This window comes from Mycolicibacterium anyangense (assembly GCF_010731855.1).
GTDB classification, from domain to species: domain Bacteria; phylum Actinomycetota; class Actinomycetes; order Mycobacteriales; family Mycobacteriaceae; genus Mycobacterium; species Mycobacterium anyangense.
Genome location: NZ_AP022620.1, coordinates 910,171 through 1,831,029, shown reverse-complemented (window position 1 = coordinate 1,831,029; position 920,859 = coordinate 910,171). Strand labels below are relative to the sequence as shown.

Sequence of the window (920,859 nt, the reverse complement as noted above, 5' to 3'; positions counted from 1 at the left end):
CGACTACGCAGGTAACGAAGTCACCCTGGTGCATGCCGATGACGAGCGGCTGCGCCGGATGGCGGTGTTCGACGTGATCGTCAACAATGCCGACCGCAAGGGCGGCCACATCCTGGCCGGGGTGGACGGCCGGGTGTACGGCGTGGATCACGGTGTGTCCCTTCATGTTCAGGACAAGCTGCGTACCGTGCTGTGGGGTTGGGCCGGCAAGCCGGTGGACGACGAGACTCTGCAAGCCGTGGCCGCGCTCGGTGACGGACTCGACGGACCCGTGGCCGACGACCTGTGCGGCCACATCACCGAGGCGGAGGTGCTCGCCCTGCGCGGGCGGGTCCGCGGGTTGCTGGACGCGCCGGTGATGCCGGGTCCGGACCGGCGCAGGCCGATACCCTGGCCGGCCTTCTAGGGTTCTCCTAGGGTTTCTGGGGCGGGTTGGGCTCCCAGTGCAGGATGCCGCCGTCGGCCAGCAGTGACATGTGCAGCCGGCCGTCCTTGAGCAGGAAGCCGCGGACATAGCCCAGTGCGGTGGACACCCGGGTATCCAGCGAGGGTTGCGGACAGGCCATCTCGGTGGCCGCGATCGGCCCGAAGGCCAGGCTGCCGGAATCCTTGTTCGAGGCGCTGGCCTGCCAGGTGGCGTTGCCGCGATTACAGTCGATGCGAAACGCGGCCCGGCCGTCGGTGCCGAAGTCCACGGTGAACGTCGCCGGATCCGGGACTGTGGTGCTGCCCTGTTTGTCGTCCATCGACTCCAGGCTGACCAGCCGCCAACTGGTGCCGTCCAGTGGATGCCGGGGCGTGGTCGACCCGCAGGCAGCCAGCGCCGGAATGAGGGCGACGGCCGCGGTCGGCAGGAGCCGGATCAGGCGCATGGGCAGCAATCTACGGCCGGCGGACAGTGCCGATCCGCATTCGGCGATACTGACACGGTGAGTCTGACCGATGCGGAGCTGGCTGCCGACCTGGCCGAGCAGGCCGGACGGCTGCTGCTGGCGGTCCGTGAAGAAGTCGGCCACGACCATCCGTGGGAGCTCGGCGACGCCGGGGATTTCCGGGCCAATGCCTACATCTTGCAGCGGTTGCGCGAGGAACGCCCCAACGACGCGGTGCTCTCCGAAGAGGCCTACGACGATCTCCGGCGGCTGCAGGCCGACCGGGTCTGGATCATCGATCCCCTGGACGGCACCCGCGAGTACTCCCTGCCGCGCCGCGCGGACTGGGCGGTGCACGTGGCGTTGTGGCAGCGTACCGACGATCGTGACGGCCGGCTCACCGATGCCGCCGTTGCGCTGCCGGCGATGGGGGAGGTGCACCGCAGCGACACGGTGACGCCACCGGCGTCGCCGCAGTCCGGTCCGATCCGCATCACGGCCAGCTCCAACCGCCCGCCCGCGGTGCTGTGGCGGCTGCGGGACCGCCTGGACATGGAGTTCGTCCGGATCGGTTCGGCGGGCGCCAAGGCGATGGCGGTGGTGCGCGGCGACGCCGACGCCTACATCCACGCCGGCGGGCAGTGGGAGTGGGACTCGGCCGCGCCCGCGGGTGTGCTTCAGGCCGCCGGTCTGCATGCCACCCGGATCGACGGTTCGCCGCTGCGCTACAACCAGCCCGACCCGTATCTACCCGATCTTCTGATGTGCCGGCCCGAGGTGGCCGACCTGCTGCTCGATGCGATGTGGCTGGCCAGCTAGGGAATGTATTCGGCCGCGGTGGTGTAGCACTGTGGCGAAGGACGAAGACGGATGAGGCCCCACACCACCCGGAGCGACGTGACGAGCGAACCCCTTAGAGTCAACGGCATGCAGTCGTGGTCGGCCGTCGACATCCCGAAGCTCCCCGGTCAGGGGCCGGCGCTGCGGCTCTACGACAGTGCCGACCGGCAGGTCCGTCCCACCTCGCCGGGACCGACCGCGACGATGTACGTCTGCGGTATCACCCCGTACGACGCCACCCACCTCGGGCACGCCGCCACCTATCTGACGTTCGACCTGGTCTACCGGGTCTGGTTGGACAACGGGCATCAGGTGCACTACGTGCAGAACATCACCGACGTCGACGACCCGCTGTTCGAGCGGGCCGAGCGCGACGGCATCGACTGGCGGGATCTGGGTGCCCGTGAGATCCAGTTGTTCCGCGAAGACATGGCCGCACTGCGGGTGCTGCCGCCACGGGACTATGTTGCGGCCACCGACGCCATCACCGAGGTGGTCGAGCTGGTCGAGAAGCTGGTGGCGGCCGGTGCCGCCTACGTGGTCGACGATCCGGAATTCCCCGACGTCTACTACCGGGCAAGTGCCACAACGCAGTTCGGCTACGAGTCCGGTTATGACCGCGAGACCATGGCGCGGTTGTTCGCCGAGCGCGGTGGTGACCCGGACCGGCCGGGTAAGGCCGACGAGCTTGATGCACTGCTGTGGCGTGCGCAGCGGCCGGGGGAGCCGAGCTGGCCGTCGCCGTTCGGGCCCGGCCGCCCCGGCTGGCACGTCGAGTGTTCGGCAATCTCGTTGGACCGCTTGGGTTTCGGTTTCGATGTCCAGGGCGGCGGCAGTGACCTGATCTTCCCGCACCACGAGTTCTCCGCCGCGCACGCCGAATGTGCCACCGGCGAGCGTCGATTCGCCCGGCACTACGTGCACGCCGGCATGATCGGCTGGGACGGGCACAAGATGTCCAAGAGTCGGGGAAACCTGGTGTTGGTGTCGCGGCTGCGTGAGCAGGGGGTGGACCCCGCCGCCATCCGGCTCGGCCTGTTCGCCGGGCATTACCGCAGTGACCGGTTCTGGAGCGACGACGTGCTCGCCGATGCCTCCACCCGCCTACAGCGGTGGCGCAGCGCGGCCGCGCTGCCCGCCGGCCCGGACGCCAGGGATCTGGTGGCGCGGCTGCGGCAGTACCTCGCCGACGACCTGGACACCCCGCGGGCGCTGGCCGCCGTCGACGGCTGGGTGACCGACGCACTGGAGTACGGCGGACACGACGAGTCGGCACCGGCAACCGTCACCGCTGCCGTCGACGCGCTTCTGGGTGTGCGCCTGTAGGTGTAGCTTTGGCGGCCATGAGCTCCGTCAACGACAAAGTCGTCTTCATCACCGGTGGCGCGCGCGGTGTCGGTGCCGACGTGGCACGGCGGCTGCGGCGCAAGGGCGCCAAGCTGGTGCTGACCGATATCGACGCCGCCCCGCTGGCCGACCTGGCCGCCGAACTCGGCGACTCGCACGTGCTGACCGCGGTGGCCGACGTCCGCGACCTGGCCGCCATGCAGGCCGTCGCCGATCAGGCCGTGGCGCGCTTCGGCGGGATCGACGTGGTGGTGGCCAACGCCGGCATCGCGACGTACGGCTCAGTGCTGCAGGTGGATCCGGAGGCCTTCACTCGGTTGATGGACATCAACGTCAAAGGCGTGTTCCACACCGTGCGGGCCACATTGCCGTCGGTGATCGAGCGGCGCGGGTACGTGCTGATCGTGTCGTCGCTGGCGGCCTACTCCGCGGCTCCCGGCCTCGCGCCGTACCACGCCGCCAAGGCGGCGGTCGAACACTTCGCCAACGCACTGCGGATCGAGGTCGCCCACCGGGGCGTCGCCGTCGGCTCGGCCCACATGTCGTGGATCGACACCCCGATGGTGCAGGACGCCAAGAAGGACCTCAGCAGCTTTGCGCAGATGCTGGCCAGCTTGCCGAACCCGTTGGGCAAGACCACCAGTGTCGACAGGTGCGGCGAGGCCTTCGTCAAGGGCATCGAACAGCGCAGCCGCCGGGTCAATGTGCCCGGCTGGGTGGGTGTCTTCCGCTGGCTGCGTCCCCTGCTGTCCACTCCGCTGGGAGAGAAGCAGGTCACCGCGGTCGTGCCGACGATCCTGCCCAAGATGGACGCCGAGGTGGCGGCACTGGGGCGGTCGACCAGTTCGCGGCTCGAGGAGCTGGAGAGCTGACCTACAGCGCCACGGTGTCGTAGTTGCCCACCTGCGCGGACAGGAACCGCAGCTGATCGGTCGCCGACCCCAGGGTCTGGTCGATACCGGTCAGCCGGGCCGCGTAGTGCGCGATGGGGTATTCCGCGGTGACGCCGATACCGCCGTGCATCTGGATGGACTCCTGCGAGATGTGCTTGGCCGAACGGCCGATCTGCAGTTTGGCCCGCGCCGCCACGACGGGGTCGAGCCGGCCGTCGGTGATGGACATGGCCGCGTAGTAGTTCATGCTGCGGGCCAACTCCAGTGAGACGTACATGTCGGCCGCCCGCTGGGTCAGCGTCTGGAACGTCTTGAGCGGAACGCCGAACTGCTTGCGCGCCTTGAGGTAATCGGTGGTCAGTCGCAGCGACTCGTCCATGGCGCCGACGGCTTCGGCGCACAGCGCCGACGAGTAGCGGATCAGCGTGGCGTGAATCCGGTCGGTGACGTCGCCGCCGTCGCCCAACGGCTGGGCCGGGGCGTTGTCGAAGTCGATCTGCGCGCCGCGCTGGCCGTCGAACGTGCGGTAGGACGTGCGGTTGGTCGCGTCACCGTCGACCAGGAACAGGCCGGTGCCGCCGCCCGGCAGTGCCGCGGTGACCACGATGACGTCGGCCGAATCACCGGCCAGGACCGGGTTCTTGCGACCGGTGACGGTCCAGACATCGCCCTGGCGGCTGGCATGGGTCGACAGCTCATCGGAACCGCGCAGGCCAGGCTCGAAATGTGCCAGCGCCAGGAGCTTTTCGCCGCCAGCCACGTCGTCGAGCAGCGCACGCTGCTCGTCGCTGCCGAGTTCGGCGATCACACCGCCCGGAATCAGCGCCGCCGCGGCCACCGGCTCGGGGGCCAGCCGCCGGCCGATCTCGGTCATCACGACCATGATCTCGATCTGGCCGGACTCCTCGGGGTCGAACCCCAGTCCCAGGATCCCGATTTCGGCGAGCTGCCCCCAGACCTCGCGGCTCCAGCCCAGCTCCGAATCGACGGCCTTGTTACGGCTCTCGGTGTCATAGCTGCGGGACAGCACGTCGCGTGCGGTGTCGGCCAGCAGCTGCTGCTCTTCGGTCAGGTCAAAGTTCATGGCCGGTTCTCACAATCCCAGGATCGTCGAGGAGATGATGGTGCGCTGAACCTCGTTGCTACCTCCGTAGATCGAGGTCTTGCGGAAGTTCAGGTAATGCGGTGCGGCGTGCTGCGCCCACACCGGCGACTCGATGGCGTCGCCACCGTCGAACGGCAGCGAGTCCGGGCCGGCTACCTCGACCGCCAGCTCGGTGACGGCCTGCTGCAGCTGGCTGCCGCGCAGCTTCAGGATCGACGACGCGGGGTTCGGCTTGCCGGTGCCCTCGTCTCCACTCACCCGCAACTGAGTCAATTCCAGTGCCAGCAGCTCGTTTTCGATCTCGGCGACCTTGGCTGCGAACAGGGTGTCCTCCAGCAGCGATCCGCCGCCGACTTTGGTCTTCGCGGCGCGCTCCTTGACATCGGCCAGCCATACCTTGGTGGTACCGACCCGGGCGATACCGGTGCGCTCGTTGGACAGCAGGAACTTGGCGTAGCTCCAGCCCTGGTTCTCTTCGCCGACAAGCTGATTGGCGGGCACCCGCACGTCTTCGAAGAAGACCTCGTTGACCTCGTAGCTGCCGTCGATCAGCTTGATCGGGCGCAGCGTGATGCCGGGGGTGTTCATCTCGACGAGGATGAACGAGATGCCGGCCTGCTTCTTGGGTGCGTCCGGGTTGGTGCGGGCGAGCACGAAGATCCAGTCGGCGAACTGACCGAGTGTGGTCCAGGTCTTCTGGCCGTTGATGACGTACTCATCGCCGTCGCGGATCGCCACCGTGCGCAGCCCGGCCAGATCCGAGCCGGCCTCCGGCTCGGAGAAGCCCTGGCACCACCAGATGTCGAGGTTGGCGGTCGCGGGCAGGAAGCGCTCCTTGAGCTCCTGCGAGGCGAACTGCGCGATCACCGGGCCGACCATGCTGGCGTTGAACGCCAGCGGCTCGGGTACGCACGCCATGCGCAGCTCGTCGGCCCAGATCTGGCGCTGCAGCGGCGTCCAGTCCTTACCGCCCCACTCCACCGGCCAGTTCGGCACCGCAAGTCCGGCCTCGTTGAGGATGCGCTGGGTGGTGACGATGTCGTCGGGCCAGATCAGGTCCTCGCGGCGGGCGCGTTCCCGGATATCGGCCGGGATCTTCGTGGTGAAGAACTCGCGTAGCTCCTCGCGGAATGCCACGTCCTCGTCGTTCAGTGCCAGTCTCACGACCTCGACCTCGATTCGTCGTTACTCGCGGGTATCTGTTTGGAAGCAACGGTAGCGCAGCCCGACCAACTGGTCGGCAGGACCACCCCCTTGGGCTGCTGACGCTTCGGTGACGGTTCCCCGGATCAGGTCCTGGGTGGCCCGTCGTCGTGGCGAACGCACCGAGTTGATCCACAGTCCCGGGTTGATGCACAGCCTGGGTTGACGGGGCGGCGCCTGTCGGTACCCCGGCGTAGCGTCTCGAACATGAGTTCGATTGTCGAGGCGCTGGATGCGCTCGACGCCGCGGTCGAACAGTTGGGCGCAGCCGATATCGCAGCGCTGCCCGCCCCACACCGGTTCGCCGTGCTGGAGCGGTTGGAAACCCTCATGCGCCGCCAGGTCGCGATCTCCGCCGAGCAGCTCACCCACCTCGAGCCCTATGAGGGCTGCCCACCGATCCCGATCGTGCTCGCCGACGTCCTACGCATCAGCCGCAGCGCGGCCAAACGCCGCCTGCGCGACGCCGAACAGCTGGCCCCCCGGCTCGCGCTGACCGGCCAGCCATTGGAACCGGTACTACCGGCCACCGCCAAAGCCTGGGACGCCGGCCTGCTCGACACCGAGCACATCCGAGTCATCCAGAAGTTCTTCCGCGACCTGCCCGACCACGTGCCCCCGGCCGAGCAGGCCCGCGCCGAACGCTCACTGGCCGAACACGCCGAGAACCTACGCCCCGATCAACTGGAGAAGGTCGCCGCCCGGCTGGCCACCTACCTCAACCCTGACGGGGTGTTCTCCGATGCCGACCGCGCCCGACAGCGCGGCTTCACCTGGTGTGGCGGGCAGCGCCCCGACGGGATGAGCGTCGGGAAACTGACCGCCACCCCGGAGCTGCGCGCGATGATCGAGGCGTTGTTCGCCAAACTCGCCGCCCCGGGACAGTGCCACCCCGACGGTGCCGGAGCAGACGCCGATGCGCGCGGGCTCGGGCAACGCCAGCACGACGCACTGGCCGAACTGGCCCGCCGGCACCTCGGCGACCCAAAACTGGGGCAGCACAACGGTCTTCCGGTCACCGTCATCGTCACCACCACCCTGCAAGACCTCCACGCCGCCACCGGACACGGCGTCACCGCCGGGGGCACCCTGATCCCGATGACCGACCTGATCCGGATGGCTGCCCCGGCCTACCACTATTTGGCGGTGTTCGACGGTGTCACCGGCCGCTCACTATGGCTGGGCCGCACCAAACGCCTGGCCTCGGCCGATCAACGCATCATGCTGCTGGCAAAAGACCGCGGCTGCACCGCCCCCGGCTGCAGTGTGCCGGGCTATCACACCCAAGTCCACCACGCCACCGCCGATTGGAAACACGGCGGCACCACCAACATCGACGACCTCACCCTGGCCTGCAAACGCGACAACCTACACGCCGAGAACGACGGCTGGAACACCCACAAACTCCCCAACGGCGACACCGAATGGACACCCCCACCCAACGTCCCCCTCATCGGCGGCACCAACACCTACCACCACCCCGAACGCCTCCTACGCGACGCCGAGGAAGACGACCCGTGAGTTTGCTGGTGTGCGTCGGTCGCGTGCTGGTGAACAGTGCATGTTCAGTCAGTGAAGGCTGAATCAACTCTGAATCGCCCGGCGTGCGCTTCGGTCGTTGTTTGCGAAGATTTGACCGCGTTGGCAATTTCCGAATCCGGAGCGCGAACCCGAGGAGTCCCATGGCTGTCCATCGTTCTGCTGCCGTTGTACTGATGGGGCTGGGGGCGATGGTCCTCAGCGGCCCCGCCGTCGCCGCGGCAGACTCCTCCGACGGACCATCATCTGGGGCCAGTGGGCAGACGGGGGCGCACCGGCAGGCCTCCGACAGCTCGTCGTCGGCTCCGGGTGCGAGCGCGAACGCGACGGCAACCGGGTCCGGTGCCCGGCGCTCGGCCGTAGCGGCACAGCTTCCGCAGTCCAGACGTGCACCGTCGACCGGCGTCAGCGCCCGCGCGGCCATCGTGCGCCCGGCCGTCGAGAAGCCATCCGCCACGTCGGCCGCGGATGCGCCGGTGGCCGACGTTGCCCCCGTCACGGCGGCCGCGGCGCTGCCCACAGTCGCCAGAAGTGCGCTCGCCGTGCCGAAGGCGACGGCAATCATCAACGCCGGCAACACCATTGCCGAACCCGTCACGCAATACGTCTCGGCGGTTTCACCACTTGCCGGCATCGACGCGACGGACCTGCCCGGGGCGCCGTCGCCAACACCGTTGTTGGCTGGTCTGTGGGAGTCCGTGCGCCGCCAGTTTCAGCGGACCTTTCTCAATCAAACGCCCACAGCCGCGCCGCGCCAGCTTGCCGCCACCCCTCAGGGTTTGGTTGTCGGCACCCTGGGCGCCAATGACTACGACGGCGATCCGTTGCAGTACGCGGTGACTCAGAACCCGCTTCGTGGGACGGTCACGGTGGGCCAGGACGGGACGTACACCTATCAGGCCGCTGCGACGCTGGCGGCCAGCGGAGGGACTGACGACTTCACCGTCGCCGTCAGCGATGTGACGCAAGGCTTGCACCTGTTCGACGGTAACGGGACCCGGGTGGTCCACGTCGTCGTCACGGTGCCCGATCCCGCGGCGCAATCGGCTCAGATCGCGGTGGGTGACACCCCGAGTGCGCTGGCGGTCAGTCCGGACGGAAAGCGCTTGTATGTCGCGAACTTGGGCGACAATTCACTGTCGGTGGTGGACACCTCCACCAACACCACGATCGCGACGGTCGGCGTGGGGAGCAACCCGGTGGCACTCGCCCTGAGTCCCACGGCCGGCCGTGCCTACGTGGTCAACTCCGGTGGCGACTCCGTCAGCGTGATCGACACCCAGACCAACACGGTGCTGCTCACCACTCAGGTCGGTGATTCGCCCACGGCGATCGCCCTCAACCCGGGCGGATCACGGGCCTACGTCGTCAACTCCGGTTCGGGCACCGTGTCGGTCATCGACACGAGCACGAATTTCGTGGTCGGGACCATCGCCGTGGGCCAGGCTCCCTCGGCCATCGCCATGACCTCCGATGGCCGGGCGTTCGTCACGAATTACCTCGACAAGACGGCGTCGGTGATCGACACGGCCACCAATCGGGTGGTCTTCACCATCGGGCTCAACGCCAGTCCCTCGGCCTTGGCGCTGAGCCCCGACGGCACGTCGGTCTACGTCACCGACCTGTTCCGCAACGCGGTGTCGGTGATCGACACAAAGACCGGCGCCACGACGGTCATCACCGTCGGCGCTAACCCCGATGCGGTTGCCCTGAGCGACAACGGCGCTCGCGCCTACGTCGTCAACTCCGCGGACAACACGGTGTCCGTCATCGACACCGTCAGCCGCAGCGTCATCGACACCATCACCGTCGGCAACACGCCCGACGCGGTGGCCCTGAATCCGGTCGGCGCGGTGGTGTACGTCGCCAACTCGAACGACAACACCGTCTCGGCGATACCGGTCGTCACCGACGGCCGGGCGCCCAGCCCGGGGCAGAGCACACTGCTGGGGTCCACCCGCGGCTTCGACGTGTACAACCTGACGTCGAAGCCGTTGACGCTGGTGGATTACTACGGTGAGAACCGGCCCCAGGGCAACGTCCCCGCCATCGGCAGCGTCGTCCAGCCGGGGCAGGCCATGCACTTCGAGGTGGTCTATCGGTTCCTCATCACGAACAACATCGTGTACCCGGTGTTCAGCGGGCCCGACGATGCCCGCTACGTCGTCGGACTGCAGGCCGGCCCCTTCGGTGGCCCCGGTACCGGATGCAATGTCGTCGGCGGCGCCGGACAGCAGTGCTCGCCCACCCCCAATGGACCCGACCTGATCGCCGGCAACACCGTCAAGCTGCTGGACAAGCCGGGCACCACCGTCGAATTCGGGCCGGGGCAGGCGCAGGACCAGGCCAAGGTGCTCAACAGCCTGTGCTACCAGGACTCCAAGGCCACCTGCACGTTCAAGGCCGATCGGCAGATCGACACCTTCGGGCTGGAGAAGGCCATCGTCAACGATCTGGTCAACGAGAGCCGGACCGAGGTGCTGGTGCGTGCGCTTGCTCTCAGCGATACCCGCTCCGAGAGTGACAGCGTCAAGGTCACCGCCAAGCTCTCCCGCAGCTTCCTCGAGAAGATCGTGAACCTCGAGATCAGCGCGGAGTACGGGCACACGTGGACGTACACGCATACCTTCACCGAGACCATCACCATCCGGCAGCCACCGCGGACCATCGGTGGGGTGCAAGCCCAGCAGGCGGTCTACCGGGTCTACGGTGACTTCACCCTGAAGATGGGCAACACCACGTTCACGCTGCGCGACGTGTACTTCGACACCCCCAACCCGAACATCACCGGACGGTACCGGGTCACCGAAGAGCCGCTGGACACTCCAGCAGACGGCGTCGCCGTCTGAGCGGCGCTCCGCCGTCGGGTCGTCAGGACCGGAAGCCGGGCCCCCGCCTGCGCAGGTACCGCTCGAATTCCGCGGCCAGCGCGTCGCCGTCGACCTTGGACAGCGCCTCGTTGACGTCCACCTCGGCGTCCCCGCGCTCCTCCAACGCCGTGACGTACTCGGCGATCTCCTCGTCGTCCGCGGTCATCTCGGTGACGGCCTGCTCCCATTCCTCGGCCTGGGCCGGGAGATCACCAAGGGGCACCTCGATATCGAGGACGTCTTCGACCCGGCGCAGCAACGCCACGGTGGCCTTGGGGTTCGGTGGCTGCGAGACGTAGTGCGGCACCGCCGCCCAGAACGTCACCGCGGGGATCCCGGCCGCCACGCAGGCATCCTGGAACACCCCGGCGATGCCGGTCGGCCCCTCGTAGCGGGTCTCCTCGAGACCGAAGAACTTGGCCGACTCGGGGGAGTAGGCCGCTCCGGATACCGGTACCGGCCGGGTATGCGGCGTGTCGGCCAGCAGGGCGCCGAGGATGACGACGGTGTCGACGTTCAGCTTGTCGGCGATCGCCAGCAGTTCGGAGCAGAACGTGCGCCAGCGCATGTTGGGTTCCACCCCGTGCATCAGCACGATGTCGCGATCCGAACCGGGCGGACGGCAGTGCGCGACCCGCATCGACGGCCACACCAGCTCGCGGGTGACACCATCGACCTGGCGGATCACCGGACGATTGACCTGGTAGTCGTAATAGGCCTCGTCATCGATCTCGATGATGGTCTCGGCCTCCCAGATCGCATCCAGGTGCTCCAGTGCGTCGCTGGCGGCATCACCGGCATCATTCCAGCCCTCGAACGCCGCAACGATGATCGTGTTGTGGAGTTCGGGCAGGTCCGGGCCCTTGGCGCCGCTGTAGCTGGACGGTGTCACCAGTTCAGCCTAAGGCTTGCGCGGCTGCAATGAGCCCTCTCCGGGCGACTACCCTGGAGCCCGAATCCCGGTCAAGAAGTGGCTCGGTGAAATTCCTTCGGGTGCAATCTGGTTAATCATGACGACTACGACACGCCGGTGTCTGCGGCACGCTGACGCCGGCGATGCGTTGGGCGTCCCGACGTCGATCGGATGACGACGTAGACTTTCCTCCGTCGAGAGGCGTTGCAACGGGCCCGGGCCTTCAACGGTGTCCGCCACGCTCGACAGAGTTAAGGACGCCTTCCGCAACGGAAGGAATCTATGCGCGCTGACGTGACCACCCCAGCGTCGAACTTCGAGCCGAACCTCCGCCCTGACTGCACCGATCAGCTGGCTGCCACGCTGCGCCGGCGGATCATGGTGATCGACGGCGCGATGGGCACCGCGATCCAGCGGGACCGGCCGGACGAAGCGGGGTATCGCGGCGAGCGGTTCGCCGACTGGCCCAGCGACCTCGTCGGCAACAACGACCTGCTCACCCTCACGCAACCGCACATCATCGAGACCATCCACCGCGAGTATCTGGAGGCGGGTGCGGACATCCTGGAGACCAACACGTTCAACGCGAACGCGGTCTCGCTGTCCGACTACGGTATGGCGGAGCTGAGCTACGAGCTCAACTACGCCGGGGCCGCGCTCGCCCGCGCGGTCTGCGACGAGTTCAGCACCCCGGAGCAGCCCCGCTACGTCGCCGGAGCGCTGGGGCCGACCACCAGGACCGCGTCGATCTCGCCGGACGTCAACGACCCGGGTGCCCGCAACGTGTCCTACGACCAGCTGGTGGCCGCCTACTTGGAGGCCGCCCGCGGGCTCCTCGACGGTGGCGCCGACCTGCTCATCGTCGAGACGATCTTTGACACGCTCAACGCCAAGGCCGCGATCTTCGCCATCGAGACGCTGTTCGAGGAACACGGTCGCCGCTGGCCGGTGATCATCTCCGGCACCATCACCGATGCGTCCGGACGAACCCTGTCCGGTCAGGTCACCGAGGCCTTCTGGAATTCGATTCGGCACGCCAAGCCGCTGGCGGTCGGCCTCAACTGCGCGCTGGGTGCCCCGGAGATGCGGCCCTACCTCGCCGAGATGTCCCGGATCGCCGACATCTTCGTCTCGTGCTATCCGAATGCCGGTCTGCCCAACGCCTTCGGTGAATACGACGAATCCCCGAAGCGTCAGGCGGGCTATGTCGCCGACTTCGTCGAGGCCGGTCTGGTCAATATGGTCGGCGGCTGCTGCGGAACCACCCCGGCACACATCGCCGAGATCGCCAAGGTTGTCGACGGCAAGCCGCCGCGCGAGGTGCCGGAAGTAGCGGTGGCCACCCGGCTGGCCGGCCTGGAGCCGCTCAACATCACCGACGACTCGCTGTTCGTGAACATCGGTGAGCGCACCAACATCACCGGCTCGGCCCGCTTCCGCAATCTGATCAAGGCGCAGGACTACGACACCGCCCTGTCGGTGGCATTGCAGCAGGTCGAGGTCGGCGCCCAGATCATCGACATCAACATGGACGAAGGCATGATCGACGGCGTCGCCGCGATGGACCGGTTCACCAAGTTGATCGCGGCCGAGCCGGACATCAGCCGGGTGCCGGTGATGATCGACTCCTCCAAGTGGGACGTCATCGAGGCGGGCCTGAAGAACGTCCAGGGCAAGCCGATCGTCAACTCGATCTCGCTGAAGGAGGGCGAAGAGAAATTCGTCCGGGAGGCCAAGCTGTGCCGCAAGTTCGGCGCCGCCGTGGTCGTGATGGCGTTCGACGAGCAGGGCCAGGCCGACAACCTGGAACGCCGCAAAGAGATCTGCGGGCGGGCCTACCGGATCCTGACCGAGGACGTGGGCTTCCCCGCCGAGGACATCATCTTCGACCCGAACTGCTTCGCCCTGGCGACCGGTATCGAGGAGCACGCCAGTTACGGAATAGATTTCATCGACGCCTGCGCGTGGATCAAGCAGAACCTGCCGCGGGTGCATATCTCCGGCGGCATCTCCAACGTGTCGTTCTCGTTCCGCGGCAACAACCCGGTGCGCGAGGCGATCCACGCGGTGTTCCTCTTCCATGCCATCAAGGCCGGACTGGATATGGGCATCGTCAACGCCGGTGCACTGGTGCCCTACGACTCGATCGATCCCGAGCTGCGGGAGCGCATCGAGGACGTCGTACTCAACCGCCGCGAGGACGCCGCCGAACGGCTCCTGGAGATCGCCGAGCGGTTCAACAGCAAGGACGAGGCCGGCGAGGCCGGAGTCGCCGAATGGCGCAGCCTTCCGGTCCGTGAGCGCATCACCCACGCGCTGGTCAAGGGCATCGACGCGCACGTCGACGACGACACCGAGGAGTTGCGGGCCGAGATCGCCGCCGCGGGTGGGCGACCGATCGAGGTGATCGAAGGTCCGCTGATGGACGGGATGAACGTCGTCGGCGACCTGTTCGGCTCGGGAAAGATGTTCCTGCCGCAGGTGGTGAAATCGGCCCGGGTGATGAAGAAGGCCGTGGCGTACCTGCTTCCGTTCATCGAGGCGGAGAAGGCCGAGAACGGGACGAGTGCGGCCAAGGACACCAATGGCACCATCATCATGGCGACCGTCAAGGGCGACGTCCACGACATCGGCAAGAACATCGTCGGAGTTGTGTTGCAGTGCAACAACTTCGAGGTCATCGACCTCGGTGTGATGGTGCCCGCCCAGAAGATCCTGGACGCCGCCAAGGAGCACGACGCCGACATCATCGGGCTGTCCGGTCTGATCACCCCGTCCCTGGACGAGATGGTCAACTTCGCCGCCGAGATGGAGCGTCAGGGACTGGAGATCCCGCTGCTGATCGGTGGCGCCACCACCTCGCGCGCACACACCGCGGTGAAGATCTCGCCCCGCCGTTCCGGTCCGGTGGTCTGGGTCAAGGACGCGTCGCGCTCGGTTCCGGTCGCCGCCGCACTGCTCGACGACAAGCAGCGGCCGGCCCTGCTGGAGGCCACCGAGAAGGACTACGCGTCCCTGCGTGAACGGCACGCCCAGAAGAACGAGCGGCCGATGCTCACCCTGGAGAAGGCCCGCGCCAACCGCACCCCGATCGAGTGGGACGGCTACACGCCGCCGGTTCCGGCCCAGGGGCTCGGGGTGCGTGAGTTTCACGACTACGATTTGGCCGAGCTCCGTGAATTCATCGACTGGCAACCATTTTTCAACGCCTGGGAGATGAAGGGCCGGTTTCCCGACATCCTCAACAACCCGGCCTCCGGTGAAGCCGCGCGCAAGCTGTACGACGATGCCCAGGAGATGCTGGACACCCTGATCAAGGAGAAGTGGCTGACGGCCAACGGGGTCATCGGCTTCTTCCCCGCGAACGCCGTCGGCGATGACGTCGAGGTGTACACCGACGAGTCTCGCAGCCAGGTCCTGACCACGTTGCACAACCTGCGCCAGCAGGGCGAGCACCGCGGCGGCATCCCGAACCGCAGCCTCGGCGACTACATCGCGCCCAGGGGGACCGGAATCGCCGACTACGTCGGCGCCTTCGCCGTCACCGCCGGGCTCGGCAGCAGTGAGAAGATCACCGAGTTCAAGGCCGATCACGACGACTACAGCGCGATCCTGCTGGAGTCATTGGCCGACCGGCTCGCCGAGGCGTTCGCCGAGCGGATGCATCAGCGGGTCCGCCAGGAGTTCTGGGGATATCAGCCCGACGAGCAACTCGACAACGAGGCGCTCATCGGCGAGAAATATGTGGGGATCCGTCCCGCGCCCGGCTATCCGGCCTGCCCGGAGCACACCGAGAAGGTGACGCTCTGGAAGCTGATGGATGTCAAGGAGCGCACCGGGATCGAGCTGACCGAGTCGATGGCGATGTGGCCGGGCGCGGCGGTCAGCGGGTGGTACTTCTCCCATCCGCAGTCGCAGTATTTCGTCGTCGGCCGGCTGGCCCAGGATCAGGTTGCCGACTATGCCAAGCGCAAGGGCTGGACCCTGCCCGAGGCCGAGCGGTGGCTGGCTCCCAACCTGGGCTACAACCCGGAAGACTGAGCCACCGGGCTGAAGCCGTTGTTGTACTGGATCATTCGTAGGAGATGACAGATATGCGCGCAGTGCTGTTCGACATGGACGGCACCCTGGTGGATTCCGAGAAACTCTGGGACATCTCGCTGCAGGAGCTGTACAAGCGCCTCGGCGGCGAGCTCACCCCGGAGGTTCGCGACGCCACCGTCGGTGGTTCGGCCGAGGGCGTCATGCGCATCGTCTACGACGACCTCGGACTGGACCACGACCCCACCCACATGGCTGCCAGTGCCGACTGGCTGCACGACTACACCGCCGAGCTTTTCGACGGCGGCTTGCCGTGGTGCGATGGTGCCCAGCAGCTGCTCGACACGCTGGCCGACGCCGACGTCCCGATGGCACTGGTGACCAATACCCGCCGGGCTCTGACCGAGCGGGCATTGAACAGCATTGGCCGCCACTACTTCTCGGTCAGCGTCTGTGGGGACGAGGTGGCCAGGGCCAAGCCGGCGCCGGACCCGTATCAGCGGGCCGCGGCGCTGCTGGGTCTGGAGCCCGAGCACTGCCTGGCCGTCGAGGACTCCATCACCGGTGCCGCCGCGGCCGAAGACGCCGGGTGCCCGGTATTGGTGGTGCCCAACGACGTCGAGGTTCCGGTGACCCCACGGCGGCGCCACGTTTCGTCGCTGTCGCAGGTGGGCATTCCGCAGCTGCGCGAGATCTACACCGAGCTGCGGCTCGGCCTCGGGGAACGCTCCGCCTGACGGCACGAACGCAAAAGGTCGTGCCGTCGGTCCGACTGTGCGAAGGTAGTCCTCACCAGGTCTCGCAGCGCTGCGGAAAGGACGCCCCATGGCCGGCCAAGGCCCCATCGACCAAACACCATCGGCGATCACCGACGAAGACTTTTCCTCGGGTGGCACTGCCGTCCGGATCGCCTCGGTGGCCGCCCTCGGCGGTCTGCTGTTCGGTTACGACAGCGCGGTGATCAACGGTGCGGTGGATTCGATTCAGGAAGACTTCGGCATTGGAAACGCCGAACTCGGTTTCGCGGTGGCCTCGGCCTTGCTGGGTGCCGCCGCGGGCGCGATGTCCGCCGGTCGGATCGCAGACCGCATCGGACGCATCTCGGTGATGAAGATCGCCGCGGTCTTCTTCTTCATCAGCGCGATCGGCACCGGTCTGGCGCCGAACGTGACGACCGTCGTGCTCTTCCGCATCATCGGCGGCATCGGGGTGGGCATTGCCTCGGTCATCGCCCCGGCGTACATCGCCGAGACCTCGCCGCCGCGCATCCGCGGCCGGTTGGGCTCTTTGCAGCAACTCGCCATCGTGTCCGGCATCTTCCTGTCGTTCGCGGTCAACTGGATCCTGCAGCGCATCGCCGGCGGGCCGAACAAGGACCTGTGGCTGGGTCTTGAAGCGTGGCGGTGGATGTTCCTCGCCATGGCCGTTCCGGCGGTCCTGTACGGCAGCCTGGCGTTCACCATCCCCGAGTCTCCGCGCTATCTTGTTGCCAGCCACAAGATTCCGGAAGCCCGCCGGGTGCTGACCATGCTGCTCGGCGAGAAGAACCTGGAAATCACCATCAGCCGGATCCAGCAGACGTTGGAGCGCGAAGACAAGCCGTCGTGGCGGGATTTACGCAAGCCGACCGGCGGGCTCTACGGGATCGTCTGGGTGGGTCTGGGGCTGTCGATCTTTCAGCAGTTCGTCGGCATCAACGTGATCTTCTACTACTCCAATGTGCTCTGGCAGGCAGTCGGATTCGATGCCGACCAATCGGCGATCTACACGGTGATCACCTCGGTGGTCAACGTGGCCACCACGTTGATCGCGATCGCGCTGATCGACAAGATCGGGCGTAAGCCGCTCTTGCTCATCGGGTCCTCGGGCATGGCGGTCACGCTGGTGACGATGGCGATCATCTTCGCGAACGCCACTGTGGTCGACGGCAAGCCCAACCTGCCCGGTGCCTCCGGAGTCATCGCCTTGATCGCCGCCAACCTGTTCGTCGTCGCCTTCGGCATGTCGTGGGGGCCGGTGGTCTGGGTGCTGCTCGGCGAGATGTTCCCGAACCGGATCCGCGCCGCGGCGCTGGGTCTGGCCGCGGCCGGGCAGTGGGCGGCCAACTGGCTGATCACCGTGACCTTCCCGGGACTGCGGGACCACCTCGGACTGGCCTACGGCTTCTATGGCCTGTGCGCCATCCTGTCCGGCCTGTTCGTGTGGAAATGGGTGATGGAGACCAAGGGCGTCTCGCTGGAGGACATGCACGCCGAATTGCTGCACGAGGACAAGGCGGCCAACGCCTGAGCGATCCCGCTACGGGACGTCGGTGTACTGCCAGCTCGCCCCGGTCGGTGAGAACGTGAAGCCCTTGTCGGTCTCCTCGCTCAGGCACGCGATGCCGGTGGCTTGCTGCACGTTGCAGTGGAAGCCGGCGGCGGCCAGGATCTTGCCGAACGGCAGCGTCTTGGCCGTGCCGGCCGGCGGCTTGAACTGATCGGCGCTCACCGCGGCGAACTGCGGGTCACCTTCGGTGCGCACCACGATCGCGTTCGGGGTGACACCGGTGCCGGTGTCGTCGGTGATGGTCTGCGGCGCCCCCTGGATGCCCAGGCTGCCGCTGGCGGACTGGCAGCCCGCCCAGCTGCGCGGCACGATCACACATCGCCAGCTCCCGCTGGGGCTGACGAAGAAGTAGCCGGCCCGGTCGTCGGTCTTGGCGTAGTAGTCGAACGCGTTGACCAGCTTGTCGTTGCTCGGGCGGGTGGTCGGCGCCGGCGGCGGCGCCGGCGCTTGCGACTGGTTGGTGTCGTTACTGATCGAAATCGGGCTCGAACAGCCGGCGATCGTCAGCGCGGCTGCCATCATGATCGTCACCCGGTTCGCGCCCACGGCACCGCAGCCTAGTCGCCGGCCCGGCGGCCGCGGCGAAACCGCCGTGACGGCCGCTCGGCCGCCATGAAACAATCGCTGCCCGTGAAGACCTTCGAGGAGCTGTTCGCCGAACTGGGGGAGCGCGCCCGCACGCGCCCGGCGGGCAGCGCCACCGTCGCCGCGCTCGATGCCGGCGTACACACCCTGGGCAAGAAGATCCTCGAGGAGGCCGGCGAGGTCTGGCTGGCCGCCGAGCACGAGTCCGATGAGGCGCTGGCCGAGGAGATCAGCCAGTTGTTCTACTGGGCCCAGGTCCTGATGGTCGCCCGCGGGCTGACCCTCGACGACGTCTACCGGAAGCTCTGATGGCAGCCATGTTGCGTGTCGCCGTCCCCAACAAGGGGGCACTGTCCGAATCGGCCGCCGAGATCCTGTCCGAGGCCGGCTATCGACGGCGCAGCGATCCCAAGGACCTCACCGTCATGGATCCGGCCAACGGTGTCGAGTTCTTCTTCCTGCGCCCCAAGGACATCGCGATCTACGTCGGCTCCGGGCAGCTCGACTTCGGTATCACCGGACGTGATCTGGCTGCCGAATCCGAGGCGCCGGTCAACGAGCGCCTGGCGCTGGGCTTCGGATCGTCGAGTTTCCGGTATGCCGCCCCGGCTGGCCGACAGTGGTCCGTGGCCGACCTGGCCGGCAAGCGGATCGCCACCGCTTACCCGAACCTGGTCCGAAAAGACTTGCGGGACAGGGGCATCGACGCCACCGTCATCCGCCTCGACGGTGCGGTCGAGATTTCGATCCAGTTGGGTGTGGCCGATGCGATCGCCGATGTCGTCGGTTCCGGACGCACCCTGAGCCTGCACAACCTGGTGGCGTTCGGCGATCCGCTGTGCGATTCGGAGGCGGTGCTGATCGAGGGCGCCAACACCGGTGACGACGCCGACCGCGCGGCCCGTGACCAGCTCGCCGCCCGCGTTCAGGGCGTGGTGTTCGGTCAGCAGTACCTGATGCTCGACTACGACTGCCCGCGTTCTGTGCTGGAGCGGGCCACGGCGATCACCCCGGGTCTGGAGTCACCGACCATCGCCCCGCTGGCCGACGAGAACTGGGTCGCGGTGCGTGCCCTGGTGCCGCGCCGGGCCGTCAACGCCATCATGGACGAACTCGCCGCCATCGGCGCCAAGGCGATACTGGCCTCGGACATCAGGTTCTGCCGGTTCTGAGCGTGCTAGCGTCCGCATGTGACGCACGCACTCGTACTGCTGCTGGCCCTGCTCATCGGGGTTGTCGCCGGCCTTCGGGCGTTCACCGCCCCGGCGGTGATGGCCTGGGCCGCCTTCCTCGACTGGATCAACCTTTCCGGCACCTGGGCGTCCTGGGTCGGCCAGACGGCCACCGTGACCATCCTGACGATCATCGCGCTGATCGAGTTGATCTCCGATCAGATGCCGCAGACGCCGAGCCGCAAGACCGCGGTGCAGTTCATCACCCGGCTGGTCACGGGTGCGTTCGCGGGCGCCGTGCTGGGCACGGCGTGGGGCTACCAGTGGAGCAGCCTGGGTGCCGGCATGATCGGCGCCGTCCTGGGCACCATCGGCGGCTACGAGGCGCGCACCCGACTGGTCCGGGCCACCGGCGGACGGGATCTGCCGATCGGCGTGCTCGAGGACGTAGTCGCGGTGGTGGCCGCAGTGGCGGTCGCCTCGCTGGTCAACGTCCTCTAGCGAGCCGCCGCACGCCCCGTCCCGCCGGTCGACGCGGCCGGTCTGGCTGCGTGATGCGCTGACGCGCTGAGGGCGGTCGGCTTCTTCTTCGCGACCGCGGCCGCCCCGCCGACGGTCAATCCGTTGATGTTGATGCCGGGCCCGTCCTTGACGATGAGGTTGCCGTTCTGGAAGAGCGCGGCCGCGATGGCGAAGGGCCCGTTTCCGACCAACACCGTGTTGGAGTGGCCGATGATGTTCACGGTCGAGCTCAGCACACTTGCCGGGGATGTCTGAACCTGCGAATTGTCGGTGAAGATATTGGCGGCGCTGGTGAAGGTGCCCTTTGCGCTGACGGTGTTGTTGTTCCCCACGTTGAATGCGGCGTTGCCGGTGCCCAGGCTCAAGACATGGGAGTTGTTGCCGAACAGGCTCACCGCGAGGTTGAGGTTGCCGCCATAGGCTTGCGCCTCTGAGCCGCCGAAAGCGATGGCGACATTGCCCAGATCCCCGGAGCTGGTTCCGGCATGCGTCGACGACGATCCGCCTGCGGCAAAGGCGAAGCCGAGATCGCTCGCGACGGCGCCGCTGATCGGTCCGATCGCGGTGGCCGAGGAGAACCAGCCATAGGAGCCGGCCAGTGCCCCGTCGCCGAGTGCCACCGCGGTGCTGAACTGTCCATCGGCATGCGCCTGGGCGTTCGAGCCCAGCGCGATCGCGATCGTGGTCAGGGTGCTGGTGCAGCTCGCCGAATTGCCAAGGCCGAACGCCGAAACACAGCTGGCGTTGGCAGTCGGAGCGGCGCCCAGACCGATGGCCCACGACCCGGCGGCCAGCGCGCTGACGGTCAGCACTCCGGATAGCCGGCGCCGTGAAGCTGATGCCGTCATGGGTACTCCCTTCCTGTCCAGTCGGGTGGGTGACCGGAATTGACGTGACAGACAATAACGGAGGAGCGATGACGACGCAGACGAACGCAACCGAAAAGATCAACGCGGTGGTGCACGCCTGGGAGACGGCCTTGGCCAACCATGACGCCGAGGCGCTGCTGGCCTGTTACGCACCCGATGCCACCCTCGAAAGCCCTGTCGCCGCACATCTGCTCGGCGGAAAGGGAGTTGTCCGTGGCCACCGCGAACTGCGGCCGTTTCTGGCCGAGGTCGTGTCACGCACGCCGGAGGTACGCCGGTATCACCGGGGTGGGTTCTTCACCGACGGGCATCGGGTCACCTGGGAGTACCCACGGCAGACCCCGACCGGCGAGCAGATGGATTTCGTCGAGGTCATGGAGATCGAGGACGGCTTGATCTGCGCCCACCGGGTCTACTGGGGCTGGCGCGGCGTCGAAGTGCTGGCCCAGGATCGCTATCACCGCGACTGAGTGGTGCGGCGGCCCTACTCAGCCCTGACGCTGCACCAATAGCGTCTGCGCGGATGTCCCGATGAAGCCGTCGCGGTCGAACAGGTCCGCGGTGGTGGCCCCGATGCCGTCCGGTCCGATCGAACCCCGGGCTCGCAGCGCGAAGTCGTTCCCGGTGGGCAGCCGGTGCAGATGGACGGCGGTGTCGGTGTTCATGAACACGAATGCCTTCGGATTCAGCGCTGCGCCAACACCATTGGCCGAATCGACCACCATCGCCAGCCGCTGCAGCCCGGTTGTCGGTTCGTTGTCGACCAGTCCCACCAGCGGAGTCATCCAGGAGACCGCACCCGAGGGCTCGTCGTACTGCGGCCGCCATCGCACTGAATCGAGGTAGCCGCTGGCGTTCTGCCACTGCAGGGCCAGCGGAGCCGTTTCACCCTCGACGAGAGGCTCGAAGCGGTCGGTGGCAGCGTCGGCGGTGTCCGAGGTGGCCAGCGCCCACGCCGTCACCCGGGCGACCGGACGGTCGACCGTCATCTCGGCCGACCACAGCGCGATCCGGCTGCCCGGCCGCTCCACGCGGGCCCGCACCCGCACCTCGGTGACGGGAATGGCTCCGAGGATGTCCAGCGTCATCCTGCCGATGCGCATCCCGGGCGGCAGCTGCTCCTCGATGGCCTTGGTCAACAACGCCAAAGGCGGTGAGCCATGCTGGATTTCGCCATTCCAGTTGCTACGGGTGTAGTCAGTGGACTCGAACACCGCGGCGTCGCCGTCGGCGCCGAGGCGACGGTAGTAGCTGCCGCTCACGCTGCGGGCTCCCGCTCGGTCACCTCGGGCCAGCCCGGGTAGGGCGGCGGTGTTCCGCCGTAGGCGGGGCACCGGTCCTGGTGGCTGCACCAGTTGCACAGTCGCGACGGGTTGGCCCGGAAATCACCTGTGGCGCCGGCAGATTGAATGGCCCGCCAGATCGCGATCAACGTCTTCTCGAACCTCAGCAGTTCATCGAGGTCGGGGGTGTAGTCCAGCAGCTGGCCATCGGCGAGGTAGATCAATCTGAGCCGGCTGGCCACGACATCCCGCGAACGCAGCAGCGCCACGGCGTAGAACTTCATCTGGAACATCGCCTTGAACTCGGCCAGCGCCCGCGCCGCAGGCGGGGCCTTCCCGGTCTTGTAGTCCACCACCCGGACCTCACCGGTGCCCGCGACATCGATGCGGTCGACGAACCCGCGCAGCAGGGTGCCGTCCGCCAGCTCGACCTCGATGCGCTGTTCGCAGCTCTGCGGGTCGAACCGGGTCGGGTCTTCCAGTCGGTAGTAGCCGGTCAGCAGCGCCCGTGCCTCGGTCAGCAGTTGGCCGGTCTGTTCGGCACTCAGACCCTCGACCAGCTCGGGGTGGGCGGCCAGCACCTGCTGCCAGGCCGGGTCCACCAGCGCCAGGGCTGTCTGCGGTACCCGGTCGGCGGCGGGCATGCCGTACAGCTGCTCGAGGGCGGAATGCACCACAGTGCCGCGCAGCTGGGCGACCGACGGTGGCTCCGGCAACCGGTCGATCGCCCGGAACCGGTACAGCAACGGGCATTGCTTGAAGTCCGCGGCGCGTGACGGGGACAGGGCGGGGCGCGGGCGTTCGCCGGGACCCTGGTCAGTCATGGGGAGAGCCTAGGCGCGGGCACCGACATGGTGAGCGCACGTCGTACGGCGAGTCCGCTATGGCAGGCTGAACGGCTGTGACCGACGCCCCGCGCAGCACCGGACCCTTCGTCATCGGCGACCGGGTGCAGCTGACCGACGCCAAGGGGCGCCACTACACGATGATCCTGTCGCCGGGCGGCGAGTTCCACACCCACCGCGGCGCGATCGAACACGACACCGTCATCGGTCTGCCTGAGGGCAGCGTGGTCAAGTCGACCAGTGGGGACGCGTTCCTGGTGCTGCGCCCGCTGCTGATCGACTACGTGCTGTCCATGCCGCGCGGCGCGCAGGTGATCTACCCCAAGGATGCCGCCCAGATCGTCCACGAGGGCGACATCTTCCCCGGTGCCCGGGTGCTGGAGGCAGGTGCCGGTTCCGGGGCGCTGACGTGCTCGCTGCTGCGCGCGGTGGGCCCGGGCGGGGAGGTGATCTCCTATGAGATCCGCGACGACCACGCGGTGCATGCGCGTCGCAACGTCGACACCTTCTTCGGCCAGACACCGGACAACTGGCGGCTGGTCATCGGCGACCTCGCCGAATCCGACCTGGACCAGGCCTCCGTGGACCGGGTGGTGCTGGACATGCTGGCCCCGTGGGACGTCCTCGACACCGTCGCCCGGCTGCTCATCCCGGGCGGGGTGCTGATGGTTTACGTGGCCACGGTGACGCAACTGTCCAAGACCGTCGAGGCGCTGCGCGAGCAGCAGTGCTGGACCGAGCCCCGGGCCTGGGAGTCGTTGCAGCGTGGCTGGAACGTGGTCGGGCTGGCGGTACGCCCCCAGCACAATATGCGTGGGCACACCGCGTTCCTGATCTCCGCGCGCCGGCTGGCTCCCGACACGGTGACGCCGACGCCGTTGCGGCGCAAGCGACTTCCCGTCTGATCGGGCTAGTCGTCGCTGTGGTGCAGACCGCGGCGCGCGGCGAGCAGGTCGATTTCCGGGCGCTCGGCGACCAGGCGTTCGGCGGCATCGAGCACAGCCACCACGTGCGCGCGGTCGGCGGCCACCACCGACACCCCGATACCGGCCCGCCGGTGCAGGTCCAGCGAGTCGGTCTCGGCCGCCGATACCTGCAGGCGGCGGCGCAGTTCGGCCACGATCGGCCGGACCACCGAGCGCTTCTCCTTCAGCGAATGGACGTCACCGAGCAGGACGTCGCACTGCAGCCAGCCGATCCACATCAGCGAGTGGGGGTGGGGCTCGCCGGACTCGACGGGGGAGCCGGTGGCGGTGGCGCGTCAGGCGGCCGGGGGCTGGCCCCGGTGGCCTCGGTGCGGGCGTTGCCGAATGCCAGCAGCATCTCGGCGGTCTGCCGGGACAGCTGCCACACACCCTGATGCGAGCGGAACTCCATCGGGAAGGTGAAGCCGCCGGGGTTGGCCGGATTGGACGTCGTGACGTTGATCGTGGCCAGCGCATCGTCGGCTTGGCGGTCCGACCATCGGATGTCGGCGGCGGTGAAGGTCAGCGGGGTGAACCCGCCGTCGCGCAGCGCGGCGGCGAACTTGTCGATCGTGGCGGCGTCATCCGGTGTGGTGCCCTCGACGAGTGCGAGCTTGTCGCTGCCCTTCACCGCGGGGTCGGCCAACCGGTACAGCACGTCGGTCAGGGCCTCCGGTGCAGGCAGCGCGGCCGACGTCGACGGCGCGGAAATCGCCGGTGCCGACGGGTCCACCGGACCGGTCGCGGTTTTCGCCTCGTCGTGGTTGGAACACCCCGATAGTGCGAGCGCCGCCACAATTGTGGCGGCGCCCAGCACTGCGAACGGGTGGTGATTCATCCAGCGGCGACTCAGCTGGCCGCGCTCATGAGCGCCAGCGCGGACGCCTTGGTCAGCTGCCAGCCGGTGGGGCTGGGGCCCGCGATGAACTGGATGCTCTGGGTCGCGGTGGCACCGTTGGCCGCCGTTGCGGTGACATTGGCCGTCGCGGTGGGGCCTTCCTCGTCGATATCGGCGATAGCGAAGGTCAGCGGGAAGTAGCCCTTGGCCGAGGCGTTGCTGAAGGCGCGGTCAGCGGTGATGCCCTCGATGCGGCCCAGGCCACCCTGGATGAAGGCGGCCTTGCTGCCCATGAACGACCCGCCGCTCTGCAGGCCGTCGAGGGTGGCTGCCAGGGTGCTCTGCAGCTCAGGCGCCGGCTGCTGCGGCAGCGGCGCGCCGAAGACGACGGGTGCCACGGCGGGCGATGCGGCGGGCATGCTGACTGCAACCGAGGTCACACCAGCGGCGGCGCCGCCGACGATTGCGGCGGCTGCTACGCCCGTGGCTAGCAGTTTCAGGGTCACGGCTGTCCTTTCGATCGGCCCGACTCATTCATGAGGTTAACAGTGTTGCCAGAGTGTCGTAATTCCCCGAGCGCACACGATCGGTCATTGCCCGGTAGCGTTGAGGTATCCGCCGCGCCAACTATCGGTGCGGGAAAGGAGCGCAACATGTCTGAGTCACAGCCCGAAGAGCCACAGCTGTCCAGCGATGACGCTGCCGAACTGGAGCAGCTGCGCCGGGAAGCGTCGATCTTGCGCGAGCAGCTGGAGAATGCCATCGGTCAGGGCACCCCGCGCAGCTCCCGTGATGTCCACCAGCTCGAGGCCCGGATCGATTCGCTGGCGGCCCGCAACGCCAAGCTGATGGACACCCTCAAAGAGGCCCGTCAGCAACTGCTGGCGCTGCGGGAGGAGGTCGACCGTCTCGGCCAGCCGCCCAGTGGCTACGGCGTCCTACTCGGTGCCCACGACGACGACACGGTCGACGTGTTCACCTCGGGACGCAAGATGCGGCTGACGTGCTCGCCGAACATCGACGTGAAGTCGTTGAAGAAGGGCCAGACCCTCCGCCTCAACGAGGCGCTGACGGTGGTCGAGGCCGGCCATTACGAGGCGGTCGGCGAAATCAGCACGCTGCGCGAGATCCTGGCCGACGGCCATCGGGCGCTGGTGGTCGGGCACGCCGACGAGGAGCGCATCGTCTGGCTGGCCGAGCCGCTGGTGGCGGTCGAGGACCTGCCCGCCGACGTGGCCGACGGCCTCGACGACGACCTGCGCCCGCGCAAGCTGCGCCCCGGTGACTCGCTGCTGGTCGACACCAAGGCCGGGTACGCCTTCGAGCGCATCCCCAAGGCCGAGGTCGAGGACCTGGTCCTCGAAGAGGTGCCCGACGTCGCCTACAACGACATCGGTGGTCTGACCCGCCAGATCGAGCAGATCCGCGACGCCGTGGAGCTGCCGTTCCTGCACAAGGAGCTCTACCGGGAATACTCGCTGCGCCCGCCCAAGGGCGTCCTGCTCTACGGTCCGCCCGGCTGCGGCAAGACGCTGATCGCCAAGGCGGTGGCCAACTCGCTGGCCAAGAAGATGGCCGAGGTCCGTGGTGACGACGCCCGGGAGGCGAAGTCCTACTTCCTCAACATCAAGGGCCCCGAGCTGCTGAACAAGTTCGTCGGCGAGACCGAGCGCCACATCCGGCTGATCTTCCAGCGGGCCCGGGAGAAAGCCTCCGAGGGCACCCCGGTGATCGTGTTCTTCGACGAGATGGACTCGATCTTCCGCACCCGCGGCACCGGTGTCAGCTCCGACGTGGAGACCACGGTTGTGCCGCAGCTGCTCTCCGAGATCGACGGTGTCGAAGGCTTGGAGAACGTCATCGTGATCGGCGCCTCCAACCGTGAGGACATGATCGACCCGGCCATCCTGCGGCCCGGCCGCCTGGACGTGAAGATCAAGATCGAACGGCCGGATGCCGAAGCGGCACTGGACATCTTCAGCAAGTACCTCACCGAGGAGCTGCCGGTTCACGCCGACGACCTGGCCGAGTTCGACGGCGACCGCGGGCAGTGCATCAGGGCGATGATCGAGAAGGTCGTCGACCGGATGTACGCCGAGATCGACGACAACCGGTTCTTGGAGGTCACCTACGCCAACGGTGACAAGGAAGTCATGTACTTCAAGGATTTCAACTCCGGGGCGATGATCCAGAACGTCGTCGACCGCGCCAAGAAGTACGCGATCAAATCGGTGCTGGAGACGGGCCAGCGGGGTCTGCGGATCCAGCATCTGCTGGACTCGATCGTCGACGAGTTCGCCGAGAACGAGGACCTGCCCAACACCACCAATCCGGATGACTGGGCGCGGATCTCGGGCAAGAAGGGCGAGCGGATCGTCTACATCCGCACGCTGGTCACGGGCAAGAGTTCGTCGGCCAGCAGGGCCATTGACACCGAGTCGAACCTGGGCCAGTACCTGTAACAGGCGGCACGCCAGAACGGCCCCCCGCACGCTCGGCGTGCCGGGGGCCGTTCTGGCTCTTGGCCTTTAGAACTCCAGCGAGTAGGTGTTGGTCAGATCGTCCTGGGTGACGTGCGCGTCCCGGGTCGTCGTGTCCACGCTCAACCGCTCGGTCAAAACTCGGGTTTCGTACCGCCAGCCCTCCGGGAGGTTCAGCCGGCGTCCCAGCCCGGGCAGGTCTTCCAGCCCCAGGTTGCCGTCGACGATCTGGCTCCAGGTCTGCATTACCCAGCGTTGGCCCTCGGGGTCGACGAGTTCGAAGACCGGGCGGCCGGCATCGAAGTGGAATACGGTGTGACGCGCCACGTAGTTGATGCTGTACGGCGCCGGGTTGTGCGACGCCAGCTGCACGGTGGCCTGTTTGATCATGTCGATGCCGCCGAAGGTCTTGATCTCCTGCTCGCCCTGCGTCACCTTGTCGATGCCGCTCATCAGCCAGTAGCGCGGACCGTTGAGCAGTGCGGCCACGGCGTCGTTCTCCCGCGCCAGCGCCTCGGCGTCGAGCTTGTCCCACAGTTCGGCCGGGCAGTCGTTGAGGGGGAACGTGTTGTACACGGTGGCCTGCGGACCGGACTCGCTGATGTGCACCAGAAGCACCTCGCCATACCGCTTTCCGAACAAATCTCCGGTCTGCTCAACCATTGCGCCCCTCCATGTCCAAGTATGCGTCGCGGCCAGCCAGGCTCACCGCGACGTCAGCGATCAACGGATCAAAGAACCGCTGACGATACAGCGGATCCACGCTTGTGCTCACCGTGAAGTAGAGCCCTGACAAAACCGCTACGAATAGCGAAGTATGCACCACGGTCTGGGGTATCGGCACGTGGATGCCGAACCACGTTCCAGCACAGGGCGGTTCGCCGACCGGGCAATGCTGTTCGCCTGACCAGAGCACGGTCACGTCATCGGGAACCGCGATGGTGCCCAGCGCCAGGAAGAACGCGAACAGACCTGTGGTGAAGAACACCACCTGGATCGCCTGGGACACCACCAGCGGCAGACCGCGGGCCAGGAACCACTCGTGCACGCGACGGACGTCGGACATCCTCAGCCCTTCGGCAGGGTGGAGCGGTAGCGGTTGCGCGCCACCAGGGTCCGCCGCAACTCGTCGATCAACGGCTCGATGAACTGCGCCCGGTAGGCGGTGTCGCTGACCGCCTTCGCGGACAGGTACATGAACGTGATGGCGGCCAGCAGCATGCTGGTCTGCAGCAGCGCGTCGGGCACCGGCAGCGTCATCCCGAGCAGTTGACCGTCGGGCCGCCCGGCGCCGCGGGTCCAGGCGTCCAGCGTCTCCGGGCTCAGGATGATGAGCCCGAACACGACGAAGATGGCGCCGGTCAGCATCGCCACGGTGAGCACCTGGGTCACCTGGGAGGCGGCGACGACGAACACCACGTTGGCACGTTCGATCCGGGACAGCGGCCTGCCGTTCGGTGGGTCGGGTATGCCGGCAAACGGTGTGTCGTCCAGGGTTTCGTCACCCTCGAGCGCTGGGCTGGCATCCGCCAGAATCGGCCCGACCCGGTCCAATGTGTTGGACACCAGGAAGGCGGCCGCGATGAGAACGAGGAAGAGCATTCCCGCCCACAGTCTTTGGCGGCTGATCACCGCCGTCATTTGCCATACCGGACCGTTGAAGAACACCAGGAACGTCAACAGCACCACCGGTAGCGCGCGGACGAACATACCGCCGATCAGCGCCAGGTTGCTGCGCGTGACGTCGAGCATGAAGCCGAGCAACGATCCGGCGCCGCACGCGGTGGCGGCCAGGATGAGGGCGAGGGTGATCGCGGCGCTGACGACATTCACCAGGATCCGGTTGCTGGGCCCGCCGAAGACCATCCCGACGATGACGGCCACCAGCGCGACATTGGCCGCGGTCACCCGGTGCAGCGGGTTCGTCAGGCGCGCGACCAGCCAGCCCGCGAGCCCGGCGGCCGGCAGGACCAGCGCCACCAGTGCCAGGGCCACCCCTTCGGCCAGATCGGGCCGGCCCGGAATGTCGACGGTGTGCTGTCCGGTGACCGCGACGATCGCGATCGAGTTGAGCGCGATGACGGCGTAGGCCGCCAGCGCCGGCGCCGACCGACTCCATACCCGGCTGAGCAGAGCGCGACGGCGGACGACGGTGGGCAGGCCGCGAACCAGGAACCAGTGCTCCGCGGAGTAGCGGTCAGCCGATTGCGAACCCACCACGATTTCCCATCGCCTTGCCTTCCTTGACCACCAGCAGGATGTTGGCCGGGTCACCCACGGAGTCGATGTCGTTGAGGGGATTGCCGCTGACCACAACGAGATCCGCGATCTTGCCCGCTTCGACCGAGCCGAGGGTGTCCTCGACACCGCAGAGCGCCGCAGAGGTCAGCGTGCCTGCGACGATCGCCTGCATCGGGGTCAGTCCGCCGAACTTCACCAGCAGGCCCAGCTCGCGGAGATTGGTTCCGTGATCGGGGGACAGGCCGGCATCGGTGCCCACCGCGATCCTGATACCGGCGGCCGCCGATGCTGCAATCGAATCATGCGCCATCGCATGCCATTTCGCGCTCTTGGCGGCGCCCTGCGGCGACGCCGTCACCTCTTTCATGGTTTCCAGCAGGGTGGGCACCAGGAATGTGCCCTGCTCGACCATCTGGTGGCGCAGGTCGTCGTCGAGCTGGTAACCGTGCTCGATGCTATGCACACCGGCCTCGACCGCCGCTCTGATGCCCGCGTAGCCGATCGCGTGGGCCGCCACCGGACGGCCGCCGTAATGGTGGCCCTCCTCGACCACCGCCGCGATCAGCTCCCGCCGCATCCCGAGCCAGGTCGGGTCGTCGTTGGGCGACGACACGCCTCCGCTGGAGGCGACCTTGATGACATCGACACCGGCGCGCAGCAGTTCGCGGGCCCGCAGCCGGGCGGCGTCGACGCTGTCGACCAGGTAGGCGCCGATGAAACCGCCCAGGTCGATACCCGAGGGCAGGTGGAAATCGGCGTGCCCGCCGGTCTGGCTGAGCATGTTGACCGCGACGAGCAGCCGGGGACCCGTGATCAGTCCGTCGGCGACGGCTTCCCGCACGCCGGTGTCGATCCCCATCAGGTCCCGGGCGGTGGTCACCCCGTTTTCCAGGGTCACCCGCAGCCGCTCGATCAGCTCGAAGTAGCCGTAGGACGGTGGTTTGAGCGCCTTCTCCAGTGGGCTGCCGCTGGAGCCGGGCAGACCGAAGTGCACGTGACAGTCGAAGAAGCCGGGGCACAGGGTGTGCCCGCCGAGATCGATGCGCACCGCACCGGCCGCCGCCGGGGCATCGGATTCCGGGCCGGCCCAGGAGATACGGTCGCCGTCGACCACGACTGCGGCGCGGTCGACCGGCGCGGCGCCGGTTCCGTCGATCAGCGTGGTGTTGTGCAGGACGTAGGTCGTCATCGTGCTGCCCACTCCACCAATTCCCTCGGCCAGGCGCAATCGCCCACGCCGCTGCGACTCCCGCACAACCGGCGATCGGCGTCCCGTTAGGCTTAGCGCATGCAACGGATTATCGGGACCGAGGTCGAGTACGGCATCTCCTCGCCGTCCGACCCGACCGCCAATCCGATCCTGACCTCGACGCAGGCGGTACTGGCCTACGCCGCGGCAGCCGGGATCCAGCGGGCCAAACGCACCCGCTGGGACTACGAGGTGGAATCCCCGCTGCGCGATGCCCGCGGCTTCGACCTGAGCCGCGCGTCGGGGCCGCCACCGATCGTCGACGCCGACGAGGTCGGTGCCGCCAACATGATCCTCACCAACGGTGCGCGGCTCTATGTCGACCACGCCCACCCGGAGTATTCGGCACCGGAGGTGACCGATCCGATGGACGCGGTGATCTGGGACAAGGCCGGCGAGCGGGTGATGGAGGCCGCGGCGCGGCATGTGGCCAGCGTGCCCGGCGCCGCCAAGCTGCAGCTGTACAAGAACAACGTCGACGGCAAGGGCGCCTCGTACGGCACCCACGAGAACTATCTGATGAGTCGCCAGACGCCGTTCTCCGCGGTGATCTCGGGGCTGACGCCGTTCATGGTGTCCCGGCAGGTCGTGACGGGGTCGGGCCGGGTGGGCATCGGGCCCTCCGGTGACGAGCCGGGCTTCCAGCTGTCGCAGCGCGCCGACTACATCGAGGTCGAGGTCGGCCTGGAGACCACGCTCAAACGCGGCATCATCAACACCCGCGACGAGCCGCACGCCGACGCCGACAAGTACCGCCGGCTGCACGTCATCATCGGTGACGCCAACCTGGCCGAGACCTCGACCTATCTCAAGGTCGGCACCACCTCGCTGGTCCTCGATCTGATCGAGGAAGGGCCCCAGCACGGGTTGGACCTCTCGGATCTGGCGCTGGCCCGCCCGGTGCACGCGGTGCACGTCATCAGCCGGGACCCGTCCCTGCGGGCCACTGTGGCACTGGCCGACGGCCGAGAGCTGACCGCGCTGGCCCTGCAGCGCATCTACCTGGATCGGGTGGCCAAACTGGTCGACGCCCGCGACCCGGACCCGCGGGCATCGCATGTCGTCGAGACCTGGGCTCACGTGCTGGACCTGCTCGAACGCGATCCGATGGAATGCGCCGAGCTGCTCGACTGGCCGGCCAAGCTGCGCCTCCTCGAAGGTTTCCGCAATAGGGAGAACCTCGGCTGGTCGGCGCCGCGACTGCACCTGGTCGACCTGCAGTACTCCGACGTGCGGCTCGACAAGGGCCTGTACAACCGTCTGGTGGCGCGCGGCTCGATGAAACGCCTGGTCACCGAGCAGCAGGTACTCGACGCGGTGGACAATCCGCCCACCGACACCCGGGCCTACTTCCGGGGCGAATGCCTGCGCCGATTCGGTGCCGATATCGCCGCGGCGAGCTGGGACTCGGTGATCTTCGACCTCGGCGGCGACTCACTGGTCCGGATCCCGACGCTGGAACCGCTGCGCGGCAGCAAGGCCCATGTCGGTGCTTTGCTGGATTCGGTCGACAGCGCCGCCGAACTCGTGGAACAACTCACGACCTGACGATCGTTAGACCGAGCAATACCGGCCTCGACCGGTAGTGTGGAAGAACCGGCGGCCCGTACCGGATGGCACGACAAGGCCGTCGATGACGAGCAGGAGGCAGCGATGGCTCAAGAGCAGACCAAGCGTGGTGGCGGCGGCGGCGAGGACGACGACCTCTCCGGCAATGCTGCCGGCGGGCAGGAGCGTCGCGACAAGCTCGCCGAGGAGACCGACGATCTGCTGGATGAGATCGATGACGTCCTCGAGGAGAACGCTGAGGACTTCGTCCGCGCATACGTCCAAAAGGGCGGACAGTGACCTGGCCGTTCTCTGATCGCCTGGCCCCTAGTTCACCCCTGACGGATCTGTCCTCGTTCTCCGAGTTCCTCCGTCACCAAGCTCCGCAGTTGCTGCCCACGGCAGGCACCGTCGGTGCGCCCGCGCCCGGCGAGGCCCTGCCGCACGGCACCACGATCGTCGCGCTGCGCTATCCCGGTGGGGTGCTGATCGCCGGTGATCGCCGTTCGACGCAGGGGCACATGATCGCCGGGCGTGACGTCCAGAAGGTCTACATCACCGACGATTACACCGCGACCGGTATCGCGGGCACCGCGGCGATCGCCGTCGAGTTCGCCCGGCTCTACGCAGTGGAACTCGAGCACTACGAGAAGGTCGAAGGCGTGCCGCTGACCTTCCGCGGCAAGGTCAATCGACTGTCGACCATGGTGCGCGGCAATCTCGGGGCGGCGCTGCAGGGTTTCGTGGCGCTACCGCTGCTGGTCGGCTATGACCTCGATGACCCGGATCCGTCGGCGGCCGGTCGCATCGTGTCCTTCGACGCCGCGGGTGGCTGGCATATCGAGGAGGAGGGCTACCAATCGGTGGGCTCCGGATCGATCTTCGCGAAGTCCTCGATCAAGAAGCTCTACGGCGGTGTGACGGACGCGGATTCGGCGCTGAAGGCCGCCGTCGAGGCGCTCTACGACGCCGCCGACGACGACTCCGCCACCGGCGGGCCGGATCTGGTGCGCGGGATCTTCCCGACGGCCGTCACCATCGAGGCCGACGGCGCACTCGAGGTGACGGAGGACCGGATCTCCCGGCTGGCTCGTGAGGTGATCGAAAAGCGTTCTGCGACCAACACATTCGGCCCCGGTAAGGGTCCGAGCAACGAAGCACCGCGGGTGGATTAGTGAGCTTCCCATATTTCATCTCGCCCGAACAGGCGATGCGCGAGCGTTCGGAGCTCGCGCGCAAGGGCATTTCCCGGGGGCGCAGCGTCGTCGTACTCACCTACGACTCCGGCGTGCTGTTCGTCGCTGAGAACCCGTCGCGGTCACTGCAGAAGGTCAGCGAGCTCTACGACCGGGTGGGCTTCGCGGCCGTCGGCCGGTTCAACGAGTTCGACAACCTGCGCCGCGGCGGCATCCAGTTCGCCGACACCCGCGGCTACGCCTATGACCGCCGCGACGTCACCGGCCGGCAGCTGGCCAACGTCTACGCCCAGACCCTGGGCACCATCTTCACCGAGCAGGCCAAGCCCTACGAGGTGGAGTTGTGCGTGGCCGAGGTGGCCCACTACGGCGAGACGAAAGCTCCTGAGCTGTACCGGATCACCTACGACGGGTCGATCGCCGACGAGCCGCATTTCGTCGTCATGGGCGGCACCACGGACCCAATCATCGCCGCGCTCAAGGAGACCTACTCGGAGAACGCCGAGTTGGCCGGTGCGGTCAAGATCGCGGTCGGCGCGCTGCGGGCTGGCATCTCGAGTGCGAGCACCAACGCCACCCCGCCTGCCGAGCCGCGGGTGTTGGGCCCGTCCACCCTGGAGGTGGCGGTCCTGGACGCCAAGCGGCCGCGCCGGGCGTTCCGCCGGATCACCGGTGCTGCGCTGGAAGCCCTTCTGCCCAAGGCTGATTCGGGATCTGCGGCTGAGCAGGACGCCGCCGCCGACTAGGCCAACCGGATGTGGTCCCGGTCGCCGGTGATCACCGCCAGGATGTTGCGCCACGCGTCGGAGGGCTCGTTGAGCACGTCGCTGTGGGTCGACGGTCCGATCATCGGCCAGCCGGTGAGTCGTCGGCCGGCGGCCAGCGGTATGACGCCGGGCATCTCGTCGGGATCGGCACCGTGCGGCCCGAACGGAATGCCTTGTACCGCACTGATCAGATCCCCGGGCGCGGTCATGCTGAACCGCAGGACATCCGGGTTGCGGTTGTGCCAGTCCGCCGGGCTGTGCACGCCGACGCCGGCCCCGGCGGCCTCGACGTAGAGCACCCGGTCAGCGGTCAGACCCATCCGCTCGGCGGTGCCCACGATCGAACCGCCGTAGGAATGCCCGATGACCGTCACCGGGACATCCCCGGCGCGGCGTTCCACATCTTCGCTGAAGGCCACCAGTCGCGGCGCCATCGCCACCGCATAGCCCGGGTCGGCAGCGTCGGCAATCCCGGCGAGCAGCGGGCCGGTCGGGAACGGCCCGCCCAGATAGCTGATCATCGCCACCGCACCACCGGAGCCCGCCACGAACCGTCGGGCGGTCGCCACGTCGTCGGCGGCGCCGTCGAACGTGGTGTTGAGCCCGGGTACCAGTACGGCGATCGCGGTGGCGCGGGACAGGTCACCGGACAGTTCGATCAGCGATGCCCGGTCCGGGTCGAAAGCCAGGATCTGGCGGGGGATCCGCCGCTGCGGATCCAGCGGGTCGGGGATGTCGGCGAGAAGTGTTTCGTAGTAGGCGATCCGTGCGCCGGCGGCGCGGTCGTGACCGGCGATCGCGGCATCGCGCATCACCGGGTCGGTGTGCAGAACCGCCCAGAGCCGTTCGGCGTCAGCGGGATTCAGGGTGGGGGAGATGGCCGCGCGCAGCTTGTCCTCGACGGGGCGGTCCAGGGTGCGCCGCTGGTCGAGGATCGCGGTGGCGATGTTGATGCGGTTGGCGGCGACCCTCATCTCCCACGGCACACCATCGGTATTGCCCACCTCGTGGGGGCGTTGCTCGATCAGTGCGGTCCGCTCGGCAGGGGACAGCGTGGCGAGCTGGCCGGCGATCCGGTCCTGGCTCAGCGTGGGCCAGCCACCCACATCGGGTCCCGCGACACCGGCGGGGCGGACGGCAGCCGGCCCGGGCGTGATGTCGAAGGCTGCGTCGATGGCTCGCGCCGCATCGGTGTCGGCCACCCCGAGGCGGTCCAGGCTGTCCTGCAGCTGCCGGGTCAGTTCGGCGCATCGCGCGTCGAGCATCGTCATCGCCGCCGCCGGTGACCCGCCGCTGCAGGCCACGAGTAGCTCCGGGGGGCTCGACGGCGCCCGAACGGCGCCGTCCTCGCTCACCGAACAACCCTCCGCCTGTGCCGCGGCAAGTGCGCCCAGGACCTGGTCCCGTGCTGCGGCCAGCGTCAGCGCGCCGTCGCGTGCCTGTGCAGCGGCCAGGATCAACGCCCGGCACAGCAGCCGAAGTCCCGCGGCGGCGGGTATGGCTGCCGATAGGGCGGCATCCGCCGCCGAACCCGCCCACGAGGTGGTGTGCGCCGCCTGGTCGAGTGTGTCGGCGTGGCCCTGCAGCATCCCGGCGGCCCGGTCCCATTCGTCGGCGAGGTCGGTGAGCCGCTCGGGCTGCCAGCTCACCGCCTGAGCGATGGTCAGCCTGTTCACTGCACCCGCAGGCCTTCGATGTGGTCCCGCTCGGCGGCGGTGAACTCGTCGATGCAGCGCCGGGCTGCCGCCACCCATCGGTTTGCCGTCTGCGCGTGCCGATGCACCTCAGCGGTGGCCCGCCGGGGCGCGGCCGAGGCGGCGAGGGCCGAACCGGTCAGTCCGCTGACCTCGGCGATGGACAGCTCCGACAGTGCCGTCGCGCAATGCGCAACCCGGTCGGCCAAGGCTGCCAGTGCGGTGGCGTCGAGGCCGACGGAGGTGGGCATGGCTCATGCTCACACCAGCCGGTCGCGGAGGTTTTCGGCGATCCACAGGGCAATCCGCATCGACCCGAGCAGGTTTGGCTGACGGCTTGCGCACCGCAACCGCATGACAACCAGTACGCTCGATGGTGTGCAGCGAAGGATCATGGGCATCGAAACGGAATTCGGTGTCACCTGCACGTTCCACGGCCATCGTCGGCTCAGTCCGGACGAGGTCGCCCGGTATCTGTTCCGTCGGGTGGTGTCGTGGGGCCGCAGCTCGAACGTATTCCTGCGCAACGGCGCGCGCCTCTACCTGGATGTCGGCAGTCATCCGGAGTACGCCACCGCCGAATGCGACAACCTGGTGCAGCTGGTCACTCATGACCGCGCCGGCGAGCGGGTGCTCGAAGACCTGCTCATCGATGCCGAGCAGCGGCTGGCCGACGAGGGCATCGGCGGCGACATCTACCTGTTCAAGAACAACACCGACTCGGCGGGCAACTCCTACGGTTGCCACGAGAACTACCTGATCGTGCGGGCCGGGGAATTCTCCCGGATCTCCGACGTGCTGCTGCCGTTCCTGGTGACCCGTCAGCTCATCTGCGGGGCGGGCAAGGTGCTGCAGACGCCAAAGGCGGCGACTTTCTGCCTGTCGCAGCGCGCCGAGCACATCTGGGAAGGTGTCTCCAGCGCCACGACCCGCTCGCGTCCCATCATCAACACCCGTGACGAGCCGCACGCCGATGCCGAGAAATACCGTCGGCTGCACGTGATCGTCGGTGACTCCAACATGTGCGAGGCCACCACCATGCTCAAGGTGGGCACGGCGTCGCTGGTGCTGGAGATGATCGAGGCCGGGGTGGCGTTCCGGGACTTCTCACTGGACAACCCGATTCGGGCCATCCGCGAGGTCAGCCATGACCTCACCGGCCGTCGACCGGTGCGGCTGGCGGGCGGGCGGCAAGCCAGCGCCCTGGACATCCAGCGCGAGTACTTCACCCGCGCAGTGGAATACCTGCAGACGCGCGAGCCCAATACTCAGATCGACCAGGTGATCGACCTGTGGGGCCGTCAGCTCGACGCGGTGGAGAGCCAGGACTTCGCCAAGGTGGACACCGAGATCGACTGGGTGATCAAGCGCAAGCTGTTCCAGCGCTATCAGGACCGCTACAACATGGAGCTGTCCGACCCGAAGATCAGTCAGCTCGATCTGGCCTACCACGACATCAAGCGCGGCCGCGGCGTCTTCGACCTGCTGCAGCGCAAGGGCCTGGCGGCCCGGATCACCACCGACGAGGAGATCGAAGCCGCCGTCGACACCCCGCCGCAGACCACCCGGGCCAAGCTGCGCGGTGAGTTCATCAGCGCGGCGCAGGAGGCCGGCCGGGACTTCACCGTCGACTGGGTGCATCTCAAGCTGAACGACCAGGCCCAGCGCACGGTGCTGTGCAAGGATCCGTTCCGGTCGGTCGACGAGCGGGTGAAGCGGCTCATCGCCAGCATGTAGGTCGCCCGCGGCCGGGACCTACAGCTCGTCGCGGCTGTGCCACCCACCCCAACTGTCACCGGCGCCCCAACTGTCACCGCCCCAAAGTGCCACTACCGTTGCCCGCCTTCCAGCGACTCTTGCGGTCGAGTGCGGACCAACCCGGCCCAGGGCGCCAGAGTCGCTGGAAGGCGGGCACCGGTATCGTCCGCGCCGCCAGGGGCTGCTGTGGCTCCTGTGACTGCGGTGGTCCGCGCGCCGCACTGCTGACCGGCCGTTTCCCGCTAAGGTTGGGCGAGTGGCGACATCCAAGGTCGAGCGGCTGATGAATCTCGTCATCGCCCTGCTGTCCACGCATGGCTACATCACCGCCGAACGGATCCGCGAGAGCGTCGCTGGATATGCCGACAGCCCCAGCGACGAGGCGTTCTCCCGGATGTTCGAGCGCGACAAGAACGAATTGCGCGACCTCGGCATCCCGTTGGAGACCGGACGGGTCTCCGCATTCGACCCCGCCGAGGGCTACCGGATCAATCGCAATGCCTACGCGCTGCCCGACATCGAACTCACCGCCGAAGAGGCCGCGGCCGTCGCCGTCGCGGTTCAGCTGTGGGAGTCGCCCGAGTTGATCACCGCAACCCAGGGCGCCCTGCTGAAATTGCGGGCCGCCGGTGTGGACGTCGACCCCGATGCGGCGGTCGCGATCACCACCGCGGCCGGCCCGGCCGGTCTGCGCGGCACCGAGGATGTCCTGGGAATCCTGTTGTCCGCCATCAATTCCGGGCAGCCGGTACGGTTCCGGCACCGGCCGCTCCCGACCGAGCCCTACGCGGTGCGCACGGTCGAACCGTGGGGTGTGGTCACCGCCCGGGGACGCTGGTATCTGGTCGGGCATGACCGGGACCGCGACGCCACCCGCACGTTCCGGCTGTCCCGGATCGGCGCCGATATCGACACCGTCGGACCGCCCGGATCGGTCGTCCGGCCCGACGGCGTCGATCTGCGCGCCATTGTCGAGAGGGCGATCGGCGAGGCCCCCTCCGGACTGAAGGCCACGGTCTGGGTGGCCGACGGCCGGGCCACCGCGCTGCGCCGGGCCGGGTCGTCGACGGGGCCGCGGACCATCGGCGGGCGTGCCGGTGAGGTCCTCGAACTCGACCTCGGCACCCGGGACCGGCTGGCCCGGGAGATCGCCGGATACGGGGCCGACGCCCTGGTACTCGAGCCGGCCGCCCTCCGCGAGGACGTGGTGGCACGACTGACGGCGAAGGCGGATCGCGCGTGACTCCCGTCTCCACCCGCCTGGTGCGGCTGCTCAACATGGTGCCGTACCTCAAGGCCAACCCGCAGGTCACCTATGCCGAGGCCGCCGCGGATCTCGGTGTTACCCGCAAGCAGCTGCAGCAGGACCTGGACCAGCTGTGGATGTGCGGGTTGCCCGGTTACGGGCCCGGTGACCTGATCGACTTCGAGTTCTCCGGCGACACCATCAACGTGACCTTCACCGCCGGTGTCGACGCACCGCTGCGGCTCACCTCACCGGAAGCCACCGGCCTTCTCGTCGCGCTGCGCGCCCTGGTCGACATCCCGGGCGTCGTCGACCCCGAGGCGGCGCGCAGCGCCATCGCCAAGATCGAATCCGCCGCGGGCACCATCGGTCACGATCAGACCCATGCCGCGGCCGCCGTCGACGAACAGGCGCCGATCGAGAGCGACGCCGCCGCCGCGGTGCGCTCGGCCGTCCGTGGCGGCCGCGCGCTGAGCATCGAGTACTACTCGGCGTCCCGGGACATGTTGTCCACCCGGATCGTCGACCCGATCCGGGTGGTTCTGGTGGCCGACCACAGCTACCTGGAGGCGTGGTCGCGCGAAGCCGACGGGGTGCGGCTGTTCCGCTTCGACCGCATCGTCGACGCGCACGTGCTCGACGAACCCGCCGCACCACCGGAGCCGGCACTGCAGGCCCCGCCGGATACCTCGTTGTTCGACGCCGATCCGGCGCTGCCGTCGGCCACCCTGCTGGTCTCGCCGACGTCGTCGTGGATGCTCGAGTACTACCCGATGCGGGTCGGCAAGCAGCTGCCGGACGGTTCCTATGAGGCACAGATGACCTACGCCTCCGACGAGTGGATGACGCGGCTGGTCCTGGGTTTCGGCCCGGACGTGCGGGTGTTGGAACCGCAGTCCCTGGTGGCACGGGTGACCGAGGCGGCGAACGCGGCCCTGGCGGCCTACCGTGAGCTGACCGGCTGAATCCGCGGCCCACCTCGCGGCGGGGCAGGTGGGGTAGCATCGAACAGACATCTGGAGGTGACCAAATTGGGTGCTCTACAACCGTGGCACTGGCTGATCCTTATCGCCGTGGTCGTGCTGCTTTTCGGGTCGAAGCGGTTGCCTGATGCTGCGCGCTCGCTGGGCAAGTCCATGCGCATCTTCAAGTCCGAGGTCAAGGAACTGCAGAACGAGAGCAAGGCGGAGACCCCGGTCGCGCCCGCGCAGCCTGCCACTCACGTGCAGTCCGAGCGCGTCGAAGCTCCGGTGACGCCGCCGCCCGCGCCGAACCCGACCGACGCCCGACCGGCCTGAACCGACCGCGATCCGGCGCCCCGGCGCCCGTAGTCAGACGCTGCCGTGCGCACTCCTAAGTTCATGTCGCGGCTCGATCCGCGACAGCGTCGAAGCCGCACCAATCCCGACGGGACCATGTCCCTCGTCGACCACATCCGCGAGCTTCGGACCCGCCTGCTCATCTCGATGGGTGCCGTCGCCGTCACCACGATCTTCGGTTTCATCTGGTACAGCCATGGCTTCTTCGGCGTGGAAAGCCTGGGTGAGTGGTTGCGCGAACCGTACTGCTCGCTGCCGCCCTCGGCGCGTGCCGACATCAGTGCCGACGGCGGGTGCCGGCTGCTGGCCACCGCGCCGTTCGACCAGTTCATGCTGCGGCTCAAGGTCGGCATGACGGCGGGCATCGTGCTGGCCTGCCCGGTCTGGCTGCACCAGCTGTGGTCGTTCATCACCCCCGGGCTGTACAAGAACGAGCGCCGCTTCGCCGCCGCGTTCGTCACGGTGGCCGCGGTGCTGTTCGTCGCCGGTGCCGTGCTGGCCTACATCGTGCTGTCGAAGGCACTGCACTTCCTGCTCACCGTCGGCAACGACGTCCAGGTCACCGCGCTCTCCGGTGACCGGTACTTCGGGTTCCTGATCAATCTGCTGCTGGTGTTCGGTGTCAGTTTCGAATTCCCGCTGCTGATCATCATGCTGAACGTGGTCGGTGTGCTGCACTACGAGAAGCTCAGGACATGGCGGCGCGGTCTGATCTTCGGGGTGTTCGTCTTCGCCGCCTTCGCCACGCCGGGCTCCGATCCGTTCTCGATGCTGGCCCTGGGTCTGGCGTTGTCGTTGCTGATGGAGCTGGCCATCCAGGTCACCCGATTCCACGACCGGCGCAAGGCCAAACGCGAAGCCGCCGCGGCGGCGGCGATTCCCGATGACCAGGCCGCGCCCATCGAGGCCCCGGAGCCGGTGGCCGCACCCGCACAGCTCGGGGCGCAGCATGACGACATCACCTGAGTCCCCGGGGACCGGCCTCGCCGAGTTCGCCGAGCTGCTGACGTTTCGGCTCGACCCGTTCCAGATCCAGGCGTGTGAGGCTCTCGAACGCGGTCACGGCGTGCTGGTCTGTGCGCCCACCGGTGCGGGTAAGACCGTCGTGGGCGAGTTCGCCGTCCATCTCGCTCTGGCCGCGGGGCGAAAGTGCTTCTACACCACGCCCATCAAGGCGTTGAGCAATCAGAAGCACAACGACTTGGTGGCCCGGTATGGGCCGGAGCGCATCGGCCTGCTCACAGGTGACCAGTCGGTCAATGGTGACGCGCCGGTGGTGGTGATGACCACCGAGGTACTGCGCAACATGCTCTACGCCGGTAGTGAAGCATTGCGCGCGCTGTCCTTTGTCGTCATGGACGAGGTGCACTTCCTGGCCGACCGGATGCGCGGTGCGGTGTGGGAAGAGGTCATCCTGCATCTGCCCGAGGACGTGCGCCTGGTCAGCCTGTCGGCGACGGTCAGCAACGCCGAGGAGTTCGGCGGCTGGATCCAGACGGTGCGCGGTGACACCACCGTCGTCGTCGACGAGCACCGGCCGGTGCCGCTGTGGCAGCACGTCCTGGTGGGCAAGCGGCTGTTCGATCTCTTCGACTACTCGGGCCATAAGGGCGCCGGCGGCAAACAGCATCTCGTCGACCCCGAGCTGATCCGGCACATCGCCCACCGGCGCGAGGCGGACCGCTTGGCCGACTGGCAGCCGAGGCACCGCGGTCGGGGCCGCCCCGGCGCCGGCCCGGGCCTGCACCGGCCGCCGGCCCGGCCGGAGGTCATCGCCGCCCTGGACCGCGAGGGTCTGCTGCCGGCAATCACCTTCATCTTCTCCCGGGCCGGCTGCGACGCCGCCGTCAAACAATGCCTGCGCAGTCCGCTGCGGCTGACCACCGACGCCGATCGGGCCAGGATCGCCGAGATCGTCGACCGGCGCTGCGCCGACCTGGCCGAGGCTGACCTCGCCGTCCTGGACTACTACGAATGGCGTGAAGGTCTGCTGCGCGGCCTGGCCGCCCACCACGCCGGCATGCTGCCGATCTTCCGGCACACCGTGGAGGAGCTCTTCACCGCTGGCCTGGTCAAGGCGGTCTTCGCCACCGAGACCCTGGCGTTGGGCATCAACATGCCCGCCCGCACCGTCGTGCTGGAGAAGCTGGTCAAGTTCAACGGTGAGCAGCACATGCCGCTCACGCCGGGGGAGTACACCCAGCTGACCGGGCGGGCCGGGCGCCGCGGGATCGACGTGGAGGGCCACGCCGTCGTCCTGTGGACCCCGGATGTCGAGCCGGCCGAAGTCGCCGGTCTCGCCTCGACCCGTACCTTCCCGTTGAAGAGTTCGTTCGCGCCGTCCTACAACATGACCATCAACCTGGTGAGTCAGATGGGTCCGGAACAGGCTCGCCAGCTTCTCGAGCGGTCGTTCGCCCAGTACCAGGCCGACCGTTCGGTGGTCGGGATGGTGCGCGGGCTGGAGCGCGGCGAGAAGATGCTCGACGGCATTGCGGCTGAACTGGATTGGGACCGGCGCGCCAAGCCGGTTCCGGAACCCGCCGTCCTCGATTACGTGCGATTGCGCGCCCGGATCAGCGAGCGGGAACGCGCCCAGTCCCGGGCATCTCGGCTGCAGCGCAGGCAGGTGGCCAACGATTCGCTGGCCGCGCTGCGCCGCGGCGACATCATCAACATCACCCAGGGCCGGCGCGGGGGGCTGGCCGTGGTGCTCGAGGCGGCCAACGACGCCGACGACCCCCGCCCGCTGGTGCTGACCGAAGATCGTTGGGCGGGAAGGATTTCCTCGTCCGATTACCCGTCGGCCGCTGCCCCGATCGGCTCGATGTCGCTGCCCAAACGGGTGGAGCACCGCCAGCCGCGGGTACGCCGCGACCTGGCGTCTGCCCTGCGGTCGGCGGCGGCGGGCCTGGTGGTCCCGCCAGGCCGGCGGCGGCGCGGCGGCGGTGAGGATCCCGATATCGACCCGGAACTGATCGCGCTGCGTGAGCAGATGCGCAACCACCCGGTGCATCGACTCGCCGACCGCGAGGCCAAGGTTCGCATCGGCGAGCGCTATCTACGGGTGGAGCGTGACAACGAGCAGATCCGCAAGAAGGTCAACGCGGCCACCCATTCCCTGGCGCGCACGTTCGACCGGATCGTGGGGCTGCTGACCGAGCGCGGATTTATTGACAGTGCGCAAGACCCACGGGTGACCGCAGACGGCAGATTGCTGGCCCGGATCTACAGCGAGAGCGACCTGCTGGTGGCCGAGTGCCTGCGCAAGGGCGTGTGGAACACGCTGCAACCCGCCGAGTTGGCCGCGGTGCTCTCGGCCATGGTCTACGAATCCCGCGGCGGGGACGGCCCCACCCAGGCCGTCGACATGCCGACGCCCGCGGTGCGCCGGGCCCTGGTGGAGACCCGCAGGTTGTCCGGGCAGTTGCGCTCGGACGAGAACCGGCACCGGATCAGCCCGTCGCGGGAACCCGACGAGGGATTCGTCGCGGCGGTGTACCGCTGGGCCACCACCGGCAACCTGGCCGCCGCGCTCGATGCCTCCGATATCGCGGGCACCGGCTCACCGATGTCGGCGGGGGATTTCGTGCGCTGGTGTCGCCAGGTGCTCGACCTGCTCGACCAGGTTCGCAACGCCGGACCCGAGGCCGCGCTGCGCAGCGCCGCGAAACGCGCCATCGACGACGTCCGGCGCGGCGTCGTTGCTGTTGATAGCGGGTAGGGTGATGCAAACGCTACGGTGGGAGCGGCGAATCGCTACCAGACCAAGGAGAGACGATGAGCGGACCGCAGGGATCTGACCCCAACCCCTGGCAGGCTCAGCAGCCCGCCCAGGGTGAGGATCAGCCTGCCCCCAGCTCGGAGCAGCCGCAGTCCGCGGCGCCGTCCTGGCAGTCTCCGGCCAGCCCGGAGCCGCAGGCGACTGAAACGCCGGCCTGGCAGCCCAGCGGCGAGACCCCGGCGTGGCAGCCGCCGCCGGCCTACAACCCGCAGCAGCAATACCCGCAGTACGGCCAGCCTCAGCCGGCCTACCCGCAGCAGCCCTACCAGCAGCCCACCGAGTACAACCCCGCCGCCTACGGCCAGCCGGGTCAGTACGCGCAGCCGCCGTACGGTCAGCCGCAATATGGCCAGCCCCAGTACGGGCAGCCGCAGTACGGCCAGTACCCCCAGCAGCCGGGCCAGCCCGGTCAGCCGGGCCAGCCCGGTCAGCCGGGCCAGCCCGGTCAGTACGCTCCGTATCCGCAGCCGGGCGCGGAGGAGGGCGCGAAGAAGTCGACCGCAACGATCGGCATCATTCTCGGCGTCCTGGCCGCGATCATCGTGGCAGTGGTGCTGGTCCTCGGGTTCTGGAAGCCCGGCTTCTTCGTCACCACGAAACTGGACATCAACAAGGCTCAGCAGGGTGTTCAGCAGATCCTGACCGACGAGACCAACGGGTACGGCGCCAAGAACGTCAAGGACGTCAAGTGCAACAACGGTCAGAACCCGACCGTCAAGAAGGGCGACACCTTCACCTGCGAGGTCAGCATCGACGGCACCAAGCGTCAGGTGACGGTGACCTTCCAGGACGACAAGGGCACCTACGAGGTCGGCAGGCCCAAGTAGTTCGATGAATTGACGCACCCGCAGCCCAATTACGCTGTGCGGCAATAACACTCCTGGATAGGCAATAATGCCGATCCGGCATCTGGGCTGCGTCTCGGTGCTACCGTCAGCGCAGAGCCCCTAGAGCGGAGTGCCCTGATGAGCAGTGCGGCGCAGCGTGCGGAACAACTGGCCCTGATCTCGCGGCTCAAGACCACCTTCCCCGAGGTGTCAGAGTGGCCGATGCCCGACGAGGTGGACAGCCGGCACTACTGGGCCTACCAGAAGACGGTGCACGACGTCGGCGGTGAACTTCAGGTGCCGCTGCCCTACCAGAACAAGCAAGAAGAGCAGTGGGAGCTGATGACCTACGTGCTCTGCGAGGTTCTCGGCTGGCGGGGTATCTGGGTGTCCGAGGAGCGACGCCGCATCGGCAACGTCGATGTGGGCCGGGCCATCTATCTCGGACTGCCGTACTACAGCCGTTGGTTGTGGGCCGTCGGTCGGGTGCTCATCGAGAAGGGCTACATCAGCTGGGGTGAGCTCACCGACCGGCTCGCCGAGGTGCAGCAGCGCTACGCCGGCGGATTGAACGGACGGCTGCCCGACGCGGAGGCGAAATTCGAGGGCGACGGCAGTGCGGTCCGTCGCAACACGCACCATCGCGAGGCGGTTGGCATCGGGGATCCGCAGATCTACGCCGGTAAGGCCGGGCCGGCGAAGTTCGCGGTCGGCGACCGCGTCCTGGTGCGTGACCTGCCTGCCATGTTCTACACCCGCACCCCGGAGTACTGCCGCGGCGCCCACGGCGTGATCGCCGAGGTCACCTACGAGAGCCCGGCGCCCGAGGACGAGGCGTGGGACCGCGAGGACGCCGCACCGGAGTGGTTCTACATCGTCCGGTTCAAACAGCGCGACCTGTGGGACACCTACACCGGACCTGCTACCGACACCCTGCAGACCGAGATTCCCGAGCGCTGGCTGCAGGCCGTCTGAGAAGGAGTGCACCCGACTCATGTCTGACCACGGGCACGACCACGACCATGATCACGACCGGACGGTCAAACCGATGGTCGACGAGATCACCGATTTCGAGGTCCTCGAGATCGCCCTACGTGAATTGTGCATCGAGAAGGGACTTTTCACCGCCGCCGAGCATCGCGTCTTCACCGAGTACGCCGAACAGATCGGTCCCATCCCGGCGGCGCAACTGGTGGCCAGGGCGTGGCTGGAGCCGGAGTTCAAGAGGCTCGCGTTGACCGATGCGGTTGCCGCCGCCAAAGAGGTCGGGGTGGACTGGCTGGATCCCACCGGGTTCGGCACTCCCAGTGATTTCGTGGCGTTCAAGATCCTCGAGGACACCCCCACCGTGCACAACGTGATCGTGTGCGCGCTGTGCTCCTGCTATCCCAGACCGATCCTCGGCAACTCCCCGGAGTGGTACCGAACACCCAATTATCGGCGCCGCCTGGTGCGCTGGCCGCGACAGGTGTTGAGCGAGTTCGGTTTACAGCTGCCCGACGAGGTCGAGGTGCGAGTGGAGGACTCCAACCAGAAGCACCGCTTCATGGTGATGCCGATGCGTCCGGAGGGTACCGACGGCTGGTCGCAGGACCAGCTTGCCGAGATCATCACCAGGGACTGCCTCATCGGTGTCGCCCTGCCGACCCCGGGTGTCACCAACAACGTCTACACCGCCGCACGCCAAGCCGTGCGGCCGATCGTCGAGTCATGACCGGCGACGAGTTCGTCGTCCTCGACGAGATCGCGGCGCGCAAGCAAGTCTGGCCGGTGATGGCGGCCAAGTACGGTGTCGAGAATCCGCTGCCACCGTGGAAGACCAGTCTGGACGGCCTGTGCGACGTTCTCGACAACTCCTGCACCGCAACCGATCTCGGCTTCAAGCAGCGGCGAGACGAAGAGGACGAGCTGTCGGCCACTCGGTACGCCGACCTGCCCTATCCGGAGAACCAGTTGGTAGCCCTTGCGCATTCGCTGATGGCGCGCGGTGTCATCGACGAAGTCGAACTGCGGCAGCGGCTGGCCACGGTGCGGGCCCGTCTGGAGGCGCGCTAGCGGGCGGCCCCGACGAAGGGGATCGACGCTGGCGCTGCCTGGGTGCTGGGCCCGTCGAACAGGCCACGCTCGCGCAGGATCGGCACCACACCCTCGCCGAACCAGAACAGCTCCTCCAGGTGCGGGTAGCCCGAGAAGATGAACTCGTCGATACCGGCCTGCGCGTACTCGGCGATCCGGTCGGCTACCTCGGTGTGGCTGCCCACCAGCGCGGTTCCGGCTCCGCCGCGGACCAGACCGACGCCGGCCCACAGGTTGGGGGCGATCTCCAGGCGGCGGGCGTCATGCCAGGAGCCGTCGGCGCGGTTGGCCTCGTGCAGGGCCAGCATGCGCCGCTGCCCTTCGGACTGGCTGCGCGCCAGCCCGGCCTGCGTCGAGCGCACAGTCTCCTCGTCGAGGGCGGCCACCAGCTTGTCCGCCTGTGCCCACGCTTCGTCGGCATCGTCGCGGGAGATGGTGTGCAGTCGGATCCCGAATCGCACCGTCCGGCCCTCGTCGGCGGCCAGCCTGCGGATCCACTCGATCTTCTCCCGTACTGCGGCGGGTGGCTCACCCCAGGTCAGGTAAACATTGGCGTGCCGTGCCGCGATCGGTCCCGCGGCCGCCGAGCTGCCACCGAAGTACAGCGGCGGAACGGGGTTCGGCAGCGTGGCCAGGCTGGCCTCCTCGACGCTGACGTAGCGGCCGCCGGTGGTCACCGTCTCGCCGCGCCAGAGCCGGGTGACGATGTCCAGGAATTCGTCGGCGCGCGCGTAGCGGGCGTCCTTGTCGAGATGATCGCCGAAGGCCCGCTGCTCGTGGGCTTCTCCGCCGACGACCACGTTGAGCAGGATCCGTCCGGGGGCGTGCCGGGCGAAGGTCGCGGCCATCTGGGCCGACAGCGTCGGACTCACCAGGCCGGGCCGGAAGGCCACCAGGAAGGCCAGCGAGGTGGTCTCGCGGGCCAGCAGGGCTGCGGTGATGAACGCGTCCTCGCACCAGGCCCCGGTCGGGATCAACGCCCCGGTGAAGCCGAAGGTCTCGGCCGCGCGCACGATCGAAGCGAGGTAGTCGATGGAAGCGTCGCGGTCGCTGTGCGCGGCGCCCGCCGGGATGCCATGGCCGCCCCCGACGATCAGCCGGCTGTCGCCGTAGGTGGGCAGGAACCAGTGCAGTGCGATCGACATACTCCGCAGATTAGGCAATCGCCGCAGGCGGCCGACGGAACCGGCACTGCGGTACCGGCCGCCAGCTGCGGCCATGGTTTTCTTCGACCTGATTCCAAGCGCCGCAGTCAGCCGGGTAGTGCGTCCAAAGCCTTCTGCAGCCGGGCGATCGACGAGCCCACCCCGTAGGTCTTGGCGAGCTCGGCTACCCGCTGCGGATCGGCTGCGGTCAGCGGTAGTGCGTCGTCCGAGGTGGACAGTTCGACGGGGGCGTCGCGGGCCACCGCCACCACGGGGCCGGCTGCCGTGATGTAGTCGGTTGCTGCCAGAATCTTGGCGCGAAACGCCTTGGGCAGCTTGGATTTCGGATCATCGGCGGCGTCCAGGATGGCCGCCAGCGACCCGTACTGCGACAGCATGGTGGCGGCGGTCTTCTCGCCGACGCCCGGTACGCCGGGCAGTCCGTCGGACGGATCACCGCGCAGCAGAGCCAGTTCGGCGTATGCCGGCCCCGCGCGGTGGGCTGGCACCCCGTACTTCTCGGCCACCTCGGTGGGCCCGAACGTCACCGCATTGGACAGACCCCGGCCCAGATACAGCACCCGCACCGCCACCGGGTCGTCGGCCACCAACTGCAGCAGATCCCGGTCGCCGCTGACCACCACCACGGGGTCACGGCGTTCGGCCGTGGCCAGGGTGCCCAGCACGTCATCGGCCTCGAATCCGGCGGCTCCGGCGGTGGTGATGCCGAATGCGTCGAGCAGCTCCATGATCATGTCGACCTGAGGGGTCAGCTCGTCGGGCACCTCCTCGACATCCGGCTCTTCGCTCGGACTCTCTTCTGCCACCCGGTGTGCCTTGTACGACGGGATCGCGTCGACCCGGAACTGCGGGCGCCAGTCCAGGTCCAGGCACACCGCCAGCCGTCCTGGCCGCTCCCGGGTGACCAGGGTGGCCACGCTGTCGAGGAAGCCGCGCACGGCATTCACCGGCCGTCCGTCCGGCGCGGTGATCGATGACGGCACGCCGAAGAAGGAGCGGAACCACATGCTGGCTCCGTCGAGCAGCAACACCGGACCGGACATCAGTTCTGGATCCTGATCACGGTGTGATCGTATGCCCGCGGCTAATCTTGCCGGTATGAGCGCCAGCCGTTTTCCGTCCGAGGTGTATGCCCGCAGGCTCGAGGCCGCCGCCGCCGCGGCATCCGGGGCGGGTCTGGCCGGCCTGGTCGTCACACCGGGGTATGACCTGCGCTACCTGCTCGGCTCCCGGGCACAGACCTTCGAACGCCTGACTGCGCTGGTGGTCCCGGCCGCGGGTACGCCGATCGTGGTGCTGCCCCGATTGGAGCTGGCCTCACTCAAGGAGTCTGCCGCCGCCGATCTCGGTCTGACGGTGCAGGACTGGGTGGATGGCGAGAATCCCTACGACCTGGTGGCCGACGCCCTCGGCGGACACGCCCGCGCCGCGGTCACCGACTCGATGCCCGCGCTGCACCTGCTGCCGCTGGCCCAGCGGTTGGGCGCGGTGCCGGTGCTGGCCACCGATGTGCTGCGGGAGCTGCGGATGCACAAGGATCCCGCCGAGATCGACGCGCTGCGCACCGCCGGTGCCGCGATCGACCGGGTGCACGCCCGGGTGCCGGAGTTCCTCAAACCCGGTCGCACCGAGGCTGACGTTGCCGCCGATATTGCCGAAGCCATTGTCGCCGAAGGGCATTCGGAAGTGGCGTTCATCATCGTCGGCTCCGGGCCCAACGGCGCCGACCCGCACCATGAATGCTCCGATCGGGTGTTGCAGGACGGCGACATCGTCGTCGTCGACATCGGCGGCCCGGTGGAGCCGGGCTACAACTCCGACTGCACCCGGACCTACAGCATCGGGGAGCCGAGCGCGCAGATCGCCGAGCAGTACGCCCTGCTGCAGCAGGCACAGGCCGCCGGGGTGGCCGCGGTGCGGCCGGGGGTGACCGCGCAGGAGGTCGACGCAGCCGCCCGCGACGTGCTGGAACAGGCGGGGCTGGCCGAGTATTTCGTGCACCGCACCGGGCACGGCATCGGGCTGTCGGTGCACGAGGAGCCCTACATCGTCGCGGGCAACGACCTGCCGCTGGCCGAGGGGATGGCGTTCTCGGTGGAGCCGGGCATCTACTTCCCGGGCCATTGGGGCGCGCGCATCGAGGACATCGTCATCGTCACCGCCGACGGCGCGCTGTCGGTGAACGGTCAGCCGCACGACCTCGTGGTGGTGGGACCCTAGAGGTCGAGCACGACGTCCTGGGTCGGCTGTGCGCAGCAGATCAGCGCAGTGCCGGCGGCCGGGGAATCCAGCGGTTCCGGGTCGTAGCGCACCGCCCCGGCCAGCAGTGGCGTCTCGCAGGTATGGCATACGCCGGTGCGGCACGCCCATCGGGTGGGCACCTCACACGCCTCGGCGAAGTCCAGCATCGACGGGTAGTCCTCGCCCCAGCGCGCGGTGATCCCGCTGCGCGCAAACGACACCAGCGGTCCCGTCCCGGGCACGCCGGCCGGTTGGTGGGGGACGGCTACTTCCGGGCGGACCACCACACCGGGGTTGAGCGCTGCACCGGCGCCGAACGTCTCGGATCTGATCCGGCTGGGCTCCAGCCCGCAGTCCACCAGAGCACGCCGCATGGCGGTCATGAAATCGGCGGGTCCGCACACGTAGGCATCGGCGTCCGACGGCAGGCCGAGCTGATCCAGCATCGTGGCCGACAGTCGCCCCGCCACGTCGAAGTCGACTGCCGGTCGGTCTTCCGGTCCCGGCCTGCTGTAGGCAGTGTGCCGATGGGCACCGGGAAGCCGGTTCAGTAGTTCTCGGGTTTCGGCGGCGAACGGGTGCTGGGCGCCGTCGCGGGATCCGTGCACCCACCACACCGGCCGCTCAGGTTGCTGGGCGGCGATCTGGTGCAGCATCGAGAGCACCGGCGTCGCCCCGACGCCGGCGCTGACGAGCACGACCGGGCCCGCACCGTCGCGCAGGACGAAGGTTCCGCGTGGGGCGGCCGTCTCGACCTCGTCGCCGACACCGACCGCCGTGGCGATGAAACCGCTTGCCACACCGTATGGTTCGCGCTTGACACTGATCCGGTATCGGTCCGAACCGGGAGAATTGGACAGTGAGTAGGTGCGCACCACCGGAGTGCTCTGGCCATCCGGCCGAAGTCTCACCGTGATCGATTGTCCGGCGCGCCATCCCGGCAGCCGCGCTCCGTCGCCGGCTCCCAGCGTCACAGACCGGACATCGCGGCTTTCCTGATGCACCTCGGTGATCGTCAACGACCGGAATCCTGACCAGGCCGGCGCAGGCGCGGATGTCCCGGTGAGGCCGACGTTTCCCGTTGCGCTGCCGTCGGATTCTTCGGCCATTGCCCGCAGTGACGTCTGCCATCCGGGGCTCAGCGCCGGAATCCGCAGCGCACGGTTCAGCGTGGCCCGGGAGTGGCCCGGCAGGTACAACAAGGCGTCCAGCTCGGCAACGCTCACGCGTTCCGGACCGCTGCCGACCTTGATGATCTCTTGGCCGGCCTCGACGTCCGCCTCGGTGATGACACGCAGGTAGAAGCCCGGCCGTCGGTGGGCCACCAGCAGCGCGGCCATGCGTGGTTCGCCCAGACGCAGCCCGACGCGGTAACAGGTGACCCGCGGCTGGGTCACCTCGAAGACGGCCTCCCCGATGCGGTAGCGATCGCCGATGCACACGTCGTCGTCGGGAAGACCATCGACGGTGAAGTTCTCGCCGAAGTGCCCGTAGGTCAGGTCGTCTCGGCCCAGGAACTGCGCCCAGTGCCGGTAGGAGTCCACTTGGTAGACCAGGACCGCGCGCTGCTCGCCGCCATGGCCGGCGAGGTCGCCCTGTCCGTCCCCGTCGACGTTGAGGCGGCGGACCATCCGCGGGCCCTGGACCGTCGATTTCCACGCCCCGGTGTGAACCGTGTGGTCATTCCAGGCAACATCGCGGGGGAGTCCGACGTTGACGGCCACGAGGTGGGCCACGGTGCGAGCCTACCTGCGTGCGGTTCAGTCCTTGGGGCGATCCAGCAAGCTCGACGAGCCGAGCACCCGGGTGACGTGCACCTCGATCACCACGCGTCGCGGGTTGACCCGCGGGGTGCGGTAGCGCTGCGCATAGCGCAGTTCGGCCTCGCGGACCGCGCCCGGGTCGCGGTTCACACTGGCCTGCCCCTCCAGCGACAGCCAGCGCGCCCCGTCGACCTGGGAGAGCACGCCCACTCCGGACCGCTCGGCGTTCACTGCCTTCTGCGAGCCGTCACTGGTGATCACCCGGGCGATGTGGGTGATCGGGTCGAAGGTGAATCCGACGGCCACCACATGCGGCGAGTTGTCGGCACGCAGTGTCGTGAGCATCGCGAGGTGGCGCTCGGTCAGAAATGCCAGCGCATCGCTGGTCAGCCGCGTCGTAGAGTTCGCCATCAACCTCCACGCTAGCGCAGTGAATAATCGACACCCGTGAGTGACACGGGAGCCGGTCCGGTGGTGATCTTCGGCGGCCGCAGCGAAATCGGTGTGCAGCTCGCCGTCCGACTGGCGCCCGGGGCCTCGGTGGTGCTGGCGGCCCGCGGTGCCGACCGGCTCGACGCCGAGGCCGCCACCGTCCGCGAGGCGGGGGCCGCCGCCGTGCACACCGTCGAGTTCGATGCCGACGACCTCGCCTCCCACGGACCGCTGGTCGCCAGGCTGATCGCCGAGCACGGCCCGCTGGGCACCGCGGTGCTGGCCTTCGGCATTCTGGGCGACCAGACCAGGGCCGAGACCGACGCCGAGCACGCCGTGGCGATCGTGCACACCGACTACGTCGCCCAGATCAGCCTGCTGACCCACCTCGCCGCCGGTATGCGGTCGGCTGGTCGCGGTGCGCTGGTGGTGTTCTCCTCGGTGGCGGGTGTGCGGGTGCGGCGCGCCAACTACGTCTATGGCTCGGCGAAGGCCGGTCTGGACGGCTTCGCCTGCGGGCTGGCCGACGCACTGCACGGCAGCGGGGTCCGGTTGCTGATCGTGCGGCCGGGCTTCGTGATCGGCCGGATGACCGAGGGGATGGATCCGGCACCGCTGTCGAGCACACCCGCCCAGGTGGCCGACGCCACGGCGCGGGCGCTGGCGGCAGGTCGGCGCACGGTCTGGGTGCCGTGGGCGTTGCGGCCGATGTTCTTCGGGATGAAACTGCTGCCGCAAGCGGTGTGGCGGAGGTTGCCCCGATGATCGTGGTGGTGGGCATCGGCGCGGACGGCATGGCCGGGCTGACGGCGGCGTCGGCTGCCGAATTGCGCAGTGCGACTGTCATTTACGGCTCACAACGTCAACTCGATCTGCTCGACGAGACCGTTGTCGCCCCGCGGCACTGCTGGCCGTCGCCGATGGCTCCGGCTCTGGCGCGTCTGCTCGACGACCACCCGGACGGCGACATCCATGTGGTCGCCAGCGGTGATCCGTTGCTGCACGGTATCGGGACCTCGCTGATCCGGCGCCACGGCACCGGCCGGGTGCGGGTACTGCCCCACATCTCGTCGGTGACGCTGGCCTGCGCCCGGCTCGGCTGGGCTGCCCAGGACACCGAGGTCATCAGCCTGGTCACCGCGCCGGTGCATACCGCCGTCCGGCGCGGCGGCCGGGCGCTGGTGCTGTCCCGGGGTGCTGCCACACCCGCCGAGCTGGCGACTCTGCTGGTCGAAACCGGTCGGGGCACTTCTGAATTCACCGTTCTGGAGCAGCTGGGGGGCCCGGGTGAGCGGATCCGTAGCGCAGCGGCCGACGCCTGGGCGGCGGTGCCGCCCGGTGACGTCGACGATCTCAACGTCATCGCGGTGCGTTACCTGCCCGACGAGCGCATCGCCCAGGTGCTGCCCGACGACGTGCTGGCACACGACGGGCAGCTCACCAAACAGACCATCCGGGCCGTCACGCTGGCCGTGCTGGCTCCGCGCCCGGGTGAACTCCTGTGGGACGTCGGCGCCGGATCCGGCAGTATCGCGGTGGAGTGGTGCCGCAGCGCGCCGGGATGCCGGGCGGTGGCCTTCGAAAGCCACCAGGAGCGGCGCGACCGGATCGCCGTCAACGCCACCGCCTTCGGTGCCGAGATCGAGATCCGCGGCGCCGCACCGGAGAGTCTCGATGGCGCACCGCAACCCGACGCCGTGTTCGTCGGTGGCGGGCTGACCAGCCCCGGCCTGCTCGCCGCATGTCTGGACCGGCTGCGGCCGGGTGGACGACTGGTCGCCAACGCCGTCACTGCGGAATCTGAAGCCCTTGTGCTGGAATGGCATTCACGCCTCGGCGGTGAGCTGCGCCGGTTCCAGCACTACCGCGGCGAACCGCTCGGCGGCTTCACCGGGTGGCGCCCGGCGATGCCGATCACCCAGTGGGCGGTGAGGACGCTGTGACGGTCTACTTCATCGGCGCCGGACCGGGCGCGGCCGATCTGATCACCGTGCGCGGCCAGCGGCTGCTGCAGCGCTGCCCGGTCTGCCTGTACGCCGGCTCGATCATGCCCGACGACCTGCTGGCACTGTGTCCGCCGCAGGCCAGGGTCGTCGATACCGGGCCGCTGACCCTCGACCAGATCATCGCCGAGATCGAGGCCGCCGACACCGCCGGCCACGACGTCGCCCGGCTGCACTCCGGTGACCCGTCCCTCTACAGTGCCGTCGCCGAGCAGTGCCGCCGGCTCGACGCTCTGGGGATCGGCTACGAGATCGTCCCGGGCGTACCCGCTTTCGCGGCGGCCGCCGCCATCCTGGGCCGTGAACTGACGGTGCCCGGCGTCGCGCAGACCATCACCCTGACCAGGGTGGCGACCCTGTCGACCGCCATGCCCGAGGGCGAAGACCTGACCACCCTGTCCCGCTCGGGTGGCACCTTGGTGATCCATCTCGCCGCACACCGCATCGACGCGATCGTCGCCGAACTTCTGGACGGCGGCCATCGGCCGGACACGCCGGTGGCCGTCGTCGCCTTCGCCAGCTGGCCGCAGGAGGTGGTGTTGCGCGGCACCCTCGCCGGCATCGCCGCCCAGATGCATGCCGCGTCGGTCACCCGCACCGCGTTGATCATCATCGGCGAGGTGCTCGGCGCCGAAGGCTTCACGGACAGCTACCTGTACTCCTCGGGACGCACCCGGGGCAGCAGCCACTGATGCGGCTCCTGCTGCTCGGCGGCACCGGGGAAGCTCGGGCACTGGCGGCTCGGCTGCACCCAGGCATCGACATCGTCAGCTCACTGGCCGGCCGGGTACCCGATCCGGCGCTGCCGGTCGGGCCGGTGCGTATCGGTGGGTTCGGTGGCGTCGACGGACTGGCTCGCTGGCTGCGTGACAACGGCATCGGCGCGGTCGTCGACGCCACCCATCCCTTCGCGGCCACCATGACCGCCCACGCAGCACAAGTATGCGGGCACCTGGGGTTGCCGCACCTGGTCCTGGCCCGACCGGCCTGGGATCCCGGCGCGGCGAGGGTGGTCGGGTCCGATGTCGAGGCCGCTGAAGCCGTTGCCCAGCAGGGCTTCTCGCGGGTCTTTCTGACCAACGGCCGATCCGGTGTCGCACCCTTCGCCGGCAGCGACGCCTGGTTCCTCATCCGGGTGGTGACAGCGCCGGATTCCGATGTGCTGCCGGTGCACCACGAGCTGCTGCTCTCCCGCGGGCCGTACGGCTATGACGATGAGTATGCGCTGTTGCGGGACAGGGCCATCGACGTGCTGGTGACCAAGAACAGCGGGGGAGAGCTGACCAGCGCCAAGCTCGCAGCCGCCGCGGACCTGGGTGTGGCGGTGGTGATGATCGACCGGCCACCACTGCCCGCCGGGGTGACCACGGTGAGCACCGTGCAGGAGGCCGTGGACTGGGTTGCGGGGCTTCAGGTCGGGTAGCGACGCGGGGTGAATACGGTGTCGCCGGTGGCTGCGGTGTACCACTGGGTCTGCGACGAACCGATGATGAGCAGGCAGCGCATGTCCACGTCAGCCTGATCCAGGTCGGCCAGGCGCACCACCTTGACCGTCTCCTGGGGGCCGGCCACATCGCGGCCGATCACCACCGGGGTACCGGGGTCGCGGTGCTCCAGCAGCAGCTCGCGCATCGCGGCGACCTGCCAGGTGCGGCTCTTGGACGCCGGGTTGTAGATCGCGAGCACCATATCGGCGGCGGCCGCCGCCGACAGCCGCGCGGAAATGACCTCCCACGGCTTGAGCCGGTCGGACAGTGAGATCACCGCGTAGTCATGGCCCAGCGGGGCGCCGACCCGGCTGGCCACCGCCTGCGCCGCCGTCATCGCCGGGATGACGCGCACCGGCACGTCGGGCCACTGCTTGGCCTCCTCGAGCACCGCGGTGGCCATCGCGAACACGCCGGGGTCACCGGAGGACACCACCGCGACTGCACGGCCCTGCTCGGCGAGTTCACAGGCCAGCCGGGCCCGGGCCGGCTCGTCGGTGTTGTCGCTGGGGTGCCGAATCTGGCCACTGCGCAACGGGATCCGATCCAGATACGGCCCATAACCGATCAGATCGGTCGCGGAGTCCAGCTCGTGGCGGCTCTGTGGGGTCATCCAGTCCACATCGCCCGGGCCCAGGCCCACCACCACGACGCTCCCCGCGGTAGGTGCGGCCCGACGCCCGCCGGGGACGACCGCGATCGAGAAGTAGGGCACCGTGTCCACGTCGACCTCGCCGGCCGGCAGCACCCGCTGCGCATCGGTGCTGGCGCGCTCGACATAGAATGCCTCGTCCAGTCGTCCCGCCATCGAAAGTGCTTCGCGCACTTGCGGGTACGTCCGTCCCAGCTTCATCACCACGGCGGCGTCGGCATCGGCCAGCCGGCGGGCGAGTTCGCGCACCGGCATGGTGCCGGGAAGCACTGACAGCACTTCCTCACCGGTCACCAGCGGGGTGGCGATGGCCGCCGAGGCGGCACTGACCGACGTGACCCCCGGAACGATCACCGCATCGAAGCGTGCGGTGAGCCGGGTATGCATGTGCATGTAGGAGCTGTAGAACAGCGGATCACCCTCGGCCAGCAGGGCGACGTCGCGGCCGGCGGCCAGATGCGCGGCGATCCGGTCGGCGGCCTCCCGGTAGAAGTCCTCCATCGCGCCGGCGTAGCCACCCGGGTGGTCGGTGGTCTCGGTGGTGACCGGGTAGACCAGGTGCTCCTCGAGCTGTCCGGCACGCAGATACGGTTCGGCGATACGGCGCGCGATACTGCGGCCGTGGCGAGCGCTGTGGTAGGCCACCACATCGGCTTCGCCGATGATCCGGGCGGCCTTCACGGTCACCAACTCGGGGTCGCCAGGACCCAGCCCGACACCGTAGAGCGTTCCGCTCATGCTCTCCCTGTGGCTCATTCGCGTTCGGTCGCAATCGCATTCACTGCGGCGGCGGCCATCGCGCTGCCGCCGCGTCGGCCCCGGACCACCAGGTAGTCCATCCCGCGCGGACGCTCGACGAGTTCGTCCTTGGATTGGGCCGAACCGACGAACCCGACCGGGCCGCCCAGCACCGACACCGGTGCCGGCACACCCTCGTCGATCAACTCCAACAACCGGAACAGTGCCGTCGGCGCATTCCCGATGGCCAGCACCGCACCGCCGAGACGGTCGGCCCACAGTTCGACTCCCGCCGCCGAGCGCGTCGTCCCGCGTTGCTCGGCCAGTTCGGGCGCGCGCGGGTCGGCGACCAGCGACACGACCTCGTTGCGGGCGGGCAGCCGGGCGGCGGTGATTCCAGCGGCCACCATCGACGAGTCGCACAGGATGGGCGCCCCGGCGGCGAGTGCGGCGTGAGTGGCGGCGACGACCCCCGGTGTGAACGAGACGTGCTCGGTCAGGTCGACCTGCCCGCAGGTGTGAATCAGCCGGACCACCACCCGCGCGACGTCCTCGGGAAACGGGGCCAGGTCGGCCTCGGCGCGGATCGTCGCGAACGACTGCCGATAGATCTCGGCTGCGTCGCGGGTGTAGTCGAGCATCCGATCAGCCTACGATCCGGCCTTTCCGCCGCTGTCTGCGACCACGACGTAGGCTCCCGCGATCACCAACCCGCAGCCCACCAGCTGAAGCAGCGCAGGTCGTTCGCCGAGTAGCAGCATTCCCAGCGCCAGCGCTCCGACCGGGGTCAGCAACAGCAGCACGGAGCTGGTCTCACTGGCGACCTTGCCCGACAGGCGGGCCACCAGGAGCCAGCCGAGCAGCTGTCCGGTGAGCGTCACGAGCAGCAGCCACCCCAGGCTCGCCCACCCCGGCGCGATGTCCAGCCCGCCCCACCACGGTGCGAGCCCGGCAGCGACGGCCGCGGCGGTCACCAGCACCACCGCGTAGGTCTGGACGGGCTGGCCGGCCTTGCCGCCGCGCCTCAACAGGAAGAGGAACCCGGAATAGCACAGCGCGGCAGCCAGGCCGTGCAGCGTGCCGGCGAACACCTGACCGTGCAGCCCGTGGTCGGCGACGCCGCCGGTCAGCACGACGCCCGCGATCACGACGGGAAGGGCCAGCAGGAAGCGCCGCCGTACCTTTTCGCCGTCGATCAACCAGGCCAGCAGCGGCACGATCACCACCTGGGTGTTCACCAACACGGTGGACAGGCCGGCGCCGATCTCGAAGATCGCCTGTGTCCACCACAGCATGTCGCCGGCGAACAGCAACCCGCAGGCGAGTGCGGACAGCATCGCCGGGCCGGAAAGTCTTTCGCGCGTGCGTTTCTCGCGAACGGCGAGAATGGCCATGATCGGTAGGGCAAGCACGCAACGACCGACCGTCGCGGTCGCGGAGCTGGTATTCGCGAGGTTCAACAGCACCGCCGACATCGAGATGCACAACGCGCCGACGGCCAACCCGACTCGGGGATCCGGCACGACGGGCTGCTACCCCCTCGTGGCCGCGGCTAACGTCGCAGTGCAGAGAATCCTTGGCCGTCGGCCACCATCACCAGGCCCGACAGTGGACTGCCACAGGCCCTTTCGCAGCCCACGTAATGGACGTGGCCCTGCACCGTCGGATCGTCCACCGCCCTGGTGGCCTCCGCACGGACATCGGCCCGTGACTTCTCACATCCCGGGCTGCCGACGCACGCGCTGATGTCCAGCCACCGCGATGTCTCGTCGAAGACCAGCCCCATCGGCGCCAGCACCCGCAGGGAGGTGTCGGCCACCGGCTCGTCGAGGTCGCACACCAACACCGACCGCCACGGTGTGATGACCACCGGAGCTGCGATGGCGGCGAGGAACTGCGCGTGACGCGCTGTCAGCACGCCGAGCGGCACACCGGCTCCCAACGCGACCCGGCCGTCGTCCTGGACGATCCAGCCCACCGGTGGCCGCACCGTCGGGGGATAGCCGTCACCGGCGGGCTGTTGCACTTCGAAGCCGGCGAGAAGAGCTGTGCTGTCGGGCAATTCGGTCACCCGCCAGGCGGTCGCGCGCACCGCGACGAAGCGTCGGGCGACCTCGAGCAACGTGTCGACCACCTCGTCGGGCGGCAGCCGCACGCCGGTGTCCCGTCCGGCGAGCAGCAGCGCCACCCCGTCGTCCAGCACGTGGGCCCCCACATCGGCCCGCAGCCCGGACACGTCCGCGGATCCGTCATCGAGGCTGAACATGAAGCGCCCGGGCAGCCGGACCAGATCGGGGTCGGCTTGGATGCCGCGGTCGAGTTCGCCGACCCACGGCCGCACGTCGGCCCGTCCGCCGTGCCGTCCGGACAGCGGGGACGCCACGATGTTGCGCACCCGCTCATGGCTCGGGGAGGGCAGCAGCCCGGCAGCGGCCGCCGCGTCGGCGACCGCATCGGCATCGGTGACCCCGCGCAGCTGCAGATTGCCGCGGGCGGTCAGCTCGATGGTGCCGTTGCCGTATTCGGTGGCCGCCTCGGCCAGGGCGTCCAGTTGGGTAGCGGTGATCATGCCGCCGGGGATCCGCAGCCGGGCCAACGCGCCGTCGGCGGCCTGGTGCACCTGCAGGGCGCCCGGGCACGCGTCGTCGTCACGCGTTCTGGTCATTGCTCTACGGTAAGGCCGCCATCGCCACCGCGAGAGAGCGTGTCGGTACGGCGACACGCCGCGGCGGCGAGGACTGTGCGCACGCTCGCCCCCGCGGCCGAATCGGCCACGGCTCAGGGGCGGGGCAGCTGATAGCCGTTCAGCCAGTGCAGTGCGGGTCCGGCGGCCGCCCGCGCGGCGACGACCCCGTCGACCTCCTGCTGCTGCAGCGCGAACACCCGGGGATCGCCGAACCCGCGATCGATGCGATCGCGCACGAACGCCAGCTCGATGACCTGGTGGGCGAAATTCTTGACCCCACTGGCTGCCGGTTTCCCGCCGAACCCGCGTGCCGCCGAGACCACCTGTTTGCGGGCCTTGATCGACCCCAGCCAGGCCGTCTCGGCCGGGGTGACCAGCCCGGCCGCCACCATGCCGGGCAGCTTCTGCGCCACCACCGCCTGCTCGCGCTTGCGGCTGCGGACCGCCAGCACGATGGCCAGGAAGAACACCGGCATCATCCACACCAGATACAGGCCGAAGTAGGCGCCCGGGCTCACCAGCGCCGAACCGTTCCACAGCGCGTGCATGACGACCGCGCCGACGAAGCCCAGCGCGATGCAGCCGACCTTGCCCCACGTATGACGTTGTTGCAGAGCGAAATACACGCCGATGCCGGTGAACGTGGTGAACAGCGGATGGGCGAACGGTGCCATGATCAGCCGCATCGCCGCAGTCACCAGTGAGCTGGCCAGGGTCTCGCTGTTGGCGATGTAGAAGATGTCCTCGATCCAGGCGAACCCCACCGCGGTCACGCCCGCGTAGACCAGGCAGTCGGTCAGCGAGTTGAGCTCATTGCGCCGCACCCCGGTCAGCATCAGCAGCAGGAACAGTCCCTTGGCGGCCTCTTCGATCACCGGTGCGGCGACGGCCACTGTGAAGAAACTCGTCTCCGAATGGCCGGAATTGACCACCGACTCGACGAGCAGTTCGAGGACCACCGACACCACGATCGCCACCGAAGCGCCCCACAGGAACGCGAAGATCAGCAGCCGGGGCGGTTCGGGCTCCCAGCGATCCAGCCACAGGTAACACAGCAGCACCACGACCATGGCCAGTGTCGAGAGACCGAAACCGATCGTGGTGCCGACCGGGTTCACCGCGGTCAACAGGATCAGGATCAGGGCCGCGACGGTACCGCAGGCGATGATCGCGGCCAGGGGCGCTCCGACCTTGCGGATCGGCCGGGGCAGCGGTGACAACGTGGCGTAAGACACGAGTGGAGAGTAGTCGCCGCTCAGGCCCGCGCGGACCCGAGTTTGTCCAGCGTGTGCCTAGTCGAGTAGTCTCGGACAGTACCTGTGTGCGTTCCCGGTGGCCTTCCCAAGGGCTTCTCGGGGGCACTGTGCCGGTACACCACCAAAACTGTCCCTACGATCGACCCTGTCCGGAGCAACCCAACAATATGCCAAGTCCCACCGTGACCTCGCCGCAAGTAGCCGTCAACGACATCGGCTCGGCTGAGGACTTCCTCGCCGCCATCGACAAAACCATCAAATACTTCAACGATGGCGACATCGTCGACGGGACGATCGTCAAGGTCGACCGGGACGAGGTTCTGCTCGACATCGGTTACAAGACCGAAGGTGTCATCCCTTCCCGCGAACTGTCCATCAAGCACGACGTCGACCCCAATGAGGTTGTGTCCGTCGGCGACAAGGTGGAAGCGCTCGTCCTCACCAAGGAGGACAAGGAAGGCCGCCTGATCCTGTCCAAGAAGCGCGCCCAGTACGAGCGCGCGTGGGGCACGATCGAGGAGCTCAAGGAGAAGGACGAGGCCGTCAAGGGCACCGTCATCGAGGTCGTCAAGGGCGGCCTGATCCTCGACATCGGCCTGCGTGGCTTCCTGCCCGCCTCCCTGGTCGAGATGCGTCGGGTCCGGGATCTGCAGCCCTACATCGGCAAGGAGATCGAGGCCAAGATCATCGAGCTCGACAAGAACCGCAACAACGTGGTTCTGAGCCGTCGTGCCTGGCTCGAGCAGACCCAGTCCGAGGTCCGCAGCGAGTTCCTCAACCAGCTCCAGAAGGGCGCTATCCGCAAGGGTGTTGTGTCCTCGATCGTCAACTTCGGCGCGTTCGTCGACCTCGGTGGGGTCGACGGCCTGGTGCACGTCTCCGAGCTGTCCTGGAAGCACATCGATCACCCGTCCGAGGTGGTTCAGGTGGGCGACGAGGTCACCGTCGAGGTGCTCGACGTCGACATGGACCGCGAGCGCGTGTCGCTGTCGCTGAAGGCCACCCAGGAAGACCCGTGGCGCCACTTCGCCCGTACCCACGCGATCGGACAGATCGTCCCGGGCAAGGTCACCAAGCTGGTGCCGTTCGGTGCGTTCGTCCGCGTCGAGGAGGGCATCGAGGGTCTGGTCCACATCTCCGAGCTGGCCGAGCGCCACGTCGAGGTGCCGGATCAGGTCGTCGCGGTGGGCGACGACGCCATGGTCAAGGTGATCGACATCGACCTGGAGCGTCGCCGTATCTCGCTGAGCCTCAAGCAGGCCAACGAGGACTACACCGAGGAGTTCGACCCCTCGAAGTACGGCATGGCCGACAGCTACGACGAGCAGGGCAACTACATCTTCCCCGAGGGCTTCGACGCCGAGACCAACGAATGGCTCGAAGGCTTCGACAAGCAGCGCACCGAGTGGGAGGCCCGCTACGCCGAGGCCGAGCAGCGCCACAAGATGCACACCGCGCAGATGGAGAAGTTCGCCAAGGCCGAGGCCGAAGCTGCCGAGCGTCCTGCCGGCAGCGGCTCGTCCTCGTCGTCGAGCTCGGGTGAGCCGGCTGGCGGTTCGCTGGCCAGCGACGCCCAGCTCGCGGCCCTGCGCGAGAAGCTCGCGGGCAACGCCTAAGTAATTCACGACCGAACGCCCCGGCTCATCCGAGCCGGGGCGTTCGTCGTCTCGGCTGCCTGAAAGACTGTTCCGGTGCTACGTATTGGACTGACCGGCGGAATCGGCGCCGGCAAGTCGACGGTGTCCGCCGCATTCTCCGACTGTGGCGGGATCGTCGTCGACGGTGACGTGATCTCCCGCGAGGTCGTCGAGCCGGGGACCGAGGGGCTGTCCAAGCTCGTCGATGCCTTCGGCGCGCAGATCCTGCGTCCTGACGGCGCCCTGGACCGGCCGGCCCTGGCCGCGATCGCCTTCAGCGACGAGGACAAGCGGCAGACGCTGAACGGCATCGTCCATCCCCTGGTGGCGCACCGTCGCTCCGAGCTGATCGCCGCCGCGGGCGAGGATGCCGTGATCGTCGAGGATATCCCGCTGCTGGTCGAGTCCCAGATGGCGCCGATGTTCCCGCTGGTGGTCATCGTCAACGCCGATCCCGAGGTGCGCGTGCAGCGGCTGATCGAGCATCGCGGCTTCACCGAGGCCGACGCGCGGGCCCGCATCGCTGCTCAGGCCACCGAAGAGCAGCGAAGGCTGGTCGCCGACGTCTGGCTGGACAACGCCGGTAGTCCCGGTGAGCTCGTCGAGAAGGCCCGCGACCTCTGGTACCAGCGCATCCTGCCGTTCGCGCACAACCTCGGGGCCGGCACCCCGGTGCACGGCAAGCCGGAACTGGTCGAGGCCGATCCGACATGGGCCGATCAGGCCCGTCGGATCCTGGCCCGGCTCAACACCACCTGCGGGCATCGCGCCGTGCGGATCGACCACATCGGCTCGACGGCGGTGCCCGGAATGGACGCCAAGGATGTCATCGACATCCAGGTGACGGTGGCCGCCCCGGAGGTGGCCGGTGAACTCGCCGGCGACCTGCTGCGCGCCGGGTACCCCCGCGTCGAGGGGATCACCTCGGATGTGCCCAAGGCGGACGCCCGCAGCACGGCCGCGCCATTCGACCACACTGACGACGATTCCCTGTGGCACAAGCGATTTCATGCATCCGGAGATCCCGGCCGGCCGACGAACATCCACATCCGGGTGGATGGCTGGCCCGGTCAGCAGTTTGCGTTGCTGTTCGTCGACTGGCTCAGTGCCAACCCCGGTGTGCAGGCGGACTACCTGGCGGTCAAGCGATCCGCGGCCCGGCACCACGACATGGCTGGCTACGTCGAGGCCAAGGAACCGTGGTTCCTCGACGCCTACCGGCGTGCGTGGGAGTGGGCCGACACCACCGGTTGGCGGCCCTGAGATCTCAGGTGGCCGGCGTCGCGGTGTTCGCGGGTGCCGGTTGGGTGGGGTTGGGCGTGTCCAGCGGGGCGCCGCACTGCAGCGTCCCGTAGAGCGGATCGTCCTTCACCCGGAACAGCCGCGGTGCGATGAACTGGTCGGCCTCGGCCACCGTCTGGTCGTCCACCAGGATCTCGCAGTGCAGGTTCGACCCGTACGGCCACTGGATGGAGATCTCCATCCCGGCTTTCTTCGGATCCTTCAGGACCGTGTTCACCTCGAAGGTGATACCGGGCAGCAACGTCGGCTGGTCGCTGTTGACGTTGCTGTCGTCGATCTTGTACGCGACGACTGCGCCGCGGGACGTGCCGTCGGCGCGGGCTCGGTAGGTCACGTTGTGCAGTACCTCGCCGGTGGGCGCCGGGGGGTCCGTCGGAGTCGGCTGGCCGGGGTCGGCCTTGGCCGCGCTCACGCTTAACTGAGACCCCGCGACAACCACCGCGCTCAGCGCTGTGGCCACGCATCGGCGCTTGGTGAGGCTCATGTCTAGCGAGACTACTCGTTTTGGACGCGGCTGCCGAAACGTTGCCCGTCAGCGCCAGCTCACCACGATGCCGAGGGCTGCCAGCCAGGCGTTCAGGTCGTGGTCGAACCTCGCCAGTCCCGCGATGGCCGTACTCGCCCGGAGGACGGCGGATTCCGCGACCGCGGTGCTCACCAGTCCGTCCCGGTGCGCGCCGAACAGTTCGTCCACGTCGATCAGGTCGGTGCTGACACCGGTGCGGACCACCAGGTCCAGGTAGTGGTCTTCGCTGCACCAGAGCCCGTCGCCTGGCGTGATGTCGCCGATGTCGAGGTAATAGTCCTGGTCGCGCTCGTGGCCCGGGTTGAAATGGAAGACGTTGGCCCGCAATCCCAACGTCGGCAGCAGCCAGGACTCCAGGTAGTGGAATTGAGTGCGGCCCGGTGTCGGACGGGCCATGTAGAGCCCCCACGGTTGCACGACGTACTCGTCGACCGCGCGCACGATGCCCTTGTTGTCGATGTTGGTCCGTGCCGCCAGATCGAAGGTCTCGCGTTTGGGTGGATGCAGGTGGGCGGTCACGGCGACAGCGTACGGAAACCGACGGGAATGAATGTGTCGGTGGGGGCGCCTAACCTGGACACATGGCTTTCGCAACCGAACACCCCGTCCTCGCGCATTCGGAGTACCGCGCAGTCGAGGACGTGGTGCGCACCGGGGCCCGGTTCGACGTGGTCAGCGAGTACCAGCCGGCCGGGGACCAGCCCGCCGCGATCGAGGAGCTGGAACGCCGGATCAGGGCGGGGGAGCGTGATGTGGTGCTGCTCGGTGCCACCGGTACCGGCAAGTCGGCCACCACCGCCTGGCTCATCGAGCGACTGCAGCGGCCCACCCTGGTGATGGCACCCAACAAGACGCTCGCCGCCCAGCTGGCTAATGAGCTGCGGGAGATGTTGCCGCACAACGCCGTTGAGTACTTCGTCAGCTACTACGACTACTACCAGCCCGAGGCGTACATCGCCCAGACGGACACCTACATCGAGAAGGACAGCTCGATCAACGACGACGTCGAGCGGCTGCGCCACTCGGCCACCTCGAGTCTGCTGTCCCGGCGTGATGTCGTGGTGGTGGCCTCGGTGTCGTGCATCTACGGCCTGGGTACCCCGCAGTCCTACCTGGACCGCTCGGTGGAACTGCAGGTCGGTTCGGAGGTGCCGCGCGACGGGCTGCTGCGGCTGCTGGTCGACGTCCAGTACACCCGCAACGACATGTCCTTCACCCGCGGTTCGTTCCGGGTGCGCGGCGACACGGTGGAGATCATCCCGTCCTACGAGGAACTGGCCGTCCGCATCGAGTACTTCGGCGACGAGATCGAGGCCCTGTACTACCTGCACCCGCTGACCGGTGACGTGGTCCGCAAGGTCGATTCACTGCGCATCTTCCCGGCGACCCACTACGTCGCCGGCCCGGAGCGGATGGCGCAGGCCATCTCGACCATCGAGCAGGAACTGGCCGAGCGCCTGGCCGAGCTGGAGAACCAGGGCAAGCTGCTGGAGGCCCAGCGGCTGCGCATGCGCACCAACTACGACATCGAGATGATGCGCCAGGTCGGCTTCTGCTCGGGGATCGAGAATTACTCGCGCCACATCGACGGCCGGCCTGCCGGTTCGGCCCCCGCCACGCTGCTGGACTATTTCCCCGATGACTTCCTGCTGGTCATCGACGAATCGCACGTCACTGTTCCCCAGATCGGCGGCATGTACGAGGGTGACATGTCCCGCAAGCGCAACCTGGTGGAGTTCGGCTTCCGGCTGCCCTCGGCGGTCGACAACCGCCCGCTGACCTGGGAGGAGTTCGCCGATCGGATTGGCCAGACGGTCTACCTGTCCGCGACGCCGGGCCCCTATGAGCTGGCCCAGACCGGTGGTGAGTTCGTCGAGCAGGTGATCCGCCCGACCGGCCTGCTGGATCCGAAGGTGGTGGTCAAGCCGACCAAGGGCCAGATCGACGACCTGATCGGGGAGATCCGGGCCCGCACCGAGCGCGACGAACGCGTTCTGGTCACCACGCTGACCAAGAAGATGGCCGAGGACCTCACGGACTACCTGCTCGAGACCGGCATCCGGGTCCGCTATCTGCACTCCGAGGTCGACACCCTGCGCCGGGTCGAGCTGCTGCGCCAGTTGCGCCTCGGCGAGTACGACGTGCTGGTCGGCATCAACCTGCTGCGTGAGGGCCTCGATCTGCCCGAGGTGTCGCTGGTCGCCATCCTCGACGCCGACAAGGAAGGGTTCCTGCGCTCCACCCGCAGCCTCATCCAGACCATCGGCCGCGCGGCGCGCAACGTGTCCGGCGAAGTGCACATGTACGCCGACAAACTCACCGACTCGATGAAAGAGGCGATCGACGAAACGGAACGTCGGCGCGTCAAGCAGATCGCCTACAACGAAGCGAACGGCATCGACCCGCAGCCGCTGCGCAAGAAGATCGCCGACATCCTCGACCAGGTGTACCGGGAGGCTGACGACACCGAAGCCGTCGAGATCGGCGGGTCGGGGCGCAACTCCTCCCGCGGGCGCCGGGCGCAGGGCGAGCCCGGCCGGGCCGTCAGCGCCGGCATCGTGGAGGGCCGCGACACTTCCACCATGCCCCGGGCCGAACTGGCCGACCTGATCAAGGATCTGACCGCTCAGATGATGACGGCAGCCCGGGATCTGCAGTTCGAGTTGGCGGCCCGCATCCGCGATGAGATCGCCGATCTGAAAAAGGAATTGCGCGGCATGGACGCCGCCGGGCTCACATAGGCCGCCGCGCTTGAGCTCAACCTCGGTTGAGCCTCTACGGTGATGCACATGACGGGGAAGACGGCATCGGCTGCGGGGAGTTGGCGCGAACTACTGGGCAACCACCTCGGTGCCACCGTCGTACTGGCCGGTGGGGTGGCGATCTACGCCATCAACGAGTTCATCACCATGAGCCTGCTACCCAGTGCCGTCGCCGATATCGGCGGCGAGCGGCTCTACGCCTGGGTGACCACGGTGTACCTGGTGTCCTCGGTGGTGGCCGCGACGACGGTGGGGCCCTTGCTCACCCGGTTCGGTCCGCGTTCGTCCTACCTCGGCGCGCTGTTGAGCTTCGCCGCCGGCAGCGTGTTGTGCGCTGCCGCGCCGTCGATGGAGCTGTTACTGCTGGGCCGGGTGGCTCAGGGACTTGCCGGCGGCGTGCTGGCCGGTCTGGGATACGCGGTCATCAGTGCGGCGCTGCCGGACCGATTGTGGACCCGCGCGTCGGCGGTGGTGTCGGCGATGTGGGGGATCGGCACCCTGGTCGGACCGGCGACGGGTGGTCTGTTCGCCCAATTCGGTTTCTGGCGTGGCGGATTCGGTTCACTGGCGGTGCTGGCGGTCGCGATGAGCGTGCTGGTGCCGATCGCACTGCCGGCCCGTGTCGAGGCGCCGAGTGAGGAACCGCGCACCGGGATCCCGATCTGGTCGCTGCTGCTGCTCGGGTTGGCGGCACTGGCTGTCAGCGCCGCGGCGATACCCCGCAATCCCACGGTGATCGCCGGTCTGCTGGTGGTGGGCGTGGTGTTGGTGGGCACCTTCCTCGTCGTGGATCGTCGGCTCACCGCCGCGGTGTTGCCGCGTCTGGCGTTCGCGCCCGGACCGCTGAAGTGGATCTACCTCACGCTGGGCCTGTTGATGGCAGCCACGATGGTCGATATGTACGTACCGCTGTTCGGGCAGCGTCTCGGTGGACTGGCTCCGATCTTCGCCGGCTTTCTCGGTGCGGCGCTGTCGGTCGGCTGGACCGTCGGTGAGATCGCCAGCGCGTCGATCACCAATGCCCGTCGCACCGTGCAGGTGGTGGCTGTGGCCCCGCTGGTGATGGCGATGGGCCTTGCCATCGCGGCGCTCACCCAAAGTGACCACGCCTCAACGCAACTGGTACTGGTGTGGGCGGCCGCGCTGGCGCTCACCGGCGCCGGCATCGGAATGGCGTGGCCGCACCTGTCGGCCTGGGCGATGGGCTCGGTGGTCGACGACCCGCCGCAGCAGGCGGTGGCCGCCGCCGCGATCAGCACCGTTCAGCTGATGTGCGGCGCGTTCGGTGCGGGTCTGGCCGGTGTGGTGGTGAACCTGCGCGACGTCCCGGACGTGAGCTCGAGCCGCTGGATGTTCGGATCGTTCGCCATCGTGGCGGCCGTGGGAGTGGTGGCGTCCGTCCGATCGGGGCGCGGCCGGGTGGACGCTTAATCGTCCCTGTCGGCCATCCGGCGCACGCTGGTGACGCCGTCGACCGCGGCAACGGCGCTGGGGGCGTGCCGGATTCGGGCACCCGTGAGGGTGAGCAGCACGCCCCCGTCGGGGTCGTTGTTGAGCTCGGACAACGTCCACTGGTGCTTGTCGCAGGCGCCCAGGATCCGGCCGATCACACCGCGATTCGGCTCGTAGGTGATGTGCAGACGGACCGACCCGGACAGTCGTGCGGTGAGTCGTTGGGTCAGCGGGGTGAAGCCGAGCACGATCACGAAGTGCAGGATCGTCACGACGATCGCGAGCGTGACCAGCCCGGCCCCGGCGGCCATGCCGATGGCGGCGCACTCCCAGATGGCGGCCGCGGTGGTGAGTCCGTGCACGGCGCCCTGTCGGGTGATGATCAGACCCGCCCCCAGGAACCCGATACCCGAGACGATCTGGGCGGCGACCCGGGACGGATCGACCTCCACGGTCCCCGGAACCAGGACGTCGGCGAAGCCGTACTTGCTGATGATCAGGATCAGTGCGGCCGCGGTCCCGACGATGGTCTGGGTGCGCAGCCCCGCGGCCTTGCCGTGCACCTCACGTTCCAGGCCGATCAGCGCGGTGAGGCCGAAGGCGATCAGCAGCTCGACGATCTGGCGGGTGCCCTGCCCGGGGCCGCCGAGCAAGGGTGGGTCGGCGAGCCAGGTCTGCATGTCGACACGGTAAGGCGAGCGAGCCCGCCCGGCTAGTACTCACCCTGATCGAAACGCTGGCCCGGGCCGTGCCGTGCTGGAATCGTGACCTTCACGTGCGGGTGTGGCTGAGTGGCTAGGCACCGGCCTGCAAAGCCGTTTACACGGGTTCGAATCCCGTCACTCGCTCCACGTAGTCCGGCCCGACTCGGGCACCCTCTCCCCGTCCCGGGTAACTGCCGCGGCACCGCTTGGCAACAGTTCGGTAACCGCCCGAAAGGCACCGCCGCGCGGAACTTACACGTCTGTAGTTTTCCCGTCAGGCCTCACCACAAGAACGGGGGAACCATGTCTCGAACCACCACTCGCATAGCGGCGGTCACCGCTATGGCGACTGCTGGGTGCTTCTGGACGGCTCCGTTGTTCAGCCCACGCGCGGTGGCCGACATCGCCCCGGGCATCCCGTGCGCCAACATCATCCAGCAGGTCGCCGCCAACCCGCCCGACCTGAGCCAGGGTGTTCCCGGCGCGGCGTCGTCGATCTTCACCAACAACCCGCCGGTCGCCGGTGGTCCGGTTCCGCCGGCCACGGTGCCCGGCACCGTCAAGATCCCGCCGGCCAGCGCTCCCGGCACGCCGGGCCTACATACCCCGGTCAGCGGCGGCACACCGCCCGCATCGGTTCCCGGCGCACCCGGCACCGGTGTCTCCCGCTCGGTCCCGACCCCGCCCGCCGCGGTTCCGGGTACCCCGCCGGGTGGGATTGTCGGCGGTGTTCCGACGCCGCCGGCTGCGGTTCCGGGTACTCCGCCCGGTGGAGTCGTCGGTGGTGTTCCGACGCCGCCGGCTGCGGTTCCGGGTACTCCGCCCGGGGGAGTCGTCGGTGGTGTTCCGACACCGCCCGCCGCGGTGCCCGGCACGCCGCCCGCCGGCCTGGTCGGTGGTCTGCCGACGCCTCCCGGTGGCGTTGTCGCCCCGCCGGTCGGCGCGGGCCTGCCCCCGGCCGGCGTTCCCGGCGCTCCCATTGCCGACGCTGCCGCCGGCCTGCCCGGCGGAGCTGCCGGTGGCGCCGGCGCGCCGATCGCCGATGCCTCGGCCGGCCTGGAGGCCGGTGCTCAGCTCGGTGCAGCAGGCGCCGGCGGCGGCTCCGGTGCTGGTGCGGCCGGTGCCCCGGTGGCCGACGCGGCCGGCGCGATCCCCGCCGGTGTCCCCGGCGCTGCCATCTCCGATGCGGCCGGGGCGCTCCCGCCGGCACCGGCCGCCGTCCCCGGTGCTCCGATCGCCGATGCGGCCGGAGCGCTACCGGCTCCGCCGGGTGCCGTACCGCCCGGCGCACTGCCCGCCGGCGTCGGCCTCCCGCCCGGCCCGCCGGCCGCCGTCCCCGGCCCCCCGATTCCGGAAGCCGCCGTGGTGCCCCCCGGACCGCCCGCCGGTGTCCCCGGTGTACCTGCCGGCGGGGGAGTCGATGTTCCCCCCGGCCCGCCTGCCGCCGTCCCCGGTGTTCCTGCCGCCGAAGCGGTTCCGTTCCCCGGAACGCCGCCGGCCGGTGTTCCCGGCGGTGTGGTTCCCGAGTCGGCGGTCACCCCGCCGGTGCCGCCCGCCGCGGTTCCCGGTGTGCCCGCAGCCGCGGCGGTGGACACCCCGCCCGTCCCGGGTGTTGACGTCCCCGGAGCGGAGATTCCCGTGAATGTCAGCACCCCCGGAGCCCCGGGCGTCAACACCCCGGCCGCGCCTGCCGCTGCCTCGGTGCAAACCCCGCCGGCCCCGCCTGTCGCCAATCCTGGTGCAGCGCTGAATAATTCAGCGGCGACGCTGCCCCCGCCGCCGCTGTCGATTCCCGGCGGCACGGTGGGTGGCGGAACGCTACAAGTTCCCGGCACCCCGCCGGTGACCCTGCCGGGCGTGCCCAGCGCGGCCTCCATCCCGGGTATCAGCACCCCGCCGGCCGCGGTCCCCGGCACCCCGGGAACGATCTCGACCGAGGGCCTGCCCGGCGTGCCCGCCGCGGTCCCGGGCGTTCCGGCCGCCGCGTCGGTCGACGGTGTTCCGACGCCGCCCGCGGTGGTGCCGGGTACCCCGGGCGGTCCGGTGGTCGGGGGCGGTAACACACCGCCGGTCGACATCCCTGGTACGCCGGGTGTCCCCGCCGTCGAGACGGGCGGCACGCCGCCCGCGGCGGTGCCGGGCGCACCGGGGGCGCCGGTGGTCCAGACTGGCGGCACTCCGCCTGCGGCGGTGCCGGGTACGCCCGGTGCGCCGGTCGTCGAAGGTGGCGGCACTCCGCCCGCGGCCGTGCCCGGTACGCCGGGTGCGCCGGTGGTCGAAGGTGGCGGCACTCCGCCCGCGGCCGTGCCCGGTACGCCGGGTGGCGGTGGTGGCGGTGGTGTACCGACCCCGCCGGCTGCGGTCCCCGGTGGGCCGATCGGTGGCGGTGGCGGCGGCGGTGTCCCCGGCGGCGTGGCGGTGCCCGACGCTCCGGTGGGCGCTGGTGTGCCCGCCGGTGTGCCCGCGGGCGCCATCAGCGATGCGTCAGGCACTGCCGGCCCGGCCGCGGCCGCCCTAGCCGACACCTCAGGTCAACTCTCGGGTTCGGCATTGCCGGCTGGCGCGGTCGCCGGTGGCGGCGGAGCCGGTGCCGGCGGTGGAGGGGGCGCGGGTGCCGGTGCTGCCGCCGCTGCAGCCGAAGGCGCTGTCGGAGCCCCGATTGCCGATACGTCGGGCATCGTGAGCCCGCCGGCCGGCGTTCCCGCCGAAGCGATCGCCTCGGCTGCTGCCGGCCTGCCGACCCCGCCCGGTGCACTGCCCGCCGGTGTCGGTGGCGGTGGTGGCGGTGGTGTGCCCACGCCGCCCGCAGCGGTGCCCGGACTGCCCGGTGGTGGCGGTGGTGGCGGCGTTCCGACCCCGCCGGCCGCAGTCCCCGGCGTGCCGGTCGTCGACACCGGTGTGACGCCGCCGACGCCGCCCGCTGCGGTTCCGGGTGTCCCCGTGGTCGATACCGGCCTCCTCCCGCCGACGCCGCCTGCGGCGGTGCCGGGTGTGCCGGTCGTCGACACCGGTGTGGTGCCGCCTGCGCCGCCCGCCGCGGTGCCGGGCACCCCGGCCGTGAGTACCGGGGGGACCCCGCCGACGCCGCCGACGCGACTGCCGGGCAGCCCGATCGGCAACATCGATGCCTACCCGGCGACGCCGCCGCGCGCCGTGCCCGGCAACCCCGGTGTCAATGCCGCGGCCAGCACTCCGGGGCTGCCGAGCCTGATTCCGGCCGCGCCGATCGCGAACGCGGCGGGATCACTGCCGACGCCGCCGGCCGGTGTCCTGCCCGCCATGGCCCAGGGTGTGGCGACGCTGTTGTCGCCGCCGCAGATCACCATCCCGGGCATCCCCGGGTTCGGAATCCCGCTGCCGACGACGATCTCGACACCACGGGACCTGCTCTGCGTCGGCACCGGGTGGTCGGCCGGCAAGGCGGCGCCGACGTCGGGCGCCCCCGCCGGCGCGGTGCTCGGGGCGGACCTGCCCAAGGCTGGTCGCTGGTTCGACCACTGAGCGGCGGTCTGACACGGTGGGGGTCCTCACCGTGTCGACTTGGTCACCTGCGCGAAGCTGAACTGCCAACGCTCCACCACGTGGAAGCCGAACCGGCTGGGGACCTGGTAGGCCATGGCCCGGCCCAGCCGCGGGCCGGGCTTGAGCGCGATCCCCTGCTCGTGGTCGGGCAGTGTCGGGTCGCGCTCGGTGACGGTCCAGATCGCCGGACAGCCGGGCATCTTGTCGGCCCACGTCCACACCGCGAGATGGCTGTCCCACAACCTGTTTCGTGCGACTGCCGGTAGTCCGCGGCCATAGTCGTGCAGCTTGGCGAAGGCCGCGGGCCGTGCGGCGATCAATGGCCGGATCGGACCGGGCTTCCACGCCGTCGAATTGTCCATCACCAGGCAGTCACCGGGATTGGCGTGGCGGGTGATGACGTCGGCCACCTGGCTGTAGTCCATGCCCTCTTTGGCGTAGGGCCCGCGCTGGGCAAGGTAATTGGGGGTGGCGGCGAACGCGAATGCCAGCAGCAGCGCGGTGATTGCGGCGCGTGAGCGCCCGACGACCACGATGCACAACCCGAGCAGTAGGGCCAGCGCGGGAGCCGTGAACGACAGATACCGCGGGTAATAGACGGGGTGGCGAACCACTGAGTAGATCAGCAGCGCGGCGGTCGGAAGCACGATCCAGGAGATCGCCGTGATGACAAGCCGGCGTGGCTGCTCGCCCGCCACGGCGACAGCCCTTGAGCGGCAGAGCATTCCCGCCGTCAGCGTGAGTGCGCTCAGGATCGCGAATGTCAACGAATGGTCGAAGTACTGTTCGCGCAGGATCTTTCCCACGGTTTGCCACCCCACCCCGGAGATCCAGCCGACCTGGAACAGCTGGGTCTGGGAGAAGGCGAGAAACGGCGCTACCGCCGCGGCGGCGACCAGAGCCGCCACGGCCCACCGGATCCGGGCGCCGCGCGCGTCGCAGAACACTGCCACCAGCACGGCGTGCACGGGCAGGATCAGTACCACGAATACGTTCAGGAGGGCGCCGACGGCCACCAGTGCCGCATAGCCGGCCCACCAGCTCAACCGATCGCGCCGAATCGCGTTGATGCACAACACCGTCAGCCACACACCGGCCACCATGCACAGCGCATAGGAGCGGGTTTCGATGCCGGCCCAGGTGACGCGCGGGAGTAGCGCGAAGACGACCCCCGCCGTCACTGCGACCGAGCGCGTCGAGAGTTGACGGCCCAGCACCACCACGCCGGCCGCGGCGAGCCCGACCGCGAGGGAACTGGACAGCCGCGACCAGAATTCGGTCGCCGGGAAGAGGGCGAACCAACCGTGCATCGCCAGGTAGTAGAGGCCATGGACGGCATCGATGTTGCCCACCAGGCGCCACAACTCCCCGACGCTGCGGGTGGCGGCGGAAATCGTGGCCGCCTCGTCGAACCACAACGAGGGCCGCGCCGCACCGGCGGCGCTGACCGCGATCGCGAAGACCGCGACTGCGAGCGCATCGAGTTGCCGAGCGGGGTGCACCGACCGCTCGACAATGCCAGTCACTCGCTCTGGCCGGAAAGTAATGCTCACGCCGGTTATCCCGTACCCATGTCCGTTGGTGTGCAAAACCGTAGCCTGCATGGACTGCGGCCGCGCGACATGCTGAGGCGGATACGCCGAATTCCGGGCTGTACTGGTTATCCGGGCAATGGTGTGGCGGCGCCGACAAAAATCAATGCATGCGATCCGGATTTGCAATTCGGCATGCTGTCACAAAACTCACCGAATCCATGAGAAATGTGTTTCCGCCGGTAAACTGGCGTTCAACGATGTCGCGAAAGTGCCGCGTGGGGTGAATCGCACCCTGGGGAGGTGCCGAAGCGTTACTGTTCCGGATGGCGCTGTCACTGGAGACTGGAGGGTACGGATGGGCGGTTACAAAACCGTGGTCGTCGGAACGGACGGCTCGGATTCCTCGCTGCGTGCAGTCGATCGGGCGGGTCAGCTCGCCTCAGACCCCGATTCGAAGGTCATCGTGGCGACCGCCTACTTCCCGGCCTCGGAGGACACTCGTGCCGCCGACCTGTTGAAGGACGAGGGCTACAAGATGTCGGGCAACGCCCCCATCTACGCGATCCTGCGTGAGGCGCGCGACCGCGCCAAGGCCGCCGGTGCGGCCAACGTCGAGGAGCGCGCCGTCGTCGGGGCGCCGGTCGACGCCCTGGTCGAACTCGCCGAAGAAGTCAACGCCGATCTTCTCGTCGTCGGCAACGTCGGCCTGAGCACGATCGCCGGCCGTTTGCTGGGTTCGGTGCCTGCCAACGTGGCGCGCCGGTCCAAGAGCGACGTGCTCATCGTGCACACCACGGGCTGAGTGCTGGCCCGTACCAGCGCGAGTTCGTGAGTACCCCGCCGAACACTGCTCGTACCAGGCTCTGGGTTGCAGGTGAGCTGAAGGCCGAGGATTTTCCGCTCGCGGATGTGTCGGTCCACCTTGGTGAGGACGACGGACTGGTCTGGGTGGATCTGTGCAACCCCGACCACGACATGCTGTGCCGGCTGGCCGATGAACTCGGCCTCGATCAGCATGCGGTCGAAGATGTCGTCGAGCGCAGTGAGCGGACCAAGGCGACCCGCTACGCCACCCACACGTTCCTCACGGTGTATGCCACCGCGCTGGGCCCGCAGCTGGCCAATGATCTGGAGTCCCGGCTCCTCACCGCACGGGTGTCGATCTTCGTGCTGCACGGCGGCATCGTCACGGTTCGGCACGAAATCGACCCTGCCCAACCGGTTTTCGACATCGACGAGGCGGTTCGCCGCTGGGATGACAATGCCGATCTGCTGCGGCTGGGTAGTCCGGCCCTGCTGCACGGACTGCTCGACGTGATCGTGGACGGCCAGTTCGAGACCATCCAGGACCTCGACGACGCCATCGAGGCACTCGAGGACGGACTGTTCGACGAACGGGCGCAGACGCGCAAGATCCAGCGCGACACCTACCGGTTGCGCAAGGAACTCGTCGAACTGCGCCGGATCGTGCTTCCGATGCGGGAAGTGATCAACACGATCATGCGCCGTCGAGCCGAGCGCGGCGACACCGTCGAACTGGACAGCTGGTACGCCGACCTCTATGACCACGTCATCAGGGCGGCCGAGTGGACCGAGTCGCTGCGCGACATGATCACCACCGTCTTCGAGACGAATCTGTCGCTGCAGGACGCCCGTTTGAACACCATCATGAAGAAGCTCACCGGATGGGCGGCCATCATCGCGGTGCCGACCGCCGTCACGGGCTGGTACGGCCAGAATGTGCCGTACCCGGGCTTCAACAATCCGGCCGGGGTGATCGCGAGCGCCGCGATCATCCTGATCGCCTCGACCCTGCTCTACGTGGCGTTCAAACGACGCGGCTGGATCTGAGACCGGCTAAGGCTCGACGTCTTCGTCGCCGCCGGTGAACACCTCTTTGGTGCGTTCCACCGCGTGGGTGGCGATGTCGACGGAGTCCTGAACAATCGCACCGACGCCCTCGGTGACATTGCCCCGGAGCACGTGAGCGGCGTCTTCGACGATGTCGGAGGCCTTCTCGACGGCGTGGGTGGCGATATCCCTGGCCGCGTCGAGTGCGTTCTTTGGATCGAAGCCCATCAGACCCTCCTGGTAGTGGATGGTCTCGACACTAGACGTCACCAGCCGCGTTCGCGCCAGTCCTGCAGATGCGGGCGCTCGGCCCCCAGCGTGGTGTCGTCGCCGTGACCGGGGTAGACCACGGTGTCATCGCCGTACACGTCGAACAGGCGGCTGCTGACGTCACTGAGTAGCTCCTCGAAAGCGCCTGGCTCCCAAGTCTTTCCGACGCCACCCGGGAACAGGCAGTCCCCGGTGAACAGGTGCGTGGCGGTACGTTCGCCGCTTGGGCGCAGTGCCAGTGCGACCGATCCGGGGGTGTGGCCCCGCAGGTGGATGACGTCGAAGGTGAGGTCGCCGACGTCGATGGTGTCACCGCCGGCCAGCAGGCGGTCCGGCGTGACCGGCAGCGGTTCGGCGTCGAGCTGGTGGGCCGCCGTCGGGGCGCCGGTGGCCTCGGCCACTGCGGCCAGCGCCTGCCAGTGGTCGAAGTGCTGGTGGCTGGTGAGGATCAGGGCCAGTTTGGGCGCGTGCTCGCCGACGAGCTCGACCAGCAGCTGCGGGTCGTTGGCGGCGTCGATGAGCAGGCTCTGCCCGGTCGAGGAACACGTGACCAGGTAGGCGTTGTTATCCATGGGGCCCACCGAGGTCTTGATGATGGTCGCGCCGGGCAGGGTGCGGCGCGCCGAAGCCTGCGGTTCGACATGTCCGGTGTAGGTGTCGTCGACGACTGTCACGGCCGCCACGTTACTTGTCGGAGGGCCGACATAGCATGGGGACGATGTATTGGGTGCCCGGAAAACCCGCAGGAAGGGGAGCTGGTGGCTGACCGGCTGATCGTCAAGGGCGCGCGTGAGCACAACCTGCGGAGCGTCGATCTGGACCTGCCCCGCGACAGTCTCATCGTGTTCACCGGGCTGTCCGGCTCCGGCAAATCGTCGCTGGCGTTCGACACCATCTTCGCCGAGGGGCAGCGTCGCTACGTCGAGTCGCTGAGTGCCTACGCCCGTCAGTTCCTCGGCCAGATGGACAAGCCGGACGTCGACTTCATCGAGGGTCTGTCGCCCGCGGTGTCGATCGACCAGAAGTCCACCAACCGCAACCCGCGGTCGACGGTCGGCACCATCACCGAGGTGTACGACTACCTGCGTCTGCTCTACGCCAGGGCGGGCACCCCGCACTGCCCGGTCTGCGGCGAGCGGATCGCCCGGCAGACCCCACAGCAGATCGTCGACCAGGTGCTGGCCATGGACGAGGGACTCCGGTTCCAGGTGCTGGCGCCTGTGGTGCGTACCCGCAAGGGCGAATTCGTCGACCTGTTCGACAAGCTCAACACCCAGGGCTACAGCCGGGTCCGGGTCGACGGTGTGGTGCACCCGCTCACCGACCCGCCCAAGCTGAAGAAGCAAGAGAAGCACGACATCGAGGTGGTCGTCGACCGGCTGACCGTCAAGGCCAGCTCCAAGCAACGGCTCACCGATTCGGTGGAGACGGCGCTGAACCTGGCTGACGGCATCGTCGTCCTGGAGTTCGTCGACCGGGAAGACGACCATCCGCACCGGGAGCAGCGGTTCTCCGAGAAGCTGGCCTGCCCCAACGGGCACCCGCTCGCGGTCGACGACCTCGAGCCCAGGTCGTTCTCGTTCAACTCGCCCTACGGCGCCTGCCCGGAATGCAGCGGCCTGGGCATCCGCAAGGAAGTCGACCCTGAGCTCGTGGTGCCCGACCCGGAGCTGACGCTGGCCGAAGGAGCGGTGGCGCCGTGGTCGATGGGCCATAACGCCGAGTACTTCACCCGCATGCTCGCCGGCCTCGGTGAGGCGCTGGGTTTCGACACCAACACGCCCTGGCGCAAGCTGCCGGCCAAAGCCCGCAAGGCGATCCTGGAGGGCTGCGACGAACAGGTCCACGTCCGTTACAAGAACCGCTACGGTCGAACTCGCTCGTACTACGCCGACTTCGAAGGCGTGATGGCCTTCCTGCAGCGGCGGATGGAACAGACCGAGTCCGAGCAGATGAAGGAACGCTACGAGGGCTTCATGCGTGACGTTCCGTGCCCGGAGTGCGACGGCACGCGGCTCAAGCCAGAGATCCTGGCGGTGACGCTGGCGGCGGGGGAGCGCGGCGCCAAGTCGATCGCCGAGGTCTGCGACCTGTCCATCGCCGACTGCTCGGATTTCCTCAACGAACTCACCCTGGGCCCCCGCGAGCAGGCGATCGCCGGTCAGGTCCTCAAGGAGGTCCAGTCGCGGCTGGGCTTTTTGCTCGACGTTGGCCTGGAGTATCTGTCGCTGGCCCGCGCGGCGGGCACGTTGTCCGGCGGTGAGGCGCAGCGGATCCGGCTGGCGACCCAGATCGGCTCCGGTCTGGTCGGGGTGCTCTACGTGCTCGACGAGCCCTCCATCGGGCTGCATCAGCGGGACAACCGCCGGCTGATCGAAACTCTCACGCGGCTAAGGGATCTGGGCAACACCTTGATCGTCGTCGAACATGACGAGGACACCATCGCCCATTCCGACTGGGTGGTCGACATCGGTCCGGCGGCCGGTGAGCACGGCGGCCGGGTGGTGCACAGCGGTCCCTACCAGGAGCTGCTGAAGAACGCCGACTCCATCACCGGTGCGTACCTGTCTGGGCGGCAGCGCATCGACGTGCCGGACATTCGCCGGCCCACCGACCGGCGCAGGCAGCTCACCGTCGTGGGTGCCCGCGAACACAATCTGCGTGACATCGACGTGGCCTTCCCGCTCGGGGTGCTGTCGGCGGTGACGGGCGTGTCGGGGTCGGGAAAGTCGACGCTGGTCAACGACATCCTGGCCGCGGTCCTGGCCAACAAGCTCAACGGTGCCCGCCAGGTACCCGGTCGGCACACCCGGATCAACGGCCTCGAACACGTCGACAAGCTGGTCCGCGTCGACCAGTCACCGATCGGCCGCACGCCGCGGTCCAACCCGGCCACCTACACCGGGGTGTTCGACAAGATCCGCACGTTGTTCGCCGCCACCACCGAGGCGAAGGTCCGCGGCTATCAGCCCGGCCGGTTCTCGTTCAACGTCAAAGGTGGCCGCTGCGAAGCATGTTCGGGCGACGGCACCATCAAGATCGAGATGAACTTCCTGCCGGACGTCTACGTCCCCTGCGAGGTCTGCCACGGCGCCCGGTACAACCGGGAGACTCTCGAGGTGCATTACAAGGGCAAGACCATCTCCGAGGTGCTCGACATGTCGATCGAGGACGCCGCGGAGTTCTTCGAACCGATCACCGGTATCCACCGGTACCTGCGCACGCTCGTCGACGTCGGCCTGGGTTACGTGCGGCTGGGCCAGCCGGCCCCCACCCTGTCCGGCGGTGAGGCCCAGCGCGTCAAGCTGGCCGCCGAACTGCAGAAGCGCTCGACCGGCCGCACAGTCTACATCCTCGACGAGCCCACCACCGGCCTGCACTTCGAGGACATCCGAAAGCTACTCAAGGTGATCAATGGCCTTGTGGACAAAGGTAATTCGGTGATCGTCATCGAACACAACCTCGACGTCATCAAGACCTCGGACTGGATCATCGACATGGGCCCAGAAGGCGGCGCCGGCGGCGGGACGGTGGTCGCACAGGGCACACCCGAAGACGTCGCGGCGGTGCCGGAGAGCTACACCGGCAAATTCCTTTCGGAGATCCTGTCGGCCTCCGCTCCGGAGCCTGCACCGGCGCCGAAACGTACCGCCACCCGGCGGCGCAAGGTCAGCGCCTGAGCAATTCGACCGTGACGTGATCGGCGCGGCCGCTGCGTCGCATCCGAAAACCGTCACACCGGATCGTGTTTGGTGCGCCGCATTCGGTGTATTCGCACCGTGGTGGGCAGTCGCTCACCACCGCCGGTGCGCCTCACCGCGCTGCCTGTACCGACGGGCTTGCGTGGCTGGTTCGCCGCCTACCCCGGAGGACTCTCATGTCGTCGCGCAATACCCTGGTCCGCGCACTTCACGATCTTGGCGCCGCTGCATGGTTCGGCGGATCGCTGATGGGAGCGGTCGGTGTCAACGGCGCCGCCGCCGCCGTCCGCGACCCTCGCGACCGTGCCAGGGTGGCCGCGGTCGGATGGGGGAAGTGGACCCCGGTCAATGCGCTGGCGATTGGCGCTCACATCGTCGGGGGCATCGGCATCCTGTCCGCCAACCGAAACCGTGCCGAATATCAGTCCGGAGTAAAGGCCAACACCGCGGCCAAGCTGGCCGTCACCGGCGCAGCCCTGGCTGTCACCGTATCGAGTGGGGTCCTTGGGGCCAAAGCCGCTCAGGGCCAAGGGCATTCCGTCGAAGGTGCCACCGACCCGCGTCCGTCGACTCCCGATGATGTCGCCGTAGCCCAGCGGACGCTGCGCTACCTGCAGTGGTTGCAGCCGGTGCTCACCGGTGCCATTGTCCTTCTCGGGGCGCAGCAGGGTGAGCAACAGCGTCCCAGCCAGATGCTCGCCGGCCTCGGCCAGACGCTGGCGCGCCGGATTGGCGATCTCGAGGGGTGAAGGCAGAAGTGGACACTCAGTCCTGGGCGCCGAGGGTCACGAGTTGTCCTGGTTGCGCATCGAGGCGCGGATCGCCTCGAGCCTGTCGTGCGCCGCTTTCTGGCGCGCCTCGTACTGCTCCTCGATGCTGCGTCCCTCGGGAGTCTCGGCATCCAATTCCGCTGAGCCCAGAGCAGTTCCGTACCGCGTCTCGATCTTCTCTCGGACCGAGTCGAACGTCGGTACTCCGTCGGGGGTGTAGCCGGTGTCCACCGCAGGCGCGGGCATCGGTGGCTGCGCCGGCACTGGAGGCGTCTCGGGTTCCGGCTTGGCGTGGCGGGGGATGTAGTCGTCGGCCATAGCAGTCACGGTACTCCCGGCGGGCCATCGTCCCGATGACTCAGCGCGCTGCCGCCTGCAACGGTGGCGGCGGTCCGGCAGCCGCGATCGTCACCGGCCCCGGCGGCCGCACCGGCGGCACCGGCAACGCCACCGGCGGCACCTCGGGTGTGCCGATCTGACCCGCCAGCCACGGCAGCGCGGCGGTGAACACCCGAGCGGCGAACGGCCAGTCGTGCTTGCCCGGCTGGGCCACCACCGCACAGTTGATACCGTCCGCGCTGCCCAGCGCGCACAGGGTGTTGGCCGCGGTGGTCTGGTCGCCGGGGTTCGGGTTGGCGTCGCGCCCGCCGAGCCCGGTGGCGCCCACCGTGATCGTCTGCGGTGTCGTGGGCCGGTTGGACGGGGTACCAGAGATAGCGAACCAGGCCGAGATACCTTGATAGGGACCGTGTTTGGTGATCACCGTCGCCGGGTCGAACGAGGCGTACGCGGCGGCGTCACCGCCGAACAACCGGTCGATCGTCTGGATCTTCGTCCCGGAGTTGGGCGCGAAATCACCGGCGATGTCGACGATCGAGCTGAACATGTCCGGATGCATGGTCGCCAGGTCGACCGCACACGTGCCGCCCATCGACCAGCCGACGACGCCCCACCGTGCGCGGTCGGCGCTCACGCCGAAGTTGGACTCCATGAACGGCACGACGTCCTTGGTGAGGTGGTCGGCGGCGTTGCCGCGCGGACCGTTCACACATTCGGTGTCGTTGTTGAACGACCCACCGGAGTCGACGAACACGAACACCGGCGCATTACCGTGGTGCGCGGCGGCGAACTGGTCGATGGTCTTGATCGCGTTACCGGCCCGCAGCCAGTCGGCCGGGGTGTTGAACTCGCCCCCGATCATCATCACCGTCGGCAACTTCGGCGGCGGGTCGGTGGCGAAGTAGGCGGGCGGCAGGTACACCCACTCGCTGCGGTGCTTGAAATGTGAAGCGTCCGAGGGGATGTTCACCGACAGCACGGTGCCGGTGGGCGGGACGGCATGGTGGGCCACCATGGCGGTCACGGTGGCACGGTCGGTCTGATCGGGCAGCGGCCCGGCGGTGAGCTGATTCCACGCCGTCTGGACGGTGGGGAAGTAGCCGACCCAGAGGTTGAGCATCAGCGCCGCGGACAGGGCGCACAGTGGTATCGCGAGAACCGACATACCGCGTCGCCACCAGCGTGCGCCGCGCCACCCCACGACGGCGACAGTGGCGGCCACCCCGGTCACGGCGATCCACACCCACAGTTGATGCGGTGCGGGGTCGCCGGCCAGGCCGTCGTCGGCGATGCTCCAGTAGGCGTAGCCGGCCAGCAGTGCGCCGAGGGCCACCGCCAGTGGCACCCACAACAGTCGCCAGCGGCGGGACCGCCAACCGATCGCCAGCACCAGCACGACGCCTGCCACGATCTGGGCGATCAGCGGTACCCAGCCGTGCATCAGCGAAATGTGTTGCGGGAACGGACTCGCCGTGTCCGCCAGGAACGTGTCGGCGACCATCGTCGTCGAAGATGTCACCGCTCTATCGTGACCAAACTTTCTGGGAGGTCGCTGTGAGCCTGCCGTGAGCCGGCGTCAATATCGGTGGCTCAGCGGGGCTTGGCCAGCGGGAACGGCAGCGTCTCGCGGATGCTACGGCCGGTGATCATCATGACGACACGATCCACGCCCACGCCCAGGCCGCCGGTCGGCGGCATCGCGTACTCCATCGCCTGCAGGAAGTCCTCGTCGAGCTCCATCGCCTCGGGGTCGCCATCGGCGGCCAGCAGCGACTGCTCGAGCAACCGGCGGCGCTGTTCCACCGGGTCGGTGAGCTCGCTGTAGGCGGTCCCCAGCTCGACACCCCAGGCCACCAGGTCCCAGCGCTCGGCGACCCCGGGCTTGCTGCGGTGCGGCCGGGTCAGCGGCGAGACGGAGGTGGGGAAGTCGGTGTAGAACGTGGGCGCCTCGGTGCGGTCCTCGACCAACCGTTCGTAGAGCTCCAGCACCACCGCGCCGGCGTCCCAGTGCGTCAGGTAGGGCACCGCGGCGGCGTCGCAGAGCCGGCGCAGCACCGGCAGCTCGGTCTGGGCGTCGATCTGTTCCCCGAGTGCCTCCGACACCGCGTCGTGGACGGTCTTGACCGCCCACGTCCCGGAGATGTCGACGGGCGCGAGCGCGCCGTCGGCTGCACCGCCTTGCACGGGTCGCATCACCACCGCCGAGCCGTTGGCGGCGATCGCCGCGTTCTGGATGAGCTCCCGGCACCCGTCGATCCACACCCGGTAGTCGGCGTGTGCCTGATAGGCCTCCAGCAGGGTGAACTCGGGGTTGTGGCTGAAATCCACGCCTTCGTTGCGGAATGCGCGACCGAGTTCGAAGACCCGCTCGACACCGCCGACACAAAGCCTCTTGAGATAGAGCTCAGGGGCGATGCGCAGATACAGATCCAGGTCGTAGGCGTTGATGTGGGTGACGAACGGACGGGCATTGGCCCCACCGTGGATCTGCTGCAGGATCGGGGTCTCGACTTCCAGAAAACCCTTGGCGAACAACGTTTCCCGGATGGCATGCAGGACATTGCTACGGGCCCGGATCAGATCACGCGCCTCGGGGTTGATGGCCAGGTCGACGTAGCGGGCCCGCACCCGTGCCTCCGGATCCTGCAGGCCCTTGCGCTTGTCGGGCAGTGGCCGCAGGCACTTTCCCAGCATCCGCCAGTGCTGCACGATCAGCGACCGGGTGCCGTTCTTGCTGTAGCCCATGTGCCCGCCGGCCTCGACCAGATCGCCGAGATCCACGCCGGCGAAATCCTCGGCGGTCCCGTCGAGTGCCGACTTGTCCAGCAGCAGCTGCACATCGCCGGACCAGTCGCGCAACTGCGCGAACACCACACCGCCGTAATCGCGGGTGCGCAGGATGCGGCCGGCAACGGTGAGATGGACATCATCTGCCTCGGCCAGCGCCTGGGCCACGGTGTGGGTCGGCGGCGTGCCGACTGGATAGGCGTCGATACCCTTGTCTTGCAGAGCTTTCAATTTCGCCATCCGGACCCGAACCTGATCGGGCAGCCGCGCTTCGGCGGCCTCGCCCACCGGCTGCGTGGCCAGGCGATCGGTGTCGGGGGCACTGCCGTCGGCATGCAGGCGGCCGCTGGCGGCCAGGTCGTGCGGCACCGACGAGTGGTGGCCGGTGTGCTGCTTGCCGCGCCGGGTGAACGGCAGCACCAGGAAGCCCTCGGCGATCACCGAGGCCACTCCGACCCGCGGGATCAGCCGGGCGTCCTCGTAACAGGCGTAACGCGGCACCCACTGCGGCTGGTACTTCATGTTCGACCGGTACAGCGTCTCCAGCTGCCACCATTTGGAGAAGAACACCAGCAGCGCCCGCCACAACCGCGCCACCGGGCCTGCACCGAGCTGCGCACCTTGTTCGAAGGCCGACCGGAACATGGCGAAGTTGAGTGAAACCCGGCTCACACCAATGTCTTCGGCGTTCTGCATGAGTTCACTGACCATCAGTTCGATGGTGCCGTTGGGGGACTGCGGCGACCGGCGCATCAGATCAAGCGACAGCCCGTTGTTACCCCACGGCACGAGCGAGAGCATCGCCACCACCTCACCGGAGCTATTTCCCGGGTCGCCCTCGACGGCCTCGACCAGCAGGCAGTCGCCGTCGGCGGCGTCGCCGAGCCGGCCCAGCGCCATCGAGAAGCCGCGTTCGGTCTCGGTGTCCCGCCAGGTGTCGGCGCGCTTGATCACCGCGGCCATCTCCTCGGCGGAGAAGTCGCGGTGCCGGCGCATCCGCACCGTCAGACCGGCCCGGCGGGCCCGGGTGACGGCCTGGCGCACCGCGCGCATGTCCGACCCGGACAGATGGAACTTGTCCGGGTAGAGGATGGCCTCGTCGCCGAGCTGGAGGGCATTGAGCCCGGCTTCCCGAAACGCTTGCGCGCCGGTGGAACTCGCACCCATCACACCGGGAGCCCACCCATAGGTCTGGCACAGGTCCAGCCATGCGCCGATGGCCGCCTGCCAGGCGCGCGGGTCCCCGATCGGGTCGCCACTGGCCAGACACACGCCGACCTCGACGCGATAGGTGATCGCCGCGCGGCCGTTGGGCGCGAACACCACCGACTTGTCGCGGCGGGTCGCGAAGTAGCCCAGTGAATCGTTCTTGCCGTAGTTCTCGAGAAGTCCCCGGATGGCCGACTCGTCCTCGCCGGTGAGTGCGTTGTCGGCTCGCTGGGACTGGAACAGCACGATCGCGGCCACCATCAGCGCGAGCGCCCCGAACAGGCCGAGCAGCGCGTTGACGAAGACGTGGGGGTGCCCGGTGAAGGCATCGGCGCCCGCGCCGGCGAACGCACCGACCCGGTTGAGCGCGTACCAGAATCGGTCTTCGCGGGCCAGCGTCCCCGGGGACAGTTCCAGCAGACCCCAGCCGACGACGGTGCCGATGGCCATCCCGGCGACCAGGGTCGCGGCCGCCTTGAGCAGCGCTCCGCGGCGGACCCGGGCCCAGAATTCGCGGTAGGCCAGCAGCAGGAAACCGATGGCGGCCACGTGGAAGACCAGACCGATGACCTCGCCGATGTCGACGGCTTCGGTTTCCCCTCCGGTCAACAGGTCCAGCGCGTTCCACACCGAGGCGGCGGCCATGTAGAACACCAGGATCCACCAGGCGATGCGCTTGCGGGCGGCCAGTGCGGCCGCGAGCAGGCCGAGCACGAATGCCCACGCGAAGCTGGTGTCCGGGAAGTTGAAGATGTAGTCGTTGATGAACTCCCGCGGAACCCTGATGATGTGCCGCAGCAACGGCGAGACGCTGGACAGCAGCGACAGGCTCGCGATGACGCCGATGATCCACCCTGCTGCCGCGGGCACCCAGCGGAACCGTGAGGTTGGCCGACTCGTGGTGACGGTCATAGGCTGCGAGGATATTCGCTCGGCCTGCCAGATGGTTGCAGCGTTACCACACAGGGCCTGTGTACTTCTCGCCCGGACCGCGGCCCGGCTCCTCGGGTGCGGCACTGGCCTCCCGGAAGGCCAGCTGCAAACTCTTCAGGCCGTCCCGCACCGGGCCGGCATGCGGTCCCAGATACTCGGCGGACGCCGTGACCAGGCCGGCCAGTGCGGTGATCAACCGGCGGGCCTCGTCGAGGTCGCGCCGTTCGCTGCTGTCCGGATCGGGGTCGGCAAGACCAAGTTTCTCGGCGGCCGCGCTCATCAGCATGACCGCAGCTCGGGTGATCACCTCGACTGCCGGGATATCGGCCAGGTCGCGGATGCTAGGGGAATCCGTCATGCCTGTTAGACTGGCATGCACGACCGTCCCGGCGTACGCCAGGGACAGCAAGTGGAGTCCCACTCCCACCGCTGGCCGCGGATCACTCCCAAGGCCCCGCGGTCCGGTCACGGACGCCGTTATGGCGTCTGTTCTGCGGTTTCGCAGGCAGCTCAGGCTGTGATCGGTCGGCATTGGGCCCTGCTTCCACGCAGGGCCTTACTGTTCGATTGAACAGTGTGCTGGTGGCGTGGTGCCCGCACCGCTGCTCCCGCCGTTACCTCGGCCGGTCAGCAGAGAAACGCTAACCAGGGAGGCCCCATCAGCACTGAGACACGCGTCAACGAGCGCATCCGCGTACCTGAAGTCCGCTTGATCGGACCGGGTGGCGAGCAGGTAGGCATCGTGCGCATCGAAGACGCCCTCCGCGTCGCCGCGGATGCCGATCTCGACCTTGTGGAAGTAGCCCCAGATGCCAGGCCTCCGGTCTGCAAGATCATGGACTACGGCAAGTACAAGTACGAGACGGCCCAGAAGGCGCGCGAGTCTCGCAAGAACCAGCAACAGACTGTCGTCAAGGAACAGAAGCTCCGTCCCAAGATCGACCCGCACGATTACGAGACCAAGAAGGGTCACGTCATCCGCTTCCTCGAGGCGGGGTCGAAGGTCAAGGTGACGATCATGTTCCGCGGCCGCGAGCAGTCCCGGCCCGAGCTCGGGTACCGGCTGCTGCAGCGCCTGGCCGGTGACGTGGCCGACTACGGCTTCGTCGAGACATCGGCCAAGCAGGATGGCCGCAACATGACGATGGTGCTGGCACCGCACCGCGGCGCGAAGACTCGCGCCAAGGCTGCGCAACAGACGATCGGCGCGCCGGCGGCGGAACCCGCCCCAGAGCCCGACGCTCCCACCGACAACTGACAACGACGAGAACTGAGGACACATGCCTAAGGCCAAGACCCACAGCGGCGCCAGCAAGCGCTTCCGCAAGACGGGCAGCGGCAAGATCGTGCGGCAGAAGGCGAACCGTCGCCACCTGCTCGAGCACAAGCCCAGCAAGCGGACCCGTCGCCTCGACGGCCGTACCGTCCTGGCACCCAATGACACCAAGCGTGTCAACGCGATGCTGAACGGCTAAGCGCCGTAACCCTTTTGCTTCTGACCGACCAAGAATAGGAATACCCCCATGGCACGCGTGAAGCGCGCACTGAATGCCCAGAAGAAGCGGCGCACAGTACTGAAGGCGTCGAAGGGCTACCGCGGCCAGCGCTCGCGGCTCTACCGCAAGGCCAAAGAGCAGCAGCTGCATTCGTTGACCTACGCCTACCGGGACCGCCGTGCCCGCAAGGGCGAGTTCCGCAAGCTGTGGATCTCCCGGATCAACGCGGCCGCCCGCGCCAACGACATCACCTACAACCGGCTGATCCAGGGCCTCAAGGCCGCCGGCGTCGAGGTCGACCGCAAGAACCTTGCCGAGATCGCCGTCAGCGACCCGGCTGCGTTCACCGCGCTGGTCGAGGTCGCCAAGGCTGCCCTGCCGGAGGATGTCAACGCTCCTTCCGGTGAAGCCGCCTGATACCGGCACTCACTGAACGATCCGCCCGGGTGGTCGCTGCGGTAAAACTGCAGCGCCACACCGGGCGTCGTCGTGCTGGGCGCTTTCTGGCCGAAGGTCCCAATCTGGTGGAGGCCGCCGTCCGGCGCGGACTGGTCGACGAGGTGTTCGTCACCGAGGCCGCCGCCGAACGCCACGGCGACCTACTGGCCGGACTGCAGGTGCACCTCGTCACCGAACGGGCTGCCAAGGCGCTCTCCGAGACGGTGACACCGTCGGGGCTGGTCGCGGTCTGCACGCTGCCCGACGTCGGCCTCGACGACGTGCTGGGCGGTTCCCCGAAGCTGATCGCGGTCGCCGTCGATCTGTCCGAGCCCGGCAACGCCGGGACGCTGATCAGGTTGGCCGACGCAATGGGGGCGGCGGCGGTGGTGTTCGCCGGGCACAGCGTCGATCCCTACAACGGAAAGTGCCTGCGTTCCTCGGCGGGCAGCATCTTCGACATCCCGGTGGTGGTTGACGATGATGTCGCCGGCCTGATCTCGCGGCTGCAGGCCGCAGGCCTTCAGGTGCTGGCGACGACCCTCGACGCCCAGACCGATCTGGATGACGCCGAGCAGCTGCTCGCTGCGCCGACGGCCTGGGTGTTCGGTCCCGAGGCCCACGGTCTGTCGCCACAGGTTGCCGCTCTCGCCGACCACCGTGTGACGATCCCGATGGCCGGGGGAGCCGAGAGCCTCAATGTTGCTGCAGCAGCGGCGATTTGCCTGTACCAAAGTGCCCGCTCGCACCGCCGGGCCGGATCACATCAGCCGGGCTAGGTCGTATACCGTCATCGCGGCGGTGACACGGACGATCGCCGCCGGATCGTCGAGATCCTCGTGACACAGCTTCTCGATGCGCCGTAGCCGCTGGGCCACCGTGTTGGGGTGGATGACGAGTTCGGCGGCGGTGGCGTTGCGGTCCCGTCGGCAGTCCAGATAGGTCCGCAGCGTCGTGAGAAGTCGGGTGCGGTGCGCGGTGTCGTAGTCGACCACGGGACCCAGTGTGCGCCGGGCGAACTCGTCCAGTTTGGCCGAGTCGTCGATCTGCAGGAGTAGCCCGACGATTCCGAGGTCGTCGACGGTGACCACACTGTGGGTCCGCCCCGAGCGGACCGCGATCTGCAAGATTCCGTTCGCGATGCGGTAGCTGTCCCCGTAGGGTGCCGACGTCGCGCTCCAGACCCCCACCGTGACGGTGCCGCCGGGTAGCGATTGCTCCAGTGCGCGCATGACAACAGCCGTCGGGGAGGGATCTGGCGTTGCGGCGGAGGATGATTCGACGGGTGCAGCCGTTGTCGGCCACAGGATCACGATGTGGCCGCGATGCATGGCCACCAGCGGCCGTGGACGGAATCCGGCGGCGATTCTGGCCACCTGGGCCAGTGCCCGCTCGTAGGCCAGGGACTCGCCCTGGCCGGCGGCAGGCGCCACCGCGGCGACCATCGTGACGTGCGGGCTCGCGAGGTCGTGCCCCAGGCGTGCCGCCCGCAGCAGGATCTCCTCGCCAGGTGCGGTGCGGCTGGACAACAGGTCGGCCAGCAGTTCGCCCCGCAGTCGGTGCTCGACCTCGGCGGCGGTCCGGTCGCGCAGCAGCTCCAAGGCCACCACCAACGATCCGTGCTCGACGGCCCGCGCGTCGATCGGACCGATCGGAACGTCGTTGGCCGGAAACCAGATTCGGGCCACGATTTCAGTGCCGAGCCGGACCGCACTGGCGTACATCCGCCAGTGGCTCGAGTCGTCTGCGTCACCGGCGAGCACCGGTGACGAGCCCGCGCCGTCCTGCACACTGGCAGTCCGCCAAGCCGAGTCGGGAAACTGGCTGCCGTCGCCGGCGAGCGCAAGCACGTTGTGGCGGGCGTCGTCGATGAGCACCGGGCGGCCGATCAATTCCCGCAGCGTGGCGGCGATCCCGTCCAGGCCGCCGGAACGCAGCGTCACTCCGAGCAGCCGCTGGTGGATCTGCTCGGACCGGCGCAGCGCGTCGCGCTGCTCGCGCAGCGAGGCATTGAGCGTGCGGAGCTCGTCGAGCCGGCTCGCCGAGGTCAGCGCGATGGCGGCATGGTTGGCCAACAGCGTCATCCGTTGGATGCCGTGCTGGGTGAAGGTGTGCACCGGGCCGTAGTAGCCGTTGAGGGTTCCCAGCACCTCGTTGTGCGCAACCAGCGGTACCGCGATCACCGCGCGATAGCCCTGCTCCCTGGCGATCCCCGCCCACTGGGCGAACTGCGGCTCGGCGGTGACATCGCGAACTGCTACGGCGGTGCCGGTGTGGAACGCACGGCTGGACGGTGACGTGCTGTCGAGTTGGATCGGCCGGTCGGAGTTGACTCGGTCGACATAGTCCTCGGACAGGCCACTGAAACCGGCGATCAGCAGTCGGCGCCGGTGCTCATCGGGCACCAGTACCCCGCAGAAGTCGAAGCCCAGCAGTGTCCTGGCCGTCTGGGCAACCAGGTCCAGCACCTGCCGCAGGTTCGTGTCCGCGGTGGCCGCGGTACTCAGAACTCCAAGGGCATCGAGCCAGGTGAGCAGCTCGCGGCCCGGTCGCAGTGGGCCAGGGTCGTCGGACACCCCGCCATTCTGCCGTGTGATGTTCCTATCGACATTCAATCCTCGAAAGTATGTCTCTGTTGACATTGAGGGGCGCCAACTCGGTGACGACACTCATATCCACAGGCCCCTGTCGGGCACATCACCACCGGCCATGTCGACGGATGTGAGGACACATGCAGTACGTGAGCGTCGAGACCGCAACCGCGCCGACCGGCGTTGCCACCGCGGTGGGCGTGCGGGACATCGTCAACCCGTCCACCGGCGAGGTGATCACCACGGTCGCCGAAGCATCCGCCGCCGATGTGGACGCCGCTGTCAGCCGGGCCCGCAGCGCATTCGAAGACGGACCCTGGTCGCGGATGAGCAGGACCGAACGGGGCCGGCTGCTCTTGCGGCTGGCTGACGCGATCGAAGCAGCGGAGCAACGGCTCTACACCCTGGAGGCCCAGAACAACGGTCGCCCCATCACCGAGACCCGGGCACAGTTGGCCCGGGTGCCGGAATGGTTCCGCTACAACGCGGGACTGCTTGCCGCCCAGCGCACCGCGGTCCTGCCCGGCGACGGCCCCTACCTGACCTATCAGCAGCGCCTACCGCTCGGCGTGTGCGGCATCATCACCCCGTTCAACCACCCGATGCTCATCCTGGCTCGCAGCCTGTCGGCCGCCCTGGCCAACGGCAACACCGTCGTGGTCAAGCCGTCCGAGCTGACCCCCCTGACCACGCTGGCACTGGCCGAGATCCTCACCGAGGCCGGTCTTCCCGACGGGGTGCTGACCGTGGTCACCGGTGGCAAACCCGCCGGGGAGCGGCTGACCACCCACCCCGGCATCGCCAAGATCACCCTCACCGGCGGCACCGAGGCGGGTCGCGCTGCGGCGGTCGCGACTGCATCTCGCTTCGCGCGGGTGACCGCCGAGCTCGGCGGCAAGACCCCGATCGTGGTGTTCGACGATATCGACCCGGTCACCGCCGCCGAAGGCGCCGCGTTCGCCGCGTTCGTCGCCGCCGGCCAATCCTGTGTCGCCGGTTCACGTTTCCTCGTCCAGCGTGGCAGCTACGACGCCTTCGTCGACGCGCTGGCGGCCCGCGCCCGCGCGATCCGGGTGGGTGATCCTGCGCTGCCCACCACCCAGATGGGTCCGCTGATCAGTGCCGTCCAACGCGACAAGGTGCGAAAGCTGATCGACTGCGGTGTCGCCGAGGGCGCGCGGATAGCCGCCGGTGGCGGTGTTCCCGCCCTCGACGCGCGGCTGCGGTCCGGCTTCTTCCTGGAGCCGACCGTGCTGTGCGACGCCACCATGGACATGGCGGTGGCCACCCAGGAGATCTTCGGTCCGGTGGCGGTCGTGATTCCCTTTGACGACGAAGCGCAAGCCGTGCGCATGGCCAACGACAACCGCTACGGCCTGGGTGCCGGGATCTGGACGACGGATGTCGCCCGCGCACACCGGGTCGCCGGCCGGATCGTGGCCGGAATGGTCTGGGTCAACGACCATCACCGGCTCGAGCCGTCGTTGCCCTGGGGTGGTGTCAAGGAGTCCGGCCTCGGCAAGGACGCGGGCACCGAGTCCTTCGACGACTTCTCTTGGATCAAGACCGTCGTGGTCAGGACCGCCGCCGAACCGGTCGACTGGTACGGCGCGGAGCCGCCGAGCCGGCTGAACTGACTGTGAGAGCACCAATCACCAACGTAGCGAGGGAAATTCGATGACGATCGGCACAACCGCGCAGTCTGGAACCCGGGCGGGCTGGCGAGGTGAGATCAGCCGGACCCAGTGGCTGGTGCTGGCCGGCACCACGCTGGGGTGGGGCTTGGACGGCTTTGCGGGCAGTCTCTACGTTCTGGTCCTCGGGCCTGCCATGACCGAGTTGCTGCCCAACAGTGGTATTGCGGCCGACCGGGCCGCTATCGGACTGTACGGCGGCCTGACCATGGCGCTGTTCCTGGCTGGATGGGCCACCGGCGGAATCCTGTTCGGCATTCTGGCCGACTACTTCGGTCGTACCAGGGTGTTGTCGGTGGGCATTCTGACCTACGCCGTGTTCAGCGCGGCCGCGGCATTCGTCGACAACTGGTGGCAGCTGGGGATATTGCGCTTCATCGCCGGCTTGGGCTCGGGTGTCGAAGCGCCGGTGGGTGCGGCGCTGATCGCCGAGACGTGGCGCAACCGGTTCCGGGCGCGGGCCGGTGGGGTGATGATGGCCGGCTACGCCGCGGGCTTCTTCGCCGCCGCCGGTGCCTACGCGATCCTGGGCGGTCAGGGCTGGCGCGTGATGATGATGCTGGCCGGGCTGCCCGCCCTGGTGGTGTGGTTCATCCGGCGGTTCGTGCCAGAGCCCCCGGAGATCACCGCGCACCTCCATTCTCGTCGTCAGCGTAAAGCCCAGGGGACCATGACATCCGAGGACCGCTTCGTGCTGTGGCGGCTGTTCAGTCCGCCGCTGCTGCGCCCGATGCTGGTCTGCACAGCACTGGCCACCGGTGCCCTTATCACCTTCTGGAGCGTCTCGACCTGGTACCCGCAGATCATCAGGCAGATCACCGCGGCGAGCGGTCAGCCCGGCCCGGTGGCCGACCATCGGGTTGCCCTGGCCGCCATGCTGTTCAACGCCGGCGGAATCATCGGGTACGCGTCCTGGGGGTTCATCGCGGATCTGATCGGGCGCAGAACGACCTTCCTGATGAGCTTCACCGTGTCGGCGGCCGCGATCGCCTGGACGTTCCCGTTCGAGCGGAGCTACGACGAATTCCTGCTCGCCATGCCGATTCTCGGGTTCGGACTCTTCGGCGCGCTGTCCGGCACCTTCATCTATGCGCCCGAGTTGTTCCCGCCGAGCGTACGGGCGACCGCACTGGCCGTCTGCAACAGCGTCGGCCGCTATGTCACCGCGCTGGGCCCGCTGGCGGCCGGTGTCATCGCGATCACCTGGTTCGACGGCAACCTCGGTCAGGCTACGGCCGGCGTCGCCGTCCTCGGCCTGATCGCCGTGGTCGGGCTGGCCTTCGCGACCGAGACCCGGGGCGCGCCCTTGCCTGCCGACGCCTTGACCATCCGGGTGGAGGAGAGCCAGCCATGACCGGCTACTCGAATGCCTCAGCCGTTGTCGTCGGCGGCTCCATCGGAGGTCTCACCACCGCACTGCTCTTGCGGGACTTGGGCTTCACCGTCGACGTCTACGAGCGCACCCCCACCGCACTGGATGGCCGCGGCAGCGGGATCGTGCTGCAACCCGACACCGTGCGGTGGTTCACTGAACGCAGCACCCAGAACCTGGCCGATCTGCACACCGCCACCTCCTACATCCAGTACCTGCAACGCGACGGCGGCATCGCCCACCGGGAGCGGGCGGCGTGGACCTACACCTCCTGGGGAACGTTCTATCGGGCATTGCTCGCCGATTTCGGCACCGAGCACTACCACTACGGTGAATATGCCAGCGGATTCGGCCAGGATGGCGAGCGGGCGACCGTCAGATTCGTCAGCGGCGCCACCGCCACCGCCGATCTGGTGGTGTTCGCCGACGGAATCACCTCGACGGCCCGCGAACGGTTCGACCCCGAAGCCACACTGAAGTACTCGGGTTACATCGGCTGGCGCGGCACCGTACCGTGGTCGACCCTGAGCGCGTACGCCCGCGAGACCCTCGACGACGCGATCACCTACGGCGTGGTGCCGAACTCCCACATCACCATGTACCCCATCCCTGGTGAAGACGGACTCGACGTCGGGCACCGACTGATGAACTACGTCTGGTACCGCAACGTCGAGGCGGGCCCCGACCTCACCGAGATGCTGATCGACAAGCGCGGATTCCACGGCGCGGTATCCGTACATCCCGGGCAGGTTCAGGACCGCTACGTCTGCGAGATGCGCTCTGCGGCAACCGAGTTGTTCGCTCCAGCGGTGGCCGAGGTGGTCGTCGCCACCGAGACCCCGTATCTTCAGGTGCTCTCCGACGTCCGGTCGCGGCGGATGGCACAGGGCCGTGTCGCACTCATCGGTGACGCGGCGTGCGCGTCGCGGCCGCATGCGGCCGCCGGTACCGCCAAAGCCGCAGCGGACGCCTGGGCCCTGGCGGCCGCCCTGGATGACGCCGCGGGCGACATCCCCTCGGCACTGACCACATGGGAACCCGCGCAACTGCAGCTCAGTGACTCGCTGCTGCGGCGCGTCGTGGACATGGGGGAGCGCTCGCAGTTCCACAACACCTGGGTTCCCGGGGACCCGGACCTTCGGTTCGGACTCTACGGACCCGGCCGCTAACCACACCGAAAGGAAACACGATGGCTGACAACAATTTTCTGGCAGATCTGCCATTGGCGGGCGAACTGGTCGCCACCGACTTCGACACCTGGCCCCAGTGGCTGCGGCTGGAATTCGACGAGCATGCCCACGACGGTCACGTCGGGTCCCGGCTGCTCAGTCAGAACGACCGGGTTCGGGTCTGGGAGATCCGGCTGGCTCCCGGCGAGCGCTGGCATGCGCACCGCCATGTGCTGGACTACTTCTGGACCGCCGTCAACGCGGGTCGAAGCCGGCAGCACACCCATGACGGCACGGTCCGTGAGGTGTCCTATCAGGCGGGCGAGACCCGGCACTTCCACTTCGGTCCCGGCGAGTTCCTTTTGCACGACATCGAGAACATCGGCGACGATGATCTGGTGTTCACCACCGTGGAACATCTCGACAGTGCCAACGCGCCCCTGGATGTGGACGCCGTTGCCGCCGGCCACCCGGGGGCGCGGTGATCACCACCCCGATCGCCGACGGCGTGGTCGATGTCCACGCGCACTGGCTGCCGCGGGAGCTCTTCGATCTGCCGCCCGGTGCCCCCTACGGTCCGATGCACGACCGGGGCGGCGAGCTCTATTTGGGTGAGCTCCCGCTGTCGATCGCCACGGACGCCATGAGCGATCCCGCCGCCGCGGTTCTCGACATGGACCGCGCCGGGATCGGCGTGCGGGTGCTCTCGGCGCCGCCTTTCGCGTTCCCGCTCGTTCCCGGCCCGGCGGCGGCCCACTACGCCGAGGCGTTCAACGCCGCGCTGGGCGAGGTCGTCGCCAACTCCGGCGGCCGGCTTGTCGGGCTTGGCATGGTGACCCTCGGCGACGCCGGCGAGGCCACCCGTCAGCTCGAAACGATGGCCGCGATCGAGGGGATCGGCGGCGTCGCCATTCCGCCCCTGGTGGGCAATGGCTCGCTGGACAGCGACCCGTTGCGGCATGTCCTGGCCGAGGCCGCCCGGCTCGGTCTTGCGGTGCTGGTGCATCCCATGCAGCTGGCGCGGCCCGAGTGGTCGAACTACTACCTGGCCAACCTGATCGGCAACCCGGTGGAATCGGCGACCGCCATCGCCACCCTGCTGTTGAGCGGTCTCGTCGACGAATTGCCCGGCCTGCGGATCTGTTTCGTGCATGGCGGGGGCTGTGCGCCCGGCCTGGTGGGCCGTTGGAGCCATGCCTGGTCGGCACGCGCCGACGTCAGCTCCCGCGCGCCCCGACGACCAGACGAGGCGTTCCGCGATGTCTACTTCGACACCGTGACACACGGCCAGGCCCAGTTGGCCCTGCTGACCCAGCTCGCCGGTGCCGACAAGATCCTCTGCGGCAGCGACTATCCCTTCGACATGGCCGAGTCCGACCCGGCCCGCTTCGCCGTCGAGCATGGACCGGGCGCCGACGCGCTGCACCGCGCCGCGCAGACCTACCTCGCCATGCGGGCCCGCCGCCCCGCTGCCTCGGCGGCATCATGACCGCCCTCTTCACGCCGATCACGCTGCGCGAGGTGACGTTCGCGCATCGGCTTTGGATGTCGCCCATGATGCAGTTCTCGGCGGTTGCAGACGGGCCGGAGATGGGGTCACCGACCGACTGGCATGTCCAGCACCTCGGCGCCCGCGCCGTCGGTGGTGCCGCACTGGTCATGACCGAAGCCACCGCCGTCGACCCGGCTGGCCGAAGCAGTATCTACGACCTCGGTTTGTGGAACGACGTGCAGGCGCAGCGTTTCCGCCGGATCACCGAATTCCTGTCCGCGCAGGGCACGGTGCCCGGCATCCAGCTGGTCCATGGCGGACGCAAGGCCTCGACCGGGCGCCCGTGGCCCGACGACACCCGGGAACCGCAGCGCTGGCCGACCGTCGGCCCCAGTCCGGTACCCTTCGGGCGGTTGCCCGCGCCACTGGAACTCGATACCGCACAGATCAGTTCGATCGTCGACTCGTTCGCCGCTGCAGCTCGTCGGGCGGCACACGCCGGATTCCGGGTGCTCGAACTGCACGGCGCGCACGGCTATCTGATCCACCAGTTCCTGTCGCCGGCATCCAATGTCCGCACCGACCGGTACGGCGGCAGCCTGGAGAACCGCATGCGGTTCGCGCTCGAGGTGGTGACCGCCGTGCGTGACCAGTGGCCCGCGGAGCTACCGCTGTTCTTCCGGGTGTCGGCCACCGACTGGCTGGCCAGGGACACCGACGATCCGCGGCCCGGCTGGACGCTCGAGGAGTCGATCGTGCTCGCCGGCCGGCTCAAGGATCTCGGGGTCGATCTGGTCGACGTCTCGACCGGGGGACTGGTGCCGGACGCGACGATCCCGGTCGGACCGGATTACCAGGTGCCGTTTGCGCAGGCGCTGCGCCGCAAGGCCGACGTCCCGGTCACCGCAGTCGGACTCATCACCGAGCCCGAGCAGGCGGCGGCCATCGTCGACGCCGGGCAGGCCGACGCCGTCTTCCTGGCCCGCGCGTTGCTGCGGGATCCGATGTGGGTGCGCCGCGCGGCCGCCGCACTGGGCGTGCCCCTGCCGTTCCCGCCGCAGTACACCAGGGCATTCGCATGACGATCGGACTGCCCATCACCCGCGTCGAGGGTGCGGACAAGGTCACCGGCCGGGCCCGCTACACGGCCGACACCGCGGTCGAGGGCCTGACGTATGCCGTGGTGGTCCAGTCCGACGTGGCCCACGGCGTGGTAACTGCGGAGTCAGTGCGGGACAGTGCCGCCAGGGCTGCAGCGGCACCCGGGGTGCTGTATGTGCTGACGCCGTTGAATTGCCCGGTGTTGCAACGCCTTCCGCGTGACCTGACGTTCGATCTCCCGCTGGAGCGGCGGCCCCCGCTGTCGGATCTCACCGTCCAGCATGTCGGTCAGCACATGGCGGTGGTGGTTGCCCAGACGCCAGAAGAGGCCACCTACGCGGCATCGCTGTTCGATCTGCGCTATGCCGTCCAGCCGGCCACCGGAGGCGCCGAGGACGTGCTCGGCGCTGCCCAGCCGCCGGACGAGAAGCACGGCGAAATCCGTTACGGCAGTTACCATCCTGATCACTTCGTCAAACTGGTCGAGGAGAAACTGCAGGACCGTCGCGGCCCCGACGACGAGCCGGCCGGAGCGGTCCGGATCGCCCGGCGCTACGCGACACCGCTCAACGCGCACTACCCGATCGAGCTGTCGGCCTGCATCGCGGAGTGGGCCGGCGACTTGCTCACCGTGCACGACACCACCCGCTGGATCACCGGCGAGCGGACCGCGCTGGCGGCCTACCTGGGGCTGCCGGAGTCACACGTCCGGGTGGTCGCTCCACTGGTTGGCGGCGCCTTCGGCTCCAAGAGCTTTCTCTGGATGCACGTGGTGCTGTGTGCGGTAGCCTCCAGGGAGGTCGGCCGACCGGTGAAGCTTGTGCTGACCCGCAATCAGATGTTCTCCTCCACCGGGCACCGGCCCCGCACCTATCAGGACCTGAGCCTGGTCGCCGAGGGCAACGGAGAGTTGCTGAGCATCGAACACCACACCCTCACCGAGACGTCGACAGTGGCGCACTTCTGCGAGCCGGCCGGGTTGTCCAGCCGGTTCCTCTACCGGTCGCCGCGGCTGGTCGTCTCGCACCGGGTGGCCCGGATCAACGCACCCACACCATGTTTCATGCGTGGCCCCGGCGAGGCGCCGGGATTGTTCGCCCTGGAGTCGGCGATGGACGAGCTGGCCTGGGAACTGGGCATCGATCCGCTGGAGCTGCGGATCCGCAACCACGCGACGACCGACCAGGCCAGTGGAAAGGACTGGTCGGGAAACCACCTGCTGGACTGCTACGCGATCGGCCGGGAACGGTTCGGCTGGGACAAGCGGCCCAAGCAGCCCCGGTCGCTGACGGCGGACGGGCTCCAGATCGGCTGGGGCATGGCGACGGCGACCTACCCTGGTCGGCGAATGCCGGCATCGTGCCGCGTCACCACGTCGCCCGACGGAGTGGTGCGGTTCGCATCGGCCACCCACGAGATCGGTACCGGAGTGCGGACCGTCATGTCACAGGTCGCCGCACACGCCACCGGACTACCGCTGGCGCAGGTGGAGTTCGGCTCCGGAGACTCGCTGTTCCCCGATGCCCCGTACAGTGGCGCCTCGCAGACCACCGCGACGGTCGGCTCGGCGGTGTTCGCGGCGGCATCGCAGTGGACGGCCCGGCTGGTCGGCCTCGTCAGCGCCGATCCCTCGACGCCGTTCTGCGGCCACCCGCGCGACGAGATCACCGTAGTGACAGGCGAGGTGGTGGCCGGTAGGCATCGGATGGCCGTCACCGATCTGATCGCACAGGGGGGCCGTGGGTATCTCGATCAGCTGAGTTTCACGGTGTCGGTCGATGGTGGCGATCAGGCCGGCACGGTGTCGCAGTCATTCGGCGCCCATTTTTGCGAAGTCGAGGTCGACGAGCAGATCGGCCGCGCCACGGTGACTCGCTGGGTAGCGGTGATGGACTGCGGACGGGTGCTCAACCCGGTCCTGGCGCGTAATCAGGTGATGGGTGGCATCACGTTCGGCGTGGGCATGGCTCTGCTCGAACAGGTGGCCTACGACCCGCGTACCGCGCAACTGATCGGTGAGTACTACGTGCCCACCCATGCCGACCGGCCGGACTTCGACATCACCTTCGTCGACGAACCCGACTTCGCGCTGGACCCGATCGGGGTGCGCGGCATCGGCGAGATCGGTGCCTGCGGGGTGGCGGCCGCGGTTGCCAATGCCGTCTTCCATGCCACCGGTCGCCGGATCCGTGATCTGCCGATGACGATCGAGAATCTGATGGTGGAACTGTGACGGAAGTTAGACCGCAGCAAGGCATTTCGCTGACCATCAACGGCATTGAGCACCGATTGACGGTTGACGTCCGCACCACGGTGCTCGATCTGCTGCGTGAGCGGCTCGGGCTGACCGGCACCAAGAAGGGCTGCGACCATGGCTTGTGTGGTGCCTGCACGGTGGTGATGGACGGCGAACGGATCCTCAGCTGCCTGGCGTTGGCGGTTTCGGCCGACGGATCCTCGGTCACCACCGTCGAAGGTCTTGCCGACGGTGACGACCTGAGCGTGGTGCAAGCCGCATTTCTCGACCACGACGCGTTCCAGTGCGGATACTGCACGCCCGGGCAGATCTGTTCGGCCACCGCGATGCTGCACGAGCATGCCCGCGGCGACCTCAGCGCTGCCTCGTTCGAGGGTGACCGCAGCGCTGCCCTGCAGGGCAGCGCTGCGCTGACCATGCCCGAAATCCGGGAGCGGATGGCGGGCAACATCTGCCGGTGCGGTGCGTACTCGCATATCGCCGACGCGATCGCGGCGGCGCACGAGGCCTCGACGCCGGAGTCCTCATCGTGAAGCCGTTCGCATTTCGCCGGGCCGCATCGGTGGCTGACGCCATCGCCGAAGTCAGCGAGTCCGGTGGTGTGTACCTGGCCGGGGGGACGAACCTGGTCGATCTGATGAAAAACGATGTACTGCACCCCGATCGGCTGATCGACATCCGCCGTCTCGGACTCACGTCGGTGGCGGCTACCGCGTCCGGCGGGGTGCGCATCGGCTCGGGCGTCACCAACAGTGCACTGGCCAATCATCCGCTGATCCGTTCACAGTATCCGGTGCTCTCGCAGTCGATCCTCAGCGGCGCCACCACCCAGTTGCGCAATATGGCCACCGTTGGCGGCAACCTACTGCAGCGCACCCGGTGTCCCTACTTCATGCAGCCCGAATTCGGGCAGTGCAACAAGCGACGACCGGGATCGGGGTGCGCCGCACTCGCGGGATTTCACCGGGAGCACGCCATTTTCGGGGCCAGCCAGAGCTGCGTGGCGATCAACCCCTCGGACATGGCGGTCGCACTGGCGATCCTCGACGCGGTCGTGCACGTCGAAGGTCCCGGCGGTCCGCGCGCGATACCATTCGCCGAGTTCTACACCCTGCCCGGCGACACCCCGGACCTCGAGAACTGCTTGCTACCAGCAGAATTGATTCTCTCCGTGGAGTTGCCCGCGTCGCCCTATGCCGACCGGTCGTGGTATCTGAAACTGCGTGACCGGCACAGCTACGCCTTCGCGTTGGTGTCGGCAGCGGTGGGCATCGACCTGGCCGACGGAGTGATCGCCTCGGCCGCCATCGCGCTGGGCGGAGTCGCCGCCACCCCCTGGCGGGTGCCGGCCGCCGAGGAGTCGATGATCGGACGCCCGCCGGACGCCGCCACCTTCGAGGCGGCGGCGCGGCTGGCAATGGCGGACGCGCAGCCGCTGGCGCAGAACGCCTTCAAGGTTCCCCTGGGCCGCCAGGCGATCGTCCGGGCGCTGACCCGGGCGATCACCGCCGGCGCCGGATCCGGCTAGGCTCCCGGCAACGGTGTCGACGGCACCCCCGGTGTACCGATCCGGCCGGCCAGCCACGGCAGAGCATCCCTGAATCCGTTGGCGGCGGAGGGAAAATCGTGGCCGCCGCGATAGCCCACGACCGAACACTCGATACCGTGCGCACTGAGAAGCTCGCACAGCTGGTTCGCGGTCTTGCGGTGGTCCTCGGAGTAGTTGTCCCAATCCGGATGGTCGATATCGCGCGATCCGCTGCCGGCCGGGCGGTGCACGGTCGGCACATCGTCTGACACCCCGATCCAGGCCGCCATGTCGTAGTAGTAGCCGCGACCCCGGACCACCGTCCTGGGATCGAAAGCCGCCCAAGCCTGCTCGTCACCGCCGAACAGCCGGGCGATAGTCTGCTGCCGCTTGCCGGCGTTCGGTCCGAGCTGGCCGTCGAGGTCGACGAACGTACTGAACATGTCGGGATGGCTGACCGACAGCGTCAGTGCACAGGTGCCGCCCGAGGACCAGCCGGCCACCCCCCAGTTCGCTGGCTGCGCACTGACACCGAAGTTCGAGATGACAAAGGGCACAAACTCTTTGATCAGGTGGTCGGCGGCGTTGCCGCGCGGTCCGTTCACGCATTCGGTGTCGTTGGTGAACGACCCGCTGGTGTCGGGGAACACCACTACCGGGGTGACTCCGCGGTGCTGCAGAGCGAAGTCGTCCAGAATGCTCAGCGCGTGCCCTGATTGCAGCCAGTCGGAAGGGGAGCTGAGCTCGGCACCGAGCATCATCACCACCGGCAGCTCGGGCGGCGGGTTCGACCTGAACCAGGCCGGCGGCAGATACACCAACTCGTTGCGGTGGGCGAACCCGGAGACGTCGTCGGGCGTGCTGATGGACACCACCGTCCCGCGGGTCGGCCGCACACCCTGACGCTGCATGGCAACGAGTTTCGTCTGGTCGATCCATTGCGGCGGAAGCTGACCAGTGGCGCGCTGCCAGGCGGTCTGGACCGTCGGCAGATAGCCCAGCGACGCGTTGAGCACCGCGGCTGCCGAGATCGCGCACAGTGGAACCGACGCCACGGCGAGGGCTCGGCGCCACCAGGGAGATCCCGGCCAGCCGAGCACCAGCACCGCGGCCGCCAGCCCGGTCAGCCCGATCCACACCCACATACCCCACGGGTACACCGATCCCAGGCCCTGGCTGTCGACGAACCACCACACCGCCCCGATCAGGGCCACACCCACGGCGGCACCGACGGGAAGCCAGCGCAGCCGCCATCGCCGGGACCGCCATCCGGTCGCGGCGATCAGCGCGGCGGCCGTCAGGGCCTGCAGCGCCACCGGCAGCCACCCGTCGATCAGTGATACTCCGCCCGACGCTGCGGCGGGCCCGACATCGCTCGGTGCGCCGGTCGGCGGAGCGGCTGCCGGGGCGCTCGGCTGCGGGACGGTGACCGTCTCCGCAGGCGGAAGTGGATGGGCGGCAAGGAATGCGGCGCAGTCATCGGGCACCTGGCGTTCGGCCAGCCGGGCGGCGATCCAGTCCAGGACCTCGGGATCCAGCGCGGGGGAGGGCTGCGGGCGCACGGTGATCCGATCACCCAGCCCGCAGGCTCGGGACACGGCCCGCTCGGTCCACGCCGCGGGGGTCAGCGGGTCCTGCTCGCCGTAGCTCACCAGCATGGGCTGCTGGGCCGGCCCCTGTGGCAGTGACGTCTTGCGCAGATAATTGCGCAGGGTGGCCAGCGCCTCCGGGGTCGACGGGCGCAGGTCTTCCGGGGTGATCTGGGCAAGGACCGCGGTGCGCGCCGCGTCGTCGCCCGGCTGGCAGCCCAGGAGCAGATCCCAATGCTGGGTGACCGCTCCGCGCCGGTAGTCGTCGAGGTGGAACTCGCCCTGGTATTCAGCGGCCAGCGCCGCAAGGTAGGAGATGTAGAGCCGCTGCTGTTCGGGAGTCAGCGTGCCGTCGGCGGCCGCGTCCGCGAGTCCGGAGAGGTCGGCGAGCGGCGACAGGCTGACGGTGCCGCGCAGACTCTGGAACCCGTAATTGTCGGCCAACTCGTTGAGCGCCCAGGCGGCCTGGCCGCCCTGGACGTCGCCGATGGCCACCCAGACCGGTGAGGTCTCGGGCACCAGATCCTTGGCGGCCCGCATGGCGTCGATCAGGTTATAGCCGGCGGTGGTGGAGTCCAGCGCAGGGTGGTAGAGCCGGGTGCCGGCAGCCGGATCACCCAACCCCTGATAGTCGGGCACCGTGACCACGTAACCGGCCTTGAGCAGTCGCTCGATCGTATCCGGTTGCGGCCGTGCGCATCCCGGCCCCGATCCCGCTGTGGCAGGCCCATAGGCGACCACGTGGTAGCCGCCCGGCGGGGCCGGGGTGCGGGGCAGGTAGACCGACCCGGTGACGTGCGTGGTGGAGTCGTCGATACCGGAGCGGGACAGGTAGGTGATTCGCCGGACGCCCGCCGCGTCGGCGGGGAGGTCGCCGCTCACCGTCTCCTGGTGTACGAGCGTCTCGTTCGCCGAGGCCTCTTGCTGCTGCTGCCGGGTAGCTGATCCACCGCAGCCGGCCACCAGGACGGCGACCACGATCGCCAGCAGGACGCGCACCCGGGTCATCGTCGGCTTCCCCCAGTCTGCCGGTACTAGTTTGCGCTCAGCAGCCCCTTGGCCACATGGGTGATCTGCACCTCGTTGCTGCCGGCGTAGATCATCAACGACTTCGCGTCGCGGGCGAGTTGCTCGACCCGGTACTCGGTCATATAGCCGTTGCCGCCGAACAGCTGGATGGCGTCCATCGCCACGTCGGTGGCGGCCTGTGAGCAGTAGTACTTCATGGCCGAGGCCTCGGCCAGCGAGATCGGTGTGCCGGTCTGGCCGCACTCGATGACACGGAACAGCATGTTGCGTACGTTCATTCGGGCCACCTCCATATTGGCCAGCTTGAGCTGGATCAATTGGAACTGCCCGATCTCCTTGCCCCACAAGGTCCGTGTCCTGGCGTAGTCCACGCACAACCGCAGACATTCCTCGATCACCCCGAGCGACATCGCCGCCACGCCGATACGTTCGGCGGAAAAGCTCGACCGGGCGCTGTCGCGGCCGTCGCCGGCGGCATTGTTCTCGGTCTCGCCGAGCAGCCGGTCCCGGCCCAGGCGAACGTTGTTGAAGAACAGCTCACCGGTGCGCGAGCTGTGAATGCCCATCTTGCGGAACGGCTTTGACTGGACGAAGCCCTCCATGCCCTTGTCCAGCACGAAGGTCAGCACCTTGCGGTCGCGCTTGTCCACCGACGGGTCGCCCTCGTCGAGCTTGGCGTACACCACCACGACGTCGGCGTCGGGTCCGTTGGTGATGAACGTCTTCTGCCCGTTGAGGATGTACTCATCGCCGTCGCGCACGACATAGGAATTCATCCCACCGAACGCGTCTGAGCCCGAATCCGGCTCGGTGATCGCCCACGCCCCGACCTTCTCGTAGGTCACCAGGCCGGGCAGCCAGCGTTCCTGCTGGGCCAGGGTGCCGCGGTTCTGGATGGTCGGCACGGTCAGCCCGAGGCTGACGCCCATGCCCGTCACCATGCCCGTCGACACCCGGCAGAGTTCGCTGATCACCACGAAGCCCATGCCACCCTGTCCGCCGCCGAACATGCCGCCGCCGCTGCCGGATCTCGAGTCGTCACCGGCGCGCAGTTTGTCCAGTCGTTTGGTCAGCGACTCGCGGGCCATCTCGTCGATGCCGAACGTGCTGAACAACTTCCGGATGAGGGGGTAGGGCTCCATGTCGCCGCTCTCGAGCGCGTCGATGTGCGGGCGAATCTCCTTGTCGACGAAGTCACGGACGGCATCACGCACGGCAAGGTCGACGTCGGACCATTCGATCACGGTTGGCTCCGGTTCACGCGGCGGCGGTACGTCCTCGGGCGGGCCGCAGTCCGGCAAGTGAGAACGTCGTGTGGACCAAGGACCCGGCGCGCGCGACGAGGCTCTTGTGTCTGGGGACATAGTGCATGGGCATGCCGCGGCGATCTCTCGGGGGTGCCATGAAACCGGGCGCCTCCACCAGTGGCGCGTCGGCGGGCACCTTGCCGGCGGCTCGGCGATAGGCCGACAGTGCCCGCGGATGCAGACGGATCTCGTCGGGCACTCCCCAGAATGCCACCTGGACTGCCTTGCCCAGCAGCCGCAACAGGATTTCGTCGGCCGGGGTCCAGCGCATCCCGGCCTTCTCCCGCACCGCGGGGTCGAAAAGGCCCGCGGCGATCCAGCGCTGCCCGGCGACCATCGGCTTGAACATCTGGTCCCAGATCGGGGTGGGCATCAGCACGAATTTCGGCTTGGGGATGCGGATGTCGAAGATGTCCAGTGCGGCCCGGTTGATCTCCAACTCCTCGCGGCACACCCGGTCCCAGTACTCGCAGAAGTCTTCCCACGTCTTGGGGACCGGCCGCATGCTCATGCCGTACATCTCGTACCACTGCACGTGCTCGTCGAACAGCTGGCGCTTCTCCGCCTCGGTGAGGCCGCCGCAGAAGTATTCGGCCACCTTGAGGATCAGCATGAAGAAGGTGGCGTGCGCCCAGTAGAAGGTGTCCGGATCCAAGGCGTGGTAGCGCCGGCCCGCATGATCCACGCCCTTGATGGAGGTGTGAAAGCCCTTGATCTGCTCGCCGGTCTGGCGGGCCCGCTGGCCGTCGTAGACCACGCCCATGATCGGGTACACCGACCGCGCCACCCGCTGCAGCGGCTCACGTAACAGGATCGAGTGCTCCTCGACTCCGGCGCCGAGCGGGGGATACATGTTCTGCAGCGATCCGATCCACACCCCGAGCATCCCGGTGCGCAGATCGCCGAAGTACTTCCACGTCAGCGAGTCCGGTCCCAGCGGGGTCGGCTCGGCGGGTTTCTGGGTCTTCGTCGACCTCATCGTCTGACGATAAGGCTGACAACATACGTTGTCGAGAGCGGCGACGAAGCTGTGACCAGTCGTTTGGCGAAGCGATACGTTGGCCCGCTCACACCTGGTTGGCCGCACCGACATGCGTCCCTACCCTTGGTCGTGTGGACGTCGAGCCGTCCGATGGTCAATCGGTTCCCGCCGGTGACGTCGAGCAACCTGCGCGGCAGGGACGAGGGCCGGCCGCGTGGCTGCACCACACCAACCACAATCCTGATGTCGTCGGCCTGATCCGTCGCGCACGCCGGGTATTGCCCGGCGACCCGGACTTCGGTGATCCGCTCTCGGCGGCGGGTGACGGCGGTGCCCGGGCCGCCGCGCGGGCGGCCGACCGCCTGCTGCGTGACCGCGATGCGGCCACCCGGGAGGTGAGTTTGGCCACGCTCCAGGTCTGGCAGGCGCTGACCGAACGAGTCTCGGGACGGCCCGCCAACCCCGAGGTGACGTTGGTCTTCACCGATCTCGTGGGCTTTTCCAGCTGGTCCCTGCAGGCCGGCGACGACGCCACCCTGCGGCTGCTGCGCCGGGTCGCCCAGGCGGCCGAACCACCCCTGCTCGACGCCGGCGGCCACATCGTCAAGCGGATGGGTGACGGCATGATGGCCGTGTTCCGGGACCCCGCGACCGCCGTTCGGGCGACGGTAGCGGCCCGCGAGGCGGTCCGAACGGTCGAGGTGGACGGCTATACGCCACGGATGCGGGCCGGAATCCACACCGGCCGTCCCCAGCGGATCGGGTCGGATTGGCTCGGTGTCGACGTCAACATCGCCGCGCGGGTGATGGAACGGGCTACCCGGGGCGGGCTGATCGTGTCCGAGAAGACCCTCGAGCGGGTGAGCCAGGACGATCTCGATGCTCTGGGTGCCACCGTCAAGCGGGTCCGGCGGCAGGTTTTCGGCGGACGTCCGCACGGGGTGCCGCCCGATCTGGCGATGTACCGGGTGCGGACCCGCAGGGATCTCCCAGTCGAGGACGACGCCGAGGATCTCGACGCGCAGGCATAGTGGATGTCGATGTTTCGTTCCGTATTGGCCCGGCTGGTGCGCGTCCGGGTGACGCTGGGCTACACCGCCGCCCTGGTTGCCGTGGCCGCCGCTCTGCTGGCGTTGGGCCCGCATGTCCGCGACCAGGTCATCCGGCACGCCAGTACCAATCTGCACAACCTGGGTGAGGGCCGTATCGGCACGCTGATCGGCAGCGCCTTCGTCAACGAGGCCGAGCCGATCTACGTCTGGCTACCCGGGCTGGTCGCCCTGCTCGCGGTGGCCGAACTCCTGCTGCGCAGCTGGCGCCTGGTGGTCGCGTTCGTGGTCGGCCATGTCGGCGCCACGTTGCTGGTCGCCGCGGGCCTGGCCGCCGCCGTCGGCGTGGGTGTGCTGTCGATGTCGGTCGTCAACGTCACCGATGTCGGGATGAGCTACGGAGCCATCGGGGTTCTCGGCGCGCTGACCGCCGCGATCCCGCGGCGTTGGCGCGCTGCCTGGACCGGCTGGTGGTTGGCGGTGGCCTTCGGCTCGGCGGCCGCCTCCGGTGGCGACTTCACCAACGTGGGGCATGCGGTGGCCCTTGTCCTGGGCATGGTGGTCGGCACCCGGTTCGGTCACCCCGCGCACTGGACCACCGCCCGCTACGGACTGCTGGCGATCGCCGTCTCGTTCGGCTTCATGATCCTGGCCTACACGCCGGCGCCCGTCGTCGTCATGGCCCTGCTCGGCACGGTCGGTGGTGTCGCCGCGCATTGGGGCGACCGTGCGCTGTGTGCTCGGCGGAATGCTCAGCGGAATTCGTCGGCGCTGGCCTCGATCCAGTCCGACAGCCATGCCTCGGGGGCGTCCTCCAGCAGTTCACCGGGCATCAGCCAGTCGTAGATCTCGGCGTAGGTGCGGGTGCGCTGACCTTCGATACGGCGGTTGAGCATCGAGGGTTCCAATTGGTGGAAGCCGTCGAGTCCCATCGACGCGACGATCTGGGCCGCACTGGCCACCGTGGCCTGCTGGAAATTGGCGACGCGGTCGATCTTGTCCGGGACGTAGAGAGCGCGGGCCAGTCCCTGATCCTGGGTGGCCACCCCGGTGGGGCAGCGATTGGTGTTGCACTTCATCGCCTGGATACAGCCCAGGGCGAACATCATGGCGCGCGCCGACAGGGTGAAGTCAGCTCCCTGACAGATGCGGGTCACGATGTCGACGCCGCTGGCCACCTTGCCCGACGCACCGACTTTGATGTGCGGGCGCAGGCCGGTGCCCACCAGGCTGTTGTGCACCAGCATCAGGCCCTCGGTCAGCGGCATGCCGACGTGGTCCTCGAACTCCTGCGGGGCCGCGCCGGTGCCGCCCTCGGCGCCGTCGACGATGACGAAATCGGGTGTGATCCCGGTCTTCAGCATGCCTTTGCAGATGGACAGGAACTCGGTGCGCGCTCCCACACACAGCTTGAACCCGACCGGTTTGCCGCCGGACAGGCTGCGCAAAGTCGCGATGAAGTGCATCAACTCGACGGGGTTGTGGAACGCGGTGTGAGCCGGCGGCGACACCACGGTCTGACCTGGCGGCACACCGCGCGTGGCGGCGATCTCGGCGCTCACCTTGGCGCCGGGCAGCACACCGCCGAGGCCGGGTTTGGCGCCCTGGGACAGCTTGATCGAGATGGCCTTGACCGACGGGAGTACCGCCTTCTCCTTGAACTTCGCCGCGTCGAAATGCCCGCCGGCGTCCCGGCAGCCGAAGTATCCGGAGCCGATCTCCCAGATCAGGTCGCCGCCGTGCTTGAGGTGATAGGGACTGATCGCGCCTTCACCGGTGTCGTGGGCGAACCCGCCGCGGGCCGCACCACCGTTGAGCGCTTCGATGGCGTTGCCGGACAGCGCGCCGAAACTCATCGCCGAGACGTTGAACAGCGCGATGTCGTAGGGGTGGGCGCAGTCCGGGCCACCGAGGCGCACCCGAGGGTTCAGGTCGGTGGCGGTCCGGGCGCGCAGGGAGTGCCGCAGGAACTCGTAGCCAAGGCCGTACACGTTGCGTTCGGTGCCGAACGGTTCGTCGCTCTTGATGCCCTTGGCCCGCTCGTAGACCAGGGTGCGGGTCTCCCGGTCGAACGGGCTGGCCTCGGTGTTGGACTCGATGAAGTACTGCCGGATTTCGGGACGCAGAAGTTCGGCCAGGAAGCGGGCATGGCCCAGGATCGGGAACGCCCGCAGGATCGTGTGCTTGGTCTGCACCAGGTCCCACGTACCCAGTGCGCCCAGCGCCGCCACGAGTACCGCGAGAATCCACCACCACGGGCTGACGGACAGGGCGAGCAGCGCCGCGGCCAGAGCCGCTACCCATACTGCTGCGACGGCGAGGGCTCTGAGCATCGGACTTCCTCGGGCAGTGCAAGCCGGCCGCCTCCGGCCGGCCGGGCGAAATGCCCGCGAAGCGTCATTGTGGCATCACCTATGATCGGCACTTGCGTCACACCCGTGCCGCGCCCAAGCCCGCTAGCCAAGGAGAGTCTCGCCGCGTGGGTGAGCAAGCCGCCGACCTGCTGTCCCAGGACTCGCTGACCGACGCCGTCAGCGCGGCCCGCCAGGCGTTCGGCCAGGCCGGCGATCTCGATGCGCTGGCGAAGGCCAAGACCGAACACCTGGGCGACCGCGCCCCGCTGGCCCTGGCCCGCCAGGCGCTGGCCACGCTACCCAAGACGGACCGCGCTGAGGCCGGCAAGCGCGTCAACGTCGCGCGCACCGAAGCCCAGAACAGCTATGACGACCGCCTGGCGGTGCTGCGCGCCGAGCGCGACGCGGCGGTCCTGGTGGCCGAATCCATCGACGTCACGCTGCCGTCCACCCGCCAGCCCATCGGCGCCCGCCACCCCATCACGATCCTCGCCGAGCACATCGCCGACACCTTCGTGGCCATGGGCTGGGAGCTGGCCGAGGGTCCCGAGGTCGAGACCGAGCAGTTCAACTTCGACGCGCTGAACTTTCCGCCCGACCATCCGGCCCGCAGCGAGTCCGACACCTTCCACATCGCGCCGGAAGGGTCGCGCCAACTACTGCGCACCCACACCTCGCCGGTTCAGGTGCGCACCCTGCTCGACCGGGAACTCCCCGTCTACATCGTCTCGATCGGGCGCACGTTCCGCACCGATGAGCTCGACTCCACCCATACCCCGGTGTTCCATCAGGTGGAGGGGCTTGCGGTGGACCGCGGACTGACGATGGCCCACCTGCGCGGCACCCTGGATGCGTTCGCGCGCTCGGAGTTCGGGCCCACCGCACGCACCCGGATGCGGCCGCACTTCTTCCCGTTCACCGAGCCGTCGGCCGAGGTCGACATCTGGTTCCCCAACAAGAAGGGCGGCCCGGGCTGGGTCGAATGGGGTGGTTGCGGCATGGTCAACCCGAATGTGTTGCGCGCCGCCGGGATCGACCCGCAGGAGTACTCCGGGTTCGCGTTCGGCATGGGGCTGGAACGAACTCTGCAGTTCCGCAACGGGATTCCCGACATGCGCGACATGGTCGAGGGTGACGTCCGGTTCTCGCTGCCATTCGGAGTCGGTGTCTGATGCGCCTTCCCTACAGCTGGTTGCGTGAGATCGTCCAGCGCGGCGCCCCGGGCTGGGATGTCGAGCCCCACGACCTGGAGCAGGCGTTGATCCGGGTCGGTCACGAGGTCGAGGACATCATCACCCTCGGGCCGGTGAGCGGGCCGCTGACGATGGGCCTCGTCACCGCGATCGAGGAACTGACCGAGTTCAAGAAGCCCATCCGGGCCTGCAAGGTGGATGTCGGCGAGGCCGATGATCGCGACATCGTTTGCGGGGCAACGAACTTCGCCGTAGGCGATCTCGTGGTGGTGGCGCTGCCGGGCACCACGCTTCCCGGTGATTTCCACATCGCCAGCCGCAAGACCTACGGCAGGTTGTCGGACGGCATGATCTGCTCGGCTGCCGAACTCGGCCTGGGCGCCGATCATTCGGGCATCATGGTGTTCCCGCCCGGGACGGCCGAACCCGGCGCTGACGGCGCCGCGGTGCTGGGCCTCGACGATGTGGTGTTCGACCTGGCCGTCACCCCGGACCGCGGCTACTGCATGTCGGTGCGCGGTATTGCCCGCGAGATCGCCTGCGCGTACGGCCTGGACTATGTCGACCCCGCCGATGTGCCGCCGCTGCCCGTCGAGGGGCCGGCCCTGCCGGTGACGATCGCCCCGGGTACCGGGGTCAGCCGGTTCGCGTTGCGACCGGTCACCGGAATTGACCCGAAGGCGTTGTCGCCGTGGTGGTTACGGCGCCGGCTGATGTTGTCAGGCATCCGGCCGATCTCGCCGGCAGTCGATGTCACCAACTACGTGATGCTCGAGCTGGGCCACCCGATGCACGCCCACGACAGCAGCCGCATCCACGGCGAGTTCGTGGTGCGTTTCGCCGAGCCGGGCGAGACGGTCGTCACCCTCGACGACGTCACCCGCACGCTGGACCCGGGTGACGTCCTCATCGTCGACGATGTGGCCACTGCCGCCATCGGCGGCGTGATGGGCGCGGGCACCACCGAGATCGACGACAACTCCACCGACGTGCTGCTGGAGGCGGCGGTCTGGGACCCGGCCGCGGTGTCGCGCACCATCCGGCGGCTGCACCTGGTCAGCGAGGCCGGCCGGCGCTACGAGCGGACGGTCGACCCAGCGATTTCGGTCGCGGCGGTGGACCGCTGCGCCGGCCTGCTGGCCGACATCGCCGGTGGCACCGTGCAACCCCGGCTGACCGACTGGCGCGGGGATCCGCCGCGACAGGACTGGTCGCCCGCGCCGGTACGGATGCGGTTCGACCTGCCCGACCGGATGGCCGGTGTCGAGTACGAGCCCGGTGCCGCGGTGAATCGGCTGACCCAGATCGGTGCCGACGTCGCCGAGGACGACGCGGATCCGGCGATCCTCGTGGTCACCCCGCCGAGCTGGCGACCGGACCTGGTGCAGTCCGCTGACCTGGTCGAGGAAGTGCTGCGGCTGGAAGGCCTGGACAAGATCCCGTCGGTGCTGCCCACCGCGCCTGCCGGCCGGGGACTGACCGCAACGCAGAAACGCCGCCGTGGTGTCGCCAAGTCGCTGGCGCTGTCGGGCTACGTCGAGGTGCTGCCCACGCCGTTCCTGCCCGCCGGCATCTTCGATGTGTGGGGGCTGGCTGGCGACGATCCTCGGCGGGCTACCACCTCGGTGCTCAACCCGCTGGAGGCCGAGCGCCCGCACCTGGCCACCACCTTGCTGCCGGCACTTCTGGAAGCGTTGTCGCGCAACGTTTCCCGTGGTTTCGCCGACGTGGCCCTGTTCGGTATCGCGCAGGTCGTCCAGCCGACACCGGTCACCGGTGCCGTCGAGCTGATCCCGACTCACCGCAGGCCCACCGACGAGGAGATCGCCGCACTCAACGCCTCGTTGCCCCATCAGCCACTGCACGTCGGTGCGGTGCTGACCGGTCTGCGCGAGCCGCGCGGCCCGTGGGGCCCCGGCAGGCCGGTGGAGGCCGCGGACGCCTTCGAGGCGGTCCGCATCATTGCCCGCGCCTGCGGTGTCGAGGTGACATTGCGGGCCGGCCAGCAGCTGCCGTGGCATCCGGGGCGGTGTGCCGAGGTGCTCGTCGACGGACATGTGGTCGGGTATGCCGGTCAGTTGCATCCCGCGGTGGTCGAGCGGTCCGGGTTGCCCAAGGGCACCTGTGCGGTCGAGCTGAACCTCGACCTGGTGCCGATCACCGAGACGCTGCCCGCGCCCCGGGTGTCGCCGTTCCCGGCGGTGTTCCAGGACGTAAGCCTGGTGGTCGGTGCCGACGTCGCCGCCCAGGCGGTGATCGATGCGGTCCGTGCCGGTGCCGGCGAGCTGCTGGAGGATGTCGCGCTGTTCGACGTCTACACCGGCCCGCAGATCGGGGAGGGCCGCAAGTCGCTCACCCTGGCGCTGCGGTTCCGGGCCACCGATCGCACCCTGACCGAGGATGAGGCCAGTGCGGCCCGCGATGCCGCGGTGGCGGCCGCTGCACAGCGCCTCGGCGCCGAACTGCGCGCCTGATCCGGGATTCGCCGAAACCCACGTTTGGGCGCAGGAGTGCGAGTGCGGAGCACCATATCGTCGATCTCGACGTGCGCGCCCGGAATGAATTTGCATTGGAATGCATAACCATGCAGAATCGCTGCATGACTTCGGTGGCTGTTGCCGGTGCCAGCGGTTATGCCGGTGGTGAGATCCTGCGTCTGCTGCTCGGCCACCCCGCCCTGGCCGACGGCCGACTGACCATCGGCGCGCTCACCGCGGCCGCCAGCGCCGGATCGTCGCTGTCCGAGCACCATCCGCACCTGCTGCCGCTGGCCGACCGGGTTCTACAGCCCACCGACACCGACCTGCTGGCCGGCCACGACGTGGTGTTCCTGGGGCTTCCGCACGGCAATTCCGCGGAGCTGGCCGAGCAGCTGGGCCCCGACACCGTGATCATCGACTGTGGCGCCGACTTCCGGCTCACCGACGCCGCCGCCTGGGAGCGGTTCTACGGTTCGCCCTATGCCGGCAGCTGGCCCTATGGCCTGCCGGAGCTGCCCGGCAACCGGGACCGGTTGCGCGGTGCCACCCGCATCGCGGTACCCGGCTGCTACCCGACGGCGGCGCTGCTGGCGCTGCTGCCCGCCGTGGCCGCCGACCTGGTCGAGCCGGCAGTCACCGTGGTCGCTGTCAGCGGCACCTCGGGAGCCGGCAAGTCCGCCAAGGTCGACCTGCTGGGCTCGGAAGTGATCGGCTCGGCCCGGGCCTACAACATCGCCGGTGTGCACCGGCACACCCCGGAGATCGCCCAGGGGCTGCGTGCGGTGACCGACCGGCCGGTGACGGTGTCGTTCACCCCCGTCCTGATCCCGACATCGCGGGGCATTCTTGCGACCTGCACCGCCCGCACCGCGGCGTCGGCCTCGGAGATCCGGGCGGCGTATGACAAGGCTTACAGTGCAGAGCCGTTCATCCACCTGCTGCCGGAGGGGCAACTGCCGCGCACCGGTTCGGTGATCGGCAGCAATGCCGCCCAACTGGCGGTGGCCGTCGACGCCGACGCCGGCGTGCTGGTGGCGGTGTGCGCCATCGACAACCTGGTGAAAGGCACCGCCGGGGCCGCGGTGCAGTCGATGAACTTGGCGTTGGGCTGGCCGGAGACGGAAGGACTGTCGATCGTGGGAGTGGCACCGTGAGCACGCTGTTGCGCACCCAGGGCGTGACCGCCCCGGCCGGCTTCCGCGCCACCGGGATCGCCGCAGGCATCAAGAAATCCGGCGCACTCGATCTGGCCCTGGTCTTCAACGAGGGACCGGACTACGCCGCCGCCGGGGTGTTCACCCGCAACCAGGTCAAGGCCGCCCCGGTGTTGTGGAGCCAGCAGGTGCTCACCACCGGCCGGCTGCGCGCGGTGCTGCTGAACTCCGGCGGTGCCAACGCGTGCACCGGTGCGCCCGGATTCCAGGACACCCACGCCACCGCCGAGGCCGTGGCCGCCGCACTGTCGGAATGGGGCACCGAGACCGGGCCGATCGAGGTCGCCGTCTGCTCGACCGGACTGATCGGCGACCGGCTGCCGATGGACAAGGTGCTGGCCGGCGTCACCGAGATCGTGCACGAACTCGGCGGCGGGCTCACCGGTGGTGAGGAGGCCGCCCGGGCCATCATGACCACCGACACGGTGCCCAAACAGGTTGCGCTGCATCATGCCCCGGGCTCGGGACAGAACTGGACCGTGGGCGGCATGGCCAAGGGTGCGGGCATGCTGGCCCCGTCGCTGGCCACCATGCTGGTGGTGCTCACCACCGACGCCGTGGCCGACCCGGCCGCGCTGGACACCGCCCTGCGTCGCGCCGCCGCCAAGACCTTCGACCGGCTCGACGTCGACGGCAGTTGCTCCACCAACGACACGGTGCTGCTGTTGGCCTCCGGTGCCAGCGAGATCGCGCCGAGTCAGGACGAACTCGACGATGCCGTGCTGAGGGTGTGTGCTGACCTGTGTGCGCAGCTGCAGGCCGATGCCGAGGGCGTGACCAAGCGGGTGGCGATCACCGTCACCGGCGCGCCGACCGAGGCCGACGCCGTCACCGCGGCCCGGGTGATCGCCCGCGACAGCCTGGTCAAGACCGCGCTGTTCGGTTCCGACCCGAACTGGGGCCGGGTGCTGGCGGCCGTCGGCATGGTGCCGTTCCCCATCGAACATCAGCGGATCACCGTGTCGTTCAACGGTTTCCCGGTGTGCGTCGAGGGTGCCGGCGCCCCCGGTGCCCGCGACGTGGACCTATCCGGACCCGACATCGATGTCACCGTCGACCTCAACCTCGGTGACGGGCGGGCAACCATCCGCACCACCGACCTGTCGCACGCCTACGTCGAAGAGAACTCGGCCTACAGCTCATGACCGTCAGCACTCAGACCAAGGCGGCGGTGCTCGCCGAGGCACTGCCGTGGCTCAAGGCGCTGCACGGCAAGATCGTCGTGGTCAAGTACGGCGGCAACGCCATGACCGACGATCTGCTCAAGGCCGCGTTCGCCGCCGACATGGTGTTCCTGCGCAATGTCGGGATCTACCCGGTCGTGGTTCACGGCGGCGGCCCGCAGATCTCGGCGATGCTCAAGAAGCTCGGCATTGCAGGCGATTTCAAGGGCGGCTTCCGGGTCACCACGCCGGAAGTGCTCGACGTCGCCCGCATGGTGCTCTTCGGTCAGGTCGGTCGCGAGCTGGTGAACCTGATCAACACCCACGGCCCCTACGCGGTCGGCCTGACCGGCGAGGACGCCCAGCTGTTCACTGCGGTGCGGCGCAGCGTCATCGTGGACGGGGTGGCCACCGACATCGGACTGGTCGGCGACGTCGACCGGGTCAACACCGCTGCGGTCATGGATCTCGTTGCGGCGGGACGTATTCCGGTGGTCTCGACGATCGCCCCGGATGCCGACGGAGTCGTGCACAACATCAATGCCGACACCGCCGCCGCGGCGCTGGCCGAGGCGCTGGGCGCCGAGAAGCTGTTGATGCTGACCGACGTCGAAGGCCTGTACACCCGCTGGCCCGACCGTGACTCGCTGGTCAGCAACATCGACACCGCGACATTGACGCAGCTGTTGCCCAGTCTGGAGTCCGGCATGGTGCCCAAGATCGAGGCGTGCCTGCGCGCCGTCGAGGGCGGGGTGCCCAGTGCACACGTCATCGACGGCCGCGTCGAGCACTGTGTGCTGGTGGAGCTGTTCACCGATGAGGGGACGGGGACGAAGGTGGTCAAGCCATGAGCGGCGACTCGGGGAATCAGCACAGCTTGTTGGACCGCTGGCAGGCGGTCATGATGAACAACTACGGCACCCCGCCGGTCGCGCTGGTCAGCGGTGACGGTGCCGTGGTCACCGACGAGAACGGCAAGATCTACGTGGACCTGCTGGCCGGGATCGCGGTCAACATCCTCGGGCATCGGCATCCGGCCGTCATCGACGCGGTCACCACCCAGCTCAACACGCTTGGCCACACCTCGAACCTGTACGCCACCGAACCCGGTGTCGCACTGGCTGAATCGCTGGTCGACCACCTCGGTGTGCCGGCGCGGGCGTTCTTCTGCAACTCCGGGGCCGAGGCCAACGAGATCGCGTTCAAACTCACCCGGCTGACCGGACGCACCAAGGTGGTTGCCGCCGAGAACGCCTTCCACGGCCGCACCATGGGCGCGCTGGCGCTCACCGGCCAGCCTGCCAAACAGGCGCCGTTCGAACCGCTTCCGGGCTTCGTCACCCACGTTCCCTACGGCGACGTCGAGGCGTTGGCGGCTGCCGTCGACGGCGACACCGCAGCAGTGTTCCTCGAACCGATCATGGGGGAGGGCGGTGTCGTCGTGCCCCCGGCCGGCTACCTCGTCGCGGCCCGCGAGATCACCAGCCGGCACGGCGCGCTGCTGGTGCTCGATGAGGTGCAGACAGGCGTGGGGCGTACTGGAGCGTTTTATGCCCACCAGCACGACGGGATCACCCCCGACGTCGTCACGCTGGCCAAGGGACTGGGTGGCGGGCTGCCGATCGGGGCGTGCCTGGCCATCGGCGCGGCCGCCGACCTGATGACACCGGGCTTGCACGGCAGCACCTTCGGCGGCAACCCGGTGTGCACTGCCGCCGCGCTGGCGGTGCTGCGGGTACTGGCGGCCGAGGATCTCATCGAGCGCGCCGACGTGCTGGGCAAGACACTGAGCCACGGCATCGAAGCGTTGGATCACCCGCTGATCGATCACGTGCGCGGCCGCGGACTGCTGCGTGGTGTGGTGCTGACTGCCCCGCAGGGCAAGCTCGTCGAGACCGCCGCCCGCGACGCGGGATTCCTGGTCAATGCCGCCGCACCCGATGTGATCCGGCTGGCCCCGCCGCTGATCATCACCGAGGCGCAGATCGACAGCTTCCTCTCCGCCCTGCCCGACATCCTCGAAAAGGCAGCACCATGAGCACACTTCGGCATTTCCTGCGCGACGACGACCTGTCACCGGCCGAGCAGGCCGAGGTGCTCGACCTCGCGGCAGCCCTGAAGAAGGAACCGCTGAGCCGGCGACCGCTGGAGGGCCCGCGCGGGGTCGCGGTGATCTTCGACAAGAACTCCACCCGCACCCGGTTCTCCTTCGAGATCGGGATCGCCCAGCTCGGCGGGCACGCGGTGGTGGTGGACGGGCGCGCCACCCAGCTCGGGCGCGAGGAAACCCTGGAGGACACCGGCCGGGTGCTCTCGCGCTACGTCGACGCCATCGTCTGGCGGACCTTCGCACAGAAGAGGTTGAACGCCATGGCGTCGGCGTCCACCGCACCGGTGGTCAACGCGCTGTCCGACGAGTTCCACCCCTGCCAGGTGCTCGCCGACCTGCAGACGCTGGCCGAGCGCAAGGGATCGCTGGACGGGCTGCGGATGACCTACTTCGGCGACGGCGCCAACAACATGGCGCACTCGCTGATGCTGGGCGGAGTCACCGCCGGGGTGCACGTGACCATCGCCGCGCCGGCCGGTTTCGAGCCCGACCCCCGGTTCGTGGCTGCCGCGCAGCAGCGCGGCGCCCAGACCGGTGCCACCGTCACGCTGACCTCCGATGCCACGGCGGCGGCCAAGGGCGCCGATGTGCTGGTCACCGACACCTGGACGTCGATGGGCCAGGAGAACGACGGCCTCGATCGCGTCGGCCCGTTCAAGCCGTTCCAGGTCAACGCCGAGCTGCTGTCCCATGCCGATTCCGAAGCCGTTGTGCTGCATTGCCTTCCGGCGCACCGTGGGTTCGAGATCACCGACGAGGTGATCGACGGGCCGCACAGTGCGGTCTGGGACGAGGCCGAGAACCGGTTGCATGCCCAAAAAGCACTACTGGTCTGGTTGCTGGACAAGCGATGACCACGGAAGTCAGCTCCACCCGCGCCGGCAGGCAGGCCAGGATCGTCGCGATCCTGTCCGCGCAGTCTGTGCACAGCCAAAGCGAGCTCGCCTCGCTGTTGGCCGACGAGGGGATCGAGGTCACCCAGGCCACCCTGTCGCGTGACCTCGAGGAGCTGGGCGCGGTCAAGTTGCGCGGCGCCGACGGTGGGGTCGGCGTGTATGTCGTGCCCGAGGACGGCAGTCCGGTGCGCGGGGTGTCGGGAGGCACCGAGCGGATGTCGCGACTGCTGGGTGAGCTGTTGGTGTCGACCGATGCCAGCGGTAATCTCGCCGTGCTGCGTACGCCGCCGGGAGCGGCGCACTACCTCGCCAGCGCGATCGACCGGGCAGCGCTGCCCGATGTCGTCGGCACCATTGCCGGCGACGACACCATCCTGGTGGTGGCCCGGGAGCCGTTGACCGGCGCCGAGCTGGCCACCAGGTTCGAGAACATCCGATAGAGCCCAGAAGTATCAGAGCCCAGTACAAAGGAGACACTTCATGTCCGAGCGCGTCATCTTGGCGTATTCCGGCGGTCTGGACACCTCGGTGGCCATCAGCTGGATCGGCAAGGAGACCGGCAAAGAGGTGGTGGCCGTGGCCATCGACCTCGGCCAGGGCGGCGAGGACATGGACGTCGTCCGTCAGCGCGCCCTGGACTGCGGTGCGGTCGAGGCAGTCGTGGTCGATGCCCGCGACGAGTTCGCCGAGCAGTACTGCCTGCCCGCCATCCAGTCCAACGCCCTGTACATGGACCGCTACCCGCTGGTATCGGCGCTGAGCCGCCCGTTGATCGTCAAGCACCTCGTCGAGGCGGCTCGTGAACACGGTGGCGGCATCGTCGCACACGGCTGCACCGGCAAGGGCAATGACCAGGTCCGCTTCGAGGTCGGTTTCGCCTCGCTGGCACCCCATCTGGAGGTGCTCGCCCCGGTCCGCGACTACGCCTGGACCCGGGAGAAGGCCATCGCGTTCGCTGAGGAGAACGCGATCCCGATCAACGTCACCAAGCGCTCGCCGTTCTCGATCGACCAGAACGTGTGGGGCCGCGCGGTGGAGACCGGGTTCCTCGAGCACCTGTGGAATGCGCCGACCAAGGACGTCTACGACTACACCGAGGATCCGACGCTCAACTGGAACACCCCCGATGAGGTGATCGTCGGATTCGAGCAAGGTGTGCCGGTGTCGATCGACGGCAACCCGGTGACCGTGTTGGAGGCCATCGTCGAGCTCAATCGCCGTGCCGGAGCTCAGGGCGTCGGCCGCCTGGACGTGGTGGAGGACCGGCTCGTCGGCATCAAGAGCCGCGAAATCTACGAAGCCCCTGGTGCCATGGTGCTGATCACCGCCCACACCGAACTCGAACACGTCACCCTGGAACGCGAGCTCGGCCGGTTCAAGCGCGGCACCGACCGCAAGTGGGGCGAGCTGGTGTACGACGGCCTGTGGTTCTCGCCGCTCAAGCGCTCGCTCGAGGCCTTCGTCGCCGACACGCAGAAGCACGTCACCGGCGAGATCCGGATGGTGCTGCACGGCGGGCACATCGCCGTCAACGGCCGCCGCAGCCCGACCTCGCTGTACGACTTCAACCTGGCCACCTACGACGAGGGCGACACCTTCGACCAGTCGTCGGCCAAGGGCTTCGTGCACGTGCATGGTCTGTCGTCGAAGATCGCTGCCCGCCGGGACCTGGCCGGCAATCAGCCGTGAGCACCAACGAAGGGTCGTTGTGGGGCGGGCGATTCGCCGATGGGCCGTCGCCCGCACTGGCGGCGCTGAGTAAGTCCACCCACTTCGACTGGGTGCTGGCCCCCTACGACATCGCCGCCTCCAAGGCGCACGCCAAGGTGCTTCACCGCGCCGGTCTGCTGACCGACGAGCAGCGCGACGGTCTGTTGGCGGGCCTGGACAGCCTGGGCGCCGACGTCGCCGACGGCAGTTTCGCCCCGCTGGTCACCGACGAGGATGTGCACGGCGCGCTGGAGCGTGGCCTGATCGACCGGGTCGGCGCTGACCTCGGGGGTCGGCTCCGGGCCGGCCGGTCCCGCAACGATCAGGTGGCCACCCTGTTCCGAATGTGGTTGCGCGACGCCATGGGTCGGGTTGCCGCCGGTGCGCTGGAGGTGGTGTCGGCGCTGGCCACCCAGGCCGCCGCGCACCCCACCGCGATCATGCCCGGCAAGACCCACCTGCAGGCCGCCCAGCCGGTGCTGCTGGCCCACCACCTGCTCGCCCATGCGCACCCGCTGCTGCGCGACGTGGACCGCATCGTCGACTTCGACCGGCGCACCGCGGTGTCGCCCTACGGGTCGGGAGCGCTGGCCGGCTCGTCACTGGGCCTGGATCCCGACGCGATCGCCGAGGAGCTGGGATTCGCTGCGGCGAGCGATAATTCGATCGACGCCACCGCCTCCCGGGACTTCGCCGCCGAGGCCGGCTTCGTGCTCGCCATGATCGGTGTCGACCTTTCCCGGCTGGCCGAGGACATCATCCTCTGGAGCACAACCGAATTCGGCTACGTCACGCTGCACGACTCGTGGTCGACCGGCAGTTCGATCATGCCGCAGAAGAAGAACCCGGACATCGCTGAACTTGCGCGCGGCAAGGCCGGGCGGCTGATCGGTAACCTGACCGGCCTGCTGGCCACCCTCAAGGCGCAGCCGCTGGCTTACAATCGCGACCTGCAGGAGGACAAGGAGCCGGTCTTCGACTCCGTTGCCCAGCTCGAACTGGTGCTACCCGCCATGGCCGGCCTGGTCGCTACCCTGACCTTCGACGAAGAGCGGATGGCCGCGCTGGCCCCGGCCGGCTATACGTTGGCCACCGACATCGCCGAATGGCTTGTTCGCCAAGGTGTTCCGTTCCGGGTGGCGCATGAGGCCGCGGGTGCGGCGGTACGCACCGCCGAGGGCCGCGGGGTGGGTCTCGACGAGCTCACCGACGACGAGCTGGCCCAGATCAGCGACGCGCTGACCCCGCAGGTGCGCGAGGTCCTGACCGTGGACGGATCGGTGTCCTCCCGTGACGCCCGCGGTGGCACAGCGCCGGTGCAGGTGGCCAAGCAGCTCGCCGTTGTGCGCGAGACCGCGGACAGGTTGCGGCTGCGGCTGCGGTGAGCACCACCGGGTCGAGCGGGGGATACCGGCTCTTTGCGCAACGCCAGTTCCGCGAATTGTGGTCGGCCAACCTGCTGGTCAACTTCGGCTTGGTCATCCTGCTGCTCGGCGCGGCCTGGGTGATGCTGTCGCTGACCACCAACCCACTGCTGGTGAGCATGGTCCAGACGGCAACCAGCCTGCCGTTCCTGCTGCTCGTGATACCGGCCGGGATCATGTCCGACCGCTTCGGCCACCGGCGGCTGCTGCTGGGTGCACACACCTGGATGCTGCTGGCGACGGCCGGCCTGGCCGGCCTGACGTTCGGGGGACTGCTCGGCGCCGGCTCGTTGCTGGCAGGGCTGTTCCTCATCGGGATCGGACTGGTGTTCCAGCAGGCGGCGTGGAAACCCTTCCTGCACGACCTGCTGCCTGCCGACCAGCTGGTCGCCGCGATCTCCTTCAACACGTTGAGCAACAAGCTCGCTCAGGTCGCCGGTCCGTTGCTGGGCGGTGTTCTGGTCGGTTTCAAGGGTGCGGTGGTGGTGTTCGGTACCCGGATGCTGTCGCATGTCGTGATGATGGCCGCCGTCGGCCGGGTGCCGAGATCCGACCGGCCGACGACGACCGGCTCGTTCGGGGAGGCGCTGGCGTCGTTCATCGACGGGTGGCGGTTGCTCCGTGCGTCGCGACCCTTGTACGGCGCGCTGATCCGGCTGGCCGTCTTCATGCTGCCCTGCTCGGGCATGGTCGCGTTGCTGCCGTTGGAGGCCCGCGAGAACATCCAGACCGAGGTGATCGGCTACGGCGGGCTACTGACCGCGCTCGCTGTGGGGACGGTGTCGGCGGTGTCGTCGATGCCCTGGATGCAGGAACGGGCACGGATGGCCACCTTGAGTTCGGCTGCGCTGGTGGGGTTCTCGCTTGCCGTCCTCGGCATCAGCCGATGGGACAGCATGCTGCTCGACGCGTCCTTTCTGCTGATCGCCGGATTCTGCTGGGGCATCCTGACGGTGGCTCACCAGTGGGCGGTGCAGACGGCTGCACCGGATGACAGTCGCGGCTTGATGACGTCCTTCTACACGCTGACCCTGCAGGGCTCGTTGGCGGTCGGCAGTGTCGGGTTCGGGTTGCTCGCCACCTGGGCCGGCGTCAGCACGACGATCCTGGTCTGCGGTCTGGTCGCCGCATCGGGGCTGCTGCTGGTGCCGCTGTTCCCGTTGTCCGACGCAGCCGGGCGCCGGCCCTGAGGGGCCAGAGCTATTCGATCAGCTCGGACAGCTCCAGCCAGCGGGCCTCCTTCTCGGTGACCTCGTCTTCCAGTGCGCGCAGTTCCTGGGTCAGCCGGCCGAGCCCGACATGGTCGGACTGGTCGTGTTCGGCCAGTTCGACGTGCTTGGCGTTGACCCGGTCCGACAACTTGCCCAACGAACGGTCCAGGGCGGCGATTTCCTTTTCCACCGAACGCAATTCGGCCCCCGACAGCGCGGTGGTCGCCGGCGGACCGGCAGGCGCCGACCCGGTCGGCTCGCCGCTGCGCCGGCGAGCGGCGATCCGCAGGTATTCGTCCACCCCGCCGGGCAGGTGACGCAGGTGGCCGTCGATCACCGCGTATTGCTGATCGGTGACACGCTCCAGCAGATAGCGGTCATGGGAGACCACGATCAGGGTGCCCGGCCACGAGTCGAGGAGATCTTCGGTGGCCGAGAGCATGTCGATGTCGACATCGTTGGTCGGCTCGTCGAGGACCAGTACGTTGGGTTCCTCGAGCAACACCAGCATCAGCTGCAGGCGCCGGCGCTGACCGCCGGACAGCTCGCCCACCCGCGACGAGAGCTGATCGCGGCGAAAACCCAAGCGCTCCAACAACTGTGTGGGGGTGATGTCCTTCCCGTCCACCTGATAGTCCGTCTTGAGCCGGCCGACCACATCGCGCACCAGGTCACCGGCGATCTCGACCAGCTGGCTGGACTGCTGATCGAGGATGGCCAGCCGAACGGTCTTTCCGCGCTTGACCCGGCCGGTGTCCGGGGTGAGGGTCCCCGCGATCAAACCCAACAGGGTGGACTTGCCGGCGCCGTTGGCGCCGAGGATTCCGGTGCGCTCGCCGGGCGCGATACGCCACTCCACGTCGCGCAGCACGGGCTTGTCGCCGAACGACACCGAGACGTCGAGGAGGTCGACGACGTCCTTGCCCAGCCGCGCGGTCGCCAGTTTGGCCAACTCGACCCCGTTGCGGATCGGCGGTACGTCCTCGATCAGCTGGTTGGCGGCGTCGATGCGGAACTTCGGCTTGGAGGTCCGTGCGGGTGCGCCGCGCCGCAGCCACGCGAGTTCCTTGCGCATCAGGTTCTGACGCTTGGCCTCGCTGGCTGCCGCGATCCGGTCGCGTTCGACCCGCTGCAGGACGTAGGCGGCGTACCCGCCGTCGAAGGGCTCGACGATCCCGTCATGCACCTCCCAGGTGGTGGTGGCGACCTCGTCGAGGAACCAGCGGTCGTGGGTGACCAGCAGCAGACCGCCGGCACTACGGGGCCAGCGGTTCTTCAGATGCCCGGCCAGCCAGGTGATGCCCTCGACGTCGAGGTGGTTGGTCGGTTCGTCGAGCGCGATCACATCCCAGTCGCCGATCAACAGGGCGGCCAGCTGGACCCGGCGGCGCTGTCCACCGGACAGCGACCCGGCCGGTGTCTGCCAGTCGATATCGGAGACCAGTCCGTCCACGACGTCACGCACCCGGGCGTTGCCCGCCCACTCGTGCTCGGCCTGCTCGCCGACCAGTGCGGTCCCGACCGTGGTCGCCGGGTCGAGCGTGTCGGCCTGGTCCAGGGCGGCCACCCGCACCCCGCCGCGGCGTGTTACCCGACCGGAATCCGGGGTGATCCGGCCGGTCAGCATGCCCATCAGACTGGACTTTCCGTCCCCGTTACGGCCCACGATTCCGACCCGGTCGCCTTCGTTGACGCCGACGGTCACGGACTCGAAGACCACCTGAGTCGGATACTCGAGATGAAGGGCTTCGGCCCCTAGCAGGTGTGCCACCGCAACGACCCTATAGGTGAGACGAAAGTGGCAGGAGGCACACCTGCGCTGTGCCATGATGTGCAGGCTGTCGGGGGCCGCATGCAGCAGAGATGGTGGACAGGGGAGCAGTTCGTGGATCTGAACTTGTCGGCGGTCACCAGGCCTGTCGAACGTCTGATGGCGACCGCCCAGAACGGCTTTGAGGTATTGCGCTGGGGCGGACTGGAAACCGGTGTGGTGCCCTCGCCGTTCCAGATCGTCGAGAGCAAGCCGATGTACAAGCTGCGGCGCTACTTCCCGCCGGATGCCCGGCCTGGCCAGCCGCCCGCGGGACCACCGGTGCTGATGGTCCACCCGATGATGATGTCGGCCAACATGTGGGACGTCACCCAGGAGGACGGCGCGGTCGGCATCCTGCATGCCGCAGGTATCGATCCGTGGGTGATCGACTTCGGGTCACCCGACGAAGTCGAGGGCGGGATGGAACGCACCCTGACCGACCACATCGTCGCGCTCAACGAGGCGATCGACGCCGTCAAGGAGGCCACCGGCCAGAGCGTGCACCTGGCCGGCTACTCCCAAGGCGGCATGTTCTGCTACCAGACCGCGGCCTACCGGCAGAGCAAGGACATCGCCAGCATCGTGGCGTTCGGCTCACCGGTGGACACCCTGGCTGCGCTGCCCATGGGTATCCCGCCCAACTTGGGTGCGGTGGCCGCCGACTTCATGGCCGATCACGTGTTCAACCGAATCGACATCCCGGGATGGTTGGCGCGCACCGGGTTTCAGATGCTCGATCCGCTCAAGACCGCCAAGGCCCGCATCGATTTCGTGCGCCAGCTCCACGACCGCGAGGCACTGCTGCCCCGAGAACAGCAGCGCCGGTTCCTCGACAGCGAGGGCTGGATCGCGTGGTCGGGTCCGGCGGTGTCCGAACTGCTCAAGCAGTTCATCGCCCACAACCGGATGATGACCGGCGGCTTCGTCATCAACGAGCAGTTGGTGACGCTGTCCGACATCACCTGTCCGGTGCTGGCCTTCGTCGGCGAGGTCGACGACATCGGGCAGCCCGCCTCGGTGCGCGGGATCAAGCGCGCGGCGCCCGGTGCCGATGTGTACGAGGTGATGATCCGGGCCGGCCACTTCGGCCTGGTGGTCGGTTCGAAAGCCGCCACCGCGACCTGGCCGACGGTGGCCGACTGGGTGTTGTGGCTCGCGGGGCGCGACGCTCGACCGGCCGCCATCTCACCCATGCCGGACAGCACTGCCGAACCGGAGGACTCCGGGGTGGCGCTGAGTTCACGGATCATGCACGGCGTCGCCGAGGCTTCCGGCCTGGCGGCATCCCTGGTGCGCGGTGTCGCCGATGCCGTCGTCACCACCAACAAGTCGATGCGCACGCTGGCCGTCGAAACCGCCCGCACCCTGCCGCGACTGGTGCGACTCGGCCAGATCAACGACCACACCCGCATCTCGCTGGGCCGCATCATCGACGAACAGGCCGATGGCGCGCCCAACGGTGAGTTCCTGCTGTTCGACGGGCGGGTGCACACCTACCAGGCGGTCAACCGGCGGATCAACAACGTGGTGCGCGGCCTGATCGCGGTCGGGGTGCGCCAGGGTGTCCGCGTCGGCGTCTTGATGGATACCCGACCGTCGGCGCTCGTCGCGATCGCCGCCCTGTCGCGGCTGGGCGCCGTGGCCGTGCTGATGCCGCCGGACGCCGACCTCGCCGAGGCGGTCCGCCTCGGTGGGGTCACCGAGGTGATCACCGACCCGGGCACCCTCGAGGTCGCCCGCACGCTACCGGTGCAGATCCTGGTGCTCGGCGGTGGCGAGACCCGCGACCTCAACCTGCCGCAGGACAGCGGTGTGATCGACATGGAGAAGATCGACCCCGACGCCGTGTCGCTTCCGGGCTGGTACCGGCCCAACCCGGGGTTCGCCCGCGACCTGGCCTTCGTCGCGTTCAGCACCGTCGGCGGTGGATTGGTACCCAAGCAGATCACCAACTATCGCTGGGCGCTCTCCGCGTTCGGCACCGCGTCGGCGGCCGCGCTGGGCCGCAGCGACACCGTCTATTGCCTGACACCGCTGCATCACCAGTCGGGCCTGCTGGTCAGCCTCGGCGGCGCTGTGGTCGGCGGCGCCCGCATCGCCCTGTCCCGCGGTCTGCAGCCTGACCGGTTCTCCGCCGAGATCCGCCAGTACGGCGTGACGGTGGTGTCCTACACCTGGGCGATGCTGCGGGAGGTCCTCGATGGCATAGTTGAGCCCGGCCTGTTCTCTCGCGGCAACCACCCTGTCCGGTTGTTCATCGGCTCGGGCATGCCGACCGGGCTGTGGCAGCGGGTCATCGACGCGTTCACGCCGGCCAACATCGTCGAGTTCTTCGCCACCACCGATGGGCAGGCGGTGCTGGCCAACGTCGCCGGCGCCAAGGTCGGGAGCAAGGGCCGCCCGCTGCCCGGCGGCGGTGAGGTGGAGCTGGCCGCCTACGACGCCGACGACGACCTGATCCTCGAAGGTGACCGCGGTTTCGTGAAGGTCGCCGAACCCAACCAGGTGGGGTTGCTGCTGGCCAAGCCGCGCGGCCCGATCGATCCCACCGCCTCGGTCAAGCGCAGTGTCTTCGCCCCCAGTGACACCTGGATATCCACCGAGTACGTGTTCCGCCGTGACGCCGACGGCGACTACTGGCTGCTCGGGAATCGCAATCTGCTGATCCGCACCCGCCGCGGTGTGGTGTTCCCCGAGCCGTGCACCGAGGCCGTCAGCCGCATCCCGGCAGTGGATCTGGCGGCGACCTACGGTGTCGACGCGCCGGACGGCACCCTGGCGGTCACCGCGCTCGCGTTGCGGCCCGGAGCCAGTGTGACCGCCGCCGACCTCACCGAGGCGGTGACGGGTATGCCCGTCGGACTGGCCCCCGACATCATCCACGTGGTGGCGGAACTGCCGCTGACCGCGACCTACCGGCCGACGGTGACACCGCTGCGCAAGGCCGGAATCCCCAAGGCGACCCGTAACAGCTGGCTGCTGGACGCCGATACGGGGAAGTACAAGCGGCTCACGGCCGCGGCACGGGCGCAGCTGGCGGGTACCCAGAGCTGAGCTTCTGCCCAGCTCGTGCCGCACTGTTAGGCTCGCCGGGAGTCTCAGATCGCCACGCGTCGGAGGAATGCATGACAACCCAGACAGTTTCACGTCACTGGCGTCGCGCCGCCCGCGGCACGGCGATCGGTGCCCTGACAGCTGGGCTGCTTGTCGGCGTGGGCACCCAGCAGGCGCTGGCTGATCCGAGCACCGCACCGGCCACCCCGACGACGTCGGCGACAGCGGATGCCAACGGCGTCCCGCAGTTCCAGAGCGCCGACGAGATGCTGCTCTTCATCGACCAGAACTACGACCAGGGCGCCGGCGGCGGCCAGCTGTCCAACCTGATCAAGTCGGTGATGAAGTTGCGGGCACAGGGCATCAAGCCGTCGAAGAGCAATATCGCCGAGATCCAGAACGCGCTGCAGTACCGCCCGAATCAGAAACCGCTGATCGAGGCGCTTCAGGACACCTTGGGCTACCAGCAGAAGATCCTGGCTCAGATGCAGCTGCTGCAGCAGGCGCAGCAGCGTCAGCAGAACAATGCCGTGATGGGTGCCGGCCAGATGCCGTCGGACGGCAGTCCGAACATCCCGGGCCAGTAGTGGACGCCGTGCTGGACGACAAGCTTCTCAGCATCCTGGTGTGCCCGGCTGACCGTGGCCCGCTGCTGTTAGTCGATGGCCTGCTCTACAACCCGCGCCTGCACAAGGCGTACCGCGTCGAAGACGGCATCCCGGTGTTGTTGGTCGACGAGGCCGTCGACGTCAGCCCGCAGGAGCACGAGCGCCTGATAGCGGGCTCGGCTTCCTAGAGCGTGGGCAAGTCGCCGGTGAGGTAGCGCTGCAGGGTGGGGCCGATCACCGCGGCGATCTGCTCGGGTGGTAGCGAGGCGAACGGCTCGACGACCACGATGTAGCGGGCGATCGCGACACCGAGCATCTGCGAGGCGACGAACTGCACCCGCAGTCGGCCGGTGCCGGCCGGACTGTCGACGCGCGGAGCGATCTCGGCGGTGATCACGTCCTCGATGAACGTCCGGATCAGACCGACGTCGGCACCGGCCAGCATGGACCGCATGGTGGCCACCAGGGCGTCACCCATCTCGGAGTCCCATAACGCGACCAGGGTGGCCGGCAGGGTGTGGCCGAGGTCGGTCAGCGGGGTCTCCCGCATCCGGGCGATCACGACGGTCGGGTCGATCGGCATCCGGATGGCCGCGGCGAACAACTGCTGTTTGGTGCCGAAATAGTGGTGCACCAGCGCCGAGTCCACCCCGGCCGCAGCAGCGATGGTGCGAATCGAGGTCTTGTCGATTCCATTGCGCGCGAACAACTCCCGGGCGTTTGTCAGGATGCGTTCGCGGGTGTCGGAGGTGTTGCCCGCCGGGCGTCCCGGGCGCCTCACGGGGTCCGCCGCCGCAGCGTGGCGGCCGCCAGCGCCAACGCCACCGAAGCAAAGCCGAGCACGACCAGCATGTCGCGCACCGCGATGCCGGTCAGTTCGGTATGAGCGCTGACCTGCTGCAGCGCCTCCAACGCATAGCTGGCCGGCATCGCATTGCTGATCCACTCCAGCCAGGTCGGCATGAGCGACCTGGGCACGATGATCCCGGCCAGCAGCAATTGGGGAACGATCACCACCGGCATGAACTGCACCGCCTGGAATTCGGTGCGCGCAAACGCACTCGCCAGCAGTCCCAGACCCACTCCGAGGATGGCGTTGATCACCGCGATCACGAACACCCACAGCGGGCTGCCCTCGGTCTGGAAGCCGAGCAGCCAGAACGACACCACACATGCCAGGGTGGCCTGCGCTGCCGCGGCGAGGGAAAACGCGCTGCCGTAGGCGGCGAGCAGGTCGAGGCGGCGCAGCGGAGTGGTGAGGATGCGCTCCAACGTGCCGGAGGCCCGCTCGCGCTGCATGGTGATCGAGGTGATGAGGAACATCACGAACAACGGAAACAGGCCGAGCAGGATCAGGCACGCATTGTGGAACGGCGAGACGGCGCCGGGCCTGCTCGGCACATCGGAGAACATGAAGTACATCAAGGCGATCACCGCGCTGGGGACGACGAGGATCATCGCGATGCTGCGGTGATCTGACCGAAGCTGCCGCAAGATCCGGGTCGTCGTCGCAAGGTAGGCGCGCGGGCTCAGCCGGTTGGGCTGGCGGTGGTGCGCCGGATGACGGACAGGAACGCTTCCTCCAGTGATGGACATCCGGTGTCCTCTCGTAGCCGGGTGGGTGTGGTGTGGGCCAGCAGTCGGCCTTCACGCATGAGCAGCAGGTCAGCACAGTGGTCGGCCTCATCCATCACATGGCTGGACACCAGCAGCGTGGTACCGCGGCGGGCCAGGGCATGAAACTGTGACCACAGGTCGGCACGGAGGACGGGGTCGAGGCCGACGGTCGGCTCGTCGAGCACTAGCAGGTCGGGACGGCCGACCAGGGCACAGGCCAGCGAGACCCGGGCCCGTTGGCCACCGGAGAGGTTGCCGCAGTACGCGGACGCGTGATCGCCGAGCCCGACGCTGTCGACTGCCTCGTCGGCGGCCGAGCTGTGTGCGCCGTAGAGCGCGGCGAAGTAGCGCACGTTGTCTGCGACCTTCAGGTCGTTGTAGATGGTCGGGTCCTGGGTGACGTAACCCACCCGGCGCCGAAGTGGGGGAGATCCTGCCGGGTGACCGAGCACCGTCACCGTGCCCGACGCGACGATCTGGGTCCCGACGATGCTGCGGATCAGTGTGGTCTTGCCACAACCGGATGGCCCGAGCAGGCCGGTCACCGTCCCGCGGGCGATGTCGACGGAGAAGTCGTGCAAGGCGACCCGCTTGCCGCGGAGCACCCGCAGATTCCGGATGTGTACGGCTCCGTCCGACTGCCCGGACAATAATTCATCATTCGATGAACTCATCACAGGGTGAATAATGCGCCCGGCATGTCGCCTTGTCAACGAAAACGGGCACAATCCCTGTCGTGACCGCCGAGCTACTGACCACCGACCCGGTGAGGGCCGCCCGGCGACTGCTCGGTGGGGTGATCAATTGCCGCGGGGTGAGCGCGCTGATCGTCGAGGTCGAGGCCTACGGCGGACCACCGGACGGGCCATGGCCGGATGCGGCCGCGCATTCCTACCGTGGGCCCACGGTTCGCAACACCGTCATGTTCGGGCCGCCCGGTCGGCTCTACACCTATCGCAGTCACGGCATCCACGTCTGTGCCAATGTGTCGTGCGGCCCGGACGGTGCTGCGGCCGCCGTTCTGTTGCGGGCGGCGGCCATCGAATCGGGGTTCGAGGCGGCGCAAACCAGACGGGGAACATCGGTTCGTGCGTTCGACCTTGCCCGCGGCCCGGGCAATCTGTGTTCGGCGCTGGCGATCGGGATGGACGACAACGGGGTCGACGTCTTCGACGCCGGGTCGCCGGTCACGGTGCACCTCGGCCACCCCGGCCCGGACAGCTGCGGGCCGCGGGTCGGAGTCAGTCAGGCTGCCGATCGGCCCTGGCGGTTCTGGCTGACCGGACGTCCGGAAGTGTCTGCCTACCGGCGCAGTCCGCGTGCCCCACAACCGGGCGCGAGCGACTGAGCCAGTCCGATACGGGAAGATCAACCCATGAGCACGACGATTCTCGACGAGTTGGGTTGGCGGGGGCTGATCGCGCAGTCCACCGATCTCGATGCACTGGCCGCCGCGGCGGCCCAGCCACCGATGACGGTCTATGCCGGATTCGACCCCACCGGGCCGAGCTTGCATGCGGGACACCTTGTTCCGTTGCTCACACTGCAGCGTTTTCAGCGGGCCGGTCACCGTCCGATCGTGTTGGCCGGTGGCGCAACGGGATTGATCGGTGATCCACGTGATGTCGGCGAGCGGACCATGAACACCACCGACACGGTGGCCGAGTGGTCCGACCGCATCCGCGGCCAGCTCGAGCGGTTCGTCGATTTCGACGGCTCTGCGACGGGTGCGATCGTCGAGAACAACCTGAACTGGACCGGCCAACTCAGTGCCATCGAGTTCCTGCGCGACATCGGCAAGCACTTCTCGGTGAATGTGATGCTCGACCGGGACACCATCCGCCGCCGGCTCGACGGCGACGGAATCTCCTACACCGAGTTCAGCTACATGCTGCTGCAGGCCAACGACTACGTGGAGTTGCACCAGCGGTACGGCTGCTCACTGCAGGTCGGCGGCTCCGATCAGTGGGGCAACATCATTGCCGGTGTTCGATTGGTCCGGCAGAAGTTGGGCGCGGCCGTGCACGCGATGACCGTGCCGTTGGTCACATCTGCCGACGGCACGAAATTCGGTAAGTCCACCGGTGGCGGCAGCCTTTGGCTGGACCCGGAGATGACCAGTCCGTATGCCTGGTACCAGTACTTCGTCAACACCGCCGACGCCGACGTGATCCGGTATTTGCGCTGGTTCACGTTCCTTTCGGCCGACGAGTTGGGGGAGTTGGAGGTGGCCACCGCTGAGCGACCGCACGAGCGGGCTGCCCAGCGCCGACTGGCCCAGGAGCTCACGACGCTGGTGCACGGCGAGCAGGCGACCGCCGCGGTCGAGCACGCGTCACAGGCATTGTTCGGCCGCGGTGAGCTGTCGCGATTGGACGAGGCGACCCTGGCGGCCGCGCTGCGGGAGACGTCGGTGGCCACCCTCGAACCTGGCGCTCCGGACGGAATCGTCGACCTTCTGGTGGCCACCGGGCTCTCGGCCAGCAAGAAGGAGGCCAAGCGCACTATCGCCGAGGGCGGGGTGTCGGTCAACAACGTCAAGGTCGACACCGATGACTGGGTGGCACAACCGTCCCACTTTCTGCACGGCAGCTGGTTGGTGCTGCGGCGCGGGAAGCGGAATATCGCTGGGGTGCAGCGGGTTTGAGCCAGGTGAGCGAGTTCGAAACGCCGATCTAGCAGGCGATTTGACTCGCTGTTAGCACTCACGTAACTTATTCCAAGTCAGAGCGGCCCGGCCAAGCCGGGGAGCGCGAAGACCTCCCGGGAATCAAACCTGGAAACAGGGTTGTTCCTCTTGTCCGCACGATATCTACGCGGCCTTCGGGTCGCGGGGTTACTGCGCGGTCGAGTGGGTGACTGGGGTGTGTTGTTTGAGAACTCAATAGTGTGTTTGGTGGTTTTTGTTTGTTGTTTTTTGCCGCATTCTGATACCCCCGTGTTGGGGTGTGGCTTTTTGATGCCAGTTTTGGTGTCTTTTTGTTAGGTCAGATTTTCTCTGATTGTGAATTCGCCATGCTTTTGTGTGGGGTTTTTGTTTGGAGAGTTTGATCCTGGCTCAGGACGAACGCTGGCGGCGTGCTTAACACATGCAAGTCGAACGGTAAGGCCCTTCGGGGTACACGAGTGGCGAACGGGTGAGTAACACGTGGGTGATCTGCCCTGCACTTTGGGATAAGCCTGGGAAACTGGGTCTAATACCGAATATACCCTGCTGGTCGCATGGCCTGGTGGGGGAAAGCTTTTGCGGTGTGGGATGGGCCCGCGGCCTATCAGCTTGTTGGTGGGGTGATGGCCTACCAAGGCGACGACGGGTAGCCGGCCTGAGAGGGTGACCGGCCACACTGGGACTGAGATACGGCCCAGACTCCTACGGGAGGCAGCAGTGGGGAATATTGCACAATGGGCGCAAGCCTGATGCAGCGACGCCGCGTGAGGGATGACGGCCTTCGGGTTGTAAACCTCTTTCAGCAGGGACGAAGCGCAAGTGACGGTACCTGTAGAAGAAGGACCGGCCAACTACGTGCCAGCAGCCGCGGTAATACGTAGGGTCCGAGCGTTGTCCGGAATTACTGGGCGTAAAGAGCTCGTAGGTGGTTTGTCGCGTTGTTCGTGAAAACTCACAGCTTAACTGTGGGCGTGCGGGCGATACGGGCAGACTGGAGTACTGCAGGGGAGACTGGAATTCCTGGTGTAGCGGTGGAATGCGCAGATATCAGGAGGAACACCGGTGGCGAAGGCGGGTCTCTGGGCAGTAACTGACGCTGAGGAGCGAAAGCGTGGGGAGCGAACAGGATTAGATACCCTGGTAGTCCACGCCGTAAACGGTGGGTACTAGGTGTGGGTTTCCTTCCTTGGGATCCGTGCCGTAGCTAACGCATTAAGTACCCCGCCTGGGGAGTACGGCCGCAAGGCTAAAACTCAAAGGAATTGACGGGGGCCCGCACAAGCGGCGGAGCATGTGGATTAATTCGATGCAACGCGAAGAACCTTACCTGGGTTTGACATGCACAGGACGCCGGCAGAGATGTCGGTTCCCTTGTGGCCTGTGTGCAGGTGGTGCATGGCTGTCGTCAGCTCGTGTCGTGAGATGTTGGGTTAAGTCCCGCAACGAGCGCAACCCTTGTCTCATGTTGCCAGCACGTTATGGTGGGGACTCGTGAGAGACTGCCGGGGTCAACTCGGAGGAAGGTGGGGATGACGTCAAGTCATCATGCCCCTTATGTCCAGGGCTTCACACATGCTACAATGGCCGGTACAAAGGGCTGCGATGCCGTGAGGTGGAGCGAATCCTTTCAAAGCCGGTCTCAGTTCGGATCGGGGTCTGCAACTCGACCCCGTGAAGTCGGAGTCGCTAGTAATCGCAGATCAGCAACGCTGCGGTGAATACGTTCCCGGGCCTTGTACACACCGCCCGTCACGTCATGAAAGTCGGTAACACCCGAAGCCGGTGGCCTAACCCGTAAGGGAGGGAGCCGTCGAAGGTGGGATCGGCGATTGGGACGAAGTCGTAACAAGGTAGCCGTACCGGAAGGTGCGGCTGGATCACCTCCTTTCTAAGGAGCACCACGAGAATCAGGCCCGCCCACATCGTGTGGGGGTTCGGTGTTCTGATCGATTCGTTGGATGGCCCTTTTTCACCTGTAGTGGGTGGGGGTCTGGTGCACGACAAGCAAAGTATCTGCGGCCGGGGCCTCGAGGGGTTTCCTTGAGCGGTTCGTGGTGCTGCCAAACACACTGTTGGGCTTTGAGACAACAGGCCCGTTTTTCCCTGGCCCCTGTGTGGGGTGGGAGGCGTGTTGTTGCTCCATCTTTGGTGGTGGGGTGTGGTGTTTGATTTGTGGATAGTGGTTGCGAGCATCTAGCACGCAGGGGTTTGCACCGGTCTTCGGGTTGGTGTGGCTGTTGTGTGTTGATGTGCAATTTTTCCTAATCTCATTTTTTGGTTTTGTGTTTGTAAGTGTTTAAGGGCGCATGGTGGATGCCTTGGCACTGGGAGCCGATGAAGGACGTGGGAGGCTGCGAAATGCCTCGGGGAGCTGTCAACCGAGCGTTGATCCGAGGATGTCCGAATGGGGAAACCCGGCACGAGTGATGTCGTGTCACCCGCATCTGAATACATAGGGTGCGGGGGGGAACGCGGGGAAGTGAAACATCTCAGTACCCGTAGGAAGAGAAAACAATTGTGATTCCGTGAGTAGTGGCGAGCGAAAGCGGAGGATGGCTAAACCGTATGCATGTGATACCCGGCAGGGTTGTGTGTGCGGTGTTGTGGGACGTTTCGTCTTCGGTCTGCCGGCCGGGGCAGGAGTGATAAACCGTTGTGTTAGGTGAAGTGACCTGGGATGGTCTGCCGTAGTGGGTGAGAGCCCCGTAACCGAAAACATGACGGCTTCTGTGGAATGTTTCCCGAGTAGCAGCGGGCCCGTGAAATCTGCTGTGAATCTGCCGGGACCACCCGGTAAGCCTGAATACTTCCCAGTGACCGATAGCGGATTAGTACCGTGAGGGAATGGTGAAAAGTACCCCGGGAGGAGTGAAATAGTACCTGAAACCGTGTGCCTACAATCCGTCAGAGCCCTCCTTCGTGGTGGGGTGATGGCGTGCCTTTTGAAGAATGAGCCTGCGAGTCAGGGACATGTCGCGAGGTTAACCCGGGTGGGGTAGCCGTAGCGAAAGCGAGTCTGAATAGGGCGTATCCACACAACAGTGTGTGGTGTAGTGGTGTGTTCTGGACCCGAAGCGGAGTGATCTACCCATGGCCAGGGTGAAGCGCGGGTAAGACCGCGTGGAGGCCCGAACCCACTTAGGTTGAAGACTGAGGGGATGAGTTGTGGGTAGGGGTGAAAGGCCAATCAAACTCCGTGATAGCTGGTTCTCCCCGAAATGCATTTAGGTGCAGCGTCGCGTGTTTCTTACCGGAGGTAGAGCTACTGGATGGCCGATGGGCCCCACAGGGTTACTGACGTCAGCCAAACTCCGAATGCCGGTAAGTCCAAGAACGCGGCAGTGAGACGGCGGGGGATAAGCTCCGTGCGTCGAGAGGGAAACAGCCCAGATCGCCGGCTAAGGCCCCTAAGCGTGTGCTAAGTGGAAAAGGATGTGCAGTCGCAGAGACAACCAGGAGGTTGGCTTAGAAGCAGCCACCCTTGAAAGAGTGCGTAATAGCTCACTGGTCAAGTGATTGTGCGCCGATAATGTAGCGGGGCTCAAGCACACCGCCGAAGCCGCGGCAACGTATTCATACGTTGGGTAGGGGAGCGTCCTGCACCCAGTGAAGCAGCCTGGTAATGGAGCTGTGGAGGGTGTGGGAGTGAGAATGCAGGCATGAGTAGCGATAAGGCAAGTGAGAACCTTGCCCGCCGAAAGACCAAGGGTTCCTGGGCCAGGCCAGTCCGCCCAGGGTGAGTCGGGACCTAAGGCGAGGCCGACAGGCGTAGTCGATGGACAACGGGTTGATATTCCCGTACCCGTGTGTGAGCGCCCAATGATGAATCAGAGGTACTAACCGCCCAAATGGTGGCCTATCCACTCCTTCGGGAGTGGAAAGTCGCCGGCTGCGCGGGACCTTCTTTGGTAGTAGTCAAGCGATGGGGTGACGCAGGAAGGTAGCCGTACCAGTCAGTGGTAATACTGGGGCAAACCTGTAGGGAGTCAGATAGGCAAATCCGTCTGGCACATATCCTGAGAGGTGATGCATAGCCGAGTGAGGCGAATTCGGTGATCCTCAGCTGCCGAGAAAAGCCTCTAGCGAGCACACACACGGCCCGTACCCCAAACCGACACAGGTGGTCAGGTAGAGAATACCGAGGCGTACGAGTGAACTATGGTTAAGGAACTCGGCAAAATACCCCCGTAACTTCGGGAGAAGGGGGACCTCCTACTGTCATGGCCCTCGCGGCCGGCAGCGGTGGGGGGTGGCACAAACCAGTGAGAAGCGACTGTTTACTAAAACACAGGTCCGTGCGAAGTCGCAAGACGATGTATACGGACTGACGCCTGCCCGGTGCTGGAAGGTTAAGAGGACCCGTTAACCCTTGGGTGAAGCGGAGAATTTAAGCCCCAGTAAACGGCGGTGGTAACTATAACCATCCTAAGGTAGCGAAATTCCTTGTCGGGTAAGTTCCGACCTGCACGAATGGCGTAACGACTTCTCAACTGTCTCAACCATAGACTCGGCGAAATTGCACTACGAGTAAAGATGCTCGTTACGCGCGGCAGGACGAAAAGACCCCGGGACCTTCACTATAGCTTGGTATTGGCGTTCGATACGGTTTGTGTAGGATAGGTGGGAGACTGTGAAACTCACACGCCAGTGTGGGTGGAGTCGTTGTTGAAATACCACTCTGATCGTATTGGACTTCTAACTTCGAACCGTATATCCGGTTCAGGGACAGTGCCTGGTGGGTAGTTTAACTGGGGCGGTTGCCTCCTAAAATGTAACGGAGGCGCCCAAAGGTTCCCTCAACCTGGACGGCAATCAGGTGTTGAGTGCAAGTGCACAAGGGAGCTTGACTGCGAGACGGACATGTCAAGCAGGGACGAAAGTCGGGACTAGTGATCCGGCACCCCCGAGTGGAAGGGGTGTCGCTCAACGGATAAAAGGTACCCCGGGGATAACAGGCTGATCTTCCCCAAGAGTCCATATCGACGGGATGGTTTGGCACCTCGATGTCGGCTCGTCGCATCCTGGGGCTGGAGCAGGTCCCAAGGGTTGGGCTGTTCGCCCATTAAAGCGGCACGCGAGCTGGGTTTAGAACGTCGTGAGACAGTTCGGTCTCTATCCGCCGCGCGCGTCAGAAGCTTGAGGAAAGCTGTCCCTAGTACGAGAGGACCGGGACGGACGAACCTCTGGTCCACCAGTTGTCCCACCAGGGGCACCGCTGGATAGCCACGTTCGGACAGGATAACCGCTGAAAGCATCTAAGCGGGAAACCTTCTCCAAGACCAGGCTTCTCACCCATTTAGTGGGATAAGGCCCCCCGCAGACCACGGGATCGATAGACCAGACCTGAAAGCGCAGTAATGCGTGCAGGGAACTGGCACTAACCGGCCGAAAACTTACAACAACCAACAACACCACAAAATGTTGGAAACCTTCCTCGCAACCACACCACACCAGTCAAACAACAAGACTGCACCCCACCACCAAAACACACTCACACAAAGTGAATAGAGTTACGGCGGCCATAGCGGCAGGGAAACGCCCGGACCCATCCCGAACCCGGAAGCTAAGCCTGCCAGCGCCGATGATACTACCCAACCCGGGTGGAAAAGTAGGACACCGCCGAACACACATTAGGAAACGCCCCCCGAGAAATCGGGGGGCGTTTCTCTATTCGCGTTTGAATTGCATTTCCGTGAATCGAAGAATGCCGAATTGTGGCCCTCTCGGTGCTGCCCGTATCCTTTACAGGTGGTTGACGACAGGCAAGGCAATTCCGGTGGGCGCCCGATCCGGCGTCCCGCCGGTGCGAACGGCGCTGCAGGCCGCGATCGTCGAGGACCCAATGCGCCGTATCGGTCCGGGGCCGGACGCGCCCGCCAAGCCCAGCCGCAGCACCGGCCCGAGGCCGACGAGACCGCGCGGGCCAGTGGCCCGCGTATCCCGGAATCGATCGAAGCCAAACAGCTCGCACCTGAGATCCGTGGCGAGCTTTCGACGTTGGACCGCGCCACCGCCGATACCGTCGCCCGTCATCTGGTTGCCGCCGGCGAGCTGATCGACGAGGACCCGGAAGCCGCGCTCGCCCATGCGCAAGCGGCCCGCGCCCGCTCCGGGCGTATCGCCGCGGTCCGCGAGGCTGTCGGTATCGCCGCCTACCAGTGCGGTGATTGGGCGCAGGCCCTCTCGGAGTTCCGTGCGGCCCGCCGCATGGGCAGTAAGTCGCAGCTGCTGCCGCTGATCGCCGACTGCGAGCGCGGTGTCGGACGGCCGGAACGCGCCATCGAGTTGGCCCGCAGCCCCGAAGCCGCGGAGCTCACCGGTGACGACGCCGACGAGATGCGAATCGTCGCAGCCGGCGCCCGTGCAGACCTCGGCCAGCTCGACCAAGCTCTTGCGGTGCTGTCCAGCCCGCAGCCCGATCCCTCGCGCAGCGGCACCACCGCGGCGCGGCTGTTCTATGTCTACGCCGAGACGCTGCTGGCCCTCGGCCGCTCCGACGAAGCCCTGCAGTGGTTCATCCATGCCGCTGCCGCGGACGTCGACGGTGTCACCGACGCCGAAGACCGGGTCGGCGAGCTGGCCTGACGTGACAACGCTTGCGCAGCAACACGATTGCCTGCTGCTCGATCTCGACGGCACCGTCTTTCGCGGGCACGAGCCGACCGAGGGCGCCATCGATGCCCTCGATCGGGCCGACACCCGCACGCTCTTCGTGACCAACAATGCCTCCCGTGCCGCCGACGAGGTCGCCGACCATCTGCGTGAGCTCGGGTTCACCGCTTCGGCCGAGGACGTGGTGACCAGCGCCCAGAGCGCCGCCGGTCTGCTGGCCCAGCAGTTGCCTGCCGGCGCCAAGGTGCTCGTGGTCGGCACTGATGCGCTTGCCGGGGAGATCAGTGCGGTGGGTCTGCAACCGGTGCGATTGTTCGCCGACGATCCGGTGGCCGTGGTGCAGGGTCACTCGACCACCACTGACTGGGCCATCCTCGCCGAAGCAGCGCTGGCGATCCGGTCCGGTGCCCTGTGGGTCGCGGCCAACGTCGATCGCACGCTTCCGACCGAACGCGGCCTGCTGCCGGGGAACGGATCGATGGTCGCCGCACTGAAGACCGCCACCGACGCCGAGCCCCAGGTCGCGGGCAAACCGGCCCCGGCATTGATGCGAGATGCGTTGGCCCGCGGCTCCTTCCACAGCCCGCTGGTCGTCGGGGATCGACTCGACACCGATATCGAGGGCGCCAATGCGGCCGGGCTGCCCAGCCTGATGGTGCTCACCGGCGTCAACGACGCCGCTGACGCGGTTCACGCCCGTCCTGATCAGCGGCCAACGCTGATCGCGGCGGACCTCCGCGATCTGCACAGCGATGCCGCTGTCTTGGCGGTGGCCGCGCACCCAGCCTGGCGGACTGAAACGGCCGGCCGCACCGTCACTGTCTTCACGGCCGGCAGCGAGACCGATGATGCGTTGTCGATCGTGCGGTCCACCGCCCGCGCCGTATGGGACGCGGCACCCGCCGGAGAGACGGTGACTGTCGCCGCCGGCGACGACACCGCCCGCGCCGCGCTGGAACGCTGGTCACTGCTGACGGCGGCTGATCGGCTAGCGTGAACGGTGAGATGAACACCGATCCTGATCAGATCCGCACCGAGGTCGATGCTGTGCTTGCCGAACTCCCCAGCATCGAGGGCGACGCCGCTGACCTCGACATCGACGAGGTCGGTCGGCGGCTGGAGGATGCACACCAAATCCTGGTTCGTGCGCTGGAGTCGGTGGAGAAAGGCTGAGGTCGGCGTGGCGCGGCGTGCCCGGGTTGACGCAGAACTGGTCCGTCGCGGCCTGGCGCGGTCGCGCCAGCAGGCCGCTGAACTGATCGGCGCCGGCCGTGTGAGTATCGACGGGATGCCCGCGGTCAAGCCCGCGACGGCGGTATCGGTCACCGCCAATCTGACCGTCGAGGGCGATGACGAGAAGACGTGGGTATCGCGCGGCGCCCACAAACTGATCGGTGCATTGGACGTTTTCGGAATCGACGTGGTGGGCCGGCGCTGCCTGGATGCCGGCGCCTCGACCGGCGGCTTCACCGAGGTGCTGCTGGACCGCGGCGCCACCGAGGTCGTCGCCGTTGACGTCGGCTACGGGCAACTGGCCTGGTCGCTGCGCTCGGATGAGCGAGTACGGGTGATCGAAAGGACCAACGTCCGGGACCTCGCCCCGGAGGCCATCGGCGGCCAGGTCGACATCGTCGTCGCCGACCTGTCGTTCATCTCCCTGGCCACCGTGCTGCCCGCTCTGACCGCATGTGCGCAACCGACCGCCGATATCGTTCCCATGGTGAAGCCGCAGTTCGAGGTCGGCCGCGATCAGGTGGGCTCCGGAGGTGTGGTGTCCGATCCGCAGCTGCGGGCTACCGCGGTGCTGGCGGTGGCCGCCCGCGCCGAAGCCCTCGGTTGGCAGACCGTGGACGTGACGGCCAGCCCGCTGCCGGGTCCGTCTGGCAATGTCGAATACTTCTTGTGGTTGCGCGCCCAGACCGATCGCGCGCTGCTGGGAACCGAACTGGACGCCGCGGTGCGCCGCGCCGTCGCGGAAGGACCGCAATGACACAGGAGCGGGTGGTCCTGCTGGTCGTCCATACCGGCCGTGAGGACGCCGCCGACACCGCGCGTCGCGTCGAAAAGGTGTTGAGCGACAACGGGATCGGACTGCGTGTGTTGTCCGCCGATGCCGTCGACCGGGGCTCGATCCAGATCGACCCTCCTGACCTGCGTGCGCTGGGGCCCGACCTGGAGGTGGTCGACGCCGACGAACGGGCCGCCGAGGGGTGTGAACTCGTGCTGGTGCTCGGCGGGGACGGGACGTTCCTGCGTGCCGCCGAACTGGCCCGCAACGCCGAGATCCCGGTGCTCGGGGTCAACCTCGGCCGGATCGGCTTCCTCGCCGAAGCCGAAGCCGAGGCCATCGACGTGGTGCTCGAGCACGTGGTGTCGCGCACCTACCGCGTCGAACAGCGCATGACCCTCGACATTGCCGTGCGCGTCGAAGGGCAGGTGGTCTCCCGCGGCTGGGCGCTCAACGAGGCCAGCCTGGAGAAGGGCACCCGCCTCGGGGTCATCGGTGTGGTTCTCGAGATCGACGGGCGGCCGGTGTCGTCATTCGGCTGTGACGGGGTGCTGGTATCGAGCCCCACCGGCTCGACGGCCTATGCGTTCTCCGCCGGTGGCCCGGTGGTGTGGCCGGACCTGGAAGCAATCCTGGTGGTGCCCAACAACGCCCACGCCCTGTTCGCGCGGCCGATGGTGACCAGCCCGCACGCGGTGATCGCCATCGAGATCGACGCCGACAGCCACGATGCGCTGGTGCTCTGCGACGGCCGCCGCGAGATGCGCGTGCCGGCCGGCGGCCGCCTCGAGGTGACCAAGTGCAGCACCCCGCTGAAGTGGGTGCGGCTGGACAGCGCGCCGTTCACCGACCGCCTGGTGCGCAAGTTCCGCCTGCCGGTCACGGGCTGGCGCGGGCGGTAGGCCGACGATGCTCGCCGAGATCCGGATCCAGTCGCTGGGTGCGATCAGCGCCGCGACGGCCGAGTTCGACAAGGGCCTGACCGTGCTCACCGGGGAGACCGGCACCGGCAAGACCATGGTGGTCACCAGTCTGCACCTGCTCGGCGGTGCCCGCGCCGACGCCTCCCGGGTGCGCTCGGGTGCTGACCGGGCGGTGGTTGAGGGACGGTTCACCACCGCGGACCTCGACCCGGTGACCGCTGCCCAGATCGACGAGATCCTCGACGCCTCCGGGGCTGACCGCGACGACGACGGCAGCATCATCGCGCTGCGTTCGGTCAGCCGGGGCGGGCCGTCGCGAGCCAATCTCGGTGGCCGCAGCGTGCCGGCCAAGTCCCTGACCACGTTCACCAACGGGCTGCTCACTCTGCACGGGCAGAACGACCAGTTGCGGCTGATGCGTTTCGACGAGCAGCGCGCGGCGCTGGACCGGTTCGCCGGCGTCGAGACCAAACTCGAGCGCTACAAGAAGGTCCGCAATGAGTGGCAGATCGCCCGCCGCGACCTCGTCGACCGCACCAACCGGGCCCGTGAGCTCGCCCAGGAAGCCGACCGGCTCAAGTTTGCGCTGACCGAGATCGACGGGGTCGACCCGGCGCCGGGCGAGGACGAGACACTGGTCGCCGATATTCGCCGGCTCTCCGAGCTCGATGCGCTGCGCGAGGCTGCGGCCGGCGCCCGCGCCGCCCTGTCGGCGTCGATGGACGACGTCTCCGACGGCGAACCGCACTCGGCCACCGACACTCTCGGGCGGGCGATCGGCCTGCTGCAGTCCACCGACGACGCCACGCTGGCGGGCCTGGCCCGCCAGCTCACCGAGGTACTGACCGTCGTCGGCGATGCCGCCCGCGAACTCGGCGACTTCCTCGCTGAACTGCCCGGTGACGCCAGCTCGCTGGAGTCCAAGCTGGCCCGCCAGGCCGAGTTGCGGAGTCTGACCCGCAAGTACGCTGCCGACGTCGACGGGGTGCTGCGCTGGGCGGCGGAGTCCCGCACCCGGCTGGCGCAGCTGGACGTCTCCGAGGAGGCGCTCGGTGGTCTGGCGCGTCGGGTCGAGGAACTTGCCGCCCAGGTCGCGGCCGCGGCCGGTGAGCTCTCCAAGGCGCGGGCCAAGGCGGCCAAGGGGCTGGCCAAGGCCGTCACAGCGGAGCTCGCCGGGCTGGCGATGGCCGACGCCGACTTCACGGTCACGGTCTCGACGATGCCCGCCCGTGACGACGACACCGCACCGCTGCGGCTGCCGTCCGGCGAACTGGCGCACGCCGGTGGCGACGGTGTGGACCTGGTCGAGTTCGGCTTCACCGCCCATCGCGGTACCGATGTGCTGCCGCTCAACAAGAGTGCCTCCGGCGGCGAACTGTCGCGGGTGATGTTGGCGCTGGAAGTGGTGCTGGCCGCGTCCGCCGAGGGCACGACGATGGTGTTCGACGAAGTCGATGCGGGTGTGGGCGGGCGAGCCGCCGTCCAGATCGGGCGTCGGCTGGCCCGGTTGGCGCGCAGCCATCAAGTCATCGTCGTCACCCACCTGCCGCAGGTCGCCGCGTACGCCGATACCCATCTGGTGGTCGAATCGGGCCGCAACGGCGCCAGCGAGGTGCGCAGGCTCGATGACGAGCAGCGGGTGGCCGAGCTGGCCCGCATGTTGGCGGGGCTGGGGGAGTCCGACACCGGGCGGGCGCATGCCCGGGAGCTGTTGGCTGCCGCCGGCCAGGATCGCATCGCGACCTGAGCCCGGGCTTCAGGTGAGTCTGATGACCACGGCGTAGCCGTCGTGGTCGCCGGTGGTGGTCCGGCCCGACAGCGTGTTGTTCATGTCGAGTACGCCCAGATCGGTTGCACCACTGGCGATCAGGCCATCACGAACGGCGTCGCGGGCCTGGTTGAACGAGACATAGACATGGGTCGGGACGATGTAGACAAAACCGGTACCTTCGCGGCTGAAGTTCGCGGTCCAGACGAAGCCGGAGCCGTCCGGGGCCGGTGTTGAGCCGAATACCCGACCGTGGTCGTTGGTCAGCAGCCAGTGCGCGTTGGCGAAAGCCTGAAGTGGTGCGGTGGGCTGCTGGCCGTAGCTGATCCCGTTGATCACCGCGCGATATCCCGCGGCGTGGATCGGTTCGGGCGGGAAGCCGGCGGCCGTCAGGGCGGTGTTGAGTTTCGTTGCTGACTCTGCGGCGGTGGCCGACGTCGGGTCGACGATGACGACGTTGATCGGCTGATAGAGGGTAACGAGCGGGAATCCTTGGTTGGGCCAGTCGGCGGGGCCGTCGCTGGAGGTCAGCATCCACTTCCCGAGGTTTCCGTACGGGGTCTGTGTCATATCCCCGGAGCGGGGCCGGACCGATTCGGTTCGGAGCAGGTTGCGCACCTCGGCGAACCACTTGGTGATGGTGGTGACTACTTCAGGAACCGGCGGTTTCGCCACTGCCGGCGATCGAGGGGCAGGCCGGCCAACACCGTCGATCGCTTGGCGACGAGCCGGGTGCGGACCCGGCGTCGGCGAACCTGCTGGCGTAGTGACGAGACGGGTGACCGTGGGCGTTTGTCTGGCGGGCCGCGCCGACGCGCGGGCGGTGGGTTCCCGCGGCGCGGAGTGGGCTGAATCGGCGGGACGTGTCGATCCGTGGTCTGGGGTGTCGGCCTGAGCGATGCCTTGGCCGCTGACAAGTGCTGCGCCGAGCCCGACTGCGGCGAACACGCCCGCAATCCATGGTGCGGCCGCTGCTGTCGGCATTGCGAGCACCTCCCGCGCTGGTGAACTGACCGTACCTACTGGACGGTGCGGATGGGAAAGCCGCGATGCTCAGCGCACGCGACGAAGCAGGACTGTGACACGACGGGTGTTGCAGTTGTGACAAAAGAAAACTTGTGGGACAGATGTTACGGCGCGCCTCCACCTCTACTTGAGGGTTGACCGACAGAATCGGCCCATGAAGATGTCAGCGCTTCTTTCACGTAATACCAGCGCACGCCCGGGTGTCACGGGGACAGCCCGCGTCGACCGCGACATCGACCGCCTGCTGCGCCGCGTCGGTCCCGGTGACATCGTGGTGCTCGACATCCTGGATCTGGACCGGATGACCGCTGACGCGCTCGTGGACGCCCGGGTTGCCGGGGTGGTCAACGTCTCGCCGTCGATCTCCGGCCGTTACCCGAACCTGGGGCCGGAGGTCTTGGTGGCCAACAACATCGCGCTGATCGACAGCGTCGGTGCCGAGGCATTCAAGAAGATCAAGGACGGCGCCAAGATCCGCCTGCACAACGGCGGCGTCTACGCCGGCGACCGTCGCCTGGTGCACGGTGTGGAGCGCAGCGACGAAGAGATCGCCGACCTCATGCACGACGCCAAGACCGGGCTGGTCGCGCATCTGGAAGCTTTCGCGGGCAACACGATCGAGTTCATCCGCAGTGAGAGCCCGCTGCTGATCGACGGCATCGGTATCCCCGATATCGACGTCGACGTCTATCGCCGCCACGTCCTGGTGGTGGCCGACGGAGCCGGCGCCGAGGAGGATCTCAAGGCCCTCAAGCCGTTCATCAAGGAGTACCAGCCCGTTCTTGTCGGTGTCGGTGCCGGTGCTGACGTCCTGCACAAGGCCGGCTACCGGCCCGCGCTGATCGTCGGCAACCCCGACTCGATGAGCGCCGACGTGCTCAAGAGCGGCGCCCAGGTGGTGCTGCCTGCCGACGCCGACGGACACGCCGTCGGTCTGGAGCGCATCCAGGACCTCGGGATCGGTGCGATGACGTTCCCTGCCGCCGGCTCGGCCGCTGACCTGGCACTGCTGCTGGTCGATCACCACGGCGCCGCACTGATCGTCACAGCCGGACACTCGGCCACCATCGAGGAGTTCTTCGACCGTTCGCGCCAGCAGAGCAATCCGTCGACGTTCCTGACCCGGCTCAAGGTCGGCGAGAAGCTCGTCGACGCGAAAGCCGTTGCCACGCTGTATCGCAACCACATCTCCGGTGGTGCCATCGCCATGCTGGTGCTGGCGGTGCTCTTCGCGATCATTGCCGCTCTGTGGGTGTCTCGGGCTGATGCGGTGGTGATCGACTGGATCGTCAATTACTGGAACCGCTTCACGCTGTGGGTGCAGGCCTGGGTGACATAGCCCGGCCGCAGAGCAGAAAGGCTCATCGGCTGTGATTTCGCTACGCCACCATGCCATTTCACTGGCAGCGGTGTTCCTTGCCCTGGCCCTTGGCGTCGTGCTCGGCTCGGGGGTGCTCTCCGATACGTTGCTGTCCGGGCTGCGCAGTGAGAAGCAGGATCTGGCCAACCAGATCAATGCGTTGACCGACCAGCGCAACGCTCTCAACGAAAAGCTGAGCGCCGCAAACGAATTCGACACCCAGATGTCGGGGCGCATCGTGCGCGACGCACTGGCGGGCAAGACGGTGGTGATCTTCCGCACCCCGGATGCCGACGATGACGATGTCAAGGCGATGAGCCGGGTCGTCGGCCAGGCCGGTGGCGCGGTCACCGCGACGGTGGCGCTGACCCAGGAGTTCGTCGCCGCCAACTCCGCGGAGAAGTTGCGCACCGTGGTCAGCTCGTCATTGCCTGCCGGTGCCCAACTGAGCACCACGATGGTCGACCAGGGATCCCAAGCCGGTGACCTGCTCGGGATCGCCCTGCTGATCGACCGCAACCCGGAGATCAAACCGGTTGACGACCAGCAGCGCGATACCGTGCTGGCCGCCATGCGCGAGACCGGCTTCCTGGCCTATCAGGGCGACCACATCGGCGCTGCCAACACCGCCATCGTCGTCACCGGTGGGGCGCTGGGCGACGACGCGGGCAACCAGGGCTCCACCGTCGCCCGCTTTGCCGCCGGGCTGGCCCCGCACGGCACCGGCACGGTACTGGCCGGCCGCGACGGATCGGCCACCGGGACGTCTGCGGTCGCGGTGACACGCGCCGATGCCGGCATGGCGGCCGCGGTGACCACCGTCGACGACATCAACGTCGAGTCCGGCCGGATCACCGTGGTGCTGGCCCTGCAGAAGCTGATCGGCGGCGCGCCGTCGGGACAGTTCGGCAACGGGCCCGGGGCAGCCTCGCTCACCGTGCCGCAGTAACCCAGAGGTAGCGGGGACGTAACGCAGCCCACTGGCGTGTTAGCGACGGCTTGTCGGTGTCGGTGTTAAGGTGAGTTTCCGTGGGTCGGCAGGCCCCAACTAGGTCTCGAATTCTTTCAAGCCCTGGAAAACACAAGCCCTGCGCCGAATCACGGAGGTTGCTCTTGCCACCCTTGCGCAAGCACCCACAGGCCGCGACCAAGCATCTCTTCGTCACGGGCGGTGTGGTTTCGTCGCTCGGCAAGGGTCTCACCGCGAGCAGTCTCGGTCAGTTGCTGACCGCGCGTGGACTGCAGGTGACGATGCAGAAACTGGATCCGTACCTCAACGTGGACCCGGGCACCATGAACCCGTTCCAGCACGGTGAGGTGTTCGTCACCGAGGACGGTGCCGAGACGGACCTCGACGTCGGCCACTATGAGCGGTTCCTGGACCGCGACCTGTCGCAGTCGGCCAATGTCACCACCGGCCAGGTGTATTCGACGGTCATCGCCAAGGAGCGCCGCGGCGAGTACCTGGGTGACACCGTGCAGGTGATCCCGCACATCACCGACGAGATCAAGCGCCGGATCATGGCGATGGCGCTGCCCGACGCCTCCGGTAACCGCCCTGATGTGGTGATCACCGAGATCGGTGGCACGGTCGGCGACATCGAATCGCTGCCGTTCCTCGAGGCCGCCCGCCAGGTGCGCCACGAGGTCGGCCGGGAGAACTGTTTCTTCCTGCACGTCTCGCTGGTGCCGTACCTGGCGCCTTCGGGCGAGTTGAAGACCAAACCGACCCAGCACTCGGTGGCCGCGCTGCGCAGCATCGGCATCTCCCCGGACGCGCTGATCCTGCGCTGCGACCGCGATGTGCCCGAGCCGTTGAAGAACAAGATCGCGCTGATGTGCGACGTGGACGTCGACGGCGTGATCTCCACCCCCGACGCGCCCTCGATCTACGACATCCCGAAGGTGCTGCACCGCGAGGAACTCGACGCCTACGTGGTGCGCCGGCTGAACCTTCCGTTCCGCGACGTCGACTGGTCGGAGTGGGACGACCTGCTGCGCCGGGTGCACGAGCCCAAAGAGACCGTGCGAATCGCGTTGGTGGGCAAGTACATCGACCTGTCCGATGCCTACCTGTCGGTGGCCGAAGCGCTGCGCGCCGGTGGATTTGCGCATCGGGCCAAGGTCGAGATGCGCTGGGTGGCCTCCGACGACTGCGAGACCGACAGTGGTGCGGCCGCCGTGCTCGACGACGTGCACGCCGTGCTGATCCCCGGAGGGTTCGGCATCCGCGGCATCGAGGGCAAGATCGGTGCCATCCGTTATGCGCGCCACCGCGGTCTGCCCGTGCTCGGGTTGTGCCTTGGTCTGCAGTGCATCGTGATCGAGGCGGCCCGCTCGGTGGGGCTCGCCGAGGCCAACTCTGCTGAATTCGAGCCGGATACACCGGATCCGGTGATCTCGACCATGGCCGACCAGCGGGACGCGGTGGCCGGTGCGGCCGACCTTGGCGGCACGATGCGCCTCGGTGCCTATCCCGCGGTGCTGGAGGCCGGGTCGATCGTTGCGCAGGCCTACGATTCCACCCGGGTGTCGGAGCGTCATCGGCACCGCTACGAGGTCAACAACGCCTACCGTGACCGCATCGCCAAGAGCGGATTGAAGTTCTCCGGCACCTCGCCGGACGGTCATCTCGTCGAATTCGTCGAGTATCCGCGCGAGGTCCACCCGTTCCTGGTCGGCACCCAGGCCCACCCGGAGCTCAAGAGCCGCCCGACGCGCCCGCATCCGCTGTTCGTCGCCTTCATCGGCGCGGCCATCGATTACAAGGCGGCCGAACGGCTTCCGGTGGAGATCCCCGAGCAGCACTCCAACGGCAAGGAGCATCCCGACACCGCGGCACCGGCGCTGCCCGATCAGGTTCCAGAACACGTCAGCCGTGGCTAACCACGACTTCGACACCGTCTCCTCTGAAACCGTCTACCGCGGAAAGATTCTCGCGCTGCGTACCGATCAGGTGCGGATGCCCGGCGGCAAGACCGCCGCGCGGGATGTCGTGGAGCATTTCGGTGCCGTAGCTGTGGTCGCCGTGGACGACGACCGTCGCGTCGCGATGGTCTATCAGTACCGCCACCCGGTGGGCCGACGACTGTGGGAGCTGCCCGCCGGGCTTCTCGACGCGGAAGGCGAGGACCCTGCGGTGACTGCGGCGCGCGAGCTGCACGAAGAAGCCGGCCTGGCCGCCGAGCAGTGGAGTGTGCTGGCCGACATGGTGACATCGCCGGGGTTCAGCGATGAGGCGGTGCGGGTGTACCTGGCTCGCGGGCTGACCCACATCGAACGTCCGGAGGCCGACGACGAAGAGGCCGACCTCACCCTGCACTGGGTTGACATCGAACACGCCGCGCAGCAGGTACTGGCCGGTGAGATCGTCAATTCTATTGCAGCCGTGGGCATTCTGGCTGCACATGCGGTGATCGTCGACGGTAAGCCCACCCGCCCGGTCGACGCCCCGTGGCCGGACCGGCCCCGCGCGTTCGCCGCCCGTCAGGAGGGCGCGTGACGACCGTGCGTGTCGCGGCCCTCGACGGCCAGCTGCAGGGCTACCTCGATCACCTCACCATCGAGCGCGGCGTTGCGGCCAACACCATCAGCTCCTACCGGCGCGATCTTCGGCGCTACGCCGAGCACCTGAGCCAACGCGGGATCGACGATCTGCGCACCGTCACCGAGAACGATGTCAGCGACTTCCTGGTGGCACTGCGCCGTGGCGACCCGGAGTCCGGGGTGAGTCCGCTCTCGGCGGTGTCGGCGGCCCGGGCGTTGATCGCGGTGCGCGGACTGCACCGGTTCGCCGCCGCGGAGGGGATCATCGACCTCGACGTGGCCAGGGCGGTCAAGCCCCCGACGCCGAGCCGGCGGCTGCCCAAGAGCCTGAGCCTCGACGAAGTCCTGGCACTGCTCGACGGTGCCGGTGGCGACGAGCCCTCCGACGGCCCGCTGACGTTGCGCAACCGGGCCCTGCTGGAGTTGCTCTACTCCACCGGGGCGCGCATCTCCGAGGCCGTCGGCCTGGACCTCGACGACATCGACACCGAGGCCCGTTCGGTGCTGCTGCGCGGTAAGGGCGGCAAGCAACGGCTGGTGCCGGTCGGGCGGCCGGCGATCGCGGCCCTGGACGCCTATCTGGTACGTGGTCGGCCCGACCTGGTGCGCCGGGGCCGGGGCACCCCGAAGATCTTCCTCAACGCCCGGGGCGGTCCACTGTCCCGGCAGAGCGCCTGGCAGGTGCTGCAGGACGCCGCGGAGCGGGCCGGCATCACCGCGGCGGTCTCCCCGCACACGCTGCGGCACTCGTTCGCCACCCATCTGCTCGACGGCGGCGCCGACGTCCGGGTGGTCCAGGAATTGCTCGGCCACGCCTCGGTGACGACCACCCAGATCTATACCCTGGTCACGGTGCATGCGCTCCGCGAGGTATGGGCTGGGGCACACCCGCGCGCGTGATGTCACCGGTATGGCTCTCGGGGAAACAACTGATGGATAGACTTGCGCGGATGTTCACGCCGCCGATGTGCCTGTTCCGGGGGGCTTGGGCGTGACCGACGAGGCAGACGACGACGCACCGATCGGTCTCACCGGCCGCCCGCCCCGCTCCATTCCGACTCCCGCACCGTTGACCTCACACGGCCCTGCGCGGGTCATTTCGATGTGTAACCAGAAGGGTGGCGTCGGTAAGACCACCTCGACGATCAACCTGGGCGCCGCGCTGGCCGAGTACGGCCGCCGGGTACTGCTCGTCGACCTGGACCCCCAGGGCGCGCTGTCGGCGGGGCTCGGGGTGCCGCACTACGAGCTGGCTCAAACCGTCCACAACCTGATGGTCGAGCCCCGGGTCAGCATCGACGAGGTGCTGATCAACACCCGGGTCAAGGGGCTGGACCTGGTGCCCAGCAACATCGACCTGTCGGCGGCCGAGATCCAGCTGGTCAACGAGGTGGGCCGGGAGCAGACCCTGGCCCGCGCGCTGCACCCGGTGATCGACCGCTACGACTACATCCTCATCGACTGCCAGCCGTCGCTGGGGCTGCTGACGGTCAACGCGCTGGCATGCTCGGACGGGGTGATCATCCCGACCGAGTGTGAGTACTTCTCGCTGCGTGGTCTGGCGCTGCTCACCGACACCGTGGACAAGGTCCGCGACCGGCTCAACCCGCGGCTGGCGATCAGCGGCATCCTGATCACCCGGTTCGACACCCGCACCGTCAACGCGCGTGAGGTGATGGCCCGGGTGATGGAACGTTTCGGGGATCTGGTGTTCGACACCGTCATCACCCGGACCGTGCGCTTCCCCGAGACCAGTGTCGCCGGTGAGCCCATCACCACCTGGGCGCCGAAATCAGCTGGGGCGCAGGCTTATCGATCGCTGGCCCGTGAGGTCATCGACCGCTTCGGCAAGTGACCGCCGATCCCGCGCCCGACAAGGGTGGTTTTCGCGTCCGGCTGACCAACTTCGAGGGTCCGTTCGATCTGCTGCTGCAGCTGATCTTCGCCCACCGACTCGACGTGACCGAGGTGGCGCTGCATCAGGTCACCGACGAGTTCATCGCCTACACCAAGGAGATCGGGCCCAAACTCGGACTCGACGAGACCACCGCGTTCCTGGTGATCGCCGCCACACTGCTGGACCTCAAGGCAGCCCGGTTGCTTCCCGCCGGCGAGGTGCACGACGAGGAGGATCTGGCCCTGCTGGAGGTGCGCGACCTGCTGTTCGCCCGGCTGCTGCAGTACCGCGCCTTCAAACACGTTGCGGAGATGTTCGCCGAGCTGGAGGCCGCCGCGCTGCGCAGCTACCCGCGGTCGGTGACCCTCGAAGATCGCTACAACGACCTGCTGCCCGAGGTCATGCTGGGTGTGGATGCGGCAAGTTTCGCCCAGATCGCCGCGGCGGCGTTCACCCCCAGGCCGGTGCCGACGGTGCGCACCGACCATCTGCACGAGTCCCAGGTGTCGGTGCCCGAGCAAGCCGAGCGGCTGCTGGAGTTCCTGGCCAGCCGCGGGGTGGGGCAGTGGGCGTCGTTCAAGGAGCTCATCGCCGACTGCGACGCGCCGATGCAGATCGTCGGGCGGTTCCTGGCGCTGCTCGAACTGTTCCGGTCCCGGGCGGTAGCATTCGACCAGTCAGAACCGCTTGGTGTGCTCCAAGTTTCGTGGACCGGGGACCGGCTGGTGAATGAAGAGCTGGTCAAAGCCGAGTGGGAAGAAGAGTAAAGCCGACCATGACCGACGAAGTACCCGATATCGACCCGGGTAGCGACGTTGCCGGTGCGGATGCCGACACGGATGCCGACTCCACACTGGACGACGACGAACTGACCCGGGTGCTCGAGGCGCTGCTCTTGGTCGTCGACACTCCGGTCACTGCCGAGACCCTGGCCTCGGTGACCGAACAGCCGCCCGACCGCATCGCCGCCGCGCTGGAGACGATGGCCGCCGAGCTGGCCCAGCGGGACAGCGGAATCGACCTTCGGGAGACCGGCGGCGGGTGGCGGATGTACACCCGGGCCCGGTTCGCCCCCTATGTCGAGCGCCTGCTGCTCGACGGGTCGCGCTCCAAGCTGACCAGGGCGGCATTGGAGACCCTGGCGGTGGTGGCCTATCGGCAGCCGGTGACCCGGGCGAGGGTCAGCGCGGTGCGTGGGGTGAACGTCGACGCGGTGATGCGGACCTTGGTGGCGCGCGGCCTGATCACCGAGGCCGGTACCGACGAGGACAGCGGTGCCACCACCTTCGCCACCACCGAGCTGTTCCTGGAACGTCTGGGTCTGACCTCGTTGACCGACCTACCCGATATCGCCCCGTTGCTTCCGGATGTGGACGTGATCGACGATCTGAGCGAAACCCTGGACAGTGAACCGCGTTTCGCCAAGTTATCCGGAGGCGGCCAGTCCGCCGGGCCGGCCGTTGCCTTCGATGTGGATACCGATGCCTGAACCAGAAGGCGTACGCCTGCAAAAGATCTTGTCCCAAGCCGGAATTGCTTCCCGCCGGGTCGCCGAGCGGATGATCATCGACGGCCGGGTGGAGGTCGACGGACACATCGTCACCGAGTTGGGCACCCGGGTCGATCCCGCCATCGCCGACATCCGGGTGGACGGGAGCCGCATCGTGCTCGACGACTCGATGGTCTATCTGGCACTGAACAAGCCGGTGGGCATGCACTCGACGATGTCGGACGATCGGGGCCGGCCCTGCATCGGTGATCTGGTGGAGCACCGGGTGCGGGGCAACAAGAAGCTGTTCCACGTCGGCCGCCTCGATGCCGACACTGAGGGCTTGCTGCTGCTGACCAACGACGGCGAGCTGGCTCACCGGTTGATGCACCCGTCCTACGAGGTGCCCAAGACCTATCTGGCGACGGTGACCGGTTCGGTACCAAGGGGTTTGGGCAAGACGCTGAAGGCCGGCATCGAGCTCGAGGACGGTCCTGCCACGGTCGACGAGTTCGCGGTGGTCGACGCCGTCCCGGGTAAGACGCTGGTGCGGTTGACGCTGCACGAGGGCCGTAAGCGGATCGTGCGTCGCTTGCTGGCCGCCGCCGGCTATCCGGTGGAGTCCCTGGTGCGTACCGAACTGGGTGCGGTAACGCTCGGCGAACAGCGCCCGGGCAGTATTCGTGCGCTGACCCGCAAGGAAGTGGGCGATCTGTACAAGGCGGTGGGTCTGTGAACGTGGTTGTGGCGGTCGACGGCCCGGCCGGCACCGGGAAGTCCTCGGTGTCAAGGGGTTTGGCACGTGCGCTGGGTGCCCGTTACCTCGACACCGGTGCGATGTACCGCATTGTCACGCTGGCGATGCTGCGCGCCGAGGTGGATCTGGACGATCCGGCGGCGATCGCGGCAGCCGCCGACGTACCGCTGTCGGTGGGCCATGACCCCGATGTCGACCGCGCTTACCTTGCCGGCGAGGACGTTTCGGCCGAGATCCGCGGTGACGCGGTGACCCGTGCGGTCTCGGCGGTCTCGGCGGTACCGCGGGTGCGCGAGAAGTTGGTGGCGCTGCAGCGAGAGCTGGCCTCGGGGTCGGACAACGTGGTCGTCGAGGGCCGTGACATCGGCACCGTCGTGCTGCCCGATGCCGACGTCAAGATCTTCCTCACCGCCTCGGCCGAGACCAGGGCGCGACGGCGCAACGACCAGAACATCGGTGCTGGCCTGGGCGACGACTACGAGACCGTGCTGGCTGATGTGCGCCGCCGCGATCACCTGGACTCCACCCGGGCGGTGTCGCCGTTGCGGCCCGCCCACGATGCGCTCATCGTCGACACCAGCGACATGACCCAGGACGAGGTGGTGGCCCGGTTGGTCGAACTCGTCGAGCAGCGAAGCGGAGCGATGCGATGACCGAAGACGGAACCTGGTCCGACGAGAGCGAGTGGGAACTCGGCGAGGACGGATTCGCCGACGAATCCGACGAGGGCGGCGCGCCGCCGCCGGTGGTCGCCGTCGTCGGCCGGCCCAACGTCGGCAAGTCGACCCTGGTGAACCGGATCCTGGGCCGCCGCGAGGCCGTCGTGCAGGACCTTCCCGGAGTGACCCGCGACCGGGTGTCCTACGACGCGTCCTGGACGGGACGGCGGTTCGTGGTGCAGGACACCGGCGGCTGGGAACCCGACGCGAAGGGTCTTCAGCAGCTGGTGGCCGAGCAAGCCTCGGTGGCCATGCAGACCGCTGACGCCATCATCTTCGTGGTCGACGCCGTCGTCGGCGCCACCTCCGGTGACGAGGCCGCGGCCAGGATCCTGCGCCGCTCGGGCAAGCCGGTGTTCCTGGCGGCCAACAAGGTGGACAACGAGAAGATGGAAGCCGAGGCGGCCGCACTATGGTCACTGGGTCTGGGTGAACCACACGGAATCAGCGCGATACACGGGCGTGGGGTGGCCGACCTGCTCGACGAGGTGCTGGCCTCGCTGCCCGAGATTTCCGAGGTCGGTTCCGTCACCGGCGGTCCGCGCCGGGTGGCCCTGGTGGGCAAGCCCAACGTGGGCAAGAGCTCGCTGCTGAACCGGCTGGCCGGTGCGCAACGGTCGGTGGTTCACGACATGGCGGGCACCACCGTGGATCCGGTGGACTCACTGATCGAATTGGACGGCAGGATATGGCGTTTCGTCGATACCGCCGGGCTGCGCCGCAAGGTGGGACAGGCCAGCGGTCACGAGTTCTACGCCTCGGTGCGCACGCACAGCGCCATTGACGCCGCCGAGGTCTGCATCGTCCTGATCGACGGTTCCCAGCCGATCACCGAGCAGGACCAGCGGGTGCTGACGATGGTGATCGAGGCGGGCCGCGCTCTGGTACTGGCGTTCAACAAGTGGGATCTGGTCGACGAGGACCGGCGCTATCTGCTCGACCGTGAGATCGATCTGCAATTGCACCAGTTGCAGTGGGCGCCGCGGGTGAACATCTCGGCCATGACCGGCCGGGCGGTGCAGAAGCTGGTGCCCGCGATGGAGACGGCGCTGGAGTCGTGGGACAAGCGCATCTCGACTGGCCAGCTCAACACCTGGATCAAGGAGATCGTCGCCGCCACCCCGCCGCCGGTGCGCGGCGGTAAGCAGCCCCGGATCCTGTTCGCCACCCAGGCCACCGCCCGCCCGCCCACGTTCGTGCTGTTCACCTCCGGTTTCCTGGAGGCCGGCTATCGGCGGTTCCTGGAGCGACGGTTGCGTGAGACCTTCGGGTTCGACGGCACGCCGATCCGGATCAACGTGCGGGTTCGGGAGAAGCGCAAGCTCAAGCCGCGCTGAAAAGCCGGTTAGAAGGGTTCTCGCGGCGTTCGCACAGTAGATTGGCAGCCATGAGGTTTGCTGTGGTGGGGGCTGCGGCCCTGGTGATCGCGGGTGCTCCCGTTGTGGCTGTGCTGTCGGGGGTGGCGGCCGCTCCGGCGCCGCGGGTACTGGCCTGTCAGGAGACTGACCAGGAGGACAGTTTCACGATGGACTGCGCCCCTACGGTCATCCCGGATACCAGCGACCAGTTGACCGAGGCCGAGGTCGCCGAGCCCGGATGGAATGCGCATCCGGGCGGCGACAGCGGCGGTGGCGGCGGTGGGCACGGACACGGCTGAGAGCCGTCAGCCGTTGAGCTACAACCGCTTTCCGTAACTCTCAAGGTGCACCACCTGCTCGACGGGCTTGCGGGTAGTGGGGCCGTACCGTCCCTTCGGCCAACCGAGCGGGACCACGCACACCGGAGTGACGCCCAGCGGCAGACCCAGAATCTTGCGGGCCGAGGTGACGTTCCACAGCGGCATGGTGATCAGCGAGGCGCCCAACCCCATTGCGCGCGCGGCCAGCAACAGGTTCTGCACGCTGGGATAGATGGAGCCGAAGAACGAGGTCTCGGCGACGAACGGTGCCGGCAGGTACGGCGGGCGGCCGCCGCGCAGGCAGGGGATGACGAGCACCGGGATCTCGGTGAAGTGCTCGACCTGCCATTGCACCGCTCGCAGGATCTTCTGCATCGACTCGTCGCCGGCGGTGCGGCGCTTGCCGATCTTGTCGTAGATCGCCCACGGCTGGCGATAGCGCTTGGCGAGTTGCTCCTTGGTGTGCCGTTCCTTGACGACGATGAATTCCCAGTTCTGGCCGTTTGATCCGGTGGGTGCGCGCAAAGCGAGCTCGATGCACTTGAGCACGATCGCGTCGTCGACCGGGTCGGGACGGACCCGGCGCACGGCGCGCTGGGTCATCATCGCCTCGGCCAGTGGCATGTCGAGGGCGGCCAGCGCCTCCTCGGTGGTGGGAATGGGGCCAGGGGAGTCGCTCATGCATCCGAGGCTACGGCGCAGGCTTGCGGGCGAACAGGTTTCGGGCGTTCCCGCCCGGCCCAACGCTGGGGTGACGTTCGGGGGCGTCGGCGCCGGCCCCTAGGGTTGTCGGGTGTCCGTCCTCCACATGATCCTGATCGCACTGGCCGGCATGGGGGCGGGGGCGATCAACTCACTTGTCGGGTCCGGGACGCTGATCACCTTCCCGACGCTGGTGACGCTGGGCTATCCGCCCGTGACGGCCACCATGTCGAACGCGATCGGCCTGGTGGCCGGTGGGGTGTCCGGGACGTGGGGCTACCGCCGTGAGCTGTCGGGGCAGTGGAACCGGCTGCGCTGGCAGATACCTGCCTCGCTGACCGGGGCGGGCATCGGGGCGTTCCTGCTCCTGCACCTACCGGAGAAGGTGTTCACCAAGATCGTTCCCGTCTTGCTGATCGGTGCGCTGGCGCTGGTGGTGCTGGGGCCCCGGATTCAGGCCTACGCACGGCGGCGCGCCGAGGAGGCGGGTCGCTCGGTCGATCAGGTGTCGGCGGCGCGGATGACGGCACTGGTGGCCGGGACGTTCGCGGTCGGGGTGTACGGCGGCTACTTCACCGCCGCCCAGGGCATCCTGCTGATGGGTGTGATGGGCGTGCTGCTGCCCGAGGACATGCAACGGATGAACGCGGCCAAGAATCTGCTGTCGCTGCTGGTGAACGTCGTCGCGGCGGTGGCCTACACCGCGGTGGCGTTCGACCGGATCAGCTGGGCGGCGGCGGGGCTGATCGCGGTCGGATCGCTGATCGGCGGCTGGCTGGGCGCGCACTACGGACGGCGGCTGTCACCGAACGCGCTGCGGGCGGTGATCGTGGTCGTGGGCCTGATCGGGCTGTACCGACTGCTGTCGGTGTGAGACATCGGTGCCCGGATTCGGGTCTGGGGTGGGGGTTGGGGTAGTCTTTCGTCCTGCTGCCGGCGATCCCGGCAGCGCCGCGGGCTGTGGCGCAGCTTGGTAGCGCACTTGACTGGGGGTCAAGTGGTCGCAGGTTCAAATCCTGTCAGCCCGACGTTTGAAAACCCCTTCTGACTAGTGTCGGAAGGGGTTTTGTCTTTCTGGGCTACCGCTGGAGTCGCGGCTCGTGAGCCGAGAGCGTCCCAGTCTCTGCGGGTGTGCCAACCGTACGCCGAAAGTCGCTGGCCAACCCGCTGTGTGTGCGTTGGCGATACGGCGTCGGCGAAGCGGAGGCCGTGACGTCAGGACAATCCCACTTCGATAGTGTTTATCGATGATGTGAAAATGAGGAAACGTCTGCCGCGATCGCGTCGGCTCGACGACGAGCACCGGGGACTCAACTGGGGTTGTCTTCGATAGGCGTCGCACCTGAATCATTGCGGAAGCTTTTAATAGCGATTAAATTATCGACATTGCGACCTGTGGGGTCGCTCCCGCGCCCCGTCCGACGGGCCAACCTACTCATGGAGGACGCCGATGTCCGCTGACGACCAGATCAGGCTGCGCATCTTCAACTTGTGCTCGTGGGGCGGCATCGCCGCTCTGCTCGTCACCCTCACCGGATGGCTGATCGCCGGTCTGCTCCCGCTGCCGTTGGGGCCGTCGAACACCCTTCACCAGGTCGTCGAGTTCTACTCCACCGACAGCACGCGCCGCATGATCGGGTTTGTGATGGCAACGCTCGGTGTGTGCTTCGCCATGCCGATGGTGGGCATCATCACGGTGCACATGCTGCGCATGGAACGTCGGTTGCCGGTGCTGTCCTTGATTCAACTAGGGTCGGGATCGGTCACCATTCTCATCAACCTGCTGGCCTCAATGCTGTTTGCGGTCTTGACATTCCGTCCCGAACTACGGTCGCCCGAATCCATCATGATGCTCAACGACCTCACCTGGCTGATCTTCTTCACCCCGATCATGCCGTTCATCATCCAGAATGTGGCCATCGGCGTGTGCGTGCTGACCGACCGGAGCAATTGGCTGCCTCGCTGGGTTGGTTACCTCAACCTGTGGGTGGCGCTAGCCTTCGTGCCGGACATCCTGGCGTATTTCTTCTTCTCCGGTCCGTTCGGGTGGAACGGAATCCTGGTTTTCTGGCTGGCGCTGGCGGCCTACTCCGCCTTTCTGGTGACGATGTCGATCGTGACCAGGAAGGCCAATCGGGCGCTGATCATGGATGTGAACGCTGACGACTCCCTCGCGGTGGGCGCCGTCTAGGCTCCGCCGTGAGAGGTTGACTACACAGCCCGGGGAGTGCTGGTCGACGTAGTCGTGGCGGACGCGCTGCCGTGTACCAAAGCACACCGCGCTCTCATGACTGTGCTGGCACGACAAACGCTGCCAGATCTTTGGTGGTCTGACACGAGTGCTCCGACAGCTCTCGGCCGTAGCTTCTGTGGTGACGCCGTGAGGCGTCGCTCGCCGTTCAAGGTTTCCTCCTGTATGCACGCGGCGGCGAGCGCTGGGGCGGATGGTGGCGCACTCAAGAAAGCGGGTGATCGGCCACCGCCCCGGCACCCAAGCCGAGTCGAGATGATTGCGGCCGCCGCAGCATTCCGGCCCAAAGGATCACGGAAAGCGGTTGCGCGAGTGCCGTATTCCGCTGACCGTTACCGAATCGGCGGACCGCACCATGGGTTCCCGGCATGGGTCCCGAGACCGTCGCGGCACGTTCTCTCGACGGGGTAGCGGCTGATCGATTCCTGATCGCCACCCATCACCACGTCCGTCGTTACGCCGACGAACGCGCCGCCGACCTGGCCACGGCGATGGAGAACTCGGCCCTGCAGACGGACCTTCCCTGGATCTGCCCATCGTCATAGCGGCCCTGAAATCCGGACGCTGAGGCCGCACGCTATAAATCAACGGTGAGCACACACGTGAACCTGACCGCGCAGGAAAACTCGCTGATCGACCAGTCGCATCCCGCCGCTTTGGAGCGGATGGATGCCGCGGCGCTCAAGGACCTGCAGGGTCAGCTCCGGCGCGCACGTGACAAGAACTTCAGCCAGCTGCGGCGGCAGGGCGCGGCCCGGGTCGAGGCCGAAGGCGCCCGCGGCGCCGCACAGCCGGCCAACGAGAAGCGCGGTGAAAAGGTCGAGGTGTTCGACGAGGCCCTGGCTCGGGTCCAGGAACGCCTCGACGCGATCGCGGACTGACTAGCTGACCGGGCTCGGCTGCAAGCCACCACCCCGGCCGCCGAAGCCGCCGCGGCACCGGGTGCCGCAGGTCGTGCGATCCGGGCTGTGGCCATTGCCGATCAGCAGGCCCGCGTCGGGGCGCTCGGCGGTGCCATCACCCACGAGGACGAACGAGAACGTGGGCGCGGCATCCTCCGAGGCGGATGGGCGGGCGCGGTGTTCAGCCATGCGCGGCTAACTTTCTCGCCCGACCCACCGCCAGTGGGTGCACGATCACCGGCATCCCGCGCCACACGCCGTCCTGCGCCTCCACCGAGAAGCCCTGTGATCGCATCAGTTCGATGGTCGGACGGTTGCATTCACAGCCGCCGCCGAAGGCGCGCCAGGGCCGCAGCAGCGCGTCTTGGCACGCCGCCAGGAACGGCGACCGCGCCCTGATGTGTTCGATGAACAGCACCCGACCGCCCGGACGTAGCACCCGCGCGATCTCCCGCAGGGCCGCCGTAGGGTCAGCGACCGTGCACAACACCAGGGTGCTGACCACGGTGTCCACCGAGGCGTCGGGCAGCGGAAGACGCTCGGCCGGAGCGTCGAGAACCCGGGCCTGGCGGTCGTGACGGGCCAGCCGGCGCTCGAGCTTGCGGCGCATACCGGGTTCGGGCTCGGCGACCAGCAGCGCATCGATGGCCCTCGGATAGTGCGGCACGTTGAGCCCGGTACCGGCGCCGATCTCCAGGACCCGGCCAGAGGCCTGGCCCACCAGCCTGCGGCGGTGACTGCGCATTCCGACGGCCTCGCCGAGCCACAGAAACGGGTCATAGAGCACCGCCATCACCCGCAACCAGGGGGAGGACGCGGCCGTGGTATGCGCGATCTCGGTCATGCCCGGAATCTACGAATCACCCGCACCCGGCCGCATCCCTCGATACGGCCATCGTGCGGCGATGGCCGGTTCCGGCTATCTCAGATCAGCCCCAGCCGAGCGGCTTCGGCCACCGCTGCGGTGCGCGACGTCCGGCCGAGCTTGCGCCGGATGTTGGCCACGTGGCGGTGCACGGTGTGCGGGCTCAGCACCAGCTGCTGGGCGATCTCCCGATCAGCCAGCCCGCGGGCGATGCAGGCCAGCACCTCCCGCTCCCGGTCCGACAACAGCATCGAGTTCCCCGGGGAGGGAGTCGGCGGCAGCTGCTCAGCGGTCAGGGCCTGGCGGCACACGCGCGCAACCGAATCCACGTCGCCATGCCATGGAAAGTGCGAACTACCTTGCAAAGGAACAAATGTCGCAGCGGCGATCGTCGCGGCGACTTCCCGGCCCAGCCGGTAGGGCACCGCGCGGTCGTCGCGGCGGTGCACGACCACGGTGGGGGATTGGATCCGAGGCAGGTAGTCGCGGACGTCAAGGCGATACACCATGGCCAGTAGTGCAGCCGCGGTCTGCGCGCTGGCCGAGTCACGCTGCAGGCGAGCGAACCGCTCATGTTCGGCAGCGCTGCCGCCGTCGAGGAACAGATCGCTGAGCATCCGCGACCCCAAACCCCAGTGTGCCCGCACTGCACCGATGATCGCCTGGTCGACGCCGGGCGGCGTCAGCTGCCCGCCTTCGGGGTAGGAGCCGTAGAGCACCAGGCGGTCCACCCGCTCCGGGTGGGTCGCGGCGAAGGCCACCGCGGTGCAGCTGCCTGAAGATCCACCAAGCAGCGACACCCGTTCGCCACCCAGTTCGTCGATCAGCGCCCGCAGGACGGCCACCTCGCCGTCAAGGGTGAGATCATCGTCGAGCACGTCCCGATCCGACATTCCGACGCCGATGCGGTCGTAGCGGATCAGGGTATGGCCGGCGGCGACCGTCTCCCAGAACCGCCGCACGGCGCGATCCTGCCAATCCAGTTCCAGATGGCTGACCCACCAGGCAGGCGCCACCAGCGCCGGCCCACTGCCGCGCACCTCGAAGGCCACCCGTCGGCCGTCGACGGGCAGGAAGCGGATCTGCGGCCTGTCGGACATCGTGTTCAGCCTACGGTCTCGGGCAACTGCCAGACAGTGCTGCCACAGCGCGGCTACCGTGTGTTTCTCGTAGTCTTGGGGGTCGACGGGCTGGCTGAGGGGGTGCAGTCGTGGGGGCTTCGCGATGGGTCGGGCGAGTGGGAATGCTGGCTGTTGCGCTCGGTGTCGGCACGGCGGTGGCGTCCGGGTCGGCGATCGCCTCGGCCGACGCGTCCGGTGATACGAGCCCGTCGGCCACCAGCCGCTCGGTGGGGTCTGCCTCGCCCCGCGGACCGCAGAAGCGGCCGGTCGCCGCCAGCAGCACGGCTGCTGCCAGTGCTACCGCACGCACCCTGCCGGCCTCCGTTCGGTCCGCCAGTGCGCGCGCCCAGTCGGTTCCCGCCCGAACAGTGCCGCGCGCTGTCGCCGCCCAGACCAGTGCACCCTCGTTCGAGGACATCGTCCGCTACACCTTCTTCAACGAGACTCCCGCGGTGAACCCGGTGCAGAACCCGGGGCAATCGGCCACCGGTGTGGTCACCGGTGACCTGCGGGCCACGACGCCCAACAACGCCGTCCTGACCTACTCACTGACCATCGCGCCAACCCGCGGTGCCGTCGACCTCCACGCCGACGGCACCTACACCTACACTCCCACAGCGACTTTGGCCCAGGCTGGCGGAACCGACACCTTCACCGTCACCGTCGACAACGGCAGCGCCTACCGACTCACCGGACTGGCCGGTGCGATCCAGGCCATCCTGCACTCGCTGGCCCAGGCCGCCGGCATCAGCCGATCCGACACCGTGGTGACCGCGGTTCCGGTCACCATCGGCGCGACCACCCCGACAAGCTATTACGACGGCTTCGACGGACCGGCTGGTGCCCCACCCGATCCCACCAAGTGGTCGACGATCCAAGGCACCGGGTGGGACATCGGCGTCGAGGACTATCAAGCAGCCAACGCCGTCCTGGACGGCCAGGGCCATCTCGCGATCCAGGCCATCAAGACCGACACCGGCTACACCTCCGGGCGCGTCCAGACCAGCGATCTGGCCAGCTTCGGTTACGGCACCCTGACCGCGCGCATCAAAATGCCGTCAGGACAGGGACTTTGGCCAGCCTTCTGGATGGTCGGCGCCGACGAGAGCACCAACCCGTGGCCCGGCGCCGGTGAGATCAACATCGTCGAGATGGTCAACAACGCGCAGACCCACTATTCGGCGATCCACGGGCCGATCACCGGTGTCTGGGACTACCTGCAATCCCAGATCACCGGTACCGGACCCGATCTGAGCACCGACTTCCACAATTACTGGCTGACCCGGGCCGAAAACTCGATCACCGTCGGCGTCGACAACACCGTGTGGGGAACCTTCACCCCCGACATGCTGCCGGCGAACGCGCAATGGGTAGTCAACAAGCCGTTCTACGCGATCCTCAATCTTGCCGTCGGTGGACCGTGGGCCGGGCCGCCGGACAGCTCCACCCAGTTCCCGGCCACCATGTTGGTGGACTGGGTGCAGTGGAATCCGGCCTCCTGACCCCGCGATCTCGCGATCACATCGAGTGGCAAAGTGTTGTGCGGCCGGTAAACGCCTAGGGACCTGATACGGTGGTGGAGTTCTAACTGGTCCTCGGCTGCGCGGATCTTCCATGCCGCGCGGGCCGTCCTGCCCCTGCTGCTCGATGCGGGTGAGGTGCGATGGTCGCCCAGTTAACGGATGATGTCTTACTGTCCGAGCTCGAACCCACGGCCGAGGCGTACCTCAACCGTCACCTGTCGGCGGCGGTCGACTGGCACCCACATGACTATGTGCCCTGGGAGCGAGGGCGGAACTTCGCGGCGACGGGCGGTGACGATTGGGTTCCCGGGCAGTCGCGGCTCGGCGATGTGGCTCAGGCGGCGATGATCACCAACCTGCTCACCGAGGACAATCTGCCGTCCTATCATCGGCAGGCCGCGGGCAACTTCTCCCTCGACGGAGCCTGGGCCACCTGGGTGGGCCGCTGGACTGCGGAAGAAGGCCGACACAGCATCGCAATTCGTGACTACCTGGTGGTCGGGCGCGGAGTGGATCCGGTAGCACTGGAGCGAGCCCGGATGGAACATGTCACCAACGGATTCGGGCCCACCGCCGAGGAGGAAGCCCGCCACAAGACGGACTTCCTGCTGTCGATCGCCTATGTGTCGTTCCAGGAATTGGCAACTCGCGTCAGCCACCGCAACACCGGCAAGGTCTGTGACGACCCCGTCGCCGACCGCCTGCTGCAGCGCATTGCCGCTGACGAGAACCTCCACATGATCTTCTACCGCGACATGTGCGGCGCCGCATTGGATCTGGCGCCCGATCAGGCGCTGAACGCCATCGCCGCCGTGGTGGAGAACTTCCGCATGCCCGGCCAGGGCATGCCCAACTTCCGCCGCAACGGCGTACTGATGGCCAAGCACGGCATCTACGACCCGCGCCAGCATCTCGACGAGGTACTCCTACCGACGGTGCGCAAGTGGCAGCTCTTCGAGCGTTCCGACTTCACTCCCGCGGGCGAACAGCGGCGTGAACAATTGGCGAACTATCTGAGCACGTTCGAAGGCCAGGTCCGGAAATTCGAAGAGCAGCGGGACCGTCTTCTGGCCCGGAAGGCCCAGAAATCCGAGCAGCCGGCCTCCTAGCTCAGCCGGCCGCGCAGCCGGCGACGAACAACGTCGCCGGGATTGTGGCGTCGGCCGGGGCGGTGGTGGCCGTCGGATTCGTGCCGCACACCTTGGCCTTGTCCTGAACCACCCAGAACTGGCCCTGGGCGCGGAACACGAACGATGTCGGTGCACCCTGGTGCGGGTTCTGCGTGCTGGCCAGCAGCCCGCTGGTCACCGCCCAGCCGTCGGCGCACTGCAGATCATCGATGCTGTAGACGTTGTCCTTGCCCATAGACCGTGCCGCCGATGCCGCCGCGTCAGCCAATTGCCCTTTCGTGCAATGTGTTTGGCCGCCGGCCTGCGCTTCGGTGCTGTGCGTGTGTGTCGCTGTGGCCGAGCCGGTCGAGCTGACTGCAGGGGACTTCTCGTTCTGCGCGCAGCCCGCGGCGGTCATGGCGAGCGGGAGCAGAGATGCGGCAACGAGACGTTTCACTTCGGCCTCCACTAGGTGACGGTGACACTCGGTACGGTACCGGGCCCAGCGCTGGAAGCCAGGCTGGCGAAGTAGCTTCCCGACCACATCCACAGGCCGGCCTGCAGGCGCAGCGAGGTGCTGCCTGTCGCGGCGTCGCCGTCGGCCGCGGCGATCATGCTCGACAGCACTGCGGCCTTGCTGACCATCAGGTATGCCGAACTCAGGTCGACCAGGGCGGCGTAGGACCGCGGTGACAGTCCGCCGGCGGACACGATGGCCTGCCACACGAATCGTCCAGCGCCGGTGGCGCTTTCGAGTACCGTGCTCCATACCGCCATCTCGGCCCAGCCCAGTGTGGTCGGCTGGTCGAGCTGACTCAGCGCGCTGTCGTACCGGGTGGCCAGCTCCAGCGGGAAGGCGCTGGAGTGGCAGGCCAAGAAGCCCGTGCAGGTCAGGGTGTCCGCCATCGAGGCCACCCCCGGCGGCGGACTGTCCAGCACCACCTCGAGATAGCCCTTGTTGTAGCCGTAGAGCGCCAGCAGCGCCGGCACCGACACGTGCGCAACGAGATTGACGATCCACGGGCTGCTCTGCGCGGCGCCGACAAACCCGGCCGCCAACCCGTCGAACACGTGAAGTGCGATCGCCGACGGCGACAGATCGATCACCGGCTTGGTTACCGCGGTCACCACCGCGGGCGCCGCAGTTGCGGTGTCACGGAGGTTGTCGCGCAACCAGATTCCACCGAAGTACCCCGAGACGGCGAGGTTACCCAGCAGCTGGCGGGTCTGATCCGGTGTGACGGCGGGGTCGGCAAGCTGCTCGAGACTGGCCACGGCGAGATCGCCGAAGAAGAACCGCGCACTGTCGGCGGGGTCGCCGCCGGCGACGTAGCCGGCGGCGACCTGTGCGATCGCATCCCGGGAGACGGTGAACGATGCGCCGCTCTCCACCGGCATAGCGGGAACGTCGACCGACACCGGGTTCGGCGCGCTGGGCGTGGCGGCGGTGTGGGCGCGGCGCGAACCAGCCACCGTGGCGGCGGCGGGGCGTACGACGGTGGTGCGGGTGCGGGTGGCTGCCGCCGGTTGTGGTCTGGGAGCCTGGCGGGCCGAATGTCCGGCGGCCGGTGTCGAGTGTGCGGCCGGCGGGCCCGCTCCGGAATCGCTGCCGGGGGAGGCCGACGCACAGCCGGCCCCGATGAGGATCGCGGCACCCACCCCGAGGCCCACGGCCAGACCTCCGGCTCGGCTGGTGAATCTCGAAGCCCCCATGCTTCCTTTCCCGGGCAATGATGCCGTTGGTTGCTCGCCTGCAGAGGCTAGCAGTCCAGCAAACGCCAAGACCGGCGCTTGCCCGCCTCAGTTGTCGTTGTCCAGCTCACCGCGCACCGCCAGCAACGTGACGTCGTCACACAACCCATGGACATGAGCGACCGCGGCGGCCTCCGCGGCATCGGCTACCAGGTGCAGTGGAATGCCCTCGTCGCGCAGCCGTGCCGCCCGCTGCGCTATCTGGCGGTTGCGCTCGTCGTCCTCCGAGCCGACCCGGCGGATCAGTACCAGCTTCACGTGGCCCGGGAAATCGCGGGCCATCTCCTCATAGGTCAGCGGATCACGCTGGCCGCTGTCGCCGATCAGCACGAACTGCATGCCGGGGTAAGCCTCGAACAGCCGCCGGATGGCGGTGCGTTTGTGTTCGGCTCCGCTGCGTCGCAGGTATCGCTCGGTCGGACCCCAGTCGGTCAGGAACATCGGTCCGGCCGGGAAACCGCGTAGCTGGGCGAAGTGCGTCAGCAGCGGATAGAACGACCAGCTCCCGGTCGAGACGTAGAAGAACGTCGGCTTGGGCCTTCGGTTTCCGGAGCGGGTCGGCAGACCGCGCTCCAGGCCCTGATACAGCCGAGACATACCGGGAATCGCGCGGCGCTGCTCGGCGTCGCGCAGCAGCGTGCGGGTCACCATCGCCACGCCTTCGGTGAGTCCGGTGAGCAGGATGGTGTCGTCGATATCGGAGATCACCAGGAACGCGGCCCGCAGCGACGGCTTGACCACCGATCCGGTACCCGCGACCGGGTCACCGTCCTCGATCGGCCGGGTCTGCGCCACCGCCTGATGCCAGCCGGTGCGAAGGCCCGGTACCGGCAGTGCGAAGGTGGCGAAGCCGTGGTCATCGGTGACCTCGGTGGCGCTGTGCGCACCGATCCGCAGGGTGACCTCGGCGCCGACGATGTGCAGTGCGGCATGCCGGCGCAGGTTGGCCTGGGCGACGTCCCAGTACGGAATCCGTCTGTCGCCGGGCAGTTCCGGCGTCTCGATCACCCGAACCCGGACCCTGGCTACATCGTCGGCGACGAATCCGCGGTAGACGATCACTTGGACACCCCGGAACGCCCCCGACTGGATCTTCTGCTCACGCCGGCGCGCCGTGAGTTTTCCCTCGATACCGGCCACCGCCCCGGCCACCTGTGGGCTGCGCAGTGGCGCGGTCAGTTCCGAGGCGATGCGGCGGGGCAGACGGGCCATGGTGTCCAGCATGGGCGATGACGGCACCGACGTGTCGGGTTATCGGGTCATGCCCAGGATTCGGTGTGCCTCGCGCAGGCCGCTCACATAGGCCCCGTGAACGGTGGCGAAATGCTCCGGGTAGGTGGCTTCACCGGCGAACAGCAGCCGTTCGGATGCGGGTTCACCCAATGCGTTCTGGTCTGTCGGGCTGGAACCGACCGCGAGAAAGCTGTACGAGCCGCGGGCATACCGATCGGCGCCCCACCGCGTCACCAGCGACCCCGTCACCGCAGGCGCATTCAACGCGGCACGAACCTGCTCGACGTTCTGCTCGTCGGACAACCCCTCACCGCTGCGGGCAGCCGAGCCGCCACGCAAACCCACCAACACCGGGCCAGCCCCGAAGGTCAGCCCGTTGACCAGAACCGGCAGCGGCTGGTCGGCGCCGGCCAGGCCGATCACATTCACTGACCGGGACCAAAACGGCTCCGCGAAGCTCAGGACCACCTTGTCGAGCACGCCGACGCCCAGGCGGTCGATCGCGGTGCGTTTGGCTGCCGGGAGGGCGGGGTCGAAAGTGATGGTGCCGGCCTTGAGCACTCCCAACGGGACGGTGACGATCACCCGGTCGCCACTGAGCACGCCGCGTGAGGTGTCCAGGCGCACCCGGGATCCGTCGTCGGTGACGCGGGTGACCTCGGTGTCCAGCTGGATGGTCAGGCCGTCGGCCAGATGGTGTGCCAGCTGTTGGTAACCCTTGGGCAGGATCAGGTCGGGCCCGTCGAACTGGCCTTCGGCGCCGAACCACTTCAGTGAGAGTTGCTCGGGGTCGGCGGCGTACTCGGCGGCGATGTCGGTGGCCACCCGCCAGGCGGTCAGCGGATCGTCGATATCGGTGACGCGGGCCAGGGCGCTCTCGAGTGACGCGGTCGGCGCCGCGTCGGTGGTGAGCGAGTCGACCTTGTCCAGCGCCGTTTCCCATGTCGCGGCGGACTTCTCGACGGTCGCCGCTGCCACCTCGTTGTGTCCGTCGAACAGCATGAGGTCGTCCCAGTCGGTCTGCGCGGTTGTCGCGCCTGCCTTCTGGGCAAGGGCGACAAGGGGATTGCCCTGGGTACCGTGAATCCACGCTGCACCGAGGTCGATGGGCACACCCAGCGAGGTATCGGTCCAGATCCGGCCGCCGATGCGATCGCGGGCTTCCAGGACCGTCACCCGTATTCCGGCGTCGGCCAGTGTCCGTGCGGCGGCCAGGCCGGCCATGCCCGCACCGATCACCACGACATGTTCGGTGGGCGCGGATCCGTCGGCTCCGCAGGCCGCTAGGGCGGCGGTGGCCGCCAACCCGCCCGCGCCGCAGAGGAAGTCACGTCTGGTCAGCCCGATCATGCCGCTGAGGTTAGGCCCCGATGGCCCGTCAGCGCGGGCGATATTGCCAGAGTGTTCTGCCACACTGGTCCGGTGAGCGAGATGGACGCAGTGGTCTCCGGCGTTTCGGACACCGCACGCTGGGTTGCGGTGTACCGAGCCCGGGAATCGACCCGCCCCGATGCCCTGTTCCACGACGACCTTGCTGATTTGCTGGCTGGGGAACAGGGCCGCGCCATCGTCGCAGCCGCCCCGCGCCGGATCCGCGACGGTTGGTGGTTGGTGGCGCGTACCAAGCTCATCGACGACCTGATCACCGGTGCCATCGAGGCGGGCTGCGACCGCGTCCTCAACCTGGCGGCCGGCCTGGACACCCGGCCCTACCGGCTGGATCTGCCGGCCGATCTGGTGTGGGTGGAGGCCGACCTCCCGGCGCTGGTCGCCGAGAAGAACCGGGTGCTGGCCGACCAGACACCGCGCTGCCGCCTCACACGGCATGCCGTGGACCTGGCCGACCCGATAGCGCGCGACCGGTTCCTCGACGAGGCGCTCGCGGGTGCCGGCAAAGCCTTCGTGCTGACCGAGGGCCTGCTGATGTATCTGTCCGCCGCGGACGTCACCGGACTGTCTGCTGCCTTCTCCCGGCCTGAAATCGCTTGGTGGGTATTCGATTTCGCCTCACCAGGCCTGCGTAAGACGATGAACCACAAGGCTGACGGTCTGCTGCGCAACGCCCCGTTCACCTTCGCCCCCGACAACGGCCTGGCCTTTTTCGAGGAACTCGGGTGGACGACGGTCAGCGTGGAATCGGTGCTGACCGCGGCCTACCGCTACCGGCGACTGCCCAGGCTGATGCGGCTGGTCGCCCGGCTACCGCAGCCCGACCCGCGCCGGCCGGGTACCAAGGTGCTCAGCGCTGTCGCCTGCATGACCCGTTAGGCCAGCATGGGGTCGATCGCCGAGCGAGGCACCAGCACCTGGAGCGGTCCGGCGGCGTCGGGCAGCAGTGTGCCCTGGCCGAAGAAGAAGATGACCCCGTCATTGGTGATCGCGAAGTTCTGGTAGTTGGCGGGGTCGAGGCCCGCGCTGGCCGGGATCACCACCTGCTGGCCAGTCTGCTTCTGCAGGTCGGCCTGAACGATCGGGTAGATCACGGGCAGCGGATCGGCGGTGGGCTGCCACAGGTTGTCCCAGGTGATCGGCTTGCGGTAGGTCTGATCCCAGTTGAACGACTGGTAGGACGTCACCGGGTGCGCCCCGCCGGTGTTCTGGTAGGTCTGCAGCACCACCGCCTGGCTGCCGCGCGGCGGGATCGACGAATCGTAGGTCTTCGCCGTGATGTCCAGGGCGTAGGGCAGGTCGTGCGGGGTCGAGGACTTGGCGACGGTGAGGAAGGCGTCGCGGGTCTGGCTGATGTAATCGGCGATCGACTTGGTGTCCGGGTAGCTGCTGGGAAAGCTGATGCTGACGTCATAGCCGGGATCGCTGACCTGGATCTGGCAGCTCTGACCGGTGTCGATGCCCTTCAGATCGGCGCAGTAGTTCTTCGGCGCGGCCGAGGCGATCCCCGGGCAGGCCGCCACCGTGGCAGCGGCCACCAGTGTGGCAAGGGTCAACGTGCGCATGGTTCGACCTTCCTCCCCGTCCCCGGGCGGCACCGGCGCCGCCGAGCACATGCTAGGACATCGGCAGGCAGGGCTTCAGATCACGGACTGGATCCAGTCGCGGGCGAAGTACACCACGAACCCGGCCGCCACGATCCACAGCAGCGGGCTGATCTCGCGCGCCTTGCCTGCTGCTGACCGCACCACGACCCAGCTGATGAAGCCGACACCGATGCCGTTGGCGATCGAGTAGCTGAACGGCATCACCGCCACGGTCAGCACCACCGGCAGCGCGACGGAGAACTCCGAGACGTCGACATGGCGCAGTTGGGAGAACATCATCGTGCCGACGATCACCAGTGCGGCCGCGGCAACCTCGCTGGGCACGATCGAGGCCAGCGGCGAGACGAACATGGCGGCCAGGAACAGCGCACCGGTGACGAGGTTGGCCAGCCCGGTGCGGGCGCCCTCTTCGATGCCGGCACCGGACTCGATGAACACGGTGTTCGACGATGCCGAGACGCCGCCGCCGACCATGGCGCCGGCACCCTCGACGATCAGTGCCGAGCGCAGCCGCGGGAAATTGCCCTGCGCGTCGGCGACACCGGCTTCGCGGGACAGGCCGGTGAAGGTGCCCATGGCGTCGAAGAAGTTGGCGAACACCAAGGTGAACACCAGCATGGTGGCCGCCAGAACCCCGATGCGGCTGAAGCTTTCGAAACTGAACGCCCCCACCAATGACAGGTCCGGCACAGCGAAGGGCGAGCCGGACAGCGTTGGCACCGACAATGACCATCCGCCCGGATTCTTCACCGCCGGTCCCAGATGCCAGATGGCCTCGATGGCCATGGCGAGCGCCGTGCCGATCACCAAGCCGATGAGGATGCCCCCGCGGACCCGTCGCACCACCAGGACCCCGGTGAGAAAGAGGGTGAAGATGAACACCAGCGTCGGGACAGTGCTGATGGATCCATGGCCACCGCTGCCCAGACCGACTGGGGGAGAGGGCAATCCGGTCGACTGGATGAAGCCCGAGTCGACGAGCCCAATGAACAAGATGAACAGACCGATGCCCGCGGTGATCGCCAGCTTCAGTTGCATCGGGACGGCGTCGAAGACCATCCGCCGCAATCCGGTGGCGGCGAGCACCACGATGATCAGCCCGTTGATCACCACCAGACCCATGGCCTCGGGCCAGCTCAGGGTGCCCACCACAGTCGTTGCCAGGAAGGAGTTGATGCCCAGCCCGGCCGCGAACGAGAACGGCAGACGGGCCACCACTCCGAAGACGATGGTCATGACCCCGGCGGCCAGCGCAGTGGTGGCCGACACCTGACCGAATTCCAGCTTGTGCCCGGTGACGTCAGGCGCGCCCGCCAGGATGATCGGATTCAGCACGATGATGTAGGCCATCGCGATGAACGTGACGACTCCGCCACGGACTTCTGCACCTACCGTCGACCCTCTGGCCGACACCTCGAAGAAGCGGTCGAGACGATTCACGTCACGTACTCTAAGAGCCCGCGCACGGTTTCACCGTCACCTTCTAGGGTTGTCCTGCTACGGCGGTCAACGGGACCCCGCCGTCGCTGGCGATGCGGACATCGAGCTCGCCGGCGGCGACCAACTCGGTACCCCGGCTCTCGCCGGTGCCAGCCTCGGGACGCCCCCGACGACAGCGCGACAGCCCCTGAACAGCGCTTTCATTCGCTGTTCACCCAACCGGGTTCGCGCCGATGCCGTTGGGCGTTGCCGTTCGCTCTCGGCAACCCGGGAGGCGCCGGGCCGGCGGAGCTATTTCTTGAATCGACCCGCAAAACCGCGCAGGGGTAGGTCTGCGCTGGTGAGCAGCCCGGGCGGAGCCGCCACCACCGAGGCGATGGCGTTGAGTGCAGGCAGGCCGGTGACCGTCATCCCGATGGAGGCGAACGAGTCCGGATCGGACAGGTCGACGCCGGGCTTGGGGAAGATCATATGTTTGTTGTAGATGCAGGGATCGCCCTTGATCTGGGTGATGTAGCAGCCCTTGATGTCCCAACTCGGGTCGGTGTGCGGCGTCATCTGCCACTCGAGGTGGGTCTCGACGCGCGGGACGCCGTCGACGATGCCCTGGTACTTGATGTAGTTGCCGCCGAGCGATCCCTTGGGCAGCACATACCAGCCCAGGTCGACGTCCTTGGTGCAGGCGCCGAGTTCGTAGCTGAACGTCACTTCGTCGAGTTGCAGGTCGAAGCAGTCCGCCATCATCAGCACGCTGTCGGCGAAGACGCGGGTGTACTTCTCCAGCTTGCCTGGAATGCTCGGATCGTCCACGGGCAGGCCGTATCCCACCTCGATCCAGGTGTCCTTCGAGTGATGGCAGGACACGTCGACCGACTCGATGGTGGTCACGTTCTCGATCTCGGCGACGTCGGCCGAGCAGACCACCCCGAGGATCTGGTTGACACCGGGGTTCATGCCGGTGCCGTAAAAGGTGGAGTTGCCCTTCTCGCAAGCCTCTTGGAGCAGTTGGGTCACCGGCTTACCGGAGTGGTGCGGATGGTTGCGGTCCCGATGCCAGCCGGTGATCCAGTCGGCCGTGGTGACGATGTTGATCCCGACCTCGAGGACCGCTAGATAGAGGTCCTCGTCGGGGAAGACGCCGTGGAAGGTCAGCACGTCAGGTTTGGCGGCGATGATCTCCTCGATCGATCCCGTTGCGGTGACGCCGATCGGGCCGATGCCGACGATCTCGCCGGCGTCGCGGCCGATCTTGTCCGGGGTGTAGCAGTGCAGGCCGACCAGTTGCAGGTCGGGGCGGTGCGCCATGCGCTTGATCATCTCGGAGCCGACATTGCCGGTGGCTACCTGGAAGACCCGGACCGGTGTGGTGACAGACATGGATGGTCTCCTCAATCGTGTTGCGCCGCAGCGGGATGCAGTTGAGCTGGACTATCGGGATAGAACTGGTTGGCCCACGTGCGGAACGCCGTGAATCCGTCGTATTCCGACGTCGCCAGTGCCGGGCGCAGGGTGTAGCGCTGGTGCTGCCAGATCTCGATGTCCGCGGCGAACTGGTCGATCACCATCTGGGCGAACTCCTGAGCTTTGCGCTGCGCCTTCTCGCTCTCATCGCCGGGGACCCGGCCGATGTAGACCACGAACCGGATGTCGGAGGTGTAGTCGTCGACCGGGGTGATCGCCGAGATCGTGCGGTTGTCGACCATGCCCCAACTCTTGGTCACCGCTACGCCGAGCCCACCGTTGATGGCTTCTACACCGCTGTTCACGTCATCGATGATCTGGCCCTCGTCGCCCTCGAACGTGATGGTGAAATCGACGTAGGAGACCGGGGTGTCGAAGTCGTGGCGGGTGAACAGCGGCACGATCGGCGTTTGGTGCACGTACTTGAAATGGGCGAAGTCCACCCCGTTCTCGAGGACGTACTGCGGGTGGATCTGCAGCCGGGTTCGAAACAGCCGGGCCTGCGGGTAGTAGTCGGCGGCGCTACGACCATCGTGGAAGTCGGCGAAGATATCCGGAACGTCGAAGTAGGGTTCGCGGCCTTCGGTGTCGTGCCAGATGTAGATCGAGGAGTTGCGCTCGACCACCGGATAGGTGCGGATGCGCCGCCCGCGGTTGGGCCGGTCCTCATAGGGGATACAGACGTTGCGGCCCTCGCTGTTCCACTGCCAACCGTGGAACGGGCATTGGATGACCTCGCCGACCACCGTGCCGCCATGGCCGAGGTGAGCGCCGAGGTGTTCACAGTAGGCGTCCATCACGCTCACCGTCCCCGATTGCGCACGCCAGGCGACCATGTCGAGGTCGAAGTAGGTCATCCGGTGTACCTCGCCCACGTTGATCTCATCGGACCAGGCGACCTGAAACCAACCGGTCGGCTTCATCGGCAGGGCTGGCTTGGGCATGTCGGCGAGTCTAGGAATCGTTCATAGAGGTGTCAATGAAACTCCCGGGGCCGCTACCATCCAGGGGTGGCGGAAGCGGACAGCGCGCGACGAAGGCCGAACCGGCGGGGTTCGGCCACGCGCGAGAACCTGCTCGAGGCGGCCTTGACCGCGTTGGCGTCCGGGGACCCGAGCGCGGTGTCGGCCAACCGCATCGCCAAGGAGATCGGCGCGACGTGGGGCACCGTCCAGTACCAGTTCGGTGACACCGACGGATTTTGGGCCGCGGTGCTGCGCCACACCGCGGACCGGCGGGCCAACATCTTCACCCCGCCCGACCGCCCGGCGAGTCTGCGCGAGCGGGTGTCTCGGATCATCGACACGCTCTATGCAGGGTTGACCAACCGCGACTCGCGCGCGATCGAGAATCTGCGTGCCGTATTGCCCAGTGCGAACACCGAATTGGAACGCCTGTACCCGCAGACCGCTGCCGAGCTGATCTCCTGGCGGCAAAGCTGGCTGGAGACCTGCCAAAAGGCATTTGCCGATCTGCATGTCGACCCGCAGCGGGTGCGTGAGGTCGCCACCCTGATTCCCGGCGCGATGCGCGGCATCGCCTCGGAGAAACAGCTGGGCACCTACGCCGACCTCGACGAGGCTCGCCGGGCGCTGACCAACGCCATTGTGGCCTACCTCGACGACGGCCGTGACCTCCCGTAGCCGGCGCGGCGGGTTTCTGGTGCTCGCCGTCTTGGTGATCGGCGCCGTCCTGGGGGTGGTGATCTGGGATCGCCATCAGGCTGACAAGCGACTGTCCGGCCCATCACCGACGTGGACGGCGACACCGTCGCCCCCACCGCCGCCGGCGACCGGCGCGACCCCAGGCTTCGACCAGGCCCGCGGCCAGCTCGCCGCCCTGCCGGTCAAAGGCTGGGACCGCACCCAGGACTTCCAGCGTTGGCGGTTCGGGCAGGCGTGGAGTGACGACGTCAATGTCGAGTACGGACACAACGGCTGCAACACCCGTGATGACATCCTGCGCCGCGACCTGGCCGACCTGGTCGTGCGCCCCGGCACCTGCTACGCCCAGAGTGGCGTCCTGCGCGACCCCTACACCGGCACCGTCATCGACTTCGTCCGCGGACCCGACACGTCCAAGGCGGTCGAGATCGACCACGTGGTCGCGCTGGCCGATGCCTGGTACAAGGGCGCTCGCAGCTGGGATCCGCAGCGCCGGCTCGACTTCGCCAACGATCCACGCAACCTGCTCGCGGTGAGCCCGAAAGCCAACTTCGACAAGGCCTTCCGTGACGCCGCGTCATGGCTACCGCCCAACGAGGCGTTCCGCTGCGACTTCGTGGCGCGCCAGGTCGGGATCAAGACCGCCTACGGGCTGTGGGTGTCGGCCAAGGAGAAGCAGGCCATGTCCGATGTGCTGGCCCGCTGCTGATGATCACGACCGCCGCGGCGGCCGCGGGAAGAATCCACTCGTTCGTACGACGTAGGCGTCATAGGCCGGGCCGCGGCTTCGGCGCATGTTCTTCTCCAGCAACGCCTTTCCGCTGACCTTGACCAGAAAGAAGCCCATCAGCAGCGGCGACACCACCGTGCCGAATCCGGCCGGATGCCCGAGGGTCAGCAACCACAGCCCGACCCAGACGCACACGTCACCGAAGTAGTTCGGGTGCCGGGTCCACGCCCACAGCCCACGGTCCATGATCTGTCCGGCGTTGGCCGGATCCTTCTTGAACCTTGTGAGCTGGTAGTCGCCCAGGGCCTCGAACGCAAAGCCGACAACCCACACCGCAATGCCCAGTGTCCCAACGACTCCCAGGGCCGCGGGCTGGTACATCGCGAACTGGACCGGTAGCGACACGATGAACAGGATCACCGCCTGAGGCAGGTAGATCTTGCGGGCGACGAAGCCCACCAGTGACCCGGAGCGGTGGCTCATGATCGCGTCGTAGCGCGGGTCTTGGCCGTGCCCGACGTTGCGGATGCCGATGTGCAGCCCGAGTCGCAGCCCCCAGATGGCCGTCAGAGCCAGCACCACCAGCCGGCGGACGTCGTCACCTCCGCTGTGCCGCGAGGCCAGGTAGCTGACCGCGGCCACCAGGACGAACCCCGGTCCCCAGAAGATGTCGACGATCGACTGGTTGCGCACCCGGATCGACAACGCCATGATCGCGGCGAAGTACACCGCGACGACCAGGGCACACAGCAGCAGGTTGACGCCGACAGCGCCCCAGGACAGCTCAGTCCTCCTTGTTGATCAAGCGGGTGAGGGCGGCGCGGTCGGGCTCCAGCAGTTCGGCGATGCGGGCCTGGTTGACATCGGCCACCAGGATCTCGCCGACATCCTTGTGCACATCGCTGAAGATGCCGTGCGCCTTCATCTTGTCGGCCTGGTACACGTTGTCCTCGGTGGGCGTCACGTAGTACACGGCGTCGGCCTTGAACCGGTGCACCATCCACAGGTGGATCACCGTCATCAGCCGCTTCTGGCGCAGCTTCTCGGCGTAGGTGTTCTGATCGCGCACCTGCAGGATGCTGCGGCCATGCCGGTCCTTGATCGGGTCGAAGACCACGTCGGCCAGCTTCTCGCCGTCGTCGGCGCCGTAGATGCCCAGCTCCAGGACATCGGAGCCGGCCCGGCGGGGCCGCAGGCTGACCCGCAGCTTCTCGCCGAGGTCGTAGTGCTCACTCCACAGTGCCAGCCAGTCCTCGAGCAGCTTCTTGGGCACCTCGGTCTGCACCAGGTGCTGGTGCTGGGTGGAGCCCGCACCCATCGCCTTGGTGGTGGCGGTACGACCGGACGAGGCCGCCAGCGCGGCATCGCTGCGCGGTCCGCCGACCAGGGTTTGCGGTGTGCGGTAAGGAGATTCGACGAGGCGCATCTTGCGTTGCAACCGGGCCAGTGCCAGCATGCCGTCCTGACGCAGCGCGGTGGCGAACTCCTCGGCGGCCACACCGTCGATCTGGTGACCGCCGTAGGTCATGAAGTTGAAGACGAAGCCCATCTTGCCGATTTCCTCGGGGAAGGCGCGCATCTGCTCATCGCTCATCCCGGTGGTGTCCCAGTTGAACGAGGGTGACAGGTTGTAGGCCAGCATCTTGTCCGGGTAGACGGCGTGGATGGCGTCGGCGAACTCCTTGGCATCGGCCAGGTCGGCGGTCTTGGTCTCCATCCACAGCAGATCCGCAAAGGGCGCTGCGGCAAGCGATTTGGCGATGGCATACGGGATGCCGCCGCGCACCTGGTAATAGCCCTCGGGTGTCTTGGCCCGCTCGCAGTCCCAGGCGGCGTCGACGCCGAGGGCGCGTGCCTTCTCCCGCGCGGCGTACAGCGAGGCGGTCTTGGCGAATGCCGACCAGTCCGAGACGCTCATGTCGAGCGGTTCGCCCTCGCTCTCGCGGAACTTCAGCAACTCGGCCACGGCGTCGCCATAGGTTTCCAGACCGGCGTCGTCCTGCCAGGCCTCGACGAACCTCGACTCGACCGTGTCGAACAACGCATCCAGCGAGCCCTTGCGGCCGTCGAGCCACGCCGTCGCGGCCTCGCTGACCGCGGTGCCGATCCCGTGTTTGTCCAGCCAGGCGTCGGCCTGTGCGTATTCGCCCTCGGGCAGGGCATAGAGCAGATGACCGTTGAGTTCGGTGACGCCGGAGTCGTAGAAACGGCGCACCATCGCCAGGAAACACGCCTTGTAGGGCGGAATCTTCAAATTGGTGGCCCCGAGCAGGAACGGCTGGTCGCGCTCGTCGGAGCGGCTCTCGACAAGGTTGGCGGCTTCGGCGTCGGTGCGGGCCACGATGATGCCGGGCACCCGCATGATGTCGAGCTGGAAGCGTGCGGTGTTGAGCCGCTTGATCTGCTCATCGGATGGCACCAGCACCTTTCCGCCCTGGTGGCCGCACTTCTTGGTACCCGGCCGCTGGTCCTCGATGTGGTAGCCGGAAACCCCTGCCTCGACGAAACGCCGGATCAGGTTGCGCACGTGTGGATCTCCGCCGTGGCCGGTGTCGGCGTCGGCGATGATGAAGGGCCGGTAGTCGACCGGCGGCGTGGCCGCCCGCTGTTCATCGGTCATCTGCAGGCGAAGGAAGTGTTGGTTGCGATCGGCGGTCAGCAATGCCCGCACTAGGCCGGCGGCCTCGTCGGGAACCTGGCTCAGCGGATAGCTCGCCAGGTCGGGTCCCGGATCCTCGGTCACCGAACCCTTGGCCGAGGTGGCCCAGCCGCCGAGGTAGATGCCCTCGATGCCCATTCGCTTCATCGTGACCGCCTGGCCCGGCGAGTATGGACCAAACGTGGTGATGCTCTTCTTCTGCGCGAACAGTTCCTTGAGCCGCTGGTAGAAGGCGGTCGAGGCCTCCCTGGCGACCGTGTAGTCGACGGGGATGGTGCCCCGCTGCTCCACGACCTGGCGGGCTGTGTAGAGCCGGGTGATCCCGTCGAATCGTGGGCTGTCGAAGTACCGCTGGGTGTCGGCGACCTCCCCGTCGAATCCCGACGGGGTCACTGGGTCCGCTTCGATGATGGACATGAGTTTCTACGCTCCTCGTTGAGCCGGTTCCCGCGCAGGCATCGTCGCCCTGGCGACTCCATCGATTATCCCGACTCCACTGCCAACTGGAGTAGCTTTGGCCGCACTCGGCGGCGCACGCGCCGTCGAACCCGCCACGTGATCGCGGATACCGAATCGTGTTGCCCAGCGGGGGCAAACCGCTTATTCGCCTGCGAGATTTTATTCGTGTGCCCGTCAATATAGCCGTCGCCGCCGCAAACAGGCTGTGCATCAGGGTCATTCACGTAGCTGAGTCGAATTGACGTGATGGCTACAAATAAAGTGCTGGCCAAAGTGCGGCGAATTGCGCGAATGCGCTTCACGCAAATTACCGGCTCGGGTACATTCCTGTGGTCCGCCTCACTGTCATACGACAGCGCAGCGGTGCCGAATCGCAATTCGGGTCGGGGAAGGAGGCGGGATGCGCGGCACTGGTCCTGGGTGGACATCGCGATGAGCTTCGCCGATCGCCCGCCACTCAAGACGGCCGGGCTGGTGACGGTGCTAGTGGTGGCGCTGGTCCTGACTCTGATCTATCTGCAGTTCCGCGGTGACCTGTTGCCGCGCACCCTGCTGACCATGGTGTCCGACCGGGCCGGTCTGGTCATGGAGTCGGGTTCGAAGGTGACCTACAACGGGGTGGTGATCGGGCGGGTCGGCACGGTGTCGTCGATCGACCGCGACGGCAGGTCGGTGGCGCGGGTGACCTTGGACGTCGACTCGCACTATGTGCCCGCCATCCCGGCCAACGTGCGCGCCGACATCAAGGCCAGCACGGTGTTCGGCAACAAGTACGTTGCGCTGAGCGCGCCCAAAGACCCGTCGGCGGCGCGGATCAGCAGTGCCGACGTCATCGATGCCACCTCGGTGACCACCGAGTTCAACACGCTGTTCGAAACGGTCACCTCGATCTCGGAGAAGGTCGACCCGATTGCGCTCAACCTGACCTTGTCGGCCACCGCGGAGGCCCTCAGCGGGCTGGGCACGAAGTTCGGTCGCTCGATCGTCAACGGCAATGCCGTCCTCGACGACGTCAACCCGCAGATGCCCCAGATTCGCTACGACATTCAGCGGTTGGCCAGTCTTGCCGATGTCTACACCAAGGCCAGCCCGGATCTGTGGGATGGGTTAGAGCACGCGGTCACCACCGCCCGCTCGCTCAATGGCCAGCAGTCCGACATCGACGCCGCGCTGCTGGCATCGATCGGGTTCGGCAACACCGGCGGCGACATCGTCGAGCGCGCCAGCCCGTACCTCGTGCGCGCGGCGGCTGACCTGGTGCCCAGCACCCGGCTGCTGGACACGTACAGCCCGGCGATCCTGTGCGGTATCCGCAACATCGCCCAGGCCCTGCCGGATGCCCTGGATGCCTTCGGCGGCAACGGATACTCGTTGAGCACGGTCACCGAGTTCCTCGGCGCGGCCAACCCGTACGTCTACCCGGACAACCTGCCGCGCACCAACGGGCGGGGTGGTCCGGGTGGCGCTCCCGGATGCTGGCAGAAGATCGACCGAAACTTCTGGCCCGCTCCGTATCTCGTCGTCGACGACGGAGCTTCACTTGCTCCGTACAACCACTTCGAGCTAGGCCAGCCGTTGCTGACCGAATACGTCTGGGGCCGTCAGGTGGGGGAGAACACCATCAACCCGTAAGGCTGCTTGGGTCAGGCGGGCATCCCCGCGGTGCCATCGGGCAGTGGTGTGGCATTGCCGACCGGGACGACGCCGGGCGCCGGCGGCAGATCCTCGGCAGGCGGGGGCGGCGGAGCATCGCTGACACCGACGACGTCGGGGCCTGCCGGTGCCGGCGGGGCATCCGGCGCCGGTGCGGCCGGGTCGGTCTGCATTTCCTGGGCGGGCATCGGCAGATACATGTGGTGGGTGAACTGCTTCTGATAGGCCCCACCACCACCGATGCGCACACCGCCGCCTTCACCGCTGGAAACCGGGGTGCCGTCGGGCAGGGTGACTGCGGTGTGGCCGCTGTTCCAGCCGATCACCAGGGAGTTGGGTGCCGTGCCGTAGTGGAACCCACGGGCAAGCAGGGCGGCTTCTTCATTTGCGGTGTGAAACCGGCTGCCGAACGCGGGCCTGCCAGTGGCCACGTTGGACACCCATGAGGCCAGCCCGGAGCAGTCGGTACCGGCGGGACTGTCTCCGCCGGGGATGTACGGCGTTCCCGACACCTGATTGATCAGGGCCAGCAACGACGCGGTCGCGATTCCAAACATGCGTCCGAACGTAACAACATGTTTTCGGCTGCGGCAAAACCCTGTGGTTTCCATCACGTTTCGTGAATTACCATGGCGCACAGCGGGAAAAACGCGATAACTGCGAACATGATCGGCTGCGCATGGTTTGCGCGATAATCGAATTATCGTGGTATGCAACAGGTTTGGGAGCTCTGAACCGCGGATCAACTGAAGGTTTGCACTGGGTAGGGTGATGACGCCGATGTCAACTCGCCCGCTGCCAGCAACGAAATTCAGCTGAACGCGTGACGTTCCCGATACCTCTTAATCGATTAAGTCAACGTGATCCGAGGTTCCGCCGTGATCTTGGGGCCAGACTTCAGAGCGAGCCGGCGCTTCAGTCCTGCGCGCGCACCTGATCCTTGAGCGACGGCACAATCGGCGGTGCGGTGCGCCAATTGGGAACGCCGTCTTCCTCCAGGGCGGCCGGGTAACCGTCGTGCAGCTGCGCCCAATGCGAGTGGTTGAGCTGATGAAGGGTGAAGCAGGCGTTGAGTGCGTTGTAGAACCCCATGTTGTCCACCGATTGGTTCACCGCCTCCTTGGCCAGCAGCGCGGCCATGGTCGGTACCTCGGCGATGCGGCGGGCGAATTGCACTGTCTTCTCTTCGAGTTCGGCTTCGGGGAACACCTTGGACACCATGCCTAGCTGGTAGGCCTCATCCACGGTCAGCGCGTCGCCGGTGAGCATCAGCTCCTTGGTCTTACGCGGCCCGAATTCCCAAGGGTGCGCGAAGTATTCGACGCCGCACATGCCCAGCCGCGTGCCGACGACGTCGGCGAACCGAGTGTTCTCCGCGGCGATGATCAGATCACAGGCCCACATCAGCATGAGAGCAGCGGCATAGACGTCACCGTGAACCTGGGCGATGGTGATCTTGCGTAGATCCCGCCAGCGTCGGGTATTGGCGAAAAAGTGGTGCCACTCCTGCAGCATCATCTTCTCGGCGCCCTCCCGGGTACCCCCGTTGACCTGATAGCTGGGGTGCTGGTCGGGGCCGGGGGTGTATTCGGCGCGATGGGCCGCCGAGCCGAGGTCATGCCCGGACGAAAACATCGGGCCAAGTCCACCGAGGATGACGACCCGCACCTGGTCGTCGGCCTCGGCGCGCAAGAACGCCTCGTTCAACTCGACCAGGAGGCCGCGGTTCTGCGCATTACGAGCCTCGGGGCGGTTGAGCATGATCCGGACGATGCGGCCCTCGTCGAGCTCTTCATAGGTGACGAAGCGTGGATCCTGTGGCATATAGGCATTCTATGCGGACGAGAATGTTGTTACCCGAGCCGGGTCGGCTACGGACGACAACGATGTCCGACCGATTTTTGACGGGTATGGCAAAGGCGCACAGCACAAACGCGCGCGGTGACAGGATGACCCCATGCGTGACTATCTGAAGTTCTACATCGACGGCCGCTGGGTGGACCCGGCCGAGCTGCGCACCCTCGACGTCGACAACCCCACCACCGAACAGGCCGGCGGACGGATCGCGCTGGGTTCCAGTGTCGATGTGGACACGGCGGTCGAAGCGGCCCGCAACGCCTTGGCCGCCTGGTCGATCAGCTCCAAGGAAGAACGACTCGATGTGCTTGCGGCGATCCTCGAGCAGTATCAGAAGCGTGTCGCCGACCTCGCCGAAGCGGTCCACGAAGAGATGGGCGCCCCGCCGGCACTGGCCAAGGGCCCGCAGGTGATGATGGGCCTGGGTCATCTGTCCACCGCGATCGACGTCCTGAAGAACTTCAGCTTCGAGCAGCCGCGTGGTCAGACCGTGGTGGTCAAGGAACCGGTCGGGGTGTGTGGGTTGATCACGCCGTGGAACTGGCCGATCAACCAGATCGCTTGCAAGGTGTTCCCGGCGCTCGCCGCCGGGTGCACCATGGTGCTCAAGCCATCCGAGGTGGCGCCGTTTTCCGGCCAGATATTCACCGAGATCCTCGATGCCGCAGGGGTTCCCGCGGGTGTCTACAACATGGTCTTCGGCGACGGTCCGGGCGTGGGTGCTGCGCTGTCCACCCACCCCGGCATCGACATGGTGTCGTTCACGGGCTCGACGAGGGCCGGCATCGAGGTGGCCCGCAATGCCGCACCGACCGTGAAGCGGGTCAGTCAGGAACTGGGTGGCAAGAGCCCGAACATCGTGCTCGACGACGAGGCATTCGCGCAGAGCGTGGCCGCCGGTGTCGCGGTGATGATGATGAACTCCGGGCAGAGCTGTAACGCGCCGTCGCGGATGCTGGTGCCCAACACCCGGATGGACGAAGCTCTGGCCGTCGCCAAGGCGACCGCTGAGGCGGTCAAGGTCGGCGACCTGGCGGACAGCTCGGCCATCGGGCCCGTTGCCTCCCGCGTGCAATTCGACAAGGTGCAGGGGCTGATCGAGAAGGGCATCGCCGAAGGTGCGACGGTGGTCGCCGGTGGCCCCGGCCGACCGGAGGGGCTGACCACCGGTTACTACGTGCGCCCGACGGTGTTCGCCGACGTCGACAACGACATGACCATCGCCCGAGAGGAGATCTTCGGGCCGGTGCTGTGCATCCTTGGTTACGACGATCTCGACCAGGCCGTCGAGATCGGCAACGACACCGACTACGGCCTCTACGGGTATGTCTCGGGTGCGGACTTGCAGCAGGCGCGCGCGCTGGCCAGGCGGATCCGCGCCGGTGCGGTGAGCATCAACCACGCCTTCGACATCACGGCGCCGTTCGGCGGCTACAAGACCAGTGGTAACGGCCGCGAATGGGGCGAAGAGGGTTTCGCTGACTTCCTCGAGACCAAAGCCATCCTGGGCTACGCGCCAGCCGATTCGGAGTAGGGATTAGCATCGGCGCCCATGCGGGTGCTGGTGCAGCGGGTCACGTCGGCGTCGGTGTCGGTGGACGGTGAGGTGGTCGGCGCGATCCGGCCGGCCGGTCAGGGTCTGCTGGCGTTGGTAGGCGTCACCCACACAGACACCGTGGACATCGCCGTGCGGATGGCTGAGAAGCTCTGGAAATTAAGGATTCTGGACGAAGAGAAGGCCGCCGCCGACGTGGGTGCGCCGGTCTTGGCGATCAGCCAGTTCACCTTGTACGCCAACACCGCCAAGGGACGCAGGCCGACCTGGAATGCCGCGGCCCCGGGTTCGGTGGCCCAACCGCTGGTGGACGCGTTTGTCGCCGGGTTGCGGACGCTGGGCGCCGAGGTGCAGACCGGGCGATTCGGTGCGGACATGCAGGTGGAGCTGATCAACGACGGGCCCGTCACGGTACTGCTGGAACTCTGAACCCGCCCGGCCTTGCCCGTTGGATCCTTGGGTGGATTACCTAGCGCGACAGCCGTTTCGGTGAATTCGGTACGGGGTATCAGGGTACGTGGTTGTATAGCAGACGGGGCGGGAGCGTGAACCTATGCGGTCAGAATTCGTGGATCCGGATGTGCCGGAGGCACTCCGGATCCGGGTGCTCGCCGCCAGCTTCGACGAGCTGACCCGGTGGGGGCTGGAGCGGTTCAGCGTCGCCACGATGTGCGCCCGGCACGGGATCGACGAGAGTGTGGTGGCGCGATACTGGCAAGGCGGACGCCGGCTGGCGCTGGACGCATTGCTCAGCTGGAGCGAGGAACTGCTCGATCCACCCGACACGGGATCGTTGCGCACCGACTTGCAGGCACTGGCCGCGGCTGTGGTCCGTCAGGTGAACACCGAGCTCGGCCGCAGTCTGATGCGGGCGATGGTGGTCGACGACCGGGCCGCCTTCACCGATGACACCCGCATGGAGCTCTGGAAGCAGCGGTTCAACGCGACCCGGGTGATCACCGATCGTGCGGCCGATCGTGGTGAATTGCGCGTGGGCGTGGACCCGCTGGCCGCGATGCAGCTGATCATCGCTCCGCTGAACATCCGCGCGCTCTACACCTGCGAACCGATCGAGGACGCGTACTGGCAGTCCATCGCCGATCTGACCTGGCACGCGATCAAGGCCTGACCGGGGCGCAGCGACGACGACCGAACTGTTACCGGTCCGCGTTCTTGCATCGACATCGGGCGTGAGAACGTAGAGCCCTATGCACACCCACAACTTCGTCACCTACGAGGAATTCGGCCGCCGATTCTTCGATGTCGCGGTGACCGAGGAACGGGTGGCAGCCGCACTTGCCGAGATCGCCGGTGGCGAGTTCGAGATGGGCCCGATGGCGCAAGGGCCGGCCGGACTGGCCAAGGTCTCGGCAAAGGTGCGCATCCAGCAGCCGATCGTGCGGCGCAATGTCGGTGACACCATCACCTTCGGCATTCGCATCCCATTGGTCATCGAACTGGTCGTCGATCTGCGGGTGGACAAGCAGCGGTTCACCGTCGACGGCGATATCGCGCTGCGCGCGACCGCCAGAGCCGCCGAACCGCTGTTGCTCGTCATCGACGTCGCCAAGCCCAGGCCGTCCGACATCGCCGTGCATGTCACTTCCACGTCGGTTCGCGGGGAGATCCTGCGCCTGGTGGCCGGCGTCGACACCGAGATCCGGCGTTTCGTCGCGGCCTACGTCGCCGACGAGATCGACAGCCCGGGAACCCAGCAGGCGAAGGTCATCGACGTCGCCGAGGCGGTGGCTTCGGCCTGGGATGGCAACTGACGTCACGCACCGGGACCGGTGAGCTCCGGCAAACGGCGAGTTTCGCGAATCCGGGTAATCGAGGGCGGTGACCCGCTTAGCTGGTACCTGATGATCGCCACCCAGATCGCTGATCTTCGAGACCGTCGGCTGATGGTGCTTCGCCGTCTGGCTATCGCGGTCTGGGTTGTGGCAGTCGTCTTTCGCACTGCGACAACAGGTCTGGCGTTCAACCGAGAGCTGATCCTGCTCTACGTCTGCACCGGTCTGCTGGCGGCGAGCATCGGGCGGCGCCGGATCCTCATGGTGATCCGGGACTGGTTGCCCTTCGCGGTGGTCCTGGTGGTCTACGACGTGAGCAGGGGAGCGGCCGATCTCATCGGCACGCCCACCCAGTGGGCCTGGCAGCCCGAGGTGGATCGGCGGATGTTCTTCGGTGCGGTACCGACGGTGTGGCTGCAGGAACACCTGAAGATGCCCGCTCCGCCGTGGTGGGAAGTGGTGGTCAGCACGGTCTACATGTCGTTCTTCATCCTGCCGTACGTGGTGGCCGGCGCATTGTGGCTGCGCGACCGCGACGTGTGGAAAGCCTTCGTGCGACGGTTCGTGATGCTGTCGTTCGCCGCGCTCGCGATCTATGCCCTGGTACCCGCGGCGCCGCCCTGGGCGGCGGCACGTTGTCAGTCGACCGAGGTGTCCGGCGGGCCATCGGCTCCGCCGTGCATGTTCCGGCCCGGTCCCGCCGCCGATGGCGGTCTGCTGGGACGGGTCGGCGCAACGCACGACGGGGCGCGGGACTGGGTGGAACGGATTTCGACCCGCGGATTCAACACCCTGCACCTCGATGTGGCCCGAGCGCTCCTCGACGAGGGGCAGGCCAGCGTGAATCTGGTCGCCGCCATCCCATCCCTGCACGCCGGCCTCTCCGTCATGATCGCGGCGTTCCTGTGGGGCCGAGTCAGCCGCTGGTGGCGGCCCGTCCTGGCGGCCTACGTGCTGATCATGGCTTTCGCGCTGGTGTATTCCGCCGAGCATTACGTCGTCGACATCCTCCTCGGGTGGGCGCTGGCGGCCACCGTGGTGCTGGCGATCCGGCGCCTCGAACGGCGGTCAATCGCGGCACCGCCGGGACAGATTCACCGGTCGGCCGACCGCCCCGAGCTGGTTGAGGACATCTTCAACTCGGGCTCGGGGTACCTCCGCGCGCCACTCGGGCATGCTGCCGGACAGAGTTACCGTGCCGGAGCCGAGGTGCAGGTCGGTCAGCATCAGTCCGCTGCCCAGATCCGGTAAGACCACCGGGTAGGCCGGAACCCGCATCGGCAGGCGCCAGCGCCGTCTGCCGACGTGGACCGCCCGGGGGTGCGCAAGCAGCGTCGCGCCCTCGACACGGACGTCGACTTCGATCCACGCCAACCCCGGCCGGCGTGCCCACGCCAGCCGTGCTACGCCGTCCTCCCCGATGTGCCCGGTAACCCGAGGAAAGGTCGATCCCAGCAGGTCGGTCAGGGCCTGCGAGGACATCTGAGCAGTGATCTCCACCGGCGCGGCCACCAGCATCGGCGGGACACCGGGTCGCACGTGCACGTTGCGTAGGATCAGTCGCGCATCATCGAAATGTCTTTGTTTCCAACCGATGTCACTGGCGGTGACTCGGACGTCGTTGAGTTGCCCGACCGCCAGCCGGCGCACGTCGAGTCGGGAGTCGAATTCGGTGATGGTCAGCGTGAGGTCGCCGCTGTCCAGGCGGACGGTGAGGGTGCGGCCCACGACCAGCCGCTTGACCGTGACGAACAGTGTCCGATAGGCCAGCGCCGCACCCGAACTCACCGGCGTTGCGGCCGATGCCCACACCGACGACAGCATGTCCAGCGGCCGCAGAAGATCCCGGCGGGTAGGACCGAGCGATCGCGCCATAAGGCTGTCCATCCTGCTCGGCGGCGCCGGCACGGCGCAACCGTCACCGACGTTTGTGATGTGGGGGCGCGGGTACCCGAGCGCTCGATGACTTCTGTGGTGATCGTCGGCAGTGGGTTCACCGGCTTCGAATGCGCCAGGCGCCTGGCACGCGACCTGCGGCGCAGAACGGCCGGCGTCGAGGTGACGATCATCTCGCCGGTCGACTACATGCTGTACACCCCACTGCTGCCCGATGTGGCGGGCGGCCTGGTCGATGCACGCTTCGTCACGATCCCGCTGGCCGGCACCCTGCCCGGCGTACGGGCGATCCGCGGGCGCGTCGAGAAGGCCGATCTGGCTGGGCGCACGCTGGTCTACACCGATCCCGAGGAACGCCGGCACGGGCTGGGCTGGGATCGGCTGGTCTTGACGCCGGGATCGGTGACCCGGCTGTTCGACATCCCCGGACTGGCCACCCACGCCCGTGGGTTGAAGTCGACCGCCGAAGCGCTGTATCTGCGCGACCATGTCCTCGAGCAGCTCGAACTGGCGACGCTCGACGAGGATCCTGCGGTGGCGGCCGGGCGGCGCACGGTGGTGGTGGTCGGCGCCTCCTATTCCGGGACGGAGTTGATCGCCCAGTTGCGGGCGCTGGCGGATGCGGCAGCCCAGCAGAGCGGATTCGATGCAGGGGCGGTGCGTTTCCTGCTGCTCGACCTTGCCGAGCAGGTGATGCCCGAGGTGGGGCCGAAGCTGGGCGCCGCTGCCATGGGTGTGCTGCGCGACCGCGGTATCGACGTGCGGCTAGGCGCGACGTTGAAGGAAGTGCACGCCGATCACGTTGTGCTCAGCGATGATTCACGGGTGGATACCCGAACGGTCGCCTGGGTGACGGGGGTGACCGCAGCGCCGCTGATCCAGACGCTGGGCTTGCCGACAGAGAAGGGCAGACTGAAAGTCGATGCGCGGCTGCAGGTTCCCGGCCATTCCGACGTCTTCGCGGCCGGTGATGCCGCCGCGGTGCCCGACCTGACGCGGCCGGGCGCGATCACTCCACCCACCGCGCAGCATGCGACCCGGCAGGGAAAGGTACTGGCCCGCAATGTCGCGGCGAGCCTGGGGTATGGCAGTCCCAAGGACTACCGGCACCGCAATATGGGCTTGGTGGTCGACCTGGGACCGCACTACGCCGTGGCCAATCCGCTCAACATCCACCTGTCGGGGTATCCCGCGAAGCTGGTCACCCGTTCGTATCACCTGTACGCCATGCCCAGGGCCGTCAACCGTTGGGCGGTGGGGCTGGCCTACCTGACCGACGTGCTGTTCACGCGCACGGTGGTCTCGATGGGCTTGTCGACCCAAGAGGACGCGCAGTTCAGCGCCAGCGAAGGTATTCCGATGCCGACGGCCGACAAGGCAATTAGCCCACCTGGGTCGGGGTGACCGTGACGACGCCGGGAGCGCCGGGTGTCGGGCGGCTGCCGCCGTCCTGGGTGCTGTCGGTCGGCGCGGTGGCCACTGACGTCGCGGCAGGCTGATCGGGCTGCGCGGCCTTGGTGCAGTTCAGCATCAACTGCATCTTGCCGCTGGCCAGATACTTCTGGGTTTGAACCACGCACTTGGCCTGCGGAACGTCGCTGCCGACCGAACCGCCGAATACCGTCGAGACACCCTGGGCGTGCAAGATGGCGACCGCCTTGTAGTAGGGCTCGCCGAGGACGTTGAGCGTGCCGCCCGCATTGGGGTCGGCGCTGCTGGATCCCATGCCGAGGGCCGCGGCTGCCGACGCCGCCGCAACCGCACCGGCAGCACCGAGGATGAGCTTCTTCACGGAACCTCCGTCTGTGTCTCCGGTCGAACATAGCGCAGTTGTGACACCTGTGAAAAACCTGAAAGCAGGCTCACAGTGATGCGCGACGCCCTCGGCGGGCCCTCGTGGGTCCTCCTGGGGGATCTATCGTCGCAACCTCGCCCGAACGTTTCATCCCGCCGAAAAGTCAGGTGCCCCTCCCAGCGGAGGGGCACCTGAACGCTGCGGCTATTCAGCCGAGTGTGACGACCCGGTGTCCTTCTTGGGCGCGGCCGCGCTCGTGGCCGGCTTGGCCGTGGTCGCGGTGGTGGCGGCATTCGCTGCACGGCGGCTGCCGCCGGTCGCACTGGACTTGGTAGTGCTTCCAGCGGCATCACCGGCTGTGCCGCTGTCGGACGAGCCGGACCCCTTCGAGCCCGCGGCCCCGGCGCTCTCGGCGGCCGAAACGCTCGTGAGCGCGGGAGTCGTGGCCGCGGCCGCCCGGATCTTCGAGCTGGTCAGCGCTGCCGACGGCTGCGGCAGTTGAGTCGCGGGCCCGCCGATGGCCACGTTGATGTTGTTGATCGCCGAACCGATGGCCGAACTGATGCTGCTCGGTCCGCCACCGATCGTGGTGGCGCGCAGGGTGTCGAGGATGCCGGTGGTGCCGAGGGTGCCGTCGATGATCGAGTTCCACATCCCCTCGAGGTTCAGGGTCTGGAGATTGTTCGCGAACTGCTGGCCGGTGGCGATGGTTGCCTGGATGGTCGCGCTGACCGCGTTCACGGTGGCGTTGATGATGCCCAGCACTTGCGACGGCACGACGTTCACCAGCGCTGTGAGGTTTTGGATGGTCTGGTTCACGACCGCGGTGATCTTCGGGATCGTGAAGTCGGTCAGTTCGACGGCGATCGGTTCGATCAGTGCGGTCTGTAGCGCTGTGATGGCGCCCTGGACGTCGCCCTTGAGAAGCTCGGCGGTCGCGGTGACGACGCCACCAGGGACATTCCACAATGAGGCGCCCAGCCCGACTCCGAGCGCGCCTGCGGCGGTCAGCAAGTTGGTGGCATTGCCGATCTGGTTGACCGCGAACGTCCGCAGGATCGGCAGCGGATCGGCGACCGGACCGGAGATCAGTGAGGAGATGTCGTAGACAGTGTGCTCCAGGACCGGGCCGAACACGATGAAGGGATTGTCGAAGGCCACGTTCTGGATAGCCGGGGCGTGCACCGTGGGGATGACATTCGGCTGTGTGATCGGAGTGATCGCGATGGCACTGGCGCCCACCACCGCGACTCCCGCGATGAGCTGCGAACGTAACGAAATCTGCATGCTTGTCCTTCTGGGAGTTTCGGCGGTCGGTATGAACTTACCTGAGAATGCGCTGAGGCTGTGGTATCACAGCAAAGTTTCTTGTCACCAGAGGCTGAACCTGGGGATTTCCGACTCCTCGTCTGTTTTCTGGAAGCGCCAGTTCACGACCCGATGTTGCCGAGCTGGCCAGATCCTGAAGCCGGTTGACGCGCAGATCACTCGACGTGGACCAACTCTGGTAGCAAAAGTTCTTTCCAGCGCCTCAAAATGCGTCTCGGTGCCGTTCCTGCTCGAGCACGGCATCCAGGTCAGCGAGCCTGCGCATCGCCGAGATCGATCGTGCGGTTCGCATGTTGGCTGCCAGTAGATCCTGGTGGCGGTGCACGAAGGCCCAGTAGCCGGCCGTGAACGGGCAGGCATCCTCGCCCAGGCGTTTCTTCGGGTCGAACCGGCAGTGTGCACAGTGATCACTCATCCGGTTGATGTAGGCCCCGCCGGAGGCGTACGGCTTGGTGGCGAGCAGACCGCCATCGGCGTGCTGGCTCATCCCGATGACGTTCGTGGGCATCACCCACGCGAAGCCGTCGACGAACGCCGTGGCGAACCAGTCACTGAGCTCGCGCGGGCGGTATCCGCGCTCCACCGCGTGGTTGCCCAGCACCATCAACCGCTGGATGTGGTGAGCCCACCCGCGGTCGCGGACCCCGGCCATCGCCTGCTTCAGGCATTCCGCCGACACCGCATCGGCGTCCAGCTCGGCCCACCACCGCGGCAGCGGGGTATGCGCATCGAGCCGGTTGTTGCCCAGGTAGTCCGGACCGAAATGCCAGTAGAGATGCCACATGTATTCGCGCCACCCCAGGATCTGGCGGATGAACCCTTCGGCCGCGGCCAGCGGTGCCGTGCCCCGGCGATAGGCCTGCTCGGCGGCGTGCACCGCCTCCAGCGGGTGCAGGACGCCCAGATTCAGCGGAACCGACAGCAGTGAGTGAGCCATCGCCCAATCGCCGCCCATCATGGCGTCCTCGTAGCGGCCGAACAGCGGAAGCCGTTCGTCGACGAACCTGGTCAGTGCCCGACGAGCCTCGGCCGGGGTGACCGGGAACAGCCGGGGGCCGTCCTTGCCGATGGTGTCGAGGCCCATGGCGTCCAGATCCCGGCGCACCGCGACGTCGATATCGTCCTCACGAGGCCGGTACGGTGCCGCGACGTCGAGGGAGTTGCGGCCTTTGGGCGGAGACTCCCGGTTCTCGGTGTCGTAGTTCCACCGCCCGCCCACTGGGTCGGCCCCGTCCATCAGGATGTCGAACCGGCGCCGCTGCTCGCGGTAGAAGTCCTCCATGCGGAACCGTTTTCGCTGTCCGGCCCACACCCGGAAATCCTTGCGGGGCAACGCGAATGTCGGCGTAGGCAGTACGTCGGCCACCAGGCCTTCACGGCGAAGGCGTTCGACGAAATCGGCGGCGGCGAAGGACGTCGGCTCGTGGACGAGGACCGGGCGCCCGTACTCGCGGAGCGCCTGGGTGTAGTTGTCGGCCCGGATCAGGGTGGCTCGATCGCCGAGGTCGGCGGCCGCGTGGCGCAGCGCTGAAAGCACCAGATGCAGCTTCTGGCGGTGGAACCGGCGCCGGCGCAGCGCGGAGGTAGCTTCCACCAGCAGCACCGGCCGGTGCGCGTGGTGGCCGCCGTAGACCTCGGGCCCGAGCTGGTCGGCGAACAGCCACAGCGGGGCGTCGTCGTCGGCGGAGCGCACCGGGGACCTAGCCGCCGTTGCCGCGCAGGATTTCCTCGGCGCATCGCAGCCTGCTGTGGCCTGTCTCGGACATGCAGATGCGCACCGGGGATTCATCCTCCGAGGGGGGTGCCGCGCTGGGGGCCGCAGGGAGGATCGGGTTGGGGATCTCGTTCTGATGGACCGACCACAGATAGCGGTTGGTGTACTGCAGCTGACTGCAGTACACCGTGGCGCCGTCGGCCGTGGTGCCGGTGGCACCCGGTTCCCCGCACCGTGCGCCGATGACGGCGGGCGGTGCCTGGTCGACGGTCACAGTGTCGGTGTCGGTGTCGGTCACCGCCGTCGTCGGCGTGACCGTGTCCGTCGGTGTGGTGGTGGCCGGCGGGGGAGCCGGCACGGGGCTACTGCCGGCGGTGCTCAGTGTCGTCGAGCTGCGCAGGTCGCTGCTCATGACGTCTTCACCGCGGAACCGTCCGGCGACGAACGCCACCGCGACGATCAGCAGCAGCGCGAGCAGCGCCGGGAGCAGAACCCGCGGTCGTGTCCACCATCGGCCCGCGGGGTGCACCGGTTCGGCGCCGGTCGGGGCGGCGTCGCCGATCGGCGTGAGGTGGGTGGCCTCCGGATCGAGACCGAGATCGCCGGACAGCGGAGTAGTGATGTGATGTCCCAGCGCCCGGGCGAAGTCGACGCACCGGTCGAAGCGCTGCGCAGGATCCTTCGACATCGCCTTGCGCAGCGCGGGATCCAGCGTGGCCAGTTCGGGACGGCGCTCGGCCAGGCTGGGTGGCGCGGCGCTGAGGTGCTGACTGATGACCACGGCCGGGTTGGAGTGCGCGAACGGCGGCGATCCGGTCAGCAGGTGATAGGCGGTGGCAGCCAGCGCGTACTGATCGGCCCGGCCGTCGAGATCACGGCCCATCAGCTGCTCCGGGGCGGCATACGACACCGTGCCGACCGTCATGTTGGTCTGCGTCAATCCGCTGGACTCGTTCTCCCAGCGGGCAATGCCGAAGTCCGCCAGCATGATTCGCTGATCGCCTGACTCTGCATGGGTCAGCAGGATGTTGGCGGGCTTGACGTCACGATGCAACAGGTGCCGTTGGTGGGCGTAGTCCAGGGCCTCGGCGACGGCGGTGACGATGTTGAGCACATCGCGCTGAGGCAGTCCGGTCGGGTGACTGCGCAGCAGCTGGGCGGCATCCGTGCCATCGACGTAGTCCATGGCGATCCACAGTTGGCCGTCGACCTCACCGCGATCGTGTACCGCGACGATGTTGGGGTGCCAGAGGGTGGCCGCCATATCGGCCTCACGCTCGAAGCGGGCCCGGAATTCGGCATCGGTACTGACCGAGGCGGGCAGGACCTTCAGTGCATCCCGGCGGGGCAGTCTGGGGTGCTGCGCGAGGTAGACCTCGCCCATTCCCCCCACGCCCAGCAACCGCAGGATGGTGTAGCCGGCGAACGTCTCGCCCTCGGCCAACGGCATGAACCGATCCTACGGGCGAGGAATGGTTCAGCCGACACTCTCCAGCTGCGCGTTGTCCGCATAGCGGCGCAACCGCTCGCGGGTGTCCTCGCGCAGCCCCGCCACCGTGTCCTCGGCGACGCCGAGCACGCGCAGGCTGGCGTCGGCGACGTGTTCCGGCAGGCCCCGGCAGTCGAGTCGAGGTTGACCCGACCACATGTTGACCAGCGACTCGACCAGGCGGAACGGAAGATCGGCGGCGGCGTCGTGGATACCGGTGGTGGCCAGGATCGCCCGGCTCAGGTCCAGATAGCCCAGGCGCAACCGCTCCCGCTCGGTCCAGAACGTGGCCAGTCGGGCTTCCCGCAGCTCCGGGAGCAGGTACAGCGCGCCCAGATTCCACCGCGAGGTCAGTAACTGGGCGCCGTCGTAGGCGGCCAGGGCGTGCAGGCATTGGGTTGGCGACAGGACCGGGTCCGTCGCGCGCAGGTCGGCCAGGAAGCACAGCGTCGGCGTCACGGTCTGGTGAAGCAACGCCGAGAGCAGTTCATCCTTGGTCTTGAAGTAGTGGTAGAGCGAGGCCTGCCGGATGCCGACAGCCTCGGCGATGGCTCGGGTGGATGTGCTGGCATAGCCGCGTGTGGTGAACAGTTCCCCCGCCGCGTCCAGGATCTCGTCTCTTGCGGTCGTGCCCGGCCTGCGCTGTTCGGTCAGGCGGGGGCGGCCCGCCCGCGGTGTCGCCATGGCTCGATGGTGACCCACCCCACCAGGCAAAAACAGATCTGGAGCGTTTCTGTCACACGACAGAAACGTGCGATACCTATCGGTTACGTCGCGATAAGTATTGGTTACGCCAGCGACACCAACCACGACATCGGTACCGCAAAACTGTCAATCGACAGGCTGGTGCCTCATCGTCGAGGACGGCCACCGTGAACCTCTCACCCTCACAGGAGCAAACTAGTGATGGCGAGTACCGCAAGCGTCGCTCTACCGGCGGACGTGGCGGCCGTGCCCGGCGACGGCGCCGCGGTGGCGGTGGTGGACGACCTCCACGTCACGTTCCGGCGGTCCGGCAAGGACGTCCACGCGCTGCGCGGGGTGTCGTTGCAGATCGGGGCCGGCGAAATCATCGGGCTGGTAGGCGAATCCGGCTCCGGTAAGAGCGTGCTGGGCTTCAGCATGCTGGGCCTGCTCGGCACGAAGGCCGCTGTCACCGGAAGTGTCCGGGTCTGCGGCACCGATATGATCACCGGCGAGGCCAAACAGTTGCGCAAGGTCCGGCGGCTGGATCTCGGCGCGGTGTTCCAGGATCCGATGACGTCGCTGAATCCGACCATGCGGATCGGCAAGCAGGTCGAGGAAGTCGCCGGCAGTTCCGATGAAGCACTGAAATTACTTACTGCCGTTGGCATCCCAGAGCCGGAGCGTCGGATGCGGGCATATCCGCACGAACTGTCCGGTGGTCTGCGCCAGCGGGTGATGATCGCCATCGCGGTGGCGGGTAACCCGGAACTCATCATCGCCGACGAACCGACCACCGCACTGGACGTGACGGTGCAGGCGCAGGTGCTCGCGTTGTTGCAACGCCTGCGCAGCGAGATCGGCTGTAGCATCGTGCTGATCACCCACGACCTCGGGGTGGCCGCCCAGATCTCCGATCGCATCGCCGTGCTGTACGCCGGACGCATCGCCGAGATCGGCTCCACCGCACAGGTTCTCGAAGCCCCCGCGCATCCCTACACCTACGGTCTGCTACGGTCACGGCTCACCCTGGAGACTTCACGTGACCACCGGCTGACCGCGATGGCCGGACAGGTTCCCAGCCCGACTGCGCCGCTGCCGGGCTGTGCCTTCGTGCCGCGTTGCGTACTCGCCCGTCCAGACTGCTCGACGACTCCGCCGGAACCCGTCGAGGTCGGCACCGGGCGGGTCAGCGCATGCCTGATCGCGCCACCGGAGATGCGCACCCTGCTCGAAGCCGAGATCGGCTCTCTGGGTGAACCTTTCGCGGACAGCGACGTCACGTCGGATCAACCCCCGGCCGTTGCGGCCAAAAGCGTGACCAAGGCCTTCACCGTGCGGCGGCGCTGGCTGGACCGGTCCGCGTCGCAGCAGAGCAAGTTGCAGGCCCTGCGCGGGGTGTCGCTGACGGTGGAGCACGGCGAATCGGTCGCGCTGGTGGGGGAGAGCGGCTCGGGGAAGTCCACCCTATTGCGCATCATCGCCGGACTGGACACCCCCACCGAGGGTGAGGTCGAACTGGCCGGTGGTCAACGGCCGCAAATGGTCTTCCAGGACGCCGGCGCATCACTGACGCCGTGGCTGTCGGTCGGCGAGCTGATCGGCGAGCGGTTGCGCGCCACGTCGATGTCGCGCAGTGAGCGCAAGCAGGCCGTCGCCGATGTGCTGGACCGCGTCGGCCTTCCGCAGGAGGTCGCCAAGTCCCGGGCAGCGCAGCTCTCCGGCGGTCAGCGCCAACGGGTTTCGCTGGCCCGGGCGACGGTGATCCCGCCACAGGTGCTGTTGTGCGACGAGCCCACCAGTGCCCTGGACGTATCGCTGGCCGCCTCGGTGCTCAACCTCATCGGTGACCTGCGGCGCAGCCTCGACATGTCGGTGGTCTTCGTGACCCACGACCTGTCGGTAGCCCGGGTGGTGGCCGACCGGATTGCCGTCATGTACCTGGGGCGCATCGTCGAGATCGGGCCCGCCGACCAAGTCATCGGCAACCCGACCCACCCCTACACGCAGGCGCTGGTCGACGCGATCCCGGACCTGGGCCGCGACTGCCGCGTGCTGTCCGGGGAACCGGCCAGCCCGCTCTCGCCGCCGACCGGATGCGCCTTCCACCCGCGCTGCCCCATCGCCATCGACGCCTGTGCCGACGCTGCCCTCGACGTCCGGCTGGAGGGCATCCCGGGAAGTCCGCACCAGGTCGCCTGTATCGAACGAAAGGCACGCTGATGGCCGTCGCGATACCCGCGCCAGCATTGCTACGCAGCCGGCAGAGCAGGCTTTCCGCGCTGCCCAAAGATCGTGCTGTCATTGTCAATTGGCTCGGACTGTCACTGATCTTCCTGGTCACCCTGGTGGCGGTCGCCGTGCCGGTGCTGGCCCCGCACGATCCGTTGGTCCCGGTCGGGATGCCCCTGCAGGCCCCCGGCAAGGGCGGCTTCCTGCTCGGCACCGACAGCGTGGGACGTGACATCCTCAGCCGCGTCCTCTACGGCGTGCGGTCCAGCTGGCTGGCCGCCCTGGTGGTCGTCGCCGTCGGCCTGTTCATCGGCGGGCTGGTCGGGCTCATCGCAGGTGCGGCGGGCGGATGGATCGACGCCACGCTCATGCGCATCACCGACGGGTTCCTGTCCCTGCCAGCACCGGTGTTGGCGATCGCGGTCGTCGCGGCCCTCGGGCCGGGCTTCGTGCACACCCTGATCGCGGTGTCGATCGTGTGGTGGCCGTTCTACGCCCGGCTGGTGCGCGGCGAGATCGCCCGCCTCAAGGCCCGCCCGCACGTGGAGGCGGCCCGGCTCTCCGGCGTCGGCCGGGTACGGCTGGCGCTGAGGCACCTGCTGCCCGGCGCGGTCCCCAACGCACTCGTGGCCGCCAGCCTCGACGTCGGCACGTTGATCCTGACCCTGGCGGCGCTGTCGTTCCTGGGCCTGGGGCAGTCGGCGCCGGCACCGGAGCTGGGTGCCGACGCCGCGCGCAACCTGAGCTACTTCCTGCAGCAGTGGTGGGTTCCGGTGATGCCCGGTCTCGGGGTCCTGGTCCTGGCGCTGATCGGCAACGTCGCCGGCGACAGCCTGCGCAACCTGATGAAGACGAACTAGGAGGGCGGCGATGCGAACCTTCATAGCGTCCCGGCTGGCCGCGACCGCGGCGATCCTGGTCGCACTGACCGCGGTGATGTTCGTGCTGCAGAAGATCTCACCGCTGGATCCGATCAAGGCCCAGATGGGCGCGCAGGCGTCGGCATCGGCGGTGGCTGCCCGTCGCGAGGCACTCGGTCTCAACGACCCGATCACCACCCAGTTCTGGCACTACCTCACCGCAGCGGTACGTGGTGATCTCGGAACGTCCTACCGCACACGGCATCCGGTGGCATCCGATCTGGGGTCGTTCTTCCCGGCCACCCTGGAACTCGCGCTCTACGGAATGGGTGTCGCACTGCTGCTGGCCGTGCTGCTGGCCTTCAGCACCACCCTGAAGTGGCGCGGTTCGGCAGTGTTGCGCGCCGTCCTGTTCACCGGTGCCTCGGCGCCGATGTTCCTGCTCGGCATTGTCGGGCTGATCGTCTTCTACCAGAAGCTCGGCTGGGTCCCGGCCAACGGTCGCACCGGGATCAGCAATCCCCCTACCGGGCCGACGGGCCTGCTCACCGTCGACGGCCTGCTGGCCGGCCGGCTGGACGTGGTCTTCGATGCCCTCCACCACCTGATCCTGCCCGCATTCGTGATCGCACTCGGTCCGGCCGTGGCGATCGGCCGGGTGCTGCGCTCGAGCCTGTTGACCGACATGGACAGCGACTACGCCCGCACCGCGCGGGCCAAGGGATTGCCGGAGAGCCGGATCGTGGCCGGGCACGTGCTGCGTAACTGTGTCGGATCGGCATTGTCGATGACGGGCCTGCAGGTGGGCCTGATGTTCTCCGGTGTCCTGGTCGTCGAGCAGGTGTTCGGCTGGCCGGGGATCGGCCAGTACATCGCCCAGAGCATCCCGGTCGCCGACTTCCCGGCCATCGCGGGCGTGACCCTGATGCTCGGCGCGCTCTATGTGTTCATCAATACGGCCGTGGACCTGCTCCAGGCCGCCGCAGACCCCCGTATCGCAGTGACAGGAGGATAGGTGCCGAAACAACCACTGATAGTGGGCAATCCGGTCTTGGTCGTCGTCGATATGCAAGAGAGCGGCGATATGCCCGTCGAGGAGGTGGGCATCCCGCACATGGCCGGATATGCCGACCGCATCGACCGGGCGCGGCAACTGATCGCCGCCGCGCGCGCCGCGACCATCCCGATTGTGTTCTTCCAGGAAGTTCATCGCGCGAACGGCATCGACTTCGGCCGCGAACTCGACGGTGTCGAGGGACCGCACTGCATCGACGGTCGGCCGGGCACCCCGCTGCACCCCGAGCTGTTGCCCGATTTCAACGGCCCCAATCACGAATTCCATATCGTCAAGCGCCGTTACTCCGGCTTCATCGGAACCGAGTTCGAGATCGTGCTGTCCGGTCTGAAGGCCGACACACTGATCCTGATCGGCGGGTTGACCGACGTGTGCGTGCACTACACCTTCGCCGACGCCCACCAGCGTGACTTCCACGTGCGGGTGGTCTCCGATTGTGTCGGCGGCTCATCGGAGTACCGCCACGAAGCCGCGCTGGATGCCATGGAATACCTGCAGACCGGCGCGGTGCGCACCACCGACGAAATCCTCGACGCTTTTACCGGATGTCGCCGCCAGAGCGGCTCCGGCACCTCTTTGACCACCCCGGTACTCGAAGGAGCCGCCCGATGAAGAAACTGAGCACGCTGGTCGCGATCGGCGCGACCGCAGCGCTGGCCCTCACCGCTTGTGGCGGATCGAATTCCGGTGGCAGCAGCACACCGAACGCGGCCCCGACCGACAAGGTGCTGCATCTGTCGTTCCTGCAGGATCCGGGCCAGCCGCCGGATCCGGACATCTACTACGCCGGCCAGGGTCTGATCCTGACCACCAATACCTACGAGGGCCTGCTGCAGTACAAGGCCGGCACCGACAAGGCCGAGCTGCAGCCGCTGCTCGCCACCGAGTGGACGGCCTCGCCCGACAACAAGGTGTTCACCTTCAAGCTGCGTGAGGGCGTCAAGTTCCACGACGGCACCCCGTTCACCTCGGCGGCCGTCAAGGCCTCGTTCGACCGGCGGGCAGCGGTGAACCAGGGTCCCGCCTACATGGTCTCCGACGTGGATTCGGTGACCACACAGGGTGATTACGGTGTCACCATCACCCTCAAGGCGCCGAACTCGGCGTTCCTGGACTACCTGGCTTGCCCCTATGGTCCGCGGATGCTCAGCCCGGAAGGCCTGCAGAAGAACGCGGGCACTGACCACGCGCAGGGCTACCTGACTACCCATGATCTGGGTACCGGGCCCTTCACCCTGACCGCGGCCGAAGTGGGCTCCAAATACGAACTCACCTCCTTCCCGGACTACTGGGGCACCAAGCCCTACTTCGAGAAGGTCGAGCTCCCGGTGATCACCGACGTCTCGGCACAGCAGCTCCAGTTCAACAATGGCCAGCTGGCCGCGATCCTGCATGACCTGCCGTCCTCGGCGGTGCAGTCCTACCTCGACAACAAGTCGTTCGCGAACTACTCGCTGCCGACCATGATGTCGAACTTCGTCTACATCAACCCCAAAAAGGGCATGATGACCGACGCCAAGAACCGCAACGCGGTGATGCAGGCCATCGACGTCGACGAATTGGTCAAGCAGACCTACTTCGGCCGCGGCAAGAAGGCCGACCAGGTCTACCCGGCCAACATGATGGCCCCCGAGTTTGGCAAGCAGTCGGTGACCCACGATCCGTCGGTGCTGAGCGGGATCGCCGCAAGCCTGCCGGCCGACCAGAAGTCGGTCACCATCGGTTATGACTCGAGCAACCCGGACAACCAGCTGATCAGCAACCTGATCCAGACTCAGTTGGCCGCAGCGGGATTGAACGCCAAGGTTCAGGCCTACCCCACATCGGAGATCTACGGCTGGGTGGGCACGGACGGCCAATCCGCACCGGAGATCATGACCTACCTCGGGTGGCCGGACGCCCCGTCGCCCTACACCTGGGGCCACATCTCCTGGGATGCCGACGGCGGCCTGAACTTCTTCGGCTGCTCGGCGCCGGCGGTCACCGCGGCATTGGCCAAGGGTCTGCCCACCGGTGACGACGCCGACTTCTCCACGGCCGGTGAGGAAGCCGTCAAGACGGGCTGCTGGCTCAACGTCGCCAACGTCAACGACTTCATGGTCGCGCAGCCGTGGCTGAAGGGCGTCGAGCAGGCTCACGTGGTGACCGACCCGAACACGCTGCGGCTGTCCGCACTGTCGGTCGGGTAGGTCGATGACGTCGGGACAGGGCGTGACGAAGACCGGGGTTCGCCGGATAGTGCTGCTGACACTGGGCTGGGAGGAGCTGCCCAAATCGGTGTCGGTGTACGGGGCGCCGCCGGAGTTGCGGATGCGGGAGCCGGTGCCGGGTGTGCTGTTGCAGACCGACGGCGGCTGGGTGTTGCTCGACACCGGCTTCAACACCGCGCTGATCAGGGACCCGGCGCTGTACCGGCGGTTCTTCCCGACCGTCGAGTACGTCCCGGTGCTGCCGGGTCCTGGCGAACCGATCGAGGAGTCGTTGCACGACATCGGTGTCGACATCGACGACATCCACGTCGTCGCGCTCTCCCACCTGCACCACGACCATTCCGGCGGGCTCAAGCTGTTCGCCGGCAAGGTTCCGGTGCATGCCCAGCGCCGGGAGCTGGAGTACGGCCTGTCCAATCACCCTGAGCCGGAACGCAATGCGATCAATCGCATCGATTTCGACGATCCCCGCATCGACTGGGTGCTGGCCGACGGTGACGCCGAGATCGCGCCCGGCATCACCGCGGTGCCGACCTACGGACACACACCGGGGCACCAGAGCTTCGTCGTGGAGCTCGACCAGTCGGTGGGGGGTGGCGGATTCGTGTTCGCCTTCGATGCCGCCGATCTGACCGAGAACATCGAGCACGAGTTGCCGATCGGCGGGTTCATCGACGTCGACCCGGCCGACACGGTCGAGCCGATCCGGCGGCTCAAGAAGCTGGCTGCCGACAAGGGCTATGAACTGGTGCCCGGTCATGATCCGCACGTCTGGCCCCAGCTGACCCACCGGTTCGAGGAACGCTTCGGGCCGGTGCGTCCGAGGTGAGCATGGTCGACCACGTGATCCGCGCCCGGCGCGCGGTGATCGGCGGGGGCGTCCGTGCGGCCTCGATCGGCCTGCAGGGCGGCGTGATTCACACCATCGGGGAATTCGACGAGCCTTTCCCGGCGGCCGAGGAGACCGTGCTCGGATCCGAACTCGTGCTGCTACCCGGCCTGGTCGACACGCACGTGCACATCGACGATCCCGGTACCGACTGGGAAGGGTTCGCCAGTGCCACCGCGGCAGCGCTGGCCGGTGGTATCACCACCGTGGTGGATATGCCGTTGGACTGCGACCCGGTGACCACGACGGCGGCCGCCCTGGACGTCAAACGGTCGGCCGCCGAGGGGGCGTGCCGGGTCGACGTGGGCTTCTGGGGTGGCGTGGTGCCGGCGAACGTGACGTCGTTGGCCGCACTGGCCGGGGCCGGGGTGCTCGGGTTCAAGTGCTTCCTGTCCGAGTCGGGCAATCCGAACTTCCCGCCGCTGGGCGCCGATGAATTCGCTACCGCGATGAGTGTTGTCGCCGAACTGGACTCGGTGATGCTGGTGCATGCCGAAAGTGCCCGGGTGCTGGCCGGCTGTGTACCGCCTGCAGGCCGTGGCTACCGGCAGTTCCTGCAGTCGCGGCCGGACGACGTCGAACTCGACGCGGTGCGCATGGTGCTCGACACCGTCGCCGCTACCGGTGCCCGAGCCCACATCGTCCACGTCTCCAGTGCCGCCGTGCTGCCACTTCTCGCAGCGGCCAAGCGTTCTGGCCTACCGGTGAGCGCCGAAACCTGCCCCCATTACCTGAGTTTCGCTGCCGAGGACGTACCCGACGGTGGCACCGTCTTCGCGGCCTGCCCACCCATCCGGGCCGAGGAGAACCGGCGGCTGCTGTGGCAAGGGCTGGCCGAGGACACACTGGACATGGTGGTGTCCGACCACTCGCCCTGCGCACCGGAACTCAAGGATCTCGACGGCGGGGATTTCGGCCGCGCATTCGGCGGTATCAGCTCCTTGCAGATCGCATTGCCCGCTGTGTGGACCCAGGCCGCCGCACTCGGGTTCGGGCTCGCCGATGTGTGCCGGTGGATGGCGCAGGCACCCGCCGCGCTGGCCGGTCTGGCCGATCGCGGGGCGATCACGCCGGGGCGGCGCGCCGACTTCTGTGCGTTCGAGCCTGACGCGCGCTGGGTGGTGCACGCCGACGACTTGCTCCACCGGCACCCGATCACGCCGTACGACGGCGCCACGCTGACCGGTGCGGTCCGTCAGGTGTGGCGCGGCGGTCGCGTGGCCGAGACCAAGAGCCGTGGTGATCTGCTGTCGGCGACCGGGGGAGTGCGGGCGTGAAAATCCTTGTCCTGAACCCGAATACCTCGACGTCGATGTCCGCCGAGATCGCCGCCGCAGCACGTGCCGCCGCGGCACCCGGAACCGAGATCGGCATTGCGGAGCCGGCATTCGGATCGGTGGCCATCGACTCCGCCGCCGAAAGCTACCTGTCGGCCGTCGGGGTGATGGATGTCGTGGCCACCGCGCTGGCCGAGGGCACCTTTGACGCCGACGCGGTGGTGCTGGCCGGATTCGGGGAACACGGCAAGGACGCGCTGCAGGAGATGCTGGACGTTCCCGTCCTCGATATCGCCGAATCCGCCGCCCACGTCGCCCTCCTCATCGGTAGGCGGTTCTCGGTGGTGACCACGCTGGCCCGTTCCATCGCACCTATCGAGGACCGGCTGCTGCTGGCGGGCCTGGCCGCGCACTGCGCCTCGGTGCGGGCCTGCGGTCTGGGCACCGCCGAGGTGGACGCCGACCCCGACGGTGCGGTCGCTGCGATCGTCGCCGAGGCCGCCCGCGCGGTGCGCGAGGACGGCGCCGATGTCATCTGCCTGGGCTGCGCCGGGATGGCCGGAGTCACCGAGGCCATTTCGGCCACGGTGGGGGTGCCCTGCGTGGACGGGGTGGCCGCCGCGGTCGGTCTGGCCCAGATGCTGGTCGGCCTCGGTCTGTCCACGAGCAAAGCCGGCGTCTACGCGGCGGGACCGGACAATCCACGGTCGCACTGGCCGATGAGCGCAGCGTTGGGACTCCGATGAACATCGATTTCAGTGCGGCACTGGATCTGGCATCACGAGCTGTCGGAGGCAGTGTCGTTGCGGCCAGCGATGAGTCGTTCGGGTTCAAGGAGAACCTGATCGAGCCCGCCGAACCGAACTTCGTGCCAGGCACCTTCGACCTGCGTGGTGAGGTGGTCGACGGCTGGGAGACCCGTCGGCACGCCGCGGCGGGGGACTGGGTGATCATCCGGCTCGGGGTGCCGGGCCGGCTGTGTACCGTCGACGTCGACACCCGGTTCTTCACCGGCAACCATCCCACCGGTGCCAGCGTCTACGGCGCATCGCTGGACCCCGGGGAAGACCCGTGCAGCAGCACGTCCTGGCGACTGCTCGCCCCGGCCGTCGTGCTCAAAGCCGATGCACACAACCTGATTTCAGTCAACGATCCGCGGCGGTACACCCATCTGAAGCTGGTCATCGACTCCGACGGCGGGGTCGCGCGGTTGCGCGCCCACGGCGAACCGATCCCGGACCCGAGGTTGTGGTCGGGCGTCACCGTCGAGGTGTCCGGCGCTGAGCAGGGCGGCCGGGTGGAGCATTGCAGCGACACGTTCTACTCCGATCCCAGAGCCCTGATCGCCGGTGGCCGGCCGGTGAACATGGGTGCCGGCTGGGAGGCCCGGCGCAGGCGCGACATCGGGCCCGACACCCATGACGCCGTGACGATCTCGTTCCTGGTTCCCACCCACCTGGACCGCATCGAGATCGATACCTCGTACTACGTGTTCAACGCCTCTCGGGAAGTCTGCATCATGGGCACGCGGGACCGGCCGAGCCAGTGCCGGCCCTACTGGTCACTGCCATTCGACGAGACCGTGCTACCGCGCACGGTGCTGCTGCCGGATGCCCGGAGAGTCTTCGTCGTCGACGCCGCCGACATCACCGCGATCCGGGTTGCGGCTTACCCCGACGGCGGGCTTGCGCGGGTGCGGGCCCTGGGCCGGCCGACCCAGACCGGCATGGCCGAACTGCAGCGACTGTGGGACGAGGCGCTGTGACACCGCAGGTTTCGCAGTGTCGTGGGCTGTGGCGGCGCACCCTGCTGATCGACACCGACGGCTCGCGGGACACCACGACGCAGGTGCTGTGGCTGCAGGGCGTGTCGGCGTTCGTCGACCTGCGGGGCCCCGGCGCGGGGTTCGCCGGCCGGCTCTCCCAACGCGACGACATCTTCGAATGGACCAGGACCATCGACCTGCAACCGGCCGGGCCGCCCGATGCCGGCCGGATGAGCTGGGAGGGTGACACCCTGGTCGAGGTCGGCGTCCATGCCGACTACATCGAGCACTGGCAGCGCGAAACCGAACCGCTCGAACCGTGCTGGGGCTTGCTGATGTCGGGCCCCGACGACGCGGTGGCCATCCTGGTGCGGGTCGGGGGCCGATTCGGCTGGGCCGTGAAAAGTCCTGCCCGCGACGAGATTTCGCTGGGTGTGGTGAACGGCACCGATTGGCTCATCACCGACTCCGCCCACTCCGGGCGGGTGGGTATGGCACTGCTACCCCGGCTGGTGTCGGGGCAGCTGCGAGTCGACGACGACTTCGCCTGGGCTGTGGAAGAACAAGAAGGAAGCGTGACACTGTGAGTGCGACGACGTCATTTCAATCGATACCTGTCATCGACATCAGCGGACTACGGTCGGCCGACCCTGCCGAGCGTGACCGGGTGGCCGCCGAACTGGGCGCGGCGGCGGGGGAGGTGGGTTTCTTCTACATCTCCGGAACCGGAATCGATGAGGGCCTCTTCGAGCGGATGCTGGCCGCCACCAAAGAGTTCTTCGCCCTGCCCATGGCCGAGAAGATGAAGTCCTACATCGGCCTGTCCAGCTGCCACCGCGGATATGTGCCGGTCGGCGAGGAGGGACTCTACGGCGACAAGACCGACCTCAAAGAGGCCTTCGACACCGCGCTGGATCTTCCCGCCGACGACCCGGACCACCTGGCGGGCAACCCGATGCTGGGGCCCAACGTCTGGCCGGATCTTCCCGGCTTCGCCGGTGCGGTCACCGACTACTATCAGGCCATCCTCGGTGTGGGCCGGGATCTGTTGGGCGCGTTCGCCATTGCACTGGGTGAGGACCCCGACACGTTCACCAGGTTCGCCACCAAGACGCCCAGCCAGCTACGGCTGATCTACTACCCGCACAACCCCGAGGCCCAGGATGTGCAGGGCATCGGAGCGCACACCGATTACGAGTGCTTCACCCTGCTCAAGCCGACAGCGCCGGGCCTCGAGGTGCTCAACGGCGACGGGGAGTGGATCGACGCACCGCCCATCCCGGGCACCTACGTCGTCAACGTCGGCGACCTGCTGGAGCTGTGGACCAACGGTGCGTTCGTGGCGACCTCGCACCGGGTGCGAAAGGTCAAGGAGGAGCGTTACTCCTTCCCGCTGTTCTTCAACGTCGACTACCACACCGTCGTCCGACCGCTGCCCCAGTTCGAATCCGCCGGCGGGCCCGTCCGCACACCCCTGGTGGCCGGCGAGCACCTGTTCGCCCAGACCGCGCAGACGTTCGCCTATCTGCGTACCCGGCTGGAATCCGGCGACCTCGTGCTGCCTGAAGGTTCGCTGGAAACCGGCACCTTCGGGCAGCAGGCCCTGCAGTCGCGTCTCTGACGGTCCCGCGGTGCGCTAGCATCCGCACTACAGCGACTGAGCTAGCAGATCGGGGGTCCGCCGGTGGGGCGGTTGTCGGACACTCTTTCATCCAAACGGGTCCGGTCGCTGGGCTTCCAATCCAAGTTGTTGCTGATGCTGCTCACCGTCAGCGTGGTGTCGGTACTCGTGGCGGGCCTGATCGGCTATCTGTCGGGTACGAATTCGCTGCGTAGCGCCGAGTACCAGCGACTGACGCAGCTGCGGGAGTCGCGGGCTCGTGAGATCACGGCGTTCTACGACGGCATCATCAACGCGGCGACGGTGCTGACCCACAGCTCAGCGGCGATCAGCGCGGTCAAGGATTTCGGCGCCGCCTTCGACGAGTTGCAGAAGGCGCCATTGCCGCCGGGTGCGCAGGCCGCCGTCGGCGCCTACTACACGAATGTGTTCGGTCCCGAACTGGCCAAGGGCACCGGCCGCACCGCGGACCCCCAGCTCTACCAGCCGACCTCGAACGCGCAGACCTACCTGCAGGCGTTGTACACCGTGCCGGCCAAGGGCGACTTCGATGTTGCCGCGGCGATGCTCAGCGCAGGCGATCCGAGCGCGTGGTCTGCTGCCGACGCCCGGTATCAACCGTTCTTCGCCGACTTCGCCAAGCGTTTCGGGTTCAACGACGTCCTGCTGCTCGACACCAGCGGCACCGTCGTCTACACCGCCTACAAGGGCGTCGATCTCGGCGCCAACGTGCTCACCGGGACCTATCAGACGACAGCCCTCGCCGAGGCCTACCGCAAGACCATGCGGTCGACGTCCGTCGACGACGTGGTGATGACCGACTTCCAGGAATATGCGCCGGCCTACGGCGTCCCCACGCCGTGGGTGCTGACCCCCGTCGGTGATTCTGGCGGTATCCACGGGGTACTGGCCCTGCAGCTCGAACCATCCGAGATCAACAAGGTCATGACGGGCTCGGGCAAGTGGCAGGCCGACGGGCTCGGCGAATCCGGGGAGACCTACCTGGCCGGCCCGGACAAGCTGATGCGGTCGGTGTCGCGCATGCTGATCGCCGACCCGCAGAAGTTTCGGGAACTGGTCGTGGAGCACGGTACGCCGCCCGAGGTCGCCGACCGGGAGGTCAAGACCCGCGACAGCATCCTGCTGCAGCCGGTGGACACCGAACCGGTCAACGCGGCATTGGCCGGGAAGTCCGGTGTCATGACGGCCACCAGCTATCTCGGCACCGACACGCTGTCCGCCTACGCGCCGGTGGAGATCCCGGGCCTCGACTGGGTGATCGTGGCCAAGATCGACAGGTCCGAGGCACTGGCTCCGGTCACCACGTTCGCCCGCAACATCGCGCTGTCGACTGCGGCGATCGTGCTCATCGTCTCGCTGCTCTCACTGCTCTTCAGCCGCATTCTGACCCGCCCGATCAAAAGGATGTCCACCGCGGTACGCCGGGTTGCCGCCGGCGATCTGGGCATCAGCGTGCCGGTGACCGCGCAGGACGAGATCGGCGAGCTGGCTTCGGCATTCAACGACATGAGCACCAGCCTGCAGACCAAGCAGCACCTCATCGAGGAACAACGCCGGGAGAACGACGAGCTCCTGGCGACGTTGATGCCCGAACCGGTGGCCAAGCGCTACCGGGAGGGTGAGGAGAACATCAGCACCCATTACCGCGACGTCTCGGTCATCTACGCACAGATACTCGGTTTCGACGAGTTCTCCCGTTCGATGCCCAGCGAGGACTCGGTGGCCATCCTCAATTCGCTCGTGGAGGCGTTCGACGAGGCCGCCGAGCGTAACGGCGTCGAACAGGTGCGCAGCATGCAGGACAACGGCCTGCTGGCGACCTGTGGCTTGGTGGTACCCCGAGTCGACCACGCGAGCCGCACCATCGCCTTCGCCAAAGAGGTGACCGAGATCGTGGCGCGCTTCAACGACCAGCACGACGCCCGCCTGGCCATCCGGGCCGGGATCGACAGCGGGCCGGTGACCAGTGGGCTGCTGGGACAGCGCTCGAAGATCTACGCGCTGTGGGGTGAAGCCGTCGATCTGGCCAACCGGGTGCATTCGGCCACCAAGGCGCCCGGCATCTTCGTGAGCAACCGGGTGCATGAAGCCGTCGTCGGCATCTACACGTTCTCCGATGCCGGCACGGTCACCGGAGCCAATGGCACCGAGCCGGTGTGGCGGCTCGACGCGGGATCCCGGCAGCCGGCATGAGCGGCGTCACCGGGCAGTCCTGGTTCTGGCCGGCGCTGAGCATCGTCGTCGGACTTCCGCTGGCCCTACTGCTGCTCAACGAGCTGCACGGATACCTGACCAGGCGCGACAGCACCTACGCCAAACCGGTTGCGCTGCTGCGAAACTGGGTGCTTCCCGCCTGTGCCGTCTATCTGCTGATCTCGCAGCTCGAGCATGCCGACACCCACGCCACCTGGTCGAAGATCGCGGCCACCGTGTTCGGCTTCCTCATCATGCTGATGCTGTTGTCCGGTGCCAACGCCGCCCTCTTCGGCGAGGCCAGGGCCGGCAGCTGGCGCGAGCGTCTGCCCGGGATCTTCATCGACCTCGGTCGGCTGGTGCTGATCATCCTCGGCATCGCCCTGCTGCTGTCGTGGGTGTGGGGCGCCAACATCGGCGGCTTGATCGCCGCCGTGGGCGTGACGTCGATCGTCATCGGTCTGGCCGTCCAGACGGCTGTCGGCCCGGTCATCGCCGGGCTGCTGCTGCTGTTCGAACAGCCCTTCCGCATCGGCGACTGGCTGGACACCTCGGCAGCCAAAGGCCGCGTGGTGGAGGTCAACTGGCGAGCGGTCCACATCGACACCGGCAACGGCATCCAGATCGTGCCGAACGCGATGCTGGCCACCGGCTCCTTCACCAACCTCAGCCGCGTCCAGGGCGCGGCGTTCCAGGCCAGTGCTGTGCTGAGCTTCGGTGCCGGTGACCAGCCGGGTGAGGTGACAGCGGCCCTGCTGTCGGTGGCCAATGGTCTGCCGACCCGGCTGTTGACGGTGCCGCCCAAAGTGGTTCCGCAGGGCGAGGGAAAGTACAAGGTACTGGTGCCGGTCGCTTCACCCGCCGACGAATCGCGTACCAAAAGCCTTCTGCTGCATCGGGCCTGGTATGCCGCACAACGTGGCGGATTGCACCTCGACGGCGTCGCTGCGAAACCCAAGGCCACCGCGGCCTATGTCGACGCCCAGCTGCAGCGCATCGCCGCCAACCTGGGCCTGGCTCCGGACGTGGTGGCGGTGATGGCCCGGCACGCCCGCCGGCTGCTCTACGCCGAAGGTGAGCTGATCCAGCCGGTCAACAGCACCCCGGAGGCGGTGGGCTTCATCACGGCGGGATCGGTGCGGTTGTTCGTGAGCGCCCCGGACGGAACGGAACTGGCCCTGGGTCGCCTCGGCGTTGGCGATTACATCGGCGAGACGTCGCTGACCCGGCAGCGGATGTTGACCGGCGTGGTCGCGCTGACCGACACCACCCTGGTGACGGTGCACCGCGACGCGATGAACGCTGTGGTGCACGACAATCCGCGATTGGCGCGCCAGATCGGTGAAGCCATCGAGATGCGCCGCAAGGCCGCCAAAGACGCGCTTGGCCAGGCGGCGGAGGCACTGCGCTGACTCAGCGCAGCCGTCGCGCCGGGTGGGTCTCGATTGCGTCGATGGTCAACCGGCGCCGCGCCAGTAGCCACCCGGCGGACGTGCGAACGTAGTCGTCGTCGTAGCGCAGGTACCAGACCAGGTCGGTGATGGTGTCCTCGCGCCGGTTCCAATGGTGTGCCGTCGCAGCCACCCGCCCGCGGGCGGTGCCGGAGATCGCTGTGGCGTCGTAGACCTCGGAATCCAGACTGTGGTGGGTGCGCCCCACTTGGGTTACCGACTGCAGTGCGCGGCGAATGCCGTCGGTGCCGCGGTGTGACTGCACCGGCGTCAGCACCTCGGGTGGGTTGGGGAGCACCAATTCGGCGGCCGCCGTGAACAATTGGGCGACCACCTCGACCGCGGCGTCATCGATACCGGCCGCATACCGGTGGACCAGATCCGACAGGGCCAGCCGGTCGGCCACCGCCAGGCTCACCTCAGACCCAGCCGCTGCGCACAGGCCGAGACCTGATCCTTGGCTTCGGCCAGGTCGCTGCCGGGTGGCATCGCCAGCACCAACCGATCGGCGCCGGCCTCGGCCAGCCGCCCCGCCCTCTCGAGGTCGACCTTGGTCACCAGATGCCCCAGGGACAGTTCGAGATCGTCGGGGTTGCGGCCGGCGTCCCGCGCCGCTGACCGCATGTCGCCGACCAGTGTGGCGAGCTTGTCGCCAGTCACCCCCAGGGGCTGCACACCGTCTCCGAGCCGGCCGGCCCGGCGCGCCGCAGCCCGGCTGTGGCCACCGATGTGGATCGGAACGCTTTGGCCGGCAGCAGGTTTCGGATAGCATGTCGCCGCGTCGAAATCGAAGAATTCGCCATGGTGGCTGACCCCGTCCGGGTTGTCGGCCCACAGCGCGCGCAGTACTTCGATCTGCTCGTCGGCACGGCGGCCCCGGCTGTCGAAGTCGACACCGCAGGCCTGAACCTCCTCGCGCAGCCAGCCCACCCCGACGCACAACCGCAACCGGCCACCGGACAGGGCGTCGACGGTGGCGGCCCGCTTGGCCAGCACCACCGGATGGTGGTTGGGCAGCACCAGCACACCGGTGGCCAGTCCCAGCGTGGTGGTCTGGCCCGCCAGGAAGGCCAGCAGATCCAACGGGTCCGGCACCGGACAGTCCGCCGCCAGTTCGACGCGGCCGCTCGGGTCATATGGGTAGACGCTGTCGTAGCGGGTCATGAGCACGGTGTGCTCGACGACGACGATCGACTCGAAACCGCAGCCTTCCAGGTGCCGGGCGAACTCCGAGATCCACACCGGATCGGCGGTGACCCCGGCGCCGACGGGCGCCACGACGGCGAACTTCACACCGTGGAGGCTAACCGCGCAGATCGGCCGGACCCTCGGACAGTCCCACCAGATGAGGCTGGACCATCAGCCGATCCAGGAACACCACCTGGCCCTTGAGCAGCTTGCGGCGGGCCGAGGCGACCGGCAGCCAGGCGACCCGGTCGAGCTCGGGGAACTCCTGCAGGCGTCCCGAGCCGCGGGGCCACTCCAGGGTGAAGGTGTTGCTGCGGGCCGCCGCGATGTCCAGGTCGGCGCCCACGGCGAACACCGTGAGCACCTTGCCGCTGGGCTGCTTGACCGGGTCGAACGACATCGGTTCGCCCGCGGGCAGTGCCATCCCCAGTTCTTCGGCGAATTCGCGGCGCGCGGCCACCCAGGGATCCTCGTCCGGCTCGTACTCACCCTTGGGGATTGTCCAGGCACCGTCGTCCTTGCGGGCCCAGAACGGGCCGCCGGGATGGCCGACGAGGACCTCGACGACGTCGCCGCAGACCCGGTACAACAGCACCCCGGCACTGAACTTCGGCACCCGGGCAGCCTAGTCGGGCAGCGGCTCGATCGACTGCCGCAGGGCGTCGGCCAGTGCCGCGGCCCGCGGATCGGTCAGCACGTCCTCGAGCAGCAGGGTAGTGCCGTGCGAATCGGTGAGCGGCACCCGCCAGTTCGGATACTCGTTGGTGGTTCCTGGCTGATTCTGGGTGCGCTTGTCCCCGACGGCGTCGGTGAGTGCCAACGCCAGCAGCCGTGAGGGTGTGCGGCCGAGGTAGCGGTACAGGCCGGTGATGACGTTCTCCTCGTCGGCGTCGGCGCCGAGCAGACCGACCCGGCGCAATTCGGCCAGCCAGCCGGCCTGCTCCGCGCGATCGTCGGCCAGCTCCTCCTCGGCGGGCCTGGTGAGCAACCCCAGTTCGTGGCGGAGCCGGACGTGTTCTCCGGCAAGGTAACCCGCAGTCGGAGGCAGGTCATGGGTGGTGACCGAGGACAGGCACAACTCGCGCCAGCGTTCGGCCTGCAGCGGGCCGCCACCACCGTCGCGGTCCAATTCGAACCACAGGATCGAGGTGCCCAGGATGCCGCGCGCGCGCAGGTAGTCGCGCACCCAGGGTTCGACCGTGCCCAGATCCTCACCGACGACCACCGCCCCGGCCCGGTGGGCCTCCAGCGCCACGATGCCGATCATCGCGTCGTGGTTGTACCGCACATAGGTGCCCTGGGTGGGGGCTGCGCCGTCGGGGATCCACCACAGCCGGAACAGTCCGATGATGTGATCGATCCGGACTCCGCCGGCGTGCCGTAGGATCGCCGCGATCAGAGCCCGGAAGGGTTGGTAGCCAAGCTCTTCGAGCCGGTCCGGTCGCCACGGTGGCTGCGACCAGTTCTGGCCCAGCTGGTTGAACTCGTCGGGCGGGGCACCGGCGGTCGCGCCGAGCGCCAGGACGTCCTGCAGCGACCAGGCGTCGGCCCCGTCCGGGTGCACGCCCACGGCCAGGTCGTGCATGATGCCCAGCGGCATCCCGGTACGCACCGCCTGGGATTGCGCGCCGGCGAGTTGGTCGTCGAGTTGCCACTGCAGCCAGCGGTGGAAATCGACAGCGCGCCCATGCCGTTCGACGAACTCGGCGACCTCGGGGCTACCCGGATGTTGCAGACCGGCCGGCCAGTCATGCCAGCTGCCGCCGTACTTCTCGGCCAGCGCACACCAGGTGGCGAAGTCGTCCAGCGCCTGGCCTTCGCGTTGCCGGTACGCCTGGAACGCGAGCTCGCGGCCGGCCGACCGCGGGACCCGGTAGACCAGCTTGAGGGCGGCGCGTTTGGCGGTCCAGATCGCGTCGCGGTCGATGCCGTCGAGCTTGGCGGCCCGGGACTGGATACCCGCGCGCAGTTTCCACACCCGCTTGCGGCCGGGCAGGTAGGCGAATTCGGGAATGTTCTCGACCCGCAGATACAGCGGGTTGGCGAACCGACGCGAGGTCGGCAGATACGGCGAAGGCTCCATCGGCGCCGTGGGTGCGGCGGCGTGCAGCGGGTTGACCAGGACGTACCCGGCGCCGTGGCGGGCACCTGCCCACACCGCGAGGTCGGTGAGGTCGGCCAGATCACCGATGCCCCAGGAGTTCTTCGACCGCACGCTGTAGAGCTGGGTGGCCAGGCCCCAGGTGCGCCGCGACCCGAGCCGCGGCGGCAGCCCCAGCCATGCCGGGGTGATGATGAGCGCAGTGCTGGTCTCGCGGCCGCCCGAACTCAGGTGCACGCTGTGGTAGCCCAGCGGCAGATCGGGTGGCAACACGAACGTCGCCTCGCCGACCAGCCGTCCATCCAGGTCGAACGGCGGGGTGAAGTTGTCGGCCTGGCGTACCCCGGACCGCACGGTCCCGTCCTCCAGGCGCACCCAGACATGGGCGGGCTCGCCGTGGCTGACGTGCACCCAGAACGACGTCTCGGCGTCGGCCCGGCCCACGATCGTCGGCGGAAGATCGCGCGACCAATACTGCCGATCATGCTCGGAAAGTGCTGCAGCACAGCTCTCTTCGGTCGTCGCATCGACGCCGAGAGCGGCCAGCACGGCGACCAGGGTGGCCCGCTCGACGGGGACGTAGCGGCCGGTCCAGTCGTGATAGTCGGTGGCCACGCCGAACCGGCGGGCGAGTTCGGACAGCGACGCATCCAGCTGTGTCATGGCTGTCATCTTGCTCGGTCGCCGGCGATCATGCGCAGTACGGCGGATCGCCCGCGCCTGCGGTACCGTCGCGCCACGTGGGCAGCCAGCGACCGGACATCCGCGATCGGCGTGCGCGGTTGGCTGTCGCCGCGCTGTTCGGAACCAACGGAGCGTTCTTCGCCAACCTGCTGCCGCGCTATCCGGAGATCAAGTCCGACCTCGGCCTGAGCAACACCGCCTTCGGCATTGCCGTCGCGGCGTTCTCGGCCGGCGCACTGCTCAGCGGACCGTGGGCCCCGATGCTCATCCGCCGGTTCCGCTCGTCGGCGGTCGCGGTGGCGGGCAGCGTGCTACTCGGGGTGTTCGTGTTGGCCGCCGGGCTGGCGCCCTCGGCTGTGACGCTGGCCGCGGCGCTGTTCTGTGCGGGCGCGGCCGACGCGGTGGTCGACGTGGCGCAGAACGTGCACGGGTTGCGGGTGCAGCGCAACTATGGGCGGTTCATCATCAACTCGCTGCACGCCGTGTGGTCGATGGGCGCGGTGCTGGGCGGATTGATGGGTGCCGGGTCGATCTATCTGGGCATTCCTCGCGCCGTACAGCTGTCGGTGTCCGGCGTGCTGTTCAGTGCGACGTGTCTGATCGGCTATCGATTCCTGCTGCCGGGCCACGACCACGCCCCCGCTGAATCCGGTGAACACTCCGCCGCTGCGGGCTCGCGGCGGTCGCTGTATCTGGTGCTGGCGGCGCTGGTCGGCATCGCGATCGCCGGTTCGGTGATCGAGGACGCCGGAAACTCGTGGGCGTCGCTGTATCTGCGGGACTGGCTGGGCGCTCCCGCGGCACTGGCCGCGCTGGGGTTCGTGGCCGTCGTCGGCTTCCAGTTCGTCGGCCGTCTGCTGGGCGACCGGATGGTGGACCGGTTCGGGCAGCGCGCCGTCGTCCGGTGCGGCGGCACGCTGATCGCCGTCGGCATGGGCGCGGCGCTGGCCGTCCCGACAGTGCCCGGAACGCTCGCCGGGTTCGCCGCTGCCGGATTCGGTTCGGCCACCATGATTCCCGCGGCGTTCCATGCTGCCGACGAAGTGCCCGGCCTGCGGGCGGGCACCGGGGTGACGGTGCTCAGCTGGCTGATGCGGGTGGGCTTTTTGACCGCGCCGGTCGTGGTGGGGTCGATCGCCGACGCGGCGGGGCTGCGGGCAGGCCTGGTGATCGTGCCGGTGGCCGGGGTCGCGGCGGTTCTGCTGGCCCGGGTGCTCAGCCCACCGACCCGCTCAGCTCGATCGTGAGCACACCGGCGATGATCAGCACAATGCCGCCCAGCATCACCGGCGTCAGTGGCTCGGCGAACACCGCGCGGGCGATCACCGCCACCAACGCCACCCCGGCGGCCGACCACACGCCGTAGGCAATCCCGACCGGCATACCCTGCGCCAGGGTCACCCCCAGGAGGGTGAACGCCACCACGTAGCCGACGACTACGGGGACGATCCATTTCTTGTTGCGAAAGCCTTGGGACGCGCGCAGTGACAATGTGGCGAACACCTCGACCAGAATCGCCCCGGCCAGCGTCAGCCACATCATCCGGTGCCGCCGTCGGTGTGCCGCGATCCCAGTTCGACCATCAGCACCCCGCCGATGATCAGTGCGATACCCGCGATGATCGGCGTGGTGAACGGGTCGCCGAAGATGACCGTGGCCGTCACCGCGGTGATGGCGGTGCCCAGCGCGCCCCAGATCCCGTAGGCCACGCCGACCGGCATACCGGCCCGCAACACCATGGCGAGCAGGACGAACGAGGCGAGGTAGCCCACCACCACGACCAGCAGCCAGGCCTTCTGGTCCACCGACGCGCGCAGCGAGAGGGTCGCGGTGACCTCGATGCTGATGGCGCCCAGCAGCAGAACCCACTTGCGCACCCGCGGCACCTCCGTCTGCTCGCTGCTCCGCGCCGAGTCGCCGGTGCCAACGCCCGGCGGCGGTCCGGGAGTGAGCAGCCCGGCCAGGATAGCCGTCGTGTGAGCAGCCCAACGTCGCACACAGCGACCACCGCTATTACTCGTCGGTAACGTGGTGAGGTGGTGAGGTGGTGAGGAGAGCGATGACTACCGAAGTGGTGCAGACCGGCTACGGGCCGGTCCGAGGAAGCGACGACGGCCGGGTGCGGATCTGGAAGGGTCTGCGGTACGCCGCCGCGCCTGTCGGTGACCTGCGCTGGCGGGCGCCGCAGCCGCCAGAGCCCTGGACCGAGGTCGCGGATGCAACCGCATTCGGGCCGGTCAGCCCGCAGCCGCGCAGCCCGATCCCGATGGGACTGGGCACTCGGGCCGACGAAGACTGCCTGTTCCTCAACGTCTGGGCGCCGTCGGACTCTTCGGGCGGACCCAAACCGGTGATGGTGTGGGTACACGGCGGGGCCTATATCTTCGGCTCCGGCAGCCAACCGCTCTATGACGGCGCCACCCTGGCCGCGGGTTCGGACGTGGTGGTGGTCACGATCAACTATCGCCTCGGCGTTCTAGGATTCGTCGACTTCTCCTCGTTCGACCCGCGTTTCGACAGCAACGTCGCGTTGCGGGATGTGCTGGCCGCATTGCGCTGGGTGCGCGACAACATCGCCGGATTCGGGGGAGACCCCGATCGGGTGACCCTGTTCGGCGAGTCGGCGGGTGCGGGCATCGTCACGACCCTGCTCGCGGTGCCCGAGGCCGCGGGACTGTTCTCCCGGGCGATCGCGCAGAGCTCGCCGGCCACGTCGGTGTACGACAGCAGCCGCGCCCGCGCGGTCGCCCAACTGGTGCTCGACCGGCTGGGCATGACCGCGCAGGAGGCCCATGCCGCACCGGTGCAGGCCCTGGTCGACGCCTCCGCACAGGTCTTCGACCATGTCCCCACCGCCACCCCGGGCCGGCTGGCGTTCGCTCCCACCGTCGACGGCGACCTGGTTCCGGACTATCCGGTGACACTGGCCCGGGCCGGGCGGACCCATCCGGTGCCCCTGCTGATCGGCACGAACAAGGACGAAGCCGCCCTGTTCCGGTTCATGCGCTCGCCCCTGATGCCGATCGCCCCCAAGACAATTCGCACCATGTTCGAGGAGATCGCCGACGACCAGCCGAGCCTGCAACTGCCGACCTATGAACAGATCGGCTCGGTCTACCGGGGCCGACGGGCCCGCACCCGCAGCCTGGGAATGGCCAGCGACGTCGGGTTCCGGATGCCTACCGTCTGGTTCGCCGAGGGGCACAGCACGGTGGCTCCGGTCTACCTGTACCGGTTCGATTGGGCGACACCGATTTTCAAGTTGATCCGGTTGGGTGCCGCGCACGCCACCGAGCTGATCTACGTATGGGGCAACCTGGTGTCCGGCTCGCGCGACGTCACCTTCAAACTGGGCGGACTCAAGACGGGGGAGGCGTTGTCGGCGCGGATGCGGGCCCGCTGGGCCAGCTTCGCCGCGACCGCCGAACCGGCGGGCCTGCCCGGCGAACCGCACTGGGCGCCCTACCGCGCCGACGAGCGTGCCACGCTGGTGATCGACGCGCAGGACCGGGTGGTCGACGACCTCGACGGCAGGATCCGCGCGACGTGGGGCGATCAGGTGCTCAGCTTTCGCTAGCCCGCGGCTACACTCGCGCGGGGAGGTGTCAGGGTGGACCGAATCGGGGAGTTGGTGTCGGTTCTGCCGTCACAGCTGCGCGAGCCGGTGTTGTTCGCGATCCCGTTCTTCCTGCTGCTGCTGACCATCGAGTGGACGGCGGCCCGCAAACTCGAACGACTCGAGGGCGACGCCGAACCCGGCCGGCCGGCCGCAGGTGGCTATCTGACCCGCGATGCCTGGACGTCGATCTCGATGGGGCTGGTGTCGGTAGCCACGATGGGAGCCTGGAAGTTCCTGGCGCTGCTGGGCTATGCCGCGCTGTACGCCTACGTCGCGCCATGGCACCTGTCGCCGAGCGCGTGGTACACGTGGGTCGTCGCGATCGTCGGGGTGGACATCCTGTACTACGCCTACCACCGCATCGCCCACCGCGTCCGGCTGATCTGGGCCACCCATCAGGCCCATCACTCCAGCATCTACTACAACTTCGCCACCGCGCTGCGCCAGAAGTGGAACAACAGCGGCGAGATCATCATGTGGATTCCGTTGCCGCTGTTGGGTGTTCCGCCGTGGATGGTGTTCACCGGGTTCTCGATCAGCCTGATCTACCAGTTCTGGATCCACACCGAGCGGATCGGCACCCTGCCCCGGCCGATCGAGTTCGTCTTCAACACCCCGTCGCACCACCGGGTGCATCACGGGATGGACGCCGAGTACCTGGACAAGAACTACGGCGGCATCCTGATCATCTGGGACCGGTTGTTCGGTACGTTCCAGCCCGAAACCTTCCGCCCGCACTACGGTTTGACCAAACCGGTGAACACCTACAACCTCCTGACCCTGCAGACCCGCGAATACGTGGCCATCGCCCACGACGTTCGCGCCGCGTCCCGCTGGCGCGACCGGTTCGGCTACGTGTTGGGTCCGCCGGGCTGGAAACCTGCCACCGGATAGCCGGCGTCGAAAAGGATGCCGAGAAGGATGGAGCCCATGGAGGTCAAGGAAGTCCTGCTGCCGGGCGTCGGTCTGCGCTACGAATTCGACAACCGTGATGGTGCCCGAATCGGCGTGATCGCCCGCCGCTCAGGCGATTTCGAAGTCGTGGTCTATGCCGCCGATGATCCCGACCAGGCTCGACCAGTGTTCCGGTTGACCGACGAGGAAGCTGACGCGCTGGCCCAGATCCTGGGCGCGCCGCGCATGGTGGAACGCTTCGCCGATCTGACCAAGGAAGTGCCCGGCCTGGATGCCGGGCAGGTCGCGGTCGGTGCTGCCTCCCCCTTCGTCGACCGTGCGCTCGGTGAGACCAGGGCGCGTACCCGCACCGGTGCCTCCATCGTCGCGATCGTGCGTGACGACGACGTGCTGGCGTCGCCGGGACCCCAGGAGGTGCTGCGCGCGCACGACGTGCTGGTGGTGATCGGCACCGAGGAAGGTATCGGCAGGGTTCGGCACATCGTCGACCAGGGCTGACCTCATGGCTGTGTCGGTGGCGCTGCTCCTCGAACTCGGCGTCATCCTCACGGTGCTCACCGTTCTGGGCACCCTGGCCCGCCGGTTCGCGCTCTCACCCATCCCGTTGTATCTGCTGGCCGGGCTGGCGCTGGGCAACGGCGGCATCGCCCCGGTACCCGCGGCGGGCGAGTTCGTCTCCACCGGTGCGACGATCGGCGTGGTGTTGCTGCTGCTCACCCTCGGCCTGGAGTTCTCCATCGCCGAGTTCGCCGCCAGCATGCGTCACCACCTGCCGTCGGCCGGCGTGGACCTCGTCCTCAACGCCACCCCGGGTGCCATCGCCGGCGTGCTGCTCGGGCTGGACGCCGTCGGCATCCTGGCGATGGCCGGCATCACCTTCATCTCGTCATCCGGCGTGATCGCCCGGCTGCTCAACGATCTGCGCCGGCTCGGCAACCGCGAGACGCCGGCGGTGCTGTCGGTGTTGGTGCTCGAGGATTTCGCGATGGCGGCCTACCTGCCTCTGCTCGCGGTCCTGGCCGCCGGCGGCGGCTGGTGGGAGGCGCTGCTGTGGATGGTGGTGGCCCTGGTTGCACTCGGTGGGGCGTTCACCGCGTCGTACCGCTGGGGGCACCACGTCGGCAGGCTCATCGCCCACCCCGACGACGAACAACTGCTGCTGCGCATCCTCGGGCTGACGCTGATCGTGGCGGCACTGGCCGAACACCTGCACGCCTCGGCCGCCGTCGGCGCGTTCCTGGTTGGACTGACGCTGACCGGCGACACCGCCCAGCGCGCGCGCACCGTGCTGGGCCCATTGCGCGATCTGTTCGCCGCGGTGTTCTTCCTGGCGATCGGATTCGCGGTGGACCCCGCCGACCTGGTGCCGATGTTGCCTGCGGCCATCGCGCTGGCCGTCGTCACTGCGGCGACGAAAGTGCTCACCGGCGCCTACGCGGCCCGCCGTGACGGCGTCGCCCGGCCGGGCCAGATTCGCGCCGGTACGGCGCTGATCGCGCGCGGTGAGTTCTCCCTGGTGATCATCGGGCTGGCCGGCACCACGGTGGCCGCGATCGGCCCGATCGCCACGCCGTACGTGTTTGTTCTGGCCATCCTCGGACCGCTGCTGACCCGGTTCGCTAAGTAGTCGGCGGCCTACGTGGCACCATGGCCTGGTGCAGACCGTTTTTGACCGCCCCGTCGATCCCGAACTGATCGCTCGCTCACTGGGCTCGGCAGCTTTCGGGTCGATGTGGCTGGACATGCCCCGGCCCGACTACCCGGCCCTGCCCGGCGAGATCAGTTGTGACCTGCTGGTGGTCGGTGGTGGCTACGCCGGACTGTGGAGCGCGCTGCACGCGGTCGAACGCAACCCCGGTGCGCGGGTGGTCCTGATCGAGGCCGAACGCATCGGCTGGGCGGCCTCCGGACGCAACGGCGGCTTCGTCGAGGCCAGCATCACCCACGGCGCCGAGAACGGAAAGTCGCGCTGGCCGGACGAATTCGAGCGACTCGAGGAACTCGGGCTGGCCAACCTCGACGGGATGCAGGCCGATATCGACAGCTACGGCATGAAGGTGGACTGGGAGCGCACCGGCATGCTGTCGGTGGCCACCGAGGCACACCAGGTCCAGTGGCTCGAGGAAGCGGCCGCCGAGGGTCACGGCAGCTTCCTGGACGAGGCCGCGGTGCGTGCCGAGGTGGCCTCGCCCACCTATCGCGCCGGGTTGCTGGCCGCCGACACCTGCGCGATCGTGCATCCCGCCCGGCTGGTGTTCGAACTTGCCCGCGCCGCCACCGAGCACGGTGTGCAGATCTTCGAGCACACCCCGGCGGTCTCGGTGGACCGCGAGCAGTCCTCGGTGCGGGTCACCACCCGTGGCGGCGTGATCACCGCGGACCAGGTTGTGTTGGCCACCAACGTCTTTCCGAGCCTGCTGCGTCGCAACCGGCTCTACACCGTTCCGGTGTACGACTACGTGCTGGCGACCGAACCGCTGACCGACGAGCAGCTGGACCGCATCGGCTGGCGCTCACGCCCGGGGATCGGCGACAGCTCCAACCAATTCCACTACTACCGGCTCTCGGCCGACAACCGCATCGTGTGGGGCGGTTACGACGCCGTCTACCACTACGGCCGCCGGGTGGACCCGATGTACGAGGACCGGCCCGAGACCTATCGCAAGCTGGCCGCGCACTTCTTCATCACCTTCCCGCAACTCGACGATGTCCGGTTCACTCATCGCTGGGCCGGTGCGATCGACACCAACACCCGGTTCTGTGCGCACTGGGGGTTGGCCGGCCGCGGACGCATTGCCTACGTCAACGGGTTCACCGGTCTCGGGGTGGGTGCCGCCCGCTTCGCCGCCGACGTCTGCCTGGACCTGCTGAGCGGTCGCCCGACGGAGCGCACCGAGTTGGAGATGGTCAACCGCAAGCCGCTGCCGTTCCCGCCGGAACCGCTGGCGAGCATCGGGATTCAGGCCACCCGGTGGTCGCTGGACCGGGCCGACCACAACGCGGGGAAGCGCAATGTCTTCCTGCGCACCCTGGACCGGTTCGGGCTCGGGTTCGATTCCTAGACGTTGCCACTGGCCGATGTCGGCAACCGTTTGCTGTGTGTTTCCGTCGTATTGATCACAACACGACAATTCGCTCGACTGACTCAGTAGGCTTCCTACGCGCGCCCGAGAAGAGGGCGTCTTACAGGAGGAAAGTTCGTGGGAGACACACTTACCGAAGGACAGAAGCTGGGCAAGGGCGATTCGCTCACCTCGCCCAACGGGGCCTACACCCTGACCCTGCAGGAGGACGGCAACCTGGTGCTCGCCGCTCGCGGCGAGGCAGTCTGGGCGACCGGCACCAACGGTCAGGACGTGGTCCGCGCCGAGGTTCAGACCGACGGCAACTTCGTGCTCTACACCGCCGACAAGCCGGTGTGGCACACCGACACCAAGGGCAAGAAGAGCGTCAAGCTGGTGCTGCAGGACGACCGCAACGTCGTGCTCTACGCCGCTGACGGTCCGGCCTGGTCGTCGCGCACCGAGACCGATGCCCCGCCGCCGGAGGCCCCCGAGGCCGAGGTCGTGGAGATCGCGCCGGTGGCTGTCGAGGAGCCCATCGCCGAGCCCACGCCGCCTGCTCCGGAGCCCCGCACCTACACCGTGGTCGAGGGCGACACCCTGTGGGCCATCGCCGAGCGGTTCTACGGTGACGGCAACCGTTACCCGGAGATCGCCGCGGCCAGCGGGATCGCCAACCCTGACCTGATCAACGTCGGGCAGGTCGTCACCATCCCCTGATCGGGATTCCTGCGGGAACGACGCGGGTACGCAATAGTGCGTTGGTAACGATTGGCGGCTGACGCCGATACACAGTCGACACACTATTGCGACCGCGTCGTTGACGGGTCGCCGACGGATCGGGGTGTAAGGTGGCCCGCTTAGCTCTTCGGTACGCACTGGCTGCGGTTGCGGCCGCAGCGCTGTGCTCGACGGTGGCTCCGGTGGCACAGGCCGATCCCGGTGTCGTGGTGTCCCCGGGCATGGAGATTCACCAGGACAGCAATGTCTGCACCCTTGGTTACGTCGACCCGGTTGCGCGGATCGCTTTCTCCGCCGGGCACTGTCGAGGCAGCGGGCCGGTCACCGACAAGGACGGCCGATTCATCGGCATGGTTTCGACCTTCCAGGACAACACCCCGGACGGTTCGGTGGTCCGGACCGATGAGGTGATCACCGACTACGAGATCATCGGGTTGGGCGCCGACGTCGTGGTCAACAACATTCTTCCCGGCGGCCGCCAACTGGTCGCCGACCCCGCGCCCGCCATGACCGCCGGCCAGCCGGTCTGCCACTTCGGTGTGATCACCGGTGAGAGCTGCGGAAACATCGAGCGGGTCAACAACGGCTGGTTCACCATGACCAACGGAGTGGTCAGCAAGAAGGGCGACTCCGGCGGCCCGGTCTACATGCCTGTCGACAACAACAAGGCCGTCCTCATCGGGCTGTTCAACAGCACCTGGGGAGCGTTGCCCGCGGCGGTGTCGTGGCAGGCCACCGGGCAGCACGTGCGCCAGGACGTCGGCGGCGTGGTCAGCGTCGCGTCCCAGCAGCAGCAGCCCTAGGCCGACCCGAGGGCGAACGCCGGGATCAGCGGCGCGGCCGCCCGCAGTTCATCGGGCGTGGACGTCGGCGTCAACCCGGCGATGTGTCCTTTGACCTCCCAATACCAGCGGTCCAGATAACGCTGCAACAGCGGCGGCTTCGCGGCATCGGCGACCTCGCTCACCGGTACCGTCCGGCGCCGCCACCGAGGGCCGACCTCCACTGCACCCGCCACCCTGGCATTGCGCACCCACTGGGTGGTGCCGCGCGGAGAGATGACGTAGTCGACGCCGTCGACCCGCAAGACGTTGACCACGACACCGCGCATGACGCCGCTGGTCCGGCCGCGGACCCGCAGCGCGCGGCTGCCGGCGACGCTGATGCCGAGTTCGGCGAGATGGCGGATGGCGGCGTTGAAGCTACGGGCGGCGGTCCCGGGCCGGTCGTAGTGAAGGGTCATCGGATCTCCTGATTCTAGAAATGTGAGCACTGCTCTCGTTTCTCAGGCTGGCACGCCACGGCTCAGAAAACAAGAGCAGTGATCTCGTTTTGTGTCACACTGCTCCGATGGGCAAGCGCCAGGAAACCCGGCAACGCATCGAGGCCCAGATCCTCGACCTCGCCCGCCGCCAGCTCAGTGCCGAGGGGGCGGCCGGCTTGTCGGTGCGGGCCATCGCTCGCGATCTCGGGATGGCGTCCTCGGCGGTCTACCGCTACGTCGCCAGCCGCGACGAACTACTCACGGTATTGCTGGTGGCCACCTATTCCGAGCTGGCGGACGCGGTCGATCGGGCGCGCGGAGAGGCCGAGGGGGGCTGGCGGTCCGAGCTGATGGCCATCGCGCACGCCATGCGCCGCTGGGCACTCGAGCAGCCGGCCCGATGGGCACTGCTCTACGGCAGTCCGGTCCCCGGTTATCACGCGCCCCCGGAGCTGACTGTCGGCCCGGGCACCCGGGTCGTCGGGATCCTGTTCGACGCGGTGGCCAAAGGGCTGGCGAGCGGCGATATTGCGGCGACCGAAGGGGCTGTGGCACAGCCACTTTCGGAAGACCTCCAACGGATTCGTGCCGAGTTCGGCTTTCCCGGTGACGATGCCCTGGTGATCCGCTGCACCACGTTGTGGGCCGCTGTAGTGGGAGCGATCAGCCTGGAGGTGTTCGGCCAATACGGTGTCGACACCTTCGCCGACACCCACGCACTGTTCGACCACCAGGTGCGCCTTGTGGTCGATCGCCTCGCGGCCGCTGGGCACTAGAACACGTTCTAGCCAGCTGGGCGGCGCGGCGATATCCTCGTAGCGATGACAAACCAGACACCTGTCCAGATTGCCTGGGTGACCCACGATCTCGGTTCCACCGAGTCGATGTTGTCCGCGTTGCTCGGTGCCAAGAAGTGGGTGCGGATGGCCGACGTCCACTTCGGTCCGGACACCTGCCGGCACCGCGGCGAACCGGCCGACTACCGGGCCGACATCTCCCTGAGCTACGCCGGCGACACCCAGCTCGAGGTCATCGCGCCCACCGGAGGCACCAGCATCTACACCGAGTTCCTCGACGAGCACGGGCCCGGCCTGCACCACATCTGTCTGGAGACCGACGACTTCGACGCCACCCTGGCCCAGGCCGCGTCGTCATCGACCGTCGTCGCCCAGGGCGAGATGCCCGGCGGCATGAAATTCGCCTACGTCTCCGCCCCGGCTGCCGGGGTGCCCTTCGTGGAATACGCCGCCATCCCCGCCGAGATCAAGGCGTTCTTCGACCATGTCAGACAGGAGCAGAAATGAGCGGGCTCGACATCCCGGCAACCGTCGAGGCATCCGAGATCACCGAGTGGTCCGATGACGTCGACGTGCTGGTCCTCGGCTTCGGTATCGCCGGCGGGTGCGCCGCGGTAAGCGCTGCAGCGGCCGGCGCCCGGGTGCTGGTGCTCGAGAAGGCCGCCGCCGCAGGTGGCACCACCTCGATGGCCGGCGGCCACTTCTATCTGGGCGGCGGCACCGCGGTCCAGATCGCGACGGGTCACTCCGACACCGCCGAGGAGATGTACAAGTATCTGGTCGCGGTGTCGCGCGAACCCGAGCATGACAAGATCCGGGCCTACTGCGAGGGCAGCGTCGAGCACTTCAACTGGCTCGAAGACCTCGGATTCGAGTTCGAGCGCAGCTTCTATCCGGGCAAAGTGGTGGTTCCGCCCGGCACCGAGGGGCTGTCCTACACCGGCAACGAGAAGGTCTGGCCGTTCTGCGAGCAGGCCACGCCGGCACCGCGCGGTCATTCGGTACCGGTGCCCGGTGAGCTCGGCGGCGCGTCGATGGTGATCGACCTGCTACTCAAACGCGCCGACGAACTTGGCGTCCAGCTGCGCTACGAGACCGGTGCCACCAACCTCGTGGTGGAGGACGGCGCTGTGGTGGGGGCGCGCTGGAAGCGTTTCGCCGAGACCGGGGCCATCAGGGCCGCGTCGGTGGTGATCGCCGCCGGCGGTTTCGTGATGAACCCCGAGATGGTGGCCGAACACACCCCGGAGCTGGGCCAGCCGCGCAAGACCAAACACCACGGTCTGGTTGCCCCCTACATCCTCGGCAATCCCAATGACGACGGACTGGGCATCCGGTTGGGCGAATCCGTAGGTGGCGCAACGAAATTCATGGACGAGAAGTTCATCACCGCCGCGGCTTATCCGCCGGAAATCCTGCTGACCGGGGTGATTGTCAACGCCGAAGGCAAGCGGTTCGTCACCGAGGACTCCTACCACTCCCGGACGTCGGCCTTCGTCCTGGAGCAACCGGAACAGACCGCGTACCTCATCGTCGACGAGGCACACACCGAGATGCCTGAGATGCCGCTCATCAAGTTCCTCGACGGCTACGAGACCGTTGCCGAGATCGAGGAGGCTCTCGGCATTCCGGCGGGCAACCTGGCCGCAACGCTGGAGCGCTACAACGAGTTCGCCGCCAAGGGGCAGGATCCCGACTTCCACAAGCAGCCCGACTACCTCGCCGCGCAGGACACCGGGCCCTACGCCGTGTTCGACCTGTCGCTGGGCCGGGCCATGTACTCGGGTTTCACCATGGGCGGTCTGGCCACCACGGTCGACGGCCAGGTGCAGCGCGCCGACGGCAGTGTGATCCCGGGCCTGTACGCGGCGGGTGCGGGCGCCTCCAATATCGCCCAGGACGGCAAGGGCTATTCCAGCGGAACGCAGCTGGGGGAGGGTTCGTTCTTCGGCAGGCGGGCCGGGGCTCACGCCGCACAGCATCGGGCCACCTGAGGTCGGTTAGGCTGCGGCATGATCGATCTCGGAGATGTCACCGTCGGTCGCGTCGAGGAGAGCTACGGCACCGCTGTTCCTGCCGGCCTGATGGTGCCGTCCTTCGACGCTGAACTGGTGGCGGAACTAGGGCCGAATGCGATGTCCCAGCTCCTGGTTCCCGGTACCGACCAGATCGTCCTCAGCATGCACACCTGGCTGATCCGGACCCCGCAGAAGACCATCCTGGTCGACACCTGCAACGGCAACCACAAGAAGCGCACGGCACCCCTTGCCGGCATGCTGCAGACCGATTGGCTCGAGCAGCTACTGGCCGCCGGCATCACCCCCGACGAGGTGGACGCGGTGGTGTGCACCCACCTGCACGCCGACCACGTGGGCTGGAACACCACCCTCGTGGGCGGGCAGTGGGTGCCGACCTTTCCCAACGCCCGCTACTACATCAACGCCACCGAATTCCGGTTCTGGGACCCGACGACGGGCGGCCCCGGCGAACAGGATTTCAACGGCCTGGTCTTCGAGGACTCCGTCAAACCGGTCTTCGACCGCGACCTGGTGGAGTTGTGGGAGGGGGAAGGCTGCGATGTCGATGACTACCTGCGGCTGCAGCTGTGCCCCGGTCACACCCCCGGGCACAGCATCGGTTGGTTGACCGGATCAGGGGGCAGCGCCGTCTTCTCCGGAGACTCGATGCACTCCGCCCTGCAGGCGTATCAACCGGACTGGAACAGCGCCTTCTGCAGCGACGGCCCCGTCTCGGCGGCCAGCCGGCGGCTGATCCTGGAAAGCGCCGTCGAGCGCGGCGCGATGCTGCTGCCGGCCCACTTCGCTGCACCCCATGCCTTCACGGTGCAGACGCGCGGCGACGCTTTCGCGCTGTCCGAGGTGCGCTGAGTCGTTGCGGCACAGGCTCATACACCGACCGGATCGGACCGGCGGTCGAGCTGCCAGGCTCCGCCGCCGAGCAGCCGCAGGTGGTGCTCGTGGTGCTGTTCGACGGTGCTGCGGTGGGTCACCGAGACCACGATGCAGTCCGGCAGTGTGCGGCGCAGCAGCCGGTACAGCGCATACTCCTGACCCTCGTCGACCGCGGAGGTGGCCTCGTCGAGGAACACCGCCCCCGGTTCGCTGAGCAGGATGCGGGCGAAGGCGATGCGCTGCTGTTCACCCGGCGAGAGCACCTTGGCCCAGTCCTGCACGTCACTGAGCCGGGAGCTCAGATGGCCCAGTGCCACCTCGTCGAGCACGGCGAGCAGGCGTTGGTCGGGGATGCTGGATTCGATTGCCGGATAGGTCAGTACCGCGCGCAGATCACCGAGCGGGACGTAGGGCACCTGGGACAGGAACATCGTGTGTCCGTCAGCGCCGCCCGGCTGGAGCAGCTGCCCGGAGCTGTAGGGCCACAGCCGGGCCAGGCTGCGCAGCAGGGTCGTACGACCACAGCCCGACGGGCCGGTGATCACCAGCGCCTCGCCGGGCTGCAGGCGCAGATCCAGACCCTCGATCAGTACCTCGCCATTGGGTCGGCGCACGTCGACATCACGCAATTCGACTGTGCCGTCGGCACTTTCCCCGGCCTCGAGCCGTGGCAGTTCGCGGGCCCGTTCGTTGGCCTCGACAAGCCCGTCCAGCCGGATGATGGTGGCCCGGTAAGCGGCGAACGAGTCATAGACGCTGCGGAAGAACGCCAGCGAGTCGTGGATGTTGGAGAATGCGCTGGAGGACTGGCTGACGTCACCGAAGCTGATCTGACCGGCGAACAGCCGGGGCGCCTGCACCACCAGCGGCAGCGGGGTGATGATCTGGCTCATGGTCTGGTTCCAGCCCAGCAGGAACAGGCTGCGCACCACGAAGGCGCGATAGTTGGCGATGATCGCGCTGAAGCGGGACCGCAACACGGTGCGTTCGGCGGCTTCGCCGCGGTAGAAGCCGATCGCCTCGGCGGCGTCGCGCAGCCGGATCAGGGCATAGCGGAACGCGGCGTTGGTCAGCTCGTTGCGAAAGCTCAACAGGATCAACGGTTTACCGATCCAGAACGCGATGACGGTGGCGATCGCGACATAGGCCAGCACCAGCCAGAACAGTGCATGGCCGAGGGTGAACCCGAACACGCTCAACGGCCCGGACAGATGCCAGAGGATCGGGGCGAAGGACACCACCGACACCAGCGAGTTGATCGCACCGAACAGCAGCGTGGTCGACGTACCCACGGTCGGCGTGTTCGTCTCCGCACCGGTACAGGTGGTGAACACGTCGATGTCCATCTGGATGCGCTGATCGGGGTTGTCGATCGGTGTGTCGATGAAGCGCCCGCGGTAGTAGGCCTGCTGGCCCAGCCAGTCACCGGTGAGGTGGTCGGTCAGCCAGACCCGCCAGCGGATGATGAACCGCTGCATCAGGTAGATGTCGATGATCTGCCTGCTGATGTAGACCGTCACGATGAGGGCGAAGGTCAGGATGGCGAGCCAGAATCCGTTGACCCCGGAGTCGCGTACCGCGATATTGCCGGCCCCGGCGCCCTCGAAGGCCACCTGCAATGACGAGTAGAGGTCATTGCTGTAGTAGCTGAGCAAGACGTCGAGGCGCACCGCGATCATCGTCGAGAACAGCAGCACCCCGAGCCAGGCCCACACCACCAGGCTGGAGCGGCCGCGGAAGTACCCGCCGGTGACGCGCCAGAACTGCCGCCCCCACACGGTGTAGCGAGCCAGCAGGACCAGCACCAGGACTGTCAGTACCGCGCTGATCGCCCACGCCTTGCACGCCCACAGCAGCGAGTGCGGGATCTCGTTGCTCCAGTCCAGGGAGGGCTTGTACATCTCCATGGGGGCGACTCCTCGGCGAGTCTGCTCAGACCGGAGCCGGTTCGTTACCCTCGATCCGGCCCAGCCGCCACTGGCCGTCGCCCAACAGCTCCAGGTGCTTCTCGTGATGCTGCTCGACGGTGCTGCGATGGCTGACGCTGACCAGGATGGTATTCGGCAGCTCGGTGCGGATCAGGTCGTAGAGCGCGTACTCCAGACCCTCGTCGAGCGCCGAGGTGGCCTCGTCGAGGAACACCGCCTTGGGACACGTCAGCAGAACCCGGGCGAAGGCGATGCGCTGCTGCTCGCCTGGCGAGAGCACCTTGGCCCAGTCCTCGACCTCGTTGAGCCGAATCGTCAAATGCGACAAGGCCACCTGGGTCAGAGCCCGTTGCAGCTCCTCGTCGGTGATCTCGCCCGAGTTGGCCGGATACGACACCACGGTGCGCAGATCGCCCAGTGGGACATAGGGCATCTGGGACAGGAACATCGTTCCGTGATCATCGACGGGCCGGCACAACGTGCCCGAGGTGTAGGGCCACATCTGAGCCAGACTGCGCAGCAGGGTGGTCTTGCCGGCGCCGGACTTGCCGGTGATCACCAGCGTCTCACCGGGCTCCAGCCGCAGGTCGATCGGGTCGACGAGCTGGGCACCAGTCGGTGTGCGGACTTCGACGCGCTGCAGTTCCACCGAACCGTCGTGGCTGGCCACCGTGGTCAGCTTGGGCAGCTCGCGGGCCACCGAGTTGGTCTCCACCAGTCCGTGCAGACGGATGATCGCGGCACGGTAGGAGGCGAACGAGGCGTAGGCGTTGCGGAAGAACGACAGGCCGTTGGAGATCGAACTGAACGCGCTGGCGGACTGGGATATGTCGCCCATCTTGATCTGGCCGGCGAACAGCCGCGGCGCCTGGACGACCCACGGTAGCGGCACGAGAATCTGGCTCATCGACAGGTTCCACCCGGTCAGCGCGATGGTGCGGTTCACGTAGCGCTTGTAGTTGGCGATGATCCCGGCGAACTTGCGCCGCAGCAAACCACGCTCGGCGTCCTCACCGCGGTAGAAGCCGACGGCCTCGGCGGCGTCACGAAGCCGCACCAGGGCGTAGCGGAACACCGCGTTGGTGAGTTCGTTGCGGAAGCTGAGCCGAATCAGCGGATGGCCGATCCAGAAGGCGATGACGGTAGCGAACACCACGTAGACGAGGACGATCCAGAACAGCGCATGTCCCAGCGTGACGCCGAACAAGGTCAGGGGGCCGGACAGATGCCAGAGGATCACGGTGAACGAAAACACGGTGATCACTGAGTTGATCGCCCCGAAAACCAGCATGCTCGACGTCCCGACCATCGGGCTGTTGGGAGAAGCGCCCACCCCCGCGGTGAAGACGTCGATGTCCTGCTGGATGCGCTGGTCGGGATTGTCGACGTCGGATTCGGTGAACCGGGTGCGGTAGTAGGCATGGTCATCGAGCCAGTCGCAGGTGAGCCGATCGGTCAACCACGTCCGCCAACGGATGATGAACCGTTGGGTCAGATAGATGTCGAGCATTGCCAGGCTGATGTAGATCGCAGCGAGGATCGCGAAATGGAGCATTGCCGCCCAGAAGCCTCGTTTCCCGGAGTCATGTACGGCAGTGTCGTTTGCCGTGAAGCCCTGGACTGCGGTCTGCGCTGACGAATACAAGTCGTTGCTGAAGTAACTGAGCAGCACGTCGATCCGGACGGAGATCACCACGGACAGCAGCAGCACTGCAACCCACGCCCACACCGTGGCGCTCTGTCGGCCCTTGAAGTAGTCACCGGTGATCCGCCAGTACTGCCGACCCCACACGGTGTAGCGGGCCAGCAGCACAAGGATCACCATGCTGACGGCCGCGCTGATCGCCCACGTTCTGAGGATCCACAGCAGCGAGGGCACGAGTTCGTGGCCCCAGTCCATGGATGGGGTGTACATCTCCATCCGGGCAAGGTACCGCGACTGGTTAAGAACAGACCGTTGGAGGCGCTATGTCGGGGCTCACTATCGCCGATGTCAGCGGTTCGATTCGCCAGCGTCCGTCGCCAAGCAGCCGCAGGCGCCGGGCGTGGAATGGTTCGACGGTGGCCCGATGACTGACGCTGACCATGATCACGTCCGGGAGCTCAGTGCGCAGCAGTTGATAGAGCATCAGCTCGAGGCCCTCGTCCATCGCCGATGTCGATTCATCCAGGAACACAGCTTTGGGCCGGGCCAGCAGAATGCGCGCGAACGTCAACCGCTGTTGCTCGCCCACCGACAGTGTCTTGGCCCAGTCCCGGTCCTCTCCGACATGCAGGATCAGCTGTGACAGCGCCACCTTGGCCAGTGCCTGCTGAATCTGCCGGTCGCTAGCCGAGCCTTCCGGGCGCGGGTAGCTCACCACGGCGCGCAGGGTTCCCAGCGGCAGGTAGGGGAGTTGGGGGACGAACATGGCCGCGTGCCGTCCGCCCGGCAGTGCCACCGAGCCCGAGTGAAACGGCCACAATCCGGCGATGCTCTGCATCAACACCGTCTTGCCGATGCCCGAGTCGCCGGAAATCAGCAGTGAATCACCCGGTGCAAGGCGAACATTCAGGTCGGCAACGAGTGGTCGGCCACCGGGGGTCCGCACCTCGAGTTTCTCGAGGGTCACCGAGCCGTCGAAGGATTCGGCGATCGGCGCGGGTGCCAGTGCGCGGGCGCGCGCGTTGGCGTCGATCAACCCGTTGAGCCTGATCGTGGCGCCCCGGAAGCTCGCGAACGCGTCATAGGCGTTGCGGAAAAACGACAGTGAGTCGTGAATCATGTGAAAGGCCGTGGCCGACTGCATCACGCCGCCGAACGTGATCTCCCTGGCGAACAACCGCTGTGCCTGAACGATGAAGGGAAGCGGGTTGATCGCTTGACTCATCGACAGGTTCCACCCAGTGAGCACGACCATCTTGTTCACCCAGCGCCGATAGTTGTCCATGGCCGATTGCAGCCGGCGATGCAGCGCTGTGCGTTCGACATCTTCGCCCTCGTACATTCCGATGGCCATGCTGGCATCGCGCAGCCGCACCAGCGCGTAGCGGAACGCGGCATTGCGCAGCTCATTGAGATAGCTGAGCCGGATCATCGGCCTGCCGATGGCGAAGGCGACGACGCTCCCCAGCAGCACGTAGATCAGCACGATCCAGAACAGCGCGCGCGGAATCGTGACGTTCCACAGATGTAACGGCCCAGAGAGCTGCCAGAGGATGGTCCCGAACGAGAACACCGTGAGCGCCGACCAGACCGCGCCGAAGAGCAGGGTTTGGCCCGATCCGTAGGCCGGGACGTTGGTCTGGCTGCCGACTCCGGTGGTGAAGATGTCGACGTCCTGTTGGATCCGCTGATCCGGGCTATCGGCCGGCTCGCGGGAAAACTGGCTCCGGATGTATGCCCCGTCGCCCAGCCAGTCGTCGATCACTCTGTGGCTCAACCATATTCGCCATCGCATGATGAACCGCTGGGTCAGGTACAAGTCGGCGAGGTAGCGTGCGACATGCAGGGCTGCCAGCACGGCGAAGATCACCATCGTCATCCAGAACCCGTGTGCTCCGGAGTCGTTGCCGGGGTTGGAGAAGGCAACCTGCAAGGCGTTGAACAGATCGTTGACCTGATAACTCAACAGCAGGTTGATCCGCACCGAGACGATCGTCGACAGCAACATCAGGGCCAGCAGCGTCCACGTGAGCACACTGTGCCGTCCGGTGAAATACGCACCGCTGATCCGCCAGTACTGCCGCCCCCATTCGGTGCCCCGGCGCAGCGCCACCAACACCACGAGCACGCACGGCGCGGTGATGACGAAGACCTTGAGCAGCCACCACATCGACTGGTAGAACTCGCTGCCCCAGTCCAACGAGGGCCGGAACGTCGACGTGTCCACTTGCCCTCACCCCACTTCGTTCTGCGGCGAACCTACCGTGACCGGCCTCCTTGCGCGCTCACGCACCGAGAAATTCCGGGCGATCCCGGCCAGCTGACGCAGCAGCCGTCGGTGCCGCCGGTACCGTTGACGCGTGGCGAAGAAAAGCAAGACCACCACGGCCGGGCCGGGCCGCCTCACCCGCGGGTTCTGGCGCATGCTCGGGGCGACGACGGAGAAGACCAAAGCCGAATCGATGGCCGAGGTCGACGCCTCGGCAGAGTTCGACGAGAAGGCCAAGGGGCTCGACGACGACCAGCTGAAGAAGGCCGCCGAACTGCTCGAGCTCGACGAGCTCGCAGGCTCGGCCGATATCCCGCAGTTCCTGGCCATCGCCAGAGCGGCCGCGGAGCGGACCACCGGACTGCGTCCGTTCGACGTCCAGCTGCTCGGCGCGCTGCGGATGATGGCCGGCGATGTCGTCGAGATGGCGACCGGTGAGGGCAAGACACTCTCGGGCGCGATCGCCGCGGCCGGCTACGCCCTGGCCGGCCGGCACGTCCACGTCGTCACCATCAACGACTACCTCGCTCGCCGCGACGCCGAATGGATGGGCCCGCTGATCGAGGCGATGGGCCTGACCGTCGGGTGGATCACCGAGGACTCCACCGCCGAGGAGCGCCGCGCCGCCTACCAGTGCGACGTCACCTACGCCTCGGTCAACGAGATCGGTTTCGACGTGCTGCGCGACCAGCTGGTGACCGACGAGGCGGACCTGGTGTCGCCGAACCCCGACGTCGCCCTGATCGACGAAGCCGACTCGGTGCTGGTCGACGAGGCCCTGGTGCCGCTGGTGCTGGCCGGCACCACCCACCGTGAGACCCCGAAGCTGGAGATCGTCCGACTCGTCGGCGAGCTGGTGGCCGGCCAGGATTACGACACCGACGAGGACAGCCGCAACGTGCACCTCACCGAGTCGGGCGCCCAGAAGCTGGAAAAGTCACTCGGTGGCATCGACCTGTACTCCGAGGAACATGTCGGCAGCACCCTGACCGAGGTCAACGTGGCCCTGCATGCGCACGTCCTGCTGCAGCGCGACGTCCACTACATCGTGCGCAACGGCGCAGTGCAGCTGATCAACTCCTCCCGTGGCCGGATCGCCCAGCTGCAGCGCTGGCCGGACGGCCTGCAGGCCGCGGTCGAGGCCAAAGAGGGCATCGAGACCACCGAGACCGGCGAGGTCCTCGACACGATCACCGTGCAGGCGTTGATCAACCGGTATCCCACGGTCTGCGGCATGACGGGCACCGCGCTGGCCGCCGGTGAACAGCTGCGCCAGTTCTACAAGCTCGGCGTGTCACCGATCCCACCGAACACCCCCAACATCCGGGAGGACCAGCCCGACCGGGTGTACATCACCGCGGCGGCCAAGACCGAGGCGATCATCGAGCACATCATCGAGGTGCACGCCAGCGGTCAGCCGATCCTGGTCGGCACCCACGACGTCGCCGAATCCGAGGAGCTCTACGAACGGCTGGTGCGCCGCGGCGTCCCGGCGGTGGTGCTCAACGCCAAGAACGACGAGGAGGAGGCGGCCGTCATCGCCGAGGCCGGCAAGCTCGGCGCGGTGACGGTATCCACCCAGATGGCCGGCCGCGGTACCGACATCCGGCTCGGCGGCTCCGACGAGGCCGATCACGAGAAAGTGGCCGAACTCGGTGGCCTGCACGTCATCGGCACCGGCAGGCACAACACCGAGCGGCTGGACAACCAGCTGCGCGGGCGCGCTGGCCGTCAGGGTGACCCGGGTTCGACCGCATTCTTCGCCAGCTGGGAGGACGACGTCGTCACCTCCCACATCGAGCGCGGGAAGCTGCCGCTGGACACCGACGACACCGGCCGCATCACCAGCCCGAAGGCCGCTTCGCTGCTCGACCACGCCCAGCGCGTCGCGGAGGGCCGGCTGCTCGACGTGCACGCCAACACCTGGCGCTACAACCAGCTGATCGCCCAGCAGCGCGCCATCATCGTCGAACGGCGCAACACCCTGCTGAGCACGGCTGCCGCCCGCGAGGAACTCGCCGAGCTGTCCCCGGACCGCTACGAGGCGCTGTCGGAGAAGGTCTCCGAGGATCGGCTCGAAAAGATCTGCCGCGACATCATGCTGTACCACCTCGACCGTGGCTGGGCTGATCACCTGGCCTACCTGTCCGACATCCGCGAGAGCATCCACCTGCGCGCACTTGGCAGGCAGAACCCGCTCGACGAGTTCCACCGGATGGCCGTCGACGCCTTCGGCCACCTGGCCGCCGATGCGATCGAAGCCGCCCAGCAGACCTTCGAGACGGCCAACGTCCTCGAGGAGGAACAGGGCCTGGATCTGTCCAAGCTGGCGCGGCCGACCTCGACGTGGACGTACATGGTGCACGACAACCCGCTCAACGACGACACTCTGTCGGCGCTGAGCCTGCCAGGGGTGTTCCGCTAGCGATAGGTTCGTCCCATGACGAACCGCGGCGACGATCGGGTGCTGACGATCCCGAACGTGTTGTCGGTGATCCGGCTGCTGCTGGTGCCGGTGTTCCTGTATCTGATGCTGGTCACCCACGCCTACGGGTGGGCGGTGGCGATCCTGATGTTCAGCGGATTCTCCGACTGGGCGGACGGCAAGATCGCCCGCCTGGTGGACAACCAGTCGTCCCGGCTCGGTGCGCTGCTGGACCCTCTGGTGGACCGCATCTACATGGTCGCCGTGCCGCTGGGGCTGGGCCTGTCCGGTGTGGTGCCGTGGTGGGTGGTCGGCACCCTGATCGGGCGTGACGCCATACTGGCGGCGACGTTGCCGGTGGTCCGCCGTCGCGGGCTGGCCGCCTTGCCGGTGACCTATATCGGAAAGGCCGCCACCTTCGCGCTGATGTCCGGCTTCCCGCTGGTGCTACTGGGCCAGTGGGACGCCACGTGGAGCCGGGTCATCGGAGCCTGCGGGTGGGGTTTTGTCCTCTGGGGTCTGGGGATGTACCTGTGGTCGGCGGTGCTCTACCTGCTGCAGGTTCGCCTGGTTGTCCGCACGCTGCCACGAGTCGACACCACCCGCGATGCCCGCACCGGCTGACCCCGCGCTCGGCGGCTACGACCCGCAGGCCGGGCGGCCGCCCGGCGAGATCGACCACGCGGCCCGCATCCCGCTGCCGTCACTGCTGCGCTCACTGCTCACCGAACATCTCGACCCCGGCTACGCCGCCGCGGCGGCCCGCCGCGAAGCCGGCCACACTCGCGCCCCGGGAACCGACCGGCTGTGGCAGGCGCTGGCCGCGCTGCTGATCGCCGCGGTGTTCGCCGCCGCGGTGGCCCAGGCCCGATCGACCGCCCCGGGCGTCAGCGTGGCCCAGCAGGTGCTGGCCGCGAGCGCGCGCACTGCCGAGGTCAACACCGACCGGCTCGCGCAGCGCCGCGACGCGCTTGCCGCCCAGGCCGACGACATCCAGCGGCGCGAATTGCGCGAGGACGTCACCGGTCGGGATCTGTTGACCCGGCTCGATCAGCTCAGCCTGTCCGCGGGAACCACCGCGGTGATCGGGCCCGGCCTGGACATCACGGTGACCGATCCGAATGTCGGACGCGACCTGACCGACGTGTCCAAACAGCGGGTCCCCGGCAGTCGCCAGGTCATCCTCGACCGGGATCTGCAATTGGTCGTCAATTCGCTCTGGGCCAGTGGGGCAGAGGCGATTTCGGTCGGCGGGGTGCGGATCGGGCCGAACGTCACGATCCGCCAGGCCGGCGGCGCGATCCTGGTGGACAATCACCCGATCGCCAGCCCGTACACGATCCTGGCGGTCGGCCCACCCAACACCATGCGGGAGACCTTCGAACGCAGCGCCGGCCTGCAGCGGATGCGGCTGCTGGAGGCGTCCTACGGCGTCGGCGTGCAGGTCAGCAACGGCGACGGCCTGTCGCTGCCCGCCGGTCCGGTCCGAGAGACTAAATTTGCCAAGCAGATCGGGCCCTAGGAAGAGAACATGATCGGAATCGCGGCACTCGTCGTCGGCATCGTGCTGGGCCTGGTGTTCCACCCGAGCGTCCCCGAGGTGATCCAGCCGTACCTGCCGATCGCGGTCGTCGCGGCGCTCGACGCCGTGTTCGGCGGGCTGCGCGCCTACCTGGAGAAGATCTTCGACGCCAAGGTGTTCGTGATCTCCTTCGTGTTCAACGTCCTGGTCGCCGCGCTCATCGTCTATGTCGGCGACCAGCTCGGCGTCGGCACCCAACTGTCCACCGCGATCATCGTCGTGCTCGGCATCCGCATCTTCGGCAATGCCGCGGCCTTGCGCCGCAGACTGTTCGGGGCCTGAGATGACCGAGGGGGAGCAGCCCGCCGAGCCGGACCCGCCACCCCGGCGGACCCGATCCCAGCTGGTGTTCGGGGTGCTCGGGGTGCTGCTGTGCCTGGTGCTCGGTATCGCGATCGTCACCCAGGTCCGCCAGACCGAGTCCGGGGACGCGCTGGAGACCGCGCGGCCCGCCGATCTGCTGGTGCTGCTGGACTCGCTGCAACAACGCGAGGCGGCGCTCAACACCGAGGTGGCCGAACTCCAGCGCAACCTGGCGGCCATGCAGGCGGCCGGTAACAGCGACCAGGCCGCCATCCAGAACGCCCAGACCAGGCTGGCCGCGCTCTCGATCCTGATCGGCACGGTGGCGGCCACCGGTCCGGGGGTGAGCATCACCATCACCGACCCGGGACCCGGCGTGGCCCCGGAGACCATGCTCGATGTGATCAACGAATTGCGCGCCGCGGGCGCGGAGGCCATGGAGATCCGATCCGGCCAGCAGGCCGTCCGGGTCGGGGTCGACACCTGGGTGGTCGGCGCCCCCGGTGCCCTGCAGATCGACAACCAAACCCTGAGCCCGCCGTATTCTGTTCTGGCCATTGGCGATCCACCGACCCTGGCGGCGGCGATGAACATTCCCGGCGGAGCGGTTGACAGCGTCGAACGGGTCGGCGGGACCATGACGGTGTCTCAGACCGATCGTGTGGACATCACCACCTTGCGGCAACCGAAAGCACGCCAATACGCTCAGCCCGTCAAATGAGCGTTCTTGAAGGAGCACTGTGAGCGAAATCCCAGCCGACCTGCGCTACACCGCCGAGCACGAGTGGGTGCGGGTCACCGGCAACGGCACCGTGCGGGTCGGGATCACCGACTTCGCCCAGTCCTCCCTCGGGGACGTGGTCTTCGTCCAGTTGCCCGAGGTCGGCTCCGAGGTCACCGCCGGTGAGTCCTTCGGTGAGGTGGAGTCCACCAAGTCGGTGTCGGACCTCTATGCGCCGGTCACCGCGAAAGTAATTGCCGTCAACGGCGATCTGGATGCCAACCCGGCGCTGGTGAACTCCGATCCCTATGGCCAGGGGTGGCTGTTGGACCTCGAGGTCGACGGCGATACCCTCGAGCAGGGGTTGGCGGCGTTGCTCGATGCGGACGCCTATCGGGGCACAGTGACGGAATGATGTAGTTGGAGTGCCTGTCAGTCACCGATCCGGCGGTGGTGGGCACACCGACGACCATCGCGCGGTACGGTCGACGTTAGTGATGATCAAGGCGGACGGGCGCCTGGTGGGGGTCCCTGCCAGGAATCGCCACGGCAGCCAGTGAGGAGCAGCGGGTGACGGACAAGGACCAGAACTCTGGGGTGGACCAGACGTCTGACGAAGTCACCGTGGAGACGACATCCGTCTTCCGCGCGGACTTTCTCAACGAGTTGGACGCCCCGGCGAGCGCAAGCAGCGACAGCGCGGTGTCGGGGGTCGAGGGTCTCCCGGTCGGTTCGGCGCTGTTGGTTGTCAAGCGTGGGCCCAACGCGGGCTCGCGGTTCCTGCTCGACCAGCCGACCACGTCGGCGGGCCGCCATCCTGACTCCGACATCTTCCTCGACGACGTCACCGTCAGCCGCCGGCATGCCGAGTTCCGGCTGGACGGCAGCGAATTCCAGGTCGTCGATGTGGGCAGCCTCAACGGCACCTACGTCAACCGCGAACCCGTCGACTCGGCCACGCTGGCCAACGGTGACGAGGTCCAGATCGGCAAGTTCCGCCTGGTGTTCCTGACCGGGCCGAAGCCGGCCGACGGCGAAGGCGGTCCCGGAAGCTAGTGACCGCCCCCGATACTCCCGCGCTTGCCGGGATGTCGATCGGAGCGGTCCTGGACCTGCTACGACCGGACTTCCCGGACGTGACGATCTCCAAGATCCGGTTCTTGGAAGCTGAGGGCCTCGTCACGCCCCAGCGCACGGGATCGGGGTATCGGCGGTTCACTGCGTACGACTGCGCGCGGCTGCGGTTCATCCTCACCGCCCAGAAGGATCACTACCTGCCGCTGAAGGTGATCAAGCAGCAGCTCGACGCCTCGCCGGACGGGGAACTGCCGCAGGCCGGATCTCCTTATGCCGTACCGCGATTGGTGCCGGTGTCCGCAGAACCCGGTGCCGATGACGCCGCGGTCGCCCGCGCCCAGGTCCGGCTGAGCCGGGAGGACGTGCTGGCCCGCTCCGGCGTCGACGACGGGCTGCTGACCGCACTGTGCAAGGCCGGGGTGATCACCACCGGGCCCGGCGGGTTCTTCGACGAGCACGCCGTGGTGATCGTCCAGTGCGCCCAGGCCCTTGGCGAATACGGCGTGGAGCCCCGCCACCTGCGCGCATTCCGCTCGGCCGCCGACCGGCAGTCGGATCTGATCGCCCAGATCGCCGGGCCGGTGGGCAAGGCGGGCCGGACCGGTGCGCGCGACCGTGCCGACGACCTCGCCAGGGAAGTGGCCGCATTGGCGATCACGCTGCACACCTCGCTGATCAAGTCCGCTGTACGCGACGTTCTCGATCGCTGAGGATTAGACTCGCAACCGACGGCACAACCAGCTCGGAGGTCAGAGGCAAATGGGTGAGGTTCGTGTGGTCGGAATCCGGGTCGAGCAGCCCCAGAACCAGCCGGTTCTGTTGCTGCGCGAATCCAACGGTGACCGTTACCTGCCCATCTGGATCGGTCAGTCCGAGGCCACCGCGATCGCGCTGGAGCAGCAGGGCGTCGAGCCGGCCCGGCCGCTCACCCACGACCTGATCCGAGATCTCATTGCCGCCCTTGGGCATTCGCTGAAGGAAGTGCGAATCGTCGATCTGCAGGAAGGCACCTTCTACGCGGACCTGATCTTCGACCGCGATATCAAGGTGTCGGCCCGGCCGTCCGACTCGGTGGCCATCGCCTTGCGGGTGGGTGTCCCGATCTACGTCGAGGAGGCGGTGCTCGCCGAGGCGGGTCTGCTGATTCCCGACGAGAACGACGACGAGTCCGGGGGAGCCGTTCGTGAGGACGAGGTGGAGAAATTCAAGGAGTTTCTCGACAGCGTGTCCCCGGACGATTTCAAGGCCACCTGAGCGGGTATGCCGCCGCCGGTCAAGATCACGGATCCGTCTCATCTCGGTTGGCGGCGGTTCGACACGCGTGGCGGATGCCGGGAGCATGCCCGGTGGCGGCCATACTTTTCATGACGACGACGAGCACGACCGCCCGTCGACAAGCGTATGCTCGAAGGACTCGAACGCAGGGCAAACGGGGTGCGGCGGCGGTCAGCGGGCCATGGTTCGAACGGCGAGAGGAAGCATCGTGGGCGAGCAGCCACGTCAGGGACAGCTGGATCTTGCCGGCGCGGGCCTTTCCGACTCCGCCGGGCGTTTCGAGGAGGACAGTGCCGTGCGCCCGGTGAGCGAGCCGGTGCAGGGCGGTCTCTTCCCGGACGACTCGGTGCCCGACGAACTCGTCGGTTACCGCGGACCGAGCGCCTGCCAGATCGCCGGCATCACCTACCGCCAGCTCGACTACTGGGCTCGCACCTCACTGGTGGTGCCGTCGATCCGCGGCGCGGCCGGCTCCGGCAGCCAGCGGCTGTACTCGTTCAAGGACATCCTGGTTCTCAAGATCGTCAAGCGACTGCTGGACACCGGTATCTCGCTGCACAACATCCGCGTCGCCGTCGATCACCTCCGTCAGCGCGGTGTGCAGGACCTGGCCAACATCACCTTGTTCTCCGACGGCACCACCGTCTACGAGTGCACCTCGGCCGAAGAGGTCGTCGACCTGCTGCAGGGTGGTCAAGGCGTGTTCGGCATCGCGGTCAGCGGTGCGATGCGTGAGCTGTCCGGTGCCATCGCCGACTTCCCGGGTGAGCGGGCCGACGGCGGCGAGTCCATCGCCTCGCCCGAAGATGAGCTGGCCTCGCGGCGCAAGAGCCGCGATCGCAAGATCGGCTGACGCCGAGGCCTGCCCGCTGGTGCGCCTGCTGGTCGGTGCACGGCTAGAATCGAGCCTGCATCGCCCTTGTGCGGGAGAGTTCCGTGGCCGCCAGTCACGGACGCCGAAGGAGCAATACCTCTCCGTCAACCTCTCAGGCACCCGGACCGCGCTCGGCCACGATGCCTCTGGAAAGTGGTGACCTGCTGGTCACCCGCCCATGGGGAAAGGCGCCTGGTCAGGCGCCGAATCTCTCAGGCACCCGGCACGGGTCGACGACAGAGGGAGAGGACGCCGCTGACGGCTGCGTCCGCCCGAGTCAGGAGCCCCCCCGTGTCAGACCACACCCAGCCCAGCTTCGCCGACCGCCACATCGGACCGGACTCCGACGATCTGGCGACCATGCTCGACGTCATCGGCGTGGCCACCCTCGACGAGCTGGCCGCCAAGGCGTTGCCCGCAGGCGTTCTGGACCTGCTCGGCTCCGACGGCATCGCGCCGGGACTGGACCGGTTGCCCGCCGCGGTCGGTGAGCACGAGGCGCTGGCCGAATTGCGGGCGATGGCCGACAGCAACACCATCGCGGTGTCGATGATCGGGCAGGGCTACTACGACACGCTGACCCCGCCGGTACTGCTGCGCAACATCCTGGAGAACCCGGCCTGGTACACCGCCTACACCCCGTACCAGCCGGAGATCAGCCAGGGCCGGCTCGAGGCGCTGCTGAACTTCCAGACCATGATCGCCGACCTGACCGGGCTCGAGGTGGCCAACGCCTCGATGCTTGACGAGGGCACCGCGGCCGCCGAGGCGATGACGCTGATGCACCGGGCCTCGCGGGGAGCCTCGAACCGGCTCGCTGTCGACGCCGATGTGTTCGCCCAGACTGCGGCGATCCTGGCCACCCGCGCCGAGCCGCTGGGCATCGAGATCGTCACCGCCGAGCTGCGTGACGGACTGCCCGAGGGCGAGTTCTTCGGCGTCATCGCACAGCTGCCCGGAGCCAGCGGCCGGGTGACCGACTGGTCCAAGCTCGTCGAGCAGGCCCACGAGCGCGGCGCGCTGATCGCCCTCGGTGCCGATCTGCTGGCCCTGACCCTGATCGCCCCGCCCGGTGAGATCGGTGCCGACGTCGCCTTCGGCAGTGCCCAACGATTCGGTGTCCCAATGGGATTCGGCGGTCCGCATGCAGGGTTCCTGGCCGTGCACGCCAAGCATGCCCGCCAGTTGCCCGGCCGGCTGGTCGGGGTGTCCGTCGACGCCGACGGCTCGCCGGCCTACCGGTTGTCGCTGCAGACCCGCGAACAGCACATCCGCCGGGACAAGGCGACCTCCAACATCTGCACCGCCCAGGTGCTGCTGGCCATCATGGCTGCGATGTACGCCAGCTACCACGGTGCCGACGGCCTGACCGGCATCGCCCGGCGGGTGCACGGGCATGCCCGGGCGCTGGCCGCTGGCCTGGCCGCCGCCGGGGTGGAGGTTGTCCACGACACCTTCTTCGACACCGTCCTGGTCCAGGTGCCCAACCGGGCTGCCGCCGTGCAAGCCGAGGCCAAGGGGCGCGGTATCAACATCTGGCGGGTGGACGCCGACCACGTGTCGGTCAGCTGTGACGAGGCCACCACGGCCGAGCAGGTGGCACTGGTCCTCGAGGCCTTCGGGGCGGTGCCCGCCGGTGCCTACGCCGGTCCTGAGATCGCTTCGCGGACAAGCGGATTCCTGACCCATCCGGCATTCACCAAATACCGCACCGAGACCGAGATGATGCGGTACCTGCGGTCGCTGGCCGACAAGGACATCGCGCTGGACCGCAGCATGATCCCGCTGGGCTCGTGCACCATGAAGCTCAACGCCGCCGCGGAGATGGAGTCCATCACCTGGCCGGAGTTCGGCCGCCAGCATCCGTTCGCCCCCGCCGGGGACGCCCCGGGGTTGCGCAAGCTGATCGCCGACCTGCAGGACTGGCTGACCGCGGTCACCGGATACGACGCAATCTCGTTGCAGCCCAACGCCGGATCGCAGGGCGAGTATGCCGGGTTGCTCGCCATCCGGGACTACCACGCGGGCCGGGGTGACGGTCACCGCGACGTGTGCCTGATCCCGTCGAGCGCGCACGGCACCAACGCCGCCTCGGCGGCGATGGTCGGCATGCGGGTGGTCGTGGTGTCCTGCCGGGAGAACGGCGACGTGGACCTCGACGACCTGCGGGCCAAGGTCGGCGAGCATGCCGATCGGCTGGCCGCCCTGATGATCACCTACCCGTCCACGCACGGCGTGTACGAGCACGACATCGCCGACATCTGTGCGGCGGTGCACGATGCCGGCGGTCAGGTCTACGTCGACGGAGCGAACCTCAACGCGCTGGTCGGGCTGGCTCGCCCGGGCAAGTTCGGCGGCGACGTCAGCCACCTGAACCTGCACAAGACGTTCTGCATCCCGCACGGGGGCGGTGGCCCGGGTGTCGGACCGGTGGCGGTGCGGTCACATCTGGCGCAATACCTGCCAGGTCATCCGCTGGCTGAGGAGCTGCCGCAGGGGCATGTGGTGTCGGCGGCGCCGTACGGTTCGGCATCGATCCTGCCGATCACCTGGGCCTACATCCGGATGATGGGTGGGCGGGGCCTGCGAGACGCCTCACTGACGGCCATCGCCTCGGCCAACTACATCGCCCGCCGCCTCGACGAGTACTACCCGGTGCTCTACACCGGGGAGAACGGCATGGTGGCCCACGAGTGCATCCTGGATCTGCGGGGCATCACCAAGGCCACCGGCGTGACCGTCGATGATGTAGCAAAGCGGCTGGCGGACTTCGGTTTCCACGCTCCGACCATGAGCTTCCCGGTGTCCGGGACGCTGATGGTGGAGCCGACCGAGAGTGAGAGCCTGGCCGAGGTCGACGCTTTCTGCGAGGCGATGATCGCGATCCGCGCCGAGATCGACAAGGTCGGCTCCGGTGAATGGCCCGCCGAGGACAACCCGCTGCACAATGCGCCGCACACCGCGGCCTGCCTGCTGGTCGACGAGTGGACCCACCCGTACACCCGCGAGCAGGCGGCCTACCCGCTGGGCAAGGCGTTCCGGCCCAAGGTGTGGCCGCCGGTGCGCCGTATCGACGGGGCCTACGGCGACCGCAACCTGGTGTGCTCCTGCCCGCCGGTGGAGGCCTTCGCCTGAGCGGCTGTCCAGGCGGGCGCTGAGGTGACGTGATGAGTGCCCGCCTCACAGCGACTTTTCCGGTGCGGAAGCGTCGCGAGTCGGCGGTAGTCGCTCGAAGGCGGGCACTCCTGGTGTGGCCTTCCGGCCAGTGACGCATGTGGTTCGTGCGACGGGGGATAGCTCTGTACTGATACCGTCAGGTCCGTGCTGCCTGCGAGTGTGCGTCAGTGGCAAGACGGGGGACGGCTCGTATCGACGAGCGCGGGCCACGTTTTCGTGCGGTCCTCGGCCGCTCCCGCCGGGGGAACCCCGACACTGCTTCTGCTGCACGGCTTTCCGTCCAGTTCCTACGACTTCCGCGGCGTGGTCGACCGGCTGGGTGACCAGCCGTGGCTGACCCTGGACTTCCTCGGATTCGGGCTCTCGGACAAACCGCGGCCGCACCGCTACAGCCTGCTGGAGCAGGCCGACATCGTGCAGGACGTGGTCGCTGACGCGGGCGTCGGTCCGGTCGTGCTGCTGGCCCACGACATGGGCACCTCGGTGGCCACCGAACTACTCGCCCGTGACATCTCCGGCGCACTGCCGTTCGAGCTGCAACGGGCGGTGCTGACCAACGGCAGCGTGATCATCGAGCGGGCCAGCCTGCGGCGCAGCCAAAAGATCCTGCGCGGCCCGCTGGGCCCGCTGCTGGCACGGCTCACCAATAAACGCGGCTTCCTCCGTGGCTTCGCCGAGCTGTTCAGCGCGGCTCATCCACTATCGCCGGAGGAGGCCGCCGCCCAGTGGGCGCTGCTGGCCCGCGAGGACGGCCAGCGGATCCTGCATCTGCTGTGCGCCTATCTGCACGAGCGGGTGCGGTTCGCGCCGCGCTGGCACGGCGCGGTGCGGGATTGGGACAAGCCGCTCAACTTCCTGTGGGCCACCGGGGATCCGGTGGCCACCACCAACGTCCTGGCCGGCCTGACCGAACTGCGTCCCGCCGCCGAGGTGATCACGCTGCCCGGCATCGGTCATTACCCGCAGCTGGAAGTTCCCGACGAGTTCACCGCAGGTGCCCGCCACCTGCTGGGTCTCGATTAGGACAGCAGCTGGCTGACCGCGGCGATCAGATCGGGGGAGTTCGAAGTCGCCACGTTCTGGTAGGAGCCGCCGGAGATCTGGGCGACCGCCTCCCACGTCGCGCGATCCGGGTCGTCGCCGAGATCGATGACGTTGACGGCGACCGGCCGGGCCGGGTCGACCGCGGACTTGATGTACTCCTGCAGACCGGGGCCGTCCAGCGACTGGTCGGTGTGCGGGCCCTGGGTGATCACCAGCACTGAGTTCGCCTGTCCCTGGCGGAAGTTCGTGACAGCGTCACCGTAGACCAGGCGCAGGGTGGTGAATGACACGGCTCCGCTGCCCGAGGACGACAATCCGTTGAGGGTGTCGGTCAGTACCGCCGAGCGGGCCTGCCCGTCGAGCTGATCAGACAGCGGTCCGATGGCGACCGCTGAGCGGCCCTCGACACCGTTGAACGTCCACAGCCCCACCGCGGCGTTGCCGGGTAGTGCCCCGAGGCGGCCGTCGATGGCCGCGATGACGTTGGCCAGCCGGGACTTGCCGCCCTCGTCGGCGCTCATCGACTGGTCGAGCATGATCGTGGTGGCGGCACCGTTGGCTGGTGCGGACAACGCGGCGGCCAGGGTGGCGCGCACTGACTCGTCACCGACGTTCAGCGGCGCGCCGAGCTGCCCGAAGGGCACGACGTCGTTGCCGGGCGGAGTGGTGCCCTCGGCGCGGAAGCCGGCCTTGGCGAGTTCGGCGAGCTGCTCCGGCTTGCGCATATAGCGGGCGAACTCACTGGCCGCGCTCACCTGCTCCTCGGCCAACCAGTTGCCGGCCAGCAGCACGGTGGGGTAGTCGGCTACCGCCACCGGCCCCGGCGGGAGGAAACCGGCCACGGTGTTCTTGGCGTCCTGGACCGACGCCGCCCGCGCGAACAGTTGCTGTTCGGTGGTGGCCACCGCATGCACCGGGGCCGCGGCGGGATCTCCGTTGGCCAGCAATGCCTTCCAGGCCTCGTCGGCACTGTTGGTGGCCAGCTTGGGCTGACCACCGATCAGGGTGTTGACCGCCCCAAGGCCCGCGGTGGCGGGCGCCTGCGGGGGAGCCGCCGCGGAGGCGACGGCCTCGGCGACGAGGTAGGTGGCGTCGGCATCACCGGCGGCGGGCAGCGCCAGCCGCAGTGAACCCCAGCCCGGCAGGTCGAGGCCGTCGAGTGCGGTCGGGTTGGTCTGCAGGCCCGGCAGTGCGCCCCAGCCTTGTTGGTCGAGCGCTGTTTTCAGCGCCGGGCGCACAGCGAGCAGCACCGGTGAGGTGACCAGGGACCGGGAATCGCTGACCACATCCTTGCCCGCGGTGGCCTGCAGCCGGGCGGCTGACACCGAGCTGGCCGGAATCCACAGCGCGGGGCGCTCGCCGAGGTCGGCGGGCCACTGGTTCACGAAACCGTTGATCACGGCGTCTGAATCAGCGGTGGTGACAACGACTTTCACGCAACGATCGCCGACCGGCGAAGCGTTCGCGTTGTAGCCCTCGGCGAACTTCTTGACGTTGTCGGCGATCGACGGGTCGACCAGGACGGGTACGTTGGCAGAGCCTGCCAGGCACTGCTTGGCGGCCTCGGTGGACCGGTGCGACAACACTCCGCCGAAGAACCGCCACAGGATCACCGCACCGACGACAACGACGACCGTGATGAGCGCGGCGATCACGCCGATGCTGACGCCGCGCCGGCCGCCTTCGCTGCGGTGGCCGCCCTCCCAGCCGCTGCGCCGCCGTCCACCGGTGGCCGGCGGCGGTGTGGGTGCGTCGGCCCGGGCCTCGCCGTATTCGCTGCCGTAGTCGGTGCCGTAGTCACCGTCGTACTCTTCGTCGCGGTAACCGGGCTCGTCGTCGGCCTGGTAGCGGTCGTCGAGGGGCTCGTAACCGTCATACGACGGCTCGTCCGGTTGCTGGGCGAACCGGCCGGTGGACGACGCGGAGGAGTCGGAGGGCTCAGCAGGTTCGCCGAAGGATTCCCCGGGACCGGGTTTGCTGTGCCTGCCCATGGCGGTGTCTGATCCTCTTTCGTCGAACAGTGTGCGCGGTGTGTACCGCCAGACCCGGCACGAGTCTAGCGATCAGCGGTCCGCCTCCTCGCGGTGGCGAGCCGGGCAGCTCAGGAGCCGAGGCTGGCTTTGAGCTCGCGCCGGCGCCGATGCAGGATCGGCTCGGTGTAGCCACTGGGCTGCGCGGCGCCCGCCAGGATCAGTTCCTGCGCGGCCTGGAAGGCGATGCTGCCCTCCGGGTCCGGCGCCATCGGGCGGTAATCCGGGTCCGACGCGTTCTGCGTATCGACGACCGCGGCCATCCGCCGCAGGCTGGCCTTGACGTCGTCTTCGGTGATCACACCGTGCCGCAACCAGTTCGCCAGCAGCTGGCTGGAGATGCGCAGTGTGGCACGGTCCTCCATGAGCGCCACGTCGTGGATGTCGGGCACCTTCGAGCACCCGACGCCGGCGTCGACCCAGCGCACCACGTAGCCGAGGATGGACTGGCAGTTGTTGTCGACCTCTTCGTGGATCTCCTCCGGCGACCAGGCCAGTTCGGCGGCCAGCGGGATGGTCAGCAGTTCGTCGCGGGTGGTCCGTGACTTGCCGGCCAATTCCTTGTGCACCGCGTAGACGTCCACGTAGTGGTAGTGCATGGCGTGCAGGGTGGCCGCGGTGGGTGAGGGCACCCAGGCGGTGGTGGCGCCGGCGCGCGGCTGACCGATCTTCTGCTCGACCATGGCGGCCATCAGGTCGGTCATGGCCCACATGCCCTTGCCGATCTGGGCCTTGCCGGAAAAACCGGTGGCCAGCCCGACGTCGACGTTCTGGTCCTCGTAGGCCAGGATCCAGGGCTGCGTCTTCATCGCACCCTTGCGGATCACCGGGCCGGCCTCCATCGAGGTGTGGATCTCGTCGCCGGTGCGGTCCAGGAAGCCGGTGTTGATGAACGCGACCCGGTCGGCGGCCGCCTTCACGCAGGCCTTGAGGTTGGCCGAAGTGCGGCGCTCCTCGTCCATGATGCCGACCTTGATGGTGTTCTGCGGCAGGCCCAGCACGTCTTCGACGCGGCTGAACAGCTCACAGGTGAAGGCGACCTCGTCGGGACCGTGCATCTTGGGCTTGACGATGTAGATCGATCCGGTGCGGCTGTTCTGCCCGCCCAGACCGTGCAGGGCGATCAACGTGGTGAACAGCGCGTCCTGGATACCCTCGAAGACCTCTGCGCCCTCGGCGTCCACGATCGCGTCGTTGGTCATGAGGTGACCGACGTTGCGGACGAACAGCAGGCTGCGGCCGGGCAGGGTGAACTCACCATCGCCGTCGGCCTTGGTGTAGGTGCGGTCGCCGTTGAGCACCCGGGTGAAAGTCTTGCCGCCCTTGCTGACTTCCTCGGCCAGGTCGCCCTTGTTCAGGCCGAGCCAGTTGCGGTAGCCGAGCACCTTGTCGTCGGCGTCCACCGCGGCCACCGAGTCCTCGAAGTCCATGATCGTGGTGATCGCCGACTCCAGCACCACGTCCTTGATGCCGGCTTTGTCGGTCGAGCCCACGGGTGACTCGGGGTCGATGAGGATCTCGATGTGCAGGCCGTTGTTGAGCAGCAGCACCGACCAGGCCGGGGTGCCCAGCGTGCCGGTGTAGCCGAGGAACTTCTGCGGGTCGGCCAAACCGGTGACCTGATCGCCCTGAGCGATCTCCAGCACTCCGTCGGCGACGGACAGGCCGGTGGCCTCACTCCACGATCCGGTGGCCAGCGGCACGGCCTGGTCGAGGAACGCGCGCGCGTAGGCGATCACCTTGTCGCCGCGCACCTTGTTGTACGACGAGCCCGGCTCGGCGCCGTCGTCGGTGCTGATGACGTCGGTGCCGTAGAGCGCGTCGTACAGCGATCCCCAGCGGGCGTTGGCGGCGTTGAGGGCGAACCGGGCATTGAGGATCGGCACCACGAGCTGCGGGCCCGCGGTGGTGGTGATCTCGTCGTCGACGCCCGCGGTGGTGATCGTGAAGTCGTCGGGTTCGGGCAGCAGGTAACCGATATCAGCGAGGAACTGCTGGTACTCAGCGGCGTCGATCCCCCCGATGATGCGCTGACGGTGCCACCGGTCGATCTGGGCCTGCAGGTCGTCGCGGCGCGCCAGTAGTTCCTGGTTCTGCGGGGTGAGGTCGGTGACAACCTTGTCCACCCCCGCCCAGAAGCTGTCGGGGTCGATCTCGGTTCCGGGCAGCGCCTCGTTGGTGATGAAGTCGTACAGCACCTGCGCCACCCGCAGGTTGCCGACGGACACGCGTTCTGTCATCAGTCCTCCCTCACGACAATCCATTCAGCTTACCCGTCAGTAACGTGCCCTCTTGCGCTGTGGCAGCCGTTTCCAGCTGCTCACAGCGTTCGAGCAGTGCGGCCCGCAGTGGTGCGGCGCGCTGGGCGACAACGCTCTGGCGGCGGACGTATTCCGCCCGCCCGGCGGGGTCTTCCACGCGAATCGGGTCGAATCCGAACGCGCTCAGATCGTACGGGCTGGCCCGCATGTCGAGTTCGCGCGCATCGGCCGCCAGCCGAAGACAGTCCAGCACCAGGTCTGATCCCACCAGCGGCGCCAGTTTGTAGGACCACTTGTAGAGGTCCATGTTGGCGTGCAGGCAGCCCGGCTGCTCCCAATCGCCCTGGGTGGTCCGGGTCGGTGCCACCTGGTTGCGGGGGACGGCGGCCGGGGTGAAGAAGCGAAACGCATCGAAGTGGCTGCAGCGCAATGGCATTGACTCCACGACCGCGTCGGTGCCCGCGGGGCCCAACCGCAGCGGCACCGCGCCGTGCCGGACGTCGTCGGTGCGGTAGACCATCGCCCACTCGTGCATGCCGAAGCAGGTGTACTGCGGGGCCCGATCGGCGGTGGCGCGCAACAGCCCGGCGACGAAGTGCACCGCGTCCAGGCGGCCCAGCAGATACTCGGCGCTCACCGTCACTCCGGCCGCGGTGCATTCGTAGCCCGCCCGGTCGAGGTACTCGCGGGCCGCGGCGCCGGCCAGCGTGGTGCGGTAACCGGGATGCCACACCCGGAGTTGGCGCGGGCGCAGGCTGTAGTAGGTGAACAGGAAATCCCAGACCGGGTGAGCTTCGCCACGTCGGGCGCGGCGCTGGTGATCGTCGGTCAGCGCCTCGACGTCGGCTCGGTGGGCGGCGGCCCTGGCCAGCCAGTCGTGTTGGTCGAGAACGACCTCACGCACGGTGGGTTCCGTCGCGCACCGTGCCAACGAGGTCTTCCACCAGATCCTCCAGCGCCGCCATCGCGCAGACCCGGCCGTCGGGGGCGATCACCATGGCCAGGTGGCTGTTGTCGGCACGCAGCCGTGACAGCGCGTCGGGCAGCGGCATGTCCGACGGCAGCTGCGGCAGCGGACGCACCACCGCGGTGTCCAGCACCGTCTGCGGATCGTCGATCTGGGACAGCACGTCCTTGATGTGCAGGTAGCCGATCAGCGAGCCGTCCGCGCCGACGACGGGGAAGCGGGAGTACCCGGTATCGGTCAGCGCCTCGGTCACTGCGCTCACCGTCGGCCCTTGACCTGGCCCGGCGACCGGGACCGCCCGCACCTGGGCCAATGGGACGGCGATGTCGTTGACCACCCGGTTACGGATCTGCAGGGCCCGGGTCAGGCGCAGGTGTTCCTCGGGGTCCAGCAGCCCCTCGGAACTGGATTCGGCGATCATCTCGGCCAATTCGACGGTGGAGACCGTCACGTCGAGTTCGTCCTTGGCCTCGACGCCGAACAGGTGCAGCGTGGCGTTGGCTGCCCAGTTGTAGAACGCGATGAACGGCCGGGCGATCCGGACGTAGACCAGGTAGAACGGCACCACCAGCATGGCCGTCTTCTCCGGTCCGGCGATGGCGATGTTCTTGGGGACCATCTCGCCGAGCAGCACGTGCAGCGTCACCACGATCCCCAGCGCCACCAGGAACGAGACGGTGTGCAGGACGGCGTCGGGCACCCCGACGAGGTCGAACGGCTTCTCCAGCAGGTGCGCGACGGCAGGTTCGCCGACGCGGCCGAGCAGGATCGAGCACACCGTGATGCCCAACTGGGCGCCGGCCAGCATCAGCGACAGCTGCTCACCGGCCCGCAGGACCGTCACCGCGCTCTTCTTGCCCTGCTCGGCGAGTGCTTCCAGGCGGTCGCGCCGCGCGGAGATCAACGCGAACTCCGAACCGACGAAGAACGCATTGGCCGCCAGCAGCGCCATGGTCAGCAGCACGCCGAAGATGTCACCGCCCATCGGTGGCCTCCGCCTCGGCATGGGCGTCCTCGCGGCCCAGTTCGATCAGCGCCAACTGGTCGATGCGGCGGCCGTCCATCGCGACCACGGTGGCGCGCCAGCGCACCGGATCGTCGAACGGGCCGTCGGGGTCGAAGGCCGACAGTTCGATGGACTCGCCGAGTTCGGGAATGTGGCCGAGTTTCTCCAACACCAACCCACCGATGGTCTCGTATTCACCCTCAGGGGCCCGAAAGCCGGTGGCCTCGTCGACCTCGTCGATGCGCAGCAGCCCCGACACCTGCCAGCCCAGCGGCGTCTTCTGCACGTCGGGGGTGGAGTCGTCGTGCTCGTCGCGGACGTCGCCGACGATCTCCTCGATCAGGTCCTCGACGGTGACCATGCCGGCCGTGCCGCCGTACTCGTCGACCACCAGCGCCGTCTGCAGGCCGTTGGCCCGCACCTGGGTCATCAGGGCATCGCCGTCGAGGGTGGACGGGACGGTGGGCACCGGCACCGCCAGTACCTTGAGCCGGGTGCTGGCCCGCATCTCGGCGGGTACCGCGAACACCTGCTTGACGTGCACGATGCCGATGGTCTCGTCGAGGTCCCCGTCGACCACGGGGAACCGGGAGAAGCCGGTCTCGGCGGCCGCGGCGACCAGATCGGTGATGGTGTCGTCGGCCTGCAGCACCTCGATCTCGGTGCGCGGAGTCATGAATTCCTCGGCGATGCGGGAGCCGAACTGCAGCGAGCGGTTGACCAGGGCGGCGGTGGCCTCGTCGAGGGCGCCGCGTTCGGCGGAGTTGCGCACCAACGACCCGAGTTCCTCCGGGGAGCGCGCCGAGCGCAGTTCCTCGGCCGGCTCGATGCCGATGCGGCGCAGGATCCAGTTCGCGGTGCCGTTGGTGGCCTTGATCAGCGGTGTCATCGCGGTCGAGAACACCAGCTGGAATCCCGCGGTGGCTCTGGCCGTCGGCAGCGGCCGGGCAACGGCCAGGTTCTTGGGGACCAGCTCGCCGAACACCATCGACAGCGACGTGGCGATCAGGATGGCCAGCGCCAGCGAGATACCCGGCACGACGTCGGCCGGGATACCGAGGGCGTTCAGCACGGGGTTGAGCAGCCGGGCCAACACCGGCTCGGCCAGGTAACCGGTGGCCAGCGTGGTGATCGAGATGCCGAGCTGCGCGCCGGACAGCTGGAAGGACAGCGTGCGGTGAGCGCGCTGGACCATCGCGTCGCGGCGGGTGCCGGTGCGCGCGTTGGCGTCGACGGTGCTGCGTTCCAGCGCGGTCAGCGAGAACTCCGCAGCGACGAACAGGGCGGTGCCGATGGTCAGAACGACGATCGCCAACAGGCTCAACACGGTATAGAGGACGTTCACTGCGTCCTCACCGACTTGTCGCCGGGCCGTTCGCCCGGCTGTCTAGGGGAGGGTTCGGCCTCAGCCTCGTCCGGTAGCTGCTCGACCCGGGCAGCCCGATCCGCGGGGGCCTCGACGGGTGCCTGCGGCACGGGATCCCTTTCCTCGGTGGGGCTCGAACTGAGCCCTATGGTAGTCGCCCCATGGTAGCGGCTCCGGCGCACCGGGATGTGTCACCAGCCGGTCGGCAGGGGGTGTCCTTCGGCGAATCCGGCCGCGGACTGCACCCCGAGGACGACGCGTTCGTGCAGTTCGGAGATCGTCGTCGCACCGACGTAGGTGCACGTGCTGCGCACCCCCGAGGTGATGTGGTCCAGCAGGTCCTCGACGCCGCCGCGGTTGGGATCCAGCGCCATCCGCGAGGTGGAGATCCCCTCTTCGAACAGTGCCTTGCGGGCCCGGTCGAACGCGCTGTCGCCGCTGGTGCGTGCCGCCACCGCCCGCTTGGAGGCCATTCCGTAGCTCTCCTTGTAGGGTCGGTTGTCGCGGTCGTGCATCAGGTCGCCGGGCGACTCGTAGGTACCGGCGAACCAGGAGCCGATCATCACGTTGGAGGCCCCCGCCGCTAGCGCCAGTGCGACGTCACGCGGATGCCGCACCCCGCCGTCGGCCCACACATGTCCGCCGAGTTGCCTTGCTGCCGTTGAACATTCGAGCACGGCGGAGAACTGCGGCCGGCCTACGCCGGTCATCATGCGGGTGGTGCACATGGCGCCGGGGCCCACGCCGACCTTGACGATCGAGGCGCCCGCGGTGATCAGGTCGCGCGCGCCCTCGGCGGAGACCACGTTGCCCGCGGCCAGCGGGATGCCCAGGCCCAGCGATGACACCGCCTTGATGGCGTCGAGCATCTTGCGCTGGTGGCCGTGGGCGGTGTCCACGACCAGCACGTCGACCCCGGCCTCCGCCAGCGCCCCGGCCTTGGCGGCCACGTCACCATTGATGCCCACCGCCGCCGCGATCCGCAGCCGGCCCGAGGCGTCGACCGCAGGGCGGTAGATGCCGGCGCGGATCGCGCCGATGCGGGTCAGCACACCGGCCAGCGAGCCGTCGGCGCCGGTGAGAACCGCCACGTCGACGGGCGCGTGCTCCAGCAGCGCGAACACCTGCTTGGGGTCGGTGTGCACCGGTGCGGTGACGAAGTCGGTGACCGCGATGTCGCGCACCCGGGCGAAGCGGTCGACCCCGCTGGTGGCGGCCTCGGTGACCAGCCCGATCGGCTTACCGTCGGCAACCACCACGGCGGCGCCGTGGGCACGCTTGTGGATCAGCGCGACCGCATCGGAGACGGAGTCCTCCGGTCCCAGGGTGACCGGGGTGTCGGCGATCAGGTCGCGGCTCTTGACGAAGTCCACGGTCTGCTTGACCGCTTCGATCGGCAGGTCCTGCGGGAGCACCACGATCCCGCCGCGGCGCGCCACCGTCTCGGCCATCCGCCGACCGGCGACCGCGGTCATATTGGCCACCACCACCGGGATGGTGGTGCCGGTGCCGTCGGCGGTCGACAAGTCCACATCGAAGCGGGACGCGACGTCCGAGGAGTTCGGGACGATGAAGACGTCGTCGTAGGTCAGGTCGTACGGAGGCCGGTGGCCGTCGAGGAATCGCACCCGGTCAGCCTAGTTGGAAACCCTAGGCGTCGACTTCGCTGCGGTCGCCGCTCCACAGGGTGTGGAAGCGGGCGGCCGGGTCGGCGTCGGTGCGCCCGTAGGTGTGCGCGCCGAAGAAGTCGCGCAGCCCCTGGGTCAGTGCGGCCGGCAGCCGCTCGGTGCGCAGCGCGTCGTAGTAGGACAGCGCGGAGGCGAAGCCGGGGATCGGGATACCCAGTTCGGTGGCCTTCACCACGACGCGGCGCCAGCTGTCGATGCCGGCCTCGACGGCGTCCCGGAAGTACGGGGCCGCGATCAACGTGGCCAGGTCGGGGGACTCGTCGAAGGCCTCGGTGATCCGGTTGAGGAACTTGGCCCGGATGATGCAACCCCCGCGCCAGATCCTCGCCATGTCGCCGGGGGTGATGTTCCAGTTGTACTCGGCACTGCCGGCCTGGATCTGGTTGAAGCCCTGCGCGTAGGCGATGATCTTCGACGCGTACAGCGCCTTGCTGACATCGTCGATGAATTGCGCTGCGTCCGTGGGCCGTTCACCCAGTTCGCCGGAGGCGAGGCCGGTCGTCGCCTTACGCTGCGGAACCGAACCGGACAGTGCGCGGGCGAAGACCGCCTCGGCGATCCCGGTCACCGGCACGCCGAGGTCCAGGGCGGACTTGACCGTCCACCGGCCGGTGCCCTTCTGCTCGGCCTCGTCGACGATCACGTCGACCAGGGGCTGACCGGTCTTGGCGTCGATCTGGCGCAACACCTCAGCGGTGATCTCGATGAGGTAGCTGTCCAGGTCGCCGGAGTTCCACTCGGCGAAGATGTCGGCGATCTGTGGGGCGGTCAGACCCAGGCCGTCGCGCAGCAACTGGTAGGCCTCGCCGATGAGCTGCATGTCGGAGTACTCGATGCCGTTGTGCACCATCTTGACGAAGTGCCCGGCGCCGTCGGGGCCGATATGGGTGCAGCAGGGCACGCCGTCGACGTGCGCCGAGATCTCCTCCAACAGCGGGCCCAGCGAGACATAGGACTCGGCGGGGCCGCCGGGCATGATCGAGGGCCCGTTGAGGGCGCCCTCCTCGCCGCCGGAAATGCCGGCGCCGACGAAGTGCAGGCCGCGCTCGCGGATGGCCTTCTCACGCCGGATCGTGTCGGTGTAGAGCGCATTGCCGCCGTCGATGATGATGTCGCCGGGTTCCATGGCATCGGCCAGCTCGTTGATGACGGCGTCGGTCGGGTCGCCGGCCTTGACCATGATGATCACCCGGCGCGGCTTCTCCAGCGCGGCCAGGAACTCCTCGATGGTCTCGCTGCGCACGAAGTTGCCCTCGGAGCCGTGCTGCTCGAGCAGCGCGTCGGTCTTAGCCACCGAGCGGTTGTGCAGGGCGACGGTGTAGCCGTGCCTGGCGAAGTTGCGGGCCAGGTTGGAGCCCATCACGGCCAGGCCGGTCACGCCGATCTGTGCGGTGCCGTTCGTGCTGCTGTGCGACGAGCTCATCTAACGCCTTTCGAGTAGGTGTGGTGCGACAGAGCGGCTTTCGCCAGGTACATCTAGGTACAGCTAGGTACAGCTAGGTGAAGAACAATCGGTGCAACTCGGTCAGCCACGGCACCGCGACGGCGACGGTGGGAAGGACGAGGATCGCGGCGGCTGCGGTGTAAGCGGCCAGTGCCAGCCATGCGCTGTTGGGTCCGCCACACAGCCGGCGTACCCGGATCACCGTGGTGGGGCCACCGGCGGCCAGCGCGCCGGACGGGGTGCGGGCCGATGCGCAGGCAACGAGCGCGCGGGCCAGGGGAGTGGGGCCGGCGCTGCGGACGGCAGCGTCATCGGCAAGCAGCTCGACCAGCAACTGCACGGCGGTCAGGGCGCTGCCGCTGCGGACGAAGCGGGGAAAGGCGGTGTGCACCGCGATGAACGCTTCCAGCACCAGGTCATGGCGGGCGCGCAGGTGGGCGCGCTCATGGCTGAGGATTGCGACGAGTTCGGAGTCGGTGAGCGTCGACAGCGTGCCCTCGCTGAGCACCACGCGACTGCGCACCCCAGGCAGGCAGTAGGCCAGCGGTTCGTCGACGTGCAGGACTCGCAGACCGCTCGAGCGGTCCGGACAGTTACCTAGCAGGTCGACGACCATCCGGTGGTGGGCGCGGCGCCTGCGGGTGGCGATGGCCACCTGCACTGCAGCCACCATCAGGCGGGCACCGATGAGCAGGGTCACCGCGAACACCGCCACGTAGAGCAGCCACAGCGGCCAGCCCAGGGCGGCGATCTCGCTGGTGACGGTGGCCGTCGGTCGACCGTCGGGGCCGGGGACGAACAACCTGCTGGCGATGGCGAGGCCGGCACTGAACGCGGACAGCACGGCCGCGACGGCGATCGACTGCCACAGCACGATGGCGGCCCGTGGGGCGCGCAAGGTCCACGACGCCCGCGCCAACACCGCCGGCACCGGGCCGACCAGTGTTAGCGCTAGGAGAGCGAAGGCCAGCGCGGACACATACTCAGTGTCCCTCAGGCGACCGGCGTGCCGCCAGCGGGTTGGGATGTCCGGTGCTTGGCCTCCAATTCGGCCAGCGCACGGCGCAGCGCGTCGGCCTCGTCGGCACCCACGCGCTCGACGAAGTGCACCAGCGCGGCGCGGCGGTCACCGGAGTCGGCAGCCTGGTCCAGGGCGTCGACCATGAGTCCGGCGACGAGTTCGTCGCGGCCGTGCACGGGCGCGTACTGATGGGCGCGGTCGTCGCGGATCTGCGACACCAGGTTCTTGCGCGCCAGCCGCTGCAGGACCGTCATCACGGTGGTGTAGGCCAGATCGCGTTCCGCGGAGAGGGCCTCATGCACCTGTCGGACGGTCAGCGGCTCGCCGGCGGCCCACAGGTGGTCCATCACCGCGCGTTCGAGTTCGCCGAGACGATTCAACTTGGGCATATTCCGTTCATCTCCGTAGCAATGACGTAAGGGTACTCCCGGTTACTACCGGGCGTCGTATCCAACTTGCCTGCTCAACTCCCGCTTCGCCGGTGGTGTTCCCGGCTGTTCGGTCCGATTCGCCAAGAGCGCAGGCCAGGGCATGTCTCTCCATTTCTGGTGTGACAGCACTCACACAGGCAAGGCTGTACTCAGGCCATCAATTTGTGGTTAGGCTTACCTAACTTACATGAGGAGGTGCTGTGACCGCAGCGGTCGCCGATCCATTGATCAGAGCGATGACGATCCGCCGGGTGCTGCCCGTGCACGAGTCCAGCCGGCGGTTGCGGCGGCTGACTCCCGATGCGCCCCGGGTGCACGGCGTGGCCCTGATGGCCGATGTCTCTCGCCGGCGGTGGTGGCCACTGGAATCGGTGATCGGCAGCGGTCGACTGGCCGGCATGTACGACGCCGCCGTCGTCGATCTGGACAACCGCCGGACCGCGGCCGCCCAGGTCGCCGCGGCGTTCACCCACGCGGTGCTGGGCCGGGTCCTGACGCTGCTCATGCTCGAGGGCCGGGCCTGGGACGCCGGGCCGGACAACCTGTGGATGCACGTCGATTCCGAGGGTGCGATCGACTGGGCAGGCGTCGTCAACCCGACCCTTCGCGTGCTGCCCGGCGACCCGGCCGGCACCGGCGTGGTCCGACTGCCCGGCGAAGCTGCCCTGGCCACCTGGACCGCCCACCGCTGCCACCGGTCGCTGGCCCCGCTGTTCGACGAATTGCAGCGCCTCAGCGCCGGCGCCTCGACCGCCACCGCCATGTGGCAGTCGGTCGGTGCCGCCTCGGTGATCACCGCCACCCAGGTCCCGCTGATGTCCGGCGCCAGCGAGGTGGTCTGCATGCGCCGCGCCCAGGCGCTGCTCGACGCGCTGGCCGGTTTCGGGCTGCCGGTACGCGCCCTGCGTCGAACGGCGTCATAACTTCGGACCGCGCCGGAGTCCTGAGGGCTGCAGAGACTCCCGGTCCATCCCGAGGACGGACCCCGCGCATCACGCGCGGGGTCCGTCCCTGTAAACACAGTTGCGTGCAACCAGATCAGTCGTTGACCGAGCAGATCACCTTCGAAGCCCCCTTCGACAACCAACTCGGGCTGACGTACACCGAGCTCACCGGTGATGGTGCCAAGGCGCAGCTCGAGGTGACGCCCAACCTGCTGCAACCAAAGGGCATCGTGCACGGCGGTGTCTACTGTGCGGTGATCGAGTCGATGGCCAGCTCATCGGCTTACACGTGGCTGGCCGCCAACGGCGGCGGCAACGTCGTCGGCGTGAACAACAACACCGACTTTCTGCGGGCCATCGGTTCGGGCACGGTCTACGGCGTCTCCGAACCGATCCACCGGGGCCGGCGTCAGCAGCTGTGGCTGGTCACCATCCGTGACGACAACGACCGTCTGCTGGCGCGCGGCCAGGTTCGGCTGCAGAACCTGGAAGCCGATCCGCAGCAGTAGGCACCGCCGCACTGCTGATCTCGGGGCGGCGTGGCAGGATCGCGCACTATGCGCCTGACACCGCATGAAACCGACCGGCTGCTGATCTCGTACGCGGCCGACCTCGCCCGCCGCCGACAGGCCCGCGGTCTGAGACTCAACCACCCCGAGACGGTCGCGATCATCACCGACCACATTCTCGAGGGCGCCCGCGACGGTCGCACCGTGGCCGAGCTGATGGTCAGCGGGCGCGAGGTACTCACCCGTGACGACGTCATGGAGGGCGTGCCCGAGATGCTGCATGACGTGCAGGTCGAGGCCACGTTCCCGGACGGCACCAAACTCGTCACCGTCCACCATCCGATTCCGTGACCGCCAGGAGCGCGTAGTGATTCCCGGAGAAGTCCTCCTCGGTGACGGTGACATCGAACTCAACGCCGGTGCACCGCGACTGGAACTGGAGATCGTCAACACCGGCGACCGCCCGGTCCAGGTCGGCAGCCACGTGCACCTGCCGCAGGCCAACGCCGCACTGTCGTTCGACCGCGCCGCCGCCCACGGTCACCGCTTCGACATCCCGGCCGGCACCGCCGTCCGCTTCGAACCCGGCGTGGCCCAGCGTGTTTCGCTCGTTCCGCTCAGCGGTACCCGGGAAGTGCACGGGCTGAGCCTGACCCCGCCCGGAAGGCTGGACTTGCGATGAGCTCTTGCGCGAAGAGAATCGACCGATGACCGCCCTGTCCCGCGCCCGCTACGCCGCGCTGTTCGGCCCCACCACCGGCGATCGGATCCGGCTGGCCGACACCGATCTGCTGGTCGAGATCACCGAGGACCGCAGCGGGGGACCGGGACTGGCCGGTGACGAGGCGGTGTTCGGCGGCGGCAAGGTGCTGCGCGAGTCGATGGGCCAAGGGCGCGCCACCCGTGCCGACGGCGCTCCCGACACCGTGATCACCGGCGTGGTGATCATCGACTACTGGGGAATCATCAAGGCTGACATCGGCATTCGTGACGGCCGCATCGTGGCGATCGGCAAGGCCGGCAATCCCGACATCATGTCCGGGGTGCACCCCGATCTGGTGGTCGGGCCGTCCACGGAGATCATCGCCGGCAACGGTCGCATCGTCACCGCCGGTGCCATCGACTGTCACGTGCACCTGATCTGCCCGCAGATCATGGAGGAGGCCATCGGCGGCGGGATCACCACCATCATCGCCGGCGGCACCGGACCGGCCGAGGGGTCGAAAGCCACCACCGTGACGCCGGGTGCCTGGCATCTGGCCCGCATGCTGGAGGCGCTGGACCACTGGCCGCTCAACATCGCACTGCTGGGCAAGGGCAACACCGTCAGCCATGAGGCGATGTGGGAGCAATTGCGCGGCGGTGCAGCCGGTTTCAAGCTGCACGAGGACTGGGGCACCACGCCCGCGGCGATCGATGCCTGCCTGACGGTGGCCGACGCCGCGGGGGTGCAGGCCAACATCCATACCGACACCCTCAACGAGGCCGGGTTCGTGGAAGACACCCTGGCCGCGATCAAAGGCCGCTCGATCCACGCCTATCACACCGAAGGCGCCGGCGGTGGGCACGCACCTGACATCATCACCGTCGCTTCGCATCCCAATGTGCTGCCCAGTTCGACCAACCCCACCCGGCCGCACACGGTGAACACCCTCGACGAGCATCTGGACATGTTGATGGTGTGCCATCACCTCAACCCGGCGGTGCCCGAAGATCTGGCTTTCGCCGAGAGCCGGATTCGGCCCTCGACCATCGCCGCCGAGGACTTGCTGCACGATATCGGGGCCATCTCAATGATCGGTAGCGACGCTCAGGCGATGGGCCGCATCGGTGAGGTGGTGCTGCGCACCTGGCAGACCGCGCATGTGATGAAACGCCGCAGCGGAGCCCTGGAGGGCGATGGTGCCGCCGACAACAACCGGGTGCGCCGCTACGTCGCCAAATACACGATCTGCCCGGCAGTCGCGCACGGTCTGGACCACGAGATCGGGTCGGTGGAGGTGGGCAAACTGGCCGATCTGGTGCTGTGGGAGCCGGCCTTCTTCGGCGTGCGCCCGCACGCGGTGCTCAAGGGCGGCATGATCGCCTGGGCCGCAATGGGTGACGCCAACGCCTCGATCCCCACCCCGCAGCCGGTGCTGCCGCGCCCGATGTTCGGCGCCGCTCCCGCCGCGGCGGCCGCCACCTCCGTCCACTTCGTGGCCCCGCAGGCCATCGAGGACGGACTGGCCGACCGGATCGCGGTCAATCGCCGTCTGGTCCCGGTCGGCAACGTCCGGGCGATCGGCAAGGCGCAGATGCCACTCAACGACGCCCAACCACGTATCGAAGTCGACCCCGACACGTTCACCGTGCGCATCGACGGCGAAGTGTGGCAGGAGCAGCCGGCCACCGAACTGCCGATGGCGCAACGCTATTTCCTGTTCTGATGGGATCGCTCAGCACGCTTCTCACCCTCGCCGACTCGCGGTTACCCACTGGGGGGCATGTGCACTCCGGTGGGGTGGAGGAAGCGGTCACCAGCCGGCTCGTCGTCGATCTGGCGACACTGGACGCCTACCTGCGTCGGCGAATCAGGACCAGCGGGTTGGTGGCCGCCTCGATGGCAGCCTCGGTGCACCGGGGTGATCTCACGGTGGCCGCCGCCGATGCCGAAACCGACGCCCGCACACCGGCTCCGGCCGCTCGGCAGGCCTCCCGCGCCCAGGGCCGCGGGCTGCTGCGGCTGGCCCGGCGGGTATGGCCCACCGAGAACTGGGCAGACCTCGGCAACCGGCCACACCTGGCGGTGGTCGCCGGCCGGGTGGGCCCGGCGAGCGGGCTGACACCCGAGCAGACCGCGCTGTCGATGGTGTACACCACGATGACCGGAACCGCGACCGCCGCGCAGCGGCTGCTGGCGTTGGACCCCGCCGATGTCGCGGCACTGACCTTCGGGCTGGCGCAGCTGTGCGAGACTACCGCGAGCAAAGCCGCCGAAGGTCTCGCCGACCTGTCCGACCCGCTGCTCGACGAGCTGGCCCAACGCCACGGCGAGCGTGACCGTCCCCTGTTCGCCTCCTGAAAGAAGCCCCATGCCACCACATTTCATTGACGGCGAACCGCATGACCACACCGAGCGGCCCCGGCGGGTGCGGCAGCCAGGTGAACCGCTGCGCATCGGAGTCGGCGGTCCCGTGGGCTCTGGCAAGACCGCATTGGTGGCCGCGTTGTGCCGCCAATTGCGTGACGAGCTGTCGCTGGCCGTACTGACCAATGACATCTACACCACCGAGGACGCCGACTTCCTGCGCCGCCACGCGGTGCTACCCGACGACCGGATCGCCGCCGTACAGACCGGCGGCTGCCCGCACACCGCAATCCGCGACGACATCACCGCCAACCTCGACGCCATCGACGACCTGATCGCCGGTCACGACGATCTCGATCTGATCCTGGTCGAGTCCGGTGGTGACAACCTGACCGCGACGTTCTCCTCCGGGCTCGTCGACGTCCAGATCTTCGTCATCGACGTCGCCGGCGGTGACAAGGTGCCCCGCAAGGGCGGCCCTGGTGTGACGTTCTCGGATCTGTTGGTGGTCAACAAGACCGACCTCGCCCCGCTGGTGGGCGCCGATCTGGACGTGATGCGCCGCGACGCAGCCAAGGTCCGTGAGGGCCGCCCGACGGCGCTGATCTCGCTCACCGAAGATCCAGCGGCGTCCCGGGTCCTTGAGTGGGTGCGCGAGCAGTTGCGCGTCAACCAGCCGGCCTGAGTCCGCGCCGTGCATTCCGACGTCATGGTGCTGGCCCAGCCCGGCCGGCTGCCGCGCATCGAGTGCCGTGGTGCGCTCGCGGCACGGCACACCGAGGCCGACACCGTGCACTTGGTGTCGGCGGCGGCCACCCCGCTCGGTGGTGACACCATCGCGGTGCGGGTGATCATCGAACCTGGTGCGCGGCTGCGATTGCGCAGCGCGGCGGCCACCGTGGTACTTCCCGGTGCGGCCTCGCGCGAGTCGCGGGCCTGCTGGCATCTCGAGGTCGGCGGCGAGCTGGACCTCGATCCCGAGCCGACGGTGGTGGCCGCCGACGCCCGGCATCTGAGCATGGTCCGGGTGCAGCTGGCCGACACGGCCCGGCTGCGGATCCGCGAACGGGTGCAGATCGGGCGAACCGGTGAGCGGGAAGGTTTCTGGAGCGGGGCGATGTGGGCCGACCGGTCCGGAGCGCCGCTGTTGCGGCATCGGGTCGAACTCGGGCAGGGGTCGGTGGCCGACGATGCGTTGGGTACGCCGCTGGCCTGTGTCAGCGAGTTGCGTTTCCCCGAGCCCGCCGATGACGCCGCAGGTACCACCTTGGACCTGGCCGGTGGTGGCAGCCTGTCCACCTGGCAGGGCGCCCGCCTTTATTCGTGACGGCCGGCCAGCGTCAGGACCAGTCGCGCCCCGCCTAGCGGGCTGCTGTCCAAATGAGCTGTGCCACCATGCAATTCGGCCTGCTGGGCCACCAGGGCCAGGCCGAGTCCGGATCCGGAACGCGACGCCGTCGAGCCGCGGGAGAATCGTTCGAACACCGCCGCCCGTTCTGCTTCGGGCACCCCGCTGCCGTTGTCGTCGACGGCGATCTGCACGCCGTCGGCCGAACTCTGCAGCGACAGCTGCACCTCGGTGGCTCCGCCGTGTTTGACCGCGTTGGCGATCGCGTTGTCGATGACCAGCCGCAGCCCGACCGGCAGTCCGACGATCAGGACTGCCGGGGAGGGCACCAGCGATACCTTCAGGTTCTGGTAGATGCGCTCGGCGTCGTGCGCGGCCCGGTCCAGCAGATCGGTGACGTCGAACGGCACGAAGTCGTCGGCGGTGGTCAGCTCACCCTGGGCCAGCCGCTCGAGTGCCGTCAGGGTGGCCTCGATACGGCTCTGCGTGCGGATCACGTCACCGATGACCTCGGTGCGCTGCTCGGGACCCAGGTCCAGCGTGGAGAGCACCTCGAGGTTGGTGCGCATCGCCGTCAGCGGGGTACGCAGTTCGTGGGAGGCCACAGCGGCGAAGTCCCTGGCCGATTCCAGCGCCGCCTTGGTGCGGTCCTGTTCGTCACCGATACGGGCCAGCATGCCCTCGACCGCCTCGGCGATCTCCACGGCTTCCCGGACACCGCGCACCTGTACCTCGTCGGGATTGGACTGGGCATTGATGGCCCGGGCTTGCTGGGCCAGCAACCGGAACGGATTGATCATGATCAGTGAGATCAGCCAGCCCACCACGATGGTGCCGACGATCACGCCCGCGCAGATCAGCAGCACTCGTAGATGCAGTTCGTCGATGCGGTGCTTGGTCTCGGACAGCGGGGCGCCCAGAGCGATCGACGCACCGGCCACCGAGAACGTCCGAACGCGGTACTCGACGCCGCCGATCGTGGTGTTGGCGTAGCCGTTGGGCAGCTCCGGCAGCTCGACGTTGGGTGGTACCGACATCGCCAGACCGCCGACCCGTACCGTGCGCACCACCTTGCCGTCCGGGGTGGGCGCCCCTTCGGTGGGTGGACGGGTGCTCAGCAGGGTGCTGAAATCGCCGAGACTGCTCACCGAGTCCAGCCGGCGGTCGAGTTGGCTGTACTGGTCGTGGGTGACGCCGATCCACACCCAGGTGCCCAGCGTCAGTACCAGCACGACCACCGACAGTGCGGCGACGATGACGATGGTGCGCAGGGAGAGGACCCGGGTCGGCAGCCGCTGCAGAACCCGGTAGACGAGTTCGTCGGGCTTCATGACCACGCCGACCACCTTAGAGTGCGCCGGCTTTCGCTCTCGGGTCAGACCACCCCGGGAGCCAGCGGACGCTGCACGAGACCGCAGCGGGCGCGGAAGTCGGTGGAGGGCTGACGGATGCCGTCCAGGTCGGCGCGGATCTGCGGGTTGGCATCCAGGTAGGCCTGGGTCTTGGCGCCGATCTCCTTCTTCGGCAGGCCCTGCAGGCTGCTGAAGAAATCGTTCACGTCCGGGTGGGTGAACAGGTAGGCCGACATGGCCGCCGACACACCCGCCATGATCCCGGTCATGTCCGCGGTGGTGCAGTTGGGCGGTGGGTCGGCCGCGGCCGGGCCGGCCAAGACCAACGAGGCGGGAGCAGCCACGCTCAACAGCACCCCTGTAGCGCCCAACGCTGCGGCTGCCGCGCGGCGGACAGACCTTGATGACATGGAGCCCCCTTGCTGTGGTGTGTGCTGGCGATCATCGTAGGCCAGCGGACCTGAGTGAACCGCTGAAATACCGGCGCGCGCGGGGTATCCCCAGCGAACGCACAGTGCGGTCCGTCAGGACGCGGCTTTCTCGTCCTCGACCGCTGCGGCGATCTCCTCGAGTTGCTCGATGCGTGTTCGCGCGTAGGCCTGCTGCTCGGTGATCGTCAACTGGCCGCGGTGGCTGCCGATGAACGTGCTGATCCACGACAGCGACGTCGTCAGTCGCGCCTTGAACCCGACCATGTAGATCAGGTGCAGGAACAACCAGGCGAGCCAGGCGAAGAAGCCGGCGAACTCGATCTTGCCGACCTTGGCGACCGCCGAGTAGCGCGACACCGTGGCCATCGAGCCCTTGTCGAAATACTGGAAGGGAGCGCGTGCGGCGGGATCGGCACCCTTGAGTTCGGCCGTCACGAGCTTGGCGGCGTACTTCGCGCCCTGGATCGCGCCCTGAGCCATGCCCGGCACCCCGTCGACCGCGGCCATGTCGCCGACGACGAAGACGTTCGGGTGCCCGGGAACGGTCAGGTCGGGGAGCACCTTGACGCGGCCGGCGCGGTCGACCTCGGCACCGGACTGGTCGGCGATGATCTTGCCCAGCGGGCTGGCCGACACACCGGCCGACCACACCTTCGTCGCGCACTCGATGCGGTCGATGGTGCCGTCGCCGCGCTTGACGGTGATGCCGTTGCGGTCGACGTCGGTGACCATCGCGCCGAGCTGAATCTCCACGCCCAGCTTCTCCAGCCGGGCGGCGGCTTTCTGGCCCAGCTTCTCGCCCATCGGGGGTAGCACGGCCGGCGCGGCGTCGAGCAGGATCACCCGGGCCCTGGTCGAATCGATGTGGCGGAAGGCGCCCTTGAGGGTGTTGTCGGCGAGCTCGGCGATCTGGCCGGCCATCTCGACACCGGTGGGCCCGGCGCCGACGACCACGAAGGTGAGCAGCTTGTCACGCCGGACCGGGTCGCTGGACCGCTCGGCCTGCTCGAAGGCGCCGAGGATGCGGCCGCGCAGCTCGAGCGCGTCGTCGATGGTCTTCATCCCTGGGGCCCACTCGGCAAAGTGGTCGTTGCCGAAGTAGGACTGGCCGGCACCGGCCGCCACGATCAGCGTGTCGTAGGGCGTCCGGTAGGTGTGCCCGAGCAGGATCGAGTCGACGGTCTGGTTCTGCAGGTCGATGTTGGTGACCTCACCAAGCAGCACCTGGCAGTTCTTCTGGTCGCGCAGCACCACTCGGGTGGGCGGGGCGATCTCGCCTTCCGAGATGATGCCGGTCGCCACCTGGTACAGGAGCGGCTGGAACAGGTGGTGGGTGGTCTTGGCGATCATCTTGATGTCGACGTCGGCTCGCTTGAGCTGCTTGGCGGCGTTGAGCCCGCCGAAGCCGGATCCGATGATGACGACCTTGTGCTTATCCGATGGAGTGGCACCAGGATGGGTCATTCTCTACTCCTCATTGACACGCACAGGACCCCTACTACGGTAGTCGCCCCGGCTTCAGACTTCGCGTCGGTCCCCGAACGGCTGTGGTGATGTCAGCCACCCGGGTGGTGTTCAGGCTGGGACTACCTGGCGCAACGCCGCGCCGACCTCGGTGATCGCGCCGGGAACGTAGCCGGGCATGTTGATGATGACGCCGTCGATGCCGACGTCGATCACCCTTGTTTTGATCTGTTCGGCGACCTGCTCCGGGGTGCCGATCACCATCCGACCGGTCATCTCCCTGGGTGCCAGGTCCGGGCTGACCTTGTCCCCGACGACGACGCTGACCAGCACGCTGGTTTCCAGGGTCGCGGGGTCACGGTCGACTTCTTCGCAGCGTTGGGCCAGCACCGAGACCTTGCCGGGCAGCTCGGGGAGACCCGCGATGATGTTGAGGTGGTCGAAGTGGCGGGCGGCCAGGCGGAACGTCTTCTTCTCGCCGCTGCCGCCGATCATCAGCGGGATGTGATCGCGGAAGCGCGGGTTGGCCATCGCCTCCTGGGTGCGGTAATACGTGCCGTTCACCGTCGGGCGCTTGCCCTCGGTCATCGGCACGATGATCGACAGCGCCTCTTCGAGCTTGTTGAACCGGTCGGTGAAGGTGCCGAAGTCGTAGCCGAGCTGGTCGTGCTCGAGTTCGAACCAGCCGGTTCCGATGCCCAGGATGGCCCTGCCCTGACTCATCACGTCCAGCGTGGTGATGGCCTTGGCCAGCAGGGTGGGGTTGCGGTAGGTGTTGCCGGTGACCAGGGTGCCGAGCTGAACCCGCTCGGTGGCGATGGCCAGGCCGCCCAGGGCGGTGTACGCCTCCAGCATGGGCTGGTCGGGTGAGCCGAGCAGCGGCAGCTGGTAGAAGTGATCCATTACGAACACCGAATCGAATCCGGCGGCCTCAGCCTCCCTGGCCTGGGCGATCACGGTGGGGAACAGTTCGGCCACACCGGTGCCGTAGGAGAAGTTCGGGATCTGGAGACCGAGTCGGATCGTCACCCAGCCGACAGTAATGCGCGTCGGCGAACTGCAGGTGAATCAGCCGAAGTTGGCCAGCGCCCCGCGGCCGACATGCAACGTCTGGCCGGTGATGTGCCGGGCCGACGGGCCGGTCAAGAACAGTGCCAGGCGGGCGATTTCGGAGGACACCGACGGCGGGGTGGTGCTCAGGCCGTCGTAGGACGGCTCGGCGCTCAGACCGCAGGCCACGGTGTTGATGGTGATCCCGCGGGTGCCGAAGTAGTCGGCTTGCCCGGCGGTCCAGTTCGACAGCGCACCCTTGACCGCGGCCTCGGCGCTGCCATCGCGCGGATGGTCGGGCACCACGGTGACGATGGCGCCGCCCGAGCGCAGGTGATCGCCGATGTTCTGGATGAGGAGCACGGCCGACAGCACCGTGGCGTCCAGCGTCGAACGCCACGCGTTGGCCGTGTCGGCCAGGGTGTAGGTCCGAGGGTCGCCGCCCACCCACCGCGGGGCGGGTACGTGCACGATGGTGTCGAGGTGATGTGGGAACTGGGTCCGGACCTCGGCCAGCGATGCCGGATCGGCGGTGTCGCAGACGATCGCGTCGACGTCGAGTTCCTTGGCCGCGACCTCGAGATCGTCTCGGCGCGCGCCGCTGATGACCACCTTGTGGCCGGCGTCGCGGAAACCCTCCGCCACGATGCGGCCCAGTTCGGTATCACCGCCAGTGACCAGCACGTCCATCGCCGTTGACCTCCTCGTGCTCGACGCCGAACCCGGTGTGCGCCGCACGAGGCGGCGCTGGTTCGCAGAGATATGTTACTGGACAGTAGCTAAAAGGTGCTAATGCGCGCCCGACACGATCCGGACACGACGCGATCCTTGCCCCTAGGGTGTGACGAATGAGGCGGATCGGGGCGTCCGGCCCGGGCACCGCGCTGCCACGTTGGGTGTTCCTGCCCGCCGTCCTTGGCGGGCTGTTCGTGGTGCTGCCCCTGGTGGCGATGGCGCTGCGGGTGGACTGGTCCCGGTTCTGGCCGCTGATCACCAGCACCTCGTCGCGGGAGGCACTGCTGCTGAGTCTGCGCACCGCGGCCGCGAGCACCGCACTGTGCCTGCTGTTCGGTGTGCCGATGGCGATGGTGCTGGCGCGCGGCAGCGGCCGGGTCATCCGCGCGGTTCGTCCGCTGATCCTGCTGCCGCTGGTCCTGCCGCCCGTCGTCGGCGGTATCGCCCTGCTCTATGCGTTCGGCCGACTCGGCCTGCTCGGCCACTACCTCGAGGCGGCGGGCATCCGCATCGCCTTCACGACCACCGCGGTCGTGCTGGCGCAGACATTCGTCTCGTTGCCGTTCCTGGTCATCGCGCTGGAAGGCGCGGCCCGCACCGCGGGTGCCGACTACGACATCGTCGCCGCGACGCTGGGGGCCCGCCCGGCCACGGTCTGGTGGCGGGTGACGCTGCCGCTGCTGGCGCCGGGGCTGGTGTCCGGCGCCGTCCTGGCCTTCGCCCGGTCGCTGGGGGAGTTCGGTGCCACGTTGACCTTCGCCGGATCGCGGCAGGGGGTGACCCGCACCCTGCCGCTGGAGATCTATCTGCAGCGGGAGAGCGATCCCGACGCGGCGGTGGCGCTGTCGTTCCTGCTGGTCGCGGTGGCCGCCGTGGTGGTCCTGGGCCTCGGTGCCCGGCGACTGGCCGGCTGGAACGCCCAGGTGAGCACCTGATGGCCGGTCTGCGATTCGCGGCCACCGTCGCGGCACGTGCCCTGGACGTCGAGTTCTCGGTCCGGCCCGGTGAGGTTGTGGCGGTGCTGGGCCCCAACGGCGCGGGTAAATCGACCACCCTGCAGGTGATCGCCGGTCTGCTGACGCCCGACACCGGGATCGTCACGGTCGGGGATCGGGTGCTGACCGACCCGTCGGCGGCGGTCCAGGTGCCCATCCATGACCGGCGGGTCGGGCTTCTTGCGCAGGATCCGCTGCTGTTTCCGCACCTCAGCGTGCAGGCCAACGTGGAGTTCGCGCCCCGCGCCCTCGGGATGGGGCGGGCGGCGGCGCGCCGTCGTGCGGCGCATTGGCTCGGTGAGGTCGGGGTGGCCGAGTTGGCCGACCGCAAACCGGCCCAGCTGTCGGGTGGGCAGGCCCAGCGGGTGGCCATCGCCCGAGCGCTGGCGGCAGAACCCGAGATACTGCTGCTCGACGAGCCGTTGGCCGGACTCGACGTATCGGTGGCGGCATCGGTGCGTGCGGTGCTGCGCCGGGTGGCGTCAGCCGATGGACGGGCGACTGTTCTGATCACCCATGACCTGCTCGACGTGCTCACACTGGCGGACCGGGTGCTGGTGCTCGAGGACGGTGAAGTGGCCGAGATCGGCGCGGTCACCGACGTGCTGGCGGCCCCGCGTAGCCGGTTCGGGGCCCGGATCGCGGGCGTCAACGTGGTGCGGGGCACGTTGGCCGGCGGCGCAACCGGTACCGACTCCGTGCGGGACGCCGACGGCATCAGCTGGCACGGACTGCCCGCCGAGGCAGTGCCGGCCGGAGCGCCGGCGGTCGCGGTGTTCACGCCCGCGGCGGTGGCGGTGTACCGCGACCGTCCGCACGGCAGCCCTCGCAATTGTGTGCGGGTGCGTATCGCCGAGGTCGACGTCACGGGTTCGGCCGTGCGAGTGCGCGGCGTCCCACAGGGCGACGGCGCTGCGGGCCTGGCCGCCGACATCACCGCCGAGGCTGTTGCGGACCTTCGGCTCGGACCGGGGCAGGACGTGTGGTTCACGGTCAAAGCCCACGAAGTCGCGCTCCACGCTGCGGCCCGCCCAGCTGTGGACTGACTGTGACCGCCGGTCGTGGGGGTCTGGCTGCGCGATCCGCGGGTACCTGCCTGTGAGCTGGGAATACGGCTGGATTTGTGGGCCAGCCACAGCGCTCCGACACACCACATGGTGAGCAGGCCACACTTGCGTCACGGCTGTAACACGGTAGGTTCGACGCCATGAGTGAGCCGGACCCGACATCACGTCGCACGGGCCTGTGGTCAGCGCTGGCGGTCACCGCGGTGACCGCGGCGAGCGCCGTCACGATTGTCCTTCCGTCGACGTCGGCGAGCGCCGATCCGACGACGCCCGCACCGTCCACCACCGCCGCGGTCCCGGTCGTTCCGCCGCCGCCGGCCGATCCGAATGCGCCGCCCGCCCCGTCGAGTGCCCCGGCTCCGGCTCCGCTGGACCCGAATGCGCCGCCCCCGCCGCCGGCCGATCCCAACGCGCCGCCCGCCGAGCCGAGCGCTGCTCCCGCACCCGCACCGCCGCCGGAGCCCGGCCGGATCAACAACGCCAGCGGGGGATTCAGCTACCTGCTGCCTGCCGGCTGGGTGGTCTCGGACGCCTCGCGGTTGAACTACGGCCAGGCATTGCTGAGCAAGGCGACCGGTCCGTCCCAGAACGGCCAGCCCGCCCCGACCGCCAATGACACCAGCGTGCTCCTGGGCCGGCTGGACTTGAAGCTGTTCGCCGGCGCCGAGCAGGACAACAGCAAGGCCGCGGTGCGGTTGGCCTCGGACATGGGCGAATTCTTCATGCCGTTCCCGGGGGTGCGGGTCAACCAGCAGACCGGACCGTTGCAGGCCGGTGACATGCCCGGATACTTCTCCTCCTACGAGGTGAAGTTCACCGACACCTCCAAGCCCAACGGCCAGATCTGGGCCGGTGTGGTCGGCACTGCCGTACCGAATGCGCCCAAGGAACTGCGCAATCAGCGCTGGTTCGTGGTGTGGCTGGGTACTGCGAAGGATCCGATTGATCCCGCGGCGGCCAAGGCCCTGGCGGAGTCCATCAAGCCGTACTCGCCGCCGCCTCCGCCGGCGCCGGATCCCAACGCACCCGCAGCACCGGCACCGGTGCCGGGTGGCCGGATTCCGCTCGGCGTACCCGTTCCGGTGGAGACCCCGGTTCCGGAGATGCAGCCGGCCGGCTGAACCGAATTGTTGGCCGTCCCTGAGCCGTCGATGCCGAGTTGGGATAATCTCCAACGGTCCCCTCGACGCCAAGGGAGCGTTTCGTGATCCTCAATATTCTCTGGATGATCCTTCTGGGCTTGATCGTGGGCTGGATCGCGCGTTTTCTCGTTCCTGGTAGCGCCAAACTCGGCCTGATCGCGACTGCACTGCTTGGTATCGCCGGCGGATGGGTCGGGGGCACACTCGGGAGCGTCATTTTCGCGCCGCACAAGTTTGAGCTGACGCCGCCAATCAAGCATTCGTTCCTGGGAGCGCTCGTGGGCGCGGTGTTGCTGCTCGTGGTCTATAAGTTCGTTGCGGAACGGTCCGCGAAGAAGTAGTCATCCCACCGTCTGCAGCGGCGAGCCGTCCAGATACACCGCGACATCGGTGAGTGGCCGCCGCGGGGTGGCCGGCAGCGGGTCGGCATTGAGTGCGGCCCAGCCGATGCGCAACAGCATCTGCGGAAACCCGTCGCCGTCGAGCAGCCGGGTGCGCAGCTCGTCGCGAGTCTGGTCGATCTCCAGGGGTTCGGTCAGCGGGCAACTGGCCAGTCCCAGCGCTGTCGCGGTCAGCAGAACGGCACCGGTGGCCTCACCGGCGCGCAGCCAGGCCGCCGGGTCATCGGTGGCGGTGGCCAGGACCAGCACCACACCGGCATCGTCACGCGGTTCGATACCCCCGGGCTGGTCCAGCGTCGGATTGGCGAACACCCGGGAGGGAAATCGGCCCAGTTTCTCCGCAGCCGGTGTGTTGCGCGCGGGCACTCCGGCGACGGTCCCGTGCCGACCGCTCCACATCGACAGCTCGGCCAGATACTCGGGATCGGTGATGTGTTGTCGCACAGCCTGCGCCACCACCGCGGCCAGCTCGCTCTCGTCCTCGACGCGGCGCAGCGAGATTCCGGCACGTGCCGCGCGTGCGGCCATCAGCGCGGTGTCACCGCTGGGCACCGGCCACGATGAGAACCACCGCCGGTCGGTGCGGCGACGGGGGATCGCGGCCGCCAGGGCGATGTCCTGATCGTTGGCCGCCGCGCCGAGGATCTCGACGCCGGCCAGGTGGTCGGTGTCGGCCGGATTGGGAAATCGGTGGACTTCGGTGGCCCAGCCCAGTGCCGAGAGTGCGACGGTGAAGTGTTGCAGGGCAACACCACAGCTGAGCATCAGGTCACGTCGGGCCGGGTCGATATGGGGCAGATGCCGGGCCGGGTCGGCGTAGAGGTGCACGCTCTCGTCACCGATGCGCCAGCGCCACGGCTGGGAGTTGTGCACCGAAGGCGCCCGGACCGCGAGGGCCAGAGCGGCCTCCAGAGTCGCTTTGTCGGGCAGTTCCTTCGGCATGCTCACTCCTTCACACGGTCGTCGCTGTGCTTTCACCGTCGCACCGAAAACCGTGGCGGCACAGTCATCGAAAGGCCCCGATCACAGGCCATTGGTCCCTTGATCACTGCCCCGCTGTCATCCTGGGCGGAGGCGTTGCACGATGGAGTGATGGCGACTCGACCCACCACCATGCGGGCCTGGCGGGTGCGCAGGCCCGGTCCGATGCGCACCGGACCGCTGGATTTCGACAGCGCAGCCGCCGTCCCGGAACCGGGGCCAGGTGAACTGTTGGTCGCGATGCGGGCGTGTGGGGTGTGCCGCACCGATCTGCACGTCAGCGAAGGGGATCTGGCCGTCCATCGTCCCGGTGTCATCCCCGGCCACGAGGTGGTCGCGGAGGTGGTGGACCTCGGGCCGGATGCCGGGGACGATTTCAGTGTGGGGGACCGGGTGGGGATCGCCTGGCTGCGTCACACCTGCGGGGTGTGTGCCTACTGCGTGCGAGGCGACGAGAACCTGTGCCCGCAGTCGCGCTACACCGGCTGGGACGCCGACGGCGGATACGCCGACTTCGCCTGTGTACCTGCTTCTTTCGCCCATCATCTTCCCGACGGGTACTCCGACAGCGAGTTGGCACCGCTGCTGTGCGCGGGCATCATCGGCTACCGCTCGCTGCTGCGGGCCCAGTTGCCTGCGGGTGGGCGGCTGGGGCTCTACGGGTTCGGCGGCAGCGCGCACATCACCGCCCAGGTGGCGCTGGCCCAAGGCGCCGAGGTGCACGTGATGACCAGGGGTGCACAAGCCCGCGAGCTCGCGCTGGGGCTCGGTGCGGCCTCGGCGCAGGACGCGGCCGATCCGCCACCGGTCAAGCTGGATGCCGCGATCCTCTTCGCCCCGGTAGGCGACCTGGTCTTACCGGCTCTGGAGGCACTCGACCGTGGCGGCACGCTGGCGATCGCCGGAATTCATCTCAGCGATATCCCGGTACTGAATTACCAGCGACATCTGTTCCAGGAGCGTCAGATTCGTTCAGTGACGTCCAATACCCGCCACGACGCCGGGGAGTTCCTGGACTTTGCGCAGCATCATCGCATCGAAGTGACCAGTCCGGAATACCCACTGGCACAGGCAGATCGCGCACTGACCGATCTGGCCGAGGGGCGCATTGCCGGGGCGGCAGTGCTGCTGCCCTGACTACAGCGCGGCCAGCACTCCGCGCAGTTCGGCGGCCAGGCTCCCACTGCCATGGCGATAGAGCGGACCGCGCCCGTCGGACAGCAGCATCCGTAGCCGGGCCATGCCCCGCGCCCGCACCGGACGGGGAGAGTGCAGCAGGAGGGTGATGTCATCGATCACCGATTGGCAAGTGGCGACGCGCTCCGGGTGAACCGGGATGCGCAGGGGCAGCCCCGCGTGCGTGAGTCCAGGTTCGCTGAGCGCGCTGCGCAGTGAGCGGGCCAGACATTCGCGTTCCTGGATCGAGGTCAGCTTGGCCATGTGCAGGGCCAGTGCGCTGCCGGGCTCGGGCAGCAACCCTGCCTCGACATCCCGATCGAGGCGGCCGGCCAGGAACCGCGCGTACAGCCGCGCTGTGAATGTGGTGCCGGTGACTGCCGGCGGTGGGCTCGGCGGACCGGACACGTCGATGTCTGAATGGAATTTCTTGTGCCCCATGGGCTGTTCCTTGCTGTTGGACTCCGTTGTCCCCGTTAGGTGACCAGTCAAAACGCTACACCGGTCATCCGTGACCAGTCAAGTTGATTTAGCGGTCACGTGTCTCCTATGCTGGTGTCATGCCTGAGGCGCACTGGCTCGGCGACGCCGAGGCCAAGCCCGCACCCGAACCGCTTACCCGTGTGCAGGCCTTCATCAACACGCTGGATCGAGAGTCGGGCGTCGACCGGTTGGCCGAGCCGGGGGACGCCGAACCCTGGCTCAGGGCGTACGGGTTGCTCGGCGACGGCCGGAGCGTGACCGCCGAGGACCTGCGCACCCTCAGCGAGGTCCGGGAAGCGTTGCGCGCGATGCTGGTCCACAACGCCGGCGGGCCCGTTCCGAGCGCGGCCCAATTGCTCCCCCTGCGGCACATCGCCGAGTCTGTCACCGCCCGGGTTCACCTGGACGCAGATGGTGCGGTCCGGCTGGATACCGACGGCGATACGCTCGGCGGGCGACTGCTGGGACTGCTGCTGGTCGTCGCCGATGCCCAGCGTGACGGCAGCTGGGCCAAGCTCAAGGCGTGCGGAAACGACGAGTGTCGCTGGGCGTTCTACGATCGGTCCCGCAACCACGGCGGCACCTGGTGCGAGATGGCGACGTGCGGCAACAAGCTCAAGAACCGCGAGTTTCGGGCGCGGCGCACCCGAACGGCCTGAGGCTCAGGTCGACAGGTGCCATACCAGGGCGGCGGCCAGTGCGCCCATCCCGTTGAGCGACCAGTGCAGGGCGATCGGGGCGATCAGGCTGCCGCTGCGGCGGCGTAGCCAGGTGAACACGAAACCGGCCGCCGCGGTGGCCACCACAGCCATCCCCACACCAGCGACCATGCCGAACACCCCGCCGCCGAGGAGACGGGTGAACCCGACATTGCTGCTGGTCAGCCCGAGCGAGGTGGCGATGTGCCAGAGCCCGAACAGCAGCGAACCGGCAGCCGCGACCCCGCGGAAACCCCAGGCCCGATCCAGCGCGCCGTGCAGGACGCCGCGGAAGGCCAGCTCCTCGGGGATCACCGTCTGCAACGGGATGATGACCATCGAGGCCACCAGGGCGCCCGACAGCGTCGCGTAATGGTTGTTGAGGAACATCGGCCGGGTCCACGGCAGCAACGCGCCCACCGCGATCACCGTCAGGACCAGCAGCACCGCGCCCAGCGCGTAGGCGGCGCCGGACTTCCAGTGCTCGCGACCCAATCCGAGTTCGGCCCAGCCCAACCCGCGGGAGCGCACCAGGAACACCAGGCCCACCGCCGCGGCCGGAACCACCGCCACATTCGCCCACGGTGTGGTGAAGTGCGCGATCAGGTTGCTCAGTGCCAGCACCACCACCACGACGGCGACGTCGACATAAACGCGGAAGTGGTGCAACGCTGCGAGCTGCGACAGCGCGGGATGGGGGTGCTGCGCGGCCACCGCGCTCGACTCGGACATTTGCTGCCGATTGTACGCGCGCCCAAAAAGTGCGCCTACTCGTTGTCACCGCCGGTTGCGACTGTGGCGTCCACCGCCGAGCCGGCTCCGAGTTCCCGGGCGGCCGGCCACACCCAGTCGCGCACCTCCGGGATGTCGTCGCCGTGCTCGCGGGTGTACTCGCGGGCCGCCAGTCGCTTGTCCACCATCTCCTGGCGCAGGGTGGCACACCGCGAACCCAGCCCCGGCACCCGATCGATCACGTCGATGACCAGGTGGTAACGGTCGAGGTCGTTGAGCATCACCATGTCGAACGGCGTGGTGGTGGTGCCCTCTTCCTTGTAGCCGCGGACGTGGATGCGGCTGTCGTTGCTGCGCCGGTAGGTCAGTCGGTGGATCAGCCATGGATAGCCGTGGTAGGCGAAGATCACCGGCTTGTCGGGTGTGAAGATCATGTCGAACTCGCGGTTGGACAGCCCGTGCGGATGCTCGGTCTCGTCCTGCAACCGCATCAGGTCGACGACGTTGACGAACCGGATCAACAGACCGGGCAGGTGCTGGCGGAGCAGGTCGACGGCGGCGAGCGCCTCGAGTGTGGGCACATCGCCGGCGGCGGCGATCACCACGTCGGGGTCGCGGCCGAGTTCCTCGTTGCCGGCCCACTCCCAGATACCCAGACCGCGGGTGCAGTGCGCGATTGCCTGCTCCATCGTCAGGAAGTTGGGATGAGGCTGTTTGCCGGCGACCACGACGTTGACGTACTGCCGCGAACGCAGGCAGTGGTCGTAGGTGGACAACAGGGTGTTGGCATCCGGCGGCAGATAGACGCGCACCACCGTCGCGCTCTTGTTCACGACATGGTCGATGAAGCCGGGGTCCTGATGGGAGAAGCCGTTGTGGTCCTGACGCCAGACGTGGCTGGACAGCAGATAGTTCAGGCTGGCGATCGGGCGCCGCCAGGAGATGTGATCGGTGACCTTGAGCCACTTGGCGTGCTGGTTGAACATCGAGTCGATGATGTGGATGAACGCCTCGTAGCAGTTGAACAGCCCGTGACGCCCGGTCAGCAGATAGCCCTCCAGCCACCCCTGGCACTGATGCTCGGAGAGCATCTCGACGACCCGGCCGACCCGGGCCAGATGCTCGTCGACCTCAGGGGAGAGGAACTCCGCGTTCCACTGCTTGTCGGTGACGTCGAAGACACTCTGCAGCCGGTTCGATGCGGTCTCGTCGGGTCCGAAGATGCGGAAGTTCTCCGGGTTGAGCCGGATGACCTCGGTCAGCCACTGCCCGAGCACTCGGGTGGCTTCGGCGATGGTGGCCCCTGGCGCCGGCACGTCGACGGCGAAGTCCCGGAAGTCGGGCAGCCGCAGATCCTTGAGTAGCAGGCCGCCGTTGGTATGCGGGTTGTCGCTCATGCGCAGTTGGCCGGCCGGGGCCAAGGCGGTGATCGCCGGGTCGACCGCGCCGTCACCGTCGAAGAGTTCGTCCGGCCGGTAGGAGGCCAGCCAGTCCCCGAGTACCTGCAGATGTTCGGGGGTGTCCCTGGCGTTGGCCAGTGGCACCTGATGGGCGCGCCACGAGCCGGTGGTCTTCTTGCCGTCGATGTAGGCCGGGCCGGTCCAACCCTTGGGTGTGCGGAACACGATCATCGGCCAGGCCGGACGGTCCTCATTCGGGGAGGCCTTGATCGCGGCGATCTCGTCGAGGACCTCGTCGAGCAGTGCCGCGAAGCGCCGGTGCGCCCCGGTGTGATCGGCGGAATCCTCCTCGGTGACCTCGAAGAAATACGGCGTGTGCCCGTAACCCACCATCAAGCTCCGCAGCTCGTCCTGCGGAATGCGGGCTAGCACAGTCGGATTCGCGATCTTGTAGCCGTTGAGGTGCAGGACCGGCAGGACGACGCCGTCGGTGGCCGGGTTGAGGAACTTGTTGGAATGCCAGCTGGTCGCCAACGCCCCGGTCTCGGCTTCGCCGTCGCCGACGACAGCCACCACCAGCAGGTCGGGATTGTCGAAGGCTGCCCCGTAGGCGTGCGAGAGGGCGTAGCCGAGTTCGCCGCCCTCGTGGATCGAGCCGGGTGTCTCGGGGGCGACGTGCGATGGGATGCCACCCGGGAAGGAGAACTGCCGAAACAACCGGCGCAGGCCCTCGGCGTCGCGGGTGATGTCCGGGTAGGTCTCGGTGTAGGTGCCGTCGAGGTAGGCGTTGGCCACCAGACCAGGACCGCCGTGGCCGGGTCCGGTCACGTAGATCGTCGACTGCGCGCGCTGCGCGATGGCTCGGTTGAGGTGGGCGTAGAGGAAGTTCAGTCCGGGAGTGGTGCCCCAGTGTCCGAGCAGGCGTGGCTTGACGTCGGCGCGGGAGAGCGGCCTGCGCAGCAGTGGGTTGTCCAGGAGATAGATCTGACCCACTGACAGGTAGTTGGCGGCTCGCCACCAGCGGTCGATCTGCTCGAGTATCTGCTGGTCGTACTGCACTGTCATGACGTCATTCAACCCTCGTCCGTTGGTGCGGGCATTGGCGAGAACGGGTTGTTTACCCACCCTTCGATATGGTGAACCCGTCCCGCCGTCCGAAGCACACTTTGAGGAGAGCCGGCCATGCGCGTGAGGGAGCCGTTACTGGCCGGGGTCCGGGTGCTCGACCTGTGTGGCGGACCGGGTGACACCGTCAGCCGGCTGTTGGCTGACCTTGGTGCCGACGTGCTGAAAGTCGAGCCGCCGCAGGGCAGCGCCGCCCGTCACGCGCTGCCCACCATCGACGGCGTGAGCGTCCCGTTCGCCTTGCACAACGCCAACAAGCGCAGCACGGTCCTCAATCCGTCGAACGAAGCCGACCGCCAGTTGTTCTTCGAGCTGGCTTCGGGTGCCGACATCGTCATCGACGACGGGGCCACCGGCCAAGCCGCCGCCTTCGGCACCTCCTGCGCGGCGTTGGCGGACCGCTTCGAGCGTCTGGTCGCGATGTCGGTCACCGACTTCGGCGCCGAGGGGCCGCACGCCTCCTGGCAGGCGACCGATCCGGTGATGTACGCGATGTCGACCGCGCTGTCGCGGTCCGGTCCTGCCACCGGCACGCCGGTCCTGCCGCCCGACGGTATCGCTTCGACCACCGCGGCGGTCCAGGCGGCCTGGGCGGTGTTGGTTGCCTACTTCAACCGGTTGCGTTGCGGTGCAGGCGATTACATCGACTTCTCGCGGTTCGACGCGGTGGTATTGGCGCTGGATCCGCCGTTCGGGACCCAGGGGCAGGCCGCGACCGCCCGCAACGCCGCCAGCCGGTGGCGGGGCAGGCCCCGCTACCAGGACGCCTACCCGATCTTCGCGTGCCGCGACGGTCACGTCCGGATCTGTGTGCTGGCCCCCCGGCAATGGCGCGGGTTGCGGGCCTGGTTGGGGGAGCCCGAGCAGTTCCAGGATCCGCGGTTCGACAGCATTGTCGCGCGGGCCCAGGCCTTCGGGGAACTCGGTGCACTGATCGCGGAATTCTTCGCCGGCCAGACGATGGAGCAACTGGTCGCCGACGGACAGTCGCACGGCGTGCCCATCGCCGCGGTTATGACCCCGGCCGAAGCCTTGCAGTCCGATCACTTCGCCGAAGTCGGCGCTTTGGTCGACACCGAGCTGGCGCCGGGCGTGACAGCCCGCGTACCGGTGGGGTACTGGGTGGTCGACGGTGAACGCGCCGGCTACCGCACCCCAGCCCCGGCCGTCGGTAGCAGCGATGTTGTTTGGCAGACAACGTCTTTCGCGCCGGCACCCTCTGTACCGGTCGGCGGTCTGCCGCTGGCGGGCATTCGCGTCATCGACCTGGGCGTCATCGTCGCGGGTGGCGAACTGAGCCGGTTGTTCGGGGATCTGGGCGCTGAGGTGATCAAGGTCGAGAGCACGGCCTATCCGGACGGGTTGCGTCAGAAGGGCGAGCACCAGGCAATCAGTGAGTCCTTCGCCCGTTCACACCGCAATCACCTCGGGCTCGGCCTGGAACTGCGAAGCCCAGGAGGTGCCGAACTCTTCGCGGACTTGGTGGCGGCTTCGGATGCGGTATTCGCGAACTTCAAACCGGGAACCCTTGACGCGTTGGGCTTCTCCTATGAGCGACTGACCGAACTGAACCCTGCTCTGGTGCTGGCCGAAAGCAGCGCCTTCGGTGACACCGGTCCGTGGAGCAAGCGGATGGGGTACGGCCCGCTGGTGCGGGCGGCTATCGGGGTGACCCGGTTGTGGACGTCTGCCGACGCCGCGACGGATACCGGCCGCCACCCCTTCTTCGACGCCACCACGATCTTCCCCGACCATGTGGTGGGGCGGATCAGCGCGATCGGTGCCCTGGCCGCACTGATTCGGCGCCAGCGAGTGGGCATCGGTGCGCGCATCCACGTCTCGCAGGCCGAGGCGGCCATTAACCAGCTCGACGTCCGCTACGTGGCCCAGGCGGCGGAAGTGTTCGGTGTCGGTGCAGTCGACCCAGATCACGCTGACCATCGTGTGCTCGCCTGCGCCGGAGACGACGAGTGGTGCGTGGTGTCGCTACGTAGCGATGACGACCGGCATGCCGCGGCGGGTGTCGTGGGTGGCGACGGTGTCGAGGTGCTGGCGCAGTGGGCCGCCACGCGCTCGCCTTCGGACGTTGCCGCCGCGCTGCAGGCCGCCGGCGTGCCAGCTGGTCTGATGCACCGCGCTTCGACCATCCGGGAGGACCCGCAGCTGAAGCTGCGAAAGGTGTTCAGCGACATGGTCCATCCGCTTTTCGAGCATCCACTGCCCACCGAGGCCGGACCTGCGCTGTATCGGCACATTCCGCCGGCGCCGCAGAATCCCGCACCCCTGCCCGGTGCCGACAGCCGACGGGTATGTCGGGAGGTGCTCGGCATGGACGAGGCGACCATCGACGGACTTATCACCCAGGGAGTGCTGTTCAGCACCCCGGACGAGCTTGCCGGAACGGAAGTGGCCAGATGAGCGGTACAGCAAGACTTTTCATCGACGGTCGGTTCCTGATCGCCGACATGGTAGAGCCCGTGATCGAGGCCGCCACCGGCGAACCACTCGGTGACGGCGCCAGCGCCACCGAGGCCGACGTCGATGCCGCGGTGGCCGCGGCCCGGGCGGCACTGCCGGCGTGGCAGGCCACTTCACCCGATCACCGGGCCGAACTTCTCGGTGCGTTCGCGGTGGCGCTGGACAGGCGGGCCCGGACCACCGACGAACTGGTGACCCGGGAGAACGGCATGCCGATGTCGTTGTCCCGCGGCGCAAATGGACGCTTTCCGGCTGCGCTGCTTCGTTACTACGCACACCTGATCACCGAGACCCCGATCGAGGAGATTCGGCCCAGCATGATCGGGCACACGATCGTGCGCCGGGAAGCCATCGGTGTGGTGGCCGCGATCGTGCCCTGGAACTATCCGCAGGCGTTGGCTGCCTTCAAACTCGCGCCCGCACTGGCCGCCGGATGCACGGTGGTCCTCAAGGCGGCACCGGAGACCGCACTGGACGCGTTGGTGTTCGCCGAGGCCGCGCAGGAAGCCGGTCTGCCGCCGGGTGTGCTGAACATCGTGCCCGGCGGCGTGGCGGCCGGTCAGCACCTGGTGTCCCACCCCGGGGTGGACAAGGTGACATTCACCGGGTCGACGGCGGCCGGCCGGATCATCGGTGAAGTCTGCGGGCGACTGCTGCGGCCGGTCACCCTGGAACTGGGTGGCAAGTCCGCGGCGATCATCCTCGACGACGCAGATCTGGACGCCACGATGAAGGGCCTTCGGGTGGCGTCATTGGTCAACAATGGGCAGACCTGCCACCTGAGCTCGCGGATCCTGGCGCCGCGCTCCCGCTACGACGAGATACTCGGGGCGCTCGCGGAGATGGTCGGTGGGCTGACGGTCGGCGACCCGCTGGACACCGCCACCGACATCGGCCCTGTGGTGAGTCGCAGGCAGCGCGATCGGGTGCTCGAGTACATCGCCGCCGGCAAGAACAGTGATGCGAAACTTATTGCGGGCGGCGGTGTTCCGGCGGATCAGCCGCGCGGCTGGTTCGTGTCCCCGACGGTGTTCGCCGATGTGCGCAACTCCGACCGGATCGCCCAGGAGGAGATCTTCGGACCCGTGCTGGCGGTGATCCCGTACGACAGCGACGAGGAAGCCATCGCGCTGGCCAACGACAGCGAGTTCGGTCTGGCGGGAACGGTGTGGTCCACCGATGACGAGCGTGCCACCGAAGTGGCGCGGGCGGTCCATACCGGCACCGTCGGTGTCAACGACTATCAACTGGACTTCCGCGCGCCGTTCGGCGGGGTGAAGGCCAGTGGGATCGGCCGCGAATTGGGACCCGAAGGCCTGGAGGCGTTCTTCGCGCTGAAGTCGATCTATCGGGTGGGTCCGGCCGACGACTGATGGCTCTCATGTCTACTGCTCTGCGCCGGCCTGGATTGTCGGCAGTGGCCGTCGTCGGCGCGATGATGATCGCCGTCAACCCGATGGCGCCGGCCGATACGGCGGTGGTGTCCGCGCCGCGAACGGTGTCCGCGGAGGTGCAGCTGGCCGCCGATCCGATCACGTCACTGATCCAGGTGGCCACCGAGACGGTCGAGAACATCAAGACGCTGGCCGATCGCCTCGCCGCCGACCCAGTGCCGGTTCTCACCAAGGTTCTTCAGAACCAAAAGGCCTATGCCGCCTACCTTTCGGGGAATCCGACGCCGGCGGGGTTACTGGCCGTCGTGACATCGCAGGCCACCAACCTGGTCAATGTACTGGGTGTCGTCGTCAGTCTCGATGTGCTGTCGCGGATCGTGGGCATCCCGGCCGCTCCGCTGCTCAGCCTGGCTGGCGGGGCCGTTCTGGCCGTTCAGAACCCGCTCAACATCGTCGCCATCATGGCGGGAGCATTCCTCAACGGTGTCCAGGTGCCGACCGTTCCCAATAGCACCGTGCAACTCTTCGGTGTGTTCACCCCGGGCGGGCCTACTGCCCAGGAGCGGGGTGGGTCGGTTCATGACGTCCTCGACATCCGCGAGATCGTGGCCGACGCCATCGCGCCGTTCACCCCGCCGGCTGCGTTGACTGCCGGTCCGACGTCGTCGGTGACCGCCGAGGCCACTACTGCAGTGTCGCCCGCCCCGAAACGGAGCACAGGCGCGACCGGACGGTCGGCAGCGTCGAACTCCGCCGGCGACCACGGCGCGCAGCGTAGGGCAGCGGTCCAGAAGACCGCGCACAGCGGCGGTTCGAGCGGAAGATCCGCACGAACCGCCGACTGATGCTCGAGGCTGGTGTCAGCCGCCCGTTCCGAGGCAGCCGACACCGTTGATGCAGCCGCCGCCCCCGTTGGGGCCGCCACCGCCGCTGCCAACCCCGGGAATGGAGCCGCTGCCGCCGCCGGGTCCGCCGCTGCCGGTCGGGCCACCGGGGATCGCGCCCCCGCCGCCGCCGGGTCCGCCGCTGCCGGTCGGGCCACCGGGGATCGCACCGCCGCCACCGCCGGGACCGCCGCTGCCGGTGGGGCCGGCCGGCGCCTCGGTGGTCGTCATGTCGCCGGCGGCCGGACTGGTCGTCATGGTGACCGAGGGCACCGTCACCTCACTGGAGGTCGGCGCCACGGTGCTGCTGCTCTCTGATCCGCCGCTGCCATTGCTCCCACAGCCGACGGCCAAGGCGAGCACGGCCGCTCCACTGGCGAGCGTCAGCGCAACTCGCGATGCCGGTCTTCCGAAAGTCATGCCGTCTCACTTTCTTTGTCGGGACGCATGGTCCCGTACCCCAAAAGCGGTAGGGCAAACCCGGTCAGGCCGCGATCACCCGAATCAGCTCTCCATTCAGGTACATTTCCGCCGTGCTGGTCGGCGTTGTGGGTGTGCCAGGCGCCGGTGGCGCGACGGAGTGGTAGTGGGCCCCGGTCGGAGTGCTGAATTCAGCTGTGTGCCTGCCCTTTTCCTGACTGGTGACGACTGTCCAGCCGCGCGCTTCCTTGGTGTAGTTGCAGGCTTCGCACAACCCGGCGCCGTTTCGGGCGCTGGTGGCCCCACCGCGGCGATGCGGCATGGCATGGTCGCTGTGCCGGATAGGGGCGTCGCAGTACGGCGTGCGGCAGCGTTGATCCCGCAGCACGATGAACTCCGCCAGAGCCTTCGGGAAGATGCGGGCTCGGGATTCCAAGGCCACCAGCGCACCGCTGCCGGGGTTGGCGTAGAGCCGCCGCAGCGTGGCGCGTGACCGCTCGTCCTCGACGGCGCCGAGCACCATGGCCTGCGCCACCGCCGACGGCACGGACCCGTAACCGACGATCGCCGCGGCAGCGTGTTCGGCGCCCAGCAGCGCCTGATCCGAGATCACCACGTTCACCGCGACCGGCACGGGTTGGTCGGCGGGCCGCCCGGTGACGCGCTCGACGAGAGCGTCGGCCATCACCTGCCCCCGCGTGCGTCCGTCGACGCGCACATCCGCCTGGTGTTTGAGCGCGGCATAGACCGACACGCCCTGGGCCACCGGCAGTAACGCGGTCAGATACGTCATGGTGTCGGGGGCAGGCCGAATCGTGACCGTCCGCTCACCGGCCGCTCTGGCCGCCCGGTCGACCACCGCATGCGGATCAAGGCGGTAGGCGATGGCCTTGGCCGCGGCGATCAACGCCGCGTCACCGAGCCCGTCCAAGGCGGCGGGGTCGGAGCACAGTTCGGCGTCCAGGCGCCGCCGATCCCCGACGTCGAGGCAGGCGGACTCGCGGACCACCAGCGTGGCCCGCCATTCCGACAACCAGCCCTGTTCCAGGGCGGCCAGGGTGTGTGGCATCTCGTAGACCAAGGCCTTTGCGAAGCCCAGGTGCCGCCCTCCGCGCGCCGGGGAGTCCCGGCGCGCCAGCGCCACTTCGGCGCCGACCCCGCGGCCGCGTTTGGCCGCGGGGACCCCGGTCGCCTCCTCTGCCGCTCGGCGCGACGCATCCAAGGCTGCGGCCAGCCGCGCCTGTCCGGCGGCGGCCGCGGCCTTGAGCCGCTCCAGGGCGGCAATACGCTCCACCAGCACGGATTCCTCCGCACCGGTGTCGATCTCCAGTACCGATTCGAACATACGTTCTACAGTACCGGAGGGTACTGACTAGATCAGTCGCGAGCGAATGCCGCGGCGGCCAGCTTCTCCAGATCGAGGTATTGATCCTCGCCGACGTCGACGGCCACACCGACGATGCGGCCGCCGTGGAACGGGAAGTTCGGGGGGTAGGACCGGCTCACCGGGTCGGCGCTGTCGTAGCCCACGCACAGCCCGTCGCCGCACAGCGTGAAGGGACCGATCTGGGCTCGCATCGGCCCCTCGGCCACCACCTGTTCGCCCACGTACAGTTTCGCGGTGCCCAGCGATTCCATGTGCTCGCCGGCGCCCTCTCGGATGAACTCCACGCCCAGCGTCAACTGACCGGGCTCGAGCACGGGGGAGACGAACGTCTGCTCCGGCTTGATACCCAGGAAGTTGTAGACGTAGTGCAGCTTGCGGTCCTTGATGAACAGGGTGTGTCCACCGAAGCGTGAGCCGTGCGCGAAGATCACGCCCTCGGACTCCTCGGTGACCTCCACATCGGCCAGGATCTTGTAGGACCGGCCGCGGATGTTGACCGCCGTCGACTCGGGCACCGGCGCCGTTTCGGGGAAGTAGATGTAGCGGGACCGGGGCGGCTCGCCTTGCGGGCGTTCGTCGTTGATCTGCTCGATTGCCGGCCGGTCATCAAGCGGCAGAACGAAATTCGCTTCCGCTTCCTCGAACCAGGCGTCGATCAGCTCCTGCAGCTTCTCCGGGTGCTCGTCGGCGAGGTTGCGCGATTCCGCCCGGTCCTCGTCGACGTGGTAGAGCTCCCACTGATCCTGGTCGAAGTGGCCCTTGCCACTGATCGGGGCGTGCAGGGCGGCGGCCTTCCAGCCGTCCTGCCAGATGCCCCGGGTGCCCAGCATCGAGAAGTACTGGCGCTTCTTGGTGGTCGGTGCGTGCGCGTCGTCGAAGCTGTACCGCATCGACACGCCGTTGAGCGGGTACTGGTCGACTCCCCGGTAGACCGCGGGCATCTCCAGGCCGACCGCGTCGAGGATCGTGGGCACGATGTCGGTGGAGTGGTGGTACTGGTGGCGCATCTCCCCGCGCGCCTTGATTCCCTTGGGCCAGTGGATGACCAGTGGATCGCAGGTGCCCCCGGCGTACTGCGAGTACCGCTTGAACATCTGGAACGGGGTGGAGAACGCCACCGCCCACCCGGTCGGGTAGTGGTTGTAGGTCTCGGGGGTACCCAGCTCGTCGAAGTAGGACAGGTTCTCTTCGAGGCTGTCCGGGAAGCCGTTGAAGAACTTGTTCTCGTTCACCGACCCGTTGGGTGTGCCCTCACCGGATGCGCCGTTGTCGGCGCAGTAGAAGATCAGGGTGTTGTCGAGCTGCCCGGTCTTCTCCAGGAAGTCGACGATCCGGCCCACCTGGGCGTCGGTGTACTCCGAGAATCCGGCGAACACCTCGGCCATCCGGCAGAACAACCGCTTCTCGTCGTCGTTGAGCTCCGCCCACGGACGCACGTAGTCGGCATCGTTGGCGACGTCCTCGGGCATCGGGTTCAACGGGGTCAGCTCGGTACCCTCGGGCACCACGCCGCGTTCGATCATCCGGGCCAGCACCCATTCGCGGTAGGCCTCGTAGCCGTCGTCGAACACACCCTTGTACTTGTCGATGTATTCCTGGGGGCTGTGGTGCGGGGCATGGTTGGCGCCCGGACAGAACCACATGAACCACGGCTTGGACGGGGCCGATGAACGCTGATCGCGCAGCATCCGGATGGCTTGGTCGGCAAGGTCTTTGGAGAGGTGGTAGCCCTCTTCGGGGGTGTACGGGGGCTCGATGAAGTGGTTGTCCTCGACCAGGTCGGGATACCACTGGTTGGTCTCGCCGCCCAGGAATCCGTAGAACCGGTCGAACCCCTTGGACAGCGGCCACTCCGACTTGCTGCCGCCGGGAGACAGGTCCTCGACCGGCACATTGTGGTTCTTGCCGAGCCAGAAAGTGCCATACCCGTTGTCCTGCAACACCTGTGCGATCGTGGCGCATTCGGCGGGCAACCGGCCCGCTGCACCCGGGAACCCCATCGATCCCTCGGTGATCGACGCGCACCGGTTGACGTGGTGGTTACGCCCGGTGAGGAAGGTCGAGCGGGTGGGTGAACACAGCGCGGTGGTGTGCCACTGGGTGTAGGTCACGCCGTTGTCGGCCAGCCGGTCCATCGTCGGCATGTTGATCCGGCCGCCGTAAGGCGACCACGCGGCCAGGCCGGTGTCGTCGTACAGGACGATCAGGATATTCGGCGCACCCTCGGGGGGCTGCTTGAGCAGGTACGGTGTCCAATCCGGCACCGAGTCCCGGATGTCGAGTTTGATGACTCCGTTGAATGGCTCGCCCACATTTCCTCCACGGATCGGCGGCACGCTTCTTGGCCGCGACGATCCCATATTTACACCACGTTTCTCAGTGCGCAGACGATCGCGGAATCCGTCAGCGCCGCTCCGGGTCGCCGCCCGGTGGCTCCCTGAGCCGCAGCTGCTTTCAGTCCAGCGAATCCCAGAACGCGGTCAGTACTTGAGCGCCGCTTGCGGGATCGTCGAGCATCCACCAGTGCCCGAGACCGTCGAGCACCTCGGTGCGGGCGCCGGCCTGGTCTGCGGCGCGCCGTCGGTTGTCGTGCTGACCGATGAACGGATCCGCGGTCGCCAACAGGGACAACCCCGGCCGAGCAGCGGCATTCGGCAGTGCGCGGCCCGCGTGCGCCATCGCAGGCTGGATGGCGGAGCGGTAGAGCGCCAGGATGGCCCGTCCCATCTGCTCGTCCTGGCCCGAGGCCAGTGCGGTCGCCACATCGTGGGGGATTCCGAATCCCGTCAGCTGGGCCACCCGATCGTCGAACGGGGCGCCGATCATGGCCTCGACGACCTCTTCGCCGGCACCCGGCGTCTGCCACACCTGAGCCATGTCATGCCAGACGTAGTCAGGATCGAACAGCCCGACGACGTCACTGGCCCAGCTGCGGACCAGCTCCGGGCGGTGCATGACCACGTTCACCACATGCCCGCCGCCCCAGTCATGCCCGACCAGATCGACCGGCTCGTCGAAGCGTTCGAGTTCGGCCTCCAGCCAGTCCCGGTAGGCCAGGAAGGTCGCCGGGAAGTCCACGGGCAGGGGAGCCCCGAATCCCGGCGGCGACAGCCGCACCACATCATCGCGACCCAAGGCCTCGACCAGCGGGCCCCAGATCACGTCGGTTTCCGGGTTGCCGTGTACGAGAACGACCGTCATGAGGACATCATGGCACCCGTCGGCGGTCAGACCGCAGCGCCCGCCGCACGGACCTGTCCGGCCGCGATGCTAGGTTTCGACAGCCGTCAAGAAGAAGGAGTCACCGATGGGCCTGGATCCGCGTACCCCGGTCATCGTCGGCGTCGGGCAGGTCAACCAGCGCGACGACGCCACCGATATCGAGCCCGTGGACCTGATGGCCGCCGCCGCTCGCGAGGCCGCCGATCCCCGCGTGCTGCAGGCCGTGGACGCCATCCGGGTGGTCAACCTGCTGTCCTGGCGCTACCGCGATCCCGGGCTGCTGCTCGGCGCGCGCATCGGCGCCCCCGATGCCTCGACCTTCTACACCGGTGTCGGCGGCAACACCCCGCAGTCACTGGTCAATCAGGCCTGCCTGGACATCCAGGCTGGTCGATCCAACGTCGTGCTGTTGGCCGGTGGCGAGACCTGGCGGACCCGGATGCGGTTGAAGGCCAAGGGAATCCGGCCCGACTGGACGCGGCAGGACGATACTGTGGCTGTTCCGCCGGGAGCCGAACACGAAGTGCCGATGAACGGCCCGGCCGAGGACCGCGTCGGGTTGCTCATGCCGTCGCACGTCTACCCGCTGTTCGAGCAGGCCCTGCGGATCGCCAATGGCGAGAGCATGGACGAACATCGGCAGCGGATCGGCGAATTGTGGGCCCGGTTCAGCGTGGTGGCAGCGAGCAATCCGCACGCCTGGAGTCGCGAGGCCGTGCCGGCCGAACAGATCTGGCAGGCCAGTCCCGACAACCGGATGATCAGCTGGCCGTACCCGAAGCTGATGAACTCCAACAACATGGTCAACCAGGCCGCCGTGGTGGTGCTGTGTTCGGCCGAGCAGGCCAATAAGCTGCAGATCCCGCAGGACCAGTGGGTTTTCCCGTACGCGGGTAGCGACTCGCATGACACCTACTCGATTGCCGAACGCCACGAATTGCATCGATCGCCGGCCATCCGGATCGGTGGCCGCAGGGCCATGGAGCTCGCCGGTGTGGGCCTCGACGACCTCGACTATGTCGACGTGTACTCGTGCTTCCCGTCGGCCGTGCAGGTCGCCGCGACCGAACTGGGGCTGCCGCTCGACGACGCACAGCGGCCGCTGACGGTCACCGGCGGCCTGACCTTCGCGGGCGGCCCATGGAACAACTACGTCATGCACTCCATCGCCACGATGACCGAGCTGCTGCGCGCCAAACCCGACGCCCGCGGGTTGATCACCGCCAACGGCGGCTTCCTGACCAAGCACAGCTTCGGTGTCTACAGCGCCACTCCGCCGTCGGCCGAGTTCCGCTGGCAGGATGTGCAGGACGAGGTGGACCAGCTGCCGACCGCCGTCTCCCATCCGGATTGGGAAGGCGACGGCACGGTTGAATCGTGGACGGCGCCGTTCGATCGCGAGGGCCGGCCCGAGAAGGCCTTCCTGACCGTGCGTACCCCCGATGGCGGTCGCGCGCTGGCGGTGATCGGGGACGCCGAAGCGGCGGCGATCACCGTGCGCGACGACATCGCCGGCGCCAAGGTCAGCGTCGGTGCCGACGGCAGGGCCAGCCTGAACTGACGGCGCAAAGCCGCAAAATTTTGCCCGCAGCTCCCATAAGCTCGTCGCAGCGCACGGGGGAAGTAGGGCCTGGTATGCGGATCTTGCTCACAGAGGTCACCAGTGGGCTTGGCCGTGCGGTCACCCAGAGCTTGCTGGCAGCCGGACACGACGTCACGGGAATCCCCGATTGTGGCCACCGCGACCTCTATCGGCTGGCCGCGGAGGCCGACACCGTGCTGCTGTTACCCGGTCCCGACGCCGGTGTTCCGGCGGCCGATGTGGTGCGGGTGTGTGACGCCGCGGCCCGCGGTGGCGCGAGGGTGGTCTTCCCGTCGCTGTCGGCGCTGGAACCCGCGCGATGGAGCCAGGCCGAAGAACTCGTACGCACCGGCTGGGCGCCGAACCTGATCGTGCGACTCGCCGCGCCGCTGGGCAGACAGGTCGACGCCGCGGTGTGCCGGTCGGTGGCGGCGATCTTGACTGCACCCACGTCGGGGTCCATGCCCGTCATCCATCTCGACGATGTGATCCGGTTCCTGCTGGCCGCAGTGGCCTGTGAGCGAACCGGGACCGTCGATCTCGCGACACCGGACGCCGCCGCGGTGGTCTCCGCGCAGCAGGTGCTCTCCCGGGTGGACCCACGGCCGAAGGCGCGCCCTGCGGACGCCTGGCCGTCGCGAATCCCCGAGCTGGACGTCACCGCGCTGTGTGACGAATGGAAGTTCGAATGTGCCTGGAACGCAACCGAAGCAGTCCTGGACACCGCGCGGGGGCTGCAGGGCCGCAGACTGTCACCGGTGGGAGCGGTGGCCGTTGCCGGACGGATCGCGATGCCCGTCGCTCCGGTATGCCGGGCGCCCAACGGTGTCGAGGCCGAGTTCGACGACCACATCGACCACCGCTTCCCGGTGTTCGTCGCCAGTCCGTTTGCCGAGACGCAGTGCGGACCGTTGACACCCATGTCGCTGGATCTGCACCTTCCCGGCGTGCGGGTCGCCGCCGGCGCGCTCGGCGACCTTCTCGACATCCCGGAATCTGTCGCCGCGGAATGGCACGACAGGCTGGTCGCGCTCTTCGGGCACCGGGTGTACCTGGGTGCCTCGGTGATCGCCGCGGCGGCTCCGCGACTGCCCGGGCGCGCTGCCGAAGTGGGCGCCCGACTGTGCGCCGCCGCCGGGATGTCTCCGGTGTCGCCGCAGCGTCGGCTGCTGCGGCGCCGTCCGCTGTCGATGACGCGGATCATCACCGGGGCCAGGATGCTCGGCCGCCACGTCGAGTCTTACGCCGACGCGGCCGAGGCCGAGTATCGCGACGCCGAAGCGCTGAGCGCGATGAGCCAGGCACAGCTAGACGGCCGTATCCGGCTGTTGTGCAACCGCATTCACGAGGGATGGACGCTGGCTGCCCAGGCGTGGCTACTCGCCGAGCTGGCCCCCGGGCAGCTGACCGCCGGCCGCCGCCACGCAACCCAGGTCGACTCGGAGCTAGCCGCACTGGCCAGTGTGCTGCGTGCCCATCCCTACATCCAGGACTCGTTGAACGCCGGCGACCTCGCCGCCGTCCGGGCCGCGGCGCCGATGGTCGCGACGGCCTTCGACACTGTCGTCGCCCATCTCGGACATCGCGGCCCCGGCGGTGTCGAACTCGCGGCGTCGGTTGCGGGTGACCGTCCCGAGGCTCTGATCGCTGCCGGCGAACGGGCGCGGCAGCGCTCATGGAACGCACAGCCCGACACCGCGCAGCCCTACTCCCTGCTGGCCTATGACTGCCTGCTGCGCTTCACCCACCAGATGCGCACAGCCATCAGGGAATTGGCGAGACGGTGGGTCGCAGCCGACAAGATGGCCGAGATCGACGACATCTTCCTGCTCACCCTCGAAGAAGCGCTCGTCATGCCGTCCGACGCCCGGCTGCGGATCACCCGTCGTGCCGCCGAACGTGAGCGACTACGGGCGGTACGGCCACCGCGGGTGATCGACGGTGCGTGGGCGCCGCAGCCGGTGGCCGCTGCCGTGGGAGCCGGGGAGCCGCTGCACGGTTCAGGCATCGGGGCGGGCACGGTGGAGGGGACGGTCCGGGTGGTGGGTTCGGCCACGGATGCCGGGCTGGGGCCCGCTGACATCGCCGTGGTCGCGACGGCCGATGTGGAGTCTCTCGTGCTGTTCGGCACGCCGGGGGCGCTGATCATCGAGGACGGGGTGACGCTGAGCGATCCGGGTGAACTCGGTATCCCGGTGTTGACCGGTGTGCCGGAGGCGACGGCCCGGCTGGTGACCGGTACCCGCGTGCGGGTCGACGCCGCCGCGGGAACGGTCGCGGTGCTGGCCGATTCGGGGTCCGTCACCGAACTGTGTACCGTGGCCCGATGATCTGGCGCGTCATTGCGGTGCTCTCGGCACTGTGGTGTGTCTTGGTCGTCGCACCCGCCGTGGTGGCCGCGCACCTGTTGGCCGAAGCCACCCAGACGTCCCAGAAGGGCTGGGCCCTGGGGGTCTGGTTGGTCGGCTACATCGCCCAGTTCCTGGTGTTCCTGCAGATCTCGCGGCGCTGCACCAGGCCGGTCCTGCTGGGCTGGCTGATCGCCTCGACCGTGCCGTGGCTGGCCGACTGGGCCGCCCCGTTCACCGGCTGGGGCGTCGCCGTATCCGGTGCGGTCGTCGGGGCGTACGGGGTCTGGCTGACGGCCGCGGTCTATCGCGTCGACCGGCTGCGGGAGGCCGGCGTCCTGGCGTGGGCCGAGGTGCTCGACGTCATCCGTCCGGCGCTCAACGCGGTCGTTACCAAGGACACCGCTCGCCGGTCGGTGCGGGTGCGGGTGCAACCGCCCGCTGGCGCCTCGCCGTACGAGGCACGGATGACGGGTACGTTCGCCGTTGGTGAGGTTCCCGAACCGGGGGACAGGCTGGCGGTGCTCGTCGACCCGGCAGACCCCGACCACATCGAACCGGTGCCCGACGAGCAGATCGTGCGGGGCGCCCCGGTGCCGGAGGACCTCGGCGCCCAGGCTGCCGACATGCTGCGCAGGCTCGTCATCATGCGCGATCGCGGCGACATCACCGACGCCGAGTTCAGCGCCGCCAAGAAGCAGCTGCTGGAGTCCTGAGATTCTCAGGCGCCCAGCAGGTCCCGCAACTCGAGCGCATTGCGCACCGCGTGGCCGCTGCCGTCGTTGTTGAAATAGGTCAGCACCCGGCGGCCCTGCTGCTGCCATTCCCGGATGCGCTGCGCCCACCATCGCAGGTCGGCGCTGGTGTAGCTGCCCGCGTACAGCGGTGCGGTGTCCGGGCCGTGCATGCGGACGTACACGACATCGCTTGTGGCACAGAGGTTGCAGCCCATTCCCGGCCCGCTGGTCACCACGTAGGCGGCGTGGTGACGTTCGAGGATGTCGTAGACGTGCGGATCGTTCCACGAGGGGTGCCGCGCTTCGATGGCCACGGTGATCCAGTCGGGAATCAGGCGCAGGAAATCCTCCAGCCGGGTGTCGTCGCGTTGCAGGTCGGGGTGCAGCTGAACGAGGACCGCTTCCCGGGTGGCGCCCAGCGCGCGCTGGCAGCGTTCGATCCGGTCGGCCCACGGCTCGGGTGACAGCAGCCGGCGGAAGTGGCTCAGCCCGCGATGCACCTTGACCGACATCGTGAAGCCATCGGGCAGCCGCCGATGCCAGCCCTCGAAGGTCGCATCGCGGGGCCAACGGTAAAAGCTGGCGTTGAGTTCCACGGTGTCGAAGACTTCGGCATACCGGCCGAGCCGCTTGGCCGCCGGCAGGCCCGGCCGGTAGAGCACACCGTCCCAGTGGGCATAGGACCAACCCGACGTGCCGATCCGCACCTCTGCCTCGGAAGTGGCCATCGCAGCAGGGGTTACCCGCTCACCGGCCGGCCAACCGCCCTATCGCCCCGGCGCCGGGGCGATATCAGGCTGCCGAGCTGACCGTATGGCCCGCCGGTTCCAGCGCGAGCGCGACGATCTCGGCGACGTCGGTCATCGGCTTCACGTCTAGTGCGGCAAGCACCTCGGCCGGCACGTCATCCAGATCGGGCTCATTGCGGGCCGGGATGAAAACTGTTGCCAGACCAGCACGTTGGGCCGCCAGTAGCTTCTGCTTGACCCCGCCGATCGGCAGCACCCGGCCGTTGAGGGTGACTTCACCGGTCATGCCCACATCCGAGCGCACCTGCCGTCCGGTGGCCATCGAGACCAGCGCGGTCACCATGGTGACACCGGCCGACGGGCCATCCTTGGGCACCGCGCCCGCGGGCACGTGCACGTGGATCTTGCGGTCCAGCGCCTTCGGATCGACGCCCAGTTGCGCGGCGTGGCTGCGGACGTAGGACAGCGCGATCTGCGCCGATTCCTTCATCACGTCACCCAGCTGACCGGTCAGCTGCAGACTCGGCTCACCATCGGTCGAACCCGCCTCGATGTACAGCACGTCACCGCCCAGGCCGGTGACGGCCAGGCCGGTCGCCACGCCGGGCACCGCGGTGCGCTCTGCCGACTCGGGGGTGAACCGCGGCCGGCCCAGGTACTCGACCAGATCCGGCTCGTCCACCACGATGGGCGCCTCACGGGAGTCCAGCTTCGTGGTCACCTTGCGCATCGCCTTGGCCAGCAGCCGCTCGAACTGCCGCACCCCGGGTTCCCGGGTGTAGTCGGCGGCGATCTTGCGCAGCGCGTCGTCGGTGACCGTCACCTCTTCGGCGGTCAGGGCGGCACGTTCCCGCTGCCGGGGCAGCAGGTAGTCGCGGGCGATCGCCACCTTGTCGTCCTCGGTGTATCCGTCGATCGCAACCAGCTCCATGCGGTCCAGCAGTGCCGACGGAATGTTCTCGATCACGTTGGCGGTGGCCAGGAACACCACGTCGGACAGGTCCAGGTCCAAGTCCAAATAGTGATCGCGGAAGGTGTGGTTCTGCGCGGGGTCCAGGACCTCCAGCAGCGCCGCGCTCGGGTCACCCCGGTAGTCCGAGCCCACCTTGTCGATCTCGTCGAGCAGCACGACGGGGTTCATCGAGCCGGCCTCACCGATCGCCCGCACGATGCGGCCAGGCAGGGCGCCGACGTAGGTGCGCCGGTGACCCCGGATCTCGGCCTCGTCGCGCACACCGCCGAGCGCGACGCGCACGAACGTGCGGCCCAGCGCGCGCGCCACCGACTCACCCAGCGAGGTCTTGCCCACCCCTGGCGGGCCGGCCAGCACCATCACCGCACCGGAGCCGCGTCCACCGACGACCTGAAGGCCACGTTGGGCGCGACGTGCCCGCACCGCCAGGTATTCCACGATGCGGTCCTTGACGTCGTCGAGTCCGTGGTGGTCGGCGTCCAGGATCTGCCGGGCCGCCGCCAGGTCGGTCGAGTCCTCGGTGGTGACGTTCCACGGCAGGTCCAGGACGGTGTCCAGCCAGGTGCGGATCCAGCCGCCCTCGGGGCTCTGCTCGCTGGAGCGCTCCAGCTTGCCGACTTCGCGCAGCGCGGCTTCGCGGACCTTCTCGGGAAGGTCGGCGGCTTCGATGCGGGCGCGGTAGTCATCTGACCCTTCCGGCTCGTCCTCGCCGAGTTCCTTGCGGATGGCGTTGAGCTGTTGGCGCAGCAGGAATTCCTTCTGGGTCTTCTCCATGCCCTCGCGGACATCCTGGGAGATCTTGTCGCTCACCTCGACTTCGGCGAGGTGCTCGGCGGTCCAGTCGATCAGCACCTGCAGGCGCTCGTCGACGCTCTCGGTCTCCAGCAGCTGGCGCTTCTGCACGTCGGTCAGGTACGAGGCGTACCCGGCGGTGTCAGCCAGGGCCGACGGGTCGGTCAACTTGTTGACCGCGTCCACCAGCTGCCAGGCCTCGCGGCGCTGCAGCAGGGCCACGACGAGTTTCTTGTATTCGGCGGCCAGCGCCTTGGTGTCGTCGGTCGGGTCGGGTTCGGTCACTTCCTGCACCTCGACCCAGAGCGCGGCACCCGGGCCGGTGGTTCCCGAACCGATGTGGGCCCGGTGTTCGCCGCGGACCACGGCGGCGGTGCCGCCGCCGGGAATGCGGCCGACCTGCACGATCGACGCGATCACCCCGTGGGTGGGATAGCGGTCGTCGAGTCGGGGTGCGATCAGCAGGGTGCCGGAATCGCTGGCTCGGGCGGCGTCGACCGCGGCGCGGGCGGGGTCGTCCAGCGAGATCGGCACGACCATGCCGGGCAGCACGATCGGGTCACTCAGAAACAGGACGGGCACAGATGTGGCTTCAGCCATCAGTCCTCCAAAGTTCAGTCTGAAGGGCTCAACCTTGGTCGCGGTTCGAATGTTCCCGACGGTGCGTTCGCTGACGGTGGACGGCCGAAACAGAGCAGCGAGCCTGCCGCCGAAGGGGCGACAGGCTCGCTGTTGTGGGTGTCGGGATCAGCCGGCGGTCGGGGTGGCCCCCAGGGTCCGCTGGATGTCGGGGATCATCGACTGGAGCTGCTGGCCCCAGTAACCCCAGCTGTGCGTGCCGTTGGGCGGGAAGTTGAACACGCCGTTGCGTCCACCGGCCGCCAGGTAGTTGTCCATGAAGGTCTTGTTGGTCCGCAGGGTGAAGCCCTCCAGGAACTGCGCGGCCATCAGGTTGCCGCCACCACCGGAGGTGTCCAGATCCGACGGCGTACCGGTGCCGCAGTAGATCCAGATCCGGGTGTTGTTGGCGACCAGCTGGTTGATGTTGACCATCGGGTCGTTACGGCGCCATGCCGGGTCGGACGACGGTCCCCACATGCTCTGGGCGTTGAAGCCGCCGGCGTCGTTCATCGCCAGCCCGATCAGCATCGGCCACCAGCCCTCGGAAGGGTTCAGGAAGCCGGAAAGCGATGCGGCGTAAGGGTAGCGCTGTGGGTAGTAGATCGCGTAGGTCAGCGCTGCGCTGCCGGCCATGGACAGACCGACGACGGCGTTGCCGTTGGGTTCGACACCGTAGTTGGCGGCCAGGTAGGCCGGCAGCTCGGAGTTCATGAACGTTTCCCACTTGTAGGTGTAGTTCTGCCCGTTGCCCTGCGACGGCTGATACCAGTCGGTGTAGAAGCTCGACTGGCCGCCCACCGGCATGACCGTGGACAGGCCCGAGCCGTACAGCCACTCGAAGGCGGGCGTGTTGATGTCCCAGCCGCTGTAGTCGTCCTGGGCGCGCAGGCCGTCGAGCAGGTAGACCGCGTGCGGTCCGCCGCCCTGGAACTGGATACGGATGTTGCGACCCATCGAGGCCGACGGAACATCAAGGTAGAGAACGGGAAGCCCGGGCTTGGAGAAGGCGGCCGCTGTCGCCGAACCGCCGACGACGCCGATCAAGCCGGGCAAGAAGAGTGCGGCCACGAAGGCTGCGGCCACGCGGCGCAACCAGGTGCCTCGCATCATCTCGACGATTTTCATGACGACAACCATCACCTTTCATACGCGTTTCACAACCGGAGAAGTGCTGTGTGCCGGTAGCTAATCACGCACGGCGCGGCTCATTCGGTACGCGAAGCGGTGCGCCAAGTCGCGGTTAGCTAACGATAGGGAGACGCGTAGGACTCGCCACTGAAGTCACACAGGCCACTTTGACCCCAGGGCTGCACGCAAAGAACGCCCCCTGAACAGGTGTAATGGGCAGGCCAGCAATACCGCGTCGCGGGCGATCGGTAACGGCACGATCACGTTCCAGCAACAGCTGGCTAGCTCACTCGGGGCGCAGCACCAGCCAGCCCTGCGGTGCAACGACGACCTCGCTGACCAGATCGTCCGGCGGAGCGCCGGTGCCGCCGACCAGCCGGGCCTGGCGCCCGGTCAGTCCGGTGACCGGGACGTGCATGGGTGTGTCGTCGACGTTGAGTGCAACGATCAGGGCATCGTCACCGCTGCGGGTTTCGTAGGCATAGCAACGGTTTTCCAGCTGCAGCGCTCGGGTGGTGGCCTCGTGCAGCCATGGATTGCGGCGCCGCAGGCCGATCAGGTACTGATGCAGATTCAGTGTGGCCCGGCCGTTGTCATCGAGAACCGTTGGGGGCGAGTCGAATTCGGGGCGCACGGCGTCGTCACCGCCGGCCCGCTCTTCCTTGACGCCTCGATAGCCGAGCTCGTCACCGGCGTAGATGGTCGGCACGCCACCGATGGTGAACAGCAGGACCAGTGCGTGGGCCACGTGCTCGGCGCGATCGAGCTGACTGGCGATCCGGGTCACGTCGTGGTTGCCGACGAAGGTCTGTGGCGTGAACCGGGCCAGAAAGTCGTTGTGGCGCTGTAGCGCCCAGTCCAGTTCGTGGAAGTTGCCATCATTGAGGCTGCTCCACACGGCCTTCCACAGTTCGTACTGCGTCACCGAGTCCACCCCGGATCCGTCGACGAATCCGACGTAGTCGCCATGGATGACCTCGGCGACGAACCACGCGTCGGGATGGTGTTCGCGTACCCGCGGCAACACGCTGGCCCAGAACGACTCGGGCACCGCGTAGGCGGCGTCCAGGCGCCAGCCGTCGGCGCCGCGGCCCAGCCAGTGGTCCATCACATCCACGACGTAGTCCACGACTGCGGGGCTGCGGTGGTTGAGGGTGATGAGGTCCCCGTGTCCTTCGAAGGTGTGGAACCGCCCGGGCCGGCCGCGAAACCAGCCCGCCGCGTCGCCGTCACCCGCCATGGCCGCGCGGTAGCGCTCGAAATCCGTTCCCACATGGTTGAACACGCCGTCGAGCAACACCCGCAGCCCGCGTTGGTGCGCCTGCGCCACCAGGGCGTCGAAGTCGTCGTCGGAACCCAGGCGTGAGTCGATGCGGTAGTGGTCGGTGGTGTCGTAGCCGTGGGTGCGGGAGGCGAAGACCGGGCCCAGCGCGATCCCCGACGTGCCGAGTTCGACGGCGTGGTCGAGCCAGTCGATCAGGCGGCGCAACCGGTGCTCTTCGGGACCCGGCGCCGGGTCGGCCGGGAAGGCGCCGACAAAGCCCAGGGGATAGACGTGCCACCAGATCGCGTGCCGCACCCACGCCGGGGCGCTCACGGCCGGAACTTCGCGGCATAGAGAGCCATCATGGTCTCGCGGTATTGCGGTGCGGGGCCGTCGGCCACCAGGTGCGGTGCGACCGCGGTGACCGGGAGCGGCGCCACCGGAGGAAGCGGTGCACCCCATTCGATGAGCCACTGGGCCAGCTGGCTGCCGGAGACGGCAAACACGATGCGGCCCAGCCCAACCCACGCGTGGGCGGCTGCGCACATCGGGCAGTGCTCACCGGAGGTGTATACGGTGGCTGTCGACCGCTGTTCGGGTGAGAGGTGCTGCGCCGACCAGCGGGCGATCGCGAACTCCGGATGCTCGGTGGCGTCACCACCGGCGACATGATTGTGGTCAGAGAACAGCAGCTGCCCGTCGGCGCTGACGAGAACGGAGCCGAAGGGTTCGTCACCGGCGTCCAGGGCGGTGCGCGCCAGTTCGACACAGCGGCCGAGCCATCGGGTGTCCTCGTCGCTCAACGCCACGCTGTCTCACTCTACGCAGCGGTACGGCGCCTGCGCCGCGTCATCGGGTAGAGCGCCAGGCCGGTCAGCAGCGCCACCAGGTGGCCGACCGAGGTGAAGGTCGGATGCACGGCGACCGTTCCGGCGAACACGCCGAGCGCGCCCAGCAGGTACAGCCACCGCCAGGGCAGCGCGATGGCGTAGGTGAGGATCCCGATGATGCCCGCGACGGCGTAGCTCACCCCGATGTCGCGGGCGTTGAGGTAGCGCGGCGAGACCATGGCCTCCTGAATCTGCCAATAGAGGTAGCCCTCGCTGAGATAGGTGGCGACGACGTGGGCGATCAAACCGGCGATGACGAACCGCAGCGAGCCCAGCCAGCGTTCGGCAGGAGCGAGGAAGACACAGAACACCAGCAGGTAGAGCCACCACCAGCGGTAGCCGTCGAGCCACAGCAGGCTGGTCGCCAGCACTCGCAGCGGATCAGAGGCCAGATGGTGCAGGTTCGTGGAGTCGTTGCGCAGCACCACGATCAGATGCCACCGCGGCAGGACGTGCTGGGCGACGGTGGTCATCAGGAGCACCGTCAGCCAGCCGAATGTCACCGGCGCGGCGCCGACGAACCGGGTCAGCGCTGCCGGCCAGCTGCGCTGGTCCACCTCGGGCACGTGTCGACGATACGTTGCCGATCAGCCGCAGCAGGTCTTCTCGAACACCTCGAGCCGGCAGGCGCAGGAGGCCAGGATCGGCACGTCGGCACGGGCCTTGGCCAGCTCCAGCTGACGGCCGATGATGACCGCCTCCTCGGTGCGGCCCAGCCGCTGCAGGCATTCGTGGTAACCGTGCAGGCTCCACACGTTGTTCGGGTGCTGACAGGACCGGCTCAGCGTCGGGTCCAGGCCCAGGTCGGCGGCATAGACACCGGCGGCCTCCTCGACGTGGCCCTGCTCCAGCAACAGCGCACCGTAGGCGTGCCGGGTGGGCTGCATCCAGCCCCAGGGCTCGTCGTAGGGCAGCGCGTCGTCGAGTTCGATCGCCCGCCGCAGATGGGCGTAGGCCTCCTGGTAGTGGCCTTCCCGGTAGCTGATCTCGCCGTCGAGCATGGCCGCGCCGACCGCGAGAATGTCGCGGCTGGTGTTGTTGAAGAGGTACCGGGACTCCGGGATCGTCGCGTAGGCCGCTGCAAACGCGTCACGTTCGGCCCTCGCCGCGGCCGGCTGCCCCTGTGCGGCATAGGCCACGCCACGTCCGTAGTGAATGGTAGCCGTTGTGCTGCAGTACAATTCGGGATCATCAGGCACGGGTAGGGCAATCAGGTCGTCCCAGCGGCCGAACCGGATCAGCACGTGCACCCGCAGCGGGACAAAGGCTTCCAGCCAGTCGGCCATCGGGGGCGAGGCGATCGACAGCAGCTCCGGTGTCAGCTGACCGGCCAGTTCGTCGGCCGCCGCCAGTGCGACCTGCGACTGTCCGGAGAACATCGCCGAGTACACCACGAAGTGCAGATCGTGGGCGCGGTAGAGCGAATAGAAGTTCAGCGGCCCGGCGTGCTCGACGAACCGCCGGTCGGCGCGGACCGCGGACTGGTTGGCCACCACCGAGGATCGGTAGTCGCCGCACAGCACGTCGATGTGCGACGGCATGTGCTCGAGATGGCCGGCGTCGGGCACCAGGCCGCGCAGCAGATCCGCGGCGGGCAGTGCCTCCTCCGGGTGCGTCGACATCTCCATCGCGTGGATGTAGAGGTGCAGCACGCCGGGATTGCCACGGCCCGCCTCGGTGCTCAGCGCCCGGTCCAGCAGTGCCCTGGCCTCCACCACCCGGGAGCCGGGTGCCGGTTCACCGGTTCGGCTGTCCCACAACGCCCATGCGGTCACGTTGACCAGCGCATCGGCGGCCAGCGCCAGCACGTCGACATCGTCGGGGTAGGTCGCCGCCAATTCCGCCATGGCGTCGGCGTAATCCTGGTGCCCGGCAGCCAGCGCGTCGGCGTCCTGGGGGTCATCGGTGGGGAAGCGGGTGGCCAGTGCGGCGATCAGACCCTGTTCGACGGCGCTGGCGCGGCCGGCGGCGGCCAGCCGCAGCTCGGTGCGCGCGCGGGCCAATGACTCCGCCAGATCGACGGGATCGAAGGCGTCCCATGCCTTGTTGTAGTTGGGCCCGATCGCGTAGGCGATACCCCAGCGGGCGATCGCCAGGTCCGGGTCCAGGGCCAGGGCCCGCTCGAAGCAGCGGATCGCCTCCTCGTGGTTGAACGCGTACGCCCACACCAGTCCGCGGTCGAACCAGACCTGCGCCCGCGGCGATCCGGTGTCGACGTGTCGGTGGTAGCTGCCCAGGTCGTAATAAGGCTCGAGATCGCCGGGATCAACCGTCATGGCGCTGAGAATAGGCCAGCGGCCGCAAGAGTCGATACCGTTGCAACCCGGCGGAACGAAAGGATGCGGCTGTGATCCGTTGTGTGCGCTTGTTCACCGGTCCCGACGATGCCTCCCACGTCCAGATCGGCAGGCTTGATCTGACCCCGGGCCGCAACGACGATCTGGTGTCGGCGGCGATGGCCGCGGCCCGGGTCACGGCCGAGGAGACGGCCAGCGGCGGAACCCTGGCCTGGCATACCGCCCCGGTGCGCCAGCTCGTGGTCACGCTGGCCGGGACGCTGGTGTTCAGCACGCGTGACGGGGTGGAGTTCACCCTGCACCCGGGCGACGTCCTGCTCGCCGAGGACACCGTGGGCTCCGGGCATCAATGGCAGTTGGTCGGTACCGACCCGTGGCGCCGGCTCTACGTGGTGCTGGCCGACGGTGCCCAGGTGCCGTTCGTCGCCGACTAGGGATCAGTGGCCGGCGACGATATCGGCTTCGTCGACGGTCACCGGATCCTTGGCCCCCGGCAGGAACGAGTACGCCAGGCAGACGATGGCGAAGAACAGATAGCCCAGCGCCACTTGCGGATTGGCGGCCCACCCGATTTCCGGGGCGTGGATCAGTCCGATGAACGACAGCACCGCGGCCACGGCCGAGGCGAGAGCCGCGAAGCGGAACTTCTTGTCCAGGATGAAGGTCACCATCGTGCCCAGCAGCAGCCCGACCAGGATGGCGCCCTCGCCCAGGGTCTGCAGGCCGTCGTAGACCACGCCGGCACCGCTGAGCGCGTCCATCCCGACCTTGGCCGCCGAGGTACCTGCCGCGTTGAGCGCGTTGTCGATCAGCCCGCTGGCCCATTGCGCCAGGTTGGGCAGTAGCGCGGCGACCACAGCCACCGCGTGCAGCCGCGGCACCGCCTGGAAGGCCTGTGCGCCGATCAGCAGACCGATGTAGAGCAGGATCGGCACGATCGCCGGTACCGGCAGCACTGCCGCCAGCACGCCGAACAGACCGAGGAAGCACAGCAGCCCGACCATCACACCGCTGGCCAGCGAGTAGCCGACCCGGCCGCCGGCGTCCTTCCAGCCGGGGTGTCCGATGTACACCGCCGGTGGGAACGGGGAGCCGAAGGCCGAGCCGATCACCGCGCCCGCGCCGTCGGCCAGCAGCACGCTGCGCAGGTTGTAGTTGTCACCGGCCGCCGCCGCGCTCTCCACATTGCTCATGGCCTCGGTGAAGTTGTAGACGCCCAACGGGATTGCGGTACCCAGCAGCGGCGCCAAGTGCGCCAGGCCGGAGAACAGCAGATCCAGACGCAGGTCCGGAATGCCGATCGCGATGTCGGAGATCGCCTGGCTGACGTCGGGAGCCGACATGAATCCGCCGATCCAGCCGATCGCGGTCCCGACCAGCAGTGCGACGAGCCCGACCGGGATGTTGCCGGGCAGCTTCACGTCGGTGAAGAAGCCGATCAGGATGATGGCCAGCACCGGCAGTCCGATCCAGGCGGCATCCCACATCTGTGCGGCCGGCCGCATCGAGATGAACGTGATCGAGATGCCGGCCAGGGTGCCCAGCATGGCGGCCCGCGGGGTGAGCTTGCGGATGTAGGGACCGACGAAACCGCCGATGATGACGATGATGCCGATCATGAATGCCCATGCCAGACCGGACTTCCAGGCTTCGATCGGGTTTTTGGTGGCCAGGTAGACCGGCAACATGACGACGAAGACGACGATGAACATGTGCGGGACGCTCGGCCCGTAGGGCAGCGCGGTGACGTCACTTCGGTTCTCCCGCTGGGCGAGCCGGCGGGCCAGGAAGGTGTAGTACAGGTTGCCCAGCACCAAGGCAACGCCGAGGGCGGGCAGCACCGTGCCCAGCACATCGTCGGCGGGCAGCTTGATCACGCCGATCATCAGGGTGGTCAGCGTCAGGACGTTGACCAGAATGTTGAACCCGAGTCCGAAGAAGGCGTTGAGATCGCCGCGGGTCCACCACGCGATCTTCACGGCACCGGGTGAGGATGCGGGCTGGTCGGTCACGTCGGTGCTCATCTGTCGGCCTCCTGGGGCGCTTAGGGCTACCTGCAGATTCTCGACGGATTGATTCCGAACAGGGTACGGCTGTGTGTCAATCGTGTTAGCCCATGATCGGGAGTCCGGTTAGACACCCGAACGAGAACCGTGTTCTAGTGCAGGGGTGCTGGAATTCACCGTCGAGGACATCTCCGCCGAGGAGATGGCGCGGCTGCGCGCGATCTATGAGCCGCTGGCCGAATCCGTGCGCGACCTGGTCGACGCGACCATCCGGACCGAGGCCGACGCGCAGACCGTCGCGCAGGTCAAGGCCGACATCGACGCGGCCGTCGCACGGCTGCGCAGCAAGCAGATCGACGGGGCCTTCGGTGCGCGCCGCAGTACCGACGGTGTAGCCATGAACTGGGGTAACGCCGTCATCGGCGTCCGCAACGCCCTGGCCCCGCCGCTGAACGTACACCGCGAGCCCGACGGCAGTCGCTGGGCGGAGTTCCACCTCGGCGCCGCCTACGAGGGGCCGCCCGGACACGTCCACGGCGGGGTGTCGGCCCTGATCCTCGACCACGTGCTCGGCGAAGCCGCCAGCCCGGACCGCAAACCCCGGTTCACCGGCAGCATCACCATGCGGTATCTGCGAGCCACCCCGCTGGGACCGTTGCGCGTCGACGCCGCGATCACCCGCACCGACGGGGTCAAGACATTCTGTGCGGGACAGATCTCCGACTCCGAGGGCATCACCGTGGAGGCCGAAGGGGTGTTCATCGTCCCGCGCTGGCTGCGGGAGTGACTACTGCTTGCCCATCGCCAGCTTGAGCCGGTCGGCCGGGGTGATCAGATGGTCGTGGTTGTCCTCGCCGATGTCGATCTGCACCCAGTCGATGGTGCCGGTGAACTCGTTGCCGGTGGGCCCGTAGTCGGGTGAGGCCGGCGACCCGGTGTCGCGGCCGACGTCGCAGGCCTCGTCGGCGGAGAATCCCATCGGGATGGTGATCTCGACCCGACCGCTGCCCACGGCCGCGCCGTCCTGATACAGCGTCACCGTGCCGCCCTTGGCCAATCCGCCGCCGTCGTAGGCGAATTCCATCCGGACCTGATGCTTGCCCCCGGGCAACGGAGCCTGCGCCGTCACGGTGAAGTACTGGATGCCGAAGAAGTTGTAGCAGTACTTCAGCGTCCCCTCGTGCACGTAGAGCGACCAGCCGCCGACCTGACCGCCCTGCGTGACGATCACCCCGGCCGCGCCGTCATCGGGTACCACGACGTCTGCGGTCACCGAGTGTGACTTGTTCTTGATGTTGAGCACGCAACTCTCGCTGACCCGCATCCCGGAGAACAACAGCTGGCTGGTGCCCCTGATGAGTTGTGGGCGCCCCGCGATGTCGGGGTTGATCCGCTCGAAGGACCGGTCGTCCAGCGGCACGACGTTGTACTTCACTGCTTCGATAAGCCAGAGTCGCTGCAGCTCAGCAAGTTTGGCGGGGTTCTCGGCGGCCAGGTTGTGCCGTTGCGTCCAGTCGTCGGGGCCGTAGAGCTCCCACACGTCGGCGTCGAAGGCGGGCGGGGTGTCGACCTTCCACGGGGTCCGGTGCTTGGTACAGGCGGTCCAGCCCTTGTGGTAGATGCCGCGGTTGCCCATGATCTCGAAGTACTGCACCACGTGGGATTCGGCGGCGTCGGCGTCACGCAAGGTGTTGAGCATGCTGACGCCCTCCAGCGGCGCCTGCTGGATCCCGTTGACGCTCAACGGCGCCGGAATGCCCGCGGCCTCGAGGATGGTGGGAGCGACGTCGATGACGTGGTGGAACTGGGTGCGAAGGCCGCCCGCCTCGGCCAGACCGGCCGGCCAGTGCACGATGGTGCCGTTGCGGGTACCGCCCCAGTGCGAGGCGACCTGCTTGGTCCACTGGTAGGGCGTGCACAGCGCGTGCGCCCAGCCGACGGCGTAATGGTTGTAGGCCTCGGGGGTGCCGAAGTCGTCGATCTTGGACAGCAGGAATTCCTCGGTCTCGATGCCCCCCATGCCGTTGAGCACCGCCATCTCGTTGAAGCACCCGACCGGCGTTCCTTCGGCCGACGCACCGTTGTCCCCGATGATGTAGTAGATGAGGGTGTCCTCGAGCACCCCGAGATCCCCGAGTGCGTCGACCACCCTGCCGATCTCGTGGTCGGTCTGCTCCAGGAAGCCGGCGTAGATCTCCATCTGGCGGGCCAGCACCGGCTTGAGTTCGGCGGACATGTCGTCCCATGCCGGGATCTCGTCGTGGCGGGGAGTCAGTTCAGCCGACTCCGGGATGACACCGAGCTTCTTCTGCTGGTCGAAGATCTTCTCCCGCAGCACATCCCAGCCCTCGTCGAACTTCCCGCGGTATTTGTCCGACCACTCGGCGGGCACATGGTGCGGAGCGTGGGTGGCGCCAGGGGCGAAGTACATGAAGAAGGGCTTGTCGGGCATCAGTGCCTTCTGCTGGCGCACCCAGGTGATCGCGTGGTCGGCCAGATCGGCGGTCAGGGTGTAGCCCTCCTCGGGCGTGCGCGGCGGCTCCACCGGGGTGGTGCCCTCGTAGAGGCCGGGGTAGTACTGGTTGGCCTCACCGCCGATGAACCCGTAGAAGTACTCGAACCCCGAGCCCGTCGGCCACTGGTGGAACGGGCCGACGGGGGAGACCTCCCACACCGGAACCTCGTGACATTTGCCGAACTGCGCGGTGGAGTAGCCGTTGAGGCGCAAGGTCTCGGCGATCGGTGCCTTGTTCTTGGGCCGGATGCTGCTGTTGCCGGGCGCCGATGTCGCCATCTCGGTGATGGCACCCATCCCGACGGAGTGGTGGTTGCGTCCGGTCAGCAGCGCTTGCCGGGTCGGCGAACATAGTGCGGTGGTGTGAAACCTGTTGAGCTTCAATCCTTTTCCCGCCAGCCGCTGGGCCACCGGGGTCTGGCACGGACCGCCGAACGCCGAGGACGCGGCAAAGCCCACGTCGTCGATCAGCACGATCAGCACGTTGGGTGCCCCCTTCGGGGGGCGAAGGGTGGTGATCGGTGGGTAGCTGGTGTCCGGGTCCTTGGCGTCGTAGGTGGTCAACCCGGCGTGCTGCGGGTCGGGAATGGGAAGGACGTCACGGCGGACGGCGTCGGTCATGGAGCTCTCCTGGGTCCCGGTGGCCAAAGTGCCGCCAGAGTACGCGGAAAAGCTGTCGGCGGAGCCGGATCGACACGGCTCAGTGCACGTCGTCACCGACGGCGTAGGCATAGCTCAGATGGCCGCTCACCCGTTCGGCCATCTCGCCGAGGGCCAGGGTGTGCCGGGTGATCGCCTCGATCTGGGCCAACGCCGACGCCACCTGGTCATCGCCGGCCAGCACAGCCCCCTCCAGTCGCAGGCCCTCATCGGCGGAATGCAGCCACGCGGCATCCAGTCGCCATGGCACACCACCGCCCACCAGGGCCTTCGCATACTCGTCGGCGGCGTCGGCGAGCACATCGGCGGGCAACTCGCGCGCCGACGTGGCGTCCAGGGCGGCGATCGCGACGGCCAAGCCGGTGATCTCGTGCCGGGCGGTGTCGAGCAGGCCGGCGGTGGTGGTCGCGGTGACGCGCGTTGTGGCGGCCACCCGGTCGAACGCCCGCCGGGCCGCCGTCGCCCCGGCCAGCGCCTCGTCACGCGCGACGGTGGCCGCCGTCGCAGGCCCGGCGAAGGCCCGGACCACGACGGCCGCGTACCGCACGTGGGCTCGCAGCACCTCGGTGATACCGCGATAGAGCTTGGCCCGCGGCGGGTCGGGCAACAGCACGTACATCCAGACCGCGATCGCGGCTCCGATCGCAGCGGCCCACAGCCGATCTCCGAGTGCGTCGGCCACCGAGCCCGGGCTCCGCGTGACCGCGGCCAGTGCGCCGACGAGCACCAGGGAGATGGCCCACGGCGCGCGGACCCGCAGCACCCATCCGGCGGCCAGGAACATGATGGCCAGCAGCGCGAGCATCGCCGGGCCCGGATGCCACGCCATCGTGATCACGGTGGCGATCGTCAGCCCGGCCGCAACGCCCGCGATGCGCTGCAGTGCGGTGAGGTAGGTACGGGCACATCCCGGTCGCAGCACCATCAGCGTGGTCAGTGGCACCCACAGACCCTCGGGCAGCTGACGAATCGAGACCAGGGCCAGCGCGGCACCCACGCCGAGAGCCAGTCGGAGGGCATGCCGGAAAACTGGCGATTCCCAGCGTGTTTCATGTCGAAGCGCGCTCAGCGCGTGACGGTGCAACCGGCCGGGCGGTTCATCGATTCCGAACCGGGTGGCCACTGCTTCGTGCAACTGGCCACGGAGCCGCCAGAACGCGGCCGTGGCATCCGGCGCCCGGATGCCGTCCAGCCTGCGCAGCGCGTCCGCGGCGTCGGTGGCCGCCCGGCCACCTTCGTCTCCGAGCGCCGACAGAACGTCGGCCGCGGCGCCCAGCGACTGCGGGTCAGGGCGGCCGGCGGTCATGGCCCGCAGGGTTGTCGCAATGCGGTGGGGGAGCCCGCGCCCGCCGGGATCCGGATCGGGACCCGGGTCGCCGGCGAGCATGGTCCTGGCGATGTCGGCCAGTCGCCGGTACCGCCCGGCTTCACCGGCCTCGGCCTCGCCCGGGTCGCGGCAGCGCCAGCGCGGGATGAGCAACACCTGTGCGGCACCGAAGCCGAGGACCATGCCTGCCGTTGCGCAGGTCGCTGTCGCAGTGCTCGGGATGGCGCCCGCGGTGACCGCGACCACCCCCAGGCCGACGCCGAGCAGTCCGGCTCCGCCACCGAGGGTCCACATGGCGCCCGCGACCAGGCAAACGGCCATCACGACAACAATGAGAACCGGCGGGAAAGCACCTGCCGGCACTGCGACTATCACCGTCGCTGTCGATACCGATACCAGAATCGCTGCTACCGATCGTCGAATCGGGGCGCCGCCATCGGTCAGAGCTGAGCCGAGCAACCCGGTAGCAACCCCGACCGGAACAGCTGAATTCACCGGACCCCACGTCAACGCCACCGCGACAGCCGTGAACAACAGCAGCAGACCGCGAATGGCCGGGCCGGCGCCCGCCGACAGCCGGTGACCCCCACGCCAGCTCATCGGCCAATTGTGGCCTGCGGAATTCAAAAGCGAAAGCCCTGGAATTCGTCACCGGCAAATTCGGGCCGAATTCTTTGCCAAGGGTCCCAGCGAATGTGCGGTGACATTCTCCGTATTTCGAATGCGGCTCAGTGGGACAGACTCTCGACAGCACCGCGCTGCCCGCTAAGTTCGGGCGAATGGAAAAGGTGATCGTCACGCTGCGAACCGGGACCGCCGACGACGAGTGGGCCCGGCGACTGCGCGGCCCGATCGCCGACCAGCTGCTGGCGCTGGGCCTGCCGGGCCTGACCGTGAACGTCCGGGATGCCGACGTGCGCGACGCCCTGATGACGCTGACCACGCTGGACCCACCTGTCCAAGCCTTCGTCACCCTGTGGACCCAGCAGTACTACGGCGAGCAGGTTCGCGCCGCGCTCGACGTGCTCGCCGGCCACGCCGATCTGGTCGCGGCCTATCTGGTCACCGAGTCGGCCCCGATGCCGCCACCGGTCACCCCGTCCGGCGAGCGCACCGCCGCGCTGGCCAATATCGCGCTCCTGCGACGGCCCGCGGACATGGCCGAGCCGACCTGGCTGGACCGCTGGCACGGCAGCCACACGCAGGTGGCGATCGACACCCAGTCGACCTTTGGCTACATCCAGAACTATGTGGTGCGGGCATTGACCCCGGATGCCCCGGTGGTCGATGCGATCGTCGAGGAGCTGTTTCCCGATGCCGCCGTCACCAGCCTGCACGCGTTCTTCGGGGCCGCCGATGACGACGATCTGCGCGACCGGATGGAACAGATGGTCGCCAGCACGGCGGCGTTCGGGGCCAACGTCAACATCGACGCCGTACCGACCAGTCGCTACCTGTTCCGCAGCCCGTTCCGCGACTAGGTCGGCGGCGCTGAGTCCTGCTCTCGCCGAACCGTTTCCCCGTTACCCGTTAGGTTCTTGCCCATGACGCTGCTCATCGACGACGAGAACCGGGTCCGCACCATCACCCTCGACCGGCCTGAGGCGCTCAACGCGTTCAACGAGGCGCTCTACGACGCGCTCACCGAGGCGCTGCTGGCCGCCGCCGAGGACCCCGAGGTGGCCGTCGCGGTCATCACCGGGGCAGGACGGGCGTTCAGTGCCGGCCAGGATCTCGGCGACATGCAGGCGCGCATCACCGACCCGGACTTCCCGGCGGGCAGGCACGGCTTCCCGGGCTTGATCACCGCTCTCACAGATTTCCCCAAGCCGCTCATCTGTGCGGTCAACGGTGTGGGCCTGGGCATCGGCGCGACGATCCTGGGCTATGCCGACCTGGTGTTCATGTCCAGCACGGCCCGATTGAAGTGCCCGTTCACCAGCCTCGGGGTGGCTCCCGAGGCGGCGTCGTCGTACCTCCTGCCGCAGTTGATGGGGCGGCAGAACGCAGCCTGGCTGCTGATGTCCTCGGAGTGGGTCAACGCCGCCGACGCCCTGCGGATGGGGTTGGTCTGGCGGGTCTGCGAGCCCGAGGACCTTCTCGCCGAGGCTCGCAGTCACGCGAATGTGCTTGCCTCCCGACCGATTCCGAGTTTGATGGCGGTCAAGCAGACGATGGTCGAGCCGATCCGTTCGGAGATCACCGCCGCGACGGCGCGCGAGTACGCGCTCTTCGAGAAGCTGATGGGGGCCGCAGCCAACGCCGAGGCCCTGGCCGACTTCCACCGCGGCCGCTCCAGCTAGCCGAGGAGTCAGGTCAGCGCGAGGCGGCTTTCCACCCGTGCGGTGCACGCACCGCAGTCCGGCGCGGTGATCTGAGCCCGTTCGCGGTGGGCATTGATGATCGCCTGCACCGACTTGCGGCACCGCCCGCAGTCGCGACCGGCGCCGCAGGCGGCGGCCACCTGCTTGGAGGTACAGGCCCCGGCGGCCACCGCATCGTTGACGGCCTGACTGGTCGCACCGGTGCATAGGCAGACGTACACGGGCGCTATATTAGCGCAGCCTTACTTAGGTTAGGTAGGCCTACAACACTCGGGGTCGCAATGACCGGGTCCGCCGAGTGCGCTGCATTAGATTGAGAAACACACCGACGAGCCCGAGAACAGCCCAGGAGACATGTCATGCAAGGTGATCCCGAAGTACTGCGTCTGCTCAACGAGCAGCTCACCAGCGAGCTGACCGCCATTAACCAGTACTTCCTGCACGCCAAGATGCAGGACAACTGGGGCTTCACCGAGCTCGCCAAGCACACCCGTGAAGAGTCCTTCGACGAGATGCGCCACGCCGAGGCCATCACCGACCGCATCCTGCTGCTCGACGGTCTGCCCAACTACCAGCGGCTGGGTTCGCTGCGCGTCGGCCAGACCCTGCGTGAACAGTTCGAAAGTGACCTGGCTATCGAGTACGAGGTGGTGGCACGGCTCAAGCCGGCCATCATCGTCTGCCGCGAGAAGCAGGACTCCACGACGGCCGTGCTCTTCGAGACCATCGTGGCTGACGAGGAACACCACATCGACTACCTCGAGACGCAGCTGGAGCTGATGGACAAGCTGGGTGTGGAGCTCTACTCGGCGCAGTGCGTCTCCCGCCCACCGAGCTGACCGCCACACTCGCGCTGCAGGGCGGTCGCGATCACAGCATGAATTCGCGTGCCACGGGGAATACTGTGCGCCGTTCGGCGACGAAAGGCACCCATGACGACCACGGCCGCGGCGGCGACCGCCGATCCGGAATCGGGTAGCGCGGGTATCGGCCCACAGCGGCGCAACCTGATCTTCGTCGCGATCCTGCTGGGCATGCTGCTGGCCGCGCTGGATCAGACCATCGTCGCGACCGCGCTGCCCACCGTGGTGGCCGATCTCGGTGGCGCGGGCCACCAGTCCTGGGTGGTCACCAGCTACCTGCTGGCCTCCACCATCACCACTGCGGTGGTCGGCAAGCTCGGTGACCTGTTCGGCCGTAAGGCGGTGTTCCAGACCGCCATCGTGTTCTTCTTCGTCGGCTCGGTGCTGTGCGGACTGTCGACGTCGATGTCCATGCTGGTGGCCTCGCGGGCGCTGCAGGGTATCGGCGGCGGCGCGATCATGGTGACCGCAATGGCCGTCATCGGAGAGGTCATCCCGCTGCGCGAACGAGGCCGCTACCAGGGCGCTCTCGGCGCGGTTTTCGGCGTGACGACCGTCATCGGCCCACTGCTCGGCGGCTTCTTCACCGACCACCTGTCCTGGCGGTGGGCGTTCTGGATCAACGTGCCGGTGTCGGTGGTGGTCTTCGTCGTCGCCGCCGCCGCGATCCCGCGGCTGGTCGGCACCGCCAAACCGGTGATCGACTACGCCGGGATCCTGTTCGTGGGCCTGGCCGCCTCGGGGCTCACGCTGGCCACCAGCTGGGGTGGCAGCACCTACCCGTGGGCCTCGCCGATGATCATCGGTCTGTTCGTCGCCTCAGCGCTGGCCCTGGCGGTCTTCGTCTGGGTGGAATTGCGCGCGCGCGAGCCGGTGCTGCCGATCCGGCTGTTCGGCAGTCCGGTGTTCACGGTCTGCTGTGTGCTCAGCTTCGTGGTGGGCTTCGCCATGCTGGGTGCCCTGACGTTCCTGCCGACCTTCATGCAGTTCGTCGACGGCGTCTCCGCCACCACATCCGGGCTGCGCACGCTGCCCATGGTGGTCGGTCTTCTCATCACCTCGATGGGCAGCGGCGTCCTGGTGGGGCGCACCGGCCGCTACAAGATCTTCCCCGTGGTCGGCACCGCAATCATGAGCGTCGCGTTCGTGCTGCTGTCCCAGATGAATTCGGCCACCCCGATCTGGCAGCAGTCGCTCTATTTGTTCATCCTGGGCACCGGTATCGGGTTGTGCATGCAGGTCCTGATCCTGACCGTGCAGAACACCGTGGACTTCGACGATCTCGGGGTGGCCACCTCCGGGGTGACGTTCTTTCGGACGATCGGAAGTTCGTTCGGCGCAGCCATTTTCGGCTCGCTGTTCGCCAACTTCCTGCAGGACCGGCTCGGCCCGGCGTTGGCGGCCAGCGGTGCGCCCCCGGCTGCGGCCCAGTCACCGCAGGCGCTGCACCAACTTCCGGCCCGGATGGCCGCGCCGATCGTCGACGCCTATGCCGACTCGCTGGGCACGGTCTTCCTGTGCGCGGCACCGGTGGCGGCGGTCGGATTCGTGCTGGCGCTGTTCCTCAAGGAGGTGCCGCTGCGCGAGATGGACGACGTGCTGGCCGTCGATCTCGGCGAGGGGTTCGGCATGCCGTCCAGCGAAACTCCCGAGGAGATCCTGGAAGTCGCGGTGGGCCGGATGATGCGCGATTCCCCGGATCTGCGGCTGCGGTCGATGGCCCAGCGGCCCGGGTGCGACCTGGACGTGGCCTCGCTGTGGGGGTTGCTGCAGATCTACCGCAACAAGCAGGTGTTCGGCACGGCGCGGATGACCGATATCGCCGAGCGGCTGCGCGTCCCGTGCGAGGTGCTCGAGCCGACCTTCACCCGGTTAGTCGGCGCCGGGTATGCGCTGCACGCCGGCGACGAGTTGTGGCTGACGCAGTCCGGTGCCCGGGAAGTCGACGCGGTCTCCAGTGCGCTGGTGCGCAAAATCGTTCACCGACTTGCCAAGTCGACCAACTTCGAGGGCCGGCCCGACCGTACCCAGGTCGAGGCGGCACTGGAACGGATCGCCCAGCGGATGCTCGTTCAACGGGAGTGGGACCGCGACGAGATGTGGGCACCGGCCGCCCCGGCATCTAACTAGAACGTGTTCTCATTGTGCCGATCCGCGCGTACCATCGCGCCATGAGCCGAATCGGAAACTTCGCCGACGACGACGTATCGGGCTGGGCCGTGCGGTCCCCGCACCTGGGTGCGGCCATGGCCGCTTTCAGCAGCGCGGTCTACAGCGACAAGAACCGCCTGCCGCTGCGCACGCGGGAGATCGCCCGCGCCGTCATCGCACTGGACAACGAGTGCGTGCTTTGTCAGAACACCCGCGATGCCGACGGACCGGCGGCCGGCGTGGACGAGGACCTCTATGACCACGCCGCGCAGTGGCGGACCTGGCCCGGCTACAGCGAGCAGGAGCGCATCGCTGCCGAATTCGCCCACCGGTTCGGCACCGAACACGCCAAACTGCGCGACGACGAAGACTTCTGGGAGCGTGCCCACCAGCACTTCTCCGACGAACTGCTGACCGATCTGACGATCTCGTGTGCCATGTGGATCGGGATGGGCCGGATGCTGAGCACCCTGGACATCGGCCAGTCCTGCATGATCACGCTGCCCAGCCGGGCCTGAGGGCGAACCCGCACACCCGGGCGCAGCGGTCGGCAGAATGATGGCCATGACCACTGCGCCCATCGGGATCGCCACACTCGAGGCCGGGGGTGTCGACACCGTCATCGGGACCGTCGTCAACCCGGCTGGTCTGACGCATGCCAAGGCCGTGCCCATCGGGCGGGTCAATGCGTTCGCCGATCCCGGACTGGGCGCCAGTCCGGTCTGGCACGGATTCGCCATCGATCGGGCCGGCATCGCCTTCACCGACGGGATCAGCGTGGTCGGCGACGAACGCGTGCGCATCGACCTCGAGGCGCTGCGGATACTCGGCGGGGGACTGGCCTGGGCGCCCGCGGCATTCTTCGACCAGGATGGTCACCCGGTGCCATCGTGTGCGCGGGGAACGTTGGCACGCATCGAATCCCGGCTGGCCGGCGCCGGTCTGCGCGCGCTGGTGGGCCACGAGATCGAGTTCCTGCTCGTCGATCCGGACGGCAACCGCTTGCCCGGTAACCTGTGGGCGCAGTACGGGCTGGCCGGGGTGCTCGAACACGAGGGGTTCGTGCGTGATGTCACTGCCGCAGCCGCCGCGGCAGGAGTGGGCATCGAGCAGTTCCATCCGGAATACGGGGTCAACCAGTTCGAGATCTCGCTGAGCCCGCGCCCGCCGGTGGCGGCCGCCGATCAGCTGATCCTGGCCCGGATCATCATCAGCCGGGTTGCCCGTGACCACGGGATGCGGGTGAGCCTGTCACCGGTGCCGTTCGCCGGCAGCGTGGGATCTGGCGCCCACCAACACTTTTCCCTCCTGCACGGTGACACCCCGGTGTTCTCCGGAGGCGACGGGCCGCACGGCCTGACCAGGCAGGGGCAGGCGGCCATCGGCGGGATCGTCGCCGGCCTGCCCGAAGCCCAGCTGATCTTCTGCGGCTCGGTCGTGTCCGGGCTGCGGATGCAGCCGGGCAACTGGGCAGGTGCTTACGGCTGCTGGGGCACCGAGAACCGGGAAGCCGCCGTCCGCTTTCTACACGCCGGACCGGGCAACCCGCACGGCGCCAACGTCGAACTCAAGATCGTCGACCCTTCGGCCAACCCGTACTTCGCCACCGCAGCCATCCTGGGACTGGCCCTGGACGGCATCGAGCGCGATACCGCTGCGCCGCAGGAAATTTCGGTGGATCCGGCCAGCCTGTCCGAAGAGCAACGCCGCGACGCGGGGGTGGTGGCGCTGTCCGCAGACCAGGGTGTGCTGCTCGCGGCGCTCGACGGATCACAACGGATGCGGGCGATCCTCGGCGATCCGGCGGTCAACGTGCTCGTGGCGGTGCGCCGCTACGAGCAGGAGACGTATTCGCACCTGGACGCCGATCAGCTCACCGACAGGTTCCGGATGGCCTGGAGCCTGTGAATCGCTGAGTGCTCACCAGACCGGCACGTCGAAGTGCACCCACGTGGCAGAGCCGGGTTGGCCGACGCACTGCAACGGTATGCCGGGCACCTGGACCTGCAGGGTGTTACCGCTGAGCCGGGTCTGGGCGGTGCTGCCCAGGGTGGCGCAGCGCAGCCCCGGTGCGGCTTCACCGATCAGCGGCCCGGTGGGCCGCCAGCTACCAGCCGCCGAGCAGATCACGGTGTTGCCTGCGGCGTCCAGTCCGAACACGAAGTTCATGCTGGGCGTGCAGGGGGTGCCGGCGGCAACGTTGCGTGCCACGTTGGGCAGGCAGCTCGCCGAGTCGCAGGATGCCGACGCCGCCGGGGTCGATGCTATTGCGGCCGTGAGCAATCCGGTCACGGCCGCCGCGATCGCTATCCTTCGCATACTGGCCCCTGTTCAGATCAGTCCGGTGGCGTCGAAGATCCAGGACATGTCCGCTGTCGCGAAGTCCTCCAGCCAGGTGGGCGGCGCGAAACTGGTCAGCCCGTTCATATCCCAGTAGTCCTTCCACAGGGTGATCTTGCCGTCGACCACCTTGTGCACCGTGACGAAACTCAGCACACCCTGCTCACCGGTCTGGAACGTCCAGGTCTCGGAGTGCTCGTACATGGTGTCCACGCCGTTGCTCACCAGAACGCCGTCGTGGTTCTGGTAGCCGGCCAGTGGTTCCAGACCCACCTTGAGCCGCTTGACGATGTCCTCCGGTCCGCGAGCGGCCGCGGCGGGGCCGACGGGCATGTCGACGTAGATGCAGTCATCGGACAGGAAGGTCTTGACCGACTCCCAGTCCCGGGCCGACAACGCCCTCCACATCCCCAGGACGGTGTCGGAGACGGTGGCGGGGACAGCGACTTCAGTGGGCATGGGCGAACTCCGATGTGGTGGTGGGCGATGGGGCAGGGGTGGATCGGCCGACCCGCAGGAAACTGCCGGTGCGCTGCGCGCCCAGTAGATCGGTCGGCTCGCCGTCACGGATCACGGTCCGTCCGCCGATCAGGACGAGGGAGACCGTGTCGTTGTTGCGGTTGACCATTCGCGGCAGGCCGGCGTACTGCTCGACCGGATTCTCGGCGTACTCGTCGAGTTGGCTGCCCAGCTGATCGGGGTCGATCACGACCAGGTCGGCGCGGTCGCCCAGCCGCAGATGGCCGGCGTCGATCTGGTACCAGTCGGCCAACTCCCCGGTCATCCGGTGTACGGCCTGTTCGATGGTCATGAACGGTGCGCCGGTGCGCTCGGCGTCCCGGACATGCCGCAGCAGCCGCAGGCCGGAGTTGTAGAACGCCATGTTGCGCAGGTGGGCGCCGGCATCGGAGAAGCCCATCTGGATGCCTGGGTCGCGGGCCAGCTTCTTGAGCACCTCGGGGCGGTGATTGGAGATCGTGGTCCGCCAGCGCAGCTTGGTGCCGTGCTCGAGCACCAGATCCAGAAACGCATCGACCGGGTGCAGGCCATCGCGGTCCAGGCCCACCTGGCCGAAGGACTTTCCGATCACGGATTCATCAGGGCAGGAGACGATTTCGGCGTCGAAGAAGTCGCGGTGCCACACCCGCACCCCAAACTTGTTGTCGTAGTCCTTGCGGAACTGCCGACGGTACTGCTCGTCGGCCAGCAGGGCGTTGCGCTCGACCTCGTTGCGCAGGTGCAGCGCGGCCGCTCCCGAGCCGAACTCCTCGAACACCACCAGATCGATTCCGTCGGCATAGACCTCGAACGGTACCGGAAGGTGCTGCCAACGGAAGTCGGCGCCGAACCTGTTCACCAGCCGGGCCAGCGGGCCCAGCATCAGGATCGCCAGTGGATTGGCCTTGACGTCTGCGGCCGACAGCAGGCTGGTCTTGAGCTTCTTGCGCAGTACCGGAAGTGATTGCGCCACTTGCGATGCCAGGTTCAGTGGGTTCTTGATGTCCGGCCCGGACTGTAGTACCCGGCCGCGTTTGCGCACCAGCGACTTGAGCCGGCGCAGCTCGCGCGGTTTGGCATAGGTCGACGGCAGCGTGCGCGAGCGGCAGGTGTCACCGTCGATCTTGTCGAACAGCAACTGCATCGAGGACAGTCCGACGAATCCGGCGTCGAGGGCGTCGGCGAGCATTCGCTCCATCTGTGCCTGCTCGGCGGCGTTGGGGCGCTGGTCTTTTCTGGTCGCACGGTCCAGTCCCATGGTGGCGGTGCGCATATCGGAATGTCCGATGAACGACGCGACGTTGGGGCCGAGCGGCCGGGATTCGAGCGCCTGGATGTACTGCTGCGCATTCGACCACGTCTTGGACCCGTCGACAGCCGAGATGACGTGTTCGCGTGGGATCGCCTCGACCCGGCCGAAGAGATCGCCGGCCTCGCTGCCGTCGACGTAGAGCGTGGACAGCGAGCACGACCCGAGCAGCACCGTGGTGACGCCGTGGCGCACCGACTCGGGCAGGCCGGGTCCGCCGAGCACCTCCACGTCGTAGTGGGTGTGGATGTCGACCATCCCGGGCAGCACCCATTTGCCGGTGGCGTCGACCACCTCTGCGCCGGTCTCGTCGAGGGGGTGTGGGGTCACGGCGACCACCCGACCGTCCCGGATTCCGATGTTGCGGATTGCCGACGGAGCGCCCGTGCCGTCGAACCAACGGCCGTTGCGGATGATCGTGTCGTAGGTCACGTTGTCCATAGAACCGGCTGGCAGGACGGGTGTCAACGATAAAGTAGACAAATCCTTCGATGTGTTCACAGCGTCTGATCAGGCTTCATGGCCCGGTTCGAGGTCCTTGACGTCGGCGAATGTCACCAACCCACCCAGCTGCCGAGGTGCGCTGCCCGCCGCCGGTTCGGTGAGGTGGCCGACATGGTCGCCGAGGTCGAAGCGCCGCAGGATGGGGCCGGCGAACCAGGCGACAGCGTCGGACAGGATCGGCAGGCCGTAGGGGCCGTCCTGCCATCGGCACCGCGAGAATTTGTCCACCCGATCGCCGGTCTGGCTGCCGAACAGCCTGGCCAGCTCCCGGTGCTCGTCGGAGAGCAGGTGAACCGCCAGGTGGGTGGCACCGGAGTCGGCCACGGAATAGGTGAAGTTGCGCTTGGACAGCCCCACCAGGAACCGCGGCGGATTGATCGACACCTGCGAACTGAAGCCGACCAGGCACCCCGCCCGGCGGCCGTCCACCGCGGTGGTCACGACGAACATCGGATAGTCCAGCAGCGCGACGATCTGTTCGAACGCATCCACACCGGGCTGCGCGTCGTGCTCTGCCATGGGTGTCCCTTCTGGTCGATGACGCTTTCTGCACCCGGGTACCCATCGCGCGCATACTCGCGGAGGTGACCCCGCTGCAGCGCTACATCGCCGAAGAGATCGCCACCGACCATGTCGACGGCCTACTCAGCCGTCGGGAAGCGCTGCGCCGGCTGGCGCTGCTGGGAATGGGCACCGCGGCGGCGAGCGCCCTGATCGCCGCCTGCGGCCGGGACAAGCCCGTCGCCGCCCCGCCGCCGCCACCGACCGCCACCGCGGCGCCCGGGATGGACACCGCCGTGGCGGCGGTACCGGTCGGCTGGGCCGGACCGCGTGGCGAACTGCTGGGCCGGTGGGCGCAGGCCGCCACCCCGCGCGCAGCGATGCTGGTGATCCACGAGAACAAGGGGCTCAACGACTGGGTCAGTACGGTTGCCGGACGGCTGGCCGGCATCGGCTACTCCGCGCTGGCCATCGACCTGCTCTCCGAAGAGGGCGGCACCACGACCTTCAGCGATCCGGCCGGCGCGACCGCCGCCCTGGGCGCCGTGGCACCCGACCGGTTCGTCGCCGATCTGCGCTCGGGCCTCGACGAACTGCAGCGCCGGGCACCCGGTCGCACACTCGGTGTCGTCGGGTTCTGTTTCGGCGGCGGTCTGGTGTGGCGGCTACTGGCTTCCGGTGAGCCGCGATTGGCCGCGGCGGTGCCGTTCTACGGGCCGTTGCCCGACAACCCGGACTTCTCCGGTTCGAAGAACGCTGCGGTGCTGGGCTTCTACGGGGCGCTCGACCAGCGGGTCACGTCCTCGGAGCCGGCCGCCGGGGCCGCCTTGGAACGGGCCGGGCTGGTGCACGACCTGGTCGTGGAACCCGATGCCGACCACGCCTTCTTCAACGACAGCGGGCCCCGCTACAACGCCGCGGCGGCCGCCGACGCCTGGCGGCGGCTGCAGGACTGGTTGGGCCGCTACCTGACGTAGGGGAGTTCACTGCGCGTTCAGCGCGCCGCAGCGCTGTGGTCGGCCCGCGCACATCGGCGCGCGATCGGATGGGCTCATGATGCGCGTCGCGCAGGTCGCGAATTTTTACGGCCCGCGTTCGGGAGGTCTGCGCACCGCGGTGGACCGGCTGGGCGCGGAGTACGTCGCTGCCGGTCACCAGGTGTTCCTCATCGTTCCCGGTGCAGACGCCGGCAGCGTCCAATTGCCCACCGGCGTCGTGCGAATCACGGTGCCCGCCAAGCAGATTCCCTTTGCCGGTGGCTATCGCGCGGTGCTGCCGGGACCGGTGATCGGTGTGCTCGACGATCTGGCGCCCGACGCCATCGAGGTGTCCGACCGGTTCACCCTGCGCTCACTGGGCCGGTGGGGCACCCGGCGCGGTGTCACCACGGTGATGATCTCCCATGAACGTCTCGACCGACTGACCGGGCAGATCATGCCCAAGCCACTGGCTCGCCGACTGGCCGATGTCGCCAACCGGCGCACCGCCGCCGACTACGACACGGTGCTGTGCACCACCGCTTTCGCCCGCGAGGAATTCGACCGGATCGGTGCGCGCAACGTCATGACCGTGCCGCTGGGCGTCGACCTGGACATGTTCCACCCGCGCCGGTTCTGCGCCCAGACCCGGCGCCGGTGGGCCACCGGTGACCAGGTGCTGCTGGTGCACTGTGGCCGGCTGTCGGTGGAGAAGCGCGCCGACCGCAGCATCGATGCCCTTGCCGCCCTTCGTGATTCGGGGACCGATGCGCGGCTGGTCATCGTCGGTGACGGGCCGCTGCGGGCCCGGTTGCAACGCCAGGCCGCCGGGCTGCCGGTCCACTTCACCGGCTTCGTGTCGTCTCGCGACACCGTCGCCACATTGCTGGCTTGCGCCGACGTCGCACTGGCTCCCGGGCCGCATGAAACGTTCGGGCTGGCCGCGCTGGAGGCGCTGGCGTGCGGGACACCGGCGGTGGTGTCGCGTACCTCGGCGCTGGCCGAAATCCTGAGTCCCGACAGCGGTGCCAGCGCCGACAACGATCCGCGCGCCATCGCCGGCGCGGTGGCCGGTGTCATCGATCGTCCCGAGCCACACCGGCGGTTCTGCGCCCGGCAGCGCGCGGAGCACTTCACCTGGCCACGGTCGGCCGCCGGGATGCTCAGCGCGCTAGGCGCGGTTTGAGCCGGCGCCGCCGCGGGAACGAGAGGTTATCGACAGTGCCGCGCCCGGCGACACTCTCCGACGAAGGAGCCCACGATGACCACGAACACCATCGTCTGGATCGTCATCGGTGTGATCGCCGCCGTGGTCGTCATCGGTGTGATCGCCTGGCTGGCCCGCACCAAGCAGGCCGGCCGCCGGCACGCGCAGGCCGAGGAGATCCGCGAACAGGTCCTCCACGAGCACCGCGGCGTGCAGCGCCGCGAAGCCGTCGCCGAGGAGACCGCCGCCAAAGCCCGTGCGGCACAAGCTGAAGCCGAGGCAAAGGCCGCCGAGGCCCGTCGGCTGGCCGACAACGCCGACACGCACCGCGCCGAGGTCGCGGCCCGCCGGCAGGATCTCGATGAGCGGTTGTCACACGCCGATTCGATCGACCCGCACGTGGATACCGACAAGACGCCCGCCGACACCGGCGGGGCCGAGGCGACCCAGCGGCCGCGCTGAGGTCAGTCCCGCGATGCGATCAGCCCGGGGGAGCCCAGGCTGACCGGAAGTTCGGCCCATCCCCGCAACACCCTGGTGTCGCGCCGGACACCCAGCCCGGCGAGCCGGACGTCCGGGAAGTGCGTGAAGAACCGGCGCAGCCCGACCTCCCCTTCGGCCCGAGCCAGTGCCGCGCCCAGGCAAAAGTGCCGGCCGCCGGAGAACGCCAGATGCTTGCCGGCGTTCTCGCGCCGCACGTCGAAGCGGTGTGGATCGGCGAACACCGCCGGGTCCCGGTTGGCCGCAGCCAGGTAGGTGAGCACCAGCTCACCGGCCCGCACCGTCGTCCCGGCGACGTCGGTGTCGACGCGGGCCACCCGCGCCGAGAGCTGTACCGGGGACTCCAGCCGCAGGATCTCCTCCACGGCGTTCGGCCACAACGACGGATCGGCGGCAAGTACCGCCAGCTGATCCGGTGAATTGAGGAGCAGCCGAATGCCGTTGCCCAACAGGTTCACCGTGGTCTCGAAGCCGGCTGCCAGCACCAGGCCGGCAGTGGCCAACAATTCTGTCTCGTCCATGGCGCCGTCGTCGGCCACCTGGATCAGCTGGCTCATCAGGTCGTCACCCGGGTGCTCGCGCAGGCTGCGCACATGGGTGGCCAACCAGGAGTTGAACCCCGCGATGCCCTGCTGCACCCGTTGGTACTGCTGCCAGGACACCCCGAGGTCCAGGCTGGGTGCGGCCAATTCGCCGAACTCCAGCACCTTCGGCCGGTCCCGATCGGGAACGCCGAGGATGTCGCTGATCACCGAGACGGGCAACTGCGAGCAGTACCGGGCGACGATGTCGACCACGCCGCGGCCATCGCCGAGGCCGTCGAGCAATTCGCCGGCGGTGTCCTCGACCCGGTCGCGCAGCGCGGCCACCGCCCGGCTGGTGAACACCGAGGAGACCGTCTTGCGGTAGCGGGTGTGCTCGGGCGGTTCGACGGCCAGCATGGACGGCGGGCGCAGCGGATGCAACAGATCGTCGCGGGTGCGCCGCTCCAACCAGCCCAGCGGACCGGGCAGGTTGGCGCCCAGCGAGATCACCCGGAAGTCCTCGGAGCGCAGGATGTCGTTGGCGAGCGCGTGGTCGACGGTCAGGTAGCTCACCTGGGCGCGGACCAGCGGACCTCGCGCGCGCAGCTCGTCGTAGAACGGCACCGGGTCGGCGCGCACCGCCGGGTCGGCCAGCAGGCGGGCCTGGGGATCGCCACGGCGGGCCCCCCGCTTCGCGGCTGCGCGCACCACGCCGTGCATGGCGAACCAGTGCAGCCGCTGCTTCATCGTGGCCTCCTCGCGCCGCCCGACTCCACGTTACTCGGGCGGTGACCAGCCGACCGGAAGTCGTTTGATGCCGTGGATGAACGCCGACAACAGCATCGCCGGTTCCTCGGTGACCTCGATGTCGGGGATGCGGGTGCGTAACTCCTCGAACACCACGGCGATCTCGCGACGGGCCAGGTTGGCGCCCAGGCAGAAATGCGCTCCGCCACCACCGAACCCGACATGGTGGTTGGGGGTGCGGGTGACGTCGAACAGCCACGGGTTGTCGAACTTGTCCTCGTCCCGGTTGGCCGAGGCGTACCACATGGTGACCTTGTCGCCCTCGGCCATCCTGACCCCGCTCAGTTCGATCTCGCGGGTCACGGTGCGGCGCATGTAGATCACCGGCGAGGCCCAGCGCACGATCTCCTCGACGGCGCTGGATGTGGTGGCCTCGAAATCGTTCCACCAGATCCGGCGCTGATCCGGATAGCGGCTCAGCGCCAGCACGCCGTGGCTGATCGCGTTGCGGGTGGTTTCGTTGCCGGCGACCGCCAACAGGATGAAGAACGAGGCGATCTCCGCCGAGGTCAGCCGTTCGCCGTCCACCTCGGCGGCCACCAGGGCCGTGGTCAGATCGTCGCTCGGACACCTCCGGCGATCCTCGGCAAGGGCGGTGGCGTAGGCGCCGATGTCCATGGCGACCTTCATGAATTCCGCGAAGTCCGTGGTCAGGTCGGGGTCGCCGAAGCCGAGGATGATGTTGGTCCAGTAGAAGATCTGCTGATGGTCGGATTCCGGGATGCCCATCATGTCGCAGATGACCTGAAGAGGCAGCGGTCCGGACAGCTCGGTCACCAGCTCGCCGGTGCCGTCGGGATTGTTCTCGATCATCGCCGCGACCAGGCGCCGCGCGCGGTCGCGTACCGACTCCTCGGTGCGGGCCACCACCTTCGGGGTGAAGGCACTGCGGACGATGTTGCGCAGCCGGGCGTGCCGCGGGTCGTCGAGGGCGATCATCGAGCCGAAGTACTCGGCGACCTCCGGGATCTGGTCGCCGATGGTGATGTTCGGGTAGGAGCTGAAGATGTCGGGGTGGCGGCTGGCGTAGTAGACGTCGTCGAGTGTGGTCAGCGCCCAGTGCCCGGGGCCGGCCGGGACCCCCTCGTATTCGACCTCGTGGAAGAACGTGATGGGGGACTCGCGTCGCAGGGTGGCGAAGGCTGCGTCGCGCACGCTGTCGTCGAGTTGCCAGAACTCGAAGGTGCCCAGGTTGATATCGCTCAGCGCGATCTCCGGTGGTGCCTGACCGTTGACCCGAGTGGCGATGCCCATGCCTGCGACATTAGGGGCGCGGGCATTGGCTCGTGATCGTTTCGGAACTAGGGCATGCTTGCGATTCGATGACGCGTACCACGACCACCCTGCGCTTCGCCCTGCTATTGACGGTGACCAACGCGTTCCTCGACGCGCACACCTACATCGCCCGCGGTCAGGTGTTCGCCAACGTCCAGACCGGCAACGTGATCTTCTTCGCGATGGATGCCAGCGAAGGACACCTGGTGACCGCCCTGGCCCACGTGTGGCCGATCCTGGCCTTCATGGCCGGGGTGTGGCTGGCGGCGTATCTGAAGGCAGGCCGGGGCGAGCGGCACCTCAAGCATCCGCTGCGGTGGACGATGTTCGTGCAGTCGATCGTGCTCGCCGCCTTCGGGTTCGCACCCGCCTCGATTCCGCACGTCCTGGTGACCGTGCCGATCTCGTTCGTTGCGGGCATCCAGATCGGCCTGTTCCGCAGCATCGGCGATCTGGTGTATGTGCCGCTGGCCACCACCGGAAACATCATGCGGCTGGTGGAGTTCGGCTACTCCCGGTTCGCCGAACGCGACGAGAAGAGCCGGGCGGGGTTTCGCACCTACGGACTGCTGACGCTGTTCTTCGCGCTCGGGGCGGTGGCCGGGGCGTATGCCACCCGGGCCATGGGGGTTCGGGCCATCTGGCTGCCCGCCGCGCTGCTGGCGGTCACCCTGGTGATGTTCGTCATCGACGAGCGGCGCGGCGTGGAACCATAGCGCGTCGTATTGCTCAGGGTGACCACAACCCTGGTGTCCTGCATCGGTTATCCCTACCTTGCCGGGTATGACGCAGGTGCACGACGCCCCCACCGCCGCCGGTCGCCCCGTCTCCGACGCCGAGACCGATCTGCTGCGGCGGTTGCACGAGGGCAGCCTGCGGGAGATCGAGGTGGCCTGGAGTGATCCCTTCGGGCATGCCGCGGGCAAGCGGATTCCGGCCAAGCAGTTCCTGGACCGCGCCCGGCACGGCTTCGCCTTCTGCGAGGCCGCACTGGGCTGGAACACCGACGGCACGGTCATCGACGGACTGCAGTTGACCAACTGGGACGACGGTTACTCCGACGTCCACGCCATCCCAGACTTCTCGACCTTCCATCTGCTGCCGTGGCGGCCCGGTGTCGGGCACGTCATCTCCGACATCTTGCGGCCCGACGGCAGCCCGTCGCTGCTGGATCCGCGCGGGGTGCTACGCCGGGTGCTGGCCCGGCTCGCCACGCTGGGCTACACCGCCAAGGTGGGGGTGGAGTTCGAGTTCTACCTGCTCGAGCGCGACGGTACGCCGGTGCAAAGCGACATCCACGCCTACTCGCTGGAGAACGCCAACACCCTGGACCCGCTGCTGACCGACCTCTACGAAACCCTCGACGCCTTCACCCGGCTGGAGGGTGTGCAGACCGAGTACGGCCCCGGCCAGGTCGAGACCAACCTGGTCTACGCCGATGCCCTGGACGCCGCCGACGACAGCGCCCGGCTGAAGTACGCGGCCAAGGAAGTCGCCCGCAAGCACGGCAAGATCGCCAGCTTCATGCCCAAACCGTTCTCCGACCAGTCGGGAAGTTCTGCGCACCTGCACATCTCGCTGTGGCGGGACGGGCAGCCGGCCTTCGCCCCGGTCGACGGCGCCGAGAACGAGCTGGCGCTGTTCGCCATCGCCGGACTGCTCGAGCATCTGCCGTCCATCACCCTGTTCGGTGCGCACTCGGTGAACGCCTACCGGCGCTACACGCCGGACTCGTTCGCGCCCGACACGGTGAACTGGAGCCGGGACAACCGCAGCGCGGCCATTCGCTCGCTGGTCGAGTCGCCAGAGGGCACCCGCATCGAATTACGCACCGGGGCATCGGATTCCAACCCGTACTGGTTGGTGGCCTCGGCGCTGGCTGCGGTGATCGCCGGGATCGAGGCGCGCCGTCTACCGCCGCCGGGCGGGGAGGGCAACCTCTACGGCAAGGGCTCTCCGCTGCCGGAGTCGCTGGGTACGGCCCTGGCGTTGGCCGCCCAGGACGACACGATCCTGGACGTCCTCGGCGCCGACTCCGTCACCGACTTCATCTCGATCGCGCGCAGTGAATGGCAGTCCTATACCAACCATGTCAGCGACTGGGAACGCCAGCGCTACCTGACCACCTCATGAGCGGCCCCCGCTTCGGCGTCTGGGCACCGGTCTACGGCAATCACGGTGCCCGCAACCATCCTGACGACCTGCCCGACCCCAGCTACCGCCGCAACCGTGACCTGTTGCTGCGGGCCGAACGTGCCGGGTTCGACGCAACCCTGGTGGCCCAGCACGTGATCCATCCCAGTGACACCGAGAACGACGTCCTGGAGACCTGGTCGACGCTGGCCGCCCTGGCCGAGGCCACCTCGACGATCGAACTGATCGGCGCCATCAAGCCGCTGCTGTTCAACCCGCTGGTCTTCGCCAAGATCGCCGCGAACATCGCCGACATCGCCGACGGCCGCCTGTCGATCAACGTGGTCACCGGATGGTTCCTGCCCGAGCTGGAGGCCCTCGGCATCGATCCGCTGGCACATGACGACCGCTACGCCTATACCACCGAGTGGCTCGACACGGTGGTGGGACTGTGGAGCGGCAAGCACGTCGGAATCGGTGATGGCAGCGGTCAGCAGGCGCTGGTTCGGCCGGTCCCCAAGGAGATTCCACCGATCTACGTCGGTGGTGAATCGGAGCCGGGCCGCGCACTGGGAGCGTCCCGCGGGGATGTGTACTTCATCAACGGCAGGCCGCTGGCCGATACCGTCGACCTCATCGAGGATCTGCGCGGCCGGCCTCGGGACCGCGGACCGCTGCGGTTCGGCCTGTCCGCGTTCGTCATCGCGCGCGAGACCGAAGCCCAGGCCAAAGCCGAAGAGGCACATCTTCAGTCGCTCATCGACGCCGAGAGCCGACCGGAGATCTCCACCGGCACCGACCCCAACACCGCGATGTATCAGGTGCTGGCCGGCACCCGCCGGATCGGCTCCAACGGCGGCACCCTGGCCGGGCTGGTGGGCAGCTACGAGCAGGTGATCGAGCGGATCGACGCCTTCCACGAGGCCGGTGTCGAGCTGTTCATGCTGCAGTTCCAACCCATCGAAGCGGAACTGGATCGCTTCGCCGACAACATCATTGCGCACTACCGTTGAGAGGTTTCGTCACTCCATGACCGCCGTATCCGAGGCGGCGCGCCCCGTTGCGCCCCGTCCGCGTTTCACCACCGAGCCCCGCGACGGGTCGCCGGCCGAGCGGTTGAGCCGGCTCGACGCCGTCGTCGACGACCTGCGGGACACCGACGCCGCTGCCGAGCGCGACCGGGTGCTGCAGTACGACGCGGTCGAGGCGATCCGCGGTACCGGCGTCTTGACGTTGCGGGTTCCGACCCGCTACGGCGGCCCCGGCGGTTCGGTGCGCGATGTCCTGACCGCCGTGATCCGGATCGCGCGGGGCAGCTCCAATGTGGCCCAGGCACTTCGGCCGCACTTCGGGTTCGCCGAACGTCTCTTGAGCAACCGGGCCTCCGAAGATGAACGCGCCGAATGGTTTCCGCGGATCAACAGCGGCATCGTCGTCGGCAATGCGATCACCGATGCCAAGGGCAAGTCGCCCTCGGGCGCTGACACCACCCTGCTGGCCGACGGATCCGGCGTGCTGCGGCTCAACGGCTACAAGTTCTACTCCACCGGAACGCTGTTCGCCGACCTGATCGCGGTGTCGGCCAGCGATGCTGCGGGCCGGGACCTGCAGGCCATCGTGCCGGTGGACCGCGAAGGCGTCGAATTGTTCGACGACTGGGAAGGTTTCGGCCAGCGGACCACCGCCAGCGGCGGCACCCGGTTCACCGACGTCGAGGTCCGCCCGCACGAGGTGACCACCGTCTCCGACGGTAACCACCTCGGCCACAGCACCGCCTTCCTGCAGCTGTACCTGGCGGCGGTCGCGGCCGGAATCGCCGCGGCGGTGCGCGACGACGCCATCTGGTACGTGCAGAACAAGGCCCGCCCGGCAGCCCACTCGCTGGCCGATTCCGCGGCGCAGGACCCGTTCACGCTGCACGCGGTCGGCGAGATCTCGGCGCACGCGTCGGCCGCCGAGGCACTGATTCTCAATGCCGCCGATGCGATCGACGCGCTGGTCGACTCCGGCCGGGTCGACGACGCCGACGAGCTGGCTCGGGTGGCGATCGTGGTCGCCGAAGCCCAGCTGATCGCCGAGCGGCTCACGCTGGCCGCCGCCGAGCGGCTGTTCGACACCGGTGGCGCGTCGGCCACCGCGCGCTCGCTCAACCTCGACCGGCACTGGCGCAACGTGCGGACGGTCTCGACGCACAACCCGCTGGCCTACAAGGCGCACGCGGCGGGTAACTACGCCGTCAACGGGGTGTGGCCGCCCGCCAACGGTTACTTCTGACGTCCTGATTGAGCCGTGCTCAGGTGGGAACGCTTGGGCCATGGCTACCTACCGCGTGATCGACCCCAAAGGCAATGTCGCCGAGAGCAAAGACATCGAGAGTGCCGAGGACGCGCACGCCTGGTTCGCCGACTCGGCCGGCAACTACCACGAACTGGGTTGGCGCATGGAAGTCGAACATGACGGCCAGTGGAGCTTCTTCGACAGCAGCGAGGGCAGCCCCGACTAGGAGACCGGGGACTCCCAGCCCATCTTGCGGGCGAAGGTGATTGCCTCCTCGGAGGCGGTGCCGATTTCCTTGCACCGCTGGATGTAGCCGCGCACCATCGGCACGAAGTTCATCGGGTTGTAGGCGTCCTCTTCGTAACTCCACAACCCGTCACCGGCGTACTTGAGCACCGAGATGTTGGGCTCCTCATGGATGCTGCCGTCACCGGGATCGCGCATCCGGTTCTGGAATTCGCAGATGACCCAACCCTTCTGCTCGTCGATCGAATGCCAGGTCGACGGGTAGAACGGCATCTCGCTGCCGGGAAACGTGCTCATGGTCTTGACGATCCAGGCCCGGATCTGTTCGCGGCCGGAGAACCTGCCGTAGGAGTGCTCGACGTAGGTGGCGTCCTCGGTGAACTGGTCGGCGAAGCGGGCCCAGTCCCACGTCTCGCCGATGCCGACGACGATCTGCTTGTGTGCGGCGAAAGCCGACTCCAATTCGTTGCGCGACCACTGACCCATGCAGCGGTTCTATCAAACCCGAACGGTGTGCGGGTTAGGTTTTCTCGACAACCGCTTTGATCCGCTCCAGGGTCTTGCGCATGTCGCGCACATTGCGCCGCCCCCGCAGGTAGCCGGCGAACAACCAGAACACCCGCATCACCGGTGAACTGTTGAGCCGGAACGACTCTGTGACATCGGTGCCGTCGCCGCTGGGTTCCAGCCGGTAATGCCAGTTGTTGAGGGCGCGCTCACCGGCGAGCACCGCGAAGCCGAACTCGCGGCCCGGCTCGCACGCGGTGACGCGACACGTGGTCCAGTAGACCGGTCCGATCTCGTTGCGGCGCACGTGGCCGCGGAACCTTGCGCCCAGCGCGGGACCGGTGGCGCCGTCGAGCCATTCGGCCTCGAACACCTCCGGCGAGAAACGGCCGGTGTTGCCGACGTCGGCGATGAGATTCCAGATTGTGTCGGCCGGTGCGGCCATGTGCACGGTCACGGAGCCTTCCATGGCGCGATCCTAGGCGGCGTAGCGTCGATCGTGTGCGTATCGACCGGTACATCGACGCGCCCGCAGCCGTGGTCTGGCAGATCCTCGTCGACCTGGACGCGTGGCCGCAGTGGGGTCCGTCGGTCGCCTCGGCGGTCCTCGATGACGGCGCCCGGCGGATAGCCGCGGGCTCGACCGGACGGGTCACGACGGCGCTCGGTGTCGAAATGCCCTTCCGCATCACCGAATTCGAGCCAGGCAGACGCTGGGCGTGGGCGGTGGCCGGGGTTGCGGCGACGACGCACACCGTCACCGCAGAGGGCGACGGCTGCCGGCTGAGCTTCGGGGCGCCGTGGTGGGCCACCCCGTATCTGGCGGTGTGCGCGGTTGCCCTGGCGCGGATCGACCGGTTGGCTAGGCCGAGGTGACGTGTGGGATCTCCGGCTGCAGGAACACGTCGTTGAGGGTGACGGTGCGCAGATTGCGGGACCGGATGATGTCCACCAACGCCGGGTAGACATGGGTCACGGGCAGGTGGTTGAGGTGCCCGATGACGACGTTCTGCGGGATGAAGTACTGGTCGGCCATTTTGACGATGTAGTCCTCGGTCACCTGCACCGAATCGGCCAGCGAGCCCGACCACATGGTGGGCACCCGGTAGCCGAGGTCGGCGGCGATCCCGTCCACCATGTCGTTGTGGCTGCCGTAGGGCGGCCGGAAGTACGGGGTGGCATCGGCGCCATAGGTGTTGCGCAGGAACTGATCGTTGCGGCGCAACTGGTCCTTGATGTCGTCGGCGCCCAGCGTGGTCAGGTCGGGATGCGACCAGGTGTGGTTACCGAGCTGGATCTGTCCGGAGTCGACCAGCGGGCGCAGTAGCGCGGCGTTGTCGCGCCACGAGTCGTAGACGCCGTTGACGAAGAAGGTCAGCCGGATACCGGTGTCCTTGGCCAACTGGGTATAGGCGCGAACCACCTCGGTGTTCACCCCGTCATCGACGGTCAGCGCGAGCAGGTCCCCGTCACCGGGCAGTTTGGCCAGTTCGCCGCCGCCGGGCAACGGTATGCGCGCGGTGACGGGCGGCGGCGGTAGCAAGGGGGCCGCGCCGACCGGCGGGGGCGGGGGTGCCTGGGCCGCGGCCTGGGTGCCACTGCCCGAGATCCCGATCGTTCGCGATGCTCCCACCAGTGCTGCTGAGGCCAGCAGGCCGACGACGAACTGGCGTCGGGTCACCTCAGGCACTAGTCCCACCCGTCACACCAGTCACACGCTCAGCGTAGGTGCCGCGTACCGGGAAAAGCGGGAACCGCGTGCCTGTGTCGCCTGCGGATCGGCTGTGCGTCGGGGTCACGTCACCGGCTAGCGTGGGTGAGGTGAAGATCCGGTTCGGCGTCAGCCTGGGTACCGGCACCGCCGTCGACGCACTGCCGCACCTGGTCGACCGGCTCGAAGCAGCAGGCGTCGACTCGCTGTGGTTCTCCGAACTGGTCTATACCGACGCCGTCGACCCGTTCGCCGGAATGGGTTTCACGCTCGGGCGCACCTCCCGGCTCAAGGTGGGCACATCGGTGGCCGTCCTGCCGGGGCGCAACCCGGTCCTGGTGGCCAAACAGCTGGCATCGCTGGCTGCGCTCGGCCCCAAACGGGTGCTGCCGGTGTTCGGGCTGCGACCGGCCAACGCCGCCGAACGCGGCCTCTTCCCGGTGCCCGCCGGCCAGCGCGCCGCGGTGTTCGACGAGGCACTCGAGCTCATGCGGGCACTGCTCGGCGGTGCGGAGGTGACCTTCGACGGTCGCTTCTTCCAGGTACAGGGTGCGACCCTAGGTATCAGTCCGCAGACGCCGGTGGATATCTGGTTGGGCGGGTCGGCGCCGGCGGCGTTTCGCCGCATCGGTCGCCTGGCCGACGGCTGGCTGGGCAGCTTCCTGACTCCCGCGGAGGCCGGCGCCGCGCGGGTGGCCATCGAACGGGAGGCCGCCGCAGCGGGCCGCCGCATCGAACCGGACCACTTCGGTCTGAGCCTGGCAGTCGGTGACGGTGACGTGCCCGAGCCGGTGATCGCGGCGGTGCGGGCGCGCAGGCCGGACGCCGACCCCGCCGATCTGCTGGCCGCCGACTGGGCGCAGTTGCACCGCCAGCTCGACGGAATGATCGCCGCGGGCCTGACCAAGTTCGTGATCCGACCGCTGGGCGCCACCCCCGCCGAAGAATTCATCGACCGTTTCGTCCAAGAACTGTTGCCGCGCCAGAACTGATCGGGCACAGTGCCGAGTGCACGGTAGGTTTGTTGATACCGGAACTGCCCATGAGGAGCTGTCGATGTCGAATCATTTCACCGGACTGAGCCTGGGTCCGCCGCTGGGCGATCAGCGGTTGGATCTGTGTGATCTGTATGCCTTCCCGTCGCCAGCCGACCCGGAGCGCACGGTGCTGATTCTCAACGCCAACCCGAATGCCGATGCGCTGCACCCGGATGCCATCTACCGGCTTGCCATCGACAACGACGGCGACCTGCGCAACGACATCGCGTTCAGCTTCGTCTTCTCCGAGCCGCAGGACGGTGCGCAGACCGTCGACGTGTTCATGGCCGTCGACGACGAAGCGGAATCGCCGGAAGCAGTGGGGGAGAAGATCTTCTCCGGTGTGCAGGTGTCATTCGGGCAGACGCCCAACGTCGTGCAGTCCGGCAGCATCACGTTCTTCGCCGGGGCCCGCAGCGACGCCTTCTTCTTCGACTTCGACGGGATCAAGAATCTCTTCGACATCACCGGCGGCCGCAACTTCACCGCACCGCATCTCGGAGGCACCTCCCCGTGGACCGGGGTGGACTCCAACACCGAGGCCAACGTCTTCTCCATCGCCATCGAGCTGCCGACCGCGCAGCTCGGTGCCGATCCCGACATCCGGATCTGGGGCCGCTGCAGCCTGCGGCGCGACGGCGAACTCGTCCACGTCGACCGGGCCGGGCACCCGTCGGTCAGCAGTTTCTTCAACACCGACGAGACCAAAGAGGAATACAACGCCAGCGAGCCGATCCACGACCGGGAGCGCTGGATCGGCCAGTTCATCCACCTGATGGGGCACACCGGCGACTACACCCGGGAAGAAGCCATCGAGGCGATCGACACCGAGGGCACCCTGCCGGACATGTTGACCTACAACCCGTCGAAGCCCGCGACGTATCCCAACGGCCGGGTGTTCACCGATGACGTCATCAACTACCGGTTGGCCTTCCTCACCAAGGGCGACTGCCCCCCGACCGGGCTGTCACCGCACACCGACACCCTCGACGTCTTCCCGTATCTAGGGCACCCGCACCCGGCCGACTAGCCTGCCGGGCAATAGGACCGGGTGGCCACGTCGAGGGCCGCTCGGTAGAGGTCGTCGAGGCCGCGTTCGGCGGCGACGGCGGCTTTGGCGGCGGCCAGGTCGGCCGCGCACTGCGGTGACTGCAACACCGGCCACTGTGCGCCGATCTGGTCCACCATTCGGTGGTTGAGCCCGTCGATCACCGCGCGTGACGCCGACAGGTCCGGGGCCACCGATGGCGCGGTGGCGGGGTCGAACTTCCACCCGGCGAAGCGGCTGTACTGGATGCCTTCGGTCGCGTTGATCTGGTCGGTGAACACCCTCTTGGCGTAATCGGTTGGTACACCGCCCTTTACGGCCTCGGCCGCGACCTGGTCCAGCACCTGCCCGACGCGGGCTGGGTCGGTGATGGGCCCGCCGCTCAGCCATTTCGAGGCTGCAACGGGATCCGCGGTCGCAAGCCGCTGCGCCGCCGCGTCGATCAGGTCGTGCAGCGGGTCGCCGGGGTCCGCGGCTGCTGCGGGGACCGCCGCCAGTGTCGTCGTCAGGATCGCGGTCGCCAGGACCGTCAGCCTCATTCTCATGCGCCGGTCAGCCCACCGGGCCGCTGGCCAGCGTGATCGGCGCACTGCGCGGGGCGCCTGTGCGGTCGAGCCAGCTCAGGGTCACCGTGTCGCCCGGGTGGTGGGCATCCATCACGTCGGACAGAGTGGAAGCCGAGCTGATCGGCACACCGTCCACCGCCGTGATCACGTCACCGCTCATCAGGCCGGCGCGGCGCGCCGGGGTGTCCGCGAGCACCTGGCGCACCACCGCGCCGCCCCCGTCGTTGGCGTCGGCGATGCCGACACCGATGAACGCGGTATCGCCGACGTGGATACCCGGCGCCCCGGTGCGAATCTGGTTGGCGACGCCGAGCGCGCGGTCGATCGGGATCGCGAAGCCCTCGCCGCCGCGGACCCCGCCCATCCGGTATGTCAGTGTGGCAGCCACGTTCACGCCGACCACCTGACCGGCGCTGTTGACCAGTGGGCCACCCGAATCGCCAGGCCGGACATCGGCCGCAACGCGGATCAGATCACTGAGTTCCCTTGCGCCGCCGCCTGATTCGTCAGAGGCGCGCACCGAGGCGCCGATCTGGGTCACGGTCCCCGGAGCGTAGCTGGGTGCGCCGCCCGCGCCGCCGGCATTGCCGATCGCCGCGATCGGGTCGCCAACGGCCACCGACGACGAGGTGCCCAACGCCGCCACCGGAAGATCGGTGGCACCACGCAGTCGCACCAGGGCGATGTCGTTGGTCCGGTCGTAGCCGATGACGTCGACGGGGTAGGTGCGACCGTTGGCCAGGCTGGTGGCCTTGATCTCGGTGGCGCCCTCGATGACATGGTTGTTGGTGAGCACTTCGCCGCTGGGGTCGAGCACGATGCCGGTACCCGCGCCGACCGCACCCTGGTAGTCCAGCGCGGTGTTGATGTCCACCAGGCCCGGGGTGACCTGGCCCATCACGGCGGACTGATCCAGCGGAGCCTGTGGCGGCGCACCAATCGGGGTCGCCTGGGCCGGGGCCGCCAACAGGCCTCCGACCAGGACGAGCGCGGCCAGTACCGCCGGCAGGCGGTGATCGCGACGGAGTGGATGCTGTGCGTCCATGACTCAACTCTGCCTGAAAAGTGACCCAGATGGCAGCAACCCGCCCCGATCGTTGCTGGCCGAACCGATCGTGTTTCGTGGGTCACACATTCGGGCAATCCAGTACCGCGCCACGACGAGGCGCGTTCCAGCAGGGCAGAACGGATGCGAATGTGAACAGCTCGGACGGCTCCACCCAGGCCGCCGGACACCCCGACGGCGCCGGTCACATCGAACCGAATGACGAGGCCAAAGCCAAGGCCAAAGAGATGGCCAGGGCCTACGAGGACCGGCCGACCGTCGTGCTGCCGGGCTCGGACAACACCGTGAGCGGTACTGCGGTCAACGACTGGCTCGACGACGACGGTAATCCAATTTACGGACGCGACAACACTATCCGCGATCCACGAGAAAGCTGACAAACCCCTGACAAGCACTTTGCTCGGCTGGGGCGAGGCTACGGGCTCCCGTAAACTCGGCCCGGTACGACACGAGGGGAGTGCGGCCGGTCTCGCGGGGGTGGGTCGGTACGAGACGCAAGAACAGGACACACCATTGTCGAAAACGCCCGCAAACACCACCCATATGGAGCCGCACTTCGACGACGTGCAGCACCACTATGACCTGTCCGACGACTTCTATCGGTTGTTCCTGGACCGGACCCAGACCTACAGCTGCGCGTACTTCGAACGCGATGACATGACGCTGGAGCAGGCCCAGATTGCCAAGATCGATCTCGCGCTGGGCAAGCTGGGGCTACAGCCCGGGATGACCCTGTTGGACGTGGGCTGCGGTTGGGGCGCCACCATGCTGCGCGCCGTGGAGAAGTACGACGTCAATGTGGTGGGTCTGACCTTGAGCAAGAATCAGGCGCTGCACGTCCAGCAGTTGTTCGACGAATCCGGGAGTTCGCGATCCAAGCAGGTTTTGCTGGAGGGCTGGGAACAGTTCGACGAGCCCGTCGACCGCATCGTGTCGATCGGCGCTTTCGAGCACTTCGGCTACGACCGGTACAACGCCTTCTTCGAGCGCGCTTTCAACCTGCTGCCGTCTGACGGAATCATGTTGCTGCACACCATTGTTCAGGGCGCCACCGACGAGTTCGGCCAGCGCAACCTGCCCATCACCATGCGGCACCTGAAGTTCTTCAAGTTCATCATGGACGAGATCTTCCCGGGCGGGCGGCTGCCCAGCGTCGGGCTGGTCGAGGAGCACGCCACCCGGGCCGGCTTCGAGGTGGCCCGGGTGCACCCGCTGCGTCTGCACTACGCCAGGACACTGGAGATCTGGGCCGCCGCGCTGGCTGCCAACGAGGAAGAAGCGGTGGCGCTGCAGTCCCGCGAGGTCTTCGACCGCTACATGAAGTATCTGACCGGCTGCGCCGAGCTTTTCCGTGACGGCTACACCGACATCTGCCAGTTCACCCTGGCCAAGGGCTAGAAGTGGTCGCAGCCAGCCCTTGGCCTCCCCCCGGGTGAACCAATCGGGTGCATCGCCGTCGCATCCCCCTGGTGCGCCTTCACGCGATGTCCGTCTCGACGGTATCCGGTCGGGCCGGCGGTAGTCGCGGGTCCAAAGGCGCAAGCGGCAGGGCCGTTGGTCCTCAATCCGGTGTTAGCATCCGCCGATGATGCGCGCGTTCGCTGTGGTGGGGGCGGTGTCGGCGCTGGCGTTCTCGGCCGGATCCGCCTCCGCCGAGAGCACCCAGTACCTCCTGCCGTTCTGCTACGACCCCAGCCAGCCCGTTGCGGAGCGGCCGCAGCGGGTGGTGTACGGCTGCGACGCGACCAGTGTCATGGAGAACATGACGTGGACGGCCTGGGGTGCCGATGGGGCGCGCGGCACGGGGACCGACGACGCCGTCGAGTGCCAGCCGAACTGCGCCCAGGGGCCGCGCCTGGCCAACCCGATCGTGGTGCACGCCTGGAACCCGCTGCCAGCCCAGGAGCCGGGGTGCCCCGGGCACGTGCTGTTCTATTCGGACGTCACCGTCGCCTACCCGGCCGGTGTGCCGCCGTGGGTGGTTCCGGGCACCACCTGGACCTCCGGTGTGGACTACACCTATGTCGACGGCATGCCCGCCGTGCACTTCTCCGGTCAGCACCCGTACAGCTGCACGCCGCCCAGCTGATGTCCACGTCGAGCACCCTGCGCTCTGGGCCCGCGATCCTGCTGATCGCGGCGGCGTTGGGGATGTCGCTGGTGCTCGGTATCAGTTACCTTGTGCTGCATACCTTCCGGGAGTCGCGGGGGGCGGCGGTGGAGCCGGTCGCCCATCCAATGACCGACGTGCAGTCCAAGGCGCAGGTGCTCGGCCCGGCCCGCGACATCGTGTCCGCGGGGCGGCTGTCCGGTGCCTCGGGGACCTATCTGCTGATGAGTTGCCAGAACGCCGACGACCCGCCGTATCAGGGTGCGATCTACCTGAACTTCGATGTTCCCGGGGTGATGGGTACGCCGAAGTTCTTCGCCGCGATCGCTGCAGCGATGCGGGCCGAGGGCTGGCAGGAGGCGCTGCCGCCGAACCGCCACCCCGGTGGGCGCGCGCTGACCCGCGAGGGCGTCACGATCATCTACTTCCGCAACGACGACACCTCGACCCGCGGCACGATGCAGATCTACGGCGAGTGCCGCAACGTCACCGACCACCGGCTGGACACCACGGGCTGGGTCGATATCACCCCCGAGTTGCGCCCGTAAGCCCCTGACCTGCACCGAACATCATTCGTCCCGGGAAATTGGGGTCTTTGGTCCCCGGCGTGCCGGGCCTTGTATCCGTGTCTGGTACGAACGGTTACAGATAGACTTGCGGTCATGACCTACGTGATCACCAGTGCGTGCGTTGACGTCAAGCACAAGGCCTGCATGCAGGAATGCCCGGTCGACTGCATCTACGAGGGCGACCGGACCATGTACATCAACCCCGAGGAGTGCGTCGAGTGCGGCGCCTGCAAGATCCTCTGCGAGGTCGATGCCATCTACTTCGAATCCGATCTCCCGGATGAGGAGAAGCAGTTCCTCGCCGACAATGCGGCCTTCTTCAACGAGGTCCTGCCCGGCCGTGACGCCCCGATCGGAAGCCCTGGCAGCGCAAGCGATTTCGGTCCGGTTGGCGTCGACACCCCGATGGTGACGGCACTGCCGCGAAACGAGCACGCGCCCGCGAGCGTCTGATCGGGTTCGGTTCGCCGGCGCCGCAGCGGCGCCGGCGACGACTGAGCTGTGCAGCGTTATCGGATCGAGCCCCGCTCGTTGCCGCCCCGCGGCCATTCGCCGGTATACGTCACTGCGGGTAGGCTCCACGGAGGTCGAAATACCCGCGTTGGCGCGGTTGGCGTTTCCGACGCACTCAGTATCGCAGCCCGGCGCCCCGGTGCCTGGTGCGGCAGGCGCCGGACGTGGGTCGGGAGAGGAGCGCTTCTTGGACACCGTCCTGGGTCTGTCGATGACACCGACCACCGTGGGGCTGGTTCTGGTCGAAGGCGACGGAGGCGACGGGGCGACCAAGAACCACGACGCGTTCGAGGTTCGTCGGGGCGGGTACAGCCCGGTGACCACCTCGGAATTCGTGGCCGAAGCGCTGTTGCGTACCCAGGCCATCGCCGGCGGGCAGCAGCTGCAATCCATCGGCGTGACGTGGAGCGACGACGCGGCCGTCGAAGCCTCGCTGTTGCTCGATTGGCTGGCCGACTCCGGTTTCCACAATGTCGTGCCGATCCGGCTGCCCGAGGCCACCGAGGCGTTCGCGCGCGGGATCGGCCAGGTGATCGATTCGCAGGTCACCGCGGTGTGCGTGGTGGAACCGGATGCTGTCGTCGCGCTCGTCGTCGACACCGTCACCGACACCACCAACAGTGTGGTGAGCTACGAACTGGAGACCGAGCAGGACCTCATCGGCTGGCTGGCCGATGTCCTGGCGCACGACGGCTGGCAGGCCGACAGCCTGGTACTGCTGGGCTCCGGGGACGAACTCGACCAGATCGCCAGGCAACTCGAGCAGGTGCTGGGCATCCCGGTGTTCGCGCCGGCCGAGGCCGAACTGGCGTTGGCCCGTGGTGCCGCGCTGGCCTCGGTGAACAGCGTCGGACTGTTCGACGATCCGCTGTTCGTCGTGCCGGAACGCCCGCAGCGCCGGCGCCCGCTGGCGCAGAGCGCGCCGGTGGCGATGCTGATCGGCGGGGTTCTGACATTCGTGGTGTCGGCTTCGGCCGCCGTCGGCCTGGCCGTGTTGCCCACGGGCGACGCCGTGAGCACCGCCCGCCCCGTGGTCACCACCGCCGAGACGCCCGTCGTCAAGCCGGTGAACCTGCCCGTGGCACCGCCGCCCCAGCTGGCCCCGGCGCCGGAGCCGGAGCAGGTGCCGCTTCCCGCGCCCGCCCCCGAGGTCGCCCCGGACCCCGCCCCTGAGGTGGCCATGACCGAGGATCCCGCCGCCGCGGTGCCCGCCCAGGCTCCCGCCGACGTGCCCGCTGCGCCGCCCGTCGCCGATCCGGCCGCGCCTGCGCCGGCGCCCGCGGCCACCGACCCGACCGTCCCGCCGGTGTCCACCGAGAAGCCGTCGCTGCGGACCCGGATCCTGGAACGGCTGTCCGGTCTGCGCGACGGCAACGGATAGCTGCCGGGTAACGACCGGCTTGGTTTCGCTGATAGATCTACGTGGTAGGTGTGCGGCGTCCGCATTCTGACGTTATGGCACGTACCGCGCACGTTCCCGGCCCGATGCGCGGCCAGGAATTAGACTGTGACTTTGCTGATCTCCACGAGGACGGGAGCCAATGGTCAGAGCAGTACGTCGAGCACTTGCCGCCGCGGGAATCGCGGTGCTGGCCCTGACCGTGTCCGCCCCGGTCGGCAGCGCCTCGGTGGCCCCGTCGTTCGGCGGGGTGACGGTCGCTTCGGTCCAGCCCACCAACGGGCAGGTCGTCGGAGTGGCGCATCCGATCGTCGTGACCTTCACCGGTCCGGTCGCCGACCGGTCGGCCGCCGAACGCTCGATCACGGTGACCGCTCCGGCGCAGTTGTCCGGGCGCTACGAGTGGCTCGACGACAACGTGGTGCAGTGGGTGCCCGACCAGTACTGGCCGGCTCATTCCCAGATCACCATGATGGCCGGCGGTGTCCCGCGCAGTTTCGGCACCGGCGCCACCGTGCTCGGGGTGGCCAACATCTCCGCGCATACCTTCACCGTCAGCATCGACGGTCAGGTCGTCCGCCAGATGCCTGCTTCGATGGGCAAGCCCAAGCACCCGACGCCGGTCGGTTCGTTCACCGTGCTGGAGAAGCAGGCCTCGGTCGTCATGGATTCCCGCACCATCGGCATCCCGCTCAGTGACCCGGAGGGCTACAAGCTCACCGTCGCCGACGCGGTGCGCATCACCTGGGGTGGGGTCTACGTGCATTCGGCACCGTGGTCGGTCGGATCCCAGGGCTATGCCAACGTCAGCCACGGCTGCATCAACCTCAGCCCGGACAACGCCGCCTGGTACTTCGACCAGGTCAACATCGGCGACCCGGTCGTCATCAACGCCTAACGCGCTACGTCGACCGCGGCGTGCAGGTTCTTGGCCGTCGGTGAGGTCGGCACCTGCGCCGGGTCGGGGTAGGTACGCAGCACCCGGTCGGCAGTTCCCGGTGTGGTGACGCCGAACCAATAGTGCTCGTTCTTGAAGTGGTGCAGCCGGTGATCGCGCCAGATCGCCCGGTAGACAACGCCTCTGGGCTTGTAATCGGTGTGGATCAGGTAGTGGCACCATTCGTAGAGCAGGCCGAAGGCCAGGATGGTCACCAGGAACGTCAGCCCCATGGCGGTTCGGGGGAAGGCCAGCAGCGCGATCAGCAGGGCCGAGAACAGTGCGCCGATCAGCGACTGCAGCGGAATGAACACCAGTGGGATGTCGCGGGGTGCGACGTGATGCTCGCGGTGCTTGCGGGCCAGGATCGGGTCCACCACGAACCTGCCGACCCGGCGCGGACGCCAGTGCAGGACGACGACGTGGATCAGCCATTCGAAGAACGGGAACACCGCCGCCGTCGCCACCGGAACCAGGATGTCAGTGGGCTGCCAGTCGCCGACGGTGACCCGGGCGATCAGCGCCGCGGCCAGTGCGCCACCGAGGATCCAGGGGGTCCGATGGCGCAGGAACTCGTGTGCCGCATCGGCCAGGGTCATCCCGCGCATGAGTTCAGCATGCCGGGCCGCACATCATTGGTCAAGTGGTCATACCAGTGCTAGGTCGGATGCCGGGCGGTGAAGCGCAGCGTGACGTCGTCGGCGACCTTCATCGTTCCCATCAGCAGCGAGTACGGCTTGATCCCGAACGTGGACTGCCGCACGGCGACCTCGGCGGTCATCACCCAGACCCCGCCGTCGTCGGCCACCGCCAGCTCGACGGTCTGCGGCTCGGTGGTGCCGTGGATCTGGACCTCGCCCGTCATCCGGTAGCCGGCTGCCGTCTTGGCGATGCTGTCGGCGCTGAAGCGGATCTGCGGATACTTCTTGGCGTCCAACGACTTCAGCGCGTTGGTGCGCACCACCACCTTCTCCGGACCCGACAGCGGGGTCACCCCGCCCTCGCCCTTGAGCACCTGCAGGGAGTCGACCTCGACCACCAGGTCGGCCGACACCGGCTTGCCGGCGCGCCACTCGACGCTCGCCTGCCAGGCTGCCATCGCGATGGTCAGGCGGTGGCCCATCTTCGCCGCCGGACCGCCGACATCGGTCCGGATCTGTAGTTCGCCGTCCGCGGCGGTCAGTGTCCAGGAATCGGTCACGCCCCGACTGTATCGCCGGCCGTGGCTGCGGTCCTGCTCGCACCGGTGTAGTCGACCTGCCAATGCTTGATGCCGTTGAGCCAGCCCGAGCGCAGCCGTTCCGGTGTGGTCAGCGGGGTGATGTCGGGCATGTGATCGGCGATCGCGTTGAACATCAGGTCGATGGTCATCCGGGCCAGGTTGGCGCCGATGCAGTAGTGCGCCCCGGTGCCGCCGAAGCCGACGTGCGGGTTGGGATCGCGGAAGATGTTGAACGAGAACGGATCGGTGAACACCTCCTCGTCGAAGTTGGCCGAGCGGTAGGACATCACCACCCGCTGCCCCTTCTTGATCGTCATCCCGCTCAGTTCGGTGTCCCGCAGGGCGGTGCGCTGGAACGACGTGACCGGGGTGGCCCATCGGACGATCTCGTCCACCGCGGTCGCGGGGCGATGCTGCTTGTAGAGCTCCCACTGCTCGGGAAAGTCGGTGAAGGCGGTCATCCCGTGGGTGATGGAGTTACGGGTGGTCTCATTGCCGGCCACCGCCAGCAGGATGACGAAGAACCCGAATTCGTCGTCGGAGAGCTTGTGCCCCTCGACGTCGGCCTGCACCAGCTTGGTCACCAGATCGTCGCGTGGGTTGGCCGTCCGGTCGGCGGCCATCTGCATGCCGTACATGATCAGCTCGCCGGCAGCGCCCTGGGGGTCGTTGCGGGCGAACTCCGGATCCGCTTCGCCGACCATCTGATTGGACCAGTCGAACAGCTTCTTGCGCTCGTCCTGGGGGACCCCCATCAGATCGGCGATGGCCTGCAGCGGAAGCTCGCAGGACACCTGCTCGACGAAGTCCCCGGAGCCCTGGGCGGCCGCGGCTTTGACGATGGTCTCGGCGCGCCGGGCCAGATCGGCTCGCAACGTCTCGATCGCGCGGGGGGTGAACGCCCGCGAGATGATCTTGCGCAGATGGGTGTGATGCGGTGCGTCCATGTTCAGCAGGACGAACTGCCCGGTGTCCTTGTGCGACACCGCGGCATTATCGGGGTACCGCGGCAGCGCGGTGTTCTCCAGGCTGGAGAAGACGTCGCTGCGCCGCGAGATCTCTTTGACGTCTTTGAGTTTCGTGACGACCCAGAACCCGTCGTCGTCGAAACCGCCGACACCCGGCGGCTGCTCGTTCCACCAGATCGGGGCAACCCGGCGCAACTCGGCAAGCTCCTCGACAGGCAATCGCTGGTTGTTCAGATCGGGATCAGTGAAGTCGAAACCAGGGGGCAGGTTCGGACTGGGCATAAAAAGCGCACCTCCACACGAAGTCATCTAGTGCCCGATGATCCATGCCTACACCACGACCGGAGGCCTCGTTGGCGCCTTGAAGAAACTCACAACTGAAACGTGTTCTATGCCCACCTGGGCGGCGGTCAGTTACCGGACTTGGAGGTCGTCGCGGTGACCGATGTCGTCACCGTGACGGTGGTGGTGCTCACGGTGGCGGTGGGGCTCGTCGTGGCGGTTGCCGCCGTGCTGGCCGACGAGGTGCGCTCGCCGGAGAAGCCGGGCTGCTGGAACTCGATCCACGAGTCGCGGTAGATGACGCTGTCACCCTCGGACACCAGGAACACGGTGGGGGAGATGGAGTAGGTGACGCCGTCGTTGTCGGCGATGATGGTGCCGTCGGCGCCGCGGCTGGCCGACACCTGGATCGCGGCGTCGTCGCGCAACCGTAGGCCGCGGTATTCCAGCTTGCCGTCCGGGTTCACACAGATCACCGCCAGCGAACGCTCGGTGCGGCCGTAGGCCATCACCGTCTGGGTGTCGTCGCAGCGGGCTTTGGTGTTGGCGTAGCCCTTGCTGTCCGGCTTGTAGGTCGGTGCGGCCGAAGCCGAGGCCGAAGCCGATGTTGTGGCGGCAGCGCTGCCCGACGTCGTTGCCGGCGCCGATGTGGTCGACGATGTCGACGTGGTGGACGGCGCCGCCTGGGCGACGGGCAGGGTGTCGGGGGAGCCGGCGGTGATCGTCACCGCGACCACCGCACCGGCCGCGGCCAGCACCGCACCCGCGCCGGTTGCCGCCCACAGCCGGCTGCCGCGGCGTGGGTGCGCATCGGAATCGAGCGGGGCGTGGACCGACATGGGTGTTCCTCCGGCGGGGACGAGTGACACCCCTAAGCGAACCACCTCGGGGCGGGTTTTCGGCGCTGCCCCGGCGGCGTTTCGCCCGTCAGTTGGCGTGCCCGCAAGCACCCGCCGATCGCTACCCTCGATGTGGTGCAGGGGCAACGTCTCGTCTTCACCGGACACATCGCCGGGCTGGGCACCGAGTCCGGCGTCCGCCTGGTCATCGGCCGCTGGCCCGTCTCGCCATTCGGCTCCTTCGCCGACGTGATGGTCCAGACACCCGACGACGAGCGGATCCTGCTGGCCCCCAGCCAACAGGTCGCCGACTTCGTCGCGGCCACCTACCAGTTCGACCGGATCGAGCTCGGTGCGGTGGCCGCCGACCTCGCCGCGGACCGGCTCACCGTCAGCGCGCCCGGCCTGGAGGTCACCGCGCGGATCGGTGCCGCGGCCCCGGTCGATCGGTTGTTGCGGCTGGTGCCCGGCCGACTGGCCATCGCACCCTGGTGGCTTGCTGCCATCAATCCGGTTGCCGCACTGATCGTTCCGGGTGTGCGCACCGCGGGCAGCGCCGGCAACGGCCGTCGGGAGTACTACGGGGTGCGGCGCTCCCGACGGATCGTGGGCGCCTGCGGCACGTTCGGCCGCCGCGACCTCGGCGGCTTGGCCCCGCTGCTGCCCGCCGTCGACTTCGGGTTCTCCTCGGCGCCGCCGGACCCGCAGATCGTGTCGGTGACGACGACGATCGACATGCCGGCCTCAGCCGCCGGTTGACCCGGGCTTCGGGGCGTGGGTGAGCACCGCCCACAACAGTTGCGCCGCCCTGCGGGCCGTCTCGTCCGGGACGATGGGGGAACCGACATCGGGTTGTTCGGCCGGCGAGCCGCTGATCTGTTCCATCAGCGCCACCGCCAGCACCCGCAGTTTGACATTGGATTCGTGGCTGGCGCGCCGCAGTGTCGCCCAAGCGGTTTCGGCATCGCAGCCCAGGGCGCCCATGATGGCGCCCTTGGCCTGCTCGATCGCCCCGCGGGACTGCAGTACCGCCATCATGTCGGCGACCGCCGTGCCGTCCTGGGTACCTGCGGTGATCATCGCCGCCGACACCAGTTGCTCGTACCCGATCAGGGTGTTGACCGTGCCGGCGGTGGCGGGACGATCCAGGGTGGCTGACAACACCACAGTGCCGTCGGCCTCCCACACACCGGGAACGGCGACCGCGCCGTGGGTGCGGTGCAGTGCCTCGTCATGTTCGGGCGCACGGGCCTGCATCGCCGCCAAGTCCAGCTCCGGCCAGCGGTCGTCGGACCACAGGTCCAGGGTGAGCACGGGAACCTGATGGGTGAACGCGTCCATGACGGGCCCGCCCAGGCCGCCCAGTTGGGCTTCGACGATCTCACGGCCGAGGCCGTAGGCGGCCACCACGGTCATGCCCTCGTAGAGGCGGTGGTCGTGAACGGTGATCGCCAGACTGAGCGCATCGGGCACGTCGCGGTGCACACGTTCCAGGATGCGGTCGAAAAGTTCACTGTGAGCAGTGTTTTCACGAGGATGGAACGACGGAACAGGCACGGTGCGTCTCACTCCTTGGTGATGACGGTGGCAACTCGGTCCAGGCCCGAGATCCCCAGGAGCGTGGTGATGGGTCCGGTGGCGCACACGATCATGGTGAGTTCGGTGCTGGCGGCCACGGCGAACAAGGCGCGCACGGCCGCACTGTCACAGTAGTTGACTTCGGTCAGGTCGACGGTCAGCGCGGGCGCGTCCGCGGCTGCCTGGCTCATCAGTTCCTGGAACTGCGCGACGTTGGCCAGATCGACGTCCCCGGAGGCGGCGACGACGGGTGCCGTCCCATCCGCGGGCTGGGTGACCCGGAACTGGGCCTCTGTCATCGAGTCGACTCCTTGATCATGTCAGTGGTGGCGGTGTCTCCAGCACCCGTCATCGGAGACAACCGATTGCGGCAGCGATCGCGGCGGCCGCGGTCAGCACCACCCTATGCCGCGCCCCGATCGCGTTGTGATCGGCCGCGTCCGGCGCGGCGTCATCCGCCGCGCACAACAGTCAGCAGCGACCTCCCCGTTCCGTCGGCCCATTCGTCCCCCACGGCCAACCGCCGAAGCGTATCAACGCCGCACCGGACACCCGGGGTTCACCTGCGCGCCTTTGCGGTTTCCCCCGAAGCCACCCACTCTCACCCGTTAGGCTCACCACCGAGGGCCTCGGGGCACAGGGCCCGGTGACCCGCGACTGGTGAGGGTGGATATGTTCCGCGAGATCGTTACCGCAGCCGCTGTGGCCGGCGCCGCCATGGGTATGGCCCCGACCGCGGGGGCCGACGAGCCGCACGGTCCTTTCCCCGGCGATCCCCCCGGCACCAACTACCAGGCCTACCTGAGCGCCCCGTGCTACAACTTCGACCGCTTCATCTTCGGGCGCGGACCCGGCGGCGAGCCGTTGGCGTGTCACTGGATTCCCAATCAGTCGCCGTTCGGGATGGACCGTGCGCCGGCAGACGCCGGTGCGTGGGTGGTCTCCTACAAGCTCTACGGCGTGCAGACCGTCGGCTCGCCCTGCCCGGGCCCGCAGTCCGCGGCCCAGTCGCCGGACGGCCTGCCGATGCTGTGCCTGGGGGCGCAGGGCTGGCAACCGGGGTATCTGACCTCCGGTGAGTGGGGTAACGGCAGTTCCTTCAACCCGGCCGGCTGAGCCGCAGCCGACCGGGCCGGTGTGGTCCGTCCTCAGACGGCCGCCGCCGCCTCGTTGATCTCCTCGAGCCGGCCGGTGGCCTCCAGGTACTCCTGCACCCAGCGCTCGATCACCGCCGAGGTCTTCTCGACCTTGGTGAACTGACCGACGACCTGGCCCACCGGGTTGAACGCGACGTCCACCGTCTCGTTGGGGTACTTGTTGGTGGCGGCCACCGCCATCCCGGACACCATGTACTGCAACGGCATTCCGAGCGGCTCAGGGTTCCCGGGCGTCTGCCATGCCTCGGTCCAGTCGTTCTTGAGCATCCGGCACGGCTTGCCGGTGAACGAGCGGCTGCGCACGGTGTCGCGGCTGCTGGCCTTGATGTAGGCGGCCTGCTGCACCGGCGTGTTGTGGGCCTCCTCGACCATCAGCCACTGCGAACCGGACCATGCACCCTGGCAGCCCAGCGCCAGCGCCGCGGCGATCTGCTGCCCGGCGCCGATGCCGCCGGCAGCGAGCACCGGTCGCGGTGCGACCTCCTTGACGACCTGCGGCCACAGCACGATCGAGCCGACCTCGCCGCAGTGGCCGCCGCCCTCGCCACCCTGGGCGATGATGATGTCGACATCGGCCGCGGCATGCTTGCGGGCCTGGGCGGGCGAGCCGCACAGTGCCGCGACCTTGCGGCCGGCCGCGTGGATGTGCTTGATCATGTCGACCGGCGGGGTGCCCAGCGCGTTGGCGATCAGCGTCACCTTCGGATGCCGCAGCGCGACGTCGACCTGGGGGGTGGCGGTCGCCTCGGTCCAGCCGAGCAGCTGCAGGGCGTTGGAGTCCGCGTCGGAGGTGGGCACGCCGTGATCGGCCAGCAGCTTCTTCGCGAAGTCCAGGTGCTGCTGGGGGACCATCTTCTTGAGCATGTCGGCGAGCTCGTCACCGGACATGTTGGCGTCCATGCCCTCGTACTTGTTGGGGATCACGATGTCGACCCCGTACGGGTGGTCGCCGATGTTCTCGTCGATCCAGTTCAGTTCGATCTCGAGTTCTTCGGGGGTGAACCCGACCGCGCCGAGGACGCCGAAGCCACCGGCCTTGCTGACGGCCACGACCACGTCGCGACAGTGGGTGAAGGCGAAGATCGGGAACTCGATACCGAGCTCATCGCAAAGGGGAGTGTGCATGAGCGGCTCCTTACAGCGGGCGGTAGGCGACTGGAACGTGTTCTAGTTTAGTACGCCGCGACGGCGTCCAGTCCAGGTATTCCCACCATGGAGCCCACGAATGCCTATCTGCCCAGGTGGATCCCTGCGGCACGCGTCGAGGAGTACCGTCGAGGGTGTGCTCGATGCAGAGCATGCGATCAACGAATGGGGCCATCATGGTTCGTCGCCCGAGAACCCGCCGGATCCTGACAGTCGCCGCGGCCGCCGCCGCACTCAGTGTGCCGCTCGTGCCCGCCGCCTCCGAGACGCTCACCCCGCCGCAGGCCGAAGCCAGTGCGGGACCACAGGGGTGCGTCAACGGAATCGTCCCGCTCAACCCCTACGTGGTGAACTGCAACCTGCCGTCGCGCGGCGGCCAGGTCATCGGCGCCGCGCCGGACGCGGGCGCGTTGATCGCCTGCCGGCACAGCCCGACCTGCCTGTCGTACTACGTGAACTACCCGGGCACCGTGCTGGTGCCCGGGTACCGTCCCTAGGTCGCTGAGACGCCGCGTCGGCCGCCCACCAGCAGTGCGCCGCCGGCCACCAGGACGCCGATCACCGTGACCGGGATCGACCAGGCCCGGCGCTGCGATACCGCCGACTGGCACTGGGCCACGTAATCGGCGTGCGGGACAACCTGATTGAGAATCGGGACGTTCGCGACCGTCTTGCTGTTGGCCTCCCGCGCCGCTGACAGATCGGCCGACACCGCATTGCCGCACCCGATGCTTCCGCCATTGCCGTCGGAGGTGGATACCGGCACCAGCAGCGCGATGACACCCACCACGAACAGCACCACACCAACCAGCAGGACCAACCGCTTCACTGTCACGTCTGTCTCTCCTCGGGCACGTCGTCGGGCGATTCGACGAATCGCAGCGCTGACTACCCCGGCGTCCGAGAGGCGAAACCCGCCGGCGGCTAGGGCGCCGTGAACAACTCCACGTCGGAGACCAGCGGCAGGTTCAGGGTGGTGCGCAGACCGGGCGGTGCGGCGACCACGGCGGGGATCGCGTTGACCACGCGGGCGGCACCGGCGGCGATGGCGGCGTGATTGTGGTCGCCCTTGGTACTCGTCGGACAGATGTCGACGACGTAGGACGGCTCCCCGGTGATCTCCACCCGATAGGAACCGCCCTCCTGCGCCGGCTGCGCCCAGTCCGGCCGCAGGTCGCCGCGAACCCGGGTGACGTGCTCGACGACGATCACCGGGTGATCGCCGACCATGCCCTTGATCTCGAAACGGACGGCAGCCACGCCGCCCTTCGGAATGTGACCCGCGGCGATGTCGAACGCCTCGGGTGCGGGCTCGCGCTCGTAGCTCTCGGTGATCGAGTCCAGCTCGATGTTCAGGCCGGCGGCCAGCTGCCGGATCGCGCAGCCCCACGCGACGCTGAGCACGCCGGGCTGGAAGAGCATGGGGACCTCGTCGAGTGGCTGGCCGAAGCCCATCACGTCGAACATCACCGTCGCCCCGTCGTAGGTGGCATAGTCGGCGATCTCCATACAGCGGACCTGCTGGATGCTTGCGCAGGTGCTGGCGAACGCCAGCGGGATCAGGTCGGTGATGAAACCCGGGTCGACACCGTTGATGTAGATACTCGAATTACCCTGGTGCGCAGCATCTTCCAGTGGCTTGATGTACTTGTCGGGCATGACACCCCAGGGGTACTGCAGCACGCCGGGGGCGGTGCCAACGACGTTGATGCCGGCGGCGGCGATCGTGTAGACGTCGGCCATCGCCTGCGGCATCCGGTTGTCGCCCATCGCGCAGTACACCGCGCACTCGGGAGCGGTGGCCAGTACCGCGTCGAGGTCCTTGGTGGCCAGGATCCCGGTCGTCACGTCGAGCCCGGCCAGCTCACCGGCGTCCTTGCCCACCTTCTCGTCGGCCGACACGCACAGCCCGGTCAGTTCGAAACCCGGGTTGCTGATCAGTTCGGCCAGCGCCAGCCGGCCGACGTTTCCGGTGCCGATATGGGCGACGCGGATAGCCATTCGTTCTCCTCGCGACGGTGATGGTGTCGACCCAGTATGCGCACTCGGCGGCAAAACTGGAACAGGTTCTATTTCGCCGAATTGTCGCTGAGGTAGCCTGTCGCGTCATGGGACGCGTAGACGACAAAGTTGCAATCATCACTGGTGGCGCGCAGGGGATGGGTGCCGCTGACGCGCGGATGCTCGTCGCCGAGGGCGCCAAGGTGGTGATCGCCGACATCCTCGACGAGAAGGGCGAGCAGCTGGCCGAGGAGCTCGGCGACGCGGCCCGCTACATCCACCTCGACGTCAGTGACCCCGAGCAGTGGCAGGCCGCCGTCGACACCGCCGTCAGCGCGTTCGGCAAGGTCAATGTCCTGGTCAACAACGCTGGCATCGTGCAGGTTTCACCACTGAAGTCGATCGACGTCGAGAAGTGGAACCGGGTACTGGCCGTCAATCTCACCGGCGCGATGCTGGGCATCAAGGCCGTACTGGAGCCCATGAAGGCCGCCGGCGGCGGATCGATCATCAACGTCTCCTCCATTGAGGGCATGCGCGGCGCGTCCTGGGTACACAGCTACGTTGCCTCCAAGTGGGGCCTGCGGGGCCTGACCAAGTCGGCCGCCCTCGAGCTGGCCGCGGACAACATCCGGGTCAACTCGGTGCACCCGGGTTTCATCCGCACCCCGATGACCAAGCACTTTCCCGACGACATGGTCGGTGCCCCGCTGGGCCGCCCCGGCAAGCCCGAAGAGGTCGCGACCTTCATCGTGTTCCTGGCCAGTGACGAGTCGTCCTTCTCGACCGGCTCGGAATACGTCGTCGACGGTGGTCTGATCACCGACGTGCCGCACCGGGCGCTGCCGTAGTCAGCTCCGGGAGCCCCGGCGGGTCCGCAGCGCCAGCGAACTGAACGCGGCTCCGATCGCCGCCCGCCCCAGTGCGGGCAGGTGGCCCAGGGCGTTGGCCGTCGCGCCGGGCCGGCCGGGAATCGACAGGTGCAGCACCGGCCAGTCGTGGGCGGCCGCTTTCGCCGCCAGGCCGGGGCGGGGGTTGACCGGCCGCGGCTGACCGACCATCGCCATCAGGTGGGCATCCTCGTCGCCGTCGGCGTAGAAGTAGCTGCCCGACAGGTCCACCTCGTGGGTCTCGCAGAACCGTTGCACCGCAGCGGCTTTGCGCCGGCCCCAGACGATCGGCTTGGTCACCTGCCCGGTGAGCAGGCCGTTCTCGTCGAGTTCGAAGGTGTTGCAGACGACGTTGGTGATGCCCAGTGCCCGGGCCACCGGTTCGGCGTGGATGGTCAGCGCCGAGGAGCTGAGCACGACGGTGTGGCCGCGGTCTTGATGCGCGGCGACGATCTGGCGCATCATCGGGTACACCCGGTTGGCCACCTGCTCGGCGTAGAGCCGTTCGCCGATCTCATCGAGGTCCGCCAGGGATTCCCCGCGCAGGTAGCCCGCGGCCCGATCGAGTAGCCGCTCGAACTGCATGCGGCCCAGCTTGTAGCGCACCGAGGCTTCGACCACTCCCAGCACCTCACCGGCCCGAGCCTGCCCACGACGGATGCGGTCGCTGGCATGGGCGGTCGCCGTGAAGCCGGCCACCAGGGTGCCGTCCAGGTCGAAGAACGCGCCCACCGCCGGTCCGGGCGGGCTGTCGCCGATCTGCGTGAGGGGGTCCACCCCTCCATCATGCCGATCGTTGGTGCGTCGGGTTGACGACGCCTCCACAACACCCCACACTACCAGTCATGCGCAGGCAGAAATCCACAGTTTCGGTCATGTGACGTGCTGCCCATCGAACGTCACGAGGCGATCATCGAGGCGGTCAGCGCCGCGTCGGCGGTGAGTACCGACGACCTGGTCCGGTTGTTGAGCGTCTCCGCGGAAACCATCCGCCGGGATCTGGCCCTGCTGGAAGACAGGGGCGCGATCCGCCGGGTTCATGGCGGCGCCGCGGCCGTGGCCGACCGGCGCGGATCCGAACCGTCCTTCACCGAGCGGTCGTTGACCTTCCACCAGGCCAAGGCCCAGATGGCCACGACCGCGGTGCGATTGCTGCAGACCGGTCAGACCGTCGTCATCGACATCGGCACCACCGCAGTGGCCGTCGCCCGGGCCATCCCGCGCTCGTTCACCGGGACCGTGATCACGCCGTCGCTCCCGGTGGCGGTCGAACTGGCCGACCGCCCCGGCATTGAGGTGCTGGTGGCCGGCGGCCGGGTCCGCGCCGGTGACCTGGCCTGCTCCAACGCCCACGCCAAAGCCTTCTTCGCCGACGTCTATGCCGACATCGCCTTTCTCGGGTCTGGTGGGGTCGATGCGCGCACCGGATTGACCGACTTCCACCTCGACGAGGTGGACATCCGGCGGACCATCATCGCGAACAGCTCGCGCAGCTACATCCTCGCCGATTCCTCCAAGCTGGGACAGGTCGCGCCGTACCGGGTCTGCGGACTGTCGGAGATCGACGGCCTGATCACCGACAAGACGCCGCCGCCGTCGATCGCGGCAGCCTTCGAGGAGACGGGAGGTGTGGTGCTCTCGGCGCGCCCCGCGAAGCAGGCCGACTGACCGAACAAAAGGTGCGGGCGGCGTTGCAGCGCCGCCCGCGGGACCGAACCGCTTTCAGGCGAAACCCTCGACTCAAGGAGTCCGATCCAATGACAGATTCTTCCACACCGACCGGCGAACCCCTGGTACGCGCGGGCGTCTATACCGACACCCTGGAACGCTCCACCGGGCGCTTCGCATCCTTCGCGGTGGCCTTTGCCTTCGTCTCCATCGCGACCGGAATCTTCACCACCTACGGCAGCGTCCTGAAGAGTTCAGGCCCGCTCGGCATCTGGACCTGGCCGATCGTGATCGTCGGCCAACTCGCGGTGGCGCTGCTGCTCGGAGCGCTGGCCGCCCGCATCCCGGTCACCGGCTACGCCTATCAGTGGGTGTCCCGGCTGGCCAACCCGGTATTGGGCTGGATCACCGGATGGATCTCGTTCACCTTCCTGGCCATCGTGTCGGTCGCCGTGGACTACACGGTGGCCGCCACCGTCGTGCCCGCCCTGTTCGACTTCACCGGAACCGCGCTGACCTCCTTCCTGATCACCGCCGGGGTCCTGGTGCTGCAGGGACTGCTGGTCGGTCTGTCCACCAAGTGGACCGAACGGGTGAACAATTTCGCGGTGACCGCCGAACTCGTCTGCATGGTGGCGCTGGTCGTGCTGCTGTTCATCGTCGGAGTGATCGCGCACAAACTCTCGATGGGCAACTTGTTCTCCCGCGGTGACATCCCGGCCGAGGGGTACTGGAGCTTCGGCACCGCGACCAGCGTCGGCCCGTGGATGCTCGGGTTCCTGCTCGGTGCGTTCACCATTGTGGGATTCGAGTCGGCCGCCAATCTCGCCGAGGAGACCAAGCGACCCGAAATCGTCGTGCCCCGGGCTATGTGGCAAGCGGTGCTGGCGTCCGGCGTGCTGGGATTCCTCTTCCTGCTGGTGGTCACCGCGGCGGTCAACGATCCGAGCGCCCTGGCCGAATCCGGCACCCCGATCGCCGACGTCATCAAGGACATCCTGGGTTCCTTCGTCGGTACCGCGCTGCTCGTGCTGGTGGCCATCGCCATCTTCGCCTGCGGACTGGTGATCGTGATGAGCGGTGTGCGACTGGTCTGGGCGATGTCGCGCGATCAGCGCTTCCCCGGATGGCAGGCGCTGCACAAGGTTTCGCCGCGAACCAAGACCCCGCTGAACGCGACGATCGCGGTCACCACGATCTCGGCGGTCATCCTGGGACTGTTCTCCACCAGTACCGACGCGCTGTTCATCCTGTTCTCGGCGGCGACCCTGCTGCCCGCCATCATCTATGCGATCACCGTCGCCCTCTACATCGCCACCCGTCGCCGGCTGCCGGCCAGTGGCGGTTTCAGCCTGGGCCGCTGGGAGATTCCGATCATCGTGGTCGCCGTGGTCTGGCTGGTGTTCGCGCTGTCGCTGTTCCGGGACGCGTCGTTCGCACAGCCCTGGCTCTATGTGGCCGTCATGGTCGGGATCGGCGCGGTCTACCTGGGCTACCTGCTCGCGACCCGTGGCACGAAAGGACTCAAGATGCCCGAACTCCGGTCCATCGACGCCGAGCTGGATCTCGTCGGCGCCCATCACCACCAGCAGGGGTAGTACGTGAGCGTTCTGGCGATCGATCAGGGTACGTCCGGCACCAAGGCCATCGTCGTCGACCCCAAGGACGGGGTCGTCGGCCAAGCCGAGATCGCGGTACACCCGCGCTATCTCGACGGCGGCGGTGTCGAACAGGATCCCGACGAGATGCTGAACTCCGTCCTGGATGCCGGGCGGGCGGCGGTCGCACAGGCCGCCCGCCCCATCCGGGCGGTCTCGCTGGCCAACCAGGGCGAGACGGTGCTGGCCTGGGATCCCGACACCGGACGGCCGCTGAGCCAGGCCATCGTCTGGCAGGACCGCCGCGCCGAGCCGGTCTGCGCGGCGATGACCGAACATGCCGACCTGTTCTCCGCCAGAACGGGATTGGTGCTCGACCCGTACTTCTCGGCTCCGAAGATGGCCTGGCTGCGCCGCACCGTCGAGCCGGGCGGGGTGGTCACCACCTCGGATAGTTGGCTACTGCACCAGCTCACCGGCGCCTTCGTCACCGACGCCACCACCGCGAGCCGTTCGCTGGCGGTCGAGCTCGGCGGACAGGATTGGAGTCGCGAGCTGCTGGCGTTGTTCGGCCTGGACGGCGAGAGATTGCCGACCATTGTGTCCAACGACGAGATCATCGGTAGCACAACGGCATTCGGGGGAGATATCCCGGTCGGTGGAATCGTCGTCGATCAGCAGGCGGCGCTGCTCGCTGAGGGTTGCTTCGATCAGGGGATGGCGAAGTGCACCTTCGGTACCGGTGCTTTCCTGTTGGCCAACACGGGCTCTCGTGCGGTGCACTCGAGCAGCGGGCTGACCTCCTCGCTGGCGTGGCGGGTTGCCGGCGCGGACACCTTCTGTGTCGACGGCCAGGTGTACACGGCGGCATCGGCGGTGCGGTGGCTGACCACCCTGGGCATCATGACCAGTGCCGCCGAGATGGATGAGCTGGCCGCCCCGGACAACAACGGCGTGCTGTGCGTTCCCGCCCTGGCCGGCCTGGCCGCCCCCTGGTGGAAGGCGCAGGCCACCGCGACGCTGTCGGGCATGACACTGGCCACCGGGCGGGGGCAGGTCATTCTTGCGGTGCTGCAGGGCATCGCCGCCCAGATCGCCGAACTGGTCGGCGCCATCGACGCCGACGCGCCGGCACCGCTGATCGCGCTGCGGGCCGACGGCGGCCTGACCCAATCGAAGGTTCTCATGCAGGCGTGCGCGGACATCGTCGGTCTACCCGTGGAGATCTATCCCTCGCCGCATGCCACCGCACTCGGCGCGGCGGCGCTGGCCGAGCTCAGCCTGGCGCCGCAGCTGTCCGTGCGCGACGTGGTCCCCGCCTGGCAGCCGTCGGCCACCTACGAACCGTCCTGGACGGCCGATCGGGCCGCCGACTTCCGGGACCGCTGGCGCGCCCTGGCGGCCAGCACCTACTCAGAACAGGAGATGCCATGACGTCCGTGGATTGCGATGTCGCCGTCATCGGTGCCGGCATCGTCGGATCCGCCATCGCCCGCGACGTGGCCGGCAGCGACCTGCGCGTCGTGCTGATCGAGGGGCGCGCCGACGTCGGTGACGGCACCAGCAAGGCCAACACCGCGATCTTGCACACCGGTTTCGACGCCAAGCCCGGCACCCTCGAATCCAGGATGGTCAGCCGCGGTTATCGGCTGCTGTCCGACTATGCCGCCCAGACCGGAATTCCCGTCGAGCCGACCGGCGCCATCCTGGTGGCGTGGGACGCCGAACAGCTCGAGGCGCTGCCCGGACTGAAGGAGAAGGCCGAAGCCAACGGCTATCAGCGGTGCGAGATCGTCGACGCCGCAGCCGTTTACGCCGAACTGCCACATCTGGGTCCGGGCGCGCTCGGCGGGCTGACGGTGCCCGACGAGTCGATCATCTGCACGTGGACGGTCAACCTCGCGCTGGCCACCGACGCCGTCAACCGCGGCGCCACGCTGCTCACCGACCACCGGGTGGCGAGCATCGAGGTCGGTGACGAATCGACCACGCTGCACACCGAGCGGGGCACTGCGATCACGGCGCGGTGGGTGGTCAATGCCGCCGGACTCGGCGCCGACCATCTCGACGCGCTCTTCGGCTACCACCGGTTCACGGTCACCCCCCGTCGCGGCGAACTGATCGTCTACGACAAACTCGCCCGCGCGCTGGTGGACAAGATCGTGCTGCCGGTTCCGACCGCCCGCGGCAAGGGTGTACTGATCAGCCCGACGATCTACGGCAATGTCATGCTCGGCCCCACCTCGGAGGATCTGCAGGACCGCACCGCGACCGGTACATCCGAAGCCGGTTTCGAGTTCCTGCTCGACAAGGGTCGCCGGCTGATGCCCGCCCTGCTCGCCGAGGAGGTCACCGCCACCTATGCCGGATTGCGGGCGGCGATCGACCACGGCGACTATCTCATCGAGGCCGATCCGGTCCAGCGCTATCTGCTCGTCGGGGGAATCCGCTCGACCGGACTCACGGCGGGGATGGCCATCGCCGAGTACGTGCGAGATGTCCTCGCCTCGGCCGGGCTGGCGAGTCCGCAGCGGACCGATCTGCCCGCCCCGCCGCGGATGCCCAACCTGGGGGAGGCCTTCCCGCGGCCCTACCAACAAGACGAGTTGATCGCCGCCGACCCCGCCTACGGTCGCGTCGTGTGCTTCTGCGAGCGGGTGACCGAGGGGGAGATCCGCGATGCGTGCCAGTCGGTAATCCCGCCGGCCACCCTGGACGGGCTGCGTCGGCGCACCCGCGCCATGAACGGCCGCTGCCAAGCCTTCTACTGCGGTGCCGAGGTCCAGGAGCTCTTCGAGTCCCGCTCGCACACCCCGCCCGCCTTGACGAGTTCTCCGGAGAGCCAGCCATGACCGCTACCGATATCGCCGACGTCGCCATCATCGGCGCGGGCCCGGCGGGCCTGACCGCTGCGGCCGAGCTTGCCCGTGGAACTGGCTTGAAAGTGGTTGTCCTGGAACGGGAATCCCACGCCGGCGGCATCCCTCGGCACAGTGACCATCCGGGCTACGGCATCCGTGACATGAAGACGTTCATCAGCGGACCGGCCTACGCGCGGCGGCTGGCCGCCACGGCGCTGGATGCGGGCGCGACCATCCGGACCAACGCGACGGTGACCGGCTGGGTGGGCGATACCGCGGTGGCGGTCACCGCGCCGCAGGGTCGTTCGGCACTGCGGGCCGGCGCCGTCGTTCTGGCCACCGGTGCCCGGGAGCGGGCCCGGCCGGCCCTGCTGATCCCCGGTGACCGGCCGTCCGGGGTCTACACCACCGGGCAGCTGCAGAATCTGGTGCACCTCAAGCATCGGGACATTGGCCGCCGGGCGGTGGTCGTCGGAGCCGAATTGGTCAGTTATTCAGCGGTTCTCACCCTCAAGCACGCCGGATGCCAGACCGTGCTGATGACCACCACCTACCCGTCGCCGGAATCCTATGGGGTGTTCAACCTGGCCGGCAGGACCCCACTGCTGAACGTCCGGATCGCGCGTCGCACCCGGGTGGTGCGCATCATCGGCAAGCCCGAGGTCACGGGAGTCGAGATCGAGGACCTCGACACCGGCGCCCGCCGGGTTGTCGCCTGCGACACGGTGGTGTTCACCGGCAACTGGATTCCCGATCATGAACTGGCCCGGGCGGCGGGGCTGGCGATCGACCCCGGCACGCTGGGCCCGGTCGTCGACACCGCGTTGCGCACCAGCAGGCCGGGGGTCTTCGCTGCGGGGAACCTGCTGCACCCGGTGGACACCGCCGACATCGCCGCACTGGACGGCCGTCATGTGGCGGCACAGGTCCGGGCCCATCTCGGCGGTCAGCGTCCCGCCAAGCAGGGCGTCCGGATCCAGGTCGCGCCACCCCTGCGGTGGGTCGCGCCGAACATCCTGCGGCCCGGAGATCCCGCGCCGGCCCGCAACCGGCTGCTGCTGTGGACCGACACCCTGGTGCGATTCCCCAAAGTTGTTGCCCGCCAAGAGGGCCGGATCGTGGGGGCGGCGTCGCTGCCATGGCCTGCCGCGCCGGGCCGGGTGTTCCGGGTTCCGGCGGGGATTCTCGACCGCGTCGATTCCCGCGGCGCTGAGGTGACGTTGTCGCTGGACAACGCGTGAGCGCCGGGAATGCGGCACACCGTTCGGCGTTACAGCTCACATGAAACTCAACGACGCCGCCCGCGCCCTGATCGGTCAGGGTGCCGACGCCACCCTGGTGACGCTGAACGCCGACGGCAGCCCCCAGGTATCGCTGGTCTGGGTGGCTGTGCGCACCGGTCCAGACGGCAGCGATGAGCTGGTCACCGCCCACCGGGCCGAACGGAAGAAGGTCCGCAACATCCGCCGGGACGGCCGCGTCGCACTGGCCATCGTGGCACCCGATTCGGCGGCGCCGCTGACCCCGTATCTGTTGATCACCGGCATCGGCCGGGTCGAGGAGGGCGGCGCGCCCGAGCTGCTGAGCGAACTGGCCGCCACCCTGTACAAGGGTGACGGCGAATTCCCGCCCAAGGACACTGCGCCCGGATTCATCACCCACATCCGGATCGACTCGGTGGGAGGCGTCGGTCCCTGGGCTCGGTGATGCCCCGCCCAAAAGCTTTGTCGGCGATCAGTTTTCACTGATAGAGGGAGTGTCGCCACACGTCGTAGACGGTGGTGACGAGCTGCGGTCGCGGCGGTCGGCCGGCCTGCAGATCGCGGACGTCATCCTCCATCGCGTGAAAGATCACACCGACCAGAACGCGGGCCATGGCCTCGACGTCGATATCGGTTCGGGCGGCGCCTGCGGCCTGATCCGCTCGCACCCGCGCAGCGGTGCGGACCTCGAACTCCGCCAGCCAGTCATCCCAGGTGGACTTGACGTCGGCGTCGTCGTGGACGGCGTCGAGCATGGCCGCCATCAGCCGTGGCCGTGCCCGCCACATGGTGGCGGTGTGCTCGATTCCCGATCGCAGCTGCGTCAGGGGGTCGCCGGAATGCTGATCGAACCACGGCGCGGTCCGCAGCACGTTCTGGTACATGTCGCCGAGGAGTGCGGCTACCGCCGCCGCCTTACTGGGGAAGTAGAAGTAGAACGAGGGCCGGCTCAGACCTGCTCTGCGGGCGACATCGTTGATGCCGATATCGGTGAAGGCCCGCGTCTCCAACAACTCGTCGAGTGCAGCTAGCAGGCGCGCGCGGCGCTGGTCCCCGGCCGACGGGCCGGCAGGCCGCGGCCGGTGGCGCCGAACGCCGGCGGCTGAGCTGGGCACCGCCCGATTCTACGTTCGGCCGACAGTTTGTCGACGTATGTCGGCAATTGTCGACAGGTGTTGGCAATTGGTGCGCGCGGCGGTAGTTTCCCCCACAGCCATCCCGGGATGAGGAGATGTTCGATGCGAGTTGCCATCATCGGCGCCGGTGTCGCCGGCGCGGCTGCGGCCAGGGCCGTGCAGCGGCAGGGGCACCACCCTGTCGTTCTCGAGGCGGCCAACGGGATCGGCGGCCGGGTGCGCACCGTCACCTTCGACGGGTTCTCGATCGACTCCGGTGCCATCTTCGTGATGGGTTCCTACGCCCGCACCCTGTCCATCCTGCGCGAACAGGGTCACCTTCCGGCGATGCGCCGATGGCCCGCACGCACCGCGGTACTCGACGACACCGGCCGCAAGCACCGGGTCCGGCTCGACCGGCCCTGGACGTTGCTGCGCATGCCGCAGCTCACCGTCGGTGACCGGCTGCGGGCCGCGCGCGAAATCGGGCGCCTGGCGCTGAGCCCCGATCGTGGTCCCTTCGACATCGACGACCTCGCCGCCGCAGACGACGGACGCACACTGGCCGAGTGGGCCGGCGACCACCTGGGACCGCGATCCTTCGAATACGTTGTGCGGCCCCTGATGGATCCGCTGACCGGGGCCGACCCCACCACGATCTCGGCGGCCTTCCTGAGGACGCTGCTCACCCAGGTTCAGCGGACTCAACTCACCGTGCCCGACGGTGGGCTCGGGCGCATCGCCGAGTGGCTGCTGGCCGGTGTCGACGACGTGCGCCTCAACACCCCGGTACTCGGGATCGAGCACACTGCCGACACCGTCGTCGTGCGAACCCCCGACGGCACCGTCGAGGCGGATGCGGCGGTCGTCGCCACCGATGTGCGCACCGCGACCGTCCTGCTCGACGGCGTCGTCGACAGCGCGATCACCGATGCTCTGGCCGCAGTGGTCCCGGTGACAGCGCACCACATCGTCTTCGGCTACCACCGCGATCCCTGGCCGCGGGTGCCCTATGACCTCGTGGTCCACGGGGCGCCGGGGATGCACCACAACTATGGCGCGCTGCTCAACGGGCGTCGCGCGCCCGCATCGGTGCCGCCAGGCGGACAGACCGTCAGCATCTGGCTCGACGACGCGCAGACCCGGGGCCTGTCCGAAGAGCAGATCATCGCTAAGGCCCGTCGTGGTGTTGCGATGGCATTCGGTGACACCGAACCCGATTTCAGCCGCGTCTTCCCGATGGAGGTCGCGCTCATCGCGCCGGTTCCCGGGCACTACGCCGCGATGCGCCGGGCCCGCGACGCCATGCCAGCCCGGCTCCGGTTGGCCGGTGATTTCCTGACCCACTCGGGGATCGAGGCGGCGCTGCTCGCCGGCGAGCGGGCCGCCGCCGACCTGGGTGCGGTGCAGTCCAGTCGGGTGGTCGGCGGCTAGCTGGCCGGCGTCACACCGGCCTTGGCGGCCTCGAGCTCGTCCTCCCAGGCACCTTCGTCACGGCCAAGGGCGATGGTCGCGGCGGCCATCGTCCCCGCCGCGATCAGCAGCGCGACCGCGACCGGCTTGGTCACCGCCAGGTGTTCGCCGAGCACCACCTCGCCGAGCAGCACGGCCACCACCGGTTCGAGGACCAGCATGGCCGGCACCGACGCCCGCAGTGAGCCGGCATGGAAGGCCGACTGCTGCAGCAGCGTCGCCACCACCCCGACGAAGATCAGCAGATACAGCACCGGTGAGGCGAACAGCCGCGACGCGTCACCCTCGCGCAGGATGTGCGTCACGAGTTTGGTCAGCACGGCCACCACCCCGAAGAGCACGCCGACCGCCACGGCCAGCAGCAGCGCCCGCCGCCAATCGGTGAGCCGCAGCGCCACCGGCACGCAGCACGCGACGAACACCAGGCAGATCCCGGCGGCGATCGCGGCCGTCCATGTCGATCCGTCGTAGTCCCCGGGTTGGGTGCGCGCCAGCGCGACGAACACTCCCAGAGACAGCGTCAGCAGCACCGCCCAGCCCCACTCCGAGCGGGTGACGCGGCGGTGGGCCAGCCGCGCGCTCAGCGGCAGGGCGAACAGCAGTGCCGACACCAGCAGCGGTGCCACCAGGATGATCGAGCCGTAGGCCAGTGCCACCGCTTGGAAGGCGTACCCGGTGACCGCCGCGGCATTGCCCGCCCACCACAGCCGGCGGCGGAGCAGCGTGGTGATCATCACCGTGCTGACACCCTGATCGGCGGGCACGTCCATGGTGGCGCGCTGGCGCACGACGATGCCGATCGCGGCGAACACCGCGCCGGCGAGGGCAGCTGCCACAACCAGGGCGTGTTGCAGCAATGTCCTCAATCCCTTCCACGACGACGGCGGGGCCACCCGAACCCTAGGGCACACCGGCGAACGGCGAACCTCAGCGCACCTGCACCACGACCGGTGCGCTGTTGTAGCCGGTGACCCTCACCCATTGTGCCGGTGGACCGCCGTCGGGCACGGTTCCGGTGACGGTGACGGTCTCGCCGGGGAACACGGTGACGTAGTTGTCGTCGTACTGGATCGGCAGGATCTCGTCGGCCAGCGGGCCGGTCAGCAGTTCGGCCCGCTCGAAGAAGGCGATCCGGGTGGTCGGGTTGTGCAGCTGCACGCGGACGGTGCGGCCACCGTCGGAGGCGCCGGCGCTGATGTCGAGCGGCACCTTCGGCAGCGAGTTCAGTGCGGTCATGTCGGCCCAGCTGACCTGTTTGGAATCGAAGGCGGCGTCGTTGGCCGGCGGCCCCACGTCGTCGACCATCTGGGACTGCCAGTAGACGTTGTCGGCCACCACGGCGCCAGTGGAGTCCAGTAGTTCGCAGCGCACGAAGAACACCGGCGAGTCGGCAGGGCCGGGCGGCAGCGTCATCGCCTGCACCGCCGCCCCCGAGTCGACGCTGACGCCCTCGGCGGCACGGTCGTCGCGCAGCCTGCCCGCCACGTCGTAGGTGCGCACCCGCACCCGCAGGTTCTCCCGCTTGTCGGGGGTCTGGTTGACGACGGTCACCCGGGCCTCCCGGTGGCTTCCGGTGGCGTAGGAGTCGAACACCACCGACAGCGGCTGAAGTCCCTTCTTGGCGCCGTAGTAGGCGCCGCCGGGACGCAGGTAGTAGTCGAAGATGTTGCCGAAGAACGACGGCCAGTGGCTGTTGAGCATCCAGTAGATCGTCATCTTGTGGCCGTCCCAGCCGTTGGCGGCGAACGACTCGAACTGGGCCCGGGTGGCCTCGTAGTGGGCGAGCTGCGCCTTCGCGGCGAACATCTGGGCGCTGGTGGACGGGCCGTAGCGGCGGTCGATGACACGACGGACGTTCACCAGTTGGGAGTTCTGCGGACCGGACCCGGCATGGAAGAACCAGGTGTCGTTGATCGGCCACAGCTTGTCGGGCGGGATGAACTTGCGCAGGCTGGCATATGGCGGGATGTGTTCGTTGTCGCCCTGCTCGGCCGAGGATCCGCGGGCCGCGCCGTAGCGGCCGCTGAACCAGTACGACGGCGGGCGCCAACTGTAGGGCCCGGCCATCTGGATACCGTCCCACTGCGGCTGGCCGCTGGCATCACGGGCGAACGACGACACGGTATCCACCGTCGCGTTCTGCCAGTGCAGGTCGTCGAGAATGCGGTGGTAGTTCGCCAGCACCTCGGCCGGGGGACGTCCGTCACTGCCGTTGGCCCAGATGAACACCGACGGATGCGAGCGCAAGACGTCGATCTGGGAGCGCAGGCTCTCCTGGGCCACCCGGCGGTCCTCGTCGTCCCACTGCGACCACTTCTCCCACTGGTTGCAGCACATCCAGCCGTACATCAGCGGGATGCCCAGCTCGTCGGCCATCTCGACGAAGCGGGTCGAGGAGATCTTGGACTCCAACCGCAGCATGTTCAGGCCGAGGTCCTTGACGTAGTGCAGGATGGCGCCGTCGCGGTCCGGGTCGTACTTGTAGAGCAGGTCCGGGGTGTAGGTGGCGCCGCGCACCAGGAAGTCCTTGCCGTTGACCTTCAGGAAGAAGTTGCCTCCGGTGCCCAGGTCGGCGAACGAGTCGTCGCTGTCGCGGCCCTGGGTGATGGTGCGGATCCCGAACTTCTGGGTGGCGACGTCGGTGGCGACCTGATTCTGGACGAACTCCAGTCGCAGGTCGTACAGGTTCGGCGCCCCCATGGTGTAGGGCCACCACAGATCGGGGTTGACGACGGTCAGTGCGGCGAAACGATCTGGCGTCAACGAGATTTCGCGATCCTCACCGGGTTGCAGCGACACCGGTTCCTCGACGTGGATGGGCACCTTCCCGGCCCGGCTGATCGTCGCGCGCACAACACCGCGGACCTTGTCGGCCGAATAGTTGTGCAGGGTGGTGTACACCGTCAGCTTGGCGCGGTCGGTGTCGGGCAGCGGAAGCTCGGTGTTCACGGTGGCCGCGCTGATCTGAACGGGCCCGGATGTCTTGAGGTGCACCGGTTTCCAGATCCCGGCGTTGCGATCGGGGACGAAGGAGTTGCCGTTGGCCGGATTCTTGTCGGGCCCCTGGTAGCCCAGATAGCGCCAGTTGATCCAGTCGTACCAGCTGTCGGCGAGTTCGACGCCGTTCACGTCCTGGATGGCCCGTTCCGGTGTCACCTTGACGGCCAGCGTGTTCGGCTTGCCGCGCACTATCGCAGAGGTGACGTCGAGTTCGTGGCCGTTGTACATGCCGACGATGTCGCGGTTGGAGGCCATCTTGCGACCGTTGAGCCAGATATCGGCGCGGTAGTTGATACCCGGGAAGTCGAGCACATAGGTCTGCTGGTCGGCCGGCGCATCGAAGGTTGTGCGATACCACCAGTCCTGCTTGTACAGGTCCTGGGGAACCTCGGTGAGCATGTTCTTGCCGTAGTACAGGTTCGGGTAGACCCCGTCCTCCTGCAGGATCTCCAGAACGGTGGCGGGCATCCGCTTGATCGGGTGCCAGCGCGAGTCGTCGTAGCCGGCCTGCGATACCTGCCGGCCGTCGGCGTCCAGCCCGCTGGCTGAGGCCAGTTTCCAGCCGGTGGCCAGTTCGATGTCCTGGGCGGATGACGGCGGGGGACCGGAGAACACCCGGTCATCGCCAGCACACACCAGCAGGAGCACGACCACGAGGACCGCTGCGAGCCTCTTGGCCACCGTCGTCCGACTCCTTCTGATTGCGACACGACAACGGCATGGCAAACGGCAGGTGTCGCGGGTACATCTTGGCAGAGGGCAACCCGCCCTGCCCGTGCTGGTTTGTGTGTGGCTGGGCACAGGTGTCACCTCGATCATGACGCCATCCGCCGCACCGCACATCTTGGCACGATCACACCCGAGTTGGGTGAGGCCGCCGCCCGACCCCGGCGACCGATCTAGGCTTACGGGCATGACCGACCAAGACCGTGCCGCTGCCCGCCGCGAGATCGCCGACGCCCTGCTCAATGCGCTCGAACGCAGGCACGAAGTGCTCGACGTCATCGTGGAATCCGCCGACCGGGACACCGCGATCACGGAGATCACCAGCTTGCTGGGCATCTCCCGGCGCGGCGGTGAGGCCGTCATCGGCATGTCGTTCGACCAGCTCACCAAGGATGCGCGGCGCCGCATCGCCCAGGAGATCGAGGACCTGAACAGCCAGCTCAGCTTCACCCTCGGCGAGCGGCCGGCCAGCTCCGACGACAGGCTGCAGCTGCGCCCGTTCTCCCATGACGACGACCGGGACCTGTTCGCCACCCGCACCGACGAGATCGGCGCCGCCGGCGACGGCTCGGGTTCGCCCGCCGGTGACCTCGACGACGAGATCCGTTCGGCGCGCGAGCGGTCGAATGCCGAAGAGGCGGCCTGGTTCGTCGCCCTCGACGGGGACCAGAAGGTCGGTCTGGTGTTCGGCGAGCTGGTCGACGGCGAGGTCAACGTACGGATCTGGATTCACCCCGAGCACCGCCAGAAGGGCTACGGCACCGCCGCGCTGCGCAGGTCGCGCTCGGAGATGGCGGCCTGCTTCCCGGCCGTGCCGCTGGTGGTCCGCACGCCCGGCAGCATCCGTGGCTGAGCGCGGATGAGCGCGCGGGCGGGAATCGTCGTCACCGGCACCGAGGTCCTGACCGGCCGGGTGGCCGACCGCAACGGCCCGTGGGTGGCCGACCGGTTGCTGGAATTGGGTGTCGAGCTGGCCCACATCACGATCTGCGGCGACCGTGCCGCCGATATCGAGGCCCAGTTGCGGTTCCTGGCCGCCGAAGGTGTCGACCTCATCGTGACGACCGGCGGGCTGGGCCCGACCGCCGACGACATGACGGTGGAGACGGTCGCCCGCTTCTGTGGTCGGGAGCTGGTCCTGGACACCGAACTCGAAGCCACCATCGCGGGGATCCTCAGGTCGCTGATGGCCCGCTACACCGGGGTGGATTTCGACGCCGTGATGGCGGCCAACCGCAAGCAGGCCATGGTGCCGGCCGGCGCCCAGGTCATCGACCCGGTGGGCACCGCGCCCGGTGTGGTGGTGCCCGGGTCGCCGGTGGTCATGGTGCTGCCCGGGCCGCCGCGTGAACTGCAGGCCATGTGGCCCAGCGCCGTGGCCAGCGACATCGTCGCCCAGGCCATTGCCGGCCGGACCGTCTACCACCAGGACACCGTGCGCATGTTCGGGCTCGCGGAGTCCGCACTGGCCGAGACGCTGCGCGAGGCACAGCGCACTGTCGGAGATTTCAGTGCCCTGGAGATCACCACCTGCCTGCGACGCGGCGAGGTGGAGATGGTCACCCGCTACGAGCCGCACAGCGCCGCGGTCTACGCGCAGCTGATGGCGCTGGTCCGGGAACGGCACGGGTCGATGGTGTTCTCCGAGGACGGATCACTGGTCGACGACCAGGTCGCCGCGCTGCTGGCCGGCCGGCGAATCGCCACGGCCGAATCCTGTACGGCGGGCATGGTGGCCGCCCGGCTGACCGACCGGCCGGGTTCCTCGGCGTACGTCGCGGGTGGCATCGTCGCCTACGCCAACGAGGCCAAGACGGCACTGCTCGGTGTCGATGCTGCCCTGATCGACGCCCACGGCGCGGTGTCGCAGGAAGTCGCCGAAGCGATGGCCGCCGGCGCGCTGGACAGGTTCGGTGCCGACACCGCGGTCGCCACCACCGGGATCGCCGGCCCGGGTGGCGGCACTGCGGACAAACCGGTGGGCACGGTGTGGTTCTGCGTGCGGCTGGCCGACGGCACCACGGTGAGCCGGTCGCTGCGGCTGCCCGGCGACCGTTCCGACATCCGGGAACGGTCGACCACCGTCGCCATGCACCTGTTGCGCCGGACGTTGCGCGGCGAGGCCGGCTCGGCCTAGTTCAGGCAGGTCTGCGCGTCGTCGGCGTCGATGTCGTAGCAGACCGTGGTCTGCAGGTCGCACAGTGCGAAGAACCGGCCGCCGAGATCAGCCAGTTCGGCGACGAGTTCAGCCCGGTCCAGGCCGGCTTCGAGAGCCTTGTCCAGCAGCGCGACCAGCTCCGTACGGGGCTGTCCGCGGCGAGCGGCGCGAATCATCCGCCAGGCGTAACGCCTCTCATCGGCGAAATCGTTCATCCGAAAGAGCCTTCCGACGGCGGTGCGACGAGATCGCCGTCATGCACCGGTTTCTTCAGTACCGGCCTAGCCTCCCAACCGGGCTCGGTGCAGTGCCAGGGACTTGTGGCCCACGCATGGTGGGACGTTCGCCATGAGAATCAGACGGAAGGATGGAAATGGCGGCAACCGGGTCCGCTATCCGGTGAGCGCAGCGCGGTCGACCGGAAAGTCGAAGTAGGTGTCGGGGTAGGGCTCGGGCCGATAGGTGAAATGCCACCATTCCTGGTCGTAGTTGACGAAGCCCTGGTGTTCGAGACCTTCGGTGAGCAGCAGCCGGTTCTTGAGTTGGTCACCCTCGATGCGCGGGTCGAGCGTGTGCGCCAGGGTGTCGAAGCAGTCGAACCCGGTCCCCATGTCGATGGAGTTGTCCGGGAACCGGATAGCTTGTGGCGCAGCGCAATCCACCAGAGTCTGGCCGGGAACGTAGGGCGGCTCGGCGGCGGCGGGCAGCGCGACCAGCGTCAGGTCCACGGTGCTGCCGCGGCTGTGCCCGGACTTCTCGGCAATGTAGCCGTCGGCGAACAGCGTCGACTTGTCCACCCGCGGATAGAATTCCGCCTTCATCCGCTGGTCGCCGAGATCCTGTGCCCACGCGACGAAGTCGTTGACCGCCCGTTGCGGGCGGTAGCAGTCGTACACCTTCAGGGTGTAGCCGCGGGCGAGGAATTCCTGCTGGGCGCGGTGCAGTCCGTCGGCGGCCGCCCGGGTCAGGATGCAGGTGGGGGAGCGATAGCCGTCGACCGGGTCACCGGTGAAGTTGTGCGGGGTGAGGTAGCGCATCTCCTGCACGATCGTCGGGTCGACGTCCTGCAGAGCGACGAAGTCCGGCGGTGCGACCGGATCGGGTGCGGCGTGCGCGGGCGATGCCGAGCACAGTGCGAGCATCACCGTGGCGACCAGCGACAAGCATTGCCGCTCAACGGTTTTCTTGTGCATCCCAGATGTCCAGCATGGTGCCGAGAATGTCCTCGGCGCGGCCGAGCCCGGCGAGGTGGCTTTCGCCGGGCAGGTGGTAGAGCTGCGCGTCGGGCAGAAGGCCGACCACATGCTGGCCGTGGGCGAACGGCACGATGTGGTCGCGGTCGCCGTGCCACCAGCGCACCGGCACCTTCACCTCGTCGAGCCGGAAACCCCAGTCCCTGGCGAACACCACGATGTCGGCGAACGGTGCGGCCAGCTGCTTGCGGCTGCCGTTGAGCAGGTCGTCGAGGAACATCGCCTTGAACTCTGGACGCACCAGCATCTTGCGGTCGGCCTCCGGTGAGATCGCCGCGTACAGCAGGATGGCCGGTTCTGCCACCGGGCGGACCAGCCGGATGACGGTGCCGGCCACCAGCCGGATCGGTCCGCCCGCCACGTCGAGCAGCGGTGCGGCGACGGCGCCCAGGGCCATCAGGCCGCCGCCGATCGCGTCGGGACCGACGGTCGGGGCGACACCGCCGAGCACACCGGCCGCCACCACCCGTTCGGGTAACGCCGCTGCGCAGCCCAGGGTGTAGGGCCCGCCCCCGGACAGGCCGACCACCGCCATGGTGTCCACACCCAGCGTGTCGGCGATGGTGGTGAAGTCGTTGGCGAAGGACAGCACGTTGTCGTACTGGAACGGGGTCGACGAGCCGATCCCCGGCCGGTCCAGACCGATGAGCCGGATACCGCGCTGCTCGGCGAACACCCGCGCCTCCAGCGGGATCTGCCGGCGGGCCCCGGGGGTGCCGTGCAGCCAGAAGACCGCACGCCCCTGAGGATCACCGAACTCGGCGAAGCCGATCTGCCGGTCCTCGCCGACAGCGATGGTGCCTTCCAGCTTGGGGCGGGCGATAGAGACAGCCATGGGCTCAGTCTCGCACGCGGGCCGGGGCCGCCCGACCAGGTTGAGGCTGACCGTTGCAGGTCAGTGGCCGCCCAACCAGCCCGACGGCCGGCGATCCGCCCATGGCAGTGCGGTTTCCAACTGCGCGGCCAGCTGCAGCAGGATAGTTTCCTCCGGTGCGGTCAGCTGGACGCCGATCGGCAGTCCGTCCGGGGTGACCCCCAGCGGCAGCGAGATCGAGGCCCAACCGGTGACATTGGCCATCGTGGTCCAGCCGGTGTGGGCGAACTCGACGTCGAAGAAGGCGCGCGTGGTGCCCCGCGGCTGATCCAGCACCCGGTACGGCGGCGGCGGGGCCAGCAGCGTCGGGGTGAGCAGCACGTCGTGGCCGGCCATGCCGGCGGCGAACCGGCGGGTCTGGGCGTGCAGCGAGTCGACGGCATCGGCGTGTGCGACGCCACTGGTGGTGAACCCTTCCCGCATCATCACCCAGGTGCTCGGCTCGAACTCGTCCTCGCGCGGCTCGCGCCCCAGATGCGCGGCAGCCAGGTTGTACAGCTGCACATTGCTGACGGTGTGCAGCACCGCGATGGCGTCGGCCACTGCGTCGGCGTCGAACGACGGGGCGCCGGTGTCGATCCGGTGGCCGAGACCGGCAAGGGCCCGGGCGGTGGCTTCGACGGCCGCGGTGACCAGGGGATCGGTGCCTGGTCCGGGGAACGGCGACTCGGTGGCCAGCAGGATCCGCTGCGGCGCGGGCACCAGATCGAGGGCCGCGGTGAACGGCTGCGGCGGCAGCGGTGCGTTGTACGGGTCGCCCGGCGCCGACCCGGTGACCGCGTCCAGCAGCGCCGCGCTGTCGCGAACGGTCCGGGTCAGGGCGTGCTCGACAGCGAGCCCGTCCAGCAGGTGCCCCCCGGGTGCGAAGGAGGTGCGGGCGCGGCGGGGTTTGAGCCCGACCAGGCCGCAACAGGATGCCGGCACCCGGATCGAGCCGGTGCCGTCACCGCCGGAGGCGGCGGGCACGATGCCGGCGGCGACCGCCGCCGCCGACCCGCCCGAGGAACCGCCCGGTGTGATGGCCGGTGACCACGGGTTGACGGTCGGACCGAACAGCGACGGCTCGGTGGTGCAGTGGTTTCCCCACTCCGGGGTGTTGGTCTTGCCGAACACCACCAGATCGGCCTGCAGGTAGCGCTCGACGAGCCACGCCGTCTGATCGGCGACATAGGTGCGCAGGGCGCGGCTGCCCATCGCTTCGGGCGCCCCGGCCAGCGAGGCGCCAAGATCCTTGAGCAGGAACGGAACTCCGGCCAGTGCACCGGCCGATCCGTTCCGTAGTGTCGCGGCGGCGTCGAGTGCGGCGGCTTGATCACGGCCGCGCTCGAACAGGTCGGTGATGACGGCGTTGAGCCGGCGGGCCGATTCCAGCCGGGTGATCGCGGCCTCGAGCAGCTCCAGCGCCGAGATCTCTCCGGCGGCGGCCAGCGCGGCCTGTCCGATCGCGTCGAGGTCGGCGAGCTCATTGGCGAATGTGGCGTCCATCGCTGCCGATCCTTGCCGCCTACGCTCGCGGCGGCAACCCGGGCGGTTTACCCCGAGTTGCTGCCGCCGAGCAGGGCGGTGGACTGGCTCTGGTCGCTGGCGGCCTGCTGGGCGGCCTGCTGAGCGGCTTGGGCAGCCTGCTGATCCTCAGTGGCCTTCTCGGCCGCGCCCTCCGGGCTGGCCAGCGAATTGCCCGGCTTGCCGGCACTGGCCAGTTTGGCGTTGCAGTTCAGGAACAGCAGCACGGTGTCGGTCACCGGGCTGAAGTTGTCGCCCTTGAGCCAGGGTGCCTTCTGCGAACGGGTGACCACGCAGTCGGCCTGATCCACGGCATCACCGACGGAGGTGGCGATGACCGCCTTCTCCCCGGCGCCGCTGATCGCCGAGGAGGCGTCCGAGTAGGACTTGCCGGCGTAGTCGTCGGCGGCTGCCAGCCCGGTCCCGAAGAACCCGGCCGATACCGCAGACAGGGCAACCGCCCCGACTCCCAGTCCGATGACCTTGTTCACGTTCTTCCGCCTCCCATGCCCGCTTGATCTGCTGCGTCACAGCCGTCGGGACGCGAATTCACAGGCTAGAGCCACTTTCTGCGAAGAAGCTGGATGCTGACTGCCAGCCCGCTGCGGGGGATGGTCCGCAACCGGCACGGTACCGGTCACTTGCGCGACAGTCATCGTTCGCCGGAATGCGGTTCACTGGGGGCATGGCATCGACACGCCGGCACCGCACGTCCCGGCTGCGCGACCCGCTGTCCGTGGGTTTCGAGGCACACCGTGGCCTGCTGATCCTGCGACTGCGCTGGCACGCGCGCGTGGCTCGCCGGGCCCAGCCCGCGCCGGGCCGAAGTTGGGATCGGTAGCCGAGGACCACATCTGTACTTGCTCTCGACGGCGCCACCGGGGCGACGGGAAGAGCGAAGGGAATACAGGTGAAACGAGTTCTCGCGGTCGGTGTCGGCGTGATCGGCTGCAGCATGCTGCTGATGGCGTGCTCCGACAACAACAGCAGCGGCAAGGGCACCGCGTCGGCGACCGGTTCTGCGACCGCCACCGCCGCACACGCCGGCACCGGCAAGACCTCGGTCAAGGTCGACGGAAGCGATCTGCCGGGTTTGGACCTGAGCACGGTGACGTGCGTGAAACAGGGCGGCAACATCAACATCGCCAGTGGAGCCATCGGCGGTCAGCAGGGCCTCGGTGTGGTCATGACCGACGAACCCACGCCGAAGGTGACCTCACTGGGCATGGTGGTCGATGGCAACGCACTCGCGGTGAGCGACACCATGGGAGTCAAGACTGGTTCTGCCGACGTCAAGGTTGACGGCAGCACCTACACCATCAGCGGTGAAGCCGCCGGCGCCGATATGAAGAACCCGATGGCCGGCATGATCACCAAGAAGTTCGAGATCACCGTCAGCTGCAGTTGAGTTGAGCCAGCAAGGACAGGGATGGCGGACGTGTCGGGCACGTCCGCCATCCCGGCGGTTGTCCGGGCTGGCGGGCCGGCCGACCTATGATGGCGCCGTGTCGATCCCCGGCCAGCTGCAGCACGCTCGCCAGCTGATCCTGGCCGCCAAGGAGGAGGCGGCCAAAGACGTTCTGCTGGCGGCACTTCCCGAGATCGAGCGCGCGCAGCGCGACGAGGACGCGTTGGAGGCCTTCGCCCTGCTCGGCGAGCTGTATCTCAACCGAACCGCCTACGACGGCACCGAGGAATGTCTGCGGCGGATCGACGACACGTTGGCCGGCTACGCGCAGGCTCCGCCCGGCTCCGACGCCGATCGGATGGTGCGGCGCTACCGGATGCGGGCCCAATTCCTGCGGGTGGGCCTGGCGGCGGCGCACGGCGAACACGAGCAGGCCGCGCTCGAACTCGCCATCCTGCAGGACGACGAGGGCGGCCAGCGGTTCCCGGAGCTGGCCGCCGACCAGCAGCACCTAGCGACGCTGGCCGGTGTGCTGTGCGCGACGGCGTTGGCCGACGACGATCTGCACGCCCGGGCAGCAGCCCTGTGGCGCAACGTTATTCCGGTGATCGACCAGCTCGCCGAACCCTCCGACGCCGTCGATCAGGTGCTGGTCGCCGGCGGCTTGGCCTACGGCCGGTTCTGTGTCGAGACCGGTCGGCTGGCCGAGGGCGAGCAGTGGCTACAGCGGGCCGGTGCCCGCGCGCAGCGCCGGGACTGGACCTTGTACTGCGCGCGAGCCGAACTGGAGAAAGCCGCGGCAAGCTGGATCCGAGGTGACCACCAGAGCACCGAACGCCTTGTCGGGGGTGCTTACCCGGCGCTCGCCGAGGGTAACCGCGCCCACGACGTGTCACGGTCGTGGCTGTACTTCGGGCTCACCCGGCTCGGGGTCGGCATGGTGGACGCGGCCGACGAATCGTGGTCGCACGCCGAGCGGCATTGGCGAGAGATCAACAAGCCCTTGCATATCCACCGGATCCTGGTGCAGCGCAGCTGGATCTCGGTGTTCCGCGGCCGGTTCGCCGAGGCGGTCGAACTGGTGGCGCAAGCCCGCGAATTGCTGGACCAGTGGCCGCGCTCGAGTTGGCTGCAGTATGCGCGCCTCGACGACCACCTCGGCAACATCTGGCGCGCGGATGCGCTGGCCGACATGGGCTTCGACGGGATCAGTGAGCCGACCGACGACTACCGGGCCACCGAGGCCCGGCAGGCGGCGTCGCTCGGTGTCACCCACGTTGAGCCCGGGAGTCCGGCGCACCGCAGTGCCATGGCCAAGCTCGAACGGGCGGCAGAGCTGAAGATCCCCGCTGCGCTGGCCGTCGACTCGGTTCGGTATTCGATGCGCGACGCCGAATCCCGCTGGCGCTGGGGAGCCCACGTCTCAGGCCGGATGCTGGCGGGCGCCTTCTCGGTGGCCTGGGAGTGGGAGAACACCGAGCTGCTCGGTGAGCTGATCGAATACCACAGTGCGCGTGGGACATTCGCGCACGAACCGCTCGATGAAGCGTCCACCTGGGATGGCGGAGTCGCCACCACGGTGGTGGCCGACACCGCGGCGGAAGAGGCGCTGGCCGCCGCCGGGGATTCGGTGGACGGTCTCACTCTGACCACTCTCGGCCCGCTGCCCTCCCTGCAGATGGATCCGGCCGGCGGGGCCGTCCTCGAGCGCTACCGGCAGCTGGCCCAGAGCCGCTACGGGCAGGTCGTGACCTCCGATGGCCCGGTGTGGACGACATGGCCATGACATCCACCACGCTGGTACTGCGGTTCGCCGATCTCGGCGTCGCCACCTATGCGAGCCTGCGGGTCGTCGGACGGCCGGACCGCACGGTCACCTGGGTGGTCGAGGAACCGATCCTGCTGGCGGCCATCGAGGAACTGCAGGGCGCGCTGCCCGATCCGCAGGGCGGCGAGACGCTGGCCGAGGCGCTGGACCGTGCGCTGACCAGCGGCCCGTTCGCCAGCCCCGACCGCGAGCTCACGCTGGCCTACATCCTCGGCGTGCTGCTGATCTGCGCCCCGGCCTGGCAGCTGCTGGCCGACTGTGCCGCCGGTCCCCGCCCGCTGCTGTACATCTCGCCGAGCGCACGGCTGGCGCGCATCCCCTGGGGGCTGGTCGCCGTCCCGCTGACCGGGCCGAGCCGCGACGAGCTGATCGCGGCCAGGGCGGACGCGATCACCACGCGGGGCACCAGGGCGGCCCGCATCGCGTGGCAGCTCGCCGACATCGACACCCTGACCGAAGGCCGCCGGCTGATGGAGCTGGCCGACGTGGTGATGGCCGTCCCCCCGAACATCACCCATTCGGCGCGGACATCGGTGAGCTGGGCCGAACGGCGTTCGGGCCCAGTACTTCTGGTTCTCGACCCCCGGGTTCCCGGGCAACGGCCCGACTCGGCACTGGGTTCGGTTCTGGGGCGCCCGTCGGCCGAGACCGTCCTGTCGCGACACTTCGGTCAGGTCATGGTGCAACGCGCCGTACTACCGGATGCCGGCTCGGCGGTCGACCTGTTTCGCCGCAGCGATGCCGACCGCGGCTGGCTGGCCGACCAACTGAGGCACCGACCCGGCCGGCTGCTGTACGTCGGCCATGCCAGTGCCGCCGACCGGGCGCACGGCTATGCCGATCGCGCCGCGATCCACCTTGCGTGCACCTCGGCACTTCCGGGGGCCGCCGAACCGGTTGGCGATCATCGCCCGCTGCTCGCGGCCGACCTGATGTCGGCTCAGCTGCCGATGCCCCCTCGGGTGGCATTGCTGGCCTGCGGTTCGGGTGGCGACTACCAGTTCGACGAGGCCACCGGGCTGGTGGCTGCCATGGTGTTGTGTGGCAGCCAGTTGGTGACCGCGACGCTGTGGTCACTGCCCACCACGGCCGGCTACCGGCGGTTCGCCGGGCGACTGACGGATCCGATGGCCGAGGTGGTCGTGGCGGTCGACGAGGCCCACGAATCCGAGGACGCGATCGTCGCACTCAATCAGTGGCAGCGCGACCAGATGCGGCGCTGGCGCGATGGCGACACCAGCGCCAGCCCGTTGTATTGGGCGGCGCTGGTGACATTTTCGGTGGATGGTGCTCGGTGACCGGGTCAGCCGGGCGGCAGGCAGACGGCCACGGTGCTCTCGTCCTGCGGATGGTAGTAGGCATCGATGATGCTGCCCGGGGAAAGTCGCGGCAGCGACGCGGCCGGCACCACCGTGGTCTCCTGGGCCGGGAACTGTCCGCCCCCGCGGCGCCGGACCATCACGTCGAGCTCGACCTCGCGAAGATCATCGTCGGCGCAGCTGGTGCTGCGCATCCCGGTGACGACGCCGGACGAGCGGGTGCCATGCCGGATGAGGTCGAGCTGGTGGTCGCGCAGCGGCCCGCGGCGCACCCGGTGCTGACCGGTCGCGGCGCGCACCGCGATCACGTCGTCGGCCAGCGCGATCCGGTCGGGGGCCTGCGGGTCGAAGGTGACCAGCAGGATCATCCCGGGCCGCAGCGCCGCGACGGCGGGGTCGCCCTCGCGGTGGCACAGTCGGCCGGCGAGGCGTTCGCCGGCCACACTGTCGACCTCGATGACCACCAGAGGGTCGACCGAGTCGGCGATAGCCCAGACCGTGCCGAGCGCGACGGTCCTGGGGACCGCGGGTCGGCGCCGCGACGGTCGGGGCGGCTGGCCGCACAGACCGGCGGCGACGATGATCGTGGCGAGTGCGATGGCGGAGGCGACGGCAATGGCGCCCAGCAGGGTGTCAGACATGCGGGCAAGGCTGCCGTGGCGGCCGCACTACCGAACCCAACTTTGCCGGGCCTCTATTCTGACGGCATGGACGCCGGGCCGGGATCGGTGCTCACCGCCGGCGCGGCCGTGCCGCGGCGGGCGGTCATCGATGGTGCGTGGCGGGCGATCGGGTCCGGTGTCGAGGTGCTCAGCGGGGACGACGGCGGCCCGCTGCGCCGCACCGTCAAGCGCATCCTCGACCCCTTGGTGCTGAGGCTGCGGGCCAACACCGCCTACTCGGCCCCGTTCGTCACCGCCGACGTCGCCGCCGAGATGACCGGCGTGATCGCCGAGCACGCCGAGACGCTGCGTGCCACCGCGGCGTGGTTCGCGCTGATGAAGTCGCAGCGCCGACGGCTGCGGGTGACCACGGGCAATGCCCAGGATCTGTATTTCCCGGTCTGTTTCGAGTTGGCGGTCACCAAGGGCGCACCCGCCCTCGACGGTGCGGATGTGGCCGAGACGACGCTGCGGGCACTGCACGACGACCGCGACCGCACTGATGTGGAGGTGTTGAACCGGCACCTGGCCAACCCGCAGGTCGTCACGCGACTGACCCGCCAGCTGCAGCACAGCTGGGGTGATGTGCAACCCGGCGACACCATCACCGGACCGTTCTTCGCCGGCCTCACCACAGTTCTGGGGCCGGCCGATTCACATCGGGAAACGGTTGCCCGGCAACGGGTCTGGACCGCGCTGATCGCCGACGCCACACCCTACAACGTGGGTGCGGCAGCCCGGGTCGCCGGCGCCGAGCTGCCGTGGTCGATCGTGGTACTGGGGCTGACCGCACAGTTGCCGCTGCGGCCGCCACCGCTGACCGGCGATGCCGACTCCCGACCGCTGGATCGCGGTGTGGTCGATCGGGTCCGGGCCACCCTGCGCCGTGCCCTGGATCGCGACGAGTTGCCCGATGTTCCGCTGCTGTGTGCCGAGGAGGTCGACCGGGCCTGCGCGCCATGGGGTCTCCTGGGTGAGGACCGACAGGCCACGCTGATTGCCGGCATCGAGGTGGCCGGGGAGCTGCGACCGCTCGATGAGCAGGCGAGTGCTCGCTACGGGCTGGCGGCCACCATCCAGGCCCGGCTGCGCAAGGAGGCCTACGTGCTGCATGCCCGCCGCGCACTGGCCGCAGGCGGGCCGATGCATCCCCGCCAGCGCCCCGTCGTCGACGACCTGGCCGCGTTCGCCCGCCCGTATCTGAGCCGGCTGTGGGCCCGCCTGCATGGTCGTGACGTATGGCAGGAGTCGTGCGACGACGTCGACGACATCCGGGCGTTGCTCGAAGGAGTGGCCCGATCGGTGAGCCTCGATCACCGCCAGCGCATCAAAGCGATGCTGGAAGTCCAGGTGCAGCAATGAGATTGGTCGCTGACGGGGGAATGTGGAGCATCGGGCCTGCGCCCGCCCCGGTGCCGCTGGCCGCGGTGGTGGAGGTCGACGGGGCGGTGCTGGCGTGGACGGTCGACGCCCCGGAGGCCGCCGCGCGGATCACCCTGACCGATCCGGGCCGGGCGGACTGGTGGTGGCGGGTGGTGGGCGAGGCCGGCCATCACGCGCTCGTCGAGGCCGCCGGCAGTGCCCCGCCCGATGCCGCGGCCGTGCTCGATCTGCCCGGCATCGACGTCCGTCCCGGCTCGTTGGAGCCGCTTCGCCGGGTGGCGCTGGGGCACTGGTTGCGCCGATTCTGGCCGGAGAGCATCCGGGACGCGATCGCCGCGCTGGATCCGGCCGTCCTGGACGCCGAACTCGCAGTGGCCACCATCGGAGCCGAGGACTTCTTCGGCGACGGGACGCTGGACTCGGACATCACCGACCTGCTGGCCCCGCATGCCGCGACGTTCGTCGAGCTGGTGGCCGGGGGAGACCCCCGGATCGTGGAGCTGGCCCGCCGCTGTGTGGATCTCGTCGAAGAGATGGGACTGCTGGCGCCGGGGTGGTCCGCGGTGGCCGACGCGATCGAGGTCCTCTCGACGGTGCCGTCGGCGGCAGCGGGCCGCCAGGACGACTACGCACTGGCCGCGGGCCGGGACACGATGGCCGAATCTGCCGGGGTGATCGCCAGGGGAGCGGCGTCGATGACCTACAGCGGTGTGCCCGGGTCGGTGTTCGATGCGGCCGAGGACACTGTGCGCTGGACCATCGCTGTGCAGGACGGTCAGGCAGTGGCGGTGCTCAGCACGCTGACACTCGGGCGGGGAACCCCGGATGGAATATCGATTAGGTTGCGCAACAACAAGTTCCGGGCGGAAGGTGCGCTCGATGCGCAGGGCCGGGCGACGCTGCCGCTCCTCGGTGCCGCCGGTGAACCGCTCATGGCGGCGCAGGCCTGGGACGCCGACTGGACGGCCACCACGGTGACCGTAGGGGCTGAGGTCGACGAGACCGCCGAAGTGCGGGAACGCATCCGGCGGTTCGCCAGGAACCGGCTGGCTGAACCCCGCCCGGGTGCTTTCCTGGCCGAGATCCTGGCTGCCGAATCCGATTATTGATACGGCGGGCTGGAGCGAAGCGACCCGGGGAACTAACGGGCCAGCGGTGAGGGTGGGCCCGGCTTGGCGTTGGCGGCGTCGCGCCGGCGGGCCGCCATCCCGGCCAGAGCCTCGAACACCACCCGGTGCGCGGCGTTGACGGTCAGTTCGGCGTGGTCGTAGGCCGGTGCCACCTCGACGACGTCCACCCCGGCGACGTCGTGTTCGTAGCACAGCTGGCGAACCATCCGCAGCAGGTCGGCGCTGGTGATACCGCCCGGCTCGGGCGTTCCGGTGCCGGGTGCGTGCGCGGGGTCCAGCACGTCGATATCGACTGAGACGTAAAGCTTGTCGGCCTTGGCCAGGGCTTCACTGACCGCCTGGTTCATCACCTCTTTGAAGCCGCGTTCCCAGATCTCCTGCATGGTGTGCCACACCATGCCCTGTTCCTGCATCCACTCGAAGGTGTCCTGCGGCGGCCAGTAGCCGCGCAGGCCGACCTGGACGAAATGGGTTCCCGGCACGGCACCGGATTCGATCAGCCGTCGCATCGGGGTGCCGTGGCTGGCCAGGTTGCCGTCGATGATGTCGGCGGTATCGGCGTGCGCGTCGAAATGCACGATCCCGACGTTGCCGTAGCCATGAACCTCAGCGACTGCGGTGGCCGCCGGCCAGGTGATCGAGTGGTCACCGCCGAGGATCACTGGCACGATGCCGCGCGAGGCGATGGTGTGCACCCGCTCGCGGATGTTGGCGTGCGACTGTTCGGTCAGACCGTGCGGGCACCAGGCGTCGCCGAAGTCGACCACTTCGAGCCAGTCGAAGATCTCCAGGCCCAGATCCATGTGATATGTCCCGGGCTCATAGGCGGTGGAACGAATGGCCCGTGGGCCGAATCGGGCACCCGGACGGTTGGTGGTCGCCACGTCGAACGGCGCGCCGACGATCGCGACGTCGGGCTGCCAGGAGTCCAGCTGCTCGGGTTCGGTGAGGAAGGGCCGATTGCCGAACGAGGCGACGCCGGCGTACGGCAGATCCAGCTGTTCGGCCATCCCGGGCGGCAATTCGCGGTGGGGCTTGTGTTCGTGGCCGGAACTCATGCGGCAGACAATACCGCCGCGCACCGCGACAGGCGGTGCCGTTGGCCCCGTCGAGTGGGTGACCTAGTGCCCTTGGCGCCGATGGCCGATCGGCAGGACAGTGAGGTAGGGCGGGCGCACGGGGAGGAAACGCCATGATTCGGTTGATGCGCAACGGGTTCGGATGTCACCTGATCGCGCGCCGGTCCCGGGTCGGCCCACCCACCTTTCGGCTCACCGATCGGCTGCACGAGGGCCGGACGGTGACGGTGACGATCAACGAGATCGCTGCCACCGTGTCGGACTGGCTGGCCGAACTCGGGGTGCACAGCCCGATGGTGGACCAACTCGCGTCCGCGCTGCGGGGCGGGAACTGGACTGCGGTGCAGACGATCGCCGATCACCTGGCGGTAGAGATCACCGCCGCACCCTGACGCACCAGATCAGATCAACGGCGCTTCGTCGTCGTCATCGTCGTCGACCACGCTCAGCGTCGGGCGCACCACATAGCGGGCCTGGTTGCCGCCGGCACGACGGGCGTCGAACATCGCCGTCGTCGCCAGCGCCACGATCTCGTCGAGAACATCGTGCGGGGGCGCCTCCACCAGCGGCCGAAGCGGCGTGCTGACCACGCCGATGCTCGCCGTCATCCCGGTCGGGCTGCCGGCGATCGCGCCACGGACCCGCTCGACCAGAGGGGACGGGTCGGTGGTGGTGAACGTGTCGGCGATCAGGTACTCGGCTTCCCCGATGTGGGCGACGATGGCATTGCGGCGCACCGTTTCCCGCAGGGCCTGGCCTGCTGCGATCCGGGCCCGGTTGCCGCCGCGGTTGCCCAGCACGCTGACCATCGCTGCGAAGCTGTCGATGGTCACCAACGCGACCACCAGGTACCGGTCGTCGTCGCGGTTACGAGAGGCGAGCAGGGTCGCGGTCTGTTCGTAGAACGATTCGCGGTTGAGCAGTCCGGTCAGCGGTTCGAAACCGTCGGGCCCGACCGCGGTTCCGGTCAACCTGACCACCAGGCGGCAGGAAAAAGCGGCGAAAGCGACCAACAGCAGCAGCATCACCGTGGACACCACGGCCATCAGCGCGTCGTGCTGGCCGACCTGGATCGCCAGGTAGCCGATGGTCACGATCGCGACCCCGATGATCGCGCCGAGCAGTCGCATCCCGTGCAACAGCGCCGCGTATCCGATCATCAGGGCGAACGACGGCGCGCCCAGCAGTCCGTACATCGGGTCGGCCGGCACCAGGCACGCGACCGGGACACCGATCATGGAACCCGCGGCGAGCAGGGCTGATTCGGTGCGGGTCGGCCACCGGTGGCGCAGCCAGAGTGCGCCGGTGACGAAGCAGGCCACCACCACGCCGGCCAGCAGCGGCGTCCCCGCCGGCTCATGCAGCGGAATCGGGCTGATGAGCACCACCAGCAGCACAGCACCCAACGCGAACAGGAATGAGGCGATGACGCGCGAGGTGAACGTCTGCGCACCGCGCGCGGCCAGCATCGCGGTGAGCGTGTAGTACTGATTGAGGCTGCGGCCTACCCACGGCAACCTCATCCACAGTCCCCTCGACGATCAGATCGGCTCATGGGTGACCAGCAATCCATTTACACCCGGCGGCCATGGCCGGGGACCGAGCCTAGCGAACCGTAACAGGGCTGGCCACCCCCGTGGCGGCAAAACCGGCAGATGGACTGATTTGCGGCGTTCGGTCACTGGCGGCGTCAGCCGTTGCGGTGCACCGACACCGCGTAGTCACCGCCGGCGAAAGACTGGCGATCCCACGTCGACCACCGGGATACCAGGGCCAGGCCGGCCTGCTCGGCGAGTTCGTCGTAGCGCTCGATCGGCAGGCGGTCGGGCCGCAGGCTGAAGCCGGCGACCAGCAGACCGCCGGGTGCCAGCCGAGCAGTCACACCGGCCAGCACCTGAGCTTCGGTGCCCGGCTCGAGGAAGATCATCACGTTGCCGGCCAGCAGCACGAGGTCGAACGGACCGGGCATCGCAGCGCCCAGAGCGGCAAGGTCGGCCTGCACCCACGGCAGATCGGGTGCCTTTCTGCGGGCCGCCGAGAGCATGCCGGCGTCGGCGTCCACCCCGGCGACCGAGAACCCGCGGCGGGCCAGTTCGATGCCCACCCGCCCGGTTCCGCAGCCCGCGTCCAAGACCGACTCGGCCCCCGCATCGCGCATCAGCTGCTCGACCAGATCGGCCTCGCCGTGGATGTTCTGGCCGGATTCGGCCAGCGAACGCCAGCGTGCGTCGTAGTCGTCACCGCGCGGCGCCGTGGACTTCTGCCACCGGTTGCTCATCACACCATCGTGGCAGAGCTTCGGCTCAGGCCCCTACGATGATCGTCAGCTCGTTCCCGTCCCGTTCGACCTGCATCTTGGCCCGTCGTGCCACTGCCGCGACCGCCGCCGCGTCACCGGGTTCGGATCTGCTCGCCGCCAGCACCCGAGCCAACCGGCCCTTGTGCGCCTTGTTGAAGTGGGTGACCACGGTGCGCCGGCCGTCGGGGTGCTGGGCCAGGACATCGACCCGCACGGCCGAAGCCAGCTTGCCCAGCCCCGCGTAGGAGCCCGACCGCAGGTCGACCACCAGTTCGGCGGCGGCCAGTTCGGCGAGGACGGGTTCCAGGACAGGCCGCCAGCGGGCGGCCAGAGTCGGACGCCCCGGCAGTTTGGAAGATGCCGACAACCGGTAGGCGGGCACCGCGTCGTCGGCGCGGAGCACCCCGAACAGTGCCGAACCCACCGCGAGCCGGGCCCGGGCCCGAGCCGCTTCGGCACCCCGCAGGGAGCCCACGTCGAGCGCGTCGTAGAGCACGCCGGTGTACCGGTCGATCGCAGGCAACGTCGGCGAGGTGAGCAGAGCGGCGTTGCGTGCGATCTCGCCGTCCTGGGACGCCGACAGGCCCAGCGCCCGCCGGCTGGCCTCGACGTCGGAGGCCAGCTCGACGAGTTCGTCGACCAGGGCGGTACGCATCGGGGTCAGGTCCGGCGAGCTCAGCGCATCCAGCCGCAGCGGTGGGCCGTCGCCTCCGGCCTGTTTGGTCTCCGACGGCGGCAGCAGCACGATCACGACGCAGTACCTTAACTCGTCGGCAGCGCGACCTGCGTGAAGGCGCTTGCGGCGCCGTTCCTTTACCCTGTATTGACCTGGATGTAAATTGGTCGGCGGTAGTGCGCAAACGGTATTGGGGGCCGTATTCGGTGCTGGATGAAGAGCTGTCCGTCGCGGAGGACGTCCGTAGGCTGCGGCTGCTCATCGACCGGCTGCCCGCGCTCATCGGCTACTGGGACCGCGACCGGTGCAATCTGCTGGCCAACCGCACCTATGTCGAGTATTTCGGGCAGGGCCGCGGCGAGATCCGCGGCATGCACATGCGCGAAATCCTCGGTGCGGAGCTCTACGCGACGCTCGAGACCTACGTCGACGCCGTCCTGGAGGGCAACCCGCAGGTCTTCACCACCACCTTGATCGATCCGCTCGGGCGGCCCCGGCAATTCGACGCGTCCTACATTCCCGACATCATCGCCGGCGAGATCCGCGGCTTCTATTGTCACGCCGTCGACATCACCGACCGCGTCGAGGCCGAGCGGGAGCGTGACGCGGCGCTGCGGCTGTTCCAGATCAGCATGGCCAACGCCCCATTCGGGGAGGCCGTGCTGACCACCAGCGGGCGGGTGCTGCGGGTGAACCCGGCGCTCTGCCATCTGCTCGGATACCGCTTCGAGGAGATGGCCGGGGCCGACTACCGGACCTACGTGCACCCCGCCGACGTGGCCACCGGTGAGAACGAGATGGCATCGCTGTTGAGCGGTGCGGTCCAGCAGATCTCCTCCGAACGCCGCTATGTGCGCTGCGACGGCTCGGTCATCTGGCTGCAGCGCACCGCGGTGCTGGCCCCGGGGGCCGAGTACGGCGCCGACGACGTTGTGATCGCGCAGTTCCAGGATGTGACAGCGCGGCGATGCGCCGAAGCCGAGTTGGCCCGGCTGGCGGTCACCGACCACCTCACCGGCCTGCACAACCGGCACGCCCTGGTCAGCCGGATCGACGAGCACCGGGCGGTGGCACCGGGCGCCCCGGTCGGCATCGTCTTCGTCGACCTCGACGGGTTCAAGCGGGTCAATGACGAGCACGGACACGCGGCTGGCGACGATGTCCTGGCGGAGGTCGCGCAGCGGCTCAAAAGTGCTGTGCTCCAGCCGAATTCAGTGTTCCGCCTTGGTGGCGACGAGTTCATCGTCCTGGCGCCCGCCGCCGACGAGACGTCGGTGGTGGCGGGCCTGGCCCAGGACGTCTGCACCGTGCTGACCGGGCGTTACGCGGTGGGGCCGGTGGACGTCACGTTGTCGGCATCGGTGGGCTGGACGTGGGGTCCCACCGATGATCTGGAGGAGTTGATCCGCCGCGCCGACGCCGACATGTACCGGCACAAAGCCCGGTTGCACCGGCCGGCTCAGCGGTAGGCCAGCAGCAGCGGGACGAGCTGCTCGGCGCCCGTCAGTGAGCCGTGGTGGCCGACGAGTGCGGACTCGCCCGGCTCGACGGTGCGGCGCAGCAGCGCAGCGTTGTCGCGGGCGGCCGCCACGATGTCACCGATGCGCGGCCGGACCCGATCGGCGACGGTCTCGCCGAACCAGCCGGCGTCGATCGCCTCATCCCGGGCCAGCACCCACGCTCGCGCGCCCAGGGTCTCCCGCCAGGTGGCCAGTACGTCGTGCACCGCACCGTCGCGGGCGTACACGTGTCGGGCGCGCGGTTCTCCGCCCACAGCCTCGATACCGTCGAAAAGCGTTGGGACACTGTCGATATCGATGGACTCGTCACCATCGACGGTCACCATGCCGTGGTCGGCGACGACGGACAGCAGGCCCCCGGGCGGTAACTCGGCGACCACGGATTCGACCAGCCGGTCGACGTGGCGCAGCTGCATCCGCCATGGCTGCGATCCCGGTCCGTAGAGGTGGCCCAGCAGATCGAGCTCGCTGTGGTAGCCGTAGCAGAAGCCGCCGGCCCGCACCGTCGAACTCACCTGTGCGGCCAGGTCGCCCAGCGCGTGCACGCCCACGTAGCGCCCACCGCGCAACACCGCGCGGGTCAGCCCGGACCCGGTGAACTCCGCGCCGGAGATCACGCTCACGGCGATCCCGGCCGCCGCGGCGCGTTCGAAGGTGGTCGGCAGCGGCTGCAGGGTCTCGGGTACCACCGTCTCCCGCAGATCCTCACCCCAGGGATACGGGCGCCAGCGCAGCGCGTTGATCACCCCGACGTCGGGCACCCGGAACGAGTAGCCGACCATGCCGTGGCTGCCGGAGGTGCAGCCGGTGCCGACGGCGGCCAGCCCGGCGGCGGTCGTCGAGGGGAAACCGACCTGCAGGGTCGGGCCGCGCAGCTCGGACATCACCGGCGCGTCGGCGCTGTGGCGGTCGAGCAGTTCGGCGCCCAGGCCGTCGATCAGCAGCACGCAGGCCCCGGCGATCGGACCCGGCAGTGTGATGCGGGAGTCGAAACCGCCGGCGCCCATCGCGGCGAGCACGGCGGGCACCACGTCGGCCAGATGCGGGACGCCGGGGTCGGGGCGGGGGAGATCCACGCACCGAGCCTGCCACATCAGGGCTTGCCGAAACCGGCCTGCCCGAGAATCCGCTGGCCGGTGGGCCCGGTCACGAAGTCGACGAATCGTGCTGCCAGCGCGGGGTTTTTGGCCTGAACCAGGGTGGCGATGGGGTAGGTGTTGACCGCACCCGAGGCTTCCGGAAACGGCACCGAGGTGACCTTGTCACCGGCCGCGGCGGTGTCGGTGACGTATACCAGCCCGGCGTCGGCCTGACCGCTGGTGACCTTGCCGAGCACGTCGGTGACCGAGGACTCTTCGCTGACCGGGTGCAGGTCCACGCCGCTGGCCGTCTCGACCTTCTGGGTGGCAGCGCCGCACGGCACCTGGGGGGCGCAGGCGACGACGCTCACGCCGGGGTTGGTCAGATCGCGAAAGCTGTTGATCTTCTTCGGGTTTCCGGGTGCGACGGCAATCGTGAGCGTGTTGGAGGCGAAGTTCACCGGCTGGCCGGCGAGCAGTCCGGCGGCCGCGGCTTTGTCCATGTTCTTGGTGTCGGCTGAAGCGAAGACGTCGGCGTGGGCGCCCTGGGTGAGTTGGGTGACGAGGTCGGCGGAGCCGGCGAACGAGAACTCGACGGACGCGCCAGGGTTGTCCTTGCGGAATTGGTCGCCGATCTGGCTGAAGGTCTTCTTCAGTGATGCCGCGGCGAACACGATGACCGTGTTGTCAGGGGCTCCTGCGCTCGGCGCCGAGGCGTGCTGGCCGGAGCTGCATGCGGGCAGTGCCGCGAGTACCAGCGCCGTGGCCAGAGTGGGCAGGGCCCGGTTCATGACTGCCCGCCCGGGGTCTCGACGATCACGGTGGTGGCTTTCACGACGGCGACCGCGATGCTGCCCGGTTCGAGGTTGAGCTCCCGGACGGCCTCGCTACTCATCAGCGAGACCACGGTGAACGGCCCGCACTGCAATTCGACCTGAGCCATCACGGTGTCGGTGACCACCTTGGTCACCAAGCCGGCGAATCGGTTTCGCGCCGAACTCGCGACCGTGAGTGGGTCTTTGGGTGCGGCTGCGGCATGGTCGCGGGCGAATGCCGCCAGTGCGGCACCGTCGATGGTCTTGGGTCCGCCCGCCTCGTTGCTCACCGGCAGGGCGCCGTCGTCGATCCAGCGGCGGACCGTGTCATCGCTGACGCCGAGTAGCTCGGCGGCCTCGCGGATTCTGATCTGGGGCACTACCGGAGCCTAGCGGAGAAATCCGCAGATACGGACACAGAGTTGCCAGTGATCCGCTTTTGCGGATATCGACTGCGCTGGTCGGTGTCCCGGCCGTACCGAGTCATAGGGTGTGGCGGTGCTCGGGAAGATGTCCGCCGCGCTGGCGGCAGTGGCGGTGGCGATCCCTACTGCGGTGACCGCTCACGCCGACCCGAATGCGCTGTGGACCGTCGTGCACGACCAGTGCGTCGCCGACGAACTCGCCCATCGGGACCCGGCGCCGTGTGCGCAGATCGATCTGCAGGGCGGCGAGCGCGACGGCTACGCGGTGATGAAGGACTTCATCGGAGACCGGCAGTACCTGTTGCTACCCACCGCGCGCATCGCCGGGATCGAGAGCCCCGAACTGCTCGAACCCGGCGCCCCGAACTACTTCGCCGCCGCGTGGCTGGCGCGGGCGTTCGTCGAGCAACGGGCCGGCGGCACGTTACCCAGGGACTGGGTGAGCTTGGCGATCAACTCCGCGGTGTCGCGCAGCCAGAACCAATTGCACATCCACATCGACTGTGTGCGCGCCGATGTCCGCGAGGCATTGCGCACCGCGGCCGGGTCCATCGGTCCGCGCTGGGAGCCGTTGCCGGTGCCGCTGGTTGGGCACACCTACTGGGCTATGGCGGTGCCGGGCACCGAGTTGACCGCCAACCCATTCACGCTGATGGCCGACGGCCTGCCCGGCGCGCGCACCGAGATGGGCAGCTACACGCTCGTGGTGGTCGGGGCGGACAACGTCGGCGGGTCACCCGGGTTCGTCGTACTCGCCGACCGCGCCGATGCCCAGGCCGGCGACATCGCCGGCGGGGAGGAACTCCAGGATCACGACTATTGCCCGTCGCCGATCCCGGCCAGCGGCGCCACCGCCAAATAGCGGACGCCGCATGATCGCTGGAATCAGCCCGAGCGGATTGCTGGTCCCGTTGCGAGAGAGTCGGTGAACATCGATGCCGTAGCGCAGCATCGGCGAACAGGGGTGACCATGACCGAACCGGACCTGCCCGGTCACAGCAGTCAGCGACGATTCCATCTCGGTGTGGATTGGTGGGCCACCATCGTCGCCGGAGTCTTCGTCGTCCTGGCGGTGGCAGGCGTCCTGCCCAAGATTCCGTGGTGACACCATGAGCACCGTCGACGTTGCGACCGATACCGAGGACCCGATCTTCACCAGCCGTAACCTGCTGGACTACGTCCCCGGCGTTCTGCTTCTGGTGGGGATCGGCCTACTGGGCAAGTACGCGCAGGTGGAGTGGAATTCGCTTGCCAAACACCATCATTGGACCGTTCCGGACATCGAATACGTGCTGTGGGCGATCGTGTTCGGCTTGATCGTGTCCAACACGGTGGGTGTGCACCCCGTCTTCCGGCCCGGCATCCGCACCTACGAATTCTGGCTGAAGATCGGCATCGTCGCCCTCGGTGCGCGGTTCGTCCTCGGCGACATCGTCAAGCTGGGCGGCATCTCGCTGGTGCAGATCCTGCTCGACATGACGATCGCAGGGGCGATCATCCTGGCCGCCGCGCGGCTCTTCGGCCTCTCCGGCAAGCTCGGATCGCTGCTGGCGATCGGCACCTCGATCTGCGGGGTGTCGGCCATCGTGGCCTCCAAGGGAGCCATTCGGGCTCGCAACTCCGATGTCAGTTACGCCATCGCCGCCATCCTGGCCCTCGGTGCGGTGGCCCTGTTCACCCTGCCGGTGCTGGGCCACCTGCTCGGTCTCAGCGACCACGAGTTCGGACTGTGGGCCGGGCTCGCCGTGGACAACACCGCGGAGACGACCGCGACCGGCTACCTCTTCTCCGAGGAGGCGGGCAAGCTGGCGGTACTGGTCAAGTCGGTGCGCAACTCCTTGATCGGGTTCGTCGTCCTGGGTTTTGCGCTCTATTGGTCGTCGCGCGGCCAAGCCGACGAGATCGCCCCGGGGTTCGCCGCCAAGGCGCGTTTCATCTGGGAGAAGTTCCCCAAGTTCGTCCTGGGCTTTCTGGCTGTCTCGGCGATCGCGACCGCCGGCTGGCTGACCAAGGGCCAGAGCACCAACCTGGCGAACGTGTCCAAGTGGGCGTTTCTGCTGACGTTCGCCGGCGTCGGACTCAACACCAACTTCAGGGAACTGGCCCGCACCGGATGGCGTCCGCTGGTCGTCGCGGTCATCGGGCTGGTCGTGGTGGCCGCCGTATCCCTGGTCCTGGTGCTGGTCACCTCACGGGTGCTGCACTGGGGCGTGGGCAGCCACTAGCCGCCAGGCGAGGAGTTGGGCCCAGGAGGTCGGCCTAGGAGGTCGGCACTGTGCCGTTGCCCGACGCTCCCGACAACCCGTTGATGACGTCGAGATAGTGGCGTAACTGGATGCCGGAAAGCCAGGGCGGGTTCTCGCCCGGCGGCGGCGCGTCGGTGAGCTGCCAGGGCTGGCATCCGTTGGTCTTGAAGGCGGTGTCGGTCGGCTCGATCTGCACCACCTGCTGCTTTGCGCTCAACGCGTTGTCCAGGGTGGTGGCGCCGTCCGGGCCGCCGATGCGCTTCCAATAGCACCTGTCGCCGTCGACCGGCCCAGCCGAGGTGTAGGTGCCCGCGACGATGTCGGTGCCGACCTTGTAGGTGCCGTTGTGGTCCATCGCCGACTGCGGGACCGCGGGTGCGGTGGAGGTCGGTGTGGCCGACGACGGCAGCGATAAGGCCGGAACGCCGGGTGCGGTCGTGCTGGTCGACGGCGCGGGGGAGGGATCCGGTGTCGCGGGATCAGCGCCGGCGACGCCCGCCCCCACAAGGACCGCGACCGCGGTCGCTGATGCGGCGGTCAGGATTGCTGATGTTTGACCCACGACAAACAGGGTACGCGCGCCGGAGCACCCGGCGTCTCGCGCTCAGGCCGTCTTGCTCAGCAGCGGCAGCAGGAACCGGCGACGGTTGAGGATCGCGTCGTCGAACTCGTGCTCGGCCTCGGCCAGCGACCCCACGACCGGGAACAGCACGTCGTTGTTGCGGATCCGGAGCCGGCGCTTGACGGCCTCGCTGGCCACCACCGCCCAGTCGACGCCGACTGCCGAGCAGCGGTCATCGAGGGCGAACAGCAGCCGAAGTGCCTGCGGGCTAAAGGATTCCACCCCGCTGAGGTCCAGGATGAACGGCTGGTCGGCCAGCACGAAGCGCGCGACGGAGTTCGTCAGGTGGTCGACGTTGGAGGCGTCGATGCGGCCGCTGATCGCGGCGACGGTCGCCACATGCCGGAAGTGGGCGCGAACGTGCGCACCCTTGTAGTCAACAGCGGGGTTGCCATAGCGAGAGGTGAAACTCGTCATCTGCAGCCTCATTCCGGTCGGTGTGCCGATGTGGGTTCGCCGGGTGGCGTTCCCACCGATGACCCAAACGCTATGCCGCAAATCTAAGGCCGCCGGGAGCTCTGCCTAAAACTCTGGTAAGAACGCAACTTTCACGTCAAGGGTCGCCGCCGGGCAACGTCGGCAGGCTACTGATCAGTAGCGGGGGCGGGACGTGACCACGTCGATCGCCGATTGCAGGACCACCGTCGCGTGCAGTTCGAAGAGTTCGACGAACCGCTGCGGATCGTCGTCGATCTCGCCGGCGATGAACAGGCCGTCGGCACCGGCGATCAGATAGGTCGTGAGGAGATCGACCTTGTCGTCGTCGAGCTCCGGCGCGATCTGGCGGATCAGCCGGGCGAACTGGTCGAACGTGCTGGCGCGGCTTTGCAGGAACTTGCGCTTGGCCCGTCGTTCGACCGGCCGCCGGTCCAGCGCCAGTTTGAGCCCCAGGCGCAGGAAGTCCGGGGCTTCCTGGAGCGCCTTGGCCACCTGGGTCCCGATCTGGCCGGCCCAGCGGGCCGCGTCCGCTCCCTCGGGCAGGCTCAGCGCGCCCAGCCAGCGCTGGTAGCTGCGGTCGATCACTGCCGCGATCAGGTCGTCCTTGTCGGTGAAGTGCCAATAGATGGACGTCGGGGGCAGTCCGCTGGCCTTGCTGACGGACGAGATCGTGGTCCCGTCGTAGCCGCGTTCGGTGGCCACCTCAGTGGCGGCGTCCAGGATGCGCTCACGCGACCGGTCTCCGTTGGCGCGGGTGCGCCGCGCCGGGCGCGACCGGGCCGAATCCGGGTCTTCGGACGCGGCGCTGGGGTCCTCGCATGGTTGACCGGGCAACGACATGTGCTTAGTGTACGTATCGCTACATCAAGAGTGGAAGGGACACGAGCCGCGTGACAGCTACCACTGAAGGACCCAGTCGGCGGACCTTCCTGACCATGGCGGGTGTCTCACTGGCCTCCACCGCGCTGGCCTCGACCGCGCTGTCCGCGTGTGCACCCAAGCCGGCCAGCACGCCGTCGGCTCCCAAGTCCGGCCTGCCCTCGGCCGCCAAGCACAACATCGTGTTCGTCTTCACCGACCAGGAGCGCTACTTCACCGAGTGGCCGTCCGGGATGTCACTGCCGGGCCGGGAGCGGCTCCGCACTGACGGTGTCACGTTCACCAATCATTACTGCCCGGCCGTCATGTGTACGAGCTCGCGCGCCGTCATCCTGACCGGACTGCAGACACCGGACAACGGGATGTTCGAGAACGTCGACATGCCCTACGTCAACTCCATGAACCCGGACATCCCGACCGTCGGGGACATGCTGCGCAAGGCCGGCTACTACACCGCCTACAAGGGCAAGTGGCATCTCAACAGTGCCTTCGAGACCGAGCAGCCCGACCACCTGTTCACCAAGGAGATGGAGGCCTACGGCTTCTCCGACTACGTCTGGCCGGGCGACGTCCTGACCCACACCCTTGGTGGCTACCACTACGACAACATGATCGGCGGCAGCGCCGTGTCGTGGCTGCGCGATCAGGGCCGGACGCTGGCCGATGAGAACAAGCCGTGGGCGCTGTTCGTCAGCCTGGTCAATCCGCACGACATCATGTACTTCAACACCGACGCCCCCGGACAGAACGTCCAGGACAACGGCAGGCTGCTGATGGAGGCCGCCCGGGCGCCGGAGAACGAGCTCTACGCCAAGACCTGGGACACCGCGCTGCCCAAGAACCTCACCCAGCCGATGAACGAGCCGGGTCGGCCCGCCGCGCACGGCGAGTACCTCAAGGCCTGGGGTTATACGCTGGGCACCATCCCGCCGGAGGAGGAGCGCTGGCGGCGCTTCTCGGACTTCTACCTGAACAGCATCCGCAGCGTGGACCAGCAGCTGCAGTTGCTGCTCGCCGAGCTGGACAACCTGAAGCTGACCGACAACACCATCGTGGTGTTCACCAGCGACCACGGTGAGATGGGTGGCGCCCACGGCCTGCGCGGCAAGGGGCCGTTCGCCTATCAGGAGGCCATCCACCTTCCGATGCACATCGTGCACCCGGATGTCGCTGGGGGACAAAGCGTTTCATCACTGACCGGACATATTGACCTGGCGCCGAGCCTGTTGGCCTTCGCCGGCGTCAAGGCGGGTAACGAGGGTGAGGTGGCAGGCCGGGACCTGCCGGGCAAGGATTTCAGTGCGGCACTGGGCAATCCGCGCGCCGCCGACCAACACACGGTCCGTGAGGCTGTGCTGTTCACCTACAGCGGGCTGGCCACCAACGACAGCGAGGTCATCCGGATCGTCGCCGACGCCAAGGCTGCCAAGAAGGACCCCAAGCAGGCGATGGCCGAGGCGGGATACCGGCCCGACCTGACCAAGCGGGGCAGCCTGCGGACGATGTTCGACGGCCGCTACAAGTTCACCCGCTACTTCGCGCCCACCCAGCGCAACCTGCCGCAGACCCTCGACGAGCTGTACAAGGCCAACGATGTCGAACTGTACGACCTGCAGACCGACCCGGCGGAGATGACGAACCTGGCGGCCACCAAGGGGGAGAACGCCGAGGTGGTGATGGCCTCGAGCGCCAAACTCGAGGCCCTGATCAAACGGGAGATCGGCGTCGACGACGGTCGGGAGATGCCGCACTTCGACGACATCAAGTGGACGATCGACCGTCTCGACCTCTAGCCAGGTCACGGTTTGGCGCCGTCCGCTCGTCGGGGCGCCGACGTGTCAGCGGTCGCCGCTAGGTTGACGGCGTGTCCGAGGCAGGCAAGTACACCACCGCCCTGCAGTGGCTGGGTCTGTGGCTGGCGGCGACCGTCCTGCTGGGGCTGGTAGGCCTGCTCAACCATTGGGTGTGGCTGCCGGCGGCGCTGACCGCGCTGATCGCAGTGGTGAGTGCCTGGCGCGCGTTCCTGGCATACCTCGATCATCGGCAGGATCGCCGGCTGGACGCGCTCTACCGCGCCAGCGGGCAGGCCGCGGTGGACGCGATGACCGGGGTGGAATTCGAGCACTATGTTGCCGCGGTGCTGCGCGGCCGCGGCTATGACGTCGAGATGACCAAGGTGACCGGCGATTTCGGCGTCGACCTGATCGCCACCCGAGACGGTGTCCGCACGGCCGTACAGTGCAAGCGCCAGGGCCGGGTGGTCAACGGCTCAGCCATCCAGCAGGTGGTCGCCGGCGCCGCGGTCTACGAGTGCCAGAACACCATGGTGGTGTCCAACCACCGCTACACCGAGGCCGCCCAGCAGCTCGCCGAGGTGCACGGGTGCGTGCTGGTGGATCGCACCCGGCTGGCGCGGCTGGCGCGTAACCCGCTTCAGTCGACGAAGCGGTCGCGGTAGGGCTTGCACCGGGCGGCCACCTCGCCGGCGTCCAGCCCGACGTCGGCCAGGTCGTAGCTCACCTCGCCGTAGCGGCCCCGCGGATGCTCGGCCATGAACGTGGCCATCGCCGAGCGGACGTCGTCGTCGTAGGGCTGACCGGCCAGTTCGTAGATCGCGGCCAGGGTGCCCTGTTCGTCGGACATGAAATCGCCGAACCGCACGTCGATCGACCGGTCGGCGGGCAGCACGTCGCGGTCGCGCACGCAGCCGTCGAAGAGATCCCCGGCCCGGCCCAGCCAGTAGCGGCCGATCGCGTGCGGGTCGGGGCGGGCGGTGGCCATCCGGGAGGAGTACGCGATCATGGTGGCCATCGACCGCGTCACCTCCACGGGATCGCGATGTGTCACAACGAATGTCGCATCCGGGAACGTGGCGTACAGGATGGCGAACTGTTCGAGGTGCTGGGGCGACTTGAGCACCCAGCGGGTACCGCCGCGCAGGAATTGCATCGCTTTGAGGCTGCGCTTGAGGTAGGCGTAGGACGGCGCCTGATCGTGCGACTTGTAGTACTCGGCGAATGTCGGTATGGCGTAGGTGGTTTCGAACAACATCGTCGAGATGTCATTGGCCAGGATCTGGATCTCCTCGTGCGCATGGTCGACGGTCATGTCGTGCATGCGCTTGAACTCGGGCATCGTGGTGTTGACCAGATCCAGCCCGGCGCTGCATCGGTCCCGACGGGCGTGGTCCCCCTCGCCCGGGACCGGGAACGGCTCCAGGCTCTCCCAATACGGCAGGTAGCGCAGGTTCGGATCGGCGGCCAACAGGTTGTGCAGGTGGGTGGTGCCGGTGCGGGGCAGCCCGCAGATGATGATGGGCCGGCAGATCTCGACATCCTCGATCTCCGGGTGCGCCGAGATCAGCGACTCCAGCCGAAGCCGGTTCACCAGATTGCCGACCAGCTGCTCGAACACCATGGCGACGCCGACGTCCGACAGGCCGGCCTCCGCACGCAGCGCCGCGCACAGCACCTCGAGGCGTTCGCGGAACGCCGGGTCGCCGAAGTCGTCGAGCCCGGTGCGCTCGGCCGCCGCCGCGAGCATCGCCGCCGGCGTCAGCTCCAGGATCGCGCCGTATCCGGCCAGCGCCTCGCGCATCGGCAGAGCCGCCGCCGGATACACCGGATCGGCGAGGTCGGTGAACCGGATGGGGGCAGGGCGCGTCACCCCGGCGGTCATGCGGTCAGCTCCGCGACGTCGACCACCCGGCAGGTCGGACGTTGTGGTGTCTCGGCGGGCAGGAACCAGCGCAGCCAGATCAGGCCCTTGCGGCGCCCGGCCGTGGACACCCAGTTCGGCTGGCCGGGGTCGGTGTCGCTGACCACGATGCGCCAGGAGCCGTCGGGCTCGTAGGTGACGTGCGCACCGTTGATGGTCACTCGCTCATAGCTGTAGTCGTAGGTGTGCAGCCACGGGTTCCACAGGCACAGGTTCCAGAACACGCACTCCGGTGAGGTGCCCTCGATGATCAGGGCCTGGGTGGGGCCGAGCTCGTAGGCTCCCATCGCGTACGCTGCGTCGCCGGCCGCCCACCCGAAGGTCTGCTTCGGCACCGGATATGGTTCGGCGATCTCGTTGGGAGGCTCGACCTTGGTCGGGATAAACGAAACCTGATCGGCGACAAAGTTTTTCGCCGAGCGAAGGCGGCGGATCAGGTCGGTGCGAGACTCGACCAGACGGGCGGGCGGATCGATCGCCTCGATCGTCCACTGCACCCGCCGGTCGGTCTCCGGGTTCTTGAGGTAATCGCGGGTCAGGGCGACGACGGCGTCGGACTCCAGCTTCAGCCAGGCGCCGGGCTGCGGCTCGGGACTGATCATGAACTCGAAGTTGCCGTCGTCGTCGAACTCCAGCGAGCGGTCGTTCATCGTCCCGACGATGCGGTTGCTGTAGTGCCCGTCGTCGGGCCCGCCGTAGACGGTGATCGACAGGTATACCGAGTCGCCGCGGTTGCCGGTCACCCGGTAGCTGCGGTTGGGGTCGATCGGCGCCAATTGGTAGAACGCGTCGGAGTTGTCGCCACCCCAGCGCTGATAGGGACCGATGACGTCGACGAACCGCGGGTTGTCCTTGTCGCCCCACACATAGGCATCCACCGCTACCCGTAACAGGCTGAACGCCAGCCGGTAGCCGTCGATGACGTCCGGTTCGTCCAGCGCCGGGTCGGCGCCCAGGATCTTGCCCTCGATCGCCGCCACCTCGTCGAGCAGGTCACGGAAAGCCTGCGAAAGCTCCTGCCCCACAGCATCTGTCGTCATCTCGGTCCCTCGTCCCCTCGGTTCTTCTGTACGCCTCGCATCACCAGCGAGCAGAGTGTGTCGGCCAGGTGTTCGGAACCGCCGCGGCCGTCGACCAGCGTCGCGTAGAAGGCGGTGCCCACCAGGGTGTTGAACAACGTGTCGATGTCGACACCGGCGCGCACCACACCCGCCTCGGCGCCGGAATGGACCAGGGTGGCCAACTCGCCGCGGATCATGTCGTCGAGCAATCGCTGGGTGCGGATGTCCAATTCGGGATCACGCTGGCGGTCGGCAAGGATGCCCATCGTGGCGGCCTTGACGACGGGTTGCTGCCAGAACGCGACAGTGCGCCGCACGAACTCGCGCAGGTCGGTCTCGAAGTCGCCGGTCCGCGACACCAGGCCGGGAGTGGCGGGTGTGCCGAAGGCGGCTTCGAACACCACGTGCGCCTTCGAGGGCCAGCGCCGGTAGATCGTCGGCCTGCTGACCCCGGCCGCCTTGGCGATGGATTCCATGGAGACCTGCTCGTAGCCCATGTCGGTGAGCAGTCGGCGGGTGGCGGCCATGATCGCGCCGTCGGTGCGGGGGTCGCGGGGACGGCCCCGCGTCGGCTCCGGTTCGGGACCGGGTCGCGGCCCCTGCGTCGCAGCAGCACTCACGGCGATTTATGTTCCGATGTGTAACGTAAATTGTCAAGGGTCCACCGGCGAATGACGCATTGGTGACCCTTGGCCCGTGGCTGTGGCCGAGGTGTGAACTCGCCCATACCGTGAACTCAGGAACCGTCGCACCCGTGACACCAGCGTGCCGTCAGCACGCCCCACACCCGACACCCGGGAGGCCATGCCATGAAGAATCCACTGCACCGCGTGCTCCGTTCGGCGGTACTCGTACTGGCCACCGCAGCGCTGGCCTTCAGCGTCTGCGCGCCGCCGGCCGCCATGGCCGACAACCAGCTCGACTTCACCGGCACGACGCTGAGCGGTGCCCCGTTCAACGGCTCGAGCCTGCAGGGCAAGCCCGCGGTGCTGTGGTTCTGGACGCCGTGGTGCCCGTTCTGCAACGCCGAGGCGCCCAATGTCAGCGCGGTCGCCGCCGCCAACCCCAAGGTCACCTTCGTCGGGGTGGCCGCTCGCTCCGATGTGGGCCAGATGGAGAATTTCGTCTCCAAGTACAACCTGAACTTCACCAACCTCAACGACGCCGACGGATCCATCTGGGCCCGGTTCAATGTGCCGTGGCAGCCCGCCTACGTGTTCCTGCGTCCGGACGGCACCTCGACCTTCGTCAACAATCCCACCTCGGCGATGTCGCAGCAGGAGCTCAGCGACCGGGTTCGCGCCCTGGCGTCCTGACACCGTGGTGGACCAGAATCTGGTCGGTCTGGCGTTCGCCGCCGGCATGGTCGCCGCCCTGAACCCCTGTGGATTCGCCATGCTGCCGGCGTATCTCGCGCTGGTGGTCGACGCCGACGATGCCGGCCGGTTGCGATCGATTGGCCGCGCCCTGGTGGCCACGCTCGCGATGGCGCTGGGCTTCCTGGCGGTGTTCGCCGCCTTCGGGGTGCTGACGGTGTCGGTGGCCTCGACCGTGCAGCAGTACGCGCCCTACCTGACCGTCGTGGTCGGCGTTCTCCTTGTCGCGCTGGGGCTTTGGCTGGTCAGTGGCCGGGAGCTGGGATTGGGTTCCGGCGCGGCCCGGCTCGGCGGCCGGTGGGCGCCCACCGCCAGGCTCGGGTCGATGTTCGGCTACGGGGTGGGCTACGCGATCGCGTCGCTGTCATGCACCATCGGGCCCTTCCTGGCTGTCACCGGTAGCGCGGCCCGCGGCGGCTCACTGATCGACGGTCTGCTGGTCTATGTGGCCTACGCGGCCGGACTGGCGCTGGTGGTCGGAGTGCTCGCGGTGGCTGTCGCAGTGGCCAACTCGGCACTGGTCGACCGGCTGCGCCGGATCCTGCCCTACGTCAACCGGATCAGCGGGGTGGTCCTGGTTCTCGTCGGGCTCTACGTCGGCTACTACGGCGTCTACGAGATCCGGCTGTTCAGCGGCGGCGGCAGTGCACAGGACCCGGTGATCGAGGCCGCCGGACGCCTCCAGCGGACGGTGGCGGGCTGGGTGTACGCGCACGGCGGGTGGCCGTGGCTGCTGGCCCTCGCGGTGCTGGCGGTCGTCCTCGCCGGCCGTTGGGTGTGGCGGCGCAGACGCCGAAGCGTGGTCCACTGACGGGCCTTCTAGCTGGGGCGATGGTCAGATCCACGGACGGCACAGCGGGCGTCGATATACTCCGCTGCACGTCCGACACCGGCCCAGCCGACGAGGAGAAGAGGGACAGATGAAGAACTCGGTGCGAACTCTGGGCTGTACCGCTGCCGCGGTCATGGCGCTGACCGGAATACCTCTGACGATCACGACGATCCAGCCCAGTGGGGAAGCCCACGCCGACGTCTGCGCCAGCGCCGGGCGGCGCGTCACCGTCAGCGGGTGCGCCAACTTGGCCGACGTCGTCGCGCCGTATGTGCCGCCGCCGGCGTACTACGCGCCGCTGCCCGAGGACTACCCGCCGCCGCCTCCACCGCCGCCGCCGGCCGTCAGCGGCTGCGTCGGGTGGAACGGCCGCTGGGTCAACGCCAACGCCTGCAACTAGACCGACAACACGAAACCCCGCGGACTCCAGGTCCGCGGGGTTTCGCTGTCTACAGACTGCGGTCAGGCCAGATCGAAGCGATCGCTGTCCATGACCTTGGTCCACGCCGCCACGAAGTCCTTGACGAACTTCTCCTTGGCGTCGTCCTCGGCATACACCTCGGCCAGTGCCCGCAGCTGCGAGTTCGAGCCGAACAGCAGGTCGACCCGGCTGGCGGTGTACTTGGTGGCACCGCTGGCGCGGTCCTTGCCGATGTAGGTGCCGTCATCGGCGGGCGACGGCTCCCACTTGGTGCTCATATCGAGCAGGTTGACGAAGAAGTCGGTGCTCAGTGCGCCCGGCTTGTCGGTGAAGACGCCGTGCTTGGTGCCACCGAAGTTGGCGCCCAGCACCCGCAGACCGCCGACCAGAACGGTCATCTCCGGGCCCGAGAGGCCGAGCAGGTTCGCCCGGTCGATCAGGTGGTACTCGGCGGGCAGGTTCAGGCCCTTGCCGGTGTAGTTGCGGAAACCGTCGGCCTTGGGCTCCAGGTAGGAGAACGACTCGACATCGGTCTGATCCTGGGTGGCGTCACCGCGACCCGAGGTGAAGGGCACCTCGATGTCGAAGCCGGCCGCCGCGGCGGCCTTCTCCACACCCACATTGCCGGCCAGCACGACGAGGTCGGCGAACGACACTGCGAAGCCCGCCGAGGACTGGATGCCCTCCAGCGCCCGGATCACCTGTGCCAGCTCGTCGGGCTCGTTGGCCTCCCAGCCGAGCTGCGGCTGCAACCGGATCCGGCCGCCGTTGGCGCCACCGCGCATATCGCTGTCGCGGTAGGACGAGGCAGCCTTCCAGGCGGTCGAGACCAGCTGGGCAACGGTCAGACCCGAATCGGCGATCGCCGACTTCAGCGCCGAGACCTGTTCGCCGGACAGTGCGGTGCCGGCCGGGACCAGGTCCTGCCACAGCCAGGTCTGCTGGGGAACCAGCGGGCCGAGGTAACGGACGACCGGCCCCATGTCGCGGTGCAGCAGCTTGAACCACGCCTTGGCGAACTCTTCGGCCAGCTCCTCGGGGTGATCCAGCCAGCGGCGGGTGATCTCACCGTAGATCGGGTCGAACCGCATCGACAGGTCGGTGGTCAGCATCGACGGGTGAGTCTTGCCGTCGCCCTGCGCCATCGGCACCGAGTTGGCCCAGCCGTCGTTCTTGGGCTTCCACTGGTTGGCACCGGCTGGGCTCTTGGTCAGCTCCCACTCGTTGCCGTAGAGGATTTCCAGGAAGCTGTTGTCCCACTTGGTCGGGGTGTGCGTCCAGATCACCTCGAGACCACTGGTGAAGGCCTCGTTGCCCACCCCGCTGTTCTGGGTGTTCTTCCAGCCCAGGCCGAGCTCCTCGAGCGCAGCGGCTTCCGGCTCGGGCCCGATGAGGTCGGGGTTGCCGTTGCCGTGGGTCTTGCCGAAGGTGTGCCCGCCGACGATGAGCGCCGCGGTCTCCACATCGTTCATCGCCATCCGGCCGAACGTCTCGCGGATGTCGACGGCGGCGAGCAGCGGGTCCGGATTGCCTTCGGGACCTTCGGGATTGACGTAGATCAGACCCATCATGGTGGCGCCGAGCGGGTTCTCCAGCTTGGTGCGGTCACTGCCGGAGTAGCGGTCCTGCGAGCCGAGCCACTCGGCTTCGGCACCCCAGTAGATGTCCTCTTCGGGCTCCCAGTAATCCGGCCGTCCGAACGCGAAGCCGGCGGTCTTGAAGCCCATGTTCTCCAGCGCGCGGTTGCCGGCGAAGACGATCAGATCCGACCACGACAGCTTCTTGCCGTACTTCTTCTTGACCGGCCAGAGCAGCCGGCGTGCCTTGTCCAGGCTGGCATTGTCGGGCCAGCTGTTCAGCGGCGCGAACCGCTGCATGCCCTTGCCGCCGCCGCCGCGACCGTCCTGGACGCGGTAGGTGCCAGCGGCGTGCCAGGCCATCCGGACGAAGAACGGGCCGTAGTGACCGAAGTCGGCGGGCCACCAGTCCTGCGAGTCGGTCATCACGGCGTCGACGTCGCGGGCGAGCTGATCGAAGTCCAGGCCCAGGACCTCAGAGCGGTAGTCGTAGTCGGGGCCCAGCGGGTTGATGACGTCGGGATCCTTCTGCAGGATCTTCAGGTTGACCGCATTCGGCCACCAATCCCGATTGCTGCCGCCCTCGACCGGCGGCTTGATACGCATGGGGCAGCCGCCGGTTTCGGCGGGTTCGGTCTGCGCCTCGCCGATGGGTGGGGTTTCCTCAGCCACGTTCATTCCTTTCGGGTGTGGGTGTTGGTGAATCTCAGCGGGATCACGGATGTGATTCCGAAGACGGGGTTGAGCAGTCGGGGCACAGTCCCCAATAGATGACCTCGGCCTCGTCGATCGCGAAGCCCAGATCGTCGGCCGCAGTCAGGCATGGCGCCTCACCGACGGCGCAGTCGACGTCACCGATCGCCCCGCACTGACGGCAGACGATGTGATGGTGGTTGTCGCCGACCCGCGACTCGTAGCGCGCGACCAGGCCCGAGGGCTGGATCCGCCGGACCAGACGGGCATGGGTCAGCGCGTGCAGAACGTCGTAGACGGCCTGCCGGGACACCTCGGGCAGAGCGTCGCGCACGACGCTGAAGATCGTCTCGGTATCGGCGTGCGGGTTGGTCTGCACCGCCTCGAGGACCGCCACCCGGGGTCGGGTCACCCGCAAGTCAGCTGAGCGCAGCTGGTCTGCGAAATCCGACATCGAGCTCACAGCGAAGATACTTCCACCGTTTTCTGGATTGAGTCAAGAAAAACCTGAAAGCGAGGTGAACGGAGCGGGATAAGCCCACGTCACGGACGTGCTACCGGGCTTCCCTGGCTGGGCGCCGCCGGCGTCAACGGGAGTGGCTTCGGGCCGAAGTTACCCGCCGGCCTGGAGAGCCATCAGTTGTTTGCCGCATTCGCCAGGTGGGTGTCGCGGTGACGGAGCCCGGTTCCGCCTGTCTGACACGCGATGCGAGCCGCTGGGTAAGGTGATGCATCCGGTGGACCCCGGTTCGCCGACGATGTGGCCCGGGTACCGCCGGCAACAATCCGTCGTCTGACCAGGAGCAGCTTGGTGCCCCTCAATACAGTCGCGCTCGAACTGGTACCTCCCAACGCCGATCGCAGTCCGGAGGAGATCCTCGACGAGGCCCGCAAAGTGGTGCGGTTCTCTGCCGAAACCGGACTCGACGGCGCGATCCGGCACGTGATGATCCCCGGGATGATCGCCGAGGACGACGACCGCCCCGTCGAGATGAAACCGAAGCTCGACGTGCTGGACTACTGGTCGCGCATCTCGCCGGAACTTCCTGGGATCAAGGGTCTGTGCACTCAGGTCACCGCCTTCATGGACGAGGACGCGCTGCGTGCCCGGCTGACCGAGATGCTCGACGCGGGCATGGAGGGCATCGCGTTTGTCGGCGTGCCACGCACCATGAGCGACGGCGAGGGCTCGGGTGTGGCCCCCACCGATGCGCTCACCATCTACCGCGACCTGGTACCCAACCGCGGCGCCATCCTGATCCCCACCCGCGAGGGCGAGGCCGGCCGGTTCGGCTTCAAGTGCGGACAGGGCGCCAATTACGGTCTGACCCAGTTGCTGTACTCGGACGCCATCGTGTCATTCCTGACCGAGTTCGCTGGGGAACACGAGCACCGCCCCGAGATCCTGCTGTCCTTCGGGTTCGTTCCCAAGGTCGAAACCAAGGTCGGTCTCATCCACTGGCTCATCCAGGACCCCGGTAACGCCGCCGTGGCCGCCGAACAGGAATTCGTCAAGACACTGGCGGCCCACGAGCCCGACGCCAAGCGCGCGCTGCTGGTCGACCTGTACAAGCGGATCATCGACGGCGTCGGCGATCTCGGCTTCCCGCTGAGCATCCACTTCGAGGCCACCTACGGGATGTCGAAGGCCGCTTTCGACACGTTCGCCGAGATGCTCGCCTACTGGTCCCCGACGCCCTAGCGTTCCGGCAGTGCAAACCCTCGTCGACTTCGACAACGCGCCGGTCTTCGCCATCCCGGTCCGGGACGGCTACCGCGGCTTCGCGGGGCGCGAGGGCATGCTGGTGGAGGGCCCGCAGGGCTGGGGTGAATTCAGCCCGCCGGGCGTCGACGCCGATCTGCGGGTCGTGCGATTCCTGACCGCGGCCATCGAAGCGGGCACCGTCGGGTGGCCCGACCCGGTTCGCGGGCGGGTCCCCGTTGCGGTGGCGGTTCCGGCCGTCGGTCCGGAGCGGGCCGCGGCCATCGCCGCCGAAAGCGGATGCGCCAGTGCCGACGTGCGGGTCGGCTGCCGGCCGGATTCCCTGGCTGATGACATCGCACGGCTGGAAGCGGTGCGCGACGCGCTGGGCCCGTCGGCCGCCATCCGCTGCGATGCCGGGGGAGCGTGGGACGTCGACACCGCCGTCGCGGTCATCGCGGCCCTCGACCGCGCCGCCGGGGGCCTGCAATTCGTCGAACAGCCCTGCGGGACGCTGGCGGAGATGGCCGCCGTCCGCAAGCGGGTCGAGGTGCGTATCGCCGTCGACGAATCCCTCCGCGAGGCCGCTGATCCCTTCGCCCTCGATCTGACCGACGCCGCGGATATCGCGGTGCTCACCGTCGGCCCGCTGGGCGGCGTTCGCCGCACGCTGCGGGCCGCTGAGCGCTGGGGTGTGCCATGCCTGGTGTCCTCGCCCCCGGACAGCAGCATCGGGTTGGCCGGCGGGCTGGCCGTGGCCGGAGCGCTGCCGGAGCTGCCGTTCGCCTGCGGGTTGGCCACCGTCGCTGCACTGGCGGGCGATCTGGTCTCGGCGGGGCGTTCACTGCGGCCAGTAGACGGCCATCTGCCGGTGGCGCCGATGCCGCCGGCGCCGGACCCCGAGCGGCTGCGGCAATTCCAGGTGACCGACACCGCCCGCGTCACATGGTGGCGACAGCGGTTGGCGGCCGTCCAGCACCTGCTGTGAGGCTAGCGGCGCCGCCACGCCGCGATCGCGACGCCGATTCCGATCACCGCGATGATCGGCCCGAGGACCGACCACGTCGTCGTATTGCTCATCGGACTGCCCTGCACGGCACCGAACCCCTGCAGGGTGAACAACAGGCCGAACAGCGCGACCAGCACTCCGAGCGCACCCGCGACGTGGCGCATGTCAGTTCCTTCCTCCGCTGGGGATGGCGGCCGACACCGCCCGCATCAACGCCCGCTTGACCTTCACCGCGCCGGTTTCGGCCGCCGCCCGCTGCGGTGGTTCCAGCTGCAGCACATCGCCTTGCGCGATCCGGCCCGGCTTGGCCACCGTCCCGTAGGCGCCGAGGCAGCGCCGCGAATGAGCGGCGATGGTGCGGGTGATCTCCCGATCCTGTTTGAGTTCGGGCTGCTCATGGGAGGGCATCACACACCGGATGGTCGGGATCAGCGGGGCCAGGTCGGCGTGCGGGCCGTGCAACACGCCGCCGCACCAGTCCCACTCCGGGTGCTCGGAGGCTGGGTGCTCGGCGGTCGAGGTCGCTTCGACCAGGATGGTCGGCCGGAACCGGCGGACGTCGAAGTCGGAGTCTGGTGCCACCGCGGCCATCGAGGCCAGGCTCTGCGTGGTCAGGATATGCACCGGATAGGCGTCGACATAACTGCCGACCGGGGTGGCGTAGCGGGTGATCTCGGCCAGCTTGCGCACCGGGAACATCGACAAATCGGGCAGCGGCTCGTCGTCGGCGAGGCCGAAGATCGTGCGCAGATCGCTCTTGGTGGCCATCGGCGCGCGGTACTCATGGCGGTCGGAAATGGCTGGGAGCGGACGTAATTCGACGTCGGAGTCGACGTACTCCGACAACGCCCGGTGCACGCCCGGATCGGAGCTGGAGAACTCCCGGCCGTCGGGCAGCCCGACGATCACCTCCGGCGCGTTTCCCGGGCCGGCGTCCGCAGGCGGGGTCTGGGCGTAGCGGGCGGTGCACCACAGCAGCCCGGGCAACTTCTTGGCGCCGGTGGTGCAGTCGTGCTCGAGATCGCGCACCGCCCACGTCCGGTCGGCATGCAGGCCGAGCGTGCCGATCGACGCGGCGGCGATCCGCTCACCGGCCATCGACTTCACCGGATACCGCCACAGGGACACGATGCGACCGGCCTCGACCATGCCCCCAGACTATGTCGTCACGCCGCCGGCGAGCGACCGAGTTTGCGGGAGAACACGATCAGCGCGGTCAGGCACGTCACCAGCCACAGCACCAGGACAACGATGGGCAGCGTGCGCTGATTGTCCGGGAAATACGTGGCGGCGTGGATCGCCGACACCGTCGCGCCGCTGGGCAGCGCGTGATTGAGGAACGCGAACGGCTGCGGCAGCAGCGAGGCCGACACCGCCCCACCCGACGAGGTGTTGCCCAGCAGGATGAACACGATCCAGGTGGGGATGATCGCCCACCGGTGGATCAGCACCAGCATGGTCGAGTTGAACGCCGCCGCCACCGCGATCTGCAGCGAGCTCAGCAGCCACAGCTCGGGGAACGGCGCGCCCAGTGCGTGCAGCACGGGGCCGGTCACCAACGCCAGGGCGGCGCCGCCGGCCGCGGCCAGCGCCGCCAGACACAGCAGCCAGCGCCGCAGGTTCAGCGTCTTGACGTTGGCGCGCAGCTGGAACATCGTGATGAAACCGAGGATCGTCGCCGCGATGACGAGGTAGAAGGTGGCCAGTCCGGCGGGGTCCGACGGTGGCAGCGGGTGCAGGTCGAGGATCGGCAGGGTGAACTGACCGGGCTGGGTCTGGTCCAGCTGGGTCAGGGCGCGCGCGCCCGAGGGATCGCTGGCACTGGACAGCACCAGCTGCGGCGGTACCGCGGTGGCGTCGATGACGGCGGTGATGTGCTGCTGATTGATCGCGGCGATCGCATCCTGGCGGGACGGATACGAGTGCACGGCGAATTCGCTGGGGCGGTTCTGCAGCGCGGCGATCAACGGCGCCGTCGCGGCGGCCGAACCCACCACCCCGACCGGCAGGTTGCGGGGGAATGGCCGCCCCAGCGCCACGGTGTAGGCCAGCGCGAACGACGACGCCATGACGATCGCGATGGCGATGATCGCGGCGGCTTTGCGGATCTCCAACGGGATCCGCCGCGGCGAGAACCGCGCCAGCTCAGACGGTTGTTCGCTCGCCTCCAGGCGGGACACAGGCGCTCCTTGTCATCCGACCGCACAGCCATCCGACCGCACATCAACCTAGCGCTCGCCGGCCGGCCCCGCCGAGCCGACGTGTCGTCAGCGCGCACCCGGGTACCCGCAGGCGTGCCCACCACACTGACCGTGACCGATCCCCGTACCGGCGATCTGGTCACCACCACCGCAATCGCCGACGCCACCGCCTGTACCGCCGCGGTCGGGCGCGCCCGCGGCGCGTTCCCGCAGTGGTCGGCAACGCCGGCCGCCGAGCGTGCCGCCGCCCTGCGAGTGGCCGCCGACGCCGTGCACGCCGCCGCCCGGGACTTGGCCGCCCTCAACGAGCGGGAGACGGGCAAGACCGCTGCTGATGCCCTCGGCGGCGTTGATGCCGGCGTGGCGACGCTGCGCCAGTACGCCGAGCTGGGTCCGCTGCATCGCGGGCGCGCGCTGCAGGGCCAGTGGGATGCCATCGACCTGATGGTTCCGCAGCCGCGCGGAGTGGTGGCCGTGCTGACCCCGTGGAACGATCCGATCGCCGTGGCGGCCGGCCTGCTCGGGGCCGCGCTGGTCACGGGAAACACTATGGTGCACAAGCCAAGTGAGCGCTGTCCCGGCACCGGGCGGCGGTTCGCCGAGCTGCTTTCCGCGGCCTTGCCGCCCGGTGTCCTCGAGATCGTCGACGGTGACGCCACCACGGGTGCCCGGCTGGCCGGTGACCCCGGCGTCGACGTCGTCGCCCATGTCGGCAGCAGTGGCACCGGGCGTGCCATTGCCAGGATGTGCGCCGAGCGGGGCGCCACGGCCCTGCTGGAGAACGGCGGCAACGACGCCCTCATCGTCGATGCCGACGTCGATACCGGGTGGGCGGCGGGGCAGGCCGCCCTCGGGGCCTTCGCCAACGCCGGGCAGATCTGTGTCTCCGTGGAGCGCATCTTCGTGGTGGCCCCGGCAGCCGACCGGTTCCTCGCGGAGCTCATCACCGAGGCGCAGTCCTGGGCCGCGCGCCTCGGCCCGCTGGTCGACGGGCGCCACCGCGAACACGTCCACCGCCACGTCACCGATGCGGTGAAAAGCGGCGCCCGTCTGCTGTGCGGCGGCCGGCCGCAGCCCGGCCCCGGTACGTTCTACCCGCCGACAGTCCTGGCCGAGTGCACGTCGGACATGCTGGTGATGACCGAGGAGACATTCGGGCCCATCGCCCCGGTGCGCATCGTGCCGAGCTTCGCAGCTGCGCTGGCGGAGGCGGCCGACGACCGCTACGGGCTGGCTGCCACCGTGCTCACCGCCGACATGGCCCATGCCCAGTCGGCATGGCGTGCGCTGCCGGTCGGGACGGTCAAGATCAACGCGGTGTTCGGGGGTGCGCCTGGCGGATCGGCCGAACCGCGGCGGGCCAGCGGCAGGGGGTTCGGGTACGGCCCGGAACTGCTCGACGAGCTGACCACCACGAAGGTGGTGCACTGGTCGGCGCCGGGCTCCTGAGCGACCTGCCTTCGGCCGCGCCGCCCCCTGCTGCCAGGATGGATACCGAACATTTGCGGTACGGAAGGCGCCAGGGCAACACGATGTACGACCAGAGCAGCGGCTGGGATTCACACGACACCCACGACGTCGGATTCCGTATCGACCCGGTGCTGGCCCGCAGCTGGCTGCTGGTCAACGGCGCCCACGGCGACAAGTTCGCGGCGGCGGTGCGGTCGCGGGCCGACATCGTGGTGCTCGACATCGAGGATGCGGTGGCCCCGAAGGACAAGACCTCGGCACGCGACAACGTGATGCGCTGGCTGGCCGCCGGCAACACCGACTGGGTTCGGGTCAACGGTTTCGGCACGCCGTGGTGGGCCGACGACCTCGAGGCGCTGTCCTCGTCTTCGGTGGGCGGGGTGATGCTGGCGATGGTCGAGTCGGTCGACCATGTCACCGAGACCGCCAAGCGGTTGCCGAACACACCCATCGTGGCCCTGGTCGAGACCGCGCGAGGGCTCGAGCGGATCACCGAGATCGCGTCTGCCAAGGGCACCTTCCGGCTGGCCTTCGGGATCGGTGACTTCCGCCGCGATACCGGGTTCGGCGACAACCCGGCCACCCTGGCCTATGCCCGTTCCCGGTTCACCATCGCCGCCAAGGCTGCACACCTGCCCGGTGCCATCGACGGCCCGACCGTCGGGTCGAGCGCACTCAAGCTCAGCGAGGCCACCGCGGTGTCCGCCGAGTTCGGCATGACCGGCAAGATCTGCTTGACCCCGGACCAGTGCCCGGCCGTCAACGAGGGCCTGGCTCCGTCCCAGGAGGAGATCACCTGGGCCAAGGAGTTCTTCGCCGAATTCGAGCGCGACGGCGGCGAGATCCGCAACGGCTCGGACCTTCCCCGCATCGCCCGTGCCAACAAGATCCTCGACCTGGCCCGCGCCTACGGTATCGAGGTCTCGGAATTCGACGACCAGGCCGTGCACGTCGCGGCACCGTCGGACACCTACCACTACTGAGGCGGTGCGCGATGGCCGGGACGTCGCGATTGTTCAGCCTGGCCGGCGGTCTGATGAGCCGTCGCTGGATGCGCCCGGTGACCCGGACCTTCAGCGACCTGCACACCCTGCTGTACCGGGTGACCGCAGGCGCGGCGCAGAACCCGAACTACCCGACGATGCTCCTGACCGTCACCGGGCGCAGGAGCGGCAAGCCGCGCACGGTCCCACTGATCTACCTGCAGGACGGCGACCGCATGGTGATCGCGGCGGCCTACGCCGGCAGCGATTCCCATCCGACGTGGTGGCTGAATCTCCAAGCCCACCCGGAAGCCGTTGTGCGAGTCCGGGATCGGGAAGTCCCGGTGCGCGCCGAGGTGGCGCCGGCGGACCAGCGGCCGCAGCTGTGGCGACGGCTGGTACAGATGTACCCGTACTTCACCGAGTACCAGCAGCGCACCGACCGGGAGATCCCGATCATCGTGCTCACGCCGGTTTGACCGCCTGCAGGGTGTAGCTCAACGGCAGTAGGTCGCCGTGCTCGACGAGGCGCCATTCGCCGTCGTCGTCGCGACGCATCAGCCCGTCCAGAGCATTCCAGGGCACCGAATCATGTTCGACGAACATGGTCAATTGCAATCCGGCATCGAGGACTGCGGTGATGATCTCGCCCACCCCGTGGTTCCACTCGCGGGACTCGGCGTTGGTGAACACCACATCGGTCTCGACGTAGGTCTGCGAGGCGTCGAACCGCAACGGGTCGGCGTGCTCGAAGTAGGGGTAGCCCAGGGTGATCGCATCCGTGCGCTGCTCATCGACCGCCCCCAGGACCGGGTGACCCTCACGCAGGAACAGCCGACCGCCCGGGCAGAGCAGCTGGGCCACCACGTCGGCCCATCTCCGGATATCGGGTAGCCACACCAGTGCGCCGATGCCGGTGTAGACAAGGTCGAAAGTGTTGTCTCCTAGGGCTTCCGGTGCCGCATAGACATCGGACTCGACGTACTCGATGTCGGTTGCGGCCGATTCGGCGATCTGCCGGGCGATCGCCAGTGCGGCGGGGGAGAAGTCCAGGCCCGTCATCCGGGCGCCGAGCCGGGCCAGCGAGACGGTGTCGGTCCCGATATGGCATTGCAGGTGCAGTCCGCGCAGACCTGCGATCGGGCCGAGGCGCGGTGCGTCGAACCGCACGACATCGGAGAGCCAGTCCGGATCGTCGAGCAGCCGCTGCACCCCATAGTCCGGCGATGCGGCGTGGGCCGGGGCGCGCTCGTCCCACAGGTTGCGGTTCACCGCGCGGTGCTCGTCGTACACACCACTCACTGTGACAGAAACGTCGACGCAGTGTGCCGCCGTCGACTCGACGTGTCGTGCGGCGATGAGTCCGGGTGCTAGAACTTCAGATCCACCGGCATCGGATCAACATTCCAGATCTCGTCGCAGTACTGCTCGATCGCCCGGTCCGAGGAGAACTTTCCGCTGCGGGCCGCGTTGAGGATCGACATCCGCGACCAGGTGTCACCGTCCTGCCACGCAGCACTGACCTTGGCCTGGCAATCCACATAGGACCGGTAGTCGGCGAGCACCAGGAACGGATCGTGGTGAATCAGGTTGTCCACCACCGGCCGTAGCACCTCGGTATCGCCGTGCGTGAAGGCACCCTGCAGGATCAACTCCAGGACCTCGGCCAGTTCCGGATCGTTCTCCAGATAGCTCGACGGGCGATACCCCTGCGCCTGGATCCGCTCGACCTCGTCGACCGTGAGCCCGAACAGGAAGAAATTCTCCGGCCCCGCCTCTTCGCGGATCTCGACGTTGGCACCGTCGAGGGTCCCGATCGTCAGTGCGCCGTTCATCATGAACTTCATGTTCCCGGTGCCGGACGCCTCCTTGCCTGCGGTGGAGATCTGCTCGGAAAGGTTGGCCGCCGGGTAGATCAGGTGGGCGTTCTGCACGTTGAAGTTCGGCAGGAACACCACTTTCATGTAGCGGTTGACGTCGGGATCGTTGTTCACGGTCGCCCCGACGGCGGTGATCAGCCGGATGATGCGCTTGGCCATGAAGTAGCCCGGGGCGGCCTTGCCGCCGAAGATGAACGCCCGCGGCGCGATCGCGAAGCTCGGGTTCTGCTTGAGCCGGTTGTACAGCGTGATGATGTGCAGCACGTTGAGGTGCTGCCGCTTGTACTCGTGGATCCGCTTGACCTGGATGTCGAACATCCACGTCGGGTCGAGTTCGATCCCGGTCGTCGAGTGCACGAACTCCGCCAGCCGGCCCTTGTTGGCTCGCTTGACATCGCGCCAGCGCTGCCGGAACGCCGGGTCGTCGACGAAGTTCTCCAATGCGCGCAACTGATCGAGCTCGGTCAGCCAGCCGTCACCGATGCTCTCGTCGAGCAGGGTGCGCAGCCCCGGGTTGGACAGCGCCAGGAACCGCCGTGGGGTGACGCCGTTGGTGACGTTGCCGAAGCGTTCCGGCCACATCTCGTAGAAGTCTTGCAGCACACTGGCTTTCAAGAGTTCGGAATGCAGGGCGGCCACCCCGTTGATGGCATGGCTGCCGACGGTGGCCAAATGTGCCATCCGGACGCTCTTGCCGCCGTCCTCGCCGATCAGCGACATCCGGCGCAGGCGGTCCTCGTCGCCGGGGAAACGGGCCCGTACCTCGTCGAGGAAGCGGTTGTTGATCTCGTAGATGATCTCCAGGTGCCGCGGCAGCGATTCGGAGAAGATGCCCAGCGGCCAGGTCTCCAGCGCCTCGGGCAGCAGGGTGTGGTTGGTGTAGCCGAAGGTCTCCAGCGTGATGCCCCACGCCTCGTCCCAGCCCAGGTGGTGCTCGTCGATGAGCAGGCGCATCAGCTCGGCCACCGCGATCGAGGGGTGGGTGTCGTTGAGCTGGATGGCCCACTTCTGCGGCAGTGCCTCCAGCGGCAGGTCGGCGCGCTCGGTGTGAATGCGCAGGATGTCCTGCAGTGAGCAGGACACGAAGAAGTACTGCTGCTGCAGGCGCAGCCGCTTGCCGGCATCGGGTTCGTCGTTGGGGTAGAGCACCTTCGAGACCTTCTCGGCCACGACTTCGTCCTCGACGGCTTTGTAGAAGTCGCCGGTGTTGAAGGCCTCCAGCGCGAACGACTCCACCGAACGGGCGCTCCAGAGCGTGAGGGTGTTGCAGGTGTTGACGCCGTAGCCCTGGATGGGGGTGTCATAGGAGACGCCCTTGATCACCTGCTGGGGGATCCAGCGCACGCGGTGGTGGCCGGCGAGATCCTCGTACTGCTCGGTGTAGCCGCCCCAGTTGACGATGTAGCTGGCGTCGGGCTTGTCGATCTCCCACGGGTTGCCGCTCACCAGCCAGTTGTCGGTTTTTTCGACCTGCCAGCCGTTCTGGATCTCCTGGTCGAAGATGCCGAACTCGTAGCGGATGCCGTAGCCGATCGACGGCCGTTCCAGGGTGGCCAGCGAGTCCAGGTAGCAGGCGGCCAGCCGGCCCAGACCGCCGTTGCCCAATCCGGGCTCCTCCTCACAGGCCAGGATCTCGTCGAGTTCCTGACCGAGGGCGGCCAGCGCCTCCCGGGCCTGCTTCTCGATACCCAGATTCAGCAGGTTGTTGCCCAGCTGCGGGCCCATCAGGAATTCCGCCGACAGGTAGCAGGTCACCTTGTTGGACAGGTCCAGCCAGTCCTGGGTGGTGGCCATCCAGCGCTGCTGCATCCGGTCGCGCACCGCCAGCGCCAGCGCCCGGTAATAGTGGTCGGAGGTCAGTGCAGCCGCCGGCCGGGCGATCGAGTAGGTGAGGTGGTCGCTGATCGCGCGGCGCAGCGCATCGGCGGACAGGCCGGTGCGGCTGTGTTCGTGCGGCGGCGGTGACCCGGCGGCGTCGAAGTCCCCCACATTGTCCGGCGTGGTGTTGACGACATCGGTCATGGCCTGCTCCCTGCGTCTAGACAGCGTTGTGGACGACCGCAGTGTGGCATCGCCATGTTTCGGCACGGCGAGGACCGCGAGTCGCTCCCGTGAACTATGGCCCATCAGCGGCGGTAGCGCGCGTCGAGCAGACTGCGGCGCGGCTGCGGCGAGCTAGGCTCCCACGATGTCGACTCTCGACGGCAGGCCGAACACCGCTCTGCTGGTCATCGACGTCCAGAACGACGTGGTCGCCCGCGCCCACGACCGCGACGCAGTCGTCGCCACGATCGCCACGCTGGTGGACCGCGCCCGCACCGAGGGCGTGCCGGTCGTCTGGATTCAGCATTCCGACGGCGACCTGCCCGCCGGCAGCGACGCCTGGCAGATCGTCACCGAACTGGCGCCCGGTGACGCCGAACCAGTGGTGGCCAAGCACTTCGGCGACTCGTTCGAGGACACCATCCTGGAGTCGGTGCTCGCCGATCTCGGCGTCGGACATCTGGTGGTGACCGGTGCGCAGACCGATTACTGCGTTCGCAGCACGATCCATGGCGCCTTCACCCGTGGCTATGACGTCACGTTGGTCAGCGATGCCCACACCACGGAGGACCCGACGCAGTGGGGTGCGCCGCCCTCGGAACAGATCATCGTGCACACCAATCTCTATTGGCGCCACCAGGCGGCACCGGGGCGCACGGCCCGCGTGGTCACCGCCGAGGAGGTCGGCTGGTAGTCGTCCTTGCCTCGGTGGCCGAACAGGTCTATACACTTTTTCAAGGTTGTTCACTGTCGTTCAGCCCACCGCGTCGAGATCGGAGAAGTTCAGTGACCGCGATGCTCGGAGCGGGGGATCAGGTACGCGACGTCGCGCGGGGGATGCGCGATCTGGTGGCGGCGCAAGCCGCCGAGTCCGAACAGCTGCGCACCATGTCCCGCGCGATCGTCGACGAGATGTGGGACAGCGGTCTGATGACAGCGTTCAACCCGGTCGAGGCCGGGGGTGTGGAGCCCACTTTCGCCGAGATGATCGAGACATGGATCGAGATGGCTTGGCAGGATGGCTCGTTCGGCTGGATCGGCATCGCCAATCTGCCCTCGACGTTCGCCGCGGCCGCCTACCTGCCCGACGAGGGTTTCGCCGAGGTGTTCACCGCCAACGGCAACCACGTGACCATGGGTGGGCAGTTCTTCCCCAACGGGCAGGGCGCGGTGGTCGAGGGTGGCTACCGGGTCAGTGGGTCGTGGAGTTTCGGGTCGGGGACCGGCCACGCCGAGTACGTCTGTGCGGGCTTCTTCCCGCTCGACGACGGCCAGCCGCGGATGGCGGCCGACGGCCTTCCCGAGATGCAGGTGGCAGTCATCCCGCGCGCGGAGATCGTCTTCACCGACGGTTGGCATGTCCAGGGCCTCAAGGGAACCGGGTCCTACGACTACCGCGTCGACGATGTCTTCGTGCCCACCCACCGCACCTTCCCGCTGTTCTCCAGGACGCCCAACCGGGGCAGCTCGCCGGCCACCCGGATGGGCCTGATGCCGGTGACGGCGGCCGGGCACGCGGCGTGGGCCCTGGGGGTGGCCAAGAGCATGCTCGACGACGTCCAGTCGTTGGCGGCCACCAAGTTCCGGATGAGCGACATGGCGTCGCTGGCCAGCCGTCCCACCTTCCAGAAGAACCTTGCCCATCACGTCTGCGCCTGGCGGGCGGCGCGATTGCTGATCCTCGACGCATTCGGCACCGCGGAGGCCGCCGTGGCCGGCGGGCAGGATCTGACGCCGATGCTGCGCGCGGATATGCGGGCAGCCGCGGTGTTCGCCACCGACGTCGCGCGCGGGTGCGCCGAGTGGGCGCACCTGGCTGCCGGCACCACGGCGATCCGGGAGGGCAGTCGGCTCGAGCGCGGGTTCCGTGACATCTACACCGGATCCCAGCATGCGTTCATCAGCGAGAAGGTCGCGATGGACGCCGCGCAGATCTGGCTGGGAATCCTCGAGGATCAGCCCGGGCTGTAGCGAGTGCTCCACCCCGGCCAACCGATCCGCGCCGACAGGGCACAAAATTGGCGTCCCCGTAAGATTTCCTCAGAGCGTGGGGTGACGTGTCGGTAATCGGGGGTCTTCAGTGTCGGCAGCGACGAACGAGCACGGCGGATACCGCCCGGATCCTGCCCAGCTGACCACCACGCCCGCATTGGTGGACCGGATGTCGATCGACTTCGCCGACCACCCGGCGGTGATCGCCCCGGACCGGAGCTTCAGCTATGCCCAGTTGCGTGACGAGGTGCGCCGCGCGGCCGCAGCCATGCTCGGGCTCGGTATCGAACCGGGGGACCGGGTTGCGATCTGGGCGCCGAACACCTGGCACTGGGTCGTCGCCTCGTTGGCGATCCATTACGCCGGCGGCGTGCTGGTGCCGCTGAGCGTCCGCTACACCGCCGAGGAGGCCGGCGACATCCTGGACCGCACCGCGGCGACGTTGTTGATCGCGGCGAGCGGGCTGCCCGGCGCCGATCGGCTGACCGAACCCGACCGTGGCGCCCTTCCCGCATTGCGTCACGTCGTTCGTATCCCGCTCGACGGCCCCGACTCGGGCCCCGGCAGCTGGGATCACTTCCTGTCCGGGCCGGCGGCGTCCGGCGCCGACGTCGATAGCCGCGCGGCGGCTGTCGGACCCGACGACGTGGCCGACATCCTGTTCACGTCCGGCACGACCGGGCGCAGCAAGGGAGTGCTCTGCGCCCACCGGCAGTCGTTGACGGCCTCGGCCGCCGGCGCCGCCGCATGCGGACTCACCAGCACGGATCGCTATCTGTGCATCAACCCGTTCTTCCACTGCTTCGGTTACAAGGCCGGGATGCTGGCCGGCCTGGTCAGCGGAGCCACCCTGGTGCCGCAACTGCGTTTCGATCCCGAGCTGGCGATGGCGACGATCGCCGAGCAACGCATCACGTTCGTCACCGGGCCACCGACGGTCTTCCAGACGATCCTGGATCACCCGGCCAGAGCGGCCTACGACCTGAGCTCGCTGCGGTTCGCGTTCACCGGCTCGTCGACGGTGCCGGTCGCCCTCGTCGAGCGGCTGCAGCAGGACCTCGAGGTCGACGTCGTGCTCACCGGTTACGGGTTGACCGAGGCCAACAGTTTCGGCACGGCCTGCCAGTACGGCGACGACGCCGTCACCGTGGCCACCACCTGTGGGCGGCCGATCGCCGACTTCGAATTGCGCATCGACTGCGGCGACTCACCCGACGGTGTCGGGGAGGTGCTGCTGCGCGGTCCCAACGTGATGCTCGGCTACCTCGACGACCCGGCGGCCACCGCCGAGGCCATCGACGCCGAGGGCTGGTTGCACACCGGTGATGTCGGCGTCGTCGACGCGGCCGGCAACCTTCGGATCACCGACCGCCTCAAGGACATGTACATCTGCAGCGGGTTCAAGGTCTATCCCGCCGAGGTGGAGCAGGTTCTGGCCCGGCTGCCCGGTGTCGCGCAGGTTGCCGTCGTCGGCGTGCCCCACCCGGTGCTCGGCGAGGTCGGCCGCGCCTTTGTCGTCACCCAGCCCACCGCGACGCTCGACCCGACCGCCGTCATCGCCTGGGCGCGCGGACATCTCGCGGATTACAAGATCCCGCAGTCGGTGGCGTTCGTCGAGGAGCTTCCCCGCAACGCCAGTGGCAAAGTGCTGAAATCGGTGTTGCGAGAACTTGATTGCGCCACTGGCGGACCGGATGCCGGGCAGCCGCGTGAGATCGTCGCTCCCGGTCTGGGTGGTCCGCCGGTGGGATGGGTGGAGAACTGGGTTGCCGACACCTGGCAATTGCTGCTGAACATCACCCGCCCCGGCCGGCTGGACCGTTTCACCGATCTGGGCGGCAGCTCGCTGACGGCAATCGAGTTCTCCCGGATGCTGGCCACCCAGTTCGGTGTCAGCATGTCGCTGGACCGGTTGGCGGCGTGCCCGACCATCGCCGAACTGGTGGCCAACCTGCAACCCGGAAGCGGCGAACAACGCGCACCGGTCGTCGCGCTGCGGACCGATCGGTCCGGACCGGTGTGTCTGATGGTGCCGGGTATTGGCGGCCACGCCTGGATCTACGCGCCGCTGGCTGCGGCGGTCAACGGCCCCTGCGACATGGTCGCCCTGAGTTTGATGGATCTTCGGCACGGCCCGGCAGGACACCTGCGCACCCGGGTCCGGTCAGCGGCGCTGACGGTGGCACGGCAGGCCGGCGCCGAGGGCCGGCCGTTCGTCATCGCCGGGTACTCGTTTGGTGCCCTGATCGCGGCGGACCTGGCCTGCTGGCTGGAAGACCAGGGGGTGACGGTGGCTGGGCTGCTCCTGCTGGACCCGCATCCGCTGGACTCGCACCGCCCGCCGCGCAATGCCGCTGTCTGGCAACGGGTTCGCAGAGTTGCGACGGATCCGCGTGCCCTCGCCGGCGCCATCCGGCGCAGATGGCGAGATCGGCGCAGCACCGGCGTCGCGGTGCGTTCACCCGCTGCTCAGCAGCTCGAAAACGACATCGTCGAGATGTCCCGGATGACCTACGACGAATACCTGGACGGTTCGATCCGCCTGCCGGCCGCACCGGCGGTATGGATTCAGTCGCGGGAAATGGCTACCAGGTGGCAGTCCAGCACAACGCTCTTCGCAACCCCGATCCCGATGGTCCAACGAACGATCGTCGAGCTGGGCCACGTTGCCGTGATGCTCATTCCGGGCGTCGGGCAGCTTGCGGCATGGCTGGATCGCCAGCTTGCCGGGATCGGCCGCGCCGACTGAGCGACCCACGGCGGCATTTCCCGCGCGCCGCTGTGGGCCCCGCACTACAGTCAGAAAGCTATGACCGACTGGTCCGATCCGCGGCTGCCGACCTATCGATCGAGCCCGCGTCAGCTCAAACGGATGAGCCGCGACTTTGCCGGTGTCGGTGTCGGCATCGCGCCGGAGCGGCTCCAGCAGATCGCTCAGGGCGGGTCAGCCACCGACGACGAACTCATCGACGTCAGTTTCGCGCTGGCCGCCACCAAGATGCTCGACGAACAGCGCCGGTCCAAACGCGGTCGGGCGGGCCGACGCTGCGTTCACGGCCTGGTCGTCTTCGGGGCCATCCTGGTGGCGGTCAACATCCTGCTGTGCCTGGCCTTGGCGATGTTCATCCTGACCCAGCACACGTCCCCGTACTAGGGGCTGCGGTACGGCTCAGCCGGTCACGTAGGTGTCGGCAACGTCGAGCGCCTTGTCCAGGATCGCCAGCCCCTCGGCCACCTCGGCGTCGGTGACGTTGCACGACGGAACGGCGTGGATCCGGTTGAAGTTGGCGAACGGCAGCAGCCCATCGGCCTTGCACGCGGCGATCACGGCGTTCATCGCGTCGCTGGATCCGCCGTAGGGGGCCAGCGGCTCGCGGGTGGCCTGGTTGGCCACCAGTTCGATCGCCCAGAACACCCCGAGGCCGCGGACCTCGCCCACGGAGGGGTGCCGGGCGGCCAGGTCGTGCAGGCCCGGGCCGAGCACCGACTCACCGATCCTGGCGGCGTTGGCCACCATGCCTTCGTCCTCCATCGCGTTGAGGGTCGCGACGGCGGCCGCACAGGCCAGCGGATGACCGGAGTAGGTCAGGCCGCCGGGGTAGGCGCGATCGGCGAAGGTGTTGTAGATCGCATCGTTGATGGCTACGCCACCGAGCGGGACATAGCCGGAGGTGACGCCCTTGGCGAACGTCATGAGGTCGGGCACGACATCGAAATGATCGATGGCGAACCACTTTCCGGTCCGTCCGAAGCCGGCCATCACCTCGTCGGCGATCATGACGATGCCGTGGCGGTTGCAGATCTCCCGCACCCCGGCCATGTACCCGGGCGGGGGCACCATGATGCCCGCGGTGCCGGGCACCGACTCGAGGATGATCGCGGCGATCGAGGACGCACCCTCGTGAGCGATCAGCCGCTCCAGGTACTCCAGCGCGCGCTCGGATTCCTGCTGCTCGTTCTCGGCGTAGAACGACGAGCGGTACAGGAACGGGCCGTTGAAGTGGATGACACCGGCGCTGGCGTAGTCGTTCGGGTAGCGCCGTGGGTCACCGGTGAGGTTGATCGCGGTGTCGGTGCCACCGTGGTACGAGCGGTACCGGGAGAGCACCTTGCGCCGGCCGGTGTGCAGCCGGGCCATCCGCACCGCGTGCTCGACGGCGTCGGCGCCGCCGTTGGTGAAGAACACCCGGTTCAGGTCACCCGGGGTGCGCTCGGCGATCAGCCGGGCGGCTTCGGACCGGGCGGCGTTGGCGTGCTGAGGGGCGATCGTGCACAGCTTGGCGGCCTGCTCGGCGATCGCGGCGACGACCTTCGGGTGCTGGTGGCCGATATTGGTGAACACCAGCTGGCCGGAGAAGTCCAGCAGCTTGTTGCCGTCACCGTCCCAGACGTAGGAACCCTCCGAGGCGACGATCGTCATCGGCTTGATCTGTGCCTGCGCCGACCAGGAGTGGAAGACGTGTCGGCGATCCAGCTCGTAGGCGCGCGACGCCTCGGCGCGGGCGCTCTCGGTGTCCAGGCCGTTGGGCAGCAGGTGCGAAGTCGTTGCAGTCATAGCTGTGCGTTGCCTCTTTCGGGCTCAGTTGTTCTGGGGGAAGCCGAGATTGATGCCGCCGTGGCTGGGGTCGAGCCACCGGCTGGTGACCACCTTGCCACGGGTGAAGAAGTGCACACCCTCGGTTCCGTGCGCGTGGGTGTCGCCGAACAGCGACGACTTCCACCCACCGAAACTGTAGTAGGCCGTCGGCACCGGGATCGGGACGTTGATGCCGACCATGCCGACCTCGACCTCGTTCTGGAACCGGCGGGCCGCGCCACCGTCGTTGGTGAAGATCGCGGTGCCGTTGCCGTAGGGGTTGGCATTGATCAGTTCGAGGGCCTCGTCGTAGGTGTCCACCCGGACCACCGAGAGCACCGGGCCGAAGATCTCGTCGGTGTAGACGCTCATCTCGGGGGTGACATGGTCGATCAGGGTCGGGCCCAGCCAGAAACCGTCCTCGCCGCCGTCCGCCGAGACTTGGCGGCCGTCGACCACGATGGTGGCGCCGTCGGCTTCGCCGGCGTCGATGTAGGAGGCCACCCGATCACGGTGCGCCTTGGTGACCAGCGGTCCCATGTCGGAGTCGCGGGTGCCGTCGCCGGTCTTGAGGGTCTTGGTGCGTTCGACGATCTTGGCGACGAGTTCGTCGGCGATCGGGCCGACAGCGACGGCCGCCGAGATGGCCATGCAGCGCTCACCCGCCGAGCCGAAACCGGCGTTGACCATGGCGTCGGCGGCCAGGTCCAGGTCGGCGTCGGGCAGGATCAGCGCGTGGTTCTTGGCACCGCCGAGGGCCTGGACCCGCTTGCCGTGCATGGTGCCGGTCGAGTAGACGTACTGGGCGATCGGGGTGGAACCGACGAAGGACACCGCCTTGATCGCGGGGTTGGTCAGCAGCTCATCGACGGCGACCTTGTCGCCCTGCAGCACGTTGAACACGCCGGCGGGCAGGCCCGCCTCGGCCCACAGGTTGGCGATCCACAGCGAGGCTGACGGGTCCTTTTCGGAGGGCTTGAGCACCACGGTGTTGCCGGCGGCGATCGCGATGGGGAAGAACCACATCGGCACCATCGCGGGGAAGTTGAACGGCGAGATGACGGCCACCGGTCCCAGCGGCTGACGGATCGAGGCCACGTCGACGTTGGTCGAGGCGTTCTCGGTCATCCCACCCTTGAGCAGATGCGCTATGCCGCAAGCGAATTCGACGACCTCCTGGCCACGGCTGACCTCACCGAGCGCATCGGAGAGCACCTTGCCGTGCTCGGCGGTGATGAGTTCGGCCAGCTCCTGCTTGCGGGCGTTGAGCAGCTCGCGGAAGTTGAACAGGATCGAGGTGCGCTTGGCGATCGAGGTGTCGCGCCAGGCCGGGAAGGCGGCGCGGGCCGCTTCGATGACAGCGCGGGCGTCGGCGACGTCGGCCAGGGCGACCTGGCCGGTGACCTGACCGGTGGCGGGGTTCGTGACGGGCGCGGTGCGGTCGCTGTTACCGGCGAACAGCTTGCCGTCGGACCAGTGGGCGATGGTACGGACGCGGGTATTGGGCGCGGTGAGAGTCACGGGAGTCCTGTTCGTTCAGAAGATGTCCTGACCTCGATTCTGGGTGCTGTCGGGATCGGCCACCTCCGACGAAATGTCAGATATCTGGCTGATTCTTTTACACTCTGTCAATGGAGCCTACCGTCCGCGAGATCCTGGACCTGCCGGCGTTACGGGCCGGTGAGCCCGAGCTGGTCTGCGCGGGCGACCTCGACAAACCTGTCCGCTGGGTGCACGTCAGCGATCTGGCTGATCTGTCCGGCTTGCTGACCGGCGGCGAACTGGTGCTCACCACCGGACCGGCGCTGGCCGACCCGGCCACCCGCGACGGCTACCTGCCCGGGTTGGCCGCGGCGGGCGCCGTCGGTGTGGTGGTCGAGTTGGGGCTGCACATCGGGGAGGTTCCGCCGTCGGTGCGCACATCGGGTATCGACGCAGGTCTGCCGGTGGCCGTGCTGCACCGGCCGGTGCGCTTCATCGACGTCACCGAGGAGGTGCACCGCCGCATCGTCGCCGACCAGTACGCCGAGGTCGCCTACGCCCAGCGGGTCCACGAGGCGTTCACCGCGCTGAGCATGCGCCGAGCCTCCATCGACCAGATCGTGGAGTCGACGGCCGAGATGCTCCAGACGCCGGTGGTTCTGGAAGATCTCAACCGTCAGGTGCTCTCGTTCGCCGCCTGGGAGGTGCCGACCACGGAGCTGCTCGCAGGCTGGGAACGCCGGTCGCGGCTGGCGTCCGAGGACACCTGGACCGCGCGGCCGGTCGGGCCGTACCGCGAGGTGTGGGGCAGGCTGATCGCCCCCGCGATCGTGAAGGCCGACGCCCGTACGGTGACGACACTGGAGCGGGCGGCACAGGCGCTGGCCCTGCACCGCATGGTCGAACAGAACCGCACGTCGCTAGAGCTGCGGGCGCAGAGCGGGCTGGTGGACGATCTGCGCCGGGGGCGCATCGTCGACGAGGCCGAGGCCACGGCGCGGGCGCATGCACTCGGCTTGCGGCCTGCACTGACCTACGTGCCGCTGGCGGCTCGGTTGCGGGAGACGGCGGCAGCCGATCAGGTGGTGGTCCAGCAACGCCGGGTGCGCACCCTGGACGCGATCATGCACGCGGTGCGCGCGGGCGGTCACACCGGACTCGCCGCCACCCGAGACGACGGTCAGATCGACCTCGTGCTGGCACCGCAACGGGCAGGCGGACGTTCATCGGATTCCGCACTGACCCAGGTGTGTTCGGAGATCCGGCGTGCGGTCTTGCGCCTGGACGGTGTCAGTGACTGCGTCATCGGGGTCGGACCGGAGTCCAGTCGTCTGATCGACGCCGTCGGCGGGCTCGCCGAAGCCGGCCACGTGGCGGAGGTTGCGATGTCGATGCCGTTGCATGACAAGCCGTTTCACCGGTCCGCCGATGTCCGGCTGCGCGGTCTGATCTCGCTGATCCGGTCCGATCCGCGGGTGCAGGCTTTTGCCGAGACCGAGCTGGCCGGCCTGCTGGCGCACCGTGCGGTCCACGGCGACGACGCTTTCGAGCTGTTGCGCAGCTTTCTGCAGGCCGGCGGCAACAAGGCCGAATTGGCCCGCACCGTGCACATGTCGCGCCCCACGCTGTACTCCCGGCTGGACGCACTGGAGCGCATCATCGGCCTCGATCTCGACGACGCCGAATCGCGGACGTCGCTTCATGTGGCGATGCTGATCCTCAGTCAGGCCGGGTGGTAGCGCTTTCCATCTCGCGGCGCTCGTCCTTGATCCGCTCCTTGCTGCGCAACAGCCTCAGCAGCGTCACCAGCACCAGCCCGCCCACCACGTTGCCGATCACCGTGTACCCGAACCAGCCCAACCAGTCGAGGTAGCCGAACGGGGCGTCGCCGGTGATCAGCGCGCCGAAGATCAACAGCGAGTCCAGGATCGAGTGGAACAGCTGCAGACCGGCCAGCAGAAATGCCCCGGCCACCGCGGCGGCGATCTTGCCGGGTACCGAGTCGGTGCCGTGCTGCATCCGCGTCATCAACGTGATCACCATGCCGCCGAGCACCGCCAGCGCGCCGGTCTGCAGCGACAACGGTGCCGTCGCGTAGTGGCTGGCCGATTCGATGGTTTGATCGGCCAGCTTTGGTAGCGCGGTGATGATCAGCGCCATGATCACCCAGCCACCGACCAGGTTGGCCGCCAGGGTTCCGCCCCACAGCTTGAGCAGCTGGCCGAAGCCGGCCCGCTTGGCCGCGACCGTGGTGACCGGCACCAGGAAGCCCTCGGTGAACAGCTCGCTGCGTCCGAGCAAGAGCGCGAGGAAACCGATCGAGAACGCCAGCCCCGCCAGCAGTGGGTTGTCTGTCTGGGCCAACACCGAGAGGTAGGCCAGCACACCCATCGCCACCTCGGTGCCGCCGAAGAATCCGGTCACCAGGACTTCGCGCCAGCTGCGGTGCAGGCGTTGGCTGCCCTCGTCGACCATCCGGGTGAAGGCCTCCTCGAGTTCGTCCTCGATGGGGCTGTCGGAGTCGCCGAGCTCACGCTGGCTGGTTTCGGTCACGCCGAGCACATACCCGCCGGTCCCCGGCGCCATACACTCGATGGTCGTGGGGATTCTGGTCGGGTTCGCGCCGTGGATCGTGTACTGGGTGCTGGTCGGCAATGTCCCGTTCGACACCGCCGTCCTGGTGGCTCTTGCCGTGGCCGTCGCGGGATTGGTCCTGGGCCGGATTCGCAAGGCCCCCGGCATCACCTTCGAGATCGGAGCGGTGGCGACGTTCACGGTTCTGACGCTCCTCACGGTCACGCTCAGTCAGGCCTTCATGGAGCGCTGGATCCAGCCGTTGAGCAACCTCGGCATCTTCGTGGTGGCACTGGGCGGCGTGCTCATCGGCAGACCGTTCGTCCGCGAGTTCGCGGCGGCGGACAGGCCCGACGAGGTGCTCGCCAGTGAACCGTTCCGCCGGATCACCACGACGCTGACCTGGATCTGGGTCGCGGCCTTCGCCGGGATGACGATCTCCTCGGCGGTCCCCCCGATCGTGCAGGGCGATGCGACGATCCTGGACACCAAGACACCGCTGTCCTTCGTCTGCTATTGGGTGATCCCGGCTGTGCTCATGGCGGCCGCAGCATTGGCGTCGCGCATTCTGCCGGCCAGGATGACGCCGCCCGATTAGGGCGCGGTCCGCGGATCCGCCAGAGGCCGGCGCCGGGTTTTCCCGGGCCCGGTCGTGGCCGGTACCGCAGGCGAGCCCCAGCCGTTGCTGGCGAGTGCTCGAGCGTGGCCGCGGCCGGGGTCCCACCATGCCACGGGTCGCCGGCACAGCCGACGCGCCGGGTGGGGTCGCAACCGTTCGGCCACCGTTGGAGCGCGCTTGGGACACCGTTGCATCACGGTTTGGGCAAAACGCCTGGTCAGCGAAAAATCCGGCTGGCCCCCGCAGATCTGTTTGCTGTAGAAGTTACAGAAGTGACTTTTGTGAATACCGCGGGCTTTGCTCCGGGTTTCCGTCACGGGGGACGAGAAGTGGGCGCGGGGCCGGAGCACACGGCCACCGGGCCCGGAGGAGATGGAGAGAAAAGATGATGAAGCGCCTCTATGCCATCGCGATCAGCCTGGCGGTAGTGCTGGCGATCCCCGGTTTGGTGTCGGCGAGTGCCGGAGCCGCCCCGGTGAGCCGCGACCAGTACGTCAAGATCGTCATCGACCGCGGCCTCGCGCAGCGCGGTGTGCCCTACTCCTGGGCCGGCGGCGACATCACCGGACCCACCCTCGGCAAGGGGACGGGTGCGACGACTGTGGGCTTCGATTCCTCGGGCCTGATCCAGTACGTCTACGCCGGCGTCGGAGCGAAGCTGCCCCGGTCCTCCGGCGACATGTACAAGGTCGGCCAGCACGTGACCGCAGATCAGGCGCTTCCGGGCGATCTGATCTTCTACGGCCCGGACGGCACACAGAGCGTGGCGATGTTCCTGGGCAACGGTCAGATGCTCGAAGTGACCGATACCGCGGTGGCCGTGTCGCCGGTCCGTACCGCGGATCTGGCGCCGTATCTGGTTCGCATCATCGCCTGACCCGACTGGCGGGCGCGCGAAAGGGCGCGCCCCGCACCGGCCATGTGTCGGTGCGGGGCGCGCCCTTTGATCATGCTGAGCGCCTGCTCGTTGTGGCCCAGTGGGCCCACCAGTTAGGCGCAGTCGGTGCAGATCAGCTGTGCGGCGTCGGCCAGCCGGCTGCGGTGGTGCACCAGAAAGCAGCTGGTGCAGGTGAATTCGTCGGCCTGCTTCGGGATGACCCGGACCGTGAGTTCCTCGTCGGAGAGGTCGGCGCCGGGCAGTTCGAAGGAGTCGACCGCATCGGCTTCATCCACGTCGATGACCGCGGTCGCCGCGTCGTTACGCCGGCCCGCGAGCTCCTCCAGCGATTCGTCCTCAGGCTCAGCCTGCGTGCGGCGGGGGGCGTCGTAGTCAACCGTCATATCCGTGCCTTCCCGTTACGTTCTCTAGTTCAACCGACGCGACAACGTGGTTGAAAGCGGGTTTGTTCCCGAACCGGCCACCGGCTAAACACCGGACGTCCGATCAATGCGCCCAACCCTCGGCGGCTTGGTCGTCGAAGGTGCGATCGATGCGTTCGAACCGGCGCCGGATCGAGCCCCGCGCATTGCTGTGCGGCACAACATACAGCCTGTTGGACGCAACGGCATCAACCGTGAGCCGCGCCACCTCGTCGACATCGAGGACGACGTCGTCGGTGACGTGCCCGACGAATGGCGGATCGGTGTGATCATCGGCGGCCACGTCGGCCCCAAGCCCGGCCCGGCTGCGTTGTGAGTTGTTCTCCAGATTGGTGCCCACCAGCATCGGGCACAGCACCGAGACCCCGATGCCGTCGGGCTTGAGCTCCCGCGACAACACCTCGGCCAGTGCGACGACACCGTATTTGGCCACGCAGTACGGTCCCAGGCCGACATTGGCGACCAGTCCGGCGAACGATGCGGTGAACAGGATGTGCCCGCCGCCGAGGCGCTGCAACCGGGGTACGAAGACTTCGACTCCGTGGATCGGGCCCCACAGGTCGATGTCGATCAGCCAGCGCCAATCGGCGTGCGACATCTCGGAGATCGGACCGGCCAGCGCCACACCGGCGTTGTTGAAGACGATGTCCGCCGGACCGATGAGACGCTCGGTCTCGTCGGCCAGCTGCTCGACGTCCTCCAGCCGGGTCACGTCGCAGATCACGCCGTGCGCCACGTGGCCCTCGGCGCGCAACGCCGAGACGGCGTCGTCCAGCGCCGGGCCGGCGATGTCCCCGAGCACCACGTGGGCCCCGCGCCGGGCGAACTCGCGGGCGGTGGCCAGGCCGATGCCGCTGGCCCCACCGGTGATGACTGCACGACGGCCCTCGAATGTGTCCACGGGGCGCAAACCTAGCGCACCCGTCCCGGCTCGGGGCGCAGTGATGAACATCGCATCCACGACAGCGAGCGATGATGCCTCAGGATCCTCGGAGCGGGGGCTTGTGCTGCATAGACTTCGGTCATGGATCGGGGGCACAGCGCAGTGCCGGACGGCCTGCTGCGCATCGAGGATTGTCTGGACGGCGCCGGGGGTGTGGTGCTGCCTCCCGGAGTCACGCTCATCTCCCTGATCGACCGCAACATTGCGAATGTCGGTGACTCCGTTGCCTATCGGTACCTCGACTATGGTCGTGATCCCCTCGGACACGTCTCCGAGCTGACCTGGGCCCAGCTGGGGAGCCGGTTGCGGGCCATCGGCGCCGCCGTCCAGTCAGCCGCCGATCGTGGTGACCGGGTGGCGATCCTGGCCCCGCAGGGCCTGGACTACGTGGCCGGATTCTTTGCCGCGATCAAGGCCGGCACCATTGCGGTGCCGCTGTTCGCCCCCGAACTGCCCGGGCACGCCGAGCGGCTGGACACCGCACTGGCCGATTCCCGGCCGAGCGTCGTCCTGACCACGTCAGCGGCACGTGCCGCGGTGGAGGGGTTCCTCGATCACCTGCCCTCGACTCGACGACCCACAGTGCTCGAACTCGATACCATTCCCGACTCAGCCGGTGCTGCGTTCGCCCCCACGGCGATCGACGTCGACGACATCTCGCACCTGCAGTACACCTCGGGATCCACCCGCGCACCGGTCGGTGTCGAGATCACCCACCGCGCCGTCGGGACCAACCTGATTCAGATGATCCTGTCGATCGACCTACTGGACCGAAATACCCACGGCGTCAGCTGGTTACCGCTCTACCACGACATGGGGCTGTCGATGATCGGCTTCCCGACGGTGTACGGCGGCCACTCCACCCTGCTGTCGCCGGCGGCGTTCGTGCGCCGCCCGCAGCGCTGGATCCAGGCATTGTCGGACGGCTCGGCGACCGGGCATGTGGTCACCGCCGCGCCGAACTTCGCCTACGAGTGGGCGGCGCAGCGCGGCCGGCCCGATCCCGGATCGGCCATCGACCTGAGCAATGTGGCCCTGATCATCGGATCCGAACCGGTGAGCCCGGCGGCGATCACCGCGTTCAGCACGGCATTCGCTCCGCACGGTCTGGCGCCCACAGCGTTCAAGCCGTCCTACGGCATTGCCGAAGCCACCTTGTTCGTCGCGACGATTGCGCCCACCGACACTCCCACAGTGCTGACGCTGGACGGCGGCGCGCTGGCGGCGGGTCGCGTCGTCGCGGTCACCCCGGACGATCTCGCAGCGGTGCAGCATGTTTCGTGCGGTCAGGTGGCCCGCAGCCTGTGGGCGGTGATGGTGGACCCCGACACCGGTGACGAGCTGCCCGACGGGCGTGTCGGTGAGATCTGGCTGTATGGGCAGAATCTCGGCCGCGGCTACTGGGGACGACCCGAAGAGACCCGCGAGACGTTCGGCGCACACCTGGACGCCCGGCTACCTGTCGGCAGCCACGCCGATGGCGCACCGCTGCAGGCCGGTTGGCTCCGCACCGGCGATCTGGGGTTCTACCTCGACGGCGAGCTCTATGTCACCGGTCGCCTCGCGGACATGGTCATGGTGGACGGGCACACCTTCTACCCGCAGGACATCGAAGCCACTGTTGCCGATGCCTCCCCGGTGGTCCGCCGAGGATATGTCACCGCGTTCGCGGTGTCCGCCGGCGGCGCAGCAGCTTCCGACGGCCAGCTGGTGATCGTGGCCGAGCGGGCCGCCGGAACCGGTAGGGCCGACCCGCAGGCCGCGCTCGCCGCGGTCGGTGCGGCGGTGCAGCAGCGCTACGGTGTCACCGATCCGCGGGTCGTGCTGGTGCCCGCCGGGACGATCCCGCGAACCACCAGTGGCAAGCTGGCCCGGCGAGCGTGTCGCGCCGCATATCTCGACGGCCATTTCCCGCTGCGCTGAGCCGGCGGCCGGGTTTCCAAAAGCCAAGGGCCGCTTGTAGGGAAGCCTGGCCTCTCGGCGTGCGGGCGAGGCCATCCGCTGTTAGCGTCAGCGGACCATGTTGGAGATTGTCGCCAAGGCAGCGATCTGGGATTACCACGTCGAATGTGACCGGTGCTCCGCGGCCATCGACGTGTCCGTTCTGGTGTGCCGGCCCAGCCCTGCGATCGCCAAGCACACCCTCAACGAGCTTTTGGTGGATTTCGGCTGGCTGCCTACTGTTCGTGGCGGGTTCTGCCGCTCGCACGCCCTGCAGCTTCGCGGCCGGTAGTCGTTATCCAGCAAGGGATTTGGCGACACCGAAGAGTGGATCGTCAGGCCCGATGTCCAGCGTGCACTGGTCAAGCCGGGGATCGGGGACGAAGGCCCAGAAGAGCACTCCGGCTGATCCGGCCCGTCGTTGCGCGCCGGCCTTGCGCGCCAGATCCTCGGCCCGTTCTGACAGCGCACGGCACGACCCGGCGGCCTGACCCATCTCGGCGACCACCAAGGGTTTTCGCGCGATCCAGGCCTGGTCCAGCCGGCGCTGCACGCCGTCGGTCGCGGTGCCCGGCAGCGGCACGCCGGGTGGACCGTAATCGTGCAGATCGAGCACGTCCACGCCGGGGGACTGGGCGACCGTGAGGTAGTCGTCACCGGCCGAGCCGCACTGCCCGCCACCGGCCAGCCCTGCCCAGATCGGAGTGTCGGGATCCAGCGCCCGCAACCGCCGCCCGGCGGTGTCGAAGAACCCGCGCAGCACCGACGCCGCATCAGCCGGGCAGGACCGTTGCCGCCATTGGCACTGCTGGTCACCGCACACGCTGGCCTCCGGTTCACCGACCAGCTCCCAACCGGCCAGGGCGCTGGAGTGTCCCCAGCGGCCGACCGCCGTGTCGAGCCAGCCGGCGTAGGAGGATGACGCCCAATCGCCCGCATACCAGTTACGGTCCTTGAAATCCCCATCGTCGCAGGCGTCTTCACCAGAGGCCAGTGTGACGACGAGCAGCTGCCGATGACGTTCCGCGGCGGCGAAGACGGCATCCAGTGCGGTGAAGTCTGTGGCGGCGGTGCGCCGGTTGCGTGCCAGCGGGGCATAGGCGTTGAAGCGGGTCAGCGAATTCGGCGGCAGGGAAGCGAAATAGCGGTCGAGGTCTACCTGCGCTCCGCAGCCGGAATTCACCGCCCAGTTCGTACCGAGTTCATAGGCGTCGAAGCCCACCGGCCACCAGGGGCGCCCGTCGAGGGTGAGGACACCGTTGCTCACGGCCACCCGCGAGCCGGTGTCCGCATGCGCCGGCTCCGGCGCGCCCGTCATGGCGGCCGCCGCTACCACTGAGGCGCTCAGGGCCACCACCCATCGTCGACTACGCATCGCACCGCAGACACTAACCAATCGCCCCACACGGTGCCCGAACGCGAACATAATCGGATGGGGTCGGGAGGAATCCGGGGAGATCAGGAGGACGATCGAGATGAAGAAGCTTTCAGCTGTCGTGCTGGCCGCCATGGCGGTGGGTGCCGCTCTGATCGCCATGGCGCCGGTCGCGGGGGCCGATGTGTGTGGTGACGTGGGAGGCCGGCACGTCTCGGTCGGCGGATGCACCAATGTTGCCGGTGATGTCGCCACCGGAGCCGCTGTGGCCGGTGCTGCGACGGCCGACGACGCCGCGGCGCAGGCAGCCGCCGGACAGCCGCCGTGCTACACGCCCCAGGGGGTGCCGTACTACACACCTGGCGACGCGCCCTGCAACTGAACAGGCCTCAGCGCGCTTTCCACTGGGGTGGACGCTTGTCGCGCCGGGCGGCCAAACCTTCGGCAACGTCCTCGGTGGCGCCGGCGACCTTGCGCATCACCTCACCGAAGCGCACCGATTCGATCCAGCCCATATCGGCGGTGCGCCATGCCACCTCCTTGGTGGCGCGCTGAGCCAGCGGTGCGGCCTCGGTGAGGGTCCGCGCCCAGGCGGTCGCCTCGGCCAGCAGGTCGGTGGGCTCGACCAGCCGCCACACCAGTCCGATCTCCTTGGCCCGCTCGGCGTCGATGGGCCGGCCGGTGAGCAACAGTTCCATGGCGTTGGCCCAGCCGACCCGGCCCGGCAGCCGGATCGCCCCGACGATGGTCGGGACACCCAGCCGCACCTCGGGGTAGCTGAACGTCGCATCGGTGGAGGCAATCACGAAGTCGCAGAACAGCACACCGGTCAGCCCGTAACCGACACACGGCCCGTGCACGGCGGCGATCGTCGGCTTGTAGAGTTCCATCCCCGACTCGAAGGAGTTGATCGTCGGCTTCTCCCAGAAAGTGCCGGCGAAGGTGCCGACCGACCCTGCGCCGTCCTTGAGGTCGCTACCCGCGCAGAAGACGTCGCCGTTGGCGGTCAGAATCGCGACCCAGGCGTCTTCGTCCCCGCGGAAGCGGTCCCAGGCGTCATTGAGCGCGGTTCGCATCGCTCCGTTGATCGCGTTGCGGGCCTCGGGCCGGTTCATCGTGATGGTCGCGACGTGATCCCGCAGTTCGTAGGTGACGAGGCTCATTGCTGCACTGTAGTTTCGCCGGACCCGGATCAACCGGAGGTCACTGCTCGCCCAGCCCCATCATCTCGGTAACCCCGTGGTCGCGGCCCGCGGTGTAGCCGCCGTCAACGGCGATGGCCTGCCCGCTGACGAAGCTGGCGTCGGGGGATACCAGGAAGGTGGCCACCGCCGCCACTTCGTCAGGCCTGCCGAAGCGCCGCAACTTGTGCTCGTGGCGTAGCGCCTCCCGGGAGTGCTCCAGCCCCGGAAGGCCGATCACCGATTCGAGCAGGGGTGTCTCGATGAATCCGGGGCAGATGGCATTGGCACGGATTCCGCTGGGGCCGTAGTCGATTGCGATGTTCTTGGTGAGCAGGACGACCCCACCCTTGGATGCGTTGTAGGAGCTGCCACCGGCGGTGCCCTCCAAGCCCTCGATACTGGCCAGGTTGACGATCGAACCGCGCTCACCCCCGGCGCGGTCCTGCTGGGTCATCTGTGCCAGCGCAGCCCGGTTCACCACGAAGGTGCCCTTGAGGTTGATGCCGAGCACACGGTCCCACTCCTCGTCCGGGATCAGGTGCACGGGGCCGCCGCCGGCCACACCGGCCGAGTGCACCACACCGTCGAGCCGTCCCGCGGCCGCGACCACGTCGGCGACCGCGGTGGCGATGGCATCGGCATCGAGCACATCGGCTTGGCGGTACCCGCCGATCCTGGGCGGTGCGTCCGGGGCGAGGTCCACGCCGATCACGACGGCGCCGGCGGCGAGCAACCGCTGCGCGGTCGCCAACCCGATGCCCGAGGCAGCACCGGTGACCAGAATGCCCTTGCCCTGTAAGCCTTGTGGTGTGCTCAACGTCGGATCCTCTCCCGGGCCGGGGCGGCCCGGGTCCAACATGCCAGACACGTCGTGATCAGTCGAAGAACTGTCTCAGTTGTTCGGCGATCACAGTGGGGTTGCCGCCCTGGTCCTGCGCCGCACCGTGGTTGGCGCCGGGGAGGTCGACGACGCGGGCGTGCGGGAGCACTCCGAGCAGGGCGTCGCGGGTCCCGGTGAACAGCGCGGGCGCCCCGGTTCCGCACATCAGCAGGCATTCGGCGGTGACATTGCGGTAGTAGCCGATGGTGCCCTCGCTGGCCGCGACCACCCGAAGTTCCGGGATGAGCGCGGGCACCAGATCGCGCAGGGCTACGGTGTCGCCGTGGGCGGCCAGGGCATCCAGTCGGAGCAGAACCCGGCACGCGAGCGGCGTGGTGAACAGGCGGCCCAGCACCCGGTATGTCAACGAAACCTGTTGTGTCCGAGGATCTTGAGTGGCATTGCGGGCTAAGCTGGACATTGCCGCCGCCAAGTCGCCCCGGGCGACGATCGCTTCGGCGTCGGCGATCTCATCGCGGAACTCGGCGGAGCCGTGCTGGCCGACGAAGATCACCGGCTCGAAGACGGCGACCTTGGCGATGTGGGGGATCACTGCCGAGGCGTGCAGGGCGAACAGTCCGCCGTTGGCGGCGCCGAACACGCGGCTGGCTCCGGTCGCCTCGACGATCGCCGCCAGGTCCTCGTCCTCGCGCTCGATGCAGTAGTCGCGACCGTACGGTCCGCTCATCCCGCGGCCGCGGCGGTCCGGGATGCAGACGGTGAAGCGGTCCGCCAGGGCAGCACCCAGCTTCATGTAGTGCTGAGAGGCCAGCGCGCCGCCGTGCAGAATCACCACCGCCGGGCCGCGGCCCCATTGCCGGAAGCCGATCGTGGTGCCGTCCCGCGACGTCACCGAGTTCTTGGCATAGCCCACTGCCGCGCCCATGATGCCTCCACCGGTCAGGTGAGCCGCTCTGCCGCCGCGTTCAGCATCGCATGCGCCTGGGTCCAGGTGGTGTGGATGATGTCGGCCACCGGCTGGATCGCGGCGATGCGGGAGGACACCTGGCCGGTGTTGGCCACGCTGGCCTCCAGGTTGCCGCTGAAGTAGAGGTCGGTGATCCTGCCGAGCAGGGGAGTGCCGTCGTGCTCGGCAATACGTGCGGCCAGGCCCGTACGCAGCACGCGCATGGTCGGGTTGCCGGGGATGTCGAGCAGTACGGTCCCGGCATCATCGGCGGCCACGATCGCGTCCTTGAAGTTCGCGTGCACGCGGGCCTCCCGACTGGCCAGCATCCGGGTGCCCATCTGGACGCCCTCGGCCCCGAGGACCACCGCGGCGGCGGCCGAACGTGCATCACAGATACCGCCGGCGGCGATCAGAGGCAGGTCGACGTGTTCGGCGACCAAGGGGAGCAGCACCATCGTCGAGGCCGCCAGGGCGGACTTGAAACCGCCACCCTCGATACCTTCGACAACCAGGGCGTCCACCCCGGCGTCGGCCGCCTTGCGGGCGCCGCTCAACGAGCCGACGACATGGACCACGGTGATACCGGCGTCGTGCAGCCGGTCGGTGAACAATCGTGGGTCACCGGCAGAGGTGAACACGTGCCGGACGCCCGCGGCGGCCAGTACGTCCACGATCGACGGATCGCGTTTCCAGCCCTGAATCATGAGATTGGCCGCCACCGGGCGGTCGGTCAGCGCGCGCACCCGGGCCAGGTCGGTGCGGCCCTCCTCGGTGAGCGTCTCGATGACGCCGAGGCCACCGGCCTCGGAGACCGCTGCCGCCAGTTCCGCGCGGGCGATGTAGGTCATCGGGGCCTGCACGACGGGGTAGGTGACGCCGAACAGGCGTTGGATCCGGTTGGGCACGCACCATCTCAGCACACGGTCGGGATCCGCCAGGCGTAACAGCACGGCCGATGTGTGCGACGATGCCGGTAGAGTTCGCTGACTTCGTGCCCCGACCGCAGTCCCGGCGAGCGCAACAGAGAGGACCGCCGGATTGATGACCGATCGGCACCGCACCCTGACTTTTCCCCTGGCCGGAGCCATCGTGCTGGTCGCGGCGCTGACGGCGGCGCCCCCGGCGGTCGCTGATCCTGCCGATCCCGCTCCGGCTCCGGTGACCACCGTGGCGGCGCCCCCGCCGCCGGCCCCGGTGCCCGGCGACGGGGCGTCGATGACACCGAACCAGCCTGCTGTCGCCCCGGCCGACGCGGGCGCGCCGCCCGTTGCGCAGGCACCGGGTGCCCCGCCGGCACCGGGCGCGCCGGCCGCTCCGGTGTTCCGGCAGGATGTTCCCGAGATCGCGAACCCGACCTACGGGTCGGGTAACGGGGTGCTCGGCACGCTCAAGGACTTGTGGCATCAGGCGCAGCACCCGTACTACTCGCCCGACGAGGTCGGCGGAGGCGGAGCGGTGACGCCGCCGCCCGGTGCCGGGCCGGCACCGGCGCTGCCGCCGGGCTACGTCTCGATCAACGCGCCCGGCTCGGAGACGCCGGTCAGCGCCAACCAGGGTGGCGGGCCGGCGACCGGCCGGCCCGCACTACCGCCCGGCTACTACTCCACCAGCGGTCCGCCGCCACCCGGCTACGAATACAACTCCGGGTCGGGGTCGCCGGCCGCGCCCACCACGACTGCGGTGCCTGCGCCCACCCCGTAGCAATCCTGTTCGCGCCCAGCGCTTTTCGATTAGGGCCAGCGGGCAGCCAGGGCCTGCGGCGTCCATGATGGCCAGCGCGGCGCCCCGATGAGATCCCCACCGGCCAGTTGGGCGATGACGCGTGGCCCGGCGAGGCGGCTGTTGTCGTAGACGGTCGCGGTGTCGGCGCGGATCGCTGCGGCGGTGACCAGACCCACCAGGCGACGGTGGCGTTGGCGGATCTTGTCCTCCGGCACGTGATGGCCGCCGGCCTGGACGCGGTGGGCCACCCGCTGGACTGCCAAGTCCTCCGGAACCAGGACGACGTGCACCACCACGATGTAGCCGGCCGATTGGGCCTCGGTGAGCAGGTCGAGTTTGGACGGGTGGGAGAACACGGTCTCGGCGATGAAGGACCGGCCGCGGGCGATCAGTGCCGATCGGGTCGCGGCGGCAACCTTGGCAGCGTCGTAGGAGTGCGCCGCAGGATCCTGCGGCCACCGCTGTTTGGCGATGTCGTCGGCGTTGACGACGACGCTGCCGGGCAACAGCGGCCCGAGCGTCAGGGCGATGAACGTGGACTTGCCGGCACCATTGGGGCCGACCACGAGGTCGAGCCGCTTCATCGAGGCATGGTGGCGATCAGCTGTCCTGAGACAGCACCACCGAGGTCCCGTCCGGGTGGTATTCGACGATGTCGCCAGCGTCGTCGAGCGCCACGGTCGTCACGCCGCCGGCTGCGAGGACATGACCATAGTGGGTACGGGTCAGGTTCTCCTCGATCGCGGCCGAGATCTCCGAGTTGAACACCACGCCTTCTTCTACGGTGAGGTCGGACAGGTCGAGATCACCCGACAGGGCTGCCTCGACGCGGCGCCGGGAGGCGGAGTGTTGGCTGGACACCGCCCGCCCGACCCTCGCCCAGTGGTCCAGTTGCTGCTTGGCCGAGCGGCTCTGGCGTGCGCCTTCGGCCGCTGCGCTGTCCACCAGGTCGGCCGCCATCCGAATCACGCGATCAGCGACGTCAGCCATGACACCCTCCGTGTAGCAGTCTGTAACGCAGTGTAGCAGTCTGCTACAGGGAGCGGGCCGGTTATGAGGCCCGCAGAATCTTGATCGCGAAGATGAGGGTGTCGCCGGGGGCGATCCCGGCCCGCGGCTCGCCGTCGGGGTAGCCGTCCGCCGATGTCATCGCGACCGCCACCGTGGAGCCCACCTTCTGGCCCGCGATCGCCTTCTGGAAGCCCTTGACCACGCCGTCGAGTGGGAAATCCGCGGGTTCGCCACGCTCGTAGGCACTGTCGAACACCGACCCGTCGCGCCCGTTGACGCCCATGTAGCAGACCGACACCGTCGCCGTCGGGGCGACTACCGGGCCGTTGCCGGGGGTGAGGGTATGGACCTGGGTCTCGGTGACGTTGAACGGTGCGTCCACCTTGATATAGGGCGCCGTGGTGTCGGTGGACCCGGTGACCGCGACGCTGCCGGTGGCGCCCGACAGCGTCCACTCGGGGGCGGGAGTGCTGGTCGGCGCGGCCGACGGGCACCCCGCGGCGGACACCGGCGGGGCCTCGGCCACCGAAGAAGACGACAGCGCGTCGGCGATCGACGACGACGTCGGTGTGGAGGTCGAGGATGACGAGGACGACGCAGTGCTCGAATCGGAGCCACAGGCGGCGAGCGTCATGCCCAGCGCCACGGCGCAGGCGGCGAGCGCGACAGAAGAAGACCCACGAGAGAAGTTCACGATCGTCACGCTACAGCCACCTCTGCCGGACGTGGCTCGCCGGGCTAACCCGCTGCGCGGCTCGGCGAAGCCGGGGCATTCGTGCACACATGTGCAATTCCAGCGAATAGATTCGGCGGGCGTCGACAGGTGCCTGTTCTGCGTGTTTTCCGGAATTGCGTGGAGCCGGCAAATAAGAGCGCCGACGCACGCGTCAATATCGGCTTTCGCCCGCACAACCCGCAGTGTGACTGTTTCGTGAAATCACTTGATGAGCAACGGCTTCGAGCGCCCGGCAGGCGCCTCGGGCGGACATCGCGGGTTCAGATTTTTTTCACCAATTCACGCTGCGTCGGTCTCGGGCCTGAGTTATGTTTCGCGCGTTAGCGTTTGATGCCTCAAATAACTGCACATCAGGGGGAAGCGCAATGGGGAAGTTGGGCTCGGTCAGTGCGGTCGGCGCGAAAGTGCGCACAAACCTTGATAAGCAAGGGCTTCCCCGATCTGCCGAGGTGTACACGGCCTTGGCTGCTAGCGTCTTCGCGCTGGGTGCCAGCGCCTTGCTGGCGACCGGGTGCGGCGTGGCGCATGCGGACACTGGTCGCAACACAAGCAATTCCACGTCGTCGGGTGACAGCGGGAGTGCCAAGTCCGGGGCGAGTTCGTCCGCGGCGTCGGCCCGCGCGGTGAGCAGTTCAACCACACAGGCTGCCTCGAGCCTTCCCAAAGCCGTCCGACGCTCGTTGGCCCAGGCTCTCCCTGCGGCTCCGCGGCAGTCCAGCATTGCGACTGTGCCGGTGGCGGTTTCGTCTCCGCCCGCCCCTCAGCAGGCGTCGGCGGCCGCAGCGTCCACTGGGTCGTCGCCTGCCGTCCTGGCCATCGGTCTGGTGGCTGCGGTCGGCTCGGCAGCGCCGGCGGCAGGTGCGGCACCGGCGGCGGCCAGCGCGACGAAAGTCACCGCCACCACGGCGACTTTCAGCCGCAGCACCGGAGGTTTCGGGAAGCCCAAGACATCGTCGGCCTCCTCGACCGACAGCACCGCCTCACTGCAAGCTCTGTTCGACAACCTCAAGCCCGGCCAGACCCTGACCCTGAACGCGAACACCACCTACAGCCACAGCGGCGTGCTGACCATCAGCGTCCCCAACGTCACGATCAACGGCAACGGTGCCACTCTGCAGGCCACCAACGACATCACGTCCGCGCTGTCGATCACCGGCAACGGAGTGACGCTGACCAACCTCAACCTCAGCGCCCCACTCACCGGCACCCGCTACTCCGACCTGAACCAGAACAGCCTCAACATCGAAGGCAACAACGTGACGGTGAGTAACGTCACCATCACCGGTTCTGCCGCTGCGGGCGTGTTCGTCTACGGAGCAAGCGGTTTCAACCTCAGCAACGTCACCGTGCAGAACACCCGTGCCGACGGCGTGCACATCACCAACGGATCTTCGTTCGGCCAGCTGACCAATGTCACCACCAAGATGACCGGTGATGACGGCATTGCGATCGTGTCCTACGGGGCTGATCCGTCGCCGTCGCACGACATCGTCATCAATTCCTCGACGGTCGCCGGGACCACCTGGGGTCGCGGACTGTCGGTGGTCGGTGGCTACAACGTCACCGTCAACAACATCAAGGTGTCGTCGTCCTCGGCCGCCGGGATCTACATCGCCGACGAGGGCGCGCCCTGGTACACCCGCTCGGTCAACAACGTCACCATCAACGGCGGCACCGTTACCGGTGCGAACACCAGCACCACGGTGATTCACGGCGCCGTGCTCATCTATTCGGGTAACGCCGGAGCCGGCATCAGCGGCGTCACCATCAACGGCCTGACGGTCGCGAGCACCACCAGCACCGCAGGGCGCAACCTGGGCATCATCGTCGACGCCGGCAGCGTGAGCGGTATCAACTTGCTCAATATCGCCCTCAAGAACACCAACCTCTATCCGCTTGGGCTGTACAACGTGCCCGCCGGCAGCTACACCGCCACGGGGTGGACGCTGAACGGCCTGCCGATTAAGGTCGTCTAGCCCAGGCGGGCCGTTTCCTCACTGTCCCGGCGTTGCGGCGTGATGCGGCCGCTTCAGCACTTATCTTCATGGGTGGGGATAGTGCAGCAGAGGAATGGACAGAGTCGTGGTCGCGGAGGACAGCTTCGGATTGTCGAAGCAGGAACGCATCGTCGAGGCTGCCCTGGATGTGTTCGCCAAACATGGCGCCTCGGGTTCGACGCTGCAGATGGTCGCGCAGACGGCCGGCGTATCCGTCGGACTGGTGCAACACCACTTCGGCTCGAAGGACAGTCTCATCGAGGCGGTGGACACGTACGCGCTGACGGTGATCGGTGCCGGGATGTCACAACCGCTCCCGGATGATCCGACCGAGGCGGTCCTCGAACTTGGAAGGCGCGTGATCTACCTACTCTCCGACCATCTTTCGGCCGTCGACTACCTGGCTAGGCTGCTTGTCGAGGACGCTCCCGCCGGCAGGGCATTCTTCGACGCGACGGCGGCTATCGTGATGGGTCATTGGCGCCAACTGGACGCGATCGGCGCCACCGCCGACAACCTCGATCTGGTCTGGGCCGCCCTCAACCCCATCATTCTGACGATGGGCACGGTCATCATGCGTCGCCATCTCGACCGTCATCTGCCCGAGCCGCTGACCACACTGACTCAGCTGCGGCGATGGGAGGAGTCGGTCAACAACCTGCTTGAGCGGGGGCAAATCAAACGACCTCCGGAGTAGCGTCAAATTCCTTGATTAGGAACCCTGCAATATCTACGTATTGTAGAATCAGCAAACTATGGTCAGTGCGCCACACTCTGATACCCCGGTCAGCGCCGAGATGCTCGCGCGCGCTCTCGCCACGCTGGGGGAGTCGGCACGAGCCGCGGTGCGGACCGCGCATGACGAAGCCTATTCGTACGCCAGCAACTTCGTCGGCTCAGCGCATCTGCTCCTGGGCTTGGTGGCTGACACCTCGCACCGGATCACCCGCGCGTTGCTTGACCAGGGGGCGAGCCTGCCGGTGATTCGCGAGCGCATCGAGCAGGTCTCCGGAGTCCGTCAACGGGCTTCGCCGCGCTTCGTGCACCTGCCGTTCAGCCCGCATGCGCGCCTGTTGCTGGTCAGCGCCTCGTTGCTGGCCCAGGAAGCCGGCGCGCTGGCCACTGAATCCGACCATCTCTGGCTGTCGCTGACCCGCAGCCAGGGTCTGCTGGCTGAGCGGGTGCTGTCCGATCTCGGGCAACTCGAGCTCGTCACCCGGCTGGCACTTGCGCTTCCCCCGGACTGATCGGCTGAACCCGGCGGTTTCGCCGAAACTTCACGGCCCCGACATCGTCGCGGTTTACAGTGATCAGGCGGCTGATTCCGCCCCTCGCGGCGGTCTGCCGAACGGGGGGAGTACACGATGAGTTCGATTGTTGTGGGTCGAATCGGGGCGCTGGCCATCGCGCTGGGCATCGGATCGGCAATCGCGACAGGATTGGGCTGCGCAGTGGCTGGTGCGGATACCGGGGATTCACCCGGGTCTTCGGCGGGACCGTCACACGCTGCCAGCACGGCCGGCCCGGCGCGGTCTGCACGGACCAAGGCGGCAGCGGTCCGGCGCGAGGTATCGCAGCCTGCACAGAAGGCGACGGGCGCGGCCTCCGCCGTTGCCGCCGTGGCATCGCCCACCGCGGCTGCCGCCGCCGGGGCCGCAGTGGCGCCCAATACGGGTCGCCAGAAAGCCACCGCGACGGCGGCACCTCGAGGTGGCGCCGCCACCCAGGCCACCACCTCGACGACAGTGACCACGGTCGAGGCTGAGACCATGACCGTTTCGCCGACTGCCTCGGCTACGGTGATCTCCGATTCGACCGCGTCGGGAGGCTCGGCACTGGCTCTGACGGATAACGGAACCGCCTCGGCGACAGTCGCTTTGGCAGCCTCTAACGGATTGGTGATCCGCGCCAAGGCTTCGCTGAGTTCGGGACCGCCCAACCTGTCGCTGGCCATCGACGGCGTGGCAGTCACCACGATCATGGTCGGCGCGACGTCATGGTCGAACTACACCTTTGCCGGCGCGATTGCGGCCGGAACCCATACGCTCAGCGTCACCTATTCGAACAATTACGACCCCTCGCCGAGTTCGCAGCGCAATCTCTACATCGACAGCATCTCCACCATCAACGGCGCTGTGGGTGACGATTTCGCCGGGAGCGCCGGATCGGCGCCCAACAGCGCCCTGTGGACGGTGAAGACCGGAACCGGATGGGATCCCGGCCTCGAGAACTACTCCACCAACAATGTCGCACTCGACGGGCAGGGACACCTCGTCATCTCGGCCACCAAGAGCGGCCGGACCTACTCCTCGGGCTGGATCGAGTCCAAGAACAAACTCAGCATGGGTTACGGAACGATCATCGCCAGCATCAAAGTGCCCAAGGGGCAAGGGTTGTGGCCCGCCTTCTGGCTCAAGGGCGCCGATGAGGACACCACCGCCTGGCCGCAGTCGGGTGAGATCGACGTGCTCGAACTGCCGAGCACGACCACCACGGTGTACTCGACGCTGCACGGACCGATTGCCGGCACCACGGCCACGCAGCAGGCCCAGATCGTGTCGAACCTGCCCGACCTTTCTACGGGCTACCACAGCTTCTGGGTCCGGCATCTGGTGGACGAGATCACCTTCGGCGTCGACGGCACCACGTTGGGAACGTTGACCCCGGCGTCGCTGGCCCCGGGTTCGACGTGGGTGTACAACCGGCCGATGTTCGCGATCCTGAACTTGGCCGTGGGTGGACCCTGGGCCGGGGCGCCGAACGGTTCGACCCGGTTCCCGGCCAAGATGCTCGTCGACTCGGTGCAGTGGATTCCCGCCTGATCGGTGGGATAGATCACCCCCGACTCGCGGAATCTACCGTCCCGCCTGGCGACTTGTAGGGGGCAGTCGCCAACGAAGACGAGGACGGGGTTCATCTCATGACTGCATCGCCACTGGCTCGCAAGATCACCCAATCGGCGCTGTTCGCTACCGTCGCGGCGGCTGCAGTCATCGCCGGACCTGCAGCGACGGCCAGCGCCGCCGGCGAATCGTGCCCCTCGGTCGAGGTGGTGTTCGCTCGGGGAACCTTTGAGGCCCCCGGCGTCGGGGCCACCGGTCAGGCGTTCGTCGACGCACTGAGCGCTCGGCTGCCCGGCAAGACGGTGGAGGCCTACGGTGTGAACTACCCGGCGTCACTGGACTTCGGACAGGCCGCCGATGGTGTTGCTGATGCGGCGAACCGGATTCAGGCGATCAGTGCGCAGTGTCCGTCGACCAAGATCGTGCTGGGCGGCTACTCCCAGGGCGCCGCTGTCGCCGGCTACACCACCGCTAGTGCGGTCCCCGCGGGGTACACCCTGCCGGCCAGCATCTCTGGACCCATGCCGGCTTCGGTGGCTTCCCATGTGGCGGCCGTCGCTCTGTTCGGTACCCCGGACAGCTGGTTCCTGGGATTGGCTGACCGCAGCGCCCCGCCCATCGCGATCGGTGACCTCTATGCGGGCAAGACCATCCAGCTGTGCGCCGCCGGCGACCCGGTGTGCTACCCGGGTGGGCTGGATCGCGCGGCGCACAGCTCCTACAAGGCCAACGGAATGGCTGACCAGGCAGCTGACTTCGTCGCAGCGAAGCTGGGAGCCCCCGTCGTGGCGGCACCTGTGGTGCAGACCGCCGGCGAAGTCGGCGCAGCCAGCTGAACCCCGATCCGGGTTGGCCGAGACCATACTGTGACCCGGGCGTTGTGCTGCCGTCTCGGTAGCTCCGCAGCCGGGTCCGGCACCCGAATTCTGCTGGTGGACAGGCTGTGTGAGGCCACAGTCTGAGCCTTGGGTGGCGGCTGTGTTCGGTGCGCAGGCCGAAAAAGTCTTCGACGGAACCGAACTCATTCTCAGCAACGACTCAGTCGGCACGGTCATTGTTGTGACAACAAGCGCCAAGGCGCAACTGTCCACGTCTCGAGGAAGCAGAAACGAACGCGATGAGCGACCGCTATACATACCCGTCACCGGGTAGCGATCACTATGGCCAACCCAAAGACTCTGTTGAACAACACAACTCGCAGCCGTGGAATGCGGCTGGGTACTATCAGCCCTACGGGCCCTCGTTCGGCTCGCCTGGCTATCACCAGCACTACGGTCAGCGGCCCGGCATGGCTGACAGCACCCGAAACGCCGCCAAGCCGTCGAAGGGGCAAAGGCGCGGACCGCGCGCTGGAGTCCTGGTGACCGGTACCGCCGTCGTGGCCATGGCCGTCGGCGCCGCCACCGCGGTCGCATTGGTGGACCACAACGGAAACCCGACGCCTCCTGCGCCGGTGGCCCCGGTTGCGGTCGGCAAATCCGCCCCGGCCCAAGGCCAGCAGACCGCGGTGACCGCCCCGGGTTCGGTCGAGGAGGTCTCAGCCAAGGTCCTGCCCAGCGTGGTGAAGATCCAGATCGACAGTGGCCAGTCGCGTGAGGAAGGCTCGGGCATCATCCTGAGCTCCGATGGGCTGATCCTGACGAACAACCATGTGGTGGCTGCCGCCGCGGGCAACAGCGGCGCTCAGGGTGCTGCCGAGCGCCAGATCCCGGGCCTGCTGAGGGGCTTGTTCCCAGGTGGACAGATGCCCCAGGGCAGCCCGTACGGTCCGGATTCCCAGGACCCGTCCGACGGCCCGTCCAACGCCGGCCTGAAGGCGACGGTCACTCTGTCCGACGGGCGGACGGCGCCGTTCTCCGTGGTGGGCACCGATCCGGCCGATGACATCGCGGTGGTGCGGGTGCAGGGCCTGGACAACTTGACGCCCATCAGCATCGGTTCCTCCAAAGACCTCAAGGTTGGCCAGAACGTGGTGGCGATCGGCTCGCCGCTGGGGCTGCAGGGCACGGTGACGACGGGCATCATCAGTGCCCTGAACCGGCCGGTGGCTACCGGTGACGAGCAGACCGGTCAGCATTCGGTGATGAGTGCCATCCAGACCGATGCCGCCATCAACCCCGGTAATTCCGGTGGTGCCCTGGTCGACATGAGCGGCAACCTGATCGGCATCAACTCCGCGATTGCCTCCATGGGCGGCGGCCAGGATTCGCCTGGCGCACAGGCGGGTTCGATCGGTCTGGGATTCGCCATCCCGGTGGATCAGGCCAAGCGCATCGCCGACGAGCTGGTGTCCACGGGCACGGTCCAGCGGGCCTCGCTGGGGGTGAAGCTCAGCGCCGACGACAGCGGCCATGGCGCGGCAATCGCCGGCGTGGTCCAGGGCAGCGCGGCCGCTGCGGCCGGGCTGGAAAAGGGCTCCGTGATCACCAAGGTCGACGACCAGGTGATCGACGGTCCGGAAGCCCTGGTTGCCGCGATCAGTTCCAAGGCTCCCGGTGACAACGTGGCGCTGACCTACCAGGACCCTTCGGGTTCGTCGCACACCGCCCAGGTCACCCTGGGACAGCAGCAGCAGTCATAACCGTTCACCCCACCTTCGAGTGGCCACCTACGGCGCGTCCTGTCCAGTTCAGGCGTGTCGTAGGTGGCCATTCGCCGCGAAAAGGTAGACCTGGTGACTGTGCACATCCAGATCGGGCCGTACTCGTTCAGCGACGGTGACGTCCGTCGCACCCTGGCCAAGGCCGGCACGCTGTTCGACGGCCTGGTGGCCCGCTCGACGGTGCCCGCTTTCACCGAACGCATCGAAGTCCACCGCGACACCGCGCTCGACGTGATCGCCCACGACGGTTCGTCCCAGGCGGAGAAGCTGACAGCGGTGTGGGAAGGGTGGGAGGCGGCCGCCGCGGCCCTGCGAGCCTCCGGTGCGCTGGGCCCGTCGGTGACCGGCCACGTTGCTCACCTGGCCGCCTCGGGTGGTGGTGTACCCAAGGCGTCGCTGGATCAGGCGGAGATCACTTGGTCGGGGGTGGCCGGTGATCGTCAGTCGAATCGCAAACATCACGGCGCGCCATGGCAGGCGTTGTGTCTGTGGAGTAGCGAAGTGATCGACGCATTTGCCGCCGAGGGCCATGACCTCGCGCCGGCGCGGGGCGGTGAGAACGTCACGATCACCGGATTTCCTTGGGACAGCGTGGGTCCGGGATCGCTGATCCGCCTCGGTGACAGCATCTGTCAGGTCTGGGGCTATACGACGCCCTGCAAGAACTTCACCCAGTGGTTCGCCGGCGGACGCATCAAGCCCGCGCATCGCCGCAACGAGGTGACCCGCGTGTATGCGTCGGTGGTACAGCCCGGGCGAGTGTCAGTGGCAGATCCAGCAGTCTTGGGCGTGAACTAGCGAACCGGCTCCACCTTGATGGGTGGAATGTCGTCGAGGCAGTGGGTCGACGACGGCGGCGCTCCGGTCCGCAGGAATGCCTCGATGATGCCCGCAACGCAACCGCTCGGTTCGTTGTCAGGGGTGTGACCGAGATTGGGGACCTCGAGGTAGGTGCTGTGCGGGAACTGCCGGCTCGCGAGCAGGCCATTGGCGTCGGGGGTGATGGCATCCAGGTCACCGGACAGCACCAGTACGGGGGCCGAGGGGAACGGGGTGCTGGCTTGATCGGGACGCTGGTGATGGGCGTCCTTCGGCCACCGGATGCAGATGTCACCACCGTCATGCTGGGCGTCCGCGAAGCCTTCCGCGCTGAAGGAACCGAGTTCGCCGGTGGCGTTCAGTGCGTGGTGGTACTGGGCCTCACGGGTCGCGATGTCGGCATCGGCGGACCACAGTGTCAGGTAGTCGTTACAGGCGACCGCGACATAGAGGTCATCGTCATCCTCGGAGTCCGGGTCGGGTGCGGCGATGTCGGCGATCACCCGTCGCAGGGCAGCGTCATCGCCATGCGCGGCGGCGTGCAGTGCGGCCGGCAGTCGGCCCAGGGGCGTCAATTCGTCGGGATCGCTGCCGACATCGCTGGTGGCCCCTTCGAAAACGAGATTGCCGAATTCGCCTTCCGTCACCATGATCTTGTCGACGGTGATAGGTGTGGCACGCAATTGCGCTGTCACCGTGCGTAAGTCGCGTACCGCGACATCGGGGTCGCAGGAGTGGCTGCGTTCACAGATTCGGCGCAGCGTCAGATCGACGGCGTCGGCATTGGGCCGCTGCAGGGGGTCGAAATGTAGCGGGTATGCCCCGGCCAGCACGATGGACTGCACGTGCTCAGGGTGACGCTGCCCGTAGACGGTCATGAGGTAGGTGCCGTATGAGGACCCGTAGGGGATGACCTTGTCGATGCCGAGGTGGGCGCGAACCGCGTCGAAGTCGTCAGCGGTTGCCGCCGAGGTGTATCCGGCAGCCTTGGGCCCGAGCTTGTCGGCGCACCGCACCGCCGACGATCGTTGGTAGTCCCGAGTTCCGATTTCGAACGCTCGCTCGTCGATACCGCAGTCCAAGGGAGTCGAGACGCCGGTGCCGCGAGCGTCGATGAGCAGCACGTCGTAGTCCTTGAGGACGGCATCGTTCAGGGCCGCTACGTCGGTCCCGTACGAGATGGTCGGGGCTCCCGGGCCGCCGGGATTGGGCATGACGGTTCCCGCGGCCGGGGAATTCTCCCGGCTGTGGCGGATCAGGGCGTAGCCGATGTCGACGGTCCCCAGCTGCGGGGCGCCCTCAACCAGCGGTCGCGAGACGACGCCGCAGTCCGTGACATGGCCGGTCACCTTGGGGCACCACTGCAGCTTGTCGGCGCTCGGAGCGCTGCTGTCTCCACAGGCGGTGGTGCCGGCTACCAGCGCCATGGCAGCGAGAAATGCGCCGATCCACCGCGGTGCACGACGAGTTGGCGTGGTGCTGAGGTAAGCCAAGGTCCTCGATGATCCTCACAGGCTGCAGACATGGAACGACAAGAATCTAGAGGGTATGCGAATCGGCCGCAGAGTCGGCTGTCGCTCAGCCGTAGGTCGCGTCGAGAAATCGGCTACGGACATCGTCGGTGGGCACCGGGCAGGTGTCGTAGCGCCCGCCGATGCGGTAGCGCGCCGCGGCGAATCGCGTGTAGGCCCAGTCTCGGACCGCGGGCGGGATCGCGAATGCCGCCAGCGTCACCTTCCACCAGCCGCCGAGATAACGGGCAATCTCCAATAGCGCAGCAGATTTGACATAGACGGCCTCGTCGGGTTCGCCGGCGTTGCAGACGTAGACGGCCGAATCCAGACCAGCCGCCTCAGGGTGGCGTGCCAGTATCTCGCGGGCGAAGTCGCTGTCCAGAGCGGCGAATCGCATCGTGCCGATGCGATCGTGGCGCAGAATCGCGCGAACCGCACGGTTGCAGACACCGCACACGCCGTCATAGAGCAGTACGGGTGCAGATGGTGAGTTCGGTGCCGGCCTCATGTAGACCTCGGATCCCTTGGACGTCTCGCTGTTCTCATGATCGCACACCCCAGGTCAGGGCTCGTCGAGCTCGAGCTGCACCTCGACGAGCCAGTCTGAGTAGTCGGCGTCGTTGGTCTCCAGGTACAGCTCTCGCCACCTGCCGCGTTCGACGCTGGCGATCCGGCCGTGAACGTGTGCCCAGTGCGAAATTGTCTGATGGGCTTCATACATGTCGGCCACCGCGCCGCGGCGAACCACCGAGGCGACTGTGGCTGCCGGAAGGACTTGCACAACAAGACCGGGGACATCTCCACTAGGCAGGAGATAACCCGCATACAGACGCAGCGTTGGGGGATCATCGTCGCGCCAAGACACCGGCGCAGCGCGGTCAAGACCGGCCGCGTCCATCACGGCAATGACGTGCTCAAAAAGCGACTCTACGTCGAACTCGTCCACGTCATCGGCCGACGACACTGACTGCATCAACGCCGCGACCCGTTGTGGGGCAAGTTGTTTGATCTCCACGCCGCTGATCGCGGCCATCGCCTCGATCTCGATCAACCGTAATCGGGCGCGTAACCGGTCGAGAGTCTGCGCGTCGCGCAGGACTCGGGTTTCCAATTCGGCCGCACGATCGCGCAGCATTGAGCGCAATTTTGCCGGGTCGACGCTTTCGGCCAGTAGGCCTCTGATCTGGTCCAGGGTGAATCCGAGATGTTTGAGGGCGACGAGCTGATTCAGCTGCGGCAGCTGAGTGGCGTGATAGCTGCGTCGACCCGTCGCAGGCGCAACCTCGGCGGGCACCAGAACGCCGACGCGGTCATAGTGCCGCAGCATGCGGACACTGACGCCGCCGAGCTTTGCGAACGCACCGATGGAATACATGCCACCACGATTGTTCATGACACGGTGTGAGGTGCAAGGGGAGTGCAGTAACCCCGCAGATGCTCAGGGGTGCAGATTCCACTGGCCGACGTCGCCGGCCAGGGCGTCGTTGACGTCGACCTCCAGCCCACCTACCAGCGGCCCGGGATTCGACGCGGTGCTGACGATCCGTTGGTACAGAACAGCCCCCGGGTGCACCCGATTTCCCGACCATGCCTTGGTCTGCCATGCCCACCACCGGCCTGGCGTGCTCGATCGTCCGATCACGCCGTCGGCCGCGGCCCATTCACAGACGTCGATGCCGCCGTAGACTCCGGTGCGCTGCACGCCGAGCACCGAGTTGATCCCGCGGAACCATTGCAGCGCAACGTTGTTCCACGTGTTGCGGTCGATGTCCTCGTCGATGGTGAAGAAGACGGGGGCGCTCTGGCCGCCACCGGCCGCGGTGTGCAGTTGCCAGGCGGTGCGCGCGTCGGCAATACCGCCGGCATAGCCACGGGTGAAGTCCGAGGGTGCCGTGCCGCCCGGCTTGCCGTACTGGTAGTTGCTGACGATCGCCAGGCCTGCCGCGGCGAGAGACTGTGCGTAGGGGCGGGTGATCGGTTTGGCACCGAATGAGGAGCCAGGGCGCGACAGCGATACGTAGTTGACGACGCCGGCGTGACCGGCGGCGCGGATGTCCTCGGCAGGGATCTGCTTGGCGGCAAAGTCGATGAGTGTCGGCGCCGCGGCCGCCGCGCGGGGTGTGCCGGAACCCAGCGAGGCAGCGCCCAGCCCGGCCAAGACGGTCGCGTAGCGCAGCGCGTCACGCCGGGTCACCGCGCGTGAGCGCCCTGGCATGCGGTACGCCGGCTCATCGTCCACGGCGTGATGTTAACGATGTGACTGCTGGGATTCGTGCATCCACACTGGCCGTGTTCGAATTCTGGCCAAGAAGAGTTCGAGCCGTGACTACAGTCCCGGTCAAGGCCCTCCGAGATGCGGTGGCGGGCAGACTGTCCTGACCACATCTCTGGCCGCGGCCGCGAACTCTCGGTCAACGGTCATGAGTGCGTCGGCCTGAAGCTGTGTCAGGGCGATGTAGTGGGCCTGGTGGATATCCGGCCACTTCAGGTCGAAGGCAAGCCGCCAGGCGTGGTCCTCGAGCGACCGGTCGCCGAGGAACCGTATCCGCAGCCCCCGGATGGCGTCGAGGATCGTGCGCCCTGCCCGCTGATCGATCTCGCCCCTGCGTACCGACTCGTAGACCAGCGCGAGCACCTGGGAGCGAAGCAATGTGGGGGCCGTGAGGCATTGGTGCGCGGGGATGGTCGCGCCACTGGTGGCCAGTTCGATAGCTGTTGGTGCGTCGATGACGAATGTCGTCATCGAATCCTTTTCCGCCACTTCGGGATCGGACTGCCCGACGTTCAGCCGCACCCGGACCCGATCGCCGTTGTCGATTGCTTCGGAACGACGAAGTGCGGCCTTCAGCGGCACGAGGTAGATCCCGTCTTTGGGGATCAACGAGGTGGTGACCTCGGTGCCCCCGATGCGCACCAGGGCGGGAATACCGCCCCAACCGTAGGTCAGTTCGCCGACGTGAGCATGCAGAAAGTCATCGACATCCGCGGGAGTGGACACGAAGAAGTAGGGGGCGGGACCGCGCCATTCGAACACCTCGGCGTCGAATTCCCATTGCATGGCTACACAATACGGCTGCGAATTCGCCCGACATCGGTCAGTGCGGGGCGATACAGCAGGTGAAACGTCGAATGTTCCATGTTTGCTCGTGCGAGAATGCCTCCAGTAATACCCTCGGGAGGAGTCATGGCAATGTCGGGTACAACACGTCGATTCACCTTCGCCGCGAGTCTGACGGCGCTGACGCTGGCGACCGTCGGTGTGGGCACGGCCCACGCAGACCAGCCTGACATGTACAGCGCTAGGAACGACCTGCAGCAAGCGGTGAATGCGCTACAAGCCGCCCAGGACGACAAGGGTGGTCATCGGGTGGCGGCCATCGATTTGGCGCAACAGGCCATCGATCAGGTCAACTCGGGTATCGCGTTCGCCGGCGGCCCCCCTGACGGCTTCTTCGTTCCGCCGGCTCCGCCGGTCGGGCCCGCGATGAACAATGCCGACGCGTACTTGCAACTGGCGGTGGGAGAGCTGCAAGCGGCCGAAGAGAACAAGGGTGGCCACCGAGTAGCCGCGCTGGATCTGACGCGACAGGCGATCGACCAAGTCAATCTGGGCATTCAGGTCGGCGGCCCGCTCTAATTCTCTGCTCGCCTGTTCGGCCAGGGCTAGAGCTGCCCCAAGGGACGACAGACATTGGACAGCGGGTTCCAGTAATCACCGGGCGCACAGTTCTCCGCAGGGCGCGGCGTCTGGCAGGTGTTGGTGATCGGATCCCAGAACTGTCCGTCGGGGCAGTTCAGAGGATCGGCCGAACCGATCCCGGCGCCAAGGAGTGACGCCGCGGCAGACAGAGACGTCGCAACGATGGCGACGGTGGAGCGGGCCAGGATCTTTTGCATGGGCTCATCTTGCCCGACGCCCGAGTCAACCGGCCGACGGTGGAGTACGTCGTCGCCGCCTTGTCCTCGCCCCCGGCGCCCATCGAGGCGATCGGGACAGGCCTCATACAACGCCTGAGTAATTGCTGTCGGCCTGCTGTGCCCGGCTGCCCAAGCGTTTGCGATCAGAAGCTATTGGGGACAGATCAACGGTGAGTGCAAGTAATGCGACCACGCCGCCGGCGGGCGAATTGCGGCGGTCGCTGTCGGCACTCGATTGGGTCAACTTCTTCCTCGCCGATGTCCAGGCTGGACTGGGGCCATTCCTCGGCATCTATCTGATCAACAAGGAAGGGTGGAATCCCGCCAGCATCGGGCTGGTCCTGACTCTCGGCGGCGTCGTCGGCCTACTGCTGAACACACCCGCCGGCGCACTGATCGACCGGACCACCCACAAACGTGGCCTGTTGATGGGGGCGGCTGCCCTGACGGCGGTCGGCACGTTCGTCGTCACACTGGCTCCGAGCCTCGCTGTTGTCACCGCCGCCCAACTCATGACCGGCATCGCTGCCGTCGTACTGGGTCCGGTCATCGGTGCCATTGCGCTCGGTTTGGTCGGGCCACGGGCATTTGCGGCCAAGACCGGGCGAATGCAGGCCTTCAACCACGCCGGAAACGTGGTCGGCTCAACCGTTTATGGACTGGCCGGGTACCTCGTCAGCCTGCGTGCGGGCTTCTGGATCGCCAGCGCCTGCGGCATCTTCGTGGTGGCCTGCACCCTCGCGATCAAGGCCCGACTCATCGATAACGACGTCGCTCGCGGCCTGACCCCGGAGCCCGACGGAGTCGATCAACCCTCAGGTCTGACCGTCCTGCTGCACAACCGTGCCTTGCTGATGCTGGCCCTGGTGACGATGCTGTGGCAACTCGCCAACGGGGCGATGCTTCCGATCACCGGCCAGAAGCTTGCGGTGGCCGACATTCACGAGGGCGCGTTGTTCCAGGCGGCGCTGATCATCGTGGCGCAGCTGGTGATGATCCCCATGGCCATCGTGGTCGGTCGCAACGCCGACCGATGGGGCCGTAAACCATTGTTCGTCCTGGCTTTTCTGGTGCTCCCTGTCCGCGGGCTGCTGTTCGTCTTGGCAAGCGGCGCAACGTCGATCATCGCGATCCAGACTCTCGACGGTGTTGGCGCGGGCCTTCAGGGAGCCCTTTTCCCGATCATGGTTGCCGACCTGACGCGCGGCAGTGGGCGTTTCAACGTGGCGTTGGGGGCGGCGACGACCGTCCAGGGAATCGGAGCCGCGTTGTCGACGACCCTCGCCGGCGCGATCGTGGTCATCGGAGGGTATGACGCGGCCATGACCGTCCTGACAGCGATCGCCATAGTCGCGCTGGTGCTGCTCGTCTTCGCCGTCCCGGAAACCGCCCCGCGGGCGGCGCGGACGCGTCGGCACGATCTGGATCCGCCTGGCGATGCACGGGGCGAACCGGTGCCGGCCTGATCGGACGGCACCAGAGTGTGAAGAAGCGGAAGGATATCGACGGTGAAGGAAGTGACGGGGTCTGGCGGGGGTCCATTACGCCCAGCCAAGAAGCCGGCTAAGAAGGCTCCGGCCAAGAAAGCGGCTGCCAAGAAAGCCCCGGCCAAGAAGGGCCCGGCCAAGAAGGGCCCGGCCAAGGCGGCCAAGAAGATGCCTGCCAAGAAGGCACCCGCCAAGAAGGCACCGCCGAAGAAGGCTGCCAAAAAAGCGGCTGCCAAAAAGGCTACCGGCCCAACGTCTTCCGCTGCGAAGGCTAAGACGAGCAGGGCGCGCGGCCTTCCCGCGCCCCCAACTGATCCGCTGCTGATTCTCGGCTTGCAGGAGCCGCTTTCCATCGAGCAGGTGCGACGGGCCTGGCGCAGCTATGCCGCCAAGCATCATCCCGACAACGGTGGTGACAGTGCGACGTTCACCCGTGGCCACGCGGCGTACCTGACATTGCGGTCCTTGCTAGGTTCCTAGCGGGGGCGGCTGTCAATCAAACCTTGACAGCCGCGGGTAGCCCGGCGCAATCTCGAGCTGTGGTCGGTTCGTTCGTGGTGACTGTGCAGCACCTTCACCTGCGGGTGCGTCAGATCCTCGCTGAACCCGGCGGGGACGGCGAGCTCGATCCGCTCGCGTTGGTGCGGGCGGCGCAGGAGATCCGGGATCACGCTGACGTGCTGCTGGCCGAGACGGTGCAGCATGCGCGAGGAGCTGGCCGGACGTGGCAGGAGATCGGCGACATTCTCGGCGTATCTCGCCAGGCCGCATTTCAGCGGTACGGCAAGCCCATTCATCCCCGAACAGGAGAAGCCATGAGCACCACCCCACTACCGGGCGCCGCAGATCTGGCCAGGGCGATCATCGACGACCTGACACGTTCTCGCTGGGCGGAGGTCAGGGCTCACTTCGATGACACGATGCTCGCTGGGCTCTCCGAGCAGGAATTGGATCAGACCTGGGCTCAGCTCGCGGGGGTGGTGGGTGCCTACGAAGGCCACGGCGACACAGATGTTGTGCGCGCCGGAGCCTTCACCGTCACCAACACCCCCTTGCGTTTTGAGGCCGGTGAGTTCGTCGCTCGGATCACCTTCCGCGACGATCGAACGGTCGCAGGGCTTTACCTTCTCAACCCCGATGCCGCGGGAGTGACTACCCGATGAATCAGCCGTTGTCCCGCCACGCGAGTACCTGCTTGAGGGATCCGAGGTCGTAGCCGTCGTCGGAGGTGAGTTCGGTCTGGAATAGCGTCACGCCGGCTTCACGGAAGGTATCGGCGCTCGACGCGTCCTTCCACAGCGTGGAGCGTTCGATATCGGCTCCGTTGCGGCCGAACGTCGCCGCCAGCTCGTCGACGCGTTCACTGGATCTGCGGAACTCGTCGAGATCTTGGAACGCGTGCCAGATGTCGGCATGGCGGGCGACCGCGGGCAACGAGCGCTTCGGACCGGTGCCGCCGATGAGGATCGGCAGCTTGCGAACAGGAGGGGGAATCAGCGCAGCGAGGCGATTCTCGATACGGATCAGGCTCTCGTCGAAGAGGTCGAAGCGGGAGCTGAACGTGCCGAAGTCGTAACCGTATGTGGTGTAATCCTTTTCGTACCACCCTGCGCCGAGGCCGAGTATGAGTCGGCCGCCGCTGATGTGGTCGACGGTGCGTGCCATGTCGGCGAGCAGGTCGGGGTTGCGGTAGCCGACTCCGGTGACCAGGAGGCCGATCTCGGCGTGCGACGTGATCTCGCCCCAGGACGCGAGAGCCGTCCACCCCTCAAAGTTGGACACATCGGGTTGGTCATCGAACATGACGGGCTTGCCGTCGACGATTGCTTCCATCGCCGGGCGGTGAAAGTGGTCGTAGCCAAAGATGACGTCGACGCCGAGGTCGTCGGCGGCCAGGACGGCGTTGCGCCAGGAGCGGTAGTCGGGCGTTCCGCCGGGCTGGATCTGAACGGCGACGCGGACGGGACGGGTCATGGATGCTCCTGAGCGGGGGACGGGCGACTTCTGGACCAAGTTCAGCGGCGGCGGGGAATATTCCCGCATCGGGCCGAACCGCCCGTGCCGGGCGTTTCGCAGTTCAGCGGGCGGTCACACCACACTGCTGAGGATCGCGATAACCAGACCGATGACGGTCAGGACTCCAACCAGCACTGCGCCGGCGATCGCTCGGCCGCGCCGGTGCCTGCGGACGTCGTAGATCGCCACTGCGATGCCGGCGAAGATCAACGCTGCATAGGTCGCCAGCCCTACCGTGAGAGCTGCCGTCGAGGCGGGGCTGGCGAGCAGCGTCACGTGGTGCACGTGGTGAGCCTACGGCGCCGGTCCGAACGGTCGGTCGGCCGATGGGACCTGCGCCGAAAAACCCGCTGAGCCTTGCCGTGCGGTGAGCCATGATGTGAACGTGCCGCGTTTGATCGCTCCCGCCATGGCTGCGGGATGGTTCGCTGGATCTGGTCAGCCTGAGATAGTGGTGCGCCCTGCTGTGGTGTTGCGCCCGTGGCGGCTCGGAGACGCGGCCGCCGTCCTGGCGGCGTTTACCGATCCCGATATCCAACGTTGGCATGTGCGGCGTGCGGATTCGTTGGAGGAGGCCGTTGAGTGGATCACCGATCGTCAGCGCGGCTGGGCTGCTGAGTCCGAGCTCAATTGGGCGGTAGCAGAGCGCCAGTCCGATGCTGTATTGGGCCGAATGTCGTTGAACTCCGTGGATCTTCACGACGGGTCGGCAGGGCTGGCGTACTGGATGGTGCCGGCCGCGAGGGGGAGAGGCATATGCACACAGGCAGCGCGGGCGTTGTGCCGGTGGGCTTTCGAAGAGGCTGGCTTCCATCGCATTTGGCTGGACCACTCCACGGCCAACCATGCGTCCTGCCGGGTGGCCGTCAAAGCGGGCTTCATTGCCGAGGGTGTTGCGCGGTCCTCAGCACTGCACGCCGATGGCTGGCACGACATGCACGTTCACGCGCGGCTGGCCACCGACGTGTCCTGAGTGGCCTGCTGGCGGCAATGATCAGGAGATCGGCACGGTCCGATCCGCACCGATCCGCTTCATCACCAGTGTCGACGTCAACCGCTGGACACCCGGTAGCGCCCCGAGTTCGTTGTCGTAGATGTCCTGATATTCCACGAGGTCACGAGCGAGCACACGCAAGGTGAAGTCGGGCTCACCGAAGAGTCTTTGGGCGGTGACGATATGTGGGTTGGCTGCGACATCTCGCTCGAACGCTGCGATGGTCTGCTGGTCGGTGCGCACCATCGTGACGAATACCAGTGCTTCGAAGTTGAGACCGAGTGCCTCCGGCGAGATCACCGCCCGGTAGCTCTCGATGGCGCCGGACTGCTCCAGGTCTTTCACCCGGCGATGACACGACGACAGGCTCAGGCCCACTTCCGATGCTAGATCGGTGACACTCATCCGGCCGTCATCCTGCAAGTGTGAAAGAATCTTTCGATCTATTCGGTCCATAGCGATGATTTTCTCACTGTGCACCCGAAATTGGCGAATCTTTCGAAGCATATTTCAACAATTGACTCATAGGATTGCCTCGACGATCAGTTGCCGGCGGAAGTATCTCGGTGGCGGACCGGTCCAGCACCCGACCAGAGCAGAGGAAGATCATCATGACGTCGGCACAGAATGAATCTCAGGCACTTGGCGCGCTTGCTGCGCGGCAGTTGGCGAATGCGACCAAGACGGTCCCGCAGTTGGAGACGATTACTCCGCGGTTTTTGTTGCATCTGTTGAGCTGGGTGCCGGTGGAGGCTGGTATCTACCGGGTGAACCGGGTGGTGAACCCGGATCGGGTGGCGATCCACGCCGAGGTCGGCGGGGAGAATATCGAGGATCCGCTGCCGCAGACGTATGTCGACTATCAGACCAGCCCGCGTGAGATCACGCTGCGCACGATTTCCACGCTGCTCGACGTGCATACCCGGGTCTCGGATCTGTATTCCAGCCCGCATGACCAGATCACCCAGCAGTTGCGGTTGACGATCGAGACGATCAAGGAACGCCAGGAGTCCGAGCTGATCAACAACCCCGAGTATGGGTTGCTGTCGCAGGTCACTCCGGAGCAGACGATCAAGACGCTCAAGGGCGCGCCGACGCCGGATGATCTGGATGGTTTGTTGACCAAGGTGTGGAAGACGCCGGCGTTCTTCTTGACTCATCCGTTGGGGGTGGCGGCGTTCGGTCGGGAGGCGACCTGGCGTGGGGTGCCGCCGGTGGTGGTCAATCTCTTTGGTGCGCAGTTCATCACCTGGCGCGGTATCCCGATCATCCCGAGTGACAAGGTGCCGGTGGAGAAGGGTAAGACGAAGTTCATCCTGGTGCGTACCGGTGAGGAGCGCCAGGGTGTGGTCGGGTTGTTCCAGCCGGGTCTGGTCGGTGAGCAGGCGCCGGGGTTGTCGGTGCGGTTCACCGGGATTGATCGGTCGGGGATCGCGTCGTATCTGGTGTCGTTGTATTCGTCGTTGGCGGTGCTGACCGATGATGCGTTGGCGGTGCTCGATGGCGTTGCGGTGGATCAGTACCATGAGTACAAGTGAGTATCGGTCGGTAGACGCCGAAGGCGACCTCCCGATCAGCGAGGCTGAATTGGCCGCTCTGGCAACGCAATTGCTGGCGGGCAGTTTCCGGCCCGGAAATGATTCACCCCCACAGGCCGTGCCACCGGCACCACGGGGTTCGGTGCCGGACACCACTGCGGCGGCTTCCTACGCGAGTGGGGCGGCAGGTGCGCAGCCGTTCGGCCCGCCCGCGGTGTTCCTGGAGGCACCGGGTGTGGCGTTGCCGCCCCCGAGTTCGCCTGGCCCCGAACCGATTCCGCCGGGTGCGGTGCCGGTGGCGCCGCGCGGTAGTGCACCGGATCTAAGCACCCCGCCGCATTTCGACGAGTTCGCAGTGCCCGAGGGCATCGTGCCGACGGTGCCGGGTGTGCTCGCCGGCGCAGCGCCCAGCGCGCCGGTGGCGCCGCGTGGTTCGGCACCCAGTTGGCCGACCGGCGTTGCGGGGATACCGGATCTCGGTTTTCTGTCGGCCCCCGCGGTCGCGACACCCGGTGGTGATGAGGGAAGTTACTACTTCACCTCGCCGGTGTCGGTGTTGGCCGAGCCGGTGCCGCAGTTGCCGGATCGTCATGAGGTCTTCGATGTCCACGCGATCCGGGCTGATTTTCCGATCCTGGCCGAGACGGTCAACGGCAAACCGTTGATCTGGTTCGACAATGCCGCGACCACCCAGAAGCCGCAGGCGGTCATCGACCGGCTGGCCTACTTCTACGCCCACGAGAACTCCAACATCCACCGCGCCGCCCACGAGTTGGCCGCCCGGGCCACCGACGCCTACGAAGAAGCCCGCGACACCGTGCGCCGCTTCATCGGGGCACCCAAGGCCGAGCAGATCATCTTCGTGCGCGGCACCACCGAGGCCATCAATCTGGTGGCCAAAGCCTGGGGCGCCAAGCACCTCAAGGCTGGTGATGAGATCGTGATCACCCACCTCGAACATCACGCCAATATCGTTCCCTGGCAGATGATCTGCCAGCAGACCGGTGCGGTCCTGCGGGTCGCCCCGGTCGACGATGCCGGCAATCTGCTGCTCGGTGAGTTCGAGGACCTGCTGGGTCCGCGAACCAAGCTGGTCTCGGCCACCCAGGTCTCCAACGCCCTGGGCACCGTCACCCCGGTGGACACGATCGTCGAACTCGGCCACCGCTACGGCGCCCGCGTGCTCATCGACGGCGCCCAGTCCATCCCGCACATCCCGATCGACGTCTCCCAGACCGGGGCCGACTTCCTGGTGTTCTCCGGGCACAAGATCTTCGGGCCCACCGGGATCGGCGTGCTCTACGGCACCGAAGAGGTGCTGGCCGAGACGCCGCCGTGGCAGGGCGGGGGCAACATGATCGCCGATGTCACCATCGAACGCTCGCTGTATCAGGGCCTGCCCAACAAGTTCGAGGCCGGCACCGGAAACATCGCTGATGCCGTCGGGTTGGGCGAAGCGATCCGCTACGTCGAGAAGGTCGGCATCGACCGGATCGCCGCCTACGAACACGCCCTGCTGGACTACGCCACCCCGCGGCTGGCCGCCATCCCCGGGGTGCGCCTGATCGGGACCGCCGAACAGAAGGCCAGCGTGCTGTCCTTCGTGCTCGCCGGCCACGAATCCCTCGAAGTCGGTAAAGCCCTCAACGCCGAAGGCATCGCCGTGCGCGCCGGACATCACTGCGCCCAACCGATCCTGCGCCGCATGGGCGTGGAAACCACCGTCCGGCCGTCGTTCGCCTTCTACAACACCTACGACGAAATCGACGTCTTCATCGACGCCGTCCGACGCATCGCCGAAGGCGGATCCAACACCGGCTAACGCTGTGGTGGTCGTGGTGGGCCCAGCCTGAGGCTTGGGCCCACCGCCCCGCGCGCCCGTGGCAGGGCGCTGGCAGTATTGGGCTGGCATCTATAGGGGGAGTTCCCGAGCAGAGTTTGGGAGTGGCGATTGGCTCGGTGGGGGCGTGTGCCGGGTCGCGAGGCCGACCAATACGACTGGATCAGCGCTTATCTGTACGACCGCGGTCTGCAGCGGCTATGGCGGGTGATGATCTTCATCGCCACCGTTCTGCTGGCGGGGTCGACGGTGTTGACGACCTTCAGCCCCGAGGGGCCCGGCAACGCTCTGGGGACCATCACCTGCTTCGTGGCGGCCGGATTGGCGACGGGCGCGGCGCTTCCCTTCCTCGTGCACTGGCCGACTCGGCGCCAGTCGATGGTGTTCTCGCTGACTTCAACCGCGACGATCGCCGCTGCGTGCCTGTCGTTCTCCAATCCCTATGTGGGGTTGATGGGTTGCACGACCTTCTCGGTGATCGGCGGTTTCGTCGCCTACTTCCACACCTGGCGAGAAGCGGTTCTCAACGCTGGGGTGGCCGCGATCTGTGCCGCGGTGCTGGCCGCTCGGGTGGTCTCCGCAACGGGTGATGTTTTCTTGGCGGCCGCCGGGGTCGCGATCGTGGCGGCGCTGAATATAGGCCTGCCGTTCGGCATCGAGTCGCTGGTCCGCACCTTGCGTGTCGACCTGCGTAGCTCAGGCCGTGACCCGCTGACGGGGCTTCACAATCGCCGGTCTTTCCACTACTCGGTCTACGAGCTGATGATGCGCCATCAGGGCACCGGTGCCCATCTGATGATCACGATGATCGACCTCGATAACTTCAAGCAGCTCAACGACACCCATGGTCACGCCGCCGGCGACGCCGCGCTGATCGGGGTCAGCGCCGCACTGGAGAAGACGTGCGGTCGCTCTGCGGTGATCGGCCGGGCCGGGGGAGAAGAGTTCCTGATCGCCGATGTCGCCCGCCACCCCGCACCGGAGATCCTCGCCGAGCAGTTGCGCCAGGCCATCGCCGACATCCCGGCACCGGTCACCGCGAGTGTCGGTACCGCCAGCGCAGCGCTGGACGGTGACGCGGCTGCGCCCAACCTGCAGCTGATCGACGACCTGATCCGGGCGGCCGACGGCGCGATGTATGAGGCCAAGCGCGCCGGCGGAAATCGGTTCCGCAACAACGGACAGCTCTGACGACGAGCAAGTGCCCGCGTCGGCTGCTACTTCGGTGGCATCCGGATTCCGCCGTCGACGCGGACCACCTCGGCATTCATGTAGGAGTTGGTGAGCAGCTCGAGCACCATCGACGCCAGCTCCTCGGGCTTGCCCAGACGGTGCGGGAACAGCACTGATTGGCCGAGCTTGGCCTTGAACTCCTCGGAGGCCTCGCCCTCGCCGTAGATCGGCGTGTCGATCAGCCCGGGGGCCACGGTGTTGACGCGGATGCCCGCGGCCGACAGGTCACGCGCGACCGGCAGGGTCAGGCCGACGACGCCGCCCTTGGACGAGGAGTAGGCCGCCTGGCCGATCTGGCCGTCGAAGGCAGCGACGCTGGTCATGTTGACGATGGCGCCGCGCTCGCCGGTGTCGGTGTACTCGTTGCGGCTCATCGCGGTGGCGGCCAACCGGATGCAGTCGAACGTACCGACCAGGTTGATGGCGAGCACCTTCTTGTACGCGTCGAGGTTGTGGGCGGAGGCGAATTCGCCGTCTTTGCCGATGGTGCGTTGGGCCCATCCGATGCCCGCTGAGTTCACCAGCACTCGCAGCGGCCCGAGATCGGTCGCCGTGTTGACGGCGTCGGTGATCTGTGCGGTGTCGGTGACGTCGACGCTGACGAACACGCCGCCGATCTCCTTGGCGAGAGCCTCGCCTTTGTCGGCCTGCAGGTCGGCGACGACGACGCGGGCGCCTCGGTCGGCCAACTGACGTGAGGTGGCAGCACCGATACCCGAGGCCCCACCGGTGACGATTGCGCTTGCTCCGTTGATGTCCATCGGGACAGCTAAGCAGAGCCCCCTGGCAAGCGTGCCAACACCCCGATACCGGGAATCGTGACGGGGGACACGGGGTTGGTCAGGTTATGTCGAAGATGACCAGCACGGAACGCGAAACTTATCTGGCTGCTCTGCACGTTGGCGTCATTGGCGTCGAACGCCCGGAGCGCGCGCCGCTGACGGTACCGATCTGGTACGCCTACGAGCCCGGCGGCGAGGTTGTCGTCTCCAGCTTGGCGGGGTCGCTCAAAGCTCGCCTCATCACCGCGGCCGGGCGGTTCTCCATCACTGTTCAGGATGAGACCTATCCGTACCGCTACGTCACCGCCGAGGGGTCGGTGACCTCGATCGAGACGGCCGATGAAGCGACCCAGAAGGCGATCGCCGTCCGCTATCTCGGCGAGCAGGGCGGTCAAGCGTTTGTGGAGTCGTTCGCCAAGGACAATCCTGGCGCTGAATCGCTGTTGTTCCGAATGCGACCCGAGCACTGGCTCAGCGTCGACTATTCCAAGGAGTCCTGATTCGAGGTACCACTCCAGGCTCTGAGGTCTACATCAGGCGTTCGGGTGTGAAGGTGACGTCGATACCGCCCACGGTCATCGTCACCTGACCTTCCATCACCATGACCTGCGCCGAGACCCGTCGATCGACGGTCTGGGCGAGTTGCTGCACCGGTGTGTGCGGTATCTGCAGCACGGACAGATTCGGCAGCTTCGCAACTTTGGGACCCACGGTGCTCCACCAGGTGGCCACGCCGGCGGCGAATGGGAACAGCAGAATCTGGTCGGCCCGACTGGCCGCTTTGCCCAAGACTCGTTCATCGGGCTGGCCAACAACGATCCACTCCACGATGCGATCCGTGTAGTCCGCGAGCCGCAAGTCCGGCACGCCAGGGGTGGACAGGCCGGCACCGAACGCCAAGTCGCCGTCGACTTCGCTGAGCCGGTGGGCGCGCAACCCAAACGCCAATAGCCGCACCACCATTCGCTCATCGGTCTCGCTGGGATGGCGCGCCACGGTCAATGTGTGATCGGCGTAGTAGCCGTGATCGACGTCGGAGACGCCAAGTTCGACTTTGAACACTGTTGCAGAAAGAGCCACGCCCTAGTGTCCACCATGGTGCGCTTGCTAGATCTCGAGAGTGGGGGACAGCGCGGCGGCAAGGACGTGCTTATCCCTCGTGCCGATGGTGAGGGATCGCCGGAGCGCCTGCACCACGATCATGCTCATGTCTGCAAGGACTTCCGACCAGGCACCCAGCAGCGGGTCGCCGTCGAGACGCCGGAGTCGGGTCTTGACGCCAATCTCCCACGCTCACGCCGTCGAGACCCATACCCTGGTGGCAGGGTCCGAAAACTGTTCGACCGCTTCATCGTTGATCTTGTCCGGTGAGGAGGCAAGCCAGATTAGAGCATGGGTATCCAGCAGGGTCTTCCTCAATTTGCCCGCCACCTCCCACTGCTCTAGTTCCGACTCCGGCAGAGGGGCGTCGAAGTTGTCCGCCACAGTGAGGCCTGGTAGCTAACCGAAGGTTCGCCGTACGGGTTGTACCGGCTCAAGGCGCGGGACGGGCCGGCCGTGACTGGTGATGGTGATTGCAACGCCACTGCGTTCAACTTCGGCGAGCAGCGCGTTGAGGCGGTTCTTGGCTGCCGTGCTGCTGACCGTTGATGGCGTGGACGCACGGATAGCATGGAGCGCATTGCGATCGTCATCCCGCCGGGACGCCGGTGGCGCACCGCTACATCGAATCGTGACCCGCTGAGCGATCACTGCCGCGGAAGGTTTCGCCCGTCGGGTTCGCAAGCTCCGAAATTCTGGATACTTTCCCCTGGTATTGCGTATAAACAGGGCAACATGCTACGCATATTGTGAACAAACGCCCTTCTCGGCTGGGCTTTCCGGAGTCTTCTGCCTATCCAGTTTCATAGTCGAGGCTGTGTCCATTCACGAGGGGAGTTACCCGCAATATGACGATCGACGGCTACGTGGAGCGTCTTCAGCAACGCATCGGCCACCTCATGGCCACCGACCCGCAGTTCGCCGCCGCCGCCCCCGATGATGCGATTGCCGAAGCATTGGAAGCGCCCGGGTTGTCGCTGGTAGACATGTTCGGCATCGTCATGGAGGGGTATGCCGATCGCCCCGCGCTTGGTCAACGGGCGACCAACCTCCGTACTGACCCCGTGACAGGTCGCACTTCGTTGGAGCTACTTCGGCAGTTCGACACGATTACCTATCGCGAACTGTCGGCGCGCTTACGCCACACCGCAGCCGGGTTGGCGGACCTGGGTGTCCGGCCTGGCGACAGGGTCGCATGCCTGGGTTTCACCAGCACCGATTACCTGGTGATCGACTTGGCGATCCATCAACTCGGTGCGGTGGCTGTTCCCCTGCCAAGCGGTGTGCCAGTCTCGGTGATGGCGCCCATTGTCGACGAGATCAAGCCGAGGCTCCTGGCAGCCAGCATCGGGGACCTGGCCGAAGCCGTCCAGCTGACCGCCTCAGCCCCGGCTGATTTCGCCGCGCTGGTGGTGTTCGACTACCGACCCGAGGTCGATGAACAGAGCGAGGTGTTCTTCGCTGCGCAGCAGCGTGCTGAGCAGTCATCGCAGCAGATCATCTCGTTGGCCGCCGTGGAGCGCAGCGGCGCCGAACTCCCGCTGGTATCGGGACCGGGCGACAAGGACGACGACCGGACATGTCTGCTCATCTACACCTCGGGTAGCACCGGAACCCCGAAGGGCGCCATCTACCCGGAACGCTTGTTGGCCAACTGGTGGCGCCCGCGATCATTCAATCCGTCACGCGAGGGGCGGAGCGTTTCGCTCCCGTCCATCACCCTCAACTTCATGCCGATGAGCCACGGCTATGGCCGGGCGACTCTCTATGGGGCGCTCGCGAACGGCGGCACCGCGTATTTCGTTGCAGACAGCAGCTTGTCGACCATGCTCGACGATCTCGCGCTGGTTCGCCCAACCATGCTCAACTTCGTCCCGCGGATCTGGGACATGCTGTACGCGGAATTCAATGCCGAGGTAGACAGATTACTCAGCAGTGACGTCGACCGCGCCGATGTCGAAGCGGTGGTGAGGAAGGAACAGCGAGATCGCCTCCTGGGCGGTCGGTTCTACGCAGCATTGACGGGATCGGCGCCCACGTCCTCGGAGATGAAAGCCTGGGCTGAGTCCTACCTCGATATGCCCATCGTCGAGGGATACGGAGCCACTGAGCAAGGAATTGTGCTGGCTGACGGACACGTTCGCCGACCACCCGTCATCGAGTACAAACTTGTTGACGTGCCCGAATTGGGATACTTCTCCACGGACCGTCCGTATCCCCGCGGCGAGCTGTTGGTCAAGACCGAACAGCTGTTTGGCGGCTACTACAACAGACCCGAGCTGACCGCTGAGGTATTCGACGCCGACGGCTTTTACCGCAGCGGTGACATCATGGCCGAACTGGGGCCCGACCACCTGCGCTACGTCGATCGTCGCAACAACGTGCTGAAGCTGTCCCAGGGGGAGTTCGTCGCCATCGCGACGGTGGAGGCATGTTTTGCCTCCAGCCCGCTCATCGAACAGATCTACATCTACGGCAATAGTGCGCGGTCATTTCTGCTTGCGGTGGTCGTGCCGACCGATGACGCATCGGGGCGGTACTCAGCCGATGTTCTCAAGGCGATGATCATCGAGTCTTTACACACGGTGGCACGGTCAAATGAACTGCAGCCCTACGAAATACCACGTGAAGTCATCGTCGAGAACGTGCCTTTCACCGCGGCCAACGGGCTTCTCACCGGCATCGGCAAACTGGCTCGCCCCGCGTTGCGGGAAAAATACGGCGATCGGCTCGAGCGTCTCTACTCCGATCTGGCGGATCGCCAGGTCAGTGAGCTCAATCGGCTCAAGCTGAGCGCGGCCGACAAGCCGATACTCGAGACGATCACCCATGCCGCTACTGCATTGGTGGGAGCCGCTGGTGCCGACGTCAAGGCTGATGCGCGCTTCCTCGATCTCGGCGGGGACTCTCTTTCGGCGGTGGCCTTTTCCACCTTCCTCAGTGATGCTTTTCAGGTCGACGTTCCGGTCAGCGCTATCGTGAGCCCCGCGAACGACCTGCAGGCACTGGCGGAGTTCATCGGACGTCAGCAGGCCTCGGCGTCATCGGACCGCGTGACCTTCGCATCGATCCACGGCGCGGACTGTACGGAAGTCCACGCCGGAGATCTCCTGTTGGATCGGTTTGTTGATACCGAAACGCTGACCAAAGCACACTCCTTGTCGCAACCGGTCGGCGAGCCGACGACGGTGCTCCTGACAGGTGCGACCGGCTTTCTGGGACGCTACCTGGCGCTGTGCTGGCTCGAACGGCTCAGTGCCAGCGGCGGCCGGCTCATCTGTCTCGTGCGTGCCAAGGATGACGTTTCGGCGCGAGCGCGGCTGGATGACGTCTTTGACAGCGGGGACACAATGCTGTTGGAGCGCTACCGCGAACTGGCGGAGGGTCGGCTGCAGGTCCTGGCATCGGAGTTGTCCGACATGCAGCTCGGGCTGCACGCCGACACCTGGCATCGCCTCGCAGAAAGCGTCGACCTCATCGTTCATCCGGCCGCCATGGTCAATCATGTGTTGCCGTATCGGGAGCTGTTCGCGCCCAACGTCGTCGGCACCGCAGAACTGGTCCGCTTCGCGCTTAGCTCCAAACTCAAGCGGTTTGCCTATGTGTCGACCATCGGTGTCGGCGACGGTGTTGTCACTGAATCCGGCTTGCCGAGCCTCACCGAGGACGCCGATATCCGTGAGGTCAGTGCTACGCGGAAGATCGCCGACAACTATGCCAACGGCTATTCCTCCAGCAAATGGGCCGGAGAGGTTTTGCTGCGCAACGCATTCGATACCTACGGACTGCCGGTGACGGTCTTCCGGTGCGACATGATCATGGCCGAGCCGCGCTATACCGGGCAGCTCAACCTTCCCGACATGTTCACCCGCATGATCCTGAGCCTTGTCCTCACTGGTCTCGCTCCCTATTCCTTCTACGAGCTCGGCCCCGACGCCACCCGCCAAAGGGCCCACTACGACGGCTTGAATGTCGACTTCATCGCTGAGTCGATCGGCTATCTGTCGACCTCCGCTAATGGCTATCGGACGTATCATGTGTCCAATCCCCATGATGACGGCATTGGCCTGGATCAGTTTGTCGACTGGCTTGACGATGCCGGGTATCCGATCACTCGTATCCAGGACTACGACGACTGGTTGCTGCGATTCGAAACGGCGTTGCGTGCCTTGTCCGAAGATCAGCGGCAAGCCTCGCTGCTACCTCTCCTGCACGGGTGGCGAAGCCCGCAACCTCCGAGTCTTGCGGGCGTCGTGGCCGCGGATCGGTTCGAGGCAGCGGTCCGGGAAGCCGGTATCGGCGTCAATGGCGACATTCCACACCTGCAATCGCAGACAATCGTCAAGTACGTCAACGACTTAGAACTCCTGGGTCTGATTCCCGTGTCTACCGAGAGCGCCTTCTTATGAGCGCAACATGGACCGTCACCGACGTCCCCGACCAACGAGGTCGTGTCGCACTGATCACCGGCGCGAACACCGGGCTGGGCTACCAGACCGCTGCAGTGCTGGCAGGCAGAGGAGCCCGCGTCGTGATGGCCGTGCGTAACCTTGACAAGGGGCGTACCGCTGCCACGGAGATTCTTCGCAGCTGTCCGCAAGCAGACATTTCGCTGCTGCGACTCGATCTCAGCTCGTTACAGTCCGTCCGCGAAGCCGCCGAGCAGGTGAGGGCCGAGTACCCGTGCGTCGACCTGCTCATCAACAACGCCGGAGTGATGTGGACACCCTTCTCCACGACCGACGACGGATTCGAGCTGCATTTCGGCACCAATCATCTCGGTCACTTCGCCTTCACCGGCTTGATAATCAACAGCCTGCTACAGCAGGCGCATTCCAGAATTGTCACTGTGAGTAGCCTGGCGCACACTCAGCGATCAGTGATCGACTTCGATGATTTGCAGTTATCTCGCAAGTACGACCGTGTCGCTGCTTACGGGAGGTCGAAGCTTTCAAACCTTCTGTTCACCTACGAATTGCAGCGCCGGCTCGTCGCGGCAGGTCAACAGACCAGCGCGCTCGCGGCGCACCCTGGATTGGCGGAGACTGAACTGACGCGGGACTTTCCGCGATGGTTGCGGTGGGCGATCAATGCCGCATCTCCGATCCTGCTCCAGCCTGGTGACAAGGGAGCTCTGCCGTTGCTGCGTGCCGCGACCGACCCCGCTGCCCAAGGGGGGCAATACTACGGTCCAGGCGGGCTAGGGCAGCGGCGAGGAGCTCCGGTTGTGGTTGCGTCGAGTCGGCGGTCCCACGACCAACAGCTTCAGGCGAAGATGTGGCAGGTATCCGAGGAACTGACCGGGGTCGCTTTTCCCGTGTGAAAGGCGACAAGCTCACAACCGCGCGATGATGGCATTCCTCGGTCTTGCGCGATAGGCGAGAACTGTTGAGCCGCAGTGCAATACAGCGTGCTTTACTTGACATAATGTGGCTTATCGGCAAAACGTACGACCTGGCCGTACGCGGCGAAAGCCGTTCAACTGGGCATATCTGACTATCCTGCCGGCGCAACCACCTGCCGTTCGGTCTAGCCAGTACGCGCTGCAGCGTCTGCGCACAGATCGCACCGAGGGCGCTGCGGGACGCTGTATGCAGAGGCGATGGCGACAAGTCGTCACTCGGGCCATCGGCGGCAAGACCGCTTCGGTGGTCGCTTACTCTCCGCCGCCGCTTGCGACTACTTGATTCGTCACAGTGACGTATCGACGTGCGCCTGGGGTGCACTCGGGAGCTGGCGTTCAGCGGCCTCCGCCGAGTCGGCAATGTCCGGGCGGCGGAGCGCGCGTGCCAGTCGTTGCGCACCCAGCTGCTGCGGCGGAGCTCCACCGTTGTGGTGGCCACCCCTTCCCCGATGCCTCCGCCGGCACTGGCATATACGTCACAGTGACGTAATGGCCTGGTGCCGCTAGATGGGTGAATAGTGCTCCATCCCAACGCCTTTCGCCGGCTCGACGCCGGATGTGCCATCGATCCGCTCGCGGATCAAGTCCGCGTGGCCGCAATGCCGCGCATACTCGGTGGCCATGTGGGTGTAAATCCTGCGCAGGCTCACCTCGCCGCCCATGAACTCGGTCGACTGGTCAAGCGTGTGTTGCGCACAGTTGGATCGGGCGCGGCGAATCTCGGTCTGCCACACCTCGAGCGCTGTACTCATGGTCGAATCTGGCGCGAGTTCGAATCCGCCGTCGTGCCCTTCGGGATGGTTCGATGCTTCGTAGATCGCGGCGACGTCCTCTCCGGCCAGTGGGTCATTCATGCGATGCTGCCATGGCGCCCCGACACGGATTTATGTCACGTGACAATTCGGCCTGCTGCCACACACACACCTTGTGGGCATTCTGCAGGTATCATCAGATATGAGAAATTCGTCAGTCACGCGCTATCGTGCCTAGCTGACCGAGATCTGACGGAAGGGCAAGCCATGTCCGAGCGGCAATGTGCTCGCGATCTACAGCTCCAGACGCTCGTTATCGAACAGCATGAGCGGGTACTGACCGCCCGTGTGGTGTCTCCGCCGTTCAACTACATGACCGCACAGATGCACCGTGACTTCGATGCACTCACCCGCGCCGTGGATGATGACGACACGGTCGGGGCGGTCGTCGTCACCGGCGGCGTGGACAAGCGCTACATCACCCACTTCGATATCGCCGATATTCTCGCCGCGGCGGAGCGCGCCAATCGTCCGTTGTCTGAGCACACCCTGCGCAGGATCGCCCACGGTCTCGATGCGCTCACTACTCTGCCGGGAGTTGAAGCGGCACTGGCGGATTCGCCGCTGGCGGGGATGCTAGATATCACCCGATTCGTCAATGTTGTGCTGCGCATCATGCGTTCACCAGCGGTCTACATCGGAGCCATTGGTGGGCCGTGCGGCGGCGGTGGGCTCGAGTTGTCGGTCGCCTTCGATGTCCGGATAGCAGCCGACGACGACGCGGTCGGGTTCATCCTCCCCGAGCTTCTCATCGGGCTCACCACCACCGTCGGCGGTCAGCGGCTCGCCCAGTTGATCGGTCCGGCCCGGGCGCTGGAAATGATGCTCGAAGGGCGGATGTACACCGCACGGGAGGCTCTGGACATGGGCCTGGTTCGCCAGCTCGTCGCTCCCGACGAGCTGATGCCGACCGCCCAGCAGATGGCGGCCCGTTACGCTCGCCGCAACCGCGTCACCGTCGGAGTGCAGAAGCGGATCTTCAACGAGGACTTACTGCTAACACCTGCCGAGAGTCTGCGCCGCGAAGCCAGCGCCAATGCCGCCGGGATCCTGTCCGGGCCGGCCCCGCGCGCCCTGCGTGCGTGGGTCGACCGGCAGAGACAGGGAGCCGGTGACTCGGTCTTCCTGACGGATCTCGATCCGTGGGCGCGCGGCGACGTCGTGGATCTCAACGCCTAGTCCAGATTCAGGTACAGCGACAAGCTTCGCGGCGGCAGGCTCGTGCCACCGAACCAGGTGTGCACCCGGAATGCCGTCAACTGGTTGGGGTGCAAGCCGCTCGGGATCGGTTTGAACACCGAGCTCCCACCGTAGGACACCGTGATACCGCTGTAATCGACTGAGAACGTGAAGGTTTGGCCCACTGGAACCGGAATGATCTCCGAATCTGACGGCAGGATCCGGGCCAGGTCGACGTTGTAGTACGGCGCGATCTCGAATTGCTGGCTGGTGACGTTGTAACGCCACGCCACCATCAACGCGTTCTGATCGGGCCGCAAGATGTTGAACGAGATCCCGGTGAGCTTGTTCCAGTCGTACTGGTCGACGTTGTGCAGATCGTAGATGGTGTTCTCGGTGAGCATCGCGTTGCCGCTCACCTTGGTGACGAAGAAGGCCGGCGTGCGGGGCAGACTGAACGGCAGATTCTGGAAGATCGACACCTGCCCCTTGAACCCGACATGAATCTTCGCCGGTGTCAACGGAGTTGCTTTGATGCCGGTGCCCTCCGGCACGTCGGTGGACGGCCAGGGAATCGTCTCGGTTGGTCCGAGCGGAAGCCGGATCGGCTCCGATGTCGGCACGGCCGGCCCCGGCGCTGGCGTGATGATGCGACGGCCCGGCGCGGCGGTGGCGGCCGCGGTGCGCGCGGGTCGCGACGAGGCGGCGGCAGGTGCAGGAGATGCCACCGGATTGGAGCGGGCCGTGCGGGGCCGGGCCGATCCAGCAGCCCGCGGACCGGCGCCACCCGTCGAGGTGCTGGCATGCTCACTCGAGTCGGCCGGTGCCGCCAGGGCTGGCGTGGCGATCGCGATGCCGATACCCAGGGCAACCGCCACAGCGCTGAGACTGCCCACCAGCGCGGATCTCGTCATCACCATGCGCCACCCCCCGGCCATCGTTCGGCAGCGAGCCTAGCCGGGAGGTGCTGGTGCCCGGGCGGGCTTGGCTGGATCCATGCCCACCGATCGGTGGACGGGAAGGTCCATGCGGACGGAGGATGGTGTCCGGTGTCGGCGCCTGGGATGCTTCCTCACAACCGGTCCGCACAGAAAGGCCCAGCGTATGCTCGACATCCTGCGCGGCCGCCGCTCGCTGCTATGGCTGCTGGCCCCGGCGATCCTCTTTGTGGCACCGCTCCCCCTCGTCAACCGTCCGCATCTGTTGGGCCCGTGGCTGCTCGGCGCCACCCTGCTGACTCCGCTGTTCATTTATCTGGCCGCGCGCGGAGATCCGTTGTTCACCGAACCGGCCGCCGCCGAGGACGACGCCGAATGAATCCGGCCGTCTCGGTGACGGTGCTCGCGGTCTTCCTCCTCATCACCGTTGGCTTGGGGGTGGCCGCGCGCAATCGCGCCGCGAGCACCGTCGACCTCGCCGACTGGTCCATCGGCGGCCGCAGCCTGGGCCTGCTGCTCACCCTGGTGCTGATGGCCGGCGAGACCTACACCAGCTTCAGCTACCTCGGCGCAGCCGGATGGTCCTACACCCACGGACTTTCGGCCCTCTACGTCGTGGCCTATCTGTCCATCGGAATGGCCGTGAGCTACGTGGTCGGTCCGGTGTTGTGGACCTATGCCCACCGGCACAATCTGGTCGGCATCACCGATATCGTCGCGCACCGCTTCGCCGCGCCGTGGCTCGGCGCCCTCACCGCGATCCTGGCGACCGTGTTCGTGCTGCCCTACATCCAGTTGCAGATCACCGGGATGGGCGTTGTGGTCGCCACTGTGAGTTACGGGGCGATCGGCCTGTCGGTGGCCTACCTGCTGGCCTTCCTGATCTCCGAAACCTTCATCCTGGTCAGCGGACTGCGCGGCAGCGCTTGGGTATCGGTGCTCAAGGACATCCTTGCGGTGCTCACGCTGAGCATTGTCTTCGTCTACATCCCTCTGCACTACTTCGGGTCCTACGGTGAGATGCTGCACCGGATCACCAGCGATCACCGCGACTGGTTGACCCTGCCCGGTCCGGTCAGCCACGCCATGGGTATCAGTTGGTTCATCTCCACGGCGATCCTCAACGGTGTCGTGTTCACCGTGTTCCCCACCCAGGTCACCGCATTTCTGGGCGCGAAAAGTGCTCAGGCTCTGCGTAAGAACGCGATCCTGCTGCCGCTTTATCAGGTGCTGTTGTTCGTCCCGGTGATCCTCGGGCTGGCGGCGCTGTTCGTGGTTCCTGGCTTGAAGGACTCCAATCTGGCATTGTTCACGATGATCGAATCCGCCATGCCGGCTTGGCTTCTCGGGGTATTCGGAGCGGCGGGCGCACTCTCGGCGATCGTGCCGATGGCAATGTTCATGCTCGTGATCGGAACCATGTGGGGTCGTTCGGTGTTGGGTATCCACCCGCGTACCGCGCCGCGTCAGCGAGAACTGTCGCAGGCGGTGGCACTGCTGGCCGGCAGCGTCGCCCTCGCGATGACCTATCTCTGGCCCAACGCGCTGGTGCGGTTGTCCCTGCTGTCCTACGAGGGAATGGCGCAACTCATGCCGGCGGTGCTGCTGGCACTGCTGTGGCGCAAGATCTCGGCGACGGCGATCGTCAGCGGCCTGATCGTCGGGGTGAGCCTGGTGAGCTGGCTGGTGTTCGCCGACCGGGATCCGCTGCACGGAGTCAACGCCGGTCTGGTGGCACTGGCCGCCAATATCGCGGTGGTCGCCGTGGTCAGTCTGGTCCGCCCGGCGCAGACACCCCCGGACCGGATGGCACAACCCGAAGCGCGCACCTGGGCCTATCGTTGAGGCGACCAGCCACCAGGAGCCGATGATGCCGACAGCAGGCCACCACTCACTCATCGCGCCGCGAGTCGATCTGGCTGGCCGCCTCGACCGGTACCTGCTGGCGGGTTTCCGTCTCCAGCTCGGGTTGCGGATCCTACTGTTGGCGTTCGTCACCACCACGCTGGTGATCGAGCGCCCGCACGACGAGTTCGCGCTGTGCATGGTCATCGTCGGGGTGTATGTGGGGGTTGTCCTGGCCTGGGCGGTGTGGGTCTTCACGCCAAGGCCCGCCGAGCAGCGCAACTCCACGCGCGTCGCCCTGGCCATCCTGCTCGCCGACATCGCGGTCGTCGCGTCCATCACCGCCATCACCGGGATCGCCTCACCCGACAGCTGGACCTCCGACATTCTTCGCGAGGGGCTGTTCCTGATCCTCTTCATCGCCGCCGCCCAACTCAGCGCTGGGCTCACGGCGGTGACCGCCGTGCTCACCGTGCTGGCGCAGGTGGTGGCCAACTGGATCAATCAGGCGGCCAACGAGGAACCCTGGCCGCCGATCATCCTGCACGCCTGTCTGCTGGCCACCGTGGCGGCCGGCTCGGTCATGCTGTCCTACCTGCAGCGGGCGCGCATCGCGACAATCAGAAGCCTTCTCGTTCAGCGCACCCAGCTGCTCGACGAGATGCTCGGACTGGAGAAGCGCGAACAGACCGAACTCTCCGAACGACTGCACGACGGCGCCCTGCAGTCGGTGCTTGCCGCACGGTACGACCTGGCCGCCGTGCGGGCCGGGTCGGCCGAAGCGATCGACCGGATGAGCAGCACTCTCACCGACGCGGTGCACCTGCTGCGAGACGTTGTCCGCGAGCTTCACCCCGAGGTGCTCAACCGCTCCGGTCTGCACACCGCTGTCGAGCAGCTCGCCGACACGGTGGCCGAACGTGGCGGCCTGACAGTCGATCTCGATGCCGATGACTGGCCCGAGGGCGTCCGCACCGATGCCGACGTACTGCTGTTCAGTTGCGTCAGGGAGCTGACCAACAACGTGCTCAAGCATGCCGGCGCCAGTACGGTCCAGATCAACCTCGCGCTCGCGGATGGGTTGGGCTGCATCGTGATTGCCGACGACGGCAACGGGATGGCCGACGTCGACCTGGCCGCGAAGCTCGAAGACGGTCACATCGGTCTGGCTGCCATCCGCACCAAGGTGCTGGCCACCGAAGGCCAGTTCGCCGTCGACTCCACGTCACCGGGCACCCGGGTGACGGTGAAGGTTCCGCTGCGACGCACGGTGTGAGTCCGGCACGTCACGGTAAGGTCCAGGTCAGCGACACGAGGAAGGCGGGTGTGGCTCAGTGCAGACGTCGGAGACCCGCACCAGGGTCGTGGTGTGCGACGACCATCCGCTGTTCCGCGAAGGCATGGTCCGGGTGCTGCGGGCCAGCGGCCTGGACGTTATCGGCGAGGCCGCCGACGGCCGCGCGGCCTTGGAGATCATTCGCGAGCTGAGCCCCGACGTCGCGGTGGTGGATTACAAGATGCCCGGACTCGACGGCGTGGCGCTCGCTCATGCCGTCACCCGTGACGAACTGCCCACCAAGGTGTTACTGGTGTCGGCGTTCGACGACAGCACCATCGTCTACGAGGCGCTCTCGTCGGGGGCACTGGGATTCATCAGCAAGGAGGCGCCCCCCGAGCAGGTGGTCGACGCGGTCCGCGCGATCGCCCGGGGCGAGGAGGTGGTCCCGTTGGAGCTGGCGCGCGGCCTGGCCGCCGAGGTCCGTAAGCGGGCCAAGGGCACCATGATGGTGTTGACGCCGCGTGAACTCGAGGTAGTGCGGTTCATCGCCGAGGGCTTGTCGGTGCCCGAGATCAGCAAGCAGATCCACTTGTCGCCGGCGACCGTGCGCACCCACATCCACAACCTCTACGAGAAGCTCGGCGTGTCCGACCGCGGTGCGGCGGTCGCCGAGGCGATGCGCCGCCGGCTGCTGGAATGACGGCAGCTACCGCGACGTATTGACTGCGATCGCGGCGTGGATGAGCGCGGTCAGCGCTTCTTCGTCGATGTCGTCACCTTCGTGAAAATCGATGGCGCGCCGGGTGTTCCCATCCAAGCTGGAATTGAACAGCCCGGACGGATCCTCGAGTGCGGCACCTTTGGCGAACGTCATCTTCACGACCTTCTGATATGTCTCACCGGTGCAGATGATGCCGGCGTGCGACCACACCGGCACCCCGCGCCATTTCCATTCCTCGACGACATCGGGGTCGGCGCGACGGACCACTGCTCTGATCCGCGCCAGCAGCTCCCCGCGCCAGTCGTCGAGTTCGTCGATTCGGGCGTCGATGTGTTCGGACGCAGAAGCGTTGTCGGCCATGGCGGTTGGCTCTCCTCGGGGTGATGGCGGTGTCGCGTCCTGATTAACCTGGGAGAACGCTGCGGTAAACCTCCGCCACGGATTTGGTGAATACGCCCGGGCGGTTGTATCTTTTCCGGCGGCCCAAAATCGTTTCGGAAAGCAAGAAGATGCGCACCCATTACAGAACCCGCGGCTTCTCCACCCGTCCGCAACGTAGTGCCCGTTCCCACCGTGTGCTGCGGCCTGTCGCCGGCCAGTGCTTCGAGATCGACATTCGTCCCGAGAACAATCGTTGGGTCATCGCGGTCCCCGAGATCAACGCGGTCACCGACGCCGCTGACCGGGCCGCTGTCGAACTCGCCGCCCGCGAGTGCATCGCCACCCACACCGGCATTCCGATCGGCTACATCTCGGTCTGGGTCCGGGACTGAATTCAGCCGTCTTCGGCCCGCGGGTCTGAGCGGCGTTGCTCCGCCACCAACGCAGTGAGCGCGGCGAGTTCCTTCTGCAACACTTCGATGTGCGCCACGGTGGCCGCTTGCTGTTCGTTCTCCTCGGCCGCGACCCGTTGCACGATCCACGTCGCGACGGACGCGGTGATGGCGCCGACAAGGCTGATCCCGCCGATCATCAGCAGCGCCGCCACGACTCGGCCCATCGCGGTGACGGGGTACATGTCGCCGTAGCCCACCGTGGTGATGGTGGTCAGCGCCCACCACACGGCATCGCCGAAGTTCCGGATGTGCGCGCCCGGCGCCGATCGCTCGGCCTGCAGGACCGCCAGTGATGCGGCGTAGGCCAACAGCGTAGCGCTGGCCGCGGTGAACACGACTACCCGACCCCGGGCGGCCGAGCCCAGCGCTTTTTGCAGGGCGCTGACCAGCACGACCAGCCGGAGCAGCCGCAGCGGTCCCAGGAACGGCAGCACGACGATCGCCAAGTCCAGCAGGTGGCGGAAGAACCACCTCAGACGGTGCTCGGCCAATGCCAGCCGGGCGACATAGTCGATGGCGAAGGGGATGTACAAGACCGCCAGCATCAACCGGATGATGTGGCCGTGGATGCCCTGCGGCTGTGCGAGAACCTGAATCGAGAACAGGATCAGGAACAGCATCGCGACACCGGCCAGCGGCCACTCGGCCAGCGTCTCCCATCGCTGAAGTCGCGTCTCACCGGCTGCGGGTTCCGCACGCCTGTCCTGGGTGGCTGTCACGCCGACTCCCGCTCGTCGTCACGGCTGGCGGGAACGTGCCGTACGGACTGTTCGGTGAGCCGCAACGCGATCAGGATGTCGATCGCGGTGATCACCAGGCCGGTGTAGTACATCCATTTCACCGTCGGATCGGGTTGGACCACGAAATACAGCACCAGGAAGATCGGCCCGACGATGCCGAAGACGAACACCATCAGCTGAATCCGGAGGTAGGTCCGCAGCGTCGACGTGCTCATTGCGGTCCGCGAGCGACCGCCCGCGTCGGGTCCGAACTCCACTGCGACCACGACCCGGGAAACAGGGCGGCCGGCCGGCCCCGTGCGGTCAGCGCGGCGATCGCCACGGCCGCTGTGACACCGGATCCGCAGTAGACGCCCACCGCTTGCGCGTCCCCCACACCGCGCCGGGCCAGTTGCGCATCGATCTCGGTGTCGGCCAGGAATGTGCCGTCCCCGGCCAGCACCGCGGTGCTGGGCAGGTTGCGCGCCCCTGGAATATGGCCCGCCACCGGATCCACCGGCTCGACATCACCGCGGAACCGCTCCGGGGCGCGGGCGTCGAGCAGCAGCACGGTATCGACCTCGTCGGCGCTCAAGGTCGGCATCGCCCCGGCGTACAGGTCGTCATGGGACAGCGTGACGTCACCGGCATCGGGTTCGACCGCGCCGGTGTCCAGCGGACCGCCCGCGGCCTTCCACCCGGCCAGCCCGCCGTCGAGGATATAGACGTCGGTCAGGCCGGCCGCCCGCAGCACCCACCAGGCCCGTGCTGAACCGGCCCGGTTCCAGTCGTCGTAAACGACGACCGGCCTGCCGTCGCACACACCCCAGCGCCGGGCTGCGGCCGTCAGGGTGGGGCCGGACGGCAGCGGATGACGGCCACGTCCGACGACGGTGTGATCGCTCAGTTCATCCTCGAGTGAGACGTACACCGCACCCGGCAGATGCCCGGCCAGGTAGGCCGACCGGCCGTCGGGTTCGGTCAGCTGCCAGCGCACGTCGAGCACCGTCATCGGCTCGCCACTGGTGATGCGGCCGATCAGGTCCTGGGCCGTCATCAGCACGCCGGAACGGGTCGCCATCGATCTCCTTCACACGGTTGTGCAGACGATCATGCCCAATCGCAGGCAGGTGTGTCAGCGCAGGCCCGTCGGTAGGGTCTGCGAGGTGAACTCACCGCAGGCCTACACCACCGACGGACGGCCGCGAGCACGCGGCCTGGGCATCACCACGCCCGGCGAACCGGGACCGCTCAACGCGATCACCGATGTGCCCGGTGTCGAGGTGGGTGCAGTCACGCTCATCGACGGGGAGGGCCCGCTGGATGTTGGTCGCGGCCCGGTGCGCACCGGTGTGACCGCCATCCTCCCCCGTGGGCGGACCGGGGTCGGGCAGCCATGCGCGGCGGGCTGGCATTCACTCAACGGCAATGGCGAGATGACCGGGACCACCTGGATCGAAGAGGCCGGATCGTTCAATCTGCCTGTGCTGCTGTCGAACACGCATGCGGTCGGCCCCTGCCACACCGGCGCGATCTCCTGGGTCAACCGGGTTGCCCCGGCGCTGGCACGGCAGTGGCTGCTGCCGGTCTGCGCCGAGACCTGGGATGGCTATCTCAACGACATCAACGGCGGACATGTCCGCCCCGAGCATGCCGTAGCCGCCTTGGACGCCGCTGCCGGTGGCCCAGTGGCGGAGGGGTCGGTGGGTGGCGGAACCGGGATGAACTGCTACGAGTTCAAAGGCGGCAACGGAACCGCCTCCCGCCTGGTGCACTACGGCAGCCACACCTTCACCGTCGGGGCTCTCGTGCAGGCCAACTTCGGCGCGCGGGAAGAACTCACCGTGGCCGGCCGGCACGTGGGACCGCAACTGGGCGTGGACAATCCGCTGGCCGGTGACTGGTTCGACCATGACCTGAACCGGCCGCCACCGGGCGCCGGTTCGGTGATCGTCATCATCGCCACCGACGCGCCGCTGCTGCCCGGACAGTGCAAAGCGCTGGCCCGCCGGGTTCCACTGGGGCTGGCGCGTACCGGGACCACCGGCAGCCACTTCTCCGGCGACATCTTCCTGGCCTTCTCCACCGCACCGGCGCCCGGATTGGCCAGCCATTTCCCCGTCGGCGCGCCGACCGACGACGAGTTCGGCCAGCTGCGCTTTCTGCCGTGGGGCCGGATGGATCCGATCTATGCCGCTGTGGTCTATGCCGTCGAAGAGGCCGTGCTCAACGCCCTGATCGTCAACGCCGACATGGTCGGCCGTGACGGGCACCGCTCCCCCGCACTGCCGCACGAGCGGCTGCTCGCCCTACTGTGAGGGTCAGACCTCGAGGTTCGCCGCGGCACCCGGGACGGCGTTGAAGCCGCTGAAGTCGAGTTGCGCCGCTGGGTTGGCGATAGCGGTGACCATCCCGGTGCCGAAGGGCCCCGCTTCGTCGAACAGGGTTGCGGTGCCGACCGAGACGCCGTCGGCTGCCCAGTGCGAATCTGCTTGCAGGCCCAGGTATTCCGATTCCGGTAGCCGGGTCAGCGCGACGGTCAGGTCGCCGTTGATGTAGCCGATGCCCTTGGTCCCTAGATTGCAGACCAGGCTGGTGGCCTCGCTGACGATCACCGCCCGTACGAACGGGCTCAGAACCTCGCCGGCAACGGTGTCGATCGGCTTGCAGTAGACGCGCTTTCGCGAGGCGTTCTGGTGCGCAACGCCTTTGGGGTCCCAGCCGGCGTCGTCGCTGCCGATCAGGTAGGTGTTATCGGGCGTCCGGGCGGGCGCCGTGAAGCCACGATCCCCGGTCCACTCGTCGCCGGGCGGCGGCTGCGAGGTGCGGTACTGAACCAGCGTGGCGCGGGCGACCACGACGCCGTCCTGGATGACGTCGCATTCGCTGTTGCGGATCCGGTGGCCGTCGCGGACCAGGCGGGTGCACACTTCGGTGGGCTTCTTGCGGGCGGCCTTGAACAGGTCCACGGTCAGCCGGCCGGGCAGGAACCCGGGCACCCCGTAGTGCTGTTCGAGACTCCGGGCTGCCAGGGCCACCACCGCGGGACCGTTGAGCATGTCCTCGCCCCAGCGGCTCTGCGACCACTGCGTCGGATGGAATGTCCCGTCGGACTCCGCACTGAAATACGCCGGACCGTTGCCCATCCGCGCATCCTCGCATACCCATCCCCGGGGAGCGGCCCTGATGCTTAGTCGACATAATCAAGGAGTCCGACGCCAGAGAAGGGAGGGACTGTGGCTGAACTCGGCGCTGTCCAGCCCATCACCGACCCGGCCGACGGCCACCCACGGCCCGGATTACTGCTGGCCACCTTGAGCGTGGTGGCGTTGACCGTCGCCGTCCTGCAGACCGGGGTGGTGCCCATCCTGGGGGTGATCGCCCGGCAACTGAATGCACCCACCGTCGCTGTGAGTTGGGCAGTCACCGCCAATCTGCTCGCTGCCGCGGCCAGCACTCCCCTGATCGGGCGGCTGGCCGACCTCTACAGCAAGCGCCTGGTGCTGCTGGTGGTCCTGGCGGTAGTCCTGGCGGGTTCGCTGTTGGCGTCTCTGACCGCCGCACTGCCGCTGCTGATCGTGGCCCGGGTGCTGCAGGGAGCCTCGTACGCGCTCTACCCGATCAGCGTGTCCATCCTGCGGGACGAACTGCCGGCAGACCGGCTGATGCGGGCCATGGCGGTGCTGTCGGGGACGCTCGGTTTCGGCGGCGGCATGGGACTGGTGGTGACCGGACTGCTGATGCGCGGCGACGCCGGCTATCACCGAGTGTTCTGGCTGACGACGGCGTTCACCGCGGTCGTCATCGTGGCCGTTGTCCTCGTCGTCCCGTCCCGGCCGCGCAGTGCCACCGGCACGATCGACTGGGCCGGAGCCGTCGGTCTGGCCGCAGGGCTGTCGACGATGCTGCTCGCCATCACCCAGGGCACCGGCTGGGGGTGGACGTCGCCGCGCACGATCGGGTGCGCGGGTGCCGGGCTGGTGGTGCTCTTCGTCTGGTGGTGGTGGGAACGTCGGTGCAGCCAACCCCTGGTGTCCACCGAGATGCTCTCGCGCCGGCCGATACTGCTCACCAATATCGCCACCGTGCTGGTCGGCATGGGTCTGTATCTGAGCTTCCTGGGATTGACCGACTTCGTGCAGACACCGGTGCACAGCGGTTACGGCTTCGGTGCCACCGTGCTCGGCGCCAGCCTGGTGTTCCTGCTACCGGGCGCTATCGCAGGCTTTGTGACCGCAGTCGCCAGCGGACGCTATATCGACCGCTACGGCGCTCGTATCGTGCTGATGGTCGGAGCGGTGGCAGGTATCGCCGGATTCGTCCTGCTGGCCGTCGCCCACCAGCACCCCTGGCAGGTCATCGCCGCCACTGTGCTGGCCAACGCCTACATCAGTCTGGCCTACGGGGCGCTGCCCGCCCTGGTCGTCCAGGAAGTCGGCGCCGGTGAAACCGGTGTGGCCACCAGCATGAACGCCATCGCGCGGACCATCGGCAGTTCGGTGGCCGCCGCCATCGTGGCGGTGCTGCTCAGCCGGTCGCACCACGGCTTTCCGGCGGAGGCCAGTTTCGTCGCCATCTTTGTCCTCGGCGCCGGCACTGCCCTGGGCGCGCTGGTGTTGATCGCCACCACCCGGCCACGGTTGCGGCGGCTGGACTCCCTCGACGACATCACCGATTCTCGGGCGATGAACCATGAGTGGGGCTGACGGCCCGCGAACCTCCGCGCGCGGCACCGACTCCGGCCAGTACCACGAACGCGATGCCGACTATCGCGGACTTGGTCGGAACCTGATGGAGCACAAGGAATCCCACAATCAGGGCCAATGCCGGTTCCAGGCTGGCGAGCGTGCCGAACGCTGCGGTGGTGAGCCGGCGCAGGGCCAACAGTTCGAGCACGAACGGAGACATCGGCAGCAGTAGCGCCAACCCGAGGCCGATGGCGATGAGCTCCGGTGTCATCCTCGGCAGCACCGCATGACCGACCGCCGCCGTCGCCACCAGGGCCGCCACCGGCATCGACACCCCCAGCCCCTGTAGCCCGTCGACACCGTCGCCGACGCGTTGGGTCAACAGGATGTACGCCGCCCAGCACAGTGCCGCACCCATCGACATCGCCACGCCGGTGATGTCGATGATGCCGTGCCAGGGTTCGGTGAGCAGGAGCACGCCGACAACGGCGAGCGTGGGCCACACCAGCCGTCCCCCGCCCCGGCCGCTGACCACGGCTACGCCCAGCGGTCCGAGAAACTCCAGTGCGCTGGCCGTCGCCAGCGGGATGCGCGCCAGCGCAGTCATGAACAGCAGGGTGGTCAGCGCGATCACTGCGCCCAGTACCACACAGGTGAGGAACGTGGTCCTGGTGAACGCTGACGGGCGAGGACGCACCAGGATCAGGAACAGCACGCCGGCCCACGCCAGACGCAACCAGACTGCGCCGTCCGCGCCGATCCGCCCGATCAGGCCGACCGCCACGGCCAGACCCAGCTGTACACACACCATCGCGGCCACGGCGAGGGCTGCGCCGGTCCTCGCGGGATGAGCGCTCATCGGGGGCGGGACACGTCAGGCGGTCACCCGGTCGACAAGCTCGCGCGCCAGCGCCAGCGCGGAGGTGGCGGCCGGCGAGGGCGCGTTGCGTACGTGCGACGCCGCGCCGGTGCGGGAGATGACGAAGTCGTCGACCAGCGTGCCGTCGCGACCGACCGCCTGTGCCCGCACCCCGGCGTGCGAGCTCCCGTCGAGGTCGGCCAGGGTCAGACCCGGCAGATAGCGGGCCGCGGCCGCAACGAATGCGCGCCGGCTGGCCGCCATCTGGAGCTCGTCGATGCCGACCCGCCAATACCGGTGGGCCACATGCCAGGTGCCCGGCCACGTCACGGTTTCCCAGGCGTCCTTCCAGCGCCACCGGCGCAGCGAGTAGCCGTCGCGGGCCGCGACCATCATGGCGGTCGGCCCCAGCGTCACAGCCCCGTCGATGTGCTTGGTGATATGCACCCCGAGGAATGGCAGGTCAGGGTTGGGCACCGGGTAGACCATGCCGTTCAGCCGTGGTCGCGCCGTCGGTTTCAGGCCCAGGTATGCGCCGCGGAACGGCACGATCTGAGGGTCGCGTGGAGCACCTGCGCGGCGCGCCAGCCGATCCGACCACAAGCCCGCGCACGCGATCACCCTGGCGGCTCGAACCGGGCCCGCCCCGGTATGCACCACCGCATCCGCGGTGCCGTCGATGGCCGTCACGTCGGTGCCGAAACGCACCTGCGCGCCCAGGGCGGCCAATTCGGTGACCAGTTCGCGGGCCACTCCGGGATAATCCACGATGCCGGTGTTAGGTGCGTGAAGTGCTTGCACACCGATGGCATTGGGCTCGATCTCGGCGATTTCGTCGGCACCGACACGGCGTAGGCCAGGCACGGCATTCGCATGTCCGCGCGCCTCGAGGGCATCCAACCGGGGCAACTCGTCGTGCGAGACCGCAACGATCAACTTGCCGCACCGCTCGTAGGCCACGCCGTGTTGCTCGCAGTAGTCGTACATCAGCCGGGCGCCTTCGACACACAGGCTGGCTTTCAAGGAGCCCGGCTGATAGTAGATGCCGCCGTGGATCACTCCGGAATTGTGGCCGCTCTGGTGCTGTGCCGGGCCGGGCTCCCGTTCGAGCACCACCACCGAGTCTGCGGGCCTGCGCAGCAACCACTCTCGCGCAACGGCCAGGCCGACGATGCCCGCCCCCACCACCACGAGGTCATGTGTCGCACGAACCATCCGCTGGCTCAATCAACATCGACTTCGGCGGGCTCTTGGAGGGCGCGGCGGACGTGGGCACGACGCTCCTCGATGGTGCGACCCAATTCCTGGAGCAACTTGGGATTCTGGTGCACGAGATCGGCCATCTTGTCCCGTGCGACATGGACTGCCGTCACCTCGCCGATGGCGTAGGCCGATCCCAGCACTGCTTGTCGGGTCAGGGCGGACTGGCCGAGAAAGCTGCCCTCGGACTGAGTCCACAGAACGGTCTCCGAACCGTCCTCGAGCCTCGCGGTCATCTGTACCTCGCCGGCCATGATGAAGGTCATGCAGTCGGGCACCTCGCCGACACGCTGCACCAGTTCCCCGTCGCCATAGCGTTCGATCCTGGCGTGCGAGAGCAACATCTGCTGTTCGTCCCGGTTGAGGTGCAGCGTCGGCCCCACGACCTCGGCCACTGCCTCGGCGACGCGTTCGGGCGTCGAGAACTCGTCAACGGCCTCATCGAGGTGCAGGCCATCCCGCCGTGCGGCATACCAGATCCAGCGCAGGAAAACAGCTTTCGCGCGACCGTCTTCGGCCGGAGATTGCAGCGGAATCTTGGTGCGGTACTCCTGCGCTCCCGACGGAACCGCTGTGGGCCTGCGCTCAGGGTCACAGTGCGGCAACTCCGAAGCGACGCGGGCCAGCATCGCGCACACTTTATCGGGCGGATCGGACAGCGCAAAAACGGTGCTCACGGTCAGCGAGTGCTTTCCGGCGGGCCTGCTCAGGTTGGCGAAAGACGCGGCAGCCAGAACCGAGTTGGGCGTGATCTGCAATCCGGTACCGGTCTCGAGATGGATTGCGCGCCAGTTGACTTCGACGACCTTACCCTTGGCCTGGGGTGTCTCGATCCAATCGCCCAACCGAAATGGCTGCTCGAAGAGCATCAGCAGGCCCGAGATGATCTGGCCCACCGAGTTCTGCAGTGTCAGGCCGACCACGATCGAGGTGACTCCGAGGGCGGTGAACAACCCCTTGACGTTCGCACCCCAGATGTAGGCGAAGATCATTGCCAAGCCCACCGCGATCAACACGAATCGCAGTACGTCGAGGAAGATCGACGGGATTCGCTTGCGCCAGGAGTCCTCAGGTGCACTCTGGAACAGGGCGGCCTTGATGCCCGACAGCAACAGGACCAGGACGACGAAGGCGACCAGGGTGCCGACGACGCGCACCGAGGTGGCTTGCGGCGGCAGCTGGCGGGCCTCCAGCATCAGGATCAGCAGCGCGCTCAGCGGCAGCAGGTAGTTGCGCATGATGGACACGGGCCGCAGCAGGAAACTCTGCTTGCGCGCCAAGACGTGTTGCCACTCGGTCAGGAGCACCAAGCCCAGCGGCAAACCGACGGCGATGCCGATCGCCCAGTAGAACCATACTGACGAGAAGAGCTCCGTCATCACAGCCGCTCCACGAGCCGCCACACGCGTTGTTGCACCCCGTCCACCGTGACCGACTCGGCAGCGCTGAATTGCATTGTCTCGTGCAGCGAGTCATACACGCTCGAGGTGACGTAGATCCCGGGCTGGGGTGAACCGTCCTTGATCTGGTGCGCGAGGTTGACCGCCGAGCCCCACATGTCGTACACCACTGACGGCTGACCGAACAGGCCACTGCTGACCGAACCGGTGTCGATGCCGGCGCGCAATGTGAGCTCGGTGTCGGTCTCGGCGTTGAACCGCCGCAGGATCTGCTCGCATTCCAGGGCGAAATCCACCGTCCGGCGGACGTTGTCGAGCCGTGGCACCGTCAGACCGCAACTTGCCAGATACCCGTTGCGTACGGTGTGCACGCGTTCGATGCCGAGGCTGTCCGCGGCGGCGTCGATCTGGCGGGTCAACTCGTTGACCAGGGTCAGGGCCTGCTCGGGCAGCAGCTCGGCCTGGAGCTGTTCGAGCCCGATGAAGTCGGCGAAGATCACCGTCACGTTGTGGTGCTCGACGGCGATCGTCTCCTCACCCTGCCGGAATCGCTCGGCGATGGACTCCGGCATCAGTGACCTCAGCAGCTCGTCAGTCTCCTTGCGCTGCTGGTTGATCAGGTCTTCTTTGACGGTCAGGCTCCGACCCATCTCGTTGAAAGCCCTGGTGAGATCGCCTATCTCGTCGCGGGTCGTGACCGGGATCGCCACGCCGTAGTCCCCTGCGCTGATCCGCTGGGCGCCGGCCTCCAGCTTGCGGATCGGGCGGACGAAGATCTGCGCCCACGCGATCGCGATCAGACACACCAGGAAGATCATGCCGACCGTCGCCTGGACCATGGTTCTGGTGAACGTCGCCTCGCGTTGGAACGCCTCGGCGGTATCCACCTTGGCAACGATGGCCCAGTGCAGTTCGGAGTCTTTGATCACCAGCGGGGCGTAGGCCTGCAGACTGTTCTGCCCGAGGTAGTCGGTGGTGATCTGAGTGCCCGACTCGCCCTCCTGGGCCTTCTTCGTCGCATCGGCCCCGACCGGCTGCACCAGCGTCGTGCCGCCCTGGCGAATGGACATATCAGCGACGTCCGGCGGTGTCCCGGCCTGAACGACTTCCTGTTTGAACTGTTGCGGATTCTCCAGGAACAGACGCGAATCCGAGCGCATCAAGTTGTCCGGTCCGGCCAGATACGTCTCGCCGGTGCGCCCCAGACCGGCGCTTTCCCACTGCTTGTCGAACGTCATCAGGCGGTTGATCTTGGCGATCGGGAACTGCAGCGCCAGCACACCTTCGGTGCGGCCGTCGCGTCGAAGCGGAGCTACCATCCACGCGGTGGGTGACATCTCGGCGGGTTGGTAGAACTCGAAGTCGGTGAAGCCCACGTAGTCGACCGCATTGGATGCCATCGCCTTGGTGTAGGCCTGCTGGAGTTTGGAGCCCGAGTACGGGCCGGTGAGGATGTTGGTGCCCAGGTCGACGTCTTTGAACGCGCTGTAGACCACATTGCCGCGAGCGTCGAGGAGCAACGCGTCCTCGAATTCGAAGCGGGTCACGATCTGGCGAAAGAAATCCTGGTACCTGTTGTTGGCCGCCGACCACAGACTGCCGTCACCGGCGTCACGGATCGTCACGGCGTTGTCGTCGTCGCGTCGCAGGGCGGTGTAGTTGGCCTGCAGATAGCGTTGCGCCGGCGTGGCCGGCAGCAGGGCGGTCGCGTCGAGCTTGACCCCGCTGGACTGTTCGGTCTGCTTGAGGAAGTTGTTGTGGTAGTAGTCGACGATGCTCTGCCACTGGGCGCCGTTGATCTGAGCGTTGGCAAGTTGGTCGAATCCCGCAGTGAAGTCTTCCAGTGCCTGGCGGGTGACCGATCCGTGGGTGTAGATGATCAGCGAGTTCTTCAGATCGGAGACCTCGGTCTGCAACGACCGGGTCTGGGACTGACGCACTTCCGTCAGTCGGTTGAAAACCGCCTCACGCAACGCATTCCGGCCCGCGTGATAGGCGATTCCCCCGACCACGGCGGCGACGAGGATCGTACACAGCACCAGCATCATGATGAGCTTCGACTGGATGCTGACGTGGCTCAGTGGGCGCCGGCGGCGGAAGGAGTCCAGGCGCGTCGGTGGGGACTCCGCCGGGGCCGCGGCGGGAACGTCGGCCACAGCAGGGTCAGACACCTGGGTCATCGCCACCCCTTCGCCCGGCAGGACCCGATCTGGCACGGATCACAGAGCAGGGTACCAGCACAAATGTGACCATTGGGGCTGATGTGACGACTTCGAGCATCACATGTTGCCCGTTCACTGACCGGAACGAGCCGTTGAGATACCGCCGCCCAGATGATCGGATACCAGGCGTGGAGATCACCTACGCGGAGACACTGCGCGAAGTCGGCACCAGCAAGGGCGTCCTGCGCTACCACGAGGCCGGCGACGGGCCGCCGCTGTTGCTGCTGCACGGTTCCGGTCCCGGGGTGACCGGCTGGCGCAACTTCCGCGGCAACCTCGGGTTCTTCGCCGAGCACTTCCGCTGCATCGTCCTGGAGTTCCCCGGGTTCGGCGTCAGTGACGACTTCGGCGGTCACCCCATGCTGGACGCACAGGGCTCAGTGCCGGTGTTCCTCGACGCCCTCGGTGTCGACAAGGTCGACGTGATCGGCAACTCGATGGGCGGCGGCGTCGGGATCAACTTCGCGATCTCCCAGCCCGACCGGATCGGCAAGCTGATCACCATCGGCGGGATCGGCACCAACATCTACAGCCCCGGCCCCAGCGAGGGCATCCGCCTGCTGCAGGAGTTCACCGAGGACCCGACCCGGCAGCGCCTGGTGGACTGGCTCAACTCGATGGTCTACGACCCCGAGCTGGTCACCGAGAGGCTGATCGAGGAGCGCTGGGAGCTGGCCACCGACCCCGAGACACTGGCCAGTGCGCGGCGGATGTACGGCAAGGCCGCCTTCGCAGCGATGACGAAGATGATGCGCAATGCCGACTTCCCGCTGCCGTGGGCGATCATGCACAAGGTCAAGGCGCCGACGCTGCTGACCTGGGGGCGCGACGACCGGGTGAGCCCGCTGGACATGTCGCTGATTCCGATGCGCACGATTCCCAACGCCGAGTTGCACGTGTTCCCGAACTGCGGGCACTGGGTGATGATCGAACAGAAGGCGGCCTTCGAGTCCACCGCGCTGGGCTTCCTGCGGCGCGCCTGACGCGCGGCGTGACTTCGATTGCAGCGTAAGCGTTTTCGTCGACATTAGCCCAATGTTGGTGACCGTACGAAAATGACCCATGTGTGAACTCAGCGAGCGCGGATCCGCTGATCGAGACAAGTCGTCGCGCAGGTTGTGGCGCTGCCGCACTATGGAGTGATCACGCCCGACAGATGAGGTAAAACGCATGACCACCCGGGTTATCGACAAAGTCATGGACGCTGCCGACCAATTGCGCGAGCACGCCGTCGAAGCCGAGAAGATCGGCAAACTCACCGAGCAGACCGTCAAGATCATGAAGTCGGCGGGCAACATCCGCCTACTGCAACCCAAGGAGCACGGCGGCCTCGAGGTGCATCCGCGGGAGTTCGCCGAGACCGTCATGGCGACGGCCGCGCTCGACCCGGCGGCGGGCTGGATCAACGGGGTTGTCGGTGTGCACCCCTACCAGCTGGCCTACGCCGATCCGCGGGTGGCCGCCGAGATCTGGGCCGACGACGTCGACACCTGGGTCGCCTCCCCGTACGCGCCCCAGGGCGTCGCGGTACCCGTCGACGGTGGCTACATCTTCAACGGCCGCTGGCAGTTCAGCTCCGGCACTGATCATTGCGACTGGATCTTCCTGGGCGCGCTGCTCGGGGATGCCGAAGGCAAGCCGGTCATGCCGCCGCAAATGCTGCACATGATTCTGCCCCGCAAGGACTACGAGATCGTCGAGGATTCCTGGGACGTGGTGGGTCTGCGCGGCACCGGGTCCAAGGACGTGATCGTGCGCAACGCGTTCGTCCCCGACTACCGCACCATGGACGCGTTCAAGGTGATGGACGGCACCGCCCAGCGGGAGGCCGGGATGACCGACACGCTCTATCTGATGCCGTGGTCGTCGATGTTCCCGCTGGGCATCTCGGCGGCCACCATCGGCATCTGCGAAGGCGCGCTGGCCGCCCATCTGGACTATCAACGTGAGCGGGTCAACGCCGCCGGCACCGCCGTCAAGGACGACCCGTACGTGATGTACGCGATCGGCGAGGCTGCGGCTGACATCAATGCCGCCCGCCAGGAGATCCTGGCCAACATCGACCGCATTTACGACATGGTCGACTCCGGCAAGGAGGTGACCTTCGCCGACCGCGCTGCGGGCCGGCGCACCCAGGTCCGTGCGGTCTGGCGTGCGGTGATGGCCGTCGACCAGATCTTCTCCCGCTCCGGCGGCAACGGGATGCGGATGGACAAGCCGTTGCAGCGCTACTGGCGCGACGCCCACACCGGCATGGCGCACGCGATCCACGTGCCGGGCACCGTCTTCCACGCCTCCGCGCTCAGCTCCTTCGGCGTCGAACCCCAGGGTCCGCTGCGGGCCATGATCTGAGGCGGCAGACTCGATGAGCCTGTTTTCCAGTCTTGGCTACGTCACGATCCATACCGCCGACATCGAGCGCTGGCGCCAGTTCGCCTTCACTCTGCTGGGTTTCGCCGAAGGCAAGGGACCCGATCCGGACTCGCTGTATCTGCGGATGGACGAGCGGGCTGCCCGCATCATCGTCACGCCCGGAGACGGGGACCGGATCGTCGCCTCCGGGTGGGAGGTTCGTGACCGCATCGCACTCGAGCGGGTGCGCCGGACCCTGGATGCCGCAGGCGTTGCGCACAAGCAACTCTCGCAGGGTGAGGCCGACGACCGCCGAGTCGAGGAGGTCATCACCTTCGACGATCCGGCGGGCAACACCGTCGAGGTGTTCCACGGCGCGGTGCTCGACCACAGCCCGGTGGTGACACCGTACGGTGCGCGTTTCGTCACCGGCGACCAGGGCCTAGGACATGTTGTGCTGCCGGCGCTCGATGCCAACGCGCTGTTCGAGTTCTACACCGAGACATTGGGTTTCCTGTCCCGCGGCGCCTTCCGGGTGCCGCTACCCAAAGAGTTCGGTCCGATCCGGATCAGGTTCCTCGGGGTCAACGAGCGGCATCACAGCCTGGCGATCGCCCCGGCGACCACCCTGCGCGATCCGGGCCTGATCCACATGATGGTCGAGGTCGACAGCCTCGACGCCGTCGGGGCGGCACTTGACCGGGTGACCAGGGAAGGCTTCCAGCTGTCCTCCACTCTGGGCAGGCACACCAACGACAAGATGGTGTCGTTCTACGTCCGCGCGCCCGGGGATTGGGACATGGAGTTCGGCACCGGCGGCCTGCGGATCGACGAAACCCACTACACGGCTGAGGAAATCACCGCCGACAGCTACTGGGGTCACCAGTGGGTCAGCGACCTTCCGGCTGCCATGCGGCCCTGACATGCCGCCGTTCGATCAGACTGTCGACGTCGTCGTCGCCGGCTCCGGTGGCGGCATCACCGGCGCGTATACCGCGGCGCGTGAGGGGCTTTCGGTGGTCCTGGCCGAGGCCACCGGGAAATTCGGCGGCACCACAGCCTATTCCGGTGGTGGCGGTATGTGGTTTCCCTGCAACCCCGTTCTGCAACGCGCAGGCAGTGACGACACCGTCGAGCGCGCGCTGAACTATTTCCATTCCGTGGTGGGCGATCGAACTCCGCGCGACCTGCAGGACGCCTACGTACGCGGTGGCGCCGCCCTCATCGAATACCTGGAAGCCGACGAGAATTTCGCGTTCACGGTACTGCCATGGCCGGACTACTTCGGCAAGGCGCCTGACGCCCGCACCGACGGGCTGCGCCACATCGTCGCCGTGCCGATCCGCGACGAGAAACTGGGACCCTACGCGGGTACCGTCGGGGGCCCACTGGACACCGAGCGGCTGGGCGCGCCGGCTCCGGGCAAGCTGTTCGGTGGCCGCGCGCTGATCGGCCGGTTCCTGGCCGCGCTGAGCGGTTTTCCCGATGCCACCTTGTACCGCAATGCCGAACTGGTCGACCTGATCATCGATGGCGGCCGCGTGGTCGGTGCCGTGGTGCGCCGCGACGGCGAACAGGTGCGGATCGGAGCACGGCGCGGGGTGCTGTTGGCCGCCGGTGGATTCGAGCACAACCCGGAACTGCGACAGCGCTACGGCGTACCGGGTGATCCCACCGACTCGATGGGCTGCCCCGGTAATACCGGCGCTGCGCTGCAGGCCGCGATTCGAGCGGGTGCCAGCCTGGACCTGATGGACCAGGCGTGGTGGTCCCCCGGGCTGACCCATCCCGACGGCCGCTCGGCGTTCGCGCTGTGGTTCACCGGCGGCATTTTCGTCAACGACGCCGGCCAGCGCTTCGTCAACGAATCGGCCGCCTATGACCGCATCGGCCGGGCCATCATCGACGAGATGCAGGCCGGCCAGCTGCACACACCGCTGTGGATGATCTACGACGATCGGGAGGGTGAGGTGCCACCGGTCAAGGCGACCAACGTGTCGATGGTGGAAACCGAGCGCTATCGGGACGCCGGGTTATGGCTTACCGCAACCACTCTCGCGGAGCTAGCCGAGTCGATCGGTGTGGCGGCCGACGCTCTGGAACGGACGGTGGCGCGGTTCAACCAGATGGTCGCCGACGGTGCCGACACCGACTTCGGCCGGGGTGACGAAGCCTACGACCGGGCGTTCTCGCAGGGACGCTCACCGCTGGTTCCCGTCGACCAACCACCATTTCACGCAGCCGCGTTCGGCCTGTCCGACCTGGGCACCAAGGGCGGTCTGCGCACCGACGCACAGGCCAGGGTCCTCGACGGCGACGGTGTGCCGATCCCGGGATTGTACGCCGCGGGCAACACCATGGCGGCGGTCAGCGGCACCACCTATCCCGGTGGGGGGAATCCGATCGGCGCGTCGATGTTGTTCAGCCATCTGGCCGCTCTCGACATGGCCGGCAGGCCGGTCAGGTCTGCTTGACCAGCTTGAACGGCATGCTGATGTAGAGCGGCGCGCTCCGCCCGCATCCACCGGGGGCCCCGGTGGTGCCGTCCTCCCCCACCAACATGTTCGACGTCGGATCGGACGCCGAACCATCCGGGGTGACGCCGTGGAACCGGTACACCTGCTTTCCAGGTGCCGAAGACCCGTCATAGCAGGGCATCCAATCCGGGATCACCCGCTTGACGTACCACTCTCCCCCGGTCTGGTAGATCGGTGCCGTCCAGCCCCAGTCGCTGGACACGGTGCCGGTGCACTCGGTGGGATAGCTGCACTGCGAGGAGATGGTCCAGATGCTGCGGATGCTCTTCTCGTCGTGGAACACGTCGTTATTGGTGGCCCACTCGCCGTTGGACGTCGCGATGAACGTCCCGTTGAGCGCCCATTGGTCCGAGGCCTGCGCCGTTGCCGGGTTCAGGTTGGCGCCGACGACGGTAGCGGCCAGCGCCGTCGCGGCCACCAGCGTTGGTGTCATACGCATCCAGCCACCTCCTGTCATGTCGTGGGCAACAGGTCTTTCCACGACCGCTCGGCACCCGGCTTCACCAGATCCGACTGCCGGAACACGCTGCCGTCGGGGGTGGCGTACTGACCGGTCGTCGGGTCGTACGTCGCGATAGCCACCGAGGGGCCCGTGGGTCCGCCGGTGAATGCACTCGGCGCCACTGCGCCACCGGAGTCCATCGGGGCGAGGTTCGGCACCGGGGCCGTGGGCTGTACCGGTGCAGGCACCTGTCCTGCGGCCGGCGCCACCGGAGCCGCAGCGGGCGCGGGCCCGGGTGGCCGGGGTGTGCCCTGGAGCGGCCCGTAGATGTTGTCGTTGAGGGTCACCCGGTCATCGGGCGGAATCCCCTGCGAGATGAGGTTCGGATCGATGGGCGACGGTCCCGTCGCATGCTGGCGCATGGCAAGCGGTTCGAACGGTTTGTCGCTCTCGCACATCTCGGCCGTGGGGGCGCGTTTGCCCGGCTGCCCCTGGCACGGGTAGTTGCGGGCGCCGCGGACCGCGATGGGAGAGTCCTGTGGCAGTTTGCAGTACAGCCCGTCCGGTGTGTCGACATCGGAGAGGTCGGCAGGCGATCGCCAGGACGACGGCGGCAGGAAGCCCACCGTGCACGCCGGCGGATCGCTGATGCCGACGGTGAAGTCGCCCTTGGCCATCCCGACCGGATTGTTCATCGGGCCGATCGACTGGATGGACGCGATGTAAGGCGGCAGCAACACCAGCAGCTGCTCGAGCGACGCGTGGTACGTCACGCCCACCTGGCCGACGGTGGTCAGGTTGGCCAGCAGTACCGGCAGAGTCGGCTTCACCTGGTTCAGCAGGGCGGACGCCTCGTCGGCTGCGCCCGGCCCGTTCTGCAGGATCGCGCGCCACTGCGGGTCATCGGTCACCAGCTGGCCACTGACACCAGCCAGGCTGCGCGCCCACGTCCGGATGGAATCGGTCGAGGCCAGCTGGCCGTCGAGCAGCGGACGGCTGTCCTCGATCAGCGTACGGGCCTGATCCCCAGAGCTGTTGAAGTCGGCGGCCAGCCGCGACGCCGAATCGGCCAGCACACTCAGGTTGTCGGCGGTTCCGTTGAGCGCCGTGAACGTCTCTTGGAGCAGATCGGGAATCCGCTCCTTCGGGATGCTCTTGAGCAGCGCACTGACCTGATCGAGCATCGGTCCCACCGCCTGCGGGACGGTGGTGTTCTTCACCGGGATCACCGAGCCGTTCTCCAGGTACGGTCCGGCGTCGGTGCGTGGCACCAGGTCCACGTACTGCTCGCCGACCGCCGACACGCTCAGCACCCGGGCCTGCAGATCGGCGGGCACCTTCGGCGAGGTGGCCAGCGACAGGGTGGCCTCTGCCCCGGTTGTGGTCGGGCGGACCTCGGTGACCCGTCCCAGCTGCACGCCGCGATAGGTCACATTCGAGAACTGGTAGAGGCCACCGGTCCTGGGCAGCTCGAGCTTCACGGTCATGCGGCCGATCCCGAGCAGCGTTGGAGCTTGCAGGTAGGCCACCACCATCACACCGATCCCGATGATCGAGGCGATCGTGAAGATGATCAGCTGGTTACGAACGAAACGGGTCAACATCGCTAGTTGCCACCTCCGTCCTGCGGCGCCGCATCGGGCGCCGGTCCGGGTAGCGGACCGGTGCCCGTGCCGTGAGCCGCCGAGGTGTCGGCGTTCAATGCCGACTGCGAACTCCGCGCCGAGGCCGGCGGGTCGACCAGCGGTGGGAGGTCGGCAAGCTGAGCGGGCGTCGGCGTCAGTGGTGCCTGCAGCGGATCGTAAGTGTACGTCGCGTAGAACGGATCACCCGGCGCGGGAACAAGTTTCGCGTTCGGATCGCCCCATCTGGTGCCCAGGAAGAGGGCTCGCTTGAGCCGCGGCACGGTGAAGTCGAAGGTGATGAACTGGTTCATGTAGTCGCCGCGGATGGCACGGTCGACGACGCTCTGCGTGTACGGGAACGTCGGGAAGTACGCCAGGGCGGTATCGAGCTTCGGCCCGACATCGGCGAGCGCCTTCAACGTGGGCTCCAGATTCTGCAGGTTCCGCACCAGGTCGGCCCCTGAGTCGTTGACCAGGCCGGTGGCCAGGTTGGAGAAATCACGGAACTTTTCCAGCGCAGTGGTGATGCGCGGCCGCTCGTTGACCAGGATGTCGAGTGCGGGCGGGATCCGGTTGAGCGCGTTGGTCAGGACCTCCCGCTGGCCGGCAAACGTGCCGGCCAGATTGTTCAGCGAGGTGACCGCCGCGTTGATGTTGTCGCGCTGTTCGGCGAGCAGTCCGACGAAGTCGTTGAGCTGGGTCAGTAGATCGCGGATCTTGTCCTCACGGCCGTTCAACGCCCCGCTGAATTCCCGGACGATGTCGCCGATCTGGCCCAGGCCGCCGCCGTTGACCACGACAGACAACGCCGAGAGCGTCTGCTCGGTCGACGGGTAGGTCGAGGACCGGTTCAGCCCCAGGGTGGCACCGGGCTGCAGCACGCCGCTGGGCGCCTCGCCGAGCGGCGGGTTCAAGCCCAGATGCATTGATCCGAGCAGACTCGTCTGACCGACCGTCGCCACCGCGTTGGCCGGGATGACGATCCCTGGCTTCACCGAGATCTCCACATCGGCGTGCCAATCACTGACCGTCATCTTGCCGACGCTGCCGACCACGACATCCCCGACCAGGACCGGCGAATTCGATTCGAGCTGGCCGACATTGGCGAGCTCCACATGGTAGGTCTTGGATCCTTCACCGTGCCCCACGGTGCCCGGAAGGGGCAGCGAGTTCAGGCCCCCGAAGGCGCAGCCACTGGTGCTGATCGCGACACAGGTCGCGATCACGGCCAGCCGGCGCGCCGAGTCATGGCGGGTCATGATGGCGGTGTCCCTTCGGCAGGTGGTGCTGCCGCAGGCGGTGATTCGGCCGGGAGCAGCATGCCTTCGACGGTCGACGGTGGCGGCGCGGCGGGCCCGGTGACCGCGGCCGGAACGCCGGGCGGAACGGGAGCTCCCGGGTACAGCGCGGGCTGCGGATCGGCGGGCAGACCGTTGGGCGTGTATGCCCCGCGGAAATTGGGATCGGCAGGCGGAACGCCCCAACCGGCCGGGCCCGGCACGTCACCGTTGTAGCCGGTGTAGGCCGATACTGCCGGCGGGATCTCCGCGGGCGGGGCATACCGCGAGCCGCCGGGTGCGATCGCCGGGTCGGAGTAGATCAGATTCTCCGGACTCGGTGATTTGCCGAGGTAGCTGTTGAACGGCAGGGGCAGATAGTTGAAGTTCAGCAACCGCAGCGCGGGGCCCAGGTACTGGGCACAGAGTTTGCCGGTCTCGGCTGCGGTGGCATTCTCGATCGCCGCAATAGAGCTGCAGACGAGGTCGACCGGGTTGGCGAAGTTGGCCAGCGCGAAACCACCCATGGCGCTCTGGGTGTCGGGGTCATAGATGTTGTAGGCGTTGCCGATGGCGTTGGGCGCCACGTGCAGCAGATTCTTCAGCACCATCTGGTTGTCGGCGAGGTTCTTGGTCACGCTCGTCAGACGCTGCAGTTGCTCGGTGGTCTGGTTGCGACTCCCGGCGATGAAGCGCTGGACGTCCACCACCGCACTGGACAGGTTCGTCAGCGCGGCGTCCAGATCCGTTCTGCTGCCGTCCACCACGCTGGTCAGGCTGGCCAGTCGGTCCTGGAATTGGACGATCTGGACATTGCTGTCGCGCAGAGCGGTGACGAAGATCTGGAGGTTCTTGATGGTGTCGACGATGTTCCCGCTGCCGTCGGCGAGTACCCGGCTCACCCCGGACAGCTCAGCGATGGTGTCGTGAAGTTTCTGGCCATTGCCATCCAGCGCGTTGGCTGCGCTGTCGATGAAGCGACTGACAGCGGTCGTGGACTCGGCATCTTTGGGCCCCAAATCCGTTGCCAAACGCGTCAATTGGGTCTTGACTTCGTCCCACTCGACGGGGACTGCGGTCCGGTCGAGTCCGATGACGGCTCCGTCGGCCATCTTCGGCCCGCTGTCCTCGTACGGCGGGGTGAGCTGGACGTAGCGGGCGCCGACCAGGTTCTGCGAGACGATCACCGCCTCGGCGTTGGCCGGAATAGCCACGTCGCGGTCGACCGCGAGCGTCATCTTGGCCTTCGTGCCCTGCGCGTCGATCGACTTGATGGTGCCGACCTTCACCCCGGCCACCCGGACCTCGTCGCCCGGGTAGATCGCCGTGGCGCTGGTGAAGTAGGCGGTGATGGTGGTCGGTTTGAAGAATGCCTGGCGCACCAACAGCGTGACCCCGCCGGCGACCAGGAGCGCCAGGATCACCGCGGCAACGACCGTGATCTTCTTGCGGGTCATGGCTGCCCCCATCGCTCATTGGGCTGCGGAATGCCGTTGTACGGGAACGGAATCTCGGCGCGCGGTCCGGCGTTGTCCGGCGGCTGGCCGGCATCGATGCCGCGGCGGAAGCCGAGCGCGTAGTCCAGGAACGGCTGCACCGTCTGCATCGGGTTGAGGTTCGTCACGAACGCGTTGTAGAGGAACCCGCTGTTGACCGCCTCGGCCTGGGTGATCTGGTACTTGGCCAGGCCCTTCATGGCGGCGGTGATGTTGTCGTTGTTCTTCTCCAACATCGCCGTCACCGAATTCAGCTTCTCCAACGCCGGGGCCAACTCCTTCTCGTTGTCGGCGACGATGCCGGACAGCTGCTTGGACAATGCGGAGGTATTCGCCAGCAGGTTCACGATCGCGTACCGCCGATCGGCGAGCACGCCGACCAGATCATTGGCATTGAGCAGCAGCGTGTTGACCTGCTGGCTGCGCTCCCCCAGGATGCTCGTCACGTTCGCGGCGCTCTTGAGCAGGCTGGCCAGGGACTCATTGCGCTCGTTGAGCGTGCGCGACAGCTTGCTCAGACCGTCGAAGGTCGGTCCGATCTGGGGCGCCACCCGGTCCAGGGTGTCCGACAGAGTGTTGAGCGACTGATTCAGTGCGGCGGTGTCGGTGTCGGCGGTGTTCGCGGTGAACTCCGAGAGCGAATCGGACAGCGAGTACGGGGCGCCGGTGCGCGAAACCGGGATCACGTCAGCAGACTTCAGGTTGCCCTTGCCGTTGGACTCCAGGGTCAGGATGCGTTGCCCGAGAAGGGTTCCGGTGCGGATGTGGGCCGTGGTGTCCGAGCCCAGACGCACATTGCCCTTCACCATGAAGGTCACCAGCGCCTTGCCGTGGTCGAGCGACACGTCCGACACGGTGCCCACCTTGACGCCGGATACCTTGACGTCGTTGCCGGTCTGCAGCCCGCCGGCTTCGGTGAACAGTGCCTGATGCTTGACCGATGTGGCCCAGGTGAGGATTCGCTCGGGCGCGAGCCCGACCGTGATCACGAGCACGATCAACGCCAGCCCGATGAACCCCGACCTGATCAGAGAGGAACCGCGGTATTTGAGCATCAGGGCTCCCCACACCTTCCGCTGTGTTGGATGATCCAGGGGAAGTAGGCGGTGCGACCCTGCAGGTCAGTCACCCGGAATGACAGCCCGCACAGATACTGGTTGAGGAAGCTGCCGTAGGCGCCGAGGCGCACCAGCTTTCGGTAGTTCTTCGGCGCCTTCTGGATGGAGATGTCCAAGAGCTCCTTGTCCTGATCGAGCAGCGGCGCCAGTCGGCCGAGCTGGTCGATGGTTCCGGCCAGCGGCGCCCGCGCCTGGCCGAGCAGGTCGGTGAGCGAGGCGGTGCCGTTGTCCAGTGCGGTGACCGCCTCACCGATCGGGTCTTTGTCCGCGGCCAGGCCGGTGACCAGTTTCTCGAGCTTGTCGACGGCGCCGGAGAACTTGTCGCCGTCCTTGGAGATGGTGGCTACCACCGTGTTGAGGTTGTCGATCAGGGCCTGCACGGTCTGGCCGTTGTCGGCGAGCGCGGTGGAGAACGACGCGGTCTTGGAGAAGAGTGACTCCAGGTTGCCGTCCTGGCCCTGCAGGATCTGGATCAGCGAGTTGGTCAATGCGTTGACGTCTTGCGGGTTGAGCCCTTGCACAACGGGTTTGAGGCCGCCCAGCAGCAGATCGAGGTCCAGCGCCGGTTCGGTGCGGTCCAATGGAATACGTGAGCCGGCTGGCTGGATCTTGCCCGACCCGGGACTGTCCACCAACTCCAGGTAGCGGTCACCGACGAGGTTCAGGTACCGCACCACGGCCTTGGTGCCCTGGGTCAAGACGATCTTCTGGTCGGCGTCGAAGTCGACGATGACCTTGTTGTCCGGTTGCAGCGCCACATCCGTGACCGTGCCCACCCGCACGCCGGCGACCCGCACGGAATCTCCGGACTTCAGGCTCGATGCGTCGGCGAACTCGGCGGAATAGCTGTTGTCCGACCCCGATCGGTACTGCCCGAAGATCGCGAACAACGCGCCGGTCAGCAGCAACATCACGACCCCGAAGATGCCGACCTTGACGAGGGTCTTCCACGTCGCGGTCATCCGGGCTGTCCAATCTGTGCGGTGTTGCGGGGCGGCCCGTCGATGGGTCCGAACAACGCCTGCTTGAGCGCGTCGGAGTTCAGCAGGATGCCCTGGTTGCCGTACTGGGCCTGGTTGGTGCCGATATCGGCGACCACGAACGGGGCGCTCTTCTCGAACGGCACCTTGGGCAGGTCCGTGCACTGCGGACCACCCTTGGCGGCGACCTTCGGCAGGTCCTGTGGGTACCGGTAGCGCTCGCGACCCAGGAAGAAGGACTGCAGCAGCATCACGCCGGGTAGCGGCTGGCCAGGTCCGGTCGCCAACGGGACCAGACCGGCGATCCCACAGTTCAGCGCGGCGTTGTACTGGTTGAGCAGATCGGTGGTCGGCACCAGAAGATGCAGGACGTCGGTGAGTGCCTGGCGGTTGGTGGACAGCACCTCGGTGCCGACGTCGGCCAGACCGATCGCGCTGACCAGCAGGGCGTCGAGGTTCTGGTTCTGGTCGACGATGGTGTCGCTGATCTTGGTGGCGTTGTCGACCGTCGAGACCAGATCCGAGGAGGCCGCGGCATAGGCGTCGAAGACCGGTGGCGCGACGGCGATCTCGTGGTTGAGGGTGTCCAGACTCGGGTTCAGCTTGGCCAGTGCCGAGTCGAGATCGACCAGCGACTGACCGAACTTCTGGCCGCGTCCGTTGAAACCCTTCGCAATGGCACCGAGGGTCTGGTTCAGCTTTGCCGGCTCGATCTCGGAGAGCACATTGACCAGCTGCTGGAACACGGTGTTGATCTCGACGGTGACGTGGTTGCCCTGGATCACCTGATCTGCACGCAACGATTGTGCCGAGGGATCCGCAGGCGGGACCAATTCGACGAACTTGGACCCGAACACCGTCGAGGAGGTGATGTCGGCGCCGACGTTGTCCGGGATGACGTCGACCATCTTGGGGTCGATCGCCAGGTGCAGGGCCGCCTTCCCGCCGGGCAGCGAGTCGATGGAGGCTACCCTGCCCACCTGGGCACCGTTGATCTTGACCTTGGCTTCGGGGTTCATCACCAGGCCAGCACGATCCGAAATGACCGTTACCGGAACAGTTTTGGTGAAGCTGTCGTTGAACAGGCCGATAGCGACGGCGACGATCGCCGCCAGCGCCACGACGGTCGCCAAGCCCGCCAGCGGGCGGGCGATACCTGATGTCATCGGGTTCCTCGCCTATCCGGACAGGTTGAAGTTGCCGTTGGAGCCGTAAATGGCCAGCGACACCAGCAGGGTCACCGAGACCACGACGATCAATGACGTCCGCACCGCGTTGCCCACCGCGACACCGACTCCCGACGGGCCGCCGGTGGCGAAATAACCGAAGTAGGTGTGGATCAACAGGATCGTGATCGCCATCAACACCGCCTGCAGAAACGACCACAACAAGTCGATCGGATTGAGGAACGTGGTGAAGTAGTGCTCGTAGAGGCCACCGGACTGACCGAACAGGACCACGGTGGTGAACTGGGATGCCAGGAACGACAGGATCACCGCGATCGAGTACAGCGGCGTGATCGCCACCATCCCGGCCACGATTCGGGTGCTCACCAGGTATTCGACCGGCCGGATGCCCATCGACTCGAGCGCGTCGATCTCCTCGTTGATCCGCATGGCACCCAGTTGCGCGGTCACACCCGCACCGAACGTCGCGGCCAGTCCGATGCCGGCGACCACGGGCGCGCTGATCCGCACGTTGATGAACGCCGCCAGAAAGCCGGTGAGCGCTTCGATCCCGATGTTGCCCAACGAGCTGTAACCCTGCACCGCCAGCGTGCCACCGGCGGCCAGCGTCAGGAAGCCGACGATGACCACCGTCCCACCGATCATCGCCAACGTCCCCGCACCCATGGAGATCTCGGCGATCAGCCGGATGATCTCCTTGCGGAAATGTATTGCCGCATGCGGGGTCCCGCCGATGGCCCGGGCATAGAACAAGGTGTGATCACCGATGCGCCCCAGCGTCCCGATGGGGCGCTTGAGTTGCCGGGTCAGTCGCGGATAGACCGCTGGGAGTGCCATGGTGGGTTCCTCTACCGGCTGGTCATTCGGATGCCGATGGCCGTGACGACCACGTTGACCACGAACAACGCCATGAACGCGTAGACCACCGTCTCGTTGACCGCATTACCGACCGCCTTGGCGCCACCACCGGAGATGGTCAACCCCCGGTAGCAGGCCACCAGTCCCGCGATCAGGCCGAACAATGCGGCTTTGACGCACGAGATGATCACCTCGGGCACCCCGGTCAGCAGCGTGATACCGGCCGCGAACGCGCCCGGATTGACGTCCTGGACGAACACCGAGAAGACATACCCACCCAGAATGCCGATGATCACCACCAGGCTGTTGAGCAACAAGGCGACCAGTCCGGAGGCCAGCATCCGCGGAGTCACCAGGCGCTGGACCGGATTGATGCCCAGCACCTCCATCGCGTCGATCTCCTCGCGAATGGTGCGCGACCCCAGATCGGCGCACATCGCGGTGGCGCCCGCCCCGGCCACGATCAACACCGTGACCAACGGACCCACCTGGGTCACCGCGCCGAACGCAGCTCCGGCCCCGCTGAGATCGGCCGCGCCCAGTTCCCGCAACAGGATGTTCAATGTGAACGACACCAGCACCGTGAACGGGATCGCCACCAGCAACGTGGGCGCCAACGACACCCGGGCCACGAACCACGACTGCTCCAAGAACTCCCGCCACTGGAACGGCTTGTGGAAGACATAGCGAACGGCATCAGCAGACATCGCAAACAAGCCACCGATTGCTTGCATCGGCCCGGACACACCATTGCGAAGAGCAATGCCCGGTGACCATCGATCTGCTGCGCGGTTTGTCATTTCGTGTTCAGAGCCTCCATCGTCGTGCCGGGCAGACCTCGGGCTATGTACCAACGCGTCAATAAAACTGGAACACGTTTCAGTGGCGCCTTGGCAGAGTAGTTCACTTGACGCCGGTCTGGAAGCAGATCTCGCGAATCGAGATATAGGCGCGTCGGGTGCATAAGGCTTCCATCAGCGGGCCATTGGACCGTGGAATCGGGACCGCTCCACCCCGGTCTCCCACCCAGTGGGACCCGGCGGGAGAGCGACTGCCGCGCTGCACAATTCTGCTACGAGCAAGCCGCCACGCCACAGTCGTCCAAGGAGCAGTCCACTATGGCCAGCATCGAGCGTTATGCCGATCGTCGAGTCCTGATCACCGGTGGCGGTTCCGGTATCGGCCAGGCATGCGTACTGCGCATCCTCGACGAGGGTGGTCGGGTGGTGGCCGCCGATATCAGTGAGTCCGGCCTGAAGGACACCACCGCCAAGGCCGGCGCCGAGGTGGACCGGTTGTCCACGGTGGTGATGGATGTCGGCAGCGAGGACTCCGTGAAAGCCGCTGTCCGCGAGGCCGTCTCCGTACTCGGTGGGCTAGACACTCTCGTGAACGTGGCCGGCATCCTGCGATCGGCACACTTCGCGGACACCTCGCTGGCCGACTTCGAACAGGTGCTTCGGGTCAACCTGGTGGGCACCTTCCTGGTCACCCGCGAAGCGTTGCCCGCCCTGCGTGACGGCAATTCGCCGGCAGTGGTCAACTTCAGCTCCACGTCGGCGGCGTTCGCCCATCCTTATATGTCGGCCTATGCCGCTTCCAAGGGCGGCGTCCAGGCGATGACGCACGCCCTGGCCGCCGAGTTCGCCGCCGACGGCATCCGATTCAACTCGGTGCAGCCCGGCTCGATCTCATCCGGAATGACCGACGGCAGCGGCGAGTCGAAACAGAGCGTGGGCCCCGGGCTGCCCCAGGACGTCAACTACAAGCTGTTCGGCCGCGTCGCTCCGCTGCTGCCGTTGCCGGACGGCGCGATCTTCGCCAATCCGGCTGCGGTGGCCGCGGTGGTGGCGATGCTCGGCAGTCCTGACGCCTTCTTCGTCTCGGGCACCGAGGTTCGTGTCGACGGCGGCGCCCATATGTGATCAGGCGTTGATGCCTGCGGTGAGGATGGCAGCCAGCTCGCGATAGGCGGCGGCGTCGTCGAGGCCGATCGTGGCCCGCACAGTCCCCTGCTGGATCCGGACCATGGCGGCGGCCGCGAGATCGGCGGCAAAGGTGGCATGCACATCGCGGAACTCTCCTGCGGTCACACCGTCGTCGATCAACTCCCCCACCCGGCGGGCCGCGATCGCGGTGTTCTGCTCGTAGACCGCCCGCGCCGGTCCGAACGCATCGAGATCGGCCATGAAGGTATCGGACGCTGCCCCCAGAGCCGACCCGACCGCAGTGAGATAGGCGGTGATCCGGTCCCGCGCTCCGGTCACCCCGGCGACCTGTTTCTCCACATCGTCGGTGGCGCGGCGGAAGAAGTGCACGGTCACGGCGTGGACGAGCTGTTCCTTGCTACCGGCCAGCCGGTAGAGCGTGCCCTTCGAACAATGCAGCCGTGCGGCGATGTCGTCGAGGGTGAGCTGCGCGAAACCTTCGGCCAAGAACAGCGTCAGCAAGGCGTCGAACAGCTCTCCGCGGCGTCTGGTACCGAATTCCGGACGGGCTGCCATGCCCAAATAGTACTGGAATGCGTAACTGAGTACTATTTTCCGTACCAGACAGAGAGGCCGCCCATGACCGTCGACCGACTCCTGCCCACCCAGGACGCCGCCGATCTCGTCGCGCTCACGCGCGACATCGCCGATAAGGTGCTCAGCCCGATCGTCGACGAGCACGAGCGCTCGGAGACCTACCCGGAAGGCGTGTTCGCCCAGCTCGGAGCGGCCGGCCTGCTGAGCCTTCCGCAGCCGGAGGAATGGGGCGGCGGCGGCCAGCCCTACGAGGTGTACCTGCAGGTCCTCGAGGAACTCGCCGCCCGCTGGGCGGCCGTGGCCGTTGCGGTCAGCGTGCACACCCTGGCCTGCCACCCGCTACTGACCTTCGGTACCGAGGAGCAGAAACAGCGCTGGCTGCCGGGGATGCTCTCCGGTGAGCAGATCGGCGCGTACAGCCTGTCCGAACCCCAGGCCGGGTCGGATGCCGCAGCGCTGCGTTGCGCAGCGGTACCGGCCGGGGGTGGATACGTCGTCAACGGCTCCAAGGCGTGGATCACCCACGGTGGGATCGCCGACTTCTACAACCTGTTCGCCCGCACCGGTGAGGGATCGTCCAAAGGGATCTCGTGCTTCCTGGTCCCCGGTGACCTGCCCGGCCTCAGTTTCGGCAAGCCCGAAGAGAAGATGGGGCTGGCCGCGGTCCCCACCACCTCGGCCTTCTACGACAACGCCGAGATCGGCGCGGACCGCAGGATCGGCACCGAGGGCCAGGGGCTGCAGATCGCATTCAGCGCACTGGATGCCGGCCGGCTCGGGATCGCCGCCGTCGCGGTCGGCATCGCGCAGGCCGCCCTCGACGAAGCCTGCGCCTACGCCCAGGACCGAACCACGTTCGGCCGCAAGATCATTGACCATCAGGGGCTCGGCTTCCTGCTGGCCGACATGGCCGCGGCCGTGGCCAGCGCCAGGGCCACCTATCTGGACGCGGCCCGGCGCCGCGATTCCGGCCTGCCCTACTCGCAGGCGGCCAGTGTGGCCAAACTGATTGCGACCGATGCGGCCATGAAGGTCACCACCGATGCTGTGCAGGTGCTGGGAGGTGTCGGCTACACCCGCGACTACCGGGTGGAGCGCTACATGCGGGAAGCCAAGATCACCCAGATCTTCGAAGGCACCAATCAGATCCAGCGACTGGTTATCGCGCGCGGGCTCGCGGCGGTCTGATCCTCGATAAGATCCGTCCAGCGACACCTGCGAGCGGTGCCGTTCCACGGAAAGCCGCGTCCGCACCGGGGGTCTGACGAGGGATTCCATCGAAAAAATCGAAGTTCGTTGCGGAATCGGTTGCGCAATGGCCATAAATCCGCGATGGTTTTAGCCACGGGAGCCGACGCATCGCCATGTCTGTCGGCCGACGGGACTACAAGGAGGACGGGCCCTGACCGAGACCGGCGCTACCGCCACCGAACAGACCACCGGACAAACCGGATCCACCCGAGCTGACGGCAAGGCCGTCATCGAGATCGACCACGTTGTCAAGCGGTTCGAGGACTACGTCGCGGTAGCCGACGCCGATTTCTCCATCGGTGCCGGTGAGTTCTTCTCGATGCTGGGTCCGTCGGGCTGCGGGAAGACCACCACCTTGCGGATGATCGCCGGTTTCGAGACCCCGACTGAAGGCGCCATCCGCCTCGAGGGTGTTGACGTCTCTCGGGTCCCCCCGCACAAGCGCAACGTGAACACGGTGTTCCAGCACTACGCGCTGTTCCCGCACATGACGGTGTGGGACAACGTCGCCTACGGTCCGCGGAGCCAGAAGAAGGACAAATCCAAGATCAAGCAGAGCGTCGACGAGATGCTCGAGGTGGTCCGGCTGACCGACTTCGCCCAGCGCAAGCCGTCCCAGTTGTCCGGTGGCCAGCAGCAGCGCGTCGCGCTGGCCCGGGCCCTGGTCAACTACCCCAGCGCCCTGCTGCTCGACGAGCCGCTGGGTGCCCTGGACCTGAAGTTGCGCCACGTCATGCAGTTCGAACTCAAGAGAATCCAGCGCGAGGTCGGCATCACGTTCGTCTACGTGACGCACGACCAGGAGGAAGCGCTGACGATGAGCGACCGGATCGCCGTGATGAACCAGGGCAATGTCGAACAAATCGGCACACCGACCGAGATCTACGACCGCCCCGCCACGGTGTTCGTGGCCGGCTTCATCGGTCAGGCCAACCTGTGGCACGGCCGGCAGACCGGCCGCACCAACCGCGACTTCGTCGAAATCGAGGTACTGGGCAGCACGCTGCCCGCCAAGCCCGGCGACACCACCATCGAGGCCGGCGGCCAAGCCACCCTGATGGTGCGTCCGGAGCGGGTTCGGGTGGCCATGGAGCAGCTCACCGGCGATGTCGCCACGGTGCCGGCCAAGGTCGTCGACCTGACGTTCCAGGGTCCGGTGTTGCGGCTGTCGCTGGCGGCCACCGACGGCTCCCCGATCGTCGCGCACGTCGGGCCGGAGCAGAATCTGCCGATGCTGCGCCCCGGCGACGACGTGTACGTGGGCTGGTCCCCCGACGCTTCCCTGGTGTTACCGGCGGCCGACATCCCCACCACCGAAGATCTTGAAGAAATGCTGGACGACTCCTAAATCGGCACTCCGCCCGCTCGACAACCTGCTTTCATCAATCGACCTCCCTTTTACGAAAGGCTTTACCGCACATGGCCAAAGAGATCGACCCTCGACTTTTCGCCCAGCTCGCCTCCCGGCGCCGGTTCATCGGTGGCGGTGCCGCGGCCGTCGGCGCCCTTGCTCTGGGCTCGAGCTTCCTGGCCGCCTGTAGCAAGTCGGACAACTCCTCCAGCGCCTCCAGCAGCGGACCGGCCACCCCGTCCGATGACGGCAAGCCCGCGACCGGCAAGCTGCGCATCTCGAACTGGCCGCTCTACATGGCCGACGGATTCGTCGCAGCCTTCCAGACCGCCACCGGTCTGACCGTCGACTACAAAGAGGACTACAACGACAACGAAGAGTGGTTCGCCAAGAACAAGGAACCCCTCTCGCGCAAGCAGGACATCGGCGCCGACCTGGTGGTGCCGACCCAGTTCATGGCGGCCCGCCTCAACGGTCTGGGCTGGCTGAACGGGATCAGCGAAAGCCGCTGGACCAACAAGAAGAATCTGCGTCCCGACCTGCTCGATGCCAAGGCCGACCCGGGCCGCAAGTTCAGCGCGCCCTACATGTCGGGTATGACCGCGCTCGCCTACAACCGGGCGGCCACCGGGCGCGACATCACCAAGATCGACGACCTGTGGGATCCGGCGTTCAAGGGCAAGATCAGCCTGCTGTCCGACATGCAGGACGGTCTGGGCATGATCATCCTGTCGCAGGGCGGCTCGGTCGAGGACCCGACCATGGAAGGCGTGCAGAAGGCCGTCGACCTGATCAAGGAGCAGAAGGACAAGGGGCAGATCCGCCGCTTCACCGGCAACGACTACGCCGACGATCTGGCGTCCGGCAACGTCGTGATCGCCCAGGCCTACTCCGGTGACGTGGTCCAGCTGCAGAAGGACAACCCGGACCTGAAGTTCATCGTTCCCGAGACCGGCGGCACCACCTTCGTCGACACCATGGTGATCCCGTACACCACGCAGAATCAGAAGGCCGCCGAGGAGTGGATCAACTACGTCTACGACCGGGCGAACTACGCCAAGCTGATCGCGCACACCCAGTACGTCCCGGTGTTGTCCGACATGGCCGACGAGTTGAACAAGATCGACCCGAAGCTGGCCTCCAACCCGTTGATCAACCCGCCGCAGGCGACGCTGGACAAGCTGAAGTCGTGGGCCGCGCTGACCGATCAGCAGACCTCGGACTTCAACAAGGCCTACGCCGCCGTCACCGGCGGCTGACGCCATGGCCGGTGTAGCCAGCAGCAACCGGCAGCGGAGCAAGCTGGCGCCATACCTGATGATCCTGCCCGCCCTGGCGTACCTCGGGATCTTCTATGTGGTGCCGTTCGTCTCGCTGTTCCGGACCTCGCTGTCGAACATGGGTGGCTCGATCTACCTGCCCAAGCTCGAATTCGCCTGGGATTTCAGCAATTACGGCCATGCGCTCACCGAGTACAAGGAGCAGATCCTGCGCTCCTTCGGGTATGCACTGTCGGCGACGGTGTTGTGCGCGTTGCTGGCATTCCCGTTGGCCTACGTGATCGCGTTCAAGGCCGGGCGGTTCAAGAACCTGTTGCTGGGCTTGGTGATCCTGCCGTTCTTCGTGACGTTCCTGATCCGCACGCTGGCGTGGAAGACGATCCTCGCCGACGACGGGTGGGTGGTGCACACACTGGGCTCGCTGGGGCTGCTGCCGTCCGATGGCCGGCTGCTGTCCACCAGCTGGGCTGTCATCGGCGGTCTGACCTACAACTGGGTCATCTTCATGATCCTGCCGTTGTACGTCAGCCTGGAGAAGATCGACGCCCGCCTCCTGGAGGCGTCCCGGGATCTGTACGCCACCAATCGCAGGATGTTCGGGAAGGTGATCCTGCCGCTGGCGATGCCCGGCGTGCTGGCCGGCAGCATGCTGGTGTTCATCCCCGCGGTCGGTGACTTCATCAACGCCGATTACCTGGGCAGCACCCAGAACACGATGATCGGCAATGTGATCCAGAAGCAGTTCCTCGTGGTCAAGGACTATCCGGCGGCGGCGGCCCTGAGCTTCGTGCTGATGGCGCTGATCCTGGCCGGCGTGTTGATGTACACCCGGGCATTGGGCACGGAGGACCTGGTATGACGACCGAGGCGGGTGCGGCGATCGCTCAGACGATCGACCATGGCGGGCTGGCCAAGCCCGGCCGCAACGTCCGCGGCAGCTTCAAGCTCGGCGACGTCGCGCTGCGGATCCTGGCCGGTCTGGTGCTGGCGTATCTGTTCCTGCCGATCCTGGTGATCGTGGTGTTCTCGTTCAACAAGCCCGCGGGCAAGTTCAACTACACCTGGCAGGGCTTCACGCTGGACAACTGGGCCAACCCGTTCAAGTATCCGGCGTTGACCAGCGCGTTGAAGCTCAGCTTGAACGTCGCACTGGTCTCCACGTTGATCGCTGTCGTTTTGGGCACTCTGGTAGCCATTGCCCTTGTGCGCCAACGGTTCCGGGGCAGCAAGGCGGTGGACACCTTCCTGGTGCTGCCGCTGACCTCACCCGAAGTGGTGATGGGTGCCTCGTTGCTGACGCTGTTCCTGGACCTGGGCTGGGCCACCGGCTACACCACGATCCTGATTGCCCACGTGGCCTTCGAGATCAGCTTCATCGCGATGACGGTGCGGGCCCGGATCCGTGGCTTCGACTGGACGCTGGAGGACGCCTCACTGGACCTGGGCGCCAACCCGACGAGGACGTTCTTCAAGGTGACGTTGCCGCTGATCGTGCCGGGCATCGTGGCGGCGGCGATGCTGTCGTTCGCGCTGTCGCTCGACGACTTCATCATCACCTACTTCGTCAGCGGCTCGACCACGACCTACCCGCTCTACGTCAACGCCGCGGTGAAAGCGGCGGTACCGCCCCAGATCAACGTGCTGGCCACGGCCATCCTGGTGTTCAGCCTGGTGTTGCTGGGTCTGGGCACGCTGTACCGCCGCAAGCGCGAGGCCTGAGCGCGGCGAGACCCTTAAGCTTGCCCGGTGAACGTCGAGGCGATCCTGGAGTCCATTCCGCCGTTGGCGGTGTACCTGGTGGTGGGTCTCATCATCGGTGCCGAGAGTCTGGGCATCCCGCTGCCCGGTGAGATAGCTCTGGTCAGTGCCGCGCTGCTGGCCTCGCGGCACACCCTGGACATCTCACCGGTGTGGGTGGGTGCGGCGGCCACCATCGGCGCGATCATCGGTGACTCGATCGGCTACAGCATCGGTCGCCGCTTCGGCATGGGGCTGTTCGAGAAGCTCGGCAACCGGTTCCCCAAACACTTCGGTCCCGGCCACGTCGCGCTGGCCAAGCAGCTGTTCACCCGATGGGGTGTCTGGGCAGTGTTCTTCGGCCGGTTCATGGCGCTGCTGCGGATCCTGGCCGGGCCGCTGGCCGGTGCACTGCGGATGCGGTATCCGCACTTCCTGGCCGCCAATGCCTCGGGTGCGCTGTGCTGGGCGGGTGGCACCACCGCGGTGGTGTACTTCCTGGGTCTGGCCGCCGAGAAATGGCTGTCGCGCTTCTCCTGGGTAGCGCTGCTGGTGGCCGTCATCGTGGGCATCGGGATGACCCTGCTCCTCAAGGACCGCACCCGCGCGTTGATCGAACAACTCGAGGACGAGCACGACTGGGAGACCCTGCGACACGCGAAGTAGCGCCCGGTTTGCCCGGCGGTCATCGAGGGAAGCCCAATTGCCATGGCCGACAATACGGTGCACGGCGCGGTGGATCGAGCGACCGATAGCACCGCCTTCGTCTCTGCGGCCCGGACCGGTTACGCCGTCAGCGGGCTGCTGCACCTGCTGATCGCCGTCATCGTCGCGCGCCTGGCGTTCGGCTCGGCGGGCAATGCCGACCAGTCCGGGGCGATCGCCACGCTGGCCGCGCAGCCCGGCGGAACGCCGGCACTGTGGGTGGTGGCCGTGGGACTGGCTGCGCTGGCCCTCTGGCGCCTGGCCGAGAGCGTGGTCGGATCGCACCCCAACGAACCGGGACGGCCCGACAGGGGCCCGAAGAAGGTCTTCAATCGGGTGAAATCGGTTGCGCTGGCAGTGGTCTACGCCGGCATCGCGATGACCGCGGTTCGGTTTGCGACCGGCGGCGGGAAGTCCAACAGCGCCGAGAACGTCAGCCTGACGGCGCGCCTGCTGCAAACGGGATGGGGCAAGGCGGTGCTGCTGGGTGCGGCCGTGGGCATCATCGCGGTCGGCGGCTATCACCTCTACAAGGGCCTCTCGCAGAAGTTCTCCGACGATCTGTCGGAGTCCGAACACCGTACGGTGACGGTGCTGGGCATGCTCGGCTATGTCGCCAAGGGACTGGTTCTGGGAGGTGCCGGGGTTCTATTGGTCGTGGCGACGGTGACCTCAGACCCCGCCAAGGGTGCTGGATTGGACGCCGCGGTCAAGAGCCTGGGCCAGGCTCCGTTCGGCAAGCTGCTGCTGATCCTTGCCGCCGTGGGTCTGGCCGCCTATGGCGCCTACTGTTTCGTGCTGGCCCGATTCGCCCGGATGTAGTTCTTATTCGGCGAAGTAGGTCAGCGTGCTGATCGCCCGGCCACTGTCCACCAACTCCGCGACGAGCACCGCCGGTGCCGGACCCGCCAATGACACCGTGACCGACGATCCGGCGACCAGGATCTTCACCGGCGATCGTCCGCTCAGTTCCTCGCGGAGCGCGCTGAACTTCATGGTCGTCCGTTCTGCACGGGTGACGACCGCACCGGAGGTCAGGGTGCGGCGAGCGCGTAGTTCGTCGCCGACTGCGATGGCATCCAGCAGCGCACGGACCGTGCGCCTACCGCGGATCCGGGGTCCACGGAAGCCGGCCGCAAAGCCGACCGCGCCCCGCAGACCCTGGTTACCCAGCAGTGCCCGGCTCAGCGCCATTCCCTGCGACCCGGCGGCCAGGCCGTTACCCAGGAACTGCAGCATCATCGCCGGAAGCTCCCAATATGCTTGCAGCCGTTGGAATTTCCACTCGCCGTCCACCTGGCGCAGGTCGTAGCGCAGCACCGCCGGTATCCGCATGGTCACCGAAGGGCCCATCGCTACCCCGAGTACCACGTCCCTGATCACCGTCGAGCCGCAGACGATGTCGGCGTCCGGGTGGAAGACGATGTCGCGCGGTCCGATGAAGGTGTCGTAGAACCGGCCGATCGCGTGGCCTCCGACGTGCGGTCGTGACCCGACGGGATCCTCCACCCGGCCGTCGGGGGCGAACAAGCCCACCCATCCCGGGCGGTCGTGCGTGGCGGCCGCCTCCGGTGAACGCTGCACGGCGGCTAGGAGATCCGAGCGCGGACCTGACATCAGGCGGTATGCACCAGTTCCACCCCGTGGTTCCGCATGTCGTCGAGCGCGGCAGCTGTGCTCTGCTCGGCGACACCAGCGGTCAGATCGAGCAGGACCCGGGTCCGAAAGCCCGCGTCGGCGGCGTCGTCGGCCGTCTCCCGAACGCAGTAGTCGGTGGCGATACCGACGACGTCGACTTCGTCGACCCCCCGGGACCGCAACCACTCGTCGAGCGGGGTGCCGTCGGCGGCGCCCTCGAACCCGCTGTAGGCGGCGGTGTAGGCGCCCTTGTGAAACACCTCCTCGATCGGCGCGGTGTCCAGGTCCGGGTGGAAGTCGGCGCCCGCAGTGCCAGCCACGCAGTGTGCCGGCCAGGAGTCGATGTAGTCCGGTTCCTCGGCGAAGTGGCCACCGGGGTCGATGTGAAGATCCTTGGTGGCCACCACGTGGGCATAGCCGTGATCGCCGGCCAGCAGCGTGTTGATCGCCCGCACCACGGCCCGGCCGCCCGCGACGGCCAGCGACCCGCCCTCGCAGAAATCGTTCTGTACGTCGACGATGATCAGCGCCCGCATGTTGTCACCGTATCGGCACCGTCGCCGGTGTACCACGGCTGTCGTTCACCCGACCTCGCGGCGATGGGTGCAGCAGTACAGTGAGACCGCCAATTGCCCACGAGGATGCCCGAGTAGCGAGATGACCCTGTTCGACTTCTTCCAGGCCGAGGAACTACCCGTCCCGGCGATCACTCCCGCTCAGGCAGTCGATATCGCCTCCGCACATTTCGGCGTCGACGCCGAGGTCACGCCGTTGGGCAGCCAGCAGGACGCCAACTTTCTACTCACCGGTGCCGACGGCGCACAGATCGGTGTGCTCAAGATCGCCAACCCGGCGTTCTCCCGCCTCGAGCTGGAAGCCCAGGATGCCGCGGCGGCCTATATCTCCCAGACCGAGCCCGGCGTCCGGGCGGCCACCAACATCGAGCGGCCCGGCCATCCGCCGATCGCCGAATTACGGGCGCCCGACGGCACCGTCCTCTACGGCCGGATCATCACCTATCTGTCCGGCGGCACCATGAGCGGCGACCACTACGTCGCGCCCGGCCAGGCAGCGGCGCTGGGCACGCTGGCCGGGCGCACCTGCCGGGCGCTGGCCGGCTTCGAGCACCCCGGCGTCGACCGTATCCTGCAGTGGGACCTGCGCTTCGCCCAGCGCACGGTGGAACTGCTGGCCGAGCACATGACCGATGCCGCTCGTCGGGAGGCCGTCGAAGCCGCCACCGCAGCGGCCTGGAGTGTGGTCGCCGATCTCGGCGACGACCTCCCGGTCCAGGTGATCCACGGTGACATCACCGACGACAACGTGGTGTGCGCGTCGGCGCAGGACGGTCGGCTACCCGACGGCATCATCGACCTCGGCGATCTGACCCGGTCCTGGACGGTCGCGGAGCTGGCCGTCGCGGTGTCCTCGCTGCTGCGCCACGAAGGCGGCGAGCCCGCCGCGACACTGCCGGCCATCGCCGCCTTCAACGCCGTGCGCCCGCTGTCCCCGGCCGAGATCGAGGCGCTCTGGCCGCTGGTCGTCCTGCGTGCTGCGGTGTTGGTGGTCAGCGGAATCCACCAGGCGAGCATCGATACGGACAACGAGTACGCCACCAGCGCGCTGGACTTCGAGTGGCGCATCTTCGAACGCGCCACCGAGGTGCCGACCGAGGTGATGACGGCGCTGATCCGCGACCGCCTCGGCCTGGCGCACCCCAACGCTCGCCTGGACGCACGGGTCACGTCTGACGCGCCGCTGATCGCCGGGCTGGACACCGGTGCGGTGGCACGGCTGGACCTCTCGCTGGATTCCGACGCGATGGATGCCGGTGCCTGGCTGGACCCGGCCTGCGAAGACCAGTTGGCGGCCGCCGAACTCGCCGGTGGGGCCGCCGCGGTGATCACCGGTTTCGGCCAGCCGCGGGTGAGCCGGTCGGCCCTGTTGCGTGCCGAGTCGCCGGCGACCGTGGGTACCGGAATCGACCTGTGGCCGGCCGCCCCGCTGACGGTGACCGCCCCGTGGGCCGGCGTGGTCGAGTCCGCGACCGCCGACACCCTCGTGCTGACCGGAACGTCCGGATCGGTGCTGGTGCGCGGCGCGCTGAGAGCGGATCCCGGACTGCGCGCCGGCGGTGACGTCGCCGCCGGTGCGACGCTGGGCGTGGTCGACGGCCGCGTCTGGATCCAGTACCGACACCAGCCCGATATCGCCGTACCCGACCTGGTACGTCCGGAGTACTCGGCGGGCTGGCTGCCCCTGGTGGCCGACCCGGCTTCCCTGCTCGGGCTGTCGCCGTTGGCACCCTCCGGCGGCGACAGCGAGGCGCTGTGGCGCCGCCGGGCCGATTCGTTTGCCAGCGTGCAGGAGCACTACTACCAGAACCCACCCCAGATCGAACGGGGCTGGCGCGAGCACATGCTGGCCACCGACGGCCGCAGCTATCTCGACATGGTCAACAACGTGGCGATCCTGGGCCACGGTCACCCGGTGCTGGCCGACGCGGTCGCCCGGCAGTGGCGCAGGCTGAACACCAACTCGCGGTTCAACTACGGCGCCGTGGTGGAGCTCTCCGAGCGACTGGCCGCTACTCTGCCCGACCCGCTGGACACCGTGTTCCTGGTGAACTCCGGCTCGGAGGCCGGTGATCTGGCGTTGCGACTCGCGATGGCCAACACCGGCCGGCACGACATCGTCGCGGTGGCCGAGGCCTATCACGGCTGGACCTACGCGACCGACGCGGTGTCCACCTCGGTGGCCGACAACCCCAACGCGCTCGAGACCCGCCCGTCGTGGGTGCACACCGTGCCCTCGCCGAACGCCTACCGCGGTGACTACCGTGGCCGGGACGCCTCGCGGTATGCACCCGACGCGGTGGCCATCATCGAAGGTCTTGTGGCGCAAGGACATCCGCCGGCGGCCTTCATCTGCGAACCGTTCTACGGCAACGCAGGCGGCATGGCTCTGCCGGACGGCTACCTGCGGGCTGTCTACGGCGCGATCCGCGCCGCGGGTGGGTTGGCGATCGCCGACGAGGTGCAGGTCGGCTACGGCCGCACGGGCCGCTGGTTCTGGGCGTTCCAGCAGCAGGAGGTCGTTCCCGACATCGTCACCGTCGCCAAGGCGATGGGCAACGGGCAGCCGTTGGGCGCGGTGATCACCACCCGGGCGATCGCCGAGAAGTACCGCACCCAGGGTTACTTCTTCTCCTCCGCAGGTGGCAGCCCGGTGTCCTGCGTGGTCGGCCTGACGGTGCTCGACATGCTGGTCAAGGAGCGCCTGCAGGAGAACGCGCTGAGCATCGGCGATCATCTCAGGGCCCGCATCGAGGCGATGGCCGACCGTCATCAGCTGATCGGCACCGTGCACGGCAGCGGGCTCTACATGGGCATCGAACTCGTCCGGGACCGCGGCACGCTGGAGCCGGCCGCCGAGGAGACCGCCGCGATCTGTGAGCGGATGCGCGAGCTCGGGGTGATCGTGCAGCCCACCGGTGACCGGCAGAACGTGCTGAAGGTCAAGCCGCCGATGTGCATCACCCGGGAGTCGGCCGACTTCTTCGTCGACATGCTCGACCGGGTGCTCACCACCGGTTTCTGAGCCACTCCCGCTGCCGGCGCACGAACGCGGCGTCGACGGCCGCGCCGTGGCCGGGGATGTACACCGCGTCCGGACCCCCGAGCGCCAGCACCCGGTCCAGCGTGTCGATCCACGCCGCCACGTCCGATTCGGCGTTCACGGCGGGATCCGCCGACTCCTCGACGAGGTCACCGCAGAACACCACGGTCGGATCGCCGCCGGTGGCCGGGGCGGCAATCACGACCAGGTCGTGGTCGGTGTGCCCGCGGCCGGGGTGTACGAGGTGCACCATCCGGTCACCGAGGTCCAGGCCGGTGTCGGTGACGATGTGGTCGGGTGCCTGTGCGACGGCGATAGCCCGGTCCAGTTCGGCCGGGTCGGCGCCGTACTGCAGCGCATGGGCGCGAACGTCCGCCAGGCCGGTGGTCAGGGCCCGTCCCACCGCCGCAGGAGCGTAGCTGGCGGCACCGGCGAATCCGGGCGCACCGAGAATGTGGTCGAAGTGGTGATGGGTCATCACCAGATGGGTCACGGCCCCACCGGTGAGTTCCGCAACGTCGGCGACCAACTGCTTTGCCTCCAAAAGCGTTGTGCCACAATCGACCAGGACCACTCCGTCGCGACCGCGGATGAGACCGACGGTGACATCGAGAAACGGCAGACGGCACCGGTGAACGCCACGGGCCGGCGATTCCCATTCGTAGTACATGCCGCTGAAACTAGTCGCTGGCGTGGGCCTTCGCGCGGGACTTACGTTGCAATATGTAGCTTATCGAATTAGAGTCCAGACACATGTCCAGACAGATTGCTGCCGATGTCCGGATACCTCAACGATGACACATGCGAGCCTGACGGGTGACCCGGCCGCATCGATCACGGACAGTTCAGGAGCGTGACCATGCGAATTGCGTTGCTGTCCTATCGCAGCAAGACCCATTGCGGTGGGCAGGGCGTCTACGTCCGTCACTTGAGCCAGGGCCTGGTCGAACTCGGTCACCAGGTCGAGGTGTTCTCCGGTCAGCCCTACCCGGAGATCCTCGATCCGCGGGTGCGGCTGACCGAGGTGCCCAGCCTTGACCTCTACCGCGAGCCGGACCCCTTCCGGGTGCCACATATCAGCGAGATCCGCGATCGGATCGACGTGCTGGAACTGGCCACCATGTGGACGTCGGGCTTCCCCGAGCCGCGCACCTTCAGCCTGCGTGCCGCTCGCCTGCTGGCGGCGCGCCGCGGTGACTTCGACGTGGTCCACGACAACCAGTGCCTGGGCACCGGACTGCTCAAGATCGCCGCCGGCGGGCTTCCGGTGGTGGCCACCGTGCACCACCCGATCACCCGCGACCGCGTGCTGGATCTGGCCGCCGCGAAATGGTGGCGAAAGCCGTTGGTGCACAGGTGGTATGGCTTTGCCCAGATGCAGAAGAAGGTGGCCCGCAGGATCCCCGACCTGCTCACGGTGTCCTCGTCGTCGGCCACCGACATCGCCGATGATTTCGGGGTCAATCCCGATCAGCTCCGGGTGGTTCCGCTCGGCGTGGACACCGAGCTGTTCAAGCCGCATGACCAGCCGCGGATACCCGGGCGCATCATCGCGATCTCCAGCGCCGACCGCCCCCTCAAGGGAATCGGCCACTTGCTGCACGCGGTGGCCCGGCTGCGCGCGGAGCACGACGTCGAGCTGCAGCTGGTCGCCAAGCTGGAGCCCAACGGCCCGACCGAGAAGCTGCTGGCTGAGCTCGGCATCTCCGACATCGTGCACACCTCCAGCGGGTTGAGCGACGCCGAACTGGCCGGGCTGTTCGCCTCGGCGGAGATCGCCTGCATTCCGTCGCTGTATGAGGGGTTCTCGCTGCCCGCGGTCGAGGCCATGGCCAGCGGGACGCCGATCGTCGCCAGCCGAGCGGGTGCGCTGCCCGAGGTGCTGGGACCCGACGGTGAGTGTGCGGACCTGGTGACCCCCGGTGATGTCGGCGAGCTGACGTTCGCGCTGGGCCGGTTGCTGCAGTCGGCAGAGCGCAGGCAATGGCTCGGCACCGCGGGCAGGCGCCGCGCGCTCGACGTTTTCAGCTGGGAGTCGGTGGCGGCGCAGACCGTCCGGGTCTACGAACAGGCGATCGCCCGCACCGGCCGGGTTCGCTCCGATATCGAGGTGGTGGACGAACCATGCTGACGGTGGACTACGACCGGCTGCGGGTCGGTCCGGGACGCAAGGTCATCGACGTCGGATGCGGCGCGGGGCGGCACAGCTTCGAGGCCTATCGCCGGGGCGCCAACGTGATCGCCTTCGACCAGGACGCCGAGGAGTTGGCGGGAGTCGACACCATGCTGCAGGCGATGGGTCAGGCCGGCGAAGCGCCGGAATCGGCCAAGGCCCAGGTCGTCGTCGGCGACGCACTGGCGCTGCCCTATCCCGACGGCAGCTTCGACACCGTGATCGCCTCGGAGATCCTTGAACACATCCCCGATGACGACGCCGCGATCGCCGAACTCATCCGCGTACTCAGGCCGGGCGGCACACTGGCCGTCACGGTGCCCCGGTGGCTGCCGGAGAAGATCTGCTGGCTGTTGTCCGACGAGTACCACGCCAACGAGGGCGGCCACATTCGCATCTACAAGGCCGACGAGTTGCGCGGCAAGCTCACCCGCGGTGGCTTGCGGTTCACCCACGAGCACCACGCCCATGCGCTGCACGCACCGTTCTGGTGGTTGAAATGCGCTGTGGGCGTTGACAAGACGGAGCATCCCGCGGTCAAGGCCTACCACAAGCTGTTGGTATGGGACATGATGTCACGCCCTGCGCTCACGCGGGTGGCCGAGTCCGCACTCAACCCCCTGGTAGGCAAGAGTGTCGCGCTCTACTTCGAGAAGCCGATCGCCGATGGCGCGGCAATCTGACCTCGACGGTGTGCCCGGCGTAGCCGGGGTCCTCACTCCGCAACAGTGCAGGCAGACGGCCGAATCCATTGCGGCCGTGCAAGAGTCGTCCGGCGAGATTCCCTGGTCGGAGACCGGGCACACCGATGTCTGGGATCACGTGGAATGCGCCATGGCGCTGACCGTGGCCGGGCTGACCGAGCCCGCCAGAGCCGCTTACGACTGGTGCCGCCGGGAACAGCGGGCTGACGGATCGTGGCCCATTCAGTACCGCCGCGGTGTCATCGAGGACGCCAACAGCGACAGCAACTTCTGCGCCTACATCGCCACCGGTGTGTGGCACCACGTGCTGGTCACCGGTGACCGGCGATTCGGCGAGCAGATGTGGCCGACGGTCCGCGCCGCGATCGACTTCGTGCTGGAGTTGCAGGCCGGTACGGGCGAGATTTATTGGGCTCAAGGCCCTTCCGGTGTTCTGCCGGAAGCCCTGTTGACCGGGTGCGCCAGCGTCTACCACGCCATCCGGTGCGCGCTGGCGCTAGCGGACTACGTCGATGACCCGCAGCCCGAGTGGGAGGTCGCGCTCGGCCGCCTGGGCCACGCGATCAGCGAGCACCCGGACTCGTTCACCGAGAAGCCGCACCACTCGATGGACTGGTATTACCCGATCCTGGGCGGAGCCATTCGCGGCTCGGCGGCCAGTTCACGCATCACCGAACGCTGGGACGAGTTCGTCGTCGACGGACTGGGCATCCGGTGCGTCAATGACCGCCCGTGGGTCACCGGGGCCGAAACCTGCGAATTGGTGCTGGTCTTGGACGCCATGGGTGAACGACACCGCGCACTCACCCAATTCGCCGCGATGCAGCATCTACGCGAAGCTGACGGCTCCTACTGGACCGGGCTGGTGTTCTCCGACGGCAAGCGCTGGCCGGTGGAGCGGACCACCTGGACCGGTGCCGCGGTGATCCTGGCCGCCGATGCCCTGTCGGTGACCACCGGTGGCAGCGGCATCTTCCGCGCGGCCGAACTCCCCCGCGGGCTCGAGGGCGACTACGACTGTGAATGCGTCAAGCGCTGAGCGGATCCTCGCCGGCCCCACCGGAGGTCCGTTCCAGGACCCGCAGCGAACCCAAGGCACTGACCTCGGTGAAATGACCGGATTCCAGTGCGCGGCAATAGATGTTGTACGGTGGCCGACCACCGTCACGCGGATCCGGGAACACGTCGTGGATGATCAGCGTGCCGCCCGGCGCGACCCACTTGGCCCAGCCCTCGAGGTCCTGCTGCGCGGCGGTCTCGCTGTGCCCGCCATCGATGAAGAGCAGTTGCAGCGGGGCGCGCCACCCGCGGGCGACGACCGTCGACTTGCCCACCACCGCGACGATGGTGTCGTCGAGTCCGGCCGCGTCCAGCGTCCGGCGAAAGGTCGGCAGCGTGTCGAATCGCCCGCTGATCGGGTCCACCATCGAGGTGTCGTGGAACTCCCAGCCCGGTTGGTGCTCCTCGGATCCGTGATGGTGGTCGATCGTGTAGAGCACGCTGTCCGTCGCGGCGGCAGCCGCACCGAGCAGAACCGTGGACTTGCCGCAGTATGTACCGATCTCGACGGCCGTGCCGTGGTCGAGGAAGCGCACGGCCGCGTCATAGAGCGCACGCCCCTCGTCGGCCGGCATGAATCCGATCACCTCGTCGGCCAGATCGAACAGTCGGGAAGTTTGCGCAGCACGCGCGGTGTCGGTACGGCTCATGGTCTGAACCTAGCGTGTGGACATAGCGGATGGCCAGCGCGCATCTTGTCGACCGGTAGTGGTTGTAGTAGCGTCCGGACATGTGTCTGAACCGGTAGCTCGCGAGGCGACACGGCGCCGGTTGACAGCGAAGCAGGCCGCCACCGTAGAGCGGCTCGGCCGGGCCGCGGTGGACGTGCTCAGCCGCCAGGGGTTCGCCGGTCTGACGATCCGGATGGTGGCCGCCGAGGCGGGGGTGGGCGCGGCCACGGCCTACACCTACTTCTCCTCCAAGGAGCATCTGGTCGCCGAGGTGTTCTGGCGCCGGCTGGCCTCCTCGCCCGCTCCCCCGTTCGATTCCGCCGATCCCACCGACCGGGTGGTGCTGGTGCTGCGCAACATCGCACTGCTGGTGGCCGACGAGCCCGAACTGGCCGGTGCCGTCACCACCGCGCTGCTGGGCAGGGACCCCGACGTCGAGCACCTGCGATTCCGCATCGGCAGGGAGATTCACCAGAGACTGTGCTCTGCCCTTGGCGCACAAGCGGATTCAGAGATCGTCGAACTGCTCGAGCAGTTGTATGCCGGGGCGCTGGTGCGGGCCGGAATGGGCTACGCGTCCTATATGGAGATCGCCACCAAACTCGAACGATCCGCCCGGTTGCTGCTGGCCTGAACCGGTTTCGCGGCGGTCTGGGCGGGGCATGCCCACCGGGTGGACGTCGACCATCCCGAATTCGATCAGTCCTGGGATGCTGCAGCGCGCTCGGAGAGTGAGATGCAGCGACTGGACCGCAACTGGTCGAGCCTGCTGCAGGAATTGCGGGTCACCCAGACCGGTGTCCAACTGCTCACCGGTTTCCTGCTGACGCTGCCGTTTCAGGCCAGGTTCACCACATTGGACGATGGCCTGCACGACGCCTACCTGGCCACGGTGGTGGCCTCGCTGGGGGCGACCGTGCTGCTCGTTGCGCCGGTGGGCATGCACCGCATGCTCTTCCGCCGGCACAAGGTGGCTGCCCTGGTGTCGGCAGCTCACCGGTGCGCCTATGCCGGACTGCTGCTGCTCGGTGCGGCGCTGACCGGCGTGGCGGTGGTCGTGTTCGGAACGGTGCTGGGAACCCGGTCCGCCGTCGTAGCCGGTGCGGTGACGGGCGCGGCAATGTTGGCTGCCTGGGTGGGGTATCCACTGGCGATGCGTCACCGGACTCCCCAGTGAGCGGGCGGCCAGCTGGGTTTGGCGATGGGTGCCTTCGGGAACACCGCGGCCATGTTGATTCGCAGAGTGGCTCGTCCCATGCTGGCGGCCGTGTTCATCGGGCAGGGTTTCGACGCGTTGCGCAGCCCCAAGCTCGCGGCCGACGCGGCTCGGCCGACGCTGGAGGGTCTGCAGAAGCTGCCTGATCCGGTGGGTTCCGGCGTGCCCGGTGACGCGGAGACTTTCGCCAAGGTGAACGCCGCCGTACAGATCGGCGGCGGTCTGCTGCTGGCGACCGGGCGGATGCCGCGGCTGGCCTCAGCGGCGTTGGCCGCGACGGTGATTCCGGCGAACCTGGGTGCGCATATGTTCTGGAATGAGAACGACCAAAAGCTCAAGGCGCAGAAGCGCCGCGAGTTCCTGACCGATATCAGCCTGCTCGGAGGGCTGATCATCGCCTCCGCAGACACCGCGGGCAAGCCGTCGCTGGGCTGGCGCGGGCGCCGGGCGGCCCGCAAGGTCGCCGAGGCGGTCACGGCCACCCTGCCCTCCTCGAATTCCGCGCTGGTCGACAGCGAACTCGCGGATCGGGCCGTTCACGGTCTTCAGGCGGGTGCCGAGCGGGGCCGAGAACTCGCGCTCGTTGCGGGCGAGCGCACCGCGCCGCTGTTGGAGGCCGCCCGCAAACGCGGTGCTGAACTCGCAGACGTGGCGCTGGAGCGTGGCGCCGAGCTCGCCGACGCCGCTCGGGGCCGAGGCGCCGAGCTCGCCGACGCCGCCCGTGAGCTGGCCAAGGACCAGGGTGCGGATCTGGTCGACACCACCCGCTCGCGAGCCAAGAAGTTCGCCAGACGCTGAAGTTCTGATCGCCACGCGGCGAAGCCTCCGAAGCGCCTCGGTGGGCGGGTAGATTGGGTTCCCCAAGACATCGCCACCGAGGAGATCTGATGACGACGGGTGATTACGATCCGAACGCCTACGGGCAACCGCAGGGCTTTCCCCCGCCGCCACCGCCTCCGCCGGGTCAGTACGGCCCGCCGGGCGGCTCTTACCCGCCGCCGAACCCGTACGGCCAGCCGGGTTACCCGCCGCCACCGCTGCCGGGCGTCGCGCCTGGTGGACTCGGTCTGCGGTTCGCGGCCCGCTTGATCGACGGTATCTTCGTCGGCATCGTGGCGCTGGTCCTGGCATTCGCCTTCCACGCGACCAGCAATATCCTTGTCACCGGGCTGTTTTCGGGCCTGTTGACGTTCGCCTACTTCGTGGCCTTCGAGGTCACCCAGGGGTGGACGCCAGCCAAGAAACTCCTCGGTCTGTCGGTCCGCGGACCGGGCGGTGCAGCCAAGCCGAATGTCCAGCAGTCGGCGATCCGCAACTCCTTCACGCTGTTGTCGGTGATCCCCTACATCGGTGGCCTGCTGGCGTTCATTGCCTACATCGTCATCGCGGTGACGATCAACAACAGCCCGTCCAAGCAGGGCAAGCACGACGAGCTGGCCGGCGGCACCCAGGTGGTCAAGGGCTGATCCGGCTCAGATCACCAGGCCGAGCAGCAGCACCACCACCAGGCCGGTCACCGAGAGCACCGTCTCCATGATCGACCAGGTCTTGATCGTCTGACCGACGCTGAGCCGGAAATACTGGTTGACCAACCAGAATCCGGCGTCATTGACGTGGGAGAAGAACAGCGACCCGGCGCCGACGGCGAGCACGACGAGCGATACCTGGGAACCACTGAGACCCTCGACAAGTCCGAGCACCAGCGAGGACGCCGTGATGGTGGCGACGGTGGCCGAGCCGGTGGCCAGGCGGATCAACACCGCGAGTAGCCACGCCAGCAGGATCACCGAGATGTTGACGTCCTTGGCCCAGTCGGCGAGCAGGGTGCCGATTCCGCTGTCGACGAGCACCTGCTTGAAACCGCCACCCGCGGCGACGATCAGGATGATCCCGGCCACCGGCGGCAGCCCCGACTCGACGCATGCGGTGAGTTGGCTGCGTGACATTCCCGCGCCCAGTCCCAGCGTGAATATGCCGACGATCACGGCGATCAACAGGGCTACCAGCGGTGTGCCCAGCACATCGAAAGTGATTCGGAACCATTGGTTTTTGTCGTCGATGAAGATGTCCACGAGCGCCTTGCCTAGCATCAGCGCCACCGGCAGCAGCACGCTGAACATCGTCATGCCGAACGACGGGCGGTGCAGACGGCGTTCCTCGCCGCTCGCCAGTGCGGTGCCAGGCCCCTCCCGGCGCGCGGCGAACTCGTCGGGCGCGAAGGTGTCGGGGGCCGCCACCACGACCCACCGTCCGGCGAGCTTGCCGAACAACGGACCCGCGACGATGATCGTCGGAATCGCGACCGCGACACCCAGCGCCAGGGTGAGGCCGAGATCGGCGCCGAGCAGGTTGATGGCCGTCAGCGGGCCCGGATGCGGCGGCACGAAACCATGCATCGCGGAAAGCCCTGCCAGCGCAGGGATTCCGACCGTGACCAAAGACAACTGCGAGCGTCGCGAGACCAGGTAGATCACCGGCATCAGCAACACCAGACCGATCTCGAAGAACATCGGCAACCCGATGATGGCTCCCACCAGAGCCATCGCCCAGGGCAGTGCACGAGGTGAGGCATGACCGACGATGGTGTCGACGACCTCGTCCGCACCGCCGGAGTCGGCCAGCAGCTTGGCGAACATGGCACCCAGCGCGATGAGGATGCCGACGCCCGCCGCAGTGGATCCGAAGCCGTCGGAGAACGACGTGAGCACCTTCTCCAGATTCTCCCCGGCGACGATGCCCACCGTGAGTGCACCGAAGATCAACGCCAGGAACGGATGCAGCTTGGCCACGGTGATCAGCACCACGATCACCCCGATGCCGGCCAGGAAGGCCAGGATGAGCTGCCAGCCGGAGGCGACCGGAACAGGCAGCTTCGGGGCATCGGCCAGTAGAACGCCGGATGGATTCATTCATTGTCTCCTGTCGTGCGAGACATGTATGTCTCGATGATCGCGTCGATGCTCTGATCGATGTCGATGGCCGTTCCGTGCTCGTCGTCGCCAAGGGGTTCGAGGGTGTCGAACTGGGATGCCAGCAACGAAGCCGGCATGAAGTGCCCGGGCCGGCTCGCCTGCCGGCGGGCGATGACCTCCGGCGATCCGGTCAGGTGCAGGAATCGGACGTCCGGACAGTGCCGCCGCAGTTGTTCGCGGTAGCTGCGCTTGAGCGCCGAGCAGCTCATCACCCCACCATCCGGATGGCCGGCCAGCCAGCGTCCGATCGTCTCCAACCAGGGGTAGCGATCCCGATCGTCGAGCGGATGACCGGCCGTCATCTTCGCGATATTGGCCGGTGGGTGGAAGTCGTCGGCGTCGGCGAACGGCACCCGCAGGCGCTGGGCCAGGGCGGCGCCCACGGTGGACTTCCCCGAACCGGACACCCCCATGACCACGATCGGTGAGGTCATGCCTGCGTCTACCCTCCTGTGCACGATGTCACACAGCTTGCATGAATAGTCATACTTAATCAAGACGAAACGGTTATGGATCGGCTTTATACCCGCCGGATGGCGGTATGACAGCATGTATGGGTGAACCCGGAGCCAATAGTCGGCGAGTTGCACGGCAATGTGCTCGCCGCCTTGGGGCAGGACATCGTCTCCGGCCGCTATCAGCCCGGGCAGGTGCTCACCCTCGATTCGGTGAGCGCGACCCATGGGGTGTCCCGATCCGTCGCCCGAGAGGCCATCCGGGTGCTCGAGTCGATGGGGATGGTGGCCCCGCGCCGGCGGGTCGGCATCACCATCCAGCCGGCGCGCAACTGGAACGTCTTCGACCCCAGGGTCATCCGCTGGCGCCTGGACGTCGGAGACCGTGCAGCGCAACTACTTTCGCTCTCCGAACTGCGACGCGGATTCGAACCCGCCGCCGCGGCGCTGGCCGCACGACGAGCCGACCCCCATCAATGCCGCATCATGGCGGCCGCCGTCTCGGATATGGTGGTGCACGGGCGTTCCGGCGATCTGGACGCATATCTGCTGGCGGACAAGGTCTTTCACCGCGCGCTGCTGGAGGCCAGCGGCAACGAGATGTTTCGGGCGCTCTATGACGTGGTGGCCGAGGTCCTGGCCGGGCGCACCCACCACGGGATGATGCCGAGCACCCCCAACCCCGCCGCGATCGCGCTGCATGATGAGGTGGCCAGGGCGGTGCGGCTACGCGACGAAGACGCCGCCGAACGCGCGATGCGCGCCATCATCGACGAGTCCGCTGCGGCAGTGTCGGGCGACTCCCCCGCTACCGCGGGATAGCCGGTTCAGGCCTTGGGCGCGAAGCTGTAGTTGACGGTATCGCCGTCGACGGTGGTGACGGTGAGCGTGAAGTCCTGATGCTCTTCGCCGGCGACCACCGAGCACTCGACAGTGGTTCCCGGCTTGCCCTCGAGGTCGGCGGTGCAGTCCGCGGTATCCGGACGGTGCCCGAGTTGGGTCTGCAGCTGGTCCAGCAGGGAGTTCTCCACCTGTGCCTTGGGGAGCACCGGAATCACGGTGAAGTTCATCAGCAGGTTGTTGACCTCGGTGACCTCGACGGTCCGCTTCAGGGTCACGCCCCCTGCCGTCACGTCGCAGTGCGCCTCGGCCCCCTTCTTGCCGTCCAGGCCCGACTCGCAGCTGACCGACTCGACGTTGGACCCGGAAGCCTGCGAGACCATGGTGGTGACGGTCTTCTCCAGTTGCTCCTTGTTGACTGCCGGCGCCATGTCGTAGCTGACGGTGGAGCCGTCGACCTTGGTGACGGTGACGATCGGCTCGAAACTGTTGGTCGCGCTGAGCACCACTTCACATCGAGTGGTCTTGCCGACCTCGCCCTCGAGGTCGGCCTTGCAGGTGACCGACTCCGGCTTGGCTCCCGCCTTGGTCAGCCGCTCGGTGATGTCTTTCTGAAGATCGGCCTTGTCCACCAACGGCTTTCCTGTGGAAGCGCTGAACGAACAGCCCGCCAGCGCCGCACCACCGACCACCAGCGCCGCGAGCGCAGCGGTTGTCCGTCGCATCATGGCCTCCCAAAGTTTGCCGCCACCACGGTGCCCGTGGAAGTCTGGGAGCAAGATACCAAGTCGCTGAGAAATCAACTCCCCTATCGGCAGCCGCGGCGAGGGTGATTGACTGCTCAGGGTGACGAGAACTCCACGGCTGGCGCGACGATTCTTCGACCGCTTCGAACCCGTCCACGCCGTCACCTACTTCGCTCCCGAAGTGCAGGACCAATTGGGTGCGATGGGATTCACCGGCTTCTGGCGCGGGTACTTCGCGGCGCGGTCGGCGCCACTGGGTCCGGTGGCGCCCGACGTGGTGACGGCCATCTTCTACAACTTCTCCGCCGAGCGGGTGCACCGGATGCTGCCTGCGGTACGGGAGATCGCCGCTCCCGCGGAGGTACTGCGGGTCCGCGAGGACAGCGCTGTCGCCGCGCTGCGCCGATACGGACTGAGCGACGACTCGCCGGGTGTGGCCGAGGCCGCGGCGTTGGCGGCCGACGCGGCACGCGGTGCGCCGCTGGACGGCCGCGCGTTGTTCGCCGCCAACCTCGCGCTGCCCTGGCCAGACGCTCCGCTGGCCACGCTGTGGCACGCCGCCACGTTGCTGCGCGAGCAGCGCGGTGACGGTCATGTCGCTGCGCTGGTGGCCGAGGATGTCAGCGGCCGCGAGTCCAATGTGCTGCACGTCGCGGCCGGCGCGGTCCCGGCGGCTTTCATCAAGCGCAGCCGCGACTACAGCGACGAGGAGTGGCAGGCCTGCGTCGACAGCCTCGCGGGCCGTGGGCTGCTCAGCGCCACAGGCGAACTCACCGATGCCGGCCGAGCCCTGAAGCAACGGGTGGAGCACCGCACCGACACGCTGGCACTCGGCGGCCTGGCCGCGCTGAGTGACAGCGAGGTGCAGCGGCTGTTCGCCGCGCTGACGCCGTTGACCCGGCAGGTGATCGCCGGTGGCGACATTCCGTCGGCCACTCCGATGGCGTTGCAGCGCGACGAACTCGACGACGACGACGCGCACCTCTAGCTCAGAGGTTGCGGTTCCACTCCACCCAGCCGACCCCGCGGCGCCCATCCGTTGCCTCGACCTCGACCCAGGCTCGCGGAAACTGGCTGACCCGGCCGTCCGGGCCGACCAGCCGCACCGGCGCGTGGCCGAGCACTGTGACCGTGGTGTCGATCGAGCCCGGCTCGTACACGATCCTGGTCTGCTCGGGGAGGTCGTTGGCGGCGAAGCTCGCCTCTGCGGTCACCGACGTCGTCTCGACGACGGGCTGACCGTCGCGCTGGACATAGCCCGCACTGACCGCACCCAGGTTGGGGATCCGCAGATCGACGCCGTGCAGGTGAGTGCCGTCGTCGAGGTGCAGCGCGCTCCAGACCCAGTCCATGCTCCACCAGTCCCGTACCCCGTGGGAGTGATCACGCTGTCCGGACACCGCGTCGAACTCATAGGTGTGACCGTCGACGGTGACGGTACCGCTGATGGTGCAAGGGATTTCGTAGCGGGTGGTGATCCGGTAGGCATAGGGCGTGCCGGTGGTGGTCCAGGTCAGATCCATCGCCAGCTCGGCCGGGCGGCCCGGCTCCCCGCGCAGGATCGCCGAGGGATCGTCGTAGGCCTGGGCGCGGCCACGTACCTCGACCCGATACGACTGCAGCGGAACCGTTGCCCCGTGCCGCAATTCGACTCCGTCGCCGACCGCGATCGCCGGATCCGCGGGCACCGGCGCCTCGAAGTCCAGCAGCGCGATCGTCGGCATGTCGGGTCCGCAGACCAGCGCGTTGATCCACGACACGTTCTGATTGGGCACCAGACCGAGCCGGATCCAACCGCCGACACCCTGGCCCGCGTCGGCGAAGTCCCAGTACCAGCTCTCGTTCCAGAGCGGCTCGTCACCGGGTTGGTGCGGACCCTCGTCGACCGGGTCGGGTACCAGCGCGGATTGGGCACCGTCAGGCAGCGCGTCCAGCGCACCGGTGTCGAGCACATGGCTGCTGTGCCGATCAAGCATGGTCAGGAACATCTCGTCACCGCGGTCGGTGCGCTCGACGAGCATCGAGGACACCACGGCCATCATCACACCGGCGAAGCTCTGCCTGCGCACCCCGTCCCGAACCTGCTCGAGGGTCACCGAAGTCTGCGGACCAAGGCCCGCGTGGTAGGCGCGCAGCAGGTCGTCGTAGTGGGCGCGGCGATCGTCGATGGTGAGCGCACACCCGATGAAGTACGCGGCGTCGGTCAGCGCCGGCCCCCAGCCCACGGTCTGCCAGTCCACCACCGTGAGCTCGCGACGCGATCCGGGGCGACCGAACAGCATGTTGTCCAAGCGGTAGTCGCCGTGCACCAGACCCTGGATCCGGTCCGCCGAACGCTCTTGCGCGACGTAGGCGTCGAAGCTGTCGGCAAGGCGCTGGCATACGGTGCGCTGGTCGGGTGTCACGGCATCGCCGTAACGGTCCAGGAACCCGGCATAGAGCTGGGAGAGCAGCGCCTGATTCATCGGCGCCTCCCGATTCAGCCAGTCGGCCTCGGCGAAGGTCTGGCTGCCGATCACCGGTGCGTGCAGCCGGCCGAGTTCGGTCAGCGCCAGGATCGCGTCTTGCCGTGTCGCGCCGCGAATCTCATCACCGACGACCGCGGGGGCGGCATCGTCGATCACCAGGGCGAAGATTCCACTGTGCGGGTCGTAGTGGGCGTGGAAGCACTGCGCGATCGGTCCGCCGAGCCGCGGCGCGACCTCGGTGTAGAACTTGACCTCGCGCTCGTAGAGGCCCAGTGCGAGACCGGTCTGCCTGCTCACCGGGTCGGTGGCGGCGACTTTCAGGATTACCGTCGCCGGACCGTCGTGGCCGTCGGCATAGGTCAGGCCGATGCGATAGCACTCACTCATCTGGCCGGTGCCGATGCGGTCGACGGTGTAGGCGGTGACCGTGCCCGCGCCGATGACGGCGGTCAGCCACTCGGGAGTCAGGTCACTGGGACGTTCGACGACGATGTCATTGGTCTGCACCCGACCAACCTAGGCCACCGCAGGGCTGCCGCGGTGCCCTTTCGGCCAATATTTTGACGGCTGTCAAACGCTAGCGCGCGGCCAGTGAGAATCCTGCCCACGCTTCGCGCCGATGGGCGTGCGGGTCGTATTCAATCCGGGTGTGCCGGTCGAAGACGAGCACCGGCCGTTCTGATGTCGAGTAGGTGGGCCAGCCGTCTCCGGGCACACCGGTACGGCTGAAGCTGCGCCACCTGCTCTGGACCTCGCGGCTCACCCGCAACGCCGAGGCCCGGTCGATCCCCACCGTCAGGGCACCGCCGAGCCGGGTTCGGTAGATGTCGAAGACGGCCAGCAGCTCCATTGCGTGAGTGGCCCCCAAGCCCGACCAGTGCAGCGTGCGCGGTGCGTAGTCGTAGCGGTAGACGTAGGTCGGCGCGTGGGCACCGTGTGCCTCCGCGATCTGCCACGCCGCCGTACCGAAGGCGAAGTCGCCACCGAGCTGCACGCAGGCCTCCGGCCGCGGGTATCCGGGATAGGCCGCGGTGATCCGGTCGCGTGTCTCGGGCTCGGCGAAGGCCAGCAGCTTCTCGATCGCGTGCTCGGTGGTGGGAAGCAGCTTCATGAAACGGGTGAACAGCCTGCCCTCGTCGGCATTGGTACCCACGATCAATGGAACCTTATGTGCCATACCGATTCTCATGGCCTCGATCGGGTCGATCGGCAGGATGTCGTCACCGTGGGTTGGGCCGACGGCAAACGCGCCGTTCATCTCGTGCAGACTGCGTTCGAGCAGCCGGTCCAGCGTGGTGACCAGATCGGCGGGCCGGGCCCGCATCAGCGTGGCGGCGGCATCGGCCCGGTCAGCGCCCAGCGCGTCGACGTACTTCCCGGCGATCGCCGCTGCTGTCTCCCCCGTGCTGACCAACCCCGAAGCGGGGCTTTCGGAAATCGCCTGCCGGAACAACCCTTTGGCATCCGGGACCGCCAGCAAGGTGGCCACCGCATGCGCACCGGCACTCTCGCCGAAGATGGTGACATTGTCGGGATCCCCGCCGAAGGTGGCGATGTTGTCGCGTACCCAGCGCAGCGCCATCACCAGGTCGCGCAGGAACAGGTTGCTGTCGATCGGGACCTCGGGTGTCGACAGCGAGGAGAAATCCACGCAACCGAGTGCGCCGAGCCGGTAGTTCACCGACACGTAGACACACCCGCGGCGGGCCAGCGCCGCACCGTCGTACAGCGGTGTGGCCGAACTACCCATGATGTAACCGCCGCCGTGGATGAAGAACATCACCGGCAACAGTTCGCCCTCCGGCGCCGGCCCCGGCCACTGCGGGGTGACCACGTTGAGGGTCAGACAGTCTTCACTCATCGGCTGATAGCGGCCGACCCCGAGCATGGTGTAGCGGCGCTGCTGCGGCGCACAGTTGGCAAAGCTGTGGCAGTAGCGCACCCCCCGCCACGGCTGGGGCGGCTGCGGGGCTCGCAGCCGCAGCGCACCCACCGGTGGCCGGGCGTAGGGAACGGAACGCCAGCGGTTGACGCCGTCGCGGGTGAAGCCTTCGACGACGCCACCGGTTGTCGTCGCGCGGACGGTGTGTTCGTGCATCATTCGACGGTATCGAACAACCGCCGCCGACGCGCCTGACGTCTCGTTCGGGTCGAGACGGCTAGCCTGGCTGGATGCGAATTGCCGTGTTGCTTGCAGCGTCGCTGCTGGTTGCCGGATGTTCCTCGCCAACAGGCGGTCAGGCGCGTCCGACCGCGCTGACGCCGATCACGCCCGCGCCGAAGGCGTCCTCGGCCACGCCGACCACCACGACCAGTTCCACGGCGGCCCCGCCGCCGGGCGTCCCGATCGCCGGAGTGATCAGCTGGATCGAGGGGGCGGCGCCGGTGGATGCCGCCGGCTACCACATCGCGCTGCGCGGCGGGGCCAGCACCGATCTGGGCGACGACGTCGCCTTCACGACCCCGGCGGGCACCACCTGCATGACCGACGCCAAGCACGGGGCACCCGGGCTGGCCTGCCTGGTGGAGCTCACCAATCCGCCACCCCAACCACCCGACGTCTACGGACAATGGAAGGGTGGCTGGGTCGACTTCGACGGCGCGACCGTCCTGATCGGATCCGCGCACGGTGACCCGGGCCGGTTCGGCAGCGGACAGGGTCCCTCGCTGCCCCTGGACTCCTCATTGTCTTTCGGCGACTTCCGTTGTCGCACCGACTCCGAGGCGCTGTACTGCGTCAACTACGCGCATCAGTCGGCCATCCGGTTGGCGGCCAGCGGGGTCGACTCCTATGCCTGCGCCCAGCAGATCACCCCGCCACCGGGAATCGGTCTCAAGTACGTCTGCTAGTGCGCCGGATACGCGTGCACCACCGCGGTGTCGAGCTTCGGGATCGCGTGGGTGAGCGCATGCTCGGCCTCGTGCGCGAGCTGATGCGCCTGGCGCAGGCTCAGCTGCGGGTCGACGTTCAGTTCCACATCGGCGTCCAGCCGTAATCCGATCCACCTCATCCGGACTCGTTGCACACCAAGCACTCCCGGTTGCCGGGCCAGTTCACGGTAGGCGGTGTCGACCAACTCCGGATCGACACCGTCGAGCAGCCGGTTGAACACGTCGCGGGCAGCCGCGACCATGACCACCACGATCGCGGCCGCGATCAACAGGCCGATGATGGGGTCCGCAGCGGGGAAGCCCAGCGCCACCCCGATCGCCCCGAGCACCACGGCCAGCGAGGTCAAACCGTCGGCGCGAGCATGCATCCCATCGGCGCGCAACGCGGCCGAGCCGATCCGGGTACCCACCCGGATGCGGTAGAGCGCCACCAGCTCGTTGCCGATGAAGCCGACCACACCAGCTGCCGCCACCCATCCGACGTGGGTGATCGCCGTGGGGTGGATCAGGCGCTCGACGGCCTCCCCGGCGGCGACGACGGCGGAGATCCCGATGACCGCGACCACGAACAACCCGGCGAGGTCTTCGACACGACCCAGTCCGTAAGTGTAGCGCCGAGTGGCGTGCCGCCGGCCCAGCGCGAAGGCGATCCACAACGGGATTGCGGTCAACGCATCGGAGAAGTTGTGGATGGTATCGGCAAGCAGCGCAACCGATCCCGAGAGCACCACGATGACGACCTGCACGACGGCGGTGACGGCCAACGCGACCAGGCTGATCTTGACGGCGCGGATCCCGGCCGCGCTGTCACGCATCGCGTCGTCGACCCGGCCCGCGTGGTCGTGAGTGTGCCCGTGCCCGTGTGCGTGGCCCATCACGCACCCCTGTCCTGATGGTGGGCTGGTACCCCGCCGGCCGCGTGCTCGGCGTTGAACACCGCATCGGTGACCAGTTGGCGCACGTGGTCGTTCTCCAGCCGGTAGAACACCGAGGTGCCTTCGCGGCGTGTCCGGACCAGCCGGGCCATCCGGAGCTTGGCCAGGTGTTGGGACACCGACGGGCCAGGCTTGCCGACCCGCTCGGCGAGATCGTTGACGCTGAGCTCGGCGTCGCGCAGTGCCCACAGCAGTTGCACCCGGGTCGAGTCTGCGAGCATCCGGAACACCTCGACGATGAGGTCGGCGTGGTCATCGGCCAACGTGGATGCATCACTATCTGCATTCATAAGCAGATAGATTACCTTACCGGCTCCCAGGTGATGATCGGAAGCACATCGGGAGCATGCAGGGTGCAGACAGCCATGGTGTAGGTCGTACTGTGCTCGGCCGCACGGACAACCGTGATGCGGGCCGGGTGCCGGCATTCCTCGTCGCCGACGAGGAATTCGCACGCAATCATGTCGGTCATCCTTTCGTTGAGGACGACCGTAGGTCCGCGACCACCCGTGGGTCTTGTGCCGCCGAGCCAACGTCTGCGCGGGCCTTGTGGGCCCGGCACGACGGTCAGCCGGCGATGACGCCTTTCGCGCGCAGGAGCGGAAACACGCCTTCGGCGAACCAGTAGGCCTCCTCCAGGTGCGGGTACCCGGACAGGATGAATTCGTCGAACCCGAGCGAGTGGTACTCGTAGATCAGGTTGGCGACTTCCTCGTGACTGCCCACCAGGGCGGTACCCGCCCCGCCGCGAACCAGACCGACTCCCGCCCAGAGATTCGGATAGATCTCGAGCTTGTCGATCTGGCCACCGTGCAGCGCCGTCATCCGGCGCTGACCTTCGGAGTCTGACCGCGAGTGCAGCCGGGTGGCCTCCTGGATCTGCTCGGCGGTGAGCTCCTTGACCAATTCCTCGGCCACTGCCCAGGCGGCCGCCGAGGTGTCCCGGCTGATGGTGTGCAACCGGATTCCGGCTCGCAGCGTCCGCCCCCGCTGCGCGGCCAGGTCGCGAACCTGGTTGATCTTCGCCGCGGCGGCCTGCGGCGGCTCGCCCCAGGTGAGGTAGACGTCGACATGCTCGGCGGCGATCGGCAGCGCGGCGGCCGATGATCCGCCGAAGTAGAACTGCGGCAGCGGGTTCGGCGGCTCGGACACTCGGCCGTCGCGGATGGTGTAGTACTCGCCGCTGAAGTCGAAAGACTCGGTCTCCCAGATCGACTTCACGATGTGCAGGAATTCCCCGGTGCGCGAATACCGTTCGTCATGGCTGAGCCAGTCACCGAACCTGCGCTGCTCGGAATCGTCACCACCGCTGACCACGTTGAGAAGCAACCGGCCCTGCGAGAATCGCTGGAATGTGGCGGCCTGCTGGGCGGCCAGGGTCGGTGGCACCAGGCCGGGCCGGAAGGCCACCAGGAATTTCAGACGCTCGGTTTCGGCGAGCATCGCCGAGGCGGTCAACCAGGCGTCCTCGCACCACGTCCCCGTCGGAGTCAGCACGCCTTCGTAGCCCAATCGATCAGCAGCCCTGGCGATTTCGGCCAGGTAGCGCCGGTCTGGCGCCCGATAGCCGGCGGGGATCGCATGATGGCTCGAGGCGTGCGACGCCCCGACAATCGACCGACTGTCGCCGTTGGTGGGCAGGAACCAGAAGAATTTCGCCGACATGTTCAGACCACCCCTAGTTGGCACTGATCAGACTGGACTTCAGGGCGTCGTTGTAGCGGCGGTCGACCCACTTGGCGAAGTCCGGCGCGGACTGGATCTGTCCGGAGGCGGCGAACAGGTCGGCGAGTTTCTGCTCGGAGGCCACCACCTGGTCGCTCAGGTCGGTGGGCAGTCGCAGGCTGCGCCCCTGAGACACCTCGGCGACCTTCGGGTCCAGACCGACGGCGGCCGCGTACTTCGCCGCCCACAGGGCCGGATTGTCCTGCGCCCATTTGACCGCCTTGGCGAACCGGACCAACAGGTCGGCCAGCGCGGTGTTGCGCTTCGGATCGCCCAGCGCCGCATCGGAAGCCACCCCGAACCAGTAGCCGTTGGTCACCCCTTTGGCCGCTGCGATGCTGCGGACCTTCAACTGCTGTTCGGCCTGTGCTGTGTAAGGATCCCAGATCGCCCACGCATCGGCCTGCCCGGCCCGGAATGCCGAGAGTGCGTCGGCCGGCTGCAGGAACACCAGTTTGACGTCGGCGGGGGTCAATCCGGCCTTGTCCAACTGGCCCAGCACGTTCCCGTGCGCAGAACTGCCCTTGGCCACCAGGATCGTTTTACCCCGAAGGTCGGCCACCGAGGTGATCGGCGAATCGGCGGGGACCAGGATCTGATCCCCGACACCGCCACCGTTGTAGGCCGAGACCACCTTCACCTTGGCCCCTGAAGCGGCACCGAAGATGGGCGGGGTGTTGCCGGTGATCGCGAAGTCGATCTTGCCCGCCGTGGCAGCCTCGATCTGCGGCGGGCCGGAGGTGAACGTCGAGAACTCGACCGCGTACGGCAGGTTGTCCAGGGCACCCGCTGCCCGCAGCAGCGACTCGGTGCCGCCCTTCTGGTCGCCCACGTGCAGGGTGAGGCCGGCCAGATCGCTGAGCGCAACGGTCTGTGGGGCCGCCGAAGCTCCGGTGTTGCCGGTCCGCGAGACACAACCGGTCAACACCAGACCGGCGATGGCCAGCAGCACCGCCATGGCACGAAACATTCTGCGGGGCAACATAACTCCTGTCAGAGATGGACGCCGAGCTGCTCCAGCAGCTCGGCACGGTGATGTTCGGTTTGCGCCGACGTACTGCCGTGTGGCCGCCGCGGCTCGCTGATCTCGGTCTGGTGCACCACGGCGCCGGATTCGAGTACCAACACCCGGTCGGCCAGCGCGACCGCCTCGTTGACGTCGTGGGTGACCAGCAGCACACCGAATCGGTGCTCACGCCACAGGTCCAGCAGCAGCGAGTGCATGGTCAGCCGGGTCAGCGCGTCCAGCGCGCCGAACGGTTCGTCGAGCAGCAGCAGGTCAGGCTCGGCCACCAGGGCCCTGGCCAGTGACACCCGCTGGGCCTGCCCGCCGGACAGGGTCAGCGGCCAGGCGTCGGCGCGGTCGGCGAGTCCCACATCGGCCAGCGCCCGGTCCGCCCGGGCGGTGACCTCGGCGCGCGGCAGCCGAAACCGGTTCAGCCCGTACCCGACGTTGGTGCGCACGCTGCGCCATGGAAACAGTCGCGGCTCCTGGAACGCCAGGGCCGGTGCACCGGAAACCAACCGATCACCGGTGTGGTCGTCGGACAACCCGGCGAGCACCCGCAGCACCGTCGACTTGCCCGATCCGCTGCGCCCGACCAGTGCGACGATCTCGCCCGTCCCGACGGTCAACGAGACATCGCGGAGCACCTGATGCTCGCCGTACCACTTGTCGATGTGTCGCAGCTGGGCAGCCTGACCCGTCGTGCGTTCGGATGTCACCGTCATGCCCGATACCTCAGTGCGCGACGCTCCAGCACCCGCACGACGGCATCGGTGGCGATCCCGAGCAGGGCGTAGACCACCAGCCCGAAGATGATGATGTCGATGCGCAGAAAGTCGCGGGCGTTGTTGATCAGGAAGCCGATGCCTTTGTCGGCGTTGATCTGCTCGGCCACGATCAGCGTCAGCCAGGCGATGGCCAGCGACTGCCGCAAACCCACCAGGACCTGTGGCGCCGCGCTCGGGACGATGATGTGGCTGAACCTCTGCCGGAATGAAAAGCCAAGAACGTCAGCGGTTTCGAACATCTTGGGATCGATCTGGCGGATCGCGGAGAACGTGTTGAGGTACAGCGGGAAGCTGACGCCGAGTGCAACCAGAAGCACTTTCGGCAACTCGCCGATGCCGAACCAGAGGATGAACAGCGGGATCAAACCGAGATGGGGAAGTGCTCGCAGCATCTGCATCGGCGGGTCGACGGTGGCCTCGGCCCACCGGGACAACCCCACGACGCTGCCCAGGGTCACCCCGACGATGCCGCCCAACAGCAGCCCTTCCACCACGCGGACACCGGACACCGTGAGCGCGTCGGCCAGTTGCCCGTTGCGGATCAACTCCACCCCGGCTTCGGCGATCAGCGACGGAGCGGGCAGGACGTCCTGGGAGATCAGCCCGAGCGCACTGCCCAGCTGCCACAACGCCAGCAGAACCAGCGGTGAGACCCAACGCAGGATCGTCCACCGCCGCTGCTTGAGCGGCCCGGGCGTGCGGCCCGCCGGCGGCAATGCCCGCGCGGTGGCCGGCGCGGCAGGCGTTGTCACGGTGAGCACGTCCTTCGGGGATCGACAGGCATGCGGCAGCCTCTCGCTGTCGCGTCACCTGCACAGTAGGAACCGCGTTGGGACTGGATAAGGGTTTGATTCGTGATGAAGAAATCGCGGGGCGTCAGTTCAGGCGACGTAGAACCCCGGATCGCTGGATCGACTCGACCAGCAGGGTGCGGTATCCGTAGTCGTCGAAAAGCACGGTGATGCGGTCATCCTCGGCGCTCATCACCACGCCCCTACCCCACTTCCGGTGCTCGACCGCGGTCTGCACGGCCCACTGGTGATCGACGCGTGCGTGCAGCGCCGACCCGCCGGCATCGCAGTTGTCGCAGTTCTCGCACCCATGGTCGCGTGCCTCGCCGAAGTAGCTCAGCAGCACGCGGCGCCGGCAGTCCCGGGTCTCGGCGTAACCGCGCATCATTTCGACCCGCGTGCGGTCGATCCGCTCGTTGCGTTCGACGATCGCGACCGTCCGCGCGACCGCGTCGTCGACCCCGACTGTGTTGTCGGCCCGAAAACCATTGCCGGCATTGCTGATCAACTCCGCCTCTTCGAGCAGGTTCAGTGCGTTGGTGATGCGGGCCCCGCGCTCGTCGAGCTGGTCGGCGAGTTGCTCGTACGTCAGCGCCGGGCTCGTCAGCAACGCGGCGTACACCCGGGCCACCAGATCCTGGTCGGCTCGATGGGTGGCGTAGAAACTGGCCAGGCCGAGGTCTTCGGGGCGGTAGAACAGGACCGCGACGGCCGGGGCACCGTCGCGCCCGGCCCGGCCGATCTGCTGGTAATAGCTGTCCATCGAATCCGGCACCGAAGCGTGCACCACGGTGCGGACATCCGGCTTGTCGATGCCCATGCCGAACGCCGATGTCGCGACCACCACGTCGGCCTCACCGCAGCGGAACCGCCGGTGGACGTCCTCGCGTTGGCCGCGGGCCAACCCGGCGTGGTAGAACTCGGCGCCGATTCCGTCTGAAACCAGTTCGGCGGCATACGTTTCGGCGTCCCGACGCGTTGCGGTGTAGAGCAGTGCGGGCAGCGTCGCCGCACGCATCCGGGACCGCACCGCATCGCGCTTGTCGTCATCCTCGACATGGTGGGACACCTCGAGCCGGATGTTGGGCCGGTCGAAGCCGCTGGCGATGACCAGCGGGTCGCGCAACCGGAGCTGCTCGACGATCTCGCGGCGCATCACCGGCGACGCGGTGGCCGTGAGCGCCAGAACCGGAGGTCGGCCCAGTCGGTCGACGGCATCGGCGATGCGCAGATAGCTGGGCCGAAAGTCGTGCCCCCAGGCCGACACGCAGTGCGCCTCGTCGACCACGACCAGGGAGATGTCGGCCTGTCTCAGCGTCGCCAGCACGGTGTCGTTGGTGAGCTGCTCGGGTGCCAGGAAGATGTATTCGGCCTGATGCTGGCGGACCGCGGCCCAGCTGCGCGCTTTCCCCGCGGCATCCAGTTGGGAATTGATCGCCACCGCACCGGGTGCCTCGGTGGCGGACAGCCCGCTGATCTGGTCGCGCTGCAGGGCGATCAGCGGGGAGATCACCAGGGTGGCCCCCGCCAGCAGAACCGCCGGCACCTGATAGATCGCCGACTTACCCGACCCGGTCGCCATCACGGCCAGCACGTCGCGACGCGCCAGGACCGCTTCCATCGCCTCGAGCTGAGTGGGACGCAACTGCGCCCAACCGAACACCTCCCGGCCGACGCGTTGCAGGTCTTCGCGAGGGTTCGTCAGCGCCAACCATCCGCGGTCTTGACGGCTGTGAGCAGCGCAGCGCACAGTTCGCGCAATTCGGCGTGATCAGCACCTTCGTCGACCGCGGTCGCGACGTCCTCGGCGGCGCACCGCACCTGGTAGACCCGGTCGGAGAGCTCGGCGGCCTCGTCGGCGGTCAGCACCACCGCATCGGCGGGCACCGAGGTGCCCTTGACCATCGCGCGCTGCTCATAAGCGCGCTGGCGGCAGGACTGCCTGCAGTACTGCCGTCGCCGGCCCATGCCGGAATCGGCCACCTCGCGACCGCACCAGCGGCACGGTTGCGGGCGGGTACGACGCGTCACGCCTAAGGACTGTAGACCGCCGAGCTCCGCGATCCCGGTATCATGGTCGGTTGGGTCGGGAACTGCGGGCGTAGGTCTTGCGTTCACTATCCGGACTTCATATTTCGCTGAGGAGATGTTGACGATGGCTGATCGTGTCCTGAGAGGCAGCCGGCTCGGAGCCGTGAGCTACGAGACTGACCGCAACCACGACCTGGCGCCGCGTCAGATGGCGCGCTACCGCACCGAGAACGGCGAGGAGTTCGACGTTCCGTTCGCCGACGACGCCGAGATCCCCGGCACCTGGTTGTGCCGTAACGGCCTGGAGGGCACCCTTCTCGACGGTGACCTGCCCGAGCCCAAGAAGGTCAAGCCGCCGCGGACCCACTGGGACATGCTGCTGGAGCGTCGCTCGGTCGAGGAACTCGACGAGCTGCTCAAGGAACGCCTCGACCTGATCAAGTCGAAGCGCCGCGGCACCTAACAGGTTCCGGGCCGGGGCCCGGGCTAGCGGACCACGCCGCGGGCCCGGTCCAACCGGCCGCCGATCCCCCACTGGGCGACCTTCACCATCGCCTCACGGATGTTCGAGCCGCTCATCTTGGAGACCCCGAGTTCACGCTCGCTGAACGTGATGGGCACCTCGACCACGCTGAACCCGCTGTTGATGGTCCGCCAGGTCAGGTCAATCTGGAAGCAGTAGCCCTTGGAGTCGACCGCCGACAGGTCGATCTTCTCCAGGACCTCGCGCCGGTAGGCCCGGTAGCCGGCGGTGATGTCGTGGATGCCGACGCCGAGCAGCACGCGCGAGTAGGTGTTGGCGGTCTTCGACAGCACCAGGCGGCGCCAGGGCCAGTTGCGAACCGTTCCGCCCTCGACGTAGCGCGAACCGATGGCCAGGTCGGCCCCGTTGTCGATGGCGTCCAACAACCGATACAGCTGCTCAGGGGCATGGCTGCCGTCGGCGTCCATCTCGACGAGCACGTTGTACTCGCGGCTCAGACCCCACGCGAAACCGGCCAGGTAGGCCGCGCCGAGCCCGTCCTTGGCGGTGCGGTGCATGACATGGATGCGATCCGGGTCGGCCAGCGACAGCTCGTCGGCCAGGGCGCCGGTGCCGTCCGGGCTGCCGTCGTCGACGACCAGCACATGGACGTCGGGACGGGCCTTGTGCACCCGGCCCAGGATCAACGGCAGGTTCTCCAGCTCGTTGAAGGTCGGGATGATCACCAGGGTGCGCTGGCTGGGGCGCTGTGCGCCCGGGTCAGAGCCCTTCTTGCCCTGGGTGCTCATGAATCTCCTTTGTCGTACTGCCCGGCCAGGGCCGAAGGCTCGTCGCCCTCATCTGACGGGGTGTCATCGGTGTCTGGACCCCCGGACCCGCTGGCCTCGTCCCGCTGCTGCCGGCGGCGGCGCAACGGACGCATGAACCATCCATTGTGCAGTATGGCGGCGCCGATCACGGCAACCGCTGCTCCGACCAGCACCCATTGCACCAGCGGGCCCCAGCGGGTCGCGGGTGTTTCGGTGGTCTTGAGCCGGATCGGGACGTCGAGGTAGGCCGGCGAGAAGAACTGGGTGCGGGCGATCTCGCTCCCGTCGGGGGCGATCACGGCGCTGATCCCGGTGGTGCCGGCGACGACGACGTAGCGGTCGTGCTCGACGGCCCGGGCCCGGGCGAAAGCCAACTGCTGTTCGCTCATGTTCTGGTCGAAGGTGGCGTTGTTGGTGGGCACCGTCAGCACCTGGGCGCCGTTGAGCACCGACTCGCGCAGGGCGCGGTCGAAGATGACCTCCCAGCAGGTCGCGACGCCGATCGGCACCCCCGCCGCGTGGACGACACCGTTACCGGTACCGGGGACGAAGTAACCCGCTCGGTCGGCGTAGGAGGACAGGTGCTTGAAGAATCCGCGCCAGGGCAGGTACTCACCGAACGGCTGGATGATCTGCTTGTCGTGGCGCTCCCCCGGCCCCGACACCGGATCCCAGACGACGACGGTGTTCGACGCGGTCGGATTCTCCGGGGTCCAGTCCGGCCGGGCCAGCACCGTGCCCACCAGGATCGGCGCCCCGATGGCCTGCACGGCCACCGAGATCTGCTGGGCGGCGTCGGGGTTGGTCAGTGGGTCGATATCCGAGGAATTCTCCGGCCACACCACGAACTGCGGCTGCGGGACCAGCCCGGCGCGAACGTCGTCGGCCAGCTGCACCGTCTCCCGGACATGGTTGTCGAGCACCGCGCGACGCTGGGCGTTGAACTCCAGCCCGAGGCGCGGCACGTTGCCCTGGATCGCGGCAACGGTGACGGTCGGTGCGTTGCCGGCACCCGCTCGGCGGACCTGCGGGGCGGCGAGCGCGGTGCTTAGAAGCACGGCGGTGATGCACAGACCGGGCACCACCAGTGCCGCCGGTGAGGGCAGCTCCGGTCTCTTGTGAGGGCCGCTGTGCTGCCACCAACGCACCGTCTCGATGCCCAGCGCGCACAACGAGGTACCGACGAGCGCGATGCCGAACGACAGCAGCGGCACCCCGCCCCATTGCACCAATGGCAGGAACGGTCCCTGGGTTTGGCCGAATCCGACCACACCCCAAGGGAATCCACCAAACGGCACACTGGACTTGAGCCATTCCTGCAGGCACCACACCAGCGCCAGCCACAACGGCCAGCCGGGCAGACTGCGGACCACGACGGCGAACATGCCGAACACCGCGCAGAACAGCGCCTGCAACGCCGCCAGCGCGAGCCACGGAACGGGGCCGACGAGCCCGCTGATCCACGGCAGCAGCGGGACGTAGAACGACAGCCCGAACAGCATCCCGTAACCGAACCCGCCGGCGACAGTGGTCTTCGGGTTCACCAGCACCCAGGTGAGCAGCACGAAGCTCAGCACCGCCGACCACCACCACCCGATCGGCGGGAAGCTGATGCACATGGCCAGACCCGCCGTGGTGGAGGCGAGTAGCCGGAACATTCGCGGCGTCAGGGCAGCGACCATGCGGGTCAGGCGCGGTTGTGACTCAGCCATACAGCACGACGCCTCGGTGCACCGTCTGCAGGCAGCGCGGCAGCGGCTCGGACAGATCCAGGCTCGGCAGCTCCGGCACCCGAGAGCGGGGATCGGTCGACCAGCGCGCAACGTTGTCCGCGGGTGCCACAACGTCGAGCGACCCGGCGTCCCACACGGCGTACGACGCCGGTGCACCCGGGACGAGCGTGCCGGTGATCCCGTCGCGCACACCGCCGGCTCGCCAGGCACCCCGGGTGGCGGCGGCGAAGGCGGCACGCATGGAGATGGCACTTCCCTCGGTCTGATGGTGTCCTGCCGCGCGCACCGCAGCCCACGGATCGATGCTGGTCACGGGGGCATCTGAGCCGAACGCCAGGGGCACGCCTGCCGATGCTAACAGCGAGAACGGGTTGAGCTGGGCGGCTCGGTCAACACCGAGCCGGCGGGCATACATGCCGGTGCTGCCACCCCAGCGGGCGTCGAACATGGGCTGCATGCTGGCCACGACGCCCCACTGGCCGAGCGTGGCCGCCTGCTGCGCCGACACCATCTCGAGGTGTTCGAGGCGATGGCCGCAGCGTGCCACCGCGGGCGCGCCGAACCGTGCGACGACCTGTTCCAGCGCGTCGACCACGGCACCGACAGCGGCATCACCGATGACGTGGAAGCCGGCGGTGATGCCGGCCTCGGTGCAGGACATCAGATGTTCGGTGACGGTCTCCGGGTCCAGGTAGCAGTTGCCGCAGGTGCCGGGGTCGTCGGCGTAGGGCTCCGACAGCCACGCGGTATGCGAGCCCAGCGCGCCGTCGACGAACAGGTCGCCGGCCAGGCCGTGGGCTGCGGTGGCCTCGATCAGGGCTCGCGCCTGGGCGGCGCTGGAGACTGCCTCACCCCAGTAACCGATCACCTCGACGCCGTGCTCGGTGGCGCGCAGTTCCTGCCAGTCGTCGCTGCCGCCGATCTCCGGGCCCGCGCATTCGTGGACGGCGACGATGCCGGCCGCGGCGGCCGCGTCCAGCGCGGCGCGGCGGGCATCGTCGCGCTGCGCCGCGGTGAGGTGCGCTCGGGCCTGGGCACGCACCAGATGATGCGCGGCGCCGGACAACGGCCGCTGCGGATCGAACCCGGCGACGGCGGGTAGCCCGGGCACCAGGGAGCGCAGGGCGCTCGACGCTGCAGCCGAATGCACGTCGATGCGGGCCAGATAGGCCGGGGTGGATCCGACCACGGCGTCGAGTTCGGCCGTGCTGGGCGCCTGATCGCCGGGCCAGGCGGTGTCGTCCCAGCCGTGGGCCCAGATCGGCCGGCCGGGGTGGGCGACGGCGTGCTCGGCGATCAACCGCAGACACTGTTGTTTGGAGGTGGTGGTGCTCAGGTCCACACCGGTGAGCTGCAGGCCGGTCGAGGTGACGTGGATATGGCTGTCGACGAAGGCGGGCGCGACGAACGCACCCGCAAGGTCGACGATCTCGGCGTCACCGTACTGATCTCGGCCGACGTCGTCGCTGCCCAGCCAGGCGACGACGCCGTCGCGGACGGCCATGGCGGTGGCATCGGGGTGCGACGGGCTGTGCACGCGCCCGCCCAACAACAGTGTGGTCACGTCGGTCAGTGTCCCGCGAGGCAGGAGAGAAAGGTAAACCGAGTCGGGCTACTGGTAGCGCCGGACGATGTTGGCGTCGTGGATCCGGCCGTAGACCTGATCATCGATGACCTCGCCGTCGATGTAGTCACCGGCAAAGCGTGGCGGTGCGTACATCCGGCCTGGGACCGTCAGATTCACCACACCCACCCGGCGGGCAACGCCGCGGGTGAGCAGCACACCAGCCAGCGGACGCATCGCGCTGCGGGTGGGCGGCAACAGCATCAACGTTCCGACCACCGTGGTGACCAGGCCCGGGACGAACACCAGGAAGGTGCCCAGCGCCACCAGCATGCTGTCGGCCACCGCCCCCTGCGGGCTGGTGCGGGAGCGCTGCAGTCGGGCGATCTGCCGCTTGACCTGCGATCCGGCCAGCGCCACGGTCACCACCGAGGTGGCCAGCAGCACCAGCAGGGTCCAGCCCAGCCCGATGGACCACGTCAGGACAGCCAGGGCCGCCAATTCGACGAGCGCGTAGACGAGAAACGTCCGCATCACCATGTACTGGCAACGACTCGGCTGTGAGCCGGGTTCCGCCGGGGCCTAATAAGAACCTGTGAGTTCAGGCGGCGCGCAGTTCCAGGCCGACGTTGCGGTGCGATCCCCCGCGCAGCTTGCTGAAGAAGTTGAAGACCTTGCCCAGCAGTCCGTAGCGGTTACCGATCGCGCTGTAGACGGACTCGAGGTGACCGTCGTCGAGCACGGTGGCGACGGCCTCGACCGTCTCCCCGGTGACCTTGCCCCGGCGGTCGCAGGGCGCCAGCGTCACCCGCGAGGTGTTGCGGATCCGCTTGACCTTCCACGAGTCACGCCCGGTGATGACCAGGGCGCGGTCTCCGTCGGGTGCGATCCAGATCGGCGTCGGCTTGGGCCGGCCGTCCTTGGTGAACGTCGTCAGCGACACGTACTGCGACGTGATCACGTCGGCGAAAGTGGTAGCCATAGCGACAATCTAGCCAATCGCCAGGTCTACCGGGCTTCGAGATCGCCCTCGGTTTCCAGCAGCACCTGACGTAACCCCTGCAGCGTCTCCGGGTTCGGTTCGGCCCACATGCCGCGGCCGACGGCCTCCAGCAATCGCTCGGACATGCCGTGCAGCGCCCACGGGTTGGACTCGCCGAGGAACTTGCGGTTCTCGGGGTCCAGGACGTACTTCTCGGTGAGCTGCTCGTACATCCAGTCGGCCATCACCCCGGCGGTGGCGTCGTAACCGAACAGGTAGTCGACGGTGGCGGCCATCTCGAAGGCGCCCTTGTAGCCGTGCTTGCGCATCGCCGACATCCACCGCGGGTTGACCACCCGGGCCCGGAACACCCGGGTGGTTTCCTCCGAGAGGGTGCGGGTGCGCACCGCATCCGGGCGGGTGTTGTCACCGATGTAGGCCGCCGGCGCCTTGCCGGTCAGTGCGCGCACGGTGGCCACCATGCCGCCGTGGTACTGGAAGTAGTCGTCGGAATCGGCGATGTCGTGCTCGCGGGTGTCGGTGTTCTTGGCCGCCACCACGATTCGGCGGTACTGCGCCGACATGTCGTCGGCGGCCGGCCTGCCGTCCAGTCCGCGCCCGTAGGCGAAACCGCCCCACGCGGTGTAGACCTCGGCCAGGTCGGCATCGTCGCGCCAGTTGCGGCTGTCGATCAGCTGCAGCAGGCCGGCGCCGTAGGTGCCCGGTTTGGAGCCGAAAATCCTTGTGGTGGCGCGCCTTTCGTCACCGTGCTCGGCGAGGTCGACCTGCGCGTGGGCGCGGACGAAGTTCTGTTCGGCCGGTTCGTCGAGGGCGGCGACCATCCGCACCGCGTCGTCGAGCATGGTCACCACGTGCGGGAAGGCGTCGCGGAAGAAACCCGAGATGCGGACCGTCACGTCGATACGGGGCCGGCCGAGCTCGTCGAGTCCGATGGCTTCCAGGTCGACCACTCGGCGCGAGGCATCGTCCCAGATGGGGCGAACACCCAGCAGTGCAAGGACTTCTGCGACGTCGTCCCCGGAGGTTCGCATCGCCGAGGTGCCCCAGACCGACAGTCCTACCGACCGGGGCCAGTCGCCATAGTCGGCCCGGTAGCGGGCCAGCAGTGAATCCGCCATCGCCACGCCGGTCTCATAGGCCAGCCGCGAGGGCACCGCCTTGGGATCCACCGAGTAGAAGTTGCGCCCGGTGGGCAACACGTTGACCAGGCCCCGCAGCGGTGAGCCTGACGGGCCGGCGGCGATGTAACGGCCGTCCAGTGCCCGCAGTACCTGGTCGATCTCGGCGGCCGTCCCCGCGAGTCGGGGCACCACTTCGGTAGCCGCGAAGCGCAGGATGCGGGCCACCTGCGGATCGTCGGTGATCGTGTCGACCGCGTCGGCATCCCAGCCGCTGTCCTGCAGCCGGGCCAGCAGGCCGCGGGCTCGCGCCTCGGCGGCGTCGACCACGGTGCGTTCGTCGCTGCCGTCCTCGGCCAGGCCCAGCGCCTCGCGCAACCCCGGCAGGTGCTGTTCGCCGCCGAAGAGTTGGCGGGCCCGCAGGATGGCCAGCACCAGATCCAGTTCGCCGTCGCCCTGTGGCGCCGCACCCAGGATGTGCAGTCCGTCGCGGATCTGGACATCCTTGATCTCGCACAGCCAGCCGTCGACGTGCAGCAGCATGTCGTCGAAGCTGTCGTCCTCGGGACGGTCCTCGAGCCCAAGGTCGTGGTCCATCTTGGCCGCCCGCATCAGCGTCCAGATCTGCTGGCGGATAGCAGGCAGCTTGGCCGGGTCCAGCGCGGCGATATTGGCGTGCTCGTCGAGCAGTTGCTCCAACCGCGAGATATCGCCGTAGGTCTCGGCGCGCGCCATCGGCGGGATCAGGTGATCGACCAGGGTGGCGTGCGCACGGCGCTTGGCCTGGGTGCCCTCGCCGGGATCGTTGACCAGGAACGGGTAGATCAGCGGCAGGTCACCGAGAGCGGCGTCGGTTCCGCACGCTGCGGACATTCCGACGGTCTTGCCCGGCAGCCACTCCAGGTTGCCGTGCTTGCCCAGATGCACCAGCGCGTGCGCGCCGAACTCGTGACGCAGCCACAGGTATGCGGCCAGATAGTGGTGGCTCGGCGGCAGATCCGGATCGTGGTAGATGGCCACCGGGTTCTCCCCGAAACCGCGCGGCGGCTGCACCAGGATGACAATGTTGTCGGATTGCATTGCTGCGACGACGATTTCGCCATCCGGGTCGCGGCTGCGGTCGACGAACAACTCACCGGGCGGCGGACCCCAGTGCGCCACCATGGCCTCGCGCAAATCCTCGGGCAGCGTGGCGAACCACTCCCGGTAGCGGGCGGCGGGTACCCGGATCGGGTTACCTGCCAGCTTGGCGTCGGTGAGCCAGTCGGGGTCCTGGCCGCCGCGCTCGATGAGCGCATGCATCAGCGCATCACCATCTTCGGCCTCCACGCCGGGCACCTCACCGATCCGGTAGCCGGCCTCACGCAGTGCCCTCAGCAGCGCCACGGCACTGGCCGGGGTGTCCAAGCCGACGGCGTTGCCGATACGGGCGTGCTTGGTGGGATACGCCGAGAACACCAGGCCCAGTCGCTTGTCCGATGCCGCGACCTTGCGCAACGTGGCGTACTTGACGGCCAGCCCGGCCACCCGTGCGCACCGCTCGGGGTCGGGGACGTAGGAGATCAGCCCGTCGGAGTCGATCTCCTTGAAGGAGAACGGCACGGTGATGATGCGGCCGTCGAATTCGGGGACGGCCACCTGAGTGGCCACATCCAGCGGGCTCAACCCGTCGTCGTTATCGGCCCAGGTCGCCCGCGAACTGGTCAGGCACAGGCCCTGAAGGATCGGAACATCAAGGGCGGCAAGGTGGGTGACGTCCCAGCTGCCGTCGTCGTTGCCGGCGGTGGCCGACGCGGGGCGGGCTCCCCCCGCGGCCAGCACGGTGACGACCATCGCGTCGGCGGTGGCGAGCAGATCGAGGAGCTCGGGCTCGGGTGTGCGAAGCGAAGTGCAGTACACCGGTAGCGGACGGCCCCCGGCTTGTCTGATCGCCGTACACATCGCGCGGATGTAGGCCACGTTGCCGGCCAGTTGCTGGGCACGGTAGTACAGCACCGCGATGGTGGGCCGGGAATCGGTCGTCCGTTCCAGCCCGCAGCCGTCGCATCCCTCGCAAGGCGGATCCAGCAGGCCCCACACCGGGACCTCGGCGGGCGGTGCGAAACCGAAACCGGTCATCAGCAGGGTGTCGGACAGGAAGGCATGCAGCTGGCGCAGATTGTCCACGCCGCCCTGGGCCAAATAGATGTGGGTCTGCATGGCGATACCGGCGGGCACCGTCGAGCGCTCCATCAGGTCGGCGTCAGGAGCCTGCTCGCCACTGACCACCACCACCGGCACACCCGCGGCGACCACGGTGTCGATGCCCTGTTCCCAGGCGCGGTATCCACCGAGGATGCGCACCACCACCGCGTCGACACCGGTCAGCAGGTCGGCCAGTTCCCCGTCGACCAGTCGCGACGGGTTGGCCCACCGGTATCCCGCCCCGCTGGCCCGCGCGGTGATCAGGTCGGTGTCGGACGTCGACAGCAGCAAGACGGTGGGAGGCACCCTCCATTCGTACCGTACGAGCGCAGGTAGAGCCCATTCGGATCGCGGCCAGCGCAATGGTGTACCCGCGAAGCGCAACCGCGCAGCATGACGTCATGCCTGCTTCTCTCGACGTTTCCAAGCTCGGCGCCCACATCGGCGCCGTGATCTCCGGTGTGCGTCTCGGCGGTGATCTGGATGCCCCGACCGTCAACGCCATCAACGCTGCACTGCTCGAACACAAGGTCATCTTCTTCCGCGGCCAGCAGCACCTCGACGGAGAAGGGCAGGTGGCATTCGCCCGCCTGCTCGGGGTGCCGACGATCGCGCATCCGACGGTGACCTCGCGCGGGGACACCGTCCTGCCGATCGACTCCCGCTTCGGCACCGCCAACTCCTGGCATTCCGACGTGACGTTCGTCGACCGGATACCCAAGGCCTCACTGCTGCGGGCCGTGACACTGCCCAGCTACGGCGGCAGCACCGTGTGGGCGTCCACCGAGGCAGCCTACGAGCAGCTGCCCCCACCGCTGCGGGCGCTCACCGAGCAACTGTGGGCCACCCACAGCAATGTCTACGACTACGCCGCCGACCGCCCCGAGCTGGCCGGTGAGCTCACCGAGGAGGTCCTCGCCTACCGCACCGAATTCGTCTCGGACTTCTACGAGACCACCCATCCCGTGGTGCGGGTCCACCCCGAGACCGGCAAGCGGGTGTTGTTACTCGGCAATTTCGTCAGGAGTCTCATCGGCCTGGGCAGCGCCGAGTCGGCCACCCTCTTCGCGTTGCTGCAGAATCGGATCATCCGATTGGAGAACACCGTGCGCTGGGACTGGACCGAAGGGGACCTGGCGATCTGGGACAACCGCGCCACCCAGCATTACGGGGTGGCCGACTACGACGGCCAGACCCGCTATCTCGAGCGGGTCACCCTGGCCGGTGACGTCCCGGTCGACGTGCATGGCCAGTCCAGCCAGTCGATCGCCGGCGACGCCTCCCACTACTCCGACATCGTGGCACCGAATACTGTTGCAGCTCAGGCAGTTCCGGCCTAGAGACCCTAGTGCGCGGCGGCATCCCAGCTGCGCCCGTAGCCGACCGAGACCTCCAGCGGCACGTCCAACGGGTACGCGGCGCCCATCTTGTCGCGTACCAGTGCCTCGACGGTGTCGCGTTCGCCGTCGGCGACCTCCAGCAGGAGTTCGTCGTGGACCTGCAGCAGCATTCGGGTCTTCAGGCCGGCGTCCTTGAGCGCTTGGGCGACGTTGATCATCGCAACCTTGATGATGTCGGCGGCGCTGCCCTGGATCGGGGCGTTGAGCGCGGCCCGCTCGGCGGCCTCGCGGACCTGGCGGTTGCTGCTGTCCAACTCCGGCAGGTAGCGGCGCCTGCCCAGCACCGTCGAGGTGTAGCCGTCCTTGCGGGCCTGATCGACGATGTCGCGCAGATAGTCGCGGATCCCGCCGAAGCGGGCGAAGTACTGGTCCATCTGGACCTTCGCCTCTTCGGTCGAGATCTTCAGCTGGGCTGACAGGCCGTAGGCGCTCAGACCGTAGGCCAGGCCGTAGGACATCGCCTTGACCCGCCTGCGCAATTCGGGGGTGACCTCGTCGATGGGAACCTCGAACGCCCGGGAGGCCACGAACGAATGCAGGTCCTCTCCGGTGCGGAACGCCTCGATGAGGCCCTCGTCCTTGGACAGGTGCGCCATGATCCGCATCTCGATCTGGCTGTAGTCGGCCGTCATCAGCTCGCTGTAGCCGTTCCCGACGATGAAGGCGTCTCGGATCTGGCGGCCGGCGTCGGTGCGGATCGGGATGTTCTGCAGGTTGGGTTCGGTCGACGACAGCCGTCCGGTGGCCGCGATCGTCTGGTTGAACGTGGTGTGGATGCGCCCGTCGGCAGCCACCGCCTTCAGCAGACCGTCCACAGTGACCTTGAGACGCGTCGAGTCCCGGTGCGCCAAAAGGTGTTCCAGGAACGGATGGCCGGTCTTGTCGAACAGTGACTGCAGGGCGTCGGCATCCGTGGTGTAGCCGGTCTTGGTCTTCTTGGTCTTGGGCATGCCCAGTTCGTCGAACAACACCACCTGGAGCTGCTTGGGCGAGCCGAGGTTGATCTGCTTGCCGATCACCGCGTAGGCGGCGTCGGCGGCCTGCCGGATCTGGTCGCCGAACTCGCGCTGCAGGGTGTCGAGCTTGTCCAGGTCGACGGCGATGCCGGCGCTTTCCATCCCGGCCAGGACGGACTGAACGGGCAGCTCCATCTCGCCGAGCAGCGACGCGGAGTCGATGCGGGTGAGCTCCTCGTCGAGGGCGTCGGCAAGGTCGGCGACCGCTCTGGCCCGCAGGATTGCCGTCTGCACCGCTTGGTCGTCGACACCGTCGGTGTCATCGAGCAGCGAGAGTTGTTGCTGCTCGGCATTGTCCGCGCGCAGCTCGCGGCGCAGATAGCGCAGCGACAGGTCGTCGAGGGCGAAGCTGCGTTGCCCGGGCCGGACCAGGTAGGCGGCCAGCGCGGTGTCGGAGGTGACGCCGTCCAGCGCCCACCCGCGTCCGGCCAGGCCATGGATCCCGATCTTGGCTTCGTGCAACGCCTTCGGCGTGCCCGCGTCGGCCAGCCAGGCGCCGAGAGCGGAGTCGTCCTCCGGTGTCAGCGTCGCGGTGTCGATGTAGGCGCCGTCACCGTCGGCGGCGGCGATGGCCAGCGCGGTCGCGTCACCGTCGTAGACGGTATGGGTGCCGACGACGGCGAGACCGCTGCGCCGCCCGTCGGCGGCGTGCTCGGCCAGCCAGGCCGCCACCGATCCGGGCTCGAGCGCGCCGCCGCGCACGTCGAAGCCCTCGTCGACCTCGGGTTCGACGGCGGCCAGGGTATCGAAGAGCCGATCCCGCAGTACCCGGAACTCCAGGTCGTCGAACAGCCGGTGGATCTGGTCGCGATCCCACGGCAGCAGCCGCAGCGTGTCCGGGGTCTGCGCCAGGGGGACGTCTTTGACGAGATCGGTGAGCTCGCGGTTGAGCACCACGCTGGAGAGGTTGTCGCGCAGGGAATCGCCCACCTTGCCCCGCACGGTGTCGACGTTGTCGACCAGCCCCTGCAGCGAGCCGTACTCGACGATCCATTTGGCGGCCGTCTTCTCCCCCACACCGGGGATGCCGGGCAGGTTGTCGCTCGGGTCGCCGCGCAGTGCCGCGAAGTCCGGGTACTGGGTGGGGGTGAGCCCGTACTTCTCCACCACCGCCTCCGGCGTGAAGCGGGTCAGGTCGCTGACGCCCTTGCGGGGATAGAGCACGGTGACGTCCGGGCTGACCAACTGCAGGGCATCGCGGTCGCCGGTAACCACCAGGACGCGGTAACCCTCCTGCTCGGCCTGGGTCGCCAGGGTGGCGATGATGTCGTCGGCCTCGAAGCCCGGTTCGGCCAGCACGGTGATGCCGAGGGCGGCCAGCACTTCTTTGGTGATGTCGATCTGTCCGCGGAACTCGTCGGGGGTGGCCGAGCGGCCGGCCTTGTATTCCGGGTACTTGTCCACCCGGAAGGTCTGCCGGGAGACGTCGAAGGCGGCGGCGATGTGGCTGGGCTGCTCGTCGCGCAGCAGGTTGATGAGCATGGCGGTGAAGCCGTACACCGCGTTGGTGGTCAGCCCGTTCTTGGTCTTGAAGTTCTCGGCGGGCAACGCATAGAACGCCCGGTAGGCCAGCGAGTTGCCGTCCAACAGCATGAGGGTCTGCTTCTGGTCGGACGGCGCTGCGGTTTTGGCTGGGCTCACGGCACTCACTCTAGGCACCGCCGGTGACAATCGGGCCGCCGCTACCCCGTGGCGGTTCAGTAGCCGAGGAACTTGCGGAACTGCTGCCCGACGGCCATCGACTGCCCCATCCGCTGCACCCAGCCGTCGAGTGCGACCCTGACGTCGGCGGGATCCCAGCCACGCTCCTGACCCAGCGCAATCATGCCCGCCTCGTCGGTGACGCCTCGACTCTGGGCGGTGCGTGCCAGCTCGGCATAGTCCTGCAGGGAGATGCCGTTGATCGGCTCCCAGATCGGTTCGGTCGCGTCGACCGATCGAGTCGACGGACCGCCCAGAACCGCGGGGTCGACCAGCCCAGCTCCCTGCACGTGCACCTGAGCGGCGGTGGCCGCATCCTTGGCCTTCTTGAAAAGTCCCATGTCTGATCTCCGATCCGCTATGCGCCGGGCACCGATGTCCGGGGCGCTCCTCGCCGACAAGTGCACCGGGTGCCGATTGCTACCGATCCCAACCTCCCGCCAACTGGAACACGTTGCAGTTCTGGCTTGCGGATCGCTTACCATGGCGACGTGCCAGCTTCTCCAGACGCGCCCACTCAACTACCGGCCATCGATGGTTGGTGGGACTACGACGATGCCGGTGTCCCGCATCTGATCGGTGCGAAGTGTCCGCAGTGTGCGACGTACGTGTTTCCGCCCCGGGCCAATAACTGCCCGAACCCGGGGTGCGCCAGTGATGTGCTCGAACCGGTCGCGCTGTCGCGGCGGGGCACGGTATGGAGCTATACCGAGAACCGCTACGCCCCGCCACCGCCCTATCCCGCACCGGACCCGTTCGAACCATTCGCGGTGGCCGCGGTCGAGCTCGCCGACGAGGGGCTGATCGTGCTGGGCAAGGTCGTCGAGGGCACCCTGGCCGCCGATCTGAAAGTCGGGATGGCCGTGGAGCTGACCACCATGCCGCTCTATACCGATGACGACGGCGTCGAGCGCCTCACCTACGCCTGGAGGATCGCCCAATGAGCGCTAGCACCCCGGAACCGGTGTACATCCTCGGCGCGGGTATGCACCCGTGGGGTAAGTGGGGCCGCGACTTCACCGAGTACGGTGTCGTCGCCGCCCGCGCCGCCCTGGCCGAAGCCGGATTGGACTGGCGCCAAATCCAATTGGTCGCCGGTGCCGACACCATTCGCAACGGTTACCCAGGCTTCGTCGCCGGCGCCACCTTCGCCCAGAAGATGGGCTGGAACGGCATCCCCATCACCTCCAGCTACGCCGCCTGCGCCTCGGGCTCCCAGGCCCTGCAGTCCGCCCGCGCCCAGATCCTGGCCGGGCTCTGCGATGTGGCGCTGGTGATCGGGGCCGACACCACCCCCAAGGGCTTCTTCGCCCCCGTCGGCGGGGAACGCCGCAACGACCCGGACTGGCAACGCTTCCATTTGATCGGGGCTACCAACACCGTCTACTTCGCGCTGCTGGCGCGTCGCCGGATGGACCTCTACGGCGCCACGTTGGAGGACTTCGCCGCGGTCAAGGTCAAAAACGCCCGCCACGGCCTGAACAACCCGTACGCCCGTTACCGCAAGGAAGCCAGCGTCGAGGACGTGCTGGCCAGTCCCGTGGTCTCCGACCCGCTGCGCCTGCTCGACATCTGCGCCACCTCCGACGGCGCCGCCGCCCTGATCGTGGCCAGCAAGGAGTTCACCGAAAAGCACCTGGGCTCGCTCAAGGGCGTGCCCTCGGTCCGCGCGGTCAGCCTGCAGAGCCCGCAGTACCCACAGCATCTCCCCGAATTGCCGGATATCGCCACCGATTCCACGGCCGTGGTTCCCGGCCCGGAGCGGGTCTTCAAAGACCAGATCCTCGACGCGGCCTACGCCGAAGCCGGTATCGGCCCCGAAGACCTCTCCCTCGCCGAGGTCTACGACCTGTCGACCGCACTGGAACTGGACTGGTACGAACACCTCGGACTGTGCGCCAAGGGCGAGGCCGAGCACCTGCTGCGCAGTGGCGCCACAACCATCGGCGGGCGTATCCCCGTCAACGCCTCCGGCGGCCTGGCCTCCTTCGGCGAGGCCATCCCGGCCCAGGCCATCGCCCAGGTCTGCGAACTGACCTGGCAACTCAAGGGGCAGGCCACCGGCCGACAGGTCGACGGTGCCACCGTCGGTGTGACCGCCAACCAGGGCCTGTTCGGCCACGGCTCCTCGGTCATCGTCGCCACGTAAGCTCACCGGGTGGCCGAGACCGTCGTCGTTACCGTCAAGCCCGGTAGCGCCAAGGGCCCGCTGGTCGAAACCGGCGCCGACGGGACGCTGACGATCTTCGTGCGCGAGCGCGCCATCGAGGGCAAGGCCACCGACGCTGCCGCGCGACTGCTCGCCAAGCATTTCGGGGTGCCGCCCAGCCGCGTTCAGCTCGTCTCCGGTGCCACCTCGCGGGTGAAGCGCTTCACGATCGACTGAGGAGAGCTCATGAGCGCACACGCGGCTACAGTCGTCTGATGCCAGGTTGGGACACCTTTGCTGTCATCATCGGCGGGGTCGGCGGTGCGCTCGTCGGACTCCTGTTCGTGGCGATCTCGATCCACGCGGCACGGATGGCGAACTCGGCGAGCCTTCGCCATCGCGCCGCGCAGACATTGGTGGTCTTCACGATGCTGCTCCTGGTCGCGGTCGTGCTGTCGGTACCGGAGCAACCGGCGCGGGTGATCGGCGCCGAGCTCACCGTCCTTGCCGTGGCTGCGGCCGTCCTGCTCATCGTCCTCGACAGGTCTGCCGGCGACGATGCCGAAGGCAATTCCCTAGGCCGAATCATCAAGCGAGTCAACCCCAATGTCACAACAGCCTTGGGGGTCGCACTGACCGGAGTCCTGTTGCTGACCGGCGTCAGCTGGGCGCCCTACGCGCTGTTTCCGACGACGTGCGCCGCGATCGTGGGCGGGTTGGCCAGTGCCTACTTGTTGTTGACCAAGCTCACCGACTGAGATGTGCGGCTAGGCCACACCCAGATAGGCAGCGCGAATACTGTCGTCGGCCAACAATTCCCGGGCCGGACCGCTGCGCGTGACGGTGCCGGTCTCCAGGATGTAGGCGCGGTCGGACCGGCTCAGCGCCTGCTGGGCATTCTGTTCTACCAGCAGCACCGTGGTGCCCTGGGCGTTGATCTCGGAAATGATCTTGAAGATCTGCGAGATGATCATCGGGGCCAGGCCCATCGACGGTTCGTCGAGCAGGAGAACGCGCGGTCGGGCCATCAGCGCACGCCCGATCGCCAGCATCTGCTGCTCGCCACCGGAGAGGGTGCCACCGACCTGGGTGCGCCGTTCGGCCAGCCGCGGGAAGGTCTGCAGCACCCAGTCCAGGCGTTCGTCGTGTTCGGCCTTGGTGGCGAACTTTCGCCCGTAGCAGCCCATTTCGAGATTCTCCAGCACCGTCATGCCGGGGAACACCCCTCGGCCTTCGGGCGCCTGCACCAAGCCGTCGATGGCGCGCTGGTGGGCCTTGACGCCAGAGATGTCATTGCCCTCGAACCACACCGAGCCCGACGACAGCGGACGCAGCCCGGAGATGGCGCGCATCATCGTGGTCTTGCCCGCCCCGTTGGACCCGAGCAGGGTCACCAACTCCCCCTGCCGCACTTGCAGTGAAACACCGTGCAGCGCTTCAATTCTGCCGTAGTGCACGACGGCGTCGCGCACTTCCAACAGGATGGGCTGGTCCTCAGAGCTGGTCATCGGGGACTCCCAGGTAGGCGGCGATGACGGCCGGGTCCTCGCGGATCTCGGCGGGCAGGCCGTCAGCGATCTTGCGGCCGAACTCCAGGACGACGATCCGGTCGGTCACGCCCATCACCAGGCGCATGTCGTGCTCGATCAGCAGCACGGTGTAGCCGTCGTCGCGAATGGCGCGGATCAGGTCGATCAGGGCCGCCTTCTCGCTGGGGTTGAAGCCGGCGGCAGGCTCGTCCAGGCACAGCAGCTTGGGCTCGGTGGCCAGCGCACGGGCGATCTCGAGGCGTCGCTGATCGCCGTAGGGCAGGTTCTTGGCCTTCTCTTCGCCGCGGTGGGCGATGCCGACGAATTGCAGCAGTGCTGCGGCTTTTTCGATGGCCGAGCGTTCCTCGGCGCGGTGCCGGGGGCTGCGGATCAGGGCACCGGGCACCGAGGTCTTGTGCCGGGCGTCGGTGCCGACGATGACGTTCTCCAGAGCGGTCATCTCGCCCCACAGCCGGATGTTCTGGAAGGTGCGCGCGATGCCGCGGCGGGTGATCTGGTGGCGCTTGATGCGGCCCAGCGGCTGGCCGTCGAAGGTGACCGAGCCCGAACTCGGGCGGTAGACGCCGGTGATGGCATTGAAGCAGGTGGTCTTGCCCGCCCCGTTGGGTCCGATCAGGCCGAGGATCTCGCCGCGCTTGATCGCGAAGCTGACGGAGTCCAGCGCGGTCAGACCGCCGAACTTGACGGTGAGATCCTTGGTCTCGAGCAGGGTTTCACCCTCCGCGGCGTTGACGTCGCGATGCAGGGCGGCCATGCTCTCGTCGATCACCGGATCGGTCATGCCGCCGCCTTGCTGTCGTCGGCCGCGCCCAACAGCTTGCGGGCCGACTTGCCGTAGGCCAGCAGCTGTTGGCGCACCGGGAACAGGCCCTGCGGCCGGAAGATCATCAGCACCACCAGCGCCAGACCGAAGAACAGGTACTTCAGGTCGCCGAGGTTGATGCCCAGGACTTCCACCCCGAGCAGTCGGTTGGGCAGGTAGACGATGATGAACGCGCCGAAGACGACGCCGAGTTTGTTGCCCTGACCGCCCAGCACCACCGCGCACAGGAACAGCATCGAGTTGATGATGTTGAACGTCGGTGGCGCCACGTACTGCACCTGCCCGGCGTAGAGCGCCCCGGACAGGCCGCCGATCGCGGCACCGATCACGAACGCCCATAGTTTGAAGCGGAAGGTGTTGACGCCCATCACTTCCGCGGCGTCCTCGTCCTCGCGGATGGCCACCCAGGCCCGCCCGACGCGGCTGCGCTCCAGGTTGCCGACCAGCAGCAGGATGGCGATCATCAGGATCAGGCCCAGCCAGAACCACCAGGTGCCGTAGTTGGCGGTGCCGGTGGAGTTGCCACTGGAGAACGCCCCGTCCGGGTACTTCGACGTCTCCAGCACGTGGGGGTAGGCGATCTGGTTGAGGCCCCGGGATCCGTTGGTGACACCGGAGAGGTTGTCGGCCAGCAGCCGGATGATCTCGCCGAACCCGAGCGTGACGATGGCCAGGTAGTCACCGCGCAGCCGCAGGGTGGGGATGCCCAGGATCAGTCCGGCCAGTGCGGTGGCCGCCATGGCGATCGGCACACAGGTCAGCCAGGCCCACTTCTCGCTGAACAGCCAGCCTGAACCGAGCCGGTTCCATGGCGAGTCCGGACTGGTGAGCAGGGCGACGGTGTAGGCGCCGACGGCGTAGAAGCCGACGTAGCCGAGGTCCAGCAGGCCGGCCTGACCGACCACCACGTTGAGGCCGATCGCGATGATCGCCACCATCGCGAACTGGGCCATGGTGCCGCCGAAGCTGATGCCAGTGGTCTCGAAGAACGGGGGCGGGAACAGCGGAGTGAGGGCGAGCAGGCCGAAGCCCACCACACCGAAGCCCCACTTCTGTACCCGGCTGCGCCCGGACCACCAGTCGCGCAAACCATCGCCGGGAGCCAGGAGCCGGGTGGTCCACCGGCCCGGGGTGTTCTGGGTGTCGCTGCGGTGACTCATGCCCTCGCCTTTCCGAGGCTCTCCCCGAGTATCCCGGTGGGCCGCACCAGCAGTACCAGAACCAGGAGGACGAAGGCGACCACGTCACGCCACTGGGTACCGAACACCGCCTGGCCGTAGTTCTCCATGATGCCCAGGATCAGGCCGCCGAGCAGAGCACCGCGCAGGTTTCCGATACCGCCGAGGACCGCGGCCGAGAACGCCTTGATACCGAGCAGGAAGCCGCCGGAGTAGATGATGCCCTGGGGCACCTTCAGGGTGTACAGCAGCGCGGCGGCGCCGGCCAGCATGCCGCCGATGAGGAAGGTGGTCATGATGATGCGCTCCCGCGAGACTCCCATCAGCGTCGCGGTGGTGGGGTCCTGGGCCACCGCCCGGATACCGCGACCGAATTTCGTCCGGTTGATCGCCACGTCGGTCAGCAGCGCCAGCACCAACGCCGCCGCGACGATCACCAGCGTGACGTTGCTGACGGTGGCACCGAAGATGTGGAACTGAGTCTTGGGTTGCACCAGGATGATCGGCTGCTGGGCATTGCTGCCGCCGTAGCCCTTGATGATCTTGGGCAGCACGAAGTGCACGAATTCCTGCAACACGAACGACATACCGATCGCGGTGATCAGGAACGTCAACGGCCGGGCGTTGCGCCGTCGCAGCGGCCGGTAGGCCACCGCTTCCAAACCGATTGCGGCAGAGCCTGATACCAGCATCGCGAACAGCATCGCGATACCCAGGTACAGCACCGTCAGCAGGACGCCCTTGTTGTAGGCGTCGCCGCTGGGGTAGAAGCCCAGGATGATGTCCAGGCAGAAGTAGGCGCCGAACATCCCGAGCATGAAGATCTCGGAATGGGCGAAGTTGATCAACCTCAGCACACCGAAGACCAAGGTGTAGCCGACGGCCACCAGGGCGTAGATGGCGCCCCAGGACAATCCGTCAATGGTCAACTGCCAGAAGCCATTTCGCAGGTTCTCGATGTTGAAACCGATGTCACTGGCGAGGCAGGCGTACTGACCGAGGCACTCGTGGATCATCCTGGGGCCGACTCCTTGCTGCTCAACGAGAACGCGCCCGAGCCAAGTGGTCCCGGACGCGTCTCGCGAATCACCTACTGAACCTTGTAGATCCAGATCAGGGTCGTGGTCAGCTCACCCTTATCGGTCCACTGGTACTTGCGGGCCACACCCTGTCCGTTGTAGTTCTTGACCCACTCGAGCAGGTCCGGACGGGTGATCTTGCCGGCGTCGATACCCTTCAGCAGCACCGTGCCCAGGTCGTAGCCCTCGGTGCTGTAGGTGCCGGGAGCCTGACCGAACTTCTTGGTGTACTCGTCGGCGAACGCTCCGGTGGCCGGGCCGCACGGGCAGGACAGGATGGCGTCCTTGGACGCCGCGCCGGCCTGCTTGACGAACTCCGGATCCTTGGTGCCGTCGGCGCTGACGAACTTGCCGGTGAAGCCGCCGTCGCGCAGCTGCTGAACGAACGGTGCCGCCTCGGCGTAGTAGCCGCTGTAGAACACCGAATCCGGCGACTGGCCCTTGACCTGGGTCACTGCGGCCGAGAAGTCCTTGTCGCCCTTCTTGACCGAGATGTTGCAGGCCGAGTCGGCCACCGGGCCGAGGGTCTCGCGGACCGCCTGCGCCAGGCCGGTGCCGTAGTCGGTGCTGTCGTCGACGACGCAGACCTTCTTCTCACCGAGGGTGTTCTTCAGGTAGTTGGCCACCGAGGGGCCCTGCACGCCGTCGTTGGCAAGACCGCGGAAGAAGGTCTTCCAGCCCTGCTCGGAGAGCGTGACGTTGGTGGCCGAGGCGGTCGCCGACACCAGACCCGCCTGGTCGAAGACGGCACCGGTGGCCTTGGTCTCGCCGGAGAAGGCGGGACCGACCAGTCCGATGGTGAAGGCGTCGTCGACGATCTGCGGGGCGATCGCGGTTGCCTTCTGCGGGTCACCCTCGGTGTCGAAGGGCTTCAGCTGGACCTGGCAACCGGGGTTGGCGGCATTGTGCTTGTCGATGGCCAGCTGGACGCCGTTCTTGATGTTGATGCCCAGGGCGGCGTCGGGGCCGTTGAGGGCACCGGCCATCGCGATGGACACCGGCGGGCAGGTGGCCTTGCCGTCACCGGCGGGATCGGCCGGGACAGCGCCGGCTTCCGGCTTGACCTCGGCACCGTTCTGGTCGATCTGAACCTGCTCGACGATCTTGAGATCACTCTGCGACGAGTTCTCATTCGGCTTGGACTGGTTGCAGCCGGCAATGCCGAACGCCACCAGCAGAGCCGAACTCGCGGCGATTGCACTCCGTGTCGTGCGAGAGCGCACGTTTCACCTCCGGGTCAGTAGTTTCGTCGGGTGGGTAGAACATAGCCAACGCTGGGCCGCAGCGCGTGCTCTTGGACAACGGCTGGCTGCGAGCATATTGCCGCCACCGGCAAACGGCACGGTCAGACGGTTACGCGCCGTCACCAGGCCGACGGGGAAACCCAGAGTTAACGCGGCGCGTCGGCTCGGTCAGCTCTCCGAGGAACCGTCACCGGGCGCGTCGAGCGTTTCCAGGACCACTTCGGCGACCCGCTTCATGGTGGTGCGGCGGTCCATGGCGGCCCGCTGGATCCACTTGAAGGCTTCCGGCTCGCTCATCCCCTGCTTGCTCTGCAGCAGCCCCTTGGCCCGCTCGACGAGCTTGCGGGTCTCCAGCCGGTCGGAGAGGCTGGCCACCTCGCGTTCGAGTTCGGTGATCTCGGCGAAGCGGCTGACGGCGACCTCGATGGCCGGGATCAGATCGGTGATCGAGAACGGCTTGACCAGGTAGGCCATCGCGCCGGCGTCACGGGCCTTCTCCACCAGGTCGCGCTGGCTGAAGGCGGTGAGCACGACGATGGGGGCGATCCGCTTGGCGGCGATCTCGGCGGCGGCGTCGATACCGTCGCGGCGCGGCATCTTGACGTCCATGATCACCAGGTCGGGGCGGAGTTGTTCGGCCAGCTCGACGGCTTCCTGGCCGTCGCCGGCCTCGCCGACCACCTCATAACCCTCTTCACGCAGCATTTCGGCGAGATCGAGCCTGATCAGCGCCTCGTCCTCGGCGATCAGGACGCGGTGGGTGGGACGGCCGTCGGCGTCGTTGGTGGACCCGGTCATGACGCTATTGTCGCGTGGCCGCGGCCAAACAGCGAGCGCGGGGCGCACCATGGGCCGCTTGGCTGCTCCCCCACGGCCATCCACTATGGTGGAAAACCGCCGCGCCGCGGCTGCGCCCTCGTATCCCAACTGGCAGAGGAAACGGATTCAAAACCCGTGCAGTGTGAGTTCGAATCTCACCGAGGGCACCAGTAGGACCAGCTCCCCCGGCTTCGGCCGTTCAGCTAGCGCACGCAGTCGTTGCCGACGATTTCCTTGCACACCGGTCCGGGCGGCGCCGGGTTGACGGTCGGCGAGAACGAGTTGTTGCCCCCGGGACCCACGGCCTTTTCGGTGGGTGACACAGCCGGCGCCGATGTCGATGACGGCGTGGTGCTGGTCGCCGGGGCTTCCTTCTCGTTCGGGCTACAGGCCGTCAGCGCCCCCATCCCGATGATCGCGGCGCCCCCGGCAAAGAGAGCAATCTGACGAGTCAGCCGATCAGACCTCATAGCGCTTCCCATCGTGAGGCGGACACCTCGAACGTATCCCAGCATCGCGTTATGCAGGGCAAAGTTGCCTCAATCAGGCGATTGTTACCAAAGTGATGATTGCGGCATCTGTTAATTGACGGGGCCGCAGGGAAAGCTGTCGTGATTCCCCTGCGTCGATGGAGTGCACCGTGCGCTACCTGCGCCTTACCGCTGCGAGCGTCATGGTTGCCGCCCTCGCCTCTCCCGCCCCACCCGCGTTGGCCGCCAACACCTCGTTCGAGGCCGAATCCATGACCGTGTCACCGGCCAGCGCCGGTGGCAAGGTCACCGACACCACCGCCTCGGGCGGCTCCGCTCTGGCGCTGACCTCCAACGGCACCGCATCGGCCGCCGTGACGCTCCCCCTGTCCAGCGGCCTGATCATTCGGGCCAAGGCCTCGTTGTGTTCCGGCGGACCCAATATGACCGTTTCGATCGACGGCACCGCGATCACCACCGTCTTCGTCAACAGCACCACCTGGTCGGACTACACCTTCACCGGTGCCATCCCGTCCGGCGCACACACGCTCGCCATCGGTTACTCCAACAACTACGACCAGAACAGCAAGTGCCAGCGCAATCTCTACATCGACACCGTCATGGCGACCACGGGAGCGGTCGGCGACGAGTTCCTCGGCAGCGCCGGAGCAGCGCCGAACAACTCGATCTGGACGGTCAAGACCGGCACCGGCTGGGATCCCGGTGTCGAGAACTACGCGACGAAGAACGCCACGCTCGATGGTCAGGGTCATCTGCTCATCCAGGCCACCAAGACCAAGAACGGCTACTCATCGGGCTGGGTGGACACCAAGAACAAGATGAGCATGGGCTACGGCACCATCACCGCCCGCATCAAAGTGCCTAAGGGGCAAGGGCTTTGGCCGGCCTTCTGGCTCAAGGGCGCCGACGAGGACACCACACCCTGGCCGCAGTCCGGAGAGCTCGACGTACTCGAACTGCCGAGCACCACCACCACCGTCTACTCCACCCTGCACGGCCCCATCGACGGCAGCACCGCCACCCAGCAGGCGCAGATCACCGCGAACCTGCCTGACCTATCGACGGATTACCACAACTACTGGGTCAGACACCTCGTCGACGAGATCACCGTCGGTGTGGACGACCAGACGCTGGGCACTTTCACCCCGGCCTCGTTGAGCCCGGGTTCGAAGTGGGTCTACAACCGCCCGATGGCCGCGATCATCAACCTCGCCGTCGGCGGCCCCTGGGCGGGAGCACCCAACAGCACCACGCCGTTCCCGGCGGCGATGTCCGTCGATGTCCTGCGCTGGGATCCGCCCGCCTGACGCTAGCCCGTGCGAGCCTCGGTTTCTGGCTGGTCAGTACAGGTCGACGCGCCGGTCGTCGAACAGGTGCACGTGCTCGGTCAGCGTCTTGTCGTGGGTCAGCCGCAGATCGACATCGGCGATCGCCAACCCGGGGCCCGCGCCCGCGACGGCCGCCACCCAGCCGTCGGGATCGACGATCGCGGTTCCCTCGGTCCATGGCTGCCCACGCTCCACCCCGGCCCGGTCACACACCGCCACGGCGACCTTGTTGGTCCGAGCCGTCGACATCGCGGTGATCACCTCACCTGGCCGCTCGCCCTCCGGCCGGGGAAACAGCGGCCAATTCACCGGCGCAGCAATCACTTCCGCGCCATCCAGGGCAGCCCGCCGAGTCAGCTCCGCGAATTCCAGGTCGTAACAGACCATCACGGCGATCACGCCATGCCGCGTCGAGAGCACCGGAGGTAACGCATCCCCGGGTGTGAAGATCAGTTTCTCGCGATCCCACAGATGCGTCTTGCGATAACTCGCGATCACACCGTCGCGCTCGACCACCAGTGCGCTGTTGTACAGCAGGCCGTCCTCACCCAGCTCGCAGAATCCACCGATGACCACGGCATCGCCGGCGGCCGAGCGCCAGGCGTCGAAGGCGGCGGCATCCGGGCGCAGCGCCGCCGACCTGGCCTCCTCGGCGTCGGCGAACATATAACCCGAGGTGGCCAGCTCCGGCAGGACCACGATGTCGGCCCCGGCCGACACCGCAGCGGCCACCGCCGCGGTCGACAGCTCGAGGTTGGCGTCAAGCTCCCCGACGGACGGTGCGATCTGGGCACAGGCGATGCGGCTCACTTCTGCAGGCTAACCGCTGAGCGCGCTTTGAGTGCCAGCCAGAGTTCCATCCGGTCCTCACCGTCGTCGAGACGACGCCCCGTCAGCGTCGCGACACGTTCGATCCTGTTGCGAACCGTGTTGCGGTGCAACGACAGTCGCGCCGCAGCCGGATCCCACGCGCCGTTCACCCGCAACCACTGTTCCAGTGTGCGCAGCAGTTCGAGCCGTTCCCGGGGATCCAGTGCGTCCAGGGGCGCCAGCACAGCATCGGCGAATCCGCGCACCGCGTCGGGCTCCCCCAACGCCAGCAACAACGACACCGTCTCACCCTCGCTGGCCGTGACGATCCGTCCCAACCGGGCGCTGACGGGCACCAGGGATCTGGCCTGCATCGCCGAAACGGCGAGCGCATCGGCATCCGTCGGAGCGCCGATGCCACAGGCTAGGCCAGGCGCGTGGGTGGTCAGTGTCGCCACGAGCGCGTCCAGGTCGGTATGGACGATCTCCACGGTCTCGCCGCGCACCAGCACCAGGCAGTCCGGCAGGCTCGCCTGCACACGGAAGGCCAGCGATTCGGCGTCGGTGGCGGTGACGACGGCCGCCTGACAGGGGCCGGTGTCCAGACCGACGGTCGCCGCCAGGGCCAGCGCGCGCTCCCGTTTGAGGCCGGGCCGCAGCAGCTGGGCCAGCACCTGCGCGCGTCGGTTGCGCTCGGCTTGGCCGGAGAGGTTGCGCCGCTCGATGTCCACGGCGATCAGCGAGACCAGCACCGTCGACGAGCTGCGCGACCGCAGATCCATGTCGGCACCGAGTGCGATGAAGGCCAGCGGATCACGGGCGCCGACCGCGTGCACCTCGAAACCCTCGATCACCGACCAGCCCGCACCCGACTGGCGCGCGGAGTCGATGGCCGCGACGGCCGCATCCACCACAGCGGGATTGGTCGCGGGAGTCTGGCCGATGACCCTGCCGCCGGCATCGCAGACCACACACGGCGTGATACTGGCCTGCGACCACGCCGACAGTAGCGCCGAGAGCGGCGCGGAGCTGGTCGCCACCGCCGTCAGCGAGCGATTGATCTCCAGCGCGGTCTGCAGTTCCTGGCGCTCCTGGCGCGCGATGGTCTCGAACACCCACTTGGTGACGGCGATGAACGGCGTCTCGTCGGGCACGGTCATCAGCGTGACGCCACACTCGCGGGCGGCCTCGATCATCGGCCGCGGGCAGCGTTGGTAGGGCAGCCCGTGACCGAGTCCGAGGGCGACCGCCGCCACCCCGGCCGACGCGCACTCCGACAGATAGGCGCGGCATTCCGCGCGACGCATGGGTAGCAGCAGCCCCACCGTCATGAGCAGCTCCCCGCCCCGCAGCCAGTCAGCCGGCGCGGCAAGTTCCGAGACATGCGCCGACGTCACGGCCCTGGTCAGGTCTCCCTCGACCAACACCTGCAGGTTCAGGCTCGGCTCGGACGCGACGTCCGCGACCGTCAGCACGCCATGGTCCTGATGTACATATTGTCCAACCGTAATAGATGGTTTGAACACTTCTGCCATGGTGCCAGGCACAACAGCAGCGGATGGTGTTACGCACTACTGTGACACCCCTCGGAGGAATCGTGACCGCTCCCGCATCCCGCGCCACGACGCTGATCGAAACCCGGTCCATCGACTACGTCCCCGACGACGAGCGGCACGGCAAGGTCGGCCATCAGGGCCCGTTCTGGTTCGTCGGCAACTTCCAGCCGTTCACGCTGGCACTGGGCTTCGTCGGCCCCAGTCTCGGACTGTCGCTGGCGTGGACGATCGTGGCCGGCTTGGCGGGCATCGCCTTCGGCACCATCTTCATGGCGTTCCATGCCACCCAGGGCCCGGTGCTGGGACTGCCGCAGATGATCCAGTCACGAGCCCAGTTCGGCTACCGCGGCGTGCTGCTGCCCTTGATCGGGACGCTGTTCACCTTCGTCGGCTTCAACGTCGTCGACACGGTGATCATCAAGTCCGGCCTCGAGTCGATCTTCGGCTGGAACACCGTCGTCGTCGCCGTCGTCATTACGGTCGCCGCCGCACTGCTGGCCATCTACGGGCACGACCTGCTGCACCGCACCTTCCGCATCCTGTTCTGGCTCTCCCTGCCCCTGTGGGTGGTACTCACCCTCGGCGTCGTGTCCGGCTCGGTGACCGGAACAACCGCTGCCACAGGCGGTTTCAGCCTCGTCGCGTTCCTGGTGCAGTTCAGTGTGGCGGCCTCCTACAACATCACCTACGCCCCGTACGTCTCGGACTACAGCCGCTACCTCCCCCGCGACACCAAGCCGTCCTCGATCATCGCGTCGGTGTTCCTCGGGGCGTCGGCCTCACCGGCCTGGCTCATCCCGCTGGGCGCGTGGATGGCCACCTACCTGGGGGCCAGCGACGCGCTCTCGGGTATCAACACCACCGGCAACGACGTGGTGCCCTACCTCGGTGCGGTGCTGGCCGTGGTGGCCACGCTGGTCCTGGTCGCCACCATGGGTCTCAACGCCTACAGCGGCATGCTGACGGTGATCACCGCCATCGATTCGCTCAAGCCGGTCACCCCGACCCGGCAGCTGCGGGTGATGACGATCGCGGTGCTGGCCGTCGCGTGGCTGGCGATGAGCCTGGCGTTGACGAACGCGACCGCCGCTCTCAACACCACGCTGCTGATCATGCTGTACCTGCTGGCCCCGTGGACCGCGGTCAACCTGACCGACTACTTCTTCGTCCGGCGTGGCCACTACGTCATCGCCGACCTGTTCACCCCCATGGGCATCTATGGGGCGTGGTCGTGGCGCGGGCTCACCGCCTTCACCGCCGGTGTGCTCGCCGAGATCCCGTTCGTCGATCTGCCGTTCTTCGTGGGCCCGGCCGCCGAGGCCATGGGCCAGGTCGACATCGCCTTCGTCGTGGGCATGCTGGTCTCCGGCCTGGTCTACGTGGCGGTGACCCGAAGCCTTGATGTGAGCACTGAATTGGCGATGATTGACGCCAACCCGACACTGGCCGATCCCGCCGATGCGATCGCCATTGCGAAGACCGTTGTCGAGGAGGAGCAATGACAGGCGAGATCGTCGGACAGACCGACGCCACGAAATTCCCCCGCTACACCGAACCGAACACCTTCGCGCGGCTACCCCGGATCTCCGAGGTGGCCGACGCGGCGGTAGGGATCGTCGGTGTGCCGTTCGACAGTGGCGTGTCCTACCGGCCCGGTGCTCGCTTTGGACCCTCGCATGTCCGCGCCGGCTCGAAGTTGTTGCGGCCGTTCAACCCTGCGCTGGGTGTCGAGCCCTTCGCCGCGCACCAGGTGGCCGACTTCGGTGACATCCCGGTCAACCCGTTCAACATCGACGAGGCGATCACCACGATCGATACTGAGGTCACCGCGCTGCGCACGCACGGCACGACGCTGCTGACCATCGGCGGCGACCACACCATCGCACTGCCCATCCTGCGCTCACTCGCCCGCGACCACGGCAAGATCGCCGTGCTGCACTTCGATGCCCACCTCGACACCTGGGACACCTATTTCGGTGCGGCCTACACGCACGGCACCCCGTTCCGGCGGGCCAGCGAAGAAGGCCTCATCGACATGGAACGCTCGTTGCACATGGGTATTCGCGGGCCGCTCTACAGCAAGACCGACCTGGAGGACGACGCCGTCCTCGGGTTCCAGGTCATCCGGTCCGACGACTACGAATTCGACGGTGTCGCCAGCATCGTCGAACGGATGCGGGCCCGCCTCGACGGCGGACCGGTGTACGTCTCGGTCGACATCGACGTCCTGGATCCGGCGCACGCACCAGGCACCGGAACACCGGAAGCGGGCGGCCTGACGTCCCGGGAATTGCTCAACACGTTGCGCGGACTGGTCGGTCTCGACGTCGTCGGTGCCGACATCGTCGAGGTCGCACCTGCCTACGACCATGCCGAGATCACCGGGATCGCCGCGGCGACCGTCGGTTACGAGCTGCTCTCGGTGCTTGCCGCCAACAACTGAGGGCGAGCGGTTAGCATACTGAGTATGCTCTCTTCGACCGTCGCCACCATCGCCGAGGCCTGGGCGGTGCCCGGCGGTGCGGTACTGGCCGTCGACAAACATCGCGAGCTGTTCTCCTACCGCTTCGGCCATGCCGATGTCGCTGCCGGCATCCCGGTAGCAGCGCACCATCTGTTCGAGATCGGCTCGATCAGCAAGGTGTTCAACGCGATCGCCATTCTGCAGTTGGCGCGCCGCGGCCTGATCCGGCTCGACGACCCGGTTGGCACCGTCCTCGAGTGGCTGCCTGATCCCCTGCGCGCCAACGGAATCACCATCGACCGGTTGCTCACCCACACCGCCGGCCTGGTCGCCAGTACCGAGGCCCTACCCGACGAGCTGGGGCAAGTGGCTGCCTTCACCGGCCCGGTGTCACCGGCCGCACCGGGGACGTTCTTCCACTACTCGAATCTGGGCTTCCTCCTGCTCGGGCAGGCGGCCCGGCAGGTCTGCGGGCGTGGTCTCGACGAGGTGGTGCGCGAGCAGATCCTGGTTCCCCTCCAGATGAACTCCACCATCGCGCGGGTGACTCACGAGGACTACTCCCGGCTGGCTCGCGGCTACCAGCCGTTGCACGACGACCGGCCGTGGACCCCGGGCGAGCCGTTGGTGGTGGCGCCGTGGCTAGAGGTCGCCGGTTCCGACGGGAACATCGCGGCCACCGTGTCGGATCTGGCGATCTTCGCGCGGATGTTGTTGGGCCGGGGCACCGTGAACGACACGTCGATCCTGCATCCGGACGACTTCGACATCATGATCGGTTCCACGGCCCCCGATGGTGAGGACATCCTCTCGCTGCCCGGCGTTGCGGCTACCGAGAGCAGCCGCTACGGCCTCGGCGTCAACGTCGAACGAGCGGGTGGGCGCACCGTCCTCTCACATGGCGGGGGCATGGTCGGCTACGCCTCTTTCCTGCTGGTGGACCTCGATGATGAGTTCGCCGTCTGCGTGGTGACCAACGCCAACGGCGACAGTCCCATCGCAGAGGCGATCGCCCGCAGCGTCGCCGCCGAACTGCGCTCACCCGGTTGCGTCGATACCGAAGGCCTGACCCCGCGCTGGTGGCCCGCGGCAGTCGCACAGGGCTATGCCGGCGAATTCATCGACGAATCCGGCGATTCGGCGGCATTGGAGGGGCCGCGTTCGATTCTGGTCACCGTCGAGGAGCACCGCGGCGACCGGATGCGGCTGACCCTCGAGTGGGCCGGCGGGCGAGAGCCATTGCTGCGTACCTGGACCCGGGGCGCGGTAGTACAGGCTCCGGCGCTCGCGAAGTACTCGCTGAACTATCACGACGACAGCTGGCATTGGGGCCCGCGGACATTCACCCGCGCCGGGACGCCCACGGCAGCAGCCCCGTCGGACGCAGACCTCGAACCGTTCTGCGGACACTACCGCTCGTATTCGCCGTGGTACACCAACTTCCGGGTGGTGCTGCGCCGTGGCCGGCTCTACTTGATCGCACCCGGTGGTGTCGAAGCTCCGACCGACGATGCTGAGCTGATCGCAGTGGGCGACCAAACCTTCCGGGTCGGTGCCGATCCTCGCCTGCCCGAGCGGATCAGCTTCGGCCCGGCGGTCGGCGGGGTGGCGGCATGGGCGACCCGGGACGGCTGTCGGTATTCCCGCTCGTTCACCGATTGACGGTTAGTCTCGGAAGGTGGGCACCAAGCGGAAGTGCGCCGATCCGGTGCCGCCGGACGGCATACCCCGGGAATCGGACTGCGAGCGTATGCAGCGCCGCCCGTCGGCTCGCAACCAGCACTGGGCCGAATCGGTGTCGCGCCAGATGCGGGTGCTCAACATCGCCGCCTACATCGCCGGATTCGTCACTGCGTGCATCGCGATCATGCAGATCCTCACCGGCCCCGGAGCGATGTACATCGGGCTGATCAACCTCGGCACCGCACTGATCTTCTTCGCGATCCCGCTGCTGCAGCCCTTCGGTGAGGTCATCGCCTCACTGGTGTTCGTGTTCTTCGCGTTCGCCTCGCTGACCATCGTGGGTTGGCAGGTCGGCACCGACTCGGGTCTGCAGTTCTACTATCTGGTCTCGGCGTCGCTGGCCGTGCTGGTACTCGGCGTCGAACACGCGGTGCTGGCATCGGTGGTCGTCGCCATCGGGGTGGGGCTGACGATCGCCTCGCAGTTCCTGGTGCCCGGCGACACCCACCTGCAACCGCGATGGGCGGTCAACGCCGGTTTCGTCATCACCACGATCTCGGCGTCGGTGCTGATCTTCGCGACCGTCTGGTACGCCATGCGCGAGGTCTACCGGGCCGAGGGCGCCATGGAACTGGAATACAAGCGCTCCGAAGCGCTCTTGATCAACATCCTGCCGGGCAGCGTCGCCGAACGGCTCAAGGATCCGGCGCGCGGCACCATCGCCGACCGCTACGACGATGCCTCGATCCTGTTCGCCGATATCGCCGGGTTCACCGAACGGGCCAGCCAGATCCCCGCGGTGGACCTGGTGCGCTTCCTCGACCGGCTCTACACCACCTTCGACCGCCTGGTCGACAAGCACGGTCTGGAGAAGATCAAGACGACTGGCGATTCCTACATGGTGGTCAGCGGTGTGCCCGAGCCACGTCCCGACCATGTCGAGGCGCTGGCCCGGCTGGCACTGGACATGTCGCGGGCGGTCGCCGATCTGCGTGACCCGAACGGCCAGCGCGTGCCGCTGCGGATCGGGATGGCGTCGGGCCCGGTGGTCGCCGGTGTCGTCGGGGCCCGGCGGTTCTTCTACGACGTGTGGGGCGACGCCGTCAACGTTGCCTCCCGGATGGAGTCCACCGATCCCGAAGGCCGGATCCAGGTGCCGGAGAACGTCTACGAGCGGCTGAAGGATCAGTTCGTGCTGGAGAAGCGCGGCGAGGTCGACGTCAAGGGCAAGGGCATCATGTGCACGTGGTACCTGGTGGGACCTCGAGAAGCGAAAGATATTGGGCCGCACAGCATCCGGGTCGAGAGCCCGGCTGGCTAGCTGCTACATCACCTTCGACAGGAACGCCTTGGTGCGGTCGTGCTGCGGGTTGCCAAGAACCTCGCGCGGCACCCCGCTCTCGACGATCACCCCACCGTCCATGAACACCAACTGGTCGGCGACCTCACGGGCGAACCCCATCTCGTGGGTGACGACCACCATCGTCATGCCTTCGCTGGCGAGCTTTTTCATGACCGTCAGCACCTCGCCGACGAGCTCCGGGTCCAGCGCCGAGGTGGGCTCGTCGAACAACATCAGTTTCGGGTCCATGGCCAGCGCCCTGGCGATGGCGACGCGCTGCTGCTGACCGCCGGACAGCTGTGCCGGGTAGGCGTCGGCTTTGTTGCCCAGGCCGACCTGGCCGAGCAGATCGCGGGCCCGCTCCACGGCCACCGACTTCTTGACCTTCTTGACGTGGATCGGGGCCTCGATGATGTTCTCCAGCGCCGTGCGATGCGGGAACAGATTGAAGTGCTGGAACACCATGCCGATATCGCGGCGCTGCTTGGCGGCGTCACGCGGCGACATTTCGTAGAGCTTGCCCTGACCCTCCCGGTAGCCGACCAGGTCGCCGTCGACGTAGAGCCGGCCGGCATTGACCGTCTCGAGATGGTTGATGCAGCGCAGGAAGGTGGACTTGCCCGACCCGGACGGTCCGACCAGAACCAGCACCTGGCCACGGTCGACGGTCAGCGTCACACCCTTGAGAACCGACAGCGCGCCGAAGTTCTTGCACACCTGCTCGGCGCGCACCATGGGTTCGGTCGTCATACGTGTCCTGCCTCCGTGCCGGTCTGCGCCTTGGCCAGCGCCTCCAGCTGCTTGGAGGTCAACCGCCGGGAGATGCCCTTGGAGAAGTACTTCTCCAAGTAGTGCTGGCCCACCATCAGGATGCTGGTGACCACCAGGTACCAGGTCGCCGCAACCAGAAGCAGCGGAACGGGTTCGAAGATCCGGGCCGCGATCTCCCGGGAGGCGATGCTGTAGAGGTCATACGAATACGGCACGGCCGTCACCAGTGAGGTGGTCTTCAGCATGCTGATGACCTCGTTACCGGTCGGCGGGATGATCACCCGCATCGCCTGCGGAAGAACGGTGCGCCGCATCGTCATTCCCCACGACATGCCCAACGCCGTCGACGCCTCGGACTGCCCTTCGGGCACGGAAGTGATTCCCGCCCTGATGATCTCGGCCATGTACGCGGCCTCGTTGAGGCCCAGGCCGACGACCGCCAGGGCGAACGGGATCGACAAGGCCTGGAGGTTCAGGTGGAAGAACGACGGCCCGAACGGGATGCCCAGCTGGATGTTCTGGTAGATCGTCGGGATCAGGCCCCAGAACACCAGCTGGACGTAGACCGGGGTGCCGCGGAAGATCCACAGGAACACCCAGGCCACCGAACGGAACACGGGGTTCGGCGACAACCGCATCACCGACATCACGACGCCGAGCGCGACACCGAGCACCATCGAATAGATGGTCAGCTGCAGCGTGTTGAAGACGCCGAGCAGGATCCGGTCGTTGAACAGGTACTCGCCGTAGGTCGACCAGCCGTAGGCCGGGTTGGTGGCCGCTCCATAGAGGAACAGCCCGACCAGGACGACGATGACGCTCGCCCCCACCCACCGCCACGGGTGCCGTAGGGGCACAGCATTGATTGCGGGCGGGGCCGACGCGTCACCTGCCATGTCGGTTAGGTGGTCCCGCCGTTGATGACCGGCTTGGTGACCATTCCGGCCTCGACACCCCAGTTACCGGCGATCTCCTTGTAGGCGCCGCTTTGGATCAGGTGCTCGAGGGCCTTCTGCAGCGACTGCGCCAGCGGTGAGCCCTTCTGCACGGGCCAGCCGTAGGGCGCCGAATCGAAGATCTCGCCGGCGGCTTCCAGCTTGCCCTTGCTCTGCTTGATCGCGTAGGCGGTCACCGGGGAGTCGGCCGACATCGCGTCCGCCTGGCCCAGAACCACCGCATTGGTGGCGGCGTCCTGTCCGTCGAACTTGAGGATCTCGATCGCCGGCTTGCCTTCGTCAGTGCACTTCTTGCTCTTGGCGGGCAGCTCGTCGGTCTCCTCGGTGGTGGTCGCCTGGACGGCCACCTTCTTGCCGCACGCGTTGTTCGGGTCGATCGGCGAGCCCGGACGCTGTGCCCACAGGATGCCGGCGTTGAAGTAGTCGACGAAGTCGACCGAGGCCTGGCGTTCCTTGGTGTCGGTGAACGACGACATGCCGACGTTGTAGGTGCCCTGCTGGATCGAGGGGATGATCTTGGCGAAGTCGGATTCGCGGTACTCGGCGGTCAGACCCAGCGTGGAGGCGATGGCGTTCATCAGGTCGACGTCGAAGCCGACGATCTTGCCGCTGGCGTCCTTGAACTCGTTGGGGGCGTAAGGAATGTTGACACCCACGATGAGCTTGCCGGACTTCTTGATGTCATCGGGCAGGGTGGCCGCGATGTCGTCGACCTTGTCGGCCTTGACCGCGGTCGACGACTCCGACGGACCTGCGCTGGGCTCGGACTTGCTGCTGCAGCCCGACAGTGCCAGGGAACCCGCCACCGCGACGATCCCGGCCACTCGCCACCAACGTCCGGTCCCACGCCGGTTTTGACATCCACTAAGCACGTTGACTCTTCTTTCTGCTTCGGGCCGCTTGACACCCTCACCCCGAGGACGCCGGTAACGGAACAGTAGGCCATGGTGTGCGTCGTACGGGGAAACTTAACCCTGTTGATACCCATGTGCTGTCCGAGGCGAGGATCGCTCTCCCCCGACGACCAAAAACCGCAGGTCGTGCTGTCTGCAACAAGTCGGAGGACTTAAGGCCTCAATCGGTTCACGGACGCCTCAAATACTTCAACCGGCCATCGGGCTATGTCACACTTCGGCCATGACAACGACATCTGCGCCACCCCTGCTGCCACACCTGTGGAAGTCGGTCCTGCTGTCCGGGATCCTGACGCTGGTTCTGGGCATCCTGGTCCTGGTCTGGCCGGGCATCTCGATCCTCGTCGCCGCGATCTTCTTCGGCGCCTACCTGTTGGTCACCGGTATCACCCAGGTGTTCCACGCGTTCACCCTGCACGTGTCGGCCGGCGGCCGCGCCCTGCTGTTCATCAGCGGCGCCGCAGCACTCGTCCTTGCCGTGCTGTGCTTCCGCAGCATCGCCAACTCGATCCTGCTGCTGGCCATCTGGATCGGTGTGGGCTTCATCTTCCGCGGTGTTGCCACGGCGGCCTCGGCGATCAGCGACCCCGACACCCCCGGCCGCGGCTGGGAGATCTTCGTCGGCGTGATCACGCTGCTGGCCGGCATCGTCGTGCTGGCTTCGCCGTTCCCGTCGCTGGCCACCCTGACGCTGGTCGTCGGTATCTGGCTGGTGGTCATCGGCGTCTTCGAGGTCGTGTCGTCCTTCGGGATTCGCAAAGCCGCCAAGAACCTTGGGGAGCGCGTCGCCCAAGCCCTCTAGGCCGCTTATGACCCTGGTCACCCAGGACAAAAGACCCTAGCGCCGAAGGCGCGGATCGCTACTACACTGTGTCGTAGATCGGCGATCCGCGTCTTCGGTCTTTTGTTGTGGGGAGACTTTTGCAATGGGTGCTCTTGATGTTTCACGGTGGCAGTTCGGCATTACGACCGTCTACCACTTCATTTTCGTGCCATTGACGATCGGGCTGGCTCCGCTGATCGCCATCATGCAGACCGTCTGGGTGGTCACCGACAACCCGGCCTGGTACCGGATGACCCGGTTCTTCGGCAAGGTCTTCCTGATCAACTTCGCCATCGGCGTGGCCACCGGCATCGTGCAGGAATTCCAGTTCGGGATGAACTGGAGCGAGTACTCCCGCTTCGTCGGCGACATCTTCGGTGCCCCACTGGCACTCGAGGGCCTGGTCGCCTTCTTCCTGGAGTCCACCTTCATCGGGCTGTGGATCTTCGGCTGGAACCGGATTCCGAAATGGCTGCACCTGACCTCGATCTGGTTGGTGGCCATCGCGGTCAACCTCTCGGCGTTCTTCATCATCACCGCCAACTCGTTCATGCAGCACCCCGTCGGAGCCACGTACAACCCGGCCACCCACCGCGCCGAGCTGCTGAGCATCACCGATCTGTTCACCAACAACACCGGGATCGCGGCGTTCTGGCATGCGGTGTCCGCGTCGTTCCTCACCGCGTCGACCTTCGTGGCGGCGGTCTGCGCCTGGTGGATGGTGCGGGCCAAGGGATCTCCCGACGCCGCGGCGCTGTTCCGGCCCGGCGCCAAACTCGGCGCGTGGATCGCCATCGTCGCCTCGTTCGCCCTGTTCTTCACCGGCGACATCCAGGGCAAGCTGATGTTCCACCAGCAGCCCATGAAGATGGCCGCTGCCGAGTCGCTATGCCACACCGAAACCGACCCCAACCTCTCGCTGCTGACCATCGGCACACACAACAACTGCGACAGCATCACCCGTGTCATCGAGGTGCCCTACGTATTGCCGTTCCTGGCCGAGGGCAAGTTCAGCGGAGTGACGCTGGAAGGCACCAAAGACCTTCAGCAGCAATACGAGCAGCGCTTCGGGCCGGGCTGGTACGTGCCCAACCTGTTCGTCACCTACTGGTCGTTCCGCGCGATGATCGGATTCATGGCGATCCCATTCCTGTTCGCCTTGAGCGTGCTGTGGCTGACCCGACGCGGCCGGGTCCCCGGCCAACGCTGGTTCTCCGGGTTCGCGCTGCTGACCATCCCCACCCCGTTCCTGGCGTCGATCTCCGGATGGGTGTTCACCGAGATGGGCCGACAGCCCTGGGTGGTCGCACCGAATCCTGATGGCGACCAACAGGTTCGGTTGACCGTCCAGCAGGGCGTCTCGCTGCACGGACCGGGGGTGGTGTGGGTGTCGCTGATCTCGTTCACCCTGATCTACGCCGTCCTCGCGGTCATCTGGTTCTACCTGATCCGGCGGTATGTGGTGGCCGGACCACAGGACCACGACTCCGAGCCGGCACCGCCGACGCCTCCTCGCGAGGACGAGGTGGCCCCCCTGTCTTTCGCCTACTGAGGAGGTGAGCATCATGGGTCTTCAAGAGTTCTGGTTCGGCATCGTGGCGGTGCTGTTCCTGGGGTTCTTCGTCCTGGAGGGCTTCGACTTCGGCGTCGGCATGCTGATGGAGTGGCTCGGCCGAGCGGGCAAGGGCGACATCGAATCTCACCGGCGCGCCGTGCTCAACACCATCGGACCGGTCTGGGACGGTAACGAAGTGTGGCTGATCACCGCGGGCGGCGCGATGTTCGCGGCGTTCCCGCACTGGTATGCCACCGTGTTCTCCAGCCTGTACCTGCCGCTGCTGGTGATCCTGCTGTCGATGATCGCCCGCATCGTGGCCATCGAATGGCGCGGCAAGATCGACGATCCGAAATGGCGGTCCTGGTGCGACATCGGCATCGCCGCAGGCTCGTGGCTGCCGGCCATCCTGTGGGGCGTCGCGTTCGCCGTGCTGGTCAGCGGACTGCCCGTGGGACCGGACAAGAACGTGGTCGGGTTGTCGTTCACCGACGTGGTGAATCCGTACACGTTGACCGGCGGTCTGGCCACCTGCGCGCTGTTCTTGTTCCACGGCGCAGTGTTCCTGGCGCTCAAGACCGGCGGCGCGGTCCGCCTCGACGCGGTCCGCCTGGCCCGCATGCTGAGCATCCCCGCCACGGTGCTGGTCGCCGGTTTCGGGCTGTGGACCCAACTGGCCCACGGCACCACCTGGACGTGGGCGCTGGTGGCGCTGGCCGTCGTCTCGCAGTTGGCGGCTGTGGCGGCCGTCGGTGCCGACCGGGAAGGCTGGGCGTTCCTGTCGACCACGCTGGTGGTCACCGCGGTGGTACTGCTGCTGTTCGGCTGCCTATACCCGAATCTGGTTCCCTCGACCCTGGACCCCGCCTACAGCGTGACCATCTACAACGGCTCCTCGAGTCCGTACACACTGAAGGTGATGACCTGGGCAGCACTGATATTCACTCCGATCGTCCTGCTGTACCAGGGCTGGACCTACTGGGTGTTCCGTAAGCGGATCTTCGCCGAGTCGATCCCGCCGTCGATCGGACTGTCGCTGAGGCGAGTGCCCTGACCCGTTCCGGGCAACGGCGATCGGGCCCGCTGGATCCACGGTTGTGGCGGGCCTCGCCTGCGGTGCGCCGGTTCCTGGTCGCCACCGTCGCCTGCGGCACGGTCATCACCGGATGCGCGATCGGCGCCGCGGTCATCCTCGGACACCTGGTGGCCGATGTCATCACCGACCCGGCCACCCGCAGTGTCGGCCACTGGCGTACCCAACTCGTTCTGTTGGTCGCGTTGTGGACGGTGCGCACCGCCGCCCAATGGCTCCAGGGCCGGCTCGGACAGCGGGGCGCCAGTGCGGTGATCGCCGACCTCAGCGGGCAGGTGCTCCGTGCGGTGACGAACCTTCCGCCGGCCCTCCGGCAGGCCCGGCGCGACGAGGCCGCCACCGTAGTGACCGCCGGGCTGGACAAGCTGCGCCCCTACTTCACCGCCTACCTGCCCGCGCTGTTCCTGGCCGCCATCCTGACCCCGGCCAGCATCGCCGTGATCGCCCTCAACGATCTGCAATCCGCCCTCATCGTGATGATCGCCCTGCCACTGATCCCGGTGTTCATGGTGCTGATCGGCCTGGCCACCGCCGAGCGGTCCGCGGCAGCACTGACGGCAATGAGCACCCTGCAATCCAGGCTGCTCGACCTGATCGCCGGCATCCCCACATTGCGTGCCCTCGGCAGGGCCGACGGGCCCGCCGACCGGATCGCCGCTCTGGGTGCCGCGCACCGCCGTTCGGCGCTGGCGACGTTGCGGATCGCCTTGCTGTCCGCATTGGTCCTCGAGCTGATCGCCACCCTGGGCGTCGCGCTGGTCGCGGTGAGCATCGGGCTGCGCTTGGTGTTCGGGGAGATGACGCTGGCAGCCGGTCTGACGGCGCTGCTGCTGGCACCTGATGTGTTCTGGCCGCTGCGCCGGGTCGGAGTCGAGTTCCATGCCGCCCAGGACGGAAAGACCGCGGCCGACCGGGCGTTCGCGCTGATCGAGGAATCCCCGGCGGCACTCGGCGGTGACCGCGCGGTGTCCGGTGCGGCGCTAGCGATCGAGTTCGACGACGTCTCGGTGGCCGGACGCGACGGCCTGGCACCGGCACGGCTGAACGGCCGCTGCGAGCCCGGACAAGTCACCGTGCTCACCGGGGCCAACGGTGCCGGAAAGAGCACCAGCTTGCAGATCATCGCCGGCCTGGTTGCACCGAGTTCGGGGCACGTCACCGTCGACGGGGTGGACGTCACCACCCTCGATCGCGAATCGTGGTGGTCGGAGCTGGTATGGCTGGCCCAGCGTCCGGTCATCATTGCGGGCAGTGTCGCCGCCAACCTGGCCCTCTTCGGAGAGCTCGATGACGTCGAATCAGCCTGCCACGCATCCGGTTTCGACGAGGTGGTCGCCGGATTGCGGGACGGCATGAACACCATGCTCGGCCGTGCCGGCACCGGCTTGTCGCTGGGGCAGCGCCAACGACTGGGATTGGCCCGGGCTCTCGGATCCCGCGCCCGCGTGCTACTGCTCGACGAGCCCACCGCTCATCTCGATCCGGCCACCGAGGCAGCCGCCTTGGCGGCCATTGCGGCCCGTGCCGCCGCGGGAGCAACGGTGATCATGGTGGCCCACCGTGACAGCGCAGTGGCCATCGCCGACCGCGTCATCGAAGTCCAGGCGGATGCCCATGCCAGGATCTGATGCAGTACGCGCAGCGCTGCCGCTGTTGCGGCCACGCCTGCCGCGGCTGCTGCTCGCCGTCACACTCGGAGCACTGTCGCTGGGCAGCGCCCTTGCGCTGGCGGCGGTTTCGGCCTGGTTGATCACCCGGGCCTGGCAGATGCCGCCGGTGCTCGACCTGTCAGTGGCGGTGGTCGCCGTGCGCACGTTCGGCATCTCCCGCGGCGTGCTCGGCTACTGCGAGCGACTGGCCTCCCACAACGCCGCACTGCGCGCCGCCGGCGAGGCCCGCAGCGAGATCTACCGCCGGCTCGCCTACGGCCCACCGGAGACCACCGCGCGCCTGCACGGTGGCGACCTGCTGACCCGGGTGGGTGCCGACGTCGACACGCTGGCCGACGTCCTGGTTCGCGCGTTCGTCCCGATCGGGGTTGCGGTGGTGCTGGGAATCGCGGCAACCACCCTCATCGCCCTCATCTCCCCTGCAGCTGCGGTGGTTCTGGCCGCCTGCCTGCTGATCGCCGGTGTCCTGGCCCCCTGGCTGGCCGCCCGCGCGGTGCGCGATCAGGAAGAGGTTGCCCGCCAACATCATTCCGCTCGCGACATCGCCGCCCTCACCGCACTCGACCACGCCGCCGAACTGCGCGTCGCCCGTCGCCTGCCCGCGGTGATCGCCGATGCCGATGCACGGCAACGACAATGGGGTGCCGCAATCGATCGGGCCGCAGCTCCCGCGGCACTGGCCGCAGCGGTACCGACCGCCGCCGTGGGTGTCAGCGTGGTCGGCGCCGTCGTCATCGGCATCACGCTGTCCGCGACCATCGCACCGCCCACCCTGGCGGTGCTCATGCTGCTGCCGCTGTCGGCGTTCGAGGCCACCGGCGCACTGCCCGGCGCCGCCGTCGCCCTCGCGCGGGCCCGCATCGCGGCCTCGCACATCCTCGACCTCGTCCCGGCCGATACACCCGCCGCCCCGACACCCACCGTCATCAGCACACCCGCTCTCACACCGCGACTGCAGGCCGTCGCGGCCAGGGCCGGCCATCCCGGAGGCCCCGCACCGTCCGCCGTTACCCTCGATCTGGAGCCGGGGTCCCGGCTCGCCGTCACCGGGCGCAGCGGGGCAGGCAAGACGGCGCTGCTAATGACCCTGGCCGGTCTGTTGCCACCGTTGGGCGGTGCGGTACGGATCAACGGCATGGCTACCGAGGCGCTCAGCGAGTCCCAATTGCGCAGTGCGGTCTGCTATTTCGCCGAAGACGCACACCTGTTCGCCACCACCGTCCGGGACAATCTGCTGGTCGCGCGTGGCGACTGCACCGACGAGGAACTGATCCACGCCCTCGATGTGGTGGGACTGGGAGATTGGCTGGCCGGCCTGCCCGACGGGTTGAACACCGTCCTGATCGGCGGCGCGTCGGCGGTGTCGGCAGGACAACGCCGGCGCCTGCTGCTGGCCCGGGTGCTGCTGTGCCCGGCGCCGATCGTGCTGCTCGACGAACCGACCGAACATCTCGACGCCGCCGACGCACACCGGGTGCTCTCGGCGCTGCTCGACCCGCGCGACGGTCTGCTGCCGGCCGCGCGCACCGTGGTCGTGGCCACCCACCAGCTCGACGGGGACATCACCTGTCCGCGACTATCGATCAGCAACGACGGGTAACGTGCACACCATGACTGAGCCCTCCAACACGCCTCAGCAGCCGGCCCCGCCGCCGTACCCGTATCCCTACCCGTATCCCCCGAGTCCCTATCAGGGCGGGTATCCGGGTGGGTATCCGCCGCCGCCTCCACAGCCGTACGCCGGCTACACCCCGCCGCCGGCGGGCCCCCGCAACGGGCTTGGGGTGGCCGCACTGGTGGTCGCGATCGTGGGGCTGGTGTCCTCGTTCACCGTCGCCGGTGGCGTGGTGCTCGGCATCGTGGCCGTCATCATCGGTTTCGCTGCGCGCGGCCGGGTCAAGCGCGGCGAGGCCGACAACGGTGGTATCGCGTTGGCCGGGGTGATCCTGGGATTCGTGGCCATCATCGTCGGCCTGATCTTCATCGTCGTCTACGTCAACGCCTTCAAGGACACCGGCATCGGCGACTACTTCGACTGCCTGAGCAAGGCCGGCCCCGACCAGACCGCTCAGCGGCTCTGCGAGAACCAATTCCGCCAGTCGGTGGAGAACCAGTTCAGTGTGACGCTGACGCCGACGCCATAGCCGCGGTCAGCAGCCGCCTGCGCGGCATGAACTCCAGCGAGAGCAGCACCCCCAGCAGCGGCAGCACCTGGCTGTAGGACAGCAGGACATAGCGCCGATCGCCGAGTGCGTGGAACTTGCGCAGATAGCGGTACAGCGACTCCAGGGCGATCAGGCCGTCGCCCAGGTGGATGGCGTAGTAGAAGAAGGTGCTCAACGACCCGCGGTCCTTGTCGTTGAAGATTTCGGGGAACGCGGCGAAGGCCAGTGAAAGCCGTTGTGCGCCAGCTTTCTTCATCGCGGTGATCATGTCGACCGACAGCCGCTCGTCGATGCCGTTGGGTGCACCGCGACGCCGCCACGGGACATCCAGGGTGACGTCACTGCCGCCGCCGGCCACCGCATAGCGGTGGAAACCCTGCACCTGCCCCGCACTGTCGCGGGCCACGATGAGCAGGATGCCCGGATAGCGGCCGGTGAGCGCACCGTCGAGGATCATCGAGAATCCCCGCTCGGTGCGCGCACCCTTGTGTGAGCACAGCAGGACGTCGGCCAACTCGGCCACCTGTCCGTCATCGAGCTCCTGCTCGGCCACGACCTCGGTGGTGATGCCACAGTTGCGGGTCCGCTGCACCGCCTGCCGGAGATTGCGGAACCGTCGACCGACCATGTCAAAGGTCGGCACGTCGATCACCACATCCCTGCCGATCGGCACCGGGCGCAGCGTCTGCCCGACCACGGCCGGGTCATTCCACAGGCCCAGCCGTCGCTCGCTGCAGCCCAGCACGACCACCCGCCAGCCGTGCGCATGGCACATCGCGGCGAAGTCGGCGACAAGCTCGGGATACCGCGTCGGGTCGCCGATCGGATCTCCGCTGACGACCGCGTAGCCCAGCCGGGTGCGGTAGGCGATGGCCGCCGAGCCGTCGGCGCTGAAGAAGTAGCTCTTGAGTGCCAGCATCGCGAACGGCGCCAGCGGATCACCGCTCGTCGCGTTCACCAGCGCCCAGATGCGGGGCAGCTCCTCGGGCTGCGGCCGCATCGAGGTCGGCCACATCAACAGCAGACCCGAGCCGGCGATCAGCACATTGCCCAGCCCGTCCGACCCCACGATGTGGGCCCCGAACCCGGCCAGCACGCTGAGTGCGGCAGCACCGGCATGGGCGGCCGTCACCGGCCTGCCCAGGAAGATGCCCCGCGCGATCAACGTGACCGCGGCGAAGACGGTCAACGACCAGGCCAGCCGCCCGTCGGCATGCCAGTTCGCGTGGTGATGGGAGCGCAGGACCAGGGTCATCAGCCAACTGGCGGCGATGAGCAGCGCCAGAGCCCCGACCCAGCGGGCGGCCGGAGAGTCGACGTGCACGACGACGCGCTCACGGGCGCGAAGCCGCGGCGCCACGTGGAGCGGCGGCTCGGTCATTGCACCTCCCCCAAGGTCAACACCGCTGGTGGGACACCTAGACAGTACGCCTGCGCTCAGGGATTACCCGGGAAGTGCTTGACGATGCCTTCCTGAACGACCGTGGCCACCACCTGGCCGTCCCGGGTGAAGAAGTGGCCGGTGCCGAGCCCGCGAGACTCGGCGGCCACCGGTGACTCCGTCGCGTAGAGCACCCAGTCGGTGAAGTCGACCTGCCGGTGGAACCACACCGAGTGGTTGATGGTGACGGCGAAGATCCGGTCCCAGCCCCAGGACAACCCGTGGGTGGTGATGATCGAGTCGAGCACGGTGGTGTCCGACGAATAGATCATCGCCGCGGTGTGCATCGTCGGGTCCGCGGGCATCGGGCCGTCGGCGGTGAGCCAGACCCGGTTGTGGGCCAGCTGACCGCCCTTGTCCCGCATGACCCATGCCGGGTCATTGGTGTAGCGCCACTGGATCGGGCGCAACGCGGTGACGAAGTGCGGCACCACCTCCTCGTACCCGACCAGGAGCTCGTCAATCGTCGGCAACGTGGCCGGGTCGGGTGTCTGCGGCATCGCGGTGTTGTGCTCGAGCCCGTGGCCGCCGGACAGGTACGACACCAGCGCGGTGGCCAGCAGTTTGCCGTCCTGCATCGCGTCGACTCGCCGGTTGGCGAACCGGCGCTCGTCACGCAGCCGGGTGACGTGGAACTCGATATCGGCCGCGGGGTCCCCGCCGGCGATGAAGTGCACCGACAAGGCGCTCGGCGGCAGCTGGTGATCGAGAGTTCGGGTAGCCGCGACGAAAGCCTGCGCCATCAGCTGTCCACCGAAGGTGCGCACCGGGTTCTTGCGAGGGTGGGCACCGGCGAAGACGTCGTCACCGATCGAGGAGAGATCGAGGATGGCCAGCAGGTCGGTGAGGTCCGCATTGGCCACGTGTCGATATCTCCTCTAGTGGTCGTCCTCCCCGATGCGGTGGACGTGGATCAAGTTCGTCGAGCCTACTGTGCCCGGCGGCGCACCCGCGACGATGACAACCAGATCGCCGCGCTTGTAGCGGCCCAGCTCCAGCAGCGAATGGTCGACCTGACGGATCATGTCGTCGGTGGTCTTCATGTGCGGAACGATGAAGGTTTCGGTGCCCCAGGTCAGGGCCAACTGGCTGCGCACCTCCGGCAGCGCGGTGAACGCCAGCAGCGGCAGCGGGGTGTGCAGCCGGGCGAGCCGGCGCACCGTGTCACCGGACTGGGTGAAGGCGACCAGCGCCTTGGCGTCCAGCCGCTCACCGATGTCGCGGGCCGCATACGAGATCACCCCACGCTTGGTGCGCGGCACGTGCGTCAGCGGGGGTGCCGCGGTCGAGTTCTCCTCCACCGCCGAGATGATCCGGGCCATCGTGCGCACCGCGTCGAGCGGGAACTTGCCGACCGAGGTCTCCCCGGACAGCATCACCGCGTCGGCACCGTCGAGCACCGCGTTGGCCACGTCGGAAGCCTCGGCGCGCGTCGGCCGGGAGTTCTCGATCATCGACTCGAGCATCTGGGTGGCCACGATCACCGGCTTGGCGTTCTCGCGGGCCATCTGGATGGCCCGCTTCTGCACCAGCGGCACCTCTTCGAGGGGAAGCTCCACACCCAGATCACCGCGGGCCACCATCACCGCGTCGAAGGCGAGCACGATCGCCTCGAGGTTGTCGATGGCCTCGGGCTTCTCCAGCTTGGCGATGACGGGCACCCGCCGGCCCACCCGGTCCATGACCTCGTGCACCAGTTCGGCGTCCGACGGCGAACGCACGAACGACAGCGCCACCAGATCCACCCCGAGACGCAGCGCGAATTCCAGGTCCTGGATGTCCTTCTCCGACAGGGCGGGCACCGAGACGTTCATGCCCGGAAGGGACAGACCCTTGTTGTTGCTGACCGGGCCACCCTCGGTGACGGTGCACACCACGTCGTCACCGTCGATGTGCTCGACGACCAGTGCCACCTTGCCGTCGTCGATCAGCAGCCGGTCGCCGGGCTGGGCATCCTTGGCCAGTTCCTTGTAGGTGGTCGAGACCCGGTCGTGGGTGCCTTCGCAGTCCTCGACGGTGATCCGGACCGTCTCACCGTTGGCCCAGTAGGTGGGGCCGTCGACGAACCGGCCCAGCCGGATCTTGGGGCCCTGCAGGTCGGCCAGGATGCCCACCGCCCGGCCGGTGGCGTTCGATGCCTTGCGCACCCGGTTGTAGGCGGCCTCGTGGTCGGCGTAGTCGCCGTGGCTGAAGTTCAGCCGGGCGACATCCATGCCCACCTCGACGAGTGCTTTGACCGATTCGTCGGTGCTGGTGGCTGGGCCGAGGGTACAGACAATCTTGCCGCGTCTAGTCACGGCGCCTCAGCATAGTCGCCGTTCATGGGCATCTCGACCGATACAGAACGCCGTGCGATCTTGTTCACTCAGACGACCGCCAGCGGCAACTGATTCGGCCGTACCGGTTCAGGCAGATCCGACTCCCCCATCAGGTAGGTGTCCACCGCGTGCGCGGCGGCCCGCCCCTCGGCGATCGCCCACACCACCAGCGATGCGCCGCGGTGGGCGTCACCACAGACGAAGACCCCGGGAGCCGAAGTCTGCCAATCGGATCCGCACGAGATGGATCCGCGCTTGCTCAACTCGATACCGAGATCGTCGAGCAGTGGCATGTGTTCGACGCCTTCGAAGCCGATGGCCAACAGCGCCAGATCACAAGGGATTTGGAATGGCTGGCCCACCGGGGAGATGATCCGGCGGCCGTCGACCCGTTCGACCTTCACCTCGGCGATCTCCATGGCCCGCACGTGGCCTTCCTCGTCACCGACGAAACGCTGCACCGCCACCTGGTAGTGCACGGTGCCGCCTTCGGCGTGGGCCGGTGAGGTACGCAACACCATCGGCCAGGTCGGCCAGGGTGAGCGGTCGTCGTCGCGGACGTCGGGTGGTTGCGGGTTGTAGTCCAACTGGGTCACCGATACCGCACCCTGACGATGCGCGGTGCCCAGGCAGTCCGCCCCGGTGTCACCACCACCGATGATCACCACATGCTTACCCCGGGCGGTGACCTTCGACGGCCCGTCGCCCTCACATTCCCGATTCGCGCGCACCAAGTGCTCCATCGCCAGGTGCACACCGCGCAGTTGCCGCCCCTCGACGGTGTTGTCGCGACCCCGCAGCGCGCCGACGGCGAGTACCACGGCGTCGAACCGGCTCCGCAGCTCGTCGACGGAGACGTCCACCCCGACCTCGCAGTCGGTGACGAAACGCGTTCCCTCGGCGCGCATCTGGGACAGCCGCTGGTTGAGCGTGCCCTTCTCGAGCTTGTATTCGGGGATTCCGTACCGCAGCAGACCACCGAGCCGGTCGTCGCGCTCGTAGACGGTGACGTGGTGGCCGGCCCTGGTCAGCTGCTGGCCGGCGGCCAGGCCTGCCGGGCCGGAGCCCACGACGGCCACGTTCTTGCCGGTGCCGATGGCGGCGGGCTGGGCTTCGACCAGACCGAGGCGCCACGCGGTGTCGACGATGGTGTTCTCGATGCGCTTGATCGTGACGCTGCCGCCGGTCTGATCCTCGGCGATCGAGAGCACGCAGGCCGCCTCACACGGCGCCGGGCACAACCGACCGGTGAACTCCGGGAAGTTGTTGGTGGCGTGCAGGCGCTCGCTGGCCGCATCCCACCGACCCCGGCGCACCAGGTCGTTCCATTCCGGGATCAGGTTGCCCAGCGGGCAGCCCGCGGTTCCGGAGTGGCAGAACGGGATTCCACAATCCATACAGCGGCGGGCCTGCTGGGCCACCTCCGCGGCACGGTGTTGCGGGTCCTGGGACTCGTACACCTCGTTCCAGTCGCCGACGCGTTCGTCGACGGGCCGCTTGGCGGCTTCGATCTTCGGAACTCTCAGAAAGCCGGTCGGGTCAGCCACGGGTCGCCTCCATGATCGCGGTGTCCACGTCGCGTCCTTCCGCCTTGGCCATCCTGGTCGCCTCCAGCACCTTCTGGTAATCCGTCGGCATGATCTTGGTGAACTGCGAACTGCGCCTTGGCCAGTCGGCCAAGACCGAGCGGGCCAGCGTGCTGCCGGTGTAGCGGGCGTGGTGGGCCACCACATCGTGCAACCAGACCAGGTCGTCGGGCTCGGGCCGCTGCAGCTCGACCATCGCGGTGTTGACCTTCGCCGGGTTCAGCCCTAGGACGTAGGCGATACCACCGGACATCCCCGCCGCGAAGTTGCGCCCGGTCTGTCCCAGCACCACCACCCGACCACCGGTCATGTACTCGCAGGCGTGGTCGCCCACACCCTCGGTGACCGCCAGCGCACCGGAGTTGCGGGCCGCGAAGCGTTCGCCAACCCGGCCACGCAGGTACAACTCACCGGAGGTGGCGCCATAGAGCAAAGTGTTGCCGGCGATCACGTTGTCCTCGGGCAGGAACAGCACATCGTCCGGCGGGCGGACGATCACCCGGCCACCGGAAAGGCCCTTACCCACATAGTCGTTGGCGTCACCGATGAGTTCGAGCGTGATCCCCGGCGGCAGGAACGCGCCGATCGACTGACCGGCCGAACCGGTGAGCGTCACGTGGATGGTGTCGTCCGGCAGACCCTGGGCGCCGTAGCGACGGGTGACCTCGGAGCCCAGCAGGGTGCCGACGGTGCGGTTGACGTTGCGCACCGGCAGTTCCAGCCGCACCGGGTGGGCGTCTTCCAGAGCGCCTTCGGCCAGCGCGATCAGGGTGCGATCGAGAGCCTGGTCCAGGCCGTGGTCCTGATCGCGCACCCGGCGGCGCTGGGCGATCGGCTCGCCGCTGGCGTCGGTGGGAACCACGAAGATCGGGCTCAGGTCCAGACCCTGGCTCTTCCAGTGCGCCAGCGCGGCGTCGGTGTCGAGCACCTCGGCGTGGCCGACGGCCTCGTCGATGGTCCGGAAACCCAACTCGGCGAGCATCTTTCGGACGTCCTCGGCGATGAACCGGAAGAAGTTCTCGACGAACTCCGGCTTGCCGTTGAACCGCTCTCGCAACTCCGGATTCTGGGTGGCCACCCCGACCGGGCAGGTGTCGAGGTGGCAGACCCGCATCATGATGCACCCGGCGACCACCAGCGGGGCGGTGGAGAAACCGAATTCCTCGGCGCCGAGGAGCGCCGCGATCACCACGTCACGGGCGGTGCGCAGCCCGCCGTCACACTGCACGGTGATGCGGTCGCGAAGTCCGTTGAGCAGCAACGTCTGCTGGGTGTCGGCCAGGCCGATCTCCCACGGCGCACCGGCATGCTTGAGGCTGGTCAGCGGCGCCGCGCCGGTGCCGCCGTCATGCCCGGAGATCAGCACCACGTCGGCATGCGCCTTGGAAACCCCGGCCGCCACGGTGCCCACGCCCACCGAGCTGACCAGCTTGACGTGAATGCGGGCCTGGGAGTTGGCGTTCTTCAGATCGTGGATGAGCTGGGCGAGATCCTCGATGGAGTAGATGTCATGGTGCGGCGGCGGTGAAATGAGCCCGACGCCCGGCGTGGAATGCCGGGTCTTGGCGATGCTCGGGTACACCTTGAACCCGGGCAGCTGACCGCCCTCCCCCGGCTTGGCGCCCTGGGCCATCTTGATCTGGATGTCGGTGGCGTTGACCAAATAGTCGCTGGTGACCCCGAAACGCCCGGACGCCACCTGCTTGACCGCACTGCGCCGGCGCGGGTCATAGAGCCGGTCGACGTCTTCGCCGCCCTCGCCGCTGTTCGACCGCCCGCCCAGGTTGTTCATGGCCACGGCCATGGTCTCGTGGGCTTCCTTGGAGATCGAGCCGTAGCTCATGGCTCCGGTGTTGAACCGCGCGCAGATGGCATCCACGGATTCGACCTCGTGCAGCGGCACCGGGGTGCGCAGGTCGGCCTTGAACGTGAACAGGCCGCGCAGCGTGCCGCCTTCGCGGGATAACCGGTTGACCTCCTCGGAGTACTTGGCGAACACTTCGTGCCGGCCGGTGCGTGTCGAATGCTGGAGCAGGAACACCGTTTCGGGGGTGAACAGGTGCAGCTCGCCTTCGCGGCGGAACTGGTACTCGCCGCCGACCTCCAGGCGGCGGTGCACCCGCTCGGTGGGGTTCTCCGGGTAGGCCCGCCGGTGACGCAGCTTGACCTCCTCGGCGAGCACGTCGAGGCCGACGCCGCCGATCTGGCTGACCGTGCCGGTCAGGTACTCGTCGACGACCTCCTTGCTCAACCCGATCGCCTCGAAAGCCTGGGCGGCGGTGTAGGACCCGACGGTCGAGATGCCCATCTTGCTCATCACCTTGGTGACACCCTTGCCGAGCGCCTTGAGATAGTTGCGCACCGCGGTATGGGCTTCGATCCCGGTGAGCTCACCCTCGCGGATGAGGTCCTCGATGGATTCGAACGCCAGGTACGGGTTGACCGCCGCGGCGCCGTAGCCGATGAGCAGGGCGATGTGGTGCACCTCGCGGGCGTCGCCGCTCTCCACCACCAGACCGACCGTGGTGCGCTTCTTGGTACGCACCAGGTGGTGGTGGACGGCCGAAACCGCCAGCAACGACGGGATCGGGGCGCGGGTGTGATCGGAGTCGCGATCGGAGATCACCAGGGTTCGGGCACCCTTGGCGATCGCCTCAGTGGCGCGATGGCGGAGGTCCTCGATGGCGTCGGCCAGGCCTTCACCGCCACGTTCGACGTCGTAAAGCGACCGCAGCACAGCGGTTTTCAGGCCGGGGTGCTCGCCGTCGTCGTTGATGTGGACGATCCTGCTGAGTTCGTCGTTGTCGAGTACCGGCCAGTGCAGCAGGACCTGGCGGCACGAGGCGGCGGTCGGGTTGAGCAGGTTCTGTTCGGGGCCCATGACGCGGGACATCGAGGTGACGATCTCCTCGCGGATAGCGTCCAGAGGCGGGTTGGTGACCTGGGCGAACAACTCGACGAAGTAGTCGTAGAGCAGCTTGGAGCGTTGCGAGAGCACGGCGGGCGGGGTGTCGGTGCCCATCGAACCCAGCGGTTCCTGACCCGAGGCGGCCATCGGGGTGAGCAGGATCCGCAGGTCTTCCTCGGTGTAGCCGAACGCGATCTGGCGGCGCACAACCGATTCGTGGTTGGGCTGCACACGCACGCGCGCGGGCAGGCTCTTGAGGTCGAGCAGGCCGGCGTGCAGCCACTCGGCATACGGCTCGGCGGCGGCGAGCTCACCCTTGATCTCGTCGTCCGAGACGATCCGCCCGGCGGCGGTATCGATGAGGAACATCTTGCCGGGCTCCAGGCGGCCCTTGGCCACCACTTCGCCCGACGGGATGTCCAGCACACCGCTCTCGCTGGCCAGGATCACCCGGTCGTCGATGGTGCGCCACCAGCGTCCCGGCCGTAAACCGTTGCGGTCCAGGACAGCACCGACGACGGTGCCGTCGGTGAAGGTCACGCAGGCCGGGCCGTCCCACGGCTCCATCAAGGAGGCGTGGTACTGGCAGAACGCCCGCCGCGCCGGGTCCATGGTGGTGTTGTTCTCCCAGGCCTCCGGGATCATCATCATCACCGCGTGCGGCAGGCTGCGGCCACCGAGGTGCAGCAGTTCGAGCACCTGGTCGAAGGAGGCCGAGTCGGAGGCCTCGGGGGTGCAGATCGGCGACAGCCGGGACAGGTCGCCCTGGATGGCGGAGCTGGCCAGCATGGCCTCACGGGCGTGCATCCGGTTGCGGTTGCCGCGGACGGTGTTGATCTCACCGTTGTGCGCGACGAAGCGGAACGGGTGCGCCAGCGGCCAGGACGGGAAGGTGTTGGTCGAGAAGCGGCTGTGCACGATCGCGATGGCACTGGTGCAGCGCTCGTCACGCAGGTCCGGGAAATATTTGGGCAGCTGCATCGTGGTGAGCATGCCCTTGTAGGCCAAGGTGCGGCTGGACAGCGACGGGAAGTAGACGTCCTGCTGCTCAGCGCGCTTGCGGGCCGGGTACACCAGGCGGTCGAGGTCGATACCGGCCGGACGTCCCCCGTTGCGCTCGGGAGCAGCCACGAACAGCATCGACATGAAGGGCATACAGCCCAGCGCGGTCGCGCCGACTTCGGCGCCGTCGGGATCGACCGGGACCGCGCGCCAGCCCAGGACCTCCAGGCCCTCGTCACGCACGATCTCTTCGACCCGGTCGGCGGCCGCCTGCCGGTACTCGAGGTCCTGCGGCAGGAAGCAGATGCCGGCGGCGAAGGTGTTGGCGCCGCCGGTGCCGGGCTCGGGTAGTGCGAAGTCCACCACGCCGCGCAGCAGTTCGACGGGCAATTGCAGCAGGATGCCCGCACCGTCACCGCTGTTGGGCTCGGCGCCCGCAGCGCCGCGGTGTTCGAGGTGCTCGAGCGCGACCAGGCCGTCGTGCACGATGGCGTGGGAACGTCGACCCTGGATATCAGCGACCATGGCGACACCACACGAGTCGGACTCGTGCTGTGGGTCGTAGAGTCCCTGCGCTTCCGGAAGTGCCGAGTACAGCATCTTCACGCTCCTCCGCGGTCGATCATGCGGAGCGTGAAAGCTATTGTGCGCCAATGGCACTGGGACTTTCGGCGGTACCGCAGTCTGACGTGTGACGTCCGGGACTGCACCGGCCCGATGAATCGGCACGGCGAACTTCCGTACCGACGGTTCAGTGTATCAGCGCGGCGCGGCGGCTACTGACTGAGAAGCGTGGGGACCAGCGGAAAGCCGGGCAGGTTGCGGGTGATGGTCCAGGCGATCGCGGCGACGACGATGACGACGACCGCCGGCACAGTGAACACCCGCTGGTGGCGCTTGAGCCGCCAGAGCACCCAGAGCGCCAGCGCGGGCAAGCCGACCAGCAGGAAGACGTTGTCGACGACGGCGGCGGCAACGTCGCCGTGCAGCAGGTCGTGGGTCATCCGCAGACCGCCGCAGGCCGGGCAGTTCCAGCCGGTGAGCAGCTTGAACGGGCACGGCAGGAAGACGAATCCGGGTCTGTGCGGATCGCCCAGGCCGACGTAGGTCAGCGCCCCCGCGGCCAGCACGCCCGTGCCGAGCGTGGTGTAGAGCCGGGTGCTGTGGCGGGATGCGGCGCTAGGTTCCATCACGCAGCGGGCGGCCCTGCGGGTCGCGCACCTTGTCGGTGAGGATGAGCACCGCGTCCACGATGCCCCAGACGATGGCACCGATACCGCAGGTGATCAGACCGACGACCAGCTGGGCGACACCGAGGCCGGTGTAGCCGAGGTAGATCCGGCCGATGCCGACGAGGCCGACCAGACCCAGCAGCTGGAGCAAGCCCGCGACCACCTTGGACTTGTCCGACAGGGGCTCGCCGGTCAGCGGATGACGGCCGTAGGGCGCCGAGGGGTCCTGATACGCGCCGCCCGGGTACTGCATGGGCGGCGGGTACTGCCCCAGCGGCGGGTAGTTGGGGGGCGGTGGGTAGTTGGGCGGCGGCGTGCTGCCTTCGGTGCCTCCGAACTGCGGCTCGGTCATGTGTCCAGCATGCCAGACACGGCCGGTGGCTAGTGTGACTTGGGGGCGTGCGAATGGTCAGGAGGACATCGTGGGGCGCTGGCGACTGGCGGTGGCCGGTCTTCTGGTCGCCGCGATGACGGTGTCGTCGGCTCCGCTGGCCCACGCCGACGCGGTGGTCGACGACTTCGAAGGCCCGGCCGGGGCGCCGCCCAACCCCGCCCTGTGGACGGTGGTCGAAGGCAGTGGATGGGATGCGGGCGTCGAAGAGTACGTAGCTCCCAACGCGGTGCTCGACGGGCAGGGAAATCTGGCCATCACGGCGAGGCGCGACGGTTCCGGATTCACCTCGGGGCGGGTGCAGACCAAGAACAAGGCGAGCTTCGGGTATGGGACGCTGGTGGCCCGGATCAAGATGCCGTCGGGGCAGGGACTATGGCCGGCTTTCTGGTTGGTCGGCGCGGACGAGGACAACAATCCGTGGCCGGGAGCGGGCGAGATCGATGTCGTGGAGATGGTGTCTGATGCGCGGACTCACTACTCCTCGTTGCACGGCCCGACGCCGGGGACCGGGGATCACTTGCAGGCCCAGATCGTCGGCGACGGCCCCGATCTCAGCGACGGCTTCCACAACTACTGGATGACCCACATCAAGGACTCGATCACCGTAGGTGTCGATGACACGAAATGGGGCACCCTGACGCCGGATTCGCTTCCACCGCAGGCAGACTGGGTGTTCCACAAACCGTTCTACGTCATCATGAATCTGGCTGTCGGCGGCGACTGGGCCGGACCGCCAGATCGTTCGACACCGTTGCCTGCGGTCATGCTCGTCGACTGGGTGAAGTGGCAGCCCGCCTGAGTTAGAAGGGCGGCGGGTCGTCCTCGGCGTCGGCAGCAGGCGGCGCTGGGCCGAAGATGACGCTGTGCCGGTCGCGCCGCTCGTTGCGGTTGCGGTTGCGTTCGCTGGTAATGGCGTGGGCACGGTTCTGCGCTCGCGTTGTCTTGCGCCGCGGCATCATGACACCGCGGTCGGCCCCGGCCGGGTTGGGATCGGGATGACCTCGCAGATGCCGCGGCCGGGTCGGGGCGCACAGAGTCGGGAACAGCAGCGCGCTTCCCGGGGTGGTGATGTACGTGCGCCCACCCGGAAGACGCCAGATCACCGTGCCGTCGGGGAGCTGTTCATCGCGCCAGCCCCAAAACGTTTTGAGCAAATGATGCACGCGGCATAGACATTTCAGGTTGCCGGCGTGGGTTGGGCCTTGCGGGAATGGGATCGTATGGTCCACATCGCAGACGGCCGCAGGTCGATCACAGCCCGGTGCGCGGCACGTCAGGTCTCGCGCTCGTACGAAGTCGACCAACGCCTGCGAAGGTCGATATCCGGCCTCCGCGGGGCTGGAGGTGAAGTCAAAGAGCGGGCACAGCTTCGCCTGCTGGGCCAGCTCAGCGACCAGTTCCGCAGAGATCAACGCGTTGCTGCCCATCAAGTACCCCGGAGTGTCCGCGCGGCCCTCTACCGTGGCCTGCTCGGCAACGAGGTGGATGACGACACCTCCGGTTGACGGCTGCAGCCCCGCGGCGCAGTCGGCCAGCCCGCAGCGGCAGGCCAGCCGATCCATACCCACCGCCAACGCCCCCAACGCATCCGCGCGGCGCTGCTCCTTGGTGCGCGGATCGTCTCCGCACACCGTGGCCGCCACGGCATCCAACCGCTGGTCCAGTGCCGCGGCGTCCACCGAACCCACCCGCCCGTCGAGTTTGGCCGTGCCATCACCGTTATCCCACACCGAGACATGCCGCTCCTCGAGATGCTCCCGGGACCGGCGCAACGCATCGCGGTCATGGCGGGCCACCACTTGGTCGATCTCACGATCCAACCGGCCCCGCGACATCGACGGCCATCGACTGACCCGGGCCGCCAACTCGGCATCTACCGCGGCCATCACCGCCTCATCGGAGATGCACTCGGTGCGAAACACGATCGCGGCGAACACTCCCAGGTCGATATCCCCGGCCTCGAATACCGCAGCCACCGCAGGCAGCCGCAGCATCGCCGTCGCGTAGTTCATCACACTGCCGGCCTTGGCCAAGCTGACCCGCAATGCCGCAGCGATCTCTGCGCCGACCGCCGCCCAGGTGTCAACTGCCCAATCCGCGCGCTCGCCACGCTGCTCCCGGCGCATCTCGAAGAGCTCACACACCGCGCGCAATCGAGCCGCGGCCGCGCGATTCTCGGACCGCGTAGCGCTGACGAGACGTGCCGTCACCTCCTGCGAAGCCGCGGTGACCGGCGGCTCCCAGTACTCGTGATAGGCACTTCCGAACATGTGTTCGAGTATGCCACGGGCATGTGACAGGATTCCGTAGGAACGGCTACGGGTTAGTCCCGCCGGGTCTCAACTCCCCAAAGGATCCGGCGCACGGTGCCTGCGAAGCCGCGACGCTGCGCAGCGGGCTCGGTTGTCGGGGCTGGCTCGGGTTCTGGTTCGGGCTCGGCCGCGGGCTCCGCTTCGGGCTCGGCCGCGGGCTCCGCTTCGGGCTCGGCCGCGGGCTCAGGCTCAGGCTCGGGTTCAGCCTCGGGCTCGGCTTCTGGTTCGCCCTCAGCCTCGGGCTCCGCTTCGCGCTCGGCCGCGGGCTCAAGCTCCGCTTCAGCTTCGGGGTCTGGCTCTGTCGCAGGCTCCGCTTCGGGCTCGGCCTCAGCCTCGGGCTCCGCTTCAGCTTCGGGCTCTGACTCTGTCGCAGGCTCCGCTTCAGCTTCGGGCTCAGGTTCGGGTTCGGCCTCGGGCTCGGCTTCTGGTTCGGCCTCAGCCTCGGGCTCCGATTCAGGCTCTTGCTCAGTCTCAGCCGCTTCAGGCTCCTCGACGTCGCCGGCGGTTTTGGCGTCCTCTTGCTCATGCTCACCGGCAACGGTCGCGGCGGCGACGATGCCACTCCCCTTCGCAGCCGCCACCAACTCTTCGGCGAGCTCCTCGACCGGACTCTCCTCGTGGTCCGGATGGGTACCGCCGAGCGTGGCCGGATCCTCACGGCCCTTCGGCGCCAACATGATGTACACTACCGCGCCGATGAACACGAACACCGACGTGAACGAGTTCACCCGGATCCCGGCGATATGCGTCGCGGTGTCGTCGCGCATCAGCTCGACCCAGAATCGGCCCACGCAGTAGCCGGCCACGTATAGCGCGAACAGCCGTCCGTGGCCCAGCTTGAACCGCTTGTCGGCCCACAACAGGAACGCGAACACCAGCAGGTTCCACAGCAGCTCGTAGAGGAACGTCGGCTGCACCACCGCGGCCACCTGGCCGGTGGACACCCCGTCGAGCGAATGCACGTCGACCATGCCCGACGAGTCGCGCCGGTAGAAAATCTCCATCCCCCACGGCAGCGTCGTCTCGCGCCCGTACAGCTCTTGATTGAAATAGTTGCCGAGCCGGCCGATCGCCTGCGCCAGGATGATGCCCGGCGCGATCGCATCGCCGAACGCCGGCAACGGAATCCCCCTGCGCCGGCAGGCAATCCACGCGCCAACGCCACCGAGCGCGACCGCGCCCCAGATGCCCAGACCGCCGTCCCAGATCCGCAGCGCCGCGCCGATGCCGGCACCGCCCTCAGCGAAGTACGTTCGCCAGTCCGTCATCAGGTGATACAGCCGGCCACCGATCAGACCGAACGGCACCGCCCACAAGGCGATGTCGTAGATGACGCCACGCTCGCCGCCGCGGGCCTCCCACCGACGATCACCGAGAACCAGCGCCGCAATGATGCCGGCGATGATGCACAACGCATAGGCGCGGATCGGAATCGGACCCAGGTGCCAGACACCCTGCGACGGACTCGGGAAATAGGCCAGCACGGTCGTCGTCACGAAGCGGGCACCTTCTGTCGCACTCCAACAGCCAACTCTTCGGTCAGCGCCCGCACGGCCGGAACCCCGTCGGCCAATGCCGATACCAACGCGGATCCGACGATCACCCCGTCGGCGAACGAGGCAATCTCGGCGGCCTGCTCGCGAGAGCGCACGCCCAGCCCGACCCCAACGGGGATGTCGGAGACCTCCTTGACCCGCTGCACGAGTTGCGGCGCGGCATTGGACACCACGTCACGAGCGCCGGTGACACCCATCGTCGATGCGGCGTAGACAAACCCACGGCAGGCCTGCACCGTGCGCGCCAGCCGTTCCGGCGTCGACGAGGGAGCCACCAGGAAGATCCGGTCCAGATTGTGGGCTTCGGAGGCGGCAAACCACTCGTCGGCTTCGTCGGGAATCAGGTCGGGGGTGATCATGCCCAGTCCCCCGGCCGCTGCCAGGTCACGGGCCCACGCCTCGATGCCGTAGTGCAACATCAGGTTCCAGTAGGTCATCACGACCGGGCTTCCGCCCGCGGCGCTGATCGCCTCGACCGCACGCAGCGAGTCACGTACGCGCACCCCGCCCTGCAGCGCAACCTCGGTCGCCGTGGCGATCACCGGTCCGTCCATCCCGGGATCGGAGTAGGGAACGCCGACTTCGATGATGTCACAACCGGATTCGGTCATCGCGACCATCGCCTCGATTGAGGTCGGGACATCCGGGTAGCCGGTCGGCAGGTAGCCGATCAATGCCGCGCGACCCTCGGCACGGCAGGCGTCGAACACCGAACCGAGCCGCCCCGGCTGGCTGTGCACAACGGTCACGAGTCCCCCTTGGCCGGGCTGTCCATCAGCCCGAACCACTTGGCCGCCGTCTCGACGTCCTTGTCTCCGCGTCCGGACAGGTTGACCAAGACGATCGAGCCGGTGCCCAGCTCGGCCGCCAACTTCACCGCACCGGCCACCGCGTGCGCCGACTCGATGGCCGGGATGATCCCTTCCATCCGGCACAGCAGCCCGAAGGCGTCCATGGCCTCGACATCGGTGATCGGCTGGTACTCCGCACGCCCGATGTCCTTGAGGAACGCATGCTCCGGGCCAACACCGGGATAGTCCAAACCGGCGGAGATCGAATGCGATTCGATGGTCTGCCCGTCCTCGTTCTGCAGCAGATACGAGTACGAGCCCTGGAAGGCGCCCTTGGTGCCACCTGTGAAAGTGGCTGCGTGCCTTCCGGTTTCGACGCCATCACCGGCCGCCTCATAACCGACGAGCCGGACGTCGGGATCGTCGATGAAAGCGTGGAAGATACCGATGGCATTGGAGCCGCCACCGACGCAGGCGGTCACCGCATCCGGCAGCCGGCCGGCTTGGGCCAGCATCTGGGTACGCGCTTCCAACCCGATGACGCGCTGGAAATCACGCACCATCAACGGGAACGGATGCGGGCCGGCCGCGGTCCCGAAGCAGTAGTAGGTGGCATCGGCGTTGGTGACCCAGTCCCGGAAGGCGTCGTTGATGGCGTCCTTGAGGGTCTTCGACCCCGACTCCACCGACACCACCTCGGCGCCCAGCAGCCGCATCCGTGCCACGTTGAGCGCCTGACGGGCGGTATCCACCGCACCCATGTAGATCACGCACTCCAGGCCCAGCAGCGCGCAGGCCGTCGCGGTGGCCACGCCGTGCTGGCCGGCACCGGTCTCGGCGATCACCCGGGTCTTGCCCATCTGCTTGGCCAGCAGGGCCTGCCCCAGCACATTGTTGATCTTGTGCGAACCGGTGTGGTTGAGGTCCTCGCGCTTGAGGAAGATGCGCGCGCCGCCAACATGCTCGGACAGCCGGACCGCCTCGTAGAGGGGTGAGGGCCGGCCCGCGTAGTGGGTCTGCAGATTGTCGAGCCGATCCAGGAACTCCTGATCGGTGCGGGCCTTCTCGTACGCCGCGGTCACCTCTTCGATGACAGCCATCAGCGCTTCGGGTACGTACCGGCCGCCGAACACCCCGAAGTGACCGCGGGCGTCGGGATCGTGGGTGGTGGGCTCGGCAACGGCCGCGCTGGTGCGCGGCACGTTCGGAGTCGAGATGTCAGCCACGACTCAGCGGGCGGGTTTGGGGCAGGACGGATGGGCTCCGGCGGTCACCAGGTCGGCCACCGCACTGCGGGGATCCCCGCTGGTGACCAGACCCTCACCGACCAGAACCGCGTCGGCGCCGGCGCCGGCGTAGGCAAGCAGGTCGGCCGTACCGCGGACCCCCGACTCGGCGACCCGGATGATGTCGGACGGAAGGCCCGGCGCGATGCGCGCAAAGCAATCCCGGTCCACCTCCAGCGTCTTGAGATCGCGGGCGTTGACACCGATGACTTTGGCCCCGGCCTGCAGCGCCCGGTCCGCCTCCTCCTCGGTGTGCACCTCGACCAGAGCGGTCATGCCCAGCGACTCGGTGCGCTCGAGCAGTGACTCCAGCGCCGGCTGCTCCAGGGCGGCGACGATCAGCAGAAGCATGTCGGCGCCGTGGGCGCGAGCTTCGTGGATCTGGTAGGGCCGCACGATGAAGTCCTTGCGCAGCACCGGAATTCTCACCGCGGCACGCACCGCGTCGAGGTCGCCGAGCGACCCGTGGAAGCGGCGCTCCTCGGTGAGCACGCTGATGACCCGGGCACCGCCGCTCTGGTAGGCGCGGGCCAGTTCGGCCGGGTCTGCGATGTTGGCCAGCTGGCCACGTGACGGGCTGGCGCGCTTGACTTCCGCGATGACCGCGATCCCGGGGGCACGCAGCGCGGCAAGCACGTCGAGCGGGGCGGGGGCGGACTCGGCGGCTGCCTTGACCTCATCGAGGCTCACAATCGCCTCGCGGGCGGCAACGTCAGCGCGGACTCCCTCGATGATGGAGTCGAGCACGGTTGCCGAACTCATGCGAGTCTGGTCCCTTCTTGCCGGTTCTGACCATGACATTGATGTCCGTGAAAGGGTAGCGGCTCGGTACGTGTCACCCGTCACCGACCCTCGGTGTTGGCCTCGGTCGGATCGTGGCCCTCGTCGATGGCGTCCCACATGGTTCGTTCCGAGACTTCCCCAACCGGCGCGGTGGTCCGCCTGGCCCCGGGCGCGGCGTACTTGGCCGCGGCCTGCCGGGCGGCGCCCGCTGAACGCATCAGCAGTACCGCGGCCAGTAGCGCGCACACCGCAGCCGCCAACGTGACCACCGCGCCCAGCGAATGGCGCTGGCTGGCTACCAGGGACGCCACCGGCACCTGCGCCAGCTCAGCGGCACGCGGCCCCACGTCGGGCATCACGATCAGGCTGATGCCCAGATAGCCCAGCACCAGGCTGGCCGCCGCCACCAGGACCGCGACCGCCCGTAGGCCCCAGCCGTGGACGGCCAGGCCCGCCACCGCAGCCGCGAGCAGCAGCACGGCCATCGGTACCAGCGCGTTGGACCACGTCGCACCGTTCAGGGTCGCCGTCTTGGGTTGGCCCAGCCCGTCGAACGAGGTGACCGCAGCCCAGGGCAGTCGCGAAGCCACCCACAGCGCGATCGCCGAGATGACCAACAGCAGCTGCCCGATCCGGATCACGGGCTGCCCAGCGTCTCGGCGGCGGCGATGGCGTTGAGCACGGCCTTGGCCTTGTTGGCGGCCTCGTTGTATTCGTAGGGCCCGTTGGAGTCGGCGACCACACCACCACCGGCTTGCACGTAGGCGGTTCCATCGCGCATCAGGGCGGTGCGGATCGCGATCGCGAAATCGGCGTTGCCGGCGAAGTCGAGGTAGCCGACGACGCCGCCGTAGAGACCACGGCGGGTCTTCTCGACCTCTTCGATGAGCTCCATCGCCCGAACCTTCGGGGCCCCGGTCAGGGTGCCGGCCGGGAAGCAGGCCGTGACCGCGTCGAGCGCGGTGCGGTGCTCGGCCAGCAGGCCGGTGACCGTGGACACCAGGTGCATGACATGGCTGTAGCGCTCGATGTGGCTGTAGTCCTCCACCCGCACCGTTCCGGGCACGCACACCCGGCCCAGGTCGTTGCGGCCGAGATCGACGAGCATCAGGTGCTCGGCGCGTTCCTTCTCGTCGGAGAGCAGTTCCTTCTCCAGCAGCTGGTCTTCCTCTTCGGTCTGACCGCGCCACCGGGTTCCGGCGATGGGATGTGTTGTGGCCCAACCATCTTGCACCGTCACCAGCGCCTCCGGGCTGGATCCGACGATCGAAAAGGCCGTTCCACCAGACCCGTTGGGAATCTGCAGCAGATACATGTAGGGGCTCGGATTGGTCACCCGCAGCATCCGGTAGACGTCGATCGGGTCGACGTCGGTGTCCATCTCGAAACGTTGCGAGGGCACCACCTGGAACGCTTCGCCGGCCTCGATCTCCTTGACCAGGCGTTCCACGACGGCGCTGTACTCCTCCTGCGTCCGCTGTGAGCGGTGCTGCGGCGCGGGGCGCGAAAAGGTGGCCACCGAGGACGGCAACGGCTGGCCGAGGGCCTCGGTCATCACGTCGAGTCGGGCGACGGCGTCGTCGTAGGCCCAGTCGACCCGCTCGTCGCTGCCGTCCCAGTTGACGGCATTGGCGATCAAGGTGATGGTGCCCTCGTGGTGGTCGACGGCAGCCAGGTCGGTGGCCAGCAGGAGCAGCATGTCGGGCAGACCGAGATCGTCGACGGCCAACTCCGGCAGACGCTCGAGGCGGCGGACGAAGTCATAGGCGAAGAAGCCGACCATGCCGCCGGACAGCGGCGGCACACCCGCGAGCGGACCGGTCGACAGCAGCTCGACGGTCTTGCGGAGCGCCTGCAGCGGGTCGCCGCCGGTGGGTGCGCCGGTTGGTGTGGTGCCCAGCCAGACGGCCGCACCATCGCGGACCGTCAGCGCCGAGGGGGCGCCGGCTCCGATGAAGGACCATCGCGACCACGACCGGCCGTTCTCGGCGGACTCGAGCAGGAACGTTCCTGGGCGATTGGCGGCCAGCTTTCGGTACGCCGACAGGGGTGTTTCGCTGTCGGCAAGCACCTTGCGGGTCACCGGCACCACGCGATGTTCGGCGGCCAGAGCCCGGAACTCGTCGCGCGTGGTGGTGACGGCGAGGTTGGAATGCACGGCTACATCTTCCCAGACTCCCGGCGCCGGATTCACCGGCGTAGCCTGCACCCATGAAACGTGGTGACCGTGTAGCCGACTTCGAACTGCCGGACCAGACCGGCACTGTTCGCTCGCTGACCAGCCTGCTCGCCGACGGGCCCATCGTCCTGTTCTTCTACCCCGCCGCGATGACACCCGGATGCACCAAGGAAGCCTGCCACTTCCGTGACCTGGCATCGGAGTTCGCCGCCGTGGGCGCCTCCCGGGTCGGGATCAGCACCGACGAGGTGGACAAGCAGGCCAAGTTCGCCGAGTCGCAGCGGTTCGACTACCCGCTGCTGTCGGACGCCGACGGTGCGGTGGCCACTGCGTTCGGCGTCAAGCGCGGCCTGCTGGGCAAGTTCCTTCCCGTCAAGCGCACGACGTTCGTCATCGACACCGACCGCACCGTGCTGGACGTGATCTCCAGCGAGGTCAACATGGACACCCACGCCGACAAGGCGCTCGAGGTGTTGCGGGCCCGCAAGACGGCCTGAGCGCCGAGCGGATTCAGCGCTTCCCGCGTTTGGGCGGATCCGGCTTGCGGGCGACCTTTCCCGCGGCGGCACGGGCGGCCTGGCGGGCCAGTGTCTTCTCCCGGGCGCTACGTTTGGGGATCGGCGCGGTAACCCCCCGCGACGAGCCGGGCTTGCGGCCCCGCACGATCCCGATGAACTCCTCGACGAGCTCGCCCTGCGGTCCCGCCCGCACGGCCAGCACCACCGCGCAGGTGGGTGCGCCGACGATGGGCCGGTAGGTCAGGTCCTTGCGGTGGTGCAGCCGCGCCAGTGACTGCGGCACGATCAGAACTCCGAGCCCGGCAGCGACGAGTTCGACTGCCGCTTCGGTGGTTTCGGGCCGGTGCTCGAGCGCGACGCCGGGGGCCGATGACCACGGCACCACATCGTCGAGCGGGATCAGCCGCGGTTCTTCCGCCAGGTCGGCGACACTCACCTCATCGGCCGCGGACACCAGGTGGTCGGTGGGGACGACGACGACGGTCGTCTCGTCGTAGAGCGGGATGACGGCCAGCCCGGTGGTGTCCGTCGGCAGCCGCAGCAATGCGGCGTCCACGGCCCCGGCGCGGACCGCGTCCGCCGCCTCCGCCGCGGCGAGTGGGGACAACGTCAGCGGAATACCAGGGTGGCGCTGCGCCCAGTTACGCGCCCACTTCGCCGGCGTCGCACCCGGGACGTACCCGACGTTGATGCAGGGGGCGGTCACCGCCTCAGGCTACCGATACCCTTGACCGCATGAGCAGGCCTGACGCGCAGTCCATGAAGCCCGCCACGGCGGCCAAGAAGCTCGACGTGTACCTGCCGGCCACGCCCGGGGATTTCCAACAGAACGCCATCACCCGTGACGAACTGGCGGCGCTGCAAGCCGACCCACCGCAGTGGCTGAAAGATCTGCGCAAGAACGGCCCGCACCCGAAAAACCTGGTGGCCGCCAAGCTCGGCGTGTCGATCGCCGGCCTGGCCCGCGGCGGGGTGACCGAGGCGCTGACCACCGAGCAGATCAACGAGCTGCTGGAGGCCAAGCCGGAGTGGCTGGTCGCCGAACGCCAGAGCTACCAGAACGTGCTCAGCGAGGAACGCCGGCTCAAGGCGCTGCGCGCCGAGAAGGCCAAGGGTTGACCGCCACTCAGAAACCTCCGCAGTTGGGAGTGGTCGGCAGCCCGTTGAAGCGGTCTGCAAGCCACTGCATGTTGCGCTCTCCATCGACATAGAGCGGCAGAAGATTGTTGATGTCCAGCTTGTTGAACAGCGGGGGCTGCTCGTTGGTCCAGAACTGGACGTCGGCGCCCATCGAACACCAGTCAAGAGCGGTCTGACGGGCCGGCTGGTACGGGACAAGCGGATCCCAGCGGTTGTGCGAAATGTAAACCGGCCCAGTTGGTTTGACGTTGCCTATCCGTTGCGCGGCGAGCAGGCTCTTGAACGGGTCATTGGATACCAGCGCACCGAGATCGGTATTGAACCAGTAGTCCAGGTGCCGGAAGGCGTAGTCGACGCCCCCTTGCAACAGGCAGGTGTGCCCCGACCAGTCCAGCATCTGCAGGCCCCTCGGCGTCAGCGTGTCGCGGATTGACTGCTCGGTCTGCGGATAGGAGGCGATGATCCCGCGAAGCAGGTAGCCGGCCAGAACCGCGAAGAAATTTCCGTCGATGCCGGGGATGGTGGCGGCGATGTCGGTCACGGGCGCGTCGGCCATGGTGCCCACGACCTTGAGTTCGGGAGCGTAGGTGGCGGCCTGCTCGGCGGCGGACAAGGATGCCTGACCGCCCGAAGCGTATCCCCAGAACGCCACCGGGCCGTCGGGCTGCAGCGAGGTCTCCGGCAGCTTCTTGGCCGCTCGGGCTGCATCGAGCAATGCCGTGCCGGCGGCTACCCGGTTGAGGAACTGGGGTGATTGCGGACCGTGTATTCCCATTCCGACGCCATCGGTGACCACCAGGGCGAATCCGCGCGCCAGCAAAGTAGCGAAGAACCCCTCCTCCATGTTGAGCATCAGATCGAAACCTTGGGAGAAGTGAATCCCCTGGTCGAACAGCCTCGACGGCGCACACTGCTCCCCCGCGCCGTAGGGTCCCGTCGCGTAGGCCAACAGCGGACGTGGACCGCTGCCCTGCCAGGGCACACTCGGCTCGATATAGGTGCCGGTCACCGCGACGGGGGCGCCGTTGGCATCGGTGCTGCGGTACATGATCCGGGTGCCCGATCCCATGTAGGCACCGAGTTGACCGGACGGTTCGAGCACGATCCGCTGGGGCTCGGTGCGAATCAGATCGCCCGGCTTGCCGGGCGGGAGTGGTGCGGGTGGCGTGTAGAACTGCTCGTACTGGCTGTCATCGGCCGCCGCGTGCCCGGGAGTCACCCACGACGCGGTGCCGACAATGACTGCTATCACGACGGCCAGCGATATGGTCGCGCGGCATCTGCGCAGCACAAAGGAAGTCATGTACACGTTGAGTCCTCGATAGCTTGGGAAGGGTGAATGGAAACTCGGCGCCGACGGTCAGCGCTTCAGGAGTGAGCGGGCCATGACGACCCGCAGAATCTGATTCGTTCCTTCGTAGATCTGAGTGATCTTGGCGTCACGCATCATGCGCTCGACTGGGAAGTCGCGGGTGTAGCCGGCGCCGCCGAGGAGCTGCACCGCATCGGTGGTCACCTGCATGGCGACATCGGAGGCAAAGCACTTCGCGGCCGCGGCGGTGAAAGTCATGTCCTTCTCTCCCCGTTCGGCTCGCGCGGCTGCGGCGTACACCATGAGTCGCGCGGCTTCGATACGCATCGTCATCTCAGCGAGCATGAACTCGACGCCCTGGAACGAACTGATCGGCTTACCGAACTGTCGACGGTGCTGGACGTAGTCGAGTGCGAAATCCAAGGCACCCTGGGCAATCCCGACCGCCTGAGCACCGATCGTAGGCCGGGTGTGGTCGAGCGTGCGCAACGCCGTCTGGAACCCTGTTCCGGGCTCGCCGATGATGCGATCCAGCGGGATGGTGCAGTCCTCGAAGTACAGCTCAGCGGTCGGCGATCCCTTGATTCCGAGCTTCTTCTCCAGTGGGCCGACGGTGAAGCCGGGATCGTCCTTGTGCACGATGAACGCCGAGATGCCCCGTGATCCGGCAGCGGGGTCCGTGACCGCCATGACCGTGTACCAGGTCGACCGGCCACCGTTGGTGATCCAACACTTGGAACCATTGATCACCCAGTGGTTTCCGTCTTCGCGGGCGCGGGTGCGCATCGACGCGGCGTCCGATCCGGCCTCACGCTCGGAAAGCGCGTAGGAAGCCATCGCTCCGTCGGCGACCGAGGGCAATACCTGCCGTTTGAGTTCGTCGGACCCGCTGAGCATCAGGCCCATCGTGCCCAGCTTGTTCACCGCGGGGATCAGCGACGAGGAAGCGCAGACCCGGGCTACCTCCTCGATGACGATGCACGCAGCCACCGCGTCGGCGCCCTGTCCGCCGTAGTCCTCGGGAACGTGGACGGCGTTGAATCCAGAAGCGGTCAGCGCCTGGAAGGCTTCGTCGGGAAACCTGGCCACCTCATCGACATCGGCGGCGAAGGGCGCGATCTCCTTCTCCGCCAGCGCTCTGATCGCCGAGCGGAGCTCATGGTGCTCCTCGGGCAGCGCGAACACGGAGTCAGTGGGTAGAGCGGTCATAGTATTTTCTCCTGGTCTACTGGTGCACTCACGCCAGCTCCCGCATGGCGCGTCGCGCGGCTTGTACTCCGCACATGCCGTGGGCTCCGGGCCCCGGCGGCGTCGCGGCCGAGCACAAAAAATGGCCCTTGACACCGATGTGATAGGGCCGCGGGGTGATGCGCGGCCCGAACACGAGCTGACGGATGTCCTTGGCTCCGGTCAGGATATTGCCGCCTACATAGTTGGAGTTCGCTGTCGAGAAGTCGGCCGGAGTGATGACCCGGTGGGCGACAATCCTGTCCTGGAAGCCGGGTGCAAACCGTTCGATCTGATCTACGACAGCCTGGTAGGCATCACCTGTATAGCTCTGTGGCACATGGGCATAGCAATAGATCGGGTGGAGGTCACCCACCGATCGGCCCGGGTCAGCGAGATACTGCTGTCCGACGAGCACGAAGGGACTGGCCGGCATTCGGCCCTCGGCGACGGCGCGTTCCGTGCTGGCGATCTCGGCAAAGGTCCCGCCCAGATGCACGGTGCCAGCTTGGCGCGCCTCCGGGGCGGCCCACGGAACACCGCCCTCGACCGCGAAGTCAACCTTGTACGCCGCCGGCCCGTAGCGGAATCGGCTGAGAGCGCGGGCCACTCGTGGCGGTAGCCGATCACCGAGAATCCTGACCAACGCCGTCGGGGCCACATCCCACATCACCACATCGGCGATGGGGAGTTGCGTGAAAGACGTCACCTCCAAACCGGTTTCGATCTTCCCACCCAGTTCCGCGAGCAAGGCGACCATCGCGGCCGCGATGGCCTGTGAGCCACCGATCGCGACGGGCCATCCGTCGTGGTGCCCGGCGGTGAGGATGCCAAGGCCGACGGCTGCACTCAGCGGGCGGTCCAGGCGCTGAAACGCATGCGCGGCAACGCCCCCGAAGAGCGCTCGTGCACGTTCGGTTCGAAACACCGCAGCCAGGGCCGTCGCCGGCAACACAGCGGGTAGCCCGAACCGCGCCATCTTGACCGGATGACTCGGTAGCCGCAGCAGCGGACCCATGATGTCGAACTTGGTTTGTCCGTAATCCTGTGCGGTCCGCTCGAACAGCCACCGCCAGGCTCGATCGTCGACACCCAACTGCTCGGCGGTGCGGGTGACCGAGCGGAACAACGCGCCGGCAGTACCATCGTCGAGCGGATGGGCACAGTCGACCTGCGGCCACGCCCAACGCAATCCGTACTTCTCCAGGCTGTGTCCACCCAGGAATGGTGACCCCACCGCCATGGGGTGGATTGCTGCGCAATGATCATGCAGCATCCCGGGGATCAACGCCTCACCGGATCGCATCCCGCCACCCGCTTCGTCGGTGGCTTCCAGGACGGTCACGTCCACGCCCGCCTCGGCGAGGGTGATCGCGGCCGCCAACCCGTTGGGGCCGCCACCCACCACTACTGCTGTTGACACGTCAGGACTGGGTCGCGACATGCGGCGTCACCTGGTCGGCAGATCGGCTCCAGGTAACCTGGTGCTCGATCGGTCCGTCCGGCAACCACGGAAGTGCGGCCACCGCATCGCTCACCCGCCACGTGCCCCGTTCGATCACACCCAACGCCGCGTCGATCACCTGATACTGCTGGGTGCCGCGGTGGATGGGCTGCGATTCCACCCACACCACGATCCACTCGCCAGGAGCGAACCCGACACGGGACTGCACGGCATTGATCAGATCGATGTTGTGCAGATGTCCGTCGCCGAAGTTGAAGCCAATCATGGAGTTACAGGCGAACTCGCCCTCGCGGATGGTCCACCGATCGATATCGACGATGTACTTACGCAGCAGCGAGAACAAGCCGCGCCCCTGGCTGTGCATCGAACGCCAGGCGATGGTCTGCTGCATCGTAATCTCGGCAACTGCGGGAGGATAGCCCATCGCCTGCAACTGATCGACCTGGTTGAGGGTGGGTCGGTGCTGGATCTCGTTGAGCTTGGCTTCGGCCCCGGGAGCGAACGCCCACAGCGCCGAGGCCCAATTGCCGGCGTACTGCCGCATCGAGGGCAGGAAGGAGACCAGGTCTGGCCGCAGGTTGCCCAGGACTGGAAAGAATGCCAGCGCAACCACAATGCCCAGTGCCAGCCACGGGGACGACATGTCGGTCAGGGCGTAGCCGTTCCACGCCGGGAAGCCGACGAACAGAAAGACCGTGAGATAGGCGAACAGCGCGTTCCACTCCAGCGGTACAGCGAGCGGGAACGTCGAGAAGATGAACAGGTGGAAGCAGACCATCAGGATCGCGGCCGCTATCGTCACCGCCCTGTTCGTCGAGAACAGCAGGACAAGGGGTGCTGCGATCTCGACCGTGGAACCAAGAATGTGTGCCACCAGACCGGCCGTGTGAGACGGCCGAATATCGTCCGGAAAGTTCCGGTAGTGCAGCCGCTTGATGGTCTTGGACAGCATCCACGGGGTGTTGGAAATCATCGGCGGGATGACATTGGTGAAGTGACGCCCGAACTTGGAGATACCGGCACCTACCCACACCACGACGATGAGCAGCTTTGCCGCGACGATCATGTCCACGAACGGCAGGGTGGCGAAGAACACCAGCGCAGGCAGGTACTGTTCCCCCCTGGCTGCCAGGAAGATCGTCTTGTCGCGTAGCCCGCACACGATCAACAACGCAATCGGGGCGACCAACAGGGACGGATTGATCAGACCCGAAGTATTCTGCGGCAGAACAGTACTCAGCGAGGCATTATGGCTTCCTGGGAGCGCGATGGCGACTACGAGGCTGACCAGCAACGCCAGGTAGAGCGCGACGTCGACGATGGTTCGTTCGTCACCGTTGGTGAACGGCACGCGGCGCCACGGTCGAAGCCGGATCGTTCCTGGCCGACTCCAAAACAGGACACCTCCGGTCATCGGCTTGAACTTTCCGGCGATGGGTCCCCACGAACCCGCCAAGCCCAGAACTTCGAGAAGTACTGTCCAGAGGATCAGCTTCTGATACACGATGGGGACGTTCCACCATTGCGTCACGTCCCAGAACGGACCGACCCCGGAGGTCCAGGTGGCCACCGCTGCACCGCCGATGACATAGAGGAACAATACCTTGACGATGTAGATCGTCGGGATCATCTTCGGCGACCCAAAGCCATAGTCAACCCAATGCAGCGCAAGGGCTTTCACCCGTTCTTGGAGTGGCCGGTCGAGAAAGGTCTCGACGTCTACGGGCGGGAAATTGCCCTCCTTGAAACCCATGGGATCAACCTTTCGTCACTGTTTTCTGGGTAGCGGAATCAGACCGCCCGTCCAGCAGGTGGTGGACGGCGGTGAATGTCGGTGTCGCTGGCGGCGGGTCAGCCGGTGGCGACCAGCTTTCGCAGAGCCTTCTTGTCGACCTTGCCGACGGGGTTGCGCGGCAACGAATCCGTCAACCGGACCGCGACCGGCACCTTGACCTTTGTCAGGCGTTGGCGGCAGTGCTCGAGAAGATCAGTATCGGCCGCTTGAGCACCGGGCACCGCCACGACGTGGGCAACCGGGACCTCGCCGAGAACCGGATCGGCCATGCCCACCACGGCGGCCTCCAGCACGGTGGGATGGGCGTGTAGAACATTCTCGATCTCCTTGGGGTACACGTTCTCGCCGCCGCGAATGATGAGATCTTTGATCCGGTCGACGAGCACCAGGTAGCCGTCGGCGTCGAAGTAGCCGACGTCACCGGTCCGCAGCCAGCCGTCGACGATCGTCTCAGCGGTGGCGGCCGGCTGCCCAAGGTAGCCACGCATCACATTGGGACCGCGCACGGCGACCTCGCCGGGAGCGTCGTCGTTGCGCAGCCGGCCATCGGAGCCGAGTATCCCTACCGTTTGACCCGGTAGCGGCCGCCCGACGGTACCGGGTTTACGCGGTCCAGCAACCGGATTGAGGGTCGACGCGCAGGTGCCTTCCGACAGGCCGTAGCCCTCCACGACCGGCACACCGAACCGCGCCTCGAATCGGCCGATCAGTTCCGCGGGCATGGGTGCGGCACCGCATACCACCAGGCGTAGCGAAGACATGTCGCAGTGCTTGTCGGGTTGAGCGACCAGCATGGCGTAGATGGCCGGTACCGCCGAGAAGTAGGTCGGCCGAACCTGCTCGATGAGATCGAAGAAGGTCGATGCCGAGAACCGCGACGTGATCGTGGCCCGCCCGCCCGCCAGCATTACCGAGAGAATGCTCACCACGATGCCGTTGACGTGGAACAACGGCAGTATGAGCAGGCTGTGATCGGCGGCAGTGAGGTCGAGTGCGCCGATGATCATCCGCGCCATTGCGCTGAGGTTTGCGTGGTCGAGCATGACGCCTTTGGGTCGGCCGGTGGTGCCGCTGGTGTAGATCACCAGCGCCAGATCGCTGTCCGCCGACACAACCGTGCGCGGGCCGGCTGGATCGGCGGCGCTCGCGCCGCTCAGCTCGCTGACATCCAGGCAGCCCGGTCTTCCGTCAGCCGCGATCACGACCACCGCGTTGGCGTCCTCGATTTGGTAGCGGGCTTCTTCGGTGGTCAACGCGGGATTGACCGGAGTGACCGCGGCGCCCAGCCGCCACGCGGCAAACAGCGTGATCACGAGATCAACACAGTTCGGAAGGCATACCGCCACAATCGAACCGGGCCCGACACCGTGGTCCCGCAGCACTGAGGCTGCGGCCGCTACGCGCCTGGCGAAGGTCTGGTTGTCCAAAACTACCGAGTCATCCGCCAGGCAGGGGCCAGTCGGGTCGCCAGACGCGCGGGCCTTCGGGAGATCAGCGATCGACAACGAGGTCACCTCACATTGGTCTCGGTATGTGACTCACACAACATCGTCGAACCTAAGACTGGTCGACAGCCGTCACCACGGTCCAGCGGACCAGCAATCGAGCTCACAGTTGTACCCACGGCACAAAGAAGGACAGTCGGACAAACTGCGTCCGAGATCCACCGGTGGGTCTAGATTCCCAGCATGCCCGACACCGTGGAAGACGTTGTGCGCTCGACCGGCGCCAGTCTCAAGGAACAGCTCGCCACCCGTACCGGCGCCATGATCACGATGTTCGTCGAGGCCATTCCCGAGTTCCATCATGACGACGAAGTCGAGCAGCTCATGGTCGCCAGCACGTCGTCGAACCTGACAGCGATCGTCGACATGCTGGCACTCGGTATCTCGCTCGACGACATCACCGTGCCGCCCGCCGCAGTGGAGTACGCCCGCCGATTCGCTCAGCACGATCTCTCGCTGGAGGGCCTCCTGCGCGCCTACCGGCTTGGGGAACACATGTTTGTTCAATGGGCCATTGCCGATATTGCCGATCTCAACTTGCCCGCCGCCACCGCATTGGCCGCAACGAGCCGCATTGCTCTGATCGCAAACAGCTACATCGATCGGGTGATCGAAGACATCATCGACATCTACGAGGACGAGCGGCGACGCTGGGATACCCGCACCGATGCCGCTCGAGCCGCCGCTCTCAAAGCCGTCCTCGAAGGGCCTGATATCGATCTGCGCGCGGCTGAGCAGATGCTGTCAACGTCGTTGCGGGGCTGGAATGTGGCGGCCTGCATCTGGTGTCCAGGCGGGGAGGTGAGCCTCCCAAGGCTGCTGCGCATCGGCACCGCCGCGATGCACGACGCGACGGGTGCCGGCGCGATGAGTGTGTCGGTCGACGATCAGCATGGCTGGGTCTGGGCGTCCTCCGCGGGGCGACTCACTGTAGACCTCGCCGCGCTGACCAACGCGATTCGGACCGAAGCTGGAATCTACCTGGCAGTCGGCAGGGCTGCTTCAGGTCTGGCCGGGTTCCGCCAGACCTTCCGAGAAGCCGAAGCAGCTCGCAAGGTCGCGCTGACGAGCCGACGACGGGAACGCGTGACGCTGCACTCAGACGTCGGCCTCGCGAGTCTGGTGGTCGACCGCCTGTCCGATGTCGATGTCTGGGCCCGCCAGGTGCTGGGCGGGTTGATCGGAAGCGACGACACATCTGCCCGACTTCGCGAAACACTCCGTGAATTCCTCGACAGCCAGGGAAGTTACACCGACACCGCAGCACGAATGCACGTGCACAAGAACACTGTTCACTACCGTGTGCGGCAGGCCGAGGAACAGCTGGGGCGTTCGGTCAACGAACAGCGACTCGAGACCGAGGTCGCCCTACTGTTGTGCGAACAACTCGGGCTAGCCGGCTAGGCCGACGTGTCCGCCGGAAAACAGGATGTCCGTCCGCCATCGGCGACGACGTTGCTGCCGGTGACATAGCTGGCGTCGTCGGACAGCAGGAAGGCCACCACCGCCGCGATCTCGTCGGGCTTCGCGATGCGCCCGAGCGCGACAGTGGCTTCGGTATCCGCGCGCGCCCGGGCAGGGTCGGCGGCGGTGGCGAATTCGGTGGCCAGCATCGGGGTGTCGGTCACGCCCGGCGAAATGCTGTTGACCCGGATCGCGTACTGCGCCCACTCGGCGGCCAACACCCGCGTCATCGACAGCACACCGCCCTTGGTCGCCGTGTAACCCGCCAAGCCCGCCTGGCCGAGGATGCCCAACTCCGAGCCTGTCAGCACGATCGAACCACCGCCGTGCGGGATCATCCGGCGGGCGGCCTCCCGAGCCACCAGGAAACTACCGGTCAGATTCACCTGCACCTGCCGCAGCCACACGTCATCAGACATCGAAAGGGCAGGCGCCACAACGGAAATACCCGCGTTGCTGAAAGCGGCCTTGACCGGACCCAGCGTTTCAGCCTGGTCATAGGCCGCCTCGACCTGGGCGGGGTCCGTCACGTCCGCGGGTATGGCCAGAGCAGTTGACCCGGTGGCCCGGCAGTCCTCGGCGGCCAACTCGAGATCCTCGTCGTCCAGAGCGACCAGCGCGACCGTGGCACCGTCTCGGGCGAGCCGCAGTGCCGTGGCCCTGCCGATCCCCGAGCTGGCACCGGTGACGACGACTACCCGATTCCCGAAGCGCGACATCGTCTTAGTCTGCGTCATCGCCGAGCAGGACGTCGGCGTCGAAGCAACTGTGGTCACCGGTGTGGCACGCTCCGCCGACCTGGTCGACCTCCAGCAGCACCGCGTCGCCATCGCAGTCCAGCCGCACGCTGTGCACGTGCTGGGTGTGACCGGACGTCGCACCCTTGACCCAGTAGTCGTTGCGGGAACGGGAGAAATAGGTGGCTTCGCGGGTTTCCAGTGTGCGGGCCAGGGCTTCGTCGTCCATCCAGGCGATCATCAACACCGTGCCGGTGCCACGCTCCTGAGCAATGGCCGCGAACAACCCGTTGGCATCCCGCTTGAGCCGCTTGGCGATATCGGCGTCCAGGCTCATCTCATGACCAACCCTTCGCGGGCCATCGCCGCCTTGACCTCGCCGATGGTCAGCTCGCGGAAATGAAAGACGCTGGCTGCCAGGACCGCGTCGGCGCCGGCCTGGACCGCGGGAGCGAAGTGCTCGACAGCGCCGGCTCCACCGCTGGCGATCACCGGCACCGTCACCGCCTTGCGCACCGCCTTGAGCATCGCAATGTCGAAACCGGCCTTGGTGCCGTCGGCGTCCATCGAATTCAGCAGGATCTCACCGACGCCCAATTCGGCTCCCCGGGTGGCCCATTCGACGGCGTCGATGCCGGTCCCCTGCCGTCCGCCGTGGGTGGTCACCTCCCAGCCCGACGGTGTCGGGGCCGAGCCCGCCGGGACTGTGCGGGCGTCCACCGACAGCACGATGCACTGCGATCCGAACTGGCGGGACAATTCGGCGAGCAGGTCCGGACGCGCGATCGCCGCGGTGTTCACCGACACCTTGTCCGCCCCGGCCCGCAGCAGCGAGTCGACATCAGCCACCGAGCGCACGCCGCCGCCGACGGTCAGCGGGATGAAGACCTGCTCGGCGGTGCGGCGCACCACATCGAGCATGGTGGCCCGTCCCGACGAGGACGCCGTGACGTCGAGGAAGCACAGTTCGTCGGCGCCCTCGGCGTCATAGGCCGCGGCGAGCTCGACGGGATCGCCTGCATCGCGGAGGTTTTCGAAGTTGACGCCCTTGACCACCCGCCCGGCGTCGACATCCAGGCAAGGAATCACACGTACCGCTACGTCCATTACCGGTAGTCCTCCGGGGAGCCCACTCGATCCAGTATCTCCATGATGTGCTCGTGCACCCCCGGCGCAGCCGCCAGCGCCGAGCGTGACGACGCCGTCCACTGCTCACCGGACAGGTCGGTGACGATTCCCCCGGCCGCCCGGATCAGCGCCACGCCCGCCGCGTGGTCCCAGATGTGGTCGCCGAAACTGATGGCACCGCCCAGGACTCCGGCGCCGACGTAGGCCAGGTCGATTCCGGTGGCGCCGTGCATCCGCAGCTTCGAGCAGACCCTGCTGAGGTTCTCGAACACCGCCAGCCGGTACCGGCCCGGGAACCGGCCGCCCCAGTCGACGTTGAAGGTGCCGATCCCGATGACGCACTGGGCGATGTCGGAATGCGCGATCGGCGGCTGCGCGACCCCGTTGAAGATCACCGGGCCGCCCTGCACCGCGGTGTAGCGCTGGTCGGTGAACGGCAGCCAGGTCAGGCCCGCGACCGGTTCGCCGTCGCACAGCAGGCCGAGCAGGATCGCGGCCATCGGCGAACCCGCCGCGTAGTTGAACGTGCCGTCGATCGGGTCGAGCACCCACACCAGCGGCGAATTGATGTCGGCGCCGCCGAACTCCTCGCCGTGCACCCCGATTCCGGTGGCGGCCTCCAGCGCCTTCACCACCTGGCGTTCGATGGCCAGGTCGACCTCGGTGGCGAAGTCGTTGCCCTTCTTCTGCACGGCAGAGTCGGCCCGATGCCCCGCGACGAACGGTGCGGACGCCTCGTCGAGGATCACCGCGGCCTGCGCCACCAGGGCGTCGAGATCCACTACCGGCTCACCGCGGCCAACGCCTCCGGCAGCGTGAAGCGGCCCGCGTAGAGCGCCTTTCCGACGATCGCACCTTCCACACCGCTTCCGGTCAGGGTCGCAATGGCACGCAGGTCGTCCAGGCTGGACACCCCGCCGGACGCGATCACCGGGGCGTCGGTGCATTCGGCGACGCCCTCGAGCAGATCAAGGTTGGGCCCGGTGAGCGTGCCGTCTTTGGTGACATCGGTGACGACGAAGCGCGAACATCCCTCGCTGTCAAGACGTTCCAGCACCTGCCACAGGTCGCCGCCGTCGGTCTCCCAGCCGCGGCCACGCAACCGGTGTTCACCGTCGACGATCTGGACATCCAGGCCAACCGCGACCTTGTCGCCGTGCTCGGCTATCGCGGCCGCGCACCACAGCGGATTCTCCAGCGCCGCGGTGCCGATGTTGACTCGGGTGCAGCCGGTAGCCAGTGCCGCCTTCAGCGATTCGTCGTCGCGGATACCGCCGGACAGTTCGACTTTCACGTCGAGCGCTCCGACCACCTCGGCCAGCAGCTCACGATTGGAGCCGCGGCCGAACGCCGCGTCCAGGTCCACCAGGTGGATCCATTCGGCGCCGTCCCGCTGCCAGGTCAGCGCTGCGTCGAGCGCCGAACCGTACTCGGTCTCGCTGCCGGCCTTACCCTGCACCAGGCGGACCGCCTTGCCCTCGACGACGTCGACGGCAGGAAGAAGAATCAATGCCACTCTTAAAGCCCCTCAACCCAATTCGCGAGTAGCGCCGCACCGGCGTCGCCACTCTTCTCCGGATGAAACTGTGTGGCCGACAACGGACCGTCCTCGACGGCGGCCAGGAACCGCACGTGATGGGTCGCCCACGTCAGCAGCGCGTCGGGTGCGCCCTCCCACGTCTGCGCCGCGTAGGAATGCACGAAATAGAACCGGGTGTCGGCGTCCAGCCCCTTGAACAATGTGCTGCCCGGCGCGGCGTCGACGACATTCCAGCCCATGTGCGGGATCACCGGGGCGTCCAGCCGCGTCACCGATCCGGGCCACTGCCCGCACCCCACCGACTCGACACCGAACTCGACACCGCGGGAGAACAGGATCTGCATGCCGACACACACCCCGAGCACCGGCCGGCCGGCGGCCACCCGGTCAGCGATGATGTGCTCCCCGCCGATGCCGCGCAGCCCGGTCATACAGGCTTCGTAGGCGCCGACCCCCGGGACCACCAGACCGTCGGCCGCCATCGCCGCGCCCGCGTCCGCGGTGACCTCGACGTCGGCCCCGACCCGTTCCAGTGCCCGCTGCGCCGAGCGCAGGTTGCCCGATCCGTAGTCGAGCACCACCACCGATTTTGCTGTCACAGTGCGCCTTTGGTGGACGGCACGCCGACCACCCGCGGATCTGGCTCGACGGCTTGGCGCAGCGCACGCGCCACCGCCTTGTACTGGGCCTCGGTGATGTGGTGCGGGTCGCGCCCGTAGAGGGTCCGCACGTGCAGGGCGATGCGGGCGTTGAACGCCAGCGACTCGAACACGTGCCGATTCACCACCGTGTGGTACGGCACGCTGGAGCCGGCAATGGTGAACTCCACCATGAACTCCGGCTCACCGGTGTGCACGAAGTACGGCCGGCCGGACAGGTCCACGGCGGCGTGCGCCAGGGTCTCGTCCATCGGGATGTAGGCGTCACCGAAGCGACGGATGCCCTTCTTGTCGCCAAGAGCCTGACCGAGTGCGGTACCGAGCACGATCGCGGTGTCCTCGATGGTGTGATGGCCCTCGATGTCGACGTCGCCGCGGGCGGTGATCGTCATGTCGAAACTCGCGTGGGTGCCCAGCGAGGTGAGCATGTGGTCGAAGAACGGCACCCCGGTCTCGACCCGGACATCACCGGAGCCGTCCAGGTCGAGCTCGACGACGATGTCGGATTCCTTGGTCTTGCGTTCGACCTTCGCGCGGCGGGCCGGGGTCTCGATGGCGGTCATGATGCTCCTAGGTGAGCCAGTTCGGTGCCGGCCAGCTGTGCGCTGACGGCAAGGAAGGCGTCGTTCTCGTCGGCCAGGCCGATGGTGGTGCGCAGATATCCGGGAATGCCGACATCGCGGATGAGGACGCCGTTGTCCAGGTAGCGCTGCCAGGCGCCGGGCGCATCGGCAAATTCGCCGAACAGCACATAGTTGGCGTCGCTCGGGATGACCCGGTAGCCCTGCTGTTCGAGGGCGGCGCTGACCCGCTGACGCTCGGCGACGAGTTGCGCGACACTGCCCAGCGTGTCGTCGGCGTGACGCAGCGCGGCGCGGGCGGCGGCCTGGGTGACCACTGACAGGTGGTAAGGCAGGCGGACCAGCAGAACGGCGTCGATGATCGCCGGGGCGGCGACCAGATACCCCAGCCTGCCGCCGGCGAAGGCGAAGGCCTTGCTCATCGTGCGGCTGACGATGACCCGCGCCGGGTACTCGTCGATGAGCGCGATCGCGCTGGGCTGGCTGGAGAACTCGACGTAGGCCTCGTCCACGATGAGGATGCCGTGCGTCATGGCGTCCAGTAGCCGGCGCAGGTCGTCGAGCGGGATGCTCTGCCCCGAGGGATTGTTCGGGCTGGTGACGAAGACGACATCCGGGTTGCGGTCGGCGATCGCGGCGATCGCGGTGTCGACGTCCAGGCTGAAGTCGCTGGCGCGCGCCGAGGCGATCCACTCGGTCTGGGTTCCGCCGGCGATGATTGAGTGCATCGAATACGACGGCACGAAGCCGATCGCGCTGCGGCCCGGGCCGCCGAAAGCCTGCAGCAGCTGCTGCAGGATCTCGTTGGAACCGTTTGCCGCCCAGACATTCTCGACGCCGACGTGCACGCCGGTCTCGGCGCGCAGGTAGGCGGCGAGGTCTTCACGCAAGGCAACCGCATCCCGGTCGGGATAGCGGTGCAGGTCGGCGGCGGCGGCCTGCACCGAGCGGGCCACGTCGTCGATCAGGGCCTGGCTCGGCGGGTGCGGGTTCTCGTTGGTGTTCAGCCGTACCGGAACGTCGAGTTGCGGTGCACCGTACGGCGACTGGCCGCGCAGATCGTCGCGCAGCGGTAGATCGGACAGCGCGACGCCGGCGCCGGGCACTGTCATCTCTCGAACCTCCGGCGGACCGCCTCACCGTGAGCCGGCAGGTCCTCGGCCTTGGCCAGCGTGATCACATGGCCGGCAACGTCCTTGAGGGCGGCCTCGGTGTAGTCCACGACGTGGATGCCGCGTAGGAAGGTCTGCACCGACAGTCCGCTGGAGTGCCGGGCGCACCCGGCAGTGGGCAGCACGTGGTTGGAGCCCGCGCAGTAGTCGCCCAGGCTCACCGGCGACCACGGCCCGACGAAGATCGCCCCGGCTGCCCGCACCCGGCCGGCCACCTCGTTGGCCGCGACAGTCTGGATCTCCAAATGTTCTGCGGCATAAGCGTTCACGACCTTGATACCGGTGTCGACGTCGTCGACAAGCACGATCGCCGACTGCTTGCCGGTCAGCGCCTCGGTGACCCGGGCGCGGTGCACGGTGGTCTGTAGCTGGTTGGCCAGTTCGGTATCGGTGGCATCAGCCAAGGCCGCGCTGTCGGTCACCAGCACGCTGGCCGCCATCACGTCATGCTCGGCCTGGCTGATCAGGTCGGCGGCGACGTGCACCGGGTCGGCGGTGTAGTCGGCCAGGATCGCGATCTCGGTCGGGCCCGCCTCGGCGTCGATGCCGACCTGGGAGCGGCAGATGCGCTTGGCTGCGGTGACGTAGATGTTGCCCGGCCCGGTGATCATGTCGACCGGCGCCAGTTCGGTGCCGTCGGTGTCGGTACCGCCGAAGGCCAGCAGGGCCACCGACTGCGCCCCGCCGACCGCCCACACCTCGTCGACGCCGAGCAACCGGGCGGCAGCCAGGATGGTCGGATGCGGCAGTCCACCGAATTGCGCCTGCGGCGGGCTGGCCACCACCAGTGATTCGACCCCAGCCGCCTGGGCGGGGACCACGTTCATCACCACGCTGGACGGGTAGACGGCGTTGCCACCGGGCACGTACAGGCCGACCCGCTCGACGGGGACCCATCGTTCGGTGACCGCGGCACCGTTGTCGAACAGCGTCGTGGTGTCGGTGCGCCGCTGATCCGCATGCACGGCACGGGTGCGCTCGATGGCCACCTCCAAGGCGGTCCGCACCGCAGGGTCGAGCGCGGCGAGCGCGTCGACCAGCGCGGACACCGGAACCCGCACCGCAGCGGGCCGCACCCCATCGAACTTCTCGCCGTACTCCAGTGCGGCGACGGCACCCCGGGCCGCGACATCGTCGACGATGGGGCGCACGGTGGGCACGACGGCGTCGACGTCCACCCCGCCGCGCGGCAGCGCCGAGCGCAACTGGGCGGCGGTCAGGTTCTGGCCGCGCAGGTCGATCCGGGACATCGCGAAGCTGGTCATCACCGCAATTGTCCCGTATCGGTGCACCCGAATAAAAATCGATTGGGCGCGGACGGGGGCAGCCCCGATACTGCGGCTATGCAATGGGACCTGTGGCTGGCTTTCGTCGGCGCCTCGATCGCGATCAGCGTCTCCCCCGGTGCCGGTGCGATCCAGTCGATGTCCACCGGTCTGAGCTGCGGCCTGCGCCGCGGATACTGGAGCATCACCGGCCTGGAAATCGGCCTGATGATGCAGCTGGCGGCAGTGGCCGTGGGGCTGGGCGCGGCCGTCGCACAATCCGTGGTCGCCTTCACCGTGATCAAGTGGATCGGGGTGGCCTATCTGGTGTTCCTGGCCGTGCGGCAATGGCGGATCCGGCCCGGTGATCTCGGTGAGCAGCTCAACACCTCGTCGGAGTGCGGACGGTTGTCGCTGGTGGTGCGGGGGTTCCTGATCAATGTCACCAACCCGAAGGGCCTGGTGTTCCTCCTCGCGGTGCTGCCGCAGTTCGTGGTGCCGACCGCCCCGCTGCTGCCCCAATACCTGGCCATCGCCGCGACGATGGTGGTCGTCGACCTAGTGGTGATGGGCGCCTACACCGGACTGGCGGCACGGTTGTTGACATGGCTGCGCACCCCTCGCCAGCAGCGGTCGCTGAACCGGACGTTCTCCGGGCTGTTCGCCGCTGCGGCGGTGGTGCTGTCGCTCGTGCGCCGCAGCGCGGCGACCTGAGACAGCTGCGGTTGCACCGGTTAGGGTTACCTGGCAACTACAACGATGGAACCGCGCATCACCGGGGGGCCGCGCCTTGTCCACCACTTCGACCTTGTCCAGGTTTCGGCAGAAAACTGCTGCCGCAGTCCTGGGTGCGCTGATGCTGGCCGTGCCGCTGGTACCGATGATCCTGGACGCGGCCCTGCCGCAACGTCAGTGGAATACCGCCGAGGCTGCCCACGAAGAGATCACCGCCGTCACCGACGAGGGCAAGGTCGTGGCCGTGGAGACGCCGCAGGGCTGGGAGGCACTCGACCAGGGCGCCAGCGCGGTGCTGCGCAATGACGGTGTCACCGTGTTGGTCGAGGCGTTCGACCGCGACCAGCGGGATCCGGAGGCGGTGACCGACCGGCTCATCCGCCTGCACCGCATCCAGGGCTTCACCTCCGCACTCGACGGGGGCCACATCTCCTCCTCCGACGGAAAGCTCGGCGGCGACACCTGCGTCGTCGTCACCGAGTCCGCCACCGGGACGTGTGCCTTCCTGCACGACGACGACGTGATCGTCTCGGTGATCGCACTGGGCTCACCCGGACAACCCGCACCGCCGATGAGCCAGATCATCGACCTCATCAGCAGGGGGCAGCAGTGACCGCGCCGCTGCGCCGACCCGTGGTCTACCGCCCCGAATCCGCACTCTTCTGGCTCTACGTGGTCGCCGTGGTGATCGGCGCGTTCGGCTTGCTGCTCGAATACGGCGGCGCAATCCACGAGACGATGACCGCCGAACTGCTGCTGAGCCCGATCTGGTTGGCGTTCATCGTGTTTCTGGTCTGGCTGATGTACAAGTTCGATCCGTACCGCAGCGTGCGCAACTACCCGCAGGTGTTGGTGGCCGGTGCCGCACTCGGCGGCACGATCGCGCTGCTGATGGCGATGAACGGAAACACCGCGCTGTCCGGGGTGTGGGCCCGTTACATCGAGCCCGACACGCTCACGCTCTGGGCTCCCGCGTTGACCGCACCGATCATCGAGGAGGCCGCCAAGGCACTGTGCGCCGCGGTCATCCTGCTGTTGTGCGCCACGGTGTTCAACCGGATTTCGCAAGCCCTGCTCGTCGGCATGTTCGTCGGCTTCGGCTTCGACGTGATGGAGGACCTCAGCTATGCGACCAACGATGCGCTGACGAGCCTGGACTCGGACCTGTCCGGCGCGGGACAGAACCTTCTGATCCGGATCCTCACCGCCATCCCGGCACACTGGGCCTACACGTCCGTGGTGACCGTTGGCGTGCTTATCCTGCTGCCCACCTTCGCCGACCGCGGCCATTGGACCTGGCGGCGCCGCGTGCTGGTCGCCGTGCCGCTGCTGGCCGCCGGCCCGTTCATGCACTTCGTCTGGGATGCTCCGGTTCCCGGCATCCTCGGCAAGTTCGCCATCAACATCGCCGTGTTCGGTATCGCCGTGGCGCTGCTGTTGCGCTACGAACGGCGCCGCCTGGTCGGCCTCATCGAGGCGGCCCCGCCGGCCGGTGTCGACCCCGCGGTGCTGGCGTCACTGCCCTCCGCGCGGGCCCGGCGAAAGCTCCGCCGGGCCGCCCGCCGCAGCGGGGGCCGGGCGGCAGCCAAGGCCGTCAAACGCCAGCAGCGGGAAGCGCTCGACTTGATTCAGTCCCCCATTGACGCCGCCGCAGCTGACGAGCCGGCGCCGACGACCTAACGTAGCCACTATGTCGTCGACGAAGGATCACCCCAACAACGCACCCGGCGTGCCGATGAAGGTCCCGGTCTGGGCCGAGAACTTCCAGATCAAGTACCTCAATCCGGTCATCGCGCCGATCGCCAAGTACCTGCCCGGCATGGCGGTCATCAAGCACCACGGCCGCAAGTCGGGCACCACCTACGAAACGGTCGTGACGCCCTTCCGGTCGGGCAACACCGTGGTCATCATGCTGATCCACGGCAAGACCAACTGGGTGAAGAACGTCCTCGCTGCCGGTGCGGCCGACCTTCGTTTCAAGGGCGAAGACCTGCATCTGGTCAACCCTCGGGTGATACCGGCAGGCAGCGACGAGCCGGGTCTGCCGCGGATGGCGCGCGCCCAACTGCGACGCGGGGTCGGAGCCTTCGCGGCCGAAATCGCCTAACGACTCACAGGTCCAGACCGACGTCGAGGACGCGCACCGAGTGCGTCAGCGCTCCTACCGCAAGATAGTCGACGCCGGTGCCGGCGTACTCGGCCGCGGTGTCCAGGCTCAGTCCGCCCGAGGACTCCAGCAGCACGCCGGGTGCGCGGGCAGCACGGCGCTGCACGGCGATCTGGGTCTGCCAGACCGGGAAGTTGTCCAGCAGGATGAGTTGCACATCCTCGGCGAGCACCTCGTCGAGCTGTTCGAGGGTGTCGACCTCGACCTCGCACGGCAGATCCGGGGCAGCCGCGCGCACGGCATGCAGTGCGGCGACCACCGAACCTGCGGCCGCGACGTGGTTGTCCTTGATCAGCGCGGCATCGCCGAGGCCCATCCGGTGGTTGACCCCGCCGCCGACGCGTACCGCGTATTTCTGCAGCGCCCGCAGGCCCGGCAACGTCTTGCGGGTGTCGCGGATCTTGGCGTGGGTGCCCTCGACGGCGTCCACCCACGCGGCAGTGGCCGTGGCGATCCCGGACAGGTGGCAGACCAGGTTGAGCAGCGTGCGCTCAGCGGTCAACAAACCGCGGGTCGGGCCCTGCACCCGCAGCAGCGTCGATCCGGCCTCCAGTCGGGTGCCGTCGGCGACCCGCTCGACGATCCGGTAGCCCTCGGTGCCGAGGACCTCGTCGAGTACCAGCAGCGCGACGTCGATGCCGGCCGCCACACCGGGTTCCCGGGACACCAGCGCCGCGACGGTGGTGGCATCGGCGGGGACGGTGGCCACGGTGGTGACGTCGGGCCCGTAACGCAGGTCCTCGTCCAGGCCGCGGCGGATCGTGAGGAGCGCCTGGGTGCGTTCGTCGTCGGTGAGGTTCATGACAGGCAAGCCCTGGCCGGCTCGGCATGCAGAATGCGGCTGAACGCCTGTGCCGGATCGGTCTGCGGATAGTCGCCGCGGTGGTGGCAGCCTCGGGTTTCGGCGCGGGCCAGGGCGGCTGCGGCCACGACGCGGGCCGTGGCCGTGAGGGCGACATCCTCGAAGTCCGCGCGGCTGCTCAGCCGGCGCGGGGCAGCCGCCGACAGGGCTTCGGTGAGCCGGTCCAGCCCGTCGGCGTCCCGGACCACCGAGGCGTAGTGCGTCATCGCCGACTGCAGCACCCGCCGGTCCAGCGAATCACGCTGTACTGGTTCGACTTTCGCCAGCGGTGTACCGGCGGTTGCGGCGTGCGCCGCGGCGGCACGTCCGGCGCGACCACCCACCACCAGACCTTCCAGCAGGCTGTTGGATGCCAGCCGGTTGGCGCCGTGCATCCCGGTACGGGCCACCTCGCCAGCGGCGAACAAGCCCGGAAGTTCGGTACGGCCGTGCACGTCGGTGTTCACCCCGCCGCAGCTGTAGTGGGCACCCGGCACCACCGGGATGGGCTGTGTGGTCAGGTCGATACCCGCAGCACGGCAGGCCGCCGTGACGGTCGGGAAACGCCGCTCGACGTCCTCGACGGCCCGGGCGTCGAGGAAGACACACTCGTCACCGGTCTCACGCAGCCGGGCTTCGATGGCCGCGGCGACCACGTCGCGCGGCGCCAGGTCACCCATCGGATGCACGCCCGCGGTCACCGATTGGCCGCCGGCGTCACGCAGTACCGCGCCCTCGCCGCGCAACGCCTCGGTGATCAGCGGGCGACGTCCGCCGGCTCCACCGCCGAAGAGCATCGTCGGATGGAACTGGATGAACTCGACATCGCTCACCCCGACACCGGCCCACAGCGCCAGCGCGATGCCGTCGCCGGTGGAGCCCTCCGGATTGGTGGTGGCGCTGTAGAGATGACCTGCCCCGCCGGTGGCCAGGATGACCGACGGTGCGTGCACGATGCCGAGTCCGTCGGGGTTGCGCACAAGCACGCCGGTGACCGCAGCCCCGTCGTGCAGGATCTCCAGCGCGACGTGGTTACGCCGGATGTCCAGCGTGGCCGCAGCGTGATTGAGGGCGCGCTGCACCTCGGCACCGGTCGCGTCCCCGCCGGCATGGATGATGCGGCGCATCGAGTGGCCGCCTTCGCGCGTCAGGGCCCACTGCCCCGGGGCGCTCTCGTCGAAGCGGGCACCGTCGTCGACCAGATCCGCCACGGCGCGGTAGCCGTCGGCGACGATCGAGCGCACCGCGTCGGCGTCGCACAGACCCGCACCGGCCGCCAGCGTGTCCCGCACGTGGGACTCGACGGAGTCATCGGTGTGCGGCAGAACAACCGCGATGCCGCCCTGGGCGTAGAACGTCGCGGTGTCGTCGGCTTTACTCAAAATGACGGTGCGAGCGCCCTTTCGGTACGCGGCCAGGGCCGCGGCCAGGCCGGCCACCCCGGTGCCGATCACCACCACGTCGGAACGCTGCTGCCAGTCGACACCCGCGCTGTTGGCACCGCAGGCCGGGCGGCGTGTCATTCCCCGCCGCCAGGCTGGCCGATCTCGATCATCCGCTGCACGCTGGCGCGGGCCAGGCGGGCGGTCTCCGGATCGACGTCGACCTCGTCGGCGCCCTCGATCAGACAGCGCAGCAGTGCGGCTGGAGTGATCATCTTCATGTAGGTGCAGGACGCCCGGTCATTGACCGCCTGGAAGTCGATACCCGGTGCGGCACGGCGCAACTGGTGCAGCATGCCGACCTCGGTAGCCACCAGGACCTGCTTGGCGTGCGAGGCCTTGGCCGCGTCCAGCATGCCGCCGGTGGACAGGATCTTCACCCGGTCCGCCGGGAACGCGCCCTCGCCGGCCAGGTACAACGCCGATGTGGCGCAACCACATTCGGGGTGGACGAACAGCTCGGCGTCGGGGTGGCTGCGGGCCTGGTCGGCCAGCTCGTCCCCGTTGATGCCCGCGTGCACGTGGCATTCACCGGCCCAGATGCGCAGGTTCTCCCGGCCGGTGACCCGGCGGACATGGGCGCCGAGGAACTGGTCGGGGCAGAACAGCACCTCGCGGTCGGCCGGTATGGACGCCACCACCTCGACAGCATTCGACGAGGTGCAGCAGATGTCGGTCAGCGCCTTCACCGCGGCGGTGGTGTTCACGTAGGAGACCACCACCGCGTCGGGGTATTCGGCCTTCCACGCCCGCAGATCGTCGGCGGTGATGGAGTCGGCCAGGGAGCATCCGGCGCGCTGATCGGGAATCAGGACAGTCTTGTCCGGGCTCAGAATCTTGGCGGTCTCGGCCATGAAGTGCACACCGCAGAACACGATGGTGTCTTCGGGGGCGTCGGCGGCGATCCGGGACAGCGCGAGCGAGTCACCAACATGGTCGGCGACATCCTGAATGGCCGGCAGCTGGTAGTTGTGCGCCAGGATGGTGGCGCCGCGCAACGTCGCCAGTCGGCGAACTTCGGCAGCCCACTCCTCGTCACCGATCACGCCGGTGTAGCCACCGGGGCCGTCGGTGATGTGCGCGGCCAGGCCGTTCGCGGCTGCATCCGCACGATCCAGGACGGTCATTGCCGCCTCCTGTCTGGTGTCCGGGGTTTTCGACTTATAATCGAAAACATGCGTCATACTAGCACTGAACATGAAGTGCTCGCCGTCGTATTCCAGGTTGGTGACGTCACCTCCCGGAAACCCGCCCTCAACGTGCTGTTATGGCAGCGGGCGCTGGATCCCGAGCGCGGCAAATGGGCGTTGCCCGGCGGCCGGCTGCGCGACGACGAAGACCTCACCACCTCGGTTCGCCGCCAGCTCGCCGAGAAGGTCGACGTCCGTGAGATCGCCCACCTCGAGCAGCTTGCGGTGTTCTCCGAACCCGGACGCGTTCCGGGCGTGCGCACCATCGCGTCGACATTCCTGGGGTTGGTGCCCTCCCCCGCTACCCCGGAACTTCCACCGGACACCCGCTGGCACCCGGTGAACGACCTGCCGCCGATGGCCTTCGACCACGGGCCGATGGTGGCCTACGCCCAGGCCCGCCTGGTGGCCAAACTCTCCTATACGAACATCGGATTCGCCTTGGCGCCAAGGGAATTCGCATTGTCGACTCTGCGGGACATCTACGGGGCAGCGCTGGGCTACCAGGTGGACGCCACCAACCTGCAACGGGTGCTGGGCCGCCGCGGTGTCATCACCCCGACCGGAACCACGGCGCACCCGGGCCGCAACGGGGGCCGGCCAGCCGCCCTGTACCGCTTCACCGACTCCCAGATCCGGGTCACCGACGAGTTCGCCGCGTTGCGCCCCCCTGGGTGAGTCGACTGGATTCTTAGACGCTTCTTAAGGTATGAAGGGTGGCAATGACTGTTGCCGCCGGGGTCCCGAGTCCCGAATGGATCGGCCGCGCACCGCACGAGGAGCTCGTACGTGGCGGCCGCCCCGTGCTGCCCGGCAACGATCCGTTCTACGGGCCGCCGGCCGGCTTCGAGCACTCCGAGCCGGGCACGGTCCTGCGTTCACGCGACGTCGAACTGGGCTTTCTCGGCCTGGTCCCCCAGCGGGTGAACGCCACCCAGCTGCTGTACCGCTCCCAGGATCTCAACGGCATCCCCCAGGCAGCGGTGACCACCGTTCTGGTGCCTGCCGGTCACAGCCCCGAGCACACCCGCCACGTGGTGTCCTACCAGTGCGCCATCGACGCGGTCTCCGCACGGTGCTTCCCGTCCTACGCGATGCGCAGGCATGCCAAGGCGGTCGGCTCGTTGGCTCAGCTGGAGTATCTGCTGGTGGCCGCCGCACTCGCCGAGGGTTGGGTGGTCTCGGTGCCCGATCACGAAGGCCCCGACGGCATGTGGGGCGCCCCGCACGAGCCGGGCTACCGGGTGCTCGACGGGCTGCGCGCCACCTTGAATTTCGAGCGGTTCGGCTTGGCCAAGGACAGCCAGGTCGGACTGTGGGGCTACTCCGGCGGCGGGCTGGCCAGCGCCTGGGCGGCCGAAGTGCACGCCGAGTACGCCCCCGAACTCAACATCGTCGGTGCCGTACTGGGGTCGCCGGTCGGCGATCTGGGCAACACCTTCCGCAGGCTCAACGGCTCCTACCTGGCGGCGCTGCCCGCACTGGTGGTCTCGGCCCTGGCGAAGACCTTCCCCGAACTCAACCGGGTGATCGAGGAGCACGCCACCGAGGACGGCCGCGCCCTGCTGGCCAGCCTGGACCAGATGACCACCATGCAAGCCGTCATCCGGATGTTCCGTAAGGACATGGACGATCTGGTGCGCCCGCCCCTCGACGACGTGCTCGAGATGCCGGAGGTGCAGGACGTCTTCGCCAGCATCAAGCTCGGCGGGACGGCACCGGAACTTCCGGTGCTGATCGTGCAGGCCGTGCACGACTCGGTGATCGCCGTGGAAGACATCGACGATCTGGCGCAGACCTATTACGCCGGTGGCGCGCAGGTTACCTACCACCGCGACATGTTCAGCGAACACATGCTGCTGCACCCGATGTCGGCCCCGATGACACTGCGCTGGCTGACCGACCGGTTCGCCGGCCGACCGCTGGACGCACACATCATCCGCACCCACTGGCCGACGCTACTCAATCCGATGACCTACGCCGGTATGTGGCGGCTTGGCGGCATCGTCGCCCGCGTGATGGCCGGCGGCCGGGTTCCGTTCCGCCCGCTCTGACCCCTTAAGGCTGCGCCGGGATCAGCAGGTCGGGATGCTCCTGGGCCGGTGACGCACCGAGATCGTCGCGCGGAGTGGCCACCGCCATCAGCGCATAGACCAGAGCCGCGATCGCCGCGGGGAACAGCAGCGTGGTCGCGATCTGCAACGGGCCGTGGGCGAAGAAGACCGGCGGCGCCTCGGTGAAGTAGTAGATGCGATGCTCCGGAGTCACCGGGGCCGTCTCGAACGGGACACTGCCGTAGCGCCAATGCGCCAGTGCCGCACCGACTCCCGCGGCCGTGGCGGCCGCCGCCACCGAACCGACCCAGAGTGCGGTCACCAGCACCGGGCCGCGGTGTGCCCGCCACTGCCACACCAGTACCGCGGCGATGATCGCCAGCGGGGTGAGCATGCCGATGAGCATCGCGGCGGCCACGAACAGGTGATCCGACTCGCTGCCGAGGTAGGTCTGAATGCGCTGACCCGAGCGGGTCAGCGCCACGACGCCGTGGGCGGGTGGAGCCAACCAGGACCACAGCGCACCGACGATCGCACCCGAAAGTGCCAGTCCCCCAACAACGATCACCGCTGCCGAGCGGCGGGAGAGGCTCATCGCTGCCTGAGGCTCTTCGCCCGAGAGGCTCATCGCTGCGTCTCCAGGTCCTTGGAGTCGACGTGGCCGTGCCGGGAGCACTGCGCCCACCAGCCGTCCGGCCGAACCTGGACCACCATCCGGCGACCGCACTCGGCACAGAACCGGGGCGGCTCCAGACCGAGCTGCGCCGCCGTCGGCACCGCACTCCCGGCCTGCGCACCGGTGTAGACGTTGTAGATCCCGGCACCGACCGGCGCGGGCAGCTGCTCGACCATCACCACTACAGGCTGGCGTTGAGGGCCTTGATGGGCATCTGCAAATCCTCGAGCAGCTCGAGGTCGGCCTCGGCGGGCCGGCCGAGCGTGGTCAGGTAGTTGCCGACGATGACGGCGTTGACGCCACCGAGGATTCCCTTCTTGGCGCCCAGGTCGCCCAGGGTGATCTCGCGGCCGCCGGCGAAGCGGAGCATAGTGCGCGGCAGTGCCAGACGGAACGCCGCGACCGCCTTGAGCGCCTCGGCTGCCGGCAGGACCTCCAGGTCACCGAACGGTGTGCCCGGACGCGGGTTCAGGAAGTTCAGTGGCACCTCGTGCGGGTCGAGTTCGGCGAGGTTGGCGGCGAACTCGGCGCGCTGCTCCAGCGTCTCTCCCATCCCCAGGATGCCGCCGCAGCAGACCTCCATGCCGGCGTCGCGGACCATCTGCAGCGTCTCCCAGCGCTCCTCCCAGGTGTGGGTGGTGACCACGTTCGGGAAGAACGACTTGGCCGTCTCCAAGTTGTGGTTGTAGCGGTGCACGCCCATCTCGGCCAGCCGGTCCACCTGCTCCTGGTTGAGCATGCCCAGCGAGCAGGCGACGTGGATCTCCACCTCATTGCGGATCGCCTCGATACCAGCGGCGACCTGGGCCATCAGCCGCTCGTCGGGACCGCGGACGGCGGCCACGATGCAGAACTCGGTGGCGCCGGTCTTGGCGGTCTGCTTGGCGGCCTCGACCAGGCTCGGGATGTCCAGCCAGGCACTGCGCACCGGCGAGGAGAACAGGCCCGACTGCGAGCAGAAGTGGCAATCCTCTGGGCAGCCACCGGTTTTCAGGCTGATGATGCCCTCGACCTCGACCTCGGGACCACACCAGCGCATGCGGACCTCGTGGGCCAGCGCGAGCAGCTCCTCGAGCCGGTCGTCGGGCAGCTGCAGGACGTCGAGGATCTGCTCCTGCGACAGACCCTCACCGCGCTCGAGCACCTGTTCCCGGGCTGATGCCAATACGTCCACAGCTGCCTGCGTCACCGGCGGTCCTCCTGCTACGTCCTGCTAGGTCTCGAACTTGAACAGCGTTCAGGTTAGAGTAGCGGCGTGCAGCTGCACAAACGCGACGTGGTGGCCAAGGCCGCCGCCATCCTGGACAACTACGGCATCGCCGACCTCACGATGCGCCGGCTCGCCCGCGAGCTCGACGTGACGCCCGGTGCCCTGTATTGGCATTTCGCCAACAAGCAGCAACTGCTCGGCGCGGTGGCCGACGAGGTGTTGGCGCCCGCCTGCGCCGCGCTGCCCGCAACCGGCTGGCGCGAGCGCATCGAGCTGGTGTGCCGCGCGTTGCGCGACGCGCTGCTCTCGCACACCGACGGTGCCGAACTGGTGTCCGCCAGCTTCGCCGCCGGCCAGTCCCGCGCCGTCGACCACATCCTCGGGGTGCTGGCCGAGGCGGCCGGCGAGGCCGGCGTCGACGGTGGCCACCGGGTGCAGGCCGCCCGCACCGTGCTGCACTACGTCCTCGGCGTCACCGCCGACGAGCAATCCAGGCTGCAGTGGGACGCCGCCGGGGCCGACCTCCCCGGCCAACAGTCGGTGCTGTCGACCGATCCGTCGGCGGGGTTCGCATTCGGTCTGCGACTGCTCACCGACGGGCTGGCCGCCCAACGGCTGGCCATCGCGGACGCGCCCTAACCGATCAACTGGTGCTCGACCCGCTGGTCACCGTCCCAGCGGCGCAGCCCGGCGATGCGGGCGCTGATATCGGCGCACAGCGGTTCGATGACCTGAATCGCGGTGCCGATGTCTTCGGCGGTCAGCCGGCGCCCCAGCGTGACGTGCGGTGTCCAGTACCCGGGTGCGCTGTGCCGGTACGGCTCCCGCGCCACATGCTGCAGGCAGCGTTGGTAAACCTCACGGTGCAGGTCCAGAAGTGGCTCCGAGGCCACCCCGAGCCGGGCCAGAGTGAGCCGTGCGCCGGTGAAGATCACGGGTGCCCCGATTGTGATATCGAGTGGGAAACGCGGCACCAGGGCCGCCAGCGCGGCGTCGACGTCGGGCGTGATTCGTTCGGCGGCGAGCATCGTGATGTGCGGGCGGTTGGTAGCCGACCTCACCCGCAGCTGACTGGGCAGTCCCGCATCGTCGAGGGCGGCCCACAGCTGCCGGATCGCGGCGTCGCTGTGGTCGTCGAGCAGCAGCTCGATCGAGTGCGCCATCGGCCCTAGAGACCGGCTACCCAGTCGGGATCGAAGGCCCGGGAGCTCAGCAGCTCGAAATCCTTGGGCGACAGGGTCGATGCCCCGGAGGGCAGTGCGGCGCGTACCGGCGCCATCCGGGCCAGCGCGTCGCGGTTCGACTTCTCGACCGGGCCCGGTTGGGCGGGCCACGCGCCGATTACCAGCCCAGCCGTCGAAAGTCCTTTATTGGCAAGGGCTTCCAAATTCAAGGCGGTGTGGTTGAGAGTCCCCAGGCCGGACTCGGCGACGGTGAGCACCGGCGCGGCGAGTTCGACTGCCAGGTCCCGCAGCGTGGCGCCGCTGTCGGTCAGTTCGACCAGCAGTCCGCCCGCCCCTTCGACGAGGGTGAGCTGGCCCGGCCGGTCGACGGCACGGACGGCGGCCAGCAGATCGGCCAACGACGGCAGCGGCAGGCCGGCGTGTTCGGCGGCGGCAGCCGGCGCCAGTGGCTCCGGGTAGCGCGCCACCCCGACCAACTCGGTGACGCCGGCCAGACGGCGTATCTCGGCCAGGTCGTCGTCGCCGTCGGCGGTGCCGGTCTGGACCGGCTTGCAGACCGCGACGTCGCGACCGGTGACCCGGGCGTGGCAGGCCAGCGCGGCGGTGACGACGGTCTTGCCGACGCCGGTGTTGGTGCCCGTGATGACGAGGATGCTCATGACTGCGGCATACCCAGCACAGTGCGGAAGATCCCGCGGGCCAGCGCCATTTCCTCATCGCTGAGCGAGGCACGTGCGGTCAGTCGCAGCCGCGAGGTGCCGGCAGGCACCGTCGGCGGGCGGAAGCAGCCGACCCGCACACCGGCGTCCAGGCACGCCGCCGCGGTGGCGACCGCCACCTCGGGATCGCCCAGGATCACCGACACGACGGCAGACTCGGGGGCTTCGGGCACGTCGCACATCTCCGCGAGCTCGCGGGCCCGGCTGATCACGGCCTCGGCTCGCCACGGTTCCTCGGTCAGCACACCCAGCGCCGCGGCCGCCGCGCCGACGGCTGCCGGGGTGAGGCCGGTGTCGAAAATAAAGGTGCGCGCCGCGTCGATCAGATGGTCACGGACCACGGTCGGCCCCAGGACCACGCCGCCCTGACTGCCCAGCGACTTCGACATCGTCGTCGTCACCACGACATCGGGCTCACCGGCCAGGCCCACCTCGTGGACCAGTCCGCGGCCACCGCTGCCCCGCACTCCCAGGCCGTGCGCCTCGTCGACCAGCAGCAGGGCGCGGTGCCTGCGGCAGACCTCGTGCAGCCGCCGCAGCGGCGCCAGCGCACCGTCGGTGCTGAACACCGAGTCGGTGATGACCAGAGCGCGTTCCTCGTCGCGGGCAGCTAGCGCCGCCTCGACGGCATCGACGTCATTGTGGGCGGTCACCGCAACCCGCGCCCGCGACAGCCGGCAGGCGTCGACCAGGGAGGCGTGCGCCAGCGCATCGGAGACCACCAGCGAGCCGGGGCCTGAAAGTGCCGTCACTGCACCGAGATTGGCGGCGTAGCCGGAGGAGAACACCAGCGCCGACTCGGCACCCATGAACTCGGCGAGCGCGGTCTCGAACTGTTCGTGCAGTTCGGTGTTACCGGTCACCAGCCTCGATCCGGTGGACCCGGCACCCCAGGTACGCAGCGCGGCCACACCGCCGTCGATGACGGCCGGGTGCTGGGACAGCCCCAGGTAGTCGTTGGAGGCCAGGTCGAGTTCGCAGGCCACGGCGGGCCGCTGACGCAACGACCGGCGCAGGCCAGCCTGCCGGCGCTGCTGCTCGACGGCGTCGAGCCAAGCCAGCGGTGAAACACCTACGCGGGTCACGAAGCACTCCTCAGGGGGCGACTTGAACACCGTTCAGGTTAAAGCACGCGCGGCGGCGACCATCGCCGAGGTGATCTGGTCGATTTCGTCGGGGGTGCAGACGAACGGCGGCATCGCGTAGATCAGGTTGCGGAACGGCCGCAGCCATACGCCGTTGTCCAGGGCGACGCGGGTGACGGTCGGGACGTCGACGGGCCTGCGGGTCTCGATCACCCCGATGGCACCGCATACCCGGACATCGGCGACCGACGGCAGGGCCCGCGCGGGCTCCAGGCCCCGTGCCAGACCGGCGCCGATCTCGGCGACCTTGCCCCGCCAGTCCTGTCCGAGCAGTACCTCCACCGAGGCCACCGACACCGCACACGCCAGAGCGTTGGCCATGAACGTGGGGCCGTGCATCAGCGCTCCGGCATCGCTACCACTGATGGTGGCGGCGATGTCGCGGGTGCACAGCGTCGCCGCCAGGGTGACGTACCCACCCGTCAGTGCCTTGCCGACACACATGATGTCGGGGCTGACGCCGGCGTGGTCGGCGGCGAACATCTCACCGGTACGCCCGAATCCGGTGGCGATCTCGTCGAAGATCAGCAGCACGTTGTGGCGATCGCAGATGTCCCGGAGGTCGGCCAGGTAGCGGGGGTCGTGGAAGCGCATCCCGCCCGCCCCCTGTACCACCGGTTCGACGATCACCGCCGCGACCTCGTCGGCGTGCTGGCGGAGCTGCGCTTCGAAGGCCTCGACATAGCCGGGCTCGTATTCAGTGGGGACGGCAGGGGCGAAAATCTGCGGGAACAGCACGTCCGTCCACAGCGAGTGCATGCCCCCGTCGGGATCGCACACGCTCATCGGCGTGAACGTGTCGCCGTGATAGCCGCCGCGCCAGGTCATCATCCGGTTCTTGCCGTATCGGCCCAGGCTGCGCCAGTACTGCAGGGCCATCTTGATCGCGACCTCGACCGATACCGAACCGGAGTCGGAGAAGAACACCGTGTCCAGGCCCTGCGGGGTGATGTCGACCAGTAACTGGGCCAGCCGGGCGGCCGGTTCGTGGGTGAGCCCGCCGAACATGACGTGATTCATCACCGAGAGCTGGCGGCGCACGGCCTCGTCGAGGACGGGATGGCCGTGCCCGTGCACCGCGGTCCACCACGAGGCCATCGCGTCCAGCGCCGGGATCTCGGTGCCGTCTCGCACCAGGGTGAGCCAGGCCCCCTTGGCCGCCACCGCCACCACCGGCGCCATCGCCTCGGCGCCGATCGTGCTGTACGGGTGCCAGACGTGCGCGGTATCGATCGCACTGATCTGTTCAGGGGTCAACGCCGACACGCTGAGCAAGCCTAGTGCAGCGCCGCACGGCCCCGGCACGCTCGCCGAGGCCTTTGCTCACCGCCGATCTGGCCGCGGGCCGGCGGTTCGCTGGAGATGAGCTGTTCAGCGTGGTTCGGTAGATTATGCATCGATCATGATGACCCTCACCCCGGCCCGACCGTCGGCAGCGACCACGGTGGGTCCTGCTGCGACGGCCGGCATGGGGACGCGGAAATCCGGGTTCTACCGGCACGACCTCGATGGGCTGCGCGGTGTCGCGATCGCTCTGGTGGCCGTGTTCCATGTCTGGTTCGGCCGGGTGTCCGGCGGGGTCGACGTCTTCCTGGTGCTGTCCGGCTTCTTCTTCGGCGGTTCGCTGCTGCGCACCGCGCTGAAGCCGGGATCGTCGCTCTCGCCGTGGCCCGAGATCGTGCGACTGGTACGGCGCCTACTCCCGGCCCTCGTGGTGGTGCTTGCCGCGTCGGCAGTGCTCACCATCCTGATACAGCCGGAAACCCGCTGGGAGACGTTTGCTGATCAGAGCCTGGCAAGCCTCGGGTACTACCAGAACTGGGAGCTGGCGGCCACCGCGTCGAACTACTTGCGCGCCGGTGAGGCGGTCAGTCCCCTGCAACACATCTGGTCGATGTCTGTTCAGGGCCAGTTCTACGTCGCGTTCCTGGCACTTGTCTTCCTGTTTGCCTACGCGCTGCGCCGCCCTTTGGGCAAGCGGCTGCGCCCGACGTTCATCGTGTTGCTGAGCGCACTGACGATCGCGTCGTTCGTCTTTGCCATCTTCGCCCACCAGGCCGACCAGACCACGGCTTACTACAACAGCTTCGCCCGCGCCTGGGAGTTGCTGCTGGGCGCGCTCGTCGGCGCGCTGGTGCCCCATGTCAGCTGGCCGATGTGGCTGCGCACGCTCGCCGCCGGCGTCGGTCTGGCGGTGATCGCCTCATGTGGTGCCCTGATCGACGGCGTCAAGGAGTTCCCCGGCCCCTGGGCGCTGGTGCCCGTCGGCGCGGCGGTGCTGATGATCCTGGCGGCCGCCAACCGGCAGTCCCGGCCGTCGACGGCCGACCGGCTGCCGGCGCCCAGCCGGTTCCTGGCCACCGCCCCGCTGGTGACGCTGGGCTCGATGGCCTACTCGCTGTATCTCTGGCATTGGCCACTGCTGATCTTCTGGCTGGCGTACACCGGCGACGCCCATGCCGGCCTGCTGGACGGCGCGGTGATCCTGGCCGTCTCCGGCGTGCTGGCGTATCTGACGATGCGCTTCGTCGAGGAGCCCCTGCGCTACCGCCGCCCGGCGGAGTCAGCGGCCCCCCAAGCCAAGACCATCCCCTGGCGGACCCGGCTGCGCCGCCCGACCATTGCCCTGGGAACCTCGGTTGTCCTGCTGGGCGTCGCACTGACCGCCACGTCGTTCACCTGGCGGGAGCACGTGACGGTGCAGCGCGCCAGCGGCAAGGAACTGGCCGCGCTGTCCACCGACAGCTATCCGGGGGCACGGGCGCTCACCGAGCATGCGCGCGTCCCCCAACTGCCGATGCGGCCGACCGTCCTGGAGGCGCAGAACGACCTTCCCAAGTCCACCAGCGACGGCTGCATTAGTGATTTCGATAACGTCGGGATCATCAACTGCACCTACGGCGACACCTCGGCGCCCCGCACCATCGCACTGGCCGGCGGCTCGCATGCCGAGCACTGGATGACCGCGCTGGACATCCTGGGCAAGATGCACCACTTCAAGATCGTCACCTATCTGAAGATGGGTTGTCCGCTGACCACCGAACAGGTGCCGCTGGTGATGGGCGACAACCGGCCCTATCCCAAGTGCCACACCTGGAACGACCGGGTGATGGACAAACTGATCAAGGACCACCCGGATTTCGTGTTCACCACCTCCACCCGGCCGTGGAACATCAAGCCCGGCGACGTGATGCCCGCCACCTACATCGGCATTTGGCAGACCTTGTCGGACAACAACATTCCGATCCTGGCGATGCGGGACACCCCGTGGATGGTGCGCAACGGCCAGCCGTTCTTCCCGTCGGACTGCCTGGCCAAGGGCGGTGATGCGGTGTCGTGCGGCATCAAGCGTTCCGAGGTGCTCTCCGACCGCAACCAGACCCTGGACTTCCTTGGCCAATTCCCGCTGATGCACGTCCTCGATCTCAGCGACGCGGTCTGCCGGCCGGACTGGTGTCGTGCGGTGGAGGGAAATGTGCTGCTATATCACGATTCTCATCACCTGTCAGCAACCTACATGCGCACCCTGGTTCCCGAACTGGGGCGTCAATTAGGTGCGGCGACGGGCTGGTGGTGACTACCGAGCATCGCGGCCCCGGCGCCGATAAGGTCAGATGATGTCGTCGAGCGAACCAGCAGGCTCAGCTCCCCCGAAACAGGGTGGCACCACGGTGTGGCCCGGCACTCCCTACCCGCTCGGCGCCACCTACGACGGCGCGGGCACCAACTTCTCGGTGTTCTCCGAGGTGGCCGAGAAGGTGGAGCTCTGCCTGATCGCCAAGGACGGTACCGAGACCCGGATCAACCTCGATGAGGTCGACGGCTTCGTCTGGCACGCCTACCTGCCCACCATCACCCCCGGGCAGCGCTACGGATTCCGGGTGCACGGCCCGTGGGATCCCTCGGCCGGACACCGCTGTGACCCCAGCAAGTTACTGCTGGATCCCTACGGCAAGTCGTTCCACGGCGATTTCGACTTCAGCCAGGCGCTGTACTCCTACGACCTGGCCGCTGAGGACCTAGCCACCGGTGGCACGCCGCCGATGATCGACTCGCTCGGGCACACGATGACCAGCGTGGTCATCAACCCGTTCTTCCACTGGGGATCTGACCACCCGCCACGCACCCCCTACCACGAGACGATCATCTACGAAGCCCACGTGAAGGGTATGACCCAGACCCATCCGGGCATCCCGGAAGAGCTGCGTGGCACCTACGCGGGCCTGGGACACCCCGCGGTGATCGACCACCTCAAGTCGCTCAACGTCACCGCGATCGAGCTGATGCCGGTACACCAGTTCCTGCACGATCACCGGCTGCTCGACCTCGGGCTGCGAAACTACTGGGGCTACAACACATTCGGCTTCTTCGCCCCGCACTACCAGTACGCCGCCACCCAGCACGCCGGCGCCGCCGTCGCCGAGTTCAAGACGATGGTGCGCTCGTTCCACGAGGCCGGTATCGAGGTGATCCTCGACGTGGTCTACAACCACACGGCCGAAGGCAACCATCTGGGCCCCACCCTCAACTTCCGCGGCATCGACAACGCGGCCTACTACCGGCTGATGGACGACGACCTGCGGCTCTACCGTGACTTCACCGGAACAGGCAACAGCCTCAATCCCCGCCATCCGCACACCCTGCAGCTGATCATGGATTCACTGCGGTACTGGGTGCTGGAGATGCATGTCGACGGGTTCCGGTTCGACCTGGCCTCCACCCTGGCCCGGGAGTTCTACGACGTCGACCGGTTGAGCGCCTTCTTCGACATCGTGCAGCAGGACCCGGTGATCAGTCAGGTCAAGCTGATCGCCGAGCCCTGGGACGTCGGCGAGGGCGGCTATCAGGTGGGCAACTTCCCCAGCCTGTGGACGGAATGGAACGGCAAATACCGCGACACCGTGCGCGATTACTGGCGCGGCGAACCGGCCACCCTCGGCGAGTTCGCCTCCCGCCTGACCGGGTCGTCGGACCTCTACGAAGCTACCGGCCGCCGACCGGGTGCCAGCATCAACTTCGTCACCTGCCACGACGGTTTCACGCTGGCCGACCTGGTGTCGTACAACGAGAAGCACAACGAGGCCAACGGCGAGGACAATCGCGACGGCGAAAGCCACAACCGGTCGTGGAACTGCGGTGTCGAGGGCCCTACCGACGACCCCGACATCCTGGCGCTACGCCATCAGCAGATGCGCAACATCCTGGTGACCCTGATGCTGTCGCAGGGCACGCCGATGATCTCGCACGGGGATGAGATCGGGCGAACTCAGTTGGGCAACAACAACGTCTACTGCCAGGACTCCGAGATCTCCTGGATGGACTGGAGCCTGCGCGACGCCAACGCCGACCTGCTGGACTTCACCCGCAAGGTCACCGCGTTACGCAAGAGCCACCCGGTGTTCCGGCGCCGCCGGTTCTTCGACGGCGAACCGATCCGCACCGGAGATCAGGTCCGCGACATCGCCTGGCTCACCCCGGCGGGCACCGAGATGACCCACGACGACTGGGGTTCGGGCTTCAAGTGCGTCGCGGTGTTCCTCAACGGCGACGCCATCCCGGAGCCGAACGCCCGCGGTGAGCGGGTCGTGGATCACTCGTTCCTGTTGTGTTTCAACGCGCACGCCAAGCCTGTCGACTTCGTCACACCGGACGGTGAGTACGCCAAGCAGTGGACCGGCGTGCTCGATACCTCCGACGCCACCGGCAGTACCACCGTGGTGGTGAAGGCGGGCGAGACCGTGAGCGCGCCGGGACGCTCCGTTCTCGTGCTTCAAAAGACCGCCTAGCGGGAACAGGGACAGCTATGGCTTACCCGGTGCTGTCCACCTACCGCCTCCAGCTCCGCTCGGGGTTCACCCTGGCCGATGCGGAGAAGATCGTCGACTACCTCGACGACCTCGGCGTCACTCACGTCTACCTGTCCCCCATCCTGACCGCCGCGCCCGGCTCCGAACACGGCTACGACGTCACCGACCCGACCACCGTCTCCGAGGAACTCGGCGGCGCTGACGGGCTGGCGCGACTGGCCGCGGCAGCCAAGGCGCGCGGGCTGGGGCTGGTGGTCGACATCGTGCCCAACCACGTCGGTGTCGCGCATGCCGAGCACAACCCGTGGTGGTGGGATGTGCTGCGCCACGGCCGCGAATCGCAGTATGCCGACTTCTTCGACATCGACTGGTCAGCCGACCCTGAGCGCCGAATCCTGTTGCCCGTCTTGGGTTCCGATGGCGATGTCGCCGACCTCGAGGTGCACGGCGAGGCGTTGCGGCTCGGCGACCTCCAATTCCCGATCGCCCCGGGAACCGGTGGGGGCAGCGGCGCGGAGGTACACGGGCGCCAGCACTACAAGCTGACCGGCTGGCGCACCAATGTGTGCGGCTATCGCAGATTCTTCTCGATCACCTCGCTGGCGGGACTACGCCAGGAGGATCCGGCGGTCTTCGACGCCAGCCACGCCGAGGTGGCGCGCTGGTTCTCCGAAGGCCTGGTCGACGGTGTGCGAATCGACCATCCGGACGGACTCACCGACCCGTCGGGCTATCTGGTGCGGCTGCGTGAACTCCTCGGCCAGACGGCCTGGATCGTCATCGAGAAAATCCTGGCCGTCGGAGAGCCGCTGGATCCGGCCCTACCGATCGACGGCACGACGGGTTACGACGTACTGCGCGAAGTCGGCGGGGTGTTCGTCGATCCCAGTGGCGAGCAGGCCTTGACCGAACTGGTGGACGCGGCGGGCTTCGACTACCCGAACGCAGCGACGATGGTGCGCGAGCTGAAGGTCGTGGCCGCCACCGACACGCTGGCCAGCGAGCTGGCCAGGGTGTGCCGGACGATGTCGGCGGCCGCCGGAACCGATCATCCCCGGCTCGCCGACGCGGTGACCGCCCTGCTGACCAACATCGGGGTGTACCGCTGCGACTACCAGAATCTCTCGCCCCTGCTGGGCGCGGCGATCGCCCGCACGATCGCCGAACATCCCGACCTGGCCGACGCGCTGGAGGTGGTCGCCGCCGCACTGGCCGCCTCGGACGAGGCTGGTGCCCGGTTCCAGCAGCTCTGCGGTGCGATGACGGCCAAGTCCGTCGAAGACTGCTATTTCTACCGGGATGCCAGGCTGGTCTCGCTCAACGAGGTGGGCGGCGAGCCGGCGCATTTCGGGGTCAGCGCCGCGGAGTTCCACCGCAGCGCGGCGGTCCGATCGCAGCTGTGGCCGCACACCATGACGACACTGTCGACGCACGACACCAAACGCGGCGAGGACGTCCGCGCCCGTATCGCCGTGCTGTCGCAGGTTCCATCGTTGTGGGCGCAGTTCCTCACCCGGTGGGAGAAGACCACGCCCTCGCCGGATGCGCTCACCGGATTGTTCCTGTGGCAGAACGTCTTCGGGGTCTGGCCGGTCGACGGCGAGGTCACCGCCGAACTTCGCGAGCGGTTGCATCGCTACACCGAGAAAGCCATCCGCGAAGCGGGTGCCCGCACCACGTGGACCGCCCCGGACACCGATTTCGAGCAGGCCGTGCACGGCTGGCTCGACGCCGTGTTCGACGGCCCGGTGGCCGGCGAGCTGACCGAGCTGGCGGCCCAATTGGCGCCGCACGCCCACAACGACGCGCTGGGCCAGAAGCTGCTGGCGCTCACCGTGCCCGGCGTTCCCGATGTCTACCAGGGCACCGAGGTGTGGGAGGACAGCCTGGTAGACCCGGACAACCGGCGGCTCGTCGACTACACCGCGCGCCGTGCCGAGCTGGAACGCGGCACGCACCCCAAGATCCGGGTGGTCAGCGCAGCGCTGCGGGCGCGACGCGACCGGCCGGCGACGTTCCTCGACGGCGGATACCTGCCGGTGCTGCCGAGCGGATCGGCCGCCGAGCACATCCTGGCCTTCCGGCGTGGTACGGATGTTCTGGTGGCAGTGGCACGCTGGACGGTTCGGCTGGACGAACGCGGCTGGGGTGACACCGTCCTGCCACTGCCCGAGGGGACCTGGCGCGACCGCATCACCGGGGCCAGCTGGACCGGATCAGCCCCGGCCACCGATGTCTTCGCCGAGCTGCCCGTCGCACTCCTGGAGAGGTCCGATGACTGAATTCGCTGTGTGGGCGCCGATTCCGAAGACCGTTGCGGTCGATGTCGAGGGCACCCGCCACGAGATGACGCGTGGTGAGGACGACTGGTGGCGCGCCGAGGTGGACTGCCCACCCGATGCCCACTACGGCTTCGCGCTCGATGGCGACTCGGCCGTGCTGCCCGACCCGCGTTCGGCCCGTCAGCCCGACGGGGTGCACGAGCGTTCCCAGCTGTGGAACCCTGCCTCGGCGCGGTGGACCGACCAGGGCTGGGCGGGCCGGTCGATCGAAGGTGCGGTGATCTACGAGCTGCACACCGGAACCTTCACCGAGACAGGCACCTTCGACGCCGCGATCGACAAGCTGGACTACCTGGTGGACCTCGGCGTCGACTTCGTCGAGCTGATGCCGGTCAACGCGTTCAACGGCACCCACGGCTGGGGCTACGACGGCGTGCTCTGGTACGCGGTGCACGAGCCGTACGGCGGACCCGACGGCCTGGTGCGCCTGGTCGACGCGTGCCACAGCCGGGGGCTGGGCGTCCTGATCGATGCGGTGTTCAACCATTTTGGACCGTCCGGCAACTACCTGCCGAAGTTCGGGCCCTACCTGTCCTCGGTCAGCAACCCGTGGGGTGAGGGTGTGAACCTGGCCGGCCCGCAGGCCGACGAGGTGCGCCGCTACATCATCGACTGCGCGTTGCGCTGGATGCGCGACTTCCACGTCGATGGACTGCGGCTGGATGCCGTGCACGCCCTGGTGGACAACACTGCCATCCACATCCTGGAAGAGCTGGCCGCTGAAACCGACGCGCTCTCAGCACAATTGGGCCGTCCGCTGGGGCTGATCGCCGAAAGCGATCTCAACGACCCACGGTTGATCACGGCGCGCGACCGCGGCGGCTACGGGCTGACGGCGCAATGGGACGACGACATCCACCATGCGATCCACACTGCGGTCAGCGGTGAACGGCAGGGCTACTACGCCGATTTCGGCACCCTGCAAGCCCTGGCGACCACCCTGCGCAACGGTTACTTCCACGCCGGGACCTATTCGTCCTTCCGGCACCGCAGACACGGCAGGCCGCTGGACACCACGTCGATTCCCGCGACGCGGCTACTCGCCTACACCTGCACCCACGACCAGGTGGGCAACCGCGCGGTCGGCGACCGTCCCTCGCAGAACCTCGACTATGGCCAGCTCGCCATCAAGGCCGCACTGGTTCTCGGATCACCCTACACCGCAATGCTTTTCATGGGCGAGGAGTGGGCGTCGACTCATCCGTTCCAGTTCTTCAGTTCGCATACCGAACCGGAGCTGGCGATCGCCACCGCCGAGGGCCGCAAGGCCGAGTTCGCCGGGCACGGCTGGGATGCCGAGGACATTCCCGACCCCCAGGATCCCCAGACCTTCCTGCGCTCCAAGCTGGACTGGGACCAGGTGGGTGCGCCCGAGCACGCCGACCTGCTGGCGTTCTACCGGGACCTGATCACGTTGCGGCGGACCGAACCCGATCTGCGCGATCCCTGGCTGACCGATCTGGGGGTCGACTTCGACGAGGACAGCCGGTGGATCGTGCTGCGCCGCGGAGCGATGGCGATCGCATGCAATCTGGGCGAACGGTCGGCCACCGTGCCGGTCACCGGTGAGGTGGTGCTGGCCTGGGGCGATGCCGAGGTTCGCGGCAGCCAGACCAGCATGCCCGGACATTCGGTGGTGGTGACCCGCTCCCGCTGACGAGTGCCTGTGGATAGTAGGAATCGTCGAGCGGCAATGTCGACGAGCATGGTTGGCATGACCGATCTGCTGCCGATCCCCCCGATCGAATCCGCCACCGACCCGATCCACTCCCCCGCCGATATGCGGGCTCGATGGCGAGCACTGATGGGGCCGTTGGGCTTTGGCGAGCGCCTGCTGTGGGTAGGTTTTGTCGGACCCGACCGGTGCATGCACAAGATGCTCACCCAGATGCCGGTTGGACGATGGCCCAACCACACCATCGTAGAGAATCTGCTGGGCGGTTTGGCCACGGTGCTCGAAGAATCGGCACGGGGCGGTTCGCTGGCACTGCTGCTGACCCGACCGGGCTATGACCACATCAGTGCGGAGGACCGGCGGTGGTCGGACGTGCTCAGCGAGACGGCCCGGAAGATGGGGGTTCGGTTGGAGCCGACATTCCGGGCCAACGACCGTGACCTACTCCTCGTTTGAGTGCTACCTTGTGCTACATGGATCGGATCGGGCTGCGTGAACTGCGCCAGCACGCGAGCCGCTACGTCGGGAGGGTGGCCAGCGGCGAGTCTATCGAGATCGCCGTCCGAGGTCGGCTGGTAGCTCGGTTGATCCCTGCCTCCGATAGCGGGTGGGACGATCTGGTACAGCGCGGCGATGTCATTCCGGCTACCTCGCCCCACGGGTTGCTCGACGAACCCGCAGGCGACTACGGCGTCGACGGGTCGGCAGCGCTGGAACAGTTGCGCCGCGAGGAACGGTGATGCAGCTGTATCTGGACACCTCGGCCCTCGTCAAAGTCGTTGTCGCCGAACCTGAAAGCCCGGCGCTCAGGAGCTATCTGAATGGCCACCCACAGGATATTCGCTTCACCGCCGCGCTGAGTAGAACCGAACTCCTGCGGGCTATCGGGCGAAGTGGTTCGTTTGATGCCGTCGCACACGCCCGCCGCGTACTGGCCCGGCTCGACACGGTGGCGCTCACCCACCGATTGCTCGATGAAGCCGGCTCGCTCGGTCCGCCCTCGTTACGAACGCTAGACGCCATCCATCTCGCCGCCGCGCTCACCGCTCCGGCGTTGCGGGCGCTTGTCACCTACGACGCCCGGTTGGCGCACGCCGCCGAGTCGATCGGCATCGCCGTCATCGCGCCGCGCTGACGAGTGCTACGTCAAATAGCGATAGGTGGGTGAGCCGGGCTCCAGCAGTTCGACGTGAGCATCGGAATCGGTCATCCGCTGCACCAGCCCGTCCAGGTCGTTCGCCGAGGTCAGCTCGATGCCGACCAGCGCCTCACCGGTCTCCCGGTTGTTGCGCTTGACGTACTCGAACAGGGTGATGTCGTCGTTGGGGCCCAGCACCGTGTCCAGGAAGCGGCGCAGCGCGCCCGGCTCCTGGGGGAAATCGACCAGGAAGTAGTGCTTGAGACCCCGGTGCACCAGCGAACGCTCCAGGATCTCGCCGTACCGCGATACGTCGTTGTTGCCGCCGGAGATCAGGCAGACCACCGTGGAGCCGGGGGCCACGTCGGCCTCCAGCAGTCCGGCCACCGAGAGCGCACCGGCGGGCTCGGCGATGATCCCCTCGTTCTGGTAGAGGTCGAGCATCGCGCTGCACACCGCGCCCTCGTCAACGGTGCTCACCGAGACCATGTCACCGGCAGCGGCCAGCGCCCGGTAGGTCAGATCGCCGGCACGCCTGACCGCGGCGCCGTCGACGAACTGGTCGACGTGATCGAGGTCCACCGGCTCACCGGCGGCCAGCGCGGCCATCATCGACGGTGCACCGGCGGGTTCGATGCCCAGCACGGCGGCATTGGTGGTGCGTTCGGCCAGGTAGGTGGTGATCCCGGAGATACAGCCGCCACCCCCGACCGGGACGATCACCAGGTCGGGCTCGGCATCCAGCTGGTCGAGGATCTCGACGGCGATGGTGCCCTGGCCGGCCATGGTGCGGGTGTCGTCGTACGGCGGTACCAGGGTGGCCCCGGTGCGCGCGACGTCCTCCAGTGCGGCCTCGGCCGCCAGGTCGAAGGTCTTGCCGCCAACGATCAGTTCGATGAAATCGCCACCGTGATAACGGATCCGGTCGCGCTTCTGCTTCGGCGTCTTGGCCGGCACGTAGACCCGGCCGTGCACGCCCATGGACCGGCACGCGAGCGCGAAGCCCTGGGCGTGGTTGCCGGCCGAGGCGCACACCACACCGGCCCGCAGTTCGTCGCCGGAGAGCTGCATCAGCAGGTTGAACGCGCCACGCAGCTTGTAGGACCGCACCAGCTGCAGGTCCTCGCGCTTGAGGTACACCTGGGCACCGGTGGCTGCCGACAGCCGGTCGCTGTACTGCAGCGGACTGGTGGAGACCACGTCCGAAATTCGCCGGGCAGCCTCGTCGATGTCAGCCGCGGTAAGCGGCGCTGACACTCGGCTCTGGCGCAGTTCGGCAGTCACCGGTCAATCGTCCCACCAACCCCGTCGAATCAGTGAATCGGGCCGCCAGCAGCTCTACCAGCATCGGATGCGCGCCCAGTGGCGCGGCGACCGCGTCGGCACCGCTGTCGTGCAGCCGGGTATGGAAGATTCCCGGCGCCAGCAGGTAGGACGCCACGAACACCCGGCCCCCGTTTCGGCGCAGGCCGGCGACGACATCGGCCACCCGGGGTTCGCCGGTGGCGACGAAGCCGAGGTGGACCTCGCCCACCAGGTCGGCGAGCAGGCCCGCCGCGATCTGCAGGTCTCGATGGGCGGCGGGATCCGAGGATCCGGCGGCGGCCATCACCACCGCGTCACCGGGCACCCAGCCGGCCTCGCGCAGCCGCGCCAGCATCACCTCGGCGATGACCGGATCCGGTCCCAGCGCCGCGGTGATCGTGGCGGCGCGGTGCCCGCTCTCGCACACCCGCGCCGGTAGGTCGGTGTTGACGTGGTAGCCAGACGCCAGGAACGCCGGAACCAGGATGGCCGGACCGGTGACCCCGGCCAGCAACTCCCGCGGGTTGGGACCGAGGACGTCGACGAAGGCGGTGAGGACTTCACCCACCCGATCGCTCAGGGCAGCAGCCAGATCGCTGATCACCCGAAGGCCCTCCGGGCGCCTGGTGCCGTGCGCCACCAGGATACGGGTATGGCTCATGAGGCCTCCTGATCGACGGCCAGCCGGTAGCCGCGCTTGACAACGGTCTGGACCACACCGGGGGCGGCCAGGGCCGAGCGCAGCCGGGTCATCGCGGTCTCTACCGCGTGGGTGTCCTCACCACCGCCGGGCAGCTGGGTCAACAGGTCGGCGCGCGACACCACGCGCCCGGGCTCGACGAGCAGACGGCGCAGCAGCGCCATCGCCGCCGGCGGCAGCACCCGGACCGTGCCGTCGACGTCCACCGATCCGGAGCGCACCGCGATGCGGTGCCCACCTGCGGTGAATTCTGTTGCCTGTTTTGGCAATTCGTCGGTGATCAGCCTCGCGAGAGCACCGAGACGGTAGCGCTCCGGAGACCGGGTGCCGATCTCGAGCCGGCGCAGCGGCGCGGAGGTCACCGGGCCGACCGCGAACACCGTCACCTCGGCGCGCAGCGCATCAACCAGGGCATCCAGGACGCCGAGCGCCTTGGCCCGTTCGAAGAGCGACGCCACCGCCGGTGCGCTGGTGAAGCTGACCGCGTCCAGTTCGCCGTCGACGATCATGCCGATCAGGGTGTCCATCGGTTTGGGGTCGGCCGGCTGCTCCCACCGGTAGACCGGCACTTTGACGATCTGCGCACCAGCCCTGGCCAGTGCGTCGCAGATGTCAGTGTCGGGCTCCCATTCGCTTGCCGCACCGTGCAATTGGACGGCCACCCGCAGGTTTTCCACCCCATCGGCGAGCAGCCGCGCCAGCACCTCTGCCGACGATTCGGAGTCCGGGCTCCACTCCTCGCACAACCCGGCCTGGCGAACCGCACCCCGAGCCTTGGGGCCGCGGGCCAGGATACGGGTGGTGCCCAGCGCGGCGATCAGGTCGTCGGCCACATCCCAGCCGTGAGCGGCTTCGATCCAGCCGCGGAACCCGATCCCGGTGGTCACCACCACGATGTCCGGTGCGAGCTCGATGAGTTGTGCTGTGACGCTGCGCAATTCGATGTCGTCCACGAGTGGCACGATCCGGATGGCCGGGGCGTGCACAACGGTGGCGCCGCGACGTTGGAGGAGCGCGATGAACTCCTCGGCGCGCCGAGCGGCGGTCACGCCGACGGTGAACCCCGTCAGTGGCTCAGTGACTTCGGATTTCGATGAATCCATCGACCACCCTGACTTCGTAGACCGGCAAGGCGTACTGCTCGTCATCGAGGCAACGTCCGTCGACCAGCGAAAAGACCTGCTTGAGCAGCGGTGAGGCGACGGTCGGCTCACCACGACGGTCCCCCACGATGCCCCGCGACATCACCGCGGCCCGCCCGATCGGGTCGATGTTGCCCACCGCGGCCAGCACGTCGCCGGGCAACCGGAACAGCGCCACCTGCCTGCCGTCGGGAAGCAGCACCGCGGCCCCCCTGTTCTCCAGCAGCGACGCCAGTGGGCAGGCCGGCGTCCAGCTGCCCAGATCCGGCCCGTTGCGGGTATCGGCGAGAATCGTCATGGTCATTACCCTTCGTGGATAGAGGGACGTTGTTTCGCGCCGGTTACGAAGCCTTTTCCGGCACGTTCCCGATGTCCGGCATCCCGAGCAACAGCGGCACCTTGCGCGGACCGCTGTCGTCGAAGGCCACCGTCGGGTCCGGCTGGTCGGGTTCGTTGACGAACGAGACGAAGCGGGACAGTTTCTCCGGGTCGGCCAGCACGCCGGCCCATTCGTCGCGGTATCCGGCGACATGGCGCGCCATGGCCGCCTCGAGCTCGGCGCAGATACCCAGCGAATCCGCGCACACCACGTCCCGAATGTGGTCCAGGCCGCCCTCGATACTCTCCTGCCAGACCGCGGTGCGCTGCAGCCGGTCGGCGGTGCGGACGTAGAACATCAGATAGCGGTCGATGTAGCGGACCAGTGTCGCGGAGTCGAGGTCGCCGGCGAGCAACTGGGCGTGGCGCGGGGTCGCCCCGCCATTACCGCCGACGTAGAGATTCCAGCCCTTCTCGGTGGCGATGACACCGACATCCTTGCCGCGGGCTTCGGCGCACTCACGCTGGCAACCCGAGACGCCCATCTTGATCTTGTGCGGTGCCCGCAGGCCCCGGTAGCGCAGCTCGAGATCGACGGCCATCGCCACCGAATCCTGCACGCCGTAGCGGCACCACGTCGATCCCACACAGCTCTTGACCGTGCGCAACGATTTGCCATACGCCTGCCCGGACTCCATGCCGGCATCGACCAGCCTTTTCCAGATCAGCGGAAGTTGTTCGACGCGTGCCCCGAACAGGTCGATGCGCTGGCCGCCGGTGATCTTGGTGTACAGCCCGAAGTCGCGGGCGATCTCGCCGATCACGATCAGCTTCTCCGGCGTCACCTCGCCGCCGGGCAGCCGGGGCACCACCGAATAGGTGCCGTTGCGCTGGATGTTGGCCAGGAAATGGTCATTGGTGTCCTGCAGCGAGGCCGCCTCGCCGTCGAGGATGTGCTCCGACGACGTCGAGGCGAGGATCGAGGCCACCACCGGTTTGCAGATGTCGCAGCCTCGCCCGGTGCCGTACCCGGCGATGAGTCCGGAGAACGTGCGGATGCCGACCGCCTCGACGATCTCGAACAGTTCGGCACGGCTCTGGGTGAAGTGCTCGCACAGCGCCTTCGAGGTCGCCACGCCTTCGGCTTCCAGCATCCGCTTGAGCATCGGTACGCAGCTGCCGCACGAGGTTCCCGCCGCGGTGGCGGCCTTGAGCGACGCCACGTCGTGGGCACCGCAGGCGATGGCGGCGCAGATCGCACCCTTGGACACCGCGTTGCACGAACAGATCTGGGCATCGTCGGGGAGCGCACCGGGACCGATCTGGGCGCCTGCCGGTGAGATCAGTGCGGCCGGATCGGCGGGCAGCGGACGCCCCACCAGCGGCCGCAACGTGCCGTACGCGCTGGCATCTCCTACCAGGATGCCGCCGAGAAGTGTCGACACGTCATCGGAGACAACCAGTTTGGCGTAGGTCTGCTTTGCGGCGTCGTTGAGCACCACCTCCAGCGCGCCCGGGGTGCTGGCATGGGCGTCACCGAAGCTGGCCACGTCGACCCCGAGAAGCTTCAGCTTGGTCGACATGTCGGCGCCGGGGAACTCCGCGGTGCCGCCGAGTAGCCGGTCGGCCACCACCTCGGCCATCGCGTTGCCCGGTGCGACCAGACCATAGCAGCGCCCCTCGACCGCGGCGACCTCGCCGATGGCGAACACCCGCGGATCCTTGGTCGCGCAACTGGTGTCGGTCAGCACCCCGCCACGTTCGGCGATCTCCAGATCCATCGCCCGGGCGAGCTCGTCACGCGGGCGCACGCCGGCGGCGAATACCACTGCGGCGGCATCGATCCGGGTGCCGTCGGACAACTGAACCGACGCCGCGCCGCCGGTGTCCTCGATGGTGTCGGTGGCCACCTCGGTGTGCACCGTGATCCCCAGACCGGTGACGATCCGATTGAGCAGCGCGCCACCGCCCTCGTCGACCTGCAGCGGCATCAGCCGGGGTGACCGTTCCACGATGTGCGGTCGTAATCCGAGCAGGCGCAGGGCATTGGCAGCCTCCAGACCCAGCAGGCCGCCACCGACCACCACCCCGGCCGCACCCGGCGCGGAGTCCGCCGCCGTGCGGATGGCGTCGAGGTCGTCCATGGTCCGGTACACGAAGCACCGGTCCAGGTCGTGGCCCGGGATCGGCGGGACGAACGGACTCGACCCGGTCGCCAGCACGAGCGCGTCGTAGCCGAGCGCATGTCCCAGCGAGGTGGTGACGGTGCGCGCGTCGCGGTCGACGACGACGGCGCGCTCTCCGACCCGGAGTTCGACCAGATCGTCGTCCGGGTACTCGTTGCCGGGCAGCGCCAGCGCCGCCCGGTCCCAACCGTCGACGTAGGACGACAACGCGACCCGATCGTAGGCGGCTGCCGACTCCTCACCGAGAATCACGATGCGCCAGGTATTTTCGCGGTCCCGGTCCCGCAGTGCCTCGACGAAGCGGTGCCCGACCATGCCGTGGCCGACGAGGACGACGGTCTTGACTGGGCGGCTCATGCCGGTGCTGCGGCGTTGCTGACCGCGGCGGCTTCCGGGGTGGCGCCACTGACGCGTCCCGGCGTACGGACGTAGGCGAACCAGGTGACCAGCGCGCACAGCACATAGAAGGCGAGGAACAGCCAGAACGCCATGGTCGCCGACTTGGCCGCCGACAGGTAGGACGCCCGCAGCGCGATGTTGACGCCGACGCCGCCCAGTGCGCCGATGGCTCCGGCGATGCCGATCAGCGCACCCGACATCCGCTGCGCCCATGCGCCCTGAGCGCGGATGTCCAGATCGTGGCGACCGCGGGCCTTGGCGGCGAAGATCGACGGGATCATCTTGTAGGTGGAGCCGTTACCCATCCCGGAGAGGACGAACAGGGCGATGAAGCCGGCAATGACAGCGGCCAGCACGGCTCCTGATGCGGCACCGGGAGTGGCGTCGTCGAGGGTGCTCGCGGCGACCAGCCAGCCGGCCGCCGCGATCATTGCCACGAACGTGTACAGCGTCACCCGGCCGCCGCCGAACCGATCGGACAACCAGCCGCCGACTGGACGGGACAGTGATCCCAGAACGGGCCCGATGAAGGCGATCTGGGCGGCATGCAGCGAGGCCGCAGCGGCCATCGCCGGGGTGGCCGGACCACCGTGGGTCAGGCCGGCGAGGAAGTTGATCTGCAATACCTGACCGAACGCGAAGCCGAATCCGATGAACGAGCCGAAGGTTCCGATGTAGAGCAGCGCGATGAGCCAGGCGTCCCGATAGCGGCACACCTCCAGCATCGAGCGGGCATCGGTGCGCTGGTTGGTGAGGTTGTCCATGAACAACGCCGCACCCAGCGCCGCACAGGCCACCAGGACCAGGTAGACCGCGCACACCCAGTGTGGTGAGCGGTTACCGACCGTGGCGATGACGAGCAGGCCGATGATCTGGATGACGGCGACCCCGATGTTGCCGCCGCCGGCGTTGAGTCCGAGCGCCCAGCCCTTCTGCCGCTGTGGGTAGAAGGCGTTGATGTTGGCCATCGAGGAGGCGAAGTTGCCGCCGCCCAGGCCCGCGAAGGCGGCGACCGCGAGGAACACCCCGTAGGGCGTCTCGGGATGGGCCATGAAGTACAGCGTCAGGACCGTCGGGATCAACAGGACGGCCGCTGAGAAGATGGTCCAGTTGCGGCCGCCGAATCGGGCTACCGCGAAGGTGTAGGGAATCCGCAGCACGGCACCGACCAGGGTGGGCACGGCGACGAGCAGGAACTTGCCGGAGGCGTCGATGTGGTAGACCGACTGGGGCATGAACAGCACCATGACCGACCAGATCGACCACACCGAGAAGCCCACATGTTCGGCGACGATCGACCAGATCAGGTTGCGCCTGGCGATCTCCGCGCCCCCGTTGTTCCAGGCGTCGGTGTCCTCGGGATCCCAGTCATCGATGTTGCGGCCACGGCGAATTGGTGAACTGATGCGTGAAAGCGGCATGCCCCCACGGTAGGAATTCATTGTTGCGTCGGCGCTGCCCGTGATGATCCCCGTGTCACAACCTGCTCACACCGGCCGGGAGCCCGCGGTGAGGTCAGTACACATCACGCAGATAGCGTTTGGTGGCGACCAGATCGCGCTTGTAGTCATGCGCGGCCGCAGCGCCGAGCCTGCCGTGCGTGCGGATGATGGTGCTCAGTGCCGAGTCCACCCCGGCCGCCATCCCGGCGGCGTCACCGCACACATAGATGCAGGCACCGTCCTGCAGCCAGGCCCACAGCTGCGCGCCGTTGTCGATCATCTTGTTCTGCACGTAGATCCGCTTGGGCTGGTCCCGGGAGAAGGCCAGATCGAGCCGGTGCAGCACGCCGTCGGTCACCATGCCGGTGAGATCCTCGCGGTAGTAGAAATTCTCCCGTCGATGCTGGTCACCGAAGAACAGCCAGTTGCGCCCGGTGTGGCCCAGCGCGCGGCGTTCCTGCAGGAAGCCGCGGAACGGTGCGATGCCGGTGCCGGCACCGATCATGACGATCGGCGCGGTCCGGTCGTCGGGCGGGCGGAAGTGTGGTGAGCGCTGCAGGAAGATCGGGGTGGTGGTGTGCTGGGCGCGGTCGGCGAGGTAGGTCGAGCAGACTCCCCCGCGACGCCCGCCGTCCGGTCCCCGGTATCGCACGACCGATACCGTCAACTGGACTTCATCCGGACTCACCAGCGGGCTCGAGGAGATCGAGTACATCCGCGGGGTGAGCCGCACCAGCACGTCCTGCCACTGCTGCGCATCGGCCCGCACACCGAATTCGGTGACCACGTCAATTCCATTGCGGCCCAGCCGCCAGCTGCTGATCTGGGCGCACGCCGCCCGCAGCTGCCGGGCCGTTGTCTTGTCCGCCTTGTCGCCGGCGCTATCGGCGAGGAAGGTCAGCAGGTTCGGCGTGACCGCGCAGATGTCGTAGTGGTGTGTCAGCGCTTCCGCGAGCGGTAGTTCGGTCCCGTCGACCTCGACGGTCTGCTCGGCCGGCAGGCCGGTGGCGGCCAGCCACCGAGCCACGTCAGCCGCGCTGTTGGTCGGCACCACCCCGAGGGAGTCGCCCACCGAGTACGTCAGCCCGGCCGCGGAGATGTCGAAACCGAACTGGCGCACCTCCTTGGCCGCCGACGAGGGTGTCAGCCGGTCATTGCGGCTCATTCGCGCCGCAACGGGGTGAGCCCGGGTGAACAGGCGCGGCGCGGCCGCAGATGGCGGGACTGCCTGTGCTCCACCGGGATTGAGATAACCAGCCACTCGTTCGATCCAACGCTGGTGGGTCGGCCCGTCGTGGACCTCACAGTCGACCCGGTCGAGCACCCGCGCGCCACCCAGCTCGGCGAACCGGGCGTCCAGATCACGGGCATAGCCGCAGAACTGGCCGTAGGAGCGATCACCGAGACCCAGCACCGCGTACCGCAGCGTGGGCAGCTGCGGCGCGTCCGGCCCCTGCAGATGCTCCCAGAACCGCGCGGCGTTGTCCGGCGGGCCACCGTCACCGAACGTACTGGTCACCACGAATACCGCACTGGCGCCGTGAAGGTCAGCCGGTGAGATGTCGGCCATGCTCGCGCACGCCGCGGACCGACCCTGATGCTGCAGGGCGTCCACCAGCCGGGTGGCCAGCTCTTCGGCGTTGCCGGTCTGGGATGCCCACAGCACCAGCGGTACGCCCGCGGTGACCGGTACGGTATCGGTGCTGGCGGTGGCCATGGGTGGCGCAACGGGCCGCAGCGCCACCGCGCATGCCTTCAGTTCGGGTTGCAGCGAATCGGGATCGACGGCAGCACTGGTCACCGTATTGACGGTGAGGTCTGCACCGTGCTCGTCGTTCCAGTGGAACGGGGCGAAGCACAACCCCGGCCGCACCCGATCGGTGACCACTGCGGGGAGCACGACACTGCCACGGCGGGAACGGATCTCGACTCGCCAGCCGTGCCGGATGTCCAGGGCGGCCGCATCGTCGCGGTGGATCTCGACGAACGGTCCGTCGTCGAGCCGGGTGAGCTTGTCGATCCGGCCGGTCTTGGTCATGGTGTGCCACTGGTGGGCAAGGCGACCGGTGGTCAGCACCAGCGGGTAGTCGGCGTCCGGAAGTTCCTGCGGTGGCAGGTGCGGCCGGGCGTGGAACACCGCCCGGCCCGATGCGGTCGGGAACACCGGTCCCGTCGGCTCCAGATACCGGAGTGGATGCCGGTCGGTGCGATCACCCGGCGGGGTCGGCCACTGGACCGGCGTCTCGCGCAGCCGCTGGTAGCTGGCGCCCCGAATGTCGTATCCCGTTGCTGGGTTGGCGAATCCGCGGATCTCGTCGAACACCTCTTCGCTGGAGCGGTAGCCGAAGTGCGCACCGAAACCCATGGCGTCGGCGACCTGGCAGATCAGCTGCCAGTCCGGCCTGGCCTGGCCCGGCGCGGTGACACACTGCTGCACGAGGGTCAGGGTGCGCTCGGAATTGACCATCACGCCGTCGCCTTCGACCCACAGGGCTGCGGGGAGCACCACGTCGGCGTGCCGATTCGTGGCGGTGTCGGCGTAGGCGTCCTGGGTGATGACGAACTCGGCGGCCCGCAGGGCGTCGATCACCGTGCCGCGGTGCGCGACGCTGGCCACCGGATTGGTGCACATGATCCAGCAGGCTTTGATGTCGCCGGCCGCCATGGTCTCGAACATGCCGATCGTTCCGGTGCCGACGTCGGGACGGATGGTCCCCGGGTGCACTCCCCACTGCCGCTCCACGAAGTCCCGGTCGGCGGCCGAGGCGACCGTCCGCTGCCCGGGCAGACCGGCACCCATGTATCCCATCTCGCGCCCGCCCATGGCATTGGGCTGCCCGGTCAGTGACAGCGGTCCGCTGCCGGTCCGGCAGATGGCCCCGGTGGCCAGGTGCAGGTTGCAGATGGCATTGGTGTTCCAGGTGCCGTGGGTGCTCTGGTTGAGACCCATGGTCCACAACGACATCCACTCGCCGGCCTCGGCGATCATCTCGGCCGCCCGGCGCAGATCGGCCTCGTCGAGGCCGGTGATGCCGGCGACCACGGACGGTGAATAGTCGGCGAGGAACTCCGGCATCGCCGACCAGCCCTCGGTGTGCTCGGCGATGAAGGCGCTGTCGATGGCACCGGCCGCGACCAGCAGGTGCAGCAGGCCGTTGAGCAATGCCAGATCGGTGCCCGGACGGATCTGCAGGAAAAGGTCGGCCTGCGCGGCGGTGGCAGTGCGCCGGGGATCGACGACGATGAGCTTGGCCCCGGCCCGCAGCCGATCCGCCATCCGCAGATAAAGGATGGGATGACAGTCGGCCATGTTCGAGCCGATGACGAAAAACAGATCAGCACAATCGATGTCGTCATACGAGCCCGGAGGACCGTCCGCGCCGAGGGACTGCTTGTAGCCGGATGCTGCGCTGGCCATACATAGCCGCGAGTTCGACTCCAGATGGACGGTACGGATGAAACCCTTGGCCAGTTTGGTCGCCAGATATTGGGCCTCCAGCGACATCTGACCCGAGACGTAGAGGGCGATCGCGTCCGGTCCATGTCGATCCAGGATCTGCCGTAGCCTGGCACCGACGGCTGCGGCCGCGTCGTCGACCGAGGTCGGCACGAAACCCTCGTCGCGGGACCGCCGGGTCAGCGCCCGGGTGGCGCGGCCGTCGGCAGTGCCCATCAGTTCGGCGTGGGTGGCGCCCTTGGTGCACAACCGGCCGCGGTTGGTCGGATGCAGCCGGTCACCGACGACATTGGCGATGACCGGGCCGTGGGGTCCAGGCCGGGTGTGCACTTCGATACCGCAGCCCACACCGCAATACGAGCAGACCGTACGCACCCGTTGATCTCGGTCAGCCTCAGCACCCACGGCCCCACAATGCCGGGGCCAGATTACGGCGGATGCCTGCGACGTTAGGGCTGCGATACAGCCCCCTCACACCGGCACGGCCGGCGCTGTGAGGACTCCTGGTGGCGGTTCGGCCGTGGCCTGTCCTTTCGGCTGGCCGGTTCACGATGTAAGACTTGTCAACATGGCGACCGCGTCCTATCACCACGGCAACCTTCGCCAGGCGCTGCTCGAGCACGGCGTGCAGTTGGCCCGCGCCGGCGGACCGGACGCCGTCGTCCTTCGCGACGTGCAGAGACTGGCCGGGGTGAGCAACTCGGCCGCCTATCGGCATTACGCCGATCGACAGGCGCTGCTGGCCGCGGTGCAGACCTACGGGATGGGCCAGCTCGGCGACGCCATGCTGGAAAAACTTGCCGCCGTGCCGAATCGGGGTTCCCGGGAGCGCCGGGCCTTGAGCCGGTTGCGGGCGACCGGCCAGGCCTATATCGACTTCGCCCTGACCGAACCCGGCCTGTTCCGCACGGCGTTCGCACCGGGCGGTCCGGGCGCGGGCGCCGATACCGTGGAACCCGGGCGTCATCCCTTCCAGATCCTCAGCGGCTGCATCGACGATCTGGTCAGCGCCGGCGTCCTGGACGCCAGCCGCCGCGACGGCCTGGCCGAAGCGGCCTGGGCGGCCGTGCACGGTGTCGCGACCCTGTTCCTGGACGGGCCGCTGGTCGCCGCCGACCCGGTGCGCAAGCAGCTGATCGCCGACCGTCTGCTGGACGTGATCGGCGAGGGCATCCGCTAGAGCTCCATATGTTGACAGCGTTAACTTCCACTGCCATGCTTGCCGATGTTAACGCTGTCAACATGAAAGTCGCAGCCCATGACCGCTGACACCGTCGCCACCCAGCGCCACACCGGTGCGCACGCCGCACCCCGTCGCATCCGGCCCATCGCCATCCTCGCCGTCGTCCTGGTCGCCGCGCTGGCCATCAACGTGGAGACCACGATCGTCAACGTGGCTCTGCCGACGCTCAATTCGTCACTGAACGCCTCGACCCGGGGGCTGCAGTGGATCGTCGACGCCTACAACCTGGCCTTCGCGGCACTCGTCTTGGCCGGGGGCACCGTTGGTGACACATTCGGCCGCCGTGGCACCCTGATCGCCGGTCTGGTGCTGTTCGCGCTCAGCAGCGTGGGCGCCGCGCTGTGCACCACCACCGGCCAGCTGATCGCCATGCGACTGGTCATGGGCATCGCCTCGGCCCTGATCTACCCCACGACGCTGGCCATCATCACCGACACGTTCCGCGATCCGCGCAAGAGAGCAGCCGCCATCGGTGTGTGGGGTGCCGTCACCGGTCTCGGCGTCGCCATCGGCCCGATCCTCGGTGGCGCACTGCTGGAAGCCTTCTGGTGGGGCAGCCTGTTCCTGGCGCTGGCCCCCATCGCCCTGGTCGCGGCCGCGGCCGCCCCGTTCGTGATTCCCGGCTCGGCACGCGACCGGCAAGCCCGGGTGGATCGGGGTGGCCTGGTGCTGTCGGTGGTGATGCTGGGCGCCCTGGTCTACACGATCATCGAAGCCCCGGAACGCGGATGGCACAGTGCCGCAACGCTGGTCGGATTCGCCGTCGCCCTGACGGCCGCGGTGGGCTTCACGTGGTGGGAACGCCGGCACCCAGAACCGCTGATCGACGTGACACTGTTCACCAACCTGCGCTTCAGCGCCGCCAGTGGCGCGGTGACCGTGGCGTTCTTCGCACTGTTCGGCTTCATCTTCATCATCACCCAGTTCATGCAGTTGCTGCAGGGCAACAGCCCGCTGGAGACCGGCGTCCGGATTCTGCCGGTAGCACTGTCGATCGCGGTCGGCTCGGTGCTCGGCACCCAGCTGGCGGCGCGACGCGTCGGCACCAAAGCCGTTGTCGTGGTGGGTCTGACGATGATGGGGGCGGCATTCGCCTGGATCGCCGCCAGCGACCTGGGCATCACCTATCCCACGATGGCCGCACAGATGGTGCTGCTCGGCGGCGGCCTCGGTCTGACCAGCGCGCCGGCGACCGACTCGATCATGGGGGTGGTGCGACCCGAGCAGGCCGGCGCCGGGTCGGCGGTCAACGACGCCACCCGACAGGTGGGCGGCACCCTGGGGGTGGCGGTGATCGGCAGCGTCTTCGCCACGCTCTACATCCGGCACCTGAGCGACAACCCGCTCGTCGCGGCCCTCCCCGAGACGGCACGCTCCACCGCGCAGCAGGGACTGGCCCAGGGCCTGGCGGTGGCCGCACAGTCACCGGCACCGCTGCGCGGACCGGTGCGCGCCGCCGTCGACGCCGCGTTCCTGTCCGGGATGCAGGCCGGCTGCCTGACCGCGGCCGGGGTCTGTGCCGCCGGCGCGCTGTTCGCGCTGGCCGTGCTGCCCGCCCATCCGAGCGCTGGACAAACGCCGGGCGCGTCATGAGAATTTGCCCGTGCACACGGGGGAGCCGCGAACACTGCGGCAGGTAGCGCTGGCCAGCTACGTCGGTTCAGCCATCGAGTTCTACGACTTCTTCATCTACGGCACGGCCGCGGCCCTGGTGTTTCCCACCGTCTTCTTCCCCCATCTCAGCCATGTCCTCGGGATCGTGGCCTCGCTGGGAACCTTTGCGTCGGCGTTCGTCTCCCGGCCGATCGGTGCGGTGGTGTTCGGGCACTTCGGCGACCGGATCGGTCGGCAGCGGACGCTGGTCGCCACGCTGATGCTGATGGGGATCTCCACCGTGGGAGTGGGACTCATCCCGACCGCGGCCACGATCGGCATCGCCGCACCGCTGCTGCTGACCTTCCTGCGCATGCTGCAGGGGTTCGCGGTCGGGGGCGAGTGGGCCGGCTCGGCCCTCCTCAGCGGCGAATACGCCCCGCCGCACCAGCGCGGGCGCTACGGCATGTTCACCCAGATGGGCTACGGCACAGCCCTGATCCTGGCGAACCTGGTGTTCCTGGCGGTCTACCTCGGCTTCGGCCAGACCAGTTCGGCCTTCCTGGACTGGGCATGGCGCATTCCCTTTCTGCTCAGTGCCGTGCTCATCGCCACCGCACTTGTGGTGCGGGTGAGCGTCAAAGAGACTCCCGTGTTCGCCGAATCGGCCGCCACCACCCATGCCGAGGTACCGCTGGCAGCACTGATCCGCGATCAAGGGCGCCACCTCATCCTCGCGGCCGGCGCCGTGACCGGTGTGCTCGCGCTGGTCTACGAGACCGGCACCTTCTTCACCCATTACGCCACCGCGCACCTGAAGTACTCCACGGATTTCGTGCTCCTCGTCGGTGTACTCGGCGGCGTGTGCACCGTTGCCTTGGTAGTGGCATCGGCCATCCTCAGCGACACCTACGGCAGGCGACTGCCACTCACGGTGGCCTACCTGCTGGCCGTGCCATGGTCACTGGTCGTCTTCCCGTTGGTCGAAAGCCGCAACCACGCCCTGTTCGTGCTGGCCATCGTCGTCACCTACGCGATCATCGGGATCGCGATGGGACCGCTGGCGTCCTTCATCCCGGAGACTTTCGCCCAGCGGTACCGCTACACCGGCGCCGGTCTGGCACACAACATCGCCGGTATCGTCGGCGGCGGTATCCCCCCGGTGATCTCGGAGTACCTGCTCGACAACTTCGGCAGCCGGAGCATCGCGGCCATGCTCGCCGGACTCGCTCTGGTCAGCCTGGTGTGTGTCCGGCTCCTGAAAGAGACAGCGGTACTGCAGGACTCGCGGCCAAGCGGCTAGCGTTCCAGAATCCGCTTCAGCGCCGACAGGTCCGCCATCACCGCCGCCGCATCCTTGGTGAAGTCGTCATCGGACATCTGCGGCCGGCGTCGCAGCGTGAAGACCACCTCACTCCAGTCGGCCCCGGCCGGGACCACCCGCAGCGGATTGAACACCGGCTCACCGGACGGCAGCGTCACCACATGATCGAGAACACCGAGATCGTTGGCCGGGGTGAACTCCACGGTGACCTGCCCCATCGGCGATTGCGCCACCCAGGTGTCGCCGACTCTGGTCAGTTCGCCCTCGGACAAGCCGGCCGCCCACTGCGGCAGGTTCGCCGGATCGGCGGCGAACCGGTAGACCTCGGCGGCCGGCCGATTGATCCACGCACTGATGTGGCGAGACTCACCGAAGGTGTCAGCATCCATCTGTCCATGGTGACCGACACACTGGACCGATGAACAGCGTTTCGACCGGACACGGCTGGCTTCGCCCGGCACCGGAGAGTTCCCTGCCCGTCCTGGTCGCCCTGGTGGTGACGATGACGCTGCAGCTGAGCATCCCGATTCGCTACACCCTGGTGCCCCGGTGGCCGCTGGTCGCCCTGGAGATCCTGTTGGTGGCGGTGCTGCTGGGCCTCAACCCGCTACGGCTGACCCGGCGGACCACCGTCGGCCGAACCGTCACCCTGGTGCTGTTGGCCGCCATCACCTTCGACAACACCGCCTCGGCGGCCCTGCTCGACTGGCACATCGTCACCGGCAAGGTCGGCAACAATGCGGCCGGACTATTGGGAAGTGGCGCAGCGATTTTCGTGACCAATGTGCTGGTGTTCGGAATCTGGTACTGGGAACTCGACCGCGGCGGTCCGCTGGCCCGAGTCGACGGCGTCCATCGCTGGCCGGACTTCCTATTCCCCCAGATGGCCAGTCCCGATGTGGCGCCCAAGGATTGGGCACCGCGATTCATCGACTACCTGTATGTGAGCCTCACCAACGTGATGGCGTTCTCCCCCACCGACACCATGCCGATGGCGCGCTGGGCCAAGTCGATGATGGCGGTACAGGCTCTGGTCGCGGTCTCGCTGCTGGCGCTGGTGTTGGCCCGCGCGGTCAATGTGCTGAACTGACCGGCCGGTGGATGCCGCACGAACACGCGTCAATGGACGGACACGTGCAGGCCATCCCCCACTCGATGATCTGCCGGGCCTCATTGAGCAGGGCCAGTTGGGTGTCGATCTCGGCTAGTTTGGTCTGCGCCAGGGCACGGCTGGCCGAGCGGCCCGGCGCATCGTCGCCGAAGAGCACGCTGATCTCCTCGAGGGCGAAGCCGGCGGCCTTGCACAGGCGGATGACGCCGAGCCGGGCGAGCACGGCGGGGTCATAGCGGCGACGGCCACCGACGCGGGCCGGTTCGGGAAGCAGACCGATCTGTTCGTAATAGCGCAACGTGGTCGGGGCGACGTCGGCCCGCCGGGCCACCTCGCCGATCGTCAATCTGGTGCCCACGCTCACTCCCTCTGCGCTTGACTTAGAGCCAACTCTAAGTTGTTGACTGGCGCTATGGAAACCCTGAACTCCAGCCGCTATGCATCACTGCGCAGCTACCGCCGCGACGGTACTGCCGTGGACACCCCGATCTGGTTCCATCTCGACGGCTCAGCCCTGGTGTTCCGCACCAAACGCGGACCCAAGACCGCCCGACTGACCGCCAACCCCGACGTCGAGCTGCGGGTCTGCGACCACAAGGGCCGGGTACCGGCGTCTGCGCCGGTCATCACCGGGCGGGCCAGCATCATGTCCGGACCAGATGCCGAACGCGCCAACGCCGCCCTGCACCGCCGCTACGGTTGGCATTACAACGTGGTGCCCCTGCTGAGAATCCCTGGCATCACCAACGTGCACGCGAAACTGCCACTGCGCGAGAAGCTTCGGCGGGCGCGGGACCGCGGGATCTGGCCCGACAGTGCGATCGTGCGAGTGGACCTGGAGGCGACCGGCTAGCCGCCCAGGCAGCCGGGGCCGAGCAGGGCCTTGAGGTCACCCATCAGTGCCGAGGACGGCGTGACCCGCAGCGATTGATCGAGTTCCAGGGTGGTGATCCGGTCACCGCTGATCAGCCGCAGGTGGACCTGTGAGGTACCGGGATGACGGGCCAGCACCTGCTTGAGCGCGGTCACCTTGTCGATGGTGCACTGCCTAGTGGGCAGACTCACCGCCAGCGGGCGGTCCACCTGGGCGTTCGAAAAGTCGGGAACCACAAGCTCATTGGCGATCAGCGAGATCCGGTCATCCTGGATGCGCACCTTGCCGCCGACGAGAACCACGGCATCGTCGGCGATATCGGCCCCGAACATCGAGTACGTCTGCGGGAAGAACATCACCTCGATACCACCGGTGAGATCTTCCAGCTGCGCTGAGGCCCAGGGCATTCCGTTCTTGTTCACCCGGCGGTTCACACCGGCCAGGATCCCGCCGACCCGAACCTGCGTGTCGTTGGCCACGTCACCGTCAAGAATGGCCGGGATCTGGGTGTCGACCTGGGTGGCCAGCAGGTGCGCGACCCCATTGAGCGGGTGACCGGACACGTACAGGCCCAACATCTCGCGCTCGAGTGCCAGCTTGTGCTTGTCGTCCCACTCCTCGTCAGGAACGCGGATGGTGAACGCCGACTCCCCCATGCCGCTGTCGGTATCCCCGCCACCGAAGAGGTCGAACTGGCCCATCGCCTCGGCCTTCTTGGTGCCCAGCACCGAGTCCACGGCGTCGGTGTGCACCAGGAACAGGCCCTTGCGGGGATGACTCAGCGAATCGAAAGCCCCTGCCTTGATGAGGGATTCGGTGACCTTCTTGTTGCAGGCGGCAATGTCGATCTTGTTGAGGTAGTCCGAGAAGTCGGTGTACTTGCCCTTCTCGGCACGGGTGGCGACCAGGGAACTGACCACGTTGGCGCCGACGTTGCGCACCGCACCCAGACCGAACCGGATGTCGTTGCCCACCGAGGCGAAGTTTTGCACCGACTCGTTGACGTCGGGCGGCAGCACCGTGATGCCCAGGCGTCGGCAGTCGGCGAGGTAAACGGCGGCCTTGTCCTTGTCGTCCCCAACGGAGGTGAGCAGACCGGCCATGTACTCGGCGGGATAGTTGGCCTTGAGGTAGGCAGTCCAGTACGAGACCAGGCCGTAGCCGGCGGCGTGCGACTTGTTGAACGCATAACCCGCGAACGGAAGGATGGTGTCCCACAGGGCCTTCACCGCTTTTTCGGAGAAGCCGTTGGCGGTCATGCCTTCATAGAAGCCCTTGTACTCGGCCTCGAGCACCTCGAGCTTCTTCTTGCCCATGGCCTTTCGCAGCGCATCGGCCTTGCCCATGGTGTAGGAGGCCACCTTCTGGGCGATGAACATGATCTGCTCTTGGTAGACGATCAGGCCGTAGGTCTCGGACAGGATCTCCTTGAGCGGCTCCTCGAGCTCAGGGTGGATCGGCTTGATCGGCTGGCGGCCGTTCTTGCGATCGGCGTAGTCGTTGTGGGCGTTCATGCCCATCGGGCCGGGGCGGTAGAGCGCCAGCACCGCGACGATGTCGTTGAACTCGGTGGGCTGCATGCGGCGCAGCAGGTCGCGCATCGGGCCGCCGTCGAGCTGGAACACGCCCAGCGTGTCACCGCGGCCCAGGAGTTCGTACGCCTTCGGGTCATCCAGCGTCAGGGCGTCCAGGTCGAGATCGATACCGCGGTTGGCCTTGATGTTCTGGATGCAGTCACCGATGATCGTCAGGTTCCGCAGGCCCAGGAAGTCCATCTTCAGCAGGCCGATGGCCTCACACGACGGGTAGTCCCAGCCGGTGATGACGGCGCCGTCCTGCGGGCGTTTCCACAGCGGGATGGCATCGATGAGCGGCTCGGAACTCATGATGACCGCACAGGCATGCACGCCGGCGTTGCGGACCAGCCCCTCCAGCCCGCGCGCAGTCTCGTAGATGGTGCGCACGTCCGGGTCGGTGTCGATCAGGCCGCGGACCTCGGCAGCTTCCTTGTACCGCTCGTGGTTCGGGTCGGTGATCCCCGACAGCGGGATGTCCTTGGCCATGATCGGCGGGGGCAGCGCCTTGGTGATCCGGTCGGCGATGGCGAAGCCGGGCTGCCCGTAGTGCACCCGCGCCGAATCCTTCAGTGCCGCTTTGGTTTTGATGGTGCCAAAAGTGATGACCTGGGCAACCCGGTCGCTCCCCCACTTCTCGGCGGCGTAGCGCACCATCTCACCGCGGCGACGGTCGTCGAAGTCGATATCGATATCGGGGGCAGACGGCCGCTCCGGGTTGAGGAAGCGCTCGAACAGCAGGCCGTGCGGGATCGGGTCGATATTGGTGATACCCAGCGCGTAGGCGACCAGCGAACCGGCCGCCGACCCACGGCCCGGGCCGACCCAGATGTCGATGGACTTCGCGTAGTTGATCAAGTCCGCGACGATCAGGAAGTAGGACGGGAAACCCTTACCGCAGATGACGTCGATCTCGTAGCTCGCCCGGTCGAGGTACTCCTGCGGCACCTGGTCGGGGAAGCGGCGCCGCAACCCGGCGTCGACCTCGTGACGCAGCCAGGACCCCTGGTCGTGGCCCTCGGGCACCGGGAAGATCGGCATCCGGTCCACCGGGGCCCACACGTCGGCGTAGGACTGCACCCGCTCGGCGATCAGCAGCGTCGAATCGCACGCCCCGGGCACCTCGGCGTCCCACATCGCCCGCATGTCGGCGGCCGACTTCAGGTAGTAGCCGTCACCGTCGAACTTGAACCGGTTCGGGTCCGACAGGGTCTTGCCGGTCTGGATGCACAGCAGCGCCTCGTGGTTCTGGGAGGCGTCGCGGGTGACGTAGTGGCAGTCGTTGGTGGCCAGCGGCCGGATCCCCAGTTGGCGGCCCACCTCCAGCAGGCCCTCCCGCACCCGGCGCTCGATGGACAGTCCGTGGTCCATCAGCTCGAGGAAGAAGTTCTCCGGGCCGAAGATCTCCCGCCACTTGGCCGCAGCCTCCAGCGCCTCGCGCTCGTGGCCCAGCCGTAGCCGGGTCTGCACCTCGCCGGACGGGCAGCCGGTGGTGGCGATGATGCCCTCGGCGTGCTCGGCGATGATCTCGGCATCCATCCGCGACCACTTGCCCAGCTGGCCCTCGAACGAGGCCAGCGAGGACAGTTTGAACAGGTTGCGCAGGCCGGTGGCATTCTCGGCCATCATCGTCATGTGGGTGTAGGAGCCGCTGCCCGAGACGTCGTCGCTCTTCTGGCCGGGATCACCCCACAGGATGCGGCGGGTGTCGAAACGCGAACCGGGCGCGATGTAGGCCTCGACGCCGATGATCGGCTTGATCCCCACCTTGGTGGCCGCGTTGTAGAACTCGCTGGCCCCGAACATGTTTCCGTGGTCGGTCATGCCGATGGCGGGCATCTCCAGGCGCTGCGCCTCGAGGAGCATGGGCGTGATCTTCGCCGCACCGTCGAGCATCGAGTACTCGGTGTGGTTGTGCAGGTGCACGAAGGAGTCGTTGTTGCCCATAGGCCCGTCAGTCTAGGGGCGCCGACCGACACGTTCGGGCGTGTCGCGGCACGTGTCCCGCGGCGAGTTCACCCCCCCCCACCCGGGTCAGGCCTCGTCACGCAGCATCCGGGCGATTTCCTTGGCCTGTTCGGCGGTCACCTCACCGGACAACTGCAGCACCTGACCGTCGATCGGCTCGGTGATCTTGGGTCCCCAGACGACGATCCCGGACCGCACGAACGCGACCTGCTGATTGAGGTGCGCGGCCGTGTAGCGGGCGAAATCCGCGGTGGACTCGTTGGTCATGGTGATCTGCACCATCTGCTTGCCGGTCAGCGGGTTCAGGAACGCGTCGACGTCGGTGAGCTGGATGCGAAGATCCTCCGGCGCCAGGTCATAGACGGCGGTCTTGGTGATGTCGCAGGTGCGCAGCGGCTGGTCCGGCGGTGTGGGCGGCGGTGGCACGCAATCCTCCGGCTTGATCACGAACGCGCCGTTGACCGGCCGCAGCGCCAGCGGCTTGATGGTCAGCACCGGTGTGGTCGTCGTGGTCGTGATCGGGGTGCTCTGCTGGTTCTTGGTCATCGCCGGTGCCAGCAGCACACCCAGCACCGGAAGCACGATCGCCGCGGCGGCCAGCGCCGCGGTGATGGCGATCAGGATCCGCCGGTTACGGCGACTGGTCTCGGTCATCGGTTCCTCGGGCTCGGTGCTGGGACTGTCCCGTGAAGCTACCGGAGCGGCGCAGCGCGTCGCCGCTGAACACGGCCAGCGCCACCCAGATCAGCGCGAAGCCGACCCAGCGGGCCGGCGGCATGGGCTCGTGCCCGACGACCACCCCCCACGTCATCTGCATCGCCGGGGTCAGATACATCAGCAGACCCAACGTCACCAAGGGCAGGCGCTGGGCGGCGGCCGCGAAGAACAGCAGCGGGATCGCCGTCAACGGACCTGACAACACGGTCAGCGCCACGTGCCCGGCACCGTGGGTGGTGAACTGGCCGTGCCCGGTCAGCCCGATCACCGCGAGGTAGGCGATCGCACACGGGGCGGCGATCCCGGCCTCCAGCCCCACGCTGACCCGCGGATCGACCGGCACCACCTTCTTCACCGCGCCGTACAGCCCGAAGGTGAGCGCCAGCCCGAGCGCGATCAGCGGCGGCCCACCCACCTCGACGCCGAGCAAGATCACCGCCGCCAGCGCGATCAGCACCGCGGCGGTCTGGGCCCGGCTCAGTCGCTCCCGGAAGAGGACCACACCCAGTAGGACGCTGACCAACGGGTTGATGAAATACCCGAGCGCGGCATCGACGACGTGGCCGTTGTTCACGGCGTAGACGTAGATGAGCCAGTTGGCCGACACCAGCGCAGAGGCACAGATCAGCTGCAGCCAGGTGCGCCCGGTGATGGTGCGAATGTCGGCCAGCCGGCGCATCACCACCAGCACGGCGACCATCAGCAGCAGGGTCCACACGATGCGGTGTGCCAGGACCTCAAGCGCGCCAGCGGGTTTCAGCAGCGGGAAGAACGCCGGGAACAACCCCCACGAGGCGTAGGCGCCGATCCCGAACAGCAGGCCCTGCGACGTCGACTTCTGCTGCCCCGGCGACGTCACGAGTCGGCGCGCAACACGTCCAGTGCGTGCTGCAGATCCGCCGGATAGGGGCTGGTGATCTCGATACGCCTGCCGTCGGCGGGATGGGCGAAGGCCAGTGAGCGGGCGTGCAGCCACTGCCGCTCCAGACCGAGCCGCTTGGCCAGCACCGGATCGGCGCCGTAGGTCAGATCGCCCGCGCAGGGATGATGCAGCGCCGAGAAGTGCACCCGGATTTGATGGGTGCGGCCGGTCTCCAGGTGGATGTCGAGAAGGCTTGCCGCCCGGAACATCTCGACGGTGTCGTAGTGGGTGATGCTGTGCCTGCCGGTCTCGGTGACCGCGAACTTCCAGTCATGGCCGCGGTGCCTGCCGATCGGCGCGTCGATGGTGCCGCTGGAGGGATCCGGATGTCCCTGCACCACGGCGTGATACCGCTTGTCGACGGTCCGCTGCTTGAACGCCCGCTTGAGCAGGGTGTACGCCCGCTCGGAGAGCGCCACGACCATCACCCCGGAGGTGCCGACGTCGAGGCGGTGCACGATGCCCTGGCGCTCATGGATCCCCGAGGTGCTGATCCGAAAGCCGGCCGCGGCCAGGCCGCCGAGCACGGTGGGGCCGTGCCAGCCGACGGTGGCGTGGGCGGCCACCCCCGGCGGTTTGTCGACGGCGACGATGTCGTCGTCGGAATACAGGATCGTCATGCCCTCGATCTCGACGGGCGTGTTCTCCGGCGGCGCGGGTGGTTCGGGCAACGTCACGCGCAGCCACGCCCCGGCTTCCAGTCGGTCGGACTTGCCGACCACGACACCGTCGATCTCCACCCCGCCGTCCTCGGCGATCGCCGCAGCAGCGGTGCGGGACAGGCCCAGCAGTCTGGACAGCCCCGCGTCGACGCGCATACCGGCCAGACCCTCGGGGACCGGCATCGACCGTTCGGTCATCAGGACGTGGACTCGTCGGTCGCCGAGCCGGTGCGCCTACCGGTGGTATCGAAGTCATAGCCGAACAGCGACAACCCGACCAGCAGGATGGCGCCGCCGACCACGGCCGGGTCGGCCACGTTGAACACCGGCCACCAGCCGATGGAGAGGAAGTCGACGACGTGGCCGCGCAGCGGGCCCGGCGAACGGAAGAACCGGTCGACCAGGTTGCCCAGCGCGCCGCCCAGGATCATGCCCAGCCCGACCGCCCACCACGGGTTCACCAACCGCCGGCCCATCCAGAAGATGCCGACCACCACGCCGGTGGCGACCAGGGTCAGTACCCAGGTGTAGCCGGTGGCCATCGAGAAGGCCGCGCCGGAGTTGCGCACCAGCGTCCAGGTCACTGTGTCGCCGATGATCGACACCGGCTGGCCCGGGGTGAGCAGCTTGACCGCGAGCACCTTGGTCACCACGTCCAGGGCCAGGACCACACCCGCGACCGACAGCAGCAACGTCAACCGGCGTCGCACCGGCGGTCGGCCGGTCTGCTCCCCGGCCGCCTCGGTCACCGGTTCGGTGCCTCCCGTGGTTTCCTCGCTCACGCCCCCATCATTCCCTAGCCTGCTCCGCCGGCCACGCCCCGGCCGATGCTGACATGATGTCGGCATGCCCCGACTCGTCGTCGTGACCACCGGCGGGACGATCGCGACCAGCGCCGACGCGCACGGCGTGCTGCGTCCGGTGCACCGCGGCGCCGCACTGACCGCGGGCACCGGCGCCGAGACCGTCGACGTGCTCAACGTCGATTCCTCGCGGCTCACGCCGGCGGATTGGCTGACGATCTCGGCGGCGGTGACGGCGGCTGCCGACGGCGGCGCCGACGGCGTCGTCGTCACCCACGGCACCGACTCTCTGGAGGAGACGGCGCTCTGGCTGGCGCTGACCTACACCGGGTCGGTGCCCGTGGTGCTGACCGGGGCGGCCCGCTCGGCCGACTCCCCCGACGCCGACGGCCCCGGGAATCTGCGCGACGCCCTGGCCGTGGCCGCCAGCCCGCAGGCCCGTGAGCCGGGCGTCCTGATCTGCTTTGCCGGATCGGTGTTCGCGCCGCTGGGCACCACGAAGGTGGGCGGTGCCAGACTGTTCGGCGGCAGCGTGCTCGGGACCGTGCACGACGGGACGGTGTCGATCAGCGGCCGGGCGGATCGTCCGATCCTGGGCGCCGTGCGGGATGTGCCTCGGGTGGACATCGTCTCGGCCTACCCGGGTGCCGACGCCGTGGCGATCGACGCGTTCGTCGCGGCCGGAGCCCGTGGCCTGGCGCTCGAGGCGATGGGAGCGGGCAATGCCGGGGTGCCCGTCGTCGACGCGGTGCGGCGGGCCTGCGACGCCGGGGTGGCCGTGGTGGTCACGACCCGGGTGCCGGGTGGGCGCACCGACGCGGTCTACGGTCCCGGCCACGACCTGGTGTCCGCCGGTGCGGTGATGGTGCCGCGACTGCGGACCAGTCAGGCCCGGGTGCTGCTGATGGTGGCGCTGAGTCTGGGTCTACCCGTGGGCGACGTCGTCGGACGCTGGGGCTGACCGGTCCAGGTCAGCCAGAAACTCTGGCCAGTCCAGGCTGTCCACCGGGTTGGCCCGGGCCAGCTCGACGTCCTGGATGGGGAAGGTACGCATCACGCCGGGGCCGCTGCTGCGGGTCTCGAACCGCACGCTGACCACCCCGTGTCCGGCGCCCTGCACCCAGCCGTGACCGAGCTGCCGGTGATGCACGTCGTCGCCGATGCGCCAGCCGCCCGCATCGGGCTCGGGTTCGGCCAGCGGGATCTGGGTGTCGGAGAGCTCGGCCTCCTGCTGGTCCAGGTCGGGGAACAGCGACTCCTGACGGACATCGGAGAGCCCCGAAAAGCCAACGCCGAGAAGCCGAATGGGCCCCACCTCACGCGGGTCGAGCAGCAGCCGGCGGGCGGTGGCGGTCAGGGTACCCATGTCAGCGGTCGCATACGGCAGGGTGGCCGAGCGGGTCAGCGTGCTCATATCGGTCTTCTTGAGCTTGACCGTGACGGTACGGGCACCCCGGCCGTCGCGCTCGAGCCGCCGGTGGGCATGCTCGGCGATGGGGCCAGCGGCCTCACGGAGCTGCTCGATCGTGGTGAGGTCCACGGCGAAGGTGGATTCGGCGCTGATCTGCTTGGCCTCGGCCCGCTCGGCGACCGGCCGGTCATCGATACCGCGGGCCAGCCGGTGCAGCGCGGGCCCGATCGTCGCCCCCAGGATGCTGGCCGCCTCGGTGTCCCGCAGCGCCGCGAGTTGGCCGATGGTCTCGATGCCCAGCCGGTGCAGCTTCTCTTCGGCGACCGGGCCGATGCCCCACAGCCGTCGCACCGGCAGCCCGTCGAGCAGCATTCGTTCCTCGTCGCGGTGGACCACCCGCAGACCGTCCGGCTTGGCCAGATCGGAGGCGATTTTGGCGATCTGCTTGCCCGATCCGGCGCCGACGGAGGCCACCAGTCCGGTCTCCTCCCGGACTCGGCGACGCAGCTGAATGCAGAACTGCTCGACATCCGCGGCGGAGGCGCCCACCAATTCGGCCGGCTCGCCGAACGCCTCGTCGAAGGACAGCTGTTCGAGGACCGGGACCATCGCGCGGACGGTGTCCAGGACGCGACGGCTGGCCACGCCGTAGACCACCCCGCGCGGCGGCAGCACCACGGCTGCGGCACCGACCATGCGGCGGGCTTGATGCATCGGCATGGCCGAGCGGGCTCCGAACACCCGGGCCTCATAGCTGGCGCCGGCCACCACCCCACGGCCACCGAGACCGCCGACCAGGACCGGGCGCCCGCGCAGCGTGGGCCGGGTCAGCTGCTCGACGGATGCGAAGAACGCATCCATGTCGAAATGCAGGACCCAGCGCTCCACGGGTCGATGGTATTGCCACGGGCGGTCAGGCCTTGGCGATCGCCACCCGCACGCCGTCGCCGATCTCGGTGCCGTCGACGGGCTCACCGAACTCGAAGCTGGTCGCCAGGATCTCGCCGGCGATCAGCTCGCGGTGCGTGCGAGCCCAGGCCTCATGGTCGGTGGGCACCGAGATCACGACGCGGATCCGGTCGCTGACCTCCAGGCCGGTCGACTTTCGCAGATCCTGGAGTTCGCGGATGCGGTCCTTGGCCCAGCCCTCGGCCTCCAGCTCCGGGGTGACCGTGCCGTCGAGTACCACCAGGCCGGCGCCGTCCGGCAGGGCTGCGGTCCATTCGGCGTCCGCGGCGACCAGCTTGGCGGTGAACTCCTCGGGAAGCAGCACGGCCGGCCCCGCGGTGAGCGTGCCGTCGGCGTTGAGGACGTAATCGCCGGCCTTGACGGCCTTGATCGCGGCCTGGACATCCTTGCCGATGCGTGGTCCGGCAGCGCGGGCGTTGACCGCGAGCTCGAAGCGGCCGTAGGCGGGCACGTCGTCGGTGAGCTCGACGGCCTTGACGTTCAGCTCGTCGGCGATCAGGTCCGCGAATGGTTCAAGACTCTGCGGATTGTCGACGGCCACAGTCAGTTTCGGCAACGGCAAGCGCACCCGCAGCTTCTTGGCCTTGCGCAGCGAGGACGCCGTCGAGCAGACGTCGCGCACCTGGTCCATGGCGGCCACCAACGCAGGGTCGGCGGGGACGACACCCTCCTGCGGCCAGTCGGTCAGGTGTACCGAGCGCCCGCCGGTGATACCCCGCCAGATCACCTCGGTGGCCATCGGCAGCAGCGGCGCGGCCAGCCTGGTGATCACCTCCAGCACGGTGTGCAGGGTGTCGATGGCATCGGCGTCCTCTTCCCAGAACCGTGACCTCGACCGCCGGACGTACCAGTTGGTCAGCGCCTCGGTGAACTGGCGAAGAAGCTCGCAGGCGCCGGAGATGTCGCAGACGTCCATCGCCGCGGTCAGGTCGTCGCGCAACACGGCCAGCTTGGCGAGGATGTAGCGGTCCAGCACATTGGTCGAATCCGTGCGCCAGGTGCCCTTTTTCGGCGCGTACAGGGTGAGGAAGCTGTAGGCGTTCCACAGTGGCAGCAGCACCTGCCGGACACCTTCGCGGATGCCCTGTTCGGTGACGATCAGGTTGCCGCCGCGCAAGATCGGCGAGGCCATCAGGAACCAGCGCATGGCATCGGAGCCGTCGCGGTCGAAGACCTCGTTGACATCGGGATAGTTGCGCAGCGACTTGCTCATCTTCGCGCCGTCATTGCCCAGCACGATGCCATGCGAGACACAGGTTTTGAACGCCGGCCTGTCGAACAACGCGGTGGCCAGCACGTGCAGGGTGTAGAACCAGCCGCGGGTCTGCCCGATGTACTCGACGATGAAGTCGCCCGGGAAGTGTGCGTCCTCACCGTCGCCGCCGGCGAACCACGCGTCGTTCTCGAACGGATAGTGCACCTGGGCGTACGGCATCGAGCCCGAGTCGAACCAGACGTCGAAGACATCCTCGATGCGGCGCATGGTGGAACGGCCGGTGGGATCGTCGGGGTTGGGCCGGGTCAGCTCGTCGATGTAGGGCCGGTGCAGGTTGTCCGGGCGCACCCCGAAGTCATGCTCCAGCTCATCGAGACTGCCGTACACGTCGATCCGCGGATACGCCGGATCGTCGGACACCCACACCGGAATCGGCGTGCCCCAGTAGCGGTTTCGTGAGATCGACCAGTCCCGTGCACCGGAGAGCCACTTGCCGAACTGGCCGTCCTTGACATGTTCGGGGTACCAGGTGATCTCCTGGTTGAGCTCCACCATCCGGTCGCGGAACTCGGTGACCTTGACGAACCACGACGACACCGCGCGGTAGATCAGCGGGTTGCGGCACCGCCAGCAGTGTGGATAGGAGTGCTCGTAGGTCTCGTGGCGGATCAGTACCGGGGCGTTGACCGCGGCCGCGGCGGTGCCGTTCTTGAGGTCCCGGATGATCTGCGGGTTGGCGTCGAACACGTGCTGGCCCTGGTAGTCCGACACCGAGGCGTCGAAGCGGCCCTTGGAGTCCACCGGGGTGACCGGCACGATGCCGACGGTGTCGGTGGTGGCCTTGTCGTCCTCGCCGTAGGCGGGCGCCATATGGACGATCCCGGTGCCGTCCTCGGTGGTCACGAAGTCCCCGCGCAACACCTGGAACGCGTTGGCGGAATCCGCGAAGTAGGGGAACGGCGGCAGGTACCGCAGACCCAGTAGTTGCTCGCCCGGCACCGTGGCCAGGATCTCGGGTTCCGCACCGAGTTCACGGGCATAGGCGGCCAGCCGGGCCTGCGCAAGCACCAGACGCCGATCATCAACGCGCACAACGACATACGTGACGTCCGGATTGACCGCAACGGCCTGGTTGGACGGCAGGGTCCACGGCGTGGTGGTCCAGACCACCAGGTAGGCGCCATCCAGATCGGATCCCGGCGCAGCCACCCGGAAGCCCACGGTGATCGCCGGATCCTGGCGGCTCTGGTAGACGTCGTCGTCCATCCGCAGCTCGTGGCTGGACAGCGGGGTCTCGTCGTTCCAGCAGTACGGCAGGACGCGCACCCCCTCGTACGCCAGGCCCTTGTCCCACAGCTGCTTGAACGCCCAGATCACCGACTCCATGAACGACAGGTCCAGCGTCTTGTAATCGTTGTCGAAATCGACCCAGCGGGCCTGGCGGGTCACATAGTCGCGCCACTCGCCAGTGTATTTGAGCACCGAGGCACGGCAGGCGTCGTTGAACTTCTCGATGCCCATCTCTTCGATCTGCGCCTTGTCGGTGATCCCGAGTTGACGCTGCACCTCGAGTTCGGCGGGCAGCCCGTGGGTGTCCCAGCCGAATCGGCGCTCCACCTTGTAGCCGCGCATGGTGCGGTACCGCGGCACGATGTCCTTGACGTAGCCGGTCAGCAGGTGGCCGTAGTGCGGCAGGCCGTTGGCGAACGGCGGGCCGTCGTAGAAGACGTACTCTTCGGCGTCCGCGCGGTTGGCGATGCTGGCCCGGAAGGTGTCGTCAGCGGCCCAGTAGTCCAGGACCTCATGCTCGAGTGTCGGGAAGTGGGGTGAGCCGCCGACCTTGGGGTAGCCGTTCTCGGTCACGATGTGCGCTCGTCTCCTGTGCCGGATCTCAGGCACGGGGACGACGACGCGCTGGTGCGCGAGCGCCGCGGTACCACCCCGCTTACCCACGAAGGGTCGCTCATTGCAGGCTGTGACGGGCCCGCCCGTTCGGGTCTACTGAGCCCGGTGCACGGGCGGTTCTTCCGAAGGCTCCCCGGTGATGGCCGGATCGGTGCCGATGGAGGAATTCTAGCCGCAGACCGGAGTGATCTCTGACGTGAGCCCGATCAGGCCGAGCCGGAACTGGGCGGCCAGTTCCTCGACCGTGCAGGCATCCAGCCTGCGGCCGTCGTACCACCAATCCATCGCCAGCATCCCGCCAGCCCGGAAGGCCAGCACGCTCAGCGCCGGACCGTCGGTCAGATGCAACGGACCCAGGGCCGGGTCAGGCACCATTCCGAGGAACGAGAACATCACGTCGGCCGGACCGTGGGTGCCCTGCGGCGGGGCCACCAGCGCACGGCGCACCTCGTCCACCATGCCGTCGGCGTCGAGGGTGGACTCCAGCGCACATGCCAGCCGGATGGGATGGACCGCGGTCAGTCCGCCGACCGTCACCACCCCGACACCGATCGTGCGGGCAATGGCCCGGCCCAGCGCCGCCAACAGGAGTTCCTCGAGCCCGACGGCCGTCGATGCCAGCGCTCCGTCCAGCTCGTCGGTCAGATCGCGGCTCAAGGGCACCGCCATCACGACCATGTCTTCCGGTCCCGGCAGACCTGCAATTTCTTCGTCGACTACCCGCACGTTGCTCGACGGGTTGGTCACGGGAGGAGCAACCATGCCCCCACCGTAGCGGGCGATTCCCAAAATCGGGAGACCATTCCCATAACTGTGACGCCAGTGTCAATTAATTCAATTTCGTGCCGCCCCCGGATGCCAATACCCATTACCGGGAGTTCGGGTATCGTGATTTGGTGCCCAGGACTGACGAAAACGGCAGACAGCTCAAAGCGCTCCTCGAGTACCTCCTCGACGGTGACGTCGATGCGAAGGACATCTACGACGCGCTGGGTACGTCCAGCTCGACGTACTATCGCCGGATCAAGGAGCGCGATTATCCGAATGCCGAAGAGCTGCGCCTGGTCTCGGGTCGATTCGGCTTGAACTATCCCGACCTGCAGATTCGATTCGGACTGATGAGCCGGGACGAAGTACGGCAATATGTCGAATCTCCCGCATTTACGGTTACGACAATTAATTCCCGCATGACTTTACGAACTGTCCCCAAACTCTCCGAATTGCGGCCTCGACAAGACGCGCCTCCGCTGTAATATTTGCTGACGTTTATTCGGGGGCAAAGGTAGTCGGAAATGGCCGTTGGTGTTCTCATCACCATGACCTTGGCGTGCATCGCGTGGAGCCTGTGGATCAGGCGGGTCACCTGGAGCTGCCGGTGGGAAGTGGCGGCCACCCTCAACATCGCGCTGCAGGGTGCGGCCATCGCGCTGATGTCACCGCTGGCCTCGCAGACCATCGGGCACCAGCTCCACAACCTCACCGGCAAGTGGAACCTCGAGGACTACCTCGGTCACGACTGCTACATCGTGGCAGCCTCGGCCATCGTCTACAACGCGCTGGGCCGGCTCCAGGACGACCATGCGCTGCGACGAGCGTTCAAGCAGCACGTGGAACGCCCGGCCACGCTGTGCATCCCGCTGCTGCTGGCCACGTTCTCCCTCGGCAACGGCGCGAAGATCTACCGCGACGACTTCTTCCAGGTTCCCACCGACTTCTGGCTGTCCACCTACTGGCTGCTGCTCTGCGGCACGCTCATCTACCTGCTGGTGTACGGATCGCGGGCCCTGCTGATCCTGCGCAAGGATCCCCGCTCGCGGTTGATCGCCAACGTCTACCTGCTGGCCTCGGCATCCGGCATTCTCGCCTGCTCCATCCGGATCATCACCGCCTACGTGCCGCCGTTCCAGTCGCTGGCGGGTGCAAACCTGGTGTGGTTGTTCGCGTGCTTGTGCGGCACCGGGTTCGCGCTGGCCTCCGCACACTCGTGGCGGATCAAGCAGAAGTGGTTCTCCACCACCTCGCAGTGACCGCCGCGGGGACACCGGCCGGTGCCCGCAGTTGTGATCTAATCGCAGATGCGCAGGCCCGGGCCGCGCAGATCATCCGTCGAACACAGGTATCGGTCAATGAAATTCGCCGTGGCGGTCCACGGGACGCGGGGGGATATCGAACCCTGTGCCGCCGTTGCCCTCGAACTCGTGCGCCGCGGCCACCAGGTCCAGATGGCGGTACCGCCCAACCTGGTCGGCTTCGTCGAGTCCGCCGGGCTGGGGCCGGCCCTGCCCTACGGGGTGGACTCCCAGAAGCAGATCGAAGCCGAGGTGTTCACCGACTGGTGGAAGGTCGGCAACCCGATCTCGGTGTTCCGTCAGGCCCGGGAGTACGTCAGCGACGGCTGGGCGCAGATGAACGAGGCGCTGACCACCATCTCCGAGGGCGCCGACCTGATCCTGACCGGCACCACCTACCAGGAGGTCGCGGCCAACGTCGCCGAGTACCGGCACGTCCCGCTGGCCGCCCTGCACTACTTCCCGTGCCGCCCCAACAGTCACACCCTGCCCGTTCCGGTTCCCGGCCCGCTGCTGGGGCCGGCCTGGTCCGTCGTCGAGTGGGGCCACTGGCGGTTGTACAAGAGCGCCGAGGACGACCAGCGTCGCACCCTGGGGTTGGCCAAGGCGACGACCCGCGGCGTCCGGCGCATTGTCGACGGCGGCGCCCTGGAGATCCAGGCCTACGACCCGGTGTTCTTTCCGGGACTCTCCGAGGAGTGGTCGGGCAAGCGCCCGCTGATCGGCTCCCTGACGATGGCGCTGCCGACCGCGGTCGATGACGCCGTCGGCTCCTGGATCGGCGCCGGCTCACCACCGATTTACTTCGGCTGGGGCAGCATGCCCGTCGACTCCCCCGCCGACGCCGTCGCGATGATCACCGACGTCTGCGCCGAACTCGGTGAGCGCGCGCTGATCTGCACCGGCGTGTGGGACGTCGCCGACGTTCCGGACACCGACCAGGTGAAGGTCGTGGCGTCGGTGAACCATTCCGCGGTGTTCCCGCTGTGCCGGGCCATCGTCCACCATGGCGGCGCCGGCACCACATCGGCCAGCGTCCGCTCCGGTGTCCCCACCCTGATCCTGTGGGTCGGGGCCGATCAGCCGGTCTGGGCAAATCAGGTGTCACGGCTGAAAGTCGGCGCGGCCCGACGGTTCACGGCGACCACCAAAGACACCCTGCTCACCGACCTGAAGACCGTTCTCGCACCGGAATACGCCGCCCGGGCTCGGGCCGTCGCGGCCCGGATGACACCGCCGTCGGCCAGCGTGGCCACCGCCGCCGACCTGCTGGAAGCGGCCGCCCGCAAACACCGCGGCGGCTAGTCGGCGAATCGGACGCCGCGCCCCGACAAGGTAAAGTCAGCAGCCATGTGGACGACCGTGCTGGTGCTCGCCATCGCGGTCAATTTCGAACCGACCCGCATCGGCATGATCGCCCTGATGCTCACCCGGCGTCATCCCATCCGCCAGCTGCTGATCTTTATGCTGAGCGGCGTCACCCTCAGCGCCAGCGTCGGACTGCTCGTGCTGTTCGTGTTCCACCGCGGGCTGTTCGGGCCCACCAACTTCAACGGCTCCAAGATCCAGATCGGCATCGGGATCGCCGTTCTGGTGATCGCCGCGATCCTGGGCAGCAACATTCCACTCGGCCGCCTGGCGCGAAACCCGCTGGCTCCACCGGACCCGGCCGACGAGGACGGCTCGGCCGACGTCCCGACGACCACCACCGGCCGGGTGGCGATCCGCGCCAAGAACATCATTCACGGCGAATCACATTGGTTCTCCAGCTTTGCCGGCCTCGGGCTGGCCATGCCCGGCGTCGAATACATGGCGCTGCTGGCGCTGATCATCGCCTCCAACGAACCACCCGCGATGCAGGCGCTGGCGCTGTTCGTGTTCCTGTTCCTGGCCAACGTCATCTCGGCGGTGCCGCTGGTGAGCTACCTGATCGCCCCCCAGCGCACGGCCGCCCGGGTGCAGGCGTTCAACACCTGGATCCGGGCCCGCACCCGGTGGCAGGCCGCGCTGGTCCTCGGCGTGGTGGGCACCATCCTGCTGGTCGCCGGGATCGCCAGCCTCTGAGTTACTCGATGCTGCCGGTCAGCTCGAAGTCAGCCAGCGTCTGGGCGGCCAGGGCCCGCAACCACGGCTTGGTGTTCTCCGCGCCGATCTGATACGCCTCCACCGACACCACCACCTTGCCGTTGATCCGCCCCGACACCACCACCAGTTGGCCGTGCGAGCGCTGGATTTCGCGCATGGTGACGTGCTGGTCGAGCGCGCGGATCAGCACGTACTCGGCGTCGGTGCCGTCCACCTGGGCGAGCTGCGGGGGCAGGTCACCGAGATTCGAACACGACACCGGCAGGTCCTCGGAGTAGGCGAACAACAGCTCTGCAACGCCTTTGACCGCAGGCTTGGGCAACCACGGCATCAGCGGCAGCAGTTCGATGGTCGGGTCCGGCTCCGACTTGGCGGTCTCGCGAGCGGTGCGGACCACCCCGCGGGCCTCGGTCAGGTCGGTGGTGACCTGGCTCGGGTCGACCGTGGCGTTGGCGAACGCCATGGCCAGCGCCCGGTCGTCGTCCAGGCTCTCCCGCAGGTTGATCGCGATCACCAGGGTCACCGCACCGTCGGAAGCGCGGCGCCTGCCCACTTTCTCGGCCAGCTTCGCAGCGAACCCGGCGACCAGCGAATAGCTGTTCCCCTGAAGGGCTTTGGCCCGGGCATCCCATTGCTCGGCGTCGACGAACACGGCCACCGACGGCACTACCACCGTGCTGTCGAGGTCGACTCCCGCTTCAGGAGCCGGTTGCAGCGCACGAGACCGGGCCAACTCCTTGCGCTGGGCGGCGACGAGCTTCGCTGCCTTGACGGCGGTGCGCGCGGTCAGGGGCAGGTCACGGACCGCCTGGCGCAGATCGGCGCGCAACGCCTGGACGGTCGACCGCGACTTCGGCGGCGAGTACCCGATATCGCGGATGTTGCCGGTGACCGCCTCGAAAATGGCCAGCAATGCACCGACACCGTCACCGATGCAGTGCGAGCCGAGCATCGAGACGGCGGTCGAGCCGTCGGTCAACGGTTGCACCACCAGATGCCACGCGGGACCGTGCTCGGGATCCATCGGCAAAGTGCCGAGTTCGTCGGCCCAGTCCATCAATTCGCTGCGCGGACGGGCCTGCTCGGCGAACCGGATCGGGGCCGACGGCCCCACCGGGTCCACCCAGCGCGGCCGACCGAACGGCAAGGGCGAGGGCTCGATCAGCCGACTGCCCAGCGAAGCGGTGAAGTTCTTGTGGAACCGCTTAAGACCGTCGATGTCCACCGGGTGCTCGTAGACCCAGATGCACTGCATCAGCTGACTGCGGCCGGTGGCGCGCATCAACTCGAACGCCGTCTGGTCGAGGAACTCCAGGCGATGCTCGGAGGGCTCGGAGCCTGCCACGCGACGCGTGAAAAGCTTTCGCTTGGGCCGTGTTTCAGTTGTCAAAGGTGAACCTCACTCGATCACACCGGTCAGCTCGAACTCTGCAAGGGTCTGGGCCACCACGTCGCGGAGCCGCGCCGTGGTGTTCTCCAGACCCGGTTGCCAGGCCACCACCGCGATGGTCACCTGGTCACCGACCCGCCCCGACACCAGTGTCAGGACGCCGCAGCGACGTTGCAGCGCCTCGTCGGTGATATACCTGTCTACGCCGCGGAGGTTGATGTACTCGGCCGGGGTGCCGTCGACACTGAGAAGGCTCGCCGACAGATCCCCCAAGTTCGAGCACGAGACCGGAAGGTCTTCGGAGAAACCGAAGGTCATGTCCACGGTCTTGGCGAAGGCCCGCTTGGGCAGGAACGGGATGAGCGGGAGCAGCTGCACCATCTCGTCGGGCACTTCGCGGGCGGTCTTGAGCCCCTGGCGAATAGCGGCGCGGGGACCCGACAGATCCTTGGTCACCTGCGTGGGATCGAAGCTGACGTTGGCGATCGACACCACATTGCCGCCGGTGTCGTCGTCGCCCTCGCGTTCACTGACCGGAATCATCAGGGTGACCACACCGTCGGCGGCGCGCACCCGGCCCTGATGCTCGGCCAGCTTGGCGCAGAATCCCGCCAGCAGTGAATAGGAGTTGCCGCCAAGGCTTTCCGCGCGCGCATCCCAACCCTTGGCATCGATGTAGACCGCTACATTCGGCACCTGGACCCGATGTTTACCGCCGGTGACGGCCGGTTGTGCGGTCTTCGGCCGCACCAGTTCGTGGCGTCGCGCCACGCCGACCTTGGCCGCACGGCCCAACGTGCGGATGATCTCCGGCAAGTCGCGTGCGGTCTGCCGCAGATCCGCGGCCACCGCCTGGCGGCGGGTGCGTGAACCGGCCCGCGGATAGCCCAGATCGCGACTCTTGCCGTTGATGGTGTCGATGGCACGGCCGATGAACCCGCCGCCGTCGGCCACACAGTGGGTGGCGACCAGGCTGACGGCCGTCGCTCCGTCGTCGAACCGCTGCACGCCCATCCGCCATCCCGGACCGCGCTGCGGATCGATCGGCAACTGCAGGTGTTCGTTCACCCAGTCCAGTAGCTCGGCGCGCGGACGCACCGAGTCGTCCATGTCGATGTCACACTGCGGACCGGTCGCCGCCACCCAGCGGTGCCTACCGAACGGGACGGGCGACGGCTCGATGTGCCGGGCCACCAGGCCCTGACCGAACTCGGCGTGGAACCGCCGCAGCCCATCGATGTCAACCGGATGCTCGTAGGTCCAGACGATCTGCATGGCGGCTTCTTCGCCGGTTCCGCGCAGTGCCAGGAACAGCGCCTGGTCGGTGTAGGGAACGACGTTGTCTGACACCCCCGCCACCGGGATCAGACCGTCGCTTTGGGTATGCGCGGCGAGGACAGCGATTCGGCGCGGCCGTCAGCCACCCGCAGGTAGGTGCACTTCATCTGCTCGACGAATTCCGCGATCGACTCACGGGCAATCGGGTTGTCCGGGTAGGCGATCGTGACGCTGGTGCCCTCGGCCCGCCGGTTCACCCACATACCGACCTGGTTGGCCGCACCGAGATCGGTATAGAGCCGGCCGTTGAGGCCGTGCCACTGCGCGATGATCATCGGATTCAGCGGCGGCAACCCGACATCCAGATAGGACAGCATCGGCACGCCGGGGCCCGGGGTGTGGATCTGCGGCAGGGACTCGGCCAGCTCGAAGACCCGCTCGATGGGCACATTGGCGATCGGCATGCCCGAATCGAAGGCTTCCTGCGCCGCTTTGGCCACCTCCGCGAACGAGCGCGCGGCCACCGGTACCGACAGCGGAACCACCCCGGTGAACCAGCCCGTGGTGACGAACTCCTCGGGTGTGCTGCGGGTGGTGGTCGGCGTGATCACGTTATAGGTGTCATCACCGGTGAGTTCGCGGTGCGCGATCGCAGCACAGGCGAACACACCACCGATGAAGCGCACTCCCGCTGCTGTGCACGCTGCCTCGAACCGGTCGGTCTCATGGTCGTCCATCAGCTGCACGGTGATCAGGTCACCGGTGCACGGCACCGACGAATCCCCAAGGGGCAGAGAGAAAGTCGGCAACGAGCCGCCGGCGTTCTCCAGGAACTCGATCCACTTCTGCACATCCGGCGAATCCAAAGTGAGCTTCGAGGTGAAGGCGTGCTGGCGTACGCAATAGTCGTGGTAGCTGCCTGCGTCGGGAAGCTTGATCGGGGCACCGCCGCCGGCCAGCGCCTCGTAGTTCATGTGCAACTCGACGAACAAAGCCACCATGAACATGGCATCGGCGTGCACATGGTCGATGCTGACGTAGAACGTGAAGTGGTCGGCGCGCTGGATCACGCCGAACCGGAAGCAGTCCCATTGCAGCGGACTCGGTGTTTCCAGGACGTGGTCGCGCCACTGCGCCGCCGTCATCTCACCCTGTTTGGTGGCGACGAACTGGATGTCGGCGGGGTTGGTCACGGTGTGGCGGATGACGCTGTCGTCCTCGCTGAACTCGAACCAGCTGTGGTAGGTGTCGTGCCGGCGCAGGTAAGAGTTGATGACATAGGTCATCGCCCGGATGTCACACTTGCCGGGCATGTTCCAGGCCGGGATGAGCAGCCGGGCCATCTCCAGCCCGTTGGCCGAATGCTTCCGGTAGGTCCGGATGTGCTGCTCCTGCTGATAGCTGGCAGGCACATCACTGACTGGGGCGTCCTGTAGTTTCTTCAGGCACGCCGGAGACGGGCTCCACGAGGTAACCGTCCCCGGCGCGTCAACCCAGTCATGGATTGCTGTAAGCGCAACCAATCTGTTGTTCCCCTATTCGCGCCTGTCAGCGGGATGGAGCTGACGAAATCACACCGGCCAACGTCTCGCACAGGCCCTCGGCCAGCGCCCGGACGGTGGTGATGTCCATCGACCGCACTCGGATACCCGTCTCGGTCTCGATCCGGGTACGCAGTTCGAGGTTGCCCAGCGAGTCCAGACCATACTCGGAAATCGGCCGGTCCGGGTCGATCGAGCGACGCAAGATCAGGCTGAGTTGCTCGGAGACCAGGCGGCGGACCCGGGTGGGCCACTCGTCGCGCGACAACGTGTGCAGCTCAGCACGGAAGGTGCTGGTGTCGGCCGGACGATCCGAGCTGGACTGGAACGCCTCGGCGAACGGGCTGCGCTGGGCCAGGTCGGTCAGCCACGGGGTGCCGATCAGCGGCGCGTAGCCGCTGTAGGCGCGATCGTGGCGCAGCAGCGCCTCGAATGCGTGCGCACCTTCCTCCGGGCTGATCATCGCGGTGTCGCCACCGGCGGCCAGATGCTTACCGGCACCGATCTCGTCCCACGCCGCCCATGCAATCGCGGTGGCGGGCAGACCCTGCGAGCGACGCCACTGGGTGAACCCGTCGAGCCAGCTGTTGGCCGCGGCGTAGGCACCCTGCCCCGGCGAGCCCATCAGGGCCGCCGCCGAGGAGAACGAGCAGAACCAGTCCAGCGGCTGCGCGGTGGTGGCGCGGTGCAGATGCCACGCGCCGTACACCTTGGGCGCCCAGTCCCGGTCCACCAGTTCGTCGGTGATGTTGGTCAGGATCGCATCCTCGACCACCGCGGCGGCGTGCAGCACACCACGCACCGGCAGACCGGTGGCGGTGGCGGTGGCCACCAGGCGGTCGACGGTCTCGGACTGCGCGATGTCACCGGTCACGACCTCGACCTCGGCACCGGAAGCACGCATCCGCGCGATTTCCTCCAGAGCCTCGGGCTTCGGCTGCGAACGCGAGTTCAGCACGATCCGGCCGCAGCCCGCGGCCGCCATCTTGGCGCCCAGGAACAAGCCAAGACCGCCCAGACCGCCGGTGATGATGTAGGAGCCGTCCCGGCGGAAGACCCGGGCCTGCTCCGGCGGAACCACGACGCTGCTGTGGCCCACCTTCGGCACCGACAGCAGCAGCTTGCCGGTGTGCTCGGCGGCACCCATCACGCGGATCGCGGTGGCGGCGTCGGCCAGCGGGTAGTGCGTGGTCTCCGGCTGCGGCAGCACACCTTCGGCGGTCAGCCGGTAGACGGTGTCGAGCAGGTCCCGGATCTGCTCCGGGTGGGTGCTGGCCATCAGGGCCAGATCCACACCGTAGAAGGACAGGTTGCGACGGAACGGGAACAGGCCCATCCGGGTGTCGCCGTAGATGTCCTTCTTGCCGATCTCGACGAACCGCCCACCGAAGGCCAGCAGTTCCACACCGGCCCGCTGCGAGGCACCGGTCAACGAGTTCAGCACGATGTCGACGCCGTAGCCGTCGGTATCCGTGCGGATCTGCTCGCCGAATGCGGGGGTACGCGAGTCGTAGACATGCGTGATGCCCATCCCGCGCAGGATGTCGCGACGCTCCTCGGTGCCGGCCGTCGCATAGATCTCGGCGCCCGCAGCGCGGGCGATGGCGATGGCGGCCTGGCCCACACCACCGGTGGCGGAGTGGATCAGGACCTTGTCACCGGCCTTGATGTGCGCGAGGTCGTGCAGTCCGTACCAGGCCGTGGCCGACGCGGTGGTCACCGCGGCCGCCTGATCGTCGCGAAGGCCCGCGGGCAGGGTGACTGCCACGTCGGCGTCGCAGGTGACGAAGGAGCCCCAGCAGCCGTTGGTCGACATACCACCGACGTGGTCACCAACCCGGTGCGAGGTCACCTGCGGACCGACCGCGGTCACCACACCGGCGAAGTCCAGACCCAGCTGGGGCGCCAGGCCCTCGAAGCTCGGGTACCGGCCGAAGGCCAGCAGGACGTCGGCGAAGTTGAGGCTGGACGCGGTGACCGCCACCTCGATCTGACCCGGGCCCGGCGCAATGCGGTCGAACGCGGCCAGTTCCAGGGTCTCGATGTCACCCGGGGTACGGATCTGCAAGCGCATGCCGTCGCGGGCGTGGTCGACCACGGTGGTGTATCGCTCATCCGGCCGCAGCGGGCTCGGGTAGAGGTGCGCGGTGTACCACTGGCCTTGGCGGAAGGCCGTCTCGTCCTCTTCGCTGCCGGTCAGCAGCTGGCCGGCGATCAGCTTGGCGTCCGTGGCATCGTCGACGTCGATCTGAGTGGGCCGCAGCTGCGGGTGCTCGGCGCCGATCACGCGCAGCAGACCACGCAGGCCGGCCTGCTCGAGATTGGGCCGCTCGTCGTCGCGAACCGTCTGGGCGTTGCGCGTCACCACGTACAGGCGCGGCGGCTCCCCTGCGGTCTCGGCCAGCTCGCGGGCAATGCGAACCAGGTGCCGAACCTGCTCGCCACCGCGCAGCGGCAGCTGCTCCTCGGGGCAGCCGTTGTGCGCCGGGGTCACCACCACGACGTTGTCGAAACCGCCCCCGGCGAAGTACGACCCGAGCATCTCGGCGTTGTAGGCGTGATCGGCCTGCTGCGGCCACGACATGGTGGTCACATCGGCGTCGTTGAGCTTCAGCGCATCGGTCAGTGCCGAGGACAGCAGGTCCGCGGCGTCGGAGGTGCTGACCACAAGCCAGGTCGCCGAGTTCGCGTGGGTGACCTCGGCCAGCTGCTGCTGGCGCCACTCGACGGCCAGCAGGCGCTCGTTGAGCACCCGATCGCCCTCGTGGGCCTCCGACATCCCGCTGCCCATCCGCAGACCCTGCACGCCGCACAGCACGGTGCCGTAGTCGTCGAGCAGCTCGATGTCGGCCTCGACGGTCGAACCGTCCAGCGAGGCCAGCCGGGTCAGGCAGTAGCGGGCATTGCGGGTCGGGCCGTACACCCGCAGCCGGCGCACGCCCAGCGGCAGCAGCAGCCCGCCGGTGCCGGAGGACTGCACGCCCGGGTGGGCGGCTACCGACTGGAAGCAGGCGTCCAGCAGCGCGGGGTGCACGCCGTAGGCGGTCTGCTGGTTGCGGATCGAGGACGGCAGGCCGATCTCGGCCAGCACGGTGTCGGCGGACTCGTCACCGGAGTTCACCGCCACCAGGCCGGTGAAGGCCGGGCCGAACTGCACGCCGCGACCGTCGAACCAGGTCCGAACCTCGCTGCCGTCGGCCCTGTTGCCGTGGCTGGCCAGCAGCGCATCCATGTCGTAGGAGGCGGGCGCCTCGTCGACGTCGGCGGTGTTCAGGACCGCACTGGCCCGCCGCTCCCGCTCGCCGTCGTGGTCGGTCTCGACGACGAACTCCAGGGCCCCCGGCGTCTGCGCCGAGGCCACGGCGCTGACCGGGGTTTCGTCGTTGAGCAGCAGCATGGCGTCGAAGGTGACGTCGCGGACCTCGGAGGCATCGCCGAGTGCGGTGCGGGCCGCCGCCAGCGCCATCTCGCAGTACGCGGCGCCGGGCAGGGCGGCCACGTTGTTGACCTGGTGGTCGACCAGCCACGGGTGCGCCGCGGTGCCGACCTCAGCCGCCCAGGCGTGCCGCTCCGGCTCCTCGAGCAGCCTGACGTGCGATCCGAGCAGCGGGTGGGCGGCCACCAGGTGGGCGCCGCGCTGCTGCTCAGCACCATCGGACACCAGCATCAAGCTGCGGTGGGTCCAGGTCGGCAGCGGGGCGTCTACCAGTTCACCGGCCGGGTAGAGCACCGAGAAGTCGACCTGGGCACCAGCGGCGTAGAGGTTGCCGAGGAACTCACCGAGTCCGTTCGGGACCTCCTGGCCGCGACGCATGCCGGCAACGGCGGCCACCGAGATGTCCAGCGTGGCGGCGGTCTGGTCGATCGGGCGGGTCAGCAGCGGATGCGGAGCGAGCTCGCCGAACACCCGGAAGCCGTCCTCCAACGCGGTCTGCACGGCCGCCGAGAAGCGGACGGTGTGGCGCAGGTTGTCGACCCAGTAGTCGGCATCACAGTACGGCTGCTCGCGGGGATCGAACGAGGTCGCGGAGTAGTACGGGATCTCCGGGGCCATCGGGGTGATGTCGGCGAGCAGCTCGGAGAGCTCGTCGAGGATCGGCTCGACCTGCGGTGAGTGCGAGGCGACGTCCACGTTGACCTCACGGGCCATAATCTCGCGCTGCTCCCAGGCGGCGACGATGTCGCGGACGGTCTGGGTGGCGCCGCCGATCACGGTCGAGTTCGGGGACGCCACGACGGCGACCACGACATCCTCGATGCCCTGCTTCTCGAGTTCTTCACGGACCTGCTGGGCCGGCATCTCCACCGATGCCATCGCACCGCCACCGGCCAGGCGCAGGCACAGTAGTGACCGACGGCAGATGACCTTGACGCCGTCCTCGAGCGAGAGCGCACCCGAGACGACGGCCGCGGCGACCTCACCCAGCGAGTGGCCGATGACGGCGCCCGGCTGCACGCCGTAAGCCCGCATCGTCGCCGCCATGGCCACCTGCATAGCGAAGATGGCCGGCTGAACCTTGTGGATACCCTCGACGGTCTCGGGGGCGGTGATGGCCTCGGTGACCGAGAAACCGGACTCCGCGGCGATCAGCGGCTCGATCTCGGCGATCGTGGCGGCGAAGACGGGCTCGGTGGCCAGCAGGCCCACGCCCATCGACGCCCACTGCGAACCCTGACCTGAGAAGATCCACACCGGGCCCCGGTCGTCGTGGCCGACGGCGGCCTGGTAGGGATCGTCGCCCTTGGCCACTTCGCGCAGCCGCTCGACCAGTTCGGCGCGGTCCGCGGCGATGACCGCGGTGCGCACCGGTCGGTGCCCGCGACGGCGGGCCAGCGTATAGGCGAGGTCGCGCAGCGACAGCTCGGCGGCGCTGTTCTCCACCCAGTCGGCGAGGCGCTCAGCGGTACGGCGCAGTTCGTCGGCCGACGTGGAGCAGACCGGGAACACCAGCAGACCGGACTCGGCGTCGGTGGTCGTCGCGGCGTCGCCGGAGACCGGCTGGGGCGCCTGCTCGAGCACGGCGTGGACGTTGGTGCCCGACATACCGTAGGACGACACGGCGGCACGGCGCGGGCCGGCCTGCTCCCCCACCGGCCATTCGCCGGCCTCGACGGGGACGAACAATCCGGTCTCGACCTTCGCCAGATGCTCGGGCAGACGGTTGAAGTGCAGGTTCTGGGGAATCACACCGTGGTGCACCGACAGTACGGTCTTCATCAGGCCCAACACGCCCGCAGCGGATTCGGCGTGGCCGAAGTTGGTCTTGACCGAGGTCAGCGCGCATGGGCCCGCCGTGCCGTAGACGGTCGAGATGCTGGTGAACTCCTTGGTGTCACCGACCGGGGTGCCAGTGCCGTGGCCCTCGACCATGCCCACCGTGGTGGGGTCGACGTCAGCTGCGGCCAGCGCGGCCTGGAACACCGAGATCTGCGCCTCGGTGGACGGAGTGAGGATGTTCTCGGTGCGGCCGTCCTGGTTGGAGGCGGTGCCCCTGATGACGGCCAGGATGCGGTCGCCGTCGCGCTGGGCGTCATCCAGACGCTTGAGCAGGACGATGCCGCAGCCCTCGGAGCGCACAAAGCCGTCGGCGGCGACGTCGAAGGCGTGGCAGTGCCCGGTGGGCGACAGCATGCCCTGGCCTGACGCCGAGGCGTACAGCCGCTGGTCGAGCATCAGCATCACGCCGCCGGCCAGCGCCATGTCGCTCTCGCCGTCGTGCAGGCTGCGGCAGGCGGCGTGGACCGCCACCATGCTGGAGGAGCACGCGGTGTCCATGGTCAGCGCCGGGCCCTTGAGGCCCAGGGCGTGCGAGATACGGCCGGAGGCCATGCTGAACGGCGTGCCGGTGAAGGCGTAGGCCTGGTCATAGGCGCCAGCGGCGCTGGTGACCATCGCGTAGTCGTCATGCGACATACCGATGAAGACACCGGTGGAGGTCCCCGACATCTGCGCGGGCGTGTGCCCGGAATGCTCCACGGCCTCCCACGCGGTTTCCAGCAGCATGCGGTGCTGCGGGTCCATCGCGGTGGCCTCGCGCTCGTTGATGCCGAAGAAGTCGGGATCGAACCCCGTCACGTCGTCAACGAACGCGCCCCAGCGCGACACCGACCGACCCGGCACACCCTGCTCGGGGTCGTAGTACTCGTCGGCGTCCCACCGATCGGCGGGAATCTCGGTGACGAGGTCGGCGCCGTCGAGCAGCGCCTCCCACAGCTTGTGAGGAGAGTCGATCCCTCCAGGCAGCCGGCAGGCCATACCAACGACTGCAACCGGGGTGACAGATGTCTCACGCACGTCCGCTCACACCTCACTCTTCATCAACGCGGGGCACGGCAGCTTGTTCGATTCTCGTTCGGGAGCCTCAAGCGAAGTTGCCAACGTGCTCGGTAGCTTAGCGGCTTTTTCTAACGACTGCGACAAATGTTTTGTGATTTTGATTGGAGATTGGGCAATGTTACCGTGCACGACAACAGCGACCCGCAGCTCAGCGGATATCCGGTAGCTGGGAGTTCCGCAACCCGTAGCGCAAACACCCCCGAAATTCCCGCTCCGCTCCCCCGAAAGCCCATGTGGGACAAGGGTTTTCCTGCGAAAATGCGATCCGGGGCAGACCGCCACCGCGGGCCTGGCCGCCACGAAGCAGGTCCCCGCCGCCGTTGCAGCAGGTTAACTAACGCAAGTTGAGCGTTACAACGCCATTATGACGGCATAGCAAATAATCGAACTTCGGCATCCACGGCGCCCACGGCACGGCACCCAGAACCCCAGGAGAGCGTCGCCGAATAACGCCGCCCGACCGGTGACAGAGCCCGCTTGTGAGGTCCGCCACACGGGCATTCCTGAGAGTTTCCGCTACCGCGCCTCAGCTTCTCTTAATCAAGCGACCTGGGATTTTCGATCCACAACACACCAGATGGCAATTGACCTGAGAGCAGCCTGAGAGCACCGTCTCAGCGCTTCATTAGCCAGGCTTCAGGCCGCATTCAGGACCGTCGAAACGTAGCGATTATCGGGTAATTCGAAGATATTTAGAAGAGTCAGCAAATGCCGTTTGTTAAACGACCGGCTATTCGTCATTAATGGCGGTAGTTGCCTCAGGAAATGCGTAGGCGGTATCCGGAAAGGACCGGAACGTGACCCCCGTCACTGCTAGTCAAAGGGCCTTTGCGGGCTCAGTCGAAGTTTGCTGTGAGCCAGTTAAGAGCGTGCTTTGCATCCGATAGGCGCGGCGAGTCTCGCGCGACACGCCGATGCGCCGATGCGCCGACACGATGGAGTGCCAGCCGGGGACACCAGAGCGCCGGGTGCTAGCCCGCGACCACCCCGGCCGAGGGCGGCGCGAAGGTGGCGCCGGACTCCCGTACCGGGGTGAAACCGTGCTTGCGCGCGGCCGCCGCACCATGGCGGATCCATGCTGCCGTCGCCACAAAACCGGCCTGATCGGTCAGCACGAACGGGGTCAGTAGCCGGTTGTGCACGAAGCCGAAGGACAACCCCTTGTCAGGAATGGCCCAACCGAGTGATCCGCCCAGGCCGACGTGACCGAACCCGGGCAGGACGCCGGGGAACGGCAGGGCGTGATAGCCAAGGTGGAACGCCATCGGCAGGATCAGATTGCGGTCCGGGGCCAGGCTCGGCCGCCCGGTCAGGTCGGCGACCAGCTTCGAGGACAGGTACCGCTGGCCGTCGATCTCGCCGCCGTTGGCGATTGCGCCGTACATCCGGGCCAGGCTGCGCGCGGTCGCGACGCCATTGGCCGACGGCAGCTCGCTGTCCAGCAGCGGCATGTCCCCCTGCACCACAGCCTTCATCCCCGGGAAATACATGGAGCCGAAGATGGCGGAGACCTCGAGGGCGGCGATCTTCGGGGCGACCGCGTTGAACACCGGGTTCGGAATATTGAGCTGCGGACCGACGATGTGGGCCACCCGGGTCGGTGCGCCGGCCGGCGGGCGGCCGAGGTGGATGCCGTCGGTGTTCAGCGGCTCCGCCACTTCGAGGCGGATCAGCTCACGCATTCCCTTCCCGGTGACGGCTCGCGCGAGGCCGGACAGCAGCCAGCCATAGGTGATCGCATGGTACGCGGGCTTGCCGAAGTACCTGCCCACCGGCGCGGCAGCGATCCGTTCCTCCATATGCCGGTGATCGAGCAGTTCTCGGCGCCGGACGCCGCGCAGGTGCGCCAGACCGGCACGGTGGCGCATGACGTCCCGCACGGTGATCCGGGCCTTGCCGTTGGCGCCGAACTCCGGCCAGTACTCGGCGACCGGGGCGTCGTAGTCGATGAGACCGCGGTCGACCAGCCGGTGGATCACCGTCGAAGCAACACCTTTGGTGGCCGAGAACACCATGGCGCCGGTGTCCGCGGTCCAGTGCACCCGCCCGCGCCGATCCGACCATCCGGTCCAGACATCGACGACGGGCTGACCGTCCAGGTACACCGCCAACGCGCCGCCGCCGAACCGGGGATGGGGAAAGAGACTGGCGAAGCTGCGCACGGCCAACGCAAAGTTCGGGTCCGCCGCCCCTTGAACCCCCCGCGGCAGCACCGAAGAAACATGCGTCACTTGTGCCACACGGAGGAACTTAATCCGCCCAGGCAGCAGAGCGAAGAATTGTTGCCAAACCGTTAGGTGCGCTGCGGCCGGTCAGCTTGACTGGTCGGCCGCATCAAGGATCTGCTGCGCCGCCAGCGCCGGCGTCAGTTCACCGTCGCGGACCTGCCGCTCGATCTCGGCCCGACGGCTCTTGACCGCGGGATGGGTCAGAACGCGGTCGAGCACCGCGTCGCGCACCATCGACCAGGTCCAGTCCACCTGCTGGGCGCGCCGACGGGCGTCGAACTCGCCCGCCGCGGTCAGTACCTCACGATGCCGCAGGACCGTCTCCCACAGCTCACGCAGACCGGTACCTTCGAGGGCGCTCATCGTCAAAACTGGTGGCAGCCAGATAGTTTCGCGTGGATAGATGAGTCTGATCGCGCCCGACAGTTCGCGTGCCGCGGCCTTCGCCTCGGTGGCATGCGCGCCGTCGGCCTTGTTGACCACAACGATGTCGGCCAGCTCCAGGACGCCCTTCTTGATGCCCTGGAGCTGGTCGCCGGTGCGGGCCAGGGTGAGGAACACGAAGGTGTCGACCATATTGGCCACCGTCACTTCGGACTGCCCCACGCCAACGGTCTCCACCAGGATGACGTCGTAGCCGGCCGCCTCGAGCAGCACGATCGTTTCGCGGGTGGCCCTGGCGACGCCGCCGAGCGTCCCTGATGTCGGCGACGGCCGGATATACGCCTCGGGCTGTACCGCAAGCCGCGCCATCCGCGTCTTGTCGCCGAGGATGGAACCTCCGGTGCGGGTCGAGGACGGGTCGACGGCGAGCACGGCAACCCGATGACCCTGCTCGATCAGGTACATCCCGAGCGCCTCGATGGTGGTCGACTTCCCCACCCCGGGTACACCGGTAATCCCGACGTGCAGCGCCTTGCCGGCATCGGGCATCAGCTCGAGCAGCAGGCGCTGTGCCTGTTCCCGGTGATCGGCGCGGGTCGATTCGACCAGCGTGATGGCCCGAGGCAGCGCCGCTCGGTCACCGCTGCGGATCGCCCCGGCCAGGGTAGCGACGTCGAAGGACATCAGGTGAGGTCGTAGCCCAGTCGATCGGCCAGCTTCCGCAGCAAGTCCACCGCGGCATCGGCGATCACCGTCCCCGGCGGGAAGATCGCGGTGGCGCCGGCGGCATAGAGCTCGTCGAAGTCGCCGGGCGGGATCACCCCGCCCACGACGATCATGATGTCGGGACGGCCCACCTCCGCCAACGCATCGCGCAGCGCGGGGACCAGCGTGAGATGACCGGCCGCCAGCGACGAGACTCCCACCACGTGCACGTCGTTGTCGGCAGCCTGCCGGGCGACCTCGTCGGGAGTGGAGAACAGCGAGCCGACGTCCACGTCGAAGCCGATATCGGCAAACGCGGTGGCGATCACCTTCTGGCCGCGGTCGTGGCCGTCCTGGCCCATCTTGGCAACCAGGATGCGCGGTCGCCGACCGTCCGCCTCGGCGAACTTGGCCACCAAATCGGTTGCGGTGCTCACATTTTGAGCCTTTCCGACCTCGTCACGGTACACGCCGGAGATGGTGCGGATCTCAGCCTGATGCCGGCCGTACACCTTCTCCAATGCATCGGAGATCTCGCCGAGGGTGGCCTTGGCCCGCGCCGCGTTGATCGCCAGGGCCAGCAGGTTGTTACCCAGACCGTCCTCGCCGGCCGAGCCGGTTTCCCCTGCTGCCCTGGACAATTCGGCCAGGGCCGCCTGGGTTGCGGCCTCGTCACGGTCGGCACGCAGCCGTTCGAGCTTGGCCAGCTGCTCGGCCCGCACCCGGCTGTTCTCGACCTTGAGGACCTCGATCTGCTCGTCCTCGTCGACCCGGTACTTGTTCACACCGATCAGCGGTTGCGCCCCGGAGTCGATGCGCGCCTGGGTGCGAGCGGCCGCCTCCTCGATGCGCAACTTCGGGATGCCCTCGTTAATGGCCTGCGCCATACCGCCGTGCTCGGCGACCTCGGCGATGTGCGCCCTGGCCTTCTCGGCCAGCTGGTGGGTCAGCCACTCGACATAGTAGGAACCGGCCCACGGGTCGATCGGCCGGGTGGTGCCCGACTCCTGCTGCAGCAGCAGCTGGGTGTTGCGGGCGATGCGGGCCGAGAAGTCGGTGGGCAGCGCCAACGCTTCGTCCAGGGCGTTGGTGTGCAGCGACTGGGTGTGGCCCTGAGTCGCGGCCATCGCCTCGATGCAGGTGCGTGCGACGTTGTTGAAGACGTCCTGGGCGGTCAGCGACCAGCCGGAGGTCTGCGAATGGGTCCGCAGCGACAGCGATTTGGGGTTCTTGGCGCCGAACTCGGCGACCAGCTCGCTCCACAGCAGCCGGCCCGCCCGCAGCTTGGCCACCTCCATGAAGAAGTTCATCCCGATGCCCCAGAAGAACGACAGCCGGGGGGCGAACTTGTCGACGTCCAAGCCGGCGTCACGGCCGGCCTTGAGGTACTCCACACCGTCGGCCAGCGTGTAGGCCAGTTCGAGATCGGCCGTGGCTCCGGCTTCCTGGATGTGGTAGCCCGAGATCGAAATCGAGTTGAACTTCGGCATCTTGGCGCTGGTGTAGGCGAAGATGTCGGAGATGATCCGCATCGAGGGCTTGGGCGGATAGATGTAGGTGTTGCGGACCATGAACTCTTTGAGGATGTCGTTCTGGATGGTCCCGGCCAGCTTCTCCGGCGGCACGCCCTGCTCCTCGGCGGCCACCACGTAGAGCGCCAGAATCGGGAGCACCGCACCGTTCATGGTCATCGACACCGACACCGACGACAGGTCGATGCCGTCGAAGAGCTGGCGCATGTCCAGGATGGAATCGATGGCCACCCCGGCCATCCCGACGTCGCCCTGCACCCGCGGATGGTCGGAGTCATAGCCGCGGTGGGTGGCCAGATCGAAGGCCACCGACAGGCCCTTCTGGCCGGCGGCCAGGTTCCGCCGGTAGAACGCGTTGGATTCCGCGGCGGTGGAGAACCCGGCGTACTGCCGAATGGTCCACGGCTGGTTGACGTACATCGTCGGGTAGGGGCCGCGGATGAACGGTGGCTCACCGGGGAAACTGTCGAGGGGATACCCCTCGGCCACCACCGCGTCACGGTCGGCGGCGATGTAAACCGGCTTGACCGCGATACCCTCCGGGGTGTGCCAGTCGAGCTGTTCGGCGACATATCCGTGCGCGGCAGCCGCAGCCGAAATATGTTGTGCCACATCGCTTTCAGTCGGCTGCGCAGGGGTTGCGGCACCGTGCAGCGGAACGTCGGCGAAGCTGGGTACGCGTGCCGTTGCGGCAGCAACATCGGACTGGGTCATGTCGATCAGGCCCCCAATCGGGTGAGCAGGTTCGAAAGCGCTTCGACCGCATCGATCTTCGCGGTCAGGTACCCGTCCGGTCTGGCGTCATCGGGGTTCTCGGCGACGGCCTTCTCCGGACCGGCCAGCAAGATCTGCTCGATGCCCGCGGCACGGGCAGCCTGCACCACAGCGGCACTGTCGGTGCCGTAGCGGGCGTCGGTGCCGCAGAGCACCGCGACCGAGGCGCCGGATTGCGCCACCGCACTCGCCACACCCGCGGCATCGACGGCGCCGGGGTTGACGGCGTCGATGCCGCCCGAGGCCAACAGGTTGACCGCGAAGGTGGCCCGGATGTTGTGCTCGGCCAGCGGGCCCAGCGGCAGCAACAGCACCGCCGGGCGGGCGCCGGTGCGCTCCAGGTAGGCGTCGGAGCGGTCGCGCAGCGCCTCGAAGCCGGCCGCGTAGCGCTGCACGCGGACCGAGGAATCGCTGTGCGGCAGCGCCGCCTCGCCCAGGTTGGGGAACTCGTTGACGCCGGTGATCGCGGTACGGCGGTGGGCGATGTCGTCAGCGCGCCGGGCACGGACCTGCTCGACCTGTTCGGCGACATGGTCGCGCGCCGCGACGAACCCGCCCCGCGCCTCGATGTCCCGGAAATGCGACCAGGCCTGGGCGGCAAGGCTTTCGGTGAGATCCTCGACATACCACGATCCGCCGGCGGGGTCGAGCACCCGGCCGATGTGGGACTCCTCGAGCAGCAGCAGTTGGGTGTTGCGGGCGATACGCCGGGAAAAGCCGTTACCGACGCCGGGGAATCCCCCGGGGATCGCGATGTCGAAGGTTTGCACCTGCACGGTGTCCGCTCCCCCGACGCCGGCGCCGAAGGCGGCCAGCGTGGTGCGCAGCATGTTCACCCACGGATCGCGTTGGGTCATCATCGGCAGCGAGGTGACGGCGTGCAGCACCGCGGCGCCGCTGTCGGGCTGATCGAGCACCTCGGCGACCCGGGCCCACAGCAGGCGAGCGGCCCGGAACTTCGCAATCGTCAAGAACTGGTCGTCGTCTGCGACCAGCCGAAAGCTGATCTGCTGCAGCGCATCAGCGACGCCCACACCGGCATCGGTGAGCACCCGCACATAGGTCACCGCCGCCGCGACTGCGCCGGCAAGTTCCCATGCCGCATTGGCACCTCGGTTGTGCAATGCGGCACCGTCTACGGTGATCGCCCGCACGCCCGGTTTGCCGGCCAGGCCTGAAGCGACGGCCACTACGTCCTGCACCGAGGGCGCCGGGCGGCCGCTCAACGGTGCCGTCAGCGGGTCGGCACCCAGGTCGATCGACATCGCGGCGCGCTTGGCGTCGTCGGCACCGGCCACCAGGGTCAGCACCGCCTCGGCCGCCGCCGGGAACTGGGCGTCGGCCTCCACGATCACCGGAGCCAGATCCAGGTAGACGCCTTCGAGGAGGCGGTCGATATCGGCCGCGGCTACACCGGCGTCGCCGACGCGCAAGACCAGGGCGCTGACGCCGTCGGCAAGAGCAGACAGGACGGCGGCGTTACCGTCGGTCACGGTGCCGGCGTTGGCTCCGGTAGCCGGAAAGGCTTCGGCCACTTTCCATCCCGCGATTACGTCCCGGCGGGCGTCACCGCCACGGACAAACGGCCAGGCACCTGGCAACGGCGCCTCGGGCAACTCGTCGAGCGAGGTATACAGGGCACGGATCGCGAAGCCCTCGTAAGTCGGCGATTCCAGCAGGCGCTCGGGTTCGGGTGGCAGATCAGCCGGATCACGACGGCTACTCTTGGCGAGCACACCGGCCACCGCAGTGCGCCAGCGGGCGCGCTCCTCGTCCACCTTCACCGACACCGGCCACTCCTGTTGTCGCAGCATGTGGTGGCCCGTGGGACCAGCCATCTGACCATCAGGCTAAATGATCATTTTTTCCGTGATGCGCCCGACTACGGCTACCCGCCGGTAACCCATGCCGCACCCGGCAGCCGCACGGCAAGTGGCCGTAACCTTGGTGAACGTGACATCGAAGACTCGCAGCATGTGGCGCAGCGTGTGGTCAGCGCTGATCGCCACGGCGCGCCAGATGTCAGGCACCCGCCTCATCCTGACCGCGGCCGTTGCTGTGATTCTCGTCGCAGTCGCCGTGTGGGTGCCGCTGCCCACTGCCCTACAACTGCGGGATTGGGCGACCTCGCTCGGGCCGTGGTTCCCGCTGGCTTTCCTGGGCGCGCACATCGTGGTGACGGTGTTCCCGTTCCCGCGCACGGCATTCACGCTGGCAGCCGGGTTGCTGTTCGGGCCTGCGCTCGGCGTGGTGATCGCGGTCGTGGCCAGCACGCTGAGCGCCGTCATCGCGCTGTTGCTGGTGCGCGCCGTGGGCTGGCAACTCAGCAACCTGGTGAGCCACCCCGCGGTGGAGGCGGTTGACGCCCGGCTGCGGGCCAGGGGCTGGCCGGCGATCTTCTCCTTGCGGATGATTCCGGCCGTACCGTTCTCGGTACTCAACTACGCCGCCGGCGCCTCGGCGGTGCGCCTGATGCCCTACCTGCTGGCCACCGTGGTCGGCCTGTTGCCCGGCACCGCCGCGGTGGTGATCCTCGGTGACGCGCTGACCGGCAACGTCAGCCCGCTGCTGGTGCTGGTGTCGTTGTGCACCGCCAGCGTCGGCCTGGCCGGCCTGGCCTACGAGGTGCGGACGCACCGACGGGCCGGCCGGGATTAGCTGCGCGCTATCGCGGCCGAGTGGCCTCGAAGTAGTTGTTCGATCCGATCCAACAGCTCACCCGGGTCCGCGCCGGAGCCGTCTTTCCACGTCACGAGTGCACCGTAGAGATTGATCGGCTCGACGGTCAGTTGCAGGCCCAGCATCACCGTCTCGGTCTTGGCCGTCGTCGAGTCCGCAGGGCGGTAGGCGATCTCCACCTGAAGCGACTTGGCTCCGCTCACCGAATTGGCGATCCACTTCGGGGTGATCGCCTCGACCCGGTCGCGGGGAAGCTCACCTGGCCGGATCTTGGGATCAGCTACCCGGATGGTCAACGTCGACGGGGTGAAGCGCAGCGAGCACCGGCTCCACATACGGAACGTGGCGTAGGCCATGAGCAGCGTCGCGAGGAGAAGAAGAATGCCACCGTATCGGAACCACGCTGGATAACCGGGATCGAAACCGGCGGCAATCATGGCGATTCCCAGCAGCGGAAGCACCACATTGAGGAAGTAGGCGCTGGTCTCGTACCAGGGAACGTATCGACAGACGAGGTCCGCGGACGTTCGGGTTACGCCCGCGCGCAATATGCGACGCTTGCCGACGACTATGGCGCTTGTGACGCAGAGCCCGAAAACCGTCAAGTACCACGGAGCAGCGCCGCGCAACGTGACGAGCAGCGTCACTATGCCAATCGCGCAACCGAAGACAACTCGGACCACCCCCAACCAGCGGCTTTTCATCTCGTTGTCCATCGCCATCCGGCTTCTCGGTTCTCGTCACCGGTGCGGACCGCCAATCGGAGGGGTTCCCGGATAACGGGTGAGTCCCGTAGAACGGTCATGGTGAGCTGAATCACCAACGTTCCCTGCCCCACAGCGACGATTCGAGACCGGCAGACGCTGAAGAGCTGACCGAAATGATGAGCGATTTCCATTTCCAGTGTGCCTGCGACACCAGTCCCCTCTTCCGCCGCCGCGATGTCTCGGCTTCGTTCCCGACACCCCGATATCTACTGCAATTGCTGCTCCGCCAACATCGTGAACACCTGCGCACAATCCAGTGCGGCTTCGACGCGATGCATGGTCAGCACCGCGTTAGCACAGAACTCCTTCGCGAAAGGGTCACTCCGACATACCCATACAGCTACTCCGGGAGCCTCATCGAACGGCTCCCAGCCGAGCGGCAGCTCCACGCGGACCTCGCATCCGATATGGCGATCCACTGGGATTACGGAGATCGCGTGGTCACCGACGAACTCATCGAATCGCATTTCGCCGCTCCGGCTCGGGGTCGATAACCACAGGCTCGCCGTCTTTCGCACTACCAGAGGTCCTCGACCAACTTGGATACGCCAATCGCAGCAGCCGCTCCCGCTACTGCCCCGACCACCAGACCGATCGCAGTTCCGGCTCCCGGGATGACCGAGCCGATTGCCGCCCCCGCAGCCGCGTCGGTGGCAACGGCGCCGAAAAAGCCGCCGGCAACCAGTGCGGCCCCGGTACCTGCCGCCTCCCGGGTGACCGCCTCGGGAACCGAATTGCCATCGTGGATATCCGACATCACCGCGGGTATGGCGCTCACCGCACCGACCGCCCCGCCGACGCGCGAGATGCCGCGGAGTTCGACACCGCCGACCTTGAGGTCCTCCAGCCATTTCAGCAAGCCTGGATCAGCTTTACCCGGACCGGTGCCAGGCGACTCATTGATCAGGTTGAGTGCTGCCTGACGCACCCCGTCGGCGGTTCCGCCCGCGACCGCACCAGCGGTCCCGATCAGTACATCAGTCTTGGTCGGGATCCAGTGACTGCCCGACTCCTTGGCCGGGTCGGCGGTCTCCGACTGGCTGGGCAGCAATACGTCGCTGAGCGAGCGCGGTGGACTACCGAAACTCGCCGATGCGCCCTTCGGTGCGTCGGATGGAATTCGGGTCATTCCCGCGGCCATGTTGATCGCGTTGGCTAGTGCCATGTCGACGAGGTTGGCCTCGGCCACAATCTTGTCGAGCCGGGGCTGCAACTGCGCCTGCTTCAGTTCCGCTTCCATTGGATTGCGAACCTTCGGGCCCGGCAGCACCGTGTCGGAAATCGGATCGATCTCCATGCCCAGAGACTCCGCGTCGGCCTTCAGGCCCGCAAGCTCGGACTTGATGCGCTCGATGTTGTCTGCCGCGCTACGTGCCGCATCGGCCACCGCCAACGCCTCGTTGCCGTGGGCATCGAGGTCCTGTCGGGTCTTGCCGATCGCCGCCTTGGCCGCCTGTGCCGCCACGCCACCCCAGGTCTGAAAGGCCGGCAAAGTCGACAATCCCTGTGCGGCATCGAAAGTGGCCTGAGCTCGGCTGGTAGCGGCGTGGAACACCTCGCGCACGTCATCGGCATTCCAGCGTTCGATATCGGCAACCGTCAGCGTCACCGGAGGGTCACCCGCCAGCTTGCCCGGTGATCGCATCCGCAGCCCGCGCCGGAGCTGTCAGGGCCTCGCTGTTGCGTTGCTCCATCTCAGCGAAAGCCTCAGCACTGGCATGCAAACCCTGAGCGTGATCGCTCAGCTTCGTCAACAGCGCGCCCGTCGCACCCAGCCATTGCTCGCAGACAGCACTCATCGCGAGTGCAGAAGCGCCGTTCCAGCCGGTTAACGCCGCGTCGATTCGGTTGGCCGCCGCGGCATGCGCCATCGCGAGCTCCTCCCCGTGCCCACTCACCGCGACACCGGAGACCACAACATCACTGATATTGACACTAAGCGACATGACACCCCTACTCAGACCTGCGTATCTCTGGATATCAGCAAACGCTGCCGCGGGCCAGTCACCCTCGAACGCCCCGCTGAAGTCACAGCAAATTGACAGTGACGGCGGAACCGAGGCGCAGGTCAGGCGATCAGCGGTCCGTCGCGTGCCGAGGAACGTCGGTCGTTTGCTGGGACAGCGGCGGGTACTGCATGGGAGGCAGTGGGTCCACCGGGGCCGCGGTGAGGGCGCCGAGATCACTGGAGCGGGCGTCGGCGACGGCAGCCGCCACCGCCTGGGCGATCTCCGGATCGGTCTGGGTGTTGAACCAGTCCTTGACCTCGTCGCTGTCGTCCTCGGGCTTGGGCAGGTTCTCGTCGACCGGGGACGGCGTGTAGCGGAACACACCGTCGTCACCGGGCGCACCGAGCAGTTTGGTGAAACCCTGCAGCGCCGAGCCGAAGTCGCTGGGAACCACCCACACCTTGTTGGCCTCGCCCTTGGCCATCAGGGGCAGGGTCTGCAGGTATTGGTAGGCCAGCAGCTCCGGCGTCGGCCGGCCGGCCTTGATCGCCGCGAACGTCTTCTCGATGGCCTTGGCCTGGCCCTGAGCCTGCAGATACTGCGCGGCCCGTTCACCCTGCGCGCGCAGCATCCGGGACTGCCGGTCGGCCTCGGCGGCCAGGATCGCCGCCTGTTTGGCACCCTCGGCTGCCAGGATCTGGGCCTGCTTGGCGCCCTCGGCCTGCTTGATCGAGGCCTCCCGGGTGCCTTCGGCGGTGAGGATCATGGCCCGCTTCTCGCGGTCGGCCCGCATCTGCTTTTCCATCGAATCCTGGATCGACGGCGGCGGGTCGATGCTGCGCAGCTCCACCCGGGCCACCCGCAGCCCCCAGCGCCCGGTGGCCTCGTCGAGCACCCCGCGCAACTGACCGTTGATCTGGTCACGGGAGGTCAGCGTCTGTTCCAGGGTCATGCCGCCGACCACATTGCGCAGGGTCGTCGTGGTCAGCTGCTCGACACCGACGATGTAGTTGCTGATCTGGTAGACCGCGGCCTGCGGGTTGGTCACCTGGAAGTACACGACCGTGTCGATGTTGACGGTCAGGTTGTCCTCGGTGATCACCGGTTGCGGCGGGAAGGACACCACCCGCTCACGCAGGTCGACCCGGGCCCGGATCCGGTCGATGAACGGCACCAGCAGGGTCAGCTGGCCCGACACCGTCTTGCTGTACCGGCCCAGCCGTTCGATGACGGCGGCCTCGGCTTGCGGGATCAGCGCGACCGATTTCGCGACGACGATGACGGCGAAGATCACCAGCACCGCCAGTAGTACGAGGCCGGCTATGGCACCGTCCATTGCGGATTCTCCTTAGTGGGGTTGGACCTGACTTCTCACGCGTTCTTCCAGACGACGGCGGTGGCGCCGTCGATGTGCATGACGGTGACGTGATCTCCGGGTTCATACACGTCGCTGTCGTTGTACGGGCGAGCCGTCCACACCTCGCCGTCCAGTTTCACCTGGCCTTCGTGCTGCGACACCCGGTCGAGCACCAGCGCATTCTTGCCCTCCAGCGCCTTGACCGGGTCCGGAAGCCCCTTGCCTGCGGTCAGCCTGCGGCGCAGCGTGGGCCGCACCAGGAGCAGCAACAGCACCGAGACGACCAGGAACACCGCACCGTCGACCCAGAGCGGCAGATCCAGCAGCCAACTCGATCCGGCCGCGGCCAGCGCGCCGCCGGACAGCATCAGCAGGAACATGTCACCGGTGAGCGCTTCGGCACCGGCAAGGCCCAGCGCCAACACGAGCCAGATCAGGGCGCCGGGCATAACGCCAGGATACGCGGGAAAACGAAGCCATGGTTGCGGAAGGCCAGTTCAAGATCCACCCACTACACTTCGAGCATCATGTGGTGCCCGAGTGTTTCGCTGTCGATGTGGGCCAACGCCTGGCTGGCCGGCCAGGCGGCGCCCGATGACGTCCTGGACGCGCTAACTTCCTGGGCGCCAGCACATTCCGTGACCGCCTACGACTCGGTCGCGGCAGGCCGCACCGGGCTGCCGTGGCCGGACGTCGACGACGCCGGCGCGGTGTCGCTGCTGCAGACGGTGCGCAGCATCGCCGGTGGGCGCGCCGACATCGGCTGGCCTTCGGCGCCCTCGATATCGGTTGCTCTGCCGGTTCCCGGCGATGTTCGCGGCCTGGCGCCCGGCACCCAGTTCCAGCGTGACGCACTCACCTCGGGTGAGGCGATCATCATCACCGGCGTCGACGGCGAAGCGGTCGGACTGGTACCGGATTTCGAGTACGACGACTTCGACGACGAACTGCCCGACGGTGACCGGGTTCCGGAAGTGTGCGCCCTGTCCTGGACGGTGTACTCGCTTCCGGCCTCGCCGGCCCCGGACCATGCCGACCTCGGTGAGGCCGAGTACGAGCTGCGCTCGGCGGTGCGTTCGGCCGCCGAAGCCCTTGGCGCGCTGCAGCTCGGATCGACCGGCGGCGTGGACGACCCGCGTGGACTCGTCGAGCAGGTGCTGGAAAGCAATCAGCACCACCGGGCCCCCGACCACGCCCCGACCCGCGCACTTCGGGTCCTGGAGAACGCCGCGAGGGTGGATGCCATCATCACGGTGAGTTCGGGTCTGATGCCGATCGGCACGCAGAGTTCCTCGGAGGCTCAGATCGCCAGCGAGGCGCTCCGGCCGTTGGCGGGAGTCGTTCGTTCGGCGCGGATCGCGGCGGTCAGCGCGATCCTGGAGTCGGCCTGGCAGCACTAGCCGCCGCAGCGGCGGTCGCCGCACACTCTGCCGTGCAGAACTGCCCGTTGACGCTGGAGCCGTAACCCGGAACTGGTTGGGCGCCAACCACTCTGCTGGGCTCGCGGCCATCGCGGGCTTCGTCGAGGAGATCGAGCACCAGACGGGCGAACCGGCGTTGCGCATTGGGGGTCAACGCTCGCGCGAGCGCGATGCCGAGTTCGTCGGCCTGGTCCCGCAATTCGTTGTCCAAGTCCCAGATGACCTCGATGTGGTCGGAGACGAAGCCGACCGGGCAGACGATCACGGCCTCGGTTCCGGCGGCCGCCAGAGCCGAAAGATGATCGCCCACATCGGGTTCCAGCCAGGGCACCTGCGGCGGACCGGACCGCGACTGCCACACCTGGTCGTAGTCGTCGTATCCGGCCGCTGCCGCCACCAAGCCCGCGCAGTAGGCGACCTGGCGGGCGTACAGATCCGGACCGCACCGGTTGGCCGCACGCAGCGGGATGGAATGCGCGGTGAACACCAATCTGGCCTTCTGGCGCACCAATTCGGGCAGCGTCGCCGCCGCGTCGGCGATCGACTCGGCGAACAGTTCGATCAACAGCGGGTGGTCGAAGAACTGGCGCAGCTTGACCAGTTCGGGGGCGGCGTCGCCGACCGAGGCCCTGGCCCTGGTGAGATCCTCCTGGTACTGGGCGCATCCGGAGTAGCCACCCCAGGCCGAGGTCGTGAACACCGCGGCGCGCCGCACCCCGTCGGAGGTCATGGTGGCCAGGGTGTCCTCGACGAACGGATGCCAGTTGCGGTTGCCGAAGTACACCGGCAGTCGCTCACCGCGGTCGGCGAGTTCGGCGACGACCTCGTCGATGAGCGCCCGGTTGATCGCGTTGATCGGTGAGACGCCGCCGAAATGCAGGTAGTGCTCGGCCACACCGGCCAGCCGCTCCGGCGGGATACCGCGTCCCCGGGTGACGTTCTCCAGGAACGGCATGACCTCGTCGGGCCCTTCGGGGCCGCCGAAGGACAACACCAGGAGTGCGTCGACGGGGCTGGTCACAGCAACTGGGTGCTGGCGCCGCCGTCGGCGTAGACGATGGTGCCGGTGGTGGCCGGCAGCCACTCCGAGATCAGGGCGCAGACGGTCTTGGCCACCGGGGTCGGGTCCTTCATGTCCCAGCCGAGCGGGGCCCGCTGGTCCCAGCCCTCCTCGAGCAGCTGCATCTGGGCGCCGGCCTCGTCACCGAGTGCCCCGCCGACGATCGCACTCATGGCCAGCGTCCGGATCGGGCCTGCGGCAACGAGATTGGACCGCACACCGTAGGCGCCGGCTTCCCGGGCCACGAAGCGGTTCACCGATTCCAGCGCGCTCTTGGCCACCGTCATCCAGTTGTAGGCCGGCATCGCGCGGGTGGGGTCGAAGTCCATCCCGACGATGCCGCCGCCGCGGTTCATCACCGGCAGGGTGGCCTTGGCCAGCGAGGCGTAGGAGTAGGCCGAGATGTGGATGCCCTTGGCGACGTCCTCGTAGGGGGCGTCGAAGAACGGGTTGACGCCCATGCCGGTCTGCGGCATGAACCCGATCGAGTGCACCACGCCGTCGAGCTTGTTGCCCTCGCCGATCACCTCGGTGATCCGGCCAGCCAGGCTGTCGAGGTGTTCCTGATTCTGCACGTCGAGCTCCAGCAGCGGCGCCGGGCTGGGCAGCCGGTCGATGATGCGCTGGATCAGCCGGAGGCGGTCGAAACCGGTGCACACGATCTCGGCGCCCTGCTCCTGGGCGACCCGCGCGATGTGGAACGCGATCGACGAGTCGGTGATGATCCCGGTGACCAGGATGCGCTTACCTTCGAGCAAACCTGCCATGTGAAAGTCCTTCTCTCTCTAGCTCTGTCATGCCCTGGTGCCGCTGTGGGGCTAGTGCCGCTGTGCCGGTGTGGGGCTAATGCCCCATACCCATGCCGCCGTCGACGGGGATCACCGCACCGGCGATGTAGCTCGCGTCCTCCGACGCCAGGAAGCTGACCGCACCGGCAACCTCCTCGGCGGTCCCCACCCGCTTGGCGGGGATGAAGTCCAGCGCTCCGGCCTGGATCCTTTCGTCGAGGGCACGCGTCATCTCGGTGTCGATGTACCCGGGCGCGACGACGTTGGCGGTGACACCGGCCTTCGACAGTTCACGTGAGATCGAACGGGCCATACCGATCAGCCCGGCCTTGGCGGCGGCGTAGTTGGCCTGGTTGCCGATACCCCACATGCCGGAGACCGAGCCGATGAAGATGATCCGGCCGAACCGGTTGCGCTGCATGCTGCGGCAGGCCCGCTGGGCCACCCGGAAGGCGCCGGTGAGGTTGGCGTCGATCACTTCGGTGAACCGGTCCTCGGTCATCCGCATCAGGAAGGCGTCCTTGGAGATACCGGCGTTGGACACCAGCACCTCGACCGGGCCCTGATGCTCCTCGACCTCTTTGAACGCGCGGTCGACGGCGTCGTTGTCGGTGACGTCACACACCACGCCGAAGAGTCCCTCGGGTGCGCCGGACCCGCGATGCGTGACGGCCACCTTGTGCCCGTCGGCGGCCAGCCGCTGCGCGATCGCCAAGCCGATACCCCGGTTGCCGCCGGTGACCAGCACCGAGCGGGAGACGAACGGGGGTTTACCTCCCACAGCGTTATCGGTCATGGGAGTCAACTTAATGCCTCGCCTCTCGATCCCTGAAATTTGCGACCTCGGCGCGCTCGTCGTCGCTACGCGACCTCAAACGCGCCGAAATCGCCGACGATCAGCCGGGTAGACGCCGGTTGATCAGCAGCGCCGCCAGCGCGGCGACAGCCAGGACCAGCGCACCCAGCCGCAGCCACCCGGTGCTGGCGTCACCCTTGACGGTCTCGTAGCCGATCTGGTCCTGCAGCGAGGTGAACACCTCTTTGAGCTGTTGAAGGCTGGACGCGGTGTAGGCGTTGCCGCCGGACAGTTCGGCGATCTTCTTGAGCATGTCGTCGTCGACGGGTACCGGCTGGCGCTGGTCGTTGATCTCCACGTAGCCGTACGGGGTGCCGAACGACACCGTGGAGATCGGTACGCCTTGGTCCTTGGCCGTGCGCGCCGCGGTGAACGCTCCCTTGGGGTTGTCCGGGTTGGACGGCACGGTTTCCTTACCGTCCGACATCAGCACGATGCGTGCCGGCGGCGGGGTGTCCCCACCGCCGATAACGGCGCCGACGGTGGCGATCGCCTGCAGCGAGGTGAAGATGGCCTCGCCGGTGGCGGTGCGGTCGGCCAGTTGCAGCTTGTCGATGGCGGCCTTGGTGGCTTCCCGGTTGGTGGTCGGCGAGACCAGCACGGTGGCGGTGCCGGCGTAGGCGATCAGGCCGAGGTTGATACCCGGGGTCAATTGGTCGGCGAACTGCTTGGCGGCTTCCTGGGCGGCGGCCAGCCGGCTGGGCTCCACGTCAGTGGCGCGCATGGACTGCGAGACGTCGATGGTGAGCATCACCACGGCCCGGTTCCGCGGGATCCGCACATCATGGGTGGGGCCTGCCATCGCCACGGTCAGCAACACCAGCGAGGCCACCAGCAGGATCGCCGGCAGATGCCGCCACTTGTTGGGCCGTTTGGGCGCAACGCTTTCCAGCAGTTCCATATTGGCGAACCGCAGGATGCGCCGCTGGCGGGCGAATTGGACGACGACGTAGAGGCCGACCAGTGCGGCCACCACGAGCAGGAACAGGAAGAACCACGGATGTTCGAAGCCGCCCAGTGTCATCGGCCCGAGCAACGGCAATGTCATTGGCTGCCCGCCAGTGCACCGCGGCGACGGGAGGCGACGAACCGCACGATGTCGGCGATCCAGTCGCGGTCGGTACGCAGGGTCATCAGCGGCGCCCCGCACCGGCGCAACGTGCGCGCGACCTCGTCGCGGTGGGCCGCCGCGGCCCTGGCGAAGTCGTCGCGCAGCTGGGCGTCGATGGTGAATTCGCGGGTGACACCAGACTCGGTGTCCTGCAGGATCACGTCCCCCACGTCGGGCAGTTCGACGTCGCGGGGGTCGAGCACCTCGATGCCGAGCACCTCGTGCCGGGCGGCGATCGCGCGCAGCGGACGCATCCAGTTGATCGGGCCGAGGAAGTCGCTGATCACCACGGCCATCCCGCGACGCCGTTCCGGCCTGCGCAGCGCGTCGATCGCGGCGGCCAGGTCACCGCGCACCCCCAGCGGCGCACGCGGCGAGGTCGCGATCGCCCGCAGCAGGGTCTGCTCGTGCTGGCGCCCCGCCCGGGCCGGCACCCGCACCACCTGGTCGCCGTTGGCGATCAGGGCGCCGATGCGGTTGCCGCCGCCGCTGTTGAGATAGGTGATCGCCGCGGCCGCCGCCACCGCGAGGTCGCGCTTCTCGCAGCCGGCGGTGCCGAAGTCCAGGCTGGCCGACATGTCGACCACCATCCAGGTCTCCAGCTCGCGGTCGGCGATCATCTGCCGCACGTGCGGATGGGTGGTGCGCGCCGTCACCGACCAGTCCATCCGGCGCACGTCGTCACCCGGCTGGTACATCCGCGACTCCCCCGGTTCCGAGCCGGGGCCGGGGATCAGGCCGAGATGGTTGCCCTGCAGCACCCCGTCGAGCTTGCGCTTGACGGTGAGCTCCAGGGTCCGCAGTGCGGCCGACAGCTTGGCGTCACCGATCTCACCGCGCTGGAACGACGGCGGGTGGACGGCCTCGGACTCGCTCACCGACCGTTGGTACCTGCCGCGGCGGGAACCACGGGCGGTACCGAATGTCCTTGCTGCGGAACAGCATTCACCTGGGGCAGCGCGACGGTCTGCAGGATCCGACTGATCACCGTCTCTGCCTTGACGTCGTCGGCCAGGGCGTCGTAGGTCAGTACCAGCCGGTGCCGCAGCACGTCGGGGATGACGTCGATGACGTCCTGCGGGATCACGTAGTCGCGGCCGCGGACCAGGGCCAGGGCGCGGGCGGCGGCGATGATGCCGAGCGACGCACGCGGGGAGGCACCGAAGGCGATCCAGGACTTGACGTCGTTCAGGCCGAACTGCTCGGGCCGGCGGGTCGCGGTGACCACCCGCACGACGTAGTCGACGAGCGCGTGATGGACGAAGTTGTTGGCCGCCACCTCCTGCAGCCGCAGCAGGTCACCGGTCTCCAGGATCTGCTTGGGCTCGGGCGGGGCGACACCCATCCGGTAGATGATCTCGCGCTCTTCCTCCGGCGACGGGTAGTCGACGTTGATCTTGAACAGGAAGCGGTCGCGCTGCGCCTCGGGCAGCGGGTAGACGCCCTCGTTCTCGATCGGGTTCTGTGTCGCCATCACCAGGAACGGCTTGGGCAGCGGGTAGGTCTTGCCACCGATGGAGATCTTGCGCTCGGCCATCACCTCGAGCAGGGCCGACTGCACCTTTGCCGGGGCGCGGTTGATCTCGTCGGCCAGCAGGAAGTTGACCACGACGGGACCGAGTTCGATGTCGAACTCCTCGCGGCCCTGTCGATAGATGCGGGTACCGATGATGTCGGTGGGCACCAGGTCGGGGGTGAACTGGATGCGCGCGAACGTACCGCCGACGACCTTGGCGAAGGTCTCCACGGCGAGGGTCTTGGCGACGCCGGGCACACCTTCGAGCAGCACATGGCCCTTGGCCAGCAGACCCACCAGGATGCGTTCGACCAACTGGTCCTGGCCGACGATGATGCGCTTGACCTCGAAGATCGCCCGTTCCAGGGTGTGTACCTCGCCGGCCAGCCCATTACCGCCGGACGGCGGCGCGGCCGGGGCTCCACTCGGGCCGGCAAAACCCCCGGGGGCTCCAGAACCCGGGACCGACCCACCTGGTGACGTCATCAACTTCCTCCACAGCTGTTGGATTCCTCGGGCGCCACCGATGTGCACGGCCGCGCCCTGAGACAACTATTCCAGGCGTTTCTGAATCCGTCGACGTGCCCGCTTGCTGGCGCGTCGGCCGCGCTCGGGAGCCGCCGCAGACCGCCGGACTTCTAGGTCTCGATGATGCGCGTCAGGTACGGCGTCATGCCCGCGGTGCGGACCGGGCTGACGGTGACCTGGCCGGCGGCCGACGACGCCTCCAGCATCTGGCCGTTGCCCAGATAGATGGTGACGTGCTGGGTGCCCTCGGGGCCGTAGAAGATCAGGTCGCCACGCTTGGCCTGGGACGGTGAGACGTGCCGCCCGGCGTTGTACTGGTCGCCGGAGTACTTGGGCAGCAGGACGCCGACGCCGGCGAAGGCGTAGCGCACGAAGCCCGAGCAGTCGTAGCCGATCTTGCCCGCGTCCTGTTCGACGCCGGCGCTGGGCCCGTTGATGGCGCCACCGCCCCAGGAGTAGGGCACCCCGCGTTGGGACGCGCCGCGGGCGATCACGTACTCGATGGCCTGCGGACCCTGCACGCGGCCGCCGGGCAGTGCGGCGGTCGATCCGCCACCGAAACCGAGCCCGGCCAGGAACTTGCGGCCGAGGTCCATCGTGGCCTGGGCGGCCTGCTGGGTCACCTGCAGCGAGGCGTTGGCCATGGCGACCGGGTCACCCGGGGCGCCGGCACTGAGAATCTTGGGCAATGTCGGATCCCACTGACCCGGGTCGGCCTGGGCGGGGCTGGCGAAGGGGAACGCCAGCACCACCGCGGTCAGGACGGCCCCGATCGCCTGTAGGCATCGAGAAACATTGCGCGACATGAAAAGTACTCCGTCAGTATTCGATGTAGCGGATCACATAGGGCGTCATGCCACTGGTGCGGACCGGTGAGACCTTCACCGTGGATCCGGTGTAGGGCGCCTCGAGCATCTGGCCGTTGCCCAGGTAGAGGGTGACGTGCTGGCTGCCGCCCGGGCCGTAGAAGATCACGTCGCCGCGACGCATCTCGGCCGACGGGATCTTGCGGCCCATGTTGTACTGCGAACCCGAGTAGTGCGGCAGCTTGATGCCCACCCCCGCGAACGCGTAGAGAATCAGCCCGGAGCAGTCGAATCCGACGGTGCCCGCACCGCTGTCGATACCGTTGCTCGGCCCGTTGGCGGTGCCACCGCCCCAGGAGTACGGCGTGCCGATCACACCCATGGCGCGCCTGATGACGTACTCCGAGGCTTGCTGACCGTAGACATAGGGGATCGCGCCGTTGGTGATCCCGGTGTCGTCAGGCTTGAGGATGCCGAGCTTCTGCAAGAAGCTCTTCCCGAGCTGCTGGGTGGTCTGCAGCGAACTCGAGGCGATCTGCAGGATCGCGTTGATGATCTGGACCGGATCGCCGGAGACGAAGGCGCTGGGCACCGCGGGCAGGGTCAGGTCCCACTCGGAGGCCTTGCCGTACGGCACTTTCGCGTCGCCGGGTGCGGCGGCAGAACCCGGCGCGGCCGGATCCCACCGGTCCCCCGACCCGCCCGCACCCGGCGACGCAGCCTGCGGGGCGGCAGCAGGAACGGCCGCCGGCGGGCCGGCCGGCGCCGACCACTGACGGGCGGCGTCGAGCTTGTCCTGCGCCGTCTTGCGCTCGGCGGCCAGCCGGTTGATCTCGGCCTGCTGCGCCTTGAACGTCTGCTGGGCCTCGGTCAGCGCGGTGACGGCCGCGGTCTGGCTGGCTTCGGCGTCCACCACGGCCTGGTCGGCCTTCTGCTTGGCCAGCCGGGCGGCGGACTCCTTGTTCACCACTTCGGTGCGGGCTCGCTGCAGGTCGGTCATCACCTGCTCGGCGCTCATGGCCAGCGTCTGGTTGGCCGCGGCGCCGGAGATGATCTGGTCCGGGTCGGACGCCATCACCAGCGAGGCTGACGGGCCGTTGATATAGCTGGCGGCGGCGAACGTGTCGAACCGCTTCTGGGCGGCGCCGATCGCGGCGTCGGCGGCTTTGACGTCGTCCTGGCTGGCGCTGACCTGCTGCTGGGCGGTCGCAGCGGCGTCACGGGCGTCCTGGACGCTGACGATCGCCTTGTTGACGCTCTCCTGCTGCTGCTGGACCTGGGCACCGATGTCGTCGAGACGCTGGTTGGCCGACGCGACGTCGGCGATCAATGCGGCCAGCGAGGTGGGGCCCTGGCTCGGCTCGGCGTGCGCCAGCCCGGGCGTGCTCACCACCAGGGCGATGCTGAGCACCAGCGGGCACATCGGTTTCGTGAAACGGACGGCCGGCTGGACAAGAGAGCCGTGATCGGTACGTCTCATGCGACTCTGGTCCCCTTCGTTTCCCACACACAGTCACGCCAGTAACAGATGTCACATCAGTCACATCAATAACAATGGCGACAGTTGCACCGTACGTCACATTTGTCGCAAGAGAAACTTCGCGCAAGAATTACATGTTTGTCATTTGCGGGATGTTGCCGAAAAGTAATCTTATTGATTTGCCAGGGTTGGCTATTTCGCCAGTTCACCCGGGGTTTCGGCATTTGACGCGCGCGCAACGCGACGCTGCAGAACTCGGGTCAAAACCGCCGCTGCGGCGACCCCGATGACCAATCCGATCGTTAATCCCATCCAGGGGAAATCGGGCGTTTGTAACTGGTCGACGAATGCCTGGGTTCCGACCACCGGGTTGGGCGCCGTCTTGGCCACATCCTGGCCGGCTTCGAGGAGCACCCGGTCGAACGTGGTGCTGTAGGTACCGGCCCATCCCGGGCTCAGCACCAGCACCGTCGAACCGGGGTTGGCGTGGCCGATCTCGGTGGCGACGTCCCGCAACGGGGTGTCGATCGGCGGACTGGTCGGCATCACCACGACCTTGAGGTCGATGCCGTTCTCCTTGGCCGCGGTCACGATCTTCTGCAGGCCCGCCACGTCGGCGGCCGGGGCGGCCACCCCGCCCTTGGCGACCTCGGACTGCACAGCGGCCATGCACTGCTCGAGCGGCGTAGCCGGGGCCAGGCCCACGGTGCTGCACACATCCACCGGTATATATGTCGGCGCGTGCGGAATCGTCACGATCCCAGACCGTACCGCGCGGCACCGACAGGGGTGGCAGCACGCGCCGAGTGCGACAAGACTGGTACCAGGCACCCCCGCCGGGACCGGCCAGGGGTCCGCCCGCTTTGCAGGACAACCGTACTGTTAGTATCCAGACCGGTGTCGACACAGCCCGTCGGCATCGAAGACAACGCCGGGAGTTGATGTGAGCAGCAATGATTCACTGAATTCGTTTGGAGCGCGCGACACCCTGAAGGTCGGCGACAACAGCTACGAGATCTACCGTCTCGACGCGGTACCCGGTACCGAGAAGCTTCCCTACAGCCTCAAGGTGCTCGCGGAGAACCTGCTGCGCACCGAAGACGGCGCCAACATCACCAAGGACCACATCCAGGCGATCGCCAACTGGGATCCCTCGGCCGAACCGAGTATCGAGATCCAGTTCACCCCCGCGCGTGTGCTGATGCAGGACTTCACCGGGGTGCCGTGCATCGTCGACCTGGCCACCATGCGCGAGGCCGTCACCCAGCTCGGCGGCGACCCGGACAAGGTCAACCCGCTCTCCCCCGCCGAGATGGTCATCGACCACTCGGTGATCCTCGACTTCTTCGGCGGCCCCGACGCCTTCGAGCGCAACGTCGAACTCGAATACCAGCGCAACGGCGAGCGCTACCAGTTCCTGCGCTGGGGCCAGGGCGCGTTCGACGACTTCAAGGTGGTCCCCCCTGGCACCGGCATCGTGCACCAGGTCAATATCGAATACCTGGCCCGCGTCGTGATGACCCGCAACGGATTCGCCTACCCGGACACCTGTGTGGGCACCGACAGCCACACCACGATGGAGAACGGCCTCGGCGTGCTCGGCTGGGGTGTGGGCGGTATCGAGGCAGAGGCGGCCATGCTGGGCCAGCCGGTGTCGATGCTCATCCCGCGCGTCGTCGGCTTCAAGCTCACCGGTGAGATCAAGCCGGGCGTCACGGCCACCGACGTCGTGCTCACCGTCACCGACATACTGCGCAAGCACGGCGTGGTCGGCAAGTTCGTCGAGTTCTACGGCAAGGGTGTGGCCGAGGTGCCGCTGGCCAACCGCGCCACCCTGGGCAACATGAGCCCCGAATTCGGTTCCACCGCAGCGATGTTCCCGATCGACGAGGAGACCATCAACTACCTGCGGCTGACCGGGCGCACCGAGGAACAGCTGGCGCTGGTCGAGGCCTACGCCAAGGAACAGGGCATGTGGCACGACCCGGCCAAGGAGCCGGTGTTCTCCGAGTACCTCGAGCTGGACCTGTCCACCGTCGTCCCGTCGATCGCCGGACCGAAGCGCCCGCAGGACCGCATCGAACTCAGCGATGCCAAGACGGCGTTCCGCAAGGACATCCACAACTACGTCGAGGAGAACCACCCGGCCCCGGAGACCAAGCTCGACGAGGCCGTCGAGGAATCCTTCCCGGCCAGTGACCCGGTGTCGCTGTCCTTCGCCGACGACGGTGCCGTCGACGCGCGGCCCTCGGCCGCCAACGGCGCCTCCGGCCGGCCGAGCAAGCCGGTCGTGGTCCGCTCGGCCGAGCGTGGCGAGTTCTTGCTCGATCACGGCGCCGTCGTGGTCGCCGGCATCACGTCGTGCACCAACACCTCCAACCCGTCGGTGATGTTGGGCGCGGCCCTGCTGGCCAAGAAGGCCGTGGAGAAGGGTCTGACCTCCAAGCCGTGGGTCAAGACCAACATGGCGCCCGGCTCGCAGGTGGTCACCGACTACTACACCAAGGCCGGCCTGTGGCCGTACCTGGAGAAGCTCGGCTACTACCTGGGCGGCTACGGATGTACGACCTGCATCGGCAACACGGGCCCGTTGCCGGAGGAGATCAGCAAGGCAGTCAACGACAACGACCTGTCGGTCACCGCGGTGCTTTCGGGCAACCGCAACTTCGAGGGCCGCATCTCCCCCGACGTCAAGATGAACTACCTGGCGTCCCCGCCGCTGGTGATCGCCTACGGCATCGCGGGCACCATGGACTTCGACTTCGAGTCCGACCCGCTGGGGCAGGACACCGACGGTAACGACGTCTTCCTGAAGGACATCTGGCCGTCGCAGAAGGAGATCGAGGACACCATCGCCTCCTCGATCAACCGCGACATGTTCACCAGCAGCTACGCCGACGTGTTCAAGGGTGACGAGCGCTGGCGGAACCTGCCCACCCCGTCGGGTAACACCTTCGAGTGGGATGACGCCTCGACCTACGTGCGCAAGGCCCCGTACTTCGACGGCATGCCCGCCGAGCCGCAGCCGGTGGCCGACATCAAGGGCGCCAGAGTCCTTGCACTGCTGGGCGATTCGGTGACCACCGACCACATCTCGCCGGCCGGCAGCATCAAGAAGGGCACGCCTGCCGCCCAGTACCTGGAAGCCAACGGCGTCAAGCCGGAGGACTTCAACTCGCTGGGCTCGCGGCGCGGTAACCACGAGGTGATGATCCGCGGCACCTTCGCCAACATCCGGCTGCGCAACCAGCTGCTCGACGATGTGTCCGGTGGTTACACCCGCGACTTCACCCAGGACGGCGGCCCGCAGGCGTTCATCTACGACGCCTCGCAGAACTACCAGAAGGCGGGCATCCCACTGGTGGTGCTGGGCGGCAAGGAGTACGGGTCCGGCTCGTCGCGGGACTGGGCGGCCAAGGGCACCAGCCTGCTGGGTGTGCGCGCCGTCATCACCGAGTCGTTCGAGCGCATCCACCGGTCGAACCTGATCGGCATGGGCGTGATCCCGCTGCAGTTCCCGGCGGGCGAATCCGCGGCCAGCCTCAAGCTGGACGGGACCGAGGTGTTCGACATCACCGGCATCGAGGAGCTCAACGCGGGCAAGACTCCGAAGACGGTCAAGGTGACCGCCACCAAGGAAGACGGCAGCACAGTCGAATTCGACGCCGTGGTGCGCATCGACACCCCCGGTGAGGCCGACTACTACCGCAACGGCGGCATCCTGCAGTACGTGCTGCGCAACATGTTGCGGGCCGGCTAGCCCGGCCAGCGGTCGGACCAGGAGATGCCCCGGGTCAGCGAGGATCATCTGGCGGCTCGCCGCCGCCAGATCCTCGACGGTGCACGGCGCTGCTTCGCCCAGTACGGGTACGACAAGGCGACGGTGCGCCGGCTCGAGCAGACCATCGGCCTGTCGCGTGGTGCGATCTTTCACCACTTCCGCGACAAGGACACGTTGTTCTTCGAGCTGGCCCGGGAGGACGCCGAGCGGATGGCCGAGGTGGCCTCCCGCGAGGGGCTGATCCAGGTCATGCGCGAAATGCTTGCTGCGCCAGACCAATTCGATTGGCTGGCCACACGGCTGGAGATCGCCCGCAAGCTGCGCAACGATCCGGTGTTCAACCGGGGGTGGGCTGAGCGCTCAGCGGAGTTGTCGGCAGCCACCAGCGACCGGCTGCACCGGCAGAAGCAGGCCGGCCGGCTGCGTGATGACGTGCCGCGCGATGTGCTGCAGTGCTACCTGGATTTGGTGCTCGACGGGCTGGTGGCCCGGCTGGCGGCAGGCGAGGACCCGGCGCGGCTGTCCGCGGTGCTCGACGTCGTCGAGGAATCCGTTCGGCAGCCCTGACTAGCGAACGCGGCTGCGGTGGTTGGGGCCACCGCGGCTGCGCATCGCGGTGCCCGACTCCCGCAGCATGGCGTGGATCGAGCCGTACGAACGGCCGGTGGACGCCACCAGGGTTCGGATGCTGGCACCACCCTCGTACGCGTGCCGCAAGTCGTTCAGCAGTTGATCGCGAGCTTGATTGGGCTTCCTCATCAACACCCTCCCCGGTCGAGCTGGCCCCCGCTGCTCCACAGCGTAGGAGTGCCCGTCGGCGATATGGCCGGAATCACCGAAATGGTTTGTGGCCGTGTGTCAGGCGAGTTCGATCAGATCCCGGTACTCCTGCGACCAGAAATCCTCGGTGCCGTCCGGAAGCAGGATCACGCGCTGCGGGTCGAGCGCCTCGGCGGCACCCGGGTCGTGGGTCACCAACACCACCGCACCTTCGTAGCTGCGCAGCGCGTCGAGCACCTGTTCGCGCGACGCCGGATCGAGGTTGTTGGTGGGCTCGTCGAGCAGCAGCACGTTGGCGGTCGACGCCACCAGCCCGGCCAGCGCCAGACGCGTCTTCTCGCCGCCGGACAACGTGCCGGCCGGCTGGTCGAGCTGGGGGCCGGTGAACATGAAGGCGCCCAGCAGACCACGAAGGTCCTGCTCGCCGGTGTCGGGGGCGGCGTGCCGGATGTTCTCCCACACCGTCGCGTTGTTGTCGAGGGTGTCGTGTTCCTGGGCGAAGTACCCGAGTTTGAGTCCGTGTCCCGGTTCCAGTCCGCCGGAGTCCGGGGTCTCGGTGCCCGCCAGCAACCTCAGCAGGGTGGTCTTGCCCGCGCCGTTGAGACCCAGCACCACCACCCGCGAACCGCGGTCGATGGCCAGGTCGACGCCGGTGAAGACCTCGAGCGACCCGTAGTTCTTGGTCAGCCCCTTGGCCACCAGTGGTGTCTTCCCGCACGGCGCCGGCGTCGGGAACTTGATCCTGGCTACCTTGTCGGCCACCCGCTCGGCATCGAGTTCGGCGATCATCCGCTCGGCGCGGCGCAACATGTTCTGTGCCGCAACGGCTTTGGTTGCCTTCGCACCCATCTTGGCCGCCTGGGCGCGCAGTGCGCCGGCCTTCTTCTCGGCATTGGCGCGTTCCCGCCGGCGGCGTTGCTCGTCGGTGGCACGTGCATCGAGGTACTTCTGCCAGCCCATGTTGTACACGTCGGCCTCGCCGCGCACCGCGTCCAGGAACCACACCCGGTTCACCACATCGGCGAGCAGTTCCACGTCGTGGCTGATCACGACCAAGCCGCCGGTGTGGTTCTGCAGGAAGGTGCGCAACCAGCCGATCGAGTCGGCATCGAGGTGGTTGGTCGGTTCGTCGAGCAGCAGCGTGGTGCCCGAACCGGCGGCACCGGCACCACCCTCGCTGGCCGCGAACAGGATTCTGGCCAACTCGACCCGTCGGCGCTGGCCGCCCGAGAGGGTGCGAAGCGGTTGGGTGAGAACGCGTTCCGGCAAACCGAGACTGGCGCAGATGCGGCCGGCCTCGCTCTCGGCGGCGTACCCACCGAGCGAGGCGAAGCGTTCCTCGAGCTGACCGTAACGCCGGATCGCCTTGTCGCGAGCGGCGTCGTCGACCACCTCGGCCATCAGCACCTGCTGCTTCTCCAGATCCGCGAGCAAGGTGTCCAGGCCGCGAGCTGAGAGCACCCGGTCGCGTGCCAGCACGTCGAGATCGCCTTCGCGCGGATCCTGCGGCAGGTATCCCACCTCGCCGGACCGGACCACCGTCCCGGCATACGGTTCACCCTCACCGGCCAGGATGCGCATGGTGGTCGTCTTGCCGGCACCGTTGCGCCCGACCAGGCCAATGCGGTCACCGGGCTGAACGCGCAACGCCGGGCCTTCGGCGAGCAGCAGCGTTCGCGCGCCTGCGCGGACCTCCAGGTCCGTCGCGGTAATCACGCTGCTACCTCCTGTACCTCCCCGGGTCGCGGCGCTCGTGCCCCCGAGGGCTTACTTCTCGTCGGTGAAGACCGGGGCCCGCTTCTCGGCGCGCGCGGCAACCGCCTCTTCGAAGTTGGCGGTGAGCAGGCGAACGTAGAGCTGCCCGAGGCCCTCGGCCTGCATGTGCCCCTCTAGGGTACTGGCGTCCAGACCCGTCCACAGCGTCCGCTTGGTCAGTTCGGTGCCGGGCCGGGAGAACCCGGCGATCCGCCCGGCGATCTCGTAACAGGTCGGCAGCAGCTCCTCGGCCGGCACCTGCTTGGACACCAGACCGATTCGTTCGGCCTCCTGGGCGTCCACGTCGCGACCGGTGAGCATGATCTCGAAGGCCCGCGACGAGCCGATCGCCCGAGGTAGCAGGTAACTGAGGCCCAGTTCGCTGGCGGTCAGGCCGTTGTTGATCCCGGCGGCGCGGAAGTACGCATCACCGGCGGCGACCCGGATGTCGGCGGCCAGTGCCAGGCACAGCCCGCCACCGATCGCCGCGCCGTTGACCGCGGCGATGACCGGCTGATGCAGCCTGCGGATGGCCAGAATCACATCGTCGAGCAGTTCCATCGAGCGCAGTCCATAGGACGGCCGGGTCAGACCGGAGACGTGCGGCACCGATCCGGCCGACTTGTGGTCGGCGCCCGACGAGAAGCCGCGGCCTGCGCCGGTCAGGACGACCACGCGCACCGAGTTGTCGTAGGTGAGCTCGGTGAGTACCTCTTTGAGCGGGACCATGACGTCGAACGCCATCGAGTTCATCCGCTCGGGGCGGTTCAGGGTGACAAGAGCGACGTGCGGCTGCGGGTGCTCGACGAGGACAAAACCTGTGTCACGAATCACCGTTGCACGCTATCGCGTGCAGGGGCGGGAAAGCTCAGACGTCCTCTGACTGGGACTGGGCCACCGCTGCGTCGACGTCGAACTCCTTGACCTGCCGGATCAGGTCCTCCAGCGCGGCGGGCGGCAGCGCACCGGCCTGGTTGAAGATCAGCTTGCCCTTCTTGAACGCCATCAGCGTCGGGATGGAGCGGATCTCGGCGGCCGCGGCGAGCTGCTGCTCGGCCTCGGTGTCGACCTTGGCGAACACCACGTCAGGGTGCTTCTCGGAGGATGCGGAGAACGTCGGCGCGAACGCGCGGCACGGACCACACCACGAGGCCCAGAAATCGACGAGCACGATGTCGTTCCCGGTGATGGTGTCGTTGAACTGGTCTGCGGTGAGGTCTTGAGTAGCCACGAAAGTCCTAACGTCGGAGTAAGGCTGTCTGTTCCCTGCCGGGTTCAGTACAAACGGGACAGCGCTGCCGCCGCATCGAATCCGCCGAACTCGCCGAGCGCGCCGTCGCGCAGGTGGTTGACCCAGGCGGGGTCGGCGAGCAGCGCACGCCCGACGGCGATGATGTCGAACTCACCGGCCTCGAACTGGTCGAGAAGCCGGTCGACGGGGGCAGGCAGGATAGGCCCGCCGGGCCCGCCGGGCTTGAACTCGGTTTCCAGCCCCACCGATCCGACGGCGATGACCGGCAGTCCGGTGAGCTTCTTGGTCCACCCGGCCAGGCTCAGATGCGGGTCCTCGTCTTCGAAGCCGGGCAGGTAGTGCCGACGGGTGGACGGGTGCAGCACGTCGACACCGGCGTCGACCAGCGGGGCCAGCACCTGTTCGAGTTCGGCCGGGGTGTCGGCGATCGTGGCGTCGTAGCGGTTCATCTTCCACTGCGAGAAGCGGTAGATGATCGGGAAGCCCGGTCCGACCGCGGCCCGCACGGCGGCGACGACCTCGGCCGGGAACCGGGTGCGGGCCTGCAGTGAGCCGCCGTAGCCGTCGGTACGGCGATTGGTTTCGGCCCAGAGGAATTGGTCGAGCAGATACCCGTGGGCGCCGTGGATCTCCACGGCGTCGAATCCGGCCTCGCGAGCGTTGCGGGCACCAAGCGCGAAAGCCTGCGCCACCGCGGGCAGTTCCTCGGTGCTCAGCGCGCGGCCGACCGGGTTGCCGGTCACGTCGAGCCCGGAGGGACTGACCGGCGTCTGCTCGGCGGTGTCACCGTCGTGCACACCGCGGGCCACGCCCTGATGCCACAGCTGCGCGGCGATGGTGGCCCCCTCGGCATGTACCGCGTCGGTCACCGCGCGCCACCCGCGCACAACCTCGGCACCGTCGAGTTCGGGGATGGCCTCGGGCCAGCCGGCCGCGGGGTGCGGCATGCGGATTCCCTCGGTGATGATGAGCGCGGTTCCGCCGGCTGCGCGTCGCCCGTAGTACGCCGCCACATCGGGGCCCGGCACGCCGCCCGGCGAGGCCCCGCGGGTCATCGGGGCCATCGCGAACCGGTTCCGCAAGCTCAGCGATCCGATCGTCAACGGCGCGAACAGTTGCTGCAGTCGTGCGTCGTCCACCATGAGCCAAGTCAACACCCACCGCGGCGCGCGGCATTCCCTCAGGTCTCGAAGTCGCGGAAGGCCTGCATCAGACGATCGCGGAAGCCGGGGTCGAGATCGTCGCGCTCGAGGCGGCCCAGCGTGTCGACGGTGCCCCGGAACTGCTGGAGGTAGCTCTCGCAGCCGTCGCACTCGGCGAGGTGCAGGTCGAAGCGGGCGCGGGTGTCGGGGTCAAGGGCGCCATCGAGGTAGGCGGTGACCAGTTCCACCAGCTCATCGCAGTTGAGCGGAGTCACCGGGGCGGTCATGAGCGCTCCGCCAGATAGGCCTCGAGGGCTTGGCGCACGGCGGCCCGGCCGCGGTGCAGCAACACCCGCTGATTGGCGGCGCTGATCTCGAGCAGTTCGCACACCTCGTTCGAATCGAAGCCGAGCATGTCGCGCATGGTCACCACCTGTCGTTGCCGCTGCGGCAGCTTGTCCAGCTCGGCCCGGGCCACGTCGGCGAGCTCACGGCCCAGGACCGACCCTTCGGGGGTCTCCGGGAACGGCGCCGGTTGCTCTCCGCTCTTCCAGTGACCGGCCCACCGGTCCCCCGGTGGCCGGAACCGGGAGGACTCGACGGTTCCGCCGGTGAACGCGGCGATCTCGGCGTCGTCACTGCGCCGCTCCCGGATCCCGCGGGCCTTGGCGATGTTGATCAGGACGGCGAACAGCCAGGTGCGCAGCGAGGAGCGGCCTTCGAACTTGTCGATGCCCTTCACCAGAGCGATCCACGTTTCCTGGACCACTTCTTCGGCGATCTCGCGGCTGGGCACATAACCGCGGGCAACCCGTAGCAGCGCCGGGGTGTGCTCGTCGACCAACGTGGCGAACACCAGCTCGTCGCGGGCGCGCAGCGCCGCGATCACCTCTGATTCGTCCGCCGCAGCCGCCATCGACTGCAGATGCTAGCCGCCTACAGATTTGCCTGTGCAGCACGGAAGAAATCGGCGATCTCGGCGGCCAGGTCGTTGATGTCGGCATCGGCGTCCAGCGGGTACAGCGCCCCGAAGGCAGCGTTCCACAGCGGCCCCGTGCGCGGGTTGGCGGCGAAATCCCAGGGCCCGACATAGGCGTACGGCAGCGGGTGGCTGTCGTCGCCGGCCGACACCCCGTAGTTGACCTCGTCCTGTGTGGCGGCGACGTCGAGGTGCTCGGGCCAGAGCACCGGATGTCCTTGGGCCAGAACGGTTGTCAGGGCGAAACCGCCCGCGTACAACGCCCGGTAGAGGAGTTCGGCGGCACCGGCGTCGACATCGAGGACGGTGTCGAGGTCCAGTGCGGCGACCGAGTGATAAAGGTCAGTGGGCGGCGGGCCGACGTCGAGGCCGGAGGCCGCCACGAGGTCTCGCACCGGGCCGACCAGCGGCGCGGATCCGTCCGACCAGACCAGGCTGGTGCCGTGCACCGCAACCGGCACCGCGGTTGCGGTGAAGCCGTCCCGGCGCACGGCAAGACGAATGGTTCCCGCAGCGCGGTACTGCGGTCCGGCTAGAAAACTCTCGGCGACGCCGTGCAGTTGGCGACGGGTCGCGACGATGGTCTGGGAGCCACTCATCGCGACACCGGCCGCTAGACCGTGAAGCCGAGGGCGCGCAGTTGCTCGCGGCCGTCCTCGGTGATCTTGTCCGGCCCCCACGGCGGGTTCCACACCCAGTTGATCCGGGCTTCGTTGACCAGTCCGGCACCGACGAGCGCGGTCAGCGTCTGGTCCTCGATGACGTCGGTGAGCGGGCAGGCCGCCGACGTGAGCGTCATGTCGATGAGTGCCACCGTGCCGGTGTCACCTTTCGCCACGTTCATCCCGTACACCAGACCGAGGTCGACGACGTTGATCCCGAGTTCGGGGTCGACCACATCGCGCATCGCTTCTTCGATGTCGGCCAGCAACTCCTCGGACAGTGCCGATTCCCGGGTCGCTTCGCTCCTGCCCGTCGGTGTCTCGGTGGCTTCCTGCTCGCTCATTTCCTGTCCTCCACGTCTATTCGGTGCGATGCCTGGGCTACCGCGTCTTTGAAAGCCAGCCAGCCCAGCAGTGCGCATTTGACCCGCGCCGGGTATTTGGCCACGCCGGCGAAGGCCACGCCGTCGCCGAGGACGTCCTCGTCGCCCTCGATGGTTCCCCGCGAGGACACCATCTCGGAGAACGCCGCGACGGTCTTGAGGGCATCGCCCACGCTCTGGCCGATCACCTGGTCGGTCAGCACCGAGGTGGCGGCCTGGCTGATCGAACACCCCTGACCGTCGTAGGACACGTCCTCGACGGTCTCGCCGTCGGCTGACAGCGCCACCCGCAGGGTCACCTCGTCACCGCAGGTCGGGTTGACGTGAAAGACCTCGGCGCCGAAGGGTTCCCGCAGCCCACGATGATGCGGGTGCTTGTAGTGGTCCAGGATCACTTCCTGGTACATCTGTTCCAGTCGCACTACATCACCTCCCCGGTCGCTGCGCTCCTGCCCACCGCCATCACCTGCCGAAGAACTCGATCGCGCGGCGCACCCCGGCAACCAGCCGGTCCACCTCGTCGAGGGTGTTGTAGACGGCGAACGAGGCGCGCACGGTGGCGGCGACGCCGAAGCGCCGGTGCAGCGGCCATGCGCAGTGATGGCCGACGCGCACCGCGACTCCGTCGTCGTCGAGCACCTGGCCCACATCGTGGGCGTGCACACCGTCGACCACGAACGCCACCGGCGAGCGCCGCCCCGCCGGATCGGTCGGACCGATGATCCGCACCTGCGGGATGTCGGCCAGACCTTCCAGTGCAGCGGCCACCAGCCGATGCTCGTGGGCAGCCACCGCATCCATCCCGATCGCATCAAGATACCGTGCGGCGGCGGCCAATCCGACCACCTGGGAAATCATCTGAGTGCCAGCCTCGAACCGCTGCGGGGGCGGCGCGTAGGTGGCTCCCTCCATGGTTACCGTCTCGATCATCGATCCGCCGGTGAGGAACGGCGGCAGCTTCTCCAGGACCTCGGCGCGACCGTAGAGGGCGCCGATCCCGGTGGGTCCCAACATCTTGTGACCGGAGAACGCCGCGAAGTCGACACCCAGCGCACGGAAGTCCACCGCCTGGTGCGGCACCGACTGGCAGGCATCGAGCACCGTCAGCGCACCGACCGCCCTGGCGCGGGCGATCATCTCGGCGACCTCCGGTGCGGCACCGGTGACGTTCGACTGATGCGTGAAGGCCACCACTTTCACCCGCTCGTCGAGCTGCAACGAGTCCAGGTCGACGGTGCCGTCATCGGTGACCCCGTACCACTTGAGGGTGGCCCCGGTGCGCCGGGCCAGCTCCTGCCAGGGGATCAGGTTGGCGTGGTGTTCCAGCTCAGTGGTGACGATGATGTCGCCGGGCCCGACCGCCCCGTCGAGTCTGCTGTCCCCCAGCACGTAGGACACCAGATTGAGGGCCTCGGTGGCGTTCTTGGTGAACGCCAGCTCGTCGGGGCCGGCGCCCACGAAGGCCGCGATGTCGGCGCGGCCCTGCTCGTAGGCGTCGGTGGACTCCTCCATCAACTGGTGAGCGCCGCGGTGCACTGCCCCGTAGTGATTGAGTAGGAAATCGCGTTCGGCATCGAGCACCTGCAGCGGCTTCTGGGAAGTCGCCCCGGAATCGAGGTACGCCAATTGGTGCCCACCGCGCATGACCCGACTCAGGATCGGGAAGTCGGCGCGGATCTTGGCCAGGTTGGCGACGTCGAGATCGACCGAGGCGGTCATGTCACGCCCCCGCCGGCGCAGCCTGCTGGGTGAAGCGCTCGTAGCCATTTTCCTCGAGCTCGTCGGCCAGCTCCGGCCCACCGGACTGCACGATGCGGCCGTCGACGAAGACGTGCACAAACTGGGGCTGGATGTAGCGCAGGATGCGGGTGTAGTGCGTGATCAGCAGCACGCCGGCGTCCTCGGCCTGGGCATACCGGTTGACGCCCTCGCTGACCACGCGCAGCGCGTCGACGTCCAGGCCCGAGTCGGTCTCGTCGAGGATCGCGATCTTCGGCTTGAGCAGACCCAGCTGCAGGATCTCGTGGCGCTTCTTCTCGCCACCGGAGAACCCCTCGTTGACGCTGCGTTCGGCGAACTGCGGGTCGATGCCCAGGTCCGCCATCGCGGCCTTGACCTCCTTGACCCAGAGCCGCAACTTGGGGGCCTCACCGCGGACGGCGGTGGCGGCAGTGCGCAGGAAGTTCGACATCGACACCCCCGGCACCTCCACCGGATACTGCATCGCCAGGAAGAGTCCGGCACGGGCGCGCTCGTCGACGCTCATCGCCAGCACGTCCTGACCGTCGAGGGTGATCGACCCGGAGGTGACGGTGTATTTGGGGTGGCCGGCGATGGCATAGGAGAGGGTGGATTTACCGGAACCGTTGGGTCCCATCACCGCATGGGTCTCCCCCGACTTCACCGTCAGGTTGACGCCCTTGAGGATCTCCTTGGCGCTGCCGTCCTCGTTGGCGACGCTGACGTGGAGGTCCTTGATATCCAGAGTGCTCACTGTGTTCTCGATTCTGTAATCGCGAGTTCGCGTTCGATGGCGTCGGTCAGGCGGTCGCGGATATCGGGCACCGCGATCTTGGCGATGATCTCGCCGAAGAAGCCGCGCACCACCAACCGGCGGGCCTGTTCCTCGGGGATGCCGCGAGCCTGCAGATAGAACAACTGCTCGTCGTCGAAACGTCCGGTGGCACTGGCGTGCCCGGCGCCGACGATCTCGCCGGTCTCGATCTCCAGGTTGGGCACCGAGTCGGCGCGGGCGCCGTCGGTGAGCACCAGGTTGCGGTTCACCTCGAAGGTGTCGGTGCCGGTGGCCTCGGCCCGGATCAACACATCACCCACCCACACGGTGTGGGCGTCGGGCTTGGCAGAGGCCGGATCACCTTGCAGCGCACCCTTGTACAGCACATTGGACGTGCAGTTCGGCTGGGAATGGTCGACCAACAGCCGCGACTCGAGGTGCTGACCTTCGTCGGCGAAGTACAGGCCGAGCAGTTCGGCGTCGCCGCCGGGCCCGTCGTAGCGCACCGTCGCCGCCATCCGGACCACCTCGCCGCCGAGGGAGACCGCGACGTGCCGCAGCACCGCGTCCTTCCCCAGCCGGGCGTGCTGCGCATTGACGTGCACCACGTCATCGGCCCAGTCGGCGATCCACACGACGGTCAGCCGCGCCGCATTGCCGAGCACGAATTCGACGTTGTCGGCGTAGGTTCCACTGCCGCGGTGATCGATCACCACAACGGCCTCGGCGAGCTCCTCGGCGCGCAGCTGCAGATGGCCGTAGGCCGTTGCGCCCTCGCCGGGGCCGGTGACCACGATCTCGACCGGCGCCTCGACCTGGGTCCCGCGCGCAACGGTGACGACAGTCGCCGCATTGAACGACGAAAATGCTTGCGCAGCAACACGATCGGCGGGCACACCACCCTGACCGAGGCGATCGTCGCCACGACGGACGGTCTCGACCGTCACCCCGGGTTGCTCACCGACAGTGATCTGCGCCGCGCCGGTGGCCGGCGCCGAGCCGCTGTGCAACCCGCGCAGGCGCTTGAGCGGGGTGAACCGCCAGATCTCGTCGCGGCCGCCGGGCACCTCGAAGGCGTCGACGTCGAACGAGCTGAATTGCTCGCCCTTGTTGGAGCCGACGGTCTCGACGGCTTCAGTGAGGTTGCTCATTTATCTTTCCCGTCGCTTCGCTCGCCCCACTTAGCCGACCGCGCCTTCCATCTGGAGCTCGATGAGCCGGTTGAGCTCGAGCGCGTATTCCATCGGCAGTTCCTTGGCGATCGGCTCCACGAAGCCGCGCACCACCATCGCCATCGCCTCATCCTCGGTCATACCGCGGCTCATCAGGTAGAACAGCTGATCAGCGCTGACCTTCGACACGGTGGCCTCATGCCCCATCGTCACGTCATCCTCGCGGATGTCCACGTACGGGTAGGTGTCGCTGCGGCTGACCGTATCAACAAGCAGCGCATCACATTTCACGCTCGAGCGTGAGCCGTGCGCACCCTTGTTGACCTGAACCAGGCCACGGTAGGAAGCCCGGCCACCACCGCGGGCCACCGACTTGGACACGATGTTGCTGCTGGTGTTCGGGGCCAGGTGCACCATCTTGGCGCCGGTGTCCTGGTGCTGACCCTCGCCGGCGAACGCCACCGAGAGCACCTCGCCCTTGGCGTGCTCACCGGTCATCCAGACGGCCGGGTACTTCATGGTGACCTTCGAGCCGATATTGCCGTCGACCCATTCCATCGTGGCGCCGGCCTCGGCACGGGCCCGCTTGGTGACCAGGTTGTAGACGTTGTTCGACCAGTTCTGGATGGTCGTGTAGCGCACCCGCGCGCCGGGCTTGACGACGATCTCCACGACCGCGGAGTGCAGCGAGTCGCTCTTGTAGATCGGCGCGGTACAGCCTTCGACGTAGTGGATGTAGGAACCCTCGTCGGCGATGATCAGCGTGCGCTCGAACTGGCCCATGTTCTCGGTGTTGATCCGGAAGTAGGCCTGCAGCGGGATGTCGACGTGCACGCCCGGCGGCACGTAGATGAACGAACCACCCGACCACACCGCGGTGTTGAGCGCCGAGAACTTGTTGTCCCCGGCCGGGATCACCGTGCCGAAGTACTGCTTGAAGATCTCCGGGTGTTCCTTGAGGCCGCTGTCGGTATCGAGGAAGATCACTCCCTGGGCTTCGAGGTCTTCCCGGATCTGGTGGTAGACCACCTCGGACTCGTACTGCGCGGCGACACCGGCGACCAGCCGCTGCTTCTCGGCCTCCGGGATACCCAGTCGGTCGTAGGTGTTGCGGATGTCCTCGGGCAGGTCTTCCCAGGAGGCAGCCTGCTTCTCGGTGGAGCGCACGAAGTACTTGATGTTGTCGAAGTCGATGCCCTCGAGGTTGGATCCCCAGTTCGGCATCGGCTTCTTGTCGAACGTGCGCAGCGCCCGCAGTCGGATGTCGAGCATCCACTCGGGCTCGTTCTTCTTCGCGGAGATGTCACGCACCACCGCTTCGGACAGACCGCGGCGGGCCGAGGCGCCCGCGACGTCGGTGTCCGCCCAGCCGTAGCCGTAGCGGCCCAGCGAGGCGATCGTCTCCTCCTGGCTGAGCGGCTCGGCCGGCCTGGTGTCCGGGGTGAGTGTCATGGCGACGCTCCTTCGGCGTTGTGGTGGCTTCGGCGCGGGCTGTGCGCCGAAGGTGAAGCTCTAGGGTTGTCCCGGATTCAGCGGCACGTGGGTGGTGCAGGCGCAATCTCCGTTGGCAATCGTCGCCAACCGTTGCACATGGGTGCCGAGGATCTCCGACATGGCCTGCTGCTCGGCCTCGCACAGCTCCGGAAACTCCTCTGCCACATGCGAAACCGGGCAGTGATGCTGACAGATCTGGATGCCCTGGATGGGCCCGCGCACCTTGGTGGTGGTGGTCGCGTACCCGGCCTTGCTCAGGGCGTCGGCCACCCGTTCGGCTGTCGACTCGACATCCTCGGGGCCGTCGGTGACCCCGGCGAGGATGGCGTCGATGCGACGGCGCGCGAAGGTCTGCACCGCCTGGTCGCCGCCGATCTCACGGAGCTGGCGCATGGCCGCCGATGCCAGATCGTCGTAGGTGTGCTCCAGCTTGGCCCGGCCCGCCGGGGTCAGCCGGTAGCGCTTGGCGGGCCGGCCGCGACCGACCTGCTGCCATGCTGCGGCAGCCATCGCCTCGGCGTCCCCGCCCTCGATGAGGGCGTCGAGGTGACGACGCACTCCAGCGGCGGAGATGCCCAGGCGACGGCCGATCTCGGCGGCGGTGATCGATCCCGACTCCAGCAGCAGCTGCACGATCGCGCGCCGTGTCTGGCCGTCATGCGCCGCCACCGCGCCCGCAGCGGGCACCGGATGGAGGCCGGCCGGGATTTTCACAACACCAGTGTGACGCAATTCGTGGGGCGATGTCCACCAAGGGCACCCTCAGCAGCCTCGGGCGCCCGTTCCCCGGCGGTTAGAGTGCTGTGGTGGCAGCCCGCCAACACTCCCTGAGCACCTCGATCGCCCGACTGCACGGCGACGAACGGACTGTTGCGCCGCCACTCAACGCCGCCGAAGCACGGTCGATGCGCCGCACCCGGCTGTTCGGCGCCACCGGAACGGTGCTGATGGGCATCGGTGCGCTCGGCGCTGGCGCGCGACCGGTCGTACAGGACCCCACCTTCGGTGTCCGACTGCTCAACCTGCCCTCGCGGATCCAGACGGTGTCGCTGACCATGACCACCACGGGTGCGGTGATGATGGCCCTGGCCTGGTTGATGCTCGGCCGCTTCACCCTGGGGCCCAGGCGGATGTCGCGAAGCCAGCTCGACCACACCCTGTTGCTGTGGATGGTGCCGCTGCTCATCGCGCCGCCGATGTACTCCAAGGACGTGTACTCGTATCTGGCGCAGAGCCAGATCGCCCGGATCGGGCTCAACCCGTACAAGGTGGGGCCCGCCCCGGGCCTTGGCCTCGACCACGTCTTCACCTTGTCGGTGCCCAGCCTGTGGCGCGAGACGCCGGCGCCGTACGGACCGCTGTTCCTGTGGATCGGGCGGGGTATCTCCGCGCTCACCGGAGAGAACATCGTGGCCGCCGTGCTCAGCCACCGGCTGGTGGTGTTGTTCGGGGTCAGCCTCATCGTCTGGGCGGTACCGCGGCTGGCCCGCCGCTGCGGCGTCGCCGAGGTCAACGCGCTATGGCTCGGCGCCGCCAACCCCCTACTGCTGATGCACCTGGTCGCCGGCATCCACAACGAGGCGCTGATGCTCGGCCTGATGCTGATCGGCACGGAGTTCGCGTTGCGCGGCATCGACTCGGTCCGGCCGCTGCTGCCCCGGCCGGTGCACTGGCCGCACGGGCGGGACCAGTGGGCGACCTGGGTTCCGGCCACCATGCTGGTGCTCGGCGCCGTCTTGATCACGATGTCGTCGCAGGTCAAACTGCCGGGCCTGCTGGCGCTCGGGTTCGTGGCGATGGCCCTGGGTCATCGCTGGGGCGGCACCGTCAAGGCGTTCCTGCTCGCCAGCACCTTCATGATGGGCATCTCGCTGGTCGTGATGGCCGTCATCGGCTGGGCCAGCGGTCTGGGCTTCGGCTGGATCTTCACCCTGGGCACCGCGAACGTGGTGCGCAGCTGGATGTCGCCCCCCACGCTGCTGGCGCTGGGCACGGGCCAGGTGGGCATCCTGCTCGGTCTGGGCGACCACACCACCGCGGTGCTGTCGCTGACCCGCGCCATGGGTGTGTTGATCATCACCATCACCGTGACGTGGCTGCTGCTGGCCGTCCTGCGCGGGCGTCTGCATCCGGTAGGCGGGCTGGGCGTGGCTCTCGGCGCGACGGTGCTGCTGTTCCCGGTCGTGCAGCCGTGGTACCTGCTCTGGGCGGTCATCCCACTGGCGGCGTGGGCCACCCGACCGGGTTTCCGCATTGCCACCATCGCCGTGACCTTGATCGTCGGCATTTTCGGGCCCACCGCCAACGGCGACCGGTTCGCCTTGTTCCAGATCGTCGACGCCACCGTCGCGAGCACCGTCATCGTGCTTCTCCTGATCGCGCTGACCATCAATCGGCTGCCTTGGCGGACCGTGCCGGGCACCACCGAAACGTTCAGCGGCCAGGAGCCCGATCCCCCGGTCTCCGACCCGCCGAACCAACCGCCCACGCCGCGCTCCGCGCCGGACGCCTACGCTGAGACCCCGTGAGTTCCGGCTCCGAAATCCCCGTGCGGCTGCGCGGGGTCACCAAACGCTATGGGTCGACGACGGCTGTCTCGAACCTCGACCTCGACGTGCAGCCCGCCGAGGTGCTGGCCCTGCTGGGTCCCAACGGCGCCGGCAAGACCACCACGGTGGAGATGTGCGAGGGGTTCGTCCGGCCCGACGAGGGCACGATCTCGGTCCTCGGACTGGATCCGGTCGCCGACAATGCCCGCGTCCGGGAACGGGTCGGGGTCATGCTGCAGGGCGGCGGCGGCTATCCCGCGGCCCGGGCCGGCGAGATGCTCAACCTGGTCGCCTCCTATGCGGCCAACCCGCTGGACCCGGCCTGGCTGCTGGACACCCTCGGGCTCACCGACGCCGCACGCACCACCTACCGCCGGCTCTCCGGCGGTCAGCAACAGCGGCTGGCATTGGCCTGCGCGCTGGTCGGCAGGCCGGAGCTGGTCTTCCTCGACGAGCCGACCGCCGGGATGGACGCCCACGCCCGGCTGGTGGTCTGGGAGCTGATCGACGCGCTTCGCCGGGACGGGGTGACGGTCGTGCTCACCACACACCAGCTCAAGGAGGCCGAGGAACTGGCCGATCGGATCGTCATCATCGACCATGGCTCCTCGGTGGCCTCCGGAACGCCCGCGGACCTGATGCGCGACGGCGCCGAAGGTCAGCTTCGGTTCACCGCGCCGCGCCGGCTCGACCTGTCGCTGTTGATCACCGCGCTGCCGGAGAACTACACCACCTCCGAGGTGTCGCCCGGCGAATACCTGGTCGAGGGCGATATCGACCCCCAGGTGCTGGCGACGGTGACGGCCTGGTGTGCCCGGCTCAATGTGCTGGCCACCGACGTCCGCGTCGAACAGCGCAGCCTCGAGGATGTGTTCCTCGACCTGACCGGCAAGGAGCTACGGCCATGAGCGAGCTCTTCCCCGCGGGCACGTTCCGCCCGGATCCCCGGCCGAACGCGGTGCCCACGATGCTGGCCGCCCAGTACGGGCTGGAGCTGAAGCTGTTGCTGCGCAACGGGGAACAGTTGCTGCTGACCATGTTCATCCCGATCACGCTGCTGATCGGACTCACGCTGTTGCCGCTGGGCTCCTTCGGCGAGCATCGGGTGAACGTGTTCGTGCCGATGATCATGGCGCTCGCGGTGATCTCGACCGCCTTCACCGGTCAGGCGATCGCGGTGGCGTTCGACCGGCGCTACGGGGCACTCAAACGCCTCGGTGCCACCGCCCTGCCGGTGTGGGGCATCATCGCCGGCAAGGCACTTGCCGTCGTCACGGTGGTGTTCCTGCAGGCCCTGCTGCTCGGCGGGATCGGGCTGGCGCTCGGCTGGCGGCCGCATCCGCTGGGCCTGCTGCTCGGTGCGGTGATCATCGCGCTGGGCACGGCCGGCTTCGCCGCGATGGGTCTGCTGCTCGGCGGGACGTTGCGGGCCGAGATCGTGCTCGCGGTGGCCAACCTGCTGTGGTTCGTCTTCGCCGGCCTCGGTGCGCTGACACTGGAGACGTCGGCCATCCCGCGGGCGGTGTCCTGGGTGGCGCGGCTGACGCCGTCGGGCGCACTCACCGAGGCGCTGACCCGGGCGATGTCGCTCTCGGTGGACTGGTTCGGCATCGCGGTGCTCGCGGTGTGGGGCGCGGTGTCGGCGCTGGCCGCCCTGCGCTGGTTCCGCTTCACCTGAGCACAGCCCTACTACGGGGTGTAGTTCGCCGTCCTCTACGATCGGGCGGTGCGGTTATTCCTGCGGTTGGTGGACCTTCTTCCACTGCCCAGCCTGCGCACCCAGCGCGTCATCGCCGCCGCGGTGCTGCTGACCCAAGCCGGTATCGCGGTCACCGGCGCGATCGTGCGCGTCACCGCGTCCGGACTGGGCTGCCCCACCTGGCCGCAATGCTTCCCGGGGAGCTTCACCCCGCAGCCGCATCCCGAGGTGCCCGGCATCCATCAGGCCGTGGAGTTCGGCAACCGGATGATCACGTTCCTGGTGGTCATCACCGCGATCCTGGCCGTCCTGGCCGTCACCCGGGCGCGCCGGCGCCGCGAGGTGCTGATCTACGCCTGGTTGATGCCGGCCTCGACCGTGCTGCAGGCGGTGATCGGCGGCATCACGGTGCTGACCGGCCTGCTGTGGTGGACGGTGGCCATCCACATGCTGGCCTCGATGCTGATGGTCTGGCTGGCCACCCTGCTGTTCGTCAAGATCGGCGAACCCGACGACGGTGTCACCACCGCGCTGGTTCCGAAACCGTTGCGGCAGTTGACCCTACTGAGCGCGCTGGCGCTGTCGGCGACGTTGATCACCGGAACGACGGTCACCGGCGCCGGCCCGCATGCCGGCGACAAGAGCCCGCAACGGGTGGTACCTCGCCTCGAGGTGGAGATCATCACGCTGGTGCACGCGCACTCGACGTTCCTGTTCATCTACCTGTCGCTGCTGATCGGTCTGGGGGCAGGCTTGTGCGCCGTGTACGCGCCGCGGCTGATCATGCGGCGGCTGGCCGTGCTGATCGCCCTGGTGGTGGCCCAGGGTCTGCTCGGCGCGGTGCAGTTCTTCACCGGGGTGCCCGCCGTCCTGGTGGCCTTCCACGTCGCCGGTGCGGCAGCCTGTACCGCGGCCACCGCCGCGTTATGGGCGTCGATGCGACAGCGGGCCGAGCCCAAGACGCTCGCAGGCTGACTCCACGGCCAGAGCGAACGCGCGCTGCTGCAACGCCCTGGTCGGCTCGTCGAGCTGACGCCAGCCCAATGACGGCTCGATCAATTCCAGCTCGAGCAGTAGCGGCGCGTCGGGTCCGCCGATCAGGTCGACGCGGGCGTACAACAGATCTCCGCGGGCGATTCCCAGGTGCCGCGCGGCCGCGTCCAGCGCGGCGTAGCCCACGTCCCACATGGCGAAATCCGGGTCGGCGCCCCGCAACGACTCCGCGGCGAACGTGCCCGACTCGTCGAGTTCGGGCAATTCGCCCTCCGGCGGCAGCATCGGCCCCTTGGTGAAGGCATGGGATTGCTCACCGCCGAGGAACACCAGCGCGGTCTCGCCGGCCTCCACCCGGGCGTCGTAGGGCTGGACCAGCGCGGTACGGCCGCTGGCCTGCAGGGCCGCAGCGTGCTCGCGGGCGGCAGTCCGGTCGGTGAACCGCCGGGTATCGATGGACCCGGCCCCGATCGCCGGTTTCACCACGACCTCCCCCTTGGGCAGTCGCAGCTGCTCCCCCGGCTCGAAGAAAGACGACGGCAGCGTCGGCACACCCGCGGCGGCCAGGTCGTCGAGGTAGTGCTTGTCGCTGTTCCAGGCGACCACCGCCGGGCCGTTCAGCAGGTTGGGCACCCGGGTGGTCCAGGCCAGGAACTCGTCTCGACGCTCGGCGTAATCCCAGGTTGCCCGGAGGATGACGAGGTCGGCCGCCTCGGTCTGCGGGTCGTCCCAGGACAGCCAGCGGGCGTGCAGGCCGCGGGTGCGCAACGCCTCGATCACGCCGTCGTCGTCGCCGTCACCGGAGACCAACTGCGGGCACCCGGCCAGCACGATCTTGGGGTGGAACAGGTCGGGACGGGCTAGCGACACGGGCGACTTCACACCGGGGATGATAGTGACATGCACGCAATCGAAGTCGCCGAGACAGGTGGTCCCGAGGTCCTCTCCTACGTCGAGAAGGACACGCCCGCACCCGGCCCGGGCCAGGTGCTGATCCAGGCGGACGCGATCGGCGTCAATTACATCGACACCTACTTTCGGTCCGGGCTGTACCCGCGCGAGGTGCCGTTCGTCCTGGGCAGCGAGGTGTGCGGGACGGTGGCCGCCGTCGGGGACGATGTTGCGGCGATCGCACCCGGCGACCGGGTGGTCACCGCGAACGCCGCCGGCGCCTATGCCGAATTTTGCACGGCGCCAGCCGATTTCGTCGCCTACGTGCCGGATGCGGTGCAGTCCGACGCGGTGGCCTCGGCGCTGCTGAAGGGGATGACGGCGCACTATCTGATCAAGTCGGTGTACGAGGTGCAGCCCCGCGACACGGTGCTGGTGCACGCCGGAGCCGGCGGAGTGGGCCTGATCCTGACGCAATGGGCCACCAGCCTGGGGGCCAGGGTGATCACCACCGCGTCCACCCCCGAGAAGGCCGCACTGTCGCGGCAGGCCGGCGCCGTCGAGGTACTCGACTATCCGGATGACCCGAGCGTGTTCGCCGCCGCGGTCCGCGACCTCACCGGGGGCCACGGGGTGGCCGCCGTGTACGACGGAGTGGGCAAGTCGACGTTCGACGCGAGCCTGGCCAGCCTGGCGGTGCGCGGCACGCTGGCCTTGTTCGGCGCCTCCAGTGGTCCCGTGCCGCCGGTGGACCCGCAGCGCCTCAACGCCGCCGGTTCGGTGTTCCTGACCCGGCCGAACCTGGCCCACTTCACTCGCACACCCGACGAATTCGCCTGGCGGGCAGGCGAACTCCTCGACGCGATCGCCGACGGGTCGATCACGATCACCGTCGGCGGTCACTACCCGCTGGCCGATGCCGCCCAGGCGCATCGCGATCTGCAGGGCCGCAAGACCACGGGCTCGATCGTCCTGGTGCCCTGACCGGGGATCCAGCTACGTCGACGTTGTGACGGTCGACGGAATACAGACGTCGACGAGCACCGCGACAAGCCCGCCCAGGGCCGTCAGGGCGATCCGCTGACCCACCGTGTGCAGGTCGGCACTACCGGTCACATCGATCAAGAACACCGTGGCCGCCGCCAGCGCCGCGCTCAGCGCCACATATCCCGCTGGCGCCACCGCGTAGGCGATAGCCAGACAGATCACTGCCGCCACTGCCGACACCGCGCCGACCGGATGACCGAGCGCGGCGATGGCGCTGGCCGCGGTGACACCGAGCATGTTTCCGACGATCCGCATGCCCACCCGCTTGCGGGTGTGGCCACCGTCGGGACGGCTGACCATCAACACCGTCAGCGGAAGCCAGAAGCCATGTGGCACATGCCATATCAACACCGCAGCCACGCACCCGCCGACCCCCAGACTCAGCCGGATCGCGTGGCGAAGGACGGGCGAGGAGACGCGCAGGTGCGACCGGACGGCAGCCAGCGCCTGACGCTGCGCGCCGAGGAACCCTGGCCGGCGCAGCATCTCCGGCTCCGTCCCCGGGTGCCGTCCATGCAGGCGGATGGCTTCCAGCGCATGGATATCCGCGACGAGCCGACCCACAGATGCGGGACCACTCCCCTGTGCCGCAGCGTCAAAGGCGTTCAGTGCGCGCTCGATGACCACCCGGTTCAGCCGGCCGGGTGCCGTCAGTGCGTCGATGACGTCCGCGGTGGCCGGCAACAGGTCGCGGCCGATGGGTGCATTCGCCAGCATCGCCAGAGAGTCCGCCAGGCGTTCGGGCAATCCGAGGTAGGTGCGGTAGGCCAACGGCCGCCTACGCGCCTGCCCCGCGGTCAGGGTGAAGGCGGCGCGAAGGAAGTCGATCGGCGCGCGGTCCAGGCGGGTTGTGGGGTCGGCGGCGGCGGCGCGTGCGTACTGTGCCACCGCACGGTAGGCGTTGGTGAGCGCGGCGCGCTGAGCGGCCCACCGAGCCCGGGGCCAGATGGCGATCAGCAGTACTTGCAGCAGTCCACCGGCGACGGTGATCCCAGCGCTGATGGCGGCGTGACTCACCGAGCTCTGCTGGGCGGGTGCCGCGACGAGCACCGAGGACGACGCGGCCGTGACCAGACCGGCGGTCGGCGTGATTCCCCACGTCAGCCCCGCGGCGAAACACCACAGGACCGTCGTTGCGACGTAGAGCACCGGGTGCGTGAATGTCAGGACACCCAGGAAGGCCGCGATGGCCATTTGTGCCGACGACCAGGCGGCAGCGGGGATCGGGCCGTGCGGTGCGTCATCGAGGGACACCGCACCGGCGATGGCCGCGGCCATTCCGGCGGGAAAGGCAGCACCGTCCGGCCCCCACCGTGCCGCGACCAGTACGACCATCGAGACGCCGACGACGCCGCGAAGCACCTCGCTATAGAACGCCCACCACGAAAGCTGACGCAGTTAGCGCACCAGCAGCTGGGCGACGGTGGGCAGATCCAGTGCGGAGTCCACCGCCAGCGCCACGAACACCAATGCAAGGTAGTTGTTCGACTGCAGGAACAGCCGCAGCGGTTTGACCGGGTTGCCGCGGCGAACCCCGGCGTGCAGCTGGTGGGCCATCACCAGGAACCAGGCCCCCGCCAGCGCGGCGACCGCCGCGTACAGCCAACCGGCGGCCGGGATCAGCGCGAGGGTGGCCGCCACGGTGAGCCAGGTGTAGATGACGACCTGCCGGGTGACCTGCAGTTCGGTGGCGACCACGGGCAGCATCGGCACCCCGGCGGCGGCGTAGTCGTCCTTGTACTTCATCGCCAGGGCCCAGGTGTGCGGCGGTGTCCAGAAGAAGATGATCGCGAACATCACCAGCGCCTGCCAGCCGATGGTGTCGGTCACCGCCGACCAGCCGATCATCACCGGCATGCAGCCCGCGGCACCGCCCCAGACGACGTTCTGCGAGGTCCGGCGCTTGAGCAGCAACGTGTAGACCAGCACGTAAAACGCGATGGTGGCGGCGGCCAGATGGGCCGAGAGCATGTTGGTGGTCCACCACAGCCAGAAGAACGACGCCACTGACAGCGCCAGCCCGAACACCAGCGCATGGCTCCGGGGCACGGTGGCCCTGGCCAGCGGGCGGCGCTCGGTGCGCTTCATCACCTTGTCGATGTCGGCGTCCGCCACGCAGTTCAGCGCGTTGGCGCCGGCAGCGGCCAGCATGCCGCCGAACAGGGTGTTCGCGATCAGCAGCGGGTCAACCGTGCCCCGGCCGGCCAGCAGCATCGCCGGAATCGTGGTGACCAGGAGCAGTTCGATCACGCGCGGCTTGGTCAGCGCGAGATAGCCCAACAGTCTGTCGCGGAACCGGACCGGCGCCCCTTCGACGAGGTGCACTTCGCGAACTCTCACGCAACTGACTCCTGACAACCGGCGGCCACGCCAACGATCTACTACAGGCGATGGTAGACCGCGGGACCCCGCCGCCGGAACTCAAGGGGCAATTCACGGCGAGTTCACCACAGTGAGAGAGTCGCAGGCGTAGTTCTTCGCCTGCTGGTAACGCTGCAGGCAGCACTGTGCAGTGATGACCCATCCGGCACTAGGGTGATGTAAGGCCCCAGCTTGCCCGCCGACCTGACGACGCCAGGAGTGAGTTAGTGACCACACTCGACCAGATTTCCGCTCTGACCGAACCGCACCACCCCGACGACTGGACCGAGGTCGACTCGCGTGCCGTCGACACGGTTCGTGTTCTGGCTGCCGATGCGGTGCAGAAGGTGGGCAATGGCCACCCCGGCACCGCCATGAGCCTCGCCCCGCTGGCCTACACCCTGTTCCAGCGGGTCATGGTCCACGACCCCAGCGATACCCATTGGCTGGGCCGCGACCGGTTCATTCTGTCCTGCGGGCATAGCAGCCTGACCCTGTACCTGCAGCTGTACCTGGGCGGATTCGGCCTGGAGCTGTCCGATATCGAGTCGCTGCGGACCTGGGGCTCCAAGACCCCCGGTCACCCGGAGTTCCGGCACACCAAGGGCGTGGAGATCACCACCGGCCCGCTGGGCCAGGGCCTGGCCTCGGCCGTGGGCATGGCGATGGCCGCGCGCTACGAGCGCGGCCTGTTCGATCCCGACGCACCGGTCGGTACCAGCCCGTTCGACCACTACATCTACGTGATCGCCTCCGACGGCGACATCGAAGAGGGCGTCACCAGCGAGGCGTCCTCGCTGGCCGGCACCCAGCAGCTCGGCAACCTCATCGTGTTCTACGACAAGAACCACATCTCCATCGAGCACGACACCGACATCGCCCTGTCGGAAAGCGTTGCCGATCGTTACCGCGCCTACGGCTGGCATGTCCAGGAAGTCGAAGGCGGCGAGAACGTGGTCGGCATCGAGAAGGCCGTCGAGGAGGCCAAGAAGGTCATCGACAAGCCGTCGTTCATTTCGGTGCGCACCATCATCGGCTATCCCGCGCCGACCAAGATGAACACCGGCGGCGTGCACGGCTCGGCGCTGGGCGCCGACGAGGTTAAGGCCACCAAGGAAGTCCTCGGCTTCGATCCGGACAAGACCTTCGAGGTCTCCGACGAGGTGATCGCGCACACCCGCAAGCTGGTCGACCGGGGCCGCGAGGCCCACCAGAAGTGGCAGGGCGAGTTCGACGCGTGGGCGCAGCGCGAACCGGAACGCAAGGCCTTGCTGGACCGGCTTCTGGCCCAGGAGCTGCCCGACGGCTGGGACGCCGACCTCACCTACTGGGAGCCGGGCTCGAAGGCCGTCGCCACCCGGGCCGCCTTCGGTCAGGTGCTCAACGACGTGGCACCGAAGCTGCCCGAGCTCTGGGGCGGTTCTGCCGATCTCGCCGGCAGCAACAACACAACGATCAACGGTGTGAAATCGTTTGGGCCGCCGAGCATCTCCACCGAGGACTTCACCGCGGACTGGTACGGCCGGGTTCTGCACTTCGGTATCCGCGAGCACGCGATGGGCTCGATCCTGTCCGGCATCGTGCTGCACGGGCCGACCCGCGCCTTCGGTGGCACCTTCCTGCAGTTCGCCGATTACATGCGCCCGGCGGTTCGGCTGGCTTCGCTGATGGATATCGACACCATCTACATCTGGACGCACGACTCGATCGGCCTCGGCGAAGACGGCCCCACCCACCAGCCCATCGAGCACCTCGCCGCGCTGCGCGCCATCCCCAAACTCTCGGTGGTGCGTCCGGGCGATCCGAACGAGACGGCCTACGCGTGGCGCAGCATCATCGCGCGCGGAAACGGCAGCGGTCCGGTCGGTTTCATCCTCACCCGGCAGGGCATACCGGTACTGGAAGGCACCAGCAGCGATGGTGTGGCCAAGGGCGGCTACGTCCTGGGTGGCGGGAACCCGGCCGATGACGCCGACGTGATCATCATTGCCACCGGCTCCGAACTTCAACTCGCAGTCGAGGCGCAAAAGCTGTTGGCCGAGAAGGATATCCGCGCCTACGTGGTGTCGATGCCGTGCGTCGAATGGTTCGAGGCGCAGCCGCAGGAGTACCGCGACACCGTGCTCCCGCCAGACGTATCGGCCCGTGTCGCGGTGGAGGCCGGCATCGCCCAGAGTTGGTACAAGTACGTCGGAGACACCGGCGAGATCATCTCCATCGAGCACTACGGCGAATCCGCCGACGACAAGACGCTGTTCCGCGAATTCGGTTTCACCCCAGAGGCCGTCGTCGCGGCGGCCGAACGCGTTATCGACAACTGATCGACCACTCCGCAGACAACTCCAGAGACCAAGGAAACCGCCATGGCACAGAATCCCAATCTCGCGGCGCTGGCCGCCGCGGGCGTCTCCGTCTGGCTCGACGACCTGTCCCGCGACCGGTTGAAGTCGGGCAACCTGCAAGAACTGATCGACACCAAGAGTGTCGTCGGCGTGACCACCAACCCGTCGATCTTCCAGGCCGCCCTGTCCAAGGGCACCGCCTATGACGCCCAGGTCGCCGAACTCGCCGAGCGCGGGGCCGACGTCGACGCCACCATCCGCACCGTCACCACCGACGACGTCCGCGACGCCTGCGACGTGCTGCGGCCGCAGTGGGAAGCCTCCGACGGGGTCGACGGCCGGGTGTCCATCGAGGTGGACCCGCGCCTGGCACACGACACCGACAAGACGGTGCTGCAGGCCATCGAACTGTGGAAGATCGTCGACCGGCCGAACCTGCTGATCAAGATCCCGGCCACCGAGGCGGGCCTGCCCGCCATCACCGCCGTTCTGGCCGAGGGTATTTCGGTGAACGTCACGCTGATCTTCTCGGTGGAGCGCCACCGCGCGGTGATGGACGCCTACCTGGCCGGCCTGGAAGCCGCCAAGCAGGCCGGCCACGACCTGTCCAAGATCCACTCGGTCGCCTCGTTCTTCGTCTCCCGGGTCGACACCGAGATCGATGCCCGTTTGGAGAAGATCGGCACGCCGGAGGCGCTGGAGCTGCGCGGCAAGGCCGGTGTGGCCAACGCCCGGCTGGCGTACGCGGCCTACGAAGAGGTGTTTCTCGGCGGCAGCCGGTTCGCGCCGCTGGGCGAGGCCGGGGCGCGGGTGCAGCGGCCGCTGTGGGCGTCCACCGGCGTCAAGAACCCCGACTACTCCGACACCCTCTACGTCACCGAATTGGTGGCGCCGAACACGGTGAACACCATGCCGGAGAAGACGATTGACGCCGTCGCCGACCACGGTGTGGTCACCGGCGACACGATCACCGGCACTGCGCAGGCCGCGCAGGAGGTGTTCGACAAGCTCGACGCCATCGGCATCGACATCCGCGACGTGTTCCTCGTGCTCGAGAACGAGGGCGTGGAGAAGTTCGAGAAATCGTGGCAGGAACTGCTCGACGCAACCCAGGGCCAGCTCGACGCCGCCAAATGACCGGCACCCAACAGCCCGTCCCGGGGGTGGTTGCACCCGCCCCCGCGGGCTGGCACAACCCGCTGCGCGACAAGCGCGACAAGCGGATGCCGCGCATCGCCGGGCCGTGCGGCGTGGTCATCTTCGGCGTCACCGGTGACCTGGCCCGTAAGAAGCTGATGCCGGCGATCTACGACCTGGCCAACCGGGGCCTGTTGCCGCCGTCGTTCTCGCTCGTCGGGTTCGCCCGGCGAGACTGGGCCGACGAGGATTTCGGCAAGATCGTCTACGACGCGGTCAAGCAGCACGCCCGCACGCCGTTCCGTCAGGAAGTGTGGGATCGCCTGGCTGAAGGTATCCGCTTCGTGTGCGGTTCGTTCGATGACGACGGCGCCTTCACCCGGCTGGCGGAGACACTGGAGAAACTCGACGTCGAGCGTGGCACCGGTGGCAATCACGCGTTCTACCTGTCGATCCCGCCCAAGGCCTTCCCTCAGGTGTGCGAGCAGCTGAAGCAGTCCGGGTTGGCCCGCCCGCAGGAGGGCCGGTGGAGCCGGGTGGTGATCGAGAAGCCGTTCGGCCATGATCTGGACAGTGCGATCGAGCTGAACGCGTTGGTCAACAGCGTCTTTCCCGAGGAGTCGGTGTTCCGCATCGACCACTATCTCGGCAAGGAGACGGTGCAGAACATCCTGGCATTGCGCTTCGCCAACGAGCTCTACGAGCCGATCTGGAACAGCCACTACGTCGACAGCGTGCAGATCACCATGGCCGAGGACATCGGCTTGGGTGGCCGGGCCGGCTACTACGACGGGATCGGGGCGGCCCGCGACGTCATCCAGAACCATCTGCTGCAGCTGCTGGCGCTGACAGCCATGGAAGAGCCGGTGAGCTTCCACCCCCGCGAGGTTCGGGCCGAGAAGATCAAGGTGCTGTCCGCCACGTCGCTGGCGCAACCGCTGGATCTGACCACCTCACGCGGCCAGTACACCACCGGCTGGCAGGGCGGCGAGAAGGTCGTCGGCCTGCTCGACGAGGAGGGCTTCTCGAAGGACTCCACCACCGAGACGTTCGCGGCGATCACCCTTGAGGTGGACACCCGGCGGTGGGCCGGGGTGCCGTTCTACCTTCGGACCGGAAAACGCTTGGGCCGCAGGGTCACCGAGATCGCCCTGGTGTTCAAGCGGGCACCGCATCTGCCGTTCGATGCGACCATGACCGAGGAGCTCGGGCAGAACGCCCTGGTGATCAGGGTGCAGCCCGACGAAGGCATCACGTTGCGCTTCGGTTCGAAAGTGCCGGGCAGTGCCATGGAGGTCCGCGACGTCAACATGGACTTCTCCTACGGGTCGGCCTTCGCCGAGGACTCACCCGAGGCCTACGAGCGACTGATCCTCGACGTGCTGCTGGGCGAACCGTCGCTGTTCCCCGGCAACGCCGAGGTCGAATTGTCCTGGGAGATCTTGGATCCGGTGTTGGACTACTGGGCAGCGCATGGCAAACCTGACCCCTACGAGTCGGGCACCTGGGGCCCGGAATCGGCGTTCGAGATGCTGCAGCGGTCCGGACGTGAGTGGAGGCGCCCCTAAATGATTGTCGATCTTCCCGCCACCACCACCAATGACCTGAACAAGCGGATCACCTCGCTGCGCGAGGAGGGCGGCGCCATCACCCTCGGGCGCGTGCTGACCCTGGTGATCGCCCCGGACAGCCTGGATCAGGTCGAGGACGCCATCGACGCCGCCACCGCGGCGAGCCGTGAGCACCCCTGCCGGATCATCGTCGTCGTGCCCGACGACCGGCTGGCCGCTGAGCCGCGTCTCGACGGACAGCTGCGGGTCGGCGGAGACGCCGGCGCCGGCGAGGTCGTGGTGCTGAAGATCTCCGGACCGTTGTCGTCTCATGCCAGCAGCGTGGTGCTGCCCTTCCTCCTGCCCGATACCCCGGTGGTGGCCTGGTGGCCGGGCGCGGCGCCGGCGGTTCCCGCGCAGGATCCATTGGGGCGCTTGGCTATTCGCCGGATCACCGATGCCACCGGCGCAGCCGATCCGCTGGCGTCCATCAAGGGCCGGCTGGCCGGTTACACCAACGGCGACACCGATCTGGCGTGGAGCCGGATCACCTACTGGCGGGCACTGCTGGCCTCGGCGCTGGACCAGCCGCCCTACGAGACGGTGACCTCGGCTCTGGTGTCCGGCCTGAAGGACGAGCCGGCCCTGGACATCCTCGCCGGCTGGTTGGCCAGCCGCATCGAGGGCACCGTCACCCGGGCCACCGGCGAGTTGAAAGTGGAGCTCGTCCGGCCGTCGGAGACCGTGACCCTGAGCCGCCCGCAGGACGGCGTCACGGCCGCGCTGAGCCGCACCGGCCGTCCGGATGCCCTGCTCCCCCTGCCGCGCCGGGAGACCCGCGAGTGCCTGGCCGAGGACATGCGCCGCCTCGACCCGGACGAGATCTACCGTGAGGCGTTGGCCGGAATCGACAAGGTGACCTACGCGTAAGGGGTTCGAAACCGTTATGACCCGAATCGTCGAAACCTATCCCGACGCTGATGCGCTCGTCGCGGCCGCGGGCGACCGGTTGGTCGCAACGATCCTGAGCGCCATCGCCGCCCGCGGCCGGGCATCGATCGTCCTGACCGGCGGCGGTACCGGTATCGGCTTGCTCAAGCATGTCGGCGCCCATGACGAGGGCATCGACTGGTCCAAGGTGCAGCTGTTCTGGGGTGACGAGCGCTTCGTGCCGGCCGACGACGACGAGCGCAATGCCAAGCAGGCCTACGAGGCACTGATCGACCACATCGCGATCCCGGCTGCCAACGTCCATCCGATGGCGGCCAGTGACGGCGAGTTCGGCGATGACCTGCACGCAGCGGCGGCGGCCTACCAGGATGTGCTGGCGGCCAGCGCCGAACCGGGCGGTGCCGCACCGGTTTTCGACGTCCATCTGCTCGGTATGGGCGGTGAGGGACACATCAACTCGTTGTTCCCGCACTCCCCCGCCACGCTGGAGACCGAACGACTTGTCGTCGGTGTCGAGGATTCCCCCAAACCACCGCCGCGTCGCATCACGCTGACGTTGCCCGCGGTGCGGCATTCACGCGAGGTCTGGCTGGTGGTGTCCGGGGAGGCCAAGGCCGACGCGGTGGCCGCCGCCATCGGCGGTGCGGCTCCCGCCGACATCCCGTCGGCCGGAGCCGTCGGCCGCGAGGCCACAGTCTGGCTTCTCGACACCACGGCGGCGAGCAAGCTGCCACACTGAGCCGATGACGGACCCGATGGCGCGCCATGGCTGACAAGACGCCGCCCCGCAGCGGCCGCGATCGGATCAAGACGCTTGCCCAGGCCGCGTTGAACGCCGACGTCACCGTCGATCAGCTCGACACCATTCTGTCCGGGATGAGTGCGGCGCTCACCGATCTGAACAAGACGATGAGCGGGATGAACGGCACCATGGAGTACTTCGAGGAGACCCTCGGCCTCTTCAACTCCACGCTGACCCGGATCGACGAGTTGGCCCCGCGGCTCACCGCCGTCGTCGAGCGGATGGAGGGCATCGTCGCGCGCGTGGAGCGGATCGTCGGCATCGGCGAGGCGGTGATGTCGCCGCTGGCCGTCACCGAGTCCGCGATGCGCGGGGTGGTCAATGCGGTGCGGCGGGCCACCACCACCGATCGCTAACTGGGCAGCTTCTCGGCCTGCAGACGGCGGACGCGGTGATGCCGGGAGAAGCGGGTGATCGCCTCGTCGGCTGCGTCGGCAGCCACCTCGGTGGGTTCGTGGGCGACGCGGACCAGGTGCGTCGTGCCGAACAGGTAGCTGGCCAGCTCCGGAACGTGGGCAAACTCGTCACGAACCTTGCGTAGGTAACTACCCGAGACACTGACGGCGCTGACACGCGCGGGCAGATCTGAACCGTGGAACGCGTGGTAGTCGACGCCGAGCGGCAGGCCGACGGCCGCCGACTCCGTCTGAGCGGTGTAGTGCCGCGCGCCGGCGACCGCGGCCGCGTTGATGCCGAAGCAATTCAGCATGGATTCGGCCAGGGCGCGGGCAGATGCGTGCGGTGCGGCGACGAACAACACGTGGGTCACGGTCAATGAGCCTCCGGTCAGCGGAACGACGTCCAGCCGGCAATACCGGTGGCCGGTGAACGATGTCACAACTCCGCCCCGGACAATACCCAAATATTGCCCAGGATGTCGGACATGAAAAATGTTGCGTCTCAGGCGAACAACCACCCGAGATAACCGTGATACCCGAGGTGTGAAAGCTGGCAAACCTCGCGAGCTCACCACCATCCGTCGGCCGGGTCGGCCACGTTCCAGTCGGCCAGTACCGGCGGCGGCACCGGGGGCAGCGGGCCGATCAGTTCGGCGGTGTTCTCCATCGAGGCATCGGACGGGGACGTCATATCCGGTTCGACGCCGGCGCGCCGCAGCCGGTTCCGTTCACCTAACCGCTGTTGCGCAGCGCGGTCGCCAGGCCACTCATCGTCAGCAGGATGCCGCGCTGCACCAGCTCGTCGGTGTCGCCGGAGCGGTACCGACGCAGCAGCTCGACCTGCAGGTGGTTCAGCGGCTCCAGATACGGGAACCGGTTGAACACCGAACGGGCCAGCGCCGGGTTGTCGGCCAGCAGGTCGTCGTGACCGGTGATCAGTTTGTGCACCCGGATGGTGCGGTCGTGTTCGGCAACGATCTTGTCGAAGACACGGTGGCGCAGTTCGACGTCGTCGACCAACTCTGCGTAGCGGGCGGCCAGCCCCATGTCGGACTTCGCCAGCACCTGGGCCATATTGGACAGCACGGTGGCGAAGAACGGCCACTTCGCGTACAGCTCCTGCAGCACCTCCAGGCGTCCATCACCCTCGGCGATCCACTCCTCGACGGCGGTGCCGGTTCCGTACCACCCGGGCAGCATCACCCTCGACTGGCTCCAGGCCAGCACCCAGGGGATGGCCCGCAGGTCGGAGATCGACGTGGTGGGCTTTCGGGAGGTAGGCCGGCTGCCGATGTTGAGCGAGCCGATTTCGCTGACCGGGGTGGAGGCCTTGAAGTACTCCACGAAGCCGGGGGTCTCGTGCACCAGCTCGGAGTACGCCCGCTGGGCCCGGGCAGCCAGGTCATCGAGCACCTCGTAGGCCGGGCCTGCGGCATCCCCGAGACCTTCCACGTCCAGCAGGGTGGACTCCAGCGTGGCAGCCAGGAGCGTCTCCAGGTTGCGGTGCGCGATGCGCGGTTCGGCGTACTTGGCCGCGATCACCTCGCCCTGTTCGGTCAGCCGCAGGGAACCGTTCACCGCGCCCGGCGGCTGGGCCAGGATCGCGTCGTAGCTCGGGCCGCCGCCGCGGCCGACGGTACCGCCGCGGCCATGGAAGAGCCGCAACCGGATTCCGGTCTTGCGGGCCGACTCCACCAGGTCCAGTTCGGCCCGGTACAGCGCCCAGTTGGCAGCCAGATAGCCACCATCCTTGTTGGAGTCCGAATAGCCGAGCATCACCTCCTGACTCTCGCCGCGGGCGTGCACCATCGCCCGGTACAGCGGCAGATCCAGGATGGACTCCAGGATCGAGGACCCGCGCTGCAGATCGTCGATGGTCTCGAACAGCGGAACGATACCGACCGGCGCATAGACCGTCTCGCCCGAAACATCCAGTAGCCCAGCTTCTTTCAGAAGGATCGCGGCCTCGAGCATGTCCGAGACCGACTGGCACATCGAGATGATGTAGTTGGGCACCGCCTGCGCACCGAACACCTGGACCGCGCGCGCCGCCGCGATCACGATGTCGAGCTCTTTGCGGGCGAGCTCGGAGAGCTCCGCGTCGTCACGGATCAGCGGCCGGCGGGTGGACAGTTCGGCGACCAGCACCTCGACCCGCTCGGGTTCGGTCAGCGACGCGTAGTCCGGATGCACCCCAGCCCAGGCCAGGAGCTCGGCGACCACCTGTTCGTGCATCTCGGAGTTCTGCCGCATATCCAGACCGCTGAGGTGGAATCCGAAGACATCCACCGCATCGCGCAGGCGGGCCAGCCGGTCATCGGCCAGCAGCGCACTGCCGTTGTGCCGCAACGACTCTCCGATAGTGTCCAGATCGGCGAGCAGCTCCGCCGGCGTACTGTACGGCGGCAGACCCAGATCCAGGATGTGCTCGGGTTGGCGGTCCAGGATCTGCGCGGCGGTGGCGGTGAGCCTGGCGTGCACCGCGCGCAGCGCACGCCGGTAGGGTTCGTCGGCGCGCGTCGGCTCGTCCAGCGTGGCCGCCAGATCGGTGAGTGCGGCGGAGGTCTTGACCAGCCGGGCCGACATGGACAGCTCCTGCTCGAGCGAGGTCAACTCGGCGAAATAGTGCGCCAGCGCGGTGTAGGCGGCGCTGCCGGTGGCCAGCCGAACCACGTCGGCGGTGACGTTCGGGTTGCCGTCACGGTCGCCACCGATCCAGGACCCCGGGCGCAGGATGGGTTCGGGTAGGAGCTCCGTGCCGGGCCAGCGGCCCCGCAGTGCGTCCCGCACCTCGGCGTTGACCTTGGGGATCACCTCGAAGAACGCGGCCGGGTAGTAGCGCAGGCCGACTTCGATCTCATCCTGGATTTTCAAGCGGGACAACCGGATCAGGGCGGTCTGCCACAGGGTGAGGATCTGTAGGCGAAGCTCGGTCTCGATGGGCCTGCCATCCTCGGTCTCGTCCTGGCCGTGCAGGCGCAGCCGCATGAGCGCGGTGATGCGGTGCTGGGTGTCGAAGACGGTGCGGCGGCGAGTCTCGGTCGGGTGTGCGGTGATGACCGGCGACACCAGGGCTCCGCGCAGCGCAACGGCGACGGTGTCGGCGTCGAGTTCGGCGGCCTCCAGCTTGCGGTAGGTCGCGGCCAGGGTGCTGTCCTGGGGTGCTTCACCGGCCGCGATGTGGACGGCGCGGCGGCGCTCGCGATGGATGTCCTCAGCGACATTGGCCAGCAGCGCGAAATGCGTGAAGGCACGGATCACCGGGATCGCCTGGTGGATGTCGATGCCGTCGAACAGCCGGGCCAGCTCGCCACGATCGATCTCCGAGCGCCGGACCCGGAAGGACTCCACGCGGGCCCGCTCGACGAGGTCGAAGACCTGCTCGCCGTTCTGTTCACGCACGGTATCGCCGAGGATTGCCCCGAGCAGGCGGATATCCCGGCGCATGGGTTCGGTGGCCTCCCGCCCGACCTGGGTGCGGTGTACCGCACCGATGGGTTCGAGCGTCGAATCAGAGACCTCTGCCATCCCTCAAGTATCGACGCGGGCTGGGTGTGGCGCAGGGTGAGGCGTCGCTGAGCCATCCCCAGACCTCGATGAAACCAGCGTGACGGGGGGCGCCGGCATCGCCACACATCTCGACCGCGCGATCGCGGCCGACATCGTGCTGGACTGAATCTGGGGTCCGCCCACCGCCGAGCTCATCGCCGGTTTAGCCGACGGCCGACATGGCTCGGCGCAGCCGCTGACCTGGATTCAGATCGGGTCGATGGCCGGGGTGACGGCCCAGATCACCGCCGCCGCACTACGATCCATGCCACTGCAGATCTTGGGTAGCGGCATCGGGTCAGTGCCGACCGCCGACGTCCTGGGCGAACTGCCCGCCTTGACCCGCGCGATCGCCGACGGTGCGCTGCGAACGCGGCCACAGGCGGTGCCGCTATCAGAAGTGGAACAGGTGTGGCCGCAGCCCGAGAATGGTCAGCGGATCGTCTTCACGCCGTGAGAGTCAGCTGTACTTGATCTGCAGGGCCATGCCGATGATGCTGACCACCCAGATGCCGACGACGAACAGGGTGAGGCGGTCGAGGTTCTTCTCCACCACGGTCGAACCGGAGAGGCTGGACTGCACGCCACCGCCGAACAGGGTCGATAGGCCACCACCCTTGGCGCGGTGCAGCAGCACCAACAGAACCACCAGGAGGCTGGTGATCACCAGGATGATCTGCAGGGTCAAAACCATGGCGACCAGACTACCCGGTGGTGCCCCGGATCAGGGCAGCGGCCCACCGGCGGCGATCGCCGACAGCGTGGCGAACTGCTCACCGTCCAGCGACGCCCCACCCACCAGAGCTCCGTCGACGTCCTCCTGGGCGACGATCTCGCCGACGTTCTTGGCATTGACCGAGCCGCCGTAGAGCACCCGCACACCCGCGGCGATCTGCGGGGTGGCGATGCTGGCCAGCTCGGCACGGATCGCCGCACACACCTCCTGGGCGTCAGCGGCGCTGGCCACCCGGCCGGTCCCGATGGCCCATACCGGCTCATAGGCGATCACGACATCGGTCAGCTGCTCGTTGGTGAGCCCGGCCAGCGAGCCGCGCAACTGCTCGACGTTGTACTCGACGTGGTTACCGGCCTCGCGCACGTCCAAGTGCTCGCCGATGCACACGATCGGGATCAGACCGTGCCGGAAGGCCGCGGCGGCCTTCGCGGCCACCAACGCATCGTCCTCGTGGTGGTACGTCCGCCGTTCGGAGTGCCCGACCACGACGAAGGTGCAGCCCAGCTTGGCCAGGAACGCACCGCTGATCTCGCCGGTGTAGGCCCCCGAGTCGTGCTGCGAGAGGTCCTGGGCCCCGTAGGTCAGCCGCAGCTTGTCGCCGTCGACCAGGGTCTGCACACTGCGCAGATCGGTGAACGGTGGGATGACGGTGACGTCGACCTTGTCGAAGTACTTGTCGGGCAACGAGAATGCGATCTTTTGAACCAGTGCGATGGCCTCGAAGTGATTGAGGTTCATCTTCCAGTTGCCGGCGATCAGCGGCTTGCGGGACACAGGGCTCCTAACCGATCACTCAAGAATTTCGATACCGGGCAGCGATTTGCCCTCAAGGTATTCCAGGGATGCGCCGCCGCCGGTGGAAATGTGCGAGAAACCGTCCTCGGGGAGACCGAGCACACGCACCGCCGCCGCCGAGTCGCCACCGCCGACCACACTGAACGCCCCCTTGCCGGTGGCACCGATGATGGCCTCGGCCACCCCCTTGGTACCGGCCGAGAACGCCGGGAACTCGAACACGCCCATCGGCCCGTTCCAGAAAATGGTGCGGGCGTTGGACAGCAGCGTGCTGAACCGCTTGACCGACTCCGGTCCGATGTCCAGGCCCATCTTGTCGGCCGGGATCTGGTCGGCGGCCACCGTCTCCGATGGGGAGTCGGCGGCGAACTTCTCGGCCACCACGATGTCGACGGGCAGGTGGATCACGTCGCCGTACTTGTCCAGCAGGTGCTTGCAGGTGTCCAGCATCTCCTCCTGCAACAGCGAGGTACCCACCGAAAGCCCTTGGGCGGCAAGGAAAGTGAAACACATGCCACCGCCGATGATCAGACTGTCGGCCTTGGTGGCCAGGTTCTCGATCACGGCCAGCTTGTCGGACACCTTCGAGCCGCCGAGCACCACCGCGTAGGGCCGCTCACCGGCACTGGTCAACTGCTCGAGCACCTTGACCTCGGTGGCCACCAGCGTGCCGGCGTAGTGCGGCAGCAGGGTCGCGACGTCGTAGACCGAGGCCTGCTTGCGGTGCACCACGCCGAAGCCGTCGGAGACGAACGCGCCGTCGTCGCCGACCAGCTCGACCAACGCCTTGGCCAGCGCCAGCCGCTCGGCGTCATCCTTGCTGGTCTCGCGCGGGTCGAAGCGGATGTTCTCCAGCAGCAGCACGTCGCCGTCCGTCAGCCCTTCAGCGCGCGCCAGCGCGTCGGTGCCCACCACATCACCGGCAAGCTGGACGTGGCGGCCCAGCTGCTCCCCCAGCGCCGCGGCGACCGGAGCCAGCGAGAACTTCGGATCCGGCTCGCCCTTCGGCCGGCCCAGGTGCGCGGCCACCACGACCTTGGCGCCGGCATCGGCCAGCGCCTTGAGGGTCGGCACCGAGGCGATGATGCGCCCCGGGTCGGTGATCCTCCCACCGTCGAGCGGCACGTTGAGGTCGGAGCGCACCAAGACGCCCCGACCTTCCACACCTTCGGCGAGCAGGTCGGAAAGAGTCTTGACAGTCATCGTTGTTAGAGCGACTTGCCGACCAGGCCGACGAGGTCGACCAGGCGGTTGGAGTAGCCCCACTCGTTGTCGTACCAGGACACCACCTTGGCCTGGTCGTCGATCACCTTGGTCAGACCGGAATCGAAGATCGAGGAGTGCGGGTCGGTGACGATGTCGCTGGAGACGATCGGGGCGTCGTAGTACTTCAGAATGCCCTTGAGCTTGCCCTCGGCAGCGGCCTTGAGCGCGGCGTTGATCTCCGCGGCGCTGGCCTTCTTCTCCAGCTCCACGGTCAGGTCGGTGACCGAGCCGGTGGGGATCGGCACCCGCAGCGCGTAGCCGTCGAGCTTGCCCTTCAGCTCGGGCAACACCAGACCGATGGCCTTGGCGGCGCCGGTCGAGGTGGGCACGATGTTCAGCGCGGCCGCGCGGGCGCGACGCAGGTCCTTGTGCGGACCGTCCTGCAGGTTCTGATCCTGGGTGTAGGCGTGGATGGTGGTCATCAGGCCCTTGACGATGCCGAACTCGTCGTTGACCACCTTGGCCAGCGGGCCGAGGCAGTTCGTGGTGCACGAGGCGTTCGAGATGATGTTCTGGCTGCCGTCGTACTTGTCGTCGTTGACGCCCAGCACGATGGTGATGTCCTCGTCGCTGGCCGGCGCGGAGATGATGACCTTCTTCGCGCCCGCATCCAGGTGACCCTGTGCCTTGGCCCGCGCGGTGAAGATACCGGTCGATTCCACCACCACGTCGACGCCCAGGTCGCCCCACGGCAGCGCGGCGGGACCTTCCTTGACCTCCAGCGCCTTGATCTTGGTGTCGCCGATGACGATGGTGTCCTCGCCCTCGAGGGTGACGTCCTCGGGCAGCCGGCCCAGGATCGAGTCGAACTTCAGCAGGTGCGCGAGGGTGGCGTTGTCGGTGAGGTCGTTGACCGCCACGATCTCGATGTCGGTGGCCTTGCCAAGGGCCTTTTGCGTCGCCAGGGCCCGGTAGAAGTTGCGTCCGATGCGGCCGAAGCCGTTAACGCCAACCCGGATCGTCACGTCTGTCTCCTTGAGTCGCTTCGAGTGCTCGGGGTCAGCCTAGTAGCGACACGATCGCCATGCGCGACCGGTTGCGGTGTTGGTTCCAAGTCTGTTCGGAGTCGGTTCGCAGGATGTTCGCACTCGCGTGCGCGCGTACCGTCGCAGACATGGCGATCACCCCGGATCTCGGCCCGGTCCGCAGGCGCCTGGGCCGGGAGCTGTTCACGATGGTCGCCGGTCCCGACGGCCCACAGAACCGGGACCGCATCCACAACACCCCGGGCCCCCGCTGGTTCGCCGACGACCGTCCCATCCGGCAGGTCCATGCCGACGCCTCGATGTTCGTCGGCGGCCTGCGCGCCCTGCTGTTGCAGTCGCTGCACCCGCTGGCCATGGCCGGTGTCGCCCAGCACTCCGACTATCGCGGCGACCCCTGGGGCCGGCTCCAGCGCACCAGCACCTTCCTGGCGGTCACCACATTCGGTACCGCCGCCGATGCCCAGCGCGCCGTCGACCGGGTCCGCGGCATCCACCACCGGGTACACGGCACCGCCGCTGACGGCAGGCCCTACCGCGCCGACGACCCGCACCTGTTGGAGTGGGTGCACATCGCCGAAGTGGACAGCTTCCTGCTGGCCCATCAGCTCTACGGCGCCGCGCCATTGGACCAGGACGGCCGGGACGGTTACGTCGCCGACGCCGCCCGTACCGCCGAGGCGCTCGGCGTGCCCGACCCGCCGCGCACCGAGGCCGACCTCGCCGCGCGCATCGCCGCCTTCCGGCCCGAGCTACACAGCACCGAAGCCGCCCGGGACGCCGCCCGCTTCCTGCTGCTCACCCCGCCGCTGCCGCTGGCGGCACGGCTGCCCTACGGCGTGCTTGCCGCCGCCGCCGTGGCCATGCTGCCGACGTGGGCGCGGTTACCGCTGCGGGTGCCCTATCTCCCCGTCACCGAGGCCACCGGAATTCGCGTCGCCGGACGTGTCCTGGTCGGCACCATTCGCTGGGCGCTGGCCGCGAACAGCACAGCAGACGCTGCCGCCGAACAGCTTTCGGGCTGAACTCAGGCGTCTTCGAGCAGATCGGGGGTGACCGCCGACTCGGTGTCCGGGATGCCGTCCTGCTTGGCCTTGCGGTCCGCCATCGACAGCAGGCGCCGAATACGGCCCGCCACAGCGTCTTTCGTCATCGGCGGATCAGCCAGCCGACCGAGCTCCTCGAGCGAGGCCTGTCGGTGCTCGACCCGCAGGCGGCCCGCAGCGGCCAGATGATCGGGCACCGTGTCGGCGAGGATCTCCAGCGCTCGTTCCACCCGGGCGGCAGCCGCCACCGCGGCACGCGCCGAGCGGCGCAGGTTCGCGTCGTCGAAGTTGGCCAGCCGGTTCGCCGTCGCGCGCACCTCGCGGCGCATCCGGCGCTCCTCCCAGATCAGCCTGGTGTCCTGGGCGCCCATCCGGGTCAGCAGGGCGCCGATGGCCTCACCGTCGCGCACCACCACCCGGTCGGTGCCGCGGACCTCACGGGCCTTGGCACTGACACCGAGCCGGCGTGCCGCACCGACGAGGGCCAGCGCCGCCTCCGGCCCGGGGCAGCTCACCTCGAGCGCCGACGAGCGTCCGGGTTCGGTCAGCGAACCATGCGCGAGGAACGCTCCGCGCCAGGCCGCCTCGGCATCGCCGACACTTCCGCCGACCACCTGGGCGGGCAGCCCGCGAACCGGACGGCCCCGCATGTCCAGCAGGCCGGTCTGCCTCGCCAGGGCTTCCCCGTCCTTGGCGACACGGACCAGGTAGCGGGTGCTCTTGCGGATACCGCTGGCCGACAGGACGTGCACCACCGCGTTGTACCCGTAGAGGTCGTAAATGTCCTTACGCAGCCGGCGGGCGATGATGCCCAGGTCCACCTCGGCCTCCACGACCACCCGGCCGGCCACGATGTGCAGGCCGCCAGCGAACCGCAGCAGCGAGGCCACCTCCGCCCGGCGAGCGCTCACGGAGTTGACCACCAGACGACTCAGCTCGTCCTTCACCTCGGCAGTCATCGCCACGGGTCGTCACCTCTCGGTCCGTTGCCTCTCGATCCCTCCACCCTGTCCCCCTGTCGCAACGCCCCGGCTTGCAACGGGGCAGCGGCCGGAAGAGTCTGTGTCGCGGGAACGGGTCCCCGTGTGCGCACAACTTCGAGCGCAGCGGCCAGCTTCGCCGGGTCATGTAAAGGTGTACCAGGTCTGGACACGTCAGCAAACTGAACTGACGCTTCTATCAAGCTCGCGGTACGGCGAAGTTGGCCACGTTCGCGGTCGGACGGCACCGAAGCCGCGTCGACGATGATCTCGTCCACCGAGAAGCCGGGAGCATGCTGGGCGAGCACGTGCAGATGACGCTCGGCCGAGAAACCCGCGGTCTCCCCCGGCTCGGCGGCCAGGTTCAGCACCACCGCCCGCCGCGCGGTGGTGGTCTTCAGCGCCGTCATCAGACCGGGCACCAGGACGTGCGGAATCACACTGGTGAACCACGAGCCCGGGCCGAGCACCACCAGGTCGGCGGCCATGATGGCGTCGACCGCCTGCCGGGTGGCCGGTGGATCGCCGGGATGAAGCCGCACCCGCCGTACCTTGCCCGGGGTGGTCGCCACGGCCACCTGGCCGCGGATCACCCGGCTCATCCGTGGATCGCCTTCCAGCCCGGCGACATCGGCCTCGATCTGCAGGGCGATCGGGCACATCGGCAGCACCCGGCCCTTGACGCCGAGCACCCGTCCGAGTTCGTCCAGCGCGGCCACCGGATCGGCGAGCACCTCATTGAGACCCGCCAGCATCAGATTGCCGATCGGGTGACCCGCCAGGGCTCCACTGCCACCGAACCGGTGCTGGATGATCGTCGCCCACAGCCGACCGTGGGGACTGTCAGAAGCCAACGCCGCCAACGCCATTCGTAGATCGCCAGGCGGCACGACATCGAGCTCGCTGCGCAGCCGCCCGGACGAACCGCCGTCGTCGGCCACGGTGACCACCGCGGTGACGTGCGGAGTGATCCGGCGCGCCGCCGACAGCGTGGCGTAGAGGCCGTGGCCGCCGCCGAGCGCCACGATGCGCGGGCTGACCTCACTGGTCGTCACACTCATTCGCGGCCCAGATCCCGGTGCAGCACGCGCACCGACAGGCCCCGGTTCTCGTCGAGCAAGCCGGCCAGCGCCTCGGCCATCGCGACGCTGCGGTGCTTACCGCCCGTGCAGCCGATCGCCACCGTCATGTAGCGCTTCCCCTCTCGGCTGTAGCCGTCCACCACGAACTTCAGCAGCTGATGGTAGGTCTGCAGGAACTCCGCGGCACCGGGTTGACTCAAGACGTAGTCGCGGACCGCCGGGTGCTGCCCGGTCTGCGGGCGCAGTTCGTCGACCCAGTGCGGATTGGGCAGGAACCGGACGTCCATCACCATGTCGGCGTCCATCGGCAGGCCGTATTTGAATCCGAATGATTCGACCGTCACGCTGGTCTGGGCCACGATCTCGCCGCCGAAGGCCCGCTCGATGCTCTCCCGCAGCGCCCGCACTGACAGGGTGGAGGTGTCGATCACCAGATCGGCGGTGGCCCGCACCGGCGCCAGCATGGCCCGTTCGGCGGCGATACCTTCGGCCAGTGTCTGGTTGCCCTGCAGGGGATGACTGCGGCGGTTGTTCTCGTAGCGCCGCACCAGGATGTCGTCGGATGCCTCCATGAACAGCACCCGGGGGTGGATTCCCCGGGTGGCCAGCTCGGTGCGCACCGAGTCCAGGTCACCGGTGAAGCCGCGGGAGCGCACGTCCATCACCACCGCCAGCTGGGTGATACGCGAACCCGCCGCCAGACCCAGATCGACCATCCGGGCGATCAGTTCCGGCGGCAGGTTGTCGGCGACGTACCACCCGAGGTCTTCGAGAACCTTCGCGGCGGTCCCGCGCCCCGCCCCGGACAGTCCCGTCACCAGCACTACGTCGATACCCGCCTCGGGCTCGGCCACTACCGGGGTCCGCCTGTCTTCGTCGATGTCGTGTTCTGTCATAGCGATGCCTGTTGCGCAGTCCGATCATCCTCGACCGGCTCGGGCGTCGCAGCCGTTCCCGGCGTATCCGCCGACACCCCTAACGCTTCCAGCACGGCGGCGGCCGTGGCAACGCCGATCCCGGGCACCGCGGTGATCTCCTCGACGCTGGCCTCCCGTAGCCGGGCCAGCGATCCGAAATGGGTGACCAGCGCCTTGCGGCGCGCCTCGCCCAGCCCCCGCACCGAGTCCAGTGCCGAGGCCGTCATCCGCTTGGAACGCTTGCTGCGGTGGTAGGAGATGGCAAACCGGTGCGCCTCGTCGCGGACCCGCTGCAGCAGGTACAGCCCTTCGCTGTTGCGCGGCATGATCAGCGGGTCGGCCTCCGAGGGCACCCAGACCTCCTCGAGACGTTTGGCCAGTCCGATCACCGCGACGTCGTCGACGCCGAGTTCGTCGAGCACCGCCTGGGCGGCGTTGACCTGGGGTGCGCCACCGTCGACGACGTAGAGGTTGGGCGGGTAGGCGAACTTGCGGGACTTGCCTTCTGCTGACATTTCATCGGGGTTCTGCTGATCGCTGACATGACGCAGGAACCGGCGGCGGGTCACCTCCGCGATGGACGCGACGTCATCGGAGCGCCCCTGTCCGGCAGCTTCCCGGATCGCGAAGTGCCGGTAGTCCGACTTGCGCGGCAGGCCGTCCTCGAACACCACCAGCGAGGCCACCACATCGGTGCCCTGGACGTGGCTGATGTCCACACACTCGATGCGCAGCGGTGCATCGGCCAATCCGAGCGATTCCTGAATGTTCTGCAGCGCAGCCGATCTCGCGGTGAAATCACCCGCGCGCCTGAGCTTGTGCTGCTGCAGCGCCTCCTGGGCATTGCGGTGCACGGTCTCGGCGAGCGCCTTCTTGTCGCCACGTTGCGGTACCCGCAGCACCACCCTGGATCCGCGCAGCCCGGACAACCAGTCGCCCAGCTCGTCGGCATTGGGCGGTAGACACGGCACCAACACCTCGCGTGGTACCGGATTGGTGGATTCGTCTGCGGCTTGGTTAGTTTCGGAGCCCAATTCAAACTGCTCACCATAGAACTGGGTGAGGAACTGCTCCACCAGCTGGGCTTCTGCGGAATCACCGGGGTCGCCCGGCTTCTCGACCACCCAGCCGCGCTGACCGCGGACCCGCCCGCCGCGGACGTGGAACACCTGCACCGCGGCCTCGAGCTCGTCGTCGGCGAAGGCCACCACGTCGGCGTCGGTGCCGTCGCCGAGGACCACGGCCTGTTTCTCCAGTGCGCGTTTCAGCGCCCCGATGTCGTCGCGCAACCGGGCGGCCCGCTCGAAGTCGAGGTCGGCAGCGGCGGCGTTCATCTGGTGTTCCAGGTCGCGGGCGAACCGGTCGGTCCTTCCGGACAGAAAGTCGCAGAAGTCGGTGACGATCTTGCGGTGCTCCTCGGCACTGACCCGGCCGACGCACGGCGCCGAGCACTTGTCGATGTAGCCCAGCAGGCAGGGCCGGCCGATCTGGTTGTGCCGCTTGAACACTCCCCCCGAGCAGGTCCGGGCCGGGAAGACCCTGGTGAGCAGGTCCAGGGTCTCCCGGATGGCCCAGGCGTGCGAGTAGGGGCCGAAGTAGCGCACGCCCTTGCGGCGCGGACCGCGATAGACGAACAGCCGCGGGTACTCCTCGTTGAGCGTCACCGCCAGCACCGGATAGGACTTGTCGTCGCGGTAGCGGACGTTGAACCGCGGGTCGAACTCCTTGATCCAGTTGTATTCCAGCTGCAGCGCCTCGACCTCGGTGTTGACCACCGTCCACTCCACCTTCGCGGCGGTGGTCACCATCTGCCGGGTCCTGGGGTGCAGACCGGACAGATCGGCGAAGTAGGACGTCAGGCGGCTGCGCAGGCTTTTGGCCTTGCCGACGTAGATCACCCGGCCGTGCGGGTCCCGGAATCGATAGACACCCGGCTCGACGGGAATCGATCCGGGCGCCGGGCGGTACGTCGCGGGATCGGGCACGCTCTCAGGTTAGTACCGTCGGAGGTGTGCCCACGGCCCGCGTTACCCGCCTCACCGAGTCGGACTGGGAGCAATTCGCTGCACTCCGACTACGCGCCCTGGCCGACGCGTTCGGTACCGCAGACGAGCAGTACCTGGCAGAGTCGCAGATGACTCCGGGGAACTGGCGTCAGCGGTTGCGCGACCACGCGCAGTTCGTGGCGTTCGTCACGGATCGGCCGGCCGGGCTGATCGCCGCACACCAGGAAGACCCCGGCACGGTGTACCTGTACTCGCTGTGGCTGGATCCGCGGGTCCGCGGCAGGGGGCTGGGCCGACAGCTCGTCGCGGCCGCGCTGGACTGGGCGCGGCGAGGTGGCGCACGTGTGGTGACGCTGCGGATGGCGCGCGACAACAACATCGCCCGTGCGGTCTACGAGAGCTTCGGGTTCACCGAGGTCGCCGACGACGGCCGCGCCGAGGTGGCGATGGTGCTCAGGGTCGGGTGAGGTCCGGCCGGTACGTGGCGGTCAGTGCCCGCAGGGTTTCCATCGCCTGGACGGCCCGTTCCCCGTCGACCGCCTGGATGGCCACCACCGGAACGTATTCGAAGTCGGCGATGTCCACCCGGGCCCAGCGCGAGCCTTCCGGGAAGCTGACACCGACGACCTCGTCCCACGGCACGACCCGCTCCACCACGACATTGCGCACCGCGATACCGGCCGGACCGACCCGCACCCGGGGTAGCGCCAGCAGCAGGATGGCCGCCCCCAGGACGATGCCCAGGACGGCCATGGCGACCTGGTCATCGGTGTGGATGTAGGCGCCGGTGAACTTGATATTCGACAGGACGCCGACGGCGATGCCCGCGGTGGCGACGATGAACGCCGCCGCGTACGCGACCATCGGCAGGAGTCGTGGTCGCAGCACGACATCCCACTGGGTGCCGGACTCGGTCATGCCCCACGCAGGTGGCGCAGCGTCAGCGCGGTCGACAGCGCGGCGGCCGCGGCCTGGGCACCCTTGTCCTCGGCCGAGCCGGGCAGGCCGGCCCGATCCAGGGCCTGCTCCTCGTCGTTGGTCGTCAGGACTCCGTTGGCCACGGGGGTCGACTCGTCCAGCGACACCCTCGTGAGCCCTTGTGTCACGGCATCACAGACATAGTCGAAATGCGGTGTCTGGCCGCGGATCACAACACCGAGCGCCACCACCGCGTCATGGGAGCGGGCGAGTTCCTGTGCGACAACCGGGATCTCGATCGCGCCCAGCACCCGCACCACGGTCGGGCTGGGGATACCGGCGTCCTCGGCAACCCGACGGGCGCCGTCGAGCAGCGCGTTGCAGATCTTCGCGTGCCAGGTGCTCGCGACGATCGCCAGCGACAACTGGGAAGCATCCATCTCCGGAAGGTCCGGGATACCTGCGCCGCCGCTCATGTCCCGAGCCTCACAGGGCGCCGCCCAGATCCCCGGGCAGGCGCGCGGCCTCGTCGAAATCGTCGAGCCCGGTCAAGTCGTGTCCCATCCGGTCCCGTTTGGTCATCAGGTAGCGGATGTTCTCGGCGTTGGCGCGCACCGGCAGCGGGACGCGTTCGATGACATGCAGACCGTAGCCGTCCAGGCCGACGCGCTTGGCCGGGTTGTTGGTGAGCAGCCGCATCGACCGCACGCCCAGATCAACCAGGATCTGCGCACCGATGCCGTAGTCGCGGGCATCGGCGGGCAGGCCGAGTTCCAGGTTGGCATCGACGGTGTCGGCGCCGGCATCCTGCAACTGGTAAGCCTGGAGCTTGTGCATCAGGCCGATACCGCGGCCCTCGTGACCACGCATGTAGAGCACGATGCCGCGCCCCTCGGCGGCCACCATCGCCAGCGCCGCATCCAATTGCGGGCCGCAGTCGCAGCGCCGCGAGCCGAACACGTCGCCGGTCAGGCACTCCGAGTGAACCCGGACCAGGACGTCGTGGCCGTCGTTCTCCGGGCCCGCGATGTCACCGCGCACCAGCGCGACGTGCTCGACCTCTTCGTAGATGCTGGAATAGCCGACTGCACGGAACTCGCCGTGGCGGGTCGGGATACGTGCCTCGGCGATGCGCTCGATGTGCTTCTCGTGCTTGCGGCGCCACTCGATGAGGTCGGCGATGGAGATCAGGGCCAGGTCGTGCTCGTCGGCGAACACCCGCAGCTCGTCGGTCTGGGCCATCGCGCCCTCGTCCTTCTGGCTGACGATCTCGCAGATGGCGCCCGCCGGCTGCAGGCCGGCCATCCGGGCCAGGTCGACGGCGGCTTCGGTGTGGCCGGGGCGGCGCAGCACTCCACCGTCCTTGGCTCGCAGTGGGACGACGTGGCCGGGCTTGCTGAAGTCTTCGGCGACGCTGGCGGGGTCGGCGAGCAGGCGCATCGTGGTGGCCCGGTCGGAGGCCGAAATGCCAGTTCCCACACCGGTTTTCGCATCGACGGTGACGGTGTAGGCGGTACCGTGCTTGTCCTGGTTCACCGCATACATCGGCAGCAGGCCCAGCCGGTCGCAGATCTCGCCGTCCAGCGGTACACACAGGTAGCCCGAGGTGTAGCGGACCATGAACGCCACGAGTTCCGGGGTGGCCTTCTCGGCGGCGAAGATGAGGTCGCCCTCGTTCTCGCGGTCCTCGTCATCGATGACAACGACGGCTTTGCCCGCCGCGATATCGGCGACCGCCCGCTCGACGGTGTCCAGCCTCGTCATCTTTGCCGCCTGCTCTCTGCCTCGATCTTGCTGCACACAGTATGAACCACGGCGACCGCCAGGTTATTGCCCGGCCCGTTCAGCGGTCTCCTCGACGGCGCGCAGCTCACCGCGCACACGGATATTCGCTGGCCACCGGAACGATCGGCGCATTGCGACAAACGCTACCTCGCGCGCACGGGCTGCCCGGCGTCAGGCCGGGGCGTCGGTCTGTGTCCCGGAACCGGATGACGACCAGGTGCGGATCACGCCCGCCTTGGTCGTATCCACCACCCCGTTGGTGACCTTGTAGTAACCGTCCTTCACGGTCAGGCTCACCGGGATGCTGGGGCCCCAGATGGTGCCGGTGTACAGCGACAATGTGCCCGTCCAGGAACCGCTGGAGATGGTGTAGGACAGGCTGTCACCGTCGCCGTCCGCAGCGCCGACGGTGGTGACGTTCTTGATCAACGAGCCCAAGCTTCCCGAGGTGGTGGGTGCGGCGTTGATCGCGTAGATCGGGACCTTCACCGTGGTCTGGGCGGTGCCGCCGTATCCGTCGCCCACGGTGACGGTGAAGGCGTCCTCGTAGGCAGCCAGTGCGACACCGTTGTAGGTGGTGCCGGCAGCGCCCACCTTCGCCGCCGCGTGCCGCGCAGCAGTGCTCAGGTTGCTCGTGTAGGTGAAGGTGCCGTCGGCAGCGAAAGTGACGGTACCCCCGCGAGCGGTCGTCACGCTGGACGGCCAGACCGCTGCATCACCGTCCGGATCCGAGTAGGTGACCTTGCCGGTGCTGGTCTGTGTGGTACCGGACAGCGTGCCGACGGTGGGAGCCGTCGTCAGTGTCACCGTGGGCGAAGCGTTCGCCACGGTCGGCGTGACCGCCAAGTTCAGGGTGACGGTACGGCCGTTGGCATCGGTGGCCAGCACGGTCACCACGTCGCCGGGTGGGGTGGTGTGGCCCAGGCCCGAGTTGCGGACGTAGGTGAAGGCGCCGGTGACGGGGTCGAACGACGTCACGGTGCCCTTCGACGGGGCCGTGCCCAGGGCGTAGCTGGTGAACATCCCGCTGTCGCCGGACGGCACCGGCACCGAACCGGTCACCACGTTCTGCGTCGAAGTGTTGACGTTGGCCGGGGTGATGGAGGCGTTGTTGGTCACAGTGACCGTCTGCACCGTGCTGCCACCGTGGCCGTCGGTCACCTGTACCTGGAAGCTCTGCGTGCTGCCGGCCGTTGCCGACGAGGCATAGGTGAAGGCCCCGGTGTTCTGGTTGAGCGTGACGATGCCGCCGTTGCCCGAACCGTTCTTGGTGTAGCCGGAGTTGCCGGTCAGGCCGTTGACCGACGACCCGACCAGCGTGTACTTCAGCGTGTCGCCATCGGAGTCGCTGCCGGAGACGGTTCCTCGCACGACGCCGAGACCGTCACCGCTCCCGGCGGTGGACGTGGCCGTGGGAGCGGCGTTGGTGCCGTTGATGATCTGGATCTTGAAGGGCAGCGTGTACTGGACGCCGTCGGCCGACTTCACCGGGATGTACACCGTGTCGTAGCGGTCGTCCGGGTTCTCCGAGGTCGCCCGGTGGAAGAACGCGGCGCCGGGCAGCGTGTTGGTGTAGGTGAATCCGCCGTCGGCGGTGTTGATGGTGACCAGGCCCCCACCCTGCGAGGTGTACGTCCCGCCTTGCGACACCCCGAAGAAGTCCACCGTGCGGCCCTGCTGATCGACGGCGTGGAACGTTCCCGCCGCGTACTCGGACTGGCTGCTGACACCGCCGAGGTTGAGGGTGTAGAGCCAGCTGTCGTAGGTGGTGCTGAGCGTGTAGTTCTGCAGGGCGGCCATTTCCTGGAACCGCTTGTAGATCCCGACCAGCGCAACGTAGGCGACCACCGTGAACGGGTTCACCTGTTGGGCGGTCCAGGTCGGTAGCGTGATGCTCCAGGCGCGCTCGGGGTGGCTGAACGCGCCACCGTCGCCGAGCGTGACGGAGGCCGCGATCTTGGTCGTCAGACTGGTCTGATCGGTGAGGTCGGATCTGGTGACCGTGGCCCCGGTGGTGGCCTTGATGACATCGATCTCCCACTGCGCGGGATCGTAGACACCATTGAGCATGTCGGCCAGGACGGTCGCCGTCCCGGCCACCGCGGCTCCCATGATCTTGTACGGCGTGATGATGCCGAATGTGCCGGCGCCGGAGGCGATGGTGAACGGGGGCACGATCCGGTTGAGGAAGTCGCCCCACGCGTTGAGGGTGTTCGTGAAGGTATAGCCCGGGATAGCGGACTGGAAGAACATCCCGAAGATGCCCAGCAGATCGGGAACCCACCGCGCCGGACTGCCGGCGATCGCATTATCGATGAGGCTCTGCAACTGGGTATCGGCCTGGTCGAGGGTCTGGTCGGTCTGGTAGTTCGTGATGTCGATGAACTTCTGCGGAGTACCAGGCCAGCCCGCGAGCCGGTTGACCGCCCATGCCAACGCGCCCTGGAAGTACCATTCCGCCGTCCCCACCGCGGGCGCGCCGGCGGCAGCCGGCGCCGCGGCCGCGGCAGCCAGCGCCTTCTCGGTGGCCGCAGCACCCGGCGGTGCGGTGAGGTTGTAGAGCGCGGAGGCGATCGGCTGCCCCACCACCGGGACCATCCCGATGAGATCCCTTGTCACATCACCGATCTCGTCGGCGACGTCGACGCCGTCGCGGCGAAATACCGCGCCGCTCAACTCCGAGAGGTCACCGATCAGGTTGATCGCATTGATCACCGGCGCCAGCACGATGGTCAGCAGGTCCGTCGTCTTCAGACCCGCCTGGAACGCTTCCCGGATCAGTTCGTCGGAGTTGTTGGCGCTGTAGGCCGCGGTCAGCGTGGCGACCGCATCCTGCGGCGAGATGGGCGTGACCGCAGCGGCTTTGGGAGCGTTCGGCGCGACCCCGCCGGTCGCCGTCGCCGTAGTCGTGGTGGACGTGGTCGGCGGAGCGGCGGAGGTGGTGGTCGCCGACGGCGCCTGGGCGGTCTTGGATGAACGCGCCTGACGCACCGCCGATGCCAGCGATTCCTCCAAGCCATGCCCCAACCCGTTGAGGGCATCGATCACGTCAGCGAAAATCCCTGGCGCCGAAACACTTCCGGCGGAAACGGTCGCGGTGACCGCCGCCGCGGCTGGTACCGTCGACACCGTCACCGGGGAGCTCGGCGCAGCGGTACCGGCCGGCACCGACGCCGGCGCGGTGTCAGCGTCGCCCGCCGTCGCGGCGGACTTCGCCGGTGCAGATCCTGCCGAGGCCGCCGCGTCGATGCCAGAGATCTTGCGCGGCTTGGCCTTTACCTGAGGCTCGGTGCGCTTGGTCGCACTCGCCGCAGCGGAGTTGTCGGCGTCGGCCGCCCCGGGACTGGAGTCGGCCTTGGAACCGCCGGTGGCGTCCGTGTCGCCGTCAGCGGACTGGCCGGACACCTTCGTCGTGGGCGGGCGCTTCGGCCCGGCCTTCTTCGGGGTGCCGCCGGTGGTACCCGCTTGCGGGGAGGCCGACGACGTCGAGGTGTCGGCCGCCTCCTTGGCCGGACCGGAACCCGACGAATCATCGGGGGCGGCCGACGCAACAGCCTGCCCGCTGGCGATCGCCGCACCCAATCCGATACCGACGGTTCCGACTCGTAACCATTGCGCGCAGTTCGCATTGTCGAGATTCGACGGCTTGCGGTGGCGGCCCTTGGTCCGACGCGGGTTGCGTGGGCTTGCGGCAGCCACGGCAGCTCCTTTGCGTCGGGGTGACGATTCTCACCTCGCCCGACCAGGGGAGACACGCGCCACACGTCGCCCTGCAACTTAGCATCGCCCCGAGGGTTTAGCTAAGACAAATCTCAGGTTCGATTTGCGAAATACCTGTGATCTCGGCCTTTGCCGCCTCGGTGTCCAAAATGGACCACCACGTGCCGGGGTGTGGCACTACCAGGGGCTGCTAATTCAGCAAAGCGGCGACTCAGCGCAGCCGATCGCCGAGCAGCCGCTCGACATATTTCGCTATGACATCCACCTCGAGGTTCACCGAAGCCCCGACCGGAGCGCGGCCCAGCGTGGTCAGCGCCAGCGTGGTCGGGATCAGCGACACCTCGAACCAGTCGTCACCCAGCCCCGACACCGTCAGCGAGATGCCGTCGACGGTGATGGATCCCTTCTCGACGACGTAGCGCGACAACTCTGGCGGCAGCCCGATGCGGACCACCTCCCAGTGCTCCGACGGCGTCCGGGACACCACATGCCCGGTGCCGTCGACGTGACCCTGCACGATGTGTCCGCCCAGCCTGCTGTCCACGGCGGCGGCCCGCTCGAGATTGACCGCGCTGCCCACGCCCACCGCGGCCAGACTGGACCGGCGCAGCGTCTCGGCCATCACGTCGGCGCTGAACTGTCCGTCGGCCAGGACCTCGACCACGGTGAGGCACACACCGTTGACGGCGATCGAGTCGCCGTGGCGCGCGTCGGAGGTGACGACGGGCCCGCGGATCACGAACCGGGCTGAGTCGCCCAGATCGTCCTTACCGACGATCTGACCCAGTTCCTCGACGATTCCGGTGAACACGGCACCTAATCTAGCGCCCGGATGCCGGCTGCCGTCCGCCGCGGTCACTGCCCACCGCGGACGGCCGTAATCCCAGGTCACCGCCCGCCGCCACGGTGATGCCGACCCGGTCACGACTGGGCCGCGAAGGCCTCGCGGATGAGGTCCGGTCACACCGACCCACTACGATGCAGCTATGCCGACGCGCCGCCGAATGTTCGCCGTCCTTGCCGCCCTGCTCTCGACCGCCACACTGGTCGTCGCTGGCTGTTCGTCGAAGCCTGCCGAGTCGCTGCCCGACGCGCAGGGACTCATCCAGCAATCCATCACCGCCACCAAGGCACTCAAGAGCGCCCACCTGGAGATCGCCATCAGCGGCAAGATCGACGGGCTGCCGGTCAAGAAGCTCTCCGGTAACCTCACCAACGTGCCCGCTGTCGCCGTCTCCGGCAGCTCGACCATCTCGATGGGCGGCACCGACGTCGACATCCAGCTGGTGGTCCTCGACGGCACCCTCTACGCCGCCCTGACCCCGAACAACTGGCTCGACATGGGCAAGGCCGCCGATGTCTACGACCCGTCGGTGATCCTCAACCCCGACAGCGGCCTGGCCAACATGCTGGCCAGCATCTCCGACGCCAAGTCGGACGCCAGCGACACCGTCAACGGCGTCGACACCGTCCGGATCTCGGGCAAGGTCACCGCGGACGCGGTCAACAAGCTCATCCCCCAGGTCAAGGCCACCGGTTCGGTGCCGGCCACGGTGTGGATCCAGAAGGCCGACCCGCACCAGCTGGTGCAGGCCAAGGTGGAGCCGAGCAGCGGCAACAGCATCCAGCTGACGCTGTCGGACTGGGACAAGCCGGTGACCGTCACCAAGCCAGCGGTCTGATCACCGGCCGACGATGACTGAAGCCCAGACCTCCGCGCGCCACCGGGTGGCAACCACCGGCCGCAGCCGGCGGATCGCGATCGGGGCGGGCAGCCTGGCCGTGCTGCTCGGTGCCCTCGACACCTATGTCGTGGTCACGATCATGACCGACATCATGCAGACGGTTCAGATCCCGGTGAACCAGATCCAGCGGGTGACGCCGATCATCACGGTGTACCTGTTGGGCTACATCGCCGCGATGCCGCTGCTGGGCCGGCTGTCGGACCGGTTCGGCCGCAAGCTGATCCTGCAGCTGAGCCTGACGCTGTTCGCCATCGGTTCGGTCGTGACCGCCTTGTCGACCGACCTGACGATGCTGGTGATCGGCCGGCTGATCCAGGGCGTGGCCAGCGGTGCGCTGCTGCCGGTCACCCTGGCCCTGGCCGCCGACCTGTGGGCGGCGCGCAGCCGCGCCGCTGTGCTGGGCGGCATCGGCGCAGCCCAGGAGCTCGGCAGCGTGCTCGGCCCGCTCTACGGCATCGCCGTGGTGGCCGTGCTGTCGAAGTGGCAGGACGTGTTCTGGATCAACGTGCCGCTGACGGTCGTTGCGATGGTGCTGATCCACCTCAGCCTGCCGTCCCACGACCGCAGCTCCAACCCGGAGCGGGTGGATGTCGTCGGTGGCGTGCTGCTGGCCATCGCCCTGGGCCTCGCCGTGATCGGTCTGTACAACCCCGCGCCCGACGGCAAGCAGATCCTGCCCAGCTACGGGGTGCCCGTCGTGATCGCGGCCGTCGTCGCCGCGATTGCCTTCGCGGTGTGGGAACGCCTGGCCAAGACCCGGCTCATCGAACCTGCCGGGGTGCGGTTCATCCCGTTCCTGGCCGCACTGGCCACCTCGCTGTGCGCGGGCGCTGCGCTGATGGTCACGCTGGTCAACGTAGAGCTGTTCGGCCAGGGTGTGCTGGGCAAGGACCAGAATGGTGCGGCATTCCTGTTGCTGCACTTCCTGATTGCGCTGCCGATCGGTGCCCTGGTCGGCGGCTGGGTCGCCACCCGGATCGGTGACCGGATCGTCGCCGTGGTGGGCATGGTCATCGCCGCCGGCGGCTACTTCCTGATCTCGAAGTGGAACATCGACGTCCTGGACGCCCATCACCAGCTGGGCCCGGTGTCGCTGCCGGTGCTGTCCACCGACCTGGCGCTGGCCGGTGTCGGGCTGGGCCTGGTGATCGGTCCGCTGACCTCGGCGGCGCTCCGGGTGGTCCCGGCCGCCCAGCACGGCATCGCATCCTCGCTCGTGGTGGTGGCCCGGATGACGGGCATGCTCATCGGTGTCGCCGCACTCAGCGCCTGGGGCCTCTACCGGTTCAACCAGATCATGGCCAGCATGCCCAAGCCCACCGGCACCAACGTGCTGGAGATCGCCGCGCAACTGGCGTCCAACGGCCGCCGGGCGTTCGCCATGCAGTACGGATCGATCTTCTCCGTCACCGTCATCGTCTGCCTCGTCGGCGCCGTCCTGGCGCTGTTCATCGGCGGCAAGAGCGCTCATGCCGATGCCGACGAGTCCGAGGAGCTAGCCGCTCTGCCCTGACGCCGGCACGTCACGAGCCAGCAGATCAGCCCAGGTATCGCGACGCACCACCAACCGGGTCTGCCCCTCGGCGGCGAAGACCACCGGGATGCGCCGTGCCCCGTTGTACTGGTTGGACATCGTGTAGCAGTACGCGCCCGTGACGGGGACGGCGAGAAGATCGCCGACCACCGGATCAGCAAGGGGCACAAGGTCGATGAGCTCATCACCAGACTCGCAGTGCCTACCCACCACGGTCACCGGCGCCCCGCCGCCCACCCGGTCCACCAGGGTGGCCTCGAATCGCTGCCCGTAGAGCGACACCTCGAGGTTGTCCCCCATGCCGCCGTCGACGGCAACATGGATACGCTCGCCGCGCTTGACGGTGGTGACACGGTAGACGGTGCAGGCGGCCGCCGCGGTCATCGACCGGCCCGGCTCGACGATGATGCGGGCGTCGGCGGGCACCAGGCCGCGAGCCTTCTCGACCATCATCGCGGCATAGTCGCGCACCGACGGCGGCTGGTCGACGTAGGTGTAGCGCACGCCCAGCCCACCGCCGAAGTCGTAGACATCAAAGCTGCCCAACTCGGCCACCGGCTCGACCGCCGCCGCCAGCTGAGCAGCATCGAGCAGCTGCGATCCAACGTGGGTGTGCACGCCGTCGCAGCGCAGTACCCGGCTGCGCCGGATCCGCTCGATCGCGATGCGGGCATCTGCGGGCAGCAGGCCGAACTTCGAGCCGGCATGACCGGTGGCGACCGCCGCGTGGGTGCTGGCCTGCACACCGGGGACCACCCGCACCAGACAACCCTGGCGCCGGCCGGGCTCGACGATCCGTTCCAGCCGGTCGATATCGTCGAAGTTGTCCACCACCACCAGGCCGACCCCGTTGGAGACAGCCAGCGCCAGTTCCTCATCAGTCTTGGCGTTGCCGTGCAACAGCATTCGGGCCGGATCGGCGCCGGCCGACAATGCGGTGACGATCTCTCCCCCGCCCGCAACGTCGAGGTGCAGACCCTCTTCGCTCATCAGCTGTTGAATCGCGGTGCACGGGAAGGCCTTCGAGGCGAACGCCACATCCGAACGCGGCCACAGATCGCGAAACGCCGCCAGGTACTCCCGGGCTCTGGCCCGCAGGGCGGTCTCGTCGACGACCATCACCGGGGTGCCGAACTCCGCGGCGACCGCGTCGAGCCGGCAGCCGCCGACCATCAGCGTGCCGTCCTGGTCGAGGCTGCTGCCCGGCGGGAACAGGCCCAGCACCCCGGGGTCGCTCACATTCTCTCCTTCGTCGACATCACAGCAGTGCGGCCGCCGCATGGTCGGCGATCACGGTGACATCAGCATGCCGTTGCAGCACGGATGCCGGTACCGCGACGTCCACCGGCCCGTGCAGCGCAGCCGCCAGCGGCTCGGCCTTGGCGGTGCCCGAGGCGAGCAGCAGGATGCTGCCCGCCCGGCAGATGGTAGCCAGTCCCTGGGTGATCGCGCGCCGGGGAACGCCGTCGATGCCGTCGGAGAAGAACCGGGCATTGTCCGATCTGGTCCGATCCGAGAGCAGCACCACCCTGGTGCGCGATTCGAGCGAGGAGCCGGGCTCGTTGAAGCCCAGATGCCCGTTGGCACCGATGCCCGCGATCTGCACGTCGACTCCGCCGACGCCGGTGATCCTCGCCTCGAACTCGGCGGCAGCGCGCTCCGGATCAGCTGCATCACCCTGCGGCACAACAACATTCCCAGGAGCAATGCCCAGCGGCTCGGCGATCCGGGTCCGGACATAGCTGGCGTAGCTCTGCGCGTCGCGGGGGCCCAGGCCGACGTATTCGTCCAAGGCCACCACCACCGCGGACGACAGGTCGAGTTCACCGACCCTGCTGCGGCGGGCGAGTTCGTCGTAAAGCCGCATCGGCGTGCTGCCGGTGGCCACCCCCAGCCGCGGACTCACCGCCGGTAACCGGCGGATCAGTTCATCGGCCGCCAGCACCGCGAACTGTGCCTCGTCCACCACCGTCGTCCTCATCGGCGGGCCTCGTTGTGGCGGTGCAGACAGTCCGTCCACCAGTTGTGCCGGTCCAGTCGCGGAGGCACCACCGTGGTCTGCCGGGTCCTGGTGATGGGCCGGCCGAGCGTCTGTGCCGCGAACACGGCCGCTCCCAGCGCCGAATGGTCGCTGACATTCGGGTCGGCGCGTACCTCGCGACCGGTGGCGTCGGCAAGGTCCTGCCACATCAGTGGGCTGACCGCGCTGCCACCGCCCATCAGGATCGGTCCGGCCGTCCCCGTGGTGGCGGCCAGCACGTCGATGCACCGGCGAAGCTCGACGACGATACCGGTCAGCAGGCCGCGCGCAATGTGGCCGACCTCCGTCGCCAGGGTCAGCCCCTTGAGCGTGCCCGTCAGCGTCGGATCCCACAGCGCGCCCTGTTCGCCAGGGGCGAGATAGGGCAGGAACAGCGGTGCGTCCTCGACGGCGACATGCGCGGCGGCCTCGAGTAGGGCCGCCGGGCCGCTCACCCCGAACAACCGGGCCACCGCGCTGAATGCCGAACCCATTGCCAGCAGGTCCATTTCGAGGCCCCAGCCCGGCCCGCCAAGCGGTGTGACGAGGTAGCGCAACGCCGGGTCGCGGGTCGGCTGGTCGCTGATGCCCAACACGATCGCCGACGTTCCGGCGATCACCCCGACGTCGCCGTGGTTGACCGCCCCGACCCCCAGCGCACCGAACACCGAATCAGCCGCACCGAGCACCACCGGCAGCTCGTCGATGTCCCAGCGCTCACGCCACGAGTCGGCCAGGTAACCGACGGTGTCCGACGGGGCCACCTCGGGCAGTGCGGAAACACCCATGGCCTGCGCGATCTCGGTATTCCAGCAGCCGCCCTCGATGTCGTAAGCCGCGCTGCCCGCCGCGGTGCTCGGGTCACTCAGCAGGCGCCCGGTCAACCGTTCGAAGAGGACGTCCTTGGCCCCGGCCACCGTTGTCCCGGCCCGCCCGCGGGCCGCCAGCCGGGCGTGCATGGGAGCCAGATACCGGCCGTCGACCCGCTGACCGGTGATCCGGTACAGCACGTCGTCCCCGAACCGGGCGATCAGCTCTTGGGCCTCGTCCTCCGCGCGGGCGTCCTCCCAGGTGATCGCCGGACCGTGGGTGCCGCCGTCGGCGTCGAGCTCGACCAGGGTCGGAAGCATCGCGGTCAGCCCGATGCCCTTCCATCGCCGCGGCGACACCGACCGGGCCAGCTCGTCACCGGCGGCTCCCAGAGCGCGCCACCAGTCATCCGGATTCTGCTCTGCTGCACCAGTTTCCGGCCGATCAGTGGGGTATTCGCAGCGCGCGGCCGCGGCGACGGTGCCGTCCTCGCAGACCGCCACCACCTTGATCGACGAGGTGCCGAGGTCGACACCGAGAATGACCGGACGATCGGTCACGACCGGGCTGCGGGCACGTGGGTGCGGGCGACGACGGTCAGCGCATCGGCCGCCGCTTCGAGGGTCTCGTCGATATCGCGGTCATCGTGCACCAGCGAGACGAACAGATTCTCGAACTGCAACGGGTGGAAGAGCACTCCCCGCACCACCATCTCCTCGTACCAGCGGGTGAACAGTTCCTCGTTGGCATGGGCCACCGCATCACGCCAGTTATGTATCGGGCCGTCGGCGAACCACAACTGGAAGACGGTACCCAACCCTTCGCAGTACGCGTCCAGGCCACGCTCGGCGGCCAGTTCACCGAGCCCGGCTGCCAACCGGTGGCCGAGGGCCCGCTGCCGCTCGTAGAGCCCCGGTTCGGCCAGCACGTCCATGGTCGCCGACACCGCGGCGCACTGCACGACATTGGCGTTGTAGGTACCCGAGTGCGAGTACCGGCCATCGGCGACCATCTGCATGGCCTCCACCGATCCGCCGACCGCGGCGACCGGGAAGCCGCCACCGAGGCCCTTGGCCAGCGTGGTCAGATCCGGGGTCACCCCGAACCACTCCTGAGCTCCGCCGCGGGCGAACCGGAAGCCGGTGATCACCTCGTCGAAGATCAGCAGCGCGCCGTGCTTGCGGGTTTCGGCGCGCAGCAGTTCCAGATATCCGGGCTCGGGCAGGATGCATCCGGTGTTGAAGACCGCGGGCTCGGTCAGCACCGCTGCGACCTCGTCGCCGCGCCGGTCCATCAGCTCGACGAAACTCTCCGGGTCGTTCCAGGTGAGGACCACCAGGGTGTCCTCGAGCTCGGCGGGCACGCCGGGTCCCATCGCGACCGGACGTGGGTGATCGGCCGGGCCGGCCAGATTCAGGTCGACGTGGTTCGACCAGTACACGGTGTCCTGCCAGCCGTGATAGTGCCCCTCGAACCGGACGATGATGCGCCGTCCGGTGGTGGCCCTGGCCAGCCGGACAGCGGTCCCCACCGCCTCCGAGCCGGAGTTGGTGAACCGCACCTGCTCGATCCCGGGCACCGCGGCCACCACCTTCTCGGCGGCTTCGACCTCGAGTTCATAGGGAAGTCCGAAGCAGGTGCCCAGGTCGCGCACCGCTTCAGTCACCGCGTTGGTGATCACGGGGTGGCGGTGGCCCAGGATCATCGGCCCCAGACCGAGCAGATAGTCGATGTAGGTGTTGCCGTCGACGTCGGTCAGACGTGACCCGCTGCCTTCGGCCATGAAGATCGGATAGGGCTTCCAGCCGTTACGCGGAAGCCGCGCGGTGGACCCTGCTCCGCCCGGCACCGTCCGCTTGGCCCGTTCGTAGAGCGCCTTGGTGGCCGGTGTCCGAGCCGCATAGGCATCGCTGAATTGCATGGAGATTCTCTTTCACTGTCTCATGGTGTGGAAAACTATTGTTCTGCTTGATGTTTGGCGATCACGGCGAGTGTGGGACGTCGGCGATCGACTCCCCGTGAGTCCGGTCGGTGTAGAACGGCGCCCGGCCCACTCGGGCCGAGATGACCGAGAGCACCAGGCCGGCCAGCGCCAACCCGACACCGAAGGCCAGCTCGACGCCGTTGAGTGAATCCGTGGCGATCGAGTAGATCACCACGAAGGCCATGAACGCCGCACCCAGGCCGGGCATCAGACCGCCGATGACGAAATCCTTTGCCGAGGAGGTGATCTGGTGGCGGTAACACCAGATGGCCGTGACCGCGGTGAGCAGGTAGAAGATGGCCGCCATCAGGCCCAGGGTGCTCACGATATTGGCCAGAGCCTCACCGACCGCGCCGATCAGCGTCGACCCCCAGAGGAACACGATGTTGAGCACACCGAACAGGATGGTGGCGTTCAACGGCGTGCCGTACTTGGGACTGATCTGCGACAGCCAGGACGGCACGACGCGGTCCCGGCCCATCGCGAAGCCGATCCGAGAAGCGCTGACGATGGCCGCCAGTAGCGATGCCAGGGTGCCGCCGAGCACGGCGACGATCATCACGTTGGCCCAGAAGCCGCCACCGATCCGGTCCCCCACGAACGCCAGGATGTTGGCCGCGTGGTCCTGCATGTCCTGCATCGGAGCGATGCCCTGGAACGCCAGCACCGACACCGAGTAGATGACGAAAAGCAGGATGACGCTGGTCACCGCGGCCCGCCCGGCAGTGCGGCCGCTGGACTCCTCGCCGACATAGGCCGCGGTGTCCCATCCCGAATACAGGAAGATGGCCAGCAGCACACCGGAGATCAGGGCCTTGAACCCGCCCGCACCCTCGATGGTGAACCAGGATGCGCTGGGCTTGACGACGTCGGTGTGCCCGTGGGCGATGAACAGCACCGCCAGTACGGCGAATCCGATGAGCAGCGCGTATTCGAAGATGGCCCAAGCCAATTGGAATTTCGCCGACAGCGCCACGCCCAGGGCGGCCACCGCGGTGACCACCAGGTCGAAGACCGTGCCCACGGCGGCCACCGCGACCGTGTTGTCCGCGGCGGTGTCGGAGAAGAACGAGAGCAGGTAGCTGCCGAGCGGAATCGTCAGGCTGGTGGTTCCGACGGTGTAGTACAGCAACATGATCCACCCGGCGAAGAACCCGGCGTGCGGGTTGAGTACCCGCCCCACCCAGGTGTAGGTGGCACCTGCACTGGGCTGCCAAGCGTGCAGACGCTGATAGCCCAGCGCGATGCCGAGCATCGGGATGAAGCAGATCAGGATCGGCAGGAAACCCGCGTAAGCGACGGTGGCCAGGATCGCGGCCAGCGACACCGCCACGCTTTGGATCGGGCCGGAACTCGCCAGCGCCATGACCACGACGTCGACGGCCCGCAACGCCCCCGACCGCAACCCGCCTGCGGCGGGATTCTCAACTGGTTGTGTCATTGTTCATCAACTCTTTTCGGTCACGGGGGCGCCGATGAGGGCCACCACAGCGCGTCGCAGTATCTCGGTGGTGGCGACCACATCCGGGATCGACACCCATTCCTCGGCGGCGTGGTAGTTGCCGCCTTCCGGCCCGAACAGCACGGTCGGAATGCCTGCGCTCTGGAACAGCGCCGCATCGGTCCACGCGTTCAGTCCGCTCACCGGGGAACGGACCCCGTTCACTGCCTCGGTGGCGTCACCGAGGGCTTGCAGCAGCACCTCATTGCCCGCACCGGTGAACGGGTCGCGGTCCAGCCGGACGTTGACCTCACCGCGGAACCGTGGCTCGACCTCGGCGACTTCGGCGAAGATCGCTTCGATCTCGGCAACCCGGTCGGCCAGCGTCTCTCCCGGTTGGGTACCGATCTCGATACCCAGGACGGCCTGGTTGGGATAGGTCGCATAGTCGGTGCCGCCGCGGATGGTCCCGGTGTGGAAAACGGTGCGGCCGTTCTTCGGATCCGGGTACGGCTTCCAGCGGGTCTCGTCGAGCCGATGCAACCGGGTCACCACCTCGGCCATGTGGACGATCGCGTCCACGCCCTTGTCCGGCGCCGAGCCGTGCGCCGGCTCGCCGTGCACGATGATGTCGATCCAGCCGAAGCCCTGGTGTTCGCCGAAGATGGTGCCCGAGCCGTCCGGTTCGAGGTTGATCGCGTAGTCGATCTCATCGGCATGGTGGGCGACCAGATGCTCGGTACCGATGCTGATGCCCTCCTCGTCGATCACGAGGGCCACCAGGATGTTGCCTGCCAACTCCGTTCCCGAGCGCACCAGTTCGCGCACGGCGAGCATCGCCGTGGCGCAGGCACCCTTGTCGTCGGCCACGCCGAGCCCGATCATCCGGTCGCCCTCGATCACGGGATGCAGGGCGCGGTCGGCCCAGTTCGCGTAACCGACCGTGTCGATGTGGCCCGAGAGGCAGATGGTCGGCCCCGGTGCCCTACCGCGCAGCCAGGCCAGCACGTTGGGCCGTCCCGGTTCGACCTCCTCGAGGGTCGCCTCCAGACCGACGTCGGCCAGCCAGTCCCGGATGAAGGCGGCAACTTCGCCCTCTCCCGCTCCGCCCGGGATGAGCCATGGCGTCACCGAGTCGATCTTCACCATCGCCTCGAGTAGCTCGATCGCTTCCTCGCGAGTGACGGTCATAGCGTGCTCTCCTTAGGTGTCGATACTTCTTCGTGGTCTGAAAAGTGGCATGCCACAGCATGTTCGGCTAGCTGCGGCGCCAGGACCGGCAGTTCGGTGCGACACCGCTCGGGCTCGCCGAGTTGCCGGTAGACCGGGCAGCGCGGGGCAAACCGGCACCCTGGTGTGACGTCGGTGGCATTCGGCGGTTCACCCGTCAGCACGCCGCGAGCTGAGCGCCGCCCGCCGCCGGCCTTGGGCATCACGTCCACCAACGCCCGGGTATAGGGATGCCGGGGTGCGCCGATCACCTCCGCGGCGGGTCCCTGTTCGACGATCTGGCCCAGATAGAGCACGGCGACCCGGTCGGCGAAGACGCCGGCCAGCGCCAGGTCGTGGGTGATGAACAGGATTCCCACGCCGAGTCGTTCACGCAGGTCCAGCAGCACCCTGATCACGCCGGCCCGCAGTGACACGTCCAGCATGGACACCGGCTCATCGGCCACCAGCAGTCGGGGTTCGACGGCCAGTGCTGCCGCGATGGCCACCCGTTGACGCTGGCCACCGGACAGCTGGAAGATACGCCGGTCGGCGATAGCGACCGCCGGGGTGAGTCCGCACATCTCCAGAGCCGTCAGTGCGACGTCGCGCCGTTGCGCGCTGTCGAGGTCCCGGCGGTGGATGGCCAGCCCCTCACTGACGACCTCGATGGCCGTGGCGTTGGCCGGCAAGCTCTCGAACGGATCCTGGAAGATCATCTGGAAGTCTCGGCGCATCCGGCGCAACGCCCGTCCGCGGGCGTGGGTGATGTCGGCTCCACCGACCGACACCGAGCCGGAACTGGCCTCAACCAGGCGCATCAGTGTCCGGGCGATGGTGGTCTTGCCACAGCCGGATTCACCGACCAAGGCCACGATCTCGCCCTCATGAACGGACAGGTCCACACCGTCGACCGCCCGGGCGGTCAATCGATGGCGGCCGTGGCGTACCGGGAAGTGCACCTTCAGGTCCCGGATGTCGGCGACCACGGGTCGGGCCGGCGATGACGTCATGGTGTCACCCCCACGAGGTGGCAGGCGGCGAGGTGCTCGGCGTCGGTCGGCAGCGCACGCAGCCGCGGATCGTCGGACGCGCAACGCGGCAACCGCTCGGTGCACCGGTCGTGGAATCGGCATCCGGCCGGTGGATGAGCGAGATCCGGTGGACTGCCGGGGATTCCGTTGATCGACGGCTGGCCGGCGTCCAGTCGCGGATAGCAGTCGAGCAGTCGGCGGGTGTAGGGATGGGCCGGCTGCGAATCGGAGTTCAGGATGGCCGCCGCGGGTCCGCGCTCGACCATCCGACCGGCGTACATGACCGCGACCTGGTCACACAGTTCGGCCAGCACGGTCAGGTCGTGGGAGATGATCAGCATGGCCAGACCGAGTTCGTCGGCCAGGCCACGGATCAGGTCCAGGATCTGGGCCTGGGTCATGACGTCGAGGGCGGTGGTGGGCTCGTCGGCGATCACCAGGTCGGGCCGGCAGGCCAGCGCCATGGCGATCATCGCCCGTTGCTTCATCCCGCCGGAGAGCTGATGCGGATAGTCGTCGGCCCGCCTGGCGGTGATGCCGACCTGGGTCATCAGCTCATCGACCCGCTCGCCGATGGCCTTGCGACCGGTACCAGGCTCGTGGGCCCGGATGGCCTCCCGGATCTGGTCACCGATCGTCATCACCGGGTTGAAGCCGTTCATCGCGCCCTGGAACACCAGCGAGAGCCGTGCCCATCGAAGCGATCGCAGCTCGGTGTCGCCGACAGTGCGCAAGTCGGTACCGTCAAAGGTCAGCTCGTCAGCCTCCAGCGTGGCGCCCGATGGCAGCAGCTGAGCGACGGCGAGCGCCAGAGTGCTCTTGCCGCAACCGGATTCACCGGCGAGGCCGACCACCTGGCCGGCTGCCACGTCGAGGTCGACACCGTCGACCGCCCGAACCCCGCCGCGGTAGGTGACGGACAGATTGCGGATCCTCAGCAGGCTCATTCGACCGCCGCCAACCGCGGATCCAGGATGCGCTCCAGGCTCTGACCGACCATCGAGAAGGCCAGCACCACGATCACGATGCCGATACCCGGTGGCAGGAAGTACCACCACATGCCGCCGCCCACCGCTCCCGCGGCGAACGCGTTGTGCAGGATCTGGCCCCACGAGGTCCGGGTCGGATCGCCCAGCCCCAGGAAGGACAGGGTGGCTTCGGCCAGGATCGATCCGGCGATCACCAGCACGGCGTTGGCGATCACCAGGGGCAGCACACCGGGCAGGATCAGCCGCCACAGGATGCCCGCCGAGGACAGCCCGACGGTCTTGGCCCGCGCCACCACCTCACGCTCGCGTAGCGCCAGTGCCTGGGACCTGACGATCCGGGCGGTGCTGGGCCAGCTCGTGATCGCAATGACGAGCACGATCATCGGCAGGCTCTGGCCGATGATGGCGCCGAGGGCGATCATCAACGGCAGGTTGGGCAGCACCAGGAAGAAGTCGGTGATCCGCATCAACACAGCGTCGACGAACCCGGTGAACCATCCGGACAGCACACCGACCAAGGTTCCGATCAGCACGGTGATCAGCGTGGCCACCAGCCCTATCTCCAATGACACCGACGTTCCGGCCAGCACCTGCCGCAGCACGTCGCGCCCCAGCTCGTCGGTACCCAGCCAGTGGGATCCGCTGGGCGCCAACAAGATCCCGTTACGGGTTTCGGCGACGTCGGTGCGGTCGTAGGGCGCCAGCAGGGGGCCGAGAATCGCGACCAGGATGACCGCCGCGACCGTCACCAGGCCCACCCGGCCCATCGTGTCGGCCAGCAGTTGCCGCACCACGCCGCGCCAGCCCCCGGGCACGTGAGCGGCCACCGGCTCCTCGGGGTACAGGTCGGGATCGAGTATCGGGCCGGTCATGTCAGCCTCACCCGCGGATCGAGCATCCGGTAGACCATGTCGCTGGCGAAGTTCGCCAGCACGACCACGATCGCGAAGATCAGGAAGCACGCCTCCATCACCGGATAGTCCCGCCGGATCACCGACAGGTAGATCAGCTGTCCCATGCCCGGCCAGGAGAACACCGTCTCGACCTGAATAGTGCCGCCGACGGTCGCGCTGGCGTACAGCGTGGTCGCGGTGACCACCGGCAGCAGCGCGTTGCGCACGCCGTGGCGCCACAGCACCCGCCGCGGACTCAGGCCCTTGGCCCGTGCGGTCGTCATGAAGTCCTCCGACAACGTCGCCAACAATGAACTGCGGGTGATCAGCACGAACTGGGCGATGTCGACCAGCACCATGGCCACGGTGGGCAGCACCAGGTGGCGGGCCAGGTCGGCGATCCGGACGAAGACCGTGGGGTACAGCGCATCGGCGGTGTACATCCCGGCGATCGGGAACCAGCCCAGGGTGACGGCGAACAGGAAGATCAGCAGCATGCCGACCCAGAACGTCGGCAGGCTCCAGAACACCAGCGATCCGATCACCAGCGAGCCGTCGGCCCGGGTCCCGCGCCGGGCGGCCGCGAACACCCCGATCAGGATGCCGAGCAGGATCACCAGCACCGTGGAGACGGTCACCAGGATCACGGTGTTGCCAAGGGCTTTGACGACGATCGGTCCGACCGCCGCCTGGTAGGTGTAGGAGAAACCGAGATCGCCGCGGACCAGATTCTGCAGGTAGGTCAGGAATTGCGCACCCATCGACTGGTCGAGTCCGTAGTAGCTGCGCAGCCGGGCGATGGACTCGGCGTCCAGGTGCTGGCCGCGTGCGATGTGGGTGACCGGGTCACCCGGCATCAGATGGAACAGAACGAAATTCGTCGCCACCACCGCTGCGAGAGTCAGCACCAGGTAGGAGAATTTCTGCCCGAGATAGCGGACCATCGCCGCTCAGGCCGGCTTCACGTCGAGGTAGTTCACCCGCGGGAAGTTCAGGATCATGCCGCCATTCATCGGCTGCCATCCGGTCCAGGTGTTGGTCCGGGTTCCGGTGAGCTTCTTCTGGTACCACATCACGATGTAGGGACAGGCGGCGTAGTGGAGGGCCTGCATCTCCTGCACCAGTTTGACGCGTGCCGCATGATCGACCGTCGTCGACTGCTGGTGGTAGAGATCGTCGTACCGCGGATCGGTCCAGAACGTGTCGTTGTTGCCGCCGATCTGGTCGGTGGTGGGGATACCGAGCAGATAGGACGGGTCGTAGAACGACGAATCCCAGCCCCACACCATGATGTCCCAGTCCGGCGTATCGGCGTTGTAGACCGTGGCGCTCATACTGTCGGCGTCGGTGCTGGACAAGGTGAGTTTGATGCCGATCGCCTTGGCGGCCGTGACGAACAGGTCGGCGGCCTTCATGTCCACCGTGGTGTCGGCGATCGCCAGCAGCCGGAATGCCAGCGGCGCACCATCTTTCGACTCGCGAATACCCTCACCGTTGCGGCCGGTGTAGCCGGCTTTGTCCAGTAGTGCGTTGGCTTTGGCCGGATTGTTGTCGAGCACCTCGTCGGGGCTGGGGACGAAGTGGAAGTCGCCGAATGCCGGCGGCAGCAGATCGGTGCCCGGTTCGCCGTAGCCGGCCAGCGCGAGCTCGACGAGCTGCTTGCGGTCGACGGCACACGACAGCGCCTGGCGCACCGCCTGGTCACGCAGGATCGGGTTGCCCTTGGATCCCGCAGCGGTGGAACAGTTGAAACCGATCATGTGGAAGGAGAAGGACTCCATTGCCGTGGTCTTGACGTCGGGCGCGGTCTGCAGACCGGTGAAGATGGTCGGCGGCACCTCCGGAACGATGTCGATGTCACCGCTTCGTAGCGCCTGGGTGACGACGTCGTCCGAGCCGAACTTGGTCCAGGTGACCTTCTGCGCTGCCGGGGCGGTACCCCACCACGAGTCGTTGCGAACGACCGTGGCCACGCTGCCCTTCTCCCAGGATACGAAGCTGAACGGCCCTGTGCCGACAGGCTTTTCGTTGGCGTACTTGGGCAGGTCCTCTTTCTTGACGGTTTCCCAGAGGTGTTTGGGGGCGATCGGCATGATCACGCCGGGCTCCAGGGTCTGCGGCTGCGAGTAGGTCAACCGGACCTGATTGTCCCCGACCTTGACCACATCGGTGAGGTCCTTGAGATAGGCCCCGTAGGTGCCGTAGTCGTTGTCCCGGACCATGAGGAAGGTGAAGACCACGTCGTCGGCACCGAAGTCCTTGCCGTCATGCCACTTCACCCCGCTGCGCAGCGTGTAGGTGAAGGTCTTGGCGCCGTCGGTCACCTGCACACCGGAGGCCAGCGAGGGCACGATCTTGAGTTGTGCGTCGTAGCCCATCAGCCGGTCGTAGACGAGCTGCAGGACGTCGTCAGACTGAGTCGAGTCGGCGGTGAACGGGTTCAGCGAATCGATATCGGTGGTCGATCCCACCCGCAGCACGGTGCTGCTCGCCGTCTTGGGAGCGCACGAGGCGAGCGCTGCGGCCCCGCCGAGTGCGGCGGCAACGACCGCCGAGGTCCGCAGGAAGCTGCGACGATCCATTCCGACCATGAACAAAACCCTTCCGCCAGCACTTTGTATACAGAGTAGTATGACCATGTGCGATTGCCTGGCGATTGCCGAAATGTTTCCATCTGTTTTCTCGTTTCGGCCGCGAAGCGCACAGGTAGCAAGCGCCAGGTTGGCCCGATTTGGCTACTGCATAGTTAGTATTGAGAGATGGCCAAGCGGGATGACTCAGCAGCTCCTGCCGAACGCAAGCTGCGCTATCAGCATGTCTACGACCTCGTGCTGGCCATTATGTCCGAGCAAGGCCTCAAGCCCGGCGACCGGCTGCCGTCAGCCGCCGAACTGGCCGACATCGCCTCGGTCAGCAACATCAGCGTCCGCCGCGCCCTCGACGAACTCGAACGGGCCGGCAAGATCACCCGCCGCCAGGGCCTGGGCACGTTCGTCGCCGAACCCCGTATCGCCACCGACCCGACCCGCCCCGGCGAGCTGCTCCACACCCTGGTCGACAACGACGGTGAAGCACCGAAAGTCATCACCTCACTGATCTCCGTCAGCGTCGGACTGCCGAGCACCACCATCGCCGCCGCACTGGGAGTCGAAGCCGGACAGCCGGTCTGGGAGATCTGGCGCAAGCGCAGCCTCGGTAGCGCCGACACCATCCTCGAGCGCGCCGTACTGCCGCTGAGCCGGGTGCCGGCGATCGACCAGGACCAGTTGGCCGCGGGCGGATCGCTCTATCGCTTCATCGAAGAGCGCTACCACCTCACCGACGAGTACACCGAACAGGCCATCGAAGTCGATACCCCCAATGGCTGGGAAGCCGGCCACCTGGGTGTGGAGACCAGCGATCCGATCGTGCGGGTCCGGGGCGTCAGTTTCGACGCCGACGGAAAGGCCTTCGACTGCTTCGAGCAGTGCTATCGGGCGACCAAGTTCACCTTCTATACCGCCGGCCACACCCGCCATCGCATCCTGGGACCGTCGGACCTGTCGAACTGGTCGGTCGCGCCGTTGTCGTCGCCACAGCATTGATCCGCGCGGCGGTGGGTATGCCACCGTCCATGAGCAACGAACTCCATAACAAGCGCATCGCCTTCCTGGTCGCCCCCGAAGGCACCGAACAGGTCGAGCTGACCGCCCCGTGGCAGGCTGTCGAGCAGGCCGGTGGCACACCCGAATTGGTCTCGACCGAGGTGGGCAAGATCCAGGCGTTCAACCACCTCACCCCCGCCGACACCTTTGCCGCGGACAAGGCCGCCGAGGATGTCTCGGCCGCCGACTACGACGGTCTGGTGCTGCCCGGCGGGGTGGCCAACCCGGACTACCTGCGCACCGACTCCGCAGCCGTCGGCTTCACCAAGGGTTTCTTCGAGGCCGGCAAGCCGGTGGCGGTGATCTGCCACGGGCCGTGGACGTTGGTCGAAGCCGACGTGGTCGAGGGCAGGCAGCTCACCTCCTGGCCCAGCCTGGCCACCGATCTACGCAACGCGGGCGCGCACTGGGTCGACCAGGAGGTCGTGGTGTGCACCGACGGCCCGAACACACTGGTGTCCAGCCGCAAACCCGATGACCTGCCTGCCTTCTGCACCGAACTGGTGCAGGCCTTCTCCTGACCGCCAGGTCTAGACCGGCACCAGGCTCAACAGCAGGTCCGGCCCGATCCGCTCCACGTTGTCGTAGCGCCAGCGCAATGCGCGGGCGATGCTGGGAACCCCGACATCGTCGACGGCGGTGACCGGTCCACCCAGCAAGATGGGTGCGACGTAGGACAGGATCCGGTCGATCACCCCGGCGCGCAGGAAGGCACCGGCCAGGGTCGGGCCACCTTCGAGCAGGATGTCGGTGCGATCGGACAGCGCGCGGATCACCTCGTGCGGATCATGGGTGCGGATCACCATGGTGCGCGAATCATCATTGAGCACATTGGATTCCGTGGAGATCTCGCGCTTGCCCACGACGACACGCAGCGGCTGACGCTCGGCCAGCCCACCCCCGGGCAGCCGCGCGGTCAGCGTGGGGTTGTCGACGAACACGGTTCCGGTGCCCACCACGATGGCGTCGGCAGCGGCACGGCGCCGGTGCACGTCGGCGCGCGCGGAGTCGCTGGTGATCCACTGCGAGGACCCGTCGGCGGCGGCGCTGCGGCCGTCGACACTGGTGGCGAACTTCCAGGTGACATGGGGACGGCCGGTGCGCTGCTTGTGCAGCCACTCCCGCAGGGGGCCGTCGGCCACCTCGTGCGCGCCCACCCCGTCGCTGACCGCCACCCCGGCCGAACGCAGCCGGGCGGCTCCCCCGGCCGCCACCGGATTCGGGTCGGGGACTGCGTAGACCACCGCCGCCACCCCTGCCCCGATCAGCGCATCGACGCACGGCGGAGTGCGGCCGTGATGATTGCACGGTTCCAGGGTCACCACCGCGGTACCACCCCTGGCAAGTCGGCCCGCCGCGCGCAGGGCGATCACCTCGGCGTGCGCGCCGCCGGCAGGCTCGGTGGCGCCGACCCCGGCGATCTCACCCTGTGGGCTCAGAATGACTGCTCCCACAGGCGGATTCGGATAGGTGGTGCCCTTGACCCGCTGCGAGCGCTCGACCGCCAGCCGCATGGCGGCCTCGATCACCGCGGGCGTCGGGGCGGTCATAGCGTGAGGTGCGGCGAGGCGGCGCCGGCCTGCCGGCGCAGGGCCTCCACCGCGGCGGCCGGGTCCGCAGCCCCGTACACCGCCGAACCCGCCACGAAACAGTCCACCCCGGCCGCAGCGGCCATCTCGATGGTGTCGGCGTTGATGCCGCCGTCGATCTCGACCAGGATGGTCAGCTCGCCGGAGTCGACCAGCCGGCGGGCCGTCTCGACCTTGGCCAGCACCTCGGGAATGAAGCTCTGCCCGCCGAACCCGGGCTCGACCGACATGACCAGCAGGGTGTCGAAGTCACGCAGGATCTCCAGGTAGGGATCCAGTGGTGTGCCGGGCTTGACCGACAGGCCGGCCTTGGCGCCCGCGGCCCGGATGTCGCGGGCCACCGCGACCGGGTTCTCGGTGGCCTCGACGTGGAACGTCACGTTATAGGCACCGGCCTCGGCGTAACCCGGCGCCCAACGGTCCGGGTTCTCGATCATCAGGTGGCAGTCCATCGGAATATCGGTGGCCTTCAGCAGGCTCTCCACCACCGGCAGCCCGAGGGTCAGATTGGGGACGAAATGCGCGTCCATCACGTCCACGTGCAGCCAGTCCGCACCTTCGACGGCCGCGGCCTCCTCGGCAAGCCGGGCGAAATCGGCGGACAGGATGGACGGTGCGATCAGTGGTCGGGACGGCGTGGCCATGGCAGTCAGCCTAAAGGTGACTCAGGCGTGCTTCTGCAACGCGGCGGCGAACATGGCGTCGGTACCGTGCCGATGCGGCCACAACTGCACGTACGGTCCGGACCCGAGTTCGTCGGCAGGCGAGAACAACGGCCGGGTGTCCAGCGCGGTGACGGGCTGGCGGCGTAGCGCATCGGACACCACCCCGACGGTCTCGGCAAGGTGCGGTGAGCAGGTGGCGTAGAGCACCACGCCGCCGGGCCGGACCAGTGTGATCGCCGCGGCCAGCAGTTCGCGCTGAAGCTTGGCCAGGGCAGGCACATCCGCCGGGGTCCGCCGCCAACGCGCCTCCGGCCGTCTGCGCAGCGCACCCAGCCCGGTGCACGGCGCGTCGACGAGCACCCGATCGAAACTGCCGGGCCCCAGTGGCGCCTCGCGCCCGTCGGCCCGGATCACCTCGACCGGCAAGCCCCGGGTGTTGAGCTCGACCAGCTCGGCGCGGCGCGGCGCGGGCTCGATGGCCGTGACGCTGCCGCCCTGCTGGGCGGCGATCGCGGCGATCAACGCGGTCTTACCGCCGGGACCCGAGCACAGATCCAGCCACTGCCCACTGTCCTCACCGATCACCGGGGCCAGGGTCAGGGCACGAGCGACCAGCTGGCTGCCTTCGTCCTGGACCAGGGCCTTGCCATCGCGGACCGCCGCTAGCTGACCCGGATCACCGCCGGAGAGATACACCGCGTACGGCGAGTAGCGGCCGACCGTCCCGTCGGCCTCGCGGGCCAATTCCTCGGCGGTGAGCACGCCGGGTCGGGCAGCCAGGTGCACCAGGGGCCGGGCGTCATCGGCAGCCAACGCGGCATCGAGCTCACCGGCGTCGGTGCCCAACGCGTCGGTGAAGGCCTGGGCAACCCATCGTGGATGGGCGTGCAGAAACGCCAGATGGCCCACCGGGTCAGTTTCCTGCGGGGGCGCCAGCTCCGTCACCCACGACGCCTCGTCGCGACCGGAGATGGTACGCAGCACGCCGTTGACGAAACCCGCTCGTGCACTGTCGAATTCGATGCCCGCCTGTTCGACCGTGGTGGACACCGCGGCGTGCGGGGCCACGTTGGTGCGCAGCAGTTGATAGCTGCCCAGGCGCAGCAGGTCCAGCAGCACCGGGTCGATCTGGTCGGCCGGCCGGCCCGCCGCTGCGGCGATCACCGCATCGAGAAGTCCGCGGGTGCGGGAGGTTCCGTAGGCGAGTTCGGTGGCGAACGCCGCGTCTCGCCCGCTGATCCCCCGGTCGGCCAGCAGAGCGGGCAGCACCAGGTTCGCGTAGGCGTCGCGTTCGGAGACCGCCCGCAATACATCGAAGGCGACCTGCCGGGCCGGATCAAGCGGGCTGCGGCGCGGGCGCCGGGGCGGCCGCTGCTGGCCCGGATCGCGCCGCGGCGGTCCCCCGGCCTTGCCGTCCCGTCCCCGGCCGTGAAACGGTGTGCCCCCGTTTCCCTTTGGACGGCCACGGTCGTTCCCGCCGCGGCGTGGTTGTTCGCTCATAGGGCACGCGCCGAGGACTCGAGGCGGGCACCGCGCGCCCAATCGGCGGCGTTCATCGGCTTCTTACCCGGCGGCTGCACCTGACCGAGCAGCACCGGATGCGAACCGGTGCCCACCCTGACCGCCGCACGCTCGGCACGAATCTCGCCCGGGGCCAACGGATCTGCATCCTGCTCAAGACTCACCGGACCGACCTTGACCCGCACGTCGCCCACCATGGTCCAGGCGCCGGGGGCCGGCGTCACGGCACGGATGCGGCGCTCGACGACATGAGCCGGCAGCTCCCACCGGATTCGCGCCTCTTCTACGGTGATCTTCGGCGCCACGCTGATCCCGTCCGCCGGCTGCGGAACTGGGGTCAGCGTGCCGTCCTCGATGCCGTCCAGCGTGGTCTCCAGCAACCCGGCACCCGAGATCGCCAACCTGCCCAGCAGATCCGCGGCGGTATCTGCCGGACGGATGGTCTCGGTCACGACGCCATACACCGGGCCGGAGTCCAGGCTCGGTTCGATGAGGAAAGTCGTTGCGCCCGTGACGGTGTCGCCGGCGGCAAGGGCGGCCTGCACCGGTGCGGCCCCGCGCCAGGCGGGCAACAGGGAGAAGTGCAGGTTGACCCAGCCCTTCGGCGGCACCGCCAGCAGCTCCTTGCTCAACAGCGCTCCGTATGCCACCACCGCGCAGCAATCGGGCGCCAGCTCGGTCAGCTCGGCGATGAACTCCGGGGAGTTCGGCCGCACTGGCCGCAGCACCGGGATGCCGGCATCGATGGCCAGCTGCGCCACCGGTGAGGGCGCCGGCTTACCCCGACGGCCAGCCGCGGCATCCGGGCGGGTGAGCACGGCGACGACATCATGTCGCGGCGAGTCGAGGAACCGCTGCAACGACGGTAATGCCGGTTCTGGTGTCCCGGCGAAGACAATCCGCATGAGGCTACTTTGGCACCTGATAGAACTCGCGTTGCTTCACCCCGGCCATCCCGGCCACGAACATCCACGGAATCGTCGTGGTCAGCTTGTTCACTCCTGCCACCGCGTCGTTGTAGTACTGGCGGGCGAAGGCCAGCTTGTCCTCGGTGTCGGCCAGGTTCTGCTGGAGGTTCAAGAAGTTGTTCGAGGAGTTCAGCTGCGGGTAGCTCTGGCCCAGCGCCAGCACCTGCCCCACTGCCGAGTCGAACTGCTGCTCCGCCGAGGTGCGCTGCGCCACCGACTTACCGGAGGTGGCCGCCGCCAGCGCGGCCTGGGCGTCGGCGACGTGATCGAGGATCGCCTTCTCATGGGCGGCGAAGGTCTGCACCGTGCTGATCAGGCTCGGGATCAGTGAGGCGCGCCGGGTCAGCTGGACGTCGATACCGCCCAGGGCCTCGTCGACGCGGACGTCGGCGGACCGAACCTTGTTGTACCCCACCACGAATCCACCGAGCACCAGCACTGCTATCAGCAGCACCAGTACGAGCACGAAGGTCACCATGAACCGCCTCCTCCTCCGCCACCACCACCGCCACCACCGCCGCTGAACCCGCCGCCACCACCACTGCTACTGCTGCTGGACGACGACTGCGATGCGGAGTATGCGCTGATCGAGGACGACAATGCCGACTCGAAGCTGTCGAAACTAGCACCACCACCGGTCGAGGAGTGCCAGCTGGTCCCCGACGACGAGTGATACCAGTCGGGCTGCGGCGGCACCTGTGCGGTGGCGATCTGATACTTACGGGCCCACAGCGCGGCCACCCCACCGGCCACGGCGAACGGGATGTAGGCGGTATAGAGGTCCTTGCGGGCGGCGAAGTCGAAGCGGGATTCGGCGGAATCGGTCGCCAGCATGCGGTGGAAACCGCCGATCTGCGACCACAATTGGCGCCCTTCGGCGGTGCGCCTGCTGCCGACGCCGCTGCGCCAGCCGGCCGCGGTGAGGACGAAGAACACCGCGAACGGCAGACCCCACAGCGTGATCGGGAAGAACCAGCGGAAGAAGCCGCACACGGCCAACGCCAGCGCGGCGACGTTGGCGAACCGCAGCCATAGTTCGGCGCGGCGCTTGACCATGAGGCCGTCACCGAACGCCCACTTCTTGGCGGCGGTGGCCAGGTCGATTTTCGCGGTGTTGAGCTTCTTACCCGCTGACACGGTGCCGTCGGCCTCGAACGCCCGGCCCGATCCGATCACGCCGAGCGCGCTGCCCACCGCCACGCTGACCGGGTCGACATCGGCCCAGGCCGCCTTGTCACCGGTACCGCGGATGGTCCAGCGTTTGGGGGTGATCTGGTTGAGCGAGACGAGCTTGCGCTCGCCGAGGTAGAACAGCGTTGCGGCCAGTGCACTCTCGGGCACCTTCTCGGTGCGGATGTACTCGCATTGCACCGGTCCCAGGCCGGGCGGCGGTGCGTACTGCAGTGGGAACCCGGGTGCGGGCTCGACGGTGGTGCGCCACCACAGGAAGCCGCCGAGACCGGCCGTGAGCGTCAGGCCGAGCAGCCACAGGGTGGTCGGCACCGACCGGCCCAGCACCTCATCCCAGTGGTAGGACCAGGGCAGTTCGGTCCGCGCTGGCGTCGGGACGTCGACGGCGGCCCGCACCGTCACCGGCGTGCGGGGCGCCAGCGCGGTGGCCGACACCCGGACGGTGTCGCCGTCGACGGTCAGGCCGTCGCAGGCGCGGCCGACTCCGGTGCCCACCGAGCACTGGGCGCCGGGCACCCCGCCGGGCAGGGTGATGGTGATGTCGGCCCGGTCGATCTGGTTGTTCCACGCCGGGGCGATCACGTTCCAGAAGAAGGCGGACGGCGCCGCCTGGGTGCCGGTGGTGGACGCGAAGGTCTTGTTGGCGCCGGTGCTGCCGGGGTCGAGGACGCCGTCGATGGTGTAGCTGATCCGGAACACGTGGGTGCCGTAGCCGAGCAGGCTGTCCGGGTCGCCGATCTTGGCCACCCGGAAGCGCTCGCCGCTCTCCCAGAGCATCTGATACGGGATCGGCCGGTCGTCCATCAGGATTTGGGTGACCTGCGGGACCTGGCGGACCTGCGGATCGTTCTGGTTGGCGATGTCCCAGTACCGGAAGATGCCGTGCCGGTCGCCGGGGAACTTGCCGGTGATGATCTCGGTGGCGGCCAGTCTGCCGTCGCGGTCGACGGTGAAATCGGCGCGGTAGTTGGTGATCACCACCGGGTCGTAGACGGCGCCGGTACTGGGGGTGAAGCTGAAGACCACGGGCCATAGCAGGCCAATCACGATGAGCAGCAACGAGATCGACCACGCGATGACACGGCCGAACCCCTTCATGACACCTCCGCTGCGCATTCTGCCTGGGATTGTCCCGCGATTACCCTATGTGCAATGGGTCGATCTGTACCCGAACCGCCTCGTGATCGTGCCGGGCGCTGGCGATCGCGATGGCGTGCCGCAGGGATGCGGCCAGCGCCAGACCGTCCTCGCGGCCGACCCGGATGAGCATCCGGATGGCCGGCTCCCCCGCCGCCATCGCCGGGGGGCGGCGCACACCGGGCGGCAGGTCGACGGGGCCCAGCACGTCGGCGTCCTCGGGTAGCTCAGCGTGCTCCAGCAGCGCAGCCACCGCCGGTGAGCTGCCGTCGACGGCGGCCATGTGCACGCTGGGCGGCAGGCCGACCTCGGCGCGGGCCTCCCATTCGGCCTCGGCGTGCCCCACTGGATCCCACTTGACCAGGGCCTGCACGGTGGGGATGGTCGATTCCGCGACGGCGGCCACCACGCCGCCGTCGCCGCGTGGCTGCACCAGCGCACCGGCCGCCATCCAGCGCCGCAGGGTGTCCTCGGCGGCCCGCAGGTCCTGACGGCCCAGCATGGCCCAGCTGTCGAGCAGCAGCGCGGCGCCGTAGCCGTGCGGGGCGCGCGGCTCGGCCCCCGGCGTGGCCACGACCAGCGCCGGTCCCGGCCCGATCTCGCTGTGGACCGCATCGCCGGCCGACGTCACCACCGGAGTGCCCGGGAAGGCGCGGCCCATCTCCTCGGCCGTGCGACGGGCGCCGACGATAACGGCGCGGATCGCGTCGGAACCGCAGCGTCGGCAGCGCGGCGCCGGGTCGATCCGGCCGCACCACCGGCAGAGGGCCCCGGTGCTGGCACCGGACAGTGACAACGGCCCGGTGCAATGCCGGCAGCGCGCCACGCTGCGGCACCGCGCGCACGCGATCGACGGGACATAGCCCCGCCGCGGTACCTGGATCAGTACGGGCGCGTCTCGCTCCAGCGCGGCACGTGCGGCCCGTAGCGCCACCGACGGCAGCCGCGCCGTCCGGGCGGCGGCGTCGCGCTCCTCGGCGTATCCGCCGTCCTCGAGGGCGACGACCCGCGGGGAGCAGGCCCGCACCAGCGGGCGGGGCGCCACCAGATCATGCGCCCAGCCGCTACGGACCAGGGCATGCGCCTCGGCCGTGCGGGCGTACCCGCCGATCACCGCGGCGCAGCGCAACTGGTGGGCCCGCAACATCGCGACCTCCCTGGCGTGCGGATACGGCGCCCGTGGCTCGGCCAGATTGTCGTCGCCGTCATCCCAGACGAGGACCAGCCCGAGCCGTTCGACCGGTGCGAACACCGCACTGCGGGTGCCGATCACCACCCGGGCCTGCCCGCGCAGCACCGACAGCCAGCGCCGGTAGCGCGCCGAGGGTCCGAGGCCGGCCGACAGTGCCACCACCGCGGACTGGTCGATGCGCGCCGTCGTCGCGGCCCACACTGCGTCGATGTCGCGCTGGTCCGGCACGACGGCCAGCACCCCATAGCCCCCGCTGACGGCGGCGGCGGCCGCTTCGGCGATCCGGTCACACCATTGCTCGCCCGGTAGGGCCTGCCAGACCGCGCGCGCGGCCCGGCCCTCCCGCAGGGCGACGAGGAATTGCTCCCCGCGCCCGTAGCGGGCCCAGCCGGCCGGGTCGACGGGGTCGATCACCGGCAGCAGCGGGGGCACAGCGTCGGACTTCTCCGCCCTGGCATGCCGGGGCGGGATCGCCAGCCGCAGCACATCGGGGCGGGTGCCGGCGTAGCGGGCGGCCACCGCGTCGACCAGCCGGCGCACCTCCTGGGTGAGGACCGGCTCGGCCGAGATCACCCGGTCCAGCCAGCCCAGCTGCCCGACATGGTCGGTGTCGGAACGGCGTTCGAGCACGAACGCGTCGACCAGCCGGCCGTGGAACCGGACCCGCACCCGGACACCGGGCTGCGCGTCGTCGGATTGGTCGGCCGAGACCAGGTAGTCGAACTCACGGTCCAGGTGCGGCACCGACAGCATCGGCAACACCCGGGCGATGGGTTCGTGTTCAGCGGCCTGCCGGGCGTTCGGCATCGTCGAAGAGTACCGAGGCGCCCCGACGCGCACCCCGACCGCGGTCTCAGCTGCCCGACGCCCTGGTCCTGCCGAAGAAGAACCCGGCAGTGATCAAGATCTGGGACGTGGCATACACCCACCAGATCGGCACTTCCAGGGCGTTGGATTCCAGCACGAACTTGCCGATGCCGATCATCCCGTCGGAGATCGCGAAGCACACCGCGCCCAGCGCCGTCCACACCGTGGGCAGCCGGGCCAGCAACGCCGCACACACCATCGCACCGAGTACGCCGATATAGACGGTCACCGGGATCGTCAGGCCCTCGATGACCAGCTTGGGCCAGAACACCACCAGGAGCGCGACGCACAGCGCCACCATCACCGCCGCCACGACCAGCCGCGCGCCGCCCCTGCCGCGCAGCGGCAACAACGCTCCGAGGTAACACAGGTGGGCGACCAGGAACGAGCCGAGTCCGAGCACGAACGACGGCTGCCACCACGGCATCGCCAGGAAGAAGTCGCCACCGGCGGAGAAGAGCAGCGCGGCGATCAGCCAGCGCCGTTCGCGCACGACCGGGTGCCACCGCGCCGCCACCGCCAGCAGGACCGCCATCAGAGCCTTGACTGCGGGTTGGCCCGGGAAACGTCCCGTCAGCTCGGCGTTCGCGGGCAGCTGCAGCGCGGTGACCACGAGGAAGAGGCCGTATCCCACCGCAGCGGCAGCAGCCGCGGCCCACCACGCGGTCCGTGTGCGTGCGTACGGTGGGCCCATGACTTCAGAGGACAGACCGCCGGTGGACGCCATCCTGCAGAAGGTACTGCACGCGGTGCCGTTCCAGTTGACGGTCGACGGCGGAATCGACGAGGCGCGCCGCCGCCTGCGTGAGCTGCCCCGCGGCCCGGTGCATCCCCACCTGCGCGTCGAGGACCACCGCATCGACGGACCGGGTGGGCCCATCCCGGTCCGGGTGTACTGGCCCGACAACGTCTCCTGCCCGCCGGAATCTTCTCCCGCGTCGCTACGCTCCTGCCCACCGGTCACGATGTTCTTCCACGGCGGCGGGTTCGCCGTCGGCGACCTGGACACCCACGACGGCACCGCCCGCGAGCACGCGGTGCAGGCCCAGACCCTCGTGGTCTCGGTGGACTACCGGCTGGCCCCCGAACATCCCTACCCGGCGGCGGTCGAGGACGTCTGGGCGGCGACCCGCTGGGTGGCCGCCAACGCCGGGCAGTACGGCGCCGACGCCTCCCGGCTGGCGGTGGCCGGCGACTCGGCCGGCGGCACCCTGGCAGCGGTCGTCGCCCAGCTGGCCCGAGACTCCGGCGGGCCGCAGCTGGCGTTCCAGCTGCTCTGGTACCCGTCGACGATGTGGGACACCTCGTTGCCGTCGTTCGCCGAGAACGCCGACGCACCGGTCCTCGACCGCGCCGCGATCGATGCATTCACCCGTTGGTATGCCGGTCACGTCGACATGACCGACCCGCCGGCCACGCTGGCGCCCGGCCGCGCTGCGGACTTGTCCGGGCTTGCTCCGGCCTACGTCGCGACCGCCGGCCACGATCCACTGCGGGACGACGGAGCGCGCTATGCGGAGCTGCTGGCCGCCGCCGGTGTAACAGTTGAACTGCACAATGCCGACACACTGGTGCATGGCTATCTTGGCTACGCGGGTGTGGTTCCGGCGGCGACCGAGGCGACACAGCGCGGCCTGGCAGCTCTGCGGGCAGCACTACACGGCTGACCAGCCGACCTTGTCGCAACCGTTCGCGACGGGACACAATGGCATCACACGCCACAAACAGGTAAGGACCACCCATGAAGTTTGCTCAAGGAGCCGCGACCCGGCGCCTCGTCGGCCTCGGTGCCAGCTCGCTGATCGCGGGTGCCGCCCTGGCCGTGGTCGCCGCACCGTCGGCCTTCGCGGCGCCTGACTGCAGCAAGGCGGGCGTCGACAGTGCCGTGGCCAACATCCAGAACCAGGCCCAGGCCTACATGAACAGCCACCCGGACGGTCAGAAGGTGCTGATGACCGCCGCGCTGCAGCCCCGGGCGCAGGCCGAGCAGACGCTGAGCAACTACGCGACGGCCAATCCGCAGGAGTACGCCGACTTCAAGGCGATCCTGGCGCCGCTCGGCACACTGCAGTCTCAGTGCGGCGTGCAGGTCGTCCCGCCGCAGTTCCAGTGGGCGTTCGACGCGTTCGTCGGCTGAGCCGGTAACCGCACCCCAGCTACGCACAAGCCCCGCGACCCATCGGTTCGCGGGGCTTGAGCGTCGGGAGGTCGCTAGACGGAGTTCTTGAGGTCCTCGACCTTGTCCAGGCGCTCCCACGGCAGGTCGATGTCGGTACGACCGAAGTGGCCGTAGGCAGCGGTCTGCGCGTAGATCGGGCGCTTGAGGTCCAGATCGCGGATGATGGCGCCGGGCCGCAGGTCGAACACCGCGGTGATGGCCTTTTCGATGCGGGCCGGGTCGACGGTCTCGGAACCGAAGGTCTCGACGAACAGCCCGACCGGAGCGGCCTTACCGATGGCATAGGCCACCTGCACCTCGACCCGCTCCGCCAGTCCCGCCGCGACGACGTTCTTGGCCACCCAACGCATGGCGTAGGCCGCCGAACGGTCCACCTTGGACGGATCCTTGCCGGAGAAGGCACCGCCGCCGTGCCGGGCCCAGCCGCCATAGGTGTCGACGATGATCTTGCGGCCGGTCAGACCGGCGTCGCCCATCGGCCCACCCAGCACGAACTTGCCGGTGGGGTTGACCAGCAGCCGGAAGTCGGAGGTGTCCAGGCTCTCGTGGGCCAGCTCGTCGAGCACGGTCTTGACCACCTGCGCCCGGATGTCGGGGGCGAGCTGGCCGTCGAGGTCGATGCCCTCGGCATGCTGGGTGGACAGCACCACGGTGTCCAGCCGCACCGGCGTGGTGCCGGCGTACTCGATGGTGACCTGGGTCTTGCCGTCCGGACGCAGGTAGGGCAGCTTGCCGCTCTTGCGCGCGTCGGTCAGCCGCCGCGAGAGCCGGTGTGCGAGCGCGATCGGCAAGGGCATCAGCTCGGGGGTGTCGCGGATCGCGTAGCCGAACATCAGACCCTGGTCGCCGGCGCCCTGGGCGTCCAGCGGGTCACGTTCGCCCTGCACCCGGGCCTCGTAGGCGGTGTCGACGCCCTGGGCGATATCCGGCGACTGCGCGCCGATACCGATGTTCACCCCGCAGGTGGTGCCGTCGAAACCCTTCTCCGACGAGTCGTAACCGATATCGAGGATGCGCTCGCGCACAGTGTTGGTGATGTCGGCGAACGCCTCCTTGGCGTTGGTGGTCACCTCACCGACGACATGAACCTGACCGGTGGTGACCAGGGTCTCCACGGCAACGCGGGAATTCGGGTCCTGCGCCAGGAGCGCATCGAGCACCGAGTCGCTGATCGCGTCGCAGATCTTGTCAGGGTGTCCCTCGGTCACCGACTCACTGGTGAACAGCCGACCCTTATCGCTCACAGTCACATCCCTTCGAAAAACTTAGTTGGGCAAATCATATCGCTGGCCCCCCACGACCCAACCGGGGCTTCGCGCCGTGCGCAAGGTTTCAGCGCAAACCAACGCGATCCCCACCGCCTACGCGTCACCGACACGCAGAAATGATGCGATCGCGTCCACGATACGGCTCGCCATGAGGGTCTTCGAACCGTGCTCCAGGGCGGCCTCGGTACCGTCGGCGCCCAGCAGCCAGCCGTCGTTGCTGTCCACCTCGAACGCCCGACCCTCGCCGACCGCGTTCACTACCAGCAAGTCACAGCCTTTTCGGGCCAGCTTGGTGCGGGCGTGGAACAGCACGTCGCCGTTGGCGTCGCCGGTCTCGGCCGCGAATCCGACAACGGCCCGCATGTTGGGCAGCTGCCCATCGATGCGCTGGTGCACGACTCCGGCCAGCACATCGTCGGTGCGGACCAGCTCGATCGTCGGCCCCTCCTGGACGCCGGGCTGCTTCTTGATCTTGGTGGCGGCCACCGATGCGGGCCGGAAGTCGGCGACGGCGGCCGCCATCACCAGGACATGGGCGTCCGGGGCGTGCTTGGTCACCGCCTCATGCAGCTGAGCGGCCGACGTGATGTGCAGGACGTGCGCTCCGGCAGGGTCGGCCAGGCCTACGGTGTTTCCGGCGATCAGGGTCACGTCGGCACCGCGCTGGGCGGCCACCCGCGCGACCGCGTAGCCCTGCTTGCCCGAGCTGCGGTTACCAATGAAGCGAACCGGGTCGATGGCCTCGCGGGTACCACCCGCGGTCACCAGGACCTTGACACCGGACAGATCGTGCGGCAGCGCATCGTGTCGGGAGAGCAGAAGTTGAGCGAAGGTGGCGATCTCCTCGGGCTCGGGCAGCCGCCCGGCACCGCTGTCCGCCCCGGTGAGCCGCCCTGACGCCGGTTCCAGGACCACCGCGCCGCGCCGGCGCAGGGTGTCCACGTTGTGCTGGGTCGCCGGGTGCTGCCACATCTCGGTATGCATGGCCGGGGCGTACAGCACCGGACAGCGGGCCGTGAGAAGGGTGGCGGTCAGCAAGTCATCGGCACGTCCTGCGACCGCGCGGGCCAGCAGGTCTGCGGTGGCCGGTGCGATGACGACGAGGTCGGCCTCCTGGCCCAGCCGGACATGGGGTACTTCGTCGACGTCCTCGAACACCCCGGTGCGCACCGGATGTCCCGAGAGCGCCTCGAAGGTGGCGGCGCCGACGAACCGCAGGGCGGATTCGGTGGGGATGACGCGTACGTCATGACCGGCCTCGCTGAGCTGCCGGACCAGCGAGCATGCCTTGTACGCGGCGATGCCCCCGGCGACGCCGACGATGATCCGCTTCGGGTTCATCTGCCCGCCCGGCCCGGTGACGGCCTACTCGCCTTCGGTGTGTTCGAGCAGGTCGGCGTGGATCTCGCGGAGCGCGATCGACAGCGGCTTCTCCTGCAGGCCCGGCTCGACCAGCGGTCCGACGTACTCCAGGATGCCGTCGCCGAGCTGGTTGTAGTAGTCGTTGATCTGACGGGCACGCTTGGCCGCGTAGATCACCAGCGCGTACTTGCTCGACACCCGGTCCAGCAACTCGTCGATGGGCGGATTGGTGATACCCAGCGGCGTGTCGTAGGCGGTAGCGGCACCCGGGGCCGGGTCGTAGTGATCCGTGCTGGCTTGCGTCACGTAAAGCTTCTTCCTGGGGGTAGATCGGGTCCAGATCGAGTCTGAGCTGCGTCTGGCGGGGCAGTTGTCGGTCCGTGTCGGCCTCGCGCGCCGGTTACGGCACGTTGCCCACCAGCAAGGATACCAATTCAGCGCACGCCGACTCCAATTGGCTGTTCACGACGACCACGTCGAACGAGTCCTGGGCGGCCAGTTCGGCGCGGGCGGTTTCCAGTCGGCGAGCCATCACCTCGGGAGTCTCGGTGCCGCGCCCGGCGAGGCGCTGTTCCAGGGCCTCCCAGCTGGGCGGAGCGAGAAACACCGTCACCGCCTCGGGCATCGCCTGTTTGACGGCTGCCGCGCCGGCCAGATCGACCTCGATCAGCACCGGATGGCCTGCTTCCGCCGCACGTGCCACCGGGGCGGCCAACGTTCCGGACCGGTGCAGTCCGCCGTGGATCTCAGCCCACTCCAGCAGCTCGCCGCGTTCGATGAGCTGCTCGAATTCCCCGGGGGTGACGAAGTGGTAGTCGACGCCGTCCACCTCACCCGGGCGTGGTGCCCGGGTGGTGGCCGACACACTGAAATGCAAGTCAGGCACCTGCTCACGCAGGCAGCGGACGACCGTCGACTTCCCAACCGCAGAAGGCCCGGACAGCACCACCACGCGACCATGGGCCGCCTGCGGGGGCGCACCGCCCCGGCTGTCCGGCCTTCCGCCGGCTTCCATCGACCTCCCTAGGAGAAGTCGAACTTTTCCAGCAGTGCCTTGCGCTGCCGATCGCCGAGGCCGCGCAGACGACGCGTCGGGGCGATCTCCAGCTCGGTCATGATCTCCTGCGCCTTGACCTTGCCAACCTTGGGCAGGGCCTCCAGGAGCGCGGAAACCTTCATCTTGCCGAGGACCTCGTCGGTCTCAGCGTCGGTGAGCACCTGCTTGAGGTTGGTGCCACCACGCTTGAGCCGATCCTTGAGCTCAGCTCGTGCACGACGTGCGGCAGCAGCCTTTTCCAACGCGGCTGCGCGCTGCTCGTCGGTCAACTGGGGAAGGGCCACGGGTTCCTCCGTCTCATCACCATCATTGTTTTGCCTGGGCCGGGTTCTTCAGCCAGCGACGACGACCGTACCCACGCTGTCTGACGAAATCTAACCCCACCCCCTGCTTCCGGATGCAAACCCGCAGGATATGGCCGAACTGAGGGGGTCCCAAATCAGGCCTGGGCAAACGTTTCGGCGCCGAGATCGACGCCGGCCCGACCGGGGCGAAGGCGCGAAAATACTAGCCTAGCTGCAGGTTTACCGGCGAGTAGTAACGAGCGCCCGCACCGCCCGACCGGCCACCCGCGATCTGTGGCCAATTTTCAGCCTTTCCGCACGCAGACGGCGTGTCGGGCGTGTCGCCGGCACCGGTGCACGCGGGGACCTGACGCCGCCTGTGTCGGCCGCCACCTGCCCGACACGGGGGTATCGGAGGTGGATCGGTCCGCGACGGTCTAGAGTGCTCACCAGGGTGCTGTAGGAAAACTAGATGTTGGGAGACATCGTGGTTTCTGAGGCGCCCCAGGCTGCCCTTTTGCAGGCCAAGCGGCCCATGCCCCACGGCATCGGCCCCAAAGGCAATCTGATCTACAAGGTCATCACGACGACCGATCACAAGCTGATCGGCATCATGTACGTGATCACCTGTTTCGTCTTCTTCGTGGTCGCCGGGCTGATGGCGTTGTTCATCCGGGCCGAGTTGGCGGTACCGGGGCTGCAGTTCCTGTCCAACGAGCAGTACAACCAGCTGTTCACCATGCATGGCACGGCGATGCTGCTGTTCTATGCGACGCCGATCGTGTTCGGCTTCGCCAACCTGGTGCTGCCGTTGCAGATCGGTGCACCCGACGTGGCCTTCCCGCGGCTCAACGCGCTGTCCTACTGGCTGTTCCTGTTCGGTGCGCTGATCGCGCTGGCCGGGTTCATCACCCCCGGTGGTGCGGCCGACTTCGGCTGGACGGTCTATGTGCCGCTGTCGGACGCGGTACACAGTCCGGGCGCTGGCGCTGACCTGTGGATCCTCGGTGTCGCCGTCGGCGGCCTTGGCACCATCCTGGGTGCGGTCAACATGATCACCACGATCGTGTGCATGCGCTGCCCCGGCATGACGATGTTCCGGATGCCGATCTTCACCTGGAACATCTTCGTCACCTCGATCCTGGTGCTGCTGATCTTCCCGCTGCTGACCGCCGCCGCCTTCGGCCTGGCCGCCGACCGTCGCCTGGGTGCGCACATCTACGACCCCGCCAACGGCGGCGTGACGCTGTTCCAGCATCTGTTCTGGTACTTCGGCCACCCCGAGGTCTACGTGCTGGCACTGCCGTTCTTCGGCATCGTCTCGGAGATCTTCCCGGTGTTCTCCCGTAAGCCGATCTTCGGCTACACCACTCTGATCTACGCCACGATCAGCATCGCCGCACTCTCGGTGGCGGTGTGGGCGCACCACATGTACGTCACGGGAGCCGTTCTGCTGCCGTTCTTCTCGTTCATGACGTTCCTGATCGCCGTGCCCACCGGCATCAAGTTCTTCAACTGGATCGGCACGATGTGGAAGGGCCGGCTGACGTTCGAGACGCCGATGCTGTTCTCGGTGGGCTTCCTGGTCATCTTCCTGCTCGGTGGCCTGTCGGGCGTGCTACTGGCCAGCCCGCCGCTGGACTTCCACGTCAGCGACACCTATTTCGTCATCGCGCACTTCCACTACGTGCTGTTCGGCGTGATCGTGTTCGCCACCTACGCCGGCATCTACTTCTGGTTCCCGAAGATGACCGGCCGCCTGCTCGACGAGCGGCTGGGCAAGCTGCACTTCTGGCTCACCGTGGTCGGTTTCAACACCACGTTCCTGGTGCAGCACTGGCTGGGCACCATGGGTATGCCGCGTCGCTACGCCGACTACCTGCCCTCCGACGGGTTCACCACGCTGAACATCATCTCGACCGTGGGCTCGTTCATCCTGGGCATCTCGATGCTGCCGTTCCTGTGGAACATCTTCCGCAGCTGGCGCTACGGCGAGGTCGTCACCGTCGACGATCCGTGGGGTCATGGCAACTCCCTGGAGTGGGCCACCTCCTGCCCGCCGCCGCGGCACAACTTCACCGAGCTACCCAACATCCGTTCGGAGCGCCCGGCGTTCGAACTGCACTACCCGCACATGGTGGAGCGGATGCGGCGCGAGGCCCACGTCGGACGCGAACACCACCACGATGTCGAGAAGGCGAAAGCCTAACCGTCAGGCGAGGTAGGCAACCTCGTCGCGCAACTTCTCCCCTGCGCGCCGGACCGATGCGAAATCTGGTCCGGCGCGCAGTATTTCGCGGGACACGGCAGGCAGCAGCTGACCCGCCCGGGCGGCACCGAGACCGCCGAGCGCCTCCGGTCGGCCACCCTGGGCGCCCACTCCGGGCACCAGCACAGGGCCGCCGAGGTCGCTGAGGTCGGGCACCTCGGCCAGCGTGGCGCCGACAACCACGCCCACCGACCCGGGCTGCGGTAGCGCCGCCCGGTTGACGGCCGCGGCCTCGTCGACGATCGACTGCGCCACGCTGCGGTCCCCGGCACGTGCCAATTGCACGCTGGCGCCTTCGGGATTGGAGGTGGCGGCCAGGACGAATACGCCCCGACCGTTGGCCGCGGCGACATCGAGAAGCGGTTGCAGCGACCCGAATCCGAGATACGGCGAGGCGGTGACGGCATCGGCGGCCAACGGCCCGTCGCCGGCCCAGGCCTGTGCGTAGGCGGCCATCGTCGACCCGATGTCACCACGCTTGGCGTCGGCGAGCACCAGCACACCGTCGTCCTGCAGCGCCGCGATAGTGCGCTCCAGGACGGCGAAACCCGCTGAGCCGTAGGCCTCGAAGAATGCCACCTGAGGTTTGGCGACGGCGAATCCCGAGTAAGCCTGGACGCAGATGTCACAGAACCGGGCCAGCCCGTCGACGCTCACCGGCAGATCCCAGGCCCGCAACAGCTCCGGGTGCGGGTCGATGCCCACACAGAGTGGGCCGCGTGTGGCGATCGCCGCGGCCAGCCTGGCCCCGAAACCGTCAGTCATGGCTCAGCGCGGCATGCAACTCCTGCAGGGAGCGCACATCGATGTCACCGCGGATGCCCGCCTCGATGCCCTGCACAGCCGCCGAGGCACCCTGCACCGTGGTGATGCACGGGATGTTCATCGACACAGCCGCCGAGCGGATCTCGTAGCCGTCGATACGGGGTCCGGAGTTGCCGTACGGGGTGTTGATCACCATGTTGACGCCACCGGCCAGGATCGCGTCGATGGCTGAGATGGCCGGCTTGCCCTCACCGGGCTCCTCGAAATGCTTGCGCACCACATCGCAGGGAATTCCGTTGCGCCGCAACATCTCAGCGGTACCCTCGGTTGCCAGCACGCGGAAGCCGAGATCGGCCAGCCGCTTGACCGGGAACACCAGGGACCGCTTGTCGCGGTTGGCGACCGAGACGAAGACCGTGCCGTCGCTCGGCAGCGAGCCGTAGGCGGCCGTCTGGCTCTTGGCGAAGGCACTGCCGAAGTCGTGGTCGATACCCATGACCTCACCGGTCGACTTCATCTCCGGCCCGAGCAGCGAGTCGATGCCCGAGCCGTCGGCCCGGCGGAACCGGTGGAACGGCAGGACCGCCTCCTTGACGGCGATCGGCGCGTTGGGCGCCGGGGTGGCGCCGTCGCCGGTGCGCGCCAGGACACCTTCAGCACGCAGCTGGGAAATGCTGGCGCCCAGCATGACTCGGGCGCAGGCCTTGGCCAGCGGCACCGCGGTGGCCTTGGAGACGAACGGGACGGTACGGCTGGCACGCGGGTTGGCCTCCAGCACGTAGAGCACGTCGTCCTTGAGTGCGTACTGGACGTTGAGCAGGCCGACCACACCCACACCGTGGGCGATGGCCTCCGTCGCCTTGCGCACCGCTTCGATATCGCTGCGGCCCAATGTGACCGGCGGCAGCGCGCACGCGGAGTCACCGGAGTGGATACCGGCCTCCTCGATGTGCTCCATCACCCCGCCGAGGTAGACCTCGGTGCCGTCGCAGAGGGCGTCGACGTCGATCTCGATGGCGTCTTCGAGGAATCGATCCACCAGCACCGGATGCTCCGGGGACAGCTGGGTGGCCCGGGTGATGTAGCCGTGCAGGGTCTGCTCGTCATAGACGATCTCCATGCCGCGCCCGCCCAGGACGTAGGACGGCCGGACCAGCACCGGGTAGCCGATCCGGGCGGCGATGTCGCGGGCCTGCTCGAAACTGGTGGCGGTGCCGAACTTCGGCGCGGGTAGACCCGCGTTGGTCAGCACCTGGCCGAACCGGCCGCGATCCTCGGCCAGGTCGATCGCCTCGGGGCGGGTCCCGACGATCGGCACTCCGGCATCGGCCAGCCGCTTGGCCAGCCCGAGCGGTGTCTGGCCGCCCAGCTGCACGATCACGCCGACGACGCCCGGACCGCCGTGCCCGGACTGCGATTCGGCGTGGTAGACCTCCAGCACGTCCTCGAAGGTCAGCGGCTCGAAGTACAGCCGGTCGGCGGTGTCGTAGTCGGTGGACACCGTCTCGGGGTTGCAGTTGACCATCACCGTCTCGAAGCCGGCTTCGGTCAGCGTGGTCGCCGCATGCACGCAGCTGTAGTCGAACTCGATGCCCTGGCCGATCCGGTTGGGCCCCGAGCCAAGGATGAGCACCTTGGGTTTGTCGGTCTGCGGGGCCACCTCGGTCTCGGCCGCCGGGTCGAGTTCGTAACTGGAGTAGTGATACGGCGTCTTGGCTTCGAACTCGGCCGCGCAGGTGTCGACGGTCTTGAACACCGGGTGGATCCCCAGGCGCTGACGCAGCGCACGCACGCCGGTCTCGCCGGCCAATTCCGGCCGCAGCGAGGAGATCTGGCGGTCCGACAGACCGCTGTGCTTGGCGCGGCGCAGCAGGTCCTCGTCGAGCACAGGGGCGTCGATCAGCTCGTGGCGCAACGCCACCAGACCGTTGATCTGCTCGACGAACCACGGGTCGACGCCCGAGGCCTGCGCGACCTCCTCGACACTGGCGCCCAGCCGCAGCGCCAGTTCGATGTCGTAGAGCCGGCCCTCGGTCGGTGTGCGCAGCCGGTCCAGCACGTCGGATACCCAGCCGTCGTCGTCGGGCTGCGTCCAGAATCCGGCCTTGGTGGTCTCCAGCGAGCGCATCACCTTGCCGAGCGCTTCGATAAAGTTGCGACCCAACGACATCGCTTCGCCCACCGACTTCATCGTGGTGGTCAGCGTCGGGTCCGCGCCGGGGAATTTCTCGAAGGCGAATCGCGGGGCCTTGACCACCACGTAGTCCAGCGTCGGCTCGAAGCAGGCCGGGGTTTCCTTGGTGATGTCGTTGACGATCTCGTCGAGGGTGTAGCCGATCGCCAGCTTGGCGGCGATCTTGGCGATCGGGAATCCGGTCGCCTTCGACGCCAGCGCACTGGACCGCGATACCCGCGGGTTCATCTCGATGACGATCAGGCGACCGTCCCTGGGGTCCACCGCGAACTGGATGTTGCAGCCGCCGGTATCCACGCCGACCTCACGCAGGATCGCGATACCGAGGTCGCGCATGGTCTGGTATTCCCGGTCGGTCAGCGTCATCGCCGGGGCCACGGTGACCGAGTCACCGGTGTGCACACCCATCGGGTCGACGTTCTCGATCGAGCAGACCACCACGACGTTGTCGCGACCGTCGCGCATCAGCTCGAGCTCGTATTCCTTCCATCCGTAGATGGACTCCTCGATGAGCACGTTCGCCGACGGCGAGGCGGCCAGCCCGTCCCCCGCCATGCGTTCGACGTCGTCGAGCGAATGCGCCATGCCCGAGCCCAGGCCGCCCATGGTGAACGACGGCCGCACCACCACCGGCAGACCCAGCTCACCGACGGTCTCGCGGACCTCGTCCATGGTGTAGCAGACTCGCGACTTCGCCGACTCCCCACCGACTTTGGCGACGATGTCCTTGAACTTCTGCCGGTCCTCGCCGCGCTGGATGGCCTCGAAGTCCGCGCCGATGAGTTCGACGCCGTAGCGTTCCAGCGCACCGTTCTCGTAGAGCGCGACCGCGGTGTTCAACGCCGTCTGACCGCCGAGGGTGGCCAGCAGTGCGTCGATCCGATTGCCGCGGGCGGCCTGCTGGGCGAACACCTTCTCCACGAACGCGGGAGTGATCGGCTCGACGTAGGTGTAGTCGGCGTACTCGGGGTCGGTCATGATCGTCGCCGGATTGGAGTTCACCAGGCTGACGGTCAGCCCCTCCGAGCGCAGCACCCGGCAGGCCTGGGTGCCCGAGTAGTCGAACTCGCAAGCCTGACCGATGACGATCGGCCCGGAGCCGATGACGAGGACGTGGTTGAGGTCGGTACGGCGTGGCATCTAGTGCTTCCTGCCTTCCATCAAGGCGGCGAACTGGTCGAACAGGTAGTTGGCGTCGTGCGGGCCGGCCGCGGCCTCCGGGTGGTACTGCACCGAGAAAGCGCTGCCGTCAACGAGTTTGATGCCTTCGACCACACCGTCATTGGCACAGGTATGGCTGACGACGGCTTGGCCGAAGTCGGTGTCGAAGACCTCGCCGGCCTCGCCCTCGAGGGCGAACCCGTGGTTCTGCGCCGTGATGGCCACCGCACCGGTGGTGTGGTCGATCACCGGTACGTTGATACCGCGGTGACCGAACGTCATCTTGTAGGTGGACCGACCCAGCGCGCGGCCCAGGATCTGGTTGCCGAAGCAGATGCCGAACAGCGGCGTCCCCGAACCCAGCACCTCCCGGGTGACGCCGACGACGTGGTCGGCGGTGGCCGGGTCGCCGGGGCCGTTGGACAGGAACACCCCGTCGGGCTTGAGGTCGGCGATCTGCTCGAAGGTGGCGCTCGACGGCAGCACGTGGGTGCGGATACCGCGCAGTGCAAAGTTGCGTGGCGTGTTGGTCTTGATGCCCAGATCCAGCGCGACCACGGTGAACCGGTGCGCGCCTTCGGGTTCCACGACGTAGCTATCGTCGGTGCTGACCTCACCGGCCAGATCGGCGCCGAGCATGGCGGGCTGGCTGCGCACCCGGCGCAGTAATTCGTCGGCGTCGGCCAAGGCCGGACCGGAGAACACGCCGGCCTTCATCGAGCCCTGGGTGCGCAGGTGCCGCACCACCGCGCGGGTGTCGACGCCGGCGATCCCGACGATGCGCTGCCGGCTGAGTTCGTCGTCGAGGCTACCGGTGGCCCGCCAGTTCGACGCCCGTGGCGACGGGTCGCGCACGACGTAGCCGGCCACCCAGATCTTGTCGCCGCGGCTTTCGCCGTCCTCGTGGTTCCAGCCGGTGTTGCCGATCTGCGGGGCGGTGGCCACCACGATCTGACGGTGGTAGCTCGGGTCGGTCAACGTCTCCTGGTAGCCGGACATGCCGGTGGAGAACACCGCCTCCCCCAGCGTCTCACCGACCGCACCGAACTGGGTTCCGGTGTAGATCCGCCCGTCCTCCAGCACGAGATGGGCTTTACCCGTCACGCTGCCTCTCCTGTCCATCTGGCGTATTCGCTGCGGTCGTCGCCGCGGAAGCCGGTGTCGATTTCGGTACCCGATGGCAGCCGCCACCGGATCGTGAGAATGCCTGCGGGCGAACCGCTGCCACCCGGGATGACCTTTCCGGCCATCGCCCGCTCGGTGCGGATCGCAGTGATCGCATCCTGCGGGATCCAGATCGGGGTGGCACCGGAACGTTCCAGCAGGATGCCCTCGGGATAGCGGGTCAGCACCGCCTTGGACCGGTAGCCCACATCGCCGACGGTGATGCGCTCCAGCCAGTTCGGGGCGAGCGTGCTGCCGACGTAGAGACCCCGGGTCGGGGGTACGGTGGCCGCGCCGAGCATGTCGGGCATCGGCGGGAATTCGCCGAGCAGCTCGCACTGCCGCGCGCCGCGACGCTCCCAACCCTTGATCATCCGGCGAATGAGGGCACCGATGATGACGACGATGAGGAACGCGAAGAGGTAGGTCGCCACCGCCGTTCCGGTATTCACAGGGCCGGGCTCTTCCCGTCCCGCGCGGTGACCTTGCCCCGCAGCAGGGTGGCGGTGACCGTGGCCGGCAGTGTCATGGCGGCATACGGGGTGTTGGCCGACCGGCTGGCCAGCTCGGCACCCTCGACCACCCAGGACGCGTCCGGGTCGACGATCACCAGGTTGGCCGGCTCCCCCACTTCCAGCGGGCGGCCCTGGTCGTCGAGGCCGACGATGCGGGCCGGGTTCTCACTCATCACCCGTGCCACTCCGCGCCAGTCCAGCAGGCCGGACCGCACCATGGTGTCCACCACCACCGAGAGCGCGGTCTGCAGCCCCAGCATGCCCGGGCGGGCGACGGAGAACTCGCAGCACTTCTCGTGCTCGGCGTGCGGCGCGTGATCGGTGGCCACACAGTCGATGACGCCGTCGGCCAGCGCCTGGCGCAGCGCCGCCGCGTCGGAGGCCTCCCGCAGCGGCGGGTTGACCCGGTTCACCCCGTCATAGCTGGACAGCCGACTGTCATCGAGCATCAGATGATGGGGCGTCACTTCGGCGGTGATCGAAATACCTTGCTGCTTGGCCCATTTCAGCAGCTCTACCGTGCCCGCCGTGGAGGCGTGGCAGATGTGCACCCGGGCACCGGCGTCGCGGGCCAGCAGCGCGTCGCGGGCCACGATCGACTCCTCGGCCGCCCGCGGCCAGCCGGCCAGGCCCAGCCGGGCGGCATTCGGGCCCTCGTGCGCCACGGCGCCGACGGTCAACCTCGGCTCCTCAGCGTGCTGGGCAATCAGCACCCCGAGACCGGTGGCGTACTCGAGGGCCCGGCGCATCACCAGCGGGTCCTCGACGCACACACCGTCATCGGAGAACATCTTGACCTGGGCCAGTCCAGCGGCCATCCGGCCCATCTCGGTGAGTTGCTTACCCTTCAAGCCCACCGTCACCGCACCCACCGGGTGCACGTCGACCAGGCCGACCTGCTGCCCGCGCCGCCACACGTGGTCGGTGACCACCGGGCTGTCGGCCACCGGATCGGTATTGGCCATCGCGAACACCGCGGTAAATCCACCCAGAGCTGCTGCAGCAGAGCCAGTTTCGATGTCCTCGGTGTACTCGCGGCCGGGCTCGCGCAAATGGGTGTGCAGGTCCACGAGACCCGGCAGCAGCACCTGACCGGTGGCGTCGATGACGTCGGCGTCGGCGGGGATCTCGAGTCCGGCACCGATCTTCGCGATCTGCCCGTCGGACACCAGGACGTCGACCTGGTCGCCTTCGCCGTAGAGCCGAACGCCGGTGATCACCACTACCGGACTCATACCGTCACCGCCTCATCCGTGCCGACCAGCAGATGGAAGAGCACCGCCATCCGCACGTGCACACCATTGGAAACCTGTTGCAGCACCGCCGATTGCGACGAGTCGGCCACGGCGAAGGAGATCTCCATGCCGCGCAGCATCGGGCCGGGGTGCATCACCACCGCATGGCCGGGCAGCAGCGCCTGGCGCTTGTCGGACAGGCCGTAGCGAATCGAGTACTCCCGCTCGGAGGGGAAGAAGCCGCCGTTCATGCGCTCGGCCTGCACCCGCAGCATCATCACCGCGTCGGCGCCGGGCAGTTCGGCATCCAGATCGTGTGACACCGTCACCGGCCACTGCGACACCCCCACCGGCAGCAGCGTCGGGGGCGATACCAGCACCACCTCGGCGCCCAGGGTGTGCAGCAACGTCACGTTGGAGCGCGCCACCCGGCTGTGCAGGATGTCGCCGACGATCACCACCCGGCGGCCCTCGATGTCGCCGAGCCGCTGACGCAGGGTCAGCGCGTCCAGCAGCGCCTGGGTGGGGTGCTCGTGGGTGCCGTCACCGGCGTTGATCACGCTGGGGCCGGTGCCGTCGGGCTCCAGCGTCCACTGCGCCAGTTGCTGGGCGGCCCCGGAGGCCGGGTGCCGGATGATCAGCGCGTCGGCACCTGCGGCGCGCAGGGTCAGCGCGGTGTCGCGCAGCGATTCCCCTTTGGACACCGACGAACCCGATGCGCTGACGTTGATCACGTCGGCGCTCATCCACTTGCCCGCCACCTCGAACGACACCCGGGTGCGGGTGGAGTTCTCGTAGAACATCGTGATGATGGTGCGCCCGCGCAGGGTCGGCAGCTTCTTGACCTCGCGCCCCAGCAGGGCCTGTCGGAACCGGTCGGCGTTGTCGAGGATGGCGACGGCTTCGTCGCGGGTGAGGTCGGCCGCGGACAGCAGATGCCTGGTGCTCATCTCGCGGGACCTCCGTGCGGTGCGATCCAGATACCTTCGACGCCGTCGTCCTCGGTGAGCCGTACCTTGACGTTCTCGCTGCGGGAGGTGGGGACGTTCTTGCCGACGTAGTCGGCCCGCAGCGGCAGTTCCCGGTGGCCGCGGTCGACGAGTACCGCCAGTTGGACTGCCGTGGGCCTGCCGATATCGCGCAGCGCATCCAGTGCCGAGCGCACCGAGCGCCCGGTGTAGAGCACGTCGTCGACGAGGATCACCAGCGCGTGGTCGATGCCGCCGGCCGGAATGGAGGTCTCCTCCAGCGCGCGGGGCGGCTTGAAGTCGAGGTCGTCCCGGTAGAGCGTGATGTCCAGGCCGCCGCAGGCGACGCTGACGCCGGAGAATTCGTGGATCTTGGCCGCCAGCCGATTGGCCAGGGTGACACCGCGGGTCGGGATGCCGAGCAGCACGATGCGGGGCGCGTCGGGCCCGTCCAGGGCGGTTTTCTCGATGATCTGATGGGCGATGCGGGAGACCGTCCTGCCGACATCGGCGGCGGACATCAATTCCCGGTCGGTGGAGCCCACGAGCTGACCAGACCTCCTTCTCCGCCTCTCTGGACGGATCGTTAAAGGATGTCGAACTGTCGGGCAGCTTAGCACCCATTCGCCGCGACAGCCGCCGCAGCGGGCCCAGTAGACTTCCTCCGATGACTCTCGCGGACAACCGCACCTCCATCGCCCAGGCCGTGGATGCCGGCGTTCTGGCAGGTGCCGTCACCCTGGTCTGGCAGCGCGGAAACATCCTGCAGGTCAACGAGATCGGGTCACGCGATGTCGAAGCGAAGCTGCCGATGCAGCGGGACACCATCTTCCGCATCGCCTCGATGACCAAACCGGTCACCGTGGCCGCGGCGCTGTCGCTGGCGCAGGAGGGCAAGCTCACACTGAACGATCCGGTCAGTCGGTGGCTGCCCGAACTGGCCGACATGCAGGTTCTCGTCGATCCGACCGGGCCGCTGGATCGCACCGTGCCGGCCCGTCGGCCGATCACCGTCGACGACCTGATGACGCACCGCAGCGGACTGGCGTACGTGTTCTCGGTCGCCGGTCCGCTCTCGCAGGCCTATGGCCGGGTGTCGCTGCGCCAGGACCAGGACCATTGGCTGGCCGAGGTGGCGGCGCTGCCGCTGGTGCATCAGCCCGGCGACCGGCTCACCTACAGCCACGCCACCGATGTGCTGGGCATCCTGGTGTCGCGGATCGAGGGCAAGCCACTGCACACCGTGCTCACCGAGCGGGTGTTCGGCCCGCTGGGCATGGTCGACACCGGGTTCTTCATCTCCCCCGACAAGCGCGCCAGGGCCGCCACGATGTACCGGCTCGATGACGAGTCCGGCCTGCAGCACGACGCGATGGGACCGATACCGGTCATCGAACCCCGGTTCTGTCAGGGCGGCGCCAGCCTGCTGACGACCGTCGACGACTATCTGCGCTTTGCCCGCATGTTGTTGGGCGGCGGCGAAGTGGACGGGGTGCGGGTCCTGTCGCAGGACTCCGTTGCGCTGATGCGGACCGATCGGCTGACCGCGGAGCAGAAGCAGTTCCCGTTCCTGGGACTTCCGTTCTGGATGGGCCGCGGCTTCGGCCTGAATCTGTCGGTGGTGACCGACCCGGTGAAATCCGGGCCACTGTACGGCCCCGGCGGACTGGGCACGTTCAGCTGGCCCGGCGCCTATGGGACGTGGTGGCAGGCGGATCCGGCCAACGACCTGATCCTGATCTATCTGATCCAGAACTACCCGAACATGAGCTCGCCGGGGGCCGCGGTGGCCGGCAACACGTCGCTGGCCAAACTGCAGTCGGTTCAGCCGAAGTTCGTGCGCCGCACCTACGGCGCGCTGGGCCTGTAGATCAGCGGCGGTACACCTGCAGCTCCGTCGAATCGGGGGACGGGCGGTTGACCTGGAGGCCGGCTTCCTCGGCGATCACCGCCGCGGCCGCCCAATCATGTTCGGCGAGATCGGGTTCGACGAATCCGTCCAGTGCTCCCTCGGCGACGGCGCAGATGGCCAGCGCCGCCGACCCCAGAATCCGGGCGTCGGTGTAGCCGGCCATGTGTCCCGCGGCGGCGGCGAACTGCTGCGCCCGCACATCAGCCGAGTACGAGTACCCCATCCCGAGCAGGCGCGCGCCCGGCTCGACCGCCGGGCCGGTGAGCCTGCGCACACCGTTGGGCTCGGCGAGCCAGGCTCCGCCGCCCCGATGCGCGAAGTAGGTCTTGGCCAGCGCCGGGGCGACGACGGCACCGGCGAGCCACCGGCCGTCGGCGTCGGCGACTCCGACGCAGGTCGCGTAGTACGGGATCGCTCGGGTGAAGTTCGTGGTGCCGTCGAGGGGGTCGATGGACCACCGGACCGCGGCGCGGCGCCGATCGGGTCCGGTGCTCGGCAATTCCTCGCCGGTCACCTCGTCGTCCGGCCGACGTGCCTCGATGACCGCGCGCACGGCGCGTTCGGCGGCCACGTCGACGTCGGTCACCAGATTGCCGTCCTCCCCCTTGGTGGTGATCTGCAGCGCGCCACGCGCACCGGCGGCCAGCACGTCGGCGCCCCGCTGGGCGGCCGCCAGCGCGACGTCGAGGAGTTCGGCGGTCAGCTCGGCCGAGACGGGGGCGGCGGTCATGACGCGATCCGCATGCCGCGGGCGAGGTCGAAGACATGCAGGCCGCCGGTGCGCACCGACATCGACACCGGCGCACCTTCGGTCAGCGAGCCCAGGCTGGCGATGTCCAGGACGCTGACCAGGGTGACACCGGGTACCTCCACCGCGACGATGGCCCGCGGACCCAGGTGCTCGATCAGGGCGATCCGCCCGGTCGGTGCCGGCGAGCCGGTGCCGCCCGCGGGGGTCACGACGAGGTCCTCGGGACGGAAGCCGACCGTCACCGGCTCGGACCGGCGGGTCACCGCATCCCCCACCGGGAGCACCAGGCCGTCGGCCGAGCGCAGCGCGGCATCCTCGATGACACCGGGGACGAGGTTCATCCTGGGGCTGCCGACGAATCCGGCGACGAAGGTGCTGGCCGGTTTGGTGTAGACCTCCAGCGGCGCCCCCTGCTGGGCGATCCGTCCCTCGCTCATCACCACCATCCGGTCCGAGAGCGTCATCGCCTCCTCCTGGTCGTGGGTGACGTACAGCGAGGTGATGCCCAGCCGGCGCTGGATGCGCAGCAGTTCGGTGCGGGTCTCGACCCGCAGCTTGGCGTCGAGATTGCTCAGCGGCTCGTCGAAGAGGAACACCGCGGGTTCGCGGATGATCGCCCGGCCGATTGCGACGCGTTGTTGCTGACCGCCGCTGAGATCCTTGGGTTTCCGGGTCAGCGCCGCGGTCAGGCCGAGGGTGGCCGCCACGGCCGCCGCACGCTCCCTGGCTTCTTTCTTGGCAATTTTCTTCGCACGCAACGGGAATGCGATGTTCTGCTCGACGGTCAGATGCGGGTAGAGCGCATAGTTCTGGAACACCATCGCGATATCGCGATCCTTGGGTTCCAGCGCCGTGACGTCGGTGTCGCCGATCCGGATGGCGCCCGAGGTGACGGGCTCCAGACCGGCCAGCATCCGCAGCGACGTGGACTTGCCGCAGCCGGACGGGCCGACCAGGACGGTGAAGGATCCGTCCGGGATCTCCAGATCGAGGTCGTGGACGATGCCGACCTCGCCGTAGGACTTGTTCACTGCACTGAAGGTGACGGTAGCCATGGTCTGTGCTTGTGCTCCTGACGTGCTCTAGGACTTGACCGCGCCGCCGCTGATGCCCTGGACCAGGCGGCGCTGAACGAAGAAACTGGCGATGACGACGGGGACCACCGCGATGAGGATGGCGGCGCACATCGAGCCGATCTGTACACCGCGGAACGTGTTGAACCCCGCGATGGCCACCGGCAGGATCTTCGCGTTGCCCGGTGCCAGGATCAGCCCGTAGAACATGTCGTTCCAGGACAGCGTGAACCCGAAGATCGCCGAAGCCCCGATACCGGGCAGCACCTGTGGCAACACCACCAACAGGAAGGCGCCGAACCGGCCCAACCCATCGACCCGGGCCTGCTCCTCGATGGACTTGGGCACCGCTTCGAAGAAGCCGATCAGGAACCAGGTGACCACGGGGGCGACAAAGCTCAGATGCGCGAACACCACCGGCACCAGGCTGTCCTGCAGGCGTAGCGCATACGCCATGGTCAGGAACGGGAACACCAGCACCGCAGGCGGGATCATCTGTGCGGCAAGCAGTCCGAACCGGGTGGCGGTCCCGCCGGCGCGGTACCGGGTGATCGCGTAGGCACCCATGCAGCCCACCACCAGGCTGATCGCCACGCTGATGAAGGCGACCACGAAGCTGCGTGCCGCCGCGTCGAGGATGCCCGACGACAACACCGACCGCCAGCTGTCCAGGTTCGGGGTGAAGAACAGCAGTCCTGGATCATTCAGCTGCACAGGGGTTTTGAAGCTGGCCAGGATGATCCAGGCGATCGGCATCACGACCACCACGACACCGACCCACAGCACGACGATCCGGGCCAGGGTGTACCCCTTCACGCCGCTCATGCCTCGCGGTTCCTCTCCAGCATCCGGAAGGTGATCACCACGGCGGTCAGGACCACGGCCAGCACCACGAACGCCATCGAGGCTGCGCTGCCGAGCCGGAAGAACTGGACGCCGGTCTGATACGTGTAGTACTGCAGGGTCTGGGTTTCGGTGCCGGGACCGCCCTTGGTCGTCGCGTAGACGTACTCGAACACCTTCATGGCGTCCAGCGCCCGCAACAGCACGGCCACCGCGAGCACCGGCCGCAGCAGTGGCAGGATGACCCGCCGGAAGACGTACCACGGTGGCGCGCCGTCCACCCGGGCCGCCTCCAGCGGCTGCTTGGGGATGGACTCCAGACCGGCCAGCAGCAGCAACACCATGAACGGTGTCCACTGCCACACGTCGATGAGGGCCAGGGTGTAGAGGGCGTGACCGGAGCCCAGGAAGTCGATATCGATGCCGAACTTCTTGAGCAGGAACGGGATTGCACCGAGCTGGTCGTTGAGCAGGAAGCGGAACGTCAGACCGACGGCGACCGGGGTGATGAACATGGGGGCCAGCAACATGGCGCGGGTGACGTCGCGGGCCCACTTTTGGCGTTGCAGGGCCATCGCGAGCACCAGGCCGATCACCAGCTCCAGCGACACCGCCACCAGCACGTAGGTCGCGGTGGTGCCGAAGGCCCGCCAGAAGTCGGCGTTGGTCAGGGTGTTGACGTAGTTCGTGACACCGACGAATCGGGGCGCCCGCCGGTCGGTGAGCTTGTAGTCGGTGGCGCTGAGGTAGAGCGCATAGATGAGGGGAAATCCGACGACCGCGACGAAAAGCGCCAACAGTGGACTCAACATCCCGTACTTGAACCTGGTCATGTCGTGTCCCCTCTCGTCGTGGTCGTCGTCGCGGTCGCCGGATTCACTCCTCGGTCAGCCCCGGGTCTTCTCCGCGGCGGCCTGCGCGTCGCGCAGTGCGTCGTCGACGCTCTTGGTGCCGGCGACGGCCTCGTTGAGCTCGGTTCCCACCGCCTGGATCATCTCCTCGGCGTTGGTCTGGTTACTGAGCGGCTTGGCCTTGGACAGGATGTCTTTGACCACGGCGTAGTAGTCGGCACCGAACCCGTCGGCGAGCACCTTGGGATCCTGGGTGCTGCTGTCGCGAATGACCGCACCGCCCTTGATGACCCGCTCGAGGTCAATCGGCTTGGAGGTCAGCCAGGACGCGAATGCCCATGCGGCGTCGGCGTTCCCGGAGTTCTGCGGGACCGCCCAGCTCCACGAGCCCAGGACGTCGACGCCGCCGGGCATCGCGGTGAGCTTGAACGGCCCGACGCCGGACTTGGCGGCCGTCCCGTCAGGTGCGTTCAGCGACGGCAGGTTCCAGTTGTAGCTCACCAGCGACGCCGACTGTCCACTGGACACCGATCGGCCGGCCTCGTCGAAGCCCCAGTTCAGGCTGTTCTTCGGGGCGGCGGTGTTGTACAGGTCGACGTAGGCCGACAGCGCCTTCTTCGCCTCGGGGGTGTCCAGGGTGTACTTGCCCGAGTCGTCGTAGATCGAACCACCAGCGGCGAACAGGAAGTTCGCCCATTCCTCGAACACCTTGTAGCCCCGCTGCGGTTGCATGGCGATACCGGCGCGCTCGCCGGAGACCAGCTTCTTGGAGTTGGCCACCAGGTCATCGAGCGTCTTCGGCTCGGTCAGGCCCGCCTTCTGGTAGTCCGGCACGTTGTAGATGTAGCCGAGCGCGTAGTTGTAGAACGGCACCGCGTACCGCTTGCCGTCGACGGTGTCGATGTCGGTCAGCGGCTTGAAGAAGTCGGCATAGTCGTAGTCCGGGGTCGAATCGATGCGGGAGTCCAACGGCTGCAACCAGTTCGCAGCGACGAAGTCCTTCATCCACACGTTGTCGACGACCACGAGGTCGTAGGTGGCCTTGGGCGCCTGGAATGAGGCGACCAGCTTGTCGCGGATCTGGTCATAGGTCTGCGGTTCGATGGTGACCTTGATGTTCGGGTACTTCTTGTTGAACTCGGGGATCAACGATTTCACGATGTCGGTGTCGGGAACGTTCTCCATCAGGATGTTGACGGTTCCCGAGGTGTCGGCGGCCACCTGTCCGGTACCGGTCGCCGTCGGGGTCTGCGGCCCGCCGCTGCCTGCGCACCCCGACAGGAGGAGCACCGACGCGCCGATGGCGCCCAGACAGGATGCGGCACGCCGCAATCCTGGTGTTGTGAACTTCATGGCTTCCTCTTTCTCGTGGGTTGCTCGTGGGTTGGATGAGAGGTGGGTGGGGCTAATCCATGTAGGCGCCGCCGTTGACGGCCAGCGCTTCGCCGGTGATGAACCGGGCGTCCTCGGACAGTAGGAAGGCGACGGCATAGGCGACGTCCTCGGGCCGCTGCAGGCGGCCCAGCGGGGTGTCATCGATCCACATCTGCCGGACCTTCTCCGGGGTGGTCCCGCGAAGGGAGGCCTCCCACTGCAGTTCACGCGATTGCATGGGGGTCTCGACGAATCCGGGGCACACGCAGTTCACCGTGATGCCGTGGTCGGCGAGCTCGTAGGCCATGGCCTGGGTCAGGCCGACGACCCCGAATTTCGACGCGACATAGTCGCTCAGGTACGGCACCCGGCCCTGCTTTCCGGCCATCGACGCGGTGTTGACGATGGTGCCGCGGCGCCCCGTCCGGACCATCGCCCGTGCTGCCGCCTGGCCGCAGATGAAGACGCCCTTGAGGTTGATGTCCAACGTCAGCTGATAGTTCTCCAGTGACACGTCGAGGAACGGCACCATGAACGAGATGCCGGCGTTGCTCATCCAGGCATCGAGCCCCAACCGGTCGGCGATGTCGTCGGCGACCGTGGCGACCTGGTCGGCGTCGGTCACATCCAACCGGGTCGACTCGTGCCCCAGCCCGGCGGGATCCTCCAGCGCAGCGGCAACGGCAGCAGCGGCATCGACGTCGATATCGGTGACGATGACGCGCCAACCCCGTTGGGCCGCAACGGTAGCGATCGCCTTGCCGATGCCGGATCCGGCTCCGGTGACGACCACGGTCTTGCTCATTGACGAGTCCTTTCGGCTAGCGTGTGGGAGATGTCGGTGGTGGCGCGGCCCAGGCTGCGCCACTCCTGGTAGGCCGCGTCGTAGGTCACGACGTTGACCGGGTCGGGCAGCACCGGCTCCCCGAGGCGAATGAACTGCCGGCACTGATCCCAGCCGGCCAGCGCCCCCACCCCGACCGCGGCGATCAGCGCCGCCCCCAGGGAAGCGCCGGGATGATCGATCACCGGGTACATCGGCGCACCGAGCACCTCGGCGTGAATCTGCTTCCACAGCGTGGACTTGCTGCCCCCGTTGGTGATCGACGCGCGACGCAGCTCGATACCCAACTCGCCGAACACCTCGACGTGATGGCGGAATCCGAAGGCGATCGCCTCGAGAGTGGCGCGGTACATGTCGGCGCGGGTGGTGCCCAGATGCAGGCCCGCATAGACGCCACGCAGATCAGGATCGTGCAACGGGCTCTTCTCACCGAGGAAGTAGGGCAGGCAGAGCAGTTCGGCCGGTCGCCGCTGCTGCGCTTCGGTGTCCAGACGGATCAGGTCCTCACCACCGACGAGGCTCTGGAACCAGCGGATCAGGCTGCCGCTGGTTGCCATGCAGCCGTTGGGAAGCCAGCGCCCCGGCACCGGGTGGGCGTCCAGGTAGAGCCGCTGGTCGACGATCGGGTCGTCGCTGGCCACCAGGATGTCACCGGCCCCGCCGAGCTTCACCAACCAGTCGCCGTGTTCGTCGACACCGGCGGCAAAGGCCGACAGCACATGGTCGGCACCGCCGACGACCAGTGGTGTGGCCAGCGGCAGTCCGGTCCGTTCCGCCATCTCGGCACTCAGGTGGCCCGCCACCTGTCCCGGGCTCAGCACCGGGGCGAGCATCGCCGAATCCAGGCTCGCCGCGTCCAGCACGGCATCAAGCGGGTCACCGGCGATACGGAAGAGTCCGGACTCCAGCGCCCAGTTCTTCTCGACGTGCGGCGCGGCGCCGAGGGCGGTCAGCACCAGGTCGTAGGAGCCGAGCAAATAGGCTGTGCGGGAAAAGATCTCCGGCTCATTGCGACGTAACCACAAGGCGGTGGGCGCCACCGACTGCTGGGTGAGCGCCGCGCCGGTCAGCGCCACCAGATCGGTGTCAGCCAGGGCGGCGGACAGTTCCGCGATCTCAGCGGTGGCCCGGGCGTCGTTCTGCAGGATCGCCCTGCGCAGCGGCCGGCCCTGCGCGTCGACCGGGATGACCGCGGGCACCATGCCCGTGGTGGCGACAGCCTTGACGGCGCTGGGCGCGATTGCGGCGTCGCCAATGACTTCGGCGATCGAGCCGACGACGTTGTCCACCCACTGCGCCGGGTCGGCTTCGGCCCAACCGGGACGGTCGCTGAACAACGTTGCGGGGCGGCTGGTCTGCGCGACGATGCCACGGTCGGCGTCGAACAACACCGTCTTGGTACCCGTGGTGCCGATGTCGATGCCGATAGCGAAGTCGCTCATCGTGATTCGCCCGCCTCGGCAGTGGCACCCGACTCGCTGCGGTCAACGCAGATCACATCCACACCGAGACCGCGGGCCGCAGTCAGGGTCGGATGGTCGGGGGGGCTGTCGGTGACGATATGGCCGGCCGCGCTCAGGGGTGCCACGGTCAGCAACTGCACCCGGCCCAGTTTGGACTCGTCGGCGACCACGATGATGCGGTCGGCGGCGGCCGCTGCCGCGCGCTTGGCGCTGCCCTCGACGCGGTGATAGTCGGTCAGACCGCGGACCGGATCCACGCCCGCGATGCCCATGATGTAGGTGTCGCAGTTGTAGATCTGATAGACGGACTCGGTCTCGAAGCCGATCAGGCTGAGTTCGCCGGGGCGCAGGTTGCCTCCGGTCACGATGACCGTGGTGTCGGGCTCATCGGCGAGTTCGATCGCAGCCAGCAGGCTCGGGGTGACGATGGTCAGACCCAGCCCGCGCCCGCGGATGGCCCGCGCCACGGCCAGCACGGTGCTTCCGCTGTCCAGGATGACGGTCTCGCCGGGCTCGAGAAGATCGACTGCCGCCTGGGCGATGTGCATCTTCTCGGTGGCCGATCGCATTGCGCGGCTTTCGAAGGACGGCTCTTCGGCCTTGCGGTAGGCCGCGATCGCACCGCCGGTGACGCGCCGGACCAGACCGGAGGCCTCCAACGCGTCGACGTCGCGGCGGATGGTCATCTCGGAGACGCCGTACTCCTGCGCCAGTGCCGCGTACTCGATCTCCCCCTCGTCGAGAACACGCTGCTCGATCTGCGCACGCCGCGTCTTCGCTGACACCAGTTCGCCGCTCCTTTGTGACTGATTCACGATTTGTGAGCCTCAATGTAAGGTCTTCACGGTTCGTCCGCAACAGCCCGGGCATGATTCCCCAGAAATTGTTAATTTCTTGCAGATGCCGGTGCTGTGCGTTAGAAACAGACACACCGAACGAAAGGGAGTCAGATGGCTGATTGGGTGCACGAGGTCTTCTCGGTGAAGAAGCCCGTCATCGCGATGCTTCACCTGTCCGCGTTGCCCGGCGACCCCGGTTACGACACCCGGGCCGGCATCAGCGCGGTGGTCGACCGGGCCAAGGAGGAACTCGACGCACTCCAGCAGGGCGGCGTCGACGGCATCATGATCTCCAACGAGTTCAGCCTGCCCTACCTGACCAAGACCGAACCCATCACCGCGATCACGATGGCCCGCATCATTGGCGAACTGCTCGGCGACATCTCCATCCCCTACGGCGTCAACGTCCTGTGGGACGGCCGCGCCTCGATCGACCTCGCCGTCGCCACCGGCGCGCAGTACGTCCGGGAGATCTTCACCGGCGTCTACGCCAGCGATTTCGGGTTGTGGGACACCAACGTCGGCGAGGTCGCCCGGCACCGTGCGCGGGTCGGCGGCGCAGGGGTCCGGCTGTTCTTCAACATCGTGCCCGAGTCGGCTACCTACCTCGCCCACCGCGATCTGGAATCAATAACCCGCACAACGGTTTTCGCCACGCTGCCGGACGCCATCTGCGTCTCCGGGCTCACCGCGGGCGCACCGACGGATCTGGAGGCGCTCGCCATCGTCAAGCGCTCGGCCGGATCGGTGCCGGTGTTCGTCAACACCGGCGTCCGGGCCGAGAACGTCGCCGATCAGCTCGCGCTGGCCGACGGCGCGATCGTCGGCACGTACTTCAAGGAAGACGGCATCTTCGAAAACCGCGCCCGCCGCGAGCGGGTCGAGGAATTGATGGCCAACGCCAAAGCCGCCCGCTGACGACCGGCCGGGCGGCTAGGCCTCCGGGGCGCTGCCCCGGAGGGCCGCGGCGGCCGCCCGGATCTGCGGGGTCACCAGCATCACCTGGCCCAGCACGCCGTTGACGAAGCCCGGCGAGTCGTCGGTGGACAACTCCTTGGCCAGTTCGACCGCCTCGTCGACGGCCACCGGCTCGGGCACATCCTCGGCGTGCAGCAACTCCCACACCGCCACCCGCAGGATCGCGCGGTCGACGGCGGGAAGCCGCTCCAGCGTCCAGCCCTGCAGGTGTGAGGTGATCAGCTCATCGACATGCTCGGCATGCTCGGTGACACCGCGCGCGACCGTCACCGTGTAGGGGTTGAGCGCGGACACATCGGGATTCGACTCGGCCAGCGCGATCCGCGCGTCGGCCACCTCGGCGGCGGTCAGTCCCCGCGCCTCGGCTTCGAACAGCAGATCCACGGCACGCTTGCGCGCCTGGTGCCGACCCTTGTCGGCCTTGCGGTCCGCCATGCTAGGCGTTCACGCGGCCCAGATAGCTTCCGTCGCGGGAGTCGACCTTGAGCTTGTCGCCGGTGTTGATGAACAGCGGGACCTGAATCTCGGCGCCGGTCTCCAGCGTGGCGGGCTTGGTGCCCGCGCTCGACCGGTCACCCTGCAGGCCGGGCTCGGTGTGGCTGACCACGAGCTCGACGGTGACCGGCAACTCCAGGTACAGCGGGGCGCCCTCGTTGAAGGCGATCTGCACCGGCATCCCCTCGAGCAGGAAGCCCGCGGCACGACCCACCAGCGCCTCCGGCAGCGGATGCTGCTCGTAGTCCTCGGAGTCCATGAAGACGAAGTCGGCACCATCGCGGTAGAGGTAGGTGGCATCGCGGCGGTCGACCGTCGCGGTCTCCACCTTGACCCCGGCGTTGTAGGTCTTGTCGACAACCTTGCCGGACAGGATGTTCTTGAGCTTGGTCCGCACGAAGGCTGGGCCCTTGCCGGGTTTGACGTGCTGGAACTCGATGATCTGCCACAGCTGGCCCTCGATGTTCAGCACGAGGCCGTTCTTGAAGTCGGCAGTTGTTGCCACGGTTGGTCGTTCTCCTAGGTCAAGACGGTCAGTTCCTTGGGGAACCGGGTGATCAGCTCGGTCGTCTCGGCTCGCCGCCCAAGCGGCTCCGGTGCCCGGTCCCCGAGGACCACCAGGGTGTCCTCGATGCGGACACCACCACGGTCGGGCAGATAGACGCCTGGTTCCACGGTCACCACGGAGCCAGCAAGCAGTGTACCGGCGGCCGCGGAGTTGATTCCCGGCGCTTCGTGGATCTGCAGTCCGACGCCGTGCCCAAGCCCGTGACCGAAGTGCTCGCCATAGCCGGCGGCGGCGATGATCTGGCGCGCCGCGCGGTCCACATCGGACAGGGTGGCCCCCACCTCGAGGGCCTCCCGACCGGCCCGCTGCGCATCGGACACCAGTGCGTAGATATCCCGCTGCCAGTCGGCGATGGTGCCGAGCACGAAGGTGCGGGTCATGTCGGAGTGGTAGCCGCCGACCAGGGCACCGAAGTCGATCTTGACGAAGTCACCGGTCGCCAGCACCGCGTCGGTGGGCCGGTGGTGCGGGATCGCCGAGTTCGCCCCGGCGGCCACGATGGTCTCGAAGGACGGTCCGTCGGCGCCGTGTTCGAGCATCAGCGCCTCCAGCTCGCGGCCCACCTCCTTCTCGGTGCGCCCGGGCCGCAGTCCGCCGCGCTGCACCAGGTCGGCCAGCGCCGCGTCGGCCGCCTCGCAGGCCAGCCGCAGCAGCGCGAGCTCACCGGCGTCCTTCACCTCGCGCAGTGCCTCGACGCGGCCGGATGCGCGCACCAGTTCGGCGCCGGCGCAGTGTTCACCGAGCTCGCCGGCCAGCACGTCGAATCCGTCGACGGTCACGACGTGGCTCTCGAAACCGATCCGGCGGGCCCCGTCGGTCACCGCACGCCCGAGCAGATGCCGTCCGCAGGCCCGCTCGATCGCGGTCTCGAGATCCGGCGCCTGGCGGGCCGCCTGGGTGCGGTAGCGCGAGTCGGTGGCCAGCACCGCCGGCGTGTCGCCGGAGAACACCAGCAACGCCGCGTTGGACCCGGTGAATCCCGACAGATATCGGACGTTGACCAGGTCACTGACCAGCATCGCATCCAGTCCATCGGCGGCCAGCCGGGCAGCCAACCGTTCTCGGCGTTGGGAATGTGTCACGGTCGCCGACGGTACTCGCTACGCTGATGCCCCATGAGAAGTTGGTTGTTGCGCGGACTGGTGTTTGCCGCCGGGATGGTGGTGCTCCGCCTGGTGCAGGGGACGCTGATCAACCAGTTCCCCACCAGGGCCGGAGTGATCAGCATCGTGCTCGTCGTGCTGTTCGCCATCGCCGCGTTGATCTGGGGCCTGCTCGACGGCCGCGCCGACGCGAACGCCAACCCCGATCCGGACCGCCGCCGCGATCTGGCCATGACCTGGCTGCTGGCCGGCTTGTTCGCCGGAGTGGTCAGCGGCTTCCTCGCCTGGGTCATCTCGCTGTTCTACAAGGCGATCTACGTCGAGGGTCTGGTCGGTGAGGTGACCACCTTCGCCGCCTTCACCGCGCTCGTGGTGTTCATCCCGGCGATCGCTGCGGTCGCCATCGGCCGGTGGCGGGTCGACCGCACCCGGCCGCCCCAGACCCGCAAGCGGGTCACCGACGGCGCCGACACCGACGTCTTCGACGCGGTGCGCGACGACGACCGCACCGCCCCGGTCGCGGTCGGGTCACCTGCCGGCGACTCGGTCGACTACCCCGAGGATCACGGCAAAGCCTGACCCCTTCCTGACCGGATCACCCTGCGGGCGTCGTGAACCCCGATCAGTCGTGCAGCTCCGATCAGTGGAGCATGCTCACCTCCGCGGGCTCCATCTCGCAGTTGGCCGGGGTGCTCGGCGGTTTCCTCATCACCGCGATCGCGCTGCTGTTCGACCGCAGCAATCGCGAATCGGTGCACACCATCGCGCTGTTCTCCGCCGCGGTACTGACCCTCATGGCGGACAGCTACCTGTTCAGCATCATCTCCGGTTCGGTGGTGCCCGACGACGGTGACCGCCGCGGCATCTGCGCCATCGTCTGGACCCAGGGCGCGGTCTCGACCGGCATGCTCGCGGCTGGTACCACGGCGTTGTTCGGCGGCCTGGGCTGGATGCTGGCCAGCCATGCGGTGAGCCGCTCGGCGAATCAGCCGGACGAGGACGGCCAGGACATCGGCGATTACTGCTTTCTGGCCGATCTCGGTGGTTGGCTGACCTTCGCCTCGGCGATGGCGATGACGCTCGTATTGAGCGAAACCTCCATCGACTACCTGCACTTCATGTACGGCGAGCGACCGCCGATCTGGGTGGTCGGGATCATCACCGTCTCGGCCGCCGCCATCATCGTCCTGAACTTCGGGCTGGTCTACGTCCGGACCCGGGCACTGCGCCGCTCCATGGTGGATGTGGCGTCACCGACGCGATTGACGTTGCGCTCCATCAGGTTTGCCACCGTCAGCATGACCCTGCTGGCGATCATCGGGGCGTGGCTGACGATGAGTATCAACCGGCTCCCCAAGGACTGGCTCACCACGCCGAACGTGGCCGTGGTGGTGTTCGTGCTGGTGCTGACCTACGTCGTGCCGTCGCTGGTGTCGACGGCGATCTGCAACTCGGTGGCCAGTACCGACCAGTGACGCCTCAGTCCGTCGGTTCCGGCGACGGGAGCGACTCGGCCACGTAACGCAGGGCCAGCAGGTAGCCCTGTACCCCCAGGCCGACGATCACGCCGGTCGCCACCGGGCTGAGATACGAGTGGTGCCGGAACTCCTCGCGGGCATGCACATTGGAGATGTGCACCTCGATCAGCGGCCCCGTGAGCTCGGCGCAGGCGTCTCGCAGGGCGATCGAGGTGTGGGTGAACGCGCCGGCGTTGAAGATGACCGGGTCACCCGCATCGGCTGCCGCATGCAGCCAGTCGATCAGCTGCCCTTCGCTATTACTCTGCCGCACAACGGCTTCCAGACCCAGATCGGCGGCCTGCGCCTCGATCGCAGCAACCAGTTCGGCATAGGTGGTGCTGCCGTAGACCTCGGGCTCGCGGCGGCCGAGGCGGTCCAGATTGGGACCGTTGAGAACGAGAACCGTGGTCATGCGCTCTGCGCTACCTCCGCGTAGGCCGCCGCCAGCAGCGACGGGTCCGGACCTTCCAGGCGGCCGGGTTTGGCCAACCCGTCGAGGACGACGAAGCGCAGCACACCAGAGCGGGTCTTCTTGTCCCCCGCCATCGTTTCGATGAGCTGTGGCAGGGCGTCGGCGTCGTAGCTAACTGGCAGCCCCAGGGCGGTCAGTACCGTCCGGTGGCGGTCGGCGGTCGCGTCGTCGAGCCGCCCGGCCAGCCTGCCGAGTTCGGCGGCGAACACCAGCCCCACCGACACTGCGGCACCGTGGCGCCACCGGTACTGCTCGCGGCGCTCGATGGCGTGAGCCAGGGTGTGTCCGTAATTGAGGATCTCCCGCAGTGCCGACTCCTTCTCGTCGGCCGCGACCACTTCGGCCTTCACCGCGATCGCGCGCCGGATCAGTTCGGGCAGAACGGTTCCGGCGGGATCCACCGCGGCGGCCGGATCGGCTTCGATGAGATCGAGGATCACCGGGTCGGCGATGAAACCGGCCTTGACGATCTCGGCCATACCGGCCACGAGTTCGTTGCGCGGCAGCGTTTCGAGCATGGCCAGGTCGACCAGGACAGCGGCCGGCTGGTGGAAGGCGCCCACCAGGTTCTTGCCCGCATCGGTGTTGATCCCGGTCTTTCCGCCGACGGCGGCATCGACCATGGCCAGCAGTGTGGTCGGGATGTGCACGACGTCGACGCCACGCAGCCAGGTCGCGGCAGCGAATCCGGCGACGTCGGTGGCAGCACCGCCGCCAAGGCTGACGATGGCATCCTTTCGCCCGATTCCGATGCGGCCCAAAACTTCCCAGATGAAGCCGACAACCGGAAGGTCCTTGCCCGCCTCGGCATCGGGGATCTCGATCCGGTGCGCATCCACACCCAGGTCGGCCAGGTGGGCACGCACGGCTTCGGCGGTCTGCGTGAGCACCGGCTGGTGCAGGATGGCCACCTTGTGCCGGGTGCCGAGCAGTTCACCCACCTCGCCGAGCAGTCCGGTGCCCACGATCACCGGGTAGGGCGGGTCGACGGCCACCTCGATGGTCACCGGGGCGGCCGGGGTGGTCTTGGTCATTTGCGGACTCCAGCGCGGCGAGCGGCCATCGCCGCCGGAGTGGCGGGCGTGACCGGAGTGGATTCGGTCGGGGTGGTGATGGGTGTGGACGGTGTTGAACCGGAACGCTTTTCGGGTCGCGCCCCGGAGGACGACCGGCGCCACGGCGGGCGCCGCCGGCGCGGCGGATGCGGGTTCTCCAGGCGCGCGACGATGTGGCGCACGACGGCACCGGGATTGCGCCGGTTGGTGTTGATCCGGATCGTGGCGACCCGCCGGTACAGCGGGACCCGGTCGTTCATCAGCTTGCGGTACTTCTCGGCGTGGTCGGGGCCGGCCAGCAGCGGCCGCACCGTACTCCCGCTGGTCCGCCGAACACCTTCGGCCGCACTGATTTCCAGGAACACCACAGTGTGGCCGGCCAGCGCCTCGCGCACACCGGCAGTGGTCACCGCGCCACCGCCCAGCGACAGGATGCCGTCATGGTTGGCCAGCGCGTCCCGGATGACCTCCTCCTCGATCCGGCGGAACTCCGGCTCGCCATCGTTGGCGAAGATGTCGGCAATGGTGCGGCCGGTCTTCTCCTCGATGGCGGCGTCGGTGTCGAGCAGGCTCAGGCCCATCGCCTTGGCCAGGCGGCGTCCGATGGTCGATTTCCCCGAGCCGGGCAAACCGATCAGCACGGCCTTGGGCGCCACGTCGACTACCCCGAGGCCCGGACGGCAGTTCCGGACGGCGTGCGCTCGGCCACCGTGGCCAGATAGCTGTCGATGTTGCGGCGGGTCTCCGCTACGGAGTCGCCGCCGAACTTCTCCAGCACCGCGCGTGCCAGCACCAGCGCCACCATGGTCTCGACGACGACCGCCGCAGCGGGCACCGCGCAGACATCGGAACGCTGGTGGATGGCGACGGCTTCCTCACCGGTGGCCATGTCGACGGTGGCCAGTGCCCGCGGGACGGTGGAGATCGGCTTCATCGCCGCCCGCACCCGCACCGGCAGGCCGTTGGTCATCCCGCCTTCCAGTCCGCCGGCCCGGTTGGTGGAACGCACCACGCCGTCCGGGCCGGGATACATCTCGTCATGGGCCTGGCTGCCACGGCGGCGGGCGGTCTGGAAGCCGTCGCCGATCTCGACGCCCTTGATGGCCTGGATTCCCATCACCGCCGCGGCGAGCTGGCTGTCGAGCCGGTTGTCTCCGCTGGTGAAGGACCCGAGGCCGACCGGAAGACCGTGGGCCACCACCTCGACCACGCCACCCAGGGTGTCGCCGTCCTTCTTGGCGCCTTCGATCTCGGCGATCATGGCCGCTTCGGCGGCCTTGTCGAAGGCCCGCACCGGGCTTTCGTCGACAGCGGCCAGGTCGGCGGCGTCCGGCGGCGGGCCGTCATAGGGCTGCGAGGCACCGATGGAGATGACGTGGGAGACCACCTCGACGCCGGCGACCTGGCGAAGGAATTCGCGGGCCACCGTGCCGGCCGCCACCCGGGCCGCCGTCTCGCGGGCACTGGCCCGCTCCAGGACCGGGCGGGCGTCGTCGAAGCCGTACTTGAGCATGCCGGCGAAGTCGGCATGGCCCGGCCGCGGCCGGGTCAGTGGCGCGTTGCGGGCGACGTCGAGTTCGCTCTCGTCCACCGGGTCGGAGGCCATCACGGTCTCCCACTTGGGCCACTCGGTGTTGCCGATCTCGACGGCGATCGGACCGCCGAGGGTGATGCCGTGCCGGACCCCGCCCAGGATCGTGACCTGGTCCTGTTCGAATTTCATCCGCGCGCCGCGGCCGTAGCCCAGGCGGCGGCGCGCCAGCTGTCCGGCGATGTCCTCGGAGGTGACCCGGACACCGGCAACCATGCCTTCGACCATCGCTACCAGCGCGCGGCCGTGGGATTCACCAGCAGTCGTCCATCGCAACACGCGTCCCATCTTCCCACGTCGGCCACGCGGGACCCAATCTGCTCGGCACGTTAGAAGACCACCAGCGCCACCGCGGTCAGGCTGGCGATGCACATCGACGGGCCGTGCGGCACGGTGCGGATCCGGCCTGCGATGCCGCACAGCGCCGTGAGCAGGGGTGCCGCCACGGCGGCGAGCAACCAGACCGCCGGTCCGAACGCCCCGGTGAGCGCCCCCAGACCGAGCGCCAGCTTGACGTCACCGGCACCCATGCCACCCGGACTGACCAGGTGCACGATCAGGTACAGCAGCGCCAGCCCGACCGCGCCGTAGGCGGCCGGCAGGCCGCGACCGGCTGCCGTCGCGCCGATCAGCACCACCGCGGCACCAGGCAGTGTCAGCACATTGGGTAGCCGCCGCTGCCGGATGTCGTAGCCGCTGAGCGCGATGGCCCACCCCAGGATGACTGCACAGCCGACCCACCGCATGGGCGGCAGGCTAACCTAGGGCGGCCGCCATCTCGGTGCGCGGAGCGGGTCGGCCTGTGAATTGTTCGACCTGGCTGAACGCCTGGTTCAACAGCATCTGCAGCCCGCTGATCACCTCGCCACCGGCTCGCTCGACGGCGGCGGCCAGCGGGGTGGGCCACGGGTCGTAGATCGCGTCGAGCACCACCGGTACCCCGGCGAAGGTCTGGGCGTGACCGGCCGCCGCATCGGCGGGGATGGTGCTCACCAGGACGTCGGCCGCAGCAACCACGGCGGGCAGGTCGGCGCCGTCCAGCGCACAGAACTCGGTGGTGACACCGAGCCTGCCGCCGAGCTCGACCAGCCGGGCCGCCTTGTCACGGTTGCGGGCGACGACGGTGATCGCGGTGACGCCGAGTTGGGCCAGGCCCGCTACCGCCGCAGGTGCGGTGCCGCCGGAGCCCAGCACGATCGCCCGGTGCAGGTCGTGGTGATGTGCCAGTGCGCCCGCCACACCATCGATGTCGGTGTTGTCCGCGCGCCAACCGTGCTCGGTGCGCACCAGGGTGTTGGCCGAACCCACCAGTTCGGCGCGGCGGGTGTGTTCGTCGGCGAATTCCAACGCCGCGAACTTGCCGGGCATCGTCACCGACACGCCCACCCACTCCGGGCCGAACCCGCGGACCAGAGCAGGCAATTGGTCGGCGGTGCAGTCGATGCGGTCGTAGGTCCACTCGGTCAGCCCAAGCGCCCGATAGGCCGCCAGATGCAGCAGCGGTGACTTCGAATGCGCCACAGGCGAACCCAGAACCGCGGCTTTACGTGCAGTACTCACCGTGCGGAATCGAGCACGCCGTTGCGCCGGGCCAGCTCGATGTTTGCCAGGTGCTGCTGATAGTCCTTGGTGAACAGGGTGGTGCCCTCCAGGTCCACCGTCACGAAGTACAGCCAGTCCCCCGGCTCGGGCCGCTCGGCGGCGGCCAGGGCCTCGTCACCCGGTGAACAGATCGGGGTCGCGGGCAGGCCGTCGGAGGCATAGGTGTTCCACGGCGTTACCTGGGCCCGGTCGGCGTCGGTGGTGGCGACCTCCTGGCGGTCCAGGGGGTAGTTCACCGTCGAATCGAACTCCAGTCGCTGCGGTGCGGCCAGCCGGTTGTAGATGACGCGGGCCACCTTGGCGAAGTCCTGCGGTTTGGCCTCCCTCTGGACCAGCGAACCGACCACCAGGATCTGGTAGGGCGAGAGGTTCATCGCCTTGGCGGTGTCGAGCAGCCCACCCTTGACGTAGTGGGTGGCGCTCTGCGCGATCAGCGTGGCCAGGATCGACTCCGGCGAGCCGGACGGGTCGACGTTCCAGGCCCCCGGCGCGATCAGACCCTCGAGCCGACGGTGGTTGGTGCCCAGCGCCGTCACCGGTTGCAGCGCCCAGTCGGGGATGTTGAGCGCCGCCGGCTGGCTCTGCTCGGCGGCCTTGCGCAGGCTGTCGGCGGAGACACAGGTGTGCTTGCCGTTGAGGTCCACACAGCTGGCGTTGGCGATCAGCGTGAAGATGCCGTCGGTCGTCTTGTCGGAGCCGACGGCCTTGACGTCGTCGAGCTGCCTGCCCTCCGGGATCACCAGCTTGCCCACCCGGGTGGCCGGGTCGGCGAGGCGCGCCACGGCCGCCGAGGCGGACATCTCGGTGCGCATCTTGTAGAAGCCGGGCTGGATCGCCGCGATCGCCGTGTTGTCCTTCGACGCGTCGACGAACGACTTGACGTTGGCCACCACGTTGCTGTCGCGCAGGCTCTGGGCCACCTGAGTGGTGGAGTCCCCGTCGTGCACCTGGACGACGACATCGTCCTTGCCTTCACCTGAGTATTCGGTGGAACCGCCGCCGAAGATCTTCACACCGAGGAAGACCAGCGCCACCACCACGGCGACGAGGACTGCCAGCGCGGCAAGCCCGACCGCCCTGCGGCGGTTCTGGTTTCGCCGCGCGCGCACCCGCTCGAGTCGGCTCATCCGGCGACGCGGCGCACCCACCGCCTCCGGCTCCGGCCGGTCATAGTCGTAGCGGCCCTTGTCGTAGGAGTCAGGCATCGTCGCTCTCCGGCCGGTGGGATGCCGCACTGCGGCGTTGGTCGAGCCAGCCCTGCAGGATTCCCACAGCGGCGGCCTGGTCGATGACCCCGCGTTGCGCCTTGGCGCGCACGCCGGCCTCCCGCAGCGATCGCTGGGCGGCCACGGTGGTCAGCCGTTCGTCAGCCAGTCGCACCGGCACCGGTGCGATGCGTTCGGCCAGGGCGTCGGCGACCTCGACGGCGTCCTGCGCCGAGGTGCCCGCCCGGTCGGCCAGGGTTCGGGGCAGTCCGACGATCACCTCGACGATGCCGAACTCGTCGACCAGGGCTGCGAGTCGGCGCAGATGTTTGCCGGAGCGTTCCCGCCGGACCGTCTCGACCGGTGTGGCGAGAATCCCGTCCGGGTCGCAGCTGGCCACCCCGATGCGCACGGTGCCGACGTCGACGCCGAGCCGCCGGCCGCGGCCCGGGTCATCGTCGCCGGGCCGGTCGGGCACACGGTCGTGCGCGGGCAGCACGGACACTAGCCCCGGGCGATCTCGGCGCGTACCGCAGCGAGCGCCGCGTCGATCCCGGACGCGTTCTTCCCCGATCCCTGGGCCAGGTCGGGCTTACCGCCACCACGCCCATCCACGGCTGTCGCGATCGCCGTGATCAGGTCGTTGGCGCGCAGCCCGGCATCCTGGGCGGCCGGGTTGACCGCTACGACGAACGGCACGGTGCCCTCGTCACCTTCGGCGATCAGCGCCACGACGGCCGGATCGGACCCGACCTTGCCCTTGATGTCACCGACCAGCGAACGCAGGTCGCCGGCGGTCATCCCCGCCGACATGCGCTGTGCCACCAGACGGACCTTACCCACCTGTTCTGCGCCTACGGCGGCATTCGCCGCCGCCGCACGGGCCGTTGCCAGCCGAGCACGGTCGAGTTCCTTCTCGGCGGCCTTGAGCCGTTCCACGAGATTGGCCACCCGGGCGGGCACCTCGTCGGAGGGCACCTTCAGCGACGACGCCAGCCCCGCCATCAGGGCCCGCTCCTTGGCCAGGTGCCGGAACGAATCCAGGCCCACGTACGCCTCGACACGCCGGACCCCGGATCCCACCGAGGACTCGCCGAGAATCGTGATCGGGCCGATCTGCGCCGAGTTGTGCACATGGGTGCCGCCGCACAGCTCCAGCGAGAACGGGCCGCCGATCTCGACCACCCGCACCTCGTCGGGATACTGCTCGCCGAACATCGCCATCGCCCCCATGGCCTTGGCCTTCTCGAGGGCAGTGGTGAAGGTGTTGACCGGGAAGTCGGCCTGCACGGCCTCGTTGGCCACTTCCTCGACCTCGTTGCGCTGCTCTTCGGTGAGCGCACCCTGGGAGTTGAAGTCGAAGCGGAGGTAGCCGGGACGATTCAGCGAACCGGCCTGAACGGCGTTGGGGCCCAACACCTGTCGCAGAGCCGCATGCACCATGTGGGTACCGGAGTGGCCCTGGGTGGCACCGCGGCGCCATTTCGGGTCGACGGCGGCGACCACGGTGTCACCCTCGACGAATTCGCCGGACTCGACGCTGACCCGGTGCACCCACAGCGTCTTGGCGATCTTCTGCACATCGGTGACGGCAGCCTTGGCGGACTCGCCGGCTCCGGTGCCCGAAATCGTTCCGGCATCGGCGATCTGGCCACCGGACTCGGCATACAGCGGGGTGCGGTCCAGCACGATCTCGATACGTTCCGGGGCTTCGGAATGCACGCGCGACTCATGGCTGACGACCGGAACCCTCTTGCCGTCGACGAAGATGCCGAGAATCCTTGCCTGCGAGGTCAATTCGTCGAAGCCGGTGAATTCTGTCGGGCCGGCGTCGACCAGCTCCCGGAACGCCGAGAGATCGGCATGGGCGTGCTTGCGGGCCGCGGCATCGGCCTTGGCGCGGCGGCGCTGCTCGGCCATGAGCTCGCGGAAGCCGAGTTCGTCGACGCTCAGACCCGCCTCCGCGGCCATCTCCAGGGTCAGTTCGATCGGGAAACCGTAGGTGTCATGCAGGGTGAAGGCGTCCGAGCCGCCCAGCACCGTCTTGCCGGACTTCCTGGTGGACTCGGCGGCCTCCTCGAACAGCTTGGAACCCGAGGCCAGCGTCCGGTTGAACGCCGTTTCCTCGGCTACCGCGATGCGGTTGATGCGGTCGAAGTCGGTGACCAGCTCGGGGTACGACGGCCCCATCGCGTCACGCACGGTAGCCATCAGCTCCGCCATGATGGGCTGCTCGACACCGAGCAGCTTGGCGGCGCGGATGATGCGGCGCAGCAGCCGGCGCAGGACGTAGCCGCGGCCCTCGTTGCCGGGGGTGACGCCGTCGGCGATGATGATCGCCGCGGTGCGGGTGTGGTCGGCGATCACCCGGTACCGGACGTCGTCGTCATGGTTGCCGGCGCCGTAGCCGCGGGGCGCGTACTGAGCCACCTTGTCGATGACCGGCCGGAGCAGGTCGGTCTCGTAGACGTTGTCGACGCCCTGCAGCAGGCAGGCGATGCGCTCCACGCCCATCCCGGTGTCGATGTTCTTGCGCGGCAGCGGGCCCAGGATCTCGAAGTCTTCCTTGGAGGTGCCCTCGCCGCGCTCGTTCTGCATGAAGACGAGATTCCAGATCTCGATGTAGCGGTCCTCGTTGGCCTCCGGGCCGCCCTCGATGCCGTACTCCGGTCCGCGGTCGAAGTAGATCTCCGAGCACGGCCCGCACGGGCCGGGGATGCCCATCGACCAGTAGTTGTCGGCCATGCCGCGGCGCTGGATGCGCTCCGGCGGCAACCCGGCGATGTCCTGCCAGAGCTGCTCTGCCTCGTCGTCGTCGTAGAACACGGTGGCCCACAGCCGCTCCGGGTCGAACCCGTAGCCGCCCTCGTCGACCGGATTGGTCAGCAGGGTCCAGGCCAGCTCGATGGCCCTGGCCTTGAAGTAGTCACCGAAGGAGAAGTTGCCCGCCATCTGGAAGAAGGTGTTGTGGCGGGTGGTGATGCCGACTTCTTCGATGTCTGGGGTGCGGATGCACTTCTGGACGCTGGTGGCCGTCGAGTACGGCGGGGTGCGCTGGCCCAGGAAGTAGGGCACGAACTGCACCATGCCGGCGTTGACGAACAACAGGTTCGGATCGTCGAGGATCACCGAGGCGCTGGGCACCTCGGTGTGTCCCGCGTTCACGAAGTGATCCAGGAACCGCTTCCTGATCTCATGTGTCTGCACTGGGTAGCTGTCCTTGCGTTATGGGGTGCGGCTCGACTGTCGCTTCGACCGCACTACATTACCGGTCCGGGGTGGCTCAGCCGCCGAGGAAGCTCAGCCGTACCGCCCGGCGCGGGTTGTCCCGGTTGAGGTCCACCAGCACGACGCTTTGCCAGGTGCCCAGCAGCGGGCTCCCGTCGAGGACCGGGATGGTGATCGACGGCGCCACGATCCCGGGCAGCACGTGGTCGGCGCCGTGGCCCGGCGATCCGTGCGCATGCTGGTAGCGGTCATCGCGCGGCAACAACCGTTCCAGGGTGTCGACGAGGTCGTGGTCGGAGCCCGCACCGGTCTCGATGATCGCGACACCGGCGGTGGCGTGCGGCACGAAGACGTTGCACAGTCCATCGCCACGGCTGCGGCAGAAGGCTCTCACCTCATCGGTGAGGTCCACCGACCGGCGGCGCGAGGTATCGATGTCGAGCACCTCGGTTTCCATATCGTCCAACCTACGGGTCGGGAGCACTGTGGGCAGCCAGCAGGGACTTTCGGCTCTCCTGCGGGCGCACCGCCGGGACTAGCTTGACGAGCATGGGCAGGCAGAGACCGCTGCTGGCCGCGGCGATGGCACTGGCCGGCGGCGCGGGGTCCTACCGCTGGCTGGTGCGGCCGTGGATGTACAGCTGGGGTGCGACGGCGCAGGAGACCGATGCCGTGCTGCCCGGAGACGAACTGGTCGAACAGGGTGCCCCACGCACCACCCGGGCGATCACCATCAAGGCTCCGGTGCAGGCGGTGTGGCCGTGGCTGGTCCAGATCGGCGAGGACAGGGGCGGGTTCTACAGCTATGACCGGTTGGAACGCCTGACCGGCTCCCGGATCCGCAATACCGACGTCGTCCATCCGGAGTGGCAGGATCTCCGCGTCGGTGACACGGTGTGGCTGGCCCGCCGCTACGGGTCCAAGGCCAGCCAGGTGGTCGCCGCCATCGAACCGAACTCACATCTCGTGCTGATGTCGCCGGCCGACGCACAGCGGGTCCTGCGCGGCGAGAAGGCTTTCGGGTCATGGGCGTTCTATCTGCACCCGCAGGCCGGGCGCACCCGGCTGATCGCCCGCGGCACCGGCGGGTCGGCGGGTATCACCGGCTACGACATCGCGCATTTCGTGATGGAACGCGGCATGCTGCGCGGTATCCGAGCGCGCGCTGAACGCCGAGCACACCCGCGAGCAGACGCAAACTCGCACTCCTGAGGCCACAATCGTGCGATTTTCCGTCTGCTCGACGCGAGGTGGGGCTATCCGCGTCGGCGACGCAGAATCGCGCGCAATTTCTCCAGCCGCCCGGCGATGTCGCGCTCGGCACCGTGTGCAGTGGGTTTGTAGTAATCGACACCCACCAGGTCGTCAGGCGGATACTGTTGCGGCACAATGCCATCCGGGTCGTCATGCGGGTACCGGTAGCCTTGGGCGTTGCCCAGCTTCGCCGCGCCCGCGTAGTGCCCGTCCCGCAGGTGCGGTGGCACCAGCCCGGCCTTGCCGGCCCGGATGTCGGCCATGGCCGCACCCAGCGCGGTCGTCACCGCGTTGGACTTCGGCGCGGTGGCCAGGTGCACCGTGGCGTGGGCGAGGGTGAGCTGCGCCTCGGGCATGCCGATGAGCTGCACGGTCTGGGCGGCCGCCACCGCGGTCTGCAGCGACGACGGATCAGCCATGCCGATGTCCTCGCTGGCCAGGATCATCAGCCGGCGGGCCACGAAGCGTGGGTCCTCCCCCGCCACCAGCATCCGGGCCAGGTAGTGCAGCGCCGCGTCGACGTCGGAGCCGCGGATGGATTTGATGAAGGCGCTGATGACGTCGTAGTGCTGATCGCCGTCGCGGTCGTAGCGCACGGCAGCCTTGTCCAGGGACTGCTCGACGACCTCGACGGTGACGCGCTCACCGGCCTCGGCGGCGACCTCCAGCGCGGTCAGCGCTCGGCGGGCGTCGCCGGCCGACAGCGCCACCACCAGGTCGACGGCCTCCTCGTCGACGGCGATCCGGCCGCCCAGCCCGCGCGGATCCTCGATCGCGCGGGTGATCACGGTGCGAATCGCCTCGGCGGTCAACGGCTGCAGCTGCAGGATCAGCGAGCGCGACAGCAGCGGCGCGACCACCGAGAACGACGGGTTCTCGGTGGTCGCCGCCACCAGCAGCACGATCCGGTTCTCGACCGCGGCCAGCAGGGCATCCTGCTGAGTCTTGGAGAACCGGTGCACCTCGTCGATGAACAGCACCGTCTGCTCGCCGTAGGCCGCGGCGCGACGGGCGTTGTCGATGACGGCGCGAACTTCCTTGACCCCCGCGGTCAGGGCGGAGAGCGCCTCGAACCGACGGCCGGTGGCCTGGCTGACCAGCGAGGCCAACGTGGTCTTGCCGGTCCCGGGCGGCCCGTAGAGGATCACCGACGCGGCGCCGGAACCTTCGACCAGTCGGCGCAGCGGCGATCCTGGGCGCAGCAGGTTGTCCTGGCCGACGACCTCATCCAGCGACGATGGCCGCATCCGCACCGCCAGCGGAGCCGAGGCGGACACGCCGAAGTCCGGCCGGTCATCGTCCCCGGGTACGTCGAACAGGCTGTCGGCCACGACCACAGGCTTACCACGTTCGTAATGTGGTCGTGGTGAGCGCACGCGGCTGGGTCCTGTTCGCAGCGATGAGCGTCATCTGGGGTGTGCCCTACCTGATGATCAAGGTGGCGGTCGGCGAGGTGTCCGTTCCGGTGCTGGTCTTCGTGCGATCCGCTGTCGGGGCGGCGCTGTTGGCGCCGCTGGCGCTGGCTCCAGCTTCCCGCGCCCTGTTGCGCAGGCACTGGAAAGCGGTGGCGGCCTTCGCCTTCTTCGAGATGATCGCCGCGTGGCTGATGCTCTCGGATGCCGAGCGGCACCTGACCAGTTCGTTGACCGGGCTGCTCATCGCCGCGGCGCCGATCGTCGCCGCGGTGCTGGATCGGCTGACCGGCGGAGAACGCCTCGGGCCGGTACGGGTGATCGGGCTGGGCGTCGGACTCGCCGGCGTCGCGGTGCTGGCCGGCCCCAGCCTGACCGGCGGCGGGGCGCGGCCGGTCATCGAGGTGCTGCTCACCGCAACGTGCTATGCCATTGCGCCGCTGATCGCCGCGCGACATCTGGCCGACGTACCGGGGCCGGCCCTGACCTCGGCCTGTCTGGGACTGGCCGCACTGGTGTACCTCGTTCCCGCGATCCTGACGTGGCCCACCCACGCCTTGCGCGCCCAGACCTACTGGGCGATCGCCGGGCTGGCCGGCATCTGCACGGCGCTGGCGTTCGTGGTGTTCTTCGCCCTGATCCGGGAAGTCGGCGCCGCCCGCTCACTGATCGTCACCTACGTCAATCCGGCGGTGGCCCTGCTGGCCGGGGTGCTCGTGCTGCGGGAGCCGCTGACGTGGTGGAACGTCGCCGGGCTGGCCCTGATTCTGACCGGATCGGTGCTGGCTACCCGCGCGGCGAGGGTCGCGGTGTCAGAACGCGCCGTCGACCAGTAGCCGGCAGGCGAGGTCGACGTCGGCCAGGGCGTCCTCCGGGGCCAGTGCTCCGCCCACCGCCCAGGTCAGGATCCCGGTGGTGGCCTGCTGGACCAGACGCAGACGCCGCAGCTGGTCCTCGCTGGGCTCGTCGATTCCGGCTACCGCGAGGATGCGCAGCGCCAGGGTGGGATCTTCGGGCTCGTGGGTCTGCGCCCGCACCACCTGGGTGGAGGTGATCATCGCGTGGGCAAGATGCTTGTAGCGCAAGACATTACGGCACGCCTCGACCATGATCGCGACGATGTCGTCGATCCGGTTCCCGGTGGGCTGCGGAGGCCGGAATCGCGCCACCTGGTCGGTCAGCACCGCCGCGAAGACGTGATGTTTGGACGGGTAGTACCGGTACAGCGTCCGCAGTGCCACCCCGGCATCGGCGGCGATCTCCTGGGCCTGGATGCGTTCGAGTTCCTTGGCCGCACCCAATCGAGCTGCCGCGCGCAGGATCGCGCCGCGGCGATTCTCCTGGTCATCGGTCGCAGGCAGGGCCGGCGCCCTGGGCTCTCCGATCCGTGGCACGCCCACAAGTATCGGGTATGCCCCAGAGCGGGGTGCACCGGTACCGATCAGCGAGACCGTCTCGATGGGCTAACCGATGACACGACAGGATCGATTCGTGTCCTATGCGAAGTACGGTCCGTGGGCCGTCATTGCCGGCGGCTCCGAGGGGGTAGGCGCCGAATTCGCACGGCTGCTTGCCAGTTCGGGCATCAACCTGGTGCTGGTGGCCCGCAAGCCCGAGCCGTTGCAGCAGACGGCGGCCGACTGTCGTGCCCTCGGCGTCGAAGTGCGCACTCTGGCAACGGATCTCACCAGCACGGCAGCGGTCGACAGCCTGACGGAACTGACGTCCGACCTCGAGGTCGGCCTGCTGATCTACAACGCGGGGGCCAACACCTGTAGTGCGGAGTTCCTCGACGCGGATCTCGATGAATTCCAGCGGGTGATCGACCTGAACATCACCACCACGATGGCCCTGACCCAGCACTACGGCCGGGCGATGCGGCAGCGCCGCCGCGGTGGCATCCTGCTCGTCGGATCGATGGCCGGCTACATGGGGTCGGTGCACCACACCGTCTACGGGGGCGTGAAGGCCTACGGGCGGATCTTCGCCGAGGGGCTGTGGCTGGAGTTGCGGAACCACGACGTCGACGTCCTCGAACTGGTGCTCGGTGTCACCCGCACACCCGCCATGCAGCGGGTGGGACTGAACTTCGATGTACCCGGGATGCGCGTGGCCGAACCTGCCGACGTCGCTAGGGAGGGGTTGGAACAACTCGGCAACGGGCCGGTCTACGTGGCGGGTGGCAATGCCGAAGACGTCTCGCGTCGCAACCACCCCGACCGGGCCACGGTGGTGGCCGGCGCCCACCGCGTGATCAGCAGGCTGATGGGCCTGGCCGACTGAGCACCGCTCAGTTGGACGAACCGCTGAGCGCCCGCGCGATGGTTGCCGCCGCGGCGCCGACCAGCGGTTGACATCGCTGAGCCAGTACCCGGTCCGGGGTGACGATGCCGATCGCGGCGCGGCAGCCGACGGTGGCCGCGACCGACACCATGCTCTCGACGTAGTCACCGCGACGGGTGGTGACCCGCCGCCGCACGTTGTGCAGTTCACCCCACCACGCCGGGTCGGGTTGCCAGTTGCCGACGTAGCTCAGTTCGGCGATCACGTCCTCCGGGGAGAGTCCGGCGAGCGCCGCGACGCCCAGCGCGACCCGATGCGCCGGGATACGGCTGCCGACCGACGTGGGGACCTGGCGCGCCGAGGGACCGCCGAGCTTGTCCAGGTGCACGATGCAGCCGCGGTCCAGCAAGCCGAGGTGCACGACCGCTCCGGTACGAACCTGCAGATCATGCAGAACCGGGGCGGCGGCTGAGCGCAGCCGAACATCGATGCCTTCCCCGGAACTACGCCCTGACGTGCGCGCACCCAACCGGTATCCGCGGCCGCAGTGGGTCAGCCAGCGCAGCCGAACCAGCTGGTCGAGGATCCGGTGGGTGGTCGACCGCGGGAGGTTGGCCCGCGCCGCGATCTGATCGAGGGTCAGCGACACCGACCCGTCGTCAAAGGCGTCGATGATGGCCGTGAACCGATCCAGCATCGATGCTGGAGCGGTATCAGTCAGTGCCGCCGTCATCACACTCCTGTCCGCATTACGAGAATTCGTTCTACCTCACCGTAGCGGTCTCGATCACCGGGACGCAAGCATTTGCTTGGTGTGGCGGCCGATAAAACAACACACTGTGCGGATCGGACTGTCGACGCCGATGGTGATGCACTTGCCCGGCGTCTCGTCCCCGCGGGAACAGGACGCCACGATCGAGATGCTGGACCCGGTCGAGATCCCGGCCGGCTTCGAGGCGGTCCCGCCCACCGATGACGCACCGGACCCCGCCGGCGATTCGGACCGAAAGACGAAGCGCTTCACCGTATTACGTGAATCCGAAGCGAACTTGGTGACATGCTCGGCGGCCCTCGACATCGGCCGCGCGCTACTGCGGACAGCTCGCCGCGCTGCACGACTGGCCGCGGCCTCTCACCCGACACGGAAAGGCAGCCCATGACCGACGACAGATTAGCCGCCCTCGAACGCCGCATCGGCGCGCTGGAGGACGAGCGCGCGATCGCCCGGCTGATCGCCTCCTACGGGCCGCTGGTCGATGCCGGCGAGGCAGCGGCCGTCGCCGACCTGTGGACCGCCGAGGGCAGCTACGACGTCGGCGACTGGACCATGTCCGGGCGGGACGAGCTGCTGGCGATGGTCGACTCCGATGCGCACCGGGGACTCCTCACTCGGGGCGCCTGCCATTTCTTCGGCCCGCCGGTGATCACCGTCGACGGCGACCAGGCCACCGCGATGTGCCAGTCGATCATCCTGCTGCGCCGTGAATCCGGCGGCTACCACGCCTGGCGCGCCGGGGTGCATCTGCTGAGACTGCAGCGCACCGCGGCGGGCTGGCTGATCGTCAGCCGGGTAGCCCGTCAACTCGACGGCACCGGCGCGGCCACCACCCTGGTCACGCAGGGAATCCCGACATGACCGGCCAGCTGGCAGGCAGGGTCGCCCTGATCACCGGCGCCGGCGCCGGCATCGGTGCCGGCATAGCCAGGCGGTTCGCCGACGAGGGCGCGTCCGTGGTGGTGGCCGAATACGACGCCGAGGCCGGCGCGGGCGTTGCCGCCGAGATCGGCGGACTCTTCGTCGCCACCGACGTCACCGTTCGCGAACAGGTCGAGAATGCCGTCGCCGCAACCATTTCCACGTACGGCTCCATCGACATCCTGGTGAACAACGCCTGGGGCGGCGGCACGATCGGCCGGGTCGAGAACAAGACCGACGAGGAACTCGGACACGGCGTCGCGATGGGCTACTACGGGCCGTTCTGGGCGATGCGGGCCGCGTTCGGCCCGATGAAGCAGCGGGGCTGGGGGCGGGTGATCAACCTGTGCAGCCTCAACGGGGTCAACGCCCATATCGGGTCACTGGAGTACAACGCGGCCAAGGAGGCCCTGCGGGCGCTGACCCGTACCGCTGCCCGCGAGTGGGCGCCCACCGGGATCACCGTCAATGCCATCTGCCCGGCCGCCAAGAGCAAAGCCTTCCTGGCCGTGGTGGCCGAACACCCCGAGATCGGGTCGATGGCAGAGGCCGCCAATCCGATGGGCCGGATGGGTGATCCGTACGACGACATCGCCCCCGTCGCGGTGTTCCTGGCCGGCGAGGGTTCCCGCTACCTGACGGGCAACACGCTGTTCGTCGACGGCGGCAGCCACATCAACGGTGTCGCCTGGGCCCCGGACCTGGGACCGTAACGGCGATAACCGATTCGGCGTTCAGGCCGGCTGGGTGACGAAGTCGATGAGTTCTTCGACCCGTCCGATCAGTTCGGGCTCCAGGTCCGTCCAGTCCCGCACCGAGGATCGGATGCGCTGCCAGGCCCTGGCGATGTCGGCCTGATCGCGGTGCGGCCAGCCCAGGGCGTCGCACACCCCGTGCTTCCATTCGACGGTGCGGGGCACCACCGGCCACCGCGCCAGCCCGACGCGCGCCGGCTTGACGGCCTGCCAGATGTCGACATAGGGATGCCCGACCACCAGGGTGTGCTCGCCGCCCGGTCCGCGTCGCACCGCCTCGGCGATGCGGGCTTCCTTGGACCCGGTGACCAGGTGATCGACCAGCACCCCGAGCCGCCGGCCAGGGCCGGGGCGAAACGACGAGACGATGTCGACCAGGTCGTCGACACCACCGAGGTATTCGACCACCACCCCCTCGACCCGCAGATCCTCGCCCCACACCTGTTCCACGAGTTCGGCATCATGGCGGCCTTCGACGTAGATGCGGCTGGCCAGCGCCACCTTGGCGCGTACGTCGGCGACCTTCACCGACCCCGACTTGGTCCGCTGCGCAGCGGCCGGGGTCCCCCGGCGTGGAGCGGTCAGGATCACCGGCCTGCCCTCGAACAGGAAGCCGGGGCCCAGCGGGAACACCCGGCGTTTACCGCGGCGATCTTCGAGTTCGACGCGGCCGCCTTCGATCCCGACCACGGCCCCGACGTAACCGGACTGCGGGTCCTCGACCACCATGCCTAGTTCGGCGGCCTGTTCGGTCGAGCGGGCCCGCCGCGACTGGTGCGGGTCGTTGCTGAGCACATCGGTGCCATAGCGGTCTGCCACCCGGCGATCCTAGGGACCGGCGGCCCGGATGGCGGCACACCTGCGCGGCGCGTCGCCCGCCTGTCGCCGAGGCCACACCGAACGAATCTTTGCCAAAGCCTTGCGCAGCGAACATGGACGGCGGTACCGTGCTGCACGGCTCGACGAGTGCGCACCGACGCGGCGCCACTCACCGAGTCTGACTGCCGCCCGGGGGAAATCGATTCGAAACCGCGTGTATGTGAGGGTGCGGCAGCCATGCCCACAACTCGACATACACGCGGTTGCAGCCATGCACCGTGGGACTGCCGCGACGCGCACACGCCGTCGCGGGCTAAGGAAGGCCCCATGGCTCACATCCTCACCACGCTGAGCGCCGGCGCCGTGCTCGGCCTCGGCCTGGTGGCCACCGCACCGTCGGCCGGTGCCACCCCGTCGGCCGACGCCGTCAACGCGATCGAGGCGCACCACGACGAGCTCGGCCAGTCCGATCTCGGAGCACCGGTCAGTGACGTCTTCGACGTACCCGGCGGCGCCGAGCGCGACTACCAGGGCGGGGCGATCTTCTTCTCGCCGGCTACCGGCGCCAGGGCGATCTACGGACCCGTTCTGCAGCGCTACCAGGCCCTCGGCGGCCCCGCCGGCCCACTCGGGTTTCCGGTGAGTGACGAACGCGACGCCGGCAACGGGGTGGCGCACGTCGCGGACTTCGACAAGCCCGGCGGGGCGGCCATCTACTGGAGCCCGCAGTGGGGCGCGGTCGTGGTGGACGGCCCGGTGCTGGCGGCCTACCGCGACTCCGGTGGCGCCATCGGACCGTTCAGCTACCCCAGCGCGGACACCGCGACGGTCAACGGGGTGCAGACCGGGACGTTCATCGGCCCGCGCGGTACCCGCATCGCGTGGTCGGCCGCCTCCGGCGTATCGACGGTGCCGGCGTCCCTGGCCGATACCCTGCCGTCCGCCAACGGCCATGCCGGCGAGGCGGTTCGGCGCAGCCAGTGGTGGTGGGTACCGGCGACACTGGGCATCGGTGCTGTCGCGGCAGCCGCGCTTCGACTGCTGATGCGGCGGCTGGGATCAGCAGCCGCGTTCAGCGGGCCTGTACCGCGCTGACCACCTCGTCGATGACGGTGTGGATGAAGCGCATCTTCTCCAGCACCGGCACCGGCAGCACGAAGGGGTACAGATCCTCCTTGCCCATCGACCGGTTCACCATGTTCAGCGACCACGCCAGCGGCAGCCACATCTGAATGATGGTGTCGAAGCCACTGGGGCCCAGCATCTTTCGCTGGTAGGTGGCAGTCGCGGGGGCCAGGCCGAAGGACGCCGCGGTATCCAGGGTGTCGCGGATGTGCAGGTAGTGCGCGAAGGTCTCCGCCCAGTCCTCGGCCGGGTGCATGGTGGCGTAGGACGACACATAGGTGTCCTCCCAGCCCGCCGGGGGTCCCTGGTCGTAGTGGCGGTCCAGCGCTTGCTGGTAGTCGGCGTCCGGGTCACCGAACAACTCGTTGAACCGCTGCAGGTACGCCTGCGACGGTCCGACCAACCGGTAGAAGTAGTAGTGCCCGACCTCGTGGCGGAAGTGGCCGAGCAGCGTGCGGTACGGCTCGTCCATCTCGATCCGCAACTGCTCGCGGTGCACATCGTCACCTTCGGCCAGATCCAGGGTGATCACCCCGTTGTCGTGGCCGGTGAACACCTTCTCGGTGGCGCTGGAGAGCAGGTCGAAGGCCAGGCCGTACTCCGGATCCTCGTCACGGCCGACGATCGGCAGGCCGAGTTCATGCAATTCGGCGATCAAGCGCCGCTTGGCCCGTTCCGCGACCGCGAATGCGGCCAGTGCGGTGGTGTCGTCATCGCGTGGCCTGGTCCTGGTGAGCCGGCACGAGTCACACAGCGCCCGCACCGGTTGCACCCGGACCAGCCAGTTACATTCGGCCAGATACAGATTCGCGCACAGCTGATACTCAGCGGCGTCCACCGCCCCGCCGTGCTCGCTGTTCTCCCCCGAGGCGATCACCAGGAACTGCTCGTCCTCCAGGGAGAATCCCACCGAACTGCCGCACGACAGGCACACCGAGTTCTCGAATGCCAGATGCTGACCGCAGTTGGGGCAGATGAAGTCACGCATGAAGGACACCTCCCTCGAAGGGCGCTACGTCCACCGAGACATCGATGACGCTGGAGTCGGAGTCGGTATAGATGATGCCCCGCAACGGCGGCACATCGGCGTAATCGCGGCCCCAACCGACGATGATGTAGCGCTCGTCGACCAGTTGGTCGTTGGTCGGATCGAGCCCGAGCCAGTTGTTCTGCGGGGTCCATACCGCGGCCCAGGCATGCGTGGCGTCGACGCCGAACATCCGTTCCTTTCCCGGCGGCGGATCGGTGGCGAGGTATCCCGACACATAGCTCGCCGCCAAACCGTTGGCGCGCAGGCAGGCTATCGCCAGCCGGGCGAAGTCCTGGCATACCCCTTCTCGCGCTGCCAAAACCTGGCTCACCTGGGTGGACACCGTCGTCGACCCGGACTTGTAGGTGAAGTCGGAAAAAATCCGTGCGTTGAGATCACGCACCACCTCGATGAGCGGACGGCCGGGGGCGAAACTCGGCGCGGCATAGTCGCGGACGGCGTCGGTGATCTCCGGTGGCCGCAGGTCCAGGGTGAACTCGCAGGCCAAGACTCCGTCGCGGCCCATCGGGCGGGCCGACTCCCAGGGCGCCAGCGCGGAGCCCCCGCCGTACAGCTCGGCAGGCGGCGGGTCGACCTCGACCACCGAATTGCTGGTGACCGTCAGTGTGTGGTGCCGCTCGGTGACGTGGAAATAGGAGCTGATGTTGCCGTAGACGTCGCGGCTGGTGGACCGATCGGCCGGGTCGGGGTCGATGTCGAGGGTGTTGGTCAGGCACCGCTGCCGGGTGGTGTCCCGGGGAGTCAGGTGCCCGCGGCCGTAGGAGCTGGTGACCACATCGGAGTAGCTGTACTCGGTGCGGTGGGTGATCCGGTACACCCTGCTGTCGACCACCGGTGTGGGCCCGTCGGCAAAACTCATCCCTGTCCCTCCATCACGGCACCGCCCGGCGCTGGTCGGGCCCCCACAGCGGCTGCATGCCACCGGGCAGCGACAGTTGGGTGCGGGTGATGATGTCGGACAATTCGCGCAGGCCGAACTCCACGCCCTTGAGCAACCCGTCCAATTCGGCGCGACGGCCCTCGTCGTCGACCTCTTCCAGGTCGGCCGGATCCAGCCGGCGCAGCCGGGTGCTCACCTCGTCGACCAGGCGCTCCGGCCGCGAGGAGCCCGACGCGCCCGGCAGTGCCCGCAGGTCGGCGCGCAGCCGTTCCAGCTGGAAGACCAGCGACCGGGGGTTCTCCCCATCGAACAACACCAGATCGGCCACCGCAGCCACGCTCACCTTGCCGAGGTTACGACGGCGATAGAGCACCGAGGACTCGCAGGCCACCAGGGCCGACTCGGTGATGGTCTGCTCGGCTCCGGGACTGCGTTCGACGGTCAGCGTGGCCCGCAGCAGCGCGGTCAATCCGAGCCCGCGTTCAATCCGTTTGCCGATGTCCATCATCATCCAGCCGGCGTCGTGGACCATCGATTCGGCCGCCACCCCAGACAAAGCGAGCATGCCGGCCAACGTCTGCTGCTGGGCGGCCGCCAACTGGGTGTCGTCGGACACCCGCGATCCCCGTTGCGACGGTGGCGGTGAACCGGCCTGCTGGGCCAGGGCCCGCTCGACGGCGCCGAGCACCATCCAGGTGTCGTTGGACATCTGGTCGCGCACGGCCCGCGCCGCCAGGCCCAGCCCCTCGATCGACTGGGCCAGCGAGCCCGGCCGTTGCCGGTCGGCGGTCAGCGACCACATGGTGCGCTGCGCACCCGCAACCGCCTCAGCGTAGGAATGCGTTGCGCCGGAATCGGTTCCGGTGATCTCGCCGAGCGCCTCCAGAAGCACCGGCACGCACTCGCTGCCCTCCATGTCCTGGCGGTAGCGGTACTCGTGATAGCGCTCGCGGGTGACGATCAGCAATCGGGCCAGATGCTCGGCGCGCTCGGCGTAGCGGCCGATCCAGAACAGATCGGACAACACCCGCGGCGAGCTGATGAAACGCGTACCGCTTGGCAGTTCCACCGACGGAACGGTGATGGTCTCGGCCTTGGCGCGGGTCGGCGGTCGAACCCAAAGATCCTTGGCGGCAACACTATTCAGCTTGTAGGCGGCATTGCCCGGGGCCAGCACATAACCCAGGCCGCCGACCATCGGGGCGTAGCCGCCACGCTGCGAGACGGTGAACAGCCGGATGCCCACACTGGCCGCCGACAGCTTGCCCGGATAGTGGTCGGTGGGCGCCGAGGAGAACTGGGGCAATTCCTGCCCCACCCACTGCCACGGGTGCGCCTCGATCCGAGCCGCGAGCTCCTCGCGCTCGGCCGCCGACAGGGCAGGCCCGACCACCATCTCGGTACCGACAGTCGACTTGATCAACAACGACGACAGCCGCGACAACAGGTGCCGGCGCTCCTGGTCGAACCCACCCCAATACAGCTGCGGGGTGTCCAGCAGGGGCTTCTCCCCCAGCAACGACTCGGCCAGCTCGGGCAGGAACCGTTGCAGCCCTGGGCTTTCCAAGATCCCGGCACCGAGGGTGTTGACGACGGTGACCGCCCCGCGCCGCTGCACCTCGACCAGCCCCACCACACCGAGACGGGAATCCGGCCGCAGGTCCAGTGGATCGGCGTAGTCGGCGTCCACCCGGCGCAGCACCACGTCCACCCGTTTGAGGGTGCCCAGTGAGCGCATCCACAACTTGCCGTCGCGGACCACCAGATCGGCGCTTTCCACCAGCGGGAAGCCCAGGACCGAGGCCAGGTAGGCCTGGTCGAACGCGGTCTCGGAGTGGATGCCGGGTGAGAGCACCACCACCACCGGATCCTCAGCCGCCTCGGGGGCGGCATCGATCAGGGCCAGGCGCAGCGCCTGAGCAAAGGGTGAGACCGGCCGCGGGCCGATGCGCTCATAGACGTCGGGGATGGCGTGGGCGACCACCCGGCGGTCGGCGACCGCGTAGCCCGCCCCCGACGGCGCCTGCGTCCAGTCCGCGTTGACCAGGAACCGCCCGTCGGCCGCCCGGCTCAGGTCGCAGCCGTGCAGGAACAGCTGATGCCGGCCGGGGTTCTCTATTCCGCGGGCGGCCCGCAGGTAGCCGGGGTGGGCGAACAGCAGCTGCGGGGGCAGGATGCCGCTGGTCAGTGCCCGGCGCGGGCCGTAGAGGTCGGAGAGCACCGCGTCGAGCAACCGGGAGCGCTGCACCACGCCGGCTTCCAGGACATCCCAGTCGGCCGCCGAGACCAGCAGCGGGATGCCGTCGAGGTGCCACGGGCCCGGCATCGAGATGCCCTGCCCGTTGGTGACGGCTTCGCCGTGCCGGTCGATCTCGATGTAGGTGATGCCGTCGTTGTCGACGAGGCCGCGCACCACGCCGCGCAGCCGGTCCAGACCCGGGCGCCCGCGTTCCCCGATGAGATCGCCCAGTTCCTGCCACGAGGGCCGGATGGCGCCCGTCGCGTCGACGAATTCGTCGTATCCGGTGTCGCCAAAGGATCCCGATCCGCCCTCGCGCAGGTCGAACAACGGTTCCTGGGCTCGGCCGGCCCGGTACCCGGCCAGAAGGCGGTCCGGGTCATGGCTGGGCCGGCTGAGGTCAGAGCCGGCAGCCGACAACGACAACGGCCCCACCTCCTGATTCAACCCGTTCCAGTGACTCCTGCAAACCTACGGTTGGCTCCGGCCCGGGCAGCGCCCGGGTCGGCGACCCCATCAGTTCTGCAGCACGGTACGTACCCGGCGCAAGTCGAGGATTCCCGGCGCGCCGACGTCGATGGACTGGCGTGCCTGCTTCTCGCGGATATCGGCCACGTCGACCTTGCCGGGCGTGAATCCGGTGGCCTCGAACCGGCGGCCGCGCCGCGACTCGGCCTCCACGGCGTTGACCGGCGGGTTGTCATAGGCCCGGCCGCCGGGGTGGGACACGTGATACGTGCAGCCACCCCGGGACGTTCCGGTGGCGACGTCCACCAGCTCGAAGCGCAGCGGACCGTCCACGGTGATCGTCGGGTGCAGTGCACTCGGCGGCTGCCAGGCGCGGTAACGCACCCCGCCGACCTGGACGTCGGGATTGTCGGTGGCCAGCATCGGGATCGGGTAGCCGTTGCAGGTGACGATGTGGCGCTGACGGTCGGCTCCGATGGTGCGGACCTGGATGCGTTCCACCGAGGAGTCGACGTAGCGGGCGGTGCCGCTGCCGGTGGACTCCTCGCCCAGGGTGTTCCAGGGCTCGATCGCACCGCGCAGTTCGATCTCGACATGGTCGAAGACAGCCGTGCCGATGCGCGGGAACCGAAATTCGGTGAAGGGATCCAGCCAGCTGGTATCGAAGTCGATACCGTGCGCCCGCAGGTCGGCGCACACATCGGCGATATCGTGAATGATGAAGTGCGGCAATAGGTATCGGCCGTGCAGGTTGAGATCGTGCCGGATCAGCGGGGCCCGCAGCGGCTCGTCCCAGAACCACGCCACCAAGGACCGCACCAGCAGCGACTGGACCATCGCCATCTGGAAGTGCGGCGGCATCTCGAAGCCGCGTAGCTCCAGGATGCCCAGCCGCCCGCGCGAGCTGTCCGGGCTGTAGAGCTTGTCGATGCAGAACTCGGCGCGGTGGGTGTTGCCGGTGATATCGGTGAGCAGGTGGCGCAGGGCCCGGTCGGTGATCCAGGCAGCAGGTGCACCCGACGCCGTGAGCCGGGCGATCTCGGAGAACGCGATCTCCAGTTCGTAGAGCGCCTCGGAGCGGCCCTCGTCGACGCGGGGCGCCTGCGAGGTGGTGCCGATGAACCGTCCGGCGAACAGGTAGGACAGCGCGGGGTGACGCTGCCAGTAGGTCAGCAGCGAGACCAGCAGGTCGGGCCGGCGCAGCAGCGGGGAATCGGCCGGGGTGATGCCCCCGAGGGTGATGTGGTTGCCGCCGCCGGTACCACCGTGGGTGCCGTCGACGTCGAAGGACTCCGTGGAGAGTCGAGCCAGCCGCGCCTCTTCGTACAGCGTCTCCAGCTGCTGGCGCTGGTCGGTGAAGCTGACCGAGGGTGCCACGTTGACTTCGATGACGCCCGGGTCGGGGGTGATCGACATGGATTCCAGCCGAGCATCCGATGGCGGGCCGTAGCCCTCGACCACCAGCGCGCATCCGACCTTGGCCGCGGCCGATTCCACCCGCGCGATCAGGTCGACGAAGTGCTCGAGCTTGTCGGTAGGCGGCATGAAGACGTACAGCACCCCGTCGCGGACCTCGGCCACCATAGCGGTGGTCGGCGCCGTTTCGGGGTCCTCGAGTACCGCGTCGAGGCCTTCCGGGTCCACCGGCAGCTCGACGGATCCGCTGGCGATCGGATCGTCATGGAACGACGTGCGCGGCGGAAGCCAGCTGATCGAGTTCAGCGGCAGTCGCAACCCGGCCGGTGAATCGCCTTCGAGCAGCACGATGCGGCCGCGGCGCAGCCGCCAGTCCGCGCTTGCCCAGGCGGAGTCATCCTCGCGCCGATGCACGGGAAGCACGTAGGCCGCCGGCTCGGTCACCGATTCTTCGAGGCGGGCCAGCAGTGCCGCCCGGGCCTCGGGTGCGTCGTCGGCCAGGTCGTCGTCGGCCTCCACGGCCGCACCGGCCGGCAGTCGCACCTCGGCGGCCAGCCGGCTCAGCGGGTCCTCGTACGCCGCGCGCACCTGGCTGAGGGGCAGTCCCAGGCCGGTCGCCACTCCCGCCAGCAGCTGCTGGGCGGCCTCAGGGTCGGTCTCGGAACGGTCCTGCCCCCAGGGGTCGGCCAGCAACGCGGGATCGTTCCACAGCGGCTGACCGTCGCGGCGCCAGTACAGCCCGATCTGCCAGCGCGGCAATGGTTCTCCCGGATACCACTTGCCCTGGCTGCGCTGCACCAGGCCCTGCGGTGCCCAGACCGCTTTGAGCCGGGCGGCCAGCGCCGAGGCACGCTCGCGCTTCTGCGGGCCGTCGGCGGCAGTGGTCCATTCAGGGGCGACCTGGTCGTCGATCGAGACGAACGTGGGTTCGCCGCCCATGGTCAGCCGCACGTCACCAGCGGCCAGCCGCTGATCGACGCGCGCTCCCAGATCGGTGATGGCTGCCCAGGCCGCGTCGGTGTAGGGCAGCGTGACGCGCGGGTCCTCGTGTACGCGGGTGACGGTGTTGGAAAATTCCAGCGTGGTCTCGGCGATTCCGGTGGCGCCGGTGATCGGCGCCGCCGACGACGGGTGCGGGGTGGCCGCCAGCGGGATGTGCCCCTCGCCGGCGAACAGCCCGGAAGTGGGGTCCATGCCGATCCAGCCGGCCCCGGGAATGTAGACCTCGGTCCAGGCGTGCAGGTCGGTGAAGTCGGCCTCCGGACCCGACGGTCCGTCCAGGGCCTCGATGTCCGACGACAGCTGGACCAGGTAGCCGGAGACGAACCGGGCGGCCAGGCCGAGTTGACGCAGGATGGACACCAGCAGCCAGGCCGAGTCGCGGCAGGATCCGATGGCGCTGCGCAGCGTGTGGTCGGGGGTCTGTACGCCCGGCTCCATCCGCACGCTGTAGCCGACGTCGGCGTTCACTGCCCGGTTCAGGGCGACCAGGAAGTCGATGGTGCGGGTGCCGGGGGGTACCGAGAAGTCGCGCACCCACGAGGTCACCAGATCGCCGGGACCTGAGCCCTCGTCCCCTTCGTCGACGGGTCGCAGATAGGGCTCCAGGTCGTCCTTGAGTGCCTTGGGGTAGGTGAACGGGTAGGTCTCGGCCCAGTCTTCGATGAAGAAGTCGAACGGGTTGATCACCTTGAGGTCGGCGATCAGCCCCACAGTGATGGTCAGCTCCCGGGTGCGGCTGGGAAAGACCAAGCGGCCCAGGAAATTGCCGAATGCGTCCTGCTGCCAGTTGATGAAGTGGTCGGCCGGCTCGACGTCCAGCGAATAGGCCTCGATGGGCGTCCGGCAATGCGGGGCCGGCCGCAGCCGGACCACGTGCGGGTACACCTCGACCAGCCGATCGAAGGTGTAACTCGTCCGATGCTCGAGCGCCACTTTGATGCCCATAGGCCGCAATCCCATCACATGGCTCCCGGACGTGCAGGGCACACGGTGAGTCGGCCTCCGCCGCGACGCTCCGACCACGAGCACCGACGGGTACGGTCAGCCCTGCTGCTGTACCGTCCCGAACCGCCGCCCGCCGTTCGGCAGCTCAGTGGGATTGTTGCCCTGCGAGCGGGTGAACGAGTTGCTGGGCGCCGGTGGCGCACTGGTGCTCGTCGTCGGAGCCGTGCTCGTTGTCGGTGCGGCAACGGGGTTCTGTGTCGGAATATAGGTCGGGATGTAGGTCGGAGCCGGCGCTGGATGGACGGTGGCGCTGGGCCGCGCAGGCGCCGGGACTGGCGCTGGCGCGGCAGACGGGAGGGGCACCGGAAGCGGCGCTGGGATGGACGGCGCGACGGGTACCGGCGTGGGCACCGTAAAAACGGCAGGTGCCGTGGTGGTGCTTGGCTCAGGTGCCACCGATCCGACGTCGGGAACGCTGGGGGTGTAACGCAGCGTCGCGATCGCCAAGCCGGCGACGATCAGGCTGAGTATCGACATCACCACCCCGCGGACCGAAAGCCGCTCTTTCAGTTTCGCGAGATCTCCGGTAACCCCCATGGTGGAGGACACTAGCCGGTGTTTCTGCAAGTCCCGACTCAGGCGAGGTGGCGCGTTTCGCGCCGACGTCGCACCGCGAGGACGAGCACGCCGGCCAGCGTGATGCCGAGCAGGTTCACCAACAGCTGAGCAGCAGACTTCACGGCGATGTCCCAGTCCCCCACCGATGCCGCGACGACGGCGAAACCGGCAGCCGGGACGGTGGTCACCGAGATGAACACCCCGACCAGCGCGGCGGACTTCGCCGATACCAGCGAGAGCATTCCGGCCGCACCGGCGAGCAGCGCCACCACGAAGGACAGCGGGCCGACCTGGAAGATGAAGTCGACCTCGTTGAGCTGGCGGGTGCTCTGCAGCTGGATCCAGCCCAGCGCCTCGCCGCCGAGCACGAAGGCGGCGGTCACGGCCATGGCGACCGGGAAGCCCACCACCAGCGCGATCGAGGCGCGCCGGGCCAGGTCCATCCGGCGGCGCACCAGGGCGACGGCCAGCGCGGCCAGCGGGCCGAATTCAGGCCCCACCACCATCGCGCCGACGACGGTCACCGGTGAGTCGGTGACGACGCCGACCGCGGCGATCATGCATGCCAGACAGAGGAACATCAGGAAGGTGACGTTGAGGGTGGACTCCTCGCGGGTGCGGGCGGCCAGCTCCTCCCACACGATGGCGTCGCCGGGATCGCCGTCGGCTCGCTTCTCGGCCCGGTAGGCCGCGGTCGACAAAACGGTGTCGACAACGTCGAGGGTGATGGCGCCACGGTCCTGAAGGCCCAGAGCCTTGAGGTCGTCGACGATCTCGTTGGCACTTTCCCTGGCGATGTCGGCGGTGATCTCGTCGCCGGTGGGCTCCAACGCGGCGCCGCGATGCACGACCACGTGAGTGACACCGACATGGCGACGCAGCACGCCGACCACCTCGTCGGAGCGTTCGACCGGCGCGATCACGCGCAGATGCAGCACAACCGCGAGACTACTTCGCCACGGGTGGAACAATTGTCGCCGTGACTCGCTTTGTGCCGCAGTGGCTGCGGCCGTGGCTGGCCAGGCGGTGGTTCGTCACCACACTGGTCCTCGTGGTGTTCGCCGTGCTCGCCGTGCTGTTCATGCTGACCTCGGATCGCAAGGATTCGTCGTACTGGGCCGGTTACAGCGACGGCCAGCGGTGGGTCCACCAGGGCGGCTATCAGGCCCACGAGGAGTCGATCAGCGCCTACTGCCACCAGCAGGCCGCGACGCACGACGCGCGGTTCGAGCGCGGCTGCATCGACGGCGCCCACAACGCGATGAAGTGAGCGTCCCCGACTAGTTATCGGCCGAAACCGTTTGCGCCGGAGCAGTTTTCGGCTGCGGCCACGGCTCAGGAACCGGTCGCGGCCGGACCCGCTGCGGCCACCAGAACCAGCGGCCCAGCAGTGCGGCGATCGACGGAGTCATGAATGAGCGGATCACCAGGGTATCGACGAGCAGGCCCATACCGATGGTGGTGCCGACCTGGGCGAGGATGGTCAGCTCACTGAACGCCATCGCCGCCATCGTCACCGCAAAGACCAATCCCGCCGAGGTCACCACCGAGCCACTGCCGCCCATGGCCCGGATGATGCCGGTGTTGATGCCCGCACCCACTTCTTCCTTGAGCCGGGCCACCAACAGCAGGTTGTAGTCCGAACCCACCGCCAGCAGGATGATGACCGCCATCACCAGCACCATCCAGTGCAGTGGACGGCCGATCAGGTCCTGCCACACCAGAACTGACAGACCGAACGAAGTGCCCAGCGACAATACGACGGTGCCCACGATCGCCGCGGCGGCCACCACCGCCCGGGTGATGATCAGCATGATGATGAATATCAGGCACAGCGCGGCGATGCCCGCGATCATCAGGTCGTAGTTCGCGCTGTCCTGCATGTCCTTGTAGCTGGCGGCGGTGCCAGCCAGGTAGATCTTGGAACCTTCCAGCGGAGTGCCCTTGATCGCCTCGAACGCCGCATTCTTGATCGGATCGACGTGGCTGAGGCCTTCCGGCGACATCGGATCACCCTCGTGGGAAATGATGAACCGCACCGCATGTCCGTCCGGCGAGAGGAACATCTTCATGCCGCGCTTGAAGTCCGGGTTGTCGAAGGCCTCGGGCGGCAGATAGAACGAGTCGTCGTTCTTGGCCTCGTCGAAGGCCTTGCCCATCGCACTCTGGTTCTCCTGCTGCGCGGCCATCTGGTCGTACATGCCGGACTGCGTGCTCTGCATGGTCAGCTGCATGGTCCGCATCGACTTCATCGTCTCGATCATCGGCGGCATCAGCGTGCGCATCTGCGCGGTCAACAGATCGAGCTGGTGCAGGTTGGGCACCAGGTTCTGGAAGTCGTCGGTCATCGTGTCGATGCCGTCAAGGGTGTCGAACACTGAGCGCATCGACCAGCACAGCGGGATGTCGAAGCAGTGCGGTTCCCAGTACAGGTAGTTGCGGATCGGGCGGAAGAAGTCGTCGAAGTCGGAGATGTGGTTACGCAGCGTCTGGATGTCGGCCAGGGTGAGGTCCATCTTGCCGACCATGCTGTGGGTGGTGGCGTTCAGTTCCCCCATCAGGTCGTACATCTGCTGCATGGTGGCGATGGAGACGTTCATGTCGTCACCCATCTTCAGCATGTCCTTCATGCGGTCGTCGAGGTACGACTGGTTCATCGTCTGCGTCGTGCCCTGCATGCCGAGCAGGAACGGAATCGAGCTGTGCTCGATCGGCGACCCCAGCGGTCGGGTGATCGTCTGCACCCGACCGATGCCCGGAGTGTGGAACATGGCCTTGGCTACCCGGTCGATCACCAAGAAGTCGGCCGAGTTTCGCAAGTCGTGATCACTGACCAGCATCAGCAGCTCGGGGCTCAGCCGCGCCGCCGGGAAGTGCCGCTCAGCGGCGGCGAAGCCCTCGCTGGCCGGGATATCCGGCGGCAGGTAATGCCGGTCGTTGTAGTCGGTGCGATAGCCAGGCAGGGCGAGCAGCCCGACCAGGCACAGCGCGGTGGTGCCCACCAGGATGGCCCCGGGCCAGCGGACGACGGTGGTACCGATTCGCCGCCAAAACCGTTCCCGCGAAGCACGTCTGGGTTCCAGCCGGCCGAACCGGGTGGCAACGGTGACCACCGAAGGGCCCAGTGTCATAGCCGCCGCGACGACGACGAGCATGCCGATGAACAGGGGTATGCCCATCGAATTGAACATCGGGCTGCGGGTGAAATGCAGACACAGCATGGCTCCGGCGATGGTCAGACCCGATCCCAGGATGACGTGCGCGGTCCCGTGGAACATGTCGTAGTAGGCGGACTCTCTGTCCTCACCTTTCGACCGGGCCTCCTGGTAGCGCCCGAAGAGGAAGATCACGTAGTCGGTGCCCGCGGCGATGGCCAGCATGGTCAACAGGTTGACCGCGAACGTGGACAGCCCGATCAGGTGGTGGTGGCCGAGGAAGGCCACCACACCGCGGGCTGCGGCGAGCTGAAGGAACACCATGAACATGGCGAGCAGCACGGCACCAACGGAGCGGTAGACGAACAGCAGCATCACGGTGATGACACCGAAGGTCAGCAGGGTGATGAGCTGCAGGCTGCGGTCACCGGCGATGTGGGTGTCGGCGATCAGCGCCGACGGTCCGGTGACGTAGGCCTTGACCCCCGGCGGCGCCGGGACACTGGCCACGATCGCCTTGGCCGCCTCGACCGACTCGTTGGCCAGCCCCTCACCCATGTTGCCGGCGAGATAAACCTGGACGTAGGCGGACTTGCCGTCCTCGCTCTGCGAGCCCGCGGCGGTCAGCGGATCACTCCAGAAGTCCTGAACGTGCTCGACGTGCTTCTTGTCGGCGTTGAGCTTGCTGATGATCTCGTCGTAGTACTTGTGCGCGGGTGGGCCCAGCGGTTGGTCACCCTCGAGCACGATCATCACCGAGGTGTTGGAGTTGAACTCCTGGAAGGTCTTGCCGATCGTGTTCATCGCGATCGTCGACGGCGCGTCGGGCGCCGCCATCGGCACCGACTGCTCTTGACCGACGATCTCGATCTGCGGCACCACGACGTTGGTGATGACGGTCAGCGCCAGCCAGCCCAGGATGATCGGCACCGCCAGCCAGCGAATCCACTGGGCGATGTGCGGGCGTTTACCGTGTTCGTCGGCCTGCGGTCGCTCGTCTTTGTTCAGGGTGATCATGCGGACTTGACCAGGCAGAAGGTCTGGGCGTTCACGCCCGTCGAGGTCTTCTGGTCCTTGAGTTCACCGTTGACGGTGATACGGCAGCTGATGGTGTCACTGTCGCCCTGGGCCACGATATTGGCCGAGGCGGCTGGCGCGGTGGTGGTCAGGGTGATCGACCACGGCAACGTGACATCGCGGGCGATCTGCGGGGTGGCGTCGAGGTCAAGGTAGTTGATGGTGGCCACGGTTCCCGGCGGCCCGTCGATCTCGTAGACCACGGTCTTCGGGTTGAACGGCTTGGTGTCGTTGGCCAGGCCGCTGCCGGGGCGGGTCAGTTCGGTTTTGCCGAACACACCGTGCAGGCGGTAGACGGCAAAACCGGCCACCGCGACGACCAGCAAGATGACCACCGGCAGCCAGACCTTGCGGAGAACGCCGGTCACGCCGCCGCGCTTCTTCTTCGCGTGGGTGGCACCGGACTTGCCCGCAGGCTGAGCGGCGGGCGCGGACTCCGACGGCGAAGACTCAGAGGTGTAGGTCTGGCTGTCGAGACTCATGGCCTGACCCCCTTCGCTTCCTGCAGATCAGCATGACGAGATCCCTCGGCTGCAGTTAGCACCGGTACATAGTAGGACTAACCGATGTCTGATCCTAGCCCGTGTGACTAGCTTCATGGCTCCCGGGCGAGTCAGCCCAGCTCACAGCCCTAGTAAACGAGAGTCGCCGTGGTGACTCCCATGTCCTTGAGCGCCTGGTCGAACTGCCCGGCCAAGATGTCCTTGGTGTTGGGGCCGCCAGCCTGCCATGCCTGGGCGAATACCAAGACCGTACCGGACATCCGAATGGATGCCACCATCAGCGACCCACCGGTCCGATCGAGATCGGCGCGGGTGACCGGCCATTCCACCCCGCGCGCCCAGAACGAGTCGGCGTCGCCGCCGTCGACGCGGCTCACGTCGTCGGGGATCTCCCCGAGGTTCGAGCAGCCAACCGTCTTGCCCGCACCCTGGGTCATTCCTTCCAACCGCCGCAGCAGCCGCTGGGAGGTCAGCGGGATCAGCGGCAGCGGAGCGATCAGCTTGTTGCTCTCTTTCGCCAGGCTCTTGAACCCTTGTCGGACGCTGGTGCGCAGTCCGGTGAGCGTGGTCCTCACCTCGTCGGGATCACCTGTGATCGTCATCGCGGTCAACGCGTTGGCTCGGGTGTCGGTCAGCGTCCGCTCGCTGACCGGGAAGTTCAGCGTGACCAGACCGTCCGGCTCGATCCGGCCCCGGGCTTTGCCCAACAGTGTGGCGACGCCCGCGACCAGCGAGTTGCTGGTGCCACCCAGGCTGGCGGCATGGGCGTCCCATACGTCGGCATCGACGTAGGCGGCCACCGTCGGCAACGTGGTGAGCGTGCCGGCACCGGGCGAGGAGTCCACCGCCGGCGTGACCGCGGTCGCCTGTGACTTCGGGCCGCCGGCCTCCTCGCGGCCGAGCTTCACCGCGGCGCTGACGGCCTTGGCCATCTCCGGCACCGCGGTGGCGATGGCACGGATGTCCTCGCGCAGAGCCGCGATGGTGGGGCGCGACCGCGGAGCCGGGTAGCCCAGGTTCATGTTGTGGCCGTGCACCGCGGCCGCGAGTGACATCATCGCCCCGGCTCCGTCGGCCACCGAATGCGAGACGATGAGCGTCACCGCACCGCCGCCGTCGGTGAACGGCAGGACCGCCATCCGCCAGGCCGGACCAGTTTCGGGGTCGATCGGGACGTGGATCTGTTCGTCGAACCAGGCGAGCATGTCCTCGCGTGGCCGGGGCGCCGGCGCGACGTCGAGGTCCGCCTGGTGCGGTGCGGCGACCCAGCGGTGTCGCCCGAACGGTAGTGGCGAGCGCTCGATCAGCCGGCCCAGCAGTGTGTTGCCGAGGTTGGCGTGTGTCCGGCGCAGGGCCTCGATGTCGATGGGCCGGTCGTAGATCCAGCAGAACTGCTCCTGCGGGCTGTGCCCCAGGGCACGTAGACCCAGGAAGGATGCCTGATCGATGTAGGCCAGCTGGTTGTCCACCGGAACATGCTAGACGCCGATGCATCGCCTCCGGTCAGTCCGTGCCGCTTCGGTGCCGCAGCGACACGCCCAGTTCGTCGGGCGGCACCAGATGCCCTTGCGCGCATCGGATTTCGACGGTGGCCTCGGCGCCGCAGCCGAGGTGGGTCAGATGTAGCCGGGTGTCATCGGCCAGATGCCGCCTGCCCCACTCGAACATGCCCCACACGACCGGCATCAGATCGGTGCCCGCCTCGGTGAGCACGTACTCGTCGCGCACTCGCTGACCGGGCTCGCGGTAGGGGCGGCGGGCCAGCAGTCCGGCGTCGACGAGTTCGGTGAGCCGCGCCGAGGTGGCCGCCTTGGTGATACCGACGCGGCGGGCGAAGTCGTCGAAGCGGGTGGTCCCGTAGTAGGCCTCGCGCAGGATCAGCATCGCCGACTTGGTGCCGATAACACCCATGGTCTTCTCGATAGGGCAGCGCCCCACCGCCGACCAGCTGTCTCGGTCGGTCAGAGGCCCTTGTAGCACTGTCATCGACGTCACCTCCCTCTGGGTTGTTTGAAGTATACCTAGGTGGTATAGCTGGGTATATAAAACAATACTCAGCGGTGAGTATCAGGAGGACCTCATGACCGGAATTTCAGGACGCGACGCCGTCATCGTCGCCGCGGTGCGCACACCGGTGGGCAAGGGTAAGGCAGCCGGGGCACTGCACGGTGTGCTTCCCGCCGACCTGCTGGCTCACAGCCTCACCGAACTGGTGTCACGGGCCGGGCTCGATCCGGCCGACGTCGACGACGTGATCGCCGGTGCCGTCACCCAGGTCGGTGACCAGGCGGTGAACATCGCCCGCAACGCCGTGCTGGGCGCCGGGTTCCCGGAGTCGGTGCCGGGCACCACCGTCGATCGCCAGTGTGGCAGTAGCCAGCAGGCGATCAGTTTCGCCGCGCAGGGCGTGATCGCCGGTGCCTACGACATCGTGATCGCCGCGGGTGTGGAGTCGATGAGCCGGGTCCCGATGGGCTCCTCGGTACTACCCGGCAGCGATCCCTTCGGTGCCGGGTTCGCGCACCGCTATTCCGAAGGGCTTGTGCCCCAGGGCATCAGCGCCGAGCTGATCGCGGCTCGCTGGAACCTCTCGCGTACCGAACTCGACGAGTTCTCGGCGGCCAGTCACGACAAGGCGGCCCGAGCCACCAAGGACGGGTTGTTCGACAACGAGCTGGCGCCGATCGCGGGCCTGCGCACCGACGAGATCATCCGCCCCGGGACCACAGTGGACACGCTGGCCGGCCTGCGACCCGCGTTCTACAACGAGGCTGTGGCCCAGCGCTTTCCGCAGATCGGCTGGAATATCACCCCGGGCAACTCTTCTCCCCTGTCCGACGGCAGTGCTGCGGTATTGATCACCACGAGCGAAGAGGCACAGCGGCGGGGCTGGAAACCGTTGGCGCGCATCCACACCACCACTGTGGTCGGCTCTGATCCGCTGTACATGCTGACCGGGGTGATACCCGCAACCGAGAAGGTGCTTGCGCGAGCGGGTCTGACGATCGCCGATATCGACCTGTTCGAAGTCAACGAGGCGTTTGCGCCTGTTGTGCTGGCCTGGGCCCACGACACCGGAGCAAATCTAGCCAAGACGAACGTCAACGGGGGCGCCATCGCCATCGGACATCCTCTGGGGGCCAGTGGCGCCCGCATCATGACCACGTTGGTCAACGCCTTGGAGCAGCGCGGCGGACGCTATGGGTTGCAGACGATGTGTGAGGCCGGCGGAATGGCCAACGCCACGATCATCGAACGCCTCTAAACCATGCCGACAGAGACACGTTTCAACGGGGTTCGGGTGCGCTACGACAGCGCCAAGAGTTACCACGAGCTGGTTGCCGCGCTGCTCGCCGATATCGGCGAGCAGCCGGTACCGATCTCCGGGATCTCAGAGTTCGATGGTGACTGGCAGGAGTATCAGACGCGCGTCGAAAGATACATCGGCCCAAGCGGATTCATGCTGTTCGCAACCTTTGACCACGGTGTGTGGATCAGCAAGGCCGGCATCGAACGCAAGGCGCTGCGGGTGATCCTCGGCAATCCGTTGATCGCCATAACGATGATTCGGCACGACGCGACTGCCGGGCTGTTCGCCCCGGTCGAGCTGTTGATTCTCGACGAGGACGGCGGCAGCAGTCTGACCTATGTGAAGCCGTCGTCATTGATGGTCGTGGATGACAATCCACCGCTGCAGAGTGCCGCCGAGGCGCTCGATGCCAAGCTGGCCGCACTGGCGGCAAAGGTGACCGGTTAGCAGCGATAGCCGACCGCTGGTCAGGAGAGTTCGGATCAGCCCTTGGCGGCGGCCCGTCCGGCCCGCCTACCGTAGAAGCTGCCGTCGCCCAGCGAAACGCCACTGGCATAGCCCCACGCGGCCAGGCCGGCCGCGGCGCGGCCGGCAGCGAACAGGCCGGGGATCGGTTCCCCGTTGACGTGCAGCACCTCGGCGTCCAACGTGGTGAGCAAGCCGCCGAGGGTGAAGCCGCCGGTGTGGCCGCGAAGGTCAAGCGCCCCGATCGGCGATCCGATCGGGCGAAGCCACTGCGCCTTCTTGAACAGCAATGGGTCCTCGCCGCGTTCGGCTCCGGCGTTGTAGGCCGCCACCGTCGCCTGCAGTGAACCCGGCGCCAGGCCGATTTCGGCTTCCAGCTCCGCCACGGTCTCGCACACCCAGGTCGGCGGCGTCTTGAAGAACGGGGTCGACGAGGTCGACGCCATCGCCTCCTCGTGAGCCTGGGCGTCGAAGATGAGGTAGACGTTGTCGTCCTGGTGGTACAGCGACAGCTGGCCGATGCGACCCGGATAGGTGTCCTCGGGGACGTAGCGCTGACCGCGCCCGTTGACCAGGATGCCGCGCGCCACCAGCTGGGGCTCGGCGAAGAACGCCACCTCGGTGGCGTCCATGTGCGCCAGGTCCGCGCCGAGCGCCTGCGCCATCCGGATCGACTGTCCGTCATGCTCTTCCACCGAGGCAGCCGGTTTACCCGCGATGCGGGGGGCGTACTGGGCGATCATCGCGTCGTTGTAGGCGAAGCTGCCGGTCGCCAGCACGACCCCGCGCCGGGCCCGCACCCGCATCGGGTTGCCGTACTGACGGGCGGCCACCCCGATCACCCGTCCGTCGGAGGCGGTCAGCAGTTCGTGGGCGCGCACGTCGTAGATCGATCGCACCCCGAGCGCGGTGGCGGTATCGACCAGTGGCTTCATCAGCATGTAGCCACCGCCCTTCTCACCGGTGACCTTGCCCGTCATCTGCGGTACATGCCCGCGCGGTGCCGGGGCGGCGATGGTGTTGAACGGGTAGGAGTTCTCCCCGCCGGTGTACATCAGGCCCTGATCGCCCGGCGGCTCCCAGCCGGGCTCACCCCAGAACTCCGGCTTGAACGGCACTCCGCAGTCGACCAGCCAGTCGAAGTGCTCGAGGCTGCCGTCGCAGTAGTCGGCGATCCGGACCTCGTCAGCACCGGGCCCCATCGCCACGTTCAGGAACGCCCGCATCGCCTCGACGGAATCGTCGAAGCCACAAGCCTTTTGGATTGCAGTGCCACCGCCCAGGTAGACGAATCCGCCCGCCAGCGCAGCCGCGCCGCCCCAGCCCCCGGCTCGCTCGATCACGAGGACGTCGGCTCCGGCCCGGGCCGCCTCGATAGCGGCGGACACCCCGGCGATGCCATAGCCGGCGATCACCACGTCGGCTTCGTAGTCCCACTGCTCGGATGCGCTCACTGACATTCCTTCCTCAGGCCTGCCCAACAGTGTCCACAACTGCACCCGTGTGTCAGCCGCGATCCCAGTGAGCGGAAGGCGTGATTTCGGCGCACTTTTCGTCGCTGCGCGACGGCAAGCGCGCCGAAATCACTCAGGCGCGCTGCAGTTCGAACAGTGGAATGACCCGGCTGGTGTTGGCCTGGTAGTCGCCGAACGTCGGCGCCAGTTCGACGATCCGGGCGTAGGTCGCGTCGCGCTCCTCGCGGGGCAGTTCACGGGCGACGACGTCGTACGCATCGGTGCCGACCTCGATATGCGCTTGCGGGTTGGCGCGCAGGTTGTAGACCCAGGCCGGATTGGTGTCCGCACCAGCCTTGGAGCCGACGATGATCATCTTGTCGTCGATGGTCAGGTAGGCCAGCGGATTGAGCCGGGGTTCACCCGACTTGGCCCCGGTAGTGGTGAGCAGCAGCAGGGTGGCCCCGGCAAAGGGTCCGCCGACGACGCCGTTGTTGGCGCGGAATTCCTCGATGATGGGTTGGTTGAACGCGTCCAGTGCAGCCTTCGAAGTATCGGTCATGACTCCTGAAGCTACTCCGGCTTGGCGTCTATTCCGGATTCCTTGCGTTGCTGGGCGGTGATCGGCGCGGGAGCATCGGTCAGCGGGTCAACCCCACCGCCGGACTTGGGGAAGGCGATGACGTCACGGATCGAGTCCGCGCCGAACAGCAGCGCGGTGATGCGGTCCCAACCGAAGGCGATGCCGCCGTGCGGTGGTGCGCCAAAGGTGAAGGCATCCAACAGGAATCCGAACTTCTCCTGCGCCTCGGCCTGATCGAGCCCCATCACCGCGAACACCTTTTCCTGGATGTCGCGGCGGTGGATGCGGATCGAGCCGCCCCCGATCTCGTGACCATTGCAAACGATGTCGTAGGCGTCGGCCAGCACCGCCCCCGGGTCGGTGTCGACGGTGTCGGCGTACTGCGCCTTGGGTGAGGTGAACGCGTGGTGCACCGCCGTCCAGGCGCCCGAGCCGACGGCGACGTCACCGGCGGCGGTCGCGTCGCCGGCCGGTTCGAACAGCGGCGGGTCGACGATCCAGGTGAACGCCCAGGCGGTGGGGTCGATCATGTCGAGGCGGCGGGCGATCTCGCCGCGGGCGGCGCCCAGCAGTGCCCGTGAGGCCTTGACCGGACCGGCCGCGAAGAACACGCAGTCACCGGGGTTGGCGCCGACGTGGGCGGCCAACCCGGCACGTTCGGCATCGGACAGGTTCTTGGCCACCGGGCCGGACAGTTCGCCGTCCTCTCCGACGAGCACGTACGCCAATCCCTTGGCGCCGCGCTGCTTGGCCCACTCCTGCCAGCCGTCCAGGGTGCGGCGGGGCTGCGAGGCGCCACCGGGCATCACCACCGCGCCGACGTAGGGCGCCTGGAACACCCGGAACGGGGTCTCGGTGAAGTACTCGGTGCACTCGACGAGCTCCAAGCCGAACCGCAGATCCGGCTTGTCCGAGCCGTAGAGCCGCATCGCGTCGGCGTACGTCATCCGCGGGATGGGCCGCGGCAGTTGGTAGCCGATCAGCGCCCACAGCGCGGCCAGGATCTCCTCGGCGACGGCGATGATGTCGTCGGAGTCGACGAAACTCATCTCCATGTCGAGCTGGGTGAACTCGGGCTGGCGGTCGGCGCGGAAATCCTCGTCCCGATAGCACCGGGCGATCTGGTAGTAGCGCTCCATGCCTGCGACCATCAGCAGCTGCTTGAACAGCTGCGGGCTCTGCGGCAACGCGTAGAAGGAGCCGGGCTGCAGCCGGGCGGGCACCAGGAAGTCGCGCGCCCCCTCGGGGGTGGACCGGGTCAGGGTCGGCGTTTCGATCTCGACAAAGTCGTGGCCGGCCAGCACCGCGCGGGCGGCGGCGTTGGCCTTCGACCGCAACCGGATCGCCGCACCGGGCCCACCGTCGCGACGCAGGTCCAGATAGCGGTATTTGAGCCGGGCTTCTTCACCGGCGGGCTCGTCGAGCTGGAACGGCAGCGGCGCACTCTCCCCCAGCACCGTCAGCGAGGTGGCGTTGACTTCGATCTCGCCCGTGGCGATCTCGGCGTTGGCATTGCCTTCGGGTCGGACTTCCACCACTCCATCGACGGCGACGCAGAACTCGGCGCGCAGCCGGTGGGCCTGGTCCAACACCTCGGCGTCACGGAATACGACCTGGGTGACGCCGGTCGAGTCGCGCAGGTCGATGAAGATCACGCCGCCGTGGTCCCGGCGACGGGCGACCCAACCGGCCAGAGTGACCTTCTGTCCGGCGTCGGTGGCCCGCAACGAACCTGCGGCGTGAGTGCGCAGCACTGGCTGACTCCTGGGATAGACGATGGGAAATCGAGTGATCAGTCTATGAGGTCGAGCGGACCACACAGTCGACGCCTCAGTGTATGGTCAGCGCGGAGGTGCGCCCGTGACCACGATGTATCCCTGTGAGCTCGTCGATCTGAGCTTCATCCAGACCGCCAGGTACCGCTACTCCAACAGCGTCGACCTGGCCATCACGCCCGAGCAGGTCTTCGAGGTGCTCGAGGACGCCGAGTCCTGGCCGCAGTGGGCCAAGGTCATCACCAAGGTGACCTGGACCAGTCCCAAGCCCTACGGCGTCGGCACCACCCGCACCGTCGACATGCTCGGTGGTCTGGTCGGTGACGAGGAGTTCCTGGCCTGGGAGCCGTACCGTTACCTGGCCTTCCGCTTCAACACCAGCTCGAACAAGGCCGTCGCCGCGTTCGCCGAGGAGTACCGGGTGGAGAAGACACCGGGCGGCAGCCGGCTGACGTGGACGGTGGCCCAAAAGCCCAACGGCGCCGCGAAGTGGGGTCTGATCCTCGGCGGACCGGCGATGAACCTGGGATTCAAGTGGTTTCTGGCCAATCTTCGCCGGTACACCGACAAGCGGTACGGCTGATCAATACAGGCCGGACCAGGCCTCGCGGCGCTGGCCGTCCGGGTCCTCGACGGTGACGTCGCTCGCCGAGGCGATGATGCGGGTTGCCCGGGTCGAGGTCTCGTAGCGGGGCCAGTCGTCCAGACCCTCGCCGGTGGCGAACCGAAGCCATGTGCTCTGCATCCGACGTCCGACCGACGGCGGCACGCGGCGCCCCAGTGGGTGGAGTTTGCGGCCGATGTAGGAGCCGTAGCTGTGCTGGATGTGCACGATTTCGCTGCCGTGGGTAGCGCCCAGACCGATGGCCCGCAGGTGCCAGGCGGCGTGGTCGAAGCGGTAGACGTGGGTGGGCGCGTGCGCGCTGTAGGCGTCGGCGAATGCCCATGTCGGCGCGCCGAACATAACGTCGGAGCCGACGTCGATGAGGGCCCGCCGGCGTGGATATCCGGGGTAGGCGGCGAGCACCCGGTCGCGCGCCCCGGGTGCCACCCGCCCGAAGTAGGCGTCGATCCCGCCGACGGTGGTCGGCAGCATCGGCGGTTTGGACCAGGCGAACATCGACGCCTCGTGGGTGTTGGTGCCGACGATCAGCGGAACCGGGTTCACCTCACCGCGCCGCGCGGCCTCGATGGGGTGGCGCGGCAACAGATCCACGCCGTAGGTCAGACCGTAGGCCAGTGTCGGTGTGGTCTGCGCGCTGCGGCGCTGAATCTCGCCGGCGGCACGACGCAACGCTCGCTGCGGCAGGCCCGCCAGTTCGCTGGGACCTGCGCCGACGAGGTCGAGGAACTCGTGGGCGCGGCGGGCGCGGATGTCGCGATCGGCGATCAACGGCAGCGCCGGACTTTGTGCGATCGCGCGGGAGAACAGGCCGTGGGCCGCCGGACTGGCCAGCAGCGCGAGCACCGAGGTGGCACCGGCCGACTCACCGAAGATGGTGATGCACTGCGGGTCGCCGCCGAATGCGGCGATGTTGTCGTGCACCCACTGCAGTGCCGCGATCTGGTCGCGCAGACACAGGTTGTCGTCGAAATCGGTTCCCAGGTCGCCGAGTTCGAAGCCCCCGAACACCCCCAGCCGGTAGGTCACGTTGACCACGACGACATTGCCATTGGCCGCGAGCCGGGAGCCGTTGTAAAGCTGCAACTGACCGGCGCCGTAGACGAACGCACCGCCGGGAATCCACACCATGACGGGCAGCAGCGTTCCGGGCTCGCGCCGCGGCGACCACACCGTGACGGTCAGGCAGGCTTCGTCGCGGATCTTCGGGTCGTCGCGACCGCCACCGACGAATGACCGGCCCTGCGGTGGGACTGGTCCATGCTCGACGGCCTCGCGCAGACCCGACCAGGGCGACAGCGCCTCGGGGGCCCGGAACCGCCGTTGGCCAACGGGCTGTTCGGCGTACGGCACACCTCGCCAGACGCGGACCTCGCCCTCGGTGGTGCCGTGCAACGCACCGGCAGACGTATGCACCACGGTGGACGGATCTGCGACGACGGGCACGACGGAATCGTAGTGTGGCAAGCTGAACGCGGCTGGTTGCCAGCCTGAACGGTCAATCTTCAAGGAGCGGCGATGACCTTCAACGAAGGTATGCAGATCGACACCAGCACCACCTCGACCGGTGGTGGCGGCGGCGGTCGAGGCATCGCCATCGGCGGCGGTGTCGGCGGTCTGGTGATCGTGCTGCTCGCGCTGTTCCTCGGGGTGGACCCGGGCAAGGTCATCAGCCCGCAACAACAACTGCCGCCCGGCGCTCAGCAGTCGTCTTCCTACGACTTGACCAAGTGCAAGACCGGTGCCGACGCCAACAAGTACGTCGAGTGCCGCGTGGTGGCCACCGGGAACTCCGTGGACGGGGTATGGGAACAACTGCTGCGGGGCTACACCCGGCCGAAGATGACGCTGTTCAAGGGCTCGGTGCAGACCGGTTGCGGTCCGGCTACCAGCGACGTCGGCCCGTTCTACTGCCCTGTCGACCGCACCGCCTACTTCGATACCGACTTCTTCCAGGTACTCAAGACCCAATTCGGTTCCAGCGGTGGCCCTTTGGCGCAGGAGTACGTCGTAGCCCACGAGTACGGCCACCACGTGCAGAATCTGCTGGGCGTGCTGGGACGAGCCCAGCAAGGCGCCCAGGGCGCCACCGGCAACGGCGTACGCACCGAACTGCAGGCCGACTGCTACGCCGGGGTCTGGGCCCACTACGCCGCGATCACCAAGCAGCCGGGCACCGATGTCACCTATCTGGAACCGTTGAGCGACAAGGACATTGCCGATGCCCTGTCGGCCGCCGCATCGGTGGGCGACGACCGGATCCAGAAGCAGGCCACCGGACGGGTGAACCCCGAGCAATGGACACACGGGTCATCGGCCGAGCGTCAGAAGTGGTTCACCGTCGGCTACCAGACCGGTGACCCGAACCAGTGCGACACGTTCAAGGCGCGCGATCTGGGCTAGCTCCCGGCGGGCCCGATGACCGCGATAACGCCATTCTTGGTCCGCAGGCAGGACGATAGGGTGTGCCCATGGTCAAGGCCGCTGATCGCTCGTCCGTACACGCGGACCCAGAGTCCCGGGTTGGCCGTTTCATGCGCTCGGCCCTGTCGATCCTCGCCGAGACCGGCCGCACGGACTTCACCGTCCTGGAGGTCGTCGAACGCTCCAGGACCTCGCTACGTTCGTTCTATCAGCACTTCTCCACCAAGGACGAACTGCTGCTCGCGCTGGTCGACACGATCATGTCCGACTTCACCCAGCGCTGGCGGGAGGAGACAGACCCGTTGCCGGCCGCCGAGGCGATGCGGGTGCTGATCGAGCGGATTTGCACGCCGCCCGAAACCACCAAGCAGGACAGCATCAGCCGTGCCCTGACGTATTACAACGACCACCTCGCTGAGAGCTTGCCGCAGGAGTTCGCCCGAGTGCTCGCACCGCTGCATCGTTTGATCAGCGAGATCCTCGACCGCGGAATCGACGAGGGCGTGGTGCGGTCCGACCTCGACGTGGCTCCGACGGCCACGTTGATCATGCAGGCGACACTCGGGGCCATGCGGCTGCGCAGCCTCGGTGTCGAACTCAGCGGAGTGCCCATCGAGAGCGACCACATCTACGAATTCTGCGTGCGGGGCCTGCTTTCTCATCCCGGCGCCTAGCCCAGCGGGCCAGCCTCGGCCGCGGCTAGAACAGACTTAGCTGCGGCTCGACGACAGTCGCCGGCGGTGCCGGTGTTGCCGACCGGAACGGCCGGTGGTCTCCGGTGAGACGGTGCTTGGCCACCAACGGCGCCGCACGCCGGCGCAGCGCCTCCCGGTAGTCGGCGGGCAGGTAGGGACTGCGCCGGTAGAGGGTGCGGTAGATCGGCACGAGTTCAGGATGTGAGCGGGCCAGCCAATTCATGAACCACCCGCGCGTGGAACTGCGCAGGTGCAACCCGAAGACCGTGACACCGGTGGCGCCGGCGGCGGCGATCTGACCCAGGAGCTTGTCCAGGTGGTCGACCGAGTCGGTCAGGTGGGGCAGCACCGGGGCCACCATCACATGGCAATCCAGCCCGGCGTCGCGGACCGCGGAGATCAACCCCAGCCGCGCCGACGGCGACGGGGTACCGGGTTCGACATCGCGATGGAGTGCAGGATCGACCACCGCAAGCGAGATCGCCACCGACAGCGGAATTCGTTGCGCCAGTTCGCCAATCAGCGGCAGATCGCGGTGCAGCAGAGTGCCCTTGGTGAGGATCGACAGTGGAGTGCCGGAATCGGCGAGCGCAGTGAGGACGCCGGGCATCAGCTGGTAGCGACCCTCGGCTCGCTGATAGGGATCGGTGTTGGTGCCCAGCGCGACGGTGTCGCGACGCCATGCCGGCCGGGCCAACTCGCGGCGCAGCACCTCGACGAGGTTCGTCTTGACCACGATCTGATTGTCGAAGTCGCCACCCGCGTCGAACTCCAGGTACTCGTGAGTGGGTCGAGCGAAACAGTATTTACAGGCGTGCGCACACCCCCGATAGCCGTTGACGGTGTACCGGAACGGCAGCATGGCCGCGGCCGGGATCTTGTTGAGTGCCGATTTGCACAGCACCTCATGGAATGTCACGCCCTCGAATTGCGGCGTGCGCACCGTCCGCACGAACCCCATGCGTTGCAGACCGGGCAGCGCCCCGTCGTCGATCCCGATCCCCTGGTCCGACCACCGCATCCACCCATTCGAACGTCAGTTCGATGGAATGTCAACCCTGCCCTCGCGAGCGGGGCCTCATTGTGGCCGTCCGAGGTGGAAGCCCTGCCCGTATTCGATTCCCAGACCGATCAGCGTCTGCAACTGTTGCGGTGTCTCCACGGCCTCGGCCACCGTTGCCGCGTTCAACTCCGTCGCCAGCGTGTTCATGGCCGTCGTCAACGCGCGTTTGGCGGGATCTGTGTCGATACCGGTGATCAATTCGCCGTCGATCTTGATCGCGTCGGGTTGTAGCCGCAGGATTTGGGTGAAGCTGGCATAGCCGGCTCCGGCGTCGTCGATGGCGATGGTCATCCCCTGCTCACGCAGCCGGGTCAGACTCAGGGCAAGGTCGTCCGGAAAAGGCTCGTGCTCGGTTATCTCTACACCCAATGCCCGGCCGGCCGTCGTCAGTACATCTTGAATCGTCTCCTCGCCGGCGGCCTTTGGGCTCAGGTTGACCGCAACCGGAACCTCGGCGGGGATCCGACGTGCAGCGGTCAGAATGGTCGACAACGCGGCGAACTCCAGGTCAAGACCACGGCCCACCCGCCTGGCCGCGCTGAACCATTGCAGGGGCGTGAATTCCGATGAACTGGGAAACCGCGTCAACCCCTCGTAGCCAACCGTCTTACCGCTCGGGAGATGGACGATGGGCTGAAACACCGCGCTCAGGCCGTCGGGCTGCATCAGCAGCGCATCCAGTTGATCCTGCAGTTCGTGAGCCTCCACCGCTTCGGGAATCATCACCGATGCGACGAAGCGCGCTGTGATGGTGCGCTTTCCCAGCTCGTCGCCATCGGCCATCCCATAGGTCAAGGCGGACACGAACTGACTGACCTCGAGCATGAGGGCGACATCCGCCGCGTCGAACGCCGCGGGCGCCCGTGCCACCAGCATGAGCGAGCCAATGGGTTCATCACCGTGCAACAGCGGGACCACCGCCCACGAGCGGGTCCCCCAACTCCGGTTCATCGCGCGGACGCGGGGTGACAGCCGCAGGTCCACAATCGCGTCATCGATGAGCTGCGGCCGCTTCTGCCTCGCCGCCAGGCCCTGAAAACTGCTCTGGTTAGGTACGGAGAATCCCTCCGTACCGGCCATCACCCCGTAGCCGGACACGGTGACGAACGCGTTATCAGAAGCACGTAGCAGTGCAATGGCCGCTCCGTCCGCCTTCGGCATCAGAGCACACACCTGCTCGGCAATGCGGCCCATCAGCGACACCGGATCCATCAACGTGGCCAGCGCCGGAACCAACCTGTCCACGTCCCCCCTTGGCCGATGGAACTTGTCGTTAGCAAAGAACCATACCGACCTTGCGGGCACAATGCGTCATCTTCGAGCAACGCCTTACGCTGGGAGACGGAGGCGGTGGGTAGCAATTCACCGGCGGCCCGAGCGCCGGGCACCAGCAACAAGCGCTAGTCGTCCAACTCCCCCGCGATACCGCGCTCCAGTGCGCCGCGGGTGCGCTCGGGCAGCACCAGCAACCCATCGAGTTCGCCACGCGCCAGGTCGTACGCCCGTTCGCGTTCCTGCGGGGTGGCGCCGCGGTCGGCAGTGACTCGCAACAGGCTCTGCGCGCGGGCCAATCGCTGCTGATCCTCGCGACTGAAATCGCTGCGCCGCCGACGCCGGGCCTCGGATTCGGCTGCGTCGAACGCAGTGACATAGGCCTCGACGGCGTCGAGGTACTGGCGCGCGGCATCAGGGTCGTCGAGCAGGTCCTCGGCCTTGGCCGGCCGCAACAGATCCGCGCGCAGCTTGGCGCGGTGAAACGCCACTGTCAGCGGCTCGCGCATATCGGTCATGACGGGGAAATCCAGCAGTGTGGCGGCGTCGAGTTCATAGTCCAGCCAGCGCGAGTCGGTGCGACTGTGCTGATCGAGCACCCGCGTAATCGTACGCCATTGCGCCGCTTGGCTTTTCGCCTCCAACCGCGGCGACGACTGGGCCTGCTCAACGACCGGCGGCTGGCCTTGGCGCCGGTTGATCGCGCTGACGCCCCGGACCGCGGCATAGATCGCACCCGCCAATGGCACCAGGATGAGCAATAGCTCGGCCAACCGGAAAATCATCCCCACACCAGCCAGCATGCCACCAGGCAGTGTTGGCATGATGGCCGTCATGTGATTAGCATGATGCACATCATGCGAAATGCACCCTCGAAGCGGCAGCTCGGCAAGCAGCAGTCCCTGGACCGGATCCTCGACGCGGCGGCTCGTCGACTCCGCGAAGAGGGCCTCGAGGGAACGGCGATCGTTCCTGTCATGCAGGACGCCGGACTCACGCACGGCGCGTTCTACTCCCATTTCGACAACAAACGCGAGCTCGCCGACGCCGCCTTCGCCCACGCCATCACCACCGGCCGGTCGCACTGGATCAAACCCGGGCCGAGAGAACCCTGGAACGAGCGGCTCAAGCGGCTCGCCCGCCGCTACCTCACCCCGGCCCACCGCGACGACCTCGGTACCGCGTGCGGTTTCGCCGCCCTGAGTTCAGACGCCGCTCGTGCTCCGGAGAGCTTCCGCTCCACTTATCAGCGGGAGCTGGAGAAATCCCTGGCCGCGGTGTGTGACGGAGACGAGTCCGAGCAGCGCATGGACGACGCCATCGCGCTCGCCATCATCTGCTTCGGGGGTATCGCCTTGGCCCGAGCGGTCCCCGACGACGAGTTCTCCGCCCGCGTGCTGCGGATCGCCCGCGAAACCGCGGCAACCTACGCCGACCACGCCCGACCCGAAGGACACCGATGACCAACGCAAAGCCCTACGGCCACACCCAGTACACCGAGGTGCTCGGCGCCACGATGGCCTACGTCGATGAGGGCGCCGGTGATGCGATCGTCTTCCAGCACGGCAACCCCACGTCGTCCTACCTGTGGCGCAATGTCATGCCGCACCTCGAGGGTCTGGGCCGGCTGGTCGCCTGCGACCTGATCGGCATGGGCAACTCGGCCAAGCTGCCCGACTCCGGCCCCGACGGTTACCACTACCAACAGCAACGCGACCACCTCTTCGCGCTCTGGGATGCCCTGGACCTCGGCGACAACGTCATCCTGGTGCTGCACGACTGGGGCACCGCGCTGGGATTCGACTGGGCCAACCAGCATCGGGACCGGGTGGCCGGTATCGCCTTCATGGAAGGCATCGCCAAACCGATCGGCTGGTCGGACTTCCCCAACCGGGTGCGCCCGGTCTTCCAGGGCTTCCGCTCCCCCCAGGGCGAGCAGATGGTGTTGACCGACAACATGTTTGTCGAACAAGTCCTACCCGCCTCGATATTGCGCACCCTGTCCGATGAGGAGATGGAGCACTACCGCCGGCCCTTCGCCACACCGGGTGAGGACCGTCGGCCCACCCTGTCCTGGCCGCGCAACATCCCGATCGACGGGGAGCCCGCCGATGTCGCCAAGGTGGTCAGCGACTACGCCGCCTGGCTCGAAACCAGCACCGTGCCCAAGCTTTTCGTCAACGCCGAGCCGGGAGCGCTGATGCGCGGCGAGATTCGCGACTACGTCCGCACCTGGCCCAACCTGACCGAGGTATCGGTGCCGGGCATCCACTTCATCCAGGAGGACAGCCCCGACGAAATCGGCGCAGCCGTCGCCCAATTCGTGCGGGATGTGCGCGCTACTGATTGACTGTCCGTCATGCCGCACACTGAGTTGCTTTTCTCCTACGGGACCCTGCGGCAGCGTGAGGTTCAGCTCGCTACCTTCGGTCGTGAACTGCACGGCGAGCTCGACGCTATCGCAGGCTACGACCTGGATTACGTGACCATCACCGACCCACACGTCATCGCGACCAGCGGCAGTGACCGCCACCCGATCCTCAAACCGGCCGCCAGCGGCGCCGCGGTCGAGGGCACCGTCTTCGCGATCACCGAGGCCGAACTCGCCGCGGCCGACGAGTACGAGGTCGACGACTACGTGCGGGTGGCCGTGCCGCTGCGCTCAGGGCGCACCGCATGGGTGTACGTCTTCGCGGGGCGGTAAGAATGTCGGATCTTTCCTTGCGCCGGGCCACCGCGGCCGACGCGGCTGCCATCGCGCAGCTCGCCGAGGATGCCTACGGAAAGTACGTCAGCCGAATCGGGCGCAGACCCGCGCCAATGGATGCCGACTACCTCGCGCTGATCGAGAACGCCATAGCGTGGGTCCTGACGTGTGACGACCATGTGGTCGGGAGCCTGATCACCGTCGTGAACGACGACCATCTGCTGCTCGAGTCGATCGCCATCGCGCCGAGCGCCCAGGGCCGTGGTTACGGTGCGCTGCTACTCCGCCGAGCCGAGGACGACGCCCACGACGCCGACCGTGCCGAGGTCCGCCTCTATACCAACGCGGCAATGACCGAGAACGTGGCCATGTATCCGCGTTTCGGCTATGTCGAAACACACCGGGATGGCCAGGACGGCTTCCGGCGGGTGTACTTCAGGAAACTGCTTGCGGGTCAGGACGTCCAGCGCGAGAGGTAGCACTGCGGGCTGTATGGAGCGTCCTGCGCGACAGCCACCTGACCGTCGACAGTGACTTCACAGTGCGCGTTCGGCGCCGCCTGGCCGCCATGGGTGGTGCTTGCGACCTGCAGGAACGCCCATTGCGGGTCAGCGAGCGTGGTGGTGAAAACCCACGGTGCATCGGGCGACACACTGATGGTCTCGCGCTTCATGAACGGGTCGGAGTTGGCGTTGAACGCGTCCTTGCTCGGCGGCTGAGCGGTCAGGTAGGTGACGGTGAAGTCGTACGTGCCCCCGGTGGCGAGGGTATAGGTCACCTGGTGCCCGGGCGCGGGATCCGCCGCGGCGATGGCATGAGTGCCGGCGACACCGGCGGCCGCCAACACCAGCGCCGCACCAACCCTTGCTGTCACTGTTCGCATGTCGGCCATATCGGCCACCGTACCGAGACTGTTACGCACGGCAACGACGGGATCCGTACCAGCGAAGTAGATAGCACGTTAATACGTTTGTCACATGCAGACATTTCACAGAAACTTCTCCGCTCTAACGTCCGGTGTCTACCTCACTGTGGGTCCCGTCTGCTTGACCGCCGCCGGGACCCAATGGTTGTTACCGACAACAGGAAAGGGCCTCCATGCACCTTCGACGTTCCGTATTGAACCGATCGGCACTTGCCGCGGGCAGCGTCCTTTTCGCGACCTCCCTGGTGCTCGCCGGCTGCGGCAGCAAGGCAAGTGAATCCGATTCAGCAAAGTCGGAATCGTGTGTGGACACCTCTGGGCCCAACATCAAGGTGGGTTCGCTGAACTCGCTGTCGGGCACCATGGCCATCTCCGAGGTCACCGTGCGGGACTCGATCAAGCTGGCCGTCGACGAGATCAACGCCAAGGGCGGCGTCCTGGGTAAGCAGATCCAGATCGTCGGCGAGGACGGCGCCTCTGACCCGGCCGTCTTCGCCCAGAAAGCCGAGAAACTAATCAAGGACGACTGCGTGGCCGCGGTCTTCGGCGGGTGGACCTCGTCGAGCCGCAAGGCCATGCTGCCGGTGTTCGAGAGCAACAACTCGCTGCTCTACTACCCGGTCCAGTACGAGGGCCTGGAGTCGAGCAAGAACATCTTCTACACCGGTGCCACCACCAACCAGCAGATCGTTCCGGCACTGGACTTCCTCAAGGAGAAGGGCATCACGTCGCTGTACCTGGTGGGCAGTGACTACGTCTTCCCGCAGACCGCCAACCGCATCATCAAGGCCTACGCCGCGGCCAACGGGATCGAGATCAAGGGCGAGGACTACACCCCGCTGGGGTCCACCGACTTCTCGACCATCGTCAACAAGGTCCGAGCGTCCAACGCGGGCGCGGTGTTCAACACCCTCAACGGCGACTCCAATGTGGCGTTCTTCAAGGAGTACACCAATGCCGGCCTGACCGCGCAGAAGATGCCAGTGGTCTCGGTGTCGATCGCCGAAGAGGAGGTCAAGGGTATCGGTGCGCAGAACATCGAGGGCCAGCTGACGGCGTGGAACTACTACCAGACCCTGGACAACCCGGTGAACAAGGCGTTCGTCAAGGCGTTCAAGGACAAGTACGGTCAGGATCGGGTGACCTCGGATCCGATGGAAGCCGCCTACGTCTCGGTGTACCTCTGGAAGAACACCGTCGAGAAGGCAAAGTCGTTCGGCGTCAAGGAGATTCAGGACGCTGCTGGCGGTGTCACCTTCGACGCCCCGGAGGGTCTGGTTACCATCGACGGCGAGAACCACCACATCACCAAGACCGCCCGCATCGGTGAGATCCATCCCGATGGGCTGATCTACACGATCTGGCAGTCCCCCGGCCCGATCACCCCGGATCCGTACCTGAAGTCCTACCCGTGGGCCAAGGGTCTGTCGGGCTAACCCGATGGAAATCGTTGTCGGGCAGCTGGCAACGGGATTGAGCCTCGGCTCGATCCTGTTGCTGGCCGCGCTCGGACTCTCCCTGACCTTCGGTCAGATGGGCGTCATCAACATGGCGCACGGCGAGTTCATCATGGTCGGCTGCTACACCGCCTACGTGGTGCAGAAGGTGATCTCGAATGCCGGTGCATCGCTGCTGGTTTCACTCGTCGTCGGCTTCGTGGTCGGCGGTCTGCTGGGAGTGCTGCTGGAAGTCACGCTGATCCAACGGATGTACGACCGCCCACTGGACACCCTGCTGGTGACCTTCGGCGTCGGACTCATCCTGCAGCAGGCCGCCCGCAGCATCTTCGGCGCGCCGGCGGTCAACGTGACCGCGCCCAGCTGGCTGTCCGGCGGTGTGGAGATCCTCGGTGCGGTGGTCCCCAAGACCCGCATCTTCATCCTGTTGCTGGCGATAGTGGCCGTCGTGGCGCTGACCGTGCTGCTCAAGACCAGTCCGCTGGGCCGGCGGATCCGGGCAGTCGTGCAGAACCGCGATCTGGCCGAGACCAGCGGCATCTCCAGCCGCAAGACCGACATCACCACGTTCTTCATAGGATCCGGGTTGGCCAGCGTCGCCGGGGTGGCGCTGACGTTGATCGGGTCCACCAGTTCGACGATCGGGCAGAGCTATCTGATCGACGCCTTCCTGGTGGTCGTCGTCGGTGGTCTGGGCCAGATCAAGGGCACCGTGATCGCCGCCTTCGCACTCGGCCTGCTGAACTCGTTCATCGAGTACAGCACCACCGCGTCGCTGGCCAAGGTCATCGTGTTCGTGATCATCGTCATCTTCCTGCAGGTCCGCCCGCAGGGACTGTTCACGGTCCGGACGAGGAGCCTGGTATGAGGACCATCATCGGCCGCTGGCAGACCTGGGCCGGATTCGCGGTGGCCGCCGCGGTGCTGTTCGGTCTGGCCCCGGCGGTGCTCAGCAGCTTCCGGCTCGGGTTGTTGGGCCAGTACCTGTGTTTCGCGATCGTTGCCGCCGGCATCGGGTTGGCCTGGGGACGCGGCGGCATGCTCACGCTCGGCCAGGGCGTGTTCTTCGGTCTGGGCGCCTACATGATGGGCATGCACCTCAAGATCGCCGACGCCGAGATCCGCAAGCAGGCGGTGCCGGACTTCATGCAGATCGCGGGAATCCCTGTGCTGCCGTCGTACTGGGAGCCGTTCTCCTCTGCCGCGTTCACGTTGTTCGCCATCGTGGTGATCCCCACTGCGATCGCCGCCCTGCTGGGTCTGGGCGTGTTCAAGCGCCGAGTCAAGGGTGCCTACTTCGCGATCCTGTCCCAGGCGCTGGCTGCCGCACTGGCGATCCTGCTGGTCGGCCAGTCCACCCTGGGAGGTAGCAACGGGCTCAATGGTTTTCGCACCTTCTTCGGGTTCAAGCTGTCCGATCCGGTGAACCGGCAGATGCTGTACTTCATCGCGGCGGGCACCCTGCTGGTGGTGGTCGCGGTGGTGCGTCAGCTGATGCACAGTCGCTACGGAGAACTGCTGGTGGCGGTGCGCGACGGTGAGGAGCGGGTGCGCTTCCTCGGCTACGATCCGGCCAACATCAAGGTGGTTGCCTACACGCTGGCCGCATTGTTCGCCAGTATCGCGGGGGCCTTGTTCGCCCCGATCATCGGCTTCATCACCCCGGCCCAGGTTGGGGTGGTGCCCTCGATCGCCTTCCTGATCGGTGTGGCGATCGGCGGGCGCACCACACTGCTTGGTCCCATCCTCGGCGCTGTCGGGGTGGCGTGGGCACAAACCGCGTTCTCCGAACGCTTTCCGTCCGGGTGGACCTACGCGCAGGGTCTGCTGTTCATCGTCGTCGTCGGATTCTTCCCGGCCGGCCTGGCCGGGCTCGGCACACTGGTCAAGCGGCGCAAGCGCGCATCCGAGCCGCCCGGCCCGAACCCCGACCCGGATTCGCTCGATGAGGCCGAGAAGGTGGGGGCGTCGTCATGACGGTGGCCGAACCGATCGCCGGCGGCAACGTCGGCATGGGCAGCGAGTACCTCGAAGTCCGCGGGCTCACCGTCGATTTCGACGGCTTCAAAGCGGTCAACGGTGTGGATCTCACCCTGTTCCAAGGCGATCTGCGGTTCCTGATCGGCCCCAACGGCGCGGGCAAGACCACCGTCATCGACGCAATCACCGGCTTGGTGCCGGCCAGCGGCTCGGTGGACAAGTCCGGTACCGAACTGCTGGGCAAGAAGGTGCACCAGATCGCGCGCCTCGGCGTGGGCCGAACGTTCCAGACCGCCAGCGTCTTCGAGCAGCTGACCGTGCTGCAGAACCTCGACATCGCGGCCGGCGCGGGCCGGTCCTGGTGGACGCTGCTGCGCAGGCGCGGCGCCGTGCTGCCGGCCATCGAGGAGGCCTTGGAGACCATCGGGCTGGCAGATCTGGCCGACCAGCCGGCCGGCGTGCTGGCCCACGGGCAGAAGCAATGGCTGGAGATCGGCATGCTGCTGGTGCAGAACGCCGACGTACTGCTGCTCGACGAGCCCGTCGCCGGGATGAGCGGTGAAGAGCGCGACGAGACCGGGAACCTGTTGCGCCGTATCGGATCCACCCGCACGGTGGTGGTGGTCGAGCACGATATGGACTTCATGCGCGCCTTCGCGACATCGGTCACCGTGCTGGCCCGCGGTCAGGTGATCGCGGAAGGCTCGGTGGCCGACGTGCAGGCAAACCCGAAGGTGCAGGAGGTCTATCTGGGCACCGCCGCCGCCGGAACGTCTGACCTGGAGGGCGACGAATAATGTTGGAGCTCATCGATATTCGGACCGGATATGGACGATCCCAGGTCATCCACGGTGTCAGCGTCGAGGTGCCCTCTGACGGAGTGGCCGCCGTGATGGGCCACAACGGCGCCGGCAAGACCACCCTGCTGCGTGCCGCGGTCGGATTGCTCAAGTGCACCGCAGGCAAGGTGGTGCTCGGCGGTGAGGACGTGACCAAGCTGCGCCCGAGCGCGCGAGTGGCCCGCGGCCTAGCGTATGTGCCGCAGGGTCAGCAGTCCTTCGGCCAGCTGACCACGGCCGAAAACCTGCAGGTGGTGGCCGACGGCCGCAAGAACGGCAAGCAGCTCATCGATGAACAGCTCGACCTGTTCCCCGCACTCAAGGAGCTTCTGGGCAGGCGCGCCGGTCTGCTCTCCGGTGGGCAGCGCCAGCAGTTGGCCATCGCGCGGGCGTTGATCACCACGCCGAAGATCCTGATCCTCGACGAACCGACCGAGGGAATTCAGCCGTCGGTGGTCGCCGAGATCGAAGCCGCCATCACCGCGCTCACCCAGCGCGGGGACTTGGGTGTCTTGCTGGTCGAGCAGCACATCGGATTCGCGCTCGAATCCGCGCAGCAGTACTACATCCTGGAGGCCGGCCGGGTGACCTCCAGCGGCACCGGCGGCTCGGCGTCAGAAGCCGACGTGCGCGCCGCGATGGCCATCTGAGGGGCACATCTCCGGCTCAGGCATCATGGCCTGATGCGTGCGACGTGGTCGCCAGTCAGGCTGTGTAGAAGTCGATTTCGGCGTGCTCGATGCATAACCTTCGTTATCCATGAAGTGTCGCCGAATACTCAGTCGGTGGGTAGTGCGCGGCTCAGGAGGGCCAGTAGTTGATGTAAATCGTCGTTGTCGAGTCCCCCCAGGGGGCTTTGCTCGACGGCGACGCGGACGACGGCACTTCGGGCTTGACGGCCCTTGTCGGTCAAGACCAGGACGCGGGAGCGACGATCGTTGGGGTCCACGCGACGCTCCACGAACCCGCGGTCTACGAGCTGGTTGGTGATGAACGACAGATTCGGAGCGTTGCAGTAGATGCGTTCGGCCATCACCTTCATAGAAGGTGGCGGCGCGTGTGGGTCGAGCGCCCACAGCGCCTGAAAGGTCGACGTGGTGAGACCGTGTTCGGCCAACACTTCGCCGAGCAGATGGTTGGTGCGCATCCAGATGAGGTGAATCGCCGCCACCGCGGCGGGAAGATCCGGTGAGACCATCTCGCCAGCCTACTGATCTTTCGAGTCTTGAAGTATCTGCTACGGTCGATACTTCAAGACTCGAAACACATGGAGGGTTAATGGCATCCGACTATCGCGGTGTCACCGCGCTGGTCACGGGCGCGTCCAAAGGCCTGGGCCGGGCGCTGGCGCTGGAGCTGGCAGGACGTGGCGCACGACTGATCCTGGTCGCCCGCTCCGAAGGGAAGCTGCGAGACCTCGCAACCGAAATTCGGGAACGACACGGCGGTCAGGACGCCGAAGTGATCGTCGGGGACCTGACTGCGGCCAACGGCGCGCAGCAGATCCTTCAGGAACTCAGCGCCCGAGGGTTGACCGTCGATCTGCTGATCAACAACGCCGGCGCGGGGGATGCTGGGGCATTCCTGCAGCGTCCGCTCGAGCCGCAACTGCGCACCATTGAACTCAACATCGCCGGCCTGCTGGCACTCACCCACGCGATCGGCGGCGACCTGGCTGCCCGCGGCTCCGGCGGCATCATCAACATCGCCTCGGTGGCAGCTTTCGTCCCGCTGCCCTTCCAGGCGACCTACGCAGCCAGCAAGGCATTCGTGCTCTCCTTGAGCGAGGCGCTCGCTGAGGAGCTGCGCGGCACCGGCGTGCACGTGATGGCCGCACACCCCGGTCCGATCAGCACCGGATTTTTCGACGGCACCACCGCCAAAATGCAAGCCGGTGCCGACACCCCTGAATGGATCGCAGCCCGTACCCTTGACGACTACGCCAAGCGACGTCCGGCGTCTTACCCCGGTCGCCTGCAGTACCGAGTCGTCACGTTGCTCGGCCGGCTCTTGCCTCGCGTCACCACAGCCCGACTCACCGGCACCGTCAACCGTCGCCTGGGCTACGACAAGGTAGTCGACGCCCCCGGAGTCGACGACGACCAACGACCACCAAGCCTTGCCTAGTCGAAGGATTGGCACTGACTCTGAGTATCGGATCGTGCACACCAGCGCCGGCCACTCCCTTCCTGAAAAGCGAGTGCCGGTCGACCCGGTCGCCACTACCCGCAGAAGGGCGACTCACTCTGCGTTACGACCGACCCACAGCACGTTCACGTGCTCGGCGCCGAGACAGGAGCGCAGCTCTCCGTTTGACCGAATCATCCAGACGGAACTATTCGCCTTCTACCCAGAATTGTTTCGCCGCTTGCTATTTGGCACATCCACGCCGCGGTTCCCTAGCATCGGCTGAATCGGGATTGGACCAGACTTACAGAGGCTAGGCGCGGCCTCGGTGGGCGGCGTCCGGCGGCCTGGTCGCATCACCCGGTGAGATCGCGGATATATCCAGGGCACCACCCGCTGAGGCAAAATGAACCGATGCGTGCAATCCGGCTTGTGGCGGCGGCCCTACTGGCTGCCACAACGCTGGTCGGCGGCCCCGGTGGGCCAGCCGGTGCGTGCGCCTGCGGCGGCATCGTCAGCCCCGATATGGCCGCGAAAGTCACTGGTGAGCAGGCTCTGGTCACATTGCACGGCGGCACCGAGAGCATCGTGATGGCCCTGGACGTGCAGTCGATCGCCGACAACGCCGGGCTGATCGTTCCGACCCCGGCACCGGCGACCGCGACGACCGCCGATCCGGGACTGTTCGGTGAGCTGGCGCGGCTCACCGCACCGAAGGTGGAGCCGGGTGCCCCGTCGGGTGCGGGCCTCGATGAGGTCGGGGCCGGGCCCGGTGCCGCGCCCACCGTCATCGCGCAGGTGCAACTCGGCCCGCTGGAGGCCACCACACTGACCGGCGGGGATCCGAGCGGCGTGCGCGGATGGCTCGACGGCCACGGCTACCGCATGCGGCCCGAGGTCACCGCACAGCTCGATCCCTACCTGCGCCAGGGCTGGTCCTTCGTGGCGATGCGCCTGACCGGCACCACACCCCTGCGCGGACAGCTGGATCCGGTACAGCTGGACTTCCGCTCCGATCGGTTGGTGTATCCGATGCGAATGTCGGCCGCCGCCAAGGATACTCAGTACGTCACCGTGTACACGCTGGCCGAGCACCGGATGCAGCGCACCGATGCCGATGCCAACCGGCAGGCGGTCAGGGTGGACTATGCGGGTTCGGTGCGGGGACGCACCGGCGATCCCGCGCTCACCGAGTTCAGCGCTACCAACCCCTACCTGACCAAGATCTCGACCACGATCACCGACCCCGCGGCCATCGGCACCGATTTCACGTTCGGCCCGGCCACCACCGATGATCCCTATCAGCAGGTGATCCGCAGCGAGCGACCGCATGACGACACCGCACTGCAGCTGGCGGTGGGCGCCTCGGTACTGGTCGTGGTGCTGGCCGTCGTCGTGGCGGTCGGGTGGATCCGGCGCCACCGCAGGGCGGCGCCGTAGGGCGGCCGTAGCGGTCAGCCCGCGTCGAGCAGGTGCGAGGTGTCACCGGCGGTGGCGCCGGCCGACGCCTTCAGCCGGCCGAACAGGTCGATCGCGGACTGGATGCTCTGGTCGACGACGGCCCCGAAATCGCCGCCGACCGCGGTGCTGAAGCGGCGCGCAGCGACGACCCCGACCAGGCGCGGATCCGACGAGGCGAACACTGTCGCCGTCACCGCAGGAGCGGACCCGTTCCATTGGTCAGCCAGCCCCGCCACCGCGGCGCGCGCGGTCACCGGGTAATAACGTTCGGCGGTGATGCTGATCTTCACCATGCGGCGGTCCGGGCCGCACGGCTCCAGATGGACGTGCAACCGGCCGTGGTAGGCGTTGACGAGGAAGAAGTACTCGTCGTCGTGGTGGCCGCGGAAATACCGCACCTGCCGGGTGTGCAGGTAGCGCTCGATCAGTTCCGCACCGAACTGGATGGTCATAGCAGGAAAACGCGCTGCGCAGCGGCCGCAGTTCCCGCGAACACCAAGGTGGAGCAAAGAATACGGTGAGAATTCGATAAGCCACCGACCGTACCTGCGACTAGGTCAGCCGCGAAAGCACCTCGCCGACAACCGCATCCGCCGCCACGTCGACCTGGTCCCCGGTGGCGAGGTCCTTGATGCCGACGGTGCCGGCCTCGATGTCGCGATCACCGGCTACCATCGCGACGCGGGCCCCGGAGCGGTCAGCGGCGCGCATCGCACCCTTGACGCCCCGGTCGCCGTAGGCGAGGTCCACCCGCACCCCGGCGGCCCGCAGCGCGGCGGCGGCCTTGGCCAGTTCCAACTTGGCCTGCTCCCCCAGCGGAACGCCGAACACGTCGCAGCGGGTGGTGCTCCCGACTGTCTTACCCTCGGCGCGCAGGGCGAGCACGGTGCGATCCACGCCGAGGCCGAAACCGATACCGGACAGATCCTGGCCGCCGAGCTGGCGCATCAATCCGTCGTACCGGCCGCCGCCGCCGATCCCGGACTGCGCACCGAGACCGTCGTGGACGAACTCGAAGGTGGTCTTGGTGTAGTAGTCCAGCCCGCGCACCATCCGCGGGTTGATCACGTACGGCACGCCGAGCGCGTCGAGGTGGGCCAGCACGGTGTCGAAGTGCTGTTTGGCGACATCGGAGAGGTGGTCGAGCATGACCGGCGCGTCGGCCGTCATCTCCCGGATGTGCGGGCGCTTGTCGTCGAGTACCCGCAGCGGGTTGATCTCGGCGCGCCGGCGGGTGTCCTCGTCCAGATCGAGCTTGAACAGGAAACTCTGCAGCAGGTCGCGGTATTGCGGGCGGCAGGTGTCGTCACCGAGTGAGGTGATCTCCAGCCGGAATCCGTCCAGACCGAGCGACCGGTAGCCGGCGTCGGCAACGGCGATGACTTCAGCGTCCAGTGCCGGGTCGTCGACGCCGATCGCCTCGACACCGACCTGCTGTAGCTGACGGTAGCGGCCGGCCTGCGGGCGTTCGTAGCGGAAGAACGGTCCGGAGTAGCAGAGCTTGACCGGCAGTGCACCGCGGTCCAGACCGTGCTCGATCACCGCGCGCATCACACCCGCGGTGCCCTCGGGTCGCAGCGTCACCGACCGGTCACCCCGGTCGGCGAAGGTGTACATCTCCTTGGACACCACGTCGGTGGACTCGCCGACCCCGCGGGCGAACAGCGCGGTGTCCTCGAAGATCGGCAGCTCGATGTCGCCGTATCCGGCGCGTCGAGCCGCAGCCAGCAGGCCGTCGCGTACGGCGACAAACTCGGCAGACTCAGGCGGTAGGTAATCAGGGACACCCTTGGGTGCCTGGAATTCGCTCACAGGGTCAGACCTTCGAGGAACGGGTTGGTACGACGTTCGAGACCGATGGTGCTGGATTCACCGTGTCCCGGTAAGACCAGCGTGTCGTCGTCGAGCACCAACAGTTTGTTGACGATCGATCCCAGCAGCGCGTTACCGCTGCCGCCGGGCAGGTCGGTGCGGCCCACCGACTGTTTGAACAGTGTGTCACCAGTGAACGCATGATCCTGCACCCGAAACACCACCGACCCGCGGGTGTGCCCCGGGGTGTGGTCGACGGTGACGGACAGACCGGCGAAGTCCAGCACCGCGCCGTCGGTGTCGAGTTCGACGACCTGTTTGGGCTCGCGGAACAGCGCCCCGAACGCGATCTGGCCCAGTCGCGGCCCGAACCCCTTGATCGGATCGGACAGCATGAAGCGGTCATCGGGGTGGATGAACGCCGGACAGCCGAACGTGTCGGCCACCTTCTGCGCCGACCAGATGTGGTCGATGTGGCCGTGGGTCAACAGCACGGCAGCCGGGGTCAGGCGGTTGTCGTCGAGGATGCGCCGCAGGGTCCCCATCGCGCGCTGACCCGGGTCGACGACGATGGCGTCGGACCCGGCGCGCGGGGCCAGCACGTAGCAATTGCATGCCAACATGCCGGCCGGGAAGCCGGTGAGCAACATGTGCTCCAGTTTCCCATGGCACACTCGGTGCCGACTTATCCACTCTCTTGCAGGACACGGAGGCTCACCGCGGTGCCCACCAACGAACAGCGTCGGGAGACGGCCAAGCGCAAACTCGAGCGCCAGCTGGAGCGCCGCGAGCAGCAGGCCAAGCGGCGTCGGCTGCTGGCCATCATCGGGGGCATCGTCGCGGTCGCTGCGGCGGTGGCGCTCGTCGTCACCTTCGTCCTGACCGATAAGGACAAGGACAAGAAGACCGACGCCTCGGCCACCCCGGCGCCGAGCAGCCCCGGTGCATCGGCACCGGCTGGATCCACCGCCCTGGTCCGCGGCGGGCCGGGGCAGCTACCGGCGTTCAAGGCGCCCGCCGACCTCGGCGCCAACTGCCAGTACCCGGCTGCCCAACCGGCCAGCAAACCGGTCGAGGCGCCCAAGACCGGCAAGGTGCCCACCGATCCGGCCACCATCAGCGTCAGCATGGCCACCAACGAGGGCAACATCGGCTTGTTGCTGAACAACAACGAGGCGACCTGCACCGTCAACAGCTTCATCAGCCTGGCGCAGAAGGGCTTCTTCAACGACACCCCCTGCCACCGGTTGACCACCTCGCCGTCGTTGGGCGTGCTGCAGTGTGGTGACCCCAGCGGAAGCGGCTCGGGGGGCCCGGGCTACCAGTTCGCCAACGAGTACCCGACCAACCAGTACCCCAAGGACGATCCGGCCCTGGCGCAGCCCGTGCTCTACCCGCGTGGGGCACTGGCCATGGCGAATGCCGGCGCGGACACCAACGGCAGCCAGTTCTTCCTGGTCTACAAGGATTCGCAGTTGCCGCCGAACTACACCGTCTTCGGCACGATCGACGCCACCGGCCTGGCGACACTGGACAAGATCGCCGCCGCGGGTGTGGCCGGCGGCGGCCAGGATGGCAAGCCGGCCAAGCCCGTCATCATCAAATCGGTGCTGCTCGACTAGGCGATGACCGAACCTCCGTACTACCCACCGCCGCCAGCGCCGTACGGCACACCGCCGCCGTACGGCCCGGGGCCCTACCCGTATCCCCCGCCGCCCGCCACCAACGGCATGGCCATCGCGTCGCTGATTTGCGCGTTCGTCTTCGCGCCGCTGGGCATCGTGTTCGGGCACATCTCGCTGTCGCAGATTCGGCGTAGCGGCGAGGAGGGGCGCGGGCTGGCCATCGCCGGGCTGGTGATCAGCTATCTGGTGACAGTGCTGACGATCCTGGCGGTGATTGCCGGCATCGCGCTGTTCGGGTGGGCGGCCAAAGTAGTGCGTGAGGAGGCTGCCCGCAACGGCGGCGCCGGTATCCCGGGTGCGCCCGGTCCGGGTGGAACCCAACTACCGCCATTCACCCCACCCGCCGGCCTGGGCGCCAATTGCACCTACCCCGCGACGGTCACCCCCGCCGACAAGCCCGTCAAGCCGCCCCGCTCCGGCGCGGTACCCACCGTACCGGCCACGGTGAACGCCACGATGACGACGAGCGCCGGAGCGATCGGCCTGATCCTGGACAACGCCAAGGCACCGTGCACCGTCAACAGCTTCGTCAGCCTGGCCCAGCAGGGCTACTTCGACGGCACACCGTGTCACCGTCTGACGGCTTCCGCGACGCTGGCGGTGCTGCAATGCGGGGACCCGACGGGCACGGGACAGGGCGGTCCGGGCTACCGGTTCGCCAACGAGTACCCCACCAACCAGTACCGGCCGTTCGACCCGGCGCTGCAGCGCGCCATCGAATATCCTCGCGGCACACTGGCGATGGCCAATGCCGGCCCCGACAGCAACGGCAGCCAGTTCTTCATCGTGTACCGCGATTCACTGCTGCCGCCGACCTACACCGTCTTCGGCCGGGTCGACGAAACGGGTCTGGCGACGGTGGATGCGATCGCCGGGGAAGGCATCGCCGGGGACCCTGAGGACGGCCGCCCGAAGAGCAAGGTGGTCGTCAGCTCGATCCGGCTGGACTGATCACGGGCGAGCTCCCTGGATCTGCTGCGGTTATGAGTTCACTGCATGTCCAAGGCCGCAGCAGGTACAGATATTCCAGACATGGTGTTTTTCAACAGCATTCATAGACCACGTCAATAGGGACGGGAAATACTCAGCGCCGGTATGCCGTTAACACCAACGTCATGAACACCGCAATCCCACGAATTGTCCGAACCATCCTCTATTCGGTGGCTGCGACCGTCGCACTGCTCGCGCCGAGCGCCTTCGTGGCCGGGGGCGCCGATGAGCCGACCCCGGCGGCCCAGCCCTGCTACAACGGCGTGCTGCCGTGGAACCCGTACCTGCAGAGCTGCAGCCTGCCGGCCGCCGGGCAGCATATCCCCGGTGCCGCACCCGGCCCCGTGGCGATCATCGCCTGCCGCAACCACCCAGGCTGCCTGTCCTGGTACGTCAACAACCCCTAGCAGCGCGGCTCAGCGCGTGCCACCCATCAACCGACCGGTCACCGTGATCAGCAGCCGCCGCGGCACGAGCCTGGTCAGTAGGTGGGCGGTCACCGCGTTGGCCAATCCGTCGACGAAACTCGGCTTGCCACTGTCGAGTTCGCGCAGCGTGCGGTCGACCACCTGACGGGCGGTTCGCTTGCGGCCCAGCGCGGCCGATTCGCCTGCGATGTCGAAGAATTCGGTATCGGTGGCCCCTGGGCACACGGCCAGCACCCGGATGCCGTGCGGCTTCTCCTCGGCCCACAGCGCCTCGCTGAACGACAACACGAACGCCTTGGTCGCACCGTAGACGGCCATGTGTGGCACCGGCTGGAATCCGGCGGTGGAGGCGATGTTGATGATCGTGCCGCGCCCGCGCGAACGCATCCCGGACAGGTAGCGAACGGTGAGGTCGACCAGGGTGGCGCAGTTGAGCTGGATCTCGTCGGCCAATCGCTGCGGATCGGCGTCGACGAGATCACCGTGGGTGCCGAAACCGGCGTTGTTGACCAGCACGTCGACGGTGATGCCCGCGGACTCGGTGGCCGCGACCAGTTCGGCGCCCGCCGCGGCGGTGGCCAGATCGCGCGCGAGCACGGTGACGGTGACGCCGTGCGCGGCGCGCAGGTCGGTGGCCAGTGTCTCCAAGGCCTCCTGCCGGCGGGCCACGAGCACCAGATCGTGGCCCCGAGCCGCGAACGCTCGCGCGTATTCGGCGCCCAGCCCGGCCGATGCCCCGGTGATCAGTGTGGCCATGGTTACGCCGCGCTCGTCACGCGGTAGACGTCGTACACGCCTTCGACGTTACGGACCGCATTGAGCACGTGGCCCAGATGTTTGGGATCACCCATCTCGAAGGTGAAGCGGCTGATCGCCACCCGGTCGTTGGACGTGGTCACCGAGGCCGACAGGATGTTGACCCGCTCGTCGGCCAGCACCCGGGTGACATCGGAGAGCAGCCGGTGCCGATCGAGTGCTTCGACCTGGATGGCCACCAGGAACACCGATGTCGGTGACGGCGCCCAGTGCACCTCGATGATGCGCTCGGACTGCTCCTGCAGGGAGGCGGCGTTGGTGCAGTCGGTGCGGTGCACGCTCACCCCGCCGCCGCGGGTGACGAATCCCATGATGTTGTCGCCGGGTACCGGCGTGCAGCACTTGGCGAGTTTGGTCAGCGTGCCCGGGGCGCCGGGCACTGCCACCCCGGTGTCATCGGTACTGCGCTGACGCACCGGCATGGTGGCTGGCGTATACCGTTCGGCCAGTTCATCTTCGGCGCTGTCGGTGCCGCCGAGCTGAGCCAGCAGGCGCTGCACGACGTGGCGCGGCGAGACGTGCCCCTCACCGACCGCGGTGTAGAGCGACGAGACGTCGGCGTAGCGCAGCTCCTGGGCCAGTGCGGCCATCGCCTCACCATTGACCAAGCGCTGCAACGGAAGTCCGCCGCGGCGCACCTCGCGGGCAATGGAATCCTTACCGGCTTCGAGTGCCTCCTCGCGCCGCTCCTTGGCGAACCACTGCCGGATCTTGGCCTTGGCCCGCGGCGAGACCACGAAGCCCTGCCAGTCCCGCGACGGCCCGGCATTGGGAGCTTTGGAGGTGAAAACCTCCACCACTTCCCCATTTTCGAGTTTGCGTTCCAGCGCCACCAGGCGGCCGTTGACCCGCGCTCCGATGCAACGGTGGCCTACCTCGGTGTGCACGGCGTAGGCGAAATCCACCGGCGTGGACCCGGCAGGCAGGGTGATCACATCGCCTTTGGGGGTGAAGACGAAGATCTCCTGGACGGCCAGGTCATAGCGCAGCGACTCGAGGAACTCACCCGGGTCGGCGGCTTCCCGCTGCCAGTCGAGCAGCTGGCGCATCCAGGCCATGTCGTCGATCTCAGCGGCGGCATGCGGGTGCGGAACTCCGTTGCGGCCCTTGGCTTCCTTGTAGCGCCAGTGCGCGGCGATGCCGTACTCGGCGGTGCGGTGCATATCGCGGGTCCGGATCTGCACCTCCAGCGGTTTGCCCTCCGGACCGACGACGGTGGTGTGCAGCGACTGGTACACCCCATACCGGGGCTGGGCGATGTAGTCCTTGAACCGGCCGGGCATGGGCTGCCACAGTGAATGCACCACACCCACAGCCGCATAGCAGTCCCGGATCTCGTCGCACAGGATGCGCACCCCGACCAGGTCGTGGATGTCGTCGAAGTCGCGGCCCTTGACGATCATCTTCTGGTAGATCGACCAATAGTGTTTGGGCCTGCCCTCCACGGCCGCACTGATCTTCATCGCGGACAGCGCGGTCATGATCTCGGCACGCACCTTGGCCAGGTAGGTGTCCCGCGATGGCGCCCGGTCGGCGACCAGTCGCACGATCTCGTCGTAGCGTTTGGGGTGCAGGATCGCGAACGACAGATCCTCCAACTCCCATTTGACGGTAGCCATTCCGAGCCGATGAGCAAGGGGCGCAATGACTTCCAGCGTCTCTCGAGCCTTGCGGGCCTGCTTCTCCGGTGGGAGGAAACGCATGGTGCGCATGTTGTGCAGCCGGTCGGCCACCTTGATGACCAGCACCCGCGGGTCGCGCGCCATCGCGATGATCATCTTGCGGATGGTTTCGCCCTCAGCGGCGCTGCCCAGCACCACCTTGTCCAGCTTGGTCACCCCGTCGACCAGGTGGCCGACCTCGTCGCCGAAGTCGGCGGTCAGCGCCTCCAGCGTGTAGCCGGTGTCCTCGACGGTGTCGTGCAGCAGGGCGGCCACCAGGGTGGTGGTATCCATGCCCAGTTCGGCCAGGATGTTGGCGACCGCCAGCGGATGGGTGATGTAGGGGTCACCGGAGCGCCGCAACTGGTCGGCGTGCTTGGCCTCGGCGACGTCGTAGGCGCGCTGCAGGATCGCCAGGTCGGCCTTCGGGTAGATCTCGCGGTGCACCGCCACCAGGGGCTCGAGCACCGGGTTGAGCGTGCTGCGCTGCGAGGTCATCCGGCGGGCCAGCCGGGCGCGTACCCGCCGCGATGCGCTGCTGGTGGTCTTCGGGGTGTCCGCGCGCGGCTCGGTGGGCGGGATCTCGGCGACCGGCATGGGTTGGACCGCCGCGCCCCGGCTCGGTTCGTCCGCCATGGTCACCTCCTCGGGCTAGCCCTGTAGAGCGAGGATATCGCCTCAGATACTGCGCAAGCTGCACACCGGCAGCGGGGCCACCTTCTCGCGTCCGCCCAGTGCGCCCAATTCCAGCACCACCGCCGCCACCGGCACCTCGGCGCCGCCGGTGACCAGCAGATTGTGTGCCGCCGCAATGGTGCCGCCGGTGGCCAGCACGTCGTCGATGATCACGATCCGCCGGCCGCGCAGGTCGATACCGTCAGCCGGGATCTCCAGCGTCGCCGTGCCGTACTCCAGGTCATAGGTCTGGCTGTGGACCGGCGGCGGCAGCTTGCCGCCCTTGCGGATGGCCAGCACCCCGATGCCCAGGCGGTGCGCCACCGCACCGCCGAGCAGGAACCCGCGCGCATCGATCCCCGCCACCAGGTCGGCGCCGTCGGCGATCTCGGCCAGCGCCGAGGTGACCACGGCGAACCCGTGGGTGTCGGCCAGTACCGGGGTGAGGTCCTTGAACTGGATACCCGGTTCGGGGAAGTCGGGGACCTCCCGGGTCAGGCCGGCGATCACGTCGGCAACGGACTGGCTCGAGCTCACTTCTCGTACACCCATCGGTCCATGTTCCAGCCCGCCCCCCACTTGGTCGGGTTGCCTTCCACGGCATACATCTTCTTCGACGCCATCACCGTGCGGTGCTGACGGTACAGCGGCAGGGTCGGCATGTCTCCCCACAGGATCGGCGAGCTGTCCCCCAGTAACCGGGCCAGCTCCTTGGGATCGGTCGTGACGATCAGCGCGGAGATGATGCCGTCGATCTGCGGGTTGGAGTAGCCCGGCAGATTGTTGCCGTTGCCGCTGAACAGTGTGTAGGCGTCCATCGCCGAGGAGCCGGTGGAACCGCTGCCGGTGGCCCCGCCGGTACTGGCCAGCAGAACATCGATGCCGCCATCGCGTAGCGTCTGCGGCCCGGTGGTGTCCGAGGTGGCGTCGACCACCGTAATACCTGCGGCCGCACAGGATTTGGTGATTGCGCCGACGGTGGCCGCCAGCCGCGGGTTGGGTGCCTGATAGCCGATACGCACGGTCAGCGGCTGACCGTTGAGCGCGGCGCGCGCAGCATCGGCGTTGGCCGCCTCGAACTGGCCCGCGACCGCCGCACCCTCGACGCCGCTGAATGCGTCGTCGTCGGCCGGGTTGAGCCGGGCGTTGGAGATCGGTACCTCGGCATTGAGGGCGATGAGGTCGCGCGGCGTGCACAGCGCCACGGCCCGGCGGGCCGGCGTCGCGGCCAGCGGACCCTGCGCGGCGAAGATCAGTTGTTCGACGCCGCCGGACGGGATCTCCGAGCGGTCGTAGTCGTCCGGGGTGGTCAGCGTGCCCGACGATCCGGTCGCCACGTCGACCACCTGGAACGAACCGTTGTTGAGCCGGTCCTGCACGTCGACCCCACGGGGCCACACTGTGATGCGTTTGGTGATCGGTTTGGCGCCCCACCACCGGTCATTGGCGGTCAGCACCACCGCACCTTCGGGCAGCACCGAGTCGATCTTGTACGGACCCGATGACGGGAACTTCTTGAGGTCCGCACCCTGCATGCCGGGCTTGAGGTCCCAGGTGGTGTTCCAGGCCTGCGCGATGCGGTCGACGGTCGCCGGATCACCGGCCTGCAGGGCTTGGGTGACGCTGAGCCCGAGTTCGTCGTCCAGGACGTGCGACGGCATCAGCGAGGTCGCGGTGAACAGCTGCAGGTAATCCACCACCGCCCGGCCCGGCGCAAAACTCACCCGGGCCTTCTTCTGGCCGGGCTGACACTCGATGCCCTCGATGTCGATGTATCCCGCCCGATTGGCGGCCGAGAACGCCGGGAAGCGGCCGGACTGGGCCGCCCACGCCAGCACCATGTCGTCGCACGTCACTGGTTTGCCGTCGGAGTACACCGCGTTGTCGGCGATCTGGTAGTCCAGCACCAGCGGGTCGCGGCCCACCACCGACACCGAACCGAAGTCGTGGTCGGCCAGCGGCTGCCCGTCCGGGCCGTGAATGGTGAACCCGGTGAGCACACGGGCGAAGGCTTGCGGGCCCGCGGACGCCGCACCGCTGACGGTGTTGGTGTTGTAGCTGATCAGCCTGCCATCGACGGCATAGTTGACCTGGTCGGCTGCGCTGCCCGTGCAAGCCGTCAGCACCCCGGGCGCGAGGATGCTCAAGGCGGCCGCCACCGAGACAGCGGCGGCGCGCCTGCGCCGGAGTGCCATGTCGCGCTAACGCCCGCGGGTGCTGCGCTTGCCCGTCGGCCGCACCGGCCGCGCACCGGGTGCCGGCTTGTTGCCGACCGCCACCGTCACCGGCTCGGACTCGGCACTGTCGGTGACCTCTGCGGTGTCCGCGAAGTTGACGGCCGCCTTGCGCCGATTGAACACGCGTCGGGTGTGGGTGCGGACCTTGTCGGTGCGCTCGCGCATGCTGACCAGCAGCGGGGTGGCGAAGAAGATCGACGAGTAGGTGCCGACGATGACACCGACCAGCTGAACCAGCGCCAGGTCCATCAGCGTGCCGACGCCGAGGAGCCAGACCGCCACCACGATCAGCGCGAGAATCGGCAGCACCGAGATGAGGCTGGTGTTGATCGAGCGCATGAAGGTCTGGTTGACCGCGAGGTTGGCCTGCTCGGCGTAGGTGCGCCGGGTGGTGTGTTCGAAGCCGTGGGTGTTCTCCTCGACCTTGTCGAACACGATGACGGTGTCGTAGAGCGAGAAACCGAGGATGGTCAGCAGGCCGATGACCGTCGCCGGTGTGACCTCGAAGCCGACGATCGAGTACACGCCCGCCGTCACCACGAGGTCGAACACCAGCGTGGTCAACGCCGAGATGGCCATGTACTTCTCGTAGCGGAAGGTGATGTAGATGGCCGCCAGAACCAGGAACACCACCAGGGCGATCAGCGCCTTGTGAGTGATCTGGTCACCCCAGGTGGAGGAAACCGCCGAGTCGCTGATCGCCTTCTCGCTGGGCTGGCCGTCAGAGCCCTTCGGCTTGAAGGCGTCGTAGAGCGCCGTGCGCAGCTTCTCGGTCTCCTGGTTGGTCAGGGTCTCCGAGCGGATCTGGATCGTCGCGGTCGACCCGTTGCCCACCTGAACCACCGATTCGGGGCTCTTACCGAGGGCCTTGCTGAAGACGTCCTCGGCCTGCTGGGTGGTGGCGATGCTGGTGGCGCCGGCCACCGGCATCGAGACCTTGGTGCCGCCTTCGAAGTCGATGCCGAAAGTGAAGCCCTTGACCGCGATGCTGATCACCGCGGCGGCCACGATCAGACCACTGATCGCATACCACATCTTGCGCCTGCCGATGACCTCGAAGGCCCCGGTGCCGGTGTAGAGCCGGACGAAGAAATTGTGCTTCGGCGCGGCCTCGAGGATCGGCGCCTCGACCGCGGTGGACACGGTGTCCTCGACGATGTCGGTGTTGTCGATGTCGTCCTTGGCCATGCGGTTACCCCCGTCCCGTCACAGAAGCGGCAGCGCGACGTTCCCTGGCGATCTGCTGAACAGCCCCGAGACCGTTGAACGCCGGCTTCGCCATCGTCGGCGACTTCGACGCCAGGTAGATCAGCGGCCAGGTCACCAGGAACACCACCACGACGTCGAGGATCGTGGTCAGGCCCAGGGTGAAGGCGAAACCCTTCACCTGACCGACCGCCAGGAAGTAGAGCACCGCGGCGGCCAGGAAGGTCACCGCGTTGCCCGACAGGATCGTCTTGCGGGCACGCGCCCAACCGCGCGGTACCGCCGAGCGGAACGAACGGCCTTCGCGGATCTCGTCCTTGATGCGTTCGAAGAACACCACGAACGAGTCGGCGGTGGTGCCGATACCGATGATCAGACCTGCGATACCGGCCAGGTCCAGGGTGTAGTTGATGTACCTGCCGAGCAGCACCAGGATGCCGAACACCATGGCACCGGAGGCCACCAGCGACAGCGCAGTCAGTATGCCAAGCACCCGGTAGTACAGCAGCGAGTACAGCAGCACCAGCGCCAGGCCGATCGCGCCGGCGATCAGGCCGGCCCGCAGCGATGCCAAGCCCAATGTCGCCGAGACGGTTTCGGCTTCCGAAGACTCGAAGGACAATGGCAGCGACCCGTACTTGAGGACGTTGGCCAGCTGCTTGGCGGTGTCGGCGGTGAACGGCGGGTTGCCGCCGCTGATCTGGGTGCGCCCGCCCGGGATGGCTTCCCGGATCTGCGGCGCGGAGACCACCTGCGAGTCCAGCGTGAACGCCGTCTGGGTGCCGATGTTGGCTGCGGTGAAGTCCGCCCACGTGGTGGCGGCCTGCTCCTTGAATTCCAGGTCGACGACGTAGGCGCCGCTCTGGTTGTCCAGCCCGGAGGTGGCGTTCTTGATCTGGTCGCCGCTGATGATCGACTTGTCCAGTACGTAGACGTACTTGTGGTCTTCCGAACAGGTCACCAGTGGCTTGTCCGGGTCGTCATTGCCGGCCAGGACGTCTTCCTGGTCGCAGCGACCCGCCATGTACTGCACGGCCAGCAGCAGCAGGTTCTGGTTGGAGCTCTGGCGCAGTTCCTTCTCGAACTTGATCCGCGCCGCGAGATCCTTGCGCGGGTCCGGCGGACCGGGCGCGGGGGCCGGCTGGCCAGGAGCGAGAGCAGGCCCGGCGCCCGGCGGTGCGGGCGCGGCGGGCTGACCGGGAGCCGGGGTGGGCTCCGGAGTCGGCTCCAGCGGGAACGGGCGCGGCTGCGGCGCGGGGGCCGAGCCGGTGTCGGGTGCCGGCGCCGCCGGCGGAGCCCCTTCGGGTGCGCCGGGCGCAGGCGGAGCGCCAGGAGCCGGAGCCCCGGGTGCGGGAGCGCCCGCGGGCGGAGCACCCGGCGGCGGTGCGCCCGCGCCCGGACCCTTCCCGGCCTGGGCCTTGATCGCCTCGACCGGGATGGGCTGGCCGATCACCGGACGGATGAACAGCCGCGCGGTCTGACCGAGGTTGCGGGCCTCGTTGCCGTCGTTACCCGGCACCGTGATGACCAGGTTGTCGCCGTCGATCACCACCTCGGAACCCGACACACCCAGGCCGTTCACGCGGGCACTGATGATCTGCTCCGCCTGGTTGAGTGCATCGCGGGTGGGCTTGGAGCCGTCCGGGGTGCGCGCGGTGAGCGTGACGCGGGTACCGCCCTGAAGGTCGATGCCCAGCTTGGGCTTGGCCTGCTTGTCGCCGGTGAGGAAGACGAGCAGGTAGACCCCGATGAGCAGGACCAGGAACAGCGTCAGGTATCGGTACGGATGCACCGGCGCCGAAGACGATGCCACGTTGTTGTCTCTCCTAGGTGTGTGCCGCGATCCGCTCCGCAAGGTCCCTGCGAGATCCGCCGTCGGTTCTCGGTAGAGGGTACGGGGTCAGGCTGGCGATCAGTCTTTGGTCAGGCGGTCCGCGTCGCTTTCAGTGATTTCCGCAGCTCCCGACGCCGAGTCCGCCACATCGGGTGTTTCGGGCTCGATGCGGTCGCGGATCGCGAGCTTCATCCAGGTGGTGACCACGCCGGGAGCGATCTCCAAGTCGACGTAGTCGTCGTTGATACCGGTGATGGTGGCCTTCAGGCCCGAGGTGGTGTGCACATGGTCACCCACGCGCAGCGACTCGTGCAGATCGATGGTGGCCTGCATGGCCTTGCGCTGACGGCGCGAGGCGAACCACATGAACGCGCCCATGATGATGATCAGGGGCAAGAAGACGACTAGATCCATGACAGCACTTTCATATCGGGTGCGGGGACAACGCTCCGGGGCCGACCGGCCTCGGGCCTCATAGCTGACCAGTCTGCCATTGGCTGCCGCGGCCGTGACCGTCACGGTGTTGCTTCGCTCGAACCCATCGCCGACAGAGAATGCAGGGATGGACCTGATCGAGACCCTGCGCAGCACCGGTGCGGTGCGCGATTTCACCGACGAACCGGTCGACGACGCGGTGCTGGCCCGGGTCCTGGACACCGCCCGGTTCGCCCCCAGCGGGGCCAACGCGCAAGCGTGGCGGGTGGTGGTCGTCAAGGATCAGCAGATCCGCTCCCGCCTGCGTGACCTCTACAGTCCCGGCTGGGCCGACTATCTGACCCTGACCGCTGCCGGGCTACGGCCATGGTCGCCGGTCAATGACCGGGCCGCCGAGCGGGAGGCGCTGTCGGCCGGCGCCGGCCACACCGGTGAACCTGGCGGGTTCGCGGCCCACCTCGACACCGTGCCGGTGCTCCTCATGGTGTTCGCCGACCTCGCCCAGCTGGCCGCGGTGGACCGCGATCTGGACCGGTACACGTTCGCCGGTGGCGCCTCGGTCTACCCGTTCGTGTGGAGCCTGCTGCTGGCGGCCCGGGCCGAGGGGCTCGGCGGCGTCCTCACCACGATGCTCATCCGGCAGGAAGACGAGGTGAAGCGGCTGCTCGCCGCTCCCCCGCAGCTCGCTCTGGCCGCTGCCGTCGCGCTCGGCCACCCCGTGCACCAGCCCACGCGGTTGCGCCGCGGATCGGTGGCGTCTTTCACCACCGTGGACCGGGTCGATGGCACACCATTGCCGACCGAGAACAACTGATATCGTTGATAACGGGCGTCAGAACGACGTGATCCATTACCTCTCGGGGCTCTGACACGGGTTTTCAGTTGCGTCGCGTGCACACACCGATAGGCTCTGATCGCCCGCCCGTGCCGCGCCGCATCGCCTAGGAGAACAGCTGTGACCACCCTCGAGCAGAGTCGCAAACTCGTCACCGAGATCCCCGGACCCGCGTCGATCGAACTGTCCAAGCGACGCGTGGCCGCGGTGTCGCACGGGGTCGGCGTCACCATGCCGGTCTTCGCGGCCCGTGCCGGCGGCGGGATCATCGAGGATGTCGACGGCAACCGGCTGATCGATCTCGGCTCGGGCATCGCCGTCACGACCATCGGCAACTCCTCACCCCGGGTCATCGACGCGGTGCGCGCCCAGGTCGCCGACTTCACCCACACCTGCTTCATGGTCACCCCCTATGAGGAGTACGTGGCCGTCGCCGAGCATCTCAACCGGCTCACCCCGGGCTCCTACGAGAAACGTTCGGCGCTGTTCAACTCCGGCGCCGAGGCGGTCGAGAACGCGATCAAGATCGCCCGTGCGTACACCCGCAAGACCGCGGTGGTGGCTTTCGATCACGCCTATCACGGCCGCACCAACCTCACGATGGCGCTGACCGCCAAGTCCATGCCGTACAAGAGTGGCTTCGGGCCGTTCGCACCGGAGATCTACCGGGCCCCGATGTCCTACCCCTACCGGGACGGGCTGATCGACAAGGAATGGGCCACCGACGGTGAACTCGCCGCCGAGCGGGCGCTGACCGTCATCGATAAGCAGATCGGTGCCGCCAACCTGGCGGCAATCATCATCGAGCCCATCCAGGGTGAGGGCGGCTTCATCGTCCCGGCCCCCGGCTTCCTGCCCGCGCTGCGGGCGTGGTGCTCCGACAACGACGTGGTGTTCATCGCCGACGAGGTGCAGTCCGGATTCGCCCGCACCGGCGCGATGTTCGCGTGTGAGGACGAGGGCATCGAGCCCGACCTCATCGTCACCGCGAAGGGCATCGCCGACGGTCTGCCGCTGGCCGCGGTGACCGGGCGCGCCGAGATCATGGACGCGCCGCACGTCTCCGGCCTGGGCGGTACCTACGGCGGTAACCCGGTGGCATGCGCGGCCGCGCTGGCCACCATCGAGACCATCGAACTGGACGGACTTCTGGACCGGGCCAAGCACATCGAGACGGTCATGAAGGACAAGCTCGGCCGGATGCAGGCCGACGACGACCGCATCGGTGACGTCCGCGGCCGCGGTGCGATGATCGCCGTCGAGCTGGTCAAGTCCGGCACCGGCGACCCCAACCCGGAGCTCACCAAAACGCTTGCCGCCAAGGCGCATTCGCAGGGCGTGCTGGTGCTGACGTGTGGCACGTTCGGCAACATCCTGCGGTTCCTGCCGCCGCTGACCATCAGCGACGAGCTGCTGATCGAAGGACTCGACGTGCTGGCCGGCATCCTCGCCGAGATCTAAGCGGCCCGCGGTGACGACCGTCAGGAATTTCATCGGCGGCGAGCTCGTCGACTCGGTCAGCGGTGCCACCATGCCGATCGTCGATCCGTCGACCGGCGACAAGTACGGCACGGCACCGATTTCCAACGAGCAGGACATCGACAACGCCTATGCCGCGGCGGCTGCCGCGTTCGCCGACTGGAAGCGCACCACCCCCTCGCAACGGCAGAAGGCGCTGTTGGGCTTCGCCGACGACGTCGAGAAGGCTGCGGCCGAACTCGTTGCGGCCGAAGGCCGTAACACCGGCAAGCCGAACCACGTCACCGCCGCCGAAGAGATTCCCCCGATGGTCGACCAGATCCGGTTCTTCGCCGGAGCGGCGCGCATCCTGGAGGGAAAGTCGGCCGGCGAATACCTGGCGGACCACACCTCCTGGATCCGCCGCGAGCCGGTCGGGGTGATCGGTCAGGTGGCGCCGTGGAACTACCCGATGATGATGGCGATCTGGAAGTTCTGCCCGGCCATCGCGGCGGGAAACACGGTGGTACTCAAGCCTAGTGACACCACCCCGGTGAGCACGGTGATGCTGGCCGAGATCGCCGCCCGGCATTTTCCGCCCGGGGTACTCAACGTCGTCTGCGGTGACCGGGTCACCGGTGCGGCGGTGGTGGCCCATCCGACTCCGCAGATGGTCTCGATCACCGGGTCGGTGGCGGCCGGACGCGCGGTCGCGGTGAGCGCTGGCGGACACCTCAAGCGCACCCATCTCGAATTGGGCGGCAAGGCGCCGGTCATCGTCTTCGACGACGCCGACATCGCCGCCGCCGCCGAGGGAATCGCCACCGCGGGTTACTTCAACGCCGGACAGGACTGCACCGCAGCCACCCGGGTGCTGGCCCGCGCTGGTGTTGCCGAGGACTTGACCGCCGCGCTGGCCGAACAGGCCGCTAGTGCCACCACCACGTTCGGCCGCTCCCCCGGCGACGAGGACGCCTGGGTGCCGCCGGTGAACAATGCCAACCAGCTGGAACGGGTGATGGGCTTTCTAGCCGACGTGCCGGCACATGCCACCGTTGCCGCCGGTGGAAAGCGCCAGGGCGACAAGGGTTTCTACGTCGAGCCGACCGTGATCGGCGGGTTGCGCCAGCAGGACCGGCACATCCAGGAGGAGATCTTCGGTCCGGTGATCACCGTGCAGTCGTTTTCCGAAGAGGACGAGGCCATCACTTGGGCCAACGGCGTCGAGTACGGCCTGGCCTCCTCGGTGTGGACCAAGGATGTGTCACGGGCCCTGCGGGTCTCGGCTGCTCTGGATTTCGGGTGTGTGTGGATCAACACCCATATCCCGCTGGTGGCTGAGATGCCGCACGGTGGCTACAAGTCCTCCGGGCACGGCAAGGACCTGTCCATGTACGGCTTCGAGGACTACACCCGCATCAAGCACGTCATGGCCTACATCGGATAGCACCCCCGCGAGCAGACGCAAAATCGCACTCCACGGGCCGAATTCGTGCGATTTCGCGTCTGCTCGCGACCGTTATCCGCCGGTCCGCCGCACGGGGTTAGTGCGCGACGGGGGTGCGACGCGACCTGGTCAACCGGTCCCGCCAGTTACGCTCGGGTTCTGGCTCATGCGCCACCGGCTCGGCGGCCACAGGTTCGGTGGCCACCGGCACGCTCGTGGCCATGGGTGTGGGGACCGAACGCTGGGCGTAGCGGACGTCGCGCAGGCTGCGCACCGACAACCGGCCCAGTGCGGCGGCGCCGAGGAAGATGATCAACGCGCCCAGCCCACTGAAGAACGTCAACTCCAGGGCAACCTGGCCGGCCAGCGTCCCGGCCGCCGGCGCCGGGAAGTCACCGAGCCCCCACGGGCCGGCGAACAGTCGGCCGACCACGAACCAGGCGCCGGCCACCACACTGATCCACCCGCCGAGCATCGCGGTGGCCCGGTTGCCCGATGCCAGCAGCAGCAATCCGCCCAGCACGGTCAAGACACCCGGCAGCACCTCCAGCCAGCCCCGGCCAGAGGTCCAGGCCCACGGCGTGTCAGGGTCGTAGGCGAAGTCGAAGTACGGTCCGATGAAGGGGATAAGGGCACCCCACAGCCCGAGCAGAATCAGCAGAAATCCGCTGGCGGCCCCGCGGGTGCGCGGGATGTCGAGCCGGCCGACACGGCTATCTACGTCGTTCATGACGCCTCCTGTGATTGGCCAACGCCGGTGGCGCTGGTGGTGATGCCGGTCGCATACCCGCCCGGTCACGAGCCCTAACGCCGAGAACTGACAGCAACTTCACAGTGGCGACCAGGTGTGGAGCGAGCAGCAGCGGGAATATCGTTAGCCTTGCTAATGTCATACGGGTGGGCGCAACGTGGCGCCCCAACATTTCCGTTACTTGATTGCTTTGGAGACTCGTCGTGCCGCTCGATACCCGCGAAGATCGCTTCACCCACCGAATCAACGACCTCTACGCCCACGACCCGCAGTTCGCCGCCGCGCAGCCACTCCCCGAGGTCAGCGCCGCCGCGGCGGCCCTCCCCCTCCCACAGCTGATCAAGGCCGTGTTCGACGGCTACGCCGAGCGACCTGCGGTGGGCCAGCGCGCCACCCGACTGCACCGCGACGCCGAGACCGGCCGTACCACCCGAGTGCTGGAACCGGCCTTCGAGACGCTGACCTACGCCCAATTGTGGAGTCGCATCGACGCAGTCGCGGGCGCCTGGGCTGCCACGGTGCAGCCGGGTGACCGGGTGGCCGTACTCGGGTTCACCAGCGTCGACTACACCGTCGTCGACCTGGCCCTCTTCCAGCTCGGCGCGGTCGCCGTGCCGCTGCAGACCAGCGCGTCTGCCGCGCAGCTTGCCCCCATCGTCGCCGAGACCGAGCCGACGGTGATCGCCGCCGGTATCGACTATCTGACCGAGGCAACCGAACTCGCGCAGTCCGGTCCGGCTCCGAAAGCCCTGGTGGTGTTCGACTTCCATAGTGACGACGACGAGCATCGCGCGGCTCTCGACGCCACGATCGCGGCACTCGCGGGCACTGGTATCACCGTGACCACGCTGGCCGACGAGATCGGTCGGGGCCTCCGCCACGTCCCCACTGCATGCGCTCCCGATTCGCTGGCGCTGCTGGTGTACACCTCGGGCAGCACCGGAGCGCCCAAGGGCGCTATGTATCTCCAGCGCAAGGTGGCCGACATGTGGACTGCGGCCGCAAAGCAGTGGGACGACGACCACGGTGGCTTCCCGGCGATTGTGCTGAGCTTCATGCCGATGAGCCACGTGATGGGCCGCGGCGCCCTCTACGGTGCGCTGAGCACCGGCGGCACAGTCTATTTCGCTGCCCGTGCCGATCTGTCGACCTTCCTCGACGACCTCGCTCTGGTGCGGCCGACCCAGCTGAGCCTGGTACCCCGAGTGTGGGACATGATCCACCAGGAGGTGCAGCGCGAGGTCGAACGCTCGGAGGCCGACGAGGACGCAGTGCTGGCCGAGAAACGGCGGACCCTGTTGGGTGGCCGGTTCGTCACCGCGATGAGCGGATCGGCGCCGCTGGCACCGGAACTCAAGGCCTGGTTGGAGCGCTTCCTCGACATGCACGTGGGCGAGGGGTTCGGCTCGACCGAGGCAGGCGCGATCTTCGTCGACGGCCAGATCCGGCGGCCCCCGGTCACCGACTACAAGCTTGTCGACGTCCCCGAACTGGGCTACTTCGCCACCGATCTCCCCCACCCGCGCGGTGAGCTGCTGATCAAGTCCGAGCAGCTGTTCCCGGGCTACTACCGCAGGCCCGAAGTCACCGCCGAGGTATTCGACGCCGACGGCTTCTACCGCACCGGTGACATCGTCGCCGAACTCGGACCGGACCGTCTGCAGTACGTCGACCGGCGAAACAACGTGCTCAAGCTTTCTCAGGGCGAGTTCGTCACCGTCTCCAAGCTGGAGGCAGCGTTCACCACCAGTCCGCTGATCGCCCAGATCTACCTGTACGGCAACAGTTCCCGGCCGTATCTGCTGGCGGTGGTGGTCCCCACCGACGAGGCCCGCGCAGGTCGGGACGAGGCCGAACTCAAGTCGGTCATCGCCGAGTCGCTACAGACCGTGGCTCAGAATGCCGACCTGCAGTCCTATGAGATTCCGCGCGACTTCATCATCGAGACAACACCGTTCACCGTGGAGAACGGACTGCTCACCGGAATCCGTAAGTTGGCCTGGCCCCGACTCAAGGAGCGCTACGGCCCGGTACTGGAACAGCTCTACACCGACCTCGCCCGGGCCCAGGCAGACGAGTTGCGGACCATCCGGCTGGCCGGAGCTGACGCCCCGGTGCTGCCCACGCTGATACGCGCTGCCGCGGCCCTGCTGGGCACCGCCTCTGCCGATCTGGCCGCCGACTCCCACTTCACCGATCTCGGCGGAGACTCCTTGTCAGCGCTGACTTTTGGCAATCTTCTCAACGAGATCTTCGCGGTCGAGGTACCAGTCGGCGTGATCGTCAGCCCGGCCAGCGACCTACGATCCCTGGCCGCCTACATCGAGAGTGAACGCGCCTCGGCAAGCACGCGGCCGACGTTCGCCGCGATCCACGGCGCCGACGCCACCGAGGTGCATGCCAAAGACCTTGCGCTGCATCGCTTCCTGGACGCCGACACACTGGCCGCGGCTCCGGCTCTTCCCAGGCCGGCCACCGAGATCCGCACCGTGCTGCTCACCGGCGCGACCGGGTTCCTCGGGCGCTACCTGGCGCTGGAGTGGCTGGAGCGGATGAGCCTGGTCGACGGCAAGGTCATCTGCCTGGTGCGTGGCCGCACCGACGCCGAAGCTCGGGCCCGGCTCGACGCCACCTTCGACAGCGGCGACCCGGCCTTGCTGGCCCGCTATTCACAGCTGGCCGCCGCGCACCTCGAGGTGATCGCCGGCGACAAGGGCGAACAGAACCTGGGGCTCGGCGCACCGACCTGGCAGCGACTGGCCGACACCGTGGACCTGATCGTGGACCCGGCCGCACTCGTCAACCACGTGCTGCCCTACCGTGAACTGTTCGCCCCCAACGCATTAGGAACCGCAGAACTCATCCGCGTCGCGCTGACCACCCGGATCAAGCCGTTCGTCTACGTCTCCACCATCGGCGTCGGGGGCGGCATCGCGCCGGGCCGGTTCGTCGAGGATGCCGACATCCGCGAGATCAGCGCGACCCGCGCCGTGGACGACTCGTATGCCAACGGCTACGGCAACAGCAAGTGGGCCGGTGAGGTGCTGCTGCGCGAGGCGCACGATCTCGCTGGCCTGCCAGTCTCGGTGTTCCGCTGCGACATGATCCTGGCCGACACCTCCTATGCCGGTCAGCTCAACCTGCCCGACATGTTCACCCGGATGATGCTCAGTCTGGTGGCTACCGGCATCGCTCCCACGTCGTTCTACGAACTCGACGCCGAGGGCAACCGCCAGCGCGCCCACTACGACGGACTGCCGGTCGAGTTCATCGCCGAGGCCATCTCGACACTGGGCGCGTCGGTCACCGACGGCTTCGAGACCTACCACGTGATGAATCCCTACGATGACGGCATCGGTCTCGACGAGTTCGTCGACTGGCTGATCGAGGCGGGTTACCCGATCCAGCGGATCGCCGACTACCAGACCTGGCTGCAGCGATTCGAGACCGCGATGCGGGCCATGCCGGAACGGCAGCGGCAGTACTCGTTGCTTCCGCTGCTGCACAACTACCAGCAGCCCGACCGCCCGATACACGGGTCGATGGCTCCCACCGACCGGTTCCGCGCCGCGGTACAGGAAGCGAAGATCGGGCCGGACAAGGACATCCCGCACGTCACCCCGGAGGTAGTGGTGAAGTACGCGACGGATCTTCAGCTGCTCGGGCTCCTGTAGTCCGCTGCACGACATCGTCACCAGGTTGCGATCGAGGATCGACAACCTTGGTGACGATGTCGTTGCACACAGTAGTATTCGTCGGGGCGGTCAACCCTTGGGGTGGGTTGGGGCCGGTTCGGGGAGCAGATGCACAGAGACCTGGGCGTGACCGCCTCGATTCGACAGTGGTGGGCTCAGCCAGATCAGTACAACTGGTTCTCCGAGTATCTCGAGTCCCGCCAGCTCCAGGGCTTCGCGCGGGTCATGGCAGCGTCCACCGTCGCCTTCCTCGGGATCGTGCCGATTGTGATGTTGTGGAGCCCATCGGGCCCGCACGGTCGGGTGGAGATCGCGGGAGCGATCTCGATCTCCGTGCTGTGCGCAGCCGGGGCGGTCCTCTGGCTGGCACGGTGGCCGAGCCAGCGACAGTCAGCACTGTTCGCAATCGGCTCGAATGCCTGCGTCACGACGAGCTGCCTGATCGCCGGAAGCCCGGTGACGGGTCTGCTGGCCTGTACCACCTTCGCGCCACTCGCCGGATATGTGGCGTTGTTCCATTCCAGCCGGCTATTGGCGGTCACCCTGGCCAACGCTGGTCTGACGACGATCCTGGCGGCGGTGCGGGTCGCTGTCGACGGTGATATCGCCTTGGCTCTAGGACATTTCGTCGGCGTTTCCGTCGCCGTGCTGGCGGTGCCGTTCGCCGCCCAGGTGCTGCTGCAGCTCATGACGTTCGATGCGTTGATGTCTCACACCGATCCGCTGACCGGCCTGCGCAACCGACGCGGCTATGACCGCTCGGTGGCCCAGTTGATCGCCGGCACGGGTGGCCCCGCCCCGCAGTGGCTGGCGGTGACGTTGATCGACCTGGATGGCTTCAAACAGATCAACGATCGGCACGGTCACGCGTTCGGCGACGCCGTGCTGATCGCCGTCGCCGACAACCTACGACGGGCCAGCGCCATGAACGCCGTCGTCGCCCGGCTTGGCGGTGAGGAGTTCCTGGTCGCCGAACTCACCGCTCCTGAGGAACCGGCCGCACGCGCCGAACGGCTGCGCACCGCAGTGGCCTCCACCTCCGGTGGGGTGACCGCGAGCCTCGGAGTGGCCTCGCTGATGCTCACCGACGCCGACCGGGGTGCCGCCCAGCAGGTGATCCGCCATCTGGTGGAGGAAGCGGACGCGGCGATGTACGAGGCCAAGCGCGCCGGCGGCGACCAGGTGCGGCATCGGCCCACCCTGAGCCCGCTGACCGGCTGAGGTTTACAGCACTGCGACGGCCAGCAGCACGACGGCGATCAACGGGAACGTACCCTGGGTGATCGCCGCGCGGGCCTTGTCCGGTGACGCGGCAAGCAGCACCACCGCTGCGGCGAGCATCGAACCCACTCCCGCGAACACCAGTGCCGCACCGATGCCTCTATGTCCCATGACGATTGACACGATTCCGACGCCGGCGACGATAGCCAGGAACAGGTTGTAGAAGCCCTGATTGAAGGCCAGCAACTTGGTGGTCTCGGCTTCTTCGGCAGTGGTGCCGAACACCTTCCTGGTGCGCGGAGAGGTCCAGGTCAGTGACTCCATGACGAAGATGTAGACGTGCAGCAGTGCGGCAAGCGCGGCGAAAACCAGTGCGGCAGCAGTCATATGGGGTCCGTTCGTCAGGGCCGTGGTCACTCGAACAGGCCGGGTTGCCCGAGCCCGCTGGCACGCGGCGGTGGCACCATTCCGAGGTGTGTCCAGGCTAGTGGCGTGGCGACCCGGCCGCGGGGTGTTCGCGCGATCATGCCCGCGCGCACCAGGAACGGCTCACAGACCTCCTCGACCGTGGTGGCTTCCTCGCCAACCGCCACCGCCAATGTCGACACTCCCACCGGTCCCCCACCGAAACTCTTGGTCAGCGCGGTGAGCACGGCCCGGTCCAGCCGGTCCAACCCGAGTTCGTCGACGTCGTAGACCGCCAGTGCGGCTTTGGCGATATCGCGGGTGATGACGCCGTCGGCCCGAACTTCGGCGTAGTCCCGCACCCGGCGCAGCAGCCGGTTGGCGATGCGTGGCGTGCCGCGCGATCGGCGGGCGATCTCGGCACCGGCCTCGGCTCCCAGCTCAATGCCCAGGATGCCGGCGGAGCGGCCCAGCACGCGTTCGAGTTCGGGGGGCTCGTAAAAATCCATGTGCGCGGTGAACCCGAACCGGTCGCGCAGCGGGCCGGTCAACGCGCCCGAGCGGGTGGTTGCCCCGACCAGGGTGAACGGCGCCACCTCCAACGGAATCGAGGTCGCCCCAGGGCCTTTGCCCACCACCACGTCGACCCGGAAATCCTCCATCGCCAGGTAGAGCATCTCCTCGGCGGGCCGCGCGATGCGGTGGATCTCGTCGATGAACAACACGTCGTGCTCGACGAGATTGGACAGCATCGCCGCCAGATCGCCGGCCCGCTCCAGCGCCGGGCCCGAGGTGACCCGCAGCGAAGAGCCCAGCTCGGCGGCGATGATCATCGCCAGCGATGTCTTGCCCAGACCAGGCGGACCGGACAGCAGGATGTGATCCGGTGTGCCGCCGCGGTTCTTGGCACCCTCGAGTACCAGTTGCAACTGCTCACGCACCCGGGGCTGGCCGATGAACTCACGCAGAGACCTCGGCCGCAGACTGGCGTCGATATCGCCTTCACCGACGCTGAGCATCGGTGAGACGTCACGCTCGAAGTCCTCGGCGTCGCCCTCGCCCTCGAACCGGCTCACTTGGTCTTCCCGAGCAGCGACAGCGCGGCGCGCAGGGCGTTGGACGTGGTGGCCTCCGGATCACCGGCGAGCACCTTGTCACAGGCCTCCTCGGCTTGTTTGACCGCAAAGCCAAGTCCGACAAGGGCTTCCACCACAGGGCCGCGCACCGCATGCCCGACTGCACTGGCCACCCCCGTCGAACCGGTCACCGGCCCGATCTTGTCACGCAGTTCGAGGACCATCCGCTCGGCGCCGCGCTTGCCGATCCCGGGCACCCGGGTCAGCGCGGTGACGTCACCGTCGGCCAGCGCCTGGCGCAACGCGTTCGCGTCATAGACCGCCAGGGTGGCCAGGGCGATCTTCGGGCCCACCCCCGACACCCCGAGCAGGGTCAGGAACAGATCGCGCGCATCGGCGTCGGCGAATCCGTACAGGGTCTGGGAGTCCTCGCGGACGATCATCGCGGTGATCAGCCGGCTCTCGCTGCCGCGCCGCAGGGTGGCGAGGGTTGACGGGGTGGCCATCACTTTGTAGCCCACGCCTGCCGCTTCGATCACGGCATGGTCGAGGGCGATGTCGATGACCTCACCGCGGACCGAGGCGATCACCTGGCCGCCTTCAGCCGGGCCGCATAGGCACGTTTCTGTTCGGCAGCCATGGCCTCAGCCTTGGCCATCCGGGCGATCATCGGAGCCCGCCAGCAGTGACAGATCGCCAGCGCCAGCGCGTCGGCGGCGTCGGCGGGAGTGGGTTTCTGCTGCAACTGCAGGATCCGGGTGACCATCGTGGTGACCTGGGCCTTGTCGGCCCGGCCGTTCCCGGTGACAGCGGCTTTGACCTCACTGGGAGTGTGGAAGTGGACGTCGATGTCCCGGCGCGCGGCGGCGAGCGCGATCACCCCACCGGCCTGGGCGGTCCCCATTGCGGTGTTCGCGTTCTGGTTGGCGAACACCCGCTCGATGGCGATCACGTCGGGATGATGGGTGTCCATCCAGTGCTCGACGGTGTCGCTGATGGTCAACAGCCGCCGTTGCAGCGGCTGGTCGGCCGGGGTGCGCACCACGTCGACGTCCAGGGCGATCACCTGTCTGCCGCCGCGCCCCTCGATCACCGAGAGCCCGCAGCGCGTCAGCCCTGGGTCGACACCCATTACCCGCACGGATCGCCTTTCGCCTACGAACAGCTGTTCGATACCTTAGCGGTTGCGACCGACGCCGCCTGGTAGCGACATGCCCCTCAGCGTTCGAGTGCGACTGCGGTCAGCGCCGGGTCCGAACTGCCGTCGGAGCGGCCCGGCACGCCCCGCCAGGTCAGCGCCGCGACGGCCAGCACGATCAGCACTACGCCGGAAGTGACCGCGAACGGCAGCCAGACGGAGTGGGCGAACAGCGCCCCGGCCACGCCTGCCCCCACCGAGATGGCCGTCATCTCGCTGACGCCGAACAAGGATTGCGCCTGGCCGGAAAGGTCGGCCGGGACGCTGCGGGACAGTAGGGACAACGCGGCCGGATAGGCCACCGTGAAACCGGCGGCCTCGAACGCTCCGAGTGCCATCAGCAACACCGGGCTGTCGAGGAACGGGTAGATCGTCAAAAAGGCCGCCGACAGCACCAGGGCCGCCAGAGCCAACACCCGTTGGTCGTACCGATCGACCAGGCGGCCCGAGAACGGCGCGACAACGATGAACGGGACGGCGTAGGCGGCGAAGGACAATCCGATCTGGAAGTTGGAGGCTCCCTTGCTCTGCAACAGCAGCGACCAGCACGCCTCGTACACTCCCGCGCACAGTCCGCCGGCCGCCCCGGCCAGCATCGAACCCTGCAGTCCGCGGCGGCGCAGCAGATCCGCGACCGTCACCGAACTCGCTGACCCCGAGTCACTTTCGTGGTCGACGACCCTGGTGGACACCATCGGCAGACAGGCCAGTACCGAACACACCGCGGTCCCGATGAACATGGCGCCGACGTGTCGCTCGGGCACAAGGCTGCCCACCACCGGACCGATCGCCATGCCGGCCAGTTCGCTGGAGTACAGCCAGGCGAACCCCACGCCGCGCCGGTCCGGGGCGATACAGCGACCCACCATGCTCAGCGCCGCCACGCGCACCGCGCCGGACCCGACGCCCTGCAACCCGCGCAGTACCGCATAAGTCGCGCCAGCATCCACCAGAACGAATGCCACGCTGGCGGCCCCGTAGAGCAGCAGGCCGACGACGATCACGGGGCGGTGACCCCACCGGTCGGCCGACCACCCGCTCGGATACTGCGACACCACGGCCCCGGCGAAGTAGGCGCCCATGACGATGCCGACAGTGCCGACCGACACCTGCTGGTGGACGAGGAACAACGGAAGGATCGGCAGGATCGCGGTGGCCCCGAGGAACTGGAGCCCCATGGTGGCGGACAGACTGGCCAGCAGCAGCCGCTCGGACCGCACACCGTCAGTAGACGACGGCACCGGACTCCGCTTCAGGGCTGCCGTGCCGGCGCGCCTCGGCCATCATGTCGGCCATCCGCTCCCTCGACGCCGTCCAGCCCGTGACCTTCTCCCGGTGGATCTCGTCACCCTTGCGTTTGACCACGATGGTCCACGGCGCGCCGAGAAATCGGGCGAGCACCCAGAACGGCCAGACCACGACCAGGGGCAGGGTCAGCAGCATGCCCAGCGCGAACAGTCCGCCCCATTCGGGCAACTCGAGCAACCACGTGCCGAACGGCCACCAGACGCGACGAACCGTCCACCGGGTGTTGGTGGCATCGCGGACCGCGGGCATCGCAGTCGTCAGTCCTCTTCGAGCTGGGCCGCGACGTCGTCGGGGATGTCGATGTTGGTGTAGACATCCTGAACGTCGTCGCTGTCCTCGAGCGCATCGACGAGCTTGAACACCTTGCGGGCGGCTTCGAGGTCGACGGGCACGGTCACCGATGGCTGGAAGCTGGCCTCCGCCGAGTCGTAGTCGATGCCGGCGTCCTGCAGCGCAGTGCGCACGGCCACCAGGTCGGTGGGTTCGGAGATGATCTCGAAGCTGTCACCGAGGTCATTGACCTCCTCGGCCCCGGCCTCGAGGACCGCCAGCAGGACGTCGTCCTCGGTCAGACCGTTCTTCTCCAGCGTCACCACACCCTTGCGGGAAAACAGGTAGGACACCGAGCCCGGGTCGGCCATGTTGCCGCCGTTGCGGGTCATCGCCACCCGCACCTCACCTGCGGCGCGGTTCCGGTTATCGGTCAGGCACTCGATGAGCACCGCGACACCGTTGGGTCCGTACCCCTCGTAGGTGATGTTCTGCCAGTCGGCGCCACCGGCCTCTTCACCGGCGCCGCGTTTGCGAGCCCGCTCGATGTTGTCGTTGGGCACCGAGGACTTCTTCGCCTTCTGGATGGCGTCATAGAGGGTCGGATTGCCGGCCGGGTCCCCTCCGCCGACGCGGGCGGCGACCTCGATGTTCTTGATCAACTTTGCGAACATCTTGCCGCGTTTGGCGTCGATGACGGCTTTCTTGTGCTTGGTGGTGGCCCACTTGGAATGGCCGCTCATCGGGATCTTCTCCGTAGTTCGAGTTCTGCCGTAACCCGACGAGTCTACTGGCCCGCACACCTGGGCATCCGCGGCGCGTCCGGCACGCCGGCCCCGGGCGCAGGTATGCCAGCGGGAAATCTGGGCGGCTACCGGTACCTGGCGTCGTAGCTGCGTCGGCGCCGTGCGTCCGTCACCTGGTCTCGCTCGGCCATAACGCGCTCCAGCGTGCCCGGCGGATACCCGTGCTTGCGCAGTCGATGTTCGGCGCTCTGGTCGATGTAGGCCGCGGCATAGATCATCGCGATGCAGGCGCCGCCGAGAACAGCCGTCGCCGCAATCCAGGCGGGTCTGGTGAACAGCAGACCGCACACCGCCAGGGGCAGCAGGGTCATCAGGGTTCTGGCAGCCTGTCGCCACCACCGACTGCGTGCGGTCACGTCGTGCAGCACCCACTGCTGATAGCGCGGCCCGAGTGTGCCCCCGTAGGCGTACCACAACCACCGCACCGGATCCGGGCGTTGAAATGACTTGTCACTCATCAACATTGTTCATCCATCTCTGTCCGCCGGGCATGCCGGCGCAACCGTCGAATGTCACACCTCGGGAAGGGCGCCGGCGGCTAGTGCCGCCGCATTGATCCGGTGCAGCACATCGCGCAGGTTCTCCAATTCGGCGAGATCCACGCCCAGGCGTTCGACCACTGCTGCCGGGACGGCCAGCGCACGCTGTCGCAGGGCCCGGCCCTCGTCGGTCAGCGTGATCACGGTGGCGCGCTCATCGACGGCACTGCGTTGCCGCCGAACCAGTCCCATGGCCTCCAGCCGTTTGAGCATGGGCGAGAGTGTCGCCGATTCCAGCTGCAGGGCCGAGGCGATTTCTTTGACAGAAAGGTCCTCTGCCGCAACCGGATCACGGACGTGATCCCAGAGGGCCAACATGACCAGGTACTGCGGATGGGTCAGGCCGAGCGGTTCCAGGATCGGCCGGTACACCGCCAGGACGGCCCGGTTTGTCACCGCCAGCGCGAAGCAGACCTGCTGCTCGAGCGCCAGCGGATCGGCCGGCGTGTTAGTCACACGAAAGATAGTACCCTAATAGTTAGGGTACTAATTACCCGCCTCAGTCGGGACGGCCGGCCGCTCAGCGTTGCGCAGTCACCGATTCGGTGTCGGTGTCCGACCAGAAACTTCCCCAGGTCGGGAACGCATGCGGCAGGGCGGGTTTGACGTCGCGATGCCAGTCCACGAAGCCCTGCGCCTCCTGCGGCCGGCTGAGCTGGTCGGCGGTGTACCAGTGCTGTTCGAGACGTCGCTGGAAGAACCACTGCCCGTCGATCTTGGCGTAGCGGTCGTCATAGCAGATCGCCATGACCTCCCACTTGTCGCCGACCTCATGCTCGGCTCGGCAATACGTCTTGCCGCGGGCCGTTCTGTCGTCGATCAGTTCGATCCGATGGCCACAGATCAGGTGTATCGAGCGATAGAAGGTCTTCACTTGAGGAGTGATGAACTCGCGCAACGCTTCCCGCCCGCGGCCATGCCTGCCGCAGTCGACATCGGGAACGAACAATCCCACCCAGGCGTCGATGTCGCGCCCGTCGACAGCGAGCGCATACCGGATCGGCAGCTGCCCGATAGCGAGCCGGTCCTCGATCGCGGTGAGGCGGGAAACTATGTCGTCCTGGGGCATCCGTTCTCCTTGGAACTACGACACGATCAGCCGTGGGCCATCAGTTCGGCCACATCGGCGGCGTACGGAGCATGCGACAGTATGCCGCCGTCGACGCAGAGCACCTGACCGGTGATGAAGGAGGACTTCTCCGAGGCCAGGAACACCGCGGCGTTGGCGATGTCCTGGGGAGTACCGAGACGTCCCGTGACATGCTGGCGAACCATGATGTCGCGCATCGGGCCGGCCGCCCACGTCTGTTCGGTTGCCGGGGTGACGATGAGCCCGGGAGCGATCGCATTGCACCGCACGCCCCGGGAGCCGAACTCGAGAGCGGCGTAGGTGGTCATCCGGATGATCGCCGCTTTCGATGCGCCATAGGCGGGATGGCCGATGTCACCGGTCAGCCCGGCTCCGGAAGCGGTGTTGACGATCGCTCCGCCACCTCGTTCGATGAGGCGCGGCACCCCGGCCCGGATACAGGCCATGGTGCCGGTGACGTTGATGCGAAGCGATTCGTTCCAGACATGGTGATCGGCCAGGGCGATCGGCAGGTCACGTTCGGCGGCCAGATGCGTTGCGGCTGCATTGTTGAACAACACGTCGATTCCGCCGAAGGCAGCCTCGGCCGATGCCATCAGCGCTTCGATCGAGTCCACGTCCGCCAAGTCGAAACCCACGCCAATCGCCTGCCCACCATTGGCCCGAATCGACTCGGCAACTGTGTGGGCAGCAACGTCGTTGAGGTCGGCGACGACCACGGCAGACCCCTCGGCGGCGAACATCTCCGCGGCGACTGCGCCGATACCGCTGCCCGCACCGGTGACGATGGAGACTTTTCCTTGCAGGTCCGCCATTTTCTCCCCTGATCGGTTAGGTGATCGTCAGTTTCAGTACCGCATATGGGTTCCGGCGGCCACATTCAGCACCTCGCCGGTCGTCGCACGGGATCGATCGGACAGTAGGTACACCGCTGCTTCCACGATGTCCTGGACGTCTGCCACCCGTCCCAGCGGCGACTTGGGCAATTCGAGATCGAGGAGTTCCGGGTGGAGCTCGTCGATGAACCGGGTCCCGGTCACCACGCCCATCGTCAACGTGTTGGCCCGAATCCCGAAGGGACCACCCTCGTGAGCGCAGCACCGGGTCAGGACATTGAGCCCACCCTTGGACACCGCGTATGGCGTCTCCATGCCCGCACCCCCGACATCGGGTGCATAGCTGGACACATTGAGGATGACACCCCCCGTCCCGGCGTCGCGCATCTGCGTCATCGCCAACTTGGACAGCATCCACGGCCCGTCGAGGTTGACGGCCATGATGCGGTCCCAGTCGTCGGGGTCGTAGTCGAAGATCGAGCCGAGAACGTTCTGCGCAGCGTTGTTGACCAGGATGGTGATCGGTCCGACTTCGCGAGCCACCCAGGCACACACGTCTTCGACCTGCTCGCGGACGCCGACATCGAGCGGACGACCGAACACCGGCCGGCCGAGCTGGGCGGTGAGATCGGCTGCCACCTGCTCGGTGCGTCCCGGGTGGTAATCGGTGACAACCACCGTGGCACCGTCGCGCGCGAGCCGGGTGGCGATCTCGCGCCCGATACCGCGGCCGGCGGCCGCCGTCACAAGGGCTACCCGTCCACTGAATTCACCATCGGCCGCCATGCCGCTCCTCGCCCGTCTCCACCGAAGTCTCTCATCAATAAGATAGATGATTAAGTTCTTTGGCGGAAGAGCAGCTGGCAGGCCGGCTAGGAGAGCACCTCGACCAAGGTGGAATCGGCATCGCCGACCATGTACTGCTCGACGTTGCCGAGGTGTTTGCGCCAATGCCGTTGAGCACCCTCGGTATCGCCCGCTGCCAACAGCGCGACCAACTTGCTGTAGGCCTTCATGGCGACCCTGTTGACTGGCAATCCGACCTCATGGGTGGCCATGAAGATCTTGTTGTGAGCGTCGATGATCTCGAACAGCATCGCGCCCAGCAGGCTCAGCGTGGTGCTGCCTGGGGCGTTCACGACCGCAAGGTGGAATCCGACACTGAACTCCGCGAATTTTTCCTCGTCCGGGCTCGTCAGGAACTGCTGGCCCTCCTCAAGCCTGGATTCGAGGTCGCGAAGCACTGCTTTTCGTCGGCTCGCGCCGATCATGCCGACGGCCGACACCTCGATCTCGGTACGCGCCTGGTAGAGGTCGCTGAGTGGGACGCCCTGATATTGCAGGAGGATTCCCATGTAGCGGGCTGCCACTGCACCGTCGGGTTGAAGAACCCGGCCGCCGCCGCGAGCACCCCGCTGCACGGTGATGATGGATTCCGATTCCAGGATCCGGAACGCTTCACGCAGTGTCGGACGCGATACGCCGAACTCCTGCATCAGGACGACTTCGCTGGGCAGCAGGTCCCCCGAACCGAGCTCCCCGGTGATGATTCGGCGCCGGAGATTGGCTGCCACCAGCTCGCTGGCTTTGGGCACTTTCACCAGCATCGACTTCGCCACGGTGATGGCCTTGATCCTCTCGTCCAGGTAGTGCGCAGTGCTTGAACGAGCATTCTAACCGTCTGAATGATTCGCCGTCTTAGCTTGCGATCCCGCGCGTCGGCGCATTATCACGTGGCGCCGCGGCTACCGGACGGATCAACCCTTCCTGCACCACCGTTGCCACGTGCCGGCCGGCTTGATAGATCTCTCCTCTGCAGAAGCCGCGGCCGGCCGCGGCGACAGGCGAGATCTGGTGATACAGCATCCACCGGTCGGCATGGAACGGAGCATGGATCCACAGGCAGTGGTCAAGGGATGCGATCCGGTAGCCGGGGTGCCGATGTGAGATGCCGTGCGGTGCGAGGGCCGCACCGAGGAGGGTCATATCGGACACACACGCCAGAATGGCGCTGTGCAGGACCTGAGGCCCTGCCACCGTCTCCCGGGTCCGCAGCCACACCTGTGCACCGGGTGTCTGACCGGTACTGGTCGGCCTGGGCAGCACGGGCGGCTGGGCTGCGATCCTGACGTCGATCGCCCCCCAGTGTCGATACATGTCCGGCCACCGCTCAGCATCCGCGGACGAACCCGTCAAGGGCGTGCAGGAATCCGGATCCGGCGCAGTCGGCGGTTCGCGGTCATGGATCAGACCATCCTCGCCGATGTGGAACGACGCCTGCATGACGAAGATGTCGGCGCCGGCCTGGCTGGCCGTCACCTGCCGGCGAGAGAACGCCCGGCTGTCACCGACGCGCGTCACCCGGTACTCGATCGGCAGTTCGGAGCGGCCCGATGCCACGAAGACGCAATGCACCGAATGGGGTAGGCGCTCGTCGGATACGGTACGCGCCGCTGACATCAGGGCCTGACCGACGACGTGTCCACCGAATAGCGGCCCGGCGGGCAGCTTTTCGGCCGACGCGGTATAGGTGTCCGGCCCGTCCGCCCGAGATGTCAGGAGGTCGATCAGTTCAGCGGCGGTACCGGCCACTGCCGGCCTCCCCTCGTCACGAGACCAGACCGATCAGGTGGGCCAGCCGTTCGCGGTGCCAGCTCGGGGAACCGAACAGGACTTCCGAGGACTTCGCCCGCTTGAAGTAGAGGTGTGCCGGGTGCTCCCAGGTGAATCCGATGCCGCCGTGCATCTGGATGCTCTCCGCGGCGACGTGGTAGAAGGCCTTCGAGCAGTAGGTCTTTGCAATCGACGCCGCCGTCGAGGTATCGGCGGCCGAAGTGGCCACCGCTGTCGCAGCGTAAGCCGCTGCGGAGCGGGCGGATTCGAGTTCGACGAGCATGTCGGCGCACCGGTGTTTGAGGGCCTGGAAGGATCCGATCGGCCGGCCGAACTGGTGCCGGACCTTGAGATAGTCCACGGTGGCGTCCAAGACCGCGGCCGCGCCGCCGACCTGTTCGCAGGCCAGCGCCACGATCGCCCGGTCGAATACGTCGGCGAGCACGGGCCAGCCGCCACCATCCTCGCCCAGTAGGGTACCTGGGGTCGCATCGAACGTGACGGCGGCGAAACGCCGACTCAGATCGAGCACCTCGCGGGCCTCGATGAGCGGACCCTCAGCGGTCACTTCGACGCAGAACAACGACACGCCCGCCGAGGTGCGTGCGGCGACGACGAGGAGTCCTGCCCTGGCTCCATCGAGAACGAAAGGCTTGATCCCGTCGAGCACCCAACCGTTGCCGCTGGGCCGAGCGGTCACGGTGATATCAGCCGGGTCCCAGTGAGTGGCGTTCTCGTTGACCGCCACGGTCGCGATCAACTCCCCCGCCGCGATCGCGGGCAGATAGCGCTCGCACGCGGCCCTGTCCTGTGCGCCCAGAAGGGCACTTGTTGCCAGCACGATCGTGGACAAGACGGGTCCGGTGTAAAGAGACCGGCCCGTCTCCTCCATGACGATTGCCAGCTCGTCGAAACCATAACCGGCGCCGCCGAATTCCTCCGGTATGGCCAGTGCCGGCAGCCCGATCTGCTCGGCCGCGGTGCGCCAGGCTGATTCGTCGTAACCCAGTTCGCTGTCGAGTTCGGCGCGCACGGCGGCTTCCGTCGAATGCTTACCCAGGAAAGCGTGCATCACATCGCGAAGGGCGTCGTGCTCTTCGGTGGGTATCAGTGCCATGGGGTGTCAGATCCTCCAGTGGAAATGCCAGAACAGCAGGTGGATGTCAAGGGAAAGGCCGGTCGTCATCTGGGCAGGCCCAGCAGACGCTCGGCGATGATGTTGCGTTGAATCTCCGAAGTTCCGCCGTAGATCGTCTCCGCGCGCGAGAGGAGGAACAGTTTGCGCGCCTCTTCGGCACGCTGGTGCACCTTGGCGAACACGGCGTCGGGACCGAGGAGGTCGACGGCCAGCTCGCCGATGCGCTGATGATGTATGGAGGCGAACAGCTTGCTCACCGTGGCCGCGGCCTCGGTAGCCGCCCCCGGCTCACCACCGGACTGGCGCAGCAGGTCGACCACGATGCGCAGGTTGGTGGAGCGCATCAACTGAACACCGATGACGGCGTCGACGAGCTCCTGACGGACCAGCGCATCATCGACGGCACCGCTACGTTTGGCTTCCTCGACCAGGTCCATGACTTCGCGCTGCATCGCCAACTGCATGGGCATCAGCGCGCTGCCGCGCTCCATGCCGAGGGTGGTCATCACGACCTTCCAGCCGTTGCCCACGCCGCCGACCACCATGTCGGCTCCGGTCAGCGCGTCGCTGAAAAAGCACTCGCTGAACTCGGTTGAGCGGTAGAGGTTTTCGATTGGTCGCACCTCCACTCCAGGCTGCGCCACGTCGACCAGCAGGAGTGACAGGCCGCGGTGGCGCAGGGTGGCGTCGGGGTCGGTGCGGCAGAGCACGTACAGCCAGTCAGCGTGTTGCCCGAAGGTCGTCCAGACCTTCTGGCCGTCGACGTGCCACTGCTCACCGTCGAAGGCCGCTCGTGTGCGCACCGAGGCCAGGTCGGAACCGGCACCGGGTTCAGAGAAACCCTGACCCCACATCTCTTCGACCGAGAGGATCTTCGGGAGGAATCGCTGCTTCTGTTCGTCAGTGCCGAAGGCCAGCAACGTGGGCCCGAGCAACTCGAGCGCCTGGGTGTTGACCCGGGCGGGGGCCGCTGCCCGGGCGTACTCGTACTCGAAGATGATCTCCTCGACCAGACCGAGCCCGCGACCGCCGTATTCGCGCGGCCAGGTCAGGCCCAGCCAGTTGCCGGCCGACAACTCGCGCTCCCACGCTGTGCGAACCTCCCACGCCGTGTCGTCGGTGGGACTGCCCACGCCCCGGTGGGCGGCGAACTCGCCGACGAGATGTTCGTCCAGCCAGGTGCGTACCTCGTCACGGAATTGCGATGTTCCGGGTACCAGGTCGGTGATGTCGAATTCCATGATTCCTCAGAGGTACAGCGACGAGTAGGGGCTGAAAGCGGGTGCGCGGCGCTCCCGTAAGCTAGCCACGCCCTCGACGAAATCCGGTTGCGCCTTGGCCAGCGTGAGCAGGTGTTGAGCCCGCACCCTGGCGGCATCCATGCTCTGCTCACAATCCCGCCAGATCTGCGACTTGACCATGGCCATCGCCACCGGTGACACCGTCGCAGCCAGCTGGTGGGCATACTCCAAGGCATCGGACAGCACCTGCCCTGGTGACGAAACACGCTGGATCACACCGAGAGTCAACGCCTCCTCGGCGAGGAACACCCGAGCCGAGGCCAGCAGATCGAAGGCATGCGCCGGGCCGGCGAGCCGAATCAACATCCAGGCGCTGGCGTCCTCGGCAGGCAGGCCACGTTTGGCGAAGGCCGTGCTGAACTTGGCACCGGCCACCGCGAATCGGTAGTCGAAATTGAGCGCCTGGGCGAGCCCGATGCCTGCGCAGGCGCCGTTGATCGCCCCGATGATCGGCTTCGGGATGGTTGTTGCGTAGGTCTGGGGCCGCCGGTTGCTGGTGTAGGCCTGGCCCCCGGCCACCCCGGCGAGGACCTCCGGATCAAGCCCCGGAACGAATGAATCACCTGCGCCGGTGACCACGATCACTCGCACTCGGTCGTCGGCTGCGGCCCGGTCGAGCGCCTCGTAGAACTCGTGTTCCAGCTGCGCGGTCCACATGTTTCGCCGGTCCGGCCGGTGCAGGGTCAGCACCACCGCGCCCTGGTCGTCAACCTCGTAGAGCACTGTCGGCTCGGCCATCAGACCTCCCATCCGTTCAGCTCGTTGGGCAGCGGGACATCTTTGGGCACAACGAAGTTCGGGGGACGCTTGGCCAGGAACGAGGCCACTCCCTCGGCAGAATCGGGCTGCCGGCCCATCCACCGGAACACTTCCCACTCGGTGCCGAATGCGATCTCACGGTCGGTCTGGGCCAGCATCTCGTAGAGCAACTGCTTGGTCACCCCGACGGCTGAGGGCGCGGTGTTCGCAGCGATGTCATGCGCAATCGCCAGCGCTCTGTCCAGCACCTGGCCACCGGGTACGGCTTCAGTGGCCAACCCCATCCGGGCTGCCTCGGCACCGCTGAACAGTCGCCCCGTCAGCAGCAGTTCGGTAGCGGCTGACAGCCCCACCAGTCGCGGCAACAGCCACAGCGAGTTCTGCTCGGGGATCAGGCCACGGCGAGTGAAGACAAACCCGTACTTGGCGGATTCGTTGACGATCCGGATGTCCCACTGCAGCGGGAACGTCAGCCCCAGGCCCACCGCCGAACCGTTGAGCGCTCCGATGATCGGGGTGCGCATCCGCCACGGACGCGGCCGGTTCGCGATCTCGGCCTTCGCCTCGCGGTGCCGCTTCTGGTCGAACGCGAAGTTGGCGCCGCCGGGCTCCATGTCCGCGCCAGCCGAGAACAGCTTTCCCTCGCCGGTGACGACGATGGCGCGGACATCCTCGCGCTGGTCGAATTCGGCCAGCCGTCGGTGCAGTTCGACCTGCATCGCCGAGGTGAACCCGTTGCCACGGTCGGGCCGGGCCAACCAGATCACACCGACCTGACCGTCGTGCTCGCTGCGAATCCCGTCGACGACGAGCGCGGGGTCAGGCACGCGGTTTACCCGATCCGTCGGAGTTCGGCCGCGCCTGTGCCAGCAGGCTCGGGATCACCTCGCCGAGTTCGGCTGGATCCCAGCGTGATTCGCGGCTGACACCGGGTCCGGCCTGCCACGTTTCGGCCACCGAGATCGAGCCGCCCTTGACGTTGAAGACGCGACCCGTCACGGTTTCGGCTTCGGCGGAGGCCAACCACACCACGATCGGCGAGATATTGGCCGGCGAGCCCGCATCGAATCCGGTGCGCTCCTTGATCTCGGCCATCGCCGCGACGTAATTGTCGAGTCCCTGCGTCATCTGGGTCAGCGCGCTGGGTGCGATTGCATTGACCGTGATGCCCAGCCGGGCAAGCTCGTCGGCCAGGATCACCGTGAACGCGGCAATACCTGCCTTCGCCGCCCCGTAGTTGGACTGGCCGACATTGCCATACAGACCCGAAGGAGACGAGGTGTTGATGATGCGCGGGTGTGACACCGGATCGCCGGCCTTGTGCTTGTCCCGCCAATAGGCGACCGCGTGCTTCGTCGGCGCGAAGGTGCCCCGCATGTGGACCTTGATGACGGCGTCCCACATGTCGATGTCCATGTTCACGAACATCTTGTCCCGCAGGATACCGGCGTTGTTGACCAAAACGTGCAGGTCACCGAAGGTGTCCAGGGCTGACTGGATCAGCCGGCCCGCACCCTCCCAGTCCGAGATGTCGTCGGAGTTGGCTATCGCCTGGCCGCCGAGTCGGGTGATTTCGTCGGCCACCTCACCGGCCGGACCGAGATCGTTCACCACCACTTTTGCGCCCTGACGGGCGAACTCCAGTGCGTGCTCGCGCCCGATTCCGCCTGCGGCACCGGTGACGATGACGACGCGTCCGTCATGCAAACCCATGGAATGGTCTCCTTGGTTGTTCTGTAGTTGGTCAGGCCAGGTGTAGTTGGTCAGGCCGGATCGCCGAATACTGCCCGCGCGTTGCCGCCCAGGTATCCGGCGAGTGAAGCACCGGTCAGCGGAACACTTCTGCCCTCGACAGCAGTCCGATCCAACGGCAGGATCGGGTAGTCCGACGCCCACATCAGCTTGGTGGGATTGCGCCGCTCCGCAAACCGCAGGATGTCCTCGGGGATGTATTTCGGTGCCCATCCTGCGGTCATGGCGAACACGTTGGGATGCTTGAGGAGCATGGCGACGGTCTCGCTGATCCACGGATCACCCAGGTGACTCATCACGATCTTCAATTCCGGAAACGCCAGTGCGACCTCGTCGATGAGGATGGTGCGCTGGAGCTTGGCCGGCTTCATCGGCCCGGGGACGCCCACGTTGATCGACACGACCGCACCTTCGTCACAGGCCGCGGTGTAGAGCGGGTACGCCAGCTTGTCGTCGATCGCAATACCGGTGAACATCGGGATGATCCGGAAGCACCGAATGCCGTACTCCCGCACGGCGATCCGGACATGCTTGGCCGCTTCATAGCCCAGCCGGGGGTCGATTCCGACGGAGGTCACGAACCGCCCGGGGTAGTCACCGGCAATGCCGGCGAGCCGCTCGCAGGTTTCCCGCAGCACCAGCTCCCCGGTCTTCGTCCCATGCACGTACGGCGGGGTGATGTCGCGGGGGGCTTTGGACAACACTCCCGAGGCGATGCCGAGGCGGTCCATCTCGGCGATGACGTCGGTCATCGTCTCGCCACCCTCATAGGCACTGTTGCCCCGTTTGAAGCGGGCTACGACCGACGGGTCGGGCACCACCTCGCCGGGCAGATAGGGCAGGTTGATCCAGGCGTCGTACAGACCCGGTGAACCGTCAGCGGCCGGCATAGCGGGGCTCCCTCTTCTCCTTCATCGCCGCCAGCGCTTCGGCGGCATCCTCGGTGGCGGCGACCACGGCGAAGTGCGACGAGATCAGGTCGAGCGCCGTGCGCAGATCGGTGTTGGCGGACTGGTAGGTGGCGCGCTTGATCATCCGCACCGACACCGGCGGGTGTGCCGCGATGGCCCTGGCGAACTCGGCGGCCTTGGCCTGCAACTCGGCCGGCTCGGCCAGCCTATTGACCAGCCCGATCCGCAGGGCCTCGGGCGCGTCGATGAAGTCACCGGTGAGCAGCAACTCGAGTGCCTTGGCGGTGCCGACCAGCCGCGGCAGGTAGTACGCCCCGCCATCACCGGGTGTCAGACCGACCCTGACGTAGCCCTCCGACACCCGGGCCTCTGTCGACATGATGCGCATATCGCACATCAGCGCCATGTCGAGTCCGGCGCCGACCGCCACTCCGTTGATGGCGGCGATCAACGGCTTGTCGAGGTCGGCCACGGCGTGTGCAACCTGGTGTACCTCGTCGTGCAGTTGACTCTTGCGCTGCAGCGGCGTCAGGTCGGGGTTGGCATTGGAGATCGAGGACAGATCCACTCCCGAGCAGAACGCCTTGTCGCCAGCCCCGGTGAGGACGACCACGCGCACCTGGTCATCGTTCTTGGCCTGGCGCAGCAGGTCCGCCCATCGCCTGATCATGTCGAACGTGAAGGCGTTGCGGGCCTCCGGGCGGTTGAGGGTGATGGTCCCCACGCCGTCCTCGACCGACCACAGCAGGTCGTCCACTCGCTGATCTCCTCACACATTCCGCCGAATTAGGTAATTCATTGCACTATACGCGTATGGTGTCTGACGTGGACGAGGTTGGTCAAATTGCGCTGAGCCGAGCCGATCGCGACTTCCGTGACGAGGTGCGCACGTGGCTGGGAGAACATCTGAAAGGTGATTTCGTGGGCACCGCGGACCGCGGTGGCCCCGATGACGACGACAATTGGGAGCTCCGACGCGCCTGGGAACACGAGCTGGGCGCGGGTAATTGGCTAGGCTTGTCGTGGCCTCGCGAGTACGGCGGCCGGGGCGCGACGATGACTCAGGAGATCATCTTCGCGATGGAGTGCGCCCGCGCGCAGACGCCACCGCGAGCGGCGTTCCACGGCGAGACGTTGATGGCGCCGACAGCCCTGACGCATGGCACCGAGGCTCAGAAGCAGCGCCTACTGCCACCGATGGCGCGAGGTGAGGTGGTGTGGTGCCAGGGCTACTCCGAGCCTGGCGCGGGTTCAGACCTGGCCGCGATCAATACCCGCGCCGAACGGGACGGCGACCGGTGGGTGGTCAACGGCCAGAAGATCTGGACGACGTTCGCGCAACACGCCTCATGGATCTTCGCCATCGTCCGCACCCAGCCGGGCACGTCCCGCCACGCCGGGCTGTCCTACATGCTGATCCCGCTCGATCAACCAGGTGTGACGGTGGTTCCCATTCGCACCATGCTCGGCGACAGCGGGTTCAATGAGGTGTTCTTCGACGACGCGCACACCTCGGTCGACAACGTTCTCGGCGCCGAGGGCGATGGGTGGAACGCGGCGATGACCACCCTTGGTCACGAACGTGCCACCTCGGTGCTCAACTACCAGTTCTCGTTCGTCCGCGAGATGGATCAGCTGCGGGCGGTCGCGGCGCGGCGCGGTGCGGCCGACGATCCGGTGCTGCGCCACCGGCTGGTCGACAGCTACATCGGACTGCAGATCATGGCGCACAACAACATGCGGACGTTGTCCGCGGCGCTGCGTGACGGCCGATTCGGTCCGGAGGCATCGATCGGCAAGTACTACTGGTCGCGCTGGCATCAGCAGTTCACCGAACTGGCCATGGATGTGCTCGGTCCCGACGCCCTGCTGGGAACGGAATGGGGGTCCGGCCCCGAGCCCGACGGTCAGGATCATGAAGCGATCCGGCGATCCTTCATCCGGGCGCGCGCGGAGACGATCTACGCCGGCACCAGCGAGGTCCAGAGAAACATCATCAGCGAGCGCGTGCTGGGCCTTCCCCGCGAACCGAAGGTCGGCGCATGACCGGACATGGGCCACTGGCCGGCGTGCGGGTGCTCGACCTGAGCCGGATCCTGGCCGCGCCGTTGACCGCACAGTTGCTCGGGGACTTGGGCGCCGATGTGATCAAGGTGGAACGCCCCGGCGCCGGCGATGACTCCCGGCAGTACGGTCCGCCGTTCTTCGGTGCCGCCACTGACAACCAGTCCGGCTTCTACCTCAGTGCGAACCGCAACAAGCGGTCCATCACGGTGGATCATTCGCAGCCGGACGGAGCGGCCCTGATCGCCGAACTCGCGATGCAGTCCGATGTGCTCATCGAGAACTTCCGCACCGGTGTGCTGGCAAAGTACGGTCTGGACTACCCGAGCCTGCACACCGGCAACCCGAACCTGATCTATTGCTCGGTCACCGGCTTCGGCCAGGACGGGCCCTACGCGCAGCGGGCTGGCTATGACGGTGTCTTCCAGGCGATGTCGGGGATGATGAGTGTCTCAGGGATCCCCGACGGGGAACCTGGCGCGGGCCCGATGAAGGTCGGAGTCTCGATGGTCGACGTGCTCACCGGTCTCTACGCCAGCTCGGCGATCCTGGCCGCACTTCATCACCGCGACGGCGGCGGTGGCGGGCAGCACATCGACCTTGCGCTCCTGGATTGCGGGCTGGCAGCGTTGTCGCACTACGCGCAGAATTACCTGGTCTCGGGTCAGCCGGCCCCACGCCGCGGCAACGGCGGTTTCGGTGGTATTCCTTCCCAGGCGTTCCGGTGCCGCGATGCCGACATCTTCGTGGTGGCTTCGACTCCCGGCCAGTGGTCCGGGCTCGCCAAGGCGGTAGGCAGGCCGGAATTGGCCGATGACCCCCGCTTCGCCACCGTCTCGGCACGCATCGCCAATCGGGACCTGGTTCTGGAGACACTGGATGCGATCTTCGCCGAATACACCGCCGCGGAATGGGTGCGCCGACTCGAAGAGGCCGACGTACCGGTCAGCCCGGTGAACACCATGGACGGCGTGTTCGCCAACCCGCAGATCCGTCACCGGGACATGCGGAAGCGTGTCGACGATCTCGACGGCCGGGCGATGGACCTGCTGGCCAACCCGATTCGCTATTCCGAGACACCCATCCAGGACTATCGGCGCCCACCCAGGCTCGGCGAGAACACCGACGAAGTCCTGGCCGAACTGCTGCACAAGTCCGATACCGAGATCCGGGACTTGCGCGAGCGCGGAGTGCTCTGACCGACCCAGGCAACGCCCAACAACGACCGGCGCCCGACGATGACCGAAAGGAAGAGATGACGACCACGGATACCCTGATCGCCTCGCCCAACCGCACCGGCACATTCGACTGTCAAGCGCTGGCATCGAGGCGCACCTTCGACGCACGCGACTTCGTCTCCGACGACCCGATCCTGGGTCTGCAGCGCGAGGGCGGCTACATCTGGGGAACGTTGCGCGACGACGAGGGCACCCTGTACAGCACCATGCGGCGCATCGCTGCCACCCCGCCGGAAGCCACTACAGATGGCCGACAGTCGTTGGGCGGCAAGCATATTCTGCTCGGCAGCGGCGAAGGCGACGGCCTGACGATGCGTAAGCAGGCGCGCTACGCGGTCGACAGCGCCGCACTCACTACGACGCTGACGGGAGACAACACCGTCACCATTGCCTCGATTCCGGGTGCCGCAGGCGAGCCGATGGAGCTGATCCTGGATGCCGACAACTTCCGCTATCGGGAAGCCGGCACCCTCGAGGCAACGGGCACACTGGTGGTGCCGCCCCTGCAGTGGTACGTCCCCGGCCGGGACTCCAGCTTGCTGTACATCACTCAAACGTGGTTGGTCGAGGCTGAGATCCTGGGCCGACCCGCACGGGGCTTCCTGTTCTGGGAAGAAGCCTGGATGCCCCCCGGCGGCCGACTCTACCGCGACAAGGATCCACTGCACGACGCCGCGTACACCACTTGGTACTCCTGGGCGAATCACTGGGCGGACGGCACTGCCGAGGTTGGGCACTTCCTGTTCGGGCAGCGCGGTTTTCACGTTGGCGTGGTCGCTCACAGCGACGGCACCGTGACCTCTGCGCACACCATGGATGCGGTGATCGAGCGGGCCGCCGACGGCTACTGGCACGATGGCATCAACTACGAGATCGACGGAGTGGGGTGGCGATGTGATCCAGACCCGCAGGGCCACATGAAGCTCGGTCCGATGCCCAATCCGCAGCAGGAGGGCCACATGCATCGGGTGTCCGACACCCGCACACCGGACGTCTGGATGGCGTGGGGCGAGTCGGTTCCGGCCAATGGTGAAAAGCGGCTCTGACGCACCGGCCGCGGGCGGCTACGCGGGCTATCTGTCCGCTGCCGCCGCCCGCTGGCCGGGCCGGGTGGGCTTGCGGTTCGAGTCGACGGCGTGGACGTACTACGAACTTCACCGTGCGGTCCAGTCGGCCGCCGGCCGCCTGACCGAATGCGGAGTGTGCCCGGGTACCCGGGTGTTGATCCTGGCCGAGAACTGTCCCGAGTATCTGATCGCGCAGTTCGCCCTGGCTCATATCGGCGCCGTCTTCGTCACTCCGAATCCGTACTGGACTCCGGTGGAACTCGACCACGGGATCACCGCTTCGGCGGCCACCGCAGCGGTGTTCGATGCGAGCCGGTCGGTTCCGGACGGTGTGTCGATCGCCATCGATATCGCCACACTGCTCGACGCTGACGCACCCCGCGTGCCGGCCACCCGCACCGAACCGACTGCACCGCAGTATATTCCGTTCTCATCGGGGACCACCGGACTTCCCAAGGGCGTGGTGCACACCACGGCGAGCCTGTGCGGTGGAGTCGAGCAGCTCCGACACCACACCGGACTGACCGAACGCGACCGGCTCGCGCTCGCACTACCGCTGTGCCACATCTTCGGGGCGACCATGGCCGCCGCGGCCATCAGCGTGGGTGCCGAACTCACGCTGTTTCGGCGGTTCGACCTCGACGAAGCCCTCGACCACATCCGGACCGCCGGTGTGACGGTCTGGCCGATAGCCGGTGCCGTCGCCTACCGACTGGCGAACCGGGACGGCCTTCGCCGCCAAGACTTCTCGTCACTGCGCTTCTTCATGTGGGGCGGCAGTGCGGTGCCGGCCGACCTCGCCGCCGATCTCACCGAACGAACGGGCGTCCCATTCCTGTGCTCATACGGCATGACTGAGGCCATGATGGTGGCGTTCAACCCGATCAAGGACCCATCGCGCTGGCGACTGGACTCCCCCGGCTACCCGACCGCGGGCACCGAGATCCGGGTCTCCCCTTCGGGTGAACTTCTGGTCCGCGGTCCCAGCGTCGCTGCGGGGTACAGCGGGACCGATTCGGAGGCGTTCGACGATGGCTGGTTCGCGACGGGGGATATCGGTCACCTCGACGACGACGGCCGGGTGTGGATCTTCGACCGCCTCAAGGACGTCCTGAAAGTATCCGGGTTCCAGGTGGCACCCACCGAGGTGGAGAACGCGTTGCTGGCGCACCCCCAGGTCACCGAGGCCGCGGTGATCGGCGAACCCGACGAGCGCACCGGCGAGACCCCGGTGGCCTACGTCGTTAGCTCGGCTGGGCGCGAGGAGCTCGATGACTGGCTGCGCCACAGACTGGCCACCTACAAGCGGCCTACCCGATATGTCTTCGTCGACGAGCTACCCCGGACATCGGTCGGCAAGCTGCGCAGAGCTCAGCTACGCCGCCCGACATCCCCCACCTAGCGGCCGGTCAGACGAGCTCGTAGATCGTGGCGTTCGCGGTCCCGCCACCTTCACACATCGACTGCAGGCCGTAACGGATCCCGTTGTGCCGCATGTGGTGGACCAGGGTGGTGGCCAGCCGCGCCCCGGAACATCCCAGTGGGTGGCCGAGCGCGATCGCGCCGCCGAGCGGATTCAGCTTCTCGATCGGAGCGCCGGTGGCGACCTGCCAGGCCATCGGAACCGGGGCGAAGGCTTCGTTGATCTCGAAGGCGCCGATGTCGTCGATGGCGAGCCCGGAACGCTTGAGCGCCAGGTGCGTCGCCGGGATGGGCCCGGTCAGCATCCGCACCGGGTCATCGCCGGAGACCACCGCGGTATGGATCCGCGCCAACGGCGTCATACCTAGTTCTGCGGCCCGTTCGCTGGTGGTGATCAGCAATGCGGCGGCGCCGTCAGAGATCTGCGACGCGTTACCCGCGGTGATCTTGCCGCCCTCCAGGAACGGCGCCTTCAGTCCGGCGAGCTTTTCCACCGTGGTCCCGCGACGGATACCCTCGTCTGCGTCGATGACACCGCCCTCGGTTGTCACCGCCATGATCTCGTCGGCGAACGCACCGGAATCCTGTGCTGCGGCGGCACGTTCATGCGAGAGCGCCGAATACTCGTCGAGTTGAGTACGGGTGAAGCCATGATCGTCGGCGATCAGTTCGGCACCTGCGCCCTGGTTGAACCGACCATGGAATCCCGGGGTATCGGCCAGTCGGTCGGCGTAGCGGGTCACCGCGCCACCGCCCATCTCACCCGTACCCGGAACGACGGCCGCACCCATGGGCACCGCCGACATCATTTCGACGCCGCCGGCGATGATCACGTCGGCCTGGCCGGACACCACGGTGGCGGCGGCTGTGGAGATGGCCTGCTGCGAGGACCCACATTGCCGGTCGATCGTGAACCCGGGAATCGACTCGGGCCAACCGGCAGCCAGGACGGCCATCCGGCCGACGTTGCCCGACTGCTGACCCAAGCTGATGACGTTGCCCCAGTGCACGTCTTCGACGACCTCGGGAGCAATTCCGGCACGGGCGATCAGCTCATTGAGCACCATGGCGGACAGGTCGGCGGCATGTACCGCAGCCAGTCCCCCGTTGCGCTTGCCGATTGGAGTCCGGACTGCAGCGGTGATAACGGCGTCACGCATGTTCACACTCTCTTTTCATCCGTATCGAGGATCCTCGTTGATTGAGACGAATCAGTTGAATATATTAGCGCTATTGCTGTACGGCACCCATCCCGGGGCCGTCATCGATCCGAGGAGATCAACCCTTGTCCGTGGCCCTGGTGCCGCCATACCGGCCGCTTCCCTCCACGACCGGAGGACTACGCGCCACAGTGCGGGAGTTCCTGACCGAAGACCGATCCGCTTTCGGCTGGGTACCCCGGGTCGATTCCTGGATCTCGTCCTGGGACCCGGCATTCAGCCGCCGACTCGCCCAGCACGGCTTCCTGGGGATGACCATTCCCGAGCAGTACGGCGGGCGCGGTGCCAGCCATATCGAACGTTTCGTGGTGATCGAGGAACTGCTGGCCGCCGGCGCGCCGATCGCCGCGCACTGGGTAGCCGACCGGCAGGCTGCGCCGTCGCTGCTCAAACATGGCAACGAGCACCTGCGCCAGCGCTACCTTCCCGCCATTGCCGCCGGTGAATGCTACTTCGCCATCGGGATGAGTGAGCCCGAGTCAGGGTCTGATCTGGCCAGCGTGCAGACGCGTGGTGTGCGAGTCGAGGGCGGCTGGCAGCTGTCCGGCACGAAGGTCTGGACCTCGGGCGCCCACCATGCCCACGCCTTCTTCGTGCTGACCCGTACGGCACCGGTGGAGGACGGCAAGCGCCACGAGGGGCTCAGCCAGTTCGTGGTGCCACTGGACAGCCCCGGCCTGGAGATTCGTCCCATCCGGTTGTTGACCGGCGGCCATCACTTCAACGAAGTGGTACTGGACAAGGTGTTCGTCCCCGACGACATGGTGCTGGGTGATATCGGTGGCGGCTGGCGACAGGTCACCTCCGAGCTGGGATTCGAACGCAGCGGGCCAGAACGCATCCTGTCGACCCAACCCCTGCTCGACAGTCTGGTCACCACCACGCGCGCCGACGACGACGGCGAAGACCGGGCGGGCGCCGCCGGCGACATCGGAGATCTGGTGTCCCAACTGGCGGCGCTGCGCCAACTGTCGGCATCGCTGGCGACAGCATTGTCAGCCAACGAATCGGTCGACGTAGCCGCAGCCGTGGTCAAAGATCTGGGCACGCGCTATGAATCGGCAGTTGTCGACACCGCGGCGGCCCTGAGCTCGGCGATACCGTCGGTCGACGCCACAGATTCCTTCGCCCGCCTCCTCGGTGAGGCGATCCTGCATGCACCGGGTTTCACCTTGCGCGGTGGTACGAACGAGATTCTGAGCGGCGTGGTGGCCCGCGGATTGGGATTGCGATGACCATGACCAGTGCCCCCGCGAGCTCTGACGAACTCGCCGAATTACGCAGTCTTGCCGGCGATATCTGCGGTGCTGCCACCGAGCCCGTGCTGGATCTCCAGCAACGCGACGTCGCGTTCAACCCGAGACTGTGGTCCCATCTCGACGAGGCGGGCCTGACGCGGCTGTCCACGCCCGAGGAGCAGGGTGGAAGCGGTGCCGGGCTGGTGGAACTCGCGGTCGTCTTGGAGCAAATCGGTTATCACGCTGCGCCGGCCCCGATCGCCGAGAACGATCTGCTGGCGTCCTGGTTGCTGCGAACCGCCGGATTATCGGTCCGCACCGGTGTCATGACGGCAGCATTCGGCGAACTGCACACCCGCGACGGTCGACTGCAAGGCACGGTGAACTCGGTGCCCTGGGCGCGCCACGCCGACACCGTCGTGATCGCGGGCCCGGGATTTGTGGCAGCGGTCCCATCCACTGCGCTGACGATTTCACCGAACGATGACATCGCGGCTCAGCCGTGCGACCACGTGACGGTCGACATGACCGTGGCTGCCGATACTTTCGCCGCGGTCGATACTGATCTGGCTGGCGAATTCCGGGACCGCGGGGCCTTGGCCCGGGCGCTGCAGACGTGCGGTGCGCTGGACCGCGCAGTGGAGATGACCGTCCGCCACGTCAGCGAACGAGTGCAGTTCGGACGACCACTGGCCAAGTTCCAGGCCGTCCAGAACCTGGTCGCCACTAGCGCCAGCGCGTTATGCCTGGCACGGTCGGCAAGCGATTTCGCGGTGGACATGGCACAGGCACACGGGTTCGCCTCCGAGCAGGCACGTTTCGCCGTCGCTGTCGCCAAGATCGAGGCGAGCCGGGCGGCCACCGTCGTATCGCGCAACACTCATCAGGCGCACGGAGCCATCGGGTTCACCCTCGACCACCGATTGCGGCATTTCACCGGCCGAGCTTTGGCATGGCGCTCGGAGTTCGGCGGCATCCGGGAGTGGCAACGTCGACTTGGCGAATCGGTCCTCGAATCCGGTTACAGTGCATGGGAATTCGTCAGCACGTACAGCAGCAGTTCCTGAACCCGGCCGAGTCGGACCCGTCCCAGTGCGGGGCGGTCGCCACACAGACTTCTCGCCATATATAGTTTGATCATTATTCTGTTCGCAGGTGAACAGCACATCAGAAAGAGAAGCTTCGATGCGCAGAGATATCTTCGAACCCGAGCACGACGAGTTTCGCGCCACTGCCCGTTCATTCTTCGAAACCGTCTGCGTCCCCCACGCCGAGGAGTGGGAGAAGCGCGGGTACACCGACCGCGAACCGTGGCTGGAAGCGGGCAAGCTGGGCCTGATCGGGTGGGAGATGCCCGAGGAATACGGCGGCGCGGGCATCAAGGATTTCCGGCTCAACGCGATCGTCAATGAAGAGTTCTGGCTCACCGGCGCGGTGGGACTGGGCCTCGGCGTGCAGAACGACATCCTGGCAGGTTATTTCGCCGAGCTCACCACCGACGAGCAGAAGGAACGCTGGCTGCCCGGCTATGTTTCCGGCGAACTGATCACCGCGATCGCGATGTCGGAACCCGGTGCCGGCTCCGACTTG

The 920,859-nt window shown here is 67.7% G+C and carries 860 protein-coding genes, 3 tRNA genes, 3 rRNA genes, 5 pseudogenes and 2 riboswitches (2 of these 873 cut by a window edge); of the genes and pseudogenes, 405 read left to right on the top strand and 466 right to left on the bottom strand.

Features of this window, described 5'->3' with window-relative positions:
- Positions 1–406: the 3' portion of an Rv2133c family protein gene (locus tag G6N35_RS08640; RefSeq protein ID WP_246224256.1), read on the top strand. It extends 413 nt beyond the left edge of the window; the window shows 406 of its 819 coding nt (coding positions 414–819); its start codon lies off the left edge, out of view; it ends in the stop codon at positions 404–406.
- Between the two features lie 7 nt (positions 407–413).
- On the opposite strand, the gene G6N35_RS08635 is transcribed toward G6N35_RS08640, so the two are convergent.
- Entirely contained in the window at positions 414–872 is a 459-nt protein-coding gene (locus G6N35_RS08635; protein WP_163803881.1) for an META domain-containing protein, read from the bottom strand.
- 57 nt (positions 873–929) lie between these two features.
- On the opposite strand from G6N35_RS08635, the gene G6N35_RS08630 reads away from it, so the two are divergent.
- From G6N35_RS08630 to G6N35_RS08620, 3 genes are all read left to right on the top strand, one after another.
- Positions 930–1,691: a 3'(2'),5'-bisphosphate nucleotidase CysQ gene (locus tag G6N35_RS08630; protein WP_246224255.1), complete on the top strand. Its 762-nt coding sequence runs from the start codon at positions 930–932 to the stop codon at positions 1,689–1,691.
- A 108-nt stretch (positions 1,692–1,799) separates the two neighbouring features.
- Positions 1,800–3,038: a cysteine--1-D-myo-inosityl 2-amino-2-deoxy-alpha-D-glucopyranoside ligase gene (gene mshC, locus G6N35_RS08625; RefSeq protein ID WP_163803879.1), complete on the top strand. Its 1,239-nt coding sequence runs from the start codon at positions 1,800–1,802 to the stop codon at positions 3,036–3,038.
- 17 nt (positions 3,039–3,055) lie between these two features.
- Complete coding sequence (locus G6N35_RS08620) at positions 3,056–3,931, top strand: SDR family oxidoreductase (protein WP_163803878.1); 876 nt, start codon at positions 3,056–3,058, stop codon at positions 3,929–3,931.
- Position 3,932: 1 nt separating this feature from the next.
- Here G6N35_RS08620 and G6N35_RS08615 read toward each other — a convergent pair whose 3' ends face one another.
- Complete coding sequence (locus G6N35_RS08615; protein WP_163803877.1) at positions 3,933–5,036, bottom strand: acyl-CoA dehydrogenase family protein; 1,104 nt, start codon at positions 5,034–5,036, stop codon at positions 3,933–3,935.
- A 9-nt stretch (positions 5,037–5,045) separates the two neighbouring features.
- Complete coding sequence (locus G6N35_RS08610; RefSeq protein ID WP_163803876.1) at positions 5,046–6,221, bottom strand: acyl-CoA dehydrogenase family protein; 1,176 nt, start codon at positions 6,219–6,221, stop codon at positions 5,046–5,048.
- A gap of 246 nt (positions 6,222–6,467) precedes the next feature.
- On the opposite strand from G6N35_RS08610, the gene G6N35_RS08605 reads away from it, so the two are divergent.
- Entirely contained in the window at positions 6,468–7,781 is a 1,314-nt protein-coding gene (locus tag G6N35_RS08605) for an HNH endonuclease signature motif containing protein (protein WP_163803875.1), read from the top strand.
- A 161-nt stretch (positions 7,782–7,942) separates the two neighbouring features.
- Complete coding sequence (locus G6N35_RS08600; protein WP_163803874.1) at positions 7,943–10,648, top strand: beta-propeller fold lactonase family protein; 2,706 nt, start codon at positions 7,943–7,945, stop codon at positions 10,646–10,648.
- 22 nt (positions 10,649–10,670) lie between these two features.
- Here the strand turns inward: G6N35_RS08600 and G6N35_RS08595 are convergent, their stop codons facing one another.
- Positions 10,671–11,561: a PAC2 family protein gene (locus G6N35_RS08595; RefSeq protein WP_163803873.1), complete on the bottom strand. Its 891-nt coding sequence runs from the start codon at positions 11,559–11,561 to the stop codon at positions 10,671–10,673.
- 303 nt (positions 11,562–11,864) lie between these two features.
- Between G6N35_RS08595 and metH the strand changes: the two genes are divergently transcribed.
- The 3 genes from metH to G6N35_RS08580 all read left to right on the top strand — a co-directional run bounded on the left by metH (position 11,865) and on the right by G6N35_RS08580 (position 17,912).
- The gene (gene metH / locus G6N35_RS08590; RefSeq protein ID WP_163803872.1) at positions 11,865–15,623 is read left to right on the top strand and encodes a methionine synthase; all 3,759 of its coding nucleotides are present in this window, start codon (positions 11,865–11,867) and stop codon (positions 15,621–15,623) included.
- A 53-nt stretch (positions 15,624–15,676) separates the two neighbouring features.
- The gene (locus G6N35_RS08585; RefSeq protein WP_163803871.1) at positions 15,677–16,360 is read left to right on the top strand and encodes an HAD family hydrolase; all 684 of its coding nucleotides are present in this window, start codon (positions 15,677–15,679) and stop codon (positions 16,358–16,360) included.
- Between the two features lie 88 nt (positions 16,361–16,448).
- Entirely contained in the window at positions 16,449–17,912 is a 1,464-nt protein-coding gene (locus G6N35_RS08580) for a sugar porter family MFS transporter (RefSeq protein ID WP_163803870.1), read from the top strand.
- Positions 17,913–17,921: 9 nt separating this feature from the next.
- Here the strand turns inward: G6N35_RS08580 and G6N35_RS08575 are convergent, their stop codons facing one another.
- Positions 17,922–18,497: a hypothetical protein gene (locus tag G6N35_RS08575; RefSeq protein ID WP_246224254.1), complete on the bottom strand. Its 576-nt coding sequence runs from the start codon at positions 18,495–18,497 to the stop codon at positions 17,922–17,924.
- A gap of 66 nt (positions 18,498–18,563) precedes the next feature.
- On the opposite strand from G6N35_RS08575, the gene G6N35_RS08570 reads away from it, so the two are divergent.
- The 3 genes from G6N35_RS08570 to G6N35_RS08560 are packed head-to-tail and all read left to right on the top strand — an operon-like array spanning position 18,564 to position 20,209.
- The gene (locus tag G6N35_RS08570) at positions 18,564–18,845 is read left to right on the top strand and encodes a phosphoribosyl-ATP diphosphatase (RefSeq protein WP_163803869.1); all 282 of its coding nucleotides are present in this window, start codon (positions 18,564–18,566) and stop codon (positions 18,843–18,845) included.
- A gap of 8 nt (positions 18,846–18,853) precedes the next feature.
- Positions 18,854–19,708, top strand: a complete 855-nt coding sequence (gene hisG / locus G6N35_RS08565; protein ID WP_163803868.1) for an ATP phosphoribosyltransferase — start codon at positions 18,854–18,856, stop codon at positions 19,706–19,708.
- Between the two features lie 18 nt (positions 19,709–19,726).
- Positions 19,727–20,209 (top strand): DUF4126 family protein, encoded by a 483-nt coding sequence (locus tag G6N35_RS08560; RefSeq protein ID WP_163803867.1) that lies wholly within the window; start codon positions 19,727–19,729, stop codon positions 20,207–20,209.
- On the opposite strand, the gene G6N35_RS08555 is transcribed toward G6N35_RS08560, so the two are convergent.
- Complete coding sequence (locus tag G6N35_RS08555; RefSeq protein ID WP_163803866.1) at positions 20,206–21,078, bottom strand: hypothetical protein; 873 nt, start codon at positions 21,076–21,078, stop codon at positions 20,206–20,208. The two genes, G6N35_RS08560 and G6N35_RS08555, sit on opposite strands and share 4 nt — an antisense overlap.
- Positions 21,079–21,146: 68 nt before the next feature.
- On the opposite strand from G6N35_RS08555, the gene G6N35_RS08550 reads away from it, so the two are divergent.
- Positions 21,147–21,569 carry a nuclear transport factor 2 family protein gene (locus G6N35_RS08550; RefSeq protein ID WP_163803865.1) on the top strand — a complete coding sequence of 141 codons (423 nt, stop codon included), beginning with the start codon at positions 21,147–21,149 and terminating at the stop codon, positions 21,567–21,569.
- Between the two features lie 18 nt (positions 21,570–21,587).
- On the opposite strand, the gene G6N35_RS08545 is transcribed toward G6N35_RS08550, so the two are convergent.
- Both G6N35_RS08545 and G6N35_RS08540 read right to left on the bottom strand, forming a co-directional pair.
- On the bottom strand, positions 21,588–22,361 hold the full coding sequence (locus G6N35_RS08545) for a thioesterase family protein (protein ID WP_163803864.1): 774 nt from the start codon (positions 22,359–22,361) through the stop codon (positions 21,588–21,590).
- Positions 22,358–23,206 (bottom strand): RecB family exonuclease, encoded by an 849-nt coding sequence (locus G6N35_RS08540; protein WP_163803863.1) that lies wholly within the window; start codon positions 23,204–23,206, stop codon positions 22,358–22,360. Before G6N35_RS08540 ends, G6N35_RS08545 begins: the two co-directional genes overlap by 4 nt.
- Positions 23,207–23,283: 77 nt before the next feature.
- Here G6N35_RS08540 and G6N35_RS08535 point away from each other — a divergent pair, with 77 nt between their 5' ends.
- On the top strand, positions 23,284–24,132 hold the full coding sequence (locus G6N35_RS08535) for a tRNA (adenine-N1)-methyltransferase (RefSeq protein WP_163803862.1): 849 nt from the start codon (positions 23,284–23,286) through the stop codon (positions 24,130–24,132).
- Positions 24,133–24,137: 5 nt separating this feature from the next.
- Here G6N35_RS08535 and G6N35_RS08530 read toward each other — a convergent pair whose 3' ends face one another.
- From G6N35_RS08530 to G6N35_RS08520, 3 genes are read right to left on the bottom strand one after another with little or no spacing between them, the layout of a single operon-like run.
- Positions 24,138–24,431: a DUF503 domain-containing protein gene (locus tag G6N35_RS08530; protein WP_163803861.1), complete on the bottom strand. Its 294-nt coding sequence runs from the start codon at positions 24,429–24,431 to the stop codon at positions 24,138–24,140.
- Positions 24,431–25,030 (bottom strand): lipoprotein LppK, encoded by a 600-nt coding sequence (locus tag G6N35_RS08525; RefSeq protein ID WP_163803860.1) that lies wholly within the window; start codon positions 25,028–25,030, stop codon positions 24,431–24,433. The genes G6N35_RS08530 and G6N35_RS08525 overlap by 1 nt, the downstream gene beginning before the upstream one ends.
- Positions 25,031–25,041: 11 nt before the next feature.
- Complete coding sequence (locus tag G6N35_RS08520; protein WP_163803859.1) at positions 25,042–25,536, bottom strand: MTB12 family secreted protein; 495 nt, start codon at positions 25,534–25,536, stop codon at positions 25,042–25,044.
- A 147-nt stretch (positions 25,537–25,683) separates the two neighbouring features.
- On the opposite strand from G6N35_RS08520, the gene arc reads away from it, so the two are divergent.
- Positions 25,684–27,492 (top strand): proteasome ATPase, encoded by a 1,809-nt coding sequence (arc, locus tag G6N35_RS08515; protein ID WP_163803858.1) that lies wholly within the window; start codon positions 25,684–25,686, stop codon positions 27,490–27,492.
- Positions 27,493–27,558: 66 nt separating this feature from the next.
- Here the strand turns inward: arc and G6N35_RS08510 are convergent, their stop codons facing one another.
- The 4 genes and pseudogenes from G6N35_RS08510 to G6N35_RS08495 all read right to left on the bottom strand — a co-directional run bounded on the left by G6N35_RS08510 (position 27,559) and on the right by G6N35_RS08495 (position 30,940).
- Positions 27,559–28,173 carry a hypothetical protein gene (locus G6N35_RS08510; protein WP_163803857.1) on the bottom strand — a complete coding sequence of 205 codons (615 nt, stop codon included), beginning with the start codon at positions 28,171–28,173 and terminating at the stop codon, positions 27,559–27,561.
- A pseudogene (locus G6N35_RS08505) lies at positions 28,166–28,525 on the bottom strand (hypothetical protein); the annotation flags it as partial. The gene G6N35_RS08510 and the pseudogene G6N35_RS08505, both read right to left, overlap by 8 nt.
- 53 nt (positions 28,526–28,578) lie before the next feature.
- Positions 28,579–29,727 (bottom strand): hypothetical protein, encoded by a 1,149-nt coding sequence (locus tag G6N35_RS08500; RefSeq protein WP_163803856.1) that lies wholly within the window; start codon positions 29,725–29,727, stop codon positions 28,579–28,581.
- Positions 29,708–30,940, bottom strand: a complete 1,233-nt coding sequence (locus G6N35_RS08495; RefSeq protein WP_163803855.1) for a metal-dependent hydrolase family protein — start codon at positions 30,938–30,940, stop codon at positions 29,708–29,710. The genes G6N35_RS08500 and G6N35_RS08495 overlap by 20 nt, the downstream gene beginning before the upstream one ends.
- Positions 30,941–31,039: 99 nt before the next feature.
- Here G6N35_RS08495 and dop point away from each other — a divergent pair, with 99 nt between their 5' ends.
- From dop to prcA, 4 genes are all read left to right on the top strand, one after another.
- Positions 31,040–32,548 (top strand): depupylase/deamidase Dop, encoded by a 1,509-nt coding sequence (gene dop, locus G6N35_RS08490; RefSeq protein ID WP_163803854.1) that lies wholly within the window; start codon positions 31,040–31,042, stop codon positions 32,546–32,548.
- Positions 32,549–32,653: 105 nt separating this feature from the next.
- On the top strand, positions 32,654–32,848 hold the full coding sequence (locus tag G6N35_RS08485; RefSeq protein WP_099247286.1) for a ubiquitin-like protein Pup: 195 nt from the start codon (positions 32,654–32,656) through the stop codon (positions 32,846–32,848).
- Positions 32,845–33,723: a proteasome subunit beta gene (gene prcB / locus G6N35_RS08480; protein ID WP_163803853.1), complete on the top strand. Its 879-nt coding sequence runs from the start codon at positions 32,845–32,847 to the stop codon at positions 33,721–33,723. The genes G6N35_RS08485 and prcB overlap by 4 nt, the downstream gene beginning before the upstream one ends.
- Positions 33,723–34,490: a proteasome subunit alpha gene (gene prcA, locus G6N35_RS08475; protein WP_163803852.1), complete on the top strand. Its 768-nt coding sequence runs from the start codon at positions 33,723–33,725 to the stop codon at positions 34,488–34,490. The genes prcB and prcA overlap by 1 nt, the downstream gene beginning before the upstream one ends.
- Here the strand turns inward: prcA and G6N35_RS08470 are convergent.
- Both G6N35_RS08470 and G6N35_RS08465 read right to left on the bottom strand, forming a co-directional pair.
- The gene (locus G6N35_RS08470; protein ID WP_246224253.1) at positions 34,487–36,187 is read right to left on the bottom strand and encodes an alpha/beta hydrolase; all 1,701 of its coding nucleotides are present in this window, start codon (positions 36,185–36,187) and stop codon (positions 34,487–34,489) included. The genes prcA and G6N35_RS08470 overlap by 4 nt on opposite strands.
- Positions 36,184–36,456, bottom strand: coding sequence for a DUF7162 family protein (locus G6N35_RS08465; RefSeq protein WP_163803851.1), 273 nt, complete (start codon positions 36,454–36,456; stop codon positions 36,184–36,186). Before G6N35_RS08465 ends, G6N35_RS08470 begins: the two co-directional genes overlap by 4 nt.
- Positions 36,457–36,583: 127 nt before the next feature.
- Between G6N35_RS08465 and pafA the strand changes: the two genes are divergently transcribed.
- From pafA to G6N35_RS08415, 10 genes are all read left to right on the top strand, one after another.
- Entirely contained in the window at positions 36,584–37,942 is a 1,359-nt protein-coding gene (gene pafA, locus G6N35_RS08460; protein ID WP_179967451.1) for a Pup--protein ligase, read from the top strand.
- 277 nt (positions 37,943–38,219) lie between these two features.
- Positions 38,220–39,206 (top strand): helix-turn-helix transcriptional regulator, encoded by a 987-nt coding sequence (locus G6N35_RS08455; RefSeq protein ID WP_163803850.1) that lies wholly within the window; start codon positions 38,220–38,222, stop codon positions 39,204–39,206.
- A complete protein-coding gene (locus tag G6N35_RS08450) occupies positions 39,203–40,174 on the top strand; it encodes a helix-turn-helix transcriptional regulator (protein ID WP_163803849.1) in 972 nt (323 codons plus the stop codon). Before G6N35_RS08455 ends, G6N35_RS08450 begins: the two co-directional genes overlap by 4 nt.
- Before the next feature lie 66 nt (positions 40,175–40,240).
- Positions 40,241–40,507: a Sec-independent protein translocase subunit TatA gene (gene tatA, locus G6N35_RS08445; protein WP_163803848.1), complete on the top strand. Its 267-nt coding sequence runs from the start codon at positions 40,241–40,243 to the stop codon at positions 40,505–40,507.
- A gap of 63 nt (positions 40,508–40,570) precedes the next feature.
- On the top strand, positions 40,571–41,494 hold the full coding sequence (tatC, locus tag G6N35_RS08440) for a twin-arginine translocase subunit TatC (RefSeq protein WP_163803847.1): 924 nt from the start codon (positions 40,571–40,573) through the stop codon (positions 41,492–41,494).
- Positions 41,478–44,252, top strand: coding sequence for a DEAD/DEAH box helicase (locus tag G6N35_RS08435; protein WP_163803846.1), 2,775 nt, complete (start codon positions 41,478–41,480; stop codon positions 44,250–44,252). Before tatC ends, G6N35_RS08435 begins: the two co-directional genes overlap by 17 nt.
- Positions 44,253–44,308: 56 nt before the next feature.
- Positions 44,309–45,139: a DUF4333 domain-containing protein gene (locus G6N35_RS08430; RefSeq protein WP_163803845.1), complete on the top strand. Its 831-nt coding sequence runs from the start codon at positions 44,309–44,311 to the stop codon at positions 45,137–45,139.
- 138 nt (positions 45,140–45,277) lie between these two features.
- Positions 45,278–46,114: an SH3-like domain-containing protein gene (locus tag G6N35_RS08425; RefSeq protein ID WP_163803844.1), complete on the top strand. Its 837-nt coding sequence runs from the start codon at positions 45,278–45,280 to the stop codon at positions 46,112–46,114.
- Positions 46,115–46,133: 19 nt separating this feature from the next.
- On the top strand, positions 46,134–46,853 hold the full coding sequence (gene scnC, locus G6N35_RS08420; RefSeq protein WP_163803843.1) for a thiocyanate hydrolase subunit gamma: 720 nt from the start codon (positions 46,134–46,136) through the stop codon (positions 46,851–46,853).
- Positions 46,850–47,194 (top strand): thiocyanate hydrolase, encoded by a 345-nt coding sequence (locus G6N35_RS08415; protein ID WP_163803842.1) that lies wholly within the window; start codon positions 46,850–46,852, stop codon positions 47,192–47,194. Before scnC ends, G6N35_RS08415 begins: the two co-directional genes overlap by 4 nt.
- Here the strand turns inward: G6N35_RS08415 and G6N35_RS08410 are convergent.
- Positions 47,191–48,360: an LLM class flavin-dependent oxidoreductase gene (locus tag G6N35_RS08410; protein WP_163803841.1), complete on the bottom strand. Its 1,170-nt coding sequence runs from the start codon at positions 48,358–48,360 to the stop codon at positions 47,191–47,193. The genes G6N35_RS08415 and G6N35_RS08410 overlap by 4 nt on opposite strands.
- A 107-nt stretch (positions 48,361–48,467) precedes the next feature.
- A complete protein-coding gene (locus tag G6N35_RS08405) occupies positions 48,468–49,424 on the bottom strand; it encodes a 5'-3' exonuclease (RefSeq protein WP_163803840.1) in 957 nt (318 codons plus the stop codon).
- A gap of 55 nt (positions 49,425–49,479) precedes the next feature.
- Between G6N35_RS08405 and G6N35_RS08400 the strand changes: the two genes are divergently transcribed.
- Positions 49,480–50,601, top strand: a complete 1,122-nt coding sequence (locus G6N35_RS08400; RefSeq protein ID WP_163803839.1) for a M24 family metallopeptidase — start codon at positions 49,480–49,482, stop codon at positions 50,599–50,601.
- On the opposite strand, the gene G6N35_RS08395 is transcribed toward G6N35_RS08400, so the two are convergent.
- Entirely contained in the window at positions 50,598–52,358 is a 1,761-nt protein-coding gene (locus G6N35_RS08395; RefSeq protein ID WP_163803838.1) for an MOSC and FAD-binding oxidoreductase domain-containing protein, read from the bottom strand. The two genes, G6N35_RS08400 and G6N35_RS08395, sit on opposite strands and share 4 nt — an antisense overlap.
- A 24-nt stretch (positions 52,359–52,382) precedes the next feature.
- Positions 52,383–52,796, bottom strand: coding sequence for a F420-dependent biliverdin reductase (locus tag G6N35_RS08390; RefSeq protein WP_163803837.1), 414 nt, complete (start codon positions 52,794–52,796; stop codon positions 52,383–52,385).
- A 36-nt stretch (positions 52,797–52,832) separates the two neighbouring features.
- On the opposite strand from G6N35_RS08390, the gene G6N35_RS08385 reads away from it, so the two are divergent.
- Genes G6N35_RS08385 through G6N35_RS08370 form a run of 4 tightly spaced genes read left to right on the top strand, consistent with a single transcriptional unit; the run spans position 52,833 to position 56,243 of the window.
- A complete protein-coding gene (locus G6N35_RS08385; RefSeq protein WP_163803836.1) occupies positions 52,833–53,582 on the top strand; it encodes a decaprenylphospho-beta-D-erythro-pentofuranosid-2-ulose 2-reductase in 750 nt (249 codons plus the stop codon).
- Positions 53,579–54,760 (top strand): precorrin-6y C5,15-methyltransferase (decarboxylating) subunit CbiE, encoded by a 1,182-nt coding sequence (gene cbiE / locus G6N35_RS08380; protein ID WP_163803835.1) that lies wholly within the window; start codon positions 53,579–53,581, stop codon positions 54,758–54,760. Before G6N35_RS08385 ends, cbiE begins: the two co-directional genes overlap by 4 nt.
- On the top strand, positions 54,757–55,512 hold the full coding sequence (gene cobM / locus G6N35_RS08375; RefSeq protein ID WP_163803834.1) for a precorrin-4 C(11)-methyltransferase: 756 nt from the start codon (positions 54,757–54,759) through the stop codon (positions 55,510–55,512). The genes cbiE and cobM overlap by 4 nt, the downstream gene beginning before the upstream one ends.
- Entirely contained in the window at positions 55,512–56,243 is a 732-nt protein-coding gene (locus G6N35_RS08370) for a cobalt-precorrin-6A reductase (RefSeq protein ID WP_163803833.1), read from the top strand. Before cobM ends, G6N35_RS08370 begins: the two co-directional genes overlap by 1 nt.
- Here the strand turns inward: G6N35_RS08370 and G6N35_RS08365 are convergent.
- The 5 genes from G6N35_RS08365 to G6N35_RS08345 form a co-directional block, all read right to left on the bottom strand.
- Positions 56,231–57,697, bottom strand: coding sequence for a precorrin-2 C(20)-methyltransferase (locus tag G6N35_RS08365; protein ID WP_407664521.1), 1,467 nt, complete (start codon positions 57,695–57,697; stop codon positions 56,231–56,233). The two genes, G6N35_RS08370 and G6N35_RS08365, sit on opposite strands and share 13 nt — an antisense overlap.
- A gap of 14 nt (positions 57,698–57,711) precedes the next feature.
- The gene (locus G6N35_RS08360) at positions 57,712–58,338 is read right to left on the bottom strand and encodes a precorrin-8X methylmutase (protein WP_163803831.1); all 627 of its coding nucleotides are present in this window, start codon (positions 58,336–58,338) and stop codon (positions 57,712–57,714) included.
- A 9-nt stretch (positions 58,339–58,347) separates the two neighbouring features.
- Positions 58,348–59,220, bottom strand: coding sequence for a DMT family transporter (locus tag G6N35_RS08355; protein ID WP_246224252.1), 873 nt, complete (start codon positions 59,218–59,220; stop codon positions 58,348–58,350).
- Between the two features lie 29 nt (positions 59,221–59,249).
- Positions 59,250–60,362: a precorrin-3B synthase gene (gene cobG / locus G6N35_RS08350; RefSeq protein ID WP_163803830.1), complete on the bottom strand. Its 1,113-nt coding sequence runs from the start codon at positions 60,360–60,362 to the stop codon at positions 59,250–59,252.
- Between the two features lie 113 nt (positions 60,363–60,475).
- A complete protein-coding gene (locus tag G6N35_RS08345) occupies positions 60,476–61,642 on the bottom strand; it encodes a PrsW family intramembrane metalloprotease (protein WP_163807552.1) in 1,167 nt (388 codons plus the stop codon).
- Positions 61,643–61,806: 164 nt separating this feature from the next.
- Here G6N35_RS08345 and rpsA point away from each other — a divergent pair, with 164 nt between their 5' ends.
- Both rpsA and coaE read left to right on the top strand, forming a co-directional pair.
- Positions 61,807–63,255 carry a 30S ribosomal protein S1 gene (rpsA, locus tag G6N35_RS08340; protein ID WP_163803829.1) on the top strand — a complete coding sequence of 483 codons (1,449 nt, stop codon included), beginning with the start codon at positions 61,807–61,809 and terminating at the stop codon, positions 63,253–63,255.
- Positions 63,256–63,330: 75 nt separating this feature from the next.
- Positions 63,331–64,539, top strand: coding sequence for a dephospho-CoA kinase (coaE, locus tag G6N35_RS08335; protein WP_163803828.1), 1,209 nt, complete (start codon positions 63,331–63,333; stop codon positions 64,537–64,539).
- Between the two features lie 4 nt (positions 64,540–64,543).
- Here the strand turns inward: coaE and G6N35_RS08330 are convergent, their stop codons facing one another.
- Together G6N35_RS08330 and G6N35_RS08325 are read right to left on the bottom strand one after the other, a co-directional pair.
- Positions 64,544–65,062: a hypothetical protein gene (locus G6N35_RS08330; RefSeq protein WP_163803827.1), complete on the bottom strand. Its 519-nt coding sequence runs from the start codon at positions 65,060–65,062 to the stop codon at positions 64,544–64,546.
- Between the two features lie 48 nt (positions 65,063–65,110).
- Positions 65,111–65,611, bottom strand: coding sequence for a ribonuclease FAU-1 family protein (locus G6N35_RS08325; RefSeq protein ID WP_163807551.1), 501 nt, complete (start codon positions 65,609–65,611; stop codon positions 65,111–65,113).
- A 74-nt stretch (positions 65,612–65,685) separates the two neighbouring features.
- Here G6N35_RS08325 and uvrB point away from each other — a divergent pair, with 74 nt between their 5' ends.
- Both uvrB and G6N35_RS08315 read left to right on the top strand, forming a co-directional pair.
- A complete protein-coding gene (gene uvrB, locus G6N35_RS08320) occupies positions 65,686–67,845 on the top strand; it encodes an excinuclease ABC subunit UvrB (protein ID WP_163803826.1) in 2,160 nt (719 codons plus the stop codon).
- A 48-nt stretch (positions 67,846–67,893) separates the two neighbouring features.
- The gene (locus G6N35_RS08315) at positions 67,894–69,297 is read left to right on the top strand and encodes an MFS transporter (protein ID WP_163803825.1); all 1,404 of its coding nucleotides are present in this window, start codon (positions 67,894–67,896) and stop codon (positions 69,295–69,297) included.
- Here G6N35_RS08315 and G6N35_RS08310 read toward each other — a convergent pair.
- Entirely contained in the window at positions 69,294–69,998 is a 705-nt protein-coding gene (locus G6N35_RS08310; protein WP_163803824.1) for an MgtC/SapB family protein, read from the bottom strand. The genes G6N35_RS08315 and G6N35_RS08310 overlap by 4 nt on opposite strands.
- Before the next feature lie 97 nt (positions 69,999–70,095).
- On the opposite strand from G6N35_RS08310, the gene G6N35_RS08305 reads away from it, so the two are divergent.
- Together G6N35_RS08305 and G6N35_RS08300 are read left to right on the top strand one after the other, a co-directional pair.
- Positions 70,096–70,169, top strand: a tRNA-Cys gene (locus G6N35_RS08305).
- Between the two features lie 195 nt (positions 70,170–70,364).
- Entirely contained in the window at positions 70,365–73,523 is a 3,159-nt protein-coding gene (locus G6N35_RS08300; protein ID WP_163803823.1) for a hypothetical protein, read from the top strand.
- Between the two features lie 26 nt (positions 73,524–73,549).
- Here the strand turns inward: G6N35_RS08300 and G6N35_RS08295 are convergent, their stop codons facing one another.
- Complete coding sequence (locus tag G6N35_RS08295) at positions 73,550–75,148, bottom strand: glycosyltransferase family 39 protein (RefSeq protein WP_163803822.1); 1,599 nt, start codon at positions 75,146–75,148, stop codon at positions 73,550–73,552.
- A 286-nt stretch (positions 75,149–75,434) separates the two neighbouring features.
- Between G6N35_RS08295 and G6N35_RS08290 the strand changes: the two genes are divergently transcribed.
- Both G6N35_RS08290 and G6N35_RS08285 read left to right on the top strand, forming a co-directional pair.
- On the top strand, positions 75,435–75,881 hold the full coding sequence (locus G6N35_RS08290; protein WP_163803821.1) for a universal stress protein: 447 nt from the start codon (positions 75,435–75,437) through the stop codon (positions 75,879–75,881).
- 26 nt (positions 75,882–75,907) lie between these two features.
- Positions 75,908–76,930 carry a magnesium transporter CorA family protein gene (locus G6N35_RS08285; RefSeq protein WP_163803820.1) on the top strand — a complete coding sequence of 341 codons (1,023 nt, stop codon included), beginning with the start codon at positions 75,908–75,910 and terminating at the stop codon, positions 76,928–76,930.
- A 6-nt stretch (positions 76,931–76,936) separates the two neighbouring features.
- Here G6N35_RS08285 and G6N35_RS08280 read toward each other — a convergent pair whose 3' ends face one another.
- Both G6N35_RS08280 and G6N35_RS08275 read right to left on the bottom strand, forming a co-directional pair.
- Positions 76,937–77,158 (bottom strand): Rv1893 family protein, encoded by a 222-nt coding sequence (locus G6N35_RS08280; RefSeq protein ID WP_163807550.1) that lies wholly within the window; start codon positions 77,156–77,158, stop codon positions 76,937–76,939.
- 38 nt (positions 77,159–77,196) lie between these two features.
- A complete protein-coding gene (locus G6N35_RS08275) occupies positions 77,197–77,874 on the bottom strand; it encodes an MBL fold metallo-hydrolase (protein WP_163803819.1) in 678 nt (225 codons plus the stop codon).
- 84 nt (positions 77,875–77,958) lie between these two features.
- On the opposite strand from G6N35_RS08275, the gene uvrA reads away from it, so the two are divergent.
- Together uvrA and G6N35_RS08265 are read left to right on the top strand one after the other, a co-directional pair.
- Positions 77,959–80,880 (top strand): excinuclease ABC subunit UvrA, encoded by a 2,922-nt coding sequence (gene uvrA, locus G6N35_RS08270; RefSeq protein WP_163803818.1) that lies wholly within the window; start codon positions 77,959–77,961, stop codon positions 80,878–80,880.
- Between the two features lie 197 nt (positions 80,881–81,077).
- Positions 81,078–81,650, top strand: coding sequence for a hypothetical protein (locus G6N35_RS08265; protein ID WP_163803817.1), 573 nt, complete (start codon positions 81,078–81,080; stop codon positions 81,648–81,650).
- A gap of 36 nt (positions 81,651–81,686) precedes the next feature.
- On the opposite strand, the gene G6N35_RS08260 is transcribed toward G6N35_RS08265, so the two are convergent.
- The 4 genes from G6N35_RS08260 to G6N35_RS08245 form a co-directional block, all read right to left on the bottom strand.
- On the bottom strand, positions 81,687–81,989 hold the full coding sequence (locus G6N35_RS08260; protein ID WP_407664520.1) for a PspA/IM30 family protein: 303 nt from the start codon (positions 81,987–81,989) through the stop codon (positions 81,687–81,689).
- 40 nt (positions 81,990–82,029) lie between these two features.
- Entirely contained in the window at positions 82,030–83,529 is a 1,500-nt protein-coding gene (locus G6N35_RS08255; RefSeq protein WP_407664519.1) for an alpha/beta hydrolase, read from the bottom strand.
- Between the two features lie 71 nt (positions 83,530–83,600).
- Positions 83,601–86,918 (bottom strand): bifunctional lysylphosphatidylglycerol synthetase/lysine--tRNA ligase LysX, encoded by a 3,318-nt coding sequence (gene lysX / locus G6N35_RS08250; protein WP_163803816.1) that lies wholly within the window; start codon positions 86,916–86,918, stop codon positions 83,601–83,603.
- Positions 86,919–86,961: 43 nt separating this feature from the next.
- The gene (locus G6N35_RS08245; RefSeq protein ID WP_163803815.1) at positions 86,962–87,297 is read right to left on the bottom strand and encodes a DUF1844 domain-containing protein; all 336 of its coding nucleotides are present in this window, start codon (positions 87,295–87,297) and stop codon (positions 86,962–86,964) included.
- Positions 87,298–87,597: 300 nt separating this feature from the next.
- On the opposite strand from G6N35_RS08245, the gene infC reads away from it, so the two are divergent.
- From infC to G6N35_RS08225, 4 genes are read left to right on the top strand one after another with little or no spacing between them, the layout of a single operon-like run.
- Positions 87,598–88,197: a translation initiation factor IF-3 gene (gene infC, locus G6N35_RS08240; RefSeq protein ID WP_163807547.1), complete on the top strand. Its 600-nt coding sequence runs from the start codon at positions 87,598–87,600 to the stop codon at positions 88,195–88,197.
- A gap of 22 nt (positions 88,198–88,219) precedes the next feature.
- The gene (rpmI, locus tag G6N35_RS08235) at positions 88,220–88,414 is read left to right on the top strand and encodes a 50S ribosomal protein L35 (RefSeq protein ID WP_163803814.1); all 195 of its coding nucleotides are present in this window, start codon (positions 88,220–88,222) and stop codon (positions 88,412–88,414) included.
- Positions 88,415–88,462: 48 nt separating this feature from the next.
- The gene (gene rplT, locus G6N35_RS08230) at positions 88,463–88,852 is read left to right on the top strand and encodes a 50S ribosomal protein L20 (protein WP_011780528.1); all 390 of its coding nucleotides are present in this window, start codon (positions 88,463–88,465) and stop codon (positions 88,850–88,852) included.
- Positions 88,852–89,652 (top strand): TrmH family RNA methyltransferase, encoded by an 801-nt coding sequence (locus G6N35_RS08225; protein WP_246224566.1) that lies wholly within the window; start codon positions 88,852–88,854, stop codon positions 89,650–89,652. Before rplT ends, G6N35_RS08225 begins: the two co-directional genes overlap by 1 nt.
- Here the strand turns inward: G6N35_RS08225 and G6N35_RS08220 are convergent.
- Positions 89,635–91,449 (bottom strand): helix-turn-helix domain-containing protein, encoded by a 1,815-nt coding sequence (locus tag G6N35_RS08220; protein ID WP_246224250.1) that lies wholly within the window; start codon positions 91,447–91,449, stop codon positions 89,635–89,637. The two genes, G6N35_RS08225 and G6N35_RS08220, sit on opposite strands and share 18 nt — an antisense overlap.
- Before the next feature lie 155 nt (positions 91,450–91,604).
- Between G6N35_RS08220 and G6N35_RS08215 the strand changes: the two genes are divergently transcribed.
- From G6N35_RS08215 to G6N35_RS08175, 9 genes are read left to right on the top strand one after another with little or no spacing between them, the layout of a single operon-like run.
- Positions 91,605–93,101: an aldehyde dehydrogenase family protein gene (locus G6N35_RS08215; protein ID WP_163803811.1), complete on the top strand. Its 1,497-nt coding sequence runs from the start codon at positions 91,605–91,607 to the stop codon at positions 93,099–93,101.
- 40 nt (positions 93,102–93,141) lie between these two features.
- The gene (locus tag G6N35_RS08210; protein ID WP_163803810.1) at positions 93,142–94,512 is read left to right on the top strand and encodes an MFS transporter; all 1,371 of its coding nucleotides are present in this window, start codon (positions 93,142–93,144) and stop codon (positions 94,510–94,512) included.
- Positions 94,509–95,699 (top strand): FAD binding domain-containing protein, encoded by a 1,191-nt coding sequence (locus G6N35_RS08205; protein ID WP_163803809.1) that lies wholly within the window; start codon positions 94,509–94,511, stop codon positions 95,697–95,699. The genes G6N35_RS08210 and G6N35_RS08205 overlap by 4 nt, the downstream gene beginning before the upstream one ends.
- A 20-nt stretch (positions 95,700–95,719) precedes the next feature.
- Positions 95,720–96,184, top strand: a complete 465-nt coding sequence (locus tag G6N35_RS08200; protein ID WP_163803808.1) for a cupin domain-containing protein — start codon at positions 95,720–95,722, stop codon at positions 96,182–96,184.
- Positions 96,181–97,188, top strand: coding sequence for an amidohydrolase family protein (locus G6N35_RS08195; RefSeq protein WP_163803807.1), 1,008 nt, complete (start codon positions 96,181–96,183; stop codon positions 97,186–97,188). Before G6N35_RS08200 ends, G6N35_RS08195 begins: the two co-directional genes overlap by 4 nt.
- Positions 97,185–98,273 carry an NADH:flavin oxidoreductase/NADH oxidase gene (locus tag G6N35_RS08190; RefSeq protein WP_163803806.1) on the top strand — a complete coding sequence of 363 codons (1,089 nt, stop codon included), beginning with the start codon at positions 97,185–97,187 and terminating at the stop codon, positions 98,271–98,273. Before G6N35_RS08195 ends, G6N35_RS08190 begins: the two co-directional genes overlap by 4 nt.
- Positions 98,270–100,525, top strand: coding sequence for a xanthine dehydrogenase family protein molybdopterin-binding subunit (locus G6N35_RS08185; protein WP_246224249.1), 2,256 nt, complete (start codon positions 98,270–98,272; stop codon positions 100,523–100,525). Before G6N35_RS08190 ends, G6N35_RS08185 begins: the two co-directional genes overlap by 4 nt.
- The gene (locus tag G6N35_RS08180; RefSeq protein ID WP_163803805.1) at positions 100,522–101,082 is read left to right on the top strand and encodes a (2Fe-2S)-binding protein; all 561 of its coding nucleotides are present in this window, start codon (positions 100,522–100,524) and stop codon (positions 101,080–101,082) included. The genes G6N35_RS08185 and G6N35_RS08180 overlap by 4 nt, the downstream gene beginning before the upstream one ends.
- The gene (locus G6N35_RS08175; RefSeq protein ID WP_163803804.1) at positions 101,079–102,077 is read left to right on the top strand and encodes an FAD binding domain-containing protein; all 999 of its coding nucleotides are present in this window, start codon (positions 101,079–101,081) and stop codon (positions 102,075–102,077) included. The genes G6N35_RS08180 and G6N35_RS08175 overlap by 4 nt, the downstream gene beginning before the upstream one ends.
- Here the strand turns inward: G6N35_RS08175 and G6N35_RS08170 are convergent.
- The 3 genes from G6N35_RS08170 to G6N35_RS08160 are packed head-to-tail and all read right to left on the bottom strand — an operon-like array spanning position 102,074 to position 106,981.
- Positions 102,074–104,674: an alpha/beta hydrolase-fold protein gene (locus G6N35_RS08170; RefSeq protein ID WP_163803803.1), complete on the bottom strand. Its 2,601-nt coding sequence runs from the start codon at positions 104,672–104,674 to the stop codon at positions 102,074–102,076. The two genes, G6N35_RS08175 and G6N35_RS08170, sit on opposite strands and share 4 nt — an antisense overlap.
- 26 nt (positions 104,675–104,700) lie before the next feature.
- Positions 104,701–105,939, bottom strand: coding sequence for an acyl-CoA dehydrogenase family protein (locus G6N35_RS08165; protein ID WP_163803802.1), 1,239 nt, complete (start codon positions 105,937–105,939; stop codon positions 104,701–104,703).
- Between the two features lie 13 nt (positions 105,940–105,952).
- A complete protein-coding gene (locus G6N35_RS08160; protein ID WP_163803801.1) occupies positions 105,953–106,981 on the bottom strand; it encodes an oxygenase MpaB family protein in 1,029 nt (342 codons plus the stop codon).
- A gap of 134 nt (positions 106,982–107,115) precedes the next feature.
- Here G6N35_RS08160 and G6N35_RS08155 point away from each other — a divergent pair, with 134 nt between their 5' ends.
- On the top strand, positions 107,116–108,015 hold the full coding sequence (locus G6N35_RS08155) for an adenylate/guanylate cyclase domain-containing protein (protein WP_163803800.1): 900 nt from the start codon (positions 107,116–107,118) through the stop codon (positions 108,013–108,015).
- Positions 108,016–108,024: 9 nt separating this feature from the next.
- Positions 108,025–108,879 (top strand): rhomboid-like protein, encoded by an 855-nt coding sequence (locus G6N35_RS08150; RefSeq protein WP_179967330.1) that lies wholly within the window; start codon positions 108,025–108,027, stop codon positions 108,877–108,879.
- Here G6N35_RS08150 and G6N35_RS08145 read toward each other — a convergent pair.
- On the bottom strand, positions 108,786–110,366 hold the full coding sequence (locus G6N35_RS08145; protein WP_163803799.1) for an FMN-binding glutamate synthase family protein: 1,581 nt from the start codon (positions 110,364–110,366) through the stop codon (positions 108,786–108,788). The two genes, G6N35_RS08150 and G6N35_RS08145, sit on opposite strands and share 94 nt — an antisense overlap.
- A gap of 146 nt (positions 110,367–110,512) precedes the next feature.
- Between G6N35_RS08145 and pheS the strand changes: the two genes are divergently transcribed.
- From pheS to G6N35_RS08090, 11 genes are all read left to right on the top strand, one after another.
- Positions 110,513–111,559 carry a phenylalanine--tRNA ligase subunit alpha gene (gene pheS / locus G6N35_RS08140; protein ID WP_163803798.1) on the top strand — a complete coding sequence of 349 codons (1,047 nt, stop codon included), beginning with the start codon at positions 110,513–110,515 and terminating at the stop codon, positions 111,557–111,559.
- The gene (gene pheT / locus G6N35_RS08135; protein ID WP_163803797.1) at positions 111,559–114,054 is read left to right on the top strand and encodes a phenylalanine--tRNA ligase subunit beta; all 2,496 of its coding nucleotides are present in this window, start codon (positions 111,559–111,561) and stop codon (positions 114,052–114,054) included. The genes pheS and pheT overlap by 1 nt, the downstream gene beginning before the upstream one ends.
- 110 nt (positions 114,055–114,164) lie before the next feature.
- Positions 114,165–115,214, top strand: coding sequence for an N-acetyl-gamma-glutamyl-phosphate reductase (gene argC, locus G6N35_RS08130; protein WP_197748410.1), 1,050 nt, complete (start codon positions 114,165–114,167; stop codon positions 115,212–115,214).
- Positions 115,211–116,419: a bifunctional glutamate N-acetyltransferase/amino-acid acetyltransferase ArgJ gene (gene argJ, locus G6N35_RS08125; protein WP_163803795.1), complete on the top strand. Its 1,209-nt coding sequence runs from the start codon at positions 115,211–115,213 to the stop codon at positions 116,417–116,419. The genes argC and argJ overlap by 4 nt, the downstream gene beginning before the upstream one ends.
- Positions 116,416–117,288: an acetylglutamate kinase gene (gene argB, locus G6N35_RS08120; RefSeq protein WP_163803794.1), complete on the top strand. Its 873-nt coding sequence runs from the start codon at positions 116,416–116,418 to the stop codon at positions 117,286–117,288. The genes argJ and argB overlap by 4 nt, the downstream gene beginning before the upstream one ends.
- The gene (locus tag G6N35_RS08115) at positions 117,285–118,475 is read left to right on the top strand and encodes an acetylornithine transaminase (RefSeq protein WP_163803793.1); all 1,191 of its coding nucleotides are present in this window, start codon (positions 117,285–117,287) and stop codon (positions 118,473–118,475) included. Before argB ends, G6N35_RS08115 begins: the two co-directional genes overlap by 4 nt.
- The gene (gene argF / locus G6N35_RS08110) at positions 118,472–119,401 is read left to right on the top strand and encodes an ornithine carbamoyltransferase (protein ID WP_163803792.1); all 930 of its coding nucleotides are present in this window, start codon (positions 118,472–118,474) and stop codon (positions 119,399–119,401) included. The genes G6N35_RS08115 and argF overlap by 4 nt, the downstream gene beginning before the upstream one ends.
- A complete protein-coding gene (locus tag G6N35_RS08105; protein WP_163803791.1) occupies positions 119,398–119,883 on the top strand; it encodes an arginine repressor in 486 nt (161 codons plus the stop codon). Before argF ends, G6N35_RS08105 begins: the two co-directional genes overlap by 4 nt.
- A 40-nt stretch (positions 119,884–119,923) precedes the next feature.
- Complete coding sequence (locus G6N35_RS08100) at positions 119,924–121,132, top strand: argininosuccinate synthase (protein ID WP_163803790.1); 1,209 nt, start codon at positions 119,924–119,926, stop codon at positions 121,130–121,132.
- Positions 121,129–122,538: an argininosuccinate lyase gene (gene argH, locus G6N35_RS08095; protein ID WP_163803789.1), complete on the top strand. Its 1,410-nt coding sequence runs from the start codon at positions 121,129–121,131 to the stop codon at positions 122,536–122,538. The genes G6N35_RS08100 and argH overlap by 4 nt, the downstream gene beginning before the upstream one ends.
- Positions 122,535–123,767 (top strand): MFS transporter, encoded by a 1,233-nt coding sequence (locus tag G6N35_RS08090; protein WP_163803788.1) that lies wholly within the window; start codon positions 122,535–122,537, stop codon positions 123,765–123,767. Before argH ends, G6N35_RS08090 begins: the two co-directional genes overlap by 4 nt.
- Positions 123,768–123,777: 10 nt before the next feature.
- Here G6N35_RS08090 and G6N35_RS08085 read toward each other — a convergent pair whose 3' ends face one another.
- Positions 123,778–125,559, bottom strand: coding sequence for an ABC-F family ATP-binding cassette domain-containing protein (locus G6N35_RS08085; RefSeq protein WP_163803787.1), 1,782 nt, complete (start codon positions 125,557–125,559; stop codon positions 123,778–123,780).
- Positions 125,560–125,673: 114 nt separating this feature from the next.
- Between G6N35_RS08085 and G6N35_RS08080 the strand changes: the two genes are divergently transcribed.
- The 3 genes from G6N35_RS08080 (at position 125,674) to G6N35_RS08070 (ending at position 129,451) form a co-directional block, all read left to right on the top strand.
- A complete protein-coding gene (locus tag G6N35_RS08080; protein ID WP_407664518.1) occupies positions 125,674–128,655 on the top strand; it encodes an acyl-CoA synthetase in 2,982 nt (993 codons plus the stop codon).
- 71 nt (positions 128,656–128,726) lie between these two features.
- Positions 128,727–129,242 carry a hypothetical protein gene (locus G6N35_RS08075; protein WP_163803785.1) on the top strand — a complete coding sequence of 172 codons (516 nt, stop codon included), beginning with the start codon at positions 128,727–128,729 and terminating at the stop codon, positions 129,240–129,242.
- 8 nt (positions 129,243–129,250) lie between these two features.
- Positions 129,251–129,451, top strand: a complete 201-nt coding sequence (locus tag G6N35_RS08070) for a Trm112 family protein (protein WP_163807545.1) — start codon at positions 129,251–129,253, stop codon at positions 129,449–129,451.
- Here the strand turns inward: G6N35_RS08070 and G6N35_RS08065 are convergent.
- Genes G6N35_RS08065 through G6N35_RS08055 form a run of 3 tightly spaced genes read right to left on the bottom strand, consistent with a single transcriptional unit; the run spans position 129,448 to position 131,557 of the window.
- Complete coding sequence (locus G6N35_RS08065; RefSeq protein WP_163803784.1) at positions 129,448–130,044, bottom strand: TetR/AcrR family transcriptional regulator; 597 nt, start codon at positions 130,042–130,044, stop codon at positions 129,448–129,450. The two genes, G6N35_RS08070 and G6N35_RS08065, sit on opposite strands and share 4 nt — an antisense overlap.
- The gene (locus tag G6N35_RS08060; RefSeq protein WP_163803783.1) at positions 130,041–130,859 is read right to left on the bottom strand and encodes an ABC transporter permease; all 819 of its coding nucleotides are present in this window, start codon (positions 130,857–130,859) and stop codon (positions 130,041–130,043) included. Before G6N35_RS08060 ends, G6N35_RS08065 begins: the two co-directional genes overlap by 4 nt.
- Entirely contained in the window at positions 130,793–131,557 is a 765-nt protein-coding gene (locus tag G6N35_RS08055) for an ABC transporter ATP-binding protein (protein ID WP_163803782.1), read from the bottom strand. The genes G6N35_RS08060 and G6N35_RS08055 overlap by 67 nt, the downstream gene beginning before the upstream one ends.
- 50 nt (positions 131,558–131,607) lie before the next feature.
- Between G6N35_RS08055 and G6N35_RS08050 the strand changes: the two genes are divergently transcribed.
- The 11 genes from G6N35_RS08050 to recN all read left to right on the top strand — a co-directional run bounded on the left by G6N35_RS08050 (position 131,608) and on the right by recN (position 144,838).
- On the top strand, positions 131,608–132,228 hold the full coding sequence (locus G6N35_RS08050) for a DNA-3-methyladenine glycosylase (protein ID WP_246224564.1): 621 nt from the start codon (positions 131,608–131,610) through the stop codon (positions 132,226–132,228).
- Positions 132,229–132,255: 27 nt separating this feature from the next.
- Positions 132,256–133,527 (top strand): tyrosine--tRNA ligase, encoded by a 1,272-nt coding sequence (tyrS, locus tag G6N35_RS08045; RefSeq protein WP_163803780.1) that lies wholly within the window; start codon positions 132,256–132,258, stop codon positions 133,525–133,527.
- 388 nt (positions 133,528–133,915) lie between these two features.
- Positions 133,916–135,436: ribosomal RNA gene (locus tag G6N35_RS08040) — 16S ribosomal RNA — on the top strand.
- A gap of 398 nt (positions 135,437–135,834) precedes the next feature.
- A 23S ribosomal RNA gene (locus tag G6N35_RS08035) occupies positions 135,835–138,949 on the top strand.
- A gap of 110 nt (positions 138,950–139,059) precedes the next feature.
- Positions 139,060–139,173, top strand: a 5S ribosomal RNA gene (gene rrf / locus G6N35_RS08030).
- Together the 16S, 23S and 5S rRNA genes form the textbook arrangement of a ribosomal RNA operon.
- 123 nt (positions 139,174–139,296) lie before the next feature.
- A complete protein-coding gene (locus tag G6N35_RS08025; RefSeq protein WP_163803779.1) occupies positions 139,297–140,133 on the top strand; it encodes a tetratricopeptide repeat protein in 837 nt (278 codons plus the stop codon).
- A gap of 1 nt (position 140,134) precedes the next feature.
- The gene (locus G6N35_RS08020) at positions 140,135–141,157 is read left to right on the top strand and encodes an HAD-IIA family hydrolase (RefSeq protein ID WP_179967328.1); all 1,023 of its coding nucleotides are present in this window, start codon (positions 140,135–140,137) and stop codon (positions 141,155–141,157) included.
- An 8-nt stretch (positions 141,158–141,165) separates the two neighbouring features.
- Entirely contained in the window at positions 141,166–141,333 is a 168-nt protein-coding gene (locus G6N35_RS26885; RefSeq protein ID WP_170313120.1) for a hypothetical protein, read from the top strand.
- Between the two features lie 7 nt (positions 141,334–141,340).
- Positions 141,341–142,150 carry a TlyA family RNA methyltransferase gene (locus tag G6N35_RS08015; RefSeq protein ID WP_163803777.1) on the top strand — a complete coding sequence of 270 codons (810 nt, stop codon included), beginning with the start codon at positions 141,341–141,343 and terminating at the stop codon, positions 142,148–142,150.
- On the top strand, positions 142,147–143,070 hold the full coding sequence (locus G6N35_RS08010) for an NAD kinase (RefSeq protein WP_163803776.1): 924 nt from the start codon (positions 142,147–142,149) through the stop codon (positions 143,068–143,070). The genes G6N35_RS08015 and G6N35_RS08010 overlap by 4 nt, the downstream gene beginning before the upstream one ends.
- Positions 143,071–143,077: 7 nt before the next feature.
- On the top strand, positions 143,078–144,838 hold the full coding sequence (recN, locus tag G6N35_RS08005) for a DNA repair protein RecN (protein ID WP_163803775.1): 1,761 nt from the start codon (positions 143,078–143,080) through the stop codon (positions 144,836–144,838).
- Between the two features lie 9 nt (positions 144,839–144,847).
- Here the strand turns inward: recN and G6N35_RS08000 are convergent, their stop codons facing one another.
- Positions 144,848–145,534, bottom strand: coding sequence for a hypothetical protein (locus G6N35_RS08000; RefSeq protein WP_163803774.1), 687 nt, complete (start codon positions 145,532–145,534; stop codon positions 144,848–144,850).
- 505 nt (positions 145,535–146,039) lie between these two features.
- On the opposite strand from G6N35_RS08000, the gene steA reads away from it, so the two are divergent.
- The 12 genes from steA (at position 146,040) to G6N35_RS07940 (ending at position 157,310) form a co-directional block, all read left to right on the top strand.
- A complete protein-coding gene (gene steA / locus G6N35_RS07995; RefSeq protein WP_163803773.1) occupies positions 146,040–147,224 on the top strand; it encodes a putative cytokinetic ring protein SteA in 1,185 nt (394 codons plus the stop codon).
- A gap of 31 nt (positions 147,225–147,255) precedes the next feature.
- On the top strand, positions 147,256–148,194 hold the full coding sequence (locus G6N35_RS07990; RefSeq protein WP_163803772.1) for a copper transporter: 939 nt from the start codon (positions 147,256–147,258) through the stop codon (positions 148,192–148,194).
- Between the two features lie 164 nt (positions 148,195–148,358).
- Positions 148,359–150,131 (top strand): CTP synthase, encoded by a 1,773-nt coding sequence (locus G6N35_RS07985; RefSeq protein WP_163803771.1) that lies wholly within the window; start codon positions 148,359–148,361, stop codon positions 150,129–150,131.
- The gene (locus tag G6N35_RS07980) at positions 150,124–150,747 is read left to right on the top strand and encodes an NUDIX domain-containing protein (RefSeq protein WP_163803770.1); all 624 of its coding nucleotides are present in this window, start codon (positions 150,124–150,126) and stop codon (positions 150,745–150,747) included. The genes G6N35_RS07985 and G6N35_RS07980 overlap by 8 nt, the downstream gene beginning before the upstream one ends.
- 5 nt (positions 150,748–150,752) lie before the next feature.
- Positions 150,753–151,691 (top strand): site-specific tyrosine recombinase XerD, encoded by a 939-nt coding sequence (gene xerD / locus G6N35_RS07975; protein WP_179967449.1) that lies wholly within the window; start codon positions 150,753–150,755, stop codon positions 151,689–151,691.
- A gap of 91 nt (positions 151,692–151,782) precedes the next feature.
- Complete coding sequence (locus G6N35_RS07970) at positions 151,783–152,646, top strand: ParA family protein (RefSeq protein ID WP_163803768.1); 864 nt, start codon at positions 151,783–151,785, stop codon at positions 152,644–152,646.
- Positions 152,643–153,455 carry a segregation/condensation protein A gene (locus tag G6N35_RS07965; RefSeq protein WP_163803767.1) on the top strand — a complete coding sequence of 271 codons (813 nt, stop codon included), beginning with the start codon at positions 152,643–152,645 and terminating at the stop codon, positions 153,453–153,455. The genes G6N35_RS07970 and G6N35_RS07965 overlap by 4 nt, the downstream gene beginning before the upstream one ends.
- Before the next feature lie 8 nt (positions 153,456–153,463).
- Positions 153,464–154,177, top strand: a complete 714-nt coding sequence (gene scpB / locus G6N35_RS07960; RefSeq protein WP_163803766.1) for an SMC-Scp complex subunit ScpB — start codon at positions 153,464–153,466, stop codon at positions 154,175–154,177.
- A complete protein-coding gene (locus G6N35_RS07955; protein WP_163803765.1) occupies positions 154,170–154,913 on the top strand; it encodes a pseudouridine synthase in 744 nt (247 codons plus the stop codon). Before scpB ends, G6N35_RS07955 begins: the two co-directional genes overlap by 8 nt.
- A complete protein-coding gene (gene cmk, locus G6N35_RS07950) occupies positions 154,910–155,587 on the top strand; it encodes a (d)CMP kinase (protein ID WP_163803764.1) in 678 nt (225 codons plus the stop codon). The genes G6N35_RS07955 and cmk overlap by 4 nt, the downstream gene beginning before the upstream one ends.
- Positions 155,584–156,990 carry a ribosome biogenesis GTPase Der gene (der, locus tag G6N35_RS07945; RefSeq protein ID WP_163803763.1) on the top strand — a complete coding sequence of 469 codons (1,407 nt, stop codon included), beginning with the start codon at positions 155,584–155,586 and terminating at the stop codon, positions 156,988–156,990. The genes cmk and der overlap by 4 nt, the downstream gene beginning before the upstream one ends.
- 50 nt (positions 156,991–157,040) lie before the next feature.
- Positions 157,041–157,310 (top strand): hypothetical protein, encoded by a 270-nt coding sequence (locus tag G6N35_RS07940; protein WP_163803762.1) that lies wholly within the window; start codon positions 157,041–157,043, stop codon positions 157,308–157,310.
- Positions 157,311–157,328: 18 nt separating this feature from the next.
- Here G6N35_RS07940 and G6N35_RS07935 read toward each other — a convergent pair whose 3' ends face one another.
- Entirely contained in the window at positions 157,329–158,012 is a 684-nt protein-coding gene (locus G6N35_RS07935) for a nitroreductase family protein (protein ID WP_163803761.1), read from the bottom strand.
- A 127-nt stretch (positions 158,013–158,139) separates the two neighbouring features.
- On the opposite strand from G6N35_RS07935, the gene G6N35_RS07930 reads away from it, so the two are divergent.
- The 5 genes from G6N35_RS07930 (at position 158,140) to G6N35_RS07910 (ending at position 161,165) form a co-directional block, all read left to right on the top strand.
- The gene (locus G6N35_RS07930; protein WP_163807544.1) at positions 158,140–158,907 is read left to right on the top strand and encodes a sulfite exporter TauE/SafE family protein; all 768 of its coding nucleotides are present in this window, start codon (positions 158,140–158,142) and stop codon (positions 158,905–158,907) included.
- 80 nt (positions 158,908–158,987) lie between these two features.
- A tRNA-Pro gene (locus tag G6N35_RS07925) sits at positions 158,988–159,061 on the top strand.
- A gap of 422 nt (positions 159,062–159,483) precedes the next feature.
- Positions 159,484–160,224, top strand: a complete 741-nt coding sequence (locus G6N35_RS07920) for a hypothetical protein (protein ID WP_246224248.1) — start codon at positions 159,484–159,486, stop codon at positions 160,222–160,224.
- 428 nt (positions 160,225–160,652) lie between these two features.
- Positions 160,653–160,829, top strand: coding sequence for a hypothetical protein (locus tag G6N35_RS07915; protein WP_163803760.1), 177 nt, complete (start codon positions 160,653–160,655; stop codon positions 160,827–160,829).
- 45 nt (positions 160,830–160,874) lie between these two features.
- Positions 160,875–161,165, top strand: coding sequence for a hypothetical protein (locus G6N35_RS07910; protein WP_163803759.1), 291 nt, complete (start codon positions 160,875–160,877; stop codon positions 161,163–161,165).
- On the opposite strand, the gene G6N35_RS07905 is transcribed toward G6N35_RS07910, so the two are convergent.
- The 3 genes from G6N35_RS07905 to G6N35_RS07895 form a co-directional block, all read right to left on the bottom strand.
- Positions 161,166–161,375: a hypothetical protein gene (locus G6N35_RS07905; RefSeq protein WP_163803758.1), complete on the bottom strand. Its 210-nt coding sequence runs from the start codon at positions 161,373–161,375 to the stop codon at positions 161,166–161,168. It lies immediately after the preceding gene.
- Positions 161,368–162,030: a class I SAM-dependent methyltransferase gene (locus G6N35_RS07900; protein WP_163803757.1), complete on the bottom strand. Its 663-nt coding sequence runs from the start codon at positions 162,028–162,030 to the stop codon at positions 161,368–161,370. Before G6N35_RS07900 ends, G6N35_RS07905 begins: the two co-directional genes overlap by 8 nt.
- An 80-nt stretch (positions 162,031–162,110) precedes the next feature.
- Positions 162,111–163,151, bottom strand: coding sequence for an alpha/beta fold hydrolase (locus G6N35_RS07895; RefSeq protein ID WP_163803756.1), 1,041 nt, complete (start codon positions 163,149–163,151; stop codon positions 162,111–162,113).
- A 110-nt stretch (positions 163,152–163,261) separates the two neighbouring features.
- Between G6N35_RS07895 and G6N35_RS27585 the strand changes: the two genes are divergently transcribed.
- On the top strand, positions 163,262–164,674 hold the full coding sequence (locus G6N35_RS27585) for a family 16 glycosylhydrolase (protein ID WP_163803755.1): 1,413 nt from the start codon (positions 163,262–163,264) through the stop codon (positions 164,672–164,674).
- 161 nt (positions 164,675–164,835) lie between these two features.
- Positions 164,836–165,804 (top strand): acyl-ACP desaturase, encoded by a 969-nt coding sequence (locus G6N35_RS07885; protein WP_163803754.1) that lies wholly within the window; start codon positions 164,836–164,838, stop codon positions 165,802–165,804.
- Between the two features lies 1 nt (position 165,805).
- Here G6N35_RS07885 and G6N35_RS07880 read toward each other — a convergent pair whose 3' ends face one another.
- From G6N35_RS07880 to G6N35_RS07865, 4 genes are all read right to left on the bottom strand, one after another.
- On the bottom strand, positions 165,806–166,261 hold the full coding sequence (locus G6N35_RS07880; protein ID WP_163803753.1) for a hypothetical protein: 456 nt from the start codon (positions 166,259–166,261) through the stop codon (positions 165,806–165,808).
- An 11-nt stretch (positions 166,262–166,272) separates the two neighbouring features.
- The gene (locus tag G6N35_RS07875; protein WP_163803752.1) at positions 166,273–167,517 is read right to left on the bottom strand and encodes a hypothetical protein; all 1,245 of its coding nucleotides are present in this window, start codon (positions 167,515–167,517) and stop codon (positions 166,273–166,275) included.
- Positions 167,518–167,604: 87 nt separating this feature from the next.
- Positions 167,605–168,768: a phosphatase domain-containing protein gene (locus G6N35_RS07870; protein WP_163803751.1), complete on the bottom strand. Its 1,164-nt coding sequence runs from the start codon at positions 168,766–168,768 to the stop codon at positions 167,605–167,607.
- A 39-nt stretch (positions 168,769–168,807) separates the two neighbouring features.
- A complete protein-coding gene (locus tag G6N35_RS07865) occupies positions 168,808–170,139 on the bottom strand; it encodes a flavin monoamine oxidase family protein (protein ID WP_163803750.1) in 1,332 nt (443 codons plus the stop codon).
- 81 nt (positions 170,140–170,220) lie between these two features.
- Between G6N35_RS07865 and G6N35_RS07860 the strand changes: the two genes are divergently transcribed.
- Entirely contained in the window at positions 170,221–171,057 is an 837-nt protein-coding gene (locus G6N35_RS07860; protein WP_163807542.1) for a class I SAM-dependent methyltransferase, read from the top strand.
- Here the strand turns inward: G6N35_RS07860 and G6N35_RS07855 are convergent.
- From G6N35_RS07855 to G6N35_RS07840, 4 genes are all read right to left on the bottom strand, one after another.
- Positions 171,054–171,743 (bottom strand): esterase, encoded by a 690-nt coding sequence (locus G6N35_RS07855; RefSeq protein WP_163803749.1) that lies wholly within the window; start codon positions 171,741–171,743, stop codon positions 171,054–171,056. The two genes, G6N35_RS07860 and G6N35_RS07855, sit on opposite strands and share 4 nt — an antisense overlap.
- A gap of 75 nt (positions 171,744–171,818) precedes the next feature.
- Positions 171,819–173,225 (bottom strand): NCS2 family permease, encoded by a 1,407-nt coding sequence (locus G6N35_RS07850; protein ID WP_163803748.1) that lies wholly within the window; start codon positions 173,223–173,225, stop codon positions 171,819–171,821.
- Between the two features lie 291 nt (positions 173,226–173,516).
- Positions 173,517–174,602, bottom strand: coding sequence for an NAD(P)H-dependent amine dehydrogenase family protein (locus G6N35_RS07845; protein WP_163803747.1), 1,086 nt, complete (start codon positions 174,600–174,602; stop codon positions 173,517–173,519).
- 11 nt (positions 174,603–174,613) lie between these two features.
- Positions 174,614–175,630, bottom strand: coding sequence for a Rieske 2Fe-2S domain-containing protein (locus tag G6N35_RS07840; RefSeq protein ID WP_163803746.1), 1,017 nt, complete (start codon positions 175,628–175,630; stop codon positions 174,614–174,616).
- A gap of 66 nt (positions 175,631–175,696) precedes the next feature.
- Here G6N35_RS07840 and G6N35_RS07835 point away from each other — a divergent pair, with 66 nt between their 5' ends.
- Both G6N35_RS07835 and G6N35_RS07830 read left to right on the top strand, forming a co-directional pair.
- Entirely contained in the window at positions 175,697–176,329 is a 633-nt protein-coding gene (locus tag G6N35_RS07835; RefSeq protein ID WP_163803745.1) for a TetR/AcrR family transcriptional regulator, read from the top strand.
- Positions 176,316–177,059, top strand: a complete 744-nt coding sequence (locus tag G6N35_RS07830) for an HNH endonuclease family protein (protein ID WP_163803744.1) — start codon at positions 176,316–176,318, stop codon at positions 177,057–177,059. Before G6N35_RS07835 ends, G6N35_RS07830 begins: the two co-directional genes overlap by 14 nt.
- 3 nt (positions 177,060–177,062) lie before the next feature.
- Here G6N35_RS07830 and G6N35_RS07825 read toward each other — a convergent pair whose 3' ends face one another.
- Both G6N35_RS07825 and aceA read right to left on the bottom strand, forming a co-directional pair.
- Complete coding sequence (locus G6N35_RS07825) at positions 177,063–177,809, bottom strand: DUF1295 domain-containing protein (RefSeq protein WP_246224247.1); 747 nt, start codon at positions 177,807–177,809, stop codon at positions 177,063–177,065.
- Positions 177,810–177,864: 55 nt separating this feature from the next.
- A complete protein-coding gene (aceA, locus tag G6N35_RS27065; RefSeq protein WP_163803743.1) occupies positions 177,865–180,156 on the bottom strand; it encodes an isocitrate lyase ICL2 in 2,292 nt (763 codons plus the stop codon).
- 474 nt (positions 180,157–180,630) lie between these two features.
- Between aceA and G6N35_RS07815 the strand changes: the two genes are divergently transcribed.
- Complete coding sequence (locus G6N35_RS07815; RefSeq protein WP_163803742.1) at positions 180,631–181,830, top strand: MCE family protein; 1,200 nt, start codon at positions 180,631–180,633, stop codon at positions 181,828–181,830.
- 11 nt (positions 181,831–181,841) lie between these two features.
- On the opposite strand, the gene G6N35_RS07810 is transcribed toward G6N35_RS07815, so the two are convergent.
- The gene (locus G6N35_RS07810; protein ID WP_163803741.1) at positions 181,842–182,408 is read right to left on the bottom strand and encodes a C40 family peptidase; all 567 of its coding nucleotides are present in this window, start codon (positions 182,406–182,408) and stop codon (positions 181,842–181,844) included.
- 358 nt (positions 182,409–182,766) lie between these two features.
- Positions 182,767–183,675: an enoyl-CoA hydratase gene (locus G6N35_RS07805; RefSeq protein WP_163803740.1), complete on the bottom strand. Its 909-nt coding sequence runs from the start codon at positions 183,673–183,675 to the stop codon at positions 182,767–182,769.
- A gap of 133 nt (positions 183,676–183,808) precedes the next feature.
- Here G6N35_RS07805 and G6N35_RS07800 point away from each other — a divergent pair, with 133 nt between their 5' ends.
- The 6 genes from G6N35_RS07800 (at position 183,809) to G6N35_RS07770 (ending at position 190,356) form a co-directional block, all read left to right on the top strand.
- Positions 183,809–185,242, top strand: a complete 1,434-nt coding sequence (locus G6N35_RS07800) for an aldehyde dehydrogenase family protein (protein WP_163803739.1) — start codon at positions 183,809–183,811, stop codon at positions 185,240–185,242.
- Between the two features lie 18 nt (positions 185,243–185,260).
- Positions 185,261–185,692: a D-aminoacyl-tRNA deacylase gene (gene dtd / locus G6N35_RS07795; protein ID WP_163803738.1), complete on the top strand. Its 432-nt coding sequence runs from the start codon at positions 185,261–185,263 to the stop codon at positions 185,690–185,692.
- Between the two features lie 124 nt (positions 185,693–185,816).
- On the top strand, positions 185,817–186,392 hold the full coding sequence (locus G6N35_RS07790; RefSeq protein WP_246224246.1) for a TetR-like C-terminal domain-containing protein: 576 nt from the start codon (positions 185,817–185,819) through the stop codon (positions 186,390–186,392).
- Between the two features lie 79 nt (positions 186,393–186,471).
- Complete coding sequence (locus G6N35_RS07785) at positions 186,472–187,035, top strand: hypothetical protein (protein ID WP_163803737.1); 564 nt, start codon at positions 186,472–186,474, stop codon at positions 187,033–187,035.
- A 90-nt stretch (positions 187,036–187,125) separates the two neighbouring features.
- Positions 187,126–188,307 carry a phosphatase PAP2 family protein gene (locus tag G6N35_RS07780; RefSeq protein WP_163803736.1) on the top strand — a complete coding sequence of 394 codons (1,182 nt, stop codon included), beginning with the start codon at positions 187,126–187,128 and terminating at the stop codon, positions 188,305–188,307.
- Between the two features lie 711 nt (positions 188,308–189,018).
- Positions 189,019–190,356 carry an NAD(P)/FAD-dependent oxidoreductase gene (locus G6N35_RS07770; protein ID WP_163803735.1) on the top strand — a complete coding sequence of 446 codons (1,338 nt, stop codon included), beginning with the start codon at positions 189,019–189,021 and terminating at the stop codon, positions 190,354–190,356.
- Here G6N35_RS07770 and G6N35_RS07765 read toward each other — a convergent pair.
- The 5 genes from G6N35_RS07765 to G6N35_RS07745 all read right to left on the bottom strand — a co-directional run bounded on the left by G6N35_RS07765 (position 190,334) and on the right by G6N35_RS07745 (position 195,963).
- Positions 190,334–190,744 (bottom strand): hypothetical protein, encoded by a 411-nt coding sequence (locus G6N35_RS07765; protein WP_163803734.1) that lies wholly within the window; start codon positions 190,742–190,744, stop codon positions 190,334–190,336. The two genes, G6N35_RS07770 and G6N35_RS07765, sit on opposite strands and share 23 nt — an antisense overlap.
- Positions 190,745–190,951: 207 nt before the next feature.
- Complete coding sequence (locus G6N35_RS07760) at positions 190,952–192,034, bottom strand: hypothetical protein (protein ID WP_163803733.1); 1,083 nt, start codon at positions 192,032–192,034, stop codon at positions 190,952–190,954.
- Positions 192,035–192,278: 244 nt separating this feature from the next.
- Entirely contained in the window at positions 192,279–193,769 is a 1,491-nt protein-coding gene (locus G6N35_RS07755) for a cryptochrome/photolyase family protein (protein ID WP_246224245.1), read from the bottom strand.
- Positions 193,770–193,776: 7 nt separating this feature from the next.
- Positions 193,777–195,240 (bottom strand): serine/threonine-protein kinase, encoded by a 1,464-nt coding sequence (locus tag G6N35_RS07750; RefSeq protein ID WP_163803731.1) that lies wholly within the window; start codon positions 195,238–195,240, stop codon positions 193,777–193,779.
- A gap of 27 nt (positions 195,241–195,267) precedes the next feature.
- Positions 195,268–195,963 (bottom strand): TetR/AcrR family transcriptional regulator, encoded by a 696-nt coding sequence (locus G6N35_RS07745; RefSeq protein ID WP_163803730.1) that lies wholly within the window; start codon positions 195,961–195,963, stop codon positions 195,268–195,270.
- 222 nt (positions 195,964–196,185) lie between these two features.
- Here G6N35_RS07745 and G6N35_RS07740 point away from each other — a divergent pair, with 222 nt between their 5' ends.
- From G6N35_RS07740 to G6N35_RS07680, 13 genes are all read left to right on the top strand, one after another.
- The gene (locus tag G6N35_RS07740; RefSeq protein ID WP_163803729.1) at positions 196,186–198,186 is read left to right on the top strand and encodes a dipeptide ABC transporter ATP-binding protein; all 2,001 of its coding nucleotides are present in this window, start codon (positions 196,186–196,188) and stop codon (positions 198,184–198,186) included.
- Positions 198,186–199,055 carry an ABC transporter permease gene (locus G6N35_RS07735; RefSeq protein ID WP_163803728.1) on the top strand — a complete coding sequence of 290 codons (870 nt, stop codon included), beginning with the start codon at positions 198,186–198,188 and terminating at the stop codon, positions 199,053–199,055. Before G6N35_RS07740 ends, G6N35_RS07735 begins: the two co-directional genes overlap by 1 nt.
- Before the next feature lie 10 nt (positions 199,056–199,065).
- A complete protein-coding gene (locus tag G6N35_RS07730; protein ID WP_163803727.1) occupies positions 199,066–200,070 on the top strand; it encodes an ABC transporter permease in 1,005 nt (334 codons plus the stop codon).
- The gene (locus G6N35_RS07725) at positions 200,071–200,742 is read left to right on the top strand and encodes a cysteine hydrolase family protein (protein ID WP_163803726.1); all 672 of its coding nucleotides are present in this window, start codon (positions 200,071–200,073) and stop codon (positions 200,740–200,742) included.
- Entirely contained in the window at positions 200,739–202,319 is a 1,581-nt protein-coding gene (locus G6N35_RS07720) for an ABC transporter substrate-binding protein (RefSeq protein ID WP_163803725.1), read from the top strand. The genes G6N35_RS07725 and G6N35_RS07720 overlap by 4 nt, the downstream gene beginning before the upstream one ends.
- A 4-nt stretch (positions 202,320–202,323) precedes the next feature.
- Positions 202,324–203,169 carry an N-acyl homoserine lactonase family protein gene (locus G6N35_RS07715; protein WP_163803724.1) on the top strand — a complete coding sequence of 282 codons (846 nt, stop codon included), beginning with the start codon at positions 202,324–202,326 and terminating at the stop codon, positions 203,167–203,169.
- A 2-nt stretch (positions 203,170–203,171) separates the two neighbouring features.
- The gene (gene allB / locus G6N35_RS07710) at positions 203,172–204,506 is read left to right on the top strand and encodes an allantoinase AllB (RefSeq protein WP_163803723.1); all 1,335 of its coding nucleotides are present in this window, start codon (positions 203,172–203,174) and stop codon (positions 204,504–204,506) included.
- The gene (locus tag G6N35_RS07705) at positions 204,503–205,252 is read left to right on the top strand and encodes an aspartate/glutamate racemase family protein (protein ID WP_163803722.1); all 750 of its coding nucleotides are present in this window, start codon (positions 204,503–204,505) and stop codon (positions 205,250–205,252) included. Before allB ends, G6N35_RS07705 begins: the two co-directional genes overlap by 4 nt.
- Positions 205,249–206,271, top strand: a complete 1,023-nt coding sequence (locus G6N35_RS07700) for an allantoicase (protein WP_163803721.1) — start codon at positions 205,249–205,251, stop codon at positions 206,269–206,271. The genes G6N35_RS07705 and G6N35_RS07700 overlap by 4 nt, the downstream gene beginning before the upstream one ends.
- On the top strand, positions 206,268–206,858 hold the full coding sequence (locus tag G6N35_RS07695) for a hypothetical protein (RefSeq protein ID WP_163803720.1): 591 nt from the start codon (positions 206,268–206,270) through the stop codon (positions 206,856–206,858). Before G6N35_RS07700 ends, G6N35_RS07695 begins: the two co-directional genes overlap by 4 nt.
- Positions 206,855–207,892, top strand: coding sequence for an isopenicillin N synthase family dioxygenase (locus G6N35_RS07690; protein ID WP_163803719.1), 1,038 nt, complete (start codon positions 206,855–206,857; stop codon positions 207,890–207,892). Before G6N35_RS07695 ends, G6N35_RS07690 begins: the two co-directional genes overlap by 4 nt.
- 135 nt (positions 207,893–208,027) lie before the next feature.
- Positions 208,028–210,106 carry an adenylate/guanylate cyclase domain-containing protein gene (locus G6N35_RS07685; RefSeq protein WP_163803718.1) on the top strand — a complete coding sequence of 693 codons (2,079 nt, stop codon included), beginning with the start codon at positions 208,028–208,030 and terminating at the stop codon, positions 210,104–210,106.
- Positions 210,103–211,518: a mechanosensitive ion channel family protein gene (locus tag G6N35_RS07680; protein ID WP_163803717.1), complete on the top strand. Its 1,416-nt coding sequence runs from the start codon at positions 210,103–210,105 to the stop codon at positions 211,516–211,518. The genes G6N35_RS07685 and G6N35_RS07680 overlap by 4 nt, the downstream gene beginning before the upstream one ends.
- A gap of 1 nt (position 211,519) precedes the next feature.
- Here G6N35_RS07680 and G6N35_RS07675 read toward each other — a convergent pair whose 3' ends face one another.
- The 4 genes from G6N35_RS07675 to malQ are packed head-to-tail and all read right to left on the bottom strand — an operon-like array spanning position 211,520 to position 215,509.
- The gene (locus G6N35_RS07675) at positions 211,520–211,975 is read right to left on the bottom strand and encodes a nuclear transport factor 2 family protein (RefSeq protein WP_163803716.1); all 456 of its coding nucleotides are present in this window, start codon (positions 211,973–211,975) and stop codon (positions 211,520–211,522) included.
- Positions 211,972–212,850: an LLM class F420-dependent oxidoreductase gene (locus G6N35_RS07670; protein WP_163803715.1), complete on the bottom strand. Its 879-nt coding sequence runs from the start codon at positions 212,848–212,850 to the stop codon at positions 211,972–211,974. The genes G6N35_RS07675 and G6N35_RS07670 overlap by 4 nt, the downstream gene beginning before the upstream one ends.
- 10 nt (positions 212,851–212,860) lie before the next feature.
- Positions 212,861–213,361 (bottom strand): NUDIX hydrolase, encoded by a 501-nt coding sequence (locus G6N35_RS07665; RefSeq protein WP_163803714.1) that lies wholly within the window; start codon positions 213,359–213,361, stop codon positions 212,861–212,863.
- Positions 213,362–213,370: 9 nt separating this feature from the next.
- Positions 213,371–215,509, bottom strand: a complete 2,139-nt coding sequence (gene malQ / locus G6N35_RS07660) for a 4-alpha-glucanotransferase (RefSeq protein ID WP_163803713.1) — start codon at positions 215,507–215,509, stop codon at positions 213,371–213,373.
- A gap of 77 nt (positions 215,510–215,586) precedes the next feature.
- Here malQ and G6N35_RS07655 point away from each other — a divergent pair, with 77 nt between their 5' ends.
- Positions 215,587–216,777 carry an MFS transporter gene (locus tag G6N35_RS07655; RefSeq protein WP_163803712.1) on the top strand — a complete coding sequence of 397 codons (1,191 nt, stop codon included), beginning with the start codon at positions 215,587–215,589 and terminating at the stop codon, positions 216,775–216,777.
- Here the strand turns inward: G6N35_RS07655 and G6N35_RS07650 are convergent.
- On the bottom strand, positions 216,746–217,069 hold the full coding sequence (locus G6N35_RS07650; RefSeq protein WP_163807539.1) for a DMT family transporter: 324 nt from the start codon (positions 217,067–217,069) through the stop codon (positions 216,746–216,748). The genes G6N35_RS07655 and G6N35_RS07650 overlap by 32 nt on opposite strands.
- Positions 217,069–217,407, bottom strand: coding sequence for a DMT family transporter (locus tag G6N35_RS07645; RefSeq protein WP_163803711.1), 339 nt, complete (start codon positions 217,405–217,407; stop codon positions 217,069–217,071). Before G6N35_RS07645 ends, G6N35_RS07650 begins: the two co-directional genes overlap by 1 nt.
- Positions 217,408–217,589: 182 nt before the next feature.
- On the opposite strand from G6N35_RS07645, the gene G6N35_RS07640 reads away from it, so the two are divergent.
- The 7 genes from G6N35_RS07640 (at position 217,590) to G6N35_RS07610 (ending at position 224,670) form a co-directional block, all read left to right on the top strand.
- Complete coding sequence (locus tag G6N35_RS07640) at positions 217,590–219,107, top strand: carboxylesterase/lipase family protein (RefSeq protein ID WP_163803710.1); 1,518 nt, start codon at positions 217,590–217,592, stop codon at positions 219,105–219,107.
- 33 nt (positions 219,108–219,140) lie between these two features.
- Positions 219,141–220,043, top strand: a complete 903-nt coding sequence (locus tag G6N35_RS07635; RefSeq protein ID WP_163803709.1) for a sterol desaturase family protein — start codon at positions 219,141–219,143, stop codon at positions 220,041–220,043.
- A 36-nt stretch (positions 220,044–220,079) separates the two neighbouring features.
- Positions 220,080–220,562: a cation:proton antiporter regulatory subunit gene (locus tag G6N35_RS07630; protein ID WP_179967327.1), complete on the top strand. Its 483-nt coding sequence runs from the start codon at positions 220,080–220,082 to the stop codon at positions 220,560–220,562.
- Between the two features lie 4 nt (positions 220,563–220,566).
- On the top strand, positions 220,567–221,691 hold the full coding sequence (locus G6N35_RS07625; RefSeq protein WP_163803707.1) for a cation:proton antiporter: 1,125 nt from the start codon (positions 220,567–220,569) through the stop codon (positions 221,689–221,691).
- 28 nt (positions 221,692–221,719) lie between these two features.
- Positions 221,720–223,126, top strand: coding sequence for an NAD(P)/FAD-dependent oxidoreductase (locus G6N35_RS07620; RefSeq protein WP_163803706.1), 1,407 nt, complete (start codon positions 221,720–221,722; stop codon positions 223,124–223,126).
- Positions 223,127–223,264: 138 nt separating this feature from the next.
- Entirely contained in the window at positions 223,265–223,846 is a 582-nt protein-coding gene (locus G6N35_RS07615; RefSeq protein WP_163803705.1) for a LysM peptidoglycan-binding domain-containing protein, read from the top strand.
- Between the two features lie 131 nt (positions 223,847–223,977).
- Positions 223,978–224,670: an Rv1815 family serine proteinase gene (locus tag G6N35_RS07610; RefSeq protein WP_163803704.1), complete on the top strand. Its 693-nt coding sequence runs from the start codon at positions 223,978–223,980 to the stop codon at positions 224,668–224,670.
- Here the strand turns inward: G6N35_RS07610 and G6N35_RS07605 are convergent.
- Positions 224,667–225,110: a nitroreductase family deazaflavin-dependent oxidoreductase gene (locus tag G6N35_RS07605; RefSeq protein ID WP_163803703.1), complete on the bottom strand. Its 444-nt coding sequence runs from the start codon at positions 225,108–225,110 to the stop codon at positions 224,667–224,669. The genes G6N35_RS07610 and G6N35_RS07605 overlap by 4 nt on opposite strands.
- A 107-nt stretch (positions 225,111–225,217) precedes the next feature.
- Between G6N35_RS07605 and G6N35_RS07600 the strand changes: the two genes are divergently transcribed.
- Genes G6N35_RS07600 through G6N35_RS07585 form a run of 4 tightly spaced genes read left to right on the top strand, consistent with a single transcriptional unit; the run spans position 225,218 to position 228,816 of the window.
- Positions 225,218–225,907: a TetR/AcrR family transcriptional regulator gene (locus tag G6N35_RS07600; RefSeq protein WP_163803702.1), complete on the top strand. Its 690-nt coding sequence runs from the start codon at positions 225,218–225,220 to the stop codon at positions 225,905–225,907.
- Between the two features lie 45 nt (positions 225,908–225,952).
- Positions 225,953–226,435 carry a VOC family protein gene (locus tag G6N35_RS07595; RefSeq protein ID WP_163803701.1) on the top strand — a complete coding sequence of 161 codons (483 nt, stop codon included), beginning with the start codon at positions 225,953–225,955 and terminating at the stop codon, positions 226,433–226,435.
- On the top strand, positions 226,432–227,922 hold the full coding sequence (locus tag G6N35_RS07590; protein ID WP_163803700.1) for an FAD-binding protein: 1,491 nt from the start codon (positions 226,432–226,434) through the stop codon (positions 227,920–227,922). Before G6N35_RS07595 ends, G6N35_RS07590 begins: the two co-directional genes overlap by 4 nt.
- A gap of 18 nt (positions 227,923–227,940) precedes the next feature.
- Positions 227,941–228,816, top strand: a complete 876-nt coding sequence (locus G6N35_RS07585) for an MBL fold metallo-hydrolase (protein ID WP_163803699.1) — start codon at positions 227,941–227,943, stop codon at positions 228,814–228,816.
- 17 nt (positions 228,817–228,833) lie between these two features.
- Here G6N35_RS07585 and G6N35_RS07580 read toward each other — a convergent pair whose 3' ends face one another.
- The 3 genes from G6N35_RS07580 to G6N35_RS07570 are packed head-to-tail and all read right to left on the bottom strand — an operon-like array spanning position 228,834 to position 234,640.
- Positions 228,834–230,747, bottom strand: coding sequence for an ABC transporter ATP-binding protein/permease (locus G6N35_RS07580; protein ID WP_163803698.1), 1,914 nt, complete (start codon positions 230,745–230,747; stop codon positions 228,834–228,836).
- 25 nt (positions 230,748–230,772) lie between these two features.
- The gene (locus G6N35_RS07575; protein WP_163803697.1) at positions 230,773–232,689 is read right to left on the bottom strand and encodes an ABC transporter ATP-binding protein/permease; all 1,917 of its coding nucleotides are present in this window, start codon (positions 232,687–232,689) and stop codon (positions 230,773–230,775) included.
- A 22-nt stretch (positions 232,690–232,711) separates the two neighbouring features.
- The gene (locus G6N35_RS07570) at positions 232,712–234,640 is read right to left on the bottom strand and encodes an ABC transporter ATP-binding protein/permease (protein WP_407664517.1); all 1,929 of its coding nucleotides are present in this window, start codon (positions 234,638–234,640) and stop codon (positions 232,712–232,714) included.
- Positions 234,641–234,836: 196 nt separating this feature from the next.
- Here G6N35_RS07570 and secA2 point away from each other — a divergent pair, with 196 nt between their 5' ends.
- The 12 genes from secA2 to G6N35_RS07510 all read left to right on the top strand — a co-directional run bounded on the left by secA2 (position 234,837) and on the right by G6N35_RS07510 (position 247,139).
- On the top strand, positions 234,837–237,107 hold the full coding sequence (secA2, locus tag G6N35_RS07565) for an accessory Sec system translocase SecA2 (RefSeq protein ID WP_220098532.1): 2,271 nt from the start codon (positions 234,837–234,839) through the stop codon (positions 237,105–237,107).
- Positions 237,108–237,122: 15 nt separating this feature from the next.
- Positions 237,123–237,731, top strand: coding sequence for a CDP-alcohol phosphatidyltransferase family protein (locus tag G6N35_RS07560; protein ID WP_163803695.1), 609 nt, complete (start codon positions 237,123–237,125; stop codon positions 237,729–237,731).
- Positions 237,715–238,629, top strand: a complete 915-nt coding sequence (locus tag G6N35_RS07555; RefSeq protein WP_163803694.1) for a DUF881 domain-containing protein — start codon at positions 237,715–237,717, stop codon at positions 238,627–238,629. The genes G6N35_RS07560 and G6N35_RS07555 overlap by 17 nt, the downstream gene beginning before the upstream one ends.
- A 9-nt stretch (positions 238,630–238,638) precedes the next feature.
- Complete coding sequence (locus G6N35_RS07550) at positions 238,639–238,971, top strand: small basic family protein (RefSeq protein ID WP_059019068.1); 333 nt, start codon at positions 238,639–238,641, stop codon at positions 238,969–238,971.
- Position 238,972: 1 nt separating this feature from the next.
- Positions 238,973–239,713: a DUF881 domain-containing protein gene (locus G6N35_RS07545; RefSeq protein ID WP_163803693.1), complete on the top strand. Its 741-nt coding sequence runs from the start codon at positions 238,973–238,975 to the stop codon at positions 239,711–239,713.
- Positions 239,714–239,732: 19 nt separating this feature from the next.
- Complete coding sequence (gene gcvH, locus G6N35_RS07540; protein WP_163803692.1) at positions 239,733–240,128, top strand: glycine cleavage system protein GcvH; 396 nt, start codon at positions 239,733–239,735, stop codon at positions 240,126–240,128.
- A 155-nt stretch (positions 240,129–240,283) separates the two neighbouring features.
- Entirely contained in the window at positions 240,284–240,769 is a 486-nt protein-coding gene (gene garA / locus G6N35_RS07535; RefSeq protein WP_163803691.1) for a glycogen accumulation regulator GarA, read from the top strand.
- A complete protein-coding gene (gene ftsR, locus G6N35_RS07530; RefSeq protein ID WP_163803690.1) occupies positions 240,769–241,500 on the top strand; it encodes a transcriptional regulator FtsR in 732 nt (243 codons plus the stop codon). Before garA ends, ftsR begins: the two co-directional genes overlap by 1 nt.
- Positions 241,501–241,549: 49 nt before the next feature.
- Complete coding sequence (locus G6N35_RS07525; protein WP_163803689.1) at positions 241,550–242,044, top strand: bifunctional nuclease family protein; 495 nt, start codon at positions 241,550–241,552, stop codon at positions 242,042–242,044.
- A 229-nt stretch (positions 242,045–242,273) separates the two neighbouring features.
- A complete protein-coding gene (locus tag G6N35_RS07520; protein ID WP_179967325.1) occupies positions 242,274–242,918 on the top strand; it encodes a MerR family transcriptional regulator in 645 nt (214 codons plus the stop codon).
- 61 nt (positions 242,919–242,979) lie between these two features.
- Positions 242,980–243,077, top strand: a riboswitch (glycine riboswitch).
- Positions 243,078–243,189: riboswitch (glycine riboswitch) on the top strand.
- Positions 243,190–243,230: 41 nt separating this feature from the next.
- A complete protein-coding gene (gene gcvP, locus G6N35_RS07515; RefSeq protein WP_163803687.1) occupies positions 243,231–246,074 on the top strand; it encodes an aminomethyl-transferring glycine dehydrogenase in 2,844 nt (947 codons plus the stop codon).
- Between the two features lie 186 nt (positions 246,075–246,260).
- Positions 246,261–247,139 carry an alpha/beta fold hydrolase gene (locus G6N35_RS07510; RefSeq protein WP_163803686.1) on the top strand — a complete coding sequence of 293 codons (879 nt, stop codon included), beginning with the start codon at positions 246,261–246,263 and terminating at the stop codon, positions 247,137–247,139.
- On the opposite strand, the gene G6N35_RS07505 is transcribed toward G6N35_RS07510, so the two are convergent.
- From G6N35_RS07505 to G6N35_RS07465, 9 genes are all read right to left on the bottom strand, one after another.
- Positions 247,136–249,151: a vWA domain-containing protein gene (locus G6N35_RS07505; RefSeq protein ID WP_163803685.1), complete on the bottom strand. Its 2,016-nt coding sequence runs from the start codon at positions 249,149–249,151 to the stop codon at positions 247,136–247,138. The two genes, G6N35_RS07510 and G6N35_RS07505, sit on opposite strands and share 4 nt — an antisense overlap.
- Positions 249,152–249,261: 110 nt before the next feature.
- Positions 249,262–251,430, bottom strand: coding sequence for a malate synthase G (locus G6N35_RS07500; protein ID WP_163803684.1), 2,169 nt, complete (start codon positions 251,428–251,430; stop codon positions 249,262–249,264).
- A 10-nt stretch (positions 251,431–251,440) separates the two neighbouring features.
- The gene (locus G6N35_RS07495; protein ID WP_407664516.1) at positions 251,441–252,355 is read right to left on the bottom strand and encodes a 3-methyladenine DNA glycosylase; all 915 of its coding nucleotides are present in this window, start codon (positions 252,353–252,355) and stop codon (positions 251,441–251,443) included.
- Positions 252,348–253,403, bottom strand: coding sequence for a hemolysin family protein (locus tag G6N35_RS07490; protein ID WP_163803683.1), 1,056 nt, complete (start codon positions 253,401–253,403; stop codon positions 252,348–252,350). Before G6N35_RS07490 ends, G6N35_RS07495 begins: the two co-directional genes overlap by 8 nt.
- Positions 253,393–254,769, bottom strand: a complete 1,377-nt coding sequence (locus G6N35_RS07485) for a hemolysin family protein (protein ID WP_163803682.1) — start codon at positions 254,767–254,769, stop codon at positions 253,393–253,395. The genes G6N35_RS07490 and G6N35_RS07485 overlap by 11 nt, the downstream gene beginning before the upstream one ends.
- Before the next feature lie 212 nt (positions 254,770–254,981).
- Positions 254,982–256,418, bottom strand: coding sequence for a GuaB1 family IMP dehydrogenase-related protein (locus tag G6N35_RS07480; protein WP_163803681.1), 1,437 nt, complete (start codon positions 256,416–256,418; stop codon positions 254,982–254,984).
- A gap of 22 nt (positions 256,419–256,440) precedes the next feature.
- Positions 256,441–257,901 carry an NADP-dependent phosphogluconate dehydrogenase gene (gene gndA / locus G6N35_RS07475; RefSeq protein ID WP_163803680.1) on the bottom strand — a complete coding sequence of 487 codons (1,461 nt, stop codon included), beginning with the start codon at positions 257,899–257,901 and terminating at the stop codon, positions 256,441–256,443.
- A gap of 73 nt (positions 257,902–257,974) precedes the next feature.
- Positions 257,975–258,901 (bottom strand): M56 family metallopeptidase, encoded by a 927-nt coding sequence (locus G6N35_RS07470; protein ID WP_163803679.1) that lies wholly within the window; start codon positions 258,899–258,901, stop codon positions 257,975–257,977.
- Between the two features lie 14 nt (positions 258,902–258,915).
- On the bottom strand, positions 258,916–259,332 hold the full coding sequence (locus G6N35_RS07465) for a BlaI/MecI/CopY family transcriptional regulator (protein WP_163803678.1): 417 nt from the start codon (positions 259,330–259,332) through the stop codon (positions 258,916–258,918).
- 242 nt (positions 259,333–259,574) lie between these two features.
- On the opposite strand from G6N35_RS07465, the gene G6N35_RS07460 reads away from it, so the two are divergent.
- The 8 genes from G6N35_RS07460 to G6N35_RS07425 all read left to right on the top strand — a co-directional run bounded on the left by G6N35_RS07460 (position 259,575) and on the right by G6N35_RS07425 (position 265,224).
- Positions 259,575–260,297, top strand: a complete 723-nt coding sequence (locus G6N35_RS07460) for an iron reductase (protein ID WP_163803677.1) — start codon at positions 259,575–259,577, stop codon at positions 260,295–260,297.
- Positions 260,298–260,401: 104 nt separating this feature from the next.
- Entirely contained in the window at positions 260,402–260,827 is a 426-nt protein-coding gene (locus G6N35_RS07455; protein ID WP_163803676.1) for a PaaI family thioesterase, read from the top strand.
- A gap of 48 nt (positions 260,828–260,875) precedes the next feature.
- Entirely contained in the window at positions 260,876–261,178 is a 303-nt protein-coding gene (locus G6N35_RS07450) for an urease subunit gamma (protein ID WP_163803675.1), read from the top strand.
- A gap of 16 nt (positions 261,179–261,194) precedes the next feature.
- On the top strand, positions 261,195–261,509 hold the full coding sequence (locus tag G6N35_RS07445; RefSeq protein ID WP_163803674.1) for an urease subunit beta: 315 nt from the start codon (positions 261,195–261,197) through the stop codon (positions 261,507–261,509).
- Between the two features lie 25 nt (positions 261,510–261,534).
- Complete coding sequence (locus tag G6N35_RS07440; protein WP_163803673.1) at positions 261,535–263,256, top strand: urease subunit alpha; 1,722 nt, start codon at positions 261,535–261,537, stop codon at positions 263,254–263,256.
- Positions 263,256–263,891 (top strand): urease accessory protein UreF, encoded by a 636-nt coding sequence (locus G6N35_RS07435; protein ID WP_163803672.1) that lies wholly within the window; start codon positions 263,256–263,258, stop codon positions 263,889–263,891. Before G6N35_RS07440 ends, G6N35_RS07435 begins: the two co-directional genes overlap by 1 nt.
- A 10-nt stretch (positions 263,892–263,901) precedes the next feature.
- On the top strand, positions 263,902–264,582 hold the full coding sequence (gene ureG / locus G6N35_RS07430) for an urease accessory protein UreG (RefSeq protein WP_163803671.1): 681 nt from the start codon (positions 263,902–263,904) through the stop codon (positions 264,580–264,582).
- 9 nt (positions 264,583–264,591) lie between these two features.
- Complete coding sequence (locus G6N35_RS07425; protein WP_163803670.1) at positions 264,592–265,224, top strand: urease accessory protein UreD; 633 nt, start codon at positions 264,592–264,594, stop codon at positions 265,222–265,224.
- Here G6N35_RS07425 and G6N35_RS07420 read toward each other — a convergent pair.
- From G6N35_RS07420 to G6N35_RS07400, 5 genes are all read right to left on the bottom strand, one after another.
- Complete coding sequence (locus G6N35_RS07420; protein ID WP_163807536.1) at positions 265,215–266,576, bottom strand: sensor histidine kinase; 1,362 nt, start codon at positions 266,574–266,576, stop codon at positions 265,215–265,217. The genes G6N35_RS07425 and G6N35_RS07420 overlap by 10 nt on opposite strands.
- 44 nt (positions 266,577–266,620) lie before the next feature.
- On the bottom strand, positions 266,621–267,007 hold the full coding sequence (locus tag G6N35_RS07415; RefSeq protein ID WP_163803669.1) for a heme-binding protein: 387 nt from the start codon (positions 267,005–267,007) through the stop codon (positions 266,621–266,623).
- Positions 267,008–267,121: 114 nt separating this feature from the next.
- A complete protein-coding gene (locus tag G6N35_RS07410; RefSeq protein WP_163803668.1) occupies positions 267,122–268,492 on the bottom strand; it encodes a type II NADH:quinone oxidoreductase Ndh in 1,371 nt (456 codons plus the stop codon).
- 111 nt (positions 268,493–268,603) lie between these two features.
- Positions 268,604–269,521 (bottom strand): LLM class F420-dependent oxidoreductase, encoded by a 918-nt coding sequence (locus G6N35_RS07405; RefSeq protein ID WP_163803667.1) that lies wholly within the window; start codon positions 269,519–269,521, stop codon positions 268,604–268,606.
- Positions 269,522–269,560: 39 nt separating this feature from the next.
- Positions 269,561–270,232 (bottom strand): SDR family oxidoreductase, encoded by a 672-nt coding sequence (locus G6N35_RS07400; protein ID WP_163803666.1) that lies wholly within the window; start codon positions 270,230–270,232, stop codon positions 269,561–269,563.
- A gap of 158 nt (positions 270,233–270,390) precedes the next feature.
- Here G6N35_RS07400 and G6N35_RS07395 point away from each other — a divergent pair, with 158 nt between their 5' ends.
- The 4 genes from G6N35_RS07395 to G6N35_RS07380 all read left to right on the top strand — a co-directional run bounded on the left by G6N35_RS07395 (position 270,391) and on the right by G6N35_RS07380 (position 273,822).
- A complete protein-coding gene (locus G6N35_RS07395; RefSeq protein ID WP_163803665.1) occupies positions 270,391–271,212 on the top strand; it encodes an ABC transporter permease in 822 nt (273 codons plus the stop codon).
- Positions 271,212–272,318 carry a sulfate/molybdate ABC transporter ATP-binding protein gene (locus G6N35_RS07390; RefSeq protein WP_163803664.1) on the top strand — a complete coding sequence of 369 codons (1,107 nt, stop codon included), beginning with the start codon at positions 271,212–271,214 and terminating at the stop codon, positions 272,316–272,318. Before G6N35_RS07395 ends, G6N35_RS07390 begins: the two co-directional genes overlap by 1 nt.
- A gap of 161 nt (positions 272,319–272,479) precedes the next feature.
- Positions 272,480–273,460, top strand: a complete 981-nt coding sequence (locus tag G6N35_RS07385; RefSeq protein WP_163803663.1) for an APA family fibronectin-binding glycoprotein — start codon at positions 272,480–272,482, stop codon at positions 273,458–273,460.
- An 83-nt stretch (positions 273,461–273,543) separates the two neighbouring features.
- Positions 273,544–273,822, top strand: a complete 279-nt coding sequence (locus G6N35_RS07380) for a GlsB/YeaQ/YmgE family stress response membrane protein (RefSeq protein ID WP_163803662.1) — start codon at positions 273,544–273,546, stop codon at positions 273,820–273,822.
- On the opposite strand, the gene G6N35_RS07375 is transcribed toward G6N35_RS07380, so the two are convergent.
- Positions 273,823–274,824 carry an Acg family FMN-binding oxidoreductase gene (locus G6N35_RS07375; RefSeq protein WP_163803661.1) on the bottom strand — a complete coding sequence of 334 codons (1,002 nt, stop codon included), beginning with the start codon at positions 274,822–274,824 and terminating at the stop codon, positions 273,823–273,825.
- Positions 274,825–274,974: 150 nt separating this feature from the next.
- On the opposite strand from G6N35_RS07375, the gene G6N35_RS07370 reads away from it, so the two are divergent.
- Positions 274,975–276,000, top strand: a complete 1,026-nt coding sequence (locus tag G6N35_RS07370; RefSeq protein ID WP_163803660.1) for a zinc-binding alcohol dehydrogenase family protein — start codon at positions 274,975–274,977, stop codon at positions 275,998–276,000.
- On the opposite strand, the gene G6N35_RS07365 is transcribed toward G6N35_RS07370, so the two are convergent.
- Positions 276,001–276,480 carry a hypothetical protein gene (locus G6N35_RS07365; protein WP_163803659.1) on the bottom strand — a complete coding sequence of 160 codons (480 nt, stop codon included), beginning with the start codon at positions 276,478–276,480 and terminating at the stop codon, positions 276,001–276,003. It lies immediately after the preceding gene.
- Between the two features lie 119 nt (positions 276,481–276,599).
- On the opposite strand from G6N35_RS07365, the gene G6N35_RS07360 reads away from it, so the two are divergent.
- Positions 276,600–277,181 (top strand): CGNR zinc finger domain-containing protein, encoded by a 582-nt coding sequence (locus G6N35_RS07360; RefSeq protein WP_163803658.1) that lies wholly within the window; start codon positions 276,600–276,602, stop codon positions 277,179–277,181.
- Between the two features lie 3 nt (positions 277,182–277,184).
- On the opposite strand, the gene G6N35_RS07355 is transcribed toward G6N35_RS07360, so the two are convergent.
- On the bottom strand, positions 277,185–277,952 hold the full coding sequence (locus G6N35_RS07355) for a CPBP family intramembrane glutamic endopeptidase (RefSeq protein WP_163803657.1): 768 nt from the start codon (positions 277,950–277,952) through the stop codon (positions 277,185–277,187).
- A 35-nt stretch (positions 277,953–277,987) separates the two neighbouring features.
- On the bottom strand, positions 277,988–280,417 hold the full coding sequence (locus G6N35_RS07350) for a phosphoketolase family protein (RefSeq protein WP_163807535.1): 2,430 nt from the start codon (positions 280,415–280,417) through the stop codon (positions 277,988–277,990).
- 117 nt (positions 280,418–280,534) lie between these two features.
- Between G6N35_RS07350 and G6N35_RS07345 the strand changes: the two genes are divergently transcribed.
- The 3 genes from G6N35_RS07345 to G6N35_RS07335 are packed head-to-tail and all read left to right on the top strand — an operon-like array spanning position 280,535 to position 285,194.
- Entirely contained in the window at positions 280,535–282,895 is a 2,361-nt protein-coding gene (locus G6N35_RS07345) for a CaiB/BaiF CoA transferase family protein (RefSeq protein WP_163803656.1), read from the top strand.
- Positions 282,892–284,328 carry an aldehyde dehydrogenase gene (locus G6N35_RS07340; RefSeq protein WP_163803655.1) on the top strand — a complete coding sequence of 479 codons (1,437 nt, stop codon included), beginning with the start codon at positions 282,892–282,894 and terminating at the stop codon, positions 284,326–284,328. The genes G6N35_RS07345 and G6N35_RS07340 overlap by 4 nt, the downstream gene beginning before the upstream one ends.
- An 8-nt stretch (positions 284,329–284,336) precedes the next feature.
- Positions 284,337–285,194: a hypothetical protein gene (locus tag G6N35_RS07335; protein WP_163803654.1), complete on the top strand. Its 858-nt coding sequence runs from the start codon at positions 284,337–284,339 to the stop codon at positions 285,192–285,194.
- A 15-nt stretch (positions 285,195–285,209) separates the two neighbouring features.
- On the opposite strand, the gene G6N35_RS27035 is transcribed toward G6N35_RS07335, so the two are convergent.
- The 4 genes from G6N35_RS27035 to G6N35_RS07315 all read right to left on the bottom strand — a co-directional run bounded on the left by G6N35_RS27035 (position 285,210) and on the right by G6N35_RS07315 (position 290,241).
- A complete protein-coding gene (locus G6N35_RS27035) occupies positions 285,210–285,653 on the bottom strand; it encodes a hypothetical protein (protein ID WP_179967324.1) in 444 nt (147 codons plus the stop codon).
- Between the two features lie 64 nt (positions 285,654–285,717).
- Positions 285,718–286,998 carry an HNH endonuclease gene (locus G6N35_RS07325; RefSeq protein ID WP_163803653.1) on the bottom strand — a complete coding sequence of 427 codons (1,281 nt, stop codon included), beginning with the start codon at positions 286,996–286,998 and terminating at the stop codon, positions 285,718–285,720.
- Positions 286,999–287,030: 32 nt separating this feature from the next.
- Complete coding sequence (locus tag G6N35_RS07320; RefSeq protein ID WP_163803652.1) at positions 287,031–289,400, bottom strand: arylsulfatase; 2,370 nt, start codon at positions 289,398–289,400, stop codon at positions 287,031–287,033.
- A 94-nt stretch (positions 289,401–289,494) separates the two neighbouring features.
- A complete protein-coding gene (locus G6N35_RS07315) occupies positions 289,495–290,241 on the bottom strand; it encodes an alpha/beta fold hydrolase (protein ID WP_163803651.1) in 747 nt (248 codons plus the stop codon).
- 106 nt (positions 290,242–290,347) lie between these two features.
- Here G6N35_RS07315 and G6N35_RS07310 point away from each other — a divergent pair, with 106 nt between their 5' ends.
- The 3 genes from G6N35_RS07310 (at position 290,348) to G6N35_RS07300 (ending at position 294,908) form a co-directional block, all read left to right on the top strand.
- The gene (locus G6N35_RS07310; protein WP_163803650.1) at positions 290,348–291,823 is read left to right on the top strand and encodes an acetyl-CoA acetyltransferase; all 1,476 of its coding nucleotides are present in this window, start codon (positions 290,348–290,350) and stop codon (positions 291,821–291,823) included.
- A gap of 74 nt (positions 291,824–291,897) precedes the next feature.
- Positions 291,898–294,174, top strand: coding sequence for a Rossmann-fold NAD(P)-binding domain-containing protein (locus G6N35_RS07305; RefSeq protein WP_163803649.1), 2,277 nt, complete (start codon positions 291,898–291,900; stop codon positions 294,172–294,174).
- Positions 294,171–294,908 (top strand): SHOCT domain-containing protein, encoded by a 738-nt coding sequence (locus G6N35_RS07300; RefSeq protein WP_163803648.1) that lies wholly within the window; start codon positions 294,171–294,173, stop codon positions 294,906–294,908. The genes G6N35_RS07305 and G6N35_RS07300 overlap by 4 nt, the downstream gene beginning before the upstream one ends.
- 5 nt (positions 294,909–294,913) lie before the next feature.
- Here G6N35_RS07300 and G6N35_RS07295 read toward each other — a convergent pair whose 3' ends face one another.
- The 7 genes from G6N35_RS07295 to G6N35_RS07265 all read right to left on the bottom strand — a co-directional run bounded on the left by G6N35_RS07295 (position 294,914) and on the right by G6N35_RS07265 (position 303,622).
- Positions 294,914–295,657, bottom strand: a complete 744-nt coding sequence (locus G6N35_RS07295; protein ID WP_163803647.1) for a DUF72 domain-containing protein — start codon at positions 295,655–295,657, stop codon at positions 294,914–294,916.
- 64 nt (positions 295,658–295,721) lie between these two features.
- Entirely contained in the window at positions 295,722–298,043 is a 2,322-nt protein-coding gene (gene lon, locus G6N35_RS07290) for an endopeptidase La (protein ID WP_163803646.1), read from the bottom strand.
- A gap of 147 nt (positions 298,044–298,190) precedes the next feature.
- Positions 298,191–299,189: an esterase family protein gene (locus tag G6N35_RS07285; RefSeq protein ID WP_163803645.1), complete on the bottom strand. Its 999-nt coding sequence runs from the start codon at positions 299,187–299,189 to the stop codon at positions 298,191–298,193.
- Positions 299,190–299,478: 289 nt separating this feature from the next.
- Entirely contained in the window at positions 299,479–300,789 is a 1,311-nt protein-coding gene (locus tag G6N35_RS07280) for an alpha-amylase family glycosyl hydrolase (RefSeq protein ID WP_163803644.1), read from the bottom strand.
- A complete protein-coding gene (locus tag G6N35_RS07275; RefSeq protein ID WP_163803643.1) occupies positions 300,786–301,265 on the bottom strand; it encodes a nucleoside deaminase in 480 nt (159 codons plus the stop codon). Before G6N35_RS07275 ends, G6N35_RS07280 begins: the two co-directional genes overlap by 4 nt.
- A gap of 11 nt (positions 301,266–301,276) precedes the next feature.
- Complete coding sequence (locus G6N35_RS07270; protein ID WP_246224244.1) at positions 301,277–301,912, bottom strand: rhomboid-like protein; 636 nt, start codon at positions 301,910–301,912, stop codon at positions 301,277–301,279.
- A gap of 21 nt (positions 301,913–301,933) precedes the next feature.
- Entirely contained in the window at positions 301,934–303,622 is a 1,689-nt protein-coding gene (locus G6N35_RS07265; RefSeq protein WP_163803642.1) for a tetratricopeptide repeat protein, read from the bottom strand.
- 71 nt (positions 303,623–303,693) lie between these two features.
- Between G6N35_RS07265 and G6N35_RS07260 the strand changes: the two genes are divergently transcribed.
- Positions 303,694–304,077: a cupin domain-containing protein gene (locus G6N35_RS07260; protein ID WP_163803641.1), complete on the top strand. Its 384-nt coding sequence runs from the start codon at positions 303,694–303,696 to the stop codon at positions 304,075–304,077.
- 3 nt (positions 304,078–304,080) lie between these two features.
- Here the strand turns inward: G6N35_RS07260 and G6N35_RS07255 are convergent, their stop codons facing one another.
- A complete protein-coding gene (locus G6N35_RS07255; protein WP_163803640.1) occupies positions 304,081–305,667 on the bottom strand; it encodes a SulP family inorganic anion transporter in 1,587 nt (528 codons plus the stop codon).
- 145 nt (positions 305,668–305,812) lie between these two features.
- Here G6N35_RS07255 and G6N35_RS07250 point away from each other — a divergent pair, with 145 nt between their 5' ends.
- A complete protein-coding gene (locus G6N35_RS07250) occupies positions 305,813–306,436 on the top strand; it encodes a PaaI family thioesterase (protein ID WP_170313118.1) in 624 nt (207 codons plus the stop codon).
- Here G6N35_RS07250 and G6N35_RS07245 read toward each other — a convergent pair whose 3' ends face one another.
- The gene (locus G6N35_RS07245; RefSeq protein WP_163803639.1) at positions 306,437–308,785 is read right to left on the bottom strand and encodes an arylsulfatase; all 2,349 of its coding nucleotides are present in this window, start codon (positions 308,783–308,785) and stop codon (positions 306,437–306,439) included.
- Between the two features lie 79 nt (positions 308,786–308,864).
- On the bottom strand, positions 308,865–310,751 hold the full coding sequence (locus G6N35_RS07240) for an FUSC family protein (RefSeq protein WP_163803638.1): 1,887 nt from the start codon (positions 310,749–310,751) through the stop codon (positions 308,865–308,867).
- A gap of 179 nt (positions 310,752–310,930) precedes the next feature.
- Between G6N35_RS07240 and G6N35_RS07235 the strand changes: the two genes are divergently transcribed.
- Both G6N35_RS07235 and G6N35_RS07230 read left to right on the top strand, forming a co-directional pair.
- Complete coding sequence (locus G6N35_RS07235) at positions 310,931–311,632, top strand: EthD domain-containing protein (RefSeq protein WP_163807532.1); 702 nt, start codon at positions 310,931–310,933, stop codon at positions 311,630–311,632.
- Between the two features lie 63 nt (positions 311,633–311,695).
- Entirely contained in the window at positions 311,696–312,454 is a 759-nt protein-coding gene (locus tag G6N35_RS07230; protein ID WP_163803637.1) for an enoyl-CoA hydratase/isomerase family protein, read from the top strand.
- Positions 312,455–312,462: 8 nt separating this feature from the next.
- Here the strand turns inward: G6N35_RS07230 and G6N35_RS07225 are convergent, their stop codons facing one another.
- Positions 312,463–312,696, bottom strand: coding sequence for a (2Fe-2S)-binding protein (locus G6N35_RS07225; RefSeq protein ID WP_163803636.1), 234 nt, complete (start codon positions 312,694–312,696; stop codon positions 312,463–312,465).
- Positions 312,697–312,834: 138 nt separating this feature from the next.
- Here G6N35_RS07225 and bfr point away from each other — a divergent pair, with 138 nt between their 5' ends.
- The 4 genes from bfr (at position 312,835) to G6N35_RS07205 (ending at position 317,397) form a co-directional block, all read left to right on the top strand.
- Positions 312,835–313,314 carry a bacterioferritin gene (bfr, locus tag G6N35_RS07220; RefSeq protein WP_163803635.1) on the top strand — a complete coding sequence of 160 codons (480 nt, stop codon included), beginning with the start codon at positions 312,835–312,837 and terminating at the stop codon, positions 313,312–313,314.
- 93 nt (positions 313,315–313,407) lie between these two features.
- On the top strand, positions 313,408–315,468 hold the full coding sequence (locus tag G6N35_RS07215) for an MDR family MFS transporter (protein ID WP_163803634.1): 2,061 nt from the start codon (positions 313,408–313,410) through the stop codon (positions 315,466–315,468).
- Between the two features lie 41 nt (positions 315,469–315,509).
- Positions 315,510–316,007 (top strand): carboxymuconolactone decarboxylase family protein, encoded by a 498-nt coding sequence (locus tag G6N35_RS07210; RefSeq protein ID WP_163803633.1) that lies wholly within the window; start codon positions 315,510–315,512, stop codon positions 316,005–316,007.
- Positions 316,008–316,044: 37 nt separating this feature from the next.
- On the top strand, positions 316,045–317,397 hold the full coding sequence (locus G6N35_RS07205; protein WP_170313117.1) for a type I glutamate--ammonia ligase: 1,353 nt from the start codon (positions 316,045–316,047) through the stop codon (positions 317,395–317,397).
- Between the two features lie 12 nt (positions 317,398–317,409).
- Here G6N35_RS07205 and G6N35_RS07200 read toward each other — a convergent pair whose 3' ends face one another.
- The 4 genes from G6N35_RS07200 to G6N35_RS07185 all read right to left on the bottom strand — a co-directional run bounded on the left by G6N35_RS07200 (position 317,410) and on the right by G6N35_RS07185 (position 320,659).
- Complete coding sequence (locus G6N35_RS07200; protein ID WP_246224243.1) at positions 317,410–317,700, bottom strand: hypothetical protein; 291 nt, start codon at positions 317,698–317,700, stop codon at positions 317,410–317,412.
- A 120-nt stretch (positions 317,701–317,820) separates the two neighbouring features.
- A complete protein-coding gene (locus tag G6N35_RS07195) occupies positions 317,821–318,288 on the bottom strand; it encodes a nuclear transport factor 2 family protein (RefSeq protein ID WP_163803630.1) in 468 nt (155 codons plus the stop codon).
- Positions 318,278–320,077, bottom strand: coding sequence for an N-acyl-D-amino-acid deacylase family protein (locus G6N35_RS07190; RefSeq protein WP_163803629.1), 1,800 nt, complete (start codon positions 320,075–320,077; stop codon positions 318,278–318,280). The genes G6N35_RS07195 and G6N35_RS07190 overlap by 11 nt, the downstream gene beginning before the upstream one ends.
- 69 nt (positions 320,078–320,146) lie before the next feature.
- Positions 320,147–320,659, bottom strand: a complete 513-nt coding sequence (locus tag G6N35_RS07185) for a flavin reductase family protein (RefSeq protein ID WP_170313116.1) — start codon at positions 320,657–320,659, stop codon at positions 320,147–320,149.
- Between the two features lie 65 nt (positions 320,660–320,724).
- On the opposite strand from G6N35_RS07185, the gene G6N35_RS07180 reads away from it, so the two are divergent.
- The 3 genes from G6N35_RS07180 (at position 320,725) to G6N35_RS07170 (ending at position 323,287) form a co-directional block, all read left to right on the top strand.
- Complete coding sequence (locus G6N35_RS07180) at positions 320,725–321,618, top strand: dienelactone hydrolase family protein (RefSeq protein WP_163807530.1); 894 nt, start codon at positions 320,725–320,727, stop codon at positions 321,616–321,618.
- 79 nt (positions 321,619–321,697) lie between these two features.
- Entirely contained in the window at positions 321,698–322,804 is a 1,107-nt protein-coding gene (locus tag G6N35_RS07175; RefSeq protein ID WP_163807529.1) for a glycosyltransferase, read from the top strand.
- A gap of 75 nt (positions 322,805–322,879) precedes the next feature.
- Positions 322,880–323,287 (top strand): hypothetical protein, encoded by a 408-nt coding sequence (locus G6N35_RS07170; RefSeq protein WP_163803628.1) that lies wholly within the window; start codon positions 322,880–322,882, stop codon positions 323,285–323,287.
- Positions 323,288–323,289: 2 nt separating this feature from the next.
- On the opposite strand, the gene G6N35_RS07165 is transcribed toward G6N35_RS07170, so the two are convergent.
- Together G6N35_RS07165 and G6N35_RS07160 are read right to left on the bottom strand one after the other, a co-directional pair.
- Positions 323,290–324,597: a cytochrome P450 gene (locus G6N35_RS07165; protein WP_163803627.1), complete on the bottom strand. Its 1,308-nt coding sequence runs from the start codon at positions 324,595–324,597 to the stop codon at positions 323,290–323,292.
- Between the two features lie 30 nt (positions 324,598–324,627).
- Positions 324,628–325,911, bottom strand: a complete 1,284-nt coding sequence (locus G6N35_RS07160) for a cytochrome P450 (RefSeq protein ID WP_163803626.1) — start codon at positions 325,909–325,911, stop codon at positions 324,628–324,630.
- 68 nt (positions 325,912–325,979) lie between these two features.
- Here G6N35_RS07160 and G6N35_RS07155 point away from each other — a divergent pair, with 68 nt between their 5' ends.
- The 5 genes from G6N35_RS07155 (at position 325,980) to G6N35_RS07135 (ending at position 330,568) form a co-directional block, all read left to right on the top strand.
- Positions 325,980–326,648 (top strand): YoaK family protein, encoded by a 669-nt coding sequence (locus G6N35_RS07155; RefSeq protein WP_163803625.1) that lies wholly within the window; start codon positions 325,980–325,982, stop codon positions 326,646–326,648.
- Positions 326,649–326,715: 67 nt separating this feature from the next.
- Positions 326,716–328,065 carry a glutamine synthetase family protein gene (locus tag G6N35_RS07150; protein WP_163803624.1) on the top strand — a complete coding sequence of 450 codons (1,350 nt, stop codon included), beginning with the start codon at positions 326,716–326,718 and terminating at the stop codon, positions 328,063–328,065.
- Positions 328,062–329,078 (top strand): LLM class flavin-dependent oxidoreductase, encoded by a 1,017-nt coding sequence (locus G6N35_RS07145; protein ID WP_163803623.1) that lies wholly within the window; start codon positions 328,062–328,064, stop codon positions 329,076–329,078. The genes G6N35_RS07150 and G6N35_RS07145 overlap by 4 nt, the downstream gene beginning before the upstream one ends.
- A 16-nt stretch (positions 329,079–329,094) precedes the next feature.
- Positions 329,095–330,339: an acyl-CoA dehydrogenase family protein gene (locus G6N35_RS07140; RefSeq protein ID WP_163803622.1), complete on the top strand. Its 1,245-nt coding sequence runs from the start codon at positions 329,095–329,097 to the stop codon at positions 330,337–330,339.
- A gap of 40 nt (positions 330,340–330,379) precedes the next feature.
- A complete protein-coding gene (locus G6N35_RS07135) occupies positions 330,380–330,568 on the top strand; it encodes a hypothetical protein (RefSeq protein WP_163803621.1) in 189 nt (62 codons plus the stop codon).
- On the opposite strand, the gene G6N35_RS07130 is transcribed toward G6N35_RS07135, so the two are convergent.
- On the bottom strand, positions 330,565–331,074 hold the full coding sequence (locus G6N35_RS07130; protein WP_163803620.1) for a nuclear transport factor 2 family protein: 510 nt from the start codon (positions 331,072–331,074) through the stop codon (positions 330,565–330,567). The two genes, G6N35_RS07135 and G6N35_RS07130, sit on opposite strands and share 4 nt — an antisense overlap.
- Before the next feature lie 34 nt (positions 331,075–331,108).
- Entirely contained in the window at positions 331,109–331,564 is a 456-nt protein-coding gene (locus G6N35_RS07125) for an SRPBCC family protein (RefSeq protein WP_163803619.1), read from the bottom strand.
- 32 nt (positions 331,565–331,596) lie between these two features.
- Between G6N35_RS07125 and G6N35_RS07120 the strand changes: the two genes are divergently transcribed.
- Positions 331,597–331,971, top strand: coding sequence for an SRPBCC family protein (locus G6N35_RS07120; protein ID WP_322790586.1), 375 nt, complete (start codon positions 331,597–331,599; stop codon positions 331,969–331,971).
- Here G6N35_RS07120 and G6N35_RS07115 read toward each other — a convergent pair.
- Entirely contained in the window at positions 331,958–332,776 is an 819-nt protein-coding gene (locus tag G6N35_RS07115) for a polysaccharide deacetylase family protein (RefSeq protein ID WP_163807528.1), read from the bottom strand. The genes G6N35_RS07120 and G6N35_RS07115 overlap by 14 nt on opposite strands.
- A 140-nt stretch (positions 332,777–332,916) precedes the next feature.
- Between G6N35_RS07115 and G6N35_RS07110 the strand changes: the two genes are divergently transcribed.
- Together G6N35_RS07110 and G6N35_RS07105 are read left to right on the top strand one after the other, a co-directional pair.
- Positions 332,917–333,798: a TIGR03854 family LLM class F420-dependent oxidoreductase gene (locus G6N35_RS07110; RefSeq protein ID WP_163803618.1), complete on the top strand. Its 882-nt coding sequence runs from the start codon at positions 332,917–332,919 to the stop codon at positions 333,796–333,798.
- Positions 333,799–333,862: 64 nt separating this feature from the next.
- A complete protein-coding gene (locus tag G6N35_RS07105) occupies positions 333,863–334,873 on the top strand; it encodes a DUF4331 family protein (RefSeq protein WP_163803617.1) in 1,011 nt (336 codons plus the stop codon).
- Here G6N35_RS07105 and G6N35_RS07100 read toward each other — a convergent pair.
- The gene (locus G6N35_RS07100) at positions 334,870–335,430 is read right to left on the bottom strand and encodes a chorismate mutase (protein WP_163803616.1); all 561 of its coding nucleotides are present in this window, start codon (positions 335,428–335,430) and stop codon (positions 334,870–334,872) included. The genes G6N35_RS07105 and G6N35_RS07100 overlap by 4 nt on opposite strands.
- A 13-nt stretch (positions 335,431–335,443) precedes the next feature.
- On the bottom strand, positions 335,444–336,502 hold the full coding sequence (locus G6N35_RS07095) for a S1C family serine protease (RefSeq protein WP_163803615.1): 1,059 nt from the start codon (positions 336,500–336,502) through the stop codon (positions 335,444–335,446).
- A gap of 152 nt (positions 336,503–336,654) precedes the next feature.
- Between G6N35_RS07095 and G6N35_RS07090 the strand changes: the two are divergent.
- The 7 genes and pseudogenes from G6N35_RS07090 to G6N35_RS07060 form a co-directional block, all read left to right on the top strand.
- Positions 336,655–336,855 (top strand): annotated as a pseudogene (locus G6N35_RS07090) (hypothetical protein); the annotation flags it as partial.
- Positions 336,856–337,066: 211 nt separating this feature from the next.
- Complete coding sequence (locus tag G6N35_RS07085; protein WP_170313166.1) at positions 337,067–337,921, top strand: cyclopropane mycolic acid synthase family methyltransferase; 855 nt, start codon at positions 337,067–337,069, stop codon at positions 337,919–337,921.
- A gap of 187 nt (positions 337,922–338,108) precedes the next feature.
- A complete protein-coding gene (locus G6N35_RS07080; protein ID WP_163803613.1) occupies positions 338,109–338,612 on the top strand; it encodes a hypothetical protein in 504 nt (167 codons plus the stop codon).
- Positions 338,612–339,181 (top strand): lipoprotein LppJ family protein, encoded by a 570-nt coding sequence (locus G6N35_RS07075; RefSeq protein WP_163803612.1) that lies wholly within the window; start codon positions 338,612–338,614, stop codon positions 339,179–339,181. The genes G6N35_RS07080 and G6N35_RS07075 overlap by 1 nt, the downstream gene beginning before the upstream one ends.
- Before the next feature lie 114 nt (positions 339,182–339,295).
- Complete coding sequence (gene fdxA / locus G6N35_RS07070; protein WP_163803611.1) at positions 339,296–339,655, top strand: ferredoxin; 360 nt, start codon at positions 339,296–339,298, stop codon at positions 339,653–339,655.
- 247 nt (positions 339,656–339,902) lie between these two features.
- Positions 339,903–341,096 (top strand): DUF7159 family protein, encoded by a 1,194-nt coding sequence (locus G6N35_RS07065; protein WP_163803610.1) that lies wholly within the window; start codon positions 339,903–339,905, stop codon positions 341,094–341,096.
- 160 nt (positions 341,097–341,256) lie between these two features.
- Complete coding sequence (locus tag G6N35_RS07060; protein WP_163803609.1) at positions 341,257–342,012, top strand: L,D-transpeptidase; 756 nt, start codon at positions 341,257–341,259, stop codon at positions 342,010–342,012.
- On the opposite strand, the gene G6N35_RS07055 is transcribed toward G6N35_RS07060, so the two are convergent.
- From G6N35_RS07055 to G6N35_RS07040, 4 genes are all read right to left on the bottom strand, one after another.
- A complete protein-coding gene (locus G6N35_RS07055; RefSeq protein WP_163803608.1) occupies positions 342,009–342,659 on the bottom strand; it encodes a sterol desaturase family protein in 651 nt (216 codons plus the stop codon). The two genes, G6N35_RS07060 and G6N35_RS07055, sit on opposite strands and share 4 nt — an antisense overlap.
- A gap of 50 nt (positions 342,660–342,709) precedes the next feature.
- Complete coding sequence (locus tag G6N35_RS07050; RefSeq protein ID WP_179967323.1) at positions 342,710–343,252, bottom strand: YceI family protein; 543 nt, start codon at positions 343,250–343,252, stop codon at positions 342,710–342,712.
- Positions 343,249–344,523 (bottom strand): cytochrome P450, encoded by a 1,275-nt coding sequence (locus G6N35_RS07045; RefSeq protein WP_163803607.1) that lies wholly within the window; start codon positions 344,521–344,523, stop codon positions 343,249–343,251. Before G6N35_RS07045 ends, G6N35_RS07050 begins: the two co-directional genes overlap by 4 nt.
- A gap of 128 nt (positions 344,524–344,651) precedes the next feature.
- Positions 344,652–345,362, bottom strand: a complete 711-nt coding sequence (locus tag G6N35_RS07040; RefSeq protein WP_163803606.1) for a hypothetical protein — start codon at positions 345,360–345,362, stop codon at positions 344,652–344,654.
- A gap of 135 nt (positions 345,363–345,497) precedes the next feature.
- Here G6N35_RS07040 and G6N35_RS07035 point away from each other — a divergent pair, with 135 nt between their 5' ends.
- Entirely contained in the window at positions 345,498–346,121 is a 624-nt protein-coding gene (locus tag G6N35_RS07035) for a hypothetical protein (protein WP_170313115.1), read from the top strand.
- On the opposite strand, the gene G6N35_RS07030 is transcribed toward G6N35_RS07035, so the two are convergent.
- Positions 346,107–346,847 (bottom strand): ANTAR domain-containing protein, encoded by a 741-nt coding sequence (locus G6N35_RS07030; protein WP_246224242.1) that lies wholly within the window; start codon positions 346,845–346,847, stop codon positions 346,107–346,109. The two genes, G6N35_RS07035 and G6N35_RS07030, sit on opposite strands and share 15 nt — an antisense overlap.
- A gap of 80 nt (positions 346,848–346,927) precedes the next feature.
- On the bottom strand, positions 346,928–347,239 hold the full coding sequence (locus G6N35_RS07025) for an STAS domain-containing protein (protein WP_163803603.1): 312 nt from the start codon (positions 347,237–347,239) through the stop codon (positions 346,928–346,930).
- Positions 347,240–347,612: 373 nt separating this feature from the next.
- Here G6N35_RS07025 and G6N35_RS07020 point away from each other — a divergent pair, with 373 nt between their 5' ends.
- Positions 347,613–348,056, top strand: a complete 444-nt coding sequence (locus G6N35_RS07020) for a hypothetical protein (protein ID WP_163803602.1) — start codon at positions 347,613–347,615, stop codon at positions 348,054–348,056.
- A gap of 32 nt (positions 348,057–348,088) precedes the next feature.
- On the opposite strand, the gene G6N35_RS07015 is transcribed toward G6N35_RS07020, so the two are convergent.
- Positions 348,089–349,222 carry a nitronate monooxygenase gene (locus G6N35_RS07015; RefSeq protein WP_163803601.1) on the bottom strand — a complete coding sequence of 378 codons (1,134 nt, stop codon included), beginning with the start codon at positions 349,220–349,222 and terminating at the stop codon, positions 348,089–348,091.
- A gap of 197 nt (positions 349,223–349,419) precedes the next feature.
- On the opposite strand from G6N35_RS07015, the gene G6N35_RS07010 reads away from it, so the two are divergent.
- The gene (locus G6N35_RS07010) at positions 349,420–349,740 is read left to right on the top strand and encodes a hypothetical protein (RefSeq protein WP_163803600.1); all 321 of its coding nucleotides are present in this window, start codon (positions 349,420–349,422) and stop codon (positions 349,738–349,740) included.
- Here the strand turns inward: G6N35_RS07010 and G6N35_RS07005 are convergent.
- Complete coding sequence (locus G6N35_RS07005; protein WP_163803599.1) at positions 349,737–350,078, bottom strand: aminopeptidase; 342 nt, start codon at positions 350,076–350,078, stop codon at positions 349,737–349,739. The two genes, G6N35_RS07010 and G6N35_RS07005, sit on opposite strands and share 4 nt — an antisense overlap.
- 89 nt (positions 350,079–350,167) lie before the next feature.
- Positions 350,168–351,244 carry an NAD(P)H-dependent amine dehydrogenase family protein gene (locus tag G6N35_RS07000; protein ID WP_163803598.1) on the bottom strand — a complete coding sequence of 359 codons (1,077 nt, stop codon included), beginning with the start codon at positions 351,242–351,244 and terminating at the stop codon, positions 350,168–350,170.
- 107 nt (positions 351,245–351,351) lie between these two features.
- On the opposite strand from G6N35_RS07000, the gene G6N35_RS06995 reads away from it, so the two are divergent.
- Positions 351,352–352,095 (top strand): glucose 1-dehydrogenase, encoded by a 744-nt coding sequence (locus tag G6N35_RS06995; RefSeq protein ID WP_163803597.1) that lies wholly within the window; start codon positions 351,352–351,354, stop codon positions 352,093–352,095.
- Here the strand turns inward: G6N35_RS06995 and G6N35_RS06990 are convergent, their stop codons facing one another.
- Positions 352,096–352,911, bottom strand: coding sequence for an HAD family hydrolase (locus tag G6N35_RS06990; protein WP_163803596.1), 816 nt, complete (start codon positions 352,909–352,911; stop codon positions 352,096–352,098). It lies immediately after the preceding gene.
- A 105-nt stretch (positions 352,912–353,016) separates the two neighbouring features.
- Here G6N35_RS06990 and G6N35_RS06985 point away from each other — a divergent pair, with 105 nt between their 5' ends.
- The 6 genes from G6N35_RS06985 to G6N35_RS06960 all read left to right on the top strand — a co-directional run bounded on the left by G6N35_RS06985 (position 353,017) and on the right by G6N35_RS06960 (position 359,968).
- A complete protein-coding gene (locus G6N35_RS06985) occupies positions 353,017–353,802 on the top strand; it encodes a DeoR/GlpR family DNA-binding transcription regulator (RefSeq protein ID WP_163803595.1) in 786 nt (261 codons plus the stop codon).
- Between the two features lie 89 nt (positions 353,803–353,891).
- Entirely contained in the window at positions 353,892–355,400 is a 1,509-nt protein-coding gene (locus G6N35_RS06980; protein ID WP_163803594.1) for an amino acid permease, read from the top strand.
- Between the two features lie 3 nt (positions 355,401–355,403).
- A complete protein-coding gene (locus tag G6N35_RS06975; protein ID WP_163803593.1) occupies positions 355,404–356,834 on the top strand; it encodes an FGGY family carbohydrate kinase in 1,431 nt (476 codons plus the stop codon).
- The gene (locus G6N35_RS06970) at positions 356,831–358,252 is read left to right on the top strand and encodes an NAD(P)/FAD-dependent oxidoreductase (RefSeq protein ID WP_163803592.1); all 1,422 of its coding nucleotides are present in this window, start codon (positions 356,831–356,833) and stop codon (positions 358,250–358,252) included. Before G6N35_RS06975 ends, G6N35_RS06970 begins: the two co-directional genes overlap by 4 nt.
- On the top strand, positions 358,249–359,502 hold the full coding sequence (locus G6N35_RS06965; protein ID WP_163803591.1) for an NAD(P)/FAD-dependent oxidoreductase: 1,254 nt from the start codon (positions 358,249–358,251) through the stop codon (positions 359,500–359,502). Before G6N35_RS06970 ends, G6N35_RS06965 begins: the two co-directional genes overlap by 4 nt.
- Before the next feature lie 40 nt (positions 359,503–359,542).
- A complete protein-coding gene (locus G6N35_RS06960) occupies positions 359,543–359,968 on the top strand; it encodes a pyridoxamine 5'-phosphate oxidase family protein (RefSeq protein ID WP_163803590.1) in 426 nt (141 codons plus the stop codon).
- 34 nt (positions 359,969–360,002) lie between these two features.
- Here the strand turns inward: G6N35_RS06960 and G6N35_RS06955 are convergent, their stop codons facing one another.
- Complete coding sequence (locus G6N35_RS06955) at positions 360,003–360,638, bottom strand: TetR/AcrR family transcriptional regulator (RefSeq protein ID WP_163803589.1); 636 nt, start codon at positions 360,636–360,638, stop codon at positions 360,003–360,005.
- A 123-nt stretch (positions 360,639–360,761) separates the two neighbouring features.
- Between G6N35_RS06955 and G6N35_RS06950 the strand changes: the two genes are divergently transcribed.
- Positions 360,762–362,072 (top strand): protoporphyrinogen/coproporphyrinogen oxidase, encoded by a 1,311-nt coding sequence (locus G6N35_RS06950; protein WP_163803588.1) that lies wholly within the window; start codon positions 360,762–360,764, stop codon positions 362,070–362,072.
- Here the strand turns inward: G6N35_RS06950 and G6N35_RS06945 are convergent.
- Positions 362,069–362,968 (bottom strand): DMT family transporter, encoded by a 900-nt coding sequence (locus G6N35_RS06945; RefSeq protein WP_163803587.1) that lies wholly within the window; start codon positions 362,966–362,968, stop codon positions 362,069–362,071. The genes G6N35_RS06950 and G6N35_RS06945 overlap by 4 nt on opposite strands.
- Before the next feature lie 70 nt (positions 362,969–363,038).
- Positions 363,039–365,792: a glycoside hydrolase family 2 protein gene (locus G6N35_RS06940; RefSeq protein WP_246224241.1), complete on the bottom strand. Its 2,754-nt coding sequence runs from the start codon at positions 365,790–365,792 to the stop codon at positions 363,039–363,041.
- Positions 365,793–366,024: 232 nt separating this feature from the next.
- Between G6N35_RS06940 and G6N35_RS06935 the strand changes: the two genes are divergently transcribed.
- A complete protein-coding gene (locus G6N35_RS06935) occupies positions 366,025–366,690 on the top strand; it encodes a GNAT family N-acetyltransferase (RefSeq protein WP_163803586.1) in 666 nt (221 codons plus the stop codon).
- A gap of 6 nt (positions 366,691–366,696) precedes the next feature.
- Positions 366,697–367,974 carry a competence/damage-inducible protein A gene (locus G6N35_RS06930; RefSeq protein WP_163803585.1) on the top strand — a complete coding sequence of 426 codons (1,278 nt, stop codon included), beginning with the start codon at positions 366,697–366,699 and terminating at the stop codon, positions 367,972–367,974.
- Here the strand turns inward: G6N35_RS06930 and G6N35_RS06925 are convergent.
- The 5 genes from G6N35_RS06925 to G6N35_RS06905 form a co-directional block, all read right to left on the bottom strand.
- Complete coding sequence (locus G6N35_RS06925; RefSeq protein ID WP_163803584.1) at positions 367,971–368,210, bottom strand: hypothetical protein; 240 nt, start codon at positions 368,208–368,210, stop codon at positions 367,971–367,973. The two genes, G6N35_RS06930 and G6N35_RS06925, sit on opposite strands and share 4 nt — an antisense overlap.
- Before the next feature lie 177 nt (positions 368,211–368,387).
- A complete protein-coding gene (locus tag G6N35_RS06920) occupies positions 368,388–369,188 on the bottom strand; it encodes a M15 family metallopeptidase (RefSeq protein ID WP_163803583.1) in 801 nt (266 codons plus the stop codon).
- Positions 369,169–370,083, bottom strand: a complete 915-nt coding sequence (locus tag G6N35_RS06915) for an alpha/beta fold hydrolase (protein ID WP_163803582.1) — start codon at positions 370,081–370,083, stop codon at positions 369,169–369,171. Before G6N35_RS06915 ends, G6N35_RS06920 begins: the two co-directional genes overlap by 20 nt.
- Positions 370,084–370,143: 60 nt before the next feature.
- Positions 370,144–371,607, bottom strand: coding sequence for an amidase (locus G6N35_RS06910; RefSeq protein WP_163803581.1), 1,464 nt, complete (start codon positions 371,605–371,607; stop codon positions 370,144–370,146).
- 47 nt (positions 371,608–371,654) lie between these two features.
- Positions 371,655–372,116, bottom strand: coding sequence for a hypothetical protein (locus G6N35_RS06905; protein ID WP_163803580.1), 462 nt, complete (start codon positions 372,114–372,116; stop codon positions 371,655–371,657).
- A gap of 194 nt (positions 372,117–372,310) precedes the next feature.
- On the opposite strand from G6N35_RS06905, the gene G6N35_RS06900 reads away from it, so the two are divergent.
- From G6N35_RS06900 to G6N35_RS06885, 4 genes are all read left to right on the top strand, one after another.
- Positions 372,311–372,466 carry a hypothetical protein gene (locus G6N35_RS06900; RefSeq protein WP_163803579.1) on the top strand — a complete coding sequence of 52 codons (156 nt, stop codon included), beginning with the start codon at positions 372,311–372,313 and terminating at the stop codon, positions 372,464–372,466.
- 69 nt (positions 372,467–372,535) lie between these two features.
- On the top strand, positions 372,536–373,033 hold the full coding sequence (locus G6N35_RS06895; protein ID WP_246224240.1) for a lipoprotein LpqH: 498 nt from the start codon (positions 372,536–372,538) through the stop codon (positions 373,031–373,033).
- Between the two features lie 97 nt (positions 373,034–373,130).
- Positions 373,131–374,819, top strand: a complete 1,689-nt coding sequence (locus G6N35_RS06890) for a hypothetical protein (RefSeq protein ID WP_163803578.1) — start codon at positions 373,131–373,133, stop codon at positions 374,817–374,819.
- A complete protein-coding gene (locus tag G6N35_RS06885; RefSeq protein ID WP_163803577.1) occupies positions 374,810–376,159 on the top strand; it encodes a CHAT domain-containing protein in 1,350 nt (449 codons plus the stop codon). The genes G6N35_RS06890 and G6N35_RS06885 overlap by 10 nt, the downstream gene beginning before the upstream one ends.
- A gap of 5 nt (positions 376,160–376,164) precedes the next feature.
- Here G6N35_RS06885 and G6N35_RS06880 read toward each other — a convergent pair whose 3' ends face one another.
- A complete protein-coding gene (locus tag G6N35_RS06880; protein ID WP_163803576.1) occupies positions 376,165–376,821 on the bottom strand; it encodes a hypothetical protein in 657 nt (218 codons plus the stop codon).
- A gap of 66 nt (positions 376,822–376,887) precedes the next feature.
- Between G6N35_RS06880 and G6N35_RS06875 the strand changes: the two genes are divergently transcribed.
- Together G6N35_RS06875 and G6N35_RS06870 are read left to right on the top strand one after the other, a co-directional pair.
- Complete coding sequence (locus G6N35_RS06875; protein WP_163803575.1) at positions 376,888–378,204, top strand: hypothetical protein; 1,317 nt, start codon at positions 376,888–376,890, stop codon at positions 378,202–378,204.
- Positions 378,201–379,334, top strand: coding sequence for a hypothetical protein (locus G6N35_RS06870; RefSeq protein ID WP_163803574.1), 1,134 nt, complete (start codon positions 378,201–378,203; stop codon positions 379,332–379,334). The genes G6N35_RS06875 and G6N35_RS06870 overlap by 4 nt, the downstream gene beginning before the upstream one ends.
- 32 nt (positions 379,335–379,366) lie before the next feature.
- Here the strand turns inward: G6N35_RS06870 and speB (G6N35_RS06865) are convergent, their stop codons facing one another.
- Positions 379,367–380,365, bottom strand: a complete 999-nt coding sequence (gene speB / locus G6N35_RS06865) for an agmatinase (protein WP_163807523.1) — start codon at positions 380,363–380,365, stop codon at positions 379,367–379,369.
- 182 nt (positions 380,366–380,547) lie between these two features.
- On the opposite strand from speB (G6N35_RS06865), the gene G6N35_RS06860 reads away from it, so the two are divergent.
- Positions 380,548–380,826: an Rv2628 protein family gene (locus tag G6N35_RS06860; protein ID WP_407664515.1), complete on the top strand. Its 279-nt coding sequence runs from the start codon at positions 380,548–380,550 to the stop codon at positions 380,824–380,826.
- Between the two features lie 9 nt (positions 380,827–380,835).
- On the opposite strand, the gene G6N35_RS06855 is transcribed toward G6N35_RS06860, so the two are convergent.
- From G6N35_RS06855 to yaaA, 3 genes are all read right to left on the bottom strand, one after another.
- Positions 380,836–381,957: a GGDEF domain-containing protein gene (locus G6N35_RS06855; RefSeq protein WP_163803573.1), complete on the bottom strand. Its 1,122-nt coding sequence runs from the start codon at positions 381,955–381,957 to the stop codon at positions 380,836–380,838.
- Positions 381,958–382,124: 167 nt separating this feature from the next.
- Entirely contained in the window at positions 382,125–382,712 is a 588-nt protein-coding gene (locus G6N35_RS06850) for a class I SAM-dependent DNA methyltransferase (RefSeq protein WP_163803572.1), read from the bottom strand.
- Positions 382,713–382,737: 25 nt separating this feature from the next.
- Positions 382,738–383,484, bottom strand: a complete 747-nt coding sequence (gene yaaA, locus G6N35_RS06845) for a peroxide stress protein YaaA (protein WP_163803571.1) — start codon at positions 383,482–383,484, stop codon at positions 382,738–382,740.
- A gap of 101 nt (positions 383,485–383,585) precedes the next feature.
- On the opposite strand from yaaA, the gene G6N35_RS06840 reads away from it, so the two are divergent.
- On the top strand, positions 383,586–384,878 hold the full coding sequence (locus tag G6N35_RS06840) for a GGDEF domain-containing protein (RefSeq protein ID WP_163803570.1): 1,293 nt from the start codon (positions 383,586–383,588) through the stop codon (positions 384,876–384,878).
- Here G6N35_RS06840 and G6N35_RS06835 read toward each other — a convergent pair.
- The 3 genes from G6N35_RS06835 to G6N35_RS06825 are packed head-to-tail and all read right to left on the bottom strand — an operon-like array spanning position 384,869 to position 387,203.
- Entirely contained in the window at positions 384,869–386,005 is a 1,137-nt protein-coding gene (locus G6N35_RS06835; RefSeq protein WP_163803569.1) for an alkaline phosphatase family protein, read from the bottom strand. The two genes, G6N35_RS06840 and G6N35_RS06835, sit on opposite strands and share 10 nt — an antisense overlap.
- A 17-nt stretch (positions 386,006–386,022) precedes the next feature.
- Complete coding sequence (gene modA, locus G6N35_RS06830) at positions 386,023–386,799, bottom strand: molybdate ABC transporter substrate-binding protein (protein WP_163803568.1); 777 nt, start codon at positions 386,797–386,799, stop codon at positions 386,023–386,025.
- On the bottom strand, positions 386,796–387,203 hold the full coding sequence (locus G6N35_RS06825; protein ID WP_163803567.1) for a TOBE domain-containing protein: 408 nt from the start codon (positions 387,201–387,203) through the stop codon (positions 386,796–386,798). Before G6N35_RS06825 ends, modA begins: the two co-directional genes overlap by 4 nt.
- Positions 387,204–387,321: 118 nt before the next feature.
- Here G6N35_RS06825 and G6N35_RS06820 point away from each other — a divergent pair, with 118 nt between their 5' ends.
- From G6N35_RS06820 to G6N35_RS06815, 3 genes are all read left to right on the top strand, one after another.
- A complete protein-coding gene (locus tag G6N35_RS06820) occupies positions 387,322–388,110 on the top strand; it encodes a CDP-diacylglycerol diphosphatase (protein WP_246224239.1) in 789 nt (262 codons plus the stop codon).
- Between the two features lie 108 nt (positions 388,111–388,218).
- Positions 388,219–388,353: a hypothetical protein gene (locus G6N35_RS27580; protein ID WP_281357082.1), complete on the top strand. Its 135-nt coding sequence runs from the start codon at positions 388,219–388,221 to the stop codon at positions 388,351–388,353.
- Between the two features lie 4 nt (positions 388,354–388,357).
- A complete protein-coding gene (locus G6N35_RS06815) occupies positions 388,358–389,473 on the top strand; it encodes a YeiH family protein (protein WP_163803566.1) in 1,116 nt (371 codons plus the stop codon).
- A gap of 34 nt (positions 389,474–389,507) precedes the next feature.
- Here G6N35_RS06815 and G6N35_RS06810 read toward each other — a convergent pair whose 3' ends face one another.
- The 3 genes from G6N35_RS06810 to G6N35_RS06800 all read right to left on the bottom strand — a co-directional run bounded on the left by G6N35_RS06810 (position 389,508) and on the right by G6N35_RS06800 (position 391,394).
- Positions 389,508–390,056 carry an Rv1352/Rv1906c domain-containing protein gene (locus G6N35_RS06810; RefSeq protein WP_246224238.1) on the bottom strand — a complete coding sequence of 183 codons (549 nt, stop codon included), beginning with the start codon at positions 390,054–390,056 and terminating at the stop codon, positions 389,508–389,510.
- A 42-nt stretch (positions 390,057–390,098) separates the two neighbouring features.
- Positions 390,099–390,533, bottom strand: coding sequence for an STAS domain-containing protein (locus tag G6N35_RS06805; RefSeq protein WP_163803565.1), 435 nt, complete (start codon positions 390,531–390,533; stop codon positions 390,099–390,101).
- 174 nt (positions 390,534–390,707) lie between these two features.
- The gene (locus G6N35_RS06800; RefSeq protein WP_163803564.1) at positions 390,708–391,394 is read right to left on the bottom strand and encodes a TetR/AcrR family transcriptional regulator; all 687 of its coding nucleotides are present in this window, start codon (positions 391,392–391,394) and stop codon (positions 390,708–390,710) included.
- A gap of 50 nt (positions 391,395–391,444) precedes the next feature.
- On the opposite strand from G6N35_RS06800, the gene G6N35_RS06795 reads away from it, so the two are divergent.
- Positions 391,445–393,226 carry a sulfatase family protein gene (locus tag G6N35_RS06795; RefSeq protein WP_246224237.1) on the top strand — a complete coding sequence of 594 codons (1,782 nt, stop codon included), beginning with the start codon at positions 391,445–391,447 and terminating at the stop codon, positions 393,224–393,226.
- A gap of 71 nt (positions 393,227–393,297) precedes the next feature.
- Positions 393,298–393,891 carry a restriction endonuclease gene (locus G6N35_RS27245; protein WP_246224236.1) on the top strand — a complete coding sequence of 198 codons (594 nt, stop codon included), beginning with the start codon at positions 393,298–393,300 and terminating at the stop codon, positions 393,889–393,891.
- Here G6N35_RS27245 and G6N35_RS06785 read toward each other — a convergent pair.
- The 3 genes from G6N35_RS06785 to G6N35_RS06775 are packed head-to-tail and all read right to left on the bottom strand — an operon-like array spanning position 393,867 to position 396,831.
- A complete protein-coding gene (locus tag G6N35_RS06785; RefSeq protein WP_163803563.1) occupies positions 393,867–395,111 on the bottom strand; it encodes a sulfotransferase family protein in 1,245 nt (414 codons plus the stop codon). The two genes, G6N35_RS27245 and G6N35_RS06785, sit on opposite strands and share 25 nt — an antisense overlap.
- On the bottom strand, positions 395,108–396,190 hold the full coding sequence (locus tag G6N35_RS06780; protein ID WP_163803562.1) for a DUF1214 domain-containing protein: 1,083 nt from the start codon (positions 396,188–396,190) through the stop codon (positions 395,108–395,110). The genes G6N35_RS06785 and G6N35_RS06780 overlap by 4 nt, the downstream gene beginning before the upstream one ends.
- On the bottom strand, positions 396,187–396,831 hold the full coding sequence (locus tag G6N35_RS06775) for a TetR/AcrR family transcriptional regulator (protein ID WP_322790585.1): 645 nt from the start codon (positions 396,829–396,831) through the stop codon (positions 396,187–396,189). The genes G6N35_RS06780 and G6N35_RS06775 overlap by 4 nt, the downstream gene beginning before the upstream one ends.
- A gap of 189 nt (positions 396,832–397,020) precedes the next feature.
- On the opposite strand from G6N35_RS06775, the gene G6N35_RS06770 reads away from it, so the two are divergent.
- The 3 genes from G6N35_RS06770 (at position 397,021) to G6N35_RS06760 (ending at position 398,819) form a co-directional block, all read left to right on the top strand.
- The gene (locus G6N35_RS06770) at positions 397,021–397,527 is read left to right on the top strand and encodes a disulfide bond-forming protein DsbE (protein ID WP_163803561.1); all 507 of its coding nucleotides are present in this window, start codon (positions 397,021–397,023) and stop codon (positions 397,525–397,527) included.
- Between the two features lie 7 nt (positions 397,528–397,534).
- Positions 397,535–398,398 (top strand): cytochrome c biogenesis CcdA family protein, encoded by an 864-nt coding sequence (locus G6N35_RS06765; protein WP_163803560.1) that lies wholly within the window; start codon positions 397,535–397,537, stop codon positions 398,396–398,398.
- A 109-nt stretch (positions 398,399–398,507) separates the two neighbouring features.
- Positions 398,508–398,819, top strand: a complete 312-nt coding sequence (locus G6N35_RS06760) for a hypothetical protein (RefSeq protein WP_163803559.1) — start codon at positions 398,508–398,510, stop codon at positions 398,817–398,819.
- 62 nt (positions 398,820–398,881) lie between these two features.
- On the opposite strand, the gene katG is transcribed toward G6N35_RS06760, so the two are convergent.
- The gene (katG, locus tag G6N35_RS06755; RefSeq protein ID WP_179967322.1) at positions 398,882–401,089 is read right to left on the bottom strand and encodes a catalase/peroxidase HPI; all 2,208 of its coding nucleotides are present in this window, start codon (positions 401,087–401,089) and stop codon (positions 398,882–398,884) included.
- 43 nt (positions 401,090–401,132) lie between these two features.
- On the bottom strand, positions 401,133–401,573 hold the full coding sequence (locus tag G6N35_RS06750) for a Fur family transcriptional regulator (RefSeq protein ID WP_163803557.1): 441 nt from the start codon (positions 401,571–401,573) through the stop codon (positions 401,133–401,135).
- A 348-nt stretch (positions 401,574–401,921) separates the two neighbouring features.
- Here G6N35_RS06750 and G6N35_RS06745 point away from each other — a divergent pair, with 348 nt between their 5' ends.
- Positions 401,922–402,812, top strand: a complete 891-nt coding sequence (locus G6N35_RS06745) for a mycobacterial-type methylenetetrahydrofolate reductase (RefSeq protein ID WP_163803556.1) — start codon at positions 401,922–401,924, stop codon at positions 402,810–402,812.
- 10 nt (positions 402,813–402,822) lie between these two features.
- A complete protein-coding gene (locus tag G6N35_RS06740) occupies positions 402,823–403,800 on the top strand; it encodes an o-succinylbenzoate synthase (RefSeq protein ID WP_163803555.1) in 978 nt (325 codons plus the stop codon).
- A gap of 2 nt (positions 403,801–403,802) precedes the next feature.
- Here G6N35_RS06740 and G6N35_RS06735 read toward each other — a convergent pair whose 3' ends face one another.
- Genes G6N35_RS06735 through G6N35_RS06725 form a run of 3 tightly spaced genes read right to left on the bottom strand, consistent with a single transcriptional unit; the run spans position 403,803 to position 406,001 of the window.
- Complete coding sequence (locus G6N35_RS06735) at positions 403,803–403,985, bottom strand: hypothetical protein (protein ID WP_163803554.1); 183 nt, start codon at positions 403,983–403,985, stop codon at positions 403,803–403,805.
- 1 nt (position 403,986) lies between these two features.
- Positions 403,987–404,970 (bottom strand): MOSC N-terminal beta barrel domain-containing protein, encoded by a 984-nt coding sequence (locus tag G6N35_RS06730; RefSeq protein ID WP_163803553.1) that lies wholly within the window; start codon positions 404,968–404,970, stop codon positions 403,987–403,989.
- Between the two features lie 17 nt (positions 404,971–404,987).
- Positions 404,988–406,001 (bottom strand): DUF3533 domain-containing protein, encoded by a 1,014-nt coding sequence (locus tag G6N35_RS06725; protein WP_246224235.1) that lies wholly within the window; start codon positions 405,999–406,001, stop codon positions 404,988–404,990.
- A 126-nt stretch (positions 406,002–406,127) separates the two neighbouring features.
- Between G6N35_RS06725 and G6N35_RS06720 the strand changes: the two genes are divergently transcribed.
- From G6N35_RS06720 to G6N35_RS06710, 3 genes are all read left to right on the top strand, one after another.
- Positions 406,128–407,471 carry an aldehyde dehydrogenase family protein gene (locus tag G6N35_RS06720; RefSeq protein ID WP_163807515.1) on the top strand — a complete coding sequence of 448 codons (1,344 nt, stop codon included), beginning with the start codon at positions 406,128–406,130 and terminating at the stop codon, positions 407,469–407,471.
- An 83-nt stretch (positions 407,472–407,554) separates the two neighbouring features.
- Positions 407,555–408,475, top strand: coding sequence for an HpcH/HpaI aldolase/citrate lyase family protein (locus tag G6N35_RS06715; RefSeq protein WP_163807514.1), 921 nt, complete (start codon positions 407,555–407,557; stop codon positions 408,473–408,475).
- Between the two features lie 11 nt (positions 408,476–408,486).
- On the top strand, positions 408,487–408,954 hold the full coding sequence (locus G6N35_RS06710) for a nitroreductase/quinone reductase family protein (RefSeq protein WP_163803552.1): 468 nt from the start codon (positions 408,487–408,489) through the stop codon (positions 408,952–408,954).
- Here G6N35_RS06710 and G6N35_RS06705 read toward each other — a convergent pair.
- Both G6N35_RS06705 and G6N35_RS06700 read right to left on the bottom strand, forming a co-directional pair.
- Positions 408,941–409,768: a class I SAM-dependent methyltransferase gene (locus G6N35_RS06705; protein ID WP_163803551.1), complete on the bottom strand. Its 828-nt coding sequence runs from the start codon at positions 409,766–409,768 to the stop codon at positions 408,941–408,943. The two genes, G6N35_RS06710 and G6N35_RS06705, sit on opposite strands and share 14 nt — an antisense overlap.
- Positions 409,769–409,845: 77 nt before the next feature.
- Complete coding sequence (locus tag G6N35_RS06700; protein ID WP_163803550.1) at positions 409,846–412,377, bottom strand: glycogen/starch/alpha-glucan phosphorylase; 2,532 nt, start codon at positions 412,375–412,377, stop codon at positions 409,846–409,848.
- A gap of 166 nt (positions 412,378–412,543) precedes the next feature.
- Here G6N35_RS06700 and G6N35_RS06695 point away from each other — a divergent pair, with 166 nt between their 5' ends.
- The 5 genes and pseudogenes from G6N35_RS06695 (at position 412,544) to G6N35_RS06680 (ending at position 417,544) form a co-directional block, all read left to right on the top strand.
- Entirely contained in the window at positions 412,544–413,092 is a 549-nt protein-coding gene (locus G6N35_RS06695) for a cysteine hydrolase family protein (RefSeq protein WP_163803549.1), read from the top strand.
- A gap of 101 nt (positions 413,093–413,193) precedes the next feature.
- Positions 413,194–414,369, top strand: coding sequence for an acyl-CoA dehydrogenase family protein (locus tag G6N35_RS06690; RefSeq protein ID WP_407664605.1), 1,176 nt, complete (start codon positions 413,194–413,196; stop codon positions 414,367–414,369).
- 160 nt (positions 414,370–414,529) lie between these two features.
- A pseudogene (locus tag G6N35_RS27240) lies at positions 414,530–416,065 on the top strand (FadD3 family acyl-CoA ligase); the annotation flags it as partial.
- On the top strand, positions 416,048–417,139 hold the full coding sequence (locus tag G6N35_RS27235; RefSeq protein ID WP_281357066.1) for an alpha/beta fold hydrolase: 1,092 nt from the start codon (positions 416,048–416,050) through the stop codon (positions 417,137–417,139). The pseudogene G6N35_RS27240 and the gene G6N35_RS27235, both read left to right, overlap by 18 nt.
- A gap of 60 nt (positions 417,140–417,199) precedes the next feature.
- Positions 417,200–417,544 carry a hypothetical protein gene (locus tag G6N35_RS06680; RefSeq protein WP_163803546.1) on the top strand — a complete coding sequence of 115 codons (345 nt, stop codon included), beginning with the start codon at positions 417,200–417,202 and terminating at the stop codon, positions 417,542–417,544.
- Positions 417,545–417,559: 15 nt separating this feature from the next.
- On the opposite strand, the gene G6N35_RS06675 is transcribed toward G6N35_RS06680, so the two are convergent.
- Positions 417,560–418,945 (bottom strand): aspartate aminotransferase family protein, encoded by a 1,386-nt coding sequence (locus tag G6N35_RS06675; protein ID WP_163803545.1) that lies wholly within the window; start codon positions 418,943–418,945, stop codon positions 417,560–417,562.
- A gap of 24 nt (positions 418,946–418,969) precedes the next feature.
- Entirely contained in the window at positions 418,970–420,487 is a 1,518-nt protein-coding gene (locus G6N35_RS06670; RefSeq protein WP_163803544.1) for a CoA-acylating methylmalonate-semialdehyde dehydrogenase, read from the bottom strand.
- 110 nt (positions 420,488–420,597) lie between these two features.
- Between G6N35_RS06670 and G6N35_RS06665 the strand changes: the two genes are divergently transcribed.
- The gene (locus tag G6N35_RS06665) at positions 420,598–422,187 is read left to right on the top strand and encodes a PucR family transcriptional regulator (protein WP_163803543.1); all 1,590 of its coding nucleotides are present in this window, start codon (positions 420,598–420,600) and stop codon (positions 422,185–422,187) included.
- Here the strand turns inward: G6N35_RS06665 and G6N35_RS06660 are convergent.
- Positions 422,168–423,001: a formate/nitrite transporter family protein gene (locus tag G6N35_RS06660; RefSeq protein WP_163807513.1), complete on the bottom strand. Its 834-nt coding sequence runs from the start codon at positions 422,999–423,001 to the stop codon at positions 422,168–422,170. The two genes, G6N35_RS06665 and G6N35_RS06660, sit on opposite strands and share 20 nt — an antisense overlap.
- Positions 423,002–423,047: 46 nt before the next feature.
- Between G6N35_RS06660 and G6N35_RS06655 the strand changes: the two are divergent.
- Both G6N35_RS06655 and G6N35_RS06650 read left to right on the top strand, forming a co-directional pair.
- Positions 423,048–423,617, top strand: a pseudogene (locus G6N35_RS06655) (hypothetical protein); the annotation flags it as partial.
- Positions 423,618–424,029: 412 nt separating this feature from the next.
- Positions 424,030–424,512 (top strand): annotated as a pseudogene (locus tag G6N35_RS06650) (NlpC/P60 family protein); the annotation flags it as partial.
- 119 nt (positions 424,513–424,631) lie between these two features.
- Here G6N35_RS06650 and G6N35_RS06645 read toward each other — a convergent pair.
- Complete coding sequence (locus G6N35_RS06645) at positions 424,632–424,922, bottom strand: DUF4193 domain-containing protein (protein WP_163803541.1); 291 nt, start codon at positions 424,920–424,922, stop codon at positions 424,632–424,634.
- Positions 424,923–425,025: 103 nt separating this feature from the next.
- The gene (locus tag G6N35_RS06640) at positions 425,026–425,862 is read right to left on the bottom strand and encodes an SDR family NAD(P)-dependent oxidoreductase (protein ID WP_163803540.1); all 837 of its coding nucleotides are present in this window, start codon (positions 425,860–425,862) and stop codon (positions 425,026–425,028) included.
- A gap of 123 nt (positions 425,863–425,985) precedes the next feature.
- On the opposite strand from G6N35_RS06640, the gene G6N35_RS06635 reads away from it, so the two are divergent.
- The gene (locus G6N35_RS06635; RefSeq protein WP_163803539.1) at positions 425,986–427,827 is read left to right on the top strand and encodes a fatty acyl-AMP ligase; all 1,842 of its coding nucleotides are present in this window, start codon (positions 425,986–425,988) and stop codon (positions 427,825–427,827) included.
- A gap of 97 nt (positions 427,828–427,924) precedes the next feature.
- Positions 427,925–428,137 carry a hypothetical protein gene (locus G6N35_RS06630; protein ID WP_163803538.1) on the top strand — a complete coding sequence of 71 codons (213 nt, stop codon included), beginning with the start codon at positions 427,925–427,927 and terminating at the stop codon, positions 428,135–428,137.
- Between the two features lie 3 nt (positions 428,138–428,140).
- On the opposite strand, the gene G6N35_RS06625 is transcribed toward G6N35_RS06630, so the two are convergent.
- On the bottom strand, positions 428,141–429,220 hold the full coding sequence (locus G6N35_RS06625) for a beta-mannosidase (RefSeq protein WP_163803537.1): 1,080 nt from the start codon (positions 429,218–429,220) through the stop codon (positions 428,141–428,143).
- A 100-nt stretch (positions 429,221–429,320) separates the two neighbouring features.
- On the opposite strand from G6N35_RS06625, the gene G6N35_RS06620 reads away from it, so the two are divergent.
- Positions 429,321–429,602: a hypothetical protein gene (locus tag G6N35_RS06620; protein WP_170313114.1), complete on the top strand. Its 282-nt coding sequence runs from the start codon at positions 429,321–429,323 to the stop codon at positions 429,600–429,602.
- Positions 429,603–429,609: 7 nt separating this feature from the next.
- On the opposite strand, the gene G6N35_RS06615 is transcribed toward G6N35_RS06620, so the two are convergent.
- The 4 genes from G6N35_RS06615 to G6N35_RS06600 are packed head-to-tail and all read right to left on the bottom strand — an operon-like array spanning position 429,610 to position 433,099.
- Positions 429,610–430,383 carry an enoyl-CoA hydratase/isomerase family protein gene (locus tag G6N35_RS06615; RefSeq protein WP_163803536.1) on the bottom strand — a complete coding sequence of 258 codons (774 nt, stop codon included), beginning with the start codon at positions 430,381–430,383 and terminating at the stop codon, positions 429,610–429,612.
- A gap of 40 nt (positions 430,384–430,423) precedes the next feature.
- A complete protein-coding gene (locus G6N35_RS06610) occupies positions 430,424–431,221 on the bottom strand; it encodes an SDR family NAD(P)-dependent oxidoreductase (RefSeq protein ID WP_246224234.1) in 798 nt (265 codons plus the stop codon).
- A 58-nt stretch (positions 431,222–431,279) separates the two neighbouring features.
- Positions 431,280–432,170: an alpha/beta fold hydrolase gene (locus G6N35_RS06605; RefSeq protein ID WP_163803534.1), complete on the bottom strand. Its 891-nt coding sequence runs from the start codon at positions 432,168–432,170 to the stop codon at positions 431,280–431,282.
- Between the two features lie 14 nt (positions 432,171–432,184).
- Entirely contained in the window at positions 432,185–433,099 is a 915-nt protein-coding gene (locus G6N35_RS06600) for an NAD(P)H-dependent flavin oxidoreductase (protein ID WP_163803533.1), read from the bottom strand.
- 136 nt (positions 433,100–433,235) lie between these two features.
- Here G6N35_RS06600 and G6N35_RS06595 point away from each other — a divergent pair, with 136 nt between their 5' ends.
- Entirely contained in the window at positions 433,236–433,895 is a 660-nt protein-coding gene (locus G6N35_RS06595; RefSeq protein ID WP_163803532.1) for a hypothetical protein, read from the top strand.
- Positions 433,896–433,924: 29 nt separating this feature from the next.
- Here the strand turns inward: G6N35_RS06595 and G6N35_RS06590 are convergent, their stop codons facing one another.
- The 3 genes from G6N35_RS06590 to G6N35_RS06580 all read right to left on the bottom strand — a co-directional run bounded on the left by G6N35_RS06590 (position 433,925) and on the right by G6N35_RS06580 (position 435,621).
- On the bottom strand, positions 433,925–434,500 hold the full coding sequence (locus G6N35_RS06590) for an ATPase (protein ID WP_163803531.1): 576 nt from the start codon (positions 434,498–434,500) through the stop codon (positions 433,925–433,927).
- A 16-nt stretch (positions 434,501–434,516) separates the two neighbouring features.
- Positions 434,517–434,906: a TA system antitoxin ParD family protein gene (locus tag G6N35_RS06585; protein WP_163803530.1), complete on the bottom strand. Its 390-nt coding sequence runs from the start codon at positions 434,904–434,906 to the stop codon at positions 434,517–434,519.
- Positions 434,907–434,967: 61 nt separating this feature from the next.
- Positions 434,968–435,621 carry an FKBP-type peptidyl-prolyl cis-trans isomerase gene (locus tag G6N35_RS06580; RefSeq protein WP_179967321.1) on the bottom strand — a complete coding sequence of 218 codons (654 nt, stop codon included), beginning with the start codon at positions 435,619–435,621 and terminating at the stop codon, positions 434,968–434,970.
- Positions 435,622–436,391: 770 nt separating this feature from the next.
- Between G6N35_RS06580 and G6N35_RS06575 the strand changes: the two genes are divergently transcribed.
- The 7 genes from G6N35_RS06575 (at position 436,392) to G6N35_RS06545 (ending at position 443,903) form a co-directional block, all read left to right on the top strand.
- Positions 436,392–437,639 carry a glycoside hydrolase family protein gene (locus G6N35_RS06575; RefSeq protein ID WP_163803529.1) on the top strand — a complete coding sequence of 416 codons (1,248 nt, stop codon included), beginning with the start codon at positions 436,392–436,394 and terminating at the stop codon, positions 437,637–437,639.
- A 106-nt stretch (positions 437,640–437,745) separates the two neighbouring features.
- Positions 437,746–438,357 carry a TetR/AcrR family transcriptional regulator gene (locus tag G6N35_RS06570; protein ID WP_246224233.1) on the top strand — a complete coding sequence of 204 codons (612 nt, stop codon included), beginning with the start codon at positions 437,746–437,748 and terminating at the stop codon, positions 438,355–438,357.
- Positions 438,358–438,415: 58 nt separating this feature from the next.
- Positions 438,416–438,907: a Clp protease N-terminal domain-containing protein gene (locus G6N35_RS06565; protein WP_163803527.1), complete on the top strand. Its 492-nt coding sequence runs from the start codon at positions 438,416–438,418 to the stop codon at positions 438,905–438,907.
- A 117-nt stretch (positions 438,908–439,024) separates the two neighbouring features.
- Positions 439,025–440,482: a family 16 glycosylhydrolase gene (locus tag G6N35_RS06560; RefSeq protein WP_163803526.1), complete on the top strand. Its 1,458-nt coding sequence runs from the start codon at positions 439,025–439,027 to the stop codon at positions 440,480–440,482.
- A gap of 98 nt (positions 440,483–440,580) precedes the next feature.
- Positions 440,581–441,339, top strand: coding sequence for a cutinase family protein (locus tag G6N35_RS06555; RefSeq protein ID WP_163803525.1), 759 nt, complete (start codon positions 440,581–440,583; stop codon positions 441,337–441,339).
- 521 nt (positions 441,340–441,860) lie between these two features.
- Positions 441,861–443,084: a S1C family serine protease gene (locus G6N35_RS06550; protein ID WP_407664604.1), complete on the top strand. Its 1,224-nt coding sequence runs from the start codon at positions 441,861–441,863 to the stop codon at positions 443,082–443,084.
- Between the two features lie 93 nt (positions 443,085–443,177).
- A complete protein-coding gene (locus G6N35_RS06545; protein WP_163803524.1) occupies positions 443,178–443,903 on the top strand; it encodes an MOSC domain-containing protein in 726 nt (241 codons plus the stop codon).
- Here G6N35_RS06545 and G6N35_RS06540 read toward each other — a convergent pair.
- The 5 genes from G6N35_RS06540 to G6N35_RS06520 all read right to left on the bottom strand — a co-directional run bounded on the left by G6N35_RS06540 (position 443,900) and on the right by G6N35_RS06520 (position 448,496).
- On the bottom strand, positions 443,900–445,417 hold the full coding sequence (locus G6N35_RS06540; RefSeq protein ID WP_246224232.1) for an alpha/beta fold hydrolase: 1,518 nt from the start codon (positions 445,415–445,417) through the stop codon (positions 443,900–443,902). The genes G6N35_RS06545 and G6N35_RS06540 overlap by 4 nt on opposite strands.
- An 85-nt stretch (positions 445,418–445,502) precedes the next feature.
- Complete coding sequence (locus G6N35_RS06535; RefSeq protein ID WP_163803523.1) at positions 445,503–445,946, bottom strand: thiol-disulfide oxidoreductase DCC family protein; 444 nt, start codon at positions 445,944–445,946, stop codon at positions 445,503–445,505.
- Positions 445,947–446,000: 54 nt separating this feature from the next.
- On the bottom strand, positions 446,001–446,813 hold the full coding sequence (locus G6N35_RS06530; protein ID WP_163803522.1) for a MerR family transcriptional regulator: 813 nt from the start codon (positions 446,811–446,813) through the stop codon (positions 446,001–446,003).
- Between the two features lie 63 nt (positions 446,814–446,876).
- Positions 446,877–447,653, bottom strand: a complete 777-nt coding sequence (locus tag G6N35_RS06525) for a DUF1906 domain-containing protein (RefSeq protein WP_163807508.1) — start codon at positions 447,651–447,653, stop codon at positions 446,877–446,879.
- Positions 447,654–447,776: 123 nt separating this feature from the next.
- Positions 447,777–448,496 (bottom strand): type II toxin-antitoxin system VapC family toxin, encoded by a 720-nt coding sequence (locus G6N35_RS06520; RefSeq protein WP_163803521.1) that lies wholly within the window; start codon positions 448,494–448,496, stop codon positions 447,777–447,779.
- 132 nt (positions 448,497–448,628) lie between these two features.
- Between G6N35_RS06520 and G6N35_RS06515 the strand changes: the two genes are divergently transcribed.
- The gene (locus G6N35_RS06515; RefSeq protein ID WP_163803520.1) at positions 448,629–449,075 is read left to right on the top strand and encodes a hypothetical protein; all 447 of its coding nucleotides are present in this window, start codon (positions 448,629–448,631) and stop codon (positions 449,073–449,075) included.
- A 26-nt stretch (positions 449,076–449,101) separates the two neighbouring features.
- Here G6N35_RS06515 and G6N35_RS06510 read toward each other — a convergent pair whose 3' ends face one another.
- Entirely contained in the window at positions 449,102–449,335 is a 234-nt protein-coding gene (locus G6N35_RS06510) for a chitin binding peritrophin-A domain-containing protein (protein ID WP_163803519.1), read from the bottom strand.
- A gap of 191 nt (positions 449,336–449,526) precedes the next feature.
- Between G6N35_RS06510 and G6N35_RS06505 the strand changes: the two genes are divergently transcribed.
- Genes G6N35_RS06505 through G6N35_RS06495 form a run of 3 tightly spaced genes read left to right on the top strand, consistent with a single transcriptional unit; the run spans position 449,527 to position 452,006 of the window.
- The gene (locus tag G6N35_RS06505) at positions 449,527–450,822 is read left to right on the top strand and encodes an MFS transporter (RefSeq protein ID WP_197748409.1); all 1,296 of its coding nucleotides are present in this window, start codon (positions 449,527–449,529) and stop codon (positions 450,820–450,822) included.
- Positions 450,823–450,864: 42 nt separating this feature from the next.
- Positions 450,865–451,323: a J domain-containing protein gene (locus tag G6N35_RS27030; RefSeq protein WP_163803518.1), complete on the top strand. Its 459-nt coding sequence runs from the start codon at positions 450,865–450,867 to the stop codon at positions 451,321–451,323.
- 59 nt (positions 451,324–451,382) lie between these two features.
- The gene (locus tag G6N35_RS06495) at positions 451,383–452,006 is read left to right on the top strand and encodes a DUF3887 domain-containing protein (protein ID WP_163803517.1); all 624 of its coding nucleotides are present in this window, start codon (positions 451,383–451,385) and stop codon (positions 452,004–452,006) included.
- 1 nt (position 452,007) lies between these two features.
- Here the strand turns inward: G6N35_RS06495 and G6N35_RS06490 are convergent, their stop codons facing one another.
- Together G6N35_RS06490 and G6N35_RS06485 are read right to left on the bottom strand one after the other, a co-directional pair.
- Complete coding sequence (locus G6N35_RS06490) at positions 452,008–452,817, bottom strand: LLM class F420-dependent oxidoreductase (protein ID WP_163803516.1); 810 nt, start codon at positions 452,815–452,817, stop codon at positions 452,008–452,010.
- A gap of 114 nt (positions 452,818–452,931) precedes the next feature.
- A complete protein-coding gene (locus tag G6N35_RS06485; protein WP_163803515.1) occupies positions 452,932–453,144 on the bottom strand; it encodes a hypothetical protein in 213 nt (70 codons plus the stop codon).
- A gap of 82 nt (positions 453,145–453,226) precedes the next feature.
- Here G6N35_RS06485 and G6N35_RS06480 point away from each other — a divergent pair, with 82 nt between their 5' ends.
- Positions 453,227–453,832 (top strand): GNAT family N-acetyltransferase, encoded by a 606-nt coding sequence (locus tag G6N35_RS06480; protein WP_246224231.1) that lies wholly within the window; start codon positions 453,227–453,229, stop codon positions 453,830–453,832.
- Positions 453,833–453,853: 21 nt separating this feature from the next.
- Here the strand turns inward: G6N35_RS06480 and G6N35_RS06475 are convergent, their stop codons facing one another.
- The gene (locus G6N35_RS06475; protein ID WP_163803514.1) at positions 453,854–454,309 is read right to left on the bottom strand and encodes an Lrp/AsnC family transcriptional regulator; all 456 of its coding nucleotides are present in this window, start codon (positions 454,307–454,309) and stop codon (positions 453,854–453,856) included.
- A gap of 155 nt (positions 454,310–454,464) precedes the next feature.
- Here G6N35_RS06475 and G6N35_RS06470 point away from each other — a divergent pair, with 155 nt between their 5' ends.
- From G6N35_RS06470 to G6N35_RS06460, 3 genes are all read left to right on the top strand, one after another.
- The gene (locus G6N35_RS06470; protein WP_163803513.1) at positions 454,465–455,391 is read left to right on the top strand and encodes a family 2A encapsulin nanocompartment shell protein; all 927 of its coding nucleotides are present in this window, start codon (positions 454,465–454,467) and stop codon (positions 455,389–455,391) included.
- On the top strand, positions 455,378–457,213 hold the full coding sequence (locus G6N35_RS06465; protein WP_163803512.1) for a family 2A encapsulin nanocompartment cargo protein cysteine desulfurase: 1,836 nt from the start codon (positions 455,378–455,380) through the stop codon (positions 457,211–457,213). The genes G6N35_RS06470 and G6N35_RS06465 overlap by 14 nt, the downstream gene beginning before the upstream one ends.
- A gap of 147 nt (positions 457,214–457,360) precedes the next feature.
- Positions 457,361–458,422, top strand: coding sequence for a GGDEF domain-containing protein (locus G6N35_RS06460; RefSeq protein WP_246224229.1), 1,062 nt, complete (start codon positions 457,361–457,363; stop codon positions 458,420–458,422).
- Positions 458,423–458,448: 26 nt separating this feature from the next.
- Here the strand turns inward: G6N35_RS06460 and G6N35_RS06455 are convergent, their stop codons facing one another.
- Complete coding sequence (locus tag G6N35_RS06455; RefSeq protein ID WP_163803510.1) at positions 458,449–459,225, bottom strand: SDR family NAD(P)-dependent oxidoreductase; 777 nt, start codon at positions 459,223–459,225, stop codon at positions 458,449–458,451.
- An 86-nt stretch (positions 459,226–459,311) separates the two neighbouring features.
- Here G6N35_RS06455 and G6N35_RS06450 point away from each other — a divergent pair, with 86 nt between their 5' ends.
- Positions 459,312–459,746, top strand: a complete 435-nt coding sequence (locus G6N35_RS06450) for a pyridoxamine 5'-phosphate oxidase family protein (protein WP_179967320.1) — start codon at positions 459,312–459,314, stop codon at positions 459,744–459,746.
- A 28-nt stretch (positions 459,747–459,774) separates the two neighbouring features.
- Here G6N35_RS06450 and G6N35_RS06445 read toward each other — a convergent pair whose 3' ends face one another.
- From G6N35_RS06445 to G6N35_RS27225, 3 genes are all read right to left on the bottom strand, one after another.
- A complete protein-coding gene (locus G6N35_RS06445) occupies positions 459,775–460,326 on the bottom strand; it encodes a YaeQ family protein (RefSeq protein WP_163803508.1) in 552 nt (183 codons plus the stop codon).
- A gap of 213 nt (positions 460,327–460,539) precedes the next feature.
- Positions 460,540–460,731, bottom strand: coding sequence for a PIN domain-containing protein (locus tag G6N35_RS27705; RefSeq protein ID WP_322790582.1), 192 nt, complete (start codon positions 460,729–460,731; stop codon positions 460,540–460,542).
- 15 nt (positions 460,732–460,746) lie between these two features.
- On the bottom strand, positions 460,747–460,998 hold the full coding sequence (locus G6N35_RS27225; RefSeq protein WP_322790581.1) for a type II toxin-antitoxin system Phd/YefM family antitoxin: 252 nt from the start codon (positions 460,996–460,998) through the stop codon (positions 460,747–460,749).
- A gap of 197 nt (positions 460,999–461,195) precedes the next feature.
- Between G6N35_RS27225 and car (G6N35_RS06430) the strand changes: the two genes are divergently transcribed.
- Together car (G6N35_RS06430) and G6N35_RS06425 are read left to right on the top strand one after the other, a co-directional pair.
- A complete protein-coding gene (car, locus tag G6N35_RS06430; RefSeq protein ID WP_163803507.1) occupies positions 461,196–464,756 on the top strand; it encodes a carboxylic acid reductase in 3,561 nt (1,186 codons plus the stop codon).
- Positions 464,753–465,670, top strand: coding sequence for an oxidoreductase (locus G6N35_RS06425; protein WP_163803506.1), 918 nt, complete (start codon positions 464,753–464,755; stop codon positions 465,668–465,670). Before car (G6N35_RS06430) ends, G6N35_RS06425 begins: the two co-directional genes overlap by 4 nt.
- A 584-nt stretch (positions 465,671–466,254) precedes the next feature.
- Here the strand turns inward: G6N35_RS06425 and G6N35_RS06420 are convergent.
- Positions 466,255–466,605, bottom strand: coding sequence for a mycothiol transferase (locus G6N35_RS06420; RefSeq protein WP_163803505.1), 351 nt, complete (start codon positions 466,603–466,605; stop codon positions 466,255–466,257).
- Positions 466,606–466,644: 39 nt separating this feature from the next.
- Between G6N35_RS06420 and G6N35_RS06415 the strand changes: the two genes are divergently transcribed.
- A complete protein-coding gene (locus G6N35_RS06415; protein WP_163803504.1) occupies positions 466,645–467,742 on the top strand; it encodes an enoyl-CoA hydratase/isomerase family protein in 1,098 nt (365 codons plus the stop codon).
- Here the strand turns inward: G6N35_RS06415 and G6N35_RS06410 are convergent.
- Complete coding sequence (locus G6N35_RS06410; protein ID WP_163803503.1) at positions 467,739–468,656, bottom strand: hypothetical protein; 918 nt, start codon at positions 468,654–468,656, stop codon at positions 467,739–467,741. The two genes, G6N35_RS06415 and G6N35_RS06410, sit on opposite strands and share 4 nt — an antisense overlap.
- 190 nt (positions 468,657–468,846) lie before the next feature.
- Here G6N35_RS06410 and G6N35_RS06405 point away from each other — a divergent pair, with 190 nt between their 5' ends.
- From G6N35_RS06405 to G6N35_RS06390, 4 genes are read left to right on the top strand one after another with little or no spacing between them, the layout of a single operon-like run.
- Positions 468,847–469,059 carry a hypothetical protein gene (locus G6N35_RS06405; RefSeq protein WP_163803502.1) on the top strand — a complete coding sequence of 71 codons (213 nt, stop codon included), beginning with the start codon at positions 468,847–468,849 and terminating at the stop codon, positions 469,057–469,059.
- Complete coding sequence (locus G6N35_RS06400) at positions 469,056–470,525, top strand: sodium:solute symporter family protein (RefSeq protein ID WP_163803501.1); 1,470 nt, start codon at positions 469,056–469,058, stop codon at positions 470,523–470,525. The genes G6N35_RS06405 and G6N35_RS06400 overlap by 4 nt, the downstream gene beginning before the upstream one ends.
- 25 nt (positions 470,526–470,550) lie before the next feature.
- Complete coding sequence (locus G6N35_RS06395) at positions 470,551–471,801, top strand: sensor histidine kinase (protein WP_163803500.1); 1,251 nt, start codon at positions 470,551–470,553, stop codon at positions 471,799–471,801.
- A 58-nt stretch (positions 471,802–471,859) separates the two neighbouring features.
- Positions 471,860–472,504 (top strand): response regulator transcription factor, encoded by a 645-nt coding sequence (locus G6N35_RS06390; RefSeq protein WP_163803499.1) that lies wholly within the window; start codon positions 471,860–471,862, stop codon positions 472,502–472,504.
- Positions 472,505–472,510: 6 nt separating this feature from the next.
- Here G6N35_RS06390 and G6N35_RS06385 read toward each other — a convergent pair whose 3' ends face one another.
- Positions 472,511–472,885 carry a DUF1801 domain-containing protein gene (locus G6N35_RS06385; protein WP_163803498.1) on the bottom strand — a complete coding sequence of 125 codons (375 nt, stop codon included), beginning with the start codon at positions 472,883–472,885 and terminating at the stop codon, positions 472,511–472,513.
- 215 nt (positions 472,886–473,100) lie between these two features.
- Between G6N35_RS06385 and G6N35_RS06380 the strand changes: the two genes are divergently transcribed.
- Positions 473,101–473,298, top strand: a complete 198-nt coding sequence (locus G6N35_RS06380) for a long chain fatty acid-CoA synthetase Faa4p (protein ID WP_163803497.1) — start codon at positions 473,101–473,103, stop codon at positions 473,296–473,298.
- A gap of 2 nt (positions 473,299–473,300) precedes the next feature.
- Here the strand turns inward: G6N35_RS06380 and G6N35_RS06375 are convergent, their stop codons facing one another.
- The 3 genes from G6N35_RS06375 to G6N35_RS06365 are packed head-to-tail and all read right to left on the bottom strand — an operon-like array spanning position 473,301 to position 475,161.
- The gene (locus tag G6N35_RS06375) at positions 473,301–474,080 is read right to left on the bottom strand and encodes a potassium channel family protein (RefSeq protein ID WP_407664513.1); all 780 of its coding nucleotides are present in this window, start codon (positions 474,078–474,080) and stop codon (positions 473,301–473,303) included.
- On the bottom strand, positions 474,077–474,316 hold the full coding sequence (locus G6N35_RS06370; RefSeq protein ID WP_163803496.1) for a hypothetical protein: 240 nt from the start codon (positions 474,314–474,316) through the stop codon (positions 474,077–474,079). The genes G6N35_RS06375 and G6N35_RS06370 overlap by 4 nt, the downstream gene beginning before the upstream one ends.
- Complete coding sequence (locus G6N35_RS06365) at positions 474,313–475,161, bottom strand: sulfurtransferase (protein ID WP_163803495.1); 849 nt, start codon at positions 475,159–475,161, stop codon at positions 474,313–474,315. The genes G6N35_RS06370 and G6N35_RS06365 overlap by 4 nt, the downstream gene beginning before the upstream one ends.
- Positions 475,162–475,246: 85 nt before the next feature.
- On the opposite strand from G6N35_RS06365, the gene G6N35_RS06360 reads away from it, so the two are divergent.
- Entirely contained in the window at positions 475,247–476,398 is a 1,152-nt protein-coding gene (locus G6N35_RS06360; RefSeq protein WP_246224228.1) for a DmpA family aminopeptidase, read from the top strand.
- A gap of 3 nt (positions 476,399–476,401) precedes the next feature.
- Here the strand turns inward: G6N35_RS06360 and G6N35_RS06355 are convergent, their stop codons facing one another.
- The gene (locus G6N35_RS06355) at positions 476,402–477,226 is read right to left on the bottom strand and encodes an acyl-CoA thioesterase domain-containing protein (RefSeq protein ID WP_163803493.1); all 825 of its coding nucleotides are present in this window, start codon (positions 477,224–477,226) and stop codon (positions 476,402–476,404) included.
- A gap of 90 nt (positions 477,227–477,316) precedes the next feature.
- Here G6N35_RS06355 and G6N35_RS06350 point away from each other — a divergent pair, with 90 nt between their 5' ends.
- Entirely contained in the window at positions 477,317–478,786 is a 1,470-nt protein-coding gene (locus G6N35_RS06350; protein ID WP_246224227.1) for an MFS transporter, read from the top strand.
- On the opposite strand, the gene G6N35_RS06345 is transcribed toward G6N35_RS06350, so the two are convergent.
- Genes G6N35_RS06345 through G6N35_RS06330 form a run of 4 tightly spaced genes read right to left on the bottom strand, consistent with a single transcriptional unit; the run spans position 478,749 to position 484,467 of the window.
- Positions 478,749–479,627 (bottom strand): EamA family transporter, encoded by an 879-nt coding sequence (locus G6N35_RS06345; RefSeq protein ID WP_163803492.1) that lies wholly within the window; start codon positions 479,625–479,627, stop codon positions 478,749–478,751. The genes G6N35_RS06350 and G6N35_RS06345 overlap by 38 nt on opposite strands.
- Before the next feature lie 15 nt (positions 479,628–479,642).
- A complete protein-coding gene (gene lhgO, locus G6N35_RS06340) occupies positions 479,643–480,842 on the bottom strand; it encodes an L-2-hydroxyglutarate dehydrogenase (protein WP_163803491.1) in 1,200 nt (399 codons plus the stop codon).
- An 8-nt stretch (positions 480,843–480,850) separates the two neighbouring features.
- Positions 480,851–482,266, bottom strand: coding sequence for a mechanosensitive ion channel domain-containing protein (locus G6N35_RS06335; RefSeq protein WP_163803490.1), 1,416 nt, complete (start codon positions 482,264–482,266; stop codon positions 480,851–480,853).
- Positions 482,266–484,467: an adenylate/guanylate cyclase domain-containing protein gene (locus G6N35_RS06330; RefSeq protein ID WP_179967319.1), complete on the bottom strand. Its 2,202-nt coding sequence runs from the start codon at positions 484,465–484,467 to the stop codon at positions 482,266–482,268. Before G6N35_RS06330 ends, G6N35_RS06335 begins: the two co-directional genes overlap by 1 nt.
- A gap of 170 nt (positions 484,468–484,637) precedes the next feature.
- Between G6N35_RS06330 and G6N35_RS06325 the strand changes: the two genes are divergently transcribed.
- From G6N35_RS06325 to G6N35_RS06310, 4 genes are all read left to right on the top strand, one after another.
- Positions 484,638–485,492, top strand: coding sequence for an alpha/beta fold hydrolase (locus G6N35_RS06325; RefSeq protein WP_163803489.1), 855 nt, complete (start codon positions 484,638–484,640; stop codon positions 485,490–485,492).
- A gap of 187 nt (positions 485,493–485,679) precedes the next feature.
- Positions 485,680–486,861, top strand: coding sequence for an acyl-CoA dehydrogenase family protein (locus tag G6N35_RS06320; RefSeq protein ID WP_163803488.1), 1,182 nt, complete (start codon positions 485,680–485,682; stop codon positions 486,859–486,861).
- 13 nt (positions 486,862–486,874) lie between these two features.
- Positions 486,875–487,783, top strand: a complete 909-nt coding sequence (gene bphC, locus G6N35_RS06315; RefSeq protein ID WP_163803487.1) for a biphenyl-2,3-diol 1,2-dioxygenase — start codon at positions 486,875–486,877, stop codon at positions 487,781–487,783.
- 1 nt (position 487,784) lies between these two features.
- Positions 487,785–489,335 (top strand): FAD-binding protein, encoded by a 1,551-nt coding sequence (locus G6N35_RS06310; protein ID WP_163803486.1) that lies wholly within the window; start codon positions 487,785–487,787, stop codon positions 489,333–489,335.
- Here G6N35_RS06310 and G6N35_RS06305 read toward each other — a convergent pair.
- From G6N35_RS06305 to G6N35_RS06265, 9 genes are read right to left on the bottom strand one after another with little or no spacing between them, the layout of a single operon-like run.
- Positions 489,322–489,837 (bottom strand): Rv2253/PknI dimerization domain-containing protein, encoded by a 516-nt coding sequence (locus tag G6N35_RS06305; protein WP_456093986.1) that lies wholly within the window; start codon positions 489,835–489,837, stop codon positions 489,322–489,324. The two genes, G6N35_RS06310 and G6N35_RS06305, sit on opposite strands and share 14 nt — an antisense overlap.
- Positions 489,838–489,851: 14 nt before the next feature.
- A complete protein-coding gene (locus tag G6N35_RS06300) occupies positions 489,852–491,444 on the bottom strand; it encodes an MCE family protein (RefSeq protein ID WP_163803485.1) in 1,593 nt (530 codons plus the stop codon).
- A 2-nt stretch (positions 491,445–491,446) separates the two neighbouring features.
- Positions 491,447–492,724 carry an MCE family protein gene (locus G6N35_RS06295; RefSeq protein ID WP_163803484.1) on the bottom strand — a complete coding sequence of 426 codons (1,278 nt, stop codon included), beginning with the start codon at positions 492,722–492,724 and terminating at the stop codon, positions 491,447–491,449.
- On the bottom strand, positions 492,721–494,211 hold the full coding sequence (locus tag G6N35_RS06290; protein ID WP_163803483.1) for an MCE family protein: 1,491 nt from the start codon (positions 494,209–494,211) through the stop codon (positions 492,721–492,723). The genes G6N35_RS06295 and G6N35_RS06290 overlap by 4 nt, the downstream gene beginning before the upstream one ends.
- The gene (locus G6N35_RS06285; RefSeq protein WP_163803482.1) at positions 494,196–495,293 is read right to left on the bottom strand and encodes an MCE family protein; all 1,098 of its coding nucleotides are present in this window, start codon (positions 495,291–495,293) and stop codon (positions 494,196–494,198) included. The genes G6N35_RS06290 and G6N35_RS06285 overlap by 16 nt, the downstream gene beginning before the upstream one ends.
- Positions 495,293–496,318 (bottom strand): MCE family protein, encoded by a 1,026-nt coding sequence (locus tag G6N35_RS06280; RefSeq protein ID WP_163803481.1) that lies wholly within the window; start codon positions 496,316–496,318, stop codon positions 495,293–495,295. Before G6N35_RS06280 ends, G6N35_RS06285 begins: the two co-directional genes overlap by 1 nt.
- Positions 496,315–497,502 (bottom strand): MCE family protein, encoded by a 1,188-nt coding sequence (locus G6N35_RS06275; protein ID WP_163803480.1) that lies wholly within the window; start codon positions 497,500–497,502, stop codon positions 496,315–496,317. Before G6N35_RS06275 ends, G6N35_RS06280 begins: the two co-directional genes overlap by 4 nt.
- Positions 497,503–497,514: 12 nt before the next feature.
- Positions 497,515–498,360, bottom strand: a complete 846-nt coding sequence (locus tag G6N35_RS06270; RefSeq protein WP_163803479.1) for an MlaE family ABC transporter permease — start codon at positions 498,358–498,360, stop codon at positions 497,515–497,517.
- Positions 498,361–498,371: 11 nt separating this feature from the next.
- A complete protein-coding gene (locus tag G6N35_RS06265; protein WP_163803478.1) occupies positions 498,372–499,181 on the bottom strand; it encodes an MlaE family ABC transporter permease in 810 nt (269 codons plus the stop codon).
- A 318-nt stretch (positions 499,182–499,499) separates the two neighbouring features.
- Between G6N35_RS06265 and G6N35_RS06260 the strand changes: the two genes are divergently transcribed.
- Positions 499,500–500,306 carry an SDR family NAD(P)-dependent oxidoreductase gene (locus tag G6N35_RS06260; RefSeq protein ID WP_179967318.1) on the top strand — a complete coding sequence of 269 codons (807 nt, stop codon included), beginning with the start codon at positions 499,500–499,502 and terminating at the stop codon, positions 500,304–500,306.
- Here G6N35_RS06260 and G6N35_RS06255 read toward each other — a convergent pair whose 3' ends face one another.
- Complete coding sequence (locus G6N35_RS06255) at positions 500,307–500,885, bottom strand: TetR/AcrR family transcriptional regulator (RefSeq protein WP_163803477.1); 579 nt, start codon at positions 500,883–500,885, stop codon at positions 500,307–500,309.
- Between the two features lie 63 nt (positions 500,886–500,948).
- Here G6N35_RS06255 and G6N35_RS06250 point away from each other — a divergent pair, with 63 nt between their 5' ends.
- The 7 genes from G6N35_RS06250 (at position 500,949) to G6N35_RS06220 (ending at position 508,052) form a co-directional block, all read left to right on the top strand.
- The gene (locus tag G6N35_RS06250) at positions 500,949–502,094 is read left to right on the top strand and encodes an acyl-CoA dehydrogenase family protein (protein WP_163803476.1); all 1,146 of its coding nucleotides are present in this window, start codon (positions 500,949–500,951) and stop codon (positions 502,092–502,094) included.
- A gap of 382 nt (positions 502,095–502,476) precedes the next feature.
- Positions 502,477–503,505 (top strand): ABC transporter ATP-binding protein, encoded by a 1,029-nt coding sequence (locus G6N35_RS06245; protein ID WP_322790580.1) that lies wholly within the window; start codon positions 502,477–502,479, stop codon positions 503,503–503,505.
- Positions 503,506–503,576: 71 nt separating this feature from the next.
- A complete protein-coding gene (locus G6N35_RS06240; RefSeq protein ID WP_163803475.1) occupies positions 503,577–504,767 on the top strand; it encodes a polyamine ABC transporter substrate-binding protein in 1,191 nt (396 codons plus the stop codon).
- 4 nt (positions 504,768–504,771) lie between these two features.
- On the top strand, positions 504,772–505,647 hold the full coding sequence (locus tag G6N35_RS06235) for an ABC transporter permease (RefSeq protein WP_163803474.1): 876 nt from the start codon (positions 504,772–504,774) through the stop codon (positions 505,645–505,647).
- On the top strand, positions 505,644–506,507 hold the full coding sequence (locus G6N35_RS06230; protein WP_163803473.1) for an ABC transporter permease: 864 nt from the start codon (positions 505,644–505,646) through the stop codon (positions 506,505–506,507). The genes G6N35_RS06235 and G6N35_RS06230 overlap by 4 nt, the downstream gene beginning before the upstream one ends.
- 27 nt (positions 506,508–506,534) lie before the next feature.
- Positions 506,535–507,191: a DedA family protein gene (locus tag G6N35_RS06225; protein ID WP_163803471.1), complete on the top strand. Its 657-nt coding sequence runs from the start codon at positions 506,535–506,537 to the stop codon at positions 507,189–507,191.
- Positions 507,192–507,233: 42 nt separating this feature from the next.
- Positions 507,234–508,052, top strand: a complete 819-nt coding sequence (locus G6N35_RS06220) for a DUF1206 domain-containing protein (protein ID WP_179967317.1) — start codon at positions 507,234–507,236, stop codon at positions 508,050–508,052.
- A 3-nt stretch (positions 508,053–508,055) separates the two neighbouring features.
- On the opposite strand, the gene G6N35_RS06215 is transcribed toward G6N35_RS06220, so the two are convergent.
- Together G6N35_RS06215 and pncA are read right to left on the bottom strand one after the other, a co-directional pair.
- Complete coding sequence (locus tag G6N35_RS06215) at positions 508,056–508,847, bottom strand: nuclear transport factor 2 family protein (RefSeq protein ID WP_163803470.1); 792 nt, start codon at positions 508,845–508,847, stop codon at positions 508,056–508,058.
- Positions 508,847–509,404, bottom strand: a complete 558-nt coding sequence (pncA, locus tag G6N35_RS06210; protein WP_163803469.1) for a pyrazinamidase PncA — start codon at positions 509,402–509,404, stop codon at positions 508,847–508,849. The genes G6N35_RS06215 and pncA overlap by 1 nt, the downstream gene beginning before the upstream one ends.
- Positions 509,405–509,525: 121 nt before the next feature.
- On the opposite strand from pncA, the gene G6N35_RS06205 reads away from it, so the two are divergent.
- Positions 509,526–512,468, top strand: a complete 2,943-nt coding sequence (locus G6N35_RS06205; RefSeq protein ID WP_163803466.1) for an aminotransferase — start codon at positions 509,526–509,528, stop codon at positions 512,466–512,468.
- Here the strand turns inward: G6N35_RS06205 and G6N35_RS06200 are convergent.
- Complete coding sequence (locus G6N35_RS06200; protein ID WP_163803464.1) at positions 512,452–513,156, bottom strand: MBL fold metallo-hydrolase; 705 nt, start codon at positions 513,154–513,156, stop codon at positions 512,452–512,454. The two genes, G6N35_RS06205 and G6N35_RS06200, sit on opposite strands and share 17 nt — an antisense overlap.
- A gap of 189 nt (positions 513,157–513,345) precedes the next feature.
- Between G6N35_RS06200 and G6N35_RS06195 the strand changes: the two genes are divergently transcribed.
- From G6N35_RS06195 to G6N35_RS06185, 3 genes are read left to right on the top strand one after another with little or no spacing between them, the layout of a single operon-like run.
- Positions 513,346–514,617: an MMP alpha-(1->4)-mannosyltransferase gene (locus tag G6N35_RS06195; protein WP_163803463.1), complete on the top strand. Its 1,272-nt coding sequence runs from the start codon at positions 513,346–513,348 to the stop codon at positions 514,615–514,617.
- Entirely contained in the window at positions 514,611–515,342 is a 732-nt protein-coding gene (locus G6N35_RS06190; RefSeq protein ID WP_163803462.1) for a class I SAM-dependent methyltransferase, read from the top strand. The genes G6N35_RS06195 and G6N35_RS06190 overlap by 7 nt, the downstream gene beginning before the upstream one ends.
- Entirely contained in the window at positions 515,326–516,402 is a 1,077-nt protein-coding gene (locus G6N35_RS06185) for an MMP endo-(1,4)-3-O-methyl-alpha-D-mannosidase (RefSeq protein WP_163803461.1), read from the top strand. The genes G6N35_RS06190 and G6N35_RS06185 overlap by 17 nt, the downstream gene beginning before the upstream one ends.
- Here the strand turns inward: G6N35_RS06185 and G6N35_RS06180 are convergent.
- The gene (locus G6N35_RS06180; RefSeq protein WP_163803460.1) at positions 516,392–517,072 is read right to left on the bottom strand and encodes a class I SAM-dependent methyltransferase; all 681 of its coding nucleotides are present in this window, start codon (positions 517,070–517,072) and stop codon (positions 516,392–516,394) included. The genes G6N35_RS06185 and G6N35_RS06180 overlap by 11 nt on opposite strands.
- Positions 517,073–517,154: 82 nt before the next feature.
- Here G6N35_RS06180 and G6N35_RS06175 point away from each other — a divergent pair, with 82 nt between their 5' ends.
- The 4 genes from G6N35_RS06175 to G6N35_RS06160 all read left to right on the top strand — a co-directional run bounded on the left by G6N35_RS06175 (position 517,155) and on the right by G6N35_RS06160 (position 519,775).
- On the top strand, positions 517,155–517,727 hold the full coding sequence (locus G6N35_RS06175; protein ID WP_163803459.1) for a TetR/AcrR family transcriptional regulator: 573 nt from the start codon (positions 517,155–517,157) through the stop codon (positions 517,725–517,727).
- A gap of 39 nt (positions 517,728–517,766) precedes the next feature.
- Complete coding sequence (locus G6N35_RS06170) at positions 517,767–518,270, top strand: DUF6328 family protein (RefSeq protein WP_163803458.1); 504 nt, start codon at positions 517,767–517,769, stop codon at positions 518,268–518,270.
- Positions 518,271–518,321: 51 nt separating this feature from the next.
- Complete coding sequence (locus G6N35_RS06165) at positions 518,322–519,107, top strand: DoxX family protein (RefSeq protein ID WP_163807497.1); 786 nt, start codon at positions 518,322–518,324, stop codon at positions 519,105–519,107.
- Between the two features lie 89 nt (positions 519,108–519,196).
- A complete protein-coding gene (locus G6N35_RS06160) occupies positions 519,197–519,775 on the top strand; it encodes an RDD family protein (RefSeq protein ID WP_163803457.1) in 579 nt (192 codons plus the stop codon).
- 6 nt (positions 519,776–519,781) lie between these two features.
- Here G6N35_RS06160 and G6N35_RS06155 read toward each other — a convergent pair whose 3' ends face one another.
- Positions 519,782–521,218, bottom strand: coding sequence for a GntP family permease (locus tag G6N35_RS06155; RefSeq protein ID WP_163803456.1), 1,437 nt, complete (start codon positions 521,216–521,218; stop codon positions 519,782–519,784).
- Entirely contained in the window at positions 521,215–521,715 is a 501-nt protein-coding gene (locus G6N35_RS06150) for a gluconokinase (protein ID WP_163803455.1), read from the bottom strand. The genes G6N35_RS06155 and G6N35_RS06150 overlap by 4 nt, the downstream gene beginning before the upstream one ends.
- A 123-nt stretch (positions 521,716–521,838) precedes the next feature.
- Between G6N35_RS06150 and G6N35_RS06145 the strand changes: the two genes are divergently transcribed.
- Complete coding sequence (locus G6N35_RS06145; RefSeq protein WP_170313113.1) at positions 521,839–522,558, top strand: FadR/GntR family transcriptional regulator; 720 nt, start codon at positions 521,839–521,841, stop codon at positions 522,556–522,558.
- A gap of 5 nt (positions 522,559–522,563) precedes the next feature.
- Here the strand turns inward: G6N35_RS06145 and G6N35_RS06140 are convergent, their stop codons facing one another.
- Positions 522,564–523,301 (bottom strand): DUF4333 domain-containing protein, encoded by a 738-nt coding sequence (locus G6N35_RS06140; RefSeq protein WP_163803454.1) that lies wholly within the window; start codon positions 523,299–523,301, stop codon positions 522,564–522,566.
- Between the two features lie 121 nt (positions 523,302–523,422).
- Between G6N35_RS06140 and G6N35_RS06135 the strand changes: the two genes are divergently transcribed.
- Positions 523,423–524,310, top strand: coding sequence for an SCO6745 family protein (locus tag G6N35_RS06135; protein ID WP_163803453.1), 888 nt, complete (start codon positions 523,423–523,425; stop codon positions 524,308–524,310).
- A 1-nt stretch (position 524,311) separates the two neighbouring features.
- Here the strand turns inward: G6N35_RS06135 and G6N35_RS06130 are convergent, their stop codons facing one another.
- Both G6N35_RS06130 and G6N35_RS06125 read right to left on the bottom strand, forming a co-directional pair.
- On the bottom strand, positions 524,312–526,297 hold the full coding sequence (locus tag G6N35_RS06130) for a DUF7064 domain-containing protein (RefSeq protein ID WP_163803452.1): 1,986 nt from the start codon (positions 526,295–526,297) through the stop codon (positions 524,312–524,314).
- A 70-nt stretch (positions 526,298–526,367) separates the two neighbouring features.
- Positions 526,368–527,888: a carboxylesterase/lipase family protein gene (locus tag G6N35_RS06125; RefSeq protein ID WP_163803451.1), complete on the bottom strand. Its 1,521-nt coding sequence runs from the start codon at positions 527,886–527,888 to the stop codon at positions 526,368–526,370.
- Between the two features lie 74 nt (positions 527,889–527,962).
- On the opposite strand from G6N35_RS06125, the gene G6N35_RS06120 reads away from it, so the two are divergent.
- Positions 527,963–528,640 carry a hypothetical protein gene (locus tag G6N35_RS06120; protein WP_163803450.1) on the top strand — a complete coding sequence of 226 codons (678 nt, stop codon included), beginning with the start codon at positions 527,963–527,965 and terminating at the stop codon, positions 528,638–528,640.
- On the opposite strand, the gene G6N35_RS06115 is transcribed toward G6N35_RS06120, so the two are convergent.
- The 9 genes from G6N35_RS06115 to G6N35_RS06075 all read right to left on the bottom strand — a co-directional run bounded on the left by G6N35_RS06115 (position 528,637) and on the right by G6N35_RS06075 (position 535,958).
- Positions 528,637–529,557 carry a cation diffusion facilitator family transporter gene (locus G6N35_RS06115; protein WP_163803449.1) on the bottom strand — a complete coding sequence of 307 codons (921 nt, stop codon included), beginning with the start codon at positions 529,555–529,557 and terminating at the stop codon, positions 528,637–528,639. The genes G6N35_RS06120 and G6N35_RS06115 overlap by 4 nt on opposite strands.
- A complete protein-coding gene (locus G6N35_RS06110; protein ID WP_163803448.1) occupies positions 529,557–529,907 on the bottom strand; it encodes an ArsR/SmtB family transcription factor in 351 nt (116 codons plus the stop codon). The genes G6N35_RS06115 and G6N35_RS06110 overlap by 1 nt, the downstream gene beginning before the upstream one ends.
- Positions 529,908–529,918: 11 nt before the next feature.
- Positions 529,919–530,080, bottom strand: coding sequence for a hypothetical protein (locus G6N35_RS06105; RefSeq protein ID WP_163803447.1), 162 nt, complete (start codon positions 530,078–530,080; stop codon positions 529,919–529,921).
- 104 nt (positions 530,081–530,184) lie between these two features.
- Positions 530,185–531,282 (bottom strand): LLM class flavin-dependent oxidoreductase, encoded by a 1,098-nt coding sequence (locus tag G6N35_RS06100; protein WP_163803446.1) that lies wholly within the window; start codon positions 531,280–531,282, stop codon positions 530,185–530,187.
- A gap of 13 nt (positions 531,283–531,295) precedes the next feature.
- Complete coding sequence (locus G6N35_RS06095; protein WP_163803445.1) at positions 531,296–532,312, bottom strand: ABC transporter substrate-binding protein; 1,017 nt, start codon at positions 532,310–532,312, stop codon at positions 531,296–531,298.
- A gap of 23 nt (positions 532,313–532,335) precedes the next feature.
- Positions 532,336–533,073 (bottom strand): ABC transporter ATP-binding protein, encoded by a 738-nt coding sequence (locus tag G6N35_RS06090; protein ID WP_163803444.1) that lies wholly within the window; start codon positions 533,071–533,073, stop codon positions 532,336–532,338.
- Positions 533,070–533,888 (bottom strand): ABC transporter permease, encoded by an 819-nt coding sequence (locus tag G6N35_RS06085; RefSeq protein WP_407664512.1) that lies wholly within the window; start codon positions 533,886–533,888, stop codon positions 533,070–533,072. The genes G6N35_RS06090 and G6N35_RS06085 overlap by 4 nt, the downstream gene beginning before the upstream one ends.
- A 124-nt stretch (positions 533,889–534,012) precedes the next feature.
- A complete protein-coding gene (locus tag G6N35_RS06080; protein ID WP_246224226.1) occupies positions 534,013–535,638 on the bottom strand; it encodes a RecQ family ATP-dependent DNA helicase in 1,626 nt (541 codons plus the stop codon).
- A complete protein-coding gene (locus G6N35_RS06075) occupies positions 535,629–535,958 on the bottom strand; it encodes a hypothetical protein (protein WP_163803443.1) in 330 nt (109 codons plus the stop codon). The genes G6N35_RS06080 and G6N35_RS06075 overlap by 10 nt, the downstream gene beginning before the upstream one ends.
- A 124-nt stretch (positions 535,959–536,082) precedes the next feature.
- Between G6N35_RS06075 and G6N35_RS06070 the strand changes: the two genes are divergently transcribed.
- Positions 536,083–536,421, top strand: coding sequence for an RNA polymerase-binding protein RbpA (locus G6N35_RS06070; protein WP_163803442.1), 339 nt, complete (start codon positions 536,083–536,085; stop codon positions 536,419–536,421).
- 23 nt (positions 536,422–536,444) lie between these two features.
- Here the strand turns inward: G6N35_RS06070 and G6N35_RS06065 are convergent, their stop codons facing one another.
- From G6N35_RS06065 to cobN, 6 genes are all read right to left on the bottom strand, one after another.
- Positions 536,445–537,230, bottom strand: coding sequence for a polyprenol monophosphomannose synthase (locus G6N35_RS06065; RefSeq protein ID WP_163803441.1), 786 nt, complete (start codon positions 537,228–537,230; stop codon positions 536,445–536,447).
- On the bottom strand, positions 537,227–538,963 hold the full coding sequence (gene lnt / locus G6N35_RS06060; RefSeq protein WP_163803440.1) for an apolipoprotein N-acyltransferase: 1,737 nt from the start codon (positions 538,961–538,963) through the stop codon (positions 537,227–537,229). The genes G6N35_RS06065 and lnt overlap by 4 nt, the downstream gene beginning before the upstream one ends.
- Positions 538,956–540,548, bottom strand: coding sequence for an amidohydrolase (locus G6N35_RS06055; protein ID WP_163803439.1), 1,593 nt, complete (start codon positions 540,546–540,548; stop codon positions 538,956–538,958). Before G6N35_RS06055 ends, lnt begins: the two co-directional genes overlap by 8 nt.
- A 48-nt stretch (positions 540,549–540,596) precedes the next feature.
- Positions 540,597–541,082 carry an FxsA family protein gene (locus G6N35_RS06050; RefSeq protein ID WP_246224225.1) on the bottom strand — a complete coding sequence of 162 codons (486 nt, stop codon included), beginning with the start codon at positions 541,080–541,082 and terminating at the stop codon, positions 540,597–540,599.
- A 67-nt stretch (positions 541,083–541,149) separates the two neighbouring features.
- Positions 541,150–541,530: a PPOX class F420-dependent oxidoreductase gene (locus tag G6N35_RS06045; RefSeq protein ID WP_163803437.1), complete on the bottom strand. Its 381-nt coding sequence runs from the start codon at positions 541,528–541,530 to the stop codon at positions 541,150–541,152.
- A gap of 26 nt (positions 541,531–541,556) precedes the next feature.
- Positions 541,557–545,159 (bottom strand): cobaltochelatase subunit CobN, encoded by a 3,603-nt coding sequence (gene cobN, locus G6N35_RS06040; protein WP_163803436.1) that lies wholly within the window; start codon positions 545,157–545,159, stop codon positions 541,557–541,559.
- 95 nt (positions 545,160–545,254) lie between these two features.
- On the opposite strand from cobN, the gene G6N35_RS06035 reads away from it, so the two are divergent.
- Complete coding sequence (locus tag G6N35_RS06035; protein WP_163803435.1) at positions 545,255–546,193, top strand: TauD/TfdA dioxygenase family protein; 939 nt, start codon at positions 545,255–545,257, stop codon at positions 546,191–546,193.
- Between the two features lie 5 nt (positions 546,194–546,198).
- Here G6N35_RS06035 and polA read toward each other — a convergent pair whose 3' ends face one another.
- A complete protein-coding gene (gene polA, locus G6N35_RS06030) occupies positions 546,199–548,862 on the bottom strand; it encodes a DNA polymerase I (RefSeq protein WP_246224556.1) in 2,664 nt (887 codons plus the stop codon).
- A gap of 104 nt (positions 548,863–548,966) precedes the next feature.
- Positions 548,967–549,311, bottom strand: coding sequence for a hypothetical protein (locus tag G6N35_RS06025; protein ID WP_163803433.1), 345 nt, complete (start codon positions 549,309–549,311; stop codon positions 548,967–548,969).
- 150 nt (positions 549,312–549,461) lie between these two features.
- Between G6N35_RS06025 and G6N35_RS06020 the strand changes: the two genes are divergently transcribed.
- Genes G6N35_RS06020 through G6N35_RS06005 form a run of 4 tightly spaced genes read left to right on the top strand, consistent with a single transcriptional unit; the run spans position 549,462 to position 551,877 of the window.
- Positions 549,462–549,914 (top strand): Zn-ribbon domain-containing OB-fold protein, encoded by a 453-nt coding sequence (locus G6N35_RS06020; RefSeq protein ID WP_163803432.1) that lies wholly within the window; start codon positions 549,462–549,464, stop codon positions 549,912–549,914.
- A complete protein-coding gene (locus tag G6N35_RS06015) occupies positions 549,911–551,119 on the top strand; it encodes a lipid-transfer protein (RefSeq protein WP_163803431.1) in 1,209 nt (402 codons plus the stop codon). Before G6N35_RS06020 ends, G6N35_RS06015 begins: the two co-directional genes overlap by 4 nt.
- A gap of 9 nt (positions 551,120–551,128) precedes the next feature.
- Complete coding sequence (locus tag G6N35_RS06010; protein WP_163803430.1) at positions 551,129–551,356, top strand: DUF167 domain-containing protein; 228 nt, start codon at positions 551,129–551,131, stop codon at positions 551,354–551,356.
- 38 nt (positions 551,357–551,394) lie between these two features.
- On the top strand, positions 551,395–551,877 hold the full coding sequence (locus tag G6N35_RS06005; protein WP_163803429.1) for a hypothetical protein: 483 nt from the start codon (positions 551,395–551,397) through the stop codon (positions 551,875–551,877).
- A 9-nt stretch (positions 551,878–551,886) separates the two neighbouring features.
- Here G6N35_RS06005 and G6N35_RS06000 read toward each other — a convergent pair whose 3' ends face one another.
- The 6 genes from G6N35_RS06000 to G6N35_RS05975 all read right to left on the bottom strand — a co-directional run bounded on the left by G6N35_RS06000 (position 551,887) and on the right by G6N35_RS05975 (position 557,791).
- A complete protein-coding gene (locus G6N35_RS06000) occupies positions 551,887–552,627 on the bottom strand; it encodes an ABC transporter ATP-binding protein (RefSeq protein ID WP_163803428.1) in 741 nt (246 codons plus the stop codon).
- Positions 552,614–553,450 carry an ABC transporter ATP-binding protein gene (locus tag G6N35_RS05995; RefSeq protein ID WP_179967315.1) on the bottom strand — a complete coding sequence of 279 codons (837 nt, stop codon included), beginning with the start codon at positions 553,448–553,450 and terminating at the stop codon, positions 552,614–552,616. The genes G6N35_RS06000 and G6N35_RS05995 overlap by 14 nt, the downstream gene beginning before the upstream one ends.
- On the bottom strand, positions 553,447–554,652 hold the full coding sequence (locus tag G6N35_RS05990) for a branched-chain amino acid ABC transporter permease (protein ID WP_163803427.1): 1,206 nt from the start codon (positions 554,650–554,652) through the stop codon (positions 553,447–553,449). The genes G6N35_RS05995 and G6N35_RS05990 overlap by 4 nt, the downstream gene beginning before the upstream one ends.
- The gene (locus G6N35_RS05985; protein WP_163803426.1) at positions 554,649–555,686 is read right to left on the bottom strand and encodes a branched-chain amino acid ABC transporter permease; all 1,038 of its coding nucleotides are present in this window, start codon (positions 555,684–555,686) and stop codon (positions 554,649–554,651) included. Before G6N35_RS05985 ends, G6N35_RS05990 begins: the two co-directional genes overlap by 4 nt.
- Before the next feature lie 74 nt (positions 555,687–555,760).
- Positions 555,761–556,972, bottom strand: coding sequence for a branched-chain amino acid ABC transporter substrate-binding protein (locus tag G6N35_RS05980; RefSeq protein WP_163803425.1), 1,212 nt, complete (start codon positions 556,970–556,972; stop codon positions 555,761–555,763).
- 189 nt (positions 556,973–557,161) lie between these two features.
- Positions 557,162–557,791 (bottom strand): two-component system response regulator PdtaR, encoded by a 630-nt coding sequence (locus G6N35_RS05975; RefSeq protein ID WP_163803424.1) that lies wholly within the window; start codon positions 557,789–557,791, stop codon positions 557,162–557,164.
- Positions 557,792–557,905: 114 nt separating this feature from the next.
- Here G6N35_RS05975 and G6N35_RS05970 point away from each other — a divergent pair.
- Positions 557,906–557,982 (top strand) — tRNA-Leu (locus G6N35_RS05970).
- A 33-nt stretch (positions 557,983–558,015) separates the two neighbouring features.
- Here G6N35_RS05970 and G6N35_RS05965 read toward each other — a convergent pair.
- Entirely contained in the window at positions 558,016–558,282 is a 267-nt protein-coding gene (locus G6N35_RS05965; protein WP_163803423.1) for a hypothetical protein, read from the bottom strand.
- Positions 558,283–558,440: 158 nt separating this feature from the next.
- Between G6N35_RS05965 and G6N35_RS05960 the strand changes: the two genes are divergently transcribed.
- Complete coding sequence (locus tag G6N35_RS05960; RefSeq protein ID WP_163803422.1) at positions 558,441–559,610, top strand: family 16 glycosylhydrolase; 1,170 nt, start codon at positions 558,441–558,443, stop codon at positions 559,608–559,610.
- A 33-nt stretch (positions 559,611–559,643) separates the two neighbouring features.
- On the opposite strand, the gene G6N35_RS05955 is transcribed toward G6N35_RS05960, so the two are convergent.
- The gene (locus G6N35_RS05955) at positions 559,644–560,441 is read right to left on the bottom strand and encodes a nitrilase-related carbon-nitrogen hydrolase (protein WP_163803421.1); all 798 of its coding nucleotides are present in this window, start codon (positions 560,439–560,441) and stop codon (positions 559,644–559,646) included.
- The gene (locus G6N35_RS05950; RefSeq protein WP_163803420.1) at positions 560,438–561,916 is read right to left on the bottom strand and encodes a PucR family transcriptional regulator; all 1,479 of its coding nucleotides are present in this window, start codon (positions 561,914–561,916) and stop codon (positions 560,438–560,440) included. The genes G6N35_RS05955 and G6N35_RS05950 overlap by 4 nt, the downstream gene beginning before the upstream one ends.
- Positions 561,917–561,999: 83 nt before the next feature.
- On the opposite strand from G6N35_RS05950, the gene G6N35_RS05945 reads away from it, so the two are divergent.
- Genes G6N35_RS05945 through G6N35_RS05930 form a run of 4 tightly spaced genes read left to right on the top strand, consistent with a single transcriptional unit; the run spans position 562,000 to position 567,465 of the window.
- Positions 562,000–563,499, top strand: coding sequence for a purine-cytosine permease family protein (locus tag G6N35_RS05945; RefSeq protein ID WP_163803419.1), 1,500 nt, complete (start codon positions 562,000–562,002; stop codon positions 563,497–563,499).
- Entirely contained in the window at positions 563,496–564,440 is a 945-nt protein-coding gene (gene speB, locus G6N35_RS05940; protein WP_163803418.1) for an agmatinase, read from the top strand. Before G6N35_RS05945 ends, speB (G6N35_RS05940) begins: the two co-directional genes overlap by 4 nt.
- A gap of 24 nt (positions 564,441–564,464) precedes the next feature.
- Complete coding sequence (locus G6N35_RS05935; protein WP_163803417.1) at positions 564,465–566,123, top strand: serine hydrolase domain-containing protein; 1,659 nt, start codon at positions 564,465–564,467, stop codon at positions 566,121–566,123.
- Between the two features lie 16 nt (positions 566,124–566,139).
- On the top strand, positions 566,140–567,465 hold the full coding sequence (locus G6N35_RS05930; RefSeq protein ID WP_407664510.1) for an adenylate/guanylate cyclase domain-containing protein: 1,326 nt from the start codon (positions 566,140–566,142) through the stop codon (positions 567,463–567,465).
- A gap of 3 nt (positions 567,466–567,468) precedes the next feature.
- Here G6N35_RS05930 and G6N35_RS05925 read toward each other — a convergent pair whose 3' ends face one another.
- The 3 genes from G6N35_RS05925 to G6N35_RS05915 are packed head-to-tail and all read right to left on the bottom strand — an operon-like array spanning position 567,469 to position 570,085.
- Entirely contained in the window at positions 567,469–568,221 is a 753-nt protein-coding gene (locus tag G6N35_RS05925; protein WP_163807491.1) for an amino acid ABC transporter ATP-binding protein, read from the bottom strand.
- 11 nt (positions 568,222–568,232) lie between these two features.
- Positions 568,233–569,153: an amino acid ABC transporter permease gene (locus G6N35_RS05920; protein WP_163803416.1), complete on the bottom strand. Its 921-nt coding sequence runs from the start codon at positions 569,151–569,153 to the stop codon at positions 568,233–568,235.
- Positions 569,154–569,158: 5 nt separating this feature from the next.
- Positions 569,159–570,085: an ABC transporter substrate-binding protein gene (locus G6N35_RS05915; protein ID WP_163803415.1), complete on the bottom strand. Its 927-nt coding sequence runs from the start codon at positions 570,083–570,085 to the stop codon at positions 569,159–569,161.
- Positions 570,086–570,350: 265 nt separating this feature from the next.
- On the opposite strand from G6N35_RS05915, the gene G6N35_RS05910 reads away from it, so the two are divergent.
- The 6 genes from G6N35_RS05910 (at position 570,351) to G6N35_RS05885 (ending at position 577,412) form a co-directional block, all read left to right on the top strand.
- Positions 570,351–570,929 (top strand): HdeD family acid-resistance protein, encoded by a 579-nt coding sequence (locus G6N35_RS05910; RefSeq protein WP_163803414.1) that lies wholly within the window; start codon positions 570,351–570,353, stop codon positions 570,927–570,929.
- Positions 570,930–571,053: 124 nt separating this feature from the next.
- Positions 571,054–572,502: a cytochrome ubiquinol oxidase subunit I gene (locus tag G6N35_RS05905; RefSeq protein ID WP_163803413.1), complete on the top strand. Its 1,449-nt coding sequence runs from the start codon at positions 571,054–571,056 to the stop codon at positions 572,500–572,502.
- 13 nt (positions 572,503–572,515) lie between these two features.
- On the top strand, positions 572,516–573,559 hold the full coding sequence (gene cydB / locus G6N35_RS05900) for a cytochrome d ubiquinol oxidase subunit II (RefSeq protein ID WP_163803412.1): 1,044 nt from the start codon (positions 572,516–572,518) through the stop codon (positions 573,557–573,559).
- Positions 573,560–573,621: 62 nt separating this feature from the next.
- Positions 573,622–575,226 (top strand): thiol reductant ABC exporter subunit CydD, encoded by a 1,605-nt coding sequence (gene cydD, locus G6N35_RS05895; RefSeq protein WP_163807490.1) that lies wholly within the window; start codon positions 573,622–573,624, stop codon positions 575,224–575,226.
- Complete coding sequence (cydC, locus tag G6N35_RS05890) at positions 575,213–576,868, top strand: thiol reductant ABC exporter subunit CydC (protein ID WP_163803411.1); 1,656 nt, start codon at positions 575,213–575,215, stop codon at positions 576,866–576,868. Before cydD ends, cydC begins: the two co-directional genes overlap by 14 nt.
- Before the next feature lie 10 nt (positions 576,869–576,878).
- Positions 576,879–577,412, top strand: coding sequence for a DUF4190 domain-containing protein (locus G6N35_RS05885; RefSeq protein ID WP_163803410.1), 534 nt, complete (start codon positions 576,879–576,881; stop codon positions 577,410–577,412).
- On the opposite strand, the gene G6N35_RS05880 is transcribed toward G6N35_RS05885, so the two are convergent.
- The 7 genes from G6N35_RS05880 to G6N35_RS05850 all read right to left on the bottom strand — a co-directional run bounded on the left by G6N35_RS05880 (position 577,384) and on the right by G6N35_RS05850 (position 588,272).
- On the bottom strand, positions 577,384–578,814 hold the full coding sequence (locus G6N35_RS05880) for an MprF family protein (protein ID WP_163803409.1): 1,431 nt from the start codon (positions 578,812–578,814) through the stop codon (positions 577,384–577,386). The two genes, G6N35_RS05885 and G6N35_RS05880, sit on opposite strands and share 29 nt — an antisense overlap.
- 56 nt (positions 578,815–578,870) lie before the next feature.
- Positions 578,871–579,737: an acyl-CoA thioesterase gene (locus tag G6N35_RS05875; protein WP_163803408.1), complete on the bottom strand. Its 867-nt coding sequence runs from the start codon at positions 579,735–579,737 to the stop codon at positions 578,871–578,873.
- Positions 579,738–579,752: 15 nt separating this feature from the next.
- A complete protein-coding gene (pyk, locus tag G6N35_RS05870) occupies positions 579,753–581,171 on the bottom strand; it encodes a pyruvate kinase (RefSeq protein WP_163803407.1) in 1,419 nt (472 codons plus the stop codon).
- Positions 581,172–581,239: 68 nt separating this feature from the next.
- Positions 581,240–582,739: a glutamate synthase subunit beta gene (locus G6N35_RS05865; protein ID WP_163803406.1), complete on the bottom strand. Its 1,500-nt coding sequence runs from the start codon at positions 582,737–582,739 to the stop codon at positions 581,240–581,242.
- Complete coding sequence (gltB, locus tag G6N35_RS05860; RefSeq protein ID WP_163803405.1) at positions 582,732–587,288, bottom strand: glutamate synthase large subunit; 4,557 nt, start codon at positions 587,286–587,288, stop codon at positions 582,732–582,734. Before gltB ends, G6N35_RS05865 begins: the two co-directional genes overlap by 8 nt.
- A gap of 176 nt (positions 587,289–587,464) precedes the next feature.
- Positions 587,465–587,878 (bottom strand): DUF2752 domain-containing protein, encoded by a 414-nt coding sequence (locus G6N35_RS05855; protein ID WP_163807489.1) that lies wholly within the window; start codon positions 587,876–587,878, stop codon positions 587,465–587,467.
- Positions 587,868–588,272, bottom strand: coding sequence for an NINE protein (locus G6N35_RS05850; protein ID WP_163803404.1), 405 nt, complete (start codon positions 588,270–588,272; stop codon positions 587,868–587,870). The genes G6N35_RS05855 and G6N35_RS05850 overlap by 11 nt, the downstream gene beginning before the upstream one ends.
- Before the next feature lie 70 nt (positions 588,273–588,342).
- On the opposite strand from G6N35_RS05850, the gene G6N35_RS05845 reads away from it, so the two are divergent.
- Positions 588,343–589,113: a glycoside hydrolase family 16 protein gene (locus G6N35_RS05845; protein ID WP_246224223.1), complete on the top strand. Its 771-nt coding sequence runs from the start codon at positions 588,343–588,345 to the stop codon at positions 589,111–589,113.
- Position 589,114: 1 nt separating this feature from the next.
- Here G6N35_RS05845 and G6N35_RS05840 read toward each other — a convergent pair whose 3' ends face one another.
- The 7 genes from G6N35_RS05840 to G6N35_RS05810 form a co-directional block, all read right to left on the bottom strand.
- Positions 589,115–590,584 (bottom strand): HNH endonuclease signature motif containing protein, encoded by a 1,470-nt coding sequence (locus G6N35_RS05840; RefSeq protein ID WP_163803403.1) that lies wholly within the window; start codon positions 590,582–590,584, stop codon positions 589,115–589,117.
- A gap of 53 nt (positions 590,585–590,637) precedes the next feature.
- Positions 590,638–592,122 carry a prolipoprotein diacylglyceryl transferase gene (locus G6N35_RS05835; RefSeq protein WP_163803402.1) on the bottom strand — a complete coding sequence of 495 codons (1,485 nt, stop codon included), beginning with the start codon at positions 592,120–592,122 and terminating at the stop codon, positions 590,638–590,640.
- The gene (gene trpA / locus G6N35_RS05830; RefSeq protein ID WP_163803401.1) at positions 592,119–592,931 is read right to left on the bottom strand and encodes a tryptophan synthase subunit alpha; all 813 of its coding nucleotides are present in this window, start codon (positions 592,929–592,931) and stop codon (positions 592,119–592,121) included. Before trpA ends, G6N35_RS05835 begins: the two co-directional genes overlap by 4 nt.
- On the bottom strand, positions 592,928–594,199 hold the full coding sequence (gene trpB / locus G6N35_RS05825) for a tryptophan synthase subunit beta (RefSeq protein ID WP_163803400.1): 1,272 nt from the start codon (positions 594,197–594,199) through the stop codon (positions 592,928–592,930). The genes trpA and trpB overlap by 4 nt, the downstream gene beginning before the upstream one ends.
- 3 nt (positions 594,200–594,202) lie before the next feature.
- Positions 594,203–595,021, bottom strand: a complete 819-nt coding sequence (trpC, locus tag G6N35_RS05820) for an indole-3-glycerol phosphate synthase TrpC (protein ID WP_163803399.1) — start codon at positions 595,019–595,021, stop codon at positions 594,203–594,205.
- Positions 595,022–595,101: 80 nt separating this feature from the next.
- Positions 595,102–595,683: a TIGR02234 family membrane protein gene (locus G6N35_RS05815; RefSeq protein ID WP_163803398.1), complete on the bottom strand. Its 582-nt coding sequence runs from the start codon at positions 595,681–595,683 to the stop codon at positions 595,102–595,104.
- Entirely contained in the window at positions 595,680–597,200 is a 1,521-nt protein-coding gene (locus G6N35_RS05810) for an anthranilate synthase component I (protein WP_163807487.1), read from the bottom strand. Before G6N35_RS05810 ends, G6N35_RS05815 begins: the two co-directional genes overlap by 4 nt.
- Positions 597,201–597,253: 53 nt before the next feature.
- Here G6N35_RS05810 and G6N35_RS05805 point away from each other — a divergent pair, with 53 nt between their 5' ends.
- A complete protein-coding gene (locus G6N35_RS05805) occupies positions 597,254–597,718 on the top strand; it encodes a peroxiredoxin (RefSeq protein WP_163803397.1) in 465 nt (154 codons plus the stop codon).
- Between the two features lie 13 nt (positions 597,719–597,731).
- On the opposite strand, the gene G6N35_RS05800 is transcribed toward G6N35_RS05805, so the two are convergent.
- Positions 597,732–598,445, bottom strand: coding sequence for a LysR family substrate-binding domain-containing protein (locus G6N35_RS05800; RefSeq protein ID WP_163803396.1), 714 nt, complete (start codon positions 598,443–598,445; stop codon positions 597,732–597,734).
- A 29-nt stretch (positions 598,446–598,474) separates the two neighbouring features.
- Between G6N35_RS05800 and G6N35_RS05795 the strand changes: the two genes are divergently transcribed.
- Entirely contained in the window at positions 598,475–598,858 is a 384-nt protein-coding gene (locus G6N35_RS05795) for a DUF5997 family protein (RefSeq protein WP_163803395.1), read from the top strand.
- Between the two features lie 7 nt (positions 598,859–598,865).
- Here G6N35_RS05795 and G6N35_RS05790 read toward each other — a convergent pair whose 3' ends face one another.
- The 5 genes from G6N35_RS05790 to G6N35_RS05770 form a co-directional block, all read right to left on the bottom strand.
- A complete protein-coding gene (locus G6N35_RS05790) occupies positions 598,866–600,182 on the bottom strand; it encodes a lipase family protein (RefSeq protein ID WP_163803394.1) in 1,317 nt (438 codons plus the stop codon).
- A gap of 57 nt (positions 600,183–600,239) precedes the next feature.
- Positions 600,240–601,400: an acyl-CoA dehydrogenase family protein gene (locus G6N35_RS05785; RefSeq protein ID WP_163803393.1), complete on the bottom strand. Its 1,161-nt coding sequence runs from the start codon at positions 601,398–601,400 to the stop codon at positions 600,240–600,242.
- A 28-nt stretch (positions 601,401–601,428) separates the two neighbouring features.
- On the bottom strand, positions 601,429–602,841 hold the full coding sequence (locus G6N35_RS05780; protein ID WP_163803392.1) for a phytoene desaturase family protein: 1,413 nt from the start codon (positions 602,839–602,841) through the stop codon (positions 601,429–601,431).
- Position 602,842: 1 nt separating this feature from the next.
- Positions 602,843–604,636 carry a DUF3556 domain-containing protein gene (locus tag G6N35_RS05775; RefSeq protein ID WP_163803391.1) on the bottom strand — a complete coding sequence of 598 codons (1,794 nt, stop codon included), beginning with the start codon at positions 604,634–604,636 and terminating at the stop codon, positions 602,843–602,845.
- 98 nt (positions 604,637–604,734) lie between these two features.
- Positions 604,735–606,183, bottom strand: coding sequence for a class I adenylate-forming enzyme family protein (locus G6N35_RS05770; RefSeq protein ID WP_163803390.1), 1,449 nt, complete (start codon positions 606,181–606,183; stop codon positions 604,735–604,737).
- A gap of 183 nt (positions 606,184–606,366) precedes the next feature.
- On the opposite strand from G6N35_RS05770, the gene G6N35_RS05765 reads away from it, so the two are divergent.
- Positions 606,367–607,587 (top strand): RsbRD N-terminal domain-containing protein, encoded by a 1,221-nt coding sequence (locus G6N35_RS05765; protein WP_163803389.1) that lies wholly within the window; start codon positions 606,367–606,369, stop codon positions 607,585–607,587.
- Here G6N35_RS05765 and G6N35_RS05760 read toward each other — a convergent pair.
- From G6N35_RS05760 to hisD, 9 genes are read right to left on the bottom strand one after another with little or no spacing between them, the layout of a single operon-like run.
- A complete protein-coding gene (locus G6N35_RS05760) occupies positions 607,584–608,366 on the bottom strand; it encodes an SDR family NAD(P)-dependent oxidoreductase (protein WP_246224222.1) in 783 nt (260 codons plus the stop codon). The genes G6N35_RS05765 and G6N35_RS05760 overlap by 4 nt on opposite strands.
- Before the next feature lie 4 nt (positions 608,367–608,370).
- Complete coding sequence (gene hisI / locus G6N35_RS05755) at positions 608,371–608,721, bottom strand: phosphoribosyl-AMP cyclohydrolase (RefSeq protein ID WP_163803387.1); 351 nt, start codon at positions 608,719–608,721, stop codon at positions 608,371–608,373.
- A complete protein-coding gene (gene hisF, locus G6N35_RS05750; RefSeq protein ID WP_163803386.1) occupies positions 608,718–609,491 on the bottom strand; it encodes an imidazole glycerol phosphate synthase subunit HisF in 774 nt (257 codons plus the stop codon). The genes hisI and hisF overlap by 4 nt, the downstream gene beginning before the upstream one ends.
- Positions 609,491–610,294: an inositol monophosphatase family protein gene (locus G6N35_RS05745; RefSeq protein WP_163803385.1), complete on the bottom strand. Its 804-nt coding sequence runs from the start codon at positions 610,292–610,294 to the stop codon at positions 609,491–609,493. The genes hisF and G6N35_RS05745 overlap by 1 nt, the downstream gene beginning before the upstream one ends.
- Entirely contained in the window at positions 610,294–611,028 is a 735-nt protein-coding gene (gene priA / locus G6N35_RS05740) for a bifunctional 1-(5-phosphoribosyl)-5-((5-phosphoribosylamino)methylideneamino)imidazole-4-carboxamide isomerase/phosphoribosylanthranilate isomerase PriA (protein ID WP_163803384.1), read from the bottom strand. The genes G6N35_RS05745 and priA overlap by 1 nt, the downstream gene beginning before the upstream one ends.
- A gap of 2 nt (positions 611,029–611,030) precedes the next feature.
- Positions 611,031–611,651, bottom strand: coding sequence for an imidazole glycerol phosphate synthase subunit HisH (hisH, locus tag G6N35_RS05735; protein WP_163803383.1), 621 nt, complete (start codon positions 611,649–611,651; stop codon positions 611,031–611,033).
- On the bottom strand, positions 611,648–612,274 hold the full coding sequence (hisB, locus tag G6N35_RS05730; RefSeq protein ID WP_163803382.1) for an imidazoleglycerol-phosphate dehydratase HisB: 627 nt from the start codon (positions 612,272–612,274) through the stop codon (positions 611,648–611,650). The genes hisH and hisB overlap by 4 nt, the downstream gene beginning before the upstream one ends.
- The gene (locus G6N35_RS05725) at positions 612,271–613,404 is read right to left on the bottom strand and encodes a histidinol-phosphate transaminase (RefSeq protein ID WP_163803381.1); all 1,134 of its coding nucleotides are present in this window, start codon (positions 613,402–613,404) and stop codon (positions 612,271–612,273) included. Before G6N35_RS05725 ends, hisB begins: the two co-directional genes overlap by 4 nt.
- Positions 613,401–614,729, bottom strand: a complete 1,329-nt coding sequence (hisD, locus tag G6N35_RS05720; RefSeq protein ID WP_163803380.1) for a histidinol dehydrogenase — start codon at positions 614,727–614,729, stop codon at positions 613,401–613,403. Before hisD ends, G6N35_RS05725 begins: the two co-directional genes overlap by 4 nt.
- 78 nt (positions 614,730–614,807) lie before the next feature.
- Here hisD and G6N35_RS05715 point away from each other — a divergent pair, with 78 nt between their 5' ends.
- From G6N35_RS05715 to G6N35_RS05700, 4 genes are all read left to right on the top strand, one after another.
- Positions 614,808–615,443 (top strand): LysE family transporter, encoded by a 636-nt coding sequence (locus G6N35_RS05715; RefSeq protein WP_163803379.1) that lies wholly within the window; start codon positions 614,808–614,810, stop codon positions 615,441–615,443.
- A 76-nt stretch (positions 615,444–615,519) separates the two neighbouring features.
- Positions 615,520–616,077, top strand: coding sequence for a hypothetical protein (locus tag G6N35_RS05710; protein WP_163803378.1), 558 nt, complete (start codon positions 615,520–615,522; stop codon positions 616,075–616,077).
- Entirely contained in the window at positions 616,074–617,144 is a 1,071-nt protein-coding gene (locus tag G6N35_RS05705) for a PrsW family intramembrane metalloprotease (RefSeq protein ID WP_246224221.1), read from the top strand. Before G6N35_RS05710 ends, G6N35_RS05705 begins: the two co-directional genes overlap by 4 nt.
- Positions 617,145–617,154: 10 nt before the next feature.
- Positions 617,155–617,571 (top strand): nitroreductase family deazaflavin-dependent oxidoreductase, encoded by a 417-nt coding sequence (locus G6N35_RS05700; RefSeq protein WP_163803377.1) that lies wholly within the window; start codon positions 617,155–617,157, stop codon positions 617,569–617,571.
- Positions 617,572–617,575: 4 nt separating this feature from the next.
- Here G6N35_RS05700 and nadC read toward each other — a convergent pair whose 3' ends face one another.
- The 3 genes from nadC to nadA are packed head-to-tail and all read right to left on the bottom strand — an operon-like array spanning position 617,576 to position 621,041.
- Positions 617,576–618,433: a carboxylating nicotinate-nucleotide diphosphorylase gene (gene nadC / locus G6N35_RS05695; RefSeq protein ID WP_163803376.1), complete on the bottom strand. Its 858-nt coding sequence runs from the start codon at positions 618,431–618,433 to the stop codon at positions 617,576–617,578.
- Positions 618,430–619,995 carry an L-aspartate oxidase gene (locus tag G6N35_RS05690; RefSeq protein WP_163803375.1) on the bottom strand — a complete coding sequence of 522 codons (1,566 nt, stop codon included), beginning with the start codon at positions 619,993–619,995 and terminating at the stop codon, positions 618,430–618,432. Before G6N35_RS05690 ends, nadC begins: the two co-directional genes overlap by 4 nt.
- Positions 619,992–621,041: a quinolinate synthase NadA gene (gene nadA / locus G6N35_RS05685; RefSeq protein ID WP_163803374.1), complete on the bottom strand. Its 1,050-nt coding sequence runs from the start codon at positions 621,039–621,041 to the stop codon at positions 619,992–619,994. Before nadA ends, G6N35_RS05690 begins: the two co-directional genes overlap by 4 nt.
- Before the next feature lie 48 nt (positions 621,042–621,089).
- On the opposite strand from nadA, the gene G6N35_RS05680 reads away from it, so the two are divergent.
- Positions 621,090–621,782, top strand: a complete 693-nt coding sequence (locus G6N35_RS05680; protein ID WP_163803373.1) for an NUDIX hydrolase — start codon at positions 621,090–621,092, stop codon at positions 621,780–621,782.
- 44 nt (positions 621,783–621,826) lie between these two features.
- A complete protein-coding gene (locus tag G6N35_RS05675; RefSeq protein WP_163807485.1) occupies positions 621,827–623,158 on the top strand; it encodes a lipase family protein in 1,332 nt (443 codons plus the stop codon).
- A 4-nt stretch (positions 623,159–623,162) separates the two neighbouring features.
- On the opposite strand, the gene G6N35_RS05670 is transcribed toward G6N35_RS05675, so the two are convergent.
- From G6N35_RS05670 to bioB, 3 genes are read right to left on the bottom strand one after another with little or no spacing between them, the layout of a single operon-like run.
- On the bottom strand, positions 623,163–623,753 hold the full coding sequence (locus G6N35_RS05670) for a DUF2567 domain-containing protein (protein WP_246224220.1): 591 nt from the start codon (positions 623,751–623,753) through the stop codon (positions 623,163–623,165).
- A 29-nt stretch (positions 623,754–623,782) separates the two neighbouring features.
- Positions 623,783–624,010 carry a biotin synthase auxiliary protein BsaP gene (gene bsaP, locus G6N35_RS05665; protein ID WP_163807484.1) on the bottom strand — a complete coding sequence of 76 codons (228 nt, stop codon included), beginning with the start codon at positions 624,008–624,010 and terminating at the stop codon, positions 623,783–623,785.
- 5 nt (positions 624,011–624,015) lie between these two features.
- On the bottom strand, positions 624,016–625,008 hold the full coding sequence (gene bioB, locus G6N35_RS05660) for a biotin synthase BioB (RefSeq protein WP_179967443.1): 993 nt from the start codon (positions 625,006–625,008) through the stop codon (positions 624,016–624,018).
- Positions 625,009–625,089: 81 nt separating this feature from the next.
- Between bioB and G6N35_RS05655 the strand changes: the two genes are divergently transcribed.
- Positions 625,090–625,683, top strand: a complete 594-nt coding sequence (locus G6N35_RS05655; RefSeq protein ID WP_163803370.1) for a TetR/AcrR family transcriptional regulator — start codon at positions 625,090–625,092, stop codon at positions 625,681–625,683.
- On the opposite strand, the gene G6N35_RS05650 is transcribed toward G6N35_RS05655, so the two are convergent.
- The 4 genes from G6N35_RS05650 to G6N35_RS05635 are packed head-to-tail and all read right to left on the bottom strand — an operon-like array spanning position 625,680 to position 629,358.
- Positions 625,680–626,207, bottom strand: a complete 528-nt coding sequence (locus tag G6N35_RS05650; protein ID WP_163803369.1) for a 2'-5' RNA ligase family protein — start codon at positions 626,205–626,207, stop codon at positions 625,680–625,682. The genes G6N35_RS05655 and G6N35_RS05650 overlap by 4 nt on opposite strands.
- A gap of 5 nt (positions 626,208–626,212) precedes the next feature.
- Entirely contained in the window at positions 626,213–626,887 is a 675-nt protein-coding gene (bioD, locus tag G6N35_RS05645) for a dethiobiotin synthase (protein ID WP_163803368.1), read from the bottom strand.
- The gene (locus G6N35_RS05640; RefSeq protein WP_163803367.1) at positions 626,884–628,032 is read right to left on the bottom strand and encodes an 8-amino-7-oxononanoate synthase; all 1,149 of its coding nucleotides are present in this window, start codon (positions 628,030–628,032) and stop codon (positions 626,884–626,886) included. Before G6N35_RS05640 ends, bioD begins: the two co-directional genes overlap by 4 nt.
- A gap of 33 nt (positions 628,033–628,065) precedes the next feature.
- Positions 628,066–629,358 (bottom strand): adenosylmethionine--8-amino-7-oxononanoate transaminase, encoded by a 1,293-nt coding sequence (locus G6N35_RS05635; RefSeq protein ID WP_163803366.1) that lies wholly within the window; start codon positions 629,356–629,358, stop codon positions 628,066–628,068.
- A gap of 136 nt (positions 629,359–629,494) precedes the next feature.
- Here G6N35_RS05635 and G6N35_RS05630 point away from each other — a divergent pair, with 136 nt between their 5' ends.
- Genes G6N35_RS05630 through G6N35_RS05600 form a run of 7 tightly spaced genes read left to right on the top strand, consistent with a single transcriptional unit; the run spans position 629,495 to position 639,051 of the window.
- A complete protein-coding gene (locus G6N35_RS05630; protein WP_163803365.1) occupies positions 629,495–631,669 on the top strand; it encodes an acetyltransferase SucT in 2,175 nt (724 codons plus the stop codon).
- A gap of 40 nt (positions 631,670–631,709) precedes the next feature.
- Positions 631,710–633,878, top strand: a complete 2,169-nt coding sequence (glgX, locus tag G6N35_RS05625) for a glycogen debranching protein GlgX (RefSeq protein WP_163803364.1) — start codon at positions 631,710–631,712, stop codon at positions 633,876–633,878.
- 17 nt (positions 633,879–633,895) lie between these two features.
- Positions 633,896–636,181, top strand: a complete 2,286-nt coding sequence (gene treY, locus G6N35_RS05620) for a malto-oligosyltrehalose synthase (protein ID WP_163803363.1) — start codon at positions 633,896–633,898, stop codon at positions 636,179–636,181.
- A complete protein-coding gene (gene treZ, locus G6N35_RS05615) occupies positions 636,174–637,898 on the top strand; it encodes a malto-oligosyltrehalose trehalohydrolase (protein ID WP_163803362.1) in 1,725 nt (574 codons plus the stop codon). Before treY ends, treZ begins: the two co-directional genes overlap by 8 nt.
- 57 nt (positions 637,899–637,955) lie before the next feature.
- Positions 637,956–638,372 carry a hypothetical protein gene (locus G6N35_RS05610; protein ID WP_163803361.1) on the top strand — a complete coding sequence of 139 codons (417 nt, stop codon included), beginning with the start codon at positions 637,956–637,958 and terminating at the stop codon, positions 638,370–638,372.
- Positions 638,373–638,389: 17 nt separating this feature from the next.
- The gene (locus G6N35_RS05605; RefSeq protein WP_163803360.1) at positions 638,390–638,656 is read left to right on the top strand and encodes a type II toxin-antitoxin system Phd/YefM family antitoxin; all 267 of its coding nucleotides are present in this window, start codon (positions 638,390–638,392) and stop codon (positions 638,654–638,656) included.
- On the top strand, positions 638,656–639,051 hold the full coding sequence (locus G6N35_RS05600) for a type II toxin-antitoxin system VapC family toxin (RefSeq protein WP_197748407.1): 396 nt from the start codon (positions 638,656–638,658) through the stop codon (positions 639,049–639,051). Before G6N35_RS05605 ends, G6N35_RS05600 begins: the two co-directional genes overlap by 1 nt.
- A gap of 6 nt (positions 639,052–639,057) precedes the next feature.
- Here G6N35_RS05600 and ilvA read toward each other — a convergent pair whose 3' ends face one another.
- From ilvA to G6N35_RS05565, 7 genes are all read right to left on the bottom strand, one after another.
- Entirely contained in the window at positions 639,058–640,338 is a 1,281-nt protein-coding gene (gene ilvA, locus G6N35_RS05595; RefSeq protein ID WP_163803358.1) for a threonine ammonia-lyase IlvA, read from the bottom strand.
- Positions 640,286–641,020 carry a sirohydrochlorin chelatase gene (locus G6N35_RS05590; RefSeq protein WP_163803357.1) on the bottom strand — a complete coding sequence of 245 codons (735 nt, stop codon included), beginning with the start codon at positions 641,018–641,020 and terminating at the stop codon, positions 640,286–640,288. The genes ilvA and G6N35_RS05590 overlap by 53 nt, the downstream gene beginning before the upstream one ends.
- The gene (locus G6N35_RS05585; RefSeq protein ID WP_163803356.1) at positions 641,017–642,162 is read right to left on the bottom strand and encodes a uroporphyrinogen-III synthase; all 1,146 of its coding nucleotides are present in this window, start codon (positions 642,160–642,162) and stop codon (positions 641,017–641,019) included. Before G6N35_RS05585 ends, G6N35_RS05590 begins: the two co-directional genes overlap by 4 nt.
- The gene (gene nirD, locus G6N35_RS05580; RefSeq protein WP_163803355.1) at positions 642,134–642,499 is read right to left on the bottom strand and encodes a nitrite reductase small subunit NirD; all 366 of its coding nucleotides are present in this window, start codon (positions 642,497–642,499) and stop codon (positions 642,134–642,136) included. The genes G6N35_RS05585 and nirD overlap by 29 nt, the downstream gene beginning before the upstream one ends.
- A 43-nt stretch (positions 642,500–642,542) precedes the next feature.
- Positions 642,543–645,062 carry a nitrite reductase large subunit NirB gene (nirB, locus tag G6N35_RS05575; RefSeq protein ID WP_163803354.1) on the bottom strand — a complete coding sequence of 840 codons (2,520 nt, stop codon included), beginning with the start codon at positions 645,060–645,062 and terminating at the stop codon, positions 642,543–642,545.
- Positions 645,059–646,525, bottom strand: coding sequence for a nitrate/nitrite transporter (locus G6N35_RS05570; RefSeq protein ID WP_163803353.1), 1,467 nt, complete (start codon positions 646,523–646,525; stop codon positions 645,059–645,061). The genes nirB and G6N35_RS05570 overlap by 4 nt, the downstream gene beginning before the upstream one ends.
- Before the next feature lie 94 nt (positions 646,526–646,619).
- On the bottom strand, positions 646,620–650,408 hold the full coding sequence (locus G6N35_RS05565) for a bifunctional nitrate reductase/sulfite reductase flavoprotein subunit alpha (protein ID WP_246224219.1): 3,789 nt from the start codon (positions 650,406–650,408) through the stop codon (positions 646,620–646,622).
- A gap of 163 nt (positions 650,409–650,571) precedes the next feature.
- Between G6N35_RS05565 and G6N35_RS05560 the strand changes: the two genes are divergently transcribed.
- The 3 genes from G6N35_RS05560 (at position 650,572) to G6N35_RS05550 (ending at position 654,142) form a co-directional block, all read left to right on the top strand.
- Positions 650,572–651,183 (top strand): TetR/AcrR family transcriptional regulator, encoded by a 612-nt coding sequence (locus G6N35_RS05560; protein WP_163803352.1) that lies wholly within the window; start codon positions 650,572–650,574, stop codon positions 651,181–651,183.
- Positions 651,184–651,261: 78 nt separating this feature from the next.
- Positions 651,262–652,839, top strand: coding sequence for an MFS transporter (locus G6N35_RS05555; protein ID WP_163803351.1), 1,578 nt, complete (start codon positions 651,262–651,264; stop codon positions 652,837–652,839).
- A gap of 10 nt (positions 652,840–652,849) precedes the next feature.
- Positions 652,850–654,142 (top strand): MFS transporter, encoded by a 1,293-nt coding sequence (locus G6N35_RS05550; protein WP_246224218.1) that lies wholly within the window; start codon positions 652,850–652,852, stop codon positions 654,140–654,142.
- Here G6N35_RS05550 and G6N35_RS05545 read toward each other — a convergent pair.
- Positions 654,139–654,552: an SRPBCC family protein gene (locus G6N35_RS05545; protein ID WP_163803349.1), complete on the bottom strand. Its 414-nt coding sequence runs from the start codon at positions 654,550–654,552 to the stop codon at positions 654,139–654,141. The genes G6N35_RS05550 and G6N35_RS05545 overlap by 4 nt on opposite strands.
- 29 nt (positions 654,553–654,581) lie before the next feature.
- On the opposite strand from G6N35_RS05545, the gene G6N35_RS05540 reads away from it, so the two are divergent.
- On the top strand, positions 654,582–655,253 hold the full coding sequence (locus G6N35_RS05540; RefSeq protein WP_163803348.1) for a hypothetical protein: 672 nt from the start codon (positions 654,582–654,584) through the stop codon (positions 655,251–655,253).
- Here G6N35_RS05540 and G6N35_RS05535 read toward each other — a convergent pair.
- Complete coding sequence (locus G6N35_RS05535) at positions 655,237–655,632, bottom strand: MerR family transcriptional regulator (RefSeq protein ID WP_163803347.1); 396 nt, start codon at positions 655,630–655,632, stop codon at positions 655,237–655,239. The genes G6N35_RS05540 and G6N35_RS05535 overlap by 17 nt on opposite strands.
- 54 nt (positions 655,633–655,686) lie before the next feature.
- Between G6N35_RS05535 and G6N35_RS05530 the strand changes: the two genes are divergently transcribed.
- Positions 655,687–656,127 (top strand): PPOX class F420-dependent oxidoreductase, encoded by a 441-nt coding sequence (locus G6N35_RS05530; protein ID WP_163803346.1) that lies wholly within the window; start codon positions 655,687–655,689, stop codon positions 656,125–656,127.
- Here the strand turns inward: G6N35_RS05530 and dnaE are convergent.
- The 5 genes from dnaE to lspA all read right to left on the bottom strand — a co-directional run bounded on the left by dnaE (position 656,124) and on the right by lspA (position 662,773).
- Positions 656,124–659,669, bottom strand: coding sequence for a DNA polymerase III subunit alpha (gene dnaE / locus G6N35_RS05525; protein WP_163803345.1), 3,546 nt, complete (start codon positions 659,667–659,669; stop codon positions 656,124–656,126). The two genes, G6N35_RS05530 and dnaE, sit on opposite strands and share 4 nt — an antisense overlap.
- A gap of 87 nt (positions 659,670–659,756) precedes the next feature.
- Entirely contained in the window at positions 659,757–660,344 is a 588-nt protein-coding gene (locus G6N35_RS05520; protein WP_163803344.1) for a SecDF P1 head subdomain-containing protein, read from the bottom strand.
- Positions 660,322–661,266, bottom strand: coding sequence for an EamA family transporter RarD (gene rarD, locus G6N35_RS05515; protein ID WP_163803343.1), 945 nt, complete (start codon positions 661,264–661,266; stop codon positions 660,322–660,324). The genes G6N35_RS05520 and rarD overlap by 23 nt, the downstream gene beginning before the upstream one ends.
- Positions 661,263–662,189 carry an RluA family pseudouridine synthase gene (locus G6N35_RS05510; RefSeq protein ID WP_163803342.1) on the bottom strand — a complete coding sequence of 309 codons (927 nt, stop codon included), beginning with the start codon at positions 662,187–662,189 and terminating at the stop codon, positions 661,263–661,265. Before G6N35_RS05510 ends, rarD begins: the two co-directional genes overlap by 4 nt.
- Positions 662,189–662,773 (bottom strand): signal peptidase II, encoded by a 585-nt coding sequence (gene lspA / locus G6N35_RS05505; protein WP_163803341.1) that lies wholly within the window; start codon positions 662,771–662,773, stop codon positions 662,189–662,191. Before lspA ends, G6N35_RS05510 begins: the two co-directional genes overlap by 1 nt.
- 64 nt (positions 662,774–662,837) lie before the next feature.
- On the opposite strand from lspA, the gene G6N35_RS05500 reads away from it, so the two are divergent.
- On the top strand, positions 662,838–663,755 hold the full coding sequence (locus G6N35_RS05500; RefSeq protein WP_163803340.1) for an asparaginase: 918 nt from the start codon (positions 662,838–662,840) through the stop codon (positions 663,753–663,755).
- Here the strand turns inward: G6N35_RS05500 and G6N35_RS05495 are convergent.
- From G6N35_RS05495 to G6N35_RS05485, 3 genes are all read right to left on the bottom strand, one after another.
- Complete coding sequence (locus G6N35_RS05495; protein ID WP_163803339.1) at positions 663,720–665,093, bottom strand: DNA polymerase IV; 1,374 nt, start codon at positions 665,091–665,093, stop codon at positions 663,720–663,722. The two genes, G6N35_RS05500 and G6N35_RS05495, sit on opposite strands and share 36 nt — an antisense overlap.
- A 25-nt stretch (positions 665,094–665,118) precedes the next feature.
- Complete coding sequence (ileS, locus tag G6N35_RS05490) at positions 665,119–668,253, bottom strand: isoleucine--tRNA ligase (protein ID WP_163803338.1); 3,135 nt, start codon at positions 668,251–668,253, stop codon at positions 665,119–665,121.
- Between the two features lie 210 nt (positions 668,254–668,463).
- A complete protein-coding gene (locus G6N35_RS05485) occupies positions 668,464–669,057 on the bottom strand; it encodes a hypothetical protein (protein WP_163803337.1) in 594 nt (197 codons plus the stop codon).
- Positions 669,058–669,191: 134 nt separating this feature from the next.
- On the opposite strand from G6N35_RS05485, the gene G6N35_RS05480 reads away from it, so the two are divergent.
- The 4 genes from G6N35_RS05480 (at position 669,192) to G6N35_RS05465 (ending at position 672,428) form a co-directional block, all read left to right on the top strand.
- A complete protein-coding gene (locus tag G6N35_RS05480) occupies positions 669,192–669,548 on the top strand; it encodes an XRE family transcriptional regulator (RefSeq protein ID WP_163803336.1) in 357 nt (118 codons plus the stop codon).
- Between the two features lie 39 nt (positions 669,549–669,587).
- Positions 669,588–670,322: a hypothetical protein gene (locus G6N35_RS05475; RefSeq protein WP_163803335.1), complete on the top strand. Its 735-nt coding sequence runs from the start codon at positions 669,588–669,590 to the stop codon at positions 670,320–670,322.
- A 99-nt stretch (positions 670,323–670,421) separates the two neighbouring features.
- A complete protein-coding gene (locus G6N35_RS05470; protein ID WP_163803334.1) occupies positions 670,422–671,669 on the top strand; it encodes a glycosyltransferase in 1,248 nt (415 codons plus the stop codon).
- A gap of 45 nt (positions 671,670–671,714) precedes the next feature.
- Positions 671,715–672,428 carry a GAP family protein gene (locus G6N35_RS05465; RefSeq protein WP_163803333.1) on the top strand — a complete coding sequence of 238 codons (714 nt, stop codon included), beginning with the start codon at positions 671,715–671,717 and terminating at the stop codon, positions 672,426–672,428.
- A gap of 1 nt (position 672,429) precedes the next feature.
- Here the strand turns inward: G6N35_RS05465 and G6N35_RS05460 are convergent, their stop codons facing one another.
- From G6N35_RS05460 to mutA, 8 genes are all read right to left on the bottom strand, one after another.
- Positions 672,430–673,794 carry a wax ester/triacylglycerol synthase domain-containing protein gene (locus G6N35_RS05460; protein WP_246224217.1) on the bottom strand — a complete coding sequence of 455 codons (1,365 nt, stop codon included), beginning with the start codon at positions 673,792–673,794 and terminating at the stop codon, positions 672,430–672,432.
- A 54-nt stretch (positions 673,795–673,848) separates the two neighbouring features.
- The gene (locus G6N35_RS05455; protein WP_163803332.1) at positions 673,849–675,189 is read right to left on the bottom strand and encodes a WS/DGAT/MGAT family O-acyltransferase; all 1,341 of its coding nucleotides are present in this window, start codon (positions 675,187–675,189) and stop codon (positions 673,849–673,851) included.
- A gap of 14 nt (positions 675,190–675,203) precedes the next feature.
- Positions 675,204–676,640, bottom strand: coding sequence for a condensation domain-containing protein (locus G6N35_RS05450; RefSeq protein WP_163803331.1), 1,437 nt, complete (start codon positions 676,638–676,640; stop codon positions 675,204–675,206).
- Between the two features lie 25 nt (positions 676,641–676,665).
- The gene (gene pks2 / locus G6N35_RS05445) at positions 676,666–682,953 is read right to left on the bottom strand and encodes a sulfolipid-1 biosynthesis phthioceranic/hydroxyphthioceranic acid synthase (protein WP_163803330.1); all 6,288 of its coding nucleotides are present in this window, start codon (positions 682,951–682,953) and stop codon (positions 676,666–676,668) included.
- 1,013 nt (positions 682,954–683,966) lie between these two features.
- Positions 683,967–685,235, bottom strand: coding sequence for an esterase/beta-lactamase LipL (gene lipL / locus G6N35_RS05440; protein WP_197748406.1), 1,269 nt, complete (start codon positions 685,233–685,235; stop codon positions 683,967–683,969).
- Between the two features lie 72 nt (positions 685,236–685,307).
- Positions 685,308–686,291 (bottom strand): methylmalonyl Co-A mutase-associated GTPase MeaB, encoded by a 984-nt coding sequence (meaB, locus tag G6N35_RS05435; RefSeq protein ID WP_179967314.1) that lies wholly within the window; start codon positions 686,289–686,291, stop codon positions 685,308–685,310.
- Positions 686,291–688,558, bottom strand: a complete 2,268-nt coding sequence (scpA, locus tag G6N35_RS05430; RefSeq protein WP_163803329.1) for a methylmalonyl-CoA mutase — start codon at positions 688,556–688,558, stop codon at positions 686,291–686,293. Before scpA ends, meaB begins: the two co-directional genes overlap by 1 nt.
- A 5-nt stretch (positions 688,559–688,563) precedes the next feature.
- Positions 688,564–690,456: a methylmalonyl-CoA mutase small subunit gene (mutA, locus tag G6N35_RS05425; RefSeq protein WP_407664509.1), complete on the bottom strand. Its 1,893-nt coding sequence runs from the start codon at positions 690,454–690,456 to the stop codon at positions 688,564–688,566.
- A gap of 136 nt (positions 690,457–690,592) precedes the next feature.
- Between mutA and G6N35_RS05420 the strand changes: the two genes are divergently transcribed.
- The gene (locus tag G6N35_RS05420; protein ID WP_246224551.1) at positions 690,593–691,276 is read left to right on the top strand and encodes a TVP38/TMEM64 family protein; all 684 of its coding nucleotides are present in this window, start codon (positions 690,593–690,595) and stop codon (positions 691,274–691,276) included.
- Here the strand turns inward: G6N35_RS05420 and G6N35_RS05415 are convergent.
- The 6 genes from G6N35_RS05415 to G6N35_RS05385 all read right to left on the bottom strand — a co-directional run bounded on the left by G6N35_RS05415 (position 691,273) and on the right by G6N35_RS05385 (position 695,819).
- A complete protein-coding gene (locus tag G6N35_RS05415; protein ID WP_246224216.1) occupies positions 691,273–692,019 on the bottom strand; it encodes a hypothetical protein in 747 nt (248 codons plus the stop codon). The two genes, G6N35_RS05420 and G6N35_RS05415, sit on opposite strands and share 4 nt — an antisense overlap.
- Before the next feature lie 251 nt (positions 692,020–692,270).
- On the bottom strand, positions 692,271–692,531 hold the full coding sequence (locus tag G6N35_RS27220) for a hypothetical protein (RefSeq protein WP_246224215.1): 261 nt from the start codon (positions 692,529–692,531) through the stop codon (positions 692,271–692,273).
- Between the two features lie 50 nt (positions 692,532–692,581).
- On the bottom strand, positions 692,582–693,673 hold the full coding sequence (locus G6N35_RS27215) for an Rv0964c family protein (RefSeq protein ID WP_246224214.1): 1,092 nt from the start codon (positions 693,671–693,673) through the stop codon (positions 692,582–692,584).
- Positions 693,674–693,680: 7 nt separating this feature from the next.
- Positions 693,681–694,010 carry a WXG100 family type VII secretion target gene (locus G6N35_RS05395; protein ID WP_163803327.1) on the bottom strand — a complete coding sequence of 110 codons (330 nt, stop codon included), beginning with the start codon at positions 694,008–694,010 and terminating at the stop codon, positions 693,681–693,683.
- 130 nt (positions 694,011–694,140) lie between these two features.
- Positions 694,141–695,349 (bottom strand): SPFH domain-containing protein, encoded by a 1,209-nt coding sequence (locus G6N35_RS05390; protein WP_163803326.1) that lies wholly within the window; start codon positions 695,347–695,349, stop codon positions 694,141–694,143.
- A 35-nt stretch (positions 695,350–695,384) separates the two neighbouring features.
- The gene (locus tag G6N35_RS05385; RefSeq protein WP_163803325.1) at positions 695,385–695,819 is read right to left on the bottom strand and encodes an NfeD family protein; all 435 of its coding nucleotides are present in this window, start codon (positions 695,817–695,819) and stop codon (positions 695,385–695,387) included.
- Positions 695,820–695,897: 78 nt separating this feature from the next.
- Between G6N35_RS05385 and G6N35_RS05380 the strand changes: the two genes are divergently transcribed.
- The gene (locus G6N35_RS05380) at positions 695,898–696,770 is read left to right on the top strand and encodes an Rv1486c family protein (RefSeq protein WP_163803324.1); all 873 of its coding nucleotides are present in this window, start codon (positions 695,898–695,900) and stop codon (positions 696,768–696,770) included.
- On the opposite strand, the gene G6N35_RS05375 is transcribed toward G6N35_RS05380, so the two are convergent.
- The 9 genes from G6N35_RS05375 to G6N35_RS05335 all read right to left on the bottom strand — a co-directional run bounded on the left by G6N35_RS05375 (position 696,736) and on the right by G6N35_RS05335 (position 705,692).
- A complete protein-coding gene (locus G6N35_RS05375; protein ID WP_163803323.1) occupies positions 696,736–697,812 on the bottom strand; it encodes a ferrochelatase in 1,077 nt (358 codons plus the stop codon). The two genes, G6N35_RS05380 and G6N35_RS05375, sit on opposite strands and share 35 nt — an antisense overlap.
- Positions 697,809–698,618, bottom strand: coding sequence for an NADH-dependent enoyl-ACP reductase InhA (inhA, locus tag G6N35_RS05370; protein ID WP_163803322.1), 810 nt, complete (start codon positions 698,616–698,618; stop codon positions 697,809–697,811). Before inhA ends, G6N35_RS05375 begins: the two co-directional genes overlap by 4 nt.
- A 76-nt stretch (positions 698,619–698,694) precedes the next feature.
- Positions 698,695–699,435: a 3-oxoacyl-ACP reductase FabG1 gene (gene fabG1 / locus G6N35_RS05365; protein ID WP_163803321.1), complete on the bottom strand. Its 741-nt coding sequence runs from the start codon at positions 699,433–699,435 to the stop codon at positions 698,695–698,697.
- Positions 699,436–699,535: 100 nt separating this feature from the next.
- Complete coding sequence (locus G6N35_RS05360; RefSeq protein ID WP_163803320.1) at positions 699,536–700,543, bottom strand: VWA domain-containing protein; 1,008 nt, start codon at positions 700,541–700,543, stop codon at positions 699,536–699,538.
- On the bottom strand, positions 700,540–701,484 hold the full coding sequence (locus G6N35_RS05355) for a DUF58 domain-containing protein (protein WP_163803319.1): 945 nt from the start codon (positions 701,482–701,484) through the stop codon (positions 700,540–700,542). The genes G6N35_RS05360 and G6N35_RS05355 overlap by 4 nt, the downstream gene beginning before the upstream one ends.
- Positions 701,481–702,608 (bottom strand): chaperone MoxR1, encoded by a 1,128-nt coding sequence (gene moxR1 / locus G6N35_RS05350; RefSeq protein WP_163803318.1) that lies wholly within the window; start codon positions 702,606–702,608, stop codon positions 701,481–701,483. The genes G6N35_RS05355 and moxR1 overlap by 4 nt, the downstream gene beginning before the upstream one ends.
- Positions 702,609–702,760: 152 nt before the next feature.
- Positions 702,761–703,456 (bottom strand): NlpC/P60 family peptidoglycan endopeptidase RipB, encoded by a 696-nt coding sequence (gene ripB, locus G6N35_RS05345; protein ID WP_163803317.1) that lies wholly within the window; start codon positions 703,454–703,456, stop codon positions 702,761–702,763.
- Between the two features lie 13 nt (positions 703,457–703,469).
- Complete coding sequence (gene ripA, locus G6N35_RS05340; RefSeq protein ID WP_407664603.1) at positions 703,470–704,879, bottom strand: NlpC/P60 family peptidoglycan endopeptidase RipA; 1,410 nt, start codon at positions 704,877–704,879, stop codon at positions 703,470–703,472.
- A gap of 249 nt (positions 704,880–705,128) precedes the next feature.
- Positions 705,129–705,692, bottom strand: coding sequence for an Rv1476 family membrane protein (locus G6N35_RS05335; RefSeq protein ID WP_163803315.1), 564 nt, complete (start codon positions 705,690–705,692; stop codon positions 705,129–705,131).
- 205 nt (positions 705,693–705,897) lie between these two features.
- Between G6N35_RS05335 and G6N35_RS05330 the strand changes: the two genes are divergently transcribed.
- Together G6N35_RS05330 and G6N35_RS05325 are read left to right on the top strand one after the other, a co-directional pair.
- Complete coding sequence (locus tag G6N35_RS05330) at positions 705,898–708,696, top strand: aconitate hydratase (RefSeq protein ID WP_163807477.1); 2,799 nt, start codon at positions 705,898–705,900, stop codon at positions 708,694–708,696.
- A 24-nt stretch (positions 708,697–708,720) separates the two neighbouring features.
- The gene (locus G6N35_RS05325; protein ID WP_163803314.1) at positions 708,721–709,284 is read left to right on the top strand and encodes a TetR/AcrR family transcriptional regulator; all 564 of its coding nucleotides are present in this window, start codon (positions 708,721–708,723) and stop codon (positions 709,282–709,284) included.
- Here G6N35_RS05325 and G6N35_RS05320 read toward each other — a convergent pair whose 3' ends face one another.
- From G6N35_RS05320 to G6N35_RS05250, 15 genes are all read right to left on the bottom strand, one after another.
- Complete coding sequence (locus G6N35_RS05320) at positions 709,285–709,476, bottom strand: helix-turn-helix domain-containing protein (RefSeq protein ID WP_163803313.1); 192 nt, start codon at positions 709,474–709,476, stop codon at positions 709,285–709,287. It abuts the gene before it with no gap.
- Positions 709,477–709,575: 99 nt separating this feature from the next.
- Entirely contained in the window at positions 709,576–711,213 is a 1,638-nt protein-coding gene (locus tag G6N35_RS05315; RefSeq protein ID WP_163803312.1) for an ABC-F family ATP-binding cassette domain-containing protein, read from the bottom strand.
- 51 nt (positions 711,214–711,264) lie between these two features.
- Positions 711,265–712,086, bottom strand: coding sequence for an enoyl-CoA hydratase (locus tag G6N35_RS05310; RefSeq protein ID WP_163803311.1), 822 nt, complete (start codon positions 712,084–712,086; stop codon positions 711,265–711,267).
- Positions 712,087–712,120: 34 nt separating this feature from the next.
- Positions 712,121–712,483, bottom strand: coding sequence for a thioredoxin (gene trxA / locus G6N35_RS05305; protein WP_163803310.1), 363 nt, complete (start codon positions 712,481–712,483; stop codon positions 712,121–712,123).
- A 44-nt stretch (positions 712,484–712,527) separates the two neighbouring features.
- The gene (locus G6N35_RS05300; RefSeq protein ID WP_163803309.1) at positions 712,528–713,646 is read right to left on the bottom strand and encodes an NADH:flavin oxidoreductase; all 1,119 of its coding nucleotides are present in this window, start codon (positions 713,644–713,646) and stop codon (positions 712,528–712,530) included.
- A gap of 38 nt (positions 713,647–713,684) precedes the next feature.
- A complete protein-coding gene (locus G6N35_RS05295) occupies positions 713,685–713,933 on the bottom strand; it encodes an anti-sigma factor family protein (RefSeq protein ID WP_163803308.1) in 249 nt (82 codons plus the stop codon).
- Positions 713,930–714,562, bottom strand: a complete 633-nt coding sequence (locus G6N35_RS05290; RefSeq protein ID WP_163803307.1) for an RNA polymerase sigma factor — start codon at positions 714,560–714,562, stop codon at positions 713,930–713,932. The genes G6N35_RS05295 and G6N35_RS05290 overlap by 4 nt, the downstream gene beginning before the upstream one ends.
- Positions 714,563–714,582: 20 nt before the next feature.
- Positions 714,583–715,224, bottom strand: a complete 642-nt coding sequence (locus tag G6N35_RS05285) for a hypothetical protein (protein WP_163803306.1) — start codon at positions 715,222–715,224, stop codon at positions 714,583–714,585.
- A gap of 14 nt (positions 715,225–715,238) precedes the next feature.
- Positions 715,239–715,631 (bottom strand): metal-sulfur cluster assembly factor, encoded by a 393-nt coding sequence (locus tag G6N35_RS05280; RefSeq protein ID WP_163803305.1) that lies wholly within the window; start codon positions 715,629–715,631, stop codon positions 715,239–715,241.
- Positions 715,628–716,092, bottom strand: a complete 465-nt coding sequence (gene sufU / locus G6N35_RS05275; RefSeq protein ID WP_163803304.1) for a Fe-S cluster assembly sulfur transfer protein SufU — start codon at positions 716,090–716,092, stop codon at positions 715,628–715,630. The genes G6N35_RS05280 and sufU overlap by 4 nt, the downstream gene beginning before the upstream one ends.
- Positions 716,093–716,132: 40 nt before the next feature.
- The gene (locus G6N35_RS05270; RefSeq protein WP_163803303.1) at positions 716,133–717,389 is read right to left on the bottom strand and encodes a cysteine desulfurase; all 1,257 of its coding nucleotides are present in this window, start codon (positions 717,387–717,389) and stop codon (positions 716,133–716,135) included.
- A 1-nt stretch (position 717,390) separates the two neighbouring features.
- Complete coding sequence (gene sufC, locus G6N35_RS05265) at positions 717,391–718,164, bottom strand: Fe-S cluster assembly ATPase SufC (protein ID WP_163803302.1); 774 nt, start codon at positions 718,162–718,164, stop codon at positions 717,391–717,393.
- Positions 718,161–719,336, bottom strand: a complete 1,176-nt coding sequence (gene sufD / locus G6N35_RS05260; RefSeq protein WP_163803301.1) for a Fe-S cluster assembly protein SufD — start codon at positions 719,334–719,336, stop codon at positions 718,161–718,163. Before sufD ends, sufC begins: the two co-directional genes overlap by 4 nt.
- Positions 719,337–719,366: 30 nt before the next feature.
- Positions 719,367–720,809 (bottom strand): Fe-S cluster assembly protein SufB, encoded by a 1,443-nt coding sequence (sufB, locus tag G6N35_RS05255; RefSeq protein ID WP_163803300.1) that lies wholly within the window; start codon positions 720,807–720,809, stop codon positions 719,367–719,369.
- Positions 720,810–720,869: 60 nt separating this feature from the next.
- Positions 720,870–721,583: a helix-turn-helix transcriptional regulator gene (locus G6N35_RS05250; protein WP_163803299.1), complete on the bottom strand. Its 714-nt coding sequence runs from the start codon at positions 721,581–721,583 to the stop codon at positions 720,870–720,872.
- Positions 721,584–721,657: 74 nt separating this feature from the next.
- Between G6N35_RS05250 and mptB the strand changes: the two genes are divergently transcribed.
- From mptB to G6N35_RS05230, 4 genes are read left to right on the top strand one after another with little or no spacing between them, the layout of a single operon-like run.
- Positions 721,658–723,379, top strand: coding sequence for a polyprenol phosphomannose-dependent alpha 1,6 mannosyltransferase MptB (mptB, locus tag G6N35_RS05245; protein WP_163803298.1), 1,722 nt, complete (start codon positions 721,658–721,660; stop codon positions 723,377–723,379).
- Complete coding sequence (locus tag G6N35_RS05240; RefSeq protein ID WP_163803297.1) at positions 723,376–724,308, top strand: ABC transporter ATP-binding protein; 933 nt, start codon at positions 723,376–723,378, stop codon at positions 724,306–724,308. The genes mptB and G6N35_RS05240 overlap by 4 nt, the downstream gene beginning before the upstream one ends.
- Entirely contained in the window at positions 724,305–725,078 is a 774-nt protein-coding gene (locus G6N35_RS05235; protein WP_163803296.1) for an ABC transporter permease, read from the top strand. The genes G6N35_RS05240 and G6N35_RS05235 overlap by 4 nt, the downstream gene beginning before the upstream one ends.
- 48 nt (positions 725,079–725,126) lie before the next feature.
- Positions 725,127–726,074, top strand: a complete 948-nt coding sequence (locus G6N35_RS05230; RefSeq protein ID WP_163803295.1) for a COX15/CtaA family protein — start codon at positions 725,127–725,129, stop codon at positions 726,072–726,074.
- On the opposite strand, the gene G6N35_RS05225 is transcribed toward G6N35_RS05230, so the two are convergent.
- A complete protein-coding gene (locus tag G6N35_RS05225) occupies positions 726,024–726,962 on the bottom strand; it encodes an ATP-grasp domain-containing protein (RefSeq protein WP_163807476.1) in 939 nt (312 codons plus the stop codon). The two genes, G6N35_RS05230 and G6N35_RS05225, sit on opposite strands and share 51 nt — an antisense overlap.
- 30 nt (positions 726,963–726,992) lie before the next feature.
- On the opposite strand from G6N35_RS05225, the gene G6N35_RS05220 reads away from it, so the two are divergent.
- A complete protein-coding gene (locus tag G6N35_RS05220) occupies positions 726,993–727,967 on the top strand; it encodes a quinone oxidoreductase family protein (protein WP_163803294.1) in 975 nt (324 codons plus the stop codon).
- A 12-nt stretch (positions 727,968–727,979) separates the two neighbouring features.
- Here the strand turns inward: G6N35_RS05220 and G6N35_RS05215 are convergent, their stop codons facing one another.
- Positions 727,980–729,392 carry an FUSC family protein gene (locus tag G6N35_RS05215; protein ID WP_163803293.1) on the bottom strand — a complete coding sequence of 471 codons (1,413 nt, stop codon included), beginning with the start codon at positions 729,390–729,392 and terminating at the stop codon, positions 727,980–727,982.
- A 36-nt stretch (positions 729,393–729,428) separates the two neighbouring features.
- Complete coding sequence (locus tag G6N35_RS05210) at positions 729,429–730,370, bottom strand: heme o synthase (RefSeq protein ID WP_163803292.1); 942 nt, start codon at positions 730,368–730,370, stop codon at positions 729,429–729,431.
- Positions 730,371–730,618: 248 nt separating this feature from the next.
- Here G6N35_RS05210 and tkt point away from each other — a divergent pair, with 248 nt between their 5' ends.
- The 6 genes from tkt to G6N35_RS05180 are packed head-to-tail and all read left to right on the top strand — an operon-like array spanning position 730,619 to position 737,529.
- A complete protein-coding gene (gene tkt, locus G6N35_RS05205; RefSeq protein ID WP_163803291.1) occupies positions 730,619–732,712 on the top strand; it encodes a transketolase in 2,094 nt (697 codons plus the stop codon).
- Positions 732,713–732,754: 42 nt separating this feature from the next.
- A complete protein-coding gene (tal, locus tag G6N35_RS05200) occupies positions 732,755–733,870 on the top strand; it encodes a transaldolase (RefSeq protein WP_163803290.1) in 1,116 nt (371 codons plus the stop codon).
- A complete protein-coding gene (zwf, locus tag G6N35_RS05195) occupies positions 733,867–735,438 on the top strand; it encodes a glucose-6-phosphate dehydrogenase (RefSeq protein ID WP_163803289.1) in 1,572 nt (523 codons plus the stop codon). The genes tal and zwf overlap by 4 nt, the downstream gene beginning before the upstream one ends.
- Complete coding sequence (gene opcA / locus G6N35_RS05190; protein WP_163803288.1) at positions 735,439–736,350, top strand: glucose-6-phosphate dehydrogenase assembly protein OpcA; 912 nt, start codon at positions 735,439–735,441, stop codon at positions 736,348–736,350.
- A 16-nt stretch (positions 736,351–736,366) separates the two neighbouring features.
- Positions 736,367–737,110, top strand: a complete 744-nt coding sequence (gene pgl, locus G6N35_RS05185; protein ID WP_163803287.1) for a 6-phosphogluconolactonase — start codon at positions 736,367–736,369, stop codon at positions 737,108–737,110.
- A 26-nt stretch (positions 737,111–737,136) separates the two neighbouring features.
- Entirely contained in the window at positions 737,137–737,529 is a 393-nt protein-coding gene (locus G6N35_RS05180) for an ATPase (RefSeq protein ID WP_163803286.1), read from the top strand.
- Here the strand turns inward: G6N35_RS05180 and G6N35_RS05175 are convergent.
- The 3 genes from G6N35_RS05175 to ppc form a co-directional block, all read right to left on the bottom strand.
- The gene (locus G6N35_RS05175; protein WP_163803285.1) at positions 737,526–738,011 is read right to left on the bottom strand and encodes a hypothetical protein; all 486 of its coding nucleotides are present in this window, start codon (positions 738,009–738,011) and stop codon (positions 737,526–737,528) included. The genes G6N35_RS05180 and G6N35_RS05175 overlap by 4 nt on opposite strands.
- A 128-nt stretch (positions 738,012–738,139) precedes the next feature.
- Positions 738,140–738,262, bottom strand: a complete 123-nt coding sequence (locus G6N35_RS27575; protein WP_281356969.1) for a hypothetical protein — start codon at positions 738,260–738,262, stop codon at positions 738,140–738,142.
- 41 nt (positions 738,263–738,303) lie between these two features.
- Entirely contained in the window at positions 738,304–741,099 is a 2,796-nt protein-coding gene (gene ppc / locus G6N35_RS05170; protein WP_163803284.1) for a phosphoenolpyruvate carboxylase, read from the bottom strand.
- Positions 741,100–741,340: 241 nt separating this feature from the next.
- Here ppc and G6N35_RS05165 point away from each other — a divergent pair, with 241 nt between their 5' ends.
- Entirely contained in the window at positions 741,341–741,577 is a 237-nt protein-coding gene (locus tag G6N35_RS05165; RefSeq protein WP_163803283.1) for a hypothetical protein, read from the top strand.
- Positions 741,578–741,580: 3 nt separating this feature from the next.
- Here G6N35_RS05165 and secG read toward each other — a convergent pair whose 3' ends face one another.
- Genes secG through gap form a run of 4 tightly spaced genes read right to left on the bottom strand, consistent with a single transcriptional unit; the run spans position 741,581 to position 744,882 of the window.
- Complete coding sequence (gene secG, locus G6N35_RS05160) at positions 741,581–741,814, bottom strand: preprotein translocase subunit SecG (protein ID WP_163803282.1); 234 nt, start codon at positions 741,812–741,814, stop codon at positions 741,581–741,583.
- 30 nt (positions 741,815–741,844) lie between these two features.
- Positions 741,845–742,630: a triose-phosphate isomerase gene (gene tpiA, locus G6N35_RS05155; RefSeq protein WP_163803281.1), complete on the bottom strand. Its 786-nt coding sequence runs from the start codon at positions 742,628–742,630 to the stop codon at positions 741,845–741,847.
- Between the two features lie 15 nt (positions 742,631–742,645).
- Positions 742,646–743,854, bottom strand: coding sequence for a phosphoglycerate kinase (locus G6N35_RS05150; RefSeq protein WP_163803280.1), 1,209 nt, complete (start codon positions 743,852–743,854; stop codon positions 742,646–742,648).
- Positions 743,855–743,859: 5 nt separating this feature from the next.
- On the bottom strand, positions 743,860–744,882 hold the full coding sequence (gene gap / locus G6N35_RS05145) for a type I glyceraldehyde-3-phosphate dehydrogenase (RefSeq protein WP_163803279.1): 1,023 nt from the start codon (positions 744,880–744,882) through the stop codon (positions 743,860–743,862).
- A gap of 149 nt (positions 744,883–745,031) precedes the next feature.
- On the opposite strand from gap, the gene G6N35_RS05140 reads away from it, so the two are divergent.
- The gene (locus tag G6N35_RS05140; protein ID WP_163803278.1) at positions 745,032–745,925 is read left to right on the top strand and encodes an oxygenase MpaB family protein; all 894 of its coding nucleotides are present in this window, start codon (positions 745,032–745,034) and stop codon (positions 745,923–745,925) included.
- A 2-nt stretch (positions 745,926–745,927) separates the two neighbouring features.
- Here G6N35_RS05140 and whiA read toward each other — a convergent pair whose 3' ends face one another.
- The 4 genes from whiA to uvrC are packed head-to-tail and all read right to left on the bottom strand — an operon-like array spanning position 745,928 to position 750,910.
- Complete coding sequence (gene whiA, locus G6N35_RS05135) at positions 745,928–746,905, bottom strand: DNA-binding protein WhiA (protein WP_163807475.1); 978 nt, start codon at positions 746,903–746,905, stop codon at positions 745,928–745,930.
- Positions 746,902–747,987 carry a gluconeogenesis factor YvcK family protein gene (locus tag G6N35_RS05130; RefSeq protein ID WP_163803277.1) on the bottom strand — a complete coding sequence of 362 codons (1,086 nt, stop codon included), beginning with the start codon at positions 747,985–747,987 and terminating at the stop codon, positions 746,902–746,904. The genes whiA and G6N35_RS05130 overlap by 4 nt, the downstream gene beginning before the upstream one ends.
- Complete coding sequence (rapZ, locus tag G6N35_RS05125; RefSeq protein WP_163803276.1) at positions 747,984–748,904, bottom strand: RNase adapter RapZ; 921 nt, start codon at positions 748,902–748,904, stop codon at positions 747,984–747,986. Before rapZ ends, G6N35_RS05130 begins: the two co-directional genes overlap by 4 nt.
- The gene (gene uvrC / locus G6N35_RS05120) at positions 748,901–750,910 is read right to left on the bottom strand and encodes an excinuclease ABC subunit UvrC (RefSeq protein WP_163803275.1); all 2,010 of its coding nucleotides are present in this window, start codon (positions 750,908–750,910) and stop codon (positions 748,901–748,903) included. The genes rapZ and uvrC overlap by 4 nt, the downstream gene beginning before the upstream one ends.
- A 26-nt stretch (positions 750,911–750,936) precedes the next feature.
- Between uvrC and G6N35_RS05115 the strand changes: the two genes are divergently transcribed.
- Positions 750,937–751,398: a GNAT family N-acetyltransferase gene (locus tag G6N35_RS05115; RefSeq protein ID WP_163803274.1), complete on the top strand. Its 462-nt coding sequence runs from the start codon at positions 750,937–750,939 to the stop codon at positions 751,396–751,398.
- Here G6N35_RS05115 and G6N35_RS05110 read toward each other — a convergent pair.
- The 5 genes from G6N35_RS05110 to G6N35_RS05090 form a co-directional block, all read right to left on the bottom strand.
- On the bottom strand, positions 751,385–751,849 hold the full coding sequence (locus G6N35_RS05110) for a PH domain-containing protein (RefSeq protein WP_163803273.1): 465 nt from the start codon (positions 751,847–751,849) through the stop codon (positions 751,385–751,387). The genes G6N35_RS05115 and G6N35_RS05110 overlap by 14 nt on opposite strands.
- Positions 751,846–752,325, bottom strand: a complete 480-nt coding sequence (gene ribH, locus G6N35_RS05105) for a 6,7-dimethyl-8-ribityllumazine synthase (RefSeq protein WP_163803272.1) — start codon at positions 752,323–752,325, stop codon at positions 751,846–751,848. Before ribH ends, G6N35_RS05110 begins: the two co-directional genes overlap by 4 nt.
- A gap of 10 nt (positions 752,326–752,335) precedes the next feature.
- Positions 752,336–753,613 carry a bifunctional 3,4-dihydroxy-2-butanone-4-phosphate synthase/GTP cyclohydrolase II gene (locus G6N35_RS05100; protein WP_163803271.1) on the bottom strand — a complete coding sequence of 426 codons (1,278 nt, stop codon included), beginning with the start codon at positions 753,611–753,613 and terminating at the stop codon, positions 752,336–752,338.
- Between the two features lie 192 nt (positions 753,614–753,805).
- Positions 753,806–757,333 carry an Ig-like domain-containing protein gene (locus tag G6N35_RS05095; protein ID WP_163803270.1) on the bottom strand — a complete coding sequence of 1,176 codons (3,528 nt, stop codon included), beginning with the start codon at positions 757,331–757,333 and terminating at the stop codon, positions 753,806–753,808.
- A gap of 232 nt (positions 757,334–757,565) precedes the next feature.
- Positions 757,566–758,165, bottom strand: a complete 600-nt coding sequence (locus tag G6N35_RS05090) for a riboflavin synthase (RefSeq protein WP_163803269.1) — start codon at positions 758,163–758,165, stop codon at positions 757,566–757,568.
- 175 nt (positions 758,166–758,340) lie between these two features.
- Between G6N35_RS05090 and G6N35_RS05085 the strand changes: the two genes are divergently transcribed.
- Positions 758,341–759,036: an LppX_LprAFG lipoprotein gene (locus G6N35_RS05085; protein WP_170313112.1), complete on the top strand. Its 696-nt coding sequence runs from the start codon at positions 758,341–758,343 to the stop codon at positions 759,034–759,036.
- A gap of 13 nt (positions 759,037–759,049) precedes the next feature.
- Positions 759,050–760,612 (top strand): MFS transporter, encoded by a 1,563-nt coding sequence (locus tag G6N35_RS05080; RefSeq protein ID WP_163803268.1) that lies wholly within the window; start codon positions 759,050–759,052, stop codon positions 760,610–760,612.
- Here G6N35_RS05080 and lysA read toward each other — a convergent pair.
- The 11 genes from lysA to G6N35_RS05025 form a co-directional block, all read right to left on the bottom strand.
- Positions 760,595–761,872, bottom strand: a complete 1,278-nt coding sequence (lysA, locus tag G6N35_RS05075) for a diaminopimelate decarboxylase (protein WP_246224213.1) — start codon at positions 761,870–761,872, stop codon at positions 760,595–760,597. The two genes, G6N35_RS05080 and lysA, sit on opposite strands and share 18 nt — an antisense overlap.
- Before the next feature lie 19 nt (positions 761,873–761,891).
- Entirely contained in the window at positions 761,892–762,614 is a 723-nt protein-coding gene (locus G6N35_RS05070; RefSeq protein WP_163803266.1) for a glucosamine-6-phosphate deaminase, read from the bottom strand.
- Positions 762,611–764,023 (bottom strand): xylulokinase, encoded by a 1,413-nt coding sequence (locus G6N35_RS05065; RefSeq protein WP_163803265.1) that lies wholly within the window; start codon positions 764,021–764,023, stop codon positions 762,611–762,613. The genes G6N35_RS05070 and G6N35_RS05065 overlap by 4 nt, the downstream gene beginning before the upstream one ends.
- A complete protein-coding gene (locus G6N35_RS05060) occupies positions 764,020–765,384 on the bottom strand; it encodes an aspartate aminotransferase family protein (protein ID WP_163803264.1) in 1,365 nt (454 codons plus the stop codon). Before G6N35_RS05060 ends, G6N35_RS05065 begins: the two co-directional genes overlap by 4 nt.
- A 61-nt stretch (positions 765,385–765,445) precedes the next feature.
- Complete coding sequence (locus G6N35_RS05055; protein WP_163803263.1) at positions 765,446–766,888, bottom strand: APC family permease; 1,443 nt, start codon at positions 766,886–766,888, stop codon at positions 765,446–765,448.
- 6 nt (positions 766,889–766,894) lie between these two features.
- Positions 766,895–768,079: a M20 family metallopeptidase gene (locus tag G6N35_RS05050; protein WP_163803262.1), complete on the bottom strand. Its 1,185-nt coding sequence runs from the start codon at positions 768,077–768,079 to the stop codon at positions 766,895–766,897.
- Positions 768,076–769,110 (bottom strand): ABC transporter ATP-binding protein, encoded by a 1,035-nt coding sequence (locus tag G6N35_RS05045; RefSeq protein WP_163803261.1) that lies wholly within the window; start codon positions 769,108–769,110, stop codon positions 768,076–768,078. Before G6N35_RS05045 ends, G6N35_RS05050 begins: the two co-directional genes overlap by 4 nt.
- Positions 769,107–770,078 carry an ABC transporter ATP-binding protein gene (locus G6N35_RS05040; RefSeq protein ID WP_163803260.1) on the bottom strand — a complete coding sequence of 324 codons (972 nt, stop codon included), beginning with the start codon at positions 770,076–770,078 and terminating at the stop codon, positions 769,107–769,109. The genes G6N35_RS05045 and G6N35_RS05040 overlap by 4 nt, the downstream gene beginning before the upstream one ends.
- Positions 770,075–770,992, bottom strand: coding sequence for an ABC transporter permease (locus tag G6N35_RS05035; protein WP_163803259.1), 918 nt, complete (start codon positions 770,990–770,992; stop codon positions 770,075–770,077). The genes G6N35_RS05040 and G6N35_RS05035 overlap by 4 nt, the downstream gene beginning before the upstream one ends.
- Entirely contained in the window at positions 770,989–771,957 is a 969-nt protein-coding gene (locus G6N35_RS05030) for an ABC transporter permease (protein ID WP_163803258.1), read from the bottom strand. The genes G6N35_RS05035 and G6N35_RS05030 overlap by 4 nt, the downstream gene beginning before the upstream one ends.
- Before the next feature lie 6 nt (positions 771,958–771,963).
- Positions 771,964–773,604, bottom strand: a complete 1,641-nt coding sequence (locus tag G6N35_RS05025; RefSeq protein WP_163803257.1) for an ABC transporter substrate-binding protein — start codon at positions 773,602–773,604, stop codon at positions 771,964–771,966.
- Positions 773,605–773,772: 168 nt separating this feature from the next.
- Between G6N35_RS05025 and G6N35_RS05020 the strand changes: the two genes are divergently transcribed.
- Together G6N35_RS05020 and G6N35_RS05015 are read left to right on the top strand one after the other, a co-directional pair.
- Complete coding sequence (locus G6N35_RS05020) at positions 773,773–774,597, top strand: GntR family transcriptional regulator (RefSeq protein ID WP_163803256.1); 825 nt, start codon at positions 773,773–773,775, stop codon at positions 774,595–774,597.
- Between the two features lie 29 nt (positions 774,598–774,626).
- Positions 774,627–775,178 (top strand): type 1 glutamine amidotransferase domain-containing protein, encoded by a 552-nt coding sequence (locus G6N35_RS05015; protein ID WP_163803255.1) that lies wholly within the window; start codon positions 774,627–774,629, stop codon positions 775,176–775,178.
- 9 nt (positions 775,179–775,187) lie between these two features.
- On the opposite strand, the gene ribD is transcribed toward G6N35_RS05015, so the two are convergent.
- The 8 genes from ribD to G6N35_RS04975 are packed head-to-tail and all read right to left on the bottom strand — an operon-like array spanning position 775,188 to position 784,481.
- Entirely contained in the window at positions 775,188–776,207 is a 1,020-nt protein-coding gene (gene ribD / locus G6N35_RS05010; protein WP_163803254.1) for a bifunctional diaminohydroxyphosphoribosylaminopyrimidine deaminase/5-amino-6-(5-phosphoribosylamino)uracil reductase RibD, read from the bottom strand.
- Positions 776,204–776,890, bottom strand: coding sequence for a ribulose-phosphate 3-epimerase (gene rpe / locus G6N35_RS05005; protein ID WP_163803253.1), 687 nt, complete (start codon positions 776,888–776,890; stop codon positions 776,204–776,206). Before rpe ends, ribD begins: the two co-directional genes overlap by 4 nt.
- Positions 776,891–776,911: 21 nt before the next feature.
- On the bottom strand, positions 776,912–778,411 hold the full coding sequence (locus G6N35_RS05000) for an RsmB/NOP family class I SAM-dependent RNA methyltransferase (protein WP_163803252.1): 1,500 nt from the start codon (positions 778,409–778,411) through the stop codon (positions 776,912–776,914).
- Entirely contained in the window at positions 778,408–779,337 is a 930-nt protein-coding gene (gene fmt / locus G6N35_RS04995) for a methionyl-tRNA formyltransferase (protein ID WP_163803251.1), read from the bottom strand. Before fmt ends, G6N35_RS05000 begins: the two co-directional genes overlap by 4 nt.
- A 4-nt stretch (positions 779,338–779,341) precedes the next feature.
- Positions 779,342–779,878 carry a LemA family protein gene (locus G6N35_RS04990; RefSeq protein ID WP_163803250.1) on the bottom strand — a complete coding sequence of 179 codons (537 nt, stop codon included), beginning with the start codon at positions 779,876–779,878 and terminating at the stop codon, positions 779,342–779,344.
- On the bottom strand, positions 779,872–781,689 hold the full coding sequence (locus G6N35_RS04985; protein WP_163803249.1) for a DUF2207 domain-containing protein: 1,818 nt from the start codon (positions 781,687–781,689) through the stop codon (positions 779,872–779,874). The genes G6N35_RS04990 and G6N35_RS04985 overlap by 7 nt, the downstream gene beginning before the upstream one ends.
- A 40-nt stretch (positions 781,690–781,729) precedes the next feature.
- Positions 781,730–783,727, bottom strand: coding sequence for a primosomal protein N' (locus tag G6N35_RS04980; RefSeq protein ID WP_163803248.1), 1,998 nt, complete (start codon positions 783,725–783,727; stop codon positions 781,730–781,732).
- A gap of 46 nt (positions 783,728–783,773) precedes the next feature.
- Complete coding sequence (locus tag G6N35_RS04975; protein WP_246224212.1) at positions 783,774–784,481, bottom strand: lysoplasmalogenase; 708 nt, start codon at positions 784,479–784,481, stop codon at positions 783,774–783,776.
- Between G6N35_RS04975 and G6N35_RS04970 the strand changes: the two genes are divergently transcribed.
- Together G6N35_RS04970 and G6N35_RS04965 are read left to right on the top strand one after the other, a co-directional pair.
- Complete coding sequence (locus G6N35_RS04970; protein ID WP_163803246.1) at positions 784,480–785,454, top strand: alpha/beta hydrolase; 975 nt, start codon at positions 784,480–784,482, stop codon at positions 785,452–785,454. The two genes, G6N35_RS04975 and G6N35_RS04970, sit on opposite strands and share 2 nt — an antisense overlap.
- 74 nt (positions 785,455–785,528) lie before the next feature.
- On the top strand, positions 785,529–785,924 hold the full coding sequence (locus G6N35_RS04965; protein WP_163803245.1) for a hemophore-related protein: 396 nt from the start codon (positions 785,529–785,531) through the stop codon (positions 785,922–785,924).
- A gap of 74 nt (positions 785,925–785,998) precedes the next feature.
- On the opposite strand, the gene metK is transcribed toward G6N35_RS04965, so the two are convergent.
- From metK to mihF, 5 genes are all read right to left on the bottom strand, one after another.
- Positions 785,999–787,210, bottom strand: coding sequence for a methionine adenosyltransferase (metK, locus tag G6N35_RS04960; RefSeq protein ID WP_163803244.1), 1,212 nt, complete (start codon positions 787,208–787,210; stop codon positions 785,999–786,001).
- A 117-nt stretch (positions 787,211–787,327) separates the two neighbouring features.
- On the bottom strand, positions 787,328–788,575 hold the full coding sequence (coaBC, locus tag G6N35_RS04955; protein WP_163803243.1) for a bifunctional phosphopantothenoylcysteine decarboxylase/phosphopantothenate--cysteine ligase CoaBC: 1,248 nt from the start codon (positions 788,573–788,575) through the stop codon (positions 787,328–787,330).
- A 24-nt stretch (positions 788,576–788,599) separates the two neighbouring features.
- A complete protein-coding gene (gene rpoZ / locus G6N35_RS04950; RefSeq protein ID WP_059019942.1) occupies positions 788,600–788,902 on the bottom strand; it encodes a DNA-directed RNA polymerase subunit omega in 303 nt (100 codons plus the stop codon).
- Positions 788,903–788,996: 94 nt separating this feature from the next.
- Positions 788,997–789,611, bottom strand: coding sequence for a guanylate kinase (gene gmk, locus G6N35_RS04945; protein ID WP_163803242.1), 615 nt, complete (start codon positions 789,609–789,611; stop codon positions 788,997–788,999).
- An 8-nt stretch (positions 789,612–789,619) separates the two neighbouring features.
- The gene (gene mihF, locus G6N35_RS04940; RefSeq protein WP_011894593.1) at positions 789,620–789,937 is read right to left on the bottom strand and encodes an integration host factor, actinobacterial type; all 318 of its coding nucleotides are present in this window, start codon (positions 789,935–789,937) and stop codon (positions 789,620–789,622) included.
- A gap of 472 nt (positions 789,938–790,409) precedes the next feature.
- Between mihF and ctaD the strand changes: the two genes are divergently transcribed.
- Positions 790,410–792,146, top strand: a complete 1,737-nt coding sequence (gene ctaD / locus G6N35_RS04935) for an aa3-type cytochrome oxidase subunit I (protein WP_407664507.1) — start codon at positions 790,410–790,412, stop codon at positions 792,144–792,146.
- Positions 792,147–792,149: 3 nt separating this feature from the next.
- Here ctaD and pyrF read toward each other — a convergent pair whose 3' ends face one another.
- Genes pyrF through pyrR form a run of 7 tightly spaced genes read right to left on the bottom strand, consistent with a single transcriptional unit; the run spans position 792,150 to position 800,753 of the window.
- Positions 792,150–792,971, bottom strand: a complete 822-nt coding sequence (pyrF, locus tag G6N35_RS04930; protein WP_163803241.1) for an orotidine-5'-phosphate decarboxylase — start codon at positions 792,969–792,971, stop codon at positions 792,150–792,152.
- Positions 792,964–796,305 carry a carbamoyl-phosphate synthase large subunit gene (carB, locus tag G6N35_RS04925; RefSeq protein WP_163803240.1) on the bottom strand — a complete coding sequence of 1,114 codons (3,342 nt, stop codon included), beginning with the start codon at positions 796,303–796,305 and terminating at the stop codon, positions 792,964–792,966. Before carB ends, pyrF begins: the two co-directional genes overlap by 8 nt.
- Entirely contained in the window at positions 796,306–797,430 is a 1,125-nt protein-coding gene (gene carA / locus G6N35_RS04920; RefSeq protein ID WP_179967313.1) for a glutamine-hydrolyzing carbamoyl-phosphate synthase small subunit, read from the bottom strand.
- Positions 797,427–797,942 carry a PH-like domain-containing protein gene (locus G6N35_RS04915; protein ID WP_163803238.1) on the bottom strand — a complete coding sequence of 172 codons (516 nt, stop codon included), beginning with the start codon at positions 797,940–797,942 and terminating at the stop codon, positions 797,427–797,429. Before G6N35_RS04915 ends, carA begins: the two co-directional genes overlap by 4 nt.
- Positions 797,939–799,240 (bottom strand): dihydroorotase, encoded by a 1,302-nt coding sequence (locus tag G6N35_RS04910; RefSeq protein WP_163803237.1) that lies wholly within the window; start codon positions 799,238–799,240, stop codon positions 797,939–797,941. The genes G6N35_RS04915 and G6N35_RS04910 overlap by 4 nt, the downstream gene beginning before the upstream one ends.
- Complete coding sequence (locus G6N35_RS04905) at positions 799,237–800,190, bottom strand: aspartate carbamoyltransferase catalytic subunit (RefSeq protein ID WP_163803236.1); 954 nt, start codon at positions 800,188–800,190, stop codon at positions 799,237–799,239. Before G6N35_RS04905 ends, G6N35_RS04910 begins: the two co-directional genes overlap by 4 nt.
- Positions 800,187–800,753 (bottom strand): bifunctional pyr operon transcriptional regulator/uracil phosphoribosyltransferase PyrR, encoded by a 567-nt coding sequence (gene pyrR / locus G6N35_RS04900; RefSeq protein WP_163803235.1) that lies wholly within the window; start codon positions 800,751–800,753, stop codon positions 800,187–800,189. The genes G6N35_RS04905 and pyrR overlap by 4 nt, the downstream gene beginning before the upstream one ends.
- A gap of 122 nt (positions 800,754–800,875) precedes the next feature.
- Here pyrR and G6N35_RS04895 point away from each other — a divergent pair, with 122 nt between their 5' ends.
- Positions 800,876–802,078 (top strand): serine hydrolase domain-containing protein, encoded by a 1,203-nt coding sequence (locus tag G6N35_RS04895; RefSeq protein ID WP_163803234.1) that lies wholly within the window; start codon positions 800,876–800,878, stop codon positions 802,076–802,078.
- 1 nt (position 802,079) lies between these two features.
- Here G6N35_RS04895 and G6N35_RS04890 read toward each other — a convergent pair whose 3' ends face one another.
- From G6N35_RS04890 to G6N35_RS04855, 8 genes are all read right to left on the bottom strand, one after another.
- A complete protein-coding gene (locus G6N35_RS04890; protein ID WP_163803233.1) occupies positions 802,080–802,850 on the bottom strand; it encodes an inositol monophosphatase family protein in 771 nt (256 codons plus the stop codon).
- Positions 802,847–803,926 carry an ABC transporter ATP-binding protein gene (locus tag G6N35_RS04885; protein ID WP_163803232.1) on the bottom strand — a complete coding sequence of 360 codons (1,080 nt, stop codon included), beginning with the start codon at positions 803,924–803,926 and terminating at the stop codon, positions 802,847–802,849. The genes G6N35_RS04890 and G6N35_RS04885 overlap by 4 nt, the downstream gene beginning before the upstream one ends.
- 27 nt (positions 803,927–803,953) lie before the next feature.
- Entirely contained in the window at positions 803,954–804,700 is a 747-nt protein-coding gene (locus G6N35_RS04880; protein WP_407664602.1) for a carbohydrate ABC transporter permease, read from the bottom strand.
- A gap of 65 nt (positions 804,701–804,765) precedes the next feature.
- Positions 804,766–805,620 (bottom strand): carbohydrate ABC transporter permease, encoded by an 855-nt coding sequence (locus G6N35_RS04875; RefSeq protein WP_246224211.1) that lies wholly within the window; start codon positions 805,618–805,620, stop codon positions 804,766–804,768.
- Positions 805,621–805,674: 54 nt separating this feature from the next.
- On the bottom strand, positions 805,675–806,991 hold the full coding sequence (locus G6N35_RS04870) for an ABC transporter substrate-binding protein (RefSeq protein WP_163803230.1): 1,317 nt from the start codon (positions 806,989–806,991) through the stop codon (positions 805,675–805,677).
- A 52-nt stretch (positions 806,992–807,043) separates the two neighbouring features.
- Positions 807,044–807,817 carry an SDR family NAD(P)-dependent oxidoreductase gene (locus G6N35_RS04865; RefSeq protein WP_163803229.1) on the bottom strand — a complete coding sequence of 258 codons (774 nt, stop codon included), beginning with the start codon at positions 807,815–807,817 and terminating at the stop codon, positions 807,044–807,046.
- On the bottom strand, positions 807,814–809,298 hold the full coding sequence (locus tag G6N35_RS04860; protein ID WP_163803228.1) for an FGGY-family carbohydrate kinase: 1,485 nt from the start codon (positions 809,296–809,298) through the stop codon (positions 807,814–807,816). Before G6N35_RS04860 ends, G6N35_RS04865 begins: the two co-directional genes overlap by 4 nt.
- Positions 809,295–810,104: a DeoR/GlpR family DNA-binding transcription regulator gene (locus G6N35_RS04855; RefSeq protein WP_246224210.1), complete on the bottom strand. Its 810-nt coding sequence runs from the start codon at positions 810,102–810,104 to the stop codon at positions 809,295–809,297. The genes G6N35_RS04860 and G6N35_RS04855 overlap by 4 nt, the downstream gene beginning before the upstream one ends.
- A gap of 165 nt (positions 810,105–810,269) precedes the next feature.
- Here G6N35_RS04855 and G6N35_RS04850 point away from each other — a divergent pair, with 165 nt between their 5' ends.
- The gene (locus G6N35_RS04850) at positions 810,270–811,076 is read left to right on the top strand and encodes a BtpA/SgcQ family protein (protein WP_163803227.1); all 807 of its coding nucleotides are present in this window, start codon (positions 810,270–810,272) and stop codon (positions 811,074–811,076) included.
- Positions 811,077–811,091: 15 nt separating this feature from the next.
- Here the strand turns inward: G6N35_RS04850 and nusB are convergent, their stop codons facing one another.
- The 3 genes from nusB to G6N35_RS04835 are packed head-to-tail and all read right to left on the bottom strand — an operon-like array spanning position 811,092 to position 813,281.
- Positions 811,092–811,571 (bottom strand): transcription antitermination factor NusB, encoded by a 480-nt coding sequence (gene nusB / locus G6N35_RS04845; RefSeq protein WP_163803226.1) that lies wholly within the window; start codon positions 811,569–811,571, stop codon positions 811,092–811,094.
- Between the two features lies 1 nt (position 811,572).
- Positions 811,573–812,136 (bottom strand): elongation factor P, encoded by a 564-nt coding sequence (gene efp / locus G6N35_RS04840; RefSeq protein ID WP_163803225.1) that lies wholly within the window; start codon positions 812,134–812,136, stop codon positions 811,573–811,575.
- A 14-nt stretch (positions 812,137–812,150) separates the two neighbouring features.
- Positions 812,151–813,281: a M24 family metallopeptidase gene (locus G6N35_RS04835; protein WP_163803224.1), complete on the bottom strand. Its 1,131-nt coding sequence runs from the start codon at positions 813,279–813,281 to the stop codon at positions 812,151–812,153.
- Between the two features lie 33 nt (positions 813,282–813,314).
- Here G6N35_RS04835 and G6N35_RS04830 point away from each other — a divergent pair, with 33 nt between their 5' ends.
- Both G6N35_RS04830 and G6N35_RS04825 read left to right on the top strand, forming a co-directional pair.
- Positions 813,315–813,881, top strand: coding sequence for a B-4DMT family transporter (locus tag G6N35_RS04830; RefSeq protein WP_163803223.1), 567 nt, complete (start codon positions 813,315–813,317; stop codon positions 813,879–813,881).
- 32 nt (positions 813,882–813,913) lie between these two features.
- Complete coding sequence (locus G6N35_RS04825; protein ID WP_163803222.1) at positions 813,914–814,777, top strand: hypothetical protein; 864 nt, start codon at positions 813,914–813,916, stop codon at positions 814,775–814,777.
- 4 nt (positions 814,778–814,781) lie between these two features.
- On the opposite strand, the gene aroQ is transcribed toward G6N35_RS04825, so the two are convergent.
- From aroQ to G6N35_RS04775, 10 genes are all read right to left on the bottom strand, one after another.
- Complete coding sequence (aroQ, locus tag G6N35_RS04820) at positions 814,782–815,234, bottom strand: type II 3-dehydroquinate dehydratase (RefSeq protein ID WP_163803221.1); 453 nt, start codon at positions 815,232–815,234, stop codon at positions 814,782–814,784.
- Positions 815,231–816,328: a 3-dehydroquinate synthase gene (gene aroB, locus G6N35_RS04815; protein ID WP_163803220.1), complete on the bottom strand. Its 1,098-nt coding sequence runs from the start codon at positions 816,326–816,328 to the stop codon at positions 815,231–815,233. Before aroB ends, aroQ begins: the two co-directional genes overlap by 4 nt.
- Positions 816,325–817,005: a shikimate kinase gene (locus G6N35_RS04810; RefSeq protein WP_163803219.1), complete on the bottom strand. Its 681-nt coding sequence runs from the start codon at positions 817,003–817,005 to the stop codon at positions 816,325–816,327. Before G6N35_RS04810 ends, aroB begins: the two co-directional genes overlap by 4 nt.
- 5 nt (positions 817,006–817,010) lie before the next feature.
- A complete protein-coding gene (gene aroC, locus G6N35_RS04805) occupies positions 817,011–818,219 on the bottom strand; it encodes a chorismate synthase (protein WP_163803218.1) in 1,209 nt (402 codons plus the stop codon).
- Between the two features lie 50 nt (positions 818,220–818,269).
- The gene (locus tag G6N35_RS04800; RefSeq protein ID WP_163803217.1) at positions 818,270–818,686 is read right to left on the bottom strand and encodes a prepilin peptidase; all 417 of its coding nucleotides are present in this window, start codon (positions 818,684–818,686) and stop codon (positions 818,270–818,272) included.
- Between the two features lie 10 nt (positions 818,687–818,696).
- The gene (locus tag G6N35_RS04795) at positions 818,697–819,500 is read right to left on the bottom strand and encodes a shikimate dehydrogenase (protein WP_163803216.1); all 804 of its coding nucleotides are present in this window, start codon (positions 819,498–819,500) and stop codon (positions 818,697–818,699) included.
- The gene (gene mltG / locus G6N35_RS04790; protein ID WP_163803215.1) at positions 819,497–820,747 is read right to left on the bottom strand and encodes an endolytic transglycosylase MltG; all 1,251 of its coding nucleotides are present in this window, start codon (positions 820,745–820,747) and stop codon (positions 819,497–819,499) included. Before mltG ends, G6N35_RS04795 begins: the two co-directional genes overlap by 4 nt.
- Positions 820,740–821,246 (bottom strand): Holliday junction resolvase RuvX, encoded by a 507-nt coding sequence (gene ruvX / locus G6N35_RS04785; RefSeq protein WP_407664505.1) that lies wholly within the window; start codon positions 821,244–821,246, stop codon positions 820,740–820,742. Before ruvX ends, mltG begins: the two co-directional genes overlap by 8 nt.
- 5 nt (positions 821,247–821,251) lie before the next feature.
- Positions 821,252–823,954 (bottom strand): alanine--tRNA ligase, encoded by a 2,703-nt coding sequence (gene alaS / locus G6N35_RS04780; protein ID WP_163803214.1) that lies wholly within the window; start codon positions 823,952–823,954, stop codon positions 821,252–821,254.
- Between the two features lie 76 nt (positions 823,955–824,030).
- Entirely contained in the window at positions 824,031–824,432 is a 402-nt protein-coding gene (locus G6N35_RS04775; RefSeq protein ID WP_163803213.1) for a secondary thiamine-phosphate synthase enzyme YjbQ, read from the bottom strand.
- A 92-nt stretch (positions 824,433–824,524) separates the two neighbouring features.
- On the opposite strand from G6N35_RS04775, the gene G6N35_RS04770 reads away from it, so the two are divergent.
- Positions 824,525–825,187 carry an SRPBCC family protein gene (locus tag G6N35_RS04770; protein ID WP_163803212.1) on the top strand — a complete coding sequence of 221 codons (663 nt, stop codon included), beginning with the start codon at positions 824,525–824,527 and terminating at the stop codon, positions 825,185–825,187.
- Between the two features lie 44 nt (positions 825,188–825,231).
- Here the strand turns inward: G6N35_RS04770 and G6N35_RS04765 are convergent, their stop codons facing one another.
- Positions 825,232–826,560, bottom strand: a complete 1,329-nt coding sequence (locus G6N35_RS04765; protein WP_163803211.1) for a replication-associated recombination protein A — start codon at positions 826,558–826,560, stop codon at positions 825,232–825,234.
- Positions 826,561–826,595: 35 nt separating this feature from the next.
- Here G6N35_RS04765 and G6N35_RS04760 point away from each other — a divergent pair, with 35 nt between their 5' ends.
- Positions 826,596–827,477 (top strand): DMT family transporter, encoded by an 882-nt coding sequence (locus G6N35_RS04760; RefSeq protein WP_163803210.1) that lies wholly within the window; start codon positions 826,596–826,598, stop codon positions 827,475–827,477.
- Here the strand turns inward: G6N35_RS04760 and G6N35_RS04755 are convergent.
- Positions 827,454–828,035: a TetR/AcrR family transcriptional regulator gene (locus tag G6N35_RS04755; protein ID WP_246224209.1), complete on the bottom strand. Its 582-nt coding sequence runs from the start codon at positions 828,033–828,035 to the stop codon at positions 827,454–827,456. The genes G6N35_RS04760 and G6N35_RS04755 overlap by 24 nt on opposite strands.
- A 97-nt stretch (positions 828,036–828,132) precedes the next feature.
- Here G6N35_RS04755 and G6N35_RS04750 point away from each other — a divergent pair, with 97 nt between their 5' ends.
- A complete protein-coding gene (locus G6N35_RS04750) occupies positions 828,133–828,924 on the top strand; it encodes an SDR family NAD(P)-dependent oxidoreductase (protein WP_407664504.1) in 792 nt (263 codons plus the stop codon).
- Between the two features lie 7 nt (positions 828,925–828,931).
- On the opposite strand, the gene G6N35_RS04745 is transcribed toward G6N35_RS04750, so the two are convergent.
- Positions 828,932–829,657, bottom strand: coding sequence for an IclR family transcriptional regulator (locus G6N35_RS04745; RefSeq protein ID WP_163803208.1), 726 nt, complete (start codon positions 829,655–829,657; stop codon positions 828,932–828,934).
- Positions 829,658–829,763: 106 nt separating this feature from the next.
- Here G6N35_RS04745 and G6N35_RS04740 point away from each other — a divergent pair, with 106 nt between their 5' ends.
- From G6N35_RS04740 to G6N35_RS04730, 3 genes are read left to right on the top strand one after another with little or no spacing between them, the layout of a single operon-like run.
- Positions 829,764–830,084, top strand: coding sequence for a hypothetical protein (locus G6N35_RS04740; protein ID WP_163803207.1), 321 nt, complete (start codon positions 829,764–829,766; stop codon positions 830,082–830,084).
- Positions 830,081–830,560 (top strand): nuclear transport factor 2 family protein, encoded by a 480-nt coding sequence (locus tag G6N35_RS04735; protein WP_163803206.1) that lies wholly within the window; start codon positions 830,081–830,083, stop codon positions 830,558–830,560. The genes G6N35_RS04740 and G6N35_RS04735 overlap by 4 nt, the downstream gene beginning before the upstream one ends.
- Positions 830,557–831,333, top strand: a complete 777-nt coding sequence (locus G6N35_RS04730; protein ID WP_163803205.1) for an SDR family NAD(P)-dependent oxidoreductase — start codon at positions 830,557–830,559, stop codon at positions 831,331–831,333. Before G6N35_RS04735 ends, G6N35_RS04730 begins: the two co-directional genes overlap by 4 nt.
- A gap of 21 nt (positions 831,334–831,354) precedes the next feature.
- Here G6N35_RS04730 and G6N35_RS04725 read toward each other — a convergent pair whose 3' ends face one another.
- Positions 831,355–832,194, bottom strand: coding sequence for a DUF3097 domain-containing protein (locus tag G6N35_RS04725; RefSeq protein WP_163803204.1), 840 nt, complete (start codon positions 832,192–832,194; stop codon positions 831,355–831,357).
- A 327-nt stretch (positions 832,195–832,521) separates the two neighbouring features.
- Here G6N35_RS04725 and G6N35_RS04720 point away from each other — a divergent pair, with 327 nt between their 5' ends.
- On the top strand, positions 832,522–833,289 hold the full coding sequence (locus tag G6N35_RS04720; RefSeq protein ID WP_163803203.1) for an LGFP repeat-containing protein: 768 nt from the start codon (positions 832,522–832,524) through the stop codon (positions 833,287–833,289).
- Here G6N35_RS04720 and G6N35_RS04715 read toward each other — a convergent pair.
- The 6 genes from G6N35_RS04715 to G6N35_RS04690 form a co-directional block, all read right to left on the bottom strand.
- Positions 833,267–834,307, bottom strand: a complete 1,041-nt coding sequence (locus G6N35_RS04715; RefSeq protein ID WP_163803202.1) for a zinc-binding metallopeptidase family protein — start codon at positions 834,305–834,307, stop codon at positions 833,267–833,269. The two genes, G6N35_RS04720 and G6N35_RS04715, sit on opposite strands and share 23 nt — an antisense overlap.
- Positions 834,300–835,229 (bottom strand): transglutaminase family protein, encoded by a 930-nt coding sequence (locus G6N35_RS04710; RefSeq protein WP_163803201.1) that lies wholly within the window; start codon positions 835,227–835,229, stop codon positions 834,300–834,302. Before G6N35_RS04710 ends, G6N35_RS04715 begins: the two co-directional genes overlap by 8 nt.
- Positions 835,230–835,242: 13 nt before the next feature.
- Positions 835,243–837,915, bottom strand: a complete 2,673-nt coding sequence (locus tag G6N35_RS04705) for a circularly permuted type 2 ATP-grasp protein (protein ID WP_163803200.1) — start codon at positions 837,913–837,915, stop codon at positions 835,243–835,245.
- Between the two features lie 90 nt (positions 837,916–838,005).
- Positions 838,006–841,320 (bottom strand): transglutaminase family protein, encoded by a 3,315-nt coding sequence (locus tag G6N35_RS04700; RefSeq protein ID WP_163807468.1) that lies wholly within the window; start codon positions 841,318–841,320, stop codon positions 838,006–838,008.
- A 96-nt stretch (positions 841,321–841,416) separates the two neighbouring features.
- Positions 841,417–841,917: a hypothetical protein gene (locus G6N35_RS04695; RefSeq protein ID WP_163803199.1), complete on the bottom strand. Its 501-nt coding sequence runs from the start codon at positions 841,915–841,917 to the stop codon at positions 841,417–841,419.
- Between the two features lie 38 nt (positions 841,918–841,955).
- The gene (locus G6N35_RS04690; protein ID WP_163803198.1) at positions 841,956–842,876 is read right to left on the bottom strand and encodes a DUF389 domain-containing protein; all 921 of its coding nucleotides are present in this window, start codon (positions 842,874–842,876) and stop codon (positions 841,956–841,958) included.
- Positions 842,877–842,917: 41 nt separating this feature from the next.
- Here G6N35_RS04690 and G6N35_RS04685 point away from each other — a divergent pair, with 41 nt between their 5' ends.
- Positions 842,918–843,208 (top strand): hypothetical protein, encoded by a 291-nt coding sequence (locus G6N35_RS04685; protein ID WP_163803197.1) that lies wholly within the window; start codon positions 842,918–842,920, stop codon positions 843,206–843,208.
- Positions 843,209–843,218: 10 nt separating this feature from the next.
- Here the strand turns inward: G6N35_RS04685 and G6N35_RS04680 are convergent, their stop codons facing one another.
- The 4 genes from G6N35_RS04680 to G6N35_RS04665 all read right to left on the bottom strand — a co-directional run bounded on the left by G6N35_RS04680 (position 843,219) and on the right by G6N35_RS04665 (position 848,659).
- Positions 843,219–846,110 (bottom strand): MMPL/RND family transporter, encoded by a 2,892-nt coding sequence (locus tag G6N35_RS04680; protein WP_163803196.1) that lies wholly within the window; start codon positions 846,108–846,110, stop codon positions 843,219–843,221.
- The gene (locus G6N35_RS04675) at positions 846,107–846,538 is read right to left on the bottom strand and encodes an MmpS family transport accessory protein (protein WP_163807467.1); all 432 of its coding nucleotides are present in this window, start codon (positions 846,536–846,538) and stop codon (positions 846,107–846,109) included. The genes G6N35_RS04680 and G6N35_RS04675 overlap by 4 nt, the downstream gene beginning before the upstream one ends.
- A gap of 263 nt (positions 846,539–846,801) precedes the next feature.
- Entirely contained in the window at positions 846,802–848,142 is a 1,341-nt protein-coding gene (locus tag G6N35_RS04670; protein WP_163803195.1) for a hypothetical protein, read from the bottom strand.
- 34 nt (positions 848,143–848,176) lie between these two features.
- Positions 848,177–848,659, bottom strand: a complete 483-nt coding sequence (locus tag G6N35_RS04665; protein WP_163803194.1) for a winged helix-turn-helix transcriptional regulator — start codon at positions 848,657–848,659, stop codon at positions 848,177–848,179.
- A gap of 94 nt (positions 848,660–848,753) precedes the next feature.
- Here G6N35_RS04665 and G6N35_RS04660 point away from each other — a divergent pair, with 94 nt between their 5' ends.
- Complete coding sequence (locus tag G6N35_RS04660; RefSeq protein ID WP_163803193.1) at positions 848,754–849,938, top strand: thiolase family protein; 1,185 nt, start codon at positions 848,754–848,756, stop codon at positions 849,936–849,938.
- Positions 849,939–849,941: 3 nt separating this feature from the next.
- Positions 849,942–850,430 (top strand): DUF302 domain-containing protein, encoded by a 489-nt coding sequence (locus G6N35_RS04655; protein WP_163803192.1) that lies wholly within the window; start codon positions 849,942–849,944, stop codon positions 850,428–850,430.
- Positions 850,431–850,465: 35 nt separating this feature from the next.
- Here G6N35_RS04655 and G6N35_RS04650 read toward each other — a convergent pair whose 3' ends face one another.
- From G6N35_RS04650 to aspS, 3 genes are all read right to left on the bottom strand, one after another.
- A complete protein-coding gene (locus G6N35_RS04650) occupies positions 850,466–851,908 on the bottom strand; it encodes an FAD-dependent oxidoreductase (RefSeq protein WP_163803191.1) in 1,443 nt (480 codons plus the stop codon).
- A 127-nt stretch (positions 851,909–852,035) separates the two neighbouring features.
- Positions 852,036–852,464, bottom strand: a complete 429-nt coding sequence (locus tag G6N35_RS04645; RefSeq protein ID WP_163803190.1) for a nitroreductase/quinone reductase family protein — start codon at positions 852,462–852,464, stop codon at positions 852,036–852,038.
- An 11-nt stretch (positions 852,465–852,475) separates the two neighbouring features.
- Positions 852,476–854,239, bottom strand: coding sequence for an aspartate--tRNA ligase (aspS, locus tag G6N35_RS04640; protein WP_163803189.1), 1,764 nt, complete (start codon positions 854,237–854,239; stop codon positions 852,476–852,478).
- Positions 854,240–854,354: 115 nt separating this feature from the next.
- Here aspS and G6N35_RS04635 point away from each other — a divergent pair, with 115 nt between their 5' ends.
- Positions 854,355–854,843, top strand: coding sequence for an SRPBCC family protein (locus G6N35_RS04635; protein WP_163807466.1), 489 nt, complete (start codon positions 854,355–854,357; stop codon positions 854,841–854,843).
- On the opposite strand, the gene G6N35_RS04630 is transcribed toward G6N35_RS04635, so the two are convergent.
- The gene (locus G6N35_RS04630) at positions 854,844–856,328 is read right to left on the bottom strand and encodes a carboxylesterase/lipase family protein (RefSeq protein WP_163803188.1); all 1,485 of its coding nucleotides are present in this window, start codon (positions 856,326–856,328) and stop codon (positions 854,844–854,846) included. It abuts the gene before it with no gap.
- 72 nt (positions 856,329–856,400) lie between these two features.
- Between G6N35_RS04630 and ypfJ the strand changes: the two genes are divergently transcribed.
- Together ypfJ and G6N35_RS04620 are read left to right on the top strand one after the other, a co-directional pair.
- Complete coding sequence (gene ypfJ, locus G6N35_RS04625; RefSeq protein ID WP_163803187.1) at positions 856,401–857,285, top strand: KPN_02809 family neutral zinc metallopeptidase; 885 nt, start codon at positions 856,401–856,403, stop codon at positions 857,283–857,285.
- A gap of 68 nt (positions 857,286–857,353) precedes the next feature.
- Entirely contained in the window at positions 857,354–857,980 is a 627-nt protein-coding gene (locus G6N35_RS04620; protein ID WP_163803186.1) for a TetR/AcrR family transcriptional regulator, read from the top strand.
- Between the two features lie 25 nt (positions 857,981–858,005).
- Here the strand turns inward: G6N35_RS04620 and G6N35_RS04615 are convergent, their stop codons facing one another.
- The 3 genes from G6N35_RS04615 to G6N35_RS04605 form a co-directional block, all read right to left on the bottom strand.
- A complete protein-coding gene (locus G6N35_RS04615) occupies positions 858,006–859,022 on the bottom strand; it encodes an Rv2578c family radical SAM protein (protein WP_163803185.1) in 1,017 nt (338 codons plus the stop codon).
- Between the two features lie 57 nt (positions 859,023–859,079).
- Positions 859,080–860,309 (bottom strand): sensor domain-containing phosphodiesterase, encoded by a 1,230-nt coding sequence (locus G6N35_RS04610; protein ID WP_163803184.1) that lies wholly within the window; start codon positions 860,307–860,309, stop codon positions 859,080–859,082.
- A 155-nt stretch (positions 860,310–860,464) separates the two neighbouring features.
- Entirely contained in the window at positions 860,465–861,127 is a 663-nt protein-coding gene (locus G6N35_RS04605; protein WP_163807465.1) for a hypothetical protein, read from the bottom strand.
- Between the two features lie 66 nt (positions 861,128–861,193).
- Between G6N35_RS04605 and G6N35_RS04600 the strand changes: the two genes are divergently transcribed.
- The 4 genes from G6N35_RS04600 to G6N35_RS04585 are packed head-to-tail and all read left to right on the top strand — an operon-like array spanning position 861,194 to position 863,522.
- Complete coding sequence (locus G6N35_RS04600) at positions 861,194–861,799, top strand: TetR/AcrR family transcriptional regulator (RefSeq protein WP_163803183.1); 606 nt, start codon at positions 861,194–861,196, stop codon at positions 861,797–861,799.
- Positions 861,796–862,686 carry a haloalkane dehalogenase gene (locus G6N35_RS04595; protein ID WP_163803182.1) on the top strand — a complete coding sequence of 297 codons (891 nt, stop codon included), beginning with the start codon at positions 861,796–861,798 and terminating at the stop codon, positions 862,684–862,686. Before G6N35_RS04600 ends, G6N35_RS04595 begins: the two co-directional genes overlap by 4 nt.
- A 9-nt stretch (positions 862,687–862,695) precedes the next feature.
- Complete coding sequence (locus G6N35_RS04590; RefSeq protein ID WP_163803181.1) at positions 862,696–863,040, top strand: gamma-glutamylcyclotransferase family protein; 345 nt, start codon at positions 862,696–862,698, stop codon at positions 863,038–863,040.
- 2 nt (positions 863,041–863,042) lie between these two features.
- The gene (locus tag G6N35_RS04585; RefSeq protein ID WP_163803180.1) at positions 863,043–863,522 is read left to right on the top strand and encodes a GNAT family N-acetyltransferase; all 480 of its coding nucleotides are present in this window, start codon (positions 863,043–863,045) and stop codon (positions 863,520–863,522) included.
- On the opposite strand, the gene G6N35_RS04580 is transcribed toward G6N35_RS04585, so the two are convergent.
- Complete coding sequence (locus G6N35_RS04580; RefSeq protein WP_179967441.1) at positions 863,498–863,926, bottom strand: Rv2576c family protein; 429 nt, start codon at positions 863,924–863,926, stop codon at positions 863,498–863,500. The two genes, G6N35_RS04585 and G6N35_RS04580, sit on opposite strands and share 25 nt — an antisense overlap.
- A gap of 215 nt (positions 863,927–864,141) precedes the next feature.
- Here G6N35_RS04580 and urtA point away from each other — a divergent pair, with 215 nt between their 5' ends.
- From urtA to urtE, 5 genes are read left to right on the top strand one after another with little or no spacing between them, the layout of a single operon-like run.
- Positions 864,142–865,404, top strand: coding sequence for an urea ABC transporter substrate-binding protein (gene urtA, locus G6N35_RS04575; RefSeq protein WP_163803179.1), 1,263 nt, complete (start codon positions 864,142–864,144; stop codon positions 865,402–865,404).
- Positions 865,405–865,408: 4 nt separating this feature from the next.
- Positions 865,409–866,293: an urea ABC transporter permease subunit UrtB gene (gene urtB, locus G6N35_RS04570; RefSeq protein WP_163803178.1), complete on the top strand. Its 885-nt coding sequence runs from the start codon at positions 865,409–865,411 to the stop codon at positions 866,291–866,293.
- Entirely contained in the window at positions 866,290–867,402 is a 1,113-nt protein-coding gene (gene urtC / locus G6N35_RS04565) for an urea ABC transporter permease subunit UrtC (protein WP_163803177.1), read from the top strand. The genes urtB and urtC overlap by 4 nt, the downstream gene beginning before the upstream one ends.
- On the top strand, positions 867,399–868,202 hold the full coding sequence (urtD, locus tag G6N35_RS04560; RefSeq protein WP_163803176.1) for an urea ABC transporter ATP-binding protein UrtD: 804 nt from the start codon (positions 867,399–867,401) through the stop codon (positions 868,200–868,202). The genes urtC and urtD overlap by 4 nt, the downstream gene beginning before the upstream one ends.
- The gene (gene urtE / locus G6N35_RS04555) at positions 868,202–868,894 is read left to right on the top strand and encodes an urea ABC transporter ATP-binding subunit UrtE (protein WP_163803175.1); all 693 of its coding nucleotides are present in this window, start codon (positions 868,202–868,204) and stop codon (positions 868,892–868,894) included. The genes urtD and urtE overlap by 1 nt, the downstream gene beginning before the upstream one ends.
- Positions 868,895–869,022: 128 nt before the next feature.
- Here the strand turns inward: urtE and G6N35_RS04550 are convergent, their stop codons facing one another.
- Positions 869,023–869,442, bottom strand: a complete 420-nt coding sequence (locus G6N35_RS04550; protein ID WP_163803174.1) for a MarR family winged helix-turn-helix transcriptional regulator — start codon at positions 869,440–869,442, stop codon at positions 869,023–869,025.
- A gap of 80 nt (positions 869,443–869,522) precedes the next feature.
- Here G6N35_RS04550 and G6N35_RS04545 point away from each other — a divergent pair, with 80 nt between their 5' ends.
- Together G6N35_RS04545 and G6N35_RS04540 are read left to right on the top strand one after the other, a co-directional pair.
- Positions 869,523–870,371: an SDR family NAD(P)-dependent oxidoreductase gene (locus tag G6N35_RS04545; RefSeq protein WP_163803173.1), complete on the top strand. Its 849-nt coding sequence runs from the start codon at positions 869,523–869,525 to the stop codon at positions 870,369–870,371.
- 414 nt (positions 870,372–870,785) lie between these two features.
- Positions 870,786–871,811: a DUF2330 domain-containing protein gene (locus tag G6N35_RS04540; protein WP_163803172.1), complete on the top strand. Its 1,026-nt coding sequence runs from the start codon at positions 870,786–870,788 to the stop codon at positions 871,809–871,811.
- A gap of 14 nt (positions 871,812–871,825) precedes the next feature.
- Here G6N35_RS04540 and G6N35_RS04535 read toward each other — a convergent pair whose 3' ends face one another.
- The 3 genes from G6N35_RS04535 to G6N35_RS04525 form a co-directional block, all read right to left on the bottom strand.
- Complete coding sequence (locus G6N35_RS04535) at positions 871,826–872,284, bottom strand: hypothetical protein (RefSeq protein WP_163803171.1); 459 nt, start codon at positions 872,282–872,284, stop codon at positions 871,826–871,828.
- Between the two features lie 100 nt (positions 872,285–872,384).
- The gene (gene hisS / locus G6N35_RS04530; RefSeq protein ID WP_163803170.1) at positions 872,385–873,644 is read right to left on the bottom strand and encodes a histidine--tRNA ligase; all 1,260 of its coding nucleotides are present in this window, start codon (positions 873,642–873,644) and stop codon (positions 872,385–872,387) included.
- Complete coding sequence (locus G6N35_RS04525; RefSeq protein ID WP_163803169.1) at positions 873,641–874,294, bottom strand: MBL fold metallo-hydrolase; 654 nt, start codon at positions 874,292–874,294, stop codon at positions 873,641–873,643. Before G6N35_RS04525 ends, hisS begins: the two co-directional genes overlap by 4 nt.
- Positions 874,295–874,366: 72 nt before the next feature.
- Here G6N35_RS04525 and G6N35_RS04520 point away from each other — a divergent pair, with 72 nt between their 5' ends.
- The 3 genes from G6N35_RS04520 to G6N35_RS04510 all read left to right on the top strand — a co-directional run bounded on the left by G6N35_RS04520 (position 874,367) and on the right by G6N35_RS04510 (position 876,726).
- On the top strand, positions 874,367–875,266 hold the full coding sequence (locus G6N35_RS04520) for a peptidylprolyl isomerase (protein WP_163803168.1): 900 nt from the start codon (positions 874,367–874,369) through the stop codon (positions 875,264–875,266).
- A 3-nt stretch (positions 875,267–875,269) separates the two neighbouring features.
- Positions 875,270–876,280, top strand: a complete 1,011-nt coding sequence (locus G6N35_RS04515; protein WP_163803167.1) for a peptidylprolyl isomerase — start codon at positions 875,270–875,272, stop codon at positions 876,278–876,280.
- A gap of 209 nt (positions 876,281–876,489) precedes the next feature.
- The gene (locus G6N35_RS04510; RefSeq protein WP_246224208.1) at positions 876,490–876,726 is read left to right on the top strand and encodes a hypothetical protein; all 237 of its coding nucleotides are present in this window, start codon (positions 876,490–876,492) and stop codon (positions 876,724–876,726) included.
- Between the two features lie 9 nt (positions 876,727–876,735).
- Here G6N35_RS04510 and G6N35_RS04505 read toward each other — a convergent pair whose 3' ends face one another.
- From G6N35_RS04505 to yajC, 7 genes are all read right to left on the bottom strand, one after another.
- On the bottom strand, positions 876,736–877,503 hold the full coding sequence (locus G6N35_RS04505; RefSeq protein WP_163803166.1) for an SDR family NAD(P)-dependent oxidoreductase: 768 nt from the start codon (positions 877,501–877,503) through the stop codon (positions 876,736–876,738).
- A 2-nt stretch (positions 877,504–877,505) separates the two neighbouring features.
- On the bottom strand, positions 877,506–879,860 hold the full coding sequence (locus tag G6N35_RS04500) for a RelA/SpoT family protein (protein WP_163803165.1): 2,355 nt from the start codon (positions 879,858–879,860) through the stop codon (positions 877,506–877,508).
- 42 nt (positions 879,861–879,902) lie between these two features.
- Positions 879,903–880,451 carry an adenine phosphoribosyltransferase gene (locus tag G6N35_RS04495; RefSeq protein WP_163803164.1) on the bottom strand — a complete coding sequence of 183 codons (549 nt, stop codon included), beginning with the start codon at positions 880,449–880,451 and terminating at the stop codon, positions 879,903–879,905.
- Positions 880,433–882,094 carry an ABC transporter substrate-binding protein gene (locus G6N35_RS04490; RefSeq protein ID WP_163803163.1) on the bottom strand — a complete coding sequence of 554 codons (1,662 nt, stop codon included), beginning with the start codon at positions 882,092–882,094 and terminating at the stop codon, positions 880,433–880,435. Before G6N35_RS04490 ends, G6N35_RS04495 begins: the two co-directional genes overlap by 19 nt.
- A 6-nt stretch (positions 882,095–882,100) precedes the next feature.
- The gene (gene secF / locus G6N35_RS04485) at positions 882,101–883,324 is read right to left on the bottom strand and encodes a protein translocase subunit SecF (protein WP_163803162.1); all 1,224 of its coding nucleotides are present in this window, start codon (positions 883,322–883,324) and stop codon (positions 882,101–882,103) included.
- Positions 883,325–883,328: 4 nt separating this feature from the next.
- Positions 883,329–885,155 (bottom strand): protein translocase subunit SecD, encoded by a 1,827-nt coding sequence (gene secD / locus G6N35_RS04480; protein WP_163803161.1) that lies wholly within the window; start codon positions 885,153–885,155, stop codon positions 883,329–883,331.
- Positions 885,156–885,254: 99 nt separating this feature from the next.
- Positions 885,255–885,590, bottom strand: coding sequence for a preprotein translocase subunit YajC (gene yajC / locus G6N35_RS04475; protein WP_163803160.1), 336 nt, complete (start codon positions 885,588–885,590; stop codon positions 885,255–885,257).
- A gap of 148 nt (positions 885,591–885,738) precedes the next feature.
- Between yajC and G6N35_RS04470 the strand changes: the two genes are divergently transcribed.
- The 3 genes from G6N35_RS04470 (at position 885,739) to G6N35_RS04460 (ending at position 889,351) form a co-directional block, all read left to right on the top strand.
- On the top strand, positions 885,739–886,425 hold the full coding sequence (locus tag G6N35_RS04470; protein WP_163803159.1) for a nitroreductase family protein: 687 nt from the start codon (positions 885,739–885,741) through the stop codon (positions 886,423–886,425).
- A 141-nt stretch (positions 886,426–886,566) separates the two neighbouring features.
- Positions 886,567–887,907 (top strand): 4-aminobutyrate--2-oxoglutarate transaminase, encoded by a 1,341-nt coding sequence (gene gabT / locus G6N35_RS04465; protein WP_163803158.1) that lies wholly within the window; start codon positions 886,567–886,569, stop codon positions 887,905–887,907.
- Between the two features lie 10 nt (positions 887,908–887,917).
- On the top strand, positions 887,918–889,351 hold the full coding sequence (locus G6N35_RS04460; protein WP_163803157.1) for an aminobutyraldehyde dehydrogenase: 1,434 nt from the start codon (positions 887,918–887,920) through the stop codon (positions 889,349–889,351).
- A 97-nt stretch (positions 889,352–889,448) separates the two neighbouring features.
- On the opposite strand, the gene G6N35_RS04455 is transcribed toward G6N35_RS04460, so the two are convergent.
- A complete protein-coding gene (locus tag G6N35_RS04455) occupies positions 889,449–890,081 on the bottom strand; it encodes a hypothetical protein (RefSeq protein ID WP_163803156.1) in 633 nt (210 codons plus the stop codon).
- 224 nt (positions 890,082–890,305) lie between these two features.
- On the opposite strand from G6N35_RS04455, the gene car (G6N35_RS04450) reads away from it, so the two are divergent.
- Complete coding sequence (gene car, locus G6N35_RS04450; protein WP_163803155.1) at positions 890,306–893,776, top strand: carboxylic acid reductase; 3,471 nt, start codon at positions 890,306–890,308, stop codon at positions 893,774–893,776.
- A 129-nt stretch (positions 893,777–893,905) separates the two neighbouring features.
- Positions 893,906–895,018, top strand: coding sequence for a GGDEF domain-containing protein (locus G6N35_RS04445; RefSeq protein ID WP_163803154.1), 1,113 nt, complete (start codon positions 893,906–893,908; stop codon positions 895,016–895,018).
- Between the two features lie 3 nt (positions 895,019–895,021).
- On the opposite strand, the gene G6N35_RS04440 is transcribed toward G6N35_RS04445, so the two are convergent.
- From G6N35_RS04440 to G6N35_RS04340, 21 genes are all read right to left on the bottom strand, one after another.
- Positions 895,022–895,405, bottom strand: a complete 384-nt coding sequence (locus G6N35_RS04440) for a DUF1304 domain-containing protein (RefSeq protein WP_163803153.1) — start codon at positions 895,403–895,405, stop codon at positions 895,022–895,024.
- 26 nt (positions 895,406–895,431) lie between these two features.
- The gene (gene ruvB / locus G6N35_RS04435) at positions 895,432–896,442 is read right to left on the bottom strand and encodes a Holliday junction branch migration DNA helicase RuvB (RefSeq protein ID WP_246224547.1); all 1,011 of its coding nucleotides are present in this window, start codon (positions 896,440–896,442) and stop codon (positions 895,432–895,434) included.
- Between the two features lie 53 nt (positions 896,443–896,495).
- Positions 896,496–897,089 (bottom strand): Holliday junction branch migration protein RuvA, encoded by a 594-nt coding sequence (gene ruvA / locus G6N35_RS04430; protein ID WP_163803151.1) that lies wholly within the window; start codon positions 897,087–897,089, stop codon positions 896,496–896,498.
- Positions 897,086–897,640 carry a crossover junction endodeoxyribonuclease RuvC gene (gene ruvC / locus G6N35_RS04425; protein ID WP_163803150.1) on the bottom strand — a complete coding sequence of 185 codons (555 nt, stop codon included), beginning with the start codon at positions 897,638–897,640 and terminating at the stop codon, positions 897,086–897,088. The genes ruvA and ruvC overlap by 4 nt, the downstream gene beginning before the upstream one ends.
- 77 nt (positions 897,641–897,717) lie before the next feature.
- A complete protein-coding gene (locus tag G6N35_RS04420; protein ID WP_163803149.1) occupies positions 897,718–898,938 on the bottom strand; it encodes an MFS transporter in 1,221 nt (406 codons plus the stop codon).
- On the bottom strand, positions 898,922–899,254 hold the full coding sequence (locus tag G6N35_RS04415; protein ID WP_163803148.1) for a hypothetical protein: 333 nt from the start codon (positions 899,252–899,254) through the stop codon (positions 898,922–898,924). Before G6N35_RS04415 ends, G6N35_RS04420 begins: the two co-directional genes overlap by 17 nt.
- A gap of 8 nt (positions 899,255–899,262) precedes the next feature.
- Positions 899,263–900,018, bottom strand: coding sequence for a YebC/PmpR family DNA-binding transcriptional regulator (locus G6N35_RS04410; protein WP_163803147.1), 756 nt, complete (start codon positions 900,016–900,018; stop codon positions 899,263–899,265).
- Between the two features lie 128 nt (positions 900,019–900,146).
- Positions 900,147–900,539 (bottom strand): DUF5313 family protein, encoded by a 393-nt coding sequence (locus tag G6N35_RS04405; RefSeq protein ID WP_163803146.1) that lies wholly within the window; start codon positions 900,537–900,539, stop codon positions 900,147–900,149.
- Between the two features lie 54 nt (positions 900,540–900,593).
- Complete coding sequence (locus G6N35_RS04400) at positions 900,594–901,076, bottom strand: MarR family winged helix-turn-helix transcriptional regulator (protein WP_163803145.1); 483 nt, start codon at positions 901,074–901,076, stop codon at positions 900,594–900,596.
- A gap of 64 nt (positions 901,077–901,140) precedes the next feature.
- The gene (locus G6N35_RS04395; protein WP_163803144.1) at positions 901,141–901,689 is read right to left on the bottom strand and encodes a nuclear transport factor 2 family protein; all 549 of its coding nucleotides are present in this window, start codon (positions 901,687–901,689) and stop codon (positions 901,141–901,143) included.
- 26 nt (positions 901,690–901,715) lie between these two features.
- The gene (locus tag G6N35_RS04390; RefSeq protein ID WP_163803143.1) at positions 901,716–902,525 is read right to left on the bottom strand and encodes an SDR family NAD(P)-dependent oxidoreductase; all 810 of its coding nucleotides are present in this window, start codon (positions 902,523–902,525) and stop codon (positions 901,716–901,718) included.
- Between the two features lie 33 nt (positions 902,526–902,558).
- Positions 902,559–903,332 (bottom strand): SDR family NAD(P)-dependent oxidoreductase, encoded by a 774-nt coding sequence (locus G6N35_RS04385; protein ID WP_163803142.1) that lies wholly within the window; start codon positions 903,330–903,332, stop codon positions 902,559–902,561.
- Positions 903,333–903,418: 86 nt separating this feature from the next.
- Positions 903,419–904,165, bottom strand: a complete 747-nt coding sequence (locus tag G6N35_RS04380; protein WP_246224207.1) for a FadR/GntR family transcriptional regulator — start codon at positions 904,163–904,165, stop codon at positions 903,419–903,421.
- A 79-nt stretch (positions 904,166–904,244) separates the two neighbouring features.
- Complete coding sequence (locus G6N35_RS04375; protein ID WP_163803141.1) at positions 904,245–905,138, bottom strand: acyl-CoA thioesterase; 894 nt, start codon at positions 905,136–905,138, stop codon at positions 904,245–904,247.
- Between the two features lie 16 nt (positions 905,139–905,154).
- On the bottom strand, positions 905,155–906,276 hold the full coding sequence (locus tag G6N35_RS04370; protein ID WP_163803140.1) for an acyl-CoA dehydrogenase family protein: 1,122 nt from the start codon (positions 906,274–906,276) through the stop codon (positions 905,155–905,157).
- 65 nt (positions 906,277–906,341) lie between these two features.
- Positions 906,342–907,538 (bottom strand): acyl-CoA dehydrogenase family protein, encoded by a 1,197-nt coding sequence (locus G6N35_RS04365; RefSeq protein ID WP_163803139.1) that lies wholly within the window; start codon positions 907,536–907,538, stop codon positions 906,342–906,344.
- Between the two features lie 6 nt (positions 907,539–907,544).
- Positions 907,545–908,336 (bottom strand): enoyl-CoA hydratase-related protein, encoded by a 792-nt coding sequence (locus G6N35_RS04360; protein WP_163803138.1) that lies wholly within the window; start codon positions 908,334–908,336, stop codon positions 907,545–907,547.
- A complete protein-coding gene (locus G6N35_RS04355; RefSeq protein WP_179967311.1) occupies positions 908,336–909,184 on the bottom strand; it encodes an enoyl-CoA hydratase-related protein in 849 nt (282 codons plus the stop codon). Before G6N35_RS04355 ends, G6N35_RS04360 begins: the two co-directional genes overlap by 1 nt.
- The gene (locus G6N35_RS04350) at positions 909,177–910,070 is read right to left on the bottom strand and encodes an SDR family oxidoreductase (protein ID WP_163803137.1); all 894 of its coding nucleotides are present in this window, start codon (positions 910,068–910,070) and stop codon (positions 909,177–909,179) included. Before G6N35_RS04350 ends, G6N35_RS04355 begins: the two co-directional genes overlap by 8 nt.
- Positions 910,071–910,120: 50 nt before the next feature.
- Positions 910,121–910,999, bottom strand: coding sequence for an amidohydrolase family protein (locus G6N35_RS04345; protein ID WP_163803136.1), 879 nt, complete (start codon positions 910,997–910,999; stop codon positions 910,121–910,123).
- Positions 910,986–911,777, bottom strand: coding sequence for an enoyl-CoA hydratase/isomerase family protein (locus G6N35_RS04340; RefSeq protein WP_163803135.1), 792 nt, complete (start codon positions 911,775–911,777; stop codon positions 910,986–910,988). Before G6N35_RS04340 ends, G6N35_RS04345 begins: the two co-directional genes overlap by 14 nt.
- Before the next feature lie 56 nt (positions 911,778–911,833).
- Between G6N35_RS04340 and G6N35_RS04335 the strand changes: the two genes are divergently transcribed.
- The 4 genes from G6N35_RS04335 to G6N35_RS04320 are packed head-to-tail and all read left to right on the top strand — an operon-like array spanning position 911,834 to position 916,791.
- Positions 911,834–913,066: an acyl-CoA dehydrogenase family protein gene (locus G6N35_RS04335; protein ID WP_163803134.1), complete on the top strand. Its 1,233-nt coding sequence runs from the start codon at positions 911,834–911,836 to the stop codon at positions 913,064–913,066.
- Positions 913,063–914,283, top strand: coding sequence for a CaiB/BaiF CoA transferase family protein (locus G6N35_RS04330; RefSeq protein WP_163803133.1), 1,221 nt, complete (start codon positions 913,063–913,065; stop codon positions 914,281–914,283). Before G6N35_RS04335 ends, G6N35_RS04330 begins: the two co-directional genes overlap by 4 nt.
- A 56-nt stretch (positions 914,284–914,339) precedes the next feature.
- Entirely contained in the window at positions 914,340–915,368 is a 1,029-nt protein-coding gene (locus tag G6N35_RS04325) for a hypothetical protein (RefSeq protein ID WP_163803132.1), read from the top strand.
- Entirely contained in the window at positions 915,352–916,791 is a 1,440-nt protein-coding gene (locus tag G6N35_RS04320) for a class I adenylate-forming enzyme family protein (protein WP_246224206.1), read from the top strand. The genes G6N35_RS04325 and G6N35_RS04320 overlap by 17 nt, the downstream gene beginning before the upstream one ends.
- Before the next feature lie 7 nt (positions 916,792–916,798).
- Here the strand turns inward: G6N35_RS04320 and G6N35_RS04315 are convergent, their stop codons facing one another.
- Positions 916,799–917,971 carry a thiolase family protein gene (locus G6N35_RS04315; protein ID WP_163803130.1) on the bottom strand — a complete coding sequence of 391 codons (1,173 nt, stop codon included), beginning with the start codon at positions 917,969–917,971 and terminating at the stop codon, positions 916,799–916,801.
- A 125-nt stretch (positions 917,972–918,096) separates the two neighbouring features.
- Between G6N35_RS04315 and G6N35_RS04310 the strand changes: the two genes are divergently transcribed.
- The 3 genes from G6N35_RS04310 to G6N35_RS04300 all read left to right on the top strand — a co-directional run.
- Entirely contained in the window at positions 918,097–919,266 is a 1,170-nt protein-coding gene (locus G6N35_RS04310) for an acyl-CoA dehydrogenase family protein (RefSeq protein WP_163803129.1), read from the top strand.
- 2 nt (positions 919,267–919,268) lie between these two features.
- On the top strand, positions 919,269–920,336 hold the full coding sequence (locus G6N35_RS04305) for an acyl-CoA dehydrogenase family protein (protein ID WP_246224205.1): 1,068 nt from the start codon (positions 919,269–919,271) through the stop codon (positions 920,334–920,336).
- 118 nt (positions 920,337–920,454) lie between these two features.
- Positions 920,455–920,859 carry the beginning of an acyl-CoA dehydrogenase family protein gene (locus G6N35_RS04300; RefSeq protein WP_163803127.1) on the top strand. It continues 744 nt past the right edge of the window, so the window shows 405 of its 1,149 coding nt (coding positions 1–405); its start codon is at positions 920,455–920,457; its stop codon lies beyond the right edge, outside the window.

Bases quoted from the DNA above. Each gene is read 5' to 3' on its own strand.
- G6N35_RS08635 (WP_163803881.1), bottom strand. From the start codon at position 872: ATGCGCCTGATCCGGCTCCTGCCGACCGCGGCCGTCGCCCTCATTCCG.
- mshC (WP_163803879.1), top strand. From the start codon at position 1,800: ATGCAGTCGTGGTCGGCCGTCGACATCCCGAAGCTCCCCGGTCAGGGG.
- G6N35_RS08620 (WP_163803878.1), top strand. From the start codon at position 3,056: ATGAGCTCCGTCAACGACAAAGTCGTCTTCATCACCGGTGGCGCGCGC.
- G6N35_RS08615 (WP_163803877.1), bottom strand. From the start codon at position 5,036: ATGAACTTTGACCTGACCGAAGAGCAGCAGCTGCTGGCCGACACCGCA.
- G6N35_RS08605 (WP_163803875.1), top strand. From the start codon at position 6,468: ATGAGTTCGATTGTCGAGGCGCTGGATGCGCTCGACGCCGCGGTCGAA.
- G6N35_RS08600 (WP_163803874.1), top strand. From the start codon at position 7,943: ATGGCTGTCCATCGTTCTGCTGCCGTTGTACTGATGGGGCTGGGGGCG.
- metH (WP_163803872.1), top strand. From the start codon at position 11,865: ATGCGCGCTGACGTGACCACCCCAGCGTCGAACTTCGAGCCGAACCTC.
- G6N35_RS08585 (WP_163803871.1), top strand. From the start codon at position 15,677: ATGCGCGCAGTGCTGTTCGACATGGACGGCACCCTGGTGGATTCCGAG.
- G6N35_RS08580 (WP_163803870.1), top strand. From the start codon at position 16,449: ATGGCCGGCCAAGGCCCCATCGACCAAACACCATCGGCGATCACCGAC.
- G6N35_RS08570 (WP_163803869.1), top strand. From the start codon at position 18,564: ATGAAACAATCGCTGCCCGTGAAGACCTTCGAGGAGCTGTTCGCCGAA.
- hisG (WP_163803868.1), top strand. From the start codon at position 18,854: ATGTTGCGTGTCGCCGTCCCCAACAAGGGGGCACTGTCCGAATCGGCC.
- G6N35_RS08555 (WP_163803866.1), bottom strand. From the start codon at position 21,078: ATGACGGCATCAGCTTCACGGCGCCGGCTATCCGGAGTGCTGACCGTC.
- G6N35_RS08550 (WP_163803865.1), top strand. From the start codon at position 21,147: ATGACGACGCAGACGAACGCAACCGAAAAGATCAACGCGGTGGTGCAC.
- G6N35_RS08540 (WP_163803863.1), bottom strand. From the start codon at position 23,206: ATGACTGACCAGGGTCCCGGCGAACGCCCGCGCCCCGCCCTGTCCCCG.
- G6N35_RS08530 (WP_163803861.1), bottom strand. From the start codon at position 24,431: ATGTGGATCGGCTGGCTGCAGTGCGACGTCCTGCTCGGTGACGTCCAT.
- G6N35_RS08525 (WP_163803860.1), bottom strand. From the start codon at position 25,030: ATGAATCACCACCCGTTCGCAGTGCTGGGCGCCGCCACAATTGTGGCG.
- arc (WP_163803858.1), top strand. From the start codon at position 25,684: ATGTCTGAGTCACAGCCCGAAGAGCCACAGCTGTCCAGCGATGACGCT.
- G6N35_RS08510 (WP_163803857.1), bottom strand. From the start codon at position 28,173: ATGGTTGAGCAGACCGGAGATTTGTTCGGAAAGCGGTATGGCGAGGTG.
- G6N35_RS08495 (WP_163803855.1), bottom strand. From the start codon at position 30,940: ATGACGACCTACGTCCTGCACAACACCACGCTGATCGACGGAACCGGC.
- dop (WP_163803854.1), top strand. From the start codon at position 31,040: ATGCAACGGATTATCGGGACCGAGGTCGAGTACGGCATCTCCTCGCCG.
- G6N35_RS08485 (WP_099247286.1), top strand. From the start codon at position 32,654: ATGGCTCAAGAGCAGACCAAGCGTGGTGGCGGCGGCGGCGAGGACGAC.
- G6N35_RS08465 (WP_163803851.1), bottom strand. From the start codon at position 36,456: ATGCCCACCTCCGTCGGCCTCGACGCCACCGCACTGGCAGCCTTGGCC.
- tatC (WP_163803847.1), top strand. From the start codon at position 40,571: ATGTCGCGGCTCGATCCGCGACAGCGTCGAAGCCGCACCAATCCCGAC.
- G6N35_RS08435 (WP_163803846.1), top strand. From the start codon at position 41,478: ATGACGACATCACCTGAGTCCCCGGGGACCGGCCTCGCCGAGTTCGCC.
- G6N35_RS08430 (WP_163803845.1), top strand. From the start codon at position 44,309: ATGAGCGGACCGCAGGGATCTGACCCCAACCCCTGGCAGGCTCAGCAG.
- G6N35_RS08425 (WP_163803844.1), top strand. From the start codon at position 45,278: ATGAGCAGTGCGGCGCAGCGTGCGGAACAACTGGCCCTGATCTCGCGG.
- scnC (WP_163803843.1), top strand. From the start codon at position 46,134: ATGTCTGACCACGGGCACGACCACGACCATGATCACGACCGGACGGTC.
- G6N35_RS08415 (WP_163803842.1), top strand. From the start codon at position 46,850: ATGACCGGCGACGAGTTCGTCGTCCTCGACGAGATCGCGGCGCGCAAG.
- G6N35_RS08410 (WP_163803841.1), bottom strand. From the start codon at position 48,360: ATGTCGATCGCACTGCACTGGTTCCTGCCCACCTACGGCGACAGCCGG.
- G6N35_RS08405 (WP_163803840.1), bottom strand. From the start codon at position 49,424: ATGTCCGGTCCGGTGTTGCTGCTCGACGGAGCCAGCATGTGGTTCCGC.
- G6N35_RS08400 (WP_163803839.1), top strand. From the start codon at position 49,480: ATGAGCGCCAGCCGTTTTCCGTCCGAGGTGTATGCCCGCAGGCTCGAG.
- G6N35_RS08390 (WP_163803837.1), bottom strand. From the start codon at position 52,796: ATGGCGAACTCTACGACGCGGCTGACCAGCGATGCGCTGGCATTTCTG.
- cbiE (WP_163803835.1), top strand. From the start codon at position 53,579: ATGATCGTGGTGGTGGGCATCGGCGCGGACGGCATGGCCGGGCTGACG.
- G6N35_RS08370 (WP_163803833.1), top strand. From the start codon at position 55,512: ATGCGGCTCCTGCTGCTCGGCGGCACCGGGGAAGCTCGGGCACTGGCG.
- G6N35_RS08365 (WP_407664521.1), bottom strand. From the start codon at position 57,697: ATGAGCGGAACGCTCTACGGTGTCGGGCTGGGTCCTGGCGACCCCGAG.
- G6N35_RS08360 (WP_163803831.1), bottom strand. From the start codon at position 58,338: ATGCTCGACTACACCCGCGACGCAGCCGAGATCTATCGGCAGTCGTTC.
- cobG (WP_163803830.1), bottom strand. From the start codon at position 60,362: ATGACCAGAACGCGTGACGACGACGCGTGCCCGGGCGCCCTGCAGGTG.
- rpsA (WP_163803829.1), top strand. From the start codon at position 61,807: ATGCCAAGTCCCACCGTGACCTCGCCGCAAGTAGCCGTCAACGACATC.
- G6N35_RS08330 (WP_163803827.1), bottom strand. From the start codon at position 65,062: ATGAGCCTCACCAAGCGCCGATGCGTGGCCACAGCGCTGAGCGCGGTG.
- uvrB (WP_163803826.1), top strand. From the start codon at position 65,686: ATGGCTTTCGCAACCGAACACCCCGTCCTCGCGCATTCGGAGTACCGC.
- G6N35_RS08315 (WP_163803825.1), top strand. From the start codon at position 67,894: ATGACGGGGAAGACGGCATCGGCTGCGGGGAGTTGGCGCGAACTACTG.
- G6N35_RS08310 (WP_163803824.1), bottom strand. From the start codon at position 69,998: ATGCAGACCTGGCTCGCCGACCCACCCTTGCTCGGCGGCCCCGGGCAG.
- G6N35_RS08300 (WP_163803823.1), top strand. From the start codon at position 70,365: ATGGCGACTGCTGGGTGCTTCTGGACGGCTCCGTTGTTCAGCCCACGC.
- G6N35_RS08295 (WP_163803822.1), bottom strand. From the start codon at position 75,148: ATGCAGGCTACGGTTTTGCACACCAACGGACATGGGTACGGGATAACC.
- G6N35_RS08290 (WP_163803821.1), top strand. From the start codon at position 75,435: ATGGGCGGTTACAAAACCGTGGTCGTCGGAACGGACGGCTCGGATTCC.
- G6N35_RS08280 (WP_163807550.1), bottom strand. From the start codon at position 77,158: ATGGGCTTCGATCCAAAGAACGCACTCGACGCGGCCAGGGATATCGCC.
- G6N35_RS08265 (WP_163803817.1), top strand. From the start codon at position 81,078: ATGTCGTCGCGCAATACCCTGGTCCGCGCACTTCACGATCTTGGCGCC.
- G6N35_RS08260 (WP_407664520.1), bottom strand. From the start codon at position 81,989: ATGGCCGACGACTACATCCCCCGCCACGCCAAGCCGGAACCCGAGACG.
- lysX (WP_163803816.1), bottom strand. From the start codon at position 86,918: ATGACCGTCACCACGAGTCGGCCAACCTCACGGTTCCGCTGGGTGCCC.
- G6N35_RS08245 (WP_163803815.1), bottom strand. From the start codon at position 87,297: ATGACGGATTCCCCTAGCATCCGCGACCTGGCCGATATCCCGGCAGTC.
- rpmI (WP_163803814.1), top strand. From the start codon at position 88,220: ATGCCTAAGGCCAAGACCCACAGCGGCGCCAGCAAGCGCTTCCGCAAG.
- rplT (WP_011780528.1), top strand. From the start codon at position 88,463: ATGGCACGCGTGAAGCGCGCACTGAATGCCCAGAAGAAGCGGCGCACA.
- G6N35_RS08215 (WP_163803811.1), top strand. From the start codon at position 91,605: ATGCAGTACGTGAGCGTCGAGACCGCAACCGCGCCGACCGGCGTTGCC.
- G6N35_RS08210 (WP_163803810.1), top strand. From the start codon at position 93,142: ATGACGATCGGCACAACCGCGCAGTCTGGAACCCGGGCGGGCTGGCGA.
- G6N35_RS08205 (WP_163803809.1), top strand. From the start codon at position 94,509: ATGACCGGCTACTCGAATGCCTCAGCCGTTGTCGTCGGCGGCTCCATC.
- G6N35_RS08200 (WP_163803808.1), top strand. From the start codon at position 95,720: ATGGCTGACAACAATTTTCTGGCAGATCTGCCATTGGCGGGCGAACTG.
- G6N35_RS08190 (WP_163803806.1), top strand. From the start codon at position 97,185: ATGACCGCCCTCTTCACGCCGATCACGCTGCGCGAGGTGACGTTCGCG.
- G6N35_RS08185 (WP_246224249.1), top strand. From the start codon at position 98,270: ATGACGATCGGACTGCCCATCACCCGCGTCGAGGGTGCGGACAAGGTC.
- G6N35_RS08170 (WP_163803803.1), bottom strand. From the start codon at position 104,674: ATGACCCGGGTGCGCGTCCTGCTGGCGATCGTGGTCGCCGTCCTGGTG.
- G6N35_RS08160 (WP_163803801.1), bottom strand. From the start codon at position 106,981: ATGAGGTCGACGAAGACCCAGAAACCCGCCGAGCCGACCCCGCTGGGA.
- G6N35_RS08150 (WP_179967330.1), top strand. From the start codon at position 108,025: ATGTTTCGTTCCGTATTGGCCCGGCTGGTGCGCGTCCGGGTGACGCTG.
- G6N35_RS08145 (WP_163803799.1), bottom strand. From the start codon at position 110,366: ATGCTCAGAGCCCTCGCCGTCGCAGCAGTATGGGTAGCGGCTCTGGCC.
- pheT (WP_163803797.1), top strand. From the start codon at position 111,559: ATGCGCCTTCCCTACAGCTGGTTGCGTGAGATCGTCCAGCGCGGCGCC.
- argC (WP_197748410.1), top strand. From the start codon at position 114,165: ATGCAGAATCGCTGCATGACTTCGGTGGCTGTTGCCGGTGCCAGCGGT.
- argB (WP_163803794.1), top strand. From the start codon at position 116,416: ATGACCGTCAGCACTCAGACCAAGGCGGCGGTGCTCGCCGAGGCACTG.
- G6N35_RS08115 (WP_163803793.1), top strand. From the start codon at position 117,285: ATGAGCGGCGACTCGGGGAATCAGCACAGCTTGTTGGACCGCTGGCAG.
- argF (WP_163803792.1), top strand. From the start codon at position 118,472: ATGAGCACACTTCGGCATTTCCTGCGCGACGACGACCTGTCACCGGCC.
- G6N35_RS08105 (WP_163803791.1), top strand. From the start codon at position 119,398: ATGACCACGGAAGTCAGCTCCACCCGCGCCGGCAGGCAGGCCAGGATC.
- G6N35_RS08100 (WP_163803790.1), top strand. From the start codon at position 119,924: ATGTCCGAGCGCGTCATCTTGGCGTATTCCGGCGGTCTGGACACCTCG.
- G6N35_RS08075 (WP_163803785.1), top strand. From the start codon at position 128,727: ATGACAACCCAGACAGTTTCACGTCACTGGCGTCGCGCCGCCCGCGGC.
- G6N35_RS08060 (WP_163803783.1), bottom strand. From the start codon at position 130,859: ATGTCCATCACTGGAGGAAGCGTTCCTGTCCGTCATCCGGCGCACCAC.
- tyrS (WP_163803780.1), top strand. From the start codon at position 132,256: ATGAGCACGACGATTCTCGACGAGTTGGGTTGGCGGGGGCTGATCGCG.
- G6N35_RS26885 (WP_170313120.1), top strand. From the start codon at position 141,166: ATGAACACCGATCCTGATCAGATCCGCACCGAGGTCGATGCTGTGCTT.
- G6N35_RS08010 (WP_163803776.1), top strand. From the start codon at position 142,147: ATGACACAGGAGCGGGTGGTCCTGCTGGTCGTCCATACCGGCCGTGAG.
- recN (WP_163803775.1), top strand. From the start codon at position 143,078: ATGCTCGCCGAGATCCGGATCCAGTCGCTGGGTGCGATCAGCGCCGCG.
- steA (WP_163803773.1), top strand. From the start codon at position 146,040: ATGAAGATGTCAGCGCTTCTTTCACGTAATACCAGCGCACGCCCGGGT.
- scpB (WP_163803766.1), top strand. From the start codon at position 153,464: ATGACCGACGAAGTACCCGATATCGACCCGGGTAGCGACGTTGCCGGT.
- G6N35_RS07955 (WP_163803765.1), top strand. From the start codon at position 154,170: ATGCCTGAACCAGAAGGCGTACGCCTGCAAAAGATCTTGTCCCAAGCC.
- der (WP_163803763.1), top strand. From the start codon at position 155,584: ATGACCGAAGACGGAACCTGGTCCGACGAGAGCGAGTGGGAACTCGGC.
- G6N35_RS07940 (WP_163803762.1), top strand. From the start codon at position 157,041: ATGAGGTTTGCTGTGGTGGGGGCTGCGGCCCTGGTGATCGCGGGTGCT.
- G6N35_RS07935 (WP_163803761.1), bottom strand. From the start codon at position 158,012: ATGAGCGACTCCCCTGGCCCCATTCCCACCACCGAGGAGGCGCTGGCC.
- G6N35_RS07930 (WP_163807544.1), top strand. From the start codon at position 158,140: ATGATCCTGATCGCACTGGCCGGCATGGGGGCGGGGGCGATCAACTCA.
- G6N35_RS07920 (WP_246224248.1), top strand. From the start codon at position 159,484: ATGTCCGCTGACGACCAGATCAGGCTGCGCATCTTCAACTTGTGCTCG.
- G6N35_RS07915 (WP_163803760.1), top strand. From the start codon at position 160,653: ATGGGTCCCGAGACCGTCGCGGCACGTTCTCTCGACGGGGTAGCGGCT.
- G6N35_RS07905 (WP_163803758.1), bottom strand. From the start codon at position 161,375: ATGGCTGAACACCGCGCCCGCCCATCCGCCTCGGAGGATGCCGCGCCC.
- G6N35_RS07900 (WP_163803757.1), bottom strand. From the start codon at position 162,030: ATGACCGAGATCGCGCATACCACGGCCGCGTCCTCCCCCTGGTTGCGG.
- G6N35_RS07895 (WP_163803756.1), bottom strand. From the start codon at position 163,151: ATGTCCGACAGGCCGCAGATCCGCTTCCTGCCCGTCGACGGCCGACGG.
- G6N35_RS07885 (WP_163803754.1), top strand. From the start codon at position 164,836: ATGGTCGCCCAGTTAACGGATGATGTCTTACTGTCCGAGCTCGAACCC.
- G6N35_RS07875 (WP_163803752.1), bottom strand. From the start codon at position 167,517: ATGGGGGCTTCGAGATTCACCAGCCGAGCCGGAGGTCTGGCCGTGGGC.
- G6N35_RS07870 (WP_163803751.1), bottom strand. From the start codon at position 168,768: ATGGCCCGTCTGCCCCGCCGCATCGCCTCGGAACTGACCGCGCCACTG.
- G6N35_RS07865 (WP_163803750.1), bottom strand. From the start codon at position 170,139: ATGATCGGGCTGACCAGACGTGACTTCCTCTGCGGCGCGGGCGGGTTG.
- G6N35_RS07860 (WP_163807542.1), top strand. From the start codon at position 170,221: ATGGACGCAGTGGTCTCCGGCGTTTCGGACACCGCACGCTGGGTTGCG.
- G6N35_RS07855 (WP_163803749.1), bottom strand. From the start codon at position 171,743: ATGCGCACGTTGACCCTTGCCACACTGGTGGCCGCTGCCACGGTGGCG.
- G6N35_RS07845 (WP_163803747.1), bottom strand. From the start codon at position 174,602: ATGTCTGTCACCACACCGGTCCGGGTCTTCCAGGTAGCCACCGGCAAT.
- G6N35_RS07840 (WP_163803746.1), bottom strand. From the start codon at position 175,630: ATGCCCAAGCCAGCCCTGCCGATGAAGCCGACCGGTTGGTTTCAGGTC.
- aceA (WP_163803743.1), bottom strand. From the start codon at position 180,156: ATGTCCATCATCGAAGCGGACCCAGTGACCCCGTCGGGATTCGACGGG.
- G6N35_RS07815 (WP_163803742.1), top strand. From the start codon at position 180,631: ATGAGCTTCGCCGATCGCCCGCCACTCAAGACGGCCGGGCTGGTGACG.
- G6N35_RS07810 (WP_163803741.1), bottom strand. From the start codon at position 182,408: ATGTTTGGAATCGCGACCGCGTCGTTGCTGGCCCTGATCAATCAGGTG.
- G6N35_RS07805 (WP_163803740.1), bottom strand. From the start codon at position 183,675: ATGCCACAGGATCCACGCTTCGTCACCTATGAAGAGCTCGACGAGGGC.
- G6N35_RS07800 (WP_163803739.1), top strand. From the start codon at position 183,809: ATGCGTGACTATCTGAAGTTCTACATCGACGGCCGCTGGGTGGACCCG.
- dtd (WP_163803738.1), top strand. From the start codon at position 185,261: ATGCGGGTGCTGGTGCAGCGGGTCACGTCGGCGTCGGTGTCGGTGGAC.
- G6N35_RS07790 (WP_246224246.1), top strand. From the start codon at position 185,817: ATGCGGTCAGAATTCGTGGATCCGGATGTGCCGGAGGCACTCCGGATC.
- G6N35_RS07785 (WP_163803737.1), top strand. From the start codon at position 186,472: ATGCACACCCACAACTTCGTCACCTACGAGGAATTCGGCCGCCGATTC.
- G6N35_RS07780 (WP_163803736.1), top strand. From the start codon at position 187,126: ATGATCGCCACCCAGATCGCTGATCTTCGAGACCGTCGGCTGATGGTG.
- G6N35_RS07770 (WP_163803735.1), top strand. From the start codon at position 189,019: ATGACTTCTGTGGTGATCGTCGGCAGTGGGTTCACCGGCTTCGAATGC.
- G6N35_RS07760 (WP_163803733.1), bottom strand. From the start codon at position 192,034: ATGCAGATTTCGTTACGTTCGCAGCTCATCGCGGGAGTCGCGGTGGTG.
- G6N35_RS07750 (WP_163803731.1), bottom strand. From the start codon at position 195,240: ATGCCGTTGGCCGAGGGCGAGACGTTCGCCGGCTACACCATCCTGCGG.
- G6N35_RS07745 (WP_163803730.1), bottom strand. From the start codon at position 195,963: ATGGCGACACCGCGGGCGGGCCGCCCCCGCCTGACCGAACAGCGCAGG.
- G6N35_RS07740 (WP_163803729.1), top strand. From the start codon at position 196,186: ATGGCGAGTACCGCAAGCGTCGCTCTACCGGCGGACGTGGCGGCCGTG.
- G6N35_RS07735 (WP_163803728.1), top strand. From the start codon at position 198,186: ATGGCCGTCGCGATACCCGCGCCAGCATTGCTACGCAGCCGGCAGAGC.
- G6N35_RS07730 (WP_163803727.1), top strand. From the start codon at position 199,066: ATGCGAACCTTCATAGCGTCCCGGCTGGCCGCGACCGCGGCGATCCTG.
- G6N35_RS07720 (WP_163803725.1), top strand. From the start codon at position 200,739: ATGAAGAAACTGAGCACGCTGGTCGCGATCGGCGCGACCGCAGCGCTG.
- G6N35_RS07715 (WP_163803724.1), top strand. From the start codon at position 202,324: ATGACGTCGGGACAGGGCGTGACGAAGACCGGGGTTCGCCGGATAGTG.
- allB (WP_163803723.1), top strand. From the start codon at position 203,172: ATGGTCGACCACGTGATCCGCGCCCGGCGCGCGGTGATCGGCGGGGGC.
- G6N35_RS07700 (WP_163803721.1), top strand. From the start codon at position 205,249: ATGAACATCGATTTCAGTGCGGCACTGGATCTGGCATCACGAGCTGTC.
- G6N35_RS07685 (WP_163803718.1), top strand. From the start codon at position 208,028: ATGCTGCTCACCGTCAGCGTGGTGTCGGTACTCGTGGCGGGCCTGATC.
- G6N35_RS07680 (WP_163803717.1), top strand. From the start codon at position 210,103: ATGAGCGGCGTCACCGGGCAGTCCTGGTTCTGGCCGGCGCTGAGCATC.
- malQ (WP_163803713.1), bottom strand. From the start codon at position 215,509: ATGACACAGCTGGATGCGTCGCTGTCCGAACTCGCCCGCCGGTTCGGC.
- G6N35_RS07650 (WP_163807539.1), bottom strand. From the start codon at position 217,069: ATGTGGCTGACGCTGGCCGGGGCGATTCTGGTCGAGGTGTTCGCCACA.
- G6N35_RS07640 (WP_163803710.1), top strand. From the start codon at position 217,590: ATGACTACCGAAGTGGTGCAGACCGGCTACGGGCCGGTCCGAGGAAGC.
- G6N35_RS07630 (WP_179967327.1), top strand. From the start codon at position 220,080: ATGGAGGTCAAGGAAGTCCTGCTGCCGGGCGTCGGTCTGCGCTACGAA.
- G6N35_RS07625 (WP_163803707.1), top strand. From the start codon at position 220,567: ATGGCTGTGTCGGTGGCGCTGCTCCTCGAACTCGGCGTCATCCTCACG.
- G6N35_RS07605 (WP_163803703.1), bottom strand. From the start codon at position 225,110: ATGACCCTTCACTACGACCGGCCCGGGACCGCCGCCCGTAGCTTCAAC.
- G6N35_RS07600 (WP_163803702.1), top strand. From the start codon at position 225,218: ATGGGCAAGCGCCAGGAAACCCGGCAACGCATCGAGGCCCAGATCCTC.
- G6N35_RS07595 (WP_163803701.1), top strand. From the start codon at position 225,953: ATGACAAACCAGACACCTGTCCAGATTGCCTGGGTGACCCACGATCTC.
- G6N35_RS07590 (WP_163803700.1), top strand. From the start codon at position 226,432: ATGAGCGGGCTCGACATCCCGGCAACCGTCGAGGCATCCGAGATCACC.
- G6N35_RS07585 (WP_163803699.1), top strand. From the start codon at position 227,941: ATGATCGATCTCGGAGATGTCACCGTCGGTCGCGTCGAGGAGAGCTAC.
- G6N35_RS07580 (WP_163803698.1), bottom strand. From the start codon at position 230,747: ATGGAGATGTACAAGCCCTCCCTGGACTGGAGCAACGAGATCCCGCAC.
- G6N35_RS07575 (WP_163803697.1), bottom strand. From the start codon at position 232,689: ATGGAGATGTACACCCCATCCATGGACTGGGGCCACGAACTCGTGCCC.
- secA2 (WP_220098532.1), top strand. From the start codon at position 234,837: ATGCTCGGGGCGACGACGGAGAAGACCAAAGCCGAATCGATGGCCGAG.
- G6N35_RS07560 (WP_163803695.1), top strand. From the start codon at position 237,123: ATGACGAACCGCGGCGACGATCGGGTGCTGACGATCCCGAACGTGTTG.
- G6N35_RS07555 (WP_163803694.1), top strand. From the start codon at position 237,715: ATGCCCGCACCGGCTGACCCCGCGCTCGGCGGCTACGACCCGCAGGCC.
- G6N35_RS07550 (WP_059019068.1), top strand. From the start codon at position 238,639: ATGATCGGAATCGCGGCACTCGTCGTCGGCATCGTGCTGGGCCTGGTG.
- G6N35_RS07545 (WP_163803693.1), top strand. From the start codon at position 238,973: ATGACCGAGGGGGAGCAGCCCGCCGAGCCGGACCCGCCACCCCGGCGG.
- G6N35_RS07525 (WP_163803689.1), top strand. From the start codon at position 241,550: ATGGGTGAGGTTCGTGTGGTCGGAATCCGGGTCGAGCAGCCCCAGAAC.
- G6N35_RS07505 (WP_163803685.1), bottom strand. From the start codon at position 249,151: ATGGGCAGGCACAGCAAACCCGGTCCCGGGGAATCCTTCGGCGAACCT.
- G6N35_RS07500 (WP_163803684.1), bottom strand. From the start codon at position 251,430: ATGACAGAACGCGTGTCCGTCGGCAACCTGCGGGTGGCGCAGGTGCTG.
- G6N35_RS07490 (WP_163803683.1), bottom strand. From the start codon at position 253,403: ATGGGCGGTGACATCTTCGGCGTGCTGCTGACCATGGCGCTGCTGGCG.
- gndA (WP_163803680.1), bottom strand. From the start codon at position 257,901: ATGAGCTCGTCGCACAGCAGCACGAACGGCACCGCACAGATCGGCGTG.
- G6N35_RS07465 (WP_163803678.1), bottom strand. From the start codon at position 259,332: ATGCCCAAGTTGAATCGTCTCGGCGAACTCGAACGCGCGGTGATGGAC.
- G6N35_RS07450 (WP_163803675.1), top strand. From the start codon at position 260,876: ATGCGCCTGACACCGCATGAAACCGACCGGCTGCTGATCTCGTACGCG.
- G6N35_RS07440 (WP_163803673.1), top strand. From the start codon at position 261,535: ATGACCGCCCTGTCCCGCGCCCGCTACGCCGCGCTGTTCGGCCCCACC.
- G6N35_RS07435 (WP_163803672.1), top strand. From the start codon at position 263,256: ATGGGATCGCTCAGCACGCTTCTCACCCTCGCCGACTCGCGGTTACCC.
- ureG (WP_163803671.1), top strand. From the start codon at position 263,902: ATGCCACCACATTTCATTGACGGCGAACCGCATGACCACACCGAGCGG.
- G6N35_RS07420 (WP_163807536.1), bottom strand. From the start codon at position 266,576: ATGAAGCCCGACGAACTCGTCTACCGGGTTCTGCAGCGGCTGCCGACC.
- G6N35_RS07415 (WP_163803669.1), bottom strand. From the start codon at position 267,007: ATGTCATCAAGGTCTGTCCGCCGCGCGGCAGCCGCAGCGTTGGGCGCT.
- G6N35_RS07410 (WP_163803668.1), bottom strand. From the start codon at position 268,492: ATGACCCATCCTGGTGCCACTCCATCGGATAAGCACAAGGTCGTCATC.
- G6N35_RS07400 (WP_163803666.1), bottom strand. From the start codon at position 270,232: ATGGACGTGCTGGTCACTGGCGGTGATACCGAACTGGGCCGCATCGTG.
- G6N35_RS07395 (WP_163803665.1), top strand. From the start codon at position 270,391: ATGAGGCGGATCGGGGCGTCCGGCCCGGGCACCGCGCTGCCACGTTGG.
- G6N35_RS07390 (WP_163803664.1), top strand. From the start codon at position 271,212: ATGGCCGGTCTGCGATTCGCGGCCACCGTCGCGGCACGTGCCCTGGAC.
- G6N35_RS07385 (WP_163803663.1), top strand. From the start codon at position 272,480: ATGAGTGAGCCGGACCCGACATCACGTCGCACGGGCCTGTGGTCAGCG.
- G6N35_RS07375 (WP_163803661.1), bottom strand. From the start codon at position 274,824: ATGCCGAAGGAACTGCCCGACAAAGCGACTCTGGAGGCCGCTCTGGCC.
- G6N35_RS07370 (WP_163803660.1), top strand. From the start codon at position 274,975: ATGGCGACTCGACCCACCACCATGCGGGCCTGGCGGGTGCGCAGGCCC.
- G6N35_RS07365 (WP_163803659.1), bottom strand. From the start codon at position 276,480: ATGGGGCACAAGAAATTCCATTCAGACATCGACGTGTCCGGTCCGCCG.
- G6N35_RS07360 (WP_163803658.1), top strand. From the start codon at position 276,600: ATGCCTGAGGCGCACTGGCTCGGCGACGCCGAGGCCAAGCCCGCACCC.
- G6N35_RS07355 (WP_163803657.1), bottom strand. From the start codon at position 277,952: ATGTCCGAGTCGAGCGCGGTGGCCGCGCAGCACCCCCATCCCGCGCTG.
- G6N35_RS07350 (WP_163807535.1), bottom strand. From the start codon at position 280,417: ATGACAGTGCAGTACGACCAGCAGATACTCGAGCAGATCGACCGCTGG.
- G6N35_RS07345 (WP_163803656.1), top strand. From the start codon at position 280,535: ATGCGCGTGAGGGAGCCGTTACTGGCCGGGGTCCGGGTGCTCGACCTG.
- G6N35_RS07340 (WP_163803655.1), top strand. From the start codon at position 282,892: ATGAGCGGTACAGCAAGACTTTTCATCGACGGTCGGTTCCTGATCGCC.
- G6N35_RS07335 (WP_163803654.1), top strand. From the start codon at position 284,337: ATGTCTACTGCTCTGCGCCGGCCTGGATTGTCGGCAGTGGCCGTCGTC.
- G6N35_RS27035 (WP_179967324.1), bottom strand. From the start codon at position 285,653: ATGACTTTCGGAAGACCGGCATCGCGAGTTGCGCTGACGCTCGCCAGT.
- G6N35_RS07325 (WP_163803653.1), bottom strand. From the start codon at position 286,998: ATGTTCGAATCGGTACTGGAGATCGACACCGGTGCGGAGGAATCCGTG.
- G6N35_RS07320 (WP_163803652.1), bottom strand. From the start codon at position 289,400: ATGGGATCGTCGCGGCCAAGAAGCGTGCCGCCGATCCGTGGAGGAAAT.
- G6N35_RS07315 (WP_163803651.1), bottom strand. From the start codon at position 290,241: ATGACGGTCGTTCTCGTACACGGCAACCCGGAAACCGACGTGATCTGG.
- G6N35_RS07310 (WP_163803650.1), top strand. From the start codon at position 290,348: ATGGGCCTGGATCCGCGTACCCCGGTCATCGTCGGCGTCGGGCAGGTC.
- G6N35_RS07305 (WP_163803649.1), top strand. From the start codon at position 291,898: ATGCGGATCTTGCTCACAGAGGTCACCAGTGGGCTTGGCCGTGCGGTC.
- G6N35_RS07300 (WP_163803648.1), top strand. From the start codon at position 294,171: ATGATCTGGCGCGTCATTGCGGTGCTCTCGGCACTGTGGTGTGTCTTG.
- G6N35_RS07295 (WP_163803647.1), bottom strand. From the start codon at position 295,657: ATGGCCACTTCCGAGGCAGAGGTGCGGATCGGCACGTCGGGTTGGTCC.
- lon (WP_163803646.1), bottom strand. From the start codon at position 298,043: ATGGCTGAAGCCACATCTGTGCCCGTCCTGTTTCTGAGTGACCCGATC.
- G6N35_RS07285 (WP_163803645.1), bottom strand. From the start codon at position 299,189: ATGAAAATCGTCGAGATGATGCGAGGCACCTGGTTGCGCCGCGTGGCC.
- G6N35_RS07265 (WP_163803642.1), bottom strand. From the start codon at position 303,622: ATGACGGTTGATCCCGGCGATCTCGAGCCTTATTACGACCTGGGCAGC.
- G6N35_RS07255 (WP_163803640.1), bottom strand. From the start codon at position 305,667: ATGAGCACCGACGTGACCGACCAGCCCGCATCCTCACCCGGTGCCGTG.
- G6N35_RS07245 (WP_163803639.1), bottom strand. From the start codon at position 308,785: ATGACCGACGCCGTCCGCCGTGACGTCCTTCCCATTCCCGACCCGCAG.
- G6N35_RS07240 (WP_163803638.1), bottom strand. From the start codon at position 310,751: ATGAGCTGGCGTGGGGGTCACCGGCTGTCGGCGGGCGCCGGCCCGGCC.
- G6N35_RS07235 (WP_163807532.1), top strand. From the start codon at position 310,931: ATGGAAAAGGTGATCGTCACGCTGCGAACCGGGACCGCCGACGACGAG.
- G6N35_RS07230 (WP_163803637.1), top strand. From the start codon at position 311,696: ATGACGCTGCTCATCGACGACGAGAACCGGGTCCGCACCATCACCCTC.
- bfr (WP_163803635.1), top strand. From the start codon at position 312,835: ATGCAAGGTGATCCCGAAGTACTGCGTCTGCTCAACGAGCAGCTCACC.
- G6N35_RS07215 (WP_163803634.1), top strand. From the start codon at position 313,408: ATGACGACCACGGCCGCGGCGGCGACCGCCGATCCGGAATCGGGTAGC.
- G6N35_RS07210 (WP_163803633.1), top strand. From the start codon at position 315,510: ATGAGCCGAATCGGAAACTTCGCCGACGACGACGTATCGGGCTGGGCC.
- G6N35_RS07205 (WP_170313117.1), top strand. From the start codon at position 316,045: ATGATGGCCATGACCACTGCGCCCATCGGGATCGCCACACTCGAGGCC.
- G6N35_RS07195 (WP_163803630.1), bottom strand. From the start codon at position 318,288: ATGCCCACTGAAGTCGCTGTCCCCGCCACCGTCTCCGACACCGTCCTG.
- G6N35_RS07190 (WP_163803629.1), bottom strand. From the start codon at position 320,077: ATGGACAACGTGACCTACGACACGATCATCCGCAACGGCCGTTGGTTC.
- G6N35_RS07185 (WP_170313116.1), bottom strand. From the start codon at position 320,659: ATGGCAGAGCACGACGCGCAGCCCGGTGTGGATGCGTTCGAACAGATC.
- G6N35_RS07175 (WP_163807529.1), top strand. From the start codon at position 321,698: ATGCGCGTCGCGCAGGTCGCGAATTTTTACGGCCCGCGTTCGGGAGGT.
- G6N35_RS07170 (WP_163803628.1), top strand. From the start codon at position 322,880: ATGACCACGAACACCATCGTCTGGATCGTCATCGGTGTGATCGCCGCC.
- G6N35_RS07165 (WP_163803627.1), bottom strand. From the start codon at position 324,597: ATGAAGCAGCGGCTGCACTGGTTCGCCATGCACGGCGTGGTGCGCGCA.
- G6N35_RS07160 (WP_163803626.1), bottom strand. From the start codon at position 325,911: ATGGGCATCGCCACTCGGGTCAACGGTCAGGCACCACCGGAGATCGCG.
- G6N35_RS07155 (WP_163803625.1), top strand. From the start codon at position 325,980: ATGACGCGTACCACGACCACCCTGCGCTTCGCCCTGCTATTGACGGTG.
- G6N35_RS07150 (WP_163803624.1), top strand. From the start codon at position 326,716: ATGACGCAGGTGCACGACGCCCCCACCGCCGCCGGTCGCCCCGTCTCC.
- G6N35_RS07145 (WP_163803623.1), top strand. From the start codon at position 328,062: ATGAGCGGCCCCCGCTTCGGCGTCTGGGCACCGGTCTACGGCAATCAC.
- G6N35_RS07140 (WP_163803622.1), top strand. From the start codon at position 329,095: ATGACCGCCGTATCCGAGGCGGCGCGCCCCGTTGCGCCCCGTCCGCGT.
- G6N35_RS07135 (WP_163803621.1), top strand. From the start codon at position 330,380: ATGGCTACCTACCGCGTGATCGACCCCAAAGGCAATGTCGCCGAGAGC.
- G6N35_RS07130 (WP_163803620.1), bottom strand. From the start codon at position 331,074: ATGGGTCAGTGGTCGCGCAACGAATTGGAGTCGGCTTTCGCCGCACAC.
- G6N35_RS07125 (WP_163803619.1), bottom strand. From the start codon at position 331,564: ATGGAAGGCTCCGTGACCGTGCACATGGCCGCACCGGCCGACACAATC.
- G6N35_RS07105 (WP_163803617.1), top strand. From the start codon at position 333,863: ATGTCGAATCATTTCACCGGACTGAGCCTGGGTCCGCCGCTGGGCGAT.
- G6N35_RS07100 (WP_163803616.1), bottom strand. From the start codon at position 335,430: ATGAGGCTGACGGTCCTGGCGACCGCGATCCTGACGACGACACTGGCG.
- G6N35_RS07095 (WP_163803615.1), bottom strand. From the start codon at position 336,502: ATGGACGCACAGCATCCACTCCGTCGCGATCACCGCCTGCCGGCGGTA.
- G6N35_RS07085 (WP_170313166.1), top strand. From the start codon at position 337,067: ATGGAGCCGCACTTCGACGACGTGCAGCACCACTATGACCTGTCCGAC.
- G6N35_RS07080 (WP_163803613.1), top strand. From the start codon at position 338,109: ATGATGCGCGCGTTCGCTGTGGTGGGGGCGGTGTCGGCGCTGGCGTTC.
- G6N35_RS07075 (WP_163803612.1), top strand. From the start codon at position 338,612: ATGTCCACGTCGAGCACCCTGCGCTCTGGGCCCGCGATCCTGCTGATC.
- fdxA (WP_163803611.1), top strand. From the start codon at position 339,296: ATGACCTACGTGATCACCAGTGCGTGCGTTGACGTCAAGCACAAGGCC.
- G6N35_RS07060 (WP_163803609.1), top strand. From the start codon at position 341,257: ATGGTCAGAGCAGTACGTCGAGCACTTGCCGCCGCGGGAATCGCGGTG.
- G6N35_RS07055 (WP_163803608.1), bottom strand. From the start codon at position 342,659: ATGCGCGGGATGACCCTGGCCGATGCGGCACACGAGTTCCTGCGCCAT.
- G6N35_RS07045 (WP_163803607.1), bottom strand. From the start codon at position 344,523: ATGCCCAGTCCGAACCTGCCCCCTGGTTTCGACTTCACTGATCCCGAT.
- G6N35_RS07040 (WP_163803606.1), bottom strand. From the start codon at position 345,362: ATGTCGGTCCACGCCCCGCTCGATTCCGATGCGCACCCACGCCGCGGC.
- G6N35_RS07025 (WP_163803603.1), bottom strand. From the start codon at position 347,239: ATGACAGAGGCCCAGTTCCGGGTCACCCAGCCCGCGGATGGGACGGCA.
- G6N35_RS07020 (WP_163803602.1), top strand. From the start codon at position 347,613: ATGTTCCGCGAGATCGTTACCGCAGCCGCTGTGGCCGGCGCCGCCATG.
- G6N35_RS07015 (WP_163803601.1), bottom strand. From the start codon at position 349,222: ATGCACACTCCCCTTTGCGATGAGCTCGGTATCGAGTTCCCGATCTTC.
- G6N35_RS07010 (WP_163803600.1), top strand. From the start codon at position 349,420: ATGGTTCGTCGCCCGAGAACCCGCCGGATCCTGACAGTCGCCGCGGCC.
- G6N35_RS07000 (WP_163803598.1), bottom strand. From the start codon at position 351,244: ATGGCTATCCGCGTCGCCCATATCGGCACCGGAAACGTCGGCCGGCTG.
- G6N35_RS06995 (WP_163803597.1), top strand. From the start codon at position 351,352: ATGGGACGCGTAGACGACAAAGTTGCAATCATCACTGGTGGCGCGCAG.
- G6N35_RS06980 (WP_163803594.1), top strand. From the start codon at position 353,892: ATGACAGATTCTTCCACACCGACCGGCGAACCCCTGGTACGCGCGGGC.
- G6N35_RS06970 (WP_163803592.1), top strand. From the start codon at position 356,831: ATGACGTCCGTGGATTGCGATGTCGCCGTCATCGGTGCCGGCATCGTC.
- G6N35_RS06965 (WP_163803591.1), top strand. From the start codon at position 358,249: ATGACCGCTACCGATATCGCCGACGTCGCCATCATCGGCGCGGGCCCG.
- G6N35_RS06960 (WP_163803590.1), top strand. From the start codon at position 359,543: ATGAAACTCAACGACGCCGCCCGCGCCCTGATCGGTCAGGGTGCCGAC.
- G6N35_RS06950 (WP_163803588.1), top strand. From the start codon at position 360,762: ATGCGAGTTGCCATCATCGGCGCCGGTGTCGCCGGCGCGGCTGCGGCC.
- G6N35_RS06935 (WP_163803586.1), top strand. From the start codon at position 366,025: ATGACCGACCAAGACCGTGCCGCTGCCCGCCGCGAGATCGCCGACGCC.
- G6N35_RS06930 (WP_163803585.1), top strand. From the start codon at position 366,697: ATGAGCGCGCGGGCGGGAATCGTCGTCACCGGCACCGAGGTCCTGACC.
- G6N35_RS06925 (WP_163803584.1), bottom strand. From the start codon at position 368,210: ATGAACGATTTCGCCGATGAGAGGCGTTACGCCTGGCGGATGATTCGC.
- G6N35_RS06920 (WP_163803583.1), bottom strand. From the start codon at position 369,188: ATGCACAAGAAAACCGTTGAGCGGCAATGCTTGTCGCTGGTCGCCACG.
- G6N35_RS06915 (WP_163803582.1), bottom strand. From the start codon at position 370,083: ATGGCTGTCTCTATCGCCCGCCCCAAGCTGGAAGGCACCATCGCTGTC.
- G6N35_RS06910 (WP_163803581.1), bottom strand. From the start codon at position 371,607: ATGGACGCCACATTCGCCAATGAGCTCGCCGACCTCGACGCGATCGGA.
- G6N35_RS06900 (WP_163803579.1), top strand. From the start codon at position 372,311: ATGGCATCGACACGCCGGCACCGCACGTCCCGGCTGCGCGACCCGCTG.
- G6N35_RS06885 (WP_163803577.1), top strand. From the start codon at position 374,810: ATGGCCATGACATCCACCACGCTGGTACTGCGGTTCGCCGATCTCGGC.
- G6N35_RS06880 (WP_163803576.1), bottom strand. From the start codon at position 376,821: ATGTCTGACACCCTGCTGGGCGCCATTGCCGTCGCCTCCGCCATCGCA.
- G6N35_RS06875 (WP_163803575.1), top strand. From the start codon at position 376,888: ATGGACGCCGGGCCGGGATCGGTGCTCACCGCCGGCGCGGCCGTGCCG.
- G6N35_RS06870 (WP_163803574.1), top strand. From the start codon at position 378,201: ATGAGATTGGTCGCTGACGGGGGAATGTGGAGCATCGGGCCTGCGCCC.
- speB (WP_163807523.1), bottom strand. From the start codon at position 380,365: ATGGCCGAACAGCTGGATCTGCCGTACGCCGGCGTCGCCTCGTTCGGC.
- G6N35_RS06860 (WP_407664515.1), top strand. From the start codon at position 380,548: ATGATTCGGTTGATGCGCAACGGGTTCGGATGTCACCTGATCGCGCGC.
- G6N35_RS06855 (WP_163803573.1), bottom strand. From the start codon at position 381,957: ATGAGGTTGCCGTGGGTAGGCCGCAGCCTCAATCAGTACTACACGCTC.
- G6N35_RS06850 (WP_163803572.1), bottom strand. From the start codon at position 382,712: ATGAGCAACCGGTGGCAGAAGTCCACGGCGCCGCGCGGTGACGACTAC.
- modA (WP_163803568.1), bottom strand. From the start codon at position 386,799: ATGAACCGGGCCCTGCCCACTCTGGCCACGGCGCTGGTACTCGCGGCA.
- G6N35_RS27580 (WP_281357082.1), top strand. From the start codon at position 388,219: ATGACCGAACCGGACCTGCCCGGTCACAGCAGTCAGCGACGATTCCAT.
- G6N35_RS06815 (WP_163803566.1), top strand. From the start codon at position 388,358: ATGAGCACCGTCGACGTTGCGACCGATACCGAGGACCCGATCTTCACC.
- G6N35_RS06805 (WP_163803565.1), bottom strand. From the start codon at position 390,533: ATGACGAGTTTCACCTCTCGCTATGGCAACCCCGCTGTTGACTACAAG.
- G6N35_RS06800 (WP_163803564.1), bottom strand. From the start codon at position 391,394: ATGTCGTTGCCCGGTCAACCATGCGAGGACCCCAGCGCCGCGTCCGAA.
- G6N35_RS06785 (WP_163803563.1), bottom strand. From the start codon at position 395,111: ATGACCGCCGGGGTGACGCGCCCTGCCCCCATCCGGTTCACCGACCTC.
- G6N35_RS06780 (WP_163803562.1), bottom strand. From the start codon at position 396,190: ATGACGACAGATGCTGTGGGGCAGGAGCTTTCGCAGGCTTTCCGTGAC.
- G6N35_RS06770 (WP_163803561.1), top strand. From the start codon at position 397,021: ATGAAGAATCCACTGCACCGCGTGCTCCGTTCGGCGGTACTCGTACTG.
- G6N35_RS06760 (WP_163803559.1), top strand. From the start codon at position 398,508: ATGAAGAACTCGGTGCGAACTCTGGGCTGTACCGCTGCCGCGGTCATG.
- G6N35_RS06735 (WP_163803554.1), bottom strand. From the start codon at position 403,985: ATGCGCCACGTCGCGGGTGCGCTCGGAGTGCTGGTCGCGCTGTTCGGC.
- G6N35_RS06730 (WP_163803553.1), bottom strand. From the start codon at position 404,970: ATGGTCGAGGCCGGTCGCATCGTGTCCCTGTGGCGGTATCCGGTGAAG.
- G6N35_RS06715 (WP_163807514.1), top strand. From the start codon at position 407,555: ATGTACGACCAGAGCAGCGGCTGGGATTCACACGACACCCACGACGTC.
- G6N35_RS06710 (WP_163803552.1), top strand. From the start codon at position 408,487: ATGGCCGGGACGTCGCGATTGTTCAGCCTGGCCGGCGGTCTGATGAGC.
- G6N35_RS06700 (WP_163803550.1), bottom strand. From the start codon at position 412,377: ATGACCGATGTCGTCAACACCACGCCGGACAATGTGGGGGACTTCGAC.
- G6N35_RS06695 (WP_163803549.1), top strand. From the start codon at position 412,544: ATGTCGACTCTCGACGGCAGGCCGAACACCGCTCTGCTGGTCATCGAC.
- G6N35_RS06690 (WP_407664605.1), top strand. From the start codon at position 413,194: ATGCTCGGAGCGGGGGATCAGGTACGCGACGTCGCGCGGGGGATGCGC.
- G6N35_RS06680 (WP_163803546.1), top strand. From the start codon at position 417,200: ATGACCGACTGGTCCGATCCGCGGCTGCCGACCTATCGATCGAGCCCG.
- G6N35_RS06675 (WP_163803545.1), bottom strand. From the start codon at position 418,945: ATGACTGCAACGACTTCGCACCTGCTGCCCAACGGCCTGGACACCGAG.
- G6N35_RS06665 (WP_163803543.1), top strand. From the start codon at position 420,598: ATGGAGCCTACCGTCCGCGAGATCCTGGACCTGCCGGCGTTACGGGCC.
- G6N35_RS06645 (WP_163803541.1), bottom strand. From the start codon at position 424,922: ATGACGGTTGACTACGACGCCCCCCGCCGCACGCAGGCTGAGCCTGAG.
- G6N35_RS06635 (WP_163803539.1), top strand. From the start codon at position 425,986: ATGGATCGGGGGCACAGCGCAGTGCCGGACGGCCTGCTGCGCATCGAG.
- G6N35_RS06630 (WP_163803538.1), top strand. From the start codon at position 427,925: ATGTTGGAGATTGTCGCCAAGGCAGCGATCTGGGATTACCACGTCGAA.
- G6N35_RS06625 (WP_163803537.1), bottom strand. From the start codon at position 429,220: ATGCGTAGTCGACGATGGGTGGTGGCCCTGAGCGCCTCAGTGGTAGCG.
- G6N35_RS06620 (WP_170313114.1), top strand. From the start codon at position 429,321: ATGAAGAAGCTTTCAGCTGTCGTGCTGGCCGCCATGGCGGTGGGTGCC.
- G6N35_RS06615 (WP_163803536.1), bottom strand. From the start codon at position 430,383: ATGAGCCTCGTCACCTACGAACTGCGGGATCACGTCGCGACCATCACG.
- G6N35_RS06605 (WP_163803534.1), bottom strand. From the start codon at position 432,170: ATGGGCGCGGCAGTGGGCTATGCCAAGAACTCGGTGACGTCGCGGGAC.
- G6N35_RS06595 (WP_163803532.1), top strand. From the start codon at position 433,236: ATGACCGATCGGCACCGCACCCTGACTTTTCCCCTGGCCGGAGCCATC.
- G6N35_RS06590 (WP_163803531.1), bottom strand. From the start codon at position 434,500: ATGAAGCGGCTCGACCTCGTGGTCGGCCCCAATGGTGCCGGCAAGTCC.
- G6N35_RS06585 (WP_163803530.1), bottom strand. From the start codon at position 434,906: ATGGCTGACGTCGCTGATCGCGTGATTCGGATGGCGGCCGACCTGGTG.
- G6N35_RS06565 (WP_163803527.1), top strand. From the start codon at position 438,416: ATGGTCAGTGCGCCACACTCTGATACCCCGGTCAGCGCCGAGATGCTC.
- G6N35_RS06560 (WP_163803526.1), top strand. From the start codon at position 439,025: ATGAGTTCGATTGTTGTGGGTCGAATCGGGGCGCTGGCCATCGCGCTG.
- G6N35_RS06555 (WP_163803525.1), top strand. From the start codon at position 440,581: ATGACTGCATCGCCACTGGCTCGCAAGATCACCCAATCGGCGCTGTTC.
- G6N35_RS06535 (WP_163803523.1), bottom strand. From the start codon at position 445,946: ATGAGGCCGGCACCGAACTCACCATCTGCACCCGTACTGCTCTATGAC.
- G6N35_RS06530 (WP_163803522.1), bottom strand. From the start codon at position 446,813: ATGTATTCCATCGGTGCGTTCGCAAAGCTCGGCGGCGTCAGTGTCCGC.
- G6N35_RS06525 (WP_163807508.1), bottom strand. From the start codon at position 447,653: ATGCCAGGGCGCTCACGCGCGGTGACCCGGCGTGACGCGCTGCGCTAC.
- G6N35_RS06520 (WP_163803521.1), bottom strand. From the start codon at position 448,496: ATGCAATGGGAATTCGACGCCGAGGTGTTCGAATGGCGCGGTCCCGCC.
- G6N35_RS06515 (WP_163803520.1), top strand. From the start codon at position 448,629: ATGTCGGGTACAACACGTCGATTCACCTTCGCCGCGAGTCTGACGGCG.
- G6N35_RS06510 (WP_163803519.1), bottom strand. From the start codon at position 449,335: ATGCAAAAGATCCTGGCCCGCTCCACCGTCGCCATCGTTGCGACGTCT.
- G6N35_RS06490 (WP_163803516.1), bottom strand. From the start codon at position 452,817: ATGACCCGTCCCGTCCGCGTCGCCGTTCAGATCCAGCCCGGCGGAACG.
- G6N35_RS06475 (WP_163803514.1), bottom strand. From the start codon at position 454,309: ATGGACCGAATAGATCGAAAGATTCTTTCACACTTGCAGGATGACGGC.
- G6N35_RS06470 (WP_163803513.1), top strand. From the start codon at position 454,465: ATGACGTCGGCACAGAATGAATCTCAGGCACTTGGCGCGCTTGCTGCG.
- G6N35_RS06465 (WP_163803512.1), top strand. From the start codon at position 455,378: ATGAGTACAAGTGAGTATCGGTCGGTAGACGCCGAAGGCGACCTCCCG.
- G6N35_RS06455 (WP_163803510.1), bottom strand. From the start codon at position 459,225: ATGGACATCAACGGAGCAAGCGCAATCGTCACCGGTGGGGCCTCGGGT.
- G6N35_RS06450 (WP_179967320.1), top strand. From the start codon at position 459,312: ATGTCGAAGATGACCAGCACGGAACGCGAAACTTATCTGGCTGCTCTG.
- car (WP_163803507.1), top strand. From the start codon at position 461,196: ATGACGATCGACGGCTACGTGGAGCGTCTTCAGCAACGCATCGGCCAC.
- G6N35_RS06425 (WP_163803506.1), top strand. From the start codon at position 464,753: ATGAGCGCAACATGGACCGTCACCGACGTCCCCGACCAACGAGGTCGT.
- G6N35_RS06420 (WP_163803505.1), bottom strand. From the start codon at position 466,605: ATGAATGACCCACTGGCCGGAGAGGACGTCGCCGCGATCTACGAAGCA.
- G6N35_RS06410 (WP_163803503.1), bottom strand. From the start codon at position 468,656: ATGACGAGATCCGCGCTGGTGGGCAGTCTCAGCGCTGTGGCGGTTGCC.
- G6N35_RS06405 (WP_163803502.1), top strand. From the start codon at position 468,847: ATGCTCGACATCCTGCGCGGCCGCCGCTCGCTGCTATGGCTGCTGGCC.
- G6N35_RS06400 (WP_163803501.1), top strand. From the start codon at position 469,056: ATGAATCCGGCCGTCTCGGTGACGGTGCTCGCGGTCTTCCTCCTCATC.
- G6N35_RS06395 (WP_163803500.1), top strand. From the start codon at position 470,551: ATGCCGACAGCAGGCCACCACTCACTCATCGCGCCGCGAGTCGATCTG.
- G6N35_RS06385 (WP_163803498.1), bottom strand. From the start codon at position 472,885: ATGGCCGACAACGCTTCTGCGTCCGAACACATCGACGCCCGAATCGAC.
- G6N35_RS06370 (WP_163803496.1), bottom strand. From the start codon at position 474,316: ATGAGCACGTCGACGCTGCGGACCTACCTCCGGATTCAGCTGATGGTG.
- G6N35_RS06365 (WP_163803495.1), bottom strand. From the start codon at position 475,161: ATGGCGACCCGTTCCGGCGTGCTGATGACGGCCCAGGACCTGATCGGC.
- G6N35_RS06355 (WP_163803493.1), bottom strand. From the start codon at position 477,226: ATGGGCAACGGTCCGGCGTATTTCAGTGCGGAGTCCGACGGGACATTC.
- G6N35_RS06345 (WP_163803492.1), bottom strand. From the start codon at position 479,627: ATGAGCGCTCATCCCGCGAGGACCGGCGCAGCCCTCGCCGTGGCCGCG.
- lhgO (WP_163803491.1), bottom strand. From the start codon at position 480,842: ATGGTTCGTGCGACACATGACCTCGTGGTGGTGGGGGCGGGCATCGTC.
- G6N35_RS06335 (WP_163803490.1), bottom strand. From the start codon at position 482,266: ATGACGGAGCTCTTCTCGTCAGTATGGTTCTACTGGGCGATCGGCATC.
- G6N35_RS06330 (WP_179967319.1), bottom strand. From the start codon at position 484,467: ATGACCCAGGTGTCTGACCCTGCTGTGGCCGACGTTCCCGCCGCGGCC.
- G6N35_RS06320 (WP_163803488.1), top strand. From the start codon at position 485,680: ATGACCACCCGGGTTATCGACAAAGTCATGGACGCTGCCGACCAATTG.
- bphC (WP_163803487.1), top strand. From the start codon at position 486,875: ATGAGCCTGTTTTCCAGTCTTGGCTACGTCACGATCCATACCGCCGAC.
- G6N35_RS06310 (WP_163803486.1), top strand. From the start codon at position 487,785: ATGCCGCCGTTCGATCAGACTGTCGACGTCGTCGTCGCCGGCTCCGGT.
- G6N35_RS06305 (WP_456093986.1), bottom strand. From the start codon at position 489,837: ATGCGTATGACACCAACGCTGGTGGCCGCGACGGCGCTGGCCGCTACC.
- G6N35_RS06300 (WP_163803485.1), bottom strand. From the start codon at position 491,444: ATGTTGACCCGTTTCGTTCGTAACCAGCTGATCATCTTCACGATCGCC.
- G6N35_RS06295 (WP_163803484.1), bottom strand. From the start codon at position 492,724: ATGACCCGCCATGACTCGGCGCGCCGGCTGGCCGTGATCGCGACCTGT.
- G6N35_RS06290 (WP_163803483.1), bottom strand. From the start codon at position 494,211: ATGGGGGCAGCCATGACCCGCAAGAAGATCACGGTCGTTGCCGCGGTG.
- G6N35_RS06285 (WP_163803482.1), bottom strand. From the start codon at position 495,293: ATGCTCAAATACCGCGGTTCCTCTCTGATCAGGTCGGGGTTCATCGGG.
- G6N35_RS06280 (WP_163803481.1), bottom strand. From the start codon at position 496,318: ATGACCGCGACGTGGAAGACCCTCGTCAAGGTCGGCATCTTCGGGGTC.
- G6N35_RS06275 (WP_163803480.1), bottom strand. From the start codon at position 497,502: ATGACATCAGGTATCGCCCGCCCGCTGGCGGGCTTGGCGACCGTCGTG.
- G6N35_RS06270 (WP_163803479.1), bottom strand. From the start codon at position 498,360: ATGGCACTCCCAGCGGTCTATCCGCGACTGACCCGGCAACTCAAGCGC.
- G6N35_RS06265 (WP_163803478.1), bottom strand. From the start codon at position 499,181: ATGACAAACCGCGCAGCAGATCGATGGTCACCGGGCATTGCTCTTCGC.
- G6N35_RS06260 (WP_179967318.1), top strand. From the start codon at position 499,500: ATGGCCAGCATCGAGCGTTATGCCGATCGTCGAGTCCTGATCACCGGT.
- G6N35_RS06255 (WP_163803477.1), bottom strand. From the start codon at position 500,885: ATGGCAGCCCGTCCGGAATTCGGTACCAGACGCCGCGGAGAGCTGTTC.
- G6N35_RS06250 (WP_163803476.1), top strand. From the start codon at position 500,949: ATGACCGTCGACCGACTCCTGCCCACCCAGGACGCCGCCGATCTCGTC.
- G6N35_RS06245 (WP_322790580.1), top strand. From the start codon at position 502,477: ATGCTGGGTCCGTCGGGCTGCGGGAAGACCACCACCTTGCGGATGATC.
- G6N35_RS06240 (WP_163803475.1), top strand. From the start codon at position 503,577: ATGGCCAAAGAGATCGACCCTCGACTTTTCGCCCAGCTCGCCTCCCGG.
- G6N35_RS06235 (WP_163803474.1), top strand. From the start codon at position 504,772: ATGGCCGGTGTAGCCAGCAGCAACCGGCAGCGGAGCAAGCTGGCGCCA.
- G6N35_RS06230 (WP_163803473.1), top strand. From the start codon at position 505,644: ATGACGACCGAGGCGGGTGCGGCGATCGCTCAGACGATCGACCATGGC.
- G6N35_RS06220 (WP_179967317.1), top strand. From the start codon at position 507,234: ATGGCCGACAATACGGTGCACGGCGCGGTGGATCGAGCGACCGATAGC.
- G6N35_RS06215 (WP_163803470.1), bottom strand. From the start codon at position 508,847: ATGTCAGGTCCGCGCTCGGATCTCCTAGCCGCCGTGCAGCGTTCACCG.
- pncA (WP_163803469.1), bottom strand. From the start codon at position 509,404: ATGCGGGCGCTGATCATCGTCGACGTACAGAACGATTTCTGCGAGGGC.
- G6N35_RS06205 (WP_163803466.1), top strand. From the start codon at position 509,526: ATGACCCTGTTCGACTTCTTCCAGGCCGAGGAACTACCCGTCCCGGCG.
- G6N35_RS06200 (WP_163803464.1), bottom strand. From the start codon at position 513,156: ATGTACTACGAATGGGAATCGCCGGCCCGTGGCGTTCACCGGTGCCGT.
- G6N35_RS06195 (WP_163803463.1), top strand. From the start codon at position 513,346: ATGCGAATTGCGTTGCTGTCCTATCGCAGCAAGACCCATTGCGGTGGG.
- G6N35_RS06190 (WP_163803462.1), top strand. From the start codon at position 514,611: ATGCTGACGGTGGACTACGACCGGCTGCGGGTCGGTCCGGGACGCAAG.
- G6N35_RS06185 (WP_163803461.1), top strand. From the start codon at position 515,326: ATGGCGCGGCAATCTGACCTCGACGGTGTGCCCGGCGTAGCCGGGGTC.
- G6N35_RS06180 (WP_163803460.1), bottom strand. From the start codon at position 517,072: ATGAGCCGTACCGACACCGCGCGTGCTGCGCAAACTTCCCGACTGTTC.
- G6N35_RS06165 (WP_163807497.1), top strand. From the start codon at position 518,322: ATGTTGATTCGCAGAGTGGCTCGTCCCATGCTGGCGGCCGTGTTCATC.
- G6N35_RS06160 (WP_163803457.1), top strand. From the start codon at position 519,197: ATGACGACGGGTGATTACGATCCGAACGCCTACGGGCAACCGCAGGGC.
- G6N35_RS06155 (WP_163803456.1), bottom strand. From the start codon at position 521,218: ATGAATCCATCCGGCGTTCTACTGGCCGATGCCCCGAAGCTGCCTGTT.
- G6N35_RS06150 (WP_163803455.1), bottom strand. From the start codon at position 521,715: ATGACCTCACCGATCGTGGTCATGGGGGTGTCCGGTTCGGGGAAGTCC.
- G6N35_RS06140 (WP_163803454.1), bottom strand. From the start codon at position 523,301: ATGCGACGGACAACCGCTGCGCTCGCGGCGCTGGTGGTCGGTGGTGCG.
- G6N35_RS06125 (WP_163803451.1), bottom strand. From the start codon at position 527,888: ATGCACGAACACACCGTCCGCGCGACGACAACCGGTGGCGTCGTCGAA.
- G6N35_RS06120 (WP_163803450.1), top strand. From the start codon at position 527,963: ATGCGAATTGCCGTGTTGCTTGCAGCGTCGCTGCTGGTTGCCGGATGT.
- G6N35_RS06115 (WP_163803449.1), bottom strand. From the start codon at position 529,557: ATGGGCCACGCACACGGGCACGGGCACACTCACGACCACGCGGGCCGG.
- G6N35_RS06110 (WP_163803448.1), bottom strand. From the start codon at position 529,907: ATGAATGCAGATAGTGATGCATCCACGTTGGCCGATGACCACGCCGAC.
- G6N35_RS06105 (WP_163803447.1), bottom strand. From the start codon at position 530,080: ATGATTGCGTGCGAATTCCTCGTCGGCGACGAGGAATGCCGGCACCCG.
- G6N35_RS06100 (WP_163803446.1), bottom strand. From the start codon at position 531,282: ATGTCGGCGAAATTCTTCTGGTTCCTGCCCACCAACGGCGACAGTCGG.
- G6N35_RS06095 (WP_163803445.1), bottom strand. From the start codon at position 532,312: ATGTTTCGTGCCATGGCGGTGCTGCTGGCCATCGCCGGTCTGGTGTTG.
- G6N35_RS06090 (WP_163803444.1), bottom strand. From the start codon at position 533,073: ATGACGGTGACATCCGAACGCACGACGGGTCAGGCTGCCCAGCTGCGA.
- G6N35_RS06070 (WP_163803442.1), top strand. From the start codon at position 536,083: ATGGCTGATCGTGTCCTGAGAGGCAGCCGGCTCGGAGCCGTGAGCTAC.
- G6N35_RS06065 (WP_163803441.1), bottom strand. From the start codon at position 537,230: ATGAGCACCCAGGGCAAGAAGGGCTCTGACCCGGGCGCACAGCGCCCC.
- lnt (WP_163803440.1), bottom strand. From the start codon at position 538,963: ATGGCTGAGTCACAACCGCGCCTGACCCGCATGGTCGCTGCCCTGACG.
- G6N35_RS06050 (WP_246224225.1), bottom strand. From the start codon at position 541,082: ATGCGGACGTTTCTCGTCTACGCGCTCGTCGAATTGGCGGCCCTGGCT.
- G6N35_RS06045 (WP_163803437.1), bottom strand. From the start codon at position 541,530: ATGGCTACCACTTTCGCCGACGTGATCACGTCGCAGTACGTGTCGCTG.
- G6N35_RS06035 (WP_163803435.1), top strand. From the start codon at position 545,255: ATGCCTGCTTCTCTCGACGTTTCCAAGCTCGGCGCCCACATCGGCGCC.
- polA (WP_246224556.1), bottom strand. From the start codon at position 548,862: ATGCTGTTGGACGGCAACTCGCTGGCCTACCGGGCGTTCTATGCGTTG.
- G6N35_RS06025 (WP_163803433.1), bottom strand. From the start codon at position 549,311: ATGGGACTTTTCAAGAAGGCCAAGGATGCGGCCACCGCCGCTCAGGTG.
- G6N35_RS06015 (WP_163803431.1), top strand. From the start codon at position 549,911: ATGAGCGCTAGCACCCCGGAACCGGTGTACATCCTCGGCGCGGGTATG.
- G6N35_RS06005 (WP_163803429.1), top strand. From the start codon at position 551,395: ATGCCAGGTTGGGACACCTTTGCTGTCATCATCGGCGGGGTCGGCGGT.
- G6N35_RS06000 (WP_163803428.1), bottom strand. From the start codon at position 552,627: ATGACCAGCTCTGAGGACCAGCCCATCCTGTTGGAAGTGCGCGACGCC.
- G6N35_RS05995 (WP_179967315.1), bottom strand. From the start codon at position 553,450: ATGACCGATCCGGTGATCGACGAGAGCATGGCCGCCCTGCATCGCGAC.
- G6N35_RS05990 (WP_163803427.1), bottom strand. From the start codon at position 554,652: ATGAGTCACCGCAGCGACACCCAGAACACCCCGGGCCGGTGGACCACC.
- G6N35_RS05985 (WP_163803426.1), bottom strand. From the start codon at position 555,686: ATGATCCACGAGTGCCTCGGTCAGTACGCCTGCCTCGCCAGTGACATC.
- G6N35_RS05975 (WP_163803424.1), bottom strand. From the start codon at position 557,791: ATGACCGGGTCCACCAACGACGCCGACGGCCGTCCCACCCACCGCGTC.
- G6N35_RS05965 (WP_163803423.1), bottom strand. From the start codon at position 558,282: ATGAGGTCTGATCGGCTGACTCGTCAGATTGCTCTCTTTGCCGGGGGC.
- G6N35_RS05960 (WP_163803422.1), top strand. From the start codon at position 558,441: ATGGAGTGCACCGTGCGCTACCTGCGCCTTACCGCTGCGAGCGTCATG.
- G6N35_RS05945 (WP_163803419.1), top strand. From the start codon at position 562,000: ATGGTGTTACGCACTACTGTGACACCCCTCGGAGGAATCGTGACCGCT.
- speB (WP_163803418.1), top strand. From the start codon at position 563,496: ATGACAGGCGAGATCGTCGGACAGACCGACGCCACGAAATTCCCCCGC.
- G6N35_RS05935 (WP_163803417.1), top strand. From the start codon at position 564,465: ATGCTCTCTTCGACCGTCGCCACCATCGCCGAGGCCTGGGCGGTGCCC.
- G6N35_RS05925 (WP_163807491.1), bottom strand. From the start codon at position 568,221: ATGGTGCGCGCCGAGCAGGTGTGCAAGAACTTCGGCGCGCTGTCGGTT.
- G6N35_RS05920 (WP_163803416.1), bottom strand. From the start codon at position 569,153: ATGGCAGGTGACGCGTCGGCCCCGCCCGCAATCAATGCTGTGCCCCTA.
- G6N35_RS05910 (WP_163803414.1), top strand. From the start codon at position 570,351: ATGACAACGACATCTGCGCCACCCCTGCTGCCACACCTGTGGAAGTCG.
- G6N35_RS05905 (WP_163803413.1), top strand. From the start codon at position 571,054: ATGGGTGCTCTTGATGTTTCACGGTGGCAGTTCGGCATTACGACCGTC.
- cydB (WP_163803412.1), top strand. From the start codon at position 572,516: ATGGGTCTTCAAGAGTTCTGGTTCGGCATCGTGGCGGTGCTGTTCCTG.
- cydC (WP_163803411.1), top strand. From the start codon at position 575,213: ATGCCAGGATCTGATGCAGTACGCGCAGCGCTGCCGCTGTTGCGGCCA.
- G6N35_RS05885 (WP_163803410.1), top strand. From the start codon at position 576,879: ATGACTGAGCCCTCCAACACGCCTCAGCAGCCGGCCCCGCCGCCGTAC.
- G6N35_RS05880 (WP_163803409.1), bottom strand. From the start codon at position 578,814: ATGACCGAGCCGCCGCTCCACGTGGCGCCGCGGCTTCGCGCCCGTGAG.
- gltB (WP_163803405.1), bottom strand. From the start codon at position 587,288: ATGCTGTACTCGGCACTTCCGGAAGCGCAGGGACTCTACGACCCACAG.
- G6N35_RS05855 (WP_163807489.1), bottom strand. From the start codon at position 587,878: ATGGAACCTAGCGCCGCATCCCGCCACAGCACCCGGCTCTACACCACG.
- G6N35_RS05850 (WP_163803404.1), bottom strand. From the start codon at position 588,272: ATGACCGAGCCGCAGTTCGGAGGCACCGAAGGCAGCACGCCGCCGCCC.
- G6N35_RS05840 (WP_163803403.1), bottom strand. From the start codon at position 590,584: ATGTTCGGAAGTGCCTATCACGAGTACTGGGAGCCGCCGGTCACCGCG.
- trpC (WP_163803399.1), bottom strand. From the start codon at position 595,021: ATGAGTTCGGCAACCGTGCTCGACTCCATCATCGAGGGAGTCCGCGCT.
- G6N35_RS05805 (WP_163803397.1), top strand. From the start codon at position 597,254: ATGAAACGTGGTGACCGTGTAGCCGACTTCGAACTGCCGGACCAGACC.
- G6N35_RS05795 (WP_163803395.1), top strand. From the start codon at position 598,475: ATGAGCAGGCCTGACGCGCAGTCCATGAAGCCCGCCACGGCGGCCAAG.
- G6N35_RS05790 (WP_163803394.1), bottom strand. From the start codon at position 600,182: ATGACTTCCTTTGTGCTGCGCAGATGCCGCGCGACCATATCGCTGGCC.
- G6N35_RS05785 (WP_163803393.1), bottom strand. From the start codon at position 601,400: ATGACCGCTCTACCCACTGACTCCGTGTTCGCGCTGCCCGAGGAGCAC.
- G6N35_RS05775 (WP_163803391.1), bottom strand. From the start codon at position 604,636: ATGGGTTTCAAGGAGGGCAATTTCCCGCCCGTAGACGTCGAGACCTTT.
- G6N35_RS05765 (WP_163803389.1), top strand. From the start codon at position 606,367: ATGCCCGACACCGTGGAAGACGTTGTGCGCTCGACCGGCGCCAGTCTC.
- G6N35_RS05760 (WP_246224222.1), bottom strand. From the start codon at position 608,366: ATGTCGCGCTTCGGGAATCGGGTAGTCGTCGTCACCGGTGCCAGCTCG.
- hisI (WP_163803387.1), bottom strand. From the start codon at position 608,721: ATGAGCCTGGACGCCGATATCGCCAAGCGGCTCAAGCGGGATGCCAAC.
- hisF (WP_163803386.1), bottom strand. From the start codon at position 609,491: ATGGACGTAGCGGTACGTGTGATTCCTTGCCTGGATGTCGACGCCGGG.
- hisB (WP_163803382.1), bottom strand. From the start codon at position 612,274: ATGACCGCCATCGAGACCCCGGCCCGCCGCGCGAAGGTCGAACGCAAG.
- G6N35_RS05725 (WP_163803381.1), bottom strand. From the start codon at position 613,404: ATGACAGTGCCCGGCGCCGGCGTCGCGCTGTCCGATCTACCGCTGCGC.
- hisD (WP_163803380.1), bottom strand. From the start codon at position 614,729: ATGACCAGCTTCGCGATGTCCCGGATCGACCTGCGCGGCCAGAACCTG.
- G6N35_RS05715 (WP_163803379.1), top strand. From the start codon at position 614,808: ATGCAATGGGACCTGTGGCTGGCTTTCGTCGGCGCCTCGATCGCGATC.
- G6N35_RS05700 (WP_163803377.1), top strand. From the start codon at position 617,155: ATGTCGTCGACGAAGGATCACCCCAACAACGCACCCGGCGTGCCGATG.
- nadC (WP_163803376.1), bottom strand. From the start codon at position 618,433: ATGAACCTCACCGACGACGAACGCACCCAGGCGCTCCTCACGATCCGC.
- G6N35_RS05690 (WP_163803375.1), bottom strand. From the start codon at position 619,995: ATGACACGCCGCCCGGCCTGCGGTGCCAACAGCGCGGGTGTCGACTGG.
- nadA (WP_163803374.1), bottom strand. From the start codon at position 621,041: ATGACCGTCCTGGATCGTGCGGATGCAGCCGCGAACGGCCTGGCCGCG.
- G6N35_RS05680 (WP_163803373.1), top strand. From the start codon at position 621,090: ATGCGTCATACTAGCACTGAACATGAAGTGCTCGCCGTCGTATTCCAG.
- G6N35_RS05675 (WP_163807485.1), top strand. From the start codon at position 621,827: ATGACTGTTGCCGCCGGGGTCCCGAGTCCCGAATGGATCGGCCGCGCA.
- G6N35_RS05670 (WP_246224220.1), bottom strand. From the start codon at position 623,753: ATGAGCCTCTCCCGCCGCTCGGCAGCGGTGATCGTTGTTGGGGGACTG.
- bsaP (WP_163807484.1), bottom strand. From the start codon at position 624,010: ATGGTCGAGCAGCTGCCCGCGCCGGTCGGTGCCGGGATCTACAACGTC.
- G6N35_RS05650 (WP_163803369.1), bottom strand. From the start codon at position 626,207: ATGGCGCACTCGATCGAGCTGCTGCTCGACGACCACAGCGACGCCGCG.
- bioD (WP_163803368.1), bottom strand. From the start codon at position 626,887: ATGAGCATCCTCGTCATCACGGGCACCAACACCGGCGTCGGCAAGACC.
- G6N35_RS05630 (WP_163803365.1), top strand. From the start codon at position 629,495: ATGATGACCCTCACCCCGGCCCGACCGTCGGCAGCGACCACGGTGGGT.
- glgX (WP_163803364.1), top strand. From the start codon at position 631,710: ATGTCGTCGAGCGAACCAGCAGGCTCAGCTCCCCCGAAACAGGGTGGC.
- treY (WP_163803363.1), top strand. From the start codon at position 633,896: ATGGCTTACCCGGTGCTGTCCACCTACCGCCTCCAGCTCCGCTCGGGG.
- treZ (WP_163803362.1), top strand. From the start codon at position 636,174: ATGACTGAATTCGCTGTGTGGGCGCCGATTCCGAAGACCGTTGCGGTC.
- G6N35_RS05610 (WP_163803361.1), top strand. From the start codon at position 637,956: ATGACCGATCTGCTGCCGATCCCCCCGATCGAATCCGCCACCGACCCG.
- G6N35_RS05605 (WP_163803360.1), top strand. From the start codon at position 638,390: ATGGATCGGATCGGGCTGCGTGAACTGCGCCAGCACGCGAGCCGCTAC.
- G6N35_RS05600 (WP_197748407.1), top strand. From the start codon at position 638,656: ATGCAGCTGTATCTGGACACCTCGGCCCTCGTCAAAGTCGTTGTCGCC.
- G6N35_RS05590 (WP_163803357.1), bottom strand. From the start codon at position 641,020: ATGAGCCATACCCGTATCCTGGTGGCGCACGGCACCAGGCGCCCGGAG.
- G6N35_RS05585 (WP_163803356.1), bottom strand. From the start codon at position 642,162: ATGGATTCATCGAAATCCGAAGTCACTGAGCCACTGACGGGGTTCACC.
- nirD (WP_163803355.1), bottom strand. From the start codon at position 642,499: ATGACGATTCTCGCCGATACCCGCAACGGGCCGGATCTGGGCAGCTGG.
- nirB (WP_163803354.1), bottom strand. From the start codon at position 645,062: ATGAGCCGCCCAGTCAAGACCGTCGTCCTCGTCGGCCACGGCATGGTC.
- G6N35_RS05570 (WP_163803353.1), bottom strand. From the start codon at position 646,525: ATGCCGCTTTCACGCATCAGTTCACCAATTCGCCGTGGCCGCAACATC.
- G6N35_RS05560 (WP_163803352.1), top strand. From the start codon at position 650,572: ATGGCGACCGCGTCCTATCACCACGGCAACCTTCGCCAGGCGCTGCTC.
- G6N35_RS05555 (WP_163803351.1), top strand. From the start codon at position 651,262: ATGACCGCTGACACCGTCGCCACCCAGCGCCACACCGGTGCGCACGCC.
- G6N35_RS05545 (WP_163803349.1), bottom strand. From the start codon at position 654,552: ATGGATGCTGACACCTTCGGTGAGTCTCGCCACATCAGTGCGTGGATC.
- G6N35_RS05540 (WP_163803348.1), top strand. From the start codon at position 654,582: ATGAACAGCGTTTCGACCGGACACGGCTGGCTTCGCCCGGCACCGGAG.
- G6N35_RS05530 (WP_163803346.1), top strand. From the start codon at position 655,687: ATGGAAACCCTGAACTCCAGCCGCTATGCATCACTGCGCAGCTACCGC.
- dnaE (WP_163803345.1), bottom strand. From the start codon at position 659,669: ATGGGCAACAACGACTCCTTCGTGCACCTGCACAACCACACCGAGTAC.
- G6N35_RS05520 (WP_163803344.1), bottom strand. From the start codon at position 660,344: ATGACCGAGACCAGTCGCCGTAACCGGCGGATCCTGATCGCCATCACC.
- G6N35_RS05510 (WP_163803342.1), bottom strand. From the start codon at position 662,189: ATGACCGAACGGTCGATGCCGGTCCCCGAGGGTCTGGCCGGTATGCGC.
- G6N35_RS05500 (WP_163803340.1), top strand. From the start codon at position 662,838: ATGCCCCGACTCGTCGTCGTGACCACCGGCGGGACGATCGCGACCAGC.
- G6N35_RS05485 (WP_163803337.1), bottom strand. From the start codon at position 669,057: ATGGTTGCTCCTCCCGTGACCAACCCGTCGAGCAACGTGCGGGTAGTC.
- G6N35_RS05475 (WP_163803335.1), top strand. From the start codon at position 669,588: ATGGCCGTTGGTGTTCTCATCACCATGACCTTGGCGTGCATCGCGTGG.
- G6N35_RS05470 (WP_163803334.1), top strand. From the start codon at position 670,422: ATGAAATTCGCCGTGGCGGTCCACGGGACGCGGGGGGATATCGAACCC.
- G6N35_RS05465 (WP_163803333.1), top strand. From the start codon at position 671,715: ATGTGGACGACCGTGCTGGTGCTCGCCATCGCGGTCAATTTCGAACCG.
- meaB (WP_179967314.1), bottom strand. From the start codon at position 686,291: ATGTCCTTCGACGTCGCTACCCTGGCCGGGGCGATCCGCAGCGGTGAC.
- scpA (WP_163803329.1), bottom strand. From the start codon at position 688,558: ATGACCCAGTCCGATGTTGCTGCCGCAACGGCACGCGTACCCAGCTTC.
- mutA (WP_407664509.1), bottom strand. From the start codon at position 690,456: ATGGCTGGTCCCACGGGCCACCACATGCTGCGACAACAGGAGTGGCCG.
- G6N35_RS05420 (WP_246224551.1), top strand. From the start codon at position 690,593: ATGTGGCGCAGCGTGTGGTCAGCGCTGATCGCCACGGCGCGCCAGATG.
- G6N35_RS05415 (WP_246224216.1), bottom strand. From the start codon at position 692,019: ATGGCGATGGACAACGAGATGAAAAGCCGCTGGTTGGGGGTGGTCCGA.
- G6N35_RS27220 (WP_246224215.1), bottom strand. From the start codon at position 692,531: ATGCGATTCGATGAGTTCGTCGGTGACCACGCGATCTCCGTAATCCCA.
- G6N35_RS05395 (WP_163803327.1), bottom strand. From the start codon at position 694,010: ATGTCGCTTAGTGTCAATATCAGTGATGTTGTGGTCTCCGGTGTCGCG.
- G6N35_RS05390 (WP_163803326.1), bottom strand. From the start codon at position 695,349: ATGGACGGTGCCATAGCCGGCCTCGTACTACTGGCGGTGCTGGTGATC.
- G6N35_RS05385 (WP_163803325.1), bottom strand. From the start codon at position 695,819: ATGCCCGGCGCCCTGATCTGGCTCGTGTTGGCGCTGGGCCTTGCCGGT.
- G6N35_RS05380 (WP_163803324.1), top strand. From the start codon at position 695,898: ATGTGGTGCCCGAGTGTTTCGCTGTCGATGTGGGCCAACGCCTGGCTG.
- inhA (WP_163803322.1), bottom strand. From the start codon at position 698,618: ATGGCAGGTTTGCTCGAAGGTAAGCGCATCCTGGTCACCGGGATCATC.
- fabG1 (WP_163803321.1), bottom strand. From the start codon at position 699,435: ATGACCGATAACGCTGTGGGAGGTAAACCCCCGTTCGTCTCCCGCTCG.
- G6N35_RS05360 (WP_163803320.1), bottom strand. From the start codon at position 700,543: ATGACATTGCCGTTGCTCGGGCCGATGACACTGGGCGGCTTCGAACAT.
- moxR1 (WP_163803318.1), bottom strand. From the start codon at position 702,608: ATGACGTCACCAGGTGGGTCGGTCCCGGGTTCTGGAGCCCCCGGGGGT.
- ripB (WP_163803317.1), bottom strand. From the start codon at position 703,456: ATGTCGCGCAATGTTTCTCGATGCCTACAGGCGATCGGGGCCGTCCTG.
- ripA (WP_407664603.1), bottom strand. From the start codon at position 704,879: ATGTGCCCGCTGGTGCTCAGCATCGCCCTGGTGGTGAGCACGCCCGGG.
- G6N35_RS05325 (WP_163803314.1), top strand. From the start codon at position 708,721: ATGCCCCGGGTCAGCGAGGATCATCTGGCGGCTCGCCGCCGCCAGATC.
- G6N35_RS05320 (WP_163803313.1), bottom strand. From the start codon at position 709,476: ATGAGGAAGCCCAATCAAGCTCGCGATCAACTGCTGAACGACTTGCGG.
- G6N35_RS05300 (WP_163803309.1), bottom strand. From the start codon at position 713,646: ATGGTGGACGACGCACGACTGCAGCAACTGTTCGCGCCGTTGACGATC.
- G6N35_RS05295 (WP_163803308.1), bottom strand. From the start codon at position 713,933: ATGACCGCCCCGGTGACTCCGCTCAACTGCGATGAGCTGGTGGAACTG.
- G6N35_RS05290 (WP_163803307.1), bottom strand. From the start codon at position 714,562: ATGGCGGCTGCGGCGGACGAATCAGAGGTGATCGCGGCGCTGCGCGCC.
- G6N35_RS05285 (WP_163803306.1), bottom strand. From the start codon at position 715,224: ATGAGTGGCTCCCAGACCATCGTCGCGACCCGTCGCCAACTGCACGGC.
- G6N35_RS05280 (WP_163803305.1), bottom strand. From the start codon at position 715,631: ATGAGCGAGCAGGAAGCCACCGAGACACCGACGGGCAGGAGCGAAGCG.
- G6N35_RS05270 (WP_163803303.1), bottom strand. From the start codon at position 717,389: ATGACCGCCTCGGTCGATCTCGACGTCGCCAACCTGGCCAAGATCCGC.
- sufD (WP_163803301.1), bottom strand. From the start codon at position 719,336: ATGAGCAACCTCACTGAAGCCGTCGAGACCGTCGGCTCCAACAAGGGC.
- sufB (WP_163803300.1), bottom strand. From the start codon at position 720,809: ATGACACTCACCCCGGACACCAGGCCGGCCGAGCCGCTCAGCCAGGAG.
- G6N35_RS05235 (WP_163803296.1), top strand. From the start codon at position 724,305: ATGAGCGAGCTCTTCCCCGCGGGCACGTTCCGCCCGGATCCCCGGCCG.
- G6N35_RS05220 (WP_163803294.1), top strand. From the start codon at position 726,993: ATGCACGCAATCGAAGTCGCCGAGACAGGTGGTCCCGAGGTCCTCTCC.
- tal (WP_163803290.1), top strand. From the start codon at position 732,755: ATGGCACAGAATCCCAATCTCGCGGCGCTGGCCGCCGCGGGCGTCTCC.
- zwf (WP_163803289.1), top strand. From the start codon at position 733,867: ATGACCGGCACCCAACAGCCCGTCCCGGGGGTGGTTGCACCCGCCCCC.
- opcA (WP_163803288.1), top strand. From the start codon at position 735,439: ATGATTGTCGATCTTCCCGCCACCACCACCAATGACCTGAACAAGCGG.
- pgl (WP_163803287.1), top strand. From the start codon at position 736,367: ATGACCCGAATCGTCGAAACCTATCCCGACGCTGATGCGCTCGTCGCG.
- G6N35_RS05180 (WP_163803286.1), top strand. From the start codon at position 737,137: ATGGCTGACAAGACGCCGCCCCGCAGCGGCCGCGATCGGATCAAGACG.
- G6N35_RS27575 (WP_281356969.1), bottom strand. From the start codon at position 738,262: ATGACGTCCCCGTCCGATGCCTCGATGGAGAACACCGCCGAACTGATC.
- ppc (WP_163803284.1), bottom strand. From the start codon at position 741,099: ATGGCAGAGGTCTCTGATTCGACGCTCGAACCCATCGGTGCGGTACAC.
- G6N35_RS05165 (WP_163803283.1), top strand. From the start codon at position 741,341: ATGGCCGGGGTGACGGCCCAGATCACCGCCGCCGCACTACGATCCATG.
- secG (WP_163803282.1), bottom strand. From the start codon at position 741,814: ATGGTTTTGACCCTGCAGATCATCCTGGTGATCACCAGCCTCCTGGTG.
- G6N35_RS05150 (WP_163803280.1), bottom strand. From the start codon at position 743,854: ATGACTGTCAAGACTCTTTCCGACCTGCTCGCCGAAGGTGTGGAAGGT.
- G6N35_RS05140 (WP_163803278.1), top strand. From the start codon at position 745,032: ATGGCGATCACCCCGGATCTCGGCCCGGTCCGCAGGCGCCTGGGCCGG.
- whiA (WP_163807475.1), bottom strand. From the start codon at position 746,905: ATGACTGCCGAGGTGAAGGACGAGCTGAGTCGTCTGGTGGTCAACTCC.
- G6N35_RS05130 (WP_163803277.1), bottom strand. From the start codon at position 747,987: ATGAGTGTGACGACCAGTGAGGTCAGCCCGCGCATCGTGGCGCTCGGC.
- rapZ (WP_163803276.1), bottom strand. From the start codon at position 748,904: ATGACAGAACACGACATCGACGAAGACAGGCGGACCCCGGTAGTGGCC.
- G6N35_RS05110 (WP_163803273.1), bottom strand. From the start codon at position 751,849: ATGACCGAGTCCGGCACCCAGTGGGATGTCGTGCTGCGACCACGACTC.
- ribH (WP_163803272.1), bottom strand. From the start codon at position 752,325: ATGAGCGGCGGCGCAGGTATCCCGGACCTTCCGGAGATGGATGCTTCC.
- G6N35_RS05100 (WP_163803271.1), bottom strand. From the start codon at position 753,613: ATGACGAGGCTGGACACCGTCGAGCGGGCGGTCGCCGATATCGCGGCG.
- G6N35_RS05085 (WP_170313112.1), top strand. From the start codon at position 758,341: ATGCCGACGCGCCGCCGAATGTTCGCCGTCCTTGCCGCCCTGCTCTCG.
- G6N35_RS05080 (WP_163803268.1), top strand. From the start codon at position 759,050: ATGACTGAAGCCCAGACCTCCGCGCGCCACCGGGTGGCAACCACCGGC.
- G6N35_RS05070 (WP_163803266.1), bottom strand. From the start codon at position 762,614: ATGAGGACGACGGTGGTGGACGAGGCACAGTTCGCGGTGCTGGCGGCC.
- G6N35_RS05060 (WP_163803264.1), bottom strand. From the start codon at position 765,384: ATGCAATTCAGCGATGCCTATGCGGCTCGGACACCGGCCACCAAGGCG.
- G6N35_RS05055 (WP_163803263.1), bottom strand. From the start codon at position 766,888: ATGACACAACCAGTTGAGAATCCCGCCGCAGGCGGGTTGCGGTCGGGG.
- G6N35_RS05050 (WP_163803262.1), bottom strand. From the start codon at position 768,079: ATGACCGTCACTCGCGAGGAAGCGATCGAGCTACTCGAGGCGATGGTG.
- G6N35_RS05045 (WP_163803261.1), bottom strand. From the start codon at position 769,110: ATGACGTCATCGCCGGCCCGACCCGTGGTCGCCGACATCCGGGACCTG.
- G6N35_RS05040 (WP_163803260.1), bottom strand. From the start codon at position 770,078: ATGAGCCTGCTGAGGATCCGCAATCTGTCCGTCACCTACCGCGGCGGG.
- G6N35_RS05035 (WP_163803259.1), bottom strand. From the start codon at position 770,992: ATGACCGGCCCGATACTCGATCCCGACCTGTACCCCGAGGAGCCGGTG.
- G6N35_RS05030 (WP_163803258.1), bottom strand. From the start codon at position 771,957: ATGGTCCGCTATCTCGGGCAGAAATTCTCCTACCTGGTGCTGACTCTC.
- G6N35_RS05025 (WP_163803257.1), bottom strand. From the start codon at position 773,604: ATGGTCGGAATGGATCGTCGCAGCTTCCTGCGGACCTCGGCGGTCGTT.
- G6N35_RS05020 (WP_163803256.1), top strand. From the start codon at position 773,773: ATGGCCAAGCGGGATGACTCAGCAGCTCCTGCCGAACGCAAGCTGCGC.
- G6N35_RS05015 (WP_163803255.1), top strand. From the start codon at position 774,627: ATGAGCAACGAACTCCATAACAAGCGCATCGCCTTCCTGGTCGCCCCC.
- ribD (WP_163803254.1), bottom strand. From the start codon at position 776,207: ATGACCGCCCCGACGCCCGCGGTGATCGAGGCCGCCATGCGGCTGGCG.
- rpe (WP_163803253.1), bottom strand. From the start codon at position 776,890: ATGGCCACGCCGTCCCGACCACTGATCGCACCGTCCATCCTGTCCGCC.
- G6N35_RS05000 (WP_163803252.1), bottom strand. From the start codon at position 778,411: ATGAGCGAACAACCACGCCGCGGCGGGAACGACCGTGGCCGTCCAAAG.
- fmt (WP_163803251.1), bottom strand. From the start codon at position 779,337: ATGCGGATTGTCTTCGCCGGGACACCAGAACCGGCATTACCGTCGTTG.
- G6N35_RS04990 (WP_163803250.1), bottom strand. From the start codon at position 779,878: ATGGTGACCTTCGTGCTCGTACTGGTGCTGCTGATAGCAGTGCTGGTG.
- G6N35_RS04985 (WP_163803249.1), bottom strand. From the start codon at position 781,689: ATGAAGGGGTTCGGCCGTGTCATCGCGTGGTCGATCTCGTTGCTGCTC.
- G6N35_RS04980 (WP_163803248.1), bottom strand. From the start codon at position 783,727: ATGCCGAACGCCCGGCAGGCCGCTGAACACGAACCCATCGCCCGGGTG.
- G6N35_RS04970 (WP_163803246.1), top strand. From the start codon at position 784,480: ATGACTTCAGAGGACAGACCGCCGGTGGACGCCATCCTGCAGAAGGTA.
- G6N35_RS04975 (WP_246224212.1), bottom strand. From the start codon at position 784,481: ATGGGCCCACCGTACGCACGCACACGGACCGCGTGGTGGGCCGCGGCT.
- G6N35_RS04965 (WP_163803245.1), top strand. From the start codon at position 785,529: ATGAAGTTTGCTCAAGGAGCCGCGACCCGGCGCCTCGTCGGCCTCGGT.
- coaBC (WP_163803243.1), bottom strand. From the start codon at position 788,575: ATGAACCCGAAGCGGATCATCGTCGGCGTCGCCGGGGGCATCGCCGCG.
- gmk (WP_163803242.1), bottom strand. From the start codon at position 789,611: ATGGAAGCCGGCGGAAGGCCGGACAGCCGGGGCGGTGCGCCCCCGCAG.
- ctaD (WP_407664507.1), top strand. From the start codon at position 790,410: ATGTTGGGAGACATCGTGGTTTCTGAGGCGCCCCAGGCTGCCCTTTTG.
- pyrF (WP_163803241.1), bottom strand. From the start codon at position 792,971: ATGACTGACGGTTTCGGGGCCAGGCTGGCCGCGGCGATCGCCACACGC.
- carB (WP_163803240.1), bottom strand. From the start codon at position 796,305: ATGCCACGCCGTACCGACCTCAACCACGTCCTCGTCATCGGCTCCGGG.
- G6N35_RS04910 (WP_163803237.1), bottom strand. From the start codon at position 799,240: ATGAGTCCGGTAGTGGTGATCACCGGCGTTCGGCTCTACGGCGAAGGC.
- G6N35_RS04905 (WP_163803236.1), bottom strand. From the start codon at position 800,190: ATGAGCACCAGGCATCTGCTGTCCGCGGCCGACCTCACCCGCGACGAA.
- G6N35_RS04895 (WP_163803234.1), top strand. From the start codon at position 800,876: ATGACTCTCGCGGACAACCGCACCTCCATCGCCCAGGCCGTGGATGCC.
- G6N35_RS04890 (WP_163803233.1), bottom strand. From the start codon at position 802,850: ATGACCGCCGCCCCCGTCTCGGCCGAGCTGACCGCCGAACTCCTCGAC.
- G6N35_RS04885 (WP_163803232.1), bottom strand. From the start codon at position 803,926: ATGGCTACCGTCACCTTCAGTGCAGTGAACAAGTCCTACGGCGAGGTC.
- G6N35_RS04880 (WP_407664602.1), bottom strand. From the start codon at position 804,700: ATGCCGATCGCCTGGATCATCCTGGCCAGCTTCAAAACCCCTGTGCAG.
- G6N35_RS04875 (WP_246224211.1), bottom strand. From the start codon at position 805,620: ATGACCAGGTTCAAGTACGGGATGTTGAGTCCACTGTTGGCGCTTTTC.
- G6N35_RS04870 (WP_163803230.1), bottom strand. From the start codon at position 806,991: ATGAAGTTCACAACACCAGGATTGCGGCGTGCCGCATCCTGTCTGGGC.
- G6N35_RS04865 (WP_163803229.1), bottom strand. From the start codon at position 807,817: ATGAGCAAGACCGTGGTCGTCACCGGAGCCGGATCCGGCATCGGCAAG.
- G6N35_RS04860 (WP_163803228.1), bottom strand. From the start codon at position 809,298: ATGAGCGACTTCGCTATCGGCATCGACATCGGCACCACGGGTACCAAG.
- G6N35_RS04850 (WP_163803227.1), top strand. From the start codon at position 810,270: ATGGCTGATTGGGTGCACGAGGTCTTCTCGGTGAAGAAGCCCGTCATC.
- nusB (WP_163803226.1), bottom strand. From the start codon at position 811,571: ATGGCGGACCGCAAGGCCGACAAGGGTCGGCACCAGGCGCGCAAGCGT.
- G6N35_RS04830 (WP_163803223.1), top strand. From the start codon at position 813,315: ATGAGAAGTTGGTTGTTGCGCGGACTGGTGTTTGCCGCCGGGATGGTG.
- aroQ (WP_163803221.1), bottom strand. From the start codon at position 815,234: ATGACCACGGTTCTCGTTCTCAACGGTCCCAATCTGGACCGCCTCGGC.
- aroB (WP_163803220.1), bottom strand. From the start codon at position 816,328: ATGACCAAGACCACCCCGGCCGCCCCGGTGACCATCGAGGTGGCCGTC.
- G6N35_RS04800 (WP_163803217.1), bottom strand. From the start codon at position 818,686: ATGCGGTGGGTCGGCTGTGCAGTCATCCTGGGGTGGGCCATCGCGCTC.
- mltG (WP_163803215.1), bottom strand. From the start codon at position 820,747: ATGCCTGACTCCTACGACAAGGGCCGCTACGACTATGACCGGCCGGAG.
- G6N35_RS04775 (WP_163803213.1), bottom strand. From the start codon at position 824,432: ATGGAAACCGAGGTGCTCGACATCGATACCTCGCGCCGCCGGTCGGTG.
- G6N35_RS04770 (WP_163803212.1), top strand. From the start codon at position 824,525: ATGGGCAGGCAGAGACCGCTGCTGGCCGCGGCGATGGCACTGGCCGGC.
- G6N35_RS04745 (WP_163803208.1), bottom strand. From the start codon at position 829,657: ATGACGGCGGCACTGACTGATACCGCTCCAGCATCGATGCTGGATCGG.
- G6N35_RS04735 (WP_163803206.1), top strand. From the start codon at position 830,081: ATGACCGACGACAGATTAGCCGCCCTCGAACGCCGCATCGGCGCGCTG.
- G6N35_RS04730 (WP_163803205.1), top strand. From the start codon at position 830,557: ATGACCGGCCAGCTGGCAGGCAGGGTCGCCCTGATCACCGGCGCCGGC.
- G6N35_RS04720 (WP_163803203.1), top strand. From the start codon at position 832,522: ATGGCTCACATCCTCACCACGCTGAGCGCCGGCGCCGTGCTCGGCCTC.
- G6N35_RS04715 (WP_163803202.1), bottom strand. From the start codon at position 834,307: ATGCGTGACTTCATCTGCCCCAACTGCGGTCAGCATCTGGCATTCGAG.
- G6N35_RS04710 (WP_163803201.1), bottom strand. From the start codon at position 835,229: ATGAGTTTTGCCGACGGGCCCACACCGGTGGTCGACAGCAGGGTGTAC.
- G6N35_RS04700 (WP_163807468.1), bottom strand. From the start codon at position 841,320: ATGGGCATCAAAGTGGCGCTCGAGCATCGGACGAGTTACACCTTCGAT.
- G6N35_RS04695 (WP_163803199.1), bottom strand. From the start codon at position 841,917: ATGGGGGTTACCGGAGATCTCGCGAAACTGAAAGAGCGGCTTTCGGTC.
- G6N35_RS04680 (WP_163803196.1), bottom strand. From the start codon at position 846,110: ATGATCACCCTGAACAAAGACGAGCGACCGCAGGCCGACGAACACGGT.
- G6N35_RS04665 (WP_163803194.1), bottom strand. From the start codon at position 848,659: ATGACAGTGCTACAAGGGCCTCTGACCGACCGAGACAGCTGGTCGGCG.
- G6N35_RS04660 (WP_163803193.1), top strand. From the start codon at position 848,754: ATGACCGGAATTTCAGGACGCGACGCCGTCATCGTCGCCGCGGTGCGC.
- G6N35_RS04655 (WP_163803192.1), top strand. From the start codon at position 849,942: ATGCCGACAGAGACACGTTTCAACGGGGTTCGGGTGCGCTACGACAGC.
- G6N35_RS04650 (WP_163803191.1), bottom strand. From the start codon at position 851,908: ATGTCAGTGAGCGCATCCGAGCAGTGGGACTACGAAGCCGACGTGGTG.
- G6N35_RS04645 (WP_163803190.1), bottom strand. From the start codon at position 852,464: ATGACCGATACTTCGAAGGCTGCACTGGACGCGTTCAACCAACCCATC.
- G6N35_RS04635 (WP_163807466.1), top strand. From the start codon at position 854,355: ATGTATCCCTGTGAGCTCGTCGATCTGAGCTTCATCCAGACCGCCAGG.
- ypfJ (WP_163803187.1), top strand. From the start codon at position 856,401: ATGACCTTCAACGAAGGTATGCAGATCGACACCAGCACCACCTCGACC.
- G6N35_RS04620 (WP_163803186.1), top strand. From the start codon at position 857,354: ATGGTCAAGGCCGCTGATCGCTCGTCCGTACACGCGGACCCAGAGTCC.
- G6N35_RS04615 (WP_163803185.1), bottom strand. From the start codon at position 859,022: ATGCGGTGGTCGGACCAGGGGATCGGGATCGACGACGGGGCGCTGCCC.
- G6N35_RS04600 (WP_163803183.1), top strand. From the start codon at position 861,194: ATGCGAAATGCACCCTCGAAGCGGCAGCTCGGCAAGCAGCAGTCCCTG.
- G6N35_RS04595 (WP_163803182.1), top strand. From the start codon at position 861,796: ATGACCAACGCAAAGCCCTACGGCCACACCCAGTACACCGAGGTGCTC.
- G6N35_RS04590 (WP_163803181.1), top strand. From the start codon at position 862,696: ATGCCGCACACTGAGTTGCTTTTCTCCTACGGGACCCTGCGGCAGCGT.
- G6N35_RS04585 (WP_163803180.1), top strand. From the start codon at position 863,043: ATGTCGGATCTTTCCTTGCGCCGGGCCACCGCGGCCGACGCGGCTGCC.
- G6N35_RS04580 (WP_179967441.1), bottom strand. From the start codon at position 863,926: ATGCGAACAGTGACAGCAAGGGTTGGTGCGGCGCTGGTGTTGGCGGCC.
- urtA (WP_163803179.1), top strand. From the start codon at position 864,142: ATGCACCTTCGACGTTCCGTATTGAACCGATCGGCACTTGCCGCGGGC.
- urtB (WP_163803178.1), top strand. From the start codon at position 865,409: ATGGAAATCGTTGTCGGGCAGCTGGCAACGGGATTGAGCCTCGGCTCG.
- urtC (WP_163803177.1), top strand. From the start codon at position 866,290: ATGAGGACCATCATCGGCCGCTGGCAGACCTGGGCCGGATTCGCGGTG.
- urtD (WP_163803176.1), top strand. From the start codon at position 867,399: ATGACGGTGGCCGAACCGATCGCCGGCGGCAACGTCGGCATGGGCAGC.
- urtE (WP_163803175.1), top strand. From the start codon at position 868,202: ATGTTGGAGCTCATCGATATTCGGACCGGATATGGACGATCCCAGGTC.
- G6N35_RS04550 (WP_163803174.1), bottom strand. From the start codon at position 869,442: ATGGTCTCACCGGATCTTCCCGCCGCGGTGGCGGCGATTCACCTCATC.
- G6N35_RS04545 (WP_163803173.1), top strand. From the start codon at position 869,523: ATGGCATCCGACTATCGCGGTGTCACCGCGCTGGTCACGGGCGCGTCC.
- G6N35_RS04540 (WP_163803172.1), top strand. From the start codon at position 870,786: ATGCGTGCAATCCGGCTTGTGGCGGCGGCCCTACTGGCTGCCACAACG.
- G6N35_RS04535 (WP_163803171.1), bottom strand. From the start codon at position 872,284: ATGACCATCCAGTTCGGTGCGGAACTGATCGAGCGCTACCTGCACACC.
- G6N35_RS04525 (WP_163803169.1), bottom strand. From the start codon at position 874,294: ATGTTGCTCACCGGCTTCCCGGCCGGCATGTTGGCATGCAATTGCTAC.
- G6N35_RS04515 (WP_163803167.1), top strand. From the start codon at position 875,270: ATGACCGAACCTCCGTACTACCCACCGCCGCCAGCGCCGTACGGCACA.
- G6N35_RS04505 (WP_163803166.1), bottom strand. From the start codon at position 877,503: ATGGCCACACTGATCACCGGGGCATCGGCCGGGCTGGGCGCCGAATAC.
- G6N35_RS04500 (WP_163803165.1), bottom strand. From the start codon at position 879,860: ATGGCGGACGAACCGAGCCGGGGCGCGGCGGTCCAACCCATGCCGGTC.
- G6N35_RS04495 (WP_163803164.1), bottom strand. From the start codon at position 880,451: ATGGGTGTACGAGAAGTGAGCTCGAGCCAGTCCGTTGCCGACGTGATC.
- G6N35_RS04490 (WP_163803163.1), bottom strand. From the start codon at position 882,094: ATGGCACTCCGGCGCAGGCGCGCCGCCGCTGTCTCGGTGGCGGCCGCC.
- secF (WP_163803162.1), bottom strand. From the start codon at position 883,324: ATGGCCAAGGACGACATCGACAACACCGACATCGTCGAGGACACCGTG.
- yajC (WP_163803160.1), bottom strand. From the start codon at position 885,590: ATGGATCTAGTCGTCTTCTTGCCCCTGATCATCATCATGGGCGCGTTC.
- G6N35_RS04470 (WP_163803159.1), top strand. From the start codon at position 885,739: ATGGACCTGATCGAGACCCTGCGCAGCACCGGTGCGGTGCGCGATTTC.
- G6N35_RS04455 (WP_163803156.1), bottom strand. From the start codon at position 890,081: ATGAACGACGTAGATAGCCGTGTCGGCCGGCTCGACATCCCGCGCACC.
- G6N35_RS04445 (WP_163803154.1), top strand. From the start codon at position 893,906: ATGCACAGAGACCTGGGCGTGACCGCCTCGATTCGACAGTGGTGGGCT.
- G6N35_RS04440 (WP_163803153.1), bottom strand. From the start codon at position 895,405: ATGACTGCTGCCGCACTGGTTTTCGCCGCGCTTGCCGCACTGCTGCAC.
- ruvB (WP_246224547.1), bottom strand. From the start codon at position 896,442: ATGCTCAGCGTCGGTGAAGGCGATATCGACGCCAGTCTGCGGCCGAGG.
- G6N35_RS04415 (WP_163803148.1), bottom strand. From the start codon at position 899,254: ATGCCCGCGGTCCGCGATGCCACCAACACCCGGTGGACGGTTCGTCGC.
- G6N35_RS04410 (WP_163803147.1), bottom strand. From the start codon at position 900,018: ATGAGCGGCCATTCCAAGTGGGCCACCACCAAGCACAAGAAAGCCGTC.
- G6N35_RS04405 (WP_163803146.1), bottom strand. From the start codon at position 900,539: ATGAGTGACAAGTCATTTCAACGCCCGGATCCGGTGCGGTGGTTGTGG.
- G6N35_RS04395 (WP_163803144.1), bottom strand. From the start codon at position 901,689: ATGCCCCAGGACGACATAGTTTCCCGCCTCACCGCGATCGAGGACCGG.
- G6N35_RS04390 (WP_163803143.1), bottom strand. From the start codon at position 902,525: ATGGCGGACCTGCAAGGAAAAGTCTCCATCGTCACCGGTGCGGGCAGC.
- G6N35_RS04385 (WP_163803142.1), bottom strand. From the start codon at position 903,332: ATGGCGGCCGATGGTGAATTCAGTGGACGGGTAGCCCTTGTGACGGCG.
- G6N35_RS04370 (WP_163803140.1), bottom strand. From the start codon at position 906,276: ATGGCACTGATACCCACCGAAGAGCACGACGCCCTTCGCGATGTGATG.
- G6N35_RS04365 (WP_163803139.1), bottom strand. From the start codon at position 907,538: ATGGAATTCGACATCACCGACCTGGTACCCGGAACATCGCAATTCCGT.
- G6N35_RS04360 (WP_163803138.1), bottom strand. From the start codon at position 908,336: ATGGCCGAGCCGACAGTGCTCTACGAGGTTGACGACCAGGGCGCGGTG.
- G6N35_RS04350 (WP_163803137.1), bottom strand. From the start codon at position 910,070: ATGGGTTTGCATGACGGACGCGTCGTCATCGTCACCGGTGCCGCAGGC.
- G6N35_RS04345 (WP_163803136.1), bottom strand. From the start codon at position 910,999: ATGCCGGCCGCTGACGGTTCACCGGGTCTGTACGACGCCTGGATCAAC.
- G6N35_RS04335 (WP_163803134.1), top strand. From the start codon at position 911,834: ATGGTGTCTGACGTGGACGAGGTTGGTCAAATTGCGCTGAGCCGAGCC.
- G6N35_RS04330 (WP_163803133.1), top strand. From the start codon at position 913,063: ATGACCGGACATGGGCCACTGGCCGGCGTGCGGGTGCTCGACCTGAGC.
- G6N35_RS04325 (WP_163803132.1), top strand. From the start codon at position 914,340: ATGACGACCACGGATACCCTGATCGCCTCGCCCAACCGCACCGGCACA.
- G6N35_RS04315 (WP_163803130.1), bottom strand. From the start codon at position 917,971: ATGCGTGACGCCGTTATCACCGCTGCAGTCCGGACTCCAATCGGCAAG.
- G6N35_RS04305 (WP_246224205.1), top strand. From the start codon at position 919,269: ATGACCAGTGCCCCCGCGAGCTCTGACGAACTCGCCGAATTACGCAGT.